The organism is Streptomyces parvus, assembly GCF_032121415.1.
GTDB classification, from domain to species: Bacteria; Actinomycetota; Actinomycetes; order Streptomycetales; family Streptomycetaceae; genus Streptomyces; species Streptomyces globisporus_A.
Map to the genome: position 1 here is coordinate 729,594 of NZ_CP135079.1, position 910,442 is coordinate 1,640,035.

Annotated in this window: 804 protein-coding genes, 9 tRNA genes, 6 rRNA genes, 15 pseudogenes and 4 riboswitches (1 of these 838 only partly in view); of the genes and pseudogenes, 296 read left to right on the forward strand and 538 right to left on the reverse strand. The window is 71.8% G+C overall.

The window, feature by feature from the left end:
• Window positions 1-65 precede the first annotated feature (65 nt).
• Window positions 66-440 (forward strand): PRC-barrel domain-containing protein, encoded by a 375-nt coding sequence (locus RNL97_RS04345; RefSeq protein WP_032766213.1) that lies wholly within the window; start codon window positions 66-68, stop codon window positions 438-440.
• Here the strand turns inward: RNL97_RS04345 and RNL97_RS04350 are convergent.
• The 13 genes from RNL97_RS04350 to RNL97_RS04410 form a co-directional block, all read right to left on the reverse strand.
• Window positions 359-1,819 (reverse strand): DNA polymerase IV, encoded by a 1,461-nt coding sequence (locus tag RNL97_RS04350; protein WP_030588176.1) that lies wholly within the window; start codon window positions 1,817-1,819, stop codon window positions 359-361. The two genes, RNL97_RS04345 and RNL97_RS04350, sit on opposite strands and share 82 nt — an antisense overlap.
• 111 nt (window positions 1,820-1,930) lie before the next feature.
• Entirely contained in the window at window positions 1,931-2,557 is a 627-nt protein-coding gene (locus RNL97_RS04355) for a MerR family transcriptional regulator (RefSeq protein WP_030588173.1), read from the reverse strand.
• 169 nt (window positions 2,558-2,726) lie between these two features.
• Window positions 2,727-3,200 (reverse strand): bifunctional nuclease family protein, encoded by a 474-nt coding sequence (locus RNL97_RS04360; RefSeq protein ID WP_006123076.1) that lies wholly within the window; start codon window positions 3,198-3,200, stop codon window positions 2,727-2,729.
• Between the two features lie 53 nt (window positions 3,201-3,253).
• Entirely contained in the window at window positions 3,254-3,997 is a 744-nt protein-coding gene (gene ftsR / locus RNL97_RS04365) for a transcriptional regulator FtsR (protein ID WP_313750397.1), read from the reverse strand.
• Between the two features lie 41 nt (window positions 3,998-4,038).
• Window positions 4,039-4,818, reverse strand: a complete 780-nt coding sequence (locus RNL97_RS04370) for an FHA domain-containing protein (RefSeq protein WP_078652110.1) — start codon at window positions 4,816-4,818, stop codon at window positions 4,039-4,041.
• Window positions 4,819-5,008: 190 nt separating this feature from the next.
• Complete coding sequence (locus tag RNL97_RS04375; protein ID WP_030588166.1) at window positions 5,009-5,818, reverse strand: DUF881 domain-containing protein; 810 nt, start codon at window positions 5,816-5,818, stop codon at window positions 5,009-5,011.
• A gap of 5 nt (window positions 5,819-5,823) precedes the next feature.
• Window positions 5,824-6,156 carry a small basic family protein gene (locus RNL97_RS04380; protein ID WP_003970459.1) on the reverse strand — a complete coding sequence of 111 codons (333 nt, stop codon included), beginning with the start codon at window positions 6,154-6,156 and terminating at the stop codon, window positions 5,824-5,826.
• Window positions 6,153-7,067, reverse strand: a complete 915-nt coding sequence (locus RNL97_RS04385; protein ID WP_078652109.1) for a DUF881 domain-containing protein — start codon at window positions 7,065-7,067, stop codon at window positions 6,153-6,155. Before RNL97_RS04385 ends, RNL97_RS04380 begins: the two co-directional genes overlap by 4 nt.
• Window positions 7,068-7,164: 97 nt before the next feature.
• Window positions 7,165-9,660 carry a mannose-1-phosphate guanyltransferase gene (locus tag RNL97_RS04390; RefSeq protein ID WP_030588161.1) on the reverse strand — a complete coding sequence of 832 codons (2,496 nt, stop codon included), beginning with the start codon at window positions 9,658-9,660 and terminating at the stop codon, window positions 7,165-7,167.
• A gap of 112 nt (window positions 9,661-9,772) precedes the next feature.
• Window positions 9,773-10,381 (reverse strand): CDP-alcohol phosphatidyltransferase family protein, encoded by a 609-nt coding sequence (locus RNL97_RS04395; RefSeq protein ID WP_030588158.1) that lies wholly within the window; start codon window positions 10,379-10,381, stop codon window positions 9,773-9,775.
• A gap of 154 nt (window positions 10,382-10,535) precedes the next feature.
• Window positions 10,536-10,652 (reverse strand): 5S ribosomal RNA (rrf, locus tag RNL97_RS04400).
• 78 nt (window positions 10,653-10,730) lie between these two features.
• A 23S ribosomal RNA gene (locus RNL97_RS04405) occupies window positions 10,731-13,854 on the reverse strand.
• Window positions 13,855-14,157: 303 nt separating this feature from the next.
• Window positions 14,158-15,685: ribosomal RNA gene (locus RNL97_RS04410) — 16S ribosomal RNA — on the reverse strand.
• The 16S, 23S and 5S rRNA genes sit together here, the layout of an rRNA operon.
• Before the next feature lie 689 nt (window positions 15,686-16,374).
• On the opposite strand from RNL97_RS04410, the gene RNL97_RS04415 reads away from it, so the two are divergent.
• On the forward strand, window positions 16,375-16,824 hold the full coding sequence (locus RNL97_RS04415; protein WP_030593708.1) for a PTS sugar transporter subunit IIA: 450 nt from the start codon (window positions 16,375-16,377) through the stop codon (window positions 16,822-16,824).
• 75 nt (window positions 16,825-16,899) lie between these two features.
• The gene (ptsP, locus tag RNL97_RS04420) at window positions 16,900-18,570 is read left to right on the forward strand and encodes a phosphoenolpyruvate--protein phosphotransferase (protein ID WP_030593706.1); all 1,671 of its coding nucleotides are present in this window, start codon (window positions 16,900-16,902) and stop codon (window positions 18,568-18,570) included.
• Window positions 18,571-18,675: 105 nt separating this feature from the next.
• Here the strand turns inward: ptsP and RNL97_RS04425 are convergent, their stop codons facing one another.
• Window positions 18,676-19,635, reverse strand: a complete 960-nt coding sequence (locus RNL97_RS04425; protein WP_313750398.1) for a hypothetical protein — start codon at window positions 19,633-19,635, stop codon at window positions 18,676-18,678.
• Window positions 19,636-19,698: 63 nt separating this feature from the next.
• Window positions 19,699-21,678 carry an acetoacetate--CoA ligase gene (locus tag RNL97_RS04430; RefSeq protein ID WP_313750399.1) on the reverse strand — a complete coding sequence of 660 codons (1,980 nt, stop codon included), beginning with the start codon at window positions 21,676-21,678 and terminating at the stop codon, window positions 19,699-19,701.
• Window positions 21,679-21,895: 217 nt separating this feature from the next.
• Between RNL97_RS04430 and RNL97_RS04435 the strand changes: the two genes are divergently transcribed.
• A complete protein-coding gene (locus tag RNL97_RS04435) occupies window positions 21,896-24,259 on the forward strand; it encodes a glycoside hydrolase family 31 protein (protein ID WP_313750400.1) in 2,364 nt (787 codons plus the stop codon).
• A 176-nt stretch (window positions 24,260-24,435) separates the two neighbouring features.
• On the opposite strand, the gene RNL97_RS04440 is transcribed toward RNL97_RS04435, so the two are convergent.
• Window positions 24,436-25,005 carry an NUDIX domain-containing protein gene (locus tag RNL97_RS04440; protein ID WP_030589386.1) on the reverse strand — a complete coding sequence of 190 codons (570 nt, stop codon included), beginning with the start codon at window positions 25,003-25,005 and terminating at the stop codon, window positions 24,436-24,438.
• 70 nt (window positions 25,006-25,075) lie between these two features.
• On the opposite strand from RNL97_RS04440, the gene RNL97_RS04445 reads away from it, so the two are divergent.
• The 4 genes and pseudogenes from RNL97_RS04445 to RNL97_RS04460 all read left to right on the forward strand — a co-directional run bounded on the left by RNL97_RS04445 (window position 25,076) and on the right by RNL97_RS04460 (window position 28,093).
• Complete coding sequence (locus tag RNL97_RS04445) at window positions 25,076-25,873, forward strand: M15 family metallopeptidase (protein WP_030589388.1); 798 nt, start codon at window positions 25,076-25,078, stop codon at window positions 25,871-25,873.
• Between the two features lie 107 nt (window positions 25,874-25,980).
• A complete protein-coding gene (locus tag RNL97_RS04450; RefSeq protein ID WP_030589391.1) occupies window positions 25,981-26,346 on the forward strand; it encodes an Mpo1-like protein in 366 nt (121 codons plus the stop codon).
• A gap of 82 nt (window positions 26,347-26,428) precedes the next feature.
• Window positions 26,429-26,896, forward strand: a pseudogene (locus tag RNL97_RS04455) (Zn-ribbon domain-containing OB-fold protein).
• Window positions 26,893-28,093 (forward strand): annotated as a pseudogene (locus RNL97_RS04460) (lipid-transfer protein). The pseudogenes RNL97_RS04455 and RNL97_RS04460 overlap by 4 nt, the downstream one beginning before the upstream one ends.
• 160 nt (window positions 28,094-28,253) lie before the next feature.
• Here RNL97_RS04460 and RNL97_RS04465 read toward each other — a convergent pair.
• Genes RNL97_RS04465 through RNL97_RS04480 form a run of 4 tightly spaced genes read right to left on the reverse strand, consistent with a single transcriptional unit; the run spans window position 28,254 to window position 32,782 of the window.
• The gene (locus RNL97_RS04465; protein WP_030589394.1) at window positions 28,254-28,862 is read right to left on the reverse strand and encodes a GTP-binding protein; all 609 of its coding nucleotides are present in this window, start codon (window positions 28,860-28,862) and stop codon (window positions 28,254-28,256) included.
• The gene (locus tag RNL97_RS04470; protein ID WP_030589397.1) at window positions 28,843-29,280 is read right to left on the reverse strand and encodes a DUF742 domain-containing protein; all 438 of its coding nucleotides are present in this window, start codon (window positions 29,278-29,280) and stop codon (window positions 28,843-28,845) included. The genes RNL97_RS04465 and RNL97_RS04470 overlap by 20 nt, the downstream gene beginning before the upstream one ends.
• Window positions 29,281-29,291: 11 nt before the next feature.
• Window positions 29,292-29,735 carry a roadblock/LC7 domain-containing protein gene (locus tag RNL97_RS04475; RefSeq protein WP_030589400.1) on the reverse strand — a complete coding sequence of 148 codons (444 nt, stop codon included), beginning with the start codon at window positions 29,733-29,735 and terminating at the stop codon, window positions 29,292-29,294.
• Window positions 29,732-32,782 (reverse strand): nitrate- and nitrite sensing domain-containing protein, encoded by a 3,051-nt coding sequence (locus RNL97_RS04480; RefSeq protein ID WP_313750401.1) that lies wholly within the window; start codon window positions 32,780-32,782, stop codon window positions 29,732-29,734. The genes RNL97_RS04475 and RNL97_RS04480 overlap by 4 nt, the downstream gene beginning before the upstream one ends.
• A gap of 546 nt (window positions 32,783-33,328) precedes the next feature.
• On the opposite strand from RNL97_RS04480, the gene RNL97_RS04485 reads away from it, so the two are divergent.
• Window positions 33,329-33,682: a hypothetical protein gene (locus RNL97_RS04485; RefSeq protein WP_030589405.1), complete on the forward strand. Its 354-nt coding sequence runs from the start codon at window positions 33,329-33,331 to the stop codon at window positions 33,680-33,682.
• An 84-nt stretch (window positions 33,683-33,766) separates the two neighbouring features.
• Here the strand turns inward: RNL97_RS04485 and RNL97_RS04490 are convergent, their stop codons facing one another.
• The 7 genes from RNL97_RS04490 to RNL97_RS04520 all read right to left on the reverse strand — a co-directional run bounded on the left by RNL97_RS04490 (window position 33,767) and on the right by RNL97_RS04520 (window position 47,719).
• Window positions 33,767-38,563: a coiled-coil domain-containing protein gene (locus RNL97_RS04490; RefSeq protein WP_313750402.1), complete on the reverse strand. Its 4,797-nt coding sequence runs from the start codon at window positions 38,561-38,563 to the stop codon at window positions 33,767-33,769.
• 64 nt (window positions 38,564-38,627) lie between these two features.
• Window positions 38,628-39,599 carry a hypothetical protein gene (locus RNL97_RS04495; protein ID WP_243316283.1) on the reverse strand — a complete coding sequence of 324 codons (972 nt, stop codon included), beginning with the start codon at window positions 39,597-39,599 and terminating at the stop codon, window positions 38,628-38,630.
• 47 nt (window positions 39,600-39,646) lie between these two features.
• Complete coding sequence (locus RNL97_RS04500) at window positions 39,647-41,176, reverse strand: hypothetical protein (RefSeq protein WP_030589414.1); 1,530 nt, start codon at window positions 41,174-41,176, stop codon at window positions 39,647-39,649.
• Window positions 41,177-41,258: 82 nt separating this feature from the next.
• A complete protein-coding gene (locus RNL97_RS04505) occupies window positions 41,259-44,915 on the reverse strand; it encodes a hydantoinase B/oxoprolinase family protein (RefSeq protein WP_313750403.1) in 3,657 nt (1,218 codons plus the stop codon).
• Window positions 44,916-44,974: 59 nt separating this feature from the next.
• Window positions 44,975-45,547 (reverse strand): DUF4240 domain-containing protein, encoded by a 573-nt coding sequence (locus tag RNL97_RS04510; RefSeq protein ID WP_030589416.1) that lies wholly within the window; start codon window positions 45,545-45,547, stop codon window positions 44,975-44,977.
• Between the two features lie 71 nt (window positions 45,548-45,618).
• Window positions 45,619-47,037 carry a HEAT repeat domain-containing protein gene (locus RNL97_RS04515; RefSeq protein ID WP_313750404.1) on the reverse strand — a complete coding sequence of 473 codons (1,419 nt, stop codon included), beginning with the start codon at window positions 47,035-47,037 and terminating at the stop codon, window positions 45,619-45,621.
• A gap of 289 nt (window positions 47,038-47,326) precedes the next feature.
• A complete protein-coding gene (locus tag RNL97_RS04520; protein ID WP_030589424.1) occupies window positions 47,327-47,719 on the reverse strand; it encodes an ankyrin repeat domain-containing protein in 393 nt (130 codons plus the stop codon).
• 326 nt (window positions 47,720-48,045) lie between these two features.
• Between RNL97_RS04520 and RNL97_RS04525 the strand changes: the two genes are divergently transcribed.
• The gene (locus tag RNL97_RS04525; protein ID WP_030589427.1) at window positions 48,046-48,240 is read left to right on the forward strand and encodes a hypothetical protein; all 195 of its coding nucleotides are present in this window, start codon (window positions 48,046-48,048) and stop codon (window positions 48,238-48,240) included.
• 37 nt (window positions 48,241-48,277) lie between these two features.
• Window positions 48,278-49,948 (forward strand): hypothetical protein, encoded by a 1,671-nt coding sequence (locus RNL97_RS04530; RefSeq protein WP_313750405.1) that lies wholly within the window; start codon window positions 48,278-48,280, stop codon window positions 49,946-49,948.
• Window positions 49,949-50,025: 77 nt separating this feature from the next.
• Here RNL97_RS04530 and RNL97_RS04535 read toward each other — a convergent pair whose 3' ends face one another.
• On the reverse strand, window positions 50,026-51,525 hold the full coding sequence (locus tag RNL97_RS04535; protein WP_243313423.1) for an SCO1417 family PLP biosynthesis transcription factor: 1,500 nt from the start codon (window positions 51,523-51,525) through the stop codon (window positions 50,026-50,028).
• A 102-nt stretch (window positions 51,526-51,627) separates the two neighbouring features.
• Here RNL97_RS04535 and yczE point away from each other — a divergent pair, with 102 nt between their 5' ends.
• The 4 genes from yczE (at window position 51,628) to RNL97_RS04555 (ending at window position 55,166) form a co-directional block, all read left to right on the forward strand.
• Window positions 51,628-52,347: a membrane protein YczE gene (gene yczE / locus RNL97_RS04540; RefSeq protein ID WP_030589436.1), complete on the forward strand. Its 720-nt coding sequence runs from the start codon at window positions 51,628-51,630 to the stop codon at window positions 52,345-52,347.
• Entirely contained in the window at window positions 52,344-53,105 is a 762-nt protein-coding gene (locus RNL97_RS04545) for a glycerophosphodiester phosphodiesterase (protein ID WP_313750406.1), read from the forward strand. Before yczE ends, RNL97_RS04545 begins: the two co-directional genes overlap by 4 nt.
• A 47-nt stretch (window positions 53,106-53,152) precedes the next feature.
• Window positions 53,153-54,526, forward strand: coding sequence for an MFS transporter (locus RNL97_RS04550; protein ID WP_030589439.1), 1,374 nt, complete (start codon window positions 53,153-53,155; stop codon window positions 54,524-54,526).
• 265 nt (window positions 54,527-54,791) lie between these two features.
• Window positions 54,792-55,166, forward strand: a complete 375-nt coding sequence (locus tag RNL97_RS04555; RefSeq protein WP_003959706.1) for an RNA polymerase-binding protein RbpA — start codon at window positions 54,792-54,794, stop codon at window positions 55,164-55,166.
• 94 nt (window positions 55,167-55,260) lie between these two features.
• Here RNL97_RS04555 and fxsA (RNL97_RS04560) read toward each other — a convergent pair whose 3' ends face one another.
• From fxsA (RNL97_RS04560) to RNL97_RS04575, 4 genes are all read right to left on the reverse strand, one after another.
• On the reverse strand, window positions 55,261-55,869 hold the full coding sequence (gene fxsA, locus RNL97_RS04560) for an FxsA family membrane protein (RefSeq protein WP_030589441.1): 609 nt from the start codon (window positions 55,867-55,869) through the stop codon (window positions 55,261-55,263).
• 80 nt (window positions 55,870-55,949) lie between these two features.
• Window positions 55,950-56,717, reverse strand: a complete 768-nt coding sequence (locus tag RNL97_RS04565) for a polyprenol monophosphomannose synthase (protein ID WP_030589443.1) — start codon at window positions 56,715-56,717, stop codon at window positions 55,950-55,952.
• Between the two features lie 485 nt (window positions 56,718-57,202).
• A complete protein-coding gene (locus tag RNL97_RS04570; protein WP_313750407.1) occupies window positions 57,203-58,849 on the reverse strand; it encodes an amidohydrolase in 1,647 nt (548 codons plus the stop codon).
• Between the two features lie 155 nt (window positions 58,850-59,004).
• Window positions 59,005-59,445 carry an Lrp/AsnC family transcriptional regulator gene (locus RNL97_RS04575; protein WP_010057405.1) on the reverse strand — a complete coding sequence of 147 codons (441 nt, stop codon included), beginning with the start codon at window positions 59,443-59,445 and terminating at the stop codon, window positions 59,005-59,007.
• 202 nt (window positions 59,446-59,647) lie between these two features.
• On the opposite strand from RNL97_RS04575, the gene RNL97_RS04580 reads away from it, so the two are divergent.
• Window positions 59,648-60,043 (forward strand): hypothetical protein, encoded by a 396-nt coding sequence (locus RNL97_RS04580; RefSeq protein WP_313750408.1) that lies wholly within the window; start codon window positions 59,648-59,650, stop codon window positions 60,041-60,043.
• Between the two features lie 428 nt (window positions 60,044-60,471).
• Here RNL97_RS04580 and RNL97_RS04585 read toward each other — a convergent pair whose 3' ends face one another.
• Window positions 60,472-61,644, reverse strand: coding sequence for an acyl-CoA dehydrogenase family protein (locus RNL97_RS04585; RefSeq protein WP_030589450.1), 1,173 nt, complete (start codon window positions 61,642-61,644; stop codon window positions 60,472-60,474).
• 383 nt (window positions 61,645-62,027) lie between these two features.
• On the opposite strand from RNL97_RS04585, the gene RNL97_RS04590 reads away from it, so the two are divergent.
• Window positions 62,028-63,302 carry a glycoside hydrolase family 18 protein gene (locus RNL97_RS04590; protein ID WP_030589453.1) on the forward strand — a complete coding sequence of 425 codons (1,275 nt, stop codon included), beginning with the start codon at window positions 62,028-62,030 and terminating at the stop codon, window positions 63,300-63,302.
• Between the two features lie 68 nt (window positions 63,303-63,370).
• Here the strand turns inward: RNL97_RS04590 and RNL97_RS04595 are convergent, their stop codons facing one another.
• On the reverse strand, window positions 63,371-63,523 hold the full coding sequence (locus tag RNL97_RS04595; RefSeq protein WP_106978454.1) for an SCO1431 family membrane protein: 153 nt from the start codon (window positions 63,521-63,523) through the stop codon (window positions 63,371-63,373).
• A 427-nt stretch (window positions 63,524-63,950) separates the two neighbouring features.
• Here RNL97_RS04595 and RNL97_RS04600 point away from each other — a divergent pair, with 427 nt between their 5' ends.
• Both RNL97_RS04600 and RNL97_RS04605 read left to right on the forward strand, forming a co-directional pair.
• The gene (locus tag RNL97_RS04600) at window positions 63,951-64,553 is read left to right on the forward strand and encodes a hypothetical protein (protein ID WP_313750409.1); all 603 of its coding nucleotides are present in this window, start codon (window positions 63,951-63,953) and stop codon (window positions 64,551-64,553) included.
• A gap of 109 nt (window positions 64,554-64,662) precedes the next feature.
• Window positions 64,663-66,171 carry a PepSY-associated TM helix domain-containing protein gene (locus RNL97_RS04605; protein WP_313750410.1) on the forward strand — a complete coding sequence of 503 codons (1,509 nt, stop codon included), beginning with the start codon at window positions 64,663-64,665 and terminating at the stop codon, window positions 66,169-66,171.
• 222 nt (window positions 66,172-66,393) lie between these two features.
• Here the strand turns inward: RNL97_RS04605 and RNL97_RS04610 are convergent, their stop codons facing one another.
• Window positions 66,394-67,761 carry a peptidase C39 family protein gene (locus RNL97_RS04610; RefSeq protein WP_030589461.1) on the reverse strand — a complete coding sequence of 456 codons (1,368 nt, stop codon included), beginning with the start codon at window positions 67,759-67,761 and terminating at the stop codon, window positions 66,394-66,396.
• Window positions 67,762-67,972: 211 nt separating this feature from the next.
• Here RNL97_RS04610 and RNL97_RS04615 point away from each other — a divergent pair, with 211 nt between their 5' ends.
• Both RNL97_RS04615 and RNL97_RS04620 read left to right on the forward strand, forming a co-directional pair.
• Window positions 67,973-68,602: a uridine kinase family protein gene (locus tag RNL97_RS04615; RefSeq protein WP_030589463.1), complete on the forward strand. Its 630-nt coding sequence runs from the start codon at window positions 67,973-67,975 to the stop codon at window positions 68,600-68,602.
• Window positions 68,603-68,960: 358 nt separating this feature from the next.
• Window positions 68,961-70,865 (forward strand): AAA family ATPase, encoded by a 1,905-nt coding sequence (locus RNL97_RS04620; RefSeq protein WP_030589466.1) that lies wholly within the window; start codon window positions 68,961-68,963, stop codon window positions 70,863-70,865.
• 47 nt (window positions 70,866-70,912) lie between these two features.
• Here the strand turns inward: RNL97_RS04620 and RNL97_RS04625 are convergent, their stop codons facing one another.
• The 10 genes from RNL97_RS04625 to ribD form a co-directional block, all read right to left on the reverse strand.
• Complete coding sequence (locus RNL97_RS04625; RefSeq protein ID WP_030589469.1) at window positions 70,913-72,019, reverse strand: hemolysin family protein; 1,107 nt, start codon at window positions 72,017-72,019, stop codon at window positions 70,913-70,915.
• Window positions 72,016-73,374 carry a hemolysin family protein gene (locus tag RNL97_RS04630; RefSeq protein ID WP_030589472.1) on the reverse strand — a complete coding sequence of 453 codons (1,359 nt, stop codon included), beginning with the start codon at window positions 73,372-73,374 and terminating at the stop codon, window positions 72,016-72,018. Before RNL97_RS04630 ends, RNL97_RS04625 begins: the two co-directional genes overlap by 4 nt.
• Before the next feature lie 191 nt (window positions 73,375-73,565).
• Window positions 73,566-74,036: a PH domain-containing protein gene (locus RNL97_RS04635; protein WP_030589475.1), complete on the reverse strand. Its 471-nt coding sequence runs from the start codon at window positions 74,034-74,036 to the stop codon at window positions 73,566-73,568.
• Between the two features lie 38 nt (window positions 74,037-74,074).
• Window positions 74,075-74,923 carry an ATP phosphoribosyltransferase gene (hisG, locus tag RNL97_RS04640; RefSeq protein WP_030589477.1) on the reverse strand — a complete coding sequence of 283 codons (849 nt, stop codon included), beginning with the start codon at window positions 74,921-74,923 and terminating at the stop codon, window positions 74,075-74,077.
• 65 nt (window positions 74,924-74,988) lie between these two features.
• Window positions 74,989-75,261, reverse strand: coding sequence for a phosphoribosyl-ATP diphosphatase (locus RNL97_RS04645; RefSeq protein ID WP_003970410.1), 273 nt, complete (start codon window positions 75,259-75,261; stop codon window positions 74,989-74,991).
• Between the two features lie 35 nt (window positions 75,262-75,296).
• Window positions 75,297-75,782: a 6,7-dimethyl-8-ribityllumazine synthase gene (ribH, locus tag RNL97_RS04650; protein WP_003970409.1), complete on the reverse strand. Its 486-nt coding sequence runs from the start codon at window positions 75,780-75,782 to the stop codon at window positions 75,297-75,299.
• 31 nt (window positions 75,783-75,813) lie between these two features.
• Complete coding sequence (locus RNL97_RS04655; protein ID WP_030589480.1) at window positions 75,814-77,112, reverse strand: bifunctional 3,4-dihydroxy-2-butanone-4-phosphate synthase/GTP cyclohydrolase II; 1,299 nt, start codon at window positions 77,110-77,112, stop codon at window positions 75,814-75,816.
• A complete protein-coding gene (locus RNL97_RS04660) occupies window positions 77,109-77,753 on the reverse strand; it encodes a nicotinamide mononucleotide transporter family protein (RefSeq protein ID WP_030589483.1) in 645 nt (214 codons plus the stop codon). Before RNL97_RS04660 ends, RNL97_RS04655 begins: the two co-directional genes overlap by 4 nt.
• Window positions 77,750-78,358: a riboflavin synthase gene (locus RNL97_RS04665; protein WP_030589486.1), complete on the reverse strand. Its 609-nt coding sequence runs from the start codon at window positions 78,356-78,358 to the stop codon at window positions 77,750-77,752. The genes RNL97_RS04660 and RNL97_RS04665 overlap by 4 nt, the downstream gene beginning before the upstream one ends.
• Window positions 78,359-79,459 (reverse strand): bifunctional diaminohydroxyphosphoribosylaminopyrimidine deaminase/5-amino-6-(5-phosphoribosylamino)uracil reductase RibD, encoded by a 1,101-nt coding sequence (ribD, locus tag RNL97_RS04670; RefSeq protein ID WP_313750411.1) that lies wholly within the window; start codon window positions 79,457-79,459, stop codon window positions 78,359-78,361.
• Window positions 79,460-79,633: 174 nt separating this feature from the next.
• A riboswitch (FMN riboswitch) is annotated at window positions 79,634-79,764 on the reverse strand.
• Window positions 79,765-80,085: 321 nt separating this feature from the next.
• On the opposite strand from ribD, the gene RNL97_RS04675 reads away from it, so the two are divergent.
• Both RNL97_RS04675 and RNL97_RS04680 read left to right on the forward strand, forming a co-directional pair.
• The gene (locus RNL97_RS04675; protein WP_030589492.1) at window positions 80,086-82,446 is read left to right on the forward strand and encodes a chitinase C-terminal domain-containing protein; all 2,361 of its coding nucleotides are present in this window, start codon (window positions 80,086-80,088) and stop codon (window positions 82,444-82,446) included.
• Window positions 82,447-82,517: 71 nt separating this feature from the next.
• Window positions 82,518-82,764, forward strand: a pseudogene (locus tag RNL97_RS04680) (NAD-dependent epimerase/dehydratase family protein); the annotation flags it as partial.
• A gap of 86 nt (window positions 82,765-82,850) precedes the next feature.
• On the opposite strand, the gene RNL97_RS04685 reads toward RNL97_RS04680, so the two are convergent.
• Window positions 82,851-84,041 carry an ROK family transcriptional regulator gene (locus RNL97_RS04685; protein ID WP_030589495.1) on the reverse strand — a complete coding sequence of 397 codons (1,191 nt, stop codon included), beginning with the start codon at window positions 84,039-84,041 and terminating at the stop codon, window positions 82,851-82,853.
• A gap of 167 nt (window positions 84,042-84,208) precedes the next feature.
• Here RNL97_RS04685 and RNL97_RS04690 point away from each other — a divergent pair, with 167 nt between their 5' ends.
• The 3 genes from RNL97_RS04690 to RNL97_RS04700 all read left to right on the forward strand — a co-directional run bounded on the left by RNL97_RS04690 (window position 84,209) and on the right by RNL97_RS04700 (window position 87,947).
• Entirely contained in the window at window positions 84,209-85,435 is a 1,227-nt protein-coding gene (locus tag RNL97_RS04690; protein WP_030589499.1) for an MFS transporter, read from the forward strand.
• Between the two features lie 149 nt (window positions 85,436-85,584).
• Window positions 85,585-86,976, forward strand: a complete 1,392-nt coding sequence (locus RNL97_RS04695) for a uracil-xanthine permease family protein (RefSeq protein WP_030589502.1) — start codon at window positions 85,585-85,587, stop codon at window positions 86,974-86,976.
• Window positions 86,977-87,251: 275 nt separating this feature from the next.
• Window positions 87,252-87,947 carry a DUF5995 family protein gene (locus tag RNL97_RS04700; protein WP_243313442.1) on the forward strand — a complete coding sequence of 232 codons (696 nt, stop codon included), beginning with the start codon at window positions 87,252-87,254 and terminating at the stop codon, window positions 87,945-87,947.
• A gap of 27 nt (window positions 87,948-87,974) precedes the next feature.
• On the opposite strand, the gene RNL97_RS04705 is transcribed toward RNL97_RS04700, so the two are convergent.
• The 5 genes from RNL97_RS04705 to RNL97_RS04725 form a co-directional block, all read right to left on the reverse strand.
• Complete coding sequence (locus tag RNL97_RS04705) at window positions 87,975-89,669, reverse strand: flavin monoamine oxidase family protein (RefSeq protein ID WP_243313444.1); 1,695 nt, start codon at window positions 89,667-89,669, stop codon at window positions 87,975-87,977.
• Window positions 89,670-89,717: 48 nt separating this feature from the next.
• On the reverse strand, window positions 89,718-90,515 hold the full coding sequence (locus tag RNL97_RS04710; RefSeq protein WP_243313445.1) for a carbon-nitrogen hydrolase family protein: 798 nt from the start codon (window positions 90,513-90,515) through the stop codon (window positions 89,718-89,720).
• Between the two features lie 184 nt (window positions 90,516-90,699).
• Complete coding sequence (locus tag RNL97_RS04715; RefSeq protein WP_030589514.1) at window positions 90,700-91,158, reverse strand: Lrp/AsnC family transcriptional regulator; 459 nt, start codon at window positions 91,156-91,158, stop codon at window positions 90,700-90,702.
• Window positions 91,159-91,274: 116 nt separating this feature from the next.
• Window positions 91,275-92,732, reverse strand: a complete 1,458-nt coding sequence (locus RNL97_RS04720) for an aldehyde dehydrogenase family protein (RefSeq protein WP_030589518.1) — start codon at window positions 92,730-92,732, stop codon at window positions 91,275-91,277.
• 164 nt (window positions 92,733-92,896) lie between these two features.
• Window positions 92,897-94,363: a GuaB1 family IMP dehydrogenase-related protein gene (locus tag RNL97_RS04725; RefSeq protein WP_243313447.1), complete on the reverse strand. Its 1,467-nt coding sequence runs from the start codon at window positions 94,361-94,363 to the stop codon at window positions 92,897-92,899.
• Window positions 94,364-94,660: 297 nt separating this feature from the next.
• Between RNL97_RS04725 and RNL97_RS04730 the strand changes: the two genes are divergently transcribed.
• On the forward strand, window positions 94,661-95,737 hold the full coding sequence (locus RNL97_RS04730; RefSeq protein WP_243313449.1) for a terpene synthase family protein: 1,077 nt from the start codon (window positions 94,661-94,663) through the stop codon (window positions 95,735-95,737).
• Between the two features lie 72 nt (window positions 95,738-95,809).
• Here RNL97_RS04730 and RNL97_RS04735 read toward each other — a convergent pair whose 3' ends face one another.
• The 5 genes from RNL97_RS04735 to RNL97_RS04755 form a co-directional block, all read right to left on the reverse strand.
• The gene (locus tag RNL97_RS04735; RefSeq protein ID WP_030589527.1) at window positions 95,810-96,805 is read right to left on the reverse strand and encodes a sugar-binding transcriptional regulator; all 996 of its coding nucleotides are present in this window, start codon (window positions 96,803-96,805) and stop codon (window positions 95,810-95,812) included.
• A 133-nt stretch (window positions 96,806-96,938) separates the two neighbouring features.
• Window positions 96,939-97,622, reverse strand: coding sequence for a ribulose-phosphate 3-epimerase (rpe, locus tag RNL97_RS04740; protein ID WP_030589531.1), 684 nt, complete (start codon window positions 97,620-97,622; stop codon window positions 96,939-96,941).
• Window positions 97,623-97,770: 148 nt separating this feature from the next.
• Window positions 97,771-99,204, reverse strand: coding sequence for an RsmB/NOP family class I SAM-dependent RNA methyltransferase (locus RNL97_RS04745; RefSeq protein WP_243313450.1), 1,434 nt, complete (start codon window positions 99,202-99,204; stop codon window positions 97,771-97,773).
• 151 nt (window positions 99,205-99,355) lie between these two features.
• Entirely contained in the window at window positions 99,356-100,288 is a 933-nt protein-coding gene (gene fmt, locus RNL97_RS04750; RefSeq protein ID WP_030589537.1) for a methionyl-tRNA formyltransferase, read from the reverse strand.
• A 71-nt stretch (window positions 100,289-100,359) separates the two neighbouring features.
• Window positions 100,360-100,482 (reverse strand): hypothetical protein, encoded by a 123-nt coding sequence (locus RNL97_RS04755; protein WP_279343824.1) that lies wholly within the window; start codon window positions 100,480-100,482, stop codon window positions 100,360-100,362.
• Window positions 100,483-100,599: 117 nt separating this feature from the next.
• Between RNL97_RS04755 and RNL97_RS04760 the strand changes: the two genes are divergently transcribed.
• Complete coding sequence (locus RNL97_RS04760) at window positions 100,600-101,166, forward strand: hypothetical protein (protein ID WP_030589539.1); 567 nt, start codon at window positions 100,600-100,602, stop codon at window positions 101,164-101,166.
• A 163-nt stretch (window positions 101,167-101,329) separates the two neighbouring features.
• Here the strand turns inward: RNL97_RS04760 and RNL97_RS04765 are convergent, their stop codons facing one another.
• The 14 genes from RNL97_RS04765 to pyrR form a co-directional block, all read right to left on the reverse strand.
• Window positions 101,330-103,474 carry a primosomal protein N' gene (locus RNL97_RS04765; RefSeq protein WP_243313452.1) on the reverse strand — a complete coding sequence of 715 codons (2,145 nt, stop codon included), beginning with the start codon at window positions 103,472-103,474 and terminating at the stop codon, window positions 101,330-101,332.
• A gap of 144 nt (window positions 103,475-103,618) precedes the next feature.
• A complete protein-coding gene (gene metK / locus RNL97_RS04770; RefSeq protein ID WP_030589545.1) occupies window positions 103,619-104,827 on the reverse strand; it encodes a methionine adenosyltransferase in 1,209 nt (402 codons plus the stop codon).
• 199 nt (window positions 104,828-105,026) lie between these two features.
• The gene (gene coaBC, locus RNL97_RS04775) at window positions 105,027-106,271 is read right to left on the reverse strand and encodes a bifunctional phosphopantothenoylcysteine decarboxylase/phosphopantothenate--cysteine ligase CoaBC (protein ID WP_243313455.1); all 1,245 of its coding nucleotides are present in this window, start codon (window positions 106,269-106,271) and stop codon (window positions 105,027-105,029) included.
• Between the two features lie 141 nt (window positions 106,272-106,412).
• Complete coding sequence (gene rpoZ / locus RNL97_RS04780) at window positions 106,413-106,685, reverse strand: DNA-directed RNA polymerase subunit omega (RefSeq protein WP_003970369.1); 273 nt, start codon at window positions 106,683-106,685, stop codon at window positions 106,413-106,415.
• A gap of 61 nt (window positions 106,686-106,746) precedes the next feature.
• Window positions 106,747-107,340 (reverse strand): guanylate kinase, encoded by a 594-nt coding sequence (gene gmk / locus RNL97_RS04785; RefSeq protein WP_023608339.1) that lies wholly within the window; start codon window positions 107,338-107,340, stop codon window positions 106,747-106,749.
• Between the two features lie 38 nt (window positions 107,341-107,378).
• Window positions 107,379-107,702: an integration host factor gene (locus RNL97_RS04790; protein WP_003970367.1), complete on the reverse strand. Its 324-nt coding sequence runs from the start codon at window positions 107,700-107,702 to the stop codon at window positions 107,379-107,381.
• A 246-nt stretch (window positions 107,703-107,948) separates the two neighbouring features.
• On the reverse strand, window positions 107,949-108,788 hold the full coding sequence (gene pyrF, locus RNL97_RS04795) for an orotidine-5'-phosphate decarboxylase (RefSeq protein ID WP_030589555.1): 840 nt from the start codon (window positions 108,786-108,788) through the stop codon (window positions 107,949-107,951).
• Complete coding sequence (locus RNL97_RS04800) at window positions 108,785-109,897, reverse strand: quinone-dependent dihydroorotate dehydrogenase (protein WP_030589558.1); 1,113 nt, start codon at window positions 109,895-109,897, stop codon at window positions 108,785-108,787. Before RNL97_RS04800 ends, pyrF begins: the two co-directional genes overlap by 4 nt.
• A gap of 113 nt (window positions 109,898-110,010) precedes the next feature.
• Window positions 110,011-113,319: a carbamoyl-phosphate synthase large subunit gene (gene carB / locus RNL97_RS04805; RefSeq protein ID WP_030589561.1), complete on the reverse strand. Its 3,309-nt coding sequence runs from the start codon at window positions 113,317-113,319 to the stop codon at window positions 110,011-110,013.
• Window positions 113,312-114,451: a glutamine-hydrolyzing carbamoyl-phosphate synthase small subunit gene (carA, locus tag RNL97_RS04810; RefSeq protein WP_030589564.1), complete on the reverse strand. Its 1,140-nt coding sequence runs from the start codon at window positions 114,449-114,451 to the stop codon at window positions 113,312-113,314. The genes carB and carA overlap by 8 nt, the downstream gene beginning before the upstream one ends.
• Window positions 114,448-115,056 carry a PH-like domain-containing protein gene (locus RNL97_RS04815; RefSeq protein ID WP_313750413.1) on the reverse strand — a complete coding sequence of 203 codons (609 nt, stop codon included), beginning with the start codon at window positions 115,054-115,056 and terminating at the stop codon, window positions 114,448-114,450. Before RNL97_RS04815 ends, carA begins: the two co-directional genes overlap by 4 nt.
• The gene (locus RNL97_RS04820; protein ID WP_030589570.1) at window positions 115,053-116,339 is read right to left on the reverse strand and encodes a dihydroorotase; all 1,287 of its coding nucleotides are present in this window, start codon (window positions 116,337-116,339) and stop codon (window positions 115,053-115,055) included. The genes RNL97_RS04815 and RNL97_RS04820 overlap by 4 nt, the downstream gene beginning before the upstream one ends.
• A gap of 2 nt (window positions 116,340-116,341) precedes the next feature.
• Window positions 116,342-117,328 (reverse strand): aspartate carbamoyltransferase catalytic subunit, encoded by a 987-nt coding sequence (locus RNL97_RS04825; protein WP_030589572.1) that lies wholly within the window; start codon window positions 117,326-117,328, stop codon window positions 116,342-116,344.
• A gap of 94 nt (window positions 117,329-117,422) precedes the next feature.
• Window positions 117,423-118,007 (reverse strand): bifunctional pyr operon transcriptional regulator/uracil phosphoribosyltransferase PyrR, encoded by a 585-nt coding sequence (pyrR, locus tag RNL97_RS04830; RefSeq protein ID WP_030589575.1) that lies wholly within the window; start codon window positions 118,005-118,007, stop codon window positions 117,423-117,425.
• Between the two features lie 222 nt (window positions 118,008-118,229).
• On the opposite strand from pyrR, the gene bldD reads away from it, so the two are divergent.
• Window positions 118,230-118,730, forward strand: a complete 501-nt coding sequence (gene bldD, locus RNL97_RS04835) for a transcriptional regulator BldD (protein ID WP_006123181.1) — start codon at window positions 118,230-118,232, stop codon at window positions 118,728-118,730.
• 178 nt (window positions 118,731-118,908) lie between these two features.
• Here bldD and nusB read toward each other — a convergent pair whose 3' ends face one another.
• From nusB to RNL97_RS04900, 13 genes are all read right to left on the reverse strand, one after another.
• On the reverse strand, window positions 118,909-119,340 hold the full coding sequence (gene nusB, locus RNL97_RS04840) for a transcription antitermination factor NusB (RefSeq protein ID WP_010057335.1): 432 nt from the start codon (window positions 119,338-119,340) through the stop codon (window positions 118,909-118,911).
• A gap of 2 nt (window positions 119,341-119,342) precedes the next feature.
• Window positions 119,343-119,909 (reverse strand): elongation factor P, encoded by a 567-nt coding sequence (efp, locus tag RNL97_RS04845; protein ID WP_006123185.1) that lies wholly within the window; start codon window positions 119,907-119,909, stop codon window positions 119,343-119,345.
• A gap of 50 nt (window positions 119,910-119,959) precedes the next feature.
• Window positions 119,960-121,066 (reverse strand): M24 family metallopeptidase, encoded by a 1,107-nt coding sequence (locus RNL97_RS04850; protein WP_243313457.1) that lies wholly within the window; start codon window positions 121,064-121,066, stop codon window positions 119,960-119,962.
• Between the two features lie 67 nt (window positions 121,067-121,133).
• Window positions 121,134-122,039: a Pro-rich N-terminal domain-containing protein gene (locus RNL97_RS04855; RefSeq protein WP_313750414.1), complete on the reverse strand. Its 906-nt coding sequence runs from the start codon at window positions 122,037-122,039 to the stop codon at window positions 121,134-121,136.
• Between the two features lie 140 nt (window positions 122,040-122,179).
• The gene (gene aroQ / locus RNL97_RS04860; RefSeq protein ID WP_006123190.1) at window positions 122,180-122,620 is read right to left on the reverse strand and encodes a type II 3-dehydroquinate dehydratase; all 441 of its coding nucleotides are present in this window, start codon (window positions 122,618-122,620) and stop codon (window positions 122,180-122,182) included.
• Window positions 122,617-124,254 (reverse strand): 3-dehydroquinate synthase, encoded by a 1,638-nt coding sequence (gene aroB, locus RNL97_RS04865; RefSeq protein WP_078652134.1) that lies wholly within the window; start codon window positions 124,252-124,254, stop codon window positions 122,617-122,619. Before aroB ends, aroQ begins: the two co-directional genes overlap by 4 nt.
• Window positions 124,251-125,435, reverse strand: a complete 1,185-nt coding sequence (aroC, locus tag RNL97_RS04870) for a chorismate synthase (RefSeq protein ID WP_030589590.1) — start codon at window positions 125,433-125,435, stop codon at window positions 124,251-124,253. The genes aroB and aroC overlap by 4 nt, the downstream gene beginning before the upstream one ends.
• Before the next feature lie 144 nt (window positions 125,436-125,579).
• Window positions 125,580-126,407 (reverse strand): shikimate dehydrogenase, encoded by an 828-nt coding sequence (locus tag RNL97_RS04875; RefSeq protein WP_243313464.1) that lies wholly within the window; start codon window positions 126,405-126,407, stop codon window positions 125,580-125,582.
• Window positions 126,404-128,170, reverse strand: coding sequence for an endolytic transglycosylase MltG (gene mltG, locus RNL97_RS04880; protein WP_313750415.1), 1,767 nt, complete (start codon window positions 128,168-128,170; stop codon window positions 126,404-126,406). The genes RNL97_RS04875 and mltG overlap by 4 nt, the downstream gene beginning before the upstream one ends.
• 98 nt (window positions 128,171-128,268) lie before the next feature.
• The gene (gene ruvX, locus RNL97_RS04885) at window positions 128,269-128,742 is read right to left on the reverse strand and encodes a Holliday junction resolvase RuvX (protein WP_030589598.1); all 474 of its coding nucleotides are present in this window, start codon (window positions 128,740-128,742) and stop codon (window positions 128,269-128,271) included.
• Between the two features lie 8 nt (window positions 128,743-128,750).
• Entirely contained in the window at window positions 128,751-131,420 is a 2,670-nt protein-coding gene (gene alaS, locus RNL97_RS04890) for an alanine--tRNA ligase (RefSeq protein ID WP_243313468.1), read from the reverse strand.
• On the reverse strand, window positions 131,420-131,779 hold the full coding sequence (locus tag RNL97_RS04895; RefSeq protein WP_313750416.1) for a DUF6167 family protein: 360 nt from the start codon (window positions 131,777-131,779) through the stop codon (window positions 131,420-131,422). The genes alaS and RNL97_RS04895 overlap by 1 nt, the downstream gene beginning before the upstream one ends.
• Window positions 131,780-131,786: 7 nt before the next feature.
• Window positions 131,787-132,242 (reverse strand): DUF948 domain-containing protein, encoded by a 456-nt coding sequence (locus tag RNL97_RS04900; RefSeq protein ID WP_030589607.1) that lies wholly within the window; start codon window positions 132,240-132,242, stop codon window positions 131,787-131,789.
• A gap of 219 nt (window positions 132,243-132,461) precedes the next feature.
• Between RNL97_RS04900 and RNL97_RS04905 the strand changes: the two genes are divergently transcribed.
• A complete protein-coding gene (locus tag RNL97_RS04905; protein WP_313750417.1) occupies window positions 132,462-134,675 on the forward strand; it encodes an ATP-binding protein in 2,214 nt (737 codons plus the stop codon).
• Window positions 134,676-134,692: 17 nt separating this feature from the next.
• On the opposite strand, the gene rpsD is transcribed toward RNL97_RS04905, so the two are convergent.
• Window positions 134,693-135,307, reverse strand: a complete 615-nt coding sequence (rpsD, locus tag RNL97_RS04910) for a 30S ribosomal protein S4 (protein ID WP_006123201.1) — start codon at window positions 135,305-135,307, stop codon at window positions 134,693-134,695.
• Window positions 135,308-135,498: 191 nt separating this feature from the next.
• Here rpsD and RNL97_RS04915 point away from each other — a divergent pair, with 191 nt between their 5' ends.
• Window positions 135,499-136,200 carry a DUF2470 domain-containing protein gene (locus RNL97_RS04915; RefSeq protein WP_243313472.1) on the forward strand — a complete coding sequence of 234 codons (702 nt, stop codon included), beginning with the start codon at window positions 135,499-135,501 and terminating at the stop codon, window positions 136,198-136,200.
• Between the two features lie 19 nt (window positions 136,201-136,219).
• Here RNL97_RS04915 and RNL97_RS04920 read toward each other — a convergent pair whose 3' ends face one another.
• The 4 genes from RNL97_RS04920 to RNL97_RS04935 form a co-directional block, all read right to left on the reverse strand.
• The gene (locus RNL97_RS04920; protein ID WP_030589616.1) at window positions 136,220-137,590 is read right to left on the reverse strand and encodes a replication-associated recombination protein A; all 1,371 of its coding nucleotides are present in this window, start codon (window positions 137,588-137,590) and stop codon (window positions 136,220-136,222) included.
• A 55-nt stretch (window positions 137,591-137,645) separates the two neighbouring features.
• On the reverse strand, window positions 137,646-138,284 hold the full coding sequence (locus RNL97_RS04925; RefSeq protein WP_030589619.1) for a vitamin K epoxide reductase family protein: 639 nt from the start codon (window positions 138,282-138,284) through the stop codon (window positions 137,646-137,648).
• 335 nt (window positions 138,285-138,619) lie between these two features.
• Complete coding sequence (gene hisS / locus RNL97_RS04930; RefSeq protein WP_030589622.1) at window positions 138,620-139,882, reverse strand: histidine--tRNA ligase; 1,263 nt, start codon at window positions 139,880-139,882, stop codon at window positions 138,620-138,622.
• A gap of 17 nt (window positions 139,883-139,899) precedes the next feature.
• Window positions 139,900-140,589, reverse strand: coding sequence for an MBL fold metallo-hydrolase (locus RNL97_RS04935; RefSeq protein ID WP_030589625.1), 690 nt, complete (start codon window positions 140,587-140,589; stop codon window positions 139,900-139,902).
• 157 nt (window positions 140,590-140,746) lie between these two features.
• Here RNL97_RS04935 and RNL97_RS04940 point away from each other — a divergent pair, with 157 nt between their 5' ends.
• Entirely contained in the window at window positions 140,747-141,538 is a 792-nt protein-coding gene (locus RNL97_RS04940; protein WP_030589629.1) for a peptidylprolyl isomerase, read from the forward strand.
• Window positions 141,539-141,751: 213 nt separating this feature from the next.
• Window positions 141,752-142,981, forward strand: a complete 1,230-nt coding sequence (locus RNL97_RS04945; RefSeq protein WP_030589632.1) for a DUF349 domain-containing protein — start codon at window positions 141,752-141,754, stop codon at window positions 142,979-142,981.
• 64 nt (window positions 142,982-143,045) lie between these two features.
• Here the strand turns inward: RNL97_RS04945 and RNL97_RS04950 are convergent, their stop codons facing one another.
• The 15 genes from RNL97_RS04950 to pgsA all read right to left on the reverse strand — a co-directional run bounded on the left by RNL97_RS04950 (window position 143,046) and on the right by pgsA (window position 158,537).
• Window positions 143,046-145,667 carry a RelA/SpoT family protein gene (locus RNL97_RS04950; RefSeq protein WP_313750418.1) on the reverse strand — a complete coding sequence of 874 codons (2,622 nt, stop codon included), beginning with the start codon at window positions 145,665-145,667 and terminating at the stop codon, window positions 143,046-143,048.
• A 170-nt stretch (window positions 145,668-145,837) separates the two neighbouring features.
• The gene (locus RNL97_RS04955; protein WP_030589637.1) at window positions 145,838-146,389 is read right to left on the reverse strand and encodes an adenine phosphoribosyltransferase; all 552 of its coding nucleotides are present in this window, start codon (window positions 146,387-146,389) and stop codon (window positions 145,838-145,840) included.
• Window positions 146,390-146,392: 3 nt separating this feature from the next.
• Window positions 146,393-147,475: a protein translocase subunit SecF gene (gene secF / locus RNL97_RS04960; protein ID WP_243313476.1), complete on the reverse strand. Its 1,083-nt coding sequence runs from the start codon at window positions 147,473-147,475 to the stop codon at window positions 146,393-146,395.
• A gap of 1 nt (window position 147,476) precedes the next feature.
• The gene (gene secD, locus RNL97_RS04965) at window positions 147,477-149,261 is read right to left on the reverse strand and encodes a protein translocase subunit SecD (RefSeq protein WP_030589642.1); all 1,785 of its coding nucleotides are present in this window, start codon (window positions 149,259-149,261) and stop codon (window positions 147,477-147,479) included.
• A 149-nt stretch (window positions 149,262-149,410) separates the two neighbouring features.
• Entirely contained in the window at window positions 149,411-149,893 is a 483-nt protein-coding gene (gene yajC, locus RNL97_RS04970; protein ID WP_030589645.1) for a preprotein translocase subunit YajC, read from the reverse strand.
• 166 nt (window positions 149,894-150,059) lie between these two features.
• Window positions 150,060-151,145, reverse strand: coding sequence for a Holliday junction branch migration DNA helicase RuvB (gene ruvB / locus RNL97_RS04975; protein ID WP_030589647.1), 1,086 nt, complete (start codon window positions 151,143-151,145; stop codon window positions 150,060-150,062).
• A gap of 29 nt (window positions 151,146-151,174) precedes the next feature.
• Window positions 151,175-151,801, reverse strand: a complete 627-nt coding sequence (gene ruvA, locus RNL97_RS04980; protein ID WP_007457926.1) for a Holliday junction branch migration protein RuvA — start codon at window positions 151,799-151,801, stop codon at window positions 151,175-151,177.
• Window positions 151,798-152,499: a crossover junction endodeoxyribonuclease RuvC gene (ruvC, locus tag RNL97_RS04985; protein ID WP_030589650.1), complete on the reverse strand. Its 702-nt coding sequence runs from the start codon at window positions 152,497-152,499 to the stop codon at window positions 151,798-151,800. Before ruvC ends, ruvA begins: the two co-directional genes overlap by 4 nt.
• 153 nt (window positions 152,500-152,652) lie before the next feature.
• The gene (locus RNL97_RS04990) at window positions 152,653-153,405 is read right to left on the reverse strand and encodes a YebC/PmpR family DNA-binding transcriptional regulator (protein WP_006123225.1); all 753 of its coding nucleotides are present in this window, start codon (window positions 153,403-153,405) and stop codon (window positions 152,653-152,655) included.
• A 61-nt stretch (window positions 153,406-153,466) separates the two neighbouring features.
• Window positions 153,467-154,060, reverse strand: coding sequence for a pyridoxal 5'-phosphate synthase glutaminase subunit PdxT (pdxT, locus tag RNL97_RS04995; RefSeq protein ID WP_030589653.1), 594 nt, complete (start codon window positions 154,058-154,060; stop codon window positions 153,467-153,469).
• A 6-nt stretch (window positions 154,061-154,066) separates the two neighbouring features.
• Window positions 154,067-154,987, reverse strand: coding sequence for a pyridoxal 5'-phosphate synthase lyase subunit PdxS (gene pdxS, locus RNL97_RS05000; RefSeq protein WP_030589655.1), 921 nt, complete (start codon window positions 154,985-154,987; stop codon window positions 154,067-154,069).
• Between the two features lie 176 nt (window positions 154,988-155,163).
• Window positions 155,164-155,712: a hypothetical protein gene (locus RNL97_RS05005; RefSeq protein WP_030589658.1), complete on the reverse strand. Its 549-nt coding sequence runs from the start codon at window positions 155,710-155,712 to the stop codon at window positions 155,164-155,166.
• 76 nt (window positions 155,713-155,788) lie between these two features.
• Complete coding sequence (locus tag RNL97_RS05010) at window positions 155,789-156,949, reverse strand: glycosyltransferase family 4 protein (protein WP_030589661.1); 1,161 nt, start codon at window positions 156,947-156,949, stop codon at window positions 155,789-155,791.
• Entirely contained in the window at window positions 156,946-157,857 is a 912-nt protein-coding gene (locus RNL97_RS05015; RefSeq protein WP_030589664.1) for a phosphatidylinositol mannoside acyltransferase, read from the reverse strand. Before RNL97_RS05015 ends, RNL97_RS05010 begins: the two co-directional genes overlap by 4 nt.
• Entirely contained in the window at window positions 157,854-158,537 is a 684-nt protein-coding gene (gene pgsA, locus RNL97_RS05020; RefSeq protein ID WP_030589667.1) for a phosphatidylinositol phosphate synthase, read from the reverse strand. Before pgsA ends, RNL97_RS05015 begins: the two co-directional genes overlap by 4 nt.
• Window positions 158,538-158,856: 319 nt before the next feature.
• Between pgsA and RNL97_RS05025 the strand changes: the two genes are divergently transcribed.
• Together RNL97_RS05025 and RNL97_RS05030 are read left to right on the forward strand one after the other, a co-directional pair.
• Window positions 158,857-161,082: an elongation factor G-like protein EF-G2 gene (locus RNL97_RS05025; RefSeq protein ID WP_030589670.1), complete on the forward strand. Its 2,226-nt coding sequence runs from the start codon at window positions 158,857-158,859 to the stop codon at window positions 161,080-161,082.
• A gap of 153 nt (window positions 161,083-161,235) precedes the next feature.
• The gene (locus tag RNL97_RS05030; RefSeq protein ID WP_030589673.1) at window positions 161,236-162,906 is read left to right on the forward strand and encodes a hypothetical protein; all 1,671 of its coding nucleotides are present in this window, start codon (window positions 161,236-161,238) and stop codon (window positions 162,904-162,906) included.
• A 63-nt stretch (window positions 162,907-162,969) separates the two neighbouring features.
• Here the strand turns inward: RNL97_RS05030 and RNL97_RS05035 are convergent, their stop codons facing one another.
• The gene (locus tag RNL97_RS05035; RefSeq protein ID WP_313750419.1) at window positions 162,970-163,545 is read right to left on the reverse strand and encodes an HIT family protein; all 576 of its coding nucleotides are present in this window, start codon (window positions 163,543-163,545) and stop codon (window positions 162,970-162,972) included.
• Between the two features lie 66 nt (window positions 163,546-163,611).
• Between RNL97_RS05035 and RNL97_RS05040 the strand changes: the two genes are divergently transcribed.
• Window positions 163,612-164,289 carry a potassium channel family protein gene (locus RNL97_RS05040; RefSeq protein ID WP_030589679.1) on the forward strand — a complete coding sequence of 226 codons (678 nt, stop codon included), beginning with the start codon at window positions 163,612-163,614 and terminating at the stop codon, window positions 164,287-164,289.
• Between the two features lie 49 nt (window positions 164,290-164,338).
• Here the strand turns inward: RNL97_RS05040 and thrS are convergent, their stop codons facing one another.
• The 3 genes from thrS to RNL97_RS05055 form a co-directional block, all read right to left on the reverse strand.
• Window positions 164,339-166,315 carry a threonine--tRNA ligase gene (thrS, locus tag RNL97_RS05045; protein ID WP_030589682.1) on the reverse strand — a complete coding sequence of 659 codons (1,977 nt, stop codon included), beginning with the start codon at window positions 166,313-166,315 and terminating at the stop codon, window positions 164,339-164,341.
• A gap of 100 nt (window positions 166,316-166,415) precedes the next feature.
• Window positions 166,416-167,669 carry a hypothetical protein gene (locus tag RNL97_RS05050; protein ID WP_030589685.1) on the reverse strand — a complete coding sequence of 418 codons (1,254 nt, stop codon included), beginning with the start codon at window positions 167,667-167,669 and terminating at the stop codon, window positions 166,416-166,418.
• Complete coding sequence (locus RNL97_RS05055) at window positions 167,669-168,265, reverse strand: DUF4365 domain-containing protein (protein WP_030589688.1); 597 nt, start codon at window positions 168,263-168,265, stop codon at window positions 167,669-167,671. The genes RNL97_RS05050 and RNL97_RS05055 overlap by 1 nt, the downstream gene beginning before the upstream one ends.
• Before the next feature lie 226 nt (window positions 168,266-168,491).
• Between RNL97_RS05055 and RNL97_RS05060 the strand changes: the two genes are divergently transcribed.
• Complete coding sequence (locus RNL97_RS05060; protein WP_030589691.1) at window positions 168,492-169,217, forward strand: 3'-5' exonuclease; 726 nt, start codon at window positions 168,492-168,494, stop codon at window positions 169,215-169,217.
• Window positions 169,218-169,282: 65 nt separating this feature from the next.
• Here RNL97_RS05060 and RNL97_RS05065 read toward each other — a convergent pair.
• Window positions 169,283-169,354, reverse strand: a tRNA-Val gene (locus tag RNL97_RS05065).
• Window positions 169,355-169,493: 139 nt separating this feature from the next.
• On the opposite strand from RNL97_RS05065, the gene RNL97_RS05070 reads away from it, so the two are divergent.
• Window positions 169,494-172,217: an SCO7613 C-terminal domain-containing membrane protein gene (locus RNL97_RS05070; protein ID WP_243313481.1), complete on the forward strand. Its 2,724-nt coding sequence runs from the start codon at window positions 169,494-169,496 to the stop codon at window positions 172,215-172,217.
• Window positions 172,218-172,326: 109 nt separating this feature from the next.
• Here the strand turns inward: RNL97_RS05070 and RNL97_RS05075 are convergent.
• Together RNL97_RS05075 and RNL97_RS05080 are read right to left on the reverse strand one after the other, a co-directional pair.
• A tRNA-Val gene (locus RNL97_RS05075) sits at window positions 172,327-172,398 on the reverse strand.
• Between the two features lie 54 nt (window positions 172,399-172,452).
• Window positions 172,453-172,908 carry a TIGR02611 family protein gene (locus RNL97_RS05080; protein WP_030589696.1) on the reverse strand — a complete coding sequence of 152 codons (456 nt, stop codon included), beginning with the start codon at window positions 172,906-172,908 and terminating at the stop codon, window positions 172,453-172,455.
• A 200-nt stretch (window positions 172,909-173,108) separates the two neighbouring features.
• Here RNL97_RS05080 and RNL97_RS05085 point away from each other — a divergent pair, with 200 nt between their 5' ends.
• Complete coding sequence (locus tag RNL97_RS05085; protein ID WP_030589699.1) at window positions 173,109-173,522, forward strand: SsgA family sporulation/cell division regulator; 414 nt, start codon at window positions 173,109-173,111, stop codon at window positions 173,520-173,522.
• Between the two features lie 269 nt (window positions 173,523-173,791).
• A complete protein-coding gene (locus RNL97_RS05090; RefSeq protein WP_030589700.1) occupies window positions 173,792-174,364 on the forward strand; it encodes a CGNR zinc finger domain-containing protein in 573 nt (190 codons plus the stop codon).
• A gap of 39 nt (window positions 174,365-174,403) precedes the next feature.
• Here RNL97_RS05090 and RNL97_RS05095 read toward each other — a convergent pair whose 3' ends face one another.
• Together RNL97_RS05095 and RNL97_RS05100 are read right to left on the reverse strand one after the other, a co-directional pair.
• Complete coding sequence (locus RNL97_RS05095; protein ID WP_010057260.1) at window positions 174,404-174,559, reverse strand: hypothetical protein; 156 nt, start codon at window positions 174,557-174,559, stop codon at window positions 174,404-174,406.
• A gap of 154 nt (window positions 174,560-174,713) precedes the next feature.
• The gene (locus RNL97_RS05100; RefSeq protein ID WP_030589702.1) at window positions 174,714-175,187 is read right to left on the reverse strand and encodes a hypothetical protein; all 474 of its coding nucleotides are present in this window, start codon (window positions 175,185-175,187) and stop codon (window positions 174,714-174,716) included.
• A gap of 169 nt (window positions 175,188-175,356) precedes the next feature.
• Here RNL97_RS05100 and RNL97_RS05105 point away from each other — a divergent pair, with 169 nt between their 5' ends.
• Complete coding sequence (locus RNL97_RS05105) at window positions 175,357-175,875, forward strand: DsbA family protein (RefSeq protein WP_030589704.1); 519 nt, start codon at window positions 175,357-175,359, stop codon at window positions 175,873-175,875.
• Window positions 175,876-175,920: 45 nt separating this feature from the next.
• Here the strand turns inward: RNL97_RS05105 and RNL97_RS05110 are convergent, their stop codons facing one another.
• The 3 genes from RNL97_RS05110 to RNL97_RS05120 are packed head-to-tail and all read right to left on the reverse strand — an operon-like array spanning window position 175,921 to window position 178,674.
• Window positions 175,921-176,757 carry a GNAT family N-acetyltransferase gene (locus tag RNL97_RS05110; protein ID WP_030589706.1) on the reverse strand — a complete coding sequence of 279 codons (837 nt, stop codon included), beginning with the start codon at window positions 176,755-176,757 and terminating at the stop codon, window positions 175,921-175,923.
• Window positions 176,758-176,797: 40 nt separating this feature from the next.
• Window positions 176,798-177,619, reverse strand: a complete 822-nt coding sequence (locus tag RNL97_RS05115) for an aminotransferase class IV (RefSeq protein WP_030589708.1) — start codon at window positions 177,617-177,619, stop codon at window positions 176,798-176,800.
• Window positions 177,619-178,674, reverse strand: coding sequence for a chorismate-binding protein (locus RNL97_RS05120; protein WP_030589710.1), 1,056 nt, complete (start codon window positions 178,672-178,674; stop codon window positions 177,619-177,621). The genes RNL97_RS05115 and RNL97_RS05120 overlap by 1 nt, the downstream gene beginning before the upstream one ends.
• A gap of 157 nt (window positions 178,675-178,831) precedes the next feature.
• Between RNL97_RS05120 and RNL97_RS05125 the strand changes: the two genes are divergently transcribed.
• The 5 genes from RNL97_RS05125 (at window position 178,832) to RNL97_RS05145 (ending at window position 179,288) form a co-directional block, all read left to right on the forward strand.
• Window positions 178,832-178,904, forward strand: a tRNA-Gly gene (locus tag RNL97_RS05125).
• 38 nt (window positions 178,905-178,942) lie between these two features.
• Window positions 178,943-179,016: transfer RNA gene (locus RNL97_RS05130), tRNA-Cys, on the forward strand.
• Window position 179,017: 1 nt separating this feature from the next.
• Window positions 179,018-179,089 (forward strand) — tRNA-Val (locus tag RNL97_RS05135).
• A 19-nt stretch (window positions 179,090-179,108) separates the two neighbouring features.
• Window positions 179,109-179,180, forward strand: a tRNA-Val gene (locus tag RNL97_RS05140).
• A 33-nt stretch (window positions 179,181-179,213) separates the two neighbouring features.
• Window positions 179,214-179,288 (forward strand) — tRNA-Val (locus RNL97_RS05145).
• A gap of 97 nt (window positions 179,289-179,385) precedes the next feature.
• On the opposite strand, the gene RNL97_RS05150 is transcribed toward RNL97_RS05145, so the two are convergent.
• From RNL97_RS05150 to RNL97_RS05160, 3 genes are all read right to left on the reverse strand, one after another.
• Window positions 179,386-179,679 (reverse strand): TFIIB-type zinc ribbon-containing protein, encoded by a 294-nt coding sequence (locus RNL97_RS05150; RefSeq protein WP_030589712.1) that lies wholly within the window; start codon window positions 179,677-179,679, stop codon window positions 179,386-179,388.
• Window positions 179,680-179,744: 65 nt separating this feature from the next.
• Entirely contained in the window at window positions 179,745-180,728 is a 984-nt protein-coding gene (locus RNL97_RS05155; protein ID WP_313750421.1) for a phosphotransferase family protein, read from the reverse strand.
• A 275-nt stretch (window positions 180,729-181,003) separates the two neighbouring features.
• Window positions 181,004-181,210 (reverse strand): hypothetical protein, encoded by a 207-nt coding sequence (locus RNL97_RS05160; protein WP_243313491.1) that lies wholly within the window; start codon window positions 181,208-181,210, stop codon window positions 181,004-181,006.
• 613 nt (window positions 181,211-181,823) lie between these two features.
• Between RNL97_RS05160 and RNL97_RS05165 the strand changes: the two genes are divergently transcribed.
• Window positions 181,824-183,131 (forward strand): serine/threonine protein kinase, encoded by a 1,308-nt coding sequence (locus tag RNL97_RS05165; protein WP_030589719.1) that lies wholly within the window; start codon window positions 181,824-181,826, stop codon window positions 183,129-183,131.
• Window positions 183,132-183,183: 52 nt separating this feature from the next.
• On the opposite strand, the gene RNL97_RS05170 is transcribed toward RNL97_RS05165, so the two are convergent.
• The 8 genes from RNL97_RS05170 to RNL97_RS05205 form a co-directional block, all read right to left on the reverse strand.
• Window positions 183,184-184,002, reverse strand: coding sequence for a TrmH family RNA methyltransferase (locus tag RNL97_RS05170; protein WP_243313494.1), 819 nt, complete (start codon window positions 184,000-184,002; stop codon window positions 183,184-183,186).
• A 91-nt stretch (window positions 184,003-184,093) separates the two neighbouring features.
• Window positions 184,094-185,413, reverse strand: a complete 1,320-nt coding sequence (cobA, locus tag RNL97_RS05175) for a uroporphyrinogen-III C-methyltransferase (protein WP_030589725.1) — start codon at window positions 185,411-185,413, stop codon at window positions 184,094-184,096.
• Window positions 185,414-185,662: 249 nt separating this feature from the next.
• Window positions 185,663-189,295: a nicotinate-nucleotide--dimethylbenzimidazole phosphoribosyltransferase gene (gene cobT, locus RNL97_RS05180; RefSeq protein WP_313750422.1), complete on the reverse strand. Its 3,633-nt coding sequence runs from the start codon at window positions 189,293-189,295 to the stop codon at window positions 185,663-185,665.
• Between the two features lie 333 nt (window positions 189,296-189,628).
• On the reverse strand, window positions 189,629-190,867 hold the full coding sequence (cbiE, locus tag RNL97_RS05185) for a precorrin-6y C5,15-methyltransferase (decarboxylating) subunit CbiE (RefSeq protein ID WP_313750423.1): 1,239 nt from the start codon (window positions 190,865-190,867) through the stop codon (window positions 189,629-189,631).
• Between the two features lie 129 nt (window positions 190,868-190,996).
• Window positions 190,997-191,683 carry a GNAT family N-acetyltransferase gene (locus RNL97_RS05190; RefSeq protein ID WP_313750424.1) on the reverse strand — a complete coding sequence of 229 codons (687 nt, stop codon included), beginning with the start codon at window positions 191,681-191,683 and terminating at the stop codon, window positions 190,997-190,999.
• Between the two features lie 102 nt (window positions 191,684-191,785).
• On the reverse strand, window positions 191,786-192,652 hold the full coding sequence (locus RNL97_RS05195; RefSeq protein WP_313750425.1) for a MetQ/NlpA family ABC transporter substrate-binding protein: 867 nt from the start codon (window positions 192,650-192,652) through the stop codon (window positions 191,786-191,788).
• A 94-nt stretch (window positions 192,653-192,746) separates the two neighbouring features.
• Window positions 192,747-193,418 carry a methionine ABC transporter permease gene (locus tag RNL97_RS05200; RefSeq protein ID WP_030589734.1) on the reverse strand — a complete coding sequence of 224 codons (672 nt, stop codon included), beginning with the start codon at window positions 193,416-193,418 and terminating at the stop codon, window positions 192,747-192,749.
• Window positions 193,415-194,491: a methionine ABC transporter ATP-binding protein gene (locus RNL97_RS05205; RefSeq protein ID WP_243313497.1), complete on the reverse strand. Its 1,077-nt coding sequence runs from the start codon at window positions 194,489-194,491 to the stop codon at window positions 193,415-193,417. The genes RNL97_RS05200 and RNL97_RS05205 overlap by 4 nt, the downstream gene beginning before the upstream one ends.
• Before the next feature lie 602 nt (window positions 194,492-195,093).
• Here RNL97_RS05205 and RNL97_RS05210 point away from each other — a divergent pair.
• Window positions 195,094-195,453, forward strand: a complete 360-nt coding sequence (locus tag RNL97_RS05210; protein WP_030589738.1) for a hypothetical protein — start codon at window positions 195,094-195,096, stop codon at window positions 195,451-195,453.
• Between the two features lies 1 nt (window position 195,454).
• Window positions 195,455-195,895 (forward strand): hypothetical protein, encoded by a 441-nt coding sequence (locus RNL97_RS05215; protein ID WP_030589740.1) that lies wholly within the window; start codon window positions 195,455-195,457, stop codon window positions 195,893-195,895.
• 50 nt (window positions 195,896-195,945) lie between these two features.
• Here the strand turns inward: RNL97_RS05215 and RNL97_RS05220 are convergent, their stop codons facing one another.
• The 3 genes from RNL97_RS05220 to RNL97_RS05230 form a co-directional block, all read right to left on the reverse strand.
• Window positions 195,946-196,449, reverse strand: coding sequence for a GNAT family N-acetyltransferase (locus RNL97_RS05220; protein ID WP_030589742.1), 504 nt, complete (start codon window positions 196,447-196,449; stop codon window positions 195,946-195,948).
• 46 nt (window positions 196,450-196,495) lie between these two features.
• Window positions 196,496-197,038, reverse strand: a complete 543-nt coding sequence (locus RNL97_RS05225; RefSeq protein ID WP_243313501.1) for a sigma-70 RNA polymerase sigma factor region 4 domain-containing protein — start codon at window positions 197,036-197,038, stop codon at window positions 196,496-196,498.
• Between the two features lie 120 nt (window positions 197,039-197,158).
• Window positions 197,159-198,316, reverse strand: a complete 1,158-nt coding sequence (locus RNL97_RS05230) for a glycerophosphodiester phosphodiesterase (RefSeq protein WP_030589746.1) — start codon at window positions 198,314-198,316, stop codon at window positions 197,159-197,161.
• 262 nt (window positions 198,317-198,578) lie between these two features.
• Here RNL97_RS05230 and RNL97_RS05235 point away from each other — a divergent pair, with 262 nt between their 5' ends.
• Window positions 198,579-199,250 (forward strand): lysophospholipid acyltransferase family protein, encoded by a 672-nt coding sequence (locus RNL97_RS05235; protein WP_030589748.1) that lies wholly within the window; start codon window positions 198,579-198,581, stop codon window positions 199,248-199,250.
• Window positions 199,251-199,338: 88 nt separating this feature from the next.
• Here RNL97_RS05235 and RNL97_RS05240 read toward each other — a convergent pair whose 3' ends face one another.
• Window positions 199,339-200,883: an MFS transporter gene (locus tag RNL97_RS05240; RefSeq protein WP_030589750.1), complete on the reverse strand. Its 1,545-nt coding sequence runs from the start codon at window positions 200,881-200,883 to the stop codon at window positions 199,339-199,341.
• Entirely contained in the window at window positions 200,880-201,431 is a 552-nt protein-coding gene (locus RNL97_RS05245; RefSeq protein WP_189521248.1) for a TetR/AcrR family transcriptional regulator, read from the reverse strand. Before RNL97_RS05245 ends, RNL97_RS05240 begins: the two co-directional genes overlap by 4 nt.
• A gap of 263 nt (window positions 201,432-201,694) precedes the next feature.
• On the opposite strand from RNL97_RS05245, the gene helR reads away from it, so the two are divergent.
• Window positions 201,695-203,860, forward strand: coding sequence for an RNA polymerase recycling motor ATPase HelR (gene helR / locus RNL97_RS05250; RefSeq protein ID WP_243313505.1), 2,166 nt, complete (start codon window positions 201,695-201,697; stop codon window positions 203,858-203,860).
• Window positions 203,861-203,881: 21 nt separating this feature from the next.
• Here helR and RNL97_RS05255 read toward each other — a convergent pair whose 3' ends face one another.
• The 3 genes from RNL97_RS05255 to RNL97_RS05265 all read right to left on the reverse strand — a co-directional run bounded on the left by RNL97_RS05255 (window position 203,882) and on the right by RNL97_RS05265 (window position 207,700).
• On the reverse strand, window positions 203,882-204,853 hold the full coding sequence (locus RNL97_RS05255; RefSeq protein WP_030589756.1) for an aldo/keto reductase: 972 nt from the start codon (window positions 204,851-204,853) through the stop codon (window positions 203,882-203,884).
• A 112-nt stretch (window positions 204,854-204,965) separates the two neighbouring features.
• Window positions 204,966-206,393 (reverse strand): argininosuccinate lyase, encoded by a 1,428-nt coding sequence (gene argH / locus RNL97_RS05260; protein WP_243313507.1) that lies wholly within the window; start codon window positions 206,391-206,393, stop codon window positions 204,966-204,968.
• 113 nt (window positions 206,394-206,506) lie between these two features.
• On the reverse strand, window positions 206,507-207,700 hold the full coding sequence (locus tag RNL97_RS05265) for an argininosuccinate synthase (protein ID WP_030589762.1): 1,194 nt from the start codon (window positions 207,698-207,700) through the stop codon (window positions 206,507-206,509).
• Between the two features lie 241 nt (window positions 207,701-207,941).
• On the opposite strand from RNL97_RS05265, the gene RNL97_RS05270 reads away from it, so the two are divergent.
• Complete coding sequence (locus RNL97_RS05270; protein ID WP_030589765.1) at window positions 207,942-208,646, forward strand: L,D-transpeptidase family protein; 705 nt, start codon at window positions 207,942-207,944, stop codon at window positions 208,644-208,646.
• A 6-nt stretch (window positions 208,647-208,652) separates the two neighbouring features.
• Here RNL97_RS05270 and RNL97_RS05275 read toward each other — a convergent pair whose 3' ends face one another.
• The 6 genes from RNL97_RS05275 to RNL97_RS05300 form a co-directional block, all read right to left on the reverse strand.
• A complete protein-coding gene (locus RNL97_RS05275) occupies window positions 208,653-209,189 on the reverse strand; it encodes an arginine repressor (RefSeq protein ID WP_030589768.1) in 537 nt (178 codons plus the stop codon).
• A 25-nt stretch (window positions 209,190-209,214) separates the two neighbouring features.
• A complete protein-coding gene (locus RNL97_RS05280; RefSeq protein WP_243313509.1) occupies window positions 209,215-210,435 on the reverse strand; it encodes an acetylornithine transaminase in 1,221 nt (406 codons plus the stop codon).
• A complete protein-coding gene (argB, locus tag RNL97_RS05285) occupies window positions 210,432-211,361 on the reverse strand; it encodes an acetylglutamate kinase (protein WP_030589774.1) in 930 nt (309 codons plus the stop codon). The genes RNL97_RS05280 and argB overlap by 4 nt, the downstream gene beginning before the upstream one ends.
• Window positions 211,358-212,512, reverse strand: a complete 1,155-nt coding sequence (gene argJ / locus RNL97_RS05290) for a bifunctional glutamate N-acetyltransferase/amino-acid acetyltransferase ArgJ (protein ID WP_030589777.1) — start codon at window positions 212,510-212,512, stop codon at window positions 211,358-211,360. Before argJ ends, argB begins: the two co-directional genes overlap by 4 nt.
• Window positions 212,509-213,537 (reverse strand): N-acetyl-gamma-glutamyl-phosphate reductase, encoded by a 1,029-nt coding sequence (argC, locus tag RNL97_RS05295; RefSeq protein WP_030589780.1) that lies wholly within the window; start codon window positions 213,535-213,537, stop codon window positions 212,509-212,511. The genes argJ and argC overlap by 4 nt, the downstream gene beginning before the upstream one ends.
• A gap of 148 nt (window positions 213,538-213,685) precedes the next feature.
• Window positions 213,686-215,059: an ankyrin repeat domain-containing protein gene (locus tag RNL97_RS05300; protein WP_313750426.1), complete on the reverse strand. Its 1,374-nt coding sequence runs from the start codon at window positions 215,057-215,059 to the stop codon at window positions 213,686-213,688.
• Window positions 215,060-215,280: 221 nt separating this feature from the next.
• On the opposite strand from RNL97_RS05300, the gene RNL97_RS05305 reads away from it, so the two are divergent.
• The 3 genes from RNL97_RS05305 to RNL97_RS05315 all read left to right on the forward strand — a co-directional run bounded on the left by RNL97_RS05305 (window position 215,281) and on the right by RNL97_RS05315 (window position 217,738).
• On the forward strand, window positions 215,281-215,889 hold the full coding sequence (locus tag RNL97_RS05305) for a GOLPH3/VPS74 family protein (protein WP_030589786.1): 609 nt from the start codon (window positions 215,281-215,283) through the stop codon (window positions 215,887-215,889).
• A 76-nt stretch (window positions 215,890-215,965) separates the two neighbouring features.
• A complete protein-coding gene (locus tag RNL97_RS05310) occupies window positions 215,966-216,736 on the forward strand; it encodes a HEAT repeat domain-containing protein (protein WP_032766362.1) in 771 nt (256 codons plus the stop codon).
• 3 nt (window positions 216,737-216,739) lie between these two features.
• Window positions 216,740-217,738, forward strand: coding sequence for a MerR family transcriptional regulator (locus tag RNL97_RS05315; RefSeq protein WP_030589793.1), 999 nt, complete (start codon window positions 216,740-216,742; stop codon window positions 217,736-217,738).
• Here RNL97_RS05315 and RNL97_RS05320 read toward each other — a convergent pair.
• Complete coding sequence (locus tag RNL97_RS05320) at window positions 217,649-218,971, reverse strand: hypothetical protein (RefSeq protein ID WP_313750427.1); 1,323 nt, start codon at window positions 218,969-218,971, stop codon at window positions 217,649-217,651. The genes RNL97_RS05315 and RNL97_RS05320 overlap by 90 nt on opposite strands.
• A 157-nt stretch (window positions 218,972-219,128) precedes the next feature.
• Window positions 219,129-219,917, reverse strand: a complete 789-nt coding sequence (locus RNL97_RS05325; protein WP_243313513.1) for a LysR family substrate-binding domain-containing protein — start codon at window positions 219,915-219,917, stop codon at window positions 219,129-219,131.
• Between the two features lie 58 nt (window positions 219,918-219,975).
• On the opposite strand from RNL97_RS05325, the gene RNL97_RS05330 reads away from it, so the two are divergent.
• On the forward strand, window positions 219,976-220,377 hold the full coding sequence (locus RNL97_RS05330; protein WP_030589802.1) for a DUF5997 family protein: 402 nt from the start codon (window positions 219,976-219,978) through the stop codon (window positions 220,375-220,377).
• A 216-nt stretch (window positions 220,378-220,593) separates the two neighbouring features.
• Here RNL97_RS05330 and RNL97_RS05335 read toward each other — a convergent pair whose 3' ends face one another.
• The 4 genes from RNL97_RS05335 to RNL97_RS05350 form a co-directional block, all read right to left on the reverse strand.
• Window positions 220,594-221,091, reverse strand: a complete 498-nt coding sequence (locus RNL97_RS05335) for a peptidylprolyl isomerase (protein WP_030589804.1) — start codon at window positions 221,089-221,091, stop codon at window positions 220,594-220,596.
• Window positions 221,092-221,166: 75 nt separating this feature from the next.
• Window positions 221,167-222,336, reverse strand: coding sequence for a serine hydrolase domain-containing protein (locus RNL97_RS05340; protein WP_313750428.1), 1,170 nt, complete (start codon window positions 222,334-222,336; stop codon window positions 221,167-221,169).
• A gap of 130 nt (window positions 222,337-222,466) precedes the next feature.
• Window positions 222,467-223,042, reverse strand: coding sequence for a histidine phosphatase family protein (locus RNL97_RS05345; RefSeq protein WP_030589808.1), 576 nt, complete (start codon window positions 223,040-223,042; stop codon window positions 222,467-222,469).
• A 61-nt stretch (window positions 223,043-223,103) separates the two neighbouring features.
• Window positions 223,104-224,558: an aminotransferase-like domain-containing protein gene (locus RNL97_RS05350; RefSeq protein WP_030589810.1), complete on the reverse strand. Its 1,455-nt coding sequence runs from the start codon at window positions 224,556-224,558 to the stop codon at window positions 223,104-223,106.
• On the opposite strand from RNL97_RS05350, the gene RNL97_RS05355 reads away from it, so the two are divergent.
• On the forward strand, window positions 224,557-225,639 hold the full coding sequence (locus RNL97_RS05355) for a DMT family transporter (RefSeq protein WP_313750429.1): 1,083 nt from the start codon (window positions 224,557-224,559) through the stop codon (window positions 225,637-225,639). The two genes, RNL97_RS05350 and RNL97_RS05355, sit on opposite strands and share 2 nt — an antisense overlap.
• Before the next feature lie 47 nt (window positions 225,640-225,686).
• A complete protein-coding gene (locus RNL97_RS05360) occupies window positions 225,687-225,890 on the forward strand; it encodes a DUF1918 domain-containing protein (protein ID WP_030589814.1) in 204 nt (67 codons plus the stop codon).
• 103 nt (window positions 225,891-225,993) lie between these two features.
• On the opposite strand, the gene RNL97_RS05365 is transcribed toward RNL97_RS05360, so the two are convergent.
• Window positions 225,994-227,298, reverse strand: coding sequence for a glycoside hydrolase family 10-like protein (locus RNL97_RS05365; protein ID WP_030589817.1), 1,305 nt, complete (start codon window positions 227,296-227,298; stop codon window positions 225,994-225,996).
• A gap of 201 nt (window positions 227,299-227,499) precedes the next feature.
• On the opposite strand from RNL97_RS05365, the gene RNL97_RS05370 reads away from it, so the two are divergent.
• On the forward strand, window positions 227,500-228,360 hold the full coding sequence (locus RNL97_RS05370) for a 3-hydroxybutyryl-CoA dehydrogenase (RefSeq protein WP_313750430.1): 861 nt from the start codon (window positions 227,500-227,502) through the stop codon (window positions 228,358-228,360).
• Window positions 228,361-229,206: 846 nt separating this feature from the next.
• Here the strand turns inward: RNL97_RS05370 and RNL97_RS05375 are convergent.
• The 5 genes from RNL97_RS05375 to RNL97_RS05395 all read right to left on the reverse strand — a co-directional run bounded on the left by RNL97_RS05375 (window position 229,207) and on the right by RNL97_RS05395 (window position 235,723).
• Complete coding sequence (locus RNL97_RS05375; protein WP_313750431.1) at window positions 229,207-230,145, reverse strand: dihydrodipicolinate synthase family protein; 939 nt, start codon at window positions 230,143-230,145, stop codon at window positions 229,207-229,209.
• Window positions 230,142-231,122 carry an oligopeptide/dipeptide ABC transporter ATP-binding protein gene (locus RNL97_RS05380; RefSeq protein WP_030589826.1) on the reverse strand — a complete coding sequence of 327 codons (981 nt, stop codon included), beginning with the start codon at window positions 231,120-231,122 and terminating at the stop codon, window positions 230,142-230,144. The genes RNL97_RS05375 and RNL97_RS05380 overlap by 4 nt, the downstream gene beginning before the upstream one ends.
• Entirely contained in the window at window positions 231,119-233,092 is a 1,974-nt protein-coding gene (locus RNL97_RS05385; RefSeq protein WP_313750432.1) for a dipeptide/oligopeptide/nickel ABC transporter permease/ATP-binding protein, read from the reverse strand. The genes RNL97_RS05380 and RNL97_RS05385 overlap by 4 nt, the downstream gene beginning before the upstream one ends.
• 1 nt (window position 233,093) lies before the next feature.
• Window positions 233,094-234,044 (reverse strand): ABC transporter permease, encoded by a 951-nt coding sequence (locus tag RNL97_RS05390; protein WP_243313526.1) that lies wholly within the window; start codon window positions 234,042-234,044, stop codon window positions 233,094-233,096.
• Window positions 234,045-234,118: 74 nt separating this feature from the next.
• Window positions 234,119-235,723, reverse strand: coding sequence for an ABC transporter substrate-binding protein (locus RNL97_RS05395; RefSeq protein ID WP_243313527.1), 1,605 nt, complete (start codon window positions 235,721-235,723; stop codon window positions 234,119-234,121).
• A 166-nt stretch (window positions 235,724-235,889) separates the two neighbouring features.
• On the opposite strand from RNL97_RS05395, the gene RNL97_RS05400 reads away from it, so the two are divergent.
• The 3 genes from RNL97_RS05400 to RNL97_RS05410 all read left to right on the forward strand — a co-directional run bounded on the left by RNL97_RS05400 (window position 235,890) and on the right by RNL97_RS05410 (window position 239,447).
• Window positions 235,890-236,621, forward strand: a complete 732-nt coding sequence (locus tag RNL97_RS05400; RefSeq protein ID WP_243313530.1) for a FadR/GntR family transcriptional regulator — start codon at window positions 235,890-235,892, stop codon at window positions 236,619-236,621.
• 158 nt (window positions 236,622-236,779) lie between these two features.
• A complete protein-coding gene (locus tag RNL97_RS05405) occupies window positions 236,780-237,784 on the forward strand; it encodes an acetylxylan esterase (RefSeq protein ID WP_030589841.1) in 1,005 nt (334 codons plus the stop codon).
• A gap of 205 nt (window positions 237,785-237,989) precedes the next feature.
• Window positions 237,990-239,447, forward strand: a complete 1,458-nt coding sequence (locus RNL97_RS05410) for a sialidase family protein (RefSeq protein WP_030589844.1) — start codon at window positions 237,990-237,992, stop codon at window positions 239,445-239,447.
• Between the two features lie 102 nt (window positions 239,448-239,549).
• On the opposite strand, the gene RNL97_RS05415 is transcribed toward RNL97_RS05410, so the two are convergent.
• Window positions 239,550-240,248, reverse strand: a complete 699-nt coding sequence (locus RNL97_RS05415; RefSeq protein ID WP_030589848.1) for a FadR/GntR family transcriptional regulator — start codon at window positions 240,246-240,248, stop codon at window positions 239,550-239,552.
• 163 nt (window positions 240,249-240,411) lie between these two features.
• Between RNL97_RS05415 and RNL97_RS05420 the strand changes: the two genes are divergently transcribed.
• From RNL97_RS05420 to RNL97_RS05435, 4 genes and pseudogenes are all read left to right on the forward strand, one after another.
• The gene (locus tag RNL97_RS05420; RefSeq protein ID WP_030589852.1) at window positions 240,412-241,371 is read left to right on the forward strand and encodes a dihydrodipicolinate synthase family protein; all 960 of its coding nucleotides are present in this window, start codon (window positions 240,412-240,414) and stop codon (window positions 241,369-241,371) included.
• Window positions 241,368-242,312: an ROK family protein gene (locus RNL97_RS05425; protein WP_243313533.1), complete on the forward strand. Its 945-nt coding sequence runs from the start codon at window positions 241,368-241,370 to the stop codon at window positions 242,310-242,312. Before RNL97_RS05420 ends, RNL97_RS05425 begins: the two co-directional genes overlap by 4 nt.
• Window positions 242,309-243,016, forward strand: a complete 708-nt coding sequence (locus RNL97_RS05430) for an N-acetylmannosamine-6-phosphate 2-epimerase (protein ID WP_030589858.1) — start codon at window positions 242,309-242,311, stop codon at window positions 243,014-243,016. Before RNL97_RS05425 ends, RNL97_RS05430 begins: the two co-directional genes overlap by 4 nt.
• Window positions 243,017-243,086: 70 nt before the next feature.
• Window positions 243,087-243,197 (forward strand): annotated as a pseudogene (locus tag RNL97_RS05435) (3-hydroxyacyl-CoA dehydrogenase family protein); the annotation flags it as partial.
• An 87-nt stretch (window positions 243,198-243,284) separates the two neighbouring features.
• Here the strand turns inward: RNL97_RS05435 and RNL97_RS05440 are convergent.
• From RNL97_RS05440 to RNL97_RS05490, 11 genes are all read right to left on the reverse strand, one after another.
• The gene (locus tag RNL97_RS05440) at window positions 243,285-243,623 is read right to left on the reverse strand and encodes a tail fiber domain-containing protein (RefSeq protein ID WP_158709153.1); all 339 of its coding nucleotides are present in this window, start codon (window positions 243,621-243,623) and stop codon (window positions 243,285-243,287) included.
• A 116-nt stretch (window positions 243,624-243,739) separates the two neighbouring features.
• Window positions 243,740-244,054 (reverse strand): hypothetical protein, encoded by a 315-nt coding sequence (locus tag RNL97_RS05445; RefSeq protein WP_030589863.1) that lies wholly within the window; start codon window positions 244,052-244,054, stop codon window positions 243,740-243,742.
• A gap of 146 nt (window positions 244,055-244,200) precedes the next feature.
• Window positions 244,201-245,016, reverse strand: coding sequence for an urease accessory protein UreD (locus RNL97_RS05450; RefSeq protein ID WP_030589868.1), 816 nt, complete (start codon window positions 245,014-245,016; stop codon window positions 244,201-244,203).
• The gene (ureG, locus tag RNL97_RS05455; RefSeq protein ID WP_243313534.1) at window positions 245,013-245,714 is read right to left on the reverse strand and encodes an urease accessory protein UreG; all 702 of its coding nucleotides are present in this window, start codon (window positions 245,712-245,714) and stop codon (window positions 245,013-245,015) included. The genes RNL97_RS05450 and ureG overlap by 4 nt, the downstream gene beginning before the upstream one ends.
• A gap of 33 nt (window positions 245,715-245,747) precedes the next feature.
• On the reverse strand, window positions 245,748-246,422 hold the full coding sequence (locus tag RNL97_RS05460; RefSeq protein WP_243313536.1) for an urease accessory protein UreF: 675 nt from the start codon (window positions 246,420-246,422) through the stop codon (window positions 245,748-245,750).
• 53 nt (window positions 246,423-246,475) lie between these two features.
• Window positions 246,476-248,395 (reverse strand): urease subunit alpha, encoded by a 1,920-nt coding sequence (locus RNL97_RS05465; RefSeq protein WP_030589902.1) that lies wholly within the window; start codon window positions 248,393-248,395, stop codon window positions 246,476-246,478.
• Window positions 248,396-248,457: 62 nt separating this feature from the next.
• Window positions 248,458-249,297, reverse strand: a complete 840-nt coding sequence (locus RNL97_RS05470) for an urease subunit gamma (RefSeq protein WP_308381850.1) — start codon at window positions 249,295-249,297, stop codon at window positions 248,458-248,460.
• Window positions 249,298-249,660: 363 nt separating this feature from the next.
• Window positions 249,661-250,947: a DUF2254 domain-containing protein gene (locus tag RNL97_RS05475; RefSeq protein ID WP_313750434.1), complete on the reverse strand. Its 1,287-nt coding sequence runs from the start codon at window positions 250,945-250,947 to the stop codon at window positions 249,661-249,663.
• A gap of 88 nt (window positions 250,948-251,035) precedes the next feature.
• Entirely contained in the window at window positions 251,036-252,802 is a 1,767-nt protein-coding gene (locus tag RNL97_RS05480) for a cation:proton antiporter (RefSeq protein ID WP_313750435.1), read from the reverse strand.
• A gap of 236 nt (window positions 252,803-253,038) precedes the next feature.
• A complete protein-coding gene (locus tag RNL97_RS05485) occupies window positions 253,039-253,878 on the reverse strand; it encodes an SDR family oxidoreductase (protein WP_313750436.1) in 840 nt (279 codons plus the stop codon).
• A 478-nt stretch (window positions 253,879-254,356) separates the two neighbouring features.
• Window positions 254,357-255,721, reverse strand: coding sequence for a glutamate decarboxylase (locus tag RNL97_RS05490; RefSeq protein ID WP_313750437.1), 1,365 nt, complete (start codon window positions 255,719-255,721; stop codon window positions 254,357-254,359).
• Window positions 255,722-255,871: 150 nt separating this feature from the next.
• Here RNL97_RS05490 and RNL97_RS05495 point away from each other — a divergent pair, with 150 nt between their 5' ends.
• Window positions 255,872-257,719 carry a glycoside hydrolase family 15 protein gene (locus tag RNL97_RS05495; protein WP_243313545.1) on the forward strand — a complete coding sequence of 616 codons (1,848 nt, stop codon included), beginning with the start codon at window positions 255,872-255,874 and terminating at the stop codon, window positions 257,717-257,719.
• Between the two features lie 105 nt (window positions 257,720-257,824).
• Here RNL97_RS05495 and RNL97_RS05500 read toward each other — a convergent pair whose 3' ends face one another.
• From RNL97_RS05500 to infC, 10 genes are all read right to left on the reverse strand, one after another.
• On the reverse strand, window positions 257,825-258,037 hold the full coding sequence (locus RNL97_RS05500) for a hypothetical protein (RefSeq protein WP_030589917.1): 213 nt from the start codon (window positions 258,035-258,037) through the stop codon (window positions 257,825-257,827).
• 41 nt (window positions 258,038-258,078) lie between these two features.
• Window positions 258,079-258,609 (reverse strand): NUDIX domain-containing protein, encoded by a 531-nt coding sequence (locus RNL97_RS05505; RefSeq protein WP_313750438.1) that lies wholly within the window; start codon window positions 258,607-258,609, stop codon window positions 258,079-258,081.
• Window positions 258,610-258,695: 86 nt separating this feature from the next.
• On the reverse strand, window positions 258,696-260,048 hold the full coding sequence (locus RNL97_RS05510; RefSeq protein WP_313750439.1) for a transcriptional regulator: 1,353 nt from the start codon (window positions 260,046-260,048) through the stop codon (window positions 258,696-258,698).
• 414 nt (window positions 260,049-260,462) lie between these two features.
• Entirely contained in the window at window positions 260,463-262,976 is a 2,514-nt protein-coding gene (gene pheT / locus RNL97_RS05515; RefSeq protein ID WP_030589922.1) for a phenylalanine--tRNA ligase subunit beta, read from the reverse strand.
• Window positions 262,976-264,115 (reverse strand): phenylalanine--tRNA ligase subunit alpha, encoded by a 1,140-nt coding sequence (gene pheS / locus RNL97_RS05520; RefSeq protein WP_030589924.1) that lies wholly within the window; start codon window positions 264,113-264,115, stop codon window positions 262,976-262,978. The genes pheT and pheS overlap by 1 nt, the downstream gene beginning before the upstream one ends.
• Window positions 264,116-264,231: 116 nt before the next feature.
• Complete coding sequence (locus RNL97_RS05525; protein WP_313750440.1) at window positions 264,232-265,377, reverse strand: sensor histidine kinase; 1,146 nt, start codon at window positions 265,375-265,377, stop codon at window positions 264,232-264,234.
• A 171-nt stretch (window positions 265,378-265,548) separates the two neighbouring features.
• Window positions 265,549-266,394, reverse strand: a complete 846-nt coding sequence (locus tag RNL97_RS05530; protein ID WP_030589930.1) for a TrmH family RNA methyltransferase — start codon at window positions 266,392-266,394, stop codon at window positions 265,549-265,551.
• 113 nt (window positions 266,395-266,507) lie between these two features.
• On the reverse strand, window positions 266,508-266,891 hold the full coding sequence (gene rplT / locus RNL97_RS05535) for a 50S ribosomal protein L20 (RefSeq protein WP_003970214.1): 384 nt from the start codon (window positions 266,889-266,891) through the stop codon (window positions 266,508-266,510).
• Between the two features lie 107 nt (window positions 266,892-266,998).
• Complete coding sequence (gene rpmI, locus RNL97_RS05540) at window positions 266,999-267,193, reverse strand: 50S ribosomal protein L35 (RefSeq protein ID WP_003970213.1); 195 nt, start codon at window positions 267,191-267,193, stop codon at window positions 266,999-267,001.
• Window positions 267,194-267,314: 121 nt separating this feature from the next.
• Entirely contained in the window at window positions 267,315-268,031 is a 717-nt protein-coding gene (infC, locus tag RNL97_RS05545; protein ID WP_078652143.1) for a translation initiation factor IF-3, read from the reverse strand.
• A 333-nt stretch (window positions 268,032-268,364) separates the two neighbouring features.
• On the opposite strand from infC, the gene RNL97_RS05550 reads away from it, so the two are divergent.
• On the forward strand, window positions 268,365-268,727 hold the full coding sequence (locus RNL97_RS05550) for a DUF1844 domain-containing protein (RefSeq protein ID WP_010057174.1): 363 nt from the start codon (window positions 268,365-268,367) through the stop codon (window positions 268,725-268,727).
• Between the two features lie 89 nt (window positions 268,728-268,816).
• Here the strand turns inward: RNL97_RS05550 and RNL97_RS05555 are convergent, their stop codons facing one another.
• The 4 genes from RNL97_RS05555 to RNL97_RS05570 all read right to left on the reverse strand — a co-directional run bounded on the left by RNL97_RS05555 (window position 268,817) and on the right by RNL97_RS05570 (window position 272,486).
• Window positions 268,817-269,530 carry an MIP family channel protein gene (locus RNL97_RS05555; RefSeq protein WP_243313552.1) on the reverse strand — a complete coding sequence of 238 codons (714 nt, stop codon included), beginning with the start codon at window positions 269,528-269,530 and terminating at the stop codon, window positions 268,817-268,819.
• 107 nt (window positions 269,531-269,637) lie between these two features.
• A complete protein-coding gene (locus RNL97_RS05560; protein WP_030589939.1) occupies window positions 269,638-270,366 on the reverse strand; it encodes an SseB family protein in 729 nt (242 codons plus the stop codon).
• Between the two features lie 72 nt (window positions 270,367-270,438).
• Window positions 270,439-271,620, reverse strand: a complete 1,182-nt coding sequence (gene mycP, locus RNL97_RS05565) for a type VII secretion-associated serine protease mycosin (RefSeq protein ID WP_313750442.1) — start codon at window positions 271,618-271,620, stop codon at window positions 270,439-270,441.
• Window positions 271,617-272,486, reverse strand: a complete 870-nt coding sequence (locus tag RNL97_RS05570; protein ID WP_313751606.1) for a hypothetical protein — start codon at window positions 272,484-272,486, stop codon at window positions 271,617-271,619. The genes mycP and RNL97_RS05570 overlap by 4 nt, the downstream gene beginning before the upstream one ends.
• A gap of 845 nt (window positions 272,487-273,331) precedes the next feature.
• Here RNL97_RS05570 and RNL97_RS05575 point away from each other — a divergent pair.
• Window positions 273,332-274,534 (forward strand): amino acid deaminase/aldolase, encoded by a 1,203-nt coding sequence (locus tag RNL97_RS05575; protein ID WP_030589950.1) that lies wholly within the window; start codon window positions 273,332-273,334, stop codon window positions 274,532-274,534.
• Between the two features lie 16 nt (window positions 274,535-274,550).
• On the opposite strand, the gene RNL97_RS05580 is transcribed toward RNL97_RS05575, so the two are convergent.
• On the reverse strand, window positions 274,551-275,531 hold the full coding sequence (locus tag RNL97_RS05580; RefSeq protein ID WP_243313557.1) for a DUF2510 domain-containing protein: 981 nt from the start codon (window positions 275,529-275,531) through the stop codon (window positions 274,551-274,553).
• Window positions 275,532-275,579: 48 nt separating this feature from the next.
• The gene (locus RNL97_RS05585) at window positions 275,580-276,515 is read right to left on the reverse strand and encodes a LysR family transcriptional regulator (RefSeq protein ID WP_030589956.1); all 936 of its coding nucleotides are present in this window, start codon (window positions 276,513-276,515) and stop codon (window positions 275,580-275,582) included.
• Window positions 276,516-276,585: 70 nt separating this feature from the next.
• Between RNL97_RS05585 and RNL97_RS05590 the strand changes: the two genes are divergently transcribed.
• Window positions 276,586-277,761 carry a TDT family transporter gene (locus RNL97_RS05590; protein ID WP_243313559.1) on the forward strand — a complete coding sequence of 392 codons (1,176 nt, stop codon included), beginning with the start codon at window positions 276,586-276,588 and terminating at the stop codon, window positions 277,759-277,761.
• On the opposite strand, the gene RNL97_RS05595 is transcribed toward RNL97_RS05590, so the two are convergent.
• The 4 genes from RNL97_RS05595 to RNL97_RS05610 all read right to left on the reverse strand — a co-directional run bounded on the left by RNL97_RS05595 (window position 277,700) and on the right by RNL97_RS05610 (window position 282,849).
• Window positions 277,700-278,410, reverse strand: coding sequence for a helical backbone metal receptor (locus RNL97_RS05595; RefSeq protein WP_030589962.1), 711 nt, complete (start codon window positions 278,408-278,410; stop codon window positions 277,700-277,702). The two genes, RNL97_RS05590 and RNL97_RS05595, sit on opposite strands and share 62 nt — an antisense overlap.
• A 28-nt stretch (window positions 278,411-278,438) precedes the next feature.
• Complete coding sequence (locus RNL97_RS05600; RefSeq protein ID WP_243313561.1) at window positions 278,439-278,984, reverse strand: helix-turn-helix domain-containing protein; 546 nt, start codon at window positions 278,982-278,984, stop codon at window positions 278,439-278,441.
• Between the two features lie 165 nt (window positions 278,985-279,149).
• Complete coding sequence (locus tag RNL97_RS05605; protein ID WP_030589968.1) at window positions 279,150-281,771, reverse strand: ABC transporter permease/substrate binding protein; 2,622 nt, start codon at window positions 281,769-281,771, stop codon at window positions 279,150-279,152.
• Window positions 281,764-282,849: a quaternary amine ABC transporter ATP-binding protein gene (locus RNL97_RS05610; RefSeq protein WP_243313563.1), complete on the reverse strand. Its 1,086-nt coding sequence runs from the start codon at window positions 282,847-282,849 to the stop codon at window positions 281,764-281,766. Before RNL97_RS05610 ends, RNL97_RS05605 begins: the two co-directional genes overlap by 8 nt.
• 320 nt (window positions 282,850-283,169) lie before the next feature.
• Here RNL97_RS05610 and RNL97_RS05615 point away from each other — a divergent pair, with 320 nt between their 5' ends.
• On the forward strand, window positions 283,170-284,078 hold the full coding sequence (locus tag RNL97_RS05615) for a 5'-3' exonuclease (RefSeq protein ID WP_243316286.1): 909 nt from the start codon (window positions 283,170-283,172) through the stop codon (window positions 284,076-284,078).
• 70 nt (window positions 284,079-284,148) lie between these two features.
• On the forward strand, window positions 284,149-285,000 hold the full coding sequence (locus RNL97_RS05620) for a siderophore-interacting protein (protein WP_243313566.1): 852 nt from the start codon (window positions 284,149-284,151) through the stop codon (window positions 284,998-285,000).
• A 391-nt stretch (window positions 285,001-285,391) separates the two neighbouring features.
• Here the strand turns inward: RNL97_RS05620 and RNL97_RS05625 are convergent.
• Window positions 285,392-286,150 (reverse strand): annotated as a pseudogene (locus tag RNL97_RS05625) (MerR family transcriptional regulator); the annotation flags it as partial.
• A gap of 176 nt (window positions 286,151-286,326) precedes the next feature.
• Here RNL97_RS05625 and RNL97_RS05630 point away from each other — a divergent pair.
• From RNL97_RS05630 to RNL97_RS05650, 5 genes are all read left to right on the forward strand, one after another.
• Window positions 286,327-287,241: a hypothetical protein gene (locus RNL97_RS05630; RefSeq protein ID WP_030589982.1), complete on the forward strand. Its 915-nt coding sequence runs from the start codon at window positions 286,327-286,329 to the stop codon at window positions 287,239-287,241.
• Window positions 287,238-287,675, forward strand: a complete 438-nt coding sequence (locus RNL97_RS05635; RefSeq protein ID WP_030589985.1) for an ABA4-like family protein — start codon at window positions 287,238-287,240, stop codon at window positions 287,673-287,675. Before RNL97_RS05630 ends, RNL97_RS05635 begins: the two co-directional genes overlap by 4 nt.
• A 114-nt stretch (window positions 287,676-287,789) precedes the next feature.
• Complete coding sequence (locus RNL97_RS05640) at window positions 287,790-288,374, forward strand: sigma-70 family RNA polymerase sigma factor (RefSeq protein ID WP_030589988.1); 585 nt, start codon at window positions 287,790-287,792, stop codon at window positions 288,372-288,374.
• Window positions 288,371-289,123: an anti-sigma factor gene (locus RNL97_RS05645; RefSeq protein ID WP_030589991.1), complete on the forward strand. Its 753-nt coding sequence runs from the start codon at window positions 288,371-288,373 to the stop codon at window positions 289,121-289,123. Before RNL97_RS05640 ends, RNL97_RS05645 begins: the two co-directional genes overlap by 4 nt.
• 38 nt (window positions 289,124-289,161) lie before the next feature.
• Window positions 289,162-290,532 (forward strand): cryptochrome/photolyase family protein, encoded by a 1,371-nt coding sequence (locus RNL97_RS05650; protein ID WP_030589994.1) that lies wholly within the window; start codon window positions 289,162-289,164, stop codon window positions 290,530-290,532.
• 62 nt (window positions 290,533-290,594) lie between these two features.
• Here the strand turns inward: RNL97_RS05650 and RNL97_RS05655 are convergent, their stop codons facing one another.
• The 4 genes from RNL97_RS05655 to RNL97_RS05670 all read right to left on the reverse strand — a co-directional run bounded on the left by RNL97_RS05655 (window position 290,595) and on the right by RNL97_RS05670 (window position 294,763).
• Complete coding sequence (locus tag RNL97_RS05655) at window positions 290,595-291,398, reverse strand: DUF1295 domain-containing protein (RefSeq protein WP_243313567.1); 804 nt, start codon at window positions 291,396-291,398, stop codon at window positions 290,595-290,597.
• 109 nt (window positions 291,399-291,507) lie between these two features.
• Window positions 291,508-292,773: an SAM-dependent methyltransferase gene (locus tag RNL97_RS05660; RefSeq protein WP_243313569.1), complete on the reverse strand. Its 1,266-nt coding sequence runs from the start codon at window positions 292,771-292,773 to the stop codon at window positions 291,508-291,510.
• Window positions 292,770-293,492: a DUF1365 domain-containing protein gene (locus tag RNL97_RS05665; protein ID WP_030590002.1), complete on the reverse strand. Its 723-nt coding sequence runs from the start codon at window positions 293,490-293,492 to the stop codon at window positions 292,770-292,772. The genes RNL97_RS05660 and RNL97_RS05665 overlap by 4 nt, the downstream gene beginning before the upstream one ends.
• A complete protein-coding gene (locus RNL97_RS05670; RefSeq protein ID WP_243313571.1) occupies window positions 293,489-294,763 on the reverse strand; it encodes an NAD(P)/FAD-dependent oxidoreductase in 1,275 nt (424 codons plus the stop codon). The genes RNL97_RS05665 and RNL97_RS05670 overlap by 4 nt, the downstream gene beginning before the upstream one ends.
• A 218-nt stretch (window positions 294,764-294,981) precedes the next feature.
• On the opposite strand from RNL97_RS05670, the gene RNL97_RS05675 reads away from it, so the two are divergent.
• Both RNL97_RS05675 and RNL97_RS05680 read left to right on the forward strand, forming a co-directional pair.
• Window positions 294,982-295,629 (forward strand): fasciclin domain-containing protein, encoded by a 648-nt coding sequence (locus RNL97_RS05675; RefSeq protein WP_313750443.1) that lies wholly within the window; start codon window positions 294,982-294,984, stop codon window positions 295,627-295,629.
• Window positions 295,630-295,824: 195 nt separating this feature from the next.
• Window positions 295,825-296,262: an SPW repeat protein gene (locus RNL97_RS05680; RefSeq protein WP_030590011.1), complete on the forward strand. Its 438-nt coding sequence runs from the start codon at window positions 295,825-295,827 to the stop codon at window positions 296,260-296,262.
• A 103-nt stretch (window positions 296,263-296,365) separates the two neighbouring features.
• On the opposite strand, the gene RNL97_RS05685 is transcribed toward RNL97_RS05680, so the two are convergent.
• The 12 genes from RNL97_RS05685 to RNL97_RS05740 all read right to left on the reverse strand — a co-directional run bounded on the left by RNL97_RS05685 (window position 296,366) and on the right by RNL97_RS05740 (window position 308,674).
• Window positions 296,366-299,206, reverse strand: coding sequence for a DEAD/DEAH box helicase (locus tag RNL97_RS05685; RefSeq protein WP_030590014.1), 2,841 nt, complete (start codon window positions 299,204-299,206; stop codon window positions 296,366-296,368).
• A gap of 81 nt (window positions 299,207-299,287) precedes the next feature.
• The gene (locus RNL97_RS05690) at window positions 299,288-300,181 is read right to left on the reverse strand and encodes a diacylglycerol kinase (RefSeq protein ID WP_030590016.1); all 894 of its coding nucleotides are present in this window, start codon (window positions 300,179-300,181) and stop codon (window positions 299,288-299,290) included.
• Window positions 300,182-300,199: 18 nt separating this feature from the next.
• A complete protein-coding gene (tatC, locus tag RNL97_RS05695; RefSeq protein ID WP_030590019.1) occupies window positions 300,200-301,165 on the reverse strand; it encodes a twin-arginine translocase subunit TatC in 966 nt (321 codons plus the stop codon).
• 49 nt (window positions 301,166-301,214) lie between these two features.
• A complete protein-coding gene (gene tatA / locus RNL97_RS05700) occupies window positions 301,215-301,511 on the reverse strand; it encodes a Sec-independent protein translocase subunit TatA (protein WP_030088270.1) in 297 nt (98 codons plus the stop codon).
• A 218-nt stretch (window positions 301,512-301,729) separates the two neighbouring features.
• A complete protein-coding gene (locus RNL97_RS05705) occupies window positions 301,730-301,927 on the reverse strand; it encodes a hypothetical protein (protein ID WP_030590024.1) in 198 nt (65 codons plus the stop codon).
• A gap of 62 nt (window positions 301,928-301,989) precedes the next feature.
• Window positions 301,990-302,328 carry a hypothetical protein gene (locus RNL97_RS05710; RefSeq protein ID WP_199814243.1) on the reverse strand — a complete coding sequence of 113 codons (339 nt, stop codon included), beginning with the start codon at window positions 302,326-302,328 and terminating at the stop codon, window positions 301,990-301,992.
• A gap of 22 nt (window positions 302,329-302,350) precedes the next feature.
• Window positions 302,351-303,307, reverse strand: a complete 957-nt coding sequence (locus tag RNL97_RS05715; protein ID WP_030590029.1) for a helix-turn-helix transcriptional regulator — start codon at window positions 303,305-303,307, stop codon at window positions 302,351-302,353.
• A gap of 13 nt (window positions 303,308-303,320) precedes the next feature.
• On the reverse strand, window positions 303,321-304,274 hold the full coding sequence (locus RNL97_RS05720; protein ID WP_030590032.1) for a helix-turn-helix transcriptional regulator: 954 nt from the start codon (window positions 304,272-304,274) through the stop codon (window positions 303,321-303,323).
• Window positions 304,275-304,433: 159 nt separating this feature from the next.
• Window positions 304,434-304,805 (reverse strand): FKBP-type peptidyl-prolyl cis-trans isomerase, encoded by a 372-nt coding sequence (locus tag RNL97_RS05725; RefSeq protein ID WP_006123371.1) that lies wholly within the window; start codon window positions 304,803-304,805, stop codon window positions 304,434-304,436.
• A gap of 84 nt (window positions 304,806-304,889) precedes the next feature.
• Window positions 304,890-305,870 carry an FKBP-type peptidyl-prolyl cis-trans isomerase gene (locus RNL97_RS05730; RefSeq protein ID WP_030590035.1) on the reverse strand — a complete coding sequence of 327 codons (981 nt, stop codon included), beginning with the start codon at window positions 305,868-305,870 and terminating at the stop codon, window positions 304,890-304,892.
• 161 nt (window positions 305,871-306,031) lie between these two features.
• Window positions 306,032-307,393: a Pup--protein ligase gene (gene pafA / locus RNL97_RS05735; RefSeq protein ID WP_030590037.1), complete on the reverse strand. Its 1,362-nt coding sequence runs from the start codon at window positions 307,391-307,393 to the stop codon at window positions 306,032-306,034.
• A 9-nt stretch (window positions 307,394-307,402) separates the two neighbouring features.
• On the reverse strand, window positions 307,403-308,674 hold the full coding sequence (locus RNL97_RS05740; protein WP_030590039.1) for an MFS transporter: 1,272 nt from the start codon (window positions 308,672-308,674) through the stop codon (window positions 307,403-307,405).
• Between the two features lie 135 nt (window positions 308,675-308,809).
• Here RNL97_RS05740 and RNL97_RS05745 point away from each other — a divergent pair, with 135 nt between their 5' ends.
• Window positions 308,810-309,844: a LacI family DNA-binding transcriptional regulator gene (locus RNL97_RS05745; protein ID WP_243313574.1), complete on the forward strand. Its 1,035-nt coding sequence runs from the start codon at window positions 308,810-308,812 to the stop codon at window positions 309,842-309,844.
• A gap of 46 nt (window positions 309,845-309,890) precedes the next feature.
• Here RNL97_RS05745 and prcA read toward each other — a convergent pair whose 3' ends face one another.
• From prcA to arc, 6 genes and pseudogenes are all read right to left on the reverse strand, one after another.
• On the reverse strand, window positions 309,891-310,697 hold the full coding sequence (gene prcA / locus RNL97_RS05750) for a proteasome subunit alpha (protein WP_030590044.1): 807 nt from the start codon (window positions 310,695-310,697) through the stop codon (window positions 309,891-309,893).
• 59 nt (window positions 310,698-310,756) lie between these two features.
• On the reverse strand, window positions 310,757-311,602 hold the full coding sequence (gene prcB / locus RNL97_RS05755; RefSeq protein ID WP_030590047.1) for a proteasome subunit beta: 846 nt from the start codon (window positions 311,600-311,602) through the stop codon (window positions 310,757-310,759).
• Window positions 311,554-311,746, reverse strand: a pseudogene (locus RNL97_RS05760) (endonuclease domain-containing protein); the annotation flags it as partial. The gene prcB and the pseudogene RNL97_RS05760, both read right to left, overlap by 49 nt.
• A 101-nt stretch (window positions 311,747-311,847) precedes the next feature.
• Window positions 311,848-312,066: a ubiquitin-like protein Pup gene (locus tag RNL97_RS05765; RefSeq protein WP_003970166.1), complete on the reverse strand. Its 219-nt coding sequence runs from the start codon at window positions 312,064-312,066 to the stop codon at window positions 311,848-311,850.
• Between the two features lie 129 nt (window positions 312,067-312,195).
• Window positions 312,196-313,707 carry a depupylase/deamidase Dop gene (dop, locus tag RNL97_RS05770; RefSeq protein WP_030590050.1) on the reverse strand — a complete coding sequence of 504 codons (1,512 nt, stop codon included), beginning with the start codon at window positions 313,705-313,707 and terminating at the stop codon, window positions 312,196-312,198.
• A gap of 237 nt (window positions 313,708-313,944) precedes the next feature.
• A complete protein-coding gene (gene arc, locus RNL97_RS05775; RefSeq protein WP_006123382.1) occupies window positions 313,945-315,711 on the reverse strand; it encodes a proteasome ATPase in 1,767 nt (588 codons plus the stop codon).
• Between the two features lie 240 nt (window positions 315,712-315,951).
• On the opposite strand from arc, the gene RNL97_RS05780 reads away from it, so the two are divergent.
• Window positions 315,952-316,263 (forward strand): ferredoxin, encoded by a 312-nt coding sequence (locus RNL97_RS05780; RefSeq protein WP_030590055.1) that lies wholly within the window; start codon window positions 315,952-315,954, stop codon window positions 316,261-316,263.
• Between the two features lie 52 nt (window positions 316,264-316,315).
• Here RNL97_RS05780 and RNL97_RS05785 read toward each other — a convergent pair whose 3' ends face one another.
• The 3 genes from RNL97_RS05785 to RNL97_RS05795 form a co-directional block, all read right to left on the reverse strand.
• On the reverse strand, window positions 316,316-316,897 hold the full coding sequence (locus RNL97_RS05785; RefSeq protein WP_030590058.1) for a hypothetical protein: 582 nt from the start codon (window positions 316,895-316,897) through the stop codon (window positions 316,316-316,318).
• A gap of 181 nt (window positions 316,898-317,078) precedes the next feature.
• A complete protein-coding gene (locus RNL97_RS05790; RefSeq protein ID WP_006123386.1) occupies window positions 317,079-317,996 on the reverse strand; it encodes a tRNA (adenine-N1)-methyltransferase in 918 nt (305 codons plus the stop codon).
• A gap of 59 nt (window positions 317,997-318,055) precedes the next feature.
• Window positions 318,056-319,306: a site-2 protease family protein gene (locus tag RNL97_RS05795; RefSeq protein WP_030590061.1), complete on the reverse strand. Its 1,251-nt coding sequence runs from the start codon at window positions 319,304-319,306 to the stop codon at window positions 318,056-318,058.
• A gap of 177 nt (window positions 319,307-319,483) precedes the next feature.
• Here RNL97_RS05795 and RNL97_RS05800 point away from each other — a divergent pair, with 177 nt between their 5' ends.
• Window positions 319,484-320,329 (forward strand): RecB family exonuclease, encoded by an 846-nt coding sequence (locus RNL97_RS05800; protein WP_313750444.1) that lies wholly within the window; start codon window positions 319,484-319,486, stop codon window positions 320,327-320,329.
• 9 nt (window positions 320,330-320,338) lie between these two features.
• The gene (locus RNL97_RS05805) at window positions 320,339-321,010 is read left to right on the forward strand and encodes a response regulator (protein WP_006123389.1); all 672 of its coding nucleotides are present in this window, start codon (window positions 320,339-320,341) and stop codon (window positions 321,008-321,010) included.
• 117 nt (window positions 321,011-321,127) lie between these two features.
• On the opposite strand, the gene RNL97_RS05810 is transcribed toward RNL97_RS05805, so the two are convergent.
• The 3 genes from RNL97_RS05810 to metH form a co-directional block, all read right to left on the reverse strand.
• A complete protein-coding gene (locus RNL97_RS05810) occupies window positions 321,128-322,726 on the reverse strand; it encodes an ABC transporter substrate-binding protein (protein WP_243313576.1) in 1,599 nt (532 codons plus the stop codon).
• A gap of 281 nt (window positions 322,727-323,007) precedes the next feature.
• The gene (locus RNL97_RS05815; RefSeq protein ID WP_030590070.1) at window positions 323,008-323,718 is read right to left on the reverse strand and encodes an HAD family hydrolase; all 711 of its coding nucleotides are present in this window, start codon (window positions 323,716-323,718) and stop codon (window positions 323,008-323,010) included.
• 143 nt (window positions 323,719-323,861) lie between these two features.
• Window positions 323,862-327,380 carry a methionine synthase gene (metH, locus tag RNL97_RS05820; protein ID WP_243313579.1) on the reverse strand — a complete coding sequence of 1,173 codons (3,519 nt, stop codon included), beginning with the start codon at window positions 327,378-327,380 and terminating at the stop codon, window positions 323,862-323,864.
• Window positions 327,381-327,630: 250 nt separating this feature from the next.
• On the opposite strand from metH, the gene RNL97_RS05825 reads away from it, so the two are divergent.
• From RNL97_RS05825 to RNL97_RS05850, 6 genes are all read left to right on the forward strand, one after another.
• Window positions 327,631-328,395, forward strand: a complete 765-nt coding sequence (locus RNL97_RS05825; RefSeq protein ID WP_030590076.1) for an IclR family transcriptional regulator — start codon at window positions 327,631-327,633, stop codon at window positions 328,393-328,395.
• 323 nt (window positions 328,396-328,718) lie between these two features.
• Complete coding sequence (locus RNL97_RS05830; RefSeq protein ID WP_030590079.1) at window positions 328,719-329,510, forward strand: MIP/aquaporin family protein; 792 nt, start codon at window positions 328,719-328,721, stop codon at window positions 329,508-329,510.
• Between the two features lie 39 nt (window positions 329,511-329,549).
• Window positions 329,550-331,094 (forward strand): glycerol kinase GlpK, encoded by a 1,545-nt coding sequence (gene glpK, locus RNL97_RS05835; RefSeq protein ID WP_030590082.1) that lies wholly within the window; start codon window positions 329,550-329,552, stop codon window positions 331,092-331,094.
• 14 nt (window positions 331,095-331,108) lie between these two features.
• Window positions 331,109-332,719, forward strand: a complete 1,611-nt coding sequence (locus tag RNL97_RS05840; protein ID WP_030590084.1) for a glycerol-3-phosphate dehydrogenase/oxidase — start codon at window positions 331,109-331,111, stop codon at window positions 332,717-332,719.
• 141 nt (window positions 332,720-332,860) lie between these two features.
• Entirely contained in the window at window positions 332,861-333,919 is a 1,059-nt protein-coding gene (locus tag RNL97_RS05845; protein ID WP_243313582.1) for an LLM class flavin-dependent oxidoreductase, read from the forward strand.
• 100 nt (window positions 333,920-334,019) lie between these two features.
• On the forward strand, window positions 334,020-335,081 hold the full coding sequence (locus RNL97_RS05850) for a PAC2 family protein (protein ID WP_050500150.1): 1,062 nt from the start codon (window positions 334,020-334,022) through the stop codon (window positions 335,079-335,081).
• Window positions 335,082-335,153: 72 nt separating this feature from the next.
• On the opposite strand, the pseudogene RNL97_RS05855 reads toward RNL97_RS05850, so the two are convergent.
• From RNL97_RS05855 to RNL97_RS05875, 5 genes and pseudogenes are all read right to left on the reverse strand, one after another.
• Window positions 335,154-337,969: pseudogene (locus RNL97_RS05855) on the reverse strand (NPCBM/NEW2 domain-containing protein).
• A gap of 114 nt (window positions 337,970-338,083) precedes the next feature.
• Window positions 338,084-339,313 carry a cysteine--1-D-myo-inosityl 2-amino-2-deoxy-alpha-D-glucopyranoside ligase gene (mshC, locus tag RNL97_RS05860; RefSeq protein ID WP_030590091.1) on the reverse strand — a complete coding sequence of 410 codons (1,230 nt, stop codon included), beginning with the start codon at window positions 339,311-339,313 and terminating at the stop codon, window positions 338,084-338,086.
• 121 nt (window positions 339,314-339,434) lie between these two features.
• Window positions 339,435-340,274: an SCO1664 family protein gene (locus RNL97_RS05865; protein WP_030590092.1), complete on the reverse strand. Its 840-nt coding sequence runs from the start codon at window positions 340,272-340,274 to the stop codon at window positions 339,435-339,437.
• Window positions 340,238-340,828, reverse strand: coding sequence for a DUF3090 domain-containing protein (locus RNL97_RS05870; protein ID WP_030114163.1), 591 nt, complete (start codon window positions 340,826-340,828; stop codon window positions 340,238-340,240). The genes RNL97_RS05865 and RNL97_RS05870 overlap by 37 nt, the downstream gene beginning before the upstream one ends.
• 70 nt (window positions 340,829-340,898) lie before the next feature.
• The gene (locus RNL97_RS05875) at window positions 340,899-341,621 is read right to left on the reverse strand and encodes a histidine phosphatase family protein (RefSeq protein ID WP_030590096.1); all 723 of its coding nucleotides are present in this window, start codon (window positions 341,619-341,621) and stop codon (window positions 340,899-340,901) included.
• Window positions 341,622-341,670: 49 nt separating this feature from the next.
• Here RNL97_RS05875 and corA point away from each other — a divergent pair, with 49 nt between their 5' ends.
• Window positions 341,671-342,666: a magnesium/cobalt transporter CorA gene (corA, locus tag RNL97_RS05880; protein ID WP_030590099.1), complete on the forward strand. Its 996-nt coding sequence runs from the start codon at window positions 341,671-341,673 to the stop codon at window positions 342,664-342,666.
• A gap of 31 nt (window positions 342,667-342,697) precedes the next feature.
• Here the strand turns inward: corA and RNL97_RS05885 are convergent, their stop codons facing one another.
• On the reverse strand, window positions 342,698-343,486 hold the full coding sequence (locus RNL97_RS05885) for a hypothetical protein (RefSeq protein WP_030590102.1): 789 nt from the start codon (window positions 343,484-343,486) through the stop codon (window positions 342,698-342,700).
• Between the two features lie 269 nt (window positions 343,487-343,755).
• Complete coding sequence (locus RNL97_RS05890) at window positions 343,756-344,805, reverse strand: LLM class F420-dependent oxidoreductase (protein WP_030590105.1); 1,050 nt, start codon at window positions 344,803-344,805, stop codon at window positions 343,756-343,758.
• 138 nt (window positions 344,806-344,943) lie between these two features.
• Here RNL97_RS05890 and RNL97_RS05895 point away from each other — a divergent pair, with 138 nt between their 5' ends.
• Window positions 344,944-345,927 carry an aldo/keto reductase gene (locus RNL97_RS05895; protein ID WP_313750447.1) on the forward strand — a complete coding sequence of 328 codons (984 nt, stop codon included), beginning with the start codon at window positions 344,944-344,946 and terminating at the stop codon, window positions 345,925-345,927.
• A complete protein-coding gene (locus tag RNL97_RS05900; protein ID WP_313750448.1) occupies window positions 345,924-348,239 on the forward strand; it encodes a helix-hairpin-helix domain-containing protein in 2,316 nt (771 codons plus the stop codon). The genes RNL97_RS05895 and RNL97_RS05900 overlap by 4 nt, the downstream gene beginning before the upstream one ends.
• Before the next feature lie 92 nt (window positions 348,240-348,331).
• Here RNL97_RS05900 and RNL97_RS05905 read toward each other — a convergent pair whose 3' ends face one another.
• Window positions 348,332-348,994: a hypothetical protein gene (locus tag RNL97_RS05905; protein ID WP_243313591.1), complete on the reverse strand. Its 663-nt coding sequence runs from the start codon at window positions 348,992-348,994 to the stop codon at window positions 348,332-348,334.
• Window positions 348,995-349,041: 47 nt separating this feature from the next.
• Here RNL97_RS05905 and RNL97_RS05910 point away from each other — a divergent pair, with 47 nt between their 5' ends.
• The gene (locus RNL97_RS05910; RefSeq protein WP_006123409.1) at window positions 349,042-349,230 is read left to right on the forward strand and encodes a DUF5703 family protein; all 189 of its coding nucleotides are present in this window, start codon (window positions 349,042-349,044) and stop codon (window positions 349,228-349,230) included.
• Window positions 349,231-349,300: 70 nt separating this feature from the next.
• On the opposite strand, the gene RNL97_RS05915 is transcribed toward RNL97_RS05910, so the two are convergent.
• From RNL97_RS05915 to RNL97_RS05925, 3 genes are all read right to left on the reverse strand, one after another.
• Window positions 349,301-350,113: a chaplin gene (locus RNL97_RS05915; protein WP_030590116.1), complete on the reverse strand. Its 813-nt coding sequence runs from the start codon at window positions 350,111-350,113 to the stop codon at window positions 349,301-349,303.
• Window positions 350,114-350,253: 140 nt separating this feature from the next.
• Entirely contained in the window at window positions 350,254-350,487 is a 234-nt protein-coding gene (gene chpH, locus RNL97_RS05920) for a chaplin ChpH (RefSeq protein WP_003970136.1), read from the reverse strand.
• Between the two features lie 153 nt (window positions 350,488-350,640).
• Window positions 350,641-351,972: a M20/M25/M40 family metallo-hydrolase gene (locus RNL97_RS05925; protein ID WP_030590119.1), complete on the reverse strand. Its 1,332-nt coding sequence runs from the start codon at window positions 351,970-351,972 to the stop codon at window positions 350,641-350,643.
• Window positions 351,973-352,155: 183 nt separating this feature from the next.
• Between RNL97_RS05925 and RNL97_RS05930 the strand changes: the two genes are divergently transcribed.
• Together RNL97_RS05930 and RNL97_RS05935 are read left to right on the forward strand one after the other, a co-directional pair.
• A tRNA-Leu gene (locus tag RNL97_RS05930) sits at window positions 352,156-352,243 on the forward strand.
• Between the two features lie 62 nt (window positions 352,244-352,305).
• On the forward strand, window positions 352,306-353,244 hold the full coding sequence (locus tag RNL97_RS05935; RefSeq protein ID WP_313750449.1) for an RluA family pseudouridine synthase: 939 nt from the start codon (window positions 352,306-352,308) through the stop codon (window positions 353,242-353,244).
• 12 nt (window positions 353,245-353,256) lie between these two features.
• Here RNL97_RS05935 and RNL97_RS05940 read toward each other — a convergent pair whose 3' ends face one another.
• The 3 genes from RNL97_RS05940 to RNL97_RS05950 all read right to left on the reverse strand — a co-directional run bounded on the left by RNL97_RS05940 (window position 353,257) and on the right by RNL97_RS05950 (window position 355,743).
• Entirely contained in the window at window positions 353,257-353,886 is a 630-nt protein-coding gene (locus RNL97_RS05940) for an MBL fold metallo-hydrolase (RefSeq protein WP_030590126.1), read from the reverse strand.
• Window positions 353,886-354,971: an S-(hydroxymethyl)mycothiol dehydrogenase gene (locus RNL97_RS05945; protein WP_313750450.1), complete on the reverse strand. Its 1,086-nt coding sequence runs from the start codon at window positions 354,969-354,971 to the stop codon at window positions 353,886-353,888. The genes RNL97_RS05940 and RNL97_RS05945 overlap by 1 nt, the downstream gene beginning before the upstream one ends.
• Window positions 354,972-355,041: 70 nt before the next feature.
• Window positions 355,042-355,743: a FadR/GntR family transcriptional regulator gene (locus RNL97_RS05950; protein ID WP_030590132.1), complete on the reverse strand. Its 702-nt coding sequence runs from the start codon at window positions 355,741-355,743 to the stop codon at window positions 355,042-355,044.
• 132 nt (window positions 355,744-355,875) lie between these two features.
• On the opposite strand from RNL97_RS05950, the gene RNL97_RS05955 reads away from it, so the two are divergent.
• Both RNL97_RS05955 and RNL97_RS05960 read left to right on the forward strand, forming a co-directional pair.
• Window positions 355,876-356,403 carry a gluconokinase gene (locus tag RNL97_RS05955; RefSeq protein WP_030590148.1) on the forward strand — a complete coding sequence of 176 codons (528 nt, stop codon included), beginning with the start codon at window positions 355,876-355,878 and terminating at the stop codon, window positions 356,401-356,403.
• Window positions 356,404-356,414: 11 nt separating this feature from the next.
• The gene (locus RNL97_RS05960) at window positions 356,415-357,812 is read left to right on the forward strand and encodes a GntP family permease (protein WP_030590151.1); all 1,398 of its coding nucleotides are present in this window, start codon (window positions 356,415-356,417) and stop codon (window positions 357,810-357,812) included.
• 91 nt (window positions 357,813-357,903) lie between these two features.
• Here the strand turns inward: RNL97_RS05960 and RNL97_RS05965 are convergent, their stop codons facing one another.
• Both RNL97_RS05965 and RNL97_RS05970 read right to left on the reverse strand, forming a co-directional pair.
• Complete coding sequence (locus RNL97_RS05965; RefSeq protein ID WP_030590155.1) at window positions 357,904-359,475, reverse strand: APC family permease; 1,572 nt, start codon at window positions 359,473-359,475, stop codon at window positions 357,904-357,906.
• A gap of 68 nt (window positions 359,476-359,543) precedes the next feature.
• The gene (locus RNL97_RS05970) at window positions 359,544-360,515 is read right to left on the reverse strand and encodes a hypothetical protein (RefSeq protein ID WP_313750451.1); all 972 of its coding nucleotides are present in this window, start codon (window positions 360,513-360,515) and stop codon (window positions 359,544-359,546) included.
• A gap of 201 nt (window positions 360,516-360,716) precedes the next feature.
• Here RNL97_RS05970 and RNL97_RS05975 point away from each other — a divergent pair, with 201 nt between their 5' ends.
• On the forward strand, window positions 360,717-361,142 hold the full coding sequence (locus RNL97_RS05975; protein ID WP_030590162.1) for an ASCH domain-containing protein: 426 nt from the start codon (window positions 360,717-360,719) through the stop codon (window positions 361,140-361,142).
• Window positions 361,143-361,209: 67 nt separating this feature from the next.
• Here the strand turns inward: RNL97_RS05975 and RNL97_RS05980 are convergent, their stop codons facing one another.
• Window positions 361,210-362,865 (reverse strand): FAD-binding dehydrogenase, encoded by a 1,656-nt coding sequence (locus RNL97_RS05980; RefSeq protein WP_243313596.1) that lies wholly within the window; start codon window positions 362,863-362,865, stop codon window positions 361,210-361,212.
• Window positions 362,866-362,976: 111 nt separating this feature from the next.
• Between RNL97_RS05980 and RNL97_RS05985 the strand changes: the two genes are divergently transcribed.
• Genes RNL97_RS05985 through RNL97_RS05995 form a run of 3 tightly spaced genes read left to right on the forward strand, consistent with a single transcriptional unit; the run spans window position 362,977 to window position 364,246 of the window.
• Complete coding sequence (locus tag RNL97_RS05985; RefSeq protein WP_243313598.1) at window positions 362,977-363,486, forward strand: NUDIX domain-containing protein; 510 nt, start codon at window positions 362,977-362,979, stop codon at window positions 363,484-363,486.
• 56 nt (window positions 363,487-363,542) lie between these two features.
• Entirely contained in the window at window positions 363,543-363,938 is a 396-nt protein-coding gene (locus RNL97_RS05990) for a YidH family protein (protein WP_006123424.1), read from the forward strand.
• Window positions 363,935-364,246, forward strand: coding sequence for a DUF202 domain-containing protein (locus RNL97_RS05995; RefSeq protein ID WP_030590170.1), 312 nt, complete (start codon window positions 363,935-363,937; stop codon window positions 364,244-364,246). The genes RNL97_RS05990 and RNL97_RS05995 overlap by 4 nt, the downstream gene beginning before the upstream one ends.
• A gap of 41 nt (window positions 364,247-364,287) precedes the next feature.
• Here the strand turns inward: RNL97_RS05995 and RNL97_RS06000 are convergent, their stop codons facing one another.
• Together RNL97_RS06000 and RNL97_RS06005 are read right to left on the reverse strand one after the other, a co-directional pair.
• The gene (locus tag RNL97_RS06000) at window positions 364,288-365,223 is read right to left on the reverse strand and encodes an NADP-dependent oxidoreductase (RefSeq protein WP_030590173.1); all 936 of its coding nucleotides are present in this window, start codon (window positions 365,221-365,223) and stop codon (window positions 364,288-364,290) included.
• Window positions 365,224-365,287: 64 nt separating this feature from the next.
• Entirely contained in the window at window positions 365,288-366,577 is a 1,290-nt protein-coding gene (locus RNL97_RS06005) for a glucarate dehydratase family protein (protein ID WP_243313599.1), read from the reverse strand.
• Between the two features lie 174 nt (window positions 366,578-366,751).
• On the opposite strand from RNL97_RS06005, the gene RNL97_RS06010 reads away from it, so the two are divergent.
• On the forward strand, window positions 366,752-367,774 hold the full coding sequence (locus tag RNL97_RS06010; protein WP_030590178.1) for a phosphotransferase family protein: 1,023 nt from the start codon (window positions 366,752-366,754) through the stop codon (window positions 367,772-367,774).
• A gap of 6 nt (window positions 367,775-367,780) precedes the next feature.
• Window positions 367,781-368,995, forward strand: a complete 1,215-nt coding sequence (locus RNL97_RS06015) for an acyl-CoA dehydrogenase family protein (RefSeq protein WP_030590181.1) — start codon at window positions 367,781-367,783, stop codon at window positions 368,993-368,995.
• A gap of 87 nt (window positions 368,996-369,082) precedes the next feature.
• On the opposite strand, the gene RNL97_RS06020 is transcribed toward RNL97_RS06015, so the two are convergent.
• The 4 genes from RNL97_RS06020 to RNL97_RS06035 all read right to left on the reverse strand — a co-directional run bounded on the left by RNL97_RS06020 (window position 369,083) and on the right by RNL97_RS06035 (window position 373,897).
• The gene (locus RNL97_RS06020) at window positions 369,083-370,417 is read right to left on the reverse strand and encodes a M28 family metallopeptidase (RefSeq protein WP_030590185.1); all 1,335 of its coding nucleotides are present in this window, start codon (window positions 370,415-370,417) and stop codon (window positions 369,083-369,085) included.
• Between the two features lie 315 nt (window positions 370,418-370,732).
• The gene (locus tag RNL97_RS06025; RefSeq protein WP_030590188.1) at window positions 370,733-371,326 is read right to left on the reverse strand and encodes a TetR/AcrR family transcriptional regulator; all 594 of its coding nucleotides are present in this window, start codon (window positions 371,324-371,326) and stop codon (window positions 370,733-370,735) included.
• Between the two features lie 49 nt (window positions 371,327-371,375).
• A complete protein-coding gene (locus RNL97_RS06030) occupies window positions 371,376-373,127 on the reverse strand; it encodes an AMP-binding protein (protein WP_243313600.1) in 1,752 nt (583 codons plus the stop codon).
• Window positions 373,124-373,897, reverse strand: coding sequence for an SDR family oxidoreductase (locus tag RNL97_RS06035; RefSeq protein WP_030590193.1), 774 nt, complete (start codon window positions 373,895-373,897; stop codon window positions 373,124-373,126). Before RNL97_RS06035 ends, RNL97_RS06030 begins: the two co-directional genes overlap by 4 nt.
• Window positions 373,898-374,087: 190 nt before the next feature.
• On the opposite strand from RNL97_RS06035, the gene RNL97_RS06040 reads away from it, so the two are divergent.
• The gene (locus tag RNL97_RS06040; RefSeq protein WP_243313602.1) at window positions 374,088-375,350 is read left to right on the forward strand and encodes an exo-beta-N-acetylmuramidase NamZ family protein; all 1,263 of its coding nucleotides are present in this window, start codon (window positions 374,088-374,090) and stop codon (window positions 375,348-375,350) included.
• Here RNL97_RS06040 and RNL97_RS06045 read toward each other — a convergent pair.
• The gene (locus tag RNL97_RS06045; RefSeq protein WP_243313605.1) at window positions 375,347-375,877 is read right to left on the reverse strand and encodes a GNAT family N-acetyltransferase; all 531 of its coding nucleotides are present in this window, start codon (window positions 375,875-375,877) and stop codon (window positions 375,347-375,349) included. The genes RNL97_RS06040 and RNL97_RS06045 overlap by 4 nt on opposite strands.
• A gap of 234 nt (window positions 375,878-376,111) precedes the next feature.
• Here RNL97_RS06045 and RNL97_RS06050 point away from each other — a divergent pair, with 234 nt between their 5' ends.
• Window positions 376,112-376,726, forward strand: coding sequence for a hypothetical protein (locus RNL97_RS06050; RefSeq protein WP_030590196.1), 615 nt, complete (start codon window positions 376,112-376,114; stop codon window positions 376,724-376,726).
• Between the two features lie 48 nt (window positions 376,727-376,774).
• Here RNL97_RS06050 and soxR read toward each other — a convergent pair whose 3' ends face one another.
• Entirely contained in the window at window positions 376,775-377,254 is a 480-nt protein-coding gene (gene soxR, locus RNL97_RS06055; RefSeq protein ID WP_030590197.1) for a redox-sensitive transcriptional activator SoxR, read from the reverse strand.
• 113 nt (window positions 377,255-377,367) lie between these two features.
• On the opposite strand from soxR, the gene RNL97_RS06060 reads away from it, so the two are divergent.
• The gene (locus RNL97_RS06060) at window positions 377,368-377,829 is read left to right on the forward strand and encodes a MaoC family dehydratase (protein WP_030590198.1); all 462 of its coding nucleotides are present in this window, start codon (window positions 377,368-377,370) and stop codon (window positions 377,827-377,829) included.
• A gap of 29 nt (window positions 377,830-377,858) precedes the next feature.
• Here RNL97_RS06060 and RNL97_RS06065 read toward each other — a convergent pair whose 3' ends face one another.
• The 3 genes from RNL97_RS06065 to RNL97_RS06075 all read right to left on the reverse strand — a co-directional run bounded on the left by RNL97_RS06065 (window position 377,859) and on the right by RNL97_RS06075 (window position 380,110).
• On the reverse strand, window positions 377,859-378,491 hold the full coding sequence (locus RNL97_RS06065) for a TetR/AcrR family transcriptional regulator (protein ID WP_030590199.1): 633 nt from the start codon (window positions 378,489-378,491) through the stop codon (window positions 377,859-377,861).
• A gap of 88 nt (window positions 378,492-378,579) precedes the next feature.
• Window positions 378,580-378,870: a YiaA/YiaB family inner membrane protein gene (locus tag RNL97_RS06070; RefSeq protein ID WP_010070249.1), complete on the reverse strand. Its 291-nt coding sequence runs from the start codon at window positions 378,868-378,870 to the stop codon at window positions 378,580-378,582.
• Window positions 378,871-378,958: 88 nt separating this feature from the next.
• Window positions 378,959-380,110, reverse strand: a complete 1,152-nt coding sequence (locus RNL97_RS06075; protein WP_030590201.1) for an acyl-CoA dehydrogenase family protein — start codon at window positions 380,108-380,110, stop codon at window positions 378,959-378,961.
• A 76-nt stretch (window positions 380,111-380,186) separates the two neighbouring features.
• Between RNL97_RS06075 and RNL97_RS06080 the strand changes: the two genes are divergently transcribed.
• The 3 genes from RNL97_RS06080 to RNL97_RS06090 all read left to right on the forward strand — a co-directional run bounded on the left by RNL97_RS06080 (window position 380,187) and on the right by RNL97_RS06090 (window position 382,929).
• A complete protein-coding gene (locus tag RNL97_RS06080; RefSeq protein WP_313750452.1) occupies window positions 380,187-380,876 on the forward strand; it encodes a TetR/AcrR family transcriptional regulator in 690 nt (229 codons plus the stop codon).
• A gap of 14 nt (window positions 380,877-380,890) precedes the next feature.
• Window positions 380,891-381,622: an ArsR/SmtB family transcription factor gene (locus RNL97_RS06085; protein WP_313750453.1), complete on the forward strand. Its 732-nt coding sequence runs from the start codon at window positions 380,891-380,893 to the stop codon at window positions 381,620-381,622.
• A 326-nt stretch (window positions 381,623-381,948) separates the two neighbouring features.
• Window positions 381,949-382,929, forward strand: coding sequence for a DMT family transporter (locus RNL97_RS06090; RefSeq protein ID WP_313750454.1), 981 nt, complete (start codon window positions 381,949-381,951; stop codon window positions 382,927-382,929).
• Between the two features lie 172 nt (window positions 382,930-383,101).
• Here RNL97_RS06090 and RNL97_RS06095 read toward each other — a convergent pair whose 3' ends face one another.
• Both RNL97_RS06095 and RNL97_RS06100 read right to left on the reverse strand, forming a co-directional pair.
• A complete protein-coding gene (locus RNL97_RS06095) occupies window positions 383,102-384,181 on the reverse strand; it encodes a Zn-dependent alcohol dehydrogenase (protein WP_030590208.1) in 1,080 nt (359 codons plus the stop codon).
• 34 nt (window positions 384,182-384,215) lie between these two features.
• Window positions 384,216-385,610 carry an aldehyde dehydrogenase family protein gene (locus RNL97_RS06100; protein ID WP_030590210.1) on the reverse strand — a complete coding sequence of 465 codons (1,395 nt, stop codon included), beginning with the start codon at window positions 385,608-385,610 and terminating at the stop codon, window positions 384,216-384,218.
• Between the two features lie 265 nt (window positions 385,611-385,875).
• On the opposite strand from RNL97_RS06100, the gene RNL97_RS06105 reads away from it, so the two are divergent.
• The gene (locus RNL97_RS06105) at window positions 385,876-386,379 is read left to right on the forward strand and encodes a DinB family protein (RefSeq protein ID WP_313750455.1); all 504 of its coding nucleotides are present in this window, start codon (window positions 385,876-385,878) and stop codon (window positions 386,377-386,379) included.
• Here RNL97_RS06105 and RNL97_RS06110 read toward each other — a convergent pair.
• The 4 genes from RNL97_RS06110 to RNL97_RS06125 form a co-directional block, all read right to left on the reverse strand.
• Complete coding sequence (locus RNL97_RS06110) at window positions 386,294-387,619, reverse strand: MFS transporter (RefSeq protein WP_030590214.1); 1,326 nt, start codon at window positions 387,617-387,619, stop codon at window positions 386,294-386,296. The two genes, RNL97_RS06105 and RNL97_RS06110, sit on opposite strands and share 86 nt — an antisense overlap.
• Window positions 387,619-389,055 carry a CitMHS family transporter gene (locus RNL97_RS06115; protein WP_030590216.1) on the reverse strand — a complete coding sequence of 479 codons (1,437 nt, stop codon included), beginning with the start codon at window positions 389,053-389,055 and terminating at the stop codon, window positions 387,619-387,621. The genes RNL97_RS06110 and RNL97_RS06115 overlap by 1 nt, the downstream gene beginning before the upstream one ends.
• Before the next feature lie 139 nt (window positions 389,056-389,194).
• Window positions 389,195-391,399, reverse strand: coding sequence for a molybdopterin-dependent oxidoreductase (locus RNL97_RS06120; protein ID WP_030590218.1), 2,205 nt, complete (start codon window positions 391,397-391,399; stop codon window positions 389,195-389,197).
• 227 nt (window positions 391,400-391,626) lie between these two features.
• Entirely contained in the window at window positions 391,627-392,247 is a 621-nt protein-coding gene (locus tag RNL97_RS06125; RefSeq protein ID WP_199814244.1) for a TetR/AcrR family transcriptional regulator, read from the reverse strand.
• A 163-nt stretch (window positions 392,248-392,410) separates the two neighbouring features.
• Between RNL97_RS06125 and hmgA the strand changes: the two genes are divergently transcribed.
• From hmgA to RNL97_RS06145, 4 genes are all read left to right on the forward strand, one after another.
• Window positions 392,411-393,730: a homogentisate 1,2-dioxygenase gene (gene hmgA / locus RNL97_RS06130; protein WP_243313618.1), complete on the forward strand. Its 1,320-nt coding sequence runs from the start codon at window positions 392,411-392,413 to the stop codon at window positions 393,728-393,730.
• A gap of 51 nt (window positions 393,731-393,781) precedes the next feature.
• A complete protein-coding gene (locus tag RNL97_RS06135; RefSeq protein ID WP_030590225.1) occupies window positions 393,782-394,588 on the forward strand; it encodes a GntR family transcriptional regulator in 807 nt (268 codons plus the stop codon).
• A gap of 98 nt (window positions 394,589-394,686) precedes the next feature.
• On the forward strand, window positions 394,687-395,976 hold the full coding sequence (locus RNL97_RS06140; protein WP_030590228.1) for a type ISP restriction/modification enzyme: 1,290 nt from the start codon (window positions 394,687-394,689) through the stop codon (window positions 395,974-395,976).
• Window positions 395,977-396,070: 94 nt separating this feature from the next.
• Entirely contained in the window at window positions 396,071-397,267 is a 1,197-nt protein-coding gene (locus tag RNL97_RS06145; protein WP_313750456.1) for a CaiB/BaiF CoA transferase family protein, read from the forward strand.
• A gap of 216 nt (window positions 397,268-397,483) precedes the next feature.
• Here the strand turns inward: RNL97_RS06145 and RNL97_RS06150 are convergent, their stop codons facing one another.
• Both RNL97_RS06150 and RNL97_RS06155 read right to left on the reverse strand, forming a co-directional pair.
• Window positions 397,484-397,747, reverse strand: coding sequence for a hypothetical protein (locus RNL97_RS06150; protein WP_030590234.1), 264 nt, complete (start codon window positions 397,745-397,747; stop codon window positions 397,484-397,486).
• A 262-nt stretch (window positions 397,748-398,009) separates the two neighbouring features.
• Window positions 398,010-398,810: an SGNH/GDSL hydrolase family protein gene (locus tag RNL97_RS06155; protein WP_313750457.1), complete on the reverse strand. Its 801-nt coding sequence runs from the start codon at window positions 398,808-398,810 to the stop codon at window positions 398,010-398,012.
• Between the two features lie 215 nt (window positions 398,811-399,025).
• Here RNL97_RS06155 and RNL97_RS06160 point away from each other — a divergent pair, with 215 nt between their 5' ends.
• Window positions 399,026-400,120: a DUF5925 domain-containing protein gene (locus tag RNL97_RS06160; RefSeq protein ID WP_030590240.1), complete on the forward strand. Its 1,095-nt coding sequence runs from the start codon at window positions 399,026-399,028 to the stop codon at window positions 400,118-400,120.
• 30 nt (window positions 400,121-400,150) lie between these two features.
• Here RNL97_RS06160 and RNL97_RS06165 read toward each other — a convergent pair whose 3' ends face one another.
• On the reverse strand, window positions 400,151-400,525 hold the full coding sequence (locus RNL97_RS06165; protein ID WP_030590243.1) for a GntR family transcriptional regulator: 375 nt from the start codon (window positions 400,523-400,525) through the stop codon (window positions 400,151-400,153).
• A gap of 70 nt (window positions 400,526-400,595) precedes the next feature.
• On the opposite strand from RNL97_RS06165, the gene RNL97_RS06170 reads away from it, so the two are divergent.
• Window positions 400,596-401,513, forward strand: a complete 918-nt coding sequence (locus tag RNL97_RS06170) for a GNAT family N-acetyltransferase (RefSeq protein ID WP_243313621.1) — start codon at window positions 400,596-400,598, stop codon at window positions 401,511-401,513.
• Complete coding sequence (locus RNL97_RS06175; protein ID WP_030590249.1) at window positions 401,497-402,006, forward strand: ribonuclease FAU-1 family protein; 510 nt, start codon at window positions 401,497-401,499, stop codon at window positions 402,004-402,006. The genes RNL97_RS06170 and RNL97_RS06175 overlap by 17 nt, the downstream gene beginning before the upstream one ends.
• 139 nt (window positions 402,007-402,145) lie before the next feature.
• On the opposite strand, the gene RNL97_RS06180 is transcribed toward RNL97_RS06175, so the two are convergent.
• Genes RNL97_RS06180 through RNL97_RS06195 form a run of 4 tightly spaced genes read right to left on the reverse strand, consistent with a single transcriptional unit; the run spans window position 402,146 to window position 406,732 of the window.
• Window positions 402,146-403,639: a trifunctional class I SAM-dependent methyltransferase/NUDIX hydrolase/VOC family protein gene (locus RNL97_RS06180; protein WP_078652141.1), complete on the reverse strand. Its 1,494-nt coding sequence runs from the start codon at window positions 403,637-403,639 to the stop codon at window positions 402,146-402,148.
• Window positions 403,640-403,652: 13 nt separating this feature from the next.
• Window positions 403,653-405,182, reverse strand: a complete 1,530-nt coding sequence (locus RNL97_RS06185; RefSeq protein WP_030590257.1) for a tripartite tricarboxylate transporter permease — start codon at window positions 405,180-405,182, stop codon at window positions 403,653-403,655.
• 3 nt (window positions 405,183-405,185) lie between these two features.
• Window positions 405,186-405,752 carry a tripartite tricarboxylate transporter TctB family protein gene (locus RNL97_RS06190; protein ID WP_030590259.1) on the reverse strand — a complete coding sequence of 189 codons (567 nt, stop codon included), beginning with the start codon at window positions 405,750-405,752 and terminating at the stop codon, window positions 405,186-405,188.
• Window positions 405,749-406,732, reverse strand: coding sequence for a Bug family tripartite tricarboxylate transporter substrate binding protein (locus tag RNL97_RS06195; RefSeq protein WP_030590261.1), 984 nt, complete (start codon window positions 406,730-406,732; stop codon window positions 405,749-405,751). The genes RNL97_RS06190 and RNL97_RS06195 overlap by 4 nt, the downstream gene beginning before the upstream one ends.
• A gap of 148 nt (window positions 406,733-406,880) precedes the next feature.
• Here RNL97_RS06195 and RNL97_RS06200 point away from each other — a divergent pair, with 148 nt between their 5' ends.
• Window positions 406,881-407,534 carry a response regulator gene (locus tag RNL97_RS06200; protein WP_234313486.1) on the forward strand — a complete coding sequence of 218 codons (654 nt, stop codon included), beginning with the start codon at window positions 406,881-406,883 and terminating at the stop codon, window positions 407,532-407,534.
• A gap of 209 nt (window positions 407,535-407,743) precedes the next feature.
• Window positions 407,744-408,784 carry a lytic polysaccharide monooxygenase auxiliary activity family 9 protein gene (locus RNL97_RS06205; protein WP_313750458.1) on the forward strand — a complete coding sequence of 347 codons (1,041 nt, stop codon included), beginning with the start codon at window positions 407,744-407,746 and terminating at the stop codon, window positions 408,782-408,784.
• A 126-nt stretch (window positions 408,785-408,910) separates the two neighbouring features.
• Here RNL97_RS06205 and RNL97_RS06210 read toward each other — a convergent pair whose 3' ends face one another.
• Entirely contained in the window at window positions 408,911-409,801 is an 891-nt protein-coding gene (locus tag RNL97_RS06210; RefSeq protein WP_313750459.1) for an esterase/lipase family protein, read from the reverse strand.
• Between the two features lie 364 nt (window positions 409,802-410,165).
• Here RNL97_RS06210 and RNL97_RS06215 point away from each other — a divergent pair, with 364 nt between their 5' ends.
• Window positions 410,166-410,663: a phospholipase gene (locus RNL97_RS06215; RefSeq protein WP_030590274.1), complete on the forward strand. Its 498-nt coding sequence runs from the start codon at window positions 410,166-410,168 to the stop codon at window positions 410,661-410,663.
• A gap of 79 nt (window positions 410,664-410,742) precedes the next feature.
• On the opposite strand, the gene RNL97_RS06220 is transcribed toward RNL97_RS06215, so the two are convergent.
• Window positions 410,743-411,828 (reverse strand): S1 family peptidase, encoded by a 1,086-nt coding sequence (locus RNL97_RS06220; protein WP_030590277.1) that lies wholly within the window; start codon window positions 411,826-411,828, stop codon window positions 410,743-410,745.
• Between the two features lie 447 nt (window positions 411,829-412,275).
• Here RNL97_RS06220 and RNL97_RS06225 point away from each other — a divergent pair, with 447 nt between their 5' ends.
• Window positions 412,276-413,163: an alpha/beta fold hydrolase gene (locus RNL97_RS06225; RefSeq protein ID WP_030590280.1), complete on the forward strand. Its 888-nt coding sequence runs from the start codon at window positions 412,276-412,278 to the stop codon at window positions 413,161-413,163.
• Between the two features lie 50 nt (window positions 413,164-413,213).
• Here RNL97_RS06225 and fxsT read toward each other — a convergent pair whose 3' ends face one another.
• From fxsT to fxsA (RNL97_RS06245), 4 genes are all read right to left on the reverse strand, one after another.
• On the reverse strand, window positions 413,214-417,149 hold the full coding sequence (fxsT, locus tag RNL97_RS06230; protein ID WP_030590283.1) for an FxSxx-COOH system tetratricopeptide repeat protein: 3,936 nt from the start codon (window positions 417,147-417,149) through the stop codon (window positions 413,214-413,216).
• Window positions 417,146-418,486 carry an FxsC protein gene (gene fsxC / locus RNL97_RS06235; RefSeq protein ID WP_158709154.1) on the reverse strand — a complete coding sequence of 447 codons (1,341 nt, stop codon included), beginning with the start codon at window positions 418,484-418,486 and terminating at the stop codon, window positions 417,146-417,148. The genes fxsT and fsxC overlap by 4 nt, the downstream gene beginning before the upstream one ends.
• A 73-nt stretch (window positions 418,487-418,559) precedes the next feature.
• Complete coding sequence (gene fxsBH, locus RNL97_RS06240) at window positions 418,560-420,893, reverse strand: radical SAM/SPASM protein FxsBH, inactivated beta-hydroxylase extension form (RefSeq protein WP_313750460.1); 2,334 nt, start codon at window positions 420,891-420,893, stop codon at window positions 418,560-418,562.
• 30 nt (window positions 420,894-420,923) lie between these two features.
• Window positions 420,924-421,088, reverse strand: coding sequence for an FxSxx-COOH cyclophane-containing RiPP peptide (gene fxsA, locus RNL97_RS06245; RefSeq protein WP_010056998.1), 165 nt, complete (start codon window positions 421,086-421,088; stop codon window positions 420,924-420,926).
• A gap of 619 nt (window positions 421,089-421,707) precedes the next feature.
• Between fxsA (RNL97_RS06245) and RNL97_RS06250 the strand changes: the two genes are divergently transcribed.
• The gene (locus RNL97_RS06250; protein ID WP_243313629.1) at window positions 421,708-422,634 is read left to right on the forward strand and encodes a DUF4231 domain-containing protein; all 927 of its coding nucleotides are present in this window, start codon (window positions 421,708-421,710) and stop codon (window positions 422,632-422,634) included.
• A 24-nt stretch (window positions 422,635-422,658) separates the two neighbouring features.
• On the opposite strand, the gene RNL97_RS06255 is transcribed toward RNL97_RS06250, so the two are convergent.
• From RNL97_RS06255 to RNL97_RS06300, 10 genes are all read right to left on the reverse strand, one after another.
• Window positions 422,659-423,138 (reverse strand): hypothetical protein, encoded by a 480-nt coding sequence (locus RNL97_RS06255; protein WP_030590295.1) that lies wholly within the window; start codon window positions 423,136-423,138, stop codon window positions 422,659-422,661.
• 186 nt (window positions 423,139-423,324) lie between these two features.
• The gene (locus tag RNL97_RS06260; protein WP_030590298.1) at window positions 423,325-424,224 is read right to left on the reverse strand and encodes a S1 family peptidase; all 900 of its coding nucleotides are present in this window, start codon (window positions 424,222-424,224) and stop codon (window positions 423,325-423,327) included.
• Window positions 424,225-424,455: 231 nt separating this feature from the next.
• Window positions 424,456-425,277, reverse strand: coding sequence for a DUF1684 domain-containing protein (locus tag RNL97_RS06265; protein ID WP_030590301.1), 822 nt, complete (start codon window positions 425,275-425,277; stop codon window positions 424,456-424,458).
• A 4-nt stretch (window positions 425,278-425,281) separates the two neighbouring features.
• A complete protein-coding gene (locus RNL97_RS06270) occupies window positions 425,282-426,562 on the reverse strand; it encodes an NtaA/DmoA family FMN-dependent monooxygenase (RefSeq protein ID WP_030590304.1) in 1,281 nt (426 codons plus the stop codon).
• Window positions 426,563-426,576: 14 nt separating this feature from the next.
• Window positions 426,577-427,638, reverse strand: coding sequence for an LLM class flavin-dependent oxidoreductase (locus tag RNL97_RS06275; protein WP_030590307.1), 1,062 nt, complete (start codon window positions 427,636-427,638; stop codon window positions 426,577-426,579).
• 102 nt (window positions 427,639-427,740) lie between these two features.
• Complete coding sequence (locus RNL97_RS06280; RefSeq protein ID WP_030590310.1) at window positions 427,741-428,715, reverse strand: ABC transporter substrate-binding protein; 975 nt, start codon at window positions 428,713-428,715, stop codon at window positions 427,741-427,743.
• A 71-nt stretch (window positions 428,716-428,786) separates the two neighbouring features.
• Window positions 428,787-429,539 carry an amino acid ABC transporter ATP-binding protein gene (locus tag RNL97_RS06285; protein WP_030590314.1) on the reverse strand — a complete coding sequence of 251 codons (753 nt, stop codon included), beginning with the start codon at window positions 429,537-429,539 and terminating at the stop codon, window positions 428,787-428,789.
• A 17-nt stretch (window positions 429,540-429,556) separates the two neighbouring features.
• Window positions 429,557-430,522, reverse strand: a complete 966-nt coding sequence (locus RNL97_RS06290) for an amino acid ABC transporter permease (protein WP_313750461.1) — start codon at window positions 430,520-430,522, stop codon at window positions 429,557-429,559.
• A gap of 89 nt (window positions 430,523-430,611) precedes the next feature.
• A complete protein-coding gene (locus RNL97_RS06295) occupies window positions 430,612-432,453 on the reverse strand; it encodes an FAD/NAD(P)-binding protein (RefSeq protein WP_030590321.1) in 1,842 nt (613 codons plus the stop codon).
• Window positions 432,450-433,328 carry an amino acid ABC transporter permease gene (locus RNL97_RS06300; RefSeq protein ID WP_030590324.1) on the reverse strand — a complete coding sequence of 293 codons (879 nt, stop codon included), beginning with the start codon at window positions 433,326-433,328 and terminating at the stop codon, window positions 432,450-432,452. The genes RNL97_RS06295 and RNL97_RS06300 overlap by 4 nt, the downstream gene beginning before the upstream one ends.
• A gap of 485 nt (window positions 433,329-433,813) precedes the next feature.
• On the opposite strand from RNL97_RS06300, the gene RNL97_RS06305 reads away from it, so the two are divergent.
• Window positions 433,814-434,752 (forward strand): ABC transporter substrate-binding protein, encoded by a 939-nt coding sequence (locus RNL97_RS06305; protein ID WP_030590327.1) that lies wholly within the window; start codon window positions 433,814-433,816, stop codon window positions 434,750-434,752.
• A gap of 22 nt (window positions 434,753-434,774) precedes the next feature.
• Here the strand turns inward: RNL97_RS06305 and RNL97_RS06310 are convergent, their stop codons facing one another.
• Window positions 434,775-435,980 carry a DUF5685 family protein gene (locus RNL97_RS06310; RefSeq protein WP_313751607.1) on the reverse strand — a complete coding sequence of 402 codons (1,206 nt, stop codon included), beginning with the start codon at window positions 435,978-435,980 and terminating at the stop codon, window positions 434,775-434,777.
• A gap of 309 nt (window positions 435,981-436,289) precedes the next feature.
• Here RNL97_RS06310 and RNL97_RS06315 point away from each other — a divergent pair, with 309 nt between their 5' ends.
• Window positions 436,290-436,733 (forward strand): cell division protein SepF, encoded by a 444-nt coding sequence (locus RNL97_RS06315; protein WP_030590335.1) that lies wholly within the window; start codon window positions 436,290-436,292, stop codon window positions 436,731-436,733.
• 67 nt (window positions 436,734-436,800) lie between these two features.
• Here RNL97_RS06315 and RNL97_RS06320 read toward each other — a convergent pair whose 3' ends face one another.
• Together RNL97_RS06320 and RNL97_RS06325 are read right to left on the reverse strand one after the other, a co-directional pair.
• A complete protein-coding gene (locus RNL97_RS06320) occupies window positions 436,801-438,021 on the reverse strand; it encodes an acyl-CoA dehydrogenase family protein (RefSeq protein ID WP_030590338.1) in 1,221 nt (406 codons plus the stop codon).
• Between the two features lie 102 nt (window positions 438,022-438,123).
• Complete coding sequence (locus RNL97_RS06325) at window positions 438,124-439,827, reverse strand: MFS transporter (RefSeq protein WP_243313635.1); 1,704 nt, start codon at window positions 439,825-439,827, stop codon at window positions 438,124-438,126.
• Window positions 439,828-440,341: 514 nt separating this feature from the next.
• On the opposite strand from RNL97_RS06325, the gene RNL97_RS06330 reads away from it, so the two are divergent.
• Complete coding sequence (locus RNL97_RS06330) at window positions 440,342-441,358, forward strand: phosphatase PAP2 family protein (RefSeq protein ID WP_030590344.1); 1,017 nt, start codon at window positions 440,342-440,344, stop codon at window positions 441,356-441,358.
• Between the two features lie 78 nt (window positions 441,359-441,436).
• Here RNL97_RS06330 and RNL97_RS06335 read toward each other — a convergent pair whose 3' ends face one another.
• The 3 genes from RNL97_RS06335 to RNL97_RS06345 all read right to left on the reverse strand — a co-directional run bounded on the left by RNL97_RS06335 (window position 441,437) and on the right by RNL97_RS06345 (window position 444,177).
• Window positions 441,437-441,652 (reverse strand): I78 family peptidase inhibitor, encoded by a 216-nt coding sequence (locus tag RNL97_RS06335; RefSeq protein ID WP_030590347.1) that lies wholly within the window; start codon window positions 441,650-441,652, stop codon window positions 441,437-441,439.
• Between the two features lie 411 nt (window positions 441,653-442,063).
• Window positions 442,064-442,897 (reverse strand): hypothetical protein, encoded by an 834-nt coding sequence (locus tag RNL97_RS06340; protein WP_030590349.1) that lies wholly within the window; start codon window positions 442,895-442,897, stop codon window positions 442,064-442,066.
• The gene (locus RNL97_RS06345) at window positions 442,894-444,177 is read right to left on the reverse strand and encodes a glycosyltransferase family 4 protein (protein WP_313750462.1); all 1,284 of its coding nucleotides are present in this window, start codon (window positions 444,175-444,177) and stop codon (window positions 442,894-442,896) included. The genes RNL97_RS06340 and RNL97_RS06345 overlap by 4 nt, the downstream gene beginning before the upstream one ends.
• A 504-nt stretch (window positions 444,178-444,681) precedes the next feature.
• Between RNL97_RS06345 and RNL97_RS06350 the strand changes: the two genes are divergently transcribed.
• Window positions 444,682-445,464 carry a hypothetical protein gene (locus RNL97_RS06350; protein WP_313750463.1) on the forward strand — a complete coding sequence of 261 codons (783 nt, stop codon included), beginning with the start codon at window positions 444,682-444,684 and terminating at the stop codon, window positions 445,462-445,464.
• A 137-nt stretch (window positions 445,465-445,601) separates the two neighbouring features.
• Window positions 445,602-445,937 carry a hypothetical protein gene (locus RNL97_RS06355; protein ID WP_030590355.1) on the forward strand — a complete coding sequence of 112 codons (336 nt, stop codon included), beginning with the start codon at window positions 445,602-445,604 and terminating at the stop codon, window positions 445,935-445,937.
• A gap of 108 nt (window positions 445,938-446,045) precedes the next feature.
• On the opposite strand, the gene der is transcribed toward RNL97_RS06355, so the two are convergent.
• From der to aroH, 5 genes are all read right to left on the reverse strand, one after another.
• Window positions 446,046-447,515 carry a ribosome biogenesis GTPase Der gene (gene der, locus RNL97_RS06360; protein ID WP_030590357.1) on the reverse strand — a complete coding sequence of 490 codons (1,470 nt, stop codon included), beginning with the start codon at window positions 447,513-447,515 and terminating at the stop codon, window positions 446,046-446,048.
• Window positions 447,516-447,593: 78 nt separating this feature from the next.
• Entirely contained in the window at window positions 447,594-448,250 is a 657-nt protein-coding gene (locus RNL97_RS06365; RefSeq protein ID WP_030590359.1) for a lysophospholipid acyltransferase family protein, read from the reverse strand.
• Window positions 448,247-448,942 carry a (d)CMP kinase gene (gene cmk / locus RNL97_RS06370; protein WP_030590361.1) on the reverse strand — a complete coding sequence of 232 codons (696 nt, stop codon included), beginning with the start codon at window positions 448,940-448,942 and terminating at the stop codon, window positions 448,247-448,249. The genes RNL97_RS06365 and cmk overlap by 4 nt, the downstream gene beginning before the upstream one ends.
• A gap of 134 nt (window positions 448,943-449,076) precedes the next feature.
• On the reverse strand, window positions 449,077-450,162 hold the full coding sequence (locus RNL97_RS06375) for a prephenate dehydrogenase (RefSeq protein WP_243313637.1): 1,086 nt from the start codon (window positions 450,160-450,162) through the stop codon (window positions 449,077-449,079).
• Window positions 450,159-450,521, reverse strand: coding sequence for a chorismate mutase (aroH, locus tag RNL97_RS06380; protein WP_030590366.1), 363 nt, complete (start codon window positions 450,519-450,521; stop codon window positions 450,159-450,161). The genes RNL97_RS06375 and aroH overlap by 4 nt, the downstream gene beginning before the upstream one ends.
• Before the next feature lie 249 nt (window positions 450,522-450,770).
• Here aroH and RNL97_RS06385 point away from each other — a divergent pair, with 249 nt between their 5' ends.
• Both RNL97_RS06385 and RNL97_RS06390 read left to right on the forward strand, forming a co-directional pair.
• The gene (locus RNL97_RS06385) at window positions 450,771-451,196 is read left to right on the forward strand and encodes a Rieske (2Fe-2S) protein (RefSeq protein WP_243313640.1); all 426 of its coding nucleotides are present in this window, start codon (window positions 450,771-450,773) and stop codon (window positions 451,194-451,196) included.
• A 55-nt stretch (window positions 451,197-451,251) separates the two neighbouring features.
• A complete protein-coding gene (locus RNL97_RS06390) occupies window positions 451,252-452,034 on the forward strand; it encodes a nucleotidyltransferase domain-containing protein (RefSeq protein WP_313750464.1) in 783 nt (260 codons plus the stop codon).
• Here RNL97_RS06390 and RNL97_RS06395 read toward each other — a convergent pair.
• From RNL97_RS06395 to RNL97_RS06460, 14 genes are all read right to left on the reverse strand, one after another.
• On the reverse strand, window positions 452,000-452,443 hold the full coding sequence (locus tag RNL97_RS06395) for an SRPBCC family protein (protein WP_030590376.1): 444 nt from the start codon (window positions 452,441-452,443) through the stop codon (window positions 452,000-452,002). The two genes, RNL97_RS06390 and RNL97_RS06395, sit on opposite strands and share 35 nt — an antisense overlap.
• A gap of 61 nt (window positions 452,444-452,504) precedes the next feature.
• Window positions 452,505-453,530, reverse strand: coding sequence for an ADP-ribosylglycohydrolase family protein (locus tag RNL97_RS06400; protein WP_030590379.1), 1,026 nt, complete (start codon window positions 453,528-453,530; stop codon window positions 452,505-452,507).
• Window positions 453,527-454,291 (reverse strand): NUDIX hydrolase, encoded by a 765-nt coding sequence (locus RNL97_RS06405; RefSeq protein WP_030590381.1) that lies wholly within the window; start codon window positions 454,289-454,291, stop codon window positions 453,527-453,529. The genes RNL97_RS06400 and RNL97_RS06405 overlap by 4 nt, the downstream gene beginning before the upstream one ends.
• Complete coding sequence (locus RNL97_RS06410) at window positions 454,288-455,367, reverse strand: AAA family ATPase (protein WP_313750465.1); 1,080 nt, start codon at window positions 455,365-455,367, stop codon at window positions 454,288-454,290. Before RNL97_RS06410 ends, RNL97_RS06405 begins: the two co-directional genes overlap by 4 nt.
• The gene (gene pnuC / locus RNL97_RS06415; RefSeq protein ID WP_313750466.1) at window positions 455,364-456,020 is read right to left on the reverse strand and encodes a nicotinamide riboside transporter PnuC; all 657 of its coding nucleotides are present in this window, start codon (window positions 456,018-456,020) and stop codon (window positions 455,364-455,366) included. The genes RNL97_RS06410 and pnuC overlap by 4 nt, the downstream gene beginning before the upstream one ends.
• Before the next feature lie 126 nt (window positions 456,021-456,146).
• Window positions 456,147-457,460, reverse strand: coding sequence for a pseudouridine synthase (locus RNL97_RS06420; protein ID WP_030590387.1), 1,314 nt, complete (start codon window positions 457,458-457,460; stop codon window positions 456,147-456,149).
• Window positions 457,460-458,116: an SMC-Scp complex subunit ScpB gene (gene scpB / locus RNL97_RS06425; RefSeq protein WP_243313644.1), complete on the reverse strand. Its 657-nt coding sequence runs from the start codon at window positions 458,114-458,116 to the stop codon at window positions 457,460-457,462. The genes RNL97_RS06420 and scpB overlap by 1 nt, the downstream gene beginning before the upstream one ends.
• Window positions 458,113-459,165: a segregation and condensation protein A gene (locus RNL97_RS06430; protein WP_313750467.1), complete on the reverse strand. Its 1,053-nt coding sequence runs from the start codon at window positions 459,163-459,165 to the stop codon at window positions 458,113-458,115. Before RNL97_RS06430 ends, scpB begins: the two co-directional genes overlap by 4 nt.
• Before the next feature lie 82 nt (window positions 459,166-459,247).
• Complete coding sequence (locus RNL97_RS06435; protein WP_030590393.1) at window positions 459,248-459,805, reverse strand: hypothetical protein; 558 nt, start codon at window positions 459,803-459,805, stop codon at window positions 459,248-459,250.
• A complete protein-coding gene (locus RNL97_RS06440; protein ID WP_010056937.1) occupies window positions 459,802-460,920 on the reverse strand; it encodes a ParA family protein in 1,119 nt (372 codons plus the stop codon). The genes RNL97_RS06435 and RNL97_RS06440 overlap by 4 nt, the downstream gene beginning before the upstream one ends.
• Before the next feature lie 368 nt (window positions 460,921-461,288).
• Complete coding sequence (ald, locus tag RNL97_RS06445; RefSeq protein WP_030590396.1) at window positions 461,289-462,404, reverse strand: alanine dehydrogenase; 1,116 nt, start codon at window positions 462,402-462,404, stop codon at window positions 461,289-461,291.
• A gap of 143 nt (window positions 462,405-462,547) precedes the next feature.
• Window positions 462,548-464,680: an ATP-binding protein gene (locus RNL97_RS06450; RefSeq protein ID WP_030590398.1), complete on the reverse strand. Its 2,133-nt coding sequence runs from the start codon at window positions 464,678-464,680 to the stop codon at window positions 462,548-462,550.
• Between the two features lie 222 nt (window positions 464,681-464,902).
• Complete coding sequence (locus RNL97_RS06455) at window positions 464,903-465,529, reverse strand: NUDIX domain-containing protein (protein ID WP_030590400.1); 627 nt, start codon at window positions 465,527-465,529, stop codon at window positions 464,903-464,905.
• A gap of 87 nt (window positions 465,530-465,616) precedes the next feature.
• Window positions 465,617-467,281: a CTP synthase gene (locus tag RNL97_RS06460; RefSeq protein WP_243313653.1), complete on the reverse strand. Its 1,665-nt coding sequence runs from the start codon at window positions 467,279-467,281 to the stop codon at window positions 465,617-465,619.
• A gap of 415 nt (window positions 467,282-467,696) precedes the next feature.
• Between RNL97_RS06460 and RNL97_RS06465 the strand changes: the two genes are divergently transcribed.
• Window positions 467,697-469,523: a glycoside hydrolase family 15 protein gene (locus RNL97_RS06465; RefSeq protein ID WP_030590404.1), complete on the forward strand. Its 1,827-nt coding sequence runs from the start codon at window positions 467,697-467,699 to the stop codon at window positions 469,521-469,523.
• 70 nt (window positions 469,524-469,593) lie between these two features.
• Here RNL97_RS06465 and RNL97_RS06470 read toward each other — a convergent pair whose 3' ends face one another.
• On the reverse strand, window positions 469,594-470,400 hold the full coding sequence (locus RNL97_RS06470; RefSeq protein ID WP_243313654.1) for an aminotransferase class IV family protein: 807 nt from the start codon (window positions 470,398-470,400) through the stop codon (window positions 469,594-469,596).
• Between the two features lie 58 nt (window positions 470,401-470,458).
• Between RNL97_RS06470 and RNL97_RS06475 the strand changes: the two genes are divergently transcribed.
• Together RNL97_RS06475 and RNL97_RS06480 are read left to right on the forward strand one after the other, a co-directional pair.
• A complete protein-coding gene (locus tag RNL97_RS06475; protein ID WP_030590407.1) occupies window positions 470,459-470,803 on the forward strand; it encodes a MerR family transcriptional regulator in 345 nt (114 codons plus the stop codon).
• 184 nt (window positions 470,804-470,987) lie between these two features.
• On the forward strand, window positions 470,988-472,613 hold the full coding sequence (locus RNL97_RS06480; RefSeq protein ID WP_313750468.1) for a PucR family transcriptional regulator: 1,626 nt from the start codon (window positions 470,988-470,990) through the stop codon (window positions 472,611-472,613).
• A gap of 100 nt (window positions 472,614-472,713) precedes the next feature.
• Here the strand turns inward: RNL97_RS06480 and RNL97_RS06485 are convergent, their stop codons facing one another.
• The 5 genes from RNL97_RS06485 to RNL97_RS06505 all read right to left on the reverse strand — a co-directional run bounded on the left by RNL97_RS06485 (window position 472,714) and on the right by RNL97_RS06505 (window position 478,020).
• Window positions 472,714-473,814, reverse strand: coding sequence for a glycosyltransferase family 4 protein (locus tag RNL97_RS06485; RefSeq protein WP_313750469.1), 1,101 nt, complete (start codon window positions 473,812-473,814; stop codon window positions 472,714-472,716).
• A gap of 265 nt (window positions 473,815-474,079) precedes the next feature.
• Window positions 474,080-475,825, reverse strand: a complete 1,746-nt coding sequence (gene recN, locus RNL97_RS06490) for a DNA repair protein RecN (protein ID WP_030590417.1) — start codon at window positions 475,823-475,825, stop codon at window positions 474,080-474,082.
• 95 nt (window positions 475,826-475,920) lie between these two features.
• Window positions 475,921-476,826, reverse strand: coding sequence for an NAD kinase (locus tag RNL97_RS06495; RefSeq protein WP_030590421.1), 906 nt, complete (start codon window positions 476,824-476,826; stop codon window positions 475,921-475,923).
• Between the two features lie 8 nt (window positions 476,827-476,834).
• Window positions 476,835-477,650 carry a TlyA family RNA methyltransferase gene (locus tag RNL97_RS06500; protein ID WP_030590424.1) on the reverse strand — a complete coding sequence of 272 codons (816 nt, stop codon included), beginning with the start codon at window positions 477,648-477,650 and terminating at the stop codon, window positions 476,835-476,837.
• Between the two features lie 7 nt (window positions 477,651-477,657).
• On the reverse strand, window positions 477,658-478,020 hold the full coding sequence (locus tag RNL97_RS06505; RefSeq protein WP_030590427.1) for a hypothetical protein: 363 nt from the start codon (window positions 478,018-478,020) through the stop codon (window positions 477,658-477,660).
• A 42-nt stretch (window positions 478,021-478,062) separates the two neighbouring features.
• Here RNL97_RS06505 and RNL97_RS06510 point away from each other — a divergent pair, with 42 nt between their 5' ends.
• Window positions 478,063-478,410, forward strand: coding sequence for an SCP2 sterol-binding domain-containing protein (locus RNL97_RS06510; RefSeq protein WP_030590430.1), 348 nt, complete (start codon window positions 478,063-478,065; stop codon window positions 478,408-478,410).
• 97 nt (window positions 478,411-478,507) lie between these two features.
• Here the strand turns inward: RNL97_RS06510 and RNL97_RS06515 are convergent, their stop codons facing one another.
• Together RNL97_RS06515 and RNL97_RS06520 are read right to left on the reverse strand one after the other, a co-directional pair.
• Complete coding sequence (locus RNL97_RS06515; protein WP_030590433.1) at window positions 478,508-479,308, reverse strand: ABC transporter ATP-binding protein; 801 nt, start codon at window positions 479,306-479,308, stop codon at window positions 478,508-478,510.
• Between the two features lie 160 nt (window positions 479,309-479,468).
• Window positions 479,469-480,500, reverse strand: a complete 1,032-nt coding sequence (locus tag RNL97_RS06520) for an HAD-IIA family hydrolase (protein ID WP_030590437.1) — start codon at window positions 480,498-480,500, stop codon at window positions 479,469-479,471.
• 72 nt (window positions 480,501-480,572) lie between these two features.
• Between RNL97_RS06520 and RNL97_RS06525 the strand changes: the two genes are divergently transcribed.
• A complete protein-coding gene (locus tag RNL97_RS06525) occupies window positions 480,573-481,853 on the forward strand; it encodes a DUF1015 domain-containing protein (RefSeq protein WP_313750470.1) in 1,281 nt (426 codons plus the stop codon).
• Window positions 481,854-481,921: 68 nt separating this feature from the next.
• Here the strand turns inward: RNL97_RS06525 and RNL97_RS06530 are convergent, their stop codons facing one another.
• The 6 genes and pseudogenes from RNL97_RS06530 to RNL97_RS06555 all read right to left on the reverse strand — a co-directional run bounded on the left by RNL97_RS06530 (window position 481,922) and on the right by RNL97_RS06555 (window position 490,719).
• Window positions 481,922-482,617: a tetratricopeptide repeat protein gene (locus RNL97_RS06530; RefSeq protein WP_313750471.1), complete on the reverse strand. Its 696-nt coding sequence runs from the start codon at window positions 482,615-482,617 to the stop codon at window positions 481,922-481,924.
• 303 nt (window positions 482,618-482,920) lie between these two features.
• Window positions 482,921-483,649, reverse strand: a pseudogene (locus RNL97_RS33185) (DEAD/DEAH box helicase); the annotation flags it as partial.
• A 568-nt stretch (window positions 483,650-484,217) separates the two neighbouring features.
• Window positions 484,218-484,334, reverse strand: a 5S ribosomal RNA gene (rrf, locus tag RNL97_RS06540).
• A gap of 111 nt (window positions 484,335-484,445) precedes the next feature.
• Window positions 484,446-487,569 (reverse strand): 23S ribosomal RNA (locus tag RNL97_RS06545).
• Window positions 487,570-487,872: 303 nt separating this feature from the next.
• Window positions 487,873-489,400, reverse strand: a 16S ribosomal RNA gene (locus tag RNL97_RS06550).
• A 665-nt stretch (window positions 489,401-490,065) separates the two neighbouring features.
• Window positions 490,066-490,719 (reverse strand): DNA-3-methyladenine glycosylase, encoded by a 654-nt coding sequence (locus RNL97_RS06555; RefSeq protein WP_030586312.1) that lies wholly within the window; start codon window positions 490,717-490,719, stop codon window positions 490,066-490,068.
• 87 nt (window positions 490,720-490,806) lie between these two features.
• Between RNL97_RS06555 and RNL97_RS06560 the strand changes: the two genes are divergently transcribed.
• On the forward strand, window positions 490,807-491,589 hold the full coding sequence (locus RNL97_RS06560; RefSeq protein ID WP_030586315.1) for a sporulation protein: 783 nt from the start codon (window positions 490,807-490,809) through the stop codon (window positions 491,587-491,589).
• On the opposite strand, the gene RNL97_RS06565 is transcribed toward RNL97_RS06560, so the two are convergent.
• Window positions 491,586-492,542, reverse strand: a complete 957-nt coding sequence (locus RNL97_RS06565; protein ID WP_313750281.1) for an IS481 family transposase — start codon at window positions 492,540-492,542, stop codon at window positions 491,586-491,588. The two genes, RNL97_RS06560 and RNL97_RS06565, sit on opposite strands and share 4 nt — an antisense overlap.
• A gap of 195 nt (window positions 492,543-492,737) precedes the next feature.
• Between RNL97_RS06565 and RNL97_RS06570 the strand changes: the two genes are divergently transcribed.
• Both RNL97_RS06570 and RNL97_RS06575 read left to right on the forward strand, forming a co-directional pair.
• Window positions 492,738-493,274, forward strand: a complete 537-nt coding sequence (locus tag RNL97_RS06570) for a YbhB/YbcL family Raf kinase inhibitor-like protein (RefSeq protein ID WP_243313658.1) — start codon at window positions 492,738-492,740, stop codon at window positions 493,272-493,274.
• A 138-nt stretch (window positions 493,275-493,412) separates the two neighbouring features.
• Window positions 493,413-493,925: an HNH endonuclease gene (locus RNL97_RS06575; RefSeq protein WP_030586321.1), complete on the forward strand. Its 513-nt coding sequence runs from the start codon at window positions 493,413-493,415 to the stop codon at window positions 493,923-493,925.
• Window positions 493,926-493,987: 62 nt separating this feature from the next.
• On the opposite strand, the gene RNL97_RS06580 is transcribed toward RNL97_RS06575, so the two are convergent.
• The 4 genes from RNL97_RS06580 to RNL97_RS06595 form a co-directional block, all read right to left on the reverse strand.
• Window positions 493,988-494,755 (reverse strand): sulfite exporter TauE/SafE family protein, encoded by a 768-nt coding sequence (locus RNL97_RS06580; RefSeq protein WP_030586324.1) that lies wholly within the window; start codon window positions 494,753-494,755, stop codon window positions 493,988-493,990.
• A gap of 84 nt (window positions 494,756-494,839) precedes the next feature.
• Window positions 494,840-495,829, reverse strand: a complete 990-nt coding sequence (locus RNL97_RS06585) for an SPFH domain-containing protein (RefSeq protein ID WP_030586328.1) — start codon at window positions 495,827-495,829, stop codon at window positions 494,840-494,842.
• Between the two features lie 164 nt (window positions 495,830-495,993).
• Window positions 495,994-496,422, reverse strand: a complete 429-nt coding sequence (locus RNL97_RS06590) for an NfeD family protein (protein WP_030586331.1) — start codon at window positions 496,420-496,422, stop codon at window positions 495,994-495,996.
• An 87-nt stretch (window positions 496,423-496,509) separates the two neighbouring features.
• Window positions 496,510-497,307, reverse strand: coding sequence for an ABC transporter ATP-binding protein (locus tag RNL97_RS06595; RefSeq protein ID WP_030586334.1), 798 nt, complete (start codon window positions 497,305-497,307; stop codon window positions 496,510-496,512).
• A gap of 144 nt (window positions 497,308-497,451) precedes the next feature.
• On the opposite strand from RNL97_RS06595, the gene RNL97_RS06600 reads away from it, so the two are divergent.
• Window positions 497,452-498,243, forward strand: coding sequence for a hypothetical protein (locus RNL97_RS06600; protein WP_030586337.1), 792 nt, complete (start codon window positions 497,452-497,454; stop codon window positions 498,241-498,243).
• Window positions 498,244-498,481: 238 nt separating this feature from the next.
• Here RNL97_RS06600 and RNL97_RS06605 read toward each other — a convergent pair whose 3' ends face one another.
• The 3 genes from RNL97_RS06605 to RNL97_RS06615 all read right to left on the reverse strand — a co-directional run bounded on the left by RNL97_RS06605 (window position 498,482) and on the right by RNL97_RS06615 (window position 500,639).
• The gene (locus tag RNL97_RS06605; RefSeq protein ID WP_030586340.1) at window positions 498,482-498,733 is read right to left on the reverse strand and encodes a chaplin family protein; all 252 of its coding nucleotides are present in this window, start codon (window positions 498,731-498,733) and stop codon (window positions 498,482-498,484) included.
• A gap of 123 nt (window positions 498,734-498,856) precedes the next feature.
• Window positions 498,857-499,501 carry a response regulator gene (locus RNL97_RS06610; RefSeq protein ID WP_030586342.1) on the reverse strand — a complete coding sequence of 215 codons (645 nt, stop codon included), beginning with the start codon at window positions 499,499-499,501 and terminating at the stop codon, window positions 498,857-498,859.
• Complete coding sequence (locus RNL97_RS06615) at window positions 499,494-500,639, reverse strand: GAF domain-containing sensor histidine kinase (RefSeq protein ID WP_030586346.1); 1,146 nt, start codon at window positions 500,637-500,639, stop codon at window positions 499,494-499,496. Before RNL97_RS06615 ends, RNL97_RS06610 begins: the two co-directional genes overlap by 8 nt.
• A 242-nt stretch (window positions 500,640-500,881) precedes the next feature.
• Here RNL97_RS06615 and RNL97_RS06620 point away from each other — a divergent pair, with 242 nt between their 5' ends.
• From RNL97_RS06620 to RNL97_RS06630, 3 genes are all read left to right on the forward strand, one after another.
• A complete protein-coding gene (locus RNL97_RS06620; RefSeq protein ID WP_030586349.1) occupies window positions 500,882-501,607 on the forward strand; it encodes an SDR family NAD(P)-dependent oxidoreductase in 726 nt (241 codons plus the stop codon).
• Window positions 501,604-502,809 (forward strand): S-adenosylmethionine:tRNA ribosyltransferase-isomerase, encoded by a 1,206-nt coding sequence (locus RNL97_RS06625; protein WP_243313662.1) that lies wholly within the window; start codon window positions 501,604-501,606, stop codon window positions 502,807-502,809. Before RNL97_RS06620 ends, RNL97_RS06625 begins: the two co-directional genes overlap by 4 nt.
• A gap of 272 nt (window positions 502,810-503,081) precedes the next feature.
• Window positions 503,082-503,858, forward strand: coding sequence for a transglycosylase SLT domain-containing protein (locus RNL97_RS06630; RefSeq protein WP_032765948.1), 777 nt, complete (start codon window positions 503,082-503,084; stop codon window positions 503,856-503,858).
• An 85-nt stretch (window positions 503,859-503,943) separates the two neighbouring features.
• Here the strand turns inward: RNL97_RS06630 and RNL97_RS06635 are convergent, their stop codons facing one another.
• Window positions 503,944-506,559, reverse strand: a complete 2,616-nt coding sequence (locus tag RNL97_RS06635; RefSeq protein WP_313750473.1) for an ABC transporter ATP-binding protein/permease — start codon at window positions 506,557-506,559, stop codon at window positions 503,944-503,946.
• A gap of 367 nt (window positions 506,560-506,926) precedes the next feature.
• On the opposite strand from RNL97_RS06635, the gene serB reads away from it, so the two are divergent.
• On the forward strand, window positions 506,927-508,240 hold the full coding sequence (serB, locus tag RNL97_RS06640; protein ID WP_030586361.1) for a phosphoserine phosphatase SerB: 1,314 nt from the start codon (window positions 506,927-506,929) through the stop codon (window positions 508,238-508,240).
• Between the two features lie 60 nt (window positions 508,241-508,300).
• Here serB and RNL97_RS06645 read toward each other — a convergent pair whose 3' ends face one another.
• From RNL97_RS06645 to RNL97_RS06660, 4 genes are all read right to left on the reverse strand, one after another.
• On the reverse strand, window positions 508,301-508,819 hold the full coding sequence (locus RNL97_RS06645) for a SixA phosphatase family protein (RefSeq protein WP_010061430.1): 519 nt from the start codon (window positions 508,817-508,819) through the stop codon (window positions 508,301-508,303).
• A gap of 92 nt (window positions 508,820-508,911) precedes the next feature.
• Window positions 508,912-509,118, reverse strand: a complete 207-nt coding sequence (locus RNL97_RS06650; RefSeq protein ID WP_030586370.1) for a hypothetical protein — start codon at window positions 509,116-509,118, stop codon at window positions 508,912-508,914.
• 149 nt (window positions 509,119-509,267) lie between these two features.
• Complete coding sequence (locus RNL97_RS06655) at window positions 509,268-509,384, reverse strand: SGM_5486 family transporter-associated protein (RefSeq protein ID WP_007446146.1); 117 nt, start codon at window positions 509,382-509,384, stop codon at window positions 509,268-509,270.
• 17 nt (window positions 509,385-509,401) lie between these two features.
• The gene (locus RNL97_RS06660; RefSeq protein ID WP_030586373.1) at window positions 509,402-510,700 is read right to left on the reverse strand and encodes a CynX/NimT family MFS transporter; all 1,299 of its coding nucleotides are present in this window, start codon (window positions 510,698-510,700) and stop codon (window positions 509,402-509,404) included.
• Window positions 510,701-510,827: 127 nt separating this feature from the next.
• On the opposite strand from RNL97_RS06660, the gene RNL97_RS06665 reads away from it, so the two are divergent.
• Window positions 510,828-511,502, forward strand: coding sequence for a FadR/GntR family transcriptional regulator (locus tag RNL97_RS06665; protein WP_030586377.1), 675 nt, complete (start codon window positions 510,828-510,830; stop codon window positions 511,500-511,502).
• A 13-nt stretch (window positions 511,503-511,515) separates the two neighbouring features.
• Here the strand turns inward: RNL97_RS06665 and RNL97_RS06670 are convergent, their stop codons facing one another.
• From RNL97_RS06670 to fabG, 3 genes are all read right to left on the reverse strand, one after another.
• Window positions 511,516-511,887 carry a hypothetical protein gene (locus RNL97_RS06670; protein ID WP_030586381.1) on the reverse strand — a complete coding sequence of 124 codons (372 nt, stop codon included), beginning with the start codon at window positions 511,885-511,887 and terminating at the stop codon, window positions 511,516-511,518.
• A gap of 186 nt (window positions 511,888-512,073) precedes the next feature.
• A complete protein-coding gene (gene fabI, locus RNL97_RS06675; protein WP_010061423.1) occupies window positions 512,074-512,841 on the reverse strand; it encodes an enoyl-ACP reductase FabI in 768 nt (255 codons plus the stop codon).
• A gap of 5 nt (window positions 512,842-512,846) precedes the next feature.
• Complete coding sequence (fabG, locus tag RNL97_RS06680) at window positions 512,847-513,566, reverse strand: 3-oxoacyl-[acyl-carrier-protein] reductase (RefSeq protein ID WP_243313666.1); 720 nt, start codon at window positions 513,564-513,566, stop codon at window positions 512,847-512,849.
• 238 nt (window positions 513,567-513,804) lie between these two features.
• Between fabG and RNL97_RS06685 the strand changes: the two genes are divergently transcribed.
• The 3 genes from RNL97_RS06685 (at window position 513,805) to tyrS (ending at window position 518,129) form a co-directional block, all read left to right on the forward strand.
• Window positions 513,805-515,328 carry a TldD/PmbA family protein gene (locus RNL97_RS06685; protein ID WP_030586386.1) on the forward strand — a complete coding sequence of 508 codons (1,524 nt, stop codon included), beginning with the start codon at window positions 513,805-513,807 and terminating at the stop codon, window positions 515,326-515,328.
• Between the two features lie 82 nt (window positions 515,329-515,410).
• Window positions 515,411-516,805 (forward strand): metallopeptidase TldD-related protein, encoded by a 1,395-nt coding sequence (locus RNL97_RS06690; RefSeq protein ID WP_030586389.1) that lies wholly within the window; start codon window positions 515,411-515,413, stop codon window positions 516,803-516,805.
• A gap of 52 nt (window positions 516,806-516,857) precedes the next feature.
• Window positions 516,858-518,129, forward strand: a complete 1,272-nt coding sequence (gene tyrS, locus RNL97_RS06695; protein WP_030586393.1) for a tyrosine--tRNA ligase — start codon at window positions 516,858-516,860, stop codon at window positions 518,127-518,129.
• A gap of 92 nt (window positions 518,130-518,221) precedes the next feature.
• Here the strand turns inward: tyrS and RNL97_RS06700 are convergent, their stop codons facing one another.
• Window positions 518,222-518,500 carry a GlsB/YeaQ/YmgE family stress response membrane protein gene (locus RNL97_RS06700; protein WP_030586396.1) on the reverse strand — a complete coding sequence of 93 codons (279 nt, stop codon included), beginning with the start codon at window positions 518,498-518,500 and terminating at the stop codon, window positions 518,222-518,224.
• A 202-nt stretch (window positions 518,501-518,702) separates the two neighbouring features.
• Between RNL97_RS06700 and RNL97_RS06705 the strand changes: the two genes are divergently transcribed.
• Together RNL97_RS06705 and RNL97_RS06710 are read left to right on the forward strand one after the other, a co-directional pair.
• A complete protein-coding gene (locus RNL97_RS06705; protein WP_243313672.1) occupies window positions 518,703-519,080 on the forward strand; it encodes a DUF3099 domain-containing protein in 378 nt (125 codons plus the stop codon).
• A gap of 240 nt (window positions 519,081-519,320) precedes the next feature.
• On the forward strand, window positions 519,321-519,578 hold the full coding sequence (locus RNL97_RS06710) for a hypothetical protein (protein WP_313750474.1): 258 nt from the start codon (window positions 519,321-519,323) through the stop codon (window positions 519,576-519,578).
• A gap of 29 nt (window positions 519,579-519,607) precedes the next feature.
• On the opposite strand, the gene moaA is transcribed toward RNL97_RS06710, so the two are convergent.
• The 3 genes from moaA to RNL97_RS06725 form a co-directional block, all read right to left on the reverse strand.
• On the reverse strand, window positions 519,608-520,597 hold the full coding sequence (gene moaA, locus RNL97_RS06715; RefSeq protein WP_218924459.1) for a GTP 3',8-cyclase MoaA: 990 nt from the start codon (window positions 520,595-520,597) through the stop codon (window positions 519,608-519,610).
• A gap of 240 nt (window positions 520,598-520,837) precedes the next feature.
• The gene (locus RNL97_RS06720; protein WP_030586410.1) at window positions 520,838-522,481 is read right to left on the reverse strand and encodes a solute symporter family protein; all 1,644 of its coding nucleotides are present in this window, start codon (window positions 522,479-522,481) and stop codon (window positions 520,838-520,840) included.
• Window positions 522,478-522,843, reverse strand: coding sequence for a DUF485 domain-containing protein (locus RNL97_RS06725; RefSeq protein ID WP_030586412.1), 366 nt, complete (start codon window positions 522,841-522,843; stop codon window positions 522,478-522,480). The genes RNL97_RS06720 and RNL97_RS06725 overlap by 4 nt, the downstream gene beginning before the upstream one ends.
• 345 nt (window positions 522,844-523,188) lie before the next feature.
• Between RNL97_RS06725 and RNL97_RS06730 the strand changes: the two genes are divergently transcribed.
• Window positions 523,189-524,727 carry a S8 family peptidase gene (locus RNL97_RS06730; RefSeq protein WP_313750475.1) on the forward strand — a complete coding sequence of 513 codons (1,539 nt, stop codon included), beginning with the start codon at window positions 523,189-523,191 and terminating at the stop codon, window positions 524,725-524,727.
• A gap of 69 nt (window positions 524,728-524,796) precedes the next feature.
• Here the strand turns inward: RNL97_RS06730 and RNL97_RS06735 are convergent, their stop codons facing one another.
• A complete protein-coding gene (locus RNL97_RS06735; protein ID WP_030586418.1) occupies window positions 524,797-525,510 on the reverse strand; it encodes a lysoplasmalogenase in 714 nt (237 codons plus the stop codon).
• Window positions 525,507-526,475: a sterol desaturase family protein gene (locus RNL97_RS06740; RefSeq protein ID WP_243313676.1), complete on the reverse strand. Its 969-nt coding sequence runs from the start codon at window positions 526,473-526,475 to the stop codon at window positions 525,507-525,509. Before RNL97_RS06740 ends, RNL97_RS06735 begins: the two co-directional genes overlap by 4 nt.
• 355 nt (window positions 526,476-526,830) lie before the next feature.
• On the opposite strand from RNL97_RS06740, the gene RNL97_RS06745 reads away from it, so the two are divergent.
• From RNL97_RS06745 to RNL97_RS06765, 5 genes are all read left to right on the forward strand, one after another.
• Complete coding sequence (locus RNL97_RS06745; protein ID WP_030586424.1) at window positions 526,831-527,862, forward strand: DEDDh family exonuclease; 1,032 nt, start codon at window positions 526,831-526,833, stop codon at window positions 527,860-527,862.
• A gap of 63 nt (window positions 527,863-527,925) precedes the next feature.
• Window positions 527,926-528,159 (forward strand): hypothetical protein, encoded by a 234-nt coding sequence (locus tag RNL97_RS06750; protein WP_007459448.1) that lies wholly within the window; start codon window positions 527,926-527,928, stop codon window positions 528,157-528,159.
• 78 nt (window positions 528,160-528,237) lie between these two features.
• A complete protein-coding gene (locus tag RNL97_RS06755; RefSeq protein ID WP_030586428.1) occupies window positions 528,238-529,041 on the forward strand; it encodes an SURF1 family cytochrome oxidase biogenesis protein in 804 nt (267 codons plus the stop codon).
• A gap of 68 nt (window positions 529,042-529,109) precedes the next feature.
• Window positions 529,110-530,903, forward strand: a complete 1,794-nt coding sequence (locus RNL97_RS06760; RefSeq protein WP_030586431.1) for a glycoside hydrolase family 15 protein — start codon at window positions 529,110-529,112, stop codon at window positions 530,901-530,903.
• 4 nt (window positions 530,904-530,907) lie between these two features.
• The gene (locus RNL97_RS06765; protein WP_030586434.1) at window positions 530,908-531,663 is read left to right on the forward strand and encodes an SDR family oxidoreductase; all 756 of its coding nucleotides are present in this window, start codon (window positions 530,908-530,910) and stop codon (window positions 531,661-531,663) included.
• 32 nt (window positions 531,664-531,695) lie between these two features.
• On the opposite strand, the gene amaP is transcribed toward RNL97_RS06765, so the two are convergent.
• From amaP to RNL97_RS06790, 5 genes are read right to left on the reverse strand one after another with little or no spacing between them, the layout of a single operon-like run.
• The gene (gene amaP, locus RNL97_RS06770) at window positions 531,696-532,274 is read right to left on the reverse strand and encodes an alkaline shock response membrane anchor protein AmaP (protein WP_030586437.1); all 579 of its coding nucleotides are present in this window, start codon (window positions 532,272-532,274) and stop codon (window positions 531,696-531,698) included.
• A 5-nt stretch (window positions 532,275-532,279) separates the two neighbouring features.
• Window positions 532,280-532,963, reverse strand: coding sequence for a DUF6286 domain-containing protein (locus RNL97_RS06775; protein ID WP_030586440.1), 684 nt, complete (start codon window positions 532,961-532,963; stop codon window positions 532,280-532,282).
• On the reverse strand, window positions 532,960-533,310 hold the full coding sequence (locus tag RNL97_RS06780; RefSeq protein WP_030586443.1) for an Asp23/Gls24 family envelope stress response protein: 351 nt from the start codon (window positions 533,308-533,310) through the stop codon (window positions 532,960-532,962). The genes RNL97_RS06775 and RNL97_RS06780 overlap by 4 nt, the downstream gene beginning before the upstream one ends.
• Window positions 533,307-533,498: a hypothetical protein gene (locus RNL97_RS06785; RefSeq protein ID WP_006123598.1), complete on the reverse strand. Its 192-nt coding sequence runs from the start codon at window positions 533,496-533,498 to the stop codon at window positions 533,307-533,309. The genes RNL97_RS06780 and RNL97_RS06785 overlap by 4 nt, the downstream gene beginning before the upstream one ends.
• Before the next feature lie 42 nt (window positions 533,499-533,540).
• A complete protein-coding gene (locus RNL97_RS06790) occupies window positions 533,541-534,011 on the reverse strand; it encodes an Asp23/Gls24 family envelope stress response protein (RefSeq protein WP_030586446.1) in 471 nt (156 codons plus the stop codon).
• 93 nt (window positions 534,012-534,104) lie between these two features.
• On the opposite strand from RNL97_RS06790, the gene RNL97_RS06795 reads away from it, so the two are divergent.
• Complete coding sequence (locus tag RNL97_RS06795; protein ID WP_313750476.1) at window positions 534,105-534,932, forward strand: hypothetical protein; 828 nt, start codon at window positions 534,105-534,107, stop codon at window positions 534,930-534,932.
• 62 nt (window positions 534,933-534,994) lie between these two features.
• Here the strand turns inward: RNL97_RS06795 and RNL97_RS06800 are convergent, their stop codons facing one another.
• From RNL97_RS06800 to RNL97_RS06810, 3 genes are all read right to left on the reverse strand, one after another.
• The gene (locus RNL97_RS06800; RefSeq protein WP_030586452.1) at window positions 534,995-535,786 is read right to left on the reverse strand and encodes an enoyl-CoA hydratase/isomerase family protein; all 792 of its coding nucleotides are present in this window, start codon (window positions 535,784-535,786) and stop codon (window positions 534,995-534,997) included.
• 144 nt (window positions 535,787-535,930) lie between these two features.
• The gene (locus RNL97_RS06805) at window positions 535,931-536,152 is read right to left on the reverse strand and encodes a helix-turn-helix domain-containing protein (RefSeq protein WP_006123601.1); all 222 of its coding nucleotides are present in this window, start codon (window positions 536,150-536,152) and stop codon (window positions 535,931-535,933) included.
• A 342-nt stretch (window positions 536,153-536,494) separates the two neighbouring features.
• Window positions 536,495-538,093, reverse strand: coding sequence for an ABC-F family ATP-binding cassette domain-containing protein (locus tag RNL97_RS06810; protein ID WP_030586455.1), 1,599 nt, complete (start codon window positions 538,091-538,093; stop codon window positions 536,495-536,497).
• A gap of 204 nt (window positions 538,094-538,297) precedes the next feature.
• Here RNL97_RS06810 and ypfJ point away from each other — a divergent pair, with 204 nt between their 5' ends.
• Window positions 538,298-539,188: a KPN_02809 family neutral zinc metallopeptidase gene (gene ypfJ, locus RNL97_RS06815; RefSeq protein ID WP_030586458.1), complete on the forward strand. Its 891-nt coding sequence runs from the start codon at window positions 538,298-538,300 to the stop codon at window positions 539,186-539,188.
• Window positions 539,189-539,304: 116 nt separating this feature from the next.
• Window positions 539,305-539,718: a VOC family protein gene (locus RNL97_RS06820; protein ID WP_030586461.1), complete on the forward strand. Its 414-nt coding sequence runs from the start codon at window positions 539,305-539,307 to the stop codon at window positions 539,716-539,718.
• Between the two features lie 24 nt (window positions 539,719-539,742).
• Here the strand turns inward: RNL97_RS06820 and RNL97_RS06825 are convergent, their stop codons facing one another.
• The 3 genes from RNL97_RS06825 to RNL97_RS06835 all read right to left on the reverse strand — a co-directional run bounded on the left by RNL97_RS06825 (window position 539,743) and on the right by RNL97_RS06835 (window position 543,136).
• Window positions 539,743-541,086 carry a hypothetical protein gene (locus RNL97_RS06825; RefSeq protein ID WP_030586463.1) on the reverse strand — a complete coding sequence of 448 codons (1,344 nt, stop codon included), beginning with the start codon at window positions 541,084-541,086 and terminating at the stop codon, window positions 539,743-539,745.
• Between the two features lie 184 nt (window positions 541,087-541,270).
• Window positions 541,271-542,398, reverse strand: coding sequence for an alpha/beta hydrolase (locus tag RNL97_RS06830; protein ID WP_313750478.1), 1,128 nt, complete (start codon window positions 542,396-542,398; stop codon window positions 541,271-541,273).
• Window positions 542,399-542,476: 78 nt separating this feature from the next.
• Window positions 542,477-543,136, reverse strand: coding sequence for a class II aldolase/adducin family protein (locus RNL97_RS06835; RefSeq protein WP_030586469.1), 660 nt, complete (start codon window positions 543,134-543,136; stop codon window positions 542,477-542,479).
• Between the two features lie 277 nt (window positions 543,137-543,413).
• Between RNL97_RS06835 and RNL97_RS06840 the strand changes: the two genes are divergently transcribed.
• The 7 genes from RNL97_RS06840 (at window position 543,414) to RNL97_RS06870 (ending at window position 552,020) form a co-directional block, all read left to right on the forward strand.
• A complete protein-coding gene (locus RNL97_RS06840; RefSeq protein ID WP_030586472.1) occupies window positions 543,414-544,667 on the forward strand; it encodes an inorganic phosphate transporter in 1,254 nt (417 codons plus the stop codon).
• Window positions 544,668-544,679: 12 nt separating this feature from the next.
• Window positions 544,680-544,910, forward strand: a complete 231-nt coding sequence (locus RNL97_RS06845) for a hypothetical protein (protein ID WP_030586475.1) — start codon at window positions 544,680-544,682, stop codon at window positions 544,908-544,910.
• A 150-nt stretch (window positions 544,911-545,060) separates the two neighbouring features.
• A riboswitch (cobalamin riboswitch) is annotated at window positions 545,061-545,192 on the forward strand.
• Between the two features lie 125 nt (window positions 545,193-545,317).
• Window positions 545,318-546,298, forward strand: a complete 981-nt coding sequence (locus RNL97_RS06850) for a cobalamin biosynthesis protein (protein ID WP_030586478.1) — start codon at window positions 545,318-545,320, stop codon at window positions 546,296-546,298.
• Window positions 546,299-546,371: 73 nt separating this feature from the next.
• Window positions 546,372-548,027, forward strand: coding sequence for a cobyric acid synthase (locus tag RNL97_RS06855; RefSeq protein WP_030586481.1), 1,656 nt, complete (start codon window positions 546,372-546,374; stop codon window positions 548,025-548,027).
• Entirely contained in the window at window positions 548,024-550,060 is a 2,037-nt protein-coding gene (locus tag RNL97_RS06860) for a putative cobaltochelatase (protein ID WP_030586484.1), read from the forward strand. Before RNL97_RS06855 ends, RNL97_RS06860 begins: the two co-directional genes overlap by 4 nt.
• On the forward strand, window positions 550,060-550,659 hold the full coding sequence (gene cobO, locus RNL97_RS06865) for a cob(I)yrinic acid a,c-diamide adenosyltransferase (protein ID WP_030586487.1): 600 nt from the start codon (window positions 550,060-550,062) through the stop codon (window positions 550,657-550,659). Before RNL97_RS06860 ends, cobO begins: the two co-directional genes overlap by 1 nt.
• Window positions 550,653-552,020: a cobyrinate a,c-diamide synthase gene (locus RNL97_RS06870; RefSeq protein WP_030586489.1), complete on the forward strand. Its 1,368-nt coding sequence runs from the start codon at window positions 550,653-550,655 to the stop codon at window positions 552,018-552,020. The genes cobO and RNL97_RS06870 overlap by 7 nt, the downstream gene beginning before the upstream one ends.
• A gap of 44 nt (window positions 552,021-552,064) precedes the next feature.
• Here RNL97_RS06870 and RNL97_RS06875 read toward each other — a convergent pair whose 3' ends face one another.
• Entirely contained in the window at window positions 552,065-552,796 is a 732-nt protein-coding gene (locus RNL97_RS06875; protein WP_030586492.1) for a ZIP family metal transporter, read from the reverse strand.
• A gap of 164 nt (window positions 552,797-552,960) precedes the next feature.
• Between RNL97_RS06875 and cobC the strand changes: the two genes are divergently transcribed.
• Window positions 552,961-554,574, forward strand: a complete 1,614-nt coding sequence (cobC, locus tag RNL97_RS06880) for an Rv2231c family pyridoxal phosphate-dependent protein CobC (RefSeq protein ID WP_243313686.1) — start codon at window positions 552,961-552,963, stop codon at window positions 554,572-554,574.
• A 63-nt stretch (window positions 554,575-554,637) separates the two neighbouring features.
• Here the strand turns inward: cobC and RNL97_RS06885 are convergent, their stop codons facing one another.
• Window positions 554,638-555,573: an SCO1860 family LAETG-anchored protein gene (locus RNL97_RS06885; RefSeq protein ID WP_243313687.1), complete on the reverse strand. Its 936-nt coding sequence runs from the start codon at window positions 555,571-555,573 to the stop codon at window positions 554,638-554,640.
• A 303-nt stretch (window positions 555,574-555,876) separates the two neighbouring features.
• Window positions 555,877-556,953 carry an amidohydrolase family protein gene (locus tag RNL97_RS06890; protein ID WP_030586501.1) on the reverse strand — a complete coding sequence of 359 codons (1,077 nt, stop codon included), beginning with the start codon at window positions 556,951-556,953 and terminating at the stop codon, window positions 555,877-555,879.
• A 148-nt stretch (window positions 556,954-557,101) separates the two neighbouring features.
• Here RNL97_RS06890 and RNL97_RS06895 point away from each other — a divergent pair, with 148 nt between their 5' ends.
• The 6 genes from RNL97_RS06895 (at window position 557,102) to RNL97_RS06920 (ending at window position 563,073) form a co-directional block, all read left to right on the forward strand.
• Window positions 557,102-558,208 (forward strand): pyridoxal-phosphate-dependent aminotransferase family protein, encoded by a 1,107-nt coding sequence (locus RNL97_RS06895; RefSeq protein ID WP_243313692.1) that lies wholly within the window; start codon window positions 557,102-557,104, stop codon window positions 558,206-558,208.
• 309 nt (window positions 558,209-558,517) lie between these two features.
• Window positions 558,518-559,048: a diaminobutyrate acetyltransferase gene (gene ectA, locus RNL97_RS06900; RefSeq protein ID WP_078652086.1), complete on the forward strand. Its 531-nt coding sequence runs from the start codon at window positions 558,518-558,520 to the stop codon at window positions 559,046-559,048.
• Between the two features lie 196 nt (window positions 559,049-559,244).
• Window positions 559,245-560,507: a diaminobutyrate--2-oxoglutarate transaminase gene (gene ectB / locus RNL97_RS06905; RefSeq protein ID WP_030586508.1), complete on the forward strand. Its 1,263-nt coding sequence runs from the start codon at window positions 559,245-559,247 to the stop codon at window positions 560,505-560,507.
• Window positions 560,508-560,596: 89 nt separating this feature from the next.
• The gene (locus RNL97_RS06910; protein WP_006123624.1) at window positions 560,597-560,995 is read left to right on the forward strand and encodes an ectoine synthase; all 399 of its coding nucleotides are present in this window, start codon (window positions 560,597-560,599) and stop codon (window positions 560,993-560,995) included.
• Window positions 560,996-560,998: 3 nt separating this feature from the next.
• Window positions 560,999-561,892, forward strand: a complete 894-nt coding sequence (thpD, locus tag RNL97_RS06915; protein ID WP_030586513.1) for an ectoine hydroxylase — start codon at window positions 560,999-561,001, stop codon at window positions 561,890-561,892.
• 146 nt (window positions 561,893-562,038) lie between these two features.
• Window positions 562,039-563,073: a VOC family protein gene (locus RNL97_RS06920; protein ID WP_030586515.1), complete on the forward strand. Its 1,035-nt coding sequence runs from the start codon at window positions 562,039-562,041 to the stop codon at window positions 563,071-563,073.
• Here RNL97_RS06920 and RNL97_RS06925 read toward each other — a convergent pair.
• Complete coding sequence (locus RNL97_RS06925) at window positions 563,049-564,119, reverse strand: alkene reductase (RefSeq protein WP_030586518.1); 1,071 nt, start codon at window positions 564,117-564,119, stop codon at window positions 563,049-563,051. The two genes, RNL97_RS06920 and RNL97_RS06925, sit on opposite strands and share 25 nt — an antisense overlap.
• Window positions 564,120-564,295: 176 nt before the next feature.
• On the opposite strand from RNL97_RS06925, the gene RNL97_RS06930 reads away from it, so the two are divergent.
• Window positions 564,296-564,817 (forward strand): MarR family winged helix-turn-helix transcriptional regulator, encoded by a 522-nt coding sequence (locus RNL97_RS06930; RefSeq protein ID WP_030586521.1) that lies wholly within the window; start codon window positions 564,296-564,298, stop codon window positions 564,815-564,817.
• A 15-nt stretch (window positions 564,818-564,832) separates the two neighbouring features.
• On the opposite strand, the gene RNL97_RS06935 is transcribed toward RNL97_RS06930, so the two are convergent.
• Entirely contained in the window at window positions 564,833-565,891 is a 1,059-nt protein-coding gene (locus RNL97_RS06935; RefSeq protein ID WP_030586524.1) for an aminotransferase class V-fold PLP-dependent enzyme, read from the reverse strand.
• A 124-nt stretch (window positions 565,892-566,015) separates the two neighbouring features.
• The gene (locus RNL97_RS06940; protein WP_030586528.1) at window positions 566,016-566,732 is read right to left on the reverse strand and encodes a DsbA family oxidoreductase; all 717 of its coding nucleotides are present in this window, start codon (window positions 566,730-566,732) and stop codon (window positions 566,016-566,018) included.
• 146 nt (window positions 566,733-566,878) lie between these two features.
• On the opposite strand from RNL97_RS06940, the gene RNL97_RS06945 reads away from it, so the two are divergent.
• Window positions 566,879-567,262 (forward strand): VOC family protein, encoded by a 384-nt coding sequence (locus tag RNL97_RS06945; RefSeq protein WP_030586531.1) that lies wholly within the window; start codon window positions 566,879-566,881, stop codon window positions 567,260-567,262.
• 61 nt (window positions 567,263-567,323) lie between these two features.
• Here RNL97_RS06945 and RNL97_RS06950 read toward each other — a convergent pair whose 3' ends face one another.
• Together RNL97_RS06950 and RNL97_RS06955 are read right to left on the reverse strand one after the other, a co-directional pair.
• Window positions 567,324-567,935, reverse strand: coding sequence for a DUF1349 domain-containing protein (locus tag RNL97_RS06950; RefSeq protein WP_030586533.1), 612 nt, complete (start codon window positions 567,933-567,935; stop codon window positions 567,324-567,326).
• Window positions 567,932-569,455, reverse strand: a complete 1,524-nt coding sequence (locus tag RNL97_RS06955; RefSeq protein ID WP_243313698.1) for an aldehyde dehydrogenase (NADP(+)) — start codon at window positions 569,453-569,455, stop codon at window positions 567,932-567,934. Before RNL97_RS06955 ends, RNL97_RS06950 begins: the two co-directional genes overlap by 4 nt.
• A 248-nt stretch (window positions 569,456-569,703) precedes the next feature.
• On the opposite strand from RNL97_RS06955, the gene RNL97_RS06960 reads away from it, so the two are divergent.
• Window positions 569,704-570,474: an IclR family transcriptional regulator gene (locus RNL97_RS06960; protein ID WP_006123634.1), complete on the forward strand. Its 771-nt coding sequence runs from the start codon at window positions 569,704-569,706 to the stop codon at window positions 570,472-570,474.
• Window positions 570,475-570,689: 215 nt separating this feature from the next.
• Window positions 570,690-572,141 (forward strand): peptidoglycan D,D-transpeptidase FtsI family protein, encoded by a 1,452-nt coding sequence (locus tag RNL97_RS06965; protein WP_030586539.1) that lies wholly within the window; start codon window positions 570,690-570,692, stop codon window positions 572,139-572,141.
• 79 nt (window positions 572,142-572,220) lie between these two features.
• Here RNL97_RS06965 and RNL97_RS06970 read toward each other — a convergent pair whose 3' ends face one another.
• The 6 genes from RNL97_RS06970 to RNL97_RS33060 all read right to left on the reverse strand — a co-directional run bounded on the left by RNL97_RS06970 (window position 572,221) and on the right by RNL97_RS33060 (window position 578,188).
• Entirely contained in the window at window positions 572,221-573,381 is a 1,161-nt protein-coding gene (locus RNL97_RS06970) for an LLM class flavin-dependent oxidoreductase (protein ID WP_030586543.1), read from the reverse strand.
• Between the two features lie 26 nt (window positions 573,382-573,407).
• Window positions 573,408-574,580, reverse strand: a complete 1,173-nt coding sequence (locus RNL97_RS06975) for an SfnB family sulfur acquisition oxidoreductase (RefSeq protein ID WP_030586546.1) — start codon at window positions 574,578-574,580, stop codon at window positions 573,408-573,410.
• A gap of 104 nt (window positions 574,581-574,684) precedes the next feature.
• Window positions 574,685-575,242, reverse strand: coding sequence for an NADPH-dependent FMN reductase (ssuE, locus tag RNL97_RS06980; protein ID WP_030586549.1), 558 nt, complete (start codon window positions 575,240-575,242; stop codon window positions 574,685-574,687).
• Between the two features lie 74 nt (window positions 575,243-575,316).
• The gene (locus RNL97_RS06985; protein WP_030586552.1) at window positions 575,317-576,534 is read right to left on the reverse strand and encodes an acyl-CoA dehydrogenase family protein; all 1,218 of its coding nucleotides are present in this window, start codon (window positions 576,532-576,534) and stop codon (window positions 575,317-575,319) included.
• The gene (gene sfnG / locus RNL97_RS06990) at window positions 576,531-577,682 is read right to left on the reverse strand and encodes a dimethylsulfone monooxygenase SfnG (RefSeq protein WP_030586555.1); all 1,152 of its coding nucleotides are present in this window, start codon (window positions 577,680-577,682) and stop codon (window positions 576,531-576,533) included. The genes RNL97_RS06985 and sfnG overlap by 4 nt, the downstream gene beginning before the upstream one ends.
• A 200-nt stretch (window positions 577,683-577,882) precedes the next feature.
• Complete coding sequence (locus tag RNL97_RS33060; RefSeq protein WP_374115112.1) at window positions 577,883-578,188, reverse strand: putative leader peptide; 306 nt, start codon at window positions 578,186-578,188, stop codon at window positions 577,883-577,885.
• Between RNL97_RS33060 and RNL97_RS06995 the strand changes: the two genes are divergently transcribed.
• Together RNL97_RS06995 and RNL97_RS07000 are read left to right on the forward strand one after the other, a co-directional pair.
• Window positions 578,111-579,022 (forward strand): LysR family transcriptional regulator, encoded by a 912-nt coding sequence (locus RNL97_RS06995; protein WP_030586558.1) that lies wholly within the window; start codon window positions 578,111-578,113, stop codon window positions 579,020-579,022. The two genes, RNL97_RS33060 and RNL97_RS06995, sit on opposite strands and share 78 nt — an antisense overlap.
• 91 nt (window positions 579,023-579,113) lie before the next feature.
• Window positions 579,114-580,412 carry an MFS transporter gene (locus tag RNL97_RS07000; RefSeq protein ID WP_032765962.1) on the forward strand — a complete coding sequence of 433 codons (1,299 nt, stop codon included), beginning with the start codon at window positions 579,114-579,116 and terminating at the stop codon, window positions 580,410-580,412.
• A gap of 149 nt (window positions 580,413-580,561) precedes the next feature.
• Here the strand turns inward: RNL97_RS07000 and RNL97_RS07005 are convergent, their stop codons facing one another.
• The gene (locus tag RNL97_RS07005) at window positions 580,562-581,737 is read right to left on the reverse strand and encodes a hypothetical protein (protein WP_030586565.1); all 1,176 of its coding nucleotides are present in this window, start codon (window positions 581,735-581,737) and stop codon (window positions 580,562-580,564) included.
• A complete protein-coding gene (locus RNL97_RS07010) occupies window positions 581,734-582,741 on the reverse strand; it encodes a 5-dehydro-4-deoxyglucarate dehydratase (protein WP_243313702.1) in 1,008 nt (335 codons plus the stop codon). Before RNL97_RS07010 ends, RNL97_RS07005 begins: the two co-directional genes overlap by 4 nt.
• Before the next feature lie 288 nt (window positions 582,742-583,029).
• On the opposite strand from RNL97_RS07010, the gene RNL97_RS07015 reads away from it, so the two are divergent.
• A complete protein-coding gene (locus RNL97_RS07015; RefSeq protein WP_010070345.1) occupies window positions 583,030-583,251 on the forward strand; it encodes a hypothetical protein in 222 nt (73 codons plus the stop codon).
• A 107-nt stretch (window positions 583,252-583,358) separates the two neighbouring features.
• Window positions 583,359-584,591 carry a TerD family protein gene (locus RNL97_RS07020; protein WP_032765966.1) on the forward strand — a complete coding sequence of 411 codons (1,233 nt, stop codon included), beginning with the start codon at window positions 583,359-583,361 and terminating at the stop codon, window positions 584,589-584,591.
• 63 nt (window positions 584,592-584,654) lie between these two features.
• Here RNL97_RS07020 and RNL97_RS07025 read toward each other — a convergent pair whose 3' ends face one another.
• From RNL97_RS07025 to RNL97_RS07040, 4 genes are all read right to left on the reverse strand, one after another.
• The gene (locus RNL97_RS07025; RefSeq protein WP_003969918.1) at window positions 584,655-584,885 is read right to left on the reverse strand and encodes a hypothetical protein; all 231 of its coding nucleotides are present in this window, start codon (window positions 584,883-584,885) and stop codon (window positions 584,655-584,657) included.
• Between the two features lie 239 nt (window positions 584,886-585,124).
• The gene (locus RNL97_RS07030; protein WP_243313705.1) at window positions 585,125-586,597 is read right to left on the reverse strand and encodes a hypothetical protein; all 1,473 of its coding nucleotides are present in this window, start codon (window positions 586,595-586,597) and stop codon (window positions 585,125-585,127) included.
• Window positions 586,598-586,770: 173 nt separating this feature from the next.
• Complete coding sequence (locus RNL97_RS07035) at window positions 586,771-587,484, reverse strand: antibiotic biosynthesis monooxygenase (protein WP_243313707.1); 714 nt, start codon at window positions 587,482-587,484, stop codon at window positions 586,771-586,773.
• 128 nt (window positions 587,485-587,612) lie between these two features.
• Complete coding sequence (locus RNL97_RS07040) at window positions 587,613-588,272, reverse strand: DUF4232 domain-containing protein (RefSeq protein ID WP_030586582.1); 660 nt, start codon at window positions 588,270-588,272, stop codon at window positions 587,613-587,615.
• A 148-nt stretch (window positions 588,273-588,420) separates the two neighbouring features.
• Here RNL97_RS07040 and dapA point away from each other — a divergent pair, with 148 nt between their 5' ends.
• Entirely contained in the window at window positions 588,421-589,302 is an 882-nt protein-coding gene (gene dapA, locus RNL97_RS07045) for a 4-hydroxy-tetrahydrodipicolinate synthase (protein WP_030586584.1), read from the forward strand.
• 14 nt (window positions 589,303-589,316) lie between these two features.
• On the opposite strand, the gene dapD is transcribed toward dapA, so the two are convergent.
• A complete protein-coding gene (gene dapD / locus RNL97_RS07050) occupies window positions 589,317-590,315 on the reverse strand; it encodes a 2,3,4,5-tetrahydropyridine-2,6-dicarboxylate N-succinyltransferase (protein ID WP_030586588.1) in 999 nt (332 codons plus the stop codon).
• A gap of 255 nt (window positions 590,316-590,570) precedes the next feature.
• Between dapD and RNL97_RS07055 the strand changes: the two are divergent.
• A pseudogene (locus RNL97_RS07055) lies at window positions 590,571-590,804 on the forward strand (winged helix-turn-helix transcriptional regulator); the annotation flags it as partial.
• 182 nt (window positions 590,805-590,986) lie between these two features.
• Here the strand turns inward: RNL97_RS07055 and RNL97_RS07060 are convergent.
• Window positions 590,987-591,559 carry a TetR/AcrR family transcriptional regulator gene (locus RNL97_RS07060; RefSeq protein ID WP_313750479.1) on the reverse strand — a complete coding sequence of 191 codons (573 nt, stop codon included), beginning with the start codon at window positions 591,557-591,559 and terminating at the stop codon, window positions 590,987-590,989.
• Entirely contained in the window at window positions 591,559-591,885 is a 327-nt protein-coding gene (locus RNL97_RS07065) for a DMT family transporter (protein WP_030586597.1), read from the reverse strand. The genes RNL97_RS07060 and RNL97_RS07065 overlap by 1 nt, the downstream gene beginning before the upstream one ends.
• A 287-nt stretch (window positions 591,886-592,172) precedes the next feature.
• Between RNL97_RS07065 and RNL97_RS07070 the strand changes: the two genes are divergently transcribed.
• Window positions 592,173-593,162 carry a hypothetical protein gene (locus tag RNL97_RS07070; protein WP_243313709.1) on the forward strand — a complete coding sequence of 330 codons (990 nt, stop codon included), beginning with the start codon at window positions 592,173-592,175 and terminating at the stop codon, window positions 593,160-593,162.
• A gap of 79 nt (window positions 593,163-593,241) precedes the next feature.
• Here RNL97_RS07070 and RNL97_RS07075 read toward each other — a convergent pair whose 3' ends face one another.
• From RNL97_RS07075 to RNL97_RS07110, 8 genes are all read right to left on the reverse strand, one after another.
• Window positions 593,242-593,580 carry a metal-sulfur cluster assembly factor gene (locus RNL97_RS07075; protein ID WP_003969897.1) on the reverse strand — a complete coding sequence of 113 codons (339 nt, stop codon included), beginning with the start codon at window positions 593,578-593,580 and terminating at the stop codon, window positions 593,242-593,244.
• A complete protein-coding gene (sufU, locus tag RNL97_RS07080) occupies window positions 593,577-594,032 on the reverse strand; it encodes a Fe-S cluster assembly sulfur transfer protein SufU (RefSeq protein ID WP_003969896.1) in 456 nt (151 codons plus the stop codon). The genes RNL97_RS07075 and sufU overlap by 4 nt, the downstream gene beginning before the upstream one ends.
• 10 nt (window positions 594,033-594,042) lie before the next feature.
• Complete coding sequence (locus RNL97_RS07085) at window positions 594,043-595,311, reverse strand: cysteine desulfurase (RefSeq protein ID WP_030586606.1); 1,269 nt, start codon at window positions 595,309-595,311, stop codon at window positions 594,043-594,045.
• Window positions 595,308-596,072, reverse strand: a complete 765-nt coding sequence (gene sufC, locus RNL97_RS07090) for a Fe-S cluster assembly ATPase SufC (protein ID WP_030586609.1) — start codon at window positions 596,070-596,072, stop codon at window positions 595,308-595,310. Before sufC ends, RNL97_RS07085 begins: the two co-directional genes overlap by 4 nt.
• 7 nt (window positions 596,073-596,079) lie before the next feature.
• Window positions 596,080-596,397, reverse strand: a complete 318-nt coding sequence (locus RNL97_RS07095) for a bifunctional 3-phenylpropionate/cinnamic acid dioxygenase ferredoxin subunit (protein ID WP_030586612.1) — start codon at window positions 596,395-596,397, stop codon at window positions 596,080-596,082.
• Window positions 596,397-597,578: a Fe-S cluster assembly protein SufD gene (gene sufD, locus RNL97_RS07100; protein WP_313750480.1), complete on the reverse strand. Its 1,182-nt coding sequence runs from the start codon at window positions 597,576-597,578 to the stop codon at window positions 596,397-596,399. The genes RNL97_RS07095 and sufD overlap by 1 nt, the downstream gene beginning before the upstream one ends.
• A gap of 98 nt (window positions 597,579-597,676) precedes the next feature.
• The gene (gene sufB, locus RNL97_RS07105; protein ID WP_243313711.1) at window positions 597,677-599,098 is read right to left on the reverse strand and encodes a Fe-S cluster assembly protein SufB; all 1,422 of its coding nucleotides are present in this window, start codon (window positions 599,096-599,098) and stop codon (window positions 597,677-597,679) included.
• On the reverse strand, window positions 599,095-599,838 hold the full coding sequence (locus RNL97_RS07110) for a helix-turn-helix transcriptional regulator (RefSeq protein ID WP_313750481.1): 744 nt from the start codon (window positions 599,836-599,838) through the stop codon (window positions 599,095-599,097). The genes sufB and RNL97_RS07110 overlap by 4 nt, the downstream gene beginning before the upstream one ends.
• Before the next feature lie 136 nt (window positions 599,839-599,974).
• On the opposite strand from RNL97_RS07110, the gene RNL97_RS07115 reads away from it, so the two are divergent.
• The 3 genes from RNL97_RS07115 to RNL97_RS07125 all read left to right on the forward strand — a co-directional run bounded on the left by RNL97_RS07115 (window position 599,975) and on the right by RNL97_RS07125 (window position 602,730).
• Window positions 599,975-600,901 carry an ABC transporter ATP-binding protein gene (locus RNL97_RS07115; RefSeq protein WP_030586623.1) on the forward strand — a complete coding sequence of 309 codons (927 nt, stop codon included), beginning with the start codon at window positions 599,975-599,977 and terminating at the stop codon, window positions 600,899-600,901.
• Window positions 600,898-601,665 (forward strand): ABC transporter permease, encoded by a 768-nt coding sequence (locus RNL97_RS07120; protein WP_243313713.1) that lies wholly within the window; start codon window positions 600,898-600,900, stop codon window positions 601,663-601,665. The genes RNL97_RS07115 and RNL97_RS07120 overlap by 4 nt, the downstream gene beginning before the upstream one ends.
• Window positions 601,666-601,743: 78 nt before the next feature.
• On the forward strand, window positions 601,744-602,730 hold the full coding sequence (locus tag RNL97_RS07125; RefSeq protein WP_243313715.1) for a COX15/CtaA family protein: 987 nt from the start codon (window positions 601,744-601,746) through the stop codon (window positions 602,728-602,730).
• A 70-nt stretch (window positions 602,731-602,800) separates the two neighbouring features.
• Here the strand turns inward: RNL97_RS07125 and RNL97_RS33065 are convergent.
• The 3 genes and pseudogenes from RNL97_RS33065 to RNL97_RS07145 all read right to left on the reverse strand — a co-directional run bounded on the left by RNL97_RS33065 (window position 602,801) and on the right by RNL97_RS07145 (window position 605,078).
• Window positions 602,801-603,506: pseudogene (locus tag RNL97_RS33065) on the reverse strand (hypothetical protein).
• A 148-nt stretch (window positions 603,507-603,654) separates the two neighbouring features.
• A complete protein-coding gene (locus RNL97_RS07140; protein WP_243313718.1) occupies window positions 603,655-604,032 on the reverse strand; it encodes a hypothetical protein in 378 nt (125 codons plus the stop codon).
• A gap of 92 nt (window positions 604,033-604,124) precedes the next feature.
• On the reverse strand, window positions 604,125-605,078 hold the full coding sequence (locus RNL97_RS07145) for a heme o synthase (protein ID WP_030586636.1): 954 nt from the start codon (window positions 605,076-605,078) through the stop codon (window positions 604,125-604,127).
• A 286-nt stretch (window positions 605,079-605,364) separates the two neighbouring features.
• On the opposite strand from RNL97_RS07145, the gene tkt reads away from it, so the two are divergent.
• From tkt to RNL97_RS07175, 6 genes are all read left to right on the forward strand, one after another.
• Window positions 605,365-607,452 carry a transketolase gene (tkt, locus tag RNL97_RS07150; protein WP_030586639.1) on the forward strand — a complete coding sequence of 696 codons (2,088 nt, stop codon included), beginning with the start codon at window positions 605,365-605,367 and terminating at the stop codon, window positions 607,450-607,452.
• A 34-nt stretch (window positions 607,453-607,486) separates the two neighbouring features.
• Complete coding sequence (gene tal, locus RNL97_RS07155) at window positions 607,487-608,605, forward strand: transaldolase (protein WP_030586642.1); 1,119 nt, start codon at window positions 607,487-607,489, stop codon at window positions 608,603-608,605.
• Window positions 608,606-608,610: 5 nt separating this feature from the next.
• Window positions 608,611-610,143 carry a glucose-6-phosphate dehydrogenase gene (gene zwf / locus RNL97_RS07160; RefSeq protein WP_030586645.1) on the forward strand — a complete coding sequence of 511 codons (1,533 nt, stop codon included), beginning with the start codon at window positions 608,611-608,613 and terminating at the stop codon, window positions 610,141-610,143.
• On the forward strand, window positions 610,140-611,189 hold the full coding sequence (gene opcA / locus RNL97_RS07165; protein ID WP_030586648.1) for a glucose-6-phosphate dehydrogenase assembly protein OpcA: 1,050 nt from the start codon (window positions 610,140-610,142) through the stop codon (window positions 611,187-611,189). Before zwf ends, opcA begins: the two co-directional genes overlap by 4 nt.
• Window positions 611,186-611,968 carry a 6-phosphogluconolactonase gene (pgl, locus tag RNL97_RS07170; protein WP_313750482.1) on the forward strand — a complete coding sequence of 261 codons (783 nt, stop codon included), beginning with the start codon at window positions 611,186-611,188 and terminating at the stop codon, window positions 611,966-611,968. The genes opcA and pgl overlap by 4 nt, the downstream gene beginning before the upstream one ends.
• A gap of 79 nt (window positions 611,969-612,047) precedes the next feature.
• Window positions 612,048-612,410, forward strand: coding sequence for a VOC family protein (locus RNL97_RS07175; protein ID WP_030586653.1), 363 nt, complete (start codon window positions 612,048-612,050; stop codon window positions 612,408-612,410).
• An 18-nt stretch (window positions 612,411-612,428) separates the two neighbouring features.
• On the opposite strand, the gene RNL97_RS07180 is transcribed toward RNL97_RS07175, so the two are convergent.
• The 15 genes from RNL97_RS07180 to RNL97_RS07250 all read right to left on the reverse strand — a co-directional run bounded on the left by RNL97_RS07180 (window position 612,429) and on the right by RNL97_RS07250 (window position 627,506).
• Window positions 612,429-612,647: a hypothetical protein gene (locus tag RNL97_RS07180; RefSeq protein ID WP_243313725.1), complete on the reverse strand. Its 219-nt coding sequence runs from the start codon at window positions 612,645-612,647 to the stop codon at window positions 612,429-612,431.
• A gap of 97 nt (window positions 612,648-612,744) precedes the next feature.
• On the reverse strand, window positions 612,745-614,274 hold the full coding sequence (locus RNL97_RS07185; protein WP_243313726.1) for a PH domain-containing protein: 1,530 nt from the start codon (window positions 614,272-614,274) through the stop codon (window positions 612,745-612,747).
• The gene (locus tag RNL97_RS07190) at window positions 614,271-614,777 is read right to left on the reverse strand and encodes a PH domain-containing protein (RefSeq protein ID WP_030586661.1); all 507 of its coding nucleotides are present in this window, start codon (window positions 614,775-614,777) and stop codon (window positions 614,271-614,273) included. The genes RNL97_RS07185 and RNL97_RS07190 overlap by 4 nt, the downstream gene beginning before the upstream one ends.
• A 4-nt stretch (window positions 614,778-614,781) precedes the next feature.
• Complete coding sequence (pgi, locus tag RNL97_RS07195) at window positions 614,782-616,440, reverse strand: glucose-6-phosphate isomerase (RefSeq protein ID WP_030586664.1); 1,659 nt, start codon at window positions 616,438-616,440, stop codon at window positions 614,782-614,784.
• A 181-nt stretch (window positions 616,441-616,621) separates the two neighbouring features.
• A complete protein-coding gene (locus tag RNL97_RS07200) occupies window positions 616,622-616,957 on the reverse strand; it encodes an RNA polymerase-binding protein RbpA (RefSeq protein WP_073217477.1) in 336 nt (111 codons plus the stop codon).
• 111 nt (window positions 616,958-617,068) lie between these two features.
• Window positions 617,069-617,302 (reverse strand): preprotein translocase subunit SecG, encoded by a 234-nt coding sequence (secG, locus tag RNL97_RS07205; protein ID WP_010061274.1) that lies wholly within the window; start codon window positions 617,300-617,302, stop codon window positions 617,069-617,071.
• A 115-nt stretch (window positions 617,303-617,417) separates the two neighbouring features.
• Window positions 617,418-618,194 carry a triose-phosphate isomerase gene (tpiA, locus tag RNL97_RS07210; protein WP_030586668.1) on the reverse strand — a complete coding sequence of 259 codons (777 nt, stop codon included), beginning with the start codon at window positions 618,192-618,194 and terminating at the stop codon, window positions 617,418-617,420.
• Between the two features lie 6 nt (window positions 618,195-618,200).
• Window positions 618,201-619,412: a phosphoglycerate kinase gene (locus tag RNL97_RS07215; RefSeq protein ID WP_030586670.1), complete on the reverse strand. Its 1,212-nt coding sequence runs from the start codon at window positions 619,410-619,412 to the stop codon at window positions 618,201-618,203.
• Window positions 619,413-619,525: 113 nt separating this feature from the next.
• A complete protein-coding gene (gene gap / locus RNL97_RS07220) occupies window positions 619,526-620,536 on the reverse strand; it encodes a type I glyceraldehyde-3-phosphate dehydrogenase (RefSeq protein WP_030586673.1) in 1,011 nt (336 codons plus the stop codon).
• Window positions 620,537-620,797: 261 nt separating this feature from the next.
• Complete coding sequence (gene whiA, locus RNL97_RS07225) at window positions 620,798-621,787, reverse strand: DNA-binding protein WhiA (RefSeq protein WP_006123686.1); 990 nt, start codon at window positions 621,785-621,787, stop codon at window positions 620,798-620,800.
• Window positions 621,778-622,812: a gluconeogenesis factor YvcK family protein gene (locus RNL97_RS07230; protein WP_030586676.1), complete on the reverse strand. Its 1,035-nt coding sequence runs from the start codon at window positions 622,810-622,812 to the stop codon at window positions 621,778-621,780. The genes whiA and RNL97_RS07230 overlap by 10 nt, the downstream gene beginning before the upstream one ends.
• A complete protein-coding gene (gene rapZ, locus RNL97_RS07235) occupies window positions 622,809-623,777 on the reverse strand; it encodes an RNase adapter RapZ (RefSeq protein WP_030586680.1) in 969 nt (322 codons plus the stop codon). The genes RNL97_RS07230 and rapZ overlap by 4 nt, the downstream gene beginning before the upstream one ends.
• Window positions 623,774-625,825, reverse strand: a complete 2,052-nt coding sequence (gene uvrC / locus RNL97_RS07240) for an excinuclease ABC subunit UvrC (RefSeq protein ID WP_313750483.1) — start codon at window positions 625,823-625,825, stop codon at window positions 623,774-623,776. The genes rapZ and uvrC overlap by 4 nt, the downstream gene beginning before the upstream one ends.
• A gap of 121 nt (window positions 625,826-625,946) precedes the next feature.
• Window positions 625,947-626,876 carry a hypothetical protein gene (locus RNL97_RS07245; RefSeq protein ID WP_313750484.1) on the reverse strand — a complete coding sequence of 310 codons (930 nt, stop codon included), beginning with the start codon at window positions 626,874-626,876 and terminating at the stop codon, window positions 625,947-625,949.
• Window positions 626,877-626,879: 3 nt separating this feature from the next.
• The gene (locus tag RNL97_RS07250) at window positions 626,880-627,506 is read right to left on the reverse strand and encodes a papain-like cysteine protease family protein (RefSeq protein ID WP_030586688.1); all 627 of its coding nucleotides are present in this window, start codon (window positions 627,504-627,506) and stop codon (window positions 626,880-626,882) included.
• 227 nt (window positions 627,507-627,733) lie between these two features.
• On the opposite strand from RNL97_RS07250, the gene RNL97_RS07255 reads away from it, so the two are divergent.
• Complete coding sequence (locus tag RNL97_RS07255) at window positions 627,734-628,660, forward strand: hypothetical protein (RefSeq protein WP_243313734.1); 927 nt, start codon at window positions 627,734-627,736, stop codon at window positions 628,658-628,660.
• Window positions 628,661-628,822: 162 nt separating this feature from the next.
• Here the strand turns inward: RNL97_RS07255 and RNL97_RS07260 are convergent, their stop codons facing one another.
• Both RNL97_RS07260 and uvrA read right to left on the reverse strand, forming a co-directional pair.
• A complete protein-coding gene (locus RNL97_RS07260; protein ID WP_030586693.1) occupies window positions 628,823-629,251 on the reverse strand; it encodes a Rieske (2Fe-2S) protein in 429 nt (142 codons plus the stop codon).
• Between the two features lie 456 nt (window positions 629,252-629,707).
• Window positions 629,708-632,728: an excinuclease ABC subunit UvrA gene (gene uvrA, locus RNL97_RS07265; protein WP_313750485.1), complete on the reverse strand. Its 3,021-nt coding sequence runs from the start codon at window positions 632,726-632,728 to the stop codon at window positions 629,708-629,710.
• A 175-nt stretch (window positions 632,729-632,903) separates the two neighbouring features.
• Between uvrA and RNL97_RS07270 the strand changes: the two genes are divergently transcribed.
• On the forward strand, window positions 632,904-633,593 hold the full coding sequence (locus RNL97_RS07270) for a maleylpyruvate isomerase family mycothiol-dependent enzyme (RefSeq protein WP_313750486.1): 690 nt from the start codon (window positions 632,904-632,906) through the stop codon (window positions 633,591-633,593).
• A 10-nt stretch (window positions 633,594-633,603) separates the two neighbouring features.
• The gene (locus tag RNL97_RS07275; RefSeq protein ID WP_313750487.1) at window positions 633,604-634,260 is read left to right on the forward strand and encodes an MBL fold metallo-hydrolase; all 657 of its coding nucleotides are present in this window, start codon (window positions 633,604-633,606) and stop codon (window positions 634,258-634,260) included.
• 157 nt (window positions 634,261-634,417) lie between these two features.
• Here the strand turns inward: RNL97_RS07275 and RNL97_RS07280 are convergent, their stop codons facing one another.
• From RNL97_RS07280 to RNL97_RS07300, 5 genes are all read right to left on the reverse strand, one after another.
• Entirely contained in the window at window positions 634,418-635,434 is a 1,017-nt protein-coding gene (locus RNL97_RS07280) for a TerC family protein (RefSeq protein ID WP_030586706.1), read from the reverse strand.
• Between the two features lie 241 nt (window positions 635,435-635,675).
• Window positions 635,676-637,652 carry a TerD family protein gene (locus RNL97_RS07285; protein WP_313750488.1) on the reverse strand — a complete coding sequence of 659 codons (1,977 nt, stop codon included), beginning with the start codon at window positions 637,650-637,652 and terminating at the stop codon, window positions 635,676-635,678.
• 175 nt (window positions 637,653-637,827) lie between these two features.
• Window positions 637,828-638,406, reverse strand: a complete 579-nt coding sequence (locus tag RNL97_RS07290; protein WP_030586713.1) for a TerD family protein — start codon at window positions 638,404-638,406, stop codon at window positions 637,828-637,830.
• Window positions 638,407-638,608: 202 nt separating this feature from the next.
• On the reverse strand, window positions 638,609-640,750 hold the full coding sequence (gene uvrB / locus RNL97_RS07295; protein WP_313750489.1) for an excinuclease ABC subunit UvrB: 2,142 nt from the start codon (window positions 640,748-640,750) through the stop codon (window positions 638,609-638,611).
• Between the two features lie 39 nt (window positions 640,751-640,789).
• The gene (locus tag RNL97_RS07300) at window positions 640,790-641,689 is read right to left on the reverse strand and encodes an MHYT domain-containing protein (protein WP_030586718.1); all 900 of its coding nucleotides are present in this window, start codon (window positions 641,687-641,689) and stop codon (window positions 640,790-640,792) included.
• 231 nt (window positions 641,690-641,920) lie between these two features.
• Here RNL97_RS07300 and RNL97_RS07305 point away from each other — a divergent pair, with 231 nt between their 5' ends.
• From RNL97_RS07305 to RNL97_RS07315, 3 genes are all read left to right on the forward strand, one after another.
• The gene (locus tag RNL97_RS07305; protein ID WP_030586721.1) at window positions 641,921-642,808 is read left to right on the forward strand and encodes a glycerophosphodiester phosphodiesterase family protein; all 888 of its coding nucleotides are present in this window, start codon (window positions 641,921-641,923) and stop codon (window positions 642,806-642,808) included.
• A 125-nt stretch (window positions 642,809-642,933) separates the two neighbouring features.
• Window positions 642,934-643,491, forward strand: coding sequence for a methylated-DNA--[protein]-cysteine S-methyltransferase (locus RNL97_RS07310; RefSeq protein WP_030586724.1), 558 nt, complete (start codon window positions 642,934-642,936; stop codon window positions 643,489-643,491).
• Window positions 643,492-643,798: 307 nt separating this feature from the next.
• Window positions 643,799-645,001 carry an MFS transporter gene (locus tag RNL97_RS07315; RefSeq protein WP_398867041.1) on the forward strand — a complete coding sequence of 401 codons (1,203 nt, stop codon included), beginning with the start codon at window positions 643,799-643,801 and terminating at the stop codon, window positions 644,999-645,001.
• 78 nt (window positions 645,002-645,079) lie between these two features.
• Here RNL97_RS07315 and RNL97_RS07320 read toward each other — a convergent pair whose 3' ends face one another.
• The gene (locus tag RNL97_RS07320) at window positions 645,080-645,442 is read right to left on the reverse strand and encodes a cupin domain-containing protein (RefSeq protein ID WP_030586731.1); all 363 of its coding nucleotides are present in this window, start codon (window positions 645,440-645,442) and stop codon (window positions 645,080-645,082) included.
• Window positions 645,443-645,545: 103 nt separating this feature from the next.
• On the opposite strand from RNL97_RS07320, the gene RNL97_RS07325 reads away from it, so the two are divergent.
• Both RNL97_RS07325 and RNL97_RS07330 read left to right on the forward strand, forming a co-directional pair.
• Entirely contained in the window at window positions 645,546-646,481 is a 936-nt protein-coding gene (locus tag RNL97_RS07325) for a pseudouridine-5'-phosphate glycosidase (RefSeq protein WP_030586734.1), read from the forward strand.
• Between the two features lie 50 nt (window positions 646,482-646,531).
• Window positions 646,532-647,470, forward strand: coding sequence for a carbohydrate kinase family protein (locus RNL97_RS07330; RefSeq protein WP_243316290.1), 939 nt, complete (start codon window positions 646,532-646,534; stop codon window positions 647,468-647,470).
• Window positions 647,471-647,552: 82 nt separating this feature from the next.
• Here the strand turns inward: RNL97_RS07330 and RNL97_RS07335 are convergent, their stop codons facing one another.
• Together RNL97_RS07335 and RNL97_RS07340 are read right to left on the reverse strand one after the other, a co-directional pair.
• Window positions 647,553-648,200, reverse strand: a complete 648-nt coding sequence (locus RNL97_RS07335; RefSeq protein ID WP_030586741.1) for a nucleoside/nucleotide kinase family protein — start codon at window positions 648,198-648,200, stop codon at window positions 647,553-647,555.
• Window positions 648,201-648,272: 72 nt separating this feature from the next.
• Entirely contained in the window at window positions 648,273-648,965 is a 693-nt protein-coding gene (locus tag RNL97_RS07340; protein ID WP_243313738.1) for a winged helix-turn-helix transcriptional regulator, read from the reverse strand.
• Between the two features lie 85 nt (window positions 648,966-649,050).
• On the opposite strand from RNL97_RS07340, the gene RNL97_RS07345 reads away from it, so the two are divergent.
• Window positions 649,051-650,262, forward strand: a complete 1,212-nt coding sequence (locus tag RNL97_RS07345; RefSeq protein ID WP_030586747.1) for a pyridoxal phosphate-dependent aminotransferase — start codon at window positions 649,051-649,053, stop codon at window positions 650,260-650,262.
• Window positions 650,263-650,694: 432 nt separating this feature from the next.
• Here the strand turns inward: RNL97_RS07345 and RNL97_RS07350 are convergent, their stop codons facing one another.
• Genes RNL97_RS07350 through RNL97_RS07360 form a run of 3 tightly spaced genes read right to left on the reverse strand, consistent with a single transcriptional unit; the run spans window position 650,695 to window position 655,863 of the window.
• The gene (locus tag RNL97_RS07350; protein ID WP_030586750.1) at window positions 650,695-651,426 is read right to left on the reverse strand and encodes a DUF7873 family protein; all 732 of its coding nucleotides are present in this window, start codon (window positions 651,424-651,426) and stop codon (window positions 650,695-650,697) included.
• A 43-nt stretch (window positions 651,427-651,469) separates the two neighbouring features.
• On the reverse strand, window positions 651,470-652,825 hold the full coding sequence (locus tag RNL97_RS07355) for an SWIM zinc finger family protein (protein ID WP_243313740.1): 1,356 nt from the start codon (window positions 652,823-652,825) through the stop codon (window positions 651,470-651,472).
• Window positions 652,822-655,863, reverse strand: coding sequence for a DEAD/DEAH box helicase (locus RNL97_RS07360; protein ID WP_030586756.1), 3,042 nt, complete (start codon window positions 655,861-655,863; stop codon window positions 652,822-652,824). The genes RNL97_RS07355 and RNL97_RS07360 overlap by 4 nt, the downstream gene beginning before the upstream one ends.
• A gap of 373 nt (window positions 655,864-656,236) precedes the next feature.
• Here RNL97_RS07360 and RNL97_RS07365 point away from each other — a divergent pair, with 373 nt between their 5' ends.
• Complete coding sequence (locus RNL97_RS07365) at window positions 656,237-656,593, forward strand: hypothetical protein (protein ID WP_030586759.1); 357 nt, start codon at window positions 656,237-656,239, stop codon at window positions 656,591-656,593.
• A gap of 48 nt (window positions 656,594-656,641) precedes the next feature.
• Here the strand turns inward: RNL97_RS07365 and RNL97_RS07370 are convergent, their stop codons facing one another.
• Window positions 656,642-657,340: a class I SAM-dependent methyltransferase gene (locus RNL97_RS07370; protein WP_030586762.1), complete on the reverse strand. Its 699-nt coding sequence runs from the start codon at window positions 657,338-657,340 to the stop codon at window positions 656,642-656,644.
• Window positions 657,341-657,412: 72 nt separating this feature from the next.
• On the opposite strand from RNL97_RS07370, the gene RNL97_RS07375 reads away from it, so the two are divergent.
• Complete coding sequence (locus RNL97_RS07375) at window positions 657,413-657,775, forward strand: DUF6343 family protein (RefSeq protein ID WP_374115196.1); 363 nt, start codon at window positions 657,413-657,415, stop codon at window positions 657,773-657,775.
• A gap of 9 nt (window positions 657,776-657,784) precedes the next feature.
• Here the strand turns inward: RNL97_RS07375 and RNL97_RS07380 are convergent, their stop codons facing one another.
• The 3 genes from RNL97_RS07380 to RNL97_RS07390 form a co-directional block, all read right to left on the reverse strand.
• Complete coding sequence (locus tag RNL97_RS07380; protein WP_030586767.1) at window positions 657,785-658,153, reverse strand: tetratricopeptide repeat protein; 369 nt, start codon at window positions 658,151-658,153, stop codon at window positions 657,785-657,787.
• A gap of 119 nt (window positions 658,154-658,272) precedes the next feature.
• Window positions 658,273-658,878: a dephospho-CoA kinase gene (gene coaE / locus RNL97_RS07385; RefSeq protein WP_030586771.1), complete on the reverse strand. Its 606-nt coding sequence runs from the start codon at window positions 658,876-658,878 to the stop codon at window positions 658,273-658,275.
• A 31-nt stretch (window positions 658,879-658,909) separates the two neighbouring features.
• Window positions 658,910-659,848: a PAC2 family protein gene (locus tag RNL97_RS07390; protein WP_030586774.1), complete on the reverse strand. Its 939-nt coding sequence runs from the start codon at window positions 659,846-659,848 to the stop codon at window positions 658,910-658,912.
• A gap of 276 nt (window positions 659,849-660,124) precedes the next feature.
• Here RNL97_RS07390 and RNL97_RS07395 point away from each other — a divergent pair, with 276 nt between their 5' ends.
• Complete coding sequence (locus RNL97_RS07395) at window positions 660,125-661,084, forward strand: right-handed parallel beta-helix repeat-containing protein (RefSeq protein WP_243313746.1); 960 nt, start codon at window positions 660,125-660,127, stop codon at window positions 661,082-661,084.
• Window positions 661,085-661,190: 106 nt separating this feature from the next.
• On the opposite strand, the gene rpsA is transcribed toward RNL97_RS07395, so the two are convergent.
• The gene (gene rpsA / locus RNL97_RS07400; protein ID WP_003969826.1) at window positions 661,191-662,708 is read right to left on the reverse strand and encodes a 30S ribosomal protein S1; all 1,518 of its coding nucleotides are present in this window, start codon (window positions 662,706-662,708) and stop codon (window positions 661,191-661,193) included.
• Between the two features lie 408 nt (window positions 662,709-663,116).
• On the opposite strand from rpsA, the gene RNL97_RS07405 reads away from it, so the two are divergent.
• Window positions 663,117-663,956, forward strand: coding sequence for a class I SAM-dependent methyltransferase (locus RNL97_RS07405; protein WP_313750491.1), 840 nt, complete (start codon window positions 663,117-663,119; stop codon window positions 663,954-663,956).
• Window positions 663,957-663,993: 37 nt separating this feature from the next.
• Entirely contained in the window at window positions 663,994-666,543 is a 2,550-nt protein-coding gene (hrpB, locus tag RNL97_RS07410; protein WP_313750492.1) for an ATP-dependent helicase HrpB, read from the forward strand.
• Window positions 666,544-666,780: 237 nt separating this feature from the next.
• On the opposite strand, the gene RNL97_RS07415 is transcribed toward hrpB, so the two are convergent.
• On the reverse strand, window positions 666,781-668,544 hold the full coding sequence (locus RNL97_RS07415; protein WP_313750494.1) for a lytic transglycosylase domain-containing protein: 1,764 nt from the start codon (window positions 668,542-668,544) through the stop codon (window positions 666,781-666,783).
• A gap of 189 nt (window positions 668,545-668,733) precedes the next feature.
• On the opposite strand from RNL97_RS07415, the gene RNL97_RS07420 reads away from it, so the two are divergent.
• Window positions 668,734-669,603 carry a DUF4184 family protein gene (locus RNL97_RS07420; RefSeq protein WP_313750495.1) on the forward strand — a complete coding sequence of 290 codons (870 nt, stop codon included), beginning with the start codon at window positions 668,734-668,736 and terminating at the stop codon, window positions 669,601-669,603.
• A 103-nt stretch (window positions 669,604-669,706) separates the two neighbouring features.
• Here the strand turns inward: RNL97_RS07420 and polA are convergent, their stop codons facing one another.
• Window positions 669,707-672,418 carry a DNA polymerase I gene (polA, locus tag RNL97_RS07425; protein WP_313750496.1) on the reverse strand — a complete coding sequence of 904 codons (2,712 nt, stop codon included), beginning with the start codon at window positions 672,416-672,418 and terminating at the stop codon, window positions 669,707-669,709.
• A gap of 133 nt (window positions 672,419-672,551) precedes the next feature.
• Between polA and RNL97_RS07430 the strand changes: the two genes are divergently transcribed.
• From RNL97_RS07430 to RNL97_RS07460, 7 genes are all read left to right on the forward strand, one after another.
• A complete protein-coding gene (locus RNL97_RS07430; RefSeq protein ID WP_030586794.1) occupies window positions 672,552-674,843 on the forward strand; it encodes an FdhF/YdeP family oxidoreductase in 2,292 nt (763 codons plus the stop codon).
• Window positions 674,844-674,935: 92 nt separating this feature from the next.
• Window positions 674,936-675,406 carry a PaaI family thioesterase gene (locus tag RNL97_RS07435; protein ID WP_030586796.1) on the forward strand — a complete coding sequence of 157 codons (471 nt, stop codon included), beginning with the start codon at window positions 674,936-674,938 and terminating at the stop codon, window positions 675,404-675,406.
• Window positions 675,407-676,028: 622 nt separating this feature from the next.
• On the forward strand, window positions 676,029-677,264 hold the full coding sequence (locus RNL97_RS07440; protein ID WP_030593632.1) for a branched-chain amino acid ABC transporter substrate-binding protein: 1,236 nt from the start codon (window positions 676,029-676,031) through the stop codon (window positions 677,262-677,264).
• A gap of 102 nt (window positions 677,265-677,366) precedes the next feature.
• On the forward strand, window positions 677,367-678,299 hold the full coding sequence (locus RNL97_RS07445) for a branched-chain amino acid ABC transporter permease (protein WP_010061202.1): 933 nt from the start codon (window positions 677,367-677,369) through the stop codon (window positions 678,297-678,299).
• 5 nt (window positions 678,300-678,304) lie between these two features.
• Window positions 678,305-680,089 (forward strand): branched-chain amino acid ABC transporter permease, encoded by a 1,785-nt coding sequence (locus RNL97_RS07450; RefSeq protein WP_030593636.1) that lies wholly within the window; start codon window positions 678,305-678,307, stop codon window positions 680,087-680,089.
• Window positions 680,090-680,094: 5 nt separating this feature from the next.
• The gene (locus RNL97_RS07455; protein WP_030593640.1) at window positions 680,095-680,973 is read left to right on the forward strand and encodes an ABC transporter ATP-binding protein; all 879 of its coding nucleotides are present in this window, start codon (window positions 680,095-680,097) and stop codon (window positions 680,971-680,973) included.
• Entirely contained in the window at window positions 680,970-681,686 is a 717-nt protein-coding gene (locus RNL97_RS07460; protein WP_010061197.1) for an ABC transporter ATP-binding protein, read from the forward strand. Before RNL97_RS07455 ends, RNL97_RS07460 begins: the two co-directional genes overlap by 4 nt.
• A gap of 92 nt (window positions 681,687-681,778) precedes the next feature.
• Here RNL97_RS07460 and RNL97_RS07465 read toward each other — a convergent pair whose 3' ends face one another.
• Entirely contained in the window at window positions 681,779-682,435 is a 657-nt protein-coding gene (locus tag RNL97_RS07465) for an ANTAR domain-containing response regulator (RefSeq protein WP_313750497.1), read from the reverse strand.
• Window positions 682,436-682,530: 95 nt separating this feature from the next.
• Between RNL97_RS07465 and RNL97_RS07470 the strand changes: the two genes are divergently transcribed.
• Together RNL97_RS07470 and RNL97_RS07475 are read left to right on the forward strand one after the other, a co-directional pair.
• Window positions 682,531-682,614, forward strand: a tRNA-Leu gene (locus tag RNL97_RS07470).
• Window positions 682,615-682,698: 84 nt separating this feature from the next.
• The gene (locus RNL97_RS07475; RefSeq protein WP_313750498.1) at window positions 682,699-683,487 is read left to right on the forward strand and encodes a helix-turn-helix domain-containing protein; all 789 of its coding nucleotides are present in this window, start codon (window positions 682,699-682,701) and stop codon (window positions 683,485-683,487) included.
• Between the two features lie 6 nt (window positions 683,488-683,493).
• On the opposite strand, the gene pyk is transcribed toward RNL97_RS07475, so the two are convergent.
• Both pyk and RNL97_RS07485 read right to left on the reverse strand, forming a co-directional pair.
• The gene (pyk, locus tag RNL97_RS07480) at window positions 683,494-684,933 is read right to left on the reverse strand and encodes a pyruvate kinase (RefSeq protein ID WP_030593644.1); all 1,440 of its coding nucleotides are present in this window, start codon (window positions 684,931-684,933) and stop codon (window positions 683,494-683,496) included.
• A gap of 120 nt (window positions 684,934-685,053) precedes the next feature.
• Window positions 685,054-685,770, reverse strand: a complete 717-nt coding sequence (locus RNL97_RS07485) for an SIMPL domain-containing protein (RefSeq protein ID WP_243313755.1) — start codon at window positions 685,768-685,770, stop codon at window positions 685,054-685,056.
• A gap of 138 nt (window positions 685,771-685,908) precedes the next feature.
• Between RNL97_RS07485 and RNL97_RS07490 the strand changes: the two genes are divergently transcribed.
• The gene (locus tag RNL97_RS07490) at window positions 685,909-687,735 is read left to right on the forward strand and encodes a bifunctional metallophosphatase/5'-nucleotidase (RefSeq protein WP_243313757.1); all 1,827 of its coding nucleotides are present in this window, start codon (window positions 685,909-685,911) and stop codon (window positions 687,733-687,735) included.
• Window positions 687,736-687,820: 85 nt separating this feature from the next.
• On the opposite strand, the gene RNL97_RS07495 is transcribed toward RNL97_RS07490, so the two are convergent.
• A complete protein-coding gene (locus tag RNL97_RS07495) occupies window positions 687,821-689,248 on the reverse strand; it encodes a lysine N(6)-hydroxylase/L-ornithine N(5)-oxygenase family protein (protein ID WP_243313759.1) in 1,428 nt (475 codons plus the stop codon).
• Window positions 689,245-690,711: a pyridoxal phosphate-dependent decarboxylase family protein gene (locus RNL97_RS07500; protein ID WP_243313761.1), complete on the reverse strand. Its 1,467-nt coding sequence runs from the start codon at window positions 690,709-690,711 to the stop codon at window positions 689,245-689,247. The genes RNL97_RS07495 and RNL97_RS07500 overlap by 4 nt, the downstream gene beginning before the upstream one ends.
• Window positions 690,712-691,021: 310 nt before the next feature.
• Between RNL97_RS07500 and RNL97_RS07505 the strand changes: the two genes are divergently transcribed.
• The 3 genes from RNL97_RS07505 to RNL97_RS07515 all read left to right on the forward strand — a co-directional run bounded on the left by RNL97_RS07505 (window position 691,022) and on the right by RNL97_RS07515 (window position 693,343).
• On the forward strand, window positions 691,022-691,462 hold the full coding sequence (locus tag RNL97_RS07505) for an ATP-binding protein (protein WP_030583188.1): 441 nt from the start codon (window positions 691,022-691,024) through the stop codon (window positions 691,460-691,462).
• 109 nt (window positions 691,463-691,571) lie between these two features.
• Entirely contained in the window at window positions 691,572-691,937 is a 366-nt protein-coding gene (locus tag RNL97_RS07510) for an ArsR/SmtB family transcription factor (RefSeq protein WP_032765615.1), read from the forward strand.
• A 152-nt stretch (window positions 691,938-692,089) separates the two neighbouring features.
• Window positions 692,090-693,343: a PucR family transcriptional regulator gene (locus RNL97_RS07515; protein WP_050500054.1), complete on the forward strand. Its 1,254-nt coding sequence runs from the start codon at window positions 692,090-692,092 to the stop codon at window positions 693,341-693,343.
• Between the two features lie 89 nt (window positions 693,344-693,432).
• Here the strand turns inward: RNL97_RS07515 and RNL97_RS07520 are convergent, their stop codons facing one another.
• Window positions 693,433-694,743 carry an NAD(P)/FAD-dependent oxidoreductase gene (locus tag RNL97_RS07520; RefSeq protein ID WP_030583193.1) on the reverse strand — a complete coding sequence of 437 codons (1,311 nt, stop codon included), beginning with the start codon at window positions 694,741-694,743 and terminating at the stop codon, window positions 693,433-693,435.
• 267 nt (window positions 694,744-695,010) lie between these two features.
• Window positions 695,011-695,607 (reverse strand): TetR/AcrR family transcriptional regulator, encoded by a 597-nt coding sequence (locus RNL97_RS07525; protein WP_030583195.1) that lies wholly within the window; start codon window positions 695,605-695,607, stop codon window positions 695,011-695,013.
• On the opposite strand from RNL97_RS07525, the gene RNL97_RS07530 reads away from it, so the two are divergent.
• The 3 genes from RNL97_RS07530 (at window position 695,595) to RNL97_RS07540 (ending at window position 699,263) form a co-directional block, all read left to right on the forward strand.
• Window positions 695,595-696,929, forward strand: coding sequence for a metal-dependent hydrolase family protein (locus RNL97_RS07530; protein ID WP_313750500.1), 1,335 nt, complete (start codon window positions 695,595-695,597; stop codon window positions 696,927-696,929). The genes RNL97_RS07525 and RNL97_RS07530 overlap by 13 nt on opposite strands.
• Window positions 696,926-697,780, forward strand: a complete 855-nt coding sequence (locus RNL97_RS07535; protein WP_030583199.1) for an alpha/beta hydrolase — start codon at window positions 696,926-696,928, stop codon at window positions 697,778-697,780. Before RNL97_RS07530 ends, RNL97_RS07535 begins: the two co-directional genes overlap by 4 nt.
• Before the next feature lie 112 nt (window positions 697,781-697,892).
• Window positions 697,893-699,263 carry an FAD-binding oxidoreductase gene (locus RNL97_RS07540; RefSeq protein ID WP_030583201.1) on the forward strand — a complete coding sequence of 457 codons (1,371 nt, stop codon included), beginning with the start codon at window positions 697,893-697,895 and terminating at the stop codon, window positions 699,261-699,263.
• Between the two features lie 185 nt (window positions 699,264-699,448).
• On the opposite strand, the gene pepN is transcribed toward RNL97_RS07540, so the two are convergent.
• A complete protein-coding gene (gene pepN / locus RNL97_RS07545) occupies window positions 699,449-702,004 on the reverse strand; it encodes an aminopeptidase N (RefSeq protein WP_313750501.1) in 2,556 nt (851 codons plus the stop codon).
• Between the two features lie 158 nt (window positions 702,005-702,162).
• Here pepN and RNL97_RS07550 point away from each other — a divergent pair, with 158 nt between their 5' ends.
• The gene (locus RNL97_RS07550; protein WP_313750502.1) at window positions 702,163-702,954 is read left to right on the forward strand and encodes an MIP/aquaporin family protein; all 792 of its coding nucleotides are present in this window, start codon (window positions 702,163-702,165) and stop codon (window positions 702,952-702,954) included.
• A gap of 4 nt (window positions 702,955-702,958) precedes the next feature.
• Here RNL97_RS07550 and RNL97_RS07555 read toward each other — a convergent pair whose 3' ends face one another.
• Both RNL97_RS07555 and RNL97_RS07560 read right to left on the reverse strand, forming a co-directional pair.
• Entirely contained in the window at window positions 702,959-703,291 is a 333-nt protein-coding gene (locus RNL97_RS07555) for a chorismate mutase (RefSeq protein WP_030583208.1), read from the reverse strand.
• A gap of 25 nt (window positions 703,292-703,316) precedes the next feature.
• Window positions 703,317-704,195 (reverse strand): AraC family transcriptional regulator, encoded by an 879-nt coding sequence (locus RNL97_RS07560; protein WP_313750503.1) that lies wholly within the window; start codon window positions 704,193-704,195, stop codon window positions 703,317-703,319.
• A 171-nt stretch (window positions 704,196-704,366) separates the two neighbouring features.
• Here RNL97_RS07560 and RNL97_RS07565 point away from each other — a divergent pair, with 171 nt between their 5' ends.
• On the forward strand, window positions 704,367-706,187 hold the full coding sequence (locus tag RNL97_RS07565) for a glycoside hydrolase family 35 protein (protein WP_243313770.1): 1,821 nt from the start codon (window positions 704,367-704,369) through the stop codon (window positions 706,185-706,187).
• A gap of 85 nt (window positions 706,188-706,272) precedes the next feature.
• Here the strand turns inward: RNL97_RS07565 and RNL97_RS07570 are convergent, their stop codons facing one another.
• Window positions 706,273-707,040 carry a S1 family peptidase gene (locus tag RNL97_RS07570; RefSeq protein WP_030583217.1) on the reverse strand — a complete coding sequence of 256 codons (768 nt, stop codon included), beginning with the start codon at window positions 707,038-707,040 and terminating at the stop codon, window positions 706,273-706,275.
• A gap of 320 nt (window positions 707,041-707,360) precedes the next feature.
• Here RNL97_RS07570 and RNL97_RS07575 point away from each other — a divergent pair, with 320 nt between their 5' ends.
• Window positions 707,361-708,278, forward strand: coding sequence for a hypothetical protein (locus RNL97_RS07575; RefSeq protein WP_030583221.1), 918 nt, complete (start codon window positions 707,361-707,363; stop codon window positions 708,276-708,278).
• Window positions 708,279-708,316: 38 nt separating this feature from the next.
• Window positions 708,317-709,072 (forward strand): ankyrin repeat domain-containing protein, encoded by a 756-nt coding sequence (locus RNL97_RS07580; protein ID WP_313750504.1) that lies wholly within the window; start codon window positions 708,317-708,319, stop codon window positions 709,070-709,072.
• Between the two features lie 93 nt (window positions 709,073-709,165).
• Here RNL97_RS07580 and RNL97_RS07585 read toward each other — a convergent pair whose 3' ends face one another.
• Together RNL97_RS07585 and RNL97_RS07590 are read right to left on the reverse strand one after the other, a co-directional pair.
• Complete coding sequence (locus tag RNL97_RS07585) at window positions 709,166-709,777, reverse strand: GNAT family N-acetyltransferase (RefSeq protein ID WP_050500064.1); 612 nt, start codon at window positions 709,775-709,777, stop codon at window positions 709,166-709,168.
• Between the two features lie 366 nt (window positions 709,778-710,143).
• A pseudogene (locus tag RNL97_RS07590) lies at window positions 710,144-710,446 on the reverse strand (VOC family protein); the annotation flags it as partial.
• Window positions 710,447-710,741: 295 nt separating this feature from the next.
• Here RNL97_RS07590 and RNL97_RS07600 point away from each other — a divergent pair.
• A complete protein-coding gene (locus tag RNL97_RS07600) occupies window positions 710,742-711,233 on the forward strand; it encodes a nitronate monooxygenase (RefSeq protein ID WP_398867042.1) in 492 nt (163 codons plus the stop codon).
• A gap of 224 nt (window positions 711,234-711,457) precedes the next feature.
• Here RNL97_RS07600 and RNL97_RS07605 read toward each other — a convergent pair whose 3' ends face one another.
• From RNL97_RS07605 to RNL97_RS07625, 5 genes and pseudogenes are all read right to left on the reverse strand, one after another.
• Window positions 711,458-713,065, reverse strand: a complete 1,608-nt coding sequence (locus RNL97_RS07605) for a DEAD/DEAH box helicase (RefSeq protein ID WP_030583232.1) — start codon at window positions 713,063-713,065, stop codon at window positions 711,458-711,460.
• A 186-nt stretch (window positions 713,066-713,251) separates the two neighbouring features.
• Complete coding sequence (locus tag RNL97_RS07610) at window positions 713,252-713,455, reverse strand: cold-shock protein (protein ID WP_030583235.1); 204 nt, start codon at window positions 713,453-713,455, stop codon at window positions 713,252-713,254.
• Between the two features lie 230 nt (window positions 713,456-713,685).
• A pseudogene (locus RNL97_RS07615) lies at window positions 713,686-714,247 on the reverse strand (thiolase family protein).
• 43 nt (window positions 714,248-714,290) lie between these two features.
• On the reverse strand, window positions 714,291-714,902 hold the full coding sequence (locus RNL97_RS07620; RefSeq protein WP_313750505.1) for a TetR/AcrR family transcriptional regulator: 612 nt from the start codon (window positions 714,900-714,902) through the stop codon (window positions 714,291-714,293).
• A 54-nt stretch (window positions 714,903-714,956) separates the two neighbouring features.
• Window positions 714,957-715,307 (reverse strand): annotated as a pseudogene (locus RNL97_RS07625) (SDR family oxidoreductase); the annotation flags it as partial.
• Here RNL97_RS07625 and RNL97_RS07630 point away from each other — a divergent pair.
• Window positions 715,302-715,903: pseudogene (locus RNL97_RS07630) on the forward strand (acyl-CoA dehydrogenase family protein); the annotation flags it as partial. The pseudogenes RNL97_RS07625 and RNL97_RS07630 overlap by 6 nt on opposite strands.
• Before the next feature lie 40 nt (window positions 715,904-715,943).
• Here the strand turns inward: RNL97_RS07630 and RNL97_RS07635 are convergent.
• The 4 genes from RNL97_RS07635 to RNL97_RS07650 form a co-directional block, all read right to left on the reverse strand.
• Window positions 715,944-716,447 carry a pyridoxamine 5'-phosphate oxidase family protein gene (locus tag RNL97_RS07635; protein WP_030583240.1) on the reverse strand — a complete coding sequence of 168 codons (504 nt, stop codon included), beginning with the start codon at window positions 716,445-716,447 and terminating at the stop codon, window positions 715,944-715,946.
• A gap of 102 nt (window positions 716,448-716,549) precedes the next feature.
• Window positions 716,550-717,017 carry a GNAT family N-acetyltransferase gene (locus RNL97_RS07640; RefSeq protein ID WP_030583243.1) on the reverse strand — a complete coding sequence of 156 codons (468 nt, stop codon included), beginning with the start codon at window positions 717,015-717,017 and terminating at the stop codon, window positions 716,550-716,552.
• A gap of 67 nt (window positions 717,018-717,084) precedes the next feature.
• Window positions 717,085-717,654, reverse strand: a complete 570-nt coding sequence (locus RNL97_RS07645; RefSeq protein ID WP_313750506.1) for a HutD/Ves family protein — start codon at window positions 717,652-717,654, stop codon at window positions 717,085-717,087.
• Window positions 717,651-718,403 (reverse strand): vWA domain-containing protein, encoded by a 753-nt coding sequence (locus tag RNL97_RS07650; protein WP_313750507.1) that lies wholly within the window; start codon window positions 718,401-718,403, stop codon window positions 717,651-717,653. The genes RNL97_RS07645 and RNL97_RS07650 overlap by 4 nt, the downstream gene beginning before the upstream one ends.
• A 153-nt stretch (window positions 718,404-718,556) precedes the next feature.
• Between RNL97_RS07650 and RNL97_RS07655 the strand changes: the two genes are divergently transcribed.
• Entirely contained in the window at window positions 718,557-719,468 is a 912-nt protein-coding gene (locus tag RNL97_RS07655) for a rhomboid family intramembrane serine protease (protein WP_313750508.1), read from the forward strand.
• A gap of 155 nt (window positions 719,469-719,623) precedes the next feature.
• Here the strand turns inward: RNL97_RS07655 and RNL97_RS07660 are convergent, their stop codons facing one another.
• The 3 genes from RNL97_RS07660 to RNL97_RS07670 form a co-directional block, all read right to left on the reverse strand.
• Window positions 719,624-721,084 (reverse strand): glutamate synthase subunit beta, encoded by a 1,461-nt coding sequence (locus RNL97_RS07660; RefSeq protein ID WP_030583256.1) that lies wholly within the window; start codon window positions 721,082-721,084, stop codon window positions 719,624-719,626.
• Window positions 721,077-725,636 carry a glutamate synthase large subunit gene (gltB, locus tag RNL97_RS07665; RefSeq protein ID WP_030583259.1) on the reverse strand — a complete coding sequence of 1,520 codons (4,560 nt, stop codon included), beginning with the start codon at window positions 725,634-725,636 and terminating at the stop codon, window positions 721,077-721,079. The genes RNL97_RS07660 and gltB overlap by 8 nt, the downstream gene beginning before the upstream one ends.
• A 449-nt stretch (window positions 725,637-726,085) precedes the next feature.
• Window positions 726,086-726,817, reverse strand: coding sequence for a VIT1/CCC1 transporter family protein (locus RNL97_RS07670; RefSeq protein WP_313750509.1), 732 nt, complete (start codon window positions 726,815-726,817; stop codon window positions 726,086-726,088).
• Window positions 726,818-727,089: 272 nt separating this feature from the next.
• Between RNL97_RS07670 and RNL97_RS07675 the strand changes: the two genes are divergently transcribed.
• From RNL97_RS07675 to RNL97_RS07705, 7 genes are all read left to right on the forward strand, one after another.
• Window positions 727,090-728,190, forward strand: coding sequence for an ADP-ribosylglycohydrolase family protein (locus tag RNL97_RS07675; RefSeq protein ID WP_030583264.1), 1,101 nt, complete (start codon window positions 727,090-727,092; stop codon window positions 728,188-728,190).
• Window positions 728,191-728,522: 332 nt separating this feature from the next.
• Window positions 728,523-729,755, forward strand: a complete 1,233-nt coding sequence (locus tag RNL97_RS07680; protein WP_030583267.1) for an ADP-ribosylglycohydrolase family protein — start codon at window positions 728,523-728,525, stop codon at window positions 729,753-729,755.
• On the forward strand, window positions 729,682-730,875 hold the full coding sequence (locus RNL97_RS07685; protein ID WP_030583270.1) for an ADP-ribosylglycohydrolase family protein: 1,194 nt from the start codon (window positions 729,682-729,684) through the stop codon (window positions 730,873-730,875). The genes RNL97_RS07680 and RNL97_RS07685 overlap by 74 nt, the downstream gene beginning before the upstream one ends.
• Window positions 730,876-731,027: 152 nt before the next feature.
• Window positions 731,028-732,488 (forward strand): ADP-ribosylglycohydrolase family protein, encoded by a 1,461-nt coding sequence (locus RNL97_RS07690; protein ID WP_030583272.1) that lies wholly within the window; start codon window positions 731,028-731,030, stop codon window positions 732,486-732,488.
• Window positions 732,485-733,375, forward strand: a complete 891-nt coding sequence (gene rbsK, locus RNL97_RS07695) for a ribokinase (protein ID WP_030583275.1) — start codon at window positions 732,485-732,487, stop codon at window positions 733,373-733,375. Before RNL97_RS07690 ends, rbsK begins: the two co-directional genes overlap by 4 nt.
• A complete protein-coding gene (locus RNL97_RS07700) occupies window positions 733,372-734,568 on the forward strand; it encodes a CaiB/BaiF CoA transferase family protein (RefSeq protein WP_030583278.1) in 1,197 nt (398 codons plus the stop codon). The genes rbsK and RNL97_RS07700 overlap by 4 nt, the downstream gene beginning before the upstream one ends.
• Window positions 734,565-735,431, forward strand: a complete 867-nt coding sequence (locus tag RNL97_RS07705; RefSeq protein WP_243313782.1) for an HpcH/HpaI aldolase/citrate lyase family protein — start codon at window positions 734,565-734,567, stop codon at window positions 735,429-735,431. Before RNL97_RS07700 ends, RNL97_RS07705 begins: the two co-directional genes overlap by 4 nt.
• 63 nt (window positions 735,432-735,494) lie before the next feature.
• Here RNL97_RS07705 and lgt read toward each other — a convergent pair whose 3' ends face one another.
• From lgt to hisI, 11 genes are all read right to left on the reverse strand, one after another.
• Window positions 735,495-736,472: a prolipoprotein diacylglyceryl transferase gene (gene lgt, locus RNL97_RS07710; RefSeq protein WP_030583284.1), complete on the reverse strand. Its 978-nt coding sequence runs from the start codon at window positions 736,470-736,472 to the stop codon at window positions 735,495-735,497.
• A gap of 98 nt (window positions 736,473-736,570) precedes the next feature.
• Window positions 736,571-737,509, reverse strand: coding sequence for a DsbA family protein (locus RNL97_RS07715; protein ID WP_313750510.1), 939 nt, complete (start codon window positions 737,507-737,509; stop codon window positions 736,571-736,573).
• Between the two features lie 75 nt (window positions 737,510-737,584).
• Window positions 737,585-738,397 (reverse strand): tryptophan synthase subunit alpha, encoded by an 813-nt coding sequence (gene trpA / locus RNL97_RS07720; protein ID WP_030583290.1) that lies wholly within the window; start codon window positions 738,395-738,397, stop codon window positions 737,585-737,587.
• Window positions 738,394-739,680, reverse strand: a complete 1,287-nt coding sequence (gene trpB, locus RNL97_RS07725; RefSeq protein ID WP_243313786.1) for a tryptophan synthase subunit beta — start codon at window positions 739,678-739,680, stop codon at window positions 738,394-738,396. The genes trpA and trpB overlap by 4 nt, the downstream gene beginning before the upstream one ends.
• A gap of 144 nt (window positions 739,681-739,824) precedes the next feature.
• Window positions 739,825-740,076, reverse strand: a complete 252-nt coding sequence (trpM, locus tag RNL97_RS07730) for a tryptophan biosynthesis modulator TrpM (RefSeq protein WP_078652032.1) — start codon at window positions 740,074-740,076, stop codon at window positions 739,825-739,827.
• Between the two features lie 17 nt (window positions 740,077-740,093).
• Entirely contained in the window at window positions 740,094-740,903 is an 810-nt protein-coding gene (trpC, locus tag RNL97_RS07735; RefSeq protein WP_010064524.1) for an indole-3-glycerol phosphate synthase TrpC, read from the reverse strand.
• A 116-nt stretch (window positions 740,904-741,019) separates the two neighbouring features.
• Window positions 741,020-741,526 (reverse strand): DUF2752 domain-containing protein, encoded by a 507-nt coding sequence (locus RNL97_RS07740; protein WP_199814195.1) that lies wholly within the window; start codon window positions 741,524-741,526, stop codon window positions 741,020-741,022.
• Between the two features lie 336 nt (window positions 741,527-741,862).
• Window positions 741,863-742,114, reverse strand: a complete 252-nt coding sequence (locus tag RNL97_RS07745) for an HGxxPAAW family protein (protein ID WP_313750511.1) — start codon at window positions 742,112-742,114, stop codon at window positions 741,863-741,865.
• A 112-nt stretch (window positions 742,115-742,226) separates the two neighbouring features.
• On the reverse strand, window positions 742,227-742,901 hold the full coding sequence (locus tag RNL97_RS07750) for a TIGR02234 family membrane protein (RefSeq protein ID WP_030583304.1): 675 nt from the start codon (window positions 742,899-742,901) through the stop codon (window positions 742,227-742,229).
• A gap of 48 nt (window positions 742,902-742,949) precedes the next feature.
• Window positions 742,950-744,443, reverse strand: a complete 1,494-nt coding sequence (locus RNL97_RS07755) for an anthranilate synthase component I (protein WP_030583306.1) — start codon at window positions 744,441-744,443, stop codon at window positions 742,950-742,952.
• Window positions 744,444-744,452: 9 nt separating this feature from the next.
• On the reverse strand, window positions 744,453-744,827 hold the full coding sequence (gene hisI, locus RNL97_RS07760; protein WP_030583308.1) for a phosphoribosyl-AMP cyclohydrolase: 375 nt from the start codon (window positions 744,825-744,827) through the stop codon (window positions 744,453-744,455).
• Window positions 744,828-744,911: 84 nt separating this feature from the next.
• Between hisI and RNL97_RS07765 the strand changes: the two genes are divergently transcribed.
• Window positions 744,912-745,544 (forward strand): TIGR03085 family metal-binding protein, encoded by a 633-nt coding sequence (locus RNL97_RS07765; RefSeq protein WP_030583310.1) that lies wholly within the window; start codon window positions 744,912-744,914, stop codon window positions 745,542-745,544.
• 91 nt (window positions 745,545-745,635) lie between these two features.
• Here RNL97_RS07765 and RNL97_RS07770 read toward each other — a convergent pair whose 3' ends face one another.
• The 11 genes from RNL97_RS07770 to hisD all read right to left on the reverse strand — a co-directional run bounded on the left by RNL97_RS07770 (window position 745,636) and on the right by hisD (window position 757,228).
• Window positions 745,636-747,012, reverse strand: a complete 1,377-nt coding sequence (locus RNL97_RS07770) for a PucR family transcriptional regulator (RefSeq protein WP_030583313.1) — start codon at window positions 747,010-747,012, stop codon at window positions 745,636-745,638.
• 194 nt (window positions 747,013-747,206) lie between these two features.
• On the reverse strand, window positions 747,207-750,173 hold the full coding sequence (locus tag RNL97_RS07775) for a helix-turn-helix transcriptional regulator (protein WP_243313790.1): 2,967 nt from the start codon (window positions 750,171-750,173) through the stop codon (window positions 747,207-747,209).
• 154 nt (window positions 750,174-750,327) lie between these two features.
• Window positions 750,328-751,278, reverse strand: coding sequence for a bis(hydroxyethyl) terephthalate hydrolase (bdeA, locus tag RNL97_RS07780; protein WP_030583320.1), 951 nt, complete (start codon window positions 751,276-751,278; stop codon window positions 750,328-750,330).
• A 198-nt stretch (window positions 751,279-751,476) separates the two neighbouring features.
• The gene (gene hisF, locus RNL97_RS07785) at window positions 751,477-752,232 is read right to left on the reverse strand and encodes an imidazole glycerol phosphate synthase subunit HisF (RefSeq protein ID WP_030583323.1); all 756 of its coding nucleotides are present in this window, start codon (window positions 752,230-752,232) and stop codon (window positions 751,477-751,479) included.
• The gene (locus tag RNL97_RS07790) at window positions 752,229-752,642 is read right to left on the reverse strand and encodes a RidA family protein (RefSeq protein ID WP_030583327.1); all 414 of its coding nucleotides are present in this window, start codon (window positions 752,640-752,642) and stop codon (window positions 752,229-752,231) included. Before RNL97_RS07790 ends, hisF begins: the two co-directional genes overlap by 4 nt.
• A complete protein-coding gene (gene priA / locus RNL97_RS07795) occupies window positions 752,639-753,364 on the reverse strand; it encodes a bifunctional 1-(5-phosphoribosyl)-5-((5-phosphoribosylamino)methylideneamino)imidazole-4-carboxamide isomerase/phosphoribosylanthranilate isomerase PriA (RefSeq protein WP_010064537.1) in 726 nt (241 codons plus the stop codon). The genes RNL97_RS07790 and priA overlap by 4 nt, the downstream gene beginning before the upstream one ends.
• Complete coding sequence (gene hisH, locus RNL97_RS07800; RefSeq protein WP_030583330.1) at window positions 753,364-754,008, reverse strand: imidazole glycerol phosphate synthase subunit HisH; 645 nt, start codon at window positions 754,006-754,008, stop codon at window positions 753,364-753,366. The genes priA and hisH overlap by 1 nt, the downstream gene beginning before the upstream one ends.
• Before the next feature lie 13 nt (window positions 754,009-754,021).
• A complete protein-coding gene (locus tag RNL97_RS07805; RefSeq protein ID WP_003969742.1) occupies window positions 754,022-754,189 on the reverse strand; it encodes a hypothetical protein in 168 nt (55 codons plus the stop codon).
• Entirely contained in the window at window positions 754,186-754,782 is a 597-nt protein-coding gene (gene hisB, locus RNL97_RS07810) for an imidazoleglycerol-phosphate dehydratase HisB (RefSeq protein ID WP_030583332.1), read from the reverse strand. The genes RNL97_RS07805 and hisB overlap by 4 nt, the downstream gene beginning before the upstream one ends.
• Entirely contained in the window at window positions 754,779-755,909 is a 1,131-nt protein-coding gene (locus tag RNL97_RS07815) for a histidinol-phosphate transaminase (RefSeq protein ID WP_030583334.1), read from the reverse strand. The genes hisB and RNL97_RS07815 overlap by 4 nt, the downstream gene beginning before the upstream one ends.
• Window positions 755,906-757,228 (reverse strand): histidinol dehydrogenase, encoded by a 1,323-nt coding sequence (hisD, locus tag RNL97_RS07820; protein WP_313750512.1) that lies wholly within the window; start codon window positions 757,226-757,228, stop codon window positions 755,906-755,908. The genes RNL97_RS07815 and hisD overlap by 4 nt, the downstream gene beginning before the upstream one ends.
• Before the next feature lie 221 nt (window positions 757,229-757,449).
• Here hisD and RNL97_RS07825 point away from each other — a divergent pair, with 221 nt between their 5' ends.
• From RNL97_RS07825 to ybaK, 4 genes are all read left to right on the forward strand, one after another.
• Entirely contained in the window at window positions 757,450-759,051 is a 1,602-nt protein-coding gene (locus RNL97_RS07825) for a hypothetical protein (RefSeq protein WP_030583338.1), read from the forward strand.
• A gap of 265 nt (window positions 759,052-759,316) precedes the next feature.
• Window positions 759,317-760,357, forward strand: a complete 1,041-nt coding sequence (locus tag RNL97_RS07830; RefSeq protein WP_243313792.1) for a hypothetical protein — start codon at window positions 759,317-759,319, stop codon at window positions 760,355-760,357.
• 5 nt (window positions 760,358-760,362) lie between these two features.
• Window positions 760,363-761,127, forward strand: coding sequence for an LON peptidase substrate-binding domain-containing protein (locus RNL97_RS07835; RefSeq protein ID WP_030583342.1), 765 nt, complete (start codon window positions 760,363-760,365; stop codon window positions 761,125-761,127).
• A gap of 16 nt (window positions 761,128-761,143) precedes the next feature.
• Window positions 761,144-761,644 (forward strand): Cys-tRNA(Pro) deacylase, encoded by a 501-nt coding sequence (ybaK, locus tag RNL97_RS07840; protein ID WP_313750513.1) that lies wholly within the window; start codon window positions 761,144-761,146, stop codon window positions 761,642-761,644.
• A 61-nt stretch (window positions 761,645-761,705) separates the two neighbouring features.
• On the opposite strand, the gene RNL97_RS07845 is transcribed toward ybaK, so the two are convergent.
• From RNL97_RS07845 to RNL97_RS07860, 4 genes are all read right to left on the reverse strand, one after another.
• Window positions 761,706-762,428 (reverse strand): ABC transporter permease, encoded by a 723-nt coding sequence (locus RNL97_RS07845; protein ID WP_243313797.1) that lies wholly within the window; start codon window positions 762,426-762,428, stop codon window positions 761,706-761,708.
• Window positions 762,429-762,542: 114 nt separating this feature from the next.
• Window positions 762,543-763,385, reverse strand: a complete 843-nt coding sequence (locus RNL97_RS07850) for an ABC transporter permease (protein WP_030583351.1) — start codon at window positions 763,383-763,385, stop codon at window positions 762,543-762,545.
• 124 nt (window positions 763,386-763,509) lie between these two features.
• The gene (locus RNL97_RS07855; RefSeq protein ID WP_030583354.1) at window positions 763,510-764,493 is read right to left on the reverse strand and encodes an ABC transporter ATP-binding protein; all 984 of its coding nucleotides are present in this window, start codon (window positions 764,491-764,493) and stop codon (window positions 763,510-763,512) included.
• Window positions 764,494-764,621: 128 nt separating this feature from the next.
• Window positions 764,622-765,881: an NYN domain-containing protein gene (locus RNL97_RS07860; protein WP_199814196.1), complete on the reverse strand. Its 1,260-nt coding sequence runs from the start codon at window positions 765,879-765,881 to the stop codon at window positions 764,622-764,624.
• A gap of 290 nt (window positions 765,882-766,171) precedes the next feature.
• Between RNL97_RS07860 and RNL97_RS07865 the strand changes: the two genes are divergently transcribed.
• Window positions 766,172-766,351 carry a hypothetical protein gene (locus tag RNL97_RS07865; RefSeq protein ID WP_010057923.1) on the forward strand — a complete coding sequence of 60 codons (180 nt, stop codon included), beginning with the start codon at window positions 766,172-766,174 and terminating at the stop codon, window positions 766,349-766,351.
• A gap of 105 nt (window positions 766,352-766,456) precedes the next feature.
• Here the strand turns inward: RNL97_RS07865 and dnaE are convergent, their stop codons facing one another.
• On the reverse strand, window positions 766,457-769,996 hold the full coding sequence (dnaE, locus tag RNL97_RS07870) for a DNA polymerase III subunit alpha (RefSeq protein WP_313750514.1): 3,540 nt from the start codon (window positions 769,994-769,996) through the stop codon (window positions 766,457-766,459).
• Window positions 769,997-770,199: 203 nt separating this feature from the next.
• Here dnaE and RNL97_RS07875 point away from each other — a divergent pair, with 203 nt between their 5' ends.
• The 3 genes from RNL97_RS07875 (at window position 770,200) to RNL97_RS07885 (ending at window position 773,194) form a co-directional block, all read left to right on the forward strand.
• Entirely contained in the window at window positions 770,200-771,549 is a 1,350-nt protein-coding gene (locus tag RNL97_RS07875) for a DUF2252 domain-containing protein (RefSeq protein ID WP_030583363.1), read from the forward strand.
• 37 nt (window positions 771,550-771,586) lie between these two features.
• Entirely contained in the window at window positions 771,587-772,315 is a 729-nt protein-coding gene (locus RNL97_RS07880; protein WP_313750515.1) for a hypothetical protein, read from the forward strand.
• 63 nt (window positions 772,316-772,378) lie between these two features.
• Window positions 772,379-773,194, forward strand: a complete 816-nt coding sequence (locus RNL97_RS07885; protein ID WP_030583368.1) for a DsbA family protein — start codon at window positions 772,379-772,381, stop codon at window positions 773,192-773,194.
• Between the two features lie 73 nt (window positions 773,195-773,267).
• On the opposite strand, the gene RNL97_RS07890 is transcribed toward RNL97_RS07885, so the two are convergent.
• Complete coding sequence (locus tag RNL97_RS07890) at window positions 773,268-773,846, reverse strand: dienelactone hydrolase family protein (protein ID WP_313750516.1); 579 nt, start codon at window positions 773,844-773,846, stop codon at window positions 773,268-773,270.
• A 52-nt stretch (window positions 773,847-773,898) separates the two neighbouring features.
• Here RNL97_RS07890 and RNL97_RS07895 point away from each other — a divergent pair, with 52 nt between their 5' ends.
• A complete protein-coding gene (locus RNL97_RS07895; protein WP_030583374.1) occupies window positions 773,899-775,044 on the forward strand; it encodes a mechanosensitive ion channel family protein in 1,146 nt (381 codons plus the stop codon).
• 18 nt (window positions 775,045-775,062) lie between these two features.
• Here the strand turns inward: RNL97_RS07895 and RNL97_RS07900 are convergent, their stop codons facing one another.
• The 5 genes from RNL97_RS07900 to RNL97_RS07920 all read right to left on the reverse strand — a co-directional run bounded on the left by RNL97_RS07900 (window position 775,063) and on the right by RNL97_RS07920 (window position 779,576).
• Entirely contained in the window at window positions 775,063-776,649 is a 1,587-nt protein-coding gene (locus tag RNL97_RS07900; RefSeq protein ID WP_243313800.1) for a Na+/H+ antiporter, read from the reverse strand.
• Window positions 776,650-776,781: 132 nt separating this feature from the next.
• A complete protein-coding gene (locus RNL97_RS07905; RefSeq protein WP_030583380.1) occupies window positions 776,782-777,267 on the reverse strand; it encodes a GNAT family N-acetyltransferase in 486 nt (161 codons plus the stop codon).
• A complete protein-coding gene (locus tag RNL97_RS07910) occupies window positions 777,264-778,205 on the reverse strand; it encodes an RluA family pseudouridine synthase (RefSeq protein WP_030583383.1) in 942 nt (313 codons plus the stop codon). The genes RNL97_RS07905 and RNL97_RS07910 overlap by 4 nt, the downstream gene beginning before the upstream one ends.
• A 43-nt stretch (window positions 778,206-778,248) precedes the next feature.
• Window positions 778,249-778,839 carry a signal peptidase II gene (gene lspA, locus RNL97_RS07915; protein WP_030583391.1) on the reverse strand — a complete coding sequence of 197 codons (591 nt, stop codon included), beginning with the start codon at window positions 778,837-778,839 and terminating at the stop codon, window positions 778,249-778,251.
• 59 nt (window positions 778,840-778,898) lie between these two features.
• Window positions 778,899-779,576, reverse strand: a complete 678-nt coding sequence (locus RNL97_RS07920) for a TraR/DksA family transcriptional regulator (RefSeq protein ID WP_387978288.1) — start codon at window positions 779,574-779,576, stop codon at window positions 778,899-778,901.
• Window positions 779,577-780,109: 533 nt separating this feature from the next.
• Between RNL97_RS07920 and ileS the strand changes: the two genes are divergently transcribed.
• The gene (gene ileS, locus RNL97_RS07925; protein WP_313750518.1) at window positions 780,110-783,253 is read left to right on the forward strand and encodes an isoleucine--tRNA ligase; all 3,144 of its coding nucleotides are present in this window, start codon (window positions 780,110-780,112) and stop codon (window positions 783,251-783,253) included.
• Window positions 783,254-783,655: 402 nt separating this feature from the next.
• Here the strand turns inward: ileS and RNL97_RS07930 are convergent, their stop codons facing one another.
• The 16 genes from RNL97_RS07930 to rsmH all read right to left on the reverse strand — a co-directional run bounded on the left by RNL97_RS07930 (window position 783,656) and on the right by rsmH (window position 801,660).
• Window positions 783,656-784,804, reverse strand: coding sequence for a DivIVA domain-containing protein (locus RNL97_RS07930; RefSeq protein WP_029182033.1), 1,149 nt, complete (start codon window positions 784,802-784,804; stop codon window positions 783,656-783,658).
• A gap of 49 nt (window positions 784,805-784,853) precedes the next feature.
• Window positions 784,854-785,138 (reverse strand): YggT family protein, encoded by a 285-nt coding sequence (locus RNL97_RS07935; RefSeq protein ID WP_030583401.1) that lies wholly within the window; start codon window positions 785,136-785,138, stop codon window positions 784,854-784,856.
• A gap of 91 nt (window positions 785,139-785,229) precedes the next feature.
• The gene (locus RNL97_RS07940; protein WP_010057900.1) at window positions 785,230-785,871 is read right to left on the reverse strand and encodes a cell division protein SepF; all 642 of its coding nucleotides are present in this window, start codon (window positions 785,869-785,871) and stop codon (window positions 785,230-785,232) included.
• A gap of 125 nt (window positions 785,872-785,996) precedes the next feature.
• A complete protein-coding gene (locus RNL97_RS07945) occupies window positions 785,997-786,716 on the reverse strand; it encodes a YggS family pyridoxal phosphate-dependent enzyme (protein WP_313750519.1) in 720 nt (239 codons plus the stop codon).
• A gap of 3 nt (window positions 786,717-786,719) precedes the next feature.
• On the reverse strand, window positions 786,720-787,463 hold the full coding sequence (pgeF, locus tag RNL97_RS07950; RefSeq protein WP_078652034.1) for a peptidoglycan editing factor PgeF: 744 nt from the start codon (window positions 787,461-787,463) through the stop codon (window positions 786,720-786,722).
• Entirely contained in the window at window positions 787,460-788,683 is a 1,224-nt protein-coding gene (gene ftsZ / locus RNL97_RS07955; RefSeq protein ID WP_030583412.1) for a cell division protein FtsZ, read from the reverse strand. Before ftsZ ends, pgeF begins: the two co-directional genes overlap by 4 nt.
• A gap of 276 nt (window positions 788,684-788,959) precedes the next feature.
• A complete protein-coding gene (locus RNL97_RS07960) occupies window positions 788,960-789,754 on the reverse strand; it encodes a cell division protein FtsQ/DivIB (RefSeq protein ID WP_030583415.1) in 795 nt (264 codons plus the stop codon).
• Window positions 789,755-789,816: 62 nt separating this feature from the next.
• Complete coding sequence (murG, locus tag RNL97_RS07965; protein ID WP_010057894.1) at window positions 789,817-790,905, reverse strand: undecaprenyldiphospho-muramoylpentapeptide beta-N-acetylglucosaminyltransferase; 1,089 nt, start codon at window positions 790,903-790,905, stop codon at window positions 789,817-789,819.
• Between the two features lie 6 nt (window positions 790,906-790,911).
• Entirely contained in the window at window positions 790,912-792,357 is a 1,446-nt protein-coding gene (gene ftsW, locus RNL97_RS07970) for a putative lipid II flippase FtsW (protein ID WP_199814197.1), read from the reverse strand.
• Between the two features lie 64 nt (window positions 792,358-792,421).
• Window positions 792,422-793,864: a UDP-N-acetylmuramoyl-L-alanine--D-glutamate ligase gene (gene murD, locus RNL97_RS07975; protein WP_313750520.1), complete on the reverse strand. Its 1,443-nt coding sequence runs from the start codon at window positions 793,862-793,864 to the stop codon at window positions 792,422-792,424.
• Window positions 793,846-794,916, reverse strand: a complete 1,071-nt coding sequence (mraY, locus tag RNL97_RS07980) for a phospho-N-acetylmuramoyl-pentapeptide-transferase (RefSeq protein ID WP_030583424.1) — start codon at window positions 794,914-794,916, stop codon at window positions 793,846-793,848. The genes murD and mraY overlap by 19 nt, the downstream gene beginning before the upstream one ends.
• Window positions 794,913-796,334 carry a UDP-N-acetylmuramoyl-tripeptide--D-alanyl-D-alanine ligase gene (locus tag RNL97_RS07985; RefSeq protein WP_030583427.1) on the reverse strand — a complete coding sequence of 474 codons (1,422 nt, stop codon included), beginning with the start codon at window positions 796,332-796,334 and terminating at the stop codon, window positions 794,913-794,915. The genes mraY and RNL97_RS07985 overlap by 4 nt, the downstream gene beginning before the upstream one ends.
• A gap of 4 nt (window positions 796,335-796,338) precedes the next feature.
• The gene (locus tag RNL97_RS07990; protein WP_078652036.1) at window positions 796,339-798,054 is read right to left on the reverse strand and encodes a UDP-N-acetylmuramoyl-L-alanyl-D-glutamate--2,6-diaminopimelate ligase; all 1,716 of its coding nucleotides are present in this window, start codon (window positions 798,052-798,054) and stop codon (window positions 796,339-796,341) included.
• A 40-nt stretch (window positions 798,055-798,094) separates the two neighbouring features.
• Window positions 798,095-800,083, reverse strand: a complete 1,989-nt coding sequence (locus RNL97_RS07995) for a peptidoglycan D,D-transpeptidase FtsI family protein (protein WP_243313806.1) — start codon at window positions 800,081-800,083, stop codon at window positions 798,095-798,097.
• Between the two features lie 4 nt (window positions 800,084-800,087).
• A complete protein-coding gene (gene ftsL, locus RNL97_RS08000) occupies window positions 800,088-800,657 on the reverse strand; it encodes a cell division protein FtsL (RefSeq protein WP_030583437.1) in 570 nt (189 codons plus the stop codon).
• Between the two features lie 37 nt (window positions 800,658-800,694).
• Window positions 800,695-801,660, reverse strand: coding sequence for a 16S rRNA (cytosine(1402)-N(4))-methyltransferase RsmH (gene rsmH, locus RNL97_RS08005; RefSeq protein WP_030583440.1), 966 nt, complete (start codon window positions 801,658-801,660; stop codon window positions 800,695-800,697).
• A 427-nt stretch (window positions 801,661-802,087) separates the two neighbouring features.
• On the opposite strand from rsmH, the gene RNL97_RS08010 reads away from it, so the two are divergent.
• The 4 genes from RNL97_RS08010 (at window position 802,088) to RNL97_RS08025 (ending at window position 807,717) form a co-directional block, all read left to right on the forward strand.
• Entirely contained in the window at window positions 802,088-802,651 is a 564-nt protein-coding gene (locus tag RNL97_RS08010; RefSeq protein ID WP_030583443.1) for a beta-class carbonic anhydrase, read from the forward strand.
• Between the two features lie 250 nt (window positions 802,652-802,901).
• Complete coding sequence (locus RNL97_RS08015) at window positions 802,902-803,945, forward strand: AAA family ATPase (RefSeq protein WP_030583445.1); 1,044 nt, start codon at window positions 802,902-802,904, stop codon at window positions 803,943-803,945.
• A complete protein-coding gene (locus RNL97_RS08020; protein WP_030583448.1) occupies window positions 803,945-805,303 on the forward strand; it encodes a DUF58 domain-containing protein in 1,359 nt (452 codons plus the stop codon). Before RNL97_RS08015 ends, RNL97_RS08020 begins: the two co-directional genes overlap by 1 nt.
• Window positions 805,300-807,717 carry a transglutaminase TgpA family protein gene (locus RNL97_RS08025; protein ID WP_030583451.1) on the forward strand — a complete coding sequence of 806 codons (2,418 nt, stop codon included), beginning with the start codon at window positions 805,300-805,302 and terminating at the stop codon, window positions 807,715-807,717. The genes RNL97_RS08020 and RNL97_RS08025 overlap by 4 nt, the downstream gene beginning before the upstream one ends.
• Before the next feature lie 255 nt (window positions 807,718-807,972).
• Here RNL97_RS08025 and RNL97_RS08030 read toward each other — a convergent pair whose 3' ends face one another.
• The 3 genes from RNL97_RS08030 to RNL97_RS08040 all read right to left on the reverse strand — a co-directional run bounded on the left by RNL97_RS08030 (window position 807,973) and on the right by RNL97_RS08040 (window position 810,016).
• Window positions 807,973-808,377, reverse strand: a complete 405-nt coding sequence (locus RNL97_RS08030) for a DUF3040 domain-containing protein (RefSeq protein WP_006123866.1) — start codon at window positions 808,375-808,377, stop codon at window positions 807,973-807,975.
• A gap of 247 nt (window positions 808,378-808,624) precedes the next feature.
• Complete coding sequence (locus tag RNL97_RS08035) at window positions 808,625-809,383, reverse strand: methyltransferase (RefSeq protein WP_030583454.1); 759 nt, start codon at window positions 809,381-809,383, stop codon at window positions 808,625-808,627.
• Between the two features lie 105 nt (window positions 809,384-809,488).
• Window positions 809,489-810,016, reverse strand: a complete 528-nt coding sequence (locus RNL97_RS08040) for an SAV_6107 family HEPN domain-containing protein (protein ID WP_030583457.1) — start codon at window positions 810,014-810,016, stop codon at window positions 809,489-809,491.
• A gap of 167 nt (window positions 810,017-810,183) precedes the next feature.
• Here RNL97_RS08040 and RNL97_RS08045 point away from each other — a divergent pair, with 167 nt between their 5' ends.
• From RNL97_RS08045 to RNL97_RS08065, 5 genes and pseudogenes are all read left to right on the forward strand, one after another.
• Window positions 810,184-810,972 carry an ATP-binding cassette domain-containing protein gene (locus tag RNL97_RS08045; protein WP_243313808.1) on the forward strand — a complete coding sequence of 263 codons (789 nt, stop codon included), beginning with the start codon at window positions 810,184-810,186 and terminating at the stop codon, window positions 810,970-810,972.
• Window positions 810,944-813,031: a YhgE/Pip domain-containing protein gene (locus tag RNL97_RS08050; RefSeq protein ID WP_313750521.1), complete on the forward strand. Its 2,088-nt coding sequence runs from the start codon at window positions 810,944-810,946 to the stop codon at window positions 813,029-813,031. The genes RNL97_RS08045 and RNL97_RS08050 overlap by 29 nt, the downstream gene beginning before the upstream one ends.
• 53 nt (window positions 813,032-813,084) lie before the next feature.
• On the forward strand, window positions 813,085-813,696 hold the full coding sequence (locus tag RNL97_RS08055; protein WP_030583467.1) for a TetR/AcrR family transcriptional regulator: 612 nt from the start codon (window positions 813,085-813,087) through the stop codon (window positions 813,694-813,696).
• A 335-nt stretch (window positions 813,697-814,031) separates the two neighbouring features.
• Window positions 814,032-814,220: pseudogene (locus tag RNL97_RS08060) on the forward strand (DUF4126 domain-containing protein); the annotation flags it as partial.
• A 31-nt stretch (window positions 814,221-814,251) separates the two neighbouring features.
• Window positions 814,252-815,766 (forward strand): phytoene desaturase family protein, encoded by a 1,515-nt coding sequence (locus tag RNL97_RS08065; protein WP_030583470.1) that lies wholly within the window; start codon window positions 814,252-814,254, stop codon window positions 815,764-815,766.
• A gap of 109 nt (window positions 815,767-815,875) precedes the next feature.
• Here the strand turns inward: RNL97_RS08065 and RNL97_RS08070 are convergent, their stop codons facing one another.
• The 6 genes from RNL97_RS08070 to RNL97_RS08095 form a co-directional block, all read right to left on the reverse strand.
• Window positions 815,876-816,820, reverse strand: a complete 945-nt coding sequence (locus tag RNL97_RS08070) for a Bax inhibitor 1 family protein (RefSeq protein WP_030583473.1) — start codon at window positions 816,818-816,820, stop codon at window positions 815,876-815,878.
• Between the two features lie 49 nt (window positions 816,821-816,869).
• Window positions 816,870-817,787 (reverse strand): methylenetetrahydrofolate reductase [NAD(P)H], encoded by a 918-nt coding sequence (gene metF / locus RNL97_RS08075; RefSeq protein WP_078652037.1) that lies wholly within the window; start codon window positions 817,785-817,787, stop codon window positions 816,870-816,872.
• 137 nt (window positions 817,788-817,924) lie between these two features.
• Entirely contained in the window at window positions 817,925-818,575 is a 651-nt protein-coding gene (gene thiE, locus RNL97_RS08080) for a thiamine phosphate synthase (RefSeq protein WP_030583479.1), read from the reverse strand.
• Window positions 818,576-818,679: 104 nt separating this feature from the next.
• On the reverse strand, window positions 818,680-819,045 hold the full coding sequence (locus tag RNL97_RS08085; protein ID WP_030583483.1) for an Rv2175c family DNA-binding protein: 366 nt from the start codon (window positions 819,043-819,045) through the stop codon (window positions 818,680-818,682).
• Window positions 819,046-819,125: 80 nt separating this feature from the next.
• Window positions 819,126-820,358, reverse strand: a complete 1,233-nt coding sequence (locus RNL97_RS08090; protein WP_313750522.1) for an NAD(P)/FAD-dependent oxidoreductase — start codon at window positions 820,356-820,358, stop codon at window positions 819,126-819,128.
• Window positions 820,359-820,416: 58 nt separating this feature from the next.
• Window positions 820,417-820,758, reverse strand: a complete 342-nt coding sequence (locus RNL97_RS08095; protein ID WP_030583491.1) for a hypothetical protein — start codon at window positions 820,756-820,758, stop codon at window positions 820,417-820,419.
• A 53-nt stretch (window positions 820,759-820,811) separates the two neighbouring features.
• Window positions 820,812-820,924, forward strand: a riboswitch (TPP riboswitch).
• On the opposite strand from RNL97_RS08095, the gene thiO reads away from it, so the two are divergent.
• The 5 genes from thiO (at window position 820,922) to RNL97_RS08120 (ending at window position 826,180) form a co-directional block, all read left to right on the forward strand.
• Complete coding sequence (thiO, locus tag RNL97_RS08100; RefSeq protein ID WP_243313812.1) at window positions 820,922-822,133, forward strand: glycine oxidase ThiO; 1,212 nt, start codon at window positions 820,922-820,924, stop codon at window positions 822,131-822,133. It overlaps the preceding riboswitch by 3 nt.
• Window positions 822,130-822,408, forward strand: a complete 279-nt coding sequence (thiS, locus tag RNL97_RS08105; RefSeq protein ID WP_234313401.1) for a sulfur carrier protein ThiS — start codon at window positions 822,130-822,132, stop codon at window positions 822,406-822,408. The genes thiO and thiS overlap by 4 nt, the downstream gene beginning before the upstream one ends.
• Window positions 822,409-822,410: 2 nt before the next feature.
• Window positions 822,411-823,205, forward strand: a complete 795-nt coding sequence (locus RNL97_RS08110; RefSeq protein ID WP_313750523.1) for a thiazole synthase — start codon at window positions 822,411-822,413, stop codon at window positions 823,203-823,205.
• 167 nt (window positions 823,206-823,372) lie between these two features.
• Window positions 823,373-825,301, forward strand: a complete 1,929-nt coding sequence (gene pknB / locus RNL97_RS08115) for a Stk1 family PASTA domain-containing Ser/Thr kinase (protein ID WP_030583503.1) — start codon at window positions 823,373-823,375, stop codon at window positions 825,299-825,301.
• Between the two features lie 6 nt (window positions 825,302-825,307).
• Window positions 825,308-826,180 carry a deoxyribonuclease IV gene (locus RNL97_RS08120; protein WP_313750524.1) on the forward strand — a complete coding sequence of 291 codons (873 nt, stop codon included), beginning with the start codon at window positions 825,308-825,310 and terminating at the stop codon, window positions 826,178-826,180.
• A gap of 58 nt (window positions 826,181-826,238) precedes the next feature.
• Here RNL97_RS08120 and RNL97_RS08125 read toward each other — a convergent pair whose 3' ends face one another.
• Complete coding sequence (locus tag RNL97_RS08125; protein WP_030583508.1) at window positions 826,239-826,871, reverse strand: sulfite oxidase-like oxidoreductase; 633 nt, start codon at window positions 826,869-826,871, stop codon at window positions 826,239-826,241.
• 158 nt (window positions 826,872-827,029) lie between these two features.
• Between RNL97_RS08125 and bfr the strand changes: the two genes are divergently transcribed.
• Window positions 827,030-827,509 (forward strand): bacterioferritin, encoded by a 480-nt coding sequence (bfr, locus tag RNL97_RS08130; RefSeq protein ID WP_030583510.1) that lies wholly within the window; start codon window positions 827,030-827,032, stop codon window positions 827,507-827,509.
• 15 nt (window positions 827,510-827,524) lie between these two features.
• Here the strand turns inward: bfr and RNL97_RS08135 are convergent, their stop codons facing one another.
• Complete coding sequence (locus RNL97_RS08135; protein ID WP_030583513.1) at window positions 827,525-827,767, reverse strand: (2Fe-2S)-binding protein; 243 nt, start codon at window positions 827,765-827,767, stop codon at window positions 827,525-827,527.
• 162 nt (window positions 827,768-827,929) lie between these two features.
• On the reverse strand, window positions 827,930-829,276 hold the full coding sequence (locus RNL97_RS08140; protein WP_030583516.1) for a class II 3-deoxy-7-phosphoheptulonate synthase: 1,347 nt from the start codon (window positions 829,274-829,276) through the stop codon (window positions 827,930-827,932).
• A gap of 102 nt (window positions 829,277-829,378) precedes the next feature.
• Here RNL97_RS08140 and RNL97_RS33070 point away from each other — a divergent pair, with 102 nt between their 5' ends.
• Both RNL97_RS33070 and RNL97_RS08145 read left to right on the forward strand, forming a co-directional pair.
• On the forward strand, window positions 829,379-829,447 hold the full coding sequence (locus tag RNL97_RS33070; RefSeq protein WP_106429850.1) for a trp operon leader peptide: 69 nt from the start codon (window positions 829,379-829,381) through the stop codon (window positions 829,445-829,447).
• Window positions 829,448-829,583: 136 nt separating this feature from the next.
• Entirely contained in the window at window positions 829,584-831,482 is a 1,899-nt protein-coding gene (locus RNL97_RS08145) for an anthranilate synthase family protein (RefSeq protein WP_313750525.1), read from the forward strand.
• Between the two features lie 10 nt (window positions 831,483-831,492).
• On the opposite strand, the gene RNL97_RS08150 is transcribed toward RNL97_RS08145, so the two are convergent.
• The 4 genes from RNL97_RS08150 to RNL97_RS08165 form a co-directional block, all read right to left on the reverse strand.
• The gene (locus RNL97_RS08150) at window positions 831,493-832,488 is read right to left on the reverse strand and encodes a 2-hydroxyacid dehydrogenase (protein ID WP_030583522.1); all 996 of its coding nucleotides are present in this window, start codon (window positions 832,486-832,488) and stop codon (window positions 831,493-831,495) included.
• Window positions 832,489-832,572: 84 nt separating this feature from the next.
• Window positions 832,573-833,277 carry a response regulator gene (locus tag RNL97_RS08155; RefSeq protein ID WP_030583523.1) on the reverse strand — a complete coding sequence of 235 codons (705 nt, stop codon included), beginning with the start codon at window positions 833,275-833,277 and terminating at the stop codon, window positions 832,573-832,575.
• Window positions 833,274-834,524, reverse strand: a complete 1,251-nt coding sequence (gene macS, locus RNL97_RS08160) for a MacS family sensor histidine kinase (RefSeq protein ID WP_030583526.1) — start codon at window positions 834,522-834,524, stop codon at window positions 833,274-833,276. The genes RNL97_RS08155 and macS overlap by 4 nt, the downstream gene beginning before the upstream one ends.
• A 32-nt stretch (window positions 834,525-834,556) precedes the next feature.
• Window positions 834,557-835,327 carry a lysophospholipid acyltransferase family protein gene (locus tag RNL97_RS08165; protein WP_030583529.1) on the reverse strand — a complete coding sequence of 257 codons (771 nt, stop codon included), beginning with the start codon at window positions 835,325-835,327 and terminating at the stop codon, window positions 834,557-834,559.
• A gap of 220 nt (window positions 835,328-835,547) precedes the next feature.
• Between RNL97_RS08165 and RNL97_RS08170 the strand changes: the two genes are divergently transcribed.
• Together RNL97_RS08170 and RNL97_RS08175 are read left to right on the forward strand one after the other, a co-directional pair.
• The gene (locus tag RNL97_RS08170; RefSeq protein ID WP_030583531.1) at window positions 835,548-836,327 is read left to right on the forward strand and encodes an alpha/beta hydrolase; all 780 of its coding nucleotides are present in this window, start codon (window positions 835,548-835,550) and stop codon (window positions 836,325-836,327) included.
• Window positions 836,320-837,015: a hypothetical protein gene (locus RNL97_RS08175; RefSeq protein WP_243313817.1), complete on the forward strand. Its 696-nt coding sequence runs from the start codon at window positions 836,320-836,322 to the stop codon at window positions 837,013-837,015. Before RNL97_RS08170 ends, RNL97_RS08175 begins: the two co-directional genes overlap by 8 nt.
• 1 nt (window position 837,016) lies before the next feature.
• Here the strand turns inward: RNL97_RS08175 and RNL97_RS08180 are convergent, their stop codons facing one another.
• The 6 genes from RNL97_RS08180 to RNL97_RS08205 all read right to left on the reverse strand — a co-directional run bounded on the left by RNL97_RS08180 (window position 837,017) and on the right by RNL97_RS08205 (window position 841,998).
• Entirely contained in the window at window positions 837,017-837,772 is a 756-nt protein-coding gene (locus RNL97_RS08180) for an endonuclease/exonuclease/phosphatase family protein (RefSeq protein WP_391737044.1), read from the reverse strand.
• A gap of 100 nt (window positions 837,773-837,872) precedes the next feature.
• A complete protein-coding gene (locus RNL97_RS08185; RefSeq protein WP_030086593.1) occupies window positions 837,873-838,814 on the reverse strand; it encodes an ROK family glucokinase in 942 nt (313 codons plus the stop codon).
• 75 nt (window positions 838,815-838,889) lie between these two features.
• Complete coding sequence (locus RNL97_RS08190) at window positions 838,890-839,360, reverse strand: DUF5304 domain-containing protein (RefSeq protein WP_030583540.1); 471 nt, start codon at window positions 839,358-839,360, stop codon at window positions 838,890-838,892.
• A gap of 82 nt (window positions 839,361-839,442) precedes the next feature.
• Window positions 839,443-840,627, reverse strand: coding sequence for an ArsA family ATPase (locus RNL97_RS08195; RefSeq protein WP_313750526.1), 1,185 nt, complete (start codon window positions 840,625-840,627; stop codon window positions 839,443-839,445).
• A gap of 5 nt (window positions 840,628-840,632) precedes the next feature.
• A complete protein-coding gene (locus RNL97_RS08200; protein WP_030583546.1) occupies window positions 840,633-841,082 on the reverse strand; it encodes an SRPBCC family protein in 450 nt (149 codons plus the stop codon).
• A 109-nt stretch (window positions 841,083-841,191) separates the two neighbouring features.
• Entirely contained in the window at window positions 841,192-841,998 is an 807-nt protein-coding gene (locus RNL97_RS08205; RefSeq protein WP_030583549.1) for a metallophosphoesterase family protein, read from the reverse strand.
• A gap of 278 nt (window positions 841,999-842,276) precedes the next feature.
• Between RNL97_RS08205 and RNL97_RS08210 the strand changes: the two genes are divergently transcribed.
• Window positions 842,277-844,073, forward strand: a complete 1,797-nt coding sequence (locus tag RNL97_RS08210; protein ID WP_030583552.1) for an AMP-dependent synthetase/ligase — start codon at window positions 842,277-842,279, stop codon at window positions 844,071-844,073.
• A gap of 60 nt (window positions 844,074-844,133) precedes the next feature.
• Here RNL97_RS08210 and RNL97_RS08215 read toward each other — a convergent pair whose 3' ends face one another.
• The gene (locus tag RNL97_RS08215; RefSeq protein WP_030583555.1) at window positions 844,134-845,276 is read right to left on the reverse strand and encodes a glycosyltransferase family 4 protein; all 1,143 of its coding nucleotides are present in this window, start codon (window positions 845,274-845,276) and stop codon (window positions 844,134-844,136) included.
• 106 nt (window positions 845,277-845,382) lie between these two features.
• On the opposite strand from RNL97_RS08215, the gene RNL97_RS08220 reads away from it, so the two are divergent.
• On the forward strand, window positions 845,383-846,633 hold the full coding sequence (locus tag RNL97_RS08220) for a glycosyltransferase 87 family protein (protein WP_313751612.1): 1,251 nt from the start codon (window positions 845,383-845,385) through the stop codon (window positions 846,631-846,633).
• On the opposite strand, the gene RNL97_RS08225 is transcribed toward RNL97_RS08220, so the two are convergent.
• From RNL97_RS08225 to RNL97_RS08245, 5 genes are all read right to left on the reverse strand, one after another.
• Complete coding sequence (locus RNL97_RS08225; protein WP_030583560.1) at window positions 846,609-847,865, reverse strand: hypothetical protein; 1,257 nt, start codon at window positions 847,863-847,865, stop codon at window positions 846,609-846,611. The genes RNL97_RS08220 and RNL97_RS08225 overlap by 25 nt on opposite strands.
• Window positions 847,866-847,881: 16 nt before the next feature.
• Window positions 847,882-848,910, reverse strand: coding sequence for a C40 family peptidase (locus tag RNL97_RS08230; RefSeq protein WP_313750527.1), 1,029 nt, complete (start codon window positions 848,908-848,910; stop codon window positions 847,882-847,884).
• A gap of 266 nt (window positions 848,911-849,176) precedes the next feature.
• Window positions 849,177-850,202, reverse strand: coding sequence for a C40 family peptidase (locus RNL97_RS08235; protein WP_030583565.1), 1,026 nt, complete (start codon window positions 850,200-850,202; stop codon window positions 849,177-849,179).
• Between the two features lie 293 nt (window positions 850,203-850,495).
• Complete coding sequence (locus RNL97_RS08240) at window positions 850,496-851,857, reverse strand: NYN domain-containing protein (protein ID WP_030583567.1); 1,362 nt, start codon at window positions 851,855-851,857, stop codon at window positions 850,496-850,498.
• A 39-nt stretch (window positions 851,858-851,896) separates the two neighbouring features.
• On the reverse strand, window positions 851,897-852,139 hold the full coding sequence (locus RNL97_RS08245; RefSeq protein ID WP_030583570.1) for a hypothetical protein: 243 nt from the start codon (window positions 852,137-852,139) through the stop codon (window positions 851,897-851,899).
• 194 nt (window positions 852,140-852,333) lie between these two features.
• Here RNL97_RS08245 and RNL97_RS08250 point away from each other — a divergent pair, with 194 nt between their 5' ends.
• Together RNL97_RS08250 and RNL97_RS08255 are read left to right on the forward strand one after the other, a co-directional pair.
• On the forward strand, window positions 852,334-853,089 hold the full coding sequence (locus RNL97_RS08250) for a rhomboid family intramembrane serine protease (RefSeq protein ID WP_030583573.1): 756 nt from the start codon (window positions 852,334-852,336) through the stop codon (window positions 853,087-853,089).
• Window positions 853,086-853,367 (forward strand): Lrp/AsnC family transcriptional regulator, encoded by a 282-nt coding sequence (locus RNL97_RS08255; protein ID WP_003969641.1) that lies wholly within the window; start codon window positions 853,086-853,088, stop codon window positions 853,365-853,367. Before RNL97_RS08250 ends, RNL97_RS08255 begins: the two co-directional genes overlap by 4 nt.
• A gap of 169 nt (window positions 853,368-853,536) precedes the next feature.
• On the opposite strand, the gene RNL97_RS08260 is transcribed toward RNL97_RS08255, so the two are convergent.
• The 6 genes from RNL97_RS08260 to ctaE all read right to left on the reverse strand — a co-directional run bounded on the left by RNL97_RS08260 (window position 853,537) and on the right by ctaE (window position 860,690).
• Window positions 853,537-854,901, reverse strand: coding sequence for an aminotransferase class V-fold PLP-dependent enzyme (locus RNL97_RS08260; RefSeq protein WP_313750528.1), 1,365 nt, complete (start codon window positions 854,899-854,901; stop codon window positions 853,537-853,539).
• Window positions 854,902-855,107: 206 nt separating this feature from the next.
• Window positions 855,108-855,225, reverse strand: a riboswitch (SAM riboswitch).
• 95 nt (window positions 855,226-855,320) lie between these two features.
• Window positions 855,321-856,385 carry an anthranilate phosphoribosyltransferase gene (gene trpD / locus RNL97_RS08265; protein WP_030583579.1) on the reverse strand — a complete coding sequence of 355 codons (1,065 nt, stop codon included), beginning with the start codon at window positions 856,383-856,385 and terminating at the stop codon, window positions 855,321-855,323.
• Window positions 856,386-856,508: 123 nt separating this feature from the next.
• A complete protein-coding gene (gene qcrB / locus RNL97_RS08270) occupies window positions 856,509-858,158 on the reverse strand; it encodes a cytochrome bc1 complex cytochrome b subunit (protein WP_030583582.1) in 1,650 nt (549 codons plus the stop codon).
• Window positions 858,155-859,207 (reverse strand): cytochrome bc1 complex Rieske iron-sulfur subunit, encoded by a 1,053-nt coding sequence (gene qcrA, locus RNL97_RS08275; protein ID WP_030583585.1) that lies wholly within the window; start codon window positions 859,205-859,207, stop codon window positions 858,155-858,157. The genes qcrB and qcrA overlap by 4 nt, the downstream gene beginning before the upstream one ends.
• Window positions 859,204-860,013: a cytochrome bc1 complex diheme cytochrome c subunit gene (gene qcrC, locus RNL97_RS08280; protein WP_010057811.1), complete on the reverse strand. Its 810-nt coding sequence runs from the start codon at window positions 860,011-860,013 to the stop codon at window positions 859,204-859,206. Before qcrC ends, qcrA begins: the two co-directional genes overlap by 4 nt.
• 56 nt (window positions 860,014-860,069) lie before the next feature.
• A complete protein-coding gene (gene ctaE, locus RNL97_RS08285; RefSeq protein ID WP_003969635.1) occupies window positions 860,070-860,690 on the reverse strand; it encodes an aa3-type cytochrome oxidase subunit III in 621 nt (206 codons plus the stop codon).
• Window positions 860,691-860,889: 199 nt separating this feature from the next.
• On the opposite strand from ctaE, the gene RNL97_RS08290 reads away from it, so the two are divergent.
• Window positions 860,890-861,291 carry a DNA-binding transcriptional response regulator gene (locus RNL97_RS08290; protein WP_030583589.1) on the forward strand — a complete coding sequence of 134 codons (402 nt, stop codon included), beginning with the start codon at window positions 860,890-860,892 and terminating at the stop codon, window positions 861,289-861,291.
• Between the two features lie 79 nt (window positions 861,292-861,370).
• Here RNL97_RS08290 and RNL97_RS08295 read toward each other — a convergent pair whose 3' ends face one another.
• From RNL97_RS08295 to ctaC, 4 genes are all read right to left on the reverse strand, one after another.
• On the reverse strand, window positions 861,371-862,624 hold the full coding sequence (locus RNL97_RS08295) for a L,D-transpeptidase (RefSeq protein ID WP_030583592.1): 1,254 nt from the start codon (window positions 862,622-862,624) through the stop codon (window positions 861,371-861,373).
• A gap of 141 nt (window positions 862,625-862,765) precedes the next feature.
• Window positions 862,766-863,164, reverse strand: a complete 399-nt coding sequence (locus tag RNL97_RS08300; RefSeq protein ID WP_030583595.1) for a cytochrome c oxidase subunit 4 — start codon at window positions 863,162-863,164, stop codon at window positions 862,766-862,768.
• A complete protein-coding gene (gene ctaD, locus RNL97_RS08305; protein ID WP_243313825.1) occupies window positions 863,161-864,897 on the reverse strand; it encodes an aa3-type cytochrome oxidase subunit I in 1,737 nt (578 codons plus the stop codon). Before ctaD ends, RNL97_RS08300 begins: the two co-directional genes overlap by 4 nt.
• Entirely contained in the window at window positions 864,894-865,862 is a 969-nt protein-coding gene (gene ctaC / locus RNL97_RS08310; RefSeq protein ID WP_006123921.1) for an aa3-type cytochrome oxidase subunit II, read from the reverse strand. The genes ctaD and ctaC overlap by 4 nt, the downstream gene beginning before the upstream one ends.
• A 273-nt stretch (window positions 865,863-866,135) precedes the next feature.
• Between ctaC and RNL97_RS08315 the strand changes: the two genes are divergently transcribed.
• Window positions 866,136-867,518, forward strand: a complete 1,383-nt coding sequence (locus tag RNL97_RS08315) for a cysteine desulfurase/sulfurtransferase TusA family protein (protein WP_313750529.1) — start codon at window positions 866,136-866,138, stop codon at window positions 867,516-867,518.
• Here RNL97_RS08315 and RNL97_RS08320 read toward each other — a convergent pair whose 3' ends face one another.
• Complete coding sequence (locus tag RNL97_RS08320; protein WP_030583603.1) at window positions 867,519-868,493, reverse strand: carbohydrate kinase family protein; 975 nt, start codon at window positions 868,491-868,493, stop codon at window positions 867,519-867,521.
• Between the two features lie 156 nt (window positions 868,494-868,649).
• Here RNL97_RS08320 and RNL97_RS08325 point away from each other — a divergent pair, with 156 nt between their 5' ends.
• Window positions 868,650-868,847, forward strand: a complete 198-nt coding sequence (locus tag RNL97_RS08325; RefSeq protein WP_030583606.1) for a hypothetical protein — start codon at window positions 868,650-868,652, stop codon at window positions 868,845-868,847.
• Window positions 868,848-869,043: 196 nt separating this feature from the next.
• Window positions 869,044-870,486 carry a hypothetical protein gene (locus tag RNL97_RS08330; protein ID WP_313750530.1) on the forward strand — a complete coding sequence of 481 codons (1,443 nt, stop codon included), beginning with the start codon at window positions 869,044-869,046 and terminating at the stop codon, window positions 870,484-870,486.
• Between the two features lie 102 nt (window positions 870,487-870,588).
• Here the strand turns inward: RNL97_RS08330 and RNL97_RS08335 are convergent, their stop codons facing one another.
• Window positions 870,589-870,945 (reverse strand): iron-sulfur cluster assembly accessory protein, encoded by a 357-nt coding sequence (locus RNL97_RS08335; protein ID WP_006123927.1) that lies wholly within the window; start codon window positions 870,943-870,945, stop codon window positions 870,589-870,591.
• Window positions 870,946-871,188: 243 nt separating this feature from the next.
• Between RNL97_RS08335 and nadA the strand changes: the two genes are divergently transcribed.
• On the forward strand, window positions 871,189-872,376 hold the full coding sequence (gene nadA / locus RNL97_RS08340; protein ID WP_030583615.1) for a quinolinate synthase NadA: 1,188 nt from the start codon (window positions 871,189-871,191) through the stop codon (window positions 872,374-872,376).
• Window positions 872,377-872,672: 296 nt separating this feature from the next.
• On the opposite strand, the gene RNL97_RS08345 is transcribed toward nadA, so the two are convergent.
• The 5 genes from RNL97_RS08345 to RNL97_RS08365 all read right to left on the reverse strand — a co-directional run bounded on the left by RNL97_RS08345 (window position 872,673) and on the right by RNL97_RS08365 (window position 879,295).
• On the reverse strand, window positions 872,673-875,828 hold the full coding sequence (locus RNL97_RS08345; RefSeq protein WP_030583616.1) for an efflux RND transporter permease subunit: 3,156 nt from the start codon (window positions 875,826-875,828) through the stop codon (window positions 872,673-872,675).
• A gap of 184 nt (window positions 875,829-876,012) precedes the next feature.
• Complete coding sequence (locus tag RNL97_RS08350; protein ID WP_030583619.1) at window positions 876,013-876,741, reverse strand: response regulator; 729 nt, start codon at window positions 876,739-876,741, stop codon at window positions 876,013-876,015.
• Window positions 876,738-878,045 carry a sensor histidine kinase gene (locus tag RNL97_RS08355; RefSeq protein ID WP_030583622.1) on the reverse strand — a complete coding sequence of 436 codons (1,308 nt, stop codon included), beginning with the start codon at window positions 878,043-878,045 and terminating at the stop codon, window positions 876,738-876,740. The genes RNL97_RS08350 and RNL97_RS08355 overlap by 4 nt, the downstream gene beginning before the upstream one ends.
• Window positions 878,046-878,220: 175 nt before the next feature.
• On the reverse strand, window positions 878,221-878,499 hold the full coding sequence (pspAA, locus tag RNL97_RS08360; protein WP_030583626.1) for a PspA-associated protein PspAA: 279 nt from the start codon (window positions 878,497-878,499) through the stop codon (window positions 878,221-878,223).
• A 10-nt stretch (window positions 878,500-878,509) separates the two neighbouring features.
• The gene (locus RNL97_RS08365) at window positions 878,510-879,295 is read right to left on the reverse strand and encodes a PspA/IM30 family protein (protein WP_030583629.1); all 786 of its coding nucleotides are present in this window, start codon (window positions 879,293-879,295) and stop codon (window positions 878,510-878,512) included.
• Window positions 879,296-879,614: 319 nt separating this feature from the next.
• On the opposite strand from RNL97_RS08365, the gene RNL97_RS08370 reads away from it, so the two are divergent.
• The 3 genes from RNL97_RS08370 (at window position 879,615) to RNL97_RS08380 (ending at window position 882,154) form a co-directional block, all read left to right on the forward strand.
• Window positions 879,615-880,214 carry a DUF3043 domain-containing protein gene (locus RNL97_RS08370; protein WP_030583632.1) on the forward strand — a complete coding sequence of 200 codons (600 nt, stop codon included), beginning with the start codon at window positions 879,615-879,617 and terminating at the stop codon, window positions 880,212-880,214.
• A 128-nt stretch (window positions 880,215-880,342) separates the two neighbouring features.
• Window positions 880,343-881,005, forward strand: a complete 663-nt coding sequence (locus tag RNL97_RS08375; RefSeq protein WP_030583635.1) for a class I SAM-dependent methyltransferase — start codon at window positions 880,343-880,345, stop codon at window positions 881,003-881,005.
• Between the two features lie 60 nt (window positions 881,006-881,065).
• A complete protein-coding gene (locus RNL97_RS08380; protein WP_030583638.1) occupies window positions 881,066-882,154 on the forward strand; it encodes a S1C family serine protease in 1,089 nt (362 codons plus the stop codon).
• A 72-nt stretch (window positions 882,155-882,226) separates the two neighbouring features.
• Here the strand turns inward: RNL97_RS08380 and RNL97_RS08385 are convergent, their stop codons facing one another.
• Entirely contained in the window at window positions 882,227-882,436 is a 210-nt protein-coding gene (locus RNL97_RS08385; protein ID WP_010057779.1) for a hypothetical protein, read from the reverse strand.
• Between the two features lie 78 nt (window positions 882,437-882,514).
• On the opposite strand from RNL97_RS08385, the gene RNL97_RS08390 reads away from it, so the two are divergent.
• From RNL97_RS08390 to RNL97_RS08400, 3 genes are all read left to right on the forward strand, one after another.
• Complete coding sequence (locus RNL97_RS08390; RefSeq protein WP_030583642.1) at window positions 882,515-883,717, forward strand: bifunctional adenosylcobinamide kinase/adenosylcobinamide-phosphate guanylyltransferase; 1,203 nt, start codon at window positions 882,515-882,517, stop codon at window positions 883,715-883,717.
• A gap of 220 nt (window positions 883,718-883,937) precedes the next feature.
• Window positions 883,938-885,059 (forward strand): nicotinate-nucleotide--dimethylbenzimidazole phosphoribosyltransferase, encoded by a 1,122-nt coding sequence (gene cobT, locus RNL97_RS08395; protein WP_030583646.1) that lies wholly within the window; start codon window positions 883,938-883,940, stop codon window positions 885,057-885,059.
• A 154-nt stretch (window positions 885,060-885,213) separates the two neighbouring features.
• On the forward strand, window positions 885,214-885,951 hold the full coding sequence (locus RNL97_RS08400) for a hypothetical protein (RefSeq protein ID WP_030583649.1): 738 nt from the start codon (window positions 885,214-885,216) through the stop codon (window positions 885,949-885,951).
• On the opposite strand, the gene RNL97_RS08405 is transcribed toward RNL97_RS08400, so the two are convergent.
• Complete coding sequence (locus RNL97_RS08405) at window positions 885,899-886,663, reverse strand: hypothetical protein (protein WP_030583652.1); 765 nt, start codon at window positions 886,661-886,663, stop codon at window positions 885,899-885,901. The genes RNL97_RS08400 and RNL97_RS08405 overlap by 53 nt on opposite strands.
• 88 nt (window positions 886,664-886,751) lie before the next feature.
• Here RNL97_RS08405 and RNL97_RS08410 point away from each other — a divergent pair, with 88 nt between their 5' ends.
• The 8 genes from RNL97_RS08410 to RNL97_RS08445 all read left to right on the forward strand — a co-directional run bounded on the left by RNL97_RS08410 (window position 886,752) and on the right by RNL97_RS08445 (window position 898,311).
• Window positions 886,752-887,534, forward strand: a complete 783-nt coding sequence (locus RNL97_RS08410) for an adenosylcobinamide-GDP ribazoletransferase (RefSeq protein ID WP_030583655.1) — start codon at window positions 886,752-886,754, stop codon at window positions 887,532-887,534.
• 203 nt (window positions 887,535-887,737) lie between these two features.
• Complete coding sequence (locus RNL97_RS08415; protein WP_243313829.1) at window positions 887,738-889,285, forward strand: leucyl aminopeptidase; 1,548 nt, start codon at window positions 887,738-887,740, stop codon at window positions 889,283-889,285.
• Between the two features lie 332 nt (window positions 889,286-889,617).
• Window positions 889,618-891,006 carry a dihydrolipoyl dehydrogenase gene (lpdA, locus tag RNL97_RS08420; protein ID WP_030583661.1) on the forward strand — a complete coding sequence of 463 codons (1,389 nt, stop codon included), beginning with the start codon at window positions 889,618-889,620 and terminating at the stop codon, window positions 891,004-891,006.
• Between the two features lie 62 nt (window positions 891,007-891,068).
• Window positions 891,069-892,856: a 2-oxoglutarate dehydrogenase, E2 component, dihydrolipoamide succinyltransferase gene (sucB, locus tag RNL97_RS08425; RefSeq protein WP_313750532.1), complete on the forward strand. Its 1,788-nt coding sequence runs from the start codon at window positions 891,069-891,071 to the stop codon at window positions 892,854-892,856.
• A gap of 149 nt (window positions 892,857-893,005) precedes the next feature.
• Window positions 893,006-893,629, forward strand: coding sequence for a GntR family transcriptional regulator (locus RNL97_RS08430; RefSeq protein ID WP_030583666.1), 624 nt, complete (start codon window positions 893,006-893,008; stop codon window positions 893,627-893,629).
• 278 nt (window positions 893,630-893,907) lie between these two features.
• Window positions 893,908-896,580 (forward strand): pyruvate dehydrogenase (acetyl-transferring), homodimeric type, encoded by a 2,673-nt coding sequence (gene aceE / locus RNL97_RS08435; RefSeq protein ID WP_030583669.1) that lies wholly within the window; start codon window positions 893,908-893,910, stop codon window positions 896,578-896,580.
• Between the two features lie 163 nt (window positions 896,581-896,743).
• Window positions 896,744-897,727, forward strand: coding sequence for a helix-turn-helix transcriptional regulator (locus RNL97_RS08440; protein WP_030583672.1), 984 nt, complete (start codon window positions 896,744-896,746; stop codon window positions 897,725-897,727).
• A gap of 62 nt (window positions 897,728-897,789) precedes the next feature.
• The gene (locus RNL97_RS08445; protein WP_030583675.1) at window positions 897,790-898,311 is read left to right on the forward strand and encodes a DUF4240 domain-containing protein; all 522 of its coding nucleotides are present in this window, start codon (window positions 897,790-897,792) and stop codon (window positions 898,309-898,311) included.
• 10 nt (window positions 898,312-898,321) lie between these two features.
• On the opposite strand, the gene RNL97_RS08450 is transcribed toward RNL97_RS08445, so the two are convergent.
• A complete protein-coding gene (locus RNL97_RS08450; protein WP_030583678.1) occupies window positions 898,322-898,843 on the reverse strand; it encodes a GNAT family N-acetyltransferase in 522 nt (173 codons plus the stop codon).
• Between the two features lie 62 nt (window positions 898,844-898,905).
• On the opposite strand from RNL97_RS08450, the gene RNL97_RS08455 reads away from it, so the two are divergent.
• The gene (locus RNL97_RS08455; protein WP_313750533.1) at window positions 898,906-899,805 is read left to right on the forward strand and encodes a TIGR01777 family oxidoreductase; all 900 of its coding nucleotides are present in this window, start codon (window positions 898,906-898,908) and stop codon (window positions 899,803-899,805) included.
• A 209-nt stretch (window positions 899,806-900,014) separates the two neighbouring features.
• The gene (locus RNL97_RS08460; RefSeq protein WP_313750534.1) at window positions 900,015-901,457 is read left to right on the forward strand and encodes an FAD-dependent oxidoreductase; all 1,443 of its coding nucleotides are present in this window, start codon (window positions 900,015-900,017) and stop codon (window positions 901,455-901,457) included.
• 47 nt (window positions 901,458-901,504) lie between these two features.
• Here RNL97_RS08460 and RNL97_RS08465 read toward each other — a convergent pair whose 3' ends face one another.
• Complete coding sequence (locus RNL97_RS08465; protein ID WP_030583686.1) at window positions 901,505-903,121, reverse strand: hypothetical protein; 1,617 nt, start codon at window positions 903,119-903,121, stop codon at window positions 901,505-901,507.
• 312 nt (window positions 903,122-903,433) lie between these two features.
• Between RNL97_RS08465 and lipB the strand changes: the two genes are divergently transcribed.
• From lipB to RNL97_RS08485, 4 genes are all read left to right on the forward strand, one after another.
• The gene (gene lipB, locus RNL97_RS08470; protein ID WP_030583690.1) at window positions 903,434-904,264 is read left to right on the forward strand and encodes a lipoyl(octanoyl) transferase LipB; all 831 of its coding nucleotides are present in this window, start codon (window positions 903,434-903,436) and stop codon (window positions 904,262-904,264) included.
• 215 nt (window positions 904,265-904,479) lie between these two features.
• Window positions 904,480-905,457, forward strand: a complete 978-nt coding sequence (lipA, locus tag RNL97_RS08475) for a lipoyl synthase (RefSeq protein ID WP_030583691.1) — start codon at window positions 904,480-904,482, stop codon at window positions 905,455-905,457.
• 269 nt (window positions 905,458-905,726) lie between these two features.
• A complete protein-coding gene (locus RNL97_RS08480; RefSeq protein ID WP_030583694.1) occupies window positions 905,727-905,927 on the forward strand; it encodes an SCO2195 family GlnR-regulated protein in 201 nt (66 codons plus the stop codon).
• Window positions 905,928-906,013: 86 nt separating this feature from the next.
• The gene (locus RNL97_RS08485) at window positions 906,014-906,721 is read left to right on the forward strand and encodes a DUF4191 domain-containing protein (RefSeq protein WP_006123960.1); all 708 of its coding nucleotides are present in this window, start codon (window positions 906,014-906,016) and stop codon (window positions 906,719-906,721) included.
• A gap of 125 nt (window positions 906,722-906,846) precedes the next feature.
• On the opposite strand, the gene RNL97_RS08490 is transcribed toward RNL97_RS08485, so the two are convergent.
• Entirely contained in the window at window positions 906,847-907,254 is a 408-nt protein-coding gene (locus tag RNL97_RS08490) for an RDD family protein (protein WP_030583696.1), read from the reverse strand.
• A gap of 297 nt (window positions 907,255-907,551) precedes the next feature.
• Here RNL97_RS08490 and glnA point away from each other — a divergent pair, with 297 nt between their 5' ends.
• Window positions 907,552-908,961 (forward strand): type I glutamate--ammonia ligase, encoded by a 1,410-nt coding sequence (glnA, locus tag RNL97_RS08495; protein ID WP_030583698.1) that lies wholly within the window; start codon window positions 907,552-907,554, stop codon window positions 908,959-908,961.
• A gap of 159 nt (window positions 908,962-909,120) precedes the next feature.
• On the opposite strand, the gene RNL97_RS08500 is transcribed toward glnA, so the two are convergent.
• From RNL97_RS08500 to cpt, 3 genes are all read right to left on the reverse strand, one after another.
• Entirely contained in the window at window positions 909,121-909,513 is a 393-nt protein-coding gene (locus RNL97_RS08500; protein WP_030583701.1) for a cupin domain-containing protein, read from the reverse strand.
• Between the two features lie 172 nt (window positions 909,514-909,685).
• Complete coding sequence (locus RNL97_RS08505) at window positions 909,686-910,252, reverse strand: GNAT family N-acetyltransferase (RefSeq protein ID WP_243313836.1); 567 nt, start codon at window positions 910,250-910,252, stop codon at window positions 909,686-909,688.
• A 55-nt stretch (window positions 910,253-910,307) separates the two neighbouring features.
• A protein-coding gene (gene cpt, locus RNL97_RS08510; protein WP_243313838.1) for a chloramphenicol phosphotransferase CPT crosses the window boundary here: on the reverse strand, window positions 910,308-910,442 show its 3' portion. Its footprint extends 399 nt past the window's final position; the window shows 135 of its 534 coding nt (coding positions 400-534); its start codon lies off the right edge, out of view — the gene reads right to left on this strand; its stop codon occupies window positions 910,308-910,310.

A 910,442-nucleotide genomic window follows, 5' to 3' on the forward strand; every position in this document is an offset into this window, starting at 1 on the left:
ATTTGTCTGGTGCTGGTGGAGCGACAGGGACCGCCGTGAGCAGTCCGCGACCAGTGGGAGGCACCGTGCAGACGGATATCGATCCGCGCCGCCTGATCGGCCGCAAGGCGTTCGATCGCAAGGGCTCCAAGATCGGAACGGTGGATGAGGTCTATCTCGACGACGCGACGGGTGTACCCGAGTGGGCGGCCGTGCGCACCGGCCTGTTCAGCAGGGACGCCTTCGTCCCGCTGGAGCCCAGCGAGTTCGTCGAGGACGCGCTGCGCGTCCCCTTCGACCGGGCGTTGATCAAGGGCGCGCCGGACTTCGGCGTCGGCCGGCACCTGTCGCCCGAGCAGGAGCTGCAGCTCTACCGGCATTACGGGCTGGACTCCCCGCCCTCGGAGGACACGGCGCCCGAGGACCGGGACTTCGGCAGGCTGGCGGGCCAGGAGGAGTAGTCGGGCGTCTCGCGGACGAGCGGCAGCGGGTCGGCGGGCCGCAGCAGCGGGTCGTCGATCCGGAAGGTGAGGACCCGGCCGGGCGCGCTCCACGGTTCCTCGAACCGGACGGTGACCCGGCCGATCCCACTGCCCTGCACCCAGCCGTGCCCGTGCTCCTCGTGGTGCACATCGTGCCCGGCGGGCCAGCGCCGCGCGGCGAGCTGCTCGGCGCTGTCCGCCTCGGGCTCCGGAACGGCTTCCTCCGCGCCGCCCTCCGCGGTCGGCGCGTGGTGTTCCAGGGCCCGCTGCGCGAGCTCCCGGGCCTCGGCGGCCTGGGCGAACAGGTCCTCCTGGGTGTAGTCGGCAAGCCCCGTGACGCCGACCCCCAGGAGCCGTACGCCGCCCGTGGTGTCGACGGACTCCAGCAGCCGCCCCGCCGCCTCACGGACCACGGTGGGGTCGTCCGTGGGGCCTCTGAGCGTCTCGGAGCGGGTCAGCGTGGAGAAGTCGTAGCGGCGCACCTTCAGCACCACCGTGCGGCCCGACCGGTCGGCGGCGCGCAGCCGCTCCACGCACCGCACGGCCAGCCGCTCGACCTCGGCGCGCACCCGCACCCGGTCGTGCAGGTCCACGTCGAAGGTGTCCTCCACCGATACGGACTTGGCGTCCCGCTCGGCGACCACCGGCCGGTCGTCGAGGCCCAGCGCCATCCGGAAGAGCCCGTGGCCGTGGGCCTTGCCGACCAGCCGTACGAGCTCCGCCTCGCCCGCCTCGGCCAGATCGTGGACGGTGGTCATCCCGGCACGTCGGAGATGGTCGCCGGTGGCCGGGCCGACCCCCGGGAGGATGCGTACGGACAGGGGGGCGAGCAGCTCGCGCTCGGTGCCCGGCTCGATGAGGACGAGACCGTCCGGCTTCGCCTGCTCGGAGGCGATCTTGGCGAGCATCTTGGAACCCGCGAGTCCGACGGATCCGCTCAGGCCGGTCACGGCGCGGATGGCCACCCGCAGCCCCTCCCCCGTGGCGCGGGCCGAGGCCGAGTCGTGCGCCGTCCCGCCGGCCTCCAGGTCCACGAAGGCCTCGTCCAGGCTGAGCGGCTCCACCAGCGGAGACAGCCGCCCCAGCAGCTCCATCACCTGGTCGCTCACCGTCCGGTACAGCGAGAAGCGGGGCACCAGGTAAGCCGCGTTGGGGGCGAGCCGCCGGGCCTGGGCGGTGGGCATCGCCGAGTGCACTCCCAGCCGCCGGGCCTCGTACGAGGCGGTGGCGACCACTCCCCGCGGGCCGAGGCCGCCCACCACGACCGCCTTGCCGCGCAGACTCGGCTTGGCCGCCTGCTCCGCCGACGCGTAGAAGGCGTCCATGTCCAGGTGAAGGATGGTGGGCGCGGTTCTCACACCGTCGATGCTGCCCTACGGCACTGACAACGGGGCGGCCCGGCACCCCGTGAGGCACCGGACCGCCCCGTGTCCGTCGTACTGTCGCGTCGCGCCGCGCGCCGGGGGTGCTCAGCCCGCGCGGTTACGCCGCCGGGCCAGCTCGTCCGCGGGGTTGTGGCCGATGAGCGTCTCACCGGTGTCGACCCGCTCGCCGTGCAGCTGCGAGAGCGCCGCGTCCACATCCCGCCAGACGACGCCGACGGCGATCCCGAAGACGCCCTGCCCGCCCTGGAGCAGGCTGACGACCTCGTCGGGCGAGGAGCACTCGTAGACCGTGGCCCCGTCGCTCATCAGCGTCATGCGTTCGAGGTCCTGGAAGCCGCGGTCCCGCAGATGCTGGACCGTGGTGCGGATGTTCTGCAGCGCGACCCCGGTGTCCAGAAAGCGCTTGACGATCTTGAGGAGGACCACGTCCCGGAAACTGTAGAGACGCTGGGTCCCCGACCCGTAGGCCGGGCGCACACTGGGCTCGACCAGTCCCGTACGTGCCCAGTAGTCCAGCTGGCGGTAGGTGATTCCCGCCGCCGCGCACGCCGTCGGTCCGCGATAGCCGATGTCGCCGGCGCCGCTCGCCGCTGCCACGCCGCCCGCTGCCATCGCCGCCGGTTGAACCGGCTGCCTGATGGCGTGGTCGGCTCCACTGCCGTGCTGCGGATACGGCCCACCCGCTGCCGCTCCGTCGCCGCTGCTTCTCACGCCGACCTCCGTCCTTGACCTGCCCACTCGAAGGTAGGCAGTCACTAGGGGTGCGTCAACGATCGCCACACTCGGCACGCCGAGTGATAATCACCCAGAGGGTGGTTTCCCGTGTCTCGTTTCCGGGAACGGCTTGTCGGATGCGCTGACGGCACCCCCTGCGGGACGGTCACTGGCTGTTCGTACCGAAGTCCTCCGGAGAGATCTGGTCGAGGAATTCGCGGAACTTCTCCACCTCGTCCTCCTGCTCGTCGGGGATCGCGATGCCCGCATCGTCCAGCACTCCGTCACTGCCGTAGATCGGCGTGCCGGTCCGCAGGGCGAGCGCTATGGCGTCGGAGGGCCGGGCGCTCACCTCGACTCCGCTGGCGAAGACGAGCTCCGCGTAGAAGACCCCTTCGCGCAGGTCCGTGATGCGGACCTCGGTGAGCTCCTGGCCCACGGCCTCGAGCACATCCTTGAACAGGTCATGGGTCAGCGGCCTGGCGGGAGCCATGCCCTGCTGGGCGAAGGCAATCGCGGTCGCCTCCCCCGGACCGATCCAAATGGGGAGGTACCGGTCGCCTCCCACTTCACGCAGGAGAACGATCGGTTGGTTGGAGGGCATTTCCACCCGGACACCGACAACGTCGAGCTCGTTCACACAGCAACCCTAGGACGTGCTCGCCATGTTTGGGTAGTCGGGCACCGCCGAGGTCAGTGCAGACGGGTGCGCAGAGCGCTCTGCACGAGCGCCGCGTGCAGCCGTACGGACAGCTCGGCGAGCTCGTTCGCGGTGGCCTCGGCATGGGCTCTGGTCTGCGGATTCCGGTGCCGGCGCAGGGGTGCGACCACTTGCTCCACCAGCCCCGCCTCCCGGTCGGCGGAGGCCCGCATGGCCCGAAGATGACGTGGTTCCAGACCGAAACGACCCAGATCCGCCACCAGCTTGGCGACGGTCACCATCTCGGCGTCGTAGCCGCCGTCCGGGGACGGGACGATGAGCCCGTAGGACTCCCACTCGGTCAGCCGCTCCTCGTCGACCTCGGCGGCCGCCAGCAGCTCCGCCCGCCCGATCCGGGCGGCGGTCGCCCCACCGGGGCCGGCCTCCCACACCCCGTCGCTGAGGTCCCGCTGTGCACCGGGCGAGGGCAGAACGGGCTGCTCCCCCCGGGCCAGCGCGTCCAGGTGCTCCCGGATGACCTTCAGCGGCAGGTAGTGATCCCGCTGCATCCGGAGCACCTGCGCCAGGCGCTCCACATCGCGCGGGGCGAACTTCCGGTATCCGGAAGGAGTGCGCTGCGGCTCGACGAGCCCCTCGGCCTCCAGGAACCGGATCTTGGAAATGGTGACTTCGGGAAACTCCTCACGCAGCTGGATGAGCACCGTTCCGATGCTCATCGGTCGCGCTTCCGCGGTGGCGGTGCCGTGTCCGGCACCGCCTGTCGGTGTTCGCAGCATGGGCCTTCCTGGGGGTCCCCCCGGACGGAGTCCAGGGCTGGTCACACGCCTCGCGGGCTCGCATAGAAGACCAGGCGGTACTTTCCGATCTGGACTTCGTCGCCGTTGGACAGCGGGACCGAATCGATGCGCTCACGGTTGACGTAGGTGCCGTTGAGGCTGCCGACATCGCCCACGGTGAAGCTACCTTCCGGGCTCCTGCGGAACTCCACATGACGCCGCGACACGGTCACGTCGTCGAGAAAGATGTCGCTCTGCGGGTGACGGCCGGCCGTGGTCAGATCGCTGTCGAGCAGGAAGCGGCTGCCGGAGTTCGGACCGCGCCGCACGACCAGCAGCGCCGAGCCCGCGGGCAGGGCGTCGACCGCGGCCTGGGCCTCCGGGGAGAGCGAGGGCAGAGCGGTCTGGCCGGTGGCCTCGGCCTCGTACGCCTCGAGTCCGGAGATGGAGATCGTGGACGTCGTCTCCGAGGGGCGCTCGGGAACACCGCCCCGCAGCGGCGCACCGCAGTTGGAGCAGAACTTGCTGGCCTCCGCGTTGCGGTGACCGCACCTTGTACAGACCGGCATCGACGAGCCCTCCGGGGTGAACCCTCCACCCGTACTTGAGGCTGATGGTGCGCCGAAACCTATGCGTCCGGCACCGGCAGGGTCAACAGCCGACACGCCGTCACCCCCCGGGGCTCCGGACACCTCGTCGCGGAAGAGCGGACGCTCCGCCTCCTGCTCCTCGCCCTGGGCGTGGCGCGGAGCGCGGTGGCGGGCAGCACTGTTGCTGTCCTCGCGTGCACTCTTCCCGAACAACTTCGCAAACAACTTCACGGGCGATTCCCCTTGACCGACATAGACCCGCCCGTGGGGCAGGACGAACCCTGATTGAACACACCTGCCGACCCGGACATCTTCACAACGTCCGTATCCACCCGACAGTTTCCACCACGCACCACCAATCCGGTGCGGCGACCCCCCGCAACCGTCCGACCCGGTCGGGCGGCCCCCGCGCTCGCCCCGATCACGGGGAGGACGACCGAGCGTAGTCAGGCCGCTGCGCCGGTCGCAAGGCGTCGACGACGATGTCGTCGGACCGCTCCACGAGCACGGTGGCCTGCTCCTTCTCCAGCGTCTGGACCACACCGCCGGGGATGTTGAGCGCGGGCTCCAGATCCTGCGGCTTGCCGATCACCGTGAACTCGTACGGTGCTTCGATCTTCTTCCCGTCGACCTGGACGTCCCCGGCGTCCCCGGAGAAGTAGGTGTCGGCCACCACCCGCACCCCGTTGACGTCAATCGCCTCGGCCCCCGCCGCCCTCAGCTCCTGAATGGCGTCGAGCAGCATGTCCGGCGCGACCGCACGCGCGGGGTCGGTGATCGTCAGGGTGATGCCGGGGCCCTGTGCCGCGACGGTGCCCGCCAGGATGCCGAGCTGGCGCTCCTTCTCCAGCGTCTGCTTCCGGGCCTCCTCCGCCTGGTCGGAGCTGTTCTCCAGCTCGGTGCGCTGGTCGTCCAGGCGCTGCTTCTCGTCCTCCAGGCGCTGGGTCCGGTCGTCGACCTCGTCGAGGATGCGGACCAGGTCCTCCTGGCGGGCGCCGCGCAGGGCACTGTCGTCGCTGGTGGACCGCACCTGGATGGCGAGCCCCAGACCGAGCCCGAACAGCAGCACGGCGACGATCAGTTGGGCCCGGCTCAGCCGCGGTGGCCACAGGCCCGCCCTGAGGCGCTGCCGACCGGTCACCTCCTTGGCCGGCGGCGGCACGGGGGTGTCCGGGACTGCGGACGCGCCGTCCTCGGGCTGTTCGCTGCGGGGGTTCTCGTCGTTGTTCATCGGCCTCAAGCCCGGAAGACGTGCCGGCGGATCGCGGCGGCGTTGGAGAAGATCCGAATGCCGAGCACGACCACCACACCCGTGGAGAGCTGGGCGCCGACGCCCAGCTTGTCGCCGAGGAAGACGATCAGCGCGGCCACCACGACGTTGGAGAGGAAGGAGACCACGAAGACCTTGTCGACGAAGATGCCGTCGAGCATGGCCCGCAGGCCGCCGAACACGGCGTCGAGCGCGGCGACCACCGCGATCGGCAGGTAGGGCTCGACCACCGCCGGTACCTCGGGCCGGACCAACAGTCCGACCACGACTCCCACGACGAGGCCCAGTACGGCGATCACGATGTGCCCTTCCCTGTGTCTGCCGCACCACTGCCGGCGGCCTTCGGCTCTGCTGTACGGACGATCAGGCTCGGCGCCGCCGGGAGCTGGACCTTCGCCTGGTCGGAGATGCTGGTGCGGATGTCGAAACTCTCCTTGAGCGCCTGCAGGTACTGGCCGTCGGCGCTGTCCTGGAACGCGGTCGCGAGCTTCTTGCCGTCCCCCACCGCGAGCACCGTGTACGGCGGTACGAGCGGTCTGTTGTCGACCAGTATGGCGTCGCCGGCGGCCCGGATGGCCGACAGGGCCGTCAACCTTTGCCCGTTGATGGCGATGGCCTCGGCGCCGGATTCCCACAGACCGTTGACGACCCGCTGCATGTCCCGGTCGCGCACCCGTCCGGTGTCGGCGAAGCCCGAGGACTCCCGGGGGCCACCGCCTCCCTGGTCGGTGCTCTTCGCGTCGTCGACGATCAGCTTCACGCCGGGGCCTTCGACCGGGGTCGCCCCGGCCAGCAGGGCCACCAGCTGCCCCTGGTCCCCGCCGTGCTGCTCCAGCGCCTTGCGCTGACGTTCGCTCACATCGGCGCGGAGCTTGTCGACGTTCGACTCCAGGGTGTCCGCGGCCTCCGTCTCGGCGTCGATGCGGTCGATCAGCTCTTCGCGCTCCTTGGCCACGACCGGAGCCGAGATCCGCGCCTCGGCGGCACCGAGGGTGACCACGAGGGCGGCCACCACCAGTCCGGCCGCGAGGCCGAGCTTCGACTTGAGCGTCCGGGGCAGTCCCGCGCTCCCGTCGGCCTTGCGCCGCGCCGAGGCCTCCGCGTATCCGTCGTCGAGGCTGTGGTCCATCACGTTGTTCAGCAGCGACATGGAGGCGTCGGGGCGTGCGGACGGCGGGGCGGTGCTCCGATCGGGGGACTGCTGCGACATGCCGCACATCGTCGCACGTCATCACGGCTGCCGCCGAATGGCCCCACCGGTGCGCCGCGGCCCCCAGCCCGGGGAGTCGCGGCGCACCGTTCTCACATCAGTCTCCCGCGCTGTCCACGACCGCGGCCCATTCGTCGAGGAGTGCCTGGGCCGAGGCGTCGTCCGGGCCCTCCGCCCACAGATGGGTGACGGCTTCCGCCCGGTCGGGCAGGACCATGATCCACCGGCCGTCCGCCTCGACCACCCGGACCCCGTCGGTGGTGTCCACGCTGCGGTCTCCGGCCGCTTCGACGACCCGGCGCATGACGAGCCCCTTGACGGCCCACGGCGTCGCCAGATCGCGGCGCAGGACGTGGGCCCGGGGAATGCGCGCGTCGATCTGGCTCAGGGTGAGCTGGGTGCGCGCGACGAGGCCGATGAGCCGGACGAAGGCGGCGGTCCCGTCGAAGACGCTGCTGAATTCGGGAACGATGAACCCACCGCGCCCGTCTCCTCCGAAGATGGTGTCCTCTTCACGGCCCACCCGGGTCAGGTCGTCGGGCGAGGTGGTCGTCCACTCCACCTGGGTGCCGTGGTAGGCCGCAACCTGTTCGGCGACGCGGGTGGTCGTCACGGGCAGGGCGACCCGGCCGCTGCGCCGCTCGGCGGCGACGAGATCGAGGAGGACCAGCAGGGCCCGGTCGTCCTCGATGATCCGGCCGAGTTCGTCGACGAGGGAGAGCCGCTCGCCCACCGGGTCGAACCGCACTCCGAAGGCAGCCCGCGCGGAGGACACGATCTCCCCGAGCCGCACCAGACCGGCTCGCCGGGTTTCGGCGGACTCGGTGGGCCGCGCCTCGTCGAGCCCCGGGTTGATCGTCAGCGCGTCCACGCCGAGCCGTCCGAGCAGGCTGGGCAGAACGAGCCCGGCGCTTCCGTTGGACGCGTCGACGACGACCTTGAGCCCGGATTCCGCGATGCCCTCGACGTCGACGTTCCGCAGGAGGGACCCGGTGTACGAGTCGAACACGCTGGACGGGAAGTGCAGGTCCCCGATCTCTCCGGGGAAGGCACGGCGGTACTCCTGACGTGCGTAGACCCGGTCGAGCTTGCGCTGCTGCGCCTGCGAGAGGTCCGCGCCCCGCTCGTCGATGAACATGATGTCCACGGAGTCGGGCACGCCTGGCGACGTACGGATCATGATGCCGCCTGCGCTGCCCCGGGCGGTCTGCTGGCGGGCGACGGGCAGCGGTACGTTCTCCAGGTCGCGTACGTCGATGGCGCTGGCCTGGAGGGCCGAGATGACGGCCCGCTTGAGGGCGCGGGCGCCTCGGGAGTGGTCACGGGCGGTCGTGACCGTCGAGCCCTTCTTCAGGGTCGTGGCGTAGGCCCCGGCCAGGCGTACGGCCAGTTCGGGGGTGATCTCGACGTTCAGGATTCCGGAGACCCCGCGCGCGCCGAAGAGGTGCGCCTGTCCTCGGGACTCCCAGATGACCGAGGTGTTGACGAACGCGCCGGCCTCGATGGTCTTGAACGGGTACACCCGGACGTTGCCCTGGATGATCGACTCCTCGCCGACCAGGCATTCGTCACCGATGACGGCGCCGTCCTCGATACGGGCCGCGCGCATGATGTCGGTGTTCTTGCCGATTACGCAGCCCCGCAGGTTGCTGTGCTGCCCGATGTAGACGTTGTCGTGGACCACGGCCTTGTGGAGGAAGGCCCCGGTCTTGACGACGACGTTCGATCCGACCACCGTGTGCTCGCGGATCTCGACGTCGGCCTCGACCTTGGCGTAGTCGCCGATGTACAGCGGTCCGCGCAGCACGGCGTCGGGGTGGACCTCCGCTCCTTCGGCGACCCACACGCCGGGGGAGATCTCGAAGCCGTCGAGCTCCACGTCGACCTTGCGCTCCAGGACGTCCGCCTGGGCCTTCACATAGCTCTCGTGGGTGCCGACGTCCTCCCAGTAGCCCTCGGCGATGTAGCCGTAGATGGGCTTGCCCTCCTTCATCAGCTGAGGGAAGACATCACCGGACCAGTCGACCGAGGTGTCGGCCTGGACGTAGTCGAAGACCTCGGGCTCCATGACGTAGATGCCCGTGTTCACGGTGTCCGAGAAGACCTGTCCCCAGGTCGGCTTCTCCAGGAACCGCTCGACCTGGCCGTTCTCGTCCACGATGGTGATGCCGAATTCCAGCGGATTGGGAACCCGGGTGAGACAGACCGTGACGAGCCCGCCCTTTTCCTTGTGGAAGGCGATGAGATCGGTGAGGTCGAAGTCGGTGAGCGCGTCACCGGAAATGACGAGGAAGGTGTCGTCCTTCAACGCCTCCTCGGCGTTCTTCACACTGCCCGCGGTGCCGAGTGGCTTCTCCTCGTTGGCATAGGTGAGCTCCATCCCGAGCTCCTCGCCGTCCCCGAAGTAGTTCTTGACGAGGGATGCGAGGAACTGGACGGTCACTACGGTTTCGCTGAGCCCATGCCGCTTGAGCAGCCGCAGGACGTGCTCCATGATCGGCCTGTTGGCCACGGGAAGGAGCGGCTTGGGCATGCTCGAGGTCATGGGGCGAAGGCGTGTGCCTTCGCCGCCAGCCATCACGACGGCCTTCATGTCGGAAACGTCCTCCTACAAGAGACGACGGTCAGCCGACTTCGCCCGTCGAAGCATCATTCGAACCATGTGCCGCGGGCCGGCCACATTGCGCGGCACCGCATCAACGAGCTCAATCGGCTACTGCGTCCGCCTTCACGAGTCGGCGGACCTGAACCACATAGAGGATCCCTGCCCACCAGTAGAGCGTTGTACCCCATCCTGCGAACGCCCATCCGAAAACGGCAGCCAGTGTGGCCAGCCAACCACTCCCGTCGCTGAGCAGCAACAAGGGGAACGCGTACATGAGGTTGAAGGTTGCAGCTTTCCCGAGGAAGTTGACCTGCGGCGGCGGATAGCCGTGGCGGCGGAGGAGGGCCACCATCACGAGAAGCATCAGTTCCCGGGCGAGAAGCAGCGCGGTGACCCAGAGGGGCAGGATCTCCCGCCAGGTGAGGCCTACCAGGGTGGAAAGGATGTACAGGCGGTCGGCCGCCGGGTCCAGGAGCCGGCCGAGGCTGCTGATCTGGTTCCACTTGCGGGCGAGCTTGCCGTCGAGGTAGTCGCTGATGCCGCTGAGCATCAGTACCAACAGCGCCCAGTTGTCGCTGTTGGGCCCTCCGAAGACGGGGCGAAGAATCAGCCACAGGAAGAGCGGCACCCCGACAAGGCGAGCCATGCTGAGGATGTTGGGGATGGTGAGGACCCGGTCCGTCTGGACCCGGGTCTCCTGGACCTCCACCCGGGAGCCTCCTGTGAAGAACGTGCCAATGATGCCCCCTGACCTTACCCTCAGCTTCCCCCCTCGGGTGCAGCGGGGTGGAGGGGGCCCCGGGAAAGGTCCGGAACGCAGAAAAGCCCCGCACCAAAAGGTGCGGGGCTTCCCCGGAAAAATTGTTCGGCGGTGTCCTACTCTCCCACAGGGTCCCCCCTGCAGTACCATCGGCGCTGAAAGGCTTAGCTTCCGGGTTCGGAATGTAACCGGGCGTTTCCCTAACGCAATGACCACCGAAACACTATGAAAATTTGAACACCGGGCAACAACACGGCTGTTCGTTATTTCAGAACTAACACAGTGGACGCGAGCAACTGAGGACAAGCCCTCGGCCTATTAGTACCAGTCAGCTCCACCCGTTACCGGGCTTCCACATCTGGCCTATCAACCCAGTCGTCTACTGGGAGCCTTAACCCCTCAAGAGGGTGGGAATACTCATCTCGAAGCAGGCTTCCCGCTTAGATGCTTTCAGCGGTTATCCTTTCCGAACGTAGCCAACCAGCCATGCCCTTGGCAGGACAACTGGCACACCAGAGGTTCGTCCGTCCCGGTCCTCTCGTACTAGGGACAGCCCTTCTCAATATTCCTACGCGCACAGCGGATAGGGACCGAACTGTCTCACGACGTTCTAAACCCAGCTCGCGTACCGCTTTAATGGGCGAACAGCCCAACCCTTGGGACCGACTCCAGCCCCAGGATGCGACGAGCCGACATCGAGGTGCCAAACCATCCCGTCGATATGGACTCTTGGGGAAGATCAGCCTGTTATCCCCGGGGTACCTTTTATCCGTTGAGCGACAGCGCTTCCACAAGCCACTGCCGGATCACTAGTCCCGACTTTCGTCCCTGCTCGACCCGTCGGTCTCACAGTCAAGCTCCCTTGTGCACTTACACTCAACACCTGATTACCAACCAGGCTGAGGGAACCTTTGGGCGCCTCCGTTACTCTTTAGGAGGCAACCGCCCCAGTTAAACTACCCATCAGACACTGTCCCTGATCCGGATCACGGACCCAGGTTAGACATCCAGCACGACCAGAGTGGTATTTCAACGGCGACTCCACAACCACTGGCGTGGCCGCTTCACAGTCTCCCACCTATCCTACACAAGCCGAACCGAACACCAATATCAAACTATAGTAAAGGTCCCGGGGTCTTTCCGTCCTGCTGCGCGAAACGAGCATCTTTACTCGTAGTGCAATTTCACCGGGCCTATGGTTGAGACAGTCGAGAAGTCGTTACGCCATTCGTGCAGGTCGGAACTTACCCGACAAGGAATTTCGCTACCTTAGGATGGTTATAGTTACCACCGCCGTTTACTGGCGCTTAAGTTCTCAGCTTCGCCACCCCGAAGAGCAGCTAACCGGTCCCCTTAACGTTCCAGCACCGGGCAGGCGTCAGTCCGTATACATCGCCTTACGGCTTCGCACGGACCTGTGTTTTTAGTAAACAGTCGCTTCTCGCTGGTCTCTGCGGCCACCCCCAGCTCACCGAGTAAATCGGATCACCAAGAATGGCCCCCCTTCTCCCGAAGTTACGGGGGCATTTTGCCGAGTTCCTTAACCATAGTTCACCCGAACGCCTCGGTATTCTCTACCTGACCACCTGAGTCGGTTTAGGGTACGGGCCGCCATGAAACTCGCTAGAGGCTTTTCTCGACAGCATAGGATCATCCACTTCACCACAATCGGCTCGGCATCAGGTCTCAGACTCATGCACGACGGATTTACCTACCGTGCGTCCTACACCCTTACCCCGGGACAACCACCGCCCGGGCTGGACTACCTTCCTGCGTCACCCCATCGCTTACCTACTACAAGTCTGGTTCATCGGCTCCACCACTACCCTCAACTCCGAAGAGATCGGGCCGGCTTCACGGACTTAGCATCGCCTGATTCAGTACTGGGCGTTTCAAAGCGGGTACCGGAATATCAACCGGTTGTCCATCGACTACGCCTGTCGGCCTCGCCTTAGGTCCCGACTTACCCTGGGCAGATCAGCTTGACCCAGGAACCCTTAGTCAATCGGCGCACACGTTTCTCACGTGTGTATCGCTACTCATGCCTGCATTCTCACTCGTGAACCGTCCACAACTCGCTTCCGCGGCTGCTTCACCCGGCACACGACGCTCCCCTACCCATCCACACAGGCGTTGGCCCTATATGTGTGAATGACACGACTTCGGCGGTACGCTTGAGCCCCGCTACATTGTCGGCGCGGAATCACTTGACCAGTGAGCTATTACGCACTCTTTCAAGGGTGGCTGCTTCTAAGCCAACCTCCTGGTTGTCTCTGCGACTCCACATCCTTTCCCACTTAGCGTACGCTTAGGGGCCTTAGTCGATGCTCTGGGCTGTTTCCCTCTCGACCATGGAGCTTATCCCCCACAGTCTCACTGCCGCGCTCTCACTTACCGGCATTCGGAGTTTGGCTAAGGTCAGTAACCCGGTAGGGCCCATCGCCTATCCAGTGCTCTACCTCCGGCAAGAAACACACGACGCTGCACCTAAATGCATTTCGGGGAGAACCAGCTATCACGGAGTTTGATTGGCCTTTCACCCCTAACCACAGGTCATCCCCCAGGTTTTCAACCCTGGTGGGTTCGGTCCTCCACGAAGTCTTACCTCCGCTTCAACCTGCCCATGGCTAGATCACTCCGCTTCGGGTCTAGAGCGTGCAACTCAAACGCCCTATTCGGACTCGCTTTCGCTACGGCTTCCCCACACGGGTTAACCTCGCTACACACCGCTAACTCGCAGGCTCATTCTTCAAAAGGCACGCAGTCACGACTGCATGTGCAAGCACACACAGCGACGCTCCCACGGCTTGTAGGCACACGGTTTCAGGTACTATTTCACTCCGCTCCCGCGGTACTTTTCACCATTCCCTCACGGTACTATCCGCTATCGGTCACCAGGGAATATTTAGGCTTAGCGGGTGGTCCCGCCAGATTCACACGGGATTTCTCGGGCCCCGTGCTACTTGGGTGTCTCTCAAACAAGCCGCTGATGTTTCAGCTACGGGGGTCTTACCCTCTACGCCGGACCTTTCGCATGTCCTTCGCCTACATCAACGGTTTCTGACTCGTCTCACAGCCGGCAGACCGTAAAAGAGAGATCCCACAACCCCGCATGCGCAACCCCTGCCGGGTATCACACGCATACGGTTTGGCCTCATCCAGTTTCGCTCGCCACTACTCCCGGAATCACGGTTGTTTTCTCTTCCTGAGGGTACTGAGATGTTTCACTTCCCCTCGTTCCCTCCACACTGCCTATGTGTTCAGCAGCGGGTGACAGCCCATGACGACTGCCGGGTTTCCCCATTCGGAAACCCCCGGATCAAAGCTTGGTTGACAGCTCCCCGGGGACTATCGTGGCCTCCCACGTCCTTCATCGGTTCCTGGTGCCAAGGCATCCACCGTGCGCCCTTAAAAACTTGGCCACAGATGCTCGCGTCCACTGTGCAGTTCTCAAACAACGACCAGCCACCCACCACCCCACCCGCAACGGATGAGTTCACTGGGGCCGGATCAGAAGGAACAACCATAACGGCCGCACCCTCAGACACCCAACAACGTGCCCGACACAATCAACCCGTTCCCGTTTTCCACGCCGAAGCAGTACTCACGAAACCGTGCTCATCGTGCCGAATAGTCAACGTTCCACCCATGAGCAACCAGCACCGGACATTCGCCGATGTACTGGCCTCTGACCAAACCGAAGCCTGGTAAGAAATGCTCCTTAGAAAGGAGGTGATCCAGCCGCACCTTCCGGTACGGCTACCTTGTTACGACTTCGTCCCAATCGCCAGTCCCACCTTCGACAGCTCCCTCCCACAAGGGGTTGGGCCACCGGCTTCGGGTGTTACCGACTTTCGTGACGTGACGGGCGGTGTGTACAAGGCCCGGGAACGTATTCACCGCAGCAATGCTGATCTGCGATTACTAGCAACTCCGACTTCATGGGGTCGAGTTGCAGACCCCAATCCGAACTGAGACCGGCTTTTTGAGATTCGCTCCGCCTCACGGCATCGCAGCTCATTGTACCGGCCATTGTAGCACGTGTGCAGCCCAAGACATAAGGGGCATGATGACTTGACGTCGTCCCCACCTTCCTCCGAGTTGACCCCGGCAGTCTCCTGTGAGTCCCCATCACCCCGAAGGGCATGCTGGCAACACAGAACAAGGGTTGCGCTCGTTGCGGGACTTAACCCAACATCTCACGACACGAGCTGACGACAGCCATGCACCACCTGTATACCGACCACAAGGGGGGCACCATCTCTGATGCTTTCCGGTATATGTCAAGCCTTGGTAAGGTTCTTCGCGTTGCGTCGAATTAAGCCACATGCTCCGCTGCTTGTGCGGGCCCCCGTCAATTCCTTTGAGTTTTAGCCTTGCGGCCGTACTCCCCAGGCGGGGAACTTAATGCGTTAGCTGCGGCACCGACGACGTGGAATGTCGCCAACACCTAGTTCCCAACGTTTACGGCGTGGACTACCAGGGTATCTAATCCTGTTCGCTCCCCACGCTTTCGCTCCTCAGCGTCAGTAATGGCCCAGAGATCCGCCTTCGCCACCGGTGTTCCTCCTGATATCTGCGCATTTCACCGCTACACCAGGAATTCCGATCTCCCCTACCACACTCTAGCTAGCCCGTATCGAATGCAGACCCGGGGTTAAGCCCCGGGCTTTCACATCCGACGTGACAAGCCGCCTACGAGCTCTTTACGCCCAATAATTCCGGACAACGCTTGCGCCCTACGTATTACCGCGGCTGCTGGCACGTAGTTAGCCGGCGCTTCTTCTGCAGGTACCGTCACTTTCGCTTCTTCCCTGCTGAAAGAGGTTTACAACCCGAAGGCCGTCATCCCTCACGCGGCGTCGCTGCATCAGGCTTTCGCCCATTGTGCAATATTCCCCACTGCTGCCTCCCGTAGGAGTCTGGGCCGTGTCTCAGTCCCAGTGTGGCCGGTCGCCCTCTCAGGCCGGCTACCCGTCGTCGCCTTGGTAGGCCATTACCCCACCAACAAGCTGATAGGCCGCGGGCTCATCCTTCACCGCCGGAGCTTTCAACCCCGTCCCATGCGGGACAGAGTGTTATCCGGTATTAGACCCCGTTTCCAGGGCTTGTCCCAGAGTGAAGGGCAGATTGCCCACGTGTTACTCACCCGTTCGCCACTAATCCACCACCGAAGCGGCTTCATCGTTCGACTTGCATGTGTTAAGCACGCCGCCAGCGTTCGTCCTGAGCCAGGATCAAACTCTCCGTGAATGTTTACCCGTAATCGGGTGCACACACACGAGAGCGGAACAACCGGTCGGAATAAGACCCGTTGTTCACAGCGTCCTCGCTGTGTTATCGCCTACCACCACCACATGGTGGCCGTAGGACTTTCAAAGGAACCACCAACCTGCCGAAGCAGGCCGGGGTATCAACATATCTGGCGTTGACTTTTGGCACGCTGTTGAGTTCTCAAGGAACGGACGCTTCCTTCGGTCCCGTATCACCGGGGCCCTCCGGGCGCTTCCCTTCGTTCTTGCGTTTCCGACTCTATCAGACTCTTTCGCGTCCGATTCCCGGTCGAAGCGGGCCGTACAGTTTCGCTTTCCAGGTTCTCCGCTTTCGCGCTTTCCCTTTCCGGCGAGTCCGACTCTATCAGGCCTTTTCCGTCTCCTTGACCACGGCCTGCGGGCATGCCGAAGGAGGGGTCATGGTTAGGATCTGGGCTTGAAAGTCGCCGCCGACCCCCGACTCGAAGTCGCGGTTGGGGTCAGGCAGGGGTACGACAGTACAGGCCTCGGGGGATAGAGGCAAATCGTTTCTGGTGCACCCCTAGGTCCGCCAAGCGGTAGGTCTCGGGCGGAACCGGGACTTCATATGACTTACTCTGCTGAGCAGTACGCCGTCCCCCATCAGTCGCGGCGGCGACACCTGAATCTCCACCCCCTGGGAGGCTCCCCATGACCAACGTGACGTCCCCTCTTGCTGGACGCGCCATCGGACTCACCGCGGTTCCCGACCCGGTCTTCTCCGGCGCGATGGTCGGTCCCGGCACCGCCATCGACCCCGTACGTGAGCCCTCCGAGGCCGTGTCCCCGGTCGACGGCATCGTCGTCTCCCTTCACCCCCACGCGTTCGTCGTCGTCGACGCCGACGGGCACGGGGTCCTTACGCACCTCGGCATCGACACCGTCCAGCTCAACGGCGAGGGCTTCGAGCTTCTCGTGAACAAGGGGGACACCGTGACCCGGGGTCAGGGCATCGTGCGCTGGGACCCGGTCGCCGTCGAGGCCGCCGGCAAGTCACCCATCTGCCCGATCGTGGCCCTGGAGGCCACCGCCGAATCGCTCTCCGAGGTCCGTGAGGACGGAGACGTGAAGATCGGCGATCCGCTGTTCGGCTGGCAGTAGCGCCTCGGGCGCAGTCACCAGCCAGTGCACAACCACCGCGGCGACTCGGTCGCCGCACAACCGGAGACGGGTGAAATGGAGACAACGCTGCGAGGCGTCGGCGTGAGCCACGGTGTGGCCATCGGCGAGGTTCGGCACATGGGTACGGCGGTGCTGGAGCCGCCCGCCAAATCGATTCCCGCCGAGGAGGCCGAGCGCGAACAGGGGCGTGCCCGGCAGGCGGTGGAAGCCGTGGCGGCCGACCTGGTCGCGCGCGGCAATCTGGCCGGCGGTGAGGCACAGCACGTGCTCGAGGCGCAGGCCATGATGGCTCAGGACCCCGAGCTGATGTCCGATGTCGATCGGCGTATCGCCGTGGGCAGCACCGCCGAGCGTGCCGTGTACGACGCGTTCGCCGCGTACCGGGCGTTGCTGGCCAACGCCGGGGAGTACCTGGCGGGGCGGGTCGCGGACCTCGACGACGTACGGAACCGGATCGTGGCGCGGCTGCTCGGAGTGCCGATGCCCGGCGTGCCGGACAGCGACGAGCCGTATGTGCTGATCGCTCGGGACCTGGCGCCGGCCGACACCGCGCTCCTCGACCCGACGCTGGTGCTCGGCTTCGTCACCGAGGAGGGCGGGCCGACCAGCCACAGCGCGATCCTGGCGCGGGCGCTCGGCGTTCCGGCCGTGGTGGCGCTCCCCGGCGCCGGTGAGCTGGCCGAAGGCACGGTCGTCGCGGTGGACGGCAGCACGGGCGAGATCTTCGTCGACCCGAGTGCGGAGAAGCGGGCCGAGATGGAGGCCGCCGCTGCCGCTCGTAAGGCCGCGCTGTCCGCCTCGACCGGTCCCGGTGCCACGTCGGACGGGCACAAGGTGCCGCTGCTCGCCAATGTCGGCGGTCCGGGCGATGTGCCCGCCGCGGTCGAGGCCGGGGCCGAGGGTGTCGGGCTGTTCCGTACCGAGTTCCTGTTCCTGGACGACAGCAAGCAGGCTCCTTCCGAGGAGAAGCAGGTCGCGGCCTACCGTGCGGTGCTGGAGGCGTTCCCAGAGGGGCGTGTCGTCGTGCGCGTTCTCGACGCCGGCGCCGACAAGCCGCTGGACTTCCTGACGCCGGCCGACGAGCCGAACCCGGCGCTCGGCGTCCGTGGGCTGCGGAGCCTGCTGGACCACCCCGAGGTGCTGCGTACCCAGCTGACCGCGCTGGCGAAGGCCGCCGAGGGGCTGCCGGTGTACCTGGAGGTCATGGCCCCCATGGTGGCCGACCGCACCGACGCCAAGGCGTTCGCGGACGCGTGCCGTGACGCCGGGCTGCAGGCGAAGTTCGGCGCGATGGTGGAGATTCCGTCGGCCGCTCTGCGGGCCCGGTCGATCCTCCAAGAGGTGGAGTTCCTGTCGCTGGGCACCAACGACCTGGCGCAGTACACCTTCGCGGCGGACCGTCAGGTGGGCGCGGTGTCGCGGCTCCAGGACCCGTGGCAGCCGGCGCTGCTGGATCTCGTGGCGCTGTCGGCCGAAGCCGCTCGTGCCGAGGGCAAGAGCTGCGGTGTCTGCGGAGAGGCCGCAGCCGATCCGCTACTGGCCTGTGTGCTGACGGGTCTGGGTGTCACCTCGCTCTCCATGGGTGCGGCGTCGATTCCTTATGTGCGGGCCACGCTGGCCAAGTACACGCTGGCGCAGTGCGAGCGGGCGGCGAACGCCGCTCGGTCGGCCGACTCGGCAGACGAGGCGCGCAGCGCGGCGCAGGCCGTTCTCTCGGGCGAGTAGGCAGTGGGCGAGTAGCAGCAACGGTTCTCGAGGGAGGGGCCTTCCGTCGTCGGCGGGAGGCCCCTCCCCTTTGTCGTTCTGTCGTTGTCGATGTTCCAGTCGGTGTCAGTGGTGCGTTTCCGGTGGCTCGGCTCCGATGTCGAATCCCGCGCAGTACTCGACGCCGGATTCCGGGGAGACGGGCTCTCCGGTGTCCGCGTCCGTGCAGTAGGCGTTGAAGACCTCGCCGGCGGTGAGCGGGGCCAGGGCGCCGTGGGCCAGGCGCCAGCCGTGGACGCGGTCCGGGCTGTCGGGGGCGCTGGTGCGCAGCACCACTCCCCCGCGCGATTCCAGGGCGACGGCCACCGCGAGGACGGTGGCGAACTCGGCGCCCTCCGCGCTGTCGAGGCGGGCCGGTCCTGTGGTGTCGCGGCGGGTGTGGAGCACGGCCAGGAGCTGGTCGTTGTCCGTCGGGACGCTGCACACGAGGTGGTGGGTGCCCACTCCCGCCGTCTCCAGCAGCCGCATCAGGAGGTGCGAGGCGCGGTCGAAGGCCGCGCGTCCGATGTCCTGGCCGCAGTCGGCGCAGGTGCCGAGGTCGGCGAGGAGGAGAGTGGCGTACTCCCAGGTGGCCTGGCGGACCGCGCGGGAGACGAGGACGGGGATGAGGTCGTCGATGCCCTGGCCGGTGTAGGCGACCGTGGCTCCGGCGGCGGCGATCTCCGCGGTGAAGCGGCTGCGGCTCGCCCCCGTGTCGGCGTCGAGGCCCGACTCGGCGCAGAACTCCTCGTAGTCCTCCGGGTCGAAGAGGGCGACGGTGGTGTGCACTCCCTGGGCCGTGAGCGCTTTGAGGAGGGCCTCGACCTGTTGGAGGTAGACGGTGTGGTCGTCGAAGGGAAAGGTGCCGTAGCGCCGCATCGCCGCGAAGTCCTGGGCGTCGACGAGGAGGCCGACGGTACTGGGTGCTTCGCGGCGCAGCGTGCGGCGCAGGGTGGTGGTGTGCGGGGTGCCGTGCCTCCTGCCGCGGTTCTTGCGGTGCGTCGGGCTGTGCTTCGGGCTGCGTTTGGTGTTGTCGGTCTGCGCCATGTGTCCCCCTGTGCGCGGTGAATCCTTGCTCACTCAGCGTAATCAGGGGGACTGACAGTGGCGTTACGCGCGGCGCCTCGCCGCCAGGTCGGCGTAGAAGTGGAGGAGGTCGAGGTTGTCGACGGAGCCCGGGTTGACCGCTGTGGCCAGCTCGGCGCCCTGGAGCAGGCGCTTGACCGGAACCTCGATGCGCTTGCCGGTGAGGGTGTGCGGGATGGCGGGGACCTCGATGACCTCGTCCGGGACATGGCGCGGGGAGAGGTTGTCGCGGATGGTCTGCTTGATCGCCGCGCGCAGGTCGTCGTCGAGGGTGGCGCCTTCGGTGAGGTGGACGAAGAGCGGCATCCAGTAGCCGCCGTCGGGTTCTTCGAGGCCGATGACGAGGGATTCGCGGATCTCGGGGAGCCGTTCGACGGCTTCGTAGATGTCGGCGGAGCCCATGCGGACGCCCTGGCGGTTCAGGGTGGAGTCGGAGCGGCCGTGGATGATCACCGAACCGTGGTCGGTGATAGTGATCCAGTCGCCGTGGCGCCAGACGCCCGGGTACATGTCGAAGTAGCTGTCGTGGTAGCGGCTGCCGTCGGGGTCGTTCCAGAAGCGGATCGGCATGGACGGCAGCGGGTTGGTCACGACCAGTTCGCCGACCTCGTTGATCAGGGGCTTGCCCGCCGGGTCCCAGGACTGGAGGTCGGTGCCCAGGCACGGGGCCTGGAGTTCGCCGATGTGGACCGGGAGGGTGGGGACGGCTCCGGCGAAACAGGAGCAGACGTCGGTGCCGCCGCTGACGGAGGCGATCCAGAGGTCCTCGGCGACCTCGTCGTGGAGCCAGCGGAAGCCGTCGGGCGGGAGCGGGGAGCCGGTGGTGGCGACGCACTGGACGCGGGAGAGGTCGAAGTCGCGGCCCGGGTGGATGTCCGCCTTGCGGCAGGCCATGACGTACGCGGCGGAGGTGCCGTAGAGGGTGGCGCCGGTCTGTTCGGCGACCCGCCACTGGGCGCTGACGTCCGGGTAGCCGGGGCTGCCGTCGTACAGGACGACGGTGGTGCCGGTGAGGAGGCCGGAGACGAGGAAGTTCCACATCATCCAGCCGGTGGAGGTGTACCAGAAGAAGCGGTCCTCGGGGCCGAGGTCGCAGTGCAGGCCGAGCTGCTTGAAGTGTTCGAGCAGGATGCCGCCCTGGGACTGGACGATGGCCTTGGGCAGGCCGGTGGTGCCGGAGGAGTAGAGGACCCAGAGCGGGTGGTCGAAGGGGACCTGTTCGAAGACCGGTTCGGTGTCGGCGGAGGTGAGGGCGGCCCAGGCGAGGGTGCCTTCGGGGGCGTCCGTGCCGAGCAGCGGGATGTGGACGACGGCGCGCAGGGTGGGCAGTTCGCGGCGCAGCTCGGCGACGGTCCCGGTGCGGTCGTGCTCCTTGCCGCCGTAGCGGTAGCCGTCGACGGTGAACAGGACGACGGGTTCGATCTGCTGGAAGCGGTCGAGGACGCTGCGGGCGCCGAAGTCGGGGGCGCAGGAGGTCCAGACTCCGCCGACGGCAGCGGTGGCGAGGAAGGCGATGACGGCCTGGGGGATGTTGGGGAGGTAGCCGCTGACGCGGTCGCCGGGGGCGACGCCGAGGGCGCGCAGCTCGGCGGCCAGGGCGCCGACCTGGCGGCGGAGTTCGGCCCAGGTGATGGGGGCCTGGGTGTGGGTCTCGTCGACGTACAGCAGGGCGGGGGTGTCGGCGCGGGCCGGGTCCTCGGCGGTACGCAGGGCGTGTTCGGCGTAGTTGAGGGTGGAGCCGGGGAACCAGGTGGCGCCGGGCATCGCGCGGTCGCCGAGGACGCTCTCGTACGGGGTGGAGAAGCGGATGTCGAACCACTCGGCCACGGCCTGCCAGAAGGTGTCGAGCTCGTCGACGGACCAGCGGTGCAGGGCGGCGTACCCGCCGTCGGCCGGGGCGCCGTACCGGGTCGCGGCCCAGTTCTGGAAGCGGGTGACGGCCGCGGCCTCGATGCGGTCGGGGCCGGGCTGCCAGAGCGGGGCGTCGGGCGTGGCTGCGGTCATGAGGGCTGCTCCCTGGCTGTACGGGTACGCGGGGTGGGCGTCGGCGCGCACGGGCTGGGGTGTGCGCGTGAGCGGCTGACACGGACGATGCCATGTGATCGTCTTCGGCACCAGGGTGGCCCCGCTCCCGGGGATGCCGGGGAGCGGCGGCCGACCTGGGTGAACGGGAGTTGAACGGAAGGTTCTGCCGGTCGGGCGGGGTGGCAGGGTGTGCGCCATGGACGGTCGTGACCTGGTGCGCCGGGTGAGGTTGGTCGGTTCGGTGCGGGGGCTGCGCACGGTGCGTTCGGCGTGGCGGCGCAGGGCCGCGGATGCGGCGGCGCTGCCGGCGCGCGGGGCGGAGCGGGCCCGGGTGCCCGGTGCGGCGACGGGTGCGGAGCCGGGTCCCGGCGGGGGCGTGGTGCGGTTCGCCCGTTCGGACCTGCGCATCCGTGTGTCGGTGGGCGGTGCGGTGTTCTGGGCGTGGGACGGGGCGGATCCGCTGCCGTCGTACGCCGTGGCGGGCGAGGCTCCCGCCCCGGACGAGCGGGCGGTGCTGGAGCCGGGCAAGGACGGCGGCTGGCAGGTGGTCGCGGAGCGGCTGACGGTGGTGGTGTCGCGGACCGGGGCGGTGGAGCTGCGGACGCCGGGCGGGGTGCTGTTGCGGCGTGAGCTGCCGCCGCGCTGGTGGGAGCCGGTGGGCGGGGGGCCGGTGCGGTGGGTGCAGCGTTCGGAGGTGCCGGCGGACGCGCGGTTCTTCGGGCTCGGCGGGCGTGCGGGCGGGCCCCGGTTGCGGGACGGGGCGTACCGGCTGTGGAACACCGATCCCGGCGGGCGTTTCGGTCCCGGGGACGATCCGCTGTATCTGACGATGCCGGTGCAGGTGGTGGTGTCGGACGCGGGGACGCATCTGGCGTTCCACGACAACAGCTGGGCGGGCCGGGTGGTGTTGCGGGAGGGCGGGGAGGGCGCCGGTTCGGGGCATGACCGGCCGGGCGCCTGCGAGGTGCGGATGGAGGGCGGGCCGCTGCGCTGCTGGGTGGTGGTGGGAACGCCGGCCCGGGTGCTCCAGGGGTGGACGGCGCTGACGGGCGCGCCGGTGTTGCCGCCCTCCTGGGCGCTGGGGCCGCAGCACGCCCGGTGGGGGTTCGGCGGTCAGGAGGGGGTGCGGCGGGTCGTCGAGGGGTACCGGGAGCGGGGGCTGCCGCTGTCCGTGCTCCATCTGGACATCGACCACTACGACGGGCACCGGGTGTTCACGGTGGACCGGGAGCGGTTCCCCGATCTGCCCGCGCTGGCGAAGGAGTTGCGCGAGGACGGGGTGCGGCTGGTGTCGGTCGTGGATCCGGCGGTGAAGGCGGAGCCGGGGGACGCGGTATTCGACGCGGGCCGGGAGGTCGGTGAGCGCGGTGCGTACGTCCGGGACGCGCGGGGGCGGGTGGTGGTCGGGGAGGCGTGGCCGGGGGCCTGCGTCTATCCGGACTTCACCGATCCGGTTGTGCGGGATTGGTGGGGATCTCTGTACGCGGAGCGGCTTGCGCTGGGCTTCTCGGGGGTCTGGCACGACATGAACGAGCCGGTCTCCTTCGCGGCGTTCGGGGATCCGTCGCTGCCGCGTTCGGCCCGGCACGTCCTGGAGGGCGCCGGGGGCGACCATCGCGAGGCGCACAACGTGTACGCGCTGGCGATGGCGCGGGCCGGGTACGAGGGGCTGCTCCGGCTGCGTCCCGAGGAGCGGCCGTTCCTCTTCTCCCGGTCGGGCTGGGCGGGGATGCAGAAGTATGGGGGCACCCGGTCCGGTGATGTGTCGACGGGGTGGCCGGGGCTGCGGGCGTCGTTGTCGCTGGTCCTGGGGCTCGGCCTGTGCGGGGTGCCGTACTCGGGTCCGGACGTGGGCGGGTTCGACGGGTTCCCGTCGCCCGAGCTGTATCTGCGGTGGTTCCAACTGGGGGCGTATCTGCCGTTGTTCCGTACGCACTCGGCCATCGACGCCGGGCGGCGGGAGCCGTGGGAGTTCGGGCCCGAGGTGCTGGAGCACGCGCGGGCGGCGCTGGTGGAGCGGGAGCGGCTGCACCCCTACTTCGTGTCGCTGTCGCATGTGGCGCGGCTGACGGGCGCGCCCTATGTACGGCCGGTGTGGTGGGGTGCGCCCGGCGACCGGGCGCTGCGGGAGTGCGAGGACGCGTTCCTGCTGGGCGATGCGCTGCTGGTGGCTCCGGTGCTGGAGCCGGGGGTACGGCGGCGGGCGGTGCGGCTGCCGAGGGGGCGGTGGTACGACACGGCGACCGGGCAGGCGTACGAGGGGCCGGGCCAGGTGCTGGTCGACGCCCCGCTGTCGGGGGTGCCGGTGCTGGCGCGGGCGGGCGCGGTGATTCCGGTACGGGACGCGGCCGGCGAACCGGAGCTGGAGGTCTGGGCGCCCGCGCCCGGGCGTACGGGCGGGGGCCTGGTGATGCGGGACGCGGGGGACGGGTGGGCGGGGGCGGAGGTCGAGCGGTACGCGACGCGATGGGAGGGCGACCGCGTGGTGGTGGAGCGGGACGGTGGGGAGGGTGAGGTCGACTGCCGGGTGCGGGTGCGGGGGGTGGCGGACGGGTCCTAGGGCCTGAGTCGTGTCGTGCCCCGTGGACCTCAAGCCCTCCCCGGGCCGAGGCCGGGGCGGATGGGCCCTCCAGCCTGGGGCGCCGTCCGTGCGGGCCCGGCGCGGGCCTCGGGTCATGGCCCCGGTCCGGGGCCGGGGCTCAGGTCCGGGAGCCGTGGGGCGGGACGCCCGGGCGCTCAGCCGAGGCGGCCCCCGAACCACGCGTCGGCCGCCTCCGTGTGCAGGGGGAAGGCCAGAGGGCGGGGGCCGTACAGGATCTCGTAGCCGGATGTCTCGTCGGTCGGGGTCGAGGGCGGGAGGCTCGCGAGGGGGCGGGCCGGGAGGAGGCCGAAGACCAGGAGGTGGCCGGCCGTGTCACTGAGGACGTCGGCGAGCCGGACGTCCTGGGCGGCGGCCTCGACGCCGGTCTCCTCGCGGAGTTCGCGGACCACCGCCGTACGCCAGTCCTCGGCGTGGTCGATGAATCCGCCGGGCAGGGCCGCGCCGCCCTTCTGCGGCTCGATGGTGCGGGTGATGACGACGAGTCCGGTGGCGCTCGGGCCGTCGACCGGGAGCAGGGCCACCGCGACGGGGAGCGGGTTGCGGTAGGCGGTGGTGGTGCAGTGCGCGCAGGTGCGGGGCCAGGCGTCGGCGGAGGGGAGGGCGGCGTACGGGGCGCCGCAGGTGCCGCAGTGGGAGTCCCGCACGTACCGGGGCGGCGACTGCTGCGGGGCGGGCGGGGAAGGGCGGTTGCCGGGTTCGGACACGGGCGGACTGTACCGGACGGGTTCTTCCGCGCGGGCCGCCCAGCTGATAGACGGTGTGCCCATGACAGGAATGCGTACCGCTCTGCGTGCTCCGGCCGTCACGGCCGCCGCCCTCCTCGCCGCCACCGCCCTCTCCCCCACGGCGCAGGCGCGTCCCGAACCGCGAGCGCCCGAGGAGTTCGTGGCGCTGCGTTCGGTGGATCCGACGATCATCCAGGAGATGCGCTACACCACGGCGCACACCTTCCTGGGTGAGCGGGTGGACGGGTACCGGCAGCCGGTGTGCATCCTGACCCGGCCCGCCGCGCGCGCCCTTCACCTGGCGCAGAAACGGCTGTTGCGTCAGGGGTATTCGCTGAAGGTGTACGACTGCTACCGGCCGCAGCGGGCCGTGGACCACTTCGTGCGGTGGGCGAAGGACCTCGACGACCAGTCGATGAAGGGGGAGTTCTATCCGCTGGTCGACAAGTCGCGCCTTTTCGCGGACGGTTACATCGCGGAGAAGTCCGGGCACAGCCGGGGCAGCACGGTGGACCTGACCCTGGTCCGCCTCCCGGCCCTGCCGGCCAGGCCGTACCGTCCGGGTGAGCGGCTGACCCCCTGCTTCGCGCCGAAGGACGAGCGGTTCCCCGACAACTCGGTGGACATGGGCACGGGTTACGACTGCTTCGACACCCTCTCCCACACCGATGATCCCCGGATCCAGGGGGCTCAGCGCGCCAACCGGCAGTTCCTGAAGCGGACGCTGACCGAGGTGGGGTTCGTGAACCTCCCCGAGGAGTGGTGGCACTTCACCTTCAAGCCGGAGCCGTTCCCGGACAGCTACTTCGACTTCCCGGTGGATCGCAGGTCGGTGGGCAGGCCCTGAACGGAACGGGCGACCGGGACCACCCCCGTGGGCTCCGACCGCCCGTTCTTCATCTCGGACGCGAAAGGGGCGTGTTCGGTTGCCGATCGGGCGACTACGGTGCCCGTATGTCACAGCAGACGTTCGATACGTACGAGGAATTCTGGCCGTACTACGTCGCGATGCACTCCCGGGCCGCCACCCGCTGGGTCCATCTGACCGGCACGCTGACCGGGCTCGCGCTGACCGCATACGGGCTGGCGCGGGGCCGGAAACGCTATCTGGCGGCCCTGCCGCTGATCGGGTACGGCACGGCGTGGCCCGCGCACTTCCTGATCGAGAAGAACAACCCGGCGACGTTCGGGCATCCGGTGTGGTCGCTGCGCGGGGACGCACAGATGATCCGGACGATGCTCGCGGGCCGGGACGCGGAGCTGGCGGAGACCGCGTCGAAGTGGCTGGCCGAGCACGGGGAGGACGAAAAGGGCGACTGAGCCCGGGGCCGGACCCCTCGCCGGGCGGCGGCGCCCGTGACACACTTCTGACGTTCCGTCAGGTCCAGCGCCGGGAGGGGCCCTGTCGCGTACGCGTACACCCGTGGTGGCCGGTTGGTTCACCGAGGACGCCACCGAGGAGGACTTCCGGCTGCTGGGCACCCGCTGCTCCGGCTGCCGGACGGTCCGCTTCCCCCGGGAGGACGGCCACTGCCGCAACCCGGGCTGCTCCAAAGGGGAGTTGGAGGAAACGCCGCTGTCGAAGCGGGGCACGGTGTGGTCCTGCACCGACGGGTGCTACCGGCCGCCTCCCCCGTACGTCAGCGACCCCGACTCCCCCCTGGACTCCGTACACGCTGGTCGCCGTCGAGCTGGCCGCCGAGCGCATGGTGGTGCTGGGGCAGGCCGCCCCGGGGTGGGCGTGCGCGATCTCCCCGTGGGCTCGGTGGCGGAGGTGGTGCCGGGCGTCCTGGACGAGGACCGGGCGACGGGCACCGTGCACACGGCGTGGCACTGGCGGCCCGTCGCGGCGACGGAGGCCGGGGACTGAGCGGCGGAAGGGCCGGCGACGTGGCGGTCCTCGGGGCCGGGTGCACCCGTGGGGCAAGTGGGGGCGCGGCTTCACCACGTACGGCCGGACGGCCGCGCAGGCAGCCCTCGCGGATGCGGGCGTCGGCTGGCCCGAAGTCCGGTCGGTGGTCGGTGCGCAGACGGCGCGCGGGGGCTATCCGGGGTACGTGGCGGGGGCGACGTTCGCGCGGGCGCTCGGGTGGCAGGGGGCGCGGGTGGCGTCCGTGTACGCCGCGTGCGCTTCCGGGGCGCACGCCATCGACACGGCGCAGGCGCAGATCCTGTCGGGTCGGCGGACGTGGTGCTGGTGGTGGGGGCCGACGCGGCGCCCAAGGGGTTCTTCCCCCCGGCGGGCGGGGAGCGGCCGGACGATCCGGACTGGCTGCGCTTCCGGGTGCTCGGGGCGGCGAACCCGGCGTACATCGGGCTCTACCCCCGCCGCCGCATGGCCCTGTACGGGGACACCCCGGAGGACTTCGCGCTGGTCAAGGTGAAGAACGCGGCGGCCGGGGCGCTCAACGAGTACGCCCGCTACCGCACCGCGGTGACGGCCGAGGAGGTCGCCGCCTCCGCGGTGGTCGCCGATCCGCTGCGGCTGCTGGACATCTGCGCCACGTCCGACGGGGCCGCCGCGCTGGTGCTGTGCAGCAGGGAGTTCGCGCGGCGGCGGGGGGTGCGTGATCCGGTGCGGATCCGGGCCGTGTCCACCGTGACGCCGACCTTCCCGAGGAGCGTCCTGGACCTGCCGGACATCGGCACGGACTCGGCGGTGGCCGTGGACCCGTCGCGCGAGAGCTTCCGGGCCTCGATCGCGCGGACCGCGTACGAGGAGGCGGGGATCGGGCCGGAGGATCTCTCACTGGCCGAGGTGTACGACCTGTCCACGGCACTAAAGTTGGAGTGGTACGAGGACCTCGGGCTGTGCGGTCCGGGCGAGGGGGCGAAGATCCTGCGCTCGGGCGCGACCGCGCCGGGCGGCCGGGTTCCGGTGAACGTGAGCGGCGGACTGGCCTCGTTCGGCGAGGCGGTCCCCGCCCAGGCCATCGCGCAAGTCTGCGAGCTGGCCCGGCAATTGCGGGGACGGGCCGGACAGCGGCAGGTGCCGGGCGCGCGGGTCGGCGTCACGGCGAACCAGGGGCTGTTCGGGCACGGCTCGGCGGTGGTGGCGGTCCGCTGATCCCCGGGGCGTCTCAACAGGTTTTCCCTGTCTTTGACTTGACTGCCCGTCACCGCGGCAGAACACTCGGGTCCCGGCGCGCCGGGCGACGTGCGGCTCGTACCCCTGTCGGCGGGGGTACGGGCCGTACGCGTACCGGGGACCGGCACACTCCCCCGGCTCAGGTGGCGACGGGTTCGCGGGCCCGTGCAGCACGCTCCAGGGCGTGTTCCACGACCGCGACCAGGACGTCGCGCACGGAGGACCGGTCCCGTGCGTCGCAGACGAGCAGCGGGACCTCGGGATCGAGGTCGAGGGCGGTCCGTACGGTCTCGGCGGGGAACCGCTCGGCGCCCTCGAAGGTGTTGACCGCGACCGTGAACGGGATCCGCCTGCGCTCGAAGTAGTCGACCGCGGCGAAGCAGTCCTCCAGACGCCGGGTATCGGCGAGGACGACCGCGCCGAGGGAGCCCTGGGCCAGCTCGTCCCAGAGGAACCAGAAGCGGTCCTGGCCCGGGGTGCCGAACAGATAGAGGACCAGGTCCTCCCGCAGCGTGATCCGGCCGAAGTCCATCGCGACCGTGGTGGTGGTCTTGGACTCGACCCCCGCCAGATCGTCGACCGGGCGGCCCGCCTCGCTGAGGCGTTCCTCGGTGCGCAGTGGTCTGATCTCGCTGACCGCGCCGACCGCGGTCGTCTTGCCGACGCCGAACCCTCCCGCCACCAGGATCTTCAGGGTGACGGGCTCGACGGGCCGCTGCTTGACGCGGCTAGAGCGCCCGAAGGCCATTGATTACCTCGCGAAGAATGTTCACGTCCGGCAGCTCGGCCGGTGGAACGGGACGGGTGACGTGCACCAGCTCGTCCTCGACGAGATCGCCGACCAGGACCCGTACCACCCCTACGGGGAGGTCGAGTTCGGCGGCGAGCTCGGCGATCGACTGGGGCCTGTCGCTGCAGAGTTCGACGATCACCACGTGTTCGGGGGCGAGCGTCTGGTCCCGGCCGGGGTCGTCGGCGGCCGGTTCCGGCACGACGAGCGCGATCAGGTCGAGACGGTGTCGGGAGGCACTGCTGGTCCGCCCCCGGGTCATCGCGTACGGACGGACCACCGGTCCCGCGTCCGCGTCGTACCACCGGGAGGCCTGGGGGTCGACGGTCCCGTCCGGGGATCCGGGGCCGGTGCCCCGGGGGGAGTCAGCGCTCATGCCCGCCACACTCACCCTCCGGCGGGCATACCGGTCGTCCGTGGGGCGTTGGCCAGATGGGCCCCCACGCGCTTGACCATCAGTGTCATCTCGTACGCGACCTGGCCCACGTCGGAGTCGGCGTCGGCCAGCACGGCGAGACAGCTGCCGTCGCCGGCCGCCGTGACGAAGAGGAACGCCTCGTCCAGCTCGACGACGGTCTGGCGCACCCGGCCCGCGTCGAAGTGGTGGCCGACGCCCTTGGCGAGGCTGTGGAACCCGGAGGCGACGGCGGCGAGATGCTCGCTGTCCTCGCGGGTCAGATCCGCCGAGGCGCCGGTGGCGAGTCCGTCGCTGGAGAGCACCAGCGCCTTGCGGATGCTGGCGACACGCTGGACGAGTTCGTCGAGCAGCCAGTTCAGTTCGCCCGAGCCGTGGCGGGCGGGGTTGTGTGCTGCGGCGTTCGGTGCGGTCATCGACCGTCCCCTCCCGGAGTGGTTCCTGGTGCTGTGCCACCGGGGTCGCCGGTGTTCGCGGCGGCTTCGGTGGTCGTGGTGGACGCGGTGGTCCCGGTGTTCTCGGCGGGTTCGGCGTTCTCCCGGCGGCCACGCTGCCAGCCCCGCTGGAGCGAGGCCATGCGGTCGCGCACCTCGTCCGCGTCGCGCTCGGCGTCGTCGGCCGTGTCCACGGGCGCCCGCTGCACCGTGCGCTCCGCGGAGTCCTCACGGAGCTGGCGGGCGAGGCTGGCCTGCCGGACCCGACGGGGCAGTCCGCCGATGGTGTCGGGCGCCGGTGGGGCGGCGGGCACCGGGGCCTCCTCGCGCCCGGACCCCGGCGCGCGGGGTGGCTCGGGTGCGTGGGACGGCTCGGTCGAGCGGGACGGCCCGGTGGTGCGGGGGGCGTCCGGCGTACGGGAGATACCTGTTGCTCCGCGGTGGGTGGCGGCTCGCACGGTCCAGGGTGCGTCGGCGGTGCGGGGCCCGTCGGCCTCCTCGGGGGCGCGGTCCGCGGTGTGCGGGACCGGTCCTGTGGCCTTCGCGGGTGGCGTGGTCGCGTCGTCGTCCGCTGCGCCGACCCGGCGACCCCGGTCGGTGACCAGCGTCGGCGGGATGCGGCGGGGCAGCGGTACGGGTCCGGCGGGGCGCATCGGGCGGACCTCCGCCGTGGGCTCGTCGCCGTGGTCGCGGGCCTGCTGGTGCTGTTCCCGGTCGGTGTCCCGGCGCGGGCGGCCGACGGGCTTGTCGCGGCGGGGCTCGCGGTCGCCGTCGCGGCGCACGTCCCGGGCGCGGAAGATGCCGCCGCGCTCGCTCTCGGTGTCCTCCAGATCGGACACGCCGTCCAGGACGGGTCCGAGGGCCGGGTCCAGAGCGGGATCCGGCGAGCCGTCCAGCGGGTCGCCGGCGAAGTCCAGCGGGCCGACCGGGCCTTCCAGTTCGACCGGCCCGTCCAGGACGCCCGGCCCGGTGAGCCCGGTGGGCACCGGCGCCAGGACCGCGGACCTGCCGTTGACGCGGCGCTCCCCGCCCGGGGCGGTGCCCGGACCGCCAGGGTCCGTCTCGGGGTTCCGGCCGCTGCCGAGCGCCCGCTCGGCCCGGCGGTCCAGGCGGAACCCGGTGCCGTGGGTGTCGGGGGCGTCGGTGAGCAGGGCCGCCGGGATGAACACGACCGCGGTGGTGCCTCCGTACGGCGATTTCTGCAGGGAGACCCGGACGTTCTGGCGCTGGGCGAGCCGGCTGACGACGAAGAGGCCGAGCCGGTCGGTGTCGGAGAGCTCGAAGTCGGGGGTCTCGGCGAGCCGCAGGTTGGCGTCGAGGAGGACCTCGGGGGCCATCCCGAGGCCCCGGTCGTGGATTTCGAGCGTGAAGCCGTTGGAGACGCGTTCGCCGTGCACCTGGACCGCGGTGTGCGGAGGCGAGAAGACGGTGGCGTTCTCCAGGAGTTCGGCGATCAGGTGGGTGAGGTCGGCCACGGCGGGCCCGCCAACGCCGATCCGGGCCAGGCGGCGGACCTCGATGCGTTCGTAGTCCTCGACCTCGGCGACGGCGGCCCGCACCACGTCCATCAGCTGGATGGGCTTGCGCCACTGGCGGGAGGGGGCGGCGCCGGAGAGGATCACGAGTCCTTCGGCGTGCCGCCGCATACGGGTGGTGAGGTGGTCGAGGCGGAACAGGTCGGCCAGTTCGTCGCTGTTCTCGGTGCGGCGCTCCATCGCGTCCAGCAGGGTGAGCTGGCGGTGCAGGAGGACCTGGTTGCGGCGGGCGAGGTTGACGAAGACCTCGGAGACGCCGCGCCGCATGTCCGCCTGCTTGACCGCGGCCTCGACGGCGGCCCGCTGGAGGGTGTTGAGCGCCTGGCCGACCTGGCCGATCTCGTCGGGTTCGTAACTGAGGTGCGGGGCCTCGGTCTCGACGTCGACCTGTTCCCCCGCGGCCAGCCGGCGCATCACGCTCGGCAGCCGGACGCCGGAGACCTCGTGGGCGTCCTTGCGCAGCCGGGACAGGTCGCGGACGAGTTCACGGCCGATGCGGACGGAGACGAAGATCGAGACGATCAGGGCCAGGAAGCCGAGGATTCCGGCGATCCCGGCCTGGGCGAGGACCCGGTAGGCGGCCGGTTGGGCGCGGTCCTGGAAACGGTTGCCCATCTCCGTGGAGTCGCCCGCCAGCCGGTCGAGGACGGGCACGGCCGCCTCCTCCCAGCGCTCGGCGTCGACGGCGCCGGAGCGCTTCGTCGGCCCGGCCTCGATCAGGGCGTCCTCGGCGGTGCGCAGCGGTTCGGTGTCGGGGCTGCCCCAGAACTGCTCGACGCGGCGGCGTTCGGCGGCGGGGAGGTTCTCCAGGCTGACCTCGTAGAGCAGCTCGCGCTGCGCCACGAGGCCGGATATCCGGCGCAGTTCGGCGGTGGTGAAACGCCCGGCGATGAGGCCGGATGCGATGAGCGCGTCCTCGCGCGAGAGCATCTCCCGGGCCCGGGAGATGCCGACCAGGGCCCGCATCTGCTTGTCCATCGACACGTTCTCCAGGGTGTGGAGTCCGTTGAGGAAGCGGTACGAGGGGTCCACCAGGCCGTTGTAGAAGTCCAGTGCCTTGGCGCGGCCGATGGTGCGCTTCTCAACCGATTCGCGCAGGGCCTCCAGTCCGTCGACGGCGCTCAGGATCGCGTCCAGGCGGCTGCTGTCGGCGGCGCTCAGCGAATCCCGGACGTCCTGCGCCCGGGCGTTCTCCCTGACTTCGGCCACGATGCGGTCGGTGGCGGCGCGTTGGCCCATGAGGACGGGGAGCGCGTCGGAGGCCCGGGGGTCGGCGAGGAAGACCAGGGTCTGCCGTCGCTCGTCCTGGACGGCGCGGACGGCGTCCTCCAGCGGTTCGCTCACCTTCTCCACGATGGATCCGGCGCTCATCAGGTCGTCGGCCTGGCGGCCGGTGATGTAGGTGGCGAAGACCCAGAGGCCCGTGAGGGAGACGAGCGGCACCAGCAGCAACGCCACGATCTTCCTGCGGATGGACTTCCCGCGAAAGCGCATGGCCTCCCCCAGATCGGCCCCGCACGGCGACAGCGGGGGTTGTCTTCTCCGTCAATAAACGGCGCGAGCCTACTACTGGCACAGAGACAACTCGAAGACACGTCCGGATGGTTTTCAGCCGTCCACCCTGGAGTTGATCATGAGTTGTCCCGGTTTTCCCGGAGATGAAATTCGCGAAAGCGACAGAGGGCACCGGCTGGACTCCTCGGCACCGGCACGTATCAGTTGGCTGGAATTCTTCGCTCCGTGACCTTCTGTGCCCTGCGCGTGCTTTTTCGGGGGAATCTTCGGGACGGGTGGTTCGTCCATATGTACGGGGTAGGCGCACGGTGGGGTCGTGCGCGGCAGGACGGACGTGTTGCGCCGCGTAGAACCGGCGCAAGCCGGGCAGCCACCCTGAAGTCGGACAGTGGCGGGGAGTTGAAGACCTTGAGTACGCAGGAACGCGGGCGCGCCGGAGCACCGGCTGCCGCGCGGACGGAAGCCGCGGAGGGGGCACGGGTCCCGCGGCAGTTGTGGGTGGAGGAGCCGGCCTCGAAGCGGCGCATGCCCGACGCGGTGCGGACGGCCGCCGTGCGCGCCGTTCTGATCATGTCGGTGACGATCATCCAGGCGATGGTCGCCTTCCTGAGCACGTTGACCGGCTCCTGGCTGGCCTTCCCGATGGTGCTCAGCAGCGTGGCCAGCACGGTGGTCGCCACCTGGGCGGTGCTGGACGTCTGGGTCACCCGGCAGGTGTGGAACCAGCGCAACGGCGTGGTGTCGGTGCCGAGCAGTACGGCCCGTCAGATACGTCGTGAGCGGCGCCGGTCCCGCCGTGCCGAGCGGGCGGCCGAGCGGGACGGCACGGGCGGTGGCATAGGCGGCCGCCGGAGCACCGGCGGCCTCTCCCGCGCCTGACGGGAACCGCCTCCACCCGCGCTCGAACGACCGGCGACCGTTCCCGGCCCGGCGGGCCGCCGTCGGCTGCTCCCGGCCCGGCGGTTACGCCTCGGGCTCCGGAGTGGCCGGAGGCTCGGTGGTGGTCTGCTCGTTGCGTTTGAACATCCGGGTCGCCGTGATCTCGCCGTGGACCGTCTCGCCCTCAGGATCCTGCTGCGGCAGACCGGGCCGCAGATGCTCCTCCACGCTGATGTACTTCAGCCCGGCCCTCAGGTCTGCGTCGTTGCGCAGCCGGATGACGAGGGGGAATTCGGCGAGCGCGGTCGTGTCGAACAGGCCCGTCGTGTACAGCAGTTGTACGCCCAGCGCGTCCGACACGGCCCGCTGGAGCTCCAGCAGATACGTGGCGTTGGCGCGGCCGATCGGGTTGTCGAGGAACAGGGTGCCCGCGTGCCGGTGGCGGTCGCGGCCCCGGTCGTTGCTGCGCAGGGCCGCCATCGTGCAGTAGAGGGCGATGGCGGCGGTGAGCAACTGGCCTCCGGAGAAGACGTCTCCCATCTGCCCGACCGGGACGCGCTCGGCGCGCAGCACGGCGTCCGGCTTCAGGATCTCCACCGCGATGCCCTTGGGCCGCAGGGCCGCCTCGACGCCCCGCAGCAGCAGGGACATGCCGTCCCGGCGCAGATCGGAGTTCTTCTTGAGGGCGGCGCTGGTGGCCTCGTCGATGACCTCGCCGAGGCGTTCGGTGAGGGTGGCCTGGTCGGGTTCCTCGAAGCGGATGCGGAGGAATTCCTGACCCGACCACTCCCCCAGCCCTTCGGGGAGCTGGGAGAGCCGCTGGGCGGAGCGCAGGGTGGTGAGCGCCGACTCGACGAGTCCGCGCAGCCGGTCGACGATCGAGTCGCGGTTGCGCTCCAGCTGGACCAGCTCGTCGGTGAGGACACGCAGCCGGGGGGCGAAGGCGTCGGCCCACTTCTGGGCGTGTTCGGGCAGCGCGGAGGCCGGCAGTTCGCGGATCTGCTGGCGGGCGGGGGTGCGGACCTGTTCGTACCGGGTGGAGTTGGCGTGCCGGACGAGGATGTCGCTCGCTTCCCGGACGGCGCTCTCGGCGGCCGAGAGGTCGGCGTTGCAGCCGCGCAGGGAGCGGCGGGACTCGGCGGCGGACTGCCGGGCCTCCTCCAGACTCCCGGGGTACGGGTCGGGGTCCTCGGTGCCCTCCTCCGCGCCGTGGTCGCGCAGGAGGTCCCGCAGGAGGGCCGCGGTCTCGTCGAAGCCGCCGGCGGAGTCCTCGGCGGTGCGGTGGGCGTGCAGCAGCTCGCTGTGGGCGGCGCGGGCCGTGTCCAGGGTGGCGGTGGCGTCGGCCAGTTCGGCGTTGGCCGTACGCAGGAGGGCCTGGGCCCCTTCGGCGTCGGCCGGAACCAGGTCGTCCGGCAGCTCGGTGTGGTGGGGGCGTTCGTCGTCGGGGGCGAGCCGTTCGGCCTCGCCGCGCAGCCGTCCCAGGTGCTCGCTGGCGGTGGAAGCGCGGGTCTCCAGCAGCTGGACGTGTGCTTCGGCGCGGGCGGCGGCGGCCTGGCGGGACGGGCCGTCGGCTCCGTCGGTGCCCTCCAGGAGCTGGGCGGCGCGGGTGCGGACCTTGTTGGTGAGGCGGTCCAGCTCGGCCAGGGCGGCGCTCTCGTCGCTCTCGGCGCGGGCCTGTTCGGCACGCAGGTCGGCGCCGACGCCGACCTTCTCGTACAGCTGGGACGCTGCCCGGTAGGCCTCGCGCAGCGTGGGCAGGGCGGTGCGGGCCTTCGACTCGTCCTCCTCGGGGAGGATTTCGGGGACGCCGGCGATCTCGGCGCGCTCGGCCCGCAGGGCGCGGGCCGTGCGGCGGGCGTCGTCCCCGGCGCGCTGGGCGGCGCGGCGGTCCTCGTCGGCGGCGCGGGCGAGGTCGAGGCAGACGGCGGCGCGGGCCTCGGACTCGGCGGCTTCGTCGACGAGTTCGCGCAGTCGGGCCTGCCAGCCGGAGCGCTCGCGGAGCCGGTGGGCGAGTCCTGCCAGGGCGTCGGCGGCGCGGCGGGCCCGCTGTGCGGCCTCCTGACGCTCGTCGCGGACCCGGGCGGTGTCGGCGGCGGCCTCGTCGGCCTCGGCGCGGGCGGTGCGGGCTTCGGCGAGGACGGCTTCGGCGCTCTCGGCGGCCGTACGGGCGGTGGCGGCGGCCTCGGCCAGCTCGGCGAGCATGCCGGGCGGGCAGTCGGCGCGCCAGGAGCCGATGCGGGAGGCGAGGGCGCGGTCGCCGGAGAGGCGGGCGGCCAGCGTCCTGATGTCCTCGTCGCGGGCGGCGGCGCGGCTGCGCAGCGCGTGGCGCTCCTCGTCGGCGGCGTGTTCGTCGTGCATGGCCGGGTTCGGCGGGACGAGGAAGACGCCGTCGCTCGCGGTCGCGGAGCCGGTGCCGGGTGCGGGGACGGGGGCGAGGAGAGCGGCGGCGGTGCCGACGGCGACGGCCGAGCGCGGCAGGAGCGCGGCACCGGCGAGGACTTCCCGGGCCCGGGTGTGGGCGTCGGGGTCGGTGATGACGACGCCGTCGACCAGTTCGGGGCGGGCGGCGAGGACGGCGGCGTGGTCGGCCGGGTCGACGGCCTGCGCAAGGTAGCGCCAGCCGGGCAGGGCGGGGATGCCGTGCTCGCCGAGATATTCGACGGTGGCCAGGACATCGGGGCCGGGCGGCAGCAGCCCGCCCTCGCCGAGCGCGCCGAGGATGCGGGCGTCGTCGGCGGCGGCGGTGCGCAGGTCGAAGAGGCGGCGTTCGGCGGCGGCGACGGACTCGTCGAGGAGGTCGCGCAGTTCGTCGGCGCTGCGGTCGAACTCCTCGGCGGTCAGGGGCTGCTGGGCGGTGGGCTGGTCGGCGAGGGCGACGGCGCGGTCCGGGGAGGCGTCGGGCGCGGTGCCCGTGCCGTCGCCGCGGTGGCCGGCTGTCGTGGCGTCGTCGCCGGTGGGGGTGGTGCGGGCGGTGCCCCGGTCCGGGCCCGACGCCTCCTCGCCGGACTCCCGGCGGGGGTGCGGGACGCCGGTGCCCGAGGGCAGGCCGAGCAGGTCCGCGAGGCGCGGGTCGGCGGCGATCGACGCGGCGGCCAGGTACTCGTCCTCGTAGCTCCGCTCCGCGGCCTTGGCCCTGTCGGCGGCGCGGGCGGCGGCCAGTTCGGCGCGGCTCTCGGCGGCGGCCGCCTCGCGGGCGGTGTCGGCGGCGCTGCGGGCGGCTTCGCGGGCGGTGTCCCAGGCGGCGACGGCGGACTGCTCGGCGTCGCTGGCGGCGAGGGCCGCGCGGGCGGGGTCGGCGTCGGGAGCGGTGTCGTCGAGCCAGCCGGCCCGGACGGCTTCGGCGGTCTCCTGGCCGACCTCGGCGAGGCGCTGGCGCAGATGGCCGGCCTCGCTGCGGGCGCGCTGGGCCTCGGTGGCGGCGACCGTGGCGTCGCGGTGGGCGCGTTCGCCGGCGGCCTGGAGGGTGTCGGAGCGCTCCTCCTCCTCGTTGGCGAGGCGTTCGCCCTCCTCGGCGGCCCTGTGCAGGGCGCGGACGAGGTCGGTGGCGGCTGCCGAGCGGGCGGCGAGGGCGGGGGCGGCGTCGCGTTCGGCCTCGCGGATGGCGGCGGCGACCCTGGCCGAGCGGTCGGCGGCGGCGCGGTGGCGCAGGACTGCTTCGGCGGCCTGCCAGGCGGCGTGCAGGGTGCGGGCCTCGACCAGCTCCTTGCGTCCGGCGGCGGCGCTCTTCTCGGCTGCGGTCAGGGCCAGTGAGGCGTGCCGGTAGGCCAGTTCGGCGGCGATCAGGGCGCGGCGGCCCCGGGTGGACTCGGCTTCGGTGACGGTGTGGGCGGCGGCGGTGACGCGTTCGGCCAGCTCGGCGGTGCGACCGCGCTCCTCGGCGGCGCGGGCGGAGAGGCGGCGGGCCAGGGTGCGGGTGCGTCGTTCGGCCCCGGCGTGGATGTCGCGGGCCCGGGCACGGGCGTCGGTGGCCTCGACGATCCGGCCGAGGAGGTCGACGGAGCCGGCGGTGAAGTCGCGTTCGGCGGTCAGCTCGGCGCGGCGGCCCAGTTTGTTGCCGAAGCCGCTGACCAGGTCGGCGAGTCCGTCGGTGTCGCGGGTGTCGGTGACGGCGCGGAGCAGGAGGTCGGTGAAGTCGGAGTCCTTCTTCACCGCGAAGAGACCGGCGGCCTCGCCCTCGTCGGCGTTCATCTCGCGCTGGTAGCGGAAGAGTTCGGGGTCGAGGCCGAGGTCGCCGAGGTGCTCGTTCCAGCGGTCGTGGATCTCCTCCCAATGGACGTCGAGGTGCGCGTAGAACTTGCCCGCGTCCATCAGCGCGTCGCGGAAGCCCTTCATGGTGCGCCGCCTGCCGCGCGCCCCGGAGACGCCTTCGGCGGGACGGCCCACGGCGGAGGCCTCGGCGACGGGCAGGCTGTCCAGGCTGAGCCCGGGGCCGGGGCGGAACGAATACCAGGCCTCGGCGAACTTGCGCGGGTCGTTGGAGACCTGGCGGCCGCGCCACTCGCTGACCTTGCCGACGACGACACACTCACCGGTGAGGGTGTGCTGCCACTCCAGGGCGACGTGCCCGCAGTCGTCGGCGAGGAGGAACTTGCGCAGCACGCCGGAGCTGGCCCCGCCGAGGGTGTTGCGGTGGCCGGGGAGCATCACCGAGAAGATCAGCTTGAGCAGGACGGACTTGCCGCCGCCGTTCTCCAGGAAGAGGACGCCCGCGGGCGCGGGGCGACGGGGCGGGCCGACCGGCTCCTCCTCGAAGAACTCCGCCTGGGCGGGGGCTGGGTTGGGGACGGGTGCCCCGACGCCGCGCAGGTCGAGGACGGTGTCGGCGTAGCGCGCACCGGCAGGCCCGATGGAGTAGAGGCGGACCCGGGACAACTCGTACATGGCGGCGGACTCTCGTCGTTCGGTGAGCGGGGGTGATGCGGCGGGGGGTGCGGGTCGGTCGGGGTCAGGAGTGGAAGGGCAGGCCCGCGTCGGCGGCCAGCTCCACGCTGTCCGGGTCGGGCGGCGGCAGCAGCGTGGCGGAGCCGTCGGTGACGGGGACGACGCCGAGCTCCAGCAGTTCGGCCATGGCGGCGCTGCCCGCCAGGTCGCGGACCTGGAGCTGGTAGCGGGCGGTGGTGCGGTAGGCGCCGCCCGCGTCGTCGCCGGTGCGCTGGAGGAAGCCGGAGTCGGTGAGGAAGGCGACGGCCTTGCCGATGATGCCGGTGGTGGATCCGGCGAGCCGGCGGGCGTCCTTCGTGGCACCGGTGGCGCTGCGGCGGGCGTAGATCCGCCATCCGGCTTCGAGCCCCGGGGCGTCGCTGACGGGGTCGGTGTTGTCGCCCTGTTCCTCGGCGCGCTCCTCCAGCCGCCGGCAGGCCTGGCGTACGAAGGCGTCGACGCCGTTGACGGTGATGCGGCCGATGTACGCGTCGTCGGCGAGGTCCTCGGGGCGGGGGAAGGCGAGGGCGGCGACGGCGAGATGGGCGAGGCCGTGCAGGAAGCGGTCGGCGGCGTCGGAGGAGGCGCGGCGGGCGTAGTCGCCCATGCGGACGGCGAAGACGGAGTCCTCGCCCGCCGTGACGGCCATCCCGGCGCGCGGGGAGACCTCCAGGACGACGAGGCCGAGGCCGGTGGCGACGGCGTCGGCGAGCCGGGCGAAGGCACTCTCCTCCCGGTAACGCCTCAGCAGGTCGGCGTATTCGGCGTCGCGGGCGGGCAGCAGCTTGGGCTGGAGCCCGAAGGAGACGAGACGGGCTGCGTCGGCGGCGTCGGCCGGAGTGACGGGGGTCTGTCCGGCCGGCTCGGCGGCGTGCGGAGAGCTGTGCGCGGTGTCGGGCCCGTACGTGGGGGAGGGAGCCCCGTACGCCGTGGAGGGGCCGGCGTGCGCGGAGGGCTCGGTCCACGCGTCGGGGTGCTCGGCGTCGTGGTCGCTCACGGCTTGGGACTCCTCGGTACGGATGTGGTGCGGGCGGGCGGGGCCGGTCACGAGGCCTCCTGGCGGTCGGCGGCCATGCCGACGGCGTCCAGCAACGCGGTGCCCACGATGAGGTCGGCACCGCCGAACTCCGGGTCGTCCAGCTCCGCGCCGTCGTCCACGGCGAAGAGCAGGCGCCGCTCGCCCTGGCGGTAGGCGGTGCCGACGGGCGGGCTGGCGGCGTGGACGGCGAGCAGGGCGACCAGGTACGGCAGGTCGGTGTCGCCGGTGCGGCGGGCCTCGGCGAGCAGTCCGGAGAGCCGCCGCGGGGCGTCGTGTTCCAGGTCGAGCAGGGTCATGGCGCGGGCGAGCTGCTCCTCGCTGAACCGGCTGTCGTCGGGGGTGGCGATCAGATCGGGCTCGGGCATCTCCGCGCCCAGGTGCTCGCGCTCCAGCGGCGGGGTGAGCAAGAGGTCGATGAGGTCCCCGACCCTTACGGAGGTGGGGGTGCGCAGTCCGGTGCCATGGGCGAAGAAGGCGTCGGTGGCACGGGTGGACTGCTCGACGGGGAGCGGGAGGAGCGGGGCGAGGAGCTGACCGTACAGATCGAGGCCCGTGTGGAGGGCGGGCGGGGCGAAGGCCTGGCGGTCCTGCTCCGCGCGGAAGAGGGGGCCCGCCTCCAGGAGCCGGGACTGGAGCTGGGTGTGGCGGCGGATGCAGTCCTTGACGATGTCGACCAGCTCGGCGGCCCGGCGCTTGTGCTCGGGGTCCTCGGCCTCGTCGCGGGCCTTGCGGATGTTGGTGAGGATCGCGTTCTCGTGGCGGTAGCGGTCGGCCACGTGGTCGAGGGCCTCGGCGATCATGTCCGGGACGGTGTGGAGCCAGTCGACGGCGCGGACGTTGCGCCGGGTGGCCTCCAGTGTGCGGCGCAGGGTCTCGGCGTACTGCACGGTGCGGTAGCGGGCCTGTTCGGCGGCGAGCTGGGCGTCGGCGAGGCGGCCCCGGCTGATGAGGACCTCCAGCTTGACCTCGGCGGCGATCTGGGCGCTGGTGACATCGGTGTCCAGCGCGCCGACGAGGACGTTGACCGCTTCGTCGGTGGCGCGGAGGTAGACCATGCCGCCGTGGCCGGGGACCTCTTCGATGAGCTTGAAGTCGTAGTCGCGGCGGACGTAGACCCCGTCGGTGTTGAAGGTGCCGTAGACCGCGCGGAAGCCCCGGTCGACGCTGCCGACGTTGATCAGGTTCTCCAGGACCCAGCGGGCGACCCGTTCGTGCTCGGCGACGGGGCGGTCGGGGGCCTGGGCGGCGACGCGGGGCAGCAGCCTGGCCACTATCTGGTCGTGGTCGGCCCCGGTGTCGAAGTCCATGTTGAGCGTGACGTGGTCGATCGCGGCGAGGGCGACCTCCGCCATGGCGTACACCGTGTACTCGCCGGCCAGATTCGCCTTGCGGACGTCCAGGTCGTGCAGCGGCGCCGTGCACGCGAGGGCGCGCAGCCGCCGCGAGAGCCCCTCGTCGGCCGCGGGGCCCGGGGCAGGCCGGGGCCCCGCACTGAGCTGCGGCGCAGCGGTGTCCGTGTTGGCAGGCGAAGTCACGTGGGACAGATTAGGTCCTCGCACTGACAACGGTCGAAACGGCGTTTATGCGACCGGTGCCGAAGGGGGGCCGGAACACCCCCTAGGCGCGTGCAGGGCCGTATCCCCCGCCACCCGGTGTGCGCACCACGAGCACGTCTCCGGCCTCCAGTTCGGCGGTGTCGCAGCCCTCCAGCGGGACCACTTCGCCCCCGGCCCGCTCGATGTACTGCTCCCCGAGCGCTCCGGGCTCCCCGCCGCCCGCTCCGTACGGCGGGACACGGCGGTGTCCGGAGAGCAGGGCGATGGTGACGGGTTCCAGGAAGCGGAGGCGCCGCTCGACGCCGTGGCCGCCGTGCCACCGGCCCGCTCCCCCGCTGTCCTCCCGTACGGCGAAGGACTCCAGGCGGACCGGCAGCCGCCACTCCAGGATCTCGGGGTCGGTGAGCCGGGAGTTGGTCATATGGGTCTGTACGGCGTCGGCGCCGTCGAAGCCGTCCCCCGCTCCGGAGCCGCTGGCGATCGTCTCGTAGTACTGGACGTGGTCGTTGCCGAAGGTGAGGTTGTTCATGGTCCCCGACCCCTCGGCCTGGCCGCCGATCGCCCCGTACAGGGCTCCGGTGACCGCCTGGGAGGTCTCCACGTTGCCCGCGACGGTCGCCGCCGGATAGCTGGGGTCGAGCATCGAGCCGGGCGGAACGGTCACGTCCAGGGGTTTCAGGCAGCCGCTGTTGAGCGGGATGTCCTCTCCGACCAGGGTGCGGAAGACGTAGAGGACGGCGGCCGTGACGACGGAGCGGGGCGCGTTGGCGTTGCCGGGCTGCTGGGGGGAGGTTCCGGTGAAGTCGAGGTGGGCGCTGCGGGTGTCCCGGTCCACGGTGAGGCGGACCTGGACCACGGCCCCGCTGTCGGTCTCGTAGCGGCAGTGGCCGTCACGCAGTTCGGCGACGATGCGGCGTACGGACTCCTCGGCGTTGTCCTGGACGTGGCCCATGTAGGCGTCCACGACGTCGGCCCCGAACTGGTCGGTCATCCGCCGCAGTTCGGCGATGCCTTTCTCGTTGGCGGCGATCTGGGCGCGCAGGTCGGCGAGGTTGGTGTCCGGGGAGCGGGAGGGGTACGGGGCGGAGGCGAGCAGTTCCCGTGTCTCCTCCTCGCGCAGCCGGCCGTCGCGGACGAGCAGCCAGTTGTCGAAGAGGACGCCCTCCTCGTGGATCGTCCGGCTGAAGGCGGGCATGGACCCGGGTGTGGTGCCGCCGATCTCGGCGTGGTGGCCGCGCGAGGCGACCAGGAACCGGAGCTTCTCCTCGTCGAAGACGGGCGTGACCACGGTGATGTCGGGCAGGTGGGTGCCGCCGTGGTACGGGTCGTTGACGGCGTACACGTCGCCGGGGCGCAGGGTGCCCTCGTTACGCCGGAGCACCTCCTTGATGGACTCCCCCATGGAGCCGAGATGGACCGGGATGTGCGGGGCGTTGGCGATCAGGTTGCCCTCGGCGTCGAACAGGGCGCAGGAGAAGTCGAGGCGTTCCTTGATGTTGACGGAGTGGGCGGTGTTCTCCAGGCGGACGCCCATCTGCTCGGCGATGGACATGAAGAGGTTGTTGAAGACCTCCAGCATCACCGGGTCGACACGGGTGCCGACGGCGGTGCGTCCGGGGCGGGGGCTGCCGCGGGTGAGGACGAGATGTCCGGTGGGGGCCGCTTCGGCCTGCCAGCCGGGGTCGACGACGGTGGTTGCGTCGTCCTCGGCGACGATCGCGGGCCCGGTGATGGTGGCGCCGACGTGCAGATCCGCCCGCCGGTGGAGCGGGGCGCGCTGCCACCGCCCCTCGGTGTACAGGTCCACGGTGTCGGCCGGGCGCGGTGCGGCGGCGTGGGGGCCGGAGCCGGCGACGGGCGCGCTGCCGTCGGTCGCGTCGGCGGTCCCTTCGGTCTTCGTGGCCCCGGTCGCCTCCGTGGTTCCGGTGGCCCCGGTGGCCCCGGTGGCTTCCACCGAGACCGTCTCGACGACGACGGGCTTGTCCATCGTGAAGCCGAACCGGGTCCGGTGGGCGGCCGCGAACGCCCCGGCCATGGCAGCCTCCGTGCCCAGGTCCACCGGCAGCGCCGCGTCCGTCCCCGCGTACCGGAGCAGGACGCGGGGGCGGGTGGTGATCGCGGAGTCGGGCACTCCGTCGGCGCGCAGGGCTTCGCGGGTACGGTCGGCCAGATCGGCGCAGAGCCGCTCCACGCGCTCCCGGCAGGCCGCGTCGAACTGTTCCTCCACCGACTGCTCGCGCATCGCGGTCGCGTCGGCCAGGCCGATGCCGTAAGCGGAGAGCACCCCGGCGAGCGGGGGTACGAGGACGGTGTCGATGCCGAGGGCGTCGGCGACCGCGCAGACGTGCTGGCCGCCCGCGCCACCGAAGCCGGTCAGCGCGTAGCGGGTGACGTCGTGGCCGCGCTGCACGGAGATCTTCTTGACGGCGTTGGCCATGTTGAGCACGGCGATCTCCAGGAATCCCGCCGCCACCTCGGCCTCGTCCGGTCTCCGTCCGGTGGCGCTCCCCACCTCGTCGGCGAGCTCGGTGAACCGCTCGCGTACGGGGGCGGCGTCGAGGGGAAGGTCGCCCTCCGCGCCGAAGACGGCCGGGAAGTGGGCGGGCTGGACGCGGCCGAGCATCACGTTGGCGTCGGTGACGGTGAGGGGGCCGCCCCGGCGGTAGCAGGCGGGTCCGGGGTCGGCGCCGGCCGAGTCGGGGCCGACGCGGTAGCGGCTGCCGTCGAAGTGCAGGACGGAGCCGCCACCGGCCGCGACGGTGTGGATGCTCATCATCGGCGCACGCATCCGGACCCCGGCGACCTGGGTTCCCAGCTCGCGTTCGAACTCTCCTGCGTAGTGCGACACATCGGTGGAGGTGCCGCCCATGTCGAAGCCGATGACCCGGTCGTGGCCGGCCTGCTGCGAGGTGCGGACCATGCCGACGACGCCTCCGGCCGGCCCGGAGAGGACGGCGTCCTTGCCGCGGAAGCGGGCGGCTTCGCGCAGGCCGCCGTTGGACTGGAGGAACATCAGCCGGATCCCGTCGAGGCGGGCGGCGACCTCGTCGACGTACCGGCCGAGGACGGGCGAGAGGCAGGCGTCGACGACCGTGGTGTCGCCCCGGGGGACGAGCCTGATCAGCGGGCTGACCTCGTGGGAGCTGCTGACCTGGGTGAAGCCCGCCTCCCGGGCCGCCTCCGCGACGGCCCGTTCGTGCGCGGGGTGGCGGTAGCCGTGCATCAGGACGACGGCGGCGCTGCGCAGGCCCTCGGCGTGGGCGGCGCGCAGCTGTTCGCGTACGGGGCCGAGCTCCAGGGGCCGTACGGTGCGGCCGTGGGCGTCGATGCGTTCGGGGACCTCGATCACCCGCTCGTGGACGGTCCCGGGCAGGACGATGTGCCGGTCGAAGAGGCGCGGCCGGTTCTGGTAGGCGATCCGCAGCGCGTCCCGGAAGCCCTCGGTGATCAGCAGGACGGTCGGTTCGCCCCGCCGCTCCAGCAGGGCGTTGGTGGCGACGGTGGTGCCCATCCGGACGGCGGCGACCCGGTCGGGGGGCACCGGTTCACCGGGCTCCAGGCCGAGGAGCAGCCGGATTCCGGCGACGGCCGCGTCGTCGTAGCGGCCGGGGTCGTGGGAGAGGAGCTTGCGGGTGATCAGCCGGCCGTCGGGGCGGCGGCCCACGATGTCGGTGAAGGTGCCGCCCCGGTCGATCCAGAACTCCCAGCGTCCGGTCATGGCGCCATTGTGTGCCCGCGCCCATGACCTCGCAGGGGCGGGAAATCGTTCGGGGGCGCTCAGTCCAGGAAGAGCGCGGCCAGCCGGGGCAGATGCCTGCGGTTCGCCTCGTCGTCCTCCGCGTCCCAGCTCTCGCCCGCCGGTGCCGCCGGGCGTATCCGCCCGCACAGCGCCGCCTCCACGGCGGCGTCGAGCGAGTCGGTCTCGCCCCGGACGCGCCGGTAGGCCTCGGTCACCGGCGCGCTCAGCGACTCGTATCCGATCCACCCGCGCTCGCCGCGGCCCATCCGGACCACCACCGGCAAGGCGGCCAGGGAGTCGGGATCGGCGACCGCCCGGGTGAAGGTCTCCCGCCCGAGCAGGGCGAGCCCGTCGCGGAAGTCCATGAAGCCGTCGTCGCCGCAGCCGCCCTCGATGAGGTAGGCCGCGTTCCAGAGGGGCCGGCGGTAGGCGGAATCGGTCACGTGCACCGCCGTGACGGCGAAGTCCACGATCCGCTCCGGCTCCAGGGCGGCGAGCACGCCCGTCAGCGCGCCCGGCAGCGGATCGTCGGGCGCGTCCCGGTCGTCCGCCCGGCCCCCGGCCGTCTCACGAGCCCGTTCGACGAGCCCCCACCACTCGTTGCTGTCCATGGAGGGGAAGCCTAGGAGGAGGGTCTGACAACGTCCCTCCTCCCGCTTCCGCTTCGGACCCGTGCCGGTCGTCAGACGGCCGACGCGTCCGGCCCGATCCGGCTGCGAACCGCCGTCTGGACCTCGGCCTCCTCGGCCGGGTCGGCGGCGAGGCGGCGCAGGCGTTCGGCGACGCGGATGTCGCCGGTCTCGGCGTGCAGGGCGGCCACCTCGCGGGTGGTCTCCTCGCAGTCCCAGAGGCACTCCACCGCGAATCCGGTCGCGAAGGACGGGTCGGTGGCGGCCAGGGCGCGGGCGGCCCTGCCCCGCAGGTGCGAGGAGGACGTCTCGCGGTAGACATGGCGCAGGACGGGGGCGGCGCAGGCGATGCCGAGGCGGCCGGCTCCGTCGACGAGGGTCCACAGCCGGGGGGCGTCGGGTCCGTCGCCGCGCACGGCCTCCCGCAGCGCGCCGAGGACTTGGGGAGCGTCCTGGGCGGTGCCTCGGCAGGCGAGCACTCCGGCGGCGGAGGCGCCGAGTGCGTCGGGGCGGGGGGCCCAGCGCCTGGCCCGCTCGACGGCGTCGGAGCCGGTCATCCGCTCGAAGGCGGCGATGGCCGTGTGGGCGACGGAGCGGGAGGGGCTGACGGCGGCGGCCTCGATGAGGTCCAGGACGACGGGTTGACCGGCCTCCGCGAGGTAGTGCAGGGCGGCGCAGCGGGCGCCTTCGGGGCCACTGCGGGCGGCCTCGACGATCTGGGGGAGGTCGTCGGGTCCGGCGACGGCGGTGAGGCAGCGGGCCGCGGGGACGTGCAGTTCGCTGCCGCGTTCCAGGGCCTGCTGGGCCCAGTCGAAGACGGCCTGGACGCTCCAGCCGGGGCGGGGACCCCCGGGGCGCATCTGGCGCTGCCATCGGTCGAACGAGCCCTGTTCGCCGGCGGCCCGGACGCGGGCGCCGACCGCTTCGCGCGGATCGTCGGCCCACAGGCGCCAGGGTCGCGGCTCGAAGGAGTCGCGTACGGCGGCGGCGAGGTCGGACGCGCCCTGGTCGGTGGCCGGGAAGCGGGCGAGGACGGGCAGCGCGAGGGAGCGCAGGCCGGCGTCGTCGTCGCGCAGGGCCAGCTCGTCCAGGGCCCAGGCCCAGTTGGCGCCCGTCGCCGCGTAGCGGCGGAGCAGGGCCAGGGCGTCGTCGCGTCCGTAGGAGGCGAGGTGGCCGAGGACGGAGAGCGCCAGGCCGGTGCGGGAGTCGTCGGTATCGATGTGGTCGTCGGGATCGGCGAGGTGTCGCTCGATCTCCTCCATACCGCCGTCGAGGTCGAGGTAGAGGCGCGCGTAGTAGAGGGAGCGGTTCTCCACCTGCCAGTCGTGGCGGGGGTCGTTCACGACGCAGTGGTTGAGGGCCGCGAGGGCCTCGGGGCGCGGTGCGGCGAGCGCGTGGAGCGTGCCGTCGCCGCGGCCCCTCTGGAGCAGACCGAGCAGGGTGCCGCTCGGCGCTATGAACGGATCGAACATGGGAGAAAGCCTCACATCAAGCTGTCGACGCAACCGGGACCGTGCAGTGCCCCGTGCCTCTCGGCACGTGGGGGTGTCCGGGGGACACCGCTACGCCGCGCAGTGACATGATCGGCCGACCGCCGTCTTTCGCCTGGTGTAGAGCATCTTCCTCTGCCTCTCGTCGGTGGCCCTGAGCGAGCCCGCGACGTCATGATGACCCAGCCATTTCGCCACCGCGACCACATTTACGACGGACCGGTCAGCGAAGCCCACGACGGACGCGCCCAGGGGCGCCCCCGCCGGCGTCTCACCGCGCACCGAAGCGTTCCAGCAGGTCGGACTTGCCGAACATCCGGGCCGTGTCCAGCGCGGAAGGTGTTCCGGCGGCCGGGTCGGCGCCGGCGGCGAGCAGGGCGTCGATGACGGCGTCCTCGCCCTTGAAGACGGCTCCGGCCAGCGGGGTCTGACCCCGGTCGTTGGCCCGGTCCGGGTCGGCGTCGCGGGCGACGAGGGCGGCGACCGTGGCGGCGTGCCCGTGGTAGGCGGCGAGCATGAGCAGCGTGTCGCCCCGGTCGTTGGTGAGGTTGGCGGGGACCCCGGCCTCGACGTACGCCGTGAGGGCCTCGGTGTCACCGGCGCGGGCCAGGTCGAAGACCTTGGTCGCCAGCTCGACCACCTCGGGATCGGGGGTTTCGCTCATCGGACGGACCGCCTTCCTTGACTGCTGCCGCGGCTGCTCACCGCCGCGGTGACCTGGTGGGGAGTACGGCCGGGGCCGTACGAGTGAATCGACAGGGTACTGCTCCCGGGCCGACATGACCCGGCCCGGATGCGGCAAGGGCTCCCCGCGGCCGATCCTGCCCGGCACGGGACGGGCGATGCCGCTCCCCGGGGGCGGACTTCTGTGAGCCAGTCAAGTGAAAGCGCTGGATATTCACTCGATTGCACCTTTTGTCGTATAGATACTTCCCGTGATCCTGGAAGGACTCATGGTGACTGTCCCCTTCAACCAGGAGAGAACCGCTCATGATCCTTTCCATCTCGGGCGTGGTCCTGCTCGCCGTCATCGTCTTCCTGTTCTTCAAGAAGGACGGGCTCAAGGCCTCTCACGCCATCGTCTGCGCCCTGTTCGGCTTCTACCTGGCCGGCACCGCCATCGCACCGAGCATCACGGCGGGCGGGGCGAGCCTCGCCGGCCTGCTGGGCGGGATCAAGTTCTAACGCTCCGCAACCGTTCCCACCCCTTCAGGAGACCGACGTGGCCCGGCGACCACTCCCCCGCATTCTGAGCAGCGGCAGCGCTTCGATCACTCGCAGCAGAGAGATCGCGCGCACGGCCGCCGACAGTGCCACCGATGTCCTCCATCCGCTGATCACGGTGGTCCGCGGTCTGCGGCTGCTGGCCGTGTCCGGCCGGCAGAAGTGGGTCGCCACCCCCAAGGAACGACGTGGTCCCAAGCTGTTCCTGGGCGCGGCCTGCGTGCTGGTGGTGGCGCTCGTCCCGTACGGGCCGATCCTGGCCCTGATCACGGTGATGGGCGCTGCCGCGTGGAAGGGGCGGGAGCGGACCCCCGTGCGGACCGGGCCCGACGAGTCGGAGACCGCGCGCCTGCGGTCGCTGTACGAAGCTCTCGTGCCGTACTTCTCCACGGCCGACGACCCGGACCCCCTGTTCGCCCACGGCGGCGACTGGACGAAGGCCTTCGACCAGTACGCCTTCGACCAGGACGGGCGGCTCACCCGCCTCCGGATCTCCTACCCCGCGTACTTCACGGACGGCGAGGCCGCCGCCCGCTCCCGGATCGAGCAGCTGCTCCACACCAAGTCCGGCCGGGGCCGCGAGTACCACTTCGGCTGGGACGAGGAGGCCAACCGCCTCGTCATGACCGTGCTGGACGCGCTCCCCACGACGATCGCCGCCCAGCGCTTCGTCGCCGCGCCCGGCGAGACGGTCCTCGGCTTCACCGACCCGGACTCCGTCTCACGCACCGTTCCCGTGCGCGACGGCGACACCACGGTGGACGCCTCGCCGGTCGTCTGGCGGACCGGCGGCCGCTCCACCGAACCGCACCTGCTGGCCGTCGGACACCCCGGCGGGGGCACCACGACCCTGGTCCGCTCGATCGCCCTGCAGGCCCTCCAGAACGGCGACGTGATCATCGTCGACGGCAGCGGGGCCGGCGAGTACGCCGCTCTCACCGGCCGTAACGGCGTCCTCGCCGTGGAGTCCGGCGTCGGCGGGGCGCTGGCCACGCTGGAGTGGGCGGCGCACGAGACGGAGCGGCGCCTGATCACCGCCAACCTGGCCCGCCAGAGCGGCCGCCCGGCGCCGGACGACATCCGCCGCCCGCTGTGGATCCTGCTGGACCGTCCCGGTGTCCTCGGCCATCTCGCGGCGGCCGACGGCAGGCCCGACCCGCAGGAACTGCTCCGGATCCCGCTGCGGCACGGCCGGGCGGCCCAGGTCACCGTCGTACTGGCCGAGCAGTTCGACGCCCTGGACACCCTCACGGAGACCGTCCGGACCCATACCCGCGCCCGCGCGGTCCTCGGCCCGGCCTCCCACGAGCAGATCGAGGCCGTCCTCGGCGCCGGACCGCACACCACTCCCCCGCCCGAGGTCCCCGCGGGCCGCGGCTACGTCCGGCTCGGCACGGGCCCGGTCCTGCGGCTCCAGGTCCCCGCCACCCCGGACCCGTACGACGACGCCACGAGCGACGCGCACCGGCAGGCGGTGCTCGACCTGCTGCCCGGCCGGGGCGACCCGATGGAGGCGGCGCCCGTGCACGAGTCGTCCGACGAGGGCCCCGCGACGGCACCGGTGCCCGTGGCCGCGGAGACGGCGGCCGCTCCGGTGGAGGCGATGGTCGCCGAGGCCCGGCCTTCCGAGCCGCTGGCGAAGGCGCAGCCGGCCGGCGCCGAGAGCTGATCCGGCGCACGAACAGCACGGCGGGCGGGGAGCGGGCCTGATGGTCCGCTCCCCGCCCGCCGCCGTCATGCCGGACCTCAGGCCACGAAGGAGCGCGGGGCGTCGGCCCCCGCACCCGCCCCGGAGCGCACCAGGTCCACCGCCGCGGCCAGGCGTGCGGCCGCCTCGTCGGCGACCGGCCCGCTCACCGTGAACGGCAGCCGCACGTACCCCTCGAAGGCCCCGTCGACCCCGAAGCGGGGGCCCGACGGCACGCGGACGCCGACGCGTTCGCCCGCCACCGCCAGCCGCGACCCGGAGATGCCGCCGGTGCGCACCCACAGCGTCAGCCCGCCGCGCGGCACGGTGAACTCCCAGTCCGGCAGCTCCCGGCGCACCGCCGCGACCAGGGCGTCCCGGTTCTCCCTGGCCTGGCTCCGCCGGACCTCGACGGCCTGTTCCCAGCCGCCGGTGCCCATGAGCCAGTTGATGGCGAGCTGTTCCAGGACGGGCGTGCCCATGTCGGCGTAGGCGCGGGCGGCGACCAGGCTGCGGATGACGTCCGGGGCCGCGCGCACCCAGCCGATGCGCATACCGGCCCAGAAGGCCTTGCTGGCCGATCCGACGGTCAGGACCGTGCTGCCGGCCGGGTCGAAGGCGCAGACCCGGCGCGGCATGTCGATGCCGGCGTCCAGGCGGAGTTCGTTCATGGTCTCGTCGACGACGAGGACCGTTCCGGCGGACCGGGCCGCCTCCACCAGATCGCGGCGCTGCTGCTCGTCGGCGAGCGCGCCGGTGGGGTTGTGGAAGTCGGCGACCACGTAGGCGAGCCGGGGCGCGGCGTCCCGCAGCACCTGGCGCCAGCGGTTCATGTCCCAGCCGCCGAGTCCCTCCTCCATCGCGACCGGGACGAGGCGCGCGCCCGTCTCGCGCATCAGCTGGAGGATGTTGGCGTAGCTCGGGGACTCGACCGCGATCCGTTCACCGCGGCCGGCGAAGAGATGGCAGATCGCGTCGATGGCACCCATCGCCCCGGTGGTGACCATGATCTGCTCGGGCATGGTCGGGATGGAGAGGGCGGTGTAGCGGTCGGCGATCATCTGGCGCAGGGCGGGCAGTCCGGCCGGGTAGTCGCCGTGCGTGTGGGCGTACGGCGGCAGCTCCTCCAGCGCCCCCTGGACCGCCCGGGTCAGCCAGGGCTCGGGCGCGGGCAGGGCCGCGCAGCCCAGGTCGATCATCGAGCCGAGCGACTCCGGCGGCAGCGGTTCGAGGCCGCGGGCGGGCAGCGGGTTGCCGGCCGGGACGGCGGTCCAGCTGCCCGCGCCGCGCCGCGACTCCAGGAAGCCCTCGGCGCGCAGCGCCTCGTAGGCGGCGGCGACGGTCGTGCGGCTCACGGACAGGGCGAGGGCCAGTTCGCGTTCGGCGGGGAGCCGGGCGGCGACCGGAACGCGGCCTTCCAGGACCAGCAGCCGTACACCGTCGGCGAGCGCGCGGTACGCGGGCGGCTTGCGGCCGCCCGGTCCGGTCGGCCGGGTCTGCTGCGACCGGAGCTGCCGGGCGAGCTGAGCCGCTCCGACCGTCGATGTCCACTGCGCCATCGAAATCAGTCCACCTTCCTCGAATTGGCCATAGTTGGTGACCGATCCCCTGCCACAGAGTGACATGAAGCAGTCCACTACCACTACATCAGGGGGCACAACGTGGCCAGGACCACCGACCGGAGCACCACTCATCTCACCCGGCGGCTGGTCCAGCTGTACGTGGGTCTGGCGCTCTACGGGGCGAGCTCCGCGCTCCTGGTGCGCGCGGGCCTGGGTCTGGAGCCGTGGGGTGTGCTGCACCAGGGCCTCGCGGAGCTGACCGGGATCTCGATCGGCGTGGTGTCGATCATCGTGGGCGCGGTGGTGCTGCTGCTGTGGATCCCGCTGCGCCAGCGGCCAGGGCTCGGCACCGTCTCGAACGTCTTCGTGGTCGGGCTGGCGATGGACGGGACGCTCGCGGTGGTCGGCGACCCGGACGCACTCGGCGTCCGCATCCCGGTGATGGTGCTCGGCATCGTCCTCAACGGCGTGGCGACCGGGCTGTACATCGCGGCCCGGTTCGGCCCCGGCCCCCGGGACGGTCTGATGACCGGGCTGAACCACATCACCGGCCGCTCGATCCGGCTGGTCCGTACGGCGATCGAGGTGGCGGTCGTGGTGACCGGTTTCCTGCTGGGCGGCTCCCTGGGGGCGGGCACGGTGCTGTACGCGCTGGCCATCGGCCCGCTGGCCCAGTTCTTCCTGCGGATGTTCGCACTCCCCGAGGCATCCGCCCCGGGTGCCGTCGTCGCCTCGGGCGAGCCGTCCACCCCCGCGCCGGCCGCCGGTTCCGGGCCCGTTGCCGCTCCGACGTCCGGGCAGGCCATACTGCCGCAGTGAATCCGAGCCACCCCTATCTGGACCACCCGACGCCGATCGCCTTCGCCCATCGTGGCGGGGCGGCGGACGGCGTGGAGAACACCGTGACCGCCTTCCGCCGCGCCTCGGACGCGGGCTACCGCTACTTCGAGACCGATGTCCACACCACGGCGGACGGCCGGCTGGTCGCCTTCCACGACGCGACGCTGGACCGGGTCACCGACGCCCGGGGCCGGATCGCCGAACTCCCCTGGAGCGAGGTGAGCCGGGCCCGGGCCGGGGGCAGCGAACCGCTCCCGCTCTTCGAGGAGCTGCTGGAGGAGTTCCCCGAGGCCCGCTGGAACGTGGACCTGAAGGCCGGATCGGCGCTGGAGCCGCTGCTCGGCCTGATCCGCCGGACCGATGCCTGGGACCGGATCTGCGTCGGCTCGTTCTCGGAGGCGCGGGTGGCCCGCGCGCACCGCCTGGCGGGCCCCCGGCTGGCCACGTCGTACGGGGTGCGGGGCATCCTGGCGCTGCGGCTGCGTTCGTACGGGATCCCGGCGCCGCTTCGGGCGGGCGCGGTGTGCGCCCAGGTCCCCGAGCGGCAGGGCGCCGTCCCGGTGGTGGACGCCCGCTTCGTCCGCACCGCGCACGCGCTGGGGCTCCAGGTGCACGTCTGGACGGTGAACGAACCGGAGCGGATGGCGGCGCTCCTGGACCTCGGCGTGGATGGCATCATGACCGATCACATCGAGACGCTGCGTACGGTGCTGAGCGAGCGGGGGGCCTGGTCCTGACGCCCGGTCCGTCCACGTCCACAGGGGATGAGCGAGGGGACGCCGGGATGAGCACCGGGACCGCGGGGAAGACCGATCCGCCGGGGCAGCCGCCGGACGGGACGACGGCTGCCGCGCGCAAGCGCGAGCAGCAGGGCTGGTACTTCTACGACTTCGCGTGCTCCGTCTACTCCACCAGCGTGCTGACCGTCTTCCTCGGTCCGTACCTGACCTCGATCGCCAAGGCCGCGGCGGACCCGGACGGTTTCGTGCACCCGCTGGGCATACCCGTGCGCGCGGGCTCGCTGTTCGCGTACTCCGTCTCGGCGTCCATCGTGGTGGCCGTGATCCTGATGCCGGTCGTGGGCGCGGCGGCGGACCGTACCGGGCGCAAGAAGCCGCTGCTGGCGGCGGCCGCGTACACCGGGGCGGCGGCGACGGCCGGGATGTTCTTCCTGGACGGCCACCGCTATCTGCTGGGCGCGTTCCTGCTGATCGTGGCGAACGCGTCGATCTCCGTGTCGATGGTCCTGTACAACGCCTATCTGCCGCAGATCTCCGAGCCGGAGGAGCGCGACGCGGTCTCCTCGCGCGGCTGGGCCTTCGGCTACACCTCGGGGGCCCTCGTCCTGGTCCTCAACCTGATCCTGTACACCGGTCACGATTCCTTCGGGCTCGCGGAGTCCGACGCGGTGCGGATCTGCCTGGCCTCGGCCGGTGTGTGGTGGGGGGCGTTCACCCTCGTACCGCTGCGCCGGCTGCGCGACCGGCGGGTGAGGCCGGACAGCGAGGGGGCGGTCGGTTCCGGCTGGAAGCAGTTGCGCGCCACCCTGCGCGACATGCGGCGCCACCCGCTCACGCTCTCGTTCCTGCTGGCCTATCTCGTCTACAACGACGGGATCCAGACGGTGATCTCCCAGGCCTCGCTGTACGGCTCCGAGGAGCTGGGCCTGGACCAGACGACGCTGATCGTCGCGGTGCTGCTGGTGCAGATCCTGGCGGTGGCGGGGGCGCTCGGCATGGGGCGGCTCGCCCGGACGTACGGCGCGAAGCGCACGATTCTGGGGTCGCTGATCGTGTGGACCGTGATCCTGCTCTCCGCCTATCTGCTGCCCGCCGACGCGCCGGTGTTCTTCTTCGTCCTGGCGGCGGCGATCGGCCTGGTGCTGGGCGGCAGCCAGGCCCTGTCGCGGTCGCTGTTCTCGCATCTGGTGCCGCGCGGCAAGGAGGCGGAGTACTTCTCGGCGTACGAGATGAGCGACCGCGGACTGAGCTGGCTGGGACCCCTGGTGTTCGGTCTGGCGTACCAGCTGACCGGCAGCTACCGGGACGCGATCATCTCGCTGGTGGCGTTCTTCGCCCTCGGCGCCGTGCTGCTCGCGCGGGTGCCGGTGAGGCGTGCGGTGGAGGCCGCGGGCAATCCCGTGCCGGAACGGATTTAGACGTTGAAGTCAAAGGGCGGTAGTATACGTCTTTGGCCTGCCCGGAGGACCGTTACTGCCAGTGGAAACGGCTCAACCGTTGAGTGACAACTTTCACCAGAGGTGACAAACCGGGCATGGGCGGGTACTCAACCCAGATAACGCAGCGGCACGACGGGCGACGTATGACCCGCAACGGGAATCTTTACCGCCGACCGGACGTTGACCGGATGACGACGACAGCGACATTTTGTCCTGTGGGCGACAAGCCCGGGAGGCACGATTCATGAGTGAGCGAGCTCTCCGCGGCACGCGACTTGTGGTTACCAGCTACGAGACGGACCGCGGCATCGATCTGGCCCCGCGCCAGGCGGTGGAGTACGCATGCCAGAACGGACATCGATTTGAGATGCCGTTCTCGGTAGAGGCAGAGATTCCGCCGGAGTGGGAGTGCAAGGCGTGCGGCGCCCAGGCACTCCTGGTGGACGGGGACGGCCCCGAAGAGAAGAAGGGCAAGCCGGCGCGCACGCACTGGGACATGCTCATGGAGCGGCGCACCCGCGAGGAGCTGGAAGAGGTGCTGGCCGAGAGGCTGGCGGTTCTCCGTTCCGGAGCCATGAACATCGCCGTGCACCCGCGGGACAGCAGGAAGTCTGCCTGACCGCGTAACACCGCACAGCAGCACAGCACCGAGAGCCGCGGGCCGTGACACAGAACATGTGTCACGGCCCGCGGCTCTTGTGCGTGCGCCCCGCTCAGGGTGTGAGGGGCGGGCGAGGCCCCTGGGGGTCGTCACCGGGCCCACCGGACGCCTGGGGGCCGTCCTCGCGGATGACCTCGCCCTGGACGATCTTTCCGTCCGGACGGTGCATCCGGGCCTGCTGGAACGCGTCCCCGAGGCTGCCGGGCGTCGCGGCCCGCATCCGGCGTTCCAGCGAGCGCTCCGCGTAACGGCTGATCATGGTGCGCACCGGCGGGACCAGCAGGAGCAGTCCGGCCGCGTCCGAGATCAGTCCGGGGATCAGCAGCAGCAGCCCGCCCAGCATCAGCAGCCCGTTGCCCCGGGTGCCCTTGCCGCCCGCGGGGGCCGCCGGCGGCGTGGCGGGAGCGCCGGGCTGTCCCGGCATCTGCTGGAGGGTCTCGGTGAGGTTCTTGAAGGCGCGCCGGCCGGCGCTCTTGATGACCACGGCGCCGAGGACGGCTCCGGCCACCAGGATCAGCAGGACCGTGAGGCCGCCCGCGGCCGAGGCGACCAGGGTCAGGAGCCAGATCTCCAGGACCAGCCAGGCGGCCAGGGCCGGCGGCAGGAATCTGCGGGCGCGCGAGCGCCGTGGACGGGTCGGGGGCGGAGTGCCGGTCGTCATGTCCCCAGTGTGCCCGTACCGGCGTGCAGGCGGCGTAAGGGGGTGATCATGAAGCGGACCGGCCGGCGGGCCCGGGGGCGTCAGAGGGTCCTGCGGCCCAGGACCTTGTTCGCGCGGGAGGTGATGCCCCAGCCGGTGACCCGCCAGAGCGCCTCGACGAGGATGTCCCGGCTCATCTTCGAGTCGCCGATCTCCCGGTCGACGAAGGTGATGGGGACCTCGACCACGTGGTAGCCCGCCTCGACCGCGCGGCGGGCGAGGTCCACCTGGAAGCAGTAGCCCTGCGAGGCCACCTCGCCGAGCCCGAGGCCGTTCAGCGTCTCGGTGCGGAAGGCGCGGTAGCCGCCGGTGACGTCCCGGACGGAGAGGCCGAGGGCGAGCCGGGAGTAGAGGCTGCCGCCGCGCGAGATGACCTCGCGGCTCCTGGGCCAGTTGACCACGCGGCCGCCGGGCACCCAGCGGGATCCCAGGACCAGGTCGGCGCCCTTGAGCGCGGTCAGCAGCCGGGGCAGCTCCTCGGGCTGGTGGGAGCCGTCGGCGTCCATCTCGACGAGGACGCCGTAGCCGTGCTCGGAGCCCCAGGCGAAGCCCGCGAGGTAGGCGGCGCCGAGCCCTTCCTTGCCCTTGCGGTGCAGGACGTGGACCTGGTCGTCGGCCGCCGCGATCTCGTCGGCCGCCTTGCCGGTGCCGTCGGGGCTGTTGTCGTCGGCCACCAGGATGTCGGCGTCCGGGACGGCGGTGCGCACCCGGTCGACGATCGGCTTGATGTTCTCGACCTCGTTGTAGGTCGGAATGATCACCAGGACCTTGCCGAGCGGGCCGAACTGCCTCTGACCGCCGTCGTTCACTACTGCCCCTTAGAGTCCGTACACAGGGGGACACCATATCCAGCACACCGGCCCGGAAGGTCGCGCCCCCACGGGGGAACTGCGGATCGGGGCCCGGCGCCCTTCGGGCCGACCTGGGACCCGCTGGCTGCGGGTCGACCGAAAGCCGTTGTCTACTGAACGTCCGGGCCCCACCCGGGTCCCACCCTCCGTCCGGCTGAATCCTTCCCTCGCCCCCGAGGCGCGGGCGCTGAACCTGGCTGTCAGCGGTGGTGCGCCGGTGCGGCACACCGCCTCATGACCCAGCGGCGTTCGACGACTGCGTGGAGGTTTAACCGGTCGGACGTCCTGTGGTGGACCCGGCCGAACCTACCCGCCGGTGGGCGCTTTCTGTCAACAGCCGTGCGACCTGCGACTTTTCTCGAAATGACCTGGTCAATGCCGAAGGGGCGCAGGTCATGGACCGGTGATCTGGCCATCGATCGGCGGTACGAAATATCCTGACGTCACTCGTTCGGTCGCACGTAGACCGTTTGTCCGAGGACCACGGTCCGCAGGCAGACGGGAAGGTCGGCGCCGGGGGTCAGGTCCGGCAGGCCGGGCGTGCCGGACCGGGGGTCGGTGGACCAGCGGGCGACCCGGTCGTCGGGGGCTTGGACGAGCAGTTCGGCGGTCCGCCAGACCGCGTAGTCGGCCGGGGCGCCGGGCACCAGGATGCCCGCGTCGTCGCGGCCGATGGCCCGCCAGCCGCCCCGGGTGTGGGCGGTGAACCCGGCGCGGACCGAGACGCGGTGCTCCGGTGTGCGGTGGTGGGCGGCGGCTCGCACGGTACCCCAGGGGTCGAGCGGGGTGACGGGGCTGTCGGAGCCGAAGGCGAGCGGCACTCCGGCGCGCAGCAGCGCGGCGTACGGATTGAGGGAGGCGGCCCGCTCCGCGCCGAGGCGTTCGGCGTACATCCCGTCCGGGCCGCCCCAGGCGGCGTCGAAGGCGGGCTGGACGGAGGCGGTGAGGCCCAGTTCCGCGAAGGCGGAGATCGTCTCGGGGGTGAGCATCTCGGCGTGTTCGACGCGGTGCCGGGCGGCCCGGATCCGGTCGGGGCCGAGCTTCCCGGCGGCGGCCCTGACCCCGTCCACCACGGCGGTGACCGCTCCGTCGCCGATGGCGTGGAAGCCCGCCTGGAGTCCCGCCTCGGTGCAGGCGGTGACATGGGCGGCGATCCGGGCGGCGTCCAGGTGGGCGGTGCCGGTGTGCGGGGCATCCGTGTAGGGCTGGTGCAGGCAGGCGGTGTGCGAGCCGAGGGAGCCGTCGACAAAGAGGTCTCCGGCCGCGCCGATCGCGCCGAGTTCGCGGATGCGACGGGCGTCCTTCTCGTCGGCGATCTCCTCGGCCCAGAGGCCGAAGACGCGCGGTCCGGGCCGCTCGGCGGCGAGGGCGAGAAGGGCGGTGAAGTCCTCCTCGTCGGAGATCTCGGGTCCGCCGCACTCGTGGACGCTGCCGATGCCCAGGGAGGCGGCGTGGTCGAGGGCGGCGCGCTGGGCGGCGGCCCGCTGGGCGGCCGGCAGCGCGTTGTGGGCGGCGGCCCGCACCGCGTGGTGGGCGTCGCCGGTCAGTGGCCCGTCCGGGTGGTACCCGCTCATCGCGGTGACGCCGGGGACGAGGTCCAGCAGGGCCGTCGTGACGACCGCGGAGTGCACGTCGATGCGCGGCAGGTAGAGGGCCCGGCCGCCGGCCGCCTCGTCGAGCTCGGCGCGCGAGGGGTGCCGCCGCTCGGGCCAGCGGGCGGCGTCCCAACCGTGTCCCAGCAGGACGTCCCCGGGGGCGCGGCCGTCGCCGAACGACCGGACGAGGCCGAGCGCCTCGGACAGGGTGCGGGCGCCGGAGAGGTCGAGCCCGGTCAGGGCCAGGCCGGTGGCGGTGGTATGCACGTGGGCGTCGGTGAACGCCGGGGTGACCAGGGCGCCTTCGAGGTCGACCACCTCGTCCACGCCGCTCGCGAAGGCGTCGGCGGCCCCTTCGGACCCCACCCAGGCGACATGCCCGCGTTCGACGACCATCGCGGTGGCGAACGGGTCGGCGGGGCTGTGGACGTCTCCGCCGCGCAACAGCACGGTGCGGTGGTCGGGGGTGCTCTGGGGGGCGGTGCTCTGGCTCATGGGACCAGTCTCGCGCCTGGCGGCGGCCGCCCGGACCGCGGCCCCCTCCCGAGGCCGGGGCCCGCGCTCGGATCCACGGCGGCCCGGGGCCCGGATTCGCGGTTCCGGGGTTCGGATCCACGGGGCGCCGGGCCCGGACCCGGGGTCCTGCGGCTTCAGATCCGCGGGGGCCGGGCCTCGTACGGGGTGGACAGGACGACGGTGGTCCGGGTGGACACGCCGGCGAGCGTACGGATCCGGGTGAGCAGGTGCTCCAGCTCCAGCGGGGTCGCCACCCGCACCTTGAGGATGTAGTTCTCGTCCCCGGCGACGCTGTGGCAGGCCTCCAGTTCGGGCACCCCGGCGAGCCGTTCGGCGATGTCGTCGGGGGCGCTCGGGTCGAACGGCTTCACCGAGATGAACGCGGTGAGGGGCAGCCCGACGGCCTCGGGGTCGACGACCGCGGCATAGCCGCGGATCACCCCGCGCTGCTCCAGCCTGCGGACACGCTGATGAACCGCCGAGGTGGACAGGCCCGTGGCCTTGCCCAGGTCGGTGTAGCTCATCCGCCCGTCCTTGACGAGCAACTCAACGATCTGACGGTCCAGCTCCTCCATGCGGATCAACCTATGGCCCCGGGCACCGCTCGGCACAGTCGCGCGGGTCACGGAACGGCACCTGCGGGCGGCATGTGACGAACGCCACAGGCTCACGGGTCGGTAGCGGGCCGCCTCGCGATTACCGGCCACGCGCGGCGGGAAGTGCTTGCTGTGGTCGAGGCCGTGGCGCCTTGTCGGCCCACCCGAGGGGGGAATTTCCATGCAGAGCCTGAAGCTCACCGAACGTACCGAACCGGAGCCTGTCGATCCGGACGACGACGGCTTCGACGCGTACGACATGTTCGAGATGGTCCGGGTGGTCTGCCCGGACTGCGCCCAGCCCATCGCGCTGTTGGCCGACGAGGACGTCCTGCCGGAGCACGCCCGGTGCCCCACGCCGTGGAACCCCTTCGTGCTCACCGTCTGCGCGGGGACCGGCCGCGTGGCGAGCGAGGCCCGGCCCGCCGACGAGACGCTGGAGCTCCAGGAGCAGGAGGCCGGGCTGCTGCTGACGCCGCCCCAGGGCCTCGACTGGCGGATGCAGCCCTTCTCGCACGCCGGGGGCCCCGGCTCCCGCCCGCTGCGCGTGCCGCGGATGCGGCGCGAGGCCGCCTGACCCGTACCCCGTACGCCTGCCCGGCACCACGACGGCTCGCCGCCGTGGTGCCCGCGGCTCTCCCGCTCCGCGCCCGCCGGCCCGGTACGCGGGTCCCCGCGAACGAGCGCTCGAATCGGCGGAACAGTGACCCCGGCCCGCTCTGTGGCGTTGGCCCCGTATGACCACGCTGCATTCACCAGTCGGCTCGGGTCGCCGCCGGCTCGCCGCACCCGCCCCCGAAGAATCGGTTCCGCAGCCGGGAACACCCGCACAGCCGCTGCCCCGATCCACGGGGAACTCGCCCCTGGGCGCCCCCGTGGATCCACCGATCTACAGCGCGCTGCTCAGACAGTGGGAGAGCGCCGGCAGAACCGTGCCGGGGCGCCGCGACCCGGAGTGGGCCCGGGCCGCGGCCCTGCCCGCATGGTCCGAGGGACCTCTGCGGTTCAGCGCGTCTCGGGACCCGCGAGGTGGCGCGCGATGACCATGCGCTGGATCTGATTGGTGCCCTCCACGATCTGGAGCACCTTCGCCTCGCGCATCAGCCGTTCCACCGGGAAATCGAGCGTGTAGCCGTATCCGCCGAGCACCTGGACGGCGTCGGTGGTCACCCGCATGGCCGCGTCCGTGCAGAACAGCTTCGCCATGGCGGCCTGCCGGGAGAAGGGCTCCCCCGCGTCCCGCAGCCGTGCCGCCTCCAGATACAGCGCCCGGCCGGCCTCGATCTGGGTGGCCATGTCGGCGAGCATGAACCGCAGCCCCTGGAAGTCCGCGATGGGGCGGCCGAACTGGCGCCGGTCGGTGGCGTAGCGGACGGCCTCGTCCAGGGCGGCCTGGGCGACCCCGATGGCACACGCGGCGATGCCGAGCCGCCCGGAGTCGAGTGCGGACAGGGCGATGGCGAAGCCCTGGCCCTCCTCGCCGATGCGCCGGTCGTCGCCGACCCGTACGCCGTCGAAGTGGAGCTGGGCGGTGGGCGAGCCCTTCATCCCCATCTTCTTCTCGGGGAGGGCGGCGTTCAGCCCCTCGGCGCCGCCGGGGACGAGGAAGGCCGTGATGCCGCGGGCGCCCTCGACACCGGTCCTGGCCAGCACCGTGCAGAAGTCCGCGACCCCGCCGTGGGTGATCCACGCCTTGGTCCCGGTGATGACCCAGTCGTCCCCGTCCCGTACGGCCTTGGTGCGCAGGGAAGCGGCGTCGGAGCCGGAGGCGGGCTCGGAGAGGCAGTAGGCGCCCAGCAGGCCGCCGGAGAGCATCGCCGGGAGGTGTGCGGCCCGCTGCTCGTCGGTGCCGTATCCGGCGAGTGCGTGGCAGGCGAGGGAGTGGACGCTGACGCCGAGTCCCACGGTGAGCCGGGCGGCGGCCAGTTCCTCCAGGACCTGGAGGTAGACCTCGTAGGGCTGGTCACCGCCGCCGTGGTCGGAGCCGTACGGGAGTCCGAGGAGTCCGGACTCGGACAGGAGGGTGAAGACCTCGCGGGGGAAGACGCCCGCTTCCTCCTCCTCGGCCGCCCGGGGAGCGATCTCCTTGGACACGATGTCGCGCACGAGCGCGATGAGCTGCCGGGACTCCTCGGTGGGCAGACGGCGTTCCACCGGCTGCGGGGCACGGTCGGACATGACGGCGCTCTCCTCCCTGTCGGGCGTTGCGGCGGTCGCGCGCTCGGGGTGGGAGAGGCGCCGCCGGGTGATCCCCCGGAGGTGATCCCGGGAAAAACAGACTGCGCAGCCGATCCTGCCCTCCCGGGTCACGGGTGGCGCGGTCATCGGCTGTGGCGGCTTGAGTATGCCCGATCGGACGCCTTCCGTCACGGGGGCAAAGAGCAGGTCGGAGGTGTGAAGAGGGCGGAAACGATCAGCGAATTGGTCCGAACCATTGACCCAACTGGTCTAGTCCTCCTACGGTTTCCCCCAATGCCAGCCGCGTTCATGTCAACCGGGCGCACATGCCCGGATCCCGGCCGGCACCCCCACGCACCAGCCCTCCCCCACGAGGAGCCACGATGCTCAAGCTGCACCGTCCCCGCGCCCGGCTCCGGGCGCTCGCCGCGGCCGCCTGTACGGCGGCCCTCGGCGCCACCCTGCTCGGCGTCGCGGGCACGTCCCCGGCCGGCGCGACCCCCACCGCCCGGTCGGCCGCCGCCCCCGCGGAGGAGGCAGCCCCCACGGCGGCCGCGGGCGACAAGGTGATCGGATACTTCACCAACTGGGGCACGTACGACCGCAATTACCACGTGAAGAACATCGAGACGTCGGGTTCCGCGGACAAGCTGACCCACATCAACTACGCCTTCGGCAACGTGACCGGCGGCAAGTGCCAGATCGGCGACTCCTACGCCGACTACGAGAAGGCCTACACCGCCGACCAGTCGGTCGACGGCGTCGCCGACACCTGGGACCAGGAACTGCGGGGCAACTTCAACCAGTTGCGCAAGCTGAAGAAGCTCCACCCCGACCTCAAGGTCCTGTGGTCCTTCGGCGGCTGGAGCTGGTCCGGCGGCTTCGGTGAGGCCGCGCAGAACCCGGCCGCGTTCGCGAAGTCCTGCTACGACCTGGTGGAGGACCCCCGCTGGGCCGATGTCTTCGACGGCATCGACATCGACTGGGAGTACCCCAACGCCTGCGGGCTCACCTGTGACACCAGCGGCCGCGACGCGTACGGCAACCTGCTGGGCGAGCTGCGCAAGGCCTTCGGCAACGACAACCTGATCACCTCGGCGATCACGGCGGATGGCTCCGACGGCGGCAAGATCGACGCGGTCGACTACGCGGGCGCGGCGAAGCACCTCGACTGGTACCTGCCGATGACGTACGACTTCTTCGGCGCGTTCGCGGCGCAGGGCCCGACGGCCCCGCACTCCCCGCTGACCTCCTACCCGGGCATCCCGTCGGAGGGCTTCAACTCCGACGCCGCGATCTCCAAGCTGAAGGGGCTGGGCATCCCGTCGGAGAAGCTGCTGCTGGGCATCGGCTTCTACGGCCGCGGCTGGACCGGCGTCACGCGGTCCGAGCCGGGCGGCACCGCCACCGGGGCGGCGGCGGGCACGTACGAGCCGGGCATCGAGGACTACAAGGTCCTCAAGGACAGCTGCCCGGCCACGGGCAAGGTCGCGGGCACGGCGTACGCGCACTGCGGGAACAACTGGTGGAGCTACGACACCCCGGAGACCATCGGCACCAAGATGACCTACAAGAACGAGCAGGGCCTCGGCGGCACGTTCTTCTGGGAGCTGAGCGGTGACACGACGAAGGGCGAGCTGATCAAGGCGATCGACTAGCCGGCCGCGCGGCTGTGGGGGTGGCGGTTCGCCACCCCCACAGCCGTTTCCGGCCGCGACGACAAGCCCTAGAACAGGCCGATCCGGGTGACGAGCATCGCGAACACGACGACGAAGGCCCAGCCGGCGATGTGCTCCATCAGCTTCGAGCCGTCCTCGGGGCCCCCGGTACGGGCCCGGCGGGCGTGGTGGGCGTGTGCTGCGGCGCTGGTCGCGGTCATGGGCGTCTCACTCTTCGTGCGGCTGCGGCAGGGGCCCCGCCCCCTGGGGACCCGACCAGCGTGCCAGCACCCCGGCCCGGACAGAACGAGATCCCGGTCACGGCCCGGCGCCACCTCAGCGCCGGGGGGCGTACCGCTCCCCCGTGACGGCACGGAAAAGTCCGCCGGGACGGGGGCGGAGGCCGAGGTCCGCTGTGGGCGACGCCACAGCGTGCCGCCCCTGGAGATCCCGGCCCGCGGAATCCCGGTGACCACGGCCGGCCCCCGGGCGAAGGCGTCGGGGACGGGCTCCTTTCCGGAGCCGGACAGCGGCGGGAACTTTTTCGGCCATCCGGCCGACTACTGCCCCATGGGAAGAGACCGCGGCACCCAGCCGCACGCCGCACCCCGCGCCGGGCCGCCCCAGGCGGCTGGCTGCCTTGTCTCCATGCGTGCACCGGGTGGCCTGCCGAGGCGAGCGGCCGGGGGCCTGCTCTGCGGTTCGGCGTGCCTGGCCCTCGGTGCCGCGAGCCATGGCGCGGCGGGCGGACGTCTGCCCGGGGCGGGCGCGCTCGCGCTCCTGTTCCTCACCCTGGCCGCGCAGGGCGTCCTGCTGCTCGGCGGCCGGAAGCCGCGCTTCGACGTCGTGGTCCTGGTGCTCGGGGCGACCCAGTTCGCCCTGCACAACGCCTTCCACTTCCTCCCGGCCCTCGGTGGAGGCACGCACCCCGAAATGCCCGCCGGGCACGGGCACGGGCCCCAGCACCACCTGGCCGGGGCGCCCGGGGCCGCGCATGCCATGGACGCCGGGATGGCCCTGGCCCACGCCGCGGCCACGCTGGGGTCGGCCCTCTGCGTGCTGCACGGGGAGCGGGTGCTGCGACGCCTCGGGGCGCTGCTCGCCCCGCGCGCCGCCCTCCGGTCGGCCCCGTCGCTCCCCTGCCCGCCCCGGTCGCGCCCGATGCCGCCGGTGGTGGTGCGGATCCGGTTCGGGGCGCTCCTCGCCCGGTCCCGGTCCCGGCGCGGGCCGCCCGTGGCGGCCTCGGCCTGACCTCTCCCCTCACCTGCACCGACGCCGGAACCGCTCCGGCGTCCATCAGTCATGCGTGCGGGAGCCGTCGGGCGCGCGTCCGTCACCGTCCGCCATCCGAGGAGCATCCATGTACCACAGAACCGAAGAAATACCGCAGAACGAACAAGGGCAGGGCGAGCAAGAGGGGAAGGCCCAGGATCCGGCCGCCGGGAGACCGGACGGCGCGGCGAGAGCCTCGTCCGGGCGGCCGCGCCCGGCCCGCTCCTGGGCGGAGGTGCGGCATCTCCTGGTCCGGCTGCACTTCTACGCCGGGGTGCTCGTCGCCCCCTTCCTGCTGGTGGCCGCGCTGACCGGGCTGGCCTACACGCTGACGCCCCAGCTCGACCGGCTCCTCTACGGCGACCAGCTCCGGGTCGACCGGGTCGGGGACGAGGTGCGCCCGCTGGCCGAGCAGATCGCCGCCGCTCGGGCCGCGCACCCCGAGGGCACCCTGGCGTCGGTGATCACTCCGCCGGGTCCCGAGGACACCACCCGGGTGGTGCTCGCGGTGCCGGAGCTGGGGGAGAACCAGCGCACGGTGTTCGTCGACCCGTACACCGCCGAGGTGCGGGGCGAGCTGACGACCTGGTTCGGGTCGACACCGCTCACCACCTGGCTCGACGACCTGCACCGCAATCTCCACCTCGGCGAGACGGGCCGCCTCTACTCCGAGCTCGCCGCGAGCTGGCTGTGGGTGGCGGTCGTGGGCGGCCTGGTGCTGTGGCTCGGGCGCGCCCGGGGACTGCGCGCCGGCTCGGCCCGGGGCGTGCTGCTTCCGGACCGTACGGCCAAGGGGGTACGGCGGACCCGCAGCCGGCACGCGACCGCCGGGGTGTGGCTGGCCCTGGGACTGCTGTTCCTGAGCGCCACGGGCCTGACCTGGTCGAACTACGGAGGCGAGCGGTTCGGGCGGCTGCTGGACGCGGCGAACGGCACCGCCCCGGTACTCGACACGGCGCTGCCCGGGGCCGATACGCCCGCCGAGGACCACTCGGAGCACGCCGGGCACGGCGGTTCCGGCGGAGCGACCGCCGACGCCGATCCGGCGGACTTCGACGCGGCCCTCGCGGCGGCCCGGGGCGCGGGCCTCGGCGGGATCGTGGAGGTGACGCCCCCGGCGGACGCGGCGAGCGCGTGGGTCGTGGCGCAGACCGACAACACCTGGCCCGTGCACTACGACCGGGTGGCCCTGGACACCACGAGCGGCGAGATCACCTCGCGCACCCGCTGGGCCGACCACCCGGCCCTCAACAAGCTCAGCAAGCTGGGCGTGCAGGGCCACATGGGGGTGCTGTTCGGGGTCGTCAACCAGATCGTCCTGGCGCTCGTCGCCCTCGGTCTGACCGCCGTGATCGTCTGGGGTTACCGCATGTGGTGGCAGCGGCGGCCCACCCGGGGCGACCGGCCCGCGCCGGTCGGCAAGCCCCCCGAGCGCGGGGCCTGGCGGCGGATCCCGCTGCCCGCCCTCGTCCTGGGCATCCCGGCCGTGGCCGCCCTGGGCTGGACGCTGCCGGTCCTGGGGGTGACCCTGGCCGGGTTCCTGGTGGTCGACACGGTGGTGGGGGCGGTGCGCCGACGGCGCACCGCCTCACGGTGACCGGATGAGGCTCCCCGGGGCCGGCGGCGAGGAACGCCGGCCCCGGGGACGAGCCGTCACGTGCGGCCGACGCCCGCGTGCGTCGCGACGTCGGGCGCCGGCGCCCGCCACGCGAAGCACGACACCACCCCGGGCTCCAGCAACTCCGTTACGCCGAGGGCGCTTTGCCCTCGGCCGCTCCGGCCGCGGCCGTCATCGGGACGGCCGCGGATCCGGGCATGCTCACACCAGCCCGAGCGACCGCAGGACCCGCTGCCGGGAGGGCGTCGGCCGGTCGGGCCAGTACACGTAGCAGACGCCGCCCGTCCCGCTTCTGACCTTCCCCTCGGCGTCGTAGCGCTTGGTCCTGAGCCAGATGTTCTCGAACTCGCGCCGGCGGTAGACCCGGCGTACCGCGTCGTTGTCGGGAGACGCGGGGTCGTTCGCGACGACGTCACCCCCGGGGGTGAAGCCGATGACCGTCATCAGGTGGCCCGACGTGCCGTATCCGGCGCCGGTCAGCTCCTCCTTCAGGAAGGACTGCGAGGTGATGACGGGGATTCCGGCGCGGACCAGCCGCTCCACGTCGGTGAGCGAGCCGAGCCGGGTGACGACGGCGTTCATGTCGCGGTACGTGGCGGCGTAGGCGGCGTTGAACGGCCAGTTGCCGCAGCCCCCGTACTGGTAGTCGTAGGTGTTGCGGGCGGCGTGGCAGACCTGGGGGTCGGGCAGGCCGGGCTTGACCCAGGCGAGGTCCTCCGCGGTGGGCTTCCGGCCCCAGTACTCGATGATCATCTGCGAGGAGGTGGGGCTGCACCACGCCTCGCCGCCGTTGTCGTACTCGGGGTACTGCCCGATGTGGATGTTCTGCGAGTAGCGGGGCACCGGCAGTTCGCGGGCGGGCCCGGGGGCGGTCTCGGGCACGGTGAAGCGGTCGGGCACGTCGGAGGCCATCGCGCCGACCCGCCACACGGTCGGGGTGAGGCGGCTGCCGGGGGCGCGGTACAGCGTCAGCCTCAGCCGGAAGGAGACCACGCGTACGCCGCTCGCCGGGTCGTCCACCGAGAGGGTGTCCGTCCACACGGTGCTGTGCGGGTCGCCCTGGCCGTCGACGGAGGTACGGCGGATGTCGCCGTCGCCCGCCGCCCAGCGGCCCATCACGAACCAGGGGGTCGCGGTGCCGTCGGCGTACCGGCCGCTCAGCTCGACCTGGATCCAGGTGCCGGCCGGCGTACGGGCGTTCCACGAGGCGATCACCTCGGTGGCCGGGACGGCGGAGCGGTGGACCGGCGAGGTCCAGGTGGCGTAGTCCCAGGCCGCCGTCTCCCCGGTGTGCGGGTCGGTGTGGTCGACGCGGCCGGCCGGGGCGGCGATCACCAGGCCGGGGCGGGCGCCGGCGAGGAGCCGGGTGCCGTCGCCGGTGCCGCAGCGCCAGTCGGTGTAGGTGTGCCAGAAGCGGTTGTCCACGAGGGCCCCCGGGGTTGCGGAGGGGCCTGCGGGCGCGGACGGGGCGGCGGACGCGGGCACGGCGGAGGCGGCCACCGTGCCCGCGGTCGCCGCGGCGGCGAGCGCGGCGGTCAGAACGGTTCTGCGCGAAGTCGGACTGGTCATGGTCGTGACCCCCGGTCGGATGCGGAAGGTGGTCTGGGATGCCGTGCGGTTCGGTGCGGTTCGGATGCCGTGCGGTTCGCCAACTATCCCGGTTCCGGGGCGGATCGGACCAGCGGTTCGACGGTCGCCGCCGAACCGATATGGGTCTGGACCACTGGCATGACCTGCGGCGGTTCCCTGGTCCCCGCGTGCCGGAACGTACCCTGGGGCCATGGACGACCTGGCCCGCCACGCCGATGACCTCGCCGCACTGCCCCCCTCCTGCGGACCGGTCCGGCTCGTCGCGGTCGACGGGCACGCCGGTTCGGGCAAGAGCACCTTCACCGCCCGCCTCGCGGCGGCGCTGGGCGGTGCCCCGGTCCTCCATCTGGACGATCTCGCCACGCACGAGGAGTTGTTCGGGTGGACGGGGCGGCTGCGGGAGCAGGTGCTCCTGCCGCTCTCGCGCGGCGAGCGCGCCCACTATGCCCCGTACGACTGGACGGAGCGCCGCTTCGGGCCGGCGCGAGCCCTGGAGCCGGCCCCGGTGGTGCTGGTGGAGGGGGTCGGCGCGGGGCGCCGGGAGGTGCGGCCGCAGCTGGCGGCGCTGTGCTGGATGGAGCTGGACCGGGAGACATCGTGGGAGCGGGGCCGGCGCCGGGACGGGGCCGGGCTCACCGGGTTCTGGGACGGGTGGACGCTCGCCGAGGAACGGCACTTCGCCGGGGACCCCTCCCGGCCGTACGCCGACGCGCTGGTACGCCAGTTGCCCGAGGGGTACGCGTGGCTGCCGGGGCCTCGCGCGACAGCGGGAGCGAACCGGAACATCACATACCGTAGCCAGGCCGCCCCGCCATACTGAGCAGTCGGAAATCGGCCCGGAAGTGCCCCAACTCTGCTTGACCGGGGGGCCTTACTGGTCTTACGTTCTCATTGTGCGGCTTTTCGGAGCCCCCGCAGACGCGAAGCCCCCGGTTGTTCCCCCGTGATCGGGGGCTTCGCCCTGTGCTCCCTCCACCGCTTGGCGACTACGCAGAGCGAGTCACTCACCCTCGGTCACCACCCCTGAGGGCCGGCTGTTGCGCCGTCACTCCCCCTGTGCGCGGGTACGATGCACCTCGGTGTGGTCAATTCCCTTCCTCCACGCCGTGATTCAGCACGCTCAGGTGGGCATGCTGTGCGGGCGGGACATCCTGGGGGCACGGTTTGTGGGGGACCTGATGGACATCGGCACACAGGGCGCTGGAGCCCCCGCCGACCTCGCCTGGCTGCGTGGCCTGGACGCCTACACGATGGGCGCCTACCCGCAGGCCGAGGAGGAGTTCAGAGCCGCGGTGCGGATCGATCCCGGCATGGCGGACGGCTGGCTCGGCCTCCATGCGCTGCGCATCGACACCACCGCGGCCCTGTTACGCATGTACCGGCACCGCGACCGCTTCGGCGAACAGCGTGCCCGCCACCGCCGTACGCTCAACTCCTGGTACTGGCTGGGCTGGTGGGTACAGCCGGTGCTGGAGAGCCCGCGCGATCTGCTGCTGGCGCACGCCTCGCACTGGCTGGACGGACGCCATGTGCCCGAGCTGGACCGGGCGTTGGCCGGACTGCCGCCGGTGGACACGGACCCGCAGGTGCGGTTCCTGCACGCCTGCCGCGCGTATCTGGTCAAGGACTGGGAGCAGTTGGTGCGCTGCACCGAGCAGCTCGTCGACGATCCGATGCTGGGCATCGAGGCGGGCCTGTTCGGCGGAATGGCCCGGGTGCGGCTGGAGATGTTCGGGCAGGCGGAGCCGCTGCTGTCGGCCGCGCTGATGCGCTGTCGCAGCGAGCAGCCGCAGCGCAAGGAGCTGCGCTACTGGCTGGCGCGGGCCCATGAGGGCACCGGGCGCAGCGCCGCCGCCCTGCCGCTGTACCGGGCGGTGCACCGGGTGGACCCGGCCTTCATGGACACCTCCGCCCGGCTGGCGGCGCTCGTGGAGGGCGACGGGTTCGACGAGTCGGCGGATCTGGCCGCCGTGACCCTGACCGGTTTCGGTTCGGGGGGCGCGGGGACGGAGGCGCAGCCGGAGGCCGACGCGCTGCTCGGCACCGATCTGGTGGACGGGCGCGAGTCCTGGCCGGTCGGCGAGGCGGGGCTGCTCGGCGACGATCCGCTCCCCGGTCCGCCCGTCCCCGTCGAGGGGGCCCGGCGGACCAAGACCCGCAAGCCGCCGCCCTTCCCGGCCGGGCCCAGCGATCCCGTCCTGTTGGCCGAGGCGCTCGCGCAGCTGGAGCGGATGGTCGGCCTGGAGCCGGTCAAGCGGCAGGTCAAGGCGCTCTCGGCGCAGTTGAACATGGCCCGGCGGCGGGCCGAGCAGGGTCTGCCCGTGCAGCCGCCGAAGCGCCACTTCGTCTTCTCCGGGCCCTCGGGCACCGGCAAGACCACGGTGGCCCGCATCCTGGGCAGGGTCTTCTACGCCCTCGGGCTGCTCGGCGGCGATCATCTGGTCGAGGCCCAACGCTCGGACCTGGTCGGGGAGTTCCTGGGCCAGACGGCGGTGAAGGCGAACGAGCTGATCGACTCGGCGCTCGGCGGGGTGCTGTTCGTCGACGAGGCGTACAGCCTGGCCAACTCCGGATACAGCAAGGGCGACGCGTACGGCGACGAGGCGTTGCAGGTGCTTCTCAAGCGGGCCGAGGACAACCGGGACCATCTCGTCGTCATCCTCGCGGGGTATCCGGAAGGCATGGACCGGCTGCTCGCCACCAACCCGGGACTCTCCTCCCGGTTCACCACCCGGGTCGACTTCCCCAGCTACCGGCCGCTCGAACTCACCGCGATCGGCAGCGTCCTGGCCGCCGAGAACGACGACGTGTGGGACGAGGAGGCGGTGGACGAGCTGCGCTCCATCAGCGGCCATGTGGTGGACCAGGGGTGGATCGACGAGCTGGGCAACGGCCGTTTCCTGCGGACGCTGTACGAGAAGAGCTGCGCCTACCGTGATCTGCGGCTCTCCGGCTATACGGGCGAGCTGACCCGGGAGGACCTGTCGACGCTGCGGCTCGGGGATCTGATGCAGGCCTACGGCGAGGTGCTGTCGGGGCGCGGCCCGGTGGGCCGGGGCAAGCAGGAGCCGGGTGCGGTGTGAGGGCCGGGCGGGAGCGTCGGCTCCCGGCCCCGGCCCTCACCGCCGTCTCAGTGCACGAGGGCCCCGGATGTCGGCCGCCCCGGTGTCCGGGGGACGTCCACCGTACGGCGGGGCACGGACACCACCCGGTGGGCCGGGTCGCGTACCTCCCCCACCAGCATCTCCAGAACGTCCTCCATGGCGACCAGGCCGAGGACCCGGCCCGATCCGTCGGCGACCTGGGCGAGGTGCGTGGCGGCGCGGCGCATCACGGTCAGGGCGTCGTCCAGCGGGAGTTCGGCCCGTACGGTCGCCATCGGACGCCAGATCTGCTGCGGGACCGCGCGGTCGGCGTCCTCCAGCTCCAGGACGTCCTTGACGTGGAGGTAGCCCATGAAGGGGCCGCCGCCCTCCACGCAGACCGGGAAGCGGGAGAAGCCGGTGCGTACCGTCAGCTCCTCGATCCGGCGCGGGGTCACCGACGGGTCGACGGTGACCAGGGACTCCCGCTCCAGCAGGACGCCGGCGACGGGCCTGCTGCCCAGTTCGAGGGCGTCCTCCAGGCGCATCGCCGCCTCCGGTCCGAGGAGGCCGGCCTGTCCGGAGTCCTCCACGAGCCGGTTGAGCTGCTCACTGGTGAAGACGGCCTCCACCTCGTCCTTCGGCTCGACGCCGAAGAGCCGCAGCACCAGGCCGGCACAGGCGCCGAGCGCGGTGGTGACCGGGCGGCAGAGCCGGGCGAAGGCGACCAGGCCGGGGCTCAGCCACAGCGCGGTCCGCTCGGGCGCCGCCATCGCGAGGTTCTTCGGGACCATCTCGCCGATGACCAGGTGCAGGACCACCACGGACAGCAGCGCGAGGGCGAAGCCCAGGGGGTGGACGAGCCCGTCGGGGACGTGCGCCGCGTGGAAGACCGGCTCCAGCAGGTGGGCGACGGTCGGCTCGGCGACGGCTCCGAGGGTGAGGGAGCAGACGGTGATGCCGAACTGGGCGGCGGCCATCATCTGCGGCAGGTTCTCCAGGCCGTGCAGGACCGTGCGGGCCCGGCCCGACCCCTGGGCGGCCAACGGTTCGATCTGGCTGCGGCGGACCGAGACGAGGGCGAACTCCGCGCCGACGAAGAACCCGTTCGCCAGCACGAGGAGGACGGCGAGGAGGAGTTGGAGCAGGCTCATCGCGCGGCCTCCAGCAGACCCGGTGCGGCCGGTTCCGGCAGCGGGTCGGACGTCCGGGTGAACCGGACGCGTTCGGCGCGGTTGTGGCCGACCTGGCGGACGGTGATCCGCCAGCCGGGGAGTTCGGCCGCATCGCCGGGGGCGGGGATGCGGCCCAGGAGTTCCGCGACGAGCCCGGCGACGGTCTCGTACGGTCCGTCGGGGACGTCCAGGCCGCCGCGGCGCAGGGTGTGGACCCGGCAGCTGCCCTCGGCGTCCCATGCGGGGCGGCCGTCCTCGCCGGTGGCGGAGGTCAGCTCGGGGCGGCCGGCGCCCTCGGCGTCGTGCTCGTCGCGGACCTCGCCGACGAGTTCCTCGATGATGTCCTCCAGCGTGACGACGCCGGCGGTGCCGCCGTACTCGTCGACGACCACGGCTATCGGCTGTTCGTGGCGCAGCCGCCGCAGCAGGTGTTCCACCGGCAGCGTGCCGGGCACCAGGAGCGGGGCGACGGCGATCCGGCCGGTCGGGGTGCGCAGGCGCTCGTGGGCGGGGACGGCGAGGGCGTCCTTGAGGTGGACCATGCCGATGACCTCGTCGATGCGGTCCCGGTAGACCGGGAAGCGGGAGAGACCGGTGGCGCGGGTGAGGTTGAGGACGTCCTCGGCGGTCGCGGCGGAGTGCAGGGCGCTGACCTTCACCCGGGGGGTCATCACGTGCTGGGCGGTGAGACCGGCCAGCGAGAGGGTCCGGACGAAGAGGTCGGCGGTGTCCTGTTCCAGGGTCCCGGCCTCGGCGGAGTGCCGGGCGAGGGAGACCAGTTCGCCCGGGGTGCGGGCGGAGGCCAGTTCGTCGGTGGGCTCGACCCCGAAGAGGCGGACCAGCCGGTTGGCCAGGGCGTTGAGGAGGGTGATCACCGGTCGCAGGAGGGCCGCGAAGCGGGCCTGCGGTCCGGCGACGAAGCGGGCCACCTGGAGCGGCCGGGAGACCGCCCAGTTCTTCGGTACGAGTTCGCCGACGATCATCTGGACGGCAGAGGCCAGCAGCATGCCGACGACGACCGCGACACCGGACACGGCCCCTGCGGGCAGTCCGGTGGCCGTCAGGGGTCCGGCGAGCAGCTGGGCGAGGGCCGGTTCGGCGAGCATGCCCACCACCAGGGAAGTGATGGTGATGCCGAGCTGGGTGCCGGAGAGCTGGAAGGAGAGTTCGCGCAGGGCGCGGACGACGGTGCGGGCCCGTCGGTCGCCCTCGGCGGCGGCTCGTTCGGCGTCCGGCCGGTCCACGGTGACGAGCCCGAATTCGGCTGCCACGAAGAAGCCGTTGGCGAGGATGAGGAGGAAGGCCGCCGCGAGGAGCAGCAGGGGGGTGGTCATGAGGCCGCCGCCTCCGGGGAGGGGGCGGCGCAGGTACTACCGGACGATCCGTCCATCGCTGGAGGGAGTCACTCCTTGGGTCGCAGGAAGAACCCCGCGGGCCCGGTGGGGCCGTGGTACGGGCGGGGCGGGGCGCACGGGGCGCCGCCGCCCACCAGAGTAGACAAGAAGACCCCGTGCCGGGCAGGGGCTCAGCCGCCGGCGGGAGTGTCGTCGCTGCCGGCGCCGCGCGCCTCGGCGAGGGAGCGCAGGGCGCGGGCGTCGCGGATGGCCTGCTGCTTGGCCAGGCCGGGCTGGATGCCGAGGGCGGGCAGGCTGGTGCCGTCGCTGAGGTCGAGGAAGACCCAGGGGTCGCCGGAGCGCAGGTTGACGCGGAGGATCTCCTCCCAGGCCAGCCTGCGGGTCCGGGTGAGGTTGACGACGGTGACCCCGTTGTCGTCGGCGGCGACCCGGGGCCTGCTGAGCAGGGCCAGGACGCCGAAGAACAGCGCCGCGACGAAGACGAAGCTGGCCCGCTCCCCCGGGTTGAGCCGCTCCAGCATCAGCGCGACGGCGGTGATGACGAGGAACATCGCCAGGCCCACGCTCAGCAGGACCACCCGGGTGAGGGTGGGCCGGAAGGTGACCGGCAGGGTGGGGAGTTCGGGCCTGGGCGCGGACATCGGGGTCTTCTCTCGGGAGGTGCGGGCGGCCGGGGCCGTCAGAGGCGGCAGGCGTGGATGGCCGTGGTGAGGATGGCGCGGGCGCCGAGCTCGTACAGGTCGTCCATGATCCGCTGGGCCTCCTTGGCGGCGACCATGGAGCGGACGGCGACCCAGCCCTCGTGGTGCAGCGGGGAGATGGTCGGCGACTCCAGGCCCGGGGTGAGGGCTACGGCGCGCTCCAGGTGCTCGACACGGCAGTCGTAGTCCATCATCACGTAGGACCGGGCGACCAGGACGCCCTGGAGGCGGCGGAGGAACTGCTGCACCTTGGGGTCGTCGGCGGGGGCGCCGTTGCGGCGGATGACGACGGCCTCGGAGGTCATGATCGGCTCGCCGATCACTTCCAGTCCGGCGTTGCGCAGGCTGGTGCCGGTCTCCACCACGTCGGCGATGATCTGGGCGACGCCGAGCTCGATGGCGGTCTCGACCGCGCCGTCGAGGTGGACGACGGAGGCCCTGACGCCCGCCTTGGCGAGGTGGTTGGCGACGATGCCCTCGTAGGAGGTGGCGATCGTCATGCCGTCGAAGTCCTGCGGGCCCGCCGCGGTGCCGGGCTTGGTGGCGTAGCGGAAGGTGGAGCGGGCGAAGCCGAGCTGGAGGATCTCCTCGGCGTCGGCCTCGGAGTCCAGCAGCAGGTCGCGGCCGGTGATGCCGATGTCGAGCTTGCCGGAGCTGACGTAGATCGCGATGTCGCGGGGGCGGAGGTAGAAGAACTCGACCTCGTTCGAAGGGTCGACCAGGACCAGTTCCTTGGACTCCTTGCGCTGCTGGTAGCCGGCCTCATGGAGCATCGCCATCGCAGGCCCGGAGAGTGAACCCTTGTTGGGGACGGCGATGCGCAGCATGGGGTCGGCTTCCTTCGTGCGGAGGGGAGAGAACAGAGACAGGGGCGTGCGGTGCTCGGGGCCGGTCAGAGATGGGCGTAGACGTCGTCGAGCGAGATCCCGCGGGCGACCATCATCACCTGGACGTGGTACAGCAGCTGGGAGATCTCCTCGGCGGCGGCTTCCTTGCCCTCGTACTCGGCGGCCATCCAGACCTCGGCGGCCTCCTCGACGACCTTCTTGCCGATGGCATGGACGCCCTTGTCGACCAGTTCGGCTGTGCGGGAGGTCGCGGGGTCGCCCTCGGCGGCCTTGAGCTGGAGCTCGGTGAAGAGCTCTTCGAAGGTTTTGTTGGCCATGATGGTCCTCAGAATACGGGGTCGCCGGGGCGCACTCAGCGCCAGGGTTCGCTGACGGTCCGCAGCGTGGCCGCGGTGGCGACCGCGGCGGTGACGGCTTCGTGCCCCTTGTCCTCGTTGGACCCTTCGAGGCCGGCCCGGTCGAGCGCCTGCTCCTCGGTGTCGCAGGTCAGTACGCCGAAGCCGACGGGAACACCGGTGTCGACGGTGACCTGGGTGAGGCCGAGGGTGACGCCCTGGGAGACGTATTCGAAGTGGGGGGTGCCACCGCGGATGACCACGCCGAGAGCGACGATCGCGTCGTAACCGCGTCCGGCGAGCACCTTGGCGACGACGGGCAGCTCGAAGGAGCCGGGCACCCGGAGCAGGGTCGGCTCGTCGATGCCCAGCTCGTGCAGGGCGCGCAGCGCGCCGTCGACGAGTCCGTCCATGACCTTCTCGTGCCACTGGGCCGCGATCACGGCCACGCGCAGGTCGCCGCAGTTGCGTACGGACAGTTCGGGTGCACCCTTGCCGCTCATGTTTCTCCTGTTGCTGGTGACGAGGTGTTCGTTACTGGTTGGCGCAGGTCGACGCCGGGGTTCCGTCGAGCCACGGCAGATCGTGGCCCATGCGGTCGCGCTTGGTGCGCAGGTAGCGCAGATTGTGCTCGCCCGCCTGGACGGGCATGGGCTCGCGGCCGGTGACGGCGAGTCCGTGGCGGACGACGGCCGCGGTCTTCTCGGGGTTGTTGGTCATCAGCCGCAGGCTGGTGACGCCGAGGTCCTTGAGGATCCGGGCGCCCGCCGCGTAGTCGCGGGCGTCGGCGGGCAGGCCGAGCTCCAGGTTGGCGTCGAGGGTGTCGACGCCGCGCTCCTGGAGTTCGTACGCACGGAGCTTGGAGAGCAGGCCGATGCCGCGTCCCTCGTGGCCGCGGAGGTAGACGACGACGCCCCGGCCCGCTTCGGTGATGCGCCGCATGGAGGCGTGCAGCTGGGGGCCGCAGTCGCAGCGCTGGGACTGGAAGATGTCGCCGGTCAGGCACTCGGAGTGGATGCGGACGAGGACGTCCTCGCCGTCGCCGAGGTCGCCGTGGACCAGGGCGACGTGCTCGACCCCGTCGGCGATGGAGCGGTAGCCGAACGCGGTGAAGTCGCCGAACGCGGTGGGCAGCCGGGTCCGGGCCTCGCGGCGGACGGTCGGCTCGTCGCTGCGGCGGTAGGCGATCAGGTCCTCGATGGAGATGATCGTCAGGCCGTGCTTGCGGGCGAAGGGGATCAGCTCGGGCAGCCGGAGCATCACCCCGTCCTCGCCCGCGATCTCGACGATGGCCCCGGCGGGGCGCAGCCCGGCGAGCCGGGCGAGGTCTACGGCGGCCTCGGTGTGGCCGTTGCGGACGAGGACGCCGCCGGAGCGGGCGCGCAGCGGGAAGATGTGGCCGGGCCGGACGAAGTCGCCGGGTCCGGCGACGCCGCCCGCGAGCATCCGCAGGGTGGTGGCGCGGTCGGCGGCGGAGATGCCGGTGGTGACGCCGTGGGCGGCCGAGGCGTCGACGGAGACCGTGAAGGCGGTCTGCATCGACTCGGTGTTGTCCTCGACCATCTGCGGCAGTTCGAGGCGTTCCAGCTCGTCGCTCTCCATGGGCGCGCAGATCAGGCCGCGGCACTCGCTCATCATGAAGGCGACGATCTCGGGGGTGGCCTTCTCGGCGGCGATGACGAGGTCGCCCTCGTTCTCGCGGTCCTCGTCGTCCACGACGACGACGGGCCGGCCCGCCGCGATGTCTCGGACGGCCTGCTCGACCGGGTCCAGGGAGAGGTTCTCGGGGAGCGGGTCGTGGTCGGGGTGCAGCCAGGTGGGCTGGGCAGTCATGCCGTGGCTCCTTCCAGAGCGGGTGTCCGCGTACGCAGCCACCAGTCGCGCATCCCCCACAGGACGAGGGCGCCGTAGATGACGTAGACGAAGCCGGAGAAGGCGAATCCGTTGGCGAAGTTCAGGGGTACGCCGACCAGGTCGACGAGCAGCCAGGCGAACCAGAACTCGACCATGCCGCGCGCCTGGGCGTACATCGCGACGACCGTGCCGACGAAGATGTACGCGTCCGGCCACGGGTCCCAGGACAGGGTGGGGACGGCCGTGAACAGGCCGCCGACCGCGAGGGTGCCGAGCGCGGCGGCGCCGATCAGCACGCCGCGCTCGCGCCAGGTGGCGAAGCGGACGGCGATGGAGCCGTCCTGGGCCTGCTGCCTGCCGCGGTTCCAGGACCACCAGCCCCACAGGGCGACGACGATGACCACCAGCTGCTTGCCCGCGCTGCCGGAGAGGTGCGCGGAGGCGAAGGCGACGAGCAGGATCACACCGGAGAGGAGCTGGGCGGGCCAGGTCCAGATGGAGCGCCGCCAGCCGAGGGCCAGGGCGATCAGGCCGACGACGTTGCCGATCATGTCCGACCACTTGATGTGCTGGCCGAACACGGTGAAGGCCTCGGAGTTGAGCCAGTTCGCGAGGTTCATCGCTGGTCCTGTCCGGCCCGGTCGCCGAGCATCCGCTCGACGTACTTGGCGATGACGTCCACTTCCAGGTTGACCGGGTCGCCGGGCTGCTTGTGGCCGAGCGTGGTCAGGGCGAGGGTGGTGGGGATGAGGCTGATGGTGAAGAAGTCGGCCGCCGCGTCGACGACGGTGAGGCTGACGCCGTCGACGGTGATGGAGCCCTTCTCCACGACGTACCGGGTCAGCTCGGGCGGCAGGGAGACCTTGACGATCTCCCAGTGCTCGGAGGGGGTGCGCTCGACGACGGTGCCGGTGCCGTCCACGTGGCCCTGGACGAGGTGTCCGCCGAGCCGCCCGCCGAGCGCCATCGGGCGCTCCAGGTTGACCCGGGAGCCGGGGGCGAGCGCGCCGAGGCTGGAGCGCTTCAGCGTCTCGGCCATCACGTCGGCGGTGAATTCGCCGTCGCCGGTGTCCACGACGGTGAGGCAGACACCGTTCACCGCGATGGAGTCGCCGTGCTTGGCGCCCTCGGTGACGAGGGGGCCGCGCAGCCGGAAGCGGGAGGCGTCGGCGAGCTGCTCGACGGCGGTGACCTCACCCAGTTCTTCGACAATTCCGGTGAACACTCAGTTTCCCTTCCGAGCAGGGGCGGGGACGGCGGTGACGCGCAGATCGGGGCCGATCGGCACGGCCTCGGTGACATCGAGGCGCAACGCCTGGGAGATGGTGGAGATTCCGGCGTCCGCAAGGGCGGCGGGGCCCGCGCCGAGCAGGACCGGGGCGAGATAGCCGACGACCTTGTCGACCTTTCCCGCGGCGACGAAGGCTCCCGCGAGGGTGGGGCCGCCTTCGAGGAGTACGGAGCGGACACCCCGGGTGCGCAGGGCTTCGAGGAGGGCGTCGAGGTCGAGGCCGGGTCCGGTGGCCGCGCGGGGCAGCCGCAGGACGGCTGCCTCGGGGAGGTGGCCGGCCGGGACGTCGTCGGCGACGGCGATCAGGGTGGGCGCGGTGGCGTCCAGGACCCGGGCGCCGGGCTTGACGGCGGTGGCGTTCGTGTCGACGACGACCCGCAGGGGCTGGGTGGCGCCGCCGACGCCGCGTACGCCCAGCTGAGGGTCGTCGATGCGGGCGGTGCCGGAGCCGACGAGCACGGCGTCGGCCTCGGCGCGCAGCCGGTGGACGTCGGCGCGGGCCTCGGGCGAGGTGATCCAGCGGCTGGTGGCGTCGGCGGCGGCGATGCGGCCGTCGAGGGTCGCGGCGTACTTCCACAGGACGTACGGCCGCCCGAGGCGCACCGAGGTCAGCCAGGCGGCGTTGCCCGCCTCGGCCTCGTCGGCGAGGAGGCCCTGCGCCACCTGGACACCGGCCGCGCGCAGGGTCTCGGCACCGCCGGTGGCCTGCGGGTTCGGGTCGCCGACCGCGTACACGACACGGCTGATCCCGGCGGCCAGGAGGGCCTGGGCGCAGGGGCCGGTGCGGCCGGTGTGGTTACAGGGTTCGAGGGTGACGTAGGCGGTGCCGCCCCGGGCCCCGCCGCCTGCCGCGCGGAGCGCGTGGACCTCGGCGTGCGGCCCTCCGGCGCGCTGATGGAAGCCTTCACCGGCCACGGCTCCGGCGGCGTCGGTGATCACACATCCGACGACCGGATTGGGGCTGGTGGAGCCGAGACCGCGGGCGGCGAGCGTGATCGCTCGGCGCATGGCGGTGATGTCGGCTGCGGTGTCCACCGGGTCCTCCTGCCTCTTCGGGCACGGACTCCGGGGCCTGTCGATGACGACAGATAGAGCGGATCACCAGCGAGAACGCCGCGAACCCGAGGACGGGAAACGCCAGGAACGCACGGCGTCCCGGGAAATTCCCGGCCATGCGTCCGCCGACGGCGGCGTACCGATGACGAACCGCCGCGCACTGCCTCCCATCCGGACTTTAACCGTCGGTCCAGGAATCTCACCTGGTCAACCGGCCGCTGGCTGCGGACGGGTCGCGGACTGTAACCGCCGGTTCGGAATTGCACCGACCCCGGAGTGCGCTGCTACTGGTACGGAACCAGTCTGCCACGGACGCCTCTCGGCCATGCGGGTGAGCGCTGTGGGCTGGGTCACAGGATCCACCGACCGGGTCACGCCGAGTCACGGAAAACCTGGCGCGTTCCCGTCGGGACGAACGCGACAACGTAGTCATTCACGAAGTTGAGCCTTGAAGGTCCAGACCTATTGACGCACTGGTCTAGTCCTCTTAATCTCTGCGTCACCTCCGAGGTTCGGTCCCACGGTGGGCGCACACCGGGACCCCGACAGACCCGCCCCCTTTTCGCCAGTTGTGTTCTGCCGACCTCCCCAGGAGGAACGACCACATGCTGTCCCCCACCCGAGCGAGAGCCACGCTCCTCGCCGCCGGCGCCGCCGTCGCCGGACTGCTGCTGAGTTCGCTCGCCGCAGGCCCCTCGGCCGCCGCCGACCAGACCTCCTGTCGCCCCGACGGCCTTTACCAGACCCCCGGCGTCAACGTTCCGTACTGCTCCGTCTACGACGCCGACGGACGCGAGAAGATGGGCGCCGACCACCAGCGGCGCGTCATCGGCTACTTCACCAACTGGCGTACCGGCAAGGACGGCAAGGACGCCTACCTCGTCCCGGACATCCCGTGGGACAAGGTCACGCACCTCAACTACGCCTTCGCGCACGTCGACGGCTCCAACAAGCTCTCGGTCGGCCCGGACAGCGCCGACAACGCCTCCACCGGGATGACCTGGCCCGGTGTCGCAGGCGCGGAGATGGACCCGGCGCTCCCCTACAAGGGGCACTTCAACCTGCTGACGAAGTACAAGAAGCAGCACCCGAACGTGAAGACCCTGGTCTCCGTGGGCGGTTGGGCCGAGACCGGCGGCTACTTCGGCCCCGACGGCAAGCGCGTCGACTCGGGCGGCTTCTACTCGATGGCGACCAACGCCGACGGCTCGGTCAACCAGGCGGGCATCAACACCTTCGCCGACTCCGCCGTCGCCTTCATCAAGAAGTACGGCTTCAACGGCGTCGACATCGACTACGAGTACGCCACCACGATGAAGGACGCGGGCAACCCGCTGGACCACACGCTGGCCAACGGCCGCCGCGCGGGCCTGGTCAAGGGCTACGACGCCCTGATGAAGACGCTGCGCGAGAAGCTCGACCGCGCGGGCGAGGCCGACGGCAAGCACTACCTGCTGACCGTCGCCGCCCCCTCCTCCGGCTACCTGCTGCGGGGCATGGAGACGTACCAGATGCAGAAGTACCTGGACTACGTCAACATCATGTCCTACGACCTGCACGGCGCCTGGAACGAGTACGTCGGGCCCAACGCCTCGCTGTTCGACGACGGCAAGGACAACGAGCTGGCGCAGGCGGGCGTCTACACCACCTCGCAGTACGGCGGCCTGGGATACCTCAACACCGACTGGGCCTACCACTACTTCCGCGGCTCGATGCCGGCCGGCCGCATCAACATCGGCCTGCCGTACTACACCCGCGGCTTCAAGAACGTGCAGGGCGGCACCGACGGCCTGTGGGGCAAGGCGGCCACGACCGACTGCCCGGCGGGCGCGGGGCTGACCAAGTGCGGTGACGGCGCGGTCGGCATCGACAACCTGTGGCACGACAAGGACACCAACGGCAAGGAATCGCCCGCCGGTTCCAACCCGATGTGGCACGCGAAGAACCTGGAGAAGGGCATCGTCGGGGACTACGTCACCGACTACGGCTTCCCCGCGAACACCCGGTTGACCGGCACGTACGCCCGTAAGTACGACTCCACGCTGGTCGCGCCGTGGCTGTGGAACGCCGAGAAGAAGGTGTTCCTCTCCACGGAGGACGAGCAGTCGGTGAAGGCCAAGGCCGACTACGTCGTGGACAAGGGCATCGGCGGCACGATGATCTGGGAGCTGGCGGGCGACTACCGTTGGAACGCGGCGAAGGGCCAGTACGAGACCGGCTCCACGCTGACCACCGCGATGTACGACGCCTTCAAGTCGGCCACCCCGTACGGCGCGAAGCGCTCCACGATCGACCTGCCCACCCAGGCGCTGGACATCGACGTCTCCTTCGGGCAGTTCCCGCTGGGCGACTCCAACTACCCGATCAGCCCCAAGCTGAAGATCACCAACCGGACCAAGGCCACGCTGCCCGGCGGTACGGAGTTCCAGTTCGACTACTCCACCTCCGCCCCGGCCAACGCCAAGGACCAGTCCGGCTTCGGTACGACGATCATCCGCAGCGGCCACACGGCGGCCAACAACATCGGCGGCCTCAAGGGCGACTACAACCGCGTCTCGCTGAAGCTCCCGGCCTGGCAGAGCCTGGCCCCCGGCGCCTCGGTCGAGCTGGACTTCGTCTACTACCTGCCCACCTCCACCCCGTCGAACTGGACCGTGGCCTTCGGCGGGAAGTCCTACTCCCTCGCCGGTGACCTGACCCGCGGCACCACGGTGGTCGAGCCCGGCACCGGGCCCAGCCCGACGCCGACACCGGACCCGACCGGTCCGACCCCCACCCCCACCCCCACCCCGACGCAGCCGGGCGGCAGCTGCTCGGCCCCGGCGTGGAACGCGGCCACCGAGTACGGCGGCGGCTCCACCGTCAGCCAGGACGGCCGTCAGTGGAAGGCCTCCTGGTGGACGAAGGGCGAGAAGCCCGGCACCACCGGAGAGTGGGGCGTCTGGAAGGACCTCGGCGCCTGCTGACCCCTCCGGCCCGGCGTGAGCGGCTCTTCCCGCTCACGCCGGGCCACAGCGCGCTCTGGCAGGCCGGCCCCATGACGACGATTCTGGTCACCGGCGCAACCGGAACCCTCCGCCGGCAGGTCGCGGAGCGGCTCCGCACCGAAGGGGCCGCCATCCGGGGGGCTCAGCCGCCGCTCCCCCTCGTACGCCGTCGACCTGCGGGACGGCAAGAGCCTGGACGCGGCAGTCGAGGGGACCGACGTGTTCGTCCACTGCGCCACCACCCCGCGCGGCGGCGACGACCGGGCAGCGGGGTTCCTCGTCAACGCGGCGAGGCGCGATGCCATCCGCAGAGCCTGAGGCGATGCGGCGCGCACAGCCGTCCGCGCGCCTCCGGTTCGGCCGCCCGGTTCCGGTCCGCCCGGTCAGCCCTCCGGGGCGAACAGCGCGTCCTGCGCCGCGTCCCGGGCGGTGACCAGCGCACCGCGCAGCACCGCCCCGTCGCCCAGCGAACCGGCGCGGACCTCGGTGCGCAGAGGCGACATCGTGGCCAGCCTCTCCTCGACCCGGGCGGCGAGCGCGGCCCCGCCCGCATGGCCGACGGCCCCGGCGAGCAGCACACAGCCGGGGTCGAGCACCGAGACGACGGCGGCGGACCCGAGGGCGAGGCGGTCGGCGACCTCCTTCAGGAAAGGCTCCCCCGCCTCCCCCGCCTCCAGGGCGGCCCGCACCGCGTTCACGGCGGCCGCCTCCTCCTGCCCCTCGGCCACGGTCCCGCGGTCCACGAGCCCGTACGCGGCGGCGAGTTCGCACAGCGCGACGGAGCCGGCCAGGGAGTGGAAACCGCCCTCGCAGTTGACCGCCGACGGGAGCCCGCTCACCCCGGGGACCGGAAGGAAGCCGATCTCCCCCGCGCCGCCGGAGGCCCCCTGACGCAGCTTGCCGTCCAGCATCACGGCGGCCCCGATCCCCTGGCCCAGCCAGAGCAGGACGAAGGTCTCCCGGTCGTGGGCGGCGCCCTCCCGGTGCTCCGCGACGGCCGCGAGGTTCGTCTCGTTCTCCACCAGGACGGTGGCCGGGAGCCGCCGCTGGAGCTCCCGGACCAGGCCCCGGTGCCAGGCGGGCAGTCCTGAGCTGTCGCGCAGTTCGCCGGTGCCGGGGTCGATCAGCCCCGGCGCCCCGATCCCGACGCTGTGCAGGGGTACGGACCCGGCCGCGCGGGCGGTGCGCTCCAGGAGGGCGGCGGCCCGCTCGACGGCGGGTTCGGTGCCGGTGTCGCTGCCGATGGGCAGTGAGTCCTCGGCGAGCGTCGTCCCCAGCAGATCGGTGACGACCACGCTGACGCTGCCGAGGCGCACGTCGAGCGCGGCGAGATGGGCCCGGTCGGCGACGATCCCGTACAGCTTGGCGTTGGGGCCGCGACGGACGGCTCCGGACTCGCCGACGACCCGGATCAGACCGGCGCTCCGGAGCCGTTCGACGAGGTCGGCGACGGTGGGCCGGGAGAGTCCGGTCAGCGTCTTGAGCTGGGTGGCCGTCAGCGGGCCGTCCTGCTGGAGCAGCCGCAGGGCGAGCCGGTCGTTGATGGCCCGAGCCGTGCTCGGAGATGCGGGCATACCGGGATCCTTCCAGATGGCCGCCCCGCCGCCTTTCGCGGCCGATGAGAATCGACTATTTATCAGGCAGGGTTCCTGATAGTTTACGCCACGCATCGTCGCGCGGAAGCGCCGGATGCGCCGGAACGGCCGGCGTCCGAGGATTCCCAGGGGAGGGGCTCGACGGCATGACGAAGGACTCGACCGTCACGGTCTACAGCACACAGCAGGTGAAGCGGGCGCGGATCGCCGTCGCCGCGGTCTTCACCGTCCACGGGGCGGTGACCGGCAGCTTCGCGACCCGGGTGCCCTGGATCCAGGACCACGCCGGGGTGAGCGCGGGCCAGCTCGGCCTGGCGCTGGCCTTCCCGGCGATCGGTGCGTCGATCGCGATGCCGCTGGCGGGCCGGATCAGCCACCGGTTCGGCGCCCGGACCGCGCTGCGGGGGCTGCTGATGCTCTGGACACTGGCACTGATCCTGCCCGCGCTGGCGCCGAACCTGGTCACCCTCTGCGCCGCGCTGTTCGTCTACGGGGCGACGGCGGGGATGTCCGACGTGGCCATGAACGCGCTGGGCGTCGAGGTGGAGAACCGTCTCGACAAGTCGATCATGTCGGGGCTGCACGGTATGTGGAGCGTGGGCGCGCTGATCGGTTCGGCGGCGGGCACGGTCGCCGCCCACACCGCGACCGACGCCCGGACGCACCATCTCGTCGCGGCCCTGGTGCTCACGGCGCTGGGCCTGATCGCCTGCCGGGAGGTCCTCGACATCCAGAGCCGCCCGGACGAGGAGCCGCCTCCGCGGTTCACGCTGCCGCCGAAGTCGGCCCTGATCATCGGGGCGGTCGGGTTCTGCGCGGTGTTCGCCGAGGGGGCCAGCCTGGACTGGTCGGCGGTCTACCTGCGGGACGTCCTGGACAGCTCGGACGGTCTGGCGGCCGCGTCCACCACGGCGTTCGCCCTGATGATGGCGGTGGCCAGGATCGCCGGGGACCGGATCGTCGACCGGTTCGGCGCGGTCCGCACGGTGCGGACCGGCGGAGTGATGGCCACCGCGGGCGGGCTGCTGGTCGTGCTCTCGCCCTCCCCCGCCGCCGCGATGTGCGGCTTCGGACTGCTCGGCCTGGGCGTCGCGGTCGTGGTCCCGCTGGCCTTCGCCGCGGCGGGGCGCAGCGGGCCGAACCCGAGCCAGGCCATCGCGGGTGTCGCCACCATCACGTACACCTCCGGTCTGATCGCCCCCTCCGCGATCGGCTCGCTGGCCGAGGCGACCTCGCTGGTGGTGTCGTTCGGCGTGGTGACGGTGCTGGCCTTCGGCCTGGTCCTAGGCGCGGGGGTGCTCCGGTCGGCCGACCGGAAGGTCACCGGCTCGGCGGTCGGCGAGGGCACGACGACGAGCGCCGCCCGAAGCTGACGCGGTGCCGCGGGGCGGCGCGGTGGGTGACCTCCGCGCGGCCGCCATCGGGCGCACCACTACCATGGCGCTGATCTTTTCCGCAGGTGAACACCGAACCCCGGGTCGCAGACCGGTCGGCACACCGAGCAGACCTTCAGGGAGCAACCATGAGCCTCGGCGTGCGCTGGACCTTGCACGGCGACGGGAAGACCCCCGCACCCGGGGCGGTGGTCCGCCCCGACGAGCGGCTCTCCTGGCCCCGTACGTTCGGACTCGGCGCCCAGCATGTCGTCGCGATGTTCGGGGCGTCGTTCGTCGCCCCGGTCCTGATGGGCCTGGACCCGAACCTCGCGATCATGATGTCCGGTGTCGCGACCGCGATCTTCCTGCTGGCGACCAAGGGCCGGGTACCCAGCTATCTGGGCTGCTCGCTCTCCTTCGTCGGCGTCGCGGCCACGATCCGGGCGAGCGGCGGTGACAGCGCGACCGTCACGGGCGCGGTGCTGGTGGTCGGCGCGGCCCTGTTCCTGGTGGGCCTCGCCGTGCAGCGGTTCGGCGCACGGATCATCCACGCGGCGATGCCGCCGGTGGTGACGGGCGCGGTCGTGATGCTGATCGGCTTCAACCTGGCGCCGGTTACCGCCTCCACCTACTGGCCGCAGGACCAGTGGACGGCGCTGGCGGTGATGCTGTTCACCGGCCTCGCCGTGGTGTGCCTGCGCGGTTTCCTCTCCCGGATCGCGATCTTCCTGGGGCTGGTCTTCGGGTACGTGCTCTCCTGGGTGCTGGACCTGGTCTTCGGGAAGATCCACTCCCCGGCGGGCGGGGCGGAGGCCGTCGACCACTGGCGCCTCGACCTCTCGGCCGTCGGCCAGGCCGACTGGGTCGGGCTGCCGTCCTTCCACGCGCCCGCCTTCGAATGGTCGGCGATCCTGGTGGCGCTGCCCGTGGTGATCGCGCTCGTCGCGGAGAACGCCGGGCACGTCAAGGCCGTCGGCGAGATGACCGGCGACCCGCTGGACGACAAGCTCGGCACCGCCATCGCGGCGGACGGCGCGGCCTCCATGCTCTCCACCGCCGTGGGCGGGCCGCCCAACACCACGTACTCCGAGAACATCGGCGTGATGGCCGCGACCCGGGTCTACTCCACGGCGGCGTACTGGGCGGCGGCCTGCTTCGCCCTGCTCTTCGGCCTGTGCCCCAAGTTCGGCGCGGTCGTCGCCGCGATCCCGGGCGGGGTGCTCGGCGGGATCACCGTGATCCTGTACGGGATGATCGGCCTGCTCGGCGCGCAGATCTGGCTCAACGGCCGGGTGGACCTGCGTAATCCGCTCAACCTCGTCCCGGCCGCCGCGGGCATCATCATCGGCGTCGGCGGGGTCAGCCTGAAGATCACCGACAACTTCGAACTGAGCGGCATCGCGCTCGGCACGCTCGTCGTGATCACCGGCTACCACGTGCTGCGGGCCTTCGCCCCGGCCCACCTCAAGACGCAGGAACCGCTGCTGGATTCGGGCACCTCGGCGTACGACGAGAAGCCGGGGCCCGAGAAGGGCTGAGCCGTTCGAGGACGGCCCGGGACCAGGTCGTACGGGGCCGGGCCGGGCTCACCCGGCGCCCAGGGCGTAGGCGCACCCCGGGGTGAAGGAGCCCGCCGCGCCCAAGCCCAGTTCTCCGCGGTCGAAGTAGACCGGGTCGGCTGTGCGCAGGGTGCGTCCGGTAGGCGGGTGCCGGCACTCCTCGATCCCCGTTTCCGGCAGCGCTGTTCGCCCGTTCCGATGAACACTCGGGCCGATCGGCGCCGTGGGGGGCCCAGGGCTGGGACGCTCCGCGCATGACGCAGATCGAGCAGTTCCCCCTACCGGGCCCGGGCGGTCCGCCGACGGGCGGCTCCCCGGTGATCGAACGTATGCGGGAATTGCGCGCCGGGTGGCCGTCCGGGGAGGGGGTGGCGGTCTTCAACACCGCCTATCTCAAGGTCGTCGAGCGGATGGCCCCGGACCTGGGGCCCACCGACCGCGAAGCCGCCCTGCTGGGCGTTCGCTGCGCCGAGCGCTATCTGTCGGCCGCCGAGACCGCCGCGGCGGGCGGGCGGCCGCCGGAGTGCTGGCGCCCGCTGCTCCCCTGCCGCCGCCATCCCCGCGTACGTCCGCTGCAGTTCGCCCTCAGCGGTCTCCAGGCGCACGTGGGGCACGACCTGGTCCTGGCGGTGGTGGACACCTGCCATACGCTCGGCTGCGAACCCCCGGACCTGGAGGGGGAGTTCGAGTGCGTGGGTGAACTCCTCGCCTTGCTGGAGGAGCGGATCCACGACGACCTGATGCCGGGCCCCGACCTCCTGGAGATCGCGGATCCGCTGACCCATCTGGTGAGTTCCTGGTGCCTGGAGCGGGCCCGCGAGGCGGCCTGGTCGGCGGCCCGGACGCTCTGGCGGCTGCGCGGATTCCCTTCGCTGGCCGAGGAGTTCCGACAGCGGACCGACGCGGGCGCGGGTCTGGTGGGGCGGCTTCTGCTCACCCCGTGCCGCTGACGCCCGCGTCGGCCCCCTGCGCCGGACTCAGTCCTCCGGCAGCTCGACCGGAGCGATCTCGTCGAAGACGTCCCCGGGGCCCGGGTTGGTCGCGTCCGTCGCCCCGCCGAACTGGTGCATGACGCCCCACACGGCGTTCAGCGCGGTCTGCACGGCGCCCTCCGCCCAGCCGGCCGTCCAGGAGATGTCGTCCCCGGCGAGGAAGATGCCCCGCTTGTCCTCCGGCAGCCGGTCCTGCACGAAGTGGGTGAACAGCCGCCGCTGGTAGCGGTAGTGGCCGGGCAGGTTGGCCTTGAACGCGCCCATGAACCAGGGCTCGTTCTCCCAGGAGACGGTGACCGGGTTGCCGATGATGTGGCTGCGGATGTCGACGTTCGGGTAGATCTCGCCGAGCGACTTGAGCATGACCTCCATGCGCTCCTTCGGGGAGAGCGGCAGCCACTTCAGGCTGTCGTCGCACCACGTGTAGGAGAGGCAGACGACGGCGGGCCTGTCCGGCCCGTCGTCCAGGAGGTACGTCCCCCGGGTCATCCGGTCGGTGAGCGTCATCGACATGGTGTCGCGGCCGGTGGTCTCGTCCTTGTCCAGCCAGAACGGGCGGTCGACCGGCACGAACAGCTTGGACGACTCCATGTAGTGGGTGCGCTCCATCGCCGTCCAGTGGTCGATCGGGAAGAGCGCGTCATCGCAGTCGATCTTGGAGAGCAGCAGCCAGGACTGGCCGGTGAAGACCGCGGCCCGGAAGGTGCGGATGTCGCCGGTGGCGTCGGTGACCGTGATGCGGTTGCCCGCCGTACGGGTCAGCCGGGTCACGGCGCCGCGCGGCTCGCCGCCGTGCAGGGAGGAGAGCGAGGTGCCGAGCGGCCAGTGGACGATCTTCTGCGGCTCGCGGTCCCACAGGCGCAGCGGAAGCTGCTGGCTGCCGCCGACGATGCCGCGGTGGTGGTCGTCGGCCTCGGTGTAGACGACGCGCAGGATCTCCAGGATGGAGTTGGGGAAGTCGGTGTCCCAGCCGCCGGTGCCGAAGCCGACCTGGCCGAAGATCTCGCGGTGCCGGAAGGACTTGAAGGCCTCGGACTCGCAGAGGAAGCCGTAGAAGGTCTGGTTGTCGAGCCGCTCGACGAGCTGCGACCAGATCTCCCGGATACGCGGGACGTCGCGCTCGCGCAGCGCCCGGTTCATGTCGGAGAAGTCGGCGCCCTCCTCCAGACAGGCGTTCCACGCCTCGGCCACGTCGCGGTAGACCTGCGGGAGGTCGTCGATGGTCTCGGCGTAGTGCGACTCGCCCTTGAGGTCCACGACGGTCGAGGGCGTGGCCGGGGAGAGCGGGTTGGGGAAGGGCCGGGTCCGCAGGCCCACCAGGTCGATGTAGTGCTGGAGCGCCGTGGAGGAGGGCGGGAAGCGCATGGCGCCCATCTCGGCGGTGAGGTCGCCGTCGCAACCGTCGAAGCCGACGGTGCGCAGTCGGCCGCCGATCCGGTCGGCCTCGTAGACCACGGGCTTGAGGCCCATCTTCATCAGCTCGTACGCGGCGATGATGCCCGAAAGCCCGCCGCCGATGACGGCGACCTCCTGACCGTGCTCGGTCGCCGGTATCTGCCCGAGTCCCGCCGGGTGGGCGAGGAAGTCGTCGTACGCGTAGGGGAAGTCCGGCCCGAACATGGTGATCGGCGGGGCGGCCGCGTCGGTGTGCTGGACGGCGTTGGGCACCGTGGACGTCATGGGGTACGGACTCCTTGCGCGGTACGGAGGTTCGGGGAGGGGGCGGGCTCAGGCGAGGGAGCCGTAGAGACCGGGGCGGCGGTCTGCGAGATACGGGTTGGCGGCGCGCGAGGCGGCCAGGTACTCCGGGTCCACCTCGCCGATCACGAGTTCCTCGCCGCGTCCGGCGCGGGTGCGCACGACCCCGTCGGGGCCGGCCAGGCAGCTGAGCCCGACGAACTCGAACTCCCCTTCCGGGCCGGTGCGGTTGACGTACGCCACGTACATCTGGCTCTCGAAGGCCCGTACGGGGACGACGGATTCGGCGACGAACTGGAAGGGGTGCATCTGCGCGGTGGGAACCAGCAGCAGATCGGTGCCGGCGAGGGCGTGCGCCCGGACGTTCTCCGGGAACTCGACGTCGTAGCAGATCAGCAGGCCGATGCGGATGCCGTCGAGGTCGGCCTGGACGACGGTCCGGTCGCCGGGAGTGAACCACTCCTGCTCGAAGCAGCCGAACAGATGGGTCTTGCGGTAGTTCGCGAGCCGCGCGCCGTCGGGGCCGATGAGCTGGGAGGCGTTGAAGATCCGCTCCCCGTCGCGCTCCGGGTAGCCGTAGAGGACGGCGAGGCCGTGGCGTACGGCGATCTCGGCGATCGCCTTTGAGCCGGGTCCGTCGGCGGACTCGGCCAGCTCGGGCACGGCGTCGCCGATGGCGTATCCGGTGAGGAACAGCTCGGGCGCCACCAGCAGCCGGGCTCCCGCGTCGGCGGCCCGGGCGGCGGCCTCGTCGAGCGCCTTCAGGTTCTCGGCGACGGCGCCGGGCCGTCCGGAACTCTGGAGCAGGGCGGTGCGCAACGACGGCATGGCTGACCTCGGGCGGTGCGGGCGGAGTGGGGAGACGTATCGAAGGTACGTGGCCCGGATCGGCCCGGACAAGGCGCGAGTGTTGCGCGTCGACCGTCGATTCGTTGCGCGGGAAGGGCCCTGGGCGGCGAATCGTTGCGTCGGGCATCACCGCAGGTCAGCGGGGTGATGTGGGCCACCCGTTTCAGACCGGCGGGGCCTCCGCGGAGTACCTGCGCAGCAGCGGCGAGAGCACCAGCACCGACTTCGTACGCTCCACGTACGGCTCCCCCGCGATGCGCTCCAGGACCTGTTCGAAGTGGCGCATGTCGGCGGCGAAGACCTGCACCACCGCGTCCGCCTCGCCGGTCACGGTGGAGGCCGAGGCGATCTCCGGGTAGCGGGCGAGGCCCTGTTTGATCGCGTCCGGGGAGGTGTTGCGGCTGCAGTAGATCTCGATGAACCCCTCGGTCTCCCAGCCGAGCGCCGCGGGGTCGACCCGCACGGTGAAGCCGGTGATCGCGCCCTCGGCGCGCAGCCGGTCGACGCGCCGTTTCACGGCGGGGGCGGAGAGGCCGACGATGGCGCCGATGTCGGCGTAGGAGCGCCGGGCGTCTTCGGCGAGGGCGTGGACGATGCGTTCGTCGAGGTCGTTCAGGCGCACGTCGGGCGGTTCACTATCTCTGCGGTGGGTCGGCTTGCGGGAGGCGGTGCGTGCCGCCTCCCGCAGTAGACCACGGGCCGCCGTCCTGGGCATGCCCGGTGCGGCGGCGCAGGCCGTCAGAAGGGGAACTGCGAGCGGCCGTGCTGGATGGAGATCCACTTCTGGGTGGTGAAGGCCTCGATCATCGAGTCGCCGTTCAGCCGGCCCAGACCGGAGCTCTTCTCGCCGCCGAAGGGGACGATCGGCTCGTCGTGGACGGTGCCGTCGTTGATGTGGATCATGCCGGTGTGGATGCGCTGCCCGACCCGCACGCCGCGCTCGATGTTGCCGGTGTGGACGGCGCCGCTCAGTCCGTACGGGGTGTCGTTGGCGATCCGGACGGCCTCGTCCTCGCCGTCGAAGGGGATCAGCAGGGCGACGGGCCCGAAGATCTCCTGGTGCAGGACGGGCGAGTCGGCGGCGAGACCGGTCAGCACGGAGGGGCTGACGAGGTTGCCGTCGGCGCGGCCGTGCAGGAGGGCCGTCGCCCCGGCCGCCACGGTCTGGTCGACGAGCTTGGAGACGGACTCGGCCTGCGAGGAGTTGATCAGCGGGCCGATCTGGGTGGCCGGGTCGGCGGGGTCGCCGACGGTGAGGGACGCGACCTTGGCGACGAACTTCTCGGTGAACTCGGCCTCGACCGCGCGGTCGACCAGGATGCGGTTGGCGGCCATGCAGACCTGGCCCTGGTGGACGTACCGGCTGAAGACCGCCGCGTCGACGGCGTAGTCGACGTCCGCGTCGTCGAGCACGACCAGGGCGCTGTTGCCCCCGAGTTCGAGGACGGCGCGCTTGAGGTTCCGGGCGCAGACGGTGGCGACGTGGCGGCCGACCTTGTCCGAGCCCGTGAAGGAGATGACCTGCGGCACGGGGTGCTCCAGCAGGGTGTCGCCGATCTCCGCGATGTCGGTGATCACGACGTTCAGCAGCCCGGCGGGGAGCCCGGCGTCCTCGAAGACCTTGGCCAGCAGGGTGCCGCCGCAGACCGGGGTGTTCTGGTGCGGCTTGAGGACGACGGCGTTGCCGAGGGCCAGCGCGGGCGCGACGGACTTGAGGGAGAGCAGGAAGGGGAAGTTGAACGGGCTGATCACCCCGACGACGCCGACGGGCACGCGGTAGACGCGGTTCTCCTTGCCCTCGGTCGGCGAGGGGAGGATCTGTCCGGCGGGGCGCAGGGCCAGCTGGATCGCCTCGCGGAGGAACTCCTTGGCCAGGTGCAGTTCGAACGCGGCCTTCAGCCGGGTGCCGCCGAGCTCGGCGACGATCGCCTCGCCGATCTCCTGCTCGCGCTCCTCGACGATGCCGAGAGCCTTCTCCAGAACGGCCCGCCTGCTGTACGGGTTGGTGTCCGCCCATGCCTGCTGCGCGCGCTCGGCGGCCCGGTAGGCCTGGTCGACCTCCTCGGCGGTGGCGACCGGGATCGAGGCGAGCTTCTCGCCGTCGAACGGGTTGAAGTCGATGATGTCCCAGGACCCCTTCCCCGGCCTCCACTCGCCGTCGATGTACTGGTGGGCCAGGTCAGTGAAGAAGGACATGAGATCCCTTACCGCAGAGAGGCAGGCAGCTGAGTGCGATTCATATTACTTAGATCCAAGGAGAGTTGAAGCGCACCCCCGGCCACGCGGGCGGGCCGGAAACGACCCCGCCCCCTCCGGCGTGGAACAGCCTGAGGGGGCGGGGTCGTCGGGTGATCCGGGGATCAACTCCAGCTGGCGTGCAAGGGCTTGCCCTCGGCGTAACCGGCGGCGCTCTGGACGCCGACGACCGCCTTCTCGGCGAACTCCGCCAGGGATCCGGCACCGGCGTAGGTGCAGGAGGAGCGGACGCCCGCGATGATCGAGTCGATGAGGTCCTCGACGCCCGGGCGGGTCGGGTCGAGGAACATCCGCGAGGTGGAGATGCCCTCCTCGAAGAGCGCCTTGCGGGCGCGGTCGTAGGCCGACTCGTCCGAGGTGCGGTTCTTCACGGCGCGGGCCGAGGCCATCCCGAAGGACTCCTTGTAGAAGCGGCCGTCGGCGGACTGCTGGAGGTCGCCGGGCGACTCGTACGTGCCCGCGAACCAGGAGCCGATCATCACGTTGGAGGCGCCGGCGGCGAGCGCCATGGCGACGTCGCGCGGGTGCCGGACGCCGCCGTCGGCCCAGACGTGCTTGCCGTGCTTCTTCGCCTCGGCGGCGCACTCCAGGACGGCGGAGAACTGCGGCCGGCCGACGCCGGTCATCATCCGGGTGGTGCACATGGCGCCGGGGCCGACGCCGACCTTGATGATGTCCGCGCCCGCCTCGATCAGGTCGCGCACGCCCTCGGCGGCGACGATGTTGCCCGCGACGATCGGCACCTGCGGGTCGAGGGCCCGTACGGCCCTCACCGCGCTGATCATGGATTCCTGGTGGCCGTGGGCGGTGTCCACGACGAGGACGTCGGCGCCCGCGTCCAGGAGCTGCTTGGCCTTGCCGGCCACGTCGCCGTTGATACCGACGGCGGCCGCGACGCGCAGCTTGCCCCCGGCGTCGGTGGCGGGGGTGTAGAGCGTGGCGCGCAGGGCGGCCTTGCGGGTGAGGATGCCGACGAGGCGGCCGTCCGCGTCGACCGCGGGGGCGAGCTTGCGGTTGGCGCCGTCGAGCTTGTTGAAGGCGTCGCGCGGGTCGATGTCCGCGTCCAGCAGCACGAGGTCCTTGGACATGACCTCGGAGAGCTGGGTGAAGCGGTCGACGCCGCTGAGGTCGTGCTCGGTGACGACACCGACGGGGCGGCGGTCGGCGTCGACGACGACGCCCGCACCGTGCGCCCGCTTGGGCAGCAGCGAGAGCGCGTCGGCGACGGTCTGGCCGGGGGCCAGCTCGATCGGGGTGTCGAGGACGAGGTGGCGCGTCTTGACCCAGGAGATGACGTCGGTGACGACCTCGATCGGGATGTCCTGGGGGATGACGACGAGGCCGCCGCGGCGGGCGACGGTTTCGGCCATCCGGCGACCCGCGATGGCGGTCATGTTGGCGACCACGAGCGGAATGGTGGTACCGGTTCCGTCGGGCGACGAGAGGTCCACACCCTGGCGGGAGCCGACCGCGGAGCGGCCCGGGACCATGAAGACGTCGTCGTACGTGAGGTCGTACGGGACCGCGGGGGACTCTGTGTAGCGACCGGTTCCCGGCTCAAGAAAACGCATAACACTCATTTTTTCATACGAAACCACGCAGGTCGTTTCCCCGAAGACACAGCAAAAGACCCCCGCATTCGTCTGATCCTCCGAAGAGGCGGCCGGGGGTCCCGGGCAAGTGAACCTGCCTTACCCACGGACTGTACCCGAACAGGATTCGAATCATTCGTGATCACCATCCCTGGACCGGGTGACAAGGGGTCAGGTAGCTTCAAAGCCGCAGGTCTCGGGGGTGCCGGAAGCGTCGATCCGGCTCGTCGGCAACCCTGGGCACACCGTATGACCGGAGAGGATCCCGATCCGCCTGTGGACAGCGAACTGCCGGACATCTACTGCCCGTTCCCGCAGCGGACCAATCCGCACGTGGGGCACACCCGGGGCCACCTGGACGCCTGGACCAGACGGACGGGTCTGGTCCATCGCGAGTCCGCGAGGAACCGATTCGAACAAGCCGATTTCGGGGCGTTCGTCGGCATGGTCTACCCGACGGCCGACGAGGAACACCTCGATCTGGTGGCCGACTGGTTCGTCTGGCTCTTCCTGGTCGACGACCAGCTCGACGACGGCCACCTCGGCCGTTCACCCGACCGAGTGAGAAGCGTGGTCGAACGGATGCGCGCGGTCGTCGACGGCTCAGCGCCCGAGCCGCTGCCGGGGGAAAAGGCCCCGGCCGCCGTGACCGCCCTGGCCGATCTGTGGAAACGTACGACGCCGAACGCGGCCCCGCACTGGCGGACCCGGTTCGCCTGGCATCTGGTCACCTACCTCACGACCGCCACGACCTGGGAGGCGGGCAACCGCGCCGAGAACGTGGTGCCCTCGGAGGAGACGTACATCGCCAAGCGGCGGCACACCGGGGCCATCCACGTCTGCATGGATCTCATAGAGATCGTCGCGGGCATCGAGGCGCCGGAGTCGCTCCACAACGACCCCCGCTTCATCACCGCCCTGGAAGCCGCGTGCAACCACGTCTGCTGGGCCAACGACGTGTACTCCTTCGAGAAGGAGCAGGTGCTCGGCGAGATCCACAACCTCGTGCACCTGGTCCGCCACCACCGGGGCCTCGGGGAGCAGCAGGCGCTGGACCATGTCGCCGAACGGCTCGCGATGGAGACCGAGCGGTTCCTCACCGCCGAGGACGAGCTGCTGGAGCTGTATCCGGAACTGTCCGGGCTGCTGGTGCCCTACCTCGACGGGATGCGGAGCTGGATGCGCGGCAACCTGGACTGGTCGCGCCAGACGCCCCGCTACAACCCGGCGGACGTCGGTCAGTACGAGGAACCCGAGGAGTACCTGGAGGAGACGGTGCTGGGCGTCCCGCCCGCGCGCGCCGAGGCCGCCGCCCCCGCGCCGTGCTCGGCCAAGGCTCCCCCGTCCGGCTGAGCGACCGGGGGACGACATGCCGAGGGCCGCGCACCCCGCGAGGGCGCGCGGCCCTCGGCGCGTCCTTGCGCGTCACTCCCCGTCGGGGTCGGCCCGCTCCAGCGCCGGGCGGACCCCCGCGGCGGACTCGGTGAGCAGGTAGTCGGCCGCCGCGGTGTCCGTGACCAGGCTGGTGACGAGGCCGGAGCGGAGCACCGCGCCGATCGCCGCCGCCTTGCGCTGGCCGCCCGCGATCGCGACCACCTCGGGGATCCGGCGCAGCCGGTCCGCCTCCACGGTGATGCAGCGCTCTCCCAGGTCGCGGCCGACCCGGCGGCCCTCGGCGTCGAACAGGTGCGCGGACATCTCGGCGGCGACGCCGAGTGAGGCGTAGTGGGCGCGCTCCTCGTCCGAGAGCATGTCGTGGACGGTGGAGATGCCCGGCTCCCAGGAACCGATGGAGACGGCGGCGACGGTGACCTTGTCGAAGTACTCGAAGGCGCGGGCGATGCCCGTCTGCTCGCGCAGCGCGGCGGCCGTCGCGGGGTCGGGCAGCAGCATGGGGGCGTAGATGGGGTGCGCCTCGCCGCCGGAGACCTGGGCCGCCCGGCGGACCGCCTCGACCGAGCCGCGCTCGGCGGTGCCCGCGTCGTACACCCCGGTCAGCTGGACGACCGTGCAGGGCGGCAGCCGGTCGAGGGCCGCCGCCATGTGGATGGTGGAGCGGCCCCAGGCCAGGCCGAGCACATCGCCCTCGGCCACCAGCTCGCCCAGCAGGTCGGCGGCGACCTCGCCCAGGTTCTCCGGGTCGGGGGCGTCGTCCTGTTCCTCGGCCGGGGATTCGACGACCACCGCGTGCCGCAGCCCGTAGCGGGCGCGCAGGGCGTCGGAGCGTTCGGCGTCCAGCTCGGCCGGGACCCGGATCTCGATACGCACGAGATCGCGTTCGAGAGCGGTCTCCAGGACCCGGGCCACCTTGAAGCGGCTCACGCCGAACTCCTCGGCGATCTGGATCTTGGACTTGCCCTCCAGGTAGAACCGGCGGGCCATGGCCGCCGCCTGCACCAGCTCCGCGGGTCCCATCCGCATGGCTGACCGACCCGCCGAGATGCCAGACACCGCGATCTCCTCACTGCTGTTCACACGCCCGATACGCCGTTCATCCTGTCAGATCCGGCGATCCTTGATCGGCCCTGTCGGACCGCGTTCATCTGCCCTTGGTTCAGTGGTCGCACGCCCAGGGGGCCGCGGCCGTCGCCACGTCCGCCAGGGCCCGCAGGTCCCGTACCGCCGCCGCCGGGTCCGCCGCCCCGTAGACCGCGGATCCGGCCACGAAGACGTCGGCTCCGGCCTCGGCGCACCGCTCGATGGTGGAGGCCGAGACCCCGCCGTCGACCTGGAGCCACAGTTCGAGACCGTGCTTGCTGATCAGCTCCCGGGTGCGGCGGATCTTCGGCAGCATGATGTCCAGGAACGCCTGCCCGCCGAAGCCCGGCTCGACCGTCATGATCAGCAGCATGTCCAGCTCGGGGAGCAGGTCCTCGTACGGCTCGATGGGCGTCGCGGGCTTGAGCGCCATCGACGCGCGCGCCCCCTTCGCCCGGATCTCCCGCGCCAGCCGCACCGGCGCCGCGGCGGCCTCGGCGTGGAAGGTGACGGACCCGGCGCCGGCCTCCACGTACTGCGGGGCCCAGCGGTCCGCGTCCTCGATCATGAGATGGCAGTCCAGCGGGGTGTCCGTCGCCTTGCTGAGCGCCTCGACGATCGGCACGCCGAGGGTCAGGTTGGGCACGAAGTGGTTGTCCATGACATCGACATGGAGCCAGTCCGCGCCTTCGACGGCCTTCGCCTCCTCGGCGAGACGCGCGAAATCGGCGGACAGGATGCTGGGGTTGATCTGCGCCATGACCCAAGCCTGCCACGTCTGAGGCCGGTTCCCCGCCTCGATGCCCTCCGAAGCCTCACACGGCCCTCACAGTCCGCGCATTCTGGGCATTTTGCCAGCGCTTTACTGTTCTTTTGCCGTACCGGAGGGGGCGCTGACGCACTGATATTCAGCCGGACCGGCGCAGCAGAGCCAGATACATCGCGTCCGTGCCGTGCAGATGCGGCCAGAGCTGGACGTCCGGCCCCTCGCCCAGGGCGGGCACCCCGGGCAGCAGCGGGCGGGCGTCGATCCACTCCGCCTCGACCGGCTCCCCGCCGCGGCCCTTGAGCACGTCCTCGACGACCACCCGGGTCTCCGCCAGATGCGGCGAACAGGTGGCGTAACCGACAACGCCGCCGACCCGTACGGCTTTCAACGCCTCACGCAGCAGGCCCCGTTGGAGCGGTGCGAAGGCCTCCAGGTCCTCGGCGCGACGCCGCCAGCGGGACTCCGGGCGGCGGCGCAGCGCGCCGAGGCCGGAGCAGGGCACGTCCATCAGGATGCGGTCGAAGGTGCCGGGCAGCCACGGCGGGCGGGTGCCGTCGGCGGTGATCACCTGGTACGGGCCGGGGTTGCCGGCGAGCGAGCGCTCGACCAGCCGGGCGCGGTGGGGCTGCTTCTCGGCGGCGAGCAGTGTCGCGCCGCGCTCGGCGGCCAGCGCCGCGAGCAGGGCGGCCTTGCCGCCGGGGCCCGCGCAGCCGTCCAGCCAGCGGGTGTCGCGGCCCTCGACGGGGGCGGCGGCCAGGGCGGCGGCGACGAGCTGACTGCCCTCGTCCTGGACGCCCGCCCGGCTCTCCCGGACGGCCTCCAGCGCGCCGGGCTCGCCGCCCTCGGCCATCCGGACGGCGTACGGGGACCAGCGTCCGGGCAGGCTGTTGTCCTCGCCCAGGGCCTTGACCAGCTCCTCGGTGGTGGAGCGGCCGGGGCGGGCGACCAGGGTCACCTCGGGCCGCTCGTTGTCGGCCTCCAGCAGGTCCTCGATGCCCGCCCGGCCGCCGCCCAGCGCGTCCCAGAGGGCGGAGACGATCCAGCGGGGATGGGAGTGCACGACGGCGAGGTGGTCCTCGGCGTCCTCGTCGTACGACGGGGCGACCTTCTCCACCCAGCCGTCGAGGTCGTGCGCGGTGACCTTGCGCAGCACCGCGTTGACGAACTTCGCACGCCCCTCCCCCAGCACCACCCGGGCCAGCTCCACGCTGGCGGAGACGGCCGCGTGGGTGGGGATACGGGTGCCGAGCAGCTGGTGGACGCCCATGTTGAGGACGTCCAGGACCGGCGGGTCGACCTCACGCAGCGGCCGGTCGATGCAGGCGGCCACGATCGCGTCGTACGTGCCCTGGCGGCGCAGCGTCCCGTAGACCAGCTCGGTCGCCAGGGCCGCGTCCCGGCTGTCGAAGTCGCCCTTGGCACGGGCCTTCCTCAGCAGCGGGGGCAGCACGAGGTTGGCGTACGCGTCCCGCTCGTCGACGGCCCGCAGCGCCTCGAAAGCGAGGAAGCGGACCGGGTCCTTCTTGGGCCGGCGGTGGGGCTTGGCGGGACGGCGACGCGGCTGGTCGTTCACGTGAAAGGTGCTCCGCTGACGGTGAGTGGGGCGAACCCTCCCAGCGTACGACGCCGTCACCGCCCTCCCGACCAGCGGCCCGGGGGCCCTGGGACCCGGGCCTGAGCCGCTCCGGGCGCGGCCGGGGCCCTGCCTCACCCCTGCCGGCGTGCTACAGGCCCAGCAGCTCGCCGTGGGCGATCCGGACGCCGCGCGCCCAGTCGGCGGCCCGCATCGGCTTCTTGCCCTGCGGCTGGACCCAGAGCAGCTCGACGGCGTGCGATCCGGTGCCGACGTACACGTTGTTCTTGGCGGCCGACAGCTCGCCGGGGGCCAGATCCGTACGGTCCAGGACGGGGGTCGCCTGGATCAGCTTGAGCCGCTCGCCGCGGAACAGGGTCCAGGCGCCGGGGGCCGGCGTGCAGCCGCGGACCACCCGGTCGACCCGCAGGGCGGGCGCGGACCACTGGACCTGGGCGTCCTCCACGGTGATCTTCGGGGCCAGCGTGACGCCCTCGTGCGGCTGGGGCACGGCGTGCAGGGTGTTGTCCTCGATGCCGTCCATGGTGGCGGCGAGCAGCCCCGCTCCGGCGAAGGCGAGCCGGGTGAGCAGGTCGCCGCTGGTGTCGGTGGGGCGGATCTCCTCCGTGAGGACGCCGTAGACCGGCCCGGAGTCCAGCCCCTCCTCGATCAGGAAGGTCGACGCGCCGGTCACCTCGTCCCCGGCCATCAGGGAGTGCTGCACGGGGGCCGCGCCCCGCCAGGCGGGCAGCAGCGAGAAGTGCAGGTTGACCCAGCCCCGGGCGGGCACGTCGAGGGCGGCCTTGGGCAGCAGGGCGCCGTAGGCGACGACCGGGCAGCAGTCCGGGGCGATCTCGCGCAGCCGGGCGAGGAACTCCTCGTCCCGGGGCTTGACGGGCTTGAGCACCTCGATCCCGGCCTCCTCCGCCCGCTCGGCCACCGGGCTCGCGACGAGTCGGCGGCCCCGCCCGGCGGGGGCGTCGGGACGGGTCACGACGGCGGCCACCTCATGGCGGTCGGAGGCGATCAGGGCGTCCAGGGCGGGGACGGCGACTTCGGGGGTGCCGGCGAAGACGAGCTTCATGGGTGGCTGACTGCCTCTCGGGCCAAGACGTACGGTGACGAGCAGCACACCAGTCTAGGGGGCCCGGCCGATCAGAGCCCGGCCGCTCCCTGGTGCGGGGAGACGACTCCCTTGCGCAGGGCGGCGACTCCCTTGCGCGGGGGCGGCGACCAGGGGGCGTACGCGCGCCGCGCACGCCCCGTGCATACGCACATACGCCCCGATAGCGTGACCACATCACCGGCTCGGGCGTTGGTCAAAGGAGATTGACCGAAGCGGGCCGCCCCGATTGCGGCCCGATCCCTTTCAACGCCGGTTCGAGAGGCTTCTTCATGGCCGACCACGCAACGCACGACGCCCAAGCGCGGGCCAGTCTGCATCTTCTGGTGCGGGACATCGAGCGGGTCAGGCGGCAGGTGGACGCGCTGCGCACCCTCACCGCCCAGCTGGGCAACGTCTACCGTCCGCGCCGCTCCGGCCCCTCCGCGGGCTTCGTCGTCTACGGCAGGGCCCCGGCGCCCACCGTCCGCCTCGCGCAGGAGCTGCGGGACAGCGTCGAGACCCTGGTGACGGCCGCGGTGGACTTCGACCGCTCGCTGGGCTTCTCCTGGGACGCGGTGGGCTCCGCCCTCGGCGTCACCAAGCAGGCCGTCCACCGCCGTTACGGAACACGCCGCGCCACCCCGCAGCCCGCCGCCGAGACGGGCGGCGAGAACGGCTCCGCGCCGCGCCCGGTCTCCGTCGGCAGCGGCCTCCCCGGACCCTCCGCCAAGGGCTCCGGCTCCCCGGTGCCCTCGGTCCCGGCGGCCCGCTCGATGCCGCCGCAGCCGTCGGCGGCCCCGCAGCCTGCCCGCGAGGAGCTGCGCCCCGGCGCGTTCCCGGGCCCGCGCAACGGCTGACCGCACGCCGCCCTTCTGCCCCACCGTGCCGGTCGCACGGCGGGGCAGTTCTCTGTCCGGGCCCGGTGCGGACCCACGGTCCGCAGGCGGCCCCGCCGCGGGCCCGGCCGATGCCGGGGCCCGATCGACCCCGTCGGCCCGACCGGGGGACCGGCCCGTCGCCTCAGCCGATGTCGGGCGGGTCGATCCTGATGCGTATCGGTTCGCTCGCGCCCTTGGCCGTACGGGCCGCGAGCGCCGTCTTCAAGGCGCGGGCGAGCGCCGCCCCACGCCCCGGGACCACCCGGATCAGGGCCCGCTCCCAGGTCTCGCCCGGCGGCGCGTCCCCCGGCCTGCGGGCCCTCCCGGGCGCGGCCGAGGGGGCCGGCACCGGTCCCAGGATCTCGGCCTCCGGCGGCAGCCCGGCGGTCTGCAGGAACGCGGCCAGGGCCTCGGGCGGGCCGGTCACCGAGGCCATCCGGGAGACCGGCGGGAAGCCCAGCTCGGCCCGCTCCGCCAGCTCGCGCCGCGCGAACCCCGCCGGGTCCCAGCGGACCAGCGCCTGCACCGCACGCTCCGTCGGCTCGGCCACGACCACCACCGTGCCGCCCTCCTCCTGCCCCCGCACCAGCGCCGACGCCGCCAGCCACCGGCGCAGCGCCTCCTCCCCCGCGCGCAGATCGGGCCGTCCGAGCATGGCCCAGCCGTCCAGGAGCAGGGCCGCCGCATAGCCGCCCTCGGCGACGGGCTCCGCGCCGGGGGTGGAGACGACCAGCGCCGGGGCGTCGGGCACCGCGTCGAGGATGTGGTCGCGCCCCGAGGTACGGACGGGCACGGCGGGAAAGGCCCGGCCCAGCTCCTCCGCGGTGCGGCGGGCGCCGACGATCCGGGCGCGCAGCCGGGTGGAACCGCACTCCGCGCAACTCCAGGCCCGCTCGGCCTGCCCGCACCAGGCACAGTTCAGATCCTGCTGGTCCGGCGCTCCCAGAGGGCCCGCGCAGTGCCGGCAGCGGGCAGGGGTGCGGCAGCGTTCGCAGGCGAGGCGGGGGGCGTAACCCCGCCGGGGGACCTGGATCAGCACCGGCCCTGTGCGCAGACCGTCGCGCACGGCGCCCCAGGCGAGGCTGGGCAGCCGGGCGGAGCGGGCGGCCCCGTCCCGGGCCAGCTCGCCGTCCCCGACCGTACGGATGAGGGGCGCGGCCCGGCGCAGCCGTTCGCGGTCGGCGAGGAGCGGCAGCGCCCAGCCGCTCTCCACGAGCTGGGCGGCCTCGACCGTGCAGCTCGTCCCGCCGAGCAGGAAGCCGCAGCGGCCCTGGGCCGCCCGCAGCTCCAGGACCTCGCGGACATGCGGGAAGGGGGCGTTGTCGTCGCTGTGGCTGGAGTCGCCGTCGTCCCAGACGACGACGAGGCCGAGGTCGCGCACGGGGGCGAACATGGCGGCCCGGGTGCCCACGACCGCGCGCACCGAGCCCCGGCGCACCGCCAGCCACTGCCGATAGCGCTTCTCCGGGCCGGATTCGGCGGTCAGCAGGGCGTGCCTCCCCGCGCCGAGCGTCTCGGTCAGGGCCGCGTCGACCCGTGCGGCGGACCGCCCGTCCGGGACGACGACGAGGGCGCCGCGCCCGGAGGAGAGCGTCGCCGCGACGGCCCCGGCGATCTCCGCGGGCCAGTGCGGTCCGGGCAGGGCGGTCCACACCGCGCGCGGGGCGCCGCCCTCGGCCAGTGCGTGCAGGAAGGCCGGACCCTGGCCGTACCGCTCCCAGGTGCCCGGGTCCGGGGGCGGGGGCGGCGGCAGCGGATCCGGGGAGGGCTTGGCCTCGGCGCGGCCGTTGCGGGGCGGGACGGCGAGCTGGAGGACGTCGGCGAGGCTGCCCGCGTACCGGTCGGCGACAGCGCGGCAGAGAGCGAGCAGCTCGGGCCCGAGGACCGGCTCCGGGGAGACCACGGAAGCAAGGGCCGCCAGCGCGCCCTGGTAGTCGGAGTCGGCGCGACGCTCGACGATGAAGCCGTCGATCAGACCGCCGCCCTCGCGCCGCCCGCCCTGGACATTGCGCCCGCCGGCCCCGAACCGGACCCGCACCCGGACGCCCGGCTGTGCGTCGGCGTCCAGCTCCTGGGGCACCGCGTAGTCGAAGAACTGGTCGAGGTGGAGGACACCCTTGTTGACCAGGACGCGGGCGACGGGCAGCTCCTCGGCGAGGGCCGCGCCGCGCCAGGTCCGCGGCTTGGCGCGCGGCACCTTGGCCCGGCGCACGGTCTCCCGGATCAGCGCAAGCTGCTCCGGCGGCCCGGCACCCGGTTCGGCGGACTGCTCGTTCTCGCTGCTCACAGCTGCATTCCTACCAGAGGGCACTGACAGTCCGGCGAGCTCGGAGAGTCGGGGCACGGCAGCGGGGCCCGGCCACCGTGTTCGGTGTCCGGGCCCCGCCGTCGCTCACTGCTGATGCTTCTGCGAGCCCTTGCTCAGGGGTTCTTACAGACCCGCGGCCGCGCGCAGCGCGTCCACGCGGTCCGTGCGCTCCCAGGTGAAGTCCGGCAGCTCCCGGCCGAAGTGGCCGTACGCGGCGGTCTGGGCGTAGATCGGGCGGAGCAGGTCGAGGTCCCGGATGATCGCGGCCGGGCGGAGGTCGAAGACCTCGCCGATCGCGTTCTCGATCTTCTCCGTGTCGATGGCGGCGGTGCCGAAGGTCTCGACGAAGAGGCCGACCGGCTCGGCCTTGCCGATCGCGTACGCGACCTGGACCTCGCAGCGGGCGGCGAGACCGGCGGCCACGACGTTCTTCGCGACCCAGCGCATCGCGTACGCGGCGGAGCGGTCGACCTTGGACGGGTCCTTGCCCGAGAAGGCGCCGCCACCGTGGCGGGCCATGCCGCCGTAGGTGTCGATGATGATCTTGCGGCCGGTGAGGCCGGCGTCTCCCATCGGGCCGCCGATCTCGAAGCGGCCGGTCGGGTTCACCAGGAGGCGGTAACCCTCGGTGTCCAGCTTGATGCCGTCCTCGACGAGCTGCGCGAGCACGTGCTCGACGACGAACTCGCGGATGTCGGGCGCGAGCAGCGAGTCCAGGTCGATGTCCGAGGCGTGCTGCGAGGAGACGACCACCGTGTCCAGCCGGACCGCCTTGTCACCGTCGTACTCGATGGTGACCTGGGTCTTGCCGTCGGGGCGCAGGTAGGGGATGGTCCCGTTCTTGCGCACCTCGGACAGCCGCCGGGAGAGGCGGTGCGCGATGTAGATGGGGAGCGGCATGAGCTCCGGGGTCTCGTCGCAGGCGTAGCCGAACATCAGGCCCTGGTCGCCCGCGCCCTGCTTGTCGAGCTCGTCCTCGTCACCCTCGACCCGCTTCTCGTACGCGGTGTCGACGCCCTGGGCGATGTCCGGCGACTGGGCGCCGATCGACACCGAGACGCCACAGGAAGCACCGTCGAAGCCCTTTTTGGAGGAGTCGTAACCGATCTCCAGAACCTTGTTGCGCACGAGGTTGGGGATGTCGGCGTAGGCCTTGGTGGTGACCTCGCCCGCGACATGCACCAGACCGGTGGTGATCAAGGTCTCGACGGCGACGCGTGAGGAGGGGTCCTCACGCAGGAGCGCGTCGAGAATCGTGTCGCTGATCTGGTCAGCGATCTTGTCGGGGTGACCCTCGGTGACGGATTCCGAGGTGAAAAGACGGCGGGACACATCGCTCCCTGGGGTTGCAGCGGCTGCTGGCTGATCATGGGTGGTACGTCCGAGAGCTGCGCTCGGCGCGTACCGTCGGCCAGTTTATCGGTCACTTCCGGCGACCGGGCCAGGTGTCTCGCCCTTTGGGAGGTTCGTGAGGTGCGCCACACACGGCACCAGTAGGACAATTCACCCCGCTCGGCCGCCGTTTTCGGCGTTATGGGGCGATTTCGCTCGGCCGATGGGCTGACGAGGAATTCGACGGGAACCTGACGGAAACCAGATCCCAGATCGTGTCGGCAAGGGCTTCCTTGGGACCGTACGGCACCGGCGTCTCCTGGCCGTCGGCGGCGAGGACGACCGCCTCGTTCTCCTCCGAGCCGAAGGTCTTGCGCTCCCCCACCTCGTTGACCACGAGGAGGTCGCAGCCCTTGCGGCGGAGCTTGGCACGGCCGTTGGCCAGCACGTCGTCGGTCTCGGCGGCGAAGCCGACGACGATCTGGTCCGGCCGGGCCCGCTCCTGGGCGACCTCGGCGAGGATGTCGGGGTTACGGACCAGGGTGAGCGCCGGCGCCTCCTCGCCGTCCTTCTTCTTGATCTTGCCGGTGGCGTACTCGGAGGGGCGGAAGTCGGCCACCGCGGCGGCCATCACCACGACGTCCGCGTCGGCGGCGGCCTTCACCACGGCCTCGCGGAGCTGGACGGCGGTGCCGACCCGCAGGACGTCGGCCCCGGCCGGGTCGGGCAGCCCGGTGTTGGCCTCGATCAGGGTGACCCGGGCTCCCCGGGCCACGGCGGTGCGCGCCAGCGCGTAACCCTGCTTGCCGGAGGAACGGTTGCCCAGGAAGCGCACCGGGTCGAGCGGCTCGCGGGTACCGCCGGCGCTGATGACCACACGGCGGCCCGCGAGGTCGGGCTCGGGAACCCCGCGCGCCAGCACCCGGCGGCAGACCTCGAAGATCTCGCCGGGGTCGGGCAGCCGGCCCTTGCCGGTGTCGACGCCGGTGAGCCGCCCGACAGCGGGCTCGATGACGACGGCGCCCCGGCGGCGCAGGGCGGCGACGTTCTCCTGGGTGGCCGGGTGCTCCCACATCTCGGTGTGCATGGCGGGGGCGAAGACCACCGGACAGCGGGCGGTCAGGAGCGTGTTGGTGAGCAGGTCGTCGGCGAGCCCGTGGGCGGCCTTGGCCAGCATGTCCGCGGTGGCCGGGGCGACCACCACGAGGTCGGCGCCCTGCCCGATCCGCACGTGCGGGACCTCGTGGACGTCCTGCCAGACCTCGTCGGACACCGGGTGGCCGGAGAGCGCCGACCAGGTGGCCGCCCCCACGAAGTGCAGCGACGCGGCGGTCGGGACCACCCGTACGTCGTGGCCGGACTCGGTCAGCCGGCGCAGCAGCTCGCACGCCTTGTAGGCGGCGATGCCCCCGCTGACCCCCAGGACCACCTTCGGCTTGTCCACTGCGTCTCCCCGCACTCGGCACCGTAACGGCAACATGTGCGTCCCATGCTGCCTCACCGCGCGCGGCGCGTTCATCCGGCCCCGGACACACCTCAGGCCCGGCGGACGGGCCGCCGGGCCTGGAGTGAAGGTGCTGCTGCGTTACTGCGCGGGGCCTTCGATGGCCTCGGAGGTCAGCAGGCCCGCGTTGATCTCGCGGAGCGCGATCGACAGCGGCTTCTCGTGCACGTGGGTGTCGACGAGCGGACCGACGTACTCGAGGAGGCCTTCACCGAGCTGCGAGTAGTACGCGTTGATCTGGCGGGCGCGCTTGGCCGCGTAGATCACCAGGCTGTACTTCGAGTCGGTGGCCTCGAGGAGCTCATCAATCGGCGGGTTGATGATGCCCTCGGGCGTGGTGATGGAAGAGGACACTCTCTGCCTTCCGAAGGGGGTGTAGATCAAAGATCCGAGCGATCTTGACGATTGCGGGGATCTAGGCCTGAAGCATCAAGGCTAGCAGCTCGCGAGCCACATCCTCGACGGAGGTGTTGACGAGCGTCGTATCGAACTCCGCCTCGGCGGCCAGCTCGACCTTGGCGGCGTCGAGCCGGCGCTCGATGACCTCGGGGGCCTCGGTGCCCCGGCCGGTGAGCCGGCGCACCAGCTCCTCCCAGCTCGGCGGAGCCAGGAAGACCAGACGCGCGTCGTCCATCGACTGGCGGACCAGCCGGGCGCCCTGGAGGTCGATCTCCAGCAGGACCGGCTCGCCCGCCTCCAGGCGGTCGAGCACGGCCCGGCGGGGCGTGCCGTAGCGGTTGCCCGCGAACTCGGCCCACTCCAGCAGCTCGCCGTTGGCGATGAGCTTGTCGAACTCCTCGTCGTCCACGAAGAAGTAGTGGACGCCGTTGCGCTCCCCGGGGCGCGGCTTGCGCGTCGTCGCCGACACGGAGAGCCAGACCTCGGGGTGCACGGAGCGCATATGGGCGACGACCGTGCTCTTGCCGACCCCCGAGGGGCCGGAGAGCACGGTCAGCCGCGGACGTACGTCCGGGGGTACGGGGGACGTCCCCCGGGATGTTGCAGCCATGGAGCGATTATCCAGGTTCTCAGGAGTGCCTGAGAACGTCAGGCGGGACTGCCGCCGAACTCACGCTCCAGGGATGCGATCTGGTTGGAGCCAAGACCCCTGACCCGGCGGCTCTCGGAGATGCCGAGACGCTCCATGATCTGCTTGGCGCGGACCTTGCCGACGCCCGGCAGGGATTCCAGCAGTGCGGAGACCTTCATCTTCCCGATGACGTCGTTCTCCTGGCCCTGCTTGATGACCTCGTGGAGGGAGGCGCCGGAGTGCTTGAGTCGATTCTTGACCTCGGCCCGCTCCCGGCGAGCCGCGGCGGCCTTTTCGAGCGCGGCTGCGCGCTGTTCAGGGGTAAGGGGCGGAAGAGCCACGCCTACGTCACCTCGGATGTCGATCTGTCGGATACGGACCGGCGGGGAGGCTGGACGCCACCCCACCAGGTGAGAGCCGAACACACTGTGCTCGGCCGCTCTTCGACGGAGACTAGCGCCAAGGGCCGCCGTAGTCAGCGAGAACAGACGAAAAGTCCTGGTCAGCTGTGGCCGACCAGGATTTTCCCGACATATCGACCAGGTTTCCCGTCAGTAATTCGTCAACACGCTGTAAACGTGTCAGGGTCAACTGCCGGACACGGCGCCGCGGACCTCGTCCGCGAACCGTTCGGCTGCTTCGCGCAGCCCGGACGCGTCCGGGCCGTGGCGCAGCACGCCCCGGCTCACGCTGGGCACCACGTTGCCCACCGCGTCGCCGAACACCGCCGGGAGATCCGCCGGGGTGGCTCCCTGGGCGCCGATGCCGGGCGCGAGGAGCGGCCCGTTGATCGCCAGGTCCACCCCCGCGTCGCCGAGCGTCGCGCCGACCACCGCTCCGACCGAGCCGAGCGGAGCCGCCCCCTCGTTCTCGGCGGCCATGTGGTCGAGCATCAGCTGGGCGAGCGAGCGGCCGTCGGCGGCCGTGGCCCGCTGGACCTCGGCGCCCTCCGGGTTGGAGGTGAGGGCGAGGACGAAGACGCCCGCGCCGGAGGCGGCGGCCGCGTCCAGCGCCGGGCGCAGCGAGCCGAAGCCCAGGTACGGGGAGACGGTCACCGCGTCGGAGAAGAGCGGGGAGTCCTTGTCCAGGTAGGTCGCCGCGTAGGCGCCCATGGTGGAGCCGATGTCGCCGCGCTTGGCGTCCATCAGGACCAGGGCCCCGGCGGCGCGGGCCTCCTCGACCGCCTTCTCCAGGACGGCGATGCCGCGCGAGCCGAACCGCTCGAAGAACGCGGACTGCGGCTTGAGCACGGCGACCCGGTCGGCCAGCGCCTCCACGACGGTCCGGGTGAAGTGCTCCAGGCCCCCGATGTCGTCGTTCAGGCCCCAGGAGGTGAGCAGGGAGGCGTGCGGGTCGATGCCGACGCAGAGCGGCCCGCGGGTGTCCATGGCGTGGCGCAGGCGGGCGCCGAAGGGTTCGAGGGTCACAGGGCGGCCTTCTTCCGGGTCTCGGCGCCGACGGCCTCTTTGAGGGTGGCGTACGGGGAGGTGGCGAGCCGGGCGGTGAGGCCCTTGTGGATCTCGCGGGCGTAGAAGGGGCCTTCGTAGATGAAGGCGCTGTAGCCCTGGACGAGGGTGGCCCCGGCGAGGATGCGCTGCCAGGCGTCCTCGGCGTTCTCGATGCCTCCGACGCCCACCAGGGTGATCCGGTCCCCCACCCGGGCGTACAGGCGGCTCAGGACCTCCAGCGAGCGTGCCTTGAGGGGTGCGCCGGAGAGTCCGCCGGTCTCCCCCAGCAGCTCGGGGCCGGACTTCAGGCCGAGGCCCTCGCGGGCGATGGTGGTGTTGGTGGCGATGATGCCGTCCAGGCCCAGCTCCAGGGCGAGGTCGGCGACGGCGTCGACGTCCTCGTCCGCGAGGTCCGGGGCGATCTTGACGAGCAGCGGGACGCGCCGGTTGGTGACCGTGCGGTCGGCCGCCTCGCGCACGGCCGTCAGGAGGGGGCGCAGCGACTCGGTGGCCTGGAGGTTGCGCAGGCCGGGGGTGTTGGGCGAGGAGACGTTGACGACCAGGTAGTCGGCGTGGGCGGCGAGCCGCTCGGTGGACTTCACGTAGTCGGCGGCGGCCTCGGCCTCGGGGACGACCTTGGTCTTGCCGATGTTGACGCCGACCGTGGTGCGGAAGACGGGGTTACGGGCGGCGAGGCGGGCTGCGACGGCGGCGGAGCCCTCGTTGTTGAAGCCCATGCGGTTGATCAGCGCACGGTCGGCGACGAGCCGGAAGAGGCGCTTCTTGGGGTTGCCCGGCTGCGGTTCGCCGGTGACGGTGCCGATCTCGATGTGGTCGAAGCCGAGCATCGCCATGCCGTCGATCGCGACGGCGTTCTTGTCGAAGCCGGCGGCGAGGCCGAAGGGGCCGTGCATGCGCAGGCCGAGGGCCTCGGTGCGCAGTTCTTCGTAGCGGGGGGCGAGGGCGGCGGCGACGAAGGTGCGCAAAACGGGGGTGCGGGCGGCGAGACGGATCCAGCGGAAGGCGGCGTAGTGGGCCTGCTCGGGGTCCATCCGCTTGAAGACCAGCCGGAAGAAGAGCTTGTACATGAAGAGATGTCCTCACAGAGAGGGGGACACCGTTTCCGGTGTCCCCCTGCTGGGCTGCCGGGGGTGCCCGGCGGATCGGGCGCGGACCCGGCCGTGATCCGCCGGGTCCCCCCTCAGTCGCGGGCCGCGGTCAGATGCTCGGCGTGTTCCTGGAGGGAACGGACGCCCACGCCACCGTGGTTGAGGGCGTCGATGCCCTGGACGGCGGCGGCGAGCGCCTGGACCGTGGTCAGGCACGGTACGGAGCGGGAGACGGCCGCGGTGCGGATGTCGTAGCCGTCGAGGCGGCCGCCGGTGCCGTACGGCGTGTTGACGATGAGGTCGACCTCGCCGTCGTGGATGAGCTGGACGATCGTCTTCTCGCCGTTGGGGCCGGGGCCCTCGGACTGCTTGCGCACGACCGTGGCGTTGATGCCGTTGCGCTTGAGGACCTCGGCGGTGCCGGAGGTGGCCATCAGCTCGAAGCCGTGGGCGACCAGCTCGCGGGCCGGGAAGATCATCGAGCGCTTGTCCCGGTTGGCGACCGAGATGAACGCGCGGCCCTTGGTGGGCAGCGGGCCGTACGCGCCGGCCTGCGACTTGGCGTACGCCGTGCCGAAGACCGAGTCGATGCCCATGACCTCGCCGGTGGAGCGCATCTCCGGGCCGAGGACCGTGTCGACGCCCCGGCCGTGGATGTCGCGGAAGCGCGACCACGGCATCACGGCCTCCTTGACGGAGATCGGCGCGTCCAGCGGCAGCGTGCCGCCGTCGCCGGTCTTCGGCAGCAGGCCCTCCTCGCGCAGCTCGGCGATGGTCGCGCCCAGCGAGATGCGGGCGGCGGCCTTGGCGAGCGGGACGGCGGTCGCCTTCGAGGTGAAGGGAACCGTGCGGGAGGCGCGCGGGTTGGCTTCCAGGACGTAGAGGATGTCGCCGGAGAGCGCGAACTGGATGTTGATCAGGCCGAGCACGCCGACACCCTTGGCGATGCCCTCGGTGGAGGCGCGCAGCCGCTTGATGTCGAAGCCGCCGAGGGTGATCGGGGGCAGGGCGCAGGCCGAGTCGCCGGAGTGGATGCCGGCCTCCTCGATGTGCTCCATGACGCCGCCGAGGTAGAGCTCGTGGCCGTCGTAGAGGGCGTCCACGTCGATCTCGATGGCGTCGTCGAGGAAGCGGTCGACCAGGACCGGCCGGGTGGGGCTGATCTCGGTGGACTCGGCGATGTACGCGGCGAGGCGCGTCTCGTCGTACACGATCTCCATGCCGCGGCCGCCGAGGACGTAGGACGGCCGTACGAGGACGGGGTAGCCGATCTCGTCGGCGATGGCCTTGGCCTCGGCGAAGGTGGTGGCCGTGCCGTGCTTGGGCGCGGGCAGTCCGGCCTCGGCGAGGACCCGGCCGAAGGCGCCGCGGTCCTCGGCGGCGTGGATCGCCTCCGGGGAGGTGCCGACGACGGGCACGCCGTTGTCCTTGAGCGCCTGCGAGAGACCGAGCGGGGTCTGGCCGCCGAGCTGCACGATGACACCGGCGATCGGGCCCGCCAGCGATTCGGCGTGCACGATCTCCAGGACGTCCTCCAGGGTGAGCGGCTCGAAGTAGAGCCGGTCGGAGGTGTCGTAGTCGGTGGAGACGGTCTCCGGGTTGCAGTTGACCATGACGGTCTCGAAGCCCGCGTCGCTCAGGGCGAAGGAGGCGTGCACACAGGAGTAGTCGAACTCGATGCCCTGGCCGATGCGGTTGGGGCCCGAGCCGAGGATGATCACGGCCGGCTTGGTGCGGGTCGCGACCTCGCTCTCCTCGTCGTAGGAGGAGTAGAAGTACGGCGTCTTCGCGGCGAACTCGGCGGCGCAGGTGTCGACCGTCTTGTAGACCGGGCGGATGCCGAGCGCGTGCCGGACCTCGCGGACGACGTCCTCGCGCAGCCCGCGGATCTCGCCGATCTGGGCGTCGGAGAAGCCGTGCCGCTTGGCCTCGGCGATCAGGTCGGCGTCCAGGCGTTCGGCGGAGGCCAGCTCGTCGGCGATCTCCTTGATCAGGAAGAGCTGGTCGACGAACCAGGGGTCGATCTTCGTGGCGTCGAAGACCTCTTCCGGGGTGGCTCCGGCGCGGATCGCCTGCATGACGGTGTTGATACGGCCGTCGGTCGGGCGGACCGCTTCGGCGAGCAGCTCGGCCTTGTCGCCGACCGGGCCGGTGAAGGCGAACTGCGAGCCCTTCTTCTCCAGCGAGCGCAGGGCCTTCTGGAGGGCCTCGGTGAAGTTCCGGCCGATGGCCATGGCCTCGCCCACCGACTTCATGGTGGTGGTGAGGGTGGCGTCCGCGGAGGGGAACTTCTCGAAGGCGAAGCGGGGGGCCTTGACGACGACGTAGTCGAGGGTCGGCTCGAAGGAGGCCGGGGTCTTCTCGGTGATGTCGTTGGGGATCTCGTCCAGGGTGTAACCCACGGCCAGCTTGGCGGCGATCTTGGCGATCGGGAAGCCGGTGGCCTTGGAGGCGAGCGCCGAGGAGCGGGAGACGCGCGGGTTCATCTCGATGACGATGACCCGGCCGTCGGCGGGGTCGATGGCGAACTGGATGTTGCAGCCGCCGGTGTCGACGCCGACCTCGCGGATGATCGCGATACCGACGTCGCGCAGCCGCTGGTACTCGCGGTCGGTGAGCGTCATCGCCGGGGCGACGGTGATCGAGTCGCCGGTGTGGACGCCCATCGGGTCGAAGTTCTCGATGGAGCAGACGACCACGACGTTGTCGTGTCGGTCGCGCATCAGCTCCAGCTCGTACTCCTTCCACCCGAGGATGGACTCCTCCAGGAGCACCTCGGTGGTCGGGGAGAGCGTGAGGCCCTGTCCGGCGATGCGGCGCAGCTCCTCCTCGTCGTGGGCGAAGCCGGAGCCGGCGCCGCCCATGGTGAAGGAGGGGCGGACGACGACGGGGTAGCCGCCGAGGGTGTCGACGCCGGCGATGACGTCGTCCATGGAGTGGCAGATGACGGAGCGGGCGGACTCGCCGTAGCCGATCTTCTCCTTGACGGCTTCCACGACGCCCTTGAAGAGGTCGCGGTCCTCGCCCTTGTTGATCGCCTCGACGTTGGCGCCGATCAGCTCGACGCCGTACTTCTCCAGGACACCGTTCTCGTGCATGGAGATCGCGGTGTTCAGCGCGGTCTGGCCGCCGAGGGTGGGCAGGAGGGCGTCGGGGCGCTCCTTGGCGATGATCTTCTCGACGAACTCGGGGGTGATCGGCTCGACGTAGGTGGCGTCGGCGATCTCCGGGTCGGTCATGATCGTCGCCGGGTTGGAGTTCACCAGGATGACGCGCAGGCCCTCGGCCTTGAGGACGCGGCAGGCCTGGGTGCCGGAGTAGTCGAACTCGGCGGCCTGGCCGATGACGATCGGACCGGAGCCGATGACCAGGACGGACTGGATATCGGAGCGCTTAGGCACGCTGGCCCTCCATCAGGGAAACGAAGCGGTCGAAGAGGTACGCGGCGTCGTGCGGGCCGGCGGCCGCCTCGGGGTGGTACTGGACGCTGAACGCGGGCCGGTCCAGGAGCTGGAGCCCCTCGACGACCTGGTCGTTCAGGCAGACGTGGGAGACCTCGGCGCGGCCGAACTCCGTGTCGGAGACCTTGTCGAGCGGGGCGTCGACCGCGAAGCCGTGGTTGTGCGCGGTGACCTCGACCTTGCCGGTGGCGCGGTCCTGCACCGGCTGGTTGATGCCGCGGTGGCCGTACTTCAGCTTGTAGGTGCCGAAGCCGAGCGCGCGGCCGAGGATCTGGTTGCCGAAGCAGATGCCGAAGAGCGGGGTGGAGCGCTCCAGGACGCCGCGCATGAGGGCGACCGGGTGGTCGGCGGCCGAGGGGTCGCCGGGGCCGTTGGAGAAGAAGACGCCGTCGGGCCCGACCGCGTACACCTCTTCCAGGGTGGCGGTCGCGGGCAGGACGTGCACCTCGATGCCGCGCTCGGCCATCCGGTGCGGGGTCATGCCCTTGATGCCGAGGTCGATCGCGGCGACGGTGAACTTCTTCGTGCCGATCGCGGGGACGACGTACGCCTCCTTCGTCGCCACTTCGGCGGAGAGGTCGGCGCCGGTCATCTCGGGGGCCTGGCGGACCCGGGCGAGCAGGGTGCCCTCGTCGGGGATGGCGTTGCCGGAGAAGATCCCGACGCGCATCGCGCCGCGCTCGCGCAGGTGGCGGGTGAGGGCGCGGGTGTCGACGCCGCTGATGCCGACGACGCCCTGGGCGGCCAGCTCCTCGTCCAGCGAGCGCTGCGAGCGCCAGTTGGAGGGCTTGCGGGCGGGGTCGCGGACGACGTAGCCGGAGACCCAGATACGGGCGGACTCGGGGTCCTCGTCGTTGACGCCGGTGTTGCCGACGTGCGGGGCCGTCATGACGACGACCTGGCGGTGGTACGAGGGGTCGGTCAGCGTTTCCTGGTAGCCGGTCATGCCGGTGGAGAACACCGCTTCGCCGAAGGTCTCCCCCACGGCCCCGTAGGCGCGGCCGCGGAAGGCGCGGCCGTCCTCCAGGACGAGTACGGCGGGGGTCTGTGCCCCCCGGGTGGAGAGGGTCATCGTGCGGTGCCTTCCGTAGTGGTGCTGGTGAGTTCGGTGGCGGCCGGGGTGCCGGTGAGCCGGTTGACGGCGTCGACCCAGGCCTGGTGCTCGGCGGCGCGGTCGGAGCGGAAGCCGGAGTCGATCAGCGTCTCGCCGTGCGCCCAGGTGATGATCAGCAGGCCGCCCTCGGGGAGGACCTTGCCCGCGAGCGCCTTGTCGAGCCGGGCCTCGCGCAGGGCGCCGACCGGGATGAAGAAGTCGGCCGCCTGGGGGCGTACGACGTCCAGGCCGCGGGCGGTGAGCGTCAGCTCGGTACGGCTGCGGGTGCCCAGCCCGTGCGCGACGATCCGGTCGAGCCACTGACCGGCGGTGGTGGAGGCGTGGTAGCGCCCCTCCAGCGTCAGCAGAGTCTCGTCGTCGGCGAAGTCCTCGGGGGTGGCCGGGAGCTCCGGCAGGTCGGACTGGAGGCTGGCGCGCCACTTCCAGCCCTGGCGCATCAGCCAGTAGACGAGGGCGATGAAGACGAGCAGGCCGATCACCCAGGCGATGCGGGCGGCCCAGTCCGTCACTTCCGCCGACTTCTGCTCGGCGGCCAGGTGGTACAGGGGGGTCAGAGTTGTCACGCGAGCTTCCCGTCGACGACCGTGGCACGGCCCCGCAGGAAGGTGTGGGTGACACGGCCCGGCAGCTCACGGCCCTCGTAGGGGGTGTTGCGGCTGCGGGACGCGAAGCCCGCGGGGTCCACTGCTCCACGGTATGCCGGATCGACCAGAGTGAGGTTGGCGGGCTCACCCGCCGAGACGGGACGGCCGTGGCCTTCGAGCCGGCCGATGGCCGCCGGGCGGAAGGACATGCGGTCGGCGACGCCCGCCCAGTCGATCAGACCGGTGTCCACCATCGTCTGCTGGACGACCGAGAGCGCGGTCTCCAGGCCCACCATGCCCATGGCGGCCGCGGCCCACTCGCAGTCCTTGTCCTCGTGCGGGTGAGGGGCGTGGTCGGTGGCGACGCAGTCGATCGTGCCGTCGGCGAGGGCCTCGCGCAGGGCCAGGACGTCGGCCTCGGTGCGCAGCGGCGGGTTCACCTTGTAGACGGGGTTGTAGGTGCGGACCAGCTCGTCGGTGAGGAGGAGGTGGTGCGGGGTGACTTCGGCGGTGACGTTCCAGCCCTTGGACTTGGCCCAGCGGACGATCTCCACGGAGCCGGCCGTGGAGAGGTGGCAGATGTGGACGCGGGAGCCGACGTGGGCGGCGAGGAGGACGTCGCGGGCGATGATCGACTCCTCGGCGACGGCGGGCCACCCGCCGAGTCCCAGCTCGGCCGAGACGATGCCCTCGTTCATCTGGGCGCCCTCGGTGAGGCGGGGCTCCTGGGCGTGCTGGGCGACGACGCCGTCGAAGGCCTTCACGTACTCCAGGGCTCGGCGCATGATCACCGCGTCGTCGACGCACTTGCCGTCGTCGGAGAAGACCTTCACCCCGGCGGCCGAGTCGTGCATGGCGCCGAGCTCGGCGAGCTTCTTGCCCTCCAGGCCGACGGTGACGGCGCCGACGGGCTGCACGTCGCAGTAGCCGGACTCCTTGCCGAGCCGCCAGACCTGCTCGACGACGCCGGCGGTGTCGGCGACGGGGAAGGTGTTGGCCATGGCGTGCACGGCGGTGAAGCCGCCGACGGCCGCGGCCTTGGTGCCGGTGAGGACGGTCTCGGAGTCCTCGCGGCCGGGTTCGCGCAGATGGGTGTGGAGGTCGACCAGGCCGGGCAGCAGGACCTGCCCCTCGGCCTCGATCACGTTGGCGCCGTCGGCGTCGAGGCCGTTGCCCACCTCGGCGATGGTCTCGCCATCGATCAGGACGTCCTGCGGTTCGCCGCCGAGGATGCGCGCACCGCGGATGATGATCTTGCTCATGGTCACTTGTTCTCCTCGGAACGGGCGGGGGCGGCGGACAGCGCGGTGTCGGAGCCGCCGAGCAGCAGGTAGAGCACGGCCATGCGGATGGAGACGCCGTTGGCGACCTGCTCGACGACCGTGCAGCGGTCGGAGTCGGCGACCTCGGCGGTGATCTCCATGCCGCGGACCATGGGGCCGGGGTGCATGACGACGGCGTGTTCGGGCATCTTCGCCATCCGCTCGCCGTTCAGGCCGTAGCGGCGGGAGTACTCGCGCTCGGTCGGGAAGTAGGCGGCGTTCATCCGTTCGCGCTGCACACGCAGCATCATCACCGCGTCGGACTTCGCCAGCACGTCGTCGAGGCTGTAGCTGACGTCGCAGGGCCACTGCTCGACGCCGACGGGGACGAGGGTGGGCGGGGCCACCAGGGTGACGTGCGCGCCGAGCGTGGTGAGCAGGTGGACGTTGGAGCGGGCGACGCGGCTGTGCAGGATGTCGCCGACGATCGTGATGCGGCGGCCGTCCAGGTCGCGGCCGAGCCCGGCGTCGGGGCCGACGAGCCGGCGGCGCATGGTGAAGGCGTCCAGCAGGGCCTGGGTGGGGTGCTCGTGGGTGCCGTCCCCGGCGTTGACCACGGCCCCGTCGATCCAGCCGGAGGTGGCGAGCCGGTAGGGGGCTCCGGAAGCGCCGTGCCGGATGACGACGGCGTCGGCGCCCATCGCCTCCAGGGTGAGCGCGGTGTCCTTCAGGGACTCGCCCTTGGAGACGGAGGAGCCCTTGGCGGAGAAGTTGATGACGTCGGCGGACAGCCGCTTGGCGGCCGCCTCGAAGGAGATGCGGGTACGGGTCGAGTCCTCGAAGAAGAGGTTGACGACGGTACGGCCACGCAGGGTGGGGAGCTTCTTGATCGGCCGGTCCGCGACCCGGGCCATCTCCTCGGCGGTGTCGAGGATCAGGACGGCGTCGTCGCGGGTGAGGTCGGCGGCCGAGATGAGGTGACGCTTCATCTGGGGTTCTCCGGGTGGCTGGAGGGGGTTTCAGGCATGCGGGCGCGCAAAAGGGCGCCGTACAGCCCCATGAGGGCGTACGGGAGGGCTCGGGCTACTGCGCGTCCGCGGGGGCGGCCTGCTTGACGCCGAGCAGCACGGCGTCGCGGCCGTCCTCCTCGGCGAGCTGGACCTTGACCGTCTCCCGCAGCGACGTGGGGAGGTTCTTGCCGACGTAGTCCGCGCGGATCGGGAGCTCCCGGTGGCCGCGGTCGACGAGGACCGCGAGCTGAACCGCGCGGGGGCGGCCGATGTCGCCGAGCGCGTCGAGGGCGGCGCGGATCGTGCGGCCGGAGAAGAGCACGTCGTCGACCAGGACGACCAGGCTGCCCTCGATCCCCTCGCCGGGGATCTCGGTGCGGGCCAGGGCGCGCGCCGGGCGCAGCCGCAGGTCGTCGCGGTACATGGTGATGTCGAGCGATCCGACCGGCGTCTTCCGGCCGGTGATCTGTTCGAGTTTGTCGGCGAGCCGACGGGCGAGGAACACGCCCCGGGTCGGAATGCCGAGCAGCACCACGTCGTCGGCGCCCTTGGCGCGTTCGACGATCTCGTGGGCGATACGGGTCAGCACACGGGCGATGTCGGGGGCCTCGAGAACAGGGCGCGCCGCGTTGCCGGTGTCGTCGTGCTGTGCGTCCATAAGAAACGGACCTCCTTCTCCGCCTCACGGGACGGATCGTTAAAGGACGTCGAATTTGCGTCATCCACGCTACCAGGGCTTGCGCCCGGCCCTGGCCCCACCCCCGGGAGGTGCCGGTCCGGACCATTCGGCTTGACGCATCCAAGTAACGCTGCGTAACCTCACAGTGAGTTACCAGCCACGCGGCGGAGCCGCACACTGTTCCAGCGTCCGGGGAGCCATATGTCCAGCGAATACGCAAAACAGCTCGGGGCCAAACTCCGTGCCATCCGCACCCAGCAGGGCCTCTCCCTCCACGGCGTGGAGGAGAAGTCCCAGGGTCGCTGGAAGGCCGTCGTGGTCGGTTCGTACGAGCGCGGCGACCGTGCCGTGACCGTGCAGCGCCTCGCCGAGCTGGCGGACTTCTACGGGGTCCCGGTGCAGGAGCTGCTGCCCGGCACGACGCCGGGCGGAGCCGCCGAGCCGCCGCCGAAGCTCGTCCTGGACCTGGAGCGTCTCGCCCACGTCCCGCCGGAGAAGGCCGGTCCGCTGCAGCGCTACGCGGCGACCATCCAGAGCCAGCGCGGTGACTACAACGGCAAGGTGCTCTCGATCCGCCAGGACGACCTGCGCACGCTGGCCGTGATCTACGACCAGTCGCCGTCCGTGCTGACGGAGCAGCTCATCAGCTGGGGCGTGCTGGACGCGGACGCGCGCCGCGCGGTCTCCCACGACGAGAGCTGAGCGAGCGGGGCCGGACCCCACAGCAGAAACGTGCCGCCGGGTGGGCGGGGACCTCCGGGCCCCGCCCACCCGGCGTTCTCGTGCCCACATGTTCCTCGTGGCCCGGGTACGCCGAAGGGCCCGCGGCCGGCCGGCCGCGGGCCCTTTGTGGTGTGCGGCCGAATCACGGCCGCCGGGGCTACTGCTCCCGGCGGAGGTTCGGCTTGAGATCCTTGAAACGGGCCAGCAGGCCGTTCACGAAGGACGGGGAGTCATCGGTGGAGAACTCCTTGGCGAGCTGGACGGCCTCGTCGATCACCACGGCGTCCGGGGTCTCGTCCATCCAGATCAGCTCGTAGGCACCGAGCCGCAGGATGCTCCGGTCGACGACCGGCATACGGTCGATCTCCCAGTCCACGGCGTAGGTGACGATGAGGTCGTCGATCCGGTCCGCGTACTGCGCGTACCCCTCGACGAGCTCCATCGTGAACTCACCGACCGGCGGCTGACGGTCGTCGGTCCGCGAGTGCCGTACCCAGTCCGCGAGGACGCTCTGCACGGACTCACCGCGCTGGTCGGCCTCGAAGAGAATCTGGAAGGCGCGCTTGCGGGCCTTGTTCCGGGCGGCCACGGTTAGCTGTTCACCCGGCCGAGGTAGTCGCCCGAGCGGGTGTCGACCTTGATCTTCTCGCCGGTGGTGATGAAGAGCGGGACACCGATCTCGTAACCGGTCTCCAGCGTGGCGGGCTTGGTGCCGCCGGTGGAGCGGTCGCCCTGGACGCCCGGGTCGGTGTGCTGGATCGTCAGCTCGACGGCGGCGGGCAGCTCGACGTAGAGCACCTCGCCCTCGTACTGGGCGACGGAGGCGGTGAAGCCCTCGATCAGGAAGTTGGCGGCGTCGCCGACGGCCTTGCGGTCGACCATGAGCTGGTCGTACGTGTCCATGTCCATGAAGACGAAGTACTCGCCGTCCATGTACGAGAACTGCATGTCGCGGCGGTCAATGGTGGCCGTCTCGACCTTCACGCCGGCGTTGAACGTCTTGTCGACGACCTTCCCGGAGAGCACGTTCTTGAGCTTGGTGCGCACGAAGGCAGGGCCCTTGCCGGGCTTGACGTGCTGGAACTCGACGACGGACCAGAGCTGGCCTCCGTCGAGCTTGAGCACCATGCCGTTCTTGAGGTCGTTCGTGGAAGCCACGGTTGCGGAATCTCCTGGACTGAAGCTGGTGGAACGACCGAGGATCCGCGCTAGAGCGCGAGCAGCTCCTTGGTCGTCATGGTGAGTAGCTCGGGTCCGCCGTCCGCCTCGGGGCGCACGACGAGCGTGTCATCGATCCGGACACCGCCCCGGCCCGGGAGGTGGACCCCCGGTCCGACGGTGACCGGCACACAAGCGTCCAGTTTACCCATGGCTGTCGGTGCCAGTTGCGGGTCCTCCTCGATTTCGAGCCCCACACCGTGCCCGGTGCTCGGCTGGAGGCACTCTCCGTGCCCCGCGGACTCCAGCGGATGCCGGGCCGCGCGGTCCACGTCCCGGTAGGCGGCACCGGGCGCCAGAGCCTCCCTGCCTGCCCGCTGAGCGGCGAAAACAAGGTCGTACAGCTCGATCTGCCACTCGGCGGGGGCGGTGCCGATGACGAACGTCCGGCCGATCTCGCAGCGGTAGCCGTGGTAGCTCGCGCCGAGGCGGACGGAGAGGAAATCTCCCTCCTCCACCCTGCGGTCCGAGGGCCGGTGGCACCTCTGGCCGGAGTTGGGTCCGGTGGCCACCGAGGTGGCGAAGGCGGGACCGTCCGCCCCGTGGTCGACGAGGCGGCGCTCCAGTTCCAGGGCGAGGTGGCGTTCGGTGCGGCCGACCAGGATCGATTCGAGGAGTTCGCCGAGTGCCTGGTCGGTGATCTCGGCGGCGATCCGGAGGCAGCCGATCTCCTCCTCGTCCTTGACGATCCGCTGCTGTTCCACGGTGAAGCCCAGATCGGCCAGGGCCAGGCGCGGGGCCGACTTCCCCATGGCCCGGTGCCGGGCCACGGTCAGATCGTGCTCCTCGACGGCGAGCGACCGGGTGCCCGACGCGGCGGCGAGACCGGCGGCGGCGACCACCGGGTCCTCGTCCGGGAGGGGCAGGAGGTCGACCCGCAGGGCCTCGTCGGGCCGCCCGTTGGCGCCTTCGCCGGTCGGGGGGCGGGGGCAGAGCAGAACGTCCTCGCCGGGGCCGAGCAGCAGCACGGCGCCGGGGGGCGCTCCGCCCGCGAGATAGCGGACGTTGGCGGGGCGGGAGACCAGGGCGGCCGCGGAGCCCGCGGCGGCGCACCGGTCGCGGAGCAGCCCGCGTCGGACGGCGTGCACCTCTGACATGGTTCGAGCGTACGAGCGGGTGCGGTGGCCCGCCCGGCCAGCGCATCCGACCGGGGGGCGGGCTCCGCTACCAGGCGGGCGGGCTCGCGATGGAGCGGGCCAGCACGTCGTCCAGGACGCGGGCGGTGGTCTCGACGTCGTACGTGGAGTTGTCGATGATCGGGAGGCCGGAGCCGTACCACCCGGCCATCCGGCCGTGGATGCGGGCGACCTCCTCGTCGGAGAGCCGGCGGTTGCCGCTGCGCTCCGCGTTGCGCTCCAGGACGATCTCCAGGCCGGGCAGCAGGACCACGGGCAGCAGACCGGGGCCCACGTGGCGCTTCCAGCCGCCGAGGCCGACGACCGGGCGGTCGGGGAAAACGGCGTCGTCGAGGATGCAGGAGATGCCGTTGGCGAGGAAGTTGCGGGCGGCGAAGCCGCAGGTGCGGCGGGCCAGGCGGTACTGGGCCTCGGAGTGGTCGTTCCAGCCGGCCTGCGGGTCGGCGAAGCCGGAGCGGACCCATTCGCGGACGTCGTCGAGGGAGACGTGGGCGGTGGGCACCCGGCGGCGGGCCGCCCAGAGCTTGGCGACGGTGGTCTTGCCCGCCCCGGCCGGGCCGATGAGCAGCACGGCGAGCGTCGCACCGCCGGTGCCGGGCTCGGCGGGGGGTGCGGGCAGCGGCACGGGTCCGCCCGGGGGCAGCTGGACGTGACCGGTGTGCCCGACGGCCTCCCTGGCGGGGGGTGTGGGGCCGGTGCCGCTCCAGCCGGGGGCCGGGGCCTGGCCGGGTGCGGGCGACGGCTGAGCGTGCCGGGGGGCGGGAGGAGCCTGGCCGGGGGGCGGGGGCGAGGGCTGTGCCTGGCCGGGACCCGGAGGCGGCGGGGGTATCGGGGGCGGGCCGGGGTGGCCGGGGTGCTGGGCCTGGTACGGCCGGCCGACGTGCCCGCTACCGGGTCCGTGGGGCGGCAGCGGGGCCCCCACTGCGTGCTGCATCCGGTGCCACTCCGTCTCGTCACTGCAACTGGCGCTGCTGGGAGGGCTACCGTACCTTCCCGGGCCGTCTCGGGGTGAACGGCCCGGGAGGGTACGAAGTGCCCGTCGGCCGCGCGGCGGGCGGACGGGAACCGCGGGTGTCAGTCCGTCAGTTCGTCGGCCAGGGCGCGCAGGGCGAGCCGGTAGGAGCCGATGCCGAACCCGGCCACCGTGCCCGTGGCCACCGCTGCGACCACGGAGGTGTGCCGGAACTCCTCGCGGGTGTACGGGTTGGAGATGTGCACCTCGATCAGCGGGGCGGTGCGCTGGGCCGCCGCGTCCCGCATGCCGTACGAGTAGTGCGTGAAGGCGCCCGGGTTGAGAACGACCGGAATCGATCCGTCCGCCGCCTCGTGGAGCCAGCGGATCAGCTCGCCCTCGTCGTTGGTCTCCCGTACGTCGACGTCGAAGCCGAGCTCCTTGCCCAGCGTGGTGCAGGTCTCGACGAGTCCGGCGTAGGAGGTGGCCCCGTAGACGTCGGGCTCGCGCGAGCCGAGTCGGCCGAGGTTGGGGCCGTTGAGGACGAGGACCCTGCGGGTCACGCGGAGACCTCCCCGTAGGCGGCGAGCAGCACGGCCGGGTCGGGGCCCTCCAGGACGGTGGGCTTGCCGATGCCGTCCAGGACGATGAAGCGCAGAAGGTCGCCGCGCGACTTCTTGTCGACCTTCATGTTCTCCAGCAGCTTGGGCCACTGGTCGCCGCGGTAGGTGAGGGGCAGGCCCACCGACTCCAGGATCCTCCGGTGCCGGTCGGCGGTGGCGTCGTCGAGGCGTCCGGCGAGCCGGCCCAGCTCGGCGGCGAAGACCATGCCGATGGAGACGGCCGCGCCGTGGCGCCACTTGTAGCGCTCGTTCTTCTCGATCGCGTGCCCCAGCGTGTGGCCGTAGTTGAGGATTTCGCGGAGTCCGGACTCCTTGAGGTCGCTGGAGACCACCTCGGCCTTGACCCGGATGGACCGCTCGATCAGCTCGGCGGTGTGCGGCCCGGACGGCGTACGGGCACCCTCGGGGTCGGCCTCGACCAGGTCGAGGATGACGGGGTCGGCGATGAACCCGGCCTTGATGATCTCGGCCATGCCGGAGACGTAGTCGTGGACCGGCAGCGATGCGAGGGCGGCGAGGTCGCAGAGGACCCCGGCGGGCGGGTGGAAGGCGCCCACGAGGTTCTTGCCCTCGGCGGTGTTGATGCCGGTCTTGCCCCCGACGGCCGCGTCGACCATGCCGAGCACGGTGGTGGGGACAGCGATCCAGCGGACCCCGCGCAGCCAGCTGGCGGCGACGAATCCGGCGACGTCCGTGGTGGCCCCGCCGCCGATGCCGACGATGACGTCGGTGCGGGTGAAGCCCGTCTGGCCGAGCGCCTTCCAGCAGTAGGCGGCGACCTCGACGGTCTTGGCCTCCTCCGCGTTGGGCAGCTGGATCGCGATGGCCTCGTACCCCTGGTCGGCCAGATCCTGGCGGACTGCCTCACCGGTCTCGGCGAGCGCCTCGGGGTGCAGGACGGCGACCCGCTTCGCACGGTCGCCGATGAGCTGGGGCAGCTCGCCGAGGAGCTGGTGGCCGACGAGGACCTCGTACGGGTCGGAACCCGCGGAGCCTGCGACCTGGATGCGGGTGGGGGCCTGCTGCGTCATGCCGGTGTTCTCCACGCCGGGGGCGGCTTGGCCCTCCGGCAGTTCCAGTGCGTCGATGATCGCCTGGGCGACCTCTTCGGGGGTGTGCTCGTCGGTCGCGACGACGGTACGGGCGACCTCTTCGTACAGATGGCGGCGGGCGTCCATCAGCTCGCGCCACTGCCGGCGCGGGTTGACCGCGAGCAGCGGGCGGGCGGCGCCGAGCCCGACGCGGCGGACGGCCTCGTCCACGTCCATGGAGAGGTAGACGACCGGCCGGCCGGCCAGAAGCTCCCTGGTCGCCCCGTCCAGGACGGCTCCGCCACCGAGGGAGAGGACGCCGGGGTGCCCGGCGAGGGCGGCGGCGACGGCGCGGCGCTCCAGGGCACGGAAGTGCTCCTCGCCCTCGTCGTAGAAGATCTCCGCGATCGGCTTGCCGGCCTCGGCGACGATGTCCGCGTCGGTGTCCCGGTAGGTGGTGCCGAGCCGGGCGGCGAGCAGTTCGCCGACGGTGGACTTGCCGACGCCCATCGGGCCGACGAGGACGACCAGGGGGCCGCTCATCGGATCTGGAGGTGGTCGAGGTACGACTGGACGTTGCGGCGGGTCTCGGCCACGCTGTCGCCGCCGAACTTCTCCGCGACCGCGTCGGCCAGGACCAGGGCGACCATCGCCTCCGCGACGATGCCCGCGGCCGGGACGGCGCAGACGTCGGAGCGCTGGTGGTGGGCCTTGGTGGCCTCGCCGGTGGTCACGTCCACGGTGGCCAGCGCGCGCGGCACGGTCGCGATGGGCTTCATCGCGGCGCGGACACGCAGCAGTTCGCCGGTGGTCAGACCGCCCTCGGTGCCGCCGGAGCGGCCGGAGGTGCGCTTGATGCCCTCGTCGGTGGCGACGATCTCGTCGTGCGCCTGGGAGCCGGGGACCCGGGCCAGCTCGAAGCCGTCGCCGACCTCGACGCCCTTGATCGCCTGGATGCCCATGAGGGCCGCGGCGAGCCGGGCGTCCAGGCGCCGGTCCCAGTGCACGTGCGAGCCGAGCCCGACGGGCACGCCGTACGCGAGCACCTCGACGACGCCGCCGAGGGTGTCGCCGTCCTTGTGGGCCTGGTCGATCTCGGCCACCATCGCCTTGGACGCGTCGGCGTCCAGGCAGCGGACCGGGTCGGCGTCCAGCTTCTCCACGTCACCGGGGACCGGGACGACGCCGTAGGGCGCCTTGGCCGCGGCCAGCTCGACGACATGGCTGACGATCTCGATGCCCGCGGTCTCCTTGAGGTAGGAGCGGGCGACGGTCCCGAGGGCGACGCGGGCGGCGGTCTCCCGGGCGCTGGCACGCTCCAGGACCGGCCGGGCCTCGTCGAAGCCGTACTTCTGCATCCCCGCGAGGTCGGCGTGGCCGGGCCGGGGCCGGGTCAGCGGGGCGTTACGGGCGAGCTGGGCGAGCTCCTCCGGATCGACCGGGTCGGCCGACATGACCTGCTCCCACTTGGGCCACTCGGTGTTGCCGACCATGACGGCGACCGGGGAGCCCATGGTGAGCCCGTGGCGTACCCCGCCGAGGAAGGTGACCTCGTCCTTCTCGAACTTCATCCGCGCGCCGCGGCCGTACCCGAGCCGTCGCCGGGCCAGCGCCTCCGCCACCATCTCCGTCGTGATCGGGACACCGGCGGGAAGACCCTCCAGCGTCGCCACCAGTGCGGGTCCGTGCGACTCCCCCGCGGTCAGCCAACGCAACCTGCTCAACGGTGCTCCTCATGCTCGCGCCTGAAATCCAACGGCGCCACCGGGTGCGCGGCCCTGGCCCGCCGCCCCCGATCCTCCCACGAACGGAGGCACGATCCGGTCCCCGGTCCAGCAGACGGACCGGCGACGCCGAGAGGCGGCCGGTCAGCGGGAACCGAGCGCGGCTTCCCCGGCCTGCCGCATGGCGGTCAGCGGCGCCGGGACCCGGCCGGTCATCTGCTCGACCTGGAGCAGCGCCTGGTGCACGAGGAGGTCGAGCCCGCCGACGACCGCCCCGCCGTGGGCGGACCAGGCGGCGGCGAGTCGGGTGGGCCACGGCTCGTACAGCACGTCGAAGAGGATGCCCGGAGCCTGGGGCACGGAGCCGGTGAAGGCGTCCGTCGCGCCCGCCGGGGTGGTGGCGATGACCAGTGGTGCGCTCAGGGCCGCCGCCGCGTCCGCCCAGTCGGCGGTCCGGACGTCGACCCCGAGCCGCTCCCCCCAGCCGCGCATCTCGGCGGCCCGCTCGGGGCTGCGCACATACGCCGTGACCGGCCCGGCACAGACCACGGCGAGCGCGGCCAGCGCGGAGGAGGCGGTGGCACCGGCGCCGAGGACGGCGGCGGATTCCACCTTGTCGACGCCGCGTTCCCGCAGGGCGGCGACCATGCCGGGGATGTCGGTGTTGTCGCCGACCCGGCGGCCGTCCCCGGTGAACACCACCGTGTTGACGGCCTCCACGGAGGCGGCCGTCGCGCTGACCTCGTCGAGCAGCGGGATGATCGCCCGCTTGAGCGGCATGGTCAGGGACAGCCCCGCCCAGGAGGCGTCCAGCCCTTCGACGAACCCGGGCAGCGCGGCCTCGTCGACCTCGAACCGGTCGTAGGACCAGTGCTCCAGGCCGAGCTCGGCGTAGGCGGCGCGGTGCAGGACCGGGGAGAGGGAGTGGGCGATGGGCGAGCCGAGGACGGCGGCCCGGTGTGGCGCGCTCACTGGCCGGCCTTCCCGTCCTCGTACTCCCGCCGGTTCTTCTCGTGCTCCTCGTTGGTCTCGGCGAAGACGGTCTTGTCCTCGTTGATCGAGACGAAGTAGTACCAGGGGCCCGGTGTGGGATTCATGGCCGAGTGCAGGGCGTCCGCACCCGGGTTGCTGATGGGGCCGGACGGCAGGCCGATGATCTTGTACGTGTTGTACGGGTCGTCGATCTTCCGCAGATCGTCGACGGCTCCGACGTCCAGGGTGCTCTGGCCCTTGATGTAGTTGACCGTGGAGTCGAATTCCAGCCGCCCGACGGTCTCCATGTTGCCCGGCTTGAGCCGGTTGTAGACGACCCGCGCGACCTTGTCGAAGTCGTGCTTGTACTTGCCCTCGACCTGCACGAGGCTGGCGACGGTGACGAGCTCCCACGGGGTCTTCAGGCCGAGCTTCTTCGCGCTGGCCTCCAGGTCGAGCTTGCCGTACTCCTTGTTCGCCCGCGCGACCATCCGCTTCAGCGCGTCCTCGGGCTTGGACCCCTTGGCGACCGGATAGGCCGCCGGATAGAGGAATCCTTCCAGCGGGTCCTTGACGTCCGGGTTGTCATCGGCCCAGTCGGGCAGTCCGAGGCTCTCCGCCTTGGTCTTGGCGACGTCGGCCGTGGTGCCTTCCTTGAGCTTGAGCCGCTTGTCGATCATCTTGTAGACCGTCGTGTTGCGCGTCCCCTCAGGGATCACCAACGCGTTCTGGCTCTTCGGATCGAGCATCAGCGTGACCGCGCTGGCCGCCGACATCTCCTTGTTCAGGAGGTAGACACCGGCCTGGATCAACTTGCCCTTGGGATTGTCGTTCTGCGCCGCGACAAAGGCGTCGGACGACTTGATGACCCCCTGCTTGCGCAGAATGTTCGCGATGTCGTACCCGAACGCGCCCTCGGGGATCTCGACCTCGACCTGCTCGCTGGTGCCCGACCCCGCGTAGTCGGCCGGGGCGCCGAACTGCTTCTGCCAGAAGGTGTAGCCGACGTAGCCGACGCCCCCGAGGCCGCCGACCAGGACGACCGAGACCACCAGGCAGGCACAGCCGCTGCGGCTCTTCTTCTTGCTCTTGCCGCCCCGGCGCTCATTGCCGCCGCGGTCGCGGCGCGCGGAGCGTGATCCGTCGTCGTCCGGGTCATCGTCGTCGCGCGGCTCACGGTCGCCCGGTCCGTCCGCACCGGTGAAGAAGGGGTGCGTCTCCTCCTGCGGCTGATCCGGGTCCCAGTCCGTCGACGCCTGCTGCTGAGGCTGCTGCTGTTCGGGAGCGGTGTCGCGGCGGCCCGGGGGCTGCGGCGGAGGGTAGGCCTCCGGCGTGCCGTAGTAGTCCTGGCCCGTGTCGTAGCCGCCGGGGTGCTGCGCGTACGGGCCCTGGGGCTCGGCCCCGTACGGCATGGCCGCCTGCTGACCGGTGTCCCAGCCGCCGTTGTACTGCGGCTGGGCACCGGGCTGCTGGGCGTACGGGTCCTGCTCGGGCGTGCCGTACTGCTGGTGGTTCTGCTGCTGGTGCTGGTGGTTCTGCTGCTGGCCGTACTGCTGATGCTGGTCGTACGGCTGCTGGTGACCCTGGTACTGCTGATGGTTCTGGTGCTGCTGGGCGTACGGGTCCTGCGGATAGGACTGCTGCTGGTCGCCGTACTGGCCCTGGCCGTGGGCGGCCTGGCGGCCTTCCCATCCCTGGTCCCCGTACAGAGGATCCTCGGGATGCCACGGTTCGGAGCCGGGGCCCCGGCCATACTCAGTCATCGATCCCCTAGAGCCGCGAGACGACGTTCCGTCTCTTCGCTTCGCCGTGCGGTCTATTCGAACACCGCCGCATCGCGCGGAACGTTACCGTATCGCGATCAGACAACCACTTCGACGCCCTCGCCCGGGGGATTGCCTGACGCCCGTTCGGACTCCAGAGCGTTCTGAAGGATCACCACAGCGGCAGCCTGGTCGATGACAGACCGGCCTTTCTTGGACTTCACGCCCGAGGCGCGCATGCCCTGAGCCGCCGTCACTGTGGTCATCCTCTCGTCCACCAGTCGCACCGGAACCGGCGCGATCGACCGGGCGAACGTCTGCGCGAACTCCCGGACCTTGGCGGCCGCGGGGCCCTCGCCGCCGCCGAGGGAGCGCGGCAGGCCGAGGATGACCTCGATCGGCTCGTACTCCTCGACGAGTCCGCGGAGCCGCCGGTGGGCGGCCGGGACATCGCGTCCCGGCACGGTCTCCACCGGCGTGGCCAGGATCCCGTCGGGGTCGCACGACGCGACCCCGATCCGGGCGTCCCCGACGTCGACGGCGAGCCGCCGGCCTCGGCGCATCTGCGTCATCGCGCTCGTCACGCCGTCTCGGTGACGAGGCGTTCGACCGCGGCAACGGCGTCGCCGATGGCGGCCGGGTCCGTGCCGCCGCCCTGGGCGACGTCCGGCTTGCCGCCGCCACCGCCGCCGAGGGTCTTCGCGGCCGTACGCACCAGGTCACCGGCCTTGAGTCCGCGCTCGCGGGCGGCCTCGTTGGTGGCGATGACGGTGAGCGGGCGGCCGTTGGCCGTGGTGAACAGGGCCACGACGGCCGCGCGGCCGCCCTGGATGCGGCCTCGCACGTCCAGCACCAGCTTGCGCAGGTCGTCGGCGGAGGTGCCGTCGGGTACCTGACCGGTGACCAGGGCGACGCCGCGGACGTCCTTGGCGGACTCGACGAGCCCGGCGGCGGCCGCGAGGACCTTCTCCGCGCGGAACTTCTCGATCTCCTTCTCGGCGTCCTTCAGCTTGCCGAGCATGCCCGCGATCTTCTCGGGAAGCTCCTCGGGACGGCCCTTGACCAGCTCCTGGAGCTGGGCGACGACCGTGTGCTCCTTGGCGAGGAAGTTGTACGCGTCCACACCGACGAGGGCCTCGATACGGCGCACGCCGGAGCCGATGGAGGACTCGCCGAGCAGCTTCACCAGACCCAGCTGGGCGGTGTTGTGGACGTGGGTGCCGCCGCACAGCTCCTTGGAGAAGTCGCCGATGGTGACGACCCGGACCCGCTCGCCGTACTTCTCGCCGAACTCGGCGATGGCGCCCTGCTTCTTGGCCTCGTCGATCGACATGACCTCGGCCTGGACGTCCAGCTCCCGCGAGAGGACCTCGTTGATCCGCTGCTCCACGTCGGTGAGGACCGTGCCGGGGACGGCGGCGGGCGAACCGAAGTCGAAGCGGAAGCGGCCCGGGGAGTTCTCGGAGCCGGCCTGGGCGGCCGTCGGGCCGAGCGCGTCGCGCAGCGCCTGGTGCGTGAGGTGCGTGGCGCTGTGGGCGCGGGCGATGGCCCGGCGGCGGGTGGCGTCGATGGAGGCGAAGACGGGGGCTCCGACCGTCACTTCGCCGACCTGGACGACGCCCTTGTGGACGTGGACGCCGGGGACCGGCTTCTGGACGTCGCGGACCTCGATCACGGCACCCGTGTCGAGCCGGATACGGCCGGTGTCGGCGAGCTGGCCGCCGCCCTCGGCGTAGAAGGGGGTGCGGTCGAGGACGACCTCGACCTCGTCGCCCTCGGTGGCGGCGGGCGAGGGCACACCGTCGACCAGCAGGCCGACGATGGTGGACTCGCCGGCGAGGCTGGTGTAGCCGGTGAACTCGGTGGCGCCTGCGTTGTCGGCGACCTCGCGGTAGGCGGAGAGGTCGGCGTGACCGGTCTTCTTGGCGCGGGCGTCGGCCTTGGCCTTGTCGCGCTGCTCCTGCATGAGGCGGCGGAAGCCGTCCTCGTCCACGGAGAGCCCCTGCTCGGCGGCCATCTCCAGGGTGAGGTCGATCGGGAAGCCCCAGGTGTCGTGGAGCAGGAACGCCTTGTCCCCGGCGAGGACCTTGCCACCGGCGGCCCTGGTCTCGGTGACCGCGGTCTCCAGGATGTTGGTGCCGCCCTTGAGGGCCTTGAGGAAGGCGGCCTCCTCCGCGAGCGCGACCGTCTCGATGCGCTTGCGGTCGGTGATCAGCTCCGGGTACTGCTGCCCCATCGTGTCGATCACGACGTCGGTGAGGTCCTTGACGACCGTGCCGGTGGCGCCCAGCAGACGCATGTTGCGGATGGCGCGGCGCATGATGCGGCGCAGCACGTAGCCGCGGCCCTCGTTGCCGGGGGTGACGCCGTCGCCGATGAGCATCACCGACGTACGGATGTGGTCGGCGACGACGCGGAGCGAGACGTCCGTGGACCGCTCGGCGCCGTAGCGGACGCCGGTCAGCTCGGTGGCCTTGTCCATGACGACGCGCAGGGTGTCGGTCTCGTACATGTTCTGTACGCCCTGGAGGATCATCGCCAGGCGTTCCAGGCCGAGACCGGTGTCGATGTTCTTGGACGGCAGGTCCCCGAGGATCGGGAAGTCCTCCTTGCCGTCGCCCGCGCCGCGCTCGTACTGCATGAAGACCAGGTTCCAGATCTCCACGTACCGCTCGTCGTTGACGGCCGGGCCGCCCTCGGGGCCGAACTCGGGGCCGCGGTCGTAGTTGATCTCCGAGCAGGGCCCGCAGGGTCCGGGGACGCCCATGGACCAGAAGTTGTCCTTCTTGCCCAGGCGCTGGATGCGCTCGGCGGGGACGCCGATCTTGTCGCGCCAGATGGCCTCGGCCTCGTCGTCGTCGAGGTAGACCGTGATCCAGAGCTTCTCGGGGTCGAGGCCGTAGCCGCCGTCCTCGACGGAGTTGGTCAGGGCCTCCCAGGCGAGCTGGATGGCCCCCTCCTTGAAGTAGTCCCCGAAGGAGAAGTTGCCGCACATCTGGAAGAAGGTGCCGTGGCGGGTGGTCTTGCCGACCTCTTCGATGTCCGGCGTGCGCACGCACTTCTGCACGCTGGTGACGCGCGGGGCGGGCGGCTTGGCCTCGCCGAGGAAGTACGGCTTGAAGGGGACCATGCCCGCGGGGACCAGCAGCAGAGTCGGGTCGTCCGCGATGAGCGACGCCGAAGGCACGGCAGTGTGACCGCGCTCCTCGAAGAAGCTCAGCCAGCGGCGGCGAATTTCAGCCGACTCCATCAGTGGTCCTCATTCCGGTTGTTCGAGTTGTCGGTGTTCGATGGGGAGGGGAGCTTGCGGTACGTGTTCGGGTGCGCGGGTTCGGCCGCTTCGACGGCGTAGTGCCTCTGTACGGGGAGGTCCTGGTCGACCGGGGTCTCCAGGCCGAGGGCGCCGCCCAGTTCGGCTTCGCGCCGGACCATGCCCTCGCGTACGTCGAGGGCGAAGTCCTTGAGCCTGTGACCGGCCTCGATCGCCTTGTCCGCGGCCTGCGCCGCGAGGCTCTCGGGGGTCAGCTGCTTGATCTTGCGGTTGACCTTGGTGGTGGCCCACACACCGGCGGCTGCGCCGGCGGTGAACCAGAACGTGCGGCGGAACATCGCTCGATCAGTCCTTCTGTCCGCGGGCGTTTCGGCGTTCGCTCCTGCGTCCGCGCGCCGAGGGTACGGTCCGGCCGACGACCACCGTGCGGCGGGCGGAGCCACGGCCCCGCGCCGGTTCCGGGGCGGGCTCGGTGCGGCGGCTGAGCGCCTGCCGTACGCCGTAGCCGAAGGCGGCGACCTTGACGAGGGGGCCGCCGAAGGTGGAGGCGACGGTGGTGGAGAGCGCGGAGGCGTTGGAGGTGACCTCCTGGACGTCGCTCGCGATGGCGTCGACCTTGTCCAGCTGGGTCTGCGCGGAGCGCACCGTCGCCGAGGCGTCGGCCAGCAGCGGAACGGCCTGTTCGGTCACGTCCGCGACGAGTTTGGTGGTCGCCCTGAGCGTCTGGGCGAGCCTCACCAGCACCACGGCGAGGAACGAGACCAGGATCGCCCAGAAGACGGCCACGAGAATCCCGGCCACCTCTCCACCGGACACTGTGCACCGCTCTCTGCTTGTCGATCGGCCCCTTCGGGGGCTTGTCTCCGTCGGTGGCGCCGGCTGCCGCCCGCGCGCCCGATCGTCGTCCCACGAGCCTATCGCGCCGCGCATCTCCTCCCCTACCGCATTCCCCGCGGGCCGGGCGGGAGTTGTCCGGCGAGATTGTACGGAGAGCTTTCAAACCAGTACGCTCCGTGTTTCATGCGACGCCTGCAGGACCCCTTCCCGAATCCCGATGACCCCGATGCCCGTCCCGGGGCGGCGCCCGGCAACCTCCCGGCCGAACTGACCAGGTTCGTGGGCCGCGAGGAGGAACTGGCCGAGCTCGGCGAGCTGCTGGAGGAGTCCCGGCTCGTCACCGTCGCCGGCGTGGCGGGCGTGGGCAAGACCCGGTGCGTCATCCGCGTCGCCGCGCTCCGGGAGAAACGGTACTGCGACGGAGTTCTGCTGGCCGAGCTGTCCACCGTCCGCGATGCCGACCTGCTGGAACACGCCCTGATCGACGCCCTGGGGCTGGCCGATCACACCAGTCGGCCGCCGCGCGCCGTCCTCGTCGAACACCTCCGCGAGCGCCGGACGCTGCTGGTGATCGACGGTTTCGAGCACCTCGTCGACGCCTGCGCCGACCTCCTGGCCGATCTGCTGCGCCGGGCCCCGGGCCTCCAGGTCCTCGCGGCCGGGCGCTGCCCGCTGCGGGTGGACGGGGAGCGGACGTACTCGCTCGCCCCGATGTCCGACGGGGACGCGGTGGAGCTCTTCACCGAACGGGTGCGCGGGGTGCGGCAGGGCTGGGCGCCCGCGGTGGACGAGCGGGCGGCCGTGCTGGAGCTCTGCCACCGCCTCGACGGCATTCCGCTGGCCCTGGAGCTGGCGGCCGGGCGGCTGCGCGCCCTCTCGGTGGAACAGGTGCTGGTGCGCCTCGACGACCGGTTCCAACTGCTGACCGGCGGCCGTCGCGGTGCGCCGCCGCGCCACCAGACGCTGCGGACGGCGATCGGCTGGAGCCATGAGCTGTGCACGCCCGAGCAGCGGCTGCTGTGGGCGCGGCTCTCGGTCTTCGCCGGGCAGTTCGACCTGGAGGCCGCCGAATACATCTGCGGCGGGGCGGATCTGCCGGCCGACTCGGTGCTCGATGTGCTGGACGAGCTGATCGCGCAGTCGGTGGTGGAGCGCGAGGACGGCCCGGCCGGGGCCCGCTACCGGCTGCTGGACACCGTCAGCGAGTACGGGGCGCAGTGGCTGGTGGCCACCGGGGACGCCCAGCGGCTGCGGCGCCGGCACCGGGACTGGTTCCTGGGGCTCGCGACCTGGTGCGAGCTGGACTGGTTCAGTCCGCGCCAGGCCGAGGTGGCGGCGCGGATCGACAGCGAACTGCCCAACCTTCGCCGGGCGATGGAATGTTCGATGGAGAGCCCCGACGAGGTGCATCTCGCGCAGCATCTTGCGGGCACCCTGTGGTTCTACTGGACCGGCTGCGGGCGGTTGTCCGAGGGGCGGCACTGGCTGGACCACGTCCTGGAAGAGCCGACCCCGCACGACGCCGCACGGCTGAAGGTGCTGTGGGTGCTGGGCTATGTGGCGGTGCTCCAGGGCGACGCGGTGGGCGCGATCTCGGCGCTCCAGGAGTGCCGGGAGGAGGCCGAGCGCCGCGGGGACGCGACGGCGCTGGCGTACGCCGTGCACCGCACGGGGTGTCTGGCGATCATGACGGACGACATGCCGCGCGCCGAGGAGCTGCTGCGCGAGGCGCTCGGCCGGTACCGCGAGGTCGGCGAGCTGAACAGCAACGTCCTGATGGCACAGGTGGAGCTGGCCATGGCGGTGGCGTTCCTCGGCGATCTGGACGCGGCGGCGGTGATCTGCGACGAGGTCCGGGAGATCTGCGAGGACCACGGGGAGCGGTGGGCGCTGGCGTACGCGCTGTACGTCCTGGCGTACGCGGCGCTGCGGCGGGGGCGGCCGGCACGGGCGCGGCAGATGCTCGGCGCGTGCCTGACGATCGGCCGGACGTTCAACGACCTGCTGGGCACGGTGCTGTCGCTGGAGCTGCTGGCGCTGGTGACGGCGGTGGAAGGCGACGCCGGGGAGGCCGCCGTGCTCCAGGGCGCGGCGGAGGGCATCTGGCCGTCGGTGGGCCCGCAGCTGTTCGGCTCGGCGTTCTACGGGCGACCGCGGGTGGAGTGCGAGGAGCAGGTGCGCCGGGAGTTGGGGAACGCGGCGTACGAGGAGGGGTTGCGGGTGGGCCGGCGGCTGGATCCGGCCACGGCGGTCGACCGGGCCCTGGCCGGTGGCGGACCGGGTGCGCCGGTGGACGCGCCGGGCGCGGGCGGGGTGCCGGCGCCGGGCGGGCCCGGCGGAACGCGAAGGCCCGCCGCCTCCCGGATGACAGGGAGGGGCGGGCCGGAGCGCTGGTGAGAGCGGCTACGCCTGGATCAGCGGGCGTAGTACTCGACGACGAGCTGCTCGTCGCAGATCACCGGGATCTCCTTGCGGTTCGGGTCCCGGTCCAGGCGGAAGGCCAGGGCCTTCAGGTTCACCTGGAGGTAGCGCGGGGTCTCACCCTCGGTGTCGTAGCCACCCTCGCGGGCCACCTGGAAGGGGACCTTGGAGCGGCTGCGCTCGCGGACCTGGACGATGTCGTCCGGGCGCACGCGGAAGGACGGCTTGTCGACCTTGCCACCGTTGACCTCGATGTGGCCGTGGACGACCATCTGACGGGCCTGGTAGATGGTGCGGGCGATGCCCGAACGCAGGACCAGGGCGTCGAGACGGCGCTCGAGCTCGACGACCAGCGCCTCGCCCGTCTTGCCCTCGGCCTTCTTGGCACGGTCGTAGGCGCGCGCCATCTGGCGCTCGCTGATGTCGTACTGCGCACGCAGGCGCTGCTTCTCCAGCAGACGGACCTTGTAGTCCGAGTTCTGCTTGCGGCCACGGCCGTGCTCACCCGGCGGGTACGGACGAGCTTCGAAGTACTTGACAGCCTTGGGCGTCAGGGCGATGCCGAGGGCACGCGACTTCTTGACCTTGGGACGCGACTGGTTAGGCACGTTCTCCAGACCTCCGTTGTAGGTTAGGTTAGGCTTACCTTACTCAAGGAGATCGTATGTCTCGCCCTGGGAACACCACTCACGTCACGGACAGCACAGACAGCGGCAGCACCTCAGAGGAGGATGCTGCTACGACGGAAGGCCGATCAGATCGTGGCCAGCCGCGTCCCAGCGGGCTAGAAAACACTCGGATGCCGTCAGCAGCCGAGCGCACACGAACTCTCGTACAGAGTACCCGCTCCGCGCTGCTCGTCGTACCGGGGCTCGATCTGGCCCGCGCGGAACCCCTGGTCCCGGAGAGCCGGAGCGTGGGACCCGAGGGCGATGTCTTCCTCGAATTCCCCGCGGATTGCCCGGCTGTTCGGGCCGCGACGCACGCGCAGGGCGACGAGCTGACCGCCGTGCTGGAGATCACGGACGTCGCTCCGGTCTCCGTACCGCACCGGATCCGCGGCCGCGCCTGGGTCTCCGGCTGGCTCACCTCCGTCCCCGGCATCGCCGAGCCCGGCCGGATGATGCTGCGCCTGGAGTTCGGCGAGGGGTACGTGGACGACCTCTGGGGCGCCGAGGACATCGAGCCGGAGGACTTCCGCGACGCGGCCGCCGACCCGCTGGTCCACCACGAGGCGGAGCTGCTCCAGCACCTGGCCTCCGCCCACGACGAGCAGATGCGCGCCCTGTGCGGTCTGCTGGGCGAGCGGACCGCCCGGGCGTGCGCGCCGAACCGGCCGAGCGCGGTGCCCGTGGCACTGGACCGCTTCGGGCTGCGGGTCCGCTTCATCGAGAACAGCAAGGCGTGCTTCGATGCCCGCTTCGAGTTCCCCGAGCCCGTGCGGGGCGTCACCGAACTGCGCCGTGCCATGCACACCCTGTTCGAGGCGGCCGCGTCCTGACCCGGGCGACGGAGGGCCCTTATCCCTGCTCCCCGCCCTCGCCGGCGCGGCCGAGGCGCTCGCGGACGCGCTCGACGACGTCCGCGTACCGGGCCTCGGCGCCGTAGCGGGTGGGTGTGTAGTACTGCCGGTCTCGGACGGCGTCCGGGGCGTACTGCTGGGCGGCGATACCGCCCTGCACGTCGTGCGGATAGACATAGCCCTGCGCGTGGCCGAGCTTGGCGGCGCCCTTGTAGTGGCCGTCGCGCAGATGGGCCGGGACCGGTCCGGCGAGCCCTCTGCGTACGTCGTCCTGCGCGGCGGAGATCGCCAGCGTCGCCGCGTTGGACTTGGGGGCGAGCGCCAGCGCGATGGTGGCGTGGCTGAGGGTGAGCGCCGCCTCCGGGAAACCGATCATGGCGACGGCCTGGGCGGCCGCCACCGCCGTCGGCAACGCGGTGGGATCCGCGAGCCCGATGTCCTCGCTGGCCGAGATCATCAGCCGCCGGGCGATGAACCGGGGGTCCTCCCCCGCCTCGATCATCCGGGCCAGATAGTGCAGAGCGGCGTCCACGTCGGAGCCGCGGATCGACTTGATGAGCGCGCTGGCCACGTCGTAGTGCTGGTCGCCGTCACGGTCGTACTTCACGGCGGCGCGGTCGACGGTCGCCTCGACCGTCTCCAGCGTGATCTCCGCCTCGTGCGTGGCGATGGCCGCACCGGCCGCGGCCTCCAGCGCGGTGAGCGCCCGGCGGGCGTCGCCGCCGGCGATCCGCAGCAGATGCGCCTCGGCGTCCTCGGGCAGGGTGACCGCCCCGCCGAGCCCCCGCTCCTCGGTCAGCGCCCGGCGCAGCAGGGAGCGCAGGTCGTCGTCGGTCAACGGCTCCAGGGTGAGCAGCAGGGAGCGCGAGAGCAGCGGGGAGATGATCGAGAAGTACGGATTCTCCGTGGTGGCGGCGATAAGGGTGACCCAGCGGTTCTCCACGGCGGGCAGCAGGGAGTCCTGCTGGGCCTTGGAGAAGCGGTGGATCTCGTCCAGGAAGAGGACGGTCTCCTTGCCGAAGCCGCCGGTGGCGCGGCGCGCGCTCTCGATGACGGCGCGGACTTCCTTGACGCCCGCGGTGATCGCGGACAGCTCCACGAAACGCTTGTTGGTGGCCTTGCTGACCACATACGCCAGGGTCGTCTTACCGGTTCCGGGCGGGCCCCACAGGATGACGGAGGACGCCCCCGCCGGGCCGCTCCCCCCGTCGCCGACGAGACGGCGCAGGGGCGAGCCCGGCTTCAGCAGATGCTGCTGGCCGACGACCTCGTCGAGAGTGCGCGGACGCATCCGGACAGCGAGGGGGCTGCTGGACGGGTCCTTCTCCTGGCGGTCTTCGGCGGCTGCGGTAAAGAGATCGGGCTCCACGTGATGAAGCCTAAGCGACCCCACTGACAGCCCCGCCAGGGGCGTGTCCGGCGGATCAGCTGGTCCAGAAGTCCCACCAGCGGGTCAGGATCAGCATGCCGATGATCCCGATCCACATCACCGGAAGCACCCAGGCGAACTCGGTGAGCCCGTTCCGCAGCCAGGCCGGGGCCGGGAGGATGCGGTGCTTGACGTTGTGCGTGGTCACGTAGCAGAACATGACGATGGTGGCGACCCAGGCCAGGCAGCACCACAGGCAGAGCGAGTTGATGTTGTACAGCGACTGGTACTGCAGCCAGGTGCAGAAGCCGACGCCGAACAGCGTCCCGGCGTTCAGCCCGAGCCAGAACCAGCTGCGGTAGCGGGCACCGGCGAGCAGGCCCGTCCCGATCGCGATGACCATGCCGTACGTGACCAGACCCAGCATCGGGTTGGGGAACCCGAACGCCGACGCCTGCTCGCTCTTCATGATGTTGCCGCAGGCGACGACGGGGTTGAGGCTGCAGCCTGGCGTGAAGGAGGGGTCTTCCAGCAGCTTGAACTTGTCGATCGTGATGACCCAGGAGGCCAGCAGGCCGGCCGCGCCGGTGATCACCAGAAGCAGGGCTAGACCGCGTCCGGCCCCGAAGGTGCGCTTGCGGCCGCCCTCGTCCTGATCGGAGGAGAGATCGTGGTCTACCGCTGCAGTCGTCATATCGCCGTTCCGTCACCGAGTGGTCAGCCGGGCAAGGTCATTGTGCCGCACCCCCGTACCGGTCCACCGTTCGATGGACATAAAGATGCACGTCGGTGAAGGCCCCCGTGGACGGGATCGAAAGGCCCCCCAGGGGCCCCGACGACGGACGATGCGCGGCTCCTCGGTGCCGGTCCGACGACGCGGAGCACATCGCCCGCCCCAGTGGGGTGCACCGTCAAGGGTGAACGCACGCTCGTAGAGTTGACGGCAGACGGGAAAGCGCGGCCGCCGGGACCTGGAGTCCCGACGGCCGTCTTCGGCGGCCCGCCGGGCCGGGCCGCCGTGGGGTCTCGTCAGCCGAGCCGCTTCGCCAGCTCCGCCGCGGCCTCCGCCAGCGGTACCGCGGTCTGCTCGCCGGACTCCATGTCCTTGAGCTGGACGACGCCCTCGGCGAGATCGCGCTCGCCCGCGACCAGGGTGTAGCGGGCGCCCGAGCGGTTGGCGCTCTTCATCGCGCCCTTCAGGCCGCGGCCGCCGAACGCGAAGTCGGCGGCGATGCCCGTGCGGCGCAGCTCGGTGACGACGCCGAAGAGCACCCGGCGGGCCTCCTCGCCGAGCGGGACCGCGTAGACGCTGGTGGTGGCCGGGAGGTCGAGCTCGACTCCCTCGGCCTCCAGGGCGAGGACCGTGCGGTCCACGCCGAGCGCCCAGCCGACCGACGGCAGCTCGGGGCCGCCGATCATCTCGGAGAGGCCGTCGTAGCGGCCGCCGCCGCCCACCGCGGACTGCGAGCCGAGACCGTCGTGGACGAACTCGAAGGTCGTACGGGTGTAGTAGTCGAGGCCGCGCACCAGCTTCTCGTCGTCCTCGAACGCGACTCCGGCCGCCGCGAGCAGGGCACGGACTTCTTCGTGGTACGCCTTGCACGCGTCGCACAGGTAGTCGCGGAGCTTCGGGGCGTCGGTCAGCTGTTTCTGGACGTCGGCCCGCTTGTCGTCCAGGACGCGCAGCGGGTTGATCTCGATGCGGCGGCGGGTCTCCTCGTCGAGGTCCAGGTCGCGCAGGAAGGTCTGGAGCGCCTCGCGGTAGACCGGGCGGCACTCCTTGTCGCCCAGCGAGTTCAGCAGGATGCGGAACTGGCGCAGGCCCAGCGAGCGGTACGCCTGGTCGGCCAGGATGATCAGCTCGGCGTCCAGGGCCGGGTCCTCGGTGCCGATGGCCTCGGCACCGACCTGCGAGAAGTGGCGGTAACGGCCCGCCTGCGGGCGCTCGTAGCGGTAGTACGAGCCGGAGTACCAGAGCTTGACGGGGAGGTTGCCCGCCTTGTGGAGGTTGGCCTCCAGGGCCGCGCGCAGGACGGACGCGGTGCCCTCGGGACGCAGCGCCAGCTGGTCGCCGCCCTTGGTGGTGAGGGTGTACATCTCCTTGGTGACGATGTCGGTGGACTCGCCGACACCGCGTGCGAACAGCTCGACGTTCTCGAAGCCGGGCGTCTCGATGTAGCCGTAGCCGGAGTCGCGCAGGGGCGCGGAGATGGCCTCGCGCACCGCCAGGAACGTCGCGGAACGGGGCGGGGTCAGGTCGTACGTGCCCTTGGGGGCCTGAAAGGTGCTCACGTGTATACGTCTCTCGTCTACAGTCCTCGACGCGGCGCCGCGTCCAGCCCGTTCAGATACGGATTGGAGGCGCGCTCGCGGCCGATGGTCGTCTGGGGGCCGTGGCCGGACAGCACCACGGTCGAGTCGTCGAGCGGCAGGCACACACGGGCCAGCGACTCGAGCAGCTCGGCGTGGTCGCCGCCGGGCAGGTCGGTACGTCCGACGGAGCCGGCGAAGAGCAGGTCGCCCGAGAAGAGGAGCGGCGGAACGTCCGCGGCCTCGGGCATCCCGAACGTCACCGACCCCTTGGTATGGCCGGGCGCGTGCGAGACACCGAACTCCAGACCGGCCAGGGTCAGCTTCGACCCGTCGGTCAGCTCCTTGACGTCGTCCGGCTCCCCCACGGTCAGCTCGCCCATGAGCGGCATTCCGATGGAGCGGCCGAGCGCCTTCTCCGGATCGCTCATCATGTAGCGGTCCTCCGGGTGGATCCAGGCGGGGACGTCATGGGCGCCGCAGACGGGCACGACCGAGGCGACGTGGTCGATGTGGCCGTGGGTGAGAACGACGGCGACGGGCTTGAGCCGATGCTTCTTCAGCGCTTCCTCGACGCCCTGGGCGGCCTGGTGGCCCGGGTCGATGATCACGCACTCCTCACCGGCGGCGGGGGCGACCAGATAGCAATTGGTCCCCCAGGCCCCGGCGGGGAACCCGGCAATAAGCACGATCGTCCTTAATGTTCGGCGGAGGATGCGGCCCGCAGTACAAGGATGCGGCGGATCAGAGCCTACCGGCGCTCCACATGACACAGGTAACCCATATACGGTACGGGCAGCTCAGGCCCCCATCCGACGATCCACGACGTAACAAGGAGCCCAACCGGTGTCCAGCAGCGAACAGCGGCGGCGGCAGCTCGCCCGGGAGAAGTTCGAGCGCCAGCAGAAGCGCCGGGAGGAAGCCCGCCGCAGGACGAGGCGCATCACCGCGATCGTCGCGGCCTCGGTGGCCGTGGTCGCCGTCGTGGGCGTGAGCGCGTTCGTCGTGGCGGGCAAGGACGACGACAAGGACAAGAAGAGCGAGGCGGCGGCGAGCCAGAGCCCCGCTCCGGAGCCTTCGGAGAGCGAGAGCAAGGCCCCGCTCCCCGCGATGAAGATCGACAAGAAGGCGAAGTACACGATGTCGCTCACGACGAGCCAGGGTGACATCGGGTTCTCGATGGACGCGGCGAAGACCCCGCAGACCGTGAACTCCTTCAAGGCGCTCGCCGACAAGGGCTACTTCGACGACACCAAGTGCCACCGGCTGACCACCCAGGGCATCTTCGTGCTCCAGTGCGGCGACCCCAAGGGCGACGGCACGGGCGGCCCGGGCTACAACATCCCGGACGAGAATGTGGACGCGCTCGGCAAGGCGGGTGCCGACGGCACGGTCGTCTACCCGCCGGGCACGGTGGCGATGGCCAATACCGGCCAGCCGAACTCCGGCGGCAGCCAGTTCTTCCTGGTCTACAAGGAGACGAAGCTCCCGCCCACCTACACCCCGTTCGGCACGATGGACGACGCCTCGCTGAAGGCCGTCCAGAAGGTCGGCGAAGCAGGGGTAGAGGGCGGTGCGGGCGACGGCGCCCCGAAGAAGGCCGTGACGGTGGAGAAGGCCTCGGTCGAGAAGGGCTGAGCCCGCGGGACGGCGACCGGCGGGGAGGGGCCTTCGCCCGGGCGAAGGCCCCTCCCCGCCCGAGCGGATAATTTCAGCCTCGCTGAGTGCGGACAGCCGGGCGGCCGGTCGCCTAGATTGGCGTTGTGCAGGGCGGGCGGTGCCCGCCCCAGGAAACTGTGGACGATGCCCGGGGGGCGAACCCCCTCGCAGGCATCAGGTGGAGGAGGCGCTGTGAGCAGCGACCCGTGGGGCCGCGTCGACGAGACGGGCACCGTGTACGTGCGTACAGCCGAGGGCGAGCAGGTCGTCGGATCGTGGCAGGCCGGTTCCCCCGAGGAGGCCCTGGCCTATTTCGAGCGCAAGTACGACGGCATTGTGGTCGAGATCGGCCTCCTCGAACGGCGGGTGAAGACCACCGATCTGTCGGCCAAGGACGCGACGACGGCCATCGACCATCTGCGGCAGCAGGTCGACGAGCACCACGCGGTGGGCGACCTCGAAGCACTGCGCAAGCGGCTGGACGCGCTCGTCGCGACGGTCGAGGCGCGGCGCGAGGAGCGCAAGGCCCTCAAGGCCAAGCAGACCGACGAGGCCAAGCAGGCCAAGGAGGCGCTGGTCGCCGAGGCCGAGGAGCTGGCGCGGAGCGAGCAGTGGCGGTCGGCCGGCGAGCGGCTGCGGGCGCTGGTGGACACCTGGAAGGGTCTCCCCCGCCTCGACCGCAAGTCGGACGACGAGCTGTGGCACCGCTTCTCGCACGCCCGCTCGGCGTTCTCCAAGCGGCGCAAGGCCCACTTCGCCGCGCTGGACGCCCAGCGCGAGGAGGCCCGCAAGGCCAAGGAGAAGCTGGTCACCGAGGCCGAGTCGCTGTCCGGGTCCACGGACTGGGTCGGCACGGCGGCGCGCTACCGCGACCTGATGACCGAGTGGAAGGCGGCGGGCCGCGCCCAGCGCGAGGCCGAGGACGACCTGTGGAACCGTTTCCGCGGCGCCCAGGACGTCTTCTTCGCCGCCCGCAGCGAGGTCTTCGCGGAGCGGGACGCCGAGCAGGGCGAGAACCTCAAGCTCAAGGAGGAGCTCGCCGCCGAGGCCGAGAAGCTGGTGCCGGTGAAGGACCTGAAGGCGGCCCGCGCCGCGTTCCGGTCCATCAACGAACGCTGGGAGGCCATCGGCCACGTACCGCGTGACGCCCGCCCGAAGGTCGAGGGCCGGATGCAGGCGGTGGAGCGGGCGCTCCTGGAGTCCGAGGAGTCCGAGTGGCGCCGGACGAACCCGGAGGCGCGGGCCCGCGCCGCGGGTCTGACCGGTCAGCTCCAGGCCGCCGTGGACAAGCTGCGCGGTCAGATCGACACCGCGCGTGCCCAGGGCAACAACGCCCGTGCGGACAAGCTGGCCAAGGAGTTGGAGGGCCGCCAGGCGCTGCTGGACCAGGCGCTGAAGGGCCTGGAGGAGTTCGGCGGCTGAGAAGCCGGACAGACAAGGCCCCGGTACGCGATGCGTACCGGGGCCTTCCTCGTTGTGGCAGCGCCTACGGCCTGCGGGCGGACGTGACCCGGTAGACGTCGTAGACACCCTCCACGCCGCGTACGGCCTTCAGGACGTGGCCCAGGTGCTTGGGATCGCCCATCTCGAAGGTGAAGCGCGAGGTGGCCACCCGGTCACGGGACGTCTGGACGGCCGCCGACAGGATGTTGACGTGCTGGTCCGAGAGGATCCGGGTGACGTCGGAGAGCAGCCGGGAGCGGTCCAGGGCCTCGACCTGGATGGCGACCAGGAAGACGGAGGACTGGGTGGGCGCCCACTCGACGTCGAGGATGCGCTCGGGCTGCTGCGACAGCGACTCCACGTTGACGCAGTCCGCCCGGTGCACGGAGACGCCGCTGCCCCGGGTGACGAAGCCGATGATCGGGTCGCCGGGGACGGGCGTACAGCAGCGGGCCAGCTTGACCCAGACGTCCTCGACGCCCTTGACGACGACGCCGGGGTCCGCGTTGGCGCGGCGTTTGCTGCGGCCGCCGTGCGAGGGCGGGGTGGACTCTGCGATGTCCTCGTTGGCCTCGTCATGGCCACCGAGGGCCTGCACCAACTTCTGGACGACGCCCGCCGCCGCGACATGGCCCTCGCCGATCGCCGCGTACAGCGAGGAGATGTCGGGGTAGCGCATCTCGTGGGCGAGGGTGACCAGGGAGTCGCCGGTCAGAATGCGCTGGATCGGCAGGTTCTGCTTGCGCATGGCGCGCGCGATGGCGTCCTTGCCCTGCTCGATGGCCTCGTCGCGGCGCTCCTTGGAGAACCAGGCGCGGATCTTGTTGCGGGCGCGCGGCGACTTGACGAAGCCGAGCCAGTCCCGGGAGGGTCCGGCGCCGGCCGCCTTGGAGGTGAAGACCTCGACCAGGTCGCCGTTGTCGAGCGTCGATTCGAGCGGCACGAGCCGCCCGTTGACGCGTGCTCCTATGGTCCGGTGGCCGACCTCGGTGTGGACGGCGTACGCGAAGTCGACGGGGGTCGCGCCGGCGGGCAGCGCTATGACGTCGCCCTTCGGCGTGAAGACGAAGACCTCGTTGCGCGAGAGGTCGAAGCGCAGGGACTCCAGGAACTCCCCGGGGTCCTCGGTCTCCTTCTGCCAGTCCAGGAGCTGGCGCAGCCACGCCATGTCGTTCACCGTGTCCTGGCCGCGCCCGGTGTTCTTGGGGACGTCGGTACGGACCTTGGAGGCGCCGGCCACGGCCTCCTGCTTGTACTTCCAGTGGGCAGCGATGCCGTACTCGGCGCGGCGGTGCATGTCGAACGTACGGATCTGAAGCTCGACGGGCTTGCCGCTGGGACCGATCACCGTGGTGTGCAGCGACTGGTACATGTTGAACTTGGGCATCGCGATGTAGTCCTTGAACCGCCCGGGCACCGGGTTCCACCGGGCGTGAACGGTGCCGAGCGCCGCGTAGCAGTCGCGGACCGTGTCGACCAGGACGCGGATGCCCACCAGGTCGTAGATCTCGGCGAAGTCGCGGCCTCGCACGATCATCTTCTGGTAGACGCTGTAGTAGTGCTTGGGGCGGCCGGTGACGGTGGCCTTGATGCGGGCGGCGCGCAGGTCGGACTGGACCTCGTCGGTCACTATGGCGAGGTATTCGTCGCGCTTGGGGGCCCGCTCGGCGACGAGGCGGACGATCTCGTCGTACATCTTGGGGTAGAGGATCGCGAAGGCGAGGTCCTCCAGCTCCCACTTGATGGTGTTCATGCCCAGCCGGTGCGCCAGCGGGGCGTAGATCTCCAGCGTCTCGCGGGCCTTCTTCTCCTGCTTCTCCCGCTTGAGGTAGCGCATGGTGCGCATGTTGTGCAGGCGGTCGGCGAGCTTGATGACGAGGACCCGGGGGTCCTTGGCCATCGCGACGACCATCTTGCGTACGGTCTCGGCCTGGGCGGCCTCGCCGAACTTGACCTTGTCCAGCTTGGTGACGCCGTCGACGAGCAGGGCGACCTGGTCGCCGAAGTCGCGCTTGAGGGTGTCCAGGCCGTACTCGGTGTCCTCGACCGTGTCGTGCAGCAGGCCCGCCATCAGCGTCGCCGGGTCCATGCCCAGCTCGGCGAGGATCGTGGTGACGGCCAGCGGGTGGGTGATGTAGGGGTCGCCGCTCTTGCGCTTCTGGCCCCGGTGCCAGCGCTCGGCGACCTGGTAGGCCTTCTCGATCTGCCGGAGCGTGGCCGTCTCGATCTTGGGGTCGTTGCCCCGGACCGTACGCAGCAGCGGTTCCAGGACCGGGTTGTACGGGCTGGAGCGCTGTACGCCCAGCCGGGCGAGGCGGGCCCGCACCCGGTTGGAGGAGCCGCCGGAGCGGGAGGCGGAGCCACTGGTGGATCCGGCCTTCGCCGGGGGCCCGGGGGGCGGGGGCTTGGGCGCGGCGGACGCCGGTTTCCTGGCCGGGGGCTGCGCGGGGCCCGTCGTCCCTGCAGGTTTCGGCGGGGCCTCGGGGGCCGCGGGCTTCTCGGGAGGAGTGGCGGGCTTCGCGGCCCGGGGGCGCGCGGGATCGGCGGCCGGCTCGGCGGGCGCGGGCTCCGGCGCGTTCGAGGGCGCAGCCTTCTCCGGCGTGGCGGGGGCCGCCACGGGCTTGTCGGGCTGCGGGGCGGCGGCTGGCTGGGCCTCGTCTGGCAAGAGCGCTCCTCGTGCGGATCCGGGGTACCCGGAGAGCCCATGGTATCGATCCCCCGGCGGGACCTCGCCCGGGGACGGTGGGAGAAGGAACAACGCGGAGCGGGCACCCGGTGTTCCCGGGTGCCCGCTCCGCTGCGCTCGATGTCCGTCACCGGACCGCGGTCCGGTGTTCAGACCGTGATCAGGGCCTCCAGCGGGGTGCCGGCGAGGCCCGGCTCCAGGCGGGCGCGGCCCGCGAGGAAACCGAGCTCCATGAGGACCGCGACGCCCGCGACCTGGGCGCCGGCCCGCCGAATGAGGTCCAGCGAGGCCTCGGCGGTGCCGCCGGTGGCGAGGACGTCGTCGATGACCATGACCCGGTCGTCGGCGTCGAGGTCCTCGGCGTGGATCTCGATCTCCGCGCTGCCGTACTCCAGCTCGTAGGTCTGGCTCAGCGTGGCTCCGGGGAGCTTTCCGGCCTTGCGGACCGGGACGAAGCCGATGCCCGCCCGGACCGCGACGGGCGCGGCCAGGATGAACCCGCGCGCCTCCAGGCCGACGATCTTCGTGGCGCCGTGCCGCACGCACAGCTCCGCGAGGGCGTCGGTGAGCGCCGTGAAGGCGACCGGGTCCGCGAGCAGCGGGGTGATGTCCTTGAACACCACGCCCGGCTTCGGGTAGTCCGCGACATCGCGGATCCGGCTGAGCAGCAGCTCCCTGAGGGATTCGGTGGTGCTCGTCATCGCTCAGCGCTTCCCGGGGGTGCGGTGCGACCGGGGGCGGCCGATCGCCGTGCCCGCGGTCTCCGCGCCGTCGCGCGGGCCCTCGGGGCCGTCGTCGGGGGACTCGCCCTTGGCGGCCGCGGCGGCCCGCTTGGCCAGGACCCGCTTCTTCAGCGCCTTCATCTGCGGGTCGCGTTCCTTGAGGTCGGCGACGAGCGGCGTGGCGATGAAGATCGAGGAGTAGGCACCGGCGGCGAGACCGACGAACAGCGACAGCGAGATGTCGTTCAGCATGCCCGCGCCGAGGACGCCGCCGCCGATGAACAGCAGGCCGGCGACCGGCAGGAGCGCCACCACGGTGGTGTTGATGGAGCGGACCAGAGTGCTGTTGATCGACCGGTTGGCGATCTCGCTGTACGTGTAGCGGGTCTGCTTGGTGATGTCCTTCTGGCCCTCCTTCAGGCTGTCGAAGACGACCACCGTGTCGTACAGGGAGTAACCGAGAATGGTCAGCAGACCGATCACCGTGCCCGGGGTGACCTCGAAGCCGACCAGGGCGTAGACGCCGACCGTGATGGTGATGTCGTGGATCAGCGCGACGAGGGCGGCGACGGCCATCCGCCACTCGAAGGCGATGGCCAGATAGATCACCACCAGGATCATGAAGACTCCGAGGCCGGTCCACGCCTTGTTGGCGATCTGCTCACCCCAGCTGGGGCCGACCAGGTCCGCGTTGATGTCGTTGGCGGGGATGCCGAGCTCGTCGGAGAGGGTCTCCTTGATCTCGTTCGCCTTGGCGGTGTCGACCTCGGTGATCTGGATGCGCAGACCGCCGTTGCCCAGCTCCTGGACGATCGCCATGTGGCCGGAGGCCTCGGTCGCCACGTCCGTGGCCTGGGCGGTGGAGATCTGGGCCTTGGTGTCGGTCGTGAAGACCGCGCCGCCCTTGAACTCGATGCCCATGCGGAGGCCGCCGACCGCCACGCCGATGATGGCCGTGATGGTGATCAGTATCGAGACGCCGTACCAGATCTTGCGGTTGCGGATGAAGTCGTAGCCGACCTCGCCGCGGTAGAGCCGGGCGCCGAGATTGCCGAGTCGCGACATCTCACGCCTCCTTCGGTTCGGTGGGGGCGTTGACACGGCGCGAACGGCGCAGCGGCGGCTGGGCGCCGAGCCGCTTCGGGTCCAGCCCGGACCACGGGCCGCCCCTGGAGAAGAACTTCGTCCGGCCCATGAGCGTCATCAGGGGCTTGGTGAAGAGGAACACCACGACGACGTCGAGCAGGGTGGTGAGGCCGAGCGTGAAGGCGAAGCCCTGCACCTTGCCGACGGTGACGATGAAGAGCACCGCGGCGGCCAGGAACGACACGAAGTCGGAGACCAGGATGGTGCGCCGGGCACGCGGCCAGGCGCGCTCGATGGCCGGTCGCAGCGTGCGTCCTTCGCGGATCTCGTCTCTGACGCGTTCGAAGTAGACGATGAAGGAGTCCGCTGTGATGCCGATGGCGACGATGGCGCCACAGACCGCCGGGAGGTTCAGCGCGAACCCGATGGCCGGGCCCAGCAAGGACATGATCGTGTACGTCAGGATGCCGGAGACCAGAAGGCTCAGCAGCGCGATGAACGCGAGACCCCGGTAGTAGACGACCAGGTAGATGATGACCAGCGCCAGGCCGATCGCACCGGCGATCAGGCCCGCCTGGAGCTGCTCGCTGCCGAGCGCGGCGGTCACCGTGGTGACGCTGACCTCCTTGAAGGTCAGCGGCAGGGCGCCGTAGGAGAGGATGTTGCCGAGGTCCTCGGCCGACTGCTGGTCGAAGCTGCCGGAGATCTGGGCGTTCTTGCTGAGGGCCGTGCGCACCGACGGGGCGGAGACGACCTCGCCGTCGAGGACGATCGCGAACTGGTTCATGGGCGGTTGCTGCTGCGAGAGCCGGCCGGTGATCGTCTGGAACTTCTTGGCGCCGGCGGAGGTGAACTCCATCGACACGATCCACTCGCCGGACTGCTGGTCGATGGCGCCCTTGGCGTCGTCGACGTCGCTGCCGGAGACCTCGGCGGGGCCGAGGATGTACTTCTCGTAGCTGCCCGGGACGTTCGAGCCGCAGGCGACGATCGAGTCGGTGGGCTTGGCGTTCTTGCCCGCGTCGGACCGCTGCTTGGGGTCGGTGCAGTCGAGCTTGGTGAACTCCTCCTGGAGCTTGGCCGTGGCCGGGTCCGCGGAGGGCGACGCCTCGGGGGACTCCGACGCCTTCGGCTTGTCGGAGGCGCCGGGGGTCGGGTCGTCCTTCTTCAGGGCGCCGGTGACCGCGCGGCCCTGGGTGGTGGCGCTCGCCGAGGGGGTGGCCTCCGAACCGGTGGCCTCCTCACCCTGGGGCTTGTCCTCGTCCGTCGCCTTGTCCCCGCCCTGGGCGGACTCGCCGGGCTTCGGGGTGCCGGAGGCCGAGGGGGAGCCGGAGGGCTTGGGCGTCTCGGGACCGCTCGCCTGCACCGTCAGCACAGGCCGGAAGTAGAGCTGGGCGGTGGTACCGACCTGCTCCTGGGCCTGCTTGGAGTTCGTCCCCTTGGGGATGTTGACGATGATGTTCTTGTTGCCCTGGGTCTGGACCTCGGCCTCGGAGACGCCCAGACCGTTGACCCGCCGCTCGATGATCCCGACCGCGGTGTCCATGTTGGTCTGGTTGATCGCGTTCGGCTTGCCGGGCTGGTTCTGCGCTTCCAGCGTGATCGACGTGCCGCCGGCCAGGTCGATGCCCAGCCGGGGTGTGGTGTGCCCGGACAGGAACATCCCGCCGGCGAGCGCGACCATGGCGATGAGGATCAGAGCCAGGGCACGCCCCGGCCTGCCCTGACCGCCGGCCGGCCCTCGGCCCTTCTTGGGTGCTGCCACCTTCTCGTTTCTCCCTGTCCAACCGCCCGCGCCGGGTACGCGCCCGAGCGGCCACGAAGTGTAGTGGGGACCCTGCCCCCGCAGACGACCGCACGGTCCCGGGGACGCCCCGCGCCGGTGGGCGCGCGACGTCCCCGGGATCGTGAGAACTACTTGGAGTCGGCGTCGCCGTCGGTCTTGCCCTCGCCCTTGGCGTCCTTGACGTCCTTGGCCGTGGCGTCCTCGGCCTCGGCGTCGTCGGCCGCGCCGTCCTTGCCCAGGTCGATCTTGGCGACCTCGGCGTCCCCCTCACCGGTCAGCGAGGAGGCGTCGTCGGGAACGACGGTGCCGTCCGTGTCCAGCTCCGGGTCGTCGCCGTGCACGATGCGGTTGTACTCCGCGTCGTCCAGGACGGCGCCGATGGCGTTCTTCGCGTAGACGGCGTGCACGCCGGGGGCGACCTCGAGGAGCACCGTGTCGTCGTGGACTTCCTTGACGGTCGCGTACATGCCCCCGATCGTCCGGACGCCGGTGCCGGGCTGCATGTCGTTGCGCATCTGGGCGGCCGCCGCCTGCTTCTTCTTGGCGGAGCGGGTCATCAGGAACATGGCCCCGATGAGCACGATGAAGGGGAGAAGAGTCAAGAGATCCACGGGACGGGAATTCCTTCGCACGACCGCGCTGGAATGCGGCCTGTATATACGGGGGTGGGTACACCGACCGGTTAGGGCGGCATCGGCGGAGTCTAAGCGAGTCCGCATCGATGGAACAACGCCCAGCATGGCACCCAGGTTCCTGTCCGCGCGAACCTGTGACGCATCACGCCCCGAACAGGCCCTGTTGTCCCTTTGCTCCGTGGTGCGGCGGGACCAGTCCCAGATGCGCCCAGGCCGCGGGCGTGGCGACCCGGCCGCGCGGGGTCCTGGCCAGCAGTCCTTCCCTTACGAGGAAGGGCTCGGCGACCTCCTCGACGGTCTCGCGCTCCTCCCCCACGGCGACCGCCAGGGTGGACAGGCCCACGGGGCCGCCGCCGAACAGCTTCAGCAGGGCGCCGAGGACGGCGCGGTCCAGCCGATCGAGTCCGCGGGCGTCAACCTCGTACACCTTGAGGGCCGCCGCGGCGATCTCCCGGTCGATCGCTCCCTCCGCCTTGACCTGGGCGTAGTCGCGGACGCGGCGGAGCAGCCGGTTGGCGATACGGGGGGTGCCCCGGGAGCGTCCGGCGATCTCGGCGGCGCCCTCCACATCGATGCCCACGTCCAGGAGGCGGGCGGAACGGTGGACGACGCGTTCCAGCTCGGCCGGGGCGTAGAACTCCATGTGCCCGGTGAAGCCGAAGCGGTCGCGCAGCGGGGGCGGCAGCAGTCCGGCCCGGGTGGTGGCCCCGACCAGGGTGAAGGGGGGCAGCTCCAGCGGGATCGCGGTGGCGCCGGGGCCCTTGCCGACGATGACGTCGACCCGGAAGTCCTCCATCGCCATGTAGAGCATCTCCTCGGCGGGCCGGGACATGCGGTGGATCTCGTCGAGGAAGAGGACCTCGCCCTCCTGGAGGGAGGAGAGGATCGCCGCGAGGTCGCCGGCGTGCTGGATGGCGGGGCCCGAGGTGATGCGGATCGGGGCGTTCATCTCGGCCGCGATGATCATCGAAAGGGTGGTCTTGCCGAGGCCGGGGGCGCCGGAGAGCAGCACGTGGTCGGCGGTGGCACCGCGGGCGCGGGCCGCCTTGAGGACCAGGTCGAGCTGTTCGCGGACCTTCTCCTGGCCGACGAACTCCTCCAGGTCCTTGGGGCGCAGCGCCGCCTCGACCGCGGTGTCCTCTCCGTCCGCGTCCGCGTCGACCAGCCGGTCGTCGAAGACCGGGCCGGTCGGCTCGTCGGTCTCGGGTCCGGTCTCGTCCCAGTTCATCAAGGGCCTCTTCGGTGGTTCGGTGCCGGTCAGCGTGCGCGGTTGAGAGTCTGCAGGGCGGCCCGCAGCAACTGGGGCACGGGGGGTGCGGTGCCCTCGGCGACGGCCGCCTCGGCCTGCGGGGCGACGGCGTTGACGGCCTCGTCCGCCTCGCGGCTCGCGTAGCCGAGGCCGATCAGGGCGGCCTGGAGCTGGTCGCGCCAGCCCGAGGTGACGGGGGTGCCGATGCCCTGCTGGCCGATGTGCGCGCCGACCGGTTCGCCGAGCCGGTCCTTGAGCTCCAGCAGCAGCTTCTGGGCGCCCTTCTTCCCGATGCCGGAGACGGCGGTCAGCGCCTTCTCGTCGCCGGTGGAGACCGCGAGACGCAGGGCGTCGGGGCTGTGGGTGGCGAGCATCGCCTGGGCGAGCCGGGGCCCGACTCCACTGGCGGTCTGGAGCAGCTCGAACACCTGTCGCTCGTCGTCGTCCCGGAAGCCGTACAGGGTGAGGGAGTCCTCCCGGACGACGAGGGAGGTGGCGAGCCGGGCCTCCTTGCCGACGCGCAGGTCGGCGAGGGTGTGCGGGGTGCACTGGACGGCCATGCCGATGCCGCCGACCTCGATGACGGCCGTGGTCGGGGCGAGGGCGGCCACCGGGCCGGAGACGAAGGCGATCATGCGGTGCGGCCTTTCAGCGTGCGAGGCGTGCCGGGGGTACGGGGGGTGCCGGTCGCGCCGGGAGTGGTGCCCGAGGTACCGGTGACGCCGGGAGTGGTGCCGGACGAGCCGGGTGTACCGGATGTGCGCGGCGTGCGCGAGACACCGGGCGCACGGGCGGCGCCCAAGGCCCCGGGGGCGCCGGACGTGCGGTGGGCCGCCACCGCCTGCTGGAGCCGGTTCTGCGCGGGAGCCCGCCAGATGTGGCAGATGGCGAGGGCCAGGGCGTCGGCGGCGTCGGCGGGCTTGGGCGGCGCGTCCAGTCTGAGCAGCCGGGTCACCATGGCCCCGACCTGGGCCTTCTCCGCGCGGCCCGATCCGGTGACGGCGGCCTTGACCTCGCTGGGCGTGTGCAGGGCGACCGGGATGCCCCGGCGGGCGGCGCAGAGCATGGCGATCGCGCTGGCCTGGGCGGTGCCCATCACCGTACGGACGTTGTGCTGGGCGAAGACCCGCTCCACCGCCACACAACCCGGGGAGTACTCGTCGAGCCAGGCTTCGATGCCCCGCTCCACGGCGACGAGCCGATCACCCAGCTCCGCGTCGGCCGGGGTGCGCACGACGCCGACGCCGAGCATGGTCAGCGGGCGGCCCGCGACCCCCTCGACCACGCCGACACCGCACCGGGTCAGTCCCGGGTCAACGCCCAGAACCCGCATGGAGCCCCCCTGTCCTCGCTGCTCGCGACGCCCACTCGTTCATCTGTTCCCGCAGGCTATCGGCTCGCACCGACAATGCCTCGCAACCACATGACGACGGGCCGACGGGGTGTCCCCGTCGGCCCGTCGTACCGTGCTGTACCAGCCCGCGCCTCAGGCGTCGACCTTCTCCATGACCTCGTCGGACACGTCGAAGTTGGCGAAGACGTTCTGCACGTCGTCGCTGTCCTCCAGCGCGTCGATGAGCTTGAAGATCTTGCGGGCGCCCTCTTCGTCCAGCTCGACCTGCATGGTGGGCAGGAAGTTGGCCTCGGCGGAGTCGTAGTCGATGCCCGCCTCCTGGAGGGCGGTGCGCACCGCGACCATGTCGGTGGCCTCGCTGACCACCTCGAAGGTCTCGCCGAGGTCGTTGACCTCCTCGGCGCCCGCGTCGAGGACCGCGCCGAGGACGTCGTCCTCGGTCAGCTCGCCCTTGGGCACGATCACGACGCCCTTGCGGTTGAACAGGTACGAGACGGAGCCGGGGTCGGCCATCGAGCCGCCGTTCCGGGTCATCGCGACACGTACGTCGGACGCGGCACGGTTGCGGTTGTCGGTGAGGCACTCGATGAGCACCGCGACACCGTTGGGGCCGTAACCCTCGTACATGATCGTCTCGTAGTCGGTACCGCCCGCTTCGAGACCGCCGCCGCGCTTGACGGCGGAATCGATGTTCTTGTTCGGAACGGAACTCTTCTTCGCCTTCTGGATGGCATCGACGAGCGTCGGGTTGCCGTCGGGGTCGACACCGCCGGAGCGGGCCGCGACCTCGATGTTCTTGATCAGCTTCGCGAAGAGCTTGCCGCGCTTGGCGTCAATCACGGCCTTCTTGTGCTTCGTCGTAGCCCATTTAGAGTGGCCGGACATCTGCCTTCTCCTTCGCGTCACCAGAATCGAGTCGAACCCGAGAGATCCTACCGGGGTCCGCTCACTTCACTGCGCGCACCATGTCCACGAACAGAGCGTGCACGCGATGGTCGCCGGTCAGTTCGGGATGGAACGACGTGGCGAGGGCATTTCGCTGGCGTACGGCCACGATGTGACCGCCGTGCTCGGCGATGACCTGCGCCTCGGCCCCGACGGACTCCACCCAGGGGGCGCGGATGAAGACGCCCTCCACGGGGCCGCCGTCGACCCCGGCGACCTCGACCGCGGCCTCGAACGACTCGTTCTGCCGGCCGAACGCGTTGCGCCGCACGATCATGTCGATGCCGCCGACGGTCTCCTGGCCCGAGCGCGGGTCGAGGATCTTCTCGGCCAGCATGATCATGCCGGCGCAGGTGCCGTAGACGGGCATCCCGGACCGGACCCGCTCGCGCAGCGGCTCCATCATGCCGAAGAGGACCGCCAGCTTGGACATGGTGGTCGACTCGCCGCCCGGGACGACCAGACCGTCGACCTCCGCCAGCTCCTCGGGGCGCCGGACCGGCCTGGCCAGGGCATCAGCCGAGGCCAGGGCGATCAGGTGCTCCCGTACGTCGCCCTGGAGCGCCAGGACACCGATCACAGGGGTGTCACTCATCAGTGGTTACCAGCCGCGGTTGGCGTAGCGCTCGGACTCGGGCAGGGTGTCGCAGTTGATGCCGACCATGGCCTCGCCCAGATTGCGGGAGGCGTCCGCGATGACCTTCGGGTCGTCGTAGAAGGTGGTGGCCTTCACGATGGCGGCGGCGCGCTTGGCCGGGTCGCCGGACTTGAAGATGCCGGAGCCGACGAAGACGCCCTCAGCCCCGAGCTGGCGCATCAAGGCGGCGTCGGCGGGGGTGGCGACGCCACCGGCGGAGAACAGCACGACGGGCAGCTTGCCGAGCTCCGCCACCTCCTTGACCAGCTCGTAGGGGGCACGCAGGTCCTTGGCGGCGGCGTACAGCTCGTTGTTGTCGAAGCCGCGCAGACGCGCGATCTCGTTCTTGATCTGGCGCAGGTGGCGGACGGCCTCGACGACGTTGCCGGTGCCGGCCTCGCCCTTCGAGCGGATCATGGCCGCGCCCTCGGCGATGCGGCGCAGGGCCTCGCCCAGGTTGGTGGCGCCGCAGACGAAGGGGGTGGTGAAGGCGAACTTGTCGCTGTGGTTGACCTCGTCGGCCGGGGTCAGGACCTCGGACTCGTCGATGTAGTCGACACCGAGGGACTGGAGGACCTGGGCCTCGACGAAGTGGCCGATGCGGGACTTGGCCATGACCGGGATGGAGACGGCCCCGATGATCTCCTCGATCATGTTGGGGTCGGACATCCGGGCCACGCCGCCGTCCTTGCGGATGTCGGCGGGGACCCGCTCCAGGGCCATGACGGCCACGGCGCCCGCGTCCTCGGCGATCTTCGCCTGCTCGGCGTCGACGACGTCCATGATCACGCCGCCCTTGAGCTGCTCGGCCATGCCGCGCTTGACGCGGGCGGTGCCGGTGGCGGCGGACTCGGCGGACTGCGGGGTGCTGGGAAGCGTGGACACGGGACCTCACTCGGTGAAAGACGCTGGATACTGCATCGCCGAGCAAACGCTGTGGAAGCAGGCCACAGCAAGGGCCAATGAACAGGCCGTGGATCGTTTTGGCCTGGGATCGTGCTCCGGCTCGGAGGCTGCCGGGTGGCCTCGGGCCGCCCGGGCCGAGGTCACCCGACGTCCTCTCAGGTGCCCGGGCGGTCCGCGAGGGCCACCGGCGGGGCGTCGTCCATCTCGAAGGCGAGCGGGAAGGGGGCGTGCCCGGCCAGCCGGAGGAGCCGGACGGTACGGTGCCGGCGCAGGGCGCGGGCGGCGCGCACGGCGTCGTTGTGGAAGCGGCGGGCCATGGGCACGCGGCGTACGGCGGCGGCCAGTTCGGTGGCCGCCTCCTCGCCGCCGGGGATCTCCTTCACCGCGTCGACCTGGGCAGGTTCGCCGAAGACGGCCCGCAGCGCGGTGCTCAGCTCGCTCTCGGCGACCTCGCGGTGGTCCTCCTCGGCCTGCCGGGCGGCGTGCGCGGCCTCGTACAGGACGATCGAGGCGGCCGGGTCCAGGACGCCGGAGGTGGCCAGCTCCTGGGTGACCGAGGCGCGGCGCAGCAGTTGGGCGTCGAGGGCGGCGCGGGCGGCGTCGATCCGGGAGTGCAGGCGGTCGAGCCGGCCGGCGGTCCAGCTGAGGTACACGCCGATCGCGATGAGCGCGACGACGATCCAGACGATGAGGGTTACGGTCACGGGCCCACACGCTACCGTCGCGCGGGGCCCGGACCTCAACCGCCGGGAGCCCCACGCTCGGCGGGGGCCCTCGCTCTCAGTCCCGCGCGAGCCCGAAACGGGCCCGCAGCCCGAGGCGTTCGTCCGCCGCGACGGACGCGGCCCCGTCGGTCACCGTCTCGTACACCGCGAGGATGTCGGCCCCCACCGTCGCCCAGTCGAAGCGCCGTACGTGGGCCTCGCCGCGCTCGCGCAGCCCCTTCCGGCGCTCCGGGTCGCCCAGCAGCCGGATCGCGGACCCGGCCAGTGCCTCGGCGTCCTCGTTGGCGAACAGGTCGCCCGCCGCCCCCTGGTCCAGCACCTGCGCGAAGGCGTCCAGATCGCTCGCGAGGACCGGTGCGCCGGCCGACAACGCCTCGACCAGGATGATGCCGAAGCTCTCGCCGCCGGTGTTCGGGGCCACGTACACATCGACGCTGCGCAGCAGCCGCGCCTTGTCCTCGTCGCTGACCATGCCGAGGAACTCGACGCGCTCGCGCAGCTTCTCGGGCAGCGTGGCCACCGCCTCCTCCTCGTCCCCGCGCCCGGCGACCAGCAGCCGCGCCTCGGGGCGGGCGGCGAGGATCGCGGGCAGCGCCTTCATCAGGACGGGCAGGCCCTTGCGGGGCTCGTCGATGCGGCCGATGAAGCCGAGCGTCTGGCCCTGCCACTCGGCCTTCGGCTCGGCCTTGGCGAAGAAGCCGACGTCGACACCGTTGGGGATGACGACGGCGTCCCCGCCGAGGTGCTCCACGAGGGTGCGCCGGGCGTACTCGCTGACCGCGATCCGGGCGCTGATCTTCTCCAGCGCGGGCTGGAGGATCGGATACGCCGCGATCATCGCCCGGGAACGCGGGTTGGAGGTGTGGAAGGTGGCCACGATCGGCCCCTGCGCCGCCCAGCAGGCCAGCAGCCCCAGCGACGGGGAGGTCGGCTCGTGGATGTGGATCACGTCGAACGTGCCCTCGTGCAGCCAGCGCCGCACCCGGGCCGCCGACAGGAAGCCGAAGTTCAGCCGGGCGACGGAGCCGTTGTACGGGACCGGGACGGCGCGGCCCGCCGAGACCACGTACGGAGGCAGCGGCGTCTCGTCGTCGGCGGGGGCCAGCACGGAGACCTCGTGGCCGAGCCGGATCAGATGTTCGGCGAGGTCCCGGATGTGGAACTGCACGCCGCCCGGTACGTCCCAGGAGTACGGGCAGACGATGCCGATCTTCACTTCGGTCCCCCCCGGGGATCCAGGTCGTCCAGCCAGAGCCGCTGGAGCATGTGCCAGTCCTCCGGGTGCTCGGCGATCCCGCCGGCGAAGGCGTCGGCCAGCGCCTGCGTCATCGCGGAGGCCTTCTCGGTACGGGTGCCCTCCGCGGGCACCTCGACCGCCGGGTGGACGCGGGCGCCCATCACCGGCGTGCCGTCGTACCAGAGGGTGACCGGCAGCAGCCGTGCGCCCGTCTGCTGGGCGAGCAGCGCCGGGCCCGCGGGCATCCGGGCGGTGGCGCCGAAGAACGACACCTCGACCCCGGACGCGGACAGGTCCCGGTCCGCGACCAGGCAGACCAGGCCGCCCGCGCGCAGCCGCCGGGCCAGGGTCCCGAAAGCGGCCCCGCCGCTGTGCGGCAGGACCTCCATGCCGAGGCCCTCGCGGTAGGCGACGAACCGGTCGTAGAGGGTGGCGGGCTCCAGCCGTTCGGCGACGGTGGTGAAGGGGACCTTGAGGTCGGTGGTGACCCAGGCGCCCGCGAGGTCCCAGTTGCCCAGGTGGGGCAGGGCGACGATCACGCCTTTCCCGGCGTCCAGGCCCTCGGTCACATGGTGGACGTCCTGGACGTCGATGCTCGCCCTGATCCGCTCCGGGCTCCAGGTCGGCAACCGGAACGACTCCATCCAGTAGCGCATGTAGGAGCGCATCCCGGCCCGCGACAGCTCGGCCAGCCGCTCCGGTCCGGCGTCGGGGACGACCCGCGCCAGATTGGACTCCAGGCGCAGCACGCTCTTGCCGCGCCGCTTCCAGACCTGGTCGGCGATAGTGCGGAAGAGACGGGCGGCGGCGGGCTCGGGCAGCTTCTTGACCGCGCCCCAGCCCAGCCCGTACAGCCCGTCGGTGAGCCGGCCCTTGAGCGCGCTCACCGGTCGGCCTCGCTGCCCTGCCCGGCGGAGCCCGCGGGGGCTGCCTCGGCGGCGTCCGCCTCCGCCGATTCGCGGCGTACGGTCACCACCCGCTGGATCAGCGTCACGAGGCTGCCGACGGCGACGATCCACAGGGCGATCGGGAGCAGGACGTCGATGCCGGGGACGCCGAACTTGTGCAGTCCGGCGAGACCGGCGGCGACCAGGGAGATCACCAGGCGCTCGGCGCGCTCCACGAGGCCGTTGACCGCGACCGGCAGCCCGATCGACTCGCCGCGCGCCTTCGTGTACGAGACCACCTGGCCGCTGGCCAGGCAGAAGATCGCGACGGCGCAGAGGATGTTGTCGTCACCGCTGCCCGCGTACCAGAGGGCGAACCCGGCGAAGATCGCCCCGTCCGCGACCCGGTCCAGCGTCGAGTCGAGGAACGCGCCCCACCGGCTGGAGATCCCGGCCTGCCGCGCCATGTTGCCGTCGACGAGGTCGGAGAAGACGAAGATCGTGATGACGATCGTGCCCCAGAAGAACTCCCCCATCGGGAAAAAGACCAGCGCACCTGCCATCACTCCGGCCGTACCGATGAGAGTGACCGCGTCGGGGCTGACCCCGAGGCGGAGCAGCAGAGCGGCGAACGGTGTGAGGACACGCGTGAAGAATGCACGCGCGTACTTGTTCAGCATGGCCTTCCCGAGGGTTCGGTTCGCCGGACGGCCCCTTCGGCCACCGGCTGGCCCATCGTAGTCACGGCCGGTCCCTTCCACCGGACGGGCACCCGCCGCCGGGTGTCACCCGCACCGGGCCCCGCGGTGCCCGGGGCGCGATCCGCGGACGAGGCCGCCCGTGCGCGAGATATGGACGAGGCCCCGCCGCGGTGCCAAGCTCGAAGGACCGCGGGCGTCGCCGAGACCGCCGCGGCGGCCTCTCCACCCCCGTGACCACCGCTGCTCCGCGCGCGGTCGCCCTCCCCCGCACCGCGCCACCGACCGGGAGGCACGCACCATGGGCGACAAGGCACACGCACACCCCGGAGCCGCCGGAGGAGCACCGGCGGCCGGCCACCCCTCCGCCGTACGGAACGTGGTGCTGGTCGGCCCCAGCGGATCGGGCAAGACCACGCTGGTCGAGGCCCTGGCCCTGACGGCGGGGGCCGTGAACCGGGCCGGCCGGGTCGAGGACGGGGCGACCGTCTCCGACTACGACGAGATCGAGCAGCGCCGACGGCGTTCCGTACAGCTCTCGCTGGTCCCGGTGGCCTGGGACGGGTGCAGGATCAATCTGCTGGACACCCCGGGCTACGCGGACTTCGTCGGGGAGCTGCGGGCCGGTCTGCGCGCGGCGGACGCGGCCCTCTTCGTCGTCTCCGCGGCCCAGGAGGCCCAGGCCGTGGCGGCGACCACCCGGGCCGCCTGGGAGGAGTGCGCCCTCGTCGGCATGCCGCGCGCGATCGTCGTCACGCACCTGGACACCGCCCGCACCTCCTTCGACGACATGACCCGGATCTGCGCCGAGAACTTCGGGGGCGAGGACCCCGACGCCGTACTGCCGCTGTACCTGCCCGTGCTGGGCCCCGAGGGAGCCGACGGGCACGCCCCGCTGACCGGCCTCACCGGGCTGCTGAGCCGGCGGATCCTCGACCACTCCTCGGGTGAACGCACCGAGCTGCCGCCCGCGCCCGAGCAGGAGGAACCGCTGCGGGCGGCCCGGGACCGGCTGATCGAGGGGATCATCGCCGAGAGCGAGGACGAGTCCCTGATGGACCGCTACCTCGGCGGCGAGGACATCGACGCCGCGACCCTGATCGCCGATCTGGAACGGGCCGTCGCCCGGGGCTCCTTCCACCCCGTCCTCACGGCGGCCCCGGCGGCCGAGGGCGCCCGCCAAGGCATCGGCACCGTCGAACTGCTGGAGCTGATCACCCGCGGTTTCCCGTCCCCGCTGGAGCGCACCCCGCCCGCCGTCACCACCCCCTCGGGCGAGCCGCGGCCCGCACCGGTCTGCGACCCCGACGGCCCGCTGGTCGCCGAGGTCGTCAAGACGTCCTCCGATCCGTACGTGGGCCGCGTCTCGCTGGTCCGCGTCTTCTCCGGCACCCTGCGCCCCGACGACTCCGTGCACCTGTGCGGCCACGGCCTGGACGCCACGGGGCACGCACCGCGCCCGTGCCACGAGGCGGAGGTCCGCGTCGGGGCGCTCACCTCTCCGTTCGGCCGCCGGCAGAACGCGCTGGACCGGTGCATCGCGGGCGACCTGGCGTGCGTGGCCCGGCTCGGCGGGGCGGAGACCGGCGACACGCTCTCCCCGGCCGGCGACCCGGTCCTGATCGAGCCCTGGTCGACGCCGGACCCGCTGCTTCCGCTGGCCGTACGGGCACACGGCAAGGCCGACGAGGACAAGCTCTCGCAAGGCCTGGCCCGGCTGGTCGCCGAGGACCCCACGCTGCGCCTCGAACAGAACCCGGACACCGGCCAGGTCGTCCTGTGGTGCCTGGGCGAGGCCCACCAGGAAGTGGCCCTGGAGCGGCTGCGCAGCCGGTACGGCGTCCAGGTCGACGCGGAGCCGCACCGGGTGCCGCTGCGCGAGACGTTCGCCGGGCGGGCCGCCGGGCGCGGACGGCACGTCAAACAGTCCGGCGGGCACGGCCAGTTCGCGATCTGCGCGATCGAGGTGGAACCGCTGCCTGCGGGCTCCGGCATCGAGTTCGTCGACAAGGTCGTCGGCGGTGCGGTGCCGCGTCAGTTCATCCCCTCGGTGGAGAAGGGCATCCGGGCCCAGGCCGCCAAGGGGCTGGCCCCCGGGCACCCGCTGGTCGACGTACGGGTCACGCTGCTGGACGGGAAGGCGCATTCGGTGGACTCCTCGGACGCCGCGTTCCAGACCGCCGGGGCGCTGGCGCTGCGCGAGGCCGCGGCCGAATCCGGCACCCGGCTCCTGGAACCGGTGTGCGAGATGAGCGTCCTGGTCCCCGACGACTACGTGGGCCCGGTGATGAGCGACCTGTCGGGGCGGCGGGGCCGGGTCGTCGGCACGGAGCAGAGCGCCGGCGGGCGCACCCTCGTACGGGCGGAAGTGCCGGAGATCGAGGTCGGCCGCTACGCGGTGGACCTGCGCTCCCTGTCGCACGGCACCGGCCGCTTCGACCGCGCGTACGCCCGGCACGAGGCGATGCCGCCCCAGGTCGCCGACCGGGTCCGCGCGGAGCCGGCCGACGGGTCCCCCGGCGCGTGACCGGCGCACTGTCGCACACGCCGTCCCGTTCACGCCCGTGACCGGTGGTGGTGTGATCCGGACGATACGCTGTGGTCGCAGCTCAGAAGGTATGCCGCGTACGGTAGTTGGGCACACCGCAGGAGCAGACGTGCGGCGAGTGGGGGCGACAAGGTGGCCAACGACGGATTCGACTTCTCACCCGGGGCCCAGATCCCGATCCAGGGTTCGGGCGGTCAGACCGTGGCGACCAACGCCCTGGCCTCGGCGGCGTATCGGGACAGTCCGGTGGAGACGATCCTCGACGCCAACAGCGAGTGGCACAAATCGGTAGTGAAGCCGGGCTCCTCCAAACTCTTCAAGTCCGACTACTTCAAGCCGAATCTCGGTGAGGCGTTCGCCCGTGCCGTCCAGGAGCGCATGCTCGGCGGCGCCCGCAAGGCGCTCATCCAGTCCTTCGGGACGGACCCGCAGACCGTGGTGGAGCACTGCCTGTCGGCGAACAACCTGCGCAAGGCCCGCGACACCCGTCTCACCCTGGTGACCGTGGTGTTCGGCGTGCTGTTCCTGCCCGGCATGCTGGCCTGGGTGATCGCCTTCCGGATCCGGGACGCGCTCAACAAGTCCAAGGACACGGCGTTCAAGGCCGTCGGCACGGTGCTGCTGGCCGCCTTCGGGGTCGGTGCGCTGATCCTGGTGGTGAAGCTGCCGCTGAACGGCTTCTGGGCCCTCTACTTCCGGGGCGCGGTCATCGCGCCGGTGATCGGCTGGGTGCTCGCCAAGCGGATCGCGGAGACCTCGGCCAAGGACCTGCGGGCCCGGTGGGAAGGGCTTCTCTCCGGCACCGGGGTGATCGCGAAGATCCCCGAGGCGGTGCCGAAGAACCCCAACGAGACCGCGCGCGAGGCCCTGCGCCAGGGTCTGGAGAAGCTGTCGGCCGAGCAGCAGTCGAACTCCGTCTTCTACGCCGGCCCCAAGGGCGTCCTCGGGATGGGCACCCGCTGGGGCAGCTGGCAGCTGGCCGAGGAGCTGGTCCCCAAGGACCCGACGAAGGAGATCCACCAGTTCCGCAGCTGGGACCTGATCCGGATCATCCACGACCAGCTGAAGATGCTGGAGCGCGGCCCGCTGAACACCGGCGGCTTCCCGAAGCCGTCCGTGAAGCACTGGATCGTCTCGCCCATCGGGGAGAACGCCGACTCCGTCACCCGCCCCGAGGGCGAGGACGTCGCGACCTTCCAGGTGAAGCCCCACGAGATACAGCGGATCTGCAACCACCAGCAGTTCGGCAGCGGCGACCGGCACTACCTGGGCGTCCAGTTCACCCTCTGGGACGGCCAGCTGGTGATCACGATGATGATCAGCGTCACCGTGCTCCACGAGACGCTGCGCATCGAGGTCACCGGCCACGCGCTCGGCCCGGTACACGGTCTGTTCCTCAGCAAGCCGGCGGCGAAGACGAAGACGGTCAACAAGACCGTCCGCTTCTGGGAGACCCGGGACGTCCAACTGGCGCTGGTGGACGCCAAGGAGGTCGTCCGGCTCGCCCTGCGCGCCCCCCTCACCTGGTATCCGCCGCTGCTGGACTACCTGGGCGGGAAGATCGTGCTGCCCGAGCCGTTCGGGCTGCGGCACGCGTGGGCGGCCAAGCCGTGGAACCACCGCTTCATGGCGGACGACGCGATGCGTGCCGCCACCCCGGTGCTGCGGGCGGTCCACTCGGCGGCGATGCGGGTCCTCGCGGAGAACGGCGTCGACACGGAACGCTTCGACAACCGCTCGATCATACTGAGCGGCCTCGTCCAGGACCCGGCCCCGCGCAAGGCCGACGTCTACGACGCGTGACTACGGCGGCACAGGCGAGGGGGAGGCCCGGGCGGGCCTCCCCCTCGCCTGTGCCGCGCTCGCTCAGCGGGCCGGCAGTTCGCCCGTCGGCCAGGCGTCGGCCAGCATCGCCCGGGTGTCGCCCAGCAGCTGGGGCAGCACCTTGGTGTGGCCGATGACCGGCATGAAGTTGGTGTCCCCGCCCCAGCGCGGCACCAGGTGCTGGTGCAGGTGGGCGGCGATCCCGGCGCCGGCGACGGAGCCCTGGTTCGTGCCGATGTTGAAGCCGTGCGCCCCCGAGGCGGCGCGCAGCGCGACCATCGCCCGCTTGGTGAAGTCCGCCAGCTCCGCGGTCTCCGGCCCGTCCAGCTCGGTGTAGTCGGCGACATGCCGGAACGGCACGACCATGAGGTGGCCGCCGTTGTACGGATACAGGTTCAGCACCGCGTAGACGTGCTCGCCGCGGGCCACGACGAGCCCGTCCTCGTCGGATTTGGCCGGGATCGAACAGAACGGACAGCCGTCCTCGGCACCCGGGCCGCTCGGCTTGTTCTCGCCCTGGATGTACGCCATCCGATGGGGCGTCCACAGGCGCTGGAATGCGTCGGGCGTCCCCACGCCGATCTGCTGCTCCGGCTCACTCGTCATGCCGATCAGCATATTGCGTCACCCCGGCGGAGCGTGTCGCCGGGGCCGCACCGCTCGGCCGCCCACGATGCTGAGGCGATGAGCGACCGAACCGCCCCCGATCCACCCGCCCGGCTGACCCGCTGGGAGCAGCGCACGGAGGTGCCGCTCTTCGCCGCGGGGCTGCTCTTCCTGGCGGGGTACGCGGTCCGGGTGCTGACCCCGCACGAGGCGGAGCCCTGGAACGGCGTCGCCCTGATCCTCGTCTGGTCGACCTGGCTGCTCTTCCTCGCCGACTACGCGACCCGGCTGCACCTCAGCGGCCTGGGCGCGCGCTTCGTCCGCGCGCACTGGCTCGACACCCTGGTCCTGCTGCTGCCGCTGCTGCGCCCGCTGCGCATGGTGCGGGTCTACCAGGCGGTGCAGCGCCGCCGCGACCGGCCGCGGCTGAGCCTGTACGCGCGGGTGATGTCCTACGCCGGCCTGACCGCCGTCCTCCTCGGCTTCGCCGCGGCGCTCGCGGTCTACCACTTCGAACACCCGGCCCCCGGCGCCTCCATCCGCAGCTTCGGCGACGCGGTGTGGTGGGCGTGCGCGACGCTGACGACGGTCGGTTACGGGGACGCCACCCCGGTCACGTTCTGGGGGCGGGTGGTCGCGGCGGGACTGATGACCGGCGGTCTCGCGCTGCTCGGGGCGGTGACGGGGTCGTTCTCGTCGTGGCTGATCCAGGTGTTCACCAGCGAGGACGAGAAACGGCCCCCGGAGCACGGGTAGCGCTCCGGGGGCCGCTCCTGTCGTACGGATCGAACCTCCGCCGGACGGATCAGACCTGTACGCGGTCCTCGACGGCCTTCGCGATCTTGGCGATGGCCTCGTCGACGGGGATGCCGTTCTCCTGCGAACCGTCGCGGTAACGGAAGGAGACGGCACCGTTGGCCATGTCCTCGTCACCGGCGATGATCATGAACGGGACCTTGTTCTTCTGCTGGTTGCGGATCTTCTTCTGCATCCGGTCCGAGGAGGCGTCCACGTCCACCCGCAGCCCCTGCTTGCGGGCCTTGGCGGCGAACTCCTGGAGGTAGGGGATGTGGGTGTCGCCGATCGGGATGCCGACGGCCTGGACCGGGGCGAGCCAGACCGGGAACGCACCCGCGTAGTGCTCCAGGAGCACGGCGAAGAAGCGCTCGATGGAGCCGAACAGAGCACGGTGGATCATCACCGGGCGCTGCTTGGAGCCGTCGGGGCCGGTGTACTCCAGCTCGAACCGCTCCGGCAGGTTGAAATCGAGCTGCACGGTCGACATCTGCCAGGTACGGCCGATCGCGTCCTTGCACTGCACGGAGATCTTCGGCCCGTAGAACGCGGCGCCGCCCGGGTCCGGGACCAGGGGCAGACCCTGCTTCTCGGCGACCTGACGCAGCGTCTCGGTGGCCTCTTCCCAGGTCTCGTCGGAGCCGACGTACTTCTCCGGGTCCTTGGTGGACAGCTCCAGGTAGAAGTCGGTCAGCCCGTAGTCGCGGAGCAGGTTCAGCACGAAGGTGAGCGTGCGGTCGAGCTCCTCCGCCATCTGCTCCTTGGTGCAGTAGATGTGCGCGTCGTCCTGCGTGAAGCCGCGCGAGCGGGTCAGGCCGTGCACGACGCCCGACTTCTCGTACCGGTACACCGTGCCGAACTCGAAGAGGCGCAACGGCAGTTCACGGTAGGAGCGGCCGCGCGCGTCGAAGATCAGGTTGTGCATCGGGCAGTTCATCGGCTTGAGGTAGTAGTCCACCCCGTCGTCGAGCTGCATGGGCGGGTACATGCCGTCGGCGTACCAGTCCAGGTGGCCGGACTTCTCGAAGAGCTTGCCCTTGGTGGCGTGCGGCGAGTAGACGAACTCGTAGCCCTCCTCCTCGTGGCGCCGGCGCGAGTAGTCCTCCATGGCCCGGCGGATGACGCCGCCCTTGGGGTGGAAGACCGCGAGGCCGGGGCCGATCTCGTCGGGGAAGGAGAAGAGGTCCAGCTCGTTGCCGAGCTTGCGGTGGTCGCGCTTGGCGGCCTCCTCCAGGAACTCCAGGTGCGCCTTCAGCTCGTCCTTGGTCGGCCAGGCGGTGCCGTAGATGCGCTGCAGCATCGGGTTCTTCTCGCTGCCGCGCCAGTACGCCGCAGCGTTGCGCATCAGCTTGAACGCCGGGATGAACCGGGTGGTGGGCAGGTGGGGGCCCCGGCAGAGGTCCTTCCAGCACAGCTCGCCGGTCTTGGCGTCGAGGTTGTCGTAGATGGTCAGCTCGCCGCCGCCCACCTCGACGTCCGCGCCGTCGTCCGAGGAGGCGGAGCCCTTGATGCCGATGAGCTCCAGCTTGTACGGCTCGTCTCCCAGCTCCTCGCGGGCGTCCTCGTCGGAGACCACGCGGCGGGAGAACTTCTGGCCCCGCTTCTGGATCTCCTGCATCTTCTTCTCGATGGCCTTGAGGTCCTCGGGCGTGAACGGCTTCTCGACGTCGAAGTCGTAGTAGAAGCCGTCCTTCACCGGCGGGCCGATGCCGAGCTTGGCCTCGGGGAAGAGCTCCTGCACGGCCTGGGCCATGACGTGCGCGGTGGAGTGGCGCAGGATGTTGAGACCGTCCTCGGAGGAGATCTCCACGGGCTCGACGCTCTCGCCGTCCTGGAGGACGTACGACAGATCCTTCAGCTCGCCGCCGATGCGCGCGGCGACGACGGTGCGCTGACCGGGGAAGAGCTCGCCGGCGGTCGTGCCCGTCGTCACCACGTGCTCTTCCCGCTCGGAATCGCGTTGGATGAGCACACGGACGTCTGACACCGGTTTCTCCTGTCTGAGGGGGCACCCCGGCTCGCTCGGCCAGGGAGATACGAATCGTACCGAGCCGTACGCCCCCGACGCGAACGCCTTCCGGACGGCCCTACGCCTCCTCCCCCGCGCACGCCTCCTCGAAGAAGTCGACGTTCTCCTGGAGCACCTTCATCAGCCGGTCCCGCTCCGCCTCGTCGACCTGGACGGGCGCGACCTGTGAGGCCCCGGTGAGCCGCCGGAAGCCGCCCCGGTTCTCCAGCCGCCCCTCGACCCGCAGCGGCAGCCCCACGAGGTGGGCGTGGCCCGCGATGCGGTACGCCTCCTCGTCCAGCTCCACGCGGACATGCGCGACCTCGGCCCCGGCCAGCACCCGCAGCCGTACGATCCCGGCGCCGCGCGGCCCGGAGCGGCGCAGCCGGACCACCGCGCCGGTCAGCCGGACCCGCACGGCGGGTTCGTCGCGCAGGTAGCGGGCTCCGGCGGCGCGCAGGGCCGGCAGGTCGCCCGGGGAGAACTCGACGGGCGCGGGGCGGGCCGGGCAGCCGTCCGGGGTGCCTGCGGCGGGCGCCCACCGCAGGTCGATCCGGGCCCCTTCCGAGCCGCGTACCAGGGCGATCAGCGCCTCGGTCAGCTCGCGGCCGACGCCTGCGGCGACCGCGCTGTCGAAGGCCTCCATGCCGCCGGTGGCCCGCTGGTAGTCCACGGCCTCCCGGGTGGCGTGCAGGGCGTGGCAGAGCTGGACGGCGACGGCGCGCCCGGAGGCGACGGGGACGTACGCGGTGAGGCTGCGGCCGTCGGCGCCGGGCCCGATCAGGGCGTCGTCGAGGGCGGCCCGGGCCTTCCGGCGGTGGCGGGCGCCGTGGTAGCCGGCCCGGCCGCGGGCCGCGAGGGCTCCGGCCATGAGGACCTGCCGGGCGGCCGACCGCAGCTCCTCCGCCTCGGTCCAGCCCGCGGCCCCGGCCGCTCCGGCCGCCGATTCGGGGACCTCGCGACAGCAGCGGATCTCGTCGCTGGGCACGGCGAGGGAGACGAGGACGTCGCGGGCGGAGGGGTCGGCGCTGCGGCCGAGGGCGACGAGGGCCTCCTCGATCAGCTCCCCGCTGTCGGGGAAGGACGCGCTCTCGGGCACCAGCAGGCTGGTGGCCCCGGCGGCGGATCCGGGCGGGGTCCAGCGGCCGTAGCGTCCCGGCGCTCCCCCGCGCCGCTGCCAGCCGTGGCGGCGCAGGAGGGCTCCGAGGACGGCGGGGTCGGGCAGCTCGGTGCCCCCCTCGGCGAGCGGCGGGGGCCAGGGGCGGGCGGTGGGGTGCGAGCGGGCGGGGGGCAGCCCCGCCGCGCCCGTGGGCTCGTCCATCGACCGGTGCATCAGGGTCTCCCTCCGGCCCCGACCCGGGCCATGATGTCGCAGAGTGCGCGGTCGTCGAAGATCCGCGAGGTCGGGATGCGCACAGTGGTCCGGTACCGGCCCGTCACCGCGTGGCCGGCCAGGTTGGTCCAGTAGCAGCAGTGGCGCAGGTCGAGGCCGCCGGGCCCGGCGCGCAGCCAGTCGTCCTGGCTGCGGGGCACGATCATCACGACCAGGATCTTGTGCACCGTCACCGGGCTGCGGGCGAGTTTGGCGAGGTGGGCGTTGTCGAGGGTGAAGGAGAACGCCCCGCCCGCCGGGTGCGGCGGTATCTGGTAGGTGCACTTGAGCTGCACCTTGATGGTGACTTCGTCGTCGACGGTGTGGGTGGGGGCGCCGTGGCTGACGTGCCAGTCGATGCCGTTGTCGGGGAAGGGCTGGGACAGGGAGCATCCCGCCGCCGCCGCGACGGCGTGCAGATAGCCCACCTGAAGGGTCTCCATGCAGGCGGTGGTGGCGAGGGAGCCGCGCAGCGGCGCGTCCGGCTGCTGCGGCGGCCGGGGCCCGAAGGGCTCGGCGCGGGCGGTTCCCCCGGGGTCGGGCTGCGCGAGCGCCATGGCTCCGTGTGCCTTCCGGGCGTGCCGATCGATGGCAGGTGGTCTGCAGGCGGGTTTCGCGGGCTGGGCGGATCGACGGACGTCGGCGGCAACTGCCGGGCGTCACACCTGTGTTGTCACCGCATCAGACCGCCCGCAAACGGCGTATCAGGCAAACAGCCCGGGTATCACCGATATCGGGCAGAGGAATCACTCCATCTGCCGTGCGGGTGCGAGGAGTTCGGGGATGATGCACTGGTTCGAAGGGCCGCTGGCCGCCTTTGACACGGAGACGACAGGCGTGGACGTCGAGCAGGACCGGATCGTCTCGGCCGCTCTCGTCGCGCAGGACACCGCGGGCGGTCGCGTCCGCGTCACCCGTTGGCTGGTCAATCCGGGGGTTCCGGTTCCGCCCGGGGCGACCGAGATCCACGGGCTGACCGACGATCACCTTCAGCGCAACGGGCGTTGGCCCGCCCCGGTGATGGACGAGATAGCCCGGGCGCTGGCGGAGAGCTGTGCGACGGGCCGGCCGCTGGTCGTGATGAACGCCCCCTTCGATCTGACGCTGCTGGACCGGGAGTTGCGGCGGCACCGGGCGTCGTCGCTTGCGGGGTATCTGGAGGGGGTGCCGATGCGGGTGGTGGACCCGCGGGTGCTGGACAAGCATCTGGACCGCTACCGCAAGGGCCGCCGTACGCTCACGGATCTCTGCGCACGGTACGAGGTGGTGCTCGACGGGGCCCATGACGCGGCGGCCGACGCGACGGCTTCGCTGGAGCTGGTGCGGGCGGTGTGCCGGCGGTTCTCGACCCGGCTGGAGCGGCTGTCGCCGTCGGAGCTGCACACCCTGCAGGCGACCTGGCACGCGGCCCAGGCGCGTGGCCTGGAGGCCTGGTTCGCGAAGAGCGGGACGCCGGAGGCGGTGGACCCGTCGTGGCCGCTGCGTCCGGAGCTGCCCGCCGCGGCGTGACGGGCCGGGTGGCCCGGACATGCGAAAGCCGGTCCGCGTGACGCGTGCGGACCGGCTCTCCCCGGTGGGCGATACTGGGTTCGAACCAGTGACCTCTTCGGTGTGAACGAAGCGCTCTCCCACTGAGCTAATCGCCCGGGAACGGGTTGAACCATACAGGGCTTCGCGGGCTTCGTTCAAACCGCTTCCGGCCGCGCTCCACTCAGGGCTTCCCGGCCGGGAAGTGAGTATCCGAGCGCATGTACGGGCCGGGCGGCCGGGGTCACACTCCCGTACATGGAACATGTGCCCCCGCCCGCCGAGGAACTGGCCCGCCTCGACCGTGAACTGGCCGAGCTGGACGCCCGCCGGGCCCAGCTGCTGACCCGGCGCGCCTGGCTGCTGGCCGCGCTGCGGCCTCCCACGCCGACGGCCGCCCCGGGCTGGAACCCGTCGGCCTGGGGCGCGCCTCCCGCCGGCCCGGGCGCTCCGGCCCACCCGTGGGGCTACGTTCCGCCGAAGCGGCCGTCCGCGCCGCGCAGTGCGCAGAACGTCCTGCTGACGCTGGGCGGTCTGCTGCTGACGGTCGCGGCCATCGCGTTCACGCTGGTGAGCTGGGGCTCGATGGGGATCGGCGGCCGGTCGGCCGTGCTGGCGGCGGTGACCGCGGGGGCCCTGGCCGCCCCGGCGGTGCTGCTGCGGCGGGGCCTGAACGCCACCGCCGAGGCGCTGGCCGCCCTGGCCCTGGTGCTGACGCTGCTGGACGCCTACGCCGTCCATGCGGTGGCGGCCCCGGACGCGGACGGGCTCGGTTATACCGCCGTGGCGGCCGCGGTGCTCGCGGCGCTGTGGACGGCGTACGGGCTGGCGCTGGGGAAGCTGCACCTTCCGCTGCCCGCCTCCGTGGTCCTCGCCCAGTGGCCGCTGCTGTTCGGGGCGTGGGCCGCGGACGCTCCTGCGCTGGTGGTGGGGTGGGCGCTGCTGGCCACGGCGGTGCTGGACGGGGCGATCGCACTGCGGGTCAAGGGCACCGGGGCGCGGGTCACGGCGTGCGTCGGCGGATCGGTGACGGCGTTCTCCGCGCTGCTGGTGGGCCTGACGCTGTCCGTGACGGCCTCCGGGCCGCTCGGGGCTCTGGCGCCTGGTGCGCTGCTGCTGACGGCCGCGGCGGTGGCCCTGGCCGGGGCGTGGCGCGCGCCGAGCGGTTTCGCGCGGGCGGGCGGTGTGGTGGCCGGTCTCGCGGCGGTGTCCGCCGTGGGCGGCGTACCGGCGGCAGCGGTGCCGGAAGGCTGGCGGGTGCTCGCGTACCTGTCGGCCGGCCTCGCGCTGACGGCGGTCGTACGGACCCGGGCGCCGAGGGACGCGGCCATCGGCGTGCTGGTGGCGTCGGCGGCGGTGGTGGCCGGGGCCCTGGTGGGGGCGGTGCCGGGGCTCGCGGCGGTGCTGCTGGGCCCGGTGACGCCGGCGTCGGACGGGTGGGCGGGGCCGCCGGAGGGCTTCCGGGCCGCACTGGGCTCCACGCTGCCGTGGTCGGAGCTGGCCGCGGCCCCGGTGGTGCTCGCCGTGTCGGCCGGGCTGCTGGGGTCGGCGTACCGGTGGTGGCCGTCGGTGGCCCGGATCGCCGCACCGCTGATCGCACGGGAGACGCCTCAGGCGGCCGGGGCGGCCGTTCCAGGGGCCGGTGGAGAGCCGGGCGCCGGGGTGGCGGAGGCCGGCGGCACGCCGGTCCCGGGTGTGCCGGGCGCGGGGACCCCGAACGCGGGCGGTGTGCCCGGGGCGGCGGCGCACGGGACCGGAGCGCCCTGGTACGCCGGAGGCCGGACGGGAACCCCCTGGTACGCCGGTGGGGTGCCCGCTGCCCGCAGACGGCCGTCCGGGGCGGCTCTGCGCGGGGCTGCCGGTGCGGGGGCCGCGGTGCTGGGCTGGGGTGCGCTGTTGCTGGCCGGGGCCGTGCTGGATGTGCCCTACGCCTTCGCGGTGGCCGGGGAGACGGTTCTGGTGGCCGGTCTGCTGGCCCTGGCCGTACGCGCAGCGGGGAGCGGCCGGGACGGTTCGGCGGCCGTGCCGGTGACCGCGCTGGTAGTGGCGCCGGCCGGGGCGGTGAGCGCCGGGCTGCTGTCGCTGGCATCCGAGGGGGCTTCCTATGCGGTGTTCGGCGCGCTGGCGGCCCTGTTCGCCGGGGCCGCGGTCCGGGCGGGGGCCGGGGTGCCGCGTGCGGTGTTCGCCGTCGCCGCCACGGTCGGGGGCACCGTGCTCACGGGGTTCGCGGGCCGTTCCCTGGGGCTCGCCCCGCACCAGGCCGCGCCGCTGGTGCTCCTGGTGCCGGCGCTGACGGTGCTGTTCGGGGCCCGGCTGCGGCGGAACCCGGTGGCGTTGCCGGTGGAGCTGACGGGCGCGCTGGGTGCGCTGGTCGCCGTGGGGCTGGCGGTGCCGGACGCTCCGTTCCTGGCGCTGGTGCTGGCGCTGTGCGGGGTGCTGGCGGCGGGTGCGGCGGTGCGGCCGGAGCGGCGGCCGGTGGCGGGCTGCCTGGCGGCGGCGCTGTTCGTGCTGGCCACCTGGGTGCGGCTGGCGGCCTCGGGGGTGTCGTTCCCGGAGGCGTACACGCTGCCGGTGACCGTGCCCGCGCTGGCGGTCGGGTTCCTGCGGCGGCGCAAGGACCCGGAGGCGTCGACGTGGACGGCGTACGGGCCGGGGCTTGCGGCGACGCTGCTGCCGAGCCTGGCGGTGGCCTGGTCCGATCCGCACTGGCAGCGCCCGCTGCTGCTGGGCGTGGCGGCACTGGTGGTGACACTGCTGGGGGCGCGGTACCGCCTCCAGGCGCTTCTGCTGCTCGGCGGGGCGGTGCTGGCGCTGGACGGGCTGCACGAGCTGGCGCCGTACGTGGTGCAGGTGGCCGGGGCGCTCCCCCGCTGGCTGCCGCCGGCCCTGGCCGGGCTGCTTTTGCTGGTGGTGGGGGCGACGTACGAGCAGCGGCTGCGCGACGCCCGCCGGCTGAAGGACGCGCTGGGGCGGATGCGGTGAGCCGTGCCGGCCCGGGGGCGCGCTGTGCGCGGCGGCTCCCGGGCCGGCGGGAGCGGGCAACGCAGAGGGCCCGGGAGACGGATTCCGTCTCCCGGGCCCTCGATCCGGGTGGGCGATACTGGGTTCGAACCAGTGACCTCTTCGGTGTGAACGAAGCGCTCTCCCACTGAGCTAATCGCCCGGGCGCACCGCAAACATTACCCCATGTCAGCGGTGCTCCCGGACCGTCCCCGGGCTACTCGCTGATCTTCCACGGCATGGTGATGCCGAACTTCCAGACGTAGACCCCGACCAGCACCGCCATGATCACGAGCCCCACCGTGGTGAGGATGATGTTGCGCCGCCGGACCTTGGGATCGAGGGCCCGCTGCGCCGCCTCGGTGACCTTGCGCTTGGTCCAGCGCAGCACCAGCTGGGCCCAGACGAACTCGGTCGCCCAGATCGCCATGCCGGCGAAGATCACCAGCCAGCCGGGGCCGGGCAGCACCAGCATGAGCACGCCCGCGACCACGACGCCCAGGCCGACGACGAAGACGCCGACCTGCCAGCTCAGGTGGAGCGCTTTCGACGCCTTGATGAAGCCCGGCGCGCGCGAGCCCAGCTCGCGTTCCTCCCGGTCCGATTCCCCCGTGGCGGATGTTGGGGGCGCCTGTTCGGCGACCCCGTTCCGCTCGTCACTCTCCGCGTTCATGACCCCAACTTACCCGACCCGTCGCGGTCATACTTTTGTCACTGGAACGGGCGCATAACCCAAAGTTACACACCGCTGAGCGAGGGACCCGAAGCATCACAAATGGGTCAGAGGGGTTTACAACGCCACCGTAGGTGGCATGTCGATTTCGCCGACGTGCGAATCCCCGAGCGCACACTGAGCGAAAGGCCCTGGCGCTTATGAACACCACGGTCAGCTGCGAGCTGCACCTGCGCCTCGTTGTGTCGAGCGAGTCCTCACTGCCTGTACCCGCGGGCCTGCGGTATGCCACGGCCGATCCCTATGCCGTGCACGCCACCTTCCACACCGGAGCGGAGGAGACGGTCGAATGGGTATTCGCCCGTGACCTCCTCGCCGAGGGGCTGCACCGGCCCACCGGCACCGGAGACGTCCGCGTCTGGCCATCTCGTAGTCACGGTCAAGGCGTCGTATGCATCGCCCTGAGCTCCCCGGAGGGAGAAGCCCTGCTCGAAGCTCCGGCGCGGGCCCTGGAGTCGTTCCTGAAGAGGACCGACGCCGCGGTTCCGCCCGGCACCGAGCATCGTCACTTCGATCTCGACACGGAGCTCTCCCACATCCTGGCCGAGAGCTGAGCCAGGCAGAGAGCCGCTCGACGCCGTCCGACTCGGGGCGACGGCGTCGTGCCGACAACCGCATAGGGCAGACACCGGCGCCGTCGCCGCGGAATCCACCGCGACGGCGGCGCCGGTGCGTCTCGCCTCTCCCTCTCCCGCTCCCGGATGCCGGAGGGCTCCGTTCCGCTCCCGGCCGGGCCCGCACCGGCCCGGGGGCCGGCGGGCCGAGCCAGTAGAGTCAGCCGCCATCGGCAGGCGCCCGCCCGCCGGAGGCCAGGGAGCGAAGCGTGCTGATCCCTCACGACACCCGGATCGCCCTCGACACGGTGGTCGATCTGATGAACACCGCGCCGGAGAGCGAGCCGCCGCCGGACGGGACCGAGGACGGGCTCGTCGATGTCACATCGCTGTACGCCTTCGCGCAGCGGCATCACATCAGCGGTGTCGGCAGGCTCGGCGAGAAGGACCTGGCCGCCGTACGGGACGTACGGGACCGTTTCGCCGAGGTCTTCGCGGCGCCCGACCCCCGGACCGCAGCCGACCTGGTCAACCGGCTCGTGGCGGCGGCCGGGACCACCCCGCAGCTCACCGACCACGACGGCTACGACTGGCACGTGCACTACTTCGCCCCGGACGCCTCGATCGCCGACCATCTCGCGGCCGACTGCGGCATGGCGCTGGCCTTCATCATCGTGGCGGGCGAGCAGGAGCGGCTGCGGCGCTGCGAGGCCCCGGACTGCGGGCACGCGTTCGTCGACCTGTCGCGCAACCGCTCCCGCCGCTACTGCTCCAGCCGTACGTGCGGGAACCGGCTCCACGTCGCGGCGTACCGGGCCCGGCGCAAGGAAGCCGCGGGCTGACGCCGTCACCGACGTCGCCCCGCGCGGCGGCGCGGCGCGTCACAGCATGAAGAGGTCGTGCAGGGCGGCCATCAGCAGCAGCACCCCGATGACCGTCAGGAAGATCATCAGAGGCGGCTGGGAGAGCGCGAAGAGACAGCCGCGGGGCTCTTCGGCGGGGCGTGCGGGGGCTTCGCCCCGGGAAGTATCCACCATCTCGGTGTGATCATGACGCACGCGTGGGAGGGGTTGCGCTCAACCGGGGTCATTCCCCCGGGAGTTCACCGTCCCGTGGCCATCAAAAATCGCTCCGGCGTACGGGTCGCCGTCAGGCATTCGGGCCGGAGGGGCCCGCCGGGAGGCCAGGGCCTCAGATGCCGTGCTTCTTGAGGATCGCCTCGATGTCGCTGAAGTCGTCGCCGGGCGCGGCGGCCTCCTGCCCCTTCTTCGGCTTCGACCGGGGCTTCGCCGCCGTCACCGCGGGCCCGGTCCCACCGCCCGCGGCGAGCGAGGGGGCGGAGGCGGCGGGGGCGACCGCATCGTTCCGCCCGGCGGCCCGCGCGGCCTTGCGTTCCGCGCGGGTGGTGCCGCTGCGGCGCTCGATGGCGCGGGAGATCATGAACAGCAGCCAGGAGAGGCCGAGCACCCCGAAGCCGAGCCAGATGCTCGGCTTGAAGGCGATCCCGGCGACCCACTCGACGACTCCGGTCAGCACGAGCCCGACCGGGACGAGGGAGTAGGCGGCGATCCTCGTCGCCGTGAGGAACCGCTTGCGGTACGCGGTCACCGCGGCGATGCCCAGGCCGGCCGCCGACACCGCGGAACAGATGGTCTCGGCAAGCATCACGGCCTCCAGGCGCAGGGGGTACGTCCCCTCCATCCTGCACCGGCGAGCGCCGTCGCGGCCACGGCGGCGTCCCACCTCAGGGAGATTTCAGGGCCGGGCTCCTCCCCAGGGGGTGGGGCCCGGTGCGGATTGGGTCGCGCCCGCCCCGGCCTGAAAGACTGGGCGCATGAGCGATTCCACCCCCGCGGCACCGGTCGTCCTCGACCTCTGGTGCGATCTCGAATGCCCCGACTGCCACCGCGCCCTCGACGACGTACGTGCCCTGCGCGCCCGGTACGGGGATCGCCTCGAGATCCGGCTGCGGCACTTCCCGCTGGAGAAGCACAAGCACGCCTTCGCCGCGGCCCAGGCCGCCGAGGAGGCCGTCGAGCAGGGCCAGGGCTGGCCGTACATCGAGGCCCTGCTCTCCCGGACCGACGACCTCGGCCGCACGGGCGAGCCGGTGCTCCTCGACGTGGCCCGCGAACTGGGCCTGGAATCCGAGGAGTTCGACACGGCGCTGATCGACGGCCGGCATCTGCTGATCGTCGACGCCGACCACGCCGAGGGCAAGGCGATCGGCGTCACGGGCACGCCCACCTATGTGATCGGCGACGAGCGACTGGACGGCGGCAAGAGCCAGGACGGGCTGCGCGAGCGGATCGAGGAGATCGTCGACCGGACCCTCGCCGCCCAGGACCGGTAGCGGGGCAGCCGGGGGCGGGGGGGCCGGCCGGCTCCGGAGCGGCCGCTACAACGCCTTGGCCAGGTTGTACCGCGTCGTCGTGTAGCCCAGGGACTCGTACAGCCGCAGGGCCGGGGTGTTGGACGCGAAGACGTGCAGGCCGAGCCGGTCCACGCGCCATGCACGGGTGATGTCCTCGGCGAGCAGCATCAGGGCCCGGCCGTGGCCCCGGCCCCGGTGCCCCTCGCGCACCTCGACGTCGAAGACGAATCCTGCGGCGCCGCCCGGCTCCTGCTCCCGCAGGGCCACCCACACATGGCCGACGACCTCGTCGGCCTGGAGCAGCACCCGAAAGCGCATCCCCTCGGTCGCCAGTCCGTCCGGCAGGTGGGCCGCGTGGTCGGTCTCGGACTTGAGCCGGGCCTGCTCGGGCTCGACGCCGCGGTCGGTCCAGCTCTGCGCGTACGCCCGCACCGCGTCCTGCCGCCAGGCGGCGAACTCCTCCTCGCTCATGTCGCGCGAGGTGAGACCCGCGGGCAGCGGGACGGTGTCCGGGCCGAGGTCCTTGACCATGTTGCGGCTGCGCTCGGTGTAGCCGAGGGCGTCCGCGAGACGTCGGGCCGGATCGTTGTCGGCGGGGACTTCCACCCGTACCCGGGTGCAGCCCCACCCCCGCAGCACCTCCTCGGCGGCGAGCGCCGCGATGACGCCCCGGCCGCGCCTGCGCCGGGACTCCTCCACGCTGAGGGAGCGCAGCACTCCGGCGGTCGGGCCGAACGCGTCGTCGGTGCTGATCGCGACGGAGCCGACGGGCCGCCCGTTGTCGCACACGTCGTAGTGGCGGGCCCGCGCGCCGTCGGCGCCCTGCTGAAGCGGCCCGGACGGCCGGAGTGTCGTCGTCATCAGAGGTTTGTATCCCCTGGACGGCACCACGTCACGCGCTTTACGGGTCGAGGTCGTCGCCGGCCCGCTCGGCGAAGATCCGCATGGCCTTCGCCGTCACCGGCCCGATCTCCGGCGCCAGCTCCCGGTCGTCGACCCGGTGCACCGCCTGGATGTCGCGGAGGGTCGAGGTCAGGAACACCTCGTCGGCCTCGGCGAGGACGTCCATCGGCAGGTCGGTCTCCTCGGCCCCCGTCCACTCCACGGTCAGCGCCCGGGTGATCCCGGCGAGGCAGCCTGAGGCGACCGGCGGGGTGTGGATGCGGCCGCTCAGGACGACGAACACATTGGAGCCGGTGCCTTCGCAGAGCCGGTCGGCGGTGTTGGGGAACAGCGCCTCGGACGCGCCCCTCTCCCGCGCCCGGGCCAGGGCGACGACGTTCTCCGCGTACGAGGTGGTCTTCAGGCCCGCGAGCGCGCCGCGTTCGTTGCGGGTCCAGGGGACGGTGATCACCGCGGTGCTGTCCGGGCGGCGGCTCACCGCGTCGAGGGCGACGACGAGGCTCGTCCCGTGGTCGCCCCGGTCCGAGCCGAGCGGGGACAGCCCGCCGGTGCAAGTGATCCGCAGGCGCCCCAGGGCGACGGGGTTGGCCTCGATGACCGCGGCGACGGCGTGCCGGACCTCGTCGTGGTCCGGGTCGGCCAGGCCGAGGCCCCGGGCGGACCCGGTGAGGCGGTCGAGGTGCCGGGTCAGCGCGAAGGGGCGCCCCTCGCTCATACGCACCGTCTCGAAGATGCCGTCGCCCACGGTCAGTCCGTGGTCGAGCACCGAAAGCCGGGCGTCGTCGGCGTCCCGCAGTCCGCCGTTGACCCAGATCCTCATCATGCGGTCCTTCCTGTCTCCGGATACGCGCCCGACGCTACAGCGAGCAGCCGGGAAGCCTTGAGCTCGGTCTCGTCCCATTCGCGCTCCGGATCGGATCCCCAGGTGATCCCGGCGCCGGTGCCGAACCGCAGCAGCGGCGCGGGCCCGGTCCGGTCGATCCAGAACGTCCGTATGCCCACGGCGAGCGAGGCCGTGCCCCGGTCGGCGTCGACCCAGCCGATCGCCCCGCAGTACGGCCCGCGCGGACCCCGTTCCAGCTCGGCGATGATCCTCAGCGCGCTGGACTTCGGCGCGCCGGTGACAGAGCCGGGCGGGAAGGCCGCCGCGAACAGCTCCGGCCAGCCCGCCCCGTCGGCCAGCCGGCCCCGGACGGTGGAGACGAGGTGGACGAGGCCAGGGTGCTTCTCCACCACGCAGAGATCGGGCACGCTCACGCTGCCGGTGGCGCAGACCCGGCCCAGGTCGTTGCGGACCAGGTCCACGATCATCACGTTCTCGGCGTGGTCCTTCTCCAGCAGATCGTCCTCGGTCCGGCCGGTGCCCTTGATCGGCCCGGACTCCACCGTCCGCCCGTCGCGCCGGAGGAAGAGCTCCGGGGAAGCGGTGGCGACCTCCACACCGTGGCCGGGCAGCCGGATCGTTCCCGCGTACGGGGCGGGGTTGCCGCGGGCGAGCAGGGCGGTCAGGGCGTCGACGTCGGCGCCGGCCCCGCCGCCGGGGAGCGGTGCGGACAGCACCCGGCAGAGGTTGGCCTGGTAGACGTCGCCCGCCGCGATGTGTTCACGAATCCGCCGCACACCCGCCGTGTAGGCGCCACGGTCCAGCGAGGAGGTCCAGTCCCCGGCCGCGGGGCCGCGCCAGGCTCCGGGCACGGGAGGCGGCACCGCTTCCCCGCGTACGTCGGAGAAGCGGGCACAGACGATGCGGCCCTCGAAATCAGCGGATACCGCCCAGAAGCCGGACGAGTCGAGCGCCGCGGGATCGTGGGTCACATCCTGCAGACCGGAGGCTATGAGGCCGTCGAAACGGGCCAAGGGGGCGAGGTCGGACACGCGAATGAGTCTAGGACGGTGCGCGGTGACCTGCGTCGGGGCGAGGACCGGCCCGGGGTCGCCGCAGCACGCTGCACAAACGCGTTTTTGTGCTGGCCCAGGAATCCGCTAGAGTTCAACACGTCGCCGGGACGCGCAAGCGGAACGGGAAAGACAAGCGGACGTAGCTCAGTTGGTAGAGCGCAACCTTGCCAAGGTTGAGGTCGCCAGTTCGAACCTGGTCGTCCGCTCGCAGAAGGTGGGGGATTCTTCCCGAACCCCCACCCCTGGTGGAGTGGCCGAGAGGCGAGGCAACGGCCTGCAAAGCCGTCTACACGGGTTCAAATCCCGTCTCCACCTCCAAGGACGATTAGCTCAGCGGGAGAGCGCTTCCCTGACACGGAAGAGGTCACTGGTTCAATCCCAGTATCGTCCACTGATCCGCAAGGATCCCCGCGCGATTAGCTCAGCGGGAGAGCGCTTCCCTGACACGGAAGAGGTCACTGGTTCAATCCCAGTATCGCGCACGCAGTACACACGCGGTAAACGCAGGTTCACCTGCGCGATTAGCTCAGCGGGAGAGCGCTTCCCTGACACGGAAGAGGTCACTGGTTCAATCCCAGTATCGCGCACCAGCAAGAACCCCCGGTCGTCTCCACGACCGGGGGTTCTTTCGTCGTACGGTCCATCCCACCCTGCGCGGCCCGGGGCCCGGGCCGCGCAGGAAACGGCTCAGGACGAGAAGAGCATCCGGCCGAAGCCCTTCTGGCGGTGGTGGCCGTAGTGCCCGCCGTGCTGCGGCGCGCCCCAGGCCGGGGCGTGGGCGGCGGGAGGCGCGGCCGGGTAGGCCTGCGGGGCGGGGGGCGCGGGAGGAGCCTGCTGGGCCCACTGGGACTCCAGGCGGGTCAGGGACTCCAGCTCGCCGTAGTCGAGGAATATCCCCCGGCAACCGTTGCACTGCTCGATCTGAACACCGTTGCGGTTGTACGTGTTCATCTGCGCGTGACACTTCGGACACTGCATCATCGACTCGGCTCCTCGCCCTCGTTGTGCCGTCGCCGGAATGTCTGCCCGGCCACGGTCCGTTCACCCTACGTCGCGGGACCGGTGGCCAACTCGGGCGGCAACGTAGCGATTCGGGCACAGGATTCGATCATCAGCTGTTCGTGCCCGTCCGGATCCCGCTGCTCCGCGGCGCACTTGGCGAGGGCGACGGCCGCCGTCTGCACCGTCAGCGCCCGGGCGGGGACGTCCAGTGCGGGCCAGGGGTCGCCGTCGGCGGGAAGGGCCGGTCCCCCGGCGGAGCGGTAGGCGTCCAGGAAGGTGGACCAGTCCTCGGGGGCCAGGAGTCCGGCCGCGAACCAGGCGGCGGGCCGGCCGAGATCCCAGGCGGGATCGCCCACCCCCGCGTCGTCCATGTCGATGAGCAGCCAGGGCCCGTCCGGGGCGGGGTGGCGGACGAGCTGACCGAGGTGCAGGTCCCCGTGGCACAGTGCCCCGGCCCTCCGCGCGGGGGCCGGGACCTCGCCCCGCGCCCAGGCGGGCAGGGCCCGCCAGCCGGCCAGTACGGAGAGGGCGGCCGGGTCACGCAGCGGGGCGGTCGCATCAGCCTGGTGGGCCGCGCGCATCCGGGCGACGGCCCGGGCCGCCTTGGCCGGGCCGCGCATCGGCGGCAGCGGGAACGGGGGCGTCGTCCGGTGGAGGCGGGCGAGCAGGTCGGCGGCCTGGGCCCAGGGGGCTGCGCCGGGGTCGGTGGGGTCCACGGGCGCGCCGAGCGGCCAGAGGGTGACCGGGCGGGCGGTGGGTGCGGCGGGCGGCGGGGCGGTGAGCGGCGGGAGCAGGATGCCGGCCAGCTGCGGGGCGGCGGCCAGGGCGATCCGGGCGGCCAGCGCCTCGCGGTCGGTGTCCGCGGCGTGGGCCTTCGCGACGATCGCGCCACTGCGCACCACCGTGCCGTCGGGCCGGTCCGCGAGGACCTGCGGCGGCTCGCACACGCACGGCGTCCGGGCGGGGTGGGAGAGGCGGTGCGCGAGTGTGCCCAGGTCATGGACTACTGAGGTCTGGGTGGTGGTCAACGGCTCCCCCGGCGGCGGTCGGCCCGGCCGTGGCACCGGGCCCGCCGTGAGCGTAACGCGCGGGACGGTCCGAGCCCCGGCGGTGCGCGGGGCGTCGGCCCGTCGGGGAGCACCCGGGCCCCGACCGCCGGGAAGCGTCCGGGCCCGGACAGCGCGATGTCCGGTCAGCTCCCCAGCTGACCGGACAAACGCTGCCGTCCGCCGCACCCCCGTCCCCACGGGGCTGTTGGCCGGATGTGCGGGTCCGGACCGCTCTTCCGGACCCCGGGCGCCGCTCAGCGCCCCAGCATCACCGCCACGGACGACGCCTGTGTGACCACCGCTTCCCAGCCGCCGAAGACGACCACCAGCAGGGCCGCCAGGGGAAGGACCATCGCCGTCGCCACCAACGGGTGACGGGTGCCGGACGGACGGGCGCCGAACGAGGCGTACGCCTTGCGTCCCCGCGCACGGACCACCGTCCGCGTTGCCGTGTCCGCCATGGTTCCTCTCCTGACCTGATCGGGAAGCGGCGGGCGTGACCTCGGGGGACGAGTGCTGCGCCCGCCGCTTGATCTCAACATTAGGTAAGCGGCGAGCACGGGGCGTCATGCCCGCGTACCGAATGCCGGGCCTCCCGGAGGATGAGTGGCCGTCGATCGGCGTACTCCCCTGGGTGGAGACGGACGGCCGAAGGTTGGGGTCATCCCGGAGGGGCTCCCGGGCCCCCTCGCGCACACGGGCGGTGCGGCCGGCGGGCTCCGGAAGGGCGCCCGCGGGTGACTTCACTCACGTCCGCCGCTCCCCGGCGGGCGGCCGTTCCGCGCCGGGGACCGTCGGGGACGCCTCGGGCCGTATAGGGGGGCGGTGGTCACGTCCTGGGTGGCGGACGCGCCCCGGCATTCCCTCGGTGATCCAATCCCCCTGCCCCGGTGGCCGTTTGGGGCGAGCGGCCGGCCGACGGGCCCGGGCCCCCTGCGCACTGACCCCTCTTCCTTCTCCCGCCCGGCACGGACAATCGAAACCCCGGCGAGGGCGCGGCCTCTGAGCGCGCCGGGCGCGGGGTACGTAAGCTGTGCCTCGTCAGGCGGACCAGGCAGCGGGGATGGGCAGACGATGGCGATGATGCGGCTCCGGCGCGAGGACCCGCGTCTCGTCGGCTCGTTCCGGCTGCACCGGCGGCTCGGCGCGGGCGGCATGGGCGTCGTCTACCTCGGCTCCGACCGGCGCGGCCAGCGGGTCGCCCTCAAGGTGATCCGTCCCGACCTGGCGGAGGATCAGGAGTTCCGTTCGCGGTTCGCGCGCGAGGTGTCCGCCGCGCGGCGGATCCGGGGCGGCTGTACGGCCCGGCTGGTCGCGGCCGATCTGGAGGCGGACCGCCCGTGGTTCGCCACGCAGTACGTGCCCGGCCCCTCGCTGCACGACAAGGTCGCCGAGGAAGGGCCGCTGGCCGCCGCGGAGGTCGCCTCGATCGGGGCGGCGCTCTCCGAGGGCCTGGTGGCGGTGCACGAGGCGGGGGTGGTCCACCGGGACCTGAAGCCGTCGAACATCCTCCTCTCCCCCAAGGGCCCCCGCATCATCGACTTCGGCATCGCCTGGGCGACCGGGGCGAGCACGCTCACCCATGTCGGTACGGCGGTGGGGTCGCCGGGGTTCCTCGCGCCCGAGCAGGTCCGGGGCGCGGCGGTGACGCCCGCGACGGACGTGTTCTCGCTCGGCGCGACCCTGGCGTACGCGGCGACGGCCGACTCCCCGTTCGGGCACGGCAGTTCCGAGGTGATGCTGTACCGCGTGGTGCACGAGGAGGCGCAGCTGCGCGGGGTGCACGACGCGTTGGCCCCGCTGATCAGCGCCTGTCTGGCGAAGGATCCGGAGGAGCGGCCGAGCACGCTGCAACTGTCCATGCGGCTCAAGGAGATCGCGGCGCGCGAGGCACAGGGGCTGCACGAGAGCCGGCCGCCCGTCCAGCGTTCCGCCCAGGAGGCCGACCGGCCGACGGGGCGGATGGCCGATCCGTACGCCGATCAGCACACCCGTCGTTCGGAGGGCCCGTCCGGCTCCCGCCCCCAGCCGGGCAGGCGTGGCGCGCCGGTACGTTCGGGGCCGCCGCGCACCGGTGGCTCGCGCCCGCAGCAGGCGTCGCGCAACACGACGCGTTCGGGTGGGAAGACCGGGAAGCGGCAGGGGGCTCCGGCCGGTACGAACGGACGCCCGGGCACGCGTTCCGGGGGCCGCACGACCTCGGCGGGGCGGCGTCCGGCCAATCCGCGGTTGCTGCGTCAGCGGCTGGTGGTGTTCGTCGTGGTGACGTTGCTGGTGGCGCTGGGCATCGCCGCGGCGCAGGGCTGCCAGGGGCCGGCGCGCGGGCTGGGCGGGAGCGAGCGGCCGGGCGGGGTGTCGCAGGCGCAGGCGCCTGCACCCTGAGGCCCGGTCCCCGCGAGGCGGTGACGCCCGATCCGGACCAGGCCGTCCGCGCTCAGCTCTCCGGGCGTCCCGTGGCCACCGCGTAGAAGGCGACCGCGGCGGCGGCGCCCACGTTCAGTGAGTCGATGCCGTGCGCCATCGGGATGCGGACCCATTCGTCGGCGGCCGTCAGGGCCCGCGTGGACAGCCCGTCGCCCTCGGCTCCGAGCATCAGCGCCACCCGCTCCAGCCGGTGCGGGGCCGCCTCGTCGATGCTGGTGGCCTTGGCGTCGGGGGTGAGGGCGAGGAGCCGGAAGCCAGCCTCCCGTACCGTCTCCAGCGATTTGGGCCAGGCTTCGAGCCGGGCGTAGGGGACGGAGAAGACCGCGCCCATGGAGACCTTGACGGAGCGCCGGTAGAGCGGGTCGGCACAGTCCGGGGAGAGCAGGACGGCGTCCATGCCCAGGGCCGCCGCGCTGCGGAAGATGGCGCCGATGTTGGTGTGGTCGTTCACCGATTCCATGACCACCACCCGGCGCGCGGTGGCGAGCAGTTCGTCGGCGGCGGGGAGCGGCTTGCGCTGCATGGAGGCGAGCGCGCCACGGTGGACGTGGTAGCCGGTGACGCGTTCGGCCAGCTCGGGGGCGACCGCGTACACCGGGGCCGGGACCTCGTCGATGACGTCGCGCATCACGTCGACCCACTTGGCCGAGAGCAGCATGGAGCGCATCCCGTACCCGCTCTGCCGGGCGCGGCGGATCACTTTCTCGCCCTCGGCGATGAAGAGCCCTTCGGCGGGTTCGCGGCGTCGTCGCAACTCGACGTCGGTCAGGCCGATGTAGTCGCTCAGCCGCGGGTCGTCGGGGTCGTCGACGGTGATGAGATCTGCCACAGGGTGATACTGCCTTGTCCGGTGTGTGGGGCCAACGCCTGGGAGGGAGTCGCGTAACCGCGGGTTACGGGGCGGAGGTGCGGGCTCTTGCCTACTCGGCCGTGTCCTGGACGGAGGCCGGCGCGGAGTCGGGGCCGACCGCGACGACGTCGCCGATGACGATCACGGCGGGCGGGCGCACGTCCTCGGCGACCGCACGCTCCCCGACGTCCGCAAGGGTCGCGTCGACCCGGCGCTGGGCGGCGGTGGTGCCCTCCTGGACGAGGGCGACCGGGGTGGCCGGGTCCTTGCCGTGGGCGATCAGGGCGGCGGCGATGGCGCCGATCTTGTCGACGGCCATCAGCAGGACGAGGGTGCCGCGCAGTCGGGCGATGGCCGCCCAGTCGACCAGCGAGCGCGGGTCCTCGGGCGCGACATGGCCGCTGACCACGGTGAACTCGTGGGCGACGCCCCGATGGGTGACCGGGATTCCGGCCGCCCCTGGGACGGAGATGGTGCTGGAGATGCCGGGGACGACCGTGCAGGGGATGCCCTCGGCCGCCAGCGCCTGGGCCTCTTCCATGCCGCGGCCGAAGACGAACGGGTCGCCGCCCTTGAGCCGGACCACCGACTTGCCCGCCTTGGCGTGCTCGATGAGCGCCTGGTTGATCGCCTCCTGGGCCATGAACCGGCCGTAGGGGATCTTCGCGGCGTCGATGACCTCGACGTGCGGCGGCAGTTCGTCCAGCAGGTCGCGGGGGCCGAGGCGGTCGGCGATGACCACGTCGGCCTCGGCGAGGAGGCGGCGGCCCCGGACGGTGATCAGGTCCGGGTCGCCGGGGCCGCCGCCGACGAGTGCGACCCCGGGGGCGCGGGTGCGGTGGTGGCGGGCGACGAGAGTGCCGTCGCGCAGGCCCTCGACGATGGCGTCGCGGAGGGCGGCGGAGTGCCGGGGGTCGCGGCCTCGGGGGGTGGTGTTGAGGACGGCGACGGTGATGTTCTCTATGCGGCCGGTGGCCGGGGTCCAGGCGGTGGCGGCCTCGGCGTCGTCGGACCGGACGCACCAGGTGCGGGTGCGCTCGGCCTCGGCGGAGGCGGCGTCGTTGGCCGTGGTGTCGGAGGACGCGACGAGGGCGTACCAGGTGTCGGCGAGATCGCCGTCCTGGTAGCGGCGGCGCTCCCAGAGGATCTCCCCGGCGTCCGCCATCGCCTCGACGGAGGGCGTGGCGGAGGGGGAGATCAGGGTGATGACGGCACCGGTGGCGATGAGCTGCGGCAGCCTGCGCTGGGCGACCTGTCCACCGCCGATGACGACGACGCGGCGGCCGTGCAGGCGCAGTCCTACGGGGTACGCGGGGTGGTCGGCGTGGTCGGTGTGACCCGCGCGGTCGGCGTGACCTGAGCGGTCGGCGTGGTCTGCGTGCTCGGCCATGGCGGTACGGCTCCTCGTGCGGGTCCTGCGTTGCGTGCCGCTGCGGCGGTGAAGCGGCTGTGACGTGCGGAAAGTGGGGGTGCGGGTGGGAACACGATACGGGGTGGGGGTGACGGGGGGCCCGGGGCGGGGGCGCCTGCGGCGGGCCTCCTCCCCTGTCCCGCCCCTTCCCGAACCGGGGCTCGGCCCCGGGCCCCGTTTCTCAAGCGCCGGAGGAGCTGGAATGGGGCCGGGGCGGAGTCGGGTGCTCTACTTCTCCGTTACGCCTGCCGAGTCGAACGTCGCCACCTCGTGCATCGCCCGTGCCGCGCTCTGCACGATCGGGAGTGCCAGCAGCGCGCCGGTGCCCTCGCCGAGACGGAGGTCGAGGTCGACCAGGGGGCGCAGGCCCAGTTTGTTGAGCGCGGCGACGTGGCCGGGCTCCGCGCTGCGGTGGCCCGCGATGCAGGCGGCCAGCGCCTCGGGGGCGATGGCGCGGGCGACCAGGGCGGCGGCCCCCGCGCTCACGCCGTCCAGGATCACCGGCGTACGCAGGGAGGCTCCGCCGAGGAGGAAGCCCGCCATCGCCGCGTGCTCCAGGCCGCCCACCGCCGCGAGCACGCCGATCGGGTCGGCCGGGTCCGGCTGGTGCAGGTCGAGGGCGCGGCGTACGACGTCGACCTTGCGGGCGTGCATCTCGTCGTTGATGCCGGTCCCCCGGCCGGTCACCTCGGCCGCGTCGATCCCCGTGTAGACGCAGATCAGCGCAGCCGACGCCGTGGTGTTCGCGATGCCCATCTCACCGGTGAGCAGCGCCTTGTTGCCCGCCGCCACCAGGTCCCTGGCCGTCTCGATGCCGACCTCGATCGCGGCCAGGACCTCTTCGCGGGTGAGCGCGGGCCCCGTCGTGAAGTCCGCCGTACCCGGGCGCACCTTGCGGGGCAGCAGACCGGGGGTCGCGGGCAGGTCCGTCGCCACGCCGACGTCCACGACGCAGACCTCCGCCCCGACCTGTGCCGCGAAGGCGTTGCAGACGGCTCCGCCGCCGAGGAAGTTCGCCACCATCTGGGCGGTGACCTCCTGCGGCCAGGCGGTGACCCCCTGGGCGTGCACCCCGTGGTCACCGGCGAAGATCGCGACGGCCGCGGGCTCCGGGATCGGCGGCGGGCACATCCGGGAGAGCCCGGACAACTGCGCGGAGATGATCTCCAGCATGCCGAGCGCCCCGGCGGGCTTCGTCATCCGCTTCTGGCGCTCCCACGCCTCGCCGAGCGCCTTCGCGTCCAGCGGGCGGATCGCGGAGACCGTCTCCTGGAGCAGGTCGTGCGGCTCGGCGCCGGGCAGCGCGCGACGGCCGTACGTCTCCTCGTGGACGACCCACGACAGCGGGCGGCGCTTCGACCAGCCCGCCTGCATCAGCTCGGGCTCCTCGGGGAACTCGTCGACGTAACCGACGCAGAGGTAGGCCACGACCTCCAGGTGCTCGGGCAGGCCCAGCGCGCGGACCATCTCCCGCTCGTCGAAGAAGCTGACCCAACCGACGCCGAGCCCCTCGGCGCGGGCCGCCAGCCACAGGTTCTCCACGGCCAGCGCCGAGGAGTAGGGGGCCATCTGCGGCTGGGTGTGCCGGCCCAGGGTGTGGCGGCCGCCGCGGGTCGGGTCCGCGGTCACGACGATGTTGACCGGGGTGTCGAGGATCGCCTCGATCTTCAGTTCCTTGAACTGCTTCGCCCGGCCCTTGGGCAGCGACTTGGCGTAGGCGTCGCGCTGGCTCTGGGCCAGTTCGTGCATGGAGCGGCGGGTCTCCGCCGAGCGGATGACGACGAAGTCCCACGGCTGCGAGTGGCCGACGCTCGGCGCGGTGTGCGCCGCTTCCAGCACCCGGAGCAGGACCTCGTGCGGAATCGGGTCGCTGCGGAAGCCGTTGCGGATGTCCCGGCGTTCGCGCATGACCCGCAGCACCGCTTCGCGCTCGGCGTCGTCGTAACCGGGGGCGGGCGGGGTGACCGGCTGCTCGGCGGCCTCCACCGGCTCCAGCGCCTCCGCCTGTTCCTCGGGCTGCGGTGTCTCCACCTGCTGCGCCGCCCCGGTCTGTGCCTGCGGCTGCGCGGGCTGCGCTACGGCCGCCTGCGGCTCCGGAAGAAGCTCCGGCGTCTCGATGACCTCCGGGCCGGTGCCGTCCTCGGCGTCGGGCGCGACCGCGTGGGCGGCCTCGGGCTCCGTCGCCGCCACTGCGGGCTCGACCGTGGGCTCGGGGGCGGGAGCCGGGGTCACTTCCTGCTCCGGTGCGTTCCCTTCGACCGCTCCCCCGGTCACCGGCTCGGCGGCCTCTTCCGCGACGGGCTCCGGCTGTACGGGCTCGGGGGCGAGCGGCGTGGCCGCCTGCTCCTCCGGCACGGCGGTCTCCGGAACCACCACCGCCTCCGGGCTCTCGGCCACTGCCGCGGCGGGGGCCGGTTCGACGGGCTGCTCCTGCTCCTGCTGCACCACGGACTCGGGCCGGGCCACCACCGGCTCGACGACGGGCGGTTCCTGGACCAGGGCCTGGGGCTCCGGGGCGACGGCTTCCGTCGGGACGGCCTGCGCCTCGGGCTCCGGGGCGACGGCTTCCGTCGAGACGGCCTGTGCCTCGGGCTCCGGGGCGACGGCTTCCGTCGGGACGGCCTGTGCCTCGGGCTCCGGGGCGACGGCTACTCCGTGCTGGGCCTCCGGCGGCCCCAGCGGCTCCACCGGCTCCGGCCTCTCCTGTGCGGTCGCCTCGTCGGCCGGGGCCTGGAGGGGTGCCTCCGCCGGTTCGGCCGGGGTCTCGGGCTGTGCCGCCTCGGGCTCCGGGACGAGGACCGGTCCTGCGGGGGGCATCGCCATCGCGACCGGCTCGGGAACGACCGTTTCTGCCGGGGCGGCCTGCGGGGCCGGCTCGTGCTGCACACCGGGAGCGGACTGCACCAGCTGATCCGGCCGGGCCGGCTGCTCGACCGGGGCCGCCGGGGCGACCGGGGCCACCAGGACTTCCTCGGGGGCGGGCACGGCCGCCTGCTCCGTCGGCTGGACCGGCGGAGCCGTCCGAACCGGCTGCTCGGCCACTGCCTCGGCCTGGTCGGCCACCACCGGCTGCTCGGCCGCGACAGCCTGCGCCGGCTCCGCGACGACCTGCTCCGGCTGCTGAACCGGCTCGGCAGCCGTCTGCTCGGCGGGCACCGGCTCCGCGACGGGCTGCTCCGGCTGTGCCCCCCACGGGGCGCCGGCCTGCGGCGGGATCTCGCCCAGCTGCGGGCCCGGCAGGTTCGACGGGTCCTCGGCCGGGATGTCGAAGTACTCGGGGCCGCTCGTCGGCGGGCCCGCGTGGCGTGCGGGCGCGGCGGTCCGGGTGGCCCCGGCGGGGCCCCGGTCGGCCAGGGAGCGTACGACGCCGCCCTGCGTACCGCCGCCGTACGACGGAGGGTCGGCGGCGGCCGGGCCCCGGTGCAGGGGGCGGCGGGCGGGGGCCGCGGCGTGCGCGCCCACCGGTGCGGGGGCGGGCGCCGGGACGCGTACGCCGTTGAGGTCCACGGAACCGGAGTCGCGGCCCCCGGACTCGTGCGTGCTGTGCGTCTCCACGGCGGGGGCCGCCTGGACCTGCTGCACGGGAACCTGGGGCTGGGGCTGCGCCGGCCCGTGTTCGGCCACGGGCGGCTGCGGCGCCGCGGTCTGCGCGAGGGGCTGGCCGTGCGCGGGGGCGGGGGCGGCCTGCGGGTCGCTCCAGGCGCCCTGGGAGGTCGGCATCAGCAGAAGGTCGTCGTCCTCGGGGGTGTGCTCGGAGGGGTCGAGGAAGGTGTGCGCGTCCGGGGCGGGGATGCCCGGCTGCTCCACCATGCCTGCGTTCTCCGGCAGTCCCTCGCCCGGGATCTGGCCGGTGTCAGTCATGCGTACCCCTCGCCCATCGTCAGTGCTCCTTCGGCCCTTCGCCCGGGACGCCGAACCACGGCACGCCGGTGCTCGTCATCAAGAACGAGCGGGCTCGCCGCGCGGCACGAAACGCCCGCGGGGCTTCCTATTCTCGCGGCCGATCGCCGCCGCGACAGGCAGTTCTGCCACGGCTCACTGTGGACTGCGCCACGTTGCGCGTCCCCCGGGTTGTGCCGTACCACAGTGCGGACCAAAACAGTCCACTTTTCCGGACATTGACGAACGAAGTGACGAACGTCCGGGCGCGGTACAACAATCGGCCAGCCTACCTCGCGTACCGGGCGCAAGGGATCAGGGGGCGAGGTCCGAACGCCCTGCGGAGAGAAGGAACACGACGGACCTCTCCCGCTCGGTCCACACCTCGGTGTCCAGGTCGACGGACTGGAGCAGCGAGCACTCGACGGTATAGCCGTTGCCGGTGAGGGCCGCGCCGAGCGCCTCGGCCTCGTCCCGGTTGGAGGCGTGCGTGACGATGCGTTCCGGCCGCCGGTCGATGACGGCCCGGGCCACCGGGACTCCGCCGCCGCCGATCCGTACCACGTCGGGTTCGGGCAGCCGTTCGAGGATATGCGGGGCGCTGCCGCGTACGACCTGGACGGGGACGCCGAAGGCGCGGGCGGCGGCCTCGGTGCGGGCGCAGGCGGCCGGGTCGGCGTCGACGGCGAGGACCGCGGCGCCGAAGCGGGCCGCCTCGACGGCGAGGGCGCCGCTGCCGGAGCCGATGTCCCACAGCAGGTCGCCGGTGCGGGGGCCGAGGCGGGCGAGCTGGGCGGCGCGCAGCCCGGGGAACTCCCCCTCGCCGGACTCCTGCATGCGTTCGGCCCCGGCGGCCCGGTAGGCCTGGGCGGGCAGGGCCCAGCCGCGTATCCCCTGGGGGTAGGCGGGTTGGCGGCCGGCGATCCAGGCGCCGGCCGTGGTGGTCTCGGGTCCGCTGCCGATGACGATCACGACGTTGGGGTCGCGCCAGGTGTGGTCGGCGGCCTTGTCGGAGGTGAGGACGGTGACGCGTTCGCGGTCGGTGCCCAGCTCCTCGCAGATGACGAAGGTGCGGTGGACGCCGTCGAGGAGGAGGGCCAGTTCGGCGGGGCCCGCGCCCGGTGAGGTGAGGACGGCGACCTTGTGGTGGGCCCGGCAGACGTTGACCGCGCGGCGCAGGTTGCGGGGGTGGGCGACGACGATCTGGGCGTCGTCCCAGGGCATGCCGGCCCGGGCGAAGGCGGTGGCCACGGAGGAGACGGCGGGGACGACCTCGACCTCCAGGCCGTGTTCGCGGGCGCGCAGGGTGCGGACGACGCCGAAGAAGCCGGGGTCGCCGTCGGCGAGCACGACGGCGCTGCCGCGGTGTCCGGCGATCCTGCGGGCGGCGCGGTCGACGCTGCCGAGCCGGATGCGTTCGGCGTTCGGCGGCACTTCCGGCAGGGCGAGGTGGTGTGCGGCGCCGGCGACGAGCGTGGCGGCCGAGAGCGCGGCCGTGGCCGCTCTGGTCAGTGGCGAGCCGTCCCAGCCGATCACCGTGACCCGGTCGGCCATCGTCGTCTGTCTCCTGGGGTGTCGGAGGGGTGGGCGTTCACCCGTGCGGTGCGGGGCGTTTCCCGTACGGTGCCGGGCAGGGGTGAGAGTACCTGGTCCGGGCCTCGGGCCCGCGGGTGGCCTCGGGCGCTACTTCCAGTCGTTGTACGTGCCGTAGCCGCCGGCGTCCGCGAGCTGTTCGGCGACCCCTTCGAGGTCCTCGGGGAGGAGTCCCCAGACGATCAGGTCGGTGCGGATGTCGGTCCAGCCGCCGTCGGTGCCGTTCTCGGTCCGGGTGCGGGCGATCCGGGCGTTGCGCAGGACGCCCTCGCTGATGCAGCCGAGCTTCTGGGCGACCTGCTGGGAGGCGGTGTTGTCGGCGGGGGTGCGCAGCTCCATGCGCTCGAAGCCCTGGTCGCGGAAGAGCCATTCGGCTATGGCGAGCACGGATTCGGTGGCGTACCCCTCGCCGCGGGCCCAGGGAGCGGTGATGTAGCGGACCTCGGTGGAGCGGGTGCGCCAGTCCGTGTTGAGGAGGCGGACGCTGCCGACGAGCCGCTGGGTGAGGAATTCGGTGACGGCGAGCGCGATGCCCTGGCCGCCGGTGCGTTCCGCCGGGGCGATCCTGCGGACCCAGCGTTCGGCGTCGACCTGGGTGTACGGGTTGGGTCCGTCCATCCACGCGACGACCGCCTCGTCGTTCATCATCTCGATGTACGCGGGGATGTCGGCCATCTCGAAGGGGCGCATCACCAACCTGTCCGTGCTGATGGAGATGGACGGAAGGGTGGTAGTCATGCGCAGCTCCATGCCGAAGACCGGGTAAAAGCACAGCATGCAGCATCGGGTCCGCCTTGTGCATGGGCGGGTCGGCACCACGGAGCCCCGCACCTCCGGGGTGGGAGGTGCGGGGCTCCGTCGGCAAGTGCCGGGCGGATGTCAGGACTTGGCGGGGGCGCCGAAGGCCGGGATGATCGATCCCTGGTAGGTGTCCTCGATGAACTTCTTGACCTCGTCGGAGTTGAGGAGCTTCGCGAGCTTCTCGACGCGCGGGTCCTTCTCGTTGCCCTTCTTGACCGCCAGGAAGTTGGCGTACGGGTTGCCCTCGGCCTTCTCCAGGGCGATGGAGTCCTTGCCGGGCTTCAGCTTGGCCTCGATGGCGTAGTTGCCGTTGATGACGGCGGCGTCCACGTCGTTCAGGGCGCGGGGCACGGTGGCGGCCTCCAGCTCCTTGAACTCCAGGCCCTTCTTGTCGGTGATGTCGCTCAGCTTGGCGCTGGTGCCGACGCCGTCCTTGAGGGTGATGAGGCCGTTCTCGGCGAGCAGCTGGAGGGCGCGGCCGCCGTTGGTGGTGTCGTTGGGGACGGCTATGGTCTGGCCGGCCTTGATGTCCTTGAGGTCCTCGGCCTTGTTGGAGTAGAGGCCGAGCGGCTCCAGGTGGACGTCGGCCACCGGCACGATGGTGGTCTTCTGCTTGGCGTTGAAGTCGTCCAGGTAGGGCTTGTGCTGGAAGAAGTTGGCGTCGACCTGGCCGTTCTGGGTGGCGGTGTTCGGCAGGACGTAGTCCGTGAACTCCTTGACCTCCAGCTTGAGGCCCTCCTTGTCCGCCAGGTTCTTCTTGACGAAGTTCAGGATGTCGGCGTGCGGTGTCGGGGACGCGGCGACGACGAGGGCCTTGGAGGGGTCGGCGTTCGCGCCGGTCTCGCTCTTGGACGCCGGGTCGGAGGACGCACCGCAGGCGCTGAGGCCGACGGCGAGCGCGGCGGTGGCGGCGGCAGCTGCGGTGACCTTGATGTTCTTGCGCACGAAGAGTGCCTCTTTCTTGTGGTGGTGCGCCCGGACAAGGAGTTCGGGCTCGGTGGGGCGGAAAGTTCTGGGGCCCTGGCCGGCCGGACGCCCCCTAGGAGGCGGTGCGGCCTCGGCGGGCCAGCAGCCGGACGGTGAGGTCGCCGATCAGCTGGATCACGGTGACGATGACGATCAGCAGCGCGACGGTGATCAGCATGAACTGGTTGTCGAAGCGCTGGAATCCGTAGGTGACGGCCTTGGAGCCGAGCCCTTCGCCGCCGACCGCGCCGGCCATCGCGGAGTAGCCGATGAGCACGATGAGGGTGGTGGTGACGCCCGAGACGAGCGAGGGCAGGGCCTGCGGGAGGAGCACCTTGCGGACGATCGTGGGGATGGAACCGCCCATCGACTGGACCGCTTCGACGAGCCCGTGGTCGACCTCGCGGATCGCCGTCTCGACGAGCCGGGCGAAGAACGGGATGGCGCCGACGGCGAGGGGCACGATCATCGCGGTGGGGCCGATGAAGGTGCCGACGACCCAGGTGGTGAAGGGGATCAGGGCGATCAGCAGGATGATGAACGGCAGCGAGCGGCCGATGTTCACGATCACGCCGATGACCTTGTTCACCACGGTGTTCTGGAGCAGTCCGCCCTTGTCGGTGAGGACCAGCAGGACGCCGAGCGGCAGTCCGCCGACGACGGTGACCAGGGCGGACCACAGCACCATGTAGAGGGTGTCGAGGGTGCCCTGGGTCAGCAGGGGCTGCATTTCGGACCAGGTCACTTGACGACCTCCTTGGTGATCGCCGCGGGCGTCTGCTCCGGTACGAGGGGGGCGGCGGTCGCGGCGGGCTCGCCGTCGACGACCTCGGCCTGGAGGCCCTGCTCGCGCAGGAAGCCGATGGGGACGACGTTCTCCTCGAACCGGCCGGGCAGTTCGATGCGCATCCGGCCGATCTGCTTGCCGCCGACGGTGTCCATCGCGGCGCCGAGGATCGAGATGTCGATGTTGTACGTCCGCGAGAGCTGGGAGATGACCGGCCGGGAGGCCGACTCCCCCTGGAAGGTCACGTCGACGACCGTGCGGTCCGGGCCGGAGGCGCTCCCGCCGACCGGGAACAGCTCCTGGGCCAGTTCGGAGCCGGGGGTGGCGAGGAGCTCGCCGACGGTCCCGGACTCGACGATCCTGCCGCGCCGCATGAGCGCCGCGGAGTCGCAGACGGTCTTGACGACGTCCATCTCGTGGGTGATGAGCAGGACCGTGAGGCCGAGCTGCTGGTTGAGGTCGCGCAGCAGTTGGAGGATGGAGCGGGTGGTCTCGGGGTCGAGCGCGGAGGTCGCCTCGTCGGAGAGCAGCACCTGGGGGTCGCCCGCGAGGGCGCGGGCTATGCCCACGCGCTGCTTCTGGCCGCCGGAGAGCTGTCCGGGGTAGGACTTCGCCTTGTCGGCGAGGCCGACCAGGTCGAGCAGTTCCCTGGCCTTGCGGGTGCGCGCCTGGCCGGAGACGCCGAGGATCTCCAGCGGCAGTTCCACGTTGTCCAGGACGGTGCGGGAGCCCAGCAGGTTGAAGTGCTGGAAGACCATGCCGATGCGGGTGCGCGCCCGGCGCAGCTCGGCGCTCGCCCGCCGGCCGCGGCCGGCGAGGGCGGTGAGGTCCTGGCCGGCCACCGTCACGGTGCCGGAGGTGGGGCGTTCCAGGAGGTTGACGCAGCGGATGAGGGAGGACTTGCCGGCGCCGCTCTGTCCGATGACGCCGTACACCTCGCCTTCGCGGACGTGCAGGTCGACGCCGTCGAGTGCGGTGACCTCACGGTCGCGCGACTGGTAGACCTTCGTGAGGCCCGTCGTGGTGATCACAGGGGGTTTCCGTCACTGTCGAGTGCGCGGCGCGGTGTCCGCCGGGCACGGGGCATTCGTCGAGGAGACTGTTCGGGCTGGTGGGCCGGGTCACGTCTCGGCATGGCTTCGGGCGGCGATCGGCCGGGGGCAGCACATGCGCGGGCGGGCTCGTTCCGTGGACTGCGAACGGCACAGGCTCGGTCTCGCTTCGGGGCGCGAGGCTCAGGCGGGGGCCCTCAGAAGGCGCGCATTCGACACATACAACGAGCACCGGGCGTGCTGATCGCCTCGGTCGCAAGGGTGCGGCTGCTCGTCGTGGTCATGGGCCCAAGTAAAACAGACGTGAGGTCGCCGTGATCCCGACTGTCCGCATAGCGGACAGTGCTGGATGGCCGGACGCTCGCCTTCCGGTTCGGCCGCCCGGCGCTGCGGATACGGCTGTGACCTGCAATGACGGGCATGATCCGGGGGTGCGTCCGGCGGCAACCGACCCCTCGGGGAGCGGAACCTTGGCCGCCGGTTGTGTTCAAGGCCACCCTCGCGCGGCCGGGGCGGCAACCGCCCGCGCGGTGGCCGGGGCCGCAGGCGGGCGGGCGCTCCGTCCGTAATACCCTCGACTCATGCTTGACGCCCTGACGGTCGCGGTCGCCGTGACCGCGCTCGCCCTCGCCGCCTGGTGCGGACATGCCGCCTACCGGGACCAGCCGACGAAGGACTGGCATTTCATCGGGATGGCGGTCGTCTCCGTGCTGGCACTGGCCCAGTTGGTGGTGGGCGTCGTACAGCTGGCACGCGGGGAGCGGCCGGAGCAGGGCATGGCGGTGTTCATCGCCTATCTTGTCGGTTCGTTCGCCGCGGTGCCCGCGGCCGGATTCCTGTCGCTGACCGAGCGGACCCGCTGGGGCTCGGTCACGGTGGCGGCGGGCGCGGTCGTGCTGGCGGTTCTGGAGGTCCGGCTCTATGACATCTGGGGAAACTGACGTGAGCGACACCGACCGCCCCGAGGTGGCAACGGCTCCGAAGCCGGCCTTCGAACTCGGCACCGGCCCCGGCCGGGTCCTGGTCTGGTTCTACGGGGTTTTCACGGTCGCGGCGGCCTCGCGCTCGATCGTTCAGATGATCATGGACTTCGACCGGGCGCCGCTGGCGTACGTGCTCTCGGCCGTCGCGGCCGTGGTGTACGGCTTCATCACGTACTCGCTGGTGCGCGGCGGGGAGAAGGCCCGCAGGGCGGCGCTGGTGTGCTGCGCGGCGGAGCTGCTGGGCGTCCTGGCCGTCGGTGCGTGGACGCTGGCCGAGCCGGCCGCGTTCCCGGACGCGACGGTGTGGTCGGACTTCGGGATGGGCTACCTCTTCATCCCGGTGATCCTGCCGGTCACCGGGATGATCTGGCTGCGCCGCGCGAAGACCGCAGCGGTCTGAGGCCTGCCGCTCCGACCGGCCCCGTCCGCCCGACCTCGCGCGGCGCCCCGTCAGGCGCTGGCCACGAACTCCCGGTCGGCGGCGTCCTTCTCCAGCAGGATCAGCTGTACGCCGTCGGCTCCGGTGACTGCCCCGACCTGGGCGTATCCGGCCTTCCGGTAGAGCCGCAGATTGCTCTCGCTGCGGTGGCCGCTGCGCAGCCGGAAACGGGTCGCCGCCCGCTCGGCGGTCAGGGCCGATTCGGCGGCCAGCAGCAGCCGGGCGCCGAGGCCGTGGCCCTGGAGCCGGGGGTGGACGCAGAGCTTCCCGATCAGGCCCGTGCCGTCGGGGTCGGTGAATCCTCGGACCGAGCCGACGACTTCGTCCCCCAGCCGGGCCACGAACACCAGGTCGTCGGAGACTTCGGCCCGCAGTGAGTCGAGGGTCTGGACGAGCGGGTCGATCCGGTAGTTGTCGTACAGCTCCGCCTCGCGCTGGAAGCAGAGGTACTGAAGTCTGAAGATCTGCTCGACGTCCTGTGCCGTCGCCGCCGAGATGGTCACGCTCATGCCCATGTGTGCACGCCTCCCGCTCACCTGTCCGCCGGTTGCCTACCGCTCCCTATCCCCGCACGGATGGGGCGACAACCTCCGCAGCCAGCATTCTGCGCAGACATCCAAGGCAACGGGAACGGATCGGACCCAAACTCCCCTGTGACATACCCAACTCCCCTGCGATTTCCCGGTAGGTCGGGTCGCCGGGGTCGAGTAACGCCTCCAGCAGCCGGGGGCAGCGTCCGGGCAGCCGGGCCATCGCGGAGCGCAGCGCCCGGCGTTCGGCGGCCCCGAGCGCGGCGCGTTCCGGGCAGTCGGCCGGTCCGGCGACTGGTTCCGTTCCGGCGTAGGGGCGTTCGCGCCGGACCGTGCGGCGGCCGCGGCGGGCCTCGGCCCGTACGGTGTCGCGGACCCAGCGGGCGGCGTCGGCGGGCGGTCCGGCGGCCGGGCGCTCCAGCAGCCGCACCCAGACGCTCTGTTCGAGGTCGGCGGGATCGACTCCGGCGGCCGGGGCCTCGGCCCTCGCCTCCGCGCGCACCAGGGGTTGCAGGGCGCGGACGACGAGGGCGGTGGAGGCGGCCGGGTCGCGGTCATGATCGAGAAGCGTCATGCCCCGGCGGACGTGCCTGCGGGGGCGGCCGGTTGCTCCGGCCGCACCGCGCCACCCGACCGGGGCATGCGGGGCGTACGGCTGACGGCGCGCCTCGCGTACGGGAGGCGCGCCGTCGCGTCAGCGTCCCGCGCGGTCCGCCGCGGCGAGCAGCGCCGTGTCCGGGTGGTCGGCGAAGATGCCGTCGATGCCGGTGGCGAAGTAGGCCGCGTAGGCGCCGAACACGTCCCCGTAGGCGTTGGGGTCGGTGCCGCGACGGAAGTCGGCGGGCAGGAAGCTGTTCTCGTTGCGCAGGGTGTACGGGTGCAGGAGCAGGCCCTTGGCGTGCGCGTCCCGCACCAGGGTGGTCGGGGTGGTGAGCCGCCCCGACGCGTCCTTGGGGATGATCAGGTCGAGGGTGGGACCGATGCCCTGGGCGAAGGAAGCCATCCACTGCAGACCGGCGGGCTTCACCAGGTCGGCGACCGTGCGCGGGTCGCCCGACTCGACGAAGTCCCAGGGGCGCTCCCTGGGCCCGGACAGCAGGACGATGCGCGGGGTGTCGACGAGCCGAGCCAGGCGCTGGACCGAGCCGGGTTCGAAGGACTGGAGAATGGTCGGGGAGTTCCTGCGGTCCCGGCCGTACCGGCGCAGCAGCCGGGCGAGGGGCTCCTCCAGACCGAGGCCGAGCTTCCGGAAGTAGGTGGGGTGCTTGGTCTCGACGTACAGCCAGACGGGCGCACCGCGCTTGCGGCCCTCCTTCTCGGCCCAGCGCAGGACCTCCTCGAAGGTGGGAACCGCCCACCGGCCGTTGTAGAGGGTGCTGTCCGGGCGGTTGCCCGGGATGCGCTCCGTGGCCCGCAGGGTCTTGAGCTCGGCGAGGGTGAAGTCCTCGGTGAACCAGCCGGTGTAGGAGACGCCGTCGATGCTCTTGGTGGTCTTGCGGCCGGCGAACTCGGGGTGGTCGGCGACGTCGGTGGTGCCGGTGATGTCGTTCTCGTGACGGCAGACGAGATGGCCGTCCTTGGTCGGCACGAGGTCCTGCTCGACGATGTGCGCGCCCATGTCGAGGGCCAGCTGGTAGGAGCCGAGGGTGTGCTCGGGGCGGTAGCCGCTGGCCCCGCGGTGGCCGATCACCGTGGGTACGGGCAGATCGCGCAGCGACCGACCGCCTGTGCCGTGGCCGCGGCCCCGCTCGGCGGCCTGGGCGGCGGCGGGCAGGCCGAGGGCCGCGGTGCCGAGGACCGCGGCGCCCAGAAGGGTCCGCCGGCCGGGGGTCTTCCGCGCACGCTCCATCATGAATGCTCCTCGTTTGGTATGTCCGGGACCGGTCGAGCGAGGCCCGATCGTAGGCTGGGAGACGTACGGGAGGACGGACCTTCGGCCAACGTGGCGGAAACACATGTCAACACCGCGGATCCGCTCCGTGAACCCGATGTGCGATCAGCGCATACCCGCGAGTATCGTCCTCACCTGCACCGACCATCATCCGTCGGCACCGGCCACCGCCCGGGGGACCCGTTCCCTCGCGGTCGGCCCGGCCACGACACCGGAGGAACCGTTGTCCCGTCTCACGGTCATCAAGGCAGTGCTCGGACCGATTCTGCGCCTGATGTTCCGCCCCCAGGTGGAGGGCGCCGAGAACATTCCCGGGACCGGGCCGGTGATCCTCGCGGGCAACCACCTGACGTTCATCGACTCGATGGTCATGCCGATCTGCGTCGACCGGCCGGTGTTCTACATCGGCAAGGACGAGTACGTCACGGGCAAGGGTCTCAAGGGCCGGCTGATGGCCTGGTTCTTCACCGGCTGCGGCATGATCCCGGTGGACCGGGACGGCGGCCGGGGCGGCGTCGCGGCGCTGATGACGGGCCGCCGGGTGCTGGAGGAGGGGCAGGCCTTCGCGATCTACCCCGAGGGCACCCGCTCCCCCGACGGCCGGCTCTACCGGGGCCGTACGGGCATCGCCCGGCTGACGCTGATGACGGGCGCGCCGGTGGTCCCGTTCGCGATGATCGGGACGGACAAGCTGCAGCCGGGCGGCGCGGGTCTGCCCCGGCCGGGCAAGGTCACGGTGCGTTTCGGTGAGCCGATGGAGTTCTCGCGGTACGAGGGCATGGACCGCGACCGCTATGTGCTGCGGGCGGTGACGGACTCGGTGATGGCCGAGGTGATGCGGCTGTCCGGCCAGGAGTACGTGGACATGTACGCGACGAAGGCGAAGGCGGCCTGATCCCGTCGGCCGTGAAGACGCGGGAAGGGCCCGCACCCCACTCCGGGGTGCGGGCCCTTCTCCGTGAACGGCGTGCGGCCGGACACCCCTACGGGTGCTCGACGCCGTCCTCCAGCTTCTGGCCCCGCAGCAGGAACCAGGCGGCGGCCGCCGCCGCCAGCAGGACCGCGGCGCCGACCCCCGCGGCCGACCGCAGTCCGTCGACGAACGCCTCCTGGGCCGCCGAGACCAGCGGCCCCGCCTGGGCGGCGGGCAGCGCCGCGGCCGATTCGACCGCCCCGCCCAACGACTCGTGGGCGGCCGCCTCGACGTCGGCGGGGATGCCGCCCGGGGTCGGGAAGCCCCGGTAGACACCGGTGACGATGGAGCCGAGCAGGGCGATGCCGAGGGCCGCGCCCAGTTCGTACGCGGTCTCGGAGACGGCGGACGCGGAGCCCGCCTGCTCCTTCGGGACGCTGGAGAGGATCACGTCGGCGGTGACGGTGAAGGAGAAGCCCGCGCCGACGCCGACGACCAGCAGCATGGCGCCGAGCAGCGGATAGTCGGTGTGCTGGTCGAGCAGGGTCACACTGCCCAGCGCAAGACCGACCGCCGCCAGGCCGCCCGAGACGACGGAGCGGACCGAGAAGCGGCGGGCCGCGAATCCGGCCAGCAGACCGGCGGTCACCGCGCCGATCGCGGCGGGCAGTTCGGCGAGTCCGGCCTCCAGCGGCCCGCGGCCCTGCACCAGTTGCAGGAACTGGGAGAGGAAGAAGACCAGGCCCGACAGGCCGAGGATGGTCAGCAGGTCGGCGAGGACCGCGCCGGAGAAGCCCCGGTGGTGGAAGAGCCGCATGTCCAGCAGGGGTGCGGGCAGCCGCAGTTGCCTGCGGACGAACCAGGTCAGCGCGGCGACGCCGGCGACCGCGGCCACGGCCGGGTCCCAGCTCACTCCGTGCGAGGCCGTCTCCTTGATGGCGTAGACGACACCGATCATGCCGACCAGGGAGAGCCCGACACTGAGCATGTCCCACGGGCCGGGGGCCGGGTTCTTGGACTCGGGGATCAGCTTGATGCCGACGACCACGAGGACGGCCATCACGGGCAGGTTGATCAGGAAGACCGAGCCCCACCAGAAGTGTTCCAGCAGGAATCCGCCGACGACCGGGCCGACGGCAGCGCCCGCCGAGGCCATGGCGCCCCAGATCCCGATGGCGAGGCTGCGCTCGCGCGGGTCGTGGAAGAGGTTGCGGATCAGGGCGAGCGTGGACGGCATCAGGGTGGCGCCGGCGACACCGAGGAGCGCCCGGGCCACGATCATCATCTCGGGCGTGGTCGCGTACGCGTTGAGCACGGAGACCGCGCCGAACGCCACCGCGCCGACCAGCAGCAGCTTCTTGCGGCCGATGCGGTCGCCGAGACTGCCCATCGAGACGAGCAGGCCGGCGATGACGAAGGAGTAGACGTCGCCGATCCAGAGCAGCTGGGTCCCGGTGGGCTCCAGGTCCTCGCTGAGGAACGGGGTGGCGAGACCGAGGACGGTGGCGTCCACGGCCACCAGCAGCACGGCGAGGACGAGGACGGCGAGCGCGATCCACCGCCCAGGACGGCGTACCGCGTCCGTGGTGTCCGGGGTCTTCTCGGTGCTGATCATTGCTCCACACTCCGGCGCGCTCCGCCGAGCAGCAGCTCGACGATCATGTACTGGAAATCCTGTGCGGCGACCCGGCCCGCCTGGATGGACCAGGCTCCGGTGCCGACGAGGCCGTAGAGGGCCTCGGTCAGCCAGGCGGGGGTGAGATCGATACGGAACTCGCCGCGCTCCTGGCCGCGGCGGAAGAAGGCGGAGACGCGGGCGTCGGCCCGGTTCCAGCCCTCGTTGACCTCGTCGCCCTCGAAGAGCTGGTTCTCGTTGACGAGGAAGGACATCAGCCCGGCGCTGGGCTCGACGGCCGCGATGAGGCGCCGCAGCCCCTCCTCGGAGGTGCCCTCGTCGAGCCGGGCGGCGTCCAGGGCCGCCTCGAACTCCTGGAGGCCGAGGTTCTCCAGCGCCTTCACCAGGGCGTCGCGCCCCGCGAAGTGGCGGTGGAGGGTAGCCCGGCCGATACCCGCCGCCTTGGCGACCTCGTCCATGGTGGCCGTTGATTTACGGGTCAGCAGGGCGGCGGCGCTGCGCAGCACCTGCTCACGATCGAGTGTCATGAGACAACCATAACCCATGTGAGACATCTTCGTCTCATCGAAGAGTGTGCGGCCGCACAGCGGGGAGCCGCACGGAAGGACGGGGGGCGCGAGGTGGGGCGGGAAACAAAAAAAGTGGCCGCAGGAAGAACCTCTCCTGGCCACTCTCAACTTATAGCGCATGGGGGGCCTTGCCGCAAGACCCCCCATATGCCGCAGAATCGTCCGCCGTAGCCGGGACGGGGGCGCCGCCCCCGTAAGCACCGCAGATCGGAACTGACGACGTGACACCTCTGACCACCAGCGTGTTCGACCTCCCCGACCGGCTCTCCGCCAAGGCCGACCCGGCGCTGATCGCCGAGGACGAGCAGCACTTCGCCGCCATCGCCCACTGCCTGGAACAGTCGATCGCCGAGCTGACCGACCGGCTCGCGGCCGAGCGCCGGGCGCCCGGCGGGGCGAGCCGGCAGGCGATGGACCGGGACGTGGAGATCCACCGGCTGACCGCCCGGCTGCGCACCCTGCGCCGGTTCGGTCTCGACCTGTGCCTCGGGCGCATGGTCGCCGCGGACGGCTCCGGGCCGCTGTACGTGGGGCGGCTGGGCCTGACCGACAGCACGGGCCGCCGGCTGCTGGTCGACTGGCGCTCCCCCGCCGCCGAGCCGTTCTTCGGGGCCACCCACGGCGATCCAATGGGCCTGGTGAGCCGCCGCCGCTACCGGTGGACCGGCGGCAGGGTCGGCGACTACTGGGACGAGGTGTTCGCACCGGAGGGGTTCGCCGGGCATGCCGCGCTGGACGACCAGTCCGCGTTCATCGCCAGCCTGGGCTCCACCCGGTCGGCCCGGATGCGCGATGTGCTGGGCACCATCCAGGCCGACCAGGACGCCGTCATCCGGGCGGGTTCCCGGGGCGCGCTCGTCGTCGACGGCGGGCCCGGCACGGGAAAGACCGTCGTCGCGCTGCACCGCTCCGCGTATCTGCTGTACTCCGATCCGCGCCTGGGCCACCGTCGCGGCGGCGTGCTGTTCGTCGGTCCCAACGAGCCCTATCTCGGGTACGTCGCCGATGTCCTGCCGAGCCTCGGGGAGGAGGGGGTGCAGACGTGCACCCTGCGGGACCTGGTCGCCGAGGGCGCGGCGGCGGGGCCCGAGACCGATCCGGAGGTGGCGCGGCTGAAGGCCTCGGCGGAGCTGGTGAAGGCGGTCGAGCCGGCCGTCCGGTTCTACGAGGAGCCGCCCTCCGAGGGCGTACGGGTGGAGACGCACTGGTCGGACATCTGGCTGAGCGCCGCCGACTGGGCCTCGGCGTTCGGGGCGCCGGATCCGGGCACTCCGCACAACGAGGCGCGCGACCAGGTCTGGGAGGAACTGCTCACGATCCTGGTGGACAAGCACGACGGCGACGCGCCGGAGGAGCACCTGCGCGCCTCCCTGCGGCAGAACCGGGAGCTGTTCGCCCTCTTCGACCGCGCCTGGCCGCTGATCGAGGCGGCCGACCTGGTCGGCGACCTCTGGGCCGTACCCGCCTATCTGCGCAAGTGCGCCCCCTGGCTGACCGCGGAGGAGGCGCGGCGGCTGCGACGGGCGGACGCGCAGGCCTGGACGGAGTCCGACCTGCCGATCCTGGACGCGGCACGGCTGCGGCTCGGCGATCCGGAGGCGTCCCGGCGCCGGCGCCGCCACGAGGCGGCGGCCGCCGCCGAGCGGGAGCAGATGGACCGGGTCGTGGAGAGCCTGCTCGCCGACGAGACGCTGGTCGACGCGGACGCGGACGGCGAGGGGGCGCTGGTGATGCTGCGCGGGGCAGATCTGCGGGAGTCGCTGGCCACGGCCGACCGGCCGAGCGGCGTGGAACCGGACCTGCTGGCCGGGCCGTTCGCGCACATCGTCGTGGACGAGGCCCAGGAACTGACCGACGCCCAGTGGCAGATGCTGATCCAGCGCTGCCCGTCCCGGAGCTTCACCGTCGTCGGGGACCGGGCACAGGCCCGGCACGGGTTCCCCGAGAGCTGGCAGGAGCGTCTTGAGCGGGTCGGCCTCGACCGGATCGCCCTGGCCTCGCTGACCGTCAACTACCGCACGCCGGAGGAGATCATGGCGGAGGCTGCGCCGGTCGTCCGGGCCGCCCTCCCGGACGCCAATGTGCCGGTCTCCGTCCGCAGCAGCGGCATCCCGGTCGCCCACGGCTCCGTCGACGACCTGGACACCGTCGTCGCCGACTGGCTCGCCGCGCACGAGGACGGGACCGCCTGTGTCATCGGCGCCCCGGACTTCCGGGCGACGGCCCGGGTGCGGTCGCTGACGCCGGAGCTGTCGAAGGGGTTGGAGTTCGACCTGGTCGTGCTCGTCGCCCCGGAGAAGTTCGGTGAAGGCGTCCGGGGGGCGGTGGACCGGTATGTCGCGATGACCCGGGCGACCCGGGAGCTCGTGGTCCTCACCGGTTCCTGAGGCCGCCCGGCCGGTTCGGCGTCAGTGCCAGGGAAGCCCGGCGCGGTGCCGCCAGTACGCCTCCGGCTCCTCGACCAGGGCGTCGAGGCCCGCCCGCTGCTCGTCGTCCAAATCGACGACGGCGGCGTGCAGATTGCCGGAGAGCTGGCCCACCGTGGCGGCGCCGGAGAGCACGACGCCCGCCCAGGGCTGGTGCAGGACGAGCGCCAGAGCCACCGCGTCGCCGCCCACCCCCGCGTCGGCGGCGATCTCCTGGAACACGGCGGGGGCCTCGTCCCCCGCGAGCCGCCCGTTGGCCATGCCCTCCTTGACGATCACGGTGAGCCCGGCGTCATGGGCCTCGGCGAGCGCGGGCGCGGCCGAGGTCTCCAGGGCGTTGTAGGTGGCCTGGACCGTACGGAAGAGGGGTTCGCCGTCGACCGTGACGGCGAGGGCGGCCCGGATCGCGTCGGCCTGGGCGGGCCCGCTGGTGGAGAGGCCGACGGTGACGCCGTCGGCGGCCAGGGCGGCGAGGCGGTCGAGCAGTTCCTTGTCGGTGAGCGCCGGGCTGTCCGGGGTGACCGAGTGGACCTGGTAGAGGCTGAGCCGGTCGCCGAGGAGGTCGCGGGTCTCGGCGTACTGGCGTTCGAAGGTGGCGAGGCTGTGGTCCTTGACCTCGTGGTTCTCGGCCTCGACGCTCCAGTCGGCGGTGTAGGTGTAGCCCCATTTGCTGCCGACGACGAGGTCGGTGAAGGAGGGCCGGGCGTCCAGCCACTCGGCGAGGAACTCCTCGGCGCGGCCGTAGGAGCGGGCGGTGTCGACGTACCGGACGCCCTGCGCGTAGGCGGCGTCCAGGAGTTCGTGGGTGCGGGCGCGCAGGGCGTCGGGGTCGCGGTCGGCGGGCAGGTCGCGGTCCCGGTGGAGGTTGATGTAGCCGGGCCTCCCCACGGCGGCCAGGCCGAGTCCGATGTGGGCGGTCGGGGTCGTCGCGGCGGCCAGGGCGGCGAAGGGCATCGCGGGCTCCTCGGGGTCGGGTTCGGTTACTCCTACCCCGGTGAACGTAGCTCGCGACACCCTTCGTGGACCTCTTACGACACCGCCACCACCAGCTCCGACCGGCACCGCCCTACTGGCGGGCGGTCGCCCAGGCGTGCTGGGCCGCCAGGTCTTCCTTCACCTCGGCGAGCTGTACGGCGACGGCGGCGGGGGCCGTCCCGCCCCGGCCGTCGCGGGAGGCGAGGGCGCCCCGCACGTTGAGGACCGTGCGGACCTCGGGGGTGAGGTGCTCGGAGATCCTGGCGAACTGCTCGTCGGTGAGCTGGTCCAGCTCGATGCCGTGCTGCTCGCACTCCTTGACGCAGGCGCCGGCCACCTCGTGGGCCACCCGGAACGGGACGCCCTGCTTGACCAGCCACTCCGCGATGTCGGTCGCGAGCGAGAAGCCCGCCGGGGCCAGCTCCTCCATGCGCTCGCGGTTGACGGTGAGGGTGGCCATCATGCCGGTGAAGGCGGGCAGCAGGACTTCCAGTTGGTCGCAGGAGTCGAAGACGGGCTCCTTGTCCTCCTGGAGGTCCCGGTTGTACGCGAGCGGGAGCGCCTTGAGCGTGGCGAGGAGGCCGGTCAGATTGCCGATGAGGCGGCCGGACTTGCCCCGGGCCAGCTCCGCGATGTCCGGGTTCTTCTTCTGCGGCATGATCGAGGAGCCGGTGGAGAAGGCGTCGTGGAGGGTGACGAAGGAGAACTCCTTCGTGTTCCAGATGATGACCTCCTCCGCGATCCGGGAGAGGTTGACGCCGATCATCGCGGTGATGAAGGCGAACTCCGCGACGAAGTCCCGCGAGGCGGTGCCGTCGATGGAGTTGGCGACCGAACCGTGCTCGAAGCCGAGGTCGGCGGCGACCGCCTGCGGGTCGAGCCCGAGCGAGGATCCGGCGAGCGCCCCGGAGCCGTACGGGGAGACGGCGGTGCGCTCGTCCCACTGGCGCAGCCGCTCGGCGTCCCGGGAGAGGGACTGCACATGGGCGAGCACGTGGTGGGCGAAGAGGACGGGCTGGGCGTGCTGGAGGTGGGTCCGGCCCGGCATCGCGACGTCCGCGTTGGCCTCGGCGAGGCCGACCAGTGCGCTCTGGAGGTCGGCGATCAGGCCGCCGATGGTCCGGGCGTGGTCGCGCAGGTACATCCGGAAGAGCGTGGCGATCTGGTCGTTCCGGGACCGGCCGGCCCGCAGCTTGCCGCCGAGGTCGGGGCCGAGGCGCTCCAGCAGGCCGCGCTCCAGGGCGGTGTGGACGTCCTCGTCCGCGATGGTCCCGGTGAAGGAGCCGTCCGCGACGTCGGCTTCGAGCTGGTCGAGCCCGGCGAGCATCCGGGTCAGCTCGTCCTCGGTGAGCAGGCCCGCCGTGTGGAGCACTCGGGCGTGGGCACGGGAGCCGGCGATGTCGTACGGGGCGAGCCGCCAGTCGAAGTGGACGGAGGCGGACAGCTTGGCCAGCGCCTCGGCCGGCCCGTCGGCGAACCGCGCGCCCCAGAGCCGGACGTCACCGTTGTTGCTGCTCACTGCGTGCTCCTCAAAAAAGCAAAGGCAAGGGCCCGGGCGTAGGCCGGGGTGCGGATATGCGGCCGCCTCCCTGCCGCGTACGGACGGGGAGGCGGCTGTACAACGAGAAGGGGTCAGGCGAGGTCGCGCTTGGCGGCGATCTTCGAGGAGAGGCCGAAGATCTCGATGAACCCCTGTGCCTTGGACTGGTCGAAGGTGTCGCCCGAGTCGTAGGTGGCCAGGTTGAAGTCGTACAGCGACTCCTCGGACTTCCGGCCGGTGACGACGGCGCGGCCGCCGTGCAGGGTCATCCGGATGTCGCCGGTGACGTGCTGGTTGGCCTCGTTGATGAAGCCGTCCAGGGCCCGCTTCAGCGGGGAGAACCACAGGCCGTCGTAGACCATCTCGCCCCACCGCTGCTCGACCTGCCGCTTGTAGCGGGCCAGTTCGCGCTCGACGGTGACGTTCTCCAGCTCCTGGTGGGCGGTGATCAGCGCGATCGCGCCGGGCGCCTCGTACACCTCACGGGACTTGATGCCCACGAGCCGGTCCTCGACCATGTCGATCCGGCCGATGCCCTGGGCGCCGGCCCGCTCGTTGAGCTGCTGGATCGCCTGGAGGACGGTGACGGGCCGGCCGTCGATGGCGACGGGCACGCCCTCCTTGAAGGAGATGACGACCTCGTCGGCCTCGCGCGCGGCGGCGGGGTCGGAGGTGTACTCGTAGATGTCCTCGATCGGCGCGTTCCAGATGTCCTCCAGGAAGCCCGTCTCGACGGCCCGTCCGAAGACGTTCTGGTCGATGGAGTACGGGGACTTCTTGGTGGTCGCGATCGGGAGGTTCTTCTCCTCGCAGAAGGCGATCGCCTTGTCCCGGGTCATCGCGTAGTCCCGGACCGGGGCGATGCACTTCAGGTCGGGGCCGAGCGCGGAGATACCGGCCTCGAACCGGACCTGGTCGTTGCCCTTGCCGGTGCAGCCGTGGGCGACGATCCCGGCGTTGTGCTTGTGGGCGGCGGCGACGAGGTGCTTGACGATGGTCGGCCGGGAGAGGGCCGAGACCAGCGGGTAGCGATCCATGTAGAGGGCGTTGGCCTTGATCGCCGGGAGGCAGTACTCCTCGGCGAACTCGTCCTTGGCGTCCGCGACCTCGGCTTCGACGGCACCGCAGGCGAGCGCGCGCTTGCGGATGACGTCCAGGTCCTCGCCGCCCTGGCCGACGTCCACGGCAACGGCGATGACCTCGGCGCCCGTCTCCTCGGCGATCCAGCCGATGGCGACGGAGGTGTCCAGGCCGCCCGAGTAGGCGAGTACGACGCGCTCGGTCACGGGTTTCTCCTTACGGTGCAATCACTGATGGGTATAACTATGCGTTCCTCTGTATTGTTTGTCAAAGCGGCAGGTCAGAGGGGTGCCATTGGCCATACGGCGGCGATTCGGGCCCTGTTGCCGGAGGCCGCAGGCCCCGGGTTGCCGTGAACTCCCGGCCGTCGCTGCGAGGGTGGGGGCGCTGAGCCGTACGGAGCAGGTCCGGTGGGGCGGCGTCCCCGGTCGCCGTACGGTCCGGAGCATGCGCAGACCACTCGTGACCGCCGCCGTACTCCTCGCCCTGGCCGGCTCCCTCGCGGCCGCCCCGGCCTCCGACGCACCGCCCCTGCCGGACCGGCTGGCGGACACCGGCGGCGGGTCGCAGCTGATCACCGCCGAGGCCCCCGGCACCGGCTCCACCACCGGCACGGTGACCTGGTGGGAGCGGCGCGGGGGGCGGTGGGCGGAGGCGGGGTCCGCGCCCGCGCGGTTCGGGGCGAACGGGCTGGCCGAGGGGGCGACCCGGGAGCAGGGCACCGGAACCACGCCGACGGGGCTGTACGACCTGCCGTACGCCTTCGGCATCGAGGACGCCCCGGCGGGGACGACGTATCCGTACCGGAAGGTGAACGACGACTCCTGGTGGTGCCAGGACAACGACTCGGTCGCGTACAACCGCTGGGTGGAACCGCGGCCCTCCCACTGCCGGGCGGCGGAGGCGGAGCACCTCGTCTCCTACGGGACGCAGTACGCGCGGGCGCTGGTGATCGGGTTCAACTACGAGCGGCCGGTACGGGGCCGGGGCGCGGGGATCTTCCTGCATGTGAACGGGCGCGGGGCGACGGCGGGTTGTGTGTCCGTACCCGCCGACGCCATGGCGGAGATCCTGGCCTGGGCGAAGCCGGAGCGGCGGCCGCACATCGCGGTCGGGACCTCGTCGGGCCCGACCGCGATCACGCGCTACTAGAGAGGTTCAGCGGTCGTTCTGAGCGAGCCTCAGCAGATGGTCGGCGAGCGCCTGACCGCCGTTCGCGTCGCGGCTGATGAGCATCAGCGTGTCGTCGCCCGCGATGGTGCCGAGGATGTCGTGCAGTTCGGCCTGGTCGATGGCCGAGGCGAGGAACTGGGCCGCCCCCGGCGGCGTACGGAGCACCACCAGGTTGGCCGATGCCTCGGCCGAGATGAGCAGTTCGGCCGAGAGCCTGCGCATCCGCTCCTCCTTGGCCGAGCCGCCCAGCGGGGCCTGCGGGGTGCGGAATCCCCCCTCGCTGGGCACCGCGTAGATCAGCTCGCCGCCGGTGTTGCGGATCTTCACCGCGCCCAGCTCGTCGAGGTCACGGGAGAGCGTCGCCTGGGTGACGCTCAGCCCGTCGTCGGCGAGGAGCTTGGCCAACTGGCTCTGCGAGCGGACCGGCTGCCGGTTCAGGATGTCCACGATCCGGCGGTGGCGGGCGGTGCGGGTCTGCGGCACGGACGGCCCGCCGTGCTCGGATTCCTGCGCCTCGGTCATCGTCGTCGCCTCATTCTCCGGAGGGTCATGCTCCGGATCGTCCGTCCCCGTGTGCCGCGTCGAGAGCGCCCGGCAGGATCTCCAGCAACGCGTCCACCTCCGCGTCACCGATGATCAGCGGCGGCATGAGCCGTACGACATCGGGGGCGGGCGCGTTCACCAGGAGGCCGGCTCCCTGGGCCGCCTGCTGCACCTGCGGTGCGAGGGGTCCGGTGAGCACGATACCCAGCAGCAGGCCACTGCCGCGGACATGGGATACCAATGGGTGTCCCAGCGCCTCCACCCCGTCCCGGATCTTCTCGCCGAGCCGCTTGACCTCGTCGAGCGCGCCGTCGGCCGCGAGGGTGTCCAGGACGGCGAGCCCGGCGGCGCAGGCGACCGGGTTGCCGCCGAACGTGGTGCCGTGATGGCCCGGCTTCAGCAGGTCGGCCGCCGGGCCGAAGGCGACCGTCGCGCCGATCGGCAGACCGCCGCCGAGGCCCTTGGCGAGCGTGACGATGTCCGGCTCGACGCCTTGGTGCGCCTGGTGCTCGAACCACTGGCCGCAGCGCCCGATCCCGGTCTGCACCTCGTCGAGGACGAGCAGCGTCCCGGTCGCCCGGGTGATCTCCCGGGCGGCCTCCAGGTACCCCTTGGGCGGGACGACGACGCCGTTCTCGCCCTGGATCGGCTCGATGATGACCAGTGCGGTGTCGGTGGTGACGGCTGCGCGCAGGGCGTCCACGTCCCCGTACGGCACATGCGTGACGTCACCGGGCAGCGGGACGAACGGCTCCTGCTTGCGGGGCTGGCCGGTCAGCGCGAGCGCACCCATCGTCCGGCCGTGGAAGCCGCCGTCGGTGGCGACCATGTGGCCGCGTCCGGTGAGCCGGCCGATCTTGAACGCGGCCTCGTTGGCCTCCGCGCCGGAGTTGGCGAAGAAGACCCGGCCCCGGCGGCCGAAGAGCTGCAGCAGCCGTTCGGCGAGCGCGACCGGCGGCTCGGCGATGAACAGGTTCGACACATGCCCGAGGGAGGCGATCTGGGTGGAGACGGCCTCGACGACGGCGGGGTGGCCGTGGCCGAGGGCGTTGACCGCGATCCCGCCGACGAAGTCGAGGTAGCGGGTGCCGTTCTCGTCCCAGACGTGGGCGCCCTCGCCCCGGACGAGGGGCAGGCGGGGGGTGCCGTAGTTGTCCATCAGCGCGCCCTGCCACCGCGCGGTGAGTCCCGCGGTCCCGGTACCGGTGCCGGTGCCCGTCGTCATGATTCCCCCTGTTCAGGACCTGTGTGTACGTCGATGGGGGCGTCCGGCACGACCATCGTGCCGATGCCCTCGTCGGTGAAGATCTCCAGCAGGATCGAGTGCTGGACCCGCCCGTCGATGACGCGGGCGGTCTCGACGCCGTTGCGTACGGCGTGGAGACAGCCCTGCATCTTGGGGACCATGCCGCTGGACAGCTCGGGCAGCAGCTTCTCCAGCTCGCTCGCGGTGAGCCGGCTGATCACGTCGTCGCTGTTGGGCCAGTCCTCGTACAGCCCTTCGACGTCGGTGAGGACCATCAGCGTCTCGGCGTTCAGCGCGGCGGCGAGCGCGGCGGCCGCGGTGTCGGCGTTGACGTTGTAGACGTGGTGGTCGTCGGCGGACCGGGCGATGGAGGAGACGACCGGGATACGGCCGTCGTCCAGGAGCGCCTGGATGGCCCCGGTGTCGATGGCGGTGATCTCGCCGACCCGGCCGATGTCGACGGACTCGCCGTCGATGGTGGGCCGGTGCTGGGTGGCGGTGATGGTGTGGGCGTCCTCGCCGGTCATGCCGACGGCGAGCGGGCCGTGCTGGTTGAGGAGGCCGACCAGTTCGCGCTGGACCTGTCCGGCGAGCACCATCCGTACGACGTCCATCGCCTCGGGGGTGGTGACGCGCAACCCGGCCTTGAACTCGCTGACCAGGCCCTGCTTGTCGAGCTGGGCGCTGATCTGGGGGCCGCCGCCGTGCACCACGACGGGCTTGAGGCCGGCGTGCCGCAGGAAGACGACGTCCTGGGCGAAGGCGCCCTTCAGCTCCTCGTCGATCATGGCGTTGCCGCCGAACTTGATGACGACGGTCTTGCCGTTGTGCCGGGTCAGCCAGGGCAGCGCCTCGATGAGGGTCTGCGCCTTCGGGAGTGCGGTGTGCTTCCGCGCGGCGCTCATGAGCTGTACGCGCTGTTCTCGTGGACGTAGTCCGCGGTGAGGTCGTTGGCCCAGATGACGGCGGACTCGGATCCGGCGGCGAGGTCGGCGGTGATCCTGACCTCCCGGTAGCGCATGTCGACGAGATCGCGGTCCTCACCCACCTGGCCGTTCTTGCAGACCCAGACGTCGTTGATGGCGACGTTGAGCTGGTCCGGCTCGAAAGCCGCCTTCGTGGTGCCGATCGCGGAGAGGACACGGCCCCAGTTGGGGTCCTCGCCGTGGATGGCGCACTTGAGGAGGTTGTTACGGGCGATGGACCGGCCGACCTCGACGGCGTCGTCCTCGGTGGCCGCGTTGATCACCTCGATCCGGATGTCCTTGGACGCGCCCTCGGCGTCGCCGATGAGCTGCCGGGCGAGGTCCTCGCAGACGGCCCGTACGGCCTCGGCGAACTCGGCCTGCTCCGGGGCGATGCCGCTGGCGCCGGAGGCGAGGAGCAGCACGGTGTCGTTGGTGGACATGCAGCCGTCGGAGTCGACCCGGTCGAAGGTGGTGCGGGTGGCGTCGCGGAGTGCCGCGTCCAGTGCGGGGGCTTCCACATCCGCGTCGGTGGTGAGGACGACGAGCATGGTGGCGAGGCCCGGGGCGAGCATGCCCGCGCCCTTGGCCATGCCGCCGACGGTCCAGCCGTCGCCGCCCGCGACGGCCGTCTTGTGGACGGTGTCGGTGGTCTTGATGGCGATGGCGGCCTTCTCGCCGCCGTGCTCGCTGAGGGCGGCGGCGGCCTGCTCGATGCCCGGGAGGAGCTTGTCCATGGGGAGCAGGATGCCGATGAGCCCGGTGGAGGCGACGGCGACCTCGCCGGCGCTGTGGCCTTCGAGCACCTCGGCGACCTTCTCGGCGGTGGCGTGGGTGTCCTGGAAGCCCTTGGGGCCGGTACAGGCGTTGGCGCCACCGGAGTTGAGGACGACGGCGGTGACCTCGCCGCCCTTGAGTACCTGCTCCGTCCAGAGGACGGGGGCGGCCTTGACGCGGTTGGAGGTGAAGACGCCCGCGGCGGCGCGGCGCGGCCCGTTGTTGACCACGAGGGCCAGGTCCGGGTTGCCGCTCTCCTTGATTCCCGCGGCGATGCCCGCCGCCGAGAATCCTTGTGCTGCCGTGACGCTCACGGTGCCACTCCGATCGTCGAAAGACCTGTGTCCTCGGGGAGTCCGAGGGCGATGTTCATGCTCTGGAGGGCGCCGCCCGCGGTGCCCTTGGTGAGATTGTCGATGGCGCAGACGGCCACGATCCGTCCGGCGGCCGGGTCGTGCGCGACCTGGACCTGTACGGCGTTGGAGCCGTACACCGCGGCGGTGGCGGGCCACTGCCCCTCGGGCAGGAGATCGACGAACGGCTCGTCCGCGAACGCCTTCTCGTACACCGCGCGCAGGCTCTGGGCGCTCACTCCGGGCGTCGCCTTCGCGCTGCACGTGGCGAGGATGCCGCGGGGCATGGGGGCGAGGGTGGGCGTGAAGGAGACGGTGACCGGCTGCCCGGCGGCGGCGCTGAGGTTCTGGATCATCTCGGGCGTGTGGCGGTGCCCGCCGCCGACGCCGTACGGGGTCATGTTGCCCATGACCTCGGAGCCGAGCAGATGCGGCTTTGCGGCCTTGCCCGCCCCGGAGGTGCCGGACGCGGCGACGATGACGGCCTCCGGCTCGGCGATACCGGCCTCGTACGCCGGGAAGAGCGCGATGGACACGGCGGTCGGGTAGCACCCGGGCACCGCGATCCGCTTCGACCCGGCGAGCGCGGCCCGCCCGCCCGGCAGCTCGGGCAGCCCGTAGGGCCAGGTCCCGGCGTGCGGGGACCCGTAGAACGCCTCCCAGTCCCCCGCGTCCTTCAGCCGGAAGTCGGCCCCCATGTCGACGACGAGGACCTCGTCCCCGAGCTGCTCGGCGACGGCGGCGGACTGGCCGTGCGGGAGCGCCAGAAAGACGACGTCGTGCCCGGCGAGCACCTCGGCGGTGGTGGGCTCCAGTACCCGGTCGGCCAGGGGCCGCAGGTGCGGCTGGAGCGAACCGAGCGTCTGCCCGGCGTTGGAGTGCCCGGTGAGAGCGCCGATCTCGACCTCCGGGTGCGCCGGCATAAGACGCAGCAGCTCCCCGCCGGCGTATCCGCTCGCCCCTGCCACTGCTGCTCGTACCACCATCGGTAACCCTCCTGATCGATGGCATGACTATACGCATTCACGCACTTTTATGCAAAGCATCGATGGGGGCGGCTCGGATCCTCATGCACGGTGCACCGGTCCTGGGAAGGCCGCCGCAGCAGCTCTCGGGGCGTGGCCGGCGGCTTCCTCAGGATGCGCGGTCGTCGCGCCCGCCGCCGTTCCGGTTGTTCCACTCCCAGGTCCGGAGCGCGGATAGCCGGTGGTCGTGCTCGTAGCCGTGGCGGTGGTGCGCTCCCACGCGGGCGATCGCCTCGCCGGTGCGCGGGTCGTTCCGGCGGAGGAGGCCGTAGGCCGCGTTGAGGCGGGTTTTGAGGTCGTCCGCGTCGAGCAGGGCCGTCAGGGCGTCGGCGACCGCCGCTGTGCCGTCCTTGCCGTCGGCCGCGGCCTCCGCGGTGACGGCCCGCACATCGGCCGCAGGATCCCGCAGCAGCGCGACGACGGCGTTTGTGAATTCCGTGCTTCCGTCGTGAGCCGCCGCCAGGGCCGCGCCGGTCGCCGCACGCACCGTCCCGTGCTCGTCCCGGGCCAGCTCCAGCAGCATGGCACGGGCCGCCGCGCCCAGGGTGGGGCCCGCGTCGTCCCGGTCGAGGAGGAGGCCGGGGACCTGGGCGCGGACGCCCGGGTCGGGGTGACCGGCGTGCCGCAGCCCCACTGCCTCCGCCTCCCGGTGTTCGACGTCGCCCAGGACCCGGAGCACCTCCGCGAGGACACCCGGATCGTCCTCCCCCTCCACGGTCCAGGCCACGAGGAGATCCGCCGTCTCCTTCTCGTAGGAGTTCCGACAGCTCGACTCCGTCAACCGGCGACAGGCGAGCACGTCGAGGACGAAGTGGCGGTGCTCCGGGTCCGGGCTGCGGCGGTACGCCGTGACGGCCGACCAGGTCTCCTTGCTGCGGCGTCCGCTGAGTATCCACCGGGCGGACGAGCGGTCGACATGCTCCCGGTCGCGCGGCGCCACGGCCCTGGTCACCAGCTCGTCCACGGGCGTCAGGACGCGGAACGCCCACTCCAGGTCCGTCAGAATCGCCCCGTGTCCGGCGCGGATGGTGACGTCGCCGAGCGTCAGCTGCGTGAGGTGGTCGTACTCGTCGTCCTTCACACGGCACGCGTGTACGGAGCCGCTCCCGCCCGCCCTGGTCCGCAGCACGGCTTCCGCGCCCTGCTCGTACCGGTCCCGGGCGAGGGCGAGCAGCTGCGCCCTCCGGGACTCCGCCAGGCGCAGCCTGGGCTCCCGGCCCAGCACGGCCGTCACCATCGCGGGAGAACCCCCGTCGACGGCGCGTACCAGCGGGGTCGTTCCGTCCGGCAGCCCGTGGTCCGGGTCCGCGCCGCCCTCGACCAGAGCCCCCGCGACGGCGTCGTCGTACGCGGCGACCGCCAGGCACAGCACCGGCAGGCCGTCGTCCGTGCGGGTGTCCGGGTCCTCTCCCGCAGCCAGCAGTGCGGTCACCCTCTCCGCGTCCCCCCGCAGAACCGCCGCCACCAGATCCCTCGCGCCCATGTCCCGCTGCCCCCGCTCCATAACCCACCGCAGGGCCCACACCCCTGCGTGAGGGTAGTCAGCCGACGGGCGGACGACGAGGTCGGAACGGGGGCGGGGCTCACCCGGAGGGCGCCGGGCGGAGCGATACTGGTCCTGGCAGTCGCCTCGCCGGGCGGGATCGGGCGGTGAGGTCCCATCCTTGGTCGACGCATCGACGATGCCTTTGAGGGGAGCCGTTCATGACCACGGCGAAAGACCTGTTCATCATCGCAATGGACCCCGCGCCGCGACACCCCGTGGGGCAGGGCGATCTGTCGCTGGCCCTCGCCGGTGCCGAGCTGCTCGACCTCCTCGACGCGGGGACCATCACCGTGGACGGCGACCTCGTCGTACCGGGCGGGGCGTCGGTGCCGGACGACCGGCTCCTCGCCGCGGCCGCCGCGGGAATCACCCGGCAGCCGCCCTACGAGCGGATCGAGGACTGGCTGTGGCGCCGGGGCCGGGACCTCGCGGCCGCCTACCAGGACGCGCTGGAGGAGGACGGCGAGCTGACGCGGAAGCGGAGCGGCCTGCTGCCTTTCGGCCCGAAGGAGGTGGAGCTGGTGGACACGCCGGCTCGCCGCGCGGCCGTGGCCCGCCGGGACGAGGGGGATCCCGTCCTCGCCTCCCTCGCGTCGGCCGTGGGCCTCGGCGGCGAGCGGTCCGACGACGACGAACCCCGCCTCGGTGACGAGACGGTGACCACCGTGGTCGCCACCGTCCATGAAGCGGTGATGGAGCTGGAAGCCGTACGGCAGCGGCGGACCATCGAGAACACCGCCTTCGCCAACGTCTGGCGCGGCCCCTGAGCCGGCACCCCGCCTCCCGCGGTTTGACCTTGACACGGTGACAAGCTCTTCACTGCTTGCCGAGGAGGTGGTCTCGATGACGGTCACGGGACACGGTACGGATGGGACGCGGGAGCTCCGGGCGCTGCGGGACGAGCGCTCGTCGGTGCGGCTGGGCGCCGCTCTGGCGATCGGCTCGACGCCGGATCCGCGCTTCGTCGGCCCGCTGGTCGAGCGGTGCGCGGTCGAGCCGGAGTTCCTCGTCCGCGACATGCTGACGTGGGCGCTCACCCGCCACCCGGTCGCCGACACCCTGCCCCCGCTGCTCCGGGAAGTCCGCTCGGAGCGTCCGCAGGCGCGGAGCCAGGCGCTGCACACCCTGTCCAAGGTCGGGGACCCGCGGGCGTGGCCCGCGATCACCCGGGCGCTCCTGACGGACGGCGACGACGAGGTCGCCCGGACTGCCTGGCGGGCGGCCGTCGTGCTCGTACCGGAAGGGGAGGAGGCCGCGTTGGCCGCGGTGCTGGTGACGCAGCTCGGGCGCGGTGGGCAGGAGACACAGCTGAGCCTCAGCCGGGCGCTGGTCGGCCTGGGGAGCGCGATGGTGTCGGCCCTGGACACCGCGAAGCGTTCCGCCGCCCCGGATGTGCGCGCGCACGCGCTCGCCACGGAGCGGCTGCGCCACGATCCGGACACCGGCTTCGCGTTCGCCCTGGAGGAGGCGAAGCGCGTGGTGGCCCTGGGCGGGGCGGGGGCTGAGGCAGGCACCACCAGCTCCGATGGCTCCGGCGACTCCGGCAGCTTCGGCGGTTCCGGCAGCTCCGATCGTTCCGGCGGTTCCCGAGACTTTGACGGGGAAGGGCCGTAGCGCGTGTTGATCGGTGAGGTCGCGCGGCGGTCCGGGGTCAGCGCCCGCATGCTCCGGCACTACGAGTCGCTCGGTCTGGTGCGGCCCTCGGGCCGCACCGGATCCGGCTATCGGGAGTATTCCGGGGAGGATGTCCGGCGCATCTTCCATATCGAGAGCCTGCGGGCGGTGGGGCTGTCACTGCGGGAGATCGGGCGCGCGCTCGACGATCCCGGCTTCACACCCTCGGCGCTCGTCGACGACCTCATCCTCCGGACGCGCGAACGCATCGCCGCCGAGACCGAGTTGCTCACCCGGCTGCGGCGCGTCCGCGCGGCGGACCCGGCCGCCTGGGAGGACGTCCTCCAGGTCCTGGCGCTCCTGCGGGCCCTCGGGTCCACGAGTGCCGGCACCCGCCAGCGCGCCGCCCTCGCCTCGGTCGACGAGGTTCCGGTGGAGGCGCTGGCCCAGGCGGCGCTCGGCGAGGGCGACCCGTACGTCGCCGGGGCCCTGCGATGGGCCCTGTCCCGGTCGGGCGGCGGCGGTGCCCCGCTGCTCGCGGAGGGGCTCGGCTCCCCGGTGGCGGCGGTACGGGAACGTGCCGTCCGGTCCCTCGCCGAGATGCCCGGCCGCGAGGCCACCACGCTGCTCCGGGACGCCCTCGCGAGCCCCGACGCCGTGGTCCGGGGCCGGGCCGCCCTGGCGCTCGGGGCCCAGGGTGAGGCCGCCACGATCCCGGTGCTCGTCGACATGATCGTGGCGGGAACGAACGACACCGACGCGGCCGACGTCCTGAGCGCCCTGTCCGGCGACGAAGCGGCGGCGGACCGGATCGCGTCCCTCCTCGTCGGCCGCCTCGGCGACGAGACCACCGGGCCGCCCGCGCGCGGGCGGCTGACCCAGGCGCTGGCCGGCATCCCGGGCCCTACGGCCTCACGCGCCCTCGTGGAGCTGCTGGGCGACGCCGACCCGGCCGTCGCGCTGACCGCCGCCTACCTTCTCCGGCTGCGCGGGGACGGGTGAGGCGCCCCGGACCGGCCGGTCCAGCAGCAGCGGGATCACCAGGGCGGGCAGCAGCCAGACGAACACGATGAGGCGGTAGCCGTACAACTGGGCGAGGTTCGGGTGGCCCGCCTGGTTGAGCAGGCCCGCCGCACCTGCCGCCAGGGCGATGGGCACCACCGCGGAGCGCCGCCTCAGCATCGCCCAGGCCGAGAGCGCGAGCAGGACGGGGAGGACGGGGTGGTCGGCCTGGCGCCGCAGCCACGCCGACCAGAAGACCCCCTCCTGCGCGAAGAACTCCGGCCAGGGGTTGGGCAGATCGGGGCGCTGGTAGTGGTGGGTCAGCAGGTCCTGGGCGCTGTCCTGGCCCATGGGCCAGGACAGCAGATGCGCCCCGGCGTAGATGCAGACCGTCAGGCCGGCGCAGAGTCCGGCCGTCCGGAGTACGGGCGTGAACTGCCGCCGCTTCAGGCGGAGCCACCCGGACCGGAGGAGGAGGACTCCCGCGAGAGCGGCCGCCAGCAGCAGTGCCTGCGAGTAGCGGACGAGGAACATCAGGGCGAGGCCGCCCGCGACGAGCCCCGCACCGGTGCGGGGCCGGTCCCGCAGCAGCAGGACAGAGCCGAGGACGACCGCCGTGCCCAGCGCCAGGGAGAGGCCGTCGCTCAGGGGGTTCATGGCGACGGTGCCGGTGGGCAGGGCGAGGTACAGGGTCTGACCGGCCAGACCGGCGCGCCGGGAAGCGCCCGCCGCGCGGAGGGTGAGCAGAACGCAGACGCTTCCCGCGAGCGCGACGACGAGCCCCGCCAGCCAGAGGCCCCAGGTGGTGCCGGAGACGGCGATGAAAGGGACCAGGAACAGCGGATAGCCGGGCCTGGCCTCGAAGATGGCCATGAACCGCTGGTTGGCGAACGGCGCGGTCATCCCTGAGGTGTTGCCGTGGCGGGACCAGTACGCGACCGAGTCGTTCAGCCGGCGCACGCACTGCTCCTTTGACTCCCCCGCGGACTTCCTGCTGGTCCACGGGATGGTGTTCAGGGTGGCGTGCTGCCCGCTGTCGCAGGAGTACGCGATGGCCCTCCGGCCCGCCTCCTCGCGGCTCTCCCCGCTGAGGCTCAGGGCGTAGGAGAGGTAGTTCTTCGTATCGGGCGAGGCCCGGCCGGTGACCGCCGTCAGCTGGAGTCCGGTGAAGGCCACGACGATGAGCAGCATCCCGATGAGACCAAGGTGCTGGGTTCTGCGGATGTTCGGCATCGGCGGGCGCTCCCCTGCATACGGCGGTTGCCTCATCAACGAGAGAACCGGCGCGGGGTGGCGTTCCGGAGCGGTTACGGGGGGCGGTTTCCGGGATACGGGGCGTGCCGGTCCCGGGATCGGGCGCGCGTGCCGGTCCCGGCGGGCTCGGTGCCCGCTACCGGCCGCGCGGCTTTCCGCGCTTGCCGCTCTGGCCGCCGGCCCTGCCGCCCGGGCCCGGCGAGGGCTTCCTGCCCGCCGCGGGCTTGTGCCGGGCACCGCCCTGCCCGCCGCCCGTACCGGCCCGCTTGCCCTTGGCCTTCTCCTTGGCCGTGGGTCGCTGCGGGGTGGCCGCGCGTCCCCGGGTGCTGTTGACGGTGCGGCCCCGGACGATCCCGATGAACTCCTCCACCAGGTCGGGGGCTTCCTCCGCCTGGGGCCAAGACAGGGCGACCCGTGACTCGGGGGTCTCCGGGACCGGGCGGTAGGTGAGGTCCTTGCGGTGGTGCAGCCGGGCCAGGGACTGCGGGACGAGGAGGACGCCCACGCCCGCCGCGACCAGTTCGATCGCGTCCGCCGTGGTGGCCGGGCGCTCGATGGCGGGGCGGCCGGGCAGGGTCTCCCAGTCGAGGACGTCGTCCAGCGGGTGCAGCACGATCTCGTCGGCCAGCTCGGCGAGCGACACCTCTTCGGCGGCGGTCGCCACGTGGTCCTGGGGGATCACCACGACGGTCGTCTCGGTGTAGAGGGGGATCGCGGCCAGTACGTCCCGGTCGACCGGCAGCCGTACGAGACCGGCGTCGGCACCGCCGGCCGCCAGCAGTCCGGGGGCATCGGCGGCCGTGGCCTGGACGAGCTCCAGGGGGGTGTCGGGCAGCCGCTCGCGCCAGACCCTCACCCACTTGGTGGGCGTCACGCCGGGGACGTACGCGAGCCGGAAGGATGAGGGGATGTCCGAGCCTGTCACGGAACCAGGCTACCGGTCGGTGGTCGGAGGTATGTCCCATGGTCGATACCCTGGACCCATGACGTCGCACAAGACCGCCCAGACCATGAAGCCCGCCACGGCGGCGAAGAAGCTGGGTGTGCACCTCCAGGCCACGCCCGCCGAGTTCCAGGAGGGTGCCGTCTCCCGCACCGAGCTCAACGCCCTCCAGACCGACCCGCCCGCCTGGCTGGTCGAGCTGCGCCGCACCGGTCCGCACCCCCGCCCGGTCGTCGCCGCGAAGCTCGGCGTCTCCATCGCGGGGCTCGCCCGCGGCGGGGTGACCGAGCCGCTCACCACCGAGCAGATCGACGCGCTGAAGGACGAGATGCCCGAGTGGCTCCAGAAGGAGCGCGCCACGCAGACCGAGGTGCGCAAGGAGGCCGCTCGCATCAAGGAGCGCAACGCCGAGCGGGCCGCGCGGTCCGACGATCAGGAGTAGGCCCCCGGCCGGCCGTCACGGCCTCCGGCCCCGGCCCTGCGGAAACTCGCCCAGGCTCACCGCACGGTGAATCGTGGCCGCCGGTACTGCCCGATCGCCGGGGCGGGCACCCCGCGAACGGCCGGACACATGCCACGGGCCCGTGGCCGGGTCCGCCCCGCCGACGTGTACGTCGGTGGCGCGGCCCGGCCACGGGCCCGTCGGGTACCGGTTCGGTCAGAGAACGCCGGACTCGGCGATGGTGACCTTGCCGCGGGTGCGGCCGCTGGAGGAGCCGAGCGCCTCGATCTTGCGGACGAGCTTCATGCTGTCCTCGTCGGCGACCTCGCCGAAGACCACGTGCTTGCCGTCCAGCCACGGGGTGAGCACCGTGGTGATGAAGAACTGCGAGCCGTTGGTGTTCGGGCCGGCGTTGGCCATCGAGAGCAGGCCCACACGGTCGTGCTTGAGCTTGAAGTTCTCGTCGGCGAACTTCTCGCCGTAGATGCTCTTGCCGCCGGTGCCGTCGCCGCGGGTGAAGTCACCGCCCTGGAGCATGAAGTCCGTGATGACACGGTGGAAGGACGAGCCGGCGTAGCCGAAGCCCTTCTCGCCGGTGGCGAGCGCGCGGAAGTTCTCCGCCGTCTTGGGGACGACGTCGTCGAACAGGTTGAACGTGATCCGTCCTGCGGGGGCGTCGTCGATGGTGATGTCGAAGTAGACCTTTGTTGTCATGGTGACATCCTCACATTCCTGGCAACCGCAGGTGAAACCCGGGTTGGGTCGGCACGTCGGATGTCCGGTTTCCGCTCAGCCTCCGGCGGCTCCCCGGTGGGCCGCGTAGACGGCGTTCACCAGGGCGGTCTTGCGCGGGTCGTCGGCGAGACGGGAGCCCATCCGGTTCATGACGTAGCCGAGGGCTATGGAGGCATCCGGGTCGGCCAGGCCGCAGGAACCGCCCGCGCCGTCGTGGCCCAGCGCCCGCGGGTCGGGGCCGTAGGAGCGGTTCTCGCCGCTCAGCCAGAAGCCGAGGGCGATCTCCGTCTCGTGCGGGAAGCCGTCGCCGAGGACGAGGTCGCGGCAGGCCCCCTGCCCTTCCCCGGCGCGGGCGGCCGCCTTCCCGGAGAGAATCCGGCGGTCGTCGAGGCTGCCGCGTCCGGCCAGGATCCCGTAGAGCGCGGCGACCGCCCGGGCGGTGCCGTGGCCGTTGGCGGCGGGGATCTCCGCCGCGCGCCAGGCGGGCGTGTTGGCGGCGGCCCGGCCGGTGGGCGGATTGAGCAGGGACGCGACGGCGACCGGTGTCATCCGGTCCAGGAGGGCCGCCTGGGCGGCCCGGTCGGAGGGTTCCTGGACGAGTTCGGCGAGCCGGTGGGTCTCGCTCTCCGGGAGGCCGAAGGTGAAGTCGATGCCCAGCGGTCCGGTGATCTCCTGCCGGAGGAACGCCCCCGGCCGCAGTCCGGTGATCCGGCGCACCACTTCGCCGACGAGGAATCCGTAACTGATCGCGTGGTAGCCGGAGCGGGTTCCGGGCTCCCACCAGGGGGCGGTGGCGGCGAGCCGGGCGCAGGACGTCTCCCAGTCGTACAGCTCCTCCAGGGTGAGCGGGGTGTCGGGCCCGGCCACTCCGGAGCGGTGTGAGAGGAGGTGGCGTACGAGGACGGATTCCTTGCCGTTCGCGGCGAATTCCGGCCAGTAGTCGGCGACCGGGGCATCGAGGTCGAGCAGTCCCCGGTCGGCCAGGACATGGGCGCAGAGCGCGGTCGGGCCCTTGCCGGTGGACCAGACGTTGACCAGGGTGTCCCGTTCCCAGGGGCGGGTGCGGGCCGCATCCGCCCAGCCGCCCCAGAGGTCCACCACCGTTGCGCCGTCGACCAGGACGGTCACCGCCGCGCCCAGTTCGCCGCGCTCTGTGAAGTTCTCCTCGAAGGCGTCCCGGACCCCGGCGAACCGGTCGTCGCAGTGGCCGTGGATCTGCGGCACGGAGCCTCCCTCGTCGCGGGCGCGCGTCCGGCGGCGGAACCGGATGCCCCACGCAACGTACCGACCGGTCGGCCCGGAGGGAAGGGCCGGTGTCCCGGGAACCGCGAAGGCCCCGGCTGCCGCTGCGCGGTCAGCGGACACCCGACTCCAGGCTCAGGTTCCAGCGGCCCGGCAGGCCGGTCAGCGTGATCGTCGACAGGGGGCGGACGTCGACGTTCCAGTACGTGGCGGGCGGGGCGTTCAGGGCGTAGACCAGGGCCGCCCGGATCACGGCGGGTTCGGCGACCGCGACGACGAGGCCGTCGTCGGCGGGGCGGGTGTCCAGCCAGCCGCCCACGCGCCCGATGAAGCCGAGCATCGACTCGCCGCCGTGCGGGGCGCTGCGCGGGTCGGCGAGCCAGCGGTCCACGGCGGCCGGCTCCCGGGCGGTGACCTCGCCCAGGGTCATCCCCCGCCAGCGGCCCATCTCCCAGTCGCGCAGGGCCGGTTGGGCCATCGGCGCGAAGCCGAGGGCGTCCCCGGTGGCGCGGCTGCGCGGGGTGGGCGAGCAGTAACGCAGCTCGGCGGCGCCGAGCGGGACGAGCGTGTGGGCGACCAGCTGCACCTCGTGCCAGCCGGCCTGGTCGAGCGGCCGGTCGTCGTCGAAGCGTTCCGCCAGCCGGGAGGAGGTGCGCGCCGCTGCGACCAGGGAGACCCGAAGCGTCATGGCGGGATCGTGAGGCCGAACGCCTGTTTGGTCAAGAGGGCCTGTGTGCCCGGCGCCGCGTTCAGCCGTCCAGAAGCCCGTCGAAAGCGGTACGGAGGCGGCGGACGCCCTCCGCGATCTCGGCCGCCCCGGAGACCCCGGCGAAGCTCAGGCGCACGTGTCCGGCCGGAGGCTCGGCGCAGAAGTAGGGGCGGCCGGGGGCGACGGCGACCGAGGCGCGCAGCGCGGCCGAGACGACGGCCGGCTCGTCGGCGCCCGCTCCCGCCCCGCCGCCGGGGAGCCGGAGCCAGAGGCTGCCGCCGCCCGCAGGGAGGTGCGCCAGTGTGAGTTCCGGCAGTTCGCTGCCGAGGGCGGCCGCCATGGCCGTACGGCGGCGCCCCAGCTCGACGGAGACGGCGGCCAGGTGCCGGCCCCAGGACGGGGAGCCGACGAGTTCCAGGGCGGCTTCCTGGAGCGGCCGGGGCACGAAGAAGCTGTCGACGACCTGGATGGCCCGCAGGCGCTCCAGCACCGGACCACGGGCGGCCAGCGCGCCGACCCGGAGGCTGGGCGAGGTGGCCTTGGTCAGCGAGCAGACGTGGACGACGGTCCCGTCGGGGTCGTCGGCGGCCAGCGGCGCGGGGAGCGGCCCCGAGTCGTCGTGGACGAGCCGGCGGGCGAAGTCGTCCTCGACCACGAACGCGCCGGCCGCCCGGGCGATGGCCAGGACGTCGGGGCGGCGGGCGGGCGCGAGGGTGGCCCCGGTGGGGTTCTGGAAGAGCGGCTGGGTGACGAAGACCCGGGCGCCGGTGGCGCGGAACGCGGCGGCGAGCAGCTCGGGGCGGACCCCGTCGGCGTCCATCGGCACGGGGACGGGGCGCAGTCCGGTGGCGCGGGCGGCGGCGAGCATCCCCGGGTAGGTGGGCGACTCCACGAGGACCGGGGCCCCGGGCGGGGCGAGGGCGCGCAGGGCGGTGGCGAGGGCGCCCTGGCCACCCGCGGTGACCAGGATGTCGGCGGCGCTGACGGCGGGGCCGATCTCACGGGCGAACCAGGACCGCAGCTCGGGCAGCCCGTCCGTCGGGGGGCGGCTCCAGGCGCCCGGCCGGCGGCCCGCGCGGGCCAGGGCGGCGGAGAGCGCCCGTTCGGGCTGGAGCGAGGCGTGGAGGTAGCCGCCGTTGAACTCGATGACGCCGGGCGGTGGAGCGGCGAGGGTGACCAGCACCCCGGAGGCGTCGACGGTACGGGGCACCACCTCTGGCCCGCCGTCGCCGCTCAGCGACACCTCCTGCCAGGACGTGTCGCCCGGGGCGGGCAGTACTGCGCGGGGTTGCGCCCGGAACGCGCCGGAGCCGGGGCGGGTGGTGACGAGCCCCTCGGCGGCGAGCTGGGCGATGGCGCGGGAGACGGTGACGGGGCTGACCCGGAACCGTTCGACGAGTGCGCGACTGGACGGCAGCTTTCCACCGGGAGAGTAGCGGTTGAGCTCGGCCCGCAGGGAAGTGACCAGTTCGGCGACGCTGCTACGCTCTTGCATGAGAGCACAGGATAGCGCTACCCCTTCTTCAGCGATAGCGGTCGCTGGTCCGGCGGTCACCCCGCACCCCACGTCGGCGGCCCCCGGGGCGGGCCCGTCGACAGCGCCGGGAGGAGCCGGGGCGGCGAGCGGCCCCACGCCGGGGCCGTCGACCGGAGACCCATCAAGCGGCCCTTCGGCCGCTTCTTCGGCCGGCCGGAGCGGCACCGTGCTCGCCGGGCTCGGCGTCGTGGCGTTCTCGCTCACCTTTCCGGCCACCGCCTGGGGTCTGGAGAGCTTCGGCCCCTGGTCCCTGGTGGCGCTGCGCAGCGTGCTCGCCGCCCTGGTCGCGGGCGGGGTGCTGCTGGCCGCACGCGTCCCGCTGCCCGCGCGCCGCCACTTGGCCGGGCTCGCGGTGGTAGGAGGCGGGGTGGTCGTGGGCTTCCCGCTGCTGACCACGCTGGCCCTCCAGACCTCCACCACCTCGCACGCGGCCGTGGTCGTGGGTCTGCTGCCGCTGACCACGGCGGTGCTGGGGTCCCTGCGCACCGAGGAGCGGCCCTCGCGGACGTTCTGGATCGCGGCCCTCGCCGGGGCGGCCGTGGTGATCGCTTTCACCGTGCAGCAGAGCGGCGGCGCCCTGGCGGCCGGCGATCTTTACCTGTTCGGCGCGTTGCTGGTCTGCGCGGCCGGATACACCGAGGGCGGCCGGCTGGCCCGCGTGATGCCGGGGTGGCAGGTGATCGGCTGGGCACTGGTCCTGTGCCTGCCGCTCGCGGTGGCGGGCAGCCTGGTGGCTCTGCCGCTCGAACCCGTGCGCCTGAACGCCCACGGCGTCCTCGGCCTGGTCTGGGTCGCCGCCGGATCCACCTTCCTCGGGCTGTACGTCTGGTACCGGGGGATGGCGGCGATCGGGGTGGCCCGCGCCAGTCAGCTCCAACTCGCCCAGCCACTGCTGACGCTCGTGTGGTCCTTCCTTCTGCTCGGCGAGGAGTTGTCGGCGGCGGCTCCGGTCGCGGCGGTGGCCGTACTCGTCTGCATCGCCGCCACCCAGCGGGCGGGCCGCCGCGCAGGACGGGAAGCCAGGACCGTACGGTCATAGACTTGTCGACACGGACACCGTCTTCCCCTGTGAGGAGGTCGCTCCCGATGGAGGCGCACACGGGCGACCGGCTGCTGATGCACGGCAGGACCGTGGGACAGCACGACCGGGTCGCCGAGATCATCGAGGTGCTCGGTGACGGGGGCGCTCCCCCGTACCGGCTCCGCTTCGACGACGGCCGTGAACACCTGGTGTCACCGGGCCCCGACAGCGTCGTCCAGCACCTGGAGACGTCGAAGGACGAGCGGTAGCAGGGCCGGGACCGGACCGTGCGGGAAGATCCCGGCCCCGGCGTCGGCGGCTCGGCTCGCGAACCGTTCCCGGAGGCTCGGCTCGCGAACCGCGCCGGCAGGCTCAGCCCGAGAACCGGCCCCGCCGGTGGGAACGGGCACGGATCCGGTCCGGGTAGAGCCGGACCCGGTCCGGGTAGTGGTCGGCCACCACGCGTCGCATCGCGCCGATCCGGTCCGCCAGCACGCTCTTCCCGGAGAAGAAGACGTGGCCGCCCGCCTCCTCGTGGTCCCGGGCGAGGGTGAGGTGGCGGGAGAGTTCCGCCGGGTCCTGCCAGGCGTCCGCCTGGGCCGGATCGCCGGCCTTGTACAGCGCCTCGCCCACGTACAGGTCGACGCCCGTCCCCCGGACGGTCGCGCTCCACCAGGCGAGGACCTTGGCGTAGTCGGCGGCGGTCTGGCCGATGTGCCAGTAGATCTGCGGGCAGATGTAGTCGATCCACCCCTCCTTGACCCACTTACGGGTGTCGGCGTGCAGGTCGTCGTACGTCTGCACGCCCGCCCGCGTGTCCGATCCCAGCGGATCGGTCCCCTTGTTGCGCCAGACCGCGAAGGGGCTGATCCCGAAGCGGACGTGCGGCTTGATCGCCCGGATCCGCTCCGCCGTCTCGCGCACGAGCCGGTCGATGTTGTCGCGCCGCCAGGCCGCCCGGTCGGCGAAGCCGCCGCCGTACCGCTCGAACTCCGCGTCGTCGTCGAAGGTCTGCCCGGCCACCGGATACGGGTAGAAGTAGTCGTCCCAGTGCACGGCGTCGATGTCGTAGCGGCGTACGGCGTCGAGCATCGCGTCCTGGACGAAGCGTCGTACCTCCGGCAGCCCCGGGTTGTAGTAGAGCTTCCCGCCGTACGGCACGACCCAGTCCGGGTGCTTCCGGGCGGGATGGGAGGCGATCAGGCGGGAGGGGTCCGTGTGGTTCGCCACCCGGTACGGGTTGAACCAGGCGTGCAGCTCCAGGCCCCGGTCGTGCGCCGCGCGCACCGCCGTGCCGAGCGGATCCCAGCCCGGGTCCTTGCCCTGGGTGCCGGTGAGGCAGCCGGCCCACGGCTCGTACGGCGAGGGCCACAGGGCGTCGGCGGTCGGCCGGACCTGGAGCACCACCGTGTTGAGCCGCAGCTCCACCGCCCGGTCCAGATAGGCGAACAGCTCGGCCTCCTGCCGCGCCGCGGTGAGGCCCGGCTTCGATGGCCAGTCGATGTTGGCGACGGTGGCGATCCACATGCCGCGCACCTCCCCCGCCGCCCTCGGGAGCCCGCCGCCCTTCCGTCTCCCCGACGGGGAGGCGACCGCGTCACCGGCGGTCGTCATCGCCGCCAGCAGTCCGGCCGCGCTCAGTACGAACGTCCTTCTCGCCACACCTGTGCGCCGCATCCCGGCCCACCTCTCTCCGCCGTGTCCCGCACCCGACTCCAATGGCTCTACGTAACCGCATCATGCCCATCCGTAGCCGCCGCGACCCGCGGGACGTTCACGGCGGCATTCGGAGTAACGTCGTGGGGTCGAGGCGGGCACCGGAATCACACGGGACCCTGCGATACGGAGAACAGCGAAAGGCACGAGGTGACGGACCTTATGGCCGACATTGCACGCGTCGGAGTGGTGGGCTGTGGCCAGATGGGCGCAGGTATCGCGGAGGTGTGCGCGCGCAGCGGCCTCGAAGTGAAGGTCGCCGAGACCACCGGTGAAGCGCTGGAGATCGGCCGCACCCGCCTGCACAACTCCCTCTCGAAGGCCGCCGAACGCGGCAAGATCACGGTGGCGGAGCGGGACGAGACCCTCGGCCGGCTGACCTTCACGACCGACCTCGGGGAGTTCGCCGACCGCGATCTCGTCATCGAGGCCGTCGTGGAGAACGAGCAGGTCAAGACGGAGATCTTCCAGGTGCTCGACCAGGTGGTGACCCGGCAGGACGCGATCCTGGCCTCCAACACCTCCTCGATCCCGCTGGTGAAGCTGGCCGTCGCCACCTCGCGCCCGGACCGGGTCATCGGCATCCACTTCTTCAACCCGGCACCGGTGCAGAAGCTCGTCGAGCTGATCCCGGCACTGACCACGTCGGACGAGACGATCAAGCGCGCCGAGGCCGTCGTGCAGGACGTGCTCGGCAAGCACCCGATCCGCGCCCAGGACCGGTCCGGGTTCGTCGTGAACGCGCTGCTGATCCCCTACCTGCTCTCCGCGATCCGGATGTTCGAGTCCGGCATCGCCAGCCGCGAAGACATCGACAACGGCATGGAGATGGGCTGCGCCCACCCGATGGGTCCGCTCAAGCTGGCCGATCTGATCGGCCTGGACACCGTGGCCTCGGTCGCGGACTCGATGTACGCCGAGTACAAGGAGCCGCTGTACGCCGCTCCCCCGCTGCTCCAGCGCATGGTCGACGCGGGCCGCCTCGGCCGCAAGACGGGGTCGGGCTTCTACCCGTACGGCTGACCACCGCCCGCGGGCCCGGCGCTCACCCTGCTGGGCCCGTCCACCCTCACCCCCATTGCCGGGGAGGCTTCTCGGGATCGGCATGTCGACAGCCTGAATAGGCCAGTCGGTGGCCCGCTGGCGAGCGGGCCACCGTCGCGCCAGGTGGCGCTCAACCTCGCGGTCGTAGTCGTCGACCGGCGCCGTGCTCGGGCTCCGCACGGAAGTGCCGCCCGCCGAAGTGACCTGCGTCATCAGCTCGTTTGCCGGACAGCTCGCGTTCGTGCCACCGTGCTGCGGCCAGGTCCGGGCTTAGCGCGATCGTCGTACCAGTAGGGCCAGCGACGTGCCGTTCGAAGGAACGGCTCATCGGCCACGATCACCGCGACGCGGTATCCGTCGGCGGCCCAGGCCGCTGCGGTCCGCAGCGCGAAACCCTCCGGGTCTCCATAGTCCAGCCTCAACGCATTCATGGACTGGACGCCGACGACAACGTGCTCGGCAGGGCGCCGCTTCCGCCGATTGCGAGGCGCGTTGGCGGATTCAAGCAGTCCGCCGAATTCATCACCTGGGGAGTTCGAGGTCCGCCTCGACCCCCGCACCCGGTGTTTCCTGGAAGATTCGCCATGGCGTGGTGGAGGGCGCGCCCCGGTTCCTGGCGGCCGACGGTTCGGCAATGCCCCGGCCGCAGAACTCCGACGCGTCCCAGATACTCGCCTTCGCCACCCGCTGACATCCGTGCCGCACCCGCTCACCCCGTCCCGGGTGGGCGGATGCTCCGGCGTCGGTCCCGGCGAGCGTCGAGGCGTGCGTCGTCCCCCGGACGGCCGGGGGACGACGCACGCCTCGACGCCTATGTGGCGGGATCTACTGCGCTCGGGACAGGCCGGCGCGGGTGAGACAGCTGCTGACGGAGGCCGTCTCCGCCTCGTCGAGCCGTCGCATGGGCGGGCTCATGACGTTGGTGGCGATGACACCGCGCAGCATCAGGGCGGTCTTGAACGCGCCGAGGCCGGCAGCCGTCGCCGAGGCCGTGCCGGGGCGGGCTGCCCGGACGATGTCGAACAAGCCGACGAGCCGGTCCTGCTCGGCCTTCGCGGCGGCCCAGTCGCCTCGCACGGCCGCCTCGTGCAGCCGCACATAGCCGTGCGGGTCCACGTTGCCCAGGCCGGGTACGGAGCCGTGGGCGCCGCTCAGCATCATCGCGTCGACCACCAGTTCATGACCGGTGAGGATGGAGAATCCCGGGAGGTCCCGCGCTCCGATGACCAGACGTCGGAAGGATCCGTCGTCGCCGCTGGAGTCCTTCACGCCCGCGAGCACCCCGTCCGCCGCGAGCGGCAGCAGGAGTTCGGGGTCCAGCTTGCTGTGGACGCAGACCGGCACGTCGTACGCCAGGAGCGGCAGGTCGACGGCGGCCGCGAGGTCCCGGAAGTGGCGGTCGATCTCGGTGACATGGGTGCGCGTGTAGAAGGGGGCGGTGGCGACGACGGCGTCGGCGCCCAGGGCGGCCGCGGCGCGGGCTCGTTCGGCGGCCCGGTCGGTGGTGGTTTCGATGGCTCCGACGAGTACCGGGACCTGGCCGGCCGCCGTCGCGGTGATCACCTTGATGACCTCATCCTGCCGGGCGGGTGTCAGATAGGCGGTCTCACCCGAACTGCCGAGGGCGAAGAGACCGTTGACGCCGCCGTCGAGGAGATGGCCCACGACCCGTTCCAGGGAAGCGCGGTCGAGGTCACCGTCGGCAGTGAGCGGGGTGACGACGGGCGGGATCACCCCGGAGTAGAGCCGGGCGGGGGTGGTCATGCGGTGCTCCTTGCGGGCGTGACGGGGGTCTGGGGGTGGATGCAGTGCCAGCGGTGTTCGCGCGGTCCGAAGGTCTCCACGGGGAAGACGCCCGCGCATGCGTCGTCGGCCTTCCAGCAGCGGGTGCGGAACGGGCAGCCGGTCGGCGGGTTGGTGGCGGAGGGCACCGGGCCGGTGAGCACGATGCGTTCCGTCGCCTCCAGCAGGCTGGGGGTCGCGGAGAGCAGCGCCTCGGTGTACGGGTGGGAGGGGCTTCCCGCCACATCGGCGGCTCGGCCTTCCTCGACGATGCGACCGAGGTAGAGGACGGCGATGCGGTCGGCGAGGTAGCGCACGGTCTGGATGTCGTGGCTGATGAACACCATGCCCAGACCCAGGCGTTCGCGCAGGTCGACCAGGAGGTTGAGCACCTGGGCGCGTACGGAGACGTCGAGCGCGGAGGTCGGTTCGTCGGCGACGATCAGCTCCGGTTCGAGAGCCAGGGCTCGGGCGATGGCGACGCGCTGACGCTGGCCGCCGGAGAGCTGTCCGGGAAGGGCGGCGAGGGTGTGGCCGGGCAGCCCGACCAGGTCGAGCAGTTCCTCCACCCGTGCCTCGCGCGCCTCCCGCGTACCGCGCCGGTGCACGTCCAGCGGGTCACGGAGGATCTGCCGGACGGTTAGGCGGGGGTTGAGCGCGGTGGAGGGGTCCTGGAAGACGACGCCGACGGCGGAACCGAAGTCGTCGCGCCGCTCGGCGCCGGTCATCTTCCACAGGTCCCGCCCGTGGAAGAGGACCTCGCCCTCGGTGGGCTTCTGCAGGCCGGTCAGTACGCGGGCGAGCGTGGACTTGCCACAGCCGGACTCGCCGACCAGGCCCACGATCTCGCCGCGCTTGACCTCCAGCGTGGCGTCGGTGAGCGCGTGCACGGCGTCGCGGCTGAACAGACCGCCGCTGCGTGCCTTGTGGCGTACGTGGACGCCGTCGAGCCTGATCACAGGGCGCTCCCTTCGAGCTTCTTGGCGGCCGTGCCGGCCGGGTGATGGCAGGCGAAGCCGTGGTCGGCGGTTGTTCCGCGCGGAGTGAGCGCGGGTGTCGTGGTGCGGCAGAGGTCCGTGGCGGCTCCGCATCGCCCGGCGAAGCGGCAGCCTTCGCCGAAGCCCTGGGGGGCGGGCACGACGCCGCGGATCTGGTGGAGCCGGTCGGCGCCGGCTTCGAGGGAGACGACGGAGCCGAGGAGGCCGCGGCTGTAGTGGTGGGTGGGGCCGGTGAGGACGGAGCGGGTGTCCCCGACCTCCGCCAGGCGTCCCGCGTACATGACGGCGACCCGGTGGGAGAGGTCGCCGACCAGGGCGAGGTCGTGGGAGACCAGCACCATGGCGAAGCCGAGCTCGTCGCGGAGCTTGATGAGGAGTTCGACGACCTGGGCCTGGACGGTGACGTCGAGGGCGGTGGTCGGCTCGTCCGCGATCAGCAGGCGCGGGCTGCGCGAGAGGGCCATGGCGATCAGGACCCGCTGGCGCTGTCCGCCGGAGAGTTCGTGCGGGTAGCTGCGCAGGGTGCGTTCGGGCGAGAGGCCCACGAGTTCGAGGAGTTCGGCGGGGGTCTTCGTGCCACCGCGCGAGGTCAGCTGCTTCAGCTGGGTGCCGACGAGCACGGAGGGGTTGAGGGAGGAGAGCGCGTCCTGGTAGACCATGGCGATCTCGGGGCCCATCAGGGCGCGGCGTTCCTTGGGCGGGAGCTTCAGCAGGTCCCGGCCGCGGTAGAGGATCTCGCCGCTGACCTCGGCGTTGCGGGCGAGGAGGCCCATGACGGCGAGGCTGGTGATGGACTTGCCGCAGCCGGACTCGCCGACCAGGCCGAGGGTCTCGCCCTCGTGGACGGTGAAGTTCAGCCGGTCGACGACGGGGATGTCGCCGTAGCGGTCGGGGAAGCGGATCGCCAGGTCGCGGACGACGAGGAGTTCGTCGGCGCCCTCGCGCACCGGGGTGATGGTGGGCTCGGTGGAGTCGATGTGCCGGGCGAGCTTGGCGAGGGCGGCGTCGATGTCGACGGTGGCGGCGGCCTCGACCGGGTCCGCGGCTGTGGGCGCGGTGGCCGGGGTGGCGGCGCGGGCGCTCTTGGGCGCGGCGGAGGCGTCGGTGAGGCCCTCGGAGAGGATGTTGAGGGCGAGGACGGTGATCAGGAGGGCGAGGCCGGGGAAGAAGGTGGCCCACCAGCCGCCGGCCAGGAGGATCTGCCGGCCGTAGGCGAGGACGCTGCCCCAGCTGGGGTCGGGGTCCTGCACGCCGGCCCCGATGAAGGAGAGGCTGGCCTCGAAGATGATCGCCTCGGCGACCATGACGGTGGCGAACACCATGACCGGCGCCATGCAGTTGACGGCGACATGGCGGAGCACGATGTACCCGCGCCGGGCGCCGATGACCTTCTCGGCCGCGACGTAGTCCTCACCGTACTGCGCCAGCACGTTGGCCCGGACGACGCGGGCGAGTGAGGGGGTGTAGACGAAGGCGATGGTGAAGATGATCACCGGGACGCTGGTGCCGAAGACGGCGACCAGGACGGCCGCGAGGGCGATCGGCGGGAACGACATCACGACGTCGAGGGTGCGCATGACGGACTCGTCGCCGAGCTTGCGCGAGGTGGCGGCGAGCGAGCCGAGCACGGCCCCGGCGATCAGCGCGACGGCGGTCGCGCCGAGGCCGATGACCAGGGAGTAGCGCGAACCGTGCACCACGCGGGCGAAGACGTCGCGGCCGGCCCGGTCGGTGCCGAACCAGTGGTCGGCGCCCGGGGCCTGGACGGGGGTGCCGGTGGTCAGCGGGTCCTGGGTGAGGAGCGGGGCGAGTACGGCGCCGAGGATGACGACGATCAGCACGCCGAGGGCGACGCGGGAGGTGACCGGCAGGGCGCGGAAGGCGATGCCCGGTCGGGAGAGCTTCGTGGCCAGACGGCCCGTGGCGAACATGTCACACCGTCCTGATGCGCGGGTTGACCAGCAGGTAGAGCAGGTCGACGATGACGTTGACCACCAGGAAGGCGATGGCGATGGTCAGTACGGTGCCCTGGACCAGGGCGACATCGCCGCCGGTGACACCTTCGAGAATGAGCTTGCCCATGCCGGGCAGGTCGAAGATCGCTTCGATGACGACGGCCCCGCTCAGCAGGTAGCCGACCTTGACACCCAGCACGGTGAGCGGGGTGACCAGTGCGTTGCGCAGGACCGAGCGGATCACCAGGAACACCGGGAGGCCGTTGCCCTGTGCGGTACGGACGTAGTCGCGGTCCAGCTCGGCGACCATCGATGTGCGTACGAGGCGGGCGAGCGACGCCGCGACCGGCACGGCGAGCGAAACGGCGGGCAGGGCCATGGTGGTGAGCCAGCCGCTGAAGGAGTCGGCGGGGTTGGTGTAGCCGCCGGTCGGGAAGATGCGGGTGTTCAGCGCGAACTGCTGGATGAGCAGGACGCCGAGCCAGAACGAGGGGATGGCGACGCCGGCCATGGACAGCACGCGGAAGAGCTGGTCGGGCCAGCGGTCACGGTACATCGCGCCGAGGACGCCGCCGATGACGGCGAGCGTGACCGCGAGGAACAGTCCGAGGAAGGTCAGTTGGAGGGTGAGGGGAAAGGCCGCCGTGATCCGGTCGATCACGGGCTGGCTCGGCGGGACGGTCATCCCGAGGTCGAAGTGGAGGAGTTGGCCGAGGAAGTCGAAGTAGCGGACCGGCAGCGGGTCGTTGAGCCCGTTGGCCTCGGCGAAGGCCTCTCTGGCCTCGGGACTGGCGCTCTCCCCGAGCGCGTTGTAGGCCGGGTCGGCCGGCGAGAACTGCAGCACCACGAAGACCAGCAGTGCGATGCCGAGAATCATCACCGGCATCATCGCGACGCGGCGCAGCGCGAGCCGGAGAAAAGCAACCATCGTCGGGTTCCTTGCGATTGGGCGGAGGGCGGGTCCGGGCCGCCGGGGAGGTGGCGGCCCGGACCGGGCGGACGTCAGGCGCGGCCGACGTCCACGAAGGACAGGCCCGTGGTGGGCAGCGGCTTGAAGCCGGACAGGGCCTTCTCGTTCCAGGCGGTGGGAAGCTTGCGGTGCAGGATCGGGTAGAGCGCGGCCTCGTCGGCGACGATGTCGGTGATCTCGCCCCACAGCTGCTTGCGGGTCGCCTCGTCGGCGGCCTGCGCGGCCTTGTCGAGGAGCTGCTTGACCTTCTTGTACTCGGAGGACTTGGACCAGCCGTAACGCTTCTCCGGCCAGAAACCGTAGTAGAACCAGCGCATCAGCAGGTCGACGTCGTTGCCGAAGACCGAGGGGTCGCCCGGGGCCACCAGGACCTCGAAGTCGCCGCCGTCGACCTTGGCGTACTGGGCGGCGGACTGGGCGATGTTCAGGGTGGCGTCGATGCCGGCCGCCGCCCAGCTTTCCTTGAGCAGCGGGGCGATGTCCTTGACCCAGCCGGTGTCCGTGGTCAGCACGGTGAACTTCAGCTTGCCCACGCCCGCGTCGGCGAGCAGCTTCTTCGCCTTCGCCACGTCGTGGGTGTAGGCGGTGGCGGCCTTGTGGAAATCGGGGTGGGTGGTGGGGACGTAACCCGTGGCGGCCGTCGCGTTGCCGACCATCGCGGTCTTGATGATCTTCTCGGTGTCCAGCGCGTAGTGCAGGGCCTGACGGACCCGCTTGTCGGCGAACCGCTTGTCGGCGGTGTTGAACATCAGGAAGAGCAGACCGAAGGACTGGACCGACTCGGTCTTCGCGGTGGACGAGAGCCTTTGGACGTCGATGTACGGAACGTCCTCGATGGCCTGGACGCGGCCGGACTCCATGGCGCTGACACGTGCCGACTGGTCCGACATCAGGCGCCAGACCATCTTCTTGGCCTTGGCGGGGTGGGGGCCGTTGTACTTGTCGAAGCGCTCGAAGACGATCTTGTCCTCGCGGGTCGCCTCGATGAACTTGTACGGCCCCGAGCCGACGGGCTTGGCGTCGAAGCCCTTGACGTCCGCCTCGACGATCTTCTTCGGCACGATCCGTGCCACGGCTATGCGGGAGGGGAAGAGCGCGAAGGCGTACTTGAGCTTGAACTCGACCGTCTTCGCGTCGACCGCCGTGACCTTGTCGATGAAGGGCACGAACTGCGCCATCAGCGACGCGTTCTTCTCGTCCAGGATGCGTTCGAAGCTGAACACGACGTCCTCGGCGGTCACCGGTGAGCCGTCGTGGAAGGTCGCGCCGTCACGCAGCTTGGCGCGGTAGGTGGTGGCGTTGATCTTCTTCGGCATCTCGGTGGCGAGCGCGGGGCGTGCCACGAGTGTTGCGGGATCGAGATCTACGAGCCCCTCGAAGATGTGCATGTTGGCGGCGTACGGCGTGGCGCCCGACGTGATCATCGGGTCGAATCCGGTCGACAGCGGGTACGACAGACCCGCCTCGATGGTGCCGCTCCCGTCGCCCTTGCCTCCGGCTCCCTCCTGACCGTCGGCAGTCGAAGAGGGCCCGCCGCAGGCCGAAAGCCCCGCGGTGATGGCGGCGGCCGCGCCAAGAGCACTGGTGTAACGCAGGAAAGTGCGGCGCTCGACGCCGGCTGGCCTCAGCTCGGGCACGGGTCCTCCAAGGGACGTTGGGTGGGAAAGGGTGGAGAACGACTGATTCGAAGGCTAACGGGCTGCCTTCGAGACGCAAGGGGTAAGACGTCAGATGTCCGATGCCTTGATAGCGTGGGAACGTAGCTCGACAAATGAGAGGGGTCAAGAGGTGGGGAGTTCATACATGTCCGGCACGCGACCCGGCCGCACTCTTCTGCGGCTGGAAGTGGTGGAGGGCATCAAGCGCTACATCCTCGACGAACGGCTGCGCCCCGGGGACCCGTTGCCGACGGAGCCGACCCTGTGCGAGACGCTCGGAGCCAGCCGCTCCAGCGTCCGGGAAGCCATGAAGATCCTGGACGCTCTCGACATCGTCGAGGTCCGCCACGGTCACGGGACGTACGTCGGGCGGCTGAGCCTGTCGGCGCTGGTGGAAAGCCTCACCTTCCGCGGCCTGCTCTCCCCCGACGACGACTTCCAGGTGATGGCCGACCTCGTCGACGTACGCGAGCTCTTCGAGCGGGGCATGGCCGACCGGATCATCTCCTCGCTCGATGCGGGCGAACTCGACAGGCTGGACGGCCTGGTGGCCACCATGCGCGCCACCGGCGCCGGAGACGGGCACGGGTTCGTGGCCGCGGACCGGGCGTTCCACGCCCTGCTCGTCGCCCCGCTCGGCAACGACCTGATCGGCCAGCTGTCGATGGCCTTCTGGGACGTCTACACGATCGTCGCGCCGCATCTGAAGGGGTTCACGCACGCCGACGAGGCGGACACGGTCACCGCCCACCAGAACATCGTGGACGCGGCACGCGCCGGTGACACCGTCGCTTTCCTCAAGGCTCTCGAAGAGCACTACGCGCCGGTCAGACGCCGTATCGCCGAGGCCAGATCAGGCAAGGACGACCAGGGCTGACAGCAGCCGGGGGGCGTTCCCGGCCGGCCTCCGGGCGGGAGGGCGCCCCCGACCACCTCTTGACGCGTACGGCGCAACTCCCTACGGTCTGGTGCTGCGCCAGGACATCTGACGTCTTCTGTCCTGTTTCGCCGTAGCGTCCCCAGGAGGGCCCACTCATGCCGTCGACCGATCTCTCCCTAGCCGAATGCCGCACCTACCAGCCGGATCTTCCACTCCCTGAGGGATTCGACGCGTTCTGGCGGGACACCCTGCGTGCCGAAGCCCCCGGCGAGGAGCGGGGTCGGCCCCGTTTCGAGTTGGTGGACAGCGGGCTGATCCACGTACGCACGTACGACGTGAGCATTCCCGGGTACGACGGCCAGCCCGTGCGAGGGTGGCTCCGCATGCCCGCTGGCGCCTCCGGGCCGCTCGGTTGCATCGTGGAGTTCCTCGGATACGGGCGAGGGCGGGGCCTGGCCCATGAACAGCTGACGTGGGCCTGTGCGGGGTATGCACATCTGGTCATGGACACGCGCGGCCAGGGCTGGTCGGCCGCCACCGGCGACACCCCGGACCCTCACACCGGCACAGCCGGGACCGTTCCGGGCTTCCTCACCCGGGGCATCGAAGATCCTTCAACGCACTACTACCGCCGGGTGTTCACCGACGCGGTCCGATGCGTGGAGGCGATGCGGGCGCACCCCGAGGTCGATCCCACCCGCATCGTGGTGACCGGGGTGAGCCAAGGCGGCGGGATCGCCCTGGCCGTGGCGGGGCTCGTGGCGGGGCTGGCCGGGGTGATGCCGGATGTGCCCTTCCTGTGCAACATCCCGCGGGCCTCACGCATCGCCGCGGTGCCGCCGTACACCGAGGTCGCCTCCTACCTTCAGCTGCACCGGGACCGCACCGCCTCCGCCTTCCGCACGCTGTCGTACTTCGACGCCGCGCACCACGCCACCAGAGCGACCGCGCCAGGACTGTTCTCGATCGCGATGATGGACGACATCTGTCCTCCCTCCACCTGCTTCACGGCCTACAACCGCTATGCGGGCCCCAAGGACGTGCGGGTCTACGAGTTCAACGGGCACGAAGGCGGCACCGAGCACCACCGGGCCGAGCAACTGGCCTGGGTCCGCGCCCTGTTCGACGGACTCCCGGCCGGGCCGGCCGCCCGCTCCTGACCGTGCAGGACGGTCCGTGCGCAGAGCGCGTCCCGCTTCCGGGCGAGCCGGGCCGCCACCATGCCGCCTCGAAGACCAGGGACCCCCAGCGCTTCGACACGGACAGTCGGCTCCGCACCCGTTCCTCCCCCCTGACGCGTCGGTTCACCGAGCCGCCGCTCCGCTCCATCCGCACGTCTCCCCCTCACCGGAAGAGAGATCGTCCATGCAGCGCAGAGTATCCGTCGCCATGCTGTCCGCCACCCTCATGGTGGTCACCGCGGCCGGCACCGCCCACGCGTCTCCCTCCGCGGCGGCCGTCGCCGCGGCCGCTCCCGGCACCCTGACCTCCCAGGACATCGCGACCCAGGGCGTCGGCTCCCCCCACTACCGCATCCCGGCGCTGACCACGTCGGTCAAGGGCACACTGCTCGCCGCCTACGACAGCCGCCCCACGCTCGGCGACCTGCCCGGCAACCTCGGAGTGGTCCTGCGCCGCAGCACCGACGGCGGAACCACCTGGCAGAGCCAGCAGGTCATCCGCAAGGAGGCCGCCCCCAAGGGCTACGGCGACCCCAGTCTGCTCGTGGACCGCACAACGGGCCGCATCTTCGTCTTCTACGCGGGCTCCGTGAACCAGGGCTTCTTCGGTTCGGGCACCGGCAACGACGAGAACGACCCCGACATCCTCCAGGCCGACTACAGCTACTCCGACGACGACGGCCTCACCTGGGCACACCGCCGCATCACGAAGCAGATCAAGAACCCCGCCTGGGCCGGCATGTTCGCGGCCTCCGGCGAGGGCATCCAGGTCCGCAACGGCGCGCACAAGGGCCGGCTGATCCAGCAGTACGCCATTCGCAACAACGGCGCCAACTACGCCGTCAGCGCCTACAGCGACGATCACGGGGCGAACTGGAAGATGGGCAACCCGGTCGGCCCGGGCGGCGACGAGAACAAGACCGTCGAACTCAGCGACGGCCGGATCATGCTCAACAACCGCTCCGCGCCCTACCGCACCGTGGCCTACTCCACCGACGGCGGCGTCAACTACACACCGTTCACCCAGGACACCAACCTGCCCGACCCGGCGAACAACGGCTCGATCATCCGCTACGCCCCTGACGTCCCCGCCTCCCACCCCCAGGCGTCGTGGCTGCTGTTCAGCAACACGGACAGCACCTCGCGGAAGAACCTCACCGTGAAGATGTCCTGCGACAACGGGAAGACCTGGCCGATCCGGAAAGTCGTCAACCCGGACAGCGCCGCCTACTCGACGCTGACCCGACTGCCGGACGGCCGGCTCGGCCTCCTGTACGAGCGCGACGACTACCAGCACATCACCTACTCCTCGTTCGACCTGAAGTGGCTCGGCGGCACCTGCGCGGACATCACGATCACGCCCCCGGCGACGATGAAGGCGGGGACGACCACCGAGGTGACCGTCCGGGTCGTCAACCGGATGGACGTCACGCGCAACGCGGGGACGCTGGACCTCGCGGTGCCCGACGGCTGGACGACCCAGCAGGTGGCGTTCCCGGCGACCCGCCCGGGCGAGGGAGCGAACATCAAGGTCCCGGTCACCATCCCGGCGGGTGCCTCCGGCTCCGCCAAGCTGACCGTCACCTACAAGGCCGACGGCAAGGAGGCCTCCGGCAGCCGGACGGTGACGGTGACCCCGTAACCACCGGTCCGCAGCGGCCGCTGCCCCCATCGTTGCACCCGACGGTGGGGGCGGCGGCGTGCCCTCCGTACGGGTGAAGGGGCCCGTGCGGCCCGGCACCGCCTATGCGGACGCGGCGGATTCCAGTCGCGTGCGGATGCCGTCGAAGTGGGCGCGCATGGCCCGCACCGCGCGGGCACCGTCGCGGGCCGCCACCGCGGCGACGATCTCGTGGTGCTGGGCGCAGGTGACGGCGGGGTCCTGACGGCCGTCGTCCACGCTCGCGCGCACCCGGTCCATGGCCGCCCAGAAGGCGTCCAGCACCTCGCTGAGGAGGTGGTTCTCCAGCGAGGCGTACAGCGCGAGGTGGAAGGCCCGGTCGGTGGCGCGGGCGACCCGGCCCTCCTGGGCGGCCTCGGTCTCCATCGCGGCGACCAGGGCCCGCAGGACCGCCAGGTCCTCCGCGGGAATACCGACCGTGACCGTGCCGACCAGTCCGGTCTCCAGCGCCTCGCGCACCCTCATCAGCTCCAGGAGCCCCGGCTCGCCCCGGCCCTGGCGCACGACCGCCCGGAAGGCCAGGCCCTCGGCGAAAGGCGTCAGGGAGAGCGAACCGACGAACGTCCCGAAGCCCCGTCGGATCTCGACGACGTTCACGGCCTGCAACGCCTTGAGCGCCTCGCGGACCGAGACCCTCCCCGAGGAGAACCGTTCCATCAGTTCGCTCTCGGTGGGCAGCGGATCGCCGGGGCCCAGAGCTCCGTCGAGGATCAGTTCCTTGATCCGTCGCTCGATGTCCTGGGCCATGGTGGGGCGGGCCACAACCATCCTCCTGGGGTGTCGTCGGCCCGTCGCCTCTTGACCGGCCGCCGGGGAATCGGCTTAAGGTAAGCCAAGACGTAAGACATCTTACGTCTCATGTCCCGGCTGCCTCGGCCTTTCGTACCGCCGGCCGGCGCCCCGAACGAGCTGGAGCCCCTTCACCATGTCCTTGACCGCACCGCTGCACGGCGTCGTCCCGCCGGTCTGCACTCCGCTCGACGCTCGCGGGGAGGTCGACACCGCCTCCCTCACCCGGCTCGTCGGGCACCTCGTCGACGGTGGCGTGCATGGGCTTTTCGCCCTCGGTTCGACCAGCGAGGTCGCCTACCTGACCGACGCCCAGCGCGCCCTCGCCCTGGAGACCGTGGTCGCCGCGACCGCGGGCCGGGTCCCGGTCCTCGCCGGGGTCATCGACACGACGACCCCCCGGGTCGTCCAGCACGCCCGCACCGCCAAGGAGCTGGGGGCCGACGCGCTGGTCGCCACAGCGCCCTTCTACACCCGCACGCATCCCAAGGAGATCGCCGGGCACTTCCGCCGGCTGCGGGCCGACGTCGACCTGCCGCTGTTCGCCTACGACATCCCGGTCGCCGTGCACTCCAAGCTCTCGGCCGCCCTGGTCCGCGAGCTCGCCGAGGACGGCACCCTGGCCGGTCTCAAGGACAGCAGCGGTGACGAGGGCGGGCTGCGCAGGCTCCTCGTCGAGCTCGGCGGGCGGGAGGGGCGGGCCCGGGGCCCCGTGCCGCACTTCAGCGTACTGACGGGGTCCGAACTCACCGTGGACGCCGCCCTGCTGGCCGGTGCCGACGGTGTCGTGCCCGGCCTCGGCAACGTGGACCCGGCCGGCTACGTACGGCTGTACGACGCCGCGCGCGCCGGTGACTGGGCGCTCGCCGTACGGGAGCAGGAACGGCTCATCGAGCTGTTCGCCATGGTCGACGCCGGCCCCGAGCACGAGATGGGGCGCAGCTCCTCGGCGCTCGGCTCCTTCAAGGAGGCGCTGCGGCTGCTCAGCGTCGTCGACCACGGTGCCACCGCCTTCCCGCAGCTCCCGCTCTCCGTCGATTCCGTCGCCCTCGTGGCGGAGCGGCTGCGCGGCGCCGGTCTGCCGCTGGTCCGATGACCGGGCGGGCGACCGGGGCCGTGGTCATCGGCCTCGACCTCGGGGGCACGAAGATCGCGGCCGCGCTCTTCGCACCCGACGGCGGGGTGCTGGCCCGGCACACTAGGCCCACCCCGGCCCGGGAGGGCGCGACGGCCGTGCTCGGCGCCCTGGCCGAGGCCGCTGCCGCGGTGGACCCGGGCGCTCTGGCGACGGTGGTCGGTGTCGCCGCCGCCGGTGTGGTCGATCCTCGCCTCGGGAGGGTCACCAGCGCAACCGACTCCATCCGGGGGTGGGCCGGCACCGCACTCGGCAAGGGTCTCGCGGACCGTACGGGCCTGCCGGTGGCCTGCGACAACGACGTCCGCGCCACCGCCGGGCCGGAGCTCGCCGCCCTGCCGGGCGGCCGCGGCTCGCTGCTGTTCGCGGCCGTGGGCACGGGGGTCGGAGGCGCCCTCGCCGTCGACGGACGGATGCTGCACGGCGCCGCCGGGATCGCCGGTCACCTCGGCCATCTGCCCAGCACGGAGGCGGCCGGGCTGTCGTGCACCTGCGGTGCCGTCGGGCACCTGGAGATCATCGCGTCCGGTCCGGGCATCACCGCCCACTACGAGCGGCTCTCCGGCATGTCGGCGGACCGGCTCGAAACGGTCGGCGCCCGCGCCGCCGGGGGCGACCAGGCAGCGGTACAGGCCATCACCACCGGCGCGGCGGCCATGGGCCGGGCGCTGGGCGGCCTTGCCAACACGCTCGGACCCGACCGGGTCGTCGTCGGGGGCGGGGTTCCCCACATCGGCGGGTTGTACCGGGACGCCCTGGCGTCCGCCTTCACCGCCGAGCTGATGCCACCCCTGCGCCGGCTCGTCCCCGTACCTCCGCTCCACGGTAAGGACGCCGCCGTCCTGGGCGCCGCGGTCCTGACCACCACCCTCCCCCTCCACCACCCGGGAGCACTCCGATGAACGCACAGCACCTGGCCGACACGCTCCGGGGCCGGCTGATCGTCTCCTGCCAGGCGCCCCCCGGCGACCCGATGCGGGACACCGCCACCCTGGTGCGGCTTGCCCGCGCGGCCGCCGCCGGCGGCGGATCCGCGATCCGCGCCAACGAGCCCGAGGTGGTCGCCGCGATCGTGGCGGCCGTGGACCTGCCGGTGATCGGCCTGTGGAAGGACGGTGACACCGGTGTGTACATCACGCCGACCGTCCGGCACGCCCTGGCCGTCGCCGAGGCCGGCGCGGCCGTGGTCGCCGCCGACGCCACCGACCGGCCGCGCCCGGACGGCTCCACCTTCGCCGAGCTGGTGAACGCCGTCCACGCGGCGGGAGCCCTGGTCATGGCCGACGTCGCCACACTGGCCGAGGGAGTCACCGCCGCCGCGCAGGGGGCCGACTTCGTCTCGACCACCCTCTCCGGCTACGTTCCCGGAACGCCGAAGCAGGCCGGCCCGGATCTGGCTCTCGTGGCCTCGCTCGCGGCGGCGATCTCCGTACCGGTCGTCGCCGAAGGACGGATCAGCTCCCCCGAGGAAGCTGCGGAGGCACTCGCCCGCGGCGCCCACAGCGTCGTGGTCGGCACGGCCATCACCGCGCCGACCGCCCTGACGTCCCGGTTCGTCGGCGCACTGGAGCAGGGACCAGGGCCCGGCCATCCGGTACGCGGCTGACCGCGGAGACCACAGTGATCGCCGCGTAGCCAACGAAAGGGCAGTCCACAAGGGTGTGCGCTGCCCCCCGTTGTACGCCGAGTACAAGGAGCCGCTGTACGCCGCTCCCCCGCTGCTCCAGCGCATGGTCGACGCGGGCCGCCTCGGCCGCAAGACGGACTCGGGCTTCTACGCCTACTGACCGTCCTGCGGCGGGCCCGGCGCTCACGCCGCCGGGCCCGTCGGGGCACGTCACCCGAGGTCAGGACGGCCGGTACCGAGGGCACTCCTAGGCTTTCTCCGCGGCTTTCCCCGAGGTCATGTGCGCAGGCGCACAGCTCGGATGCGCCTGCCGTGGACTCTCGGCTCGTAGGGCCTCGACTTCGCCTCGTAGTTCGGTCAGTTCCCGGTGCAGTGCCTGGATGGCGACGATGGCCACCCCGTTGGCGTCGGTGCAGCAGATCGTCCGGTCGTTCTCACCGACTCCGAACGCCTTCCACCAGTCCTGTGCCATGGGGCCCAGGTGGCGTACGTGGGGCGGGTCCCAGTGGTACCGCCACGTGCTGACCGGTAGCCGCACCACCTGTTCCAGTACCTGGTAGCCGTTGACCGGATCGCTACCGCGCACCGCACCCGACACAGCACCGGATGCCAGACCAGCGGCAGAAGCATTCCGCCGCAGGCACATCCTGACCAGGGACGACGTCCGCACCCTGGCCAGGGCCCCTTTCCACCGCCGGTGGCTCATCGCTCCCAGACCACCGCGGTGACGTCGGCCTTCAGTGCACGGTCCGAGAAGAGCAGGCTGCCTCCGCCACCGCGGTTCTGCGGGCTGTTCACCGGAAGCTGGACCAGACCGCTGCCGACCCCGCTGCTGTAGGCCGTCACGCCGACCGCCGTGCTCTCACGGTCTTTGTTGATCATCGTGGTGTCGTAAGCGGCGTTCCCCACCGCCAGGATGTTCGTGCTCGCGACGGCCGGACCGCTCAGCGCACCCGTACCGGTGGCCGCCGTAGCGGTCAGTACCAGCAGGCGGCGGGCAACGCGCTTCGTTGACATCAAGCATCCCTCCGTTCGGGACGCCACGTGCGTCCCGACACCGCTAACGGCCCAACGCCCCAAAGGGCACGGAGATTTCGCCGACAACCCCTGAGGCCGGCTGTCGACCGTCCTTGCGACGGATCGGCCCGGAGGCTCTGTTCGGATCAGCGGGACAGGTGGGACAGGTGGGCGGTGTTGAGGAGGTGGCGCAGGCGCAGGCCGTCGGGGGCGATGGCGGTGATGAGCGCCGCGGGGCCCGCGAGGGGGGTGAGGACCGCCAGCCCGTCCTGCGAGGTCTCGGTCAGGGTCTGGAAGGCGGGTGGTTCCGCCTCGAAGCCGGGGTCCACGATGAGGATGTGGCCGGTTGCCCGGTGGTGGGCGAGGACGGCCGGGCTGTCCCAGCCGGTGGCTCCCGGCCCGTAATCCGCCTCTTGGTCGAGGAGTACCCGTCCGCCGCGGCGGACGGTGAGCCGGGTGGTCACGCGGCCGGGGGGTTCACCTGTACGCCCGAGGACCAGTTCCTCGCGCAGGACGAGTCGGGCGGTGGGGGCGAGGTCGATCGTCCACGTCTGCCGCAGATTGCTGTCGGCGGCGCTGATCAGGGGTTTGGGCAGCCAGCGGAGTTCCGCGTGGTCCTCCACGGACACGTGCACGTCGTATGTGGCGTGTGCTGCGGTGGGGCCTCTCAGAGCGAGGGTCGCGGCCGCAGACGTGACGTGGAGGGCGGCACCACGCTGGGCGATGACCTCCATGCGCAGGCGGTCGCCGCCGAGGGGAGCGCTCATGGCCCCGACCACGCACACCCGCGCTTCGGCGCCCCGTGAGCGCAGCCGCCGGAGTTCGAAAGGGCCGTCGCCGTCGAGAACAGGCAGGACGGTGGCGCCTCCCCTGGCGGAGGCCGTGACGCGTGCCGTGGCCCGTACGCCGACGGCAGCCGTGCCGGGGGCTGTCGGAACGGCGGGTGCTGTGGCGGAAGTCATGCGGAACCCGCGGCCCAGTCGGCGAGGTGTTCGCGGACCCAGTCGGCGACGGGCTTCACGCCTCCTTCCTCCTTGAGGGAGGTGAAGGCGACCGGGAGCTCACCACGCTGGGCCTTGGCGTCGCGCGCCATGGCTTCTACGTCGGAGCCGACGTAGGGGGCGAGGTCGGTCTTGTTGACGACGAGGAGGTCGGCGGTGGTGACGCCGGGGCCGCCCTTGCGCGGGATGTCGTCGCCGCCCGCCACGTCGATGATGAAGATCTGCGCGTCGACCAGCCCCTTGGAGAAGGTGGCGGTGAGGTTGTCGCCGCCGGACTCCACCAGGATCAGGTCGAGGGGGCCGGCCGTCTCCTCCAGCTCCTCGACCGCTTCGAGGTTGGCGGAGATGTCGTCGCGGATCGCCGTGTGCGGGCAGGCGCCGGTCTCCACGGCCTGGATCCGCTCGGGCGGCAGGACCGCTTGCCGGAGCAGGAAGTCGGCGTCCTCGCGGGTGTAGATGTCGTTGGTGACCACGGCGATGGACACTTCGGCGCGCAGGGCCCGGCACAGGGCCGCGACGGTCGCCGTCTTGCCGGAGCCGACGGGGCCGCCCAGCCCGATGCGCAGCGCGCGGCGGGTGCCGTCGGGGCGCTCGGTGCCGGGGGCACTGTAGGTGTGGCGGTGCGGGTACTTCTCGTCGAGGTCGTGGTCGAGGTGCATCCGGTTTCCTTGTGTTGTGTTTCGTGGTCGGGGTCAGGAGGCGAAGAGGCGAGCGGGCCGGGTGGCGTGTTGCTGGGCACTGATGTCCAGAAGCGGCGCGGAAGCCGCGGGCAGGGCGCCGACTCCTTCTTCGCGGACTCGCTGTGCCGCGGCGGTGGCGGCCGCGGCGACGCGATCCAGCTCAGGCGCCAGGCGGGCGAGCACAGCGCTCGCGTCGAACGGGTCCAGGCTCAGCAGCCGGACCGTCGCGGTGGCCGGTCCGCTGACGGATTCGTACACCGCCGCGTACGCGGCGTCCAGCGGATCGAGTCCGGCCGACCGGGCGGCCACTCCCAGCACCACCGGCTGGTGCGCGCCGCGCGGCAGGGCCGCCGCGAGCGCGTCGAGTTCGGCCGACGGCCACGTGGCGCGGGCTGCCCGCATCATCTGCCGGCCCAGCTTGCGAGCGGTGTTCCGCAGGGCGGCCACGGGGGTACGTGCGTCGGCGGCCCGGTCAAGGGCCAGCGGATCGTGCCCGGTGGCGGCCGCGGCGGCCAGCGCCGCCGCGACCAGCCCGGCGGTGTGCAGCCGTCCCCGGCAGAACTCCGCCAGTGTGCCGACGTCCGTGATCCGGCCGGCGGCGACCGCCGGTTCGGCACCGCCCGAGTGGGCGTGGCCTCCGGCGGGGAACCGCCCGTCGGCCAGGATGAGCAGCGCGGCACGGTTCATTCTTCACTCCTCTGCTTGACGGCTCGGATCGGCTCGCTGCGCTCCGGGGAAGCTCAGAAGAGGAAGTAGCGCTGAGCCATGGGCAGTTCGGATACATACGCGCGGTCGACGATGTGGTCGTCGACGAAGGTCGTCACGTCCGTCACCTTCGCTCCGCCGATGATGACGTCGTAGGTGTCGGGATCGATGCGGACGTGCGGAGTGGCGTGGTTCTCCTTCATGTGGGCCTTTTTCACGCCGCGTGTGCCCGTGATCGCTTTGAACGGCTTGTTGAGTCTGGAGTTCTTGCCCAGGCCGTTGCCGATGGCGCGTTCGGTGACGAAGTTGTAGGAGAGGGAGCCGGGCGCCAGGCCGGTGGCCCCCCACATGGGGCGGGGGAGGACGGGCTGGGGAGTAGGGATCGACGCGTTGGCGTCGCCGACCTGCGCGTAGGCGATCTGGCCGCCCTTGATGACCATGTGGGGCTTGACGCCGAAGAACTTCGGCTCCCACAGGACCAGGTCGGCCAGTTTTCCGGTCTCCACGGAGCCGACGACGGCGTCGATGCCCTGGGCGAGTGCGGGGTTGATGGTGTATTTCGCGACGTACCGGCGAGCACGCCGGTTGTCCGCCAGAGGCGGCCGGGCCTCCGGGGTCGTGTCCCCCGCCGTTTCGTCCTGCGCTGTCCCGGCCTTCGGGCCGCCGGTCTCCGGCTCGTCCCGGGGCCGGTCCTCCTCCAGGAAGCCGCGGCGGACCTTCATGACGTGGGCGGTCTGCCACGTACGCATGATCATTTCGCCGATGCGGCCCATGGCCTGGGCGTCGGAGGACATGATCGAAATGGCACCGAGGTCGTGGAGGATGTCCTCGGCGGCCATCGTGGAGGGCCGGATCCGGGAGTCCGCGAAGGCGAGGTCCTCCTCGACCTTCGGGTTGAGGTGATGGCAGACCATCACCATGTCGAAGTGCTCCTTGACCGTGTTGACGGTCAGCGGACGGGTGGGGTTGGTGGAGGCGGGCAGCACGTTCGGCTCGCTCACCATCTTGATCATGTCGGGAGCGTGGCCGCCTCCCGCGCCCTCGACGTGGAAGACGTGGATGGAGCGGCCGTCGATGGCGCCGATGGTGTCCTGGACGAACCCGGCCTCGTTCAGCGAGTCGGCGTGGAGGGCGAGCTGGACCCCGGTCTCCTCGCACACCTCCAGGCACCGCTCGATGACCGCCGGTGTGGCGCCCCAGTCCTCGTGGATCTTCAGACCGAGGACCCCGGCATCGACCTGGGCGAGCATCGACTCCTTCGACATCGTGGCCCCCTTGCCGAGCAGCCCGATGTTCACCGGCGCGCTGTCCAGCGCCTCGAACATGCGGCTGACGTGCCAGGCGCCGGGAGTGACCGTGGTCGCCGTGCTGCCTTCCGCCGGGCCCGTACCGCCGCCGATGAGCGTGGTGACACCCGCCGCGAGCGCCTCGCGGACCTGGTCGGGGCAGATGAAGTGGACGTGCGTGTCGATCCCGCCGGCGGTCAGGATTTTGCCCTTGCCCGAGATGACCTCGGTGTCCGGCCCGATGACGAAGTCGGTGGGCCTGGGGCCGATCCCGTTGTGGGGTTCCGCGCCCTCATGGAGCGGGTTCATGGTCTCGGGGTTGTACGCCTTGCCCAGCGCGACGATGTTCCCGTCGCGGAGGGCGACGTCCGCCTTGACGATGCCCCAGTGGTCCAGGACGACCACACCGGTGATGACGGTGTCCGGGGGGCTCGCCGCCGCGGGGCCGGCCGGCTTTCCGCGTTTCGTCTTCGCCGGGTCGCGCGGCACGACGGACTGTCCCATCGACTCGCGGATCACCTTGCCGCCGCCGAAGACCATCTCGTTGCCGCTGCGGCCGGGGCCGCCCGACCAGTCGTCCTCGATCTTGACGCTCAGCGCCGTGTCGGCGAGGCGGATACGGTCACGGGTCGTCGGCCCGAAACGGTCCGCGTAAGCCGGTCGCGTCAACGGGTCGAAGGCCGTCGGCTCTCCGGGGCAGCAGGAGCAGTCGGGGCACTGGACGGTGGTACTCACACCTGCTCCTTGTGGAATGAACCCTTGACCTTGTCGAGCGAGCCGTTGACCTTCTCCGGCAGCCCCTCGATCCTGCCGCGCAGGCCGTGGACCACTCGGGCGCCCTCGATGGGGACGAGCTGGACCTTCTCGGTGATGCCGGGTTCGAATCGCACCGAGCTGCCGGCGGGGACGTTCAGACGCCTGCCCCATGCCTCCTTGCGGACGAACTCCAGCCCGTCGTTGGCCTCGGCGAAGTGGTAGTGGGAGCCGACCTGGACGGGCCGGTCGGTCGGATTGGCGACCATCAGCTCCGTCACCTGGCCGAGCTGCCTGTGGCGTTCGTTGAAGATCACCACCTCGTCCTCCTTCACCGGGGAGAAGTCGACCCTCCCCGGACAGGTGACCGGCTCCTCGTCCTCTCCCGCCTCCGGGAACGGCCCGTGAATGGTGACCAGTTTCGTCCCGTCGGGGAACGTGGCCTCCACCTGCACGTTCTCGATCATCTCGGGAACGCCCTCCATGACCTCCTCCCGCGACAGCACCTTGCGGCCGGACGACATCAGCTCGGCCACGGTCCTGCCGTCCCGGGCCCCTTCGAGAACATGCACGATCAACAGCGCCATTGCTTCCGGGTAGTTCAGCAGCACGCCGCGGGTCCGGCGCTTCTCCGCCACGTCGGCGGCCACGTGCATCATCAGGCGTTCTTGCTCGTGTGGGGTGAGGTGCACAGATATGTCCCTGCATCGGCTTCCACCCAGGACTCCTGTCCTGGGCCGCGAGGGGGAAGGACGGCCACGCGCATCCGCGGTCCGGAAGCCTTCATGACGGTGCTTTCGCTGCTCTTGGCGCAGCACGGACCGTGCTTCGGCCGCCCTCAACCCCAACTCGACGTGGCTCCATCATGATCACGCCGACAGGGTCGAAGCCGCGTGCTGGGCACGGTGCACCCGAATGAGTGATCACCGCGGGAGGGGAGCTGACAGCATGAGACGGGGAGTTTCATCCGCACTTCCTCGCCCCGCACGCGAGCAGAGGGCTGATGGTGCCGCTCGGTCCGCCCGTGCCACCGGGGCGAGATGGAAGGCCCACCGATCTGCTGAGCTGTCCGTACGTGGGCCACACGGACAGGCAGCTGTTCGTGGGCGGGCTCGGCTCAGCCGTGGGGAGCCGGGCGATCGGCGGTGGGCACGGGGCCGGTCCGGACGCGGCCGTCCCGCCTATCGGCCAGGCCGGAAGCTTCCTCCCACCCCCTGACTGTCGGCCGTGTGCGCGGTGGAACGGCGCGCCGCATCCGGAAACGCCCGTTCCACCGATTCACGCAGGAGATCCAACTCTGCCCGGACCGCCGGATGATGAGTGGGTGGCAGGCTGTCGAGCAGCCCGTCGAGCAGCGCCCGCAGCCGTCGGCAGACCTGCATGGACGTTGCCCCGTAGTCGCGGATCTCGGAGACAGCGAGCTGGAGATAGTCTTCCCATCCCCTCCCCCGCAGCAAGAGTCGCGGTCTGCCGTCGTCCCCGGCCAGAGCGTACTGGCCGGGGAGGGGCAACTTGCCGACCACGGTGAGGAACGACTCGGTGTGGTTGAGGACCTGCACGGCAGTGGTGGGGTCGTTGACGGCGGGCGAGAGGGCACGGATGGCAATGTCGACGAGCACGCGCAGGGCGAAGGCCGGGTCCTGTTCGATCGTCCGTTCGGGGCCGAGTGCGATGAGGCCAGTGACATGCCGACTGTCGGGAAGGGACGTGCCGCCGTGGACTTCGACGAGGAGGGCGCCCCGGTGGACGTAGTCACCGATCATGTGGGGCACCGAGATCACACAGTCGTGCCGCGCGGCGACGGTCACCAGGCCTGCCGTGTCCAGTGCCTGGATGGCTCCGCCCCGGGTCGCGCGGACGGCGGTCACCCTTCCGCTCGGGCTGCCCGCGCCTTCACCGCGGTCCGGCGCCGAGGCCCTGATCGTCCTGGCTCCGCGCTCCAGGACGTCCTCCCCCATGCGGCCGACGAGATCGGCGATGGCCACCGGCCTGAGATTGTGGGTGAAGCGGTTGAGGTAGACGAGCAGCAGCAACAGGCTGACGGCCACGGCCCCTCCGGCCACGGTGACCCCGAGGTCGGGTACCGAACTCGACTCGATACTGCGCAGCAGGGAGAAGGCGAACGCGAAGGTGCCGGTGAAGGTGGCCAGCACGGTCTTCTGCAGCCGGTCCCTGTACCAGAGGCGCATGTACCTGGGCGACAACGTGCCGGTGGCCTGCTGGATGACGAGAACACCGATGGTCACCACGAACCCGAGAAGGGCGATCATCGACCCGACGATGGAGCTCAGCACCCCGCTCGCCGTCGTCGCCGAATAGCGCCAGCCCCTCGGTGGCCAGTCCGTTGCGTCGGCGGTAATGGCCAGTTCGGCCAGAACGACTCCCAGGACGAGCCCGAGCAACGGGCTGATCCACAAGCTTGCTTTCACGTACTGCCGCAGCCGGAATGCGGAGGCCCAGGACATCATGATGCTCATGCGGCATCGCGCCCTTCGGACGGCAGTTCGTCGGTGCCATGGTGCGGGCGTGTTCCCCTGCGGTCAGGCACCGTGAGCCTCACCGCTCGGTTCCGGGGGCCAGCAGCACGACTCTGTCGCCTTGCCCGGGGACGACCCGGCGCTTTTCGGTGACGGGTTCCAGCCTCAGGTCGTCGTGGATCACGAAGAGTGTCTCGCTCCCGGCCGGAAAGGGTGCGGAGGCCGGCTGGACCAGGAACCGTGCGCCCGCGTCGTACTGCGCCGCCAACGCGTGGCGGACGAGCGCCCTGCCGAAGAGGATGTCCCCGCCGGTATAGGGAGCGACGACTCCGTGGCTGTCGTGCGGAGGTCCGACCCGGTAGACGGGCCCTTCGACGCTGTCCTGCATCACGACCGAAGCGAGCGCGTTGAAGTCGTCGTCATCCGTGGCCAGGAACACTGCCGTGACCCCCTCCAGCCGGGCCCCCGGGTTGGTGGCCGTGGCGAGCAGATCGCCCGTGGCGAGTTCGACACCGGCTTCGGTGATCCTTCGGCGCTCCTGTTCGAGGCCGGCCCACATCAGCAGGTCGAGGCCCGCGGACTTCAGGCTTCTTCCCAGATCCACCACCCAGGGCTCGCCGCCCACGAGGAGGATTCGCGTGCCGGCGGGTTTGACGATGCCCAGCATTCTGGCGACCGGTGCCGCGGTCAGGGCGTACAGGAGGACCGTGCCGACGATCACGAGGAACGTGACGGGCAGGATTTCGGCAGCCCCGTCCACTCCCCTGTCGACGAGGTTTGCGGAGAAGGCCGTCGCTGTGGCTGCCGCGACGATGCCACGGGGGGCCATCCATCCGACAAAGGCCCGTTCGCCCGGGGTCAGCCCGGCGCGTGCGGTCGACACGTACGCGACGAGTGGACGTACCACCAGGACGAGGATGGCGATGAGGGCGAGGGCGGGCAGGAGCACGGGTACGAGCGACGCGGGTGTGATGGTCGAGGAGATGGAGATGAACAGCAGGCCGATGATCAGCTGGGCCAGGGTCTCGAAGAAGGGACGCCGCGCCGGCATGTCGAATCCGTTGATGTTGGTGACGGCCAGACCCGTGACAATGGCGGCGATGAGTCCCGTGTCGTCCCTGACGATGTCGGCGCCCGCGGACACCACGATCACCGTGGCCAGCTGAGCCAGCGTGCCAAGGGTCTCGCCGAGCCGCAGCGTACGGAGCGTCAGCCACAGCAACACCGTGCCGACCGCGCCACCGGCCAGGCCCACGGCCAAGCTGAGGGCGAACTGGCCGATCTGGTAGCCCCGGCCGATGTCGACCTGGTGCGTGGTGGCGATGGCGTGGAACACCAGCGCGCCCAGGATGGCACCGATCGGGTCGGTCAGGGTGCCTTCCCAGATGAGGATGCGGCGCACCTTGTCCGAGGGTCGTACGAAGTCGAGAAGGGGGCCCACGACCGTGGGGCCCGAGACGACGAGGATGACACCGAGCATCGACGCCACTCTGAGGGGCATGTCGAACATGGCCGGTGCGACGGCGGCGGTGGTCAGGAACGTGACAAGCACACCGAGCAGCAGCAGCCGTCCCACGATCCATCGCGTGCGGCCGGTGAGCTTGCGCAGGTTGAGCCCGAGGCCTGCGTCGTAGAGGATCACCGCCACGGACATCGACACGAGGACGTCGAAGTTCTGCCCCATCAGTTTGTCGGGGTGGATGACGTCCGTCAGCGCGCCTGCCGTGAACCCTGCGGGCAGCAGGATGATGAGTGCGGGGACACGCAGTCTGCTCGCCAGGATCTGTGACCCGGTGGCAAGCAACAAGGTCAGCGCGATGCCGAGGTACATTTCGTCGTCTGTCACTGCGACTCCCTTCGGCCGGGTTCTGGCGTGGTGGATGAGGCGGCCAGAGCAGGCCGGACTCGAAGGAGAGCACGGTGTCGGCCACGGCACCGACGGCGAACCGCACCGCCATGACCGCCGACCAGCGCCGCGCCGGCAGGAGGCCTCCCGGGCAGCCGGAGTCGAGCCGGAGCGCCGGCCAGGAGGAGGACCGGGGTGTCCACGACCGCCTCGCTGTCCGGGGCCCGCGAAAGCGGTCAGCCTCCGGTCGCGAACCCGGGGAAGAGCGTCATACCGCCGTCGACGTAGAGAGTCGTCCCCACGACGTAGTCCATGAGGTCGGACGCGAGCAGGACCACGGCGTGGGCGATGTCGTCGGGGTCACCGATCCGGTCGTAGGGGATCAGTCGCAGGAGGTCCTCCCGGGCCTCCGGGGTCTCCCAGGCACTGCGGTTGATGGGGGTCTTGATCGCCCCGGGGGCGACGGCGTTCACCCGGATCTTCTCCGGGGAGAGCTCCTGGGCCAGGGTCTGCATCATCATCTGCACGCCTCCCTTGGACGAGGCGTAGTTCACGTGTCCCGCCCAGGGGATGAGCTGATGCACCGAGCTCATGCAGATGATCTTCCCGGCCGCCCGGGACACTTCCGGAACCACTCCGCGCCGGCGGAACTCCTTGACCGCCTCCCTTGCGCACAGGAACTGACCTGTGAGGTTGACGTCAAGGACCTTCTGCCACTGGGCGAGCGTCATGTCGGTGAACCTGGCATCCCGCTGCATACCGGCGTTGGCGACCAGGATGTCGAGGGTTCCGAAGTCCTGGACCGTCCGGTCCACCATCGCGGTCACCTGGGTCTCCTGCGACACGTCCGCCTCGTAGGCCACCGCGCGCACCCCGAACGACGTGATCTCCTGGACCACTTGCTCGGCTGCTTCCCGGTCGCTCACGTAGTTCACCGCCACGTTGGCGCCCGCACGGGCCAGCGCGATGGCCGTGCCCTTTCCGATGCCCGAATTGGCTCCGGTCACCAGCGCCGTCTGGCCCTTCAACAAGGTGGGAGGCAGATCAACCTGCGCTGCCTCGGCGTGGGAATGCATGATGCCCTGTCTCCTCGCTGCGGGGCTCGGCCCACCCGGCCACTGCCCGGCGAGCGGGGATCAGGAAACCACCGGGCGAACGGGGCCACAGCCACGGCGGGCCGCTGTTGGGCCATTGGGCGGTACCGCTTCCCCCGGTAGGCTCAGCTGTGACGCCGGGCGGCGTTCATGGGCCTGCCATGCCGTCAGGCCCCATCGCGGAACATGGGTGGCACCTGGCTCCAGTACGTCGAGGCCGAGGCCGCTGCGAAAGCGTCCGGCGAACAGGACATGGGCTCTACCGCGATGCCCCGGCGGCGTTCCGGCTCCGGCAGCGTGTCACCCGTATGGATCTGCACGTACCGAACCCCGTCGCCCAGGCGGACGTCCACTCCGTGCGTCCCGGAGGGTGAGACAGCCGTACGACGGACACGTGGCCGTAGCCCGATCGCGATCGTTCGGGGCCTGTCAGGCTGGTGGGAGCAATCGGTGAGTCGCGTCAGTAACCGGTCCCGCGCTTGACCTGGCTCCGCTCGACACGGTGAGTCGACCCCTTGTCGTCCAAGGTGCGACACGCGTCGGCGATGTCCTGGCTCAGACGGTGGATCTGCTCGCGGCTCAGCGTCTCCTTGACCAGGGCACGCAGGATCTTCACCCCTTCCGCGTCGGGCGGCAGGGTGTAGGCCGGCACCATCCAGCCGCGCTCGGCCGAGAGCTGCCAGGCAACGTCGGACTCGTCGTAGGGGTGATGGCCGGCGAGACGGAAAGCGACGAGGGGCAGCTGCTCAGCGTCGCTGCCGATCACTTCGAAGCGGCCGCTTTTACGTAGGTTTTCCGCCAATACGCGGGCGTTCTCCTGCATGATTTTCATGACGTAGGTGTAGCCCTGGCGACCGAGACGTACGAAGTTGTAGTACTGCGCAAGCACCATCGCCGAACCGGTTGAGAAATTCAGGGTGAATGTGGCGTCGGTCTTGCCCAAGTAGTTCTCGTAGAAAACGAGGTCCTGGGCCAGGTCGGACTCCTCACGGAAGATCAGCCAGCCGACGCCGGGGTAGACCAAGCCGTACTTGTGGCCCGAGACGTTGATGGAGCGGACCTGTTCGAGCTGGAAGTCCCATGGGGAGTCCGGGTAGAGAAAGGGCCACACGAATCCGCCGCTGGCGGCGTCGACGTGGATCGGGATGTCGAGGTCTCGCTCTCTGCGAACTTCCCGCAGGAGCTTGTCGATCCCGACGACGTCGTCCTTGTTCCCGGTGAAGGTGGTACCGAGGACGGCGACGACGCCGATCGTGTTCTCGTCGAGGTGAGGCTCCACGTCCTCCGGGCCGATCGTGTACTTTCCCTCGGCAAGCGGCACGATCCGCGGCTCGACGTCGAAGTAGCGGCAGAACTTCTCCCACACGACGTGAACGTCCCCGCCGAAGATCAAGTTCGGCCTGTCGGCCGACAAGTTGGCCGCCTCACGGCGCTCGCGCCATTTCCACTTCAGTGACAGCGCGCCCAGCATGATCGCCTCGGACGACCCCTGGGTCCTGCATCCGGTCGTCTTTCCCGGCGCGTGGAAGAGGTCGGCGAGCATCCGCACGCAACGCTGCTCGATCTCGGCGGAAATGGGGTACTCGGCATGGTCGATAAAATTACGGTGAAGATTCTCGGAGATGAGCCGCTGCGCCTCCGGCTCCATCCACGTGGTGACGAACGTCGCGAGATTGCGCTGGGGGTCGCCCTCCATGGCGAGATCGACGTCGACGAGCCTCATTGCGTCCGTCGCCGCCATGCCCTCTTCGGGGAAAGTATCCGAGGGGGCGGGCGCGGTCAGAAATCGGTTGCCAAAAAGCGCCGAGTCATCGCGCATCGTCATAGGGCGGATTCAAACAGCCGCGACGCCTGCCTCCGGGAGGGACACGCCGACGCGCAACGTCCCACACCTGCCCGCACCTCACGTCACTCCGCCAGGACGGGGCGCCACCACTGGCCTAGGCTTGTCATTCGAGGTCGAAAGGGGCTCAAGATGGACGATTACCCCCTCATTGAGAACCACGGTCTGATCGGCGATCTGCAGACTGCCGCGCTCGTGACGACCGATGCGACCATCGACTGGTTCTGTTGCCCGCGCTTCGACTCGCCCAGTGTCTTCGGTGCTCTGCTCGATCAGCGGAAGGGCGGCCACTTCACCGTCCGGCCCGCCGCGGAGAACTACACCACCAAGCAGCTCTACCATCCGGACACCGCTGTGCTGGTGACGCGCTTCATGACCGAAGCCGGGGCGGGCGAGGTGGTCGACTTCATGCCGGTGACCGGCACGACGGCGACGGACCGGCACCGCTTGGTCCGGATGCTGCGCTGTGTCCGGGGGAGCATGACGTTCGAGGGCGAGATCGCTCCGCGCTTCGACTACGGCCGCAAGCCGCACGAGCTGCACATCACCGAGCATGGGGCCTTGTTCACTGCGCAGGACATGGACCTCGCCGTCCACGCAGTTCGTGAACCTCAGGACGAGCGGCTGCTGAACATCCTCTCCGGGGACAACGACCTGCGGTTCACGCTGACTCTGCAGGCGGGGCAGCAGCGCGGTCTTGTCCTTGAGTCGTCCCCCGGCGGGCCGCCGCACGAGGTCCGAGGAGCCGAGTTCGAGCACCTCTTCGACGAGACGGTCCTCTTCTGGCGCTCCTGGCTGGGGCAGTCCACCTACACAGGCCGCTGGCGCGAAGCGGTGGAGCGTTCAGCTGTGACCCTGAAGCTCATGACCTACGCGCCGACCGGCGCCCTGGTCGCCGCCCCCACCGCCGCTCTGCCTGAACAGCTGGGGGGAGAGCGCAACTGGGACTACCGGTTCACCTGGATCCGGGACGCGTCGTTCTCGGTGTACGCCTTGCTGGGCCTGGGCTTCAAGGAAGAGGCGGCGGCGTTCAACAGCTGGCTGCACGACCGGGTGAAGGAAGAGGCCGGCCAGGGTGACGGCGCGGGGCCGTTGAACATCATGTACCGGGTCGACGGTTCGTCCGACATGGTCGAGGAGGCGCTGGAGCACTGGGAGGGCTACTGCGGCTCCGCACCGGTCCGCATCGGCAACGGAGCCGCGACCCAACGGCAACTGGACATCTACGGCGAGGCGCTCGACAGCATCTACTTCGCGCATCGGCACGGCATGCACCTCGACCACAGGGGCTGGACCGCGCTGCACACCCTTCTCGACTGGCTGGTGGACCACTGGGACCAGCCCGGAGAAGGGCTGTGGGAGACCCGTGGCGGGCGGAAGGACTTCACCTACGGCCGGGTGATGTCCTGGGTGGCCTTCGACCGTGCCCTTCGCATCGCCTACGACGACGGACGCCCCGCCGCTCGTGGCCGCTGGGTGGACGCGCGTGACGAGATCTACGCGCAGGTGCTCAGCCGGGGGTGGGACCCGCGGAAGCAGGCGTTCGTCCAGCACTACGGCGACGATGTGCTCGATTCGTCGCTGCTGCGCATGCCGACGGTCGGTTTCATCACCCCCGATGACCCGATGTGGAAGTCCACGCTGGACGCCATGGAGCAGGAGCTGGTCAGCGACAGCCTGGTCTACCGCTACAACCCCGAGGCTTCACCCGACGGGTTGCGTGGCTCCGAAGGAACGTTCTCCCTGTGCACCTTCATGTACGTCGACGCCCTGGCGCGAGCCGGACGCACCGACCAGGCCCGGCTGGTGCTGGAGAAGATGCTCACTTACGCCAACCACCTGGGCCTGTACTCGGAAGAGATCGGCCTGACCGGGCGGCAGCTCGGCAACTTCCCGCAGGCTTTCACGCACTTGGCCCTGATCGACGCGGCGATCACCTTGGACGCGAAGCTCAACGGGGGGAGCGGAAGCGGGGCTTGAGGCCGGTGCGACGGCCGGCCTCGCGGTACACATCAGCGGGTGGGCTCCGGAGTCTTCGGAGACCACCCGCTGTCGGTCCGGAGACCTACTTACCGGCGAGGTCGATCACCGTGCGTCGCTGCGCGAGTCGGGGCCCACGTAAATTTCCGCGCCGCCGGATCCCCAGACTCGTGTGTACCCGCCGCTCGGGGCCGACACGACGAGGTCTCCCTCATCCAGCGAGACCATTCCGTCCGTCTTCTCGGCGAACCATTCCACAGTGAGGGTCTCGTCCGGCTTCAGGGGGACCTCCTCCGCTGTGGGCTCGAACACGATCACCGCAGAGAGCTCCGCGACGGGACACGCGCACGGGTCCCGGCTCAGCCCAGTCTCAGGTGGTGCAGCATCAGCAGGGCGGCCGCCATGTTCGCGGCGGGCACCTCGCCCCGGGCGATCATGTCCGGGACCACTTTGAGGGGTATCCACTCGCGGCGCGACGACTCGAAGGGGTCCTGCGGGTCGCCGGTCCACTGCGCCTCGTCGGACCAGTAGAGGTGGTGGCGGGCGTCGGTGAGGCCGTTCGAGGGTTCCACGGTGAGCAGGGGGCGCAGCTCGCCGGGGCGCCAGCCGGTCTCCTCCTCCATCTCGCGGGCCGCCGCCGCCGCGATGTCCTCGCCGTCCTCGACGACCCCGGCGGCCAGCTCCCATCCCCAGCTGTCGGTGATGAACCGGTGCCGCCAGAGCAGCAGCACCTCGTTGGCCTCGTTGACGACGGTGGCGGCCGCGACGGGGCGCAGCCGGATGACGAAGTGGTCGAGGTGGCTGCCGTCGGGGAGTTCGACATCCGCCAGGTTCACCCGGAACCATGGGTTCTGATACACATTCTGTTCGCTTAAGTTCGTCCACTGCACGGTTCTGCCGCCTTTCGACATGTTGGGGTCAACATGTCAGCAGGCTCGGCTGTCAGGGGGAACGAGCGGCGGGGCGTCGGCGGAGCTCACAGAGGCACGCGGAGCGCCTCGTCGATGAGATCGGCGGTCCCCGCGGCGTCGGCGCAGCCGCTCGCGGCCAGCTCGCGCCGGACCTGTCGCAGCCGGTCGCGCAGCCGCTGGGACTCCATGCCCCGGGCCCTCATCGCCATTTCGGCAGCTGTACCGGCCGCGCGGTCGGGCTCGCCCTGAAGCAGCTCGATATGGCTGAGCATCGCCAGCCGGTGCACGCGCCCCCGGTCGTGCGCCGGGGCGCGCACCGCGGAGGCCGCGTGCTCCCGGGCGGCGGACAGGTCCCCGAGACCGAGCAGCGCCTCCGCCACCTGGACGTCGACCAGGCCCGGCTGGACGTACCCGGTCTCGTCCGGCTCCCGGCCGGTGTGGATCCGGCCCGCCTGCGCCTCGGCACGCCCGATGCAGGCGCGGGCGCTCACCGCGTCGCCGAGCTGGGCGTACGCCTTGGCCTGCATGGCGTGCAGATCGGCGGCGAGGGCCGGGGTGATATGGCTTCCGGCGGCCCGCAGCGCGGCCTCGGCGAAGGCGACGGAGCGGCGGTAGTCGCCGAGGAACAGCGACTGGGTGACCAGCAGGGCGATCACATAGCCGCCGAGCCCCCGGTCCCCGCTGGACTTGGCGAGCCGCAGCGCCTGGTGAAAGTAGCGCTGGGCGAGCCCGTGGGCGTCGGAGTCGTAGGCGCAGATGCCCGCCACCGCGACCAGTCCCGCCGTCGCCCGGTGCAGGCTCCGGCCGAGCGCGTCGCTGTGGCCGCCCCGCAGCAGCGGAGCCGCCTCCGCGTCGAGGAAGCGGACGATCCGGGACCTGGTCGCGATGCCTCCCGTCTTGCGGTACATCTGCTCGTAGTGGACGCGGGCCGCCTTGAGCATCGCTATGTCCGAGGGGCTCACCCGGCCGGGGCCGGGACGGGAGACGTCGGTGTCCTCCGGGGGGTTCTCCCACTCCCAGACCGGCATGACCGCCGAGGTGCCCGTGACGGCGGGAACGGTGGCCAGATGCGGGCGCTGCTGTTCGTCGGAGCGCCAGAGCGCGGTGGCCCGCTCGACGAACCCGGAGAGGGAGGCACTCCCGGCGCCGGCGTCCGTCCCCGCGGATGCGGCCGAGACACCCATCCCGATGTCGTCGAGCCCGACGGGCCGGCCCAGCCGTCCGCCCAGCACCTCGCAGATGAGATCCGGCACCTGGCCGCGCGGGCGCTGGCCCTTGAGCCAGCGGGAGACGGCGGTGTGTTCGTACCGAAGGCTCAGCCCGCGGGACCGGCCCGCCCGGTTGATGTGACCGGCGAGGCCCGCCCGGGAGACTCCGGACTCCTCGATCAACGATTCGAGCAGGACATTGGGCTCCATCGTCCCCCCAGGTGCGTGTCGCAATGAGCCTAGTGGAGCACGATTCACACGGGGTGTGAACGGAATGCCCGAACCCTCCTGCTGTGCGCTCTGCCGCCCGGACCCCCGGCTCGGTTGAATGAACTCCCTCGCAAGAGGCGGCCGGGTCGTCGGCTCCCCCTCGTAACGGCCTACGACCCGCACCCGCGCCGTCCGCACTGCTACCTGCCCGACACTCCGAGGCAGTGCGGACGGCGCCCGGACCGCACGGCCCACTGACCGACGACGAAGGAGGGTGGCTGCGGAACGGCTGCCGGAACCGCGTTTCCTCCCGGTTCCCGCTCCCGATCCGGCGTGTGGTCCCTCCGCCGATCGGCGGGACGGAGAAGGGGCGTATCCGGTGGCCGGATACGCCCCTTCTCAACGCTGTGGCGCCTACGCCCCGCGCAGCACCGCGCCCGTACGCTCGGCGGCCAGGGCCACCGCGCTGTCGCGGGCGGCCGATGCCTCCTCGACGGTCAGCGTGCGGTCGGCGGCGCGGAAGCGCAGCGCGTACGCCAGGGACTTGTTGCCCCCGCCGATCTGCTCGCCGGTGAAGACGTCGAACAGCCGCAGCGATTCGAGGAGTTCACCCGCGCCCTCGCGCAGCGCCCGCTCCACGTCGGCGGCGGGGACGTCCCCGGCGACGACGAGCGCGACGTCCTGGGTCGCCACCGGGAAGGTGGAGATCCGGGGCGCCTGGAGCACTCCGTCGACGGCCTGTTCCAGGACGTCCAGCTCGACCTCGGCGGCGCAGGTCCGCTCGGGCAGGTGGAGCGCCTTGATCACGCGCGGGTGCAGTTCGCCCGCGTGACCGAAGAGGGTCTCTTCGCCGTTCACGTTGACGTACAGCGCGGCGCAGCGCCCCGGGTGCCACGGGGAGTGCTGGTCGGCGCGGACGACGACCTCGACACCGGCCTCCGCGGCGATCAGGCGGGCCGCCTCGACGGCGTCCGCCCAGGTCGCCGGGGTGCCCTTGCCCCACCAGCCGGCCTGCTCGCGGGCGCCCGCGAGGACGACGGCGGCGCGGCGGGGCTGGCGCGGCAGGGCCGCGTTCAGTCCGGCGATCTCCTCGTCGGTGGGCCGGCGGTCGACGGGCAGCCGGACCGCGGCCGTCTCCTCACCGGTCGGCCTGAAGACCAGGCCGGTCTCGAAGAGCGCCAGGTCGTGGCTGCCCCGGCCGTCATTGCGCCGCAGTGTGCCGAGGAGGCCCGGCAGCAGCGTGGTGCGCAGCGCCGGCTCCTCGTCGGAGAGCGGGTTGACCAGCTTGACCGTCCGGCGGCGGGCGTCGTCCGCCTCCAGGCCGAGCTGGTCGAGGACCGCGTCGCCGATGAACGGGTAGTTCAGCGCCTCGACGTAACCGGCTCCGGCCAGCGCCCGGCCGATGCGGCGGTGCAGCCGCTGCCGGTCGGTGAGGCCGCGCCCGGAGGGGGGCGTGGGCAGGGTGGAGGGCAGGTTCTCGTAGCCCTCCAGCCGGATGACCTCTTCGGCGAGGTCGTTCGGCTCGCCCAGGTCGGGCCGCCAGGACGGGACGGTGACGATCAGCTCGTCCTGCCCGTAGACGTCGCAGCCGACCTCCTGGAGGCGGCGGACGACGGTCTCGCGGCCGTACTCCACACCGGCCACCTTGTCCGGGTGGTTCGCCGGCATCGCGATGGTGCGCGGTGCGTGGGGCGAGGTGATCTCGGTGACCCCGGCCTCGGCGGTGCCGCCCGCGAGGAGGACCAGCAGGTCCACCGTGCGCTGCGCGGCAGCGGCGGCGGCCTGCGGGTCGACGCCGCGCTCGAAGCGCTTGGACGCCTCGGATGACAGCTTGTGGCGGCGCGCGGTGCGGGCGATCGAGATCGCGTCGAAGTGCGCGGCCTCGATGACGACCTCGGTGGTGAGCGCGTGCTCGCCGTCCGCGTCGGCGATCTCGGTGTTGGCGCCGCCCATGACGCCCGCGAGGCCGATGGGCCCGCGGTTGTCGGTGATGACCAGGTCCTCGGCGTCCAGCACGCGCACGGTGCCGTCCAGGGTGGTGAGCTTCTCGCCCTGGGTGGCGCGGCGCACGCCGATCGGCCCGGCGACCCTGTTGCGGTCGTAGGCGTGCAGCGGCTGGCCCAGCTCCAGCATCACGTAGTTGGTGATGTCGACGGCCAGCGAGATCGGCCGCATGCCGGCCTTCTGCAGACGTCGCTGCATCCAGATCGGGGAGCGGGCTTCGGGCTGGAGACCGGTGACGGTGCGGGCGGTGAAGCGGTCGCAGCCGATCGGGTCGGAGATCTGGACCGGGTAGCCGTACGCGTTGGGCGCGGGCACGTCCAGCAGCGCCGGGTCGCGCAGCGGCAGCCCGTAGGCGGTCGCGGTCTCGCGGGCGACACCGCGCATGGAGAGGCAGTAGCCCCGGTCCGGGGTGACGGCGATGTCGAGGACCTCGTCGACGAGCTGGAGCAGCTCGATCGCGTCGGTGCCGACCTCGTGCTCCGGCGGCAGCACGATGATGCCGTGCGTGCCGTCGTCGCCCATGCCCAGCTCGTCGGTGGAGCAGATCATGCCGTGCGAGGTCTTGCCGTACGTCTTGCGCGCGGCGATCGCGAAGTCGCCGGGCAGGACGGCGCCCGGGAGGACCACGACGACCTTGTCGCCGACCGAGAAGTTGCGGGCGCCGCAGACGATCTCCTGCGGTTCGCCGGTGCCGTTGGCGGTGCCGACGTCGACGGTGCAGAAGCGGATGGGCTTCTTGAACCCCTCCAGCTCCTCGATGGTCAGGACCTGTCCGACGACCAGGGGGCCCTTGAGGCCCGCGCCGATCTGCTCGACGGTCTCGACCTCGAGGCCGACGGAGACGAGCTTGGCCTGTACGTCACGGCCGGTCTCCGTCTCCGGCAGGTCGACGTACTCCCGCAGCCAGGAAAGCGGGACGCGCATCAGATCTCCATCCCGAACGGCCGGGTGAACCGGACGTCACCCTCGACCATGTCTCGCATGTCTTCGACGTTGTGGCGGAACATCAGCATCCGTTCGATGCCGAACCCGAAGGCGAATCCGCTGTACTTCCGGGGGTCGACGCCGCAGGCGGTGAGCACCTTGGGGTTGACCATGCCGCAGCCGCCCAGCTCGATCCAGCCCTCGCTGCCACAGGTGCGGCAGGGCCGGTCGGGCTTGCCGACGGACTCGCCGCGGCAGACGTAGCAGACCATGTCCATCTCGGCGGACGGCTCGGTGAACGGGAAGAAGTTCGGCCGCAGCCGGGTCTTCATGTCCGCGCCGAAGAGCGCCTGGACCATGTGGTCGAGGGTGCCCTTGAGGTCGGCCATGGTGAGGCCCTCGTCGACGGCGAGCAGCTCGATCTGGTGGAAGACCGGGGTGTGCGTGGCGTCCAGCTCGTCGGTGCGGTAGACCCGGCCGGGGCAGACCACGTAGACGGGGGGCTTGCGCTCCAGGAGCGAGCGCGCCTGGACCGGGGAGGTGTGCGTACGCAGCACGACGCCGGACTCGTCGCCCTCGGTGGCCTTGCCGTCGGGCGTGGTGCCCTGGACGAAGAAGGTGTCCTGCATCTGGCGGGCGGGGTGGTCGGGCACGAAGTTCAGGGCGTCGAAGTTGAACCACTCCGCCTCGACCTCGGGGCCCTCGGCGATCTCGTAGCCCATGGCCACGAAGACGTCCGCGACGCGCTCCATGATCGTCGTCAGCGGGTGGCGGGCGCCGGCCGGGACGCGGTCGTAGGGCAGCGTGACGTCCACGGCCTCCTCGACGAGCACCCGGGCGTCGCGCTCGGCCTCCAGCTCGGCCTGGCGGGCGGCCAGGGCCTTGGAGACGGCGCCGCGGGCCTGGCCCACGCGCTTGCCCGCCTCGGCCTTGGCCTGCGGGGGCAGGGCGCCGATCTCGCGGTTGGCGAGGGACAGCGGCGAGGTGCCTCCGGTGTGCGCGGTCTTCGCCTGGGCGAGCGCGTCGAGGTCACCGGCGGCGGCGAAGGCGGCGAACGCCTCGTCCCGCAGGCGCTCGATCTCTTCCGGTTTCAGTGCCTCGACCTCGACTGGGTCGTACGACTTGTTCGGTGCCGACATCTCTTCCCGTGCTTCCGATTGGCTGATGGCGCGACCCCGCTCGACGACTGGAGGACGCAAAGGTGCCAAAGGTCGAGTCTAAAGGCCGCAGGACGGTCGGGGCGCCCGTGGGCCGCTCACACCAGGTAGGCGGGCATGCTCACGGGCAGAATAAATCGGAACTCGGCTCCGCCGCCGGGCCCCCGGCCGACGGTGATGGTGCCGCCGTGGGCCTCGACGATGCCCTTGACGATGTAGAGGCCCAGGCCCGTGCCGCCGCGCTTGCTGCCCCGCCAGAAGCGGGTGAAGACGCGGCTCATCGACTCCTCGGGGATGCCGGGGCCTTCGTCGCTCACGGTGACAGCCGTTCCCATCTCGTCGTCGGCGCCCGGCGCGGGTGCCGGGGCGATCTCAATGGTGACGGTTCCCTCCCCGTGGCGCACCGCGTTTTCCAGGAGGTTGCCGAGGACCTGGTCGACCTTGTCGGGGTCGGCCCACAGGGCGGGCAGCGGCCCGCGGGTGCGGACGAGGAAGCGCTCGGCGGCCTGGCCTCCGGTGATGAGCGCCTGGATGTGCCGGGCCACGGCGGCGGGGATGTCGACGGGCTGGCGGCGCAGCTCCAGGCGTCCGGAGTCGATGCGGGAGATGTCGAGCAGTTCGGCGATGAGCCGGGTGACCCGGCCGGCGTCGGCGTCGACGGTCTCCAGCATCAGCCGCTTCTGGTCGTCGGTGAACCTCTCCCACTTGGCGAGCAGCGTGGCGGTGAACCCTTTGACGGAGGTCAGCGGGGAGCGCAGCTCGTGGGCGACGGTGGCGATCAGTTCGGCGTGGCTGCGTTCGGTACGGCGACGGGCCTCGGTCCCCCGCAGGCAGACCACGACCCGGCGCACCGGCCCGGTCGGGTGCTCGCGTACGTAACGGGCGGAGACCAGCACCTCACGGCCGCCGGGCAGCAGCAGATTGCGCTCGGGCTGGCCGTTGCGGGTGGCGAGACCGCCGTACGGGTCGGTCAGCGGCCACCAGCGCTTTCCCTTGAGGTCCTCCAGCGGAAGGACGGCGTCCAGCGGCCGGCCGATCGCGTCGGCGCGGGGGGTGGCGGTGATCCGGGCGGCCGCGGTGTTGAAGCAGACGACGTGTCCCCGCTCGTCGGCGACGACGAGACCGTCGGGTAGATCGTCCGGGTCGAGGCCCGCGCCGAGGCCGTCCGGACCGGCCGGCCCCTCGGCCGCGGCGCGCACGGCGGTGGTGCGCGCCGGTCGCGGCGAGCTCATGCCGACAGCCATCTTCCCGTACCCCACCTCTCGAACCGGTGCAGTGGGCCCCCGAGTTCGTCACCCTACTAGTCGTCGGTGAACCGGCGACACCCTGTAGGGGCGCGAAGGGGAGCGCGCCGGTGGGAGCGGCGCGGGAATGGCCGGGACCGTGTGCCGGCGGACCGTGAGGACGGCGCTGGGTTACGCGTCGGGGGCGCGCCGCGGACGCTGCGCGCGGGCGGAGGCGTAGAGGCAGACGGCGGCGGCGGTGGCGAGGTTGAGGCTCTCCGCCTTGCCGTGGATGGGGACGCGGACGACGGCGTCGGCGAGCTCGCGGGTCTCCTCGGGGAGCCCCCATGCCTCGTTGCCGAAGACCCAGGCGGTGGGGCCGCCCATGGTGCCCGAGTCCAGCTCGTCGTCCAGGTCGTCGGCCCCGGCCCCGTCCGCGGCGAGGATCCGCACCCCGGCGTCCCGCAGCCCCTGGACGGCCTGTTCGACGGGGACCCCGACCGCGACGGGGAGATGGAAGAGCGAACCGACCGAGGCACGCACGGACTTGGGGTTGTAGAGGTCGACGGAGGCGTCGGTCAGGATCACCGCGTCCGCGCCCGCCGCGTCCGCGCAGCGCAGTACCGTACCGGCGTTCCCGGGGTCGCGGACGTTGGCCAGAACGGCCACCAGGGTGGGCCTGGCGTCCAGGATCTCCTGGAACGGGGAGTCCAGGAAGCGGCAGACGCCGATGAGGCCCTGCGGAGTGACGGTCTGGGAGACGTCGGCGAGGACGTCGGCGTCGGCCAGGTGGACCCGGGCGCCCGCCGTGTGAGCGGCCTCGACGATGTCGGCGTACCGGTCGGCGGCCTCGGGCGTGGCGAACAGTTCGATGAGGGTCGGCTCACCGTCCCCGCCGCGGTGTGCGGCGGCCTCGCGCACGGCTTGGGGCCCCTCGGCGATGAACCTGCGCTCCTTGCCCCGGAAGTTGCGGCGGGCCAGCCGGCGGGCGGCGGCGACGCGCGGGGAGCGCGGGGAGATCAGTTCGGGGGTGCCCATGGTCGGCGGCGAGCCTCTCTGCGTACGGCGGTGGGTTCAGCGGCAACGCACCGGACCCGCAGACGGCGTCCGCCTGCGGGTCCGGTTCACGTACCTGGAAGGGGGCGCCTGGATCAGGCGGCCTTCGGGGCGTTGACGTCGCTCGGGAGGGCCTTCTGGGCGACCTCGACGAGGGCGGCGAACGCGTTGGCGTCGTTGACCGCGAGCTCGGCCAGGATCTTGCGGTCCACCTCGATGTTGGCGGCCTTCAGACCCTGGATGAGGCGGTTGTACGTCATGCCGTTCTGGCGGGCAGCGGCGTTGATGCGCTGGATCCACAGCTGCCGGAAGTCGCCCTTGCGCTTCTTGCGGTCGTTGTAGTTGTAGACCAGGGAGTGGGTGACCTGCTCCTTGGCCTTGCGGTACAGACGCGAGCGCTGACCGCGGTAGCCGCTGGCGGCTTCGAGGATTGCCCGGCGCTTCTTGTGGGCGTTGACTGCCCGCTTGACGCGTGCCACTTGTTAACTCCTTGTAGCGGGGCCGTGGGTGTCTTCACACGGCCCGGAAACGAATTGGTCCCGGTGTGATCGAGGTCGTGCCTCCGGGGCGAGCCGGAGGCCGGGCCTCACTTGCCGAGAAGCTTCTTGATCTTCTTGGCGTCGGCCGGAGCCACGACGACCGTGCCGGTCAGCGAGCGGGTCTTCTTGGACGACTTGTGCTCGAGCAGGTGGCGCTTGCCGGCCCTCTCGCGGAGCACCTTGCCGGAGCCGGTGATCTTGAAGCGCTTGCTGGCACCGCTGTGCGTCTTGTTCTTCGGCATCGCGCCGTTCTCTCCTCGTCAGTGGCGCCCCTCACGGTGCGGAGCACCGGACTGCAGGGGCGTCAGATCTCTATGGGATTCCGGGATGACCCGGGGGCGCCTGGATGGCGGCCCCCGAAGGTCACGCCTCGGAAGGTGTCTCGGCCGGAGCCTCGGCCGCGTCGGCCGGGGCCTCGGCGGTCTCGTCCTCGGACGGGGCGTCGTTCGTGCCCTGACGCTCCGCCTTGCGGGCGGCCTGGGCCTCACGGGCTTCGGCCATGGCTTCGGTCTTCTTCTTGTGCGGGCCCAGAACCATGATCATGTTCCGGCCGTCCTGCTTCGGGTTGGACTCGATGAAGCCCAGGTCCTCGACGTCCGAAGCGAGACGCTGGAGCAGTCGGAACCCCAGCTCGGGGCGGGACTGCTCACGACCACGGAACATGATCGTGATCTTGACCTTGTCGCCCTGCTTGAGGAACCGGACGACGTGACCCTTCTTGGTGTCATAGTCGTGCGGGTCGATCTTCGGCCGGAGCTTCATCTCCTTGATGACCGTGTGCGCCTGGTTCTTGCGCGCCTCACGGGCCTTCATGGCCGACTCGTACTTGAACTTCCCGTAGTCCATGAGCTTGCACACGGGCGGACGGGCTGTCGCCGCCACCTCGACCAGGTCGAGGTCGTACTCCTGTGCGAGTTCCAGGGCCTTGGCAAGCGGAACAATCCCGACCTGCTCGCCACTGGGACCGACAAGTCGGACCTCGGGAACGCGAATCCGGTCGTTGATGCGGGGCTCGGCGCTGATGGATCCTCCTCGGTAGCACCACGCGACCGCCTGGCGGACAGCCGCGTAACGTCTTATAACGTCAAGACCAACCGCGCCGGAACCGCAAAAATGCCCCGGCCGGGACACAAGGCGAGGCTCCAGGAACTACCGGAACACCGCCGCGGTGAACCGCGGGGCTATCGGGCGGGCCCATCGTCCGTACGGAACGATGGTCGCCGCCTGACCGGTGACCCGCCGTCCTTCACGGACAGCCAGGTGGGAGATCGGAGCCTCCACTTGTGGGCCGGGCATATGAATGTCCGGCCGGTCGTTCCTCCAGACTACCGCACGATCCCCGGGACCCGCACCACGGAGGCCGGAGGGACGCCCGCGGGCGTCAGGGCGGTGGCCTGGCCTTATCGTGTGGGCATGAGCGACGCGACCCCCAGCAGTGAGAACCCCGGCTTCGACGACATGGCCCGCGACATCGCGGAGGTCCCCGCGGTCGAGGTGATCGTGACGGTCGCCGTCAACCTGATGAGCGCGGCCGCCGTGAAGCTCGGCCTCACGGAGGAGGGCGAGCAGCACAAGGATCTGGACGAGGCCCGCAAGCTGGTCCAGGCGCTGGCCGGACTGCTGGACGCGAGCGCCACGGAGATCAGCACCTTCCACGCCTCCCCGCTGCGCGACGGCCTGAAGTCGCTCCAGCTCGCCTTCCGTGAGGCCTCGCTGGTGCCGGACGAGCCCGGTCACGGCCCGGGCGAGAAGTACACCGGCCCCGTCTACGGCTAGCCGCCCGCCCCCCCCGTACGCCAGGGAGCCCGCCGTCCCCCCGTGGGGCGGCGGGCTCCCGCGCGTGCGCCGGGGCCGTTCGCGGATCCTCAGACGGCGTCCTCGGTCTCCTTCGGCAGGACGTTGGGGAAGGGGTGGGTGAGCCGGTGGGCGTAGGCCGCGATCGCTCCGCCGACCAGCGGCGCGAGGATGAACAGCCAGATCTGGGAGAGGGCGGCGCCGCCCGCGAAGAGCGCCGGGCCGAAGCTGCGCGCCGGGTTGACCGAGGTGCCGGTCAGCGGGATGCCCACCAGGTGGACCGCCGCCAGCGCCAGGCCGATGGGCAGCCCGTCGAAGCCGGTGACCGCGACCTTGTGGGTCACCGCCAGGACGACGTAGACGAGCAGGAACGTCAGCATGACCTCGACGAGGAACGCGCCGCCGATGTTGATGCCGACGGCCGACCGGTCGTCGTAGCCGTTCGTACCGAACTCGCCGCTGGTCTCCAGACCGGGGATCTGCTTCGCCAGCAGGAACAGCAGCGCCGATCCGACGATCGCGCCGAGGAACTGGGCCACCCAGCGCTCGACGGCTGTACGGATGCCGATGCGGCCGGCCATGAACATGCCCAGCGTCACCGCCGGGTTGACATGGCAGCCGGAGATCGGGCCCAGCGCGTAGGCCAGCGCGAGGAGGGTGAAGCCGAAGGTGAGGGCGATGCCCACGGTGCCGAGGTATTCGACGGCGACCACGGCGGACCCCACGGCGAAGAACACCAGCAGCAAAGTGCCGAGAAACTCTGACGCCACGATCCGCTTCTGCATGGAACCACCTCGCGATGTCGTCCGGTTGGTCGGATTCCTCCGATTTTCCCGATAATTCTCACGGTGGTGGGCGCTTCGCGCTCGTCGGACCGGGGCCGGCCCGTTGATCAGCGGACGAAGAGGGGCTCCCCCGGCATGGCCGTCCCGGGGGGAAGGAGGGCCAGGTCCAGACCGCTGACCAGCCGGGCCCGCAGCACCTCACTGGCCGAGAGGGCCTGCGCGACGCGGCGGGCCGCATCGGCGGGCACCGCGTCCGGGGCGAGGACGAGCGCGAGGGTGCCGTCCGCACTGCCGGGACCGAGGTGGGCGCGGACCACGGCGGGGTCGGCGGCCACGGTCTCCCGTACGGCCTCGATGACGGCGGGGTCCTGGAGCGGGTCGGTGCTGGTGCGGTTCTCGGCCAGCGCCAGGAGCGCCTGCCCGCTCAGCTCGAAGGCGACGGGCCCGGCGAGGTCCAGCACGACGGTGTCGGCCTTCTCGTGGGCGGCGGCCTGGAGAGCCTGGTGCAGCGGTACGGCGACAGGGCGCGCCTCGGGGTCCCACAGCGCCAGTGATGCGGTCGAGGTGAAGGCGGGGAGCGCACGCCGGTCGCCCGCCTTGAGGGTGGGGACGGCCATGTCGCTGGTCTTCTCGCGCCGCAGACCGTTCTCGTCCTCCTCGACCTCGCCGAGGACGGCGACGACGGGGACCAGGAGCCGGGCGTCCCGCAGGGCCGTGAGGACCGGGCCGACGGCGCTCCGGTCGCGGGACCACGCGTCCAGGGCACTGGTCAGGGCGGGGGACGCCGAGCCGTCGTCGTCGGAGAAACCGGGGTCCGGGATGTTCTTGAGCTCCACGGGACGAGGGTAGTGCCTGGAGGTCCACGCCTCGGCGGCCGGGCTGGGCGTACGCCGGAGGGGCGAGCGTGCTCAGCGGCGGCCGGCGCCGTTCCGGCCGCGCCACAGGACGACGGCGACGGCCAGCAGCGCCGCGCCGAGGCCGCCGGCGAGCGGGGCGGCCCAGTTGGCCGTCCCGTCGGCGGTGCGGGGCGGGGTCGGGCCCGCGCCGAAGTACCGCCCCCGGTGTCCGGCCGGGGCGGCTTTGGCGTCCAGGTCCGCCGGGTGCAGCCGGGCGCCCGCCTCGATGGCCTCCGCAGGGTCGACGATGCCGTAGCCGCGGGCGTCGTCGCGGCCCTGCGCGGGGGCGTCGCGGGCGGTGTCGGCGAGGAGCTTCTTGATCTGGGCCGGGGAGAGACCGGGGTGGGCGGCTCGGACCAGGGCGACCGCTCCCGAGACGAACGCGGCGGCGGCGGAGGTGCCCCACTCGATGTAGTAGTGCCCGTCGGGGTTGGCGACCACGATGTCGACGCCGGGGGCGCTGACGGTGGCGTACCAGCGGCGGGTGGAGAACGAGGCGTGGGTGCCGTACTCGTCGACTGCGGCGACCGCGATCACGCCGGGGTAGGCGGCGGGGTAGGAGATCCGGTCGCCCTTCTCGCCGCCGTTGCCCGCCGACGCGACCACGGGGACGCCCTTGGACAGGGCGTACTGGATGGCCGCGTCCTCGCCGGGGTCGGGGTGGGCGGACTTGCTGTCGTCGCCCAGGGACAGGTTGATGACGTCCGCGCCGTTGTCGGCGGCCCAGCGGATCCCGTCGGCGAGGGCGGCGCCCCGGGTCTTGCGGGCCTTGGCACGGGCCGGGTCCTTGGATTCCAGGATGACCCGGACCGGCAGGATCCGGGCTTCGGGGGCGATGCCGAGGATGCCGTCGGTGCGGCCGGGGCCGTTGCCGCGTCCGGCGATGATGCCGGCCATGGCGGTGCCGTGCAGGGCCCAGGAGGAGTCGCCCCGGGCGGCGCCGAAGCCGACGAGGTCCTTGCCGGGGAGCACCTGGCCCGTGAGGTCGGGGTGGGCGTCGTCGACCCCGGTGTCCAGGACGGCGACGGTGACGCCGTCGCCCCGGGTCGTCTGCCAGGCCCGGTCGGTGTGCAGGGCGTCCAGGGCCCACTGCTGGTCGCGGATGGCGTCGGCGCGGGCGGGCGCGGCGGGGGTGAGGACGAGGACGGCGGCGGCGCAGACCGCGGCGAGGGCGCGGTGGGGACGTCGGGTCATCCGGGCTGCTCCGTGAGGTCGGCGACGGCTGTGCGCAGTCCGCGCTCCACGCGGTCCGCGACGCCCTTCGCCTCGTGGCCGAGCCCTGCCTGGGCGATGTCCGTCTCGGCTCCGGAGGCCATGGCGTCGGCGGCGGGCTGCGGTTCGGCGACGGCGCGGCCGTCCGCGAAGCCGGAGACGGCGAGGACGACGACCGGGATCTCGGTGAGCGGGTTGACCGTCCAACTGGCGCGCTGCGCGCTGCCGAAGGAAGCCGCGGGGGTGCCCTCGGGGGCGTACGTACGGGGCATGAGGTCCTTGCGCGCGCCGAGCTTCTGCTCGGTGAAGCGGGTGCGCAGGGCCTGCATGCCGGAGGCGTCGGCCTCGGTGAAGACCAGGCCGACGGTGGTGACGGCGGAGCGGGTGGCGTCGGTGTAGGTGGCGCGCACCATCCGCTCGCAGCCGACGGACCGGAGCGTGGTCAGGAGCAGCGGGTCGAGCCCGTCCTTGCAGGTGCCGTCGGCGGCGACGGCGGCCCTGGTCCAGGTGCGGTGGGTGCCGCCGGGGCCCGCGCCCCTGCCCTTCAGGGTGGGCGGGAACAACGTGTCGACGGGGACGCTGTGCCAGGCGGCGCGGGCGGCGGTGTACGGGCTCCTGGCGGTCCCGGCCGAGGAGTCGCCGGTCAGCCAGGCACCGGTGGCGGCCCCGCCGATCAGCCCGAGCCCGAGCACGACACAGGTGGCGGCCGCCGCCGCACGCCACCGCTGCCGGGGCCGGACGGGGCGCAGCCGGGTGGTGGTCTCGACGGGCGTCTCCGGGAAGCCGTAGCGGACGGGCGTCCGGTAGCCACCGGGGAGCGGCGGAACGGCCCCCGGCGCGGGCGTCAGATCAACGGCCCCGACGGGCCTGCGCCGGGTGCCGGGGGGCGCGGCGGGGGGCGCCGGGGCCGGATGCCTGGCGGGCGGCGTGGGAGTGGGGGCCTGCGCAGAAGCGGCAGGTGGGGCGGGGCTCGCGGCGGGCAGCGTGGACGCCGGGCTCGCGAGGGCCTGCGGGGCCGCGGGGCTCGCGGAGCGGCCGGGGGGCGCGGGAGCGGCGGCGGGCGGGCCGGGGCGCGTTGAGCCCGTTGCGGACGGACCGGGGCGCGCCGGGTACGCAGGAGGCGGGCCCGGGCGCGCTGAGGGCGCGGGGCTCGCGGAGCGGCCGGGGGGCGCGGGAGCGGCGGCGGGCGGGCCGGGGCGCGTTGAGCCCGTTGCGGACGGACCGGGGTGCGCCGGCCGGGCGGCAGGCGGGCCGGGGCGTGTGGCGGGCGCGGAGGGCCGGCCGGGGCTCTGCGCGGGTGCCTGGCGGTGCGGTGCGCCCTGCTGGGTGAAGGCTGCCGGGGGGCCGGGTCGGTCCGATGCGGCGGGCGGGCCGATCGGAGCCTCCTGCGCGGGAGCCGGAGGGTTCGGGGCCGCGGGGGCGGGGGGTGCGGCGGGCCGGGGTGGTGTCGCGGGAGGGGTGGTCGGGCGGGGCGGGACGGGGGCGCGATGCGCTTCGGTACTCATCCGGCCCCCTGCTGACACATCCTCGTACCGACCACGGATCACCGCCGCTGACAGGCCCGTTGGTGCTCGCGTGCAGGTCACTCTACGGGCTGCGGGCGGGCCGCGGGGAACGGGACTCCCCGCCGGTGGAGGATCTGTCCCGATCGTCCCCCTACCCAGCCGTAGCGGCTCTCTGGCAAGCTGCGGCCATGACTGCCCGCGCCGCTGACCGGACCCGTTACAACCGGGCCACCGCCCATCTCGACGCCCCGATCGCGATCGTGGATCTGGAGGCGTTCGACGCCAACGCCGACGATCTGGTGCGGCGGGCGGCCGGGAAGCCGGTCCGGGTGGCGAGCAAGTCGGTGCGGTGCCGGGCCCTGCTGGAGCGGGTGCTCGCACGGCCCGGGTTCGCCGGGATCATGTCGTACACGCTGGCGGAGTCGCTGTGGCTGGCGCGGGCCGGATACGACGACGTACTCCTGGCGTACCCCTCGGCGGACCGGGCCGCCTTCGCGGAGCTGGCCGCCGATCCGAAGCTGGCCGCGGCCGTGACGGTGATGGTGGACGACCACTCCCAGCTGGAGCTGATCGACGCCTCCCGGGCCGGTGGGCGCGAGGAGATCCGGGTCTGCCTGGAGTTGGACACCTCCCTGCGGATGCTGGGCGGCCGGGTGCGGATCGGGGCGCTGCGTTCGCCGCTGCGCTCCCCCGCCCAGCTCGCCGAACTGGCCCGCTCGGTGGCGCGCAGGCCGGGCTTCCGCCTGGTGGGGCTGATGGCGTACGAGGGCCATGTCGCCGGAGTCGGGGACGCGGTCGCCGGGCGGCCGCTGCGGTCCCGGGCGATCCGGCTGATGCAGGCCGCCGCCCGCAAGGAGCTGGCGGTGCGCCGGGCCGAGGTGGTGCGGGCGGTCCGCGCGGTCGCGCCGGAGCTGGAGTTCGTGAACGGCGGCGGCACGGGCAGCGTGCAGCACACGGCCGCCGAGAGCGCGGTGACGGAGATCGCCGCCGGTTCGGGGCTGTACGTGCCCCGGCTGTTCGACAACTACACGTCGTTCACCGCCCGGCCGGCGGCCCTGTTCGCGCAGCCCGTGGTGCGCCGGCCCGGTGTGGGCGTGGTGACGGTCCTCGGGGGCGGCTATCCGGCGTCCGGTGCGGCCGGTGCGGACCGCTCGCCGGTGCCGTATCTGCCGGAGGGGCTGCGCTACGACCCGCAGGAGGGCGCGGGCGAGGTGCAGACGCCGCTGCTGGGATCCCCCGCCGACGATCTGCTGATCGGCGACAAGGTCTGGTTCCGGCATGCCAAGGCCGGTGAGCTGTGCGAGCGCTTCGACACGCTGCACCTGATCGAGGGCGACCGGGTCACAGCGAGCGTTCCGACGTACCGGGGCGAGGGGCAGACCTTCCTCTGACCGGGGACGCGCGGGTTCAGGGGCTGATGGACGCGCCCACGCCTCCGCTCGTCCTGCTGTCTCCGAGCGGGCGGATGCCCCGGGTGATCGTGTCCATCAGCGAGAGCGGCAGCTCGGCGACGTCCGCGTCGAAGGCGAGCCGGACGATCACGGGGGTGCCGCTGCCCACGGACGAGGGGAAGGCGACGGACTGCACGTATCCCCCGGGTCCCTCGCCGGTGGTGACCTGCCACCGCACCAGGTAGCCGACGCGTCCGGCGACCGACAGCTGCTGGGCCTTGAGCACCTTGTGCGCGGTGATGCCGCCGTGGTTGCGACGGCCGAGGCTGTCCTCCTCGTAGGCGAGGTCGGCGGCGGTGACGATATCGGCCTCGGCCAGGGCCTTGGGGTCGGTCTCGGCGCTCCGGGCGGTGTGGGTGGTGACCGTGCCGTGGTAGCACGACGACGAGCCGCCGGGGCAGTCGTAGGACTGGACGGTGCGGATGGCGGGGACGTCGAAAGAGCTGCTCTTCGGCTTCTCCCAGCCCCGGGGCACCGGCACCGTGACCCCGTTGAGCTGGTCGACGAGGAGGGCCGGGTTCTCGTCGGGGTCGGGTTCGTCGGTGGTCGTGGCGGGGGCTGTGGGGGTGGTGACGGGGGCGGGGGCCGAGGTGGTCGTGGCCGGGGCCGCCGGCGTGCCGCCCTCGTCGCGGCCGAGCAGGACCGCGGCGGTGACGGCCGCGCCCAGGACCAGCACCCCCAAGAGCGTGACCGCCAGGATCTTCGTCCGGTTGCCGCCCCCGGCCCCGTCGTGCGGGTCGCGCTGGTGCGGGAGCGGAAACGGCGGCGGACCGAACCCCGCCGGGCCGGACTGCGCCGGTGCGGGCGGCTGGTGCGGCGCGGACCCGTCGGCGGCGAGCGGGCGGGTGTGCGCGGTCCATGCGGTGCCGTCCCACCAGCGCTCCAGACCGGGTGCGCCCGTGTCCGGATACCAGCCGGGCGGCGTCGCGTAGCTCATCCCCACACTCTAGAGTCCGCCTCCGACACGGTCGCGGGGGTCCCGGGTTCAGGTGTCGCGGCCGGTCAGGGAGAGCAGATCGCGGGCGGGGCCGGTGGGGCGGTGGCCGCCGGGCCAGACGGCGCGCAGTTGGCGGCGCAGCCGTACGCCCGCGACCGGGACCTTGACGAGGCGGCGGGAGGACAGCTCCTCGCCCAGGGCCAGTTCGCTCAGGACGCAGGGGCCCGCGCCGCTCTCGGCCGCGCCCTTGACCGCCGTGGTGGAGGAGAGTTCCAGCAGCGGCTGGGCGAGGCCGCCGTGCCCGGCGAGCGCGGCGTCCAGGACCTGGCGGGTGCCGGATCCGTGTTCGCGCAGGATGAGCGGGGTGGCGGCGAGTTCGCCGGGGAGCAGCGGGGTGCGGCGGCGGGCCCAGGGGTGGGTGGGGGCGACCACCACGACGAGGCGGTCGTGGGCGATGACGGTGCCGTCGAGGCCCTCCGGTATCGACAGGCCCTCGACGAAGCCGAGGTCGGCCTCGCCGGTGACCAGGCGGCGGGCGACGGCCGCGGAGTTCCCGACGAGGAGCGAGACCGCGGTGTCGGGGCGATCACCGCGCAGGGCGATCAGCCAGCCCGGCAGCAGGTATTCGGCGATGGTCATGCTGGCGGCGACCCGCAACCGGGAGTCGCGGCGGTCGCGCAGCGCCTGGGTGCCCGCGTCGAAGGCCTCGGCCGCCTCGACGACGCGGCGTGCCCAGTCGGTGACCAGCGCGCCCGCGTCGGTGAGCCGGGAGCCGCGCGGGGAGCGGTCCAGCAGGGTGACGCCGAGCTGCCGCTCCATGGACCGGACGCGGCTGGAGGCGGCGGGCTGGGTGATGCCGACGTCCCGGGCGGCCCGGCCGAGGCTGCCGTGCCGGGCGACGGCGAGCAGCAGTTCCAACGCCCCGAGGTCGGGGACCCGGTGGGCGAGGGGCGTGGGGGGTGCCTGGGGTTCGCCGTCGGTCATAAAGCCAGCTTATGACCTCATAGGGGCGTGGTCCCTGGTGGGTGGGGAAGCTGCCGCGAAGAATCGTGGCATGGCCATCTTTCCGCAGACCCAGGCACCCCTTCAGCCGCCTTGCGACGCCGCGCTTCCCCGGACGGCTGGTCCGCTGCGGCCACCGGCCCTGCGGCACATCGGCCCGAACTGGTACGCGAGCGTCATGGGCACCGCGATCGTCGCGGGCGCCGGGGCCGTGCTCCCCGTCGACGTTCCCGCTCTGCGGGCCGTGGTCACCGCGGTGTGGGCGCTGTCGGCCGTGCTGCTCCTGGCCGTCCTCGCCGCGCGGACCGGGCACTGGATACACCACCGGGACCAGGCCCGCGCCCATCTGCTGGACCCGGCGGTCGCGCCGTTCTACGGCTGTCTGCCGATGGCGCTGATGGCCGTCGGCGGGGCCACCCTGACGGTGGGCGTGGACGTCGTGGGCGCGCGGGCAGCGCTCGCGGTGGACGTGGTGCTGTTCGTGGCGGGCACGGTGATCGGCCTGGCGGTCGCCGTCGTGGTGCCGTATCTGATGGTCGTACGCCACCGTCCCGCGCCCGGGACCGCGTCGCCGGTCTGGCTGCTGCCGCTGGTCGCCCCGATGGTGTCGGCCTCGCAGGGCGCGCTGCTGGTGCCGCACCTGGGGGCCGGGCAGGGGCGTGAGGCGCTGCTGCTGGCCTGCTACGCGATGTTCGGGCTGTCGCTGCTGGCGACGCTGGTGGTGCTGCCGCTGGTCTTCTCGCGGCTGGTCCACCACGGTCCGCTGCCGCTCGCGCTGACCCCGACGCTGTTTCTGGTGCTGGGGCCGCTCGGCCAGTCGACCACCGCCGTCAACCAGCTGGCCGATGTCGCCCCTGGGGCGGTGGCGGCCCCCTACGCCTCGGCGTTCGGCGCGTTCGCCGTGCTGTACGGGGTGCCGGTGCTGGGCTTCGCGCTGCTGTGGCTGGCCCTGGCGGCCGCGATGGTGGTGCGGGCCGCGCGGAACGGGATGGGGTTCGCGATGACGTGGTGGGCGTTCACCTTCCCCGTCGGTACGTGTGTGACCGGCGCGGCGGGTCTGGCGCGGCACACCGGTCTGGACGCGCTGACCTGGCTCGCGGGGGCGCTGTACGTGTTCCTGGTCGTCGCATGGGCGGCGGCCGGGACGCGGACGGTGCCCGGGGTGCTCAGCGGAGCGCTGACGGCAGCACCCGGGCCGCCTCGGCCAGCGACGGCCCGTACCAGGTGAGCAGCCGCCCGTCGACGAGTGCGGCGGGCAGGGCGGGGAAGGCCTCGGGCCCGTCGTCGGCGGTGAAGCGGTAGGGCTCGTCGGGCAGCACGACCAGCTCGGCCCCGGAGGCGTTCAGCTCGCCGACCGGGATGCGGGGGTAGCGCTCGGGGTGGTCGGCGTACACGTTGCGGACGCCGAGGCGGGCGAGGAGGTCCCCGGCGAAGGTGTCGTGGCCGAGCACCATCCAGGGCCTGCGCCAGATCGGTACGACGGCGGGGCGGGGGCTTGTGGAGGGCGCGGGCAGGGCGGCCCAGGCGGCCTCGGCCTCGTCCAGCCAGCGGGGCCGGTCGAGCCCGCAGCCGTCGACGAGAACGCGGTGGAGTTCGGCGAGGGCCTGGTCCAGGGTGCGGACCCCGGTGACCAGGACGTCGAGCCCGGCGGCCCGGAGCGCGTCGAGGTCGGGGGCCCGGTTCTCCTCCTCGTTGGCGATCACGAGGTCGGGGGCGAGGGCGGCGATCGCGGCCACGTCCGGGTTCTTCGTGCCGCCGATCCTCGCGGCGGCGAGGTCCGCGGGGTGGGTGCACCAGTCGGTGGCGCCGACGAGCAGCCCGGGGGCGGTGTGGGCGACGGCCTCGGTGAGCGAGGGGACCAGCGAGACGACGCGCACGGAACGCCTTTCGGGAACGGGACGGGGCTCAGCGGCGCGAGTCGAAGGTGGCGTCGATGTGCTCGGCCACCGAGACCACGAGGAGCTTGGTGCCGGGCACCGTGGCGCGCCAGCGGTGGCGGACCCCGCCGGAGAGGAACAGGGTGTCGCCGCCCTCCAGCCGGTGCACCCGGCCCTCCGCCTCGACGTCGACGGCGCCCGCGACGACGTACATCAGCTCGTCGTTGCGGTGCTGGAACTCCCGGCCGAGGTCCGGTTCGCCGGAGAACTCCAGGGCGCTGAGCTGGTGGCGGCCGCGCACCAGGCGGCGTACGCCCTCGCCCTCCCCGCCCCGGACGACGTCCACGGCGCGGGCGGAGTCGGCGGCGGCGTGGAGCTTCTTGGTGGTGGTCTCCAGCGCTTCGGCGACCCGGTCGAGGGAGCGGGCGCTGGGGCGGGCCCGTTCGTTCTCGATCTGGCTGAGGAAGGGCACGGAGAGCCCGCTGCGCTCGGCGACCGCGGCCAGCGTGAGGCCGAGGGTCCGGCGCCGGCGCCGGACCGCGGCGCCCACCCGCGGTGTGTCCTTGTCGTCCATCTCCGAGCTCCCTCCCGCACCCGCCCATCCTCGCGGTTGCCAGCACCTTACGCACATGGTTGGGCACGACGTCCGGAAAACGACCTCCGGGCAGCCGGAAAGGGGTGGCCCCGCCCGAAGGCGGGGCCACCCCTTTCCTACCTGTGCTTTTCGCGCCCGTGGACCCTACTGGGGCGCCATGGTGTCCGCGATGCCCGGGTTGTCGTCCATCCAGGCCTTCACGGCTTCTTCCTCGTGGCCCGCGCCGCGCTTCTGGATCTCGTTCTCCAGGCCGCCGAGCTGCTTCTCGGTGAGCTTGAAGTCCTTGAACCACTTCGTCAGCTGCGGGTACTGCTCCGGGAACTCCTTGGAGGCGATGGTGTGCAGCCGGTCACCCTCGCCGAACACCTTCTGCGGGTCCTTCAGCTTGGTGAGCTCGTACTCGTTGTACGACCAGTGCGGGGTCCACAGCAGGACGGCGACGGGCTCCTTCTTGGCGTACGCGCGCTTCAGCTCGGCCAGCATGCCGGGCGTGGAGGAGTCGACGACCTCGTACTCGCCGTCCAGCCCGTACTTCGGCAGGACGTTCTCCTTGAGGTTCTCCATGACGGCGGTGCCGGGCTCGATGCCGACGATCCGCCCCTTGAAGTCGGAGCCCTTGCCCTTCAGGTCCTCCAGGGACTTGACGTCCTTGACGTAGTCGGGGACCGCGACCTCCACGGAGGTCGGCCCGTACCAGGAGCCGATGTCGGTCAGCTTGTCCTTGTACTTGTCCCAGTAATTCTTCTGGGTGTACGGCAGCCAGCCGTCGAACTGGACGTCGATCTGACCGCGCGACATCGCCGCGTACATGGGGCCGATCTCGAACTGCTTGAGGTTGATCTTGTAGCCGCGCTCCTCCAGGACCGCCTTCCACAGGTACGTGGCGGCGATGTCCTCCTCCCAGGGGAACCAGGCGACCTCGACCGGGCGCTTGCGCTCGTCGTCACCGCTCACGGCCGCGGCGCCCTTCGGGGCGGGGGCCCACGTGTCGACGACGCCGGAGTTGTCCTTCAGCCAGGTGCGAACGGCTTCCTGCTCCTTGCCGGAACCGGCCTTCTGGATCTCGGCCTCCAGGCTGGTGAGCTGCTTCTCGGTCATCTTGAAGCTCTTCAGCCACTTGGCGACCTCGGGGTTCTCCTGCGAGAAGCCCTTGCGCGCCAGGGTGTGGATGCCGTCGCCCTTGCCCCACAGACCCTTGGGGTCCTCGAGCTTGGTGAGGTCGAAGTCGTTGTAGGCCCAGTGCGGCGACCAGAGGGGAACGACGATCGGTTCCTTCTTGGCGTACGCGCGCTTCAGCTCGGCCAGCATGGACGGCGTGGAGCCGTCGATGAGCTTGTACTCCTTGTCCAGGCCGTAGCCCGGCAGCAGCTTGTCCTTGAGCAGGCCCATCTCACCGGCGCTCGGCTCGATGCCGACGATGCGGCCCTTGAACTCGGAGGCCCGGCCCTTCAGGTCCTCCATCGACGTGACGTCCTTCATGTACGCCGGGACGGCCAGCTCCAGCGAGGTGGGGGCGTACCAGGCACCCATGTCCTCCAGGCGGTCCTGGTACTTCTTCCAGTAGCTGGCGTGGGTGACCGGCAGCCAGGAGTCGGTCTGGAAGTCGATCTGCCCGTTGGCCATGCCGGTGTACAGCGCGCCGGCCTCGTACTGCTTGACGTCGACCTCGAAGCCGCGCTGCTCCAGCATCTCCTTCCAGAGGAACGTGGAGGCGATGCCCTCGTCCCACGGGATGTAGCCGATGCTGATCTTCTTGCCGTCGCCGACCTGCGCGCTCTTGCCGGCGGTGTCGTCCTTGGAGCCGCCGAAGACGCTCATGCCGCCCGCCACGAGGGCGAGGGCGACGATGGCGGCGACCGCGACCACGGGCTGCGGGCGGTAGGTCCAGATCTTCCAGCCCTCGGCCATCGCACGGGCCTTGGCCACCGCGCGGCGGCCCAGCGGGGAGACCACGGTGCCGAGCGCGCCGGTCATCCGGTCCAGGTACATGGCGAGGATGACGATGGAGATGCCCGCCTCGAAGCCGAGGCCGACGTCGACGTTGCCGATGGCGCGGTAGACGGAGCCGCCGAGGCCGCCGCCGCCGACCATGCCCGCGATGACGACCATGGACAGGCCGAGCATGATGACCTGGTTGATACCGGCCATGATCGTGGGCAGGGCGAGGGGCAGCTGGACGCGCAGCAGGGTGTTGCGGGAGGTGGTGCCGAAGGCATCGGCGGCCTCGACGAGCTCGCCGTCCACCTGGCGGATGCCGAGTTCCGTCATCCGGACGCCCGGGGGCAGCGCGAAGATGATCGTGGCGATGATGCCGGGTACCACGCCGACGCCGAAGAAGATGACGCCGGGGATCAGGTAGACCATGGCGGGCATGGTCTGCATGAAGTCCAGGACCGGGCGGACCACCGCGCTGACCGTCTTGGACCGGGAGGCCCAGATGCCCAGCGGTACGGCGATGACCAGGGTGACGAGGGTCGCGACGAGCACCAGGGTGAGGGTGTCCATCGCCTCGTCCCACAGTTCGACGGAGTCGATGAGGGCGAATCCGACGAAGGTCAGCAGGGCGGCGGGCAGGCCGCGCAGCCACCAGGCGATGACGGCGACGATGCCCGCGAACAGCAGCGGTGCGGGGGCGGACAGGACGGCGGCTATGCCGTCGAACATGCCGCTGACGATCGAGCTGATGGCGTCGAAGAGCCAGACGAGGTGGGTCTGCAGCCAGTCGACCGCGGAGTCGACCCATTCGCCGAGGGGAAGCCTAAACACCGGCCACCTTCTTCTCGTCGGTGTTCTGCACGTCGGCCGTGGACACGGTGTCGCGCGGGGCTTCGGCCGGGGTCATCGGCTCGCCGAGGACGGCGAGCAGCCGGGAGCTGGGGACGACGCCGACGAGCTTGCCCTTCGCGTCGGTGACGGCGACCGGGTCCGGGCTCTGCGAGCAGGGCGTGAACAGGTCGATGATCGGCGTGGACTCCGCGACCGTGGCGGGGGCGGCGGCGAGCACGTCCTGCGGGGTGCGCAGCTCCGTGCCGTCCGCCGCCTTGCCGCCCATCGCGGTGTGCGGCTCGGCCATGATCGCGCCGGCGGTGAGCACCCGGGAGCGGTCGACGTCCTGGGTGAACGAGGCGACGTAGTCGTTGGCCGGGGTGACGAGGATGTCCTCGGCGGTGCCGAGCTGGACGATCTTCCCGTCGCGCATGACGGCGATCCGGTCACCGAGGCGCATGGCCTCGTTGAGATCGTGGGTGATGAAGACGATGGTCTTCTTCAGGCGCTTCTGGAGCTCCAGCAGCTGGTCCTGCATGTCACGGCGGATCAGCGGGTCGAGCGCGCTGAAGGACTCGTCCATGAGCAGCAGGTCGGCGTCGGTGGCCAGGGCGCGGGCGAGGCCCACGCGCTGCTGCATACCGCCGGACAGCTCGTCGGGCCAGGACTTCTCCCAGCCTTCGAGGCCGGTGAGCCGCAGCGCCTCGGCGGCGCGCACCTCGCGCTCCTCGCGTGGGACGCCCTGGACCTCCAGGCCGTACGCGGCGTTCTCCAGGACGCTCCGGTGGGGGAAGAGCGCGAAGTGCTGGAACACCATGCTGATCTTGGTGGAGCGGACGTGCCGGAGCTCGCGGGGGCTCAGGGCGGTCAGATCCTGGCCGTCGAAGAGGACCCGGCCGGCGGTGGGGTCGAGGAGGCCGTTGAGCATCCGCAACAGGGTGGACTTGCCCGAGCCGGACAACCCCATGACGACGAAGATCTGGCCCGGCTCGACGGTGAACGAGGCGTCGATCACCGCTGCGGTCGTTCCTTCGGCGCGCAGCTCGTCGCGGTCCGCACCGCTCTCCAGCTTCCGCACGGCTTCATCGGGTCGTCTTCCGAACACTTTGTACAAGTGCTCGGCTTGCAGCCTGGACACATACACCTCACGCGTTGGACCGAAAAACGGTCTGCCACCCCCTCCGGCAGACCGTGGAGCGATGCGGGCTCTGTCCGCGTGGCACATGCACTGGTTGAAAATGCGACGTGGTCCGCTCCGGTGGCGCGCCTGCCCGCACTTACACCACCCAAACGCGACCGTGACCCAGGTCACTGACCTGCGACGGAGCGCGGGTAAGCGGTTACTGGGAGCGACTGTCGGCGGGGTGGGGCATCATCGGGTCTGTGACGCGACGCCTGATGCTCCTCGACACCGCTTCCCTGTACTTCCGCGCCTACTTCGGGGTGCCCGACTCGGTGCGCGCGCCGGACGGGACGCCCGTGAACGCCGTGCGCGGCCTCCTGGACTTCATCGGCCGCCTGGTGCACGACCACCGGCCGGACGAGCTGGTCGCCTGCTGGGACAACGACTGGCGTCCGCAGTGGCGGGTCGACCTGATCCCGACGTACAAGGCGCACCGGGTCGCCGAGGAGACGCCGGCCGGACAGACGGACGAGGAGGAGATCCCCGACACGCTGTCGCCGCAGGTCCCGATCATCGAGGACGTGCTGGCCGCGCTCGGGATCGCCCGGGTCGGCGTCACACCCTACGAGGCGGACGACGTCATCGGCACGCTCACGGCGCGGGCGAAGGGCCCGGTCGACATCGTCACCGGCGACCGTGATCTGTATCAGCTGGTCGACGACGCCCGTCAGGTGCGCGTGCTCTACCCGCTCAAGGGCGTCGGCACGCTCCAGGTGACCGACGAGGCGTGGCTGCGCGAGAAGTACGGCGTGGACGGCGCGGGATACGTGGACCTGGCGCTGCTGCGCGGCGACCCGAGCGACGGGCTCCCGGGCGTCCCCGGCATCGGCGAGAAGACGGCGGCGAAGCTGCTGGACGCGTACGGCGATCTCGACGGGATCATGGCGGCGGTGGACGATCCGAAGGCGAAGCTGACCCCGTCGCAGCGCAAGCGGCTGGACGAGTCGCGCGCCTATGTCGCCGTCGCACCGAAGGTGGTCCGGGTGGCCGGGGACGTCCCGCTGCCGGAATTCGACCCGGCGCTGCCGCGCGAGCCGCGCGACCCGGCCGCCCTGGAGGCGCTGGCGGAGCAGTGGGGGCTGAGCGGGGCGCTCCAGCGCCTGCTGACCGTCCTTCAGTACTGAGGGGTCGACCGGGACCCGGGCCGGGGTGTTAACTTAGGTTTACCTAAGTCTTCGAACCAGGGAGTACCTCGTGGCAGAGCGGCCGGCCCGGCAGGGACCCAAGGCCCAGGGGGCGCAGGTCGTGCGCACCGAGCAGATCACCCCGCACATGGTGCGGGTGGTCCTCGGCGGCGAGGGCCTTGCGGACTTCTCCCTCTCCGGCTTCACCGACCACTACATCAAGCTGTGCTTCGCGCCCGAGGGCGCGGACTACGCGCACCCGTTCGACATGGCGGCCATCCGGGAGTCCTACCCGCGCGAGCTGTGGCCCACCACCCGTACGTACACGGTACGTTCGTGGGACCCGGCCGCCAGGGAGATGGCCGTCGACTTCGTCGTGCACGGCGACGAGGGCCTGGCGGGACCGTGGGCCCGGCGGGCGCGCGTGGGTGAGCAGGTGACCTTCCTCGGCCCCGGCGGCGGTTACGGCCCCGACGCCGCGGCGGACTGGCACCTGCTGGCCGGCGACGAGAGCGCGCTGCCGGCGATCGCGGCGGCCCTGGAGCAGATGCCCGCGGGCGCACTGGTGCACGCCTTCGTCGAGGTGCCGGACGCCTCGGAGGAGCAGAAGATCGTGACGCCCGACGGGGTGGCCGTGACCTGGCTGCACCGTGGGGACCGGCCCGTCGGCGAACTGCTGACCGCCGCCGTGAAGGGGCTGGACTTCCCCGAGGGCGAGGTCCAGGCGTTCGTGCACGGGGAGGCGGGCTTCGTGAAGGAGATCCGCCGCTATCTCCGCGTGGAACGGCAGATCCCGCTGGTGCAGCTGTCGATCTCGGGCTACTGGCGCCTCGGCCAGAACGACGACGCCTGGCGCGCGGTGAAGCGCGAGTGGAACGAGCAGGTGGAGCGCGAGCAGGAGGGCGGCACGCAGGCCGCGTAGCGGCCCCCGGCCCGACCGCAGGCGCGCAGCCCGGCTGCCGAACCTCCCGCCGCCGCCGCCCGGGGCGCCCGACCTCCTGGCCCCCGGCCGCGCGGGCCCCAGCAGACACCTGGACCCCGTCCGCCGCACCTCGCGGCGGACGGGGTCCGCTCGGTCGAGGGCCCGGCGGCCGGTCGGCGGCCCCGGCGTCGGACGCCCGCCCGCCCGGCCGCTGGGCATCACCCCCAGCCACCGGGGGCCAGATCCACTCGGCCGGGGCGAGCCGACCGAAAGGCAGGCCCCGACTTCAGGCGCCCGCAGCACCCGCCTCCGCCCCCGGCCCCTCTCCGCGCCGCCGGAACCCTCCGGGCCCCGGGCACCGCCGCTCCTCCGGCTGCCCCCCGCCGCCGGAACCCTCCGGACCACCGGCCCCCTCCGCGGCACCGGAGCCTTCCGCACCCCGGACACCGCCCGCTTCCCCCGGCTGCCTCCCCGCCACCGGAGCCCCCGAGCCTCCCGGATCGACCGGCCCCGACAGGTGCTCCGGCGACTCGAAGCGCCGGTAGGACACGTCGATGTGCGCCAGCCTCCGCAGCGCGCCGAACATCGCCTCGCCGAGGACGGTCCCCACCACGACGCTCTCGACCAGGTCCTCGCGGGCCACCCGCCGCTGCACGTAGTCGAGATCGGCACGGGCGACCGGCTCGGCGGCGTCCGCGTAGACGTCCAGCAGGTCGATGTACCCGCGGTGCCCAGCCCTGCGCAGCGCGCACAGCACCCCCGCCAGCGACTCGGCGGCGGAGCCCCGTTCGTCCACCTGCCAGCCGCGCCGGTGCACCAGTTCGGCCACCTCCTCGCGCGCGTCCTCCAGTTCGGGCCCCGCCGCCTCCCCGTCGGTCGGCGTCACGCCGTCCGCCGCGACCCCCAGCACCTTGTGCACCGGCTGCCCGGGATCGTCCATCGCCCGCAGGACCTCGCCGATGGCGGCGAGCGAGAGGCCGCCGACATCCAGCAGCGCCCGGATCAGCCGCAGTCTGCGCTCGTGCCCCGGGCCGTAACGCGCCTGGTTCGGGCTGGTCAACTCTCCTGCGGCCAGAAGCCCTTCCCGTAGGTAGTACTTGATCGTCGGCACCGGAACGCCGGACCTGCGACTCAATTCACCGATGCGCACCGCGTGTTCGCCCTTCTGCCCTTGCCAGAAACCGCCCCCATCATAGATAGTCACCCTATCGGATAGTGGACAGCGCGGCTATCCATATTGACCGGCGCCGCCGTATCACCACAGGGGGGTCTCCCATGTCGTCATGGCGTTCCTGGCATCGTCCATTAGTCGTCTTCTCCGCCGCGATGGCCACTCTCGCCGTCGTCTCCGCCGTCGGCCTCGTGGTCGACGACCGGGTCCTGGTGGGGGCGCCGATCTGGGCGAAGCCGTTCAAGTTCAGCGTGTCGTTCGTGGCGTACTGCCTGACGCTGGCCTGGATGCTGACGCTCCTCACGCGCGGGCGCCGGATCGGGCGGTGGGCGGGGCACGCCGTCGTCGTGACGGGTCTGGTCGAGATGGTGATCATCACCGTGCAGGTCCTCCGGGGGAAGCGCAGTCACTTCAACACCGCGACGTCCTTCGACTCGGCACTGTGGAACGCGATGGGCATGACCATCGTCGTCCTGTGGGCGGCCACCCTGGTGATCGCCGTCCTCCTGGCGGTCACCCGCATCACCGACCGGGCGACGGCCCTCGCCGTCCGGGGCGGGCTGCTGATCGCCCTGGCCGGCGGGGCCCTCGGGTTCCTGATGACGCTGCCGAGCGAGAGCCAGCGGGCGGCCGGAGATCTCGACGCCGCCGACGCGATCGGCGCGCATTCCGTGGGCGTACCGGACGGCGGCCCGTCCATGCCGCTGACCGGCTGGTCGACGACCGGCGGCGATCTGCGGGCCCCGCACTTCGTGGGCATGCACGCGCTCCAGCTGATACCGCTCCTCCTGATCGCGCTGGTGCTGCTCGCACCCCGCTGCGCCCCGCTGCGCGACCCCGGGGTGCGGCTGCGCCTCGTACGGGTCGCCGTCGGCGGTTACGCGGCGCTCGTCGCCCTCATCACCTGGCAGGCGCTCCGCGGCCAGCCGCTGATCCATCCCGACGCGGTCACCCTGGCCGCCGCCGGAGCGATCGTCGCGGCGATGGCGTACGGCGCCTGGAGGGCGCTGCGCCCCGCCGTCCCCGCCCACCCGTCCCGTACCGAAGCCGAACAGGAGCCTGTGGCATGACCGGCGCACTCTTCGAGATCACCTTCTGGCTGGCCGCCCCGTTCTGGCTGCTGATGATCTTCGCCCCCACCTGGTCCGGCACCGCCCGCGTCGTCGCCTCGCCGCTGACCGTGCTGCCGGTGCTCGCCGTCTACGTGGTCCTGGCCGTCCCCGTGTTCCCGGAGCTGTGGACGGCGGTGAGCAACCCGGACCTCGACGCCCTCCGTGATCTGACGGCTCTGGCCGGCGGAGCGGCGGCGATCTGGGCGCAGGTGATCGCCTGGGATCTCCTGCTCGGCCAGTGGATGTACCTCCAGAGCCGGAAGCTGGGTCTCTCACCGCTGCTGATGGGCCCGCTGCTGGTGCTGACGATCCTGCTGTCGCCGTTCGGGCTGCTGATCTTCCTCGCCGTCCGCGCCGTCCGTCTGCGGCGGCGCGAACCGCTCCAGGGCTGAGTGGCGCGTCCTCCCGGGCCCGGTCTGGAAAGATCGCAACATTCCGACCAATCCGCACGGCCGCCGGCTCCGAATCACTTGCGGAACCGACGATCGCCCCGGGAGGAAACCCGCGTGAAGGAAGCCGTACACATCAGTGGGGTGCCCTCGCCCGGTACCGATCTCCAGGAGCTCCTGGTGCGGGTCGCCCGGGGCGACCAGGACGCGTTCGCCTCGGTGTACGACGCGGTGAGCGGGCCCGTGCTCGGCCTGGTGCGCAGCGTCCTCCGCGACCCGGCGCAGTCGGAGGAGGTGGCGCAGGAGGTGCTGGTGGAGGTGTGGCGCACCGCGCCCCGCTTCCAGGCCTCCCGTGGCAGCGCGATGAACTGGGTGCTGACCCTGGCCCACCACCGGGCCGTCGACCGGGTCCGCTCGGCCGAGGCCGCCGCCGCCCGGGAGCACAAGGCGGCGCTGCTGGATCGGACGCCCGCCTTCGACGAGGTGTCCGAACAGGTCGAGACCCGGCTGGAGAGAGAACAGGTACGGCGCTGCATGCGCACCCTGTCCGAGCTGCAACGGGAGTCGGTGACCCTCGCCTACTACCGGGGCCTGACCTACCGCGAGGTATCCGAACTCCTCTCCGTGCCCCTGGGCACCATCAAGACACGACTCCGCGACGGCCTCATCCGGCTGCGCGACTGCCTGGGGGTGAGCGCATGAGCACGGCCGAACTGCACACGCTGACTGGGGCCTACGCCCTGCATGCGCTGCCGGAGTCCGAACAGCGGGCGTTCGAACGGCATCTGGAGGACTGCGAGGCCTGCGCCCAGGAGGTGCGGGAGCTGTCGGCCACCGCCGGCCGGCTCGGTCTCGCCGTCGCCGAGCCCTCGCCGCGCGAGCTGCGCGAGAGGGTGCTGCGGGAGATCACGACCGTACGCCAGGAGGCTCCGGCGCACGGCAGACGTGAAAGGACCGGCGGGAGGGGGCGCACCGGGCGGTGGTACGCCTACGCGCTCGCCGCCTGCCTCGCGGCGGCCGCCGCGTTCGGAGGGGTCGCGGTCTGGCAGAACCAGCTGGCACAGGACGCGCGGCAGGAGGCGGACCAGGCGCAGCGTCAGAACGCGCAGCTGGCGCAGGTGCTTTCGGCACCCGACGCGAAGACCTCCTCGGGCGAGCTGACGGGCGGGGCTCGCGCCACCGTCGTCGTCTCGCAGAGCCACAACCGCGCGGTGTTCCTGGCCTCGGGGATGGCTCCGCCGCCGAGCGGCAAGGTCTACCAGATCTGGTTCAACGACGAGGGCACGATGCGTTCGGCCGGGCTGATGGACCCGCGGGCGAGCGACGACGCGGTCCTGCTCGACGGGCCGGTGGACCGGGCGTCCGGGATGGGCATCACGGTCGAGCCCGCCGGCGGCTCCGCCGAACCGACCTCGTCCCCGGTGGCGCTGATGGACTTTCCGACCGCCTGACGTTTCACTCACGAGTACCGCAAGGGAGCGCATGTCCCATGAGTAGTGTCGCGGTGGTGCTGTTCACCTCCGACCTGCGTCTGCACGACAATCCGGTGCTGCGTGCCGCCCTGCGGGACGCGGACGAGGTCGTCCCGCTGTTCGTCCGTGACGACGCCGTCCACCGGGCCGGGTTCGACGCACCCAACCGGCTGGCGTTCCTCGCGGACTGCCTGGCGGAGCTGGACACCGGACTCCGTGACCGCGACGGCAGACTGGTCGTCCGCCGGGGCGGGACGGCCCGAGAGGTGAAACGGATCGTCGAGCAGACCGGGGCGGAGTCCGTACACATGGCCGCCGGGGTCAGCGGGTACGCGGCACAGCGCGAGGAACGGATCCGGGAGGCCCTCGCGGGGACCGGTTGCGATCTGCACGTCCACGACGCGGTGGTCACCGCGCTCGCTCCGGGCCGGGTGATCCCGACGGGCGGCAAGGACCACTTCGCGGTGTTCACCCCGTACTTCCGCCGTTGGGAGGCGGAGGGGGTACGGGGCACACTGACCGCTCCCCGCACGGTCCGGGTGCCCGACGGCGTGTCCGGCGACGCGCTCCCGGACCGGGACGCCGTCAAGAACGTCTCCCCCGGTCTCGCCCGGGGCGGCGAGGAAACGGGCCGCAAGCTGGTGGCGTCCTGGCTCCACGGCCCCGTGGCCGACTACGAGGAGGGCCACGACGACCTGGCGGGCGACGCGACGTCCCGGCTCTCCCCGCATCTGCACTTCGGTACGGTCTCCGCCGCCGAACTGGCCAACCGGGCACGGGAGAAGGGCGGGCCCGGCGGTGAGGCGTTCGTGCGGCAGCTGGCCTGGCGCGACTTCCACCACCAGGTCCTCGCGGCCCGGCCCGACGCCTCCTGGTCCGACTACCGGCCGCGCCACGACCGCTGGCGCTCCGACCAGGACGAGATCGACGCCTGGAAGTCCGGGCGGACGGGCTATCCGCTGGTGGACGCGGCGATGCGGCAGCTCGCGCACGAGGGCTGGATGCACAACCGGGGTCGGATGCTGGCCGCGAGCTTCCTCACGAAGACGCTGTACGTGGACTGGCGGGTGGGCGCCCGGCACTTCCTGGACCTGCTGGTCGACGGGGACGTGGCGAACAACCAGCTCAACTGGCAGTGGGTGGCCGGCACAGGGACGGACACCCGCCCCAACCGCATCCTGAACCCGGTGATCCAGGGCAAGCGCTTCGACCCGGACGGCGCCTACGTGCGGCGGTGGGTGCCGGAGCTGGCGGAGGTGGAGGGGCCCGCGATCCACGAACCCTGGAAACTGGAGGGCCTGGACCGGGCGGGCGTCGACTACCCCGACCCGGTGGTGGACCTGGCCGAGGCGCGGTCCCGCTTCGAACGCGCGCGCGGCCTGGACTGACCCGTACGGCCCTCGGGAAGGGCCTGTTCCGCGCGGCTGCGGAACAGGCCCTTCCGGGTAACTCACGGGCGACGTGGCGGCCTCGGGATGAAGGCGCTCGTCCGGGCCTGGTACTCGGCGAACCCCGGCCGGTCGGCCATATGACGCTCCAGCAGGGCCGCTCCGCTGCCCTTGGTCAGCAGGAAGCTCATCACCAGGGGAGCGACAACGGTGGCGGCAGCGGCGGCCGGCGCCTGGCAGACGAAGAGGAAGAGGCCCCACCAGACGCAGAAGTCGCCGAAGTAGTTCGGATGGCGGGTCCAGGACCACAGTCCCCGGTCCATGATCTTCCCCTTGTTGGCGGGGTCGGCCTTGAACCGGGCGAGCTGGGCGTCTCCGATCGCCTCGAAGGCCAGCCCGACCGCCCACAGCAGCACCCCCGCCCAGGCCCACCAGGCGAGCGGCGCGGTGAGGTACTGCGCCGCCTGGACCGGGAGCGAGACGAGCCAGACCAGCGCGCCCTGGAGGAGGTACACCTTGCGCAGGGCATGCAGCTGGGGGTTGCCGGGGGCCCTGGCCAGCATCTTCTCGTAACGCGGGTCCTCTCCGTGCCCCTTCCCGCGCCGCCCGATGTGGATCGCGAGGCGCAGCCCCCAGATCACGGTCAGGGCGGTGACGAGCAGCCGGCGGGCGTCGTCGCCCTCGCCCGCCGAGAGGCCGTAGGAGACCAGCGCGACGGCGGCGAACCCGATGCCCCAGGCGACGTCGACGATCCGGTGCACACCCTTCTTCAGGGAGATGGCGAAGGTGACGAGCATGACGCCGAGGGCTGCGACGGCCGCGCCCGCGAGCCCGCTCGCGAACACGGACCAGGCGAAGCCGCTCACCGCTCCCCCTCCGGCCCGGCCGGTGCGTACCGGTGGCGCCGGGTGGCGGGCGTCACGGCGGAGCCGACCGCGCCGAGGCGCAGGGCGGGCGCCCTGGTGGCGGAGGTGGTCACGCGGTCTCCTCACGGGTCAGCAGCAGTTGCTGCACATCGAGATAGCCGGAGCGGAAGCCCGCTTCCGAGTACGCGAGGTAGAAGGTCCACATCCGGCGGAAGACGGCGTCGAAGCCGAGGGCGTCGACGTCGGCGGCCCGCTCGGTGAACCGCTCGCGCCACAGCCGGAGCGTCTCGGCGTAGTGCGCGCCGAACCGGATGCGCTGGGTGGTGCGCAGCCGGGTGTGCCTGGTGGTGGTCCGCTCGACGGCCTCCGTGGAGGGCAGCAGCCCGCCGGGGAAGATGTACTTGTGGATCCAGGTGTACGTGGAGCGGCTGGCGCGCAGCCGGTCGTCGGGCATGGTGATGGCCTGGAGGGCTATCCGGCCGCCGGGGACGAGCAGCCGGTCCAGGGTTCGGAAGTAGACCGGCCAGAACTCCTCGCCGACCGCCTCGATCATCTCGACGCTGACGATGGCGTCGTAGTCGCCGGTGACATGGCGGTAGTCGCTCAGCCGTACCTCGACGCGGTCCTCGAACCCGGCTTCGCGGATGCGGGCCCGGGCCAGTTCGCGCTGTTCGGCGGAGAGGGTGACGGTGGTGACCCGAGCCCCGCGGGCGGCCGCGCGGATGGCCAGTTCGCCCCAGCCGGTGCCGATCTCCAGCAGCCGGGTGCCGTCGGCGACCCCGGCTGCGTCGAGCAGCCGGTCGATCTTGCGGTGCTGGGCGGCGGGCAGCAGGTCGTGTTCGGCGGGGAAGCCGCGGAAGACCGCGGAGGAGTAGGAGAGCGTCTCGTCCAGGAAGAGGGCGAACAGTTCGTTGGACAGGTCGTAGTGGTGGCTGATGTTGTCCCGGGAGCCCTCGGGGGTGTTCATCTGCGCGGCGGGCCTGCGCAGGTGCCAGATGCCGCGCAGGCGTTGCAGCGGCCGGGGGACGAGGTCGGCGGCGTTGTCGGCGAGCACGGTCAGCACGGCGACGAGGTCGGGCGCGTCCCATTCCCCGGCCATGTAGGACTCGCCGAAGCCGATGAGTCCGCTCGCCCCGATCCGCCGGAAGAAGGCGTCGGGGGCGCGGATGTCCATGAGCGGCCCGCCGAGGCCGATGTGGTCCCGGCCCGCGAGCCGGGCGCGCAGGGGGAGCCTGCCGAGCGCGCGGCGGACGGTGCGTTCCGCGACGGCGGTCCGGGCGCGGGAGGCCCGGGGCAGGGTGACGATGTCGGGCCAGCGTTCCGGGTCGGCCCCGGGGGTGTGCTCTGCCGGCAGCGCCGAGGTGGGAGCGGTCACTGCATGCCTTCCTGTGTGCGGTGCGGACGACGGGGTTGCACGGGGAGCCCGCGCAGATAGAGCCGGATGCCGTGCAGGCGGATCGCGGCGGAGACGAGGACGGTGGAGAGGGGGTGGCGCAGGGCGAGGCGCACCAGCTCCCGGGAGGTGGGCGGGCGGCGGGCTCCCCGTACGGTCGCGGTGAACGGGCGGGCTCCCTCACGCTCCAGACGGACGCTCAGGTCGAGCCGGGCCCCGGGCTGGGGCAGCCGCATCCGGTAGCCGCCGTCCACGGGGAAGAACGGCGAGACGTAGAACTCCTTGCCGGTCACGGCACGGTCCATACCGTCGGGGTGCAGAAGGTAGCCGTGCCGTCCGCCGTAGGTGTTGTGCACCTCGGCGACGACGCAGAGGGGACTGCCGTCGGCGCGGTGGCACCAGTAGACGGTGATCGGGTTGAAGACGTACCCGAACACCCGGGCCTGGGTGAGCATGGTGATGGTGCCGTCGCCCAGCTCCACGCCCCGGGCCCGCAGGAAACGCTCAAGCCCGGCCCGGACGGTGGGGGCGGTGCCGCCGAAGTGGTCGCGGGGGTCGAACCGGGCCAGCGGCCGCAGGGCGCGCGGCAGCTCGGGCGGCCGGTCCGGGTCGATCAGCCACAGGTAGGTCCGGTGCCGGAACGCGTACTTCGTCGGCCGGTTGCGTACGTGCGTGATCGTGCACGGGTAGAGGGCGCTCACCACCTCACCCCCAGGGCGGCGGCGGCCTCGACCCCCGAACGGCAGCCGTCCTCATGGAAGCCCCAGCCGTGGTACGCCCCCGCGTAGGCGGTGACGGGACCGGACAGCGTGGGCAGCCGGGCCTGGGCCGCGGCCGACTCCGGGGTGTAGACGGGGTGCTCGTAGACCATGCGGGCGCGAACGGTGTCCGGGGCGACCCGCTCGGCGCCGTTCAGCGTGACGACGTAGGTGTCCGGGGCGTCGAGCCGCTGGAGCCGGTTCATGTCGTAGCTGACGGTCACCCGGTCGGCGTCGGCGGCGCACGAGGGCATCAGGTAGTTCCAGGAGGCCCTGGCCCCTGGGGCGCGCGGCAGCAGCGTGGTGTCCGTGTGCAGCAGGGTCGGGTTGCGGGAGTACCGGAACGCGCCGAGCGTGCTGCGCTCGGCGTCGGTCGGGTCGGCGAGCATCCGCAGCGCCTGGTCGGGGTGGGTGGCGACGACGACGGAGTCGTACGGGGTGGTCGTGCCGTCCTCGGTGGTGATGTCGGCGCCGTCCGCGTGCCGGGTGATCGCGCGGACCGGGGTCGCGGTGTGCACGGCGGCGAGCTGCTTGACGACGAGGTCGACGTAAGCGCGCGACCCGCCGGTGACGGTGCGCCAGACCGGTGAGCCGCCGATGGTGAGCATGCCGTGGTGGTCGAGGAAGCGGAAGAGATAGCGGGCCGGGTAGCGCAGGGCGGTGACCGGGTCGCAGGACCAGACCGCGGAGACCACGGGCGTCAGGAAGTGGGCGTGGAAGAACGGCGAGAAGCGCCCGCGCCGGGCGAACTCCCCCAGCGTCATCGCGCTCGCCCCGTTCTCCGGCAGCGCCAGCAGGGCCCGGGCGGCGCGGTGGAAGCGCGGCACCTCGGCGAGCATCCGCAGATAGGGGCCGCGCGCGGCGGAGCGCGGCTGCGCGAAGAGCCCGGCGGGCCCCCGGGCTCCGGCGTACTCCAGACCGCAGCCCTCGCACCGTACGGACATCGACATCTCGGACTCCTGGGTGGCGACGCCCAGTTCGTCGAAGAGCCGCAGCAGGTGGGGGTAGGTCCGCCGGTTGTGCACGATGAACCCGGAGTCGACACGGTGCACCCGGCCGTCGGACGCGGCCAGATCGTGGGTGTGGGCGTGGCCGCCGACCCGGTCGTCCGCTTCGTACAGCGTCACCTCGTGGGCGTCCCGAAGGACGTGGGCGGCGGTCAGCCCCGCCACTCCGGCTCCCACCACGGCCGTCCGCCGCCGTTCCCCTGCCATTCCGGCTCCCTCCGGTCCCTGCGCCTGGTCGGAGCGCTGCTGGAGCGCCCCTCAGGTGGCATTCGTGGCCGGTGGCCGAACGGATTGGTCGATCACCGAATCTGATCCGAACGAGTGAATGAGGAGTCCGGGACCAATCTGCCGACCGACCGGCGCCGAACCCCCTGTGTCCGAACAGACCGCTCTCCGCACGACACTTCCGATCCAGGAGAAACGCCATGAACACGCTCATCTTCCGCCGCGCAGCCGTCGCCGTGTCCGCAGCAGCCGTGCTGCCGCTGGCGCTGACCGCCTGCTCGTCGGACGACTCCTCCAAGGACTCGGCGGCCGGCTCCACGCCCAGCGCGTCCGCGCCGGCGAGCCCCTCGGCCGACGACTCGGCGACCATGGACAAGCCGTTCGGCCCGGCCTGTTCGTCGGTGCCGAAGGAGGGCGCGGGCTCGTTCGACGGCATGGCGAAGGACCCGGTCGCGACGGCCGCCTCGAACAACGAGGAGCTGTCGACGCTGGTGGCCGCCGTGAAGCAGGCCGGCCTGGTCGACACGCTCAACAACGCCGAGAACATCACGGTGTTCGCCCCGACCAACGACGCCTTCGCGAAGATCCCGAAGGCCGACCTGGACGCGCTGCTGGCGAACAAGGCCGAGCTCACCAAGGTCCTCACCTACCACGTGGTGGGCGAGAAGCTGACGCCTCAGCAGCTGGAGAAGGGGTCCTTCGGCACCCTGGAGAAGAGCAGGCTGACGACGGCCGGCTCGGGCACCGAGTACACCGTGAACGACTCCTCGAAGGTCGTCTGCGGCAACGTCCCGACCGCCAACGCGACGGTCTACATCGTGGACACGGTCCTGATGCCTCCGAAGTAACCCTCGACCGATTCCCCCATCGACGAGGGGCGGGGAGCCGCGGTGCGCCGCGGCTCCCCGCCCCTCGTCGCCCGGGAAAAATCCCGCCCGAAATATACACATAAGTGCCAGATAAGAGCACTATGGAGGTATGGGCGCCTGCCACACCCATCCGTACAGCGGCAGGGCCCGCAGGATCGAAGGGGACGAAATCTCATGAGCAACGTCTCACACGCGAGGAGTGACTTGTCGGGCCACCCCGACGCCTCCGAAATGCGTGCACGGTACGACCGCGTGATGGGCGGCCGCGATGTGGCGCTGGTGGACGCGCCGGTCTTCCTCGTCGGCCTCTACTGCGCCGTCTCCCCGTGGGTGCTCCACTTCACGGCGAGCCAGCCGGCCCTGGTCACGCACAACCTGGTGATGGGGATCGCCATCGCGGTGCTGGCTCTCGGCTTCACCGTGATGCCCGAGCGCATGTACGGCTTGAGCTGGGCGATCTGCGCCATCGGGGCGTGGATCATCGTGTCGACCTGGGTGGTGGGCAACAGCCCGGACGCCGGAGTCGTGATCAACAACATCATCGTCGGCGGGCTGACGGTGCTGCTGGGCATGGTCTGCGCAGGAGCAACGACGAGAACCCGCAGCACGTGACGGACGAGCACGCCGCACCACCCCGACGACCCCGCTCCTCGCCTCGGCCCGGCGCTTCCAGCGCTTCCGGCGTCTGAGGAGCGGGGCCCGGCCAGCGCACCGCTCACCCCACCGAGCTGTACGCCACCACTCCCCGCAACACCGCGTCCACCGCCTTGCGCGCACTCCTCGCCACGCCGGACGCTCCCTCCCCGGCATCCCGAGGCGCCGCCGCGGCCACCTGCCCCAGCACATCGATCACCTGCTTGCACCACCGTACGAAGTCCCCCGCCGGCATCTCCGCCTCGCGCAGCACCTCGTCCAGCGTCCGGCCGGAGGCCCACATGTAGACCGCCCAGGCGAAGCCGAGATCGGGCTCGCGCTGCCCGACCCCTTCCGTCTGGTTGATCTTGAAGTCCTCCTCCAGGGCATCCAGCCGCCCCCAGATCCGCACCATCTCGCCCATGGCGACCTTGGCCGGACCGGACGGCAGCTTCGGCGCGACCGCGTCATCGGCCTGCCGCGCCTCGTAGACCAGAGCCGAGACGCATGCGGCGAGCTCAGCGGGGTTGAGCCCCTCCCAGACCCCCTCGCGCAGGCACTCGCTGGCCAGCAGATCCAGCTCACCGTAGAGCCGGGCCAGCCGCCGCCCGTTGGCGGTGACCTCGTTGCCCCGGAGGTAGTCCAGCTCGGTGAGGAGCGCGACGATCCGGTCGAAGGTGCGGGCGATCGTGTTCGTCCGCCCCTCGATCCGCTTCTCCAGTTGGCGGGTGTCCCGCTGCAGCCGGTGGTAGCGCTCGGCCCACCGCGCGTGGTCCTCCCGCTCGTCGCATCCGTGGCACGGGTGGGCGCGCAGCTCGGCCCGCAGCCGGACGATCTCGCGGTCGTCGGCGGCCGGCGCCCGCCCCTTGCGGTGCCGGTCGGGCACGATGTGCCCGGCCTTGGACCGCAGCGCGGAGGCCAGATCACGCCGGGACTGCGGCGAGCGCGGGTTGAACGACTTCGGGACGCGCATCCGGTCCAGCGCCTCCACCGGCACCGGGAAGTCCATCGAGGCCAGCCGCTTGACCTGCCGCTCGGCGGTCAGCACCAGCGGCCGAGGCCCGTCGTGGTGGTCGAAGCCGCGGTGCCCGTTGGCCCGCCCGGCCGGAAGCCCCGGGTCCAGCACCAGCGCCAGACCCGCGAACTTGCCCGTCGGAACGTGGATGACATCGCCCGGTTTCAGCTTCTCCAGGGACGAGGCCGCCGCCGCCCGCCGCTGCGCCGCGCCCTGCTTGGCCAGCTCCGTCTCGCGGTCCTTGAGGTCGCGCCGAAGGCGCGCGTACTCCTCGAAGTCCCCGAGGTGGCAGGTCATGCCCTCCTTGTAGCCCTCCAGTCCCTCCTCGTTGCGCTGCACCTGCCGGGAGATCCCGACGACGGACTTGTCCGCCTGGAACTGGGCGAACGAGGTCTCCAGCAGCTCCCGCGACCGGTGCCGCCCGAACTGCTGCACCAGGTTCACGGCCATGTTGTACGAGGGCCGGAAGCTGGAGCGCAGCGGATACGTACGCGTCCCCGCGAGGCCGGCCAGCGCCGTCGGGTCCAGTCCGCGCTGCCACAGGACCACCGCGTGACCCTCGACGTCGATGCCGCGGCGTCCGGCCCGGCCGGTGAGCTGGGTGTACTCGCCGGGGGTGATGTCGGCGTGCTGCTCGCCGTTCCACTTGACGAGCTTCTCCAGCACCACCGAGCGGGCGGGCATGTTGATGCCGAGCGCCAGTGTCTCGGTGGCGAACACGGCCTTCACCAGGCCCCGGACGAACAGCTCCTCGACGACCTCCTTGAACGTCGGCAGCATGCCCGCGTGGTGGGCGGCGATGCCCCGCTCCAGCCCTTCGAGCCACTCGTAGTAGCCGAGGACATGGAGGTCCTCGCCGGGGATGGACGCGGTCCGCTCCTCGACGATCTCCCGGACCAGCCGGCGGTTGTCCTCGTCGTTGAGCCGGAGTCCGGCGTACAGACACTGCTGGACGGCGGCCTCGCACCCCGCCCGGCTGAAGATGAACGTGATCGCGGGGAGCAGTCCCTCGTTGTCCAGCCGGTCGATGACCTCGGGCCTGCCGGGCGTCCAGATCCGGCCGCGCTGGCGCCGCTCACGCTCGCGGTCGGCCTCGCGCACCATCTTGCCCCGGCGGCGGTCGCGGGGGTTGTAGGTGTTCTGGCTCTCCTGGCGGGCGAGCCGCACCAGGTCCGGATTGACCTCACGGCGTCCGGCGCCCCGGCCGCCGTGGTCGGTCCCCTCCTCGAAGAGGTCGTACATCCGGCGTCCGGCCATCACGTGCTGCCACAGCGGCACGGGACGGTGCTCGGAGACGATGACCTCGGTGTCGCCGCGCACGGTGTCCAGCCAGTCGCCGAACTCCTCCGCGTTGGAGACGGTCGCCGACAGGGATACCAGCGTCACCGACTCGGGGAGGTGAATGATCACTTCCTCCCACACCGCGCCCCGGAAGCGGTCGGAGAGGTAGTGCACCTCGTCCATCACCACATAGCCGAGGCCGGACAGCGACTGGGAGCCCGCGTACAGCATGTTCCGCAGGACCTCGGTGGTCATCACGACCACCGGCGCCTCGGAGTTGACGCTGTTGTCGCCGGTCAGCAGACCGACCTTGTCCGCGCCGTACCGCTTGACCAGGTCGGCGTACTTCTGGTTCGAGAGCGCCTTGATCGGCGTGGTGTAGAAGCATTTGCGGCCCTGCTCCAGGGCCAGGTGCACGGCGAACTCGCCGACGATCGTCTTGCCCGACCCGGTGGGGGCCGCGACCAGCACCCCCTTGCCCGCCTCCAGGGCCTGGCAGGCCTCGATCTGGAACGGGTCCAGGCCGAAGTCGTACATCTCCCGGAAGGGCCCGAGGGCCGTCGCCATCTCGGCCGCACGGGCGCGGGATGCCTGGTATCGCTCAGCTGGTGAGAGGTCCTCTGTCATCTTGGCTACGAGCCTACCCGTCACCTCTGACAGTCAGCCCGATCTTTAATCCCCCGGGGCTTCCGCCCGGCCGGCCCCTGGTCAGCCCCCGGTGAGCACCCGCACGGCCCCCGGTACGCAGGTGGCGGTGAGCGGCAGCGGGCCCATCGGTTCGCCGTCCGCGTACGCCGTGATCCCCTCCGCCGCCAGCTCGATCGAGGAGACCCGGTGCACGGTCACGGCGGGGTGGTTCAGATGCGTGCCCCGGTAGACCTTCGGGAACACCTTGAGCAGCGTGGTGCGGGTGCACTCGCCGACCACGGTCACGTCGAAGAGCCCGTCGTCCATCTCGGCCTCGGCGCAGATCCGCATGCCGCCGCCGTACGTGGTTCCGTTGCCGACCGCGATGAGGGTGGCCTCGATCTCGGCGGCTTCTCCCCCGTCGAGCCGGATCCGGTACGGGATCGGCCTGAAGGCGGCCAGTTCGGCGAGGATCGCGAGGTCGTACGTGAACCGGCCGCCGACGAAGCGCATCCGGTTGCCCCGGTCATTGACCCGGGAGTCGAAGCCGGAGGCGAGGACGGACCCGAACCAGCGGTCCCCGACCCGCCCCAGGTCGACCTCGCGGTGGCCGCCGGCCTTGAGGGCCCGCGCGGCCAGCCGTCCGGCGGCGGCCGGGTCGCGGATCGGCAGACCCAGCGCACGGGCGAAGTCGTTGCCGGTGCCGACGGCAACGACCCCGAGCGGGGTGGCGGTCCCGGCGACGGCCTGGAGGGCGAGGGACATCAGCCCGTCCCCGCCCACGGCTATGAGCGCTCCGGTCCCCGCCGCGACGGCCGCGCGGGCCCGGCGCAGGGCGTCGTCGGCGTTCTCGCCCAGCACCGTACGGACGGAGTACCCGGCGTCCCGCAACGCGGAAGCGGCCGGCGGCGCGGCGTGCGCGCCCCGGCCGCGTCCGGCGGTGGGATTGACGAAGAGGGTGATCTCGCTGGTCACCCGCCGGACCCTACAAGGTCAGGTGATGTCGTCGTAACCGTTCATCCGGTGCGATCCGGGCCCGTCCGCCTCACCGGTGGCCTGCCCGGGCAGCGCGGGGCGGGAGGAGGAGACGTTCTCCACGCGGCCGACGGGCTCGGGCGTCAGATCGAGTTCCGACGCCTCGTCGTCGCTGAGCGCGGCATCGGGGTTGTTGCGGTTGCGCCGCTTGTCGTTCAGCAAGGAGAAGCCGACGGAGAAGAAGTAGAGCACCGCGAGCGGCCCGGCGAGGAGCAGCATGGAGATGGGCTCGCCGCCGGGGGTCGCGATGGCCGCGAAGGCGGTGAGGCCGACGATCATGCCGCGCCACCAGCGCAGCATACGGACGCCCGTGAGGACCCCGGTCATGTTGAGGGCGATGAGCAGCAGCGGCAGCTCGAAGGCGAGACCGAAGACGATCACCATGCGGGTGATCAGGTCGAGGAAGTCGTCGAGCGGCAGGAGGTTCGTGACGTTGTCCGGCGTGAAGCCGAGCATGATCTCGGCCGTCTGCGGCAGGATCGTGTAAGCGAGGTAGGCGCCCGCGGTGAACAGCGGAACCCCTGCGGCCACGAAACCCAGGGAGTACCGCTTCTCCTTCTGGTGGAGACCGGGAGCGACGAAGGCCCAGAGCTGGTACAGCCAGACGGGCGTGGCGAGGAGAACGCCCGCCATGAGGGACACCTTCAGCGCGATGGTGAAGGGTGACAGCAGACCGTTGGTGGTCATCTCCGCGCACGGGCGGCCGTTGACCATCGTCTGGACGCCGTTCTTGCAGCCGACCGAGTCGAGGATCGGCTTCATCAGGAACTCGAAGATCTCCTTGTGGAAGAAGGCGGCCCCGATGACGGCGATCAGGATCGCCAGCACGGCCTTCAGCAGCCGGTTACGCAGCTCACGCAGGTGATCGAGGAGAGGCATCCGCCCCTCGTCGTCCTTCTCCTGCTTGCGGGCAGACTTGAGCAACCCACTTCCCTCGTCTCGTGCGGCGGCTGTCGGCGGAGCGCGTCGGCGGTCAGCTCTGGGTGGTGGGCTTGGCCTCGTTGACCGGGCGGGAGCTGGTGACGTCTCCCGGCGCGGCCTGGATGGTGCGCGCGGTGGTGGACTGCGGCGGGACCGTGTCGTCGACGGTCTCCGTGGTGGGCGTCGCGGTCGCCGCGTCGTCCTTCTTCATGGCCTTCGCCTCGCTCTTGAGGATGCGGGCCGACTTGCCGAGCGAGCGCGCCATGTCGGGGAGCTTCTTGGCACCGAAGAGCAGCAGGATGACAGCGATGATCAGAACGATCTCGAGGGGCTTCAGATTGCCGATCATGTGCGACTTCCTTCTCACTGAGGCGGCTGGGGGGTGGGCTCGCTACCCGTTCGACCGGGCATACGTCCGATCGTTGCGCTTGGCAGCGATCGTAACCCGCAGGGGTAAACGCGAGGCAATGCCCGTGCGTACTCCGGCTTGCGGCCCCGCACCTCCCTGCCTGGGCCGACCCATGCAGCGTACCCCCCTGTGCTGTGGGGCATCAGGCCCCCGGCGCGCTAGGGCAGGCCGTCACCGGTGGCCGCGAGCCGGGTGGCGGCCCGCTCCAGGTCCTCGGACGCCCGGTTGATGCGCTCGGTGGTCTCGGTGACCTGCCGGCCGAGACGCTGGGCCTCGACGAAGACCTTGATGCCGAGCACACCGAGCACGGCGACGCCCAGGAATCCGAGGGCGATGGCGAGCATGGGCCAGAACATACGGGGTGCCTCTTCCTACGAGCGTCCCGCGGGCTTGCGGCGGGCGGGCTGCGATCGGGGCGCTACAGGGCGGTGTGCAGGCGCAGGGTCCGTACGCCGCCGCCGGTGAGCAGTTCGATGATGCGCTCCCCGGCGGGCTTGCGGACCGAGGCGCCGCACTCGGGGCAGGTGAAGGTGTAGAAGGTGGTGCGGCGGGTGGCGCCGATCGCGAGGCGCAGTGCGGCGGCGGCCAGTTCGAAGCGCCCGCGGCAGTCGGGGCACGCGGCCCGGAAGCGTACGGCTGCGGGGACCGGCACGGGGACGGGACCGGTGCCGGACCGGGGCGCCGGGCGTATCCCGGTGCCGGGCAGAGCCTCCGGGCGGCCTTGGGTGGTGGCCGGGAACAGGGGCGTCCGGTTCATCGTCGTCTCACTCCCCTGGCCCTCAGACCGCGTCCTCGTAGGCCGCGAGCGCCTCGCGGGCGGCCTCGCGGGCGCTGTCCGCGAGCTCCGGCGGGGCGACGATACGGCCGTCGCCGCCGAGCCGCAGGGCGAGTCGGCGCAGCGAGGCCGGATCGGGGGTGCGCAGGGTGATGCGCAGGCCGCCGTCGGGCAGTTCCTCGGCGGAGTCGTGCGGGTAGTACTCGGCGACCCAGCGGCCGCCGGTGCCGACCTCGATCACGACTTCCGGGTCCTCGGCGGCGGGCTGGACAAGCCCGGCGGACAGGTCGCGCAGTTCCAGCTCGGGCGGGGCGGCGGGGGCGTCGAGGAGGCGGATCTCCGCGACACGGTCGAGACGGAAGGTCCGGCGGGCCTCGGAGAGCCGGCACCAGCCCTCCATATAGGTGTGGCCGACGGCGAAGAGCCGGATCGGGTCGACCTCGCGCTCGGTGAGTTCGTCGCGGGCGGGCGAGTAGTAGCGCAGCCAGAGCCGGCGGCGCTCGGAGATGGCCCGGTCGACGTCGGCGAAGACGCCGCCCTCCGCCTCGAAGGTCACCGAGAGCCGGGAGCTGGCCGCGCCGGACTCGCCGGCTGCCGTCTCCAGCTTGGCGGTGGCGCGGACGAGGGCGTCCCGGTCGCTCTCGCGCAGGCCGGGCAGGGTGGCGACGGCACGGGCGGCGACGAGCAGCGCGGTGGCCTCGTCGGCGGCGAGCCGGAGCGGCTCGGCGACGTCGTCCGGGTTGTGCCACCAGATGCGGTCGCCGTCGGTGTCGATGTCGAGGAGGTCGCCGCCGCGGAAGCTGGTGCCGCACATGGGCAGGACGTCGAGGTCGGAGATCAGCTCGTCCTCGGTGATCCCGAAGGCCCGCGCCACGTCCTGGACGTGGGCGCCGGGGCGCTCGCGCAGATATGTCACCAGGGACAGCATCCGGCGGGTCTGGTCGATCGCGTTCGTGGCCATCGTGTCGGCTCCCCTAGTCCTTGGCCACGGCTCGGAGCCGGTCCACCACATCGGCCCGCAGATCGGCGGGCTCCTCCACGACGACGTCCGGGCCGAACTCGACGAGCCAGGCGTCGAGGCCGTGTCCGTACGGGATCTCCAGCTCGTCCCAGCCGTCGCCGCGCTCCCGTACGGCGGTGGCGCGCGAGCGCAGCGGGTAGCCGGCTCCGGCGCGGAGCCTGATCCGCGCGGTCCGGGTCGCGGTCTCGCCGGCCCAGCTCTCGACGGTTTCGCGGACGGTGACCACGTCGGGCACCTCGGCACCGAAGGCTCCGGCACGGGAGCGGACCTTGCCGGTGATGCGGGAGAGCCGGAAGACGCGCTCGGCGCCCCGCTCGCGGTCCCAGCCGGCCAGGTACCAGTGGCCCCGCCAGCATTCGAGGGTCCAGGGTTCGACCTGGCGCTGCTCGGCGCGGGCGGAGTTGGCCTTGCGGTAGTCGAAGGTGACCGGACGGCGGTCGCGGCAGGCCAGCATCAGGGGCTCGAAGGCGGCCTCGTGGACGGGGATGCGGGGTTCGAGGGCGCTGTGGACCTCGTAGGCGTCCTCGGCCTCGGGCATTCCCGCGGCGCGCAGCTTCTGCAGGGCGCCGCTGGCGGCGCCGGCGAGGCGGGCCTGCTGCCAGACCTTGGCGGCGAGGCCGAGGGCGGCGGCCTCCTCGGCGTCCAGGGTGATGGGGGGCAGCCGGTTGCTGTCGCGGCGGGCGAGGTAGCCGGTGTCGCCGTCGAGGTTCTCGACGGTCTCGATGACGAGTCCGAGCTCGCGCAGATCGTCCTTGTCGCGCTCGAACATCCGGTTGAAGGAGTCGTCGGACCCCGCTTCGAGGTAGGCCTCGATGGATCCGCGGAGTTCGCGCTTGCTGAGGGGGCGCCGGGTCCCCAGCAGGCACAGCGCGAGGTTCATCAACCGCTCGGCCTTGGCAATCGCCATCGACGCCCTTTCTCCGGTGCTCTACGACGGTCGACCGTACCGCCCCGGGGTGTGGGGATCCAAAGCCGGCCGTCGTCCCGAGCGCGGGCGGGGGCCCTCCGGACAGCACCGAGGGCCCCCGCCGTGCGACGGGGGCCCTCGGGCGTACAGCGGGAGCGATCAGGCCGCGACGAGGTCGCAGACGAAGATCAGCGTCTCACCGGGGGCGATCTTGCCGCCGGCGCCGCGGTCGCCGTAGGCGAGGTGGGCGGGGATGGTCAGCTGGCGACGGCCGCCGACCTTCATGCCCTGCACGCCCTTGTCCCAGCCGGAGATGACCTGGCCGGCACCGAGCTGGAACTGCAGCGGGGTGCCGCGGTTCCACGAGGCGTCGAACTCCTCGCCGGTGGAGAAGGAGACGCCGACGTAGTGGACGGAGACGGTCTGGCCCGCCTGGGCCACCGGGCCGTCGCCCTCCCAGATGTCCTTGATCTCCAGATCGGCCGGCGGCTCGCCGCCCGGGAAGTCGACCTCGGGCTTCTCGATGCTCACTGAACTGCTCCTAAAAGAATCTTGGGGAAACCCCACAAGTTTCGCACGGGTCGCCCCGTCGCCCGGACCGTACCGAGAGGTGTCTCAGACCGTGCCGAGGATGTCGACGACGAAGACCAGGTTGTTCTTGGCCAGCTGGTTGGAGGGGTCGGCTCCGTAGGCCTGGTTCGGCGGGATCGTCAGCAGGACACGGTCGCCGACGTGCTTGCCGACCAGCCCCTTGTCCCAGCCCTGGATGACGCCGCCGACGCCGATCGGGAAGGCGCTCGCGCCACCGTGGTCCCAGGAGGAGTCGAACTTCTTGCCGTCCTCCCATTTCACCCCGGTGTACTGGACGACCAGGCCCTCGCCGGCCTTGACCGCGGCACCGTCGCCCTTGATCAGCACCTGCTCCTTGAGAGCCTTCGGGGCCTTCTCGCCCTTGGGGATGGTGATGGTCGCGGCCTTCTGCGACGCGGCCTTCACCTCGGGCATCCCGGCCTCACTGGCGGCCTGGGCCCCCTTGGCCTCGCCCTTCTTGTCCACCTTCTTGGCGTTGACGATGTCGACGACCCAGACCAGCGGGTCGGTGGGCTTGATCCCGGACTGCGGGTTCAGCTGCTCGCCGACGATCGCCTCGGCCGTGCCTTCGACCTGGACCCGGCTGCCGACCTTGTGACCGGCCAGCGCGTCCGCGACCTTGGTCGGCAGCATCTGCCCCTGCTGGCCGACCTCCTGAACGACCTGGGCGCGGGGGGCCTTCGGGTCGGCGCCCTGCCGCTTGGCCCAGGTGGAACCGAGCGCCTCGATGTTGCCGGCGAAGTCCAGGCGGACGATGTCGCCCTTCTTCACCTCGGCGCCGTCACCGGTCGAGACGTCGCTCGCGACGACCTCGTCGGAGACCTTGGCGTCCTTGGCGATCTCGATCTTGGGCTCGGCACCGAACTTCCCGGAGACCTCGGCGACGGGGCCCGAGTTCTTCGGCGCGGCGTCGTCCTTGGAATCGGAACCGCAGGCGGCGGTGATCAGCAGAGCGGGCACAGCCAGCAGGGCGGCGGCACGCCGGGCAGTTTTCGTGGGGATCATCAGTCCAACTCGCGTAGGGGGCTCCGGGCACTCCCGCCACTCTACGACTTCGCCCCAGCGGCATCACGGATACCGACACGGCTGTACGCCGGGGCGGGCTGCCCCGGCGTACAATGTGTCCCTTTTCCCACGAGTCCCGCGCTCCCGCGCGGGCCGGCCCGTCACATGCCGGCGATGAGCTTCTCCACCCGCTCGTCCACGGACCGGAACGGGTCCTTGCACAGCACCGTGCGCTGCGCCTGGTCGTTGAGCTTGAGGTGGACCCAGTCGACGGTGAAGTCCCTCCGCTGCTCCTGGGCCCTGCGGATGAAGTCGCCGCGCAGCCGCGCCCGGGTGGTCTGCGGGGGCACCGTCTTGCCCTCGAAGATCTTCAGGTCGTTGCAGATGCGGGCCGTCTGCCCCTTCTTCTCCAGGAGGTAGAAGAGACCGCGTCGGCGGTGGATGTCGTGGTAGGCGAGGTCTATCTGGGCGACCCGCGGGTTCGACATGGTCATGTTGTGCTTGGCCCGGTACCGCTCGATGAGCTTGTACTTCATGACCCAGTCGATCTCGGTGTCGATCCGGTCGAGGTCCTGGGCCTCGATCGCCTCCAGGGCGCGGCCCCACAGCTCCAGGACCTGGTCGACGGTGCCGGTGCGGATGCCCCGGCGTTCGACGAAGTCCACGGCCTTCTCGTAGTACTCCCGCTGGACCTCGATGGCAGAGGCCTCCCGGCCGCTGGCGAGACGCACCTTGCGCTGTCCGGTGAGGTCGTGGCTGACCTCGCGGATGGCCCGGATCGGGTTCTCCAGGGTCAGGTCGCGCATCACCGTGCCCGCCTCGATCATGCGGAGCACCAGGTCGGTGGCGCCGACCTTGAGCAGCATGGTCGTCTCGGACATGTTCGAGTCACCGACGATGACGTGGAGGCGGCGGTACCGCTCGGCGTCGGCGTGGGGTTCGTCGCGGGTGTTGATGATCGGCCGGGAGCGGGTCGTCGCGGAGCTGACGCCCTCCCAGATGTGCTCGGCACGCTGGCTGACGCAGTAGACAGCGCCGCGCGGCGTCTGGAGCACCTTGCCGGCGCCGCAGATCAGCTGCCTGGTGACGAGGAACGGAATGAGGATGTCCGCGAGCCGGGAGAATTCTCCGTGCCGGGCCACGAGGTAGTTCTCGTGGCAGCCGTAGGAGTTTCCCGCCGAGTCGGTGTTGTTCTTGAAGAGATAGACGTCGCCCGCGATTCCCTCCTCGTGCAGGCGGCGTTCGGCGTCGACGAGCAGGCCTTCGAGAATGCGCTCGCCGGCCTTGTCGTGGGTGACCAGTTCGGTCACGTTGTCGCATTCCGGGGTTGCGTATTCCGGATGCGATCCCACGTCGAGGTAGAGGCGGGCGCCGTTCCGCAGAAAGACATTGCTGCTGCGGCCCCATGACACGACACGGCGGAAGAGGTAGCGCGCCACTTCGTCAGGTGACAGTCGGCGCTGTCCCCTGAACGTGCACGTGACGCCGTACTCGTTCTCCAGCCCGAAAATGCGGCGGTCCATGACTGAACATTACGCCTTGTGGCCCGAGCTGAAACCGGGTTCGACGGCACCGTTTCGATCATTTTCCGATCCCGTCACGACGGCGGCCGTACGGGCGGGAGCTGCCGGGACGCCCCCGAGGACCTTCCCGGTGGCCAGGAGGACCACCAGGGCGGCCACTCCCCCGGCCCCCGCGACGGCGAAGCTCCAGGCGGTCGACCCGAGTTCGACGGCCGGTCCGGCGACGGCCGTGCCGGCCGCGGCGCCTACGCCGAACGTGGTGACGAGCCAGGAGAACGCCTCGGTCACGGTGCCGCGCGGGGCGTGGCGGTCGACCACGATGAAGGAGCAGGCGATGGCCGGGGCGAGGAAGACCCCGGCGAGAGCGGCGAAGGCGGTCATGAGCGGCACCGAGGGGGTGAGCGCCAGCGGCAGGTAGCCCAGCGCCAGTAGTCCGACGATGACCCGCAGCCGCTTCTCGGGGGCGCCGGCCCACTGCCGTGCCCCGTAGACCAGTCCGCCGATCAGCGCGCCGAGGCCGAGGGCGGCCATCAGCCAGCCGTACACCGACTCCCGCCCGTGGTCGTCGGCGTACGCCACCCCGGCCACGGTGATGGAGCCGAGGGCGAGGCCGACGAAGAAGAACGCGCCGAGGAGCGCGAGGAGTCCGGGCGAGCGCAGGGCGCCGAGCCAGTGCGCCTCGCGGGGTGCGGAGCGCCAGGTGCGCGAGGGCTCGGACAGGACGACCGAGAGGGCGCCGAGGACGCCGATGGCGTTGATGACGAGCAGCGCGGCGGCCGGGGACCAGAGCGAGACGAGCAGCGTCACCAGGAGCGGTCCGACGGTGAACATGATCTCCTGCGCCACGGCGTCCATGGCGTAGGCCCGGTGCACCTGGCCCTCACCCTTGAGGACGCTGGGCCACAGGGCCCGCAGGCCGCCCTCCAAGGGCGGGGTGGCGATTCCGGCGACGATGACGGCGAGGTAGGCCAGCGGGAGCGAGCCGAGGCCGGTGAGGGCCAGCAGGGCCATCCCGAGCGCGGAGAGCACGGCGGCCGGGAGCTGGACGCGCGGCTGCCCGTACAGGTCGACCGCGCGGCCGAGCAGCGGCTGCCCGACGGCGGTGGCCAGGCCGTACGCGGCGGCGAGCGCGCCGGCCAGGGTGTAGCTGCCGCCCTCCGCCCGGGTGAACAGCACGATCGCGATGTGCGCGGTGCCGTTGGGCAGCCGCCCCACCAGGGTGCCCGTCAGCAGCCGGGCGGCATGCCGCGCCCGGAGGATGTCCAGATATCCCGCGGCCATTCCCGCCCCTCTCCGCCCCGGCCGGCCGTGCGCCCGCCGAAGTGTTACGTATAACGTCGAGGTTCATACGTACCATGTGCGCAGTTCGCGGGTCCACCCCGCGGTGTTACGGAGACGTCCCGCACGGAGGCACGAGTGACCAGCGCCCAGCAGCCCGTCCCCGCCCGGCCCACCAGTCGTGATGTGGCCCGGGCGGCGGGCGTCTCCCAGGCGACGGTCTCCCTGGTGCTCGGCGGGAAGTGGCCGGGCCGGGTGTCGGAGGTCACCGCCCGGCGGGTGAGGGAGGCCGCGACGGAGCTCGGCTACCGGCCCAACCTGGCGGCCCGCAGTCTGCGGCTCGGCCGCACGAGGACCGCGCTGCTGGTGGTCCCGGCGCTCACCAACGAGTTCTTCGCCCGGGTGTACGCGGGGGCGGCGGCGCTCGCCGCCGAGCACGACTTCGGTGTGGTGCTCTACCCCTCGCCGGACGGCACGGGCCCGGCCCGGGACCCCTTCGCCTCGGCACGGGCCGCTCTCGACGGGGTCATCGCGTCCTCGATGGCCGCCGAGGCGCTGGACGCGCTGCACGGGGCGGATCTGCCGCTGGTGATGCTGGACAGCGACCCCTCCGACACCGGGCCCGCCGCCCGTGTGAACCTCGACATCGCGGACGGGATGCGGCAGGTGACGGGCCATCTGCTGGAGCTCGGCCACCGTCGCTTCCTGCATCTGGCGTCCGCCGTGGACACCTGGACGTTCGCGGTACGCGCCGAGGCGCTGTACGACGCGCTGGGCGCGGCGGGGGATGCGACGGTGCGTACGGTACGTGCCCCGCTGGACGTGGGGGCGGGGCGCGAGGCGGCCGAGCAGGCTCTGGCGGTCACCGGGGACCGGCCCACCGCGATCGTCTGCGACGACGACATCCTGGCCGCCGGAGCCTGCAAGGCGGCGCGCAGGCTCGGACTGCGGGTGCCGGACGAGTTGTCGGTGACCGGGTTCGACGACCTGGCGCTGGCCACCGCGCTGGAGCCGGAGCTGACCACCGTGCGACTGCCGGCGGAGCGGGTCGGGGAGCGGGGCATGGAGGCGCTGCTCGCCGTGCTGGACGGCCGCCCCGCCGAGCAGGGCGGTCTGCCGGTCCGGCTCGTCGTACGCGGCTCCACGGCGCCCCCGCCCGCCGACCGGGCATGACGGTGCCCCCGGGCAGGGGCCCGGGGGCACGCCGAGCGCCGCTCGGCTACTTGCCGGTCTCCTCCGTGGAGCCGGACGCGCTGCCGGTGCCGGTATCGGTGGAGTCGCCGTCCTCGGCGTCGGACGGGGCGTCCGTGGGCGTGGTGGCCGCGGCTTCCGTCCCCAGAAGCCGGGCGAGCTGACGGCCGACGATCCGCTTGAACTTGCGCTGCTGGGGGCGGGTGCGGTCCAGGACCGCGACCTCCAGGCGCTCCGCGGGGATCTCCCGCTCGCCGCCGCCCGGCTCCCGCGAGAGGGCCTGGACGGCCAGCTTGAGCGCCTCGGCCAGCGTCATGCCGTCGCGGTGCCGCTGGTCGAGGAAGCTGCTGATCTGTTCGGAATTGCCGCCGACCGCGACCGAGCCGTGCTCGTCCACGATCGAACCGTCGTGCGGCAGCCGGTAGATCTGGTCGCCCTCGGGCTCGCTGCCGACCTCGGCGACCACCAGCTCCACCTCGTACGGCTTCTCGGCCGCGCTGGAGAAGATGGTGCCGAGCGTCTGGGCGTAGACGTTGGCCAGCCCACGGGCCGTCACATCGTCCCGGTCGTAGGTGTATCCGCGCAGATCGGCGTAGCGCACACCGCCGATGCGGAGGTTCTCGTACTCGTTGTACTTGCCGGCGGCGGCGAAGCCGATCCGGTCGTAGATCTCGCTGAACTTGTGGAGCGCGCGGGACGGGTTCTCGCCGACGAACACAATGCCGTCGGCGTACTGCAGCACAACGAGGCTGCGACCACGGGCGATGCCCTTGCGGGCGTATTCCGCCCGGTCGGCCATGGCCTGCTGGGGTGAGACATAGAACGGCGTCGACACCGGCTATCCGTCCCTTCCTGTCAGTGACGAGTGCATCGGAAAAAGGCTCGGAGTCCGGATCAGAGCAGCGCGGCGCGCGGGCCGTCGGGCTGCTCGAGTCGGCGTTCCAGAATGGAACGCGCGATCTCGGAGGACTCCTGGTCGGTCAGCCTCCGGAAGCCTTCGTCGGTGATGACGGTGACGATCGGATAGATGCGGCGGGCCACGTCCGGCCCTCCGGTCGCCGAGTCGTCGTCCGCCGCGTCGTACAGCGCCTGGACGACCAGGGTGAGGGCCTGTTCCTGCGTCAGGTCCTCACGGTAGAGCTTCTTCATCGAGCCGCGGGCGAAGATCGACCCGGAGCCGGTGGCGGCGTACCCGGTCTCCTCGGAGCGGCCGCCGGTGACGTCGTAGGAGAAGATGCGGCCCTTCTCGCGGTCGACGTCGTAGCCCGCGAAGAGGGGAACCACGGCGAGGCCCTGCATGGCCATGGCGAGATTGGAGCGGATCATGGTGGAGAGCCGGTTGGCCTTGCCCTCCAGGGAGAGCTGGGCGCCCTCGACCTTCTCGAAGTGCTCCAGCTCCAGCTGGAACAGCTTGACCATCTCCACGGCCAGCCCGGCGGTGCCCGCGATACCCACCGCGGAGTACTCGTCGGCCGGGAAGACCTTCTCGATGTCGCGCTGCGCGATCATGTTGCCCATGGTGGCGCGCCGGTCGCCTGCCAGGACCACGCCACCGGGGAAGGACGCGGCGACGATGGTCGTCCCGTGCGGCGCCTCGATCGCCCCCTGGAGCGGCGGCAGGCTGCGGTTGCCCGGGAGCATCTCGGGCGACTGGTCGGACAGGAAGTCCATGAACGAGGACGAACCCGGCGTCAGGAAGGCAGCTGGTAGACGCCCGGTGCTACGAGTGTTGGCTTCCACGCGTTTCCCTCCAGGTATGCGATGGCCCTGCGCAAGAAAGTCAGGATCATCCCCCAACTTGCCGATGGCCGAATTGCAGTTGAAGCAACTTGTGCCACGGACCCTACCCGCCCCGTGGGAGTGATCCACATGTTCGGCGGGGGAATCCGCGCCGATCCGGCGGCCCGTCGACCGGGCCCCGTCGGCAGGCGGGGTGACGGCGTACGCCGTCACCCCGCCTCCTACCAAGCGTTCACATTCGTGAACTACTGTCCACCCTTTTGGACGAAGGACCTGACGAAGTCCTCGGCGTTCTCTTCGAGCACGTCGTCGATCTCGTCCAGCACCGAGTCGACGTCGTCGCTCAGCTTCTCCTGTCGCTCCGCAAGGTCCTCGGACGCCTGCGCGTCCTGCGCCTGCTCCTCGACCTCCTCGGTGGAACGTGTCGCCTTCTGCTGTCCGCCGCCGGTGTCCTTGGTCGCCATGTAGCTCACCCCGCTCGGTTCGAAGCAATCGAAGCTCTTGATCAGACCCTACCCACCGGGTCCGACATTTGGCCCGGTAGTTGATGCAAGCCCGTGCCTCAGGTGATTGATTCCCAGCCCGGAGGCCTTTCAGCCGCCCGACAGCGCCCGGACCAGTTCCTCGGCCGTACGGCAGCGGTCGAGCAAATCCTTCACGTGCTCCCTGGTGCCGCGCAGCGGCTCCAGCGTGGGCACCCGCTGCAGGGAGTCGTGGTCCGGCAGGTCGAAGATCACCGAGTCCCAGGAGGCCGCCGCCACATCATCGGCGTACTGCTCCAGACAGCGGCCGCGGAAGTAGGCCCTGGTGTCCTCAGGAGGCACCGTACGGGCCCTGGTGACCTGGTCCTCGTTCAGGAGGCGCTTCATCTTCCCTCGCGCCACCAGGCGGTTGTAGAGGCCCTTGTCGGGCCGTACGTCCGCGTACTGGAGGTCCACCAGATGCAGCCGGGGGGCGTCCCAGTCCAGTGCGTCGCGGCGGCGGTAGCCCTCCATCAGCTCCCGTTTGGCGATCCAGTCCAGCTCGCCCGACAGGCTCATCGGATCCGTCTCCAGCCGATTGAGGGTGTCCTCCCAGCGGGCCAGGATGTCCTTGGTCTGCTCGTCGGCGTCGGCGCCGAACCGCTCGTCGACGTATTTGCGGGCCAGCTCGAAGTACTCCATCTGGAGCTGCACGGCGGTGAGTGTCCGGCCGCTGCGGAGCGTGATCAGCTGACGCAGGTCCGGGTCGTGCGAGACCTCGTGCAGGGTGCGGACGGGCTGGTCGACCGCGAGGTCGACAGTGATGAACGCGTCCTCGATCATCGACAGCACCAGGGACGTGGTGCCGAGCTTGAGGTAGGTGGAGATCTCCGAGAGGTTGGCGTCGCCGATGATCACGTGGAGCCGGCGGTACTTCTCGGCGTCGGAGTGGGGCTCGTCCCGGGTGTTGATGATGGGGCGCTTGAGCGTGGTCTCCAGGCCGACCTCGACCTCGAAGTAGTCGGCGCGCTGGCTGATCTGGAAGCCGTGCTCATGGCCGTCCTGGCCGATACCGACGCGGCCCGCGCCCGTGACGACCTGGCGGGAGACGAAGAACGGCGTCAGATGGCGGACGATGTCCGAGAACGGCGTCTCCCGCTGCATGAGGTAGTTCTCGTGCGTGCCGTAGGAGGCGCCCTTGTTGTCGGTGTTGTTCTTGTAGAGGTGGATCGGCTGGGCGCCGGGGATGGCGGCCGCCCGCTCGGCGGCCTCCGCCATGATCCGCTCGCCGGCCTTGTCCCAGAGCACCGCGTCGCGCGGATTGGTGATCTCCGGGGAGCTGTACTCGGGGTGCGCGTGGTCGACGTAGAGCCGGGCGCCGTTGGTGAGGATGACATTGGCCAGGCCGATGTCCTCGTCGGTGAGCTGGCTGGAGTCGGCGGTCTCCCGGGCGAGGTCGAAGCCTCGCGCGTCACGCAGCGGGTTCTCCTCCTCGAAATCCCAGCGGGCGCGGCGCGCCCGGTGCATCGCCGCCGCGTACGCGTTGACGATCTGGGACGAGGTGAGCATGGCATTGGCGTTGGGGTGGCCGGGGACGGAGATCCCGTACTCCGTCTCGATGCCCATTACTCGCCGTACGGTCATGCGGCCCTCCTTGCCCGGCGTCGGCCCCTCCCGGAGCGACGCTCACGTACCGCTGCTGTGTCCGGTGCGTCTGTGCGGTGCCCGTCACCGCACTGCGCGACTCGGCGGTACCGCAGAGCCTAGAGCGCCTCTGCGCCGGTGGGGAGCTCCATTACGAGTTTGCTCCGGCATGGCCGGAACGTGGGAATGAAACCGGCTGCGGAAGGCCCCAGGGGCCTTCCGCAGCCGGTCCGGGTATTACAGGTACTGACCGGTATTGGCCACCGTGTCGATGGAGCGCCCGGTGTCCGCGCCCTGCTTTCCGGTGACGAGTGTGCGGATGAAGACGATCCGCTCACCCTTCTTACCGGAAATCCTGGCCCAGTCGTCCGGGTTGGTGGTGTTCGGCAGGTCCTCGTTCTCCTTGAACTCGTCCACGCAGGCCTGCAGGAGATGAGCGACCCGCAGCCCCTTCTGGCCCTGTTCCAGGAATGCCTTGATGGCCATTTTCTTTGCCCGGTCGACGATGTTCTGAATCATCGCGCCGGAGTTGAAGTCCTTGAAGTACAGGACTTCCTTGTCGCCGTTGGCGTACGTGACCTCGAGGAAGCGGTTCTCCTCGGACTCCGTGTACATCCGCTCCACGACCGACTGGATCATGGCGTGGGCGGCGGCCTCGCGCGAGCCGGTGTGCTCGGAGAGGTCGTCCGCGTGCAGCGGGAGCGACGGGGTCAGGTACTTCGCGAAGATGTCCTTCGCAGCCTCGGCGTCGGGACGCTCGATCTTGATCTTCACGTCGAGCCGGCCGGGCCGCAGGATGGCGGGGTCGATCATGTCCTCGCGGTTGGAGGCGCCGATGACGATGACGTTCTCCAGGCCCTCCACCCCGTCGATCTCGGCGAGCAGCTGCGGGACGATGGTGTTCTCCACGTCCGAGCTGACGCCGCTGCCGCGGGTGCGGAAGAGGGACTCCATCTCGTCGAAGAAGACGATGACGGGGGTGCCCTCGCTCGCCTTCTCCCTCGCCCGCTGGAAGACCAGGCGGATGTGCCGCTCGGTCTCGCCGACGTACTTGTTGAGCAGCTCGGGGCCCTTGATATTGAGGAAGTAGCTCTTCCCCGCGGGCTGCCCGGTCACTTCGGCGACCTTCTTGGCGAGCGAATTGGCGACGGCCTTGGCGATGAGCGTCTTGCCACAGCCGGGCGGGCCGTAGAGCAGGATGCCCTTCGGCGGGCGGAGCTCGTGCTCCTTGAAGAGGTCGGGGTGCAGATACGGAAGCTCGACCGCGTCGCGGATCAGCTCGATCTGGTCGCCCAGGCCGCCGATCTTGTCGTAGTCGATGTCCGGGACCTCTTCGAGGACGAGCTCCTCGACCTCGCTCTTGGGGACCACCTCGTAGACGTAACCCGACCTGGAGTCCAGGAGCAGGGCGTCGCCGGAGCGGATGGTGATGTCCAGCAGCGGCTCGGCGAGCCGCACCACCCTCTCCTCGTCGGTGTGCCCGACCACCAGGGCGCGCTCGCCGTCCTCGAGGATCTCCTTGAGGGTGACGATGTCCCCGGCCCGCTCGAACTCCATGGCCTCGACCACGTTGAGCGCTTCGTTGAGCATGACCTCCTGGCCACGCCGCAGGTCCTCGAGCTCGACGCTGGGGCTGACGTTCACCCGGAGCTTGCGGCCCCCGGTGAAGATGTCGCAGGTGCCGTCCTCGTTGGCCTGCAGGAAGACGCCGAAGCCCGCCGGCGGCTGCGCGAGCCGGTCGACCTCTTCCTTGAGGGCCACGATCTGGTCACGCGCCTCACGGAGCGTGTTGGCGAGCCGCTCGTTCTGAGCGGACACGCCTGCCAGATTCGTCTGCAACTCGACGATCCGCTCTTCGAGAATCCTCGTATGACGCGGAGAGTCGGCGAGCTTACGTCGCAGGACGGCGATTTCCTGCTCGAGATAGGCAACCTGGCCGGCTGGGTCCTCGGACCCGCGCGCGGGCCGGATGCCGCGGTTGATGTCGTCGTCGTGGGCTGCCACGGTCCTCACCTCCTCCATGGGGAGCTGGACGCTTCCTGACCCTACCTGGGTGGGTGGTGATTGAAACCCCTAGATCACAAAGACTGCGGGGCGTGTCCGATCTTCACCCTTGCGCTCTCCCTCACGTCAAGGGAATACCCACCCTTCGGCACCGGAAAGCCGCCGGTTGTATCGTCGAACTGTTCAACACCCGTCAGGGCTGGCTCCAATTGGTTCGGATACGCAGGAACGGCAGGACACATGACCGTGCAGCAGGACTCGCCGGGCGACAGTGACACGCAGGACCTGGAGGTCTGGATCGACCAGGACCTCTGTACGGGGGACGGCATCTGCGTGCAGTACGCCCCCGATGTCTTCGAGCTGGACATCGACGGCCTGGCTTATGTGAAGAGCTCCGACGACGAGCTGTTGCAGGCCCCGGGGGCGACCACGCCGGTACCGCTGCCGCTCCTCCAGGACGTCGTCGATTCGGCCAAGGAGTGCCCCGGCGACTGCATCCACGTGCGGCGCGTCAAGGACAGCGTCGAGGTGTACGGGCCGGACGCCGAGTAGTCGTCCCGGGCCCGCGGGCCCGGGACGCACCGGCGAGCCCGGGAGGCGGTGCTCAGACGCTGCGGGCGAGCTCCCCGGCGCTGCGGACGAAGGTCTGCCCCTGCCACCGCCAGGAGGCCTGTTCCTCCTGGTCGGGGCAGCAGCGGGGCACCTTCAGCGAGGAGTAGCCGAGGAGGGTCGCCGAGACGACGCCGTCGCGTACGGCGAAGTCCCCGACGGTCTTCCTGTCAGCGGGGTCCACCAGGGTCGCCACGACCCGGGGTGCGGCCCCGCTCGCCTGTGTCAGGACGTAGATGCCGCCGGGCGGGGTCCCCGATCCGGCGGCGCAGTGCACCACGGCGACGGTTTCCGGCCGCCCGTCGCCGTCGAGGTCCCCGGGGGCCTGTTTGGCGACGGTCGTCCCGGCGCCGCCGCATTGGAGCGGGAAGTCGACGCCGACCGGGTCCGGGGCGGGCACGGGAGCGCCCTGCTGTGTGGTGGTCCGCTGCTCGGAGGCCGTGGCGGTCGCCGTGGCCGTACGGGGCTGGAGCAGCCCGGCCAGCGCGACGACGCCCGCCATCGCCGCGGCCGTGGCGAGCCAGTGCATCGGCTTGGCGGCGGTGTGGGCGGGGTCCGGGAGCGCGGAGGTCTGCACGCGGTATGTCTCCTGATGGTTCCTGGGAGCCCGGTGTAGGGGTGGGAACACCCCGAGGGGTTGCCCGGCATCGTGCCACACCTCACAGCCGGGCGGAACGGCGGGGTCAACGAAAAGGCGCCGCCGCGCCGTTCTCCGGTCGGTCGGGGAACTGCGCGGCGGCGCCGGTGCGTTGCGCGGGTCAGCCGCGGTCGGCGGCGGAGCCCCCGCGGCTCTGGCTGCCCGGTCCCTCGTAGTCCTCGCCGTAGGCGCCCTTGGAGGGGCGGCGGCGGCGCAGCGGCGGCTCGACGCCGTCCGCGAGGCGGCGGGCGGTGACCAGGAAGCCGGTGTGGCCGATCATCCGGTGGTCGGGGCGGACGGCGAGGCCCTCCACGTGCCAGTTGCGGATCATCGACTCCCAGGGCTGCGGTTCGGCGAAGCAGCCGATCTCGCGGATGGACTCGACGGTGCGCGAGAGCTGGGTGGTGGTGGCGACGTAGGCGCAGAGGATGCCGCCGGGCACCAGGGCCTTGGAGACGGCCTCCAGGCACTCCCAGGGGGCGAGCATGTCCAGCACGACGCGGTCGACGTCGGTGTCGGAGAGGTTGTCCTGGAGGTCTCCGACGGTCAGCTGCCAGGCGGGGTGCGGCGAGCCGAAGTAGCGCTCGACGTTCTGCTGGGCGATCTCGGCGAAGTCCTCGCGGCGCTCGTAGGAGTGCAGCATGCCCTGCTCACCGATGGCGCGCAGCAGGAAGGTGGAGAGCGATCCGGATCCGACCCCGGCCTCCACGACGCGGGCGCCGGGGAAGATGTCCGCGAAGGCCAGGATCTGGCCCGCGTCCTTGGGGTAGACCACGGCGGCACCGCGGGGCATGGACAGGACGTAGTCGGGGAGCAGGGGGCGCAGCGCGAGGTAGGCGACGTTTCCCGTGGTGCGGACAACACTGCCCTCGGGAGCACCGATCAGCTCGTCGTGCTGGAAAGAACCCTTGTGGGTGTGGAAGTTCTTTCCGGCTTCGAGCGTGAAGGTGTAGTGGCGTCCCTTGGGGTCGGTGAGCTGTACCTGGTCCCCGACCTTGAAGGGCCCACGTCGGCGGGCGGCACCGGTCGGTTCAGACATGTGACCAGCCTACCGGTGATTCCGGGGCCTCCTGCCGCCCCTCCCCGCCGGGAGAGGGCTCAGGCGCCGGGGCGGGCCATGGCCTTGACGAAGGCGCGCTCCACGTCGGCGGTGGAGAGGACTCCGTAGATCTCGCCGGTCTCCTCGACGACCAGGTATTCGGTGGCGGGGGTGGCCTTGAGCCGGTCCAGGAGGGCTTCGCCGGCCAGTTCGGCGGGGACCTTCATGCCGTCGGTGAGGTCCTGGGCGAGGCCGCTGACGGCGACCCAGGGGCGGCGGTGCTCGGGGACGCCGACGATGGCGGCCTCGCGGACGACGCCCTTGGGGTTGCCCTGTCCGTCGACGACGACCAGGGCGCGGGCGCCGGCCTCGTTGGCCCGGCGCAGCGCTTCGGAGAGCGGGGTGGCGGACTCGACGGGGACGGCGCGGCGGGTCAGGGTGCGGGCCCTGAGGTCGGGCAGGTGCTCGCGGAGGCGGGCCATGCGCAGGCTGTTCCCGGCGCCGGTCCAGATGATGCCGGCGAGGATCGCGGCGAGCAGCGCGTCCATGACGGTCTCGACGCCGCCGATGTCCTGGGCGGTGCCGCCGAGGGCTCCGGTGTGGGTGAGCAGCGGCAGTCCGACGAGGACGGTGACGGCGAGGCCCCGGCCGACCCAGGCGGCGGCGATGGTGCCGGTCATGGGCTTGCCGGTGATCTTCCAGACGATGGCGCGGAGCATCCGGCCGCCGTCCAGCGGCAGGCCGGGCAGCAGGTTGAAGGCGGCCACGATGAGGTTGGAGATCATCAGGCCCGCGAGCAGGACGCCCGGGACGGTGCCGGGCTCGACCAGCTGCATCGCGCCGTAGAAGACACCGCCGAGGACCAGGGACAGGAGCGGTCCGACGAAGGCCAGGACGAACTCTCGGCCGGGGGTCTCCGTCTCCTTCTCGATCTCCGAGACGCCGCCGAAGAACTGGAGCTGGATGCGGCGGACCGGGAGTTTGTAGCGCAGGGCGGCGACCGTGTGGGCCAGTTCGTGGACGAGCACGGAGGCGTAGAAGGCGATGGCGAAGAACAGGGCGACGAGATAGCGGGCGCCGCCCAGCTCGGGCAGCACGCGGTCGAGCTGGCCGCCGAAGACCCACGTGATCAGCGCGGCGACGACGAACCAGCTGGGGGCGACGTAGACGGGCACGCCGAAGGGGCGGCCCATGAGCAGGCCGCCGCCCGGCTCCGCGGGGCGTTTGGGCTTGCCGTTGTCCGGGTCGGTGCCGGGGGCCGTTCCCCCTGCGCCGGGCTGCGGCCGCCCGCTGTCGCCGCTGTCGTCCACGGGGTCCCTTCGGTTCGGTGCGTGGTCTGTGCCACGATCATGCAGTGTGCGAGGGTCTGCCGTCGATGGTATGCCGCTCGGTGTCAGTGGCGGGCCGTAGGGTCTTGGGACATGACCTCCGTGCCGCGGCCGCCTCAGCCGCCTTCGTCCCTGTCGCCGTCGCGGGCGAGCGATTTCATGCAGTGCCCCCTGCTCTACCGCTTCCGGGTCATCGACAAGCTGCCGGAAAAGCCCAGCGAGGCGGCTACCCGCGGCACGCTGGTCCATGCGGTGCTGGAGCGCCTCTTCGACGTCCCGGCGGCCGACCGTACGGCGCCTCGGGCGCGGGCGCTGATCCCCGGCCAGTGGGACCGGCTGCTGGAGTCGAAGCCGGAGCTGAGCGATCTGTTCGCCGGGGACGCCGAGGGGGAGCGCCTGACGCGTTGGCTGGGCGAGGCGGAGCGGCTGGTGGACCGGTGGTTCTCGCTGGAGGACCCGACGCGGCTGGAGCCGGCCGAGCGCGAGATGTTCGTCGAGACCGAGCTGGCGTCGGGGCTGCGGCTGCGCGGGGTCATCGACCGGGTGGACATCGCGCCGAGCGGCGAGGTCCGGATCGTCGACTACAAGACGGGCAAGGCACCGCGGCCGGAGTACTCCGACGGGCCGCTGTTCCAGATGACGTTCTACGCGCTGGTGATCTGGCGGCTGAAGGGCGTGGTGCCGCGCCGCCTCCAGTTGGTCTATCTGGGCAGCGGGGACGTCATGACGTACGACCCGGTGGTGGCGGACCTGGAGCGGGTGGAGCGCAAGCTGCTGGCGCTGTGGGACGCGATCAGGCTGGCGACGGAGACCGGCGACTGGCGGCCCCGGCCGACGAAGCTGTGCGGCTGGTGCGACCACCAGGCGGTGTGTCCGGAATTCGGCGGGACTCCCCCGGTCTATCCGCTGTCGGTCCGCCCGGCGGGTCCGGGCGAGGATGACCAGGGCAGAATGGGACCGGTCCGGGCCGAGGCCGGCCGAGCCGTGGCCCTTGAGGGCCCTTAAGGAGTTCCTGTGGCGATCCGCGTCCTTCTGGTCGACGACCAGCCTCTGCTGCGCACCGGTTTCCGGATGATCCTGGAGGCGGAAGGCGATCTGGCGGTGGTCGGGGAGGCCGGTGACGGTCTGCAGGCCATCGATCAGGTGCGGGCGCTGCAGCCCGATGTGGTGCTGATGGACATCCGGATGCCGCGGATGGACGGGGTGGAGGCGACCCGTCAGATCACCGGCCCCGGGAAGGACGGCCCGGCGAAGGTGCTGGTGCTGACCACCTTCGATCTCGACGAGTACGTGGTGGAGGCGCTGCGGGCGGGGGCGAGCGGTTTCCTGCTGAAGGACGCCCCGGCGGCCGAGCTGGTGCAGGCGATCCGGGTGGTGGCGGCGGGCGAGGCGATGCTCGCGCCGAGCATCACGCGCCGGCTGCTCGACAAGTACGCCGATCATCTGCCGTCCGGAGAGGAGCCGGTGCCGGACGCCCTGCACACGCTGACGGACCGTGAGGTCGAGGTGCTGAAGCTGGTGGCGCGGGGGCTGTCCAACGCGGAGATCGCGGCGGAGCTCTTCGTCAGCGAGACGACGGTCAAGACGCATGTGGGCCATGTGCTCACGAAGCTCGGCCTGCGCGACCGGGTGCAGGCCGCGGTGTACGCGTACGAGAGCGGGCTGGTGCGCCCCGGCGCGCAGTAGCGGCACCGCGCTCGCGGAAGAGAGACCGCGCGAGAGCCCCGACCGCGCAACGCCGTCCGGCCCGCGCCCCCTTCTCGCGAGGGGGGTGCGGGCCGGACGGCGTTGCGCGGTCGGGGCTCAGGCGCCGGGCCGGTTGAGCTCCCAGAGCTGGAGCTCGGAGGTGGCGCTGACGGAGCGCTCCACCCCGGCGATCCCGTCGCGGGAGGCCACGTACTGCTTGCCCTGCCAGATCGGGAGCACCGGCACGTCGGTGGCGACGATGTCCTGGAGCTTCTCGTAGGTGGCGGCGGCCGCGGTGCGGTCGGCCTCACGGCGGGACTGCGGGATGAGGACCTTCTCCGCCTCGGGCGACCGGTAGGGCGAGTTGAGGAAGTTGTTGGCGTCCAGGAAGGGCGCGGTGTAGTTGTCCGGGTCCGGGAAGTCGGGGAACCAGCCCATGCCGTAGGCCGCGTAGTCGCCGCGCTTCTGCTCGGGGCGGTACTTCGACCACTCCTTGCCCTGGACGGAGACGTCGAAGAGGCCCGAGCCGTTCAGCTGCTGCTGGATCGCCTTGAACTCGGCTGCGGTGGCCGGACCGTAGTGGTCGTTGGTGTAGTGCAGGGTGAACTTCACCGGCGTCTTGATCCCGGCGTCACGGAGGATCGCCGCGGCCTTGGCGGCGCTGGGCTCGCCGTACTTGTTGAAGAAGGCGTTGGTGTGCCCGGCGATGCTGGACGGGATCAGCGAGTAGAGGGGTTCGGCGGTGGTGCCGTACACCTTGCCCGCGATCTGGCCCCGGTCGATGATCTGCGCCACGGCCTGCCGGACGGGCTTGTCGACCACGGGGTTCTTGGTGTTGAACCCGAGGTAGCTGATGGCCAGTCCGGGCAGCTCGGTGAGGTCGACGCCCTCCTTCGGCTCCACGAGCATGTCGTGGGCCTGCTCGGGCGACATCGCCCGGGTCATCAGGTGGATCTTCTCCTCGTCGAGCGCCTTGCCCATGGCCTCGGCGTCGGGGAAGAGGTCCATCTCGACCTTGTCGTTGAGCACCTTCAGCTCACCCTTGTACGAGGGGTTCTTCTCGAAGGCGATCTTGACGACCCGGCCGTCCTCGACCTGCGGCTTCATGGTGTACGGGCCGGAGCCGTCGACCTGGAAGCCGGTGCGTGGCTCGTTCGCCGGGTACTGCGTCTTCGGGACGATGCCGGCGGCGGGGGTGGCGAGCTTGTACGGGAAGGTCGCGTCGGGCGTGTTCAGGTGGAAGATCACCTGGTCCTCGCCCTTGGTCTCGATCATGTCGATGTTGGCGAGCAGGCCGACCGGGCCGCTGTCCGAGTCGATGTCGATGACGCGCTGGATGGAGTGCTTCACGTCCTCGGCGGTGACGGGCGTCCCGTCGGCGAAGGTGAGGCCCGCCCGCAGGGTGCAGCGGTAGCTCTCGTTCGCGGTGTCGGTGAAGGTGCAGCTGCGGGCGGCCTCGGGCACCGGCTCGCCGCCGCCGTTGGGCACCGTGGTCAGGGTCTGCACGGTCTGCCGCAGGACGTTCCAGACGCCCGCTTCGTAGCCGATGGCCGGGTCGAGCGGCGCGGGGTTCTCCTTGGAGGCCACGAGCTGGTCCGTGGTGCCGACCACGATGGCCCCCTTGCCACCGGCGCCGCTGTCCGCGCTGCCGCAGGCGGCGAGCACGGGGGCGAGCAGGCCGACGACGGCCGGCAGCACCAGGGTCTTGCGGTTCATCTGGACGTTCTCCCTCATCCCGGCAGGTGAGGAATCCAAGTTAGTAGCCGTGGGTGAGCCCTCCGACCGCCCGGTGAACGGTCCACGCTCACCCGGTCATCAGCGAGGCGGACATACGATCACCATTAAGGACAGCTCACCCGTTTCGGCGAGGCGCGGGCGACCCCCGAGTGAGCAAGGTCACTCCTCCGCCCCCTTCACAGAATCACCCTGCAACTGATCCACATCCACGGAACACTGCCGGAAAGCACACGGAGCGGAGCAGGAAATCCATCGTTCGTTCACATACTGCGGCTCGATCCGGTGATCAGCCCGCGCAGGAACGCGAGGTCGACCTCTTCGAGGGATCCGACGACCACCCGCCCGGCCGCCGGGGCGATGGGGGCGACGGACGGCACGGCGACGACCCGGCAGCCGGCGGCCTCGGCGGCGGCCACACCGGTCGCGGTGTCCTCGATCACCGCGCAGCGCCAGGGGTCGGCGCCGAAGCCGGCGGCGGCGGTGAGGTAGGGCTCGGGGTGGGGCTTGGTCCGGGCGACCTCGTCCCCGGCGACCGTGAGCGCGAAGTGGTGGCGGCCCACCGATTCCAGCACCCGGTCGATGATCCGGCGGTGGGAGGCCGAGACGAGTGCGGTGGGCACCTCGTACACGGCCAGCTCGGCGAGCAGCCGCTCGGCTCCCGGCATCAGCGGCACACCCCGGCTGATGCGCTTCTCGAATCCGTCGTTGAGCAGCACGGTCAGCTCGTCCAGCCGGATGTCGGCGCCGGTGACGTCGATGAGGTAGCCGGCGCTGCGGGACATCGGACCGCCGACGACCACGTCCCGCCAGGCCTCGTCCAAACGGTGTCCGAGGCCGGCGAAGACCTCCTTCTCGACGTCCCACCAGAATCCCTCGGTATCGACCAGGGTTCCGTCCATGTCGAGAAGAACCGCCTGCAGGGCGGCCTCTTCGGCCGTGCGGGTCAAGGACGCGGGAACCGTACTGGTCATCCGGCACACCTTCCGTAAGGGACGAGAAGGCCGGCCGCCATTCCCAGAAGTGGGAGGGCGACCGGCCTGCGCTGGACCGACCAGTGTACGACGTGTCGTCCCGCGGTGCGCGGCAGGCGCGTGACCGCGGGGCGAAATCCGTCCTACCGGGCGTTGAAGTACTTCGCCTCGGGGTGGTGGATGACGATGGCGTCGGTGGACTGCTCCGGGTGGAGCTGGAACTCCTCGGAGAGGTGCACGCCGATCCGCTCCGGCTGGAGGAGGTCGGCGATCTTGGCCCGGTCCTCCAGGTCCGGGCACGCCCCGTAACCGAGGGAGAACCGCGCGCCGCGGTACTTCAGCGCGAACATGTCCTCGACGTCCTCCGGGTCCTCCCCGCCGAAGCCCAGCTCGCTGCGGACCCGGGCGTGCCAGTACTCGGCGAGGGCTTCCGCGAGCTGGACGGAGAGGCCGTGCAGCTCCAGGTAGTCGCGGTAGGAGTTGGCGGCGAACAGCTCGGCGGTGGCCTCGCCGATCCGGGAGCCGACGGTGACGATCTGGAGGCCGATGACATCGGTCTCGCCGGACTCCTCGGGGCGGAAGAAGTCGGCGAGGCAGAGGCGGCGGCCGCGGCGCTGGCGCGGGAAGGTGAAGCGGGTGCGCTCCGAGCCGTCCTCGTGGAGGAGGATCAGGTCCTCGCCCTTGGAGACGCAGGGGAAGTAGCCGTAGACGACGGCGGCTTCCAGGAGGTTGTTGGACTGGAGGTGGTCGAGCCAGCCGCGCAGGTGCGGGCGTCCCTCGGTCTCCACCAGCTCCTCGTACGTCGGCCCGTCGCCGGTCCTGGCCTGCTTGAGGCCCCACTGGCCCTTGAACAGGGCGCCCTCGTCGAGCCAGGAGGCGTAGTCCTTGAGCGGAATGCCCTTGACGACCCGGGTGCCGCGGAAGGGCGGCTCGGGGATGGGGTTGGTGGTGGAGACGTCCGAGCGCACCGAGCCCTCGGGCTCCTCGACCTCCAGCACGGCGGTGTCGGTGTCCTTCTTGGGAACCCGGCGCTGCTTCAGCTCGGGCAGGGCCGCGCCCGGCACGCCGCGCTTGACGCCGATGAGCGCGTCCATCAGGCGCAGGCCCTCGAAGGCGTCGCGGGCGTAGCGGACCTCGCCCTCGTAGATCTCGTGCAGGTCCTGCTCGACGTAGGCCCGGGTCAGCGCGGCGCCGCCGAGGATGACCGGGAAGTCGGCGGCCATCTTGCGCTGGTTGAGCTCCTGGAGGTTCTCCTTCATGATCACGGTCGACTTCACCAGGAGACCGGACATGCCGATGACGTCGGCGCGGTGTTCCTCGGCGGCTTCCAGGATCGCGGAGACGGGCTGCTTGATGCCGAGGTTGACGACGTTGTAGCCGTTGTTGGAGAGGATGATGTCGACGAGGTTCTTGCCGATGTCGTGGACGTCGCCCCGGACGGTGGCCAGCACGATGGTGCCCTTGCCCTCGTCGTCGGACTTCTCCATGTGCGGCTCCAGGTGGGCCACCGCGCTCTTCATGACCTCGGCGGACTGGAGGACGAACGGGAGCTGCATCTGGCCGGAGCCGAACAGCTCGCCGACGACCTTCATGCCCTCCAGCAGCGTGTTGTTGACGATGTCGAGGGCCGGGGTGTCCTGGAGGGCTTCGTCGAGGTCGGCTTCCAGGCCGTTCTTCTCGCCGTCGATGATGCGGCGCTGGAGCCGCTCGTCCAGCGGGAGGGCCATCAGCTCCTCGGCCTTGCCCGCCTTCATCGACTTCATGTTGACGCCCTCGAACAGCTCCATGAGCTTCTGGAGGGGGTCGTAGCCCTCGGCGCGGCGGTCGTAGATCAGGTCGAGGGCGACCTCGACCTGCTCCTCTTCCAGCCGGGCGATCGGCAGGATCTTCGAAGCGTGCACGATCGCGGAGTCGAGGCCCGCCTTGACGCACTCGTCGAGGAAGACGGAGTTCAGCACGACACGGGCGGCCGGGTTGAGGCCGAAGGAGATGTTGGAGAGGCCCAGCGTGGTCTGGACGTCGGGGTGGCGCTTCTTCAGCTCGCGGATGGCCCCGATGGTGGCGATGCCGTCGCCGCGGGACTCCTCCTGGCCGGTGCAGATGGTGAAGGTCAGGGTGTCGATGAGGATGTCGGACTCGCGGATGCCCCAGTTGGTGGTGAGGTCCTCGATCAGCCGCTCGGCGATGGCGACTTTGTGCTCGACCGTGCGGGCCTGGCCCTCCTCGTCGATCGTCAGGGCGATCAGGGCGGCGCCGTGCTCGGCGGCCAGGGCGCTGACCTGCGCGAAGCGGGACTCGGGGCCGTCGCCGTCCTCGTAGTTGACCGAGTTCAGCACGGCCCGGCCGCCGAGCTGCTCAAGACCGGCCCGCAGGACGTCCAGCTCGGTGGAGTCCAGCACGATCGGCAGGGTGGAGGCGGTCGCGAAGCGGCCGGCCAGCTCGGTCATGTCGGCGACGCCGTCCCGGCCCACGTAGTCGACGCAGAGGTCGAGCATGTGCGCGCCCTCGCGGATCTGGTCGCGGGCCATCTCCACGCAGTCGTCCCAGCGGGCCTCCAGCATGGCCTCGCGGAACTTCTTGGAGCCGTTGGCGTTGGTGCGCTCCCCGATGGCCAGGTAGGCGGTGTCCTGGCGGAAGGGGATGTGCTGGTAGAGGGAGGCGGCGCCGGGCTCGGGGCGCGGGTCGCGCTCCGTCGGCGTCAGCTCGCGCGCGCGGTCGACGACGGCCTTCAGGTGCGCCGGGGTCGTACCGCAGCAGCCGCCGATGAGGGAGAGGCCGTAGTCCCGGACGAAGTGTTCCTGGGAGTCGGCGAGACCGTCGGGGCCGAGCGGGAAGTGGGCGCCGTCCTTGGTGAGGACGGGCAGCCCGGCGTTGGGCATGCACATCAGGGGCGTACGGGAGTGGCGGGCGAGGTAGCGCAGGTGCTCGCTCATCTCGTCCGGGCCGGTCGAGCAGTTCAGCCCGATCAGGTCGATGCCCAGCGGCTCCAGGGCGGTCAGCGCCGCGCCGATCTCGGAGCCGAGGAGCATGACGCCCGTGGTCTCGAAGGCGAGGGAGCAGATCAGCGGCACCTGGAGTCCGAGGGCGTCCATCGCGCGGCGGGCGCCGATGATGCTGGCCTTGGTCTGCAGGAGGTCCTGGGTGGTCTCGACGATCAGCGCGTCGGAGCCGCCCGCGAGGAGGCCCTCGGCGTTCTGCTGGTAGCCGTCGCGCAGGACGTCGTACGTGATGTGGCCGAGCGAGGGCAGCTTGGTGCCGGGGCCGATCGAGCCGAGGACCCAGCGCTGGCGGCCGTCCTTCGCACCGAACTCGTCGGCGACCTCGCGGGCGATCCGGGCGCCGGACTCGGAGAGCTCGAAGATCCGGTCGGCGATCTCGTACTCGTTGGCGGCGGAGTGGTTCGCGCCGAAGGTGTTGGTCTCGACGCAGTCGACGCCGACCGCGAAGTACTCCTCGTGGACCGAGCGCACGATGTCGGGCCGGGTGATGTTGAGGATCTCGTTGCAGCCTTCGAGATTCTCGAAGTCCTCCAGCGTGGGGTCCTGTGCCTGGAGCATGGTGCCCATCGCCCCGTCGGCCACCACCACGCGGGTGGCGAGTGCCTCTCGGAGTGCTTCTGCGCGGGTCCGGCTGTCGGCGGCGGATGTCGGCAACGAGGCCATGGATGATCTCCCAGGGATGCGACGGCTGTCGGCTTTGCGTCCTTCTCGGGGAAGGCGCACCTCGCCAGCCTAGCCCGACGGGGCCCGGGTCCGTAGGGGCGTCCACGGGGCGGAACGCGTACGACCTGCATGCTGTGGCGGGTGCGACACGTGCGGCCGGGTGGCGGAGACTTTCCCCGGAGTCCGGCGCAGGTCGGCATCGACCGATAGTGTTCAGCATTGTCGAACCGAGGTGGAGGAGTACGGCGCGATGGCCAAGAACATCCAGTCGCTGGAGCGGGCGGCCGCGATGCTGCGTCTGCTGGCGGGCGGCGAGCGCCGGCTCGGGCTCTCCGACATCGCCTCCTCGCTGGGGCTGGCCAAGGGCACGGCGCACGGCATTCTGCGCACCCTTCAGCTGGAGGGTTTCGTCGAACAGGACGCGGCGTCGGGCCGCTACCAGCTGGGCGCGGAGCTGCTGCGGCTCGGCAACAGCTATCTGGACGTCCACGAGCTGCGGGCCCGCGCCCTGGTCTGGACGGACGACCTGGCCCGCTCCAGCGGCGAGAGCGTCCACCTCGGGGTGCTGCACCAGCACGGCGTACTGATCGTCCACCACGTCTTCCGGCCCGACGACAGCCGCCAGGTGCTGGAGGTCGGGGCGATGCAGCCGCTGCACTCCACGGCGCTGGGCAAGGTGCTGTCCGCGTACGACCCGGTGGCCCACAGCGAGGTCATGGAGGCGGAACGCCGCTCCTTCACCGGGCGCACCGTCACCGAGGCCGACGCGTTCGAGTCGATGCTCGACCTGGTCCGGGCCCAGGGCTGGGCCGCCGACGCCGAGGAGACCTGGGAGGGCGTCGCCGCCGTGGCCGCCCCCGTGCACGACCGGCGCAGGATGCCGGTGGGCGCGGTCGCCGTGACCGGCGCGGTGGAGCGCGTGGCCCCGGGCGGCACACTGCGCCCCGAGCTGATCGCGGCCGTACGGGACTGCGCCCGCGCGGTCTCCCGGGACCTGGGCGCCGGGCGCTTCTGACAGCCCGCACGCCACGCGCCCCCACCGGGGCCGGCACGCCCGCGCCCGGCACATCCGACACCGGCCGGTAACGATCCCGTCGCGCACCGAGTCGTGCACCGCAGAACCCTTGACGCTTCCTTCACTTCGGGGAAACACTGCCGTTCAGCGGTCGGCATTGTCGAACGCCTAACGGCAATACGCGTTAGGGTGTGACAGTGCCAAGGGCCGGTCAAGCCCTTACAGATGGGCTGCCCACGCTTCGTGGATACCCATCTGGGGCGCGGAACACCGGCGGGACCGGTGATCCGCTCTCCCCTGGACGAAGGACAAAGGAGTCGCGGGTGTCCAGCTCCGACATTTTCATCGGCGAGACCATAGGTACCGCCGTACTCATCCTGCTCGGCGGCGGTGTCTGTGCCGCCGTCACGCTGAAGAGCTCGAAGGCCCGGAACGCGGGCTGGCTGGCCATCACCTTCGGGTGGGGCTTCGCCGTGCTGACCGGCGCCTACCTCGCCGGCGGCGTATCGGGCGCCCACCTCAACCCCGCGGTCACGGTCGGCCTGGCCATCCAGGGCGGCACGGAGTGGGGCGACGTCCCGCTCTACCTCGGCTCGCAGCTGCTCGGCGCGATGATCGGCGCCCTGCTGGTCTGGGCGGTCTACTACGGCCAGTTCCACGCCCACCTGACCGACCCGGAGATCATCGGTACCAAGTCCACCGACGAGGGCATGGTCGACCAGACCGCCGCCCCCGAGGCGGGCCCGGTGCTCGGGATCTTCTCCACCGGTCCGGAGATCCGCAACGGCGTGCAGAACGTCGTCACCGAGATCATCGCCACCGTCGTGCTGGTCCTGGCGATCCTGACCCAGGGCCTCAACAACGAGGGCAACGGCCTCGGCGTGCTCGGCGCGCTGATCACCGCCCTGGTCGTGGTCGGCATCGGCCTCTCGCTCGGCGGCCCGACCGGCTACGCCATCAACCCGGTCCGCGACCTCGGTCCGCGCATCGTGCACGCCCTGCTTCCGCTGCCGAACAAGGGTGGTTCGGACTGGGGCTACGCGTGGGTACCCATCGTGGGTCCGCTCGTCGGCGGCGCACTCGCCGGCGGGCTCTACAACCTCGCCTTCGCCTAGCCGCTCGCTCATCACCTCACAGACTTCCGGGAGCACACCGTGACCGACGCACACACCACCGGCACCCACGGCACCGGGCCGTTCATCGCGGCCATCGACCAGGGCACCACCTCCAGCCGCTGCATCGTCTTCGACAAGGACGGCCGGATCGTCTCCGTCGACCAGAAGGAGCACGAGCAGATCTTCCCGAAGCCGGGCTGGGTCGAGCACGACGCGACCGAGATCTGGGAGAACGTCCAGGAGGTCGTCGCCGGGGCCATCGTCAAGGCCGGCATCACCTCCGCCGACGTCAAGGCGATCGGCATCACCAACCAGCGCGAGACCACGCTGCTGTGGGACAAGAACACCGGTGAGCCGGTGCACAACGCCCTGGTCTGGCAGGACACCCGCACCGACGCGCTCTGCAAGGAGCTCGGCCGCAACGTGGGCCAGGACCGGTTCCGCCGCGAGACCGGGCTGCCGCTCGCCTCGTACTTCGCAGGCCCCAAGGTCCGCTGGCTGCTCGACAACGTCGAGGGGCTGCGCGAGCGCGCCGAGCGCGGCGACATCCTCTTCGGCACCATGGACTCCTGGGTCATCTGGAACCTCACCGGCGGCACCGACGGCGGCGTCCACGTCACCGACGTGACCAACGCCTCGCGCACCCTCCTGATGAACCTGCACACGATGGCCTGGGACGAGAAGATCCTCTCCTCCATCGGCATCCCGGCCGCAGTGCTCCCCGAGATCCGCTCCTCCGCCGAGGTCTACGGCAACGCCAAGGGCGGCATCCTGGACGGCGTCCCGGTCGCCTCCGCGCTCGGCGACCAGCAGGCGGCGCTTTTCGGCCAGACCTGTTTCGCCGAGGGCGAGGCCAAGTCCACGTACGGCACCGGCACCTTCATGCTGATGAACACCGGGGGCACCCCGGTGAACTCGTACAACGGGCTGCTCACCACCGTCGGCTACCAGATCGGCGACAAGCCCCCGGTGTACGCGCTGGAGGGCTCCATCGCGGTCACCGGTTCGCTGGTGCAGTGGATGCGCGACCAGATGGGCCTGATCAAGTCGGCCGCCGAGATCGAGACGCTGGCCTCCTCGGTCGAGGACAACGGCGGCGCGTACTTCGTGCCCGCCTTCTCCGGACTGTTCGCCCCCTACTGGCGTCCCGACGCCCGTGGCGTCATCGCCGGTCTCACCCGTTACGTCACCAAGGCGCACATCGCCCGTGCCGTCCTGGAGGCCACCGCCTGGCAGACCCGCGAGATCAGCGACGCCATGACGAAGGACTCCGGCGTCGAGCTGACCGCGCTCAAGGTCGACGGCGGCATGACGTCCAACAACCTGCTGATGCAGACGCTCGCCGACTTCCTGGACGCGCCCGTGGTGCGCCCCATGGTCGCCGAGACCACCTGCCTCGGCGCCGCCTACGCCGCCGGTCTCGCCGTCGGCTTCTGGCCGGACACCGACGCGCTGCGCGCCAACTGGCGCCGGGCCGCCGAGTGGACACCCCGCATGGACGCGGACACCCGTGCCCGCGAGTACAAGAGCTGGCTCAAGGCCGTCGAACGGACCATGGGCTGGATCGAGGACGAAGAAAGCTGACGAGGAGCATCACCATGACCACCCTGCAGAGCGTTCCCGCCCTCGGAACGCACCCGGCCTCCGGCTCGCTGCCGAGCCGCGCCGAGACCCGGGACCAGCTGTCCCGGGCCACGTACGACCTCCTGGTCATCGGCGGCGGCATCCTGGGCATCTCCACCGCCTGGCATGCCGCGCAGTCCGGGCTGCGGGTGGCTCTGGTGGACGCCGGCGACTTCGCCGGCGCCACCTCCTCCGCCTCCTCCAAGCTCCTCCACGGCGGTCTGCGCTACCTCCAGACCGGCGCGGTGAAGCTGGTCGCGGAGAACCACTTCGAGCGGCGCGCGGTCTCCCGCGAGGTGGCCCCGCACCTGGCCAACCCGCTCACCTTCTACCTGCCCGTCTACAAGGGCGGCCCGCACGGCGCGGCCAAGCTCGGCGCGGGCGTCTTCGCCTACTCCGCGCTCTCCGCGTTCGGCGACGGCGTCGGCCACGTCATATCCCCGGCCAAGGCCCAGCGCGACGTGCCCGAGCTGCGTACGGACGATCTCAAGGCGGTCGCGGTCTACCGCGACGACCAGATGAACGACGCCCGCATGGCGCTGATGACGGTCCGCGCGGCCGTCGACGCGGGCGCGGTCGTCCTCAACCACGCGGCCGTCACCGGGCTCCGCTTCACCCGGGGCCGGGTCACCGGCGCCGAGCTGAAGGACAGCACCGACTCCACCGAGTTCGGCGTCGACGCCCGGCTCGTGCTGAACGCGACCGGCCCCTGGGTCGACCACCTGCGGAAGATGGAGGACCCGAACGCGGCTCCTTCCATCCGCCTCTCCAAGGGCGCGCACCTGGTCCTCAAGCGGACCCGGCCGTGGCGGGCGGCGCTGGCCACCCCGATCGACAAGTACCGCATCACGTTCGCGCTGCCGTGGGAGGACATGCTGCTCCTCGGCACGACGGACGAGGAGTACGAGGGCGATCCGGCGGACGTCTCGGTGACCGAGGCCGACACCGCGCAGATCCTCGACGAGGCGGCGTTCTCGATCAAGGACCAGCAGCTCTCGCGCGATCTGATCACGTACTCCTTCGCGGGTCTGCGGGTGCTTCCCGGCGGTCCCGGCGACACCTCCAAGGCCAAGCGCGAAACGGTCGTCACCGAGGGCCGCGGCGGGATGCTGTCGGTCGCGGGCGGCAAGTGGACGACCTTCCGCCACATCGGCCGTACGGTCATGAACAAGCTGGCCGCGCTGCCCGGGCACCCGCTGGCCGAGGACATGGAGCCGATGAACCGGCTGCCGCGGAAGCTGCCGCTCCCCGGTATCGCCAACCCGAACGCGGTCGCTCACCGGCTGCTCGTCGACGGTCCGGCGCCCGGGCCGCGCATGGCCCCGGACACCGCCCGGCACCTGGCCACGCACTACGGATCCCTCGCCTTCGACATCGCGCGCCTGGCGAACGAGAACCCTCGGCTGGCCGAGCGCGTCCACCCGGACGCCCCGGAGATCTGGGCCCAGGTCGCCTACGCCCGGGACCACGAGTGGGCCGAGACGGCGGACGACGTGCTGCGCCGCCGGACCACGCTGACGATCCGGGGCCTGGCGACGGACGACGTCCGCGAGGGCGTCGAGAAGCTGCTGGCCGACCGGGACTGATCCACCGGACCCACCCCCCACGGGTACGGGAGGGGCGGCTACCTCGCGTAGCCGCCCCCGTTCCCGTACCCCCCAGGTGCACCGGGCGGGCGCCACACTCCCGCCACACTCGTGCAACGTGCCGCGGGGACAGTGGTGTTCATGCGATTCTCCGTACTCTCCCTGATCGGTCACGATCCGCACCCGCTGACCGGTGATCTGCCCTTTGCCGCCGACCGGTTCGAGGAAGTGATCGACACGGCCTCGGTGGCGGAGCGGCTCGGCTTCGACGCCTACTCCGTCGGCGAACGGCATGCGGGCGCCTTCCTCTCCTCCAGCCCCAACGTGGTGCTGGGCGCCATCGCGGCCCGGACGAGCACCATCCGGCTGCTCACCGGTGTGACCGTCGTCGCGATCCTCGACCCGGTCCGGGTGGCGGAGGACTTCGCGACACTCGACCAGATCTCCCGGGGCCGTGTCGAACTGGTCGTCGGCAAGGGCGCGGAGGCGGGCCACTTCGACCTGTTCGGTCTGGAGGAGGAGCGGCAGTGGGACCTCCAGAAGGAGAAGTACGAGCTGCTGCGCCGGCTCTGGACCGAGGAGGGCGTCGACTGGGAAGGCGAGTTCCGCCCGCCGCTGAAGAACGTGACGACCGTGCCCCGTCCCTACGACGGCCTCCCCCGGATCTGGCACGGCTCGGCGACCAGCCTCAACTCCCCCGAGCTGGCGGCGAAACACGGCGATCCGCTGTTCACCGCGAACGCCGTCCAGCCGCGTGAGGCGTACGCGAAGCTCATCACCCACTACCGGGAGCGGTTCGAGGCGTACGGGCACGATCCGGCGGACGCGAAGGTGGCGGCGGGATCGGGCGGACTGCTCATCGCGGACAGCTCGCAGGCGGCCGTCACGCGGTACAAGGAGCTGTACGAGGCGCGGGTCCGGCAGGCCTTCAAGCCGCATCTGGCGGGCAGGGCCGGCTACAACACCCCCTTCCGCACGATCGAGGAGGCGATCGAGGGCGGCCCGCAGCTGATCGGCAGTCCGCAGCAGATCATCGACAAGATCCTCGGCTGGCACGAGGTCTACCGCCACGACCTCCAGTCGATCACCGTGGACGGCTTCGGGCTGGGCCGTCCTGAGCAGTTGGAGACGCTCCAGCGGTTCGCGGAGGAGATCGCCCCGGTGGTGCGGAGCCAGGCGCCGTCCTCGCTCCGGGACTGATCGAACACTGTTCACCCGGCCGTGCAAGAGGGCTGCGGCCGGGGGCCCGGGAAGCCGTAAGGTTGCTCCGTATGTATGGAGACATCGGAAGGAGGCCCGGGTGATCGAGCTCGAGTCGGTGCCCGAGCTGGTCGACCCGGTCATGGTGGCCGCGTTCGAAGGCTGGAACGACGCCGGGGACGCCGCCTCCACCGCGGTCGGTCATCTGGACCGGGAGTGGAAGGGCGAGGTGTTCGCGGCGCTGGACGCCGAGGACTACTACGACTTCCAGGTCAACCGGCCCACGGTGTGGCTGGACGGCAACACGCGGAAGATCACCTGGCCGACGACGCGCCTGTCCGTGGTGCGGGTGGGCGGCGACAAACCCCGCGACCTGGTCCTGGTGCGCGGGATCGAACCGTCGATGCGCTGGCGGTCGTTCTGCAACGAGATCCTCGGCTTCGCCCATGAGCTGGGTGTCGAAATGGTCGTCATCCTGGGCGCGCTGCTCGGTGACACCCCGCACACCCGGCCGGTGCCGGTGAGCGGGGTCACCTCCGACGCGGACCTGGCCCGGACGATGGACCTGGAGGAGACGCGGTACGAAGGCCCCACGGGCATCGTCGGGGTCCTCCAGGAGGCGTGCACGCACGCCGGAGTGCCCGCGGTCAGCCTGTGGGCGGCGGTCCCCCACTATGTGTCGCAGCCGCCGAACCCGAAGGCGACGCTGGCCCTGCTCAACCGGCTGGAGGATCTGATCGGGTTGCGCATCCCGCTGGGCGAACTGCCCGAGGACGCCCGGGCCTGGCAGCTCGGCGTGGACCAGCTGGCCTCGGAGGACAGCGAGGTCGCGGAGTACGTGCAGACGCTGGAGGAGGCGCGGGACACCGCGGAGCTGCCCGAGGCGTCCGGCGAGGCCATCGCCCGGGAGTTCGAGCGGTATCTGCGGCGGCGGGACGGCGGTCCCGGGCAGGGGCCGGGCGGCCATGCCACGGAGACCGGGGACGTCTCCTATCTGCGCGACCCCTCCAGCGGCCGTACCCGCCCGCCGAAGCCGCCGCGCCCGGAGACGGGGCGCGGAAACGCCACCGACGACAAGGGCGCCAAGGGTTCCGACGAGGCGTCGGGGACCGACGGCGAGGAAGGCTCCGGCGGCCGTCCCGAGGAGGACGGCGAGAGCTGAGGGACGAACGGCGGGGCGCCGCACGGGAGATGATCCCGTGCGGCGCCCCTGTGTTCAGGGTCTCGGTGCGGCTCAGGCGCAGTGGAACTTCGCCGCGGCCCAGTCGCCGTGGTCCCCCGTCTTGGAGCCGTTCGTGTCGGTGACCTTCAGCCGCACACGGCGTACGCCGTCGAGCTCCACGTCCACCGGCACGGTCGCCGAGGCGCCGGTCAGCTTCGGCGAGGTCCACAGCACCTTGCCGTCGCCCTCCACGGAGAACGCGACCTCGCCGTAGCCGTTGATCTCGTCGTCGATCCCGACGTCGGCGGTGAACGCGGTGCACCGGCCGCCGAGATGGAGGGCGATGCCGGAGTCGGCGTGGGTGCCGATCCCCTTCTCGTACGTCTTTCCCGCGAGCGTCAGCGTCTTCCCGTCGCTCGCGCCCGACTCCCCGTTGGAGCGGTCGCGTGCCGCGGGGCCGTAGCCGTTGGTCTCGGAGAGCCAGACGAGATCGCTCCCCCATGCCTCGCCCTCGGGGGCCGGTGGCAGGACGGACACGGCGAGCCGCTGCTGACTCGTGCGGGTCTCCCCGCCGGCCCGGTAGCGGGCCAGCGCCGTCAGCCGGGTCTCGCGCACCCGGGCGTCCTTCGCCGGGGTGAGCGCCACCTCGATGCGGCGGGTGGCGCCCGCCGGGGTGCGGCCCGGGACCTTCGCGGTGGCGGTCTGCCAGCCCTCGGGGACCTGGAGGGAGACCGTGGTGTCGGTGAGGTCGGACCGGCCCGCGGTCACATCGACCTGGACCGTGCCGGGCGTGCCCGCTCCGGCCTCCTGGCCCGTGGGGGCGGTGAGGGCTGCGGCGGCCGAGGCCTTCCTGCCGCCGACCGCGCTGGTGCCCAGGAGCTTCACCGTGAACTTCTTCGCGGTGCTCAGGGGCGCGGTCTTCACGTGCACCACGCCGCCCCGGTCGTCGCGGTCGTACCACCAGCCCTGGCGGGCCTGGTCGTACGCGGCCTTCGAGGTCAGCTCGGGCAGCGTCCGGTCCAGCTTCACCGCCCGGGGCTCGGAGCCGGTGTGGACGGTGAACTCGTAGGGGCGGGCGGTCTGTTTGCCGGTGAAGCTGCCCCGGCTCTCGTTGATCGTGACGGAGACGTCGCCCGCCCCGCGCTCGGGGGCCCGGACGTCGGCGCGCTGGGTGGCGTACTTGCCGTCACGGTGCCGGCAGGTGACGCCGTCGTCCTCGTACAGGGTGAAGGAGGTGTTCCCCTGCGGGTAGACGTCCCAGGCCAGCGGGGAGTCGGCGGTGCGGTCGCGGTACGAGCGGATGCCCGGCCACATCGGGACGGCCGCGCCCGCCTTCACGAAGAGCGGCAGGGTGTCGAGGGGGGCGCTGTAGGAGTCGATGGTGGTGGGGCCCACGTAGGTGCGGCCGCTCCAGTAGTCGACCCAGGTGCCCTTGGGGAGGTAGATGTCCTTGCGCTCGGTGGTGTCCTGGTAGACCGGCGCCACGAGGAAGTGCTCGCCGGAGAGGAACTCGTACTTGGCGGCCTCCGTGGACGCCTTCGGGTCGTCGGGGTATTCGAGGACCAGCGGGCGGACCATGCCGACACCGGTCTTGGTGGCCTCGTGGGCGTAGCTGTACTGGTAGGGCAGCAGCGACTCCTTGAGCTTGAGGTAGTCGCGGTTGACCGAGGTGTACGGCTCCCCGTAGCGGAAGGGCTGCTTGTCCATGGCGGCCCAGCCGTCCATGGTCATCGTGGTGCCGAGGAACATCTTCCACTGGAGGTCGCGGGTGTACGTCTTGGCGCTGCCACCGAAGATCCCGTCGACGTCACCGGTGGTGTAGGCGAGCCCGGACATGGTGGCGCCCGCGTAGGTGGGGATCTGCCAGCGGATGTACTCCCAGGTGCCGGACTGGTCGCCGGACCACTGGACGCCGCAGCGCTGGGCGCCCGCCCAGCTCTCGGGGGCCCAGGTGAAGCCGCGGGCGTCGCTGTGGTCCTCGATGCCCTGATAGGCGTCCTTGCCGGCGTCGAGGGCGAACTTGTAGCCGGGTCCGACCCAGGGGACGTCCAGCTTGGCGACCCGCTGGCCGGCCTTGACCTGGGCTTCGAGGTTCTCGATGCCGTCCTCGGTCCAGAGGCCGAGCTCGATGTTGCGGTCCTTCAGCCCCTGGGCGGTCTCCTCCAGGTCCTCGTAGCCGCAGCCGTAGCCGTCGTTGGCGAGCATCCAGCCGTTCGGCATGTCGTTCTCGACGTATCCGTCGGCGACCTTCAGCGAGTCCAGGGGGCGGCGCTCGCCCCGGTTGGCGTTGCGGGGTGGCCGCCGTCGTCCCAGTTGTAGTCGACGGCGACCTCGACGGTCTTGTCGCGGTGGGTGGTGTTGCCGCGGCCGTTCTGCATCCCGGCCCCGTAGAACTACCCACCGGCGCCCCGGGCCAGCGTCTGGACGGTCTTCTCGCCGGTCCAGCTCAGGCCCTTCGTCTCGGACCGGACGCGGCTGCCGTCGGCCCGGTGCAGGGCGAAGCGGAGCGGCTTCTCGTAGGCCCGCAGGGTGACCTCTCCCGTCGACAGCTCGTAGCGGTCGCCGCGCTCCTTCCAGCGGGTCCGGGGCGGCTCGCCCTGCGGCAGGACGATGTCGTCGCCGGTGGGGTGGGTGAACTTCCCGTCCGGGGCGAGCTCGATACGGAAGGTCTCGTCCGAGACGAAGCGGACCCGGGCCTCGGCCTGCCCGGCGATCAGCCGGTAGACCGCCCCGTCCGCGCGGAAGCCGGTCACGTCCCCGACGGTGGTGGTCTCCGTGCTCTCCGGCGGGGCCTCGTCGGCGTGGGCCCCGCCGGGCCCCGTGAGGACCGCGACCAGTCCGAGCAGCGCAGCAACCGCCGCCGCTCGCATGCGCGTTGATGTTTGCATAGAGAGCGTTTAGCGCAACTTCGAGCACATCACCATGGACAAAAAGGAACCGGCCTCGAACTTCGTAGAGAAGTCCGAGGCCGGTTCGAGCCATCGGGCGGGCAGAGGAACCGCCTACAGCGCGACCCCCAGCAGGGCGTCGACCGTACGCGAGACGAGGCCGGGCGCGCCCTCGTCGGTGCCGCCCTCCGCACCCTGGAGCGCGGCCCAGCGGTCCACCGCGGCGAGCGCGGCGGGACTGTCCAGATCGTCCGCGAGGGCGTCCCGGACCTCCTCGACCAGCACGTCGGCGGACGGCCCGTCGGGGCGCGAGACGGCGGCCCGCCAGCGCGCGAGGCGCTCGACGGCGTCGGCCAGCACCTGGTCGGTCCACTCCCAGTCGGAGCGGTAGTGGCGGGAGAGCAGCGCGAGCCGGATGGCCGCCGGGTCCACGCCGTCGCGGCGCAGCGCCGAGACGAAGACCAGGTTGCCGCGCGACTTGGACATCTTCTCGCCGTCCAGGCCGACCATGCCCGCGTGGACGTAGGCCTGGGCGAAGGGGTGCTCGCCGGTCAGCGCCTGGGCGTGCGAGGCGCCCATCTCGTGGTGCGGGAAGGCGAGGTCGGAGCCGCCGCCCTGGATGTCGAAGCCCATGCCGAGGTGGTCCAGCGCGATGGCGACGCACTCGATGTGCCACCCCGGGCGGCCGTCGCCCAGGGAGGCCCCGTCCCAGCTCGGCTCGCCCGGGCGGGCGGCCATCCAGAGCATCGGGTCGAGGGGGTTCTTCTTTCCGGGGCGCTCGGGGTCGCCGCCGCGCTCGGCGGAGAGCAGGCGCATCGCCTCGGCGTCGAGGCCGGACACCTCGCCGAAGTGCGGGTCGGTGTCGACGGAGAAGTAGATGTCGCCGTCCAGGTCGTAGGCGGCGCCCGCGTCCCGGAGGCGTTCGACGAGGGGCACGATGCCCGGTATGGCCTCGACCGCTCCGATGTAGTGCCGCGGGGGCAGCATCCGCAGGGCGGTCATGTCCTCGCGGAAGAGTGCCGTCTCGCGCTCCGCGAGCTCGGTCCAGTCCTGACCGTCGCGCACGGCCCGCTCCAGCAGCGGATCGTCCACGTCGGTCACGTTCTGGACATAGTGAACCTGCCGCTTGGTGTCGAGCCACACGCGCTGAACGAGGTCGAACGCGTTGTAGGTCGCCGCATGACCCATGTGGGTCGCGTCGTACGGCGTGATGCCGCAGACGTAGATGCGGGCGACGGGACCGGGGTCAAGGGTGATCCGTCCGCCGGTCGCGGTGTCGTGGATCCGAAGGTCGCGGCCCTTGCCGGGCAGGGCGGGGACCTCAGAAGCGGGCCAGGCATGCATGTCATGAGCGTAACCGGACGTTGCTTCCGGATACGAACCGGCTCCGTAAACCTGTCCGAAGAGGCTCTCTTGCACGCATCCCCCGGCAGGCGGTAGGGGGCGGGTCGCCGTCGGGCGTGTGCTACACCGGCGGCCAGGGAATGGGCGGCCACTGGCCGCTCGGCTTCGGGTGCACGGCGCTCTTGAGCAGCCCGTCGACCCGCTCCCGCAGGGCCTCCAGCTCGGCCGGTGTGATGAGTTCGGCCATCCGGGTGGCGAGGGCGACCCCCGGCGCCAGCTCGGCGGCGAGCCGGCCCAGCACCGCCAGGGCCTCTTCGGTGAGCGGTTCGCCCGCCCAGCCCCAGAGCAGGGTCCGCAGCTTGTCGTCGGCGTTGAAGGTGACGCCGTGGTCGATGCCGAAGAGCCGCCCGCCGGCCGCGGGCAGCAGATGGCCGCCCTTGCGGTCGCCGTTGTTGATCACCGCGTCCAGCACCGCGAGCCGCCGCAGCCGGGGGTCGTCCGCGTGCACCAGCAGCGCGGTCCTCCCTTCCCCCACGTCCGCGAAGCCGACGGCCTTCCAGCCGTCGCCCGGCTCCTCGCCCTCGACGAGCGCCAGCAGTTCGGGGGCGTCCTCACCGTCCCCGGGGCCGTCGATCCAGAGCTGGACCATGCCCTGCCCGTACGGCCCGTCCCGCAGTACGGTCGGCGGCACGAGGTCCCAGCCGGTCGCCCGGGAGATCTCGTACGCGGCGACCTCCCGCTGGGCGAGGGTGCCGTCGGGGAAGTCCCAGAGCGGCTGCTCGCCCGCGACCGGCTTGTAGGCGCAGGTGCGCTCCTCGCCGTCGTACGCCACCGTGCAGTGCAGCACCGCGTTGGACGCCCCGCCTACCTGCCCGAGGACGGTGAGCGTGCCCTCGGTGAGCAGGGTCAGCGACTCGGGGTCCGTCAGGCTCCGCGACGGTATCCGTTCTGGCGCGGGCATACATGTCCTTCCGGATCGAGCGGCAGGCTGCACAGCGGGCATGGCGGGCGGCCGGCGTTGACGACGTCCAGGGCCCGCTTGGCGAAGGCGCGGGCCTGGGCGCCGCTGAGCCGGACGCGGAGCATCGGCGGGCCGTTCTCCTCGTCCTGGAGGAGCTTCTCCTCGGCCTCCGCTAGATCGTCCTCGGAGTCGGCGTCGAGTTCGACGAGGGCCTGCGCCTCGACGATCATGCGCTGTTCCTCGCCGTCCCAGGCCAGGGCCATGGTGCCGACCCGGAACTCCTCCTCGACAGGCACGTCGAGCGGCGCGGTGTCGGTGACGTCGGTGGGCGCCACGGCGGGCACCGGGGAGTTGCCGCCGGTGCGGCGTACGACCTCGTCGAGCAGTTCGTCGATCCGCTCGGCGAGCGCGGCGACCTGGGTCTTCTCCAGGGCGACGCTGGTGACCCGGCCCTGGGAGGACGCCTGCAGGAAAAACGTACGGCGGCCAGGCAGCCCGACCGTACCGGCCACGAATCGGTCCGGTGGGTCGTAGAGGAACACCTGACGGGACACGTCCTGCTCCCTTGAGCTTCGATGGTGGTTGGGCGGCGCTACGGCGCGTCCACCCTACTGCCCGGAGCGATCACGGCGCGCCCGCGCCGCCCCCGACCGTCGCGTCCGCCGAACCGTCACCGGCGGGGGACGCGGCGGCGTCCGCGCCGGCGGCGTGTTCGCGGGGCGCCAGGGAGTCGAGGTCGCCGGTGTCGCCGAGCCGCAGGAGGAAGGGCCGCAGCCGGGTGTAGCGGATCGCGGTGACCGAACAGGGGTCGACGTGGATGCGCTGGAAGAGGTCCAGGTGCATGCCCAGGGCGTCGGCGACGAGGGACTTGATGATGTCGCCGTGCGAGCACATGACGTACGTGGCGTCCTCGCCGTGCTCCGCCTCGACGCGCTCGTTCCAGTCGCGTACGGCGTCGACGGCGCGGGCCTGCATGGCGCGCATGGACTCGCCGCCGGGGAAGGCCGCGGCGGAGGGGTGCTGCTGGACGACCGACATCAGCGGCTCGTCGGCGAGTTCGGCGAGCTTCCGGCCCGACCAGTGGCCGTAGTCGCACTCGCTGATCCGGTCCTCGGTGTGCAGGGGCAGGCCCGGGCGCGCGTCGAGGAGCGGCTGGAGCGTCTGCCGGCAGCGCTCCAGGGGGCTGCTGACGGCGAGGACCGGGACGACGGCGGCGAGCCGGCCGGGGAGGGCCGCGGCCTGTGCGGCACCGCGTTCGTCGAGGGAGACACCGGGGGTGCGGCCCGCGAGCACCCCGGCGGTGTTGGCCGTGGAGCGTCCGTGGCGTACGAGGATCAGCGTGGGCATACCCGCCAGCGTACGTCCGAGGTGCGTGGAGGCGGGTTCACGGGGAAGAATGCCCGCCGTGATCGTGGACTGTGCCATCTACCGGGACGGGCGCCGCACCGAGGGGCCCGACGACTTCTCCGACGCCCTGGACGAGGCGCGCGCCTCGCACGACGCGTTCCTGTGGATCGGACTGCACGAGCCGACGGAGGAGGAGTTCGACCTCGTACGGGACGAGTTCGGGCTGCACCCGCTGGCCGTGGAGGACGCGCTGCGGGCGCACCAGCGGCCCAAACTGGAGGTGTACGACGACTCCCTGTTCGCGGTGCTCAAGCCGATCGTCTACGAGCCCGAGAGCGACACCGTCAGCGCCGACGAGCTGATGGTCTTCATAGGGGACGCGTTCGTGGTGACGGTCCGGCACGGCGAGGGCGCCCCGCTGGCGGCCGTGCGCCAGCGGCTGGAGTCCGAGCCCGAGGTCCTCAAGCACGGCCCGACAGCGGTGCTGTACGCGATCAGCGACGCGGTCGTGGACCACTACATGGACGTGGCCGGCGAGCTCCAGGTGGACCTGGAGGAGCTGGAGACGCAGGTCTTCGCGCCGACCGGCTCGGGCGACTCCAAGAACACCGCCGCCCGGATCTACACCTTCAAACGGCAGGTGCTGGAGTTCCGCCGGGCGGCCGGTCCGCTGACGGCGCCGATGGCCCGGCTCTCGGCCGCGGGCGTGCCGTTCGTCCACGAACACGCGCAGCCGTTCTTCCGGGACGTGGCCGACCACCTGACCCGCGCCAACGAGCAGGTGGAGGGGTTGGACCGGCTGCTCTCGGACATCCTGTCGGCGCATCTGGCGCAGATGGGCGTGCGGCAGAACGACGACATGCGCAAGATCTCCGCCTGGGCGGCGATGGCCGCCGTGCCGACGATGGTGGCGGGCATCTACGGCATGAACTTCGACCACATGCCGGAGCTGCACTGGCCGTGGACGTACCCGACGGTGGTCGCGCTGATGGCCCTCGCGGTCTACGGACTGTACCGGCTGTTCAAACGGCGCGGCTGGCTCTAGCTTGCCCGGGAGGCGCCGGGCCGCTTGGGCCTCAGGCGTACTCGTGCTCGGGCACCGCGGGGCTGCCGAGCGCGTTGCGCCGCTCCGGCATCTCCAGGGTCACCATGCGCCGCCAGCCGAAGAGCCGTTCGTACGCGTACACGGCGTGGATGCCCGCTGCGAGGACGGCTGCCTTGGGGCGGGACCAGCCGAGGATGCGGCCCATGTGGGCCATCACGGCGAGGCTGACGTCGCGGTAGACGCGGATCTCGGCCAGGGCGCACTCGCGCATGATCCGCTGGATGGTCCGGCCGCGCCCCTCGCGCGCGAGGGCGAGCAGTTCCTCGTGGCAGTAGGCGAGGTGGTTGTCCTCGTCGCTGGAGATCATCTTCACCGCGCGGCCGATGTCGGGGTGGTCGGCGAAGTACCGGCGCAGCAGCTGCATCTGCTCGGACGCGCGCTGCTCGGTGATCCGGCTGTGGGCCAGATAGGTGATGATGTCGCGCTCGGTGAGGCGCTCCTCGCCGCGCAGCCGGGAGTGCGCGAGGCCGATGCCCTGCTGCTCCAGGAGCATCGTGTAGTCCGTCTCCGGCGGGACCTCGACGGGCGGCAGTCCGCGCTTCTTCAGAAGGGCGTTGAAGATCCGGCCGTGCTTGTCCTCGTCGGCGCCGTGCCGGACGATCCTGGGAGCCAGCTCACGGCGGCCCTCCGGGACGAGGGCGGCGATGCGGGCGTTCTCCCAGCCGCCCTGGGCCTCGCCGCTCGCGGCGATGGAACAGAAGAGCCGGTAGGACTCGTCGTTGTCCAGGATCTCCTGGAACAGGGTCTGCGCAGAGAGCATGAGGGCCACCTCCGTACCCGTTGCCCGCGGAGCCCAGGTCCGCGGAGCGGTAGTCCGCAGAACGAGTCAAAGGCGCTGCGGGGCGCTCGGCAACCGGAGCGGCCACGCACCGCACACGGCGGCGGTCGGGGGCCGGCGACGGCCGGGAGGCCCGCGGGGACGGCGTAACCCTTGGGCGCGTGGCGCGTTGTTCCTGCTGACGGCCGTGGCGGGGAAGACCCCCGAGCCCCCACCACGGCCGTAGTGCTGCTCCCGGAGATCCCGGAGGCTCAGGCGAGGCCGGAGCGCTCCAGGGCGTCCGTGCCGGCGCGCAGGGCGGTGAGCCGCTCCTCCAGGGTGAAACCGGCCGGGGCGAGGTTGAGTGTGGTGACCCCGGCGGCGGCGTAGGCCTGCATGCGGTCGGCGATCCGCTCGACGGGGCCGAGCAGTGCGGTCTGGTCGATCAGCTGGTGCGGTACGGCGGCGGCGGCCCCGGCCTTGTCCCCGTCCAGGTACTTGTCCTGGATCTCGGCGGCCTCCTTCTCGTACCCCATGCGCTGGGCGAGCTGGTTGTAGAAGTTCTGCTTCCGGCTGCCCATCCCGCCGACGTACAGGGCGGTGTACGGGCGGAACATGTCGGCGAGGCCGTTGACGTCGTCGCCCACGGCCAGCGGGAGCGTCGGGCTGACGTCGAAGCCGTCCATGGTCTTGCCGGCCTTCTCGCGGCCCGCGCGCAGCGGCTGGACCGCGGTCTCCTCCAGGTGCTCGGCGGAGGGGAAGATCAGCAGGGCGCCGTCGGCGATCTCACCGGTCTGCTCCAGGTTCTTGGGGCCGATCGCGGCGATGTAGAGCGGGATGTGCTCGCGCTGGGGGTGCACGGTGAGCTTGATCGGCTTGCCCGGTCCGCCGGGGAGCGGCAGCGTCCAGTGCGCGCCCTCGTACGACACGCGCTCCCGGGTCATCGCCTTGCGGACGATCTCCACGTACTCGCGGGTGCGGGCCAGCGGCTTGTCGAACTTCACGCCGTACCAGCCCTCGGAGACCTGCGGGCCCGAGACGCCGAGGCCGAGCCGGAAACGGCCGCCGGAGAGCGAGTCGAGGGTGGCGGCGGTCATCGCCGTCATGGTGGGCTGCCGGGCCGGGATCTGCATGATGGCGGAGCCGACGTCGATCGACTCGGTCTGTGCCGCGACCCAGGTCAGCACGGTCGGGGCATCGGAGCCGTACGCCTCGGCCGCCCAGCAGACGTCGTAGCCGAGCCGGTCGGCCTCCTGCGCGACGGCGAGGTTGTCGCCGTCCATGCCGGCGCCCCAGTAACCGAGATTGATGCCGAGCCGCATAGCCGCTCTCCTTACTGATCAGTAACGTCCCTTGCTCCGGACTCTAGCGCGGCCGACGGCCATCCGGCAGACCCGGCGGACCTCCGGTTGTCCACAGGGCTGCACCCCGTGGGGTCCTGGCCAGTAATCTCAGCGCCCATGGAGCAGAGGCATCTCGGCCGCACCGGCCTTCGCGTGTCCCGGATCGGGCTCGGCACCCTCACCTGGGGCCGGGACACGGACGAGCACGACGCCGCCGACCAGCTGAAGGCCTTCTGGGACGCGGGCGGCACCCTGGTGGACACGGCCGACGTGTACGGGGGCGGCGAGGCCGAGTATCTGCTCGGGCGGCTCGTCGGCAGCCTGGTTCCCCGCGAGGATCTGGTCATCGCCACGAAGGCCGGAAACGTCCCGGACCCCTATCGCCGCGTCAACGGCTCGCGCGGGCATCTGCTGGCCGCCCTGGACGCGTCCCTGGAGCGGCTCGGGACGGACTACGTGGATCTGTGGCAGGTCCACGTCTTCGACCCGGCGACCCCGCTGGAGGAGACCCTCCAGGCGGTGGACCTCGCCGTCTCCTCGGGCCGTGTGCGGTACGCGGGCGTGTCGAACTTCTGCGGCTGGCAGCTGGCGAAGGCGGCCACCTGGCAGCTCGCCGCGCCCGGGGTGCGTACCCGGCTGGCCAGTACGCAGATGGAGTACTCGCTGCTCCAGCGGGGCATCGAGCGCGAGGTGCTGCCCGCCGCGCTGGACCTCGGGGTCGGGCTGCTGCCGTCCTCGCCGCTGGGGCGCGGCGTGCTCACCGGCAAGTACCGCCAGGGCACCCCGTCCGACTCGCGGGGCGCGTCCGAGCGGCTCGCCCCGTTCGTCGAGCCGTATCTCGACGACGCGGCGGCCCGGGTCGTGGACGCGGTGGCGACGGCGGCGGACGGCCTGGCGACGAGCCCGCTGCGGGTGGCGCTCGCCTGGGTCCGGGACCGGCCCGGGGTGGCCGCGCCGATCCTCGGTGCGCGCAACGCCGGGCAGCTCACGGAGGCTTTGTCAGTGGAGGCGCTTAGTCTTCCCTACGAGATCTGCCAGGCGCTCGACGATGTGTCGGCGCCCGTGCACCGCTATCCCGACCAGGACTGGAGCACGCTGTGACTGCGCTTCCCGGGGAGACCCCCGGCACCGGCGGCACGGACACCCCGCAGGACGACGTGTCCCCGCCGGACGAGGCCGGGGCCCAGGAGCCCGCGGCGGACGCCGACCCCGCGAGCGAGGGGGGCGAGGCCGCCGGCTCCCCGAGCGAGGGGGGCGGGACTGAGGCAGCCGGCCTCGAGAGCACCGAAGCCGGGGCCGGGGCCGCCGAAGCGTCGCCGGCCGACTCCGCGAGCACCGGGGCCGGGACCGCCGACGCCTCCACCGCCCCCGAGCTCTCGGAGGCGCAGGCCGAGCTGGTCGCCCAGCGCGAGCTGCGGGAGCGCATCGAGCAGCGCAAGGCCGCGAAGGCCGCGCCCGTCGCCGCCGGTGCGGGTCTGAGCGGCACGGCCGCCGATCTGCTCGCGGCCGTCCGGGCCGTGGAGAGCGGTGAGAAGGCGGGCTCCGCGTTCTTCGGGTCTCCCGCCCCGACGCAGGCGCCCCGGCGCCCCGCCCCGGCCGCCGCCCAGCCGCCCCGGACCCCCGCGTCCCAGGCCGCCCCCGCCCCGCAGGCCGCATCCCCGGAAGCCCTGGACGCGGTGCGCGCGGTGCTCGTGGAGGGCGGGGCCCCCGAAGCGCTGGCCCGCCCGGCCGTCGGCGCGCTGGGCGAGCAGGCGGCCGAGCTGCTGCGCACCGACCCCTGGCAGCTGCTGGCCGTGCCCGGTGTGCGGCCGGAACAGGCCGACGGCTTCGCCCGGGCCTTGCTCGGCGCCGACTGCGGCCCGGACGACGGCCGCCGGACGACGGCCCTGGTCGGCTGGGTGCTGGAGCGCGCCGCCCTCCAGGGCCACACGGCCCTGGACGCCCAAGCCGTCCGGGCGGCGCTCGCCGAGCGTGCGGTGAGCGACCCGGACGCGGCGGTGCGCGAGGCCGTCGAGGAAGGCGTCGCCCTGCTCTTCCGGGAGGGGGAGGACGAGGAGCCGGACGGAGTCGAGGCGGACGCGGGCGAAACGGATGAGGAAAGCCTCGCAGAGGGCGCCGATGCGCCCCGGGAGCCGGTCCGCATCCTGCTGGGCCTCGACCGCTACGCCCTGGCCGAGGAGAGTCTCGCCGACGGACTGGCCCGGCTGGTCAACACCTGCGAGAAGGCCGCCGACTGGGCGGAGGCCGCTGCCGCCGCCCCGAGCCCGTCGGCCGCCGAGCTGATCCGTACGACGGCCGCCGCCGGACTGGTCGCGCACAGCGGCGGTGAGGCGGCGCGGGCCGAGCCCGCCGCGCTGATCGCCGCGGCGCGGGGCCTGGGGCTGCGGGCCTTCGGCGCGACCCACAGCGAGGACGGGCGGCGGCGGCTCGCGGCGGCCACCGGAGATCCGGACACGGCGGTCACTCTGGCGGGGCTGCTGTCCGGCGCCCAGGGCCCCGGCCGGGACGAGGAGGGGGCGCTCGCCCTGGACCTGCTGGTCGTGCTGGACGCCCCGCAGCTGGACGTGGAGAGCGCGGCGGTCCTGGTCGAGGCGCTGGCCGACGGCGCCCGGCTGGTGCTGAGCGGGGACCCGGGCGTGCTGGGCTCGGCGGGCGCCGGGCGGGTGTTCGCCGATGTGCTGGCCGCCCGCACCTGCCCTCAGGTCGTCTCCCGCACCCCGGACCCCGGACCGATCGGCGAGCTGGTCTCCGGCATCGGCATCGGCGAGCTGAACCAGGTCGACGCCCCGGGCAAGGAGGTGGTGATCGTCCCCGTCCGTGACGCGGGCGAGGCCGTCCACCGCACCGTGCAGCTGGTCGCCGACTCGGTGCCCCGGGCGTTCTCCATCCCCGCCGACGAGACCCAGGTGATCACGGTGGGCCATGGCGGGGCCGCCGGGACCAGGGTGCTCAACGAGGCGCTGAAGCAGCGGCTCAACCCGGGCCCCGGCCGGTTCGGCGGTTTCGACCCGGGCGACCGGGTGGTCCATGTGCCCGCGCCCGGCCGTGCCGTGCCCGGGGTGGTGCGCTCGGCCGACGCCGAGGGGCTGCACCTGGACTGCGGGGGTGTCCCCGTCGTCGTACCGCAGGAGGGGGTGGAGTCGTCGGTGCGGCACGGCTGGGCCCTCAGCGCCCATCAGGCGGCCGGGATGCGCTGGCCCGCCGCGGTGGTCGTGCTGCCGGGCGACGCGGCGCAGGGGCTGAGCCGGCCGTGGGTGTACACGGCGTTCGGCCGGGGCGAGCGGCATCTGTCGGTGGTGCACGGGGTGGACCAGGCGCTCCCCCACGCGGTGGCGCAGGTCCCGGCCCAGGAGCGGACGACCCGGCTGCGCTCGCTCCTGGAGGCGCTTCCGACGCCCGACGCGGCTTCCTGAGCGGCCGGGCCGACCCGGACCGGACAGCGGTGGGCCCCGGCGCGATGCGCGCCGGGGCCCACCGTCGCGTCCGGTGCGGGAACAGGCTCCGGTCAGGCGCCGCCCACCGCCGGTCCGGCGAAGTCGTCGTCCGGCTCCTCCTCCTCGTCGAAGACCGCGCTGACGTCGAAGCGGCAGACCACCAGTTCGGGGTCGGCGTCCTCGAAGGGGGCGCCGAGCCACTCCCCCGGCTCCGGCGCCGTCTCCCCGGCCGAGACCCAGAGGGTGGAGTCGCCCTCCTCCAGACCGAACTCCTTGTGCCGCGAGGCGATCTCGTCCGGCTCGTACTCGCCGAAGAGGACGCCGAGCGCGGCGTGGACGCTGGTGCCGACCACCGGGGTCGTCTCCTCGGCGCCCGGCCCCGGGTCGACGTCGGCGAGGCGCTGGGCCTGGGCGAGGAGGCGCTCGGGCTCCGCGACCAGGTAGTCGCGCCGGATCAGGACACTGAGCGCGCTGGGCTCCGCGGGACCGGCGTAGGGAGGGAGGGAATCGTCCGCGCCGGGAATCTCGAAGGGGGTGACTTCGTCGTAGCGGTCGTAGAGGAGTTCGTCGTATACCTCGGCGGCAGCCGCCAGGGCGTTGAACGCGTCGTAGACGGCGGGGTCGTCGTCCCCGGTACGGCGTTCGACCGCGTCGAGGTGACGGTCGATCGCGGCTTTGACCGCTTCGGCGGCGGCACGTACCTCGGCAGCGGTGGGCTGCGCAGCATCAGACATAGTGCAGACGCTATCCGTAGCGGGGCTCTGCCCGCACAATAGATGCGATGCCGGAATACGAATTCATCGACGTGTACGTGCCGCGCGGGGTCTCCCGCAAGGATGCGGCCCGACTCCTGACCGACCACGCCGAGTACGGACACTGGGAGCTGGACCGCCTGACGCTCCGCAGGGACGGCAGCCGCAGAGTGCGGCTGCGCCGACGGATCATCCGTCAGCTGCGGGCGACCTGGTGACAGGGAGCGGGCCCCGCGGTGGCGGGGCCCGCCCTCTTTCGTGCGTCGTGCCGTGCTGTGCGCGCTCGGATCAGGCGGCGCTGCGCGAGCGGCGGTAGAGCACCGATCCGGCGCCGGCGAACAGCAGTCCGGCGCCGGCCGGGATGAGCAGTTCGAGCCCGTCACCACCGGTCTGTGCGAGCTGCTCGCGGGGAACGTTCCGGGGCTCGGGGGCGTTCGGCTCGGGCGGCTGGTTGACCGGCGGGTCGACCGGCTTCTCGGGCGTGACCGGGGGCTTCTCCGGCTCCTCGGGCGGCGGGGGCGGAACCTCGGCGTCGTTGGAGCAGCTGTTGCCGAAGACGGGGTTGAGCAGTCCGCCGATGGTGACGCTGTTCCCGCAGAGGTTCACGGGAATGTCGATCGGCGCCTGGATCGAGTTGCCGGAGAGGATGCCGGGCGAGCCCTGGGCGATTCCTTCGGCGGTGGCGCCGCCGCCCGGGGCCCGGTGACGGCCCGTGCCGGGCTCGGAGGTGCGGTCCGAGGCCGTGGTGTCGCCGGCCTGGGCGCCGTTCCCGGAGCCGCCGGGGACCGAGCGGTTCTGGGCGCCGCCGGACCCGTCGGAGGCGGATCGGTCGGACTGCGCGGACCGGTCGGATCCTGCTGATCCGTTTCCGCAGTCGTTTCCGCTGGCGGGGTTGAGCAGTCCGCCGACGCTGACGGAGTTTCCGCAGACGTTGACCGGGATGTCGATCGGGACCTGGACCGAGTTGCCGGACAGCACGCCCGGCGAGCCGGAGGCGGTGCTCGCCGCTCCGGAGTCGGCGTGGGCGTATCCACCGCTCAGCGCGAGCACTCCGCCCGCAGCCGCCATGGTGATCAGGCCTTTACGAGTGACCTGTCGCATAGGTTCGTTTCCTGCCTTCTGGCTTCCGAAAAACCCCCGGACATGACCGTGCGGGAGCCGAATGCCGAACGGTCCCGGAGTGCATGGAGTGCACTCCGGGACCGGTCGAGCTCAAACCCTTACGGGTTGACGTTCAACGATCAGGCGTTGACGCAGGTGTTGCCGAAGGCGGGGTTCAGCAGACCGATCACGGAGACCGTGTTGCCGCACACGTTGATCGGCACGTGGACCGGAACCTGGACGACGTTGCCGGAGAGCACGCCGGGGCTGCCGATGGCCGCACCCTGGGCACCCGCGTCGGCGGAAGCCATGCCCGCACCCGCGAGAACGAGGCCACCGGTGGCAGCCGCAACTGCGACGACCTTCTTGATCATGATTCCTCCTAGTTGGAAAACGCGGTCCCAGCCGCGGACCGCAAACCTTGTAACGAGGAGGAATTCGCGGGGCTACGTGTGAACGGCTCGTTTCACCCGTTCGGACATGTCCGCACAGGTGGCCGAATCGGCGGCGAATCGGTCAAGGGCCGGTCAGGAGTGGTCGATGAACCGGTCGAGCACCCGCACGCCGAACTGGAGCCCGTCGACCGGGACCCGTTCGTCGACGCCGTGGAACATCCCGGCGAAGTCCAGCTCCGGCGGCAGCTTCAGGGGGGCGAAGCCGAAGCCCCGGATGCCCAGGTCGTCGAAGGACTTGGCGTCGGTGCCGGCCGAGAGCATGTACGGCACGGCCCGGGCGATCGGGTCCTCGGCGACCAGCGCGGTCTGCATGGCGTCGACCAGGGCCCCGTCGAACGTCGTCTCCAGGGCCTTGTCCGCGTGCACGTCCTCGCGCCGGACGTTGGGGCCGAGGATCCGGTCCAGGTCGGCGAGGAACTCCTCCTCGTACCCCGGCAGGTACCGGCCGTCGACATGGGCGGTCGCCTGGCCCGGGATGACGTTGACCTTGTAGCCCGCGCCGAGCTGGGTGGGATTGGCGGTGTTCTGGAGGGAGGCGCCGATGAGTTTGGCGATGCCGCCGAGCTTGGCGAGCGTCTCGTCCATGTTCTCCGGGTCCAGCTCGGTGCCCAGCGCGTCGGAGAGCTCGTCCAGGAAGTGCCTCAGCGTCTTGGTGACCCGCACCGGGAACTTGTGCCGGCCCAGCCGCCCGACCGCCTCGGACAGCTCGGTGATGGCGTTGTCCTTGTGGATCATCGAGCCGTGTCCGGCGGTGCCGTCCACGGTCAGCTTCATCCAGTGCATGCCCTTCTGGGCGGTCTCCACCAGATACAGCCGCAGGTTCTCGTTGACGGTGAAGGAGAAACCGCCGACCTCGCTGATCGCCTCGGTGACGCCCTCGAAGAGCCCCGGGTGGTTGTCCACGAGATAGCGGGCCCCGTACGTGCCGCCCGCCTCCTCGTCCGCGAGGAAGGCGAGCACGATGTCGCGCGGGGGCTTGCGGCCGCTGCGCATCCGCTCGCGGACGACCGCGAGGGTCATCGCGTCCATGTCCTTCATGTCGACCGCGCCCCGGCCCCAGACGCAGCCGTCCGCGATCTCCCCGGAGAACGGGTCGTGCGTCCAGTCCGCCGCGTTGGCCGGGACGACGTCGGTGTGCCCGTGGATGAGGAGCGCCGGGCGGGAGGGGTCCTCGCCCTCGATCCGGGCGACGGTGGAGGCGCGCCCCTTGTGCGACTCGAAGATCTGCGGCTCCAGGCCGACCTCCGCGAGCTTCTCCGCGACGTACTCGGCGGCGAGCCGCTCGCCGGGGCCCGAGTGGTCGCCGTAGTTGCTGGTGTCGATCCGGATCAGGTCACGACAGAGGCCGACGACCTCCTGCTCGGCCCTGCCCGTGCCGGCCTTGCCCGTGCTGCTCTCGCTCACGCTGGTTCCTTCCACTGTCGCTGTGGTGCTCCTTCTCATCCTCCCGCGCCCACGGCGTACGCCCAAGGCCGCACACCCCCCGTCACGCACCGTTCACAGCCATCGGGGCGTGATCGAGCACCCCTGAATGTTTGCTATGGTTTTCCACGTCGGAACGGGCACGGCCCGCGAGACAGACACCTTGTCCGGGTGGCGGAATGGCAGACGCGCTAGCTTGAGGTGCTAGTGCCCTTTATCGGGCGTGGGGGTTCAAGTCCCCCCTCGGACACCAGCAGGAGCCCCACTTCGGTGGGGCTCTTTTGCGTCACCGGGCGATCAGGGAGAGGGGCGAGGATGCGGGGTCGCAGGAAGCCGCCCGTCGCCCCTCTTCCCCAGCGGGACGGGATCGATGCCGTACGGGTGCGGCTTCCGGAGGACCCCGAAGGGCTCTGGGCCACCGTCGGGGAGCATCTGGTCGCCCGGTTCGGCGGGGCGGTCGGGGCGGACCGGGTGGCCGCGATGCTGGATGCCGGGCGGTTCGTGGGGGCCGACGGGGTCGCCGTGCGGGGCTCGCAGCCGTACGCCGCCGGGCGGTGTCTCTGGTTCCACCGGGACTTCGCGCCCGAGGAGCCGGTGCCCTTCCCGGTCGGGGTGGTGTACCGGGACGAGCGGATCGTGGTCGCGGACAAGCCGCACTTCCTGGCGACGACGCCCCGGGGGCGGCACATCACCCAGACCGCGGTGGCCCGGCTGCGGCGGGAGCTGGAGCTGCCCGCCCTCCAGCCCGCGCACCGGCTGGACCGGCTGACGGCGGGGCTGGTGCTGTTCGTGGTGCGGCCGGAGGACCGGGGGGCGTACCAGACGCTGTTCCGGGACCGGCGGGTGAAGAAGGAGTACGAGGCGCTTGCACCGTACGACCCCGGTGTGGCCCTTCCCCGGACCGTACGCAGCCGGATCGTGAAGGAACGCGGGGTGCTCGCCGCCCGGGAGGAGCCGGGCGAGGCGAACAGTGAGAGCCGGGTTGAGCTGGTGGAGCACCGGGGCGGGGTCGGGCGGTACCGACTGCTGCCGGCGACGGGGCGGACGCATCAGCTGCGCGTCCATATGAACGCCCTGGGGCTGCCGATCGTCCACGATCCGCTGTATCCGGTGGTGGTGGCGGAGGGGGCCGCCGACGATTTCTCGCAACCGCTGCAGTTGCTGGCGCGGGTGCTGGAGTTCACCGATCCGGTCGGCGGGGAGCCGCGTCGCTTCGCGAGCGCACTGCGGCTCTCCGCCTGGCCGGAGGGGTGAGGCGGGCGGCGTTCAGTGGCCGCGCTTGATCCACTCGTCGAGCTGCGGGGCCTCCGCGCCGATGGTGGTGGGGTCGCCGTGGCCGGTGCGGACCTCGGTGTCGCCCGGGAGCGTGAGCAGCCGGTCCCGGATCGAGTCGATGATCGTGGGGAACGACGAGAAGGACCGGCCGGTGGCGCCCGGGCCGCCCTGGAAGAGGGTGTCGCCGGTGAAGACGGTGCCCAGCCCGGGGGCGTACAGGCAGACCGCGCCGGGGGCGTGGCCCGGCGTGTGCAGGACCCTGAGCGTGGTGCCCGCCACGGTGAGTTCCTGGCCGTCGGTGAGGGCGCCGTCGGGGGTGTGCTCCGGGTGGGTCTGCAGCCAGAGCGGCAGGTCGTCCGGGTGGAGCAGGATCGGGGCGCCGGTGGCCGCCGAAAGGGCGGGGGCGGCGTCGATGTGGTCGTTGTGCGCGTGGGTGCAGACGATGGCGCGCAGCGTACGGCCGCCGAGCGCGGCCTCGATGGCGGCGGCGTCGTGAGCGGCGTCGATGACGATCGCCTCGGTGTCGTCGCCGACGATCCAGACGTTGTTGTCGACGTCCCACTCGCCGCCGTCGAGGGCGAAGGTGCCGGAGGTGACCAGGTGGTCGATGCGGGCGGTCATCAGAAGACCACCACCGAGCGGAGGACGTCGCCGTCGTGCATGCGGGCGAAGGCCTGCTCGATGTCGCCGAGTCCGATGGTCTCGGTGACGAAGGCGGCGAGGTCGAGGCGGCCCTGCTGGTGGAGGTCGACGAGCATGGGGAAGTCACGGGAGGGCAGGCAGTCGCCGTACCAGGAGGACTTGAGGGAGCCGCCGCGGCCGAAGACGTCCAGGAGCGGCAGTTCGAGCTTCATGTCGGGGGTGGGAACGCCGACGAGGACGACCGTTCCGGCGAGGTCGCGGGCGTAGAAGGCCTGTTCGTACGTTTCCGGGCGGCCGACGGCCTCGATGACGACATCGGCGCCGTTGCCGCCGGTGAGGGCGCGGATCGCCTCGACGGGGTCGTCGGCGCTGGAGTTGACGGTGTGGGTGGCGCCCATCTTCTTCGCCGTCTCCAGCTTGCGGTCGTCGATGTCGACCGCGATGATCTTCGCCGCGCCGGCCAGCCGGGATCCGGCGATGGCCGCGTCGCCGACGCCGCCGCAGCCGATGACGGCGACGGAATCACCGCGGCCGACCTGACCGGTGTTGATGGCGGCGCCGATGCCCGCCATCACGCCGCAGCCGAGCAGTCCGGCGACCTCGGGGGCGACCTCGGGGTCGACCTTGGTGCACTGGCCGGAGGCGACGAGGGTCTTCTCGGCGAACGCGCCGATGCCCAGGGCGGGCGACAGCTCCGTGCCGTCCAGCAGCGTCATCTTCTGCTTGGCGTTGTGGGTGTCGAAGCAGTACCAGGGGCGGCCGCGCAGACAGGCACGGCACTGGCCGCACACGGCACGCCAGTTGAGGATGACGAAGTCGCCGGGGGCGACGTCCGTGACGCCTTCGCCGACCGACTCCACGACACCGGCGGCCTCGTGGCCGAGGAGGAAGGGGAACTCGTCGTTGATGCCGCCCTGCTTGTAGTGCAGGTCGGTGTGGCAGACGCCGCACGCCTGGATCTTCACGACGGCCTCGCCGGGTCCGGGGTCCGGGATCACGATCGTCTCGACCCTGACCGGCTCGTTCCTGCCCGGTGCGATGACCGCCTGCACCTGCTGTGACATATCCGTGCTCTCCCTGCTCCCGCGCTTCGCGAAGATCGATCGCGGACCACCGTACGCCTTGGGAGACCCGCTACGGAGCGAGGACGTCCAGTTCGTGCAGGGCGCCGACCGCGATCTCCTTGGTGATCCGCTCGGCGGCCTCCGGGTCGCCCTCGCGGACCGCTTCGGCGAGGCGGACGTGCAGGGTGACGGCGGCCGGGTCGGGGTCCTCGAACATCACCTGGTGGTGGGTGCGGCCCGCGAGGACCTCGGCGACGACGTCCCCGAGGCGGGCGAACATCTCGTTGCCGGAGGCGTTGAGGACGATGCGGTGGAAGGCGATGTCGTGTTCGAGGTAGCCCTCCAGCTGCTGGCCGCGCGAGGTGGCGACCATGCCGAGGGCGCGTTCGGTCAGCTCGGCGCACTGTTCGGCGGTGGCGTTGCGGGCGGCGAGAGAGGCGGCGACCGGCTCGATCGCGGAGCGCAGCACGGTGAGGGAGCGCAGCTGGCGGGGGCGGTCGGCGCCGGCCAGGCGCCAGCGGATGACCTGGGGGTCGTACACGTTCCACGTCTCGGTGGGGCGGACCGTCACGCCGACGCGGCGGCGGGACTCGACCAGGTGCATCGACTCCAGGACCCGGACGACTTCGCGGATCACCGTACGAGAGACGTCGAAGCGCTGGGCGAGCTCGTCGGTGCGCAGCACGCTGCCGGGCGGGCACTGGCCGGAGGAGATCTCCAGACCCAGGGTGTCCAGCACATGTGTATGCAGCCCCTGGCTCTGTGTGGTCATGGGTCAAGCCTACGGGGCGGCCCTCGGGAAGAAAAAGTACGACGTTTGCGTCACAGGCTCTTGAATAAGTCGTACCTAATAGGTTTCAGTAGCGCGACGGACCGATGTCGAAGAAGACAGCGAGACACCCCCATGAACACCGCATCCCCCGCAAGCACCCCCCACGTCGTCGTGGTGATGGGCGTAGCAGGAACCGGCAAGACCACGATCGGGCCCCTGCTCGCCGCCCAACTCGGCGTTCCGTACGCCGAGGGCGACGATTTCCATCCCCCGGCGAACATCGCCAAGATGTCGGCCGGCACCCCCCTGGACGACGACGACCGCTGGCCCTGGCTGGACGCCATCGGTGAGTGGGCGCACGGGCGGGCGAGGCTCGGCGGGGTCGTCTCCAGCTCCGCGCTCAAGCGGGTCTACCGGGACCGGCTGCGGGACGGGGCGCCGGACGCCGTTTTCCTGCATCTCACCGGTGACCGGGCGCTGATCGAGGAGCGGATGGCGGACCGCAAGGGCCACTTCATGCCCACCGCGCTGCTCGACTCGCAGTTCGCGACGTTGCAGCCGCTCCAGGCCGACGAGGCCGGGGTGAGTGTCGACGTGTCCGGCACCCCCGAGGAAATCACCCAGCGAGCCGCCGCCGCGCTGCGCCGGCTCGACAGTTAAGGACCATCACCGTGACCAGTCTCAGCGTCGAGATGCTGGCAGCGGACGCCGCCGAACCGATCACCTCGGCAGGCAACGCTCAGTTGGGCATCGCCGTCCTGGCGGGTATCGCCGTCATCGTTCTCCTCATCACCAAGCTCAAGATGCACGCGTTCCTGGCGCTGACCATCGGTTCGCTGGCGCTCGGCTCCTTCGCCGGAGCCGCCCCGGGCGACACGATTCTCAGCTTCACCGCGGGCCTCGGCTCCACCGTCTCGGGCGTGGGCGTCCTCATCGCGCTCGGCGCGATCCTCGGCAAGCTGCTCGCCGACTCCGGCGGGGCCGACCAGGTCGTCGACACCATCCTGGCGAAGGCCGGCGGCCGGGCCATGCCCTGGGCGATGGTCCTCATCGCCTCGATCATCGGGCTGCCGCTGTTCTTCGAGGTCGGGATCGTACTGATGATCCCGGTCGTGCTGCTCGTCGCCAAGCGCGGCAACTACTCCCTGATGCGGATCGGCATCCCCGCGCTCGCCGGGCTCTCGGTGATGCACGGGCTGATCCCGCCGCACCCCGGCCCGCTGGTCGCGATCGACGCCCTGGACGCCAACCTCGGTGTGACGCTGGCGCTCGGTGTGCTGGTCGCCATCCCGACGGTGATCATCGCCGGTCCGGTCTTCTCCCGTTACGCCGCGCGCTGGGTGGACATCAAGCCGCCGGAGAACATGATCCCGCAGCGTCCCTCCGAGGAGCTGGACCGCCGTCCGAGCTTCGGCGCCACCCTGGCGACGATCCTGCTGCCGGTCGTCCTGATGCTGCTGAACGCGCTCGTCGAGATCGTGGTCGACAACCCGGAGAACGGTCTCCAGAAGGTCACCATGGTCATCGGTTCGCCGCTGATCGCCCTGCTCGCGGCCGTGCTGGTCGGGATGTTCACGCTCGGCCGGGCCGCCGGGTTCACCAAGGACCGGCTGGCCGGCACCGTGGAGAAGTCCCTCGCCCCGATCGCCGGGATCCTGCTCATCGTCGGCGCGGGCGGCGGCTTCAAGCAGACGCTGATCGACGCCGGGGTGGGCCAGATGATCCTGGACTTCTCCGAGAACTGGTCGATCCCCGCCCTGCTGCTGGGCTGGCTGATAGCCGTCGCGATCCGCCTCGCCACCGGCTCGGCCACGGTCGCGACGATCTCGGCCGCCGGTCTGGTCGCCCCGCTCGCCGCCGACATGTCGACCTCGCACGCGGCGCTGCTGGTGCTGGCCGTCGGCGCCGGTTCGCTCTTCTTCAGCCATGTGAACGACGCCGGGTTCTGGCTGGTGAAGGAGTACTTCGGCATGAACGTCGGCCAGACGATCAAGACCTGGTCGGTGATGGAGACGATCATCTCCGTGGTCGCCCTGGCCTTCATCCTGCTGCTGTCGCTGTTGCTGTAGCCGGTTTGGTACGGCAGTACGCGAAACGCCCGCCCCGGGGGTACGCCACCGGGGCGGGCGTGCGCGTGCGTACGTTGCGTGTACGGGGGTGTCAGCGGCGGACCGCCTCGCTCTCGGCCGCCTTCTCCAGCTGGAACGCCTCGTTGCCGAGGCCGATCCGGGCGTGCACCTCGGGCTTGACCGAGCGCAGCACCGCCCCGTACACCAGGCCGCCGACGAGGGCGAGGATGATCACGCCGGGGAGCAGCCAGTTGAGGGCCGAGCCGGGGCCGGAGCCGACGAGGACGTCGAAGTCGCGGACGGTGAAGACGGCGATCGCCAGGAGCGCGAGTCCGGCGAGTGCGGAGGCGACCAGGCGCGGGGCCTGCGCACGGCCCGCGCCGCGCTTGACGAAGAAGGCGATGACGGCGAAGGAGGCGGCGGCCATCAGCAGGATGACGCCGAGCGCGCCGACGTTGCCCATCCAGGTGAACAGCCGCAGGACGGGGGCGGTGGGGTCGCCGACCGGGTTGTCGTCGGTGAACGCGAACGCCGCGATGATCACGACGGAGACGGCGGACTGGAGCAGCGAACCGGTGCCGGGAGCGCCGCTCGCCCGGTTGGTGCGACCGAAGCCGGCGGGCAGCAGGCCCTCGCGGCCCATCGCGAACGCGTAGCGGGCCACGACGTTGTGGAAGCTGAGGAGCGCCGCGAACATCCCGGTGACGAAGAGGATGTGCAGCACGTCGGTGAAGGTGGAGCCGACCCGCTCCTCGGTGAGGCCGAACAGCATGCCGGGGCCCTCCTTGAGGGAGGTGTCGGCGATGGAGCCGGGTCCGGCGGCCACCGTCAGGGCCCAGGAGCTGATGGCCAGGAACAGCGCGGCGTAGCCCACTGCGAGGAACATCACCCGGGAGACCACGATCTGCGGGCGGCTGGTCTCCTCCGCGTACACGGGGGCCTGCTCGAAGCCGACGAACGCGGCGATGCAGAAGCAGAGCGCGGTGCCGAGCCCTGCGCCGGTGAGGGTCTCGGGGTTGAAGGCGTGCAGCGACAGGCCCTCGGGGCCCGGCTTGCTCACGGCGGCGATGTCGAAGACCACGACGAGGGCGCACTCGATGACCAGCAGGACGCCGAGGACCTTGGCGTTGAGGTCGATCTTCAGCCAGCCGAGGACGCCGACGACGGCCGCCGAGACCAGGGCCGGTATCCACCACGCCAGTTCGATGTCGAGGTAGGTGGCGAAGATGCCGGAGACCTCGAAGCCGAGGATCCCGTAGATGCCGACCTGCATGGCGCTGTACGCCACCAGCGCCACGAGCGACGCCCCCGCTCCGGCGGTCGGGCCGAGCCCCCGGGCGATGTACGCGTAGAACGCCCCGGCGTTGTGGACGTGCCGGCTCATCTCCGCGTAACCGACGCTGAACAGCATCAGGACGAGGCCCAGGATGATGTAGAGCAGCGGCTGGCCGACGATGCCCATCACGCCGAAGACCGTGGGCATGACCCCGGCGACCACCATCAGCGGGGCGCTGGCCGCGACCACCGAGAGCAGGAGGCCGGGGGTGCCGAGCCGGTCGGCGCGCAGCGCGCGTTCCTCGCCCTTGTAGGTGTTGATCGCGCCGGTATCGGCCGTCTTCCTGGTGGTTCCGGTCTCGCTGGAAAATGAACTGCCGGTCGGCATGGCGGGATGGGTCCCTTTCTCGTGGTTCCTCGCAGTGGGGTGGTGCCCTTCGTGCCGCGTTCCGTGCTTCACGGGGTGCCGAGTGCGTACGTGCGCGCGGCCGTGAACGCCGCGTGGGGTTCCCGGCCGGAGTACGACCAGGGCGCGGGGGTGGCGTAGGAGCCGATGCGGTGGAAGAGGGCGGCGGCCTCGGCGGGCCGGCCCTCGCAGACCTTGGCGTGGGCCAGGAAGTTCAGGTCGAGGCGGTGGCGCGGGTGGTCGTCGCGCTCCCACTCCAACCACCAGTCGAAGGCGGCCTTCATCACCTGGCGGGCCCGGCGGCCGGACCAGTGCTCGGAGCGCGCCGGGTCGTCGGGCTCGATGCCGGCGGCGACCAGGACGCGGTAGCGCTCGGCGTGGGCGACGACCGGGAGCACGGCCAGCGGGGAGTCGGCGGGGGCCAGTTCGGCGGCCCAGGCAGCGAAGTCGTACACCTCGTGGAGCGGGTCGTGGCCGCTCGCGGGATTGCTCTCGGCCAGCAGCGCGGTCATCACATGGTGGGCGTGGTGGTGGTCGGGGTGGCGGGAGCGCACCTCCTCGAAGAGCCTGCCGGTCTCGTCCGCGCCGTCGTCGCGGCCCCGGTCCAGGAGGAGCAGCGCGAGCCACGGGGTGGGGTCGTCGGGGGTGAGGCGGGCGGCGGCCAGGCAGGCTTCCCGGGCGCGGACGGCATCGTTCGCCCTGGCCTTGGGCCGCAGCGCGCGCACGACCCGGGCGCAGGCGAGGAGGAGAGCCGCGTCGGCGCTCTCGGGTTCGACGAGCAGCCAGTCACCGGCCCAGTCCTCGGCGGACGAGGTCTCGGCCAGAGCAAGGACGCGATGCCCGCGGCGGTCCCAGTCCCTGCCGGTGGCCACCAGCAGGGTGCGCGCCTCGGACCATCTGCCCTGAACGAACTGGCCGCGTGCGGCGATGAGTTCGTCGTCGTCGAGGGCGGGGTCGAAGACGTGGTCCGAGCGGCTGCCCCGACGGCGGGAGCGACCCAGGGGCGGCGGGGGCGGGGGCATGCCGCTGGCTTCTTTCGATGCGGTGTGCGAGCAGATGATCGCGCACAGCAAAGCGGCAGGCCATGCCCCACGTCAAGGGGCACCCTCCGGCAACTGCTCCGTCTCCTCGGCCAGTTGGCTGGATCTGGTCGACCGTCGACCGTATCGGCCCAGCGTGCGGGTGGGCGGGCGGGGCGGGGTGACGCCTGACACACTGCGTGCATGGAGCCTCGTGAACCCCTCGCCCCCTTCCTTCTCGCCTTTCCCGGGCCGTTGCGCGACCGGTTGGTGGCGGCGGTCCTGTCCGGCGAGAAGGTGTCCACCACCGGTCTGCTGTGCGAGTACGAGCTGGAGCAGGAGGAGTTGCCTCCGGTGGGCGAACGCTCCGCGCTGATCGACTCGGACGGCCGGGAGGTGGCGGTGGTCGAGGTGACCGAGGTACGGGTGCTGCCGCTGGGGGCCGTCGACCTGCAGCACGCGCTGGACGAGGGTGAGGGGTACACGTCGGTGGCGGAGTGGCGGGCGGGGCACGAGCGGTTCTGGCACAGCGAGGAGATGCGGGAGGCGTTGGGGGATCCGTCGTTCACGGTGGACGACGGGACGATGATCGTCGCCGAGCGGTTTCGGGTGGTGGAGCGGCTGGGGTGACTGCCGGGGCTCCGCCCCGGACCCCGCTCCTCCATCGCCGGAGCGGCCGAAAACCTGCCGGGAGAGCTCAGAGCGCCTGTGCCGCTGCCCTGCCTGCCGCCCTGCCCGAGAAGATGCAGCCGCCCAGGAACGTACCCTCCAGGGAGCGGTAGCCGTGGACTCCGCCGCCGCCGAAGCCCGCCGCCTCGCCCGCGGCGTACAGGCCGGGGAGCGGGGTGCCCTCGGCGGTCAGGACGCGGGAGGACAGGTCCGTCTCCAGGCCGCCCAGAGACTTGCGGGTGAGGATGTTGAGGCGGACGGCGATCAGCGGGCCCGCCGCCGGGTCCAGGATCCGGTGCGGCTTCACCGTGCGGATCAGGCGGTCGCCCAGGTAGGCGCGGGCCCCGTGGATCGCGGTGACCTGGAGGTCCTTGGTGAACGGGTTGGCGGTCTCGCGGTCCCGGGCGGTGATCTCGCGGCGCAGATCGGCCGCGTCGATCAGGCCGTCGCCCGTCACCGCGTTCATGCCCCGGACGAGGGCGTCGAGATCCTTCTCCACGACGAAGTCCGCGCCGTGGTCCATGAACGCCTTCACCGGTGCGGGCACGTCCGCGCGGGCCCGGCCGATCACGTCGCGGACGGACTTGCCGGTCAGGTCGGGGTTCTGCTCGGAGCCCGAGAGCGCGAACTCCTTGCCGATGATGCGCTGGTTGAGCACGAACCAGGTGTAGCCGTGGCCCGAGCCCATGATGTGTTCCAGGGTGCCGAGCGTGTCGAAACCGGGGAAGAGCGGGACCGGCAGCCGTTTGCCGCGCGCGTCCAGCCAGAGGGACGAGGGGCCGGGCAGGATCCGGATTCCGTGCTTGGCCCAGATCGGGTTCCAGTTCTCGATGCCCTCGGTGTAGTGCCACATCCGGTCGCTGTTGATGTGGTGCGCGCCCGCCTTCTCGGCGATGCCGAGCATCAGCCCGTCGACATGGGCGGGGACGCCGGAGAGCATCTTCTCGGGCGGGGTGCCGAGCCGCTCGGGCCACTGGGCGCGGACCAGGTCGTGGTTGCCGCCGATGCCGCCCGAGGTGACGATCACCGCCTGGGCCTTCAGCTCGAAGGCGCCGGTGGCCTCCCGGCTGCTCGCGGTACCGCGTTCGGCGGTGCTGGGCTCCAGGATCTCGCCGGTGACCGTGTCGAGCGCCCCGGCCGTGCGGGCGAGGCCGGTGACCCGGTGGCGGAACCGCAGCTGGACGAGCCCCTTGGCGACGCCCTCGCGGACCCGGCGCTCGAAGGGGGCGACGACACCCGGGCCGGTGCCCCAGGTGATGTGGAAGCGGGGGACGGAGTTGCCGTGGCCGGTCGCGTCGTAGCCGCCGCGTTCCGCCCAGCCGACGACCGGGAAGAGCCGCAGCCCCTGCTGGTGCAGCCAGGAACGCTTCTCACCGGCGGCGAAGTCGACGTACGCCTCGGCCCATTCGCGCGGCCAGCGGTCCTCCTCCTCGCGGTCGAAGCCCGCGGTGCCGAACCAGTCCTGGAGGGCCAGTTCCCGGCTGTCCTTGATCCGCAGCCGGCGCTGTTCGGGCGAGTCCACGAAGAAGAGCCCGCCGAAGGACCAGTGCGCCTGGCCGCCGATGGACTGCTCGGGCTCCTGGTCGAGGAGGATCACGGAACGGCCGGCGTCGACCAGTTCGGCGGTGGCCACGAGCCCGGCGAGTCCTGCCCCGATCACGATCACATCAGCGTCGTACGCCATGGGTTCCATCCTGTCGGGGAGGGGCGAGCCGGGAGACAAGTTACCCGTGCGTCAGATCTTGGATACCCGTCGCTGCCACGTCAACCGTCCCGGTGCTGTTGGATGAAACGCATGACGCCCTCTGACGAGATTCTGGACATCGTCGACGAGAACGACGAGGTCATCGGGCAGGCACCGCGCGGCGAGGCGACCGCGCGGGGGTTGCGGCACCGCTGCGTGTTCATCGAGGTGCGGGACGCGGAGGGGCGGACCTTCGTCCACCGGCGTACGGCCACGAAGCCGGTCTTCCCCTCGCGTTACGACATGTTCGTCGGCGGGGTCGTGGGCGCGGGCGAGTCGTACGACGAGGCGGCGCTGCGCGAGGCGGAGGAGGAGCTGGGCGTCTCGGGGCTTCCGCGGCCCGAACCGCTGTTCCGGTTCCTGTACGCCGACGGTGAGCACACCTGGTGGTCGGCCGTCTATCAGGTGCGGTGCGAGCTGCCGGTCTCCCCGCAGGTGGAGGAGGTCGCCTGGCACGCGTTCCTGGACGACGCCGAGCTGGAGCGGCGGCTCGGCGAGTGGCCCTGGGTGCCCGACGGTCTGGAGGCGCACCGGCGGCTGCGAAAGCTCCGGGCGGGCTGACCGGGCCCGTGCCGCGCGCACGGCCTGATCGGCAGGACACCCCCTAGGGTTCCCGTGTGAACAAGATCGCGCAGAGTGTACGGCTGTGGTTCGCGCCGCAGCGGATCCGGGAGGAGGGGGACACCCCCGACTACCGGTTCTCGCTGGCCAACGAGCGGACGTTCCTCGCCTGGATCCGGACGGCTCTGGCCCTGATCGGCGGGGGTTTCGCCGTCGATCAGTTCCTGCCGGAGCTGGTGTGGGGCGTCCGGGCCGGGCTCGCGCTCGGGCTGCTGGCCGCCGGGGTGCTCTGCGCACTGCGGGCGGTCAACCACTGGGTGCGGTGCGAGCGGGCGATGCGGCGGGGCGAGGACCTGCCGGTGTCCCGGTTCCCGACCCTGCTGAGTCTGGTGGTCGCCGTCGTCGCCGTGGCGATGGTGGTGGTGGTCCTCTTCGGCTGGGAGGGCGTGTGACGGCGGCGGACCGGGATCCGGGGCTGCAGCCGGAGCGGACGCGGCTGGCCTGGCGGCGCACGACGCTGACGGCCACCGTGGTCGCGCTCCTCGCGGGGCGGCAGGCGCTGCACAGCGGGGCGGCCCCGGCGGCGCTGGTCGCGGTGGCGCTGAGCGCGCTGGCCTGGCTGGGGTTCCTGAGGGTCGCCCACCGCCGGGTGACCGCGCTGGGAGTGGCGCGGCCCGAGCAGTTCGCGGCGCGCGGGGCCCTGGCGGCGGCGCTGTGCACGGTGGCGCTGGCGGTGTTCGCGGCGGCGATGCTGTTCTGACGCCCCGGGCGCTGTGGCGGCCCGGGGCGCTGTCCCGTCCCCTACGCGTCCCAGTCCACCGTGACCACGATCTTGCCCCGGGTCCGCCCCTCCTGGTTGAGCCGGTACGCATCGGCGGCCTCCTCCAGCGGGAACACCCGGTCCACGTGGACGGTGACGATCCCCCGCTCGGCCAGCTCCGCGACCTGGGCCAGGTCCGCCGCGTCGGGGCGGACGAAGGCGTAGCGGCCGCCGTAGGAGAAGACCTCGTCGTCCGCGATGGAGGCGAGCCGGCCGCCCGGGGCGAGGGTCTCGGCGGAGGCTTTCAGGGCGTCGCCGCCCACCGTGTCGAAGGAGGCGTCGAAGCCCTCGGGGACCAGTTCCCGCAGCCGTTCGACGAGGCCCTCGCCGTACTCCACCGGCTCCGCGCCCAGGCTCCGCAGGTGCTCGTGGTTGCGGGGGCTCGCGGTGCCGACGACCCGGCAGCCGGTGTGCCGGGCGATCTGGACGGCGAGCGATCCGACGCCCCCGGCCGCCGCGTGGACCAGGACCGTGTCGCCCTCGCGGACCTTCAGGGTGCGGTGCAGCACCTGGTACGCGGTCAGCCCGGCCAGCGGCAGGCCCGCCGACTCCTCGAAGCTCAGGCTCAGGGGCTTGCGGGCGAGGGTGCGCACGGGGGCGGCGACGTACTCGGCGAACGTACCGCGGGAGAGGAAGTCCTCGCGTACGTAGCCGATGACCTCGTCGCCCACCGCGAACTCGTCGACGGCGACGCCCGGTTGCACGACGACCCCGGAGACGTCCCAGCCGGGGATCACCGGGAAGACGGCGTCGAGGGCGCCTTGGAGGTAGCCCTCGCGGGCCTTCCAGTCGACCGGGTTGACGGCGGCTGCCCGCACCTTCACCAGGACGCTGTCGGGGCCGACCTTGGGGTCGGGACGCTCGCCGTACTCCATGACGTCGGCGGAGCCGTACGCGCTGTAGCTGATCGCCTTCATCCCTCGACCTTCCGCGCAGGCGGGGGTCGCCGCAACTCAGGCGGTACGGCCGTGGGCCCCGCCCTCACCAGCGCGGGACCGCCGGCGTCGTCCAGTCCGGGTCGGCGACGCGCATCGCCGCCGCGTCGTCGCGTTCGCGGTGGGTACCGTCGTCGTCCAGCCAGCGGCGGTGCAGGGCGGCGAGGCGGTCGCGGTCCAGTTCGACGCCGAGTCCCGGGGCGTCGGAGACCGTCAGCCGTCCGCCGGTGAAGGTGTGGCGCTCGGCGATGACGTCCTCGGTCTGCCAGGGGTAGTGGCTGTCGCAGGCGTACGCGAGGTCGGGCACCGTGGCGGCGACGTGGGTCATCGCGGCGAGGCTGACGCCGAGGTGGGTGTTGGAGTGCATGGAGAGTCCGACACCGAACGTGCGGCAGATGGCCGCCAGCTCCCGGGTGCGGCGCAGTCCGCCCCAGTAGTGGTGGTCGCTCAGGACGATCTGGACGGCGTCGCGGGCGAACGCCCCGGGGACCTCGGCCAGGGTGGTGACGCACATGTTGGTGGCGAGCGGGACGTCGGTGGAGGCGGCGACGGCGGCCATGCCATCGGCTCCGCTGGTGGGGTCCTCCAGGTATTCGAGGACGTCCTTCAGCTGGTCGGCGACGTACAGCGAGGTGGGGACGGACCATGCGCCGTTCGGGTCCAGGCGCAGCGGGCGGCCGGGGAACGCCTCGGCCAGCGCGCGGATCGCGGCGATCTCCCGGTCGGGCTCGAAGACACCGCCCTTGAGCTTGAAGGAGCCGAAGCCGTAGGTGTCGGCGAAGCGCCGGGCCTGGGCGACCACGCCGGCCGGGTCGAGCGCCGCACCCCAGTCGTCGCGCTCGCCGGAGGCGGGGTGGGCGGCCCAGCGGTAGAAGAGGTACGCGCTGTACTCGACGCTGTCGCGGACCCTGCCGCCCAGCAGCGCGTGCACCGGCAGGCCCTGGGCCTTGCCGAGGGCGTCCAGGCAGGCGACCTCGAAGGCGGAGACGGCCGAGAGCCGGATCTTCCCGGCGTTCCTGACCCCGCGCAGCCCTCCGGCGTCGACCCCGTCGTCGGCGGCGCGCGATCCGTCGCACACCTCGTCGGCCAGGGCGAACAACCCGTTCAGATCGGTGACCGCCCGGCCCGGGAGCGCCTCGGCGAGGGAGCGTGCGGCCTCCAGGTAGGCGCCGTCGCCGTACGTCTCCCCCACGCCGGTGGTTCCGTCCCGGGTGACGACCTCCACGATCAGGCGCGGGGTGTAGGGCTGGTGGACGCCCTGCGTGTTCAGCAGGGGCGGATCGGACACGAGGATCGGGGTGAGCCGGATGTCTTCGATCACCAGAGCTGTATTCATACGTGAACTGTATTCAAGGATACGTTTCATCACCAGAGTGCGAACGTCTTCCCGGGCGGCAGATCCCGAAGGGCACTGGACGACATACCGACTGGTCGGCATCATGGTTTCCGATCGTTCCGTCACCTCGTCCGGTCACCTCGTTCCGTCGCCAGTCGCCCGGAGGTACGCACCATGAGCTCAGCCCCCCCACCAGGTCTCGACCCGGAGCTGCTGCGCGTCCATCTCGACCGCGAGCGACCGGGGCTGGTGAGCGGACCCCTCGAAGCGCGGCTCATCGAGGGCGGCCGCTCGAACCTGACGTACGTCGTCGGCGACGGGACCGGGCAGTGGGTGGTGCGCAGGCCTCCGCTCGGCCATGTGCTGGCCACCGCGCACGACATGACGCGCGAGCACCGCGTGATCAGCGGTCTGCACCCGACCGCCGTCCCCGTGCCGGAGCCGCTGCTGCTCTGCGAGGACGACTCGGTGATCGGCGCGCCGTTCTACGTGATGGAGTACGTCGAGGGCACCCCGTACCGCACCGCCGAGCAGCTCGCCCCACTCGGCCCCGAGCGCACTCGGGCCGCGGTCCTCGGGCTCGTCGACACCCTGGTCGACCTGCACGCCGTGGACCCGGATGCGGTCGGGCTCGGGGACTTCGGGCGGCCCGAGGGCTTCCTGGACCGGCAGTTGCGGCGCTGGGGCAAGCAGTTGGACGCCTCCCGCAACCGTGACCTGGCGGGCATCGACGAGCTGCACGCCGCGCTCGGCCGCGCGCTGCCCTCCTCCCCAGCGCCCACCGTCGTCCACGGCGACTACCGCCTGGACAACGTCCTGATCGGCTCCGACGACCGCATCAAGGCCGTGCTCGACTGGGAGATGTCCACCCTCGGCGATCCGCTGACCGACCTCGGGCTGCTCGTGATGTACAGCTCCGACCTCGGTCTGCCGAAGTCGCCCGTCTCCACCACCAGCGGGGCGGCCGGGCACCCGTCCCCCGCCGAACTGATCGAGCGCTACGCGGCCCGCTCCGGCCGGGACGCCTCCGCCATCTCCTGGTACACCGCGTTCGCGTGGTTCAAGCTCGCCGTGATCCTGGAGGGCATCCACTACCGCTACACCCTCGGCCAGACCGTCGGCGCGGGCTTCGACCGGATCGGCGAGCTGGTCCCCGTCTTCATCGCGCACGGCCTCACCACCCTCCAGGAAGGCTGAACCCCCATGGACTTCGCATTCGACGCCCGTACCGAGGAGCTGCGGAGCAGGCTGCTCGCGTTCATGGACGAGCATGTCTATCCGGCCGAGCAGGTCGCCGAGGAACAGCGGGCGCGGCTCGCCTCGCCGTGGGACACCCCGGCGGTCGTCGGGGAGCTGAAGGCCGAGGCCAAGCGGCAGGGACTGTGGAACCTCTTCCTGCCCGACGCGGAGTACGGGGCCGGGCTGACGAACCTCCAGTACGCCCCGCTCGCGGAGATCACCGGACGCTCCCCGCACCTCGCGCCGACCGCGACGAACTGCGCCGCCCCGGACACCGGGAACATGGAGGTGCTGTTCCAGTTCGCCACCGACGAGCAGAAGAAGCAGTGGCTGGAGCCGCTGCTCGCCGGGGAGATCCGCTCCGCGTTCGCGATGACCGAGCCGGACGTGGCGTCGTCGGACGCGACGAACATCGAGACCCGGATGGTCCGGGACGGCGATGACTACGTCATCAACGGGCGGAAGTGGTACATCTCCGGGGCGATGAACCCGGACTGCGCGGTCTTCATCGTGATGGGCAAGACCGACCCGGACGGCGAGGACATCCGCCGCCAGCAGTCGATGATCCTGGTCCCCCGCGACACCCCGGGCGTCGAGGTGCGGCGCGCGATGCAGGTGTACGGGTACGAGGACCACTCGCACGGCGGCCACGCCGAGGTGGTCTTCCACGACGTGCGGGTGCCCGCGGCGCATCTGATCGGCGAGGAGGGCGGCGGCTTCGCCATCGCCCAGGCACGGCTGGGTCCGGGCCGGATCCACCACTGCATGCGCCTGATCGGGATGGCGGAGCGGACCATCGAGCTGATGTGCCGGCGGGCGGTGGCGCGTGAGGCGTTCGGCAAGCCGCTGGCCGCGCAGGGCGTCGTGCAGAACTGGATCGCGGACGCCCGGGTCACGGTGGAGCAGCTGCGGCTGCTGGTGCTGAAGACGGCCTGGCTGATGGACACCGTGGGGAACAGGGGCGCGCACACCGAGATCCAGGCCATCAAGATCGCCACCCCGCGCGCGGTGGTGGACATCCTGGACTCCGCGGTGCAGCTGTACGGCGCGGGCGGGGTGAGCCAGGACTTCCCGCTGGCGGAGCTGTGGGCCTCGGCGCGGACGCTGCGGCTGGCGGACGGTCCCGACGAGGTGCACCAGCGGTCGCTGGCCCGGCGGGAGATCAAGCGGTACGTGTGACGGACGCGGTGCGGCCCCCTCCCGAGGTGCTCGTCGGGAGGGGGCCTACACATGCACGTACGCCTGCGGGAGGACTCGGAGCGGAACTCAGAAGGTGAGTTTCCAGCTGTCGATGTAGCCGGTGTCCTGGCGGGCGACGTCCTGGACCCGGAGCTTCCAGGAGCCGTTGGCCACCTCGCTGGAGGCGTTGACCGTGTACGTCGTGATGACGTTGTCGGCCGAGTCGCCGCTGCTGGAGTTCTTCAGCCGGTACGCGCTCCCGTCCGGGGCGAGCAGGTCCACGACGAGGTCGCCGCGGTAGGTGTGCTTGATGTCGACGCCGACCTGAAGTGCGGCCGGGGCGTTGCCCGTTCGTCCGGTGACCGCGACCGACGAGGTCACCGCCGCTCCGGCGTCCGGGACCGCCACGTCGGTGGTGTTGCTGAACACGCCTTCGCCGGTGGGCGGTTCGCCGGTGCCGGAGGACAGGGTCCAGACGGCGTGGGCGGCGGCGTCGCTGTTGCGGTCCAGGGCCGTGTCGTTGATGTTGCTCAGGTTGTCGCACGACGAGTGGTAGCAGCGGTCGAAGGCCTGGCCCGCCGTCCCGCCCCACTTCTGCGCCTGGGCCGCGGACTTGGTGTAGCCCGCGCCGGTGAAGAGCCCGCCGACGGGGACGCCGACGTTCTTGAAGGGGGCGTGGTCGGAACGGCCGTCGCCCTCGGTCTCGATCTCGGTGGGGACGCCCAGACCCGCGAAGTAGTCCTTGAAGGTCTTCTCGATGACCGGGTCGTCGTCGTAGACGAAGTAGCCGGCGTTGGGCGAGCCGATCATGTCGAAGTTGAGATAGCCGGAGAGCTTGGAACGCTCGGTGGACGGCAGGTTGTTGACGTAGTACTTCGAGCCGACCAGGCCCAGCTCCTCCGCGCCCCACCAGGCGAACCGCAGATGCTTGTCGGGCTGGTACCCGGCGCGGGAGACGGCGAGCGCGGTCTCCAGCACGGCGGCCGAGCCGGAGCCGTTGTCGTTGATCCCGGCGCCGGAGGAGACCGAGTCGAGGTGGGCCCCGGCCATCAGGACCTTGTTCGGGTCGCCGCCGGGCCAGTCGGCTATCAGGTTGTAGCCGGTGGCGCCGTTGGAGGTGAACTGCTGGAGCGTGGTGGTGTATCCGGCCGCGTCGAGCTTGGCCTTCACATAGTCGACGGACGCCTTGTAGCCGGGGCGGCCGTGGGCGCGGTTGCCGCCGTTGTTCGCGGCGATCGTCGAGAGCTGCGAGAGATGGGCCTTGACGTTGGCCACGGGGATGTCCGGCGTCGCCGCGGCAGCGGACGGTGTCGGCGCCCCGGCGGCCTGGGCGGCCGGCGCGCCGGCCCCGAGGGCGACGGCGAGGGCTACGGCGGCCAGGGCCGCCGGGGATCTGCGCAGGGTGGAACGGTTCGGTCTCATTCACGGGCTCCGGATTCCGTTGGGGACTGACGGAACGTGCGGGGGGTCCCCGGCCGCGCGGTGATCCGGCCGGGTCCTGGAGCGTGGGCCGGAAAGCGGCCCAGAGGTGCGCAATGCGTGACCGATGCTCAAGGAAATGACAGTGCTCCGTCAAGAGCGGAAACCGGACAGGTCCGTTCTATTAACGAACAGACCTCGGCCCGTGAACGCTGGCGCCCCCGGCGGGGGCCGGACATACCTCATACATCCAGATTCGCCCCGCCCGGCGGGGTGGGCCACTGGATCACCCCGTGGTGCCGGAACCCCGGCACGGCCCTACGGGCGCAGGGCCCGCAGCAGCAGGTCCGCGAGGTGGTCGGCGACCTCCTGACGGCTGAGCGGGCCGTCCGGGCGGTACCAGGTGGAGAGGTGGTGGACCGAACCGAAGTGGTAGTCGACGACCAGGTCGGCGGGGGTGGCGGAGGAGAACACGCCGCTGTCCTGCCCCTCCTCGATCAGCGCCCGGAACCGCTCGTGGTAGCGGCGGCGCTCGACGCGTACCTGCTTGTTCTTCTCGGGGCTCAGGTGGTGCATGGAGCGGAAGAAGATCGCGGCGTCGTCCAGGTTGTCGATGGTCGTGACCACCACGTCGGCCGCCGCGTCGCGCAGCCGCTGCTCGACGGGGGCCTCGGCGTCCGCGAAGGCGTCCAGGCGCTCCTGCTGGAGCCGCAGCACCCGGGCGTAGACCTCCTGGAGCAGGTCCTCCTTGGAGCCGAAGTAGTGGTAGAGCGCCCCCTTGGTGACGCCTGCCGCCTCGACGATCTCCTGGACCGAGGTGCGGTCGTACCCGCGCTCGGCGAAGAGCCGGGTGGCGGCGGCCAGCAGCCTCTGGGGGACGGGAGTGCCGTTCTGGTCCGTCGCCTTGGCCATGAGCCGCCACCTTCCTTTCGTACTGCGCGTGTGCTGTTTCGACGCTGTTCTAACGGGGGGAACGCAGTTCCCGCCTGAGGATCTTCCCACTCGCCGTCTTCGGCAGCTCGGTCAGGATCTCCACCTCGCGCGGATACTTGTACGCGGCGAGCCGTTCCTCGCAGTACGCGCCCAGCTCGCCGGGTTCCACCGAGGCCCCCGGGCGCAGACTCACGTACGCCCGGACCGTCTCCCCCCGGTAGGCGTCGGGCACGCCGACGACGGCCGCCTCCCGCACCGCCGGGTGGGTGTAGAGGACATCCTCCACCTCGCGGGGCCACACCTTGAACCCGGAGGCGTTGATCATGTCCTTCTTGCGGTCCACGACGTACAGCCAGCCCGCCGCGTCCATGAACCCGATGTCACCGGTGCGCAGCTCGCCGCCGGGGAAGGCGGCGGCGGTGGCCTCGGGGAGGTTCCAGTAGCCGGAGACGACCTGGGGGCCGCGCACCGCGATCTCCCCCTGCTCCCCGAAGGGCACCTCCCGCCCCTCCTCGTCGAGGATCCGGACGACGGTGTCGGGTCCGGGGACGCCGACGGAGAGCGTGCCGGAGACCGGGTCGACGGGGGCCTCCCGCTCGGGCGGGACCGAGGCGCAGGGGGCGGTGCACTCGGTGAGCCCGTAACCGTTGCGGATGTACGGGCCGAAGCCCGCGCGGAACTTCTCCACGAGCGCGGGCGGCAGGGGCGCGCCGCCGGAGGAGATCACCCGGAACGAGGCGAAGTGGTCCGGGGTGACGTCCGGATGCGCGGCCAGCGCCATGAAGGCGGTGGAAGGGCCGACGGTGTAGGCGGGTCGGTGCGTGGCGAAGGCCTCCAGGACGACGCCCGCCTCGAAGCGGTAGGCCAGGACGAGGGTGCCCGCGTTGGCGATACAGGCGGAGAGCTGGCAGACCATGCCGGTGATGTGGAAGAGCGGGGCGAGCGCGAAGTACGCGGAGCCCTCGGCGATCGGATGGCCGGTGCGCTGGCGTTCGGCGTTGACCATGATGTTGCCGTGGGCGTTCATCGCCCCCTTGGGGGTGCCGCTGGTGCCGGACGTGTAGCTGATCAGCGCCACGTCCTGGGCGGCGGGACCGCGGTCCGCCGGGGCCGGGTTCCCGGCGCGGGCGGCGGCCAGCAGATCGTCCGCGAGGTCGTCGGGGCCGGGGGCCGGAAGCCGTTCGAAGCCGAGGACGCGCGGGTCGTTCACGCTCTGGAGGTCCAGCTCGCAGGCGGTCAGCGCGATGCGGAGAGCCGGGGCGGCCGCCGCGGTGTCCCGGAGGTACGTCTCCCACGCCCGGGCCGAGCAGATCAGCGCGGTGACCCCGGCGTCCGCGAGGACGTGGGCGACCTCGCCCGCCTTGTACATCGGGTTGAGCGGTACGACGGTGGCCCCCGCCTTCCACGCGCCCAGCAGTGCCAGGACGAAGTGCGGGCTGTTCTGGAGCATGATCGCGACCCGGTCGCCGCGGCCCAGCCCCCGGGCGGCGAGGTGCCCGGCCACCGAGTCGGACAGCTCGTCGGTCTCGCGGTAGCTGAGCCGTCCGTCGAAGTAGGCCAGGGCCGCGTGGTCCGGGGCCCGGTCCACGGCCGCCCGCCAGGCGTGGAGCACGGTCGGGGGCGGGGTGACGGGGGCGCGCTGGGCCTCGCTGAGCAGGGCGAGCCAGGGCTGGGCGGCGTAGATCGAGCCGCCGGGGGAAGGGGCGGGGGCTTCGGGAGCCGGGGCTCCGGAGGTCGTGGCTCCGGCCGCCGGGGCGTCGGAAGGAGTCGGGTCGCTCATGCTCCGCTCCCCTCCTCCCACTGTTGCTGGAGCCGGTTCATCCCGCGCATCCACCGGTCGGGATCGGCGGCGCGGGCCTGGTAGTACCCGGCCACCTCGGGGTGCGGCAGGACCAGGAAGCGGTCGGCGTCCATCGCCGCGAACAGGGCGTCGGCGACGGCGTCCGGCTCGATGGCGCCAGGGGCGAGGACCAGCTCGCCGGCCGATCCGGCGGCGGTGAGCATGTCGGTGCGCACGCCCTGCGGACAGATCGCGTGGACTTTGATCCCGCGGTGGCGGTAGGTGAGCGAGAGCCACTCGGCGAAGGCCACCGCCCCGTGCTTGGTGACGCTGTACGGGGCGGCGCCGATCATCGTCAGCAGGCCGGCGGCGGATGCGGTGGTGACGAACCGCCCGCTGCCGCGCTCCAGCCAGTCCGGCAGGAGGGCCCTGGCCGCGCGGACGTGGGCCATCACGTTGACGTCCCAGGCGGCGGCCCAGACCTCCTCGTCGGCGAACGCGTCACCGGGCGAGGCCAGACCCGCGTTGGCACAGTAGACGTCGACCGTGCCGTCCAGCGCCTCCCGGGCCGCGTCCACGATCCCCGATGCGTCCCCGGCGACGGCGATGCCGCCGATCTCCTTCGCGAGCGGTTCGATCCGCGCGAGGTCGAGGTCGTTGACGACGACCCGCGCCCCTCCGGCGGCGAACCTGCGGGCCAGGGCGGCTCCGATGCCGCCTCCGGCCCCCGTGACCACCACGCCGGCGCCCTGCACCGTACCCATCGTCATCCCGCCTCTCCGATCCGGCTGCACCGGCAGACTAACCGGTCGGTATGTGATCCGGAAAGGGTCGGGAGTGGCCGGGGAGGAGCGCGGAGGGCGGCTCGGGGAATCAGCGCCGCCCAGGTCGTTCCGCGCGGCCCCGGCCCGCGCTAGCGTGCGTGGCCATGACAGTCGGCGCGATCATGGAGGTAGCGGAATGAGCCTGTCCCGACGTGGTGTGCTGGCCGCGGGAGGCGCGATGGGGGCGCTTGCGGCGACGGTGGCCGGCACCGGTAGCGCCTCCGCCGCCCCCGGACGCGGGCGCGGCCGGGTGCGTACCGGCTTCGACCGGCTGGCGGCCGACGGCTACCGGCTGTTGCGGGGCCAGAAGGTCGGAGTCGTCACCAACCCCACCGGCATCACCGCCGACGTCCGGCACATCGTCGATGTGATGCACCCCGACGAGCGGGTGAACCTGACCGCCGTGTTCGGCCCCGAGCACGGGTTCCGGGGCACCGCGCAGGCGGGCGGATCCGAGGGCCGTTACGACGACCCGGCGACCGGGCTGCCGGTCTACGACACGTACCTCAAGAGCGGGCGGGACCTCGCGGACGTCTTCACCGCCTCGGGCGTGGACACGGTCGTCTTCGACATCCAGGACGCGGGTGCGCGCTTCTACACGTACATCTGGACGCTCTACGACTGCATGGAGGCGGCGGCGCTCGCGGGGAAGCGGCTCGTCGTGCTGGACCGGCCGAACCCGGTGACCGGGCGGGCGGCGCTGGGTCCGGTGCTGGACCCGGCGTTCGCCACGTTCGTCGGCCGCCGGGAGATCGCCCAGGCGCACGGGATGACGGTGGCGGAGCTGGCGCTGTTCTTCAACGCGGAGTTCCTGCACGAGAACCCGGTACGGCTGGAGGTGGTGACGATGTCGGGGTGGCGGCGCTCGGACTTCTTCGACGACACCGGGCTGCCGTGGGTGCCGCCGAGCCCGAACATGCCGACGCCCGAGACGGCCCTCGTCTACTCCGGGACCTGCCTCTTCGAGGGGACGAACCTCTCCGAGGGCCGGGGCACCACGCGCCCCTTCGAACTCCTCGGCGCGGAGGGCATCGACCACCGCTGGGCGGCCGCGGCGAACGCGCTGGGGCTGCCGGGGGTCGCCTTCCGGGAGGCGTACTTCGCGCCGACGTTCTCCAAGTTCCGGGGCAAGACGGTGGGCGGGGTCCAGGTCCACGTCCAGGACCGGGAGGTCTTCGACCCGGTCCGCACCGGGATCGCCCTGCTGGTGACCGCGAAGCAGACGTGGAGCGGCTTCGCCTGGCGGCCGGACAACTGGATCGACAAGCTCACCGGGAACACCCGGGTCCGCACGATGATCGACGCGGGCGCGGACACGGACGCGGTGGTACGGGCGTGGCAGCGGGACCTCTCGGCGTTCCGGGCGAAGCGGCGGAGGTATCTGCGGTACGGGGGCTAGGACCGCTGTTCGCATCGGGCCGGGCCCACGGGGTCCGGCCCGACAGGGCCTTCCAGCTCCATGTCGCCGAGGTACTCGCCGTCGTCCGTGAGGCCACGCTTGCGGTAGCCGAGCCGGAGGTAGAACTCCTCGGGCCCGCCCTCGCCCGGCTTCCAGGTCACGGTCGAGACCTTCCCGCCGCGCCGGCGGATCTCCTCGTTCACCGCCCCGACGGCGAACCGCCCGTAGCCCCGGCCCTGCTCCCCCGCGGCGACGGCGAGCCGCCAGAGCCCGGACCGGTTCGGGGCGTCCGGCGCCCCCGCGTCGAAGTCGAACGCCAGGTCGAAGTAGGCCATCACGAAGCCGACGACGCGCTCACCGTCACAGATCAGCCGGGGCCAGGCGAGGTCGGGATGCACGTAGGCCTCGGCCAGGGACTGGGCGACCGGGGCGACGAAAGCGCGCTGCTCGGGTGCGACTTCCAGCCCGCAGGCGGCGAGCACGTTGTCGGGGGTGACCTTCTCCAGGCGCGGGTGAGCTGTTGTCATGGGGGGATCCAACCGCGCGGGCCCGCGCCGACGCCATCGGGTTTCGCCACCCCCGAGGGGACCGCGCGCCCTCGCACCACCCGCCCGTGCGCCGCTCCGCTTCCGCCCATGGCACCCCGCCCCACATGGGGATTCTCGGCCAATGGACGGATTTCATCTTTCGATGGAGCCGAAACGGGCAGGCGTACGTCCATTCCATGACGTCCAAGGACGAGCGACGGAGGTGGCGGTGTCATGGCCGGTTTCCGGAGTCTTGCGAGACAGGTCCGAGATCCGCGGGGCGATCTGGCCCTGCGGCGGTATTCACTGCGGAAGTGTCTGGAGAGGTTCGCCCCGTACGGGCACCGGGCGACCTGGGACCATCTGTGCGCCCGGCACGGGATCGACCCCGAGGACCGGGAGCCCGATCCGGTGCGCCTGCTGCGCGCACTGGACGAACTGGAGGAGGCGCGGGCGGTCTGGCTCGCGTACGAGGCGGGGTTCGCGGAGCGACGGCGGCGCGAGAAGCATGCGGGGCTGCGGCGGCCCGGCGCGTTCGACGACTGGCACCGGCGCACCTGGGGCGGTCACGGGGTGGCCCGCTGCACCGACCCGGGCGTCCATCCCACGGAGCCGCTCGCGGAGGTCCTGCGCCGCCTGATCGCGGCTCTCGGCTCCGGCCCCGGCTCCGCCTGTCCGGTCTGTGCGGGCACCGGCATCGAGTGGCGGCAGGAGCGGGGCGAGGAGCCGTGGGCGGGCCCGGTGTGCACGGGCTGCGGGATCGCGGTGCCGCAGCCCGCCCTGACCGACCGCACACTGGCCAGGGCCCGGCTGCCACGGCACCGGAGGCCGACCGCGGCGGCCGCGTGACCTGACCAAGAACGACGTTCGGTGCTTCGGTACGTCGGTACGTCGGTACTAAGGGCGGTGTTCGGTCGGCTGCTTGCGTTCGGGCATCAGACGGGAACCGGTGATCCTCTCGCCGTTGATGTCGTCGGGGTTGGAGAGGACGCAGGTCTCCAGCGACAGACAGCCGCAACCGATGCAGTCGGTCAGATGGTCGCGCAACCGGTGCAACTGCGTGATGCGCTCGTCCAGTTCCCTGCGCCATGCCTCGGAGAGACGGGCCCAGTCCTCGCGGTTCGGCGTGCGCTCCTCGGGCAGTTCGGCGAGCGCGTCCCGGATCGTGGCCAGCGGAATACCGACGCGCTGGGCCGCCCGGACGAACGCGACCCGGCGCAGCGCGTCACGGGAGTACCGGCGCTGGTTGCCACTGGTGCGGCTGCTGGTGATCAGGCCCTTGGACTCGTAGAAGTGCAGGGCCGAGACGGCGGCGCCGCTGCGCGCCGAGAGCTGGCCGACCGAGAGTTCGTGGAGTGTCTGCGGGATCTGGGGCACCCCTCAAACCTACTGCCATGTCGTTGACAGGAACGTGCCGCCCAACGATGCTGAGCAAGCGCTTAGACATCGCGCCGGATGGCGCGTCGAGCCGGAAGGCAGGGACCGGGAACATGGCAGAGCCGAGGATCTTCACGTCCGCACAGGAGCTGCGGGACTCAGTGGGCGAGCAGCTGGGACACAGCGACTGGCTGGAGATCGAGCAGAAGAGGATCGACCAGTTCGCCGAGGCGACCGGCGATCACCAGTGGATCCACGTGGACCCGGAGCGGGCGAAGGACGGGCCGTTCGGCACGACCATCGCGCACGGCTATCTGACGCTCTCGCTGCTGCCCGCGCTGGTACCGCAGGTGATGCGGGTCGAGGGCATGAAGATGGGCATCAACTACGGGGCCAACAAGGTCCGTTTCCCCTCGACCGTCCCGGTCGGCTCGCGGCTGCGGGCCACGGCGGTGCTCCGGGAGGTCACGGAGGTGGGCGGCGGCGTGCAGGTCACGGCGGTCGTCACCGTCGAGCGCGAGGACAGCGAGAAGCCGGCCTGTGTCGCGGAGTCGGTGTCCCGCTACTACTTCTGATTCCGGACACCACTCCCGGACCGCCGGGGCTACCGCGGAATCTGCCGGGCTCCGACCATCCGCAGGACGAGGTCGGCGTACAACTCGCCGACCTCGTCGGGCGTACGGCTGCCCTGGGCGTTGAACCAGCGGGCCACGTCGATGCAGAGGGAGAGCACCGCGAGCGTGGTGCCGGGGACGTCGGGGACGTCGAACTCGCCGTCGCGCACCCCTTCGCCGATGATCCGGCGCACCACCGCGTCGCTCCTGCGCCGCAGCGCGACGATCTCGGTGCGGTGCTCCTCGCCGAGCGCGTCGAGCTCGTACTGCACGACCCGGGCGGTGGTGTGGCGCTCCGCGTGCCAGCGGACGAAGGAGCGGACGGCCCCGGCGAGCCGTTCGGCGGCCGTGCCGTCCCGGTCCGCCGCGGTGTCGAGGACGTGCAGCGCCCGCTCGTGACCGATCTTGCTGATCCGGTGGAGCAGCTCTTCCTTGGTCGTGAAGTGGATGTAGAGCGCGGCAGGACTCATTCCGGCCCGGCCGGCGATGTCACGGGTGGTGGTCGCGTGGTACCCGCGCTCGGCGAAGGCGTCCACGGCGGCGACGAGGAGCCGCCTGGCCGCCTCGGGGGTGACCTCGCCCCACGGCGCGTCCTCGCCGGTCGTCTCCTCCGCCGCACTCATCGCCCAAAGCCCCTCTCCGTCGACAGGACGAACACCATACCCCGAACCTGAGCAAGCGCTTAGGGGCGGTCCGGCCGACGGTAAGGGGTCAGAGCTTCTGGAACGGGTCGTGCTCGGCGAGGATCTTCTCCAGCCGGGCCTGGTCGACCCGGCTGTGGATCTGCCCGGCCTCCTGGCGGTCCCTGATCACCTTGGCGAGCGTGAAGCAGGACGTGACCAGGTAGAGCACGCCGATGGCGAGGAATCCGCGCACCCAGGCGTCGGCGTCGAGGAAGAAGATACCGAAGGCGACCGCGCCGATGGCCACCATGAAGGAAGCCACGGCCTGGACGTAGAAGGCTGCGGTGCTCTGCTGCTTGACCGATGTCGTGTCACTCATGGGCTCAGCATCCGCCGACGTGGCGCACGCCACATCCGTGCCCGTACTCAGGCCGGTACTCAGACACCCGTACGAGCCCGGGCGCCGGTCAGAAGGCGGAAACGCCGGTGAGCGCCCGACCGATGATCAGCTTCTGGATCTGGCTGGTGCCCTCGTAGAGCGTCATCACGCGGGCGTCGCGCAGCAGCTTGCCGACCGGGTACTCGTCGATGTAGCCGTAGCCGCCGAAGACCTGGAGGGCGTTGTTGGCGCAGCGGACGGCGGCCTCGGAGGCGTACAGCTTGGCCTTCGAGGCGGCGGTGGCGAAATCCCGGCCCCGGTCGATCAGGTCGGCGACCCGCCAGGTCAGCAGCCGGGCGGCGTCCACGTCCACGGCGATGTCGCTCAGCAGCTCCTGGACGAGCTGGTGGCGGGCGATGACCTTGCCGAACTGCTCGCGCTCACCGGCGTAGCGCACGGCCGCGTCCAGGGCGGCCTGGGCGATGCCGACGCAGCCCGCCGCGACCGACATACGCCCCTTGGCGAGGGCGGACATGGCGATGGAGAAGCCCTTGCCCTCGGGGCCGAGGAGGCAGGACGCCGGTATCCGGACGTCCTCCAGGACCAGTTCGGCGGTGGCCTGGCCGCGCAGGCCCAGCTTGCCGTGGATGGTGCGCCGGGTGAGGCCGGGGGTGTCGGTGGGGACGAGGAAGGCGGAGACGCCGCGGTGGCCGGGGCTGTCGTCCGTCCGCGCGAAGAGCAGGACGACATCGGCCCAGGTGCCGTTGGTGATGAACATCTTGGTGCCGTTGACCACGTAGTCACCGCCGTCGCGGACGGCCCCGGTGACGAGGTTCCCGGCGTCCGAGCCGGTGCCGGGCTCGGTGAGGCCGAAGCAGCCGATCGCCTCGCCCGCCGTCAGCCGGGGCAGCCAGGCGCGCTTCTGCTCCTCGCTCCCCCAGGACGCGATCGTCTTGGCGACGAGGCCGAGCGATACGGAGACGATGCCGCGCACCGAGGAGTCGCCGCGTCCCAGCTCCTCGGTGACCAGGCAGTAGGAGAGATGGTCGCCGCCGGAGCCGCCGTACTCCTCGGGGACGGTCAGCCCCAGGAAGCCGAGGTCTCCGAGCTTCCTCACGATCGACCTGTCGACATTCTCGGCCCGGTCCCATGCGACGACGTGCGGGGTGACCTCGCGGGCGACGAAGTCCTCGGCCAGTTTCCGGACGGCTTCCTGCTCCACGCTGAGCGCCAGGTCCATCGTGCGCCACCCCGCTTCCGACGATCGCTTAATTAGCACTGCTAGTTTCTGGTTCGCAGGGCCTACTATGAGCCGCATGGCCCGACCGCGCAAGCCCCTCCTCAGCAGAGACCGCATCGTCGGGGCGGCGAGCGCCCTCGTGGACGCCGAGGGGCTCGACGCCGTCTCCACCCGTCGGCTGGCGGCCGTCCTCGGGGTGAGCGGGCCCTCGCTCTACAACCACTTCCGCAACAAGGAGGAGATCCTCGACGCCGTCGCCGACGCGGTCTCCGCACAGGTCGACCTGTCGATGTTCGAGGAGTCGGACCCGCGCGACTGGCGTGAGGCCCTGCACGACTGGGCGCTGTCCTACCGGGCCGCGCTCGCCGCGCACCCGCACATCGTCCCGGTGCTGGCCCGGGGGCCGGGCCGCCGTCCGGCGGGGCTGCGGGTGGCCGACGCGGTGTTCGGGGCGATGGTGGGGGCGGGGTGGCCGCCCGCGCAGGCGACCCGGATCGGGGCGCTGATGCGGTACTTCATCACCGGCTCGGCGCTGGGCTCCTTCGCCGGGGGTTTCGTCGACGACGAGACCGCCTACGATCCCGCCGACTATCCGCATCTCGGCCAGGCCCACCTGCTGGCCGACCACCGCCGCCAGGTCGACGAAGGGGCCTTCGAGACGGGGCTGCGGGCGCTGCTGGAAGGGCTGGCGATCCAGTACGAGCAGTACGCGCGGCCGGTGGGCGGCGACACGGCGACGGTTCGGCCGGTGCCGAACCGTCCGTGACGCACGCTGGACGTATGGACCGTTCCCCCCGGCCACGGCCGCACGGCTCCGGCGCCGTACGCCTCGCCGCGCTGGCCGCCCTCCTCGCGGACGAGACCCGCGCCGCCTTCTGCCTGGCGCTCCTGGACGGGCGGGCCTGGACCGCCGGCGAGCTGGCCCGGTACGCCGGTGTCGCCCCGTCCACCGCCAGTGAGCACCTGGGGCGGCTGGTCGCGGGCGGGCTGCTCGCCGAGGAGCGGCAGGGCCGCCACCGCTATGTCCGGCTGGTCGACGAGCGGGCGGCGCACCTGGTGGAGGAGCTGGCCTCCCGGACGGCGTCCGGCGAGCCTGAGCGGCCGCGGTCCCTGCGGGCGGCGAGCGCGGGCAGTGCGCTGGCCCGGGGGCGGACCTGTTACGACCATCTCGCCGGGCGGCTCGGCATCCGGATCACCGAGGCGATGACGGTAAGGGGGCTGCTGCGGCAGGACACCGGGTTCGCGCTGACCGAGGCGGGCCTGGAGTGGTTCGCCGCGCTCGGCATCTCCCTGGACCGGTCCGGGCGGCGCCCCCTGGTGCGGGGCTGCCTGGACTGGACGGAGCGGCGTCCGCACCTCGCAGGGGCGGCGGGGGCGGCGCTGTGCGCGCATGTGCTGGAGGCGGGGTGGTGCGAGCGGGTCGGGTCGGGTCGGGCGGTGCGGGTGACTTCGGCGGGGGTGCAGGCACTGTCCAAGGCGCTGGGCATCGACGCCGCGTCCCTCACCGCTTGACACCCCGCCGCCTGCGGACGGACCCGCGCCACCACAACCGGACCGACTCCTGCGGACGGACCCGCGCCACCACAGCCCGTCCGGCGTTTGAGGACGGAACCGGCGCTTGGGTTGAGCGGGGCCCCTGCTTTCCGGACACGGAGGAGTCGCCCCGTACGGCGCCACGGTTCCTTCCTCAAACGCCGGACGGGCTGCGCCTCGGAGGCGGACAAGCTGGGGGGGCAGACAGGCTGGAGGGGGCGCGGACGAGCTGGAGGAGGGGCGCCGGTTGACGGGGAATGACAATTCGGTGGGGAGCGAAGCGTTTCGGCTTTACGGTCGTGGCCATGACGACGACCCCGACCCCCTTCCCCGTCTCCCCACCGGCCCACCGCTGGCGGGCCCCCGCCGCCGCCTGCACCACCGTCGTGCTGTGGGCCTCCGCCTTCGTCTCCATCCGCAGTGCGGGCGAGGCCTACTCCCCCGGCGCGCTGGCCCTGGGTCGGCTGCTGGCGGGCGCGCTGGTGCTCGGGGCGATCCTGATCATCCGCCGGGAGGGGCTCCCGAGGCGCGGTGCCTGGCCCGGCATCATCACCTCGGGGGTGCTGTGGTTCGGGCTGTACATGGTGGCCCTGAATTGGGGCGAGCAGGAGGTCGACGCGGGAACGGCCGCGATGCTCGTGAACATCGGGCCGATCCTGATCGCCCTGCTCGGCGCCCGCATGCTCGGCGAGGGGCTGCCGCGCCGGCTGCTGCTGGGGATGGGCGTCTCGTTCGCGGGCGCGGTCGTCGTGGGACTCGCGATGTCCGGGCACGGCGGCTCCTCCGTGCTGGGCGTGGCGCTGTGCCTGCTGGCCGCCGTGGCGTACGCGGCGGGCGTGGTGAGCCAGAAGCCGGCCCTCGCGCACGGTTCCTCGCTCCAGATCAACACCTTCGGCTGCCTGATCGGGGCCGTCGTCTGTCTGCCGTTCACCGGGGTGCTGGTCTCCGAGGCCGCCGACGCCCCGCTGTCCGCCACCCTGAACATGGTCTACCTGGGCGTCTTCCCGACCGCGCTGGCCTTCACCACCTGGGGCTATGCGCTGGCCCGGACCACCGCGGGGAAGATGGGCGCGACCACGTACGCGGTCCCGGCGCTCGTCGTGGGGATGGCGTGGGTGCTCCTGGACGAGGTGCCGACCCCGCTCGGCATCGTCGGCGGGGCGCTGTGCCTGGCCGGGGTGGCGGTCTCCCGGAGCCGTCAGCAGCCTGGGCCCGCACGGGGAATTCCGGCGCGGCCGGTGGAGGGGTCCCGTCAGGACGAGGAGCGCCGAGCGGAACGGACGTAACGGGGCCAGGGGCGGGCCGGGCGGCCGGCGGTCCTTCGCGAGCCGGGACGCGGCGGGCAGCGCCGGACCCGCTGATCGAGGGCCCGGCCCCCCGGCTGTTCGAGGAGGGCGAGAGAGACGCCCGGCCGCCGGGGCCGGCCGCCTCGACCTCCCGGACGACGGACTGCCAGGTCTAGAACACCACCAGCGCGCGGCCGCCCTTGCCCGCGATCATGTTGTCGAAGGCGGCGGGGATGCCGTCCAGGGCGATGTGCTCGGTGACCATCATCGACAGGTCGAAGCGGCCCGCGCGGATGTGGTCGGCGAGGACGGGCAGATCGTGGGCCGGGTCGCTGTTGCCGTAGACGCAGCCCGTCAGGGACCGGCCCCAGTGGAAGATCTCCAGCGCGTTGAAGGTGACTTCCTGGTCCTTGCCCCCGATCCCGACGACCGTGGTGCGGCCGCCGCGCCGGGTGGACTCCCAGGCGGCCCGGATGGTCGCGGGCCGGCCGACGCACTCCACCGCGACGTCCGCGCCCTGGCCGCCGGTCAGCTTGCGGATCTCGCGCGGGGTGGTGGCGGAGGCGATGACGTAGTCGGTGGCGCCCGCCCGCCGGGCCAGCTCCTCCTTGGCCGGGGAGACGTCGACCGCGATGACCCTGGAGGCGCCCGCGATCCGGGCGGCCTGGAGCACGGCGAGGCCGACGCCGCCGATCCCGAAGACGACGACGCTCTCGCCCTCGCGGACCCGGGCGCTGTGGCGGACCGCCCCGTAGCCGGTCAGGACCGCGCAGCCGAGGAGGGCGGCGTCGGTGAGCGGGACGCCGTCGGGGGCGGGGAGGACGCAGTTGGCGGCGACGACGGTCTCCTCCGCGAAGGCCGCCACGTTGAGCCCGGGGTGGAGATCGGTGCCGTCCGCCGTACGGGCGTGGAGCCGGGAGATTCCCTTGAGGGCGTCGGCGCAGAGCCACACCTCGCCGATCCCGCAGTGGAAGCAGACCCCGCAGGAGGGGGCCCAGTTGAGGACGGCACCGTCGCCGGGCGCGACGTGCGTGACGCCCTCGCCGACGGCCAGGACGGTGCCCGCTCCCTCGTGACCGAGGACGGCCGGCACCGGGACGCGCATGGTGCCGTTGGACAGGGAGAGGTCGGAGTGGCAGACCCCGGCGGCGGTGAGTGCGATACGCACCTGGCCGGGGCCGGGCTCCGGCAGGACGATGTCGGTGATCTCCAGCGGAGCTCCGACGGCGGGAAGTACGGCGGCGCGGACCACGAACAGGCTCCTTACGAGGAAAGGGTCACGGAGGTCAGAACTGGAGCGACTTGGTCTGGAGGTATTCCGCCAGACCGTGCGGGCCCAGCTCGCGGCCGACCCCCGACTGCTTGTAGCCGCCGAACGGGGCCAGCGGGTTGAACCGCCCGCCGTTGATGTCGACCTGCCCGGTGTCCATCCGGCGGGCGAAGGCCACCGCCTCCTCGTCGTCGGCTGCCCACACGGCCCCGGCGAGCCCGTACACCGTGTCGTTGGCGATCCGGAGCGCGTCGTCCACGTCCTCGTACCGCAGGATCGAGACGACCGGGCCGAAGATCTCCTCCTGGGCGATCGTCATGTCCGGGGTGACGTCGGCGAAGACGGTCGGGCTGACGTAGTAGCCGGTCTCCAGGGGCGCGTCCGGGCCGCCCGCGATCAGCCGGGCGCCCTCCGCGATGCCCTGGGCGATGTAACCGCGCACCCGGGCCTGCTGCTTGGCGTTGACGAGCGGACCGACCCGCTCCCCGGCCACGTACCTGGTGACGGCGTTCGCCGCCAGCTCCACGGCCTCGTCGTACCGTTCGGCGTCCACCAGCATCCGGGTCCAGGCGCTGCACGACTGACCGGAGTTGCTCATCACGTTGGCGATGCCGACGTTGACCGCCTTGGCGAGGTCCGCGCCGGGCAGGATCACATTGGCGGACTTGCCGCCCAGCTCCAGGGCGACGCGCTTGACCGCGGCCCCGGCGGTGGCGCCGATCTGCTTGCCGACGGCGGTGGAACCGGTGAACGAGACCAGGTCGACGTCCTCGTGGGCGGCGAGCGCCTGGCCCGCGACCGGTCCCAGGCCGGTGACGAGATTGAAGACCCCCGGCGGCAGACCGGCGGCCTCGGTGGCCTCGGCGAAGAGCTGGGCGGTGAGCGGGGTGTCCTCGGCGGGCTTGAGGACGACGGTGCAGCCCGCGGCGAGCGCGGCGGCGACCTTGGCGACGATCTGGTGGAGCGGGTAGTTCCAGGGGGTGATCGCACCGACCACGCCGACCGGCTCCAGCAGCACGGTGGAGTTGCCGATCCGCTCCTCGAAGGCGTGACGGGCGGCCAGTTCGGCGTACGAGGCGGCCACCAGCACGGGCACGCCCGCGTGGACCGCCTGCGACAGCGGCAGCGGTGAGCCGAGCTCCGCCGTGATCGTCTCCGCCAGCAGGTCCTTGCGGGCGGCCAGCGCGTCGGCCAGCGCGGTGAGCCGGGCTGCGCGCTCGGCGGGCGGGGTCGCGGCCCAGGCGGGGAAGGCGGCGCGCGCGGCCCGCACCGCCGCGTCGACGTCCTCCGCCGTCCCCGCCGGTACGTGGGCGATGACCTGCTCGTCCGCCGGGTTCACGACCGCGATCGTGTCCCGGCCGACGGCGGGCCGCCACGCACCGTCGATGTACATCTGGTCATGGGCCTGCATGGCTGTTTCCTCCCGGACGTGCTCTGCGGAGCGCCGAAGCCGTGCGGCGGGCGCGGGGCACACGTCGCACCCGCCCAAACTAGCGCCGTTAGTTTTCCGGCGCCAGAGAGCCTTCCGAGACACCGGTCACGCCGTCGCACCGTGGCGCCCCCGCCGGCGGCTTGCCGGAACGGCATGATCCCTTGCCCCGGCGGCGGCCGACCGGACAAGACTGGGACGAGACCGGCGAGCCCGCCCCCCGCGCCGCCCCGACCGAGGAGGCACCATGACCGCCACGCCCCGCAACCGCACCCGACGCCGGGACACCCCGCCGCCCCGGACCGGCGACAGCGAGGCGGAGGTGTTGCGCGGCTTCCTCGACTACCTGCGCGCCTCGATCGCGGAGAAGGTCGAGGGCGCACCCGGTCCGGCGGCCCGGGCCGCCGGGGTGCCGTCGGGGACGAACCTGCTGGGCCTGCTCCGGCATCTGACCTTCGTCGAGCGGGCCACCTTCCTCGGGGACCGCGTCACCGACTGGCCGTCGACGTTCCACGCCGCGCCCGAGGACGGCGTGGCCGAGGTGGTGGCCCGCTACCGGGAGGCGGTCGCGGAGGCGAACGCCGTACTCGACGGGTGCGCCGACCTCGGCGCACCGCTGCCCCGGGCGCGGCCGGGCAAGCCCTCCCCCAGCGTGCGCTGGGCCCTCACCCACCTGATCGAGGAGACCGGGCGGCACGCCGGTCACGCGGACATCCTCCGGGAGCTGATCGACGGTTCGACCGGTCGCTGACCGCCTCGTCGGCGGGCACCGGCTCCGTACGGCCCTCGTCGGCGGGTTCTGACCCCGCACGGCCCTCGCCGCGCAGGCCGAGGCCCGCCGCGCCCGCCAACCCCACGCCGAGCAGCACGAACGGGGCCGCCACCCCCACCGCGCCCGCGATCAGGCCCGCCGCGGCGGGGGCGGCGACCTGGCCGAGCCGGTTGCCGGTCAGCCGGAGGGCGAGGGCCGTGGAGCGGGCGCCCTCGGGGGCGGCGCGGACCACCGTGGTCATCGACAGCGGCTGGCCGACGCCGAGGCAGAAGCCGAGCACGGCCAGCATCACGGCGAGGACGGGGACGGAGACCGGGAGGGCGACGCCCGCGCAGAGGAGTCCGGCGACCAGGCAGCTCGTGGTCAGCAGGGCACGGCGGCCCAGCAGCCGCAGCAGCGGCGTCATCACCAGCCGGCAGGTGATCGTGGCCGCGGCCCGCAGGCTCAGCAGCAGGCCGACGGTGGCCGGCGCGATGGAGCGGTGCTCCCCGACGACCGGCAGGTAGGCGGTGAGGATGTCGGTGGCGGACAGCACCGCCATGCTGATGAGGATGCCCGCGGGGACGCCGCGCGCGCCGAGGATCGCCCGGACGGGGACCTTGCCGTCGGTCCGCGGCCGGGCGTCGGTCGTCCGGCGGTGCTCGACGCGCCGGAGCGAGGTGAGGGCGACCGCGCAGACCCCGGCCGAGACGAGGAGCGCCAGCGCGCTCGTACGGCCGAGGGCTCCGCCCTGTCCGGAGATGAGCGCGCCCGCCGCGATCGGGCCGATGAGCTGGCCGAGCGAGGCCCCGATGGTGAAGTGCCCGAAGTTGCGGTCCTGTTCCTGGGGTGCGGACTGCCGGGCCACGATCGACTGCGCGCCGATCACGAAGCACAGATGCCCCAGGCCCATCACCCCGCTCCAGGCGGCCATCGCGGGCAGCGAGGAGACGAGGCCGCTGAGCGCGCAGCCGCCGGAGATCAGCAGGACGCCGAGCGGCAGCAGGGGCGCGCAGCGCCCGTGGTCGGTGCGGCGGCCGAGCGGTACGGCGACGAAGAGCGGGAGCAGCGCGTACACCCCGGCGATGACGCCGACGGCCGTCTCGTCCGCGCCCAGCGCGAGGGCCCGGTAGGAGACGGCGGGCCGCGCCATCGACACCGCGCCCTGTGCGAAGGCGAAGGCGATGACGAGGCGCAGCAGCCAGCCCCTGCCGGGCCCGGATCGCGGTCGGCCGGTCATCACATGATGCCGAAGAGGATGCCCGCCCCGAGCACCACGAGCGAGGTGAGCACCGCCCACTTGACGGTGAAGCGGGTGTGGTCGCCGAACTCGACCTTCGCCATGCCGACGAGGACGTACACGGCGGGCACGAGGGGCGAGGACATGTGCAGGGCCTGACCGGCCAGGGAGGCGCGGGCGATCTCCAGCGGCGAGACCCCGTGGGCCGCGCCCGCCTCGGCGAGGACGGGCAGGACGCCGAAGTAGAAGCCGTCGTTGGACATGAAGTAGGTGAGCGGCAGGCTGAGCAGGCCGGTGACGATGGCCATGTGCGGGCCCATCGCCTCGGGGACCGCGCCGACGACCCAGTCGGCCATGTGCTCGACCATGCCGGTCCCGGTGAGGACCCCGGTGAAGACGGCGGCGGCGAAGACCATGCCGGAGACGTTGAGCACGTTGTCGGCGTGCGCGGCGATCCGGGCCCGCTGGTCGGGCATGTGGGGGAAGTTGACGGTGAGCGCGAGGGCCGCGCCGAGGAGGAAGAGCACCGGGATCGGCATCAGTTCCATGATCATCGCCGTCAGCAGGGCGGCGGTGAGTCCGGCGTTGAACCAGTAGAGCCTGGGGCGGAGGGTGGGCCGGTTCGGGTCGAGGCCCTGGAACTCGTCGTCGTCCCCGTCCTCCGTACCACTGGCCAAGACCCCGGCCCCGGTTCCTGTACCGCCCACGGCGGCCGCGGCGCCCTTGTGGAGGCGGTCCTTGCCGCCGGTGCCGCCGCTGCCGGCCGACACGGTCTCCGGCTCCGGCTGCGGCTCCCGGGCGAGCGCCTCGTCGAGGGTGAGCATGCCGAGGCGCTTGCGCTCCCGGATGCCGAGCACGTACGCCAGCACGAACACGGCGAGCAGGCCCGTGGCGAGCGCCGGGATCATGGGGACGAAGATCTCGGAGGCGTCCAGTTTGAGGGCGGTGGCGGCTCGGGCGGTGGGGCCGCCCCAGGGCAGGGTGTTCATGACGCCGTTGGCGGTGGCCGCGACGCCGGTCATCACGACCAGGCTCATCTTCAGGCGTTTGTAGAGGGGGTACATCGCCGAGACGGTGATCATGAAGGTGGTGGAACCGTCGCCGTCCAGCGAGACGATCGCGGCGAGCACCGCCGTACCGACCACGATGCGCATCGGGTCGGCCTGGCAGAACTTCAGGATGCCCCGGACGATCGGGTCGAACAGGCCGACGTCGATCATCACGCCGAAGTAGACGATGGCGAACATCAGCATGGCAGCGGTGGGGGCGAGGTTTCCGACGCCTTCGATCACGTAGTCGCCGAGTTGGGCGCCCTGCCCGACGGCGACACAGAACAGTGCGGGGATCAGTACCAGCGCCGCGATCGGCGACATCTTCTTCGTCATGATCAGGACCAGGAAGGTCGCGATCATGGCGAAGCCGAGGATTGTCAGCATGGGGGATACCTAACGTTCATCCTTGAACTCCCACCGGTCTCGGCGGTCGGTCCGGATGACGTTAGGGGCCCTCTCGCAGCGTTAACAAGATGTTGACCTGTGAGCAATACGAGCAAAACCCCAGGTCAACGCGGTGGTGCTAGCGAGCTGGGGTGACGGAGACCGCGATGGCGTTCAGGACCGCGGTGCCGGACAGCGGATCCAGGAGCGTGCCGTCGAGCAGCTGGTTCACGTTCGCCCCGGGGTGGGCGGCGGCGACCGACAAGCGGGTGCCGGGGCGGCTGTGGCCCCAGCCGTGCGGGAGGCTCACCACCCCGCTGCGCACGGTGTCGGTGATCTCGGCGGGCGCCTCGATGCCGCCGCCCGACGACTCGATGCGGGCGGTGTCCCCGTCGGCCAGCCCGAGGCGGGCCGCGTCGTCGGGGTGGATCTGGAGGGTGCAGACGTTGGACCCGCCGGTGAGCGAGCCGACGTTGTGCATCCAGCTGTTGTTGGAGCGCAGATGGCGGCGGCCGACGAGGACGAGCGGGGCGGGCCGGTCGCCCAGCGCCCGGCGCAGGCGCGGCAGATCGGCGGCGATCGGTTCCGGGAGCAGTTCGACGCGGCCGGAGCGGGTGCGCAGGACCTCTGTGAGGCGGGGTTTCAGCGGGCCGAGGTCGATGCCGTGCGGATGGGCCAGGAGCCGCTCCAGCGTCAGCCCGTACGGGCCGAGGCGCAGCATCAGGTCCAGTCGGCGCTCGGGACCGCTCTCGCCGGTGAGCCCGGCGGCCAGCTCCTTCGGGGCCCCGGCCCGGGTGAGCGCGGTGTCGACGGCCAGGTCGTCGACGGCGGAGGGCGGTGCGCCGTGCATGCCGCTCACCGCGAGGATCAGCCGGGCGTGGATCTCGCTCTCGTCCATCCGCCCGGCCTCCAGGGGGACGGCGGCGCGGGTGTAGCGGACCTGGTTGTGGACGGCGAAGCTGTTGAACGCGAAGTCGAAGTGGGCGCTCTGCGAGGGCGGCGGCGGGGGCAGGACGACATCGGCGCGGCGGGAGGTCTCGTTGAGGTACGGGTCGACGCTGACCATGAAGTCGAGCCCGTCGGCGAGGGCCGCGTCGAGCCGGTCGCCGTCGGGCGCGGAGAGCACGGGGTTGGCCGCGATGACCACCAGGGCGCGGATGCGGCCCTCGCCCGGGGTGTCGATCTCCTCGGCGAGAGCGGCGATGGGCAGTTCGCCCTTGGCCTCGGGGTGCCCGGAGACCCGGCTCGACCAGCGGCCCAGCGCGAAGCCCTTGCCGGGGGCGGCGTGACGTGTCCCGGGTTCGGCGGCGCGCGGTGCGCGGGCGGTGGCGGAGAGCGGGAAGAGCGCGCCGCCGGGCCGGTCGAGGTTGCCGGTGAGGATGTTGAGGACGTCCACCAGCCAGCTGGCCAGGGTGCCGTGCTCGACGGTGCAGCTGCCGATGCGCCCGTAGACGGCGGCGGTGGGGGCGGCGGCGAGTTCGCGGGCGATGGCGGTGATGGTGTCCGCGTCCACGTCGCAGGCGGCGGCGACCGTGTCCGGGGTGAAGTCCGCCAGGGCGGCGGCGAGTTCGTCGAGGCCTACCAGGTGCTCGGCGAGCGGCCCGGGGTCGGCGAGCTTCTCGTCGATGAGGGTGTGCGCGAGGGCGGCCAGCAGCAGGGCGTCCGCGCCGGGCCGGATCGCGACGTGCCGGTCGGCGAGACGGGCGGTGCGCGTGCGGCGCGGGTCGATGACGGTGAGGGTGCCGCCGCGCCGGCGCAGGGCCTTGAGCCGGCCGGGGAAGTCGGGGGCGGTGCAGAGGCTGCCGTTGGACTCCAGCGGGTTGGCGCCGATCAGGAGGAGATGGTCGGTGCGGTCGAGATCAGGTACGGGGATGGCGTGCGCGTCACCGAAGAGCAGACCGCTGGAGACGTGCTTCGGCATCTGGTCCAGGGTGCTCGCGGTGAACACGTTGCGGGTGCGCAGGGCCCCGAGCAGCAGGGGCGGGTAGAGGGAGCCCGCCATCGTGTGCACGTTGGGGTTGCCGAGGACCACACCGACGGCCTGCGGGCCATGGGCTTGCACCAGGTCCGGTATCCGCGCGGCGATCAGGTCGAACGCCTCGCCCCAGGTCGCCTCGCGCAGCTCCCCGTCGTCGCCGCGCACGAGGGGGACGCGCAGCCGGTCGGGGTCGGCGTCGAGCCCTCCGAAGGACGCCCCCTTGGGACAGATGAAGCCCCGGCTGAAGATGTCGTCGCGGTCGCCGCGCGCACCGGTGACGGTGGTCCCCTCGATGGTGAGGGTGAGGCCGCAGGTGGCCTCGCAGAGGGGGCAGATACGCGGTGCGGTGCGGGATGCGTGGGACATGGGCCCTCCCCGGGGCGGCTGCGGCGACGGCACGCGGACATGGGCCGGGCGGGGCGTGGAGCCCCGGGAGCCCCGGCACGGGCGAGCATACCGACCGGTACGCACGGTGGGGAGGTGTCGCACGGAGAAGACGACGGACGGGCAGCCTCCGGCACCGGATGCGGCGGTCCCGCGGGGCGGAGGGGCGACAGCCCCCCGAGAAGGCGGGCGGCCCCGAGCCGTTCGGCTCAGTCCAGCGTCTGCGCGAGATAGGACCTGATCAGCGTCCGGGTCTCGGCGATGATGGCCGCGTCGCCCGACGGTTCCGTACGGAAGGCGAGTTGCAGCAGCGCGTCGGCCGCCTCGACGCTCACCAGGATCGCCCGGGACAGCCCCTCGTCGGGCCGGCGGCCGAGGTGCCCGGCGAGCAGCACGGCGAGCCGGTCCGCCAGCCGCCGGTTGGCGTCGTCCGCCGCCCCCTCCGCCGGGAACGGCGGCCCGAAGTCGACGAGCGCGAAGCCGGGGACGCTCCGCTTCATCGCCAGGTACTCGTCGAGCACCGCGTCGATGGCGGCGCGCCAGTCCGTGGCGGGCAGGTCCGCGAGCCGGGCGCCGATGCGGTCGGCGTAGGTGTCCAGGTTGCGCAGCGCGAGGGCGTCGACGAGCGCGCGCTTGTTGGAGAAGAACCGGTAGACGGAGCCGATCGGCACTTCGGCGCGCTCGGCGACGGCCCGGGTGGTGAGCTGCTCGTAACCGGCCTCGTCGAGGAGCCCGGCGCAGGAGTCGAGTATTCGGGCCAGCCGGTCGGCGCTGCGCTGCTGCACGGGGGCGCGGCGGAGGTTCGGGTTGACATGGGGCTGAGGAGGCACGGGCCCATGATGCCGTGCCCCCCGCACCGGCCGGACACCAGAGGCACACGCACCGAATGGCGCGATGTATGCCGTTGACGCGCCCCGCTCCTATTCCTACGGTGGTGCATAGGATTCGTCGTCCGACGGATCCGAGGGCTTTCTTGGGCACCGGGAGTGCGGGATGAGCGCGATCGACCAGGCGAGGAAGACGGCCGGGGGGCTGACCTATTCCTCCGGCTTCGGCAACGAGCACAGCTCGGAGGCGGTGCCGGGGGCGCTCCCGCACGGCCGCAACTCCCCCCAGCGCGCCCCCCTCGGGCTGTACGCGGAGCAGCTGAGCGGCTCCGCGTTCACCGAGCCGCGTGCGGACAACCGCCGTTCCTGGCTCTACCGGATCCGCCCCTCGGCCGCCCACCCGGCGTTCACCCGCATCGACAACGGCGCCCTGCGCTCGGCCCCGTTCACCGAGACCGTGCCGGACCCGAACCGGCTCCGCTGGAACCCGCTGCCCGACCCCGCGCCCGGCACGGACTTCCTGAGCGGCCTGTGGACGCTCGGCGGCAACGGGGACGCCGCCGAGCGCGCCGGGATGGCGATCCACCTCTACCACGCCAACTCCTCGATGACGGACCGCGTGTTCAGCGACTCCGACGGCGAGCTGCTGATCGTCCCCGAGCGCGGCGCGCTGCTGCTGCGCACCGAGCTGGGCCTGCTCCGCGCCGATCCGGGCCACATCGCGCTGATCCCCCGCGGGGTCCGCTTCCGGGTGGAGCTGCTGGAGGAGTCCGCGCGCGGTTACGTCTGCGAGAACTACGGCCGCCCGTTCGCGCTGCCCGACCTCGGCCCGATCGGCGCCAACGGCCTGGCGAACGCCCGGGACTTCCTCGCCCCGGTCGCCGCGTACGAGGACCACGAGGGCCCGGTGGAGGTGGTCAACAAGTTCTGCGGGAACCTCTGGTCGGCGACGTACGGCCACTCGCCGCTCGACGTGGTGGCCTGGCACGGCAACCACACCCCGTACGTGTACGACCTGCGCCGGTTCAACGTGATCGGCACGATCAGCTACGACCACCCCGACCCGTCGATCTTCACGGTGCTGACCTCGCCGTCCGACACCCCGGGGCTGGCCGGAGTGGACTTCGTCGTCTTCGCCCCGCGCTGGCTGGTCGGCGAGGACACCTTCCGCCCGCCCTACTTCCACCGCAACGTGATGAGCGAGTACATGGGCCTGATCGACGGGGCGTACGACGCGAAGGCCGACGGCTTCGTCCCCGGAGGCGGCTCCCTGCACAACATGATGTCGGCGCACGGACCGGACCGGGAGACCTTCGACCGGGCGAGCGCGGCGGAGCTGAAGCCGCAGAAGATCGACGACGGTCTGGCCTTCATGTTCGAGACCCGCTGGCCCGTCACGGCGACGGAACAGGCGGCCTCCGCCGGTCATCTGCAGCGCGGTTACGACGACGTGTGGCAGGGTCTGAGCCGCAACTTCCGGCCGTAGCCGAGGGGCACGGAGGCCCGGAGGGGCGGGATGGGACGGGACGGGGACGACATGACCGAAAGCCGTGAGCGGGCCGGGGCCGACAGTGGTGCGGAGCAGCCGGGCCGGCCGCCCGCCTTCGCCCCCGACTCCCTCGTCCTGAACCGGAAGCTGCCGCTCTGGTACCAGGTCTCCCAGTCCCTGCGGGCCTCCATACTGGGCCGCCCGCAGGACGCCTCCGCCCGGCTGCCCACCGAGGAGCAGCTCGCCGCGCACTACGGGGTCAGCGTGCTCACGATGCGCCAGGCGCTCAAGGAGCTGGAGACGGAGGGGCTGATCAGCCGGCACCGGCGGCGCGGCACGTTCATCGAGCCGCGCGCCCGGCGGGTCTCCCCGGTCCGGCTGCTGGGTTCGGTCGACGCGATCGTGGCCCAGCAGTCCGGGGAGGCGACGACCGTGCTCGGCCACGGCCCGGTGCCGCTCCCCGGCGATCTCGCGGAGTACTTCCCCGACTGCGACGAGGTGACCTGCTACCGGCGGCTGCGCCGCGACGGCGAGAGCGACGAGCCCACCAACTGGGCGGAGAACGCGGTGCGCCCCGACATCGCCGCCCGGATCGACGTGGCCGACCTCGAACGCTGGCCGATGACCAAGGTCCTGCGCGATGTCGTCGGAGTCCGGATCTCCCGGATCACCGACACGGTGGAGGCCCGGCTCGCCGACCCCGTCACCGCCGAGCTGCTCCAGGTCCCGCTGCTCAGCCCGATCCTGCACTACACGGGCGTGACGTACGACGAGGAGGGGCGCGCGGTGGACGTGGCCCGGATCCGCTACCGGGGCGACCGGTTCTCCTTCTCGGTGACGGTGGAGGCCCACTGACCCCGCCCCGGGGGAGACCGCCCGCCGTTACGATGCGATGGGCCACGGCCGGCAGGTCATCGCGGCCAGGTCACGGCGGACAGGGGAGGGACGGCTCGGTGGCAGCGCGCAGGACGGCGGCCGGATCCGGCGGGGACACGGAGTCCTCGCCGTTCGACGCGTTCGTGCCCCTGGACGAGCTGATGCCGTGGTCGGTGCGACCGCTGCGAACCGGCCGCGCCTGGGTGAGCGGCCCCGACCCCGTGGCGCTCCGGGCCCGCTGGGAGCGGCTGGCCGGTGCCGACGCCGCCGAGCAGGAGCGGTTGTTCGCGCCCACCCGTTCCCGTACGCCGCACACCTCGGTCGCGGCTCTGCCCGGCCAGTCGGCCGGCACGGCCCGCTTCGCCCGGGATCCCGGCCCCTGCCCCGACCCCGTACGGATCCTGCACGGCCCGTACGACGAACAGTGGCTGCTCCCCGACCACCGGCTGATCGACGCGGCCCGTCCGGAGCTGTGGCGGGTCGCCGACGGGCAGCAGCTCTTCGCGGTCGAACACGGCTCCGCCCCCGAGGACGCCGGGCCCGCCCTGTCCGTGACCGCGCTGCTGCCCGACGGGTACTCCCCCGCCGGGCGGCCCGGCCGGATCAGGCCGCTCCACCGCAGGCCCGGGGGCATGGAGCCCAACCTCGCGCCGGGGCTGCTGGACCTGCTGCGCGGGCGGCTCGGCAGTGGCGCGGAGCCGGACGCGTTCACCCCGGAAGCGGTACTGGCCTGGGTGCTGGCCGCCGCCCGGCCCGTCGCCACCGGCGCCCTGGTCCCGCTGCCGGCCGACGCGGAGCTGTGGTCGCGGGGGGTGGCGCTCGGCCGGGAGCTGCTGCGGCTCCAGTCGCGCGGGGCCAGGGGCGGGGAACGGCCCCGGCTGCCGGGCGGGCGCAGGCCCTATGTGCGGGCGGCGCTCCCCGCCCGCCCCACGGGGCTGTCCTACGACGCCGGGGAGGAGGCGCTGATCGTCGGCGACGGCCGGATCTCGCCGGTGCCCGCGGAGGCCTGGGAGTTCACGGTGGGCGGGGTGCGGGTGCTGGAGCTCTGGTTCGGCCGCCGGGCGGCGGCAGCGGCGGGCCGGGGGCCGGACGGCACGGCCGCGGACGGGCTCGACGCGGTCGGGGCGCGCGGCTGGCCCCGGGAGTGGACCTCGGAGCTGCTCGAACTCATCACCGTACTGGCTCTGCTGGACGGCACGGCGGGTCCCCGGAAGGAGCTGACGGCCTCGCTGGAGGCGGGTCCGCTGATCGGTCCGGCCGAGCTGCGGGCGTCGGGCGTGCTGCCCGTCCCGCCCTCGGCACGGCGCCCCGCATCGGTGCTGGGACACCTGGAGGAGGGCCCGGAGGGGCAGTTCGCGCTGCTGTAGCGGCGGCCGGAGAGAGGCGGTTCGCAGCGCCGCGAGGGGCGGGCCGGGCAGCGGAGGGTGGCGAAAGCGCCGGTCAGCGGGTATGCACGGGGTCATGAACACATTGCCCCTCCCCCTCGACGGCATCACGGTGGTGGCCGTCGAGCAGGCGGTCGCCGCCCCCTTCGCCACCCGGCAGCTCGCCGACCTGGGAGCCCGGGTCATCAAGGTGGAGCGCCCGGACGGCGGCGACTTCGCGCGCGGCTACGACACGGCGGCGCGCGGTCTCGCCTCGCACTTCGTCTGGTGCAACCGCGGCAAGGAATCCCTCGCCGTCGACCTGAAGGATCCGCGCGGCCTCGCGGTGGTCCGTGAACTCGTCGCCGGAGCCGATGTGTTCGTCCAGAATCTGGCGCAGGGGGCGGCGGCCCGGCTCGGGCTCGACGCCGCTTCGCTCTGCGCCGCGCACCCGCGGCTCGTGGCCGTCGACATCTCCGGTTACGGGGCGGAGGGGCCGTATGCCCACAAGCGGGCCTACGACATGCTCGTGCAGTGCGAGGCCGGGCTCGTCTCGGTGACGGGGACGGCGGAGCAGCCGGTGAAGACAGGCGTTCCGGCGGCCGACATCGCGGCGGCCATGTACGCGTTCTCCGGTGTGCTCGCGGCGCTGCTGCGGCGGGCGGCTACGGGGCGGGGCGGCCCGGTGGAGGTCTCCATGCTGGACGCGCTGGCCGAGTGGATGGGCCACCCGCTGCACCAGGGGATGCACGGGGCCACGCCCCCGCCGCGTACCGGTCTCGCCCACTCGGTGATCGCCCCGTACGACGCCTTCGCCACGGCCGACGGTGAGCAGGTGCTGCTCTCCGTGCAGAACGACCGGGAGTGGCGGCGGCTGGCGGAGCAGGTGCTGGGGCGGCCCGAGTTGGCCGCGGACCCGGACTTCGCGACGAACGCGGCGCGGACCGCGAACCGGGAGCGGACCGACGATGCGGTGGGCCGGGCGTTGGCGGGCCTGACGGGTGAGGAGGCGCTGGCCGGTCTCGAAGCGGCGGGTATCGCCTGTGCCCGGCTGAACACGGTGGCCGACGTGGCGGCGCATCCGCAGCTCGCGGCACGGGACCGGTGGCGGGAAGTGGGTTCACCGGTGGGGCCGTTGCGGGCGCTGCTGCCGCCGATCAAGCTGCCGGGCGGCGAGGATCCGCGGATGGGTGCCGTACCGGGTCTGGGCGAGCACACCGATGCGCTGCTGCGAGCCCTGGGGATGACGGACGAGCAGACATCGGTGCTGCGCCGGGACGGAGTGATCGCCTGACCCGGTCCGTCCCGAGCGGTGGGCCGGCCAGGGCCTTCCGTTTGGATCAGGTCGGATCAGGGAGCGGGGTCCGGTGCGTGCAGCTGCCAGGCGGAGGATCGGGGCAACGCCGAGCGTTGGTGATTGACGACAACGCCGCAGATGCGCGTGCCGGGGCCCGCGAGCCCGACCTGATCCAAACGAGAGGCCCCGGGGGCGGGCGGGCCGGGCCGTGGGTCAGCGGCGGCTGCCGAAGAGCGAGCGCCGCAGTCGCCGCAGCGGCGCGAAGAGCGACACACGGGCGCTCCTGCTCCGACGGGTGTGCGCGACATCACGCGAGGTCAGCTCACGCATGAGCAGCGTCGCTTCGGCCGACTCGCGCTGCGGGACGACGGGGCCGCCGAGCACCGCGAGATGGCGGTCGAGGCGCGTACTGGTCGCACCGCTCCCGCATGTGATGGCAGGCACACGCGGCCTGCTTCGCACCGTTATCTGTTCCATGTCACTCCCCACCCGTACGAGGGCACCCGGTCCGGGCAGGTTAACCCTATCGTCCCGCGGTGACACCCGTGTATCCCGGCCACACGATTGCGCACACATATACGGAGGTTGACGGCCCGTTACCGAATCCGCGCGATTCCAGGGCGACTTGGGGCAGTTCGGCACGTTTGCCCCTTAGGCCGCCCGCCGTTCAGCCCCGAAGCGGGAGGCCTCGACCGGCGAGGTCTCCCGCACGAAGCGGCCGGACGGAGGAACTGACCTGTCAGAGAGCCGACTTGAAGACCGGGAGATAGCCTCCCGACTGTCCGGCGGCGGTGGGGTGGTAGGACTCACCGATGTTGAGCCAGTTCACGCTGTGCAGCCAGGAGTTGCCGGAGCAGATCTCGTGCCCGGTGAAGGTCGTCCTGACGTCGCCGAAAGTGAAGCCGTGGTCCGCCGCCCGCTTGGCGGTGGCCGTGTTGAGGTGGTCGGACGCCCCGTTGATGGCGGTGCGCTCCTTCTCGCTCAGACCGGCGATGCAGCCGCCACCGAGCTGGTAGAAGCGGGGGTAGCCGAGGACGACGACCTGCGCGGAGGGGGCCTTGGAGCGGATGGCCGAGTACACGGAGTCGAGCCTGCCCGGGAGGGTGGAGTCGACATAGGCGCGGGCGGTGGCGATCCGGTTGAGACAGGTGGCCTCGGACTGGAGGACACAGGTCGTCATGACGTCGGCGAACCCGGCGTCGTTGCCGCCGATGGAGATCGAGACGAGGTCGGTCGAGGTGTTCAGCCTGCCGAGTTGACCGCCCGTGACGTCGTTGGTCCTGGCACCGGAGCAGGCGGCGAAGTCGAAGGACGAGGGGGAGTTGGCGGCCGCCCAGAGGGCGGGGTAGGCGCGGCTGCTGCGCTTGCAGCCGGAGCCGTCGTAGCTGCCGGCTCCGACACCGGAGGAGTACGAGTCGCCGAGGGCGACGTAGTCGACGGCGGCGGACGAGTCGGCGTTCGCGACCCCCGCACCGGTCAGGGCGAGGGCGGCGCCGAGCAGGAGAGAGGACGAGAACGCCACGAGTCTGGACATTTTCATGGAACCTCCTTGAGCAGGGGGTATCTGCCTACTCCGTAGTAGCAGCGCCCCGGCTCGACCGGAAGTGTTCATGCCAAAAATTGAGTGGAGTGCTTCCGTCCGCCCCCGGCGGTTCAACGGGCGCTCATCCAAACCCCCTTGTCGCCCGCCCGCGCGCCCGGCACGCGCCGGGAAACCGGGTGCGCGGGGGTCCCCCGTGCCGGATCATGAGCGCCATGCCCGACTCCCCCGCGTCCGCACTGCCGATCCGGCTCACCCTCGACGACAGCGATTCACCGTCCGACGTCGTCGACGCGCTCTTCCTCGGCCGCTTCGCGACGGGCGAGCAGCCGTACTCCCACAGCTCCTCCCTCGACCGGATCAAGGCCGGGGCCACGCTGCTGCCGCCGGACGCCCGGGTGTTGCGGAGCACCCGCGACGGCAACCGCGGCTCGACGCTGGCGGAGGGCGAGGGGTGGACCCTGCTGGCCTCCCGGTGGAACCGGGGCGCGGACGTCACCGTGACCGCGACCAGCGCGGAGCTGGCGGAGAAGATCCTCGGCCAGGCCACGGACGGGGCGCGGGACGAGCCGGAACCCCAGCCCGACAACGTGACCATGGGCTTCTGGTACGTCTCGCCGACCCGCGGCCCGCACCGCACCACCCGCCGGATCGCCGCCGGGAGCTGGGACGAGGTCCGCCCCAACTACACCGCGCCGGTGGCCGATGCCATGGGCCGGCTGATGAAGGTGACCCCGGACGACATCGCGGGGCGGCTGCTCCTGCTGCACGGCCCGCCCGGCACCGGCAAGACGTCCGCGCTGCGCACCCTGGCCCGTTCCTGGCGCGAGTGGTGCCAGGTCGACTGCGTGCTGGACCCCGAGCGGCTCTTCAGCGACGTCGGGTATCTGATGGACATCGCGATCGGCGAGGACGACGGCACGGAGAAGGGCCGGTGGCGGCTGCTGCTCCTGGAGGACTGCGACGAGCTGATCCGCGGCGAGGCCAAGCACACGGCGGGCCAGGCCCTGTCCCGGCTGCTGAACCTGACGGACGGTCTGCTGGGCCAGGGCCGCAACGTGCTGGTCGGGGTCACCACCAACGAGGACCTGGAGCGGCTGCACCCGGCGGTCGTCCGGCCCGGCCGCTGTCTGGCCAGGATCGAGGTCGCCCCGCTCACCCGCCAGGAGTCGGTGGCCTGGCTGGGCACGGACGAGGGGGTGGGCCGGGAGGGCAACTCCCTGGCCGAGCTGTACGCGCTGCGCCGGGGCACCGGCCCCGCGTCGGTGCCGAAGCAGGACACGGGGGCGGACGCGGGGCTGTACCTCTGACCTCGGCTCCTTCGGATTGCGGCTGAGGGGTCAGTCGCCGAACGCGGCGCGGACCGCGTCCTTGGCCAGCGACAGGGCCTGCTGCCGGGTGAGACCGAGCCGTTCGGCGGTCTCGGCGTACTGCTGCGCGGCGGTCGCGGCCCGCTGTTCGGCCGCTCCCCCGGCAGCCGCGACGAAGGTGCCGTTACGCCCCCGGGTCTCGATCACGCCGTCCGCCTCCAGGGCCCGGTAGGCCTTGGCGACGGTGTTGGCGGCGAGGCCCAGCTCCTCGGCGAAGCCGCGGACGGTCGGGAGCCGGTGGCCGACGGGGAGCGCACCGGAACGGGCCAGTTCGGAGAGCCGGGTGCGCAGTTGCTCGTACGGGGCGATGCCCGAGTCCGGGTCGAGGACGATCTTCTCAGTCACGGGCCGATTGTCCCCCACCGGCGGAAAAAGGGGAGGCGTTCGGGGCGCGGCTGCGCATACGGTCCACCGCATGACTGTGATCGTGCGTGATTTCCGCCCGTCCGACGCGCAGGCCTGGACCCGGGCCCGCCGGGCCTCGGTCCCCTGGATGGTGGCCACCCCCGAGCAGGTCGTCCACGACCTGACGCACGCCCATCCGGACAAGCACTACCGGCTGCTGGTCGCCGAGGAGGACGGCGAGATCATCGCCACGGCCCAGGCGGGCATCGCCCACGAGAGCCCCGAGCCGGGGCAGGGCTACTTCACCCCGCAGACGCTCCCCGGCCGCACGAACCGCGGCGCGGGGTCGCTGCTGCTGCGCACGGCGGAGGAGCACCTGGCCGGGGTCGGGGCCACGGCGCTCTACGCGTGGGTGCTGGACAACCCGGAGAGCCTGGAGTTCGCACGTAAGCGGGGCTACGAGCCCAAGCGCTCGGCCCACTTCCAGCGACTGGACCTGGCGGGCGGCACCCTGCCGCCGCGTCGGGAGCTGCCGCCGGGTGTCGAGCTGCGGACCGGGGCGGACTTCGCCGACGATCCCCGGGCGCTGTTCGAGGCGGACTCCGAGGTGACGGCGGACGAGCCCGGCGACATCGCCTGCGAGCTGGACGACTACGAGGACTGGCTGACGAACGTCTGGCGGCACCCGGCCTTCGACCAGGGGCTCACGTCGGTGGCGCTGGTGGACGGGAAGGTGGCGGCGTTCAGCGCGGCCACCACCGACGGCGAACGGACGTATCTGAGCTCCATGACCGGCACCCGGCGGGAGTTCCGGGGGCGGGGCCTGGCGAAGCTGGCGAAGAACGACTCGCTGCACCGGGCGCGGGCGGCCGGCTACACGGACGCCTACACCTCCAACGACGCCGGCAACGGCCCGATGCTGGCCGTCAACCAGTGGTTCGGCTACCAGGTCTGCGCGACGGAGGTCCGCCATGTCCGCACCCTCTGAGCCCCGCGCGGGCGGCCCGGAGGAGCTGGTCGTCGCCCTGGCCAAGGCGGGCCGCACCAAGATCCGCTATCCGGCGGAGCTGGTCCGGGACGACGGCGTCCGCCTCACCGTGCGGGCGCCGTGGGCCGCGCCCGGGGTGCGGGACTTCGGCTTCGTCCGGTTCGAGCCGGGCGACGTGTTCACCGAGCACTACTGGCGGGACCGGTGGTTCGCGGTGAAGGAGGTCCGCACCGGCGACGGCGGGCTCAAGGGCTGGTACTGCGACATCACCCGGCCCGCCGTGCTCGCGGACGGGGTGCTGGCGGTCGAGGACCTGGACCTGGACCTGTGGGTCTCGGCCGACGGCGCGACCGTGCTGCGGCTGGACGAGGACGAGTTCGAGGCGAGCGGCCTGGCGGAGCGTGACCAGGCGGCGGCCGGTGCGGCGGCCTCGGCCCTGGACGAGCTGGAACGCCTGGCGAGGTCCGAGGGGCTGGCCCCCCTCCTGATCTGACCGGACCTGCCCCGCCCCGAGCCCGGCCCAGGCCGACGGAACGCCGCCGGGGGGCAGGGGCGGGGCGGGTCTCCGTACGGGTCCGCGGCCGCCCGGCCAGGTCAGGCGCGGTGCGAGAGCTCCCCGTGCGGCACCCGGCTCAGGGACGCGGCCGGGAGGCGGCGACCAGCTCCACCTCGTACCCCGCGGGGTCCTCCAGATAGGCGGCGTGGTGCCCGTCGCCGCCCGCGTACGGATGGCGGTCGGGGAACAGCAGGCGCCAGCCGTACGCCGGGGCCTCGGCCGTCAGGGCGTCCAGGGCGGCCCGGTCCGCGACGTGGAACGCCAGGTGGTTGAGCCCGGCGCGGCACCGGTCGTGGGCACCCGCGACCAGGTCCGGGGACTGCTCCAGCACGACATACGCGTCGCCGCGCCGCCAGCTGCGGCCGTGGGCCCAGTGCTGGTACGGGACATGGCCGAGGCGGCCCAGCAGCCAGCCCCAACTGCGCTCCGCCGCCGCCAGGTCCGCCACCCACAGCTCGATGTGGTGCACCCGGCCGGTCGTCTCCCCGGCCGCGGGCAGCGGGACCGCCCGGCCGACGCCGCCCGGGACGTACGCGATCGGCTCCCCGTCCCGGTGCCAGTGGATCATGAAGTGGCCGCCCGCCCGATAGCCGTCCAGGCCCGCGCGGCAGTACGCCACCATGTCGTCCGGCAGCGCGGCCAGCGGGAACCAGTCCAGCTCCGAGCACTTCTCCGGCTCGGCGTTGCGCGGCGGGCGCTCCGGGTCGTACTCCGCGACGAAGAACCAGCCCATGCGCGCCCCGCCCCCGGGACCCCGGTGCTGCATCACGAGGGCCACCCGCAGCTCGTCGGGGTCCAGATCGAGGCCGATCTCCTCGGCGGCCTCCCTCACCATCGCCTCGCGGACGTCCTCGCCGTCCTCCGCGTGGCCGGAGGGCATGTGGAGCAGTCCGTCCGCATAGCCGGTGTTGGAGCGGCGCGCCAGCAGGACGTCCGGGCCCCGGCGCAGGATCAGATGGACGTCGACGACCTCGGTGTGCCGGTGGGGCGGCATCGCGCGGGCGATGAGCGCGTAGCGTTCGTCGTCGACCTTCCTGCCCCAGAGCCGGCTGTCGGGGGCCAGGTCCTCGTGGTGGACGCGCTCGGTGTGGGCGGAGAGCAGGGCGGTGAGCGTGGTGGCGGACAGACCGGTGCCGCCCCACACCCCTTCGACCAGGACGAGCCGCCCGCCCGGCTTCAGCAGGCCGAACCAGTGCTCCAGGGCTGCCGCCGGGTCGGGCAGCAGCCAGACGACGTGCCGGGCCACGACCACGTCGAACGCCCGCTCCCCGACCGGGGGCCGGGCGGCGTCACCGACGAGGACCTCGGCACCGGTCCCGGCGAGCTTGGCCCGGGCCAGATCGGCCATGCGGGGCGAGCGGTCGACGGCGGTGACGCGGTGGCCCTGGCCCGCGGCGAGCAGGGAGAGGCTTCCGGTGCCGCATCCCAGGTCCAGCACATCGCCGCGGGTGGCGGGCAGCCAGCTCTCCAGCCGCCCGGCCCAGGCGTCGCGCACCGCGGGGTCGAGGAGCCCGTGGTCGGGCTCCTCGTCGAAGGATCCGGCCGCCGCGTCCCAGTCGATCGTGGTCATGGCTCCGATGCTCTCAGCCGCCGCTGACGGTGCGGGACTCCTCTGCCGTTTTCCGCCCACCGCGCAGCCGTACGATCAGCCGGCCGATCAGCGGCCAGGCCACGATCAGCACCACGATCGCGTAGACGGTGACGGAGAAGGGGGTGTTGACCAGGCCGGTCACGCTGCCGTCGCTGATCTGGAGCGCGCGGCGCAGCTGCTGTTCGGCGGCCGGGCCGAGGATCACCCCGATGACGGCGGGCAGCACCGGCAGCCCGTACCGTCGCATCCCGAATCCGATCAGACCGATGACCAGGAGGATCACCAGGTCGAGGGATTCGCCGCCGACCGCGTACGCGCCGACGGCGGCGAAGAAGAGGATGCCCGCGTAGAGGTAGGGGCGCGGGATCCGCAGGAGCTTCGCCCAGACGGGCGCGAGCGGCAGGTTGAGGGCGAGCAGCAGCACCATGCCGACGAACAGCGAGGCGATGAGGCCCCAGACCAGCTCCGGTTCACGCTCGAACAGCAGCGGCCCCGGCTGGATTCCGTACTGCTGGAAGGCGGCCAGCATCACGGCTGCGACGGCGGTGGTGGGCAGTCCGAGGGTGAGCATCGAGACGAGGGTCCCGGCGGCTGAGGCGGAGGCGGCGGCCTCGGGTCCGGCGACGCCTTCGATGGCGCCCTTGCCGAACTGGTCGCGGTGCTTGGAGAGCCGCTTCTCGGTGACGTAGCTCAGGAAGGTGGGGATCTCCGCGCCGCCCGCCGGGATCGCCCCGAACGGGAAGCCGATGACGGGCCCGCGCAGCCAGGGTTTCCAGGTGCGCTTCAGATCGGCCCGGCCGAGCCAGGGCCGGCCGACGGGGATCGGCTTCCCGGTGGAGCGGCGCAGGTGGGCGGCGACCCAGAGGGCCTCGCCGATGGCGAAGAGCCCGACCGCGACGATCACCACGTCGACGCCGTCGGCCAGGTGGAGGGAGCCGAAGGTCAGGCGCTGCTGGCCGGTCATCTGGTCGAGGCCGACCAAACCGATGGTGAGGCCGACGAGGAGGGAGGCGATGCCGCGGATGCGGGAGGCGCCGAGGACGGAGGTGACGGCGATGAAGGCCAGCACCATGATGGCGAAGTAGTCGGGTGCGCCGATGCCGATGGCGAGGGACGCCACGGTCGGGGCGAGGACGACCAGCAGGATCGTGCCGATCATGCCGCCCGCGAAGTGACCGATCGCGGCGGCGGCGAGCGCCTGGGCGCCGCGCCCGCCCTTCGCCATCGGGTTGCCCTCGATCGCGGCGACCACGGCGGCACTCTCACCGGGGGTGTTGAGGAGGATCGAGGTGGTGGACCCGCCGAACATCGCCCCGTAGTAGATGCCCGCGAACATGATGAACGCGCCGGTCGGGTCGAGACCGTACGTCACCGGGAGCAGCAGCGCCACGGCCATCGCCGGGCCGATGCCGGGGAGCACGCCGATCGCCGTGCCGAGCAGGACGCCTGTCGCGGCCCACAGCAGGTTCATCGGAGTGAGCGCGGTAGCGAAGCCGTCGATGAGGGAGTTGAGGGAATCCATCGGTCAGAGCACCCCCATCAGCGGGCCGCCCGGAAGGGGGACACCGAGCAGGTTGTCGAAGACGAAGTAGGTGAAGAGGGAGAGCCCGGCCGCGATGAGCGGATCGCGGTCGTGGTGGCGGCTGCCGAGGGCGTAGGCCGCCCCCCAGAAGAGCAGCGCCCCGGCGATCGGGAAGCCGAGCGGGCCGATCAGGACCGCGGCGGCGAGGAAGACTCCGGTGAGCAGGAGGACGGTGCGCCGGTCGGCGGGTTCGTCGAGGTCGACGTCCTCGCCGCCCTCGGCCTCGCCGCGTCCGCCGCGCAGGACGTCGAGGGCGAGCAGGGCCCCGACCAGCAGGAGCCCTGCGCCGACGACGAAGGGGACGGTGCGGGGGCCGATGGGACCGCGCTGGGCGATGTCGACGCTCATGGTGAGGGCGTCGGTGAGCACGAGCGCGCCGAGCGCGAACAGCAGGACGCAGACGCCGAGTTCGGAGTGTTCGCGCAGCCAGGCGCGGGCACCGCCGCCGCTCGCCGCTGCGGGTCCGATGGGTTCGACGGGTCCGGTGGGTTCGGTGGGTCGGGTGGTCACAGTCCCAGCTCCTTGAGGACGGTGGCGACGCGCCGGTCCTGCTCGTCGAGGAAGTCGCCGAAGGGTTCACCGGCGAGGAAGGCGTCGTCCCAGCCGTTCGTCTTCATCGACTCCTTCCACTCCTTCGAGGCGTGGAGCTCGCGGACGAGACCGGTGAGCTTGTCGCGTTCGGTGTCCGAGAGGCCGGGCGGGGCGACGATGCCGCGCCAGTTGGTGAACTCGGTGTCGAGTCCGGCTTCGCGCAGGGTGGGGGCGTCGAGGCCCGGCACCCGCTTCGGGCCGGTCACGGCGAGCAGCCGCAGCTCGCCCGCCTCGATCTGGTCGCGGTACTCGCCGAGGCCGGAGACCCCGAAGCCGACCTTGTCACCGAGGATGGAGGCGAGGAGTTCGCCGCCGCCGTCGAACGGCACGTAGTTGACCGTCTTCGGCGCGATTCCCGCGGCCTGCGCCATGAGCATCGGTGCGAGGTGGTCCGGGCCGCCGGGCGAGGAGCCGCCGCCGACCGGGACACTGGCCGGGTCCTTCTTCCAGGCGGCGAGGAGGTCGGCCATGGTGCGGTACGGGGAGTTCTTCGCGACGACGACGATGTCCGGCTCCTCGGTGAGCCGGGCGATCGGGGTGGTGTCGGCGAGGGTGCTCGGGGACTTGTTGGTGTGGACGGCACCGACGACGCCGAGGCCCATGGAGAGCGCGAGCTTGCCGTTGCCGTGTTCGCCGACGAGCCGGGTCAGGCCGACCGTTCCGCCGGCGCCCGGCAGGTTGAACACCTCGATGTTGTGGGTGAGTCCGGCGTCCTCGGCGTTCTTGGCCATGGTGCGGGCGGTGATGTCGTAACCGCCGCCGGGGGTGTTGGGGACCATGAAGCGGAGCCCGGGGATCTGGGTGCCGGTCTCGGAGCCGTCGTCCGTGGAGAGCAGGGGTGGCCCCACCACCACGAGCAGTGCGGCCCCGAACAGAGCGAGGAGAGTGCGCAGTCGCACAGGTTCCGCCTTTCGCTGTGAAGTGGCCCACATGTTGCCTGCGCGTTAAGAAGCTGTCTCTCTTCCGGTATCAACGGACGTTGTGGTCATTGAGGTCGCGGCCTAGCGTGGCGGCGTGACAACTGTGCTGGTGGTGGACGACGACTTCATGGTCGCGAAGCTGCACGGCCGCTATGTGTCCGCGATGGACGGTTTCACGGTGGTCGGGGTGGCGCACAACGGCGCCGATGCCCTGCGGGCCGCCGAGCGGCTGCACCCCGATCTGGTGCTGCTCGACATCTACCTGCCCGACATGGACGGGATCGACGTCCTGCGGGCCCTGCGCACGGCGGAGGAGCGGGACGCCTCGCGCCCCAGCACGGACGCCCTGTTCATCACGGCGGCCCGGGACGCGGGGGTGATCCGGGCGGCGCTGCGGGCCGGGGCGCTGCACTACCTCATCAAGCCGTTCAACCGCTCCGCCCTCCAGGAGCAGTTGCGCCATGTCGCCTCGCTGCGGACCCGCCTGGACGAGCTGGGAGAGGCCCGCCAGGAGGACGTCGACCAGATCTTCGGCACCCGCCCACCCGGCTCCCGCGAGCTGCCGAAGGGCCTGGCCGCCCCCACGGCCGACCTGGTGGAACGCACCCTGCGCGACCACCCCGGGGGCCTGTCGGCAACGGAGTGCGCCGAGGCGGGAGCCCTGTCCCGGGTGAGCGCGCGCCGCTACCTGGAGTGGTTCGCCGGAACGGGCCGCGCGGAGGTGACGCTGCGCTACGGGGGGACGGGGCGGCCGGAGCGGCGCTACCGCTGGAGGGCGTGAGGGGTCGCGGGGCGCCGCTGACGGGGCACCCGCCCGAGGCGCCCCGGGGCGGGGCCCGGCCGTGTTCCTGAGCCCTCCCCTAACCGCTCCTTAACGGGACCATAAGGATCGCCCCCACCCCCTCCCAGCAGGGGTTTTCGCCCTTCCGAGCGGCTAGCTTGCTGATCGCCACCCCCCGACAGCAGTGCCGTACCGAAGGAGATCCATCCATGACAGCTCGTCGCAAGGCAGCCGGCGTCCTCGCCCTCGGATTCGCACCGCTCGCGCTGGCCGGGCTGGCCGCCGCGCCCGCCGTCGCGCACGGTTCGCTGACCGACCCGGTGAGCCGGGTGTCGGCGTGCTTCGCGGAGGGGCCGGAGAGTCCGAAGTCGGCGGCGTGCCAGGCGGCGGTCGCGGCGGGGGGTACGCAGGCGCTGTACGACTGGAACGGGGTCAACATCGCCAACGCGGCGGGCAAGCACCGCGATCTGATCCCGGACGGCAAGCTCTGCAGCGCGGCCAACGACAAGTTCAAGGGCCTCGACCTCCCGCGCGCCGACTGGCCGGCCACCGCGTTGTCGGCGGGCAAGCACACCTTCCGGTTCCGTGCGACGGCCCCGCACAAGGGGTCGTTCGAGCTGTACCTGACCAAGCCCGGTTATGACGCCACGAAGCCGCTGGCCTGGTCGGACCTGGAGGCGAAGCCCTTCGCCGAGGTCACCGACCCGGTGCTGGAGAACGGTTCGTACGTCTTCGACGGGACGATCCCCGAGCGCTCCGGGCGGCAGCTGATCTACACGATCTGGCAGCGTTCCGACTCCCCCGAGGCGTTCTACGCCTGCTCCGACGTGACGTTCGGCGGCGGGTCGGCGGACGGCGGACCGGCGGAGCAGGAAGAGGGTGAGCAGGGGTCCGGTGGTGACGCCGGCGCCGGGGCTCCGGCACCGGCTCCCTCCGCGCCGTCCGAGGAGGCGATCACCGACGGCGCCGAGAAGTCCTCCGTCGAGCACAACGGCCACGGTGACGACGACGCGGACACCGGGGCGAAGGTCACCGCCGCCGCTCCGGCCGCCCCGGAGACGAAGGCCGAGGGCAATGCCCCCGAGGTCAACACCGCGAGCAAGGACGAGGTGCTGGCCGAGACCGGTGGCTCCAGCAGCAGCACCTACCTGGCGATCGGGGGCGCCGGAGTGCTCGCCGCCGGTGCGGCCGTGCTGTTCGCCTCGCAGCGCCGGCGGGCCGCCGCCGCGACGGGGCGCCACAGCCGCTGACCGCAGCGCCCCCTCCGTACCCCTGCCGCGTCCCTCCGGGACGTCGGGCGCGGCAGGCCATGACGGGCCGGGGTCCGCCGTCCGTACCCTCGGACGGCGGACCCCGGCCCGTTGTCGTGCGGTGGGTCAGCCGACGACCGAGGCGCAGGTGGTCGGGGTGGCGCGTGCCGGGTCGAGGGCGTTGGCCACCTCGTGGAAGGCGATGCGGTCGACGGTCCCGACCGCGACGTGCTCGGAGAGGTCGAGCGGGCACAGGTCCTGGAGCAGCACGTTGCGTACGTTCGGCCCGTCCAGGTACTGCGTGCGGTACGGGGTCACGACCTGGTCGTACATGGTCGCGATGACGGTGTAGCGGACGCCGGGAACGGTGTCGCCGCCCGCCGTGAGCTTGGTGATGAAGGGCGACCCCGCGACCTGGTCGGCGAGTCCGGGGGTCTTGTCGCTGATGAACCTCTCCACGCCGGGGAAGTACGGCAGCAGCTTGGTGAGGCCGAGCAGACTGGTGCCGTGATTGCTCGGGGCGATGCCGACGAGGGCGTTGACCTCGGCGGCGCCGCCGAGGAACTTCAGGTAGTAGTTGGGCATCATGCCGCCCTGGGAGTGGCCGACGATGTCGGCCTTCGGGGCTCCGGTGGCGGCGAGCACCTCGTCGACGAAGACGTCGAGCTGTTCGGCGGACCTGTCGACAGGTCCGAGGCCGTGGAAGAACGGCACGCCCGGCAGCTGGCCGTAGTCGAGGGAGAAGACGCAGTATCCCCGGTTGACCAGGTAGGGGGCCAGGCCCAGCCAGTTGTCGATCGAGTTCCCGAACGTTCCGTGGACCAGGACGACGGGACGGGGATGAGCGGCGGAAGGCTTGCAGGAGTAGTCGTTCCACCCTCGCGTCGTGGCCGCTTCGGCGGCCGGTGCCGCGCTCGCGGCCGTCGTGGGGGCGACGAGAACGGTGAGGGCGAGGAGCAGGGCGGCGAGCAGACTGCGCGTGCGGGGGACGCGCGCAGCACGGATCCAGGGCAGCATCGTGTGGTCTCCTTGCGGCTCAAGGGAGGTGCGATGGCGGTGCGCCCTGTGGCCCGGACCACAAGCTGTGTGTGCTCATGCCAAATTACGCACGAGTAAGTCGGCCAGGGAAGTTACGCGTCGGTAAAAACTGGTGCGGCCCCGGGCGGGATCACGTACCGCGGTCGGCCGCGGCCAGGGCCCCGGCGGTGGCCCCGACCGGCGTACACCCCAACTCCCGGTGCCGGAGAGACAATTCCCGATGTCCGCTCGGCTCGACATCTAGGCATGACGCGTTCATGACGACATGCTGCTCCTGCTTCCTCGCACCACCCGGCGAGGAGCACCTCAGGAGCAACTCCATTCACCCCCACGGAGGTCGTCCATGCGTCGTCGCTTCACGGTTCCGCTCGCCGCCGTCGCCCTGTCGCTCCCCCTCGCCCTGGGCTCCGCCGTCTCCGCGTCGGCCGCCCCCGCCGACAAGCCCCAGGTGCTCAGCTCCTGGACCCAGACGAGCGCCTCCAGCCACAACGCCTGGAGCGCGGCCCGCAACAACCAGGGCGCCTGGGCCGCGTACGGCTTCGACTGGTCGACGGACTACTGCAGCAGTTCCCCCGACAACCCCTTCGGCTTCCCGTTCCAGAAGTCCTGCGCCCGCCACGACTTCGGGTACCGGAACTACAAGGCCGCGGGCACGTTCTCCGCCCACAAGGCCCGGATCGACTCCGCCTTCTACGAGGACCTCAAGCGCGTGTGCGCCGGCTACTCGGGCGCCACGAAGACCTCGTGCAACAGCACGGCCTGGACCTACTACCAGGCCGTGAAGGTCTTCGGCGTCTCCCCGGCGGACGCGGGCGCCCGCAATCTGCCCCGGGCCGCCTGAGCCCCACCGCGTCAGCGCATAGGGGAAGGGCCCCCGGCGAACCGGGGGCCCTTCCTCGCTGCCGTCGTACGGTGGTGCGTCAGCCGATCTCGGCACCGTAGGCGGCCAGCGCCTCCGGTACCGGCTGGAAGAAGGTCGTACCGCCCGCGGAGCAGTCGCCGCTGCCGCCCGAGGTCAGACCGAGCGCGGTGTCGCCCGCGAAGAGGGCGCCGCCGGAGTCGCCCGGCTCGGCGCAGACCGTCGTCTCGATGAGGCCGTTGACGATGTCGCCGTTGCCGTAGTTGACCGTGGCGTCCAGCCCGGTGACCTCGCCGTCGTGCACCTGGGTGGTGGAGCCGCTGCGGGTGACCGCCTGGCCGACCGTCGCGTCACCGGCCTGGGTGATCGCCTGGGTGGAGCCGTCGTAGAGGTTCACCTCGCTCGGGTGCTCGATGTCCGAGGTGTACTTGACCAGGCCGTAGTCGTTCTCCGGGAAGCTGGAGCCCTCGTTCGCCCCGATCTCCGCGCCGCCCTGGGAGTCCGACCAGCTGGTGACCGACTCGGTGCAGTGGCCGGCGGTCAGGAAGTACGGTTCGCCGTCCTTGACCACGTTGAAGCCGAGCGAGCAGCGGGAGCCGGAGCCCCAGATCGCGTCGCCGCCCGCGATCAGCGGCTGGAACTCACCCTTGGTCTTGGTGAGTTCGGCCTTGCCGCCGAGGCCGTCGACCACGGCCGAGAGCTTCTTCCAGGCCGCGCCGTCGACCGTGCTGTCGGCGGTGACCCGCACCTTGTTCGTCACCGGGTCGACCGCCCAGGAGGTACCCGGGATCGTCGCCCTGTCGGTGAGGGTCTGGCGGGCGGACTTCAGCTCGGCGAGGGAGTTCTCCACGATTCTGGCCTTGGCGCCCGCCTGGCGGACCTGCTCGGCGTCGGCCTCGTCGACGACGTTCACGACGAGGGCCTTCGCCGTGGTGTCGTAGTACGAGCCCGCCGCGTCCGCACCCAGATCACGGCCCAGGGTGTCGGCCAGCTTTCCGGCCGCGCCCGCGCTGAGGGTCTTGGCCGCGAACTGCGGCACATCGTCACTGGCGTTCGCGGACTGGAACGTGAATCCCGCTGCGACCAGGGCGACGACGGCCGAGCCGGCGAGCGTCGCGCGCTTCCTGGATATGCGTCGATGCTTCAACTTCGACCTCCTGTGGGGCCGTGCACGGAGCATGTGGGGTGCCCGTACACGGAGGATGGGGCGCCCACTATTCCGAGGCCGGGAAACGCACACAAGGCCGACTTCCGGACGTGCACACGACACCGACGCTTCGCCCTCGGGTCGTTCACTTACCCACGGTCATGCCTTGTCGGTTCCCTTCGCAAACACCCGGTGCAACCGTCGGCGGCCCCAGGGTGAGGACTAGTCCTGTCCGATATTCGCCCCTGCGGTCCGGATGATGGTGCGGTCCGTCCGGATGGCGGCGGGAATCGTCCGCCGACGGCCTCCCAGGACCTTCACAGTTCCCCGTGGACGAACGGTCCCCGTAACGCCCCTGATGGGTCATCATCGAAACGGCGGCAGGCACCGGAGCACATCGGGTCCGGGCCCGCCGGGTGACCGGGTGACCGAGCGAGGGAGGCACGGGTGCGCAATCGGGTGCTCGCGGCGGACGGGCGGCATCTGATGGTCGAGCGGATGGGCGACCCACGGGGAAGACCGGTCTTCCTCCTCCACGGCACCCCGGGCAGCAGGCTCGGCCCCGCTCCCCGCGGCATGGTCCTCTACCAGCGCCATACGCAGCTGATCGCCTACGACCGCCCGGGCTACGGCGGCAGCGACCGGCACGAGGGCCGGCGGATCAGCGACGTCGTCGAGGACGTCCGCGCCATCGCCGACGCCCTGGGGCTCGACCGCTTCGCCGTGGTGGGCCGCTCCGGCGGGGCACCGCACGCCCTGGCCTGCGCGGCCCTGATGCCGGAACGGGTCACCCGGACCGCGGCCCTGGTCAGTCTCGCGCCCCGGGACGCGGCCGGTCTCGACTGGTTCGACGGGATGACCGCCTCCAATGTGCTGGCGTACTCCACGGCGGCCGACGACCCGGAGTCCCTGGCGCGCTCCTTCATCGTCCGCTCGGCGCAGATCCGGCGGGACCCGGTCCGGCTGCTGGACGATCTGCGCCGGGAGCTCACCGACTCCGACCGGCTGGTCGTCAACGACGCGGGCATCCGGTCCATGCTGCTGCGCAACTTCAGCGAGGGGCTGCGGCATTCGGCGTACGGCTGGATCGACGACGCCATCGCGTTCTGCCGCCCCTGGGGGTTCGATCCGGCCCGGATCACCGGCGAGGTGCTGCTCTGGCACGGGGTGCAGGACGTCTTCGCCCCGGTCGGCCACTCCCGCTGGCTGGCCGGTCAGATCCCGGGCGCCACCGCCGTACTGGAGCCGAGGGCGGCCCACTTCGACGCGTTCCCCATGCTCCCCCGCGTCCTCGACTGGCTGCTGGACGAGCGGGAGCACTGCGGCGGGAACTGACCCCGGCCGCCGCGCCGCCGGGAGGACGCGCCTCCCGGCGGCCGTGCGGATCAGACCGGCATGGGCTCCAGCTCCCGCCGGAACCGCTCCTCGGTGCGGGCGATCCGGACCAGCGGATGGTCGTCGCCGAGCTGGCGCGACAGCTCCACGACGATCTCCGACCGCAACTGCGCCGCCTCGTCCTCCCGGCCCATCGCGTCGAGCGTGACCGCCATGTTCGAGGTCATGGCCAGGGTCTCCGGATGGTGCGACCCGAGCGCTTCGCGCAACTGCCCGGAGAGCCGCTGCTCGGTCTCCAGCACGATGTCCAGCTCGCCCCGGTCGGCCGTCGCGCTGGCCAGGTTCATCACGCAGAACAGGGTGTTGGGGTGCTCCCGGCCGAACGCCTCCCGCATGGCGGCGACGACCTGCTTCAGCACCCGCTCCGCCGCCTCCGACTCCCCGACGCCCGTCAGATAGACGCCGAGGTTGTTCTGCGCCGCCAGGGTGTACGGGTGCTTCTCCCCCGGCACCTTCATGTACTGGTCGACGACCTCCTGCGCGGTGTCCAGCGCCTCGGCGCTCTCCCCCGCGGCGAACAGGTCCGCCGCGAGGTTGAGGTCGCAGGCCAGCGACTCGGGGTTGGCGATGGTGTACTTCGCCCGGTAGCGGGCGCGGGTCGCCACCGTGAGACGGCGCGCGTCCTCCAGCCGGCCCGCCCTGCGCAGCGAGACCGCGAGGCTCTTCGCGGCGCTGAGCGTGGTCGGGAAGGTCCGGCCCATCGTCTCCTTGAAGCTGTTGTACGTCGTGCTCAGCAGCCCCACCGAGTCGTCGTACCGGCCGACCTCCCGCAGGTCGCGCGCCAGGTTCATGGCGGAGGACAGGCTGTAGGGGTGGTCCGGTCCGAGCACCTGGGTGCGCAGGTCGTAGACGTCCTGGTCGATCTCCCGGGCACGGGCGTACTGGCCGACGCTGCGCAGGTTCAGGGCCAGGTTGTTGGCGGCGGCCAGGGTCCGGGGGTGGGAGTCGTGGAAGATCTGCCCGAACCCCTCGTGGGCCTCGGTCGCCATCTCGATCGCCCGCGCGTAGTCCCCGAGCAGTCCGAGGTCGATGGCCAGGCTGCTGGTGGTCATGTACGTGTGCGGGTGCTCGGGTCCCAGCACCTCCCGCTGCCGCTCCAGGGTGACCTCGTCCAATTCCTTCGCCTCCACGTAACGCCCGCGTGTGCGCAGGATGTTGGAGAGGTGGAAGCGGAGGTAGAGGTACTGGAGATCGCGCTCGCCGAGCTCCTCGCGCCAGAGCTCGCGCAGATCCTCGCCCAGCGCCCACGCGGTCCTGATGTCGCCGCGCTTCCAGAGGTAGCGGACCCGGTCGATCAGGAGTCTGCGGGTCTCCGGCTCCTTGCAGTTGCGGGCGTCGGAGGGGCCGAGGTGCGGCCAGATCGTGGCGAAGCGCGGCCAGGTCTCCGGGTTGTCTATCGGCTCGTCGTCGTCGGGCCGGGCCCCGGCGAGGATGCGGTGGACGACATGCCGGGCCTCGCGCTGCTCCTCCTCGCTGAGCTGGGCCTTGATCACGGCCTGGACGAGGCGGTGCACCTGGATGGAGTTCGAGACCTGGTCGACCTTGGCCAGGGCGAAGCGGCCGACCTCCCGGATGACCCGGCCCAGCACCAGCTTCTCCTGGAGCGAGGAGTCGTACGGCTTCAGCGCGTCGATCATCTCCTTGCTGTAGAGGAGGTTCGCGGAGATCGGCTCGGGGGCGAAGAAGGCGCAGAGCTGGAGCAGCCGCACGGCGGCGGGCGAGCGCTCCTTGAGCCGGGCGATGGAGATGTTCCAGGTCGCGGCGACCGGTTCCGGGTAGCCGGCCGGCTGGTTGAGCGCGAGGACCTGGGGCGCCTGCCGGGCGAGCTGTTCGAGATAGGCGCCGATGGGGGTGGCGGTCTCCGCGATCCAGGCGGCCGCCTGCTCCACGGCGAGCGGCAGGTCGCCCACCGCGGTCGCCACCTGGGCGGCGTCCTCGTCGCTGAGCCCCGGGGCCCGGCGCTGGAGGTGTTCGATCGACTCCTCGCGCAGGAAGACGTCCACGGGCAGCGCGTCACCGTGCTGGGACCAGCTCTGGTTGCGGGAGGTCACCAGGATGTGGCCGGAGCCTCCTTGCGGGAAGTACCGGCGCAGCTGCTCGGGGTCGTCGGCGTTGTCGAAGACCAGCAGCCAGCGGTCGGAGGGCACCCCGCGCCGCAGCAGGTCGACGGCCTCCTGGGAGGCCGCCGCCATGTCGTCGCCGCCCTGGGCGCCGAGCCGGCCGGCGAGTTCGGCGAGCGAGGCGACGACGTCGTCGGGCTGCTCGGACGATATCCACCACACCAGGTCGTAGTCGGCCATGAAGCGGTGCACGTACTCCAGGGCCACCTGGGTCTTGCCGACGCCGCCGAGTCCGTACAGGGTCTGCGGCTGCGGCAGGACGACGGCCAGGCCGCCGCCGAGCTGGTCGCGCATCCGCTCCAGGACGAGCGAGCGGCCGGTGAAGCCGGGGTTGCGCGGCGGCGCGTTCCAGATCCTCGGCACGGTGCCGGGGAAGCGGGGCCCGGGCGAGACCCCGTCGGCCACCTGCACCGGGCGGTCCAGGGCCCGCATCACGGCGGTGGTGGCGTGCACCTCGTCCAGCCTGAAGAGGTCGACCGGGTTGCGGTCGATGTACGGGGAGGTGAGGCGTACGTCCCCGACCCGCAGCGGGACAAGGCGGCGGCGGCCGCTGCCCACGGCCTCGGCGGAGGCCCGTTCCCACAGCTCGACAGCGCGCTGGGACTTCAGATACGCGCTGGAGAGCAGGACGACGGTGCGGGCGGCGTTCTCGGCGGTGGTGCCGGCCGGCTCCTCGGGCGGGCGTTCGGCGGAGACATCGCGCGGAACGACGCGGAACCCGGCCCGGGTGAGGATCGATTCGAGCCAGTCGGCCCACATCCGGTTCTCCGCCACATAGCTGAGGTGGAGATCGGCGGGCAGGGCGGGCCTGCGCCGGGTGAAGGCGTCACGGATCCGCAGCCGGACCTCTTCCCCGATCGGGGGCATCGACGTGATCTCCCGGTCGGTGATGACCGCGGTGAGCCGTTCGAAGGCGGAGAGCAGGGAGTTGGTGAGCCCGGCCTCGTCGCCGAAGGTGGCGAGGGTCTCCTCGTAGGCGTAGTAGGGCCGGTACGGGATCTCCACCGCCCCCCAGTAGGCGGTGAGTTCGTCGCCGGACAGATCGCGCGGCAGCCGGTCGAACTTGAGCCGGGCCAGCGCCCGTCCGGCGTCCGCCTTCTCCTTCTCCCCCTCGTCGATCCGCATCGGTACGGGGTAGAGGGCGATCGGGCGGCCGGTGTTGCGCTCGGCGATCTGGCGGGCGACGGAGGCCGCGCCGTCGATGGACTGGTCGCTGAGGGTGAAGCAGTCGACGAGCACGTCCGGGAGGTGGACGGTGCAGATGTCGGCGATGTCGCTGAGGCCGGTCCGGCTGTCGATGAGGACGTAGTCGTAGTTGGCCTTCATGTCGTCGCGCAGGGCGTCGAAGAAGTGGCCGCCGCCGAACCGGTCGTAGAAGTTGTCCCAGTCGAAGGTGGAGACGGTGGCGCTGTACTCGCGGTTCTGCCGTCCGGCGGAGACGAAGTCGAGCGTGCCGCCCTGCGGGAACTCCCAGCCCAGCGACTCCGGGGTCAGCGACACGGCGTGCGGCTGGATGCGGGCGTAGTCGCGGTGCCAGTCCTCGGCGCGCTGGGCGGGGCTGGTCGCGGCCCAGGCGTACTCGGTGATCAGGTCGATCACGCCGGTGGTGGCGCCGAGGGTGGCCGGGTCGAGGAAGGGGTGGAAGAAGCGGTGGAGTCCGGGGGCTTCCAGGTCCCAGTCGACGGCCAGCACCCGCTTGCCGTTGGCCGCGAGGATCCAGGCGGTGTTGGCGAGCGCCATGGTGCGCCCGGTACCGCCCTTGTACGAGTAGAAGGTGACGATGCGCCCGTCACGACCGGCACTCATAGGTCCTCCGCTTCCGTCGCAGGGTCGTGCGGGTCGGGTATGTAGCTCGTGTAGCCCATGGGGCCGGTGAGCCGGGTCCGCTCGCCGGATCCGCCGCCGGATCCGGGCGGGTAGGCCTTCGCGTGCTTCAGATACTGCTGGGCTGCCACCTCGACCACCTGGGGCAGGAGTTGGCCGAACGCCTCCATCGTGGGCACTCCTTTCGCGGCGGCTCGGCAGAGGGCCCGGCCCTGGCCCATCTTGACCGGCATGACCGCTTCGAGCTTCTCGGTGAGCTCCGTCTCCGCCGCTCTGCTCTGGTGGTCGTCACGGCTCCACGGGACGACCATGGTCACCCAGGGCCGGTTCTCCGCGTCGAAGGCGGCGAGCCTGCGGCAGTGGTCCGCGTCCTTCAGGGCCCAGCGGTCGACGAGCAGGATCTCGGGGGTGCTGGGCGGCGCCTTGCCGTCGTGCCGGTCCTCGTCGAACGAGGTGATGACGGCCTGGTAGTTGAGCGAGCGGACCAGCTCCTCGGCCACATAGGCCAGCGGCCGGGCGGAGGCGGGGTAGTACGGGTTCCAGTCCTGGGGATGGTCGCCGTAGTGGTCGCTGTTGCGCCCCTCGGGCAGATCGTGGCGGGTGGGCGCGGCGATGGTGATCTGCATCGGCCGGGGTGCGCCGACTCCGCTGCTGGGGGAGCCGAAGGCGCTGGGGGCGAGGCGGTAGTCGACGGGGCGGCCGGTGTCGATACGGACCGAGTCGGCGACGCTGACGATGCGTTTGGCCAGCTCGTAGACGGCCCGTTCGTACTCCTCGGCGAAGAGTCTGAGCTTGATCAGACCGTAGAGGCCGTCGCTGACGTACCGTTCGCCGAAGTCGCGGTGGTTGAACTGCAACCGCTCGGCTGAGCCGGGCAGTTGGCTCGGTGGCACCGGCACCCAGAGCGCGGGGACGATGGCCTCGGCCGGCTGGTTGGAGCGGGCCCGGTGGTGGATGGCCCGCTGTTCGAAGGCGTACCACTCCTTGCCGCACATCTCGCTGGCGAAGTAGCGCGGCGAGAACAGCGGAACGAAGACCCGGCAGGTGGCGAGGACGTCGCCGAGCCGTTCCGACCAGCCCTCGCCGGAGCGTATCTCCCGGTCCATGAAGCCCGCGGGGGCGCCGGCGGGTAAGTCGGTCATGGCCATCACATGGCCGCAGAGATCCTGGAAAAGCCGTTCGACCCACATATCGGGGTCCGTTCCGGCGCCGTACCCGGGCGTGTGGGCGTAACTCAGAAAGAAATACGGCCGATGGCCCACCGCTCGCTGTTGCGTCGATGCGTGCACACGACCCCCGTCCTGTATGAGCACTCGCATCCCAGAAGGAGGAAGGGAGTGCAAGCGAACTCATCATTCCGGAGCGGGCCGCATTCCAGCCCCTCCCGTTCGGTCATTCGAACGTCACTTTCCGGTCAGAGGCCAGGACGTTCGCTAACGGACCGGACGGCGAGAGGATCCTGCCGCGATTCTTTCCGGCCGCACTCCGCGTTCCGCTGATCTCCTTGCGGACAGCGGCGATCAGCTGTTTCCCGTCGACCGTCACCTCCGCCGCGTTTTCGATCATGTCGAGTGCTTCCGGAACACCCGTGAGGAAGCGCGGATCGTAAAGCCCGAGCCCCGCGCGTTCGAACGTCTCGGCCAGCAGTCGGGAGAACGGCACGTGTTCGCTCCCCCAAGGCGTTCGATGGTCCCAGGTACCGTCCAGGGCGTAAAGATCCGTCACTTCACCGAGCGCGCGCAGTTTCGCCCGGCGGAATCCGCTGAGCAGGCCGAGTGCCAGCTCGTCCGCGCCGGTCACCGGCCCGGTGCCGAGTGCGCCGGGTCCGTGGCGCCCCGGTGCGGCCGCCCCGGTGGACAGCGGCGTGATCGTGGTGAGCGTACGGGCGGCCTCGGCGGCCTGGTCCGGTACGGCGTCGGCCAGCAGCGACCAGGCCTCGGCGATCCGGTGCGCCCAGGCTTCGGCGTCCTTTGCCGCGAGGCGGTCGGCCGCGGGAGCGTCGAAGCAGTCGCGGAGGGGGTCGAGGTCGTCCAGGAGGACGGCGGGGGCCGGTGCCCGCCGCAGGACGCGCACGGGCAGCCAGTGCGGTCCTTCGGGCTCGTCGGGTGCGATGCGCCGTCCGGTGCCGGGCGTGGCCTGCGTCTCCCGGACGAGGAACCCGCCGTCCCCGGAGTGCACGACGGCCGTCCCCCGCTTCCCCGGCCCGCCGAGGAGCACGGTGCCGAGGGTGGGCAGGTGGAGGCTTCCGTCGCGGTACGCCACGGGGACGGGCAGGTCGAGCCGGGCGCGGACGGCCGCGGCGGCCACGGTCGCGGCGAGCCGTTCGGCGGCGGGTTCCGTGAGCCCTCGGCCGGCGTCGACGTCCGCCAGGGCGTCGACCAGCCAGGTGCGGGTGTAGGGGTGCGCGAGAACCGTGTCGAGCGCGTCGGCGCCGGTGGCGTCCGCCTCGACGGCCGCCGCGAGCCGCCAGGCGTCGTCCCAGAGCGCTCCGCCCCGGCCGTCGAGGGTGTCGTGGAGCACGGCGAGCAGGGTCCGGGTCAGGTCCTGGTGGGCGGTGAGCAGGGCGTCCGGCGACCGGACGGCGGGTGATGCGATGGCGGCGGCCGTACGCTCCTCGATACCCCGGATGAGGGCGGCCAGGTCGTCGCTGTACACGGACGGGTGGTCGAAGCCGCCGCCGGAGGCGTCGTCGGAGCGGTACCGGTGGGTGTAGAGCCCGCCGCCGCACGAGCGTACGACCGGACAGCGGCGGCAGGTCTCGCTGACGCCGGCCAGACCGAGCTGGCGGGCCCGGACGCCGGGGTGGGCGGCGACCTCGTCGAAGGTGTTGCGGAAGACGTCGAACCCGGTGGCGGCGGCGCCCTCGTAGGCGCTCTTGAGCGAGTCGACCTGTTCCAGCTTCCCGTCGGTCTCGATGACGACGAGGTCGGTGGGGGCGAGGCCCAGGGACTCGGTGAGGCTGGGGCCGCCGCTCAGACTGGAGAGCACCGAGGCGAACATCCGGACGGGCATGGGGCGGCCCTGTTCCGTCCAGCGGTCGAAGACCGTCAGGAGCCACGCGGCGTACGCGGTGGGCGATCCGTCCGGCCGCGGCGGTGGGTCGTCCCAGGTGGCGTGCGGCAGCAGGAAGTCGACGAGCGGGGGTTCGAGCGCGGCGAGGGCGTCGTGCACGGCCACCGGGTCGTTGTGGATGTCGACCGTGCAGAGCAGACCGAGGTCCAGATGGCGGTAGCGCTCCTCGCGGAGCAGGCCGACCGCTCGCAGCACCATCGGGTGGCTGCTGCGTCCGTCGGCGTACCGGCGGTGGCGGTCGTTGGCGGCGCGGTCGCCGTCGAGCGAGATCCCGACGCGGACGTGGAACTCGTCGAAGAGGTCGAGGTAACGGGGGCTGAGCTGGACGCCGTTGGTGTGGATCCTGAGGTCCAGCTCAGCGATGCCGTTCAGGGCCGAGCCGAGCTCCTCGCAGACCCGGCGCAGTCGCGCGGGCCCTGCCAGGAGCGGTTCCCCGCCGTGCAGGATCACTGTGACGGAGGGAAGCGCATGAATGGTCGCATGCTCGGCCAGACGCCGGGCTGTCCAGGAAATCGCCTCGTCGGAGATGGCTTTCGGTCGGGTCAGCCAGCTCTGATCTGCATGTTCATAGACGTAGCAGTGGTCGCAGGCGAGATCGCACCTGCTGTGCACTTTGAGAACGAATTCGCGGAAGGGGACCAGGGGTCCTGTCATTCCGCCATTCTAGCCAGTTCTGACGCCTGCTCAGAGAGCGGAATTGAACGTGGAGATCCGGGTGGACCGGGCCGTGGTCGCACCGCATACGCGGTTGATCTTCGTGACGGCGTCGGCGCTGCGGACGTCGGTCGCCGCGAGGGTTGCGCGGGTCTTCGCAGGGGCGAAGTCGGGGGTGGTTCCGTAGGTCTTCACGGCCGTCCTAGGGGGATCCTGAGGGGGTCTGTTTCCGGACATTGAAATGCTGCCGGATTCCGCGTCATCACACGGTCCGGCACGCGCACTTTACTACCGCCGAGGCCCCTCCACATGCCGGCGGAACAGCCTTCACTCCAGTGTTTCGAAAGTCGAAACATGCCTTGCGTTCGGCCTCCTGGGTGAGCGGGGCACGGGCGGCGGGACCTCCGGACGGGAGAGCCTGCTTCCGCGCCGCCGGCTTTCGCAGGTGGGAGGCTTGCGGACGGGTCCGGAGCCCGCCCGGGCAGGGGGCGGTCGCGCGAACCGCGACGCGGCCGCCACGGCCGCCCGGACGCCCTGGCGGGGGCGGTAATTCACTCGTTCACCGGTTCCGCTCCGGGGCGGTCGCCGTGCGCGCGGCGGTCATGACCTCCCCACGCCGCCCCGGGCCCGGACAGGGAGCGGCTCGGCCCTCTCCGCGCACCCCGCGCGGAAGTGGCCGAACCCCGTCGCGGCGGCCCTCGGAGGGGCCGGGACGCTCTTGCCCGGCCCCTCCCTCCCACCTACTCTCGTGGCCCCGGGCGGGTCAGGCGTGACGGCCGGCCGGGTCATACGACAACTGCAGACGGAGGCGACCATGACGGCGTTGCCCGAGCCGCTGAGATCCATGGTCTTCAGGAACGACGACCTGCCGGACCTGTTCCATCACACGGACGCGGTCGCCGTGGCCCGCCAGCGCGAGGCCGTGAACACCACACGGGTGCAGCTGGCGCTGCTCGTGGCCGGCACGGTACCCGCGGCGCTGCCCTGGCACACCGACGACGGGCCCGCGGCCCGGGCGCTGTACGGCGCGGCGGTGCTGGCCTATCTGGGCGTGCTCTTCACGACCTTCCTCGCCTCCCAGCGCAAAGCAAAGTCGCATTGGCAACTCAACCGATCCGCAGCGGAGTTCATCAAATCGAACTGCTGGCGCTACGCGGTGCACGGCGCCCCGTTCGACAGCGCGTCCGAGCATCCGGAGGCGCTGTTCGCCAATCGGCTGGAGGACGGACTCCAGGAGCTGCGGAAGGTGGGCTGGGCCGATCCGCGCGAGGAAATGCCGGATTCCGGCGGACTCATCACGGAGTCCATGCGCGCGTTGCGGAACAAGGCGTACACGGTCCGCAAGGAGACGTATGTACGGGACCGGCTCATCGAACAGCGCCGTTGGTACCGCCGACGTCAGCAGGCCTCCCGGCGCGGGGCGCTCATGTGGTCGGGCGCCATTGTCGCGCTGACGCTCCCTGCGCTGGCGCTGAGCGTACTGCAGACCTTCGGGGTGGGCCGGTCGTTCGGTCTAACGGGGGCCCTGTCCGCGGCGGCGGCGGCCTGTCTCGCCTGGAACGAGATGCGCCGGCACCATCCGCTGATCTCGGCGCACTCGCTGGTGGAACAGGACCTGGAGTCGATGCAGGCCGCCATGGAGACCACCCTCACCGAACGGCACTGGCCGACGGCGGTGTTCGAGACCGAGCGGATCGTCTCGCCCGAGCACACCGACTGGCTGGTCAGACACCGGGTGTGACCCTCTTCCCCACCCCGGCTCGGGTCAGCCGCGCAGCACCCCGTCGCGCCAGATCACGGTGACCGGGCGGCCCAGGGTGCGGGCGTACGTCACGATGTCGCCCGTACCGCCGAGGCCCCGGGCGGGGAGGCCGTCCCAGACCGCGAGCAGCCGGTCGCAGTGGTCGGCGATGTAGGCGCCCGCCGCGTAGTACGCCTCGTCGGTGGAGTGCGGGAAGTCGAGCCGGACCTCCCGTGCCGCGCGCGCCTTGAGCGTCCGGTAGCGGGCGAGGTCGGCGGCGTTGTCGAAGCAGGCTTCGTAGTCGCCGCTGGGGATCACGGCGGTCAGTTCGGCGCCGCAGGTGAGGGCGAGGTCGGCGAAGAGCTGGTCGGCGCCGACGGCCAGGCTGGAGAGGGCCTGGCCGGGGCGGTCGGGGCCGCAGAGAGCGGCCCGCATTCCGGCGAGCACATGGGCCTGCGCCTCGACGGGGATGGAGCGGTGACCGGTCACTCCGATGCGATACACGGACCTGCTACCCCCTGATGCCAGCGGAGCGCGCCCCGGGGGCGCCCCGCCCCCTGCCGCCCCGTCACGACGATCCGTCGTGGCGACATCCTCTCAAGAGCCCCCCGGCGAGCGGGAGCCCCCGTCCGGAACTCCGGACGGGGGCACGTATGTACGGACAGCTCCGTACCTGATCGGCGGGACCGGTCAGTACACGCTGACGCCGTACGCGTTCAGGGCTTCCACGACCGGCTGGAAGAAGGTCGTGCCGCCGGAGGAGCAGTTGCCGCTGCCGCCGGAGGTGAGACCGATCGCCCGGGTGCCGGAGTAGAGCGGGCCGCCGGAGTCGCCGGGCTCGGCGCACACGTTGGTGCGGATCATGCCGTAGACGACGTCGCCGCCGCCGTAGTTGACCGTGGCGTTGAGTCCGGTGACCGAACCGCTGTGGGTGCCGGTGGTGGAGCCCCGGCGGGTGACGGCCATGCCGACGGTGGCGTTGGCGGCGCTGGTGATGTCCTGGCCGCCGACCGTGCCGTCCTTCGGGATCGTGGTGTTCGTGTAGCGCACGATGCCGTAGTCGTTGTTCGGGAAGCTGGACCCGGAGGTCGTCCCGAGCACGGTGGTGCGGGCGGAGTTGGCGTACCAGGTGGTCGCACCGTCGGTGCAGTGACCGGCGGTCAGGAAGTAATAGGTGCTGCCGCTGCGGACGTTGAAGCCCAGCGAGCAGCGGCCGGTGCCCGAGTAGATCGCGTCGCCGCCGGAGATCAGCTTGGTGAACGTGCCGGGGGTGCGTTCGATGCGCAGCGCGTCGGCGTTGGCGCCCGCCGACTTCTTGATCGTGTTGATCTCCGCCTGGGTGACCGTGCTGTCCACGGTGACGACGAGGCGTTTGGTCTGCGGGTCGATGTTCCAGGCGGTGCCCGCGATGTCGGCGCCGAGCACGGCGTCGCTCGCCGCGGTCAGCTGGTTGGCGCTGAACGTCCGGGGGGTTTCCGCGTTGGCGGTGGGGATGGCCATCGCCGCGACGGCGGCGAGCCCCGCGAGGACGGCCGTGGTACGGACGCGTCTCGCGGCGTTGGAGCGGTTGTTGGTGCGCTTGATCCTCACGTCGGGTTCCTCCGAGGGGAATCGGGGGCCCTCCTGTGGGGTGGCGGGCCCGTGAGGCGCAGTCGGGGGCCTGTCCGGATTCCGGAGTTGCCGTGCCCCTGACAATCGCTGACCGGAGTATCGAGGGGCCCGGACGGGAGGCGCAAGAATGCCTTTCGGCCACGCGGGTCCCGCACGTCTCCGGCCCCGGGAGCCGTGGGGCTGCCGGGGCCGGAAGAGGTGTCACGCGGGTCAGGCGTCGATCCGGTTCCGCTCCCCCGCCGGGACCGCCACGGTGAGCGTGTTGCCGGGGGGCGGGAAGGGGCAGATGAAGTGATCGGCGAACGCGCACGGCGGCAGCAGCGCGCGGTTGAAGTCGACGCTCACGCTGGAGTCGGCGGCAGGCGCCCCGGGCCGCAGGAAACGGAAGCGGTAGCTACTGTTCCCGCTGGTCACATCGGCGAAGACGGCCCACAGCGAGCCGTCGGGCTCGACCGCGACCTGGAGCGTGTGCTCCTGTCCTTCCACCGTGAAGGCGATCTCCCCGCCGAGCCCGAGACCGCGCTCGACCCCGTCCGCGTTGGCCACCCGTACGGTCCGGTCGGCGTACGGGCGGAAGGTCCCGGACAGCGTCCAGCGGGGGTCGTACGGGGTGGCCTCGATGGTCGAGAAGGCGTGCCGGGCCGGTGATCCCGGGTCGAAGTCCCGTACCGCCCACAGCCCTTCGCGACGGAGGACCACCAGCCGCCGCTCCCCCTGCGCGACCCGGGAGTCGTCGACGGGTCCGCGGTCCGCGCCGAGCCGGACCTCGCCGGTCAGGGGCTTGCCGTCGACGACGACGCCGTCCTCGGCGGCGGCTGTGAGGACCACTTCGTCGCCGTCCTCGCGCCAGAGACCGGGGACGGCCGGAATTCGCCCTTCCGGGTAGTCGGAGAGCCAGTGGGTCCCGGTCAGGGAGAGGGGGCCGTACGGGGCGGCGACGGCGAGGACGCGCCCTTCGTGCCACCGCTGCCAGTCCCGCGCGGCGTCCGGCCCGCCGCCGCCCTGTTCCTGCTGCTGTGCGTCCGTGCTCATGCGGTCAACCTTTCCATACCGGCTCGGGGAGGCCGAGGTGCGACCGCAGCGTGGAGCCGGTGTATTCGGAGCGGAACGCACCGCTCTCCTGGAGGAGCGGGACGACCCGGTCGACGACGTCGTCCAGGCCGCCGGGGGTGAGATGGGGGACGAGGATGAAGCCGTCGGCGGCCCGTTCGTCGACGAAGGCCGTCAGCTCCGCCGCGACGGTGCGGGGTGAACCGATGAACGACTGCCGAGTGGTCGTCTCGATGACGGTCCCCCGCAGGGAGAGCCCCTTGGCCTCGGCGAGCGCGCGCCAGCGGGCGACGATCGCGAAGGGGTCGCCGTGCCGGACCCGGCCCTGGGTGATCTCGGAGTCGGGGACCGGGTCGATGCCGGGCAGCGGCCCGTCGGGGTCGTAGGCGGAGAGGTCGGTGCCCCAGATCTGCTCGGCGGCGAGAATGGCGTTCTGCGGGGAGACCTGCTGGCGGCGGATCTCGGCGGCCTTCTCCTGGGCCTCGGCGTCGCTGTCGCCGACGACCACGGTGACCCCGGGCATGATCTTGAGGCTGTCGGCCTCCCTGCCGTACGCCGCGAGCCGGCCCTTGACGTCGGCGTAGAAGTCCCGGCCCGCCTCCAGGGTGCCGTGCCGGGTGAAGATGATGTCGGCGGTGGACGCGGCGAACTCCCGGCCCTCGCCGGAGTCCCCGGCCTGGATCACGACCGGGTGGCCCTGCGGCGAGCGCGGGACGGTGAACTCCCCGGAGACCGTGAACTGCGGCCCCTCGTGGGCGAACGGCCGCGAGACGCCCTCGGGCGTCCAGGAGTCCCACAGTTCGCGGGCGGTGGCGACGAACTCGGCGGCCCGGGTGTACCGGTCGGTCCGGTCCAGATAGCCGCCCCGGCGGAAGTTCTCCCCGGTGAAGGCGTCGGACGAGGTCACCACGTTCCAGGCGGCACGGCCAGCGCTGAGGTGGTCGAGGGTGGCGATCCGGCGGGCCAGCTCGTACGGCTCGTTGAAGGTGGCGTTCACGGTCGCGGCGAGGCCGAGCCGGTCGGTGACGGCGGCCAGGGCGTTCAGCACGGTCAGCGATTCGGGCCGGCCGACCACGTCGAGGTCGTGGATGCGGCCGTTGTGCTCGCGCAGCCGCAGCCCCTCGGCGAGGAAGAAGAAGTCGAACTTCCCGCGCTCCGCCGTTCTCGCCAGCTGCTCGAAGGAGGAGAAGTCGATCTGGCTGCGGGAGCGCGGATCGGCCCACACCGTGGTGTTGTTGACGCCCGGGAAGTGGGCGGCGAGATGCATCGGACGGGGCACGGTCAGGCCTCCTTCGCGGCGTACCGGCCGACGGGGCGTACGAGCCCGAGGTGTTCGCGCAGAGTGCCGCCGGGGTGGAAGGTGCGGAAGAGGCTGCGGTGCTGGAGGAGGGCCACGGTGCCGTTGACGATCCTTTCGAGGTCGCGTTCGGGGGTGATGGGCGTGAGGTGGAAGCCGTCGGCCGCGCCCGATCGGTGCCACTGGGCGATGAGGTCGGCGAGATCGACCGGACCGCCCCGGAAGTAGGTGCCGCCTCCGGCGAGCTGCGGTCCGCTCTCCAGACCGGGCTCCGGGGCGGTCTCCACATCGCCGAGGTCGACGGTGAGCGCGACCAGGACGCGCAGGGACCCGGCATCGCGCCCGTGGGCGGCGGCCTTGCGGAGCACCTCCTCACGGACGGCGGCCGCCTGCTCGGGGGTGGTGGCCCGGATGTGGGCGACGTCGGCGTGCCGGGCGGCCGCCTCGCGGGCCGGGGCGGTGGTGGCGTCGATGACGATGACCGGGCGCCCCTGCGGTGGTCGCGGCACGATCGCGGGGCCCTTCACCGTGAAGGTGGAGCCCTCGAAGTCGACGTAGTGCAGCTTGTCCCGGTCGATGAAGCGGCCGGTGGCGGCGTCCCGGATCTCGGCGTCGTCCTCCCAGCTGTCCCAGAGCCGTCCGGAGACGTCGGCGACCTCCCCGGCCTCCTGCCAGAGCGCGGCGGGGGGCGCGGCGGGACGTCTGCCGAAGAGCCGGGCCTCCGCCTCGGTGGTGGAGACGTCGGCCTGCCAGCCGGCGCGGCCCCGGCTCACCCAGTCCAGGGTGGCGACGGCCGAGGAGACGTGGAAGGGCTCGGTGTGGGTGGTGGTGACGGTCGGGACGAGGCCGACGCGGTCGGTGGCGGGGGCGACGCGGGCGAGGACGGCGAGCGCGTCGAGCCCGGGGCGGGCGAAGGAGTCGCCGAGGGTGACGTAGTCGAGGGCGCCGTCCTCGGCGAGCCCCGCCAGCCGGAGGTAGTGGCCGGCGTCGTAGTGCGGCGGGCCGCCGATCTCGGCGGCCAGATGGAGGGATGTACGGGCGGACATATCGGGGACCTCTCGGGTCTGCGGTCGGTCGGGGGCCTCGCGGGGTCGTCGTGGCCGGGCCGGACGGAACCCGGCCACGACGACGTCCTCACGGCCGGGGCGTCAGCTCCTGGTCTTGGGCAGGCCGGGCGGGTTGATCTCCGACTTCTCCACGGCCTCGCCGCTCAGCCCCCAGCGCTCGAGGACCTTGCCGTAGGAGCCGTCCTGCACGATGTGGTCGATCGCGGCGGCGTACGCCTTCACCAGACCGCTGTCCTTCTTGGTGGTGGCGGCGATCTTGCCCTGGAGGTCGCCACCCGCGCCGGAGAGCTGGCCGATGATCTCGGACTGGCCGGCCGTGGCGACGTGGTAGGCGGCGGTGGGGCTCGGGCCGAGGTGGGCGTCGATACGGCCGGACTGGAGGGCCAGGTAGTAGTCGGTGTCCTTCTGGAAGTACTTGATGTCCACCGGCTTGCGCCCGGCCTTGACGTTCTCCTCGCTCCACTCGACGAGGATCTTCTCCTGGTTGGTGCCGGAGGAGACCGAGATCGTCTTCCCGGCGACGTCGGCGGGCTCCTTCACCGTCCAGCCGGAGCCCTTCTTGGCCTCGAAGGCGATGTTGTCGAGCCGGTAGGTGGCGAAGTCGTACTTCTCCTTGCGTTCCTCGGTCACGGTGACGTTGGACAGGACGGCGTCGAACTTGGTGCTGTCCAGGCCGACGAAGAGGTTCTCCCAGGAGACCTCCTCGAACTGCGGTTTCAGACCGAGGGTGTCGGCGACGAGGGTGGCGATGTCGATCTCGGACCCGATCCGGGTCTGGTCGTCGGTGGCGTAGAAGCCGAGCGGCGGCGAGGCCTCGGCGCTGGCCCCGATCCGCAGCGTGCCGCGCTTGCGGATCGCCTCGGGGACGAGATCGGCGGCGGCCGCCACCTTCTTGCCTCTGATCCGGTCCTGGTCGGGCCCGATGTTGACCCCGGCGTCCTGGTGGTTCTTCGGGGCCGCCAGATCGGTTGCGGGGTCGGAGGCGCCGCAGGCGGTGAGCAGACCGGTGGCAGTGAGGGTGGCGAGAGCGAGGATGACGCTGCGGCGGACGGACACGTACGTGCTCCTAGCGTGGAAAACGCGGAAAGCCTGGAAAGGAGAGGAGAGGCGGGGCGGGGCGGGGCGGTTCAGAAGACCTTGGAGAGGAACGCGCGGGTGCGCTCCTGGGCGGGGTGGTCGAGTACGTCGGCGGGCGGGCCCTGTTCGACGATGCGGCCCTCGTCCATGAACACGACGGTGTCGGCGACCTCGCGGGCGAAGCCGATCTCATGGGTGACGACGATCATGGTGGTGCCGCCGTGGGCCAGGTCCTTCATGACGTCGAGGACCTCGCCGACGAGTTCGGGGTCGAGCGCGGAGGTCGGCTCGTCGAAGAGCAGCAGCCGGGGTTCCAGGGCCAGGGCGCGGGCGATGGCGACGCGCTGCTGCTGACCGCCGGAGAGCTGTGCGGGGTAGGACGTCGCCTTGTCGGCGAGGCCGACGCGTTCGAGCAGCTTCTCCGCCGCCGCCACGGCCGCCTTGCGGGGGCGGCCCAGCGCCGAGATCGGCGCCTCGATGATGTTCTCCAGGACGGTGAGGTGCGGGAAGAGATTGAAGTTCTGGAAGACGAAGCCGATCTTGGTGCGCTGGCGCAGCACCTCGCGTTCGCGCAGTTCGTGGAGCTTGTTGCCGTCCCTGCGGTAGCCGACCAGGGTGCCGTCCACGCTGATCCAGCCCTGGTCGACCTTCTCCAGGTGGTTGATGGTGCGCAGCAGGGTGGACTTGCCGGAGCCGGAAGGGCCGAGGACGACGGTGACCCCGCCGGGGCGGACCGACAGGTCGATCCCGCGGAGCACCTCCAGGGAGCCGAACTTCTTGTGCACGGAGCGGATCTCGACCATGGCATCGCTGGGTGTGCTCATCGCACGGCCCCCTTGGCGTAGTGACGTTCGACGTAGTACTGGAGGACGGAGAGCACGGTGGTGAGGAGGATGTACCAGACGGTGGCGACCATCAGCAGCGGCACCACCCGGCCGTTGCGGCCGTAGACCACCTGCACCTGGTAGAAGAGTTCGCCGATCGCCATGACGGAGACGATCGAGGTGCCCTTGAACAGCGAGATGATCTCGTTGGCCGCGTTGGGCAGGATCGAGCGCATGGCCTGCGGGAGGACGATCCGCCGCAGCTGCCGGAACTTGGGGATGCCGAGCGCGGCCGCCGCCTCCGACTGGCCGCTTCCGACGGCCAGCACGCCGCCTCGTACGATCTCCGCCGCGTAGGCCGCCTGGTGCAGCGCGAGGCCGAGGACGGCGGCGCTCATCGCCCCGACCAGGTTCATCGTCTCGAAGGCGAAGAATCCCGGCCCGAACGGGATGCCGAAGGTCAACTCCTTGTAGAGGTAGGCGAGGTTGAACCAGAACAGCAGCTGCACGATGAGGGGGATCGAGCGGAAGGCCCAGATGTAGCCGTACGCGACGGTCCTCAGGAACGCGCTCGCCGACAGCCGCATGAAGGCCAGGACGATCCCTAGGGCGAAGCCGATCGCCGTTCCGTAGAAGGTCAGTTGGAGGGTGACCCAGACGGCCTTGAGGATGGTCGGCGCGGTGAAGAACTGCGCGAAGACGCCCCATTCCCAGCCGGGGTTGGTGATCAGCCCGTTGAGGAACTGGGCCAGCAGGACGGCTGTCGCGGCGATGGCGGCCCACCGCCAGGGGTGGCGTACGGGCACGACGGTCAGCTCGTCGGGGCCCGCACCCCGTCCGGCCTCCTTCGCGGTGGGCGGATCGACGGGCGGATCGACGGGTGGGTCGACGGGTGGGTCGACGGGTGGGTCGACGGGTGGGTCGACGGGTGGGTCGACGGGTGGGTCGATGGTCAGTGACATGGGAGGAGTCCTTGGGCGCCGAAGCGGTGGTACGGGAGGGCTGCGGAGGGTGCGAGGGTCCGGCGGTACGGAAAAGGGGGCCGGACGGGTCAGGAGGCGAGGCGACCGCGACAGGAGAGGTCCCGGAGGAAGGTGAGCGCCGCGCGGGCGGCGGCGTCGTTCTGCCGGAACGCGGGTCCGCCGGTACGGGGCCGGGTGAAGGCCCCGCTGGAGCGGGCGGTGGTGAACGGGCCCAGCGCGAACCGCCGCGGGTGCGGGCGGCCCTCGTCGTCCAGGACCCGGCTGTCGGCCGGGTCCACGGCGAGCAGCCCGTCGTCGGTGACGGCGGCCCCGCCCTCACGCAGACCGCGGAGCAGGGGGCTCGCGGTGTGCCGGAGCGAGGGGTCGGGGAGCCGGGCCTCGACCAGCGCGCGGGCCTCGGTGTACGCACCGGGGACGGTGGCGCTCCGGGCCCGGAAGAGGCCCTGCTCCTCGTCCGTCTCCACGGTGAGGCCGGCGCCGAGGAAGCGGACCACCCCGGCCCGGGAGAGGGCCAGGAGCTGCTGGAGGCGGGGGCCCGGCGGGCCGGAGGCCAGATAGCTGAAGAAGCCGTGCCACCAGGAGCCGATGTCGCCGAGCCGGATGAGCTGCGCGTAGGCGGAGAGCAGCCCGAGGAAGACCGCCAGGTCCTCGCTGTGTTCCGGGTCGTGACGGCGGGCCAGGTCGGCGGTGATGTAGGCGCGCAGAGCTTCCTGGAGGTCCTCGGGCGAGTCGTGGCGGACGCCGTCCAGGGGCCGGTCCAGCGCGTCGAGGTCGAGCCGGTCGGCGGGGTCGGGCACGGCCTCGGCGATCAGACCGGCCAGTTCGGGGCTGCCCGGGTCGGCGGCGGCGTACTTCTCGGCGAAGACCTCGTGGGCCAGGGCGGTGCGATCGGGGTGGGCGGTGAACAGCCGGTGGTAGTGGGCGTGGCCCAGCTCCTTCGCGACCGCCGGCCAGATGTCGCGCCGGAAGTCGAGCGGTCCGGTCCTGCTCAGCAGCTCCTCGGCCCACCCCGGCCCCAGGTGCTGGGGCAGGGGCGGGCGGTCGCCGGTCCAGGGGTAGCCGATCTTGGCGTGGTACGGGACGCCGCGCCGCGATCCGACGTACAGCACGGGTTCGCGGCCGGACGGCAGGTACTCCCCGGCCTCGTACCGTCCGCCGCGTCCTTCGGTGAGCAGGACCATCAGGTCGACGAAGGCGAGGCCGAAACCCCGGACGATGACCGCCTCCCCGGGGCGGAGGGCGTCGAGGTCGCTGTCGGCGGTGAAGTCGGGCGGCAGATGGACCAGGGCGTGCCGCCGGGCGAAGTCGGCCAGTCCCCTCTGCTCGGGGTCCTGTTCTGCGTCGAGGTGGCCCACGGTGAGGACGACGAGGTCGGCGAGCAGGGGTTCGGGGCTGCCCTGGAGCCGGACGCGCTGGCGGCCGCCGCGCGCTCCGGTGATGGCGAGGGCGGTGGTGCGGTGCTCGTGCACGGTGATGCCGGGCGGCAGGGCGGCGAGGGCGCGTTCGTAGGTCCAGCGCAGATAGGCGCTCTGGAGGCGCCGGGTGGGGAAGTCCGCTCCGGCGAGGCCGTGGATCTCGGCCAGCACGGCGGGGTCCGCGTCCGGGGTGATGCGCCCGGCGCGGACGTCCTCGGCCCAGGCGTCCAGGGCCGGTCCTGCCACGACGGGGCCGGCCAGCCCCACCGTCTCGTCGGTGAACATGGTGACGTCCTCGGCCATGGAGTTCATCCACAGCAGCGGCGACTGGTCGGGCCGCCAGATCCGGCCGCCGCCCGCCGGGTGGGGGTCGACGACGTGGAGGTCCAGGGGCCGGTCCCCGTACAGCTCACCGGCGTTGGCGGCGACGCGCTCGATCACGCCGGTGCCGCGGGGGCCGCCGCCGATCACCACGATGCTGGGTGCGGACGTCATCGCGCACCCGCCGTGCCACGTGCGTAGTACCGCTCGACGTAGCGCTGGCCGATGCTCAGCAGGGTGGTGACGGCCGCGTACCAGAGGGTGGCGACCAGGAGCAGCGGGATGACCTGGTAGGTGCGGTGGTAGACGAGCTGGACGGAGTACAGCAGGTCCTGCACGGCGATGATGCTGACGATGGAGGTGCCCTTGAGGGTGCCGATCAGCATGTTCCCGGCGGGCGGCACGATGGAGCGCATGGCCTGCGGCAGCACGATGCGCCCAAACCGCCGCCAGGGGCCGAGGCCGAGGGACTGGGCGGCCTCGATCTGTCCGCGTTCGACGGAGAGGATGCCGCCGCGCACCACCTCGGCGGCGTACGCGGCCTCGTGCAGGGTGAGCCCGATGACGGCGATGGTGACGGGGCCGAGGAGGCTGACCGTGGAGACGCCGAGGATCTGCGGGTACAGGGCGCCGATGTTGAACCAGAACAGCAGCTGGACCAGGATCGGGGTGGACCGGAAGAGCCAGACGTACCCCCAGCTGACCGCTTGGAGAACCGGGTTGCCGGAGAGACGCAGGACGGCGAGCAGGGCGCCCAGCGCGAATCCGAGCACCATGACCACGGCGGTGAGCCAGAGGGTGAGCCAGAGCCCCCGCAGGACGGGCACGGTGGCGAAGTAGGCGAACACGACGTCCCACTGGAAGGCGTCGTTGCGGACGACCGAGTTCAGCGCGAGCGCGAGCAGCACGAGGACGGCAACTGCCGCCGCCCAACGACCTGTTCGGCGTACGGGGACGATGCGCGGCACCGCCTCGGCAGCGTCCTTGGCGAGCGACGGCGAGGCGGGGGGAGGCGAGGAGGAGGGCAGCGAGACGGTCTGCGGGGGCATGCGGGAGCTCCGTGGATGCTCAGATCGAACACGGGGCGTGCCTTCACACCGGAAAACCACACGTGGACCGGGCCCCTCAGCGCCGGTCCGCTTCCGAGATAAGCGGCGTGCGCGGGCAGTTGTCAAGCCTGTCCACACTGTGAGCCGTGGATCTCACCGCGGTTGACGCGCACTCGGATGCCTGTTCCACTTGGGCCATGCATCCGCAGCAGTGGCTGGTCACCCGCTCCCACATCGACTTCGGTCGCGTGTGGTCCTCTTCCTGTTGAGCTGACTCCCTGCTGTCCGGTTTCCCCTGCTCACGCCGCTCTTTCCGGCGTTCGAGCCCCGTTCCCCGCGTGACTTCACCCTCACCTCCGCCACACCGCTCCACCCTCCCCTCGCACCGCTGAACTCTTTCGCCGTTCCCCCGTGCCGCCCCGGCTCCGTGCCGCCGCGGCCCGGGGGTGGTCGGCATCCCCCGACGAATCCGGAGAAGCACCCTCATGTCCCGATCCCGGCATACCGGCCTGTTCGCCCTGATCACCGCGGCCGCCCTGACGCTCACCGGCTGCGCGGAGCCGACGGACACGGCGGCGGGCGGATCCGACCGGGCCGCCGCCAAGGGGAAGACCCCGACGACCGACGTCGTCTCGGAGGTCCGCGAGGACGAGGCCGCCGCGAAACTGCTGCCCGCCGAGGTGCGGGAGGCTGGCACGCTGCGGATCGCCTCGTCCGTCGGCGCCCCGCCCGGCGCCTTCTACGAGGAGGACGGTTCCACCGCCGCCGGCGCCGACATCGACTTCGCGGACGCGGTGGCCCGGGTGCTGGGGCTGGAGCTGAAGCGCGAGGTGGCGTCCTTCGAGGCGATCCTGCCGGCGCTCGGCAGCGGGAAGTACGACCTGGGCACGGGGAACTTCGGTGTCACCGACGAACGCCGCAGGACCATCGACTTCGTGACCTACATCAACGACGGGCAGGGCTTCGCGGTCCGCGAGGACAGCGAGCTGGAGAAGGTCGACGACCTCACACAGCTGTGCGGCCTGGACGTGGCGACCGGCGCGGGCACCACCTTCGAGGTGACGCTCCAGGAGAATCTGCCCCGGTGCGCGAAGGCGGGCAGGAAGCCGTACCGGGTGAAGACCTATGCCGACCAGGCGGCGGTGTGGATCTCGCTCCGGCAGAACCGCTCCGATGTGGTGATGTCGACCATCAACGGGCTGCGCTACGCGGTGACCCAGCAGGAGGGGCTGCGCTTCCTCAACGAGTTCAAGCGGCTCGACGTGGGCTTCGCCTTCAAGAAGGGCAGCCCGCTGCCCCCTGCCTTCCAGGCGGCCGTCAACCGGCTCAAGGAGGACGGCACCTACGACCGCATCCTGAAGAAGTGGGGCACCACCGAGTCCGCGATCGAGACCTCCGAGATCTCGCCGCCCGAGCTGAAGTGACCCCGCGTCAGCCGCGCGGGCCTCAGCAGTCGCAGCCGCAGGACTCCCCGCAACAGCAGCAGCCCTCGCCGCAGTCGCCGCAGCAGCTGCACGCCTCGCAGCAGTCGCCGCAGCTCTGGCACGGCGACTGCCGCTGCTCCCTGCTCCAGGGGTCCTCGAAACTCCCGCAGCACATCTGGCAGGTGCAGGCGAGCCCGGCCCAGACCAGGCAGCCGGCGATCAGCCCGCGCCGGTCGCGGGGCGGCCGCGGCGGAGGCGTCGGGGAGCCGGGGGCGTACGGGTTGCCGGGCGGCGCTCCGTACGGATTGCCCGGCTCAGGCCCGTAGGAGCCGTCCGGGGTCAGCAGCCCCAGACCCTCCCGGTGCGAGCAGGAGGAGGTGCCGAACGCCCGGTCGACCGAGCGCCGCAGCTCATGGGCGAGCAGGACGTGAACGAGCCGGCCGTCGGTGAACTCCACCTCGCGCAGCGCGAGCCGTACGCCGTGGAGCGCGTCGTCGCAGAGCCGGCGCGCCTCGGCGAGCGGGGTGCCGGTGGCCGTCAGCGGGTTCCAGGCACCCGACGCGGCGTCCGCCTCCCGGTCCTCGACCGCGTCCAGCAGATGGGCGAGCCGCCCGAAGAGCCGGCCGGCCTCCGCGAGCGGCGCGGCGTTCTGCGGCTTCCCGGCGAGACGGGCGGTGTGGGCGAAGGCGGCGGCGGTGGCGGTCTCGGTGGGTTCGGTGACCGTCAGCAGCGGGGTGCCGAGCCCGGCGAGCGTCTCGATCCCGGTCTGCCGGTCGACCGCGTCGACCAGGAGGGCGGTGTCGAAGCCGAGGGCCGCCCCGGTCCGCGCACCCGCCCGGTCCCACCCGGCGGCCACCCGGCGCGCGGCGGCGGCGACCGGGCGGCGGGCCAACAGCCCGTCCCGGTCGGCGACGTGGTCGCGGACCTTGGCCGAGGCGAGGACGAGCGAGACGGCGGCGGCGAGCCGGGCCCCTTCGCCCTGGGCGACCGGCGCGGTCCGCATGGCGCGCAACGGGCAGGGGCCCGCGGTGCGCCGCCCGCCGGCGGCGAGGCCCGTCTGAGCCTCCGTCAGGACGGAGACGATGAGGCCGTCATAGTTCGTGACGATACGGGCGAACTGTCCGTGATCCGCCCTCAGAGCCAGGCAGAGACCGCAGAGATGGGCCATCCACTCGACTCTCAGACTTTCGGAGAGGCGGTGGGTGCAGGGCCTGACGATTCCGAACACGACGATCCCCCGGGAGCCGTTCAGCCGGTGCGCGACGCTCGCGAACCGGGGCGTCATGCATCGTATCGAGCCATCCGTTCACCCGTCCGTCGGCAGGATCACCCGTACGGCTCGAAGCGTCATATTTTCTTTTTGCAACCCCCCTTATGCAGGACGAACCCTGACGAATCGCCACATCCTCTGCACCAGTAGCGTCACGAATCGCCTGCGAGCCGACTATCTACTTGGCGCGCTATCCGCATCATGGACGACCATAGGGATACGAAAGAGATGCGGAACGCCACAGAACCGCGGTGAGAGGAGGCGTCCATGGGATCGGTGCGCAAGGCGAGTGCCTGGCTGGGCCTCGTGGAGGACAACGACGAGCGGTACTACGACGACGAGTACAACGAGGGCACGGAGACCGGTACGGGCAACCAGGCCTGGGTCACCGACCCGCGGGTGCAGGTGGCCGCCGAGGCGGCCGAGGAGCGGGACCGCCGGATCGCGACGGTGACTCCGGACAGCTTCCGCGACGCCCGGGCCATCGGCGAGCTGTTCCGGGAGGGCGTCCCGGTGATCGTCAACCTCACGGCCATGGACCCCGCCGACGCCAAGCGCGTGGTGGACTTCGCCGCCGGACTGATCTTCGGTCTGCGCGGCTCGATCGACCGGGTGGCCACCCGGGTCTTCCTGCTCTCCCCCGCCGACACCCAGGTGGTGGCGGGCGAAGCCGCCGGCCGGAAGGCCGACGGCTTCTTCAACCAGAGCTGAGCAGGGCGCTCGCCGGAGAGTTCCGGTCAACGCCGCCGGTCGGCGTGTGCGTCACGGCGCACCCCCGTCACCGGAAGGCGTCGAGACCGGTGAGCGCCTTGCCCAGTACCAGTTGGTGCATCTCCACGGTTCCCTCGTAGGTGAGCACCGACTCCAGGTTCGTCGCGTGCCGCATGACCGGGTACTCCAGCGAGATTCCGTTGGCCCCGAGGATCGTGCGCGCGGTGCGGCAGATCTCGATCGCCTCCCGCACGTTGTTGAGCTTGCCGAAACTGACCTGTTCCGGCCGGAGCCCGCCCGCGTCCATCCGGCGCCCCAGGTGATGGGCGAGCAGGATGCCCTTGTGCAGCTCCAGGGCCATGTCCGCCAGCTTGGCCTGGGTGAGCTGGAAGCCGCCGATCGGGCGGCCGAACTGTTCCCGGCTCCGCGCGTAGTCGAGCGCCGACTCGAAGCTGGCCCGCGCCGCGCCCATGGACCCCCAGACGATGCCGTAACGCGCATGGCTCAGACAGCTGAGCGGGCCGCGCAGCCCCTTCGCGTCCGGCAGCACCGCATCGGCCGGCAGCCGCACCTCGTCCATCACCAGCTCGCTGGTGACCGATGCGCGCAGCGACCACTTGTGGTGGATCTCCGGGGCTTCGAGGCCGGGGGCGTCGGTCGGCACGACGAATCCGCGGATGCCCCGGCCGTCCAGGCCCTCGTCGGTCTGCGCCCAGACGACGGCCACCCCGGCGACCGAGCCGTTGGTGATCCACATCTTCCGGCCGGTGAGGATCCAGTCCTCGCCGTCGCGCTTGGCGTGCGTCCGCATCCCCGCCGGGTCCGAGCCGTGGTCGGGCTCGGTCAGGCCGAAACAGCCGATGATCTCCCCGGACGCCATGCCGGGCAGCCACCGCTGCTTCTGCTCCTCGGAGCCGAAGCGGTGGATCGCGTACATGGCGAGCGAACCCTGTACGGAGACGAGCGAGCGGATCCCCGAGTCGGCGGCCTCCAGCTCCAGGCAGGCAAGACCGTACTGGACGGCGCTCGCCCCGGCGCAGCCGTAGCCCTCCAGCGACATGCCGAGCGCGCCCAGGGCGCCGAGCTCGCGGGCCAGCTCCCGGATGCCGGGCAGCTCGCCCTTCTCGTACCACTCGGCGATGTGCGGCAGGACGCGGTCGGCGGCCCAGGTGCGGACGGTGTCGCGGATCGCGAGGTCGTCCGGGCCGAGCAGGTCGTCGATGCCGAGGGGATCCGAGGCGTCGAACGGCGGGAGCTTCGACGGCTTCGCGGACTCGGTGCTGGACATGAGGGTGCCTCCGGCGGCTCGCACGGTGCTCGGAGGGACCGGGAGACGCCCGCCCTCCGAAAACTAGCAGTGGTAGTCAGGGCGTCGTGCTGACGTTACGGGTCAGTGTGCCGCTCGTCCAGAGCCGGCCGCCTCGGCCGGTTCGCGGCGCGCGGGCACCATCGGGCGCGGGACCGGACGGTTCCGCGCGGCCGGACGGACGGCCTCGGCTGCCTCGGCCGATGCGGCCGACTCGGCGTCGCTCCGGCGACAGGGCTCCTTCGGCGGGCAGTCCATGACCTTCGGCAGCCGCAGGGCGGCCAGCGCCCCGAGCAGCAGGAGCCCGGCGCTGACGAAAAGCGTGATGTGGAGTCCGCCGATGAAGGCGTGCCGGGCCGTGGAGCGCAGGAGATCGCCCATCGGGCCGCCGAGCTGGGCGGCGACCTGGTAGGCCTCGCCGAGCGAGTGGGAGGCCTCGGCCCCGGCGCGGGCGGGGACGCCCTTCTCGCTCAGGGAGGCGAGGCCGGGGGCGTAGGCGGCGTTCATGACACTGCCGAGGAGGGCGATGCCGAGGCCCGCGCCCAGCTGGTAGGAGGTCTCGCCGATCGCCGCGGCGCCGCCCGCCCGCTCCGGCGGGGCGTCGCTGAGCATCGACTCGTACGCCCCGAAGAGCGTGGTCTGCAGTCCGAAGCCGAGCAGCACGAACGCGACGGTCAGCAGGCCGGGCCGGTCGTGCTGGCCCATCGCGGTGAGCACCAGGACCGAGGACGCGGTGAGGACGAAGCCCCAGCCGACCATGCGCCGGGGGCCGAAGCGGCGCAGGGTGTACGAGCCGGTTGCGCCTGCGGCCATCGCCGCGAAGGTCAGCGGCAGGAGGCGCAGCCCGGTCTCCAGCGGGGTGAGCCCCAGCACCAGCTGGAGGTACTGGACGGCGATCAGCTGGAGGCCGACCAGCGCCAGCATGGCGAGCACGATGCAGCCGACGGCGGTGGAGAAGGCCGGGCGGGCGAACATCGCGACGTCGATCAGCGGATGCGTGCGGCGCTTCTGCCGGCGGACGAAAAGGACGAGGAGTGCGAGACCGAGAGCCAGCGGGCCGAGCGCGACCGGATCCAGGAGCCCCGAGTCGCCGCCCAGGCGCTTGACGCCCAGGACGACGCCGAGCACCCCGGCCGCGGCCATGAGCGCGCCCAGCACGTCCCACGGGCCGTCGCCGTCGCCGCGCGACTCGGGCAGCAGCCAGCGGCCGAGCGGCAGGATCACGGCCATCAGCGGGATGTTGACCAGGAAGACCGAGCCCCACCAGAAGTGCTCGACCAGGAAGCCGCCGACGACCGGCCCGGTGGCTGCGCCGACCGCGGCGACCGCGGTCCACACGCCGATGGCGAGCGCCCGCTCCCGGCGGTCGGGGAAGACCTGGCGCAGGATCGACAGCGTGGCGGGCATGATCATCGCGCCGCCGACGCCGAGGAGGGCGCGGGCCGCTATCAGGACGCCGGAGCTGTCGGCCGCCGCGGCGAGCACGGAGGCGACCCCGAACAGCGCGTAACCGATCAGGAGCACACGCCGTCTGCCGATCCGGTCACCCAGCGTGCCGAACAGGATGAGCAGCGAGGCGCAGACGAGCGGGTAGGCGTCGACGATCCACAGGAGGGCCGTACCGCTCGGGCGCAGGTCCTCGGTGAGGGACGGAACCGCGACATGGAGCACGGTCGCGTCGAGGGCGACGACCAGAAGACTGAGACAGAGGACGACGAGGACGACCCAGCGGTTGGCGTCGTCGGCGGCTTTGCGCAGCCGGACCCCGGCCGTGGTCGTCCCGGACATCTACGTACCTCCCGATGAGTCCCTCGCGCTCGGCGGACCGACGGTGACGTGTGGGGGTGCGCGTCCCTCGGGCCCGGCATCGACCGGCGAGTGGTTCGCCAGCGTACGCGAGTTCGGGGTGGTCACACGTGGTCCACGTCATACCCCGGTCCGCCGCACAGTGTGGCGTACGCCATGCCGGGCTCGGCCGGGGGGCTCCCTCCGAAGGGTCCGGCAGGCCCGTCGTGGCAGGCCCGTCGCGGCGGGGCCGCGGACGGCCGGCGCGGGGGCGGCGGGGCGGGGCGCGCGTCCCCCGAATGGCGGGATCAATTGCCGCGGATTCCGGTGCGCATCATTTTCCGAGAGATCAAACACGCTTACGAACGGAACCCGCACGCTATTGGGACCAAGATCACGAGGATTCTTACCGACGCCCGGAAAAGACGCCGTCCCGAGGCAAAGTCCACATCACATCGTCATCACAAAGCGGCCGGATTGGCCTGCTTGCACACTCACTCGCTGTAACGTCGATTGGGTGCGTACCGACATCTTTGCCCGGCTGGACCGGGAGCCGGAACCGCCGAAGATAGAGGCACCGCGGATGAGCCGTCACCGCATCGCCCTCTTCGGCGGGACGTTGGTGTTCTATCTCGCCATCGTCTGGGCGGTGCTGATCACCTCCTGGCTCGTGGCCCTGGACTGGAAGGTCATGCTGTTCCGGCCCTACCAGCAGTGGCCCGAGCTGCACCCCTTCCTGGACTACTACGTCGTGCTCGGCCAGCGCGGCCCCACGGCGGTGATGGTCGCCTGCTGGCTGGGCTGGCGCTCCTGGCGTCAGCACACGCTCCGGCCGCTGCTGGTCCTCGGCACGTCCCTGCTGCTGCTCAATGTGACGGTGGGCGCGGTCAAGCTGGGGCTCGGGCGGCTGGGCCCGCACTACGCGACGCAGATCGGCTCGGCCGAGATGTTCGCCGGCGGCGATATATTTCCCTCCGGGCACACCGCGAACGCCGTCGTGACCTGGGGAATCCTCGCCTATCTGGCCACCACGCCGCGGGCCAGGCGCTATCTGTCGGCGGTCTCCGCGACAGTCTCGCTGGGGGTCGGCCTCACCACCGTCTACATCGGTACGCACTGGCTCAGCGATGTCCTGCTGGGGTGGGCGGCCGGCCTGCTCATCCTGCTGGCGCTGCCGTGGTTCGAGCCGCTGATCGCCCGGACCGAGGAGTGGATCTTCGCGGTGCGCGAGCGGTGGCGGGAGCGTCGCGGCGGGGCCCGCCCGGCGCCCGTGGCCGATGCCGGGCCGCAGCCGGTGCTGCTGCCGCAGTCGATGGCCACCGACGGCCTCACCGCCGAGGCCGTGACGGCCCCGGCCGAACCGGTGCTTTCCGCCGGGCATCCGGCGGCGCCCACCAGGGCGCGGGCCCACGGCGGGCACCCCGCGCGCCCGGGCTCCATGCCGGTGGCCCCGGCGGGCGTCCGCCGTCCGCCGCCGCACACCGAACGGGGCCCGCGCGCGAGCAGCCCGGCGCGCCCGGTGACCGGCGGCTGACACGAGCCCGTGGAGACGTCGAAGGCCCCGACCGCGGTCGGGGCCTTCGACGTCTGCGGGTGTCGGGGGGCGAGCGGGTCAGCCCACCCAGCAGCGCGTCACGGTGCCGTCCTCGACCTGGAAGTTGATGCGGCCCTGGCGGAACTCCATGGTCAGGAACGTGCCCGGCGGAACGGCCCGGACCGTGTCCCAGCCACGGTTTCTGGCCTGCCGCTCGGCGGCGTCGGCGGCGAGGCCGACATACGCGTCGGCGTCGTCGTCCGGCTGTGCTGGGGGGGTCGGTAGAGATGCCATGCCCTCACCGTAGGCGGCCCCGGACCGTGACGGAAGGCGGGGCCGCAGGGGCGTTCCGTCGCATCTCCACATGCCGTGCCGGTCACGCTTGTGTCACAGGATCCCCACACGTATATCCGCCAGTCCATTCACCCGAACGGACTGGCGGGAAGCGTCGGCGCGCATTAACCGGGGCTCCGGTTCACCGGGCCGGGGGTGGTGCGGGAAGTCTTCCGGAATCATGGGGTGACCTGCTTCTTTCACGATCGGAGCAGCAGATCTTCAGAATGGCCGGAGCACCGGAATTTCCCTCCCCCGTAAACCTTCATTTCCTTATCACCCGGCGGACTCACGGTCCGCGGTGAGCCGCACGATTCCGCGTCCTCGGCCTCCAGGGCCCCGGGCCGACGGCGACCGCGACGGCCTCCTTCCTCAGCGGTCGGCGGGTGCGGGCTCCAGGCGCAGGCAGAGGTCGTTGTCGGCGGTGTAGCAGGGAGTGGCGTGCACCCCGGGGGCAGCCTGGTGGCCCGGGTAGACGAAGGACTTGTTCCGGGACCAGACGTCGTCGAGGATCCGGGAGATCCTGACCCCGTCCGCGCCCGCCGCCGGGACCAGCCACAGCTGCCAGAGCTGCGCCTCGGGCACCGGTCCGGCGGCCGGCGGGGCGTAGGGCAGGGTGAAGGCGAAGGACCCGGCCGGTCCGTCCGGGGCCGGGGCGGTGAGCGGGACGCCGTGCACCCGGCCCGGCTCCCCCGGCAGCCGGGCCTCCACCGCGGCCCCCTCCCCCGCCTCGACGCCGTACAGCACGCCCTGGACCGCCATGCCGGCCGGGCCCGCGACGACGGCGCCCGCCTCGGCGTGCGGGGCGCGGACCCAGGAGCGCACGGCGAGCCGGCCGTCGAGGGTCGGGTACGGGACCCGGGCGCTGACGCTCGCGGCCCCGGTGTCCGGGCAGCGGTCGACGAGCGCCCGCAGGTCGCGCAGCCCCGGTTCGACGACCGCTTGGGCGGGCGCGTCCCCGGGCTCCTCGACATACGCGTCCCAGCGCCCCTCGGCCAGTTCGGTGGCGGCCGGGAGCACCGCCCGCAGCCGCCCGGGCGCCGGCCTGCTGAGCGGTATGCGCACCGTGCCGCCGGGCTTCCTGCCCGCCGCGCCCCGGCGCCGCAGGAGCAGCACGGAGTCGGGGGCGGGGGCCGGGGCGGTCAGGTCGAAGGTGAGCGTTCCGGCGCGATCGGCGGCGCAGTCGGCCCGTACGGCGGAGCTCATGAGGTCCCTCCCTTGCGGAGCACGTCGGCGGCCTTGTAGCGCAGGGCGTAGGCCCCGTCGAGGACGCTGCCCCGGGTGCGGTGCAGCGCGGTGCGCAGGGCGCCGTGCCCGTGCCCGTGGGAGCCGCGCGCGACGAGTTCGGTGAACAGGCTCTCGTGCTGTTCGGCGATCCGTGCGGGGTCGAAGCGGGCCGAGGCCTTCAGCGCGGCCCCGCCCATCCGGTGGCGCAGTCCGTCGTCCTCGATCAGCTGGAGCAGGGCTGCGGCGACCGCGTCCGGGTCGCCGACCGGCACCAGGCGGCCGTCGACGCCGTCCTCGATGATCTCGGCCGGTCCGTGCGGGCAGTCGGTGGCGACGACCGGCAGTCCGCCGCGCATCGCCTCGACGATCGTCATGCCGAAGGACTCGCGCTCCGAAGTGACGGCGGCGATCGACCCCTTGGGCCACTCGGCCTCCATCGGGTTGGCCGAGCCCATGAGGAACACGTGGTTGTGCAGGCCGAGTTGGTCGATGAGGGTGCGCAGCGCCGCCTCTTCGTTCCCGGTCGCGTCCCCGCCGCCGTAGATGCGCAGCCGCCAGTCGGGGCGGGCCGCGGACACCTGGGCGAAGGCCCGCACCAGGTGGTCGTAGCGCTTGACCCGGTGCAGCCGGCCCGCCGCGACGACCCACTTCAGGTCGCCGTCCGCGGGCGGGCAGGAGGGCTCGGGGACGGCGTTGGGGATGGCCTCGACGCGTACGCCCGGGAGCCTCAGCCGGCTGCGGTAGTCCTCCGCGTCGGCGCGGGTGACGGTGGTGAGCGCGTCGAGCAGCGTGTAGCGGTGGGCGATCTCGCGGCGCAGCCGGTAGCCGTGGCTGTCGAGCGTCAGGTGCTCCTGCCCGACGCGTACCGGTCCGCGGCGGGTCTGCCGGCTGAGGTGCACGTTGAGTCCTGGGCGGGTGCCGACGACGACGTCCGCCTCGACGCCCGTGAGATGGGCGGCGATCCGGGCGTCGGTGAGCCGGCTGTACTGCTTGTGCCTGCTGTCGCCGCGCGGGAACACGGTGGCGGGCCGGGCGTGTTCGGCGCTCTCGCCGTCGTAGGTCGCGCTCTTCTTCCGCAGATCGACGAGGTGGCGCAGCGTCACGCCCTCGGGTGCGCCGAGGACGGGAGCGTCACGGTGCCGGAAGACGGACACGATCTCGACGTCGTGCTGCTCGGCGAGCGTACGGGCGAGCGTGAACGTCGTCCGGATCGTTCCTCCGATTCCGTAGGCATTGTGCAGAAGAAAAGAAATATGCATGGTGGAGCTGTTTCCCCTGTCGACCCGATCTTGTCAAGACTGTAACTTCCCGGCGGATTTCTGCCCGAAATACGCCGGGAAATCCCGGAGCATCCGCGACATGGCGCACGGGGCCCCGGTTCCACCACCGGACCCTCGCTGACCTGCGGCTTACGGAAGCTGTCCATCCGTTTTCCTGCGGGCCCGGAAGTGACGGGACCGCGGCTGCGGGCCCACCGGTGCGGTAAACCGGCGCCTGCCCGCCACCCGTTCGCCAGTACTTTCCTCCGAGCTTGACGAAGGAAAATGCCGGGAGGTTGCCCGCGCCCCGGTAAAAGTTCCGGGCGGGACGCGGGAGCCGTACGCCGGACACCCGGGTGCCGTACGCCGAACAGTCGATGTACCGATGTGTCGACCTGGCCGCACTTCCGTCCGCCCAGGTGCGTGACCCCGGCCGCGGATCCCGCGTTGTCTCTTCATGAGCCGGGAACCACCCGGCCCACGCACCGAGTTCGAGGAGCCCCCGTGCCGCGCATGCTCGACGTCAGCCAGGACGTACGCGCCGAGATCGGCGACGACGAAGCCGACCGGCTGCTCGTCGGCGACAACGCCCCGGGCAGTTACGACTGCACCTCCTGCCGGACCCCCGGCGACTCCGACCAGGAACGCACCAGCACGGTGCTCTTCATCGGCGACGAGACCGCCGTCCTCGCGTTCGCCCACGCGACGTGCATCCCCTCGCAGGTCGTCAGGGTCGCCGAGGACCAGCTCCAGGGCGCGGTGCGCAGTATCACCGGAAGCGAGCAGAAGGACACGGAGGGGCTCATGCCCGAACAGGCCGTCCTCGGCATCACCAGCGGACTCGTCCTCATCGAGGACGATCTGCGCCCGGCCCTGGTCGTCGAACCGACCGGCCCGGTCGCCCGGCCCGGTACCGACGGCAGCGGCGGCGACGAGTTCCTTCAGCTGCTGCTGGAGCAGGGCTTCCTCCCGGCCCCCGACCTGAACCGGCTGCCGGAGGTCCTCGCGGGCTGGTCCGTGCTGCTGGCGGTGGGTCAGCTGCACGCCGTGCTGCAGCCGAGCGCGGGCGGCGGCAACCCGGTCGCCTGGTGGCAGGCCCACCAGCCGCTCCAGGTCACCGAAGGCTGGCGGGCGGCGGTCAACAAGTCGCAGACGGTCCTCGTCTTCGCCGCCCCGGCCGGCACCATCGGCAAGCAGCCGCGCGAGGACCTCCTCCGGGACGCCCTGGAGAAGGCCGCGGTCAACGGGCTCCTGGTCGCCGCCTCCATGCCGCTGGCCGGGACCTGATCATGTCCGCCCAGCTCGGTCACCCCCGCCGAACAGCGATTTCTCCGGCGGGGCCGCATCCGACGGGCCATGAGGTCGTTGGCACCTACGTGCACTCATACGACTCCCCCCGCCAGCATCAGAGTCAGATCCCTGCCATGCGCCCCTCGCAGGATCCGTCGGGGGGCCCGTCCCCCACGCCGATCTACGACGCGCTGTACTCCGAGTACCGGCGCTCGTTCCGGGCGTTGCCGGGCGACCGGAGCGGCGAGGAGAATCTCTCCTTCTCGGCCTTCGGCGCCGGTCTCTTCGCCTCCCGGGCCCCGCTGAGCGGTCACTCCGCCTCCTCCTCGCACGGCGGACACAACGGCCACGGCGGGAGCGGCGGGCAGAGCCAGCACACCACCGGCGGCCTCGGCTCCTGGCAGCGGGTCGGGCGGCATGCGGGGCGGCCCCGTCCCGCGGCGCTGCCACCGGGGTCACGGGACTCCTGACGCCCGACGGACAAGGGCCGCACGGCTGAGGCCGTACGACGCGGACCGTACGACGAAGCCCTGGGCCGCTCTCGCGAGAGCGGCCCAGGGCTTCGTCGTACGCCGGTGCTACTTGTTGCGGCCGCGCTTCTCGCGGACCCGGACGGAAATGTGGATCGGGGTGCCCTCGAAGCCGAACTCCTCACGCAGCCGGCGCTCGACGAAGCGGCGGTAGCCGTGCTCCAGGAAGCCGGAGGCGAAGAGCACGAAGCGCGGGGGCTTGGTGCCCGCCTGGGTGCCGAAGAGGATGCGCGGCTGCTTGCCGCCGCGGATCGGGTGCGGATTGGAGGCGACGATCTCACCGAGGAAGGCGTTCAGCCGGCCGGTGGGGACGCGGGTCTCCCAGCCCTCCAGCGCGGTCTCGATGGCCGGGACCAGCTTCTCCATGTGGCGGCCGGTGACGGCGGAGACGTTGACGCGCGGGGCCCAGGCGATCTGCGCGAGCTCCGTCTCGATCTCGCGCTCCAGGTAGTAGCGGCGCTCCTCGTCGAGGGTGTCCCACTTGTTGAAGGCGACGACGATGGCGCGCCCGGCCTCCACGGCCATGGTGATGATGCGCTGGTCCTGGACGCTGATGGACTCGCTGGAGTCGATCAGGACGACGGCGACCTCGGCCTTCTCGACGGCGGCGGCCGTACGCAGCGAGGCGTAGTAGTCCGCGCCTTCCTGGAGGTGGACGCGGCGGCGGATACCGGCCGTGTCGATGAACTTCCAGGTGATGCCGCCGAGGTTGATCAGCTCGTCGACCGGGTCGCGGGTGGTGCCCGCCAGCTCGTTGACGACGACCCGGTCCTCGCCCGCGACCCTGTTCAGCAGGGAGGACTTGCCGACGTTCGGGCGGCCGATCAGGGCGATCCGGCGGGGCCCGCCGAGCGCCGTGCCGAACTTCTGGGCCGGGGCGTCCGGCAGGGCCTCCAGGACCGCGTCGAGCATGTCGCCGGTGCCGCGGCCGTGCAGCGAGGAGACCGGGTAGGGCTCGCCGAGGCCGAGGGACCACAGGGCGGTGGCATCGGCCTCGCCGCTCTGGCCGTCGACCTTGTTGGCGCAGAGGACGACGGGCTTGCCGGCCCGGCGCAGCAGCTTGACGACGGCCTCGTCGGTGTCGGTGGCGCCGACGGTGGAGTCGACGACGAAGACGACCGCGTCGGCCGTCTCGATGGCGTACTCGGCCTGGGCGGCGACGGAGGCGTCGAGGCCCAGCACGTCCTGCTCCCAGCCGCCGGTGTCGACGACCTTGAAGCGGCGGCCGGCCCACTCTGCCTCGTAGCTGACGCGGTCGCGGGTGACGCCGGGCTTGTCCTGCACGACGGCCTCGCGGCGGCCGATGATCCGGTTCACCAGGGTCGACTTGCCGACATTGGGGCGGCCGACAACGGCGAGCACGGGGAGCGGGCCGTGACCGGCCTCCCCGAGGGCGCCCTCGACATCCTCGGGGTCGAAGCCCTCCTGCGCGGCGAGCTCCATGAACTCCGCGTACTCGGCATCGCCAAGTTCTCCGTGCTCGTGGCCCGAGCCCTCGGAGTGAATCTGGTCGTTCATGAAGTCCGTTCCTCTTTGCATCATCATCGATGGACCACGATCAGCGCGGTCCACTACTCAAGTCAGGTCAAGTCTCGCCTATCGCCCGGTGAGGCGCTTGGCGCTTTCCAGGTGGGCGGTCAGCTTCGCCTGGATCCGCAGGGTCGCCTCGTCCAGCGCCTTGCGCGTACGCCGCCCGTCGCCCGCGCCCGCGTCGAACGCGTCGCCGAAGACGACGTCGACCCGGCTGCGCAGCGGGGGCAGCCCCCGTATCAACCGTCCGCGGCGCTCGGTGCTTCCCAGGACCGCCACGGGGACGATCGGGGCCCCGCCCCGTACCGCGAAATAGGCGAGCCCGGCCCGCAGCGAGGCGAAGTCTCCTTCACCCCGGGAGCCCTCCGGGAAGATCCCGAGGGCGCCGCCGTCCGCCAGTACGCCGAGCGCATGGCTGATCGCGGTGCGGTCGACGGTCGTGCGGTCCACCTCGATCTGCCCGATTCCGTGCAGGAACGGGTCGAGGGGGCCGATGAACGCCTCCTTCTTGATCAGGAAGTGCACCGGCCGGGGTGCGGTGCCCATCAGCATCGGTCCGTCGATGTTGTGGGAGTGGTTCACCGCCAGGATGACGGGTCCGGCGGCGGGCACGCGCCAGGCGCCGAGCACCCGGGGCTTCCACAGCCCGTACATCAGGCCGATGCCGATGGTGCGCCCGACGGCCGCTCCGCGCAGCGTGGGCGCGCCTGTGGCATCGCTCACGCGGCGACCCGCTTCCCCTCGACGAGGGTGACGACGCACTCGATGACCTGCTGGAGGGTCAGCTCGGTGGTGTCCACCTCGACGGCGTCGTCGGCCTTGGCGAGCGGGGAGGTCTTGCGGCCGGAGTCGGCGGCGTCCCGCTTGATCAGGGCCTCACGCGTGGCGGTCAGGTCGGAGCCCTTGACCTCGCCGCTGCGGCGGGCCGCGCGGGCCTCCGGGGAGGCGGTGAGGAAGATCTTGAGGTCGGCGTCGGGCAGCACGGTGGTGCCGATGTCCCGGCCCTCGACGACGATGCCGCCGGTGGCGGCCGCGGCGATGGAGCGCTGGAGCGCGGTGATGAGCGTGCGCACCTCGGGGACCGCGCTGACGGCGCTGACCTTGGAGGTGACCTCCTGGGTGCGGATCGGGCCCGAGGCGTCCTCGCCGTCGACGGTGATCGTCGGGGCGGCGGGGTCGGTGCCGGAGACGATCACGGGCTTGGCGGCGGCGGTGGCGATCTCCTCCGGGTCGTCCACGTCGATGCCGTTGGTCAGCATCCACCAGGTGATGGCCCGGTACTGCGCGCCCGTGTCCAGGTAGCTCAGGCCGAGCGCGGCGGCGACGGCCCTGGAGGTGCTCGACTTGCCGGTGCCCGAGGGCCCGTCGATGGCGACGATCACGGAGGAGCGTGCGGTTTCCACGGTGGTGGACACCTTCCTGGTACACGGGGTGGGGACGGACGGGCCAGGGAACGGCCTCGTACCAGGTTACCGAGTGCGGGACGTGCCCTTGTACCCCGTACGGGGGAGGCGCCCGCCGCCCCCCGTGCGCAGGGCGGGCGACGGGCTCAGCCGCGGATCGACCAGCCCCGTTCCTGGAGGGCCGCGCCGAGGACCGGGGCGGCGCTGGGCTCGACCATGATCTGGACGAGGCCCGCCTGCTGGCCGGTGGCGTGCTCGATGCGGACGTCCTCGATGTTGACCCCGGCCCGCCCGGCGTCGGCGAAGATCGCGGCCAGCTCGCCCGGCTTGTCGCCGATGAGGACGGCGACGGTCTCGTACGCGGTGGGGGCGGCGCCGTGCTTGCCGGGGACCCGGACGCGGCCCGCGTTGCCGCGCCGCAGGACGTCCTCGATGGCGTGGGTGCCCGCGCTCCGCCGGTCCGCGTCGGCGGAGCCGAGCCCGCGCAGCGCGGTCACGGTCTCCTCCAGGTCGGCGGCGACCCCGGCGAGGACTTCGGCGACCGGGCCGGGGTTGGCGGAGAGGATCTCCACCCACATCCGGGGGTCGGAGGCGGCGATCCGGGTGACGTCGCGGATGCCCTGGCCGCACAGGCGTACGGCGGTCTCGTCGGCCTCCTCCAGCCGGGCGGCGACCATCGAGGAGATCAGCTGCGGGGTGTGCGAGACGAGGGCGACGGCCCGGTCGTGGGCGTCGGCGTCCATGACGACGGGGACGGCCCGGCACAGGGCGACCAGCTCCAGCGCGAGGTTGAGCACCTCGGTGTCGGTGCCCCGGGTCGGGGTGAGGACCCAGGGACGCCCCTCGAAGAGGTCGGCGGTGGCGGCCAGCGGCCCCGACCGCTCCTTGCCGGCCATCGGATGCGTACCGATGTACCGGGTGAGGTCGAGGCCGAGCGCCTCCAGCTCGCGGCGCGGGCCGCCCTTGACGCTGGCGACGTCCAGGTAGCCGCGGGCCGCCCCGTCGCGCACGGCGGTGGCGAGGACGGCGGCGGTGTGCGCGGGGGGCACGGCGACGACGGCGAGGTCGACCGGACCGGCGGGCGGCTCCTCGGTCCCGGCGCCGAGGGCGGCAGCGGTGCGGGCCGACTCGGGGTCGTGGTCGACGAGGTGCACCTGGATGCCCCGGCCGGTCAGCGCGAGGGCGGCGGAGGTGCCGACGAGCCCGGTTCCGATGACGAGGGCGGTTCTCACTGGGCGATGTCCTTGCGCAGGGCGGCGGTGGCGCCGAGGTAGACGTGGCTGATCTCGGCGCGCGAGAGGTAGGTCTCGACATGCACGAGGATACGGACGACCCGGGGCATCGCCCCGTCGATGTCCAGCTCCTGGGCGCAGATCAGGGGTACGTCGACGATCCCGAGGCCGCGCGCGGCGGCGGCCGGGAAGTCGCAGCGCAGGTCCGGGGTGGCGGTGAACCAGATGCTGATCAGGTCGTCGGCGACGAGCTCGTTGCGTTCCAGGACGGCGGTCAGCAGTTCGCCGACCCGCTCGTCCATGTGCCGGGCCTCGTCCCGCTCCAGCTGGACGGCGCCCCGGACCGCTCGTACCGCCACGTCGCACTCCTCGTTCTTCGCTGCTCTTCGGTGCCTGGGCCGGCGTCTTCCGGCGCGGCCCGTTGCCCTCCTCAGCCTAGATCGACAGGGGCGGAGCCGGTCACGGTGTTCCGTCCGTGAGACGGGAGGGCCGCGACCGTCGGAGCACCGGCCGCCACCCGGTCGGGGGCACGGACCGCCCGGTTGCTTCGCCCCGGGGCCGGCCGCCGCCACGATGGCCCCACCCACCGTCACCGAAGGAGAGCCCCCATGAACGCACGGCGAAGGACGGTGCTGGCCGCGGGTGCGGCGGGCGCCGCCGCCCTGGCCACCGGCTGCGGATCCACCGACGGGGACGGCGGCGAGGACGCGAGCCCGAAGCCGAGCGGGCCGGGGGACGCCACGGGCGGTGCGGAGCTGGCCCGGACCGGGGACATCCCGGTCGGCGGCGGCACCGTCTTCAAGGAGCGGAAGATCGTGGTGACCCAGCCGACGGAGGGCGAGTTCAAGGCGTTCTCCGCCGTCTGCACCCATGCCAGCTGTCTCGTCTCGACGGTGAGCGACGGCACCATCAACTGCCCCTGCCACGGCAGCAGGTTCAGCATCACGGACGCGGCGGTCGAGGCAGGCCCGGCTCCCCGGCCGCTGCCCGCCGAGGAGATCAGCGTCTCGGGCGGGGCGATCCGGCTGGGCTGAGGACGGAGCCGAAATCCCGGGGCGCCGCGGCCCGCTCCCCCGTACGCTCGCCGCCATGATCACCGCCACCGACGAGGCACTCGTACGCGACCACACGGTCTACGCCTGCGTGATGGGCTCGCGCGCGTTCGGACTGGCCACGGAGGACAGCGACACGGACCGGCGGGGTGTCTTCCTGGCGCCCACGGAGCTGTTCTGGCGGTTCGAGAAGCCGCCGACGCATGTCGACGGTCCCGCGCCGGAGCAGTTCTCCTGGGAGCTGGAGCGCTTCTGCGAGCTGGCCCTCCGGGCCAACCCGAACGTCCTGGAGTGCCTGCACTCCCCGCTGGTGGAGTCCGTGGACGACACCGGCCGGGACCTGCTGGCGCTGCGCGGGGCGTTCCTGTCGCGGCTCGTCCACGGCACGTTCGTCCGGTACGCGCTGGGCCAGCGGAGAAAGCTGGATGCGGACGTACGGGTGCACGGCGCGCCGCGATGGAAGCACGCGATGCATCTGCTGCGGCTGCTGGCGAGCAGCCGGGATCTGCTGCGTACGGGCGAGCTGCGCATCGACGTCGGCGATGCGCGGGAGGAACTGCTGGCGGTGAAGCGGGGCGAGGTGTCCTGGGCGGAGGTGGAGCGCCGGATGGACCACCTCGGCGAGGAGAACGCCGAGGCGGCGGCCCGGTCCCCGCTGCCGGCGGAGCCGGACCGGGCGGCCGTGGAGGACTTCCTCGTCCGGACCCGGAGGGCCTCGGCGGCGCGGTGCCGGGGCACGCGAGCCCGGCCTGATCGGCACGACACCCCCGGGGCCTCCGGCGGGCTCAGAGCGTCCGGGGACCGCCCGCCTCGGCCGTGAGCTCGGCCAGCTTCTGGAACTCGCCCAGGTCGTAGTTGGCCAGCGTGGAGTCGAGGTTGGTCAGCGCCCCGAGGTGCTCGATGAAGCCCTGGGGGTCGTACTCGATCTGCAGGGCGACGCGGCTCGACGTCTCGTCGAGCCGGTGGAAGGTGACCACCCCCGCGTGGTGCACCCCTTCGGTCGTCTTCCAGGCGATGCGTTCCTCGGGGATCACCTCCGTCAGTTCGGCGACGAAGTTCTTGTCCGCGCCGGGCAGCGAGAGCTGCCAGGCGAAGCGCCGCTCGTCGATCGGATCGACGCGCTGTACATGGCTCAGGAACCGGGGCCACTGGGTGACATCGCTCCACAGGGACCAGGTGACGGCCACCGGGGCCTTGATGTCGACGGTCTCGACGAGCGAGGAGGACACGGATACCACCAGACCTTCGTACGGGAACGGGTTCGCCCTCTCGTACCCGGTCGCTCGCCGCTCAGGCGTCCCAGAGTGCCGCGAGGGACAGCAGGTCGCTGCGGTACTCGATGCGCTCGGACCACTCCTTGGGCCAGGCCGCCGCGCCCAGGTGGGCCCCGGCCAGCGCTCCGGTCAGGCAGGCGACGGAGTCGGAGTCGCCGCGGGTGCAGGCGGCCCGGCGCAGGGCGGTGACGGGCTCCTCGGGGAAGAGCAGGAAGCAGTGCAGGGCGGTGGCGAGGGCCTCCTCGGCGGTCCAGCCGTCACCGGTCCGCTCGCACGGGTCGGTCTCCGGCGAGGGGTCGCGCAGGGCGTCCCGGACGGTCTCCAGGGCCGCCAGGCACTCGTCCCAGCCGCGCTGGATGTACGCCTGCGGAGTGGCGTCGCCCGCGTGGTGCCAGAGGTTGCCGAGCCAGCGGGTGTGGTAGCGGCCCTGGTTCTCCAGGGCGTAGCTGCGCAACTGGCCGATCAGTCCGAGGGGTTCGGTGCCCTGGGCGAGCAGGAAAACCGCGCGGGCCAGCAGGTCGGAGGCGGCCAGGGCGGTGGGGTGGCCGTGGGTGAGCGCGGCCTGGAGCTGGGCGGCGCCGGCCCGCTGCTCCTCGCTGAGGCCGGGGACCAGGCCGAGGGGGGCGACCCGCATGTTGGCGCCGCAGCCCTTGGAGTGCGTCTGGCTGGCCTCCTGCCAGATCCGGGTGTGTTCGAGCAGCCGGCAGGCGGTGAGGCAGGTGTTGCCGGGGGCGCGGTTGTTGTCCGGCGAGTGGTACCAGGCGATGAACTCGGCGCTGACCGGGCCCGCCATCCGTTCGGGGGTGAGCAGCCCGCTGTCCATGGCGGTACGGATGCCCCGGCCCAGCGCGATCGTCATCTGGGTGTCGTCGGAGACGACGGCGGGCTCCAGCAGGGGCATCTGCCGCCAGGGGCCGAACTTGGCGAGGATCGACGGCACGTCGTTGAACTCGGTGGGGAAGCCGAGCGCGTCACCGAGCGCGAGCCCGGTCAGGACGCCGGTCGCGGCCTGCTTGGTGAGAGGCGGGATGGCAAGAGTCATCGGTCGTGTCCTTCCGTTCGGGAGGAGGAGGCGTCGGTGCGCGGCGGGCGCAGGAGCGGCGGGTGCAGGGCGGTGGCGTCGCCCGCCCGGTAGAGCGCGGCGGGTTTGCCCCGGCCGCCGGTGCGGCGCGGGGGGCCGCCGACCGGCTGGACGAAGCCCGGCGCGCTCAGCACCTTGCGCCGGAAGTTGGGGCGGTCCAGCTCGACGCCCCAGACCGTCTCGTAGACCTGCTGGAGCTCGCCGAGGGTGAACTCGGCGGGGCAGAACGCGGTGGCCAGGCAGCTGTATTCGAGTCTGGCGCCGATGCGGTCACGGGCGTCGGCGAGGATCTCGTCATGGTCGAAGGCGAGGGGCCCGGCGGCGTCCGCGTCCCACCAGCGGGCGCTTGCCGCGTCGCCCCCGCCGCGCGGTTCGGGCAGGTCCGGCAGGAGAGCGGCATAGGCGACGGAGACGACCCGCATCCTCGGGTCGCGGTCCGGGTCGGTGTAGGTGCGCAGCTGTTCGAGGTGGAGGGCGCCGACGGTGCCGGGGCCGAGGCCGGTCTCCTCGGCCAGTTCGCGGCGGGCCGCGTCGCCCGCGGACTCACGGGGCAGCAGGAAGCCGCCGGGCAGCGCCCACCGCCCCCGGAAGGGCTCCTGGCCGCGTTCGACGAGCAGCACGTGCAGCCGAGCCTCGCGGACGGTGAAGACCGCGAGGTCGACGGTGACCGCGAACGGGGCGAAGGCGTGCGGGTCGTAGCCCTCGGGGGCGGCGGTGCTCATCGTTTCTCCGGGAGAGGTGCGGCGAAGTCCCAGCCGGTGGCGAGGAGTTTGTCGACGGCGGTGACCGCGGCGGCGAGCCGCGTCTCGGGCGGTCCGGTCATCTCGATGAACCGGCGCCCCGTGCGGGTGAGTTCGGTGCGAAAGCGATCGGTCATCCAGGGGCGCAGCTCCTCGCCGTCGCGCAGTCCGTCGTCCTCGAAGGCGACGCCCTCGTGGTCGGTGAGCAGCCACAGGTGGTGGTCGACCCGGTCGGCGATCTCCTCGACGAGGGGGTTGCGGCCGCCGACGTACCGCTCGTGCCAGACGGTGGTGGCGAAGGAGTCGGTGTCGCAGAAGAGCACCGGGGACCCGGCGCGGGCGGCGGCCTCCTCGCGGTCGTTCTGGGTCTTCGCGATGAGCGGGAAGTCGTCGGTGGTGAAGACCACGTCCTCCCAGGCGGCCCCGGGCCACCGTCCGCGCAGGGCGGCGAGCTTGTCTTCGCTGTACTCGCGCCCGTACTCGGCGACGTACCCCGTGCGCGCCCACACCCCGCCGCGTGCCCGGTAGTGGGCGGCGAGCGCCCTGGCGAGGGTGGTGGTGCCGGTGGACTCCGCGCCGAGGACGACGACGCGGCGGGCGAGGGCGGCCCGTACGGGCGGCTGGAGGAAGTCCCAGCAGTCGACGGGGTCCTTGCGCACGGCGGTGCCGGAGACCGGGAAGAGGGTGCGGTCGGGGTCGACGAGGACGGAGTCCGCGCCGAAGCGGCGGCCCAGTTCCTCTCCGTACGCCTCCGAGCTGAAGACCGCGTCCACGCGCTCGGGCACGGCCGCCCTGAAGACGGCCATGTGCGCGTCCCAGACCGCCGGGTCGTGCACGTCCATGTGGGTGTCGTCGACCGCGCCCACCACCGTGACGTCCGGGTGGATCTCGCGCATCCAGGCGACCCGGTCGGCGAGGGGGACGGACTCCACGGAGGCGGCGCAGACCAGCACGGTCAGCCGTTCGCAGCGGTCCTGGGCGGTCCGGACGAGGTGGTGGTGGCCGGCGTGCGGCGGGTAGAACTTGCCGAGGACCAGGCCGTGTCCGTAGCGCTTCACGCGGCCGCCACCGCCACCGGACGCGAGGTGCGGGCGGTCAGGTCGCGGTGCCAGTTGCGCAGGCCGAACAGGCAGAGCGCGAGGAACCCGGCGTACAGCAATGAGGTCGGATACAGCCCCTTGTGGGCGTAGAGCGGGATGTAGACCACGTCGGCGGCGATCCACAGCCACCAGGACTCCAGCCGCTTCCGGCACTGCCCGTACGTCGCCATCAGCGACAGGGACGTCGTCAGCGCGTCCCAGAACGGGACGGTGGAGTCGGTGGCCCGGGACAGCAGCAGCGTGATCGCGGCGGTCCCCACCACCCCCGCCGCGAGCAGCCAGGCCCATTCGGTGCGCGTCGTCCTGCGCACCGGCAGGGCCGAGGTCCCTGGTCCACCCCCGTGGGTCCAGGTCCACCAGCCGTACGCGGCGAGGGTGATGAAGACGATCTGGAGGCCGGCGTCGGCGTACAGGCCGGCCTGGGTGAACAGCAGGATGAAGAAGAGGTTGTTGGCGATGCCGATCGGCCAGTTGGCGATGTGCTGGCGGGCCACGAGCCAGACGCAGAGCGCTCCGCTGCCGAAGCCCAGCACCTCGGCCCAGCTGACCGGAGTGTCCAGGACGGTCACCAGGGGCTGCTGCAGGGGATCGAGTATGTCCGCGAGGCTCACGGGCCCGCCTCCTTCTTTATAGTCACTCTGACTATAAAGGGTGGGCGGGGACAGCGAAAGGCCCGCGGCCGGTTCTGTTCGAACTTTCCGAACAGCTACCGGCCGCGGGCCCCGGGAACGTGCTGCCTAGAGGCCGACCTCGCGCATCAGCATGCCGACCTCGGTGTTGGTGAGGCGCCGCAGCCAGCCGGACTTCTGGTCGCCCAGCGGGATCGGCCCGAAGGACGTCCGCACCAGCCGCTCGACCGGGAAGCCGGCCTCGGCCAGCATCCGGCGCACGATGTGCTTGCGGCCCTCGTGGAGGGTCACCTCGACCAGGTAGTTCTTGCCGGTGTTCTCGACCACGCGGAAGTGGTCGGCGCGGGCGTAGCCGTCCTCCAGCTGGATGCCGTCCTTGAGCCGCTTGCCGAGGTCGCGCGGCAGGGGGCCCTGGATGGCGGCCAGGTAGGTCTTCTTCACGCCGTACTTCGGGTGCGTGAGGCGGTGGGCCAGCTCACCGTGGTTGGTGAGCATGATGATGCCCTCCGTCTCGGTGTCGAGCCGGCCGACGTGGAACAGCCGCGTCTCGCGGTTGGTCACGTAGTCGCCGAGGCACTGGCGGCCGTCCGGGTCCTCCATCGAGGAGACGACGCCCGCGGGCTTGTTCAGCGCGAAGAAGAGGTACGACTGTGCGGCGACGGTCAGCCCGTCGACCTTGATCTCGTCCTTGTGCACGTCGACGCGCATGCCCTGCTCGACGACGATCTCGCCGTTGACCTCGACGCGCGCCTGCTCGATCAGCTCCTCGCACGCGCGGCGCGAGCCCATGCCGGCCCGGGCGAGGACCTTCTGCAGCCGCTCGCCCTCCTGTTCGGCGCCCGGGTGGGTCTTGGGCAGCTTGATGTCGGGCTTGTTCGCGTACCGGTCGCGGTTGCGCTGCTCGATCTTGGCGTCCAGCTCACGCGGGCGCGAGGGGGCGCCGCCGCGCCGGAAGCCGCCACTGCGGCTGCCGCCGCCCTGTGCGGGCTTCGGGCCGCCCTTGGCGCCGCCGCGGGCCGCCGCGCCCCGGCCCTTGCGGGGGCCCTCCTGGCCGTCCCGGGCGCCGGGGGCGTCGTTGCCGACGTCGTAGCGGCGCTCCTCCGGGCGGGGACGGCGGGGGCGCTGGTCCTGCTGCTGCTCGTCGCGCCCGCCCGGGAAGCCCTGACGGCCGCCCTGGGCACCGGAACGCCCGCCCTGGCCGCTGCCGCCGCGTCCGCCGCCGCCCTGGCCGCCGGGGCGACCGCCCTGGCCGCCGCCCTGGCCCTGGCGGAAGGACCCGCCGCCGCTGCGGCCGCCCTGGCCGCGTCCGCCGCCGCCCTGACCACCGGGGCGACCGCCCTGACCACCGGGGCGACCGCCCTGGCCGCCGCTCCGGCCGCTGCCGCCGCTGCCGCTTCCGCTGTTCCTGCCACTGCTTCGCATCAAAATTCCGTCTTGTCGTCTGCGTGAGTATCCGGGGTGTCCGGTGCGTCCGGATCGAACGACGGCACACCCTCTAGCGTCTCAGCCTCGATCGCGTCCGCCTCCGGGAGGAAGGGCGCGAGTTCCGGGAGCTCGTCCAGGCCGCGCAGGCCCATTCGCTCCAGAAAGTAGTTCGTCGTCCTGTACAGGATCGCACCTGTTTCGGGTTCCGCGCCCGCCTCGGCCACCAGGCCCCTCTGGAGGAGGGTCCGCATGACCCCGTCGCAGTTGACTCCGCGCACCGCCGAGACCCGCGAGCGGCTCACCGGCTGCCGGTAGGCGACGACCGCCAGGGTCTCCAGCGCGGCCTGGGTCAGCCGGGCGTGCTGGCCGTCCAGGACGAAGGCCTCCACGGCCGCCGCGTACTCGGGCCGGGTGTAGAACCGCCAGCCGCCCGCGACGAGCCGCAGGTCGAAGCCCCGGCGCTGCACGGTGTACTCGTCGGCCAGCTCCCGCAGCGCGTCCGCCACGGCCCTGCGGGGGCGCTGGAGCACCTTGGCGAGGTGGTCGACGGTGGCGGGCTCGTCGACGACCATGAGGACCGCCTCCAGGGCGGGCTTGAGGTCGAGCGAGGCGACAGCGCCCTCGTCCCGCTCCTGGTCCGGCTGCTCGCTCATCCCTGTACGCCCTCCTCGTCCGTGCCGCCGCCTGGTTCCTGGTCGAACTCGTCCGTCACCACCGGCTCCGCACCCTCCCCGCCGCACCAGGCCACCAGCAGGTCGCCCAGCGCCTCGTCCTGCTCCAGGGTGACGGCCTTCTCGCGGTACAGCTCCAGCAGGGCCAGGAACCGGGCCACCACGGTCAGGGTGTCGGGGGCGTCCTCGGTCAGCGTCCTGAAGCTGACCGCGGCCCCGGCCGCCCGCAGCCGCTCCACCACGAGGCCCGCCTGCTCCCGGACGCTGACCAGGGGGGCGTGGATGTGGTCCACGTACACCTGGGGCTTCGGCTTCGGCTGCAGCGCCTTCACCGCGAGCTTCGCGAAGCCCTCGGGTCCGATGCTGATGACCACCTCGGGCAGCAGCTCGGCGTGCTGGTCCTCCAGGCCGACCGTACGGGGGTGGCGGCGGGCCTCCGACTCCAGACGGCCCTGGAAGATCTCGGCGATCTGCTTGTACGCGCGGTACTGGAGCAGCCGCGCGAAGAGCAGGTCCCGCGCCTCCAGGAGCGCCAGGTCCGCCTCGTCCTCGACCTCGGCGGCGGGCAGCAGCCGGGCGGCCTTCAGGTCGAGCAGGGTGGCGGCGACGACGAGGAACTCGGTGGTCTGGTCGAGGTCCCAGTCGGGGCCCATGGCGCGGATGTACGCCATGAACTCGTCGGTGACCTTGGAGAGGGCGACCTCGGTCACGTCCAGCTTGTGCTTGGAGATCAGCTGGAGGAGGAGATCGAAGGGGCCCTCGAAGTTCACGAGGCGGACGGTGAACCGCTTGCCGTCGCCCTCGGGCTCCGGTTCGGCCGCTTCGGGCTCTGGCTCCGGAGCTTCTTCGGCCGCTTCCGCGGGCTCCGGTCCGGCAGCCGGTACGGGGACGGCTTCCGGCTCCGGGGCGGGGTCCGGCTCCGGCACGGCTTCCGGCTCCGGCACGGGCCCGGGCTCCGGGAACGCCGCCACGCCCGGTCCCCGGCCCAGGGCTCGGCGGCGCGGGGCGGCGGGGTCGTCGGGCGTGGGCATGGGGGGGTCCAGGGGTGGGGCGGCGGTGGCGGGTCCCGGCGGTCGGTGGGTCCTGCGGGGCAGGCTACCCGCGCCGTGCCGTTCAGCGGCCGCGCAGCCGCCGTACGAGGATGCTCGCGTCGCCCCGGGACTCCAGGTCGGCGAGGACCACCGCCACCGCCTCGCGGACGATACGGCCGCGGTCGACGGCGAGGCCGTGTTCGCCGCGCAGGACGAGCCGGGCGTGTTCGAGGTCCATCAGCTCCTCGGCGGAGACATAGACCGTGATCTTCTCGTCGTGGCGTTCCCGGCCGCTGGGGCGGCGGTTCGCACCGCGTGCGCCGCCGCGCCTGCGCTGGGGCTGGACCGCGGGGGACTGCTCGGCCGGGGCGGAGGCGGCGGGCCGCTCGCCGGCGGCCTTGGCGGACGGGGCTCGTTCGCCCTCGCCCCCGCGGCCGCGCGAGTCGCCGCCGTCGGCCGCGGCGTGTTCCTCACGGTCGGCGGACGACGGGGCCGGGCCGGAGGGATCGCTCTCCCCGGCGGGCGCGGGCACCCGCGGCTCGCCGTTCGCCTTGCGCCGCCGCTCCGCGGGGGAGGACGGCTGGAGGCCCATCCCGCCTCCGGTGGTACGGAACAGTTCGTCGGCCCCCGGCAGACTCACTCGGCGTGACACCGGGCGAGCACCTCCCTGGCGAGCTGGCGATAGGCGGCGGCGCCGACCGAGTTGGAGGCGTAGGTGGTGATGGGCTCACCGGCCACCGTGGTCTCCGGGAAGCGGACCGTGCGCCCGATGACCGTGTGGTAGACGTGCTCGTCGAAGGCCTCGACGACGCGCGCCAGGACCTCGCGGCTGTGCACCGTACGGGAGTCGTACATGGTGGCGAGGATCCCGTCGAGCTCCAGCTCCGGGTTGAGCCGCTCCTGGACCTTCTCGATGGTCTCGGTGAGCAGCGCCACCCCGCGCAGCGCGAAGAACTCGCACTCCAGCGGCACTATGACCTTGTGAGCGGCCGTCAGGGCGTTCACGGTGAGCAGGCCGAGCGAGGGCTGACAGTCGATCACGATGTAGTCGTAGTCGGCCATCAGCGGCTTCAGAGCGCGCTGGAGCGTGGACTCGCGGGCCACCTCGCTGACGAGCTGCACCTCGGCCGCGGAGAGGTCGATGTTGCTGGGCAGCAGGTCCATGTTGGGGACCGCGGTCTTGAGCAGGACGTCGTCGGCCGCCATGCCCCGCTCCATGAGCAGGTTGTAGACGGTGAGGTCCAGCTCCATCGGGTTGACCCCGAGGCCGACGGAGAGCGCGCCCTGCGGGTCGAAGTCGACGAGCAGGACCCGGCGTCCGTACTCCGCGAGTGCCGCGCCCAGGTTGATGGTCGACGTGGTCTTGCCGACGCCGCCCTTCTGGTTGCACATCGCGATGATCTTCGCGGGGCCGTGGTCGGTCAGGGGACCCGGGATCGGGAAGTACGGCAGGGGCCGTCCGGTCGGGCCGATGCGCTCGCGGCGCTGACGCGCGGCGTCGGGCGCGAGGGTGGCCGCGTACTCCGGATCGGGCTCGTACTCGGCGTCGGGGTCGTAGAAGTGCCCCTCGGGCACCTCGGCGAAGTCGGCGAAGCGGTCGGTGTCCCGGCTGCTCTCGTTGCCGGCCGTGGCGTTCACGTGTGGGCCGTCCATCATCTGGGGGGCTGTCGTCATGTGCTGTTGGGTGGCGAAGGTGCGGACCGCGACGGAGCCGACAGCTTCGAGCCCGGTCGGGCTCAGACCCCGTACAGGCATCCCTGGTTGACCACCCCCAGGAGTAATTGTCGACTCATTCACAAGTCGTCTTACCTCCTTGGACGTGACCAGGAAACTTATCGATAGGTCAGCGTGGCACCATGCCGACGATTGGCGACTCTATGGCGTGTCACCGGTCCGCAGCAACACAATCCGCCGGACCCGGCCCGATGTGTCGGCAATCGAACGCCTCGCTGTCAAGGGTGCACAGCGACCAAGCCGCACATTTCACCGCTGCACGAAACGGGTAAAGAGTTACGTTCGGCGCGAGTTGCGCAAGGGCCTCACAGGGCCCGATACGCGTCCGGCCGGACCTTGCGCGCCAAGGTCCGGCCGGAGTCCCGATGTTGACGAAGGGAGTTGACCCGTCAGCCGAGGAGCGTGCTCAGCTCGACGTGCGGGAGACCGTGCGCCTCGGCCACCTCGCGGTAAACCACCTGTCCCTCATGGGTGTTGAGGCCCTTGGCCAGCGCGGCGTCGCGGCGCAGGGCGTCGGCCCAGCCACGGTTGGCGAGCTCCACGATGTAGGGAAGCGTCGCGTTGGTGAGTGCGTAGGTGGAGGTGTTCGGGACCGCGCCGGGCATGTTGGCGACGCAGTAGAAGACCGAGTCGTGGACCAGGAAGGTCGGCTCCGCGTGGGTCGTCGGACGCGAGTCCTCGAAGCAGCCGCCCTGATCGATTGCAATGTCGACAAGTACACTTCCGGGCTTCATCTTGGCGACGAGCTCGTTGGTGACCAGCTTCGGGGCCTTGGCTCCGGGGATCAATACGGCGCCGATGACGAGGTCCGCCTCGACGACGGCCTTCTCCAGCTCGAAGGCGTTGGAGACGACGGTCTGCACCTTGGTGCCGAAGATCCTGTCGGCCTCGCGGAGCTTGTTGATGTCGCGGTCGAGCAGCGTGACGTGGAAGCCGAGGCCCACGGCGATCTGGGTGGCGTTCCAGCCGGAGACGCCGCCGCCGATGACGACGGCCCTGCCCGCGTGGGTGCCGGGGACGCCGCCGGGCAGCACGCCGCGGCCGCCGACCGAGCGCATCAGGTGGTACGCGCCGACCTGCGGGGCGAGGCGGCCCGCGACCTCGGACATCGGGGCGAGCAGCGGGAGCGCGCGGTTCGCGGTCTCGACCGTCTCGTAGGCGATGGCGGTGGTGCCGGAGGCCAGCAGCGCGTCGGTGCACTCGCGGGAGGCTGCGAGGTGCAGGTAGGTGAAGAGCGTCTGGTCCTTGCGGAGCCGGTGGTACTCCTCGGCGACCGGCTCCTTGACCTTGAGCAGCAGGTCGGCGGCGGCCCAGACCTCGTCGGCGGTGGCCAGGATCCGCGCACCGGCGGCGACGTACTCCGCGTCGGGGATGGACGAGCCGACGCCGGCGTCGTGCTCGATGACGACCTGGTGGCCGTGGCGGACGAGCTCATGCACTCCGGCGGGGGTGATCGCCACCCGGAACTCGTTGTTCTTGACTTCGCGGGGGATGCCGACCTTCACGTCGATCACGGTCCTTGGCTCGGAGGGTCATCCGGGCACAACGGAGCACACCCGGACATATACAGCATAAATGGAGACGCCACGGAGGAACGCGGCAGAGCCAGTCTAATGAAGGACTTCTCGCTGTCTAGCCTTACAAAGCCTTAATTTTCTGTCGAAGCACTACGGATTTCGTAGGCTGAGCCCTCCTCGCCCAGCAATCTATCGGCAGCGCCCCGGTGCAACCGGGCCGCCGCGGGATCCCCGAGCCGGTCCAGCGTGTCCGCCAGTCGCAGCTGGAGCGCGGCCTGAAGCCGCACGTCACCGGCGCGCCGGGCCAGCTCGACGGCCTCCCGGCAGGTCTGGAGCGAGTCGTGCGGCCGGCCCGCGTACTCCTGGACCCTGGCCGCTTCACTGGCCGAGCGCGCCTGGGCCGCCAGGTCGCCGAGCCTGCGGTGGCCGGAGGCGGCGGCGCGCCAGTTCCGCAGGGCCTCGCCGTAGCGCCCGGCGTACGTGTGGACCGCTCCGAGCCGGCCGTAGAGCCGGGCCTCGTCGGCCCGCTCCCCCTGGGTGAGGCGCTGGGAGAGGGCCCGGCCGTACCAGTCGGCGGCCCGGTGGTAGTCCCCCAGTTCCTCGTACGCGCCGCCTACGGATTCCATGGCGCGGCCGGTGGCGTACAGGTCCTTCGCGGCCTTTCCGGCGTCCAGCGCGGCCCGGTAGCGGGTCAGCGCCTCCCGGGTGCGGCCGGTGCGGGCGTCCAGGTCGGCGAGGTTGAGCAGGGCGGCCGCCTGTTCGCGGGGCAGCTCGCGGCGGAGCGCCACGTCCAGGACGAGACCGTGCAGCCCGTACAGCTCGGGGGCGGCCTCCTCCGTCCCCCGGTGCGCGGCCAGCGCCCGCACCAGGGCCGCCACCAGGCGCCGGGCCAGGGTGTCCAGCTCGCCGTCGGCCACGGCGAGCCGGGCGGAGGCGAGCAGGGCGGGCTGGCGGACCCGCAGCCAGGCGCCGGCCTCCTCGGCGTTCGGGAAGCGCAGCGAGCGGGGCAGTCCGGCGAGCTTGCCGCGGGCGGTGGACCCCTCCGGCTCGGTGATCGCGCGGCAGGCCTGGAGCCGGCGCACCGTCCGCTCCAGCATCCGGGCGCGGGCGAGCTGGATCTCGGCCGGGCGGTCCCGGTCCTCCAGGAACGCCCGCAGCATCGGGGCGAGGCAGCCGGGCACCGCGTACTGGGGGTGGGCCGCGCCGTCCGTCCGCAGCAGCCCGAGCTTCACGAAGTCGTCGAGGGTGGTGCGGGCGGCGGAGACCGAGCAGCCGGCCAGCGCGGAGGCGGTGTGGGCGTCGGCGAGTCCGGCGGGGGCGAGGGCCAGCAGACGCAGTATCCGGGCGGCGGCCTGCGGCAGGGAGTCGTGGACGAGACGGAGGGCGCGGGCCAGCGGGCGGGCCCCGACGGGCTGCTGCCCATCGGGGTCGGGCAGCTCGTGCAGCTGCCCCGCGACATCGGCGACCGAGGTCATGGGATGGGCGGCGAGCAGGCCGCCCATCAGGGCGAGCGCCGCGGGCTGTCCCCCGCACTCCTCGGCCAGCCGCTCCGCGGTGCGGGGGTCGACGGTGATGCGGACCTGGCCGATGGCGCGGGCGAGCAGCCGCACAGCCGCGCCCTTCTCCAGCCCCCCGAGGGTGCAGGGCCGTACGTCCGGGATGCCGGTCAGCGGCCCGGTCGCGGTGGCGAGGACCAGGCAGTCGGGGTTCTCCGGGAGCAGCGGGTCGACCTGTTCGGCGTCGGCCGCGTCGTCGAGGACCAGGACGAGGCGGCGCCCGGCCAGGGCCTCGCGGACCAGCTCGGACAGCTCGTCCTGGTCGGCGCCGGGCGGGACCGCGATCCCGAGGAGGCCGAGGATCTCGCCGGCGGTGCGTTCGGTGGGGACCCGCTCGCCGTGGGGGTCGGTGAGGCCGACCCGGAGCACCCCGTCGGGATAGTCGCCGGAGCCCGTGCCCGCGACGGCCCAGGGCAGGGTGCCCGTGGCGGCCGCGGCGGCCCCGGCGGCGTCGGTTCCGGTGAGCGCGCCGGCCAGCTCCTCGGCGAGTGCGCTGCGGCCGGAGCCGGGGCGGCCCGCGATGAGCAGGACCCGGGCGCGGGGGGTCTTGCGGCCGGCCAGGGTGTCCAGTCCCGCGCGCTCGATGTCCGCCCGCAGATCCCTCAACTCCCGTTCGCGGCCGAAGAATCGGGGTGGGGCGGCGCCGGACTGCTCCTCGGCCCCCGGGGCCTTCGCCGGGCCGCTGGTGTCCACCGCCTGATCGGTCACGAGCCACGCTCCACTTCGCTGCACGCGATGCCCGCCGGAACTCCGGTCGGGCGCGGTTCGAGCGTAGTTCAGCGGCGGGGACGATCACTGCGGAGCGAGGCGGGACCGCCCCCGATATCCCCCGATCGGATCAGCATCTCTCCAGCTTTTAACTTCCCCCGCTCTTCAGCTCTTCACTTTTTCAGCTCGCTCGGCCGATCGGGGGCGGGACCGGACGGGCCGTCAGGCCTCGAAGGGCCGGGCCGGCCACGGCGCTTCGGCGGGGCGCAGCGAGTCGACGCCGTCGCCCGCGCGTGCGGCGGTGAGCGCGAGCACCCCGACGACCAGGCAGTTGTTGTGCAGGTCTCCCGCGATGACCGAGCGGACCAGCTCGTCCAGCGGCACCCGGGCCTGCTCCATGTCGGCCTCTTCCTCCGCGACCGCGTACCGCTCGCCGTCCGCCTCGGAAAGGTCCCGGGCCAGGAAGATGCGTACGGCCTCGTCGCAGCCGCCGGGCGTGGTGTAGACGTCGGTCAGCACCCGCCAGTCCTCGGCCTTGACGTGCGCCTCCTCGTACAGCTCGCGCTGGGCGGCGTGCAGGGGGTTCTCGCCGGGGATGTCGAGCAGTCCGGCCGGGATCTCCCAGAGCCGGTGGCGTACCGGGTGGCGGTACTGGCGCAGCACGATGACCCGGTCCTCGTCGTCGATCGCGAGGACGGCGACGGAGCCCGGGTGGACCTGGTAGTCACGGCCGTGGACGGAACCGTCGGGCATCACCACCTGGTCGGTGCGGACGCTGGTCTTGCTGCCGGTGAAGGGGGTCACCGTCGCGGTGACCTGCCACTCCTCGGGCGTGTCCTGGATACCCATGTACCTACGTCCTCCCACGAACCAAAAGGAAACCGGGGCACGGTTCCGTATCGGATCCGTACCCCGGTCAACCGTAATGCCTCGGTGCTACGCGTCCGCGCCCTCCGCGGCGACCTGGCGCGCGACGGCGGCCTTCACCAGACCCGCGAAGAGCGGGTGCGGGCGGGTCGGGCGCGAGCGCAGCTCCGGGTGCGCCTGAGTGGCGACCAGGTAGGGGTGCACCTCGCGCGGGTACTCGACGTACTCGACGAGCTTGTTGTCCGGGGAGGTGCCGGAGAAGACCAGTCCGGCCTTCTTCTCCAGCTCGGCGCGGTAGCCGTTGTTGACCTCGTAGCGGTGGCGGTGGCGCTCCTCGACGTACGGCTCGCCCGCGTACGCCTCGCGCACGACGGAGCCCTCGGCGAGCTTGGCCGGGTAGAGGCCGAGCCGCATGGTGCCGCCGAGGTCGCCCGCGCCCTCGACATAGGCGAGCTGCTCCTCCATCGTCGAGATGACGGGGTGGGAGGTGGCCGCGTCGAACTCGGTGGAGTTGGCGTCGGGGATCCCGGCGAGGTTGCGCGCCGCCTCGATCACGATGCACTGAAGGCCGAGGCAGAGGCCGAGCAGCGGGACCTTGTTCTCGCGGGCGTAGCGGATGGCGCCGACCTTGCCGTCGACCCCGCGCTCGCCGAAGCCGCCCGGGATGCAGATCGCGTCGACGTCGCCGAGGTGCTCGGCCGCTCCGGCGGCGGTGCGGCAGTCGTCGGAGGTGACCCACTTGACCTTGACCCGGGCCTTGTTGGCGAAGCCGCCGGCGCGGATCGCCTCGGTGACCGAGAGATAGGCGTCGGGCAGGTCGATGTACTTGCCGACCAGGGCGACGGTGACCTCGTGGTCGGGGTTGTGGACCCGGTCCAGCAGGTCGTCCCAGGTGGTCCAGTCGACGTCGCGGAACGGCAGGTCGAGCTTGCGCACGACGTAGGCGTCCAGGCCCTCGGTGTGCAGCACCTTGGGGATGTCGTAGATCGACTTGGCGTCGATGGCGGCGACCACGGCGGCCTCGTCGACGTCGCACATCAGCGAGATCTTGCGCTTGATGGCGGTGGGCACCTCGCGGTCGGCGCGCAGCACGATGGCGTCGGGCTGGATTCCGATGTTGCGCAGGGCCGCCACGGAGTGCTGGGTGGGCTTGGTCTTCAGCTCGCCGGAGGGGCCGATGTAGGGCAGCAGCGAGATGTGCACGACGAAGACGTTGTCCCGGCCGACCTCGTGGCGGACCTGGCGGACGGTCTCCAGGAACGGCAGCGACTCGATGTCGCCGACCGTGCCGCCGACCTCGGTGATGACGACGTCCACGTCGTCGGTGGCCATGCGGCGGATGCGGTGCTTGATCTCGTTGGTGATGTGCGGGATGACCTGGACGGTGTCGCCCAGGTACTCGCCGCGCCGCTCCTTGGCGATGACCTGGGAGTAGACCTGGCCGGTCGTCACGTTGGCGGAGCCGTCGAGGTCGACGTCGAGGAAGCGCTCGTAGTGGCCGATGTCCAGGTCGGTCTCGGCGCCGTCGTTGGTGACGAAGACCTCACCGTGCTGGAACGGGTTCATCGTGCCGGGGTCGACGTTGAGGTAGGGGTCGAGCTTCTGCATGGTGACCCGCAGGCCCCGTGCCTTGAGCAGGGCACCCAGGCTGGAGGCAGTCAGACCCTTGCCGAGGGAGGAGGCGACACCCCCGGTGACGAAGATGTGCTTGGTCGTCGTGGATGTGGGCTGCATAGCCAAAGGGGGCTCCCGTGGTCGCGATTCTGAGGTGCGTACGGCAGCCGAACCGGGGTTCCGGGGGTGCCGTCGCTGCGGTTCGGGGGCCTCGTCCGCTGTCAGAGACGACCACCGTCCACGGGCTACCAGGGTAACAGCGACGGGGGGAGGCTGCTTCCGGCCACACCCTGCACAAGGGCGTCACACCATCACCTCAGGCATTTCACGTCCCACCCGATCAGCTCAGAGATCTTCCGGGGACGGTCGCGCGGATCTTCGCGGTGCGTCGTATCCTGCTCAAACACTCGCTGCCGAGACGGCCGGGCGGCGGCACCACCCAGGCCGCCCACCGGTACAGGACTCGTCGGATCTTCCCGGGTGAAAGACCCTACGACCCCCTTGACCCGCAGTAAGCGCCCTTTGACGGGGCGACATGGCCGTTCGACTGGAGACGCACGTGGCCGGGCGCATCGAGGATTACGCACTCATCGGAGACATGCAGACCGCCGCCCTGGTCTGCCGGGACGGCACAGCGGACTGGCTGTGCCTTCCCCGCTTCGACTCGCACGCCGTCTTCGCGGGGCTGCTGGGCACCGAGGAGCACGGCTTCTGGCGCCTGGGCCCCGCGAGAGCGGAGGGAACGGAACCAGCCTCCGCCGACCGGCGGCGCTACCGCGGTGACTCCCTCATCCTGGAATCGGAGTGGGACACGCCGCGCGGCACCGTACGGGTGACCGATTTCATGCCCCCGCGTGACGGCGCGCCCCAGCTCATCCGGATCGTGGAGGGTGTCAGCGGCCGGGTGCCGATGCGCTCGGAGCTGCGGATGCGGTTCAGCTACGGCCGGGTGACACCGTGGGTGCACAAGGTCGACAACCGTACGGTCGCGGTCGCCGGGCCGGACTCGGTCTGGCTGGACACCGAAACGGAAACATATGGCCAGAATCTGACCACGTACTCCGACTTCACGGTGGGCCCCGGCGACCGGGTGGCGTTCACGATCAGCTGGCAGCCCTCGCACCACGAGCCGCCCGCCCTCCCCGAGCCGGAGAACTCGCTGGAGGCGACGGAGACCTTCTGGCGCGAATGGGTCGAGCAGTGCACGTACCACGGGCCCTACCGGGAGGCGGTCGTCCGCTCCCTGATCACGCTCAAGGCCCTCACGTACGCCCCGACCGGCGGCATCGTCGCCGCGCCGACCACGTCGCTCCCCGAGGAGATCGGAGGCGTACGGAACTGGGACTACCGCTACACCTGGCTGCGGGACGCCGCGATCACCCTCTCCTCACTGCTGCGCACCGGCTACCGGGAGGAGGCCCGCGCCTGGCGCGAGTGGCTGCTGCGGGCGGTGGCGGGCGACCCGGAGAACCTCCAGATCATGTACGGCATCGCCGGCGAGCGCGAGCTCGGCGAGGCGGAGCTGGACTGGCTGCCCGGTTACGAGAACTCCACCCCGGTCCGCGTCGGCAACGGCGCCGCCAACCAGCTCCAGCTGGACGTCTACGGCGAGGTCACCGAGGCACTGCACCTGGCGCACATGACGGGTCTGACCCGCAACGACTACGCCATGGGTCTCCAGCTCAAGCTGATCGAGTATCTGGAGAAGCACTGGGAGGAGCCCGACGAGGGCATCTGGGAGGTGCGCGGGCCGCGCCGCCACTTCGTGCACTCCAAGGTGATGGCGTGGGTCGCGGTCGACCGGACGATCAAGCTGGTCGAGTCCGGTGACGTCGAGGGCCCGCTGGAGCGGTGGTACGAGCTCCGCGACGACATCCACCGGGACGTCTGCGAGCGCGGCTACGACAAGGAGCGCAACACCTTCACCCAGTCCTACGGGTCGAAGGAGCTGGACGCCTCCCTGCTGCTCATCCCGCAGATGGGCTTCCTGCCGCCGGACGACAAGCGGGTCATCGGCACGATCGAGGCGATCCAGCGGGAGCTGTCCACGGAGGACGGTTTCATCCTGCGCTATCCCACCGAGGGCGAGGACGCGGGCGTCGACGGTCTGGAGGGCGACGAGGGCGCGTTCCTGGCCTGCTCGTTCTGGATGGCGGACGACCTCGCGATGATCGGCCGGGTCGACGAGGCACGCCAGCTGTTCGAGAAGCTGCTGTCGCTCCGCAACGACCTGGGCCTGCTGGCCGAGGAGTGGGACTCGAACCTCCAGCGCCAGGTGGGGAACTTCCCGCAGGCGTTCAGCCACGTCCCGCTGATCGACACGGCCCTGCGGCTGACGGCGAGCGGGGCGTACGTGGGCTGAGCTCGCCCGCACGGAAGCCCGGACCCCGCGTCCCTGTCCCGACGGACGGGGACGCGGGGTCCTGTTCCGTTCAGAGGGCGGTGAGCGGTTCGGCCTCGTACGCCCGGTGCAGGGTCTCCAGGAACCGGGGCGCGGCGGGCAGTCCGGTGGGACCGATGCGGTGGACGGGGATGCCGGGGGTCCAGGAGTTCATGACGGCCGCACCGGCGAGGGCGGGCAGGTCGGCGGGGGTGACCGGGGCGACCCGCTGGCCGATGCCGAGCGCGTCCAGTTGCCTGCGGACGATGCCCAGCGTCGTACCGGTCAGGATCCGGGCCTCGGGCCACACCACCGCGTCGCCGTCCCAGAACACCAGGTTCCAGATGGTCGCCTCGCTGAAGCGGCCCTCGCGGTCCAGGAAGGCGGCGTCGTCGAAGCCGCCGGCGACGGCCTGCCGGAGCAGATGCGTCTTGGCCACCTCGCCGACGTGTTTGACGTGCGGCAGGAACCGTTCGTGCGCCACGGCCGCCAGGGCGAGCGGGCCGTCGGGTCCGGACGACGGCGGCCCGGTCCGCACCAGCAGCGTCAGCTCCCCGTCGGCCGCGGAGAACTCGCCGGCCGTGGAGGAGACCGTGGCCGTCAGCGACATGTCGGCCGGTCCGTCGTGAAGGGCCGTACGCAGATGGGTGCGGACCACGTCCTCGGGCAGGGCCCGGCCGAACAGCTCCACCGACGCGAGCCGCAGCCGCTCCAGGTGGAGGTCCAGGCCCCGGGCCCGCCCGTCGCGGATCTGCAGGGCGGTGAAGTGGGCGTGGCCCGAGAAGGCGAGCGGCGCCAGGTCGCCGGTGGTCGCCGGGCGCCCGTCCCGGTGCGCGGTGTGCGGGGAATTCTCGTTCATGGCTGGGACGTTAGGGCTTGACACCGGTGTCAAGGTCAAGCGTCGAGGGCGGGGATCCATGCTGATCGGGGAGTTGTCGCGGCGGACGGGCGTCAGCGCACGGTCGTTGCGCTACTACGAGGCGCAGGGGCTGCTGGCGGCCCGGCGCGGGACGAACGGCTACCGCTCCTACGACGACGACGCGGTCCTCACCGTGGCGAAGATCCGCACGCTGCTGCGGGCCGGGCTGTCCACCGAGGTGATCCGTGAGGTGCTGCCGTGCGCCGGGGGTGAGCAGCCGGGGTTCGACTGGTGTGCGGAGCTGCGGGAGATCCTGGACGGGGAGCTGGCGGCGATGGACGAGCAGATCGACGCGTTGCGGCGCAGCCGGGGGGCGTTGGTGGGGTTGCTGGGCGAGCGGTGACGGGCGGTGAGCCGTCCGGGCCGTCCGGCCCCGGGGAGCCCGGGGCCGGGCCACGACCTCCCCGGCCCGTCCACGGCATCCGGACTCCCCTGCCATGCGCACCCCGTGCCCCGGGCGGTAGCGTCCTGAACAGGACGACCGCCCGGGGCACGGGCGTGGAACAAGGGGAAAGCGGGCCGGGTACGTGGAGAGCCACAGCGGAATCACCGTGCAGCGGGCGCTGGAGCTGCCGGGGCTGCGCGCCGGGCTCCCGGAGGTGGTGGCCGGCGCCGACCGGCTGAACCGTACGGTGCGCTGGGTGCACGCGGGCGAGGTCCCGAACATCGCCTCGCTCCTCAAGGGCGGCGAGCTGCTCCTGACGACCGGTCTCGGCCTGGGCGCCCGCCCCGCCGAACAGCGCGCCTTCGTCCGCCGCCTCGCCGACCGGGGCATCGCGGCCCTGGTGGTGGAGCTGGGTCCGCGCTTCGGCCGGCTGCCCGCCTCCATCGTGGACGCCGCCCGCGCGGCCGGTCTTCCGCTGGTCCAGCTGCACCGCGAGGTGCCGTTCGTCGCGGTGACCGAGGAGGTGCACACCGAGATCGTCAACGGGCACTACGCGCTGCTCCAGCAGGCGGAGGAGGTGCACCGGCGCGCCACCCGGGCACTGCTCGACGGGGGCGGGGTGCCGCAGGTCCTCGGGATCCTCGCCGACTTCACCGCCAATCCGGTCTTCCTGGAGACCCCCGACGGCCGGCTCCTGTACGCGGCGTCCACCGGGACCGGCCCGGTCGGCGCGGACCCGCTCCAGGTCTGGGAGGGCATGCGCGGCGACCGGGCGGCCCGGGAGTCCCCGCCGACCGGTGCGTTGCTGGTGGACGTGCCCGGCGGCGGGCCCGAGACCGGTTCGGTACGGGCGCGGCTGGTGCTGCTCGCGGTGGCCGGGCCGCTGGCGACCGTGCACCGGATGGCGGCGGAGCGTGCGGCGGGCCTCCTCGCGGTCGTGCTGATGCAGGCCCGGCAGGAGGAGGAGCTGGCGGCCCGGGGCCGGGGCGACTTCCTGACCGACCTGGCGGAGGGCCGGATCGCCCCGGAGGACGCCCCCGCCCAGGCCCGGGTGCTCGGCTTCCGCCCCGGTGAGACCCCGCTCCTCCCGGTCGTGATGCGGCTGGCCCCCGAGCTGTCCCCGTCGGGCAACTGGGCGCTGCTGGCCCGTGCGGTCCTGGAGGAGCTGGCCTCGGTCGGGGTGCCGGTGCTGCTCGGCGTACGGCCCGTGGAGGGGCGGGTTCCGCTGCTGCTGGGGCTGCGGTCGGAGAGCGAGCGCACGGCGGTCGCGGACCGGGTGGCGGCGGCGCTGCGGGCGGGCGTGGAGCGGGCCGGTCTCGACCGGGCCGGATCGCAGCAGCCGGTGGTCGTGGTCGGCGTCGCGGGCGGCTGGGCTGCGGCGGGCGCCGGGCTGCGGCATGCGTCGGAGACGGCGACGGCCGCGCAGGGCCTCGACGACCGGCCCTGGTACGACGCCCGGCGGCTCGACATCGATCTGCTGCTGTGGCGGCTGCGGGACCATCCGGATCTGTCGGCGTTCGTGAACCGGGCGATCGGTCCGCTGCGCGAGCACGACCGCACCTCGCGCCCGCCGTTGCTGCCGACGCTCCAGGCCTATCTGGCGCACGCGGGCCGCAAGGCGGAGACCGCCCGCGAGCTGCACCTCAACCGCCAGACCCTCTACAACCGCCTCGCCCGGATCGGCGAGCTGCTGGGCACGGACCTGGACGACCCGCAGACGGTGCTCGCCCTGAGCCTGGCGCTACGCGCCCGCCGCCACACGACCTGACGCGCCGGCCCGCCGCCACACCTCAGAGGCGCCGGGCCCAGAGACGGCCGCGCCGGACCCTCGGCGATCCGGACGGGCGTCCCGGGCCCCGCCCGTCCGGTCAGCGGCCGCGTCCCGTCGCCAGCGGCTGCGTCAGCTCGTCGTAGACGCTGAGCACATGGGCGATCGTGTCGTCCTCGGTGGGCCAGCCCGCCGCCTGCACCCGCCCGGCCTCGGCGAGCCGGGTCCGCGCCGCCGGGTCCCCGAGCAGCCTCACGACCGTACGGGCGAGGGCATCGGCGTTGCCGTACGGCACCAACTCAGCTGCTCCACCGACCAGTTCGGGCACACCACCGACCGCCGTGGCCACCAGTGGCACCCCGGACCGCAGCGCCTCCTGCGCCAGCGGGGAGCGGCGGCCCTCCCACCGGCTCGGCAGAAGGGCCAGATCCGCTGCGGCGACCAACTCCCCCACACCTTCGCGCGCCCCGATGAGGGAAACGGGCAACTCCTCGTCCCTGATCCGTCGTTGCAGGGCCTCCCGGTCACGCCCCTCCCCCGCGATGACGAGCAGCGGCGCGGGGTCCAGCCGCCGCCAGGCGTGGGCCGCGTCCAGCAGGGTGCCGAAGCCGTGCTGCGGTACGAGACTGCCGGCGGCCATCAGCAACGGCCGGTCCACCGCTCCCAGTTCGGCCCGCACCTTGCCCTCGTCGACAGCTCGGACCGGGTGCGCGGGCGGGGCGGCGGCGGGGGCGAGCCGGGCATCGCGGGCTCCCCGCGCCCGGGCCCGGTCCACCAGGTCGGACGAGGGGGCGAGGACCACGGCCGCCGCCCGTGCGGCGCGCCGTTCCAGCAGGTGGAGGATCTGGCGGCGGGCGCCTTCCGCGTACCGCCGGGTGTGCCAGGTCATCACGAGGGGCACAGGGCGTCCGCTCAGCGCGAGGGCGGTGCGGGCTGCCGCGTGGAGACCGTGGGCGTGGACGACGTCCGCCCCTGTGCAGGCGGCCCGCAAAGCGGCGACGGCGGCCGGGTCGCTGCGCCGGGGCACCGGCAGGAAGCGGGCTCCGGTCGCCGTGAAGTCGTGGGCGCGGTCCACGGCGGCCGGCGCGCAGACGGTCACCTGCACCCCGCGCGCCGCCAGCCCGGCGGCCAGCGAACCGACGTGCGCGCTGCTGCCCGCACTGCCGCCGCCCAGGACTTGGACCGTACGCAGCTGTGACACGTTGATTGGCTCCCCGGGGCTCCGGAGTCGGCGGTAAGTACAGCGCCAAGGATGCCAGCCCGTACGCACGTTCCGGCACCGCCGTAACGTTGCTGCCGCACTCACGGCGACAACCGGCCACACCGCATCACCCTCACGGGTGAATCAAGGGTGCAGGATGAGACGCGGGGTTCCCGTCATCCGGGGAGGCGGGCCCGGGCGGAGGAATCCCCGCCCGCGCCCACACCGGTGCGCGCCGCGCCCGACGGTGCCACGCCCCCGGACCTCATCCGTCGGCGCGCGCTGTGGCCAGCAGCTCCTCGGCGTGGGCGCGGGCCGTCTCGGAGTCCTCCTGGCCCGCCAGCATCCGGGACAGCTCCCGGACGCGGTCCTCGCCCTCCAGGACGGTGACACCGCTCCGGGTCACCGAACCGTCCACGGTCTTCTCGACCAGCAGCTGCCGGTCGGCGAAGGCCGCGACCTGCGGCAGGTGGGTCACGACGACCACCTGCGCGGACTTGGCGAGCTTGGCGAGCCGTCGGCCGACCTCGACGGCCGCCTTGCCGCCCACGCCCGCGTCGACCTCGTCGAAGAGATACGTCGGTACGGGGTCGGAGCCCGCGAAGACGACCTCGACCGCGAGCATCACCCGGGACAGCTCACCGCCCGACGCGCCCTTGGCGATCGGCCGGGGCTGGGCGCCCGGGTGCGGGGCGAGGAGCAGTTCCACCTCGTCGGCGCCCGAAGGCCCGTAGAGGACGCTCCGCCCGCCGATGTCGATGCCGGACGCCTCGTCCGCCGCCTCGGTCTGCCGGATGGCGAAGGAGACCCGGGCGTGCGGCATGGCGAGCGAGGCCAGCTCCTCGGTCACCGCCTCGGCGAACCGGGCGGCGGCCTCGGTGCGCGCGTCGGTCAAGGCCTGCCCGAGCACGGAGAGTTCGGCCCGCAGCGCATCGCGCTCGGCGGTCAGTTCGCCGATCCGCTCATCGTCGCCCTCCAGCTCGGTGAGCCGCCCCGCACCCTCCTGGGCCCAGGCCAGCACGGCCGCGATGTCCTCGCCGTACTTACGGGTCAGGGCGGTCAGCGCGGCCCGGCGCTCCTCCACGGCGGCCAGCCGCAGCGGATCGGCCTCCAGCTGGTCGGCGTACCCCGCCAGCTCGCCGGAGACGTCGGCGATCAGGATGGAGATCTCCCCGATCCGGTCCGCCAGCGCGGCCAGCGCCGGATCGTGGGCCCGGACCCCGTCCAGGGCCTGCCCGGCGGCGGCGACGACGGTGGTGGCATCGACGCTCTCCGGGTCCTCCGGGTTCCCCGCCAGAGCGGTGTGCGCGAGGGAGGCGGCGGAGGCGAGGGCCTCGGCGTGACCCAGCCGCTCCGCCTCGGCGGCCAGCTCGACGTCCTCCCCCGGCAACGGCTCGACGGCGGCGACCTCGTTCAGCCCGAAGCGCAGCAGATCCGCCTCCTGGGCCCGCTCCCGGGCCCGGGTGGTCAGCTCGTCGAGCTCGGCGGCGACGGCGCGCAGCCGCCGGTAGGCCGCCGCGTACTTCGCGTGCGGGACCTCCACGCCGGCTCCGGCGTACCGGTCCAGGGCGCCCCGCTGCCGGGCGGGCTTGAGCAGACCCTGCTGGTCGGTCTGGCCGTGCACGGCGACGAGTTCGTCCGCCAGCTCGGTCAGGACCCCCACCGGCACGGATCTGCCGCCGAGGTGGGCCCGTGAGCGCCCTTCGGCCGAAACGGTACGGCTGATGAGCAGCGCGCCGTCGTCGAGTTCCGCCCCGGCCTCCTCGGCCCGCAGCGCCGCCGCGTCGCCCTCGGACACGGTGATCCGGCCCTCGACGACCGCGGCCTTGGCCCCGACCCGTACGAGAGCGGGGTCCGCGCGCCCGCCGAGCAGCAGCCCGAGGCTCGTGACGACCATGGTCTTGCCCGCCCCGGTCTCACCCGTGACCGCGGTGAAACCGGGTGACAGCTCCACCACCGCGTCGTCGATGACTCCGAGCGACCGTATCCGCATCTCCTCCAACACGGACATGACCTTACGAGGTCCCGGGCCGGACGCGCGACGGCCCCCGCTCCCGGATTCACTCTCCCGGGTGGAGCGGGGGCCGCGGGCGCTCCCGGTGACCGTCAGTGGGGCGCGCCCCGCCACCCCGAGACGGGCAGCGCGAACTTCGCCACCAGGCGGTCGGTGAACGAGGCCTGGTGCAGGCGCGCCAGCCGCACGGGCACCGCGCCCCGCCGCACCTCGACCCGGGCGCCCGCGGGCAGCTCCACCGTCCGCCGGCCGTCGCACCACAGCACCCCGTGCGGCGTATGCGGCTGGACCTCGACCGCGAGCACGGACGTGGGCGAGGTCACCAGGGGCTTGGCGAACAGCGCGTGGGCGCTGATCGGGACCATCAGCAGCGCCTCGACCTCGGGCCAGACGACGGGCCCGCCCGCCGAGAAGGCGTACGCCGTCGAACCGGTCGGGGTAGCGCAGACGATCCCGTCGCACCCGAAGCCTGTGACGGGACGGCCGTCGATCTCCAGGACGACTTCCAGCATCCGCTCGGGCGACACCTTCTGCACGGCCGCCTCGTTGAGCGCCCAGTCGCTGTGCACGACATCGCCGTTGCTGTGCACGAGGACGTCGATCGTCATGCGTTCCTCGACGTCGTAGTCGCGGGTGACGACCCGGGAGACCACCTTGTCGAGGTCGTCGCGCTCGGCCTCGGCGAGGAAGCCGACGCGTCCGAGGTTGACGCCGAGCATCGGCACCCCGGAGGCGCGGGAGAACTCCGCGCCGCGCAGCAGGGTGCCGTCACCGCCGAGGACGATCAGCAGTTCGCAGCCGTCCACGGCGGAGGGGCTGGTGTCGGTGACCGTCTCCACCACGTCCGGCAGCGGCAGGTCGGCCGCCTCGGCCGCCGAGACGCGTACGCCGAGCCCGTTGCGCAGCAGTCCCTGCACGACGAGCTCCGCGCTGCGGATCGCGGCCGGGCGGCCGGTGTGCGCCAGAAGGAAGACTGTTCGTGCCGTATCGGTCGTCACATTCGTCGTCAACGGGGCCCCTCCGCCACTGCACGGTCGACATCCGCGGGATCCAGCTCAGGTGCGCCGGCCCGCAGCCACAGAAAGTACTCGACGTTGCCCGACGGCCCGGGCAGCGGACTGGCCGTCACCCCGCGGACGCCGAGCCCGAGCTCCCAGGCCCGCCGCGCCACTTCCCGTACGGCTTCGGCTCGCAGCTCCGGGCTCCGCACGACTCCGCCGCTGCCGAGCCGCTCCTTGCCCACCTCGAACTGCGGCTTGACCATGAGGACCAGGTCCGCGTCGGGCGCGGCGCAGCGGGCGAGGGCGGGCAGCACGAGCCCCAGCGGAATGAAGGACAGATCCCCCACCACCAGGTCGACCGCCTCGCCGTCGATGCTCTCCAAGGTCAACTCCCGTACGTTGGTACGGTCCTTGACGACGACCCGTTCATCGGACTGCAGCGACCAGGCGAGCTGCCCGTAGCCGACGTCCACGGCGACGACCTGCCGGGCCCCGGCCCGCAGCAGCACATCGGTGAACCCGCCGGTGGAGGCCCCGGCGTCCAGCGCCCGCCGCCCTTCCACCGTCAGCCCGAGCGGCACGAAGGCGGCGAGCGCCCCGGCCAACTTGTGTCCGCCGCGCGAGACGTAGTCCGGGTCGTCCTCGTCCTGCGTGACGACGATCGCGGCGGCCGTCTCGACCTGTGTGGCGGGTTTGGTCGCGGTGGTCCGGCCGACGGTGACGCGCCCCGCGGCGATCAGCTGGCTCGCGTGCTCGCGCGAGCGGGCGAGCTTGCGGCGTACCAGCTCGGCGTCGAGGCGGCGACGTGCCACTCCTGCCACGTTCGGTTCAGCTCCTGTTGTCGTGACGCGTGTCGTGCGTGCGGTGCGGGTCGTGCGGGCGCTGCGAAGGCGTGGGTACGGGACCGGGTGCGGCGTCCGGACGGGCGTCCAGCGAGGTCAGCTCGGCCCGCAGCCCACGGTGTACATCCTCGTACACCTCGATGTGCCCGTCCGCCGGGAGGTGGTCTGCGTCGGCGAGCCGTTCCAGCCGGGCGTCCACCGCGGCATGGCCGGTGGGGGTGCGCACGACCCCCAGGGGCGCGGGCCCGGCGGGCTCGAAGGAGGGTGCCGCGGCGGCCGGCTCCCCGCCCACCGGCTCATCGGACGTGCTCACGGGCGGTGACCCCGCCTCCGGCATCCAGTCGCTCATGCCGAAACGCTACCGCGACCGGCCGGTGTACCGTCGAGCACGATGGCGACCATGGCAGAGTGCCGCAGCGCACTGAGACGACTTTCCGACAACCTCGCAGCCGCCGAGGGCGACGTGCGCGGCGCGGCTGCCCTCGACCGCTCGCTGAGCTGTCACATCAAGGATCTCGACATCACGTTCACCGGCCGGCTGGCCGAGGGCCTCATCCGGGTGGTGGACACGGTCGAGGGACCGCCCAGGGAGAAGGCCGAGATCAGGCTCGCGATGACGGGCGACGACCTGGTGGCCCTGGTGGACGGCGACCTGAACTTCGCGAAGGCGTGGGCATCGGGTCGCGTACGTCTGGAGGCAGGCTTCAGAGACCTGCTGAAACTGAGATCCTTGCTGTAGCCCGGCCAAGAACGCACGGGCGACGCACGGCCACCACATTCAAGCCCGTCCGGCGATCGAGGACGGAGCGCCCACCGGGGCGCACCCCGGCACCGCCTCAGGCGGCAACCTTCCGCGCCTTACGTGCCGCAGGCACGACGAGCGGCGTCCCCGTCTCCGGATCGTCGATCACCTGGCAGCGCATCCCGAACACCCGCTCCACCAGCTCCGCGTCGACGACGTCCGAAGGCGCCCCTTCGGCGACGATCGCCCCGTCCCGCATGGCGATGAGATGCGTGGCGTACCGCGCGGCGTGGTTCAGATCGTGGAGCACGGCGACCAACGTGCGGCCCCGCGTCTCGTGCAGCTCCGCGCACAGGTCGAGGACATCGATCTGGTGCTGGATGTCGAGGTACGTCGTCGGCTCGTCGAGCAGCAGCAGCGGCGTCTGCTGGGCCAGCGCCATGGCGATCCAGACCCGCTGGCGCTGACCGCCGGACAGCTCGTCGACATAGCGCTCGGCCAGCCCGGCCACACCGGTGGACTCCATGGACTCGTTCACCACCCGCTCGTCCTCCGGCGACCACTGCCGCAGCAACCCCTGGTGGGGGTAGCGGCCGCGGGCGACGAGGTCGGCGACGGTGATCCCGTCGGGGGCTATGGAGGACTGCGGCAGCAGCCCCAGCGTCCGGGCGACCTTCTTCGCGGGCAGTTGGTGGATGGCCTGCCCGTCCAGCAGCACCTGCCCCCGGCTCGGCTTCAGCATCCGGGCGAGGGCCCGCAGCAGGGTCGACTTGCCGCAGGCGTTGGGCCCGACGATCACGGTGAAGGAGTTGTCGGGAATCTCGACCGAGAGGTTCTCGGTGATGACCCGCTGGTCGTAGCCGAGGGTCACCGATTCCGCGGTGAGGCGCTGCATGGTCGTACTCCCGGAGTCGGTGAGGTGAAGCGGTACGGCGCGGGGCGCGGGCGGACCACCGGGCAGCACCAGGTTAGGTTAACCTATCCTCCTCTTTGCGCCCCGGGGTCCGGCGCCGGCCCCGCACGCCCAACACCCTGGCGAACAAGGGGCGCTTGGTTCAGAGCTGGAGTCCGGCGATGGCCTTCCCCGTCTCCAGCCCGCACACACCCGGACCGGCGAAGGCCCAGGCCGCCGCGCAGAGGGCCCGCAGCCCGTCGAGCGCGTCGCCTTCCCCCTCCAGGGCCAGCGCGTCCCCGCGCACAGCGGCCGTCCAGCCCCCGCAGCGGTACGCGTCCCCGTCCGGGGTCACCTCGGGCTGCCCGGTCAGCAGCCCTCGCAGGTCCCGGTCCACATAGGTCGGCCGGTGCTCCGGCGGGGCTGCCAGGAGCTGGGCCGCGTCGGTCACCCCGGTCAGCACGAGCAGGGAGTCCACGCCTCCGTTGAACGCCCCCTCGATGTCCGTGTCCAGCCGGTCCCCGACGACGATCGGACGCTTGGCCCCGGTCCGCAGCACGGTCTCGCGGTGCATCGGCGGCAGCGGCTTCCCCGCCACCTGCGGCTCGGCCCCGGTGGCGATCCGTACGACCTCGACGGCGGCCCCGTTGCCGGGGGCGATGCCCCGGGCGCTCGGGATGGTCAGATCGGTGTTGGACGCGAACCACGGCAGCCCGCGCCGGATCGCGTAGCTCGCCTCGGCGAACCGTCCCCACGGCATGTCCGGCCCGCCGTACCCCTGGACCACGGCGGCCGGGTCGTCGTCCGCCGACTCCACCGGCTCGAGGCCGCGCTCCCGCAACGCGACCCGCAGCCCCTCGCCGCCGATCGCCAGAACCCGCGCCCCGGGCGGCAGTTGGTCGGCCACCAGCCGGGCGACGGCCTGGGCGGAGGTGATCACGTCGGATGGTTCGGCGGGCACGCCCAGCTCCGTCAGATGCTCCGCCACCGCGTCCGGCGTCCGCAGGGCGTTGTTGGTGACGTACGCGAGGTGCATGCCCCCGGCCCGCGCGGCGGCCAGCGAGTCCACGGCGTGGGCGATGGCCTCGCCGCCCGCGTACACCACCCCGTCGAGGTCGAGGAGAGCCGTGTCGTACGCCTCGCTCAGCGCCGTGGCGCTCCCCGACGGCCGAACACTGTCCTGCTGGTGGCTCATATGACTCGCTCCTGTTCACTCTGCGTCTGCCCCGATCATCGCGTATGCCCCAGGCGCACATACGATGCCCTGATGAACACTTCAGGTCCCGTCGAGCAGGGGCTGCGGCTGATCCCGTTCCGCGGACTGCGTTACGTCCCCGAGCGGGTCGGCAGCCTTGCCGCCGTGACCTCGCCGCCGTACGACGTGGTCGTCCGTCCGGACGGGCTGCACCACCTGGAGTCCGCGGATCCGCACAACATCGTGCGCCTCATCCTCCCCCAGGCGGACACGGCCCGGGACCGGCACCGGCAGGCGGCCGACACGCTGGACCGCTGGCTGGCCGAAGGGGTCATCGCCCCGGACCCCGACCCGGTGCTGTACGTCTACGAGCAGCGCAACGAGGAGATCCTCCAGCGGGGCCTGATCGGCGCCCTGGCCCTCTCCCCCGCCGCCGAGGGCATCGTGCTGCCCCACGAGGACGTCATGGACGACGTCGTCGCGGACCGCGCGGAGCTGATGCGTACGACAGGGGCCCATCTGGAACCGCTGCTGCTGACCTACCGCGGCGACGAGGGTACGCCGACGGGGGCGGCGGCGGTGATCGACCGCACGGTCCTGCGGGAACCGCTGCTCGCCACGACGACGGAGGACGGTTTCCGGCACCGGCTGTGGGCGGTGACGGACCCGTCGGACCGGCGCGAGATCGAGACAGACCTCGCCCGGCACCAGGCGCTCATCGCGGACGGCCACCACCGGTGGGCCACCTACCTCCGGCTCCAGCGGGAACAGACCGCCCCGGGCCCCTGGGACTTCGGCCTGGTCCTCCTCGTCGACACGGCCCGCCACCCGCTCCAGGTCCGCGCCATCCACCGGCTCCTGCGCCGGCTGCCGGTCGCCCGGGCCCTGAAGGCGCTCACCGGCCACTTCCGCATCCGGCGGGTCGAGGGGCCGCTGCCCCGGGCCCTCGACGCCCTGGCCGAGGCGGCGACCGCCGGCAACGCGTTCCTCCTCGCCGGCGACGGAGGCTTCCATCTGGTGGACTGCCCCGACCCGGCCCTGCTGGCCCGCACCGTCCGGGCGGACCGCCCCGACGCCTGGCGCACCCTGGACGCGACGGTCCTGCACTCCACGCTGCTCGACGAGGTGTGGCGGATCCCCGACGCACCCGAGCACATCGGCTACATCCACGACGCCGCCGCAGCCGTCGAACAGGCGGAACGCCTCGACGCCACGGCGGTCCTGATGCATCCCGTACGCGAAGAGGTCGTCCGGGACCTGGCCCGGCAGGGCGTGACGATGCCCCGCAAGTCGACGTCGTTCGGCCCGAAGCCGGCCACGGGCCTGGTCATGCGGAGCCTAGCCCTCGACTGACCATGCGCTGAGGAAAGAAGAAGGGGCGGCACTCCGACCGGAGTGCCGCCCCTTCTTCTCATCGGTTGTCAGGCCTTGGCGGAACCGTCCGCGGGGCCGTTCTCGTCACGAGGCGCGTCCTCGTCGGGCGTGTCCGCGTCGTCGTCACCGAGGGCGTCGACGAACTCCACGCCGTCCAGCTCGGCGAGCCGGTCCGAAGCGTCCGTGGCACCGTCCTTGTCGGCCTCCATCGCCTTGCCGAACCACTCCCGGGCCTCGTCCTCGCGCCCGGCCTCCAGCAGGGCGTCCGCGTACGCGTACCGCAGCCGCGGGGTCCACGGCTGCACGGAGCTGGACGCCAGCTCGGGGCTCTGGAGCGTCACGATGGCGGCGTCGATCTGGCCCATGTCGCGTCGGGCCCCAGCGGCCACGAGCCGCATCTCGACCTGCCCGGCCTTGTCCAGCTTCTGCACCTCGGGCTCACCGGCCATGGCCATCGCCCGCTCGGGCCGCCCGAGCCCGCGCTCGCAGTCCGCCATGACGGGCCACAGCTCCACGGACCCGGTCATCCGCCGGGCCGCCCGGAACTCGGCGAGCGCCTCGGCGTACTTCTGCGTCGCGTACGCCGCGAACCCGGCCGCCTCACGGACCGCGGCGACGCGGGACGCGAGCCGGAGGGCGATGCGGGAGTACGCGTACGCCTCCTCGGGGTCCTCGTCGATCAGCCGGGCCACCATGACGAGGTTGCGCGCGACATCCTCGGCAAGGGTCTTCGGCAGGCTCATGAGCTCCTGGCGTACGTCCTTGTCGATCTCGTCGCCCGTGACGTCGTCCGGAATCGGCAGCCGCTTGATCGGCTCGCGGTCGCGGTCACGGTCATCGCGCCCCCGGAAGCCGCCACGGTCCCGGTCGTCACGCTGGCCACCGCGGTATCCACCCCGGTCGTCGCGGCGGAAGCCCCCACCCCGGTTGTCGTCACGGCGGAACCCACCACCGCGGCTGTCGTCCCGGCGGAACCCACCGCCGGTGCCACCACCACGGTTGTCGTCCCGACGGAAACCGCCGCCGGAAGGCCGGTCGTCGTCACGGCGGGGACCGCGCGGACGGTCATCACGCCGGTCGAAACCACCACTGGGGCGGCTACCCCGGTACCCACCACGGTCGTCCTCACGCCGGGGCCCACGATCCCGGTCCTGGTCCCGGTCGTCACGACGGAAGCCGCCGCCAGAGGGCCGGTCGTCGTCACGGCGGGGACCGCGCGGACGGTCATCACGCCGGTCGAAGCCACCGCCCCGGTTGTCGTCACGGCGGAACCCACCGCCCGAGCCACCACCACGGTTGTCATCACGACGGAACCCACCGCCCGAGCCACCACCACGGTTGTCATCACGACGGAACCCACCGCCCGAGGGCCGGTCGTCGTCACGGCGGGGGCCGCGCGGACGGTCATCACGACGGTCGAAGCCACCGCCCCGGTTGTCGTCACGGCGGAACCCACCGCCCGAGCCACCACCACGGTTGTCATCACGACGGAACCCACCGCCCGAGCCACCACCACGGTTGTCATCACGACGGAAGCCGCCGCCAGAGGGCCGGTCGTCGTCACGGCGGGGACCGCGCGGACGGTCATCACGCCGGTCGAAGCCACCGCCCCGGTTGTCGTCACGGCGGAACCCACCGCCCGAGCCACCACCACGGTTGTCATCACGACGGAACCCACCGCCCGAGCCACCACCACGGTTGTCATCACGACGGAAGCCGCCGCCAGAGGGCCGGTCGTCGTCACGGCGGGGACCGCGCGGACGGTCATCACGACGGTCGAAGCCACCGCCCCGGTTGTCGTCACGGCGGAACCCACCGCCCGAGCCACCACCACGGTTGTCATCACGACGGAAGCCGCCACCGGAAGGCCGGTCATCGTCACGACGGGGCCCACGATCCCGGTCCCGGTCCCGGTCGTCACGACGGAACCCACCGCCACCGGAAGGTCGGTCGTCGTCCCGTCGGAACCCACCGCCGGAGCCACCACCACGGTTGTCATCACGACGGAAGCCGCCACCGGTCGGCCGGCTGTCGTCCCGGCGCGGGCCGCGGTCGCGGTCCCGGTCGTCGCGGCGGAAGCCGCCACGGTCGTTGTCGCGTCGAGGTGCGCCGGAACCGGACCGGTCGTCACGACCACCGCGGTAACCGCCCCTGTCACCGCCGTCCCGGCGACGCGGCTCGCGCTCCGGACGGTCGTCGGGAGAGTTGGTGGACATGGGTGTGACTCCTGTCTTCGGGTACCACAGACATTCTCGCGCAGCCGGCCGGCCGACGCGCTTCGGGAAAAACAAAAGGACCCCTGGTCCCAGCATGAACGCTGGGACCAGGGGTCCTTGAAAGATTGTTCGGCGGCGTCCTACTCTCCCACAGGGTCCCCCCTGCAGTACCATCGGCGCTGAAAGGCTTAGCTTCCGGGTTCGGAATGTAACCGGGCGTTTCCCTAACGCAATGACCACCGAAACCCTATCGGGTTCTAGCGAACAAGCACACTCTTCAATTAAGTAGTGAAACTGTTCAACCGGTGCGATAACTGTTCGCAACCCGGGAACAACACAGTGGACGCGAGCAACTGAGGACAAGCCCTCGGCCTATTAGTACCAGTCAGCTCCACCCGTTACCGGGCTTCCACATCTGGCCTATCAACCCAGTCGTCTACTGGGAGCCTTAACCCCTCAAGAGGGTGGGAATACTCATCTCGAAGCAGGCTTCCCGCTTAGATGCTTTCAGCGGTTATCCTTTCCGAACGTAGCCAACCAGCCATGCCCTTGGCAGGACAACTGGCACACCAGAGGTTCGTCCGTCCCGGTCCTCTCGTACTAGGGACAGCCCTTCTCAATATTCCTACGCGCACAGCGGATAGGGACCGAACTGTCTCACGACGTTCTAAACCCAGCTCGCGTACCGCTTTAATGGGCGAACAGCCCAACCCTTGGGACCGACTCCAGCCCCAGGATGCGACGAGCCGACATCGAGGTGCCAAACCATCCCGTCGATATGGACTCTTGGGGAAGATCAGCCTGTTATCCCCGGGGTACCTTTTATCCGTTGAGCGACAGCGCTTCCACAAGCCACTGCCGGATCACTAGTCCCGACTTTCGTCCCTGCTCGACCCGTCGGTCTCACAGTCAAGCTCCCTTGTGCACTTACACTCAACACCTGATTACCAACCAGGCTGAGGGAACCTTTGGGCGCCTCCGTTACTCTTTAGGAGGCAACCGCCCCAGTTAAACTACCCATCAGACACTGTCCCTGATCCGGATCACGGACCCAGGTTAGACATCCAGCACGACCAGAGTGGTATTTCAACGGCGACTCCACAACCACTGGCGTGGCCGCTTCACAGTCTCCCACCTATCCTACACAAGCCGAACCGAACACCAATATCAAACTATAGTAAAGGTCCCGGGGTCTTTCCGTCCTGCTGCGCGAAACGAGCATCTTTACTCGTAGTGCAATTTCACCGGGCCTATGGTTGAGACAGTCGAGAAGTCGTTACGCCATTCGTGCAGGTCGGAACTTACCCGACAAGGAATTTCGCTACCTTAGGATGGTTATAGTTACCACCGCCGTTTACTGGCGCTTAAGTTCTCAGCTTCGCCACCCCGAAGAGCAGCTAACCGGTCCCCTTAACGTTCCAGCACCGGGCAGGCGTCAGTCCGTATACATCGCCTTACGGCTTCGCACGGACCTGTGTTTTTAGTAAACAGTCGCTTCTCGCTGGTCTCTGCGGCCACCCCCAGCTCACCGAGTAAATCGGATCACCAAGAATGGCCCCCCTTCTCCCGAAGTTACGGGGGCATTTTGCCGAGTTCCTTAACCATAGTTCACCCGAACGCCTCGGTATTCTCTACCTGACCACCTGAGTCGGTTTAGGGTACGGGCCGCCATGAAACTCGCTAGAGGCTTTTCTCGACAGCATAGGATCATCCACTTCACCACAATCGGCTCGGCATCAGGTCTCAGACTCATGCACGACGGATTTACCTACCGTGCGTCCTACACCCTTACCCCGGGACAACCACCGCCCGGGCTGGACTACCTTCCTGCGTCACCCCATCGCTTACCTACTACAAGTCTGGTTCATCGGCTCCACCACTACCCTCAACTCCGAAGAGATCGGGCCGGCTTCACGGACTTAGCATCGCCTGATTCAGTACTGGGCGTTTCAAAGCGGGTACCGGAATATCAACCGGTTGTCCATCGACTACGCCTGTCGGCCTCGCCTTAGGTCCCGACTTACCCTGGGCAGATCAGCTTGACCCAGGAACCCTTAGTCAATCGGCGCACACGTTTCTCACGTGTGTATCGCTACTCATGCCTGCATTCTCACTCGTGAACCGTCCACAACTCGCTTCCGCGGCTGCTTCACCCGGCACACGACGCTCCCCTACCCATCCACACAGGCGTTGGCCCTATATGTGTGAATGACACGACTTCGGCGGTACGCTTGAGCCCCGCTACATTGTCGGCGCGGAATCACTTGACCAGTGAGCTATTACGCACTCTTTCAAGGGTGGCTGCTTCTAAGCCAACCTCCTGGTTGTCTCTGCGACTCCACATCCTTTCCCACTTAGCGTACGCTTAGGGGCCTTAGTCGATGCTCTGGGCTGTTTCCCTCTCGACCATGGAGCTTATCCCCCACAGTCTCACTGCCGCGCTCTCACTTACCGGCATTCGGAGTTTGGCTAAGGTCAGTAACCCGGTAGGGCCCATCGCCTATCCAGTGCTCTACCTCCGGCAAGAAACACACGACGCTGCACCTAAATGCATTTCGGGGAGAACCAGCTATCACGGAGTTTGATTGGCCTTTCACCCCTAACCACAGGTCATCCCCCAGGTTTTCAACCCTGGTGGGTTCGGTCCTCCACGAAGTCTTACCTCCGCTTCAACCTGCCCATGGCTAGATCACTCCGCTTCGGGTCTAGAGCGTGCAACTCAAACGCCCTATTCGGACTCGCTTTCGCTACGGCTTCCCCACACGGGTTAACCTCGCTACACACCGCTAACTCGCAGGCTCATTCTTCAAAAGGCACGCAGTCACGACTGCATGTGCAAGCACACACAGCGACGCTCCCACGGCTTGTAGGCACACGGTTTCAGGTACTATTTCACTCCGCTCCCGCGGTACTTTTCACCATTCCCTCACGGTACTATCCGCTATCGGTCACCAGGGAATATTTAGGCTTAGCGGGTGGTCCCGCCAGATTCACACGGGATTTCTCGGGCCCCGTGCTACTTGGGTGTCTCTCAAACAAGCCGCTGATGTTTCAGCTACGGGGGTCTTACCCTCTACGCCGGACCTTTCGCATGTCCTTCGCCTACATCAACGGTTTCTGACTCGTCTCACAGCCGGCAGACCGTAAAAGAGAGATCCCACAACCCCGCATGCGCAACCCCTGCCGGGTATCACACGCATACGGTTTGGCCTCATCCAGTTTCGCTCGCCACTACTCCCGGAATCACGGTTGTTTTCTCTTCCTGAGGGTACTGAGATGTTTCACTTCCCCTCGTTCCCTCCACACTGCCTATGTGTTCAGCAGCGGGTGACAGCCCATGACGACTGCCGGGTTTCCCCATTCGGAAACCCCCGGATCAAAGCTTGGTTGACAGCTCCCCGGGGACTATCGTGGCCTCCCACGTCCTTCATCGGTTCCTGGTGCCAAGGCATCCACCGTGCGCCCTTAAAAACTTGGCCACAGATGCTCGCGTCCACTGTGCAGTTCTCAAACAACGACCAGCCACCCACCACCCCACCCGCAACGGATGAGTTCACTGGGGCCGGATCAGAAGGAACAACCATAACGGCCGCACCCTCAGACACCCAACAACGTGCCCGACACAATCAACCCGTTCCCGTTTTCCACGCCGAAGCAGTACTCACGAAACCGTGCTCATCGTGCCGAATAGTCAACGTTCCACCCATGAGCAACCAGCACCGGACATTCGCCGATGTACTGGCCTCTGACCAAACCGAAGCCTGGTAAGAAATGCTCCTTAGAAAGGAGGTGATCCAGCCGCACCTTCCGGTACGGCTACCTTGTTACGACTTCGTCCCAATCGCCAGTCCCACCTTCGACAGCTCCCTCCCACAAGGGGTTGGGCCACCGGCTTCGGGTGTTACCGACTTTCGTGACGTGACGGGCGGTGTGTACAAGGCCCGGGAACGTATTCACCGCAGCAATGCTGATCTGCGATTACTAGCAACTCCGACTTCATGGGGTCGAGTTGCAGACCCCAATCCGAACTGAGACCGGCTTTTTGAGATTCGCTCCGCCTCACGGCATCGCAGCTCATTGTACCGGCCATTGTAGCACGTGTGCAGCCCAAGACATAAGGGGCATGATGACTTGACGTCGTCCCCACCTTCCTCCGAGTTGACCCCGGCAGTCTCCTGTGAGTCCCCATCACCCCGAAGGGCATGCTGGCAACACAGAACAAGGGTTGCGCTCGTTGCGGGACTTAACCCAACATCTCACGACACGAGCTGACGACAGCCATGCACCACCTGTATACCGACCACAAGGGGGGCACCATCTCTGATGCTTTCCGGTATATGTCAAGCCTTGGTAAGGTTCTTCGCGTTGCGTCGAATTAAGCCACATGCTCCGCTGCTTGTGCGGGCCCCCGTCAATTCCTTTGAGTTTTAGCCTTGCGGCCGTACTCCCCAGGCGGGGAACTTAATGCGTTAGCTGCGGCACCGACGACGTGGAATGTCGCCAACACCTAGTTCCCAACGTTTACGGCGTGGACTACCAGGGTATCTAATCCTGTTCGCTCCCCACGCTTTCGCTCCTCAGCGTCAGTAATGGCCCAGAGATCCGCCTTCGCCACCGGTGTTCCTCCTGATATCTGCGCATTTCACCGCTACACCAGGAATTCCGATCTCCCCTACCACACTCTAGCTAGCCCGTATCGAATGCAGACCCGGGGTTAAGCCCCGGGCTTTCACATCCGACGTGACAAGCCGCCTACGAGCTCTTTACGCCCAATAATTCCGGACAACGCTTGCGCCCTACGTATTACCGCGGCTGCTGGCACGTAGTTAGCCGGCGCTTCTTCTGCAGGTACCGTCACTTTCGCTTCTTCCCTGCTGAAAGAGGTTTACAACCCGAAGGCCGTCATCCCTCACGCGGCGTCGCTGCATCAGGCTTTCGCCCATTGTGCAATATTCCCCACTGCTGCCTCCCGTAGGAGTCTGGGCCGTGTCTCAGTCCCAGTGTGGCCGGTCGCCCTCTCAGGCCGGCTACCCGTCGTCGCCTTGGTAGGCCATTACCCCACCAACAAGCTGATAGGCCGCGGGCTCATCCTTCACCGCCGGAGCTTTCAACCCCGTCCCATGCGGGACAGAGTGTTATCCGGTATTAGACCCCGTTTCCAGGGCTTGTCCCAGAGTGAAGGGCAGATTGCCCACGTGTTACTCACCCGTTCGCCACTAATCCACCACCGAAGCGGCTTCATCGTTCGACTTGCATGTGTTAAGCACGCCGCCAGCGTTCGTCCTGAGCCAGGATCAAACTCTCCGTGAATGTTTACCCGTAATCGGGTGCACACACACGAGAGCGGAACAACCGGTCGGAATAAGACCCGTTGTTCACAGCGTCCTCGCTGTGTTATCGCCTACCACCACCACATGGTGGCCGTAGGACTTTCAAAGGAACCACCAACCTGCCGAAGCAGGCCGGGGTATCAACATATCTGGCGTTGACTTTTGGCACGCTGTTGAGTTCTCAAGGAACGGACGCTTCCTTCGGTCCCGTATCACCGGGGCCCTCCGGGCGCTTCCCTTCGTTCTTGCGTTTCCGACTCTATCAGACTCTTTCGTGTCCGATTCCCGGTCGAAGCGGGCGGTACAGTTTCGCTTTCCAGGTTCTCCGCTTTCGCGCTTTCCCTTTCCGGCGATTCCAACTTTACCAGACTCTATTTCGTTCCGTTTCCGGCCCGAATGTGAATTCCGGTGGCCTGTGGAGCGGCCTTGCCTTTCGGCGTGTCCACTACGTTAACCGATTCCCTTGGGAGCTCATAATCGAGCCGGTAGGGCGAATTACGGGCATGCCGAATTCGCACCCGCCAGGGTGAGTCGTAGGTAGTGGTGTGGCCGCTTCGAGTGGCTCGGTCCGGTCCGATGGACTGTGCCAAGAGCTGTACCCGTGTCAAGCGGCTCGGACCACATTAGGCGTCCGCCGAGGGCACGTCAAGTCGCCTTGCGGCTTGGCCGACGGCGCGGTGCGTGGGCGCGGTACGGACTCACCGTGGGGTCTCCCTCGATCCAGAAGCGCCACGGCTGATGGGCTCCGTCGCCGCCCACTCCCGTGCGGGGGCCGCTCCGTACGAGGTCACGGGGCGGCGGGGTGCCGTGCAGAACGGAAAGCGCCGGGGCGGGGCCGCCGAAGAGATCGCTGCCGTTCAGGTCGCGGTCGACGTCGAGGGCGGTGGCGAGCCGGGCCGGACCTTTGGCCAATTCCTTGTCGTTGCGGGCCGAGAGGCGACGGTCGCGAGCCAGGTGGGCGCCCACGTTGATCTCGCCGGCCCGGAGCAGAACCCCGCTGGCGTGCCCGTCCGGGCCGCAGACCAGGTTGAGGCAGTGCCACATCCCGTACGTGAAGTAGACGTACGTGTGGCCGGGCGGGCCGAACATCACGCTGTTGCGGGGCGTGCGGCCGCGGAAGGCGTGCGAGCCGGGGTCGATCTCGCCGGCGTACGCCTCCACCTCGGTCAGGCGCAGCTCGATCGTGCCCGTCGGCTCCCGGCGTACGAGGGTGCGGCCGAGCAGGTCCGGAGCGACCTCCAGGACGTCCCGGTCGAAGAAATCTCGCGTCAGTGGTGTGCGGTCCAGGCTTTTGGTCATGGCGTCCGAGGGTACTGGGATCGCTCCGAAGGGAACCGGCTACCGTCGTGGCGCGTATGTAGGGGTCAGGACCAAGAAGGAGTGACTATGGGCTTCAAGCGGCTGCTCGCGAGCATGGGTGCCGGCGGTGCCTCGGTGGAGACCGAGCTCACCGAGGTGAATGTCGTCCCTGGTGGGGTCGTCCAGGGCGAGGTGCGGATCCAGGGCGGTTCGGTCGCCCAGCAGATCGAGGGGCTCAACGTCGGGCTCCAGGCACGGGTCGAGGTGGAGGGCGGGGACCAGGAGACCAAGCAGGACATCGAGTTCACCAAGCTGAACCTCGGCGGCGCCTTCGAGGTCCAGGCGGGCGCGGTGCACGTGGTGCCGTTCGGTCTGGAGATCCCGTGGGAGACGCCGATCACGATGTTCGGCGGCCAGCAGCTGCGCGGGATGAACATCGGAGTGACCACCGAGCTGGAGATCGCCCGGGCGCTGGACTCCGGTGACCTGGACCCGATCAACGTGCACCCGCTGCCGGCACAGGAGGCCATCCTCAACGCCTTCCGGCAGCTGGGCTTCGGCTTCCGCAGCGCGGACATGGAGCGCGGGCACATCCGCGGGACGCGTCAGCGGCTGCCGTTCTACCAGGAGATCGAGTTCGTCCCGCCGGCGCAGTACCGCGGGCTGAACCAGGTGGAGCTGACCTTCGTCGCCGACGACCGTGAGATGGACGTCGTCCTGGAGATGGACAAGAAGCCGGGGCTGTTCAGCGAAGGCAGCGACTCCTACCGCGCCTTCAAGGTGGGGCTGCACGACTACCAGCAGACCGACTGGGCGGCGTACCTCAACCAGTGGCTCGCCCAGGTCGGCGGTCAGCGCAACTGGCTCTAGGTGTATTGACCCGCAGGGTTGTTGACACGGGTGATGGGTGGGTGGCCGCCGAGTGCGGTGTGGCTGCGGTGGTGGTTGTAGGTGTGGAGGAAGTCTGCCAGGGCTTCGGCCCGCTCGGTGTTGGCGGTGTAGGGCCGGATGTAGGCCCATTCGTCGAGCAGGGTGCGGTTGAAGCGTTCGACCTTGCCGTTGGTCTGGGGCCGGTAGGCCCGGGTCAGCTTGCCTGTGGCGCCGAGGTCCGCGAGGGCGTTCCTCCAGGCCAGGCCCTTGCGGTAGGCCCAGGCGTTGTCCGTCAGGACCCGCTCGATGCGGGGGATGCCCTGGCGGTGGAAGAAGGCGGCTGCGCGGGTGAGGAAGCCCGCGCAGGTCGCGACCTTCTCGTCGGGGTGGATCTCGCTGTAGGCCAGGCGGGAATGGTCGTCGACGGCAGAGTGGATGTAGTCGAAGCCCATGTTGCTGCGGGTGGCGCGGCCGGCCTGGCGGCCCAGGGTCCTGTGACCGCCGCCGTCGGGGATCCGGCCGAGCTTCTTCACGTCGATGTGGATCAGCTCGCCGGGCCGGTCGCGTTCGTAGCGGCGGATCAGGGTGCCGGTCGGACGGTCGATCCAGGACAGCCGGTTCAGACTGTGGCGGGTCAGGATCCGGTGCACGGTCGAGGCGGGCAGGCCCAGGACCGGGCCGATGCGGGCGGGGCCGAGCTTGCGGGTCCTGCGGAGGTCGCAGACGCGAGCCTCGACGGCCCGTGGGGTGCGGTGCGGTGTGCGATGGGGCCTGCTGGAGCGGTCGGCCAGGCCCGAGTCACCCTCCGCGCGCCAACGGCGGATCCACTTGTGGGCGGTAGGCCTGGATATGCCCATTTCGGCCGCCACATGGGCAACTGGCCGCCCACCGAGGACGCGATCGACCAGGATTCGCCTGCCGTGAACGGTCAGCCGGGCATTACGGTGGGACACGAAGACCTCCGTGTGTGGTGTGGAGCCTAGACACCTCCACCACACCGGAGGTCTTCGCCATGATCAAGCCCGGTCGGCGTTAACAACGCTCGTGATCAATACATCTAGGCGGCGGTACGCCCTCCGGAGCGAGGGCGGTACGCCCCCTACAGTCGGGGAAGAAGGCAGACGAACCGATCAGGAGAGGTGCGAGACGTGACCGAGTCGAACAGGGCCCCGCTGCCGCATGACTTCCATCCGGAGGTGCCGGCGTTCACCGTGGTGAGCGACGACCTCGCGCCGGGAGCCGTGCTGGGCGACGCTCAGGTGCTTGCGGCCGGGAACACTTCGCCGCAGCTGCGGTGGGAGGGGTTCCCCGAGGGGACCAAGAGCTTCGCCGTGACGTGTTTCGACCCGGACGCGCCGACGGGCAGCGGGTTCTGGCACTGGGTGCTCTTCGACCTCCCGGTCTCGGTGACCGAGTTGCCCGCCGGTGCGGGCAGCGGGGAGTTCAAGGGGCTGCCGGAGGGCGCCGTTCAGGCGCGTAACGACTACGGGTCGAAGGAGTTCGGCGGCGCCGCGCCGCCGGCCGGCGAGAATCACCGGTATGTGTTCACCGTGTACGCGGTGGACACCGAGAAGCTCGGGATCGACAGTGATTCCTCGCCCGCGGTGGTCGGGTTCAACCTCCGGTTCCACACGCTCGGGCGTGCGCATCTGATCGGTGAGTACCAGGCTCCCGCCGACGATTAGTTCGTCTGCTGTTTGCCCTGCTCTGGTCTTGGAGAGATCAGAGCAGGGCATTTTTTATTGCGTTGTCCATCGCGGCCTGCCCAGCCAGAGTTGATCCGGGCCTGCCAGGGGGCGGGCGGCACACGGGAGGTGGGCAGGATGCGTGACACGCTGGTTCTCAACGCGAGCTTCGAGCCGCTGTCGACAGTGACGCTCAACCGTGCGGTGGTCCTGATCCTGACGGACAAGGCCGTCGTCGAGCAGTCGCATCCCGAGCTCCGTATGCGTGGTGCCGCCGTGGACATTCCGGCGCCCCGGGTGATCAGGCTCTGCCGGTACGTGCGGGTGCCGTTCCGAAGACAGGCCCCGTGGTCCAGAAGGGGCGTGCTCATACGGGACCAGCACCGGTGCGCGTACTGCGGGCGGCGGGCGTCCACCGTCGACCATGTGGTGCCGCGTGCCCAGGGCGGGCAGGACACCTGGCTGAACACGGTGGCCTCCTGCGCCGAGGACAACCACCGCAAGGCGGCCCGGACGCCCGAGCAGGCGGGGATGCCGCTCCTGAAGCAGCCGTTCGTCCCCTCCCCCGCCGAGGCGATGCTGCTGGCGATGGGGGCCGGTGACCGGGCGGAGCTGCCCGAGTGGCTGGACCGGGCGGCCGCGGCGGCGTAGTCGGCGTACGCCTGGTGATGTATGCGTGGCCCCGTCCCCGGGAAGGGGCGGGCCCACGTGTGTCAGCGGAGCAGCAACTGGACGATGGCCATCGTTCCGACGGCCACGATGAGGGCGCGCAGGACGGTGGGGCTCAGTCGACGGCCGACCTTGGCGCCTATCTGGCCGCCGATGGCCGAGCCGACCGCGATGAGGACGACGGCCGTCCAGTCGAAGTGGGCGACGAAGAGGAAGAACAGCGCCGCGATGCTGTTGACGATGGCGGCCAGGACGTTCTTGACGGCGTTGAGGCGCTGCAGGGTGTCGTCGAGCAGCATGCCCATGAGGGAGAGGTAGATGATCCCCTGGGCGGCGGTGAAGTAGCCGCCGTAGACGCTGGCGAGCATGAGGCCGCTGAACAGGAGCGGGCCGCCGTCGGTACGGGCCACGGTGCCGGTGTGTTCGCGGCGGCGCTGCACGGCTTTGCTGATGCGTGGTTGCAGGATGACGAGGACGAGCGCCATGGCGACCAGGACCGGGACGATCGTCTCGAAGGCCGTGGAGGGCAGGGCGAGCAGGAGCGTGGCTCCGGTGAGGCCGCCGATGGCGGCTCCGATGCCCAGTTTGACGATCCGGCGGCGCTGGCCGGCCAGTTCCTTGCGGTAGCCGATGGCTCCGCTGATGGAGCCGGGGATGAGGCCGAGCGCGTTGGAGACCGTCGCCGTGACCGGGGGGAGGCCGGTGGCGAGGAGGACGGGGAAGGTGATCAGGGTGCCCGAGCCGACGATCGTGTTGATCGTGCCCGCTCCGACTCCGGCCGCGAAGACGGCGAGTATTTCCCAGATGGACAAGACCATCTCCTTCGGTGGTCAGTGACGCCTCCCCGCCATGAAGGTCGAGGGGCCTCACCGATCATGCACGAAGGGCTTTCGGGGTCAGGAGACCGGGGGTTCCTCGCGTCGTTCCACCGCAGGGGCCGGGATGCCGCCCTTGGCTCCACCGCCGTTCCCGCCGTTTCCGCCGTCGCCGCCGGTGTTGAAGCCGGGTACGCCGCCGCCGAGGTTGCCGAAGGCTCCGCTGAGGCCCTTGAGGGCGTCGCCGATCTCGCTGGGCACGATCCAGAGCTTGTTGGCGTCGCCCTCGGCGATCTTCGGGAGCATCTGGAGGTACTGGTACGAGAGCAGCTTCTGGTCCGGGTCCCCGGCGTGGATGGCCTCGAAGACCGTGCGGACGGCCTGGGCTTCGCCCTCGGCGCGCAGGGCGGCGGCCTTGGCCTCACCCTCGGCGCGCAGGATCGCGGACTGCTTCTCACCCTCGGCGGTGAGGATCTGGGACTGCCGGATGCCCTCGGCAGTGAGGATCGCGGCGCGCTTGTCGCGGTCGGCGCGCATCTGCTTCTCCATCGAGTCCTGGATGGAGGTCGGCGGCTCGATCGCCTTGAGTTCGACGCGGTTGACGCGGATGCCCCACTTGCCGGTCGCCTCGTCGAGGACGCCGCGCAGGGCCGCGTTGATCTCCTCGCGGGAGGTGAGGGTCCGCTCCAGGTCCATGCCGCCGATGATGTTGCGGAGGGTGGTGACGGTGAGCTGCTCGATCGCCTGGATGTAGCTGGCCACTTCGTAGGTCGCGGCGCGGGCGTCGGTCACCTGGTAGTAGATGACGGTGTCGATGTTGACGACCAGGTTGTCCTGGGTGATCACCGGCTGCGGCGGGAAGGGCACGACCTGTTCACGGAGGTCGATCCGGTTGCGGATCGAGTCGATGAACGGGACGACGATGTTCAGGCCCGCGTTCAGGGTGCGGGTGTAGCGGCCGAATCGCTCGACGATGGCGGCGCTGGCCTGCGGGATGACCTGAATCGTCTTGATCAGGGCGATGAAGACGAGCACCACCAGAATGATCAGAACGATGATGATCGGTTGCATCGTGTCTCTCGTGCCCTTCGGTTGGCCGGTGGATCGCGGTGATCGGGGTCGGTCCTCGTGGGGGACGGTGGTCGGCGAGGAGCGGGCCGGGCCGGGGTCCCATGATGATCGACATGATCGACTTCGAGTCTGGCAGACCTGGGCCCGCCCCGTACGCGCTTCGGTCACATGACGACGGCCGTCGCTCCGTCGATGTCGATGACATCGACCTGAGTGCCTGGCTCGAAGACCTGCTCGGCGTCGTAGGAACGGGCCGACCAGACCTCGCCGGCGAGCTTGATGCGGCCCCCGTCGGCCGACACCCGTTCCAGCACGGCTGCCTGACGGCCTTTCAGGGCCTCGATGCCGCTGGCCTGTCCGGTCTGTCCGGCCCGGTGTCTGGCGGCGATCGGGCGCACGACGGCGATCAGCGCGACCGAGACCAGGACGAAGACCAGGACCTGGGCGACGATTCCGCCGCCCAGGGCCGCGACGGCCGATGCGGCCACAGCCCCGACGGCGAACATGCCGAATTCGGGCATCGCGGTCAGGACGAGGGGGATGCCCAGTCCCACCGCGCCGATCAGCCACCACACCCATGCGTCGATGTCCACCTGGTCATCGTAGGACTGTCGGTGCGTCACCGACAGGGCGCACGGGGGTCAACTCCGGTGAAATGCCTGCCGATCGGAGTGTGACGGTCAGGAGAGCGGGAGGCCGTGGGCGGTGTAGCGGTCGCCGGTGTGCTCGACGATGAGCGGCAGGCCGAAGCAGAGGGAGAGGTTGCGGGAGCTGAGCTCGGTCTCCATGGGACCGGCCGCGAGGATCTTGCCCTGGCGGATCATCAGGACGTGGGTGAACCCGGGTGCGATCTCCTCGACATGGTGGGTGACCATGATCATGGAGGGGGCGTACGGGTCGCGGGCGAGGCGGCCGAGGCGGCGGACGAGGTCCTCGCGCCCGCCGAGGTCGAGCCCGGCGGCGGGCTCGTCGAGGAGCAGCAGCTCGGGGTCGGTCATCATGGCGCGGGCGATGAGCGTGCGCTTGCGCTCTCCTTCGGAGAGCGTGCCGAACTTGCGGTCCAGGTACTCGGTCATGCCGAGGCGGTCGAGGAAGGCGCGGGCGCGCTCCTCGTCGACGGCCTCGTAGTTCTCGTGCCAGGTGGCGGTCATGCCGTACGCGGCGGTGAGGACCGTCTGCAGCACGGTCTGGCGCTTGGGCAGCTTGTCGGCCATCGCGACGCCCGCCATGCCGATGCGGGGGCGGAGTTCGAAGACGTCGGTGCCGACGCCGCCCAGCTCCTCGCCGAGGACGGTGGCCGTTCCCTTGCTCGGGAAGAGGTAGCTGGACGCGAGGTTGAGGAGGGTCGTCTTGCCGGCGCCGTTGGGGCCCAGGATGACCCAGCGCTCCCCCTCCTTGACCGACCAGGAGACGTCTTCCACCAGAGCGCGTCCGTCGCGGACCACGGATACGTCCACCAGCTCCAGTACATCGCTCATGGCGCGTTGTCTCCCCAAGCAGTCTCGTCGATCGTCGCGTGCCGGTGGGCACGGCTCCCAGGGAAAACCTACGCCACCGCGCGAGTGGTTCGGGCGTGAGGTCCGGACCCCGGGCTCGGCCCGGGCGTTCCCTAGGCTGTCGGCATGCTTGTCGAACCACGTTCAGGGTTGTTGGCCGCTTGGGGAAACGCGCTCCTGGCGGGACTCGTCTCGCCGGACGAGGCGGCCCTCGCGATTGTCGGAGAGGACGCGGTGCACCGCGTCGAGGGGCTGCCGGGTGAGGCGGGGCCGGTCGGGCTCACGCTGGCGCTCGGCCGGCTGCGGGGGCTGGGGGCGACCGGTTTCCGGCTGGCTCTGCCGGTGCCGGGGCATCCGCTGGGGCTGAGCGGTCCGCCGGACTTCAACGCGCGGGCGCTGGAGGCGGAGGAGGCGGTCGTCGCGTACGGGGTGCCGTACGGGCTGGTGCCGGAGGTGAGCGGGGCCGGGCCGGAGGGGGATCTGCACATCGAGGTGGTGTGGCGGGTGCTGCCGGTGCGGGAGGCGCCGCCCGCGGATGTGCCGTCGCTGGGCGAGGCGGAGCGGGAGCTGGCGGAGGCGTTGCGCGATGCGACGGCGGTGCTGTCGCGGTTGGACGTGGCCGGTTCCGGGCCGGTGGCGGAGGCGGCGGTGGAGGCGTACCGGGCGCGGGTGGAGCGGGGTGGTGGGCACGAGGTGCTGGCGCCCGGGTATCCGCCGAGGGCGGTGCGGGTGCTGGAGATGGCGCAGCGGGTGGGGCTGCTGGTCTCGGTGGCGTACGAGAACGGGCACGGGGGTGCGGTGAGCGCGTCGGAGATCGCGGCGCGGGGGGAGGCGTTGCGGCCGGTGGAGCGGGTGGCTCGGCGGGCGTTGGTGGCGGCGTACAACGCGTATGTGGAGGGCGGGGAGGTGCGGCGGTAGGGCCGTGGGGCCCGTTGTCCTCAAGCGCGGGACGGGTTGGGGCGCGGTGTCCCCGGGCGGGGGGCCTTGTTCTGGTGCGGGAGCCCCGCCGCGAGGGTTCCGTCCTCAAGCGCCGGACGGGCCGGGGGTGCCCGGACGGGCTGGGGGCGGGCGGGCTGGAACAGCGGGGCTCCCGGCGTCAGACGGGCTGGGGGCGGGCGGGCTGGAACAGCGGGGCTCCCGGCGTCAGACGGGCTGGTCAGTGGTTCAGGCCCAGGTTGCCGAAGGCCGGGTTGAGTAGGCCCACGACGTTGACCGTGTTGCCGACCACGTTCACCGGGACGGCGACCGGGACCTGCACGAGGTTGCCGCTGGCGACGCCCGGGGAGTTGGTGGCCACGCCGTGGGCGTCGGCACCGCTGTGGCCGGTGGCGGAGGCGGCACCGGCGCCGGCGGCGATGAGCCCGCCCGCGATCATCGTGACGGCGGCGGCCTTCTTCAAATTCTTCACTTCAGGATCCTCCTGGAAAGGCTGCGGCAGGCCGCCGCAGCACGATCTGGAGAACGCCGTGCCGCCCGGAAGGATGCGCCGTTCGGGTGACATACACCCGACAGTATGAATCTCTCGGCGACGTCAGCCCACCGCTCCGTGGCGTACCGCCCACAGCGCCGCCTGGGTGCGGTCGGCCAGGTCGAGCTTCATCAGGATGTTCGAGACATGCGTCTTGACCGTCTTCTCCGAAAGGACGAGCGCCCGGGCGATCTCCCGGTTCGAACGGCCGTCCGCGATGAGGCCGAGGACCTCGCGTTCCCGCTCGGTGAGCGTGTTTCCCCGGCCCGTGCCGGTGCCCGCGTCCTCCTGGGCGAGGAGGGCGCCGGCGACCTCGGGCTGGAGCAGGACGTGTCCGGCGTGGACGGAGCGGATGGCGCCGGCCAGGGCGTCCGGGTCGACGTCCTTGTAGACGTAACCGGAGGCTCCGGCGCGCAGGGCGGGGACCACGGTGCGCTGTTCGGTGAAGCTGGTGACGATGAGGATCTTGGCCGGGTTGTCGAGCTCGCGCAGGCGGCGCAGCGCCTCGATGCCGTCGGTGCCGGGCATCTTGATGTCCATCAGCACGACGTCGGGGCGCAGCTCCTCGGTCCGGGCCACGCCCTCCGCGCCGTCGGACGCCTCGCCGACGACCTCTATGTCCTCCTGGATCTCCAGGAAGGTGCGCAGTCCGCGGCGGACCACCTGATGGTCGTCGACCAGCAGCACCCTGATGATCTTGTCAGCCACCGGGGACCTCCATCTCGATCGTGGCGCCCTTGCCGGGCTCCGATGCAACGGTGAGTCGGCCGCCGACGCTGCTCGCCCGGTGGCGCATGGAGACGAGGCCGAGGTGGCGGCCCGCCCGTCGGACGGCGGTGGGGTCGAACCCGCGCCCGTCGTCGGTGACGCGCAGGACGGTGGCGCTGCCGCGCCGGGCCAGGGTGACGCTCACGCGCTCCGCCCCGGAGTGGCGCAGGGCGTTGTGGAGGGCTTCCTGGGCGACCCGGAGCAGCGCTTCCTCCTGGGCGGCGGGCAGTGCGCGGACTCCGCAGCTCTCGAAGGCGACGTCGGCGGCGTGCGCCCGGTCCAGGACCTGGATCTGGGTGCGGAGGGTGGCGATCAGGCCGTCCTCGTCGAGGGCGGCCGGGCGCAGCTCGACGACGGCGGCCCGCAGTTCGTCGACGGCTTCGGCGGCGAGGACGGCGACCTGCTGGAGCTCGCCCTTGGCGCGGACGGGGTCGCGGTCGACGAGGGCGGCGGCGGCCTGGGCGGTGAGGCGGAGCGAGAACAGCTTCTGGCTGACCGCGTCGTGCAGCTCGTGGGCGAGGCGGGAGCGCTCCTCGGCGATGGTCAGCTCGCGGCTGCGTTCGTAGAGGCGGGCGTTGGTGAGGGCGATGGCGGCGTGCTGGGCGAGGATCGAGAGCAGTTCCTCGTCCTCGGCGGTGAAGCCGCAGCCGCCCTCGGGCTTGGGGCACATCTTGTTGGCGAGGAACAGCGCGCCGATGATCTCGTCGCCGTCCGTGATCGGCAGGCCGAGGAAGTCGGACATGTCGGGGTGGGCGTCGGGCCAGCCCTCGAAGCGGGGGTCCTCGCGGACGTCGGCGAGGCGTTCGGGCTTCGCCTGGTGGAGCATCGCGGCCAGGATGCCGTGCTGGCGGGGCAGCGGGCCGATGGCCTTCCACTGTTCGTCGCTGACGCCGTCGACCACGAACTGGGCGAAGCCGCCGTGGTCGTCCGGGACGCCGAGGGCCGCGTACTGGGCGTCGAGCAGCTCGCGGGCGGAGGCGACGATCGTCTTCAGGACGTCGCCCACTTCGAGGTGCCGGCTCATGGCGAGCAGCGCGGCACTCACCGCGGCGAGGCCCGACGGTGGGCGATCACTCATGGGATCACCGTACCGGCGGGGGTGGGCGGTCGTATCGGGCCCGGGTCGGGGCCCGGCCCGCCGGGTCCTAGGCCGGGGCGGGACGGCCCCTCGGCCGGAGGTCGTAGGACTGCCCGGGACCTACGCCGAAGTGCCGGGTAAGGGTGCGGCTCCAGGGCGAGGCGCGGTGCGGCCGGGCCTTCCTACGGTGAAATCGCCGGGGTCTCCCGGCGGACGCCGAGGGTGCGAAGGGGACGGTCACCATGCCGGTCGCGATGATCACGGGTGGTTCGAAGGGGCTGGGGCGGGCGTTGGCGGGGGCCCTGGCCGGGGAGGGCTGGGACCTGGTGCTGGACGCCCGGACCGCCGGGGTGCTGGAGGAGACGGCGCGGGAGCTGCGCGGGCGGTACGGGACGCGGGTGGTGGCGGTGCCGGGGGACGTCACGGACGCGGCGCACCGGGCGGATCTGGTGGCGGCGGCCGGGTCGCTGGGCGGGCTCGACCTGTTGGTGAGCAACGCGAGCGTGCTGGGCGCGGAACCGCTGGTCCGGCTGGACGCGCTGCCGCTGGAGGGGCTCAGGCGGGCGCTGGAGACGAATGTGGTGGCGGCGCTCGGTCTCGTACAGGAGGCGTTGCCGTCGCTGCGGGCCTCGGAGGCGGGGACGGTGGTGGTGATCAGCTCGGACGCGGCGGCGGAGCCCTACCCGACGTGGGGTGGTTACGGGGCGTCGAAGGCGGCGCTGGACCAGCTGGCGGCGGTGCTGGGCGAGGAGGAGCCGGGGTTGCGGGTGTGGGCGGTCGACCCGGGCGACATGGCGACGGACCTGTACGCCGCGGCGGTCCCAAAGGACGCGGACGCGGCGCGGCCGTCGCCGGAGAGCGTGGTGCCCGCGTTCCTGCGACTGGTACGGGAGCGCCCGGCCGGCGGCCGGTACGCGGCTTGGGCCCTGCTGGAGGGGCCGGCGGGGCGGGACGGGGGTGCGCGATGACCGCGCGGGGGCGGAACGGGCGCGGCGACGTGGCCCTCGCCGTGCCGGGGGCGGGAGGGGGGCCCTCCGCCTCGCCCGGCCCGGCCGGAGCCCGAACAGCCGGCGCGGCGGAGGCCACCGCTCTGGAGGCCCTGCGGGTGCCGGACGCGTTGTCGGCACGGGTGCCGGCCGAGCAGCGCGGGGCGGGGCGTGACGACGTGCGGCTGCTCGTGTCCCGGGGGCGGGCGGTCGCGCACCACGCGTTCCGGGAGCTGCCGGAGCAGTTGCGGGCCGGGGACGTGCTGGTGGTGAACACCTCCATGACGCTGCCCGCCGCGGTGAACGGGCGCGTCGGCGGGGAGCGGGTCGTCGTGCACTTCTCCACGCGGGGTGCGGACGGGCGGTGGGCGGTGGAGCTGCGGGCGCCCAGGGGGGCGGGTGTCACCGGGCCGCGGCGGGGTGGTCCGGCGGGGGCGTCGGTGCGGCTGCCGGGCGGGCGGGCCCTGGTGCTGGAGGAGCCGTTGGGGCCCGCGGCCGGGGCCCGGCTGTGGTGGGCGAGCGTGCCGGAGGGGGTGCCGGAGCTGCTGCGCAGGTACGGGCGGCCCATACGGTACGGGTACACGGATCGGGATCAGCCGCTGTCGGCGTACCGCACGGTGTTCGCGGTGCCCTCCCCGGACGGGAGCGGTTCGGCCGAGATGCCGAGTGCGGCGCGCCCCTTCACGCTCCCGCTGGTGGCGGAGCTGGTGCGCCGGGGTGTGCTGTTCGCCCCGCTGTCCCTGCATACGGGGGTGGCCTCGGCGGAGGCGCACGAGCCGCCGTACCCGGAGCGGTTCGCGGTGCCGGCGGCGACGGCCCGGCTGGTGAACGCCGTCCGGGCGGCGGGCCGCGGGCGGGTGGTCGCGGTGGGGACGACGGCCGTGCGGGCGCTGGAGTCGGCGGCGGGCGCGGACGGGGTGGTGCGGCCAGCCGGGGGATGGACGGACCTCGTGGTGACGCCGCGGCGCGGGGTCCGGGTGGTGGACGGGCTGCTGACCGGGCTGCACGAGCCGCAGGCCTCGCATCTGCTGATGCTGGAGGCGGTGGCGGGGCGCGAGGCGCTGCGACGCGGGTACGAGGCGGCGCTCCAGGAGCGGTACCTCTGGCATGAGTTCGGGGACGTCCATCTCATCCTGGCGGATGAGGAACGTAACCCTCCGGATTGCTTCAGCAACGAGCGGTGAGACTGCCACCTCGCCGATGTGAGCCCAGGCATAGGGCGCACGTCACTTACGAACGCACCTAGTGGGCATATAAGGGCGTTTTGAGCAGGCGTGCACGAGGGTCATTTCGGGCGAACGGGACCCTTCTCCACTACCCGGCTTCGTACGTCACACCTTTGCCTCAGGATTTTGCTGCCGCTAAGAATTGCTCTCGTCCCCGACGGAGGTGCGCATCACCGCCTCCGGTCTCGTCCTCCGTGAGGACACCTGAGCATTCGAAGAGGTAGCCCTACATGTCTGCGACTCGCATTCCCCGTCGTCTCCGTCGTCTGAACAAGGTCCAGAAGATCTCCGTGGCCGGTGTGTCGGCCCTGGGCGTCGCCGCCCTGACCTTCTCGCTCGTCCCGTCGAACGCCGATGCCGAGATTGCCCCGCAGGCGGCAGCCGCCGCTGCGCCCGTGGCCTTCACCAACGCCGCGGGGACCGCACAGGCCAAGACCGTGCAGAACAGCATGATCGAGCAGCACTCCACCGCCGAGAAGCTCGTGAAGGCCGCCGACGCCGCCAAGGCGAAGGCCGCCGCCGAGACCAAGGCCAAGGCCGCCAAGGCGAAGGCGGCGTCCGAGGCGAAGGCCAAGGCCGCCGCCGACGCGAAGGACAAGGCCGAGAAGGCCGCCAAGGCCAAGGCGGACGCCAAGAAGCGCGCGTCCGAGAAGGCCAACCGCTCCACCGCGCGCAAGCCCGTCTACGCCAACAACCTGGACGGCTGGATCCGCGAGGCCATGGCGATCATGAAGAAGGAAGGCATCCCCGGCTCCTACGAGGGGATCCACCGCAACATCATCCGGGAGTCCAGCGGTAACCGCTGGGCCATCAACAACTGGGACATCAACGCCCGGAACGGCATCCCCTCCAAGGGTCTGCTCCAGGTGATCCAGCCGACCTTCGACCGCTACCACGTGGCGGGAACCAAGAAGGACCTGTACGACCCGGTCGCCAACATCGTCGCCGCCTGCAACTACGCGGCCGACCGTTACGGCTCCATGGACAACGTGAACAGCGCGTACTGAGCCGCCGAGTCTCCGGGACCAGCCGTACGCATGCCGGAGGCCGGCACCCCCGCGGGGGTGCCGGCCTCCGTTCCGTACCCGGTGCTTACTTGCGCATGACCTCGGGCTCGTGGCGGCGCAGCAGGCGCGCGACCACGAAGCAGCAGATCACGCCGAGCGCGAGCAGGATCGTGATGTTGATGCCCCACTGGCTCGCGGTGTGCTCCCACAGCGGGTCGACGTCGGTGGGGTCCTTCGGGTCCCACGGCGGCGTCAGACGACCCAGGTCCAGCGTGGTGCCGGCCGCGGCCATCGCCCAGCGGGACGGCATCAGCCAGGCGAACTGCTCCAGGCCGGGCGACCCGTACACCTGGAAGAGCACGCCGGTGAAGACGACCTGGACGATCGCGAACATCACCAGCAGCGGCATGGTCTTCTCGGCGGTCTTCACCAGCGAGGAGATGACCAGGCCCACCATCATCGACGTGAAGCCCAGCGCGATGATCGAGAGGCAGATCTCGACGGCCGGGGGCATGATCAGGCCCTCTTCCGGCAGCTGGCGGGTGGCGAAGCCGATACCGCAGATGATCACGCCCTGGAAGGCGGTGATCACGCCGAGGACGATCACCTTGGACATCAGGTAGGCGGAGCGGGAGAGGCCGGTGGCCCGCTCGCGCTCGTAGATGACCCGTTCCTTGATCAGTTCTCGTACGGAGTTGGCGGCGCCGGAGAAGCACATGCCGACCGCGAGGATCAGCATGATCGTCCCGGCCTTGCCGTTGAACCGGGACGGCGGGGTGGGATCGCCCAGCCCGAACTCCGCCGGGATGACCACGCTGACCACACCCAGCACGGCGGGCAGGATCAGCATCAGACCCATGAAGCCCTTGTCGGACGCGATGACGGAGGAGTATCTCCGGATCAGCGTCCACAGCTGGGCCATCCAGCCCTGCGGCTTCGGCGGGCGCATCTGCTGCGGGGGCGGCATGGTGACCGGCTGGGCCGCGACCGCGTCGATGTCGGCGGCGTACATCTGGTAGTGCTGCGAACCGCGCCAGCGGCCCGCCCAGTCGTAGTCGCGGTAGTTCTCGAAGGCGGAGAAGACGTCGGCCCAGCTGGTGTAGCCGAAGAAGTTCAGCGCTTCCTCCGGCGGGCCGAAGTAGGCGACGGAACCGCCGGGCGCCATCACGAGCAGCTTGTCGCAGATCGCCAGCTCGGCGACCGAGTGCGTGACCACGAGCACCGTGCGGCCGTCGTCGGCGAGGCCGCGCAGCAGCTGCATGACATCGCGGTCCATGCCCGGGTCGAGGCCGGAGGTCGGCTCGTCCAGGAAGATCAGCGACGGCTTGGTGAGCAGCTCCAGGGCGACCGAGACGCGCTTGCGCTGGCCGCCGGAGAGCGAGGTGATCTTCTTGTCCTTGTGGATGTCGAGCTTCAGCTCGGCGAGGACCTCGGTGATCCGGGACTGGCGCTCGGCCTCGGTGGTGTCCGCGGGGAAGCGGAGCTTTGCCGCGTACTTGAGGGCCTTGGTGACGGTCAGCTCCTTGTGCAGGATGTCGTCCTGCGGGACCAGACCGATGCGCTGGCGCAGCTCGGCGAACTGCTTGTACAGGTTCCGGTTGTCGTAGAGGACGTCACCCTGGTTGGCGGGCCGGTAACCGGTGAGCGCCTTGAGGAGGGTGGACTTTCCGGAACCGGACGGGCCGATGACCGCGATCAGCGACTTCTCGGGGACGCCGAAGGAGACGTCCTTGAGGATCTGCTTGCCGCCGTCGACCGTCACCGTGAGGTGGCGGGCGGAGAAGGAGACCTCACCGGTGTCGACGAACTCTTCCAGCCGGTCGCCGACCAGCCGGAACGTCGAGTGGCCGACGCCGACGATGTCGTTCGGGCCGAGGAGGGCCGAACCGGACTTCTGGAGCGGCTGACCGTTGACGTACGTGCCGTTGTGCGAGCCGAGGTCGCGGATCTCGAAGCGGCCGTCGGGCGTCGCGTGGAACTCGGCGTGGTGGCGGGAGACCTGGAGGTCGGAGACGACCAGTTCGTTCTCCAGCGCACGACCGATGCGCATGACCCGGCCGAGGGCCAGCTGGTGGAACGTGGTGGGGCTGCGGTCGCCGTAGACCGGCGGCGCCCCCGCGGCACCGCCCTGTCCGGGTCCGCCCTGTTGCCCGGGGTTCTGCTGGTGCGGCACGTTCTGGTGCGCGGGCTGCTGGTGCGGGACCTGCTGCTGGTGCGCCTGCGGCTGCTGCCAGGCCTGCTGCTGGGCAGGGGCCTGGTGGTGCGCCGGCGCCTGGTGCTGGGCGGGCGCCTGCTGTCCGTGCCAGCCCGCGGCGCCGCCCTGGGGCTGGTGGTGGGGCTGGTGCGCCGGGGCCTGCTGCGCGCCGGCCGCCTGGCCGCCGGCGACACCGGCTCCCGCGGCGGCGCTGAGGCTCACCCGGGGTCCGTCGGTGGCGTTGCCCAGGTGCAGCACCGAGCCGGCGCCGAGCTCCACCTGCTGGATCCGCCGGCCCTGCACATAGGTGCCGTTGGTGCTGCCGTGGTCCTCGATGGACCAACTGCGGCCGTTCCAGCCGATCGTGGCATGCCGCCACGACACTCTGGCGTCGTCGATCGTCAGGTCGCCCTGCGGATCACGTCCAAGGGTGTACGACCTGGACGGATCGAGCGTCCAGGTGCTGCCATTCAATTCCAGTACGAGTTCCGGCACTCCGCGCCCCACTAGTTGTCCCCCGTGATACCCCCGTCGCAGGGAGTCTAGGGATGCTGAACATCGTGGGGAACTATTCCAGGACCAGTCCCCGATCCGAAAGTCGGGCGGGTGAAGAGCGCGAGGAGACCTGCGCGAACACCCCGATACCGGGGGGCGAAACGGGAGCGGATACGGTCGAGTCCGGACGAAGGGCCAGCTACCGTCCAAAAGACGTCCGGCGACACGATATGGGCTGATACAAGACAGCCGGTGCGGCCGGGCGCAAGACTCGTACCGGCCAGATTCGGACGCGGCGTCGGCGGGACCGGAGCGATTCCGTCCGGCACTCGGGACGGGCGGCCGGAGGAGGCGGCGGGACCGATACGGTGGGAGCACCATGAGCGCATCTCAGCCACCTCAGCCCCCCTCGTCTTCTGAGCCCTCTGAGTCTCCTGAGCCCCTTGGACCCCTGGGATCCCGTCGGGTCGACGGAGCCGGCGACGGGCCCCCTCCGGGCAGTGACGCACCCACGCTGCTGGTCAAGATCTTCGGCAAGGACCGTCCCGGCATCACCGCCGGCCTCTTCGACACCCTCGCCGCGTACGCCGTCGACGTCGTGGACATCGAGCAGGTCGTCACCCGGGGCCGCATCGTGCTGTGCGCCCTGGTCACCGCGCCCACGGCGGGCGGGACCACCGAGGGCGATCTGCGGGCGACCGTGCACAGCTGGGCCGACTCCCTGAAGCTGCAGGCCGAGATCATCTCCGGCATCGGCGACAACCGGCCCCGCGGTGACGGCCGTTCCCATGTGACGGTGCTGGGGCACCCGCTCACCGCCGAGTCGACCGCCGCCATAGCGGCCACCATCACCTCGACCGGCGGGAACATCGACCGTATCTTCCGGCTGGCGAAGTACCCGGTCACCGCCGTCGAGTTCGCGGTGTCGGGGACCGGGACGGCCGAGCTGCGGACCGCGCTGGCGACCGAGGCCGCGGAGATCGGTGTGGACGTCGCGGTGGTCTCGGCCGGGCTGAGCCGGCGGGCCCAGCGGCTGGTGGTCATGGACGTCGACTCCACGCTGATCCAGGACGAGGTGATCGAGCTCTTCGCGGCGCACGCGGGCTGCGAGGACAAGGTCGCCGAGGTGACCGAGCAGGCGATGCGCGGCGAGCTGGACTTCGAGCAGTCGCTGCACGCCCGGGTCGCGCTGCTCGCCGGTCTGGACGCCTCGGTGGTGGACAAGGTCCGCACCGAGGTGCGGCTCACTCCCGGCGCCCGCACCCTGATCCGTACGCTGAAGCGGCTCGGCTACCAGGTCGGCGTCGTCTCCGGTGGCTTCACCCAGGTCACGGACGATCTGAAGGAGCGGCTCGGCCTCGACTTCGCCTCGGCCAACACCCTGGAGGTGGTGGACGGCAAGCTCACCGGCCGTGTCGTCGGCGAGGTGGTGGACCGGGCGGGCAAGGCACGGCTGCTGCGGAGCTTCGCCGAGCAGGCGGGCGTACCGCTGGCCCAGACGGTGGCGATCGGGGACGGGGCGAACGATCTCGACATGCTGAACACCGCCGGGCTCGGCGTCGCGTTCAACGCCAAGCCGCTGGTCCGCGAGGCGGCGCACACCGCGGTGAACGTGCCGTTCCTGGACACCGTGCTCTATCTGCTCGGCATCACCCGGGAAGAGGTCGAGGCGGCGGACGGCCTCGTCGGCTGAACCCGTCCGAGCGAAGGACAGGGCCCCGGCACCGCAGTGGTGCCGGGGCCCTGTGCGTGCTCAGTCGTTCGGGGTCCAGTACTCCGTGAGCCTGCCCGCGCCGTGCTCCACGCTCTTCCAGGAGCCGGGGAACTCCACCACGGCATAGGCGGCGGTGGGGAAGCCGTCCCGGGTCATCCGGGCCAGGGTGTCGCCCTCGGCCGAGCCGGAGAGGGCGTCGGCGGCCCCGTGCATCCCGGGGTTGTGCCCGATGACCAGGAGGTTGCGCACCTCGTCGGGGGTCTCGTTGAACAGGGCGATCAGTTCGCCGAGGGAGGCCTCGTACAGCCTCTCCTCGTAGACGGTCCGGGGGCGCTGGGAGAATTCATGGACCGCCAGCTTCCAGGTCTCCCGTGTCCTGGCGGCACTGGAGCAGAGGGCCAGATCGAAGTCGATGCCGGAATCGGCGAGCCTGCGGCCGGCCACGGGCGCGTCCTTTCGGCCGCGCTCGGCCAGCGGGCGCTCATGATCGGAAGCCTGTGACCATTCCGCCTTGGCATGCCGGAGAAGGACGATCCTGCGAGGTGTCTCGACGCTCATACATCTCAGCTTCGCATGAAACGCGCCCTCCGGCGCAGGGTGTTGACGGGCTCGTCCGGACAGTTCACGCGCTGGTCCGGGGCTGCTTCGGCTCAGCGGAACAGCAGCTGGAAGGTGCGCTCGATCAGCTGTCCGAACGCGGGGGCGGTGGTGGCGGCCTGGGCCTGCCCGGGGCTGAGCACCATCAGCAGCAGCCCGGCGAACGCGACGGCGGGCAGGGCGATGGCCCACCAGGGCAGCCGGATCCCGACACCGTCGGCGGCCGGTCGATGGGACCTGGTGTGCGTCGGTGCCGGCATGTCCGCCTCCGTCAAGTCATCGGGTCGTTACCGAAGAACCTACGGAACGGAGACGGCCGGTCCCATCCGGTGACCCACCCACTTCACCCTGACCCTGGCCCCCTAGGGGAAGGTGGGGCCAGCCCCACCCCTCGCGGGGTTCGCGGGCGTCAGGGTGAGGCGATCGTGGCGATCACACCGATGACGACGGTGATGAGGAGCATCGCCCCGAACACGAGGAGAAGCTTCTTCTGGCCGTTCTGGGGATTCGGATCGAGCACTGGCATGAGGTCAGTGTCGCATCTCAGCACTCGTCCTCGATCGTCCGGTCCCGGCCGGCGAGGATCCCGGCCACCATCTGGGGAATCATGAGGCCCGCCATCAGGGCGATCGGCAGCCCCCACCCGCCGCTGTGCTGGTAGAGCACGCCGACGAGCAGCGGACCGGGGATCGAGAGCAGGTAGCCGGTGGACTGGGCGAAGGCGGAGAGCCGGACCACGCCCGCGCCGGACCGCGCCCGCATGCCGATCATGGTGAGGGCGAGCGGGAAGGCGCAGTTCGCGACCCCGAGGAGCAGGGCCCAGGCCCAGGCTCCGGCGGCGGGCGCGAGGTACAGGCCGCTGTAGCCGATCAGGCCGCACAGCCCGAGGACGACGACGATGGGGCCCTGGTTCTTGAGCCGGGAGGCGACCCGGGGGATGACGAAGGCCAGCGGGACGCCCATCGCCATGGTGACCGCGAGCAGGAGTCCGGCCGTGCCGGCGGAGACCCCGGCGTCGCGGAAGATCTGCGGCATCCAGCCCATGGTGATGTACGCGGCGGTGGCCTGGAGCCCGAAGAAGCAGGCGAGGCCCCAGGCGGTACGGCTGCGAGCGATGCGCAGGGGCTGCGCATCGGGGGCGTTCGCGGCGACCGGCGCCGACTGGCCGGGGGCCGGGGTGCGGTCGCGTACGAGGACGATCCAGGGCAGCACGGCGACGGCGGCGAGCACGGCCCAGACGACCAGGCCCGTCTGCCAGTTGCCGCCCAACGCGCCGGTGACGGGGACGGTGAGGGCGGCGGCCAGGGCGGTGCCGAGGGCCAGGGCCATGGAGTAGAGGCCGGTCATGGTACCGACGCGGTCGGGGAACCAGCGCTTGACGATCACCGGCATCAGGATGTTGCTCACGGCGATGCCCATCAGGGCCAGGGCACTGGCGGCCAGGAATCCGGCGGTGGAGCCGATGTACGGACGGACGGCCAGGCCCACCGCGATGGCGGCCATGCCGGCGCAGACGACGGTGCCCGCGCCGAATCGGCGGGCGAGGCGCGGCGCCATGACGCCGAAGACGGCGAAGCAGAGGGGCGGCACGGAGGTGAGGACGCCGGCCACGCTGCCGCTCATGTGCAGCCCTTCGCGGACCTCTTCGAGGAGGGCGCCGAGGCTGGTGATGGCGGGGCGGAGGTTGAGCGCGGCCAGGACGAGCCCCACGGCGATGAGGCGCAGCAGCCACGGAGAGGGGCCCTCGGCGGCTCCGGGGAGCGGCTGGGGCCGGGTGTCGTGGGGCGTGCGCGCGGTGGCCTCGCGGTTCAGGGTCGGGGTCTGCGTCTCGTCGTCCGGCATGGAGCCATCATAGAATCATGGGATGATTGATTGTCCAATCCGGTCATGGCCCTGCATCCCCCGCACGCGTTGAGAGAATGCGGGAGAGAATCCGGCCCGGACCTCAAGCTCACGAGCAAGGAGCACCATGGCGCTGACGTCCCCTCGGCGTTCGGCACTCTCCGACCAGGTGATCGCCCAGTTGCGGAACCAGATCACCTCGGGCGAGTGGCCGGTCGGCTCGCGGATTCCGACCGAACCCGAGCTGGTCGAGCAGCTGGGCGTGGCCCGTAACACCGTCCGCGAGGCCGTGCGGGCACTCGCGCACAACGGGCTGCTGGACATCCGGCAGGGCTCCGGCACGTATGTGATCGCCACGAGCGAGCTGGCCGGGGTGATGCACCGCAGGTTCGCGGCGGCGGACCCCCGGCACGTCGCGGAGCTGCGCTCGACGCTGGAATCGTCGGCGGCCCGGCTGGCGGCGGCCCGGCGCACCGAGCGGGATCTGCGGCAGCTGGACGCGTTGATGGCCCGCCGGGAGGAGGCCTGGGCGTCGGGCGACGCGGAGGCGTTCGTGGCGGCGGACGCCACGCTGCACCTGGCGGTGGTGGCCGCCTCGCACAACGACGTCCTGACCGGGCTCTACGCCGATCTCGGGGATCTGTTGCGCGACTACCTGCGCGGTGACGTGGGTCCCGAGCTGCGGCCGGAGAACCACATGGACCACGGCCGGCTGGTCGAGGCGATCCGGGCCGGGGACGCGGAGACGGCGGCGGCCGAGGCGGCGAGCCACGCGCTGCACTGCCTGACGGACCGGGTGTAGCACCCGGGCCTGCTCACAGCGGGGCGGGGTGGTGGCTGACCCAGGCGGTCGCGACCTCTTTCCAGCAGCGGTCCTCCAGCCGTACGGTCCGGCCGGGCTCCACCGCGACCACCTCGCCGTCCGCGTCGACGTCCCACCACCGGTCGCACTCGGTGTGCAGCCGGACCAGGTCCACGGAGGGGTAGGGGTTGTGGCAGTAGGCGACGACCCGGGAGCCCTCGACGGTCGTACGGCACTCCGAACCGGCCGGTTCGGGCTTCGGGGCCGCCACGTCCGTACCGGAGTCGGCTCCCCTGGCGGCGTGGACCCCCAGGGGTACGGCGAGGGCGGCGACGGCCAGCGGTACGGCCAGGAGGAGACGGGGGCGTCGGCGCGTGGGACGCACAGCGATCTCCCTCCCGCAGCCTGACCAGAAGTCCGGTTCCTCCTCATTCTGCGGTGGATCGGCCGACTTTTCGACCGGAGCGTCGGCGAGGGGCCACGGTGCGTGAACGGCCCCCGGCCGCGTACCGCCTCCGTGAGCGGGAGGGGGTGACGCGGCCGGGGGCCGTTCAGCTGGGGCCGTGCGCGGTCAGGCGCCCATCATGTGCACGCCGCTGTCGACGTGGATGATCTCGCCCGTGGTACGCGGGAAGAAGTCGGAGAGCAGGGCGACGATGCCGCGACCGGCCGGCTCCGGGTCGGACATGTCCCAGGCGAGCGGGGCGCGGTGGTTCCAGACGTCGGCCAGCTCCGAGAAGCCCGGGATGGACTTGGCGGCCATGGAGCCGATCGGACCGGCGGAGATCAGGTTGCAGCGCAGCCCGTCCTTGCCCAGGTCACGGGCGAGGTAGCGGGAGGTGGCCTCCAGCGCGGCCTTGGCCGGGCCCATCCAGTCGTACTGCGGCCAGGCGTACTGGGCGTCGAAGGTGAGGCCGACGATCGAGCCGCCCTCGCTCATCAGCGGCTTGCAGGCCATGGCCAGCGACTTCAGCGAGAACGCCGAGACGTGCATCGCGGTGGCGACGGACTCGAACGGGGTGTTGAGGAAGTTGCCGCCGAGCGCGTCCTGCGGCGCGAAGCCGATGGAGTGGACGACGCCGTCGAGCGAGCCGAGCTCCTCGCGGACCAGACCCGCCAGCCGGTCCAGGTGCTCCTGGTTGGTCACGTCCAGCTCGATGACCTTGGCCGGCTTCGGCAGCTTCTTGGCGATGCGCTCGGTCAGGGTGGGACGCGGGAAGGCCGTCAGGATGACCTCGGCACCCTGCTCCTGGGCCACCTTCGCGGCGTGGAACGCGATGGACGACTCCATCAGCACCCCGGTGATGAGGATGCGCTTGCCGTCGAGAATTCCGCTCATGGTGATCAGTGACCCATGCCCAATCCGCCGTCAACGGGAATGACGGCTCCAGTGATGTACGACGCGTCGTCGGAGGCGAGGAAGCGCACCGCGGCGGCGATCTCCTCGGGCCGCGCGTAGCGGCCCAGCGGCACCTGGGACACGATGCCCTTGCGCTGCTCCTCGGTGAGCACCTGGGTCATGTCGGTGTCGACAAAACCGGGGGCGACGACGTTGAAGGTGATGTTCCGCGAGCCGAGTTCCCGGGCCAGCGACCGGGCGAACCCGACCAGTCCGGCCTTGGAGGCGGCGTAGTTCGCCTGGCCCGCCGAGCCGAGGAGGCCGACGACGGAGGAGATCAGGACGACGCGGCCCTTCTTGGCGCGCAGCATGCCGCGGTTGGCGCGCTTGACGACCCGGAAGGTGCCGGTGAGGTTGGTGTCGACGACGGAGGTGAAGTCCTCCTCGGACATCCGCATCAGCAACTGGTCCTTGGTGATACCGGCGTTGGCGACCAGCACCTCCACGGGACCGTGCTTCTCCTCGATCTCCTTGTAGGCCTGCTCCACCTGCTCGGCGTCGGTGATGTCGCAGCGGACCGCGAGGACACCGGCCTCGGTGAGGACCTGGGGAGGCTCGCCGGAGCGGTAGGTGATCGCGACCTGGTCGCCGTTGTCGGCGAAGGTGCGGGCGATGGCGAGGCCGATGCCCCGGTTTCCTCCGGTGACGAGAACCGAGCGGCTCAACGGATCACCCTTTCCTTGGCGGTCTGGTGCGTGGTCCCGGGCGGTCGGGTACGTCGAAAACCTATCGGTACCGTGCGCCGATCGGGGAATCGGGCCCTGACAGTGGCTTGTCCGGGGTGCTGTGGGGTTCCTACAGTCCGCGCCGATGCGTGGTCGGCCCACGCGTCTGCGATATCCCCCGGTGCGGTCACCCTCCGGCGTGGTTCACTGCCGTGGTGTATCGAGAAGGGAACTCCCTGTGCCCCACGAGGTAGATCAGTCATTCCTGGCACTGCCGTCGCGCGCGCTGGCCGACGCGGCGCTCGCCCGCGCTCGGGCCCTCGGCGCGACCCACGCCGACTTCCGGCTGGAGCGGGTGCGCAGTGCCACCTGGCGGCTGCGGGACGCGCGGCCCGCCGGGGCGTCGGACAGCACGGACCTCGGGTACGCGGTGCGCGTGGTGCACGGCGGGGCCTGGGGGTTCGCGTCCGGGGTCGATCTGACGATGGACGCGGCCGCGAAGGTGGCCTCGCAGGCCGTCGCGATGGCCAAGCTGTCGGCGAAGGTGATCGCCGCTGCCGGCTCGGACGAGCTGGTGGAGCTGGCGGACGAACCGTCGCACGGTGAGCGGACCTGGGTCTCGGCGTACGACGTCGACCCCTTCTCCGTACCGGACGAGGAGAAGGCGGCGCTGCTCGCCGAGTGGAGCGGGCGGCTGCTGGGCGCGGAGGGCGTCGCGCACGTGGACGCGTCCCTGATGACCGTGCACGAGAACAAGTTCTACGCGGACACGGCGGGCACCGTGACCACGCAGCAACGGGTGCGGATCCACCCGCAGTTCACCGCCGTCGCGGTGGACGGCACGACCGGCGGGTTCGACTCGATGCGCACGATCGCGCCGCCGGTGGGCCGGGGCTGGGAGTATCTGACCGGCACCGGCTGGGACTGGGACACCGAGCTGGAGCAGATCCCCGGTCTGCTGGCGGAGAAGATGCGGGCGCCGGGCGTCGAGGCGGGGGCGTACGACCTGGTCGTCGACCCGTCGAACCTGTGGCTGACGATCCACGAGTCGATCGGCCACGCCACCGAGCTGGACCGGGCGCTGGGGTACGAGGCGGCGTACGCCGGGACCTCGTTCGCCACCTTCGACCAGCTCGGCAAGCTGGCGTACGGCTCCCCCGTGATGAACGTGACCGGCGACCGCACGGCCGAGCACGGGCTCGCCACCATCGGGTACGACGACGAGGGCGTCGAGGCGCAGTCGTGGGACCTGGTGAAGGACGGCACGCTCGTCGGCTACCAACTGGACCGCCGCATCGCGAAGCTGACGGGCCTCGGCCGCTCCAACGGCTGCGCGTTCGCGGACTCGCCGGGCCATGTCCCCGTCCAGCGCATGGCGAACGTGTCGTTGCGGCCGGATCCGGGCGGCCTCTCCACGGAGGACCTGATCGGCGGGGTCGAGCGCGGGATCTACGTGGTCGGCGACCGGTCGTGGTCCATCGACATGCAGCGCTACAACTTCCAGTTCACCGGTCAGCGGTTCTTCCGCATCGAGAACGGCAGGCTCGCCGGGCAGCTGCGCGATGTGGCGTACCAGGCGACGACCACGGACTTCTGGGGCTCGATGGAGAGGGTCGGCGGCCCTCAGACGTATGTGCTCGGCGGCGCGTTCAACTGCGGCAAGGCCCAGCCCGGCCAGGTCGCGGCAGTCTCGCACGGCTGCCCCTCCGCCCTCTTCCGGGGCGTCAACATCCTCAACACGACGCAGGAGGCCGGACGATGAACGGCGACCACGGAACCGGCTGGGGGTCCGGGGGTCGTCCCCCGGGCAAGCACAGTCTCAACACGACGCAGGAGGCCGGACGATGAGCCGCGTCAGCAAGCCGTACGAGATCGTCGAGCGGGCTCTGGAGCTGTCCACCACGGACGGTCTGGTGGTCATCGCGGACGAGCAGTCCTCCGCCAACCTGCGCTGGGCGGGCAACGCGCTCACCACGAACGGGGTGACCCGGGGGCGCACCCTGACCGTCATCGCGACCGTGGACGGGGCCGAGGGAACCGCCTCCGGTGTCGTCTCCCGGTCCGCCGTGACCACCGACGACCTGGAGCCGCTGGTCCGCGCCGCCGAGGCCGCCGCCCGGGGCGCGGGCCCGGCCGAGGACGCGCAGCCGCTGGTGAGCGGGGTGCCCGCATCGCCCGACTTCACGGACGCGCCCGCCGAGACCGGCTCGGAGGTCTTCGCGGACTTCGCCCCGGCGCTCGGCGACGCCTTCGCGCGCGCCCGTTCCGGGGGCCGTGAGCTGTACGGCTTCGCCAACCACGAGCTGACCTCGACCTATGTGGGGACGTCGACGGGGCTGCGGCTGCGCCACGACCAGCCGAACGGGACGCTGGAGCTGAACGCGAAGTCGCCCGACCGGACGCGTTCGGCGTGGGCGGGCCGGGCGACCCGGGACTTCAAGGACGTCGACCCGGCGGCGATGGACGCGGAGCTGGCGCAGCGGCTGCGCTGGGCGGAGCGGCGCATCGAGCTGCCCGCCGGCCGCTACGAGACGCTGCTGCCGCCGACCGCGGTGGCGGACCTGCTGATCTACCAGCTCTGGTCGTCGACCGCGCGGGACGCGGTGGAGGGCCGGACGGTGTTCTCGACGCCCGGCGGCGGGACCCGGCTGGGCGAGCAGCTCGCTCCGCTCCCCCTCACCCTGCGCAGCGACCCGCACGCCCCGGGCCTGGAGTCGGCGCCGTTCGTGATCGCCCACTCCTCCGGCGACAGCGCTTCCGTCTTCGACAACGGGCTGCCGCTGGCCCCGACGGAGTGGGTCCGGAACGGGAAGCTGGAGCGGCTGACGACGACCCGGCACTCGGCGGGCCTGACCGGCCTCCCGGTCGCCCCGGGCATCGACAACCTGCTCCTGGAAGGCGGCGGCGAGCAGTCGCTGGAGGAGATGGTCGCCGCGACGACCGGGCGGGCGCTGCTGCTGACCTGCCTCTGGTACATCCGCGAGGTGGACCCGGCGACGCTGCTGCTGACCGGGCTGACCCGGGACGGCGTCTATCTGGTCGAGGACGGCGAGGTGGTCGGCGAGGTGAACAACTTCCGGTTCAACGAGTCGCCGGTGGACCTGCTGTCGCGGGCCTCGGAGGCCGGGCGTACGGAGAAGACGCTGCCGCGCGAGTGGGGCGACTGGTTCACCCGGGCGGCGATGCCCGCGCTGCGCATCCCGGACTTCAACATGAGCTCGGTCAGCCCGGGCGTGTGACCCGCCTAGACTGACACGTAGATCTCTACCATCGCTAAGGAGCACCGGAACCGTGACGGACATCGTCGACGAGCTGAAGTGGCGCGGGCTGTTCGCCCAGTCCACTGACGAGGACGCATTGCGCAAGGCTCTCGCGGACGGTCCCGTCACCTTCTATTGCGGCTTCGACCCGACCGCGGCCAGCCTGCACGTGGGGCACCTGGTGCAGGTGCTCACCATGCGGCGGCTCCAGCAGGCCGGGCTCAAGCCGCTGGCGCTGGTCGGCGGGGCCACGGGGCAGATCGGTGACCCGCGGCCCACCGCCGAGCGCACGCTGAACGACCCGGAGACCATCGCCGCCTGGGTGCAGCGGCTGCGGGGGCAGATCGAGCCCTTCCTCACCTTCGAGGGCCCGAACGCGGCGACGATGGTCAACAACCTGGACTGGACCGCGGGTATGTCCGCGATCGAGTTCCTGCGGGACATCGGCAAGCACTTCCGGGTCAACAAGATGCTCGCCAAGGACTCGGTCGCCCGCCGACTGGAGTCGCAGGAGGGCATCAGCTACACCGAGTTCAGCTACCAGCTGCTCCAGGGCATGGACTTCCTGGAGCTGTACCGCCGGCACGGCTGCACCCTTCAGCAGGGCGGCAGCGACCAGTGGGGCAACCTCACCGCGGGCATCGACCTGATCCACCGGCTGGAGCCGGGGGCGGTCGTGCACGCGCTGGCGACGCCGCTGATGACGAAGGCGGACGGGACGAAGTTCGGCAAGTCCGAGAGCGGCGCCGTCTGGCTCGACCCGGAGATGACGACGCCGTACGCGTTCTACCAGTTCTGGCTGAACGTGGACGACCGGGACGTCTCCCGCTACCTGCGCATCCTCAGCTTCAGGAGCCGTGAGGAGCTGGAGGAGCTGGAGAAGCTGACCGAGGAGCGCCCGCAGGCGCGCAACGCGCAGCGGGCGCTGGCCGAGGAGCTGACGACGCTGGTGCACGGCGGTGCGCAGTGCGCGGCCGTGATCGCGGCGTCGAAGGCGCTGTTCGGCCAGGGCGACCTGGCCGAGCTGGACGAGGCGACGCTGAGCGCGGCCCTGTCCGAGGTGCCGCACGCCACCGTCGCCGAGCTGGGCCCGCTGGTCGACCTGCTGGTGGAGGTCGGCCTCGCGCCGAGCAAGTCGGGTGCCCGCCGTACGGTCAAGGAGGGCGGCGCCTACGTGAACAACGTGAAGGTCGTCGACGGCGAGGTCGCGCCGGACGCCGGGGAGCTGCTGCACGGGCGCTGGCTGGTGCTGCGCCGAGGCAAGAAGAACCTGGCGGCCGTGGAGGTCAGCCCGACGGGCTGACCTCTCCCGCCGCCCTCCCGCTCAGCACGAAGCCGCGGCCGGACACGCGAGGAAAGCGTGTCCGGCCGCGGCGTCGGTGGAGCGGTGACCGGTCAGGTTCTCTGACGGCGGCCGCCCCGGATCTTCTGCCAGGCCATGTCGCCGACGGCGACGACCGCCACGGCGCCCGCCAGCTGGAGCACATGGCGGATCCAGTCGATGCCCTTGGTGTCCTCGACACCGATCCAGCCCGCCACGGCGTTGCCGAGGATGCTGCCGAGGATGCCGAACACGGCCGTCAGCCAGAGCGGGATGTCCTGCTTGCCCGGCAGGATCGCTCTGGCGATGACACCGAGCACCAATCCCACGATGATTGCCCACAACCAGCTCATTTCGCCTCCTCGTACGGCGCGGAGTGCGCGTCCGCCCAGTCTCGTCCCGCCGTCCGGGCGTCCGCATGCCCGGTTGGGCCGTTCGGGGGACCCCGGGTCTCACCCGCCGGGCGGGCCCCGGTCGCCTGCCCGGCGGATACCGGGCGTACCGTGGATGCGGCCCGGTCCGTGAGGGTCCGGCGACGACATCTGGTGGTGGAGCATGCTGCGGAAGAACGCGGATTCGGAGGTCATCCGGATCACGGGCGCCCGTCAGGGGCTGACGGAAGACGTCCGCGGCCGGCAGCGACGCTATGTGATCTCGATGTCGGTGCGCACGGTGTCGGTGGTGCTGGCCGCGGTGCTGTGGAACGTGGAGCGGCATGTGGCGATCGTGGCGCTCGCGCTCGGCGTCCTGCTGCCGTACGTGGCGGTGGTCATCGCCAACGCGGGCCGGGAGAACGCGACTTCGCTGCCGACGACATTCGTGCCGATGCCGATGCGCCCGGCTCTGGAGACCGCTCCGGTGGCCGGTTCGGCGGAGTCGGGGGACGCGCAGGGGGCGTCCGGCCGCGTTCCGCCGTCGCATGAGCCCGGCTGAGCCCCCACGTCGCGCGAAGCTCAGGAAAGCTCACATCAATCATGACGTTCCGGTGCACCGCACCCGGGTCCCCGTGACATACTTCGAAAGCGCTCCGCATCCCCCGTCGGAGCGATGGACCGACGCCGGGCAGCTCCCCCCGTGGCTGCTCGGCGTCGCCTTTTCTCCGGCAGGGGATGCGTCAGAGGGCTTGCGATCCAGCTGACTCGGCTCGCGAGTACCTGTTCTAGGCTGGGACCCGTGATTTTCCCCGAGACGTCCGCCGAGAGTCCTTCCGGTGCCCCGCTCTGTTCCGCCAAGGGCTGCCGGTCCGCCGCCGTGTGGGTGCTCGCCTGGAACAACCCGAAGCTGCACCCGCCCGAGCGGCGCAAGACCTGGCTGGCCTGCGACGAGCACCGGGAGCACCTGTCCTCGTTCCTCGACGTACGGGGTTTCCTCAAGGATGTCGTGGCGCTGAAGGACTGGGATCCCGGGCCCGAGGGCTCGCCGGACGCCTGAGCATCAGCTCTCGTCGGGAGACCTCGGCGTCAGCCGCCGATCGCCGACATCGGGCGGTCGGGCTGCAGGAAGGACGGGTCGTCCAGTCCGGAGCCCGCCTTCTTGCCCCACATCGCCGTTCGCCAGAGCTGGGCGATCTCCTCGTCCGGCGCGTCCCCGCGCAGTGCCCCGCGCAGATCCGTCTCCTCCCGGGCGAAGAGGCAGGTGCGGACCTGGCCGTCGGCGGTGAGCCGCGTACGGTCGCAGGCCCGGCAGAACGGGCGGGTGACGGAGGCGATCACGCCGACGCGGTGCGGGCCGCCGTCGACGGTCCAGCGCTCGGCGGGGGCGGAGCCGCGGGACGCGTCGCTCTCGGGGGTGAGGGTGAAGCGGGTGCGCAGGGAGGTGAGGATGTCCCCGGCGGTGATCATGCCGTCGCGCTTCCAGCCGTGCTGGGCGTCGAGCGGCATCTGCTCGATGAAGCGGAGCTCGTAGTCGTGGGCCACGGCCCAGGCGAGCAGCTCGGGGGCCTCGTCGTCGTTGAGTCCCGGCATCAGGACGGAGTTGACCTTCACCGGGGTGAGCCCGGCCTCGTGGGCGGCCTCCAGGCCGTCCAGCACGTCCCTGTGGCGGTCACGGCGGGTGAGGGTCTTGAAGACGTCGGGCCGCAGGGTGTCCAGCGAGACGTTGACCCGGTCGAGACCCGCGGCCTTGAGGGCGGTGGCGGTCCGCTTGAGTCCGATGCCGTTGGTCGTGAGGGACATGCGGGGGCGGGGGGTGAGCGCGGCGCACTGCTCGACGATGGAGACGAGGCCGGGGCGCAGCAGCGGCTCGCCGCCGGTGAAGCGGACCTCGGTGATGCCGAGCGAGGTGACGGCGATCCGGATCAGGCGCACGATCTCGTCGTCGGAGAGCAGCTCGCTCTTGCCGAGCCACTGAAGGCCCTCCTCCGGCATGCAGTAGGTGCAGCGCAGATTGCACTTGTCGGTGAGTGACACACGTAGGTCGGTGGCGACCCGGTCGTAGGTGTCGATGAGCACGGTGGGTCCCTCCCCCGGTGGTCCGCGGTGGTGCGGTCGCTCTTCTCGTTCTCTGCTGCTTCCGAGCCTACGTGAGACATGTGACAACGGCGTGGCCCGTTTGCCACGAGGTGCGGCCGGGCCGCGTCGTAGGACTCTACGACGCGGCCCGGCCGCAGGTGGCGGGTGAAGCCTCGAAGGAGGCCCGACCCGGTGTGGCCTGGGGTGGCCCGGTGCGCTCCCGGTGGACGCGAGGTGTGCTCAGTGGGCTCCGACGCCGGTGAGGGACTTGACCTCCAGTTCGGCGTACTTGTCCGTGTCGGCCTTCTCCTTGGAGAGCAGCGAGCCGACCCAGCCGAGCAGGAAGCCGAGCGGGATCGAGATCAGGCCGGGGTTCTCCAGCGGGAACCAGGCGAAGTCGACGTCCGGGAACATCGAGCTCGGCTTGGAGGAGACGACCGGCGAGAACAGCACCAGCAGGACGGACGAGGCGAGGCCGCCGTAGATGGACCAGAGGGCCCCCTGCGTGGTGAAGCGCTTCCAGAAGAGGCTGTAGAGGATCGTCGGCAGGTTGGCGGAGGCCGCGACCGCGAAGGCCAGGGCGACGAGTCCGGCGACGTTCAGGTCGCGGGCGAGTGCGCCGAGCGCGATGGAGACGATGCCGATCGCGACGGTGGCCCAGCGCGCCGCGCGGACCTCCTCCTTCTCGGTGGCCTGCCCCTTGCGGATGACGTTGGCGTAGATGTCGTGCGCGAAGGACGAGGAGGAGGCGAGGGTGAGTCCGGCGACGACGGCCAGGATGGTGGCGAAGGCGACCGCGGAGATGACCGCGAGGAGGATGGCGCCGCCGGTGGACCCGGAGCCGCCGCCGATCTCCAGTGCGGCCAGGGGCGCCGCGGTGTTGCCGGCCTTGTTGGAGGCGATGATGTCGTCCGGCTTGAGGATCGCGGCGGCGCCGAAGCCGAGCACGATCGTCATCAGGTAGAAGGCGCCGATGATGCCGATCGCCCAGTTCACGGACTTACGGGCGGCCTTGGCGGTGGGCACGGTGTAGAAGCGGATCAGGATGTGCGGCAGGCCGGCGGTGCCGAGGACCAGGGCGATGCCGAGCGAGATGAAGTCCAGCTTCGAGACGCCGGTGGCGCCGTACTTCAGACCGGGCTCCAGGAAGGCCGCGCCCTTGCCGCTGTTGCTGGCGGCGGTGCCGAGCAGGTCGGAGATGTTGAAGTTGAACTTCAGCAGGATCAGGAAGGTGATGAGCAGGGTGCCCGCGATCAGCAGGACGGCCTTGACCATCTGCACCCAGGTGGTGCCCTTCATGCCGCCGATGGTGACGTAGAGGATCATGAGGATGCCGACCAGGGCGACGATGACGATCTTCCCGAAGTCGCTGGTGATGCCGAGCAGCAGCGAGACGAGGACGCCGGCTCCGGCCATCTGGGCCAGCAGGTAGAAGATCGAGACGACGATCGTGGACGTACCGGCGGCGGTGCGGACCGGGCGCTGGCGCATCCGGTAGGCGAGGACGTCGCCCATCGTGTAGCGGCCGGAGTTGCGCAGCGGTTCGGCGACCAGGAGCAGGGCGACGAGCCAGGCGACGAGGAAGCCGATGGAGTACAGGAAGCCGTCGTACCCGAAGAGGGCGATGGCTCCGGCGATGCCGAGGAAGGACGCGGCGGACATGTAGTCGCCGGAGACCGCGAGTCCGTTCTGGAATCCGGTGAACTGGCGGCCGCCCGCGTAGAAGTCGGAGGCGCTCTTGGTCTGGCGGCCCGCCCACACGGTGATGAAGAGCGTGGCGACGACGAACGCGGCGAACAGCGTGATGATCAGCGGCCGGTGCTCGCTCGCCCCCTCGGTGGCGGCGAGCTGGACGGTGGGATAGAGGGCGTGGGCGGCGCTCATACGTCGGCCTCCATACGGGACTTGATCGCCTCGGCCTTGGGGTCGAGCTTGCTCGCGGCGTGCCGGGAGTAGAGCCAGGCGATGAGGAAGGTGGTGGCGAACTGGGCGAGTCCGAGGACGAGCGCCATGTTGATGTTGCCGACGACCTTGGTGGCCATGAATCCGCCCGCGTAGTTGCAGAGCAGGACGTAGAGCAGGTACCAGGTCACAAAGGCGATGGTCAGGGGGAAGGCGAAGGAACGGTGGGAGCGGCGCAGCTCGGCGAAGTCCGGGCTCGACTGCACCGCGACGAACGCCTCGGTGGTGGGCTGTACGGGCCCGGTGGGCGATGTGCCCTCGGGGGGCGGTGCATCGGTAGCCACGGAATCTCCTCGCGACGCGGGTGCGGTGATCTGGGGGACGTTGGGTGTCAAGGAGGCCTCTCTACCGGCGGGGGACGGTGATGTACCTCCTGGACAACGGCACGGAGGGCGCGACGAAGCGGTTCACCGCGTCTTTCGCCGTCTCGTTCGCCTTACCGGAGGGGTGGCCGTAGGGCCGGTTGGCGGGGCGTCACCCGTTCGCATTCGGCCGCATCGGTCACTCTTCGAACTCACTTGCCCGTAAACGTTGATGTGCCGGGATGATCAGCGATAGCTTCACTCGTCATGTACGCGACCGAACACGCCAGGTGTCCGGTCGTTCGGCACGGATGATGTGGAGAACCCATGGCTCATCTGGCATCCAGACGGACCCGCGCACTCGCGGTGCCCGTCGGACTCGCGCTGACCGCCTCGCTCGGCTTCCTGCCGACGGCGACGGCCACGGCGGCGCCCACCGGCGAGCAGGCCGCGGCGAGCGTGCGGACCGACGGGCCGAAGCTGTCCTACGTGGTCAACGTCCGTGGCGGCCACGGCACGGTGAAGGACGTCAAGAAGGCGATCGCCAAGGCCGGCGGCACCGTCGTCATCGCCTATGAGCAGATCGGCGTCATCGTCGTCCACTCGCAGAACCCGGCCTTCGGCGAAACGATCCGCCGCGCACGGGGCGTGGAGTCGGCGGGCGCCACCCGCACGAACCCGATCGTGCCGCAGGCCACGAAGGACATGGGCTCGATAGCCGAGCCGCTCACGGCCGAGCAGGCGGCGGCCGCCGCCGCGGACGCGAAGGCCGGCGAGGACCCGCTGGAGCCGCTCCAGTGGTCGCTGCCCGCGATCAAGGCGGACAAGGCGCACCAGAAGTCGCTGGGCTCGAAGAAGGTGACGGTCGCCGTCATCGACACGGGCGTCGACGACACCCACCCGGACCTGGCCCCGAACTTCGACGAGCGCGCCTCGGCGAACTGCGTGACGGGCGCTCCGGACACCACCGCCGGCTCCTGGCGTCCGGCGGCGGGCGAGAGCGACCACGGCACGCATGTGGCGGGCACCGTCGCCGCCGCGAAGAACGGCGTCGGTGTCACCGGTGTCGCCCCGGGCGTGAAGGTGTCGGGCATCAAGGTGTCGAACCCGGACGGGTTCTTCTACACCGAGGCCGTCGTCTGCGGGTTCCTCTGGGCCGCCGAGCGCGGTGTCGAGGTGACCAACAACAGCTATTACACCGACCCGTGGCTGTTCAACTGCAAGAACGACGCCGACCAGGGCGCCCTGGTCGACGCGCTCACCCGCGCCGTGAAGTACGCGGAGCGCAAGGGCACGGTCAACGTCGCGGCGGCGGGCAACTCCCGCCACGACCTGGCGGTCGACGCGATCGAGGACACGACCAGCCCGAACGACTCCGAGACGGTCACGCGGACGATCGACCCGAGCGCCTGCCCGGACATCCCGACCATGCTGCCGGGCGTCGTGACGGTCTCCGCGACGGGTGCGAAGGGCCTGAAGTCCTCGTACTCGAACTACGGCAAGGGCATCATCGACGTGGCGGCCCCGGGCGGTGACTCGACGGTCTACCAGACCCCCGAGCCGCCCGCCGTCAACGGCCTGATCCTCTCCACGCTGCCGGGCGGCAAGTTCGGCTACAAGGCCGGTACGTCGATGGCGTCCCCGCATGTCGCGGGCGTCGTGGCGCTGATCAAGTCGAAGCACCCCCACGCTTCGCCGGCGGCGGTCAAGGCGCTGCTGACGGTGGAGGCGGACGCGAAGGCGTGCGGCGAGCCGTACGACATCAACGGTGACGGCGTCATCGACGCGGTCTGCGAGGGCGGCAAGAGCTACAACGGCTTCTACGGGGCCGGAGTGGTGGACGCGCTGGACGCGGTGCGCTGGTAACGGCACGTCGCGGTACGGCCGAGGGCCCGGGGAGATCGTTCTCCCCGGGCCCTCGGGCGTGCGCCGGGATCATGCCCCCGGTGTGTGCTTCGTCAGCACCCCGAGGGCCAGCAGGGCCTGGGCGGCGATGTAGGTGAGCATCACCCAGAAGTCGGGGGCGGGCGCCTGCGGCCACTCGGCGATGCCGGTGGCGATGAGGGCGTCCGAGAGCAGGAAGAGCGCACCGCCGACCGCCGCGTACGGTCCGAACACGCCCGCCCGCCAGGCCATGGCGGTGAGCAGCAGGCTGTATCCGGTGAGCGGGATCCGCAGGTCCGCCGGGAGGTCCGGCCAGATCAGCACGAGGAAGACGACGAGGACGGCGGCGTACCCGGCCCCCGTGGCCAGGCCGGCCGGGGAGCGGCCGACGCCTCGGCTCCGCCCCTCCCCCCGCCCGAACAGCGTCAGGTAGCAGACATGGCCGACGGCGAACGACCCCATGCCGACCAGGAAGGCCAGGTCGTGGTCGGCGAGCAGGAAGACATCACCGCCCCACCCGAACAGCAGGGCCGCCACGAGCAGTCGGGGTGCGCAGCGCAGCGCAGCGTACCCGGCGAGCAGCGGCATCAGCAGCGGCTTGGCGACCAGGTGGACGGTCCCGGCCCCGGCGAGGAGCCCGGCGAGGTCGGCCGCGGCGACGAGGAGGAAGGCGAGGAGCACGGGGCGGGCGAAGCGCTCGGCCCGTCGGCCGGGACCGGCACCGGTGGTTCCGGCGGGGCCGGGGCGGGCGGCGGTGGCGCTCACAGGGCGCGTTCCGGGGCGGAGGCCTGCGGGGACAGGCTCTCCGGCACGAACGTGGCGGGCGCGGCGGGCGTGAGAGGCGTGGCGGACGGCGCGGGCGTGGGGGTCGGGGCGGCCGTGTCAGCCCCCGCCTTCGAGGCCGGCTGCCAGCCCGGCCCGCGGAAGACCCGGCCGGCCCGCTCGCTCCAGGTGTCGGCGGCCCGGACGTCCCGGGCGATGGCGGCGTACTCGTGGGTGGCGACGCGCAGCGGGTTGTAGGTGGAGATGTTCTTGGTGAGCCCGTAGACGGGCCGCTCGACCTCCGCCGCGAAGGACCCGAACAGGCGGTCCCAGATGATCAGGATGCCGCCGTAGTTGCGGTCCAGGTAGCCGCCCTGCGAAGCGTGGTGGACGCGGTGGTGGGAGGGCGTGTTGAGGACGTACTCGAAGGGGCGCGGAAGCTTGCCGACCCGCTCGGTGTGTACCCAGAACTGGTAGACGAGGTTGGCCGACTGGCAGAACGCGAGCGCCGCCGGGTGCACGCCGCAGGCGATCAGCGGCAGGTAGAACGGCCAGACGGTCGCGGAGGTCCAGGGCTGGCGCAGTGCGGTGGTGAGGTTGAACTTCTCGCTCGAGTGGTGGACCACATGGCAGGCCCACAGGATCCGGATCACATGGTGGCCGCGGTGGGACCAGTAGTAGAAGAAGTCCTGGGCGAGGAGCATCAGCAGGACGGTCCACCACACCACGGGCACCCGCAGCGGCGTCAGTTCGTAGACCCCCATGTAGATCGCGAGGACGGGAATCTTCCACAGCAGATCGAAGCCCAGGCTGCCGAGCCCCATGGTGACGCTGGTGGCGGCGTCCTTGGTCTCGTATCCGGCCGCGTCCTCGTCCGGATGGAGGCGGTAGCTGACCATCTCGATCACGGCGAGCAGCACGAAGGCCGGTATCGACCACAGCACGACATCGGGCAGGTTCGGCTCCATGCGAGCACCGTAGGGCCGTCGGTCGGTGAGGGCTAGGGGTTGTTACCCACAAGTATGCGAGACCTGCTGTCAGCAGTCTTTGGCACCTTCTGCCAAGAGACGGCGTCACAGGATCTGCCGGACAGGCTCCAGGGGCGGAACGCGCGTTTCCGTTACGGCAGTTGCCCTGTTACGGCTGGCCACCCAGGTGGCCGCGGCGGCGGCCCTCAGGCGGGGCGCGGGCCTGGTCCCGGACCCGGAGCGGCCGCGCGCCGAACTCCTCCCGCCCGAGCGCCTCGTCCGCCTCCCCCGACGACGGGATCACGTCACCGTGACCCGCCGGATGGGGCACTGTCAGTCGCGGCCCGTATTGTCTGTGACCATGCTCGACGACCGCCAGACAGCCGCACCGTGGCCGACCGCCTACCCCCAGGGGTACGCGGTCGTCGACGTGGAGACCACCGGCCTCGCCCGCGACGACCGGATAATCTCCGCCGCCGTCTACCGGCTGGACGCGCTGGGCAACGTCGAGGACCACTGGTACACGCTGGTCAACCCGGAGCGCGACCCCGGGCCCGTCTGGATCCATGGGCTGACCAGCGATGTGCTCGAAGGGGCTCCGCTCTTTCCCGACGTGGCCGAGGAGTTGTCCGCGCGGCTCGCGGACCGCGTGCTCGTGGCGCACAACGCGGCGTTCGACTGGTCGATGATCGCCCGGGAGTACGCCCGGGCCTCCGTGGTCGCCCCGGTCGAGCACCGGCTGTGCACGATCGCGCTGGCCAAGGAGTTGCGGCTGCCGCTGCCCAATCACAAGCTGGCCTCCCTCGCCGCGCACTTCGGGGTCGTCCAGCAGCAGGCCCACCACGCCCTGGACGACGCCCGGGTGCTGGCCGAGGCGTTCCGGCCGAGTCTGCACGCGGCGGCCCGGGGCGGGGTGCGGCTGCCGTTGCTGGAGTGCCGGCCGCTGACCGAGTGGTCCGACTCCCCCGTCACCCCGCGCGTCGGATATCAGACCTCGCGGCAGCCGAACAGCTGGCGGCCCTCCCGCAAGCGGCCGGCCTGCCCGTATCCCAATCCGGGGCGTTACGAGAAGGAGAAGCCGCTCAAGCAGGGGATGCGGGTCGCCTTCTCCGGGGACACCTCGATCGACCGGGAACTGCTGGAGGACCGGGCGATCGAGGCCGGGCTCCATGTGGCGACCAGCGTGTCGCGGCTGACCAGTCTGCTGGTGACCAACGATCCGGACGCGGCCACCTCCAAGACACAGAAGGCCAAGTCCTTCGGCACGCCGATCCTGGAGGAGAGCGCCTTCACCCATCTGCTGCGCGATGTGGCCCCCGCCGACGGGGCCGTACTGCCGCAGCAGGCTTCCCCGCCGCCACCGGAAGCGACCCCGTCATCGGAGTGAACCGGGCGCGACTCGCCCGGCAGCCGCTCGCCCGGGGCCGTCCGGCGTCCCACCCTGTGGCGCATGGCACGTTGTGAGGTTTGCGGAAACGACTACGGCATGTCCTTCGAGGTGCACGCACAAGGTGCGGTGCACGTCTTCGACTGCTTCTCCTGCGCCATCCACCGCATGGCGCCGATCTGCGAGCACTGCCGGGTCCAGGTGATCGGGCAGGGCGTCGAGGTCGACGGGCACTGGTACTGCGGCGCCCACTGCGCCCGTGCGGAAGGGAAGGCGGGCATCGTGGACAAAGTATGACGGACCGCCTCATTGTCTGGCTTGCCGGGCAGCACCCCTGAGTGCCGCACCCCATGACCCCGGTTGTACGGTCATGGGGTGTACCGCTTCCTGTTGACCCGGCAGTGGGTGATCCTCACCCTGCTCGGCCTCGCGCTGATCCCGACGATGATCGAGCTGGGTTTCTGGCAGTTCCACAAGCACGAGCACCGGGTCGAGCAGAACAAGCTGATCTCGCGGAACCTCGACGCCCAGCCGGTCCCGGTCACCGACCTCACCTCAGCCGGGCACACCGTCCCCCGCTCGGACTACTGGCGGACGGTCACCGCGACGGGCACGTTCGACACCGAGCACGAGGTGGTCGTCCGTCGCCGGACCTCGGACGACGACCGCATCGGCGTACACGTCCTGACCCCGCTGGACCTCAAGGACGGCGGCACGGTGCTGGTCAACCGGGGCTGGGTCCCGGCCGCGCCGAACCAGACCGCCTTCCCCGACGTGCCGCCCGCGCCGCGGGACGAAGTGACCGTCACCGGCCGTCTGAAGGCGGACGAGACGACCGGCAGCAGCGGCATCAAGGACCTGGCGGGACTGCCGGACCGGCAGGTGATGCTGATCAACAGCGAGCAGCAGTCCCAGCTGCTGTCCCGGAAGGTCCTCGGCGGATACATCGAGCAGACCGAGCCCGTGCCGTCGGGTGATCTGCCCGAGCAGATCGCCCGCCCCGACGACAGCTCGATCGGCCCGCACATGGCCTACGCCGTCCAGTGGTGGCTGTTCGTCGCCGCCGTCCCGGTCGGCTGGATCGTCCTCGTACGCCGGGAGAAGCGCGACCGCGAGGAGGCCGCGGCCGAGAACGCGACGGCCGACGCCCCGGAGCAGCCCGAACCGGCGAGCGCCTGAGACGCGCTCCACACCCTTCGGGCCATAAGAGCTGGTTGACAACGGTCCGGTCCGGGAAAGCGCCTGGCGTGACCCCACGCATCGAGGACTACGCCCTGATCGGCGATCTCCAGACCGCCGCGCTCGTCGGCAGGAACGGTTCCGTCGACTGGCTCTGTCTGCCCCGCTTCGATTCCGGCGCCTGCTTCGCCGCCCTGCTCGGCACCGAGGAGAACGGCCACTGGCGCATCGCGCCCAAGGGAGCGGGCCCCTCGGACACCTGCACCCGGCGCGCGTATGTGAAGGACTCCCTGGTCCTGGAGACGTACTGGGAGACGCGGAGCGGCACGGTGAAGGTCATCGACTTCATGCCGCAGCGCGACAAGGCGCCGGACCTGATGCGGATCGTCGAGGGCGTCAGCGGGACCGTCGACATGAGTTCGGTGCTGCGGCTGCGCTTCGACTTCGGGTCCGTGGTGCCCTGGGTGCGCAAGTCCCACGGCCACCGGGTCGCCGTCGCGGGGCCCGACTCCGTGTGGCTGCGCAGCGAGCCGCCGGTCAAGACGTGGGGCCAGCAGTTCAGCACCTGCTCCTCGTTCACCGTCGCCGAGGGCGAGAGCGTGTCGTTCGTGCTGACCTGGCACCCCTCGCACTCACCGCGCCCGAAGCTGATCGACCCGCACAAGGCGCTGGGGCACACGCTGCACGACTGGGCGAAGTGGACCGAGCGGTGCACGTACGAGGGGCCCTACCGCGACGCGGTGCTGCGTTCGCTGATCACGCTCAAGGCGCTGACGTACGCCCCGACCGGCGGGATCGTGGCGGCCCCGACCACCTCGTTGCCGGAGGAGATCGGCGGCGTACGGAACTGGGACTACCGCTTCTGCTGGCTGCGGGACGCCACGCTGGCCCTCGGGGCGATGGTCTCGGCCGGCTATCTGGAGGAGGCTGAGGCGTGGCGGGACTGGCTGCTGCGGGCCGTCGCCGGGGACCCGGCCGACCTCCAGATCATGTACGGGCTGGCGGGCGAGCGCCGGCTCCCCGAGATGGAGCTGCCCTGGCTCGCCGGGTACGAGCACTCCCGTCCGGTGCGGATCGGGAACGCGGCCGTGCGGCAGCGTCAGCTCGATGTGTACGGCGAGGTCATCGACGCGCTCCGGCTCGCCCGCGTCGCCGGGCTCGACGACAAGCCGCACGCCTGGAACCTCCAGCTCAGCCTGCTCGGCTTCCTGGAGTCGAGCTGGCGCGAGCCGGACGAGGGGCTGTGGGAGATCCGCGGCGCGCGGCGGCACTTCGTGCACTCCAAGGTGATGGCCTGGGTCGCCGCCGACCGGGCGGTGCGCTCGCTGGAGGAGAACCCGGAGCTGCCCGGCGACGCCGACCGGTGGCGGGCGATGCGGGACGCCGTGCACGCCGAGGTCTGCGAGAAGGGGTACGACCCCGAGCGGAACACCTTCACCCAGTCCTACGGGTCGCGGGAGCTGGACGCCGCGACACTGCTCATCGTGCGGACCGGGTTCCTGCCGCCGGACGACCCCCGGGTGATCGGCACGGTCGACGCGGTCCGCGACGAGCTGGGCAGTGACGGGCTGGTCCGGCGCTACAGCACGGAGGGTGTCTCCGTGGACGGACTGCCCGGCGACGAGGGGGCCTTCCTCGCCTGCTCGTTCTGGCTGGTGGACGCGTTGCGGCGGATCGGGAGGCCGGACGAGGCGCGGGAGCTGTTCGAGCATCTGCTGCAGCTGCGCAACGACATGGGGCTGCTGGCGGAGGAGTACGACGTGGCGGCGGGGCGGCAGCTCGGCAACTTCCCGCAGGCCTTCAGCCATATCGGACTGGTGAACTCCGCTGTCGACCTGGCCGGGGACGACCCGGCAGGATAGGGCCATGGATCTTGGATTGAAGGACCGCGTCTACATCGTCACCGGAGCGACCCGGGGCCTCGGCAACGCCACGGCCCGGGCGCTGGCCGCCGACGGAGCGAAGGTGATCATCACCGGCCGGGACGAGAAGTCCGTCGAGGAGGCCGCCGCCGAGCTGGGCGGGGGCGTGCTGGGGCTCGCCGCCGACAACGCCGACCCGAGCGCCGCCCAGCGCCTGGTGGACACGGCGCGGGAACGTTTCGGGCGGCTCGACGGCATCCTCGTCAGCGTCGGCGGACCCGCCCCCGGCTTCCTCGCCGACAACACGGACGACCAGTGGCAGACGGCGTTCGAGACGGTGTTCCTGGGGGCGGTGCGGCTGGCCCGGACGGCGGCGGCCGCGCTCGGCGAGGGCGGTGTGATCGGCTTCGTGCTCTCCGGGTCGGTCCATGAGCCGATCGCGGGGCTGACCATCTCCAACGGGCTGCGTCCCGGTCTCGCCGGTTTCGCCAAGTCGCTCGCCGACGAGCTGGGCCCGCGCGGCATCCGGGTGGTGGGCGTGCTGCCCGCCCGGATCGACACCGACCGGGTCCGGGAGCTGGACGCGCTGTCCGGCGACGCCGAGGCCGCCCGCACCGCGAACGAGGCGCGGATCCCGCTGCGGCGCTACGGGACGCCGGAGGAGTTCGGGAAGACCGCGGCCTTCCTGCTCTCCCCCGCCGCCTCGTACCTCACGGGCGTCATGGTCCCGGTCGACGGCGGGTACCGGCACGGCTTCTGAGCCCCGCCTCCCGCCCGTACGCCCAGGGACCGTCAGGACACCCGTTCCGCGCGGTGCTTGACGGCCTTGAGGCGTACCTCGGCGGGAAGCTCGTCCAGACCGGCCGATTCGCGTGCGTGCGCCAGCGCCCCGTCGGCGACCGCCTTCAGCGTCCCGAGCGGCGCGGCGTGCGGCTCCATCAGCAGCCGGAGCCGGGACCGGGGCGCGGTGCGGCGGCCGGTCAGCATCGCCTGGGCGCGGGCCACTCCGTCCAGTTCGCCCGCCTCCGCGGCGAGCACACCCTCCAGGGCCCGGCCCCTCAGCTGGGCCCCTTCGCCGTCGCCGCTGTCCACCAGGACCTCGGTGAGCCGGCCGCGGCGGAACTGGGCGAGGAACCACCACAGGGTGAGGACCACGAGGACGGCGAGGATGGCGATCACGGTCGGCCACCACCAGCCCTCGTCACGCCAGCGGTGCCGGTCGGCCACGCTGAGCAGGACGTCGTTCTCGCCGTCCCAGGGCCACCAGGAGGGTACGGACACGCCGAGGCCGGTGGCGAGCACGGCGCCGCCCACGACGACCAGCACCAGCCCGGCCAGGGCCAGCAGGACCCGGTTGACGGTGGAGCGCATACGGCTCATCCCTTCTTCGCCGGTCGGTGCACCTGGACGGAGAGGGCCGGCGGCTTGGCCAGGCCCAGTTCCCGGACGGCCTCCTCCAGCACGGCGTCCAGGTCGGTCCGCACGTCGTCGAGCTCCCGGAAGTGCGAGAGCGCCCGCACCTTCGCCTTCCGCCGCCCCATCCTGACCCGTACGGACTGCACGCCGGACACCTCCACGGCCCGGTCCCGCAGCACCAGGGCCGCGGCGGTGCGGTCGAGTCCGGCCCGGACGTCGGCGCGGTCGCGGCGCATCGGCAGCAGGTCGCGCAGTCCGGGCGTGAGGGCCAGCAGGACCAGCCAGAGGCCGATCGCCGCGGCCGCCCCGGCTCCGATGAGCACGGGGGTGTCGTGCAGGCGCTGTTCGGCCAGGCCGTCGGCGAGGGAGCGCCGCCACTGCATGGCCGGATGATCGGCCCGTACGGCGGCGATGTCGTAGAGGAGCAGGCCGGCCGCGCCGAGGAGCACGAGCGCCAGCAGGGCGGCCGGGACCCGGCGCGCGGACCAGAAGCGGCCGGCCCGGCCGTCGCCCTGCTCCAGGGTGGGGACCGGTTCGCGGGCGTCGGCCGGCGCGTCCGGGGCGGGGGTGTGCGCGTCGTTGCCGCTCGGTTCCACGGTGGGCATCCGCCGGGTGGAGCCGGTCGGTTCGCCGGGTTCGGTCATCGGATCCTCCCGTGTGCGGCGTTCGCTCCGGCGGGGTGCAGCCGTTCGACCTGGACGGCCACTTCGGGCACCTCCATGCCGGCCAGCGCCTTGACCCGCTGGGCGACCCGTCGGCGTACGGCACCGCACTGGCCGCCGATGTCGCTGGGGTAGCCGAGCTCCAGGCTGACCCGGACCCGGGCGGTGTCGCGGTGCACGGTGACCGTGGCACGCGGCGACGCCCCGTCCGCGGGCGGTTCCTCGACCGCTTCCTTCGCCGCCTGGGCGGCGATCTTGGCGACGACACGGTCGGCGATCCGGGTCTCGCCCCGTGCGGCGGCGGCGACCCGGCCGGTCACCGCCGTCACCGTCGCCGGTCGCCGCGCTCGCGACTCCGGAAGAAGTCGCCGGGCTCCAGGTCACCGTCCAGGAAGCGGCCGGCGATGAAGCCGATCGCGCCCAGGGCGGCCACCAGGACGAAGGCTCCGAAGCCGCCGAAATATCCGGCGAACCCGAGCGCCATGCCGGCCAACAGACCGGCGACAGCCATGCTCATCGTGTCTCTCCTCAACTGCCGTGCGATGGAGGTGTGAAAGGGCTACTGGACCCGCTGCTCGGTCTCGTCGTCGTCGTCCTCCTCGTCGGGCAGCTTGACGTCGCTGACCGCGATGTTGACCTCGACGACCTCGAGACCGGTCATACGCTCCACCGCGGCGATGACGTTCTCGCGGACATCGCGGGCCACGTCGGCGATGGACACGCCGTAGTCGACGACGATCTCCAGGTCGAGGGCCGCCTGGGACTCGCCGACCTCCGCCTTCACGCCGCGGGTGACGGACTTGCCGCCGCCGGGGACCCGGTCGCGGACCGCACCGAACGTCCGCGACAGGCCGCTGCCCATGGCGTGGACGCCGACGACATCGCGTGCCGCCATTCCGGCGATCTTCTCGACGACACCGTCGGCGATGGTGGTACGGCCCCGGGTCCCGGGGTCACCGCCGCCGCGCTTGCCGAGGGACTTGTCGCCCGGACCGCCGGTGGGGTTGTTGTGCTGGGAACTCTCAGTCATCGCCGCTCTTCCCTTCGGGACGGGGTGGGACTTCCTCGCCCACGTTAAGTGCGCTTTCCCCATCCCGCGCCGTGGATACGGCAGGCTGGGGCAATGACAACGACGCGGGGCCCGCGGAGGGCCGACGGATGGACCGCTGGAGTACGGGAACGGCTGGGCCTGGGCAGGCTGCTGCCGCTGGGCGGCCCGGCGGACGGCGTGTGGATCGCGGAGACAGCTGCCGCGTCGGTGCTGCGCGGGGCGGCGGCCCGTCCCGGGGCGGTGCTCGGGGTGCTGCGGATCGGCCTGGCGGAGGAAGCGGTGGCGGAAGGTTCGGTGACGGCCGCGGGGGCCGGGGACGGGCGCGACGGTCCGCAGGCTCCGGCGGACCGGGGAGGCCCCACAGCGCCGCCGGCTCCGCCGAGCGCGCTGCCGCCGGGACCGCTGCGGATCGCGGCGGAGTTTTCGGCGGCCCCGGACCGGCCGCTGCCGGACACCGCTGCGGCCCTGCGCGCGGCGCTCCTCGCCGCCGCCGCGGCCCGGTTGGGCCTGGAGATCACCGAGGTGGACCTGACGGTGACGGCATTGCTGGAGGACGGTACGTCCGATCAGGTGACCGCGTCCGCGGCCGCACCGCCCGCCCGGGTCGCGGAGCCGGAGGGTCCGGTGGCGGCGGCGGCAGCCGGGGCGCCGGGCGTCGTCGCGCTGACCCGGGTCCTCGGCAGCCCGGTGCACACCGCGCGGGACCACGTACGGGTGGAGGTGGCGACGGCCGGGAACCACAGGGCGCTGGATGTCGCCCGATCGGTGCGTACGGCGGTGGCGGCGGCCACGGAGGAACGGCTGCCGGTGTCGGTGCTGGTCACGGACGTGGTGGGGCCGGGCCCGGCCGACGTGTCACAGCCTCCGGGGGCGGAGCCCGGCCGGGGCACCACCGTGTGACGGCCTCCGGCGGCAAGCCGGACACCGTGTGAGGGCCGCCGTTCGCAGACCCTGGTGGGGTGTCAGTCCGTGATGCCCGCCAGGTCGCGGAGCCGGCGGCCCTGGGCGGCCCGCTCGGCGACGCGCTGCTGCTCGTAGTCGCGGGAGAGCGCGCCGGCGAGGAGGGCCTTGGTCTCGACGACGGCGTCGCGGGGCGCCGCCAGCAGGGCCCCGGCGAGGTCGCGGGCCGCCGCGTCGAGCTGGTCGGCGGGGACCACGAGGTTGGCCAGGCCGGTGCGCTCGGCCTCCTCGGCGTGGACGAAGCGACCCGTGGCGCAGATTTCGAGCGCGCGGGCATACCCCACGAGGTTCACCAGGGGGTGGGTGCCCGTGAGGTCGGGCACGAGACCGAGGCTGGTCTCACGCATGGCGAACTGCACGTCCTCGGCGACGATCCGCAGATCGCAGGCGAGGGCGAGCTGGAAGCCGGCGCCGATGGCGTGGCCCTGGACCGTCGCTATCGAGACGAGGTCGTTGCGGCGCCACCAGGTGAACGCCTCCTGGTACTCGGCGATGGTCGCGTCGAGTTCGGCCTCCGGGCCGCGCGCCATGTCGAGGAACGACGGCTCGCCGTCGAAGCCTTCGGGGGTGAAGGCCTGCCGGTCGAGTCCCGCGGAGAAGGACGCGCCCTCGCCGCGGAGCACCACGACCCGCACCGTGCCGGGCAGCGCCCGTCCGGCCTCGGTCAACGCCCGCCACAGAGCGGGAGACTGAGCGTTGCGCTTGGCCGGGTTGGTGAGCGTCACCGTGGCGACGGCATCGTCGACGGTGAGCCGTACGCCGTCCTTGTCGAGCACAGTGTCGAGCGAGGTCATGGGGCGCCTCCGGATGGGGTGCAGTCAGCACTCGGTAGTAAGTGACTGAACAGTAACCACCCGGACGACCTTGCGGTCAGCCGGGTGGCCACCCCGAAATCCGTCGGTCCCGAATGACGCCGACGACGCCGAAATTCTGAGGCCTCAGGCCGAAGCGGCCTTCTTGCCCCGTGTCGCGCCGCCGCGTCCCCGCAGCGTCACTCCGGACTCGCTGAGCATCCGGTGGACGAACCCGTAGGAGCGGCCGGTTTCCTCGGCCAGCGCCCTGATGCTCGCACCGGAGTCGTACTTCTTCTTCAGGTCTGCCGCGAGCTTGTCACGCGCGGCGCCGGTAACCCGGCTGCCCTTCTTCAGAGTCTCGGCCACCCGTGCCTCCTCATGGGAAGTGCGCTCTGGACTTCTCATGATCACCCCTCCCGCGCTTCCTGGCCACCCATTCGGCAAGGTCGGTGCGAGCGGTTTCCCTGACGAAAGGCGCGTCGACACGAGCGGAATCCCCGATTCCCGCGGGCGCACGAGGACGTACGGCCCTGACCGTCCGGAGAACCGGCAGGTCAGGGCCGTACGGGGAGGAGCACCCGGAAAAGGGGCGCGCGACGGATGAGCGCCGGGCGCACCACCGGAGTACGAGACGCCCTCACGCAGATGACGGATCACGCGTAGGCCGAATGATCTATCCCCGGTGGATCGGGCAGGGGCCCCGATGGATCAGGCGAGGGCGACGAGGTCGCGGTAGTCCGCTCCCCAGAGGTCCTCGACACCGTCCGGAAGCAGGATGATCCGCTCCGGCTGGAGCGCCTCGACGGCGCCCTCGTCGTGGGTGACGAGGACGACGGCGCCCTTGTAGGTGCGCAGCGCGCCGAGGATCTCCTCGCGGCTGGCGGGGTCGAGGTTGTTCGTCGGCTCGTCGAGCAGGAGCACGTTGGCGGAGGAGACGACCAGGGTCGCGAGCGCGAGCCGGGTCTTCTCGCCGCCGGAGAGGACGCCCGCGGGCTTGTCGACGTCGTCGCCGGAGAAGAGGAAGGAGCCGAGCGTCTTGCGGACCTCGACGAGGTCGAGGTCGGGGGCGGCGGAGCGCATGTTCTCCAGGACCGTGCGCTCCGGGTCGAGGGTCTCGTGCTCCTGGGCGTAGTAGCCGAGCTTGAGGCCGTGTCCCTGGATGACCTCGCCGGTGTCGGGCTCCTCCGCACCGCCGAGCAGGCGCAGCAGCGTGGTCTTGCCGGCACCGTTGAGGCCGAGGATGACGACGCGGGAGCCCTTGTCGATGGCGAGGTCGACGTCGGTGAAGATCTCCAGCGAGCCGTACGACTTGGACAGGCCCTCGGCCATCAGCGGGGTCTTGCCGCAGGGGGCGGGCTCGGGGAAGCGGAGCTTGGCGACCTTGTCGGAGACCCGGACCGCCTCCAGGCCCGCCAGCAGCCGGTCGGCGCGCTTGGCCATGTTCTGGGCGGCGACGGTCTTGGTGGCCTTGGCGCGCATCTTGTCGGCCTGCGAGTTGAGGGCGGCGGCCTTCTTCTCGGCGTTCTGGCGCTCGCGCTTGCGGCGCTTCTCGTCGGCCTCGCGCTGCTGCTGGTAGAGCTTCCAGCCCATGTTGTAGATGTCGATCTGGGAGCGGTTGGCGTCGAGGTAGAACACCTTGTTGACGACCGTCTCGACCAGTTCGACGTCGTGGGAGATCACGACGAAGCCGCCGCGGTAGGTCTTGAGGTAGTCGCGCAGCCAGACGATGGAGTCGGCGTCGAGGTGGTTGGTCGGCTCGTCCAGGAGCAGGGTGTCGGCGTCCGAGAAGAGGATCCGGGCCAGCTCGACGCGGCGGCGCTGACCGCCGGAGAGCGTGTGCAGGGGCTGGCCGAGGACCCGGTCGGGCAGGTTGAGCGCGGCGGCGATGGTGGCGGCCTCGGCCTCGGCGGCGTACCCGCCCTTGGTGAGGAACTCCGTCTCCAGGCGCTCGTACTTCTTCATCGCCTTCTCGCGGGTGGCGCCCTTGCCGTTCGCCATCCGGTCCTCGTTCTCGTGCATCTTGCGCAGGATCTCGTCGAGACCCCGGGCGGAGAGGATGCGGTCGCGGGCGAGGACGTCGAGGTCGCCGGTGCGCGGGTCCTGCGGGAGGTAGCCCACCTCGCCGGACTTGGTGATGGTGCCGGCGGCGGGGGTGCCTTCGCCCGCGAGGCACTTGGTGAGGGTGGTCTTGCCCGCTCCGTTGCGGCCGACGAGGCCGATGCGGTCGCCCTTGGCGATACGGAAGGAAGCGGATTCGATGAGGATGCGGGCGCCGGCGCGCAGCTCGATGCCGGAAGCGGTGATCACGGGAAAAAACTCCAGGGCAGTCAGGACGGCGGAGGGACGAGGGCGGAGGTCTCTCGACGCCGCTAATGCACAAGGAGGTAGGCCATACGGCCATTCTACTGGCGGTGCGCAACTGCTTTTCCGCGTGCCCGGTGGGACGAACCGTCCGATACTCGGCCCAGGGCGGCACGGCGTCGCCCGCCCGATCCCGAGGGTGGTGCGACCGTGCAGTTCGACGACGACGCCGATCTGGACACCTCCGAGGTCCAGGACGTGCGCGGCAGCCGGATCCCGGGCGGGCGGGCCACCGTGGGCGGCGGCATCGCCGGGGTGATCGCCCTGATCCTGGGGCTGCTCTTCGGTGTCGGCCCCGATCAGCTCGGGCTCTCCTCCGACGGCGCGGATCCGGTGGCGACCGTCTCGTCGGCCGGGCAGGTGCAGGAGAGCTGTCTGAAGGGGCAGGACGCGAACAGCCGGGAGGACTGCCGGACGGTGGCGGTGGTCAACAGCGTGCAGGACTTCTGGCGGCTGGAGTTCCAGCGGCGGGGCGCCACGTACGCGGAGGCCCGGACGGTCCTGTTCAGTCGGCAGGTGGGCACCGCCTGCGGGACCGCCACCTCGGCGGTCGGGCCGTTCTACTGCCCCGGCGACCGGAAAGTCTATCTGGACCTCGGGTTCTTCGAGGACCTGCGGACGAAGTTCGGCTCCAGCGGCGGCCCGTTCGCGCAGGCGTACGTGGTGGCGCACGAGTACGGCCACCATGTGCAGAACCTGATGGGCACGCTGGGCCGGTCGCGGGACGGGCGGCAGGGCGAGAACAGCAACGCGGTGAAGGTCGAGCTGCAGGCCGACTGCTACGCCGGCGTCTGGGCGCACCACGCCACGACGACGCCGGACGAGTCGACCGGCCGGCCGCTGATCACCGAGCTGACCCGGGCGGACGTCCGCGACGGCCTGGACGCGGCGGCGGCGGTCGGCGACGACCGGATCCAGGAGCGGTACCAGGGCCGGGTCACCCCGGAGTCGTGGACGCACGGTTCGGCCGCGCAGCGGCAGCAGTGGTTCTCCACCGGGTTCCGCACGGGCGACATGGAGCGGTGCGACACGTTCGCCTGATCCGGACAGCGGGTCCGGGACAGCGGGTCCGGGACGGCCTGCCGTTGTCAGCGCCTGATGGAAGACTGAGACGCAGATCACACCGGACGGTGTGAACGACAGGAGAGGTGAGTGGCATGGCGGGCGCGGCGAGCGGGGTCCCGACGATCTACCCGACGATCCTCTACGACGACGCGAGGGCGGCGATCAGGACGCTGACACTGGGGCTCGGCTTCACCGAGGAGGCGGTGTACGAGGGCGAGAACGGCAGTGTGCTGCATGCCGAGCTGTCCCTGGGCAACGGCAGGGTGATGCTCGGTTCCAAGGGGCGCGAGGGCGTGTTCGCGCGGGCGATGGCGGGCGCGGGGCCGGCGGGGGTGTACGTGGTGGTCGACGAGGTGGACGAGCACTGCGCCCGGGCCAGGGAGTTCGGCGTGGAGATCCTGATGGAGCCGACCGACCAGGACTACGGCTCCCGGGACTACATGGCGCGGGACGCCGAGGGCAATGTGTGGAGCTTCGGGACGTACGCCCCGGGGTCCGCCGGCTGAGCGGAGGCCCCGGGGCGCTCGGGATCAGACTCCTCCGGTGTGCACCTGGAAGGCGGCCCGGCGGACCGCCTTGGCCAGGGCCGGGTCCGGGTGGGCCGCGGCCAGGGCGACCAGGACCTGGACGGTGCGGGGGTGGCCGACGGCCCTGACCTCGTCGAGGAGGGCCGGGACGGTGCCCTGGACTGCGGAGTCGAGGTGGCGCACCAGCAGTCCGGTCTCGCCGTGGTCGGCTACGGCGGCGGCCGTGTCGACCCAGAGCCAGGTGGCCTCCTCGCGGCTGAGGACGTCCTGGGCGTCGTCGGGGTCGTTGCCCTCGTACTCGGCGAGCCAGAGCAGCGCGTAGGGGCGCAGCGAGGGTTCGGCCAGCACGGCGCGGACCTCGGGTTCGGCGGGGGCGCCGACGACGCGCAGGGCCTCGAAGGCCAGTCCGCGCAGCAGCGCGTCCTCACCCCGGGCGACGGCGAGCAGTTCGGCGACGGCGCTGCCGACGGTGCGGGCGGCGAGCCAGGCGCGGTATTCGTCGCGGGCCGGCCCCGGGGTGAGCCGGGCGCAGCCGAGGAGCATGTCGGCGGCGGACTGTTCGATGTTTCCGGCCGGGCTCTGGGCGGCGACGCAGATCTGTTCCAGCTTGACCCAGACCGCCCAGTTGCCGAGCGGGGTGAGCGTGGCGTGCCCTTTGCCGAGGGTCAGCGCTCCGACGGCGGCGAGGCCCTCCAGGGCCCAGTCGAGCAGCAGGGCGTTGAGGTCGGCGCTCGGGGCGGGTCCGGCGGTGGCGGAGGCCCGGTCGGCGGCCGTCTCCGCCGGGGCGGCGGACGCGGTTCTGCCGGGTCCCAGGGGCACTTCGCAGCGCTCCTCATGGAGTTCGGCGACGCGCTGGCCGAGGAGGTCCAGCAGGGCCGGGACGGTGACGGGGCCCGCCGAGAGCTGGAGGAGGGAGAGCACCTGGGGCACGGCCTCGACGGCTTCGGCGACCGCGCCCGCCTCGATGCCCTCGGGTGCGGCGTGGACGAGCGACCAGGCGTCGAAGAGCGCGACCCAGCCGCGCAGCACGGCGGAGTCGTCCCGGTCCCAGGCGCGCAGCCGCCAGCCGGGGCGGGCGGTGTCGCCGTGGAGTTCGACGAGTCCGGCCAGCCGGGCCCGGTCCCAGCCGGCACGGACCTGCGCCGGGGAGAGCTCCAGGGCGGTGGCCGCCCGTTCGAGGGCGTGGGCCGCGAGCGGGGCGGCGGTGCCCGGCCCCGGGGTGCCGGCCGCCCAGTGGGCGATGCGCACGGCGTCGGCGAGCACCGCCCTGGCCTGGCGGGCCAGTTCCGCGCGGGGCGGGGTGCCCTCGGGGGGCCGGGGAGCCGGCCTGGTGCGCCGGGTGGTCACGGCCTTGCGGGCGGTGGCAAGGGGTCGCGGGCGGACAAGTCGCAGCCTGGAGTCGCGCGGAGTACGGGACGTCACGGGAGCAGTCTTGCCCCTGACGGCCCGAAAGCCCAAACGGAAGCCGTTTCACCGGTACGTGAAAGGTTCCCCGCGCGCGGCGGCAAGGGGGAGAGTTCACCCCATCGGCTCACATCAGGGGGGTGAGGAAGCGTCGCAGGGTCTCCTCGTAGCGGGCCGGGGCGGCGTTCCACATCGACGCATGCGGAGCCTGCGGTACGGCGTGCAGGCTGACCAGATCCGCGCGGCGGGCGGCGAGTTCGCGGGAGGGGCCCCACGGGGCGATCGTGTCGTCGGGGCCGTGCAGGATCAGGGTCGGGGTACGCAGGGAGGCCGGTACGGAGGTCTTCAGCACCGGGGTGGCGCCCATCTGGGTGCGGCCCTGGGCGGCGCGGACGGCGAGCGGCAGCAGGGCGGCCGGGACGCCGCGGGCGGCGGCCAGGGCGCGCAGGGTGACCGGCCAGTCCAGGACCGGGGAGTCGAGGACGATGCCGCTGATCCGGTCGCGGAGCGGGGATTCGACGGCGGCGTACAGGGCCATGGTGGCGCCGGTGGACCAGCCGTGGACGATCACGTTCCGGGCGCCGTACCGCAGGGCGTGGCGGACGGCCGCGTCGAGGTCGCGCCACTCGGAGGCGCCGAAGTGGCCGAGGCCGTCGGCGGGGCGGGGGGCTCCGGGGTCGCCGCGGTAGGCGAGGTCGAGCACGGGGAAGCCCTGCTGGTGCAGGAACCCCATGAGGTTCATGGGGTGGGCCCGGGTGGTGCCGAGGCCGTGCGCGGTGATGATCCAGGTGTCGCGCGTGCCGGGGACGTACCAGGCGGGGAGGGCACCGAGCTCGCCGGGGATCTCGACCTCCTGGTGGTCGAGGCCGAGGTCGCAGCCGGGGTCGCCGCCGTAAAGGGCGGGGGTGAGCCGGACCTTCACGCCCGGTTCGAGGATCCCCTGGCCGACCCTCTCCAGCCTGCGGACGACGGTGTCGGCGCCTTCGGAGGCCCCTTCGACGACGGGGCCGACGACCGCGTGGACCCCGGGTCCGGCGAGGCCCCAGGTGCCGGGCCGGAGCGCCGAGAGGGAACGGGTGAGGGTGACCTGCCCGGCCGCGGTGGCGTGCACGGTGAGTCTGCGGTCGGCGGGGAGGGGACGTCGGGGCGTCGCCTTGAGGGCGGCGGCGCTGGCGTACCGGCCGGCCGCGACCGCTGCCGCGCCGACGCCGAGGATCGAGGTGACGGCCGCTGCCGTCGCGGTTACCGGGCGCACCGCTTCAGTCTCGCGGGGCGGGAGCCGGGCTGCCAGCGGGCGGGGGCCGTCCGGGGGCGGACCCCGGCCCGCCCCCGGTCAGCCGCGCTGGCCGTATCCCTTCAGGGCCTCGGTCACCTCGGCCAGCTGGGCGGTGGAGAGCAGGGCCGGGGTGCGGCCGGGCACCGAGCTCGCGGTGAGCCAGAGGCGGCACAGCCACTCCAGTTGGGCGGTGCGGTCGTAGGCCTGGTCGAGCGTGCCGCCGTAGGTGACGGTGCCGTGGTTGGCGAGCAGGCACCCGGTGCGGTCCCGGAGGGCCTCCAGCATGGCGTCGGCCAGCTCCGGGGTGCCGTAGCGCGCGTAGGCGGCGGTGCGGACGGGGCCGCCGAGGATGGCCGCCGCGTAGTGCACGAGCGGGACCTCGGCGACGAGGGTGGAGACGGCGGTGGCGTGCACGGCGTGGGTGTGGACCACGGCGGCGGCGTCGGTGGAGCGGTAGACCGCCAGGTGGAGGGGGAGTTCGCTGGTCGGCCCCAGGTCCCCGAGGACCTGGCGTCCTTCCAGGTCGACGCCGACCGCGTCCCCGGGCCCGAGCCGGTCGTAGGGCACCCCGCTGGGCGTCACCAGGACGAGGTCGCCCACGCGGGCGGAGACGTTGCCGGAGGTGCCGACGACGAGGCCGTCCGCCGCGCTCCGGCGGGCCGTGTCGACGACGTCCTGCCAGACCTGGCGGACGGATTCCGGCTGCTGCTCGCTCATGGGGCGAGCGTAGGGGGGAAGGCGCGCAACCGGAACGTCACCCGGGGAGTGACGGGGATCTCTTCAGGGTGCCGAACGGCCGTTCAAAATGTTCGCCAACGGGCGGCAAAGGGCAGCCCACGCCGCGCCCCTCCGGCCTCGGACAACCCCACCCGCACACAAGCGGAAGCACTGGGCTCCGCTTGGGGTCACCGTAGCGCCCTGCCCAGTTCATCTTCCGTTCACCCAGGTTGCCTACGGTCCACGAGCCACTGACGTCGAACGATTGCCTGGGTAAATGGAACACATCACGCTGCTGCTTGCGATTGTGGTCGTAACAGCTCTCGTGTTCGATTTCACGAACGGTTTCCACGACACCGCCAACGCGATGGCGACCACCATCTCGACCGGCGCACTGAAGCCCAAGACAGCGGTGGCCATGTCCGCCGTTCTCAACCTGATCGGCGCGTTCCTGTCGGTGGAGGTCGCCAAGACGATCTCCGGCGGGATTGTCAACGAGGACGGCCTCAGAACCGAGGTCATCTTCGCGGCGCTCGTCGGCGCCATCCTGTGGAATCTGCTGACCTGGCTGCTGGGGCTGCCTTCCAGCTCCTCCCACGCCCTGTTCGGCGGTCTGATCGGCGCCGCGGTCATGTCGGCCGGCTGGTCCTCGATCAACGGCGGCACCGTCGTCACCAAGGTGCTGCTCCCCGCGATCGCCGCCCCGCTGGTCGCCGGCATCGCCGCGATGCTGGCCACCCGGCTGACGTACCGGATCAACCGGAACGTCACCGACCCGAACCAACTGAAGTCGACCGCCAAGGGCTACCGGGCCGGGCAGATCGCCTCCGCCGGTCTCGTCTCGCTCGCCCACGGCACCAACGACGCCCAGAAGACGATGGGCATCATCACCCTCGCCCTGGTCACCAGCGGTGTCCTGGCCCCCGGTTCCAACCCGCCGCTGTGGGTCATCGTCTCCGCCGGTGTCGCCATCGCGCTCGGCACCTACCTCGGTGGCTGGCGCATCATCCGCACCATGGGCAAGGGCCTGACCGACCTCCGGCCGCCGCAGGGCTTCGCCGCCCAGACCAGTGCGGCGACCGTCATCCTGGCCTCCTCGCACCTCGGCTTCTCGCTCTCCACCACGCAGTCCTGCTCCGGCGCCGTGATGGGCGCGGGCCTCGGCCGCAAGGGCGGCGTGGTCCGCTGGTCCACCGCCACCCGGATGTTCGTCGCCTGGGGTCTGACGCTGCCGGCGGCGGGTCTGGTCGGCGCCGCCGCCGAGTTCCTGACCAAGCAGGGCACGTGGGGCATCGCCGTCACCGCGATCCTGCTCGTCGGCGGCTCCTTCGCGATCTGGCTGGCCTCGCGCCGCCAGCCCGTGGACCACACCAACGTCAACGACGCGGACGGCGACGAGCCCCAGGGCATCGTCACCACGGCCATCGCCGCGGTCCAGCCGCCGCCCGTCGGGGTCCCGGCCGCCGACCTCATCACCACCATCCCGGCCTCGGCTCCCGACGACCCGGCCCGGCCGCCGGCCAAGGTGTAAGGAAAGATCCGCATGAAAATCGACTGGGCAGCTCTCGCCTCCGTCTTCGGTGTCAGCCTCGTGGTCACCGTCGCGCTGGTCGGCCTCTTCACCCTGGGCATCGTCGCCCTCTCCAAGCAGTCCGCGACGGCCGGAGGCAGCGCCTCCGGCGGATCGGTCGCGCTGGCCCGCACCGGTGCGTACGCCTGCTTCGGGCTCTGCGTGGCGGCGGTCTCGTACGGGATCTATCTGATCGTCGCCTGACCCCGTACCCCGCACTCCCCCGGGCCGGACACACCCTCGTGTGTCCGGCCCGATGTGCGTCCGCCCACAGTGGAGCCCCGCAGGTCAACAGCGAGTTGACGGCTGTTCTCGGGGCGTGGTGGACTGCCTGAGCCATTTACGGCGACAGCAGAGGAAGCCGGTGTGAATCCGGCGCGGTCCCGCCACTGTCACCGGGGAGCACTCCCCCACACCGGACGTCACGGCTCGCGGTACGCGGGCTGGAAGGCCGGGGGAACTGCGGATCCGGGAGCCAGGAGACTCTCGTCGCCGGTCACGTCGAACCAGGGCGCGGACCCTGAGTGAGGACCTACGCCATGCCCGGCCGCCGTGCGCCGCTTCCTGTCCCCCTCCGTGTCGGAACGCCTCTTTCCGCGACGGGCTGAGCCGTGCGTGCCGACCGTGTCTTCGCGTACGGCGCCACGGCCGGGCTGATCGCCGACGCGCTGCTCGGCGATCCCCGCCGGGGCCACCCCGTCGCCGGATTCGGCCGCGCCGCGGCGCGGGTCGAGTCCCTGTTGTGGCGCGACGACCGCGGCCGGGGCGCGCTGCACACCCTGGTGTGCGCCGGAGGCGCCGTGGGGGCCGCCGCGCTGACCGCCCGCGCCGTAGGGGGACGCCCCGCGCTCGCCGTCACGCTGACCGCCGCCACCGTCTGGTCCGTCGTCGGCGGTACGTCGCTGGGCCGGGAGGCCCGCGCCATCGGGGGCGCGCTGGCCGCCGGGGACCTGGAGGTGGCCCGGGAGCGGCTGCCGCATCTGTGCGGGCGCGATCCGCACGCGCTGGACGGGCCGGGGATCGCCCGCGCGGTCGTGGAGTCGGTCGCCGAGAACACCTCGGACGCCGTCGTCGGTGCGCTGGTGTGGGGGGCGATCGGCGGAGTGCCGGGGCTGGTCGGGTTCCGGGCGGTGAACACGCTGGACGCGATGGTCGGCCACAAGTCGCCCCGCCACCGCCGCTACGGCTGGGCCTCGGCCCGCCTGGACGACGTGGCCGGCTGGCCGGGCGCCCGGCTGACGGCCGCGCTGGCCGTGGTCGGCGGCGGGCGGCCCGCGGAGGCCGTACGCGCCTGGAGGGCGGACGCGCACCGCCACCCGAGTCCGAACGCGGGACCCGTGGAGGCCGCGTTCGCGGGGGCGCTCGGCGTAAGGCTGGGCGGCACGCTCGCGTACGCGGGGCGCGTCGAGCACCGGCCGGTGCTGAACGGGGCGGCCGGGCGGGACGTGCGGGGCGCGGACATCGAGCGCGCGGTGCGGTTGTCGCGCCGGGTGAGCGCGCTGGCCCTGGGGGTGTGCGTGGCGGGCCGGTTGGCTGCGGGCCGCCTGGCCGCGCGGCGGTCGGTCGCGGGGCGGAAGCGGGGTCGGGCATGAGCGGTACGGCAGGGAACGGTATAGCGGGGAGCAGTACGGCACGGTCGCGTGCGGTACGGGAACGGGGGCGGGCATGAGGGGCGGCGGGCTGCTGGTCGCGGGAACGACCTCGGACGCGGGCAAGAGCGTCGTCACGGCGGGCATCTGCCGCTGGCTGGTGCGCCGGGGCGTGAAGGTCGCGCCGTTCAAGGCGCAGAACATGTCCCTCAACTCCTTCGTGACCCGCGAGGGTGCGGAGATCGGGCGGGCCCAGGCGATGCAGGCGCAGGCCGCCCGGGTGGAGCCGACGGCCCTGATGAACCCGGTGCTGCTGAAGCCCGGCAGCGACCGGTCCAGCCAGGTCGTCCTGATGGGGAAGCCGGTCGGCGAGATGAGCGCCCGCGGGTACCACGGAGGCCGTCAGGAGGCGCTGCTCGGCACGGTGACCGCCTGCCTGGAGGAGCTGCGGTCGACGTACGACGCGGTGATCTGCGAGGGGGCCGGCTCCCCCGCCGAGATCAACCTCCGGCGCACCGACATCGTGAACATGGGGATCGCGCGCGCCGCCCGCTTCCCCGTGCTGGTCGTCGGGGACATCGACCGCGGCGGGGTCTTCGCCTCGTTCTTCGGGACGACGGCGCTGCTGAGCGCAGAGGACCAGTCGCTGGTCGCGGGCTACCTGGTCAACAAGTTCCGGGGGGACGTCTCGCTGCTGGAGCCGGGCCTCGACATGCTGTACGGGCTGACCGGGCGGCGGACGTACGGGGTGCTGCCGTACGCCCACGGGCTCGGCATCGACGAGGAGGACGGCCTGCGGGTCTCCCTGCGGGGGGCGGTGCGGGAGTCGGTCGTGGCGCCGCCCCAGGGGGAGGACGTGCTGCGGGTCGCGGTCTGCGCGGTGCCGCTGATGTCCAACTTCACGGATGTGGACGCGCTGGCCGCCGAACCGGGCGTCGTCGTGCGGTTCGTGGACCGGGCGGAGGAGCTGGCCGACGCGGACCTGGTGATCGTGCCGGGGACGCGCGGCACGGTGAAGGCGCTGGCCTGGCTGCGGGAGCGCGGCCTCGCGGAGGCGCTGGTGCGGCGGGCTGCGGAGGGCCGGCCCGTGCTGGGGATCTGCGGCGGGTTCCAGGTGCTCGGTGAGCGGATCGAGGACGAGGTGGAGTCGCGGGCGGGGGTCGTGGCCGGGCTGGGGGTCCTTCCCGTGCGGATTCGCTTCGACCGGGACAAGACCCTGGCGCGGCCGGTCGGTTCGGCGCTGGGCGAGACCGTGGAGGGGTACGAGATCCACCACGGGGTGGCCGACGTACGGAGCGGGGAGCCGTTCCTGGACGGGTGCCGGGTGGGGGCGGTGTGGGGGACGCACTGGCACGGCTCGCTGGAGAGCGATGCGTTCCGGCGGCGGTTCCTGGTGGAGGTGGCCCGGGCCGCCGGGCGGCGGTTCGTTCCCGCGCCGGACACGAGTTTCGGGGTGCTGCGGGAGGAGCAGCTGGACCGGCTCGGGGATCTGGTGGAGGAGCACGCGGACACGGATGCGTTGTGGCGCTTGATCGAGGGGGGTGCGCCGGGGGGGCTGCCGTTCGTTCCGCCGGGGGCGCCGACGCCGGGTGCGGGTGGTTCGGCGGTCCGGGCCGCTGCCCCGGACCCCGCTGCTCCGTCGCCGGAGGGGCGTGAGATCGCCACGCCCCAGGGGCTTGGTGCGACCGGTCCCGTAGAAGCTGAACAGCATGTCGACGAGGAGGCCTTGTGAGTACGCCGTATCCCTTCACCGCGATCGTCGGGCAGGACGATCTGCGGCTCGGGCTCTTGCTGAACGCCGTCAGTCCGGCCGTCGGCGGGGTGCTCGTGCGGGGTGAGAAGGGGACCGCCAAGTCCACCGCCGTGCGGGCGCTGGCCGCGCTGATGCCCGAGGTCTCCGTCGTACCGGGGTGCCGGTTCTCCTGTGACCCGGTCTCGCCGGACCCTGCGTGTCCTGATGGGCCGCACGCGGAGGCGGCCGGGGTGTCGCGGGCCGCGCGGACCGTGGAGCTGCCGGTCGGGGCGTCCGAGGACCGGCTGGTGGGGGCGCTGGACATCGAGCGGGCGCTCTCGGAGGGCGTGAAGGCGTTCGAGCCGGGGCTGCTGGCCGACGCGCACCGCGGGATCCTGTACGTGGACGAGGTCAACCTCCTCCACGACCACTTGGTGGACCTGCTGCTGGACGCGGCGGCCATGGGCGCCTCGTACGTCGAGCGCGAAGGCGTCTCCGTACGGCATGCGGCGCGGTTCCTGCTGGTCGGGACGATGAACCCGGAAGAGGGCGAGCTGCGGCCGCAGTTGCTGGACCGGTTCGGGCTGACCGTGGAGGTCTCCGCGTCCCGGGACACCGACGAGCGGGTCGAGGTCGTGCGCCGTCGGCTCGCGTACGACGACGATCCCGAGGGCTTCGCCGCGCGCTGGGCCGAGGAGGAGGGCGCCCTGCGCGAGCGGATCGCCGCCGCGCGCGTCCTGCTGCCCCGGGTCGTGCTGAGCGACGGCGTGTTGCGGCAGATCGCGGCCACCTGCGCCGCGTTCGAGGTCGACGGGATGCGGGCCGACATCGTGATGGCCCGTACCGCCACCGCGCTCGCCGCCTGGGCCGGCCGCGAGGAGGTCACCGCCGACGACGTACGCCGGGCGGCCCTGCTGGCCCTCCCCCACCGGCGGCGGCGCAACCCGTTCGACGCGCCCGGTCTCGACGAGGACAAGCTCGACCAGACCCTGGACGAGGCCGGCGGGGACCAGGGGCAGGACAACGACGACGACCCCGACCCCGGTCCCGACGGTGGCGGTGACGGCGGTGGGGGCGGTGGGGTGCCGCCGCAGGCCGACGGGGAGGACCGTACGCCGCCCCGGGGCTCGGAGGGCGACTCTCCGTCCCCGGCCCCCCGGGGCGCGCCCGACACGCCCGGACGGCCCGCCGGGGGCGAGCAGCAGCCCGTGGCCTCCGCCGAGCCGTTCCGGACGAAGATGCTCAGCGTGCCGGGGCTCGGCGAAGGTGCTGCGGGGCGGCGCTCCCGGGCCCGTACCGAGCATGGCCGTACCACCGGCGCGCGGCGGCCCGAGGGGGCGCTGACCAAGCTGCATCTGGCCGCGACCGTGCAGGCCGCCGCCCCGCACCAGCGTGCGCGCGGGCGGGCCGGGCGCGGGCTCGTGGTGCGCCGGGACGATCTGCGGCAGGCGACCCGGGAGGGGCGTGAGGGCAACCTCGTGCTGTTCGTCGTGGACGCCTCCGGGTCGATGGCGGCCCGGCAGCGGATGAGTGCGGTCAAGGGGGCCGTGCTGTCGCTGCTGCTCGATGCCTACCAGCGGCGGGACAAGGTCGGTCTGGTGACCTTCCGGGGCAAGGAGGCCGACGTGGCGCTGCCGCCGACCTCGTCCGTGGACGCGGCCGCCTCCCGGCTGGAGTCGCTGCCGACCGGAGGCCGTACGCCGCTGGCCGCCGGGCTGCTCAAGGCCCATGACGTGCTGCGGGTGGAGCGGCTGCGCGATCCGTCGCGGCGGCCCCTGCTCGTCGTCGTCACGGACGGACGGGCGACCGGCGGGCCGGATCCCGTGGCGCTCGCGGGGCGGGCCGGGCGGCTGCACCGGGCCGAGGGGACGGCATCCGTCGTCGTGGACTGCGAGTCGGGGTACGTACGCCTCGGTCTCGCCGGGGAGTTGGCCCGGGAACTGGGAGGCACCGCCGTCACGCTCGACGAGCTGCGGGCCGACTCGATCGCCGGGCTCGTCAAGGACGTCACCGCAGCCGGGAGGGCCGCTTAATGCCACAGGGACAGCCGACCACGGTGCCGGACGACGGGCTCACCACCCGTCAGCGGCGCAACCGCCCGCTCCTGTTCGTCCACACGGGCGTCGGGAAGGGCAAGTCCACCGCCGCCTTCGGGCTCGCGCTGCGGGCCTGGAACCAGGGGTGGCCGATCGGGGTGTTCCAGTTCGTGAAGTCCGCGAAGTGGAAGGTCGGCGAGGAGAACGCGCTGAAGGTGCTGGGAGCGAGCGGCGAGGGCGGCACCGTCGACTGGCACAAGATGGGCGAGGGCTGGTCCTGGGTCCAGCGCGACGGCCAGCTCGACAACGAGGAGAAGGCCCGCGAGGGCTGGGAGCAGGTCAAGCGGGACCTGGCGGCGGAGACGTACAAGCTGTACGTGCTCGACGAGTTCGCCTATCCCCTGCACTGGGGCTGGATCGACACCGACGAGGTCGTCGAGGTCATGCGGAACCGGCCCGGCACCCAGCATGTGGTGATCACCGGCCGCAACGCGCCGGACAAGCTCATCGAGGCCGCCGACCTGGTGACCGACATGTCGAAGGTCAAGCACCCGATGGACGCGGGGCAGAAGGGCCAGAGGGGCATCGAGTGGTGAGTGTGCCCCGTCTGGTCATCGCCGCGCCGGCCTCCAACAGCGGCAAGACCACCGTCGCCACCGGTCTGATGGCCGCCTTCGCCGCGCGCGGGCTGGCCGTCTCGCCGCACAAGGTCGGCCCGGACTACATCGATCCGGGCTACCACTCCCTGGCGACGGGCCGCCCCGGCCGGAATCTCGACGCGTACATGTGCGGGACGGACCTCGTCGCCCCGCTCTTCGCGCACGGGTCCGCGGGGTGCGACCTCGCCGTGGTCGAGGGCGTGATGGGGCTGTACGACGGTGCCTCGGGCCAGGGGGAGCTGGCATCGACCGCGCAGGTGGCCAAGCTGCTCAAGGCGCCCGTGGTGCTGGTGGTGGACGCCTCCTCGCAGTCCCGGTCCGTGGCGGCCCTGGTGCACGGGTTCGCCTCCTGGGACCCTCAGGTGCGGATCGGCGGGGTGATCCTGAACAAGGTGGCCTCCGACCGGCACGAGGCGCTGCTGCGGGACGCGCTGGACGAGTCGGGGCTGCCGGTGCTCGGGGTGATCCGGCGGGCGCCGCAGGTCGCGACGCCCTCGCGGCACCTGGGACTGGTCCCGGTGGCCGAGCGGCAGAGCGAAGCGGTGGACGCCGTTCGGGCCATGGGCGAGCGGGTGCGCGCCGGGTGCGACCTGGACGCGCTGCTGGCGCTGGCGCGGACGGCTCCCGCACCGGCGGTCGAGCCGTGGCAGCCCGCGTACGGCCGCGCCGCCACCGGTCAGGGCCCCCGGCCCGTCGTCGCCGTGGCGGGCGGGGCGGCGTTCACCTTCGCGTACGCGGAGCACGCCGAGCTGCTGACGGCGGCCGGTGCGGAGGTCGTGACCTTCGATCCGCTGCGGGACGAGAAGCTGCCCGCGGGTACGGCGGGACTCGTCATCGGTGGCGGGTTCCCGGAGATGTACGCCCCCGAGCTGTCGGCCAACGAGCCGTTGCGGCGGGCGGTCACGGAACTGGCCCTGAGCGGTGCGCCGGTGGCCGCCGAGTGCGCGGGGCTGCTGTATCTGGCCCGGGAGCTGGACGGGAAGCCGATGTGCGGGGTGCTGGACGCCGGGGCCCGGATGTCCGAGCGGCTGACGCTCGGGTACCGGCAGGCGGTGGCGGTCTCGGACAGCCCGCTGGCGGCGGCGGGGACCCGGGTGCGGGGGCACGAGTTCCACCGCACGGTGCTGGAGCCCGCCGCGGGGGCCACTCCGGCCTGGGGCATGCACCAGCCGGAGCGGCGGGTCGAGGGGTACGTCCAGCGGGGCGTGCACGCGAGCTATCTGCACACCCACTGGGCCGCGTCGCCCGAGGTGGCCCGGCGGTTCGTGGAGCACTGCCGGGTGCTTCCGGCGCGGTGAGCGGCGCGTCCGGCGCACGGGGACGTCCGGGGCGTACGCGTGGCTCACTCGGCGATGCCGACGACCAGCCAGATGAAGCCCACGCCCCCGATGGTGCAGAGAAGGGTGGAGCGGGCGGGATGGGTGTGGTGCGCCTCGGGAAGGATCTCCGCAGCGGCCAGGTAGAGCAGGGCTCCGCCGAAGAAGCCGAGATAGCCGCCGAGCAGTTCCTCCGGAAGGGTGAACAGCAGCGTCGTCGCCGCGCCCACGACCGGTGCCACGGCGGCCGCGAACAACATCAGGAGCGCTTTGCGGCGGGCGTTCCCGTACAGACTGGTGAGGGTGTACGTGTTGAATCCGTCGGCGAAGTCATGACTGATCACCGCCAGCGCGACGGCCACGCCCATGGAGCCGCTGACCTGGAAGGCGGCGCCGAGCGCGATGCCGTCCATCAGGCTGTGGCCGACCATCGCGGCGGCCGCCGCCAGCCCCACCTGCGGTACGCGCTCGCCGTGCTGCCCGCCCGCCCCGTGTGCCACCTGGCGTACGGAGAGCAGCCGCTCGACCAGATGGGCCACCAGGAAGCCGCCCACGAAGAGCAGCAGCGCCATCGGCACCCCGAGCACCGGCTCGCCCGCCGCCTCGATCGCCTCCGGCAGGAGGTCGAGACCGACCACGCCGAGCATCAGGCCTCCCGCGAGGCCGAGCACCAGATGGCGGCGGTCGGTGACGCGTTGGGCGACCCAGCCGCCGGCCAGGGTCATCAGGAACGCGCCGAGCGCGACGAACACCGCCATGGGGCCTTGCTAGCCGATCGGGCCCCCTCCGCGCATCTCAGGGTGTCCTTACCGGTGGCGTTCTGGCCGCCCTTCCCCTCGCCCGGGTCCGCGCTCCGTATACGGAGCCCCGCCCTCTCCCTCATACCACCGAGACGTTCGACCTGAAAGGCAGGACTCCGCCGATGACCGGAGCATCCGTCGGCCCCGGACCGGAGTCCGGCGCCCGCAGTCTGGTGGTGGGGGTCGGCGCGCGCAGGGGTGCCTCGGGCGATGTGGTGTTCGCCCTGATCGAGGCGGTGCTGAGCGGGGCGGGGTTGGACCCGGCGGATGTGGCGGAGGTGGCCACGGTCGACGCCAAGGGGGACGAGCCGGGGATCGTGGGGGCGGCGGCCCGGCTCGGGGTGCCGGTGCGGACCCATCCGGCCGGGGCGCTGGCCGCGGTCCGGGTGCCGCACCCCTCGGGGACGGTGGGCGCGGCGTTGGGGACCCCGTCGGTCGCGGAGGCGGCCGCGCTGATCGAGGCGGACGAACTGGTGGTGCCGAAGACGCGCGCCCCGGGCGGGGAGGCGGCGGCGAAGGGGGTGGCGACCTGTGCGGTGGCCCGCCGTCTTCCGCCCGTCGACGGGACTTTCGGTGTTTCCGGCAGGAAAACTTCCACCTCACCGGTGACGGCAGGCTCCCGCCCGTTCACCATGGCTGCCATGAACCCCCCCACGCGTCCCCCCATGCGGGACATCGAGAGCGCCGGGCCCGACCTGCGGCACCACGGCGACGCGGAGGTCCGCGGCGAGAATCTGACCGATCTCGCCGTGAACGTCCGTACCCACACCCCTCCCCCGTGGCTGCGTGAGCGGATAGCCGCGTCGCTCACCTCGCTGGCCGCCTATCCCGACGGGTCGTCCGCCCGGGCCGCGGTCGCCGGCCGGCACGGGCTGCCCGTGGAGCGGGTGCTGCTGACGGCGGGCGCGGCCGAGGCGTTCGTCCTGATCGCCCGGGCTCTTCCGGCCCGCCGCCCGGTCGTGGTGCACCCGCAGTTCACGGAGCCGGAGGCGGCGCTGCGGGCGGCCGGGCACGAGGTGGGGCGGGTCCTGCTGCGGGCCGAGGACGGTTTCCGGCTCGATCCGGCGGCGGTGCCCGAGGAGGCGGACCTCGTGGTGGTCGGCAATCCGACGAACCCGACGTCCGTGCTTCATCCGGCGGCCCTGCTGGAGAAGCTGGCGCGGCCGGGGCGGACGCTGGTGGTCGACGAGGCGTTCATGGACGTCGTGCCGGGCGAGCGCGAGGCGGTGTGCGACCGGACGGACATTCCGGGGCTGGTGGTGCTGCGCAGCCTCACCAAGACGTGGGGGCTCGCCGGGCTGCGGATCGGCTATGTGCTGGCCGAGCCGGAGACGGTGGCGCTGCTCGCCGAGGCGCAGCCGCTGTGGCCGGTGTCCACCCCGGCGCTGGCGGCGGCCGAGGCGTGCATGGAGCCGCGGGCGCTGGTGGAGGCGGCGGAGGCCGCGGACCGGATCACCGTGGACCGGGCCCATCTGCTCGCCGGTCTTGCGGAGTTCAGCGAGGTGGAGGTGGTGGAGGCGGCCCGGGGGCCGTTCGTGCTGGCGCGTCTGGAGCGGGCGGCGGAGGTCCGGGAGCGGCTGCGGCTGCTGGGCTTCGCGGCCCGGCGCGGCGATACGTTCCCGGGGCTCGGGCCGCGGTGGCTGCGGCTCGCGGTCCGCGACCGGGCCACGACCAATCGTTTCCTCCAGGCCCTGGACCAGGCCGTGCAGGCGCTGCCCGCGAGATCGGGGAGCTGAGCGGCCCCGCACGTGGGGGCGGCGTTCTTCGCGCGAACGCCGCCCCCGCCCCCGTCACACGGATCAGCTCTGGCCGCTGCTGCGCCTGCGCGCCAGCACGGTGGCGCCCGCGCCGACGGCGAGGAGGAGGGCAGCGCCGCCCGCGATGTACGGGGTGGTGGAGCTGCCGCCGGTCTCGGCGAGGTTGGCCTCGGCGGGGGCGGTGTCGGAGCCGGTCTGTGTCGTCACGTCGCCCTTGCCGCCGCCGGTGGAGCCGCCCGTGGTGCTCGGCTCCTCGGGGGCCTTCGGCCCCTTCGGGGTCTCGCAGGTCGCCTCGGCGAGGGTGACCTCGCCGTTGACCTCGGCGACGTTGAGCTTCAGCGGGTTGACCGCCACCTTGAGCCGGAGCGCCGTCGCGGCCGCCGTGCGCTCGGTGGTGACCGTCTCGGACAGGTCGAGGGAGACCTCGCCGACGCCCGGCACCGACACCTGGGTCGGACCGCCCGCGCTGAGCGTCACCTTCTTGCCGAGCACCGCGACGTGACCGAGCACGTTCGATTCGGCGACGGGCTGCTTGCCCGTCTCGCAGACCGCCTTGGAGGTGACCTTCTCGACCTCGATGAGCGAGAGCGCCGCGAGTCCGGGGACGTGGATCCGGGCCTTCGCCAGGTTGGTGTGGCCCTCGGCCCTGCGCTCGTCCACGGTGGCGTCGGCGGTGGCCACGTCGGCACGCAGCACGTCGACCGGGCGGCCCTCCACCCCGTCCAGGTTGACGCTCAGCGCGGTCTTCTCGGCGCTGGCCGGGGCCTGCACCTCGTTGAGCGTGACCTTGAGGGGCACCTGGACGGACTTGTTGAGGAGCGAGACGTCGAGCCCGGTACGGAGCACGACCGCGCTCGCCCTGCCCTCACCGCCGGTGGTGGGCGTCGCCGGGGCTGCGTGCGCGGGGACGGCGGCAAGCAGAGCGACGGGGGCGGCGGCGGCCGCCACGGCGGCGAGACGGAAGGTGTTGCTGTTCAAGATGGTGGAACCCCCACAAGAGACATGGAGCCACCGGCACAGTCCAATGGGGGACATCGCCTGCGCCGGTGGCCTCGACTCCGTGAATCTTTACGCACTGAGGGTGAACTGGCGGATACCTGACGTGAGTTCACCCCAAAGGGGGGTTTCCGTGCGCATATTCGAATCTTTCGGCACGTGCGTTCCCTCCCGCCTCTCCCCGTCACCCGATTCACGCGGCGGAGGCCGAGGTACGTGAACGGGCCGAGCCGTACCAACGAGCCGACGACCGTATCCGTCACTGCCCGTCAACACCCCGCCAGGTCAGCCGATGACCCGCCCGTTCAGCACGATGTGCCGGGGCGCCGCCAGCACCCGGACGTCCGCGCGCGGGTCCGCGTCGTACACGACCAGGTCCGCCGGAGCCCCCTCGTCGAGCCCGGGCCGCCCCAGCCAGCGCCTGGCTCCCCACGCCGTCGCGGAGAGGGCCTCCAGGGGCGGGATGCCCGCCTTGACCAGCTCGGCGACCTCGCCCGCGACCAGGCCGTGCGCCAGGGAGCCGCCCGCGTCGGTGCCGACGTAGACCGGGATCCCGGCGTCGTACGCGGAGCGCACGGTGTCGTAGCGCCGGTCGTACAGCTGCCGCATATGGGCCGACCAGCGGGGGAACTTGGCCTCGCCGCCCGTCGCCAGGTCGGGGAAGGTGGCGATGTTGACCAGCGTCGGGACGATCGCGACGCCGCGTTCGGCGAAGAGCGGGATGGTGTCCTCGGTGAGGCCGGTGGCGTGCTCGACGCAGTCGATGCCGGCCTCCACCAGATCGCGCAGCGACTCCTCGGCGAAGCAGTGCGCGGTGACCCGGGCGCCCAGCCGGTGCGCCTCGGCGATGGCCGCCTCGACCTCGCCGCGCGGCCAGCAGGCGGTGAGGTCCCCGGCGTCGCGGTCGATCCAGTCCCCCACGAGCTTGACCCAGCCGTCGCCGCGACGGGCCTCCTGGGCGACGTACGCCACGAGGTCGCCCGGCTCGATCTCGTGCGCGTAGTTGCGGATGTAGCGGCGGGTCCTCGCGATGTGGCGGCCGGCCCTGATGATCTTCGGCAGGTCCTCGCGGTCGTCGATCCAGCGGGTGTCGGAGGGCGATCCGGCATCCCGGATCAGCAGGGTCCCGGCCTCCCGGTCGGTGAGCGCCTGCTTCTCGGCGGTCGCCGCGTCGACCGGGCCGTGCCGGTCGAGCCCGACATGGCAGTGGGCGTCGACGAGGCCGGGCAGCGCCCACCCCCTGACCGTCACCGCGCCGTCGGCGCCGGGCGGCCGCTCATAGGTGATCCGCCCGTCCACGGCCCACAGTTCGTCCCGCACCTCGTCCGGGCCGACGAGCACCCGGCCCTTCACCCGCAGCAACGGCCGCTCCTCCCGGTCACGCACTTCGACCACCCGCCCGATCCCTCACCCGATCACTCATACGCGGCACTGTACGAGGCCACCGGTGGGCCGTCGGTAGGCTGCCAGTGCCTTTCGACCGACGGACGAACCCGAAGAGAGCCCCACCGTGACGCACCCCTTCCTCGACCTGCCCCCGCTGACCGCCGGCCACTTCGCGTCGATCGAGCGGCGCGTGGCCCGGCTCCTCGCCACGGAACAGGACGTCGTCATCACCCAGGGCGAGGCGCTGCTGCCGCTGGAGGGCTGCATCCGCAGCGGCGCGCGGCCCGGCTCGACCGCGCTGAACGTGGTCACGGGCCCGTACGGGCAGACCTTCGGCAACTGGCTGCGGGACTGCGGTGCGCAGGTCGTCGACCTCGTGGTGCCCTTCCACACGGCGGTGACCGCCGACCAGGTCGCCGAGGCGCTCGCCGGGCACCCGGAGATCGACTTCGTCTCGCTGGTGCACGCCGAGGCGGCGACCGGCAACACCAACCCGGTCGCGGAGATCGGCGAGGTGGTCCGGGCGCACGGCGCGCTGTTCATGCTGGACGCGGTCGCCTCGGTGGGCGCCGAACCGCTGCTGCCGGACGCCTGGGGCGTCGACCTGTGCGTGATCGGCGCACAGAAGGCCATGGGCGGGCCCGCCGGGGTCTCCGCGGTGTCGGTGAGCGCGCGGGCCTGGGAGCGGATCGCCGCCAACCCGGCCGCACCGCGCCGCTCCTACCTCTCGCTGCTGGACTGGAAGGAGCGCTGGATCGACGGCGGCCGCACGGCCCTGCCGCACGCTCCGGCGCAGTTGGAGATGCTGGGCCTGGAGGCATGTGTGGCCCGGATCGAGGACGAGGGCCTGGAGACGGTGATGGCCCGCCACGCCTCGGCCGCCGCGGCGACCAGGGCCGGAACGGTGGCGCTGGGCGGCGGGCTGGAACCGTACGTCCACGCGGCACGGGACGCCGCCCCGGTGGCGACGACGCTGCGCGCCCCGGCGGGGACGGACGCGGCCGCGCTGGTCGCGGCGGCACTGGCGGCGGACCCCGCGCTGCCGCTGGTCGCGGGCGGCGGGGCGCTGTCCAAGGAGATGATCCGGGTCAACCATTACGGGGCGGATGCGACGCGGGGCGCGGTGCTGTCCTCGCTCGCGGCTCTGGGGGCGGCGCTGACCGATGCGGGCCGGCAGGTCGATATCGAGGCTGCCCGCCGAGCTGTTTCGGAAACCTGGCCGAGCCGATAGATTCTCCATATGCGGGGAGCCGCTTTATCGAAAGCAGCTTCCCGCATTCTTCTGCCCGCTTTCCCGTCGGCTAAACGCGTCAGTTTTCACGCAGGTCGAACTTCATGATTCGGACACGTTCCAGGAGAGTTACGAGCCTGTGACCGACTCCACATCGGCGGCGTTATGCCCGTTAAATTCAGGACAAAGCGGGGGAAGTTCCACCCGGATCATGGGGCGGCTCGCGCACGCCTGATAACACATGGGCGCCCTTCACCCAACCCCTTACGTCGATGCAATTTCGAAATTTGCTGGGTAAATTCAATTCGCATGACCGCCGCACCAGCAGATTTTGCCCGTGCCCGAAGTGAATTCCTCAGTATCGATGCGCCGCGAGTGGAGGACGGAGCCGCGATCTGGCGCATTGCCCGCGACTCCCAGGTCCTGGACCTGAACTCCTCGTACAGCTACCTGCTGTGGTGCCGTGACTTCGCCGCGACCTCCGTCGTCGCCCGTGGCGAGAGCGGCGAGCCCATCGCCTTCGTGACGGGCTACATCCGGCCCGACCGCCCCCAGACCCTGGTCGTCTGGCAGGTGGCCGTCGACTCGGCCCACCGCGGCAAGGGACTGGCCGCGACGCTGCTGGACGCGCTGACCGCCCGGGTCGCCGCCGACCAGGGACTGTCGTCCGTGGAGACGACGATCACCCCGGACAACACCGCCTCCGACCGGCTGTTCAGGTCCTACGCCCAGCGGCACGACGTGGCGCTGGAGCAGGAGGTCCTCTTCGACGGCGACCTCTTCCCCGAAGGAACCCACCTGCCCGAGGTGCTCTACCGGATCGGCCCGTTCACCACCTGAGCCCGCCCGGTCGCGCTTCCCGCGTACCCGACCCGTACGCCCCGCCGCCCGACCCCCGCCCGGCGCACCCGACCCGTGCGCCCGGTCCCCACGACTTTTCGCGCCGGCCGACCACCCGGCGCGGTCCCGGCCGCATCCGTGCGGCGGGGAGCACCAGACCACCGCCCGTCACACCCCCTCACGCAGGAGATCCGCTGTGACCATCACCCCGCCCGCACTGAGCGTCTTCGAGACCCTGGAGTCCGAGGTCCGGAGCTACTGCCGCGGTTGGCCCGCCGTCTTCGACCGTGCGCAGGGCGCCCGGCTGACCGACGAGGACGGCCACTCCTACCTGGACTTCTTCGCCGGGGCCGGCTCGCTCAACTACGGCCACAACAACCCGGTGCTGAAACGAGCGCTGATCGACTACATCGAGCGCGACGGCATCACCCACGGCCTGGACATGGCGACCACTGCCAAGCGCGCGTTCCTGGAGACCTTCCAGAACGTGATCCTGCGCCCGCGCGACCTGCCGTACAAGGTGATGTTCCCCGGCCCGACCGGCACCAACGCCGTCGAGTCGGCGCTGAAGCTGGCCCGTAAGGTCAAGGGCCGAGAGGCCGTCGTCTCGTTCACCAACGCCTTCCACGGCATGTCGCTGGGCTCGCTGGCCGTCACCGGCAACGCCTTCAAGCGCGCCGGGGCCGGGGTCCCGCTGGTGCACGGCACCCCGATGCCGTTCGACAACTACTTCGACGGCACGGTCCCGGACTTCCTGTGGTTCGAGCGGCTCCTGGAGGACCAGGGCTCCGGTCTCAACAAGCCCGCCGCGGTGATCGTGGAGACGGTCCAGGGCGAGGGCGGCATCAACGTCGCCCGCGCCGAGTGGCTGCGGGCGCTGCAGGAGCTGTGCCACCGCCAGGACATGCTGCTGATCGTCGACGACATCCAGATGGGCTGCGGCCGTACCGGCGGCTTCTTCTCCTTCGAGGAGGCCGGGATCACCCCGGACATCGTCACGCTGTCGAAGTCCATCAGCGGTTACGGGCTGCCGATGTCGCTCTGCCTGTTCAAGCCGGAGCTGGACATCTGGGAGCCGGGCGAGCACAACGGCACCTTCCGCGGCAACAACCCGGCCTTCGTCACGGCCGCCGCCGCACTGCAGGCGTACTGGGCGGACGGCCAGATGGAGAAGCAGACCCTGGCCCGCGGCGAGCAGATCGAGCAGACGCTGCTGGCCATCTGCGCCGAGGAGCCGACCGCGCACTTCCGCGGCCGGGGCCTGGTGTGGGGCATGGAGTTCGAGGACCCGGCGCGGGCCTCGGCGGTCTGCGCCCGCGCCTTCGAGCTGGGGCTCCTGCTGGAGACCTCCGGCCCGCAGAGCGAGGTCGTCAAGCTGCTGCCGCCGCTGACCATCACCCCCGAGGAGCTGGACGAGGGCCTGCGCACGCTGGCCCGCTCCGTCCGCGAGACGGCCTGACCCGGTCCTGCCGGGGCAGGTGGAAGAAGAGAGGCCCCGGGCCGCGAGGCCCGGGGCCCGTGCAGAGAAGAGAAAGGCAACCGCTCACCGTGATCGTCCGATCGTTCAGTGACATCGAGAACACCGACCGGCATGTGAAGGCCGCGTCCGGCACCTGGGAGAGCAAGCGCATCGTGCTCGCCAAGGAGAAGGTGGGCTTCTCGCTCCACGAGACCGTGCTGTACGCGGGCACGGAGACCTCCATGTGGTACGCGAACCACATCGAGGCGGTGCTGTGCACCGAGGGCGAGGCCGAGCTCACCAACGACGAGACCGGCGAGAAGCACTGGATCACGCCCGGCACGATGTATCTGCTGGACGGGCACGAGCGCCACACCATGCGGCCCAAGACCGACTTCCGCTGCGTGTGCGTCTTCAATCCCCCCGTCACCGGACGGGAGGACCATGACGAGAACGGTGTCTATCCACTGCTGACCGAGGAGGGCTGAACCATGACCACCGAAGTACGCGCCGATCTGTACCCCTCGCGCGGCGCCGCCGAGATGACCACTCCCCGCCAGGACCCGGTCATCTGGTCCGCGCCGGGCGCACCGGGTCCGATCGCCGCCAAGGACCTGCAGAGCTACGAGCACGACGGCTTCCTCAGCATCGAGCAGCTGATCACGCCGGACGAGGTCGCCGTCTACCGGGCGGAGCTTGACCGGCTGGTCTCGGACCCGCTGATCCGCGCCGACGAGCGCTCCATCGTGGAGAAGCAGTCGCAGAACGTGCGGTCCGTCTTCGAGGTCCACAAGATCAGTGAGGTCTTCGCCGGGCTGGTCCGCGACGAGCGGGTGGTGGGCCGGGCACGCCAGATCCTCGGCTCGGACGTGTACGTCCACCAGTCCCGGATCAACGTGAAGCCGGGCTTCGGGGCCTCGGGCTTCTACTGGCACTCCGACTTCGAGACGTGGCACGCTGAGGACGGTCTGCCGAACATGCGGACGGTGTCCGTGTCGATCGCGCTGACGGAGAACTTCGACACCAACGGCGGGCTGATGATCATGCCCGGTTCGCACAAGTCGTTCCTCGGCTGTGCGGGCGAGACGCCGAAGGACAACTACAAGAAGTCGCTCCAGATGCAGGACGCCGGCACCCCCTCCGACGAGGCGCTGACGAAGATGGCCGACCGCCACGGCATCAAGCTCTTCACGGGCAAGGCCGGTTCGGCGACCTGGTTCGACTGCAACGCCATGCACGGCTCGGGCGACAACATCACCCCGTACGCGCGCAGCAACGTCTTCATCGTCTTCAACAGCGTGGAGAACACGGCGCAGGAGCCCTTCGCGGCTCCTATCCGCCGCCCGGAGTTCATCGGGGCGCGGGACTTCACCCCGGTGAAGTAGCGCGACGCGCAGGCGGAAGGGCCGGGACGGTACGCCGTCCCGGCCCTTCGCGCGTGCCGCGCGGGACCGGGGCGCGGGCGGCCCGCGGGGCCGGTCGTCGCGTAACTCGCTGGACCGGGAGCAAGTCGGCGGGGAGGGTGGCGGCCATGACTTCCCATGTACGCCACATCACGATCGACTGTGCCGACGCCTACGCGCTGGGCAGCTTCTGGGCCCAGGTGCTCGGCGCGCCGCTCTCCGACGAGGACCGACCCGGCGACCCGGAGGCGCTGGTGGAAACCCCCGGCGCGGCGGTTCTCTTCGTGCAGGTGGCCGAGGAGAAACAGACCAAGAACCGCGTCCATCTCGACATCCAGCCGCACGACCGCTCCCGCGACGAGGAGGTCGAGCGGCTGCTCGCGCTCGGTGCGACCCTCGTCGGGGACCACCGCAGGCCGAACGGGCGCGGCTGGGCGACGCTCGCCGACCCCGAGGGCAACGAGTTCTGCGTGGAGTGCGGCGCGGCCGAACGGGCGGCACTGACCGGGACCCGGCTGCCGCTGACCGCCGACGACGTGACGACCGCGGTGCGGCTCGCGGTGGACGTGCTGGCGAAGGCCCCGGCGGACCGCTGGGAGGCCCGGGCCGGATCGCTGGAGTGGACGTGCTGGGAGACGGCGGAGCACCTGGGCGACGATCTGTTCACGTACGCCGTCCGGTTGGGCCCCCGTACGCCCCCGCTGGAGAAGAACCTCCCCTTCCGGTCCGGTCCCGAACGGCCGGGCGGACCGGACGGCTACCTCGTCGTCGACCGCGAGGACGGGCCCGCCGGGCTGCTGGCGACGGTGGAGGCGAGCGGGGCGCTGCTGGCGTCGATGGTGCGGACGACTTCGCCCCGGGCGCGCGCGTACCACGTGTACGGCGTATCGGACCCGGAGGGCTTCGCCGCGATGGGCGTGGTGGAGACCCTGGTGCACACCCATGACCTGGCGGAGGGCCTGGGGCTGGAATGGGCGCCGCCCACCGCGCTCTGCGACCGGGCGCTGGCCCGGCTCTTCCCGGACGCGCCGGCGGGCGGCGACCGGTGGGCCGTCCTGCTGTGGGCCACCGGCCGCGCCGAGCTGCCGGGCCACCCGCGCCGCACCGCGTGGCGGTGGGACGGGCGGCCCCTGGAGGATCAGACGGCGTCGAGCGCCGGGTAGTCGGTGTAGCCCTTGGCGTCGCCGCCGAAGAAGGTCGACGGGTCGGGGGTGTTGAACGGGCCGCCCGCCTTCAGCCGGGCGGGCAGGTCCGGGTTGGCGAGGAAGAGCGCCCCGTAGGAGATCAGATCGGCGATGCCGTCGTCGATCACCGTGTGGTCGCCCGGTCCGGTGGGGCCCTCGGAGTGCACGTTGATGACGAGGGTCCCGGAGAAGGCCTTGCGCAGGGCGAGGGTCAGCTCGCGGATCGGGGTGGCCTCCAGGATGTGCAGATAGGCGAGGCCGAGCGGCTCGATCGCGCGGACCAGCGCGGTGTACGTGGCCTCCGGCGCGGGCTCGTCGATGTCGTTGTACGGGTTGCCGGGCGAGATGCGCAGTGCGGTGCGCTCCGGACCGATCTCGGCGGCGACGGCCTTGACGACCTCGACGGCGAAGCGGGTGCGGGCCTCGTCGGAGCCGCCCCAGGCGTCGGTGCGCCGGTTGGTGTTGGGGGCGAGGAACTGGTGGATGAGGTAGCCGTTGGCGCCGTGCAGCTCCACCCCGTCGAATCCGGCCTCCACGGCGTTGCGGGAGGCGGTGACGAAGTCGGCGACGGTCGCGCGGACCTCGGCGTCGGTCAGCTCGTGCGGCTCGACGAAGTCCTTCGGGCCGACGTGGGTGTAGACCTGCCCCTCGGCCCTGACCGGGGAGGCGCTGACGGGGACGAGCCCGTCCGGCAGCAGGACCGGGTGGCCGATGCGGCCCGCGTGCATGATCTGGGCGAAGATCTTGCCGCCCTGCGCGTGCACCGCGTCGGTGACCGTACGCCAGGAGGCGACCTGCTCGGCGCTGTGCAGGCCGGGCGTGGAGGGATAGCCCTGGCCCACGGCGGACGGCTGGATGCCCTCGGTGATCACGAGTCCCGCCGAGGCGCGCTGGGCGTAGTACGTGGCGGTCAGCTCGGTGGCGGTGCCGCCCTCACCGGCCCGGCTGCGGGTCATAGGGGCCAGCGCGATGCGGTTGGCCAGAGGGGTGCCGGACAGGTCGATCGGGTCGAAAACGGTGGTCATGAGGGCTCCCGGATAAGTATGTGGTCGGCCAACGATCGCCGCCGGGAGCAACTGTAACCCATTCATTGGTCGACCAAGGTAAAGTTGTCCGAAACCGTCGGGCATCATCGGAAGCCGCCACAGAGGCCATCACCGAAGCCGTCCCCCACCGCCCCGAGGACCCCCAGGAGCCCGCCATGACCACCGGCCGCGCCACCCCCGCGGAAGACGCCTGTACGAACGCGCTGCCCATGGCGGCGCTCAGCGGGCCCGTCAGCCACGCCGTCTCCCGGGTGGCCCGGCTGCACCGGATCGCAGCGGGCAAGGCGCTCAGGGGGGTGGACCTCTACCCGGGGCAGGAGTTGCTGATGATGCACCTGTGGGACCGGGGGGCGGTCCGGCAGACGGAGCTGATCCGGGCCCTGGAGCTGGACCCGTCCACGGTCACGAAGATGCTCCAGCGGCTGGAGCAGACCGGGCACGTGCGCCGCCGCCCCGACCCGGCCGACCGGCGGGCCGTGCTGGTCGAGGCGACGGACGAGAGCTGCGCGCTGCACACCGCGGTGGAGGCCGCCTGGGGCAGCCTGGAGGAGCACACGCTCGCGGGCCTGGATGCGGCCGAGCGCACGGAGCTGGTCCGGCTGCTGGCGAAGGTCGAGGAGAACCTCTGCCGGGAGACCGAGGACTGCCCCGACCGGCGCCGGACCGCATCCGGCTGAGCCGTCCCGTACGACTCAGGCCAGAAAGTCCAGCAGCCGGTCCACATCGGCCTCGGTGTTGTAGAGGTGGCAGGAGATCCGCAGATTCCCGGCCGGGGCGGAGACGGCGATCCCGGCCTCCACCAGCTCGGGCTGACGCCCGTCGAGCCCCGGCACGGAGACGATCGCCGACTCCCCGGCAACCGGCTTGTGCCCGAGGGCCGCCAGACCCGTCCGCAGCCGGGCGGCGAGCCCGGTGGCGTGCGCGTACAGGGCGGCGGCGCCGACCTCCGCCAGCAGGGCGAGGGAGTGCTCGGCCCCGTGGTACGAGAGGAAGGCGGGCGGCTCGTCGAAGCCCCGGGCGGTGGGGGCGAGGCGCTCCAGCGGGCCGTAGTTGCCCGTCCAGGGGGCGCCCGCGGAGACCCAGCCCGCGAAGAGGGCGGGCAGCGTGCCCTGCGCCTCCTCGGTGACGGTCAGGAACGACGTACCGCGGGGGCAGAGCAGGAATTTGAAGCCGCCGGTGACGGTGTAGTCGTACGCCCCGGCGTCCACCGGGAACCAGCCCGCCGCCTGGGTGGCGTCCAGCAGGGTGCGGGCCCCGTGCGCCGCGGCGGCGGCCCGGACGGCGGCGAGGTCGGCGACCCGGCCGTCGGCCGACTGCACGGCGGAGAAGGCGACCAGCGCGGTCGTATCGCGGACGGCCCCGGCGAGGTCCGCGAGCGGCGCGTACCGCATGCGCAGATCGCCGCGGAGCGCGAACGGGCTGACCACGGAGGAGAACTCGCCTTCGGGGCAGAGGACTTCGGCACCGGGCGGCAGCGAGGCGGCGATCAGACCGACGTGGACGGTGACGGAGCTGCCGGTGGCGACCCGGTCCGGGTGGAGCCCGACGAGCCGGGCGAAGCCGACCCGGGCGGCCTCCACGGCCTCGAAGCTGCCGGCCCCCACCCGGCGGCCCGCGGCGTTCTCGTCGGCCAGGGCCTTGACGGCGGCGATCGTCCGGCGGGGCAGCAGCCCCCAGCTGGAGGTGTTGAGGTAGGTGACCTCGGGCGCGAATTCGACGGCTGCGGCTTGGATGGGCGCGAGGATCGTCATGCGTCCACCCTGAAGCCCCCTCAACCCAAAGTCAATTACGAAGAGTTAAGGGGAACTCCAAAGAAACACTTATGGATCGCGACCGATGCGACCGACGCGGCCGACAGAAGCTCGGCGCTGCCGCTCAGTTCCGCGGAACCTCGCAGGCACCGTCGGCGTCGCAGGCCGCCGCGTCCCCGCCCACGGTGGTGAGAGCGGTGGCGGGGCGGTCCTTCCAGGCCTGCTCCAGCGCCTGGACGAAGACCTCGGAGGGCTGGCCGCCGGAGATTCCGTACCGCCGGTCGAGGACGAAGAACGGCACGGCGTTGGCGCCCAGTTCGGCCGCCTCGCGCTCGTCGGTCCGGACGTCGTCCGCGTACGCCTCGGGGTCGGCGAGCACCGCGCGGGCCTCGTCGGCGTCGAGTCCGGCCTCCTCGGCGAGGGCGGCCAGCACCTCGTCGTCGAAGACGGAGCGCTCCTCGGCGAAGTTCGCCCGGTAGGCGAGGGTCAGCAGCTCCTCCTGGCGGCCGCGGGCCTTGGCCAGGTGCAGCAGCCGGTGGATGTCGAAGGTGTTGCCGTGGTCGCGGCCCTCGGTGCGGTAGCCGAGCCCCTCGGACTGCGCGTTGGCGGCGACGTTGGCCTCCATCGCGGCGGCTTCCTCGCGGCTGCGGCCGTACTTCTCGGCCAGCATGTCGATCACGAGCGCGGTGTCGCCCTTGGCCCGGGAGGGGTCGAGCTCGAAGGACCGGTGCACCACCTCGACCTCGTCCCGGTGGGCGAACTCCGCGAGGCCCTTCTCGAAGCGGGCCTTGCCGATGTAGCACCACGGGCAGGCGATGTCGCTCCAGATCTCGACGCGCATGACTCTTCTTCTCTCCAAGGCTCACGGGGGGCGTGCGGAGAGGCCCTCCGTACGTCACGTCTCCCTGCGAACACCGGACCTGACCTGGCGATTCCCGCGCCGCGGCCCGCTGGCGCCCGGAGCGGAAATCGGGAAAGCTCGCGCGCATGGTCTCAGTGGTGCAGAACGTGGCGATCGACTGTGTGAACGCGTATGAGCTGGCGCGGTTCTGGAGCGAGGTGACCGGCCGTCCGCTCCATCCCGAGGACGAACCGGGCATGCCGGAGACGCAGGTGATGACGGCGGAGGGCCCGGTGCTCTATTTCCACCAGGTCCCCGAGGCCAAGAAGGGCAAGAACCGGCTCCACCTGTGTCTGCGCCCGAAGACCTCGCGCGAGGAGGAGGTGGAGCGGCTGCTGGCCCTCGGCGCGACCCTCGTCGCCGACCTCCGGAACCCGGACGGCTCCGGCTGGGCGGTGCTCGCCGACCCCGAGGGCAACGAGTTCTGCGTTCTGCGCGGCGAGTCCGACCGGGCCGCGACGGTTTCCTGACGCGCGGACGCGCGCCCTGAACCCGTGATGTGCGCCCCGGCCCTCCCCCTCCTCTCTGGCCTCACCGCCCGTCGCGCAGGTTCGCCACTCCCCCGGGCAGGAAGGCGATCCGGTCGAAGACCGCGCCGCAGCCCTCCCCCGTGGGCGACTGGACGAGGAAGCCGACGCGGGCGGCCGCCCGCTCCTCGGGCGTACCGAGGGTGAAGACGCGGACGAAGGTCCAGCTGTCGCCGTCGGCGGAGGCGTGGAAGGCGTAGGCGCTGCCGGTGCGGCTCAGCCGGAGCCAGCAGACGCCCTCCTCCACCACGGAGGCGTTGGCGTCGTCGGAGTGGCCCCGGGTGACGACGGTGCAGACGGTCGGGAGGTCGGCGGAGTGCTCCAGGCAGAGCTTGGCCCACTCCCGGTCCGCGACCTGGAGGAACAGCGCCCCCGCGTCACCGGCCGACACCAGCCCCGGGCGGACCCGGGCCACCAGCCGGAAGTCCCCGTCGCCCACCGCGCCGAGCAGGCGCGGCGCGTCGGAGACCGGGTCGAGGCCGTCCCCGGACGGGGGGACGAAGAGGTCCTGGCCGGGGCCGGCTCGGCCGGTCAGGACGCCGTCCGCGTGGGTCCAGCGCCCGTCGGGCCCCGCCGGCTCCAGGGCGAAGGGGATGCGGTCCAGGTGCAGGCTCACGCGCGGCGTCCGTCCACCCGGCGGGGCAGGCCCAGCGGGTTGTCCTCGCGCAGCTCCGGGGGGAGGAGCGTCCCGGGGGTGGACTGGTAGGTGACCGGGCGCAGCCAGCGCTCGATCGCCGCCGCGCCGACCGAGGTGGAGGTGGACGTGGTCGCCGGGTAGGGACCGCCGTGGTGCTGGGCGGGGGCGACGGCGACGCCGGTCGGCCAGCCGTTGACGAGGATGCGCCCGGCGAGCGGGGTGAGGGCGGCGAGCAGCGGGCCCGCGTCGGGGTCCCGGCCCTCGTCGGTGGCGGTCTGGAGCGTGGCGGTGAGGTTCCCCGGCAGCCGGTCGAGGACGGCGGTGATCTCGTCCACGGAGGCGTACCGGGCGATCACGGTGACCGGGCCGAAGCACTCCTCCAGCAGCGCGTCGTGCGGCCCCTCGGCGGTGAGCCGGGCGGCGGGCACGGTGAGGAATCCGGCGGAGACGGTGTGCTCGCCGGCCGCGCCGGGGGTGACCGGGGCGTCGACGTCGGGCAGCGCGGCCCGCTCCCGTACGCCGGTGACGAAGGCGTCCCGCATGCGGTGGTCCAGCAGGACGCCGGAGCCGGTCGAGCTGACCGTCTCGGTGAGGGTCTTGAGGAGCTGGTCGCCCGCCGCGCCCTCGGGGACGAGGACGAAACCGGGCTTGGTGCAGAACTGGCCGACGCCGAGCGTCATCGAGCCGCCGAGCCCCGCGCCGATCTCCCCGGCGCGCTCGGTGGCGGCGGCCGCAGTGACGACGACCGGGTTGAGGGAGCCGAGTTCCCCGTGGAAGGGGATGGGGGCGGGGCGGGCGGCCGCCGCGTCGAACAGGGCGCGTCCGCCGCGGACCGAGCCGGTGAAGCCCGCGGCGCTCACCAGCGGGTGGCGGATCAGCTCGACGCCCGCGTCGAAGCCGTGCACCACGGTCAGGACGTCCTCGGGCAGCCCGGTGCGGGCGGCGGCGCGGCGCAGGACCGAGGCGCAGAGTTCGGAGGTCGCCGGGTGGTCGGGGTGCGCCTTGACGACGACCGGGCAGCCGGCCGCGAGCGCGCTGGCGGTGTCGCCGCCGGGGACGGAGAAGGCGAGCGGGAAGTTGCTGGCCGCGTAGACGGCGACGACCCCGAGCGGGATCTTGTAGCGGCGCAGGTCGGGCCGGGGCGGGGTCCGGGAGGCGTCCGGGTGGTCGATGTGGACGTCGAGGTAGGCGCCCTCGTCGACGACCTCCGCGAAGGCTCTGAACTGGGCCGCGGTACGGGCGAGTTCGCCGGTGAGCCGGGCCGGCCCGAGGGCGGTCTCCGCGTCGGCGGCCTCGATGATGTGCTCGCCGGACTCCTCCAGCAGCTCTGCCGCCGCCCGCAGGAACGCGGCGCGCGCCACCCGGTCGGCGAGGGCGCCCCGCACGGCGTGGGCCGACCGGACCGCGCGGTCGATCTCCTCGGCGGTGGCCTCCACGGCAACCTGCTCGCGTGGGTTCCCGGTTCGGGGGTCGACACTCCAGACTGGTACTGCGCTCACCGTGATTCCCTTCCGTCGCGCGACCGGTCCCCGGCCGGCCCCGATCGCCGTGCGACCGACGCCCGGTCGGCGCCCCGGCCGACTTCGGCCGCACATCAGCAAGTGTTCGGTATTCTGAACAGAGTTCCTGATCGTGAATGTGCTGAGACTCTATTTCCGGGCGTTCCGAGTTGGCAATCGTGTGGCGGCTTTTCGGACGGCGACGCGGACGAGAAGTCGATGAGCTGGAGAAGAAGGGGGCGTGGGCGATGTCGGTCGCCGAGTCCGGTGGGGCACAGGTCAAGTCCGCGGTACGGACCGTGGAGCTCCTCGAATACTTCGCGGGGCGGCCCGGCATGCACTCGCTGGCCGCCGTCCAGGAGGCGGTCGGCTACCCCAAGTCCAGCCTCTACATGCTGCTGCGCACCCTGGTGGAACTGGGCTGGGTCGAGACGGACGCGACGGGCACCCGGTACGGGATCGGTGTCCGCGCCCTGCTGGTCGGCACCTCGTACATCGACGGCGACGAGGTCGTGGCCGCCGCGCGGCCGACGCTGGACCGGCTGTCCGACGACACCACGGAGACCATCCACCTGGCCCGCCTCGACGGGACGAACGTGGTCTACCTCGCGACCCGGCAGTCCCAGCACTATCTGCGCCCCTTCACCCGGGTCGGCCGCCGGCTGCCCGCGCACTCCACCTCGCTGGGCAAGGCCCTGCTGGCCACCCACAGCGACGAGCAGGTCCGCAAGATGCTGCCCGAGACGCTGCCCGCGCTGACCGAACACACCATCACGGACCGCGAGAAGCTCATCGAGGAGCTGCGGCTGGTCCGCGAGCAGGGGTACGCGGTGGACCGCGAGGAGAACACCCTCGGCCTGCGCTGCTTCGGTGTGGCGATCCCCTACCGGACGCCCGCCCGGGACGCGATCAGCTGCTCGGTGCCGGTCGCCCGGCTCACCCCGGGCCACGAACAGATGGTGAAGGACGCCCTGTTCGACGCCCGGGACCGGCTCTCCCTCGCGACGCGGCGGCTCTGATGACCGGGGGTTCGCCCGGGCCCGGGGCGAGGAGACCGACGAGGTGCCGGTGACGCTCCGCGGGTAGCGCCTTCGACCCGCGGGGCCTCCCGCTCGGGCGGAGCCGCTCGGCGCCGCGCGCCGGTGGGAGGACAGCTCGCGCGCCGGGTGAGAAAACGGTGAGAAGCGGCACGATCGGGAACGGCCGGAACGAGCCCGCTCGTCCCTCCAGCGGGATGAACAAGACAATCAGGCGCGCTTCGGTCTTCTGCCTGCTCATGGTGCTCGCCCTGCTGGTGCGGGCCACCTGGGTGCAGGGCTACGAGGCCAAGGCGCTCGCAGACGACGAGCACAACCGGCGGAACACCATCGCGCAGTACGCGCAGCCGCTCGGGGACATCATCGTGGCCGGTTCGCCGGTCACCGGATCGAAGGGGACCAGTGGTGGCGACCTCCGGTACCAGCGCACGTACACCCAGGGCGAGCTGTACGCGGCCGTCACCGGCTACAGCTCGCAGGCGTACGGGGCGACCCAGCTCGAAGGCATCCACAGCGACGTCCTGGACGGCACGGACGACCGGCTGAAGAACCCGAAGGACCTGATCACCGGCGGGCAGGCGAAGCCCGGCAACGTCCTCACCACGATCGATCCGGGTGTCCAGAGGGCGGCGTACGAGGCGCTCGGCGACGACAAGGGCGCGGCGGTGGCGATCGACCCGAAGACCGGCCGGATCCTCGGCGTGGTCTCGACCCCCTCGTACGACCCCTCGAAGATCAGCGGGACGACGGACGGCGACGCCTGGCAGAAGCTGCTGGAGGACCCGGACAAGCCGCTGGTGAACCGGGCGCTGCGGCAGCCGCTGGCGCCCGGCTCCACGTTCAAGCTGGTGGTGGCCGCGGCCGCGCTGGAGAACCGGCTCTACGGCTCGGTCGACGAGCGCACCGACAGCCCCGACCCGTACACCCTGCCCGGCACCAGCACGGTCCTGCGCAACGAGAACGCCTCCGCCCCCTGCGAGAACGCGACCCTGCGCACCGCGCTCCAGTACTCCTGCAACAACGTCTTCGCGAAGGCGGCTGCGGACCTCGGCCAGGACAAGGTCAAGGAGATGGCGGACGCGTTCGGGTTCGGCACCGAGAAGCTGGACGTCCCGGTGCGGGCGGCGGAGAGCGTGTATCCGACCGGGATGGACAAGGCGCAGACTGCGCTGACGGGGATCGGCCAGTTCGAGGTCACCGCGACCCCGCTCCAGATGGCGATGGTCACCTCGGCGCTGGCCAACGGCGGTGAGCTCGCCGCGCCGCACATGGTCTCGTCCGTGACCGACGGGGACGGCAGCGTGCTGGAGGAGACCGAGGACGGCGACACGAAGCGCGTGGTGGAGGAGGAGACCGCCGAGCAGCTCCGCAGCGCGATGGTGACCGTGGTCGAGGAGGGCACCGGCGCCAACGCCCGGATCGCCGGGGCCGAGGTCGGCGGGAAGACGGGCACGGCGCAGAACGGCGTGGACAACAGCAACACCCCGTACGCCTGGTTCACCTCCTACGCGAAGGACGACAGCAGCGGCAAGGAGGTCGCGGTCGCGGTGATCGTCGAGGACTCCGGCTCGGCACGCTCCGAGGTCAGCGGCAACGGGCTGGCCGCACCGATCGCCCAGAAGATGATGAAGGCGGCGCTGGAGCGGTGAACGAGCCCCCGGAACCTACGATCCCGGCCGGCGCCCAGGCCGCGTCGGCGGGGGTCGCGCGGACGGTGGTGTACGACGGTCAGCGCCCCGCCGCCCCCGCGGCGAACGGGATGTCCGCGCCGCCGCCCGCGCGCACCGGGCCCCCGGGGTGCGCCCAGAGGCCCGCCGCGGCCAGCCGGGGCAGCACGCCCTCGCCGAACCAGTACGCCTCCTCCAGGTGCGGGTACCCGGAGAGCACGAACTCGTCGATGCCCAGGGCGTGGTACTCCCGGATGCGGTCCGCCACCTCCGTATGGCTGCCGACCAATGCCGTGCCCGCGCCGCCCCGGACCAGCCCGATGCCGGCCCACAGGTTCGGGTGGATCTCCAGACCGTCCCGGCCGCCCCCGTGCAGCTCCAGCATCCGCCGTTGCCCCTCGGACTCGCTGCGGGCGAGGCCCTCCTGGACCGCCCGCACGGTGGCCGGGTCGAAGCCCGCGAGCAGCCGGTCCGCCTCCGCCCAGGCCGCCTCGGAGGTGTCGCGGGTGATCACATGGAGCCGGATGCCGAACCGTACGGTACGGCCCTGCTCGGCGGCGAGGGACCGGATCCGGGCGATCTTCTCCGCGACCTGGGCGGGCGGCTCGCCCCAGGTGAGGTAGACGTCCGCGCGGCGGGCGGCGACGCGTGCGGCGGCCGGGGAGGAGCCGCCGAAGTAGACCTCCGGCACGGGGTCGGGGAGCTGGGCGAGCCGGGCCTGCTCGACGTGCAGGTGCTCGCCCCGGAGGTCGACGGTCTTGCCGTCCCACAGCTGCCGGACGATCTCCAGGAATTCTCCGGTGCGCGCGTAACGGGCGTCCTTGTCGAGGAAGTCCCCGTAGGCGCGCTGCTCATGGCTCTCGCCGCCGGTGACGACGTTCAGCAGCAGCCGGCCGCCGGTCTGCCGCTGAAAGGTGGAGGCCATCTGCGCGGCGAGGGTCGGCGAGACGAAGCCGGGGCGGAAGGCGACGAGGAACTTCAGCCGTTCCGTGTGCTGGCCGACCATCGCGGTGGTCAGCCAGGCGTCCTCGCACCAGGCCCCGGTCGGGGTGAGCGCCCCGGTGAAGCCCAGGTCCTCGGCGGCCCGGGCGATCTGGGCGAGGTAGCGGACCGTCGGCGGGCGGTCGCCGCCGGCCGCCGTGACCGGGGTGCCGTGGCCGCCGCCGACGACATGGCGGCTGTCGCCGTTGGTGGGCAGGAACCAGTGGAAGGTCAGGGACATCTGTTCTCTCCGCGGGGGACGGGGGTTCAGAGCAGGCCGTGGCGGGGCGGGCGGGCGCCGTTCAGGACGTACCGCCCGAGGTGCTGGATCTTCCAGCGCGCCGGGTCGTGCAAGGTGTGGGTACGGGCGTCGCGCCAGTGCCGGTGCAGGTTGAGGCCGTCGAGGGCGGCGCGCGTCCCGGACACCTCGAACAGCGCGTCGGCGATCTCCAGCGCCGTGCTCCCCGAGTACGCCTTCGCCGCCGCGACCGCGATCGACGCCTCGGCGGCGCTGTCGTCGTCAAGGGCGGCGCGTGCGGTGTCCACGGCACGCGCGGCAGTGGCGAGCAGGGCGTCGGCGGCCCGGTGGCGCAGGGCCAGTTCGCCGAAGCGCTGGACGAGGAGGGGGTCCTCGGCAGCGGTCTCGTACCCGCTCTCGAACCAGGGCCGGCTCCGCGTCGTCACGAAACCGACCGCCTCGGCCAGCGCGCCCGCCGCGATCCCCGCGTCGATGGCGGCGTGCAGCAACTGGGCCAGCGCACCGTGGAGTTGGGGTCCGGTGAAGGTGAGATGGTGCGGGACGACATGAGCCGCGGGAACCACGACGTCCGCCAGTTCGACCGTGCCGCTCGCCGTGGTCCGCTGGCCCATGCCGTCCCAGTCGTCGGTGACGGTGAGGCCGGGCGCGTCGGCGGGGACGTACGCGACATGGAGCAGCTCGTCGTCGGCGCGGGCGAGGACGGGGATCCAGTCGGCGAAGAGGGCCCCTGTGGAGTAGTTCTTCACCCCGGTCAGGCGGTACGAGCCGTCGCCCGCGGCCACCAGCCGGGTGCGGATGTCCTGGAGGTGCTTGGTCCCGGCCTCGGACTGGGCGTTGCCGAAGCGCCTGCCGGCCAGCACCTCCGCGAAGAAGAACGCCCGTTGCTCCGGACTGCCCTGCTGCCGCAGGACGTTGACGTACGCGAAGTGGCTCTGCGGGATCTGCGCCAGGCTCGCGTCGGCGGAGGCGAGCAGCCGGAAGACCTCGGCGAGGGTGACCGCGGAGACGTCGGCCCCGCCGTGCTCGGCCGGGACGGTGACGGCGAGGAGGCCGGTGGCGGTGAGCCGGTCGAGTTCGGCGCGGGGCAGTTCGCGGCGGGCGTCCCGCCCGGAGGCGCCCGGGCGGAACTCCTCGGCGAGTCCGGCGGCCGTGCGCAGCGCCTCGGCGTCGTCGCGGATCACCCGCGCGGTGAGGGGTGGTCGTCGTCGGGTGGGCGCGGTCACGGGCCTGCCTCCAGAAGGTCCAGAAGGGCGGGAAGGGTGGCGGGAAGGAGTACGGGCAGGGGTCAGCGGGCGGCGGGAACGGGGGCGGTCCGGTGGTCCAGGGCCGCGGCGAACTGGGCGACCACCTGGTCGAGCGGGGCGGCGGAGGCCGGGTCCAGGACCACTCCCCCGTCGTCGCCGGCCGTGATGTGCCGGTCGAGGACGAACCAGCCCTGGACGATGTGGGCCGCGCCCATCGAGGAGAGCACCGGGCGCAGCGCGTAATCGAGTGCGAGGACATGGGCGGTGGTGCCGCCGGTCGCCAGCGGGAGGACGGTCTTGCCGGTCAGGGCGTACTGCGGCAGCAGGTCCAGCAGCGTCTTCAGCAGGCCGGAGTAGGCGGCCTTGTAGACAGGGGTGCCGATGACGATGCCGTCGGCGCGGGCGAACAGCTCGGTGGCGCGGACGATCTCGGGGTGCGCGAAGTCCGCGCCGAGCAGGGCGTCGGCGGGCAGGGTGCGGACGTCGAGCGGTATCACCTCGTGGCCCTGGGCGGCCAGGTCGGCGTCGAGGTGGCGGAGCAGACGGGCGGTGCGGGAGGTGGCGGAGGGGCTGCCGGAGACGGACAGGACGGTGGCCATGGGGACCTCGTTTGCTGGGCGGAGTGCGCCGGGGCCCGGGGCGGAATTCCCGCCGCCCCGGATCCGGCGGCGGGTCAGGAGTACCAGGTGGGTTCGGGGAGTTCGCCGGTCAGGACGTGCCGGCCGACCTCGCGCCGCTTGTAGGCGACCGGGTCGTGGAGGGTGTGGGTGCGGACGTTGCGCCAGAAGCGGTCGAGGCCCTCGGCGGAGGCGGTGGCGCGGGCGCCGGTGACCTCGAAGATGCGGCTGGTGACCTCCAGCGCGACCTCGGTGGCCCGGGCCTTGGCCGCTGCGACCCGTACCTCGAACGCGGCGCGGGACCGCTCGGTCACCTCGTCGGGCGCGTCGTGCAGCTTCTGCCCCTCGGCGGCGACCGCGTCGGCCAGGGCTTCCACGGCCCAGAGCTTGGCGGTGAGGTCGCCGTAGGTGTCGATGACGTACGGCTCGTCGACCGCCTTGTCGTACCCGCCGTGCAGCCAGGAGCGGGCCTTGGTGCGGGTGTAGGCGGCGGCGGTCTCCAGGGCTCCGGCGGCGATGCCCAGGTAGAAGCTGATGAACACCAGCTGGATCGTGGGCACGTTGAGGGTGTTGTAGACGCGGGGCCGGAACTCCTTGTCGACATAACCGGCGGCGGAGGCCCACGGGGTGCGGACGCCGTCGATGGTGACGCCGCCGCTCTCGGTGAGGCGCTGGCCGATGTTGTCCCAGTCGTCGTGGAAGACGAGCCCCGGGCTGTCGGAGGGCACGATGGCGAAGATGTGCTGGTCGGTGCCTTCCAGAACGCCTTCGAGGACGGTGACGTCGGAGACCTTGCTGCCGGTGGAGAAGGTCTTGGCGCCGGTGAAGACGAGGTCGTCGCCGTCCTCGGTGACCACCACGTCACTGTCGCGCGGGTTGACCGCACCGCCGAAGAACCAGGTGTGCCGGACCGCCTCGGCCTCGACGTGCTCCCACTGCTCGCGGGTGCCGACGAGGCGGGCCGCCCAGTTCCAGAGGTAGTGGTAGCCGAGGAGCTGGGCGATCGAGCCGTCGGCCTTGGCCACCTCGCGGATCACCCGGTAGGCGGTCGTCCAGTCCTGTCCCCCGCCGCCGTGCCCGGCCGGGCCGAGCAGGGTGACGAGTCCGGAGTCCTTGAGCAGCCGGATCTCGGTGTACGGGGTGGCGCCCGCCCTGTCGCGGGCGGCGGCGTCGGTGGCGAGGACGGCGGCGACCTCCGCCGCGCGCTCGATCCAGGCGGCGGGGCTGTCGGGGGACGGGAGGGTCTTCCACTGGGTGGGCGCTGCGGTGCTCATGACGAACCTTTCGGGGAGAGATCCGGGGAGAGGGGGGCGCGGTGGTCCTCCGGCCGGTGTTCTTCCAGCTCGCGGACGAGCGGCAGCACCTTCTTGCCGAAGTACTCGACCTCCTCGTGGTAGTGGAGGAAGCCGAGGAGCAGCAGATCCACGCCGAGGCGCTTGTAGGCGACGATGCGCTCGGCGATCTGTTCCGGGGTGCCGACCAGCCCCGTACGGAAACCGTCGTTGTACTGGACGAGGTCCTCGAAGGAGGAGTCCTGCCACATGCCCTTGCCGTCGGCGGTGGAGCTTCCGGCCTGCTTGACGGCCGAGCCGAAGCCGTGAACGGCCTCGGTGTCGGCCTTGGCGACGATCTCGCGCAGGGTGTCGCGGGCTTCCGCCTCGGTGTCGCGGGCGATGAGGAATCCGTTGAGGCCGAAGCGCGGCGGGGTGCGTCCGGCGCTCTCGGCAGCGGTCCGCACGTCCTGGATCTGCTCGGTGACGCCGTCGAAGTCCTTGCCGTTGGAGAAGTACCAGTCGGAGACGCGGCCGGCCATCTTCCGGGCGGCGGTGGAGTTGCCGCCCTGAAAGATCTCCGGGTGCGGGCGGTCCGGCGAGGCGATCGGCTTGGGCTTCAGGGAGAAGTCCCGGATGCGGTAGAAGTCTCCGGCGAGTTCGGTGCGGTCCTCGGTCCAGACGGCGCGCAGGGCCCGGATGAACTCCTCGGAGCGGCGGTAGCGCTCGTCGTGCTCCAGCCAGGGTTCGCCGAGCGCGGTGAACTCGTCCTTGAACCAGCCGCTGACCACGTTGACGGCGAAGCGTCCGTTGCTCAGGTGGTCGGCGGTGGCACCGAGTTTGGCGAGGACGCCGGGGTGCCAGAGGCCGGGGTGGACGGCGGCGATGACCTTCAGCCGCTGGGTGGCGAGCAGCAGGGCGAGGCTGAAGGAGGTGGACTCGTGCTGGTACTCGGCGCCGTAGCTGGCCATGTAGCGGACCTGGCTGAGCGCGTAGTCGAACCCGTTGTTCTCGGCGAGGACGGCGAGTTCGCGGTTGTAGTCGTAGCCCCAGTCGGTGCGCTGCTCGATCGTGCTGGTGACGAGGCCACCGCTGACGTTGGGGACCCAGTACGCGAAGCGCACCGGGTCGGCGGAGGGCGGATGGGACATGAGGTTCTCCCGGAACAGGAAGGCGGGCCGGGCGCGGTGGCGGGCACGGCGAACCGGCCCCGGTGATCGAGAAACCCGATCAGGGGCGATGGGCGCGGCAAAGGAGTCGCGAGGGCGTGCACGGGCTCACACGGCCGGACGTGGGCGTACGTGTGGGGGCGCGGGGGCGCGAAGGAGGGGCCGGCCCCTTTGACCTCGCGTCAGCGGGAACAACAGAAGGCGCTGGAAACGCGGCCGAGGTCGATGTGGCGGCGACGGGTCAAGCGGCGCACATCCCTCTCCTTTCGCGTTCCGCGGCGGGCGCCCGGTGGCTCACGGGGCGCCTTCGGGTTCCAGAGTAGGGCGCGGGAACGCTCCAGGTCGAGAAGGCATCGACGAAGGAGCGATAGGGTTCCCCTTCCACCCGCCTCCGGAGATGAGGAAAGGCGATGCGGATCGAACAGCTGGAGTACATCGAGGCCGTCACCCGGCTGGGGTCCCTGCGCCGGGCGGCGGAGGAACTGCACCTGTCACAGCCCGCGTTGAGCGAGACCGTACGGAACCTGGAGCGCGAGCTCGGGGTGACCGTGCTGGACCGCAAACGGTCGGGGGCGACGATCAGCGACGCCGGGCGCGAGCTGCTGCCGCACATCATCGGCGTGCTGGACGCGGTCGACCGGCTGCGCAGGGCAGCCGACGAGCAGCACCGCACGAGCCGCACGGTCCGGCTCGGCACGGTCTTCGCGGCGACGGTCCCCCTGCTCGTACCGGCGATCCGGGAGTTCCACGCGCTGCACTCGGCCACCGAGGTGGAGGTGATCGCGGCCCAGCAGTCGGTGATCCACCGCTCCCTGCTGGAGGGCGGCGTCGACCTCGGCCTGGTGAACTACCTGGAGGGCGACGATCTGGCGCCCGACCTCCACACCACGGAGCTGCTCCGGGGCCGCCCGGTCGTCTGTCTGCGCCCGGACAGCCCGCTGGCGGCGTTGGAGTCGGTCGGGGTGGAGGACCTGCTGAGTGGCCCGCTGATCGTGATGCGCTCCGGCTATCTGATGCACCGCTTCACGCACCGGCTGCTGAAGGGCCGGGTGCCCTCGTTCTCGTACTCCGCCGACGGTGCGGAGATGGGCAAGCTCATGGTGGCGGAGGGACTGGGCGCCACCGTGCTGCCGGACTACAGCGTCATCGGGGACCCGTTGGAACGCACCGGCGCGATCACCTGCCGCCCTCTGAAGGACGACACGACCACGGTGCTCCTGGTGGTGCAGCGCAGCCGTTCGGGCTCGGTCTCCCGGGCCGCGCGCGATCTGCACCGGATCTTCGTGGAGCGCGCGGAGGCGCACCGTACGGGGGACGCCTAAGACATCCGCCCGATGCCGCCGGGCCGCCTTACTCCCCACCATGAGCCGCACACAGCGCAGATGCGGAACGTGGAGTGGAGAGGACGGCGGCATGGGCGGCGGTTCGGTGGTGGTGAGGGTCCTGCGGGACCGGGCGGCGGGGCGCTGTCTGGCAGGGGTGGTCGTCTCCGGGTTCGGTACGTCGGCGATGTGGCTCACGGCGGGGATCTGGGTCAAGTCGCTGACGGGGTCGAACAGTCTGGCGGCGCTGACGGTGGGCGCGATGTGGGCCCCGGTGCTGGCCGGGCCTGCGCTCGGCGCGCTCGCGGACCGGATGGACCGAAAGGTGGTGCTGGTCCGGGGCAATCTGGTGATGGCCTGTCTGCTGGTCCCGCTGGTGCTGGTGGACTCGGGCCGCACCGTCTGGCTGCTCTTCGCGGTGCTGGTGCTCCACGGGGCGAGCGGCGTCGTGCTCGACGCGGCGGAGTCGGCGCTCGTCGCGGGGACCGTGCCCGCCTCGCTGCTGGCGGATTTCAACGGGCTGCGGATGACGGCCAACGAGGGCATGAAGCTGGTCGCCCCGCTGGCGGGCGCGGGGCTGTACGTCCGGTTCGGCGGCCCGGCCGTGGCGCTGCTGGCGGCGGCGACCTGCGCCCTGGCCGCCCTCGTCTTCACCCGGCTGCCGGTGCGGGAGAAGCCCCGGGCGCCGGGGCCGGCGGCGTCCCCAGCGGGTTCCTGGCGCGATGAACTCGCCGCCGGCCTGCGGCGGATCCGCGCCTCGGCCGTGCTGCGCCCGCTGGTGACGGCGGGGGCGGCGACGATGTTCCTGGCGGGAGTGAACGGGGCCGTGACCTTCGCGTACGTCGACGAGGTGCTCGGCAGGGCCCCGGCGTACGCGGGGGTGCTGTACGCGGTGCAGGGCGCGGGTTCGGTGGCAGTGGGGCTGCTGGCGGGCCCGCTGCTGCGCCGCCTGCCCGAGCGGCTGTTCGCGGCGGGCGGGATCGCGTTGTTCGCGCTGGGGCTCGGGGCGCGGACGGTGTCGCCGGACGCGGTGGCGCTGGGGGCGAGTGCGGCGATCGGGTTCGGCCTGCCGTGCGTGCTGATCGCGGCGATGACGGCGGTGCAGCGGGAGACGCCGGACGCGGTGCTGGGGCGTACGGCGGCGACGGCGGGCTCACTGATGACGGCACCCAACGCGGTGGCCCTGGCCCTGGGGGCGGGGCTCGTCGCGGTGGTGGACGTGAGGGTGCTGACGGCGTCGGCCGGGGCCGCGGGGGTGCTGACCGCGGCGGCCCTGGCGGCGGGTGCGCGAAGCCGACGCGGGGGTCCCGGCTCCCCGGCCCGCGCACCCGGGGTACCGGCACAGGCACCCCCCGAGCCGGGGTCCGACGCCGCATCACCCCGGCCGTGAGGCGCGGGGGGCGGTTGTGCCGGTAGTGAGGCGCGGGAGCCGTTCCCCGGGGCGTGAGCGGGGAGCGGTCACCGCACCGGGAGGCGCGGGAGCCGGTCGTGCCGGCCGTAAGGCGGGGAGGGGTCACCCGGCCGTGCGGCGCGGGCCCGTCACCCCAGTCGTGAGAGGGCCGCCGCTACCGCCTCCAGGTCCGGGCCGGAGGCGAGTCCCGCGTGGTACAGGCGCAGTTGGTCCGCGCCGAGCGCGGCGGCGTGGGCCGCGTCGCGCGCCAGGGTGCCTGGGCTGCCGCCCATCCCGGTGACGACCCCGAAGTTGGCGGCGCGCACCCCGCCCCGCCCGGCGAACGGCCCGAGGACGGCCTCGCGTTGGGCGTCGGACCCGGTGCAGGGCAGCACCACGCCGTCGGCCACGGCGAGGATGCGGTCCGGTTCGACGCCGACGTTCGCCCCCGTGCGGTACGGGACGGGGTCGGCGTGCAGCAGCACCTGGAAGCCGGGCGGGGCCGCCGCCCGTACGGCTGTGACGGCCGCCTCCTGCACCGTACGGGCCACCCGGCCGCGCCGGCGGAGGGTGGCCTCCGCGTACGTCGGCCCGAGCAGCTTCGCGATGCCGTCGCGGCCGGACTCCGGGGAGCCGCCGCCGGACCAGGCCGGCTCCAGGGCCCGGCGTACGGCGGCGGACAGCGCCTCGGGGTCGGCACCCGCCTCCCCGTACCCCTCGCGGCACACCGCGCAGAAGCACAGGGACATCAGATACTGCGCCGCGTCGCCGAGGCCGACGCCCGCGACCTTGTCGTGGGCGTGGAGATGGGCGAAGCCGTACCAGCCGCAGGACTCCAGTTCGGTGCCGCGCGTGCCGGGCCGGGCGGCGGCCTCCGCCGCGAGGTCCACGAGGTAGGCGCGTACGTCGGGGCGGGCGATGCAGGGTGCCCAGGGGTAGCGGTCGCCGTAGGCGTTGACCACGGAGGTGTCCGGGTGTTCCGCACCGAGCCGGGAACTGTGCGCGAGGACCACCCAGCTGTGCACCTCCAGGCCGGCGGCGGCCAGCGCCTCGGCGGCCTCCCCGAACGGGTCGTCGCCGGGCGTCCAGCTCTGGCGGTACGGGGCGAGGGCCCGGCCCGCCCAGCGGTCCGGGTCCGGCGGGTAGAGGACGGCGGCGTGCTCGGCGGTCACGACGCGGTGGGCGGGGTGGCGGGGGGTCAGGGCCCGGGTGGAGTGGTAGGCGGAGGCCAGGGTGACCTGCTGGACGCCGAGGTCCGCGATCCGGCCGGGGGCGTCCGGGTCCCCGACGACGTCCCAGGGATAGAGGAAGGCACCCGCTTTCACGCCCGGCCTCCCGGCGTGCCGTGCCCCTCGGCACCGTGCCCCTCGGCACCGTGCCCCTTGGCGGCGTGCTCCTCCAGCAGGGTGCGCCCGCTCGCGATGATCTCGACGAGGTCCTTGACGTGGGCGGCGGACGGTTCGGTGAGCGGGGTGCGGACCTCGCCGACGTCCAGCCCCTGCAGCCGGACACCTGCCTTGACCAGGGAGACGGCATAGCCGCGGCCCTGGGCGCGCAGTTCGACGAGCGGCCGGTAGAAGTGGTCGAGCAGCGCGTCGGCCAGAGCGTCGTCGCCGGAGTCCAGGGCCCGGTGGAAGGCGAGCGCGATGTCCGGGGCGAACGCGAAGACGGCGGAGGAGTAGAGGGTGACGCCGATGCCCCGGTAGGCGAGGCCGGTCAGCTCGGCGGTGGGGAGCCCGTTGAAGTAGAGGAAGTCGCCGTCGGGCCGGTGGGTACGGACCGCGCTGACGATGCGCTGCATGAGGTCGAGGTCGCCGAGGCCGTCCTTGAGCCCGATGATGCCGGGTGTGCGGGCGAGGGCGACGACGGATTCCGGGGTGAAGACGGCGTTGTCCCGCTGGTAGACGATCGTCTCCAGGCCGGTGGCCGCCGCGAGGGCCGCGTAGTGGTTCAGCAGCCCCTCCTGGTCGGCGACGACGAGGTAGGGCGGCATGGCGAGGAGCCCGTCGGCTCCGGCCTCCTCGGCGGCCCGCGCGTACTGGACGGCGAGGGCCGTGCCGTAACCGGCCCCGGCGACGACCGGGATCCGTCCGGCCGCCTCCTCGACGGCGGCGGCGACCGCGAGGCGGAACTCCTCGATGGTCAGCGCGTGGAACTCGCCCGTGCCGCAGCAGGCGAAGACCGCGGCGGCTCCGGCGTCGATCCCGGCCCGCACATGAGCGCGGAAGACGTCGGGATCGACGGTGCCGTCCGGCCCGAACGCGGTCACGGGGAAGAAGAGCGGCCCGGCGACTTCACGGAGCCGGGCAGCAAGGGGGGCTGAGGTCACGGGCGCTCCCTGAGCAGATTCAGGCGTGCACAATGCTGATCGACGTCCATATTTATGAACAGCGTCACGCTAAGCCAGCCTCCGACGACAGGTCAAGGCTGACGCTGCGCCCGAACGACCTCTCGACGCACGCCACTTGCCCTCCCTCACCTGTCCACGCATGTGAATGTCGGCCGGCTTTACGCACAGCACCCGTCGCGTACGCACGCCCCGAGGAGACCCCCGGGAGCGGCGGGGACGACGGAAATCCGGGCGACGCGGGAGCGGGCGGGCAGGCAGGATACGGCCATGCCGAGACCTTCCGGATTCCAGTACGAACAGCAGGGCGACCAGAGCGTCACCATCACCCACCACGGCAGGCCCGCGGGCACACTGCGCGGCGGCCGGGCGGAGAAGTTCCTGGCCGAGGTGGTCTCGGGCGACGCCCAACTGGTGATGGCGCGCTGGACGGGCGCGTACAAGCACGGCAACGAGCGCACGGCCCGCAACCACCCGCGAAACCGCCGCTGAGGTGCTTCCGGGCCCCTGCTGAGCCGCTGCGGGACGGCCGAGGAGCGTCTGGTGGACGGAGGCGAAGGTAAGGGAACGGCAAAGCGGGGTCGTTCGTTACCCCGTGCATGACCGCAATGACCCCCGGCTCGAACATTCCCCTCTCCGCCGCCCGCGTGGCGGTGGACGTCGCCGCTCCGGTGCGGCTCGACGTCTCGGGCCTGCTGCTCACCGCCGACGGCAAGGTGCGCTCCGACGACGACTTCATCTTCTACAACCAGCCCTCGGGCCCCGGTGTGACCTACCGCGCCGGCGGGGGCTCGGCGCCCGACGCGATCGTGGTGGACACCACCGCCGTGCCGCCGGGCATCGAGAAGATCGTCGTCACCGCGAGCCCGGACGCCGCGGGCCAGACCTTCCAGGGCATCGAGCCCACCGCCACCGTGCGCAACGCGGACGACGGCAGCGCGCTCGCCACCTTCACCCCGCCGCAGCTGGGCGCCGAGACGGCGCTCGTGGTCATCGAGATCTACCTGCGCAACGGCGCCTGGAAGGCCCGCGCGGTCGGCCAGGGGTACGCGAACGGGCTGGCCGGGATCGCCACGGACTTCGGCGTCTCGGTCGAGGAGCCCGCGGCCCCGGCGGCCCCTCCGGTTCCGGCGGCCCCCGCCCCGGTCGCCCCTCAGCCGCCCGCCCCGGTCGCCGCCCCCGTCGACCCGAGGATCGCGCCGCCCGCCCCGGCCGCCCCGCCCGCTCCCCCGACGGCGCCCGCCGCGGGCTCCGGCAAGATCAACCTGGACAAGGGCCGGGTCAACCTCCAGAAGAACCAGACCGTGTCCCTCGTCAAGGGCGGCGCACCGCTGCTCTCACGGGTCAGGATGGGCCTGGGCTGGGAGCCCGCGTTCCGCGGCAAGGACATCGACCTGGACGCGTCGGTGATCGCCTACGGCCCCAACCGCAACCACCTGGACAGCTGCTACTTCGGCAAGCTGACCATCCTGAACGGAGCGATCAAGCACTCCGGCGACAACCTCACCGGTGAGGGCGCCGGCGACGACGAGACCATCATCGTGGACCTGGGGCGGATCCCCGCCGAGGCGACGGGCCTGGTCTTCACGGTGAACTCGTTCACCGGACAGAAGTTCAACGAGGTCGCCAAGGCCTACTGCCGGCTGATCGACGACGCCTCGGGCGAGGAGCTGGTCCGCTTCGACCTCACCGGCGCCGAGCCGCAGACCGGGGTGATGATGGCCAAGCTCATCAAGCAGTTCACCGGCGAGTGGGAGATGACCGCGATGGGCGAGTTCGTGAAGTCGCGCACCGTGCGCGGCATGGTGAAGCCCGCCGCCAAGGCGCTTTAGACGCATTCGGGGCACCTGAACGGGTGCGGTTCAGGTGCCCCGGATCCGGAGAAGGTGGGTGATTCAGAGCTTGGTCAGCTTGGAGTAGGGGCTCAGGATCCTCCCCTGTCGCCCCGAGAAGTCGATGAGGACCGCGTCGTTGTCGCCCTCGACAGCAAGAATCCTGCCGAGGCCGAACTGGTCGTGCGACACCCTGTCGCCCACATCGAAGCATTCGACCGGTGGGGCCTCCTGGGCCGGGCGGTTGAAGGGACTGGACGGCAGGTGACGCCGGGAACCGGCTGACTGTTTCATCAAGTCGAGTATGCGCCCTGTGAAGGCCCGACGCCATGCCCGTCCGCCGCTCGACCCCCAGACGTACCGCATTCGTGACCCGCGCGGACCGGGGCCGGTCAGCGCTTTCCCGGGCCTCCAGGGGCAGAAACACACGGATCGGGGCACCGGAAAAGCACCCCGAACGTGTGGCGGTTCGACCGTCGGCATCCGCTTGGTCCGAGCAGATGCCTACGGAAGAACCTGCGCTCCGCTCTCCCTCAGCCCCCCGCGCGCGACCGGGCCTTGAACGCCGCCTTGCGGGCGTCCTTGGCGGCCTTCTTGTCGCTGTGCAGGCGGCCCATGGCCTCCAGCACATCGGCGGTGGCCGGGTGGTCGACGCGCCAGACCTCGTCGAAGAAGCCGCTGTGCTGGGCGGAGAGGCCCTCGATCAGGCCCTGGAGCTCGTCCAGCTCGCCGTCCGCGTCCAGGTGGGCGGCGATGGTGTCGATGGCCAGCCAGAAGATCATGTCCTCCGGCGGGGCGGGTACGTCGGCGGCGCCGCGCTCCGCGAGCCAGACGCGGGCGAGGCCGCCCAGTTCCTGGTCGCCGAGCACCGCGCGTACGGCGGGCTCCGCCTCGGGGCCTGCCAGGGCGAGCGCCTGCTGACAGTGGAGGCGGCGCAGGGGTGCGCCCTCGTCCGCGCCGCGCGCGGCGGCCAGCAGTTCGGCCGCCGCCGATACCGCGCCGTCGGCGTACCCGGCGAGCCAGAGCTCGACCTCGGCGCGGGCGGCGGACTCGGGGTAGTGGGCGATGCCGTCGAGGAGGGCGTCGGCGCCCTTGTCCGCGAGGTCGCCGACGGCGGGGGCGTCCACCCCGGCCTCCAGCATCCGGGCGCGGATGCCGTACAGGCCGAGGGGGGTGAGCTTGACCATGCCGTACCGGGTGACGTCGTCCTCGTCGCCCTCGACGGTGTCGACCGACGCCTCGCCCTCCTCGACCATCAGCGCCTCGTCGACCGGCCGGTACTCGACGATCCCGATGGGTTCGAGGAGCCGGAACTGGTCGTCGAGGCACATCATCGCCTCCGACACCTGCTCCAGGATGTCGTCGGTGGGCTCGCCCATGTCGTCGGGGACGATCATCGACGCGGCGAGGGCGGGCAGCGGGACCGGTCCTTCGCCCGCGCCCTTGTCCGCGAGGGTGAGCAGGTAGAGGTTGCCGAGGACGCCGTCGAGGAATTCCGCCTCGGCCTCCGGGTCCCAGTCCAGGGCGTCGAAGTCGATCGAACCGTCCTCGCCGACGAGGTCCGCGAAGTCGTCCAGGGCGGGTGCGGTGGCGTCGGCGTGCACGGCGTCCAGGCCGTCGAGCCAGATGGCCAGGACGTCCTGCGGGGAGCCGCCGGTGAGCAGGGCCAGGTTCTCGCCCGCGGAGACGGTGCCCTCGGCCTCCGCACCGTCGGCACCTTCCTCCTCGGGGTCCGTGACGTCGAGGAGGCCGGTGTCCACGGCGAGCCGCCAGGCCTCGCTGGCGTACGCGGCACCGTCGTCGTCGGCCGGGAGCCCGAGGTGCTCGGCGGCCGCGGGCAGTTGCGCCTCGACGAGTTCGCCGCCCGCGCCGACCCGGGTGTCGGGACCGGCCCACCGGGCGAGCTTGACGGCCCGGACGAACAGCGGAGCGGCGAGCGCGTCCCGTGCCAGTTCGGCCTCGGAGTTGAGCCGCACCGGCGGCAGGGAGGGGCGCTCTGCGGACATCGGGGGTTCTCCTCGGTGCGTGCTCGGGAGCATACGGCGTGCGTACGCGGTTCAGCCGCCCAAGCCTAGACGCATTTCACCGCATGCCGCCCACGGCTTCGCCCGCTTGCACCGTCACCCTTCCCCGCATGCCGCCCGTCGCTCCCCTCACCCCCAGCCACCCGCCTGCAGCCCTACGCACCCGCGTCCGGTTCCATGCTGAGCGCGGGCGTGTAGCGGCGCACGCCGCCGCCGGTCATGCCCGGGTACTTCTGGACGCGTTCCCAGAGCGGGGACGGGGATCCGACGCCCTCGCCCGGTGCGGCGAGAGCCGCGACGTGGTGCTCGGCGCTCTCCCACTCGGCATAGTTGAGGACCCGGGTGCCGTCGGTGCCGAGATGGAAGTGTGCGGCGATGCCGCCGGCGGGCAGGCTCTCCTCCTCGCCGAGCGCCGCGAACACGCTGTCCACCCAGTCGCGTTGGCGCGCCGCGTCCGGCCCGTCGAACTCGACGTCGACGATGACGACACAGCCGGTCTCCCGGGTGTCGCCCTCGGCCCGCAGCCCGGAGCGGTACAGCTCGTACGTGTGCAGCCCGAGGCGTTCGATGCCGGGGACCGCCGCGTCGATCTCCGCGTTGCGGATGTCACGCCCCTCCCGTACGAAGTCCTCGTAGGCCTGTTCGCCGGTCCACTGGGAGTAGTGCAGCAGGGTCGCGCCGTCCTCCCCGGCGTGGACGCTGTAGGAGAGCAGCCCGGGATGCGGCCACTCGCGGCTCCCCCAGGCCTTCCGGATCGCGTCGACGGCCTCCTGCTGCCGCTGCGGTGTCCCGACGTTCCAGGTGCTGGCCTTGGCGATCCCGGCATCGGTGCGGGCCGGGTCGGGGCGGTCGGTGAAGTGCGTGGTCATGACGGTTCCCCTCTCCTGCGCACCATCCGGTGCACGTGACGACCACGTTCACACCTCAAGCCCGGTTGAGGTCAAGGCCGTTCCACCGGAGGTCGTCGGAGTCCGTCCGCCCATGGCGTGAGCGCGTGTCAGCCGCCGAGTTCGGTGCGCCAGGCCGTCGTGTTGAGTTCGTCCATCAGCCGGATGTCGTGCCCCTCCAGCGGGAAGACCCGCACCGGGAGGCCGGGGGCGGCGGAAACGGCCAGGGCGTCGCCCTCGACGAGGTCGCCGCCCTCGGGTGTGGAGACCCAGGCGAGGATCGACTTCACGGTGAGACCGGGGTCGAGCAGGAGCTTCTTCGGGCCGGGGTCGCTGCCGAAGTAGGAGCCGTCCTCGTTCACCTTGACGGGGAGCGGGTTGCCGTCCTCGCCGAGGGCCTGGACCCAGGGGTAGCCGTCGACCGCATAGGGCTTGCGGCCGCAGTTGGTGAGGGTGAGCACGACGGCCCGGTGCATCATTCCGGTCTCCACCGGGCCCATGTCCACCACGACCCCGGAAGCGGGGCACGTCCCGGGCGGAGCCGGGGTCGGGCCGTTCTGCGCCGGGGCGCCTTGGGCGGGGGCGTCCGCTCCGGGTGCGGAGGTCGGGGGCAGCGTCTCGGCGCGAGGCGCGGAGGCGGACGGGGCGGGGTCCGGCCGCTCGCCCTCACCGGCCGGCACGAGGAAGCCGGAGCAACCGGTCAGAGCCACCAGCGTGGCCGCCGGCAGGGCCACCCGGACCCGTCTCCGTACCCGTACGCGCTCATTCATGTCGCCCACCCCTCGCCGCGGCCGGTCGTCCGCGCGTTCGATCTTGTCAGAGGAACGGCGACGTCGCCGCACTCTTCAGCAGCTCTTGCCGTTCACCACAAGGAGATCTAAGTAGACCTTTACGGTTCCGGGCGCGGAGACTTTCCCCATGACCGCCACCGCACCGCGCCCCTTCGGCCGCACGCTCTGCGCCATGATCACGCCCTTCACCACCGCCGGGGCCCTGGACCCGGACGCAGCCCGCGCGCACGCCGCGCGCCTGGTGGCCGGGGGCTGCGACGGGATCGTCCTCAGCGGCACCACGGGCGAGTCCCCCACCACGACGGACGCCGAGAAGTCCGCCCTGCTGCGGGCCGTCCGCGCCGAGGTCGGCGAGGGGGTGCCGCTGCTCTCCGGCGTCGGAGGCCCGGACACCGCGACCACCCTGCGCCTGGCCCGGCAGGCCGAGGAGGCGGGCGCGGACGGGCTGCTGGTGGTGAGCCCGTACTACAGCCGCCCGCCGCAGGCCGCCGTCGAGGCGTACTTCCTGCGGGTGGCCGAGTCCACCGGTCTGCCGCTGATGCTGTACGACATCCCCGGCCGCACCGGCGTCCGGATCGAGCCGGAGACCCTGCTGCGGCTGGCGGAGCACCCGCGGGTGGTGGCGGTGAAGGACTGCTCCTTGGACCTGCTCGGCGCGACGAAGGTGCTGGCCCGCACCTCGCTCGCGTACTACTCGGGCTGCGAGGAGCTGAACCTTCCGCTGTACGCGGTGGGCGGCGCGGGCTATGTCAGTACGGTCGCGAACGTGGCCCCGCGCCGGATGCGGGCACCGCTGGACGCGTTCGACGCGGGCCGCACCGACGAGGCGGCCCGGCTCAACGGGCTCACGATGCGGCTGACCGAGCTGATGATGGCGAGCGGGCTGCCCGGGACCGTCACCGCGAAGGCGCTTCTGGACGCCGGCCCGGTCCGGGAACCGCTGCAGCCCGCCGGGCGCGAGGCGACCGACGGGCTGCGGCAGGCGTACGAGGAGCTCCTCGCGGCCTGAGAAGGGCGAACGGGTCAGTTGTGGGCGTGCAGGACCTCGTTCAGGCCGCCCCAGACCGCGTTGTTCGGGCGGGCCTCGACGGTGCCGGTGACCGAGTTGCGGCGGAAGAGGATGTTCGAGGCGCCGGACAGCTCGCGGGCCTTGACGACCTGGCCGTCCGGCAGCGTGACGCGCGTACCGGCGGTGACGTACAGACCGGCCTCGACGACGCACTCGTCGCCCAGCGCGATGCCGACGCCCGCCTCCGCGCCGACCAGGCAGCGCTCACCGATGATGATGCGCTCCTTGCCGCCGCCGGACAGGGTCCCCATGGTGGAAGCGCCACCGCCGATGTCGGAGCCGTCGCCGACGACGACGCCCGCGGAGATCCGGCCCTCGACCATGGAGGTGCCGAGGGTGCCCGCGTTGAAGTTGACGAAGCCCTCGTGCATGACGGTGGTCCCGGCGGCGAGGTGCGCGCCGAGCCGGACGCGGTCGGCGTCGGCGATGCGGACGCCCTGGGGCGCCACGTAGTCCGTCATGCGGGGGAACTTGTCGACCGAGGTGACCTGGAGGTGCAGGCCTTCGGCGCGGGCGTTGAGCCGCACGCGCTCCAGGTCGTCGACGGCGACCGGGCCGAGCGAGGTCCAGGCGACGTTGGCGAGCAGCCCGAAGAGGCCGTCGAGGTTCTGGCCGTGCGGCTGGACGAGCCGGTGCGAGAGCAGGTGCAGGCGCAGGTAGGCGTCGTGCGCGTCGAGCGGCTTGTCGTCGAGCGAGGAGATGACCGTGGACACGGCGACGATCTCGACGCCGCGCCGGGCGTCCACGCCGATCGCCTTGGCCGCGCCCTCGCCGAGCCGGTTGACGGCCTCGTCCGGGGTGAGCCGCTGCGTACCGGCCGGGCCGGGTTCGGAGGTCAGCTCGGGGGCGGGGAACCAGGTGTCGAGGACGGTGCCGTCACCGGCGACGGTGGCGAGGCCGGCGGCGACGGCGCCGGTGGTGCGGGCAGAACCCTGGGAAGTCGTGTCGGTCATGAACAGCAACCTAACCGGCCGGGGCCCGCTCGGGCGAACCGGTCTCAGCGTGCGGCTCCTTTCCCGCCGCCCGTACCCGCTCCCCGGCCCGGGCAGCCGCCGCGCCGCCAGCACCGCTCCCCCGCGGCCGCCGCGAGCAGGGCGGATACCGGCCGGAGCAGCCCGGGGGCCGCCGCGTACAGGGCGGCCCCGGGCGGCGGGGCGAGCACCTGCCGCGGGGCACGCCCGCACCGGGGATCAGGACGGCGTAGCCAGATGCCTCAGCGCACCAGCCTTGCCGACGCCGGCTGCTCGATCGCCCAGGCGCTCGACGTCGTGGGCGACTGGTGGACGCTGCTGATCGTGCGGGACACCGCGCGCGGTGTGCACCGGTTCGACGCGCTCCAGCGGGAGCTGGGGCTCTCGCGCAAGGTGCTGACCGAGCGGCTGCGGCTGCTGATCGAGGCCGGCGTGCTGACGCGGGAGCCGTACCAGGACCGCCCCGTCCGGTAAGAGCACCGCCTCACCCCGCGCGGCCGGGCCCTGCTGCCCGTGCTGATCGCGCAGGAAGCGCTGGAAGCGGTGCGCCGCAGGGAGGACTGACCGGGGGCCTCACTCCTGGTCAGGCGTCGCCGCCCACCGAGGAGAACCGAGCCGGGCCGGGCCGGGGGCGCGCGGACCCCGAGCGCGGGTCAGGCCTCGCCGCCCGCGACGATCCGCTCCAGCATCACGCGGGTGTACGGCGCGTCGAACGTGCCCCCGGTCAGCAGGACCTGGAGGCAGAGGCCGTCCATCAGCGCGACGAGGGCCCGCGCGGTCTCCGGATCGGTGCGCCGGGACAGCAGCGCGACGGCCTCCTCGGTCCACTCGGCGGCGACGGGGCGCAGCGCGGGGCGGCGCAGGGCCGCGAGATACAGCTCGTACTCCAGCTCGATCGCTCCGCGTTCGCCCGCGAACCACCCGTCGAGCAGCCGGGTCAGCTCCTCCGCGAGGTCCGCCTCCGCCCCACTCCGCTCGCCGTCCCCCTCCTCGCCGAAGAGGCCGCTGGAGCGCAGCGCCTGGACGAAGTTCTCGTTGCAGCGGCGCAGGGCGGCGACGAGGAGTTCGTCGAGCGAGGCGAAGTGGTACGTGGTCGAGCCGAGCGGCACATCGGCCTCGGCGGCCACGGTGCGGTGGCTGAGCCCGGCTATGCCGTCGGCCGCGATCACCGTCAGCGCCGCGTCGATGATCCGCGTCCGCCGCCCGGGGTCGTACCGGCGGGCCATCAGTGGGCCCCTCCCAGGTTCAGGACGACGACGCCGGCGACGATCAGGGCGATGCCCGCGATCTTGACCAGGCTGCTGGACTCCCCGAGGAACAGGACGCCGATGAGAGCGACGGCCGCGGTGCCGACGCCGGCCCAGATGGCGTACGCGGTGCCCACGGAGAGGGTCTTGAGGGTCTGGGCGAGCAGGGTGAAGGCGATCAGATAGCCCACCGCGGTGCCGATCGAGGGCCAGAGCCGAGTGAAGCCCTCGCTGTACTTCATGGCCGTCGTCCCGGCCACCTCCGCCGCGATGGCGCCGGCGAGCAGTCCGTATGCGTATCCCATGCGTACGACTGTACCCAACGTTGCGTACGGCCGTACATATCATCGGTCCGCGTGGGGGGCGTTACGGTGTGCCGACAAACGAACGGCCCGGCCGACCGGGCCGATGACTCGACGGAGACGCAGTGGCGCAGGATGCAGGGTGGGGCGGTGGCCCGTACGGGGGCGCACCTCACGGTGGGGGGCCCTTCCACGGGGGCGCGCAGGGTCCGGGCGGCGGCTGGCACGGCGGATGGGCCGCACCGCCCAAGCCGGGGGTGATACCCCTGGCGCCGCTGAGGATCTCGGACATGCTCAGCGGCGCCTTCACGACGCTCGGGCGGTACTGGAAGCCGCTGATCGGCATGGCGCTGACGCTGTTCGGCGCGGCGACGCTCGTGATGGCCGTCGCGCTGGTGGTGGCCGCCTCCGCCGTCGCGACCCAGTGGGACGAGCTGACGTCCGACTCCCCGGGGTCTCCGGACGCGGCGCAACTGGTCCCGCTGGGCGTCGCGTTCGGCGTGCTGATGATCATCGGCCTGATCACCTACCTGCTGGCGTCGGCCGTGGTGCAGGCGGCGGTTCCCGTCGTCCTCCAGGAGGCCGTCCTGGGCCGGCCGATCCGCTTCGGAGAGGTCTGGAAGCGGGCGTGGGCGCGGGTCTGGTCGATCATCGGCACGGTGTTCCTGACCGGGCTGATCATGCTCGTCCCGACGGCGCTCTTCCTGGCCGGCTTCGCCGGACTGATGATCTACACCATCTCGCTGGGCGACGAGGACGGCGTCATGCCGCTGATCGCGGTCGGCCTCATCGGCGCCCTGCTCATCGGCCCGTTCGCGATCTGGCTCTGGGTGCGGTTCTCCCTGGCCCCGACGGTGGTGGTCTTCGAGGGGCAGCGCCCGGTCGCTGCCCTGCGCCGCTCGGCCCAGCTGGTGCGCGGCACGTGGTGGCGGGTCTTCGGCGTCGGGCTGCTCGCCTACGTGCTCGCGTCCATGATCGGCTACATGATCCAGATGCCGTTCCAGATGGTCGGCATGGTCCCCGGCCTCTTCGAACCCGAGGACATGGGCACCGACCCGAGCGGCGGGGAGCTCATCGCCCTGTTCGGCGGTCTGATCCTGCTGTCGTTCATCAGCCAGCTGATCGCCCAGTTGTTCACCGCGATCTTCCCGCCGCTGGTGGTCGGCCTGCTCTACGTCGACCTCCGGATGCGTACGGAGAACCTGGGCCCGGTCCTGGCCGAGGCGGCCGGATCCACGCTGCCCGAGCAGTACGGCCCGCCGCCGCCCGCCCACGTATGACGACCTGCCACAGGAAACGGCCGTGCCCGCCGGTCAATCCGGCGGGCACGGCCGTTCACATGGTGCTCGCAGTACGGGATCAGACGTTGAACCCCAGCGCGCGGAGCTGCTCGCGTCCGTCGTCGGTGATCTTGTCCGGGCCCCACGGCGGCATCCAGACCCAGTTGATCCGGAGCTCGTTGACGATGCCGTCCGTGGCGGACTTCGCCTGGTCCTCGATGACGTCGGTCAGCGGGCAGGCCGCGGACGTCAGGGTCATGTCGAGGGTGGCGATGTTGGCGTCGTCGACGTGGATGCCGTAGATCAGGCCCAGGTTGACGACGTCGATGCCCAGCTCGGGGTCGACGACGTCGTACAGCGCCTCGCGGACCTCCTCCTCGGAGGCCGGCTTCATGGTCGCGGTCTCGTTGTCGCTCATGCGGTCTTCCCTTCGGACAGCGCCTTGGCCGTCGCGTCCTTCCACGCCATCCAGCTCAGCAGCGCGCACTTGACCCGGGCGGGGTACTTGGAGACGCCGGCGAACGCGACGGCGTCCTCCAGCACCTCCTCCATCGCGTCGTCCGGCTCCAGCTGGCCCTTGGACTGCATCAGCTCCAGGAAGGCGTCCTGGATCCTCTGCGCCTGGGACAGCTCCTTGCCGACGAGCAGCTCGTTCAGCACGGAGGCGGAGGCCTGGCTGATGGAGCAGCCCTGGCCCTCGTAGCTCACGTCGGCGATGGTCTCGCCGTCGTACTTCACGCGGAGCGTGATCTCGTCGCCGCACGTCGGGTTGACGTGGTGCACCTCGGCGTCGCCGTCCCGCAGGCCACGCCCGTGGGGGTGCTTGTAGTGGTCCAGGATCACTTCCTGGTACATGGAATCAAGCTTCACCAGTCAGCCCTCAGCCGAAGAAGTTCCGGACGTGCTCCAGACCGTCCACCAGGGCGTCGACCTCGGCGGGCGTGGAGTACAGATAGAACGACGCTCGCGTCGTCGCGGGAATTCCGTACCGCAGGCAGACCGGGCGGGCGCAGTGGTGGCCGACCCGGACGGCGACGCCCTGCTCGTCGAGGACCTGGCCCACATCGTGCGGGTGGATGTCGCCGAGCGTGAAGGAGATCGCCGCACCGCGGTCCTCGGCCGTCGCCGGACCGATGATCCGCAGGTCGGGGACGCCCAGGAGGCGCTTCACCGCGTACTCGGTGATCGCCTTCTCGTGCTGGTGGATCCGCTCCATGCCGATCGAGGTGAGGTAGTCCACGGCCGCGCCGAGGCCGACGGCCTGGGCGATCGGCGGCGTACCGGCCTCGAACTTGTGCGGAGCGGGGGCGTACGTCGACGAGTGCATCGACACGGTCTCGATCATCTCGCCTCCGCCGAGGAACGGAGGCAGGTCCTCCAGGAGCTCCTGCCGTCCCCACAGCACCCCGATGCCGGTCGGGCCGACCATCTTGTGGCCGGTGAAGGCCACGAAGTCCGCCTGGAGCGCCTGCACGTCGAGCACCATGTGCGGGGCCGCCTGCGAGGCGTCGATGCAGACCAGCGCGCCGACCTGCTGGGCGCGGCGGATGATCTGCTCGACCGGGTTGACCGTGCCCAGGATGTTGGAGACCAGCGTGAAGGAGACGATCTTCGTCTTCTCGGTGATGATCTCGTCGATGTTCGACAGGTCGAGGCGGCCGTCGTCGGTGATGCCGAACCACTTCAGCTTCGCGCCGGTGCGCTGCGCGAGCAGCTGCCACGGCACGATGTTGGAGTGGTGCTCCATCTCCGTGGTGACGATCTCCGTGTCGCGGTCCACCCGATAGGGCTCGTCCGCCCAGCCGAGCATGTTCGCCACGAGGTTCAGCGACTCCGAGGCGTTCTTCGTGAAGATCACCTCGTCACGGCTGGGTGCGTTGATGAAGGCGGCGACCTTGTCGCGGGCGCCCTCGTACAGCGCGGTGGCCTCCTCGGCGATCGTGTAGACGCCGCGGTGCACGTTCGCGTTGTGGCGCTCGTAGTACGCGTTGAGCGCGTCGAGGACCTGGCGCGGCTTCTGCGAGGTCGCCGCGGAGTCCAGGTAAACGATCTTCTTGCCGTCGTGGACCGTGCGGTCCAGGATCGGGAAGTCCTTGCGGATCGCCTCGGTGTCGAGGAGGCCGGAGAGCCCCTGTCGGGCGTCAGTCACGCGGAAGCGCCACCCTTCGTGTAGGCCTCGTAGCCCTCGTTCTCCAGCTGGTCGGCCAGCTCGGCGCCGCCGGAGGCCGCGATCCGGCCGTTGGCGAAGACGTGCACGAAGTCGGGCTGGATGTACTTCAGGATGCGGGTGTAGTGCGTGATCAGCAGGGTGCCGACCTCGCCGGAGGCGCGGACCCGGTTGACGCCCTCGGAGACGGTCTTGAGCGCGTCGACGTCCAGGCCGGAGTCGGTCTCGTCCAGGACGGCGATCTTCGGCTTGAGGAGCTCCAGCTGAAGGATCTCGTGGCGCTTCTTCTCACCGCCGGAGAAGCCCTCGTTGACGTTGCGCTCGGCGAAGGCCGGGTCCATCTGGAGCTCGGCCATCGTCTCCTTGACCTCCTTGACCCACGTACGCAGCTTGGGGGCCTCGCCGCGGATGGCGGTGGCGGAGGTGCGCAGGAAGTTGGAGACCGAGACACCGGGGATCTCGACCGGGTACTGCATGGCGAGGAACAGGCCGGCGCGGGCCCGCTCGTCGACGGACATCTCCAGGACGTCCTCGCCGTCCAGGGTGACCGAACCGCCGGTGATCGTGTACTTGGGGTGACCCGCGAGCGAGTACGCGAGGGTGGACTTGCCGGACCCGTTGGGGCCCATGATGGCGTGGGTCTCGCCCTGCTTCACGGTCAGGTCGACGCCCTTGAGGATCTCCTTCGTGGCGTTGTCGGCCTCGACGGTGACGTGCAGGTCGCGGATTTCAAGCGTTGCCATGGGTGACTCAGGACTCCTGGGTGACGGAGACGAGCACATCGTCCCCTTCGATCTTTACGGGGTATACGGGGACGGGGCGCGTCGCGGGAAGGCCGGACGGCTTGCCGGTGCGGAGGTCGAACGCGGATCCGTGCAGCCAGCACTCGATCGCGCAGTCCTCCACCTCGCCCTCCGAGAGGGAGACGTTCGCGTGCGAGCAGATGTCGTTGATCGCGAACACCTCGCCCCCGGTGCGGACGACGGAGACGGGTGTGCCGTCGAGCTCCACCCGCTTGGGGGTGTCGTCCTCCAGCTCACTCAGCGCACAGGCTTTGACGAAGGACATCAGACGGACGCCTTCAGCTCGGCCTCGATCTTCTCGATGAGCCGCTCCTCGACGTCCGGCAGGCCGATCTGCTGGACCAGCTCGGCGAAGAAGCCGCGCACGACCAGGCGGCGGGCTTCCTCGGCCGGGATACCGCGGGACTGGAGGTAGAAGAGCTGCTCGTCGTCGAAGCGGCCGGTCGCCGATGCGTGGCCGGCGCCGACGATCTCGCCGGTCTCGATCTCCAGGTTGGGCACGGAGTCGACCCGGGCGCCGTCGGTGAGGACGAGGTTCCGGTTCATCTCGTAGGTGTCGGTGCCCTCGGCCGCGGCCTGGATGAGGACGTCGCCGATCCAGACGGCGTGCGCGCCGTCGCCCTGGAGGGCCCCCTTGTACACCGCGTTGGACTTGCAGTGCGGGGTGTTGTGGTCGACCAGGAGGCGGTGCTCCTGGTGCTGGCCCTTGTCGGTGAAGTACAGACCGAAGAGCTCCGCCTCGCCGCCGGGGGCCGCGTAGGCGACCCGGGGGTGCAGGCGCACGACGTCGCCGCCGAAGGTGACGACGACCGACTTGAAGGAGGCGTCCCGGCCGACCAGCGCGTTGTGCTGGCCGACGTGGACGGCCGTGTCGTCCCAGTCCTGGACGGAGACGACGGTCAGCTTGGCGCCGTCGCCCAGGACGTAGTCGACGTTGGCGGCGAGCACCGCGTCACCGGTGTGGTCGATGACCACGACGGCCTCGGCGAAGGCGCCCAGCTCGATGAGCTGGTGGCCGAAGGCGGTGCCGCCCTCGCCGTGCACGGCGATCCGGATCGGCTCGGTGAGCACGGCTTCCTTGGCGACCGTGACGACCGACGCCTGCTCGAAGGAGCTGTACGCCTGGGCGGCGACCCGGTCCACCGGGGTGCCGCCCCTGCCGAGCCGCGAGTCGTCCCGGCCGACGGTCTCGACGGTGACACCCTCGGGGGCCTCGATGGCGACCTTCACGCCGCTGCCAGTGGCAACGGCGGTGCCGTCGTGCAGTCCGCGCAGGCGCTCCAGCGGCGTGAAGCGCCACTCCTCCTCACGGCCGTGCGGGACGGGGAAGTCCGCGACGTCGAAGGACGGGGGTGCGCTCATGCGGGTGGCGACGGTCGACTCGGCGGCGACCGCGATGGAGCCGGCGGTGGTGGAGCCCACCGGAGTGTTCTGAGCCTCAGCCATGGCTGTCGTAGTGCTCGCTTTCTCAGTCAAGAAGGGGGGTGGTTCGGTGGGGCGGGGACGGCCGCGAACGGCCGTCCCGGTGGTCCTCGGGTGCGGACCTAGCCGACCGAACCCTCCATCTGCAGCTCGATCAGCCGGTTGAGCTCCAGGGCGTACTCCATGGGCAGCTCCTTGGCGATCGGCTCGACGAAGCCGCGCACGATCATCGCCATGGCCTCGAACTCGGTGAGTCCGCGGCTCATGAGGTAGAAGAGCTGGTCCTCGGAGACCTTGGAGACGGTCGCCTCGTGGCCCATCGACACGTCGTCCTCGCGGACGTCGACGTAGGGGTAGGTGTCCGAGCGGGAGATCGTGTCGACGAGCAGAGCGTCGCAGAGGACGTTGGACTTCGCGCCCGGCGCGCCCTCGCCGATCTCGATCAGTCCGCGGTAGGACGTACGGCCACCGCCTCGCGCCACCGACTTGGAGACGATGTTCGAGGAGGTGTTCGGGGCCATGTGGACCATCTTGGCGCCGGCGTCCTGGTGCTGGCCCTCGCCGGCGAAGGCGATGGACAGGGTCTCGCCCTTGGCGTGCTCGCCCATCAGGTAGACGGCCGGGTACTTCATGGTGACCTTGGAGCCGATGTTGCCGTCGACCCACTCCATGGTCGCGCCCTCGTAGGCCACGGCCCGCTTGGTGACCAGGTTGTAGACGTTGTTCGACCAGTTCTGGATGGTCGTGTAGCGGCAGCGGCCGCCCTTCTTCACGATGATCTCGACCACGGCGCTGTGCAGCGAGTCCGAGGAGTAGATCGGGGCGGTGCAGCCCTCGACGTAGTGGACGTAGGCGTCCTCGTCGACGATGATCAGCGTCCGCTCGAACTGGCCCATGTTCTCCGTGTTGATACGGAAGTAGGCCTGGAGCGGGATGTCCACGTGGACGCCCTTGGGCACGTAGATGAACGAGCCGCCGGACCACACGGCCGTGTTCAGCGAGGCGAACTTGTTGTCACCGACCGGGATGACGGTGCCGAAGTACTCCTTGAAGAGCTCCGGGTGCTCCTTCAGCGCGGTGTCGGTGTCCAGGAAGATGACGCCCTGCTCCTCCAGGTCCTCGCGGATCTGGTGGTAGACGACCTCGGACTCGTACTGCGCGGCGACACCGGCGACGAGGCGCTGCTTCTCCGCCTCGGGGATGCCGAGCTTGTCGTACGTGTTCTTGATGTCCTCGGGCAGGTCCTCCCAGGAGGCGGCCTGCTTCTCCGTGGAGCGCACGAAGTACTTGATGTTGTCGAAGTCGATGCCCGACAGGTCCGAGCCCCAGCTGGGCATGGGCTTCTTGTCGAAGAGCTTGAGGCCCTTGAGCCGCAGCTTCAGCATCCACTCGGGCTCGTTCTTCTTCTGCGAGATGTCGCGGACGACAGCCTCGGAGAGACCGCGCTTCGCCGCCGCGCCTGCCGCGTCGGAGTCGGCCCAGCCGAATTCGTACGTACCCAGACCCTCGAGCTCAGGGTGGGCAGTCTCCGTGGGGAGCGTCATGCGGGGTTCCTCCCGGCCGTGCTTGCAGATGCTGAATGGGTGGTCTGTGGGGGTGCTGCGTGGCCACTTCGCGGCACGTAGGTCGTGCACACGCCGTCGCCGTGGGCGAGGGTGGCCAGCCGCTGCACATGGGTCCCGAGGAGGCTGGAGAAGAACTCCGTCTCCGCCTCGCACAGCTGTGGGAACTGCTCGGCGACATGCGCCACCGGGCAGTGGTGCTGACACAGCTGTTCGCCCTGCTGCGGGCCCGGCGCGCTTCGCGCCGTAGCAGCGTACCCGTCGGCGGACAGGGCCCTGGCCAGGGCCTCGGTCCGCCCCTCGGGGTCCGCGGCCTCGACCGCCGCGCGGTACACCTCGCCCATCGCCGCCATCCGGGCGCGGGCGAAGGCGATGACCGCCTCGTCCCCGCCGGATTCGGCGATGAAGCGCAGTGCCTCGGCGGCCAGCTTGTCGTAGGAATGGTCGAAGGCGTCCCGGCCGCAGTCGGTCAGGGCGAACACCTTGGCGGGCCTGCCGCGGGTCCGCGCCCCGTACACCCGCTGTTCACGGGCTTCGACGACATCGTCGGAGACGAGTGCGTCCAGATGGCGGCGGACGGCCGCCTGGGTGAGACCCAGGCGCCCCGCGAGGTCCGCGACGGTGGAGGGACCGTGGTCCAGGATGGAGCGCGCGACCCGGTTGCGCGTCGAGCGCTCACCGGTCGCGAGTTCCTCCTGAGGAGCCCGTCCGTCGTATTTCACAACACCATTGTTGCGTAATTCGTTCGCCCCTGACAACCACGGTCCGAAACGATCTACGGTGCGGTTCGTCACTTAGGGTTACCTAATCTGGCCCCGCGGGACGGCCTCTCCGGGGCGCTGCCTAGACTGGTGCGCCATGGAGAACGAGCCCGTCGTACAGGTCACCGGCCTGGTGAAGCGGTACGGCGCGAAGACCGCGGTGGACGGCCTCGATCTGGTCGTCGCGGCCGGCGCGGTGACCGCCGTCCTCGGCCCGAACGGCGCCGGGAAGACCACCACCATCGAGACCTGCGAGGGCTACCGCCGCCCCGACGCGGGAACCGTACGCGTCCTCGGGCTCGACCCGGTCGCCGACGCGGAGCGGTTGCGCCCGCGGGTCGGGGTGATGCTCCAGTCGGGCGGCGTGTACTCCGGCGCCCGCGCGGACGAGATGCTCCGGCACATGGCCAAGCTGCACGCCCACCCCCTGGACGTGGACGCCCTGATGGAACGCCTCGGCCTCGGCGGCTGCGGCCGCACCACCTACCGGCGGCTCTCCGGCGGCCAGCAGCAGCGGCTCTCCCTGGCCCTGGCGGTCGTCGGCCGGCCCGAGCTGGTCTTCCTGGACGAACCGACCGCCGGCCTCGACCCGCAGGCCCGCCGGTCCACCTGGGACCTGGTCCGCGAGTTGCGCGCCGACGGCGTGTCCGTGGTGCTGACCACCCACTTCATGGACGAGGCCGAAGCGCTCGCCGACGACGTCGCGATCATCGACGCGGGCCGGGTCATCGCCCAGGGCAGCCCGGAGGAGCTCTGCCGGGGCGGCGCGGAGAACACCCTGCGCTTCACCGGCCGCCCGGGGCTCGACCTCGGCTCCCTCCTCAAGGCGCTGCCCGACGGCTGCGGGGCCGCCGAGCCGCTGCCGGGGACGTACCGGATCACCGGGAGCATCGACCCTCAGCTGCTGGCCACCGTGACCTCCTGGTGCGCCCAGCACGGCGTGATGCCCGACGGCATTTCGGTCGAGCGGCACACCCTGGAGGACGTCTTCCTCGAACTGACCGGCAAGGAGCTGCGCGCATGAGCGCCGGTACGTACACCCCGCGCCCCGGCGCCGCCCCGCTCCCCCGGATGATCGCCGCGCAGACCGCGCTGGAGACCCGGATGCTGCTGCGCAACGGCGAGCAGCTGCTGCTGACGGTGATCATCCCGACGCTGCTGCTGGTCCTGTTCAGCGCGGTGGACATCATCGACACGGGCTCGGGCGCGTCGGTCGACTTCCTGGCCCCGGGCATCCTGGCGCTCGCCGTGATGTCCACCGCCTTCACCGGCCAGGCCATCGCCACCGGCTTCGAACGCCGTTACGGGGTCCTCAAACGGCTCGGGGCCTCTCCGCTGCCCCGCTGGGCGCTGATGACCGCGAAGACGCTGTCGGTGCTGGTCACCGAGGTGCTCCAGATCGTGCTGCTGACGGCGATCGCCCTCGCGCTCGGCTGGTCGCCCGAGGGTGATCCGTTCTCGGTGCTGCTGCTCCTCGTCCTCGGCACCGCCGCGTTCTCCGGGCTGGGGCTGCTGATGGCGGGGACGTTGAAGGCGGAGGCGACACTCGCCGCCGCCAATCTGGTCTTCCTGCTGCTGCTGGTCGGCGGCGGGGTCATCGTGCCGCTGGACAAGTTCCCGGACACGGTGCAGTCGGTGCTCGGGCTGCTGCCCGTCTCGGCGCTCTCGGAGGGGCTGCGGGACGTCCTCCAGCACGGTGCGTCGATGCCGTGGGCCCAGGCCGCGATCCTCGCGGTGTGGGCGGTGCTGGGGCTCGGCACGGCGGCGACGTTCTTCCGCTGGGAGTAGGCCCCGCAACGGGCGGTTTCCGGTCAAGCAGACACGTACCCACCCCCTCGTGAAAACGCGCACAAGCCCCGTCCTACGATGGTCCGCGTGGAAACCCCCATCTCCCTCATCGCCAAGCGCTGGACGCCGTCCACCAAGATGGTGAAGCGCGCCGCGCTCTCCGCCGTCGTGATGAGCGTCTTCATCATCGTCACCGGCGGGGCCGTCCGGCTCACCGGTTCGGGGCTCGGCTGCGACACCTGGCCCAAGTGCACCGACGACAGCCTGTTCGCGACGCCCGAGCAGGGGCTGCACGGTGCGATCGAGTTCGGCAACCGGATGCTGACCTATGTGCTGTCGGCCGCGGTCGGCTGGGCGATCATCGCCGTCAGTTCGATGAAGCCGCGCCGCCGCAAGGTGACCCGGCTGGCCTGGTCGCAGTTCTGGATCGTGCTGGGCAACGCCGTCCTCGGCGGGATCACGGTCTGGGCGGGACTCAACCCGTGGACGGTGGCCGGGCACTTCCTGCTGGCCAACGCGCTCCTGGCGATCACCGTGATCACCTGGGTGCGGATCGGCGAGGGCGACGGCCCGCCGCGGCCCCGGACCCCGCTGCCGGTGCGCCGGCTGTCCTGGGCGATCCTCGCGACCACGGTCGTCCTGATCGTGCTGGGCACCTCCGTGACCGGTTCCGGCAAGCACGCCGGCGACAGCAGCGACGTACCGCGCATGCCGTGGGACTGGTCGGCCGCCGCCCATGTCCACGCCGTCGCCGCCTGGGTGGTCTGCGCCCTGGCCATCGCGATGTGGCTGGCCCTGCGGGTGGTCGACGCGCCCGCCGACACCCGGGCCCGCGCCCGTGACCTGCTGTTCGTCCTACTCGCCCAGGGCGCGATCGGTTACGTGCAGTACTTCAGCGACGTCCCCGAGATCCTGGTCGGCGTCCACATGTTCGGCTCGGCCATCATGTGGATCGCCGTGGTCCGCCTGGTCCTGAGCATGCGCGAGCGCGGAGACGGCGCGACCGCCCCCCTGCCCGGCCCGTCCGCCGAGCGACCGGAGACGGCACCGGCGACGGCCGTCTGACCGGCACACGAGCGACGGGTGAGGGGCGGCGGGCCTGAGGGCCGCCGCCCCTCACCCGTGTCCCGGCCTCTCACCCCAGCCCGTACACCCGGCGCGCGCTGCCCGACCCGACCATCGTCGCGACCCTGGCCGCGTCCTGGCGGGTCCACGCGCCGTCCTCGACCCAGCCGCCCAGCACCCGCTCCACCGCCTCGCCGAACTGCCGCGCCCACCAGGTGGAGTTCCGGCAGAGCCCGGGCCCACTGGAGAACAGCAGCCTGCCGAACGGTGCCGGCTCCATGATCTCCGCGAGCACGGCCGCCGCCCGCACCCCCGTCCGCGCCGGTACGGCCCCGAGGTCCGCGTAGACGTGCGGATGCCGGCCGGCGAGCGCGGCGGTCTACCGGTGGTACGGGGAGCCGTGCAGGAGGACGAGGTCGCAGCCGTGCCCCTCGGTGGCGGCGGCGAAGACGGCGGGGCAGGCCGGGTCCGCGGCGCCCAGGCGCGGTTGCGGCGGCAGCCCGCAGGCCACCGCGGACCAGCGCAGATGATCCAGCAGCTCCGGTTCGACGGGCACCCCGCCGCCCTCCCGGCCCGCCGTGCCCCGGCGCGCCTCCTCCCGCCGGGCCGGCCGGCGTCCGGCAGCCGGGCGGGCAGTGCGCTTCGAGACCGAGCAGCGGCGGGCACCAGCAGCGCACGGCGAAGCCGGTCCGGGTGTCGAAGAAGGTGGTGCCGGGGGCGCGGGCGGCGCCGAGCCGGGCCTCGAAGGTGCCGAGGCCCAGCTCGGTGCGGAGCACGCCGTGGCGGTTCTGGTCGACAGATCGGCCACGGGCACGGTGTCGGTCATCCGGGGGCTCCCTGGGACGGCGCGGGTACGCACGGCCTGACGGGTGAGCGCCGGGTCAGGTGTGCCCGCCGCGGCACCCGCCGGGAGCGGAAGCCGCGTCAGCGGTCGTTGGAGGGGCCGCCGACCTGGATCCCGGCCATCCGGGACCACTCGTAGGGGCCGGTGCGGACCTTGAGCGCGAACTCGCCGTCGAACTCGTCGTGCATCGTGATGCCGGACTTCGCGACCGCGCTCTCGGCCACCGCGTAGGTCGGGGCCACGAGGTCGCCCCAGGCGCCGTCCTGGCCGACCAGGACGATACGGGCGCCCGCCTGGCCGATGTAGGCGAGCTGTCCCTCCGCGCCGCCGTGCTTCTTGGCGAACGCGCCGATCTCGCGGGCGAGCTTCGCCGCCCTGCGCTCGGCCCGTGCCGCCTTCCTGGCGTCCGTCCGTGAGGTCTGCTCGGTGTCCGCTGCGTCTGCTGCCGTCTCTGCCATGAACAGGATGCTACCGACGGGTAGACGAACTGGCGACGGGCGGGTCGCGTGGCTTGTGCCACGCGACCCGCCCGTCGCCGGAAGCGGGGGCGTCAGCGGAGGAAGGGGTCCACCGCGACGGCGAGGAAGAGGAGCGAGACGTAGGTGATGGACCAGTGGAAGAGCCGCATCTCCTTGAGCTTGGCCCCGGTCACCCCGGCCTTGGCGCGGTTCTGCAGGCCGTGGGCCTCCCAGAGCCAGGCGCCGCCGGAGAGCAGCGCCACCGCGGTGTAGAACCAGCCGGTGTAGCCCAGCGGGGTGAGCAGCAGCGAGACCGCGACCATCACCCAGCTGTAGAGGACGATCTGCTTGGCGACCACCCGGTTGGTGGCGACGACCGGGAGCATCGGCACGCCGACCCGGGCGTAGTCGTCCTTGACCTTCATCGACAGCGGCCAGTAGTGCGGCGGCGTCCAGAAGAAGATGACGGCGAAGAGGATGGCGGCGGCCCAGGAGACCGTGTTCGTCACGGCCGACCAGCCGATGAGGACCGGCATGCAGCCCGCGATACCGCCCCAGACGATGTTCTGGGAGGTGCGGCGCTTCAGCAGCATCGTGTAGACGACGACGTAGAAGAGCAGCGCCCCGAGCGCGAGGGCGGCCGAGAGCCAGTTGACCAGCAGCCCGAACCAGAGCGTGGAGAACACCGCGAGGCCGATGCCGAAGGCCAGGCATTCGCGGGGGCTCACCATGCCCGTGACCAGCGGGCGCTGGGACGTACGGTCCATCAGCGCGTCGATGTCCCGGTCGATGTACATGTTGAGCGCGTTGGCGCCGCCCGCGGAGAGGTACCCCCCGATGGTGGTCGTGAGGACGAGCCACAGGTCGGGTACACCCTGGGCAGCGAGGAACATCACCGGAACGGTGGTGATGAGCAGCAGCTCGATGATCCGTGGCTTGGTAAGCGCCACGAATGCCTTGACGCGGGCCCCGAACGGGCGATGGCCCCCTGGGCTGGGAGTCAAGGCGACCCCTGCGGGTCGGGACTCGACGGCCGTCACGCACACCCCTGACAGAGAAATCCCAGCAAGCTCCGGGCATGGAGGCCCTTGTGAAGACTTGCGCGAACTCGACCACTCTAGACGCTGGGGATACACCGCCCTTCGCGGGGGTGGGGTCGTGTTGAGGGTGACTGTTCGCCGGATGTGCATTCCGCCGGGAGGCGAACTCCACGGGTCGCCCACACCCTGGAAAGTGCACGGAAAGTGCGCCCGGCAACGGGGGTAGGCTCGACAGCGCCCGGTGCGGTAACGGTCACCGGTTTACAACAGTGGAGAGGAGCCCTGACTCAGGGTGAGCATCAAGCCGACCACCACAGACCTCCAGTGGACCGATGTGGACCAGCGGGCCGTGGACACCGCCCGCGTCCTCGCTGCGGACGCCGTACAGAAAGTCGGGAACGGCCACCCGGGCACGGCGATGAGCCTGGCTCCCGCCGCGTACACCCTGTTCCAGAAGGTGATGCGGCACGACCCCGCGGACGCCGAGTGGACCGGTCGCGACCGGTTCGTCCTCTCCGCCGGCCACTCCAGCCTGACGCTCTACATCCAGCTCTACCTGGCCGGCTACGGGCTGGAGCTGGACGACCTCAAGGCCTTCCGCACCTGGGGCTCCAAGACCCCGGGCCACCCGGAGTACGGCCACACCACCGGTGTCGAGACGACGACCGGCCCGCTGGGCCAGGGTGTCGCCAACGCGGTGGGCATGGCGATGGCCGCCCGTTACGAGCGCGGCCTGTTCGACCCCGAGGCGGCCCCCGGCACCTCCCCGTTCGACCACATGGTGTGGGTCGTCGCCGGTGACGGCTGCCTCCAGGAGGGCATCTCGGCCGAGGCGTCCTCGCTGGCCGGGCACCAGAAGCTGGGCAATCTGGTCCTGCTCTGGGACGACAACCACATCTCCATCGAGGGCGACACGGAGACCGCGGTCTCCGAGGACACCGTCAAGCGGTACGAGGCGTACGGCTGGCACGTCCAGCGGGTCGACCAGCTGCCCAACGGCGACCTGGACCCGGCGGGTCTGTACGCGGCGCTGCAGGCGGCCAAGGCCGAGACCGAGCGCCCGTCGTTCATCGCGGCCCGCTCGATCATCGCCTGGCCCGCCCCGAACGCGCAGAACACCGAGGCCGCGCACGGCTCGGCGCTCGGCGACGACGAGGTCGCGGCGACCAAGCGGGTCCTCGGCTTCGACCCGGAGCAGACCTTCGAGGTCTCCGACGAGGTCATCGGCCACACCCGCGAGGCCCTGGACCGCGGCCGCGAGGCCCGCGCCGAGTGGGACAAGTCGTTCGCCGCGTGGCGCACGGCCAACCCGGAGCGCGCCGCCTCCTTCGACCGGATCGCCGCGGGCGAGCTGCCCGAGGGCTGGGAGGAGAAGCTTCCCGTCTTCGAGCCCGGCAAGGCTCTGGCCACCCGCGCCGCCTCCGGCAAGGTCCTCCAGGCGCTCGGTGAGATCGTGCCCGAGCTGTGGGGCGGCTCCGCCGACCTCGCGGGCTCGAACAACACGACGATCGACAAGACGTCGTCGTTCCTCCCCGCGGGCAACCCGCTGCCGGAGGCCGACCCGTACGGCCGCACCATCCACTTCGGTATCCGCGAGCACGCGATGGCCGCCGCCATGAACGGCATCGCGCTGCACGGCAACACCCGCATCTACGGCGGCACCTTCCTGGTGTTCTCCGACTACATGCGCAACGCGGTGCGGCTCTCCGCGCTGATGCACCTGCCGGTGACGTACGTGTGGACGCACGACTCGATCGGCCTCGGCGAGGACGGCCCGACCCACCAGCCGGTCGAGCACCTGGCCTCGCTGCGCGCCATCCCGGGCCTGAGCATCGTGCGCCCGGCCGACGCCAACGAGACCGCCATCGCCTGGCGCGAGATCCTGCGCCGCTACACCAAGGTGTTCGGCAAGGGCACCCCGCACGGTCTGGCGCTGACCCGCCAGGGTGTGCCGACCTACGAGGCGAACGAGGACGCGGCCAAGGGCGGTTACGTCCTCTTCGAGGCGGAAGGCGGCGAGCCGCAGGTGCTGCTCATCGCGACCGGTTCCGAGGTGCACGTGGCCGTCGAGGCGCGTGAGCAGCTCCAGGCGGCCGGTGTGCCGACCCGGGTGGTCTCGATGCCGTCGGTCGAGTGGTTCGAGGAGCAGGACCAGGCGTACAAGGACAGCGTGCTGCCGCCGTCGGTGAAGGCGCGGGTCGCCGTCGAGGCGGGCATCGGCCTGACCTGGTACCGGTACGTGGGCGACGCGGGCCGGATCGTCTCGCTGGAGCACTTCGGGGCCTCCGCCGACGCGAAGGTGCTGTTCCGCGAGTTCGGCTTCACGCCCGAGCACGTGGCCGCCGCCGCGCGGGAATCTCTCGAAGCCGCAGCACGCTGACGCCGGTAGATACGACTAGTAGGAGATGCAACTCATGACAGACGCACTCAAGCGCCTCTCCGACGAGGGCGTGGCGATCTGGCTCGACGACCTGTCGCGCAAGCGGATCACGTCCGGCAACCTGGCCGAGCTGATCGACCAGAGCCATGTCGTCGGTGTCACCACCAACCCGTCGATCTTCCAGAAGGCGATCTCCTCGGGCGACGGTTACGAGCAGCAGCTCACCGACCTCGCCGCCCGCAGGGTCACCGTCGAGGAAGCCCTGCGCATGATCACGACGGCGGACGTCCGCGACGCCGCCGACATCCTGCGCCCGGTCTTCGACGCCACGGACGGCCAGGACGGCCGGGTCTCCATCGAGGTGGACCCGCGCCTGGCCCACAACACCCTGGCCACCGTCGCCGAGGCCAAGCAGCTGGCCTGGCTGGTCGACCGGCCGAACACGCTCATCAAGATCCCGGCCACCAAGGCGGGACTCCCGGCGATCACCGAGACGATCGGCCGGGGCATCAGCGTCAACGTGACGCTGATCTTCTCGCTGGAGCGCTACCGCGCGGTCATGGACGCCTACCTGGCGGGCCTGGAGAAGGCGAAGGCCGCGGGCCTGGACCTCTCCAAGATCCACTCGGTGGCGTCGTTCTTCGTGTCCCGCGTGGACACCGAGATCGACAAGCGGCTGGACGCGATCGGCTCCGACGAGGCGAAGGCCGCCAAGGGCAAGTCCGCCCTGGCCAACGCACGGCTGGCCTACGAGGCGTACGAGGAGGTCTTCTCCTCCGACCGCTGGGCGGCCCTGGACAAGGCGCAGGCCAACAAGCAGCGTCCGCTGTGGGCCTCGACCGGTGTCAAGGACCCGTCACTCAAGGACACGCTGTACGTCGACGACCTGGTGGCGCCGAACACGGTGAACACCATGCCGGAGGCGACGCTGGAGGCGGTGGCCGACCACGGCGAGATCACCGGCAACACCGTCGCCGGCGGCTACGACCAGGCGCGCGCGGACCTGGACGCCATCAAGAAGCTCGGCATCGCGTACGACGACGTCGTACAGGTGCTGGAGGACGAGGGCGTCGAGAAGTTCGAGGCGTCCTGGAACGACCTGCTCAAGTCGACCGAGGCGGAGCTTTCGCGCCTCGCCCCCTCGGAGGGCTGACCACTTTGTCTGCTGTTCCCGGAGCCAACCCGCTCCGTGACGCACAGGACCGACGGCTCCCGCGTATCGCGGGGCCGTCGGGCCTGGTCATCTTTGGCGTCACGGGCGATTTGTCCCGTAAAAAGCTGATGCCCGCCGTCTACGACCTGGCCAATCGCGGTCTGCTGCCGCCGGGCTTCTCGCTCATCGGCTTCGCGCGCCGCGACTGGGAGGACGAGGACTTCGCCCAGGTCGTCCACGACGCCGTCAAGGAGCACGCCCGTACGCCGTTCCGCGAGGAGGTCTGGCAGCAGCTCATCCAGGGGATGCGCTTCGTCCAGGGCAACTTCGACGACGACGAGGCGTTCGAGACGCTGAAGGCGACCATCGAGGAGCTCGACAAGGCGCAGGGGACGGGCGGCAACTTCGCCTTCTACCTCTCCGTGCCGCCGAAGTTCTTCCCCAAGGTCGTCCAGCAGCTGAAGAAGCACGGGCTGGCCGACCAGAAGGAGGGCTCCTGGCGGCGTGCCGTCATCGAGAAGCCGTTCGGTCACGACCTGGCCAGCGCGCAGGAGCTCAACCAGCTCGTGCACGACGTCTTCCCGCCCAACGAGGTCTTCCGCATCGACCACTACCTGGGGAAGGAGACGGTCCAGAACATCCTGGCGCTGCGGTTCGCCAACACGATGTGGGAGCCGATCTGGAACCGGTCCTACGTCGACCACGTACAGATCACGATGGCCGAGGACATCGGCATCGGCGGCCGGGCCGGCTACTACGACGGCATCGGCGCCGCCCGTGACGTCATCCAGAACCACCTGCTCCAGCTGCTGGCGCTGACCGCGATGGAGGAGCCCGGCTCCTTCCACCCGAAGGCCCTGGTCGCCGAGAAGCTCAAGGTGCTCACCGCCGTCGAGCTGCCCGAGGACCTCGGTCTGCACACCGTGCGCGCCCAGTACGAGCACGCCTGGCAGGGCGGCCAGGAGGTCCTCGGCTACTGCGAGGAGGACGGCATCGACCCCAAGTCGACGACCGACACCTACGCGGCCATCAAGCTGACGATCAACAACCGCCGCTGGGCGGGCGTGCCGTTCTACCTCCGCACCGGAAAGCGGCTCGGCCGCCGGGTCACGGAGATCGCGGTCGTCTTCAAGCGCGCCCCCTACCTGCCTTTCGAGTCGGGCGCGACCGAGGAGCTGGGCGGCAACGCCCTGGTCATCCGGGTCCAGCCGGACGAGGGCGTCACCGTGCGCTTCGGCTCCAAGGTGCCCGGCACCTCGATGGAGGTCCGGGACGTCACGATGGACTTCGCGTACGGCGAGTCGTTCACGGAGTCCAGCCCGGAGGCGTACGAGCGGCTCCTCCTGGACGTCCTGCTCGGCGACGCCAACCTCTTCCCCCGCCACCAGGAGGTCGAACTCTCCTGGACCATCCTCGACCCGATCGAGGAGTACTGGGAGAAGCACGGCAAGCCCGCGAAGTACGCGGCCGGCACCTGGGGTCCGGCCGAGGCCGACGAGATGCTCGCACGAGACGGACGGAGCTGGAGGCGGCCATGAAGATCGATCTCACGGAAACCACGTCCAGCAAGATCAACCAGGCGCTGGTCTCGGCCCGCCGGGCGATCGGCACCCCCGCCATCGGCATGGTGCTCACGCTGGTCATCGTCACCGACGAGGAGAACGCCTACGACGCGCTCAAGTCGGCCGGTGACGCCTCGCGCGAGCACCCCTCGCGGATCATCGCGGTGATCAAGCGGGTCAGCCGCTCGCCGCGGGCCCGGCGCGACGCCCGGCTCGACGCCGAGGTCCGGGTCGGTTCCGACGCGGGCACCGGCGAGACCGTCGTCCTGCGCCTCCACGGCGAACTGGCCAACCACGCCCAGTCGGTGGTCCTGCCGCTGCTGCTGCCGGACGCCCCGGTCGTCGTGTGGTGGCCCGAGGACGCCCCCGCCGACCCGGCGAACGACCCGCTCGGGGCCCTGGCCCAGCGCCGGATCACCGACACCTACTCGGCGGAGCGTCCGCTCGACGAACTGGCGGTGCGGGCCGCGACGTACAGCCCCGGCGACACCGATCTGGCCTGGACCCGGATCACGCCGTGGCGCTCGATGCTGGCCGCCGCGCTGGACCAGCAGCCGGCCGAGGTCATCGCCGCGACCGTCGAGGGCGAGAGCGACAACCCGAGCTGCGAGCTGCTGGCCATGTGGCTCGCGGACCGGCTCGGCGTCCCGGTGGAGCGCACGCTCTCCGAGGGCCCCGGTCTCACCGCGGTCCGGATGGAGACGAAGAACGGCGTCATCGTCCTGGACCGGGCCGACGGCTCGCTGGCCACGCTCTCCATGCAGAACCAGCCCGACCGCGCGGTGGCGCTCAAGCGCCGGGACACCTCCGAGCTGCTGGCGGAGGAGCTGCGCCGGCTCGACCCGGACAACACTTACGCCTCGTCGGTGAAGTTCGGCGTGGACCGGCTCCACGCGGGCGGCGAGGTCACGGCCAAGCCGGTCGAGAGCGCTGCGGACAAGGCGGACAAGGCGGACAAGGTTGTCGAGGCCAAGGCCCCCGCCGCGAAGAAGGCCCCGGCCAAGAAGGCGGCGTCGAAGTGACGCCTCCCCAACTGGTCGTCCACCGCGACAAGGAGCTGATGGCCCAGGCCGCGGCGGCCCGGCTGATCACGAAGATCGTGGACGCCCAGGCCTCCCGGGGCCACGCGTCGGTGGTGCTGACCGGCGGGCGCAACGGCAACGGCCTGCTGGCCGCGCTCGCCGCCGCGCCCGCCCGGGACGCGGTCGACTGGTCGCGCCTGGACCTGTGGTGGGGCGACGAACGGTTCCTGCCCGAGGGCGACCCGGAGCGCAATGTCACCCAGGCCCGCGAGGCGCTGCTCGACGCGGTGGAGCTGGACCCGGCCCGGGTGCACGCGATGCCCGCGTCCGACGGCCCGTACGGCGACGACGCGGACGCCGCGGCGGCCGGTTACGCCGACGAACTGGCCGCCGCCGCGGGCCCCGAGGACCATGGCCCGGTGCCCACGTTCGACGTGCTGATGCTGGGCGTCGGCCCGGACACGCACGTCGCCTCGCTCTTCCCGGAGCTGCCCGCGGTACGGGAGACCGAGCGCACGGTCGTCGGTGTGCACGAGGCGCCCAAGCCGCCGCCGGTCCGGGTCTCGCTCACGCTGCCCGCGATCCGCGCGGCGCGCGAGGTGTGGCTGCTGGCGGCGGGCGAGGACAAGGCGGAAGCGGCGGCCATCGCGCTGTCCGGGGCCGGGGAGATCCAGGCCCCGGCGGCGGGCGCGTACGGCCGCAGCCGCACCCTGTGGCTGCTGGACGCGGCGGCGGCCTCGCAACTGCCGCGCGCGCTCTACCCTCCGGCCTCCGCCTGAGCGTCGACACGCCGAAGGCCCGGACCGTTTTCCCGAACGGTCCGGGCCTTCGGGGTGTCCGGCGTGAAAGGCTCGGCCCATGGTGCATATCGGAACCGTGGTGATGGGCGCGACCGACGTGAGCAGGGCCGCCGCCTTCTGGAAGGCGGCGCTCACGTACACCGAGCGCGAGCCGGGGACGGACGACTGGGTGGTGCTGGTCCCGGTCGAAGGGCCCGGCGCCGGCGTGGCGTTGGGGCGCTCCACCTCCCCCGTCCAGGAGGTCCCCCGGGTCCACCTGGACCTCTACTCGGACACCCAGCAGGCAGAGGTGGAACGGCTGATCGGGCTCGGGGCGACCAGAGTGGCGTGGGAGCTGTATCCGCCGGACCCGGACTTCGTGGTGCTCGCCGACCCCGAGGGCAACCGCTTCTGCGTCATCGACACGACGCACGGCGGCTGAGACGACCCCCGCAGGGCTTCAGGGCTTCACGCCCAGGCGTCGCGCGAGTGCCTCCAGGCGTTCGAACTCCCGCCGGGCCGCCGTCGCGTGGGCGAGGTCCAGGGCCATGCAGACGCGGGCGCGCAACCGGGCTCGGGTCCCGGGGTCCTCGCGGGTCCGGTTCTTCAGACAGCCCGACCACACGTCGAACGCCTTGCGCAACTCGGCGTGCAGCTGGAACCCGTAGACGTCCGGCACGCAGCCGGCCGCCTCTCCGTCACCCCGTCCCGTGCGGACGGCAGCGGTCAGGACAGGACGGGCCCGGGGCGGGGCGCCCGCGAGTTTTCCGGCGGTTCTACGGGCGGGGGTGCCCGGGGCCCCCGGCGCGCACCAGGAAGGGCTCCAGCAGGCCCGGTACGGCCTCGGCGGCGAAGGCCAGGCCCTCGGACACGTCGGTGTCGTACGCCGTGTACGCACCGCCTCCTGCCGCCGTGGTGGCCGTGACGCTCAGCAGCCCGGCCCGGCGCTGGAACACCGACTGCTTGACCGTCCAGCCGATCACCCCGGCCCGTTCCAGAGCCGCCGTGGAGCGGCGGACCGTACCGGAGCGGGTGACCAGATAGCGGCCGGAGAGCGCGTGCCCGAGGCCCCGGTAGGCGTCCAGGGCGAGCACCACCGCCACGGGGACGGCCACCACCGCGCAGCCGAGCGCGATCCACAGCAGCACGGGCGTGAGCAGCGTCCCGAGGAGGGCCAGGGCCAGAACCGGGCCGAGGACCGTCGCGAGCGACCAGCGCAGTCGGCGGCCCCGGGCGGCGCGTGGGTGCGGGGTGAGCGCCGCACCGGTCGGGGTGGCCGCCTCGCGCAGGACGTCGGAGGCGACGGTGTCGGCCCGGGGCCGGGGCACGACCGGGAGCAGGGTGTTGTGGTCGGCGTTCCTGGCCTCGTGGTCCTTGGCCAGGCCGGTGGTGATGGCGTCGAGGCGGGCCGCGCCGAGCAGCCGGACGCCCAGCGGCTCGACCAGGTCGACGCCGCGCAGCCGGGCCTCCTCGACGGAGATGGACCGGGAGGTGAACAGCCCGCGCCGGACCCGCAGCGTGCCACCCGGTTCGCGCTCCAGGCGGTAGTTCCACCACATCTCGATCCAGAGGCCGAGCGCTCCAACGACGCCCGCGACCAGGGCGGCCAGGACCAGGGCGACGATCATCCAGAGCAGCGGGGTGTCCCGGAAGCGGTCGCCGACCCACTCGATGACCTCGCCCTGGGCCCCGACCCAGTCGCTGACCTGCATCACGGCCCCGGCGGCGGCCCCGCCGAGCATGGGGGCGACGAAGGAGACCGGGGCGTAACGGATCCAGCGGGGGTCCAGGACGGCCAGCTCGCCCTCGTGGTGGACGCCGCCGGCCGGTCCGGCGGCGGCGCGGTCCAGGAGGAGGCGGCGCAGCCGTTCGCCCTCGGCGCGGGTGACCGGGTCCAGTTCGAGGGTGGACTCGGAGCCCTGTTCGCCCGTGCCGATCCGGACGGTGACCAGGCCGAGGAGGCGGAGCAGCGGGTTGGCGGTGAGGTCGACCGTGCGGACGCGGCCGCGGGCCAGGGAGCGGCGTTTGACGAGGAGGAGGCCGGTGTGGAGGTCGACGTGCTCGCGGCCGATCCGGTAGCGGGTGCGGTGCCAGCGGACCCGGTCGGCGCCCGCCGCGAACCCGATGACCAGGACGGCTCCGGCGAGCACCTGGAGCACGGCGGCGGGGAAGCTGAACCAGCGGGTGAGCCCGAGCGTGAGGGGGACGGCGGCGCCCGCGACGACCCCCGCCACGACGAGTGCGGTGACCAGGACCGTACGGGGGTCGAGGCGGCGCCAGTCGGCGGGCGGGGCGACGGTGCTCATGTGGCGTCGCCGGGGGTGTCGCGGGTGATGCGGGTGAGCCGTTCGGCCAGGTCGGCGGCGACCTCGTGGTCCAGGCCCTCGATCCGTACCGAGCCCTTGGCGGAGGCGGTGGTGACCGTGACGGTGGCGAGCCGGAACAGCTGCTCCAGCGGGCCCCGTACGGTGTCCACGGTCTGGATCCGGGACATCGGGGCGATCCGCCACTCCTGCCAGAAGAAGCCGGTGAGGACGTACACGGCGTCCTCGGTGACCTCCCAGCGGTGCGTGCGGAACCACCACCGGGGGAAGAGGGCGGCGGTCGCCGTGCCCGCCGCGGCCAGGATCGCGGCGGGCAGCAGCAGCCAGAAGCGGGCCGGCTCGATCAGCGTGCCCAGCACCGCGAGCGGCACGACGGGCACGGCGGTCATCAGCAGCCACTGGGCCCGCCACCAGCCGACGGCGCGCTCGTTCAGCGTGTTGCGCGGCGGCCGCAGCCGGACCGTCTCCCCCTCCCCCTGTGGCATCGGCTCAGCGCCCGCGCAGGGTGCGGTAGGCGTCGACCAGGGCGGCGGTGGAGCTGTCGAGCTGCCCGGCGTCCGCTCCCCCGTCACCGGTGAGCAGCGGTTCGATCTTCTTGGCGAGGACCTTGCCGAGCTCGACGCCCCACTGGTCGAAGGAGTCGATGTTCCAGATGGCGCCCTGGACGAAGACCTTGTGCTCGTACAGCGCGACGAGCTGGCCGAGGACCGAGGGGGTCAGCTTGTCGGCGAGGATCGTCGTCGTGGGGTGGTTGCCCCGGAACGTCTTGTGCGGGACCAGCTCCTCGGGCACGCCTTCCGCCCGGACCTCCTCGGGTGTCTTGCCGAAGGCGAGGGCCTGGGTCTGGGCGAAGAAGTTGGCCATCAGCAGGTCGTGCTGGGCGATCAGCCCGGGCAGCAGGTCGTGGACCGGGGCGGCGAAGCCGATGAAGTCCGCCGGGATCAGCTTGGTGCCCTGGTGGATCAGCTGGTAGTAGGCGTGCTGCCCGTTGGTGCCGGGCGTGCCCCAGACGACCGGCCCGGTCTGCCAGTCGACGCGGTCGCCCTCGCGGTCGACGGACTTGCCGTTGGACTCCATGTCGAGCTGCTGGAGATACGCGGTGAACTTGGACAGGTAGTGGCTGTAGGGCAGCACCGCGTGCGACTGGGCGTCGAAGAAGTTGCCGTACCAGACGCCGAGGAGGCCCAGCAGGAGCGGGGCGTTCTGCTCGGCGGGGGCGGTGCGGAAGTGCTCGTCGACGAGGTGGAAGCCGTCGAGCATCTCGCGGAAGCGGTCCGGGCCGATGGCGATCATCAGCGCGAGGCCGATCGCCGAGTCGTAGCTGTAGCGGCCGCCGACCCAGTCCCAGAACTCGAACATGTTGGCCGTGTCGATGCCGAACTCTTCGACCTTCTCGGCGTTGGTCGACAGCGCCACGAAGTGCTTGGCGACAGCGTCCTGACCGGCCCTCAGCTCCGTCAGCAGCCAGTCGCGGGCGGAGGTGGCGTTGGTGATGGTCTCGATCGTCGTGAACGTCTTGGAGGCGATGACGAACAGGGTCTCGGCCGGGTCGAGGTCGCGGACGGCCTCGTGGAGGTCGGCGCCGTCGACGTTGGAGACGAAGCGGAGGGTGAGGTCGCGGTCCGTGAAGGAGCGCAGCACCTCGTAGGCCATGGCGGGGCCGAGGTCGGAGCCGCCGATGCCGATGTTGACGATGTTCTTGACGGGCTTGCCGGTGTGGCCGGTCCACTGCCCCGAGCGGACCTTGTCCGCGAAGTCGGCCATCTTGTCCAGGACGGCGTGCACCGCCGGTACGACGTTCTCGCCGTCGACCTCGACGACCGCGTCGCGCGGGGCGCGGAGCGCGGTGTGCAGGACCGCCCGGTCCTCGGTGGTGTTGATCTTCTCGCCGCGGAACATCGCGTCCCGCAGCTCCGCGACCCCGGTGGCGGCGGCCAGCTCGCGCAGCAGGCGCAGGGTCTCGTCGGTGACCAGGTGCTTGGAGTAGTCGAGGTGGAGGTCGCCGACCCGCAGGGTGTAGGCGGTGCCCCGGTCCGGCTGCCGCGCGAACAGCTCGCGCAGCTGAGGTGCGCCGAGCTCCTCACGGTGCTTGGCGAGAGCCGTCCACTCGGGCGTCTGGTTGAGCTTGGTTCGGCTTGCTGCGTTCATCCGGGATATCAGCCCACTTCTCACTCGTCATCAGCATCCCCGCTGCCCCTCCAACCTAATTGATCGAGGAGGCCGACGGCGTGGAGGAGGAGGGTGGCGCGGGAACGCGATACGGCCGGACACCTGTGGGGTGTCCGGCCGGTGAACGACTGGGTTTCCGTGGAGCTGTGCGGGGAGGAGATCAGATCTCGCCGCGGAGTTTGGCCAGTGCCTCGGCGAGGATCGCCTCGCCGTCCTCGTCGCTGCGCCGCTCGCGTACGTACGCCAGATGCGTCTTGTACGGCTCGGTGCGGGGCGGGTCGGGCGGGCTGTCCTTGTCCTGGCCGGCCGGGAAGCCGCAGCGCGGGCAGTCCCAGGTGTCCGGCACCTGCGCGTCATGGGCGAAGCTCGGCTGCGTCTCGTGCCCGTTCGAGCACCAGAAGGAGATGCGGAGGCGCGGCGCCGACTCGCCCCGCTCGGCCTCCCCCATCGGCCCCGCTCCGACCCGGCTTCCCCGGATCGCGTTGCCACTTGCCACGGTCGTAACTCCCTGCGTGATGGTGCTCGAAGGATGCCCCAGTCTACGTAAGGCCCAACGCGCGTCCAGTGGAAGGAGTTACACCGTTACCGGAATTGCGGAACGGGTCGTTCAGTCGAGCTTGATGAGCAGACCGAGGACGACGATGCACGCGAACCAGACCAGTCCGACCACCACGGTGATCCGGTCGAGGTTACGCTCGGCGACCGAGGAGCCGCCGACGGAGGACTGCATTCCGCCACCGAACATGTCGGAGAGGCCGCCGCCCTTGCCCTTGTGCATGAGCACCAGCAGCATCAGCAGCAGGCTGAAGACGATCAGGGCGATCTGGAACGCCAGAATCACGGCTGGTCCCTACTTTCCGGATTTCTCGAATACTGCCTGTACGTACAGCGGGGGCCGGAGGGTGACCACCCCCTCGGCCCCCGCAAGGGTACGACGGATCGCCGCTAGCGCATACTCACTGGTCGCGGAAGCGGACGATCTTGACGAACTCGTCGGCGTCCAGGGCGGCGCCGCCGATGAGGGCGCCGTCCACGTCGGGCTGCGCCATGATGGCGGCGACGTTGCCGGACTTGACGGAGCCGCCGTACTGGATGCGGACGGCGTCGGCCAGCTCCGGCGAGTACAGCTCGGCCAGCCGGCGACGGATCGCGCCGCAGACCTCCTGGGCGTCCTCGGGGGTGGCGACCTCGCCGGTCCCGATGGCCCAGACGGGCTCGTACGCGATGACGATGGTCTCGGCCTGCTCGGCCGGGATGTCCTTCAGGGCGCCGTCGAGCTGCGCGAGGGTGTAGGAGACCTGGTCACCGGCCTTGCGGATGTCCAGGCCCTCGCCGACGCAGAGGATCGGGGTCAGGCCGTTCTTGAAGGCCGCCTTCACCTTCGCGTTGCAGATCTCGTCGGTCTCGCCGTGGTACTGGCGGCGCTCGCTGTGGCCGACGGCCACATAGGTGCAGCGCAGCTTGGCGAGCATGGGGCCGGAGATCTCACCGGTGTACGCGCCGGAGTCGTGCGCCGAGATGTCCTGGGCGCCGTACTTGATCTTGAGCTTGTCGCCGTCGACCAGGGTCTGCACGGAGCGCAGGTCGGTGAAGGGCGCCAGGACGGCGACCTCGACCTCCTCGTAGTCCTTGTCGGCCAGTGCGAAGGAGAGCTTCTGGACGTGGGCGATGGCCTCGAGGTGGTTGAGGTTCATCTTCCAGTTGCCCGCCATCAGCGGGGTGCGGGTGGTCATGAAAGGTCAGTCCTCCAGTGCGGCGAGCCCGGGAAGCGTCTTGCCCTCGAGGTATTCGAGGCTCGCGCCGCCACCGGTCGAAATATGTCCGAAAGCATTCTCGTCGAAGCCCAGGATGCGGACGGCCGCGGCGGAGTCGCCACCGCCGACGACGCTGAAGGCCGGGGAGTCGACGAGCGCCTGGGCGACCGCGCGGGTGCCGTCGGCGAAGTCGGGGTGCTCGAAGACGCCCATCGGGCCGTTCCAGAAGACGGTGGCGGCGTCGGCGAGCTTCGATGCGTAGAGCTTGTTGGTCTCGGGTCCGTTGTCCAGCCCCATCTGGCCGGCCGGCATGGCGTCGGCGGCGACGGTGGTGGGGTGGGCCGGGGCCTTGGTCTTCAGGTCGGGGAAGGCGGGGGCGACGACGACGTCGACGGGGAGGACGAACTCCACACCCTTCTCCTCGGCCCGTCGCAGGTACTCCTGCACGGCGGGGATCTGGTCCTCCTGGAGCAGCGAGCTGCCGACCTCGTAGCCCTTGGCCTTGAGGAAGGTGTACGCCATGCCGCCGCCGATGAGGATGCGGTCGGCCCGCTCCAGCAGGTGGTCGATCACACCGAGCTTGTCGGAGACCTTGGCGCCGCCGAGGACGACCGCGTACGGCCGCTTCACATCGGTGGTGAGCTTCTTCAGGACGCCGACCTCGGTGGCGATGAGGTAGCCGGCGTAGTGCGGCAGCCGGGCCGGGAGGTCGAAGACCGAGGCGTGCTTGCGGTGTACGGCACCGAAGCCGTCGCCCACGTAGACGTCGGCGAGCTCGGCCAGCCGGTCGGCGAACGCACCGCGCTCGGCGTCGTCCTTGGAGGTCTCGCCGGGGTTGAAGCGGAGGTTCTCGATGACGGCGACCTGGCCGTCGGCGAGGCCGGCGACCGTGGCGCGGGCGGACTCGCCGACCGTGTCGGTGGCGAAGGCGACATCGGCGCCGAGGAGTTCACCCAGGCGGGCGGCGGCGGGCGCCAGCGAGAACGCCGGGTCCGGGGCGCCCTTGGGGCGGCCGAGGTGCGAGGCGACGACGACACGCGCGCCGGCCTCGGCGAGCTTGGCGACCGTCGGGAGGACGGCGCGGATACGGCCGTCGTCGGTGATCGTGGTGCCGTCCAGCGGCACATTGAGGTCGGCGCGGACGAATACCCGCTTGCCCGCGACCCCTTCGGCGAGAAGTTCGTCGATCGTCTTCATCTGTTCCGTTTACTCCTTGGAAGGACCGATGAGCATGCTAAGGGGCCCGACCCGCGCTCCGTTGCGCCGGTCGAGCCCCTCAGCTCACATCGATGTGCCTGCCGACCCGAGGATCAGAGCTGCTCGCCGACGAAGACCGTGAGGTCGACGAGGCGGTTGGAGTAGCCCCACTCGTTGTCGTACCAGCCGAGGATCTTCACCGAGTTCCCCTCCTGGACCATGGTCAGGGAGGCGTCGAAGGTGCAGGACGACGGGTCGCCGACGATGTCCGAGGAGACGATCGGGTCCTCGGTGTACGTCAGGAAGCCCTTGAGGGCGCCGTCGTCGGAGGCCTTCTTGAACGCGGCGTTGACCTCGTCCTTGGTGACCTCGCGCTGGAGGGTGACGACCAGGTCGGTGGCGGAGCCGGTCGGGACCGGGACGCGCATCGCCATGCCGTCGAGCTTGCCCTTGAGCTGCGGGAGGACCAGGGCGGTGGCCTTCGCGGCACCGGTGGTGGTCGGAATGATGTTCTCGGCGGCGGCGCGGGCGCGGCGCAGGTCCGAGTGCGGGAAGTCCAGGATCCGCTGGTCGTTGGTGTACGCGTGGACCGTCGTCATCAGGCCCTTGACGATGCCGAAGTTCTCGTCGAGAACCTTGGCCATCGGCGCCACACAGTTGGTGGTGCAGGAGGCGTTGGAGATGACGTTGTGCTTGGCCGCGTCGTACTGGTCCTGGTTGACGCCCATCACGATGGTGATGTCCTCGTCCTTGGCCGGAGCCGAGATGAGGACCTTCTTGGCGCCGCCCGCGATGTGCTTCTCGGCGTCGGCCTTCTTGGTGAAGATGCCGGTCGACTCGATGACGATGTCGACGCCCAGCTCACCCCAGGGGATGTCGGCCGGGTTGCGCTCGGAGAGCACCTTGATGGTGTGACCATCGACGGTGATGGTGTCGGCGGTGTGGCTGACCTCTGCCTTGAGGCGGCCCAGGATGGTGTCGTACTTCAGCAGGTGTGCCGTGGTCGCAGTGTCACCCAGGTCGTTGACAGCCACGATCTCGATGTCCGCACCCTGCTCGAGCAGCGCGCGGAAGTAGTTGCGACCGATGCGGCCGAAGCCGTTGATGCCTACGCGGATCGTCACGAACCGATCTCCTCGTTAGGTACGCCGGTTTTCGACGCCGGCGAGTTGTATAGGGATGTCCCCGACCGCTTCCGACCCTACCTCTCCGAGGGCCGGGGAGTGACATCGAGAGGGCCCCTATGCGCCACCGGAAAAGGCCGGAGGCCCGTACTCGCCAGTAGGAGTACGGGCCTCCGCTCCGCCTCCCGGGACGTGGGGCCCGGTGGCGCGGGACCGAGGTCCCGGCGGGTTCGGGACCAACGTCCCCCGTTCGCCGCCGAGTCAGCCGACCAGGCCGTCGGCGAGCTCCTCGCTCAGGGTCGCCTCGGTCCCCGGGATACCCAGGTCCTGGGCCCGCTTGTCGGCCATCGCGAGCAGCCGGCGGATCCGGCCGGCGACCGCGTCCTTGGTCAGCGGCGGGTCGGCGAGCGCGCCCAGCTCCTCCAGGGAGGCCTGCTTGTGCTCCATGCGCAGCCGTCCCGCGGCGGCGAGGTGCTCGGGGACCTCCTCGCCGAGGATCTCCAGCGCGCGCCCCACCCGGGCCCCGGCGGCGACCGCGGCGCGGGCCGAGCGGCGCAGGTTCGCGTCGTCGAAGTTGGCGAGCCGGTTCGCCGTGGCGCGGACCTCGCGGCGCATGCGGCGCTCCTCCCAGGCGAGCACCGCGTCGTGGGCGCCGAGCCGGGTCAGCAGGGCGCCGATCGCGTCGCCGTCGCGGACGACCACGCGGTCCACGCCGCGCACCTCGCGGGCCTTGGCGGCGATGGAGAGCCGGCGGGCCGCACCGACCAGGGCGAGGGCCGCCTCGGGGCCCGGGCAGGTGACCTCCAGGGAGGAGGAGCGGCCGGGCTCGGTGAGCGAGCCGTGGGCGAGGAAGGCGCCGCGCCAGGCCGCCTCGGCGTCGCAGGTGGCCCCCGAGACCACCTGCGGGGGCAGCCCGCGGATCGGCCGGCCGCGGCCGTCGACCAGACCGGTCTGGCGGGCCAGCTGGTCGCCGCCCGCCACCACGCGTACGACATAGCGCGAGCCGCGACGCAGTCCGCCGGGGGCCATCACGATCAGCTCCGAGCTGTGCCCGAAGATCTCCAGGATGTCGCGCTTGAGGCGGCGGGCGGCGTTGCCGGTGTCCAGCTCCGCCTCGATCACAATCCGGCCGCTCACCAGGTGCAGCCCGCCCGCGAACCGAAGAATCGCCGAGACCTCTGCTTTCCTGCAGCAGGTCCGGGTGACGGGAAGATGAGAGATTTCGTTCTTCACCGCTGGCGTCATCGCCATGGGCCGATCCTTCCATGCATCCGAAAAATACGGTCGTACGCGGCGGCCAACAGCTCCTGATCATGGACCGGAACGCCGTCGGGCGATGCCACCGGCGCCAGCTCGACCGCCGCTCCGAGCCGCTGGGCGGCGTCGTCGAGGGACTCACGGTCAGGCACGGCGGCCTCGTCGGCCAGCACCACGTCCAAGGCGAGTTTAGGGGCGTGTCGCCCCAAAACCTCCAAATGACGCTGCGGTGAGAAGCCTTCTGTTTCGCCGGGCTGGGGCGCGAGGTTCAGCGAGAGGACCTTGCGGGCTTTCGTGGTGACCAGGGCGTCGAGCAGTTCCGGCACGAGCAGGTGCGGGATCACCGAGGAGAACCAGGAGCCCGGGCCGAGAACCACCCAGTCGGCGTCCAGGACCGCGGCGACGGCCTCCGGGACGGCCGGCGGGTCGGGCGGGACCACGTGCACGGACTGCACCTCGCCGGGGGTGAGCGCCACCGTGGCCTGGCCGCGCACGGTGACGATCGCGTCGGGCAGGTCGGGGTCGTGGCCCTTGACCAGCGCCTGGAGCTCCAGCGGGACCGCCGACATCGGCAGCACCCGGCCGTGGGCGCCGAGCAGCTTGCCGACCAGGTCGAGCGCCTGGACATGGTCCCCGAGCTGCTCCCAGAGCGCCACGATCAGCAGGTTGCCGACCGCGTGCCCGTGCAGGTCGCCCTTGGACTCGAACCGGTGCTGGACCACCTGGGACCAGGTACGGCCCCAGTCGTCGTCCCCGCACAGCGCGGCGAGCGCCTTGCGGAGGTCGCCGGGCGGCAGCACGCCCAGCTCCTCGCGCAGCCGGCCGCTGGAGCCGCCGTCGTCGGCGACGGTGACCACGGCCGTGAGATCGCCGGTGATCCGGCGCAGCGCCGTCAGGGACGCCGAGAGACCCATGCCGCCGCCGAGCGCGACCACCTTGGGCTGAGCACCGCGCTTGCGGCCCGAGAGCGCCGATGTGGCGCGGCTCAGGCGCCGCATCCGCAGATTGCGTCCGGTCACTCTCGCCCCATGTCGCGGTGCACGAGGACGGTCTCGATGCCTTCGGCGGCGAGGCGGGCAGAGAGCTTCTCGGACATGGCGACGGAGCGGTGCTTGCCCCCGGTGCAGCCCACGGCGATGGTCACGTACCGCTTGCCCTCGCGGCGGTAGCCCGCGGCGATCAGCTGGAGCAGCTCGGTGTACTGGTTGAGGAACTCCTTGGCGCCCGGCTGGTCGAAGACGTAGTCGGACACCTCCTCGTTGACGCCGGTGAAGGGGCGCAGCTCGGGGACCCAGTGCGGGTTGGGCAGGAAGCGGCAGTCGACGACCAGGTCGGCGTCGACGGGCAAGCCGTACTTGTAGCCGAAGGACATCACCGTGGCCCGCAGCTCCGGCTCGGACTCGCCCGCGAACTGGGCGTCCATCTTGGCCCGCAGCTCGTGCACGTTGAGGCTGGAGGTGTCGATGACCAGGTCGGCGTCGCCGCGCAGCTCGCGCAGCAGGTCGCGCTCGGCGGCGATGCCGTCGACGATGCGCCCGTCGCCCTGGAGGGGGTGCGGGCGGCGGACGGACTCGAATCGGCGCACGAGGGCGTCGTCGGAGGACTCCAGGAAGACGATCCGCCGGGTGACGTGCTTGGCCTCCAGGTCCGCGAGGGATTCGCGGAGGTTGTCGAAGAAGCGCCGGCCTCGCACGTCGACGACGACGGCGATCCGGGCCACGTTGCCCTGGGAGCGGGCGCCGAGCTCGACCATGGTGGGGATCAGCGCGGGCGGCAGGTTGTCGACGACGAACCAGCCGAGGTCCTCCAGACACTTGGCGGCGGTGCTGCGGCCGGCGCCCGACATCCCGGAGATGATCACCAGCTCGGGGATGGCCGCGTCACCCGTCTCGTTCGGGGTGTTCGTACTCACGTCTGCTGCTCCGTCTGCTCGGCCTGCTCGGTCTGCGGTGTTCTGTGCGGTCTCGTGGCTGTTCTCGGTCATGAGCTGCCCCCGTCGTCCTCTTCAATGATCTCTCCTGTGGCCGTGTTCACGGCAGGTGCCGCGGGAGCGGTCGAGGCGAGGGCGGCGGCCACCGATTCCGCCGTCCTCCGCCCTATCCCGGGGACCTCGCAGATCTCGTCGATTGTCGCTTGCCGGAGCTTCTTCACCGAGCCGAAATGCTTGATCAGCGCCTGCTTCCGCGTCTCGCCGAGGCCGGACACGTCGTCGAGGGGGCTGGAGCGGATGCGCTTGGCGCGTTTGGCCCGCTGGTAGGTGATGGCGAAGCGGTGCGCCTCGTCCCGGATGCGCTGGAGGAGGTAGAGGCCCTCGCTGGAGCGGGGCAGGACCACGGGATCGTCGTCGTCGGGGAGCCAGACCTCTTCGAGGCGCTTGGCGAGGCCGCAGACGGCGATGTCGTCGATGCCCAGCTCGTCCAGGGCACGCTTGGCGGCGGCGACCTGGGGCTGCCCGCCGTCGACGACGACGAGCTGCGGCGGGTAGGCGAACCGCTTGGGACGGCCGTCGTCCTCCCGGGGCTCGGCGTCCTCGGCGGGCCCGTCGGCCGGGGCGGGGGCGGGAACGGGGCCGGTGGCGGCGGGCCCGTCCGCCGGGGTGTCCGTCGGCTGCTCCTCCCACTCCCCCGTGCGCTCCTTCTCCTGGAGGTAGCGCTTGAAGCGGCGGCCGATCACCTCGTGCATCGAGCGGACGTCGTCCTGGCCCTCGAATCCCTTGATCTGGAAGCGGCGGTACTCGCTCTTGCGGGCGAGGCCGTCCTCGAAGACCACCATGGAGGCCACCACGTCGTCGCCCTGGAGGTGGGAGATGTCGTAGCACTCGATACGCAGCGGGGCGGTGTCGAGACCCAGCGCCTCGGCGATCTCCTCCAGGGCGCGGGAGCGGGTGGTCAGGTCGGAGGCGCGCTTGGTCTTGTGCAGCCCGAGGGCCTGCTGGGCGTTGCGCTGGACCGTGGCCATGAGGTCCTTCTTGTCGCCGCGCTGCGGGATGCGCAGGCTGACCTGGGAACCCCGGCGCTCGGCGAGCCACTGGGAGACCGCTTCGGTGTCCTCGGGCAGGGCGGGGACCAGGACCTCCTTGGGGACCGCGTCGCCGCGCTCCTCCCCGTACAGCTGCTGGAGGGCGTGCTCGACGAGGCCGGAGGTGTCGACCGCCTCGACCTTGTCGGTGACCCAGCCGCGCTGGCCGCGCACCCGCCCGCCGCGTACGTGGAAGATCTGGAGGGCGGCTTCCAGCTCGTCCTCGGCGACGGCGATCAGGTCGGCGTCGGTGGCGTCGGCCAGGACGACCGCGCTCTTCTCCATGGCGCGGTTGAGGGCTTCGGCGTCGTCGCGGAGGCGGGCGGCCCGCTCGTACTCCATCTCCTCCGCCGCCTGCATCATGTCCTTCTCCAGGCGGCGGATGTAGGTGCCGGTGCGTCCGGCCATGAAGTCGCAGAAGTCCTCGGCCAGCTCCCGGTGTTCCTCGGGGGTGACCCGTCCGACGCAAGGGGCGGAGCACTTGCCGATGTAGCCCAGCAGGCAGGGGCGGCCGGTGCGCGCGGCGTTCTTGAAGACCCCGGCGGAGCAGGTGCGGACGGGGAAGACCCGGAGCATGAGGTCGACCGTCTCGCGGATCGCCCAGGCATGGCCGTACGGACCGAAGTAGCGCACGCCCTTCTTCTTGGCGCCGCGCATGACCTGGACGCGGGGGAACTCCTCGTTGAGCGTGACCGCGAGATAGGGATAGCTCTTGTCGTCCCGGTACTTGACGTTGAACCGGGGGTCGAACTCCTTGATCCAGGAATACTCCAGCTGGAGCGCCTCGACCTCGGTGGAGACGACCGTCCACTCGACGGAGGCGGCGGTGGTGACCATCGTGCGCGTACGCGGGTGGAGGCCCGCCAGGTCCTGGAAGTAGTTGGCCACGCGCTGGCGCAGGTTCTTGGCCTTCCCGACGTAGATCACCCGGCGGTGCTCGTCGCGGAACTTGTAGACCCCCGGGGAGTCGGGGATCTGTCCCGGCTTGGGGCGGTAGCTGGAGGGGTCTGCCATGTCTCACACCCTACTTGCGGGCAGTGACAGTGCGTCGTCCTCGGGTGGTGCCGCGCTCCGGAGTGCCGTGGGGTGTTCCGCACCCCGGAGCGCGGGCCGGGTGGGCCGCTGGAGCCGCAGCTCAGGCATCCGTGGCCGGGGACCGCCCGGTACGGCTCCGGCGGCGCAGCGCGGCGGCCCCGCACAGGACCAGGGCGAGCAGCGCCCCGGCCCCTGCGGTGGTGGAGACCGCCTTCAGGGCTGCGTCGGGCCCCTGTGCCTCGCCGGCGAGTGCCGGGTTTGCGTCGCGGTCCGGGGCGGGCTGGTCCGCCGCCGGGCCCCAGACGGGCGCGGGCGCGGGCCCGGTGGCCGCGTCGGGGCCGTAGCCGCCCGCCCTGCCGGAACGGGCGTATCCGGAGCCGGGCAGCTTGTCGCCGTACGCCTCCTTCACCCGGTTCCGGTAGGCGTGGAGGCTGGTGCCCTTCGCTCCGACGGCGGTCTTCGCGTCCCGGTCGAGCGGGAGCACCCGGGAGCCGTCGTGGACGTACCAGGCGTCGATCTGCGGTTCGCGGAAGACCGTGCCACCCGGGAGCGCGCGGGCCCCCTGGGCGGCGTAACGGGCCTCGTCGTCGCCGGTGGCGATGTTCACCACCTGCCAGCCGCCGTTGCCGCTCGTCCCGGGGAGGGTCCACAGGGAGGCCTTCTGGCCGTCAAAGGAGACGGCGGTGCTGGCGAGGTAGTCCAGGGTGCTCGGGGCGGCCCCGGGCTTTCCGGCGACGAAGGCGGCCGAGAGCGTGCGTACGGGTACGGCCTCGCCCTCGATCCGGGGTGCGCTCGCCTTCTGGCTCACCGCTCCCTCCCGGGCGAAGAACCGGGACAGGGTGTCCAGGGTCGCCGGCTCGGTCGCGGCCTCGTGGGCGGCTTCGAGGGTCGACGCGGTCAGCTTCGGCGGGGCCGCGCGGCCGTCGTCGGCGAGGGCGGGAGCGGCGGCGGTGAACAGGGCGGCACCGGTGAGGGCGGTGGCGACGGCGATACGGCGGGTGGTGGCTGTGTGCCGGGTGGTGGAGTTCATGGCTCACGCCCCGATCCGGTAGAGCGAGTGCGTCCAGGAGAACTCGTTGTTGTTCACGTACCAGGCGTGCGAGGCCCAGTTGTAGCGGTCGCTGGAGGGCCAGGGGTCGCCCCAGTAGACCCAGTTGTTGGCGTCGTCGTACCCGTGGATGACATGCATGTGGCCGCCGCCGGACGACCACTGGATCCGGGTCTCGATGGGACGCTGGGCGGATATCTCCGCCTGCACGGTCGGGTAGCGCAGCCAGCCGGTGACGTAACTGCCGGGCCTGACCCCGGCCCAGGACAGGCCGGTCTGGACATGGCCCAGGGTGGCCTGCGAGTTGGGGCACTGGGTGTTCTGGTTGCGGTTGAAGGCGGCGTTGCAGAACTGGTTCTGGGAGTAGCCGCGGCCGAACCAGGCGGCGATGGTGTTGCCGCCGGCCGCCCAGCACCAGTTGCTCTGCTGCTGCGCCTGCATGGTGATGTCGAGCCGCTGGGCGGCGGCGACGGTGGAGCCGGTCGTGGCAGGGGACTGGACGGCTGTGGCGGTGGCCGCGGGGACGGCGAGCAGGGCGGCGGCCAGAAGGGCGGTGAACGAGAACCTTCCGTTCCTGCCGGGCCGTCTGGGGCTGACTTCTCGGTTGCGCATGGCGTTCCTCCCGAAACGGGGGTGGGGATCGGAGGAGCGCGTCCGGACGCTGACGAAGAGCATCCGGCGTTGTCCGGAGCAGGTCAACACGCTTCAATGCGAGGTGACATCACGGTGTGAACGGCACGGCGTCCGTGTGAACGGCACCGCCCCGGTCACCTGCTCCCCCGCATCCCCCGGGGGTCGGTGTCGCCACTCCCCACGTGAACGTTCACCGGAGGCCCGCCATGCGGCAGACCGAGACCGAACTGGCGCAGGTTCTTCGGACCGGGCCGTTCCATCTGGCGTTGCGCACGGCCCTGTCGGTGCGCGGGCTGCCGCTCCAGCGGGTGCAGCACCATCTGGCGCACCGGGGCGTCAAGCTGGGGGTGACCAGCCTCAGTTACTGGCAGCAGGGGGTGCGCCGCCCCCGGCGGGCCGAGTCGCTGCGGGCCGTGCGAGCGCTGGAGGAGGTGCTCGCGCTGCCGGACGACTCGCTGCTGCGGCTGCTGCGCGACGGCGACGCCCCGGGCGAGGGGGACCGTCCGGCGGGGCGTTCGTACCGGTCGCTGATGGAGGCGTCGGGCTCGGTGGAGCGGCTTCTCGCGGCGATGGAGTCCCCCGTGGACGGCGGGCTGCACACGGTGGGACACCAGGAGCGGGTGCGGATCGGGGCGCGCCGGGAGCTGGCGGGCCGTACCTCCCGCCATGTGGTGCGCGCGCACCGGGACGGCGTGGACCGCTATCTCGCGGTGCACCGGGGCGACGCCGGCTGCGACCCGTCCCGGATCACGGTGCGCGCCCTGGAGAACTGCCGGACGGGCCGGGTCCGCTGGGACGGGGACGCGGGGGTGCTGGTGGCGGAGCTGCTGTTCGACACCCGGCTGCGGTCCGGCGAGACCTACCTCTTCGGTTACGGCTTCGACGACGGTACGGGTGGGGCGAGCGGTGAGTACGTGCGCGGCTTCACCTTCGGGGGCGGCCAGTACGTGCTCCAGGTCGGTTTCGACGAGGCCGCGCTCCCGGTGCGGTGCCGCCGGTTCGCCCAGGCGTCGGCGGGAGCGGCGCGCGGGGGCCGCGGGGACCTCACGCTGACCGGCCGGCACCGGACCGTGCACCTGGTGGAGGAGGGCGTACGGCCGGGGCTGATCGGGATCGACTGGGACTGGGAGTGAGGGCCGGCCGGTCGGCCTCCCCGGGCCGGTGAGCACCGCCCGATGGGTCTGCGGGCCCGGTGCGCCCGCCTGGCCGGTGAGCCTGTGAGCCGGCGGGGCGGAGGTGCTGTGGGGCGGAGGCCCGGCGGGGGGGCGGCCGGGCGGCCGTCCGCCGTTCGTGGCTCAGGCGTCGGGGCCCGCGACGAGCTTTCCGCCCTCGGCGGTGACCGGGACGGCGGGCAGCGGCACGGTGGCCGGGCCCTCGATGACCTCGCCGGTGGTGGTGTCGAAGCGGCTGCCGTGGCAGGGGCAGTGGCCCTCGGTGCCCTCGATCTTGGTCAGGACGCAGCCGCCGTGGGTGCACTGGGCGCTGAACGCCTTGTACTCGCCCTTGGCCGGGCAGCTCACGACGAGGCGCTGTTCCCGGTAGAGCTTGGCGCCGCCGACCGGAACCTCGGAGGCCGCGCCGAGGGCGACGGGGGCGGTCGGCGTGGGGTTCTTGGCGTGCCCGAGCTTGGACTCGGTCGAGCAGGCGGCCGCTCCCAGCCCGGCGGCACCGGCGAGCGCGGCGCCCTTCAGCACGGTACGGCGGGCGGCGGGCAGGCCGGGCATGCGGACTCCACGGGGTGTCGTTCGAGGCGGATCGCGGTGGATCACCGCGGCCGGGGTCGCCGGACGGGCGCGGAGCGACGACGGCGACCGCGTGTGCCGGTGACAGAACCGACGATACCGGCGAGGAACGGGAGCCTTGCGGGCGGGCCGGTCGAGAGGGGGGCGGGTCCGGCCGGGTCGGTCCCGCCCCGCCGGGGAACGGCCGGATCGGTCCGGCCTCCGCCAGGGAACGGCCGAGCGCGGCCCGGCACTCTCCGGAAGTCACGACTCCGCTCGGACGGCACGCCCACCGCCCGGGACCGGCCGGGGGCCGACCCCGCCCCGCCGGAGTACGGCCGAACGCCGCCCGGCATTCTCCGGACGGCGCGGCTGCGGCGGACAGGCGGGGGCCGCCCATGCCGATGGCGGCGGCCCCCCTCGTCCTGCGGGAGCCGCCGCCGTCGTGAGCCCGGGGGCTCAGGCCTTGCGGGCCCGGGTCGTCTTCTTGGCGGCGGCAGCCTTCGTGCCGGTCGCCGCGGCCTTCTTGCCGGCTGCCGTCTTCTTCGTGGCCGCCGCCTTCTTCGCCGGGGCGGTCTTGCGGGCGGCCGTCTTGCGGGGGGTCCCGCCCGAGGGCACCGCGGCCTCGGCGATCCGGTCCGCGTCCAGGATGCCCTGGAGGAACTTCCCGGTGTGGCTGGCGGGCACCGAGGCGACCTGTTCCGGTGTTCCCTCGGCGACGACCAGTCCGCCGCCGTTGCCGCCCTCGGGGCCCATGTCGACCACCCAGTCGGCGGTCTTGATGACATCGAGGTTGTGCTCGATGACGATCACCGAGTTGCCCTTGTCCACCAGGCCCGAGAGCACCGTGATCAGCTTGCTGATGTCCTCGAAGTGCAGACCGGTGGTCGGTTCGTCCAGGACGTAGACCGTACGGCCGGTGGAACGCTTCTGGAGCTCGCTCGCCAGCTTGACGCGCTGTGCCTCGCCGCCCGAGAGGGTCGGCGCGGACTGGCCGAGCCGGACATAGCCGAGGCCCACGTCGTTGAGGGTGCGCAGATGGCGGGCGATCGCCGGGACGGCCTCGAAGAACTCCAGGCCCTCCTCGATCGGCATGTCCAGCACCTCGGCGATGGACTTGCCCTTGTAGTGGACCTCCAGGGTCTCCCGGTTGTAGCGCGCACCGTGGCAGACCTCGCACGGGACGTACACGTCGGGCAGGAAGTTCATCTCGATCTTGATCGTGCCGTCGCCGGAGCAGTTCTCGCAGCGGCCGCCCTTGACGTTGAAGGAGAAGCGTCCCGGCAGATAGCCGCGCACCTTCGCCTCCATCGTCTCGGCGAACAGCCTGCGGACATGGTCGAAGACTCCGGTGTACGTCGCCGGGTTGGACCGGGGGGTCCGGCCGATCGGCGACTGGTCGACGTGCACCACCTTGTCGACGAGGTCGTCGCCGTCGACCCGGGTGTGGCGGCCGGGCACCGACTTGGCGCCGTTCAGCTCGCGGGCCAGGTGGGTGTAGAGGATGTCGTTGACCAGGGTCGACTTCCCGGACCCGGAGACGCCGGTGACGGCGGTGAGGACGCCGAGCGGGAAGGAGACGTCGATGTCCTGGAGGTTGTTCTCCCGGGCGCCGTGCACGGTGAGACTGCGGGCCGGGTCGACCGCGCGGCGGACGTCCGGGGTCGGGATGGACCGCTTGCCGGACAGATACTGGCCGGTGATCGAGGCCTTGTTCCCCAGCAGCTCCTTGAGCGAGCCGGAGTGGACGACCTTGCCGCCGTGCTCACCGGCGCCGGGGCCGATGTCCACGACCCAGTCGGCGACCTTGATGGTGTCCTCGTCGTGCTCGACGACGATGAGCGTGTTGCCCATGTCGCGCAGCCGGACCAGGGTTTCGATCAGCCGGTGGTTGTCGCGCTGGTGCAGGCCGATGGACGGCTCGTCCAGGACATACAGCACGCCGACCAGGCCGGAGCCGATCTGGGTGGCCAGCCGGATGCGCTGGGCCTCGCCGCCGGACAGGGTGCCGGCCGCGCGGTTCAGCGACAGGTAGTCGAGGCCGACGTCGACGAGGAACTTCAGCCGCTCGTTGACCTCCTTGAGCACCCGCTCGGCGATCTTCTTGTCGCGGGCGTTCAGCCTGAGGCGGCCGAGGAACTCGGCGCACTCGCTGATCGACATCCCGGCGACCTCGGCGATGGACTTCTCCATCACCGTCACCGCGAGGACGATCGGCTTGAGCCGGGTGCCCTCACAGGTGGGGCAGGGCACCTCGCGCATGTAGCCCTCGAAGCGCTCCCTGCTGGAGTCGCTCTCGGCCTCGGTGTGGCGCCGCTTGACGAACTGCACCGCGCCCTCGAAGGCGGGGGTGGTGTAGGCGCGCTCGCGCCCGTAACGGTTGCGGTAGCGGACCTCGGTCTGGATCTTGTGGCCGAAGAGCAGGGCCTTCTTGGCCCGCTGCGGCAGCCCGGCCCAGGGGATGTCCGTACGGAAGCCGAGGGCTTCGGAGAGCGCGCCGATCAGACGGCCGAAATACTCCTTGGTGTGGCCGTGGGACCAGGGGTGGATGGCTCCCTCGTCGAGGGACTTCTCCTCGTCCGGGACGATCAGCTCCGGGTCGACCTCCATGCGGGTGCCGATGCCGGTGCAGTCGGGGCAGGCGCCGAAGGGGGAGTTGAAGGAGAAGGAGCGCGGCTCCAGCTCCTCGAAGGAGAGGTCGTCGTACGGGCAGTAGAGGTGCTCGGAATACATCCGCTCGCGCTCGGGGTCGTCCTCGGGGAGGTCGACGAAGTCGAGCACGACCATGCCGCCGGAGAGGCCGAGCGCGGTCTCGACCGAGTCGGTCAGCCGGCGCTTGGCGCTGTCCTTGACGGTGAGGCGGTCGACGACCACCTCGATGGTGTGCTTCTCCTGCTTCTTGAGCGTGGGCGGCTCGGCGAGCTGGATCGTCTCGCCGTCCACCCGGGCGCGGCTGTAGCCCTTGGTCTGGAGGTCGGCGAAGAGGTCGACGAACTCGCCCTTGCGCTCGCGCACCAGCGGCGAGAGGACCTGGAAGCGGCTGCCCTCGGGCAGGCCGAGGACCTTGTCGACGATCGCCTGCGGCGACTGGCGGGAGATGGGCCGGTGGCACTCGGGGCAGTGCGGCTTGCCGATCCTGGCGAAGAGAAGCCGGAGGTAGTCGTAGACCTCCGTGATGGTGCCGACCGTCGAGCGCGGGTTGCGCGAGGTCGACTTCTGGTCGATGGAGACAGCCGGGGACAGACCTTCGATGAAGTCGACGTCCGGCTTGTCCATCTGGCCGAGGAACTGCCGGGCGTACGAGGAGAGGGACTCCACGTAGCGGCGCTGCCCCTCGGCGAAGATCGTGTCGAACGCGAGGGACGACTTGCCCGACCCGGAGAGCCCGGTGAAGACGATGAGGGAGTCACGGGGCAGGTCGAGCGAGACGTTCTTCAGGTTGTGCTCGCGCGCGCCACGGACGATGAGACGGTCGGCCACGCCGGTCCGCACCTTTCTAGAGAGAAGCGGGGGAACTGAGCCCCTCTCCCAGGGTATGGGGGGCGCCACAGCAGTGTCAGAGGCTTTCGACTCCGAGCGTATAGCACGCACATTCGATTTACGGCGGCCCTTCCCCTCCTTCACCCGAATGAGTGGCGGGGCTAGGCTCGGCCGCATGATTGATCATGCGCACGACCTGGGAGCTGTACGCGAAGCGACCGAACGGCTGCTCGACGCAGTCGGCAAACTGGACAACGCCGCTGTCGCCGAGCCGTCACGGTTGCCCGGCTGGAGTCGGGGCCATGTCCTGACCCACCTGTCACGTAACGCCGACGCGCTCGGAAATGTTCTCCGGGGCCTCCCGATGTACGCGAGCAGCGAAACCCGCGACGCCGACATCGCCGACGGCGCCCCCCGCCCGATGGCCGAGCAGCTGGCCGACCTGCGGGAGAGCGCGGACGCCCTCCAGGCGGTCTCCGCCGGACCGGCCGACTGGTCCCGTACGGTCGCCCTGCGCAACGGGGTGACGGATTCGGCGGCCCGGGTCCCCTTCCGGCGCTGGGTCGAGGTGGAGCTGCACCACGTCGACCTCGACATCGGCTACGAGCTGGAGGACCTTCCCGCCGAGTTCGTGGAGCGGGAGATCTCCTTCCTCGCCGAGCGCTTCCTGGGCAACGAGGCCGTGCCCGCCACCGGACTGACCGACCTCGACGACCGCACCTGGAGCACGGGCGGCGGCCCGCCGAGCGAGCTGGTGACGGTGCAGGGGCCCGCCGTGGAGCTGCTGGGCTGGCTCTGCGGACGCCGCGACGGCTCCGCCCTGACCGTGGCCGGGGGCCCGTTGCCCACGCTGCCCCCGCTATAGGCTGAGCCGCATGACGTACAGCGGAGCGGTGAAGGTCGGCGGACCGGCGAGCGTGCACGAACTGACGGATCTGATGATCTCCAAGGTCGCCGTCGGCGCGATGGACAACAACGCGTATCTGCTGCGCTGCCGGGCCACCGGCGAGCAGCTGCTGATCGACGCCGCCGCCGAGCCGGAGACCCTGCTCGCGCTGATCGGTGACGACGGGATCGCCTCCGTCGTCACCACCCACCGGCACGGGGACCACTGGCAGGCACTGGCCCAGGTGGTCGGGGCGACGGGCGCCCGGACGTTCGCGGGCCGCTACGACGCGGAGGGCATCCCGGTGCCGACCGACGTCCTGGTCGAGGACGGCGACGCGATCACTGTCGGCCGGGTCGAGCTGACCGCCCGCCATCTGGTCGGCCACACCCCGGGCTCCATCGCCCTGGTCTACGACGACCCGCACGGCGCCCCGCACCTGTTCACCGGGGACTGCCTCTTCCCCGGCGGGGTCGGGAACACGCGCCAGGACCCCGAGGCGTTCGCGAGCCTGCTGAACGACGTCGAGACGAAGCTGTTCGACCGGCTGCCCGACGAGACGTGGGTCTACCCCGGCCACGGGCACGACACGACGCTGGGCACGGAGCGCCCCCAGCTGTCCGAGTGGCGCGCCCGCGGCTGGTAGCCCGCGCGGCGGCCCACCCGCTCCTCCCCCACACCCGCACCACCTCCCGCGTACGCGCCTTCCGTGCACGCACGCGAAAGCGGCCGGGGTGGACGGCTTTCGCCGTATCCACCCCGGCCGCTGCCGGTGTGTCCCTGTGCCGCTCGGGCGGCCCGGGTCAGCTGAGGGTCTTGCTCTCCTCGTCGGCCGGACCGGTGGTCTCGGCCTTCTCGGCCTCCTCCGCCTCGGCCGCCGCCTGCTTCTTGTTGGCGATGAGGCTGGTGATCGTGGTGATCACCAGGACGCCGCAGATGACGGAGAGCGAGAACGGGATGGAGATCTCGGGCGTGTGCACCCCGGACTCGTGCAGGGCGTGCAGCACCAGCTTGACGCCGATGAAGCCGAGGATCACCGACAGGCCGTAGCTGAGGTGGACCAGCTTCTTCAGCAGACCGCCGATGAGGAAGTACAGCTGGCGCAGGCCCATCAGCGCGAACGCGTTGGCCGTGAAGACGATGTACGGGTCCTGGGTCAGGCCGAAGATCGCCGGGATCGAGTCCAGTGCGAACAGCACGTCGGTCATACCGATGGCGAGCATGACCACCATCAGCGGGGTCAGGATGCGCTTGCCGTTCTTCTGGATGAAGAGCTTCGTGCCGTGGTACTGGTCGGCGACACCGAAGCGGTGCTCGATCTTCTTGAGGAGACGGTTCTCCTCGAACTCCTCGTCCTCCTCGTCGGCCCGGGCCTCCTGGATGAGCTTCCAGGCGGTGTAGATCAGGAACGCGCCGAAGATGTAGAACACCCACGAGAAGTTCGCGATCACGGCGGCGCCGGCGGCGATGAAGATCGCACGGAGCACGAGAGCGATGAGCACACCGATGAGCAGCACGCGCTGCTGGAGGTGCGAGGGCACCGAGAACTTCGCCATGATCAGGACGAAGACGAAGAGGTTGTCGACGCTCAGTGACTTCTCGGTGATGAATCCGGCGAAGAACTCGCCGGAGGCCTGGCTCTCGCCGGCGACCATGAGGCCGACTCCGAAGAGGACGGCCAGCGCGATCCAGACGACCGTCCAGATCCCGGCTTCCTTGGTCGACACGTCATGGGGCTTGCGCCCGATGAAGAAGTCGACGGCGATCAGGGCTGAGAGACCAATGATGGTCAGGCCCCATACGGTCCATGAAACGTCCACTGCGCCTCCGGCAGTTCGCTACGGCTACTGGATCAGCGTCGTCGCTGCCGGAGGTCTCTTCCATCCCTGCACGTGGTGCGCGCCTGGACCGACGCCCCGGGACCGATTGCGGTCCGTATTGACGGGACGTCGCGTAAGGAGTACTCCCCTCCGTTCCCCGAACAGTACAGGTATCACCAAGGAAAGGTAAAGGAAAGGGTAAAGGGATCGTCAAAAACGCAGGTCAGAGACCGATGCTCCTTCAGCGGCCGGCAGCTCTGCGGGCTGCTGCCACCGCCCCGAGCACCTGCTCCAGGACGCGGCTGCCCGGCGGAATGGTCAACGGCTCGTACGTCCAGGCGTGCCCGACCCAGGGGTCGGCGAGGTGACTGTCGGCGACCGGGGTGATCCGCAGCAGCGAACGCCACAGCGGGTCGAGGACCGGCCCGTACGCGCTGGCCTCCTCCCGGTCCGCGACCATCAGGAGGTGCACCCCGACCGCCGGGCCCTCGTCGGCGAGGTAGCGGAGCTGGGTGACGGCCCGGTCGTCGAATCCGTGCGGGAAGTCGTTGACCACCAGGAGCTGTTCGCCGGTGTCCAGGTCGGGCGGGAGCGAGTCGGCCGCCCGGGCCCGGACCGCCATCTGCACCAGGTCCACCCGCCGGGTGAGGTGGGCGAGGACCGAGGCCACTCCCCCGGGCCCGGCGGCAGGCGGTCCGGCGAGGACGCCCGCCTCGACGAGCGGCGCGAGCGGACCGGCCGCCGAACCCGCCGGGTCGATGACGTGCACCGCGAACTCCCCGGGCGGATACACCGCGAGCAGCCGGGCCGCGTGCGCGACCGCGGCCTCCATGGCCAGTCGGCGCAGCCGGTCCGTGTCCATCAGGGCGGCGGCCTCGGACGCCGTCCGCCCGCTGTCCACCCACATCCCGCGCTCCAGCGGCAGCCGGACGAGCAGCGGGATGCGCAGGTCGGTGCGCTCGGGCAGATGAAGATCGCCGATGCGCAGGGCCATCGGTATCTCCATGGGAACCCGGTGGGCGTGCCAGACGGGGTTGTCCCAGCCGGCGTACGCCGCCGGGAGCGCGGGCTCGACGACGGCCGCCTCGGCGGCCAGCTGGGCCAGATCGCGGTCGAGGGCCTCCCGGGCCCGGGAGGCCAGCTCGTCGCGCTTGGCACGGGCCGCCTCGCGTGCGCGGTCGCCCGCACCGCCGATCCGGTTGCGCGGGTCGGACAGGGCCCGGTCGAGCTCCTGGTCCATCCGGGACTCGGCGAAGTCGACGGCGCTGCGGTAGGCGGCGACGGCGCGGGCCAGATCCTCGAACATCCCCCAGATCTGGTTGTAGAGGCGCTCGTCCATCGACCAGCCGGTGGCGTCGCCCGCGACCGGCTGAGCGGGCTGTCCCGGCGGGGCGGGGGGCGCGGCAGGCGGCGGCGAGGGGGGTGCGGCATGCTGCCGCCGCGGGTGCGCGTAGTTGATGGGCCCGCCGGCGGAGGGCCCTGCGGCGGCCGGGCCGGGGGCGGCGGTGTGCGGCTGGGTGGTGTGCGCCGGGCCGGTGGTGGCCGGGCCGGTCAGCGGCTCGGGGGCCGGGGGCGGCGCGGTCGGCCGGTGGTCGGCGGAGCCCGTCGCGTGGCGTACTCGGTCGCCTTCCGGGGTGCGGGGCGGCGGCGGGGCCACCGCGCGGGCCAGGCCCCGGGTGACGGCTTCCTGGATCGTTCCGGCCAGGGCGGCGGGGTCGGTCACGCCCTGGTCGGCGAGCATCGCGGCGAGCCCGCCCGCGTACCCCTGGCCGACGGCCCGGACCTTCCAGGCGTCCTGGCGGCGGTAGAGCTCCAGGGCGCTGACCGCGGACTCGGCGTCCAGGCCCGTGAGTGTGAAGGTGGCGATCTCGGTGCCGTCGAGCCCGGTGACGGCGACGAAGGGGGCGGGGACGGCGCCGAACCGCACCGGGCCGCCGACTCCGACGGGCAGGGCAAGCAGCACGGTGACCCGGTGGACGCCCGTGGGCAGGGCCTCCAGGTCGACGGCGAGCCGGTGGTCGGCCGCCGCCTGCTGGGAGACTTCGAGCCCGGGGAGCTGGGGTGAGCCGGGGTGGGCGATCCACTCGACGCCGCGCACCGTGCCCCGTTCGTCGCCGAGGGTGGCCCCGGCCACGACGGCCGTGCCCGCCGAGACCCGGATCTCCAGACGGGTCTGGGGCAAGGTGTGGTTCTGCCCCCGGACCAGTTCGGCCGTCATTGCCCTGTCCCCCTCGACGATGGCCCGCGCGCCGCTGAGGGCGCCGGGCCGTGCGATGCCGTGTTCCTGCTGCGTACTGCCGTGCTGTGCGTGGGGCGGCTCCCGGCGGCCTGTGCCGCCGGGAGCCGCCCCCGCCTGTTTCCACGCCGGGCCGGGACCCGGAGCTGTCCGGGTCCTACAGGTGCGGGAGGATCGACGGCATCAGGTCCTGGAAGGTGCGGCCGTTGGCCGGGTTCCCGAGGGCCGTCATCTTCCAGCCGCTGCCCGCGCGGTGCACCTTCGCCATGATCTGGGCGGTGTACTGGCCGCCGCCGTCGAGCGTGTACCGGGCGAGCTCCTGGCCGTTGGTCTCGTCGACGATGCGGCAGAAGGCGTTCTGGACTTCCTGGAACGTCTGCCCGGTGAAGGAGTTCACCGTGAAGACGATCTGGTCGATGTGGACCGGGACGCGCTGGAGGTCGACGAGGATCGCCTCGTCGTCGCCGCCGGAGCCCGCGCCGCCGACCAGGTTGTCGCCGGTGTGCTTGACCGAGCCGTCGTCGCTGACGAGGTGGCGGAAGAACACGACGTCGACGGGCTGCTTGTCGGCGAAGAGCACCGCCGAGGCGTCCAGGTCGACCTCGCGGGTGCGCGAACCGAACAGGCCACGGCGCGGAGCCGCCTGCCAGCCGAGCCCCATGCGTACCGCGGTCAGGGTCCCCCCGTCACTCTTCTGCAGGTTGATGGCCTGACCCTTGGTCATATTGACCGTCACGCGCTGTCCCCTCTCGGCATTGCCCCGCAGCCATCCGTGTGCGGTTTCCCCGCACCCTACGCATTCCACCCCGGGCGGCAGCAGGTTCGGTCCGTTTTTGTGTCGGTCTTGCAACACACCCGGCGCGCCCGGCCCGGTGCGGTGGAAACGGTGTCGGCCGCCGGTGCCGGGAGCGGCCCGGCACCGGCGCTCGACGGCGGAATCAGGCCATGCCCGCTTCCTTCATCTGCCGCAGTTCCTTCTTCAGTTCGCCCACCTCGTCGCGCAGCCGGGCGGCCACCTCGAACTGCAGGTCCGCGGCGGCGGCCCGCATCCGGTCGGTCATCTCCTCGATGATCCCGGCCAGTTCGGTCGCGGGCCGGTCGCTGAGCACCGCGCCGGCCTTGGCGGCCTTACCCTTCGCCGCCCCCTTCGCCCCGCCCTTGGCCGCCTTGCCGCCGAGCGCGGGGACCGGGGCCTTGGTCTCCTCGCCCTGCCGGTAGCCGGTGCCGAGGAGCTGTTCGGTGTCGATCTCCTCGCGGGCGATGGTCGCGACGATGTCGTTGATCTTCTTGCGCAGCGGCTGCGGGTCGATGCCCCGCTCGGTGTTGTAGGCGATCTGCTTCTCGCGGCGCCGGTTCGTCTCGTCGATCGCCTGCGCCATGGCCGGGGTGACCTTGTCGGCGTACATGTGGACCTGGCCGGAGACGTTGCGGGCGGCGCGGCCGATGGTCTGGATGAGCGAGGTGCCGGAGCGCAGGAAGCCCTGCTTGTCGGCGTCGAGAATGGCCACGAGCGACACCTCGGGAAGGTCGAGGCCCTCGCGCAGCAGGTTGATGCCGACGAGCACGTCGTACTCACCGGAGCGCAGCTCGCGCAGCAGCTCGATACGGCGCAGGGTGTCGACGTCGCTGTGCAGATAGCGGACCTGGATACCGAGCTCCAGGAAGTAGTCGGTGAGGTCCTCGGCCATCTTCTTGGTGAGTGTGGTGACCAGGACCCGCTCGTCGCGCTCGGTGCGCTCGCGGATCTCGTGGACCAGATCGTCGATCTGGCCCTCTGTGGGCTTGACCACGACCTCGGGGTCGACGAGACCGGTGGGGCGGATGATCTGCTCGACGAACCCGTCGCCGCGCGAGAGCTCGTACTTCCCCGGGGTGGCGGAGAGGTACACCGTCTGGTCGATCCGCTTCAGGAACTCCTCCCACTTCAGCGGCCGGTTGTCCATGGCGGACGGCAGCCGGAAGCCGTGGTCGACGAGGGTCCGCTTGCGGGAGGCGTCCCCCTCGTACATCGCGCCGATCTGCGGGACGGTGACGTGGGACTCGTCCAGGACCAGCAGGAAGTCGTCCGGGAAGTAGTCGAGGAGGGTGTTGGGGGCGGTGCCGGGCGCGCGGTCGTCGAAGTGCATCGAGTAGTTCTCGACGCCGGAGCAGGTGCCGATCTGGCGGAGCATCTCGATGTCGTACGTCGTGCGCATGCGCAGTCGCTGGGCCTCCAGCATCTTGCCTTGCTTCTCCAGCTCGGCCAGGCGCTGCTCCAGCTCCCGCTCGATGCCGCTGACGGCCCGCTCCATGCGCTCGGGCCCGGCGACGTAGTGGCTGGCGGGGAAGACGTGGACCGTGGGGTCCTCGCTGATGATCTCGCCGGTGAGCGGGTGGAGCGTGGACAGGTTCTCGATCTCGTCGCCGAACATCTCGATGCGGACGGCGAGCTCCTCGTAGACCGGGAAGATCTCGATGGTGTCGCCCCGAACCCGGAAGGTGCCGCGGGTGAACGCGAGGTCGTTGCGGGTGTACTGCATCTCGACGAAGCGGCGCAGCAGCTGGTCGCGGTCGATCTCCTCGCCGACCTTGAGCTGGACCATGCGGTCCACGTACTCCTGGGGCGTACCGAGGCCGTAGATGCAGGAGACGGAGGCGACCACGACGACGTCGCGCCGGGTGAGCAGCGAATTCGTCGCGGAGTGGCGCAGCCTCTCGACCTCCTCGTTGATGGAGGAGTCCTTCTCGATGTAGGTGTCCGACTGCGGGACGTACGCCTCGGGCTGGTAGTAGTCGTAGTACGAGACGAAATACTCCACCGCGTTGTTCGGGAGGAGCTCGCGGAACTCGTTGGCCAGCTGGGCGGCGAGCGTCTTGTTCGGCGCCATCACCAGGGTGGGGCGCTGCAGCTTCTCGATCATCCAGGCGGTGGTCGCCGACTTGCCGGTGCCGGTCGCGCCGAGCAGGACGACGTCCTTCTCATCGGCGCGGATACGCCGCTCCAGCTCGGCGATGGCCGCCGGCTGGTCGCCGCTGGGCTGGTAGGGACTGACGACCTCGAAAGGCCGCACCGAACGTTCGATCTTGGAAACGGGCCGCATGCAACCACCGTACGGCTCCCCACTGACAACGGCCTCGGCTCAGCGGTACCGGGCCCTTCCCGCGTCCTTTCGGGCGGTGCTCCGCGGGCGTCGTCCGCGCGCGTGCGGATCGTCCGGCGGGCGCCGGCGCGCCTGCGGGACCAGGTGGTCCCCCGCGCGGTGGCCGGGGCGGGGGTCCGGGCCCGGCTCGCCCGTCACTGCCCCGGGATCGAACAGGAGCACGACGGCGGCGAGGAGCAGGAAGCAGCCGGGGCCCACCAGCATCGGGCCGATCATCTCGACGGGCCGGTCGCCGGGCAGGACGGCGGACAGGTCGGACGGCAGGGTGGGCGGCAGGTGCAGGTGCACGTCGAGCGCCGCCATGCCGGTGTAGTGCATCCCGGTCACCGCGACGGCCATCAGGACGCTCGCGCCGAGGCCGGAGAGGGCTCCCCGCAGGGTGACGGCCGCCCACAGCGCGCCCGTGGCGGCGCACCCGGCGATCAGTACCGAGAGGACGACGAGAGGCGTGTCGTACGCGAACTGGGCGGCCATGCGCATGCCCGCCATCCCGAGATAGTGCATCGAGGCGATGCCGAGACCGGTGATGGTGCCACCCGTGATCAACGCCATGCGGGTCGCGCCCCGGTACCCGACAATGAAGATGCCGATGCCGATCATCACCACGGCCACGGCCAGGCCGGCGAAGGTGAGGGGCTTGTCGTAGGAGATCGGCGTCTCCTGGACGGTGAAGCCCGTCATCGCGACGAAGTGCATGGTCCACACCCCGGAGCCGATGGACAGCGAGCCCAGGGCCAGCCAGCCGACCCGACAGGAGCGTGTGGCGTGAAGGGACCTGGTGGTGCAGCGGAGCCCGAGGGCGGCTCCCAGGGCGGCCATGAGGAACGCCGCGACCGGCGTCACCAGGCCGTAGGCGAAACCGTCGACTGTTCCTTGCATGCGCGTACGCCCTTCGAGAATGCCCGGGGTCGAGGAGGGTCCCCAAGGGGCGAGTCCCGGCAGACGGACAAAAGAAGGCGCATTTTATCGGCCCGGACGCGCGCCGTGCTCCCGCGGTGGTCCCCGGGACCGAAGGTTCCGTTCATTTCGCGGCCATCGCCACCCCGCCGGGTGTTGGCGGGCCGCTGTCACTCTCTGCGTGTCCGCACACTCCCGACGTGAGGAGTCCCCGTGTTCGTCCGTACCGCAACCGCCTCCACCACGGCCGCCGCCCTGCTCGGCGCCGGCGCCCTGCTGCTGCCCGCCGACCGGCCCGCGGCACCGGACCAGGTCTCCGCGCAGCGGGCGAACCCGGTCGTCGTGGCCCACCGGGGGGCGTCGGGCTACGCGCCGGAGAACACTCTCGCCGCCGTCGACGCCGCGGACGCGCTCGGCATCGACTGGGTCGAGAACGACGTCCACCGCAGCCGTGACGGCGTGCTCGTCGTGCTGCACGACACCGATCTGAAGCGCACGACGGACGCCGAGGAGGTCTTCCCCGACCGGGCGCCGTGGGCGGTCAAGGACTTCACCGCGGCGGAGCTGGCGAAACTCGACGCGGGCAGCTGGTTCGGGGAACAGTTCACCGGGGCCCGGATCCCGACGCTCACCCAGTTCCTGCACCGCCTGGAGCGCAACCGGCAGAAGCTGCTCCTGGAGATCAAGAGCCCGGCGACCTACCCGGGCATCGAGCGGGACATCATCCGGACGCTGGGCCGGTCGGGGTGGCTGGACCGCTCCCACGTACGCGACCGGCTGGTCATCCAGAGCTTCGGCGCCGACAGCGTGAAGACGGTGCACGCCCTGCGCCCCGACGTCACGACCGGCTTCCTGGGCACCCCGGCGGTGGCCGACCTGCCCTCGTACGCGGCGTTCACCGATCAGATCAACCCGTCGTACGCGACGATCGGCGCCGACTACGTGGCGGCAGTCCAGCGGCTCAAGGGCGCACACGGCAAGCGTCTGCGGGTGAACACGTGGACGGTCAACAAAGCGGCGGACGCGGTGAAGGCCCGTGACTACGGGGTCGACGGCATCATCACCAACTTCCCCGACGTGGTGCGCGACGCGACGAGCTGACGCGGCGGTGTCGGGCCGCCCCGGCGGAGGGGCGGGCCCGCCCCTCCGCCTTCCGCCCTCCGCCGACGGGCCTGTTCCCGTCGGCCGTCCCGTCGCTGTCAGTGGCGGGTCGTACGGTGGTCGGCATGGACAGCTACGGGGTCGGTGGAGAGCCGACCGTCGAGTGGGACGTCGTGGACAGCGGCATCGGCCCGCTGCTGCTCGCGGCGACCGCGACCGGCCTGGTGAACGTGGCCTTCCACGCCCGCCCCGCCGTCCGGGACGCGGTTCTCGACCGGTTGCGGACCCGGTTCGGCACAGAGCCGGTGGCGGCGCCCGGCTCGGCCCGCCTCGCCGAGCCGATACGCCGGCTCGCGGCGTACTTCGCGGGCGAGCCGCGGGACTTCGATCTCGCTCTGGACTGGTCGCTGACCTCCGGCTTCCACCGCGAGGTGCTCCGCGAGCTGGCGTCCGGCGTGCCCTACGGGACGGTCGTCGGGTACGGCGAACTGGCCGCGCGGGTGGGTCGGCCGGAGGGGGCGCAGGCGGTGGGCGCGGCCATGGGGGCCAACCCGCTGCCGGTGGTCGTGCCGTGCCACCGGGTGGTGGAGAGCGACGGGGGCCTGGGCGGGTTCGGCGGCGGTCTGGAGACCAAACGACAGCTGCTGGCGCTGGAGGGGGTGCTGCCGCAACCACTGTTCTAGGGCCTCTCGTCACACTGCCGTCGTCGCCGGGAGGGCGGCAGTCCGACGACAGTCCCTAGGAGCCGGGCCCGAAGGCCCGGCGGGCTCCGGGTGGTCCCAGGCCTGGCAGCGTCGCGGTCCGGGTCCGGCGGCGTCCGCGGTCGGGCACCGGCGGCCACGTCGGGGCGGTCCTCGCCGAGAGGCCGTTCACCCGCCCGGGTGCACGGTGGCGGCCGGGCGGTGGCACACTGCGCCGGTGACCCGACCCCTCTCCCTTCCTCCGGCCCCGGCCGTCGGCCTGCCCGCTCTGCGGCGGCGGACGTCGGCCGTGCTCGTCGTCAGCCAGATACTCGGCGGCCTCGGCGTGGCCATCGGCATCGCCCTGGCCCCGATGCTCGCCGCCGAGGTGAGCGGATCGGAGGCGCTGTCGGGACTCGCGCCGACCGCGTCCGTCCTCGGCACGGCGCTGCTGTCACTGCCGCTGGCCGCCCTGATGACCTCCCGGGGCCGCAGGTCCGGGCTGATGCTCGCCTATCTGATCGGTGCGCTGGGGGGCGGCCTGGTGGTCCTGGCCACGATGCTGCCGAGCTTCCCCTTGCTGCTGCTCGGCATGGCCGGGTTCGGCGCGGGGTCGCTGGCCGGTCTCCAAGCGCGGTTCGCCGCGGCCGACCTGGTGGGGCCGGAACGGCGGGGGCGGGCCATCTCCACCGTCGTCTGGGCGACCACGATCGGCTCGGTCCTGGGCCCCAACATCTCGGCCCCGGCGAGCCGGCTGTTCCGCGGTACGCCGGTGCCCGAGGCGGCCGGGCCGTTCCTCTGCTCGGCCGCCGTCTTTCTGCTCGCCGGTCTCGTCGTGGCGCTCGCGCTGCGCCCGGATCCGCTCCTCACCGCCCGCGCCCTGGCCCCGGAGGGCCCGGCGGGGCCGCCGAAGCGCTCCCTGCGCGCCGGGATCGAGGCCGTGCGCGCGTCCCCGATGGCGCGGCTCGCCCTGGTGACGGTCACCGTGTCGCACACCGCGATGGTGTCGATCATGGTCATGACCCCGGTCGATCTGAGCCGGCACGGCGCCGGCCTCCAGTTGATCGGGCTCGTCATCAGCGGGCACATCGCGGGCATGTACGCGTTCTCGCCGGTGATGGGGTGGCTGGCCGACCGATTCGGCCGGCTGACCGTGATCGGCCTGGCGGTCGGACTGCTGAGCTGCGCCGCGCTGCTCGCGGGCACGGCCGGGCCCCGGCACGGGCAGACCGCGGCGGGCCTCTTCGTACTGGGTCTCGGCTGGTCGGCGGGGATGATCGCCGGTTCGGCGCTGCTCACCGACGCGGTGCCCCGGTCCGCCCAGGCGGCGGTGCAGGGGCTGTCGGACCTGACCATGAGCGCCGCGGCGGGCGTCGGCGGGGCCACGGCGGGAGTGATCGTCGCCCAGTGGGGGTACGGCTCCCTCAACGCGGTCGGCGCCGCGCTGCTGCTGCCGGTCGCCGCGCTCGCCCTGCGCCGGAGCCTGCGACGGCCGGGAACGGCCGACGGCTGACCCCGCACCGCCGGACCGGCCGAACGACCCGAACGCCCGAGCTGCCGACCCGGCGGGCCCAGCAGACCCGGCGGGTCCTCAGAGGCTGATGTGGTACGCCTTGCGGAGCGTCTCGTGAACGGTCCAGGTCGTCCGGTCGCCCTCGCGCAGGACGCAGGCGTCCCCCGGGCCGATCTCCAGCGTCGCCCCGCCCTCGACCGCGACCGTCGCCCGGCCGCTGACGACCACGAACAGTTCGTTCGCCTCGGTGTCGGTGACCACGCCGGGCGTGATCTGCCAGATGCCCCGGATCTGCTTGCCGTCGGGCGACTCCCACAGCACCTTGCCCGTCACCACGGGGTCGCCCGAGACGATCTGCGCCGGATCGAGGGGTTCCGGGACAAGGTCGGCGTCCGGGATGTGCACGGCGAAGGAGGCGGGGACCTGGTCGTTTGTCGTCATGGCCGGTCACCTTAGCGACCGCTTTTGGCCACCGGGTGACCAGGACCCACCGGATACGTCCGGCCGTGGTTTGCGCCCCTTCCACCCGCGACAGGGATGGGGCATGCCTCAGAACTCACCAGAACCCTACGGGCCGGTGCTCTCGGCAGAGGTGCGCGCGGCTCTGAGCACCGGTCTGCCCGTCGTGGCGCTGGAGTCGACGATCATCGCGCACGGTCTGCCGCGCCCCCGCAACCTCTCCGTGGCCCGGGAGCTGGAGGGGCTCGTCCGGTCCGCAGGCGCCGTCCCGGCCACCGTCGCCGTTCTCGACGGCCGGGCCCATGTGGGCTTGGGCGACGACCAGCTGGAGCGGGTCGCCGGGGACCCTGCGGTACGCAAGCTGGGGCACCGCGATCTCGCCCCGGCGCTCGCCGCCGGAGCGAGCGGGGCGACGACGGTGTCCGCGACGGCGTTCCTGGCGGCCCGGGCGGGCGTCGGCGTCTTCGCCACGGGCGGGCTCGGCGGCGTACACCGGGAGTGGGGAGCCGACCAGGACGAGTCGGCCGATCTGCGGCTGCTCGCCCGCACCGGGATCACCGTGGTCTGCGCGGGGGTGAAGTCGATCCTCGACGTCCCGGCGACCCTCCAGCGGCTGGAGACCCTCGGCGTCTGTGTCGTCGGCTACGGCACCGGGCACTTCCCCGGCTTCTATCTGAGCAGCTCCGGCGAGCCCGTCGACTGGACGGTGCGCGGCCCCGGGGAGGTGGTGGAGGTGATCCGGGCGAGGGAGGCGCTGGGCGGGCCGGCGTCCGCGCTGATCGTCGCCAACCCCGTAGCGGAGGCGGATCAGTTGGATCCGGCACTGCACGACCGGGTGCTGGCGGAGGCGCTGGACGCGTGCCGGGCGCGGGGCGTCTCGGGGCAGGGCGTCACCCCGTTCCTGCTGGACCAGCTGATGCGGCGGACCGGGGGCGCGTCACTGGAGGCGAACCTCGCGGCCGTACGCGGGAACGTGACGCTCGCGGCGCGGATCGCCGTCGCGGCGGCGGAAGCCCCGTGAGCGGGCCCAGCGGCGAAGGCGAGGTGAGCGGTCAGGGCGGTGGGTCCCCGCTGGACGGTCACGGCCTCGGGCGCCGCGTAAGCCGTCCGGAGGCCGGGCGTGGGCTTCTGGTGGTGGGGGACGTGGTCACCGATGTGGTGGCGCGGCACGGGTCGGCGCTCGCGCACGGTACGGACACGAAGGCCCGGATCCGCACCCTGCCGGGGGGCGCGGGAGCCAACGTGGCCTGCTGGGCGGTGCGTTCGGGCTGTCCGGACGTCCGGCTGCTGGCCCGGGCGGGGGCGGAGTCCGCCGACTGGCACCGGGAAGCGCTGGAGACGGCGGGGGTGCGGGCGTTCCTCGCCGTGGACGACGAGGTGCCGACGGCGACCGTCGTCGCCCTGGTCGACGCGGCGGCGGAGCGGACGTTCCTGACCGACGGCGGAGCGGTCCTGCGGCTGGCCGTCGAGGACTTCGCGCCCACGATGCTCGACGGCGTCGGGCGGCTCCACCTCTCCGGCTACCTCCTGTTCGCCGCGGTGAGCCGGGCCGCCGCTCTCCTCGCCCTGCGCACCGCCGTGGAGCGGGGGGTTCCGGTGAGCGTGGATCCGGCGTCGGCCGGGTTCCTCGGGGAGCTGGGGCCGAAGCGGTTCCTGGAGTTCGCGGAGGGGGCGCAGCTGCTCCTGCCGAACGCGGACGAGGCCCGGCTGCTCACCGGCCTGCCCGAACCCGGTGCCGCTGCGGCCGAGTTGAGCCGACGGTTCCCGCGGGTCGTCGTCACCCTGGGCGCGCGGGGCGCCGTGGTGGCCGCCGGGGGCGAGGTGGTCGGCCGCGTTCCCGCCCCGCCGGTGCCCGAACCGGTCGACTCGACGGGCGCGGGCGACGCGTTCACCGGCGGGTTCCTGGCGGCCCTGCTCGCCGGTGCGGACGAGGTGACCGCCGCGGCCGAGGGCTGCCGGGCGGGGGCGTCGGCCGTGGCCGCGGTGGGCGGCCGGCCACCGGTTCGCTGAGCACCAGTGCCGGGCGGCCGGCCACCGGTTCACCGAGTATGGGGGGCCGCCCGCGCGCACGGTGAGCCGCACCGCGCACGGTTCACCCGCTCCCCGGCAGCCCCGACCAGGCCGGGTGCGCGGGATCGTCCGCACGGACCACCACGTCCGCCCTCTCTGTGGGCGCGACCTCGTCCTCGTACCGGGCGAAGGCGGGCAGCGTCCAGCGTTCCGTCTCCGCCGTGCGCCGCCGCAACGCCCCCGGCGACAGCCGCAGATGGACGGTGAGCGCGAACGGGAACCAGTGCCCCAGCAGGAACGGGCCGTGCACGACGACCACCCCGCCCTCGGGCAGCGGGTGGTACGGGGTGCGGGTGGCCCGGTCCGTCACGGGGTCCCAGAGGTCGGGCAGCACCCGGCCGGAGCCGCCCGCCTCCAGCGGCCCGAACACCTCGCGCCACAGCGCCCCGGTGTCGAACCAGCCGTCGAGATACGCGTCCGCGTCCTGCTTCCCGTACTCGAAGCGCAGACTCGCCGGACGCAGGAACCCCTCGGTGGAGACCACCAGGACCGAGCGGCCGCGCAGCCGCAGCTCCTCGGCGAGGCGTTCGGCCCACTCGCCGGTGCGGGCGGCGGGCGCGCCGTCGATCCCGAGGGCTAGCCAGGGCCCGCCGTCGGCGGCGGACAGCCCGTCGCCGTACCGGGCCATTTCGCCGGCCAGCCGTTCCCAGGTGATCGCTTCGAATGGCACGGTCCCATCATCGCCGCACCGGAGGGAGGCCGCTCGGGGCGGGCGCTCCGAAGAGGTCGCCCGGCGGGCGGTTCACTCCCCGCGCAGCTCCGCCGCGAGCGGGCCGTCACCCTGCACCTCGACGCGGCTGTCCTTCACCGCCTCCGCGAGGGTCGCCGCGCCCTGCGCCAGCTCCAGGCAGACCTCCGCGCCGAGGACGATCAGGGCGTCGGGGCGGTCGGCGGGGCCGTAGCCGTACACCGCCCCGTACCCGTCGGCGCCCGGGAGCACGAACCCCGCTCCCCCACCGACACGGAGGTGGAACGCGCCCTCGTCGAGGCGGACTTCGAGGACGCCCTCCCGGGTGAGTCCGGCGAGGGCGCCGAGCAGCGGCAGGACGAACCAGTGGGCCCGCACCGCGTCGGTCGGGCGGCGCTCGGCGAGGGCCGGCGCGCCCCACTCGGCGAGGGCGGCGAGCACCGGCAGCAGGCCGCGGCCGCGCTCGGTCAGCTCGTAGACCGACGCGGCCGACGGGGGCGGCAGCTTGCGGCGCAGGGCCAGCCCGGCCTGCTCCATGTCCTTCAGACGGGAGGCCAGCACGTCCGTGCTGACGCCGGGCAGGTCGGCGTGCAGGTCCGTGTACCGGCGGGGCCCGCCCAGCAGTTCACGGACGATCAGCAGGGTCCACCGGTCGCCCACGGAGTCCAGGGCGCGGGCGGTGGCGTCGAACTGGTCGTAGCTCCGGCGACGGACGGGGCGTGCTGCTGGCTGCTGCTGACGTGGCATGCGACGCAGTCTAGACATGTTGTTGGACTTTCCAAGCTCAAGCTTGGTAAAACCAAGTATCGCAATTCGGCTCGGGAGGCAGCGCATGGAGTTCCGGCAGTCCAGCAAGCTCAACGAGGTCTGCTACGAGATCCGGGGCCCGGTCATCGAGCACGCCAACGCCCTGGAGGAGGCGGGCCACAGCGTGCTCCGGCTCAACACGGGCAACCCCGCGCTCTTCGGCTTCGAGGCTCCCGAGGAGATCGTCCAGGACATGATCCGGATGCTGCCGCAGGCCCACGGCTACACCGATTCGCGCGGCATCCTCTCGGCCCGGCGGGCGGTGGCCCAGCGCTACCAGTCGATGGGGCTGACCGAGGTCGGCGTGGACGACGTGTTCCTCGGCAACGGGGTCTCCGAGCTGATCTCGATGGCCGTGCAGGCGCTGCTGGAGGACGGCGACGAGGTGCTGATCCCGGCCCCGGACTTTCCCCTGTGGACGGCGGTGACCACGCTCGCGGGCGGCAAGGCCGTGCACTACGTCTGCGACGAGGAGTCCGACTGGAACCCGGATCTCGCCGACGTGGCCGCCAAGATCACCGACCGGACCAAGGCCGTCGTGATCATCAACCCGAACAACCCCACCGGCGCGGTCTATCCGCGCGAGATCCTGGAAGGCATTCTCGATCTGGCCCGACGGCACGGGCTGATGGTGTTCGCCGACGAGATCTACGACCAGATCCTGTACGACGGGGCCGAGCACCACAGCGCGGCCGTCCTCGCCCCGGACCTGGTCTGCCTGACCTTCAGCGGCCTGTCGAAGACGTACCGGGTGGCCGGGTTCCGCTCCGGCTGGATGGTGGTGTCCGGTCCGCAGCAGCACGCCCGCAGCTACCTGGAGGGCCTGACGATGCTGGCCTCCATGCGGCTGTGCCCCAACGCGCCCGCGCAGTACGCCATTCAGGCCGCGCTCGGGGGCCGGCAGTCCATCAAGGAGCTGGTCGCCCCGGGCGGGAGGCTGCACGAGCAGCGCGACCGGGCCTGGGAGCGGCTGAACGAGATCCCCGGCGTCTCGTGCGTGAAGCCCAAGGGCGCGCTGTACGCCTTCCCGCGCATCGATCCGAAGGTGCACCCGATCGTCGACGACGAGAGGTTCGTGCTGGACCTGCTGCTGCGGGAGAAGATCCAGGTGGTGCAGGGCACCGGCTTCAGCTGGCCGCGCCCGGACCACTTCCGCATCCTGACCCTTCCGTACGCTGACGATCTTGACGCGGCGATCAGCCGCATCGGCCGCTTCCTCAGCGGATACCGGCAGTGAGCCTCCCGCACGTCCTCGCCCCGGGTTCGGGAACGGGAGCGGGCCCGGAGGCGTAGCCGGCCTCCGGGCCCTGTGAGCGCCGCCCATCTGGCACGCCGGCACGTTTAAGGGTCCGGGTCAGTCATGATGTCGTCGCGTCCTGCCTTTGGACCACCGCAGATCGGAGCTCTGCGGGCCGGACTTGAACCGGCATCTCGACGCGCGCGGGCCCGGGCCCGTTCGATCCGGCGATCGGCGGCGAATGCTGAGTCTGGAGCAAGAGTCTGAGATTGACGGCGGTCTGCCTCTGCCTGCTTGGGCTACTCCGGCCCGTGCCGGAGGGAGGAGTCGAACCTCCACTGGAACCGCGCCTTCACGACAAGCTTCAGTTTCAGCTTGCGCTCCTCGCGCACCCCCATCGCCTTGATCGGCGACCGGGGAATCCATGGTCGGTCACCCGAAGAGGTAACCGAATACCGCATCACCCACCTGCTGGTCGGTGACCTCCGCACCGTTGGCCTCCTCGCGGGCGAACTTCACGGCCTGCTGGAGCTTCTCGATCCGGTCCAGCAGTTCGTTGACGCGCCGCGCGGGCAGCGCCCCGGAGAACTTGACGGTCGTCCAGTATCCGACCGGGATGTCCTCGTAGTACACCTCGACCTGCGCAGGGTGCTTCTCGGTGGCCTCCGCCTTCACATGGTTGCGGGGGACCTTCTTGGTACGGAGCGTACGGACCGGCTCGGTCTTCCAGGAGTCGGTCGACGGGTCCTGCACCCAGGCCTCGGCCGCGTCCAGGACGGGCAGCTTGCGGACGAAGGTGTTGAGGTCGGTCAGCTGCTTCTCCAGGAAGAGCAGATACGCCACCGGCACCTCGCTCACCAGCACCCGGCCTTCGACCTTCACATCGGCCCGGGCCGTGCAGTTCGCCCAGTCCTTCGTGGCCGTCACATCGAAGAGGCGAGTGAGCGTGGCCGCGGTCTCCCGCAGCACGTCCTCGGCCTTGACCTGGACCAGCGTCGACTCGGGCGGAAGCTGTTCGCCCTCCTCGTCCTTGGGCTGGTAGGTACGGGAGATCCCGGCCAGCAACGCGGCCTTCTGGAGGCCGTGATGGGCCGCCGTCAGGTCCTGGTGCGCCTTGGACTTGACGCCCTTCTCCACTGCGATGATCTGATTGAGTTTCGCCACGTCGAGGACGCTAACAGGGACAACTCACCGGCGGCCAAAGGTTTTACCGTACGTAGTGGGGGTCGTCGTCCCCGGCGGTCTCCGGGACGGCGTCGCCGGCGAGCAGGGCCTCGAGGGCGGAGACCGGATCGGGGTCCGGGGCGGCACGCGGCCACCAGTCGTCGGCGCCGGGGTCGGACTCGTAGCCGTACCAGCGCATGTCCTGGCCGAAGCGGAGCTGGAGCGAACCGGCCGGGTGGGTGAGGTGGTTGCGCCAGGGCGTGAAGCGCGGGAAGCCGGCGGCGGCGAGCGCGGGCCTGGCCCGGTCGAAGGGGCCGGCCGGCGGGTCCCAGGGCGTTTCCAGGGCGGCCAGGCCCTCGGCCTCGCCCTGGCGCCAGGCGGCGACGGCGCGGGCCAGGTCGGTGGTGGTACGGCCGGTCGCGTACGCCAGCTCGCGGTAGAGCGCGCGGGTGGTGGCGGTGAGCCCGGCGGTCGGACGCGCGGCGGCGAGGCGGACGGCGTCCTGCCATGCGGTGAGCCCGGCCAGCGGGTCGCGGCCGGTGGTCAGCAGGGCGTGGGCGCGGGCGACGGCGTCGGTGGCGAGGTGGTCCAGGCCCAGCGGGTCGCGGGCGCCGGGCAGGTCCGGGTACGACGGTGGCTGGCCGGGGTGCGGCGGGACGGGACGGGGCGCCGGGAGCGGCGGGAGGAAGCGGGTGGCGAAGGCCTCGCCCGCCGCGACCGAGGGCATGGCCGGGGCGGCGGGGCGCTCGCGGGCGGAGTGCTCGGCGTTGCGCCGGGCGAGCGCGTCCAGCAGCTCGCGTTCGCCCCGGCCGCGCATCAGCAGCAGGACGAACGGGTCGCTGTCGAGCAGCAGCGCCGTCTGGAAGCAGAGGGCGGCGACATGCTTGCAGGGCCGCCCGCGGTCGGGGCAGGTGCAGCTGGGGTCGAGGTCGTCGGCGGCGGGCAGGAGCCGGACCCCGGCCTCCTCGGCCGTACGGGCGAGGGAGTGCGGCATCTCCTTGGCCAGCAGCGCGGACAGATGGCCGGGCCGGGCGGCGACCGCGTCGAGCAGGGCCTCCCAGCCCGGGTCGGCGAAGGTGCGCAGGCGCAGTTCGGCACGGTACGGGCGGGCCCGGCTGCCGTGCACATAGGCGACGACGCGGCCCGGGGTGACGGTGATCGCGGCGACCTGGCCGTCGTCGGCGTACGCCCGGCCCCGGGCGAGGCGGGCCTCGTCCATCGACAGGGACTCCAGCGCGTCCACCCAGGCCCGGCCCCACCAGCTGCCCGCGAAGGGCTCGCCCTCGGCGGAGGTACGGGCGGGCACCGCCTCGAAGGTGCGCCGCAGATCGTCCGGGCCGATCCGGGCGCGCGGGGCGGATCTGCGGGCGGCCGGTCCGATGGCCGGCCGGGGGCTCATGCGGGCCTCCGCAGGGACACGAGGTCGGCGAGGTCCCGGTCGCTCAGCTCGGTCAGGGCGCTCTCCCCGCTGCCGAGGACCGCGTCCGCCAGGGCCCGCTTGGACTCCAGCAGCTCGGCGATCCGGTCCTCCACCGTGCCCTCGGCGATGATCCGGTGGACCTGGACGGGCTGGGTCTGGCCGATCCGGTACGCCCGGTCGGTGGCCTGCTCCTCCACGGCCGGGTTCCACCAGCGGTCGAAGTGGACGACGTGGGCGGCGCGGGTGAGGTTCAGCCCGGTGCCGGCCGCCTTGAGGGAGAGCAGGAAGACGGGGACCTCGGCGGACTGGAAGCGGTCCACCATCCGCTCCCGCTCGGGCACCGGCGTACCGCCGTGCAGGAGTTGGGAGGGGATCGCGCGGGAGGCGAGATGCGCGGAGAGGAGCCGCGCCATCGACACGTACTGGGTGAAGATCAGGACCGAGCCGTCCTCGGCGAGGATCGTGTCGAGCAGTTCGTCGAGGAGGGCGAGCTTGCCGGAGCGGCCCGTGAGCCGGGTGGGCTCCTCCTTCAGATACTGCGCGGGGTGGTTGCAGATCTGCTTGAGCGAGGTGAGCAGCTTCATGATCAGGCCCCGGCGGGCGATGCCCTCGGCCGCTTCGATCTGCGCCATCGTCTCGCGGACGGCCGCCTCGTAGAGCATGGCCTGTTCATGGGTGAGGGAGACGGGGTGGTCGGTCTCGGTCTTGGGCGGCAGCTCGGGGGCGATGCCGGGGTCGGACTTCTTGCGCCGCAGGAGGAAGGGGCGCACCAGCCGGGACAGCCGCTCAACCGCCTCGTCGTTGCCGAGACCGGCGGCCGTGTCCGTGCTCTCCACGATCCGGGCGTGCCGGGCCCGGAACGCCTTGAGCGGGCCGAGCAGTCCGGGCGTCGTCCAGTCGAGGAGCGCCCAGAGCTCGGAGAGGTTGTTCTCGACGGGGGTGCCGGTGAGGGCGACCCGGGCCGGGGCCGGGATGGTGCGCAGCGCCTTGGCGGTGGAGGAGTGCGGATTCTTGACGTGCTGCGCCTCGTCGGCGACGACCAGGCCCCAGCTCTGCCCGGCGAGCTGCGCGGCGCTGGAGCGCATGGTGCCGTAGGTGGTGAGGACGAACCCCCCGTCCGGATCGCTCAGGCTCCGGTCCGTGCCGTGGAAGCGGCGCACGGGCACGCCGGGGGCGAAACGGTTGATCTCGCGGTGCCAGTTGCCGAGGAGGGAGGCGGGACAGACCACGAGGGTGGGCGAGGGGTGCGCCCGGTGCAGGTGGAGGGCGATGAGGGTGATCGTCTTGCCGAGGCCCATGTCGTCGGCGAGGCAGCCGCCGAGACCGAGCGAGGTCATCCGGTCCAGCCAGGCCAGGCCGCGCAGTTGGTAGTCGCGCAGGGTCGCGTCCAGGCCGGGCGGCGGTGCGATCGCCGTGTCGTCGGCGAGGAGGCGGGTCCGGAGCGCGGCGAGGGCCCCGGCCGGGACGGCGTCCACCCGCTCGCCGTCCACCTCGGCACTGCCGGTGAGCGCGACGGCCAGCGCGTCCACCGGATCCAGGAGCCCCAGCTCCCGCTTGCGCGCCTTGCGTACGAGCGCGGGATCGACGACCACCCATTGGTCGCGCAACCGCACCACCGGGCGGTGCGCCTCGGCCAGGAGGTCCATCTCGGCCTCGGTCAGCCGCTCGTCGCCCAGGGACAGCTGCCAGTCGAAGGCGAAGAGGTGATCGGCGTCGAAGAAGGACGTGCCGTCGGTGGCCGATCCGGGCGCGGGCCGCACGACAGCGGCCGCGGTGAGCGAACGGGCCAGCTCGCGCGGCCAGCGCACCTCGACCCCGGCTGCGGCCAGCCGGGATCCGGCGTCGCTCAGCAGCTCGTACAGCTCGTCCTCGGTGATGGCGAGCACATCGGGGACGGGCTGCCCCAGAAGTCGTTCCAGCGGGGCCCAGACACGGGCGGCGCGGCGCAGGGCCAGCACGGCGTCGACCTGGGAGCGCGGCCCGAAGGGCTCGCCCGCCCCGCCGTTCCACAGGGCCGCCGCGTCCACCACGTACGTCGGGTCGGCGAGGCTGTGCACCTGCACGATCGCCGCGGCGGCGGGGCGGACCGCCGGGTCGTCCGCATGCTCCGGCCGTGCGGGGCCGTCGTCGGTCTCCGCCTCCTCCCGGGCGGCGGTGAGCGCGTAGGTGTCGGCGGTGTCGAACAGCTCGTACGCGGAGAGGTCCAGACGCAGCGAGACCCGCACGCCCGCGTCCAGGCCCGAGGCCACCTCGACGGCCCAGGCGGCGGCGCGGGGCAGATGCTGGGGCTCGCGGGCGGCGAACGGCGCGCCCATCGCGAACGCGGCGGCGGGCGTGCGCGGCAGCGTGTCGGCGACGGCGTCCAGGAAAGACCCGGTCAGCGCCTCGGCGTCGGGCAGCCGGGGCGGCTCGGAGCCGGGGACCGGCACCGCGTGCCCCTCGGGCGGCAGGGCGGCGGCGACCGCCCGCAGATGCGCCACGTCCTCGGCGTCCGACGGTCCGGCCCGCCAGGCGTCGTGGCCGTCCGCCGTGAGGCCGGGGAGGATCCGGCCGCGGGCGACGAGGTGGAGGGCGTGCAGAGCGGCCGCGCCCCAGCAGCGCGCGGCGGGGTGGGCGGACGCCTGCTGCCGGGCCCGGACGAGCAGGGGCAGCGCGTCGGCCACGGACAGGAGGGCCGCGGGCACCTCGGCGGTGCGGACGCCTGCGGGGCCCGCGGCAACGTCCGGCCGGACGACCGTGAGCCGGGCGGAGGTGTACGGGACGGTGTCGGGGCGTGCGGCGGCGTCCGCGTACGCGAAGGGCGTCCCGGTCCGCTCCGGCGCGGGGTCGGCCCGCCACGGAGGGCCGCCGGCGTGGGAGCCGCCGTCGGCGCGGGGGTCCCAGAAGGCGATGCGGCCTTCCCTGGGCACCGGTCCGGGCAGGAAGACCGCGGGGTGGCGCAGCAGACGGGTGACGTCGGCGGTCCGGGGGGCACCGGCGGTGTCCGGCGCCGCACCCTCACGGGTCTGATCCGTCATGTCCACTCCCCCTCCCACTCGATCCCCGGTCTCGGGGTCTCCGGTCTCCTTCGGCACGGAATGTGCCGACTCCGCGAGTCTAGGCGGGAGGTCTGACACCGCGGACGCCCGCCACATCACCCCAGGTCAGCGGGGCATCGACCGCTCAGGGGTACGTCCCGTGCGCCTCCGGCTCCGCGAGCGGGTCGCCACGCTCGGTGATGGGCGGACGGGCTGCGGCCGGTGAACCCCCGTCGCTCCGCGGCTCGCCCGGTCGGCCGCGCCCGGGATGCCGGGGGTGACCGGGCCGGGCAGGGTGGCCAGCGCCAGCACGTCTTTTCCGACGTACCGACTTTGCCGGGCGAGCACCGGACGAGCAGACGAGGACCCGCCCATGTCCGTGACCGCTACCGTTCCCCGCCGCCGACGCCGCCTCGCCGTCGCCGCCGGAGTCTCGCTCCTCGCCCTCGCCGCCACGGGCTGTTCCGGCCTCGGCCGCACCGCCGTGGGCCCGGTGACCTACACGACGGAGCGCGAAGCGGTGATCCAGGTGAACAGCCCGTCGGTACGCGGCTGCCACCGGATCGCCCCGGCGGGGGCGCACGAGGTGGAGAACGGGACGCTGGTCGACGTGATCCTCTACCGCACCCGTGACTGCACGGGCCGGGGGACGACCTACGTGCCGACCCGGTTCAGCGATGTGACGGCGCCGGGCAGCGGCCCGTGGCGCAGCTACAGCTTCGTGCACTGACCCGCGGACGCGGACACCGGTGCGTGGACCGGGGCCCGGTCCGTGCGGTCAGAGCGCCGGGCGGGCCAGCAGCCAGGTGCCGTCGTCGGTGAGGGTGCGCTCCACCGTGAGCCCGGCCGCCGCGAGATGTCCGGCAAGGTCCTCCTCGGACAGCTCCCGGGAGAGGAAGGTCTGCGTCCACCGCGCGTCGTCGAAGTGGTACTCCGCGCGCACCGAGCGCACACCGTCGCCCACCGGATCCGCCGAGACGATCCGGACCAGGCATCCGGACGGGTCGGTCCGCTCCCACGGAAGCTCCGAGCGGTGCGCCACGCCCTCGCGCTGGACGAGGACGATCCCGTCGTCCCGCACATGGGCGCGGCAGACACGCAGCATTCCGTCGCGCACCCGGTGCTCGCCCGCGTGGACCAGGAACGAGCCGAGCAGCACCACGTCGAACCGCTCGTCGCCCAGGTCCAGCGACTCGATGGCGCTGCGCACCGTGCGCGCTCCGACGATCTCCTCCAGCATCTCCGCGGACTCGTCCACCGCCGTCACCCGGAACCCGCGCCGCACCAGCGGATGGGTCACCCGGCCCGCCCCGCAGCCCAGTTCGAGAATGCTCGCCCCCTCGGGGGCCACGCCCGCGATCACGTCCGGCTCATCGCCGACGGCCAGCCGGCGGTACAGCTCCACCGCGCAGCCGTCCGGTGTGATGGCTCCGGGACCCGTACCCGCGTACCCCTCGCGTACCAGTGATTCGCCCATGCGGGAGGAACGAACCGTCCACGGGCGCGGTTCCCCGCCCCGACGCTGTTCCGTCCGCCGCCGAGTGGGTCCATTCTGGAAGGTGAGGTGATCGCCATGCGCACGGGCAGTGAACCCACGACCGCCCGCAGTCCCCTCCGGATGCGGCTCTGGCTGAGCCTGTGGGGAATGGCCTGGGCCCTCTTCGGCCTGGTGGCCTTCGCGATGAACGGGCGGCCGGGCTGGGCGGCGGCCTGCGCGGTGGTGCTGCTGCTCGCCGTGGTGGACCTCTGCGTGATCACGTACCGCATGCGCCAGGGCCCGCACTACCAGCCGGGCCGTGACGTCCCGCCGTACGAGCCGGACCACGGCGACGGCCGTCCGCCCGGGCGGGGGCCCGGCGGTGACGGCGGGCGGCCGGGCGGCGGACGAACCGGTCCCTCCGGGCACCCCTGACGCGCCCCGTCAGTCCCGCTCCTCGAACTTCGCCGCCCGCAGGTACTCCGGCTTCGGGTCCAGCGCCGCGGCCAGACGGAAGTGCCGGGTCGCCCGCTCCGGGTTGCCGGACCGTTCGAAGGTGCGGGCCAGCGCGAAGTGGGCGAACGCGTTGTCCGGCTCACGCTCCAGCACCAGCTCGAATTCCAGCTCGGCGGGGCGCAGTTGGGCGGCGGCGAAGAAGGCGCGGGCCCGGAGCAGCCGGGCGGCGGTGTTCTCCGGATGGGCGGCGATCACCGAGTCGAGGAGCTTCACGGCGCCCCGGGGGTCCCGGGCGTCGAGCAGTTGCTCGGCCGCACGGAAGTCGATGACGTCGGTCTCGGGGTTCCTCTCGGGCACGGTCGCGTCCCTTCCTCTCCTCGCGGTCTTCTCGCGCGGGTCCACCGTCGCTTCCCCGCGTGGGTCCAACATCCGCCCCGGCTCCGCCATTCCGGCCGGAGCGTTCCCGCCGGGCGCGCTCAGCGGGCGGCGGCAGCCCTGCGGACCAGCTCGTCCCAGACCTCGCGGACCCGGGTGTCCAGCGCCTCCCGCGGCCCGTCGTTGTCCACGATCAGGTCGGCGACGGCCCGGCGCTCCTCGCGGGTCGCCTGGGCCGCCATCCTGGCACGGGCGTCGGACTCCGTCATTTTGCGCAGCCGTACGAGCCGGTCGAGCTGGGTCTCGGCGGAGGCGTCGACGACCACGACCAGGTCGTAGAAGGGGGCGAGCCCGTTCTCGGTGAGGAGGGGGACGTCGTGGACGACGACGGCGTCCTCGGGGGCCGCCCGTTCCAGTTCGGCCGCGCGAGCGCCCACCAGGGGGTGGACGATCGCGTTGAGGGCGGCCCGCCGCCCGGCGTCGGCGAAGACGAGCGCACCGAGTGCCGGGCGGTCCAGGGTGCCTTCGGCGGTCAGGACACCCGGCCCGAACTCCTCGACGACGGCCGCGAGTCCGGGCGTTCCGGGCTCGACGACCTCGCGCGAGATCAGGTCGGAGTCGATGAGGACGGCGCCGTACGAGACGAGCAGCCGCGACACTTCGCTCTTGCCGGCGCCGATGCCGCCGGTCAGGCCCACTTTCAGCATGGGCCGCAGCCTACGGCCCGGTCCGGGGCGGTCAGCCCTCGCCCTCCCGCTCGGCGAGGAACCGCTCGAACTCGCGCCCGATCTCGTCGGCGGACGGCAGTTCGACCGGCTCGGCGACGAGGTTGCCGCGGGTCTCGGAGCCGGCGACGGCGTCGTACTGGTGCTCAAGGCCCTCGACGAGGGAGACGAGTTCCTCGTCGCCCTGGCCGATCTGCCGGTCGATCTCGGTCTGGGTGCGGTGCGCCTCGGTGCGCAGGGAGTGCGCGAGGGCGGGCAGCACCAGACCGGTCGCGGCGGTGATCGCCTCCAGCGCGGTGAGCGCCGCGTCCGGGTAGGCGGAGCGGGCGACGTAGTGCGGTACGTGGGTGGCGACCCCGAGGACGTCGTGGCCGGCCTCCATCAGCCGGTACTCCACGAGGGCCTCGGCGGATCCGGGCACCTGGGCCTCGTCGAAGGGGCTGCGGTGGCCGGGCATCAGGTCGGTGCGGTTGCCGTGCGGGGTGATGCCGACGGGGCGGGTGTGCGGGACGCCCATGGGGATGCCGTGGAAGTTCACCGCGAGGCGGACGCCGAGGCGCTCGACGATCTGCTCGACGGCGGCGGCGAACCGCTCCCACTCCACGTCCGGCTCCGGGCCCGACAGCAGCAGGAAGGGCGCTCCGGTGGCGTCCTGGACCACCCGGACCTCCAGGGCGGGCGCCTCGAAGGCCGCCCAGCGGTCGCGCCGGAAGGTGAGCAGGGGGCGCCGTGCGCGGTAGTCGACGAGCCGGTCGTGGTCGAAGCGCGCGACGACCTGGTGCGGCAGCGTCTCCAGCAGGCCCTCGACGATCTGCTCGCCGGTCTCACCCGCGTCGATGTAGCCGTCGAAGTGGTAGAGCATGACCAGGCCGGCCGACTCCTGCGCCAACGCCATGTCGACGACGGCCAGGCCCTTCGGCTCCCATTCGTACAAACTCTGCGGATCAGGCACGGTTACCGCTCCTCCTCGTGTTCCTAGACAAGAACACGACCGGCCGCACGAGCATTCCCCGCCCCCCGATCTTTCCCCGCCGGGGGCAGGTCACGGCACGTCAGTTGCGGTCGCGGCGGCTGCGCTTCATCGCATCCGGAGCCGCCCCGCAGATCCTGGTCCAGACCTTGACGCACCCTGTCGCCGTCCCTACCGTCACTGGACAGCAGGTTCAGGCACACGTCCTGTGTTCACGTACAGGAACGCCTGGACTCCTCCGACGGGAAGGCACCCCCCATGCGCACCCGCTCCCCCCTCACCGTCCTGCTCGCCGCCGCCCTGGCCGCCGGCGGCCTCACCCTGGCCGGTGCCGGGCCCGCCGACGCCGCGGTCATCGAGGTGAGCACCGCGGCCCAGCTCAAGTCGGCGCTCACCGCCGTCTCCCCCGGCGACACGATCCGGCTCGCCGACGGCACGTACACCGGCAACTTCAAGGCCACCCGGCCCGGCACCTCCGGCGCGCGGATCACCCTCACCGGCTCCAGCAGGGCCGTGCTGACGGCGGGCGGCGGCTACGGGCTGCACCTCGACGGCGCCTCGTACTGGACGGTCCTCGGGGTCACGATCAAGGGCGGGCAGAAGGGCATCATGGCCGACACGGCGAACGGTGTCGTGATCGACTCGGTGACCGTGCACGACCTCGACATGGAGGGCGTCCACCTCCGTAAGTCCAGCAAGGACGGCGTCCTGAAGAACTCCCGGATCTACGACACCGGGCAGAACGGGCGCGGCATGGGCGAGGGCGTGTACGTCGGTTCGGCCGGCGATCTCTCCGACCGCAGCGACAACGCGCAGATCCTGAACAACACCATCGGGCCCGACGTCGGCGGCGAGTCCGTCGACATCAAGGAAGGCACGACCGGTGCGCGGATCATCGGCAACACCTTCGACGGCCACGGCCTGACCGGCGCCAACTACGACGACTCCTGGGTCGACGTGAAGGGCAACAACGTCCTGGTCGAGGGCAACAGGGGGTCGCGTACCACCAACAACGGCTACGAGACCCACACCCAGCAGAGCGGCTGGGGCTGCGGCACCGTCTTCCGGAACAACTCCTCGAACCTGACCGGGGCCGCCGGCGACAAACAGCTCGCCATCAACGTGACCAACCACAGCTCCAGTTGCCGCACCACGGTCTACGCGAGCAACACCGTCACCGGCGGCAAGGGGCTGACCAACATCGTCGTCACGCCGTAGCCGCAGGCGCGCGGATACGCGAGTGAGGCCCGCCCCCCGAAGGGGACGGGCCTCACCTACCGCTCTACAGATCTACCGCAGCCGATGAGCCGCCGGGGTCGGAGCCTCAGCTCTGGCCGCCCGCGAGCTTCTCGCGCAGCGCGGCAAGGGCCTCGTCCGACGCCAGGGCGCCGGAGTTGTCCGCCGACTCCGAGGAGTACGAACCGCCGCCGCCACCGCTGCCGCCGGAGGCGGCCGGAGCAGCGCCGGCCGGGGCAGCAGCGCCCTCGGCCGCAGCGGCCTCGTCGGCCTCGCGGGACTTGATGACCTGGGCCTGGTGCTGCTCGAAGCGCTGCTGCGCCTCGGCGTACTGGGTCTCCCAGACCTCGCGCTGCGCCTCGAAGCCCTCGAGCCAGTCGTTGGTCTCGGGGTCGAAGCCCTCGGGGTAGATGTAGTTGCCCTGGTCGTCGTACGACGCGGCCATGCCGTACAGCGTCGGGTCGAACTCGACCGAGGCCGGGTCGCCACCGAAGGACTCGTTGGCCTGCTTCAGCGAGAGGCTGATGCGACGACGCTCGAGGTCGATGTCGATGACCTTGACGAAGATCTCGTCGTTGACCTGGACGACCTGCTCCGGGATCTCCACGTGGCGCTCGGCCAGCTCGGAGATGTGGACCAGGCCCTCGATGCCCTCGTCGACGCGGACGAACGCACCGAACGGAACGAGCTTGGTGACCTTACCCGGGACGACCTGACCGATCTGGTGCGTACGGGCGAACTGCTGCCACGGGTCTTCCTGCGTCGCCTTGAGCGACAGGGAGACGCGCTCGCGGTCCATGTCGACGTCGAGGACCTCGACGGTGACTTCCTGGCCGACCTCGACAACCTCGGAGGGGTGGTCGATGTGCTTCCAGGACAGCTCGGAGACGTGCACGAGACCGTCGACGCCGCCCAGGTCCACGAAGGCACCGAAGTTGACGATCGAGGAGACGACGCCGGAGCGGACCTGACCCTTCTGCAGGGTGGTGAGGAACGTCTGGCGAACCTCGGACTGGGTCTGCTCGAGCCAGGCACGGCGGGACAGGACCACGTTGTTGCGGTTCTTGTCCAGCTCGATGATCTTCGCCTCGAGCTCCTTGCCCACGTAGGGCTGGAGGTCGCGGACACGACGCATCTCGACGAGCGACGCCGGGAGGAAGCCGCGGAGGCCGATGTCGAGGATGAGACCACCCTTGACGACCTCGATGACGGTACCGGTGACGATGCCGTCCTCTTCCTTGATCTTCTCGATGGTGCCCCAGGCACGCTCGTACTGAGCGCGCTTCTTCGAGAGGATCAGGCGGCCTTCCTTGTCCTCCTTCTGGAGAACCAGGGCCTCGATCTCGTCGCCGACCTTGACGACCTCGTTCGGGTCGACGTCGTGCTTGATCGAGAGCTCGCGGCTCGGGATGACACCTTCGGTCTTGTAACCGATGTCGAGGAGAACCTCGTCCCGGTCAACCTTGACGATGACACCGTCAACGATGTCGCCGTCGTTGAAGTACTTGATCGTCTCGTCGATCGCCGCGAGGAACGCGTCCGCGTCGCCGATGTCGTTGACCGCAACCTGCGGAGTGGTGGCGGTGGTCTCGGTGCTGCTCGTCATGTGGGAAAGGGCTCCGGTACGGACAGAGAGTCGTAGGTACTGCTACGCCGAAAGCCCGTATCGCCTCTGCAGAAGCCGGACAGCCTGGAAAGCGCGCAATCCGTTTCCGGAGAGACGCCTCGACAACCGAGGGGACATGCAACAGACGCGAGCGCGGCCTGCTAGGTCTGAGGCGCGCAGGCTCGCAGCGCAACTTGTAGCATACGGGGGCAGCCGGACAGGGTCAATGCGCGAAGGCGCACAGCCGGGGCACATCGCCCCAAACCGGGCACAACTCGTGTTCTCCGAGGCCACATCGGCCCGAGAACACTACGGCACAGCGCCGCGGGCACGCCTCCGTACGCCCGGGGTACGCCCCTGGTACGGACCGCACGCGGCAGGTGAAGGCAAACTACAACGACGGGCACGATGAGCCAAGAGATCCACGGGACCCACCCCTCGGAACCCGCAGAGCCCTCGGAGCCGGAGGCCACGCGCCGGGCGGCGGACGAGGCCGAGAGCAGCCGGGCCAGCCGCGGCTGGTGGGACCGCAACGCCGACGAGTACCAGAGCGACCACGGCGGCTTCCTGGGCGACGACCGCTTCGTCTGGGGCCCCGAAGGGCTGGACGAGGCGGACGCCGCCCTGCTGGGGCCCGCCGCGGCCCTCAAGGGCCTCGACGTCCTGGAGATCGGCGCCGGGGCCGCCCAGTGCTCGCGCTGGCTGGCCGCCCAGGGCGCCCGCCCGGTGGCGCTGGACCTCTCCCACCGCCAGCTCCAGCACGCCCTGCGCATCGGCGAAGGGCTCCCCCTGGTGGAGGCGGACGCGGGCCGGCTCCCCTTCCGGGACGCCTCCTTCGACCTGGCCTGCTCCGCATACGGGGCGGTGCCGTTCGTCGCCGATCCCGTGCGGGTCTTCCGCGAGGTCCACCGGGTGCTGCGGCCCGGCGGGCGCTGGGTGTTCTCCGTGACGCACCCGATCCGCTGGGCGTTCCCGGACGAGCCCGGGCCCGAGGGGCTCTCCGTCTCCGCCTCGTACTTCGACCGCGTCCCCTACGTCGAGCAGGACGAGGCCGGCAACGCCGTCTATGTGGAACACCACCGCACGCTCGGTGACCGGGTCCGGGACGTGGTGGCGGGCGGTTTCCGGCTGGTCGACCTGGTCGAACCGGAATGGCCCGCCTGGAACGATCAGGAGTGGGGCGGCTGGTCCCCGCTGCGCGGCAACCTGATCCCCGGCACGGCGATCTTCGTGTGCGAGCGGGACTGATCGCTCCCCGCCGCGGAGCAGGGACGACACTGGGGGCGTGATCCGTACCGATGCCCTGGACCGCCTGCCCGTCCGCACCGCCGTGCCCGCCCTCTGGCGCGCGCTCGACGACCGGGGCGTCGCCGTCCTGTGCGCCCCGCCCGGCACCGGCAAGACGACGCTCGTTCCGCTGGTGCTGGCCGGGCTGACCGGGGACGGGCCGGTGCGCCGGGTCCTGGTCGCCGAGCCGCGCCGGATCGCCGCGCGGGCGGCGGCGCGCAGGATGGCCTGGCTGCTGGGCGAGCGGCCGGGTGAACGGGTCGGCTTCACGGTGCGCGGCGAGCGCGTGGTGGGGCGGGAGACGGTGGTGGAGGTCGTGACCACCGGGGTGCTGCTCCAGCGGCTCCAGCGCGACCAGGAGCTGCCCGGGGTCGACGTGGTGATCATCGACGAGTGCCACGAGCGGCACCTGGACGCGGACACGGTGGCCGCCTTCCTCCTGGACGTACGGGAGGCGATCCGGCCCGATCTGCGGCTGGTGGCGGCCTCCGCGACGACGGACGCGGAGGGCTGGGCGCGGCTGCTGGGCGATGCCCCGGTCGTCGAGGCCGAGGGCGTCTCGTACCCGGTGGAGGTCCTCTGGACGCCGCCCGTGCGGCCGGTGAAGCCTCCGCACGGGATGCGGGTCGATCCGGCGCTGCTGACGCATGTGGCGGCGACCGTGCGGCGGGCGCTGGCGGAGCGGGAGGGGGACGTGCTCTGCTTCCTGCCCGGCGTCGGGGAGATCGGCCGGGTGGCCGGGCAGCTCGCGGGGGTGGAGGCGGAGGTGCTCCAGGTGCACGGGCGGGCTCCGGCCGCCGTGCAGGACGCGGTGCTGGCCGGGTCGTCCGACCTACGGCGGGTGGTGCTGGCGACCTCGGTGGCGGAGTCGTCGCTGACGGTGCCGGGCGTCCGGGTCGTCGTGGACTCGGGGCTCGCGCGGGAGCCGCGTACCGACCATGCCCGGGGGCTGAGCGCCCTGACGACCGTACGGGCCTCGCAGGCGGCCGGGCGGCAGCGCGCCGGGCGGGCGGGGCGGGAGGCTCCGGGGGCGGTGTACCGGTGCTGGGACCAGGCCGAGGACGGGCGGCTCGCGCGCTTCCCGGCCCCGGAGATCAAGGTGGCCGACCTCGCGGCGTTCGCGCTCCAGGCGGCGTGCTGGGGCGATCCGGACGCCTCCTCGCTCGCCCTGCTGGACCCGCCGTCGGCCGGGGCGATGGGCGCGGCCCGGGAGGTGCTGGGGGCGATCGGCGCGGTGGACGGCGGTGGCCGGGTCACCGAGCGCGGCGTACGGATGTCCCGGCTCGGGCTGCACCCCCGGCTGGCGCGGGCGCTGCTGGACGGGGCCGCGGAGGTCGGGGCGCGGCGGGCCGCGGAGGTGGTGGCGCTGCTGAGCGAGGAGCCGCCCGGAGAGTACGGGGACGATCTCGCGGCGGCGCTGCGGACCGCCCGCCGGGGGCAGGACGGGTACGCGGCGCGCTGGAAGCAGGAGGTGCGGCGGCTGTCGGCCCAGGTGGACGGCGCGGGCTCCCGGAAGTCGCCGGGCTCCGGGGCCGCGCCGGGCAGGGGCTCCGGCACCGGCGGGGGTCGCTCCGATGACGCCGTCGTCGGTCTCGTCGCCGCCCTGGCGTTCCCGGAGCGGGTGGCGCGCGCCCGGGGCGACGGGGCGTTCCTGATGGCGTCGGGCACGGGTGCGGAGCTGCGGGCGGGGTCGCGGCTGCGGAGCGCGCCCTGGCTGGCCGTGGCGGTCGCGGACCGGCCCTCCCACGCGGCTTCGGCGCGGGTGCGGCTGGCGGCGGTGATCGACGAGGACACCGCGCTGGCGGCCGCCGGGCATCTGCGGGTGCGGGGCGAGGAGGTCCGCTGGGTGGACGGCGAGGCGGTCGCCCGGTCCGTGGACCGGCTGGGGGCTGTGGAGCTGGCGGTACGGCCGCTGAAGCAGCCCGATCCGGAGCTGGTGCGCGGGGCCCTGGTGGAGGGGTTGCGGCGCGAGGGGCTCGGGCTGCTGCGCTGGAACCGGGAGACCGAGCAGCTGCGGTCGCGCCTGGCGTTCCTGCGCCGGGTGCTGGGGGCGCCGTGGCCGGACGTGTCGGACGGGGCGCTGCTGGCGGATCCGGGCGCGTGGCTGGAGCCCGAGCTGTCGCGGGCCCGGCGGCGCTCCGATCTGGGCCGGATCGACGCGGGCCAGGCGCTGCGGCGGCTGCTGCCCTGGGCGACCGGCGAGGCGGCCCGCCTGGACGAGCTGGCGCCGGAGCGGATCGAGGTGCCGAGCGGGTCCCGGGTCCGGGTGGAGTACGGCGGGGACCAGCCCGTACTGGCGGTGAAGCTCCAGGAGTTGTTCGGGCTGGCCGAGACGCCCCGGGTGGCCGGGGTGCCGGTCCTGGTGCATCTGCTCTCCCCCGCCGGACGCCCCGCGGCCGTCACCGCGGACCTGGCGTCGTTCTGGCGGGAGGGCTACAGGGCGGTGCGCGCGGAGCTGCGCGGCCGCTACCCGAAGCACCCGTGGCCGGAGGACCCCGCGACCGTACCGGCGACGCGGTACACGTCGGCGAGGCTCAAGCGTTCGTAGGGCTCCCCGGCCGCCGCGAGCGCGCCTCCAGCCACAGGGCCGGCGCGGCCAGTCCGGTGGCGGCGGTGGCGAGGGCACGCATGCTCGGCCTCCCGGGGCGGTGGTCCGGCGACGGCGAACTGATGGGCCGTCAGGGCGGGGGCACCGTAGCGACCGGGGCGCGAGATGAGAACAGAGCGGACAGCCCCTCGGCCGGGTGGCCGAGGGGCTGTGCGGTGATCGCGCGGTGGGGCGGGGTCAGGGCTTGGGCGCGTCCGGTGCGGCCGTCTCGTCCGGTGCCGGCTCCTCCGGGACCGTCTCCTGCGGCGCCTCGACGGTGAGTTCGATGACGACCGAGGCACCGCCCTCGGTGGTGAGGCGCAGCAGATAGGTGCCCTCGTTGCCGTCGGCGAAGATCTCCGGGAGCCGCAGCTGTCCGTCGGCGTCCGTCGTCAGCGTGGTGAGGGTGCGGACCGGCTTGCCGTCCGCGTCCTTGAAGTACGGGCCCTTGTCGTTGTCGATGACGCCCGGGCGGTCCTTGACCATGGTGGCGGTGACGGCCACTCCGGCCGCGACGGCGTCCTTGTAGGTGGCCTTGACGGTGACGGCGTCCGCGAACTTCTCGCCGGGGGCGGCGACGAGCGCCTTCTCGTCGGTCCGGGCGATCGCGTCGGCCTGGCGGGCGGTGACCGTCGCCGCGTACGTCAGGGTGCGCGGCCGACCGCTGCCCGCGACGGCGGTCACGGTGAACTGCCCGGCCTTCTCGCCGGCCTGGAGCTTCGGTGCGGTGGCGGTGCCGTCGGTACCGGTCCGTACCGTCACGGTCTTCCTGCCGCCGGCGAAGAGGGTTCCGGTGTCTCCGGTGACGGTGAAGGCGACGGGCACCTTGGCGAGCGGGGCGCCGACCGCGTTGCGCGCCAGGACGGAGACCCGCTCGTCGAACTCCTGGCCCGCGGTGGCACGCAGGGGGCCGGTGCCCGCGTTCTCCAGGGAGCCGAAGGTCTCGGAGGGCGGCGTCGGCTTGGGGGTGGGCGGCTTCGGCGTCGGGTTGGTGGAGCCTCCGCCGCCGGGCTTGGAGGGGCCCGGGCTCGGCTTGCCGCCGGGCTTGGACGAGGAGGGCTTCGGGCTGGGGGTGACGCCCGGGCCGGAGCCGGTGCCCGGACGCGGGCTCGGGGTGGGGGTGGGGGTGCTCGGGGTGCTGGGGAGCGTGCCTGTGCCGTCAGGGATCTCGTGCGTACCGCGCTGGTAGTAGGAGAACCAGGAGCGGACCGTGCGCAGGTACTCGCTCGACCGGTTGTAGCTCAGCACGGCCTTGTCGAGGTCGGCGGCGAGGGCCAGATCGCGGTCGTTGGCGCAGAGGTAGCGGCCGGCGGCGAGGGCCGCGTCGTAGATGTTGTTGGGGTCCTTGCGGCCGTCGCCGTTGGCGTCCTGGCCCCAGGAGGCCCAGGTCGAGGGGATGAACTGCATCGGGCCGACCGCGCGGTCGTGGACCGCGTCGCCGTCGTACGCCCCGCCGTCGGTGTCCCTGATCAGCGCGAAGCCCTGGCCGTTGAGGGCCGGGCCGAGGATGCGGGGGCTGGCGGTGCCGTTGGCGTCGACGCGGCCGCCGCGGGCCTGGCCGGACTCGACCTTCCCGATGGCCGCGAGGAGTTGCCAGGGCAGCCGGCAGGAAGGGTCGGTGGTCGCGACGGTCCGCTCGGCCTGCTTGTACGCGGCCAGGACGGACGCCGGAATGCCCGCTTCGGCACTGCCGGCCGCCGGAAGGTCGCTGGACGAACCGGGCCTGTCGGGCGTGACCAGGGGCGGAAGGTCCGTGTAGTAGGGCGAGTTGCCGGTGGCGGCGCCGTCGGTCTCGCCGCTCGCGGTGTCCTCACCCGCCGCCTTCGGGTCGCCGCTGCCCGCGGATCCGTCGGCCAGGGTCGCCGCGGGCGCCTGCGAGGCCGCGAGCGCCGCCACCGCGGCCGCCGCCACGGCGGTGGTCGTGGCTCCCTTGCGCAGACGTCGGCGAATGTGCGCTGCCATACGTTCCGGTCCCTCCCCCTCGAAGGCTGCTCGCGCTCCCCAGCGCAACGACTCCAGCGACCCTACGGCACCTCGTGTCGCCCAGACACCGAGAGCTGACCGCTTCTTACTGTTTTTTCACGTTCGCGGGCGCACGTTGTCCGCCTGGCCACGAAAGGGTGCCCCGGCGGGCCCGTCATACTTGCCGCCATGCCGTTCACGCTCAGTCATGCCGCCGCCGTGCTCCCGGCGATCCGCCGCAACGGGACCGGCCGGGGGCCGCTGTTCCCCTCGGCCCTCGTCGCCGGTTCGTTCGCGCCCGACATCACCTACTTCGCGGACACGGTGGTCCCCGGGGCGATGGAGTTCGGGTCGTTCACGCACACCCTCGCCGGGATCGTCACGGTGAACGTGGCCATCGCCGCTGTGCTGGTCGCGGTCTGGGCGCTGCTGCGGGAGCCGCTGGTCGCGCTGTTGCCGGTACGGGTACGGGGGCGCGTCCACGCGTTCGTCCGGGGGCAGCGGTGGACGCGGGCCGCCTTCGGTCCGTCCGCCTGGCTGTGGTTCGCCGCCTCCGGCGCGCTGGGCGCGGCCACGCATGTGGTGTGGGACGCGTTCACCCACCACAGCCGGTGGGGCACGGAGCTGCTGCCGTTCCTGAACCGGAGCGTCGGCGGCTACCCGGTGTTCCAGTTCGTGCAGTACGGGAGTTCGGCGCTGGCCCTCGTGGTCATCGGCTGGTTCGCCGTCACCGGGCTGCGGCGGGCCCCGGCCGGGCCCGCGCCCGCGGAGGTGCCGGTGCTCGGCCGCCGGGAGCGGTGGGGTGCGCTCGGTCTGCTGGCGCTGTGTGTGCTGGCCGGTGTCGTTCACCGGTGCGCCCGCTGGTACGCCCACTTCGGCCGGGTGGAGAGCCCGCTCGACATCATCCCGACGGCGTGCTTCGGCGCGGGCGCGGGGCTGGCGGCCGGGCTGCTGCTGTACGGATTGGGGATGCTGCTGTGGCGGGGGACGCGGGGCCCCGGCCGCCCCGTGTCCGTACCGGATGAGCCCCGGACGGAAGCGCGGGCCGGCCGGAGGTAGCGGCGGCCGGCCGAGGACTGCGGCAGGGAGAAGGGGCGGGCCCGGAACCGTGGTGCGGTTCCGGGCCCGCCCGCTGCCAGGTGGCTCAGCGCGCGGTGGTGGATCAGTGCGCGGCGGACTCCCAGTCCTTGCCGACGCCGACCGAGACGTCGAGCGGGGCGCGCAGCTCGACCGCGTTCGCCATCTCGTGGCGCAGGATCTCCTCCACCTGCTTCCGCTCGCCCTTCGCGATCTCCAGGACGATTTCGTCGTGGACCTGGAGCAGCATCCGCGAGGTCAGCCCGGCCTCGGTCAGCGCCCTGTCCACCCGCAACATCGCGACCTTCACGATGTCCGCCGCGGTGCCCTGGATCGGGGCGTTGAGCGCCATGCGCTCGGCGGCCTCGCGGCGCTGGCGGTTGTCGCTGTTCAGGTCGGGGAGGTAGCGGCGGCGGCCGAGGATCGTCTCCGTGTAGCCGGTGGCCCTGGCCTCCTCGACGACCCGGTGGAGATAGTCCCGCACCCCGCCGAACCGCTCGAAGTAGGTGTCCATCAGCACCCGGGCCTCGGCGGGGTCGATGCCCAGCTGCTGAGAGAGGCCGAACGCGGAGAGACCGTAGGCGAGGCCGTAGGACATGGCCTTGATCTTGCGGCGCATCTCCGCGTCGACCGCGTCCTTCTCGACGGCGAAGACCTGCGAGGCGACCGTGGTGTGCAGGTCCTCGCCGGAGGTGAACGCCTCGATGAGACCGGCGTCCTCGGAGAGGTGCGCCATGACCCGCAGCTCGATCTGGCTGTAGTCCGCCGTCATCAGCGTCTCGAAGCCCTCGCCGACGACGAAGCCCCGGCGGATCGCCCGGCCCTCGTCGGTGCGGACGGGGATGTTCTGCAGGTTGGGTTCGGTGGAGGAGAGCCGGCCGGTCGCCGCGACCGTCTGATTGAACGTCGTGTGGATGCGGCCGTCGGCGGCGATCGTCTTGATCAGGCCCTCGACGGTGACCCGCAGCCTGGCCTGGTCGCGGTGGCGGAGCATCAGGACCGGCAGCTCGTGCTCGGTCTGCGCGGCCAGCCAGGCCAGCGCGTCCGCGTCAGTCGTGTATCCCGTCTTGGTCTTCTTCGTCTTCGGCAGGCCCAACTCGTTGAAGAGGATCTCCTGGAGCTGCTTGGGCGATCCGAGGTTGAACTCGCGGCCGACCGCCGCGTGCGCCTCCTTCACCGCCTGCTGCACGGTCCCGGCGAACTGCTGCTCCATGCCTTCGAGGTGGGCCCGGTCCACCGCGATCCCATGCCGCTCCAGGCGGGCCAGGAGGATGGAGGTCGGCAGCTCCATGTCGTGCAGCAGCTCCGCCGCGCCCACCTCCTTGAGACGGGTGGTGAACGCGTCGCCCAGGTCGAGGACGGCGCGGGCCTGGGCCATCAGGGCGTCCTGCTCGGCCCGGTCGTCCGCGCCGAAGGCCAGCTGTCCGTCGGAGGCGGCGGCCGGGGCCAGCTCGCGGCCCAGGTACTCCACGGCCAGCGCGTCCAGGGCGAAGGACCGGCGGCCCGGCTTCACCAGATACGCGGCGAGCGCGGTGTCCATGGCGACGCCTTCGAGCTGCCAGCCCATCTCCGGGAAGACCCGCATGACGTTCTTCGCGTTGTGCAGGACCTTGGGGCGCGCCGGGTCCGCGACCCAGGCGGCGAACGCCCGCCCGTCGGCCTCGTCCAGCTGCGTCGGGTCCAGCCAGGCGGCGGCCCCGTCGGCGGCGGCGAGCGCGATCTCGGTGACCGTGCCGGCCCCGAGCGACCAGGTGTCCACCGTCATGACGCCGAGCGGCTGCGCGCCGTGCGTCTCCAGCCAGGGGGCGACCTCGCCGGAGCCGAGCACGGCCCCGTCCAGCTCGATCCCGGCGGCGGGCGCGGGCGGCTCGGCCTCCGCCGCCCCGGGGTCGACGGCGAGGAGACGCTCGCGCAGGCTCGGGTTGCGGATCTCCAGTATGTCGAGGATGCCGGTGACCGCCGTACGGTCGTAGGGGGCTCGCTCCAGCTCGGCCGGGGTCTTCGGCAGCTCCACGTCCCGGACCATCTCGGTCAGCACGCGGTTCATCTTCACCGCGTCCAGGTGGTCCCGGAGATTCTGCCCGGCCACGCCCTTGACCTCGTCGGCCCGCGCGATCAACTCATCGAAGGTGCCGAACTGGTTGATCCACTTCGCGGCCGTCTTCTCACCGACCTTCGGGATGCTCGGCAGATTGTCCGACGGGTCGCCGCGCAGGGCGGCGAAGTCCGGATACTGCTGCGGGGTGAGCCCGTACTTCTCGACGACCTTCTCCGGGGTGAACCGGGTCAGCTCGGACACCCCCTTGGTGGGGTACAGCACGGTCACGTTGTCCGTGATCAGCTGGAAGGAGTCCCGGTCACCGGTGACGATCAGCACCTCGAACCCGGCCGCCTCGGCCTGGGTCGCCAGCGTGGCGATGACGTCGTCCGCCTCGAACCCGTCCACCGCGAACCGGTCGGCGTGCATCGCGTCCAGCAGCTCGCCGATCAGCTCGACCTGCCCCTTGAACTCGTCGGGGGTCTTGGAGCGGTTCGCCTTGTACTCCGGGAACTCCTGCGCCCGCCAGGTCTTGCGGGACACGTCGAACGCGACCGCGAAGTGCGTAGGGGCCTCATCACGCAGGGTGTTCGCCAGCATCGACATGAAGCCGTACACGGCGTTCGTCGGCTGCCCCACCGCCGTCGTGAAATTCTCCGCGGGCAGGGCGAAGAACGCCCGGTACGCCAGGGAGTGCCCGTCCATGAGGAGCAGGCGCGGTCGGTTGTCTGCCGTCTTCTTCGATGCCGTCTCAGCCACGCCCCCGATCCTGCCACGGACCACTGACAATCCGGACCGGCGCGACTTCCGCGGGGCCGTGACAGGATCGATGGTGAGGACATGAACATGAGCACGTCGCCATTTGGAAGAGCGCTCGAAGGGGAGCAGCATCATGGCCACCAAGCCGCCGACCGGTGACCCGGTCCAGGACGCCCCGCAGGTCGAAGCGGCCCCGCACGCCGCCGCCGGGCTGCCCGCCGTCGCCCACTCCCTGCGCATCGCCCAGCAGCAGATGGGCGTGCGCCGCACCGCGCAGACCCTCCTCAAGGTCAACCAGAAGAACGGGTTCGACTGCCCCGGCTGCGCCTGGCCCGAGGGCGACAAGCGGCACACCGCCGAATTCTGCGAGAACGGCGCCAAGGCCGTCGCCGAAGAGGCGACCCTGCGCCGCGTCACCCCCGAGTTCTTCGCCGCGCACCCCGTCGCCGACCTCGCGGAGCGCAGCGGCTACTGGCTGGGCCAGCAGGGCAGGATCACCCACCCGGTGTACCTCCCCGAGGGCGCCGACCGGTACGAGCCGATCACCTGGGACCGGGCGTTCGCGATCATCGCCGAGGAGCTGACCGCTCTCGGCTCCCCCGACGAGGCCCTCTTCTACACCTCCGGCCGCACCAGCAACGAGGCCGCGTTCCTCCTCCAGCTCTTCGCCCGCGAGTTCGGCACCAACAACCTCCCGGACTGCTCCAACATGTGCCACGAGTCGTCCGGCTCGGCGCTCACCGAGACCATCGGCATCGGCAAGGGCAGTGTCTTCCTGGAGGACCTCCACCAGGCCGACCTGATCATCGTCGCCGGCCAGAACCCCGGCACGAACCACCCCCGGATGCTGTCCGCCCTGGAGAAGGCCAAGCAGTCCGGAGCGAAGATCATCTCGGTGAATCCGCTGCCCGAGGCCGGTATGGAGCGGTTCAAGAACCCCCAGACCCCGCACGGCATGCTCAAGGGGACCCCGCTCAACGACCTCTTCCTCCAGATCCGCATCGGCGGCGACCAGGCCCTCTTCCGCCTCCTCAACAAACTGATCCTGGCCACCGAGGGCGCCGTCGACACCGCGTTCGTCGCCGAACACACCCACGGCTACGAAGAGTTCGCCAAGGCCGCCGAAGCGGCCGACTGGGACGGGACGCTGGAGGCCACCGGCCTCACCCGCGCCGAGATCGAGCAGGCGCTCGCCCTGGTCCTCGCGTCACAGCGCACCATCGTCTGCTGGGCCATGGGCCTCACCCAGCACAAGCACTCCGTGCCCACCATCCGCGAAGTGGTCAACTTCCTTCTGCTGCGCGGCAACATCGGCCGCCCCGGCGCCGGGGTCTGCCCGGTGCGCGGCCACTCCAACGTCCAGGGCGACCGCACCATGGGCATCTTCGAACGGCCCGCACCGGCCTTCCTCGACGCCCTCGACAAGGAGTTCGGCATCACCTCGCCCCGCCACCACGGCATGGACGTGGTGCGCTCCATCCAGGCGCTCCGCGACGGCGAGGCGAAGGTCTTCTTCGCCATGGGCGGCAACTTCGTCGCGGCCACCCCCGACACCGCCGTCACCGAGGCCGCGATGCGCCGCGCCCGCCTCACCGTGCACGTCTCGACCAAGCTCAACCGCTCGCACGCGGTCACCGGGACCCGCGCCCTGATCCTCCCGACGCTGGGCCGCACCGACAAGGACGTCCAGGCGGGCGGCAAGCAGTTCGTCACCGTCGAGGACTCCATGGGCATGGTCCACGCCTCCCGCGGCAACCTCACCCCCGCCGGCCCCCACCTGCTCTCGGAGCCGGCCATCGTCGCCCGCCTCGCCCGCGCGGTCCTCGGCGCCGGCTCCCGTACGCCGTGGGAGGAGTTCGAGCGGGACTACGGCACCATCCGCGACCGCATCTCCCGCGTCGTCGCCGGCTTCGAGGACTTCAACACCCGCATCGCCCACCCCGGCGGCTTCGCCCTCCCGCACGCCCCCCGCGACGAGCGCCGCTTCCCCACCGCCACGGGCCGCGCCAACTTCACCGCCGCCCCCGTCGAGTACCCCGAACTGCCCGACGGCAGGCTCCTGTTGCAGACCCTGCGCTCCCACGACCAGTACAACACCACCATCTACGGCCTCAACGACCGCTACCGGGGCATCAAGGGCGGCCGCCGCATCGTCATGGTGAACCCCGAGGACGCCGCCGCCCTCGGCCTCGCCGACGGCGCGTACACCGACCTCGTCAGCGAGTGGAAAGACGGCGTGGAACGCCGCGCGGAGGGGTTCCGTATCGTCCACTACCCCACCGCCCGGGGCTGCGCCGCCGCCTACTACCCGGAGACCAACGTCCTGGTCCCCCTCGGCTCCACGGCCGACACCAGCAACACCCCGGCCAGCAAGTCGGTCGTCGTCCGCTTCGAGGCACCCCGGAGCACCCCCGGCAGCGAATGAGAACCGCCATCCCCTAAGCGCGCGCTCAGCCGTCTGATAAGAACAGTGCAGACAGCAACGAACCAGCGCAGCAGACGAACGGAGCAGGATCCATGGGCGAGCACACCGCACCCCTCTTCCCGCAGGAAGTCATCGACGAGTACGCGGCACTCGGCATCGACCTGCCCGCCCTCTTCTCCGCCGGCCACCTCGGCGAGCGCATGGGCGTGACCATCGTCGAGGCCGCCGCCGACCGCGTCGTCGGCACCATGCCCGTCGAGGGCAACACCCAGCCCTACGGCCTCCTGCACGGCGGCGCCTCGGCCGTCCTCGCCGAGACCCTCGGCTCCATCGGCTCCATGCTCCACGGCGGCGCGAACAAGATCGCCGTCGGCGTCGACCTCAACTGCACCCACCACCGGGGCGTCCGCAACGGGCTCGTCACCGGCGTCGCCACCCCCGTACACCGGGGACGCTCCACCGCCACGTACGAGATCGTCATCACCGACGAACAGGACAAGCGGGTCTGCACCGCACGCCTCACCTGCCTGCTCCGCGACCTCCCCAAGCCCGAAGCGGACTGACCCCGCACCGCACGCGAACGGCCCGCCGACCTAGGTCGGCGGGCCGTTCGCCGTCCACGGCCGCACCGCATACCGGACCGCGCACCCCCATATCCGGGGCCGCTGAAGGAAGTTGATGGAAACACACGGTCAACACCCTTGACGGCCGCACCTGTTCCATGACCTGCTTCAACAGCCACACAGACCCCGCAGCGCAGCACACATACCCCACACATGTAACACTGCGTAACGTTTGCGCAATACACGAAAAACCCGGCACCCCCACCCCCGCACCCCGGCCCGCCTCCCCCCGCCACCCTCGCGCCCCGGCCCCCGCGACAGCACCAAGATCACCTCAAGCCCCTTAGCAGAGCTGCGCGTTCTCACCATGTGGGCAATGCGCAGTCCAGGCGAAACCCGCACATCCCCTCACAGGAACCTCAAGCCTTGCTCAAGGGCATAACAAGAGAGTCACATCCGCAGCCGACCCGTCCCGATGGCCCCCGGCTGCGCTTAGAGTCACGGCCAGTCACCGCGCCGCCGGGCGCGTCTGCTGCACGGCCCTGTACCACCCCAGTACGGCCCGGCGATGATCACGGCACCTCATGCCCGAGGAGCGCCGCGCCAGGGAAAGGACCCTCTCGTGCGACACCGTTCTTTGCTCATACTCACCGCAGTGCTCACCACCGGAGCACTGACGCTCACCGCCTGCGGGTCGCGCGACGAAGGCAGCAAGGACAGCGGCGACAGCGGTGGCAAGACCACCGTCGTCATCGGCGTCGACGCGCCCCTGACCGGCTCCCTCTCCGCACTCGGCCAGGGCATCAAGAACTCCGTGGACCTCGCGGCCAAGACCGCGAACAAGAACAACGAGGTCCCCGGCATCGAGTTCAAGATCGAAGCCCTCGACGACCAGGCCGTCCCCGCCTCCGGACAGGCCAACGCGACCAAGCTCGTCGGCAACACCGACGTCCTCGGCGCCGTCGGCCCCCTGAACTCCGGCGTCGCCCAGTCCATGCAGGGCGTCTTCGAGAAGGCCGACCTCGCCCAGGTCTCCCCGGCCAACACCAACCCGGCGCTCAGCCAGGGCGACAACTGGGCCAAGGGCGACGTCGAGCGTCCCTTCAAGACCTACTTCCGCACCTGCGCCACCGACGTCGTCCAGGGCAAGTTCGCCGCCCAGTACCTCTTCAACGACGCCAAGAAGAAGAAGGTCTACGTCGTCGACGACAAGCAGACCTACGGCGCCGGCCTCGCCGCGATCTTCTCCGCCGAGTTCAAGCGCCTCGGCGGCAAGGTCGTCGGCACCGACCACGTCACGGTCAAGGAGACCGACTTCTCCAGCACCGCCGACAAGGTCAAGAGCTCGGGCGCCGACTCCGTCTACTACGGCGGCCAGTACCCCGAGGGCGGCCTGCTCTCCGACCAGATCAAGAAGACCGGCGCCAAGATCCCCACCATGGGTGGCGACGGCATCTACGACCCGGCCTTCATCAGCGCCTCCGGCGAGGCCAACGACGGTGACTACGCCACCTCCATCGGCTACCCCGTCGAGGCCCTCCCGACCGCCAAGAAGTTCATCGAGGACTACGAGGCCGCCGGCTACAAGGACCCGTACGCGGCCTACGGCGGCTACTCCTACGACGCCGGATGGGCCATCATCCAGGCCGTCAAGGCCGTCGTCGCCGACAACGACGGCAAGCTCCCCGAGGACGCCCGCGCCAAGGTCACCGAGGCCATGGCCAAGGTCTCCTTCGACGGTGTGACCGGCAAGGTCTCCTTCGACGAGAACGGCGACACCACCAACAAGCAGCTCACCGTCTACGAGGTCCAGAAGGGCGCCTGGAAGGACGTCAAGAGCGCCACGTTCGAGGACTGATCCCCCCAGCACAGCCCCGCCCCACCTGACCCAGACCGCGCGAGGGCGCAAACAGCGCCCTCGCGCGGAGTCATATCCGACAAGCTCATCGGAGGCCCTGCGGTGCACGAACTGCCGCAACAGCTGGCCAACGGCCTTGCCCTCGGCGCCCTTTATGGCCTCATAGCCATCGGGTACACCATGGTCTACGGCATCGTCCAGCTCATCAACTTCGCCCACGGCGAGATCTTCATGATCGGGGGCTTCGGCGCCCTCACCACCTACATCATGCTCCCCAGCGGGACCACCCTCCTGGTCGCCATCCCGCTCATGATCATCGGTGGTGCCATCGCCTCCGTCGCCGTGGCCACCGCCGCGGAACGGTTCGCCTACCGGCCCCTGCGCGGCGCCCCCCGCCTCGCCCCGCTCATCACCGCGATCGGCCTCTCGATCGTGCTCCAGCAGCTCGTCTGGGGCTTCTACCCCGACGCGAAGAAGCCCCGCAGCTTCCCCGAGTTCCAGGGCGAATCCTTCAAACTGCTCGACAACCTCTACCTCCAGCGCGCCGACGCCTTCGTCCTCGTCCTGGCCCCGCTCTGCATGCTCGCCCTCGGCCTCTTCGTCGCCAAGAGCCGCAGCGGCCGCGCCATGCAGGCCACCGCCCAGGACCCCGACACGGCCAAGCTCATGGGCATCAACACCGACCGCATCATCGTGATGGCCTTCGCCATCGGCGCCGCCTTCGCCGCCGTCGCCTCGGTCGCCTACGGCCTCGACAAGGGCCAGATCAACTTCGAGATGGGCTTCATCCTCGGACTGAAGGCCTTCACCGCCGCCGTCCTCGGCGGCATCGGCAACATCTACGGAGCCATGGTCGGCGGCGTCGTCCTCGGCCTCGCCGAAGCCCTCTCGATCGCATACATCGAAGAGATCCCCGGCATGCAGCAGCTCGGCGGCGGCGCCTGGGCCAACGTCTGGGCCTTCGTCCTTCTCATCGTCGTCCTCCTCGTCAGGCCACAAGGCCTGCTCGGCGAGCGCGTCACGGATCGGGCGTGATACCCATGACCACCAAGAACCACGAGACGACGCCCGTCCTCGCCATCCCCGCACCGGCGGCCCGCGCGGCCACCACCGCCGGAGCCGCACTCACCCTCGGCTCCACCTTCCTCGCCTGGACCTGGACCGCGAAGTTCCCCGGCGACCTCACCGTCACCGGCTACCCCGGCGGCCTCCAGGTCCTCACCCTCGTCGGCGCCGCCCTCACCCTGCTGTTCACCCTCTCCGGGTACGGCATCAAGGGCCTGCGCTGGCTCACCCCCGGCGGCTCCAACAGCCCCGTCCGACTCGCCGCACTCGGCCTGCTCGGCACCATGGGCTTCACCGTCGGCGCCATCTCCGTCGAACTCGGCGGCGTCGTCAACCTGGAACCCGGAGCCTGGATCGGCCTGGTCGGCGCCATCATCACCGTCGTCGCCTCCCTCGGCCTCCCCCACGACCAGGACATCACCGACACCACCCGGCCCACCGCCCTCGAACGGTTCCTCAACAGCCTCCGCGCCCCCGCGCCCGGACGCCCCAAGGAGCTCCCCTCCTGGGCCGAGATCCTGATCATCGTCGCCGCGTTCGGCATCGGTCTCTTCGTCGTCACCTACGGCATCGACACCGCCTACCCCGAACTCTTCGTCGGCTACCTGATCATCACCGGCTTCGCCGTGACCGCCCTCTTCAAAGCCGGCCTCATGGCCCGCCTCTCCGCGCTCACCACGAAGTACCGCTCCATCGCCGTCGCCGCGGCCTTCGTCGCCGCAGCCGTCTTCCCGTTCACCCAGAACACCGACCAGTACACCCTCATCGCGGTCAACATCCTCATCTTCGCGACCGTCGCCCTGGGCCTGAACATCGTCGTCGGCCTCGCCGGACTCCTCGACCTCGGATACGTCGCCTTCCTCGGCGTCGGCGCCTACACGGCCGCCCTCGTCTCCGGAACCAGCGCATCCGCGTTCGGCGTCCAGTTCCCCTTCTGGGCCTCCGTCCTCCTCGGCGCCGCCGTCTCCCTCGTCTTCGGCGTCGTCATCGGAGCACCCACCCTCCGCCTCCGCGGCGACTACCTCGCCATCGTCACCCTCGGCTTCGGAGAGATCTTCCGCATCGCCGTCGGCAACCTCGACGGCGTCTCCGGACCCCGCGTCACCAACGGCCCCAACGGCGTACCGAACATTCCCGACCTCAACTTCTTCGGGTACGACTTCGGCGAGTCCCACACCATCCTGGGCTTCGAACTCGGCGCCTACGCCAACTACTACATGCTCATGCTGCTCGCGATGATCCTCGTGGTCCTCGTCTTCAGCCGAGCCGGCAGCTCCCGTATCGGCCGCGCCTGGGTCGCCATCCGCGAGGACGAGACCGCCGCCACCGCCATGGGCATCAACGGCTTCCGCGTCAAGCTCATCGCCTTCGCCCTCGGCGCCACCCTCGCCGGCATCGCCGGCACCGTACAGGCCCACGTCCAGAGCACCGTCGTCCCCGAGATGTACGTCTTCGCCGGACCCGTCCCGCCCAACTCCGCCTTCCTCCTCGCCGCCGTCATCCTCGGCGGCATGGGAACCATCAGCGGACCCCTCATCGGCGCGGCCCTCCTCTACATGATCCCGGCCAAGCTCCAGTTCCTCTCGGACTACCAGCTCCTCGGCTTCGGACTCGCCCTCATCCTGCTCATGCGCTTCCGCCCGGAGGGCCTCATCGCCAACCGGCGGGCCAAGCTGGAGTACCACGAGACCGGCCAGCTCGACGTACCCGACGAAACCCTGGCAGGCACCACCTCCGGCACCACGAAGGCGGGGGCGTGAACACCATGACCACCACCACACCCGAGACCGCCACCACCGTGCTCGACGCGAGCGGCGTCACCATGCGCTTCGGCGGACTCACCGCCGTACGCAACGTCGACCTCACCGTCAAGGCGGGCGAGATCGTCGGTCTCATCGGCCCCAACGGCGCCGGCAAGACCACCTTCTTCAACTGCCTCACCGGCCTCTACGTCCCTACCGAGGGCAAGGTCCGCTACAAGGGCACCGTCCTGCCGCCCAAGCCCCACCTCGTCACCCAGGCAGGCATCGCCCGGACCTTCCAGAACATTCGGCTCTTCGCCAACATGACCGTGCTGGAGAACGTCCTCGTCGGACGCCACACCCGCACCAAGGAAGGCCTCTGGTCCGCCCTCCTGCGCGGACCCGGCTTCAAGAAGGCCGAAGCCGCGTCCCACGAACGCGCCATGGAACTCCTGGAGTTCATCGGCCTCCAGGACAAGGCCGACCACCTCGCGCGCAACCTCCCCTACGGAGACCAGCGCAAGCTGGAAATCGCCCGCGCGCTCGCCAGCGACCCCGGCCTCCTCCTCCTGGACGAGCCCACCGCCGGCATGAACCCGCAGGAAACCCGCGTCACCGAAGAGCTCATCTTCGCGATCCGGGACATGGGCATCGCCGTACTCGTCATCGAGCACGACATGCGCTTCATCTTCAACCTCTGCGACCGCGTCGCCTGTCTCGTCCAGGGCGAGAAGCTCGTCGAGGGCTCCCCCGGCGAGGTCCAGGCCGACGAACGCGTCGTCGCCGCCTACCTCGGCACCCCCTTCGAGGGCGACCCCGGCGCGGACGAAGTCGCCGAAGTCGAAGCGGCGGAGGCGCAGAGCACCACCCGCACCACCCGCACGGAAGGGGAAACCCAGTGACCGCCCTGCTAGAGGTCGAAGACCTCCGCGTCGCCTACGGCAAGATCGAAGCCGTCAAGGGCATCTCCTTCTCCGTCGAGGCCGGCCAGGTCGTCACCCTCATCGGCACCAACGGCGCGGGCAAGACCACCACCCTGCGCACCCTCTCCGGGCTCCTCAAGCCCTCCGGCGGCCGCATCACCTTCGACGGGAAGCCCCTCGGCAGCGTCCCCGCGCACAAGATCGTCGCGCTCGGACTCGCCCACTCCCCCGAAGGCCGGCACATCTTCCCCCGCCTCACCATCACGGAGAACCTCCAGCTCGGAGCGTTCCTCCGCACAGACAAGGCAGGCATCGAGAAGGACGTCCAGCGCGCCTACGACCTCTTCCCCATCCTCGGGGAACGCCGCAAGCAGGCCGCCGGCACCCTCTCGGGCGGCGAGCAGCAGATGCTCGCCATGGGACGCGCCCTGATGTCCCAGCCCAAGCTGCTCATGCTCGACGAGCCCTCCATGGGGCTCTCCCCGATCATGATGCAGAAGATCATGGAGACCATCGTCGAGCTCAAGGCGGCGGGCACCACGATCCTGCTCGTCGAGCAGAACGCCCAGGCCGCCCTGTCCCTCGCGGACCAGGGTCACGTCATGGAGGTCGGCAAGATCGTCCTCTCCGGCCCCGGCTCGGACCTGCTCCACGACGAGTCGGTCCGCAAGGCGTACCTCGGCGAGGACTGACGCCCCAGCCGTACGGAAGAGGCCCGCACCCGGTTCGTTCCGGGTGCGGGCCTCTCTCGTCACGTACGAGAACGCGTACGTCGTGTACGTGGCTACTCGGCCGACTTCTTCTTCTCCTCGGCGTCCGCGATCAGCGCCTCCGCGAGCTGCTGCATCGACATCCGGCGGTCCATCGACGTCTTCTGGATCCACCGGAACGCGGCCGGCTCGGAGAGCCCGTAATCCGTCTGCAGGATGCTCTTGGCCCGGTCCACCAGCTTGCGGGTCTCCAGCCGCTGGGACAGGTCCGCGATCTCGCTCTCCAGCGCCTTCAGCTCCGCGAACCGGGAGACGGCCATCTCGATGGCCGGCACGACGTCGCTCTTGCTGAACGGCTTCACGAGGTACGCCATGGCCCCGGCGTCCCGGGCCCGCTCGACGAGGTCGCGCTGCGAGAACGCGGTGAGCATCAGGACCGGGGCGATGGACTCCTCGGCGATCTTCTCGGCGGCGGAGATGCCGTCGAGGACCGGCATCTTCACGTCCAGGATGACCAGGTCCGGCTTGTTCTCCCGGGCCAGCTCGACGGCCTGCTGCCCGTCGCCCGCCTCCCCGACGACGGAGTAGCCCTCCTCCTCCAGCATCTCCTTGAGGTCGAGGCGGATGAGGGCCTCGTCCTCGGCGATGACGACGCGGGTCGTCAGCGGCGGGACGTGCGACTTGTCGTCGTCGACGGCGTCTACGGGCTGGGGCGACTCGGGGGTGGTCACGGGGCTCCTTGATTCAGGGCAGGGCACTGCTGCGAAGCAGCCTACCTACCTGCTGCCGCCTCCTGTCACCAGGTACACTGCTGATCGGTCACCATGCCGGGTTGGCGCAATTGGTTGACGCGGAGGTCTCAAACACCTCTGTCCGAAAGGACATGTGGGTTCGAATCCCATACCCGGTACATCCTGCGGAGCGGATGTTCACTTTCGCGTGAACATCCGCTTTTTGCTGCTCAGAGTCGCTTCTCGCCACCAAGAGTGGACGAGTGAACGCGCACAGCACAGAAGTGCGCCAACAAGCTCTCGCCCTCCTCCGGAGCGGCACCGGAAACGCCGAAGTGGCCCGCCGACTGAGCGTGCCCCGCGGCACCGTCCCGTACTGGCTCCCCAGGGACCGTTCCAAGCCTGGCGAGCGCCCCGGGAAGCACAGCCCGTCGTGCCACCGGTGCGACGGCACCGTCCTGGACGAGCCGGCCTACGCCTACCTGCTCGGGCTCTACCTGGGCGAGCGCCACATCAGCCAATGCTCGGCGCATCGAGCACCCAGCCTGATGATCACGCTGGACGATGACTGGCCAGGCATCCAGGACGAGGCGGAGGCCGCGTTACGCAAGGTCTTCCCGCAGAACGCCACGTGCCGGGTCCGCCGGACCGGCTGCCACCACATCAAGGTGTACTCGAAGCACCTCGTCTGCTACTTCCCGCAGCACGGTCCGGGCGGGAAGCACGAGCGCGCGATAGTCCTGGAGCCCTGGCAGCAGAAGATCGTCGGCGCCCATCCCGGGCAGCTCGTCCGAGGTCTCATCCACTCCGACGGCTGTCGGCTCACCGACTGGACGACTCGCGTGGTCGGCGGTGAACGCAAGCGCTACGAGTATCCCCGCTACTGGTTCACCAACGTCTCCGACGACATCCGCCGCCTCTACACCGACGCCCTCGACGCGCTCGGCATCGTATGGACGCACTGCACGCGCGCGGGCAAGCCCTACAACATCTCCGTAGCCCGACGGGCATCCGTCGCCCTCATGGATGCGCACGTCGGGCCGACATACTGAGCCGCCCTACTTCGGGCTGTCGTCCTCGCCGATGTGGTGGACGCGGACCAGGTTCGTCGACCCCGCGACGCCGGGCGGGGAGCCGGCGGTGATGACCACCACGTCGCCCTTCGCGCAGCGGCCGATGCGCAGGAGTTCCTCGTCGACCTGGGCGACCATCGCGTCCGTGGAGTCGACCTTCGGGCCGAGGAAGGTCTCGACGCCCCAGGTGAGGTTGAGCTGGGCGCGGGTGGCTTCGTCGGGGGTGAAGGCGAGGAGCGGGATGGGTGAGCGGTAGCGGGAGAGGCGCTTGACCGTGTCGCCGCTCTGGGTGAAGGCGACGAGGAACTTCGCGCCGAGGAAGTCGCCCATCTCGGCGGCGGCCCTCGCCACGGCCCCGCCCTGGGTGCGGGGCTTGTTGCGTTCGGTGAGGGGCGGGAGCCCCTTGGCGAGGAGGTCTTCCTCGGCGGCCTCGACGATGCGGGACATGGTGCGCACGGTCTCGACGGGGTACTTGCCGACGCTGGTCTCGCCGGAGAGCATCACGGCGTCCGTGCCGTCGATGATCGCGTTGGCGACGTCGGAGGCTTCGGCGCGGGTGGGGCGGGAGTTGTCGATCATCGAGTCGAGCATCTGGGTGGCGACGATGACGGGTTTGGCGTTGCGCTTGGCGAGCTTGATGGCGCGCTTCTGGACGATCGGGACCTGTTCGAGGGGCATTTCGACGCCGAGGTCGCCGCGGGCGACCATGATCCCGTCGAAGGCGGCGACGATGTCGTCGATGTTGTCGACGGCCTGGGGTTTTTCGACCTTGGCGATGACGGGGAGGCGGCGGCCCTCTTCGTCCATGACGCGGTGGACGTCGTCGATGTCGCGTCCGGTGCGGACGAAGGAGAGGGCGATGAGGTCGGCGCCGGTGCGCAGGGCCCAGCGGAGGTCGTCGATGTCCTTCTCGGAGAGGGCGGGGACGGAGACGGCGACGCCGGGGAGGTTGAGTCCCTTGTTGTCGGAGACCATGCCGCCTTCGATGACGGTGGTGTGGACGCGGGGGCCTTCGACGCCGGTGACTTCCAGGGTGACGCGGCCGTCGTCGACGAGGATGCGTTCGCCGGTGGTGACGTCGGCGGCGAGTCCGTCGTAGGTGGTGCCGCAGATGTCGCCGGTGCCCTCGCCTTCGAGGGGTTCGACGGTGATGGTGAAGGTGTCGCCGCGTTCAAGGAGTACGGGGCCTTCGCGGAAGCGTCCGAGGCGGATCTTCGGGCCTTGAAGGTCGGCGAGGATGCCGACGCTGCGGCCGACTTCCTCGGACGCCTTGCGCACGTGGTGGTAGCGCTCTTCGTGTTCGGCGTAGCTGCCGTGGCTGAGGTTGAAGCGGGCGATGTCCATTCCCGCTCCGACCAGGGCCTTGATCTGGTCGTATGAGTCGGTTGCGGGTCCCAGGGTACAAACGATTTTCGCTCGGCGCATACAGCGAGCCTAAACCTTACCTACGGGTAGGTATTTGGCTCCGCATGACACCTCAACAACCTTTGCGTGAAGGGTTATTGACAAGTGTTGAATTGTGCGGCGGGGCGCTCTGATGAGCGTTTATCCGAGGTTCGGCGGGATGAGGGTGAAGGACGCCTCGACCTGGGCGTCGACACTCTGGCGTACGGGTTCGAGGTCGACGGGGGCCGCGTCGGCGGCGGATTCCGCGCGGGCGGAGCGGAGGACCCCGGCGCCTCCGTAGGCCGCGGTGGCGAAGGCGGCTCCGCCGACGGCGCCGGTGTCGCCGAGTTCGAGGAGGGCGCCGATGCGGGTGTCCAGGGCTTCGGCGTATTCGCGGGCGCGCTGGAGGGCTTCCTGGACGGCCTGGCGGCGGGCGGCGGCGTGGTGGGGGGAGGTGGGGCGCAGGGCCCACCAGGGGCCGTCGACGCGGATGAGTTCCTGGTCGGCGAGGCGGGCGACGAGTTCGCCGAGGACGGTGAAGTCGCTGAGGGTGGCGGTGAGTTGGATGCTGCCGTGGTAGGCGCGGATGCGTTCGCCGCGGCCGTGGCGGGTGAGTTCGGGGCGGATGGCGAGGGTGCCGGTTTCGAGCTTCTCGACGGCGTCGCCGTAGCCCTTGATGAGGTCGAGGGTGGCGGCGTTGCGGCGGGTGAGGTCGTCGAGGGTGGTGCGGCGGTCGGTGTTGCGGGCGGTGAGGGTGACGTCGATGCGGGCGATCTCGGGGTCGACTTCGAGGTGGGCTTCGCCGCGGACGGTGACGCGGGGGGCGGTGGGGGTGCCGTGGGCGGGGTGGGGTGCGGGGGTGGCGGTTTCGGTCATGCGTTCACTGTGGCACGGCGGGGCGCGCGAGGGGGTGTGTCGGGTGGTCATCAGATCGAAACCTGCGCGGGGTGTTGCTGGTGAGGGGTGCTGGGCCAGAATCTACGCGCGTTGCCCTACTGAACGAGGAGTGAAGAGATGCCGTTGAACCGCAGGACGTTTCTGGGCCGTTCGGCCGCCGCGGGTGCGGGTGTGGCGATGGCGGGCGGTGCGGTCGTCGGCTCGGCGGGTGCGGCGCAGGCCGCGGGGCAGGGCCACGGGCATGGTCATGGGCGGCCTGCGAAGCGGTACTCGTTCACGGTGATGGGCACGACCGACCTGCACGGGAACGTCTTCAACTGGGACTACTTCACGGACAAGGAGTACGACGACTCCGCCCACAACGACGTCGGTCTGGCGAAGATCTCGACGCTGGTGGATCAGGTGCGCCGGGAGAAGGGGCGCCGGAACACGCTGTTGATCGACGCGGGTGACACGATCCAGGGCACCCAGTTGTCGTACTACTACGCGAAGGTCGATCCGATCACGGCGCGGCGTGGTCCGGTGCATCCGATGGCGCGGGCGATGAACGCGATCGGTTACGACGCGGCGGCGCTCGGGAACCACGAGTTCAATTACGGCATTCCGGTGCTGCGGAAATTCGAGGAGCAGTGCGATTTTCCGCTGCTGGGGGCGAATGCGCTGGATGCGAAGACCTTGCGGCCGGCGTTCGCCCCGTATGTCATCAAGCGGATGCACACGCCGTGCGGGCGCGATGTGCGGGTGGCGGTGCTGGGGCTGACGAATCCCGGCATCGCGATCTGGGACAAGGCGAACGTGGGCGGGAAGATGGTGTTCCCGGGTCTTGAGGAGCAGGCGGCGAAGTGGGTGCCGAAGCTGCGGTCGATGGGTGCGGACGTGGTGATCGTCTCGGCGCATTCGGGTTCTTCGGGGACGTCGTCGTGGGGTGACCAGTTGCCGTACGTGGAGAACGCGGCGGCTCTGGTGGCGGAGCAGGTGCCGGGGATCGACGCGATTCTGGTGGGCCACGCGCATGTGGAGATCGCCGAGCACTTCGTGACGAACAAGGAGACCGGCAAGCGGGTCGTGCTGTCGGAGCCGGCGAAGTGGGGGCAGCGGCTGACGCTGTTCGACTTCGACCTGGTGTGGGAGAGGGGCCGCTGGACGGTGGAGAAGGCCGGCTCCCGCGTGCTGAACTCCAACACGGTGCCGGAGGATCCGGAGGTGACGTCGCTGCTGCGCCGCGAGCACCGGAAGGTGGTGGAGTACGTCAACCAGGTGATCGGTACGTCGGTGGTGGCGATGTCGACGGCGGACGCGCCGTGGCAGGACGAGCCGATCATCGACCTGATCAACCAGGTGCAGACGGAGACGGTGAAGGCGGCGCTGGCGGGCGGGGAGTACGCGGCGCTGCCGGTGCTGTCGCAGGCGTCGTGCTTCTCGCGGACGGCGGGGATTCCGGCCGGTGATGTGACGATCAAGGACGCGGCGGGGCTGTATCCGTTCGAGAACACGCTGGAGGCGCGGGCGATCACGGGCGCCCAGCTGAAGGACTACCTGGAGTATTCGGCCCGGTATTACGTACAAACGTCTGCGGGCGGTCCGGTGGACACGGCGAAGCTGACGAACGCGGGCGGGATTCCGGACTACAACTACGACGCGGTGTCGGGCGTGACGTACGACATCGACATCGCGAAGCCGGCGGGTTCGCGGATCGTGGGTCTGTCGTTCGAGGGTAAGGCGATCGACCCGGCGGCGCGGTTCGTGTTCGCGGTGAACAACTACCGGGCGAGCGGTGGGGGGAACTTCCCGCATGTGCCGGGTGCGCAGCAGCTGTGGGCGAATTCGGACGAGATCCGGAACACGATCATCGGGTGGGTGCGCGCGAAGGGGTCGGTGGACCCGGCGGCGTTCGCTTCGGTGGGGTGGCGGCTGACGCGTGAGGGGACGCCGGTCTTCCCGTAACTCCGTACTGCGTCGGGTGTGAGCTGTTCGTTCGGCCCGGGTCTCCCCGTCTGTGGGGGCCCGGGCCGTTCGCTGTCCCCGGGGGTCAGAGGGACTGGCTCAGGGGGACGAGCTCGGGGCTCTGGGCGGGGATCGCCGGGGGGTGGGGGGTGAGGCCGAAGGTGGTGAAGGCGGTGCGTTCGGGGAGGGGGTAGGGGTTGGCGCCGGTGAGGTTGTTGAGGATGGTGGCGGCGCGCCAGGCGGCGAGGCCGAGGTCGGGGGCGCCGACTCCGTGGGTGTGGCGTTCGGCGTTCTGTACGTAGACGTGTCCGGTGACGGTGGGGGCGAGGACGAGGCGGTACTGGTCGTCGATGCGCGGGCGGTGGGAGGAGTCGCGGCGGAGGTAGGGGTCGAGGCCGCCGAGGATGGCGTCGAGGGGGCGTTCGCGGTAGCCGGTGGCGAGGATGACGGCGTCGGTGGTGAGGCGGCTGCGGGTGCCTTGCTGGGTGTGTTCGAGGTGGAGTTCGACGCGGGTGTTGGCGAGGCGTCCGGCGGTGCGGACGTGGACGCCGGGGGTGAGGGTGGCGTCGGGCCAGCCGCCGTGGAGGGTGCGGCGGTAGAGCTCGTCGTGGATGGCGGCGATGGTGTCGGCGTCGATGCCTTTGTGGAGCTGCCACTGCCGGGGGACGAGTTCGTCGCGGGCGGATTCGGGCAGCGCGTGGAAGTAGCGGCTGTAGTCGGGGGTGAAGTGCTCCAGGCCGAGCTTCGAGTACTCCATGGGGGCGAAGGCCTGGGTGCGGGCGAGCCAGTGGATCTTCTCGGCGCCTTCGGGGCGGGCGCGCAGGAGGTCGAGGAAGATCTCGGCGCCGGACTGGCCGGATCCGATGACGGTGATGTGGTCGGCGGCGAGGAGCCGTTCGCGGTGGCGGAGGTAGTCGGCGGAGTGGAGTACGGGGACGGCTTCGGCTTCGGCGAGGGGTTTGAGGGGTTCGGGGACGAAGGGTTCGGTGCCGATGCCGAGGGCGATGTGGCGGGTGTAGGCGCGGCCGAGTGCTTCGGCCTCGCCGTCGCGGTCGAGTTGGGTGAAGTCGACTTCGAAGAGGGCGCGGTCGGTGTTCCAGCGGACGGCGTCGACCTGGTGGCCGAAGTGGAGGCCGGGGAGTTGTTCGGTGACCCAGCGGCAGTAGGCGTCGTATTCGGCTCGTTGGATGTGGAAGCGCTCGGCGAAGTAGAAGGGGAAGAGGCGGTCGCGGGTGCGGAGGTAGTTGAGGAAGCTCCAGGGGCTGGTGGGGTCGGCGAGGGTGACGAGGTCGGCGAGGAAGGGGACTTGGAGGCTGGCACCGTCGAGGAGGAGGCCGGGGTGCCAGTGGAAGGCGGGGCGCTGTTCGTAGAAGGTCGCGGCGAGGGGGCGGGGGTCGCCGGGGGCGGCGGGGATGGTGTGGGCGAGGGCGGCCAGGGAGAGGTTGAAGGGGCCGATGCCGATGCCGACGAGGTCGTGTGGCTGGTCGGGTTCGTGGGCGGGCCGGTCGGTCATCGCGGGGTCTCGCCTTCCGTGGGGTGAGGGGTGGGGTGGGTTGCGGCGGGGGCGGGCGCTGGTGACGCCGGTGCGGGTGGGCCGGTGAGGAGGCCGGCGGTGGTGCCGGCGACCAGGGCCAGGAGGGTCTGGAGGTCCTGGGGCGTGGTGTGGGGGTTGAGGAGCGTCGCCTTGAGCCAGAGGCGGCCTTCGGCGTGGGCGCGGCCGAGGACGGCGTGGCCGCGTTGGAGGAGGGTGCGGCGGACGGTGGCGACGGTGTGGTCGTCGGCGCCGGTGGGGCGGAAGAGGACGGTGCTGATGGTGGGGCGGTCGTAGAGGTCGAGGGCGGGGGTCTGGGTGATGAGATCGGCGAGGTGGTGGGCGGTGGCGATGGTGCGGTCGACGAGGTCGGCGAGTCCCCTGCGGCCGAGTGCCTGGAGGGTGACGGCGATCTTGAGGGCGTCGGGGCGGCGGGTGGTGCGCAGGGAGCGGCCGAGGAGGTCGGGGAGGCCGGCTTCGGTGTCGTCGTCGGCGTTGAGGTAGGGGGCGTGGTGGTGGAGCGGGGTGAGGTGGTGGTGTTCGGGTACGGCGAGGAGGCCGGCGGATGCGGGCTGCCAGCCGAGTTTGTGGAGGTCGAGGGTGACGCTGTGGGCGCGGTCGAGGCCCTGGAGGAGGGGGCGGGCGGTGGGGCTGAAGAGGAGCGGTCCTCCGTAGGCGGCGTCGATGTGGAGTTCGGCGTCGTGGGTGGTGCAGAGGTCGGCGATGGCGTCGAGGGGGTCGATCTCGCCGGTGTCGGTGGTGCCGGCGGTGGCGACGACCAGGAGGGGGCGGTGGAGTTCGGTGAGGGCGTCGTCGAGGGCGGCGAGGTCGAGGGTGCCGGTGGGGGCGGGTACGACGACCGGTTCGGGGAGGCCGAGGAGCCAGGCGGCGCGGGCGATGCTGTGGTGGGCGTTGGCGCCGCAGACGGTCTGGACGGGGCCGTGGCGTTCACGGGCGAGGAGCAGGGCGAGTTGGTTGGCCTCGGTGCCGCCGGTGGTGACGACGGCGTCGGGTGAGGGGGCGCCGGGGTAGATCTCGGTGGCGAGTGCGCTGGTGAGGTCGGCTTCGAGGGCGGAGGCGGCGGGGGCCTGGTCCCAGGAGTCCATGGAGGGGTTGAGGGCGCTGGCGGCGAGGTCGGCCGCTGCTGCCAGGGCGAGGGGCGGGGTGTGCAGGTGGGCGGCGCAGTGGGGGTGGGCGGGGTCGGCGGCGCCTGCGGCGAGGGCGGTGACGAGGGCGCGCAGGGCGTGGTGGGGGCCGGTGCCGTGGTCGGGGATGAGGGGGTGGGTGGCGGTGCGGGTGCGCGGGGTGACGGTGTCGGGTCCGCCTGCGGGGAGGGGCCCGCCGCGGAGGGCCGCGCCGTCGTGGAGTGCGGCGAGGACGGTGTCCAGGAGGGGGCGCAGTGCGGCGGGGCCTGCGGTGCCTCCGGCGAGGGGCGGGGTGGGCATGGGTGGGGTGGTCCTTCGGGTGCGCGGGGGTGGACATGCCAGCTTGCCCCTGGTTTCGGGTGGCGCGGCCGAAGAGCCCAACGATTCGAACTCGAAAGGGGTACTGGCGGCCGGAGCGGTCGGGTCCGGCCGGGCGGGGGCGGTATGGGTGTGCGACTGCTGGACCGGTGTGCGGGGGTGCTGGACCGGTGTGCGGGGGTGCTGGACCGGTGTGCGGGGGCCACCTCACCTTCTCAATGAGTGAATTGCAGATTTATGCAATTCACTACATGCTGTACAGGTCGTTTCCCCCTGACAGGGAGCCCGCGCGATGCTCACGCCGCCCGATCCGCTGCCGTACAGGCATGTGCTGACGCTGCCCGCGACGGGGCAGGCCGTGCGCGTCGCCCGGGAGACCACCGAACAGGTGCTGGAGCAGTGGGGGGTGGCGGCGCGGGAGCCGTGCCGTGATCCGGCGCTGCTGATCCTCAGTGAGCTGGTGGCCAACAGCGTGCGGCATGCGGCGGCGCTCTCGCCGCAGGTGACGGTGGTGTTCGCGGGCGGCCCGGACACGTTCGCGTTCGGCGTGCACGACCGTCATCCGTACCGCCCGGCGCTGTTCGCTTCCGCCGGGATGGCGCCGGGGCGGGGGCTGGCGACCGTGATGGAGCTGACCCATGGCCTGGGCGGCAGCGCGGTGGTGCGGGGCGACGCCGACGAGGGCGGCAAGAGCATCTGGGTCACCCTGCCGCTGCGGCGCGGCCTCCGGTGACCCTCGGGTACCCGCCCGGGGTGCGAAGGCGCGAGGATGAACCCATGGAGAAGAGTTCAGGTCAGCAGTGGTGCGGCGGGCTTCCGTCGCACGGAACGGGGTGCCGCAGGTGAGCACGCCGCTGTACCGGTTGAAGGCGGAGTTCTTCAAGACGCTGGGGCACCCGGTCCGGATCCGGGTGCTCGAACTGCTCAGTGAACGCGATCACGCGGTCTCGGAGATGCTGAACGAGGTGGGGGTCGAGGCCGCCCATCTCTCGCAGCAGTTGGCCGTGTTGCGCCGGTCCGGTCTGGTGACGGCCCGGCGGGAGGGATCGGCCGTCCACTACACGCTGGCCGATCCGGGGGTGGCGGAGCTGCTGCGGGTGGCTCGGACGATTCTGACCGGGGTGCTGGCGGGCCAGGCGGAGCTGCTGGCCGACCTCAGGTCGGGGAACGACGGCCCGGACGATGCTCGTCCGGGCGGTTCCGCATGAGGTGGGGGAGCTGCTCCAGCCCATGAGGGCGACAGCTACCGCCCTCTGCGGCGATGGCTGTCCCGGCGAGGCATCCGGCATCGTGTCCCCGCGGGATGGCCGATGCCCTATGCCGATCTGTGGAACGTTCATGCCCCCTATACAGTGCCGGGATGGTTTCGGAGCTGCAGCGCCTCGTCGACTCGTTCGGTGCCCGCCTCGGCCGGTCGATCGCCGTCGACGACGCGCGACTCAAACTGCTCGCGTACAACGCGCACACCGGCGATGTCGACGATGCCCGGATCGAGTCGGTCATGCACCGTGGTGTGTCGACAGCGCTGGTCGCGCACGTCTGCGAGCAGGGCGCCGCCCGGGCTTTCGACGTCTTCACTCTCGCGCCGTGCCCCCGGATCGGCATCACGATGGAACGGGTCGGTATGCCGATCCGCTACGACGACGCCCTGCTCGGCTACGTATGGCTGATCGGTTCCGACGGTCCGGTCGGCGACGGGGCCGTCGAGTTGCTGCGGGAGGCGGCTGCGCAAGCCGCCCTGGTCCTGCACCGCGCCCGCCTGGGCGCCGAAGTGACTCACAGCCGTGCCAGGGAGCTGGTCCGCGACCTGCTCGCCCCGGACCAGGCGCTCCGGGCGGAGGCGGGTGTCGCACTCGTCGAGGAGGGACACGCCGTGGCCGGCCCGGTCGCCGTCCTGGTAGCCGTGGTGGGCGAGACGGACGAGTCCCCGGCCGAAGAACGCCGTCTGGCCCTGGAGCTCGCGGTCGACCGCTGTCGACGGCGGCTTCCTCCCTCGCGCGGATTGATCCTGACGCGTCCGGATCACGCGCTTCTGCTGACCCTCTGGCCCGGGGCGCGCTCCCGGGTCATCGAGCGCGATGCCGCCGAGCTTGCCGAGGTGCTGCGCCAGAAGCTGGTCGCGGAAGTCGGCCCGGGACGGGCCGCCCAGTGCTGGGTGGGCGTGGGCGGGCCACGCCCACGCCTCACGGAGGCCCTCTCTTCCTACGAGGAGGCCCGCCGGGCCGCCGAGGTCGCCCGTATCACGGGCACCCTGGGCCACGTGGTGGCTCATGCACGGCTGGGGGCGTACGCGCTCTTGGGAAAGCTCACCCCGGACGAGCTTGCCGAGAGCATCCCCCCGGGGCTGCGACCCCTGCTTTCGAACCCCGCGCACAGAGGGCTGGTGGAATCTCTGAGGGTGTATCTCGATCACGCCGGCGATGCCCGGCATGCCGCCACCGCCCTGCATGTCCACCGCTCCACGCTGTACAAACGGCTGCACCGCGTTGAGCAGCTGACTGGACTGCGACTGGACGTCGGCGATGACCGACTGGCGGCGCATCTCGGCCTGAAAGCGGCAGAGTTGCACCCCCGTTTGCCGGCATCGACGGATGCGCCGGACGTGGTGTTCTGAGCACGCGCAGCAGCTGCGGCGACGCCGCTGCGGGCCTGCCCCGTGCCGCAACGCGACGGTCAAGGCCCTGCTGATGTGCGCTGCGCACGTCAGCCGAGGACCGTGCCCGTGGACGCGGCCGGTCGGCGTCGGCGTGAGAACGCACCGAGGTCGATGGTCCGGCCGGTGTGTTCGCAGGTGTGCGTGAGCGCGCTGCTGTCGTGGTCGTGCCCGCCTTCGACACCGTGGATCAGGGTGGTCATGAGGCGCCCCACGAGAGGGGCGTTCTTGAACTGATTGCCACTGGTGCCGATGGCCACGTAGAAGCCCGCGAGGTCGGTTCGGTCGTACACGGGGGTCCAGTCGTCGGTCACGTCGTATACCCCTGCCACCCCTTTGGGCTTGTTGGGAACGCGCAGGCCGGGCAGTCGGCGGGCCGCCCGCGTCACCTGCGTCCTGAACCGCGACGCGGTGGGAGTGGGACTGCCGTCGTCCGGATCGTCGAGCCATTCCAGCGGATCGCACTCGGGCTCCGTGCCGCCGACCAGCAGGAACTCCCTGCCATCGGGCCGTATGTACGTGCCGAGGTCCATGTCGGCCAGCACCGGGGCGCGCCCGTCGCCGGTGGCCTCGTGGTAGCCGGAGGGCGCCGCTACGTGGTGTACCTCCTGGCGCAGCGGCCGCAGACCGACGGTGAAGTCGCGGCCCACTTCGGCGAGCCGGTTCAGCTGTCCCGACCACGGGCCGGCCGCGTTGACGACCACCCCGGCGGACAGTTCGCTTCCGTCCCGGAGGCGCACCCCGCGCACGTGTCCCCCGCGCCGCAGTACCGCGGCGACGGGGGCCTTCCACCGGAAGACGGCTCCGTGCCGCCGGGCTGCCGCAGCGAGGTTGTGCGCGGCGAGTTGCGGGTCGTCGATGAAGCCCCCGTCGGGTGTGTGAAGAGCACCGAGCCGAGCGGACGCGTCGGCGAAGAACTCCTCGTCATCCACGGGGCGGGGCGGGAAGTACCGGCCGGTGTCCACGGCGGGCAGCCGTTCGGACAGCTCTCGTGCATCCCATTCCTCGTACGGGACACCGACCTTGTCGAAGTGCCGGGTGAACATGCCGGAGGGCGCGATGTCCACGTCCAGCAGGGTGACGCCGCATCGGTCGAACGCCGCCAGGGGTTCACCGGCGGGTGCCTGGAGATGGTCGCGCCACGCTTCCCAGCAGTGACGGGACTCCCAGGCGGCGGTGACGCCCGCGATCGTCGGGTAGGTGAAGCGGACCACGGCGCTCGAGGCGCTGGTGGAGCCGTTGCCCGCGCCGCCGAACTTGTCGACCACGACGACCCGCAGCCCGCTCCGCGCCAGTTCGAGGGCGACAGAGGATCCGATCACTCCGGCCCCGACGACGACTACGTCTGTGCTCTCAGCCATGTTCCAACCCGCCTTCTCGTTGCCGGACCAGACAGTTCCTCCAGCGGCGCGGAGGGTCGCCGCTCCGCCCGTCGTCCGCACATTACGCAGGTCGGAGACCATGTTCCGGCGACTGTTGTCGCTGCTTTCCGTCCTCGTACCCGACAGGTGTCGCCCGCCCGCGGGAACGACGCGCACGGGCTGAGGCAACCGGGTGTCGAGGCCGATCGTCAGCGCGTCCGCAGACAGGGCCGATCAGGTGGGGCGGCGGCAAGGGCAAGGGCCCGCTCAACGCTCCGGACGGGATCGTGGAACGGACCGGCCCTCTCTCATGCGCAGGATCAGGGTGACCGCGTCCTCCGGGCGGGTTCCGGGGCTCAGGACTTCCTGCAGGAGGAGGCCGCGAATCGCGGCGACGGTGACGGCGGCCACCTCCCGTGCTTCCTTCGGGCCGAGCCCTTCGCGTTCCGCGAGCGACGACAGCATCACGGTCAGGTCGCCGATCGACTCCACGAACTCGCGGAAGTCCTCGGGACCGTACGCGGCCAGTCCGACGACGAAGAAGAAGCCGCGGATACGCGACAGCTGCTCCGGGCGGGTGTAGGTGCGCCAGATCGCGGCGACGAAATCGTCGAAGGTGCCCTGCTGGGCCGTCTCCAGGAGTGCCTCGTTGTCACGGGATCGCTGGGCCTTGAGCATGGCGGCCAGAACGCCCGAGAGCGACCCGAAGTGGTAGCGGAGCAGGGCATGGCTGGATTCGATCCGGGCGGCGATCTCACGGAGCGACATCTCCGGCGGGGGAAGGGCCTCGCCGAAGGCGTCGAGAAGCCGCGCCAGGAGTCGCTCGCGCGCGCTGCCCTTGCGTTCCGAGGTTGACAGGATCACTCCTACAGTTTATCCATTGGAAAAGACAGTTCGGCGGTTCCGTGGTGCTCGGCACATGGTCTCAGCCGGCTCGCAACGACAAAGGATCGACCATGGGACCTGCTCATGTAGTCGGCGCCGCGGTCATCGACGGATCGGGGCGTGACCCCGGCTACCTCGACATCACTGTCGAGAACGGCCGCATCACCCGGCTCGGCGACGCCTCCGGCGCGCACGGCGAGCGTCTCGACGCCGAGGGGCTGACGATGACGCCCGGCCTGATCGACGCTCACGTCCACCTGGGCCTGTCGAGCCCGATCCAGCCGCACTTCTCGTTCCAGCTCAGCGCAGCCGAGATCGCGGCGGACATCTTCGCCACGGCCGGCGCGACGCTCGACGCCGGCTTCACCACCGTTCGCGACACCGGCGGGATCGACGGCGGTGTCGTCACCGCGATCGCGAAGGGCAAGGTCAGAGGGCCGCGCGTCCTGTCGTGCGGACCGGTTCAATGCCAGGTCGGCGGGCACGGCTACTACGGAGCCGAATGGGAACCCACCGAGCTGTGGAGCAGCCACCACATCCCGGGCCTGTGCGCCCTCTCCATGATGGCGGGCAACGCGGACGAACTGCGACACAACGTCCGCGAAGCCTTCCGTCGCGGAGCCTCCTTCCTGAAGCTCTGCGTCACCGGCGGAGTGGTGGGCGCACATGATCGGCTCTCCGACACCCAGTTCACCGTGGAAGAGATCGCTGTCGCAGTTCAAGAAGCCGCGGCACGGAACACGTACGTGACCGTTCACGCCCACAACAACGAGGGCATACGCAATGCCGTCGAGGCCGGGGTGCGCTGTGTCGAGCACGGCACCAGCCTCGATGAATCCACAGCGGCCCTGATGGCCGCTCGCGAGGTTGCCCTCGTCCCCACGTTCGCCGTGGTCGAGCAACTGCTGCACGACACCGCCGGAGCCGGTCTCGCCGAGTCGACCCGCGACCGGGTCGAGGGCGTACGCGAGCAGATGACGAAGGCGCTCGCTGTCGCCAAGCAGGCGCGGGTACGGCTCGGGCTGGGTTCCGACCTCATCGGACCTGCCCAGGGCCGTCGGGGCAAGGAACTCAGCCTGCGTGCCGCCCTTGAGACGCCGATGGAAGCGATCGTGGCGGCGACCCGGACCAACGCGGAGATCCTCGGCCTGTCCGGCCAGGTGGGGATCATCGCTCCCGGTGCGCAGGCAGACCTCGTTCTGTGGAACGGCAACCCGCTCGAAGACCCGGAACTGTTCTCCGACCCCAACAACGCCGTTCTCGTCATGCAGGCCGGCCAAATCGTGAAGGACCTCAGATGAGCACCATGTGGCAAGGCTGTCTCCCCCACACCGAGTACTTCGAGATGCGCTCCAGCGGTGGGCACGACTACGGCATCTGGGTCACGACGCCACCGAACTACGACCCTGCCGCGACCCAGGTGCCTGTCGTGTACGTCCTCGACGGCAACTGGGCCGTGGGCATGACCGCCCCCCTCATCGTCACGCAACTCGACCCCATGCAGTCGATCCAGCCCTACGTCCAAGTCAGCGTGGGCTACGCGGGCGAGGAAGCAGGGCAGTGGGAGCGGCTGCGCAACCGCGACCTCGTGCCCCCCGGCGAACCCATCGGGAAGGAGTACGTCGACGCGGTGGAGATGGGGGTCGCGACAGGCACGATGACCCGCGAGCAAGCCGACGCCTACCTCGCTGAACTGAGCGACAGCCGCGGGGACATGTTCCTGGACTTCCTCACCGACGACCTGCACCCCCGGATCGAGCGCGACTACGGCACAGCCCCGAGCGGTCACGGCCTCTTCGGCTACTCCTACGGCGGGCTCTTCAGCCTCTACGCCTGGCTCACCAAGAGCGCCTTCTTCGAGAGCGTCGGCGCCGGCAGCCCCGGCATCGTCGGTGCAGACAGTCAGGTGTTCGCTCGTCTTCAAGCGATGGGCGACACCCTGCCCGGCACCAAGCTCCACGTGACCTTCAACGACCGGGAGATCCTCGGAGACCTGGCGGTCTACCAGAACCTCGCCAAGAACGCGGCCACGTTCCTTCACCACCTCACCGCCCGCGGCGGATCCGTCACCAGCGCACTCATGCACGAAACGCACGTGACGGGGCTGCAGGCATCGTTCCTCAGCTACCTCAGGACCTGCCGCGCCCAGTAGGCCTAAACGCCGCGGGCGCCATCCACGTCGCATTCAAAGGTGAGACAACTTCTCTGGAGGTGTGCGGGTGACCGAGCAGGACTCCGCCGGCACGACGCCCCCTGCCGCGGGTATCGCCGAAGTACTCGGGCGACGGCTTCCCGCCGGCCGGGTGGTGACTGATCCTGACATCGTCGCCGGTCTCTCCCACGACCAGGCGGTGTGGGCGCCGGCCGGCCGAGCGGTGGCCGTCGTACGCGCCAGGAGCACCGACGAGGTCCGCACCGTGGTCCGTGCGTGCCTGGAGCAGGGCGTCCCGTTGGTCGCACGCGGCGCCGGTACCGGATTGTCGGGGGGCGCCAATGCCGTCGAAGGCGGCGTGATCCTCGCGCTGGACGGCATGGACCGGGTGCTGGAGGTCGACGAGCTGGAGCGCATCGCCGTCGTGCAGCCCGGTGTGGTCAACGACGACCTGCGCGCCCACGTAGCGACGCTCGGCCTGTGGTACCCGCCCGACCCCGCCAGTTCGCCCTGGTCGACCATCGGAGGGAATGTCGCGACGAACGCCGGCGGAGTGTGCTGCCTCAAGTACGGCGTCACGCGCGACTACGTCCTCGGTCTCGAGGTCGTGACCGGCACGGGCGAGGTGGTCCGGCTCGGGCGCCGCACGTCGAAGGGCGTCGCCGGCTACGACCTTGTGGGACTCATGGTGGGCGCCGAGGGCACTCTCGGCGTCGTCACCGAGATCACGGTCCGGCTGCGACGTCTGCCTCCGGTCGGCGTGACCGCCATCGGCTACTTCGACAGCGTCGCGCAGGCCGGTGACGCGGTGCGTGCGACCGCTGCCGCCGGGCTACGGCCTGCCGCCCTGGAACTCGTCGACCGGCACTGTCTGCGCGCGGTCGACGCCTGGAAGAACATGGGGCTCTCCGCCGAGGCGGACGTGGTCCTCCTGGCCCGCTTCGACGATGAGGGCCGCGCCGCCGAGGACGGCGCCCGACAGATCGTCGACTGCTTCCGCGGGGCCGGCTCCACCTGGGCGGACCGGTCGGAGACAGCCGAAGAGGCCGAGATGCTCTTCGCGGCCCGCCGACTGGCCTTTCCCGCGCTCGAGCGGCTGGGGCCGGTACTCACGGAGGACGTCTGCGTGCCCATCGGGGCGGTGGCCGAGATGCTGGCCCGCATCGACCGGACCGCGGAGAAGCATCGGATAACCATCGCCAACATCGCACACGTCGGCGACGGCAACCTGCATCCGCTGCTCGTGACGGAACACGGGGACGCGGCGGCTCAGATCCGGGCCCGAGCGGCGTTCGACGACATCATCGCGGACGCCCTGGAACTGGGCGGGACGGTGACCGGTGAGCACGGCGTGGGACTCCTCAAGCGGCACGGCCTCACCCGTGAACTCGGCCCGGCCGTCCTGGAGATGCATCGCGCCGTGAAACGTGCGCTCGACCCGGCCGGCATCCTCAACCCCGGCAAGGTGCTCGGGCCGGAATGACCCCTCGGCCGAGATTCCAGCTCGGAAGCGAGGCCGGCCGGACCGGGCGCGGTGCGCGATCGCCGGCCGCAGCCGACTCCACCGGCGCCGCGAACGCGAGGCCGACCGCTTCCTCGCGTTCGCCAGCATCGTCCGCACCCTCGTCCGGTACCGCCGAGTCGCCGGAGGAGATGGCTTCTCAGGGGTCAGTCGGCGAGGGCGACGGCCGACCGTACGGCGAGGGCGCGGCGGAGGTCGTCGAGCTGGTCGACGAGCTTGCGGCGCAGGGCCGGGATGAGGGCCGGGTCCTCCAGGGCGCGTAGGCCGGTGCCCAGGCTCGCGGGGTCGACGGCGTACACCGGGAAGGCGTGGCGTCCGGCGGCCTCGGCGATGGCGGGGCCCCTGCGCGCGGCGAGCGCGACGGCGTCCGGGTAGAAGCGGGAGACGTAGTCGTCGGTCAGCTTTTCCTGTCCGGGCTGCCAGAACCCCTGGGCGGTGGCGGTGAAGAGGTAGTTGGACAGGGTGTCGTCGGTGAACAGGGCGTCCCAGGCCGCGGCCTTGGCCTCGGGGGTGGGCAGCGCGGCACGGCATCGGGCGGCGCCTTCGCGGCCGGTGGCGCTCGGGTCGGCCGCCAGCTCGGTGGCGATGGCTGCCTCGTCGGTGGCGCCGAGGACGGCGAGCCGGGTGAGGATGCGCCAGCGCAGCTCGGGGTCGAGCTCGGGTCCGCCGTGGACGGTGCCTTCGTCGAGCCAGCTGCGGAGCGTGTCCGGCTGGGTGGCGGCGTCGATGAAGTGGCGTACGGCGATGAGGCGCAGGCCCGGCTGTGAGCCGTCCTCGGTGCGGCGGATAAGGTCGCGGCAGAGGTCGGTGAGCGTGCCGCGGGCGGCGGGCAGGCCCTCGGGGAGGGTGTAGCGGTCGACGACCTGGCCGGCGGCGAAGGACAGGACGCCCTGGACGAGCGCGAGGTCCGTCTCGTACGGGAGGTGGGTGCGGGCGGCCGCGAGGTAGGTGGCCGGCGGGAGTTCGGCGTCGCGGACCATGTCGCGGGCGGTGTTCCACAGGACGGCCCGGGTGAGGGCGTCGGGGATGCCGGAGAGGCCGGTCAGGACGGTGTCCCAGGAGGCGGTGTCCAGGCGGATCTTGGCGTAGGTGAGGTCGCCGTCGTTGAGGACGACGAGGGCGGGGCGGCGGCCGGGGCGGATCGTGGGTGTCCCGTCGCCGGGTACGTCGGTCTCGAAGCGGTCGCGCAGGGCGAGGTGGCCGGGTCCTGCCTGGGTGTTCAGGGCGTGGTCGTAGGCGCCGACGGTGATGCGGTGGGGTCGGGAGCCCTCGCGGGTGATGGTGAGCGCCCAGGACTGGCCGTTGCCGTGCGCGGTGGGCCCGGCCGGTTCGGTGGGTGCGGGGGCGCCGACCTCGGCGGTGAGGGTGTCGATGCCGGTGGTGCGCAGCCACTGTTGGGCCCAGGCGTGGACGTCGCGGTCGGTGGCGGAGGCCAGGTTGTCGATGAAGTCGGCGAGGGTGGCGTTGGCGAACTTGTGGCGGGCGAAGTGGGCGTTGATGCCGGCCAGGAAGTCCTTCTCGCCGAGCCAGGCGACGAGTTGGCGCAGGGCGGAGGCGCCCTTGGCGTAGCTGATGCCGTCGAAGTTGAGGAGGGCGGACGCGGTGTCGGGGACGGCGTCGGGGTCGGGGGCGACGGGGTGGGTGGAGGGGCGCTGGTCGGCGTCGTATCCCCAGCCCTTGCGGGCGACGCCGAAGTCGACCCAGGTGTCGGTGAATCGGGTGGCTTCGGTGAGGGTCTGGTAGCCCATGTACTCGGCGAAGGACTCGTTCAGCCAGATGTCGTCCCACCAGGTCAGGGTGACGAGGTCGCCGAACCACATGTGGGCCATCTCGTGGGCGATGACCATGGCGCGGGTCTGGCGCTCGGCGTCGGTGACGGCGGACCGGTAGACGAACTCGTCGCGGAAGGTGACGAGTCCGGGGTTCTCCATGGCGCCCGCGTTGAACTCGGGGACGAAGGCCTGGTCGTAGGAGTCGAACGGGTAGGGCTCGTCGAACTTCTCGTGGTAGCGGTCGTAGCAGGCGCGGGTGATGTCGAGGATCTCGTCGGCGTCGGCGTCCAGGTACGGGGCGAGGGAGCGGCGGCAGTGGATGCCGAAGGGCAGTCCGGCGTGCTCCGTGGTGATCGAGTGCCAGGGCCCCGCGGCGATCGCGACGAGGTAGGTGGAGATGAGGGGGGTGGGCGCGATGGTCCAGCGCCCCTGTCCGGTGCGTTCGGCGACGCCGTTGCCGAGGACGGTCCAGCCCGCGGGGGCGGTGACGTCGATGGCGAAGACGGACTTGAGGTCGGGCTGGTCGAAGGCGGCGAAGACGCGTTGGACGTCCTCCATGAACAGCTGGGTGTAGACGTAGGTCTCGCCGTCGGTGGGGTCGGTGAAGCGGTGCATGCCCTCGCCGGTGCGTGAGTAGCGCATCGCGGCGTCGATGTGCAGTTCGTGGGGGCCGGCGGTGAGCCCGGTGAGGGGGTAGCGGTTGCCGTCGAGGAGGGCGGGGTCCAGGGGCTGTCCGTCGAGGCTGATCGAGCGCAGGGTGGCGGGCTTGACCTCGACGAAGGTGTCTCCGGCCGCGCGGGCGGTGAACCGGATGGCGGTGGCGGAGTCGAAGGTCTCCTCGCCGGTGGTGAGGTCGAGGGCGATCGTGTACCGCTCCACGTCGAGGATCTGGGCTCGGGTCTGCGCTTCGTCGCGCGTCAGTACGGACATGGCCCCATGCTGCCGTACGGGGGACGGCGGGCGCAGCGGGGTTCTCCCTGGGCGGACGGACGGGCAGAGGGCGTGATCGTGCCGGGTGGGTACCCCCGGGGGCTGCTGCCGCTTACCCTCTCCTCGGCGCGGCACACCGAGTACCGAGGACGTCCCTCATGACGCTCACGCCTGCGCCCGAACCCGTCGTTCCGAGACCCGGGCCGGCGGCCCCGCCCGCCGCGGACGGTCTCCGGTCACCGGAGTCCCCGCGCGGTCCCGCTCCCGTGCTGCCGCGAGCGCTCTGCGAGGCGGCGCTGACCGCGCTGCTGCTGTTCCTGGTCGTGACGGCTGTGCGGTGGCTCGTCGGGCCGGACCCGGCGGCGGCCGCCCGTCCGGCGGTGCTGGGCGGCGTCGTCGGGACCGTGGTCGCCCTGTTCATGATGTCCCCGCCCGGCCGGTGTTCGGGCGGCCATCTGAACCCGGCCGTCACCCTCGCCCTGTGGCGGCTCGGGGCCTTCCCCGGCCGCGAGGTCATGCCGTACGCCGTGGCCCAGTTGGCAGGGTCGGTGTTCGGGGTGTGGTGCGCGGGGCTGGTGTGGGGTCCGGCGGCCGGGCGCCCGCCGGTCCGGCACGCTTCGGTGCGGGCCGATCCGGCGTGGGGCGACGCGGCGGTCCTGGCGGCCGAGGCGGGGGTCGTGGCGGGGTCGACGCTGATGCTCGCCGTGCTGCTCGCGTCGCCGGGCGGGCGCCGGGTCCTGCCGTACGCGGTGGGGCTGACGACGGCCCTGGTGATCGGGGTCCTCGGCCCGCTGAGCGGCGGATCGGCGAACCCGGCGCGGCAGTTCGGCCCGGCCCTGCTGGCCGGGGACACCGGCCGGCTGTGGGTGTACGTTCTCGGGCCGGCCGTGGGGGCGGTGCTCGGCGCGTGGGCCGCGGGGCGGATGGGGCTCCGGCAGGCGGCCCGGTAGCCGCTCAGGCGTCCCGCGCCTGGCCGTTCTCCGCCTCCTCGGCGATCCGCTCGTGGTGCCGGATCACCTCGGCGATGATGAAGTTCAGCAGCTTCTCGGCGAACGCCGGGTCCAGGTTGGCGCTCTGCGCCAGCTCCCTGAGCCGGGCGATCTGGCGGGTCTCGCGGGCGGGGTCGGCGGGCGGCAGCCGGTGGTCGGCCTTGAGGCGGCCGACCTGCTGGGTGGCCTTGAAGCGTTCGGCCAGCATGTGGACGACGGCGGCGTCGATGTTGTCGATGCTCTCGCGCAGCCGGTTCAGCTCGGCCCGGACGGTCGCGTCGATCTCGCTCGTACTCATGGTCAGCGAGCTTAGACGGCCGCCCTCACGGCCCGATCGTCGGCGGGTCGTCGGGGTCGGGTACCTGGTCGCTCCAGCCGCCGGGCACGCTGCGGCCCTGCTGTTCGCGGAAGCGGACGGGGGCGGTGCCGACCCGGCGGGCGAAGAGCCGGGAGAAGTAGGCGGGGTCGTCGTAGCCGACGCGGCGGGCCACGGCGGCGACCGGGAGGTCGGTGGCGGCGAGGAGTTCCTTGGCCCGGCCGAGACGGATACCGAGCAGGTAGTCCTTGGGGCTGCAGCCGGCGCCGCGCCGTACGGCGGTGCGCAGTTCGGCGGGGGTCATGCCGTGCCGCGAGGCGTGCTGGGCGACGGTGAGCGGCTGGTAGGCGTCGCGGGCGAGCGCCTGGAGCACCGGGTCGCCGTCGGGGCCGATGCCGGCGCGGGCGCGGCGCAGGGAGACGAGGAGTTCGTGGACGGCGGCCCCGGTCTCGGCCTCCAGGAGGGGGTTGCCGCGGCGGGCGGCGCGCACGATGCGCCCGACGGCGGCGCGCGGGGCGGCGGTGTCGGCGAGCGGGACGAGGGGGCGTTCGGGCTCGATGTAGCCGAGCTCGGTGTACGTGGCGGTGGCGGGGCCGGTGAAGTCGACGAAGCTCTCGTCCCAGCCGGTGCCGGGGTCGGCGCCGTAGTGGTGGGGGGTGCCGGGGGTCAGCCAGATGAGGCTGGGGCCGGTGACGGGGGTGCGGCGGCCGTCGGGGCCCTTGAACCAGCCGGTGCCGGAGTTGACGATCACGGCGACGTGGTGGTCGAGGGTGCGGGGTCCGACGGTGGGCAGCGCGCCGTGCTGGAGGCCGACGCCGAGGCAGACGAGGCCCAGGCGGTGGTGGAGCGGGCTCGGGGTGAAGAAGCGCATCCAGGTGTGGTACATCGCGGCTTTCCCCTCCCAGGTAGTCCTCGGCCGCCGGACCCGGGCGGTCCGTTGCGTCCAATCAACAGCGATCTTTGTCCATGGACCCGGTGCGCGCCAGGGGTGACAGTGGTCGGACCAATCGACCCGGGGGCCGCCGGTTGCGGCCGAGCACAGGAGCGTAACTGCACCATGACCGACTTCACCGTGGGGGACGACGGCTTCCGGTTCGACGGGGAGCCCGTACGGCTGCTGTCGGGCGCCCTGCACTACTTCCGGGTGCACGAGGAGCAGTGGGAGCACCGGCTCGCGATGCTCGCAGCTATGGGCCTGAACTGCGTGGAGACGTACGTACCGTGGAATCTGCACGAGCCCCGGGAGGGTGAGGTCCGGGACGTGGGGGCGCTCGGCCGGTTCCTGGACGCGGTGGAGCGGGCGGGGCTGTGGGCGATCGTGCGGCCGGGTCCGTACATCTGCGCCGAGTGGGAGAACGGCGGTCTGCCGGTGTGGGTGACGGGCCGGTTCGGGCGGCGGGTGCGGACCCGGGACGCGGAGTACCGGGCGGTGGTGGAGCGGTGGTTCCGGGTGCTGTTGCCGCAGGTGGTGCAGCGCCAGGTGGCGCGGGGCGGTCCGGTGGTCCTCATCCAGGCGGAGAACGAGTACGGGAGTTTCGGCAGCGACGCGGTGTATCTGGAGTGGCTGGCGGGGCTGTTGCGGCGGTGCGGGGTGACGGTCCCGCTGTTCACGTCGGACGGTCCGGAGGACCACATGCTGACCGGGGGTTCGGTGCCGGGGCTCCTCGCGACGGCGAACTTCGGTTCGGGGGCGCGGGAGGGCTTCGAGGTCCTGCGCCGGCATCAGCGGCAGGGCCCGTTGATGTGCATGGAGTTCTGGTGCGGCTGGTTCGACCACTGGGGGGCCGAACCGGTGCTGCGGGAGGCGGCGCAGGCGGCCGGGGCGCTGCGGGAGATCCTGGAGTGCGGGGCGTCGGTGAACATCTACATGGCGCACGGGGGGACGAACTTCGCGGGCTGGGCGGGGGCGAACCGCGGTGGCCCCCTGCAGGACGGGGAGTTCCAGCCGACGGTGACGTCGTACGACTACGACGCGCCGGTCGACGAGTACGGGCGGGCCACGGAGAAGTTCCACCTGTTCCGGACGGTTCTTCAGGGGTACGCCAAGGGGCCGTTGCCCGCGCTGCCGCCGGAGCCGCAGGGGCTGGCCGGACCGCTGCGGGCGGAGTTGACCGGGTGGGCGGGGCTCGGGGACGTACTGGAGGCGCTGGGCGATCCGGAGACGGAGTCGGGGGTGCCGCCGACCTTCGAGGAGCTGGGCGTGGACCGGGGTCTGGTGCGCTACCGGGTGGCGGTGCCGGGGCCCCGCCAGGCGTATCCGCTGGGCGCCTCGGGTCTGCGGGACCGGGCGGTGGTGTACGTGGACGGGGTGCGGGCCGGGGTGCTGACCGAGGAGTCGGGCACGCTGCCGGAGCCGGTGGCGGGGCCCGCGGAGGTCGAGCTGTGGGTGGAGTCGCTGGGCCGCGTCAACTACGGGCCGCGGCTCGGCGAGCCGAAGGGGGTCACGGGCGGAGTGCTGCACGAGCGGCAGTATCTGCACGGGGTACGGGCCCGGGGGCTGCGGCTGGCCGCCTTCGACGCGCCGGGCGCGGTGGCGGCGCTCCCGTTCGCGCCGGTGGAGGCCGCGGCGGGGGCGGGCGACGCGGGGCGGACGGGGCTGTTCCGGGGTGCGTTCACGGTCGAGGGCGCGGCGGGCGTCGGTCACGCGGGGCTCGAACTGCCGGGCTGGACGCGCGGGTTCGTCTGGGTGAACGGTTTCTGCCTGGGCCGGTACTGGTCGGCGGGCCCGCAGCGAACGCTGTACGTGCCGGGTCCGGTGCTCCGCGAGGGCGCCAACGAGGTGTGGGTGCTGGAGCTGGAGGGCACGGGCGAGCCGTGGGTGGAGCTGGGTCCGGGGGCGCCCGTTCGTGCGGGCACCCCCGGGGTGGTTCAGCCGTGATCACCGGGCTGACGTCCGACGATCGGGTGGCTCAGGCCTGAGCCGGCAGGTCGCTCCGCGTGGGGTCGGAGCCGCTCCGTACGGGTCAGAGCGAGTCGGCCGCGGAGGCGATGTCGGCCGCGAAGTGGGAGACCTGGGTGTAGACGCCCGGGTAGTTCGGGCGGGCGCAGCCCTGGCCCCAGCTGACGATGCCGACCTGGACCCACTCGTCGGAGTCGTCCTTGCGGAACATCGGGCCGCCGGAGTCGCCCTGGCAGCTGTCGACGCCACCGGTGTCGAGGAGGCCGGCGCACAGCTCCTCGTCGGCGACGAGGCCGCTGTAGGCGCCCTGGCAGTCGGAGTCGGAGACGAAGGGGACGTCGGCCTTGAGGAGGTGGCGCTGCTGGCTGCCGCCTTCCTTGTCGGCGCCCCAGCCCGCGACGGTGAAGGTGCCCTCGTCGTAGGCGGCGTCGGTGGCGATCTTCAGCGTGGGCTGGTCGATCGGCTGGGCGAGCTTGATCAGCGCCCAGTCCTTGCCGGTGCCGTTGTAACCGGGGGCCTGGAGGACCTTGGCGGACTTGACCGTGATCGCGTCGGGCGACTCGAGGTCGGCGACGCCGCCGGTCACGGAGATCGAGGTGTTGTCGCCCGAACCGTCCACGCAGTGGGCGGCGGTGAGGACGATGTCCTGGGTGTAGAGCGAACCGCCGCAGCCCATGGAGAGCCGGACCATGAACGGGAATTCACCCTGTTCGGCGCGTTCCCCGCCGACGATCGGCTGGGGGGCGGCGGAGGCCGGCTGGAGGCTGACGGTCGCGAGGGCGACGGCGGCCAGGGCGACGGAACACCTTTTCAGCGCGCTCGGAAGCTTCACAGATGCCTGCTTTCGTGGGGGGATTTCGTGTGGGGGGTTGCTGTGGGGGGTTGCGGTACCGCGTTGCCGTGCAGGAGTCCCTGTACGGCAGGCCGGACGTGCTGACGCGCTGTGGGTTGCGCGGTCCGGCGCGCGTGCCCCTGCCGGGTGACGGCCTCCGGCACGGAGACCGGATTAGTCATGTACGCGACAAGAACACTCCGATTATCGGCGTCGGGTGACCGCTGCCACAAGGTGCTCTTTTCAGCCAAGATCATCAGGTGGCTTTCCGGCCCCCCTCCCCCGCCCGGCATACAGTGGAGATCCGTCGACCGTCGCGGATGGGGGATTCCGGCGTGACGAACAGTCCTCCGGGCGCACCCGTCGCCCATGGCTTCCCGCATCTGGACACGGTCCGCTCCGCCGTCACCGCGCTCTACCGGCGGCTCTCGGCGGACGGCGTCCGCGCCTACGCCACCAGCCTCGCGCCCTCCGACGCCGCGTTCGCGGACGAGGACGACCTGCATCTGGGAGCCCAGCGGGTGGCGCGTGCCCTGGTCCAGCACCTGCGCCTCCCCGAGGCCCGGATGATCGTCGGCTTCCGGGCGATGGAGCACGCGGCGAGCGTGGAACTGGCCGCCGGCCCCGAGTACTTCATCGAGCTGAACGACCGCTTCCGCACCCACCGCAGGGACATCGGGGCGGCGCTCGCGCACGAGGTCACCCATGTGCTGCTGCACCGGCTCGGCCTGGAGTTCCCCGGTACCCGCGCCAACGAGATCCTCACCGACACGACGACGGCCTACCTCGGCGCGGGCTGGCTGCTGCTGGACGCGTTCCGGGAGGACGCCACGTCCCGCCAGAAGCTCGGCTATCTGACGCCGGAGGAGTTCGGATACGTCCTGGCCAAGCGGGCGTTCGCCTTCGACGAGGACCCCTCCCCGTGGTTCACCAGCCCCCAGGCGTACACCGCGTACACCAAAGGGCACCGGCGGGCGCTGGACGATCTGCGCAGACCTCCGCTGACCGCCGCCGGCTGGACGGGCCGCCGCCGCTACGCCAAGGACCGGCGGTACGCCCAGGACCACCCCGACGCCGCCCCGGACCCGAACGTTCCGTACGTCTTCGAGACCGGCGCCGAAGGGCTGCGCGTCTCCTTCCCCTGCCCCACCTGCCACCAGCGCATCCGGCTCCCCGTCCGGGGCCGGGTCAGCGCACGGTGCGGGCTGTGCCGTACGCGCCTGGAGTGCGACACCTGAGCAGCGGGGCTGTCCGTGGTCCCCCGTAGGGTCGAAGCATGACGAACGAGCCGATCAGGGACGAACCAAGCCTGTTCGACGCGCTGTACGAGGACGAGAACACGGTCGTACGGGCGCTGCGCGCGGGTGCGCGGGCCGAGGCGAGCGACGAGGAGGGCACGACCGCGCTCTACACGGCCGCGGTCCAGGACCGCCCCGAGATGGTGCGGCTGCTGCTCGCGGCGGGGGCCGACCCCAACCGGGCGAGCGGGCCCGAGGCCGGTGATCTGCCGCTGTGCGGGGCGGCGTGCGGCGGGCACACCGAGGTGGTGGAGGCGCTGCTGTCCGCCGGGGCCCGGCCGGATCTGCGGGAGGAGTTCGGCTTCACCGCGCTGCGCTGGGCGGTCGGCCTGGGGCACGCCGAGACGGTCGAGGCGCTGCTCGCCGGGGGCGCGGACCCGCTGCTGCCGGGCCCGCGGGGCGAGGCGATGCTGGTGCTGGCGGCGCAGCGCGGCTCGGTGCGTACGGTACGGGCGCTGCTCGCGCACGGCGGCGCGGCGGAGGGACAGGAGTCCGCGGTCGCGGTCGCGCTGGCCGAGGCGCGGCGCATCGCCGGACTCGATCCGGAGCGGGAGCTGCTGCGGCGGCTGGAGGAGATGTACGGCCCCGGGCTCGACACGGTGGTGCTCCGCGAGCGGCGGGACGGCGAGGAGACCGTGGCGGTGGAGCTGCTCCGGGACGGGGTCCCGTCGGCGGGGGTGGACCAGCACACGGGGCACGCGGAGATCGTGACGCTGCTGGAGGGGTGGACCTGAGCCGGGCCCGGGCCGGACGTGAGCCGAACGTGGGCTGGGCGCGGGCCGGACGTGAGCCGCGCCTGAGCGGAAGGGGCGCCGGCCCCGCCCCCCTCACCGTCCGCGCTGCCACGCCTCCCGCGTCAGCTCGTACTCCACCTCGCCGTGCTCGGAGCCCTCGATGACCTCCGGCCAGTCCTCGGTGTAGGCCCGCAGAAAGGTCAGCCCCGTCTTCTCCATCACGCGCCGGGAACCCGTGTTGACCGCCATGGTGTTGGCGGTGACACGCTGGACCCCGAGGTCCGTGAACCCCTTGTCGACCAGGGCGCGTGCTCCTTCGGTGGCGTATCCACGGCCCCAGGCGGCCCGGTTCAGCCGGTAACCGAGCTCGACCACGGCGGGGTCGTGGTCGTCCAGCGGCCGGAGTTCGAACCAGCCGAGGAACGCCCCCGTGTCCTTCTCCCGTGCGATCCAGTAGCCGCGGGTCCCGGTGCACGCGTGGTCGTGGAGGAGCCTCGGCAGGGTCCGGTCCCGGATGTCCTCGGCACTGGTGGGCCTGCCGCCGTTGATGTAGCGCATGACGGCCGGGTCGTTGTCGAGCGCGAGCAGGTGGGGGGCGTCGGCGGCTGTGGCGGGGCGCAGGGCGAGCCGGTCGGTCTCCAGGAAGGAATCGGTCTCCGGAAAGGCCGGGGAGACCTGCGGGGTGGTGGTGAGCCGGAGGGTCAGCCCCTCCGGGCTCGACAGCCGTGCGGCGCCTCCGGTGAGGGTGACGAACTCACCGCCGAGCTCGCGGGCCCGGGCGGCGGCGCGGTCCGGATCGCCCACGGCCACGCACAGCTCCCATTGCGGCGCGGTCCCGGGCGCGGCTTCCACGAACGTGGCCCGGGCGAGCGGAGCGCCGGTCGTCCCGCTGTAGAAGTGCCGGGCACGCTCGGGGTCCGCGCAGACCAGGACCATGTGATGAGGGATCGCCACGCCCTCGTCCGGAGGCGATACCGGCCACCCCGCGAACCCCTGGGGCCGCCAGAGGGAGACGGCCGCGCCCACGGGATCGATCAGGGTGGCGGTCCGGCCCTGGTCCCCCGCGTCGAAGGGCGGCAGAAGGATCTCTGCGCCGTTCTCCGCCGCCACCGCCGTACGGCGGTCCACGTCGTCGACCGCCAGGCAGTAGGCGACGTGGGCGGGCAGGTCCGGCGGGTGGACGGGCTGCGCGAGGTCGCTCAGGCCTCCGATCCGGTGGTCCCCGGCGGAGATCTTGACGGCCCGGCGCCAGTCCGCCTCGTCCACGGCGAAGTCCCAGCCCAGCACCGCCGAGAAGAAGGCGGCGGTGCCGGAGGGGTCGCGCGTCTTGAGGTCCATCCAGCAGAACTCGTTCAGGGGGCCGTGCCGTGTCATCGTGTGCTCCTCGGGTGTCCTGTGCTGGATACCGGGCGCCTGGACGTCCGTGCAAGCGAGTTTCCCCCCGAAGCCCCGAAGCCCCTGATCTCCCGAAGTCCCTGAAGGCCGTGAAGCCCCCAAGCCGCTGGGGCCGTGGGGCCGCCGCCGCGTGGCCGTCTACGACGCCCCGTACACCTGCCCCGGCTTCTCCGCGTCCGCCGGCAGTCGGCGCACCGCCTCGCCCGCCTCGACCGGGGACCTGCGCGCGCCCCGGTCGTCGGTGGGCCCGGGGCGCCAGCCCTCCATGAGGGAGATGCGGCCCGCCACAGCGACCGCGACCCGTGCCGAGCACTGCGTGATCGCCTGCGCGGAGGCATGGCGGGGCGACGGGGATATCGTGGCCAGTCCGATGGGCGCGGTGCCGTCGGTGGGAGCCCGGCAGCAGGCGGAGAAGGCCGCGGCCTGGGGTGCGGACGCGGTGATCGTGCAGGGCGGCGAGGGCGGCGGCACACGGGCGGTCGCCACCACGGTGCTGCTGCCCCAGGTGGTGGACGCGGTGGACATCCCGGTGATCGCGGCCGGCGGCTTCCACGACGGCCGGGGCCTGGTGGCGGCGCTGGCGTACGGGGCGGCGGGGGCGGCGATGGTCGAGGGCCGGACGGACCTCGGGATCATGGCCTCGGGCCAGGTGGCGGCCTTGATCGAGGACCTGCCGAGCGTGGCGGGGCTGGTGGAGCGGGTGATGGCGGACGCGGAGCGGAGCCTGATGGCCCTGGGTGCGATGACGGGCCGGCCCGGCGCTTGAGGGCCCCTTTGCCCGGGACCGAGGACGGGGCGGCCACACTCAAGCCCGTCCGGCGATTGAGGACACCTCTACCCGAAGCCACGGACCAGGCGGCCACACCCCAGCCCGTCCCACGATTGAGGACAGGGCCTCAGCCGAGATCGGCCCGCACCCGCCCCCGGCCCGGGGCTTACGGCGCTCCGCCCCGGGCCCCGGTCCTCAATCGACGGCTTGAAAGGCGCCCCCTACGCCGCCCGGCGCCGCCGCGAAGGCGCGCCCGAGCGGGCCGGGGTGCCGGAGCGCGCAGCACCGGCCTGCGCGGCGGTACCGGCACCGGCACCCGACCCGCGCCGCCCCCGCCCCCGGCTCCCGGAGCGCACCGTGCCGGCGCCGCCGGCGGCGCCGGAGCCCGACCGGGTCCGCTGCTTCGGCGGGGTCGGCTGCGGGACCTCGATCACGATCGCGACGCCCGACGGCTCACGGGCACCCGTGATCCGGCTCAGCTCCTCGTCGCTGGACGTGACCCGTGTGGTGCGCGGCGCGATGCCCGCGTCCTGCATCAGCCGGGTCATCTCGCGCTTCTCGTCGGGCAGCACCAGCGTGACGACGCTGCCGGACTCCCCGGCACGCGCCGTGCGCCCACCGCGGTGGAGGTAGTCCTTGTGGTCGGTCGGCGGGTCCACGTTGACGACCAGGTCGAGGTCGTCGACGTGGATGCCGCGCGCCGCGACGTTCGTCGCGACGAGCGCGGTGACCTGACCGTTCTTGAACTGGTCCAGCGTCCGGTTGCGCTGCGGCTGGGAGCGCCCGCCGTGCAGGGCGGCCGCCCGGACACCGCTGGCGAGCAGCCGCTTGGCGAAGCGGTCGGCGGCGCGCTTGGTGTCGACGAACATGATCACCCGGCCCTCACGGGCGGCGATCTTCGTGGCGACGGCCTTCTTGTCGGTCTCGTCCAGGACGTGGAGCACGTGGTGCTCCATCGTCGTGACCGCACCGGCGGACGGGTCGACGGAGTGCACGACCGGGTCGGTGAGGAACATCTTGACGAGCCGGTCGATGTTCTTGTCGAGGGTCGCGGAGAACAGCATGCGCTGGCCGTCCGCCTCGACCTGCTTGAGCAGGGCGACGACCTGCGGCATGAAGCCCATGTCGGCCATCTGGTCGGCCTCGTCGAGCACGGTGATGGCGACCTGGTCCAGGCGGCAGTCGCCGCGCTCGATGAGGTCCTTGAGCCGGCCCGGGGTGGCGACGAGCACTTCGGCGCCGCGCCGCAGGGTGGCGGACTGCTTGGTGATCGACATGCCGCCGACGACGGTGGCGAGCCGCAGGTTCACGGCGGTCGCGTACGGGGTCAGCGCGTCGGTGACCTGCTGGGCCAGCTCGCGCGTGGGGACGAGGACCATGGCCAGCGGGGCGCGCGGCTCGCTGCGGCGGCCGGCGGTCCGGGCCAGCAGGGCCAGGCCGAAGGCGAGGGTCTTGCCGGATCCGGTGCGGCCCCGGCCGAGGATGTCGCGGCCGGCCAGCGAGTTCGGCAGGGTCGCGCCCTGGATCGGGAACGGCTCGGTGACACCCTGCGCGGCGAGGGTCTTCAGCAGCCCGGCGGGCATGTCCAGGTCGGCGAAGGCGTCGACGGACGGCAGCGCGGGGGTCACGGTCTCCGGCAGAGCGAACTCGGCGGGCGGTGCGACGGCGGGCTTGCGGCGGGCCGCGGGCTTGGAGCCGCCCTGGGCCCGGGAGCGGGGTGCGCCGCCCCGGCCGTTCGAGGGTGCCGGGGAGCCGGCGCCCTGGCCGCGTCCCCGGCCACGGGCCGGTCGGGAGCGGGGGGTGCGGTCCTGGCGTTCGGAGCTGGTCATACGGAATTGCCCTCCTGGGGGGATTCCTGGGCCACTGCCGAATGGGTTACTGCGATGTGCCGGCCCGGCCGTTCCCCGTGCGCCCCCAGGATGTGCGCACAGAACGGCTTGTTTGGTCGGACAGCACAAACCGGGGCCCGCACCTTCACGGTGCGGGCCCCGGTCAGCGAGGTACGCGTCCGACGATCAGACCGGGACGATGTTCTCCGCCTGCGGGCCCTTCTGGCCCTGCGTGACGTCGAAGGAGACCTTCTGGCCCTCCTGCAGCTCGCGGAAGCCGGAGGCGTTGATGTTGGAGTAGTGGGCGAAGACGTCGGCGCCGCCGCCGTCCTGCTCGATGAAGCCGAAGCCCTTTTCCGAGTTGAACCACTTCACGGTACCGGTGGCCATGTCATTCTCCTAAAACAGGTGCAGTGCCGGAAATCCGCACTTTACGAATTCCAAGTCGCCGCATTGAGCCCCATCCGGAGAAAGCCGGAAAACAATAAAGCGCCTGACGAAGCATTCCCGTCAGGCGCACATAAAGTTCATGGGTACCAAAACTGCAACGCGGACCACCCTAGCACGCCCTCCCCCGCGGCGGTGGATCTTGACACGCCGCCGCGGGTCGGGGACAGCGCTCAGAGCCGCTCGATGATGGTGACGTCGGCCTGTCCGCCGCCCTCGCACATGGTCTGGAGCCCGTAGCGGCCGCCGGTGCGTTCCAGTTCGTGGAGCAGGGTCGTCATGAGCCGGGCGCCGGTGGCGCCGAGCGGATGGCTCAGGGCGATGGCCCCGCCGTCGACGTGGTGCCGCCCGCGACGAGGAGGTCCTGGGTGCCGGATAGGACGCCCTGGGCGGCGAAGTGGAGGGCCTGCTGCGAGGAGCCGCACTGCCGGTCGATCGAGGAGCCGCACTGCCGGTCGATCGAGGAGCCGCACTGCCGGTCGATGGTGGCGCCGGGGACCTCTTCGGGCAGGTGGGCGGCGAGCCAAGACGTACGGGCGATGTCGCCGGCCTGCGGTCCGACGGTGTCGAGGCAGCCGAAGACGACGTCCTCGACGGCGGCCGGGCCGACGCCCGATCGGGCGATCAGCTCGCGCAGCACATGGGCGCCGAGTCGGCGGGGTGGGCGGCCCCGAGGCCTCCTCCGCGCCGTCCGACGGGGGTGCGTACGGCTTCGACGATGTAGGCCTCGGCCATGGCTGCTGCTCCTCACGCGGGCACAGGGGGCACAGGCGTACGGCTAGGTGCGCAGGGCGATGCCGTCCAGGACCATCGAGAGGTACTGGCGGGCGATCTCCTCGGGGCTGTGGTGTCCGCCGGGCAGGTACCAGGAGGCGGCGACCCAGACGGTGTCGCGGACGAAGCGGTAGGTGAGGCGGATGTCGAGGTCGTCGCGGAAGACGCCTTCGGTGACGCCGCGTTCCAGGGTGCCGAGCCATGCCTTCTCGAACTTGGTCTGCGAGTCGGCGAGGTAGGCGAAGCGCGGCTGGGTGGCGAGGTGCTTGGACTCCTTCTGGTAGATCGCGACGGCGGGGCGGTGCCGGTCGATCTCCCGGAAGGACTCGGTGACCAGGGCCTCGATGGTCTCGCGGGGGCCGAGGCCGGCGGCCAGGACCTCGTCGTAGCCCTGCCAGAGCTCGTCGAGGAAGGTGGAGAGGATCTCGTCGATCATCGATTCCTTGGAATCGAAGTGGTAGTAGAGGCTGCCCGCGAGCATCCCGGCCTCGTCGGCGATGCGGCGCACGGTGGTGGCGTTGTATCCCTGGGCGGCGAAGACCTCGGCGGCGGTGGCGAGCAGTTCCCGGCGTCGCTCCGGCGTGGGGGTCACCTGGGGCTTCTTCTTGGTAGACACCCGGCCATTGTCCGCCCGCGGCCCGGGTGTTCACGCAGGTGCCCGTGCGGGCGCTCACGCATGCTGGCTGCTGACGGGGACGACCTCGCCGGTCATGCAGGAGGAGTAGCCGCTGGCGAGGAAGACGATGACGTTGGCGACCTCCCAGGGTTCGGCGGGCCGGCCGAAGGCATCCTTCCCGGTGAGTTCGGCGAGGAGTTCGGCGGAGGTGACCTTGGCGAGGTGAGGGTGGAGGGCGAGGCTGGGGGCGACGGCGTTGACGCGTACGCCGTAGTCGGCGGCCTCGACTGCGGCGCAGCGGGTGAGGGCCATGACGCCGGCCTTGGCGGCGGCGTAGTGGGCCTGGCCGCGCTGGGCGCGCCAGCCGACGACGGAGGCGTTGTTGACGACGACTCCCCGTACGCCCCGGACGCGGACGCGGCGGACGCGGTGTTCACGGTGACCGGCGACGAACTGCGGCTCGCCCCGGGCCCCGGTCAGCTGTCGGCATCGGCCGATCCGGCGCGCCGGCTGTTCCGTCCCGAGCCGGGCGGCGCCCCGGTCGCCCAGGCCCGGCGGTACGGGCAGCGGCATGGGCGGCAGGCGACACGGCCGCCTTCGCCACGGCGGCCCTGGCGCTCGGCTGCGGGGAGGAGCTGCTGCGGGCGACCGTGGCGTACGTGAAGCAGCGCACCCAGTTCGGCGTGCCCGTCGGCTCCTTCCAGGCGGTCAAGCACCGCCTCGCGGACACCCTGCTCGGCCTGGAGTTCGCCCGCCCGCTGCTGTACGGGGCGGCGGTGGAGCTGGCCGAGGGGTCGCCCGGGGCCGGGGCGGCGGTCGCGGCGGCGAAGGTGACGGCGGGTGAGGCGGGGTACGCGGCGGCCCGCACCGCGCTGCAACCGCACGGCGCGGTCGGCTACACCGAGGAGCTGGACCTGGCGTGGTGGCTGCGCCGGGCCCGGCCGCTGCGGGACGCCTGGGGAACGCCGTCCGCGTGCCGGGCCCGGGTGCCGGCGGGGTGAGCGCCCCTGCGGCCGCCCGCCCCGGCCGCGGGGACCGTTGTCACTTCCGGCGCACGGTGCGCAGGGGTTGCCCCGGTCGCCAGGACCGGATGACCAGCTCATCGTTGTCGAGCCCGATACGGACCACCTCGGTCAGTTCCGCACGGAAGAGGTGGAAAGGCTCGGGCGGCGTGGCCTCCTCGATGAAGCGGGCGATCACCTCCGGGTCGGTGATCTCCACGGCCCGGCCGCTGACCCGGACGTCGCCGTCGTTCATCTCGGCGTCGGGGCCCGGGTTGGCGTGGAGCGCGAAGCGCGGGTCGCGGCGCAGGTCCAGCGCCTTGAGCGAGTCCGGCATCATGCCGAGCAGCAGCTCACCGAAGCGGAAGTCGGCCTCCAGACCGGTGACCCGGGGCGACCCGTCCTTCCGCAGGGTGGCGAGGACATGGTGCTTGTAGAGGCGGAAGCGGGCTCGCACGGTGTCGGCGAATTCGGGCTCGGCGGCGGCGAAGCCGTCCCAGGGGGCGGGGGCGTGCGAAGGTGAAGAAGACGTCATGGACGCCATGCAACACCGGATACCCGACAACTCCTGTCGGTGTTTGTGCGCGACATGCAGACGAATTCCGGCGAGCCTGGCACCACCACCGCCGCCGCACCCCTCACCGCCTCAGGCGTGGTTCTCCGGAGCCCGCCGGGTGAGCCTCAGCATCACCTCGTCGTACTCCTCGTCGACGCGGCGGCTCTCCTCCACGAAACCCATCCGCGCGTAGAAGCCACGAGCCCCCGTGTTCTTCTCGTACACCTCAAGGGTCAATGAGCCGTGCAGCGCCGCCGCGTGCTCGACCAGGCGCCGGCCCACCCCGGTGCCCTGTGCCTCCGGGGCCACGAAGAGGCCGCCGATCTCGGCGTCCAGGAGTCCCAGCAGGGCCACCACCCGGCCGTCCGTCTCGGCGACCCAGTTCTCGGCGTGGACGAGGTAGATCTCGCGCATCTTGCGGGCGCGCTCGCCCTCGCCCTCGCCGGGGATGAAGGGGTGGGCCAGGCCGCCGGCACGGGACCAGACGTCCATCGCCGCGTTCTCGTCCGCGGCGGCGTAGCGGCGGATCACAGTGCTTCCGGATACGTTTTCGGGCATGCGTGGGACCGTATCCCGCGACGGGGAGATCGGCAGCCGAGTTTCCGGCCCGCCAAGGGCCGGTCGGTCACGTGCGGGAGAACGTGATCAGCACCGCCTGGCCCATCGTCCGCAGGACCCCGGGCGGCCCCCCGGCCGCCAGCACCGCGTCGTAGCGGTCCAGCCGGACACCGCCGCCCCCGCCCGCCAGCTCCGCGCCGTCGTCCAGGGAGACGGCGAGGACCGCGCCGCCCTCCGGCGGCAGCAGGCGGACCGTGCCGCAGACGACGGCGGTCTCCGCCCGCTTACGGGTCCTGCGGTACATGACGTTGAGATTGACGACGGGCCCGCCCAGCAGGAAGCCCTCGGTGGGCAGATCGCCGGGGAAGCCGTGCGGCCACAGGGGCTCGTCCACGATGTGGTGCTCGCCGCCGACGACCAGGTCCATGCCCGCGCCCTCGACCACGGTGAGGATGCGGTCCACACCGGGGAAGGCGGAGAAGGGGCCGTCGGCGGTGACGTCCGCGAGGCTGACGCGCCAGTCGAAGGCGTCGGCTCCCGCGTCCTCGGGGCCGGTGGCGATCTCCCGGGTGAGCCCGCCGCCGTTCTTCCAGGGGGCGGCGGTCAGGTCGGCGGCGCGCAGGATCCGTACGGTCACCGGACGATGCCCGCCTCGCGGGCGGCGGCCAGCCAGAGCGGGAACTCGGCGACGAGCCGGTCGTACAGCTCGGAGTCCGGGACCTTCCGGGGGTCGGGGCCCGCGTGGAAGTACCCGGCGTTGTCGACGGGCCGCTTGGCGGGGACGGCCAGCTCGTCGAGCTTGCGCAGGAAGTCGAACTGGCTGCTGCGGGTGTCGCCGAAGCCGACGAACTGCCAGAACAGCGGCAGCTTCGCGGCCTTGCAGAGGTAGCGTTCGGCGGCGAGCTTGTTGATCGGGCCGCCGTCCGTCTGGAAGACGACCAGGGCGGGCGCGGTGGAGCCGCTGTCGAGGTAGTGGTCGATGACGGCGTCCATCGCCAGGTGGTAGCTCGTCTTCCCCATGTGCCCGAGGCCCGCCGCGATCTTCTCGATCCGGCCGCGGTGGTTGTCGAGGGCGATGTCGGTGACCGCGTCCACGTCGGTGGAGAAGAAGACGACGGGGACCGTGCCGTCGTCGTCGAGGTGGGACGACAGGCCAAGGACCCGGTCGGCAAGCGCCTGGACGCTGCCGTCCGTGTAGTAGGGCTTCATCGAGCCGGAGTAGTCGATGACGAGGTAGACGGCCGCGCGGTGACCGCCCAGGCCGTGCTTCTCCAGCGAGACCCCGGCGCTCTTGTAGAGGCTGACCAGGGCCGGAGCCGTCTCCTGGACCTTGGTCAGGCTGATGGCCGGGCCGCCCCTGCCCACGGCCGTGTCCACACCGTGCATGACGGCTCCCCCCATTCGGCGTTCCGCGTTCCGCGGAGTCCGAGCGTAGGCCACGGCCGGGCCCCGGGCGCACGGCCCGTCACACCGGTTCGCTATCTTGATCGCCGCCGCCCCCACCGGCCCCGTTGCCCACCCCCAGTGAAGGAGCCGGCCATGGAGGCCGCCGCCACCACGTGCTACCGCCATCCGTCCACCGAGGCGTTCGTCCGCTGCACCCGTTGCGACCGCTACATCTGCCCGGACTGCATGCGGGAGGCCTCCGTCGGCCACCAGTGCGTGGAGTGCGTGAAGGAGGGGCAGCGGTCGGTGCGGCAGTCCCGTACGGTCTTCGGCGGTGCGATGTCCCGGGCGACGGCGCCGGTGGTGACGTACGTCCTGATCGCGCTCAACGTGCTCGCCTACCTCGGCGAGGTGGTCCGGCCGGAGATCGTGGACCGGTTCGCGGTGCTCGGGGCGCTGCTCACCGGGCCGGACGGCGAGCAGTACTACTACCGGGGTGACACCTTCCCGGGGTACGAGCTGACGGGGATCGCGGACGGCGAGTGGTACCGGCTGGTGACCGGGGCCTTCCTTCACCTGCCGCCGGACGCGTCGTTCGGGGTGATGCACCTGCTGTTCAACATGTTCGCGCTGTGGAACATCGGCAGGGCGGTGGAGGGGCAGCTCGGCCGTGCCCGCTATCTGGCGCTGTACCTGCTGTCGGCGGTGGGCGGTTCGGTCCTGGTGTATCTGCTGGCCCCGGACACCTCCACCGTCGGCGCCTCCGGTGCGGTCTTCGGCCTGGCCGCCGCGTACTGGGTCATCCACCGGCGGCTCGGCCACGACATGGCGGCCGTCAACCGGTTCATGGCCGGGTTCCTGCTCTGGATGGTGCTCTCGGCGCTGTTCACCTCGTGGCAGGGTCACCTGGGCGGGCTGCTGACCGGGGCGCTGGTGACGTACGGCCTGGCCTACGCACCGGCGAAGCTGCGGACCGGGCCCCTCCAGCTGGCGGGCGGGCTGGTGCTGCTGGGGCTGTTCGCGGTGGCGGTGGTCATGAGGACCTCGGCGCTGACGGGCGGCTGAGCGCCCCGGGGCGCAACGGCCCCGGACGCGCCACGGCGCCCACTGAGTCCGGTCGGGGACAGGCGGGCGCCGCGTTCAGTTCCGTACGCCGTTGTACGGGACGTATCGAGGGGACTCCCCCGGGCCGCGTGGCCCAGGGGGAACCCGGGTGGTGCTCAGACCAGCAGGGACCGGTCCGTCGGGCGGATCGGGGCCGGCAGCGCGCTGGTCCCGGTCAGGAAGCGGTCGACTCCGCGGGCGGCGGAGCGGCCCTCGGCGATCGCCCAGACGATCAGCGACTGGCCGCGTCCCGCGTCACCGGCGACGAAGACACCGTCGACGTTGGTCGCGTAGCTCTCGTCGCGGGCGACGTTGCCACGCTGGTCGAGCTCCAGGCCGAACTGCTGGACCAGACCGTTGGACTGGTCGGTTCCGGTGAAGCCCATGGCAAGGGTGACGAGCTGCGCGGGGATGCGCCGCTCCGTGCCGGGCTTCTGCTCCAGCTTACCGTCCTTGAACTCGACCTCGACCAGGTGGAGGGCCTGGACATTGCCGTCCTCGTCGCCCTCGAAGTGGGTGGTGGAGACGGAGTAGACCCGCTCGCCGCCCTCCTCGTGCGCGGAGGTGACCTTGTAGAGCATCGGGAAGGTCGGCCAGGGCTGGTTGGCGTTCCGCTCCTCGCCCGGCTTCGGCATGATCTCCAGCTGGGTGACGGAGGCCGCGCCCTGGCGGTGGGCGGTGCCCACGCAGTCCGCGCCGGTGTCGCCGCCGCCGATGACGACGACGTGCTTGCCCTCGGCGGTGATCGGGGGAACGGTGAGGTCGCCCTCCTGCACCTTGTTGGCGAGCGGCAGGTACTCCATCGCGAAGTGGACGCCGTTCAGCTCACGGCCGGGGACCGGCAGGTCGCGGGAGACGGTCGCACCGGCCGCGATGACGACCGCGTCGTAGCGGCGGCGGAGCTTGGCGGCGTCGATGTCCTGGCCGATCTCCACCCCCGTACGGAACTTGGTGCCCTCCAGGCGCATCTGCTCGATGCGGCGGTTGATGTGCGACTTCTCCATCTTGAACTCGGGGATGCCGTAGCGGAGGAGGCCCCCGATGCGGTCCGCGCGCTCGTAGACGACGACGGTGTGTCCGGCCCGGGTCAGCTGCTGGGCGGCGGCGAGTCCCGCCGGTCCGGAGCCGATGACCGCGACGGTCTTGCCGGAGAGGCGCTCGGGCGGCTGCGGGGTGACGTCGCCGCTGTCCCACGCCTTGTCGATGATGGCGACCTCGACGTTCTTGATGGTCACGGCGGGCTGGTTGATGCCGAGCACGCACGCCGACTCGCAGGGAGCCGGGCACAGCCGCCCGGTGAACTCCGGGAAGTTGTTCGTGGCGTGCAGCCGCTCGGAGGCGGCCGTCCAGTCCTCGCGGTAGGCGTAGTCGTTCCACTCGGGGATGAGGTTTCCGAGCGGGCAGCCGTTGTGGCAGAACGGGATGCCGCAGTCCATGCAGCGGCCGGCCTGCTTGCTGATGATCGGGAGCAGCGAGCCCGGGACGTAGACCTCGTTCCAGTCCTTGACGCGCTCGGCCACGGGACGGGTCTGGGCGACCTCGCGTCCGGTGGTCAGGAAGCCCTTGGGGTCAGCCATGGGTCGCCGCCTCCATCATCTTCTCGGTGGTCTCCTGCTCGGAGAGACCGGCGAGCTCAGCGGCGTCCTTGGCGGCGAGCACTGCCTTGTACGTGGACGGGATGATCTTGCTGAAGCGGGCCACGGCGGTGTCCCACTCGGCGAGGAGCTTCTCGGCGACGGTGGAGCCGGTCTCCTCGTGGTGGCGGCGCACGACGTCGTGCAGCCACTGCTTGTCGGTGTCGTCCGGCTCCTCGACCGCGCCGAGGTTGCCGACGTTGACGTGGTCGCGGTTCAGGTCGATGACGTACGCGACGCCGCCCGACATACCGGCGGCGAAGTTGCGGCCGGTCTCGCCGAGGACGACGGCGTGGCCGCCTGTCATGTACTCGCAGCCGTGGTCGCCGACGCCTTCGGAGACGACGAGCGCCCCGGAGTTGCGGACGCAGAAGCGTTCGCCGGTGCGGCCGCGGAGGAAGATCTCGCCGCCGGTCGCGCCGTAGCCGATGGTGTTGCCGGCGATGGTGGAGTACTCGGCGAGGTGGTCGGCGCCCCGGTCCGGGCGGACGATGACCCGGCCGCCGGAGAGGCCCTTGCCGACGTAGTCGTTGGCGTCGCCCTCCAGGCGCAGGGTGATGCCGCGCGGCACGAACGCGCCGAAGGACTGGCCGGCCGAGCCGGTGAAGGTGATGTCGATGGTGTCCTCGGGCAGGCCCGGGCCGCCGAACTTCTTGGTCACCTCGTGGCCGAGCATCGTGCCGACGGTCCGGTTGATGTTGCGGATCGCGACCTGGGCGCGGACCGGCCGGGCGGCCTCGGGGCTCTCGGCGCCGAGGGCGTCGGCGGCCAGCTTGATGAGCTGGTTGTCGAGCGCCTTCGTCAGACCGTGGTCCTGCTCGACGATGCGGTGGCGGACCGCGCCCTCGGGCAGCTCGGGCACGTAAAAGAGCGGGGCGAGGTCCAGGCCCTGCGCCTTCCAGTGGGTGACGGCCCGGTCGGTGTCGAGGAGTTCGGCGTGGCCGACGGCCTCCTCGATGGTGCGGAAGCCCAGCTCGGCGAGGAGTTCGCGGACCTCTTCGGCGATGAACTCGAAGAAGTTGACGACGTACTCGGCCTTGCCGGAGAACCGGTCGCGGAGCACCGGGTTCTGGGTGGCGATGCCGACCGGGCAGGTGTCCAGGTGGCAGACGCGCATCATGACGCAGCCGGAGACGACGAGCGGCGCGGTCGCGAAACCGAACTCCTCGGCGCCCAGCAGGGCGGCGATGACGACGTCGCGGCCGGTCTTGAGCTGGCCGTCGGTCTGCACGACGATGCGGTCGCGCAGGCCGTTGAGCAGCAGGGTCTGCTGGGTCTCGGCGAGGCCGAGCTCCCAGGGGCCGCCCGCGTGCTTGAGGGAGGTGAGCGGGGAGGCGCCCGTTCCGCCGTCGTGGCCGGAGATGAGGACGACGTCCGCGTGCGCCTTGGAGACACCGGCGGCGACCGTGCCGACGCCGACCTCGGAGACCAGCTTCACGTGGATGCGGGCCTGCGGGTTGGCGTTCTTGAGGTCGTGGATCAGCTGCGCGAGGTCTTCGATGGAGTAGATGTCGTGGTGCGGCGGCGGCGAGATGAGGCCGACGCCGGGCGTCGAGTGCCGCGTCTTGGCGACCCACGGGTAGACCTTGTGGCCGGGCAGCTGGCCGCCCTCGCCGGGCTTGGCGCCCTGCGCCATCTTGATCTGGATGTCGTCCGCGTTGACCAGGTATTCGCTGGTCACACCGAAGCGGCCGGAGGCGACCTGCTTGATGGAGGAGCGGCGCTCCGGGTCGTACAGGCGCTCGGGGTCCTCACCGCCCTCGCCGGTGTTGGACTTGCCGCCGAGCTGGTTCATCGCGATGGCGAGGGTCTCGTGGGCCTCGCGGGAGATGGAACCGTACGACATGGCGCCGGTGGAGAAGCGCTTGACGATCTCGGAGGCGGGCTCGACCTCGTCGATGGAGATCGGGGCCCGGTCCGAGGTGAAGCCGAAGAGGCCGCGGAGCGTCATGAGGCGCTCGGACTGCTCGTTCACCCGGTCCGTGTACTGCTTGAAGATGTCGTAGCGCCGGTTGCGGGTGGCGTGCTGGAGGCGGAAGACGGTCTCCGGGTCGAACAGGTGCGGTTCGCCCTCGCGCCGCCACTGGTACTCGCCGCCGATCTCCAGCGCGCGGTGGGATGCCGCGATGCCGGAGGCGGGGTACGCCTTGGTGTGCCGGGCGGCGACCTCCTTGGCGATGACGTCCAGGCCGGCGCCGCCGATCTTGGTGGCGGTGCCGTTGAAGTACGTGGCGACGAACTCCTCGTCGAGGCCGACGGCCTCGAAGACCTGGGCGCCGCGGTAGGAGGCGACGGTGGAGATGCCCATCTTGGACATGACCTTCAGGACGCCCTTGCCGAGCGCGTAGATCAGGTTCCGGATGGCCTGCTCGGCCTCGATGTTCTCGATGAACGTCCCGGCGCGGACCAGGTCCTCGACGGACTCCATGGCGAGGTACGGGTTGACCGCGGCGGCGCCGTAGCCGATGAGCAGCGCGACGTGGTGGACCTCGCGGACGTCCCCGGCCTCGACCAGCAGGCCCACCTGGGTGCGCTGCTTGGTGCGGATGAGGTGGTGGTGGACGGCGGAGGTGAGCAGCAGCGAGGGGATCGGCGCGTGCTCGGCGTCGGAGTGCCGGTCGGAGAGGACGATGAGGCGGGCGCCGTCCTCTATGGCGGCGTCGACCTCGGTGCAGATCTGCTCCAGCCGCGCGGCCAGCGCGTCGCCGCCGCCGCTCACCCGGTAGAGGCCGGAGAGGGTGGCGGCCCGCATGCCCGGCATGTCGCCGTCGGCGTTGATGTGTATCAGCTTGGCGAGCTCGTCGTTGTCGATCACCGGGAAGGGCAGCGTGACGCTGCGGGCCGCGGCGGCGGTCGGCTCCAGGATGTTGCCCTGGGGGCCGAGCGAGGAGCGCAGCGAGGTGACGAGCTCCTCGCGGATGGCGTCCAGCGGCGGGTTGGTGACCTGGGCGAAGAGCTGGGTGAAGTAGTCGAAGAGCAGACGCGGGCGTTCGGAGAGCGCGGCGATCGGCGAGTCGGTGCCCATGGAGCCGAGCGGTTCGCCCGCGGTGCGGGCCATCGGCGCGAGGATGACGCGCAGCTCTTCCTCGGTGTAGCCGAAGGTCTGCTGGCGGCGGGTGACCGAGGCGTGGGTGTGCACGATGTGCTCACGCTCGGGCAGGTCGCTCAGCTGGATCTCGCCGGTCTCCAGCCACTCCTGGTAGGGCTGCTCGGCGGCGAGGGACGCCTTGATCTCGTCGTCCTCGATGATGCGGTGCTCGGCGGTGTCGACGAGGAACATCCGGCCGGGCTGGAGGCGGCCCTTGCGGACGACCTTGGCCGGGTCGATGTCGAGGACGCCGACCTCGGAGGAGAGGACGACGAGACCGTCGTCGGTGACCCAGTAGCGGCCGGGGCGCAGACCGTTGCGGTCGAGGACCGCGCCGACCTGGACGCCGTCGGTGAAGGTGACGCAGGCCGGGCCGTCCCAGGGCTCCATCATCGCGGCGTGGTACTGGTAGAAGGCGCGCCGGGCCGGGTCCATCGAGTCGTGGTTCTCCCACGCCTCGGGGACCATCATCAGCACGGCGTGCGGCAGCGAGCGGCCGCCGAGGTGGAGCAGCTCCAGGACCTCGTCGAAGGAGGCCGAGTCGGAGGCGTCCGGGGTGCAGACGGGGAAGATCCGGTCGAGCTGCGCCTGGCCGAAGAGGCTGGAGGCGAGCTGGGACTCGCGGGCCTTCATCCAGTTGCGGTTGCCCTTGACCGTGTTGATCTCGCCGTTGTGCGCGACGAAGCGGTACGGGTGGGCCAGCGGCCAGCTGGGGAAGGTGTTGGTGGAGAACCGGGAGTGGACCAGGGCGACCGTGGAGGCGAAGCGGCGGTCGGAGAGGTCCGGGAAGAACGGCTCCAGCTGCCCGGTGGTGAGCATGCCCTTGTAGACGAGGGTGCGGGCGGAGAGCGAGGGGAAGTACACCCCGGCCTCACGCTCGGCACGCTTGCGCAGGACGAACGCCTTGCGGTCCAGGACGATGCCCGCGCTCTCGCCGTCGGCGACGAAGACCTGGCGGAAGGTGGGCATGGTGGCGCGGGCGCCGTTGCCGAGAAGTTCGGGGGTGACCGGGACGTCGCGCCAGCCGAGGACCTTCAGGCCCTCCTGGGCCGCGATCTTCTCGATCGTGCGGACGGCCTCGGTGGAGTCGTCGGCGGGGAGGAAGGCGATGCCCACGGCATACGAGCCGGCCTCGGGAAGCTCGAAAGGGGTCTCGGCGCGCAGGAAGGCGTCCGGGACCTGGCAGAGGATGCCGGCGCCGTCGCCGGAGTCGGGCTCGGAGCCGGTGGCGCCGCGGTGTTCGAGGTTGCGCAGTACGGTCAGCGCCTGCTCGACCAGCTCATGGCTGGCCACACCGGTCAGAGTGGCCACGAACCCGACGCCACAGGCGTCGTGCTCGTTACGGGGGTCGTACATCCCCTGCTGGGCGGGGCGACCGTCCATGGGCGACCAGGCGTCGATACGCATCGGCTCTCCCGTCGTCGTCGTGGCATTTGCGGTGCCGAGGGACGACGTTGGCCCTCTGCGAAATTTCGTGCAGGTTACATGATGGGGCGCTTCTCAAGAAGCGGAAGACTTGTTCCAACATGCGGACACCGTGGTGACCGGAAGTGACTGGGTGACCAGAGGTGACCGGCTGACCAGGGGGTGGGTCGCTGTCGGAACGATCGGCGCCCGGGGAGTCGCAGAGAGCAGGCGTCGTTGCCTGCGGTGCTTACGGCTCTTGCCCGGCGGCACGGGAAACGAAACCACCGAGTAACGGCTACTTATGTGTAGCGCTGCATAGCGTCTCATTTTACGGTGGCGGGGCCGGTCGCGCCCAGTGGGCGGCGCCAAGACGTACGTCACACGCGTTGCGGGGCGGTTGCGCCGTTCGGGCGGCCCGGTTACGCCGTTCACCGGGCCGCCCGCGGGAGTCATCCGACGGCGACACCGAACAGGGTGCCGAGTCCGTACGTCATCGCGGCCGCCGCACCACCGAGGGCGAGCTGGCGCAGTCCGCTGAACCACCAGCTGCGGGCCGTCACCCGGGCCACGACCGCGCCGCAGGCGAAGAGGCCGATGAGCGCGAGCAGCACGGCGGGCCAGAGGGCGCTCGCGCCGAGGAGGTAGGGCAGGACGGGCAGCAGAGCGCCCAGCGCGAACGCGCCGAACGAGGAGACGGCGGCCACCAGCGGCGAGGGCAGGTCGCCGGGGTCGATGCCCAGCTCCTCGCGGGCGTGGATCTCCAGCGCCTGCTCCGGGTCGCGCGACAGCTGCCGGGCCACCTCACGGGCCAGCGCGGCGTCCACGCCCCGGGACTCGTAGAGCGCGGCCAGCTCGGCCATCTCGTCGTCGGGGTGCTTACGGAGTTCGCGGCGCTCGACGTCCAGCTCGGCCTCGACCAGTTCGCGCTGCGAGGCGACGGAGGTGTATTCGCCGGCCGCCATGGAGAACGCCCCGGCGGCCAGACCCGCCAGCCCGGTGATCACAATGGTCTGCTGGGAGACCGCGCCGCCGGCGACGCCGGTCATCAGGGCGAGGTTGGAGACCAGGCCGTCCATCGCACCGAAGACGGCGGGACGCAGCCAGCCACCGTTGACATCCCGGTGGGTGTGGTTGTCCCGGTGCGCCTCGTGCAGAACGGCGTCGGTCTCGATGATGGCCACGACTCACTTCTCCCCTACTGGGTACAACTTTCGACAAAGTCCAAGGTACGCCGTCCGAGCGTTCGCCGCCAGCAAGGCAAGGCTGACCTATACCCCCTCTGACCTGCGAAGAAAGGTCAGCCTCAGCTTTCTGGACCGTCATCCGCCTGGCCCCTTTCCCGGTGAATTCCGCCTCCCTTCGCGCTCCACGTGGGACAGATGCGGACAGAGCCCGGAAACGGACCCGGTCCGCCTCGGGCTCGGACCCGCCGGACGAGCGGAAGGGCGACGCGATGGACACGGCCACCGGCCACGACCGGGCCAGAGGCGCACTGCTGGGACTGGCGGTCGGGGACGCGCTCGGCGCCCCGGCGGAGAACCTGCGGCCCTCCGAGATCCGCCGCCGCTGGGGGCGTATCGAGGGGTTCGTGAGCGACGACCCGGCGGGCACCGACGACACGGAGTACGCGATCTTCTCCGGGCTGCTGCTGGCCCGGCACGGCTCCGCGCTCGACGTCACCCATGTGGAGCGGGCCTGGCACCACTGGATCGCCGATCTCGACGAGGGCCCGTTCCGGGGGGCCGGGTTCAGCGAGCGCGGCACGCTGGAGAACCTGCGCCGGGGCCTGGCCGCACCGATCTCGGCCCAGCACCGGCACGCCTGGAGCGACGGGCTCGCGATGCGGGCGGCGCCCTTCGGAGTGTTCGCGGCGGGCCGCCCCGCCGAGGCGGCCCGGCTGGTCGCGGTGGACGGCCGGGTCAGCCACGAGGGCGAGGGGATCTACGGGGGTCAGGCGGTGGCGGCCGGGGTCGCTGCGGCCATGGTCGGCTCGGGTCTCGCCTCGGTGGTCGCGGCAGCGCTCTCGGTGGTCCCGATGGACTCCTGGACGGCCCGCTCGCTGCGCCGGGCGGTGGCGGCGGCCCAGCGCCCCTACCCGGACCGCCTCACGATGGAACGGGCGGTGCGCTCGGCGGTGGTGATCGCCGGCTACCCGTGGACGGACCTCGCGCCGGAGGCGGTGGGCCTGGCGTTCGGGGCGTTCACGGCGGCGCGCGGGGACTTCCGGACAGCGGTGCTGACGGCGGTCAACATGGGCCGGGACGCGGACACGACGGCGGCGGTGGCGGGGTCGCTGGCCGGGGCGCTGCACGGGGCGAGCGCCATCCCGCCGGCCTGGGCGAGCGTGATCGGTCCGGTCCGGGGCAGCTGCCTGCCCTCGATGCGCGGCTACCACGTGCTGGACATCGCGGAACTGCTGACCCCGGACGACACGGAGGCGGCCACCCCGGCCGGGGCAACGCGGGAGCGGGGCGGTGGCCGCGAGCCGTCGGCCGTACGGGACATGGCGTCGGTGGCGGCGTCCTTCGAGCCGGGGCGGGAGGAGCGGCGATGACGACGAGGGCTGGGGGCACGGAGGGGGCGGGCCCCGGGGCCTGGGCGGAGGCCGTGTGCGGGACGGACGGGGTGCCGACGGCCCCCGCCCTCGGGGTCACGGAGACCGGGGCCCCGGGCCACACACCCGGCGACGCCGGGTCCGCCCGCGGCCGAGAGGCGGCGGTGACGACCGGGGCCGGAGCGGCAACCGCGTACCGGACGACCGGGGCGCCGACGGCCCCGACCCCCGGGACCGCACCCCCGCCCGGGATCACCGGGGCCCGCGAGCGGGCCCGACCGGGTGGAGGCGCGCCCCGAGCCGGCCGGCAGGGGCGCCGCCCGCCCGAGGAAGTGCCCCGCCCGGCCCCCGCCCCCTCCCGGCGTGCCCGGATCGAGGGGCTGTTGCTCGGGCTGGCTGCCGGGGACGCCGCCGGGTGGCCCGCCGCGCGGCATCGGGCGGCCCGGATGCCCGAGTGGACCCGGCGGCTCACCCGGGAGCTGGACACCTTCGCCGAGCAGAACGCGACCACCACGCTCCCCGTGCCCATCGCCCTCAACCAGCCGCCCGAGCCGCTGCGGCTCGGGCCGTCCGACGACGCCGAGTGGGCCGCGTTCGCCGCCCGCACGGTGCTGGCGGCGGCTGCCGACGAGGCGGACGGCCTCTCGTCCGGGCGCCGGATGCGGGACGCCGTCGACCGGGCCTGGAACGCGCTCGCCGCCACCGTCGCCGCCGCCAGCGCCCGGGCCCCCGAGGTCGAGGCGGCCGTCCTTCCGCTGCGGGCCCGGATCTCGGTGCGGGCCGGGCTCGGCAACCTGGCCGCCGGGCTCCGGCCGCCCGCCACCGGGCACGACAACCCGCACTACTTCGACGACGCCGCCTGCGTCCGCGCGGCCGTCCTCGCCGTGGTCCACCCGGGTGATCCGGCGGAGGCCGCGGCCCTCGCGGAGTTCGACGCCCGGTACACCCAGGACGGCGACGGGGTGCACGGCGCACGGGCCATGGCCGCCGCGATCGCCGTGGCGCTGGCCGGCGCGGACGTCGACACCGTGGTGAACGCCGCTCTCGACCGGCTCCCCGACGGCACCGAGATCGCCCGCAACGCTGTGCACGCGGTCCGCCTGGCCCGGGAGTTCGCGGACGAGCCGGCCGGGGCGTTCGCCCTGGTCCCGGTCCTGGAGCACCAGATCGTCGACCACGTCTACAGCTACGGGATCGCGGCCGCCGAGACCGTCCCCGTCGCCCTCGCCCTCACCACCGCCGCCCGGGGTGAGATCGCCCAGGCGATCCCGGCAGCCGCCTGCCTCTCCCGGGTCGCCGACTCCGCACCCGCCCTGGCCGGGGCGCTGACCGGGGCGATCGGCTCGATCACCGCCGTACCGGCGGGCTGGCGCGAGGCCTGCCGGACGCTCGCGGGCTGCGCGCTGCCCCGGCTCGCGGGCACGGACCTGATCGAACTCGCCGGGCTGCTGGCAGCCACGGAACCGGCCCTCCCGGGTGGACAATTCCGGCATGACGCCCACAACGGCCACAGCGCCGGCCGCCTCGACCCCGCAGACCTCCCCCTCCACCCCCGGACTCGATGACCGCTTCACCCGGGCCCTCGTCGGCGCGGCCGTCGGGGACGCGCTCGGCGGCCCGGTCGAGGGCTGGACCCCCGAGCAGATCGCCGAGCGCCACGGCGGCCGGGTGACCGGGATCGTCGGACCCTGGTACGGCGAGGACTGGCGCACCGCCCGCCCCATCGCGCCGTACCACAAGGGCGACGGGCACGTCACCGACGACACCTTGATGACCCACGCCCTGATCCGGGTCTACGAGAAGGTCCGCGGCCACCTCGACGCGTACGCCGTCGCCGACCATCTCGTACCGGATCTGCTGTCGCCCCGCTGGATCCCGGAGCTGGAGGCCGAGGCGCTCCCCCTCCAGCGGATCTTCCTGGCGGAGAAGTGGATCGTGGCCCGGCTGCACTACGGGCACGTGGACCCGCGCGAGGCCGGGGCGGGCAACATCGTCAACTGCGGGGCGGCGATGTACATGGCCCCGGTCGGCCTGGTCAACGCCGGCCACCCGGAGGCCGCGTACACCGAGGCGCTGGAGGTCGCGGCCCCGCACCAGTCGTCGTACGGGCGGGAGGCCGCCGGGGTCTTCGCGGCCGCCGTCGCCGCCGCCTGCCACCCGGACGCGACCCCCGGCACGGTGATCGACGCCGCCCTCGCGGCGGCGAAGGACGGCACCCGCTCCGCGATCGAGGCGGTCTGCGAAGTGGCCGCCGACCACGACGACTTCGAGTCCGCGCTCGCCCCGCTGCGGGCGGCCGTGGAGCCCTTCGACACGGTCGGCCCCGACTACCGCTCCCCCGCGCTCGGCGCCCGCCGCCCCTCCCGGCTGCACGCCATCGAGGAACTGCCCGTCGCGCTGGGGATGTTGCTGGTCGGGGACGGTGACTACCGGCGTACGGTGCTGGGTTCGGTGAACTACGGCCGTGACTGCGACTCCATCGCCACGATGAGCGGGGCGATCGCGGGCGCGCTGGGCGGTGAGATCCCGGCCGACTGGGCGGAGACGGTGGCGGAGGCGAGCCGCCTGGATCTGCACACCCCGGCCCGGGCGCTGGCGCAGGTGGCCCGGGAGGTCTTCGCCCGCGACCTGGAGCGGCGCGCGGCCCACGAGGAGGCGTTCACCGCGCTGGCCGGTGAGCGGTGAAGGTCGACCCGCCCCGGGCGCACACCGGAGACACGGACGTCCGCCCGACCCGGGCGCAGCCCCGGGACGCGAACGCCCACCCGACCAAGGCACAGCCCCGGGACGTGAACGCCCACCCGCCCGGGGCGCAGCCCCCGAACCCGCACTCCCCCCTGCCCTCGGCCCGGCCCGGAGCCCCCCGCGTCCGCCTCACCTGGGTGCAGCCCGAGGACCTGATCGGGCACGAGCTGCGGCAGGCCGCGCAGGACGGCCGGGACGCCCGGGAGATCGAGGAGCGGTGGTACGCGGCCGGGGGCTCCCCCGCCCCGGACCGCGCGGGCGCGTCCGAGCCGCCCGCACCGGCCCGGCTGCGGGCGCTGGCCGGTGAGCTGCTGGACGAACTCGCCACGCTGGAAACGCCGTCGGCCGCCGACGAGCCGACCGACCTGGACGCGATCGTGGCCGCCTGCCCGCACTGGCCGGGGCCGCCCGGGGCCCCGCTCGGCGTCAAAGACCGTACGCCCGTCGCGGACCAGGGCAGGCCGACCGCCGCCGCCCGGGGCCGGACGCCCGCCATCACCCCCGCCCGGTTGCACGCCGCCTGGCTCGGGCGGGCGGCGGGCTGCCTGCTCGGCAAGCCGGTGGAGAAGCTGCCGCTGACCGGCATCCGCGCGCTCGCCCGGGCCACCGGCAACTGGCCCCTCACCACCTGGTTCACCGAGCGCGGCGTGCCCGCCGAACTGCTGGCCGCCCACCCCTGGAACCGTCGCTCGGCCCCCACGTCGCTCGCCGAGAACATCGACGGCATGCCGGAGGACGACGACCTCAACTACCCCTTGCTCACCCTGCTGTTGCTCCAACGGCACGGGCGCACCTTCACCACCGCCGATCTGGCCCGGCTCTGGCTGGACGAGCTTCCGGCCGGGCGCACCTTCACCGCCGAGCGCATCGCGTACGGCAACCTCCTGGCCGGCGTCGACCCCCCGGAGACCGCCTGCCGCCGCAACCCGTTCCGGGAATGGATCGGCGCGCAGATCCGGGCCGACGTACACGGCTGGACCCACCCCGGCGACCCGGCCGGGGCAGCCGCCCAGGCGCACCGGGACGCGGCCCTCACCCACACCGGCAACGGGGTGTACGGCGCGATGTTCACCGCCGCCGCGCTCGCCGTCGCGGCCGGGGGCGAGAGCGATGTGCACGGCTGCCTCGCCGCCGGTCTGCGGGTGGTGCCTCCGCATTCGCGGTACGCCCGCGCGGTCCGGCTCGGCATCGAAACCGCCCGTGCGGAAAGGGAGTTCGACACCGTCGTGGACCGGCTGCACGCCGTCTACGCCGACACCCACCACTGGGTGCACGTGCTGCCCAACGCCGCGCTGCTCGCCGCCGCCCTCACCCACGCCGACGGCGACTTCACCCGGTCGATCGGCAACGCGGTCTCCGGCGGCTGGGACACCGACTCCAACGGGGCCACCGCCGGATCGATGGCCGGGCTGCTGGCGGGCGGGCCGGACGCCCTGCCCGCGCACTGGACGGCTCCCCTGAGGAACCGGCTCGCCACCTCCGTACCCGGCTTCGACCACACCGGCTTCGACACCCTCGCCGCACTGACCCACCAGGAGGCTCTGCGCCCATGACCCGCATCGCGGTGCTCGGCAGCACCCATATGGACCTCGTCGCCTACACGGCCCGCGCCCCCGGACGCGGTGAGACCGTCACCGGACGGGAGTTCCGGACGATCCCCGGTGGCAAGGGCGCCAACCAGGCCGTCGCCGCCGCCCGTGCGGGCGGCGAGGTGATGATGATCGGCGCGGTCGGCGACGACGCGTACGGGACACGGCTGCGCGACGGTCTCGAACACGCCGGGGTCGACACCGACCTCCTGCACACCGCCGAGGGTCCCAGCGGCACCGCGCACATCGTCGTCGACGACACCGGGTCCAACGCGATCGTGGTGGTCCCGGGGGCGAACGGCGTCGTCACCACACTCGGACCCGGGGAGATCGCGGCGATCGCCGCATCCGAAATCCTGCTGATGCAGCTCGAACTCCCCCTGTCCGCCGTCGTCGAGGGTGCCCGCGCGGCCCGGGCGCAGGGCGTGCGGACCATCCTCACCCCCGCCCCCGTGCAGCCCCTGCCCGACGAACTCGTCGACCACATCGACCTGTTGGTTCCCAATGAGCACGAGGCCGCCGAGCTGTCCGGGCAGGCCGAACCGCACGCCGCCGCCCAGATCCTGCTGCGCCGGGTGCCCGAGGTCATCGTCACGCTCGGTGCGAAGGGCTGCCTGTACGCCGCCCGGGGCGGGGAGCCGGTGCTCTTCGAGGCCCCTCCGGTGACCGCCGTCGACACCACCGGGGCCGGGGACACCTTCGTCGGGACGCTGGCCGTGGCGCTCGGCGAGGGGCGTCCGGTGGCCGAGGCGGTGGCGTTCGCGTCCTCGGCCGCCGCGCTCTGCGTCCAGAAGCCCGGCGCTTCCACATCCATGCCCTACCGCAGCGAGATCGAGGCCGAGGCCGTATGAGCACGACAGCAGGACCCCTGACCGGGCTGAAGGTCATCGACCTGGCCACCCTCTTCGCCGGCCCCCTCGCCGCCACCATGCTCGGGGACTTCGGCGCCGACGTGATCAAGGTGGAGCACCCCCGTAAGCCGGACCCCTCGCGCGGGCACGGGCCCGCCAAGGGCGGGGTCGGCCTGTGGTGGAAGCTGCTCGGCCGCAACAAGCGGACCCTGACGCTCGACCTGTCCGCGCCCGGTGGCCGGGACGTGCTCCTGCGACTGGCCGCCGAGACCGACGTCATCGTCGAGAACTTCCGGCCCGGGACGCTGGAGCGCTGGGGGCTGGGCCCCGAGGAGCTGCACGCCGTCAACCCGCGGCTCGTGCTGGCCCGGGTCACCGGCTTCGGCCAGTCGGGGCCGTACGCCCACCGCCCCGGCTTCGGGACGCTGGCCGAGGCGATGAGCGGGTTCGCGGCGATCACCGGGGAGCCGGACGGACCGCCGACACTGCCGCCGTTCGGGCTGGCGGACTCCATCGCGGCGCTGGCGACGGCGTACGCGGTGATGGCGGCGCTCGCCGGGCGGGAGAAGACCGGCGAGGGGCAGGTGGTGGACCTGGCGATCATCGAGCCGATCCTGACCGTGCTGGGCCCGCAGCCGCTCTGGTACGACCAGCTCGGCTACGTCCAGCCGCGCACCGGCAACCGCTCGCGCAACAACGCCCCGCGCAACACCTACCGCACCGCCGACGGCCACTGGGTCGCGGTCTCCACCTCCGCCCAGTCCGTGGCGGAGCGGGTGATGCGCCTGGTGGGCCGCCCGGAGCTGATCGACGAGCCCTGGTTCGGATCGGGCACCACCCGCGCCGAGCACACCGAGGAGCTGGACGGGGCGGTCGGCCACTGGATCTCCCGGCACAGCCGCGAGGAGGTGCTGAACGGCTTCGAGAAGGCGGAGGCGGCCGTCGCGCCGATCCATGACGTACGGGAGGTGATGGAGGACCCGCAGTACCGGGCGCTGGGCACGATCACCGAGGTCGACGACCCGGAGCTGGGGCCGCTGCGGATGCAGAACGTCCTCTTCCGGCTCTCGGAGACCCCCGGCTCCATCCGGTGGGCGGGCCGCCCGCACGGTGCGGACACCGAGGAGATCCTGGCCGGGCTCGGCCTCTCGGAGACGCGGATCGCGGCGCTGCGGGACCAGGGGGCGCTGTGACCGGCTGCGACACGCCCTTCCCGCCGCTGCCGGGGGATCCGTCGGCCGATCCCATCCGGCCGCCGTTGACCTGGCTGTACGTGCCCGGGGACCGGCCGGAGGTGGTGGCCAAGGCGCTGGGCTCGGGGGCGGACGTGGTGATCGTCGACCTGGAGGACGCCGTCGCCCCGGACCGCAAGGAATACGCCCGTTCCGCCACCGCCGAACTCCTCGGCGACCAGGTCACCGCCGCCCCCGACGCCGTACCGGTCCATGTCCGGGTGCACGGCGAGGTGGACATCCGGGCACTGGCGGGGCTGCCGGGTCTGGCCGCGTTCCGGCTGCCGAAGATCACCCATGCGGTCTCGGTGCACCATGTGGCGGCCGTGGCCCCGGGCGTACCGCTCTATCCGCTGCTGGAGTCGGCGCTCGCGATCGAGCACGCGTACTCGATCGCCTCGGCGCACCACGCGGTGCGGGGCATCGGCCTGGGCGAGGCGGACCTCCGGGCCGATCTGGGCGTACGGGAGGACGCCGGGCTGGACTGGCCGCGCAGCCGGGTCGTGGTGGCGGCCCGGGCGGCGGCCCTCCCGCCGCCGGTCCAGTCGGTGTTCCCGGACGTCCAGGACCTGGACGGGCTGTGGGCCTCGTGCGGGCGGGGGCGGGCGCTCGGGATGCTGGGGCGGGCGGCGATCCATCCGCGCCAGCTGGAGGTGATCGAGCGGGCGTTCCGGCCGACGGCCGAGGAGGTCGAGGCGGCCGAGCAGATCGTCGCGGCCTCGGAGGTGGAGGCGGGGGCGCTGGCGCTGCCGGACGGGAGGTTCGTGGACGCGGCGGTGGTGGCGTCCGCCCGCCGTACGATCGCGCTCGCCGGGCGGGCCTGAGACTGCGGGCCCGCCCGGCGAGCGGGAGGTGGTGCGGGGTGCGCCCGGGAAGGGCGCAGGGGGTCAGCCCTTCTCGGCCGCCGCTTCGGTGCTCTCGGCGGTGAGGCCCTTGCCCGGCTCGTCCTTGCCGAGCGGGTCCTTCTTCGCGTCGGCGTCCTCGGCGTCCTGCTCGGCGGCGTCCGCCTTCGCGGAGCCGTCCGCGCCGGAGTCCTTCCCGGGGGTGGTGTCGCGGTCGGGCTCGACGATCTCCTCGCGGCCCGGACGCAGTTTCGCGGAGACCACGATGTAGACGACGGCGAGGACGAAGACGATGATCGCGGTCCACACGTTCAGGCGGAGGCCCAGGATGTGGTGGGCCTCGTCGACGCGCATGTACTCGATCCAGCCGCGACCGGCGCAGTAGGCCGCGACGTACAGCGCGAACGCCCGTCCGTGGCCGAGCCTGAAGCGGCGGTCGGCCCAGATGACCAGCAGCGCCACACCGATGCACCACAGCGACTCGTACAGGAAGGTCGGGTGGTAGGTCCCGGCGACCCGGTTCGGGCCCTCGCTGATCTCCACCGCCCAGGGGAGGTCGGTGGGCTTGCCGTACAACTCCTGGTTGAACCAGTTGCCCCAGCGTCCGATGGCCTGCGCGAAGGCGATGCCCGGGGCCAGTGCGTCGGCCCAGGCGGGCAGCGGGATGCCCCGGCGGCGGCAGCCGATCCACGCACCGACGGCGCCGAACGCGATCGCGCCCCAGATGCCGAGGCCGCCCTCCCAGATCTTGAAGGCGTCGACCCAGTTCTCACCCTCGCTGAAGTACAGCTGGTAGTCGGTGATCACGTGGTAGAGCCGCCCGCCGACGAGGCCGAAGGGCACCGCCCAGACGGCGATGTCGGCCACGGTGCCGGCTTTGCCGCCCCGGGCGATCCAGCGCTTGTTGCCGAACCAGACAGCGACGAAGACACCGATGATGATGCAGAACGCGTAGCCGCGGAGCGGGATCGGGCCGAGCTCGATCACGCCGGTCGACGGACTGGGAATGGAGGCAAGATTCATGGCGGGGTCGACGCTACCTTGCCGGGCGGTGGGTACGGCAAGCCACCTGGCAACGTCTGGGTAACGAGGACCGCGTCAGGGGCGGCCGCGGAGCGCGGTCAGGAACCGGCCGCGGAGGAGGGCGCCACCGGGGCGGAGACCCCTTCGGCCGGGCTGGACGGGGCGGCGGACCCGTCGGCCGGTGCGGACCCGTCGGCCGGGCCGGACGGGGACGTGGCCCCCTCGGCCGGGGTGGCGCTGCCGGGCTTCTTGCCCTTGTTGGCCTCGGCGACCCACTTCTTCAGGTTCTCCGGGGAGATCTGCTCGTCGCCCTTGCCCGGGAAGACGGACTCCCCGTTGAGCAGCACCGTCGGCGTGCCCTGGAAGCCGCCCTCGCGGAACGCCGTGTCGGACTTCTTCACCCAGCTGTCGTGCTCGCCGTCCTCCACGCAGCCGCGGAAGTCCGGCGTGTCGAGCCCCTTCACCTCCCCGGCCAGCTCGATCAGCCGGCTGTTCCTGGCGAAGGCGTCGTCCGGCTCGGGAGGCTGGTTGCTGAAGAGGACGTCGTGGTACGGGGCGAACTTGCCGACGTCCTGGGCGCAGGCGGCGGCGTTGGCGGCGCGCAGCGATCCGGAGCCGCCGAGATTGCCGTCGATGATGGTGGCCAGGTGATACTCCACCCGGATCTGGCCGTCGTCGGCCAGCTCGGTGATCGTGTCCCGGAAGGCCGTCTCGAACTGGGCGCAGACCGGGCAGCGGAAGTCCTCCCAGATCGTGAGGGTGGACGGGGCGTCGGCCGCGCCGACCGGCAGGGTCAGGGCGGCTTCGCCGATCGCGCCCGACGGGGCGACCGCCGGGCCGGAGGCGGAGTCGCCGCCGCCGTCCTTGCCCGCGTTGGCCGCGATCAGGCCGACCACGGCGGCCAGGCCGAGCACCCCGACCACCGCCGAGGCGACGATCAGCGTCCGGCGGCGCTTCTCGCGCCCCTTCTCCCGCTCGCGCTGCTGGGCCAGGCGCTCACGCGCGCTTCTGTTTCCCTCAGGGATCTTGTCGCTCACACCCGGGGAACGAACCGGGGAGGCACCTCCGCGCCTCCCCGGTCCACAATCCACCCATTCGGGTGGTTCACGGGGTCAGCGCTTTCGAACACCTGCGGCGAGTTCGCCCGCCAGGGAGCGGACGGCGGCCAGGCCGGCGGCCTCGTCGGGGGCGTCGAGCATGGCCTTGACGAAGGCCGAGCCGACGATCACGCCGTCGGCGAATCCGGCGACCTCGGCGGCCTGTGCCGCGTTGGAGACGCCGAGCCCGACGCAGACCGGCAGGTCGGTGGTGGCGCGGGTGCGTCCCACCAGGTCCTGGGCCTGGGCGCCGACGGAGGCGCGGGTGCCGGTGACGCCCATCAGGGACGCGGCGTAGACGAAGCCGCTCCCGGCCGCCGTGATGGTGGCGAGGCGGGCGTCCTGGCTGCTGGGCGCGACGACGAACACGGTGGCCAGGCCGTGCTTGTCGGCGTGCTCGCGCCACAGCGCGGACTCCTGGACCGGCAGGTCGGGCAGGATGCACCCGGCGCCGCCCGCCTCGGCCAGCTCGGCGGTGAAGCGCTCGACGCCGTAGCGGTCGATGGGGTTCCAGTACGTCATCACGAGAATGGGGACGCCGGTGGCCTCGTACGCCTCGCGGACCGTGCGCATCACGTCGGCGATCCGGACGCCGCCGCGCAGGGCGATGTCGTCGGCCGTCTGGATGACCGGCCCGTCGAGGACCGGGTCGCTGTGCGGGAGGCCGACCTCGACGACGTCCGCGCCGCCCGCGACGACGGCCTTGACCGCTTCGATACCGCCGTCGACGGTCGGGAAGCCCGCCGGGAGGTAGGCGATGAGCGCCGCCCGGTCCGCGGCCTTCGCGGCGGCCAGGGTGGTGTTCAACAGCTCGATGTTGCCGCTCACTTGGCGTCCCCCTCGATCTCGGCGCGGTCGCTGTCGGCGTCCGCCTCGACGACGGCGTCGGTGTCGTAGAGCCCGAAGTAGCGGGCGGCGGTGTCCATGTCCTTGTCACCGCGGCCGGACAGGTTGACGAGGATCAGCCCGTCCTTGCCCAGCTCCTTGCCGAGGTCCAGGGCCCCGGCGAGCGCGTGGGCGCTCTCGATGGCCGGGATGATGCCCTCGGTGCGGGACAGCAGGCGCAGCGCCTGCATGGCCGCGTCGTCGGTGACCGCGCGGTACTCGCCGCGCCCGACGTCCTTGAGGTAGGAGTGCTCGGGGCCGATGCCCGGGTAGTCGAGCCCCGCCGAGATGGAGTACGGCTCGGTGATCTGGCCCTCGTCGTCCTGGAGGACGTAGGAGCGGGAGCCGTGCAGGATGCCTGGCTCCCCCGCGGTGAGGGTCGCCGCGTGCTCGCCGGTCTCCACCCCGTGCCCGGCGGGCTCGCAGCCGACCAGGCGAACGCCCTCGTCGGGGATGAAGGCGTGGAAGAGGCCGATGGCGTTGGAGCCGCCGCCGACACAGGCGACGGCCACGTCCGGGAGGCGGCCTGCGCGCTCCAGGAGCTGGCGGCGGGCCTCGACGCCGATGACCCGGTGGAAGTCGCGGACCATCGCGGGGAAGGGGTGCGGGCCCGCGACCGTACCGAAGAGGTAGTGCGTACGGTCCACGTTGGCGACCCAGTCGCGGAACGCCTCGTTGATGGCGTCCTTCAGGGTCCGCGAGCCGGACTTCACGGCGACGACCTCGGCGCCGAGCATCCGCATGCGGGCCACGTTCAGGGCCTGGCGCCGGGTGTCGATCTCGCCCATGTAGATGGTGCAGTCGAGGCCGAAGAGGGCGCAGGCGGTGGCGGTGGCGACGCCGTGCTGACCGGCTCCGGTCTCGGCGATGACGCGGGTCTTGCCCATGCGCTTGGTGAGGAGCGCCTGGCCCAGCACGTTGTTGATCTTGTGCGAGCCGGTGTGGTTCAGGTCCTCGCGCTTGAGGAAGATCCGGGCACCGCCCGCGTGCTCGGCGAAGCGCGGGACCTCGGTGAGCGCGCTGGGGCGGCCGGTGTAGTTCACCATCAGCTCGTTGAGCTCGGCGGCGAACGCCGGGTCGGCCTTGGCCTTGTCGTACTCGACGGCGACCTCGTCCACGGCGGCGACGAGCGCCTCCGGGATGAACTTGCCGCCGTACGCGCCGAAATAGCCCTCGGCGCTGGGGATCAGACCCTCGGGGTCCGGAATGAAGAACTCGGACGTCATGCGACGTGCTCCTTGGCATGGCAACGGGTGGGTTCACCGTATGCGCGGAGCGACGAGCGCCACCGGGACCGGCGTGCGGTCACGGCGGTGCGGTCGTACGTACGAACGTGCTGGGGGTGGTGCGGTACGTCGGCCGGGGCTCGCCTACTGCGCGGACCCCGGGCGCCATCGCATGCCGTTGACCTGGCCCGGCTCGTCCCCGATGACGTACCGCACACGCCGTCCGTGCACGCGCCGGGCGGGGGCGCGGCAGCCACGGTGCCAGAAGGGCGGCGCGCAGCGCCGGGGTTGGGGGTGGTGGCGGCAGCCGCGCGCCGGCGGGGCGTACGGGTCCCGCGCCGAGGCCCCGGCCGGGGCGAGGCCCGGGCGGGAACGGGGCACGGGACGGTCGGTCATCGTCGTCGGTCCCCCGGTCAGCCGCGGCCGTGGCGCAGCGCCGGGTGGGCGCCCGCGGCGACGAGGTCGGCGACGGCGGCGCGCGGGTCGCGGCCGGTGACCAGGGACTCGCCGACCAGGACGGCGTCGGCGCCGGCGTTGGCGTACGCGATCAGGTCGTGCGGGCCGCGGACACCGGACTCGGCGACCTTGACGATGTGGTCGGGGATCTCGGGTGCGACGCGCTCGAAGGTGGAGCGGTCGACCTTGAGGTCCTTCAGGTTGCGCGCGTTGACACCGATGATCTTGGCTCCGGCGTCCACGGCGCGCTCCGCCTCCTCCTCGTCGTGCGCCTCGACGAGCGGGGTGAGCCCGATCGACTCGGCGCGCTCGATGAGGGAGACCAGGGCCTCCTGGTCGAGGGCGGCGACGATCAGCAGGGCGAGGTCGGCGCCGTAGGCGCGGGCCTCCCACAGCTGGTACGAGGTGACGATGAAGTCCTTGCGCAGGATCGGCGTGTCGACCTTGGCGCGGACGGCCTCCAGGTCGGCGAGCGAGCCGCCGAAGCGGCGCTCCTCGGTGAGGACCGAGATGACGGACGCGCCGCCGGCCTCGTAGTCCGCGGCGAGCGCGGCCGGGTCGGCGATGGCGGCCAGGGCCCCCTTGGAGGGCGACGAGCGCTTGACCTCGCAGATGACGGTGACGCCCTCGCCGCGCAGGGCGGCGACTCCGTCCTTGGCCTGGGGGGCGCGGGCGGCGCGCTCCTTCAGCTCGTCGAGGCTGACGCGCGCCTGCCGCTCCGCGAGGTCGGCGCGAACGCCGTCGATGATCTCGTCGAGCACACTCACGCGAGCGGCCCCCTTCCGGAACGGTGATGAGGGAACAGGATCAGCCGTACCGATGGTATCCGCAGGAACGTCCAGGGCTCGCATCCGGCCACGCCGCGTCCCATTACCTGGGCATTTCAGGGGGCCAGCGCCGAGCCGAACGGCAGATTCCGGACGACGGTGAAGACCAGCAGGACGGCGCCCACGCCCCACCACCAGGCGGGTGCCAGGGCGATCCGCAGGGGCTGTCCGCGCCAGGCCCTCACCAGCCAGAGGACCCAGACGGCGGCGAAGAGGAAGTAGCCGGCGGTGGCGATCGCGTTGGCGGAGAACGCCGCGCCGAGGTCGCCGGTGACGAAGGCGTGGGCGCTGCGGAGTCCGCCGCAGCCGGGGCAGAACACGCCGGTCAGCTTGAGCAGGGGGCAGACGGGGTAGTGGCCGGGCTCGTTGGGGTCGACGGTGCCGACGTAGGCGAAGGCGCCGGTGACGGCGGCGATGATCCCGAGGGGCGTGCCAAGCCGACGCACCCGGCCCGACCGGCCCACCTGGCCCGGCTGGCCCACCTGGTCTTTCCGGCGCTCAAGGTTGCCTACCCAGCCCGTCCGGCGTTTGAGGACGGAACCGGCGCCGTGGGGTCCGTGCACCTGCGAGGCTCCTTCGCCCACGGGCCCTGTGGCCTCCGGGCTCTCCCCGCCGAGGGTTCCGTCCTCAAACGCCGGACGGGCTGGAAGGGCGGGAGCTTCGGCCTCGGGTGCCGGGCGGGCTTGGGGGGCGGGCACTGCCGTTTCCGGGGTCGGGCAGACCGTGAGGGGCATGTTCCAGGGGCCGGCGCCCTGGGGGTCGGGGTCCGGGGGCTGGGCTGCGGCGGGGGTAGGCGAGGCGTCCACCCGCCGATTGTCCCCCGCCGACGCGAAAAGGCGCAGCCCCACGGGGGCTGCGCCTGTCTGCGTGTCGGTCGCCGGGACGGTCCGGCGGCCGGATCAGTGGGAGGTCTGCGCCCGTCCGGCACTCGCCCTGGCCTCGACCATCTCGGCCGACTCCTTCTGCGCGCCGAGCCCGGCTGCCCGCATGGCGAGGCCCACGAGTCCGCCGCCGAAGATCACGGCGACGCCGACCCAGAAACCGAGCGGGTTGGCCGCGACCATGAAGACGCCTGCGACGCAGAAGCCGATCAACGTGATGATGGCACCGGTCCAGGCGGCCGGGGTGTGTCCGTGGCTCGTGCCCGCCATGAGTTACTCCTCGTTGGTGTTGCGCTGTGGGTGACGCGGTAGATGGGGCCGCCGCTCGGGGGACGGCTCGGTTCCATTGTCCCGTACGGGGCTGCCGGGGGTGAGCCTGGGGTCACGCCTCGCGCGTCGGGTCCTCGCCTCGGTCCAGGGCCTTCCACAGGTCCTCGGGCCGGTCCGGGTCGGGGGCGGTGCGGGGCGCCTTGCCGGGGCGGGGAGTGCCGTCGCGCTCGTACTTTCCCGACATGGCGGGCCAGCGGCTGCCGTAGCGCAGGGCGAGGAGCCCGGCCAGCAGGATCAGCAGGCCGCCGGCGGCGGTGACGTAGGGCCAGGCGGTGTGGCTGAGGGCGTGGATGGTGGCCGCCGCGTCACCGGTGGTCCTGGCCGCCTCCTCGTCGAGGGCCGTGCTGTCGGAGGCGCCGGCCCAGGCGCTGAGGGTGGCGCCGAGGCCGCTGAGGGCCAGGAGCGCGGCGACGATCCGGCGGCCCGCGCCGCGTACGGCGAAGACGGCGACGAGGGCGGCGAGCCCGACGATGGCGAGGGCGGCGGGGGCGCCCGTGACGTCCCGGCCGTCGGCGGTCAGCGGCAGCGCGCCGCCGCCGGTGGCCGCCTGGCCCTCGGCCCAGGTCTGCCCGGAGGCGAGGAGGACGACGGTAGCGCCCACCGCGCCCAGGAGCAGACCGGCCGCGAGGGAGCGGCGACTCCCCGCGGAGTCGGGCGCGGCGCCGGACGCGGAGTCCGCGGTGCGGGCACGGGGCTGGGGTACGGGAACAGCACTCACGCCCTCCACTATCCCCTACCGCCCCGACGCCCGTGGAGCCGGTCGGCCGTCAGCGGCTCAGCGGCCGTGGAGCCGGTTCGCCGTATGGACGGCGCGGAGCACGGCCGCCGCCTTGTTGCGGCATTCGGTGTCCTCGGCGACCGGGTCGGAGTCGGCGACGACGCCCGCTCCGGCCTGGACGTACGCGGTGCCGTCGCGCAGGAGGGCGGTCCGGATGGCGATGGCGGTGTCGGAGTCCCCGGCGAAGTCGAGGTAGCCGACGCAGCCCCCGTACAGTCCGCGGCGGCTCGGCTCCAGCTCCTCGATGATCTGCATGGCGCGGGGCTTGGGGGCGCCGGAGAGGGTGCCCGCGGGGAAGCAGGCGGTGAGCACGTCGAAGGCGGTGCGGTCCTCGGTGACGCGGCCGGTGACGGTGGAGACGATGTGCATCACGTGGGAGTAGCGCTCGATGGACATGAAGTCGACGACCTCGACGCTGCCCGGTTCGCAGACCCGGCCCAGGTCGTTGCGGCCGAGGTCGACGAGCATCAGGTGCTCGGCGCGCTCCTTGGGGTCGGCGAGCAGTTCCTCGGCGAGCGCCTGGTCCTCCTGCGGGGTGGTGCCGCGGTGCCGGGTTCCGGCGATCGGGTGGACCATGGCCCGCCCGTCCTCGACCTTGACGAGGGCCTCGGGGCTGGAGCCGACGACGTCGAACCCGTCGAAGCGCAAGAGGTACATGTACGGGGACGGGTTGGTGGCCCGCAGGACCCGGTAGACGTCCAGGGCGCTCGCCGTGCAGGGCGTCTCGAAGCGCTGGGAGGGGACGACCTGGAAGGCCTCGCCCGCCCGGATGCGCTCCTTGATGTCGTCCACGGCGTCCTGGTAGGCCTCGCCGCCCCACAGTGCGGTGTACGGGGGCAGCTCGGACGGGGGCAGGACGGCGGGAGCGTTCTCGACCGGCCGGCGCAGATCGCGCTCCATCGCGTCGAGGCGGGCGACGGCGTCCGCGTGGGCCTCGTCGACGCCGGTGGCGAGGTCGTTGTGGTTGATCGCGTTGGCGATCAGCAGGACGGTGCCGTTCTGGTGGTCGAGGACGGCGAGGTCCGAGGTGAGGAGCATGGTCAGCTCGGGCAGCTTCAGGTCGTCGCCGCCGTGCTCGCCGATCTTCTCCAGGCGGCGCACGACGTCGTAGCCGAGGTAGCCGACCATGCCGCCGGTGAACGGCGGGAGGCCCTCGTCCACGACCAGGTCGCGCGGGGTGTGCAGGGTCTCGACGGTGGCCCGCAGCGCGTCCAGCGGGTCCCCGGCCGCGGGGACGCCGACGGGCGGGGTGCCCAGCCAGTGGGCCTCGCCGTCGCGGGTGGTGAGGGTGGCGTCGCTGCGGACGCCGATGAAGGAGTAGCGCGACCAGGTGCGGCCGTTCTCGGCGGACTCCAGCAGGAAGGTGCCGGGGCGTTCGGCGGCGAGCTTGCGGTACAGGCCGACCGGGGTGTCGCCGTCCGCGAGGAGGCGGCGGCTGACGGGGACGACGCGCCGGTCGACGGCCAGCTTGCGGAAGGTGTCGAGATCCATGGCCGGACCTTAGCTGTCGAGAAGGACATCGGCGTCGAAGCAGGTGCGGTCGCCCGTGTGGCACGCGGCGCCGGTCTGGTCGACCTTGACGAGGACGGTGTCGGCGTCGCAGTCCAGGGCGACCGACTTCACGTGCTGGACGTGGCCCGAGGTGTCGCCCTTGACCCAGTACTCCTGGCGGCTGCGCGACCAGTAGGTGCAGCGGCCCGTGGTGAGGGTGCGGTGCAGCGCCTCGTCGTCCATCCAGCCGAGCATCAGCACCTCACCGGTGTCGTACTGCTGGGCGATGGCCGGGACCAGGCCGTCGGGGCCGCGCTTGAGGCGGGCGGCGACGGCGGGGTCGAGGTTGCCGGCGGGCGTGGTGGGGTCGGGCGTGCTGGTCATGGGGCCATTGTGCCGTGGCGCCGGGCGTTTCCCGGCCGGACGTCCACTGGGCGGACCCGGGGTGACGGTCGTACGCTGGCGGGCATGTCGACCCATGCGAAGCGTGAACGTCTTCTGCTCGCCGATCTGTTGGAAGCGGCCGGTCCCGAGGCCCTGACCCTGTGCGACGGCTGGAAGACCCGCGACCTGGCCGCCCACGTGGTGGTCCGCGAACGCCGCGCGGACGCGGCGGGCGGGCTGCTGGTGAGTGCGCTCAAGGCCCGGCTGGAACGGGTGCAGGCCGAGTTCGCGGCGAAGCCGTACGAGGAACTGATCCAGCTGATCCGCACCGGCCCGCCCCGGTTCTCCCCGATGGCCCTCAAGCAGATCGACGAGGCGGCCAACACGGTCGAGTTCTTCGTCCACGCGGAAGATGTGCGGCGGGCCCAGCCCGACTGGTCGCGCCGCGAGCTGGACCCGGTCTTCGCCGATGTGCTCTGGTCCCACACCGAGAAGAGCTCCCGCCTGCTGGGCCGCAGGTCCCCGGTGGGGCTGGTGCTGCGCCGCCCGGACGGCCGGACGGCGGTGGCCCACAAGGGCACCCCGGTGGTGACGGTGACCGGGGAGCCGGCCGAGCTGCTGCTGTACGCGTTCGGCCGACAGGACTCGGCGGACGTGCGGGTGGAGGGCGACGAGGCGGCGGTGGAGCGGCTGCGGAAGGCCGAGCTGGGGATGTGATGCGGGGCGCGTGACGGGACCGGCGGTCCTGCGGGCGTCCGGCCGGGGGCGGCGGCCCCGGCCGGTTCGGGTGTCGGACGGTCGGGGTGCCTCAGGTGCCGAGCAGCCGCCGCGCCGCCAGGGCGAGCGAGACCTCGACCGCGTCCCGGGGGCGGGTGAGGCAGCGACCGGTGAGCTGTTCGAAGCGGCGGAGGCGGTTGAGGACCGTGTTGCGGTGGCAGTAGAGCCGGGCCCCTGCCCGCTGCGCCGAGCCGTCCGCGTCCAGCCAGGCGGTGAGGGTCTCCACGATGACGTCGCGGTCGGCGGGGTCCAGCCGGTCCAACGGGCCCAGCACCCGGTCGGCGAGCGCGCCGGCGAGCGCCGGGGACGACACGACCAGGGCGTCCGGGAGGTGCTCGTCGAGCAGGACGGTCCCCCCGGAGGCAGGGCAGGCCCGCAGTGCGGTCTCCGCCAGCCGCCGGGCGTCACCGAGGGCGGCCAGGCCCTCGACGGCCGAGCCGATCCCGGCCCGGGTCCCGGCCGGTACGTCCAGCGCGGCGGCCAGTTCGCTCAGCTCGCCGGGCGGGCCGGCCAGCGGCAGGATCGCGAACTCGGCGTCCGGGCCCGGGTGCCAGAGCGCCGTCGCTCCCGGAGGTGCGGCGGGCAGTACCACCGGCGGTGGAGCTGTGCACCCCGGCCCTTGCCGGACGGCCTCTGCCCCGCTCGCGACGCCGGAGGCCGGCCCGTGCGGGACGCCTCCCGCCCCGCTCACACCACCGGCCCCCGCCCCGCTCCGCCGCCCTCCGGCCACCGCGAGCACCGCGTACCGGCCCTGCTCCGGCAGCCCCAGCATCTCCGCCGCCTCGGCCAGGTCCGCGATCCGGGCGGTGCCGTCGAGCAGGGCGGCGACCATCAGCCGCTGGCGGTTCTCGCGCCGCCAGGAGAGCCGCCGCTCGGCCTGCCGGTAGGCGTCCGCGACGACCCCGCAGTGCTCGTCGACGAAGTTCCACACATCGGCGGCGACATGGACGAGCAGCCGGATGTCGTCGGGGTCGCGCCGGGCGGTCTCGTCCACGAGGTCCTGCCAGACCATCGCGCCGCCCATGCGGAAGGCGTGCAGGACGGCGTCGAGCGGTACGCCCTGCTCGGCGCGGATCTCGCCGATCCAGCGGGAGGTGCGGTGGGCCGGCTCCCGGAACTCGCGGGGCTGGATCAGCGAGCCGACGTTGTGCCGCAGCGAGTGGTGGACCTCCTGCCAGACCTCGGCCCGGTCGGAGTCGATCGCCGCCCGGTAGGCGGGCTCCTGGGCGTACAGGGCCTCGACGAGCCGGTCGGTGAGGGCGGGCAGTGACGCGACGAGGACCCGGGCGGCCCGGTGCAGCACCTCGACGGCCTCGCGGTCGGCCAGGGACCGGAAGCGGTGCGGCAACGGCGGCACCGGGGAGCGGCCGTGCAGCGCCCCGATCCGCGAACGTACGACCTGTGGCATGGCGGCCTCCACCGGGAATCGGCCGGCCGCGCGAGCGGCCGGCCCGGCGCACCGGCCCGGCAGGGGCGCGAGCGCGGCGAGACGATCCTGACGCCCGCAGAATGACATACCGCCCAGTCGGTACCTAGAGGTCTGCGCGGAACTCGTCATCACGGTCTCGCAACCTCCCGGCCGTGGAGCGGCCCTGGCGGGGTTCAGGGGCTCAGCAGCCGGGCCAGTTCGGTGCGGGAGCGGATGGAGAGGGCGGCGAAGACGTTACGGAGGTGGTGGTCGACCGTGCGCGGACTGAGCGAGAGCCGAAGCGCCACTTCGCGGTTGGTGGCCCCCTCGGCGACGCAGCGGGCGATGCGCTGCTGCTGGGGGGTGAGCGCCGCCAACGGGTCGCCCGCCCGGTCGGGCCGGGCTCCGGCCGGCTCCCCCGCCGCCCGCAGTTCCCCGGCGGTCCGGTCCGCCCAGGCGCGGGCCGAGCAGCGCTGGAAGCCGACCAGGGCGTCGCGCAGGGGGCCGCGGGCCTCGCGGGTACGCCGACGGCGGCGCAGCCACTGCCCGTACAGCAGCCGGGTGCGCGCCTGTTCGAACTCGCCGCCGGCCTCTTCGTGGTGGGCCAGTGCCTCGGAGTAGCGGGCATCGGCTTCGTCGGCTGGGGCAAGGAGGGCACGGCAGCGGGCCAGCTGGGCGGGGGCGCCCGGGTCGGCTGCCCGGGCGGCCCAGAGCGCGAACTCGTCGACGGCGGCGTGGAGTGCGCGGGACTCCTCGGGAAGTCGTCCGTCCAGCACGGCGGCCTCGACCCAGCAGGGCACGGCGAGCGTCCGGGTGGCGAAGTGGCCCCGGCCAGGCCCGGCCTTGACGAGGGGGGCCAGCCGGGCGGCCGCCTCGCCCGGCCGCCCGGCGGCCAGGTCCGCCCGGGCCCGGGCCCAGGTGGCGAGGGTGGCGGCCTGGACCAGCCCGTGCGGGCCCGCCCCGGCCAGCGCGGCGTCCCCGTGCGCGGCACACGCCTCGGCGGGCCCTTCCACGGAAGCGGCGAGGGCGAGCACGGCGTGCAGATGGGCGGAACTGTTGGGCTGCCCCGTACGCCGGGCGGCATGCAGCCCCTCCAGGGCATGGGCCCGCGCACCGGCGTGCCGGCCGGCCCGCAGCTCGGCGTAGGCGAGGTGTTCGAGCGCCTGGGGCAGCAGCGCGTCGGGGCCTTTGGTCCGTACGGCGGCGAGCGCGCGGGCGCCCGCGCGGCAGGCTGCGGCGATGTCGCCGAGGACCAGGGCCGCGACACCGGCCCGGAGCAGCGCGGCCGGGTCGCCGGGGTCCCCGCCGGGGGCGAGGCAACGGCGGAGGCGGGCGTGCCCTTCGGCGGTGCGGCCTTCGAGTACACCGCTCATGCCGGCCCGGTAGTGCTCCAGGCCCTCGTCCGCGGGGTTGCGGGCGAGGCGGTTCATGGCGTCGAGGTAGCCGAGGGCGTCTCCCGCCGCCCAGGCGGCCTCGGCCGCACCGAGGAGGGCGTCGAGCGCCCGGCGGTGATCGTGCGGTGCCAGAAGCGCTGCCGCGGCGAGCAGGGCTTCGTGGGCGTCGGCCACGGGCCCGGACCGGAGGGCCAGCATGCCGTGCACGTAGGGGGCGAGACCCGGTGCGGGGTCGGTGGCGGCGCCGGCGTCGACAGGGGCGGTCACCGGATCCGCGGGGGCGGGGCCGGTGGGCGGACCCGCCTCGCGGGGCTCGACGGCCCCGCCCACCGCGCGGGGCTGGGCGGCCGGGTCCGCTTCGGCCGTGCGGGGCCCGGTTCTGGCCAGCAGGGCACGGGCCAAGGGCGGGTCGCCCGCCAGCCGCGCCTGCTCGGCCGCCGCGGCGAACCGGGCTGCGCGCAGGGCCGGCCCGGTGGAGAGCAGGGCGGCGCGGGCCAGGGCCGCGGAGCGCGCGGCGTGCGCGACGGGGGCGACGGCGGCCGCTTCGAGCCCGTCCGCCAGCGCCGCGTCCGGCCCGGAGGCGGCGCAGGCCCGCTGGACGAGGGCGGCGAGCGGGAGGGCCGGGGGCGCGGTGGTGGTTCGCGCGGTGCGGGCGGGCGGGGCGTCCGGGAAGCCCTGCCCGTCCCGGGCCGGCGCATCGTCCGCCCCGTCCCGGTCGCCGGCCTCCGCCAACAGGGTGGCGAGCAGTTCGTGGGCGGCTCTGCGGCGGGCCCAGGGGGCGTGGTGGAGCACGGCACGGGCGGCGAGGGGGTGGGCGAAGTGGACGCGGCTGCCGGATCGCTGGAGAAGGCCGCCGGTACCGGTGCCGTCGAACAGGGCTCGGTCCAGGAAGACCCGGGGCAGCCCGGCGCGGGTGCCTGTGCGCATCAGGAGCAGCGCGTCCGCCCCAGCGCCCTCCGGCTCGTGCTCCTGGGCCGCCGCGGCGAGCAGGAGCAGGGCGCGGGTCCGGTCCGGAAGGTCGTCGAGGCGTTCGGCGTGGGCGGACAGCACCGCTTCGCCGCCGGGCAGCGGCCAGGGCAGCGGGGTGCGTCCGGCGAGTTGGTCCGGGGTGAGCCGGCCGGTGAGCCCGGCCAGCAGCCGGGGGTTTCCGCCCGCCTCGCGGAGGAGTTCGGCGCGTACCACCGGGTCGAGCCCCTCCGAGCCGGATGTCAGCCGGTCCAGGAGCGCCGAGGCCGCCACCTCGCCCAGGGGCGCGAGATGCAGGGTGGGCAGTCCGGCGAAGGCGGTGCCGTCGGAGGCCGAGAGGAGAAAGGCGATCCCGCTGCCCGCACCCGGCCTGCGGGCCACGAAGGCGAGGGCGGCCCGCGACGCCGCATCCCAGGCGTGCGCGTCGTCGACGCAGACCAGCAGCGGCCCGCCGTCGGCGAACTCCCGCAGCCGGCCGGCCAGGGCGTCGGGCGTGATGCCGGTGGGTGGAGCGGCCGGCGAAGCCCCGGCCGGACCCACGCCGAGCAGGGCGCCCAGGCCGCTGTAGGGCACGGCACGTTCGGCCGAGGCGGCCATGGCCCACAGCACGGGGCCTCGGGCCCGGTGCGCCTCGGCCGCCGCGCACAGCAGTGCCGTACGGCCGAGACCGGGCGGCGCCGCCACCACCAGCGCACCCCCCTCACCTCGCCGTGACAACGCCAGCAGGTTCCCGAGGGTGGCGAGTTCGTCATCCCGGCCGTACAGCCGGAGCGGACTGCGCACGGTCGTCGATGGGGTCACACCGGCACGGTACGTATCCGTCGGCGAGGGAGGAAGCACCGCGTCCGGCTCCCGTCCGGGAACCGCCCGGTGCGGTGCGGGCTCCCACCCGGAGCCCTGCCGCGCTGTGCTCCGGCACAGCGCGGCAGGGGCGCCAGGGGCGGATCGCCTCGCGCTACGCGGTGTGCGGGCAGTTCCCCCGGTACTCCGCGATGGTCAGGCTCGGCCGCGGAAGCGGGCAGAGGAACTGCTCGTAGCGGGTGTCATTGTCGATGAATCGCTTCAGCCAGGAGATGCTGTACTTGGCGATGGTCGTGTCGGAGGTGTTCGGCGTGAAGTGCGAGGCGCCGCGCAGCTCCAGGTACGCCTTGTCCAGGGAGCCGGGCAGCGACTCGTAGAACGGCTCGGAGTGCGTGGCGACCGGGGCGACGCTGTCGCCGTCCGCCCCCACCACGAGGGTGGGCGTGCGCAGTTCGGGCCAGGTCTTGTCGGTGTTCCAGCCGGTCAGCGGTATCGCCGCCTTCAGCGACGTACGGCTCTTGGCGGCCTCCAGGGTGCCGCCGCCGCCCATCGAGTGGCCCATCACGCCGAGGCGTCCGGCGTCGACCCGTGTCCGTACCGAGCTGCGCTGGGTCAGGTAGTCCAGGGCGGCGAGAAGTTGGCGGCCCCGGCTGTCGGGCTGGTCGAGCGTGGTGTTGGTGTCGATGGTGAAGACGACGAAGCCCTGGGAGGCCAGACGCGGTCCGAGCCAGGCGATGGAGGACTCGTAGGCGGTGAAGCCCGGCGAGATGACGACCGCGCCGAAGGTGCCGTCGGCGGTGGACGTCGGGTAGTAGATCGTGCCGCCGCCGAATCCGCTCACGGCGAGCGAGGAGACAGAGGTCTGGGAGGTGGCGTACGAACCCCGGCTCGCCTCGATGGAGGCGTTGGTGGGGGCCGGGCCGCGCTCGTAGGGGTTGTCGGCGGCCTGGGCGCCCGGGACCAGGGCGGTCATCAGGAGACCGGCGGTGGCCGCACAGGCGGTCGCCAGACCCGTCAGCCTACGGGAGCGACCCGTGAACGTACCGGAGCGGCTCGGGCGGGAAGGGCGCGGGGGGATGGTGCCGGAGGGGAGGTGCTGCTGCACGGGGGGATCCTCTCGGTGGTGGCGGAACCACACCACGCGAGACCCGCGGGCCCGTCGTCCGGGGGCCGGGGTGCACCGCGTGGCTGCCGACGTCGTCCGTCGGCGGTCGCCACTCTCACCCCGCGTCCCGGGGGTACGCATCGGCGGTATCACCGGTCTCGGCAGACCGGTGATACCGCCGTAGTGCTCACTCGGGCTTCAGCGGACCGGGTGCCCCGCGTCCCGCAGCGCGCCTTTGACCTCGGAGATCCGCAGGTCGCCGAAGTGGAAGACCGACGCGGCGAGCACCGCGTCGGCCCCTGCCTCGATCGCCGGGGCGAAGTCGGCGAGCCGGCCCGCGCCGCCGGAGGCGATGACGGGCACGGTGACGTGCCGCCGGACCGCCTCGATCATCTCGGTGTCGTAGCCGTCCTTGGTGCCGTCGGCGTCCATCGAGTTGAGCAGGATCTCGCCCGCGCCCAGCTCGGCGGCCCGGTGGGCCCATTCGACGGCGTCGACGCCGGTGCCCTTGCGGCCGCCGTGCGTGGTGACCTCGAACGTGCCCCGAGGGGTACGGCGGGCATCGACCGAGAGCACCAGGACCTGGCGTCCGAAGCGTTCGGCGATCTCGCGGATGAGGTCGGGGCGGGCGATGGCGGCGGTGTTGACGCCGACCTTGTCCGCCCCGGCGCGCAGCAGCTTGTCGACGTCCTCCGGGGTGCGGACGCCGCCGCCGACGGTGAGCGGGATGAAGACCTGCTCGGCGGTGCGGCGGACCACGTCGTACGTCGTCTCACGGTCGCCGCTGGAGGCGGTGATGTCGAGGAAGGTCAGCTCGTCGGCGCCCTCGGCGTCGTACAGCTTGGCCATCTCGACGGGGTCCCCGGCGTCGCGCAGGTTCTGGAAGTTGACGCCCTTGACGACCCGGCCGTTGTCGACGTCGAGGCAGGGGATGACCCGTACGGCGAGAGTCACTTCGCGCCTCCTCGGTAGGCCTCGACCTCGACCTCGACGACCAGGCTCGGGTCCACGAAACCGGACACGATGATCATCGAGGCGGCGGGGCGTACGGCGTCGAACAGCTCCTTGTGGGCGCGGCCGACCTCGTCCACGTCCCGGGCGTGCGTGATGTACATCCGGGTGCGGACGACGTCCTCGCGCCCCAGGCCCACCTGCTCCAGCGCCGCGAAGGCGACGTCGAAGGCGGTGACGGCCTGCTCGTACGGGGAGCCCGCGGAGATCTGGCCGTTGACGACGGAGGTGCAGCCGGCGACCAGGACGAGCCCGCCCGGGAGCTCGACGGCGCGCGAGTAACCGAACTTCTCCTCCCAGGGGGCGCCGGTGGAGATCCGGCGCACACCGGCGGCCGGGGCGGCGTCCGTCATGCGGCGACCGCCTTGAGCGCCTCTTCCAGCGTGAACGCCTTCGCGTACAGCGCCTTGCCGACGATCGCGCCCTCGACGCCTTCGGGGACGAGGAGGGAGATGGCACGGAGGTCGTCCAGGGACGAGACTCCGCCGGAGGCGACGACCGGGCGGTCGGTGACGGCGCAGACGTCGCGCAGGAGGCCGAGGTTGGGGCCTTCCAGGGTGCCGTCCTTGGCGATGTCGGTGACGACGTAGCGGGCGCAGCCCTCGGCGTCGAGGCGGGCGAGGGTCTCGTAGAGGTCGCCGCCGTCGCGGGTCCAGCCGCGGCCGCGCAGGGTGGTGCCGCGGACGTCGAGGCCGACGGCGATCTTGTCGCCGTGCTCGGCGATGACCTTGGCGACCCACTCGGGGGTCTCCAGGGCGGCGGTGCCGAGGTTGACGCGGCGGCAGCCGGTGGCGAGCGCGGCCTCCAGCGAGGCGTCGTCGCGGATGCCGCCGGACAGCTCGACCTTGATGTCCATGGCCCCGGCGACCTCGGCGATCAGGGCGCGGTTGTCACCTGTGCCGAAGGCGGCGTCCAGGTCGACGAGGTGCAGCCACTCGGCGCCGGCGGACTGCCAGGCGAGGGCGGCCTCCAGCGGGGAGCCGTAGGAGGTCTCGGAGCCGGACTCGCCGTGGACGAGGCGGACGGCCTGGCCGTCGCGGACGTCGACGGCGGGGAGCAGTTCAAGCTTCGGCATTACAGCGTCTCGATCCAGTTGGTCAGCAGCTGGGCGCCGGCATCGCCGGACTTCTCGGGGTGGAACTGGGTGGCCCACAGCGCGCCGTTCTCCACGGCGGCCACGAACCGCTCGCCGTGCGTGGACCAAGTCACCTTGGGCGCACGGATCTTGGCGTTGGTGACTTCGAGGGTCCAGTCGTGCGCCGCGTAGGAGTGCACGAAGTAGTACCGGGCCTCGGGGTCCAGGCCGGCGAAGAGCCGGGAGTCCTCGGGGGCGTCGACGGTGTTCCAGCCCATGTGCGGGACGACGTCGGCCTTCAGGGGGCCGACCGTGCCGGGCCATTCGTCCAGGCCCTCGGTCTCCACTCCGTGCTCGATGCCGCGCTCGAAGAGGATCTGCATGCCGACGCAGATGCCCATGACGGGGCGGCCGCCGGCCAGCCGGCGGCCGACGATCCAGTCGCCGCGGGCCCGCTTCAGCCCGTCCATGCAGGCGGAGAACGCGCCGACGCCGGGGACGAGCAGCCCGTCGGCGTTCATCGCGCGGTCGTAGTCGCGGGTGATCTCGACGTCCGCGCCGACGCGGGCGAGGGCCCGCTCGGCGGACCGGACGTTGCCGAAGCCGTAGTCGAAGACGACGACCTTCTTCTGGTTCTCGCTCATGACGTACCTGTCCTCAGTCCCACAGTCCCTGGATCCGCAGGATGCCCGCCACCAGGCACATCACGGAGCCGATCGACAGCAGCACGATGACGCCCTTGGGCATCCCCTGCTTGGCGAAGGAGTAGACGCCGCCGGCCAGGAAGAGGCCGACGACGATCAGGATGGTGTTGAGGCCGGTCACAGGGCGCCCTTCGTGGAGGGCAGGATTCCGGCGGCGCGCGGGTCGTGCTCGGAGGCGTAGCGCAGGGCGCGGGCGAGCGCCTTGAACTGGCACTCGACGATGTGGTGCGCGTTGCGCCCGTACGGGACGTGGACGTGCAGGGCGATCTGCGCCTGGGCGACGAAGGACTCCAGGATGTGCCGGGTCATCGTCGTGTCGTACGCGCCGATCATCGGCGCCATCTTCTCGGGCTCGGTGTGCACGAGGTAGGGGCGGCCGGAGAGGTCGACGGTGACCTGGGCGAGCGACTCGTCCAGCGGGACGGTGCAGTTGCCGAAGCGGTAGATGCCGACCTTGTCGCCGAGGGCCTGCTTGAAGGCGGCGCCGAGCGCGAGGGCGGTGTCCTCGATGGTGTGGTGGCTGTCGATGTGCAGGTCGCCCTCGGTCTTGACCGTGAGGTCGAAGAGGCCGTGGCGGCCGAGCTGGTCGAGCATGTGGTCGTAGAAGCCGACCCCGGTGGCGACATCGACCTTTCCGGTGCCGTCGAGGTTGATCTCGACGAGCACGGACGTTTCCTTCGTGGTGCGTTCCACGCGGCCTACGCGGGGGCTCATGCGTCGTGCTCCTTCTTGAGTTCGCGTACCGCATCGAGGAACGCGTCGTTCTCTGCCGGGGTGCCCGCGGTGACCCGCAGCCAGCCCGGTACGCCGTTGTCCCGGACCAGGACGCCCCGGTCGAGGATGCTCTGCCAGACGGCGTGGCTGTCGTCGAAGCGGCCGAACTGGACGAAGTTGGCGTCCGAGTCGGTGACCTCGTAGCCGATGGCGCGCAGCTCGGCCACCAGCCGGTCGCGCTCGCTCTTGAGCTGCGCGACGTACCCCAGCAGCGTATCGGTGTGCTCCAGGGCGGCGAGCGCGGTGGCCTGGGTGACGGAGGAGAGGTGGTACGGGAGCCGGACCAGCTGGACGGCGTCGACCACGGCCGGGTCGGCGGCGAGGTAGCCGAGGCGCAGCCCGGCCGCGCCGAACGCCTTGGACATCGTCCGGGAGACGATCAGGTTGCGGCGGCCCTCGATCAGCGGCAGCAGCGAGGGGTGGTGGCTGAACTCGCCGTACGCCTCGTCGACGACGACGATCGAGGGCCCGGCTGCCTGGGCGGCGTCGTACAGGGCGAGGACGGTCTCGGCCTCGACGGCGGTGCCGGTGGGGTTGTTGGGCGAGGTGATGAAGACGACCTCGGGCCGGTGCTCGGCGACGGCGGCGCGGGCGGCGTCCACGTCGATGGTGAAGTCGTCGTTGCGCGGCCCGGAGATCCAGCCGGTGCCGGTGCCCCGGGAGATCAGGGCGTGCATGGAGTACGAGGGTTCGAAACCGATCGCGGTGCGGCCGGGCCCGCCGAAGGTCTGCAGCAGCTGCTGGAGGACCTCGTTGGAGCCGTTGGCGGCCCAGACGTTGGCGGCCGTCACCGCGTGTCCGGCGGTCCGGGTGAGGTAGCGGGCCAGCTCGGTGCGGAGCTCGACGGCGTCCCGGTCGGGGTAGCGGTTGAGGCCGCGGGCGGCCTCGCGGACCCGCTCGGCGATCCGCTCGACCAGTGCCTCGGGGAGCGGGTAGGGGTTCTCGTTGGTGTTGAGGCGTACGGGGACGTCGAGCTGGGGTGCTCCGTACGGGGACTGGCCGCGCAGTTCGTCGCGGATGGGGAGCTCGTCCCAGGGGTTGCGGGGGGTGGTGCTGCCGTTCGTCACTGCTGCGGGACCTTCCAGCCGAACCTTGCCTTGAGCGCTGCGCCGTGGGCGGGGAGGTCCTCCGCCTCGGCGAGGGTCACGACATGGCGGGTGACCTCGGCGAGCGCGTCGCGGGTGTAGTCGACGATGTGGATGCCGCGCAGGAAGGACTGCACGGAGAGGCCCGAGGAGTGGCAGGCGCAGCCGCCGGTGGGCAGGACGTGGTTGGAACCGGCGCAGTAGTCGCCGAGCGAGACCGGGGCCCAGGGGCCGACGAAGATCGCTCCGGCGTTGCGGACCCGGTCGGCGACGGCGGCGGCGTCGGCGGTCTGGATCTCCAGGTGCTCGGCGCCGTACGCGTCGACGACCTTGAGGCCGTCCTCGACCGAGGCGACCAGGACGATCGCGGACTGGCGGCCGGCAAGGGCGGGCTCGATGCGGTCGGCGATGTGCTTGGTGGCGGCGACCTGCGGGACCAGCTCCGCCTCGGTGGCGGCGGCCAGCTCCTCGGAGTCGGTGACCAGGACGGCGGCGGCCATCGGGTCGTGCTCGGCCTGGCTGATCAGGTCGGCGGCCACGTGCACCGGGTCGGCGGTGGCGTCGGCGAGGATCGCGATCTCGGTGGGCCCGGCCTCGGCGTCGATGCCGATGCGGCCCTTGAGGAGGCGCTTGGCGGCGGCGACGTAGATGTTGCCGGGGCCGGTGACCAGGTTGACCGGAGGGCAGTCATCGGTGCCGTACGCGAACATCGCGACCGCCTGGGCGCCACCGGCCGCGTACACCTCGTCCACGCCGAGCAGGGCGCAGGCGGCGAGGATCGTGGGGTGCGGGAGGCCGCCGAAGTCCTTCTGCGGCGGGGAGGCGACGGCGACGCCCTCGACGCCCGCCTCCTGGGCCGGGACGACGTTCATCACGACGGAGGAGGGGTAGACCGAGCGGCCGCCGGGGACGTAGAGCCCGACACGCTCGACGGGGACCCACTTCTCGGTGACGGTGCCACCGGGGACGACCTGGGTGGTGTGCGTGGTGCGGCGCTGCTCGCGGTGGACGAGGCGGGCGCGGCGGATCGACTCCTCCAGCGCGGCGCGCACGGCCGGGTCCAGCTCCTGAAGAGCCTTCGTCAGGGCCTCGGCGGGCACCCGGACCGACGCGATCCGGACACCGTCGAGCTTCTCTCCCCAGTCGATCACTCCCGCGGAGCCACGATGGCGTACGTCCTCGCAGATGGGCCGCACCGTCTCCAGGGCGGCTTCCACGTCGAACTCGGCACGGGGCAGCAGGTCGCGCAGGGCTCCACCCTCGGGGAGGGCGGCGCCGCGCAGGTCGATTCGAGAGATCACACGGCAATTCTCTCAGACCGCCCCGGGCGGTCGGTCGCCCGTATCACTGGCTGATACCGGTCGTCCGCACCACTGGCTGATACGTGTCTCGGCCATGTCCGGCCGTCACTGCTGACCGCTGGCTTTCACGGCGTCACACAGGGGCATAACGGCTCTACGGCATGTGTGCCCACGAGGGCATGGCGGCAGCGCCGGAGCATGTGTGCACGGAGGGAGCGGCCGTGACCGAGCCGCACGAAGGCGACATCCCGGACGGCCTCAGCGCAGCGGAGCTGGGCATGTGGCAGTCCTTCCGCAACGGGACCACCTACGACTTACGCAGCTACGACACGACCCGCAACGACCCGTTCGCCCCGCAGACGTGGGGGCCCGAGCGGAGCGTGGGCGCGCGCACGGTGGCGCGACTGCTGCTGGACGGCCCGCCCGCCCGGCCCGGCCGGGTGGCGGCGCTGAAGCTCCGGGGGGTGCGGATCACCGGGAAGCTGGATCTGGCGGGCGGCCGGGTCTCCCCGTACGTGGAGCTGACCGGCTGCCGCTTCGAGCAGGAGGTGGTGCTCCCCGAGTGCCACTTCACGACGCTGCGGCTGGTGGGCTGCGCGCTGCCCCGGCTGGAGGCCGCGCGCCTGCAGACCGAGGGCGATCTGCATCTGCCGCGCTGCCGGATCGACCGGGGGATCCGGCTGACCGACGCCCAGATCGGCACGGACCTGCTGATCAACCAGCTCAGCGTGGGCCCGGACCGGCACGGGCGGGCCATCGTCGGGGACGGCATGGCGGTCGCGCAGGATCTCCAGGCCGAGATGATCGAGACGCTGGGCGAGCTGAGCCTGCGCGGGACGAAGGTGGGCGGTTCGCTGAGCCTGCGCGGCAGCCGGCTGCGCGCCGCGGAGGACCGGCGCGCGCTGAACGCCCCGCAGCTGACGGTGGAGCGCACGCTGTACATGACCGAGGCGTGGGTGAGCGTCGACACGGGGAACCAGGGCACCACTCCCCCGTACGGCGTGGTCTACGCCCCGACCCCGGCGCGCGGCACCCGCTCGCAGATCTTCGAGAGCAGGGGCGGGGTGCGGCTGGACGACGGGCGGTTCGGGGACGCGGTGGACCTGCACAAGGCCCGGTTCACGATGACCCGGCAGGAGGAGCTGTCGCTGCGCCGGATCGTCACGCCGGAGCTGCGGTTCAACGCGGAGCGCCCGGAGGAGGGGCGGGTCGTGCTGAACGGCGCGAAGGTGGTGACCCTGATCGACCTGTCGACGAGCTGGCCGGGCCCCGGGGGGCTGGCGATGGGCGGTTTCGTCTACGAGAACCTCGTCCCCTACGGCCACTTCCCGCTCTCCCGGCGGCTGGAGTGGGTGCAGGCCGCGACCCCGGAGTACGTCCCCGAGCCGTACGAGCGGCTGGCCACGGTGATGCGCAGCTGCGGGGAGGACGCGGACGCGCGTGAGGTGCTGCTCGCCAAGCAGCGCCGCCGCCGGGAGACGCTGCCGCCCGCCGCGAAGGCATGGGGGTACCTGCAGGACTGGACGGTGGCGTACGGCTACCGGCCCGGGCGGGCCGCGGTGTGGATGGCGGTGCTGTGGGCGGCGGGTACGGCGGCGTTCGCGCAGCACGCCCCGCCCTCGATCAAGGGCGAGGAGCATCCGCAGTGGAATCCGGCCCTGTACGCGCTGGATCTGCTGGTCCCGGTGATCAACCTCGGACAGGACGGCTACTGGCGGATGGAGGGTGCCTGGCAGTGGGCCGCGGCCGGTCTGGTGCTGGTGGGATGGGTTCTGGCCACCACGGTGGCGGCGGGGGCGTCCCGGATGCTGCGCAAAGGCTGACCCGGGAGACCGGGCGGAGGGGGCCGGATGCCGTACGGGGACTGCTCCCGGAGGCGTCACCGTACGATCGCGAGCGGCCGGGGACTCGGCCCCGGCGGCCCTCGCGCCCGGGGTCACCGGGACGGAAGAGGCCCCCGGGCGGATGCAATCAAGCCAACGGCGGGCATTTCCTTTGCCCTTTCTTGACCAGGCCCGATACAACCCATTCACTCGGCACAGAAGCTTCACAGCACGCCTCTGGCGCGGCCCTCACCAGCGCTTTTCAATGGTCTGCACCATGGCTTTCCTTCGCGCTCTGCTCAGTACCGCGCGCATGATCCGGCACAGCCCTCCGCTGTCCGCCGGACTGTCCGCGGATGACGCGGTGCTGCTCGACGCCCCCGACGAGCGGCTCTCTCCCGCGCTGGTCGCCGCTGCCCTGGGCGACCACGAACCGGCCGCCAAGCTGCTCGCCACCACCCGGGACGCCGCCGACTGGGAGAACCGGGACCGCTATCTCGGCCGGCTCGTCGCCTTCGCCCGCGGCCGGGACGGCTGGCTCCTCGACTGGCTGGCCGCCGCCCCCCGCGATCCGGACGCGCTGCTGGTCAAGGCCGAGCTGTCGGTCCGCCGGGCCTGGGAGTCGCCCGCCCGCGCGGAACGGCTCCGCGAGGTCGGCCCGCTGATCACCGCGGCCGCCGACGCGGACCCGCGCGACCCCGTGCCGTGGCGCCTCGCCCTGGACCACGCGCGCGGCACCCACGCCACGCACACCGCCTTCGAGTCGCTGTGGGAGCAGGCCGTACGGCGCTCAGCGCACCACTACGGCTGCCATGTGGCGGCGCTGCGCTATCTCTCCGCCGCCTGGTACGGCTCGCACCGCGAGTGCTTCGACTTCGCCGAGCAGGCCGCGGCGGACGCGCTGCCCGACTCGCTGGTGCAGGCCCTGCCGGTCCGGGCGGCCTTCGCGCTGCTCCTGGACTCCCAGGCGGCGGGCCGGACCACCTCCGTACTGGAGGAGCGGGTCGACGCGGCGGCCGATCTGGCGATCAAGCTCTCCGCCGCCTACCGGCCCGGCGATCCCTGGCCGGCCGAGGTCCGCAACCTCCTCGCGTACGTCCTGCTCGCCCGGGGCCGCTGGGCGGAGGCGCTGCACCAGTTCAACCTGATCGGCCTGCACGCGACGTCGTTCCCGTGGTCGTCGGTGTCCGAGGACGCGCTCGGCCGCTTCCTGGACGCGCGGGACGGCGCACGCCTCCAGGTGGCCTCCCTGACCCCGCTCCGCGACCGGACCGGTCACGGCCGCCCCAGGGGCCATTACGCTTGAGCGTTGTGACCACCGCCCGCCTTCCCCTTTTCCCGCTCAACGCGGTGCTGTTCCCCGGCCTGGTGCTGCCGCTCAACGTCTACGAAGAGCGATATCGCGCCATGATGCGGGAGCTGCTGAAGAGCGACGAGGACGAACCTCGCCGCTTCGTCGTGGTGGCGATCCGCGACGGCCGCGAGATCGCCCCGACGGCCACCGGCATGCCGGACACGGGCGCGGCGGCCGCGCCCGCCGAGCGCGCCCCGGCGGACGGGTTCGGCCCCGATCCGATCCAGACCTTCCACCGGGTCGGCTGCGTCGCCGACGCGGCGACGATCCGCGAGCGCGCCGACGGCAGCTTCGAGGTCCTGGCCACCGGCACCACCCGGGTCAGGCTGCTGTCCGTCGAAGCGGACGGCCCGTATCTGACCGCCGAGGTCGAGGACCTGGCCGAAGAGCCGCCCGCAGGGGACGAGGCCGACGAGGCCGGAGCCCTGGCGGAGGGCGTTCTGCGGGCCTTCCGCTCGTACCAGAAGCGGCTGGCCGGGGCGAGCGAACGCTCGCTGGCGACCGGCGCGGACCTCCCCGACGACCCGTCCGTGATCTCCTACCTGGTCGCGGCGGCCACGGTCCTGGACGTCCCCACCAGACAGCGTCTGCTCCAGGCCCCGGACACCGCGACCCGGCTGCGCGAGGAGCTGACGCTGCTGCGCAAGGAGACGGCGGTCATCCGGCACCTGCCCTCGTTGCCGGCGACGGACCTGACGCGGGCCCCCACCCACCCCAACTGACGAGGACCGGCCCCCGTTGGCGAAGAAATCCAAGAAGAACCAGCCGGGCGGCACCCCCGCCACGGTCGCCCTGACGGCGGCGGGCACCGCGTTCACGGTCCACGCCTACGACCACGACCCGGCGTCCCCGTCCTACGGCGAGGAGGCCGCCGAGGCCCTGGGCGTCTCCCCCGACCGGGTCTTCAAGACCCTGGTCGCGGACGTGGACGGCGCGCTGACGGTCGCGGTGGTCCCGGTGGCCGGCTCCCTGGACCTCAAGGCCCTGGCAGCCGCGGTGGGCGGCAAACGCGCCACGATGGCGGACCCGGCGGCAGCGGAACGCACGACGGGCTATGTCCGGGGCGGCATCTCCCCCCTGGGCCAGCGCAAGCGCCTGCGCACGGTGCTGGACGCGTCGGCACGGACGCACGCCACGATCTGCGTCTCGGCGGGACGCCGGGGCCTGGAGGTCGAACTGTCGGCGACGGACCTGGCGGAGCTGACGGGGGCGACGTTCGCGGAGATCGCGCGGAGCTGAAAACCGCTCCTCCATCGCCGGCGATGGAGGAGCGGAGCCCCGAGAGCCCGCCGCAGGCGGCCTAGGCCGTCCCACCACCCGCGGACGACGGTCCTGAGGGCGGCCCCGCCAGGGGCCCCTGCACGGGACCGTCGTAGTACCCCGGATACCCCGGCCAGTCCGACTCCACATCCCTCGGCCCGAACGCCGCCGTCAGCAGCAGATGGATCCCCATCGCCGCGAACGGCCACGCCAGCACCGCCACCCACACCGTGTGCAGCTCCAGCGGAGCGTCGAACGTCACGCCCTGCCCCGCCTCCCGGGCCCGCCCCACCACGTCGGACGACGGCCCCAGCCAGATTCCGACGCGCCACGCGATCAGCGAGGCGAGCACCGCGCCCAGCGCCAGACCGACGACCACGAGAACGCCCCCGCGGCGCAGCCGCCAGAAGACGAGGGCCGCCGAGAGCACGCCGAAGCCGATGGCCAGCAGGACGAACGTGCCGTCCGCCCCGATCGCCTCCTCGCCCTCGCTGTTCTTGAGGAAGACCGCCGTGTCGTCGGAGACCAGCGGAACGCGCGGCGCGAGCCAGAGCCACAGCAGCCCGAGGGCGAGGCCAGAGACCGCGACGAGGGCCGCGACGACGGCGGCTTGACGGAGCTCCGTGGCCGTGTCCGGGTCGTCCGGCGCACCCGGGGAGGGCACGAGGTGGGAGCCGGAGGGCGGGGCCTGCCAGGGATCGTGGGGGCCGGGCTGGTGAGGCGGCGTCAGAGGTGCGGTCACCGTGCCATCGTGCCAGGCCACCCTGTGCGGCGCCTCACCGGATACCGCACCCGGGCCAGGGCTCCCGCCCGGACACGCCGGACGGGAGTTCGGGCGGCCCGAACCGGACGCGGGGGGAAAGGGGAGGAGACGGCCCTACCGTACGGCGGCCCGCCGGTAGGCCCACGTCGCAACGGCCAGTGAGAGCACCCCCACCGCCGCGCAGATCGCGAGGAAGAAGGCGATGATCCCCCAGTCCGGGCGGGCGTCGAAGGACCGGGCCAGCGCCTCGACCCCGTATGTCGAGGGCAGCAGGTCGCGCGCCCACACCACCGGCTGCGGCAGCCGCTCGGCCGGCAGCACGCCGAGGAGCAGGGCGGCGGACATCCCCAGCTGGCCCAGCAGGGTCGCCAGCTCCGGGCGCGGGGCGAGCAGCCCGAGAGCCGCTCCGAGCCCGGCCAGGGCGGCGCCGGAGAGCGGGACGACGGCGACCAGGACCCACAGGTGCGTCATCGGCAGCTGAAACAGCACGCTTCCGGTGATCGCGGTGAAGACCGTGCCGGGCGCGGTGAACGAGGCGTACGCGGCGGCCGCCCCGAGCACCACCGCGGCGGGCGGCACGGGCAGGGTGGCGTAGTGGTCGAGCCCGCCGCTCGCCCGCAGCTGCCCGAAGTACTGGGCGAGCAGGTTGAGCGCGACGAACGCGACGACCAGGACGCTGGATCCCGCGACCACCGCGCGGGCCTCCGCGCCCCCGTCCACGACCCCCCGCATCAGGATCATGATGCCGACGGACTGGAAGGTCGCCACGAAGAGCAGCGGGATCCGGGCGACGCGCGCCCGGGAGAGCTGGGCGCGGTAGACGGCGGCCAGCGAGGGCAGCAGCCGGGCGCGCGGGGCGAGGGGCGCCGTGGCGGTACAGGCGGGACCGGTGCCGGAGGGGCCGGGCGCTGGCCCGGTACGCGTCGCCGCGGCCGTGGCCGGAATGATGCTCGTCACCTGAGGCCGCTCCCCTTAGACACATCCACCACGTCGAACCCGTCCAGCACGTCCGGCCCGTTCCCCTTGTCGAGTACGTCCCCCGCGCCCGGCGCGTTCACGTTCTCCACGACACGTACGCCTCTCACGCCTTCACCAGCCCCTCGGTCGCGTCGCCGGCGTCTCCCCCGAGCGCGAGGTAGACATCTTCCAGGCTGGGGGTGGCCAGGGTGAAATCGTCGAGCGCGGCGAAGGCCGCGCCGCCCGTCACCGCGGCGACCGCGGCCCGTGCCTCGTCCGGCCCGAGCCGCAGCACCCAGCGCCGTCCGGACTCCTGGGCGGAGGCCCGCAGCGCCGCCACCTCGGGGACGTCCAGCGGAGCCCGTTCGCGCCAGACCAGCTCGACACGGACCTCCCCGGCGACCCGTTCCTTGAGCCCGGCGGGGGTGTCGCAGGCGATGACCCGGCCGCGTTCGAGGACGGCGACCCGGTCGAGGACGGTCTCGGCCTCGATCACGTTGTGGGTGACCAGCAGGACCGTGGCCCCGCGCTCCGCCCGGCGGCGGTCGACGGCGGCCCAGACGGCCCGGCGGGCGACCGGGTCCATGCCGGTGGTCGGTTCGTCGAGGACCAGGACGGGCCGGTCTCCCACGAGGGTGGCGGCGAAGCAGGCGAGCCGGCGCTGGCCGCCGGAGAGCTTCTTCAGGGGACGCCCGGCGATCGCGGTGAGGCCCAGCTCCTCCAGGACGGCGTCGCGCTCGGCGCGGGCGTCCTGCACGGAGAGGCCGCGCAGCCGGCCGGTGGTCTCGGCGGCGAGGGAGACGGTCAGCTCGTCGAGGGCGGTGGACTCCTGGCCGAGGTAGCCGATCAGCCGGGAGGCCCGCTCGGGGTGGCGTACGAGGTCGTGGCCCAGCACCTCGACGCTGCCGGAGTCGGGCCGCATCAGCCCGGTGAGCTGGCGGACCAGGGTCGACTTGCCGGCGCCGTTGGGGCCGAGCAGACCGAAGATCTCGCCGCGCTCGACGTCCAGGCCGATGCCGTCCGTGGCGCGGACCCCGGGCGTCGCGGGTGCGCCCCGGCGGCCGCGGGTCGCGGGGTAGGTCTTGACCAGATCGCGCACCACGCACACGGTGCCGGTGCCCCGCTGCGCCTGTGCTGTGCCCGTACTCACGAGGTACGAGGGTACGGGGTCACATGCCCCGGTTCGCGCCCGGGGCCACCCCGCGTCGCCGCCCGGGAGGACGGCGGCTTCCCCGGCTACTCCCCCGCCGGTACGTGCTCGGCGGCGGCCCGTACGTCGATCTCCCGCCAGAAGCCGGCCCGGATCGCGTAGCGGTCGTGCTCGTCGATCTGGTCGTCCTTGTGGGCGAGGAGTCCGAAGCGGGCCGCGTACCGCAGGAGTTCGCCGTCGATCCGGTGCGGGATGCGCGGGTACATGGTGGAGAGCTTCTGCAGGTGGACGCTTTCCGGGAGGCGTTCCATCCAGCGGCGGGCGAAGACCTGGCCGACTTCGAAGGGGTCGCCGCCGACCGTGGTGATGTCCTCCTCGCGGTCGGCCCAGCGCTGTTCGGCGCTGGTGACCTGGGCGAGGGTCGGCAGGGACGCGGTCTCGGCGGGCTCGCCGAGGGGGCCGCCGCGCTCCACCCACCCCTTGTCGGAGGACCAGCGCAGCGTGGCGCCCGCGGGCTGGGCCGGCTGCTGGCGGTCCGGGTGGGTGGCGTGGGCGCGCAGCGCGGCCAGATCCTTGGGGGTCGGCACGCCTTTGTGGCCGGCGGTGGGCGTGCCGGTGGCGGCGGGTGCGCTCTCGGCCGGATCCGGTGCGCTCGACCGGGCCGCGGCGGCCTGGGCCTCGGAGGCGCGTTCGGCGGAGGCGGCGAGGGCGGCCTCGGGCAACGGCGCGGAGAGGATCGCGGCGATCTCGGGGCGGGTGGCGGGCTGCGGGGCGCAGGCGCCGCCGAGGTCCTTGGCGCGTACGGCCTTGGTGATCCAGACCCGGTCGAGGACCCGCCGTTCGTCGGCCTCGGCGACGAGGTCCTCGGACTGGTTGTAGTCGCCGTCGGCGGCCTGTACGGCCCAGAGGTGGACGGCGACCCCGTGCTCCTTGGCGGACATCAGGCCGGGCAGCAGATCGCCGTCGCCGGTCACCAGGACCACGTCGGAGCAGGCCCGGTTCCTGGCCAGTTCGGTGAGTTCGGCGTGCATGGCGGCGTCGACGCCCTTCTGGGCCCAGCGTCCGTCGCTGCGGGTCAGGGCGCCCAGCCGCACGGTCACCCGGGGCATCACGCGGAGCCGGCGGTGTTCGGGCTGCGGCACCCGGTCGGGGGCGCCGTCGAACCAGTAGATGCGCAGCAGGGGCTGCTGGGTGTCGGCCTCGGCCCGCTCGCGCAGTCCCTGGATGAGGGCGGCGTGGTCGACGGTGATGCGGGAACGGGCGGGCTCTCCGGCCAGCAGGCTCGCGGCTGCGCCCAGCAAGTAGCCGGCGTCCACCAGGACGACGCATCGGTCCACGCGTTCCACCCTCTTCCAGAACTCGGGAACGGTTCAGCGGCCCGTTCCCCGATGACCGGGTCCGCTTACCCAGGGTTTCCTTCGAGTCTGCCCGACCGCACAGGGGTTAACGGCCGGAACTGGATCATCGGCGTGGCGGATCCGGAAAGGAAGCGGAAAAGGAAGGAAGAAGGCGCGCGGGACGGGGCCGCCGCGGAAACCGCTACGCACGGTAATGATCCAACATGCGGTGTTTGCGGCGCTATGTGAGTCTGACAGCGGTCCTGGCCCCCCAGGATTCCCCACAGGAGGCATTCATCATGGCCAAGAACAAGAACCGCAAGCAGGGCAGCCAGCACGACCGCGCGTCCGCGTCGGAGCGTAGCGCGGAGCAGGCCAAGTCGACGGCGTTCGAGTCCCAGAACCAGCCGCAGGCGCAGGCCCAGGGCAGCCCGTCCGACGTGGCGCGCAAGCATCAGCGACGCTTCGGCCACAACTGACCCGTCGGCCGCTTGCGGTAGTGACAGGCGTTGAAGACAGCGAGAGGGGCGTCCCGCACCGGCGGGGCGCCCCTCTCGTCGTTGTCCGGGTGATCCGGCCGGGGCTCAGCCGGCCAGGCAGGACGGGCCGAGCAGCACCTTCAGGTCGCCGAAGAGCGCCGAGTCGGCCTTGACCCGGTGCCGGTCCAGGCGCAGGACGGTGGTCTTGCGGGGGCCCTGGAGCTTGATGCGTACCTCGGTGTCGCCCCGGTGGTGGCTGAGCACCTCGCCGAGCCGGGTGACCATGGGCGGGGTGATCTTCACGGTGGGGATGGTGAGCACGACCGGGGCGTTGGTCCCGGCGTTGGAGATGTCGGGGACCTGCATCTCCATGGCGACGAGCCGGGGCACGTCCTCGCGCTTGTCGAGGCGTCCCTTCACGAAGACGACGGTGTCCTCGACGAGCTGGGTGGAGACCAGTTGGTAGGTGGCGGGGAAGAACATGCACTCGATGGAGCCCGCCAGGTCCTCCACGGTGGCGATGGCCCAGGCGTTGCCCTGCTTGGTCATCTTGCGCTGGAGGCCGGAGATGATGCCGCCGACGGTGACGACGGAGCCGTCGCCGTAGTCCCCGCCGGTGAGTTGGGAGATGGAGGCGTCGGCCTTGTCGGACAGTACGTGCTCCAGGCCGAAGAGCGGGTGGTCGGAGACGTACAGGCCGAGCATCTCCCGCTCCTGGGCGAGCAGGTAGGACTTCTCCCACTCGACGTCGGAGAACTCCACGTCCAGGCCGAAGCCCGGCTCGTCGCTCTCCTCCTCGCCCATGCCGCCGAAGAGGTCGAACTGTCCCTCGGCCTCCTTGCGCTTGACCTGGACCACGTTGTCGATCATCGGCTCGTGGTGGGCGACGAGGCCCTTGCGGGTGTGGCCCATCTCGTCGAAGGCGCCGGCCTTGATGAGCGATTCGATGGTGCGCTTGTTGCAGACGACCGCCTCGACCTTGTCCAGGAAGTCGGGGAAGCTGCTGTACTTCCCCTTCGCCTTGCGGGAGCGGATGATCGAGTCGACGACGTTCTGGCCGACGTTGCGGACGGCGGTCAGGCCGAAGAGGATCACGTCGTCGCCCTGGGCGGCGAAGTTGGACAGCGACTCGTTGACGTTCGGCGGGAGCACCTTGATGCCCATGCGGCGGCACTCGTTGAGATAGACCGCGGACTTGTCCTTGTCGTCCTTGACCGAGGTCAGCAGGGCGGCCATGTACTCGGCGGGGTAGTTCGCCTTGAGGTAGGCGGTCCAGTAGGTGACCAGGCCGTACGCCGAGGAGTGCGCCTTGTTGAACGCGTACCCGGCGAACGGCACCAGGACGTCCCACAGGGCCTTGATCGCCTCGTCGGAGAAGCCCTTCTCCTTGGCGCCCTTCTCGAAGAGGACGAAGTTCTTCGCCAGCTCCTCGGGCTTCTTCTTGCCCATCACGCGGCGCAGGATGTCGGCCTCGCCGAGCGAGTACCCGGCGACGATCTGGGCGGCCTTCTGGACCTGCTCCTGGTAGACGATCAGGCCGTAGGTGAGGCCGAGGACCTCCTTGAGGGGCTCCTCCAGCTCCGGGTGGATCGGGGTGATCTCCTGGCGGCCGTTCTTGCGCTCCGCGTAGTTCGTGTGCGAGTTCATTCCCATCGGGCCCGGCCGGTAGAGGGCCGAGACGGCGGAGATGTCCTCGAAGTTGTCGGGCTGCATCTGGCGGAGCAGGGAGCGCATGGGCCCGCCGTCGAACTGGAAGACGCCGAGCGTGTCACCGCGGCAGAGCAGTTCGTACGTCTTGGGGTCGTCCAGCGGCAGGGAGAGCATCTCCAGGTCGACGCCCTTGTTGGACTTCACCATCTTGATGGCGTCGTCCATGATCGTCAGGTTGCGCAGGCCGAGGAAGTCCATCTTCAGCAGGCCGAGCGACTCGCACTGCGGGTAGTCCCACTGCGTGATGGTGACGCCGTCGGTGTGCCGGACCCAGACGGGCGCGTGGTCGACGATCGGCTCGCTGGACATGATGACGCCGGCGGCGTGCACACCCATCTGCCGGACCAGGCCCTCGACGCCCTTGGCCGTGTCGATGACCTTCTTGACGTCCGGCTCGTTCTCGTACATCCCACGGATCTCGCCCGCCTCGCTGTAGCGCGGGTGCTTGGGGTCGGTGATGCCGTTGAGGTCGATGCCCTTGCCGAGGACGTCGGCGGGCATGGCCTTGGTGAGCCGGTCGCCCATCGCGTACGGGTAGCCCAGCACGCGGGCGGAGTCCTTGATGGCGTTCTTCGCCTTGATCTTGCCGTACGTGCCGATCATGGCGACCTTGTCGGCGCCGTACTTCTCGGTGACGTACCGGATCACCTCGACGCGCCGACGCTCGTCGAAGTCGATGTCGACATCGGGCATGGAGACGCGCTCGGGGTTGAGGAACCGCTCGAAGATCAGCCCGTGCTCGATCGGGTCGAGGTCGGTGATGCCCATGGCGTACGCCACGATCGAACCGGCGGCGGAGCCACGGCCGGGGCCGACCGCGATGCCGTTGTTCTTGGCCCACATGATGAAGTCGGCGACGACCAGGAAGTACCCCGGGAACCCCATCTGGATGATGATGTCCATCTCGTACTCGACCTGCTTCTGCCGGTCGTCGGGGACCCCGTTCGGGAAGCGGCGGGCCATGCCGGCCCGAACCTCCTCCTGGAACCAGGTGATCTCCGTGAAGCCCTCGGGGATCTCGAACTTCGGCATGAGGTTCTTCGCCTCGAACATGCCGGTGGTGTCGATCTGCTGGGCGACCAGGAGGGTGTTGCGGCACCCCTCCTGCCAGGCGTCGGACGAGTCGACGGCGTACATCTCGTCCGTCGTCTTCAGGTAGTAGCCGGTGCCGTCGAAGCGGAAGCGGTCGGGGTCGGAGAGGTTCTTGCCGGTCTGGATGCAGAGCAGGGCGTCGTGGGCGGTGGCCTCGTGGGCGTACGTGTAGTGGGAGTCGTTGGTGACGAGCGGCGGGATGTTCAGCTTCTTGCCGATCTCCAGCAGCCCGTCGCGGACCCGGCGCTCGATCTCGATGCCGTGGTCCATCAGCTCCAGGAAGTACTTGCCCTCGCCGAAGATGTCCTTGTAGTCGGAGGCCGCCTGCACCGCCTCGTCGAACTGGCCGAGCCGCAGCCGGGTCTGCACCTCGCCCGAAGGGCAGCCGGTGGAGGCGATGAGCCCCTCGGACCACTGGGAGATGGTCTCCTTGTCCATCCGGGGCCACTTCTGGAGCCAGCCCTCGGCGTACGCGTCGGAGGAGAGCCGGAAGAGGTTGTGCAGCCCGGTCTTGTTCGCCGCCCAGATCGTCTTGTGGGTGTAACCACCGGAACCGGACACGTCGTCGCGCTTCTGGTGCGGCTGCCCCCACTGCACCTTGCGCTTGTGCTTGCGCGACTCGGGGGCGACGTACGCCTCGATGCCGATGATCGGTGTGACGTCCGCCTTCTTCGCCGAGTGGAAGAAGTCGTAGGCCCCGTGGAGGTTGCCGTGGTCGGTCATCGCGATGTGCGTCATGCCCATCTCGTTGGCCGCCTCGAACATGTCCTTGAGCCGCGCCGCACCGTCCAGCAGCGAGTACTGGGTATGAACGTGCAGGTGCGTGAAGGGCGGCTTGGTCACGGCGTCGGGCCTCCGGGAAGTCGGGCGATGACGGACGGGGGGACAGCGTGGAAGTCTACGACGTGACGGAGTCGAACGACGGGCACTCCCGGCTTCCGCCGAGCGTTGGAGAGGGCGGAACACGTGTCCGTTTTGTCATGTACTCGGTCACATGGATCCAGGGTTCGACCCCACACACCAGCTACCGCAGGAGGCAGTAAGAAATGTCGGAAACGCAGACCGGCGCAGCGCAGCGCGGGGAGCAGATTCTCGCCGTTTTCGACACCGCCTTCGGGGAGCTGCTGGCCGCCGATCCGGCCGCCTTCCGGGTCAAGTTCCGCAAGATGGCGGGCTCGGCCTTCGCCTTCTACCGCGGCACGGCCTGCCTGTTCTACAGCGACCTGGAGCGGGAGCGGCACGGCGGCCCGTTCCTGGACGAGCGCACCGGTCGGGTGTGGATCCACGGCGATCTGCACGCGGAGAACTTCGGCACCTACATGGACGCCAACGGCCGCCTCGTCTTCAACGTCAACGACTTCGACGAGGCGTACGTGGGCCCGTTCACCTGGGACCTGAAGCGGTTCGCCGCCTCCGTGGCGCTGATCGGTTACGCGAAGGCGCTCGCCGACGAGCAGATCACCGAGTTGGTCGGCGTCTTCGCCACCGCCTACCGCGAGCGGATCCGCGCGCTGGCGACGGGCGCGAAGAACGACGAGGTGCCGCCGTTCACGCTGGACACCGCGGACGGCCCGCTGCTGGGCGCGCTGCGCGCCGCCCGCTCGCGCACCCGGTTCTCGCTGCTGGACTCGATGACGGTGATCCGGGACTTCGAGCGCCGGTTCGCGGACGGCGGCGGGTCGATCGACCTCGACGCCGCGACGCGCTACAAGGTGCTCGCCGCGTTCGACGGCTATCTGGAGACGCTGCCGGAGTCGAGCCTCACCCGCCCCGACTCCTACCGGGTCAAGGACGTGGTGGGCCGCCGGGGCATCGGCATCGGATCGGCCGGGCTGCCCTCGTACAACATCCTTCTGGAGGGCAACAGCGACGCCCTGGAGAACGATGTGGTGATCTACCTCAAGCAGGCGCAGACCCCGGCCGTCTCCCGGCACATCACGGACGCCGCCGTGCGGGAGTACTTCCAGCACGAGGGGCACCGCACGGTGATCTCGCAGCGGGCGCTGCAGGCGCACGCGGACCCGTGGCTGGGCTGGACCGAGCTGGACGGGGCGGGCCAGCTGGTCGCCGAGGTCTCTCCGTACGCGGTCGACCTGGACTGGTCCGACATCGACGAGGTGGACGAGATCGCGGCGGTCGTCGCGGACCTGGGCCGGGCGACGGCCACGATGCACGCGGCGGCGGACGACGAGAGCGGCCACTCGCTGGTGCCGTTCTCCACGGAGCGGGCGATCGACGCGGCCATCGCGGCCGACGAGGAGGGCTTCGCACCGCTGCTGGTCGACTTCGCCCACAGCTACGGGGCGCGGGCTCGCGCGGACCACCAGATCTTCGTGGACCTCTTCCGCAACGGCCGGATCCCGGGCCTCCAGGGCGAGACTCTCAGCCTCTTTTAAGGTCCGCTTACCTCCGCGCATGACACACTTTCCGGCGATGGACATCTCAGGGACGCAGCTCAGGGTCGCGCGCGCGGCGGTCTTCGCCGCGCTCGTCGTCACCCTGTCCACGGCGTCCCATGTGCTCCTCTCCGGAGTGCCGCTGCCACTGACCGCGGTCGCCCTGCTGGCCGCCGCGGTCTTCGCCGCGGCCTATGCGCTGGCGGGCCGGGAGCGGGGCTTCGGAGCGATCGCGGGGCTGCTGGTCCCGCTGGAGCTGGCCGCCGACACGCTCTTCACCACGGGCCAGAACCTCTGTTACGGGGCGGCCGGCGGCCCGGTCGCGGGCCCGTTGCGCGCGGTGGGCTTCGACGTGCTGTGCGGCGGCGGCGAGGTCGGCACGGGCGGCGCCCGGATCGCGGGCGTCGGTGCGGTGGGCACCCCGCTGGCCGATGTGGCCGGCGCGGGCGACCGCGCCGCGGCCCTCCTCGCCCACCCCGGACCCGCGGTGCCGTGGCTGCTGCTCGTCGCCCATGTGGCGGTCGGGCTGCTCGCCGCGGCCTGGCTGCGGCGCGGCGAGGCAGCCCTGGCCGGGCTGGTGCGCGCGGCGGCCCTGCTGGCGTTCCGGCCGCTGCTGACCGCGGTCGCCGTGGTCCGCGCGGGGGTGCGGGCCGCGGCCCGGCGCTCGCGGCCCGCCGGGCGTCCGCACCCGCCGCTGGCCACCCGTTTCCTCGTGCACTGTGTGGGACGCAGGGGCCCGCCGCTCGCGATGCACGCCGCTGCCTGAGGGCTCGGCGACGCGACGACGGCACCACCCCGCTCCCCACACACGTACACACGGAGAACAGACATGAGCAAGCGCAACACCCAGGCGAACAAGGCGGCGGCCCGCGAGCGGCTGCGCGCCGAGCGCGAGCGCCAGGCCAAGAAGGACAGGACCCGCAAGCAGGTCGTCGTGGCGGTCTCGGTCGTCGCCGCCCTCGCCGTGGTCGGCGGCATCAGCTACGGCGTGATGCAGCTGAACAAGCCGGACGCCTGGGAGGCGGCCGCCGACGCGAAGAACGTCACCGCGCCGAAGAACACCTCGGGCAAGGACGGCACCACCGTGGTCGTCGGCAAGTCGAGCGCGAAGAAGACCCTGGAGCTGTACGAGGACTCGCGCTGCCCGGTCTGCGCCACGTTCGAGCAGGGCGTCGGCGAGACCGTCGCGAAGGACGTCGAGGCCGGCAAGTACAAGGTCCGGTACGTCGGCGCGGCCTTCATCGACAACACCGACAACGGCGAGGGCTCCAAGAACGCCCTGAGCGCGCTCGGTGCGGCGCTGGACGTGAGCCCCGAGGCCTTCATGGAGTACAAGGCCGCGCTGTACTCGGCGAAGTTCCACCCCGAGGAGAGCGACGACAAGTTCGCCAAGGACGGCTATCTGATCGAGGTCGCGAACTCGGTGGACGCGCTGAAGGGGAACAAGGACTTCCAGAAGAACGTCGAGGACGGCACGTACGACGCCTGGGCGATGAAGATGTCGAAGACCTTCGACAAGAGCGGGGTGCAGGGCACGCCGACGGTGATGATGGACGACAAGAAGATCACGGCCGAGGGCAGCGAGAACGCCCCCATGACGGCCGACGAGTTCACGAAGGCCATCGACAAGGCGCTCAAGGCGTAACGCCTCGCAACTCCGTGGAACCCGGCGTTCCCGGGCGGTCGGACCGCCCGGGAACGCCGGGTTCCGCGCGTTTCTACAGCGTGGCCAGGAAGCCGAGCGCGACCTTCCAGGTCTGCTCGGCGGCCGCCTGGTCGTAGTCGTGCCGATCGGGGTCGGTGAACAGGTGCCCGGCCCCGGGATAGCGGTAGATCTCCACGTCCGCGCCGGTGCGCTGCATCTGGAGGTACCAGCTGTTCAGCCAGTCGTGGGACTCGAAGGGGTCCGGGTCCGCGACGTGCAGCTGGACGGGAAGCTCGTCCACCGTGGCGTTCTCGGCGATGTCCGAGGTGCCGTGGAACAGCAGCAGCCCCCGGGCCTTCGCGTCGCCGAGCGCCAGGGTCTGGGCGGTCGCCGCGCCGAGGGAGAAGCCGGCGTAGACGATTCCCTGGTCGGAGTAGGGCGCGGCGGCAAGCACCGCGCGCTTGAGCAGTTCGTCCTTGCCGATCTCGTCCTTGTAGGCCATGCCCTCTTCCACCGTGTCAAAGGTGTGCCCCTCGAACAGATCGGGCACGCGCACCTCGTGGCCGGCGTCCTTGAGGCGCGCGGCCGCTGCGTGCACGGCGGGCGTGAGCCCGTACGTCGAGTGGAAAAGCATGATGTTCATGAGGCCCATGGTGCCATTTCGCACCCGCTGAGGGCCGCCCTACGCCTGGGAGGACGAGCGAATGGAGAGCGTGCTGCGCCCGCTGCTCGTGATCGGCGGTTCCGTGGTGATCACCCTGCTGATCGGCTGGCTGGTCGACCTGCTGCTCCGGCGGGCCGACAGCCGTCACCACGAGACCCCGTTGTGGGGGCTGCTGCGGCGCTGCCGTCCACCGTTGCAGGTGGTGGTCATCACGGCGTTGCTGCGCGGCAGTTACCGTCAGACGAAGATCGACTGGGTGTGGGAGCACCGGGCCGGGATCGGCCAGGTCCTGACCCTGGTGCTGATCGGCGCCTCGGCCTGGCTGGTCGTGCGGATCGCGGCGACGGTCGTGGAGGCCAGTTACGCCCGGTACGCCACGGGCACCCGCGACCCGGCCCGGGTCCGCCGGGTCCGGACGCAGGTGACGCTGATCCAGCGGGTCGTCATAGCGGTGGTGACGGTGGTCGCCATCGCGGCGATGCTGCTGACGTTCCCCCCGATGCGGGCGGTCGGTACGTCGATGCTGGCCTCGGCTGGTCTGCTCGGCATCGTCGCGGGGGTCGCCGCCCAGTCGACGCTGGGCAACCTCTTCGCCGGGCTCCAGATCGCGTTCGGCGACATGGTGCGGATCGGCGACACGGTGGTGGTGGACGGTGAATGGGGCACGATCGACGAGATCACCCTGACGTTCCTGGCGGTACGGACCTGGGACGAGCGGCGGATCACGATGCCGGTCTCGTACTTCACCAGCCAGCCGTTCGAGAACTGGTCGCGCGGCGGGGTGCAGATGACCGGCACGGTCTTCTTCCATCTCGACCACTCCGCCCCGGTCGCCGCGATGCGGGAGAAGCTGCGGGAGATCCTCGGTGACATCGCCGCCTGGGACGGCCGGGACTGGTCGCTGGCGGTCACGGACACGACGCCGTCCACGATCCAGGTACGGGCCGTGGTGACGGCGAAGGACGCGGACGACATCTGGACGGTGCGCTGCGCGGTGCGCGAGCAGCTGATCGGCTGGCTGCGCGACCACCATCCGTACGCTCTGCCGCGGATCGCCACCGCGCCCGCCGCGCTGCCGCCGGGCGAGCAGTGGGCGGAGCTGACGGGGGCGAAGGCGGGCCGCAACGGGTCGGCGCCGTTCGCCGACCGGGACGACGCCAAGGCACCGCGCACGGGGCGCGGCTGAGCCCCGGCTCCGGCCGGCTCACCGCAGGGAGCGGAAGTCCAGATACCGCAGCACCCGGTCCACGACCTCGGGGTCGGAGCCGGGCTCGCTGCGCGCGGAGAGCACCTCGTGGCGGGCGGCCGACATCATCTCGCGCTGGACCCGGCTGATCGCCTTGAAGCGTTTGGCGCGCTGGGCGTAGGCCTCGCGCCGCTCCTCGTCGATCATGTCGGGGCTGATCCGGGCGCCGATGTCGTACGCGGCGCGCTGGAGCCGCTCCACGACCTCCTCGGGGAAGTCCTCGACCTCCTGGATCTCCTTGAGCCGGTACTTGGCGGCCTTGGCGGCCCGGATCGCGAGGTCCCGCTCCAGGGCCTCCTCGGCGGCGGTGTCGGCCCGGACCTTCAGCTTGCGCACCAGCCAGGGCAGGGTGAGCCCCTGGAAGACCAGGGTGGCCATGATCACGGCGAACGCGATGAAGATGATCTCGTCCCGGCCGGGGAAGGGCTGCCCGTCGTCGGTCTCCAGCGGGATCGCCAGCGCCAGGGCGACGGAGGCCACCCCGCGCATACCGGCCCACCACATCACGACGGTCTCCCGCCAGCTGGTGGGGATCTCCTCGCTGACGTCCCGGCGGGTGTGCAGCCGCTTGGCCAGCCAGGTCGCGGGGAGCAGCCACAGCAGCCGGACCCCGACGACGACGGCGACGATCGCGAGCCCCCAGCCGACCATCTCCAGGGCGTGCCCGTCGGCGGTGCCGAACACGGTGTGCAGCTCCAGGCCGATCAGCCCGAAGGCGACACCGGTGACGAGGGTGTCGACGATGTCCCAGAAGGTACGCCCGGTGAGCCGGCCCAGCACGTCGTCGGCGTCGGCGGTGTGCTCGGCGAGGAAGAGCGCGGTGGTCAGGACGGCCAGCACGCCGGAGCCCTCCAGCTCCTCCGCGAGGACGTAGGCGACGAACGGCACCAGCAGGGTCAGGCCGACCTGGAGCGTGGCGTCGCCGAGCAGGTTCATCAGCTTGATGGTGAGCCAGCCGATCGCGAGGCCGACGGCGACCGCGACGACGGCGGAGAGGATCAGCAGTCCGAAGGCCTCGGGGAGCGAGAAGGTGCCGCTGACGGCGGCGGCGATGGCCACGTGGTAGAGCACGATGGCGGTCACGTCGTTGAAGAGCCCCTCGCCCTCCAGGATCGACACCAGCCGGCGCGGCAGCCCCACCGAGCCCGCGACGGCCGTCGCCGCGACCGGGTCGGGCGGCGCGACGAGCGCGCCGAGCGCGACGGCGGCGGCGATCGGCAGCCCTGGCACGATCGAGTTGGCGACCGCGGCGACGGCGGCCGTGGAGACGAAGACGAGGGCCACGGCCAGCAGGAAGATCGGGCGTTTGTTGGCGGCGAACTGCCGCCAGGAGGTGCGCTGCACGGTGGCGTAGAGCAGCGGCGGAAGCAGCGCGGGAAGGATGATCTCCGGCGGGATGTCCACGTTCGGCACGAACGGCGTGAACGCCATCGCGATGCCCGCGAGCGTCATCAGCACCGGCGCGGGCAGCCCCAGCCGGTCGCCGAGCGGCACCGTGACCACGGCTCCGAGCAGCAGCAGGAGCAACAGGGCCATCTGTTCCACGGAGGGGCCTTCCGGAGCGTGCGGGTCCGGCAGGTCACGAGCGGCCGAACAGGGCTTCCACCCTGCCACGCGGGGGTACGCGTTTCCGCGGATACCCCCCGGGACCCGGCTCGATCCCCCGGTTTCCGGCGCTCAGGCCGGGCGGATCTCCCGCCGCATGGCCCGGTGCGGCATGCCCGCGTCGGGGAACTCGGGGCCGTACGCGACATAACCGAGCCGCTCGTAGAAGCCGAGGGCGTGCGTCTGGGCGTGCAGGTCGACGGCGGCGAGGCCGAGCGTGCGCGCCTCGTCCTCGATGGCCCGTACGAGGGCCGCGCCGACGCCGAGGCCGCGGGCCCGGCGGCTCACGGCGAGCCGGCCCAGCGAGCCGACGGCCGGGTCGCCGCCCGTCTTCCCTGCCGCGTCCGCGCCGTGCAGCAGCCGCCCGGTGCCGAGGGCGGTGCCGTCGGCGGCGACGGCCAGGACATGCACGGCGGTCGCGTCGTAGGCGTCGTACTCCAGCTCCTCGGGCACGTTCTGCTCGCCGACGAAGACGTCCTTGCGGACCTGGAAGCAGGCCGCCAGGTCACTCTCCTCCACGGCCCTGCGCGTGCTGTACGCGGTCGGCGCGCCGGTCACTGGCTCTCCGCGGAGATGGTGTCGAGGGCGTGCTGGAGGTCGGCCGGGTAGGTGCTGGAGAACTCCACCCAGCCGCCGTCGCTCGGGTGCTCGAAGCCCAGGCGCACGGCGTGCAGCCACTGCCGGGTCAGCCCCAGGCGCTTGGCCAGCGTCGGGTCGGCGCCGTAGGTGAGGTCGCCGACGCAGGGGTGGCGGTGGGCGGACATGTGGACCCGGATCTGGTGGGTGCGGCCGGTCTCCAGCTTGATGTCGAGGAGGCTGGCGGCGCGGTAGGCCTCGATCAGGTCGTAGTGGGTCACCGACGGCTTGCCCTCGGCGGTGACCGCCCACTTGTAGTCGTGGTTGGGGTGGCGGCCGATGGGGGCGTCGATGGTGCCGCTCATCGGATCCGGGTGGCCCTGGACGAGGGCGTGGTACTTCTTGTCGACGACCCGGTCGCGGAACTGCGCCTTGAGCAGGGTGTACGCGCGTTCGGACTTGGCGACGACCATCAGGCCGGAGGTGCCGACGTCGAGGCGGTGCACGATGCCCTGGCGCTCGGCGGCGCCGGACGTCGAGATCCGGTAGCCGGCGGCGGCGAGGCCGCCGATGACGGTGGTGCCGGTCCAGCCGGGGCTGGGGTGGGCGGCGACGCCGACCGGCTTCATGATGACGACGATGTCGTCGTCGTCATGGACGATCTCCATGCCCTCGACGGGCTCGGCGACGATCTGGACGGGAGCGGGCGCCCCCGGCATCTCGACCTCCAGCCAGGCACCCCCGTGGACGCGCTCGGACTTCCCGGCCACCGAACCGTCCACCTGGACCTTCCCGGCGGCGGCCAGCTCTGCGGCCTTGGTGCGGGAGAAACCGAACATCCGGGAGATGGCGGCGTCGACGCGCTCGCCCTCCAGGCCGTCGGGTACGGGCAGGGTGCGGATCTCGGGGTGCGTACTCACCAGTCGAGTATGCCTTGCGCGACACGCTCCCCGTGCAGCCCGGTCAGTCCTTGTGGACGGTCCCGTCGGGGTCCAGGCCCTTGAAGGAGAGGATCACGATGAGGATGCCGCCGCAGACGATGGCGGAATCGGCGAGGTTGAAGACGGCGAAGTGCTTGGGGGCGATGAAGTCGACCACCGCGCCCTCGAACACGCCGGGCGCCCGGAAGAGCCGGTCGGTGAGGTTGCCGAGCGCACCGCCCAGGAGAAGGCCCAGGGCGATGGCCCACGGCAGGCTGTAGAGCTTGCGGGCCAGCCGGACGATCACCACGATCACGCCGGCGGCGATGATGGTGAAGATCACGGTGAACGCCTCGCCGAACCCGAACGCGGCGCCCGCGTTCCGGATCGCCCGGAACTGCAGCCAGTCGCCGATGATGTCGATCGGCGGCTGGTGCTCCAGCTTGGCGACCACGATCATCTTCGTGACCAGGTCGAGCAGATAGGCCACGACGGCCACGCTCAGGAGAACGAGGACCTTCCGCTTGCCCCGGCCCGCGTTGACGGCGGCGTCGGCGGCCGTGCTGCCGTCTTCGTCCGTGCCCTCGGCCTCGGGATTGTCCGGCGTACCGATGATGCGCTCCGCCTCTGCCACGTAAGTCCCTCAACCCTAGGTGCCTGCCTTCGGATGAGGGTACGACACACCTGTGCGGATCAGCCGCGCCGCTCCTGCTTCTGTTTGTCCTCGACGCACAGGGTGGCCCGGGGGAAGGCCTGCATGCGCGCCTTGCCGATCGGATTGCCGCAGATCTCGCAGAGCCCGTACGTCCCCGCCTCCAGCCGGGCGAGCGCCCGCTCGGTCTGCTCCAGCATCTCCTGGGCGTTGGCGGCGAGCGACAGCTCGTGCTCGCGGGTGATGTTCTTGGTGCCGGTGTCGGCCTCGTCGTCGCCCGCGCCGTCGCCGGAGTCCCGCATCAGCCCGGCGAGGGCCGCGCCGGAGGCCTCCAGTTCACTGCGGAGCCGCAGGATCTCGCTGGTCAGCAGGGTGCGGGCCTCGGTGACCTCCTCGGGCGTCCAGGGGTCCTCCCCGGGCCGCACGGCCAGCTCGTCCGGGGCGGCGGCACGGGCGGGCGGCACGGGGGCCGTGGCCTGTGCGCCTGCTGCGGGACGACTCGCGCTCTTCTTGGCTACCACCGTGGGGGCTCCCGTCTGCTCGGCGGCCCGGGCCGCCTCCGTGGCCGCCGGTGCGGCCTTTTTCGCGGTCTTCCTGGCGGCGGGCTTGTCGCCGGCCGCCGCCTTCTTGGCCGCGGTCTTCTTGGCGGCGGCCTTCTTCACCGTCTTCTTCGCTGCCTTCTTCGCCACCATGGCCGCGGCCCCTTCACATATTGTGATCTTGCTCGCGAATCGTGCTGGGACGATAAATCGACTCCAGCCCCGCGGCAACGGGGCACGCCGCCCTCTCGCCTCCCCCGTGTCCGGTCGTGGCGCGCCTGCCTCCGTTGTTCCCAGCTCCCCGCCCGGTAATCCGGCCCCCGGGCCTCGCCGGCAAGTGCTTGTACCCCGTCCCGCCACTCGGGTCACGCCACGCGCCCCCGATAAACCGGTCGGCCGTCGCCCGTACGGGCCCGTACACTGGCCCCAGCGAGAGGCATCGACGGGACGAGTAGCGCCGTACGCAGCCAGCAGCGACCCGGGGACGGTGGGAGCCCGGGGGCGAGCGCGATGTGAAGATCACCCCTGAGCCGCCGGAAGAACGCCTGGGACACGTGGGCCACCCACGGGCACCAGGCCACTAGACCCGGCATCGCGACCCCAATGAGGGGGCCACGGGCTGCGCCCGGGGCCAAGGAGGGTGGTACCGCGGGAGCCGAGACGCTCTCGTCCCTCCGACGGAAGAGGAAGACGTCCGCCGGAGGAAGCCGCACATGACATCGCCGCAGTACCGCCAGGTACCCGCCCAGGTCGACCTGCCCGCGCTGGAGCACGCCGTGCTCGACTTCTGGCGGGAGAACAAGGTCTTCGCCAAGAGCCTCGACCAGTCCGAGGGCCGCCCCGAGTGGGTCTTCTACGAGGGCCCGCCCACCGCCAACGGCATGCCGGGCGCCCACCACATCGAGGCCCGCGTCTTCAAGGACGTCTTCCCCCGCTTCCGCACCATGCAGGGCTACCACGTCGGCCGGAAGGCCGGCTGGGACTGCCACGGCCTGCCCGTCGAGCTGGCGGTGGAGAAGGAGCTGGGCTTCAACGGCAAGAAGGACATCGAGGCGTTCGGCATCGCCGAGTTCAACGCCAAGTGCCGCGACTCGGTGACCCGGCACACCGACGCGTTCGCCGAGCTCACGACCCGCATGGGCTACTGGGTCGACCTGGACGACGCCTACCGCACGATGGACCCGGAGTACGTGGACTCCGTGTGGTGGTCGCTCAAGGAGATCTTCGCCAAGGACCTGCTGGTCCAGGACCACCGGGTCGCCCCCTGGTGCCCCCGCTGCGGCACGGGCCTCTCCGACCACGAGCTGGCCCAGGGCTACGAGACGGTCGTCGACCCCTCGGTCTTCGTCCGCTTCCCCCTGACCTCCGGCCCGCTGGCCGGCGAGGCGGCGCTCCTGGTCTGGACGACCACGCCGTGGACACTGGTCTCCAACACGGCGGTCGCCGCGCACCCCGAGGTCCGCTACGTCGTCGCGACGAACGGCGAGGAGACGCTCGTCGTCGCCGAGCCGCTGGTGGAGAAGGCGCTCGGCGAGGGCTGGCAGACGACCGGCCAGTCGTTCACCGGCGCCGAGATGGAGCGCTGGACCTACGAGCGCCCGTTCACGCTGGTCGACTTCCCGGCCGAGGCCCACTACGTGGTCAACGCCGAGTACGTCACGACCGAGGACGGTACGGGCCTGGTCCACCAGTCCCCCGCGTTCGGCGCCGACGACCTTCTGGTCTGCCGCTCCTACGGCCTCCCGGTGGTCAACCCGGTCCGCCCGGACGGCACCTTCGAGGAGGACGTCCCCCTGGTCGGCGGGGTCTTCTTCAAGAAGGCCGACGAGGCGCTCACCGCGGACCTGGACGCGCGCGGCAAGCTCTTCCGCCACGTCCCGTACGAGCACAGCTACCCGCACTGCTGGCGCTGCCACACGGCGCTGCTCTACTACGCGCAGCCGTCCTGGTACATCAGGACGACGGCCATCAAGGACCGTCTCCTCCAGGAGAACGAGAAGACCAACTGGTTCCCGGACTCGGTCAAGAACGGCCGCTTCGGCGACTGGCTGAACAACAACGTCGACTGGGCGCTGTCCCGTAACCGCTACTGGGGTACGCCGCTGCCGATCTGGCGCTGCGAGGACAACCACCTGACGTGCGTGGGCTCCCGCGCCGAACTCACCGAACTCACAGGCACCGACCAGTCGTCGCTCGACCCCCACCGCCCGTTCATCGACGAGATCACCTTCACCTGCACGCACGAGAACTGCCAGCTGGAGGCGTACCGCGTCCCGGAGGTCATCGACGCCTGGTACGACTCGGGTTCGATGCCGTTCGCCCAGTGGGGCTACCCGTACAAGAACAAGGAGATCTTCGAGAGCCGCTATCCGGCGCAGTTCATCTCGGAGGCCATCGACCAGACCCGCGGCTGGTTCTACACGATGATGGCGGTCGGCACGCTGGTCTTCGACAAGTCGTCCTACGAGAACGTCGTCTGCCTGGGCCACATCCTCGCCGAGGACGGCCGCAAGATGTCCAAGCACCTGGGCAACATCCTCCAGCCGATCCCGCTGATGGACCAGCACGGGGCGGACGCGGTGCGGTGGTTCATGGCGGCGGGCGGCTCCCCCTGGGCGGCGCGACGGGTGGGCCACGGCACGATCCAGGAGGTGGTCCGCAAGACGCTTCTGACGTACTGGAACACGGTCGCCTTCCAGGCCCTGTACGCGCGCACGTCGGGCTGGGCCCCGTCGGCGGCCGACCCGGCCCCGGCCGACCGCACGGTCCTGGACCGCTGGCTGCTGAGCGAACTCAACGCGCTGGTCGACCAGATGACCGTCGCGATGGAGGGCTACGACACCCAGCGCGCCGGCAAGCTGCTCTCGACGTTCGTGGACGACCTCTCCAACTGGTACGTACGCCGCTCGCGCCGCCGCTTCTGGCAGGGCGACAAGGCGGCCCTGCGCACGCTGCACGAGGTCGTCGAGACCGTGACCCGGCTGATGGCCCCGCTGGTCCCGTTCATCACGGAGCGGGTGTGGCAGGACCTGATCACGCCGGTCACGCCGGACGCCCCGGAGTCGGTGCACCTGGCGTCGTGGCCCAAGGCGGAGGTCGCGGCGATCGACCCGGTCCTCTCCTCCCAGATGGCGCTGGTGCGCCGCCTGGTGGAGCTGGGCCGTGCGACGCGCGCCGAGTCGGGCGTGAAGACGCGCCAGCCCCTGTCCCGTGCTCTGGTCGCGGCGAACGGCGTCGAGTCCCTCTCCCCCGAGCTGCGCGCCCAGATCACGGAAGAGCTGAACGTCACATCGCTGGCCTCGCTCTCCGAGGTGGGCGGCTCGCTGGTCGACACGACGGCGAAGGCGAACTTCCGGGCGCTGGGCAAGCGGTTCGGCAAGGGCGTGCAGGCGGTGGCCAAGGCGGTGGCGAACGCGGACGCGGCCGCGCTCTCCCTCGCCCTGCGCGAGGGCACGGCTTCGGTGGAGGTGGAGGGCGAGCAGATCACGCTCTCCCCCGACGAGGTGATCATCACGGAGACCCCGCGCGAGGGCTGGTCGGTCGCCTCGGACTCGGGCGCGACGGTGGCCCTGGACCTGGAGATCACTCCCGAGCTGCGTCGGGCGGGCCTGGCCCGTGACGCGATCCGCCTGATCCAGGAGGCCCGCAAGAACAGCGGCCTGGATGTGGCGGACCGCATCGCCGTCCGCTGGACGACGACGTCCCCGGCAACGGCTGAGGCCCTCACGGAGCACGCCCCCCTGATCTCCGAGGAGGTCCTGGCGGTGGACTACGCGGAGGGCGAGGCGGACGAGACGTACGGCACGCCGTTCGAGGACGAGGGCCTGGCGCTGACGTTCCGCCTCCGCAAGCGGTAGGGGTAGCCCGCACCAAGGGGAAGGGCCCGCCGGAATTCGCTCCGGCGGGCCCTTCCACGTCCTCCCTCAGGGGCTCCGCCCCCGAACCCCCGCGCCTCAATCGCCGGCGAGGCTCAAGAGATGTCCTCCATCGCCGGAAGGGCTGGATCTGCCCTCCCGCCCCCGAGAGAAGAGCGGACCAACTCAAGCCCCTCCCGCACCTGAGCAACGGGCCGGGCCACTTCAAGCCCCTCCGGCGATTGAGGAGCGGGGGTCCGGGGCGGCGCCCCGAAATCAGCCCGTCCGGCGCTTGAGGACACAAGGGACCGGGGCACCCGCCACGGCAAAGGGCCGGGCCCCGGGAAAACCCGGGGCCCGGCCCTCAGCCTGCCGACGGCTACGCGCTCAGCGAGCGCGCACCGCTCAGTTGTCGTCCTCGTCGATCAGGAACCCACGCATCGGCGACGGCGCCTGCTGCATCGGCTGCGGCGCCTGCGGCCGCACCGGCGCCATCGGCTGCGTCATGGCCGGCGACATCTGCTGCTGCCCACCGTAGGACGGTCCGCTGCCCATCGACTGACCGCCACCCATCTGCTGGCCGCCATGGCCACCGTGGGTGGAGCCGCCCATGGAGTGACCCATCGCACCCGCACCGGCCGGAGCCAGCGAGGGGGACGGCGGCAGCGAAGCGGCGGCCGGCGTCCGCGGCGGGGCGAGCGAGTCGTCCGCCTGGGTCTCCAGCTGACGCAGCTGGCTCTCCAGGTAGGACTTCAGTCGCGTGCGGTACTCGCGCTCGAAGCCACGCAGGTCCTCGACCTTGCGCTCCAGCGTCGCGCGGGCCGACTCCAGCGAGCCCATCGCCACGCGGTGCTTCTCCTGCGCGTCCCGCTCCAGGGCGTCGGCCTTCGCACGCGCGTCGCGCTCCAGGCCCTCGGCGCGGCTGCGCGCCTCGCCGACGATCTTGTTGGCCTCGGAACGGGCCTCCGCGATCGCCTGGTCGGCGGTCTGCTGCGCGAGCGAGAGGACACGGGCGGCACTGTCGCCACCGGGGCCCTGCCCCTGCTGCTGCATCTGCGGCGGCTGCATCTGCTGCATCTGCTGCTGGGGGTGCTGACCCATGGGACCGCCCATCGGGCCACCCATGGGACCGCCCTGCATCGGGCCGGGGCCGTGCGGGCCCTGGGGACCGGGACCGTGGCCACCCTGGGGGCCATGGCCACTGGGACCTGCGGGCAACTGCGGCGCGCCACCGGGCAGCTGGGGCGGACCCATCTGCGGGGGCTGCTGCTGCTGCGGCGGTCCAGATATGGCGGCGGGAACGGGCGCGCCGGGGCGGTCCTGCTGCTCCGGGGGCTTGCGCATACCCTGCTGCTGCTGTTGCTGCTGGTTCTGCGCGGCGGCGCGCGTGGCAGCGGCCAGCTTGGCTCGCAGGTCCTCGTTCTCACGGAGCAGACGGGTCAGCTCCGATTCGACCTCATCGAGAAAGGCATCGACCTCGTCCTCGTCATAGCCTTCTCGGAGGCGGACGGTCGTGAACTGCTTGTTCCGCACGTCCTCGGGGGTCAACGGCATCTCTTCTTCACCTCTACGTAGTCGTCGGCAGTCGGCAAGACCGTATCGCTCACAACCTGACCACAACGTAGATCAGGAGGTAGACGATGATCATCAGAACGAAGAAGGACAGGTCGAGTGCCACGCCCCCGAGACGCAGCGGCGGGATGAACCGCCGCAGAAGCTTGAGCGGTGGATCCGTGACAGTGTAGGTGGCCTCAAGTACGACCACCATCGCCTTGCCGGGTTGCCATGAACGTGCGAACTGGAAGACATAGTCCATGACCAGCCGGAAGATCAGCACGATGAGGAAACACATCAGCGCGATATAGACCACATCCAGTGCGACGCCCATGTCTCGCGCTTCCCTCTCCCCTGGCTCTCGTCAGCTCCGGCCTCGCGGCCGGCACCGGCCTCGCGGCCGGGTCGTTCCCGGTGTCGTGTTCTCAGCTCTGGTTGAAGAATCCGCCCTCTGCGATGCGGGCCTTGTCCTCCGCCGTGACATCGACGTTAGCAGGCGACAACAGGAACACCTTCTGCGTCACGCGTTCAATGCTGCCATGGAGACCGAAGACGAGTCCCGCGGCAAAGTCGACAAGTCGCTTCGCGTCCGTATCGTCCATCTCCGTGAGATTCATGATCACCGGAGTGCCCTCACGGAAGTGTTCCCCGATGGTACGGGCCTCGTTGTAGGTCCTGGGGTGCAGCGTGGTGATGCGGTACGGCTCCCGCTCGGACACGACCTTGGGCATGATCACCGGTGCGTTCTTCTCCATGTTCGGGCGTTCAGGTGTGATGGATGCCACGGGTGCGATCCGGGCGGGTCGCACGCTTTCCGCGGGGAGCTGAACCGGCTCGCGCTGGGCGGGTGGTTGCACCACTCGTACCGGTTCATCCCTTTCGCGCTCACGCTCCCGGTCGCGCTCCCGTTCCCGCTCCACCTGGTGCGGGGGCTGGTGCCGCCGCCGGTCGCGCTCGGGCTCCGGCTCAGGTTCGAATTCGTCATCGGGGTCGAACCCCGGGCCGTCGTACCCATCGTCCTCCACGAGGCCGAGGTAGACCGCCATCTTGCGCATCGCGCCGGCCATGCTCCGAGTCCTCCGCTCTGTGGTGGATCGGCATTCGTCACCAAGTGCCAGCGATCCACTGTGGTCTGCCCGCTAGGAGTGGGAATGACCATATTTTCTGCTGTGGTCCGACTTGCTTCGCGACGTTACCCGAGCCGGGGTCGGACTCCGAGTACCGCCGTACCGACGCGTACATGTGTCGCTCCGGCCGCCACCGCGTCCTCCAGGTCCCCGCTCATACCTGCGGAGACCATGTTCGCAGCCGGATGACCGGCGCGCAGGCGGGATGAGATTTCCATCAGCCGGTCGAACGCGGCCCGTTGCCGGCCGGCGTACTCCCCGGCCAGCGGCGCCACGGTCATCAGCCCGTCGAGCCGGAGTCCGGGAGCCGCGTCGACCGCGGCCGCCAACTCCTCGACCCCGCCCGGCGCGACACCGCCGCGCTCACCGCGCTCACCGCTCCCCGCGTCCAGGGCGACCTGGATCAGACAGCCGAGTTCGCGCTCCCCGCGCAACGCCGCGGCGGAGAGGGCGGTGACCAGCTTGGCGCGGTCCACCGACTGCACCACATCGGCATAACCGGTCACGGAGCGCACCTTGTTCGTCTGCAATTGTCCGACAAAGTGCCATGTCAGCGAAAGATCCGCACAAGCGGTGGCCTTGGGGGCGGCGTCCTGGTCACGATTCTCCGCGACATGGCGCACACCGAGTTGATGCAGGATCCGCACATCGCTCGCGGGGTAGGTCTTGGTGACCACGATCAGGGTCACTTCCTCCCGCTCGCGTCCCGCGGCGGCACAGGCGGAGACGATCCTTTCCTCCACCTGCGCGAGATTCGCCGCGAGCTCTGCCTTACGGTCCGTCATGCCCTATCCGTCCAACCAGACATATCCGGCGAGCCGCCCGGTGGTGCGGTCTCGGCGGTACGAGAAGTGGTCGCCCGATTCCCGGGTGCAGTACGGCGAGGAGTGCCGGTCCGTCACACCGAGAGCGGCGAGCTGGGCATGGACTCCGCCGGTGACGTCCACCGCCGGGGTGCCCCAGCTGGTCTCGGACCAGGTGCCGTGGACCGCCGCGGCGACCTCGGCCCGCATCGCCTCCGGCACTTCGTAGCACCGTCCGCAGACGGCCGGTCCGGTGCGGGCGATGATCCGGGAGGGGTGTGCGCCGAGCACGGCCATGGCCTCGACCGCCGCCGGAACGACTCCGGCGACCAGTCCCGGCCGCCCCGCGTGCGCCGCCCCGACGACTCCGGCGACCGGGTCGGCGAGCAGGACGGGGGTGCAGTCGGCGGTGAGGACCGCGAGCGGCAGCCCACGCCGGGCGGTCACCACCGCGTCCACGGCCGGAATCTCCGCGTCCGCACCCCAGGGTGCGTCCACCACCGCGACGTCCCGGCCGTGCACCTGGTTCATCCAGACGACGAGCGCCGGGTCGATACCGAGGTCGCGCGCGGCACGCTCCCGGTTCGCGCCGACGGCGGCGGGATCGTCTCCGACCGCGCCGCCGAGGTTGAGTTCGCCGTACGGAGCGGCGCTCACTCCGCCCCACCGGTCGGTGAAGGCGAAGTGAGCGCTGCCCGTGACGGTTTCCGTCCGGTGCCGATCTATCACTTCAAGAAGTCCGGAACGTCCAGCTCTTCGGCCTGGGTGTCCTGGTAGGGACGGGCCGGCGGGACGTGCGGCGGAGAGACGGGCGGCAGCGCGCTCTCGCTCGAAGCCGACGCGGGGGCGGGCTCGGCCGGGGCCGGGCTCTCCTCACGCGGGGGTACGGAACCGAGTCCGCCGGACGGGCGCGCGGGCTCGGGGGCGGACCTGACCGGGGTGGCCGGCTCCTCGCGCTTGGCGCTGTTCGCGCCGAGGACGTTCTCCCGGCGGGCCGGCGGCTGTCCGCCGTCGAAGCCCGCGGCGATCACGGTGACCCGGACCTCGTCGCCCAGGGCGTCGTCGATGACGGCGCCGAAGATGATGTTGGCCTCGGGGTGGGCCGCCTCGCTCACCAACTGGGCGGCCTCGTTGATCTCGAAGAGACCGAGGTCGCTGCCGCCGGAGATGGAGAGCAGGACCCCGCGGGCGCCGTCGATGGAGGCTTCCAGGAGGGGCGAGGAGATCGCCATCTCCGCCGCCGCCACCGCGCGGTCGTCGCCGCGCGCCGAGCCGATGCCCATGAGCGCCGATCCGGCCTCGGACATGACCGACTTGACGTCGGCGAAGTCGAGGTTGATCAGGCCCGGGGTCGTGATGAGGTCGGTGATGCCCTGGACACCCGAGAGCAGCACCTGGTCGGCCGACTTGAAGGCGTCGAGCACGCTGACCTGACGGTCCGAGATGGACAGCAGGCGGTCGTTGGGGATGACGATGAGGGTGTCGACCTCTTCGCGGAGCTCGGCGATGCCGTCCTCCGCCTGGTTCGCGCGTCGCCGACCCTCGAAGGTGAACGGGCGGGTGACCACGCCGATCGTCAGGGCGCCCAGCGAGCGCGCGATGTTGGCGACGACGGGTGCGCCGCCGGTGCCGGTGCCGCCGCCTTCGCCGGCGGTGACGAAGACCATGTCGGCCCCCTTGAGGACCTCCTCGATCTCCTCACGGTGGTCCTCTGCCGCCTTACGACCGACGGCCGGGTTCGCCCCGGCGCCGAGGCCCCGGGTGAGTTCGCGGCCGACGTCGAGCTTGACGTCGGCGTCGCTCATCAACAGGGCCTGTGCATCCGTGTTGATCGCGATGAACTCGACGCCCTTGAGACCGACCTCGATCATTCGGTTGATGGCATTGACACCACCGCCGCCGACACCGATGACCTTGATGACTGCGAGGTAGTTCTGCGGTGCTGCCACGTCGAAGGCCTCTCGCCTCGAGTTACGTGTCGTCGCTCTGCGGTGGCCCCGCGGCGACGACTGATGTCGATGGGGACGGTCCGAACGCCGACCCAAACCCTAACGTTCAAGTTTAGGGTTACCAGTGTGTCTGCTTCCTGGACTCTTCCGAACAGGACACTAAGTCGACAAGTGGCGCACGTTCAACGAACACGCCGAACCTCCCGTTTTTCTTTTCACCCTATGTGATCACCCGTAGCGCTGACCAACCAGGGTGCTGGCCAGCACAAATGCCCGTCAACTCCCCGATACCGCCGGGGCGGTGGGAGCGCTTACGTCGAACTGTCCTGCTTTGGGCTCCGCCTTCATGAGCGCGGAGAGGATGTGCGCCTTCGCCGCGCCGTCCTCACCGCTGCCCCAGGTCACCTCGCGATCCCGGGTGAGCCGCAAGGAGATCGCGTCGAACGAGGCGACCCGGACGACCTCGGTGTCCCTGGCGACGGCCGCCGGAAGGTCGCCGGTGACCCGGACCGCTTCCCGCAACAGACGGTCACCGCCGAAGCGGCGGAGGCTCGCGGACGGTTCGGGATTCAGCTCCAGCAGGGGCACGCCCTTCGGAGCCCGTTCCACGGTGGCGAAGCGCACGCCCTTGGCGTCCACTTCCACGAACCTCCCGGCCTTTTCGACCAGAAGGACCGGCTTTCGCTCCGTCACCTTAAGGCCGATTCCGTTCGGCCAGGACCGAACGACATCAACTCTGTCGATACGAGGCAACTTCTGGCGCAACCGGTGTTCCATCGCATCGGTGTCCACGGAGACCAGCGGAGCTCCGACCGGAGTGGCGGCAACCGCTTCCACTTCCTCCCGGGTCAGGACCTCGACGCCGCTCGTGGTGACCTTCTCGACGCGGAGCCAGGAGGAGCCGTAGAGCGCCCAGATCACGAACGCGGCGAGCAGGGCCGCCGCGGCGCCGATCAGGATCAGCAGGGCACGGCGGCTGATCCGGGGCCCCACGGGGCCGATGTGCGGCGGGCGGGCGGAAGTGTCCGCCCGCCCGGGTGCGCCGCGCTGGGCGGTCGTCGGTCCGGCCACGCTCGCTCCTTCGCCGGACCCGGGACGCCCGCCCCGGGTCCGTACCGCATCACGCCGTACGCCTAGCGGCGCGCGGCAATCGCTTCGTACACCATGCCGACGAGCAGGTCGTCGGCGTCGCGCCGGCCGAACTCGGCGGCGGCGCGGGACATTTCGTACAGCCGGTGGGGGTCCGACAGCACCGGCAGGACGTTGGACTGCACCCACTCCGGGGTGAGCGCCGCGTCGTCCACCAGCAGGCCGCCGCCGGCGTTGACCACCGGCTGGGCGTTGAGCCGCTGTTCGCCGTTGCCGATGGGCAGCGGGACGTAGGCGGCGGGGAGCCCGACGGCGGAGAGTTCGGCGACGGTCATCGCGCCCGCGCGGCAGAGCATCATGTCGGCCGCGGCGTACGCGAGATCCATCCGGTCCACGTACGGTACCGGGATGTAGGGCGGCATCCCGGGCATGTTGTCAATGCGCGGCAATTCGTTCTTCGGGCCCACCACGTGGAGGATCTGGATCCCCGAGCGCTGGAGGAGCGGCGCGACCCGCTGGACCACCTCGTTGAGGTGGCGCGCGCCCTGCGAGCCGCCGGAGACCAGCAGCGTGGGCAGGTTGGGGTCGAGGCCGAAGGCGGCGCGGGCCTCCGGGCGGACCCGGGCGCGGTCCAGGGTGGCGATGGTGCGGCGCAGCGGGATGCCGATGTAGCGGGCGCCGCGCAGCTTGCTGTCCGGGGTGGAGACGGCGACCCCGTGGGCGTACCGCGAGCCGATCTTGTTGGCCAGGCCCGGGCGGGCGTTGGCCTCGTGGACGACGATCGGCACGCCGACGCGCTTGGCGGCCAGGTAGCCGGGCAGGGCGACATAGCCTCCGAAGCCGACCACGCAGTCCGCCTTGGTGCGCTCCAGGACCTGCTCGGCGGCCTTGATCGTGCCGCGCAGCCTGCCCGGGACGGTGATCAGTTCGGGCGTGGGCTTACGCGGCAGCGGGACGGCGGGGATGAGCGCCAGCTCGTACCCCCGCTCGGGTACGAGCCTGGTCTCCAGGCCGCGTTCCGTGCCGAGGGCCGTGATTCCCACGGTCGGGTCCTGCCTGCGCAGGGCGTCTGCGAGGGCAAGCGCGGGCTCGATGTGTCCGGCGGTCCCCCCGCCGGCGAGTACGACATGCACCGAAATTCACCGCTCTCCGGACGGACGCTTCTTGACGCGCCGTCTCATCGTCTTCCATCTCACCCCGGGCTTCCGCATGGCCAGGGCCGCCTTCGCCGCGGGGTCCTCCCGTGCGAAGGCGATCATCAGCCCGACCGCGAACATCGTCGGCAGCAGGGCCGATCCCCCGTAGGAGAACAGCGGGAGCGGAACCCCGGCGATCGGCAACAGGCCGAGCACCGCACCGATGTTGATCACGGCCTGGGCCGTGATCCACGTGGTCACGCCTCCCGCGGCATACCGCACGAAGGGGTCCTCCGTGCGTCCGGCCACGCGGATACCCGCATAGCCTAGAGCCGCGAAGAGGGCGAGCACGGACAGCGTCCCCGCCAGACCCAGTTCCTCACCGGTGATCGCGAAGATGAAGTCGGTGTGGGGTTCCGGGAGTTGACCCCATTTTTCCACACTCGCACCCAGCCCGGAACCGAACCATCCGCCGGACGCCAGAGCATAGATTCCGTGGGCGGCCTGCCAGCAGCCGCCCTCGGGGTCGGGTTCGCTCACACCCATGCAGGCGAGCCGGGACATCCGGTTGGGGCTGGTCCTGATCAGCAGGAACGCGAGGACGGCGGCGAAGCCGAGGACCCCGGCGAAGAGGCGGGTGGGGGCGCCGGCCAGCCAGAGCAGCCCGAACAGGATCGCCGTGAGAATGATCGCTGTTCCCATGTCGCCGCCGAGCATGATCAGTCCGAGCAGCATGAAGGCGACCGGTACGAGCGGTACGAGCATGTGCTTCCACTGCGTCAGCAACCGCTTGTCCTGCTTGCGGGCCAGCAGGTCCGCCCCCCACAGGATGAGGGCCAGCTTGCCGAACTCGCTGGGCTGGAGCTGGAACGGGCCGCCCAGGTAGAGCCAGTTCTGGTTGCCGTTGACCGACATCCCTATCCCCGGCACCTGGACCAGGACCATCAGGAAGACGGTGACCATCAGTATCGGGTAGGCCAGCCCCCGGTGGAGCTTCACGGGCATCCGGGCGGCGATCAGCATCAGTCCGCCCCCGATGACGGCGGCGAGGAACTGCTTGCCGAAGAAGTACGTCGCGGGCTTGCTGATGTCCAGCGCCTTGATCATCGATGCGGAGTAGACCATCACCAGGCCCAGCACGGTGATCAGGAGGCTGGAGCCGAGGATCACGTAGTAGGCGGTCAGGGGCCGGTCCCAGGCCCGCCGCGCCCGCTCGTAGGCCCGGCGCGGTCCGCCGCCTCGCCCGGAGCGCGGGGTACGGGACCCGGACCCGCCGCGTCCCGTGGCGCGGGGTGTCTCGGGGCGCCGGGCGCCGGTGGCGAGCCGTCCGCGCAGGGCGAGCCCGGGGGGCAGGGGTACGCCGGCGGCGGCGGGCGCCGCGGCGAGAGGGCGGGGTGCCGAGGCCCGTGCGCTCTCCCGCCGTACGGCGGATCTCTCGTCGGCCGGCATTGTCGCTGTCCCCTCCACTGCTCGTGCGCCGGGGCCCGTGACCCCGGGCGCGGAGCCCGGTCGGTCAGGCGCTCTCGTCGGCGCGTGCGCGGACCGCGTCCGCGAACGCCTCGCCCCGCTTGTTGTAGTTGGTGAACATGTCCATCGAGGCACAGGCCGGGGCCAGCAGTACCGTATCGCCCGGCCGGGCGAGCTCGGCGGCCCGCGCCACCGCTTCGGACATCGCCCCAGTGTCGGTCCGGTCGAGGTCGACCACCGGGACTTCCGGGGCGTGTCGCGTCAGGGCTTCGTGGATGAGGGCGCGATCGGCGCCCATCAGCACGACGCCGCGCAGCCGCTTCGCCGCGCCGGTGACCAGCTCGTCGAAGGTGGCGCCCTTGGCGAGGCCGCCCGCGATCCAGACGATGGATTCGTACGCGGCCAGCGAGGCCTCGGTGGCGTGGGTGTTGGTGGCCTTGGAGTCGTCCACGTAGGCGACTTCGCCGATGTCCGCGACGTGTTCGATGCGGTGGGCGTCCGGCCGGAAGGCGCGCAGCCCGCCGCGGACGGCGGCCGGCTCCACACCGAAGGCACGGGCGAGGGCGGCGGCCGCGAGGGCGTTGGCGATGTTGTGCGGGGCGGGCGGGTTGACGTCGGTGACCTCGGCCAGCTCCTGGGCCTGCTTCTGCCGGTTGGCGACGAACGCCCGGTCGACGAGGATCCCGTCGACCACGCCGAGCTGCGAGGGGCCGGGGGCGCCGAGGGTGAAGCCGATGGCGCGGCAGCCCTCTTCGACGTCGGCCTCGCGGACCAGGTCCTCGGTGGCCGGGTCGGCCACGTTGTAGACGCAGGCCACGGTGTTGCCCTCGTAGACGCGGCCCTTGTCGGCGGCGTACGCCTCCATCGAGCCGTGCCAGTCGAGGTGGTCGGGGGCCAGGTTGAGGACGGCGGCGGAGTGGGCGCGCAGGGAGGGCGCCCAGTGCAGCTGGTAGCTGGAGAGTTCGACGGCGAGGACGTCGTACTCGCTCTCGCCGAGCACCGCGTCCAGCAGCGATACGCCGATGTTGCCGACGGCCGCGGTGCGCAGGCCCGCCGCCTCCAGGATGGAGGCCAGCATGCGTACGGTCGTGGTCTTGCCGTTGGTGCCGGTGACCGCGAGCCAGGGGGCGGACTTCCTGCCGTTGTCGCCGCGCAGGCGCCAGGCCAGTTCGACGTCGCCCCAGACCGGGACGCCCGCCTCGGCGGCAGCCAGGAAGAGCGGTTTGTCCGGCTGCCAGCCGGGGGCGGTGACGACGAGTTCCGTGGACGGCGGCAGGGTGGCGCCGTCGCCGAGGCGCACGGTCATGCCGAGCGCCTCCAGTTCGGCCGCCTGCGCCCGGGCGCGTTCGTCGTCGCCGTCGTTGACGACGGTGACGAGCGCGCCGCGCTCGTGCAGGGCGCGGGCAGCGGGGATTCCGCTGACGCCGAGCCCGGCGACGGTGACGTGCTTGCCCTGCCAGTCCACGGTGCTCACTTCTTGGCTGCCCATCCCGCGTAGAAGAGGCCGAGTCCGACGATCACGCACATGCCCTGGATGATCCAGAAGCGGACCACGACAAGGACTTCGGACCAGCCCTTGAGTTCGAAGTGGTGCTGGAGCGGCGCCATGCGGAACACGCGCTTGCCGGTCATCTTGAACGAACCGACCTGGATGACCACGGACATGGTGATCATCACGAAGAGGCCGCCGAGGATGGCGAGCAGGAACTCGGTGCGGGACAGGATCGCGAGGCCCGCGAGCGCGCCGCCGAGGGCGAGCGAGCCGGTGTCGCCCATGAAGATCTTGGCGGGCGAGGTGTTCCACCACAGGAAGCCGAAGCAGGCGCCCATCAGGGCTGCGGCGACGACGGCGAGGTCGAGCGGGTCGCGTACCTCGAAACAGGCGCTGGGGTTGGTCAGGTTGTCCGCGTTGGCGCAGGACTCCTGGAACTGCCAGAGGCCGATGAAGGTGTAGGCGCCGAAGACCATCACCGAGGCGCCGGTGGCCAGACCGTCGAGGCCGTCGGTCAGGTTCACGCCGTTGGACATGGCGAGGATCATGAACAGCGCCCAGACGCAGAACAGCACCGGTCCGATCGACCAGCCGAAGTCCTCGACGAACGAGAGCCGGGTGGAGGCCGGGGTGTAGTTCATGGAGTTGGGGAACTGGAGCGAGAGCACCGCGAACGCGATGCCGACGATCAGCTGTCCGGCCATCTTCGCCTTGGCCCGCAGACCGAGCGAACGCTGCTTGACGATCTTGATGTAGTCGTCGAGGAAGCCGACGAGGCCCATGCCCGCCATGAGGAAGAGCACGAGGACACCGGAGTAGCGGATGTCCTCACCCGTGATGACCTTCGCGAGGAGGTACGCGACGATCGTCGCCAGGATGAAGGCGATGCCGCCCATCGTGGGCGTGCCCTTCTTGCTGCCGTGGGTGCGCGGGCCGTCGTCCCGGATGAACTGCCCGTAGCCCTTGCGGGCCAGCAGCTTGATCAGCAGCGGGGTGCCGACCAGGGTCAGGAAGAGCCCGATGGCTCCCGCGAAGAGGATCTGCCTCATCGGCCGGCGACCTCGCCCTCGGTCGAGTTCTCCAGCAGTGCCTGGGCGACCTTCTCCAGGCCGACCGACCGGGACGCCTTCACCAGCACGACGTCTCCCGGGCGCAGTTCACTGCGCAACAGGTCGACGGCCGCCTGCGCGTCGGACACGTGCACCGACTCCTCACCCCACGAACCCTCGTTATATGCGCCCAGTTGCAGCCAGGAGGCTTCTCTGCCCCCGACAGCGACGAGCTTGCTGACGTTGAGCCGGACGGCGAGCCGTCCGACCGCGTCGTGCTCGGCGAGCGACGCGTCACCGAGCTCGGCCATCTGGCCGAGCACCGCCCAGGTGCGTCCCCCGTCGGCCCCTCGGGCCTGGCCCATGGCGGCCAGCGCACGCAGTGCGGCTCTCATGGATTCGGGGTTCGCGTTGTAGGCGTCGTTGACAACCGTCACACCGTCCCCGCGCTCGGTGACCTCCATGCGCCAGCGGGAGAGGGTGCCCGCCTCCGAGAGCGCATCGGCGATCTCGGTCACGGACATGCCCAACTCATGGGCGACGGCGGCCGCGGCGAGCGCGTTCGACACGTGGTGCTCACCGTACAGGCGCATGGTCACGTCGCTGCACCCGGTGGGTGTGTGGAGCTCGAACGCGGGCCGCCCGTCGGGGGTCATCCGGACCTTCTCGCCCCGTACGTCCGCTTCGGGGGCTTCTCCGAAGAGCAGGACGCGGGCCTTGGTGCGCGAGGCCATGGCCCGGACGAGCGGGTCGTCGGCGTTGAGCACGGCGCAGCCGTCCTCCGGCAGGCCCTCGACCATCTCGCCCTTGGCCTGGGCGATGGCCTCCCGGCTGCCGAACTCGCCGAGGTGCGCGGAGCCGACGTTGAGGACCAGGCCGACCCGGGGCGGGGTCAGCTCGGTGAGGTAGCGGATGTGGCCGATGCCGCGGGCGCCCATCTCCAGGACCAGGTGCTCGGTCTCGGCGGTGGCGCTCAGGGCGGTGAGCGGCAGCCCGATCTCGTTGTTGAGGGAGCCGGGTGTCCAGACGGTCGGGCCGTGGCGCTGGAGGAGCTGCGCGATCAGGTCCTTGGTGGACGTCTTGCCGGCCGAGCCGGTGAGGGCGACGACGCTGGTGCCGAGGCGTTCGACGGCGGCCCGGGCGAGGGCTCCGAGCGCGCCGACGACGTCGTCCACGACGATCGCCGGAACGCCGACGGGGCGGGCCGCCAGCACGGCTGCCGCGCCCGCCTCGACGGCGCGCTGGGCGTAGTCGTGGCCGTCGACCCGTTCTCCGGCGAACGCGGCGAACAGGCTGCCGGGCGCGACCTCGCGGGAGTCGATGACGACGGGTCCGGTCACGGTGACTGCCGGGTCCGGTATGTCGTGCGGCTGCCCGCCGACGATTTCGGCGATCTCGGCGAGGGAAAGGGTGATCACTTGGTCATCCCTGACTGTTGTTCTCGTGGTGAGGGGCACGGTCGGCGCCGGGGTGCGCCAGGGACCGCTCGATGGCTGCGTGCAGGACCTTGCGGTCGTCGAAGGCGCGGACCACTCCGTGGACGTCCTGGCCCTGCTCGTGGCCCTTGCCCGCCACCAGGACGGTGTCGCCCGGCTCGGCGCGGGCGACGGCTGCTGCGATGGCGGCGGCCCGGTCCGCGTCGACCAGCACGTCGCCGCGTTCGTGGACGGGGACCTCGGCGGCGCCGGAGAGCATCGCGGCGAGGATCGCGAGGGGGTCCTCCGAGCGGGGGTTGTCGGAGGTCAGGACGGCGGTGTCGGCGAGCCGGGCCGCGGCGGCGCCCATCGGGCCGCGTTTGGTGGTGTCGCGGTCGCCGCCGCAGCCGAGGACGATGTGCACCTTGCCCTCGGTGACCTTGCGCAGGGAGCGCAGGACGGACTCGACGGCGTCGGTCTTGTGCGCGTAGTCGACGACGGCGAGGTAGGGCTGTCCGGCGTCCACCCGCTCCAGCCGGCCCGGGACCCCGGGGACGGCGGCGACGCCGTCGGCGGCGATCTGCGGGTCGACGCCCGCGACGGCCAGCGTGACGATCGCGGCGAGGGTGTTGGCGACGTTGAACGGGCCGGGCAGCGGGGCGCGGGCGGTGATCCGCTCGCCCTTGGGACCGACGGCGGTGAAGGTGCTGTCCTGCGGCCCGACCTCGACGTCCTCGGCGTGCCAGTCGGCGTCCGGGTGGCCCTCGGCGGAGAAGGTGGTGACGGGGACGCCGGACTCGGTGATGAGCCTGCGGCCGTACTCGTCGTCGAAGTTGACCACGCCGCGGTGGCTGCGCTCGGGGGTGAAGAGCTGGGCCTTGGCCTGGAAGTAGTCCTCCATGCCGGAGTGGAACTCCATGTGCTCCGGGCTGAGGTTGTTGAAGACGGCGACGTCGAAGACGCAGCCGTCGACCCGGCCGAGCACCAGGGCGTGGCTGGAGACCTCCATCGCGACGGCCTCGACGCCGCGTTCGCGCATGACGGCGAACAGGGCCTGGAGGTCGGTGGCTTCGGGGGTGGTGCGCTCGGACTTGATGCGCTCGTCGCCGATCCGCATCTCGACGGTGCCGATCAGCCCGGTGGGGCGTCCGGCGGCGCGCAGTCCACCCTCGACGAGGTACGCGGTGGTGGTCTTGCCGGAGGTTCCGGTGATGCCGATCTGGAGCAGCCCGATGCCGGGCCGCCCGTAGATGTCGGCGGCCAGTTCGCCCATCACGGCCCGCGGGTTCTCGGTGACCAGGACCGGCAGGCCGGTGGCGGCGGCGCGTTCGGCGCCGGTGGGGTCGGTGAGGACGGCGACGGCGCCCAGGCCCGCGGCCTGGGCCGCGAAGTCGGCGCCGTGCATACGGGCGCCGGGCAGGGCCGCGTACACGTCTCCGGGTCGCACGGCCCGTGAGTCGTGCGTGATACCGGTGACGTCACCGCTCCCGGCGGTCTCGACGCCGAGCCGGGCGGCCAGCTCGCCGAGAGGGGTGGGCCGGAGCCGGTCCGGTCGGGGCGCTCCCGGGTAGGTCACAGGCGCGTCCTTCTGAGAGGTTTGGGACTGATCAGCGTGGGGCACGGCGGTGAGCGTACCGGGCCGGTGCGGGCTCTCGCGAAGCGAGGGACCCTGGTTCCGGCGGTTCTCGTTCCGGTTCCCGGGGTCGGGGGTGATCGTTGTCACTGAGGGTTCCCTTGGAGGGGATGCTCGCGCACCCCCGTGTTCACTCGCCGGGTTTGAAGGACACCGGCAGCCGGGGCGGCTTGCTGCCGGACGGTGGGGTCTGGAGCGTCTTGAGCGCGAACTCCATGACCTTCTTGTAGATCGGACCGCAGATCTGGCCGCCGAAGTAGCTGCCCTTGGTGGGGTTCTGGATCGCGCAGTAGACGGTGACCTGCGGGTTGTCGGCGGGGGCGAAGCCCGCGAAGGAGGCGGTGTAGCCCTTGTAGACGCCGCGGACGGGGTCGACCCGGTTGGCGGTTCCGGTCTTGCCCGCGACCCGGTAGCCGGGGATGGCGGCCTTGGTTCCGGTCCCCTCGCGGTCGTCGACGACGGACTCCAGCATGGTCGCCAGGGTCTTGGCGGTCTTCTCGCTGACCACCCGGTTCTCCTCGGGGGCGTCGGCCGGGGTGAAGCGGCCGTCGGATCCCTTGGTTCCGCGTACGAGGGTGGGGGCGACCCGTACGCCTCCGTTGGCGACCGTGGAGTAGACCGAGGCGGCCTGGACCGCGTTGATGGAGAGGCCCTGGCCGAAGGGGATCGTGTACTGCTGCGAGGTCGACCAGTCCTTCGGGTGGGCCAGCAGGCCGGGGGACTCGCCGGGGTAGCCGAGGCCGGTCTTCTTTCCGAGGCCGAACTTCCGCAGGTAGTCGTAGAGGACCTTGTTCGACTCGGCCTGGGTCCTGCCGAGCTGACCGGTCGCCAGGATGGTGCCGATGTTGCTGGACTTGGCGAGCACCCCGTTGAGCGTGAGGTACCAGGTGGGGTGGTCGACGTCGTCCTTGAAGAGGCGGTCGCCCCGGTGCAGTCGGTTGGGGACGGTGACATGGGTGCCGGGCGTGGCGGCCCCCTCCTCCAGCACGGCCGCGATCGACATGACCTTGCTGGTGGAGCCGGGCTCGTACACGTCCTGGAGGGCCGCGTTGCCGAGCGAGGCCGAGGTGGCCCGGGAGAGGTCGTTGGGGTCGTAGCCGGGGGCGTTGGCCATGGCCAGCAGTTCGCCGGTCTTCGTGTTCTGCACGATGACGTAGCCGCGGTCCGCCTTGGACTCGGCGACCTGGTCGCTGATGGCCTTCTGCGCGGCCCACTGGATATCGCGGTCGATGGTCAGCTCGATGTCGGAGCCGGGCACGGCCGGGATCTCGCTGCTGCCCGCGGTGGGGACCCGCCGGCCGCCCGCCTGGGCGTAACGGACCTTGCCGTCCTCGCCCGCCAGCTCCTTGTTCAGCTGTGACTCCAGGCCGCCGCCGCCCTTGCCGTCGGCGCTGACGAAGCCCAGTATCCCGGCGGCGAGATCCCCGTTGGGGTAGACGCGCTTGGTGGTCGGCTCCTGGAGGACACCGGCCAGCACGTTGGCTCCGGGGCCGCCCTTGAGCTCGTCCTCGGACGCCTTCTCGGCGAAGACGGCCTTGAGGTCCTTGATCTGCTTCCAGACCTGGGGGGTCTGCCGGTAGGCGAGGACGGTGTAGCGGCTCTTGGGCGTCGAGAGCTTCTTGACGAGCTCGTCGACGTCCTTGCCGAGGATCGGGGCGAGCAGGGCCGCGGCCTGCTGCGGGGCGTCGGGGGCCTTGCTCTCCTCGGGCGTGAAGAGCTTGGGGTCGGCCGTGATGTTGTGCGCGTCCACGCTGGTGGCGAGCGCGACGCCGTTGCGGTCGGTGATCTCGCCGCGCTCGGCGGCGACCGTGTACTCCAGGTAGCGGTTCTTCTCGGCCTTGGCCGCGTACGCGCTGGCGTCGACGGCCTGGACCTGGAGCAGCCGGGCCACGAAGGCCAGCATGACCAGCGTCAGGCCGAGGCTGACGAGCCGCAGCCGGGGGCGTGGGCTGCCGAGGCGCAGGGAGCGGGGTGCGGTGCCGCGCCGGGTGGTGCGCCCCGGGGCGGGGCGGGGGCGGCGGGCCGGTGGGCGCGGGCCGGAGCGGCCGGATCCGGATGCCCCGTTACGGGGGCGGGCCGGTCCGGGTACGCGGCGGCGCGGCGGTTCCTTGGGCGGCACTGCGTCACCTGCCGGGGCTCGTCGGGGGTGGGCTGTTCTCCGCCGAGGGGGCGGCTGCGGGGTCGGGCGCGGTCGCGGACACGGATCCGGAGGGCGGCGGGGAGCCGGAGGTGCCGGCCGACGCCCCGGCGGCCGGGGACCCGGCCGCCGGGGCGTCGGGGTCGGGTGAGGCGCTGGGGCTCGGGGTGGGGCTGGGCGGCGGGGCGGTCGCCTCCGAGGGCTTGCCGTGGACCGAGCCGTCGGGGTTCAGGAAGGCGGGGCTGCCGCCCGGCACCATGCCGAGCTCCCGGGCGCGCTTCTCCAGGGCGTCGGGCTGGGACCGGCTGTCGACGTCGCGCTGGAGGGCCTGCTGCTCGTCGGTGAGCTCGGTGGTGTCCCGCTTCAGCTCGCTGAGCCGGAACGATCCCTCGTTGAGCGCGGAGTTCAGCAGGAGCAGGGTGATGAGTCCGCCGCCCAGGAGCAGGACGACCAGCAGGACGAAGGGGGTGCGGGCCGCGGTGCTGGGCCCGGCGGACGGCATCAGCCGGGCGAGCCGGGCGGCCCGCCCCTTCAGCGGTGCGGCCGGTTTGCTCACCCCACGACTCCCCCGCTGCGACGTCCGGCCCCGGTGCTCATCGCTCCTCCTCGCGGATGCGCTGGGCGCCGCGCAGCCGGGCGGGGGCGGCCCGCCGGTTCGCGGCGACCTCCTCCTCGGTGGGCAGCTCGGCGCCCCGGGTGAGCTGCTTCAGCCGGGGCTGGTAGCGCTCGGGGACGACGGGGAGCCCGGGGGGCGCGGTGTTGGCGGCGCCGGCCGCGAAGACCTGCTTGACCAGCCGGTCCTCCAGCGAGTGGTACGACAGCACCGCGATGCGGCCGCCGACGGCGAGGCTGTCGACGGCGGCCGGAATGGCCCGCTCCAGGACGCTCAGCTCGCCGTTGACCTCGATGCGCAGCGCCTGGAAGGTCCGCTTGGCGGGGTTGCCGCCGGTGCGCTTGGCAGCCTGGGGCAGCGCGTCGCGGATCAGCTCGACGAGCCGGGCGCTGTTGCTGAACGGCTCCTTCCCGCGCTCGCGCACGATCGCGGAGACGATCCGCTTGGCCTGCTTCTCCTCGCCGTACGCGCGCAGGATCCGCACGAGCTCGCCGGGCGGGTAGGTGTTGAGCACCTCGGCGGCACCCATCCCGGTGGACTGGTCCATCCGCATGTCGAGCGGGGCGTCCTGGGCGTAGGCGAATCCGCGGTCGGCCTCGTCCAACTGCATGGAGGAGACGCCGAGGTCGAACAGGATGCCCTGGACCTTCGGGATCCCGAGCCGCGCGAGGACCTCGGGGAGTTCGTCGTAGACCGCGTGGACGAGGGTGGCCCGGTCACCGTAGGGGGCGAGCCGTTCGCCGGAGAGGCGGAGCGCCTCCTTGTCGCGGTCCAGGGCGACCAGCCGGGCGGTGGGGAACGCCGCGAGCAGGGCCTCGCTGTGACCGCCGAGGCCGAGGGTGCAGTCGACGACCACGGGCTCCGGGTGGGCCGGGTCCTGGAGAGCCGGGGCCAGCAGGTCCAGACACCTCTGGAGCATCACCGGGACGTGTCGGGTCTGGCTCAATGCGCCCTCTCAGGCTCTGTCCCGCGGCCGGCACGTACGTCCTGGTCCCCGCCCGCTCTGAAGGGGAGGCCCGCCGGCGCCGGGGAAGGGGCGTCGGCCGACCGAAGAGCGGGAGAGGGCCGGGTCGCACGTACGCCGCACATCACGGGGGAGATACGGAATGTGCAGGAGGTGCGGGGGGTGCGATGGGGCAGTGGTGCGGGAATGCGGGTGTTGACTTCGCGTTACTTTAGTCCACCCTGCCATTCGATCGATTCGCGATCAACGAACCGCGCAGCGCGTCGCGCCACCCGACCGGATGCGGCGAACCCACCCGAACGGGTGCGTCCACGGGCCCCTGTGGATTAGCTCACAACAAGCCGTGTTGACGTTCTTTGTCCGCTCTCACAGGCCGCCCGTGCCAGGTGGGAAGGCTAACGTCGTAGCCATGTCGACTTCTGCTCACTCCCCCGCCGAGTCCGTGACGTCCACCGCTGCGGCGGTCCGCGAGGGGGGCCAGGTCACCGACCGCCTCGTCGCGCTGAACTCCGAGTACGCGAAGGACTTCCGCGACCCGGGCATGGACGCCCGCCCCGTCCTCCAGGTCGCCGTGGTCGCCTGTATGGATGCCCGTCTCGACCTGCACGCCGCGCTCGGCCTGGAGCTCGGCGACTGCCACACCATCCGCAACGCGGGCGGTGTGGTCACCGAGGACGTGATCCGCTCGCTCACCATCAGCCAGCGGGCGCTCGGCACCCGCAGTGTGGTCCTCATCCACCACACCAACTGCGGTCTGGAGTCCCTCACCGAGGACTTCCGGCAGGACCTGGAGCGCGAGGTGGGCCAGCGTCCGGCCTGGGCCGTGGAGGCCTACACGGACGCCGACCAGGACGTGCGCCAGTCGATGCAGCGGGTGCGGACCTCGCCGTTCCTGCTGCACACCGACGACGTGCGCGGATTCGTCTTCGACGTGACCACCGGTCTGCTGCGGGAGATCGACTCCGTTTCCTGAACGGATCCCCCGCCGCCTCCCGGCCTCCGCCGCACCTCACGCACGCATCGCCGTGCCCTGCGGCGCCGGAATCGTGACAGACACTGCCTTTTCGCACCCACTTATCCACAGGCGAGTGACACGAAGCGGTAACGGCAACAAGAATGCGGGTGTGACCTCCCCCGGGTCTTCCGGAGGAGTGTCCGATTTTCGGGGTGGGCCGCGCGGGTACGCGCGACGGCCCCTGCGCAAAAGGGCCGAGGAGGGCCGGGTGACGACCTATGACGATCGAGCGAGCCTCACGGATCTGACCACCACCGCAGAGCGGGTGCGCAGGTCGGTGGAGGGTGTGATCGAGGGCAAGCCCGAGGTCGTACGGCTCTCGCTGACCGTGCTGCTCGCCGAGGGGCATCTCCTCATCGAGGACGTCCCCGGGGTGGGCAAGACCATGCTGGCCAAGGCGCTGGCGCGGTCCATCGACTGTTCGGTGCGGCGGATCCAGTTCACGCCCGACCTGCTGCCCTCGGACATCACCGGTGTGTCGATCTTCGACCAGCAGCGGCGGGACTTCGAGTTCAAGCCTGGCGCGATCTTCGCCCAGATCGTGATCGGCGACGAGATCAACCGCGCCTCCCCGAAGACGCAGTCGGCGCTGCTGGAGTCGATGGAGGAGCGCCAGGTCACCATCGACGGGCACACCTACGAGCTGCCCGACCCGTTCATGGTGGTCGCCACGCAGAACCCGGTCGAGATGGAGGGCACCTACCCGCTGCCCGAGGCTCAGCGCGACCGCTTCATGGCCCGGGTCTCCATCGGCTACCCGAGCCCGGAGGCCGAGCTCCAGATGCTCGATGTGCACGGGGGCCTCTCCCCGTTGGACGACCTCCAGCCGGTGGCCCACGCCCACGACATCGTGAAGCTGATCGACGCCGTCCGTACGGTGCATGTCGCCGACGCCGTCCGGCGTTACGCGGTGGAGCTCGTCGCGGCCACCCGCACCCACCCCGACCTCCGGCTCGGCGCCTCCCCGCGCGCGACGCTGCATCTGCTGCGCGCCGCGAAGGCGTCCGCAGCGCTCAGCGGGCGTGACTACGCCCTGCCGGACGACGTCCAGGCGCTGGCCACCCCGGTGCTCGCGCACCGGCTGCTGCCCACCGCCCAGGCCCAGTTGAACCGCCGCACGGCGGAGCAGGTGGTCGGGGAGATCATCCAGCGGACCCCCGTACCGACCTCGGCCGGTGGCACCGCGCCGCCCGCGCAGGAGCCGGGCCGCCCGCTGTACCACCAGCAGCAGCCCGGGGCACGGCGGCTGTGATGGCGGCCGGCGAGCCCGGCGCCGTGGAGGACGGCGGGCGGCAGGGCGGCCTCCGGACCGCCCTGGGCGGACTGACCACCCGGGGACGCTCGTTCCTGGCCGCCGGTCTTGCCGCCGCCGTCTGCGCGTACGTCCTGGGCCAGGGCGACCTGCTGCGGGTCGGGCTGCTGCTCGCCGTGCTGCCCCTGGTCTGTGTGACCGCGCTCTACCGCACCCGCTACCGGGTCACGGGCACCCGACGCCTCTCGCCGTCCCGGGTGGCCGCGGGCGCGGAGGCGCGGGTGCATCTGCGGATGGACAACGTCTCCCGGCTGCCCACCGGTCTGCTGATGCTCCAGGACCGCGTGCCGTACGTACTGGGCCCGCGGCCGCGCTTCGTCCTGGACCGGGTGGAGCCGGGCGGCCGGCGCGAGGTGTCCTACCGGGTCCGCTCCGATCTGCGCGGCCGCTATCCGCTGGGACCGTTGCAGCTCCGGCTCAGCGACCCCTTCGGGATGTGCGAGCTGACGCGTTCCTTCAGCGCGTACGACACCCTCGTCGTCATCCCGCGCACGGTGCCGCTGCCCGCGCTGCGGCTGGCGGGCGAGGCCTCCGGCTACGGCGACGGGCGGCAGCGTTCGCTCGCGCTCGCCGGTGAGGACGACATCATTCCGCGCGGCTACCGGCACGGCGACGATCTGCGGCGGGTCCACTGGCGCTCCACCGCGCGCCACGGCGAGCTGATGGTGCGACGCGAGGAACAGCCGCAGCGGGCCAGATGCACGGTCCTGCTGGACACCCGGCAGACCGGCTACCAGGGCGCCGGGCCCGACTCGGCGTTCGAATGGGCGGTCTCGGGGGCGGCCTCCGCCCTGGTGCACATGCTGGAGCGCGGCTTCGCCGTCCGGCTCCTCACCGACGACGGGAACGCGGTGCCCGGCGAGGGGACCGACGGCTTCGCTGGCTCGACCCAGGAGTCCGCGGACTCGGCGGGGCTGATGCTCGACACGCTCGCCGTGGTCGGCCATTCCGACGGCGGGGGCCTCAGCCGCGCCCATGACGTGCTGCGCGGCGGCAACGAGGGGCTGCTCATCGCGTTCTTCGGCGATCTGGACGAGGAGCAGACCGCGGTCGCGGCCCGGATGCGGCAACGTGCGGGCGCCGGGGTCGCGTTCGTCCTGGACAGCGCCGCCTGGGCCGGCGACGAGGGCGCGGCCGACGACCGGCTGCGACGGCTGCGCGAGTCCGGCTGGACGGCGGTGCCGGTGGAGCCGGGTGACGAGCTGCCCGAGCTGTGGCAGCTGGCCGCCGGGATGCGCACGGACACGCCGTCCGCCCCGAGCGGCGGCCCGACCGGTTTCGCGGGGGGATGGTCATGAGCGGACGGGCCAGGCTGGCGCTGAGCGCCTACGCGGCGACACTGCTGGCGGCGGGGGCGCTGATCCCGCTGGTGGAGGGGGCCGGCTGGCTGGTGCAGGCGGCGGTGCTGCTCGGCGCCCAGAGCGGGGTGGGCGCCCTGGCGCGCCGGGTGCCGCTGGCCCGGACGCTGACCGTCGCCGCCCAGGCGCTGGTCACGCTGGTACTGCTGACGCTGGTGTTCGCGCGGGACCACGCCCTGCTGGGGGTGGTCCCGGGGCCGCAGGCCGTCATGCGGCTCGGCGAGCTGCTGGCGGCGGGCGGCGAGGACGTCGGTACGTACTCCACCCCGGCCCCGCTGACCGACGGCATCAAGCTGATGGTGGTCGGCGGGGTGATTCTGATCGGCCTCGTGGTGGACGCCATGGCGGTGACCTTCCGCAGCGCGGCCCCGGCCGGGCTGCCGCTCCTCGCCCTGTATTCGGTCGCGGCCGGCCTCTCCGACGGCGGGGCGGGCTGGCTGTGGTTCCTGCTGGCCGCCTCCGGCTATCTGCTGCTCCTGCTGGCGGAGGGCCGGGACCGGCTCTCCCAGTGGGGCCGCGTCTTCGGTGGGGCCTCGCGGACCAAGGGCGGTCTGGCCGACGGGCTGTCCGGTACGGGCGGCGGCTCCTCCCCCGTCCGCACCGGGCGGCGGATCGGCGTGCTGGCACTCGGTATCGCCCTGGTGGCCCCCCTCGCCCTGCCCGCGCTGGACAGCGGCCTGCTCGGCGGCAACGGCCCGGGGAACGGCAAGGGCAGCGGCGGCGGCACCATCTCCGCGGTGAATCCGCTGGTCTCCCTCCAGAACAACCTCAACCAGCCTGAGAACCGGGAGGTGATGACGTATCGCAGCAACATCGAGAACCCGCAGAACCTCTATCTCCGGATCCTGGCCCTGGACGAGTTCAACGGCAGCGAGTGGCGTTCCTCCACCCGGCGGCTGACGGACGTGCCCGACCGCCTTCCGCAGCCCGCGGGGCTCGGCGGGGACGTCTCGGTCACGGAGGTCCGGACGAACATCTCCGCCTCGCGCTCCTACCAGCAGACGTATCTGCCGCTCCCCTATCCGGCGAGCGAAGTCCGGGTCGGCGGCCGTTGGCGGTACGAACCCGAGGGCCGCACCCTGGTCGGCGACGACGGGCAGACCACGCGCGGCGCGCGGTACGAGGTCGGAAGTCTGGTCGTCGAGCCCACGGCGGAGCAGCTCGCGGCCGCGGGTCCGCCGCCCGAGGAGCTGCGCCGCGAGTACACCCAGCTCCCCGGCTCGCTCCCGAAGGTGGTCGCCGAGACCGCCGGGCGGGTGACGGAAGGCTCGGCCAACGCCTACGAGCGGGCCGTGAAGCTCCAGGACTGGTTCGCCTCCGAGGGCGGCTTCACCTACGACACGACCGTCACCTCGGGCACGGGGTCGTCCGCCATCGCCCGGTTCCTCCGTGACAAGGAGGGCTTCTGCGTCCACTTCTCGTTCTCGATGGCCGCGATGGCCCGGACGCTGGGCATCCCGGCCCGGGTCGCGGTGGGCTTCACCCCGGGCACCATGAAGTCGAACGGGGCGATCTCGGTCGGCCTGCGCGACGCGCACGCCTGGCCCGAGCTGTATTTCGAGGGCGTCGGGTGGACCCGGTTCGAGCCCACCCCGAGCCGGGGCAGCACGCCCTCGTGGACCCGCCCCGAGGTCCCCACGGACACCGCGAGCGATGCGGCCGAGCCCTCCGCGGACACCTCCACCGCGCCGTCCGCCCTCCCCTCCGCCGACGACAGCTGCCCGCCGCAGCTGCGCCAGGAAGGCGGGTGCGGGCCCTCGCAGGAAGCGGGGGCGGCGGTGCCGACCGACCGGGGCACCCCGCTCGGGACGGTGCTGCTGGTGGTCCTCGCGGCGGTCCTGGTCCTGGCGCTGCCGTTGGCACCGCTGCTGTGGCGGACCCGGACGAGCAACCGCCGGCTGGGCTCCGGGGGCCGGACGCCCGCCGACGCCGCCGCGCGGACGCTGGCCGCCTGGCGGGAGGTCACCGACACGGCCTGGGACCACGGCATCGCCCCGGACGATTCGCTGACGCCCCGGAAGGCGGCGGCCCGGATCGTACGGCTGGGCCGGCTCGACACCACCGCCGCCGAGGCGGTCCACCGGATCGCGGGCTCGGTGGAGCAGGTGCTGTACGCCCCCGAGCCGCACCCGGCGACCGGCCTGGCCGAGGACGCGTCGGCGGTGCGGGCGGGTCTGCGGGGATCGGCGGGCCGTGGCACCCGGCTGCGGGCAACGCTCCTGCCCCGCTCGTCCGTCCGGGTGGTGTGGGCGGTCGCCGACCGCCGGACGGCGCTCGCGGAGCGGTGGGCGGGCCGGGCGGGAGCCGGTCGTTGGACGGCCCGGCTGCGCCGCCTCACCCGCCAGCACGGCTGAAGCGGGCAGAGGCCCCGCCCTGGAGAGCCTCCGGTCCGGACCCCGTGAACGGGCCCGGACCGGAGGCTCTCTCTGCTCTGCCGGAGCCCGTCGGCTCTGTCGGAGGTCCCCGCCGGTGGCCCGTCGGCTCTACCGCCCGGCGCCCCGTCCGGCATGGGTGAGGGGCGGCCGCGTTTCCGCGGCCGCCCCTCACCCATCGATGTCCTGCGTCGTACATCGCCCGGCCCTGGGCGGGAAGAACAGGGCCGATGCGTACTACTGGCCCTGTTCGTCGCGGCGGCGCTGCCACCGCTGCTCGATGCGGTTCATCATCGACCGGCGTTGTCTCGGTCGGCGGCGTGCGCCGCTGTCCCCGCCACCTGCGGCGGCCGGCTGCTGTTCACCGGGCTTGGGCGCTTTGCGCCAACCGGTGACCGCGAGCACAGCACAGCCGAGCATGACGAGGAACCCCACCACGCTGATCCAGATCTGCTGGGCGACCATTCCGGCCATGAGGAGCGCGATACCCACCAGGAAGCCTGCGACCGCCTGGTAGACCCTTTTGCGGGTGTACGTACGCAGCCCGCTTCCCTCGAGCGCTGTCGCGAACTTGGGATCTTCGGCGTACAGCGCTCGCTCCATCTGCTCGAGCATGCGCTGCTCGTGCTCCGAGAGCGGCACGGGATCCTCCTCGTCGTCGGCCGCGGGGGCGACCGGTATGCGGCCCTTCCAGGATAGGCAGGGATTCGCCCCCGTGAAACCCGCCCTCTAGCGTTCAGCCAGTCCGGACCGCTATGTCGGCTCGGCTGCTGAGGCGTAGATTCCCCGACGACCGATCCGCCATGCCGGATGGTGTCACCCGATCATACGGGGCTTACGCCCTGTACGGGGGTCCTGAGTCCCACTCCGTCCGCAGCTTCGTTGCTGATCAGTGGCGCTTCTCGCCCAGAACGTGCAGCTGGGTGGCGACCGAGTGGAAGGCGGGCTGCTCGGCGGCGGCCGCTTCGAGCTTGAGGAGGGCCTCCATGGCGCCGGGCTCGGTGTCCACCAGGACGCCCGGCACGAGGTCGGCGAAGACCCGGACGCCGTGCACCGCGGCGATCTCCATCCCGGCATCGGAGACCAGGCCGGAGAGCTGCTCGGCGGTGAACCTGCGGGGCACCGGGTCGCCCTCGCCCCAGCGGCCGGCCGGGTCGGTGAGCGCCTGCCGGGCCTCGGTGAAGTGTCCGGCGAGCGCGCGGGCCAGAACGGCTCCGCCGAGGCCGGCGGCGAGCAGGCTGAGCGCACCGGAGGGGCGCAGCGCCTCGACCGCGTTGCGTACGCCCTCGGCGGGCTCGTCGACGTACTCCAGGACGCCGTGGCAGAGCACCGCGTCGAAGCCGTCGCGCTCCACGACGTCGAACAGGCCGAGGATGTCTCCCTGGACCCCCCGGACCCGGTCGGCGACCCCGGCCTCGGCGGCGCGGCGCTCCAGCGCGAAGAGGGCGTTGGGGCTGGGGTCGACGACGGTGACCCGGTGGCCGAGCCTGGCCGCGGGCACGGCGAAGTTGCCGGTGCCGCCGCCGGTGTCCAGGACATCCAGGGCGCCCCTGCCGGTCGCCTTGACCTGACGGTCCAGGGCCTCCTTGAGGACCTCCCAGACCACGGCGGTACGGAGGGAGGCGCGGGGGCGCGGCTGGTCCGACACGGCAGATGACTCCTCGGCACGGTGCCGCCGGGGACGGCGGAGCGTGAACAGTGCGGGTGGTGATGTGAGCGGTCACCACCCTATTGCCTCGCCCCGCCGTCCAGGTCACCCGCCGCCCGGGCGCTCCGGGCGGGGTTGCGGAAGGACCGGCTGGAGCCCGAGCAGCCGTTCCACCAGGCGCAGGAACATGGCCGCGTCGCGCAGCAGGTCGTCGGCGTCGCGCCGGCCGGCGGCTCCCGGCATGCCGGCCTCCGCACGGGCCCGGCGCTCGGCGCCCGAGGCGAAGAGGGCGCTCCATTCGGTCAGCTCCGGGGCTATCTCCGGGAGGACCTCCCAGGCGCTGCGGATGCGGTCGCGGCGGCGCTTGTTCGTCTCGGGGCGGCCGCGGGCGGCCAGCACGGCCGCCGCGGTGCGCAGGGCGGCGAGGTGGGCGGTGGCGTACCGCTCGTTGGGCTCGCGGAGCACGGCGGCCTCGTCGAGGCCGGAGCGGGCCTTGGCGAGCAGATCGAGGGCGGCGGGCGGCGCCGTGGTCCGGCGCAGGACGGGGTGGACATCGCTAGCCGGGCCGGTCAGTGAGGGGGCAGGGCTGCCTGCGCGGCGCCGCGGGGCGGCGGCTGCGGACGAGCTGGCCATGACGAACCTCCTGTCGTCGTGTGACGGCTCCGTGGCCGTCTGTGTCCATGGTGGCGGGCCCCACTGACAATCGGCCCACAGTCGGTTCTGACCTGCTGTTTTGCTTCGAGCGCGAGTTCGGACTACCTTTTTGCACTGACTGGTCAGTTCAAAAGGGGAGGGTCTCTGTGGAGAGCCCGCACGGCGCGGCTGTCAGCGCCGAGGACTTCGGACTGGAAGGACCGCGCGGCCGGGTCTTCCGGAACGTGACGTTCAGTGCCGAGCCGGGGGAACTGGTGGCCATCGAGGGACCGTCGGGATCGGGCCGCACCTGTCTGCTGCTCGCCCTGACCGGCCGGATGCGCACCACCGAGGGCCGTGCGGAGACCGGCGGACTGCGCCTGCCCAAGCAGGCCGCCGCCGTACGCAGGATCGCCGCCCTGGGGCCGGTGCCGGGCGTCAGTGAGCTGGACCCCGCCTTCACCGTCGCCGAGCACCTGGGCGAACGCGCCCTGCTCCAGGGCCGTTACGGCTCGCCCCTGCGCACCCTGCTGCGCCCGCGCGCCGAGCGCCGGGCAGCCGCCGGGGCCCGGGTGGACGAGGCCCTGGAGGCCGCGGGGCTCGACCCCGCCGCACTGCCGAAGTCGGGGCGCACCTCCGTACGCGACCTGGAGCGCCTTGAGGCGCTGCGGCTCTCCGTCGCGCTGGCGCTGATCGGCAGGCCGCGGCTGCTGGCCGTCGACGACACCGACCTCAAGCTCTCGGACGCCGAGCGCGCCGAGGCCTGGGCGCTGCTGCGCTCCGTGGCCGACGCCGGGACGACGGTGCTCGCCGTGTGCAGCGAGGCCCCCGGGAACACCCAGGTCGTACGCACCGTACCGGCCGCCGAAGAAGCCGATGTCGAAGAACCGGCCACCGAGGAACCCACCACCGAAGAGGAGACGGCCGATGCGTTCGCCGAAGCTCGCCGCGCTTGAGCTGAAGCGGTTCGGCCGGGGCAAGCTGCCCGCCGCCGCGCTCGTCGCCCTGCTGCTCCTGCCGCTGCTCTACGGCGCCCTGTACCTGTGCTCGTTCTGGGACCCGTACGGGAAGCTCGACAAGCTGCCCGTCGCGCTGGTCAACAACGACAAGGGAGCATCCAGCGACGGCAAGCGGATCACCGCCGGGGACGAGATCAGCGAGAAGCTGCTCGACTCCAAGGTCTTCGCCTGGCACGAGGTCAGCTCCGCCGAGGCCGAGAAGGGCGTCGAGGAGGGCACGTACTACCTCTCCCTCACGATGCCGTCGGACTTCAGCGAGAAGATCGCGTCCAGCGGCGGGGACTCCCCCGAGACCGGCGCGCTCCAGGTACGGACGAACGACGCCAACAACTACATCGTCGGGCAGATCTCCAAGACCGTCTTCGGAGAGGTGCGCAACGCCGCCTCCACCAACGCCTCCCGGGGCTTCCTGGACCGCATCTTCATCAACTTCTCCGATCTGCACGACAAGACCGCCGAGGCGGCCAAGGGCGCCGACGACCTCAAGGGCGGCATCTCGAAGGCGAAGCAGGGTTCCAAGGACCTCGCGGACGGCCTCAAGGACTCCAAAGCGGGCAGCAAGAAGCTCTCCGACGGGATCGTGAAGCTGAACCAGGGCTCCCGCGACCTCGCGACAGGCTCCCAGCAGGTCGCCGGAGGCACCCAGGTCCTGGCCGACAAGGTCAACGGGATCGCAGGTGACGTACGCCCGTTCTTCAAGGACAACGGGAAATCCATCCGGGACACCGCCCGGCTGGTCGCCGACACCTCGCAGGCCGTACGGCACAACCTCGACGTGCTGGTGAAGACCGCGCCCACCGCGGCGTCCGGCGCCAGGAAGGCCGCCGACGAGCTGGCCGAGATCCACCGCACGCAGTGCGAGGAGGCCGAGGAGCCCGACGCCACGGCCTGCCCGCCGCTGGAGCGCGCCAAGGTCACGGCCGAGGACGCCGCGAAGATCGCCGCCGATGTGAACACCCTGGTCGCCGGCCAGAACGGCGATCTGACGAAGTTGAGCAACCAGCTGGTCGCCTTCCAGAAGCAGGCCGAGGCGCTCGCCAAGCGCGCCCCGACGCTGGACGACGACCTGGCGACGGCCGTGGCCAAGGTCAACGAGCTCAACACCGGCGCCCGGAAGGTCGCCAAGGGCGCGCAGGCGCTGCACACGGGCCTCGGCACCGCGCAGACGGGCTCCAGCAACCTGGACACCGGCGTCGGCAAGCTGAAGACCGGCGCGGAGAACCTGGACGGCGGGCTGTTCCGGCTCGGCGACGGCTCGGCCGAGCTGGCCCAGGGCCTCAACGACGGGGCGGACAAGATCCCGGACTACGACAAGAAGGACCGCGACGCGCGGACCGATGTCATGGCCGACCCCGTCCAGCTGGCCTCCAAGTCGCTGCACGAGGCCCCCAACTACGGCACCGGCTTCGCCCCGTACTTCATCCCGCTGTCCCTGTGGGTCGGCGCGATGGTGGCGTACATGCTGATCCAGCCGCTCAACCGGCGGGCGCTCGCCGCCGGGGCCTCCTCGTGGCGGATCGCGTTCGCCGGCTGGCTCCCGGTCGCCGCCATCGGCGCGGCCCAGGTCGGCGCCCTGATGGCCGTCCTGCACTGGGGCCTCGGCCTCCAGATGACCCACGCCGCCGGAACGATCGGCTTCCTGGCCCTGGTGACGTGCTGCTTCGCCGCGATCGTGCAGTGGCTGAACGCCTGCTTCGGGGCGGCCGGGCGGATCCTGGTGCTGGTGGTGCTGATGCTCCAGCTGACCTCGGCCGGGGGCACGTACCCCGTCCAGACGAGTCCCGGATTCTTCGGTGCGATCCACCCGTACCTCCCCATGACGTACGTCGTCGAGGGGCTGCGCAGGCTGATCACGGGCGGTCCGCTCACCCCGGTCTGGCTGGGCTGCGCGGTGCTGGCGGCCTTCACCGTCGGCGCGCTCGCCCTGACCGCGTTCACCGCCCGCCGCAAACAGGTGTGGAGCCTGAGTCGGCTGCATCCGGAGCTGAGCCTGTGAGCGCGCCCGCTGTCGCGTCCCCGGGTACGCCCGGGCCTGGAAGAATCGGCCCCATGGAAAGCAGTGGCACCACGCGCCGCCAGGCCACCCGGCAGAAGCTCTACGAGGCGGCGGTGACGCTCATCGCCGAGAAGGGCTTCTCCGCGACCACCGTCGACGAGATCGCCGAGCGGGCCGGGGTCGCCAAGGGCACGGTCTATTACAACTTCAAGAGCAAGACCGAGCTGTTCGAGGAGCTGCTCCGGCACGGCGTGGGGCTGCTCACCGCCTCACTGCGGACCGCCGCCGAGGAGTCCGAGGAGCGTGGCGGCACCCGGGTCGAGGCGCTGGACGCGATGATCCGGGCCGGGCTCGCCTTCATCGACCGCTACCCGGCCTTCACCCAGCTGTACGTGGCCGAGCTCTGGCGCACCAACCGCGCCTGGCAGTCCACCCTGCTGGTGGTGCGTCAGCAGGCCGTGGCGGTCGTCGAGGGCGTCCTGCGCGACGCGGTGCGCGGCGGTGAGCTGAGCGAGGAGATCGACATCCCGCTGACGGCGGCCGCGTTGGTCGGGATGGTGCTGGTGGCGGCGCTGGACTGGCAGGCGTTCCAGCCGGAGCGCTCGATCGACGAGGTCCACTCGGCGCTGTCCCTGCTGCTGCACGGGCGGGTCAGCGGGCGCTGAGACCGCGGCTCCCGGGAAGGCACCGGGAAAGCCGAAGACGCCGGCCGATGAGGTTCGCATCCCCCGCGAACATCATCGGACCGGCGTCTTCCGTGCATCCGGAAACCCGTTCCCCGTGACCCCGTATGTCCCCCGTGGTCCCCGGGCTCCGTCGCGCACCCCCGTTGCGTCGGGGGAACCGCACCGTTCCGCCGCCCCGTGCCGGCGGTCCTGGCGCAGCGCCCCTCCCGTGGCCATCACTCTGCCGTCCCCGCGGGTGGAGGCCTATCCGCGCAGGTACTCATCTGTGCGCCTAGGTACGGGTACTCAGGGCTGCGCCCGCGACCTCACCCGGTTCTGGAGTCATCACCTTCGCCGTATGCGATCCCGTGGCCGCCGCTGTGATCGCTGCCGTGCTGCTGGTGCTCGGGATCGTCACCGTGCTCTTCCTCGCCTCCCGGATCCGCCGCTTCCTGCGCCGCCGGGCCCAGCGCCGCGAGGAGAAGCGCCTGGCCGGTACGGGTGGGAACTGGCCTGACGGCTGAGCTGTGGGCGCCGGTCGATAAGGTCACCGGCATGGCACGAATTGCGGTGATCGGCGCCGGGACGGGCGCGATGGCGGCGGCCGCCCGGCTGGCCGTGGCGGGCGAGAAGGTGACGGTCTACGAACGGTCCGCGAGCTACGGCGGCTCGGTCGGCCGCCATGAGCACGAGGGCTTCGTCTTCGACACCGGCCCCGGACTGCTGCACCTGCCCGCCGTCCAGCGGGACCTCTTCGTGAAGACCGGCAAGGAGTCGCTGGAGCAGTCCGTGACGCTGACCCAGGTCGATCCGGCGAGCCGCCATCTCTTCGCGGACGGCACCGCGGTGTCCCTGCCGAACGCCTCCCGGGCGGGGGTGGCCGCGGCCCTGGACGGGGCGCTGGGCGCGGGTTCCGGGGCGCGCTGGAGCGACTTCATGGTCCGGGCCCGGGACGCCTGGGACCGCTCACGGCGGCCGCTGCTGGAGGAGCCTCTGCGCCCGGATCACCAGGTGCTGGGGCGCGATCCGTATCCGGCGGTGCGGCAGCGGCGTCTGCTGCGCCCGGCCCGGCAGGCGGCCACGGTCGCGGAGATCGGCGCGTGGGAGCTGGCGGACCCGCGCCTGGCGGCCCTGCTCGACGGGTATGCGCTCGCCCACGGCCTCGACCCGCGCACCGCCCCCGCGAGCGCCGCGCTGTTGCCGTACATGGAGCAGACCTTCGGCAGTTGGTACGTGATGGGCGGGATGCGGGAGCTGGCCCGGGCGGTGTACGAGCGGTGCGTGGCCCGCCGGGTGGAGTTCGTCTTCGGGGCCGAGGTGGTCCGGGTCGTGGAGAAGGACGGCCGGGCGGCGGGCGTGGAGCTGGCGGGCGGTGAGGTGGCCGAGGCCGACCGGGTGGTGCTCGGGGTCCGGCCGCGTCCGGGCCTGGTGCCGGGTCAGCCGGTGGCGGGCGCGGGGGACGTGCCGGTCCGGGCGTGCTCCGGCGCGGGCGCGGCGGGCCGGTTCACGGTGCTGCTGTCGCTGCGCGGGGCCCGGGAGGCGGACGCGGTGCACCGGACCGTGGTGCACAGCGCGGAAGGGGCGGCGGAGCAGGAGGCGGTGTTCGCGGGCCGGGTCTCCGACCATCCCACGGTGACGGTGCTGCGCCCCGACGATCCGGCGACCCGGCCTGACGGGGAGCACGAGGCGGTGACGCTCACCGCGACGGTCGCTCCGCAGGGCCCGGTCGACTGGCGGGACGCGGAGGTGCGGCAGCGGTTCGCCGACGTCCTGGTGGAGCGGGCGGGCGCGGCCGTTCCCGGGCTGCGGGAGCGGATCCTGCACACGGAGAGCCGTACGCCGGCGGAGACCGAGGCGGAGACGGGGGCCGAGGGCGGTGCGGTGCCGCCGCCCGCGCTGGCCGGGGCGGCGGGGGCGTATCTGCACCCGGGCAATCTCACCCGCCTGCCGGGGCTGTATCTCGCGGGCGGCTGGGCGCATCCGGGCGGCGGCCTCGCGCACTCCGGGATGTCGGGGACGCTGGTGGCCGGGCTCGTGGTGGAGGGCGACGGCTTCCGCGGCTCCCGCTGAGGGTTCCTGCGGCCGGGGTCGCCGCCGTTTCCGGCTCCGGCGCCGATCCGGGGCCGGAGCCGGACGGGTCACACCCCCGGCGGCGGCCCCGCGAGGGCTCGCTCAGTAGCTAGCGGTACTGCTCGTTCTGGCCGGTGTCGTAGCCGTTGCCGTACGGGGCGGGCCCGGTGGGCTGCTCCGGTGGCAGCGGGGGGTACTGCTCGGCGTCGCGCTGCTGCGGGACCCAGACGCCGCCGGGCGGGGTGTCCGTGGTGTACGCCCCCGTGTCGTACGTGTCCGCGCCGTGGCTCTGGGCGTAGGGGTCGGCGTAGCCCTGCTGCCCGCCCTGGCTGTCGTAGCCGTCGCCGTCGCCGTTGCCGTAGGCGTCGTAGCCGTAGGAGGGGGTTCCGTTGGTGGTGCCGATGTACGGGTCGGAGTAGGCGGCGTAGCTCTGCTCGCCGGTGCCGTAGTCGTACGTTCCGGCGTAGGGGTCCTCAGCCTGCGGCCGGCCGTAGCCGGTGTACGGGTCGTACGCGGCGTACTGCGGCTGGGCCGCGGGGTCGGCGTCGTGGCCCTGGTCCTGGTCCTGGTGGGCCTGGCCGTTCGGGTCGTAGCCGGTGGCCCCGTACACGCCGTACTGGCCGGTGTCGTCGGGGAGCGGCTGCGGTTCGTAGACGGACGGTGCGGGCGGGGCGGCCGGGGGCCGGTCGTACCCGGCGGGGGCGTCCGGCTCCGCGACCTCCAGGTCCGAGACCTCCAGCGTGGGTTCCCTCACCGCCGCGCCCTCGCCGCGGCCCTTGCGCCGACGGCTCGCACCCGGGCTGCCTCCTATGGCCCAGCCGGTGGAGAAGCCCCGCCGGAAGGACAGCGTCACGAAGGTCTGGCCGGTGGCGAAGGCGAGCGTCCCGACGACGATGACCGGGACATAGGCCAGCAGCACCCCGACCACCACGCCGAGGAAGCCGGCGAAGGCGAGCAGCCGCCAGCGCAGTCGTGCCTTGTACTGCAGCAGCACCTCGCCGAGCAGCCACAGGGCCACCAGACCGAATGCGATGTAGAGGACCGTCCAGCCCACGCCCGCCCCCTCCTTCGGCCGTCACCGCTTCGGGGGCGGGTACGACCGGTCACGACTGCTTGTGCAGTCCGAGTTTCTCGTAGATTTCGAGCGTAGCCGTCGAGTTGTTGAGCGTGATGAAGTGCAGTCCGGGCACACCCTCGGACAGCAGCTCCGCGCAGAACTCCGTTGCGAACTCGATGCCAATGGAGCGTACAGCGGCTGGATCGTCCTTGGCGGCGAGGATGCGCTCTTTCAACGACGCGGGCACGGTCGCGTTGCTGAGCTGGGAGAACTTTTCCAGTTGCTTCACGCTGGTGAGGGGCATGACCTCGGGGATCACCGGCGTTTCGCAACCCGCGGCGACCACGCGGTCACGCATCCGGAGATAGTCCTCCGGACGGAAGAACATCTGGGTGATCGCGTAATCCGCGCCCGCCCGGCACTTGTCCACGAAATGACCGATATCCGCCTCCCAGCCGGTGGACCGGGGGTGCATTTCGGGAAATGCCGCGACGCCGACGCAGAAGTCACCCGACTCCTTGATGAGGCGGACGAGGTCGGCGGCGTACTTCACGCCCTGCGGGTGCTCCACCCACTCGCCCATCGGGTCGCCCGGCGGGTCGCCGCGGACGGCGAGGATGTTCCTGATGCCCGCGTCGGCGTACTGCCCGATCATGTTGCGCAGCTCGGCGACCGAGTGGTTGACCGCGGTGAGGTGGGCGACGGGGGTGAGCGTGGAGTCCGCGGCGATCTCCTGGGTGGCCTTGACCGTCCCGGCGCGGGTGGAGCCCCCGGCGCCGTACGTCACGGAGACGAAGCTCGGCCGGACCGCCTCGACCCGGCGCAGCGCGTTCCAGAGGTTGCGCTCGCCCTTTTCCGTCTTGGGAGCCCAGAACTCGAAGGAGTACGACGTTTTGCCGGTCGCCAGCAGGTCGCGCACGGTGCGCGCGTGATCCGTCCTGGTCGAAGGTGTTCCGAGGGCCATAAGGGGAGGTTAACCAGGGGGTGGACACTCACCCAACCAGAGCGGGAGATTTTGTCTCGTTTTGCCGGACTGTTGTCCACTCCTCGGACATTCCTGGATGTCGGGCCCGGGACGTCCGCCGTCCGTAGACCCGGAGTTCAGAGCGTGTGCGCCCGGACGCGGCGGGCCAGCTCGGCGGTGGCGGCGGCCGGGTCGTCGGCTTCGGTGACGGCCCGGACGACGACGACGCGGCGGGCTCCGGCCTCCAGGACCTGGTCCAGATTGCCCGCGTCGATCCCGCCGATCGCGAACCACGGGCGCCGCCCGCCGAGCGAGGCGGCGTAACGCACGAGATCGAGGCCGGGGGCGTGGCGGCCGGGCTTGGTGGGGGTGGGCCAGCAGGGGCCGGTGCAGAAGTAGTCCACGCCGTCCTGGGCGGCGGCGGCGTCGACCTCGGCCTCGGCGTGCGTGGAGCGGCCGATCAGCCGGTCGGCGCCGATGATCGCGCGGGCGGCGGGGACGGGCAGGTCGCCCTGGCCGAGGTGCAGGACGTCGGCGCCGATGGCGTGGGCGACGTCGGCGCGGTCGTTCACGGCGAGGAGCTTGCCGTGCCGGCGGCAGGCGTCGGCGAACACCGCGAGGTGGTCCAGCTCCTCGGCGGCTTCCATGCCCTTGTCCCGGAGCTGGACGATGTCGACCCCGGAGGTGAGCACGGCGTCGAGGAAGGCGGGGAGGTCGCCCTGCCGCTTGCGGGCGTCCGTGCACAGGTAGAGCCGGGCGCCGGACAGCTGCTCGCGAGGCGTGGACATGGTGGAAACTCCCCGTGGTCGTCACGGGGGAGTGGGCTCCCCCGTGACCGTGACGGTGCACGGGCCGCGTCGGACGGCCCGTGCACCACTTCCTGTCGTATCGGTCAGACGGCGAGCGCCTGGGCGCGGCGCTTCACCTCCGTCCCGCGATTCTCGCTCAGCGCCTGCGCGGGGGTGCCGGGCAGGGTCGGGTCGGGAGTGAAGAGCCACTCCAGCATCTCTTCCTCGGAGAAGCCGTCGTCCTTCAGGAGGGTCAGGGTGCCGGAGAGGCCCTTGACCACCTTGTCGCCGTCGATGAAGGCGGCGGGCACCTGGAGCGTCCGGTTCTCACCACGGCGTACGGCGATGAGCTGGCCCTCCTTGACCAGCTGGCGTACGCGCGTCACCTCGACATCGAGCATCTCGGCGATGTCGGGAAGGTGGAGCCAGGCAGGGACGAGAGCATCGGTCTTTGCGTCAATCACGGTCACAGGGACAAGCGTGCCACCTGGGACTGACAGCCGGTAGCCGGGCCGACCGTACGGGGGTGCCGGCGGCGGTCCCGGGGTGGTCAGAGAGCGGTGGACTTCAGCGGTACGGCGGGGTCGGCGACCTTCTCCGGGTCGAGGGCGGCCCCCGACTCGATGAGCCTGCGGCCCTGGGCGAGATCGCGCGGGCGGCCCACGGCGAGCACGGCGGCCAGCGCGCCCTCGCGCAGCCAGCACACCGACCAGGTGGCGTCCGCCCCGTCGCCGCGCCACAGCAGGGTGTCGGCGTCGGCGTGGTGGCCGGCGTACTGCACGAAGCGGCCGAACTGCTCGGACCAGAAGTACGGGACGGGGTCGTAGACCGGGAGCGGTCCGCCGCTCTCCGCCGCCATGACCGCGGCGGCCGCGGTGCGCGGGCCCTGGAGGGCGTTGTCCCAGTGGTGGACCAGCAGACGGGTCCCGTAGCGGGCGGAGGGGAAGGAGGCGCAGTCGCCGACCGCGTACACATCGGGCAGCGAGGTGCGCAGGGCGCTGTCGGCGGTGACCGATCCGTCCGGGCCGAGCGCGATCCCGGAGCCCGCCAGCCAGCCGGTGGCGGGGCGCGCGCCGATGCCGACGACCACGGCTCCGGCGGGCAGCGCGCGGCCGTCCGCGAGGAGCACGGTCCCCTCCGCGACGCGCTCGACCCGGGCCCCGGTGAGGAGTTCGGCGCCGCTCTCGGCGTACCAGGCGGCCATCGGAGCGGCCACCTCGGCGGGCAGGGCGCCCGCGAGCGGGCGGGCCGCGGCCTCGACGACGGTGACCGCGCAGCCCGCGGCGCGGGCGGCGGTGGCGAACTCCGCGCCGATCCAGCCCGCCCCGACGACGACCACGTCGTGCTGCCGGTCCAGGACGGGCCGCAGCCGGGCGGCGTCGTCGAGAGTGCGCAGCAGATGGACGCCGGGCACACCCTCGGTGCCGGGCAGGGCCAGGGGTTCCGCGCCGGTCGCGAGGATCAGGGCGTCGTAGCGGACGGGCCCCTCGGCGGTGTCCAGCACATGGTCGGCGGCGCGCAGGGCGGTGACGTCCAGGCCGAGGCGCAGGGTGATGTCCAGCGCATCGAAGTCGACGTCGAAGGCGGAGTCCTCGGCCTTGCCCAGCAGCACGGCCTTGGACAGCGGCGGGCGGTCGTAGGGCTGGTGGGGCTCGGCGCCGATCAGGGTGACGGGGCCGGTGAACCCCGCCTCGCGCAGGGCGACGGCGCTCTGCACGCCCGCCATGCCCGCGCCGACGACCACCACGTTACGAACCGGGCTCTTCTCCGTCTGCTCACTCACCCGTCCACCTTAATCATCTGACGAAGCGTCAGGGAGACGGCCGCCGGGAGGACGGCGCTCAGGAGGCCACTTCCTCCACCACGCTCGTCCCGCTGCCCTCCTGGGACTCCCACTGCCACCGCTCCTCCAACCGCACCCGGCCGTCGGCGAGATCGACGACGGTGGAGAGGCAGTGCCCGGAGGAGGTCGTTCCGTCCTGCTTGAGCTGGACGTAGCGGAAGTCCAGCGCGTCCCCGTCCCGGCTGCCGACGAGATGGCCGCGGACGACGTCGCCACCCGTGTACTCGGCCCAGATCCGCCCGTCCCGCTCGTGGTACGTGAAGCGGGTGCGGGTGCCGACCTGGCCCGGGGCCTGGTCGGCGACGGGGGCGAGGACGAGTCCATCGAGCGAACGGGCCACGGTGGCTGCTCCCTTGTCCGTGCCGTGGGCGGGTGGGTTTAGGCTGGCCACGGTAGAACACTCGCGGGAGCCCGGACGCACCGGGCTGAGAGGGAGGCTGGACGGCCTCCGACCGTACGCACCTGATCCGGGTCATGCCGGCGAAGGGAGGGGCTGGACACTCATGCGCGTCTCGGGGAAGACCTCCGGAGCCTCGGGGGGAACGGGCACCCCAGGATCCGACGTCCTCGTCATCGGGGGCGGCATCATCGGCCTGGTCACCGCGTGGCGGGCCGCGCAGCGCGGGCTGGCCGTCGCCGTGGCCGATCCCGCGCCGGGCGGCGGAGCCGCCCGGGTCGCGGCGGGCATGCTGGCCGCCGTCACCGAACTGCACTACGGCGAGCAGATGCTGCTCGGGCTCAACCTCGCCTCCGCCGCCCGCTATCCGGCGTTCGTCGAGGAGCTGGAGGAGGCGAGCGGCCGGGACACCGGCTTCCGGAGCTGCGGCACGCTCGCCGTCGCGCTGGACTCCGACGACCGGGCGCACCTGCGCGAACTCCACGCCCTCCAGGAGCGTTCGGGGCTGGAGTCGGTCTGGCTGAGCGGCCGTGAGTGCCGCCGTCTCGAGCCGATGCTGGCTCCGGGCGTCCGGGGCGGCCTCCGGGTCGACGGCGACCACCAGGTGGATCCGCGCCGCCTCGCCGCGGCGCTGCTGACCGCGTGCGAGCGGGCCGGGGTCGCGTTCCGCCGGACGACCGCCGAGCGGCTCACCGTCGACGGGGGCCGGGCCGCCGGGGCGTCGCTCGGCGACGGCACGAAGTTCGCGGCCGACCAGGTCGTGCTCGCCGCGGGCAGCCTCAGCGGCCGGCTCGCGGGGCTCCCGCCCCAGCTCGTGCCACCGGTCCGCCCGGTCAAGGGCCAGGTCCTCCGGCTCACCGTGCCCCCGGCGTACGCCCCCTTCCTCAGCCGCACCGTGCGCGCCGTGGTCCGGGGCGGCCACCTCTACCTCGTCCCGCGCGAGAACGGCGAGCTGGTCGTCGGCGCCACCAGCGAGGAGATGGGCTGGGACACCACGGTCACCGCCGGCGGGGTGTACGAGCTGCTGCGCGACGCCCATGAGCTGGTGCCGGGCATCACCGAGCTGCCGCTCACCGAGACCCGGGCCGGTCTGCGTCCCGCGTCGCCCGACAACGCCCCGCTGCTCGGCCCGACCGCCCTGCCCGGTCTCCTGCTCGCGACCGGCCACCACCGCAACGGTGTCCTGCTGACGCCCGTCACCGGGGACGCGATGGCCGACGCCCTGACCACCGGCGAGCTGCCCGAGGCGGCCCGACCGTTCACCCCCGGCCGCTTCGAACCCGCCGCCGCCCCCGTACTCCAGGAGCAGCCCGTATGACCCAGCAGCCCGTCGCACCGGAAGGCACCTCCGTACCGCGAGCAGCCGCTCCGGAAGGCGCCGCGACCGCCACCGTCTCCGTCTCGGTGAACGGGGAAGCCCGTGCCGTTCCCGCCGGGACGGATCTGGGCGCCCTGATCGGCGCCCTGACCCCGGCCCGCTCCGGGGTCGCCGCAGCCGTCAACGAGAGCGTCGTCCCGCGCGGCCAGTGGGCCGCCACCACGCTCGGCGAGGGCGACCGCGTCGAGGTCCTGACGGCCGTACAGGGAGGCTGACCGTGTCGGACGACGTCTTCACACTGGGACCCGCCTCGTTCGGATCCCGGCTGATCATGGGCACCGGCGGGGCCCCGAGCCTGGAGGTGCTGGAGCGCTCGCTGATCGCGTCCGGCACCGAGTTGACCACGGTCGCGATGCGCCGGCTGGACCCGACGGTGCAGGGGTCGGTGCTCTCCGTGCTGGAGCGGCTCTCCATCCAGGTCCTGCCGAACACCGCGGGCTGCTTCACGGCGGGTGAGGCGGTGCTGACCGCCCGGCTGGCCCGGGAGGCGCTCGGCACGGACTGGGTGAAGCTGGAGGTGGTGGCCGACGAGCGGACCCTGCTGCCCGACCCGATCGAGCTGCTGGACGCGGCGGAGACCCTGGTCGACGACGGGTTCGTGGTGCTGCCGTACACCAACGACGACCCGGTGCTCGCCCGGAAGCTGGAGGACGTGGGGTGCGCGGCGATCATGCCGCTCGGCTCCCCCATCGGATCCGGGCTCGGCATCCGCAACCCGCACAACTTCGAGCTGATCGTGGAGCGGGCCGGGGTGCCGGTGATCCTCGACGCCGGGGCCGGGACGGCCTCGGACGCGGCGCAGGCGATGGAGCTGGGATGCGCCGCCGTGATGCTCGCCTCGGCGGTGACCCGGGCGCAGGAGCCGGAGCTGATGGCGGGTGCGATGCGTCACGCGGTGGAGGGCGGTCGGCTCGCGTACCGGGCGGGCCGGATTCCGCGCCGGCACTTCGCCGAGGCCTCGTCCCCGGTGGCCGGGCGGGCGGCGCTGGATCCGGAGCGGCCCGCGTTCTGAGATCAGGGGGTCGGGGCGCGTCCCCCGGCCCCTGCTCCTCGATCGCCGGAGGGGCCTGAAACGCCCCCCAGCCACAGAACGTGTCCCTGTCACGGATCGGCTGCAGAACGGCCCCGGGAGTGCCCCGGCCCGTCCGGGGTGTCCGTGGCGGCTCGTAGACTCTCGGGGTGGACACGACCCTCCAGGACCCTCTCGTCGGGCAGCTGCTCGACGGCCGGTATCGCATTGAGGCGCGCATCGCCGTAGGCGGGATGGCCACGGTCTACCGGGCCGTGGACACCCGCCTGGACCGGGTGCTCGCCCTCAAGGTGATGCACCCGGCGCTCGCCACCGACGTCTCGTTCGTCGAGCGCTTCATCCGGGAGGCCAAGTCGGTGGCCCGCCTGGCGCACCCCAACGTCGTCGCGGTCTTCGACCAGGGCGCTCAGGGCGCGTACGTCTATCTCGCGATGGAGTACGTGGCGGGCTGCACGCTGCGCGACGTGCTGCGCGAGCGCGGGGCCCTCCAGCCCCGGGCCGCGCTGGACATCCTGGAGCCGGTCCTCGCAGCGCTCGGCGCCGCGCACCTGGCCGGGTTCGTGCACCGCGACATGAAGCCGGAGAACGTCCTGATAGGGGACGACGGCCGGGTGAAGGTCGCCGACTTCGGCCTGGTCAGGGCGGTCGGCACGGCCACCGACACCACCGGCTCGCTGCTGGGCACGGTGTCGTATCTGGCCCCCGAGCAGATCGAGCACGGCACCGCCGACACCCGCAGCGATGTGTACGCCTGCGGGGTCGTGCTGTACGAGATGCTCACCGGCGCCAAGCCGCACACCGGCGAGAACGCCGCCCAGGTCATCTACCAGCACCTCAACTCCGACGTCCCGGCCCCGTCCGCCGTCGTGCCGGGGCTCCCGGTCGCGCTGGACTCCCTGGTGGCGAGCGCGACCGCCCGCAACCCCGGGGTGCGCCCGCACGACGCGGTGCTGCTGCTGGCCGAGACCCGTGAGGCCCGCGCCGGGCTGACCGACGACGAGCTGGACGCCGTACCGCCGCAGGCGCTGTCGGACTCCCACGACGGCGCGGACGACCGTACGAGCGTGATCCCCCGGGCCCTCGCGGAGGACGGCGACGGGGCCGGGGTGCACCGCACCAGCCGCCTGGCGATGCCGCCCGCGGGACCCGCCGCTCCGCGCCGGGCCGGCCGGCGCGGTCCGCTCGGCGGGCCGCACCGCAGGCTGGTCATCGCGCTCGCCGCCGTCCTGCTGACCCTGGGGATCGGCACGGGTGTCTGGTACATCAACTCCGGCCAGTTCACCCAGGTCCCCTCGGTGCTCGGGCAGACCCAGCAGACCGCCGAGAAGCGGATCGCGGACGCCGGGCTCGGGTTGAAGGGCGTGGACCGGGTCTTCAGCGACACGGTCGAGCGGGGCGAGGTCGTCAGCAGCGACCCCGCCTCCGGCGACCGGATCCGGGGCAACGGCTCGGTGAGGCTCGTCGTCTCGCGGGGCCCGGAGATCGTGCGGGTGCCCGATGTGGTCGGCGCTTCCCTCGCGGACGCCCGGCGCTCCCTGAAGAAGGTGGGCCTGGCCCCGGGGATGGTGACCAGGGAGTTCAGCGAGGACGTGGACCGGGGCGAGGTGATCCGTACGGATCCCCGCGCCGGCACGGACCGCAACCCGGACACGGCCGTTGCGCTCGTCGTCAGCAAGGGCGCCCCGATCGACGTCCCGGACGTCACCGGGCTCTCCGCCGGGGAAGCCACCGCCGAGCTGGAGGCCGAGGGGCTGAAGGCAGAGGTGCTGCCCGGCCGGGTCCACTCCCCCGAGGCCGAGGGCGATGTGGCCGAGCAGTCCCCCGGCGAGGGGGCCGAGGCCGCCGAGGGCGACACGATCCAGCTGACCCTCTCCAAGGGCCCCCGGATGCTGGACGTCCCCGACGTCACCGGCCGGGACGTCGACGAGGCGCGGAGCACCCTGGAGGAGGCGGGTTTCGAGGTGAAGGTCGACCGGCCGTTCCTCTCCTTCAGCGACACGATCGCGAGCCAGTCCGTGGACGGCGGCGACCAGGCCCCCGAGGGCTCCACGATCACCATCAAGACCAAGGGGCTCTAGAACCGGATGGACTCTCTGCGCAACCCGGTGGGCGGGCATGTCCCGGTGGCCGGCGGCCTCGCCAAGGTCGGCCTGGCGTACGCGCGCGAGCTGGCGGCGGAGACCGTGCAGGTCTTCGTGGCGAACCCGCGCGGCTGGGCGACGCCCGCCGGGAACCCGGCGCAGGACGAGCTGTTCCGCGCCGAGTGCGCGGCGGCCTCGATCCCGGCGTACGTCCACGCCCCGTATCTGATCAACTTCGGCTCGCACACCGAGGCGACGGTGGAGAAGTCGGTGGAGTCCCTGCGCCATTCGCTGCGGCGGGCCCGGGCGATCGGCGCGCTGGGTGTGGTGGTGCACACCGGATCGGCGACCGGCGGGCGGCCGCGCGCCGAGGCGCTGGCCCAGGTGCGGGAGCACCTGCGGCCGTTGCTGGACGAGCTGACCCATGACGACGATCCGGATCTCCTGCTGGAGTCGACGGCCGGCCAGGGCTTCTCGCTCTGTTCACGGACCTGGGACTTCGGACCGTACTTCGAGGCGCTGGACTCCCACCCGAAGCTGGGCATCTGCCTGGACACCTGCCACATCTACGCCGCCGGGCACGACCTGACCGGCCCGACGGGGATGCGGCAGACGCTGGACCTGCTGGTGGAGACGGTCGGCGAGGGGCGGCTGAAGCTGATCCACGCCAACGACTCCAAGGACGTCGTGGGCGCCCACAAGGACCGGCACGAGAACATCGGCGCCGGTCGCATCGGGGCGGAGCCGTTCGCCGAGCTGTTCGCCCATCCGGCGACCGAGGGCGTACCGCTGATCATCGAGACGCCCGGCGGCAAGGAGGGGCACGCGGCGGACGTGGCCCGGCTGAAGGAGCTGCGGGAGAGCCGCCGGGACTGAGCCCGGGTCCTGCGGCCGCGGGAGAGCCGCAGGAGCTGAGCCGGCCGCGGAAGCCGGTCTACAGCTCCGGGCCGTCGCCCGGCTCCTCCTGATAGGAGTAGCGCTGCTCGGACCAGGGGTCGCCGATGTTGTGGTAGCCCCGCTCCTCCCAGAATCCGCGCCGGTCCGCCGTCATGTACTCGATGCCCCGGACCCATTTCGGGCCCTTCCAGGCGTACAGGTGCGGCACGACGAGGCGGAGCGGGAAGCCGTGCTCGGCGGTGAGGAGTTCGCCGTCCTTGTGAGTGGCGAAGAGGGTGCGCTCGGAGGCGAAGTCGGCCAGGCGCAGGTTCGAGGAGAAGCCGTACTCGGCCCAGACCATCACATGGGTGGCGTCGGGGGCCGGCGGTGCCAGTTCGAGGATCGACCGGGCCGGGACCCCGCCCCATTCGGCGCCGATCATGCTGAACTTCGTCACGCAGTGCAGATCGGCGACGACGGAGGAGAACGGCAGCGCCGAGAAGTCCTGGTGGTTCCAGCAGTGCTTGTCGCCGTCGGCGGTGGCCCCGAAGACCCGGAACTCCCAGCGGTCGGGCTTGAACTTGGGAACGGGCCCGTAATGGGTGACCGGCCATCCGCGCTGCAGTCGCTGTCCTGGTGGAAGCTCCGACTGCTCTGCTCCGCGATTCTCCCGGTTTTCCGGCTGACCCATGTCTCCATGGTGACAGACAGGCAGGGGTGGTCATGACCAGGGAGGACCTCCACCGGGGCAACTCGTACTAAGCGTGCACTTACTGGACGGCCGCTGAGCGCGGTGCGAGGATCTGGCCAACTTGCCAGATCGATCACCGGTTGGAAGGAGCCTTTGCCATGCAGGGCGACCCCGAGGTCCTTGAGTTTCTCAATGAGCAGCTGACCGCCGAATTGACTGCGATCAACCAGTACTTCCTGCACGCGAAGATGCAGGACAACTTCGGGTGGACCAAGCTCGCCAAGTACACCCGGGCCGAGTCCTTCGACGAGATGAAGCACGCCGAGATCCTCACCGACCGGATCCTGTTCCTGGACGGACTGCCGAACTACCAGCGGCTGTTCCATGTCCGGGTGGGTCAGACGGTGACCGAGATGTTCCAGGCGGACCGCCAGGTCGAGGTGGAGGCGATCGACCGCCTCAAGCGCGGTATCGAGGTGATGCGCGGCAAGGGGGACATCACCTCCGCGAACATCTTCGAGTCGATCCTGGCGGACGAGGAGCACCACATCGACTATCTCGACACCCAGCTGGAGCTGGTGGAGAAGCTCGGTGAGCCGCTCTACATCGCCCAGCTGATCGAGCAGCCGGAGAGCTGACCGCCGGCCGGCATCTCAGGCGGCGTCGGAGAGGACCGGGCGGGCGACGGAGGCGGTCACGGGCTCCTGCCGCTGGTCGAGCAGCTCGCGGCGCGGGCAGTCGCCGCGTCCCAGCAGAGCCTGGATGCGGCGCACACAGCCGCCGCAGTCCGTGCCGGCCTTGCAGGCCGACGCGATCTGCCGAGGTGTACAGGCACCGGCGTCCGCATGCTTCTTGACCTGGGCCTCGGTGACGCCGAAGCAGGAGCAGACGTACATGCGGTTCACCTCCCTGCGGGTCGGTCGCTGGTGCCGCCCCGTCTTCGTCGGTGAGGCTAACCTAACCTTAGCCGTCCCGCGAGTGGCGCAAAAGCCCTGGGACGGCCTGTGGGGCACGGATCACATCGATCCGTGCCCCACAGATGTGTCCGGCGAGGACGTCTACTGGTCGCGGTACATCTCGGCGACCAGGAAGGCCAGGTCGAGCGACTGGCTGCGGTTGAGCCGGGGGTCGCAGGCCGTCTCGTAGCGCTGGTGCAGGTCGTCCACGAAGATCTCGTGGCCGCCGCCCACGCACTCGGTGACATCGTCGCCGGTGAGCTCCACGTGGATGCCGCCCGGGTGGGTGCCGAGGCCCTTGTGGACCTCGAAGAAGCCCTTGACCTCGTCCAGGACGTCGTCGAAGCGGCGCGTCTTGTGGCCGGAGGCGGCCTCGAAGGTGTTGCCGTGCATCGGGTCGGTCACCCAGGCGACGGTCGCGCCGGAGGCCGTGACCTTCTCGACCAGCTCGGGGAGCTTGTCGCGGACCTTGTCGGCGCCCATGCGGACGATGAAGGTCAGTCGGCCCGGCTCGCGCTCGGGGTCGAGGCGGTCGACGTAACCGAGCGCCTCGTCGACGGTGGTCGTCGGGCCGAGCTTGATGCCGATGGGGTTGCGGACCTTCGAGGCGAACTCGATGTGCGCGCCGTCCATCTGGCGGGTGCGCTCCCCGATCCAGACCATGTGGCCGGAGGTGTCGTACAGCTGGCCGGTGCGCGAGTCGGTGCGGGTCAGCGCCGTCTCGTAGTCCAGCAGCAGCGCCTCGTGCGAGGCGTAGAACTCGACCGCCTTGAACTCGGCCGGGTCGGTGCCGCACGCCTTCATGAAGTTGAGCGCGTTGTCGATCTCGCGGGCCAGGGCCTCGTAGCGCTGGCCCGCGGGGGACGACTTCACGAAGTCCTGGTTCCAGGCGTGGACCTGGCGCAGGTCGGCGTAACCGCCCGTCGTGAAGGCGCGCACCAGGTTCAGCGTGGAGGAGGACGCGTGGTACATCTGCTTCAGCCGCTGCGGGTCCGGGACGCGGGCCTCCTCGGTGAAGGCGAAGCCGTTCACCGAGTCGCCGCGGTAGGTCGGCAGGGTCACGCCGTCGCGGGTCTCGGTCGACTTGGAGCGCGGCTTGGAGTACTGGCCCGCGATCCGGCCGACCTTGACGACCGGCACGGAGGCGGCGTAGGTCAGGACGGCGCTCATCTGGAGCAGCGTCTTCAGCTTGGCCCGGATGTGCTCGGCGGACACGCCGTCGAAGGCCTCGGCACAGTCGCCGCCCTGCAGCAGGAACGCCTCGCCCTTGGCGACGGCTCCCAGACGGGCGCGCAGCTGGTCGCACTCGCCCGCGAAGACGAGGGGCGGATACGACGCGAGGTCCGCGAGTACATCGCGCAGGGCCTCGGAGTCGGGGTACTCGGGCTGCTGCGCCGCGGGAAGGTCTCGCCAGGTGTTGCCACCGGCGACGGAGGTATTGGCGTTCACGGTCACGTGCACAACATTACGGGGTCCCGGAGGGCGCCCCTTCGAACGCTCAATAGTTGAGACACCCGCTTCGATGCCCGGATCGTCCGCTAGGGTCGGAGCATGTCGACGCAACAGATCCAGATCTCGATCCAGAACTGGTGGTGGACCGCTCATCCGGCGGCCCGCTGATTCATCGCGCTGACACTTCGCGAAGGCCGCCCGAGGGGCGGCCTTTCTGTGTTCAGGAGCCGTTCCTCTCCCTGTGAACCCCGTGCGGATCCCCTGTGGACCCCCGTACGGGCCGTCCGGAAGGAACCCGCTCCCCATGTCCCAGACCCCGTCCCGATCCGCCTCCGCCCTCATCCGCCGGCTGCTCGCCGAGGAGGCCCCGCCGTTCGCGCTGCTGCGGCGCCGCACGCCCGGCCGTGACCACGATCACGTCGAACTGCTGATCGGCGGGGTGCGGGAGGCGGAACGGCTGGCCGATCTGCCGGTCGGCGCGTCGCCCGCGCTGGCCCTGGTGCCGTTCCGGCAGATCGCCGAGCGCGGCTTCGACGTCCGCGACGACGGCACCCCGCTGAGCGTGCTGGTCGCCGACGAGTCGTACGAGCTGGAGCTCGCGGAGGTGCTGGCGGCGCTGCCCGCGCATGACGTGACCGTGGCGGACCACGGCTTCGATGTGCCGGACGAGGAGTACGCGGACATCGTGCGGCGGGTGATCCGGGACGAGATCGGGCAGGGCGAGGGCGCGAACTTCGTGATCCGGCGGACGTTCCGGGGTGAGATCCCCGGGTTCGGGCGGGCGGACGCGCTGGCGCTGTTCCGGCGGCTGCTGGCGGGCGAGCGGGGCGCGTACTGGACGTTCGTGGTGCACACCGGGGACAGGACGCTGGTGGGAGCCAGCCCTGAAGTGCACGTGCGGATGTCGGGCGGCACGGTCGTGATGAACCCGATCAGCGGGACGTACCGCTACCCGGCGGAGGGGCCCACCGCGGAGAGTTTGCTCGCGTTCCTAGGGGACCGCAAGGAGAGCGAGGAGCTGTCCATGGTGGTGGACGAGGAGCTGAAGATGATGTGCACGGTGGGCGACATGGGCGGGGTGGTGGTCGGCCCCCGGCTCAAGGAGATGGCCCACCTCGCGCACACCGAGTACGAGCTGCGCGGGAAGTCGTCGCTGGATGTGCGGGACGTGCTGCGCGAGACGATGTTCGCGGCGACCGTGACCGGCTCCCCGGTGCAGAACGCGTGCCGGGTGATCGAGCGGTACGAGTCCGGGGGCCGCGGCTACTACGCGGGGGCGCTGGCCCTGCTGGGCCAGGACGCGAACGGGGCGCAGACGCTGGATTCCCCGATCCTGATCCGTACCGCCGACATCGCTCCCGACGGTTCGCTGGAGGTGCCGGTCGGGGCCACGCTGGTACGCCACTCGGATCCGGAGAGCGAGGTCGCCGAGACGCACGCCAAGGCGGCCGGGGTGCTGGCCGCGCTCGGGGTGCGGCCGGGCCGCCCGGCGGAGGAGGCGGACCGGCCTCGCCTTGCCTCCGACCCCCGCGTGCAGGCGGCGCTGGACGATCGGCGCGGGGGGCTCGCCCCGTTCTGGCTGCGGATGCAGGAGCGCGTCCGGCACCTGTCCGGGCACGCCCTGGTGGTGGACGGCGAGGACACGTTCACCGCGATGCTGGCCCATCTGCTGCGGGCGTCCGGGCTGGATGTCTCGGTGCGCCGCTACGACGGGCCGGGGCTGCGCGAGGTGGTCCGGGCGCACGAGGGGCCCGTGGTGCTGGGCCCCGGCCCGGGCGATCCGGGTGACCTCACCGACCCCAAGATGCGGCTGCTGCGGGAGATCGCCGCCGAGATGGTGCGGGACCACCGGCACGGGCTGCTGGGGGTCTGCCTCGGGCATGAGCTGATCGCGGCGGAGCTGGGTCTGGAGATCGTCCGCAAGGCGGTGCCGTACCAGGGGGCGCAGACCACGATCGAGCTGTTCGGGCGGCCGGAGACGGTGGGCTTCTACAACAGCTTCACCGCCCGGTGCGACGGCCCGGCCGCCGCCGAGCTGGCCGCGCACGGGATCGAGGTGAGCCGGGACGAGGGGAGCGGCGAGCTGCACGCGCTGCGTGGTCCGGGGTTCGCCTCGGTGCAGTTCCACCCGGAGTCGGTGCTGACCGTGCGGGGCTCGGCGATCGTGACGGAGCTGCTGGCGGGGCTGCCCGTGGCGGGCTGAGCAGCCGGTCTCACGCCCTCGGGACGAGGACGTTCTCGCCGGTGCGGCGGGCCAGGTAGTCGGTGACGTTCTTGACGGTCGCGTCGATGATCTGGCCCACCGCGTCCTCGGTGTAGTACGCCTGGTGCGAGGTGACGATGACGTTGGGGAAGGTCACCAGCCGGGCGAGGGTGTCGTCGTCGATGCCCTCCAGGGACTTGTCGAGGAAGAACAGCCCGGCCTCCGCCTCGTACACGTCGAGTCCGACGCCGAGGAAGCGGCCCGCGCGGACTTCGGTGACCAGGGCGGCGGTGTCGATGAGGCCGCCCCGGCTGGAGTTGACGAGGATCGCGTCGTCCTTCATCGCCTTGAGGGCGGCCTCGTCGATGATGTGCCGGGTGGCGGGCAGCAGCGGCACGTGCAGGCTGATCAGGTCGGCCTCGGCGAACAGCCGCTCCTTCTCCACGTACTCCATGCCCAGCTCGACGCAGGCCGGGTTCTCGACGACGTCCCAGCCGAGCAGCTTCATGCCGAAGCCGTGGGCGATCCGGGTGAACGCCTCACCGATCTTGCCCGTGCCGAGCACGCCCACGGTCCGGCCGCGCATGTCCCGGCCGAGCAGCCCGTCGAGGCGGAAGTCGAAGTCCCGGGTGCGGCCCGCGGCCCGGATGATGCGCCGGTTGACCGCCATGGCGAGCGTCCAGGCGAACTCGGCGACCGAATACGGCGAGTAGTACGAGACCCGGGCGACGCGCAGGGCGAGGCGCTCGGCGACGTCCAGGTCGATGTTGTTGAAGCCGGTGGAGCGCTGGGCGATCATCTGCGTCCCGCCCGCGGCGAGCGTCTGGAGCACCGGGGCGCTCAGGTCGGCGTTGACACTCGTGGAGATGATCTCGTAGCCGGCCGCGATGGGTGCGGTGTCCCGGTTGAGGAAGACGTCCAGGCAGCGGACCTCGTGCAGCCCTTCGAATGCCCTCTCGATGAGGGGCTTCTCGTCGGACTGCACTCCGAAGGCCAGGATTTCCACGGGTTCTCCCGAGCTGTGTCTGGGGACGGAACAGGGCAGGGCCGGTCAGCGCGAATATACGGCCACGGCCCCGCCCGCGCCGGGTCAGACGTCGTCGAGGCCGCGCTCGATGGCGTACCGCACGAGCTCCACCCGATTGTGCAGCTGGAGCTTGCCGAGGGTGTTCTGCACATGGTTCTGGACCGTGCGGTGGGAGATCACCAGCCGTTCGGCGATCTGTTTGTACGAGAGTCCCTTGGCGACCAGCCGCAGCACCTCGGTCTCCCGGTCGGTGAGCTGCGGGGCCTTGGGCTCGTCGGACGCCACGGGTGCGGGGTCGGAGGCGAGCCGGCGGTACTCGCCGAGGACCAGGCCCGCCAGGCCCGGGGTGAAGACCGGGTCCCCGGCCGCGGTGGAGCGGACGGCGTCGGTCAGCTCCTGGGTGGAGGCGGACTTCAGCAGATAGCCGGTGGCCCCGGACTTCACCGCCTCCAGGACGTCGGCGTGCTCGCCGCTCGCGGAGAGGACCAGGACCCGCAGGCCGGGGTGGGAGCCGACGAGCTCCTTGCAGACCTGGACGCCGGGCATGCCGGGGAGGTTCAGATCGAGGACCAGGACGTCCGGGTTCACCGCCTTGGCCCGCCGCACCGCCTGCGCGCCGTCCCCGGCGGTCGCGACGACGTCGAAGCCGGACTCGGTCAGGTCGCGGGCGACCGCGTCGCGCCACATGGGGTGGTCGTCGACGACCATGACCCTGATGGGCCGGTCCGCCGCCCCCTGCTCGTCCTGTGGTGTGTTCTGCGTGCTCATCGGGCCGTTCCTGCCTTCCCCCGGGAAACCTTCGGTGCTTTGGGAACCTTCAACTCGACCTCACAGCCCTGACCGGGCACCGAGATCAGCTCTGCCGTGCCGCCCAGATCGCGCAGCCGGCCGCGGATGGAGAGCGCCACCCCCAACCGCCCCTCCCCCTCCGCCTGGGCGAGCCGTCCCTCGGGGATGCCGGGGCCGTCGTCCCGGACGGTGACGATCACCTCGTCCGGCTCGTCCTCGACCAGGATCCACGCCTGGGCGTCCGGGCCCGCGTGCACCCGGACGTTGTCCAGGGCGGCGCTGACGGCGGCGGCCAGCTCCCGGGCGGCGGCGGCGGGGAGCAGCACCGGGGCGCCCGGCTCGGCGAAGCTCGTACGGGATCCGGCGTGCGGGGCGAGCAGGGCGCGCAGGTCGCAGGGCGTCCCGTCGGCGGGGCCCTCCTCGTCGACCTCGACCGTGCGGACCACGGCGCCATCGGCGGCGTCCTCGGAGACCCGGGTGGGGGGTACCAGGCCGCTGGAGACCAGGGTGCGCAGGGCGACCTCCTGCTCCCCGGCCATCCGGCCCAGGTCGGCCGCCTCGCCGCCGATGGCGGTGCCGCGGCGCTGGACCATGGCGAGGACCTGGAGCACGCTGTCGTGGATGTCGCGGGCGAGCCGTTCGCGTTCGCGGGTCGCGGCCTCGATCTCCAGGGCGCGGGCGAGGGTGCGCTCACTGGCGCGGGCGACCTCGACCACGTATCCGATGGCGATGGAGGCGACCCAGACCAGCAGGACGTTGTGGTACGTGTCCCGGCTGGGCTCGCCGCGCTGGATGATGTTGGCGGCGGCGACGAACGTGGAGGCGAAGGCCGCCCACCGCCAGCCGCCCTTGACGGCGAAGGCGAGGACCGCGCCGGCCGTCCAGATAGACGGCAGCGTCGGCCCGTCGAAGGACTGGGAGTCGACGTCGGCGAGCGGGGTGAGCAGGATGCCGGTCAGCGCGACGACGAGGTCGGCGCCGAGGAAGCGTTTGGTGCAGTTCGCCGCCGAGCGGACCTTGGGCAGGGTGGCGAGCGTCCAGACGCAGAGGAACGCCAGATAGGCGACGGCGACCCAGGGCCGCTCGAACCTCTCCCGGCCCACGTTGTCCTTGCCGAAGATCGCGAGCAGCACCGCGTAGATCATCGTCAGGACGCGGTAGCCCGTCAGCGCACGCCACAGCGGCAGCTCGACCGACATCCGTACGACCCGCTCACGCTCGGCCATGGCCACACCCCCCCGAAGAGTCGACGACGCGGCTACGCGCCGGACCGTTCCGTTCCGTTCTCGTTGCCCGCGGCGGCCTGCTTCCGCTCCCGCTTGGCCTCCTCGGCCTTGGCCTTCGCCTCGTCGGCGATCTGGCGCTTGGCGGCGGTGGCGTAGATGTCCACGTACTCCTGGCCGGAGAGCTTCATGATCTCGTACATGACCTCGTCGGTCACCGAGCGCAGGATGAAGCGGTCGCCGTCCATGCCCTGGTAGCGGCTGAAGTCCAGCGGTTTGCCGATCCTGATGCCGGGGCGCATGAGCTTGGGCATCACCTGGCCGGGCGGCTGGATCTTCTCGGTGTCGATCATGGCCACCGGGATGACGGGGGCGCCGGTGGCCAGCGCCACCCGGGCGAGGCCGCCGGGCTTGCCGCGGTAGAGGCGGCCGTCGGGCGAGCGGGTGCCTTCGGGGTAGATGCCGAAGAGGCCGCCGCTCTCGACGACCTGGATGCCCGCCCTGATCGCCGCCTCACCGGCGCCGCGGGCTCCGGAGCGGTCTACGGGGAGCTGGCCGACGCCCTTGAAGAAGGCGGCGGTGAGCTTGCCCTTCACGCCGGGCGAGGTGAAGTACTCGGCCTTGGCGATGAACGTGACCTTGCGGTCCAGCACGGCCGGGAGGAAGAACGAGTCGGAGAACGAGAGATGGTTGCTGGCGAGGATCGCGGGCCCGCGCTCGGGGATGTTCTCCAGGCCCTCCACCCACGGCCGGAAGGCGAGCTTCAGGGACCCGCCGATGGAGAACTTCATGGCGCCGTAGATCAACTCTGGTTCCTCCTGTGTGCTGTCGCTAGAGATTAGCCTGTGCCGTCGTCGCGGCCTCTGCCCGGCAGGGGACCCGCCTCCCGGCCGGGCCGTGCGGGGCGCTTCGTGGGGGCGTGAAGGACCTGGTCGGTGTCGGTCCGGTCGCGTACGGTGAAGTCATCCGTCAAGCACTCCCCCAGGTGCGCCCTCCCCCGCCCCGTCCCACGAACAGGAGACCCTGGTGCCTGTCCTCCCTGGAGCCGAGCCGTTCCGCCACGAGGGCGGAGAGGTCGGCGTCCTCCTCTGCCATGGCTTCACCGGATCCCCGCAGTCGCTGCGCCCCTGGGCCGACTATCTCGCCGAGCGCGGACTGACGGTCTCGCTGCCGCTGCTGCCGGGCCACGGCACCCGCTGGGAGGACATGGCGGCCACCGGCTGGCAGGACTGGTACGCCGAGGTGGACCGGGAGCTGCGGGTCCTCGCGGAGAGGTGCGAGCAGGTCTTCGTCTTCGGGCTCTCCATGGGCGGCGCGCTGTCCCTGCGGCTCGCGGCCAAGCACGGGGACACGATCAGCGGTCTGGTGCTGGTCAACCCGGCCAACAAGGTGCACGGCCTCTCGGCCTACGCGCTGCCGGTCGCCCGTCATCTGGTGCGGACGACGAAGGGCGTGGCCGACGACATCGCGCTGCCGGGCTCGCACGAGGTGGGGTACACCAAGGTGCCGCTGCACGCCGCGCACTCGCTGCGGAGGTTCTTCCGCCTGGTCGACGGGGAGCTGCCCCAGGTGACCCAGCCGGTGGTGCTCCTGCACAGCCCGCAGGACCATGTCGTACCGCCCGCCGACAGCGCGCGGATCCTCAGCCGGATCTCCTCCACGGATGTTGCGGAGATCCTGCTGGAACAGAGCTACCACGTGGCGACGTTGGACCATGATGCGGAGCGGATCTTCGATGAGAGCTACCGGTTCATCGGCCGTCTCGCACCGAGCGTCGGGATGAAGGGGAGCACGTCCGGTGGCTGAGCACGACGCGGAACGCACAGGCAGCGACGAGGAGCGCGAACCGCGCCCCACGGAGCCCGCGGCCGTCCCGGAGGGGACGAAGCCGGCCGGGGCGGAGGGGGCGGAGCCGGAGCGGGCGATCGACGAGGACGCGGCATGGGCCGCGATCGTCGCGGGGTACGGGGAGGAGCCGCCGGACCCGCCGGGCGCCAAGCCGTTCAAGTCCATCGAGGACCTGGCCCTGCTGGAGGACGATCAGCGCAATGTGACGGGGTCCGGCGACGCCTCGGCCGGTGAACCGGCGGACAAGGGGTCCGACAAGACGCCCCCGAAGCCGCCGGAGAAGAAGGCGCTGGGCAGCTCGGTGGTCTTCGCGCCCGGCGTCACGGGCCCCCGTGACTACGAACTACCCGAGTCCAAGGACGACGGCATCGACGAACCGGACGACGGGGACGAGGGCCACTTCGTGCCCCCGGAGCCACCGCCGCTGCCGGAGGCCGACGTCACGGCGAAGTTCGCCTGGCTCGCGGTGATCGGCGGGCCGGTGCTGATGCTGGTCGCGGTGGTGTTCCAGTGGGAGATGACGTGGTGGCTCACCACGCTCTGCATCGGCGGCTTCCTCGGCGGCTTCGCCACGCTGGTGGCCCGGATGCCCCACGACGACGATGACGACACCTACGGCGACCCGGGACGCGGCGCGGTCGTGTAGGTCACCTCGCGGCAGGCACTCTGAGGGCGGCCAGGACCGGCAGATGGTCCGTGGCCGCCCTCAGGTCGCCCTCGCCCACCCCGGGCAGCCCGCTCGGCACCCCGCAGCCGAGCACCTCGATGCCCGGGGTCGCGAAGACCGCGTCGATGCGCTTACGGGGTTCACCGGGCGGGAACGTCAGCTCGCCGCCCCACGGGGCGACGGCCCGGCAGTCCTGGAGCGGCCCGGCCAGATACCGGAACGCCTTCCCCGTCGGTACGTCGTTGAGGTCGCCGCCCGCCACCGCGTGCTCCACGCCCATCGAGGCCAGCCGCTCCAGCAGCAGGCCCGCCTGGGCGAGGCGTTCGTCGCGCTGGAGGCTCAGATGGCAGCTCAGCACCCCGAGCCGGGCCCCGGCGATCCGCACGACGGCGGTGGCGAAGCCCCGGCGGTGCAGGCCGGGGGTGCGGGGCAGGAGGACGTCCTCGGTGCGCTCGACCCTCGCCCGCAGCGAGCACAGGAGCAGGGGCCCGGCGGCGGTGGCCCCGCCGCTCAGCACCACCAGGTCGCTGCTCCTGGCCAGCCGGGCCGCGGCCTTGCGCCAGCGGAAGAAGCGCGGGGCCTCCTGGACGAGGACCAGATCGGGCGCGCAGGCGCGGATGACGCGGGCCAGGGCCGCGGTGTCGTCGTGCAGGGAACGGACGTTGTAGCTCAGCACTCTGATGACGGCTGAACCGTCCGGCTCGGTACGGGAGTCGGGCAGGGGCGTCAGGACCATGCGGGCCACGATACGGCGGACGCCCGCCGCTGCCCCGGAGGGCGGCGGCGGGCGTCCGATGCGTCGTGGGGCCGTGCGGCGCGGGTGGCCCCGGAGCCCCCTAGCCCTGGCGGGCCAGGTCGGCCGCGCCCACGAGCCCTGCCTTGCCGCCGAGTTGGGCGGCCAGCACCTGGGCGTGCGGACGCCACTCGCCGCCGATCAGCCAGCGCCGGAACGACTTGCGGATCGGGTCGAGGACGAGCTCGCCCTCGTCCGATACGCCGCCGCCGACGATGAACGCGGACGGGTCGAACAGCGAGGCGAGGTCGGCCAGCCCGGCGCCGGCCCAGCGGGCCAGCTCGCGGAACGAGTCGATGGCCACCGGGTCGCCCTGGCGGGCGGCCTCGCTGATGTGCTTGCCCTCGATGCCGTCCACCGAGCCGTCGCCGAGGCCGAGCAGGACGGCGGCGTTCTCGGGGGTGGCGTTGGCGCGCTGCTTGGCGTACCGGACGAGCGCGCGGCCGGAGGCGTACTGCTCCCAGCAGCCCTGGCTGCCGCAGCCGCAGAGCAGACCGTCCGGGACGACCCGGATGTGGCCGAACTCGGCGGCCACGCCGAAGCGTCCGCGGCGCAGCTTGTTCCCGATGATGATGCCGCCGCCGAGGCCGGTGCCGAGCGTGATGCAGATGACGTCGTCATGGCCCTGGCCGGCCCCGAAGCGGTATTCGCCCCAGGCCGCGGCGTTGGCGTCGTTCTCGACGACGACGGGCAGGCCGACGCGCTGCTCGACCTTGTCCTTGAGCGGCTCGTGACGCCAGTTGATGTTCGGTGCGAAGAGGACGGTGGCGCGCTTGTCGTCGACGTAACCGGCGGCGCCGATGCCGACGGCCTCCACGTCGTGGCCCTCGCTCGCCCCGGCGACCGCCGCGCAGATCGCGTCGACGATGCCTTCGGCCGTCGGCGGGGTCGCCACCTTGAACGTCGAGAGGATCCGGCCCTCTTCGTCGACCACTCCAGCCGCGATCTTCGTGCCGCCGATATCGACGCCGATGGTGAGTCCCATGAATCCCTCAGTTTCGGTCGAGCCCCGCTAGGGGCAACCGTACCCGAGGCCGCGCCCGGTACCGGCCGGAGCCGGTCAGTCCAGGTCGATGCGTTCGGTGCCGGAAGGGCCGTCGTCCCGGGGGTCGGACGGGTCGTCGGCGGCCTCCTTCGAGGGGCCCGCGGTGCCCGATGCGCCCTCGGCGGTGCGGGTCCAGCGGCTCTCCTGGCCCTCCACCGCGGAGCGGTAGGCGGCCAGCAGTTCGTTGCCCGCGGCGGCGAGGTGGTCGAAGACCTGGGGGTTGCGTTCGATGACGGGTTCCACGGCGGACTTCGCCTGCCGGATGGCCTGCTGGACCGCGCCCTGGGCGGCGACGCCGAACAGCGGGGTCTGGAGCGAGGAGACCTTGTCGGCGACGGCGTCGACCAGCTTGCGCAGTTCCTCGGCGGCGGATCCGGGCTGCGGGCCGTACTGCGCGCGGCGGCGGGCCTTCTCGGCCGCGAGGTCCTCGGCGCAGGCGTCGGCCCACGCGTCGCCGTCGACGGGACGATCGGTGGCTTCACTCATGGCGGACTCCTGCGACGCGGGCGGCCGACGGTCGGCCTGCCGTTCACGTACTACCGACGTTACCCGAATGGCCGCAGGGCGTTCAGGAGGTACGCGGCCACAGGGCCGGGTCCGGGGTGAACCGCACCCGCAGCACCCCGTCGGCCAGGGCCGCGCCGGAGACGGTGCAGCGGCGCAGCGCGGAGGCGATCCGCACGATCCGGTGGAAGGGGCCGACGGTCAGGAGCAGTTCGTCGCCCCGGCGGACCAGGCGCAGGTCCTCCTTGGCGGCCCCGGGCAGCGGCAGGCACCAGGTGAAAGTGGCGGCCTCCTCGGCGTCCTGCTCCTCCTCGGTCCACCAGGGGTCGCCGGCCCGGCCGGGCGTCCGGTCGCCGGGTGCGGGGATCTCCAGCGCGGCCAGGTCGTCCACGCCCTCGGGGTCCCGGCCCAGGTGGGCGGCCTCGTGCACGGGGAGGTCCGGGGCGACGTCCTGGTGCCAGTGGTCCAGGCACTTCTCCTGCTGGGCGGCGAGCGCGGCGAACCAGGGGTCCGAGGAGTGGCGGGGCAGCACACGGGAGGCGACCAGCAGATCGGCGGTCAGCCCGTGCAGGGAGAGGCCGGTCCGGGCGGTGCGCAGGGCGTCCTCGGCGGCCGGGCCCGGCTCGGCGACCAGCCGGAGCGTGGTGGCCCCGTCCTCGATGAGGGCCTGGACGGCGGCCAGCTCCTCGTCCTTGCGGGCGGCGGCCTCGTACAGCCACTGTGCGGGCATCGGGACCCCGGCCAGCTGGGCGAGGACGGGGCGCAGGGCGCGGGCGGCCTGGCGTTCGGCGGGGAGCAGCCGGCGCAGGTAGCGGCGCAGCTGTTCGGGGAGGGCGAGCAGGGCCAGGGCCTCGGTGAGCGGCGGGAGGTCGACGACGAGGGTCTCGTAGCCGGACAGGTCGCCCTCGGCGGCGCGGCGCAGCGTGTGCAGCAGGGCGAGCTGCGGGGAGCCGGGGAGTTCGGTGAGCTCCTCGCCGTCGAGCCGGCCCGCGCCGAGCAGGTCGAGGACGCCGGAGGCACGGTTCTGCAGCTCGGTGAGTTCGGCGCGGAAGTGCTCGCCGGAGTCGATGCGGACGTGGTCGAGGCGGTCGGTGACCGGGGTGGGTCCGGTGCCGGCCGGGAAGCCCGGTATGGCCTCGGCGGAGAGCAGCAGGGTACGGCTGCCGCGGTCGGCGGCGGCCAGTGCGGTGGCCGCCGCGACGGTGGTACGGCCCGCGCCGCCGGGGCCGGTGACCAGGACCGTACGCACGTCGCTCAGGCCCCGGGGGCGGACTCGACGCGCTTCTTCAGACCGGCGAGGGCGCGGTCGATGATGACCTTCTCGGCCTTGCGCTTGATCATGCCGAGCAGCGGGATCTTGACGTCGACGGCGAGCCGGTAGGTGACCTCGGTGCGCTCGCCGCCGGCGACCGGGGTGAGGGCGTAGGTGCCGTCCAGGGAACGCAGCATCTGGGACTTGACGAGGCTCCAGCTGACCTCGTTCTCACCGGTCCACGTGTAGGCGAGGACGTGGTCGTCCTTGATCGCTCCGGCGTCCAGGACGAGGCGGACCTGCTCGGCGCGGCCCTGGCCGTCGGTGGAGAGGATCTCGGCCTCCTTGACCTCGCCGGTCCACTCCGGGTAGCGGGCGAAGTCGGCGATCACGCCCATGACGTCGGCCGGCGCCGCCTCGATCGTGATGCTCGAGCTGGTGTGTTCAGCCATCGCCGTGGCCCTCCAGTGCGGTGATACCGGTCGCTGTCGGCAGGAGCCTGCCGCTGTGCAGGCTATCGCGTGCCCGGGGCGCTCCGGTCCACGCCCCGGCCGCCGGCGCTCACCAGGTCAGCGCCCAGGGCGTTCCGGTCGACGCGAAGTGGCCGACGTTGACGCACTCGGTGGTACCGATGCGCATCCGGCGGACCAACGGCTGGTGAACATGGCCGAAAAGCGCGTATCGGGGGCGGGTGGCGCGGATCGCCTCCAGCAGGGCGGTGCTGCCGCGTTCGAAGCGGCGGGCGACGGTGTCGTAGGTCAGCTCGGGGACCTCGGGCGGGATGTGCGAGCAGAGGACGTCGACCGGGCCGAGCGCCTCGACCTTGGCGGCGTACTCCTCGTCGCTGATCTCGTACGGGGTGTTCATCGGGGTCTTGAGCCCGCCGCCGACGAAGCCGAAGACCCGGCCGCCGATCTCGACGCGTTCGCCGTCGAGCACGGTGGTGCCGGGGCGGGCGTACTCGGGCCAGAGGTCGGGGACGTCGACGTTGCCGTAGGTGGCGTACGTCGGAGTGGGGAAGGCCGCGAAGAGTTCGGCGTACTGCTTGCGTACGGCGGCGAGGATCTCGGTGTTGCGGTCGCGGCCGGCCCACAGTTCGCGGCCGAAGGCGCGGGCCTCGTCGTAGCGGCGGGCGGTGCGCAGGGCGACGATGCGGTCGGCGTTCTCCTTGCCGAACAGGTCGGGGAAGATGCCGCGCGAGTGGTCGGCGTAATCGAGGAAGAGCACCAGGTCACCGAGGCAGATCAGCGCGTCGGCGCCGTCCCCCGCACGGGCCAGGGCCTCGGTGTTGCCGTGCACGTCGCTGACCACGTGAATCCGGGTCGGCCTGGCGGCCGGGTCCCGGCTGTCCGGTTCGCTGCCTCGCATGCGATCACCCTAGAGCGCCCCTCCGGTCCCGGGTAGACCGTCCGGACCTGCGGTTACTTCCACGTCGGGACGGCAGTGGACTACTGTGCGCGAAAGGGCCATTTATATGTGTGATGCATAAGACATCTGGCCGGAACCCCCTATCCGGAACCGAGTACCGGTGGGTAACGTCCGGGCAGTCCAGTCGTGCTCACCCCACTGAGCACCCGCCCATCTTGGACCGCAGCCGGTGCGTCACACAGAGCCGTGGCACCGGAGCCCGATGAGGAGCAGCAGTCTTGCGCGAGTTCAGCCTTCCGGCCCTGTACGAGGTCCCGACGGACGGCAACCTGACGGATCTCATCCGCCGCAATGCCGCTCAGCATCCCGAAGTCGCGGTGATGAGCCGCAAGGTGGCCGGCGTCTGGACGGACGTCGGCGCCACCCAGTTCCTGGCCGAGGTGAGAGCCGCCGCCAAAGGGCTGATCGCCTCGGGCGTGCAGCCCGGCGACCGGGTCGCCCTGATGTCGCGCACCCGTTTCGAGTGGGTGCTGCTGGACTTCGCGATCTGGAGCGCTGGCGCGGTGACCGTGCCGGTGTACGAGACCAGCTCCGCCGAGCAGGTGCAGTGGATCCTCGGTGACTCCGGGGCGGTGGCGGTGCTCGTGGAGAGCGAAGCGCACGCCGCGGCCGTGGCCTCCGTACGGGACTCCCTGCCGGAGCTGGCGCATGTCTGGCGGATCGACGCGGGCGCGGTGGAGGCGCTCGGCAAGGCGGGTGCCGAGGTCTCCGAGGAGACCATGGACCTGCGGATGGTCAGCGCCAAGGCGGACGACCCGGCGACGATCGTCTACACCTCGGGCACCACGGGCCGCCCCAAGGGCTGTGTGCTCACCCACCGCAGCTTCTTCGCGGAGTGCGGCAACGTGGTGGAGCGGCTGAAGCCGCTGTTCCGTACGGGCGAGTGCTCGGTGCTGCTGTTCCTGCCCGCCGCGCACGTCTTCGGCCGGCTGGTCGAGGTGGCCTCGGTGATGGCCCCGATCAAGCTCGGCTGCGTCCCGGACATCAAGAACCTCACCGACGAGCTGGCCTCGTTCCGGCCGACGCTGATCCTGGGCGTGCCCCGGGTCTTCGAGAAGGTCTACAACGCGGCCCGCGCCAAGGCGCAGGCGGACGGCAAGGGCAAGATCTTCGACCGGGCCGCCGACACGGCGATCGCCTACAGCCGGGCGCTGAGCACTCCGCAGGGCCCGGCGCTGGGTCTGAGGCTCAAGCACAAGCTCTTCGACAAGCTGGTCTTCGGCAAGCTCCGCGCGGTCCTCGGCGGCCGGGGCGAGTACGCGATCTCCGGCGGCGCGCCGCTGGGCGAGCGGCTCGGCCACTTCTACCGGGGCATCGGCTTCACGGTCCTGGAGGGCTACGGCCTGACCGAATCGTGCGCGGCCACCGCGTTCAACCCGTGGGACCGGCCGAAGATCGGCACGGTCGGCCAGCCGCTGCCCGGCTCGGTCGTGCGGATCGCGGACGACGGGGAGGTGCTGCTGCACGGCGAGCACCTGTTCACCGGTTACTGGAACAACGAGGCGGCCTCCGCCGATGCGCTGGCCGACGGGTGGTTCCACACCGGGGACATCGGCACGCTCGACGAGGACGGCTACCTCGCGATCACCGGTCGCAAGAAGGAGATCATCGTGACGGCGGGCGGCAAGAACGTCGCTCCGGCCGTCATCGAGGACCGGATCCGCGCGCACGCGCTGGTCGCCGAGTGCATGGTGGTCGGCGACGGCCGCCCGTTCGTCGGCGCGCTGGTCACCCTCGACGAGGAGTTCCTGAGCCGTTGGGCCGAGGAGAACGGCAAGCCGGCCGGCTCGACGGCCCTGTCGCTGCGCGAGGACGCGGAGCTCCTGGCCGAGGTGCAGCGGGCGGTGGACGACGGCAACGCGGCGGTCTCCAAGGCGGAGTCGGTGCGCAAGTTCCGTATTCTCCCGTCCCAGTTCACCGAGGAGGCGGGCCACATCACCCCGTCGCTGAAGCTCAAGCGGAACGTGGTGGCGAAGGACTTCGCGGACGAGGTGGAGTCGATCTACCGCGCCTGAGGGTTACGCCGGAGGGGCCCGCGCTTTTCGAAAGCGCGGGCCCCTCCGGCGTACGCACGGTCACAGCAGGGTCTTGAGCTTCTCCGCGAGCAGGTCCCAGCGCCACTTCTCCTCGACCCAGGCCCGGCCGCGCTCCCCCATCCGCTGCCGCAGTTCCGGGTCGCCGAGCAGCGTGACGATCCGGTCCGCCGACTCCTCGGCACTGCCGCCGCGCACCACCCAGCCCGTCTCGCCGTCCAGCACCGCGTCCGGGGCGCCGCCGGAGTCACCGGCCACCACGGGCAGCCCGGTCGCGGACGCCTCCAGGTAGACGATCCCGAGGCCCTCCACGTCGAGCCCGCCGCGCCGGGTCCGGCAGGGCATCGCGAAGACGTCCCCCGCTCCGTAGTGCGCGGGCAGTTCCGCCCAGGGCACCGGTCCGGTGAAGCGCACCGAGTCCCGCACCCCGGTCTGCTCCGCGAGCCGCTTCAGGTCCTGGGCGTACGGCCCGCCTCCGACGATCAGCAGCACCGCGTCCGGGATCCGCGCGAGGATCGCGGGCATGGCCAGGATCAGGGTGTCCTGGCCCTTGCGCGGCACCAGGCGCGAGACGCAGACGACCACCGGGCGGTCCACGAGCCCGAGGCGGGCCCGGACGCGGTCGCCGCCGGAAGCCGGGTGGAAGGTCTTCTCGTCGACGCCGGGCGGCAGTTGGACCATGCGGCCGGCCGCGTCGGGGGTGAGCGCGGCGGCGATCCGGGAGCGGGTGTACTCACCGAGGTAGGTGATCGTGTCCGTGGCATCCCCGATCCGGCGCAGCAGTTGCCGGGAGGCGGGCAGTTGCGCCCAGCCCGCCTCGTGGCCGTGGGTGGTGGCCACCAGGCGCCCGGCGCCCGCGCGGCGCAGCGCCGGGGCCATCAGGCCGAGCGGGGCGGCTGCTCCGAACCAGACGGAGGTGCAGCCGTGTTCGCGCAGCAGTTCGGTGGCCCGGCGGGTGACGCGCGGGGTCGGCAGCAGCATCGTCGTCCGGTCGCGGACCACGGGGAAGGGCTGCTCGGCGTCGAAGGCGGCGGTGGCCGCCGCACCCTCCTCGCCGCGCTTCCAGGTGGAGGCGTAGACGACGACCCTCTCGGGATCCAGGCGCAGCGCCATGTTGTGCAGGAACGCCTGGATGCCACCGGGGCGGGGCGGGAAGTCGTTGGTCACGATCAAGGTCTTGTCCATCGCCGCCGACAGTACCGAACGGCCGCGCTTCACCGCTGACGCGCTCTCCCGACGGCATCATGAGCCGCCGGGGGGCCGGCCGGACACGAGCGACGACGAGGCGGCGATGACGACGGGACGAACACCCACCGGCACCGGACCGTGGCCGTACGCGGTGTGGGCGCTGACCCGCCTCTGGCTGCTGGCCTGCGTGTTCAAGGTGTCCACCGTGGCCGGCCCGGACGTCACGGTGGACGTCTCGGTTATCTACCGGGGCTGGTACGAGGTCCTGCTGACCGGCACGTACCCCCGGGACGACGTCACCTGGCAGTACCCGCCCGGGGCGGCCCTGGCGGTCCTCTCCCCCGCCCTGCTGCCGTTCTGGGAGTACGCGACGGCGTTCTTCGTGCTGGTGCTGGTCTGCGACGCGCTGGTGCTGGGGCTGCTGCTGTACGCGGGAAGAGGGCCGGGCATACGGGCGGCGGGCGCCTGGGTGTGGGTCGTGGGGGTGCCGCTGCTGGGCCCGACGGTCTACGCCCGCTACGACCTGATGGTGACGGCGGTCGCGGTGGCGGCGCTGCTGGCAGGCGTGCGCAGGCCCCGGGCGCTGGGGGCGCTGGCCGCGTTCGGGGCGCTGCTGAAGGGGTGGCCGGCGCTGCTGCTGGTGGGGGTGCGCAAGGGGCGCCCGACCCGGGTCGCCTGGACCTCGGCGGCACTGAGCGCGGCGGGTCTGGCGGCGGCGTTCGCGCTGTGGATGCCCGGGGCGTTCGCGTTCCTGGCCTTCCAGCGGGACCGTGGCACCGAGGTCGAGTCGCTGGGGGCGCTGGTCTTCCATGTGGCCCGGCAGTTCGGCTGGGAGGGGCGGGTGGAGCTGCGCTACGGCTCGCTGGAGTTCGTCGGGCCGCACGTGGAGCTGGTGTCGACGCTGGCGCTGGGGCTCGCGGTCCTGGCGCTGGGCTGGCTGCTGCTGTGGCGGCTGCGGGCGCGCCTCTTCGCCGTGCGCACTCCGGCCGAGGCGGCGTTCACGGCGGTGCTGCTGTTCACGGTGACCAGCCGGGTGATCAGCCCGCAGTACGTGGTGTGGCTGGTCGGGCTGGCCGCGGTGTGCCTGGTGTTCAGGGGGGCGGCGATGGCCCTGCCCGCGGTCCTGGTGCTGGTGGCCGCGGGGGTGACGCTGCTGGAGTTCCCGATCGGCTTCGGCCATGTGGTGGCGAGCGACGCGCGCGGTGTGACGCTCCTGGTCGTACGGAACGGGCTGCTGGTGGCGGCCTCGCTGATCGCGGCGCGGCGGCTGTGGCGGTCGACGGTTCCGGGGAGGCCGCGTGCGGAGGCCGTCCCCAGCGCGGTGGAGGGTCAGCCGAGCCGGGTGGCGAGGTAGTCGCGCCAGTCGGCGGTGAACTGCCCGGGGGTGGTGTCGAGCACCGCCTGCAGGGCCTTGTCCACCGCCCCCTTTCGCCCGTCGTGCGCACCGACGGCCTCGTAGAAGGCGATGAGCTTCTCCTTGCCCCATCGCTCGGCGATCAGCTCGCAGGCCAGCCAGCCGCCCTCGTACGCTCCCGCGAGCTTCGCCGGGTCGCCGTCGAAGCCGAAGTCCGGGTCGGCGGGGAGTGCGGCGGGGGTCCGGCCGCTGCGGACGGCCTCGGCCAGTTCGGGGGCGATGGTGTCGGCGGCGCGGTCCTCGCCCCGGTAGGCGGTCCAGTCGGCGAAGCCCTCGGAGAGCCAGACGGGGGTGGCGGTGGAGGTGCTGGTCCGGGTGGCGACATGGGTCGTCTCATGGGTCAGGACGATCCGCTGCCCGAAGCTGCCGAGGGTGGCGTACGCCTGCGGGTTGACGATCACCCGGTCGGCGATGGCGGGGCGTTCGCCGGTGCCGCCGACCTCGCCGGTGGTGACGGCGGCGATGCCCCGGTAGCTGGCCTCCGGCGAGCCGAGCAGTCCCGCCATGGACTCGACGGAGTCCGGGACGAGGACGACCACCCGGCGGTTCCAGGGGCGCGGCCAGGCGTCCGAGACGGCCGGTACGGCGAGGTCCACGGTGTCGGCGATCTGCCGCAGCTCCTCCTCGCCCCGTCCGACGCCCAGGACGATGCTGTGGGCGCCCTGGACGACCTCCACGTCCCCCTGCTGCCACAGCTGCCCCGAGGCGCCCTTGGCGGGCCGGTCCTCGGTGATGTACCAGCGGTCGCCGTCGCGCATCAGCTCCAGGACGCGGCGGGTGGCGACGGGGGCGGTGTCGTAACCGTCGATCCGGTAGCGCAGCTCCACCTCGGCGGTGGCCCACTGCCCGTCCTGCTCGGTGATGTCCTTGACGTCGTACGTCCACGACTTCAGCGGCACGTCGGCGAGCCGGTCCAGCTCGGTGCGCTGGGCGGCCCGCAGCTTCGCGGCGTCCGGGGCGAGGCCGTCGAGGTAGCCCGCCGCGTCGTGGGCGAGGACGGCCGCCGCGCGGCGCTCCAGGGTGGCGTCGAGGGCCCCGGTGGTGAGGAAGGTGTCCGGGGCGGCGGAGGCCGTGCAGGCGGACGCGGTCAGGAGTGCGGCGAGCAGCAGGCCCGCCGCACGCCGCCGTCCCCGGGGGCCTCCCCCACGCGCGTCACGTCCTCGTACGGCCACCCTGCCGATCGTACGGTCAGATCCGGGTGACCGAGGAGACGGGCATCATGCCGACCGGATCGTAGCGGACCGCGGCGCCCGGGTAGGGGGCGTGGACGACCTGGCCGTTGCCGACGTACATGCCGATGTGGCTGGCGTCCGCCCGGTAGGCGACCAGGTCGCCGGGCTGGGCCTGGGAGAGGGGCACCATGCGGCCCGCGTAGCGCTGGGCCTGGGAGGTGCGGGGAAGGCTCACCCCGGCCTGGGCGTAGGCCCACTGCATCAGGCCGGAACAGTCGAATCCGGAGGGTCCGTCGGCGCCCCAGACGTAGGGTCTCCCGAGCGCCTGGTGGACGGCGGCCACGGCGGACATCGCGCGGGCCGAGCCGGGGGCGACGCCGGAGAGGTCGGGCAGTCCTTCGCGGCCGGAGCGGGAGGCCCGGTCGAAGGAGGCGCGTTCCTCGGGCGGCAGCGAGTCGAGCAGTCGGCGGGCCTCGCGGAGCTTGGACTCGACGGCGCGTTTGTGGCGGGTGACGGCGGCCCGGTTGCGCTCCAGGTCGGTCAGGGCGCGAGTGGTCTCGGCGCGGGTCTGGGCGAGCCCCCGCTGCGCGTGCCGCAGCTTGTCCAGGGTCATCGCCTGGCGGGCTCCGGCCCGGTCGAGCGCCGCGGCCTGCTCCAGGTAGGTGTCCGGGTCGGCGGAGAGCAGCAGGGCGACCGAGGGGTCGATGGAGCCGGTGCGGTACTGGGCGCCCGCCATCGCGCCGAGCGCGTTGCGCATCTCGTTGACGCGTTGCTGGCCCCGGGCCGTGGCGTCCTGGGCGCGGTCCGCCTCGCCGCGCAGCCGCTTCACGCGCTCCCCGGCGGCGTTGAACCGCTCGGTGGCCTGCTCGGCCTCCTCGTAGAGGCGGTCGACGGCGGCCTTGGCGCTCTGTCGGGTCTCCTTCGGGTCGGCGCTCGCCGGGGCCCCGGTCAGGGTGGCGGCCGCGGTGGCTGCCGCCGCCGAGACGACCGTGACCCGGACGCCTCTGGTGAAGCCGGACTGTGTGCAACGGCGATGGGACACCACTGGTAGCCGCACTCCCTTCCGCTGACGCGGTGGTGCGCAGCCCCTGCCGCCCGGGTGGGCGGACGGAGTCCGGGAGCTGCGCAGCAGCCAGACAGTAATCGGATGACTACGCACCGGCCAAAGACCCCTCCGCGGTCGGAACGGGGGCCGGAAAGCCGCCGCCCCGCCGGTGACCTTGGTCTCCGGCGGGGCGGGGGCGTCAGCGTGGTGCGCGGCGATTCCCTCGTTCGGGCGTGCCGTCGCGCGCTGTCGCGTCAGCGTCAGCGTCAGATGCGGACGCCGAACTGGAAGGTGCCCATGTAGTCCATCGACTCGTAGCGGACGACGGTGCCCGGCTTCGGGGCGTGCAGGATCTGGTTGTTGCCGGCGTAGAAGCCGACGTGCGCCAGGTTGTTGAAGAAGACCAGGTCGCCCGGCCTCAGCTGGCTGCGGCCGATCTTCGTGCCGTCGTTGTGCTGGGTGAACGTGGTCCGGCTGATGTGGACGTTCGCCTGGGCGAAGGCCCACTGGGTCAGGCCGGAGCAGTCGTAGGAGTTGGGGCCCGTGCCGCCGGAGACGTACGGCTTGCCGATCTGCGTGGCGGCGGCGGCCAGGGCGGCCGCGCCGCGGTTGGACGCGGGGGCCTCGTTGCCGAGTTCGACCCGGTCGCTGGCGGCGCGGCTGGCGCGCTGCTCGTCCTGCTGCATCTTGGCCCGCTCGGCCTGCGTCAGCGTGTTGAGGAGCTGCTGGGCGTCGGCCAGCTTGCCCTGGTACTTCTTCTTGTTCTCGCCGAGCGCCTTGCGGACGTCGGCGAGGTCGCCGAGCTTGTCCTGGGCTTCCTTGCGCTGCTGGGCGAGGGTGCGCTGCTTGGACTGGATCTTCTGCAGCGCTTCCGTCTGCTTGACCGTCAGCTGGTCGAGCGCGGAGGCCTGGTCGAGGAAGCTGTCCGGGTCCGAGGCGAGGAAGAGGGCGACGGACGGGTCGATGCCGCCGGAGCGGTACTGCGCGGTGGCGATCGAACCCAGCTCGGTGCGGAGCGTGTTGAGCTCGGCCTGACCGCGGGCGACCTTGTCCTGGAGCGCGTCGACTTCCTTCTTCAGGTTGTCCTGCTGCTCCTTGGCCCCGTTGTACTTCTCGGTGGCGGCCTCGGCCTCGTGGTAGAGCTTGTCGACCTTCGCCTTGACTTCGCTCTTGCTCGGCTTGGGGTCGGCGTGGGCGGCCTGGGAGGTCAGGGCCACGGCCGCGGCGGCGGTCGCGGTGAGCACGGTCACGCGGGTGCGGCTCGGCTGCTTGGGACGACGGTGGGACGCCACGAAGGCGAGCTCCTTCTTCCTCAGAGCCGCCTACCGGGCTTGTGGGGGACAGGATCCCCGGCTCCGTGCACATGACGGACTCGGCGGTTCCTTCGCCGCCACCCCCAATGGGTGATCAACCGTGCGAAGGTTCGAGGCCTGACCTTAGTGACCATCTTGTGATCAGTTCAAATCCTCACAGGATTTTTCTCGTCACACCAGGAACTTCTTTACTCTCACTCCACCGCGTGTAGCGGCGACTTGACGGTACGTTCCCAGAAATCCGGCATGTCACACATGCCACCCAAACCCCTTTAGACACGCGAAAGGCGCTTGAGGAGCAAGACGGATGCGACCGGCCGCGCCCCGGCCTTCGCCACGCCGTCCGCCACCTCGCGGTCGGTGGACACGACCACCACGGGCCGTCCCGGCGGCTCCGCGCGGGCGAGTTGGCGGATCACCTCGTCCGCCGTGACGCCGGGCTTGCTGAACAGCACCCGTACGCCGCGCGGCGGGGCGAGCAGCACCGGGGCGGCCAGTTCGGCCCCGTCGAAGACACAGGTCATCTCGGCGCCGGTCTGCGCCGCGAGCACGGAGAGCCCGCCCAGCAGCCGCAACCGCTGCTTCTCCAGCGGCATCTGGGGATAGCCGGTCTTGGTGACGTTGTAGCCGTCCACGATGAGGTGCGCCTGCGGCAGCGCCAGCAGCTGGTCCAGCAGCGCCGGATCGGTCTCCGAAAGAGCGCGCGCGGCAATGTCCTTGGGCGACATGCGGCCCGGCTCCAGCGCGTCCACGGTGTCGGCGGGATGGGTGGTCGCCGGAGGGAGCGCCAGCTCCCGCCGCAGCCCCGCGGCCGCGTCCAGCACGGTGTCCAGGAGCAACCGCAGCCTCATGTCCTCCACCGAGCGGCCTTCGCGGGCGGCGCGGCGGCTCGCCTCCAGGGCCGCCTCGGCCTCCGCCAGCCGCCCCTTGAGCCGGCGCGACTCACTCTCCACGGCGGAGAGCTGGGCGGCCGACTCGGCCCGTACGGCGTCGGTCTCGGCGGCGCTGCGGCGCAGGGCGGCCTCGCCGCGCTTCACCTCGCTGAGCGCGCTGCGCAGCTTGCGGTGCAGCGACTCGGCCTCCTTGCGGGCCGCCTCCAGCTCGGTGCGCAGCCGCTCGGTCTCGGTGCGGGTGTGGGCGCGGGCCCGCTCCAGCTCCTCGCGCAGCTGGTCCAGTTCCCGCCGCGTCTCCTCGTCCGCCCGTTCCGCGTCGGCGCGCTGGACCTCCTCGCCGGCCGATTCGACCAGCTTGACCCAGCCGGCCGGGCGCAGCACATAGGCGGCCGCGGCCACATCGAGGGGATCGGCGGCGGCGGGCGGCGCGCCCGCCTCCAGCGCACCCGTCAGCTCGGGCTGGGACTGGCCGAGCCGCTCACCGATCCGCCGCCGGAAGACGGCGTCGCCCTCCAGCGCGGCGGCCATCGCGTTCCCCGCGAACTTCGCCCGCCGGGTCGGGGTGAACCGGGCGTACTGCCGTAGCTGGGCGGGCAGTTCGGCGACGGTCAGAGCACCGAAGGCGTCCGAGACCAGCGCGATCACCCGCCGTCGCACGCCCTCGGGCAGCGGACGGCCGAGCGCCTCTGCGCCGCCGTCGGCCTCCTCGGCCGGTCCGGCGCCGCTGGTCGGCTGATCCACCGTCCGTCACCCCATAGATATGTCGAAGGGTGCGCTCCCTCAGGAAGCGGCACCCGGCCTGTCCACCAGTTCGATCTGGTCCACCGCGTTGCACCAACGGCAGCGGACCGACTCGATGGTCTCACTGACGACCTCCCGCTCCTCGACACTCGACTCACCGGCCAGGTCGAGGTGCACGTACTCCACGACCTTGGAGGAGCGGGTCACGTCGAAGCGCGTGAGGTTGCCGCACAGGGTGCAGCGCCAGCGGGTCGAGTCCGTCGGCAGGGGAACCGTCGCCATCGTTTGCGTCCTCTTTCGTCGTTTCCAGGAGCCCGCGCCGGGCGCGCCGCCGCGACTCCACCTGTCTACGTCAAGGATCTCGCGGTGCGCCGTCGAACTGCGGAAGTCCTGGCGTAACCCTACGGCCTCGCGTATAGGCATCGGCACGGCGAGGCGCTCCGTCCCGTTCTCGACCGGTACGCCATGCTCTGTACATGATCGAGTGGCGGCAGGCCGGATGGCGGACCACGGCCGGCAGGATCCGGGACGCGGCGGTGTCGAGCGGCGCCCCGGTCACGTACGGGCTGATCGGCGTGTGCGGGGTCATCTTCCTGATCAGCCCGCTCTCCGGTTTCGGCGGCGCCGCCCACCGGAGCGAGGAGGCGCTGCTCTCCGCGCAGGCCGCGTACTTCGAGCGGTGGGGGGTGATCCCCGCCGAGCTGTGGGAGGGCTCCGCGCACGCCCTGACCACCCCGTTCACGGCGCTGTTCGTGCACGGCAGCTGGCTGCACCTGCTGGGCAACCTGCTGTTCCTGTACGTGTTCGGCGCGATGGCCGAGGAGCGCATGGGGCGGACGCGGTTCGCGCTGTTCTACATGGGCTGCGGCTATGTGGCGCTGGTCTGCTACGCGGCGGCGCACGCGGACTCCGAGCAGACGCTGGTCGGGGCGTCGGGGGCGATCTCCGCGGTGCTCGGCGCGTTCCTGTACCTCTTCCCCAAGGCCCGGGTGACCAGCCTGTTCCCGTTCCTCTTCTTCCTGCCACTGCGCTTTCCCGCCTGGATCGTGCTGATCTTCTGGTTCGGGCTCCAGTGGGCGGCGGCGCAGAGCGCGGACGCCGGGCCGGGGGTGGCGTATCTGGCGCATGTCGCCGGGTTCGCCGCCGGGTTCCTCTACGCCTGGGTGCGGTATGGGCGGAGGGCTAGAGTGAAGGTTCCAGCCACGGCCACCGAGGGAGACAGTCAGCCGTGATCACCGCGATCGTGCTCATCAAGACCAGTGTGGACCGGATTCCGGAGATCGCCGAGGCCATCGCCGCGCTGGACAGCGTCAGCGAGGTCTTCTCCGTCACCGGCACCTACGACCTGATCGCCATGGTCCGGGTCGCCCGGCACGACGACCTCGCCGATGTCATCCCCGGCCGGATCAGCAAGATTCCGGGCGTCGAGGGCACGGACACCCATGTGGCGTTCCGTACGTACTCCCAGCACGACCTGGAAGCGGCGTTCGCCATCGGCCTCGACGCGTAACTCCGGTACACCTCGGCCGGGGACGGGCAGCGCGCCCGTCCCCGGCCGAGGTGTTTCCGTACGGTCCCGCCCTCGGACCTGCGCGGCCCGAGGGGGTGTCCTGCCGGCCGTCCCAGGCTCGCGTGCCCCGGCACCGCACCCTGATCCGGTCTGACCGACAGGACACCCCCTACCCGCGGTCCGGGACGCAGCGGCCGTCCTCGGTGCGGTACTTCCACCGGGCGCCCTCGCGGACCAGCTCGGAGACCGCGCGCAGGAAACGGTCGATGTGCTCGTCGGGCGTGCCGGCCCCGAAGCTGACCCGGATCGCGTTGAGCGAGAGCTCGCCCGGCTCGGCCTCGGGGGCGCCGCACTCCCCCGGGTCCTGCGGGTCGCTGCCGAGGAGGGTGCGCACGAGCGGGTGGGCGCAGAAGAGGCCGTCGCGCACCCCGATGCCGTACTCGGCGGAGAGCGCCGCGGCGAAGTGCGAGCTGTTCCAGCCGCGCACCACGAAGGAGATGACGCCGACCCGGGGCGCGTCTTCGCCGAAGAGCGAGAGCACCTGCACCTCGGGCACCTCGGCGAGCCCTTCACGGACCCGGGACACCAGCTCCTGCTCCCGGGCGACGAGGTTGTCGAAGCCCGCCTCGGTGAGGGCCTTGCAGGCGGAGGCGATGGAGTAGACGCCGATGACGTTGGGCGAACCGGCCTCGTGGCGGGCGGCCGTGGTGTGCCAGTCGACGTCCACGCCGCCGTCGGCGCGCCGGGCGACCTTGCGGGACGCGCCGCCGCCGGCGAGGTACGGCTCGGCGGCCCGGAGCCAGTCGGCGCGGCCGGCCAGGACCCCGGAGCCGAAGGGCGCGTACAGCTTGTGGCCGGAGAACGCGACCCAGTCGACGTCCAGTTCGGCGATGTCGACGGGGTGGTGCGGGGCGAGCTGGGCGGCGTCCAGGACGATGCGGGCGCCGTGCGCGTGGGCGGCGGCGGCCAGTTCCTTGACCGGCCACAGCTCGCCGGTCACGTTGGAGGCGCCGGTGACGCAGACGAGGGCCGGGCCGTAGGGGTCGCGGTCGGCGAGCGCGCGCTCCAGGGTCTCGACGGCCTGGCCCGGGGTGCGGGGCGCGTCGAGGTAGGTGACCCGGGCGTCGCGCCAGGGCAGCAGGGAGGCGTGGTGCTCGGTCTCGTACACGAAGACCTGGCAGTTCGCGGGGATGGCGGCGGCCAGCAGGTTGAGGGAGTCGGTCGTGGAGCGGGTGAAGACCACCTGGTCCTCCGGGCGGCAGCCGAGGAACTCGGCGACCGTGCGGCGGCTGTTCTCGAAGAGGTCGGTGGAGAGCTGCGAGAGGTATCCGGCACCGCGGTGGACACTGCCGTAGTACGGGGCGTACGCGGCGACGTCGTCCCAGACCCGCTGGAGGGCAGGGGCGCTGGCGGCGTAGTCGAGCGCGGCGTAGGAGACTTCACCGCCGGTGACGAGCGGAACGGTGACGTCCTGACCCAGAACGGGCAGCGGGGCACAAACCGACGGTTCGAGGGCAGCGGTGGAGACAGACATGGCGAACTCCCGTAACAGGCAGGCGAAATCAACGCGCCCGCGGATACGCGGCGGCGCGGAGAGGGAAGGAAGAGAGGTGCGCTGAAGAAGGGCGGTCAGCTCAGGGCAGAAAGAAGCCCTGGGACGAGCCCTAACGCATTCGCTTGCTCACAGAAGGCTCCCTAGGGACCAGGACCCCGGGGGCTGGCATCCGCTGGATGCCGAGGGGCCCGCGCTTGCCGCAGACCTCGCTGCCTACGGCCTGGTCTTCACCCGGGGCACCCCGCCACGGACGGAGGGTTGCCGGACAGCGGGCCGGGGCCGTAGTCGCTGTCACTCATGACCTGCGCAGCATCTTGCCATATGTGTCCGCACGCGCAAGGGCGCAGTCCGGCATCCGGACTGCGCCCTGGGTCACACGTGTGCGCCGCGGACTGGACTCAGGCGTTGCTGGCCGCCACCCAGCGCTCCAGGGCCCGCTTGGCCGCCCCGGAGTCGATGGACTCGGCCGCCACCGCGATCCTCGCCGCGAGCTGCTCGGTCAGCGTGCCGGGGCCGGGGTCCAGGGCGACCAGCGCCGCCGCCGAGTTGAGCAGCACCGCTTCCCGTACCGCGCCCCTCTCGCCGTCCAGCAGGCGGCGGGCCACATCGGCGTTGTACGAGGCGTCGGCGCCGCGCAGCGCCTCGACCGGGACGATGGGCAGCCCTACGTCGCGCGGGTCGAACGCCTCCTCGCGGACCGCGCCGTCGCGCACCACCCAGACCCGGGAGGTGGCGGTGGTGGTCAGCTCGTCGAGCCCGTCGTCGCCGCGGAAGACGAGGGCGGAGTTGCCCCGGTCGGCCAGCACGCCCGCGACGATGGGCGCCATCCGGGCGTCGGCGACCCCGACGGCCTGGGAGCGCACCTGGGCCGGGTTGGTGAGGGGGCCCAGGATGTTGAACGTGGTCTGCGCGCCGAGCTCCTTGCGGGCCTTGGCGGCGTACCGCAGGGCGGGGTGGAACTTCACGGCGAAGCAGAAGGTGATGCCCGCCTGCTCGGCCACCTCGACCACCCGGCGCGGGGTCAGCTCCAGGTTGACGCCGAGCTTCTCCAGGACGTCGGAGGAGCCGCTCGCGGAGGACGCGGCCCGGTTGCCGTGCTTGACGACCTTGGCACCGGTGCCGGCGATGACGATCGCGGACATGGTGGAGATGTTGACGGTCTTGGCCAGGTCGCCGCCGGTGCCGACGATGTCGACGGTGCGGCCGGGCACCTCGATGGTGTTGGCGTGGGCGTACATGGCGCGGACCAGGCCGGTGACCTCGTCGACGGTCTCACCCTTGGCCCGCAGCGCCACGGCGAACCCGGCGATCTGCGCGTCGGTGGCCTCGCCGCTCATGATGCGGTCCATGGCCCAGGCGGTCTCCTCGGCGCTGAGGTTCTCGCCGCGCAGCAGGGGGTTGAGAAGGCCGGGCCAGGAACGGTCCGCCACGCCGTCGCCGCCGCTCGGGGTCACCACGTTCATGGTCCGCTCCAGGGTCCACAGCCGGTCAGAAGAGTCGGCTCCACCCTATCCAGCCCCGGGGACCGCGAAGGGCCCCGTCCATCGAATGGACGGGGCCCTCACGGTGGCGATCAGTTCAGGTGATCAGTGGTGGCCGTGGCCCTCGCTGATCTCCTTGTACTCCTCGGCGGTCGCCTTGGGGATCTGGTTCCCGTCGGCGTAGTACCCCTTGCTGAGCTTGGCGCGCAGCTTCTGCACCGGGGAGATCTTGCGCTTGACGCCGTTCTCGTCGACCGCGGGGCCGAGTTCGAGCGGCTTGTACTGCTCGTGCGCCGTGAGCGTGTGCAGCTGCTCCTGGCTGAGCGGCTCGTGGATCTCCACGAACTCACCGTGCGGCAGGCGCTTGATGATGCCGCTCTCGCGACCGTGCAGCACCTTCTCCTTGTCGCGGCGCTGGAGGCCGAGGCAGATCCGCTTGGTGACGATGAACGCGATGACCGGTCCGGCGAAGAAGAAGATCCGGACGAACCAGGTGATCGCGTTGATCGACAGGTGGAAGTGCGTGGCCCACAGGTCGTTTCCACCGCCGATGAGGCCGACGAAGTACGCCGTGATCCAGGCGACGCCGAACGCGGTCCGGGTCGGGGCGTTGCGCGGGCGGTCCAGGATGTGGTGCTCGCGCTTGTCGCCGGTGATCCAGGACTCGATGAACGGGTAGAGCGCGATGACACCGAGCACCAGACCGAACGCGACCAGCGGGATGAACACGCCCAGGACGAGCGTGTGGCCCCACAGGTTGATCTCCCAGCCCGGCATCACACGGACCAGACCCTCGGCGAAGCCCATGTACCAGTCGGGCTGGGCGCCGGTGGACACCTGGTCGACCCGGTACGGGCCGAGCGCCCAGATCGGGTTGATCGTGGCGATGGCCGAGATGACCGCGATGATGCCGAAGACGAGGAAGAAGAACCCTCCGGCCTTCGCCATGTACACGGGCAGCAGCGGCATGCCGACGACGTTCTTGTTGGTCCGGCCGGGACCCGCGAACTGCGTGTGCTTGTGGTAGAAGACCAGGATCAGGTGGGCCACCAGCAGGCCGAGCATGATGCCCGGCAGCAGCAGGATGTGGATCGAGTAGAACCGGGCCACGAAGTCGTGGCCGGGGAACTCGCCGCCGAACAAAAACATCGAGATGTAGGTACCGACGATCGGCACCGACAGGATCGCGCCCTGGGTGAAGCGGACACCCGTACCGGAGAGCAGGTCGTCCGGGAGGGAGTAGCCGGTGAACCCGGTGAACATGCCGAGCACGAACAGCAGGAAGCCGAAGAGCCAGTTGATCTCGCGCGGCTTGCGGAAGGCGCCCGTGAAGAAGACGCGCATCATGTGCACGAACATGGCGGCCAGGAAGATCAGCGCGGCCCAGTGGTGGATCTGCCGCACAAGCAGACCACCGCGGACCTCGAAGCTGATCTTCAGGGTCGAGGCATAGGCCTCGGACATCCGGATGCCCTGCATGGGCTCGTACGGACCGTGGTAGACGATCTCGCCCATGCTCGGCTGGAAGAACAGCGTCAGATACACACCCGTGAGGATGATGATGATGAAGCTGTAGAGCGCGACCTCACCGAGCATGAAGGACCAGTGGTCCGGGAAGATCTTGCGCATGTTGGCCTTGGCGAGGCCGTAGATGCCCAGCCGGCCGTCCGCCCAGTCGGCAACCCGCTCGCCGGCCGGAGCCTTGCGCCCGCTCGCCGGTTCGGCGGCGGAGGGGTTCTTTGTCGCAGTACTCATCCGCGCTCCCAGAAGGCAGCACCGACGGGCTCGTCGAAGTCGCCGAGCGCCTCGAGGTTGCCCTCGCTGTTGACACCGATCCGCAGCTGCGGAAGGGGGTGGCCGGCCGGACCGAAGATGACGCGAGCGCCGTCGGAGAGGTCGAAGGTGGACTGGTGGCACGGGCAGAGCACGTGATGCGTCTGCTGCTCGTACAGGCTGATCGGGCAGCCGACGTGGGTGCAGATCTTGGAGAACGCGACGATGCCCTCGTGGGCCCAGTCACGCTGGCGCTTGTCCTTGATGTCGTCCGGCTCGATGCGGACGATCATCAGGGCGGCCTTGCCCATCTGCGTCTGGAAGTCGTGCGACTCCGGGTCGAGCCCCTCGGGCATGGCGAAGGCCAGCGACCCGACGGTGATGTGCTCGGGGCGCAGCGGCTTCATCGTGTTCATGTTGATGAGCTGCTTGCCCTCCGCCCAGAGGGTGTTGCGGAGCTTCTTCTCCGGCAGCGGACCGAGGTCGCGCAGCAGGACCACACCGGAGAGCGGCACCAGGGCCAGCGCACCGAACATGGTGTTGCGGATCAGCTTGCGACGGCCGATCGCGGACTCCTCGGCACCGGCCTTGAAGTCCGCCAGGACCTGGGCCTTGACCTCGGCCGGGGCCTCGATCGGGTGCCGGTCGGCGGCGACCTCGACGTCGGACATCAGGGTGCGCGCCCAGTGGACGGCTCCCGCTCCGATGAAGAAGAGCGCCGCGCCCAGGGTGAGACCCAGGGAGAAGTTGAGCGCGCTCACATGGCCGAACGGCCAGATGTAGACGATCTTGTCCACCGGGAAGATGACGTAGGAGGCGATGAAGCCCACCGTCGCCAGCATCGAGAGGGTGAACATGAGCGCGACGGCCCGCTCGGAGCGGTTCGCGGCGCGTTCGTCCAGGTCCTGGATGCGCGGCTTGTGGGCCGGCAGCCCCGGGTCGGCGAACGGGTCGTCCGTACCCTCGACCGCGCCGTGCGCGGTCTCCTGCACCACGGGCAGGCTGTCTTCTGGAATCTGTTGGCTACTCATGACTTCTTGGCCTTAGCGGTGTGGGCCGCGACCCAAACGGCGACTGCGACGAGCGCGCCGAGTCCGAAGATCCAGGCGAACAGACCTTCGCTGACCGGACCGAGACCGCCGAGGGCCAGACCGCCGGGGCTCTCCGTCTCGTCACCGTTCACGGACTCGATGTACGCGATGATGTCCTTCTTCTCCTGCTCCGGCATCGTCGTGTCGGGGAAGGAGGGCATGCTCTGCGGGCCGGTCTGCATGGCCTCGTAGATGTGCTTCGGGCTCACACCTTCGAGGTCCGGTGCGTACTTGCCCTCCGTCAGGGCTCCGCCCTTACCGGTGAAGTTGTGGCACTGGGCGCAGTTGGTACGGAACAGCTCGCCGCCGTTGGCGACGTCCGCGCCCGCCGGGTCGACCTGCTTGTCGGTCGGGGTGACCGGACCGGCGCCGAGCGACGCGATGTACGCCGCGAGCTGGTCGATCTCAGCCTGGCTGTAGATGACCTTCTTCTTCGGTACCTGGGCGCCCGGCTGCTGCGCGGGCATACGGCCCGTACCGACCTGGAAGTCGACGGCGGCGGAGCCCACGCCCACGAGGGACGGCCCGTCGGTGGTGCCCTGACCGCCGGTGCCGTGGCAGCTGGCGCAGCCTACGGAGTAGAGCTTCTTGCCCTCTTCGATGGCGAGGGACTGGGCGGTTTCATCGGCCTGCGCCTTGCCCGCAGGCGCAAACGCGGCGTACAGCCCCCCGGTAGCCGCCAGCGCGAGGAGTAGTACGACGACCGCCGCCAGCGGATGGCGTCGTCGTGCGGAGAGCTTTTTCACGGATTACCCCGGTGTCAGGATCTTCTGCGTCGATGGTGGGCGGGTGCGAGCCCGGGTTACTTGATCATGTAGATCGTTGCGAACAGGCCGATCCATACGACATCGACGAAGTGCCAGTAGTAGGACACGACGATGGCGGCGGTGGCCTGATCGTGGGTGAACCTCTTGGCCGCGTACGTTCTGCCGAGGACCAGCAGGAAGGCGATGAGACCGCCTGTCACGTGCAGACCGTGGAAGCCGGTGGTCAGGTAGAACACCGAGCCGTAGGGGTCGGACGAGAGGGAGAGCCCCGCGTCCTTGACCAGCTCGGTGTACTCCAGGACCTGGCCGCCGATGAAGATCGCACCCATCACGAACGTGATGATGAACCAGGTGCGGAGCTTCTTCACATCGCCCCGCTCGGCGGCGAAGACGCCGAGCTGGCAGGTGAGTGAGGAGAGCACCAGGATCGTGGTGTTCGTCGCCGAGAACGGGAAGTTCAGATGATCGGACATCTCCTTCCAGTAATCGGGTCCCATCACCGATCGCAGGGTGAAGTACATCGCGAAGAGGGCCGCGAAGAACATCAGCTCGGAACTCAACCAGATGATGGTTCCGACGCTGGTGAGGTTCGGCCGATTGACCGACGGGTGCGCGTGCCCGGTTTCTACTGTCGTTGCTGTCGCCACGACCGACATTATGTCGGTCGCTTATCCCGCCCTCACCCCGGGGGGTGCCGTTCGGTGTGTCCGGACCGTCCGCAGGGGCCCCGCCCTGCGCCGAACGGCCCATCGCATCGTCGTCATCACCGGTGCTGACGGCCGGTCGGGCGGAGTACGATCCGCGCATCGGTTCATGCCCCGAGAGCCCCGACGACGTCGATGTCACGGAGGAACAATGCAGGCGACCGCCACGGTCCTGGTCTACAGCGACGACGCCAACATCCGCGAGCAGGTGAGGCTGGCAGCCGGTCGCAGGCCTGCCGCGGACGTCCCACCGGTGGAGTTCCTGGAGTGCGCGACGCTCCCGGCCGTCCTGAAGGCGCTGGACGGCGGCGGCATCGACGTCTGTGTGCTGGACGGGGAGACGGCTCCCGTCGGCGGCATGGGCGTCTGCCGCCAGATCAAGGACGAGATCTTCCACTGCCCGCCGGTCCTCCTGCTGATCGGCCGCCCGCAGGACGCGTGGCTGGCCACCTGGAGCCGTGCGGAGTCCGCCGTGACGCTGCCGGTGGACCCGGTGGAGTTCCCCGACGCGCTGGCGGCCCTGCTGCGGCAGCGGCTCGCCGTGGAGGCCTGAGAGCGGCCTGAGGCCCGCAGAAGCCCCCACGGCCCGTAGGAGGGCGTGGGGGCTTCTCGGTGCCCGGCGGTCCCGGTTGTCAGACGTGGGGCCGCAGCCGGGCGGTCTGGAGCGTCTGCGGGCTGTCCGGCGCCCCTTCGTGGAGTGCGCTGCCCTGCTGCCACTTCTCCCAGGAGAGGTTCCAGTCGCCGAACCCGTTGCCGAACGGGTCCATGTCCTCGCCCTCGCTGCCGACGACCTTGACGATGTCGCCCTCGCGCACGGTGTCGAAGAACCACTCGGCGTTGCTCGTGCTCATGCCGGTGCAGCCGTGGCTGACGTTGGCGTTGCCCTGGGAGCCGGTGGACCAGGGGGCGGCGTGGACGTACTCGCCGCTCCAGGTCACCCGGGTGGCCCAGTAGACCGGCAGGTCGTACGACTCCGAGGAGCCGGCGGCGATGCCGATGGACTCGCCGCGCATGCGTACGAACTGCTCCTTGGCGAGCACCACCTTGACCCCGTTGCGGGTGGAGAAGCCGGGCTTGCCGGTGGTGACCGGAATGGTATTGATCACTTCTCCGTTGCGGAGCACCGTCATGGAGTGGTCCGAGGCGTCGGTGACGGCCTCGATCCGGTCGCCGGTGGTGAGCTTGAGAGGCTTGGCCTCGGCTCCGTAGAGCGCGTTGGTCACCTTGATGCCGGCCAGGTTGGAGCGCACCTCGATGGTGGCGTTCGCCGGCCAGTACTCCTTCGGACGGTAGTGCAGCTTCTTGTCGTCGACCCAGTACCAGGAGCCGGTGGTGGCCGGGGTGGAGCGGACCTTCAGGGCACGCTCGACGGTGGCCCTGGACGCCTTGTCGGTGACCGGAGCGCTGAGTTCCGCCGTGATGGGCTGTCCGACGCCGTAGGTGCCCGCCTCCGGGCCGAAAGCGACCTTCAGCAGCTTCTTGGGCGAGGAGGTGTCGAAGGAGAGCGTACGGACGCCTGGGGCGCCGTCGCCGTTCTCCGTGGAGACCCTGACGGTGTATCCGGTGCCGGCCGCCAGTGGGGCGGTGGAGCGCCAGCGCCTGCCGTCGGCGGACAGCTCGCCCGCGAGGTGGCGCCCGCCGGTGTCCACGGCGCTGACGTCGGTGATGCGCCCGTCGTCACCCTTGACGGTGACTTCCAGGGGCTTGTCGGGGTCGGCCTTCTCCTTGTCGGAGGGGCCGTTGAAGGAGACCTGGTCGCCCGCGTCGTAAGGCTTCGTCGAGAGCGGGTGGCCGTCGGGCGAGCCACATGCGGTCGCACCCGCGGCGAGGGTCACGACCAGGAGGGTGCAGCTCACTACGGTGCGGATGCGTGGCGTGTGGTTCATGCGCTCCACGCTAGGAAGGTTCCTCCGTTCCAGCGCGTTCAGTGACTGCAAACGGGCGAAAGGCCCGCGCCGCTTGCGGCGGCGCGGGCCTTTCCTGGTGTAGCGCGTGTCACCGGCGGTGCGGTGGCACGGGGTGGGGTGTCACTGGGTGCGGTTCTCGCCCCGGTAGTACTCGAAGACCCAGCCGAAGAGGCCGATCAGGAGCAGGGGGGCGGAGAAGTAGAGCAGCCACCAGCCGAAGACGACGCCCATGAAGGCGAAGGCTCCGCCGACCGCCAGGGAGAGCGGCTGCCAGCTGTGCGGGGAGAAGAACCCCAGCTCGCCCGCCTCGTCGGCGACATCGGCTTCCTTGTTGTCCTGGGCCATCGCGTCGACCCGGTTGGCCGTGAAGGCCAGGTAGAAGCCGATCATGACGGCCAGGCCGAAGGCCAGGAAGAGCGCCGTGGTGCCGACCGGCTCCTTCGACCACACGCCGTACACGACGGCCATGCCGAGGATGAAGACGCTCAGCCAGATGAACATCTGTCCCTGGATCTTCACTTGCCTGCCTCCTTGCCGCCGGCCAGAGCCTTGTCCGACTCGGAGTCATGGCCGAGCTGCTCCAGCGCCGTGATCTCCGGGTGGTGCAGGTCGAACGCCGGGGATTCGGAACGGATCCGCGGCAGCGTGAGGAAGTTGTGCCGCGGCGGCGGGCAGGAGGTCGCCCACTCCAGCGAGCGGCCGTAACCCCACGGGTCGTCGACCTCGATCTTCTTGCCGTACTTCGCGGTCTTCCAGACGTTGTAGAAGAACGGGAGCATCGACAGGCCGAGCAGGAACGAGGAGATCGTCGAGATCGTGTTCAGCGCGGTGAAGCCGTCGGCGTCGAGGTAGTCCGCGTAACGACGCGGCATGCCCTCGGCACCGAGCCAGTGCTGCACCAGGAAAGTGCCGTGGAAGCCCACGAACAGCGTCCAGAACGTGATCTTGCCGAGCCGCTCGTCCAGCATCTTGCCGGTGAACTTCGGCCACCAGAAGTGGAATCCGGAGAACATCGCGAAGACCACGGTGCCGAAGATGACGTAGTGGAAGTGCGCGACGACGAAGTACGAGTCGGAGACGTGGAAGTCCATCGGGGGCGAGGCGAGGATGACACCGGTCAGACCACCGAAGGTGAAGGTGATCAGGAAGCCGACGGCCCAGAGCATCGGTGTCTCGAAGGACAACGACCCCTTCCACATCGTGCCGATCCAGTTGAAGAACTTCACGCCTGTCGGTACGGCGATGAGGAACGTCATGAAGGAGAAGAACGGCAACAGCACACCGCCGGTGACGTACATGTGGTGCGCCCACACCGTCACGGAAAGGCCGGCGATCGCGATCGTCGCGGCGATCAGACCGATGTAGCCGAACATCGGCTTGCGGCTGAAGACCGGGATGACCTCGGAAATGATTCCGAAGAATGGCAACGCGATGATGTACACCTCTGGATGTCCGAAGAACCAGAAGAGGTGTTGCCAGAGCAATGCGCCGCCGTTGGCCGCGTCGAAGACATGCGCACCGAATTTACGGTCGGCCTCCAGCGCGAAGAGCGCGGCGGCCAGGACCGGGAAGGCCAGCAGGACCAGAACACCGGTCAGCAGGACGTTCCAGGTGAAGATCGGCATGCGGAACATCGTCATGCCGGGGGCGCGCATGCAGATGATCGTGGTGATGAAGTTGACCGAGCCGAGGATCGTGCCGAAGCCGGAGAAGGCCAGACCCATGATCCACATGTCGGCGCCGACGCCCGGCGAACGGACCGCGTCCGAGAGCGGGGAGTAGGCGAACCAGCCGAAGTCGGCCGCACCCTGCGGGGTGAGGAACCCGGCCACCGCGATGATCGAGCCGAAGAGGTACAGCCAGTACGCGAACATGTTCAGCCGCGGGAACGCCACGTCGGGCGCGCCGATCTGCAGCGGCATGATCCAGTTGGCGAATCCGGCGAACAGCGGCGTCGCGAACATCAGCAGCATGATCGTGCCGTGCATCGTGAACGCCTGGTTGAACTGCTCGTTCGACATGATCTGCGTGCCCGGACGGGCCAGCTCGGCGCGCATGAAGAGCGCCATGAGTCCGCCGATGCAGAAGAACACGAACGAGGTGACCAGGTAGAGCGTACCGATCGTCTTGTGGTCGGTGGTGGTCAGCCACTTCACGACGATGTTTCCCGGCTGCTTGCGCCGCACGGGCAGTTCGTCCTCGTACGAGTCGTCTGCCGGAGCGGCACCCTGAGGTTCGTTGAGGATGCTCACAGTTGGTTCTTCTCCGCATTCCTGGCCGGGTCCGTCTGCGCGATCCCTGCCGGCACGTAGCCCGTCTGGCCCTTCTCAGCCAGCTCCTTGAGGTGCTGCTGGTAACGCTCCGGGGAGACGACCTTGACGTTGAAGAGCATCCGGGAGTGGTCGACGCCGCAGAGCTCGGCGCACTTGCCCATGAAGGTGCCCTCGCGGTTGGGGGTCACCTCGAACACGTTGGTGTGGCCCGGGATGACGTCCTGCTTCATGAGGAACGGCACCACCCAGAAGGAGTGGATGACGTCACGCGAGGTGAGGACGAAGCGGACCTTCTCCCCCTTCGGCAGCCACAGGGTCGGACCCGGGTTGCCGTTCTGCGGGTTGCGGGTCCCGGGGATGCCCACGTCGTAGACGCCGCCGGCGCCCTCGGGGAAGTCCTTCTGGAACTTGTCGGGGATGGCGTTGAGCTCCTTGGGGACCTCGGGGCCCGCTGCGGGCTGGCCATCCACCTTCTCGATGTAGTTGAAGCCCCAGCTCCACTGGAAGCCGACCACGTTGATCGTGTGGGCCGGCTTGTCGGAGAGCTCGAGGAGCTTCGACTCATCACGCGCGGTGAAGTAGAAGAGCACCGAGACGATGATGAGGGGAACCACTGTGTACAACGCCTCGATGGGCATGTTGTACCTGGTCTGCGGAGGTACCTCCACCTTGGTCCGGCTACGCCGGTGGAAGAAGACGCTCCAGAGGATCAGCCCCCAGACAAGGACACCCGTGACGAGCGCTGCCGCCCACGAGCCTTGCCAGAGGGAGAGGATCCGAGGGGCCTCTTCCGTTACCGGGGTGGGCATACCGAGGCGGGGAAAATCCTCCCAGTTGTATGAACAACCGGAGGCCGTCGCCAGGACCAGGCCCGCAGTCAGCACCTGCGGCAGCTTCCGCCGCATCGGGCGCCGCGACGAGCGGTCGGAGCCGTTGGGACTCACGTAGCGCCTTCCCGAGAGTCTCGCCCGCACGGTCGGCGCGCCCGTATGTCTCTGGTCGGTCGCCGGCCCTGACGCGGGCAGGGGTTTGGATGTTTATGCGGACCAAACCCTACTGGACGCTATTTGGGGTCGCGCGGGGAGGGTGCCCAACGCGCCGCCCGACACCCCCTTGGGGTGGAATGCGGGCCTCCGGACCTCATCTGACGCCCACTCGCCCGCCCGGCAGGAGCGGTCCCCGGCGAGGTCGGGCCGGGTGCGGGCTAGCGTGGCGGGGTGCCCTACTTCGATACCGCCTCCGCCGCCCCCCTGCACCCCGTCGCACGCCGGGCGCTGCTTGCCGCGCTCGACGAGGGCTGGGCCGATCCCGCCCGCCTGTACCGGGAGGGGCGGCGGGCCAGGCTGCTCCTGGACGCGGCCCGGGAGGCGGCCGCGGAGGCCGTCGGGTGCCGCCCCGACGAGCTGGTCTTCACATCGTCCGGGACGACGGCGGTGCACGCGGGAATTGCCGGGACCCTTTCGGGGCGTCGGCGTGTCGGCCGCCATCTGGCCCACTCGGCGGTCGAACACTCGTCGGTGCTCCATTCGGCGGCGGCCCACGAGGCGGCGGGCGGTTCGTGCACCGAGGTGCCGGTGGACCGCTTCGGGGCGGTGGACCCGGCGGCGTTCGGCGGGGCGCTGCGGGCGGACACCGCGCTGGCCTGCCTCCAGTCGGCCAACCACGAGGTGGGCACCGAGCAGCCGGTGGCCGAGGTCGCCGCGCTCTGCGCTGAGGCCGGGGTGCCGCTGCTGGTGGACGCGGCCCAGTCGCTCGGCTGGGGGCCGGTCCCGGCGGGCTGGTCGCTGCTGACGGCGAGCGCGCACAAGTGGGGCGGGCCGGCCGGGGTCGGGCTGCTCGCGGTCCGCAAGGGGACCCGCTTCTCGCCCCGAGGACCGGCCGGGGAGCGGGAGTCGGGGCGGGCGCCGGGGTTCGAGAACCTGCCGGCGATCGTGGCGGCGGCGGCCTCGCTGCGCGCGGTAAGGGCCGAGGCGGCGGCGGAGGCGGTACGGCTGCGGGACCTGGTGGACCGGATCCGGAGCGTGGTGGCCGAGCGGGTGCCCGATGTGGAGGTGGTGGGTGATCCGGTGCGGCGGCTGCCGCATCTGGTCACCTTCTCCTGTCTCTATGTCGACGGGGAGACCCTGCTGCACGAGCTGGACCGGAGGGAATTCTCCGTTTCGTCCGGTTCGTCCTGTACGAGCAGCACGCTGACGCCGAGCCATGTGCTGAAGGCGATGGGGGTGCTCTCGGAGGGGAACGTCCGAGTGTCGCTGCCGCCGGGCACGGCCGGGGCGGACGTGGACCGCTTCCTCGAGGTGCTGCCCGAGGTGGTCGCGGAGGTGCGGGAGCGGCTCGGTGCCCCGGTGACCGCGCCCCCCTCCCCCGCGCCCGCCGCCTCGCTGGTGGTCGACGCGCTGGGCCGCCGCTGCCCGATCCCGGTGATCGAACTCGCAAAGGTGATCGGAGAGGTAGCGGTGGGCGCCACGGTGACGGTGCTCGCCGACGACGAGGCGGCGCGCCTGGACATCCCGGCCTGGTGCGAGATGCGGGGTCAGGAGTACGTGGGCGAGGAACCGGCGGACCGGGGTTCGGCCTATGTGGTCCGCCGGCTCAGCTGATCACGCCAGGTGCTGCTGGACCTCGGCGGCGGCCTCGTGGCCGTACGCCTTGGTGAAGCGGTCCATGAAGCGGGTGCGGCGCAGGGTGTACTCCTGGGTGCCGACCGTCTCGATGACCAGGGTGGCGAGCATGCAGCCGACCTGGGCGGCGCGCTCCAGGCCGACGCCCCAGGCCAGGCCGGAGAGGAAGCCCGCGCGGAAGGCGTCGCCGACGCCGGTGGGGTCGGCCTTGGTCTCCTCCTCGGGACAGCCGACCTCGATGACCGGCTCGCCGGCCCGCTCGATCCGGACACCGCGGGCGCCGAGGGTGGTGACGCGGTGGCCGACCTTGGAGAGGATCTCCTCGTCGCTCCAGCCGGTCTTGGACTCGATGAGCCCCTTCTCGTACTCGTTGGAGAAGAGGTAGGTGGCGCCGTCGAGGAGGATGCGGATCTCCTCGCCGTCCATCCGCGCGATCTGCTGCGAGAAGTCGGCGGCGAACGGGATGTTCCGGGAGCGGCACTCCTCGGTGTGGCGGAGCATCGCCTCGGGGTCGTCGGCGCCGATGGAGACGAGGTCGAGGCCGCCGACGCGGTCGGCGACGCTCTTGAGCTCGATGAGGCGGGCCTCGCTCATCGCGCCCGTGTAGAAGGAGCCGATCTGGTTGTGGTCGGCGTCGGTGGTGCAGACGAAGCGGGCGGTGTGCAGGACCTCGGAGATGCGGACCGAACCGGTCTCGACGCCGTGCCGGTCGAGCCAGGCGCGGTACTCGTCGAAGTCGGCCCCGGCGGCGCCGACCAGGATCGGTTCCGTGCCGAGCAGGCCCATGCCGAAGCAGATGTTGGCGGCGACACCGCCGCGGCGGACGTCGAGGTTGTCGACCAGGAAGGAGAGGGAGACCGTGTGCAGCTGATCCGCGACCAGCTGGTCGGCGAAGCGGCCGGGGAAGGTCATGAGGTGGTCGGTGGCGATCGAGCCGGTGACTGCAATACGCACGGGGAGGCTGCTCCTGCGGAAGGCGAAGGGCCGTGAGTGCGCCCTCCGGGACGACGTGACAGTTCACGCTACCGGGTGGCCCGACCTCCAGGAAAAGGGAAAACTACCCGATAGTAGGGCTTTCTACCTGAGCTCGACCGTGGTTACGGTGCGGATATGTCGAAGCACACCGCATTGCCCGAGTCGGAATTGAGCCTGGCCGCCCTGCGCGGTGACTGCGCGCGGATGGCGCCGCACTGGACGGCGGCGGGGAAGAGCGCCCCGGTCCCGGTGAAGCCGTCCCTGATCAGCGGGGTGACGATCCCGCCCTCCTCGGCGCGGCTGATCGACGCGATGTCCGAGTACGGGGACTGAGGAGCGAAAGGGGACCGGCCGGGCCGCGTCGCCTTTCGGCCTTTCCGCACCCCTTCCGGCGCGCATCGGGCGTGCTCGTGTCCGGGGCTCCCCCGGGCGGTGGAACCGCAGGCTCCTCGGCTCCGTCCCACCGGTGTCCCCGTCCGGGGACACGCGGTAGGCGCCGCGACGGCAACGCAGTCGAAGGAGCGATCCGGTGAGCACCGAGCGACCCGACAACGACGTGACCGGTCCCCGGCGGCGGCGTCCGCCGCTCGCGGTGGCCTCGGTGGCCGCGGCCGTGCTGCTGGCCGGGGGCGGCGGGGCGTACTGGGCCTCGACCGCCTCGGGCGACGGCGACAGGGCCGCGAGCGGTACGGCGGCGAAGAAGTCGGCCCCCCTGCTGGCCCTGGACGCCCCGGCGGACGGCCCGGGCGGCACGTCCTCGGCCCCGGACTCCCCACCCGCCGGTATCGCCCCCGGTGAACCGGACCCGGGCGGCCCGCCCGTGATCTACCGGGCCGCGGGCGAGCTCCCCGACGGTCCGGACGAGGCGGCCGTCCACCACGCGAAGGGCACGGTGGCGTCGGCCGATGTCGCCCGGCTGGCGAAGGCGCTGGGCATTCCGGGCTCGCCGCGCACCGAGGGCACCTCGTGGGTGGTCGGGGACGACGACGGTCCCGGCGCGCTGCTGAAGGTGGCCAAGCAGGCTCCGGGCACCTGGACGTTCGCCGGCACCACCCCGTCCGAGCCCTGCGAGCCGGGGAAGATGTGCGCGAACGGCGCCACGGAGCCCGGTGGCGACCCGGTGAGCGAGAAGGCGGCGAAGGCGGCCGCGGCCCCGGTACTCAAGGCGGCCGGCCAGGACGACGCTGCGCTCGACGCGGGCCAGCTCATGGGCGATGTCCGCGTGGTGAACGCCGACCCGAAGATCGACGGGCTTGTGACGTACGGCTGGTCGACCGGGGTCCAGGTGGGCCCGGACGGCACGGTGACCGGCGGCAGCGGGCATCTGAAGGCGCTGGAGAAGGGCGCGACCTACCCGGCGGTCGGCGCGGACGAGGCGCTGAAGCAGCTGAACGAGGCGAGCAGGGGCAAGGGCGACGGCGGCCGGGACATCGGCGGCTGCGCCACCCCCGTACCGCTGGAGGGCGAGCCGAAGCCTCCCGCCGATCCGCAGTGCGTGCCGTCGAACGGCAAGCGGGCGCCGGTGACGCAGACGGTCGAGGACGCGGTGTTCGGTCTCGCGCTGAACTACGTGGACGGCCGGCAGGCGCTGGTGCCGTCCTGGCTCTTCACGGTCCGCCAGGCGCCGGGCGGTCCGGAGAACACGGTCACGCAGGTGGCGGTGGACCCGAAGTTCATCGAGAAGCCGGATGCGCCCACGACGCCCTCCGGGGACCGGAAGGTGACCTCGTACGGTGCGGACGGGCGGACCCTTGAGGTGACCTTCTGGGGCGGGGTGTGCAGTACGTACACGGCGAACGCCGAGGAGAGCGCGGGCCAGGTGCGGATCACGGTGACGGAGAAGCCGCAGGAGGGCAAGAAGGCCTGCATCATGATCGCCAAGGAGATGACCCGGACGGTGACGCTGGAGAAGCCGCTGGGCGACCGCACGGTGATCGACGCGGCATCGGGCGGCGCGGTACCGCGCGGCTGACGCGGACGTTCGCGCGGCACACACCACGTACGCACGGAGGCGGCCCCGGGAAGGGATTCCCGGGGCCGCCTCCGTATGCCGTGTGCTTGCCGCTCGCAGCGCTTAGCTGAACGAGTCGCCGCAGGCGCAGGAGCCGGTGGCGTTGGGGTTGTCGATCGTGAAGCCCTGCTTCTCGATGGTGTCGACGAAGTCGATGGAGGCGCCGCCCAGGTACGGGGCGCTCATCCGGTCGGTGACGACCTTGACACCGTCGAAGTCCTTCACCACGTCACCGTCGAGCGAGCGCTCGTCGAAGAAGAGCTGGTAGCGCAGGCCCGAGCAACCGCCGGGCTGAACGGCGACGCGCAGCGCCAGGTCCTCGCGGCCTTCCTGCTCCAGCAGAGCCTTGACCTTGGCTGCGGCGGCGTCGGACAGGAGGATGCCGTCGCTCACGGTGGTGGTCTCGTCCGATACGGACATCTGCTTCTCTCCCGGGTTGTACGGACTGCTTGCCGACGGTTCAACCGTCTCAGCCCCGGAATCATTCCGGGCCAAGCGCGTGTCTGTTCCTTTTCATGCTCGCACACCCGCTCGCCCGGGGGATGCGTCACATCGACGCTATCGGCATCGTCAAAGTGACACGAAGCGGCTATGATAGATAGCGTCAAATAGACGAAAAGGCGCGTTCGCCGAAGCCGCAGAGCAGAACGCAGAGAAGAAAGGGTGCGTGACGTGACCACGGCCCAGCCCCTGGACGTAACTCCCACACCCCTCGCGCTGCTGCTGCTCGGCCGCGAGGCCGACCCGAGGAGCGAGCGCGGCGTCGAATGCCCCGGTGACCTCCCCTCCCCGTCCGACCCGGACCTGGTGGAGCGCGCCCGTGCCGCGAAGGAGAAGCTCGGGGACAAGGTGTTCGTCCTCGGCCACCACTACCAGCGCGACGAGGTCATCCAGTTCGCGGACGTCACCGGTGACTCGTTCAAGCTGGCCCGCGACGCCGCCGCGCGCCCGGAGGCGGAGTACATCGTCTTCTGCGGTGTGCACTTCATGGCCGAGTCCGCGGACATCCTGACCACCGACGCCCAGGCGGTCGTGCTGCCCGACCTGGCGGCCGGCTGCTCGATGGCCGACATGGCCACCGCCGAGCAGGTCGCCGAGTGCTGGGACGTGCTGACGGAGGCCGGGGTCGCCGACCAGGTGGTGCCCGTCTCGTACATGAACTCCTCCGCCGACATCAAGGCCTTCACCGGCAGGCACGGCGGCACGATCTGCACGTCCTCGAACGCGAAACGGGCCCTGGAGTGGGCCTTCGAGCAGGGCGAGAAGATCCTCTTCCTCCCCGACCAGCACCTGGGCCGCAACACGGCCGTGCGGGACATGGGGATGGGCCTTGACGACTGCGTCGTCTACAACCCCCACAAGCCGAACGGCGGCCTCACCGCCGAGCAGCTGCGGGACGCGAAGATGATCCTGTGGCGCGGCCACTGCTCGGTCCACGGCCGCTTCTCGGTCGAGTCGGTCGAGGACGTCCGGGCCCGGATCCCCGGGGTCAACGTGCTGGTCCACCCGGAGTGCAAGCACGAGGTCGTCGCCGCCGCGGACTACGTGGGCTCGACGGAGTACATCATCAAGGCCCTGGAGGCGGCCCCGCGCGGCTCGAAGTGGGCCATCGGTACGGAGCTGAATCTGGTACGCCGCCTGGCGAACCGTTTCGCCGACGAGGACAAGGAGATCGTCTTCCTCGACAAGACGGTCTGCTTCTGCTCGACGATGAACCGCATCGACCTGCCGCACCTGGTCTGGACCCTGGAGTCCCTGGCCGACGGCAAGCTGGTCAACCGGATCGAGGTCGACCCGGAGACGGAGAAGTACGCCAAGCTCGCCCTGGAGCGGATGCTGGCGCTGCCGTAACGGACGCCGTTCCCCGCCGGGAGCCCCGGTATGCCGCAGGCCGGCGTACCGGGGCTTTCGCGTGCCCGGGAGCCATGACCGGGACGCGCCTCCGGTCGTCGGGTGCGGGCGACGAGACGGCCGAGGCGTCGGCGCGGGCGGAGCACGACGTACGGGACCGGCGGAGCGAGGCCGAGCGGGACCCCGCCGGGCCGCCGGGAGCCCCCCGGGTCCCCCTGAGAGCCGCCGTACGCGGCAGGGACCCGGCCCACGCGGGTGCGTGGGCCGGGTCCCTGCCTTGGGGTTCCGCCTGCGGGTCAGGCCTGCGCGGGCTCGGCCTCGCGGGCCTCCTCCGGCTTCGGCTGGTCCGGGGCGCCGGCCTTGGCCGCGCGCTTGGCGGCCTTCTTCTTGGCGCGGCGCTCCTTGCGCAGCTCGACCATCGCGTACAGCGTCGGCACGAGCAGCAGGGTCAGCAGCGTGGAGCTGATCAGACCGCCGATCACCACGACGCCCAGCGGCTGCGAGATGAAGCCGCCCTCGCCGGTGACGCCGAGCGCCATCGGGAGCAGGGCGAAGATGGTCGCGAGCGCCGTCATGATGATCGGGCGGAAGCGGTGGCGGCCGCCTTCGATGACCGCCTCCATGATCCCGAGACCCTGGGCCCGGTACTGGTTGATCAGGTCGATCAGCACGATCGCGTTGGTGACCACGATGCCGATGAGCATCAGCATGCCGATCATCGCGGGGACGCCCAGCGGTGTGCCCGTGATGAGCAGGAGGGCCAGCGCGCCGGTCGCCGCGAACGGCACGGAGACCAGCAGGATCAGCGGCTGGACGAGCGACCGGAACGTGGCCACCAGCAGCATGAAGACGATCGCGATGGCCGCCAGCATGGCGAGGCCGAGCTGCATGAACGCTTCGTTCTGGTCCTCGGTGACGCCGCCGATGGTGGCGGTGGCGCCTTCCGGCAGGTCCAGAGCGTCGATCTTCGTGGCGAGATCGGTGCTGACCGCGCCGGTGTTGTCGCCGACGGGCTTGGCGGTGACCGTCGCGGAGCGCTGTCCGTCGATCCGGGTCATCGAGACCGGGCCGGGGACGACCTTCACGTCGGCGATGTCGCCGAGCTTGACCGGGCCGAGCGGCAGGGCCTTCAGCTCGGCCACGGTGGCGGCGGGCTCGGCGGACCGGATGACGATGTCGCGCTCGGTGTCGTCGAGCGTCGCGGAGCCGGCGGGCGTACCGCGGACGGCTCCGGCGACGATTCCGCCGAGGGCGGCGGAGTCGAATCCGGCGGCGGCCGCCTTGTCGTTGGCGGTGACCGAGATGCGCGGGACGCTCTGCGCCAGGTCGCTCTGGACGTCGGTGACGTCCTTGATGGTGGCGACCTCGTCACGGACCGCCTCGGACGCCTTCTTCAGGATGTCGGCGTCGGCGGCCTTGACCACGACGCTCAGGTCCTGGGAGCCGAAGCCGTCGCCCGCGGCGATGGTGGTGTCGCCGATGCCGTCGAGCTTGCCGAGGGCCTCGTCGATGCGGTCCTGGGCGTCCTCGTAGTCCGCGGCGTCCTTCAGGGTGACCTGGTAGGAGGCCTGGTTGGAGCCGGTGCCGCCGCCGAAGGCGGCCATGAAGCCGGAGGAGCCGACGGTGACCTGGTAGTCCTTGACCCCCTTGTCCTCGGTCAGGACCTTCTCGACCTTGCGGGCGGCCTGGTCGGCGGCTTCCAGGCTGGTGCCGGGGGCGAGTTCCTGCTTGACGGTCAGGACCTCCTGCTCGCCGGCGTCGAAGAAGTTCGTCTTCAGCAGCGGGACCATGCCGAAGGTGCCGAGGAGCACGGCGACGGCGATGACGAGGCTGGTGATCCGGCGGCGGGTCGCGAAGCGCAGGACCGGGACGTAGATCCGCTGGAGCCTGCTGGCCGCTTCCCTCTCCTCGGCCAGGCGCCGGGCCTCCGCGGCGTCCTCGGGGGTGCCCTTGGGTGCGCGGAGGAACCAGTACGACAGGACCGGCACCACGGTGAGCGAGACGACCAGGGAGGCCAGCAGCGCCGCGGTGATGGTCAGCGAGAACGAGCCGAAGAGCTGGCCGACCATGCCGCCGACCAGGCCGATGGGCAGGAAGACCGCCACGGTCGTGAGGGTCGCGGAGGTGACCGCTCCGGCGACCTCCTTGACGGCGTTGACGATCGCCGCGTGGCGCTCCTCGCCGTAGCCGAGATGGCGCTTGATGTTCTCCAGGACCACGATCGAGTCGTCGACGACCCGGCCGATGGCGATGGTGAGCGCGCCGAGGGTGAGCATGTTGAGCGACAGGTCGCGGGTCCAGAGCACGATCAGCGCGAGGACGATCGAGAGCGGGATGGAGACCGCGGTGACCAGCGTCGAGCGGATCGAGGCGAGGAAGACCAGGATCACGATGACCGCGAAGACCAGGCCGAGCGCGCCCTCCGTGGTCAGACCCGAGATCGACTTCGAGACCGCGGGGCCCTGGTCGGAGACGACGGTCAGCTCGGCGCCGGCGCCGAGGTCCTTGCGCAGGTCGGGCAGCTTGTCCTCGACGGCGTCCGAGATGGCGACGGCGCTGCCGTCCTTGTCCATCGTCGCCATCACGGCGAGGCTCGGCTTGCCGTTGGTGCGGGTGATGGAGACCGCCGTGGACGGCTCCTGCCTCACCTCAGCCACGTCACCGAGGCGCACCGGCCCGGCCGGCTCGCCCGCGGCGCCCGCCGGGTCCTTGGCGACGACCTGGAGGTCCTCGATCTGCTTCAGGGAGGTGTAGGGGCCGCCGACCTGGATGGTGCGGCTCTTGCCGGACTCGGAGAAGGAACCGGCCGGCACGGTGGCGCCGCCCGACTGGAGGGCCTGGGCGAGCGTGCCCGCGTTCAGACCGGCCGCGGCGAGCTTCCTGTCGTCGGGGACGACGGAGACCTGGAGGTCCCGCACGCCGTCCACGGTGACCTGGCCGACGCCGTCGATGTCCTGGAGGGCCGGGACGACCGTGCGGTCGAGCTGGTCGGCCAGCGTCTGCTGGTCCTTGTCGGAGGTGACGGCGAGGACCACGGTCGGGATGTCGTCCGTGGAACCGGCGATGACCTGCGGGTCGACATCGGCGGGCAGCTGGGCGCGGGCCCGGTTCACCGCCTGCTGGATGTCCGCGACGAGTTGCTTGGTGCCCTCGTCGCCGAAGTCGAAGGTCGCCATGATGATGGCGTTGCCCTCGCTGGCGGTGGAGGTGATGGACTCGACGCCGTCGACGGCCTTGAGGGAGTTCTCCAGCGGCTCGACGACCTGCTTCTCGACCACATCGGGAGACGCACCCTGGTAGGGCGCCAGCACCGAGACCATCGGCAGTTCGATGGTCGGCAGCAGCTGCTGCTTGAGCTGCGGGATCGCTATCGCGCCGAAGACCAGCGCGACGATCGAGATCAGCCCGATCAGGGCCCTTTGCGCGAGGCTGAATCTGGACAGCCAGGACATGGGTGGGTCTCTCTTCTGTGGCGTACGCGGCAGAGGGCGGGGAGGGGACACATCGGGGACCACCCCTCCAGCCCAGTCCTACGATCTCCGCTCCGCGCCGCCGAAACGTCGCCCGCCGGGCTGCTTTCTTATGCCGCGCATACCGCAGGTGGAGTACACAGCCGTACACCGTGCCGCCTCCGGTTCACTCCGCGCGGGGACGCACCAGGCCCGATTCGTAGGCGATGACCACCAATTGCGCCCGGTCCCGGGCGCCCAGTTTCGCCATCGCCCGGTTCACATGGGTCTTGACGGTGAGCGGGCTGACCTCCAGCCGCTCGGCGATCCGGTCGTTGGGGTGGCCGCCCGCGACCTGCACCAGCACCTCGCGTTCGCGGCCGGTGAGCGCCGCCAGCCGCTCCGCGTACTCCGCGCTGTCCGGCCCCTCCTGCGCACTGCCGCCCTGGGCCAGGAACGTGGCGATGAGCCCCTTGGTCGCCGCCGGGGAGAGCAGCGCCTCGCCGGCCGCGGCGATCCGGATGGCGTTGAGGAGTTCGTCCGGCTCCGCGCCCTTGCCGAGGAAGCCGGAGGCCCCGGCGCGCAGCGACTGGACCACGTACTCGTCGACCTCGAAGGTGGTGAGCATGACCACCCGCACCGCGGACAGCTCAGGGTCGGCGCTGATCATGCGGGTGGCGGCGAGCCCGTCGGTGCCCGGCATCCGGATGTCCATGAGCACCACGTCGGCGCCCGTGGCGCGGGCCAGTTCGACGGCCTGGGACCCGTCGGCGGCCTCGCCGACCACCTCCATGTCCGGCTCGGAGTCCACCAGCACCCGGAACGCGCTGCGCAGCAGCGCCTGGTCGTCGGCGAGCAGCACCCTGATCGGCGTTTCCCGCGCGTCGGGCGTGGTTGCCGGAATCGGCTGGGTCATCGGCGGAGCCCCGTCCCGCCCGCTGTGCCCGGCCGCTCCGGTTCACCCGTGCGGGCCTCGACCGGAAGGATCGCATGGACCCGGAACCCGCCGCCGTACCGAGGCCCAGCGGTGAGGGCCCCGCCGAGGGCGGTGACGCGTTCCCGCATGCCGATCAGGCCGTGGCCGCCGCCCTCGGCGGGCCCGTCGCCGTCACCTGGAACACCGCCGTCCGGTGCGGTCCCGGGGCGCCGGCAGGCGCTCCCCCGGCCGTTGTCGAGCACGGTGACCTCGGCGGTGGCGCCCACCCGTACGACGCTCACCTCGGCCCTGGCCCCGGCGCCCGCGTGCTTGCGGACGTTGGTCAGGGCCTCCTGGATGACCCGGTAGGCGGCGAGGTCGACGGCGGCGGGCAGCCGGTCGCGGTCGGCGCAGGCCACCTCGACGGGTAGCCCGGCGTTGCGGAAGGTGGCGACCAGTTCGCCGAGGACGGCGAGCCCGGGGGCCGGTTCGGTGGGCGCCTCGGGGTCGCCCTGCTGTCGCAGGAGGCCGACGGTGACCCGGAGTTCGTTGAGGGCGGAGCGGCTGGCGTCGCGGACGTGGGCGAGCGCCTCCTTGGCCTGGTCCGGGCGCTTGTCCATGACGTGGGCGGCGACCCCGGCCTGGACGTTGACCAGGGCGATGTGGTGGGCGACGACGTCGTGGAGGTCCCGGGCGATCCGCAGCCGCTCCTCGGCGACCCGGCGGCGGGCCTCCTCCTCCCTGGTGCGCTCGGCCCGCTCGGCCCGCTCCCGGATGGCATCGACGAACGCGCGCCTGCTGCGTACGGCGTCCCCGGCGGCGGAGGCGAGACCGGTCCAGGCGAAGACGCCGAAGTTCTCCTGGCTGTACCAGGGGGTCGAGCCGAAGACCATCGCGACGGCGGTGAGCCCTCCCATGGTCAGCAGCCCGACCCGCCAGGTGGTGGGGCGGTCGGTGCGCGAGGCTACGGTGTAGAGGGCGATGACGGTGGACATGACCACCGGGGCCGGCGGGTCCATCAGGACGTACTCGACGGCCGCGAGCGCCGCGGTCACGGCGAGGACCTGCATCGGGCGGCGGCGGCGCAGGACGAGGGCCGCGGCGGTGAGGGTCATCAGGAGCACGCTGAACAGCTCGGGGGTACGGACCCCGAAGGCGGGCGGCCCGTGGCCGTCGCCCGGATCGGTGAACGAGCTGCAGATCATCGCGACGAGGGTGCAGAACGCCAGGGACGCGTCGAGAGCGAGCGGATGTTCCCGGAGCCAGCGGCGGGCGCGCGCGAAGCCGGACGAGAAGGTGGTCACGTCCAGCAACGGTACGCGGCCGGTCCTCCGCGGCGTGGGCCTTCCCCGACAAGAGCCGGCCGGGACGGCGGGGAGACCGGCCGGGACCGGCCCGGCCCGGAAGCACCGCTGCCCCGCGGCCGGCGGACCGGACGCGGGGCAGGCGGTGCTGGGTGCTGGTGGGCGGGCCCGTGGATCAGTTGGGGATGAGTCCGTCGTCGCTGAGCATGGCGCGGACCTCTTCGAGGGTGGCGTCGGGCGCCGGCAGGATCAGCTCGGACGGTTCCAGGGAGTCGTCCGGCAGCGGAGTGCCGAGCTCGCGCACCTTGTCCAGGAGCGCGTGGAGGGTGGTGCGAAAACCGGGGCCGTCGCCGCTCTCCATCTCCTTGAGCAGGACGTCGTCGAGTTCGTTCAGCTCGACGATGTGACTGTCGGCCAGCTTGACCTGGCCCTCCCCCATGATCCGTACGATCATGACGCTGCCCTTACTGCTTGTCGAACTTGTGCGGGGACGACTGCTGCGACTGCTGGGAACCGTCCTGGGAGCCGCCCTCGATGGCCTGCTGCGAGGACGAGGGGCCGCCGGCCAGCTCGGCCTTCATGCGCTGCAGCTCCAGCTCCACGTCGCTGCCGCCGGAGATCCGGTCCAGCTCGGCGGCGATGTCGTCCTTCGCCGTGCCGGTCGGGTCGTCCAGGGCACCGGAGGCGAGCAGTTCGTCGATGGCGCCGGCCCGCGCCTGGAGCTGCTGCGTCTTGTCCTCGGCCCGCTGGATCGCGAGGCCGACGTCGCCCATCTCCTCGGAGATGCCGGAGAAGGCCTCACCGATCCGGGTCTGGGCCTGGGCCGCCGTGTAGGTGGCCTTGATGGTCTCCTTCTTCGTGCGGAAGGCGTCGACCTTGGCCTGCAGGCGCTGCGCCGCGAGGGTGAGCTTCTCCTCCTCGCCCTGCAGCGTGGTGTGCTGCGTCTCCAGGTCGGTGACCTGCTGCTGGAGGGCGGCGCGCCGTGAGAGCGCCTCGCGCGCCAGGTCCTCGCGGCCCAGCGCCAGCGCCTTGCGGCCCTGGTCCTCCAGCTTGGACGACTGGCCCTGCAGCTGGTTCAGCTGCAGCTCCAGGCGCTTGCGGGACGTCGCCACGTCGGCGACGCCGCGACGCACCTTCTGAAGCAGCTCCAGCTGCTTCTGGTACGAGTAGTCGAGGGTCTCGCGCGGATCCTCGGCCCGGTCAAGGGCCTTGTTTGCCTTCGCGCGGAAGATCATCCCCATACGCTTCATGACACCGCTCATGGGCTTCGCGCGCCCCCTTCTGACGGACTGAGCTCCAGCACTCCCGATAGAACCCACAGTACGGGCCCTGCCTCTATTACCGCACTGTTCGGGCACCGATGTGCTCCTCCCCAAGGACGACTGCACCCGGCCCACGCTCCCGCCCAGGGTGTAGGTGAGGCCCCGGGACCGTCCCGTGACGGTCTGCGGAACAGCCGGTAAACGCCTGTATCGGCCGGTCGGGGCCCTTGTGGGCACCCCCTCCGTTGCCGGATCGTGCCCGCCCGGGTCGCCGGGCCCGCGCGGCGACCCCGTACCCTTGGGTTTTGTGTTCCGTAGCCGTGCCAAGACAGAGAAGGCCCCCACCGACAAGGTGACGGCGGACCTCTCCCAGCAGCCCCGCGACCCGCAGGCTCCCAAGGGTCGCCCCACCCCCAAGCGCAGCGAGGCCCAGACGCAGCGGCGTCGTGCCGCGTCCGCGGCGCCCGCCGACCGCAAGGCGGCCATGAAGCGCCAGCGCGAAGCGCGCCGCGCCGACCTGGCCCGGCAGCGTGAGGCGCTCGCGTCGGGCGACGAGCGGTATCTCCCGGTCCGCGACAAGGGCCCGGTCCGCCGCTTCGTCCGTGACTACGTGGACTCGCGCTTCTGCATCGCCGAGTGGTTCCTGCCGCTCGCCGTGATCATCCTGGTCCTCAGCGTGATCCAGGTGCAGAACATCCAGAGCATCTCGCTGCTGCTGTGGCTCGGTGTGATCATCCTGATCGTGATCGACTCGATCGGTCTGTCGATCCGCCTGAAGAAGCAGCTCCGTGAGCGCTTCCCGGACACCCCGAAGCGCGGAGCCGTGGCGTACGGCCTGATGCGCACGCTCCAGATGCGCCGACTGCGGTTGCCGAAGCCGCAGGTCAAGCGCGGAGAGCGGCCCTGAGCACGGAGGCCTCCGGCTTCACCGCGGTCTCCTCGGCGTGGCTGGCGGGTCTCGGCGGCGTACGCAACACGGTCCGCCAGGAACTGGTCGCCCGGCAGCTGGACGAACAGATAGCCGGACGGTTCCCGGTGGGCCGTCGGCTGCGTGTCCTGGACGTCGGCATGGGCCAGGGCACCCAGGCGCTGCGCCTCGCGCGGGCCGGTCATTCGGTGACCGGTCTGGAGTCGGACGCGGAGATGCTGGCCTCGGCCCGGGCGGCCCTGGCGGGCGAGCCCGAGGGCATCCGGGAGCGGGTCCGGCTCATCGAGGGCGACGGCCGGGACACCGGCGTGCACTTCCTGCCGGGCAGCTTCGACGTGGTGCTGTGCCACGGCGTCCTGATGTACGTCGAGGAGCCGGACCCGATGCTGGCCGGGCTCGCCCGGATGCTGGCGCCCGGCGGTCTGCTCTCCCTGCTCGTGCGGAACGCGGACGCGCTCGCGATGCGCCCGGGGCTCGCCGGTGACTTCGGTGCGGCCCTGGCCGCCTTCGACACCGCGGCGTACACCAACCGCCTCGGCCTCAGCGTGCGGGCCGACCGGCTCGACGCCCTGCGGGCCACGCTCGCCGGAATCGCCGCGCCGCTGCACGCCTGGTACGGGGTGCGGGTCTTCACGGACAACGTCGGCAACGACGTGGAGCTGCCGGCCGAGGAGCTGGAGCGGGTCCTGACCCTGGAGGACCGGGCCGGGCGGACCGACCCGTACCGGGGTGTGGCGGCGCTGCTGCATCTGTGCGGGGTGCGCGGGTAGGCCTCTCGTTCGGCCCATCAGCACGGGCACCCGAACGGGTCCGGCACGAGACTTTCGGACATGGACGCTTCCCCCTTCCCCAGCCGGGCGCGCGGGCTGCTGCTTCCCCTGTCCGCGGCCCTCTGCGCCATCGCCCTGGCGGGCGGCTGCTCCGGTACGAGTCCGGCGGCCCCGGCCCCCGAGGCCAGTGCGTCGGGTACGGCGCAGGGCGCGGTGAAGCGCGCACCCGACGATCTGGAGAACGCCTACCAGGACGTCATCAACGACGTACTGCCGTCGGTGGTGCAGATCGACGCCTCGGAGGGGCTCGGCTCCGGGATCGTGTACGACGACAAGGGACACATCGTCACCAACGCCCATGTGGTCGGTGACGAGAAGAAGTTCAAGGTCAGCGTCGCCACCGGGGAGGCGGTGCTGAGCGCGTCCCTGGTCTCCTCCTACCCGGAGCAGGACCTGGCGGTGATCAAGCTCGACGAGGTGCCGGACGGGCTGCGGGCCGCGAAGTTCGGCGACGCGGAGAAGGTCGAGGTCGGGCAGATCGTCCTGGCGATGGGCTCGCCGCTGGGCCTGTCCAGCAGCGTCACCCAGGGCATCGTCTCCGCGCTCGGCCGGACGGTGAGCGAGAGCCGGTCTGGCGGTGGCACGGGCGCGACGATCGCCAACATGGTGCAGACGTCCGCGGCGATCAACCCGGGCAACAGCGGCGGTGCGCTCGTGAACCTCGACAGCCAGGTGATCGGCATCCCGACCCTGGCCGCGACCGACCCGCAGATGGGCGACAGCGCGGCGCCGGGCATCGGCTTCGCGATCCCCGTCTCGATGGTGAGGACGGTCGCCGACCAGATCATCGAGGACGGCAAGGTCACCGACTCGGGCCGGGCCGCGCTGAACATCACCGGCCGCACGGTCGTCGACGACAACTACCGCCCCGCCGGGGTGGCACTGGTCAGTGTGGAGCGGGGCGGTGCGGCGGCCGACGCGGGGCTGCGGCCCGGGGACACCATCACGAGGATCGGGAACGCCGAGGTCACCACGATCACCTCGCTCTCCGAGGCGCTGGCGGGTGAGAAGCCGGGCGGGAAGGTGACCGTGACGTACACCCGGGACGGCGACAGCCGGACGGCGGAGGTCACGCTCGGGGAGATCTGATCCCCCGGAGTCGGAGAGCCGGAAAGGGGCGGTACGGGGTCTCCCGTACCGCCCCTTTCCGTATGCCGGGCGTCAGGCGCCGTCGGCCTGCAGGCTCATCGGGCCGTAGATCTTGGTGGTGTCCTCGAAGAGCGTCACCTGTGCGGCACCGCCCTCCAGGAGCTCTTTCCAGTACTCACCGATCCAGGACTCCGCGTCGCCCTGGGTGGTGAACTCCTCCGGCTGCAGCGCCGGCTCCGTCTCCGTACCGTCGGACTTCTCGAACCGCCACGTCCACGCCATGTCCGCCTCCTGGGTCACGTTGCTGCCCGAAGCCTAGCCGGGCGGGCAGCCGGAGCGGGGACACGGGAGGATCAAGGCGTGGAACTGACACTGCTCGGCACCGGAGCCCCTGACGGGCTGCCGCGCCCCTCCTGCCCCTGCGCGGTCTGCGCCTCGGCCCGCGGCCCGTGGGCGCGGGCCGCGACGGCCTTGCTGGTCGACGACGCGCTGCTGCTGGACCTCACCCCCGGCGCGGTGTTCGCGGCCGCCCGCGCGGGGCGTTCGCTGGGCGCGGTCCGCCAGGTGCTGCTGACCCACCCGCACGACGGGCCCGCCGTCGAACTGCCCGCCCTGCTGCCCCCCGCCGGGCGGGTCCCGGACGGCCAGGTCCTGACGCTGATCAGCGGGCACCGGGTGCGGGCGGTGGCGATGGACGCCCCGGGGACCGGCTACGAGGTGACCTCCCCTGAGGGCGAGCGGCTGCTGTACCTGCCGCCGGGGGCCGCCCCCTCCGGGCTGCCCGAGCGGGTGGAGCGGCCGTACGAGATGGTCGTCCTCGATGTGATCGGGCGCCCCGACGCGGTGGCCCGACTGCGGGCGGCGGGCGCGGTCGGGCCGACCACCGAGGTCATCGCGGTCCACCTGGACCACGACGCCCCGCCGGGTCCGGCGCTGGAGCGGCGGCTCGCGGCGGGCGGGGCGCGGGCGGTGCCGGACGGGACGACGCTGGTGGTGGGCGAGTACCACGCGGTGCCGGACGTGCCGCGCCGGGTGCTGGTGACGGGGGGCGCGCGGTCGGGGAAGTCGCTGGAGGCGGAGCAGCGTCTGGAGGCGTTCCCGGAGGTGGTGTACGTGGCGACCGGCGGCCGGCGCGACGGGGACCCGGAGTGGGCGGCCCGGATCGGACTGCACCGGGAGCGCAGGCCGGGCGCCTGGCGGACCGAGGAGACCTGCGAACTCACGGAGCTGCTGGGGGCGGACGGGCCGCCGCTGCTGATCGACTGCCTGTCGCTGTGGCTGACCGACGCGATGGACCGGGTGGGGGCCTGGGAGGACGAGCGGTGGCAGGACGGCGGCGAGGCGGCGTTGCGGGAGCGGGTCGCGGCGCTGGTCGCCGCGGTGCGCGGGACCCGGCGGCCGGTGGTGCTGGTGACCAACGAGGTGGGGTCGGGGGTGGTCCCGGCGACGGCGGCGGGGCGGCGGTTCCGGGACGAGCTGGGGCGGCTGAACGCGGCAGTGGCGGCCGAGTGCGAGCAGGTGCTGCTGGTGGTGGCGGGGCAGGTGCTGGTGCTGCGGGGGTAAGGGGCGTGCCGTTCTGCGGGGGGGGCGCGGGGGCGTCAGCGCTCGGGACCCGGCTCCCGAGGGGTGCGGGAGTGGCCGGTTCCGCCGCTCACGGCCCGTTCCGCCCCCGGGGCCGACCGGTACTGTTCCCGCTGGGGCGTGTCCCCCGGACACGCCCTGGGGACCCGCCGCCGGGTTCCCCGACCCGGATCCGACCTGACGACCCGCGAGGCAGACCTCCGTGAACCTGGACGACTTCTCCGACCTGATCCAACGCCCCGACGGGGGTGTGCGGCGCGATGCCGAGGAGCGGCGCGAGCGGCTGACCGTCCCCCCGGGAGCGCTCGGGCGCCTGGACGAGCTGGGCGAGTGGCTCAGCGCCGCGCAGCAGTCCGTGCCGGTCAGGGCCGTCGAGCAGCCGCGTCTGGTGCTCTTCGCCGGTGACCACGGGGTGGCGGAGCTGGGCGTCTCGGGCCGGCCCGCGGGCAGCGCGTACGAGCTGGTGCGGGCCGTCCTGGACGGGTCGAGCCCGGTCGCGGTGCTGGCCCGGCGGTTCTCGGTGCCGACGCGGATCGTGGACGTCTGCCTGGACTGCGATCCGGAGCTGCTGCCCGAGTCCGTGGTGCGGCACCGGGTGCGGCGGGGTTCGGGGCGGATCGACGTCGAGGACGCGATGACCGCGGAGGAGGCCGAGCGGGCGATCCGCCTCGGCATGGCGATCGCCGACGAGGAGGCGGACTCCGGCACCGATCTGGTGGTGCTCGGCGACCTCAGCGTGGGCGGCACGACGGCCGCGGCCACCCTGGTCGCCGCGCTCTGCGGAACGGACGCCTCCGTGGTGACCGGGCGCGGCGGCGCGGGCATCGACGACCTGGCGTGGATGCGGAAGTGCGCGGCGATCAGGGACGCGTTGCGCCGGGCCCGGCCGGTGCTGGGCGACCAGGTGGAGCTGCTGGCCACGTCGGGCGGGGCGGACCTGGCGGCGATGACGGGGTTCCTGCTGCAGAGCGCGGTGCGCCGGATGCCGGTGATCCTGGACGGGGTCGTCTCGGCGGCCTGCGCGCTGGTGGCGCAGCGGGCGGCGTTCCGGGCGCCGGACTGGTGGCTGGCCGGCCAGGTCAGCGGGGAGCCCGCGCAGTCGAAGGCGCTGGACCGGATGGCCCTGACCCCGCTGCTGGACCACGGGGTGACGGTGGGCGAGGGCAGCGGAGCGCTGCTGGCCCTGCCGCTGGTGCGGGCCGCGGCGGCGCTGGCCGCCGAACTCCCGGAGCGTGAGCCGGAGAAGGCGGTGGACGAGGACGAGGAGGCCGAGGCCGAGAAGGCGTCGGAGTCCGAGGACGCGGCAGCCGTCGACCGGGCCTGAGGGCCGCTCCCCCATCGCGCGGACGAGATCGGCGTCACTTCGGTGTCGCTCAACTTCGCGCGGCCCCGGTCCGTCTTCGGTAGGGATCCGACCGACTGACGAACCGACCGACTGACCTACCGGGGGCCCGTTCCATGCTGTTCGTGAAGCGCGGATGAGCCCTCTCCCGGCGCTGCGCCGGGCGGCGGCACGGGAGTGGGGCCCGCTGTTCACGGCCGTACGGCAGCGGCTCGCCGTACACGGGTTGCGGGCGCTCGCGCTGACATCGGCCGCGGTGGCGCTGACGGCCGCCGTCCAGGTGACGCAGAACCAGGCGTGGGGCTACGGGCCGGTGCGGAGCCTGGGAGCCGTACGGGCCGAGGACCCCCTCCCGCTCGCCCTCCTGCGCACCCCGCTGTCGCCGTTCGTGCCCGCGCTCGATCTGCCGGTGTGGGGCGCGCTGGCCCAGATCCTGCTGGTGTTCGGGGTGGCGGAGGTGTGCCTGGGGCGGTGGCGCACGCTCGCGGTGGCGTACGCGGCGACGCTGGCCGGAACGCTGTACGCCCGGGTCGGCGTCGCCCTCGGGCCGGGGACGTTCCTGGGGCTGCCCGCCTCGGACGCGCAGGTGGTGGACACCGGGCCTTCGGCGGCGGTCGTCGGACTCGCGGTCTATGTCTGCCACCAGCGGCGCGCCTGGTTCACCGGGGCGCTGGTGGTCCTCGCGATGGTGGTGGAGGTCCTGGTCAAGGACAACCTGGCGGGCCGCGAGCATCTGGCCGCGATCGCCGCCGTCCTGGCGGTGTGCGGCGTACGGGAGTGGCGCGGGCGGCGGCGAGCATCCCGGGACCCCGGCGCGTCGGTCAGGACTTGCCGACGGGCGGCAGCGGGACCCGGTCCGGGGCGCCGCCGATGAGGTCCTGGAACTTCCGGCGCGGCCCGGCCCAGCGCACGTCGTGGTGGTAGGCCCGCAACATCGCCCGGGAGCGGGCCCGGTGGCGGTGGCGGTAGAAGCGCCGGGCCCACGGGGACACGGGGCGGGCCAGGCGGATCGCGCCGACCAGCGCGACGAACGGGACGAGGGTGCCGAGCACCGCCATCCGCAGCTTGCCCTTGAACAGGCAGATCAGGACGAAGCAGAAGTTGATCACGTACGTCGTGATGAGGCCGAGTCTGCCCTGCTGCTCCTCGTCGGTGACGTCGTCGACGCCGAGCGGGGAGAACCCCGCCAGGACCAGCAGCACCAGCGACGCGGTCAGCACCACCACTTCCACGCTCTGGCGGCCCTCCTCGGTCCAGTACACGTCGTCCAGATGCAGGATCAGGGCGAACTCGTCCAGCACCAGCCCGGCCCCCACCCCGAAGATCACCGCGAACACCCCGGCCGTCACCCCGTGCTGCCCGCTGGCCACCGCGCCGAACCCGCCGACGACGCAGAGGACGACCCCGGGCACCACGTGGTGGATGTGCACCCCGCCGGGGGTGATGTTGCGGAACGGGCCCTTCCCGGCACGGATCATGCGGGTGATGGTGCGGGTGATCGCGAAGGTGAGGACGAAGGCGGCCAGCGCGAGGAGCAGCGGCAGCTTGCCCGGCTCCGCGATGTTCTCGTGCCACCAGTGACCCATGCCACCCACTCCCGATACGTCAGGTTTCGCAGCGTTCGGCGCGTTTCGCCCAATCTATCGGTGCGGCCCAGCGGCTAGCCTGCGCGCGGTGACCTCCCTGAACAGCCACGGCATACGTTTCGCCTTCGGCACCCTGACCGCCCTGCCGGTCCGGGTGACCCGCTGGGACCGCGCGACCGCCCGCTCCGGCATGCTCTGCGCCCCGCTCGCCGGCCTCGTCGTGGGGCTGCTCGCCGCCGCCCTCGGCTCGCTGTCGCTGCTGGCCGGCTCCGGGCCGCTGCTCGCCGCGGTGGCCTCCACCGCGGTGCCGGCCGCCCTCACCCGGGGGCTGCATCTGGACGGCCTGGCGGACACGGCGGACGGCCTCGGCAGTGGGAAGCCGGCCGAGGACGCGCTGCGGATCATGAAGCAGTCCGACATTGGGCCGTTCGGTGTCATCACGCTGCTCCTGGCGCTGCTGGCGCAGGTCGCGGTCCTCTTCGAGCTGTACGGGGAGGGCTGGGCGCACGGGGCCCTCGGGACCGTCGTCGCGGCCGTCGCCGCCCGCCTGGCGCTGACCCTGGCGTCCCGTCAGGGCGTCCCGGCGGCCCGGCCGGAGGGGCTCGGGGCGGCGGTGGCGGGCACGGTTCCGGCCGGGCGGGCGCTGCTCGCGGCAGCGGTGACGGTGGCGCTGTGCGCGGCGGCGGGCGCCGTGTTCGGGCCGTACGGGGCGCTGCACCACGGGCTTGCGGTGCTCGGCGCCCTCGCCGCCGCCGAACTGCTGCTGCGGCACTGCGTACGGCGGTTCGGCGGGGTCACCGGGGATGTCTTCGGCGGCGTCGAGGAGGCCGCGGCGACGGCGGCCCTGGTGGTGCTGGCGCTCGGGGCCTGAGGGGGCGGCAGACCCCGTGGGGCCGCTTCCCGACCGCCTCGCCGGTCGGAGAGGCCGTCGGGAAGGCCCGCCGCCGTCACGGAGCAGGAACTGCGCGCGTAGGCTCATTCCCGGCACATCGTCGGGGCGTCTACGATGCGCCGGGCACGGCCGGCCCACCCCTCGGCCGCACACGAACTCAACGGAAGCGAGATTTCACCACCGTGACTGCTCTCACTCTCAGCACTGCCGGTGCGGCGACGCTGCGCGCCGACGCACTCGTCGTCGGCGTCGCCAAGGGCGTCAAGGGACCGGTCCTGGCACCCGGCTCCGAGGCCGTGGACAAGGCGTTCGACGGCAAGCTCGCCGCCGTCCTCGCGACCCTGGGTGCCACCGGTGCCGAGGGCGAACTGACCAAGCTGCCCGCCGCGTCCGGCCTCAAGGCCCCGGTCGTCGTCGCGGTCGGCCTCGGTCCGGTCCCGGACAAGGAGGACGCCTACGACGCCGAGGCGCTGCGCCGCGCCGCGGGCACCGCGGCCCGTGCGCTGTCCGGCTCGAAGAAGGCGGGCTTCGCGCTGCCCGCCGGCTCCGTCGAGGACGCGGCCGCCGTCGCCGAGGGCGCGCTCCTCGGCTCCTACGCCTTCACCGCCTACCAGGGCGGCGAGAACAAGCTGGCCCCCAAGGAAGCCAAGTCCAAGGACAGCGGCCCGAAGCAGCCGCTCGCCGAGGTGGCCCTGCTCGGCGGCAAGCCGCGCGACAAGGCCTACAAGGCGGCCGTCGAGCGTGCCCTGGCCCTGGTCGAGGAGATCAACCGGGCCCGCGACCTCATCAACACCCCGCCGAACGACCTGTACCCCGAGTCCTTCGCCGCCGTGGCCACCGCCGCGGGCAAGGAGCACGGCATCAAGGTCCAGGTCCTCGACGAGAAGGCCCTCGTCAAGGGCGGCTACGGCGGCCTCCTCGGCGTCGGCCAGGGCTCCACGCACGGCCCGCGCCTGGTGAAGCTCGCCTATACGCACCCGAAGGCGGAGAAGACCCTGGCCCTCGTGGGCAAGGGCATCACCTACGACTCGGGCGGCATCTCGCTCAAGCCGGCCGGCCACAACGAGACGATGAAGTGCGACATGAGCGGCGCCGCCGCCGTGTTCGCCGCCGTCGTCACGGCCGCCCGCCTGGGCCTGAAGGTCAACGTCACCGGCTGGCTGGCGCTGGCCGAGAACATGCCCTCCGGCAACGCCACCCGCCCCGGTGACGTGCTGCGCATGTACAGCGGCAAGACCGTCGAGGTCCTCAACACCGACGCCGAGGGCCGGCTCGTCCTGGCCGACGCGCTGACCCGCGCCTCGGAGGAGAAGCCCGACGCGATCGTCGACGTGGCGACCCTGACCGGTGCGATGGTGCTGGCGCTCGGCAACCGCACCTTCGGCATCATGGCCAACGACGACGCCTTCCGTACGTCGATCCACGAGATCGCCGACGAGGTCGGTGAGGCCTCCTGGCCGATGCCGCTCCCCGCCGACCTGCGCAAGGGCATGGACTCCCCCACCGCCGACATCGCCAACATGGGCGAGCGGATGGGCGGCGGCCTGGTCGCCGGTCTCTTCCTGAAGGAGTTCGTGGGCGAGGGCATCGCCTGGGCGCACCTGGACATCGCGGGTCCGGCCTTCCACGAGGGCGCCCCGTACGGCTACACCCCCAAGGGCGGCACCGGCTCCGCGGTCCGCACGCTGGTGCGGCTCGCCGAGCGCACCGCCGACGGCGACCTGGGCTGAGCGACCAGCGTGTACGGCCCCGGGCATAGGTCCGGGGCCGTACGTGTTGTCCGGGCGAGGCCGGTAAGGAGAGGGCAGGGTTTCGCTCTCGACGAACACGGGCCGAATCCGTAGGTATCTACGCAGCAGTAACCCTCCGGGACGGACGATCATCCGTCCCGGACCCGGGCCCCGCGTCCCGCCCACCGTCGACAAGTGCGAAGATGGGTTCTCGGCAGGACAGGGCCCCCACCACAGGGCCGAAGACAAAAGCGGCCGCACACCAGCCGACCGGCCGGTCACACCCCAGCGACGGGGCCCGGCGTACGGCGCACATGCATGGAGGACGTGACGTGGCGAACGACGCCAGCACCGTTTTCGACCTAGTGATCCTCGGCGGTGGCAGTGGCGGTTACGCCGCGGCCCTGCGCGGAGCGCAGCTGGGCCTGGACGTCGCCCTGATCGAGAAGGGCAAGGTCGGCGGCACCTGCCTGCACAACGGCTGCATCCCCACGAAGGCCCTGCTGCACGCGGGCGAGATCGCTGACCAGGCCCGTGAGTCGGCCCAGTTCGGCGTGAAGGCCACCTTCGAGGGCATCGACATGGAGGCCGTCAACAAGTACAAGGACGATGTGATCTCGGGCCTGTACAAGGGTCTGCAGGGTCTCATCGCCTCGCGCAAGGTCCACTACATCGAGGGTGAGGGCAAGCTCTCCTCGCCCACCTCGGTCGACGTGAACGGCCAGCGCGTCCAGGGCCGCCACGTGCTGCTGGCGACCGGCTCCGTGCCGAAGTCGCTGCCCGGCCTGGAGATCGACGGCAACCGGATCATCTCCTCGGACCACGCGCTGAAGCTCGACCGCGTCCCGAAGTCGGCGATCGTGCTGGGCGGCGGCGTCATCGGCGTCGAGTTCGCCTCGGCGTGGAAGTCCTTCGGCACCGAGGTCACGATCGTCGAGGGCCTCAAGCACCTCGTCCCGGTCGAGGACGAGAACAGCTCCAAGCTTCTTGAGCGCGCGTTCCGCAAGCGCGGCATCAAGTTCAACCTCGGCACCTTCTTCGACAAGGCCGAGTACACGCAGGACGGCGTCCGGGTGACGCTCGCCGACGGCAAGACCTTCGAGGCGGAGATCCTCCTCGTCGCGATCGGCCGCGGCCCGGTCTCGCAGGGCCTCGGCTACGAGGAGCAGGGCGTCGCGATGGACCGCGGCTATGTCCTGGTCGACGAGTACATGCAGACCAACGTCCCGACGATCTCGGCCGTGGGCGACCTCGTCCCCACCCTCCAGCTCGCCCACGTCGGCTTCGCCGAGGGCATCCTGGTGGCGGAGCGTCTGGCCGGTCTCAAGACCGTCCCGGTCGACTACGACGGCGTGCCCAAGGTGACGTACTGCCACCCCGAGGTCGCCTCCGTCGGCATCACCGAGGCGAAGGCCAAGGAGATCTACGGCGCGGACAAGGTCGTCGCCCTCAAGTACAACCTCGCGGGCAACGGCAAGAGCAAGATCCTGAAGACCGCGGGCGAGATCAAGCTCGTCCAGGTCAAGGACGGTGCCGTGGTCGGCGTCCACATGGTGGGCGACCGCATGGGCGAGCAGGTCGGCGAAGCCCAGCTGATCTACAACTGGGAGGCGCTGCCCGCCGAGGTCGCCCAGCTCATCCACGCACACCCGACGCAGAACGAGGCGATGGGCGAGGCTCACCTGGCGCTGGCCGGCAAGCCCCTCCACGCCCACGACTGATCCCCCGGTCCCGGGCGCGACGACCGACCACTTCCGCATTTTCGTAAGGAGCAACTGAAACCATGTCGGTTTCCGTAACCCTTCCGGCGCTCGGCGAGAGCGTCACCGAGGGCACTGTCACCCGTTGGCTGAAGGCCGAGGGCGAGCGCGTCGAGGCCGACGAGCCGTTGCTCGAGGTCTCGACCGACAAGGTCGACACCGAGATCCCCGCCCCCGCGTCCGGCGTCCTGGCCTCCATCAAGGTCGCCGAGGACGAGACCGTCGAGGTCGGCGCCGAGCTGGCCGTCATCGACGACGGCTCGGGCGCTCCGGCCGAGGCCGCGGCTCCGGCCGCCGAGCCCGCCGCCACCCCGGCCCCGCAGGCCGAGGAGGCGCCCACGGCCCCGTCGACCGAGACCGAGGCTCCGGCCCAGGCCCCGACCGCCGAGGCGACCACCGGCGGTTCGTCCGCCGAGGGCACCGACGTCACCCTCCCCGCGCTCGGCGAGAGCGTCACCGAGGGCACCGTCACCCGCTGGCTCAAGGAGGTCGGCGAGGAGGTGGCCGAGGACGAGCCGCTGCTCGAGGTCTCCACGGACAAGGTCGACACCGAGATCCCCGCCCCGGTCGCGGGTGTGCTGCTGGAGATCGTGGTCGGCGAGGACGAGACCGCCGAGGTCGGCGCCAAGCTCGCCGTCATCGGCGCCCCGGGCGCGGCTCCGGCCGCCGCTCCGGCGCAGCCCGCGGCCCCGGCCCAGGAGGCCCCGAAGGCCGAGGCACCCAAGGCCGAGGCGCCGAAGCAGGAGGCGCCGAAGCAGGAGGCCCCCGAGGCTCCCGCCCCGGCTCCGGCCGCCCCGGCTCCGGCCCAGGCCCCGTCGGCTCCGGCCGCTCCGGCTCCGGCGCAGCCCGCCCCCGTCACCCCGGCACCGGCCGCGCCCTCCGGTGACGACGGCGCGTACGTCACGCCGCTGGTCCGCAAGCTCGCGTCCGAGAACAACGTGGACCTGGGCTCGGTCAAGGGCACCGGCGTCGGTGGCCGTATCCGCAAGCAGGACGTCGTCGCCGCCGCGGAGGCCGCCAAGGCCGCCGCTGCTCCGGCCCCGGCCGCTCCGGCCGCCGCCAAGGCGCCGAAGGTGGAGGCCTCCCCGCTGCGCGGTCAGACGGTCAAGATGACCCGGATGCGCAAGGTCATCGGCGACAACATGATGAAGGCCCTGCACTCGCAGGCCCAGCTGACCTCGGTCCTCGAGGTCGACATCACCAAGCTGATGAAGCTGCGCAACCAGGCCAAGGCCGCGTTCGCCGCCCGCGAGGGCGTCAAGCTGTCCCCGATGCCGTTCTTCGTGAAGGCGGCGGCCCAGGCGCTGAAGGCCCACCCGGTCGTCAACGCCCGGATCAACGAGGACGAGGGCACCATCACGTACTTCGACTCGGAGAACATCGGCATCGCCGTGGACGCCGAGAAGGGTCTGATGACCCCGGTCATCAAGGGTGCGGGCGACCTGAACATCGCCGGTATCGCCAAGAAGACCGCCGAGCTGGCGGGCAAGGCGCGCGGTGGCGGCCTGACGCCGGACGACATGTCCGGCGCCACCTTCACCATCAGCAACACCGGTTCGCGCGGCGCCCTGTTCGACACCGTCATCGTGCCGCCGAACCAGGCCGCCATCCTGGGCATCGGCGCGACGGTCCGCCGTCCCGTGGTCATCGACCACCCGGACCTCGGCGAGACCATCGCGGTGCGCGACATGACGTACCTCTCGCTCTCCTACGACCACCGTCTGGTGGACGGCGCGGACGCCGCCCGCTACCTGACGTCGGTCAAGGCGATCCTGGAGGCGGGTGAGTTCGAGGTCGAGCTCGGCCTCTGAACGCCCCGGCTGTAACCAGCCTCACCAGCGGCGCCCCCGTCCGGAACTCTTCCGGGCGGGGGCGCCGCCGTATTGTCTAAACACCACAGGAGGCCGACCCGGCGCCGTGATGATGTAGGCAGCACCGGTCTGCCCTGAAGGAGCCCTCCATGACCCCGCCCGTCGTCCACTCGCTGCGCGAACAGATCCGCGAGCACATCGTGGAGGGGATCGTCAGCGGGCGCTGGAAGCCGGGTGAGCGGATCGTGGAGCGCCGTATCGCCACCGAGCTGGAGGTCAGCCAGACCCCGGTGCGCGAGGCGCTGCGTGAGCTGGAGACGCTCCGGCTGATCGAGTCGGCCCCCAACAAGGGCGTCCGGGTCCGCAGTCTGACCGCCGCCGACCTGGAGGAGAGCTATCCGGTCCGGGCCGGCCTGGAGCAGATCGCGGCCGAGCTGGCGGCCCCCCGGCTCGGCCAGGACTGCTCGGCGCTGGAGCCGCACGTGGCCGCGTTGTACGAGGCGGACCGGCTGGCCGACGGCGAGGCCCAGGTGCGGCACACGGTCGGCTTCCACCGGGAGATGGTGCGGGCCGCCGGGAACGCGGTGCTGCTGCACACCTGGGAGGGGCTGGGCATCGAGGTGTTCACGGCGCTGTCCATCCGCTGGCTGGGCACGGTGCAGAAGTCGTACGCGGAGGAGCACCAGGCGCTCATCGACGCGTTCCTCGCCGAGGACCCGCGGATCGGGGCCCTGGTGAAGGCCCATGTGCTCGGGTGCGCGCCCCGCGCGTGAGCCCGTGGGTCCACCCCTGCGGCCGTCCGATCATCTGGCGCGCGACCTGCTCTTCCGTGCAGGTCAGCGCCCTTTTTGTGCACCTTTTCGCGTCACTCCGTGCCCTGTTTCGAGGCACCCCATGCCACTTTTCTTCGTATCGAGAAGTTTTGCCTTCAATCCTTTGATCGATCATCGATCAGCGTCTTACAGTTCATTTCGCGGGCCCACCGGCCCCATCGCTCTGTCCTGCCAGATAGAGCCTTCTCCACCCCCCTCCTCTCCGGAAGGCGGCGATCATGACCGACCCCGTAGGAAAGCTTCCGAGCGAGCTCGACCAGCTCCCGGACCGTGACCCCGAGGAGACCGCCGAATGGGCGGCTTCCCTGGACGCCGTCACCAAGGCTGCCGGCCCGCACCGCGCCGCGTACCTGATGCGCCGCTCGCTGCAGCACGCCGAGGGCGCCGGTCTCGCGCTGCCCAAGCTGCTGGAGACCGATTACGTCAACACCATCCCCACCGCCGCCGAGCCCGCGTTCGACGGCGACCTGGAGATGGAGTCGAAGATCACCGCGTGGAACCGCTGGAACGCGGCCGCGATGGTCAGCCGGGGCGCCCGGTACGGGGTCGGCGGCCACATCGCCACCTTCGCCTCGGCGGCCTGGCTCTACGAGACCGGCTTCAACCACTTCTTCCGCGGCAAGGAGGGGGACGGCTCCGGGGACCAGCTCTACATCCAGGGCCACGCCTCCCCCGGCATCTACGCCCGCGCCTTCCTCGATGGCCGGCTCAGCGAGCGGCAGCTGGACAACTTCCGTCAGGAGACGGGTGGCGACGGTCTGCCGTCCTACCCGCACCCGCGGCGGCTGCCCTGGCTGTGGGAGTTCCCCACCGTGTCGATGGGCCTCGGCCCGCTCTCGGCCATCTACCAGGCGCGCTTCAACCGCTACCTGGCCAACCGCTCCATCAAGGACACCGCCGACTCGCACGTATGGGCCTTCCTGGGCGACGGCGAGATGGACGAGCCCGAGGCGACCGCCGCCCTGGCCCTCGCGGCCCGTGAGCAACTCGACAACCTGACGTTCGTCATCAACTGCAACCTGCAGCGCCTCGACGGCCCGGTCCGCGCCAACTTCCGCGTGGTCCAGGAGCTGGAGGCGCAGTTCCGCGGGGCCGGCTGGAACGTCGTCAAGACGCTCTGGGGCAACGCCTGGGACGAGCTGTTCCAGCTGGACACCCAGGGGGCGCTGCTGCGCCGCCTGCGCGAGGTCCCGGACGCGCAGTTCCAGACGTACGCCACCCGCGACGTGGCCTACATCCGCGAGCACTTCTTCGGCACCGAGCCCGCCCTGGTCGAGCTGGCGAAACTGCTCTCCGACGCGAAGATCGCCGAGTGCTTCTACACCTCGCGCGGCGGCCACGAGGCCCGCAAGGTCTACGCGGCGTACCGGGCGGCGATCGAGCACAAGGGCGCGCCGACCGTGATCCTGGCCCAGACGGTCAAGGGCTACACACTCGGCAAGGGCTTCGAGTCCAAGAACGCCAACCACCAGATGAAGAAGCTGTCGATCGACGAGTTCAAGGGCATGCGCGAGCTGCTCGGCCTCCCGATCCCCGACAGCGCCTTCCAGGACGGCCTGGTCCCCTACGGCCACCCCGGTGCCGACTCCCCCGAGGTCCGTTACCTCCAGGAGCGCCGTGCCGCACTCGGCGGCCCCGCCCCGGCCCGCCGGCTGCACGCCTCGGCTCCGCTGCCGCAGCCCGAGGAGCGCGCGTTCAAGGCCCTGTACAAGGGGTCCGGCAAGCAGGAGATGGCCACCACCATGGCGTTCGTCCGCCTGGTGAAGGACCTGATGCGGGACAAGGAGACCGGCAAGCGCTGGGTGCCCATCGTCCCGGACGAGGCCCGTACCTTCGGTATGGAGTCGCTGTTCCCCTCGGCCGGTATCTACTCGCCGCTGGGGCAGACGTACGACCCGGTCGACCGCGACCAGCTGATGTACTACAAGGAGGCCAAGGACGGCCAGATCCTCAACGAGGGGATCACCGAGGCCGGGGCCATGGCCGACTTCATCGCCGCCGCCACGTCGTACGCGACGCACGGCGAGACGATGATCCCGTTCTACATCTTCTACTCGATGTTCGGCTGGCAGCGGACCGGCGACCAGATGTGGCAGCTCGCCGACCAGCTCGGCAAGGGCTTCATCGTCGGCGCGACGGCGGGCCGTACGACCCTGACGGGCGAGGGCCTCCAGCACGCGGACGGCCATTCGCACCTGATCGCGGCCACCAACCCGGCCTCGCTCAACTACGACCCGGCGTTCGCGTACGAGGTGGCGGTGATCGTCAAGGACGGTCTGCGCCGGATGTACGGCCCCGACGCCGAGGACGTCTTCTACTACCTGACGGTCTACAACGAGCCGAAGCCCCAGCCCGCGATGCCCGAGGGCGTCGAGGAGGGCATCGTCAAGGGCCTGTACCGCTTCAAGGAGGGCACGCCCGCGACGGCGAACGCGCCGCGCCTCCAGCTGCTGGCCTCCGGTACGGCGATCCACTGGGCCCTGGAGGCCCAGGAGCTGCTGGCCGCCGACTGGGGTGTCACGGCCGATGTCTGGTCCGCCACCTCGTGGGGCGAGCTGCGCCGCGACGCCCTGGCGGCCGACGAGGCGCTGCTCCGCGGTGAGGTGCGGGTCCCCTACGTGACGCAGGCGCTCTCCGGTGCCCCGGGCCCGGTGCTCGCGGTGAGCGACTGGATGCGCCAGGTCCCGGACCAGATCAGCCAGTGGGTGGAGCAGGACTGGTCCTCGCTCGGCACGGACGGCTTCGGCCTCTCCGACACCCGCGAAGCGGCCCGCCGCCACTTCGGCGTCGACGCCCGGTCGATCGTGGCGGCCTCGCTGGCCCAGCTCGCCAAGCGCGGCGAGGTCCCGGCCTCGGCGGTGAAGGAGGCCCGGGAGCGCTACGGGATCTGATCCCCGCTCCCGTAGGACCCAGCCGGACCCCCGGTCACCGGGCAGGCGCGCGTTCCGAAAGCGCGCCTGCCCGGCGGCCGGGGGTCCGGCGTTCGCGCGTCCCGCGCGCGGCGGCCGGGGGTTCCGCTGGGGGACGGGTCCGCCCTGCCGCCACAATGGGCCCATGCGCGCTGCCCGGCTGATCAAGATGGTGCTGCTCCTGCAGGCCCGCCCCGCGATGACCGCCGCCGAGCTGGCGGCCGAGCTGGAGGTGTCGGAGCGTACGGTCACCCGGGACGCGCAGGCCCTGTCCGACGCGGGCGTCCCGGTGTACGCGGAGCGCGGCCGGGCCGGCGGCTACCGGCTCGTCGGCGGCTACCGCACCCGGCTGACCGGTCTCGCCCGGGACGAGGCGGAGGCGCTGTTCCTCTCCGGGCTGCCCGCCGCGCTGCGCGAGATGGGCCTGGAGGACGCGGCGTCGGCCGCCCGTCTCAAGGTGTCGGCGGCGCTCATGCCCTCCCTGCGCGACGCCTCGTCGTCCGCGGCCCGCCGCTTCCACCTGGACGCGCCCTCCTGGTACCACGAGCCGGAGACCCCCGAACTGCTGCCCGCGATCGCCGACGCGGTCTGGGACGACCGGCTGCTGCGGGTCCGCTACCGCCGGGGCGGGGGCCGCGACCACGCGGGTACGGAGGTGGCGCGGGAGCTCGCTCCGTACGGTCTCGTCCTGAAGGCCGGGATCTGGTACCTCTGCGCCCGGGCGGGCGAGGACTTCCGGGTCTACCGGATCGACCGCTTCACCGCCGTGGAGGAGGCCGACGAGCGCTTCGAGCGGGACGAGACGTTCGACCTGCCGGGGTTCTGGGCGGAGCGGGCCGCCGGGTTCGCCCGGTCCCTGCTGCGTACCGAGGTGACCGTACGGGTGTCCGAGCGCGGCGGGCGGATGCTCGCGTACGCCGGTGACCGGGCGGCGGCCGCCTCGGCGCTCGCTGAGGCCTCGGAGCCGGGCCCGGACGGGTGGCGGACGCTGACGCTGCCGGTGGAATCCCTGGACGTGGCGTACGGCCAGCTGCTGGCGCTGGGGCCCGAGTTGGAAGTGGTGGCGCCCGAGGAGCTGCGGGCGCGGTTCACCGAAGCGGCCGAACGCCTGCGCGAGTTGTATCGCTGAAAGGCTGCAATTCGGCGTCTGCGCGTGCGGGAGCCCCCGGCAGGCTGGATGCTGGACCCGTGATGGACGAAACGGAATTCTGGGAGATCATCGACAGCACCCGCGAGGCCGCCGACGGCGACCCCGAGGACCATGCCGACCTGCTGGTGGAACGGCTGACGCAGCTCGATCCCGATTCCGTGCTGGACTTCGCCCGGCACTTCGAGGCCCGCTACAACCGCGCCTACGCCTGGGATCTGTGGGGAGCCGCGGCCGTGCTGCTGGGCGGGGCGAGCGACGACGCGTTCGACTGGTTCCGCTGCTGGCTGATCGGCCAGGGCCGGGAGGTCTTCGAGGGGGCGCTGCACGATCCGGACGCCCTGGCGGAGCTGCTGGACGACTTCGACGAGGAGATCGACGGGGACGGCGAGGAGCTGGGCTACGCGGCCGACGAGGCGTACGAGCAGCTCACCGGGGTGGTCGCGCCGGAGCTGGGGCTTCTGCCGCAGCCCGCCGAGCCGCTGGGCACCCCGGTCGACTTCGAGGACGAGGAGGCGCTCGCCGCCCGGTTCCCCGAGCTGTGGGACCGCTTCGGACCGCGGTGATACCCGGCGCTCAGGCGGGGCCGAGCGAGCGGCCCATGCAGATGTCGTCGACGTAACGCCCGTTCAGGAAGAACTCCCCGGGCAGCACCCCTTCGACGGCGAAGCCCTCGGAGGCGTAGAGCGCGCGGGCGGGGGTGTTGTGGCCGAGCACCCGCAGCGTGATCCGGTTGGCGCCCTGGCGGCGGGCCTCGGCGAACGCGGCCCGCAGCAGGGCCCTCCCCGCCCCGGCCCCGCGCGCCCAGGTCGCCACGGCGAGCCCCTTTATCTGGCGGACGTGGGCGTTGGAGGCGAGCGGGGTGGGCGGGACGAGCCGGATGTACCCGGCGATGCCCACCCGGCCGTCCGGCGTCTGTGCCTCCACCACGAGGAAGTCCTCGGGCCCGTGCCCCTCGTCGAAGAAGGGCTCGTACGGAGGCACCGGCCTCGGCAGGACGGCGTGCAGCGTCGACCAGGTGGACCGGTCGAGCTCGGCGAGTGCGTCGTCGTCGGCGAGTACGGCGGGGCGGACGGGGCGGAGTACGGGGGCGACCATGGGGTCACTGTGTCATGGGGTGTTCCCCGTGTTCGAGGCGTTTCATGGGGCAGGATGGGCCCATGCCCAGCTCCCGTATCGCCGTCAGCGGATCGTCCGGACTCATCGGAGCGGCGCTGGTGCGCTCGCTGCGCGCCGACGGGCACGAGGTGGCCCGCCTGGTGCGCCGGCCTGCCAGAAGCGGCGACGAGGTCGAGTGGGACCCCCAGCGGGGTTACGTGGACGTGGCCGGCCTCGTCGGCTGCGACGCGATCGTGCATCTGGCCGGGGCAGGAGTGGGCGACCACCGCTGGACCGAGGCCTACAAGCGGGAGATCCGGGACAGCCGGGTTCTGGGGACCGCCGCCGTCGCCGAGGCCGTCGCCTCGCTCGACACCCCGCCCCGGGTCCTGCTCTCCGGGTCCGCCATCGGCTTCTACGGCGACACCGGGAGCTCCCCGGTGGACGAGAGCGCGCCGCTCGGGGACGGGTTCCTGCCGTCGGTCTGCGAGGAGTGGGAGGCTGCCACCGCGGCCGCCGAGGAGGCGGGGGTGCGTACCGTGCACGCCCGGACCGGACTGGTCGTCGGCCGCGAGGGCGGCGCCTGGGGGCGGCTCTTCCCGCTGTTCAAGGCGGGTCTGGGCGGGAAGCTGGGCAACGGCCGCCAGTACTGGAGCTTCATCGCCCTGCACGACCATGTCGCGGCGCTGCGCCACATCCTGGACACGGAGTCGCTGACCGGGCCGGTGAACCTGACCGGGCCGAGGCCGGTCACCAACGCCGAGGTGACCGCCGCCATGGGCCGGGTGCTGCGCCGTCCCACGCTGTTCCCCGCGCCGGCGCCCGCGCTGAAGCTGGCGCTCGGGGAGTTCGCGGAGGATGTGCTGGGCAGTCAGCGGGTGATCCCGGCGAAGCTGCTGGACTCCGGCTTCTCGTTCGCCTTCCCCGACATCGACGGGGCGATCCGCGCCGCACTGCGCTGAGCCGGGCGGGCCTGTGGCGGGGCGGGTGCGAGCGCCCGGGACCGTCCCGCGCCCTCGGACCGCGTGTGCGACCCCGTGCCCCGGTGCTCCCCGGCGCGCGTCTGACCCAGTATCAGCCATCCTCCTAGCCTCGATGCGAACTCCGGCTTTCCGGGGACCTGTTGGGGGCAAGAACCCCCCACCAGTCGCACCGACTCGGGGAGGGGCACGTGCGCAGCACGGCACATCACGCAGACGTGATCATCATCGGGGCCGGAGTAGCCGGCCTGTCAGCGGCCCACCTGCTGACCGGGGCAGGGCTCGGCGTCAGTGTTCTGGAGGCGGCGCCCCGGGTGGGCGGCCGGCTCGCCACCGACGAGGTGGACGGGTTCCGGCTCGACCGCCTCGGCCCGCTGCTCTGCACCTCCTGGCCCGAGCTGACCGGCGGCCCGGGGCTCGGCGCCCCGGAGCTGCGGGAGTTCGCCCCGGGGGTCCTGATCCACAGCGAGGGGCGCCGCCATCTCACCGGCGACATACGGAGCGCGAGGGGCGCACTCAAAGCGGCACGCACCCGATCGAGCGCCCCCTGGACCCAACGCGCTCCGCGCACGCCCCGCGCTCTCCGGGCTTCCGTGGCTTCTGCGGCTCCCGCGGCCTCCGGCGCCGCCGGTTCGGCGCAGGGTGTGCACGGGCACGAACTCGGCGCTCCGGCGCGCGGCGGAGGCCGGGGCGGCGTGGTGACCGGCGCGATCGACCGGGCCCGGCTGGGCGCGGCGCTGCACCGGCTGGCTCTCACACCGGAGGCCCGGCTGCTGGCCCGCCCGGAGCGGTCGGCCGCCGAGGCGCTGGCCGGGGTGGGGCTGCCCGGCCGTACGGTGGACGGCATCCTGCGCCCGCTGCTGGCCGCGCTGCTCAGCGACCCCGCCCTCACCACGTCGAGCCGGTCCGCCGATCTGGCGCTGCGGGACTACGCGCGCGGCGGCCTGTGCGTACCGGCGGGCGGATCGGCCGCGCTGCCGGGCCTGCTGGCGGCCGCGCTGCCACCGGGCACGGTGCGGACCGGGGTGCATGTGACGGCCGCCGGCATCACCTCCGTACGCACCAAGGAGCACGGCGAACTGGGGTGCCGCTCGCTGTTGCTGGCGACCGGGGCGGGGGCCGCGGCCGAGCTGCTGCCCGGGCTTCGGGTGCCGTCCTTCCGCCCGGTGACGGTCCTTCACCACACCGCGTCCGCCCCGCCGCCCACGGGCAGGTCGCTGGTGCTGGACGGAGACCGGTCGGGCCCGGTGGCGTACACCTCGGTGATGAGCGAGGTCGACCCCTCGCGCGCGCCGGAGGGCCGGACGCTGATCACCTCGACGGTGCTCGGGACCCCGCCGCCGGACCTGGACCGCTCGGTACGGACGCATCTGGCGGCGCTGTACGGCGTGCCGACCGACGGCTGGGAGCTGCTGGCGGCCCACCACGACCCGGAGGCGGTGCCCGCGATGGAGACCCCGCACGACCCGCGCCGCCCGGTGCGGGTGCTGGCCGGACTGTACGTCTGCGGCGACCACCGCGACACGAGCACGGTCCAGGGAGCGCTGCACTCGGGCCGCCGGGCGGCAGGGGCGATCCTCACGGACCTGGGTGTCGGGGGCGCGCACGCGGGGAGCCTGCCCCGGGCCGCGTGAGGCCGGGCCGCCTGGGACCCGGCCCCTGGCCCCGGGTCCCACGGGGCTCAGCCCAGAGCGGCCACCCGGTCGCGGTAGCCGCGTACGGCGACCGCGTCGCGGTAGGGCTCCAGGCTGCGCTCGAAGGCGCGGACGTACTCCGTGGCGCGCACCGAGCGCATCTCGGCCGCCTGCTGGGCCGCCTCCGCACCGAGCTGGCAGGCCTGCTCCAGCTCGCCGAGGCCGAGGCGGGCCGAGGCCAGGACGATCCGGCAGAGCAGTCTGCTGCGGGCGTACGCGGGGGCGCGCAGCTGGAGCGAGCGCTCGGCGTGCTGGGCGGCGGCCCGGTACTGCTGGAGGTCGCGGTGGCAGTGGCTCAGCTCGTCGGCGAGCTGCGCCTCGTCGAAGGTGCGGGCCCAGTGCGGCACCTCGTCGCCGGGGCGCGCGGTCTCCAGGGCGTGTTCGGCGCGGGTCAGGGCGGCGGTGCAGGAGCGCGCCTCGCCGAGCACCGCGTGTCCGCGCGCCTCGACCGCGTGCAGCAGCGCCTGGACGAGGGGCGGGGCGGCCGAGCCGATGCCCTGCTGGGCGACGCGGGCGAGCTGGACGGCTTCCCTGCCGTGCCCGAGGTAGACGGCCTGCCGGCTCATGGTGAGCAGCACATAGGCCCCGTAACCGCGGTCCCCGGCGGCCTGGGCGAGCCGGAGCGCCTGGACGAAGTACCGCTGGGCGAGGCCGTGGGCGGCGATGTCGTACGAGGTCCAGCCGGCCAGCCGGGTCAGGTCGGCCACCGCGGCGAACAGCCGCCGCCCGGTGGTCTCGCCGTAGGTGCCCCGGAGCATCGGCTCGGCCTCGTGCTCCAGATAGCGCACGAGGGCCTGCCGGGCGTGACCGCCGCCGTAGGCGTGGTCCAGGGTGCGGAAGAGCTCCCCGACGGAGCGCAGCGCGGCGACGTCCCCGGTGCCGACCCGCTGGCCGGGGCCGCGGTCCGTCTGGCGCTGGCGCGGCACCACGGGCAGCGCACCGGCCCCGGGGTGCGCCCCGGCGGCGGGCGGGGGCGTCGCGGGCGGGTGCGTGGCGGCGGGCCCCGACGGCGTGGGCCGGTGCGGTCCGGCGGGCGGGCGCGGCAGGGTGCGGGCCTCGGTGCGCGGCGCCCCGTCCGTACGCCCCGGGGCCATGCGTCCCGCAGCGGTGGCCCCGGCCTCTCCCCCGGCGCGGCGGGCGGCCCCGCCGTCCCGGGCCACCCATTCGTCGGCCCGGCCGATCAGCCAGTCGCGGCTGGGGACGACGAGTCCGGCGGGCGTGAAGGCGATCTTGCGCAGCTCCGTGTGCGTACCCGAGTCCTTGCGCCACAGGCCGCTGACGATGTCGACCGCCTCGGCGGGGGTGGCCGCGAACTCCAGTCCCGCGTAGACGGGGGCACAGGCGTCGAGCCCGAGGTCCTGCGCGGAGAGCCGCCGGCCGAGCCGCCGGGTGAACACCTCGGCGATCAGCGCGGGAGTGGTGCCGCGCGGCTGCTGTCCCCGCAGCCAGCGGGTGACCGAGGTCTTGTCGTACCGCAGGTCGAGGCCGTGTTCGAGGCCGAGCTGATCGACCCGGCGGGCGAGGCCCGCGTGGGAGAACCCGGCTTCCGCGATGAGTGAGGCGAGTCTGCGGTTGGGCGTGCGCTGCGAGGGTCGTTCCGACATCAGCTGTACGGTCTCCTGCCTTCGGGGCCGGACGGGCAGCCCTCATGGGAACGGCGCGAATTTAGCGGCCACCGGGGCGGCCACTGCCACCCTTTGCTCCACGTTCATCCGATCGTGTGAGGATTCCGGACGGAGCTGACGGAAACGCCCGACACGTGGGTGCGCGGCCGTCGTGCCCGTGAGAGGCCGTTCCACCTGCCGGGGGCCTGTTCGGGCGACGGTCGTACAGTGGATGCGGGCGCGATCAGTGCAGGGCACCGTCATCCCGGGGACACCCCTCCGGGCCTGCGGGGCCCGCAGAGGGAGGCATCGGTGAGCGAGCTGCGGTTCATCCGTCTGGGCTTCGGCGAACAGGCCGTCGAATACACGGAGGCCTGGCAGAAGCAGCGCGAGGTGCACGCGGACCGGTTCGAGGACCGGGTGCCGGACACCTGTCTGCTTCTGGAACACCCGCCCGTCTACACCGCGGGACGCCGTACGGCGGACAGCGAGCGTCCGCTCGACGGCACCCCCGTCATCGACGTGGACCGGGGCGGGAAGATCACCTGGCACGGTCCGGGCCAGCTCGTCGGCTACCCGATCCAGAAGCTGCCGCGCCCGGTCGACGTCGTCGCGCATGTGCGCCGGCTGGAGGACGCGCTGATCCGCACGGCCGCCGACTTCGGCGTGGAGACCTCCCGGGTCGAGGGCCGCAGCGGGGTCTGGGTGCTGGGCGACCCGGTCGAGCAGCGCCAGGCGCTGGGCGGGCTCTCGCTGGACTTCGACCCGAGGCTCCAGGACGAGGAGTTCGACCCCCGGCTGAACGGCCCGGAGTACGCCCCGTCCAACGCGGGCCAGCGCCGCGAGGACCGCAAGCTGGCGGCGATCGGCATCCGGGTCGCCAAGGGCGTCACGATGCACGGCTTCGCGCTCAACGTGAACCCGGACAACACCTGGTTCGACCGGATCGTCCCGTGCGGCATCCGGGACGCCGGGGTCACGTCCCTCTCCAACGAGCTGGGCCGCCAGATCACGATCGAGGAGGTGCTGCCGGTCGTCGAGAAGCACCTGCGGGACATCCTGGAGAACGCGGATCTCGCACCGCGCGAGATCGAACGGCCGCAGACTTCGGTCCCGGCGCCGCAGGCTTCGGTCCCGGCGTGAGGAGCCGCCGCCGTACCGATCGGTAGCGCGTCCCCCGCCGCCGACGGGGGAATAGGGCCCGTCGGCCGCAGGTTGGCCAGACGTAAGGCCGTTCGATGTAGGGGCGTACCCTGGTGTTCGCCGAAGAATCCAAAGTGAATCCCTCGCGCATCGCTCGCGCATCCCACGCGAACCCGACGCGAATCCAACGCAGCAGAGAGCAAAGGGGAGCCGGAGTGTCCGCTGTCGCACCCGACGGGCGCAAGATGCTGCGCCTGGAGGTCCGGAACAGCCAGACCCCCATCGAGCGCAAGCCCGAGTGGATCAAAACGCGGGCGAAGATGGGCCCCGAGTACAAGCAGCTGCAGCAGCTGGTCAAGGGTGAGGGCCTGCACACGGTCTGCCAGGAGGCGGGCTGTCCCAACATCTTCGAGTGCTGGGAGGACCGCGAGGCCACCTTCCTCATCGGCGGCGACCAGTGCACCCGGCGCTGCGACTTCTGCCAGATCGACACCGGCAAGCCGCAGGCGCTGGACCGTGACGAGCCCCGCCGCGTCGGCGAGTCCGTCGTGACGATGGACCTGAACTACGCCACCATCACCGGCGTCGCCCGCGACGACCTGGAGGACGGCGGCGCCTGGCTGTACGCGGAGACCGTCCGCCAGATCCACACGCTCACCGCGGAGCGGGAGGCCGGCGCGACCAAGGTCGAGCTGCTGATCCCCGACTTCAACGCGGAGCCCGCGCAGCTCGCCGAGGTCTTCTCCTCGCGCCCCGAGGTGCTCGCGCACAACGTGGAGACGGTGCCGCGGATCTTCAAGCGGATCCGCCCCGGCTTCCGTTACGAGCGTTCCCTGGAGGTCATCACCCGCGCCCGCGAGGCCGGTCTGGTGACCAAGTCGAACCTGATTCTCGGCATGGGCGAGACCCGCGAGGAAGTCAGCGAGGCGCTCCAGGACCTGTACGACGCGGGTTGCGAGCTCATCACGATCACGCAGTACCTCCGCCCCTCCGTACGGCACCACCCGGTCGAGCGCTGGGTGAAGCCGCACGAGTTCGTCGAGCTGAAGGACGAGGCCGACGCGATCGGCTACTCCGGCGTGATGTCGGGGCCGCTGGTGCGGTCCTCGTACCGCGCGGGGCGTCTCTTCCAGCAGGCGATGGACGCGCGGGGCACCGCCGCCGGGGCCGTCCAGGCCGCAACAGCCGTGTGAATCCGCTCACGAGCGGCCACCAGGCCCCCGCCGCATGACCGAAGCGGTCCGGACGCTCCTCGCAGGTGAGGGACGCGTACGGACCGCTTCGGCGTGCGCGGCGCCGGAATCAAGGCTTCATTGGTGTTTGACCACCCGGTCATGCGCTGGTAACACCAAGCAGTGACCCTAGGTACACGCGCGGCAGCGGCTCCAGCAGCCGCCGCCGTCACCGCTTCCCGCACTCATCCGCGCCACCGGGCGCATCCATTCCGAGGGGGAACACCACGATGCAGGCCGCACCGGTCCGCGCCCACGCCCTTCCGTCCGTCACCACCGCCCTGCGCGCCGTCGAGTCGCTGCTGCTGAGCAGCGGCCAGCGCACCGCCCGCCGCAACGCCTGGACGGCCGTCCTGGAGGACCGCCGCCGTGCCAAGGACCGGGTGGAGGCCCAGTACGTGCTGGACGCCGTGGCCGACCACCGTTCCTAGGCCGCTCCGGCGCCACGGGTCGCTCGCGCATTCCCGGGACGCTCCCACGTTCCTGGGGCGCTTCCTCGCCACGTAAACTTCAGTACATGGCGAGGAAGGCAAAAACTGAAGGCGCGGACAGCGCCGAGAACGCGGGGCGACTCAAGCAGATCGCCCTGACCTACAAGATGACCAGGCGGACCGACAGCAAGATCGGTCTTGTCGTCGCAGGTGTCGGAATCGTCACGTTCGGTGTCCTCCTCGGCATCGGCTTCGCGATCGGCCACCCGGTCTATCTGGGCATCCTGGGCTTCGTCCTGGCCGTCCTCGCGATGGCGATCGTCTTCGGCCGACGCGCCGAGCGGGCGGCCTTCGGTCAGATGGAGGGCCAGCCCGGAGCGGCGGCCGCCGTCCTGGACCGGATCGGGCGCGGCTGGACGACCACCCCCGCGGTGGCGATGAACCGCAGCCAGGACGTCGTCCACCGGGCGGTCGGCAAGGCGGGCATCGTCCTGGTCGCCGAGGGCAACCCGAACCGGGTGAAGGGCCTGCTGGCGGCCGAGAAGAAGAAGATGGCCCGCATCGTGGTGGACGTGCCGGTGCACGACATCATCGTCGGCAACGGCGAGGGCCAGGTGCCCCTGAAGAAGGTCCGCACCAAGATGCTGAAGCTCCCCCGCGTCCTGACCGGCCCGCAGGTGACCACCACCAACGACCGGCTGCGCGCGATGGGTGACCTGATGAGCAACATGCCGCTGCCGAAGGGCCCGATGCCGAAGGGCATGCGGATGCCGCGCGGCGGAAAGATGCGCTGACCGCGACCTACGGAAACGGGGCGGCCCCAGGACCTTCACCGGTCCGGGACCGCCCCGTTTCGCATGGTGCACGTCGCATGGTGCGCGTCGCATGAGTGCACGTCGCATGGGTGCGCGGGAGGAGGTCACATCCGAATCTGAACGGAGCGCGACAGCCGGTCGTGCAGACCGCGCCCGTCGCGGTCCCAGACGAGCGCGGGGATGACGAGCAGGAGCAGCACGGTCCGCACGGCCACGCGCACGAACCCGAGCCGCCCGCCGTCGTCGGCGACGACGCGCACACCCAGCAGCCGCTTCCCGGGCGTGCAGCCGACGGTGCCGACGGTCAGCAGGCTCATCACGAGGAAGATCCCGAGCGCCCAGTTCCCCGCCGCCTGCTGGTCACCGCGAGCGAACAGCCCGTATGCGATCAGCATGCAGAGCGTCCAGTCGATGAAGATCGCCCCGAAGCGCCGGCCGAGCGGCGCGATCGAGCCGGGCCCCTCCTCGGGCAGCCCGAGACCCTTGCCCCGGTAGCCGAAGTCGGCGCCCATCTCCTCGGCGGCCGCGCGGGGCCCCGAGAGCCACGATCCGATTGCTTGCCTGTTGTCCACCCGTCCACGGTACTGCGCCCGGGTTTGGGCCCGGCCGGGCGGGGCACGGAAACAGCCGCACGGAGACCGCCGCTGAGATGCCGCCCACCACCGCCCCGGTTAACTTGGGCGAAACAAATGGGTCACGCTTGGGAAATCGAGCCTGCCTATGGTCGGGTCCAGCGTGCGCCACCGCACTGGCCGCACCACGAGCTACACAACCCCCGCCCCTCCCGGGTCGGGAGGAGGAGGAGTTGGATGTTCCAGAACGCCGACGAAGTGCAGAAGTACGTAGCGGACAACGACGTCAAGTTCATCGATGTCCGGTTCTGCGACCTGCCCGGGGTGATGCAGCACTTCACGATCCCGGCAGCGACCTTCGACCCGGCCGAGGAACTGGCCTTCGACGGTTCGTCGATCCGCGGCTTCCAGGCCATCCACGAGTCGGACATGGCGCTGCGGGCGGACCTGTCGACGGCTCGGGTGGACCCCTTCCGCCGCGACAAGACGATCAACATCAACTTCTTCATCCACGACCCCATCACGGGCGAGCAGTACAGCCGTGACCCGCGCAACATCGCCAAGAAGGCCGAGGCCTACCTCGCCTCGACCGGCATCGCGGACACCGCGTACTTCGGCCCGGAGGCCGAGTTCTACGTCTTCGACAACGTCCGCTTCCAGACGTCGGCGAACGAGAGCTTCTACCACATCGACTCCGAGGCCGGCGCCTGGAACACCGGTGCGCTGGAGAACAACCGCGGTTACAAGGTCCGCTACAAGGGCGGCTACTTCCCGGCCCCGCCGGTGGACCACTTCGCCGACCTGCGGGCCGAGATCTCCCTGGAGCTGGACAAGAACGGCCTCCAGGTCGAGCGCCAGCACCACGAGGTCGGCACGGCCGGCCAGGCGGAGATCAACTACAAGTTCAACACGCTGCTCGCCGCGGCCGACGACCTGATGCTCTTCAAGTACATCGTGAAGAACGTCGCCTGGCGCAACGGCAAGACCGCGACCTTCATGCCGAAGCCGATCTTCGGCGACAACGGCTCGGGCATGCACGTGCACCAGTCGCTGTGGCAGGGCGGCACGCCGCTCTTCTACGACGAGCAGGGTTACGCCGGCCTCTCGGACACCGCCCGCTACTACATCGGCGGCATCCTGAAGCACGCCCCGTCGCTGCTGGCCTTCACCAACCCGACGGTGAACTCCTACCACCGCCTGGTCCCCGGCTTCGAGGCCCCGGTCAACATGGTGTACTCGCAGCGCAACCGCTCCGCCGCGATGCGCATCCCGATCACCGGCTCGAACCCGAAGGCCAAGCGCGTCGAGTTCCGCGCCCCGGACCCGTCCTCCAACCCGTACCTCGCGTTCTCCGCGCTGCTGATGGCGGGCCTGGACGGCGTGAAGAACAAGATCGAGCCGGCCGAGCCGATCGACAAGGACCTCTACGAGCTGGCTCCCGAGGAGCACGCCAACGTCCAGCAGGTCCCGACCTCCCTCCCGGCCGTGCTCGACGCCCTGGAGGCGGACAACGAGTACCTCCAGGCGGGCGGCGTCTTCACGGCGGACCTGATCGAGACCTGGATCGACTACAAGCGCACGAACGAGATCGCCCCGATCCAGCTGCGGCCGCACCCGCACGAGTTCGAGCTGTACTTCGACATCTAGGACCGCCGCAGGTCAGAGGGGTTCTCCTCTCGCCTGGGCCGTCTGTGGGCCGTGGGCCGTATCCCTCCGGGGGTACGGCCCACGGCCTTTTCCAGCGAGGCAGGCCCGCCGAGGAGTTCGGCGCCCGGGCCGTGGCCGGCGTACGGGGAGACGGCGGGGTCACTGGGAACCAGGCACCGTTCTGTCGCAGGGCACGACCGCATAGCCCGGCACGGACGGCCATCGAACCGTCAGAACCACCGACTCCTCCTCCGCGAACCATGAGTGATCGACTCCGCGCCCCCACACGACGTAGTCACCCTGCTTCTCCAGCAGGACGTCACGGCCCGGCAGTTCGACGCGGAAGCGGCCACTGATGAGAACCAGAAGAGCCGTGCGTTCCTCGCCCCTCACCCACTGCGATCGCCTGTCGGCACGGGGGTGGACGCCCCACTTGATCTCCACGGCTTCGCTGTGGCGCGGGTCGTCGGCGTCCTTGAAGTGCCCGAGGAGCCATCCTCGGTCCAGTGCCGCGTCCTTGCCCGCGTTGCCCACGTACACGCTGTCGTTCACGCGGGGGAACGCTAGCAGCGCCGGCCGGTGCCGGAACACCGCGTGGTGGATGGAGCGGGGCGGGCGCCCGAGCCCGACAGCGCCCAGCGCGCGGGGCGGGCGCCGGAGCCGGTCTCGGCGGTGCGGCCGCTACTGCCGGTGCGGCGCCTCGGGGGAACGGGGTCGCCCGGTCTCAGCGGAGCAAGGGCCGTGCCCTCCCCGCCCAGTACTCGTCCGCCGTGATGCCCAGCAGGACCACGTCGTGGTACGCGCCCGCGAAGTACTCGTGCTGGCGCAGGCGGCCCTCCTCCACGAAGCCGAGTCCGCGGTAGAGGGCCAGGGAGGCGTCGTTGAAGGCGTAGACCTCCACCTCGCACTTGTGGCAGCGCTGTTCGGCGAACATGTAGGTGAGGATCAGTTCGGTGGCCTCGGCGGCGTAGCCCTGGCGGCGGTGTTCCCGGGTGACCTCGATGCCTGTACGGAAGCGGCCCGCCCGGGCGTCCGTCTCGCCCACCGACACCGCGCCGACGAAGGCGTGCTCGAAGCGGGTCTCGATGACCAGTTGGTACGAGGCCGGGTTCGGGGTGCGGCCGGCGCGCTCGGTGGCCCAGGCGCGGAAGCTCTCGTCCGAGCGCGGGGGTTCGACCACGTCGGCGTTGCGGGCGTCCACGGTGTGCAGGGCCAGGGCCCGGAAACCCTCCCAGTCCTGCGGTTCGATGCCCCGCAGGCGTACTCTCTCGCCGGTCCACAGGTCGGTCATCTCGCTCCAGTCAGGTATGAGGGGGTAGGGGCAGGCAGGTCGATCGGTCGGTCGGTCAGGCTACGTGGGGCGTGATCGTCCTCGCGCAGGCCAGGGACTCCCTGTGTGTCGTGTCCACCTCCAGGTCGTACGACACCCCGTCGTGCACCTTCACCGCCTGTGCCGCGGCCATGCCTCTCGGGCGGTCCCC

Bases quoted from the DNA above. Each gene is read 5' to 3' on its own strand.
- ftsR (WP_313750397.1), bottom strand. From the start codon at position 3,997: ATGCTGCGAACACCGACAGGCGGTGCCGGACACGGCACCGCCACCGCG.
- RNL97_RS04375 (WP_030588166.1), bottom strand. From the start codon at position 5,818: ATGAACAACGACGAGAACCCCCGCAGCGAACAGCCCGAGGACGGCGCG.
- RNL97_RS04385 (WP_078652109.1), bottom strand. From the start codon at position 7,067: ATGTCGCAGCAGTCCCCCGATCGGAGCACCGCCCCGCCGTCCGCACGC.
- RNL97_RS04390 (WP_030588161.1), bottom strand. From the start codon at position 9,660: ATGAAGGCCGTCGTGATGGCTGGCGGCGAAGGCACACGCCTTCGCCCC.
- RNL97_RS04415 (WP_030593708.1), top strand. From the start codon at position 16,375: ATGACCAACGTGACGTCCCCTCTTGCTGGACGCGCCATCGGACTCACC.
- ptsP (WP_030593706.1), top strand. From the start codon at position 16,900: ATGGAGACAACGCTGCGAGGCGTCGGCGTGAGCCACGGTGTGGCCATC.
- RNL97_RS04425 (WP_313750398.1), bottom strand. From the start codon at position 19,635: ATGGCGCAGACCGACAACACCAAACGCAGCCCGAAGCACAGCCCGACG.
- RNL97_RS04430 (WP_313750399.1), bottom strand. From the start codon at position 21,678: ATGACCGCAGCCACGCCCGACGCCCCGCTCTGGCAGCCCGGCCCCGAC.
- RNL97_RS04435 (WP_313750400.1), top strand. From the start codon at position 21,896: ATGGACGGTCGTGACCTGGTGCGCCGGGTGAGGTTGGTCGGTTCGGTG.
- RNL97_RS04445 (WP_030589388.1), top strand. From the start codon at position 25,076: ATGCGTACCGCTCTGCGTGCTCCGGCCGTCACGGCCGCCGCCCTCCTC.
- RNL97_RS04450 (WP_030589391.1), top strand. From the start codon at position 25,981: ATGTCACAGCAGACGTTCGATACGTACGAGGAATTCTGGCCGTACTAC.
- RNL97_RS04465 (WP_030589394.1), bottom strand. From the start codon at position 28,862: ATGGCCTTCGGGCGCTCTAGCCGCGTCAAGCAGCGGCCCGTCGAGCCC.
- RNL97_RS04470 (WP_030589397.1), bottom strand. From the start codon at position 29,280: ATGAGCGCTGACTCCCCCCGGGGCACCGGCCCCGGATCCCCGGACGGG.
- RNL97_RS04475 (WP_030589400.1), bottom strand. From the start codon at position 29,735: ATGACCGCACCGAACGCCGCAGCACACAACCCCGCCCGCCACGGCTCG.
- RNL97_RS04480 (WP_313750401.1), bottom strand. From the start codon at position 32,782: ATGCGCTTTCGCGGGAAGTCCATCCGCAGGAAGATCGTGGCGTTGCTG.
- RNL97_RS04485 (WP_030589405.1), top strand. From the start codon at position 33,329: ATGCCCGACGCGGTGCGGACGGCCGCCGTGCGCGCCGTTCTGATCATG.
- RNL97_RS04490 (WP_313750402.1), bottom strand. From the start codon at position 38,563: ATGTACGAGTTGTCCCGGGTCCGCCTCTACTCCATCGGGCCTGCCGGT.
- RNL97_RS04505 (WP_313750403.1), bottom strand. From the start codon at position 44,915: ATGACCGGACGCTGGGAGTTCTGGATCGACCGGGGCGGCACCTTCACC.
- RNL97_RS04510 (WP_030589416.1), bottom strand. From the start codon at position 45,547: ATGGACAGCAACGAGTGGTGGGGGCTCGTCGAACGGGCTCGTGAGACG.
- RNL97_RS04515 (WP_313750404.1), bottom strand. From the start codon at position 47,037: ATGTTCGATCCGTTCATAGCGCCGAGCGGCACCCTGCTCGGTCTGCTC.
- RNL97_RS04520 (WP_030589424.1), bottom strand. From the start codon at position 47,719: ATGAGCGAAACCCCCGATCCCGAGGTGGTCGAGCTGGCGACCAAGGTC.
- RNL97_RS04525 (WP_030589427.1), top strand. From the start codon at position 48,046: ATGATCCTTTCCATCTCGGGCGTGGTCCTGCTCGCCGTCATCGTCTTC.
- RNL97_RS04535 (WP_243313423.1), bottom strand. From the start codon at position 51,525: ATGGCGCAGTGGACATCGACGGTCGGAGCGGCTCAGCTCGCCCGGCAG.
- RNL97_RS04550 (WP_030589439.1), top strand. From the start codon at position 53,153: ATGAGCACCGGGACCGCGGGGAAGACCGATCCGCCGGGGCAGCCGCCG.
- RNL97_RS04555 (WP_003959706.1), top strand. From the start codon at position 54,792: ATGAGTGAGCGAGCTCTCCGCGGCACGCGACTTGTGGTTACCAGCTAC.
- fxsA (WP_030589441.1), bottom strand. From the start codon at position 55,869: ATGACGACCGGCACTCCGCCCCCGACCCGTCCACGGCGCTCGCGCGCC.
- RNL97_RS04570 (WP_313750407.1), bottom strand. From the start codon at position 58,849: ATGAGCCAGAGCACCGCCCCCCAGAGCACCCCCGACCACCGCACCGTG.
- RNL97_RS04575 (WP_010057405.1), bottom strand. From the start codon at position 59,445: ATGGAGGAGCTGGACCGTCAGATCGTTGAGTTGCTCGTCAAGGACGGG.
- RNL97_RS04580 (WP_313750408.1), top strand. From the start codon at position 59,648: ATGCAGAGCCTGAAGCTCACCGAACGTACCGAACCGGAGCCTGTCGAT.
- RNL97_RS04585 (WP_030589450.1), bottom strand. From the start codon at position 61,644: ATGTCCGACCGTGCCCCGCAGCCGGTGGAACGCCGTCTGCCCACCGAG.
- RNL97_RS04590 (WP_030589453.1), top strand. From the start codon at position 62,028: ATGCTCAAGCTGCACCGTCCCCGCGCCCGGCTCCGGGCGCTCGCCGCG.
- RNL97_RS04595 (WP_106978454.1), bottom strand. From the start codon at position 63,523: ATGACCGCGACCAGCGCCGCAGCACACGCCCACCACGCCCGCCGGGCC.
- RNL97_RS04600 (WP_313750409.1), top strand. From the start codon at position 63,951: ATGCGTGCACCGGGTGGCCTGCCGAGGCGAGCGGCCGGGGGCCTGCTC.
- RNL97_RS04605 (WP_313750410.1), top strand. From the start codon at position 64,663: ATGTACCACAGAACCGAAGAAATACCGCAGAACGAACAAGGGCAGGGC.
- RNL97_RS04610 (WP_030589461.1), bottom strand. From the start codon at position 67,761: ATGACCAGTCCGACTTCGCGCAGAACCGTTCTGACCGCCGCGCTCGCC.
- RNL97_RS04615 (WP_030589463.1), top strand. From the start codon at position 67,973: ATGGACGACCTGGCCCGCCACGCCGATGACCTCGCCGCACTGCCCCCC.
- RNL97_RS04620 (WP_030589466.1), top strand. From the start codon at position 68,961: ATGGACATCGGCACACAGGGCGCTGGAGCCCCCGCCGACCTCGCCTGG.
- RNL97_RS04625 (WP_030589469.1), bottom strand. From the start codon at position 72,019: ATGAGCCTGCTCCAACTCCTCCTCGCCGTCCTCCTCGTGCTGGCGAAC.
- RNL97_RS04630 (WP_030589472.1), bottom strand. From the start codon at position 73,374: ATGACCACCCCCCTGCTGCTCCTCGCGGCGGCCTTCCTCCTCATCCTC.
- RNL97_RS04635 (WP_030589475.1), bottom strand. From the start codon at position 74,036: ATGTCCGCGCCCAGGCCCGAACTCCCCACCCTGCCGGTCACCTTCCGG.
- hisG (WP_030589477.1), bottom strand. From the start codon at position 74,923: ATGCTGCGCATCGCCGTCCCCAACAAGGGTTCACTCTCCGGGCCTGCG.
- RNL97_RS04645 (WP_003970410.1), bottom strand. From the start codon at position 75,261: ATGGCCAACAAAACCTTCGAAGAGCTCTTCACCGAGCTCCAGCTCAAG.
- ribH (WP_003970409.1), bottom strand. From the start codon at position 75,782: ATGAGCGGCAAGGGTGCACCCGAACTGTCCGTACGCAACTGCGGCGAC.
- RNL97_RS04655 (WP_030589480.1), bottom strand. From the start codon at position 77,112: ATGACTGCCCAGCCCACCTGGCTGCACCCCGACCACGACCCGCTCCCC.
- RNL97_RS04660 (WP_030589483.1), bottom strand. From the start codon at position 77,753: ATGAACCTCGCGAACTGGCTCAACTCCGAGGCCTTCACCGTGTTCGGC.
- RNL97_RS04675 (WP_030589492.1), top strand. From the start codon at position 80,086: ATGCTGTCCCCCACCCGAGCGAGAGCCACGCTCCTCGCCGCCGGCGCC.
- RNL97_RS04685 (WP_030589495.1), bottom strand. From the start codon at position 84,041: ATGCCCGCATCTCCGAGCACGGCTCGGGCCATCAACGACCGGCTCGCC.
- RNL97_RS04690 (WP_030589499.1), top strand. From the start codon at position 84,209: ATGACGAAGGACTCGACCGTCACGGTCTACAGCACACAGCAGGTGAAG.
- RNL97_RS04695 (WP_030589502.1), top strand. From the start codon at position 85,585: ATGAGCCTCGGCGTGCGCTGGACCTTGCACGGCGACGGGAAGACCCCC.
- RNL97_RS04700 (WP_243313442.1), top strand. From the start codon at position 87,252: ATGACGCAGATCGAGCAGTTCCCCCTACCGGGCCCGGGCGGTCCGCCG.
- RNL97_RS04705 (WP_243313444.1), bottom strand. From the start codon at position 89,669: ATGACGTCCACGGTGCCCAACGCCGTCCAGCACACCGACGCGGCCGCC.
- RNL97_RS04710 (WP_243313445.1), bottom strand. From the start codon at position 90,515: ATGCCGTCGTTGCGCACCGCCCTGCTCCAGAGTTCCGGACGGCCCGGC.
- RNL97_RS04720 (WP_030589518.1), bottom strand. From the start codon at position 92,732: ATGTCCTTCTTCACTGACCTGGCCCACCAGTACATCGACGGCGAGTGG.
- RNL97_RS04725 (WP_243313447.1), bottom strand. From the start codon at position 94,363: ATGCGTTTTCTTGAGCCGGGAACCGGTCGCTACACAGAGTCCCCCGCG.
- RNL97_RS04735 (WP_030589527.1), bottom strand. From the start codon at position 96,805: ATGCGGATGGGACCCGCGGAGCTGGTGCAGGCGGCGGCCATGGCCCGC.
- rpe (WP_030589531.1), bottom strand. From the start codon at position 97,622: ATGGCGCAGATCAACCCCAGCATCCTGTCCGCCGATTTCGCGCGTCTC.
- fmt (WP_030589537.1), bottom strand. From the start codon at position 100,288: ATGAAGCTCGTCTTCGCCGGCACCCCCGAAGTCGCCGTCCCCGCCCTG.
- RNL97_RS04755 (WP_279343824.1), bottom strand. From the start codon at position 100,482: ATGTGCGTATGCACGGGGCGTGCGCGGCGCGCGTACGCCCCCTGGTCG.
- RNL97_RS04760 (WP_030589539.1), top strand. From the start codon at position 100,600: ATGGCCGACCACGCAACGCACGACGCCCAAGCGCGGGCCAGTCTGCAT.
- gmk (WP_023608339.1), bottom strand. From the start codon at position 107,340: ATGGCTGCAACATCCCGGGGGACGTCCCCCGTACCCCCGGACGTACGT.
- RNL97_RS04800 (WP_030589558.1), bottom strand. From the start codon at position 109,897: ATGTACAAGCTCTTCTTCCGGCTGGTCTTCAAGCGGATGGACCCCGAG.
- carA (WP_030589564.1), bottom strand. From the start codon at position 114,451: ATGACCCTCTCCACCCGGGGGGCACAGACCCCCGCCGTACTCGTCCTG.
- RNL97_RS04820 (WP_030589570.1), bottom strand. From the start codon at position 116,339: ATGAGCAAGATCATCATCCGCGGTGCGCGCATCCTCGGCGGCGAACCG.
- RNL97_RS04825 (WP_030589572.1), bottom strand. From the start codon at position 117,328: ATGAAGCGTCACCTCATCTCGGCCGCCGACCTCACCCGCGACGACGCC.
- pyrR (WP_030589575.1), bottom strand. From the start codon at position 118,007: ATGGACGCACAGCACGACGACACCGGCAACGCGGCGCGCCCTGTTCTC.
- bldD (WP_006123181.1), top strand. From the start codon at position 118,230: ATGTCCAGCGAATACGCAAAACAGCTCGGGGCCAAACTCCGTGCCATC.
- RNL97_RS04850 (WP_243313457.1), bottom strand. From the start codon at position 121,066: ATGTCAGAGGTGCACGCCGTCCGACGCGGGCTGCTCCGCGACCGGTGC.
- RNL97_RS04855 (WP_313750414.1), bottom strand. From the start codon at position 122,039: ATGCAGCACGCAGTGGGGGCCCCGCTGCCGCCCCACGGACCCGGTAGC.
- aroB (WP_078652134.1), bottom strand. From the start codon at position 124,254: ATGAGCGGCCCCCTGGTCGTCCTCGTCGGCCCGATGGGCGTCGGCAAG.
- mltG (WP_313750415.1), bottom strand. From the start codon at position 128,170: ATGACTGAGTATGGCCGGGGCCCCGGCTCCGAACCGTGGCATCCCGAG.
- ruvX (WP_030589598.1), bottom strand. From the start codon at position 128,742: ATGACGCAGATGCGCCGAGGCCGGCGGCTCGCCGTCGACGTCGGGGAC.
- alaS (WP_243313468.1), bottom strand. From the start codon at position 131,420: ATGGAGTCGGCTGAAATTCGCCGCCGCTGGCTGAGCTTCTTCGAGGAG.
- RNL97_RS04895 (WP_313750416.1), bottom strand. From the start codon at position 131,779: ATGTTCCGCCGCACGTTCTGGTTCACCGCCGGCGCAGCCGCCGGTGTG.
- RNL97_RS04905 (WP_313750417.1), top strand. From the start codon at position 132,462: ATGCGACGCCTGCAGGACCCCTTCCCGAATCCCGATGACCCCGATGCC.
- RNL97_RS04915 (WP_243313472.1), top strand. From the start codon at position 135,499: ATGCCGTCAGCAGCCGAGCGCACACGAACTCTCGTACAGAGTACCCGC.
- RNL97_RS04925 (WP_030589619.1), bottom strand. From the start codon at position 138,284: ATGACGACTGCAGCGGTAGACCACGATCTCTCCTCCGATCAGGACGAG.
- RNL97_RS04955 (WP_030589637.1), bottom strand. From the start codon at position 146,389: ATGACGAGCACCACCGAATCCCTCAGGGAGCTGCTGCTCAGCCGGATC.
- secF (WP_243313476.1), bottom strand. From the start codon at position 147,475: ATGTCGCGACTCGGCAATCTCGGCGCCCGGCTCTACCGCGGCGAGGTC.
- ruvB (WP_030589647.1), bottom strand. From the start codon at position 151,145: ATGAACTGGGACGAGACCGGACCCGAGACCGACGAGCCGACCGGCCCG.
- ruvA (WP_007457926.1), bottom strand. From the start codon at position 151,801: ATGATCGCCTTCGTCTCCGGCCCGGTGGCCGCCCTCGCCCCGACCACG.
- ruvC (WP_030589650.1), bottom strand. From the start codon at position 152,499: ATGCGGGTTCTGGGCGTTGACCCGGGACTGACCCGGTGCGGTGTCGGC.
- RNL97_RS04990 (WP_006123225.1), bottom strand. From the start codon at position 153,405: ATGTCCGGCCACTCTAAATGGGCTACGACGAAGCACAAGAAGGCCGTG.
- pdxT (WP_030589653.1), bottom strand. From the start codon at position 154,060: ATGAGTGACACCCCTGTGATCGGTGTCCTGGCGCTCCAGGGCGACGTA.
- pgsA (WP_030589667.1), bottom strand. From the start codon at position 158,537: ATGCTGAACAAGTACGCGCGTGCATTCTTCACGCGTGTCCTCACACCG.
- RNL97_RS05025 (WP_030589670.1), top strand. From the start codon at position 158,857: ATGGGCGACAAGGCACACGCACACCCCGGAGCCGCCGGAGGAGCACCG.
- RNL97_RS05035 (WP_313750419.1), bottom strand. From the start codon at position 163,545: ATGCTGATCGGCATGACGAGTGAGCCGGAGCAGCAGATCGGCGTGGGG.
- RNL97_RS05040 (WP_030589679.1), top strand. From the start codon at position 163,612: ATGAGCGACCGAACCGCCCCCGATCCACCCGCCCGGCTGACCCGCTGG.
- RNL97_RS05050 (WP_030589685.1), bottom strand. From the start codon at position 167,669: ATGCACCGGTCGATGGACGAGCCCACGGGCGCGGCGGGGCTGCCCCCC.
- RNL97_RS05055 (WP_030589688.1), bottom strand. From the start codon at position 168,265: ATGGCGCTCGCGCAGCCCGACCCCGGGGGAACCGCCCGCGCCGAGCCC.
- RNL97_RS05060 (WP_030589691.1), top strand. From the start codon at position 168,492: ATGATGCACTGGTTCGAAGGGCCGCTGGCCGCCTTTGACACGGAGACG.
- RNL97_RS05070 (WP_243313481.1), top strand. From the start codon at position 169,494: ATGGAACATGTGCCCCCGCCCGCCGAGGAACTGGCCCGCCTCGACCGT.
- RNL97_RS05080 (WP_030589696.1), bottom strand. From the start codon at position 172,908: ATGAACGCGGAGAGTGACGAGCGGAACGGGGTCGCCGAACAGGCGCCC.
- RNL97_RS05085 (WP_030589699.1), top strand. From the start codon at position 173,109: ATGAACACCACGGTCAGCTGCGAGCTGCACCTGCGCCTCGTTGTGTCG.
- RNL97_RS05095 (WP_010057260.1), bottom strand. From the start codon at position 174,559: ATGGTGGATACTTCCCGGGGCGAAGCCCCCGCACGCCCCGCCGAAGAG.
- RNL97_RS05100 (WP_030589702.1), bottom strand. From the start codon at position 175,187: ATGCTTGCCGAGACCATCTGTTCCGCGGTGTCGGCGGCCGGCCTGGGC.
- RNL97_RS05105 (WP_030589704.1), top strand. From the start codon at position 175,357: ATGAGCGATTCCACCCCCGCGGCACCGGTCGTCCTCGACCTCTGGTGC.
- RNL97_RS05110 (WP_030589706.1), bottom strand. From the start codon at position 176,757: ATGACGACGACACTCCGGCCGTCCGGGCCGCTTCAGCAGGGCGCCGAC.
- RNL97_RS05115 (WP_030589708.1), bottom strand. From the start codon at position 177,619: ATGAGGATCTGGGTCAACGGCGGACTGCGGGACGCCGACGACGCCCGG.
- RNL97_RS05150 (WP_030589712.1), bottom strand. From the start codon at position 179,679: ATGATGCAGTGTCCGAAGTGTCACGCGCAGATGAACACGTACAACCGC.
- RNL97_RS05160 (WP_243313491.1), bottom strand. From the start codon at position 181,210: ATGGCGGACACGGCAACGCGGACGGTGGTCCGTGCGCGGGGACGCAAG.
- RNL97_RS05165 (WP_030589719.1), top strand. From the start codon at position 181,824: ATGGCGATGATGCGGCTCCGGCGCGAGGACCCGCGTCTCGTCGGCTCG.
- cobA (WP_030589725.1), bottom strand. From the start codon at position 185,413: ATGGCCGAGCACGCAGACCACGCCGACCGCTCAGGTCACGCCGACCGC.
- cobT (WP_313750422.1), bottom strand. From the start codon at position 189,295: ATGACTGACACCGGCCAGATCCCGGGCGAGGGACTGCCGGAGAACGCA.
- cbiE (WP_313750423.1), bottom strand. From the start codon at position 190,867: ATGGCCGACCGGGTCACGGTGATCGGCTGGGACGGCTCGCCACTGACC.
- RNL97_RS05190 (WP_313750424.1), bottom strand. From the start codon at position 191,683: ATGCTGTGCTTTTACCCGGTCTTCGGCATGGAGCTGCGCATGACTACC.
- RNL97_RS05210 (WP_030589738.1), top strand. From the start codon at position 195,094: ATGCTTGACGCCCTGACGGTCGCGGTCGCCGTGACCGCGCTCGCCCTC.
- RNL97_RS05220 (WP_030589742.1), bottom strand. From the start codon at position 196,449: ATGGGCATGAGCGTGACCATCTCGGCGGCGACGGCACAGGACGTCGAG.
- RNL97_RS05225 (WP_243313501.1), bottom strand. From the start codon at position 197,038: ATGACGCTTCTCGATCATGACCGCGACCCGGCCGCCTCCACCGCCCTC.
- RNL97_RS05230 (WP_030589746.1), bottom strand. From the start codon at position 198,316: ATGATGGAGCGTGCGCGGAAGACCCCCGGCCGGCGGACCCTTCTGGGC.
- RNL97_RS05240 (WP_030589750.1), bottom strand. From the start codon at position 200,883: ATGATCAGCACCGAGAAGACCCCGGACACCACGGACGCGGTACGCCGT.
- RNL97_RS05245 (WP_189521248.1), bottom strand. From the start codon at position 201,431: ATGACACTCGATCGTGAGCAGGTGCTGCGCAGCGCCGCCGCCCTGCTG.
- RNL97_RS05255 (WP_030589756.1), bottom strand. From the start codon at position 204,853: ATGCCCTTCGCCGCCCTGGCCGCCGCGACGACCCCGACCGCCCACATC.
- RNL97_RS05270 (WP_030589765.1), top strand. From the start codon at position 207,942: ATGCGCAGACCACTCGTGACCGCCGCCGTACTCCTCGCCCTGGCCGGC.
- RNL97_RS05275 (WP_030589768.1), bottom strand. From the start codon at position 209,189: ATGACCGAGGCGCAGGAATCCGAGCACGGCGGGCCGTCCGTGCCGCAG.
- RNL97_RS05280 (WP_243313509.1), bottom strand. From the start codon at position 210,435: ATGACGACGGGCACCGGCACCGGTACCGGGACCGCGGGACTCACCGCG.
- argB (WP_030589774.1), bottom strand. From the start codon at position 211,361: ATGAGCGCCGCGCGGAAGCACACCGCACTCCCGAAGGCGCAGACCCTC.
- argC (WP_030589780.1), bottom strand. From the start codon at position 213,537: ATGGTGGTACGAGCAGCAGTGGCAGGGGCGAGCGGATACGCCGGCGGG.
- RNL97_RS05300 (WP_313750426.1), bottom strand. From the start codon at position 215,059: ATGGGCGCGAGGGATCTGGTGGCGGCGGTTCTGCGGGGGGACGCGGAG.
- RNL97_RS05305 (WP_030589786.1), top strand. From the start codon at position 215,281: ATGACCACGGCGAAAGACCTGTTCATCATCGCAATGGACCCCGCGCCG.
- RNL97_RS05310 (WP_032766362.1), top strand. From the start codon at position 215,966: ATGACGGTCACGGGACACGGTACGGATGGGACGCGGGAGCTCCGGGCG.
- RNL97_RS05320 (WP_313750427.1), bottom strand. From the start codon at position 218,971: ATGCCGAACATCCGCAGAACCCAGCACCTTGGTCTCATCGGGATGCTG.
- RNL97_RS05330 (WP_030589802.1), top strand. From the start codon at position 219,976: ATGACGTCGCACAAGACCGCCCAGACCATGAAGCCCGCCACGGCGGCG.
- RNL97_RS05335 (WP_030589804.1), bottom strand. From the start codon at position 221,091: ATGACAACAAAGGTCTACTTCGACATCACCATCGACGACGCCCCCGCA.
- RNL97_RS05345 (WP_030589808.1), bottom strand. From the start codon at position 223,042: ATGACGCTTCGGGTCTCCCTGGTCGCAGCGGCGCGCACCTCCTCCCGG.
- RNL97_RS05355 (WP_313750429.1), top strand. From the start codon at position 224,557: ATGAGAGCACAGGATAGCGCTACCCCTTCTTCAGCGATAGCGGTCGCT.
- RNL97_RS05350 (WP_030589810.1), bottom strand. From the start codon at position 224,558: ATGCAAGAGCGTAGCAGCGTCGCCGAACTGGTCACTTCCCTGCGGGCC.
- RNL97_RS05360 (WP_030589814.1), top strand. From the start codon at position 225,687: ATGGAGGCGCACACGGGCGACCGGCTGCTGATGCACGGCAGGACCGTG.
- RNL97_RS05365 (WP_030589817.1), bottom strand. From the start codon at position 227,298: ATGCGGCGCACAGGTGTGGCGAGAAGGACGTTCGTACTGAGCGCGGCC.
- RNL97_RS05370 (WP_313750430.1), top strand. From the start codon at position 227,500: ATGGCCGACATTGCACGCGTCGGAGTGGTGGGCTGTGGCCAGATGGGC.
- RNL97_RS05375 (WP_313750431.1), bottom strand. From the start codon at position 230,145: ATGACCACCCCCGCCCGGCTCTACTCCGGGGTGATCCCGCCCGTCGTC.
- RNL97_RS05385 (WP_313750432.1), bottom strand. From the start codon at position 233,092: ATGTTCGCCACGGGCCGTCTGGCCACGAAGCTCTCCCGACCGGGCATC.
- RNL97_RS05390 (WP_243313526.1), bottom strand. From the start codon at position 234,044: ATGGTTGCTTTTCTCCGGCTCGCGCTGCGCCGCGTCGCGATGATGCCG.
- RNL97_RS05400 (WP_243313530.1), top strand. From the start codon at position 235,890: ATGTCCGGCACGCGACCCGGCCGCACTCTTCTGCGGCTGGAAGTGGTG.
- RNL97_RS05405 (WP_030589841.1), top strand. From the start codon at position 236,780: ATGCCGTCGACCGATCTCTCCCTAGCCGAATGCCGCACCTACCAGCCG.
- RNL97_RS05410 (WP_030589844.1), top strand. From the start codon at position 237,990: ATGCAGCGCAGAGTATCCGTCGCCATGCTGTCCGCCACCCTCATGGTG.
- RNL97_RS05420 (WP_030589852.1), top strand. From the start codon at position 240,412: ATGTCCTTGACCGCACCGCTGCACGGCGTCGTCCCGCCGGTCTGCACT.
- RNL97_RS05425 (WP_243313533.1), top strand. From the start codon at position 241,368: ATGACCGGGCGGGCGACCGGGGCCGTGGTCATCGGCCTCGACCTCGGG.
- RNL97_RS05430 (WP_030589858.1), top strand. From the start codon at position 242,309: ATGAACGCACAGCACCTGGCCGACACGCTCCGGGGCCGGCTGATCGTC.
- RNL97_RS05445 (WP_030589863.1), bottom strand. From the start codon at position 244,054: ATGTCAACGAAGCGCGTTGCCCGCCGCCTGCTGGTACTGACCGCTACG.
- RNL97_RS05450 (WP_030589868.1), bottom strand. From the start codon at position 245,016: ATGACTTCCGCCACAGCACCCGCCGTTCCGACAGCCCCCGGCACGGCT.
- ureG (WP_243313534.1), bottom strand. From the start codon at position 245,714: ATGCACCTCGACCACGACCTCGACGAGAAGTACCCGCACCGCCACACC.
- RNL97_RS05460 (WP_243313536.1), bottom strand. From the start codon at position 246,422: ATGAACCGTGCCGCGCTGCTCATCCTGGCCGACGGGCGGTTCCCCGCC.
- RNL97_RS05475 (WP_313750434.1), bottom strand. From the start codon at position 250,947: ATGATGTCCTGGGCCTCCGCATTCCGGCTGCGGCAGTACGTGAAAGCA.
- RNL97_RS05485 (WP_313750436.1), bottom strand. From the start codon at position 253,878: ATGCATTCCCACGCCGAGGCAGCGCAGGTTGATCTGCCTCCCACCTTG.
- RNL97_RS05490 (WP_313750437.1), bottom strand. From the start codon at position 255,721: ATGACGATGCGCGATGACTCGGCGCTTTTTGGCAACCGATTTCTGACC.
- RNL97_RS05495 (WP_243313545.1), top strand. From the start codon at position 255,872: ATGGACGATTACCCCCTCATTGAGAACCACGGTCTGATCGGCGATCTG.
- RNL97_RS05510 (WP_313750439.1), bottom strand. From the start codon at position 260,048: ATGGAGCCCAATGTCCTGCTCGAATCGTTGATCGAGGAGTCCGGAGTC.
- pheT (WP_030589922.1), bottom strand. From the start codon at position 262,976: ATGCGCGTCCCGCTTTCCTGGCTGCGGGAGTACGTCGACCTGCCGGAG.
- pheS (WP_030589924.1), bottom strand. From the start codon at position 264,115: ATGTCGGCACCGAACAAGTCGTACGACCCAGTCGAGGTCGAGGCACTG.
- RNL97_RS05525 (WP_313750440.1), bottom strand. From the start codon at position 265,377: ATGGCTGTCGGCATGAGCTCGCCGCGACCGGCGCGCACCACCGCCGTG.
- RNL97_RS05530 (WP_030589930.1), bottom strand. From the start codon at position 266,394: ATGGGCACCCCCGAACTGATCTCCCCGCGCTCCCCGCGCGTCGCCGCC.
- rpmI (WP_003970213.1), bottom strand. From the start codon at position 267,193: ATGCCGAAGAACAAGACGCACAGCGGTGCCAGCAAGCGCTTCAAGATC.
- RNL97_RS05550 (WP_010057174.1), top strand. From the start codon at position 268,365: ATGAGCGACGCGACCCCCAGCAGTGAGAACCCCGGCTTCGACGACATG.
- RNL97_RS05555 (WP_243313552.1), bottom strand. From the start codon at position 269,530: ATGCAGAAGCGGATCGTGGCGTCAGAGTTTCTCGGCACTTTGCTGCTG.
- mycP (WP_313750442.1), bottom strand. From the start codon at position 271,620: ATGACCCGACGTCCCCACCGCGCCCTCGCCGCGGTCTGCGCCGCCGCC.
- RNL97_RS05575 (WP_030589950.1), top strand. From the start codon at position 273,332: ATGACTGCCCGCGCCGCTGACCGGACCCGTTACAACCGGGCCACCGCC.
- RNL97_RS05580 (WP_243313557.1), bottom strand. From the start codon at position 275,531: ATGAGCTACGCGACGCCGCCCGGCTGGTATCCGGACACGGGCGCACCC.
- RNL97_RS05585 (WP_030589956.1), bottom strand. From the start codon at position 276,515: ATGACCGACGGCGAACCCCAGGCACCCCCCACGCCCCTCGCCCACCGG.
- RNL97_RS05590 (WP_243313559.1), top strand. From the start codon at position 276,586: ATGGCCATCTTTCCGCAGACCCAGGCACCCCTTCAGCCGCCTTGCGAC.
- RNL97_RS05600 (WP_243313561.1), bottom strand. From the start codon at position 278,984: ATGGACGACAAGGACACACCGCGGGTGGGCGCCGCGGTCCGGCGCCGG.
- RNL97_RS05615 (WP_243316286.1), top strand. From the start codon at position 283,170: ATGCTCCTCGACACCGCTTCCCTGTACTTCCGCGCCTACTTCGGGGTG.
- RNL97_RS05630 (WP_030589982.1), top strand. From the start codon at position 286,327: ATGGCCACTCTCGCCGTCGTCTCCGCCGTCGGCCTCGTGGTCGACGAC.
- RNL97_RS05635 (WP_030589985.1), top strand. From the start codon at position 287,238: ATGACCGGCGCACTCTTCGAGATCACCTTCTGGCTGGCCGCCCCGTTC.
- RNL97_RS05645 (WP_030589991.1), top strand. From the start codon at position 288,371: ATGAGCACGGCCGAACTGCACACGCTGACTGGGGCCTACGCCCTGCAT.
- RNL97_RS05650 (WP_030589994.1), top strand. From the start codon at position 289,162: ATGAGTAGTGTCGCGGTGGTGCTGTTCACCTCCGACCTGCGTCTGCAC.
- RNL97_RS05670 (WP_243313571.1), bottom strand. From the start codon at position 294,763: ATGGCAGGGGAACGGCGGCGGACGGCCGTGGTGGGAGCCGGAGTGGCG.
- RNL97_RS05675 (WP_313750443.1), top strand. From the start codon at position 294,982: ATGAACACGCTCATCTTCCGCCGCGCAGCCGTCGCCGTGTCCGCAGCA.
- RNL97_RS05680 (WP_030590011.1), top strand. From the start codon at position 295,825: ATGAGCAACGTCTCACACGCGAGGAGTGACTTGTCGGGCCACCCCGAC.
- RNL97_RS05685 (WP_030590014.1), bottom strand. From the start codon at position 299,206: ATGACAGAGGACCTCTCACCAGCTGAGCGATACCAGGCATCCCGCGCC.
- tatA (WP_030088270.1), bottom strand. From the start codon at position 301,511: ATGATCGGCAATCTGAAGCCCCTCGAGATCGTTCTGATCATCGCTGTC.
- RNL97_RS05705 (WP_030590024.1), bottom strand. From the start codon at position 301,927: ATGTTCTGGCCCATGCTCGCCATCGCCCTCGGATTCCTGGGCGTCGCC.
- RNL97_RS05710 (WP_199814243.1), bottom strand. From the start codon at position 302,328: ATGAACCGGACGCCCCTGTTCCCGGCCACCACCCAAGGCCGCCCGGAG.
- RNL97_RS05715 (WP_030590029.1), bottom strand. From the start codon at position 303,307: ATGGCCACGAACGCGATCGACCAGACCCGCCGGATGCTGTCCCTGGTG.
- RNL97_RS05720 (WP_030590032.1), bottom strand. From the start codon at position 304,274: ATGGCGATTGCCAAGGCCGAGCGGTTGATGAACCTCGCGCTGTGCCTG.
- RNL97_RS05730 (WP_030590035.1), bottom strand. From the start codon at position 305,870: ATGATCCCCACGAAAACTGCCCGGCGTGCCGCCGCCCTGCTGGCTGTG.
- pafA (WP_030590037.1), bottom strand. From the start codon at position 307,393: ATGGACCGCCGCATTTTCGGGCTGGAGAACGAGTACGGCGTCACGTGC.
- RNL97_RS05740 (WP_030590039.1), bottom strand. From the start codon at position 308,674: ATGGCCGCGGGATATCTGGACATCCTCCGGGCGCGGCATGCCGCCCGG.
- RNL97_RS05765 (WP_003970166.1), bottom strand. From the start codon at position 312,066: ATGGCGACCAAGGACACCGGCGGCGGACAGCAGAAGGCGACACGTTCC.
- dop (WP_030590050.1), bottom strand. From the start codon at position 313,707: ATGACCGTACGGCGAGTAATGGGCATCGAGACGGAGTACGGGATCTCC.
- RNL97_RS05780 (WP_030590055.1), top strand. From the start codon at position 315,952: ATGACCGTGCAGCAGGACTCGCCGGGCGACAGTGACACGCAGGACCTG.
- RNL97_RS05790 (WP_006123386.1), bottom strand. From the start codon at position 317,996: ATGTCTGAACCGACCGGTGCCGCCCGCCGACGTGGGCCCTTCAAGGTC.
- RNL97_RS05800 (WP_313750444.1), top strand. From the start codon at position 319,484: ATGCAGTGCCCCCTGCTCTACCGCTTCCGGGTCATCGACAAGCTGCCG.
- RNL97_RS05810 (WP_243313576.1), bottom strand. From the start codon at position 322,726: ATGAACCGCAAGACCCTGGTGCTGCCGGCCGTCGTCGGCCTGCTCGCC.
- RNL97_RS05815 (WP_030590070.1), bottom strand. From the start codon at position 323,718: ATGACCAGTACGGTTCCCGCGTCCTTGACCCGCACGGCCGAAGAGGCC.
- metH (WP_243313579.1), bottom strand. From the start codon at position 327,380: ATGGCCTCGTTGCCGACATCCGCCGCCGACAGCCGGACCCGCGCAGAA.
- RNL97_RS05825 (WP_030590076.1), top strand. From the start codon at position 327,631: ATGGCCAAGAACATCCAGTCGCTGGAGCGGGCGGCCGCGATGCTGCGT.
- RNL97_RS05840 (WP_030590084.1), top strand. From the start codon at position 331,109: ATGACCACCCTGCAGAGCGTTCCCGCCCTCGGAACGCACCCGGCCTCC.
- RNL97_RS05845 (WP_243313582.1), top strand. From the start codon at position 332,861: ATGCGATTCTCCGTACTCTCCCTGATCGGTCACGATCCGCACCCGCTG.
- mshC (WP_030590091.1), bottom strand. From the start codon at position 339,313: ATGCATGCCTGGCCCGCTTCTGAGGTCCCCGCCCTGCCCGGCAAGGGC.
- RNL97_RS05865 (WP_030590092.1), bottom strand. From the start codon at position 340,274: ATGCCCGCGCCAGAACGGATACCGTCGCGGAGCCTGACGGACCCCGAG.
- RNL97_RS05875 (WP_030590096.1), bottom strand. From the start codon at position 341,621: ATGCCCACGCTGATCCTCGTACGCCACGGACGCTCCACGGCCAACACC.
- corA (WP_030590099.1), top strand. From the start codon at position 341,671: ATGCCCGCCGTGATCGTGGACTGTGCCATCTACCGGGACGGGCGCCGC.
- RNL97_RS05885 (WP_030590102.1), bottom strand. From the start codon at position 343,486: ATGCTCTCTGCGCAGACCCTGTTCCAGGAGATCCTGGACAACGACGAG.
- RNL97_RS05890 (WP_030590105.1), bottom strand. From the start codon at position 344,805: ATGCGGCTCGGCATCAATCTCGGTTACTGGGGCGCCGGCATGGACGGC.
- RNL97_RS05895 (WP_313750447.1), top strand. From the start codon at position 344,944: ATGGAGCAGAGGCATCTCGGCCGCACCGGCCTTCGCGTGTCCCGGATC.
- RNL97_RS05905 (WP_243313591.1), bottom strand. From the start codon at position 348,994: ATGTCTGATGCTGCGCAGCCCACCGCTGCCGAGGTACGTGCCGCCGCC.
- RNL97_RS05910 (WP_006123409.1), top strand. From the start codon at position 349,042: ATGCCGGAATACGAATTCATCGACGTGTACGTGCCGCGCGGGGTCTCC.
- RNL97_RS05915 (WP_030590116.1), bottom strand. From the start codon at position 350,113: ATGCGACAGGTCACTCGTAAAGGCCTGATCACCATGGCGGCTGCGGGC.
- chpH (WP_003970136.1), bottom strand. From the start codon at position 350,487: ATGATCAAGAAGGTCGTCGCAGTTGCGGCTGCCACCGGTGGCCTCGTT.
- RNL97_RS05935 (WP_313750449.1), top strand. From the start codon at position 352,306: ATGCGGGGTCGCAGGAAGCCGCCCGTCGCCCCTCTTCCCCAGCGGGAC.
- RNL97_RS05940 (WP_030590126.1), bottom strand. From the start codon at position 353,886: ATGACCGCCCGCATCGACCACCTGGTCACCTCCGGCACCTTCGCCCTC.
- RNL97_RS05945 (WP_313750450.1), bottom strand. From the start codon at position 354,971: ATGTCACAGCAGGTGCAGGCGGTCATCGCACCGGGCAGGAACGAGCCG.
- RNL97_RS05950 (WP_030590132.1), bottom strand. From the start codon at position 355,743: ATGACCACACAGAGCCAGGGGCTGCATACACATGTGCTGGACACCCTG.
- RNL97_RS05955 (WP_030590148.1), top strand. From the start codon at position 355,876: ATGAACACCGCATCCCCCGCAAGCACCCCCCACGTCGTCGTGGTGATG.
- RNL97_RS05965 (WP_030590155.1), bottom strand. From the start codon at position 359,475: ATGCCGACCGGCAGTTCATTTTCCAGCGAGACCGGAACCACCAGGAAG.
- RNL97_RS05970 (WP_313750451.1), bottom strand. From the start codon at position 360,515: ATGCCCCCGCCCCCGCCGCCCCTGGGTCGCTCCCGCCGTCGGGGCAGC.
- RNL97_RS05975 (WP_030590162.1), top strand. From the start codon at position 360,717: ATGGAGCCTCGTGAACCCCTCGCCCCCTTCCTTCTCGCCTTTCCCGGG.
- RNL97_RS05980 (WP_243313596.1), bottom strand. From the start codon at position 362,865: ATGGCGTACGACGCTGATGTGATCGTGATCGGGGCAGGACTCGCCGGG.
- RNL97_RS05985 (WP_243313598.1), top strand. From the start codon at position 362,977: ATGACGCCCTCTGACGAGATTCTGGACATCGTCGACGAGAACGACGAG.
- RNL97_RS06000 (WP_030590173.1), bottom strand. From the start codon at position 365,223: ATGAAGGCGATCAGCTACAGCGCGTACGGCTCCGCCGACGTCATGGAG.
- RNL97_RS06005 (WP_243313599.1), bottom strand. From the start codon at position 366,577: ATGAATACAGCTCTGGTGATCGAAGACATCCGGCTCACCCCGATCCTC.
- RNL97_RS06010 (WP_030590178.1), top strand. From the start codon at position 366,752: ATGAGCTCAGCCCCCCCACCAGGTCTCGACCCGGAGCTGCTGCGCGTC.
- RNL97_RS06015 (WP_030590181.1), top strand. From the start codon at position 367,781: ATGGACTTCGCATTCGACGCCCGTACCGAGGAGCTGCGGAGCAGGCTG.
- RNL97_RS06020 (WP_030590185.1), bottom strand. From the start codon at position 370,417: ATGAGACCGAACCGTTCCACCCTGCGCAGATCCCCGGCGGCCCTGGCC.
- RNL97_RS06025 (WP_030590188.1), bottom strand. From the start codon at position 371,326: ATGGCCAAGGCGACGGACCAGAACGGCACTCCCGTCCCCCAGAGGCTG.
- RNL97_RS06030 (WP_243313600.1), bottom strand. From the start codon at position 373,127: ATGAGCGACCCGACTCCTTCCGACGCCCCGGCGGCCGGAGCCACGACC.
- RNL97_RS06035 (WP_030590193.1), bottom strand. From the start codon at position 373,897: ATGACGATGGGTACGGTGCAGGGCGCCGGCGTGGTGGTCACGGGGGCC.
- RNL97_RS06040 (WP_243313602.1), top strand. From the start codon at position 374,088: ATGAGCCTGTCCCGACGTGGTGTGCTGGCCGCGGGAGGCGCGATGGGG.
- RNL97_RS06045 (WP_243313605.1), bottom strand. From the start codon at position 375,877: ATGACAACAGCTCACCCGCGCCTGGAGAAGGTCACCCCCGACAACGTG.
- RNL97_RS06050 (WP_030590196.1), top strand. From the start codon at position 376,112: ATGGCCGGTTTCCGGAGTCTTGCGAGACAGGTCCGAGATCCGCGGGGC.
- RNL97_RS06060 (WP_030590198.1), top strand. From the start codon at position 377,368: ATGGCAGAGCCGAGGATCTTCACGTCCGCACAGGAGCTGCGGGACTCA.
- RNL97_RS06065 (WP_030590199.1), bottom strand. From the start codon at position 378,491: ATGAGTGCGGCGGAGGAGACGACCGGCGAGGACGCGCCGTGGGGCGAG.
- RNL97_RS06070 (WP_010070249.1), bottom strand. From the start codon at position 378,870: ATGAGTGACACGACATCGGTCAAGCAGCAGAGCACCGCAGCCTTCTAC.
- RNL97_RS06075 (WP_030590201.1), bottom strand. From the start codon at position 380,110: ATGGACCTGGCGCTCAGCGTGGAGCAGGAAGCCGTCCGGAAACTGGCC.
- RNL97_RS06080 (WP_313750452.1), top strand. From the start codon at position 380,187: ATGGCCCGACCGCGCAAGCCCCTCCTCAGCAGAGACCGCATCGTCGGG.
- RNL97_RS06085 (WP_313750453.1), top strand. From the start codon at position 380,891: ATGGACCGTTCCCCCCGGCCACGGCCGCACGGCTCCGGCGCCGTACGC.
- RNL97_RS06090 (WP_313750454.1), top strand. From the start codon at position 381,949: ATGACGACGACCCCGACCCCCTTCCCCGTCTCCCCACCGGCCCACCGC.
- RNL97_RS06100 (WP_030590210.1), bottom strand. From the start codon at position 385,610: ATGCAGGCCCATGACCAGATGTACATCGACGGTGCGTGGCGGCCCGCC.
- RNL97_RS06105 (WP_313750455.1), top strand. From the start codon at position 385,876: ATGACCGCCACGCCCCGCAACCGCACCCGACGCCGGGACACCCCGCCG.
- RNL97_RS06110 (WP_030590214.1), bottom strand. From the start codon at position 387,619: ATGACCGGCCGACCGCGATCCGGGCCCGGCAGGGGCTGGCTGCTGCGC.
- RNL97_RS06115 (WP_030590216.1), bottom strand. From the start codon at position 389,055: ATGCTGACAATCCTCGGCTTCGCCATGATCGCGACCTTCCTGGTCCTG.
- RNL97_RS06120 (WP_030590218.1), bottom strand. From the start codon at position 391,399: ATGTCCCACGCATCCCGCACCGCACCGCGTATCTGCCCCCTCTGCGAG.
- hmgA (WP_243313618.1), top strand. From the start codon at position 392,411: ATGAGCGCGATCGACCAGGCGAGGAAGACGGCCGGGGGGCTGACCTAT.
- RNL97_RS06135 (WP_030590225.1), top strand. From the start codon at position 393,782: ATGACCGAAAGCCGTGAGCGGGCCGGGGCCGACAGTGGTGCGGAGCAG.
- RNL97_RS06145 (WP_313750456.1), top strand. From the start codon at position 396,071: ATGAACACATTGCCCCTCCCCCTCGACGGCATCACGGTGGTGGCCGTC.
- RNL97_RS06150 (WP_030590234.1), bottom strand. From the start codon at position 397,747: ATGGAACAGATAACGGTGCGAAGCAGGCCGCGTGTGCCTGCCATCACA.
- RNL97_RS06155 (WP_313750457.1), bottom strand. From the start codon at position 398,810: ATGAAAATGTCCAGACTCGTGGCGTTCTCGTCCTCTCTCCTGCTCGGC.
- RNL97_RS06160 (WP_030590240.1), top strand. From the start codon at position 399,026: ATGCCCGACTCCCCCGCGTCCGCACTGCCGATCCGGCTCACCCTCGAC.
- RNL97_RS06170 (WP_243313621.1), top strand. From the start codon at position 400,596: ATGACTGTGATCGTGCGTGATTTCCGCCCGTCCGACGCGCAGGCCTGG.
- RNL97_RS06175 (WP_030590249.1), top strand. From the start codon at position 401,497: ATGTCCGCACCCTCTGAGCCCCGCGCGGGCGGCCCGGAGGAGCTGGTC.
- RNL97_RS06180 (WP_078652141.1), bottom strand. From the start codon at position 403,639: ATGACCACGATCGACTGGGACGCGGCGGCCGGATCCTTCGACGAGGAG.
- RNL97_RS06185 (WP_030590257.1), bottom strand. From the start codon at position 405,182: ATGGATTCCCTCAACTCCCTCATCGACGGCTTCGCTACCGCGCTCACT.
- RNL97_RS06200 (WP_234313486.1), top strand. From the start codon at position 406,881: ATGGTCGCGAAGCTGCACGGCCGCTATGTGTCCGCGATGGACGGTTTC.
- RNL97_RS06205 (WP_313750458.1), top strand. From the start codon at position 407,744: ATGACAGCTCGTCGCAAGGCAGCCGGCGTCCTCGCCCTCGGATTCGCA.
- RNL97_RS06210 (WP_313750459.1), bottom strand. From the start codon at position 409,801: ATGCTGCCCTGGATCCGTGCTGCGCGCGTCCCCCGCACGCGCAGTCTG.
- RNL97_RS06215 (WP_030590274.1), top strand. From the start codon at position 410,166: ATGCGTCGTCGCTTCACGGTTCCGCTCGCCGCCGTCGCCCTGTCGCTC.
- fxsT (WP_030590283.1), bottom strand. From the start codon at position 417,149: ATGAGTGCCGGTCGTGACGGGCGCATCGTCACCTTCTACTCGTACAAG.
- fsxC (WP_158709154.1), bottom strand. From the start codon at position 418,486: ATGCGAGTGCTCATACAGGACGGGGGTCGTGTGCACGCATCGACGCAA.
- fxsBH (WP_313750460.1), bottom strand. From the start codon at position 420,893: ATGACAGGACCCCTGGTCCCCTTCCGCGAATTCGTTCTCAAAGTGCAC.
- RNL97_RS06250 (WP_243313629.1), top strand. From the start codon at position 421,708: ATGACGGCGTTGCCCGAGCCGCTGAGATCCATGGTCTTCAGGAACGAC.
- RNL97_RS06265 (WP_030590301.1), bottom strand. From the start codon at position 425,277: ATGAGCACGGACGCACAGCAGCAGGAACAGGGCGGCGGCGGGCCGGAC.
- RNL97_RS06270 (WP_030590304.1), bottom strand. From the start codon at position 426,562: ATGCATCTCGCCGCCCACTTCCCGGGCGTCAACAACACCACGGTGTGG.
- RNL97_RS06275 (WP_030590307.1), bottom strand. From the start codon at position 427,638: ATGTCCGCCCGTACATCCCTCCATCTGGCCGCCGAGATCGGCGGCCCG.
- RNL97_RS06285 (WP_030590314.1), bottom strand. From the start codon at position 429,539: ATGGTCGAGATCCGCTCCGTGCACAAGAAGTTCGGCTCCCTGGAGGTG.
- RNL97_RS06290 (WP_313750461.1), bottom strand. From the start codon at position 430,522: ATGTCACTGACCATCGACCCACCCGTCGACCCACCCGTCGACCCACCC.
- RNL97_RS06295 (WP_030590321.1), bottom strand. From the start codon at position 432,453: ATGACGTCCGCACCCAGCATCGTGGTGATCGGCGGCGGCCCCCGCGGC.
- RNL97_RS06300 (WP_030590324.1), bottom strand. From the start codon at position 433,328: ATGCCCCCGCAGACCGTCTCGCTGCCCTCCTCCTCGCCTCCCCCCGCC.
- RNL97_RS06305 (WP_030590327.1), top strand. From the start codon at position 433,814: ATGTCCCGATCCCGGCATACCGGCCTGTTCGCCCTGATCACCGCGGCC.
- RNL97_RS06315 (WP_030590335.1), top strand. From the start codon at position 436,290: ATGGGATCGGTGCGCAAGGCGAGTGCCTGGCTGGGCCTCGTGGAGGAC.
- RNL97_RS06320 (WP_030590338.1), bottom strand. From the start codon at position 438,021: ATGTCCAGCACCGAGTCCGCGAAGCCGTCGAAGCTCCCGCCGTTCGAC.
- RNL97_RS06325 (WP_243313635.1), bottom strand. From the start codon at position 439,827: ATGTCCGGGACGACCACGGCCGGGGTCCGGCTGCGCAAAGCCGCCGAC.
- RNL97_RS06335 (WP_030590347.1), bottom strand. From the start codon at position 441,652: ATGGCATCTCTACCGACCCCCCCAGCACAGCCGGACGACGACGCCGAC.
- RNL97_RS06340 (WP_030590349.1), bottom strand. From the start codon at position 442,897: ATGAGCTCCGCCGTACGGGCCGACTGCGCCGCCGATCGCGCCGGAACG.
- RNL97_RS06345 (WP_313750462.1), bottom strand. From the start codon at position 444,177: ATGCATATTTCTTTTCTTCTGCACAATGCCTACGGAATCGGAGGAACG.
- RNL97_RS06355 (WP_030590355.1), top strand. From the start codon at position 445,602: ATGCGCCCCTCGCAGGATCCGTCGGGGGGCCCGTCCCCCACGCCGATC.
- der (WP_030590357.1), bottom strand. From the start codon at position 447,515: ATGAACGACCAGATTCACTCCGAGGGCTCGGGCCACGAGCACGGAGAA.
- RNL97_RS06385 (WP_243313640.1), top strand. From the start codon at position 450,771: ATGAACGCACGGCGAAGGACGGTGCTGGCCGCGGGTGCGGCGGGCGCC.
- RNL97_RS06390 (WP_313750464.1), top strand. From the start codon at position 451,252: ATGATCACCGCCACCGACGAGGCACTCGTACGCGACCACACGGTCTAC.
- RNL97_RS06400 (WP_030590379.1), bottom strand. From the start codon at position 453,530: ATGACTCTTGCCATCCCGCCTCTCACCAAGCAGGCCGCGACCGGCGTC.
- RNL97_RS06405 (WP_030590381.1), bottom strand. From the start codon at position 454,291: ATGAGCACCGCCGCCCCCGAGGGCTACGACCCGCACGCCTTCGCCCCG.
- RNL97_RS06420 (WP_030590387.1), bottom strand. From the start codon at position 457,460: ATGCGAAGCAGTGGCAGGAACAGCGGAAGCGGCAGCGGCGGCAGCGGC.
- scpB (WP_243313644.1), bottom strand. From the start codon at position 458,116: ATGAGCGAGCAGCCGGACCAGGAGCGGGACGAGGGCGCTGTCGCCTCG.
- RNL97_RS06430 (WP_313750467.1), bottom strand. From the start codon at position 459,165: ATGCCCACGCCCGACGACCCCGCCGCCCCGCGCCGCCGAGCCCTGGGC.
- RNL97_RS06440 (WP_010056937.1), bottom strand. From the start codon at position 460,920: ATGCCTGTACGGGGTCTGAGCCCGACCGGGCTCGAAGCTGTCGGCTCC.
- RNL97_RS06455 (WP_030590400.1), bottom strand. From the start codon at position 465,529: ATGGGTATCCAGGACACGCCCGAGGAGTGGCAGGTCACCGCGACGGTG.
- RNL97_RS06460 (WP_243313653.1), bottom strand. From the start codon at position 467,281: ATGCAGCCCACATCCACGACGACCAAGCACATCTTCGTCACCGGGGGT.
- RNL97_RS06465 (WP_030590404.1), top strand. From the start codon at position 467,697: ATGGCCGTTCGACTGGAGACGCACGTGGCCGGGCGCATCGAGGATTAC.
- RNL97_RS06470 (WP_243313654.1), bottom strand. From the start codon at position 470,400: ATGAACGAGAATTCCCCGCACACCGCGCACCGGGACGGGCGCCCGGCG.
- RNL97_RS06475 (WP_030590407.1), top strand. From the start codon at position 470,459: ATGCTGATCGGGGAGTTGTCGCGGCGGACGGGCGTCAGCGCACGGTCG.
- recN (WP_030590417.1), bottom strand. From the start codon at position 475,825: ATGTCCGTGTTGGAGGAGATGCGGATACGGTCGCTCGGAGTCATCGAC.
- RNL97_RS06505 (WP_030590427.1), bottom strand. From the start codon at position 478,020: ATGAGCGACTGGATGCCGGAGGCGGGGTCACCGCCCGTGAGCACGTCC.
- RNL97_RS06510 (WP_030590430.1), top strand. From the start codon at position 478,063: ATGGCGACCATGGCAGAGTGCCGCAGCGCACTGAGACGACTTTCCGAC.
- RNL97_RS06515 (WP_030590433.1), bottom strand. From the start codon at position 479,308: ATGCAGCGCCTCACCGCGGAATCGGTGACCCTCGGCTACGACCAGCGG.
- RNL97_RS06520 (WP_030590437.1), bottom strand. From the start codon at position 480,500: ATGAGCCACCAGCAGGACAGTGTTCGGCCGTCGGGGAGCGCCACGGCG.
- RNL97_RS06525 (WP_313750470.1), top strand. From the start codon at position 480,573: ATGAACACTTCAGGTCCCGTCGAGCAGGGGCTGCGGCTGATCCCGTTC.
- RNL97_RS06530 (WP_313750471.1), bottom strand. From the start codon at position 482,617: ATGAGCCTGCCGAAGACCCTTGCCGAGGATGTCGCGCGCAACCTCGTC.
- RNL97_RS06555 (WP_030586312.1), bottom strand. From the start codon at position 490,719: ATGACCAAAAGCCTGGACCGCACACCACTGACGCGAGATTTCTTCGAC.
- RNL97_RS06560 (WP_030586315.1), top strand. From the start codon at position 490,807: ATGGGCTTCAAGCGGCTGCTCGCGAGCATGGGTGCCGGCGGTGCCTCG.
- RNL97_RS06575 (WP_030586321.1), top strand. From the start codon at position 493,413: ATGCGTGACACGCTGGTTCTCAACGCGAGCTTCGAGCCGCTGTCGACA.
- RNL97_RS06585 (WP_030586328.1), bottom strand. From the start codon at position 495,829: ATGCAACCGATCATCATCGTTCTGATCATTCTGGTGGTGCTCGTCTTC.
- RNL97_RS06595 (WP_030586334.1), bottom strand. From the start codon at position 497,307: ATGAGCGATGTACTGGAGCTGGTGGACGTATCCGTGGTCCGCGACGGA.
- RNL97_RS06600 (WP_030586337.1), top strand. From the start codon at position 497,452: ATGCTTGTCGAACCACGTTCAGGGTTGTTGGCCGCTTGGGGAAACGCG.
- RNL97_RS06615 (WP_030586346.1), bottom strand. From the start codon at position 500,639: ATGAGTGATCGCCCACCGTCGGGCCTCGCCGCGGTGAGTGCCGCGCTG.
- RNL97_RS06620 (WP_030586349.1), top strand. From the start codon at position 500,882: ATGCCGGTCGCGATGATCACGGGTGGTTCGAAGGGGCTGGGGCGGGCG.
- RNL97_RS06625 (WP_243313662.1), top strand. From the start codon at position 501,604: ATGACCGCGCGGGGGCGGAACGGGCGCGGCGACGTGGCCCTCGCCGTG.
- RNL97_RS06630 (WP_032765948.1), top strand. From the start codon at position 503,082: ATGTCTGCGACTCGCATTCCCCGTCGTCTCCGTCGTCTGAACAAGGTC.
- serB (WP_030586361.1), top strand. From the start codon at position 506,927: ATGAGCGCATCTCAGCCACCTCAGCCCCCCTCGTCTTCTGAGCCCTCT.
- RNL97_RS06645 (WP_010061430.1), bottom strand. From the start codon at position 508,819: ATGAGCGTCGAGACACCTCGCAGGATCGTCCTTCTCCGGCATGCCAAG.
- RNL97_RS06650 (WP_030586370.1), bottom strand. From the start codon at position 509,118: ATGCCGGCACCGACGCACACCAGGTCCCATCGACCGGCCGCCGACGGT.
- RNL97_RS06655 (WP_007446146.1), bottom strand. From the start codon at position 509,384: ATGCCAGTGCTCGATCCGAATCCCCAGAACGGCCAGAAGAAGCTTCTC.
- RNL97_RS06660 (WP_030586373.1), bottom strand. From the start codon at position 510,700: ATGCCGGACGACGAGACGCAGACCCCGACCCTGAACCGCGAGGCCACC.
- RNL97_RS06665 (WP_030586377.1), top strand. From the start codon at position 510,828: ATGGCGCTGACGTCCCCTCGGCGTTCGGCACTCTCCGACCAGGTGATC.
- fabI (WP_010061423.1), bottom strand. From the start codon at position 512,841: ATGAGCGGAATTCTCGACGGCAAGCGCATCCTCATCACCGGGGTGCTG.
- RNL97_RS06690 (WP_030586389.1), top strand. From the start codon at position 515,411: ATGAGCCGCGTCAGCAAGCCGTACGAGATCGTCGAGCGGGCTCTGGAG.
- RNL97_RS06700 (WP_030586396.1), bottom strand. From the start codon at position 518,500: ATGAGCTGGTTGTGGGCAATCATCGTGGGATTGGTGCTCGGTGTCATC.
- RNL97_RS06705 (WP_243313672.1), top strand. From the start codon at position 518,703: ATGCTGCGGAAGAACGCGGATTCGGAGGTCATCCGGATCACGGGCGCC.
- RNL97_RS06720 (WP_030586410.1), bottom strand. From the start codon at position 522,481: ATGAGCGCCGCCCACGCCCTCTATCCCACCGTCCAGCTCGCCGCCACC.
- RNL97_RS06730 (WP_313750475.1), top strand. From the start codon at position 523,189: ATGGCTCATCTGGCATCCAGACGGACCCGCGCACTCGCGGTGCCCGTC.
- RNL97_RS06740 (WP_243313676.1), bottom strand. From the start codon at position 526,475: ATGGAGCCGAACCTGCCCGATGTCGTGCTGTGGTCGATACCGGCCTTC.
- RNL97_RS06750 (WP_007459448.1), top strand. From the start codon at position 527,926: ATGGCACGTTGTGAGGTTTGCGGAAACGACTACGGCATGTCCTTCGAG.
- RNL97_RS06765 (WP_030586434.1), top strand. From the start codon at position 530,908: ATGGATCTTGGATTGAAGGACCGCGTCTACATCGTCACCGGAGCGACC.
- amaP (WP_030586437.1), bottom strand. From the start codon at position 532,274: ATGCGCTCCACCGTCAACCGGGTCCTGCTGGCCCTGGCCGGGCTGGTG.
- RNL97_RS06775 (WP_030586440.1), bottom strand. From the start codon at position 532,963: ATGACCGAACCCGGCGAACCGACCGGCTCCACCCGGCGGATGCCCACC.
- RNL97_RS06785 (WP_006123598.1), bottom strand. From the start codon at position 533,498: ATGAGCATGGCTGTCGCCGGTCTGTTGGCCGGCATGGCGCTCGGGTTC.
- RNL97_RS06790 (WP_030586446.1), bottom strand. From the start codon at position 534,011: ATGACTGAGAGTTCCCAGCACAACAACCCCACCGGCGGTCCGGGCGAC.
- RNL97_RS06795 (WP_313750476.1), top strand. From the start codon at position 534,105: ATGACAACGACGCGGGGCCCGCGGAGGGCCGACGGATGGACCGCTGGA.
- RNL97_RS06800 (WP_030586452.1), bottom strand. From the start codon at position 535,786: ATGACCTCGCTCGACACTGTGCTCGACAAGGACGGCGTACGGCTCACC.
- RNL97_RS06820 (WP_030586461.1), top strand. From the start codon at position 539,305: ATGGCGGGCGCGGCGAGCGGGGTCCCGACGATCTACCCGACGATCCTC.
- RNL97_RS06835 (WP_030586469.1), bottom strand. From the start codon at position 543,136: ATGAGCGAGCAGCAGCCGGAATCCGTCCGCCAGGTCTGGCAGGACGTC.
- RNL97_RS06840 (WP_030586472.1), top strand. From the start codon at position 543,414: ATGGAACACATCACGCTGCTGCTTGCGATTGTGGTCGTAACAGCTCTC.
- RNL97_RS06845 (WP_030586475.1), top strand. From the start codon at position 544,680: ATGAAAATCGACTGGGCAGCTCTCGCCTCCGTCTTCGGTGTCAGCCTC.
- RNL97_RS06855 (WP_030586481.1), top strand. From the start codon at position 546,372: ATGAGGGGCGGCGGGCTGCTGGTCGCGGGAACGACCTCGGACGCGGGC.
- cobO (WP_030586487.1), top strand. From the start codon at position 550,060: ATGCCACAGGGACAGCCGACCACGGTGCCGGACGACGGGCTCACCACC.
- RNL97_RS06875 (WP_030586492.1), bottom strand. From the start codon at position 552,796: ATGGCGGTGTTCGTCGCGCTCGGCGCGTTCCTGATGACCCTGGCCGGC.
- cobC (WP_243313686.1), top strand. From the start codon at position 552,961: ATGACCGGAGCATCCGTCGGCCCCGGACCGGAGTCCGGCGCCCGCAGT.
- ectA (WP_078652086.1), top strand. From the start codon at position 558,518: ATGACCGCCGCACCAGCAGATTTTGCCCGTGCCCGAAGTGAATTCCTC.
- thpD (WP_030586513.1), top strand. From the start codon at position 560,999: ATGACCACCGAAGTACGCGCCGATCTGTACCCCTCGCGCGGCGCCGCC.
- RNL97_RS06920 (WP_030586515.1), top strand. From the start codon at position 562,039: ATGACTTCCCATGTACGCCACATCACGATCGACTGTGCCGACGCCTAC.
- RNL97_RS06925 (WP_030586518.1), bottom strand. From the start codon at position 564,119: ATGACCACCGTTTTCGACCCGATCGACCTGTCCGGCACCCCTCTGGCC.
- RNL97_RS06930 (WP_030586521.1), top strand. From the start codon at position 564,296: ATGACCACCGGCCGCGCCACCCCCGCGGAAGACGCCTGTACGAACGCG.
- RNL97_RS06935 (WP_030586524.1), bottom strand. From the start codon at position 565,891: ATGACGATCCTCGCGCCCATCCAAGCCGCAGCCGTCGAATTCGCGCCC.
- RNL97_RS06940 (WP_030586528.1), bottom strand. From the start codon at position 566,732: ATGCGCGTCGAGATCTGGAGCGACATCGCCTGCCCGTGGTGCTACATC.
- RNL97_RS06945 (WP_030586531.1), top strand. From the start codon at position 566,879: ATGGTCTCAGTGGTGCAGAACGTGGCGATCGACTGTGTGAACGCGTAT.
- RNL97_RS06960 (WP_006123634.1), top strand. From the start codon at position 569,704: ATGTCGGTCGCCGAGTCCGGTGGGGCACAGGTCAAGTCCGCGGTACGG.
- RNL97_RS06965 (WP_030586539.1), top strand. From the start codon at position 570,690: ATGAACAAGACAATCAGGCGCGCTTCGGTCTTCTGCCTGCTCATGGTG.
- RNL97_RS06970 (WP_030586543.1), bottom strand. From the start codon at position 573,381: ATGTCCCTGACCTTCCACTGGTTCCTGCCCACCAACGGCGACAGCCGC.
- ssuE (WP_030586549.1), bottom strand. From the start codon at position 575,242: ATGGCCACCGTCCTGTCCGTCTCCGGCAGCCCCTCCGCCACCTCCCGC.
- RNL97_RS06985 (WP_030586552.1), bottom strand. From the start codon at position 576,534: ATGAGCACCGCAGCGCCCACCCAGTGGAAGACCCTCCCGTCCCCCGAC.
- sfnG (WP_030586555.1), bottom strand. From the start codon at position 577,682: ATGTCCCATCCGCCCTCCGCCGACCCGGTGCGCTTCGCGTACTGGGTC.
- RNL97_RS06995 (WP_030586558.1), top strand. From the start codon at position 578,111: ATGCGGATCGAACAGCTGGAGTACATCGAGGCCGTCACCCGGCTGGGG.
- RNL97_RS07000 (WP_032765962.1), top strand. From the start codon at position 579,114: ATGGGCGGCGGTTCGGTGGTGGTGAGGGTCCTGCGGGACCGGGCGGCG.
- RNL97_RS07015 (WP_010070345.1), top strand. From the start codon at position 583,030: ATGCCGAGACCTTCCGGATTCCAGTACGAACAGCAGGGCGACCAGAGC.
- RNL97_RS07020 (WP_032765966.1), top strand. From the start codon at position 583,359: ATGACCGCAATGACCCCCGGCTCGAACATTCCCCTCTCCGCCGCCCGC.
- RNL97_RS07025 (WP_003969918.1), bottom strand. From the start codon at position 584,885: ATGAAACAGTCAGCCGGTTCCCGGCGTCACCTGCCGTCCAGTCCCTTC.
- RNL97_RS07030 (WP_243313705.1), bottom strand. From the start codon at position 586,597: ATGTCCGCAGAGCGCCCCTCCCTGCCGCCGGTGCGGCTCAACTCCGAG.
- RNL97_RS07035 (WP_243313707.1), bottom strand. From the start codon at position 587,484: ATGACCACGCACTTCACCGACCGCCCCGACCCGGCCCGCACCGATGCC.
- RNL97_RS07040 (WP_030586582.1), bottom strand. From the start codon at position 588,272: ATGAATGAGCGCGTACGGGTACGGAGACGGGTCCGGGTGGCCCTGCCG.
- dapA (WP_030586584.1), top strand. From the start codon at position 588,421: ATGACCGCCACCGCACCGCGCCCCTTCGGCCGCACGCTCTGCGCCATG.
- dapD (WP_030586588.1), bottom strand. From the start codon at position 590,315: ATGACCGACACGACTTCCCAGGGTTCTGCCCGCACCACCGGCGCCGTC.
- RNL97_RS07060 (WP_313750479.1), bottom strand. From the start codon at position 591,559: ATGGCCCGCCGGTACGACCCCGGGCGGCGGACGCGGATCATCGACGCG.
- RNL97_RS07065 (WP_030586597.1), bottom strand. From the start codon at position 591,885: ATGGGATACGCATACGGACTGCTCGCCGGCGCCATCGCGGCGGAGGTG.
- RNL97_RS07070 (WP_243313709.1), top strand. From the start codon at position 592,173: ATGCTCAGCGGCGCCTTCACGACGCTCGGGCGGTACTGGAAGCCGCTG.
- RNL97_RS07075 (WP_003969897.1), bottom strand. From the start codon at position 593,580: ATGAGCGACAACGAGACCGCGACCATGAAGCCGGCCTCCGAGGAGGAG.
- sufC (WP_030586609.1), bottom strand. From the start codon at position 596,072: ATGGCAACGCTTGAAATCCGCGACCTGCACGTCACCGTCGAGGCCGAC.
- RNL97_RS07095 (WP_030586612.1), bottom strand. From the start codon at position 596,397: ATGTCCTTCGTCAAAGCCTGTGCGCTGAGTGAGCTGGAGGACGACACC.
- sufD (WP_313750480.1), bottom strand. From the start codon at position 597,578: ATGGCTGAGGCTCAGAACACTCCGGTGGGCTCCACCACCGCCGGCTCC.
- sufB (WP_243313711.1), bottom strand. From the start codon at position 599,098: ATGACGCTCCCCACGGAGACTGCCCACCCTGAGCTCGAGGGTCTGGGT.
- RNL97_RS07115 (WP_030586623.1), top strand. From the start codon at position 599,975: ATGGAGAACGAGCCCGTCGTACAGGTCACCGGCCTGGTGAAGCGGTAC.
- RNL97_RS07120 (WP_243313713.1), top strand. From the start codon at position 600,898: ATGAGCGCCGGTACGTACACCCCGCGCCCCGGCGCCGCCCCGCTCCCC.
- RNL97_RS07125 (WP_243313715.1), top strand. From the start codon at position 601,744: ATGGTCCGCGTGGAAACCCCCATCTCCCTCATCGCCAAGCGCTGGACG.
- RNL97_RS07140 (WP_243313718.1), bottom strand. From the start codon at position 604,032: ATGGCAGAGACGGCAGCAGACGCAGCGGACACCGAGCAGACCTCACGG.
- tal (WP_030586642.1), top strand. From the start codon at position 607,487: ATGACAGACGCACTCAAGCGCCTCTCCGACGAGGGCGTGGCGATCTGG.
- opcA (WP_030586648.1), top strand. From the start codon at position 610,140: ATGAAGATCGATCTCACGGAAACCACGTCCAGCAAGATCAACCAGGCG.
- RNL97_RS07175 (WP_030586653.1), top strand. From the start codon at position 612,048: ATGGTGCATATCGGAACCGTGGTGATGGGCGCGACCGACGTGAGCAGG.
- RNL97_RS07185 (WP_243313726.1), bottom strand. From the start codon at position 614,274: ATGAGCACCGTCGCCCCGCCCGCCGACTGGCGCCGCCTCGACCCCCGT.
- RNL97_RS07190 (WP_030586661.1), bottom strand. From the start codon at position 614,777: ATGCCACAGGGGGAGGGGGAGACGGTCCGGCTGCGGCCGCCGCGCAAC.
- pgi (WP_030586664.1), bottom strand. From the start codon at position 616,440: ATGAACGCAGCAAGCCGAACCAAGCTCAACCAGACGCCCGAGTGGACG.
- tpiA (WP_030586668.1), bottom strand. From the start codon at position 618,194: ATGACCACCCGCACCCCGCTGATGGCGGGCAACTGGAAGATGAACCTC.
- RNL97_RS07215 (WP_030586670.1), bottom strand. From the start codon at position 619,412: ATGAAGACGATCGACGAACTTCTCGCCGAAGGGGTCGCGGGCAAGCGG.
- whiA (WP_006123686.1), bottom strand. From the start codon at position 621,787: ATGGCGATGACGCCAGCGGTGAAGAACGAAATCTCTCATCTTCCCGTC.
- rapZ (WP_030586680.1), bottom strand. From the start codon at position 623,777: ATGACCGAGAACAGCCACGAGACCGCACAGAACACCGCAGACCGAGCA.
- uvrC (WP_313750483.1), bottom strand. From the start codon at position 625,825: ATGGCAGACCCCTCCAGCTACCGCCCCAAGCCGGGACAGATCCCCGAC.
- RNL97_RS07245 (WP_313750484.1), bottom strand. From the start codon at position 626,876: ATGAACTCCACCACCCGGCACACAGCCACCACCCGCCGTATCGCCGTC.
- RNL97_RS07250 (WP_030586688.1), bottom strand. From the start codon at position 627,506: ATGCGCAACCGAGAAGTCAGCCCCAGACGGCCCGGCAGGAACGGAAGG.
- RNL97_RS07255 (WP_243313734.1), top strand. From the start codon at position 627,734: ATGCGGCAGACCGAGACCGAACTGGCGCAGGTTCTTCGGACCGGGCCG.
- RNL97_RS07260 (WP_030586693.1), bottom strand. From the start codon at position 629,251: ATGCCCGGCCTGCCCGCCGCCCGCCGTACCGTGCTGAAGGGCGCCGCG.
- RNL97_RS07270 (WP_313750486.1), top strand. From the start codon at position 632,904: ATGATTGATCATGCGCACGACCTGGGAGCTGTACGCGAAGCGACCGAA.
- RNL97_RS07275 (WP_313750487.1), top strand. From the start codon at position 633,604: ATGACGTACAGCGGAGCGGTGAAGGTCGGCGGACCGGCGAGCGTGCAC.
- RNL97_RS07285 (WP_313750488.1), bottom strand. From the start codon at position 637,652: ATGACGGCCGAACTGGTCCGGGGGCAGAACCACACCTTGCCCCAGACC.
- uvrB (WP_313750489.1), bottom strand. From the start codon at position 640,750: ATGCGGCCCGTTTCCAAGATCGAACGTTCGGTGCGGCCTTTCGAGGTC.
- RNL97_RS07300 (WP_030586718.1), bottom strand. From the start codon at position 641,689: ATGCAAGGAACAGTCGACGGTTTCGCCTACGGCCTGGTGACGCCGGTC.
- RNL97_RS07310 (WP_030586724.1), top strand. From the start codon at position 642,934: ATGGACAGCTACGGGGTCGGTGGAGAGCCGACCGTCGAGTGGGACGTC.
- RNL97_RS07320 (WP_030586731.1), bottom strand. From the start codon at position 645,442: ATGACGACAAACGACCAGGTCCCCGCCTCCTTCGCCGTGCACATCCCG.
- RNL97_RS07325 (WP_030586734.1), top strand. From the start codon at position 645,546: ATGCCTCAGAACTCACCAGAACCCTACGGGCCGGTGCTCTCGGCAGAG.
- RNL97_RS07340 (WP_243313738.1), bottom strand. From the start codon at position 648,965: ATGCCACGTCAGCAGCAGCCAGCAGCACGCCCCGTCCGTCGCCGGAGC.
- RNL97_RS07345 (WP_030586747.1), top strand. From the start codon at position 649,051: ATGGAGTTCCGGCAGTCCAGCAAGCTCAACGAGGTCTGCTACGAGATC.
- RNL97_RS07355 (WP_243313740.1), bottom strand. From the start codon at position 652,825: ATGAGCCCCCGGCCGGCCATCGGACCGGCCGCCCGCAGATCCGCCCCG.
- RNL97_RS07360 (WP_030586756.1), bottom strand. From the start codon at position 655,863: ATGACGGATCAGACCCGTGAGGGTGCGGCGCCGGACACCGCCGGTGCC.
- RNL97_RS07365 (WP_030586759.1), top strand. From the start codon at position 656,237: ATGTCCGTGACCGCTACCGTTCCCCGCCGCCGACGCCGCCTCGCCGTC.
- RNL97_RS07370 (WP_030586762.1), bottom strand. From the start codon at position 657,340: ATGGGCGAATCACTGGTACGCGAGGGGTACGCGGGTACGGGTCCCGGA.
- coaE (WP_030586771.1), bottom strand. From the start codon at position 658,878: ATGCTGAAAGTGGGCCTGACCGGCGGCATCGGCGCCGGCAAGAGCGAA.
- RNL97_RS07395 (WP_243313746.1), top strand. From the start codon at position 660,125: ATGCGCACCCGCTCCCCCCTCACCGTCCTGCTCGCCGCCGCCCTGGCC.
- rpsA (WP_003969826.1), bottom strand. From the start codon at position 662,708: ATGACGAGCAGCACCGAGACCACCGCCACCACTCCGCAGGTTGCGGTC.
- RNL97_RS07405 (WP_313750491.1), top strand. From the start codon at position 663,117: ATGAGCCAAGAGATCCACGGGACCCACCCCTCGGAACCCGCAGAGCCC.
- RNL97_RS07415 (WP_313750494.1), bottom strand. From the start codon at position 668,544: ATGGCAGCGCACATTCGCCGACGTCTGCGCAAGGGAGCCACGACCACC.
- RNL97_RS07420 (WP_313750495.1), top strand. From the start codon at position 668,734: ATGCCGTTCACGCTCAGTCATGCCGCCGCCGTGCTCCCGGCGATCCGC.
- RNL97_RS07430 (WP_030586794.1), top strand. From the start codon at position 672,552: ATGGCCACCAAGCCGCCGACCGGTGACCCGGTCCAGGACGCCCCGCAG.
- RNL97_RS07435 (WP_030586796.1), top strand. From the start codon at position 674,936: ATGGGCGAGCACACCGCACCCCTCTTCCCGCAGGAAGTCATCGACGAG.
- RNL97_RS07450 (WP_030593636.1), top strand. From the start codon at position 678,305: ATGACCACCAAGAACCACGAGACGACGCCCGTCCTCGCCATCCCCGCA.
- RNL97_RS07455 (WP_030593640.1), top strand. From the start codon at position 680,095: ATGACCACCACCACACCCGAGACCGCCACCACCGTGCTCGACGCGAGC.
- pyk (WP_030593644.1), bottom strand. From the start codon at position 684,933: ATGCGCCGAGCGAAAATCGTTTGTACCCTGGGACCCGCAACCGACTCA.
- RNL97_RS07485 (WP_243313755.1), bottom strand. From the start codon at position 685,770: ATGACCGAAACCGCCACCCCCGCACCCCACCCCGCCCACGGCACCCCC.
- RNL97_RS07490 (WP_243313757.1), top strand. From the start codon at position 685,909: ATGCCGTTGAACCGCAGGACGTTTCTGGGCCGTTCGGCCGCCGCGGGT.
- RNL97_RS07495 (WP_243313759.1), bottom strand. From the start codon at position 689,248: ATGACCGACCGGCCCGCCCACGAACCCGACCAGCCACACGACCTCGTC.
- RNL97_RS07500 (WP_243313761.1), bottom strand. From the start codon at position 690,711: ATGCCCACCCCGCCCCTCGCCGGAGGCACCGCAGGCCCCGCCGCACTG.
- RNL97_RS07505 (WP_030583188.1), top strand. From the start codon at position 691,022: ATGCTCACGCCGCCCGATCCGCTGCCGTACAGGCATGTGCTGACGCTG.
- RNL97_RS07515 (WP_050500054.1), top strand. From the start codon at position 692,090: ATGGTTTCGGAGCTGCAGCGCCTCGTCGACTCGTTCGGTGCCCGCCTC.
- RNL97_RS07520 (WP_030583193.1), bottom strand. From the start codon at position 694,743: ATGGCTGAGAGCACAGACGTAGTCGTCGTCGGGGCCGGAGTGATCGGA.
- RNL97_RS07535 (WP_030583199.1), top strand. From the start codon at position 696,926: ATGAGCACCATGTGGCAAGGCTGTCTCCCCCACACCGAGTACTTCGAG.
- pepN (WP_313750501.1), bottom strand. From the start codon at position 702,004: ATGTCCGTACTGACGCGCGACGAAGCGCAGACCCGAGCCCAGATCCTC.
- RNL97_RS07550 (WP_313750502.1), top strand. From the start codon at position 702,163: ATGACGCTCACGCCTGCGCCCGAACCCGTCGTTCCGAGACCCGGGCCG.
- RNL97_RS07555 (WP_030583208.1), bottom strand. From the start codon at position 703,291: ATGAGTACGAGCGAGATCGACGCGACCGTCCGGGCCGAGCTGAACCGG.
- RNL97_RS07560 (WP_313750503.1), bottom strand. From the start codon at position 704,195: ATGTACCACACCTGGATGCGCTTCTTCACCCCGAGCCCGCTCCACCAC.
- RNL97_RS07565 (WP_243313770.1), top strand. From the start codon at position 704,367: ATGACCGACTTCACCGTGGGGGACGACGGCTTCCGGTTCGACGGGGAG.
- RNL97_RS07575 (WP_030583221.1), top strand. From the start codon at position 707,361: ATGGGGGATTCCGGCGTGACGAACAGTCCTCCGGGCGCACCCGTCGCC.
- RNL97_RS07580 (WP_313750504.1), top strand. From the start codon at position 708,317: ATGACGAACGAGCCGATCAGGGACGAACCAAGCCTGTTCGACGCGCTG.
- RNL97_RS07600 (WP_398867042.1), top strand. From the start codon at position 710,742: ATGCGGCCCGCCACAGCGACCGCGACCCGTGCCGAGCACTGCGTGATC.
- RNL97_RS07605 (WP_030583232.1), bottom strand. From the start codon at position 713,065: ATGACCAGCTCCGAACGCCAGGACCGCACCCCCCGCTCCCGACCGGCC.
- RNL97_RS07610 (WP_030583235.1), bottom strand. From the start codon at position 713,455: ATGGCCACCGGTACCGTGAAGTGGTTCAACTCGGAAAAGGGCTTCGGC.
- RNL97_RS07635 (WP_030583240.1), bottom strand. From the start codon at position 716,447: ATGGCGTCCATGACGTCTTCTTCACCTTCGCACGCCCCCGCCCCCTGG.
- RNL97_RS07640 (WP_030583243.1), bottom strand. From the start codon at position 717,017: ATGCCCGAAAACGTATCCGGAAGCACTGTGATCCGCCGCTACGCCGCC.
- RNL97_RS07650 (WP_313750507.1), bottom strand. From the start codon at position 718,403: ATGCACGGTGTGGACACGGCCGTGGGCAGGGGCGGCCCGGCCATCAGC.
- RNL97_RS07655 (WP_313750508.1), top strand. From the start codon at position 718,557: ATGGAGGCCGCCGCCACCACGTGCTACCGCCATCCGTCCACCGAGGCG.
- RNL97_RS07660 (WP_030583256.1), bottom strand. From the start codon at position 721,084: ATGGCTGACCCCAAGGGCTTCCTGACCACCGGACGCGAGGTCGCCCAG.
- gltB (WP_030583259.1), bottom strand. From the start codon at position 725,636: ATGCGTATCGACGCCTGGTCGCCCATGGACGGTCGCCCCGCCCAGCAG.
- RNL97_RS07675 (WP_030583264.1), top strand. From the start codon at position 727,090: ATGGACACGGCCACCGGCCACGACCGGGCCAGAGGCGCACTGCTGGGA.
- RNL97_RS07685 (WP_030583270.1), top strand. From the start codon at position 729,682: ATGACGCCCACAACGGCCACAGCGCCGGCCGCCTCGACCCCGCAGACC.
- rbsK (WP_030583275.1), top strand. From the start codon at position 732,485: ATGACCCGCATCGCGGTGCTCGGCAGCACCCATATGGACCTCGTCGCC.
- RNL97_RS07700 (WP_030583278.1), top strand. From the start codon at position 733,372: ATGAGCACGACAGCAGGACCCCTGACCGGGCTGAAGGTCATCGACCTG.
- lgt (WP_030583284.1), bottom strand. From the start codon at position 736,472: ATGAATCTTGCCTCCATTCCCAGTCCGTCGACCGGCGTGATCGAGCTC.
- trpB (WP_243313786.1), bottom strand. From the start codon at position 739,680: ATGACGTCCGAGTTCTTCATTCCGGACCCCGAGGGTCTGATCCCCAGC.
- trpM (WP_078652032.1), bottom strand. From the start codon at position 740,076: ATGACCGACCGTCCCGTGCCCCGTTCCCGCCCGGGCCTCGCCCCGGCC.
- RNL97_RS07745 (WP_313750511.1), bottom strand. From the start codon at position 742,114: ATGGCGGGCACGAGCCACGGACACACCCCGGCCGCCTGGACCGGTGCC.
- RNL97_RS07755 (WP_030583306.1), bottom strand. From the start codon at position 744,443: ATGGATCTCGACACCTTCCGCAAGCTGGCCGTCGACCGGCGCGTCGTC.
- hisI (WP_030583308.1), bottom strand. From the start codon at position 744,827: ATGACCAGCACGCCCGACCCCACCACGCCCGCCGGCAACCTCGACCCC.
- RNL97_RS07765 (WP_030583310.1), top strand. From the start codon at position 744,912: ATGTCGACCCATGCGAAGCGTGAACGTCTTCTGCTCGCCGATCTGTTG.
- RNL97_RS07770 (WP_030583313.1), bottom strand. From the start codon at position 747,012: ATGCCACAGGTCGTACGTTCGCGGATCGGGGCGCTGCACGGCCGCTCC.
- RNL97_RS07790 (WP_030583327.1), bottom strand. From the start codon at position 752,642: ATGACGGACGCCGCCCCGGCCGCCGGTGTGCGCCGGATCTCCACCGGC.
- priA (WP_010064537.1), bottom strand. From the start codon at position 753,364: ATGCCGAAGCTTGAACTGCTCCCCGCCGTCGACGTCCGCGACGGCCAG.
- hisH (WP_030583330.1), bottom strand. From the start codon at position 754,008: ATGAGCGAGAACCAGAAGAAGGTCGTCGTCTTCGACTACGGCTTCGGC.
- hisB (WP_030583332.1), bottom strand. From the start codon at position 754,782: ATGAGCCCCCGCGTAGGCCGCGTGGAACGCACCACGAAGGAAACGTCC.
- RNL97_RS07830 (WP_243313792.1), top strand. From the start codon at position 759,317: ATGGTCTGCACCATGGCTTTCCTTCGCGCTCTGCTCAGTACCGCGCGC.
- RNL97_RS07865 (WP_010057923.1), top strand. From the start codon at position 766,172: ATGGCCAAGAACAAGAACCGCAAGCAGGGCAGCCAGCACGACCGCGCG.
- RNL97_RS07875 (WP_030583363.1), top strand. From the start codon at position 770,200: ATGTCGGAAACGCAGACCGGCGCAGCGCAGCGCGGGGAGCAGATTCTC.
- RNL97_RS07880 (WP_313750515.1), top strand. From the start codon at position 771,587: ATGGACATCTCAGGGACGCAGCTCAGGGTCGCGCGCGCGGCGGTCTTC.
- RNL97_RS07885 (WP_030583368.1), top strand. From the start codon at position 772,379: ATGAGCAAGCGCAACACCCAGGCGAACAAGGCGGCGGCCCGCGAGCGG.
- RNL97_RS07890 (WP_313750516.1), bottom strand. From the start codon at position 773,846: ATGGGCCTCATGAACATCATGCTTTTCCACTCGACGTACGGGCTCACG.
- RNL97_RS07895 (WP_030583374.1), top strand. From the start codon at position 773,899: ATGGAGAGCGTGCTGCGCCCGCTGCTCGTGATCGGCGGTTCCGTGGTG.
- ileS (WP_313750518.1), top strand. From the start codon at position 780,110: ATGACATCGCCGCAGTACCGCCAGGTACCCGCCCAGGTCGACCTGCCC.
- RNL97_RS07930 (WP_029182033.1), bottom strand. From the start codon at position 784,804: ATGCCGTTGACCCCCGAGGACGTGCGGAACAAGCAGTTCACGACCGTC.
- RNL97_RS07935 (WP_030583401.1), bottom strand. From the start codon at position 785,138: ATGGGCGTCGCACTGGATGTGGTCTATATCGCGCTGATGTGTTTCCTC.
- RNL97_RS07940 (WP_010057900.1), bottom strand. From the start codon at position 785,871: ATGGCCGGCGCGATGCGCAAGATGGCGGTCTACCTCGGCCTCGTGGAG.
- RNL97_RS07945 (WP_313750519.1), bottom strand. From the start codon at position 786,716: ATGACGGACCGTAAGGCAGAGCTCGCGGCGAATCTCGCGCAGGTGGAG.
- ftsW (WP_199814197.1), bottom strand. From the start codon at position 792,357: ATGCCGGCCGACGAGAGATCCGCCGTACGGCGGGAGAGCGCACGGGCC.
- murD (WP_313750520.1), bottom strand. From the start codon at position 793,864: ATGGGCAGCCAAGAAGTGAGCACCGTGGACTGGCAGGGCAAGCACGTC.
- mraY (WP_030583424.1), bottom strand. From the start codon at position 794,916: ATGAGGCAGATCCTCTTCGCGGGAGCCATCGGGCTCTTCCTGACCCTG.
- RNL97_RS08010 (WP_030583443.1), top strand. From the start codon at position 802,088: ATGTCGACTTCTGCTCACTCCCCCGCCGAGTCCGTGACGTCCACCGCT.
- RNL97_RS08020 (WP_030583448.1), top strand. From the start codon at position 803,945: ATGGCGGCCGGCGAGCCCGGCGCCGTGGAGGACGGCGGGCGGCAGGGC.
- RNL97_RS08025 (WP_030583451.1), top strand. From the start codon at position 805,300: ATGAGCGGACGGGCCAGGCTGGCGCTGAGCGCCTACGCGGCGACACTG.
- RNL97_RS08040 (WP_030583457.1), bottom strand. From the start codon at position 810,016: ATGGCCAGCTCGTCCGCAGCCGCCGCCCCGCGGCGCCGCGCAGGCAGC.
- RNL97_RS08050 (WP_313750521.1), top strand. From the start codon at position 810,944: ATGCGTTCGCCGAAGCTCGCCGCGCTTGAGCTGAAGCGGTTCGGCCGG.
- RNL97_RS08055 (WP_030583467.1), top strand. From the start codon at position 813,085: ATGGAAAGCAGTGGCACCACGCGCCGCCAGGCCACCCGGCAGAAGCTC.
- RNL97_RS08065 (WP_030583470.1), top strand. From the start codon at position 814,252: ATGGCACGAATTGCGGTGATCGGCGCCGGGACGGGCGCGATGGCGGCG.
- metF (WP_078652037.1), bottom strand. From the start codon at position 817,787: ATGGCCCTCGGAACACCTTCGACCAGGACGGATCACGCGCGCACCGTG.
- thiE (WP_030583479.1), bottom strand. From the start codon at position 818,575: ATGTCCACGCCTCGCGAGCAGCTGTCCGGCGCCCGGCTCTACCTGTGC.
- thiO (WP_243313812.1), top strand. From the start codon at position 820,922: ATGCGCGTCTCGGGGAAGACCTCCGGAGCCTCGGGGGGAACGGGCACC.
- thiS (WP_234313401.1), top strand. From the start codon at position 822,130: ATGACCCAGCAGCCCGTCGCACCGGAAGGCACCTCCGTACCGCGAGCA.
- RNL97_RS08120 (WP_313750524.1), top strand. From the start codon at position 825,308: ATGGACTCTCTGCGCAACCCGGTGGGCGGGCATGTCCCGGTGGCCGGC.
- RNL97_RS08125 (WP_030583508.1), bottom strand. From the start codon at position 826,871: ATGGGTCAGCCGGAAAACCGGGAGAATCGCGGAGCAGAGCAGTCGGAG.
- bfr (WP_030583510.1), top strand. From the start codon at position 827,030: ATGCAGGGCGACCCCGAGGTCCTTGAGTTTCTCAATGAGCAGCTGACC.
- RNL97_RS08135 (WP_030583513.1), bottom strand. From the start codon at position 827,767: ATGTACGTCTGCTCCTGCTTCGGCGTCACCGAGGCCCAGGTCAAGAAG.
- RNL97_RS08145 (WP_313750525.1), top strand. From the start codon at position 829,584: ATGTCCCAGACCCCGTCCCGATCCGCCTCCGCCCTCATCCGCCGGCTG.
- RNL97_RS08155 (WP_030583523.1), bottom strand. From the start codon at position 833,277: ATGAGCACGCAGAACACACCACAGGACGAGCAGGGGGCGGCGGACCGG.
- macS (WP_030583526.1), bottom strand. From the start codon at position 834,524: ATGGCCGAGCGTGAGCGGGTCGTACGGATGTCGGTCGAGCTGCCGCTG.
- RNL97_RS08180 (WP_391737044.1), bottom strand. From the start codon at position 837,772: ATGGTCCTGACGCCCCTGCCCGACTCCCGTACCGAGCCGGACGGTTCA.
- RNL97_RS08185 (WP_030086593.1), bottom strand. From the start codon at position 838,814: ATGGGACTCACCATCGGCGTCGATATCGGCGGCACGAAGATCGCGGCT.
- RNL97_RS08190 (WP_030583540.1), bottom strand. From the start codon at position 839,360: ATGAGTGAAGCCACCGATCGTCCCGTCGACGGCGACGCGTGGGCCGAC.
- RNL97_RS08200 (WP_030583546.1), bottom strand. From the start codon at position 841,082: ATGGCTGAACACACCAGCTCGAGCATCACGATCGAGGCGGCGCCGGCC.
- RNL97_RS08205 (WP_030583549.1), bottom strand. From the start codon at position 841,998: ATGCGAGGCAGCGAACCGGACAGCCGGGACCCGGCCGCCAGGCCGACC.
- RNL97_RS08215 (WP_030583555.1), bottom strand. From the start codon at position 845,276: ATGGACAAGACCTTGATCGTGACCAACGACTTCCCGCCCCGCCCCGGT.
- RNL97_RS08220 (WP_313751612.1), top strand. From the start codon at position 845,383: ATGACGACGGGACGAACACCCACCGGCACCGGACCGTGGCCGTACGCG.
- RNL97_RS08245 (WP_030583570.1), bottom strand. From the start codon at position 852,139: ATGGCGACGGTTCCCCTGCCGACGGACTCGACCCGCTGGCGCTGCACC.
- RNL97_RS08250 (WP_030583573.1), top strand. From the start codon at position 852,334: ATGATCGAGTGGCGGCAGGCCGGATGGCGGACCACGGCCGGCAGGATC.
- RNL97_RS08260 (WP_313750528.1), bottom strand. From the start codon at position 854,901: ATGTCTGTCTCCACCGCTGCCCTCGAACCGTCGGTTTGTGCCCCGCTG.
- trpD (WP_030583579.1), bottom strand. From the start codon at position 856,385: ATGAACGTGGTGACCCCGAGCGGCGGCGACGGCGTGGCGGACCGTTCC.
- qcrB (WP_030583582.1), bottom strand. From the start codon at position 858,158: ATGAGTACTGCGACAAAGAACCCCTCCGCCGCCGAACCGGCGAGCGGG.
- qcrA (WP_030583585.1), bottom strand. From the start codon at position 859,207: ATGAGTAGCCAACAGATTCCAGAAGACAGCCTGCCCGTGGTGCAGGAG.
- ctaE (WP_003969635.1), bottom strand. From the start codon at position 860,690: ATGTCGGTCGTGGCGACAGCAACGACAGTAGAAACCGGGCACGCGCAC.
- RNL97_RS08290 (WP_030583589.1), top strand. From the start codon at position 860,890: ATGCAGGCGACCGCCACGGTCCTGGTCTACAGCGACGACGCCAACATC.
- RNL97_RS08295 (WP_030583592.1), bottom strand. From the start codon at position 862,624: ATGAACCACACGCCACGCATCCGCACCGTAGTGAGCTGCACCCTCCTG.
- RNL97_RS08325 (WP_030583606.1), top strand. From the start codon at position 868,650: ATGTCGAAGCACACCGCATTGCCCGAGTCGGAATTGAGCCTGGCCGCC.
- RNL97_RS08335 (WP_006123927.1), bottom strand. From the start codon at position 870,945: ATGTCCGTATCGGACGAGACCACCACCGTGAGCGACGGCATCCTCCTG.
- RNL97_RS08345 (WP_030583616.1), bottom strand. From the start codon at position 875,828: ATGTCCTGGCTGTCCAGATTCAGCCTCGCGCAAAGGGCCCTGATCGGG.
- RNL97_RS08350 (WP_030583619.1), bottom strand. From the start codon at position 876,741: ATGACCCAGCCGATTCCGGCAACCACGCCCGACGCGCGGGAAACGCCG.
- pspAA (WP_030583626.1), bottom strand. From the start codon at position 878,499: ATGATCGTACGGATCATGGGGGAGGGCCAGGTCAAGCTGGCCGACAGT.
- RNL97_RS08365 (WP_030583629.1), bottom strand. From the start codon at position 879,295: ATGAAGCGTATGGGGATGATCTTCCGCGCGAAGGCAAACAAGGCCCTT.
- RNL97_RS08380 (WP_030583638.1), top strand. From the start codon at position 881,066: ATGGACGCTTCCCCCTTCCCCAGCCGGGCGCGCGGGCTGCTGCTTCCC.
- RNL97_RS08385 (WP_010057779.1), bottom strand. From the start codon at position 882,436: ATGGCGTGGACGTGGCGGTTCGAGAAGTCCGACGGTACGGAGACGGAG.
- RNL97_RS08400 (WP_030583649.1), top strand. From the start codon at position 885,214: ATGAGCCCTCTCCCGGCGCTGCGCCGGGCGGCGGCACGGGAGTGGGGC.
- RNL97_RS08405 (WP_030583652.1), bottom strand. From the start codon at position 886,663: ATGGGTCACTGGTGGCACGAGAACATCGCGGAGCCGGGCAAGCTGCCG.
- sucB (WP_313750532.1), top strand. From the start codon at position 891,069: ATGTCGGTTTCCGTAACCCTTCCGGCGCTCGGCGAGAGCGTCACCGAG.
- RNL97_RS08430 (WP_030583666.1), top strand. From the start codon at position 893,006: ATGACCCCGCCCGTCGTCCACTCGCTGCGCGAACAGATCCGCGAGCAC.
- aceE (WP_030583669.1), top strand. From the start codon at position 893,908: ATGACCGACCCCGTAGGAAAGCTTCCGAGCGAGCTCGACCAGCTCCCG.
- RNL97_RS08440 (WP_030583672.1), top strand. From the start codon at position 896,744: ATGCGCGCTGCCCGGCTGATCAAGATGGTGCTGCTCCTGCAGGCCCGC.
- RNL97_RS08445 (WP_030583675.1), top strand. From the start codon at position 897,790: ATGGACGAAACGGAATTCTGGGAGATCATCGACAGCACCCGCGAGGCC.
- RNL97_RS08450 (WP_030583678.1), bottom strand. From the start codon at position 898,843: ATGGTCGCCCCCGTACTCCGCCCCGTCCGCCCCGCCGTACTCGCCGAC.
- RNL97_RS08455 (WP_313750533.1), top strand. From the start codon at position 898,906: ATGCCCAGCTCCCGTATCGCCGTCAGCGGATCGTCCGGACTCATCGGA.
- RNL97_RS08465 (WP_030583686.1), bottom strand. From the start codon at position 903,121: ATGTCGGAACGACCCTCGCAGCGCACGCCCAACCGCAGACTCGCCTCA.
- RNL97_RS08480 (WP_030583694.1), top strand. From the start codon at position 905,727: ATGCAGGCCGCACCGGTCCGCGCCCACGCCCTTCCGTCCGTCACCACC.
- RNL97_RS08485 (WP_006123960.1), top strand. From the start codon at position 906,014: ATGGCGAGGAAGGCAAAAACTGAAGGCGCGGACAGCGCCGAGAACGCG.
- RNL97_RS08490 (WP_030583696.1), bottom strand. From the start codon at position 907,254: ATGGGCGCCGACTTCGGCTACCGGGGCAAGGGTCTCGGGCTGCCCGAG.
- glnA (WP_030583698.1), top strand. From the start codon at position 907,552: ATGTTCCAGAACGCCGACGAAGTGCAGAAGTACGTAGCGGACAACGAC.
- RNL97_RS08505 (WP_243313836.1), bottom strand. From the start codon at position 910,252: ATGACCGACCTGTGGACCGGCGAGAGAGTACGCCTGCGGGGCATCGAA.